The organism is Paenibacillus sp. W2I17 (assembly GCF_030815985.1).
Lineage (GTDB): Bacteria > Bacillota > Bacilli > Paenibacillales > Paenibacillaceae > Paenibacillus.
The window spans coordinates 173,014-1,095,759 of the sequence record NZ_JAUSXM010000001.1; the positions used below are offsets into that span (position 1 = coordinate 173,014).

The window sequence follows — 922,746 nt, forward strand, 5'->3', positions numbered from 1 at the left end:
ATGGCAGAAGATGAATGGATGCATAAACGTCATCTGTTACTTGCTGCTGATATTCGGCGTGGAGAGTGGCCTCTGTATGCGATCGAAACATTACGGAACTGGAAAAGTGCGGCCTTTTCAGATGAATTGAAGGACTGGTTTCATTTGATGGAGACCGAACTCTGGAAGAAGCAATTCGAAATGACAAGTCAGGGGTAATAGAATAGCAGGATTCAGTGCGTGCCCGTTCAACATATGCTATAATATATAAGATTGTAGTGCAGAAATGGTTTAACAATGTTAAGGCTCGGAGGCTGAGAATGAATTCATATCGCGTACCCCAACTAGCAAAGAAATATACGGATTACGACATGATTCGACAACATACGGAAATCCCATCATTTCCCGATAGCCGGGCACGTCTGTTGCAGGTATTTGTGGGCCGCACAGACGAAAAGGTGCATCAAGAGTTATATGCTCTTGCAACTTCGCTCGTTCAGTTGGCCATGGATACGCATGATCGAATCGATACCATTTCCGGTGAGCGGAGAGAGCAGGAGATGCGTTCACGCCAGTTGAATGTACTCGCCGGGGATTATTTAAGTAGCCGTTTTTATCAATTGCTTGCCCAAGCGGGCAGAATTGAAATGATTGGCAAACTCAGTGGTGCTGTATCCGGAGTGAACGCACGCAAGATGACGCTGTATGAACGGATGAAGAAGCTTCTCGTTTCGGCTGATGAATACTTGCGTGAAACGGTACAGCTGAGGATGCAGCTGTTTCTTTCATTTACAGGCATGATTCAACACAACGAAGAGTCATTATGGAACAGCCTGTTGACCGAATTCAGCTCCTGCGAAACGATCGTGGAAGAACTGAAGCGGATGAGTGACGCAAAACAATATCTTCACAGCTATGCATATTGGCACATATACGAGCATGGTAATGACGATGAGCGCAATGTGTTGCGTCAGTCTGAACCGGATGCACGTGCATGGAACGCTATGGTGCTGAAGCATAGGGTTGGCGAGGTTTTGCTGGACAAGCTTCGCGAGTGTACACACCGCATTCAACTGTTGTTGCAAGACGAGGAAGGGCGGATGGGCTTGCAGGAGATACATGCAATTCTAGAGCCTTACTTGGCATATTTGCAGCCTTCACATGCGGCAGTAAGGGAAGATTGAGGGGGAGACAGACGAATGGGGAGCGGAGAGACCAAACCGAAAGAAGAATATGTCCATTCGGTTTTTCAGAGTATAGCCGGAAAATATGATGTCATGAATGATATTCTAAGTTTCCGCAGGCATAAGGCTTGGCGTAAATTCACCATGAAAAAGATGAATATGTCCAAAGGCGATACCGGTCTTGATTTGTGCTGCGGCACATGTGACTGGACGCTTGCTATGGCAGAAGCAAGTGAAACGGGGCACATGCACGGACTTGATTTTAGCAGCAACATGCTGGAGGTCGGCCAGACAAAGATCAATGCGGTGCAACGTCAAAAGCAGATTACCCTGACACAGGGAAATGCCATGTCACTTCCTTATGAAGACAATTCATTTGATTATGTGACGATCGGGTTCGGGCTGCGTAATGTACCTGATCTCAGACAAGTGTTGTCTGAAATGAAACGCGTGGTCAAACCGGGCGGTATGGTTGTGTGCCTGGAATTGTCCAAGCCAACATGGCAGCCGTTCAAAGGCATTTATTATTTTTATTTTGAGAAGGTTTTACCGAATCTTGCCAAAGTGTTTGCTAAAAGTTTTGAGCAGTACAAATGGCTGCCGGACTCACTGGCCATTTTTCCGGGAAGGCAGGAACTGGCAGATATTTTTGCAGAAACTGGATTACAACAAGTGCAGGCCTACCCTCTGACCGGAGGTATAGCGGCACTGCATATTGGAACCAAGGAGAATCAGCATGTTTAGGAAAATTCGCATCTTTTTAGAAATGATCAAGATTGAACACACGCTTTTTGCTTTACCTTTTGCATTTATGGGGGCGATCCTCGGCTCCATGGTAGTGAATGATACCTTCCCAAGCTGGATGCAGATCATGTGGGTATTGCTTGCGATGGTCGGCGCACGTAGTGCGGCTTTTGGTTTGAACCGAATTATTGACCAAGCGATTGATGGCAAAAACCCGCGTACCGCGATGAGAGCCATCCCGGCAGGACTGTTGAAAAATGGGGAAGTTGTTATATTTGTCATTATCTCATTTATATTGTTATTCTGGGCCTCATCCAATCTTAATGTATTATCCATGCAGCTGTTGCCTATTGCAGTGTTTATGTTGGTACTGTATTCGTACACCAAACGATTCACATGGTTATGCCACATTGTTCTCGGAATGACGATTGGTTTGGCACCACTTGGTGGCTGGGTAGCTGTAACAGGAACGATGGATTGGACAGCGATTGTGCTGTACGTTACGATTGTGTTCTGGACAGCGGGCTTTGATATTATCTATGCATGTCAGGATCTGGAATTCGATCAGGGAGAGGGCCTTCACTCCATACCTTCCCGTTTTGGCCTGGTTAAATCCTTGCAGATCGCTAAGTTCTTCCATGTGATTACTGCAATTGGTTTTCTTGCGTTATTGTTGATGACAGATCTGAGCTGGTGGTATGGCGCAGGCATGTTGGTGACGTATGGAATTCTGTTCTATCAACACTATATTGTATCGCCTAATGATATGAGCCGTGTTCAAACGGCGTTTTTTACCATGAACAGTTTGCTTAGTATAATCGTATTTACTTTCACTCTGATTGATCTGGCGGTGAAATAAATGGTGCAGCAGCCGGACAATAAACGACTGGTTGTCGGAATTACCGGAGCGAGTGGCAGCATATATGGCATTCGATTAATTGAAACGCTGCTTGATTTGGAATATCACGTTCATCTGGTCATATCCAATGCAGGGTGGCGTGTACTGAAAGAAGAATTGGACTGGGATGTGACGAATCGGGACGCGGTGCTGGAAGAAAAATTCGGCAACCGTGCCGGTTCTCTGATCTATCATCCTGTGAGTGATATAGGGGCCTCCATTGCAAGTGGTTCTTATCTGGCCGACGGCATGATTATCATGCCATGTTCGATGGGAACTCTTTCGTCCATCGCGCAGGGATCATCGGATAATCTGATGTCTCGCGCAGCCGATGTTATGATGAAAGAGGGAAGAACATTGATACTCGTACCACGTGAGACGCCTCTTCATGCAATCCATCTGGAGAACATGCTGAAGCTTTCTCGTCTTGGTGTACGAATGATACCGGCTATGCCTGCTTTTTATTACAAACCTCAGACTATGGATGAGTTGATTCTGTTTTTGGTGGGGAAAGTGCTGGATAGCTTGCGCATCCCACATCAACTGTTTACAAGATGGGGAGAACCGGATGAACGGGGATAACGACTGAGTTCGATACAAGGCTGTTTTTTGCCAAAGTGTTGCTCGGTTTATTTGTCCCCCGAATCCCGGGGTATTGGTGAGTGCTGATGGTGAGTCTTCATGAACCACAGTCTTGACCCATGCTCCGGCAACTTCTGTATTTTGTTTCAGAACAAGTCGCAGAGTTTAATTTTCGGGTGTCGGCTATGACATTCGGAGAAGAAAAATACGTTAGATTACCTTATAGAAAAAAACAAGCAAGAACGGTAAGCCGGGTTTTTCGTAATGCCTGCAGGCCCGACTTGCTGGAGGGGAAGGTAAGCATGAATTTATGGACTGACAATACGCTGATACGGGTGAACGAATGAAACTATTGGATATTTTCGGGTTGTTAAAAAAGGACATGGATTACATTGAGAAAGAATTGTATCGCAGTGTTCGAGGAGAACAGAAGCTGCTGAGTGAAACGTCACTTCATTTGCTCAAAGCAGGAGGAAAACGGTTACGGCCCGTTTTTGTGTTACTGGGTGGGAAATTTGGTACATACGACATTGAACGTCTGAAGCTGGTTGCGGTTCCGCTGGAACTCATTCATTCGGCATCCCTCGTTCACGATGATGTTATTGATAATGCGGAGACACGCCGAGGCAAACCTACGGTGAAGTCAAAATGGGATAATCGGATTGCCATGTACACAGGAGACTATATCTACGGTAAGGCACTTGAAATGACTGCCGGATTATCCGATCCAGCGATTCATCGTATCCTTGCCAAAGCTATGGTACAGATGTCCATTGGTGAGATGGAGCAAATTCGCGACTTTTTCAATACGGGACAAAGTGTTCGTAACTATCTGCTGCGGATTCGCCGCAAAACAGCACTTCTGATTGCGGTTAGCTGTCAGTTAGGGGCATTGGCTACACGTGCGCCTGAGCATGTATCTTCCCTGCTGTATACGTACGGATACAATGTGGGGATGGCCTTCCAGATTCAAGATGATGTACTTGATCTGGTAGGTACCGAGAAACAACTTGGGAAGCCACCTGGCAGTGACATGAAGCAAGGGAATATTACTCTTCCTGTACTTTATGCCCTGGAAGAATCCGATCTGCGGGAACCTTTGCTTAAGGAGATTTCCCGTGTCCAGCATGAAGAAGGACGGGCAAGTGCATCGGATGCAATTGGAATGATTCGCCAAAGTCAAGGAATTGCTAAAGCAGAAGCCCTTGCTGACCGATATATGAAGAAAGCGCTCGATGCTCTCGATCAGCTACCTAACATCAAGACGACCAAAAACCTGCGTGATATCGCTCATTTTGTGGTTAAACGTACGCATTAAACTTTGTATGACCTTCGACTCTCGGATTGCTCATACCCAAAGATGAACAGAACTGTGAGATTCCTCATTGGGAGGATTTGGACATGTATGTTACAATCATAGGGATTGCGTTTACATAGTGATTAACTTTGAACCGTGAGTGAGGAGTGAGCTGATGGATCGTACATTTTTGATGGTGAAGCCGGATGGTGTGCAGCGTGGATTGATCGGTCGAATTATTAGCCGTCTGGAAGACAAAGGATTTAAGTTGGTGGCAGGCAAATTGGTGCAGATGTCTGAGGATCAGGCAAAACGCCATTATGCTGAACATGAGGGCAAACCGTTTTTCGATGATTTGGTTCGTTTTATCACATCTGGGCCTGTATTTGCCATGGTGTGGGAAGGGGACGATATTGTGGCGCTTGCGCGCATCGTCATCGGAAAAACCAATGTGAAGGAAGCAGCTCCAGGTACCATTCGCGGAGACTTCGCCAGCCACACACCACATAATCTGATTCATGGGGCAGATTCGCCGGAAAGTGCTTCCCGTGAAGCAGCAAATTTCTTTGCTTCAGATGAACTGGTGGTATACGACAAGAGCATCGCAGCCTGGTTGTAATTATTAGCCAAAAGGGTGATACACGATGCTGGAGCAAGAACAACTACTAGACCCGGATTACACCGGATTCATTCGTAAAATCAAAGAGAGCACAGGCATTGATCTTGCTCAATACAAGGAAGGCCAGATGAAAAGAAGGCTGACCACACTTCGCAACAAAAACGGGTTTCATACATTTTCTAACTTTTTTGAAGCTATGCAGAAAGATAAAACATTGTTCTACGAGTTCCTTGATCGTATGACGATTAACGTGTCGGAATTCTGGCGTAATCCCAATCGTTGGGAAGTGCTGCGGGACGAGATCCTGCCTGAGCTGCTGGGGTCCAAGCGTCGTGCTAAAGTTTGGAGTGCAGCCTGTTCAACAGGTGAAGAACCTTATACACTCGCCATGATTCTGGACACGATGGGTATTTTGAAGGACAGCTCCATTACGGCAAGTGATCTGGATGAAGGTGCATTGGCCAAAGCCAAGGAAGGGCGTTATATGGAACGCTCACTTAAGGATGTGCCAAAGGAAACGGCGAACCGTTACTTCAAGCAGGATGGCTTGGTATACCGTATTGATGAGCAACTCAAAAATTCGATCAAGTTCATGAAACAAAATTTGCTGGTGGACCGTTTTGACGATGGGTACGATCTGATTGTGTGCCGAAATGTCATGATCTATTTTACTGAGGAAGCCAAAAACCTGTTGTATCACAAATTTGCAGCAAGTTTGCGTCCAGGCGGTATTTTGTTTGTGGGCAGTACGGAGCAGATCTTCTCCCCGGGACAATATGGTCTGGAGACAGCAGAGACATTCTTCTATCGGAAAAAATAATGATAATGGTTGTTGAGCCGTCTGAAGCACATGTACATGTGTTCAGGCGGTTATTTGTATACCAAGTACAAGAAAGCGCCGACTTTCTTGTCAAAGCCGGTCAGCTATACTATAATAAGCAAAGAAATTATGGGATTTTAGCAATGTGAAGTTTAACAGTTTAAAGGGGGAACGTATTATGAGTTTACGCTATTTAACCGCAGGGGAGACGCACGGACCCCAATTGACCGCTATTATTGAAGGATTGCCAAGTAATTTGACGATTGACTTTGAAGAACTGAATTTCCAGCTTCACCGCCGCCAAAAGGGATATGGCCGTGGACGCCGGATGCAGATCGAGAAGGATCAGGCGAATTTTGTTGGTGGTATCCGTCACGGATATACAACAGGTGCTCCGGTAGCGCTGGTTGTTCAAAATAACGACTGGAAACATTGGCAGAATATTATGAATATTGAGCCGATTGAAGGCAGTGATGAAGAGAAACGTCGCGTTCATCGTCCTCGTCCCGGACACGCTGATCTGAACGGTGGACTCAAGTATAATCTTAAAGACTTGCGTAACGTACTGGAGCGCTCCAGTGCACGTGAGACAACGGTACGTGTGGCATGTGGTGCCATTGCACGTCAATTCCTGGCTGAATTTGGAATCAAGGTAGCTGGACGTGTACTTCGTATTGGAGAGATCGAAGCTCCGTATCAGGACCTTCCGATTGATGAACTGATCGCAGTGACAGAAGCTTCCTCTGTACGTGTTACGGATGCTGAGACAGAGAAGAAGATGGAAGCCTACATCGACCAGATTAAACAAGAAGGCGATTCCATCGGAGGAATAGTGGAATGTATCGTTGAAGGTGTACCTATTGGTCTTGGTAGTTATGTTCAATACGATCGCAAGCTGGATGCACGAATCGCTCAAGGCGTAATGTCCATTAATGCATTCAAAGGTGTAGAGATTGGTATCGGATTCGAAGCCGGAGTCATTCGGGGATCACAGGTGCATGATGAAATCATGCATACGGATGAGCGCGGCTACCACCGGGCAACTAACCGTCTGGGTGGATTCGAAGGTGGTATGACAAACGGTATGCCAGTCGTTGTACGTGGTGTGATGAAGCCGATCCCAACGTTGTATAAGCCACTGCAAAGTGTCGATATCGATACAAAAGAAGCATTTACGGCTCAGGTTGAGCGCTCGGACGCTTGTGCTGTACCAGCAGCGAGTGTGGTTATGGAGCATGTTGTAGCGTGGGAAATTGCCAAAGCATTCCTGGAAAAATTCGGCGGGGATTCCATGGAAGAGATCCGTGCCAATGTTGCTAGTTATAACGCTCAACTGGAGAATTACTAATATGCGTCAGCTGACGGTACAGTTGGAGGAACGCTCATATCCGATTCTGATTGGCAGCGGCTTATTGGCACAAGCTCCTCAATATTTTGAGCAATATGGCTTGACCAAAAAAAGTCCGCTACTCATCATTACAGATGAAAATGTGGCTCCCAAATACTTGTCAGGTTTGGAGCAAACGCTGCGTACGGCTGGTTATACAGTCGTATCGGCGGTTGTGCCCTCTGGTGAAACATCGAAATCCCTTTCGGTGTACCAGGATATGATGACCGTTGCGATCGAAGGTAAACTGGATCGGAGTTCTGCGATTCTGGCCCTAGGTGGTGGTGTCGTAGGTGATCTGGCTGGCTTTGTTGCCGCTACATATATGCGTGGAATCAAGTTTGTTCAAGTACCTACAACGATTTTGGCGCATGACAGCAGTGTAGGCGGCAAGGTGGCTGTCAATCATCCGCTGGCCAAAAATATGATCGGTGCATTCCACCAGCCCGAGCTTGTACTCTATGATGTGGACACACTTCAATCCTTGCCGCCACGAGATGTATCGGCAGGGTTGTCAGAGATGTTGAAGCACGGACTGATCCGTGATGAGGCTTTTGCACATTGGTGTGAGGAACATGCGGAAGAACTGCTTGCGCTTAATCCGGAAGCACTTGGATACGGCTTGGAGCGTGGATGTGGCATTAAGGCAGAGATTGTATCCAGAGACGAACGTGAAAATGGAGAACGTGCGTTGTTGAACCTGGGACATACGATTGGTCATGCCATTGAAGCGATTGCCGGTTATGGAGAATTCCTGCACGGAGAAGCGATCTCGATCGGTATGGCTGGATCAGCATTGCTTGGTGAGAAGCTTGGTGCGCCAGCAGGGCTCTATGAAGATACAGTCCGCATGTTGCGTTCACTTCGCCTTCCAACAACGATGCCTGCGCATCTCGACACGGATGCATTAATGGAAGCGATGATGCATGACAAAAAGTTCCGTGAAGGTCATATGGTGTTTATCATTCCTGATCGGATTGGGGCTGCAAGAATTGTGAAGGACGTACCTGTGTCGGCAGTTCGGGACGTCATTGAAATGCTCAGGAAGGGAGAATAACAGCAATGGTCACACGGGGAATTCGCGGGGCTACAACAGTCACGCAGAACAACGAAGAACAGATTTTGAAGGAAACGGCTGTATTGTTGCAGGAGATCGTGGATCGCAATGAGATTCAACCGGAAGATATCTGCAGTGTGTGGATTACGTTAACTGGGGATCTGGATGCTGCTTTCCCGGCAAAAGCTATTCGTCAACTGGATGGTTGGGAACTCGTACCACTAATGTGTGCACTGGAGGTTCCTGTTAAAGGTGCCTTGGCGCAGTGCATTCGTTTCATGGTGCATGTCAATACAAACAAAGCTCAGAATGAAATCAACCATGTGTATCTGAACGGTGCACAGGCATTACGTCCCGATTTGGCAGCACCTTCCGGCTCTTAAATAGTGGGTTGTCAAACCGATCATAATGATGTATAGTGAGAACCAGTTGAGTAGAGTTGAGATTGAGCTGAGAGCAGCTGAGCTAGTGGAGTATATAGCAGAGTCCAGTGGGTGGTAACCGGGGCAACAGAAACCGGTCAACTGATTCACGGTACGTCGTGCTACGGAATAGGTAACAGGAACAGGGAAAACAAACGTGTCATAGGACATCTTGTTTAGATATATTTTAGTACAAACACAATCAATGCACTCTCCTATATTTTACGAAATATTGGAATGAGTAGTTGAAGTGTTATAACTAATTTATTTTCCCGATTTGGATGATGTGAGATGCATCAATTCAGCGACCTGTGAATAATCCGACAGCGAAGTATAGGGACTTGTTATTTATGAAGCATCACCCTGTTAAATACAGCTTATAACCAAACCTCTACCTGATGGTAGAGGTTTTTTTGTACATATAACCTTTTCTTCTACCCATATAGGTCAACTAAACTTTTTACACAAAAACGGAGAGGACAGAAATAACGTGAAGAAGCGAAGCGTTCGCCTTTATCCCCGGATTTTCCCTTTTGAAAGGGAATCAAAAAATCTGGGGATAACAGCGATCGGAAGGTTGTTCTGTCATTGGAGTGCTCAGTGTAAACCTCTTTAGTTGAACTTACCTAAATCTGAAAGGACGTGATCTAATGATAACGCCAAACGTTAATCAAGTACTGAAAATGTCGAATGAGTATAATCTGATTCCGGTAGTCAAACGGATTCTGGCAGATATGGAGACTCCGATTCGAATATTCCGCCGTTATGCTGACAACGACCGGGCATTCCTGTTGGAAAGTGTAGAGGGGGGTATCCAATGGGCGAGATACTCGTTCATCGGTACAGATCCGTTCCTGATGATTTCGGCCAAGAAAGGCCGGATTGTTGTAGAAGAAGCAGGGAAGACTCGTGAATTGCCAGGCAAACCGATCGAAGAACTGAAAGCACTGCTGCGTAAGTACCGCAGTCCAAAAGATGATGAACTGCCACCATTCACAGGTGGGGCAATTGGTTTCTTCGGATATGATCTGCTGTCCTATTATGAGAAACTTCCAGCTCACGCGCTGGATGACCTGAATATGGATGACATTCGCTTTATGTTCTGTGACCAGATTATCGTGTTTGACCATGTGAAGCAGCAGATGCTGCTCGTCGGAAATGTACACGTCAAGGACGGTGCAACGGATGACGAGATACGTCAAGCGTATGCAGTGACTTCGGAGAAGCTGGAGCAGGCCGCAGAACGTTTGCAGCAGCAAGGACCAGGGGAGAACCTGAATCCGCGTTCCATTCCGGGAGACGTTGAACTGGGGGACATCCGCTCCAACCTCACGAAAGAGCAGTTTATCGGTAATGTGGAGCAAGCCAAAGATTACATTCGCGCAGGTGATATTTTTCAAGTGGTATTATCCCAGCGTTTCCACATTGATACGGAAGTTTCTCCGCTTCACGTGTATCGTGTGCTTCGGACCCTGAATCCATCACCTTATATGTACTACCTCAAAATGGATGATGAGATTATCGTGGGTACTTCACCTGAAGCGCTAGTCAAGGTGGACGGGAATCGTGTGGAGACACGACCGATTGCAGGTACACGTCCAAGGGGGGCAACAGAAGCGGAAGATCGTGCACTCGCTGCTGATCTGCTCCAGGATGAGAAGGAACGCGCGGAGCATCTGATGCTGGTTGATCTGGGGCGTAACGATCTGGGCCGGGTATCCAGCTTCGGCAGTGTGAAGTGTGACATGTTCATGGAGATTGAACGGTATTCTCACGTTATGCACATGGTATCCAATGTTACGGGCGAGCTAAGAGAAGATAAGGATTTCTTCGATGCGTTTCTCTCTTGCTTGCCAGCGGGTACCGTATCCGGTGCACCGAAACTACGTGCAATGGAGATTATCGCGGAACTGGAGAAAGAGGCACGGGGTGCTTATGCAGGAGCAATCGGATACCTGGGTTTCTCAGGTAACATGGACTCCTGTATTACGATTCGTACGATTATTTTCAAAAAAGGAAAAGCATATGTACAGGCCGGAGCGGGAATCGTATGGGATTCTGTGCCTGAGAATGAATATGAGGAAACGGTTAACAAAGCTAAAGCATTGCTCAAGGCGATTCGAACAGCAGAAGCAATGTTTCCTGCCAAAGAAAAGGACAGCACATTGAGACTGGCGAATGCGGACTACTTTGTCACACCAGCGGCCGCTAAGAACTGAGAGAGGAGAGACCGGAGATGAACATAAACCCAATAATGAATGAGAACCCTGTAACCCCCATTGCTGAGATTACTCGTGAGGAAGGCATGAAGAATGGCCTGGCGAAAATTTTGGAGGGCAGCCATCTGGAGCAAGCCGAAGCAAGAGATTTGATGTACTCGATTATGAGAGGTGAGGCAACGCCGGCTCAAATCGGAGGTTTGCTAATGGCGCTGCGGATGAAGGGTGAAACGGTGGATGAGATCACCGGTTTTGCTGAAGCCATGCGTGGTCAGGGCGGACGAATTCTAACGGATGGCAGCGGCTTGCTGGACACTTGTGGAACAGGTGGATCGGGTATTCACAAATTCAACATTTCCACAGCATCCGCCATTATTGCTTCGGCCGTCTCGGTTCGGGTCGCCAAACATGGCAACCGTTCAGCTTCAGGCAAAGCGGGTAGTGCAGATGTATTAGAGGCACTCGGTGTAAATATCCATCTGAACGGTGAGCAGGCTAGACAATGTCTGGATGATATCGGAATCTGCTTCTGTTTTGCCCAGGTATATCACCCTTCCATGCGACATGCGGCAGGACCAAGAAAAGAGCTGGGTGTTCGTACCATTTTCAACATGCTCGGACCTTTAACGAATCCTGCGGGAGCGGATCGCCAATTGCTTGGCCTGTATGATCGTTCCCGGACGCCGATGATTGCTGAAGTACTGAATCGTCTTGGTCTCAAAAGAGCGTTGGTTGTGGCCAGCCATGATGGTCTGGATGAAATCAGTATCTCGGCACCGACTCAGGTATCTGAACTTCGCAATGGTGAAGTGCACACCTATGATATTGATCCACGTGATATGGGTTTGTCTCTGCATCCGCTCGAAGCGGTACTTGGAGGAGATGCGGCACAGAATGCCGAAATTATTAAGAGGATCTTCCAGGGTGAGCAGAGTGCCTACCGTGATGTCGTTCTGTTGAACGCCGGAGCGTGCATCTATGTATCCGGTCTTGCAGATAGCATTGCTGAAGGGGTGACACTTGCCGCAGAAGCGGTAGATTCGGGCAAAGCTGCCGGGAAGCTTGAACAGTTAATTCATACAACGGAGGCGTACAGTCATGTATCTTGATCGAATCGTTGCAACCAAACATAAAGAAGTTGAAGTACTGGCACAGACATTTCGCATGGATGAAGCTATCCAAAAAATCGAACAACTACCCGCAACCCGGGGGTTTGAAAAAGCACTATCGAGCGGACGCAATCGCAAACTCGGCCTTATTGCCGAAGTGAAGAAGGCTTCGCCTTCCAAAGGGTTAATTCGTCCGGATTTTCATCCGGTAGAGATTGCTGCTGCTTATGAGCGAGCGGGTGCTGACTGCATCTCCGTATTAACGGATGTGTCGTATTTTCAAGGCAGCAACGAGTACTTGCAGGCGATTCATCAAACGGTGAACATTCCGCTATTACGGAAGGATTTTATTATAGATGAACGACAGATTGCTGAGGCAAGATTACTGGGTGCGGATGCGATATTGCTGATTGCCAGTATTCTGACACCTGAACAGATTCGTCAATATCTGGAATTTGCCAAAAGTTTGGGGCTGGACGCTTTGATTGAAGTCCATGATCGAACAGAATTGGAGCAGGTATTGGAGATTCCGCAGGCAACACTAGTGGGCATCAACAATCGGAATTTGAAAACATTCGAAACCAGTCTGAACACGACACTGGATTTGATGGAATTGATTCCAAGTGGCGTTACCTTGATTAGCGAAAGTGGTATTGACGGACTAGAATCAACAGTATCTCTGATCCAGGCCGGTGTTCATGGTATTCTCGTAGGTGAGCATCTCATGCGCAAGGATGATGTCGAGGCGGCTGTATATGATCTGATGGGACCCAAATGATGAATACTTCCATACACGATGGCACAGGCGACAGTATGTCACAACTGAGAAACCCGCTGCCAGCGGCCGTAAAAATATGTGGACTTCAGGACGTTGAAGTGCTAAAATCGATGATAAACTTGCCTGTGGATTACATTGGTGTTGTTTTTGCCAAATCACGCCGCCGAATCGAACCCGAGCAGGCTGCTGCATTAAGAACGGTGTTGTTCGAATGGTCTACCTATGATCGGCCGAAGCTTGCGGGTGTGTTTGTGAATCCTACGCTCGAAGAGTTGGAACACATCATGGACGTAGCTCAACTGGATGTTATCCAACTGCATGGACAGGAGACTGCGGAATTTTGCCAGCAGGTGAAGCAGCGGTGGGGTGCCGAGGTGTTTAAAGTTCTTTCTTTTCCCAAAGATGAAACGGGACCGGAAGCTGATGATACAGCCATAAGGGCTCTTGATAATTATGATAAATTCGTGGATGCGATATTGCTTGATACCCATGATCCTCTATATGGAGGAGGCTCCGGGAAAACGTTTGCCTGGGAGCGAATCCCTGCCTATGCTGAATGGGCAAAAAGTCGCGAAATTGCTCTGTTCGTTGCAGGAGGTTTGCAGCCGGACAATGTACAACAACTAATACAGACATATGCACCTTTCGGCGTCGATGTATCCAGCGGTGTGGAGACTGAAGGTGTGAAGGATATTGCCAAAATTACAGCATTCGTAGAAAGGGTGAAGCAGGCATGACACATCAATTGCCGGATCAACACGGGCGTTTCGGTCACTTCGGAGGCCGCTTTGTACCTGAGACACTAATGAACGCACTTATTGAGTTGGAGGAGGCATACAGCCACTTCTCTGAAGATGAGGAATTTAACAAGGAACTGAACTATCTGCTAAGCGAGTATTCTGGACGTGAAACGCCATTGTATCATGCAGAGCAATTGTCACGCCGATTGGGCGGACCGAAAATTTATCTGAAACGTGAAGATCTCAATCATACAGGCGCGCACAAAATTAATAACGCCATTGGACAAGGTTTGCTTGCCAAACGGATGGGCAAAAAGAAAGTTATTGCCGAAACGGGTGCAGGTCAACATGGCGTAGCGACCGCAACCGTAGCCGCATTGCTTGGACTGGAATGCAAAGTATTTATGGGCGAAGAAGATACAGAGCGTCAGCAGTTAAACGTATTTCGGATGAAGCTGCTCGGAGCAGAAGTGATTCCGGTGACGTCTGGAACACGGACACTGAAGGATGCTGGTAATGAAGCACTTCGCTACTGGGTCAGCAATGTGGAGGATACGTTCTATGTGCTCGGATCAGTGGTTGGCCCTCATCCATATCCGATGATGGTGCGGAATTTCCAACGTGTGATTGGTGATGAGACCCGTCGTCAGATTCAGGAGATCGAAGGACGTTTGCCGGATGTAATTGTAGCAGCTGTTGGTGGAGGAAGTAATGCGATCGGTATGTTCTATCCATTTATCGGTGATCAGGATGTGAAGCTTGTTGGTGTTGAAGCCGCAGGCAAAGGGGTCGAAACCGAGTATCACGCTGCAACGATGACCAAAGGTACGCATGGTGTATTCCAGGGATCTATGAGTTACCTGTTGCAGGATGAGTATGGACAGGTTCAGCCAGCGCATTCCATCTCGGCCGGACTTGATTATCCGGGTGTTGGTCCGGAGCATTCCTATCTCAAGGATATTGAACGGGCAAAATATGTACCGATCACGGATCAGGAAGCACTGGATGCCCTGCAACTCCTATGTCGGACGGAAGGAATCATTCCTGCTCTGGAGTCTGCACATGCGGTAGCTCAAGTTGTCAAACTGGCGCCTGAACTCACAGCAGATGATATTGTAGTCATTTGTCTGTCGGGACGTGGAGACAAGGACGTAGAATCCATCATGAAATACACGGGAGGTGACTTGGGATGAATCTGATGGACCAGACCTTCCAGCAATTGAAGCAACAGAATCGCACGGCACTTATTCCATTCTTAACCGTGGGAGACCCGGATGTGGATACAACGATCGATATCATCAAGGAGCTTGAACAGGCCGGAGCGGATATTTTGGAACTGGGTGTTCCCTATTCCGATCCGCTTGCAGATGGCCCAGTCATTCAGCGTGCTTCCGAACGTGCATTAAAAAGCCAGATTACCATTCGTACTGTGATGGAAACCGCAGCAAAAGCTCGTAAGGCAGGTGTGAAACTGCCGTTTGTACTGTTCACCTATTATAATCCGGTATTGCAGACAGGGCTGGATGTATTCTTTGATGAATTGGTCAAACACGATATTAGTGGCATGATCATTCCGGACCTGCCGATCGAGGAAGCGGAAGAGATGCGAGAACGCGCAAATCGTGCTGGTGTGCATCTGGTGCCGCTTGTTGCACCTACATCTAATGCTCGGATTGAGCGGATTGTAACGGGGGCGAGTGGCTTTATCTATTGTGTTTCATCCCTTGGGGTAACCGGAGAGAGAGCTTCTTTCTTTGATGGCGTAGAGAGCTTCATTGAGACGGTGAAAAGTCTGACAGACCTCCCTGTAGCGGTAGGTTTTGGTATCTCCAGTCATGAGCAGGTGGCACATTTCTCCCGCATCTGCGATGGCGTTGTTGTAGGTAGTGCCATTGTTCGTCAGGTGGAAGATGCGATTCCTCTGCTTGAAAATCCGGATACGCGTGCAGCGGGACTGTTGCAAATTCGCAACTTTGTGGCACAATTAAAGGGATAGGGATGTCCTGAAAGGACATCTTTTGGACACGTGAGGTGCACGCTGATTCGTGTCTAACATTATTTCAATAACAGGAGGCGGTCGGGTTGAAACCGAAATCCCAGATTGTCAATCTGCCTGTGTACCAGCCGGGCAAACCGATTGAAGAAGTGAAACGTGAACTGGGGCTTGAACAAGTCATCAAGCTGGCCTCCAACGAAAACCCGTACGGCAGTTCTCCTGCCGCCCTGGAAGCCATTACGAGAGAAATGACGAATATAAGCATATACCCAGATGGTAGCTCGGTTGAGCTGACGGGAGTTCTTGCCAAGCATCTTGGCGTTGAACGGAATAACTTAATATTTGGTTGTGGTTCCGATGAGATTATTGCTTTGATCACGCGAGCTTTCTTCTTGCCGGGTGACGAGACCATCATGGCAGATCAGACATTCTCCGTATATAAAAGCAATGCAGATATTGAGGGTGCCGTGACCATCGAAGTGCCTCTGAAAGATGGCACGCATGATCTGAGCGCGATGCTCGCGCAAATTAACGACAAAACCAAAGCAGTATGGGTGTGTAATCCAAATAATCCGACAGGTACAATTATCTCCGAGCAGGAACTTACAGCCTTTATGGACCGTGTGCATGCTCATGTGATGGTCATACTGGACGAAGCTTATTATGAATTCGTAACCGATGAAGCATATCCGCAAAGCGTACCATTGATCGAACGGTATCCGAACTTGGTCATCCTGCGGACATTCTCCAAAATTTACGGTTTGGCTTCGCTTCGGATCGGATATGGTATTGCACGTCCCGAAATTATTGATTTGATTAACCGTGTACGTGAACCGTTTAACACTTCTCGTTTTGGACAGGTTGCGGCAACCGCTGCACTACTGGATCAGGATTTTGTTCAAGAGTGCTCGAAGCGGAATGCAACGGATCGGGATTACCTACAAAATGAATTTACACGGCTCGGATTGTCGTATTTCCCTTCACAGGGTAATTTCATTATGGTTGACCTGAATATGCCTTCGGCAATTGCGTTCCAATCCTTGCTCAAACAAGGCATTATCGTTCGCTCAGGATTCCACGTATACCCAACTTACATTCGTGTGTCCGTCGGAACATCAGAACAGAACCGTGCATTTGTCACGGCACTGGAGAACACGCTGGCTGAGAAGGCGGTAGCACGCCCTTAATACTGGCGATGAAAGAGTGAGGACCCATGAAACTAAAAATTGCAATGATTGGTGTAGGACTCATCGGCGGTTCACTGGCGCTTTGCTTCAAAGGCAAGCCAGATGTAACCGTGATGGGCTACGCCCACTTGGATGAACTGAAGGACAAGTACATAGCGAGCGGTGTAGTGGATGATGCTACGCTCTCTCTGGAAGAAGCGGTAGAGGATGCCGACTTTATTTTTTTGTGCGTTCCTGTAGGTTTGTTAGAATCCTATTTCGAAAAGCTCTCCAAGCTGCCATTGAAAAAAGGATGTATTATCACGGACGTAGGAAGCACTAAAGCTTCCATTGCCGCTTGTGCCGAGCATGTGCGGTTGACTGACGCTTACTTCATTGGTGGTCATCCTATGGCGGGGTCGGAGCGTGCAGGCGTAGATGCGGCCTCAGCTGTGTTGTTTGAGAATGCATACTATGTCTTAACCCCTTCAGAACATGTACCTGAGGAAGCCTACAGCAGGCTGTCTGAGCTGCTTGCGTATACGCGGGCACAGATCGTGCGTGTGGAGCCTCTGCTGCACGATGACATCGTGGGGGCGATTAGTCATCTGCCACATGTTATTGCTGTTGCGCTGGTGAATCAGGTGCGTGAATATAATGAGTCGAATCCACTGTATAAAATGCTGGCTGCAGGGGGGTTCCGGGATATTACCCGGATTGCGTCCAGTGATGCGATTGTGTGGAGAGATATCTTGCTTAGCAACCGTGATGTGCTGCTGGGCTTGCTTAAGGACTGGAATAGCCAGATGACGGCCTTTACGGATATGCTGGAGCATAAGAACGGTGAAGGCATAGAGGAGGCATTCCGTCAGGCCCGTGAGTTCCGCAGTGTATTGCCCGAACGACGCAAAGGCATGATTTCGCCGTTATTTGATCTGTATACTGATGTTCAGGATGCACCGGGTATGATCGGTAAGATCGCAACTGAGCTTGGGGCGAATGATATCAACTTGAGCAACTTGGAGATTATCGAAAACCGGGTGGATGTGCCGGGCATTATGCGTCTGTCTTTCCGTCAGGAAGAAGATATGGAACGAGCCAAGACGTTATTGGATTCCTTAGGCTATCAAGTGTGGATATAAAACGAGAAAGAGGGCGAAAGCCCTCTTTTTTGTGAGGTTATATTGGAGTAGTTGTTATTTGATTTTCAGTCACGAAAAAAAGGATGTATTATCCTGAATTACCGAAAGATATAATTAATTCAAACAATTTTACTGAAAGTGTTGACAAAATGAAAACGTATACATATAATAAGGGTACAGTATGGTTTCTCTCCACTCCTATCCAATAACTGTATTGCTCCACGTGAGCAATGGCCGCTTATGTAAGCGGTCTTTTTTTTGTCTTAAAAAGTTATGGGGAAGGTATTTATATGTTAATAGTTACATTTGAACTTACATCCTCTATTTACATCTCCCTCCTTAATCTGTTAGGATACCTTAGATCAAATATATATCACATTTTTGTAACCTTTTCAGTATGTCGTCCGTCTATATAAGCAAGGGTTACCAAAAAGGCTCAAAATGAAGTCATGAACGTGAAAATGACCGCATATGAATGACAGGTCGGGTTCTGTGGATACCAATGGATTTGCCAGGATGATGCAGACCGTTGTACAATAAATACTGTTAATGTAGAAACGTTGGGGAAATTGCCATTACATAGGGGAATTTGGCGGGAAGGCCAGTTATGGCGCTGAACGCTGTTTATATGCGGTGAGAACCGCAACTTTTTTGTGCCTGTTCGGTAATACATGGATAGAGTCGAACGGGGAGAAGCACATGGATGGGCGAGGAGGGGTCGCACTCAAATGACGGATTCCCAGTTGATTCGAGAGATCAAGGAAGGTAACCTGGAGTTATATTCCGAGCTGATGAGTCGTTATCAGCGTAAAATACTGGCTTTCGTATATCATATGTTGAAAAGTTCCAATATGGAGCTGCTTGCGGAAGATCTCTGTTCTGAGACTTTCTATAAGGCGTTCCGCAGTCTGCACTCTTTCCGTGAGGTGGATGCCTCATTCTCAACCTGGTTATATACCATTGCGAGAAATACGGTACTGAGTGAGCTTCGCAAACAGCGCAGCGGAAATGTCCCACTTGAAGAGAGCGGGATTGTTCCCGTTGCTCCTTCGGAGAATGCCCCGGAGTATGCTGTACTACGCAGCGAGCGGGTAATGCTGGTTAGGGATGCGATTAACAATTTGCCGGAGAAGCAGCGTTCTGCGATTATACTCCGAGAGTATGATCAACTAGACTACCAAGAGATTGCGAATATTCTTGGGCAGAGCGTCAGTTCTGTGAAATCGCTATTATTCAGAGCAAGATCAAGCGTAAAAACTCAATTGGAACCTTATTTCTTCGAACCGGTGTACGAGCCATATGAAGGGATGAAGAACCGATGAATTGCAACGAAGCCCAGGAACTGTTTGCACTGGTCTGGGACTTGCCGGAAACTCATCCTCAGCGGATTGCATTTCATGCTCATCTCGCTGGTTGTGAAGAGTGCTCCGAGCAGTTTGAGGTCTGGGAAGAAGCTCAGATCTTGCTGCACAGCATCCCGGTTCCAGTGACAGAACAACAGGCAGAGAGAGTGAACCGTAACGTTATGGACCGGATCTACGCGGAGTCTCCATGGCTTCTGCCAGAAGAGGTAAAGGTTAATCGTTTCTCTGCTGTGATCCGCAAGCATATGTCTTTGTGGATCGCCGCGTTCCTGGCTATTTTTTTATGCAGCTTTCTGTATATGGCAATGTTTAAGCCAGACGTATCAGAAGCTGAGCAAACCAAGGTTGTTGCTACGGGTATTCTGGAGACAGGGGTTGCCGGAAGCGGACCATCGTCCTCTGGAATGTATCAGTACAACATGACTGGAGCGGACAGAGGGAGTATCATAGAACCTTTTGTTGTGAGCATGGGACCTGCTTATCCGCAGTATTGGATGGCCCTCTCTTTACTTGCAATAGGAATGGCGTTATTTTCTCTTGGACGTATGCATCGAACAACGAATAAACGCAAACAAGGTGCGAGTGCATAGGTAATTACCTTTCGTTCGCCGTGTGGAGAAATGAGGGATGTAAGTGCGAATCGGGCTTATTCGTCACGGTCTTACAGACTGGAATGCGGCGGGCCGTATACAGGGTCAGACGGATATTCCTCTGAATGGAGAAGGTCGTGAACAGGCAGAGCGCCTGGGAAGACGTCTGCTGACGGAAGAATACCAATGGGACTATATCATCACAAGTGGATTATCGAGGGCACAGGAAACAGGGGAGATTATCTCTAAACTGTTGAATGTACCATTGCTTGAGCCGGACGCACGGTTGAAAGAAAGGGCTTTTGGTCAGATTGAAGGTCTAACTTCAGAAGAACGGGTTGCCCGTTGGGGCAAATCCTGGGAGACATTGGACTTGGGACAGGAGCAGATAGCGGATATCCAGATTCGTGCACTGGCGTTTCTGGAAGATCTATGGTCTGCCTATCCGGACCAAAACGTCCTCATTGTCACTCACGGAGCTTTCTTGGCCAACCTGTTAACAGCCTTGTATAAAGATCGGTATACAGAACGGATTGGAAACCTGTCACTGACGATCCTGGAAAAGGAACGTGATGACTGGAGTCCGCTGTTGTATAATTGCACACGACATCTGTCTTTGGACACAGCGAAACAACCTGAGTAAGCTAACTTGGGTTGTTTTTTTTGCGTTTTATGGGGAAATAAAGACTTTATATGATTTCAAACCTCTCATTTTTCTTCTGATTGACCAACTCGGGGCATAGTATGGTTTAAAACATAAAAGATTTCCAAAAAGAGGTTTAGATTATGGGAATTCCGTCAACGATGTTTACAAAACCAAACTATTTCAGGCTCCGAATCAGCAGTCGAAGTAGTTAACGGGCGAGGCGATGGACCCATGAATCTAGCGGATATGCTTACTTTTGCCGATATTGGCCAGCTTAATCGAATAGCAGACTATTACCAATGTGAATGCAAGCCCAATTCCAAACATGAACTCATCCAGAGTATTCTCACTACATTGGGCAGCAGACCCTTTTTTGAGCAGCAGGTACGTCAACTGAATCAAGCAGATCAGCGCTTTTTGAACAACTTGTTGTTTGATCCTCGCCAGTATTATGGTATGGAAGAACTCATTGCCATAGCCCGTCAATCGATGGACAAAAAGGAGAGTGAGGCTGGCGCGAGTCCACGTGATCTCATCGTTCGCTTTAATAAGAGTGGATGGTTGTTCAATGGGACAACGCAGCAGACCAGGTATTTGTATCAAGTACCCCAGGATCTGAAATTAAGATTCAGGGATGTGTTATCCACACATCTGCGAGCAGGCATTACCAAAACAACGGAACCACCCATGTATCGGGATGAATATCATCTCTTAGCGGATGATCTCAAGTTGTTCCTGCAGTTTGTCCAGCAACACGAAATTGCCCTTAACGCTGAAGGCATGATGTACCGTCGCTCTCAACAGCAGATTATGGAGCATCTGCATATTAGTGAGGAATTGGTGGGCAAAGGTGGATGGAGATTCGGATATGGCCGTTCCTTCAAGGATTACCCGGATCGTTTCGCACTTCTCTACGACTATGCATTTCACCATCGGCTGGTTCGTGAGGAGCAAGGCACGCTGAAGCTATCACCAGCTGGAGAAGACAAGCTGGGGGCAGAGAAAACAGCCGAAATGATACAGCTATTTAGGTTTTGGTTAAGATTGTATAAAGGTGCTATTCCCAATCTGTCCTCTATTGTGTACTGGACAGGCGAATGTGCCCAAGAATGGTCAACCGCTGAGTCGCTGTTTCGTCAGATCGGTCCATTCATTCAGCCGTTCTATTATGATACGGCCGAGGCCATCTATGATAACAGAATTGTTAAAATGATGTTGCATCTTGGCATGGTCCGTATTGGGGAACATGAGGAAGGCCGGACTATACAAATGACAGCCTGGGGCACACGTCTTGCTGCATCCTGTCGCTCCATCTCAGGAGACATTACGCCTATTATGTTTGACAAGTGAAGGACAAGTTGCTAAAATCACTCCCAAATTAAGGAGTGATAATAATGATAATTCCATACAAAGGTCTACAACCTCAGTTACACCCTTCCGTATATATGGCTGAAGGTGCAAAACTGATCGGTGATTTGAGAATGGGAGAAGAGTCTTCCGTCTGGTTCAATGCAGTCCTGCGGGCTGATTTGGCTCCTATTATCATTGGAAAGCGCTGTAATATTCAAGATAACGTTGTTGGGCATGTCAATACTGATCAACCTTTGATTGTGGGAGATGATGTTTCAGTAGGACACACAGCGATCATTCATGGTTGTTGTATTGGAACAGGATCATTAATCGGCATGGGAGCCATTCTGCTGAATGGAGCCGACATTGGCGAATATACGCTGATTGGAGCCGGTTCTGTTGTTACTGAGAATAGTAAAATTCCGCCCTATACTCTTGCTTTGGGGACACCTGCCAAAGTGATACGTGAGCTGACTGATGCCGATCTGGAGCGGATGTCCAGAACTTCACTGGGTTATGTTACCAAAGGAAAAGAATATAGGAGCTCTTAAATCCGTTTTGGAGGTGCATCCTATTGGATAAAATGAAAGTTACGTATGAAGTCATGTTGGGGCTGGCAGCTGAGATGGTGTGGGACGAAGCGCTTCGCAAACAGCGCAGCGAGAAGCTCTATTTGGAAATCGATAAAGCGTTAGCTACCGGAGACGAAGTAGCTTTCCGGAGTCTGACGGATGAACTGAGAACCATAAACTGATAGGCAAAATATATCCTTTCTGAGATAAAAGGGAATGCGCAGAGGCGTATTTCCTTTTTTGATATGTGTAATTCTGAAATGAATGTCTGGATTTATAAGATATGGTCATATATAATATGGGAATAAAATGGATAGAGAGGGGATATAGGGAATTGAAATTCAGTGAGATGACTCAAGACAGCTGGGCTGAACTGCAACTCTATCTGGATACATGCCTTATTCCATACACAGCTCTTAGCGGTGAGCAGTCGCCAGTTGAAGCTACCGAGGCATTGGAGCGGCTGAGAGATTTTCTGGATCTGGTCGAAATTCCTTTCAAAGGGAGAATCATGACATATCCAGCCTTTCATTATGCTAATTCAGAATTGTCAATGACATTAAATTCCTTGTCCGCACAGCTTAAATCCTCAGGATTCAAATATGTGGTTATTATGTCATCAGATGGTCATTTGGATGGCGTGGAAATTCCAGCTGCTGATCTGATTTTGAGTCGGTCCGTGTTAACTCATGAGATCGGAGAAGATGGGATTGCGAGATTTATAGGGGAAAAGATACGAGAGTTGTGGAAAAAATAGTTTTTGGCGACAAATGTGACAATTTTACAACATTTTTTTAATAACGCTTACAATTGAACCTTAAAAATGTGTGACAAATTCTTGACGGTGTTCTAGGGCTACTATATGATTATGTATGTTCTAGTAAGTCGTGGAATTTATGAAAATGAAAACGTTTGAGAGAGTTGGCTGAAAAAGGGGGTTGGAGACAGTATGAGCAGTGAGCATGACCACCACGAAGCTTCATTGAAATTGCCAAGCCGCATGGAGATGTCACGCAGGCAGTTTTTGACGTACACGCTTGGTGGAGCTACAGCCTACATGGCCGCCGGTGCAATCCTTCCTATGGTCCGTTTTGCGGTGGACCCGATTTTGCAACATAAGGGAGAAGGCACCTCTGTCAAAGTAGCTGAAATCAGCAAAATTACGAATGAGCCTCAAGAATTCACCTTTGAACTTAAACAACAGGATGGTTGGTATCTGAGTAATGCATCGTTAGTGGCGTGGATTCGCAAAGACGAGCAGGGTAAAATTTATGCACTCTCACCTATCTGTAAACATCTGGGATGTACAGTAGGCTGGAATAGTGACAAGCAATACCCTGACGAGTATCATTGCCCCTGCCATGGCGCGCACTATGACAAGGAAGGGAAGAATCTTGCCGTAGCCCCCAAACCGCTGGATGAGTACGTAGTCAAGGAAGAGCAGGGTTGGGTATATCTGGGCGACATTGTTCCGAACACCCGAGTGAATTAGGAGGCGTGAACGCAGATGTTTAAAAATGTCTATGACTGGATTGACGAGCGTCTTGACATCACGCCAATCTGGCGGGACGTTGCGGATCATGAAGTTCCAGAGCATGTAAATCCGGCTCATCACTTTTCCGCATTCGTGTACTGCTTTGGTGGATTGACGTTCTTTATTACTGTTATTCAGATTCTGTCAGGCATGTTCCTGACCATGTATTATGTACCTGATATTATCAATGCTTACGCAAGTGTGGAGTACCTGCAGACCAAAGTAGCCTTCGGCCAAATTGTTCGCGGCATGCACCACTGGGGAGCCAGTCTGGTTATCGTAATGATGTTCTTACATACGATGCGTGTGTTCTTTACAGGCTCTTACAAGGCACCGCGTGAAATGAACTGGGTTGTCGGCATGCTGATCTTTTTCGTCATGTTGGGCCTGGGGCTGACAGGGTACTTGTTGCCATGGGATAACAAAGCCTATTTTGCAACAAAAGTAACACTGGAGATTGCCAATACGGTTCCTTGGCTGGGACCGATTATTAAAGAATTCCTGCAAGGCGGTACGATTGTCGGTGCACAGACACTAACCCGATTCTTTGCCCTGCACGTATTCTTCCTCCCCGCTGTGCTTCTGGTGCTTCTGGTCGGACACTTTATCATGATCCGCAGACAGGGCATTTCGGGACCACTATAAACTGAGAAGGGAGGAATCGCAATGGCTCACGGACATAAGAAGGATGATGAGGAAAAGGTTATCTTTGTCGGTGATTCACGGGTCCGTAAAGGGGCGGGATTCATTACCCCGCCTGATTACACGGCGTATCCCGGCAAATCAGAAGCCTTTATTCCCAACTTCCTGCTGAAAGAATGGATGGTTGGTGTCGTTGTATTGGTGGGGATTCTGGTTCTCACGATCTCAGAACCTGCACCTTTAGGCTATCCGGCCAATCCGAGCGCATCCGTAATTCCTATGCCGGACTGGTACTTCCTTTTTCTGTATCAGTACTTGAAGTATCCATACGCATCGGGCGATTACGTTCTGCTCGGGGTACTGGGGGTCAGCGGAGTCGCTTTTGGAGCTTTGCTGCTGGCACCATTCCTGGATACAGGGAAGGAGCGGCGTTTCTATAAACGCCCAATTGCTTCATCACTGATGATTTTGTCGGTCATTTCTGTATTCTACCTGACAAATGTAGCGTGGACGCACTACGAGCATGAGTTGGAAGCAAGTGGACAGAAGCCTGAACATATTCAACGTGAAGAAGAAGCGCTGGAGAGGCGTGAACAGGGGCTCCCACCCGTTTCCAATGCACCTGGACAGCAAGAAGAAGTTGCGATCGTGGAACAGGATGATCCTGCAATGGAAACGTATAAGAAGGCCGGTTGTATTGGCTGCCATGCGGCTGATATGAAGGGCGCAAGTGGACCTTCACTTCGGGGTGTGGGTGACAAGCACAGCCAGGAAGAGATTCTGACCATCATTAAAGATGGTTATAACCAGATGCCTCCTCAGTACAATAACGCCATCGCTCAAGGTGTCACGGATGAAGAGATCACTCATCTGACCGAATGGCTTGCGAAACAGAAAGCAGAACAGTAAAATCGAAATAACCAATGAAACCTGATCGTTTATGCGGTCAGGTTTTTTTGAAGTGTTTTTTTTGGACAGCACTGTATCGTGCACAATATATGATGAAGGAAGGGGCAGGGAATGTGGCTTTATCGTATTTCTGGAGTAGGGAATTTCTGACCAATCGTTATTTCCTGTGGCTATTATTTTGGTGTAATGCGGTAGGAACGGTATACGGATACATCTGGTATGGAGAGCAAATGAAATTGACGCTGGCTGAGCAGCCGGTGTGGCAGATCGTATTTGTGCCGGATAGTCCAACAGCGAGTTTGTTTTTTACTTTAGCGTTGTTATGGGTCTTGTACCCACCACGGTCCATCATTATCAAACGGATCGGACATGTGATTCAGGCGCTTGCCGTGGTCACATCTGTGAAATATGGCGTGTGGGCCGTGTCCATTATTTTCGCTGGCTGGATGCAAGGTGGTACACAGCACTGGCAAGACTGGATGTTGATTGCTTCGCATAGTGCGATGGCCATTGAAGCTCTAATTTATGTACGCTTTTTCGGCTTCCGCTGGGCTTCCCTTGTCGTTGCAGGTCTCTGGACGCTGTTGAACGATACGATGGATTATACATATGATATTTACCCTTGGTTACCCGCATCCCTCTATGATCATGTAGATGGTGTGCGTAATTTCACATTCGGACTGACACTGGTAAGCATTCTGTGCGCGTGGCTGGCCTTAAGACAAGCGAAACGAACCTGAGATCCGATCTTGAGCTTGTTCTAATGAACTGTCCCCCGCCATACATTGGTGGTGGGAGGGATGTCCATGAAGAGAACGTTTGGGATCAAAACTGGCTTACTGGTGGTATCGTTCGTGGCTCTAATGCTGTGGACGAACTTAGCATATCGTGTATCCGCGCAAAGTGAAGCATTAAATTCGAATTCAGATCAGCAAGTGTCCACAAGCAATTCAATTGTACAACTGAATGAGGAAGCAGCCATATTGTATCGGCAGGCGCTCGAGAATAATATTGAAGAAGTGCGAGGAAGCATTCTGCGTATCAGTAAAAGTCTGGAGCATATCTCCTTTGAGGGACAAACAACAGTCGAGGGCATTCACGCCTTGTCCGAAACCATAGTTGAAGTGAAACAAGCCGTTGTGAAGGTGAAAAATGACGATGCTTCTCTTCAGCAGTCCTCTGCCAAGCTCAGACTTGCAGCAGATAGTCTCGCGAATCCAACCAAACCTTTATGGCTTCAGTATTATAAAATCGTGAAAAACGATCTGGACGCTTTATCCGCTGCTACAAATCAAGGGCAAACTGCGGCCGTACTGGCAAACCGCTACACCGTTCTGGAGGAGCATTATGAGACGATTCGTCCTGCCGCACTGATTCGCCGTGAACCGTATGAGATTGCTCAGATGGACGCCTGGTTATCTCATACCAAAGGGCTTACCGCTGCCAAGCAACCTGATCTGGCTCAATTAAAGAGCATGGTGGGCCATGGGGAGGAACTGGTGAACCAGTTGTTTGGTCGCGAGAAGGACGAGAGTGCCTTTGTACCTTTTGTACAGGGTCCCGATCGCAGGGCAGCCGGGCTGCTCATTAGTTCGGTCATTGTGGCGACGTTAAGTTACGCCGGATATCGTAAATATCGTGCGCAGCAGCAGGGGATTTTTCCTTTTCGGCGTTAAATTGATATGAACCTGATCGTGGTATATAAAAAAGACCTCTTTTCACGTAAACAGCCACTATAACGGCTCTTCATGCGAAAAGAGGTTTTCTTGTAGTTTCTGTATAGTGCATCAACTTTCTTTGAAACCTTCGCCATGTACATCGTGAACATCGCTGATGATGACAAAAGCTTTGGGGTCAATGGAACGTACAATCGTCTGCAGTCGTCTGAACTCTTGCCTGGAGATCACGCAGTAGGCCATGTGTTTGGCCTGTTTAGAGTACGCGCCAATGGCTGGAATGAGGGTGACGCCACGATCCATATCCCGTGTGATCTGGTCCGCAATCTCGGGTGCATGGTCACTAATGATCATAAATGCCCGGGCAGAATATGCACCTTCCTGAATAAAGTCGATGACTTTGGAGGCAATGAATACAGCTACGAGCGTATACAGAATTTTTTCTTTGGGGATGTAGATGAGAGAGAGCCCGATAATGACGAAGTCGATGCCCAATAATACTCGTCCCATACTCCATCCATACTTACGATTGAGAATACGAGCAATGATGTCTGAACCGCCCGTCGTTCCACCCCAACGAAATACGATGCCAAGACCGGCTCCAAGGGTAACACCTGCATATAGTGCTGCTAACAGGAGGTCATTCTCGGTATGTAATGGTTCAATCCAGCCCAAGTGAATCAACTTCTCAAACAACCATAGAAAAACGGTCAGTGCCCCAATTCCGATACCCGTATAGATCATCTGTCTGCCGCCCAAAATTTTGAGCCCAATCAGAAAGAGGGGAACATTCAGAATCAAGGTTGTAAGTGAAGGTGAGATGCCAAAAGCGTAATTGATCAGCACCGTAACCCCGGTGAGGCCACCTTCCATAAGCTGGTTGGGGATAATGAAATAGAGGAGCCCAAAGGCATATAAGGCTGTCCCCAGCACGATGGGAAGAACCAGTTTAACTTGAACCCAGGTTTTGGCAGTGCTCATAAGATCCCTCGCTGTAGATAAATTAGAATGAAGAATCAATCATTCCCATCTAGTATACCTGTTTATTGAATCTTTAAAAATGATTTGTCGCTGATGATGGTGGAAGTGAATCTAAATAACTGATATTATTAGGAACAAATACGACATCATTTCAAAAGGAGAATCCGTTCTCATGGAGAAAAGCATCGCAGAAATGCAGCGTGAGGTTGATCAGTATATCTCCCAGTTCAAGGAGGGGTATTTCAGTCCTCTGGCCATGTTGGCCCGGATGTCTGAAGAGGTTGGGGAGCTCGCCAGGGAAGTGAATCATGAATTCGGCGAGAAGCCGAAGAAATCTTCCGAAGCAGCCAATTCCATTGAACTTGAGCTTGGAGATATTTTATTTATCACGATTTGTTTTGCGAACTCACTGGGAATTGATCTGGCTGAGGCGCACGATAAAGTCATGCATAAATTTAACACCCGCGATGCCAATCGGTGGACACCCAAAAACACCGATTAGGCGTAGATTACATATGCTGTACCATCACCCGATCGGGGAGGGTCAGCTTAATGATGAAACCGGAAGAATATATGCAGCAGGCTTACCGCTGTATATTGCAAAATGATTTTGAGCAGGCGATTCGTTGGTTCGAGTCAGCCATTCACGCTCATCCAAAACATGCGGAGTTATATTATCGCTGTTCCATTACACACGCCCGCAGCAAACATCTGGTTCCAGCGCTTGAATATGCGCGCAAGGCAGTCGAATTGTCGCCAGGAACAGAAGAGTATATTTTGCATCTGCAGACGTTGGAAGCGAAACAATTGACCTCCAGAGCGAAGTTGCTGTTGGAGCAGGCGGGTATTGCAACACAGGAGCGCTATGTGGAAGCGTCAACGCTTCTGCAAGAAGCGGTCAAACTTGATCCGCTCTCAGTGGAAGCTCATGTTATGCTTGCGCTGGCTTACAGTGATTTGAATGAATTTGACTATGCAATTCAGGTGCTGCGTGAGGCAATTTTGCTGGACCCGCAGAATGGGCAACTGCATCAGATGTTACAGGAAATCAAGCAACGTATGAAATCCATTCAATAAGAATTCATTTTGCAAAGATTTCTTTCGAGTTGAAATGGATTCTACGATATGATCCAACATAGTGAGGAGATGCAGTCAATATGAGTGAAGTAATCAGAGTTGCCGTGATCGGAGCGGCTGGCCGTATGGGCCGTGAAGTTGTGAAATTGGTACTTCAGGACCCAGAATTGGAGCTTGCAGCGGCTGTCAACCGCTCCGGAGCAGGCACGGATGCAGGAACCCTTGTTGGTTTGCCAGCGTGTGGAGTGCTGGTGACTGATGATATCGAAATGGCTTTTGCTGAAACAAAACCTCAGGTTATGGTTGATTTTACAGTGCCGCAATATGCTTTTACACATACCGAGATCGCGATCCGTCATGGAGTCAGACCTGTCATGGGTGTTACCGGCTTTACGCCGGAGCAGATTGAACAGTTGGACAAGCAATGTCAGGACAAAGGAATTGGAGGGCTTATTGCCCCTAACTTCTCGATCGGTGCCATTTTGATGATGCGATTCGCAGCACAGGCTGCCAAACATATGCCAAATGTGGAGATTATCGAATATCACGGGGATCAGAAGCTGGATGCTCCTTCCGGAACAGCGATCAAAACAGCGGAACTGATTGCTGCTAATCGTGAAGAACTTCGTCAAGGTAATCCGAATGAGGAAGAAACGATTGAAGGATCACGCGGCGGTTATTACAACGGCTTCCGAATTCACAGTGTACGATTGCCTGGCGTATTCGCGCAGCAGGAAGTTGTTTTCGGAGACTATGGACAGTCACTCAAGATTCGGCATGACTCCTATGAGCGAGCAGGTTATATGCCTGGTGTTAAGATCGGTGTTCAAAAGGTTATGGAATATACAGGAATGATCTACGGATTTGACCACTTTATCGACTAAAGGAGATTGTCATGTTGAAAATAGCATTTATCGCCCATGATCGTAAAAAAGAAGAGATGGTTAACTTCGTGACGGCATATGAGCCTGTTTTTACGGACCATCAATTATATTCTACAGGAACAACAGGCCTTCGTATTATGGAAGGAACGTCTCTGAAGATTCACCGATTCGAATCAGGCCCATTGGGCGGAGATCAGCAGATTGGAGCTTTGGTTGCGCAAAATGAGATGGATCTGATTATTTTCCTGCGCGATCCATTGATGGCACAACCTCACGAGCCGGATATTAATGCGTTGCTGCGTCTTTGTGATGTTCAGGGTATTCCACTTGCCACAAATATTGCAACTGCTGAGATTCTGGTTAAAGCTCTGGATCGTGGCGATTTTGCCTGGAGAGAGCTGGTACATAAGTACAAGCCGGAGGCTGGATTGAATTCGGGTGATTCCGAATGAGTCTGGATATTCTCATCTTTGGAGCACATGCAGACGATGCGGAGATTGGTATGGGTGGAACGATTGCCAAACATACCGCTGCTGGCTTGAAAGTAGGCGTGTGTGATCTGACTCGTGCTGAGATGTCTTCCAACGGAACAGTAGAGCGCAGAACCGAGGAAGCGGAGCAAGCCTCCCGCGTCCTCGGTCTTTCGTGTCGAACGAATCTGGGGCTTCCTGATCGTGGTTTATATCTTACGCCTGAACATGTACAGGCGGTGACGGCTGAGATACGACGTCATGCCCCTCGGATGGTATTTGCTCCTTATTGGGAAGATCGTCATCCGGATCATGTCAATTGCAGTAAGCTTGTGCAGGAGGCTGTATTTAACGCCAAGCTTCGCAACTACATGCCGGACATGCCTGCCGTGCAGGTGAAGGAACTTTATTTTTACTTTATTAATGACATCGGGCCTACGGATTTGATTGTCGATATTACGGAACACTATGAGCAAAAAGAAGCATCATTGCTCTCTTATCGTTCCCAATTCGAACTGGGAGACGGAGCGGTCTCGACGCCATTGAATCAAGGGTATATTGAACGTGTAAGAGCCCGTGATTCCTTGCTCGGACAACGCAGTCTCATTCCGTTTGCAGAAGGTTTTGCTACAATTACACCTTACGTCGTTCATCAATTTGGCTTGGGTGCCCAATAAACAATTTCACGTTTTACTTTTAATGAAACGAAGGGTTTCATTATTCTGTTGTATTATATCAACCTGCATGAAGCGGGAGATCAAAGGAGCGTCCACAGGATGGATAAAAAGCTAAAAATCGGCATCACCTGTTATCCGTCCCTCGGCGGGTCTGGTGTTGTCGCAACGGAACTGGGCAAATTACTTGCCGAACAGGGGCATCAGGTTCATTTTATTGCCAACAGTATCCCGTTCAGACTGGGTACGTTCCAGAAAAATATTTTTTATCACGAAGTTGAAGTAAATGATTATTATGTTTTCCGTTACCCTCCGTATGACCTGTCACTGGCAACAAAGATGGCTCAGGTGGCTAAGTCACAGCAGCTGGATCTGCTGCATGTTCATTACGCCGTTCCACACGCAGTATGTGCCTTTCTTGCGAAACAAATGGTAGGGGACGGCCTTAAAGTGGTTACCACGTTACATGGAACGGATATTACGGTTCTGGCTCAGGATGAATCTCTGAAGGATCTGATCCGTCTAGCCATTAATGAAAGTGACGCGGTTACTGCCGTATCACAAGATTTGATTCGGGAAACGGTCGAACTGCTGGATATTCAGCGCCCAATCGATCTAACCTATAATTTTATTGACAAACGAATATATTATCCGCGGGATGCTGCCAGTCTGCGAAGAGACTTCGCTGCGCCCGACGAAAAAATATTGATGCACATCTCCAATTTCCGACCGGTGAAGAGAACTCAGGATGTGGTAGAGGTCTTCCGTCAGGTACAGGAGCAGGTTCCTGCCAAACTGTTATTTGTTGGTGAAGGACCTGATTTGCCGAAGATGCAATGGAAGATTAATGATCTCGGCTTGAATGATAAAGTTCATTTCCTTGGTAAACAGGATGACATTGCTCAGGTCATTTCCATGGCTGACGTGTTGATGCTTCCATCGGAGAAGGAAAGTTTCGGACTTGTAGCGCTCGAAGCAATGGCTTGTGGCGTACCCACGATCGGTTCACAGGCCGGAGGAATTCCGGAACTGGTCTTACATGGTAAGACGGGTTATTTATCCGCGATCGGGGATACACAATCCATGGCCGAGAACACCATCCGTTTATTGACGGACGATCGTTTGGCTGCTGAGTTCAGGGAAGCATGTCTTCAGCGCGCGCATCACGACTTTTGCAATGATGCTATTCGGCATGAATATGAACAGATTTATTACCGGGTGTTGGGAAGGGAAGTTCCGAATCTGAAGCCGGTTTGCGGTTAATCATTTCTTTGACGAAATCATACTGTGCATACCACAACAGGCAAGAGAAGAGGTGATATGTGGTGGTTCAATGGACACAGGTAGATCGTGAAATGGCAAAGCAAAGTGAGAATGTACTCACAACATTAAACAAACATGGCTACAAGGCATATTGGGTAGGTGGTTGCGTTCGTGACGAATTGCTGGAACGAGTTGTAGACGATATGGATATCACGACATCTGCTTCTCCTCAGCAAGTCATGGAACGGTTTGACGATTGTATTCCTACAGGTTTGCAACACGGTACGGTTACCGTTCGTTCAGGCGGTTATTACTTTGAAGTGACCACGTTTCGAACAGAATCCGAATATCAGGATAACCGCAGACCTGCTGCGGTTCAATTTGTTCAGGATATCAAGGAAGACTTACAGCGGCGCGACTTCACGATGAACGCTCTTGCTATGGACGTCACTGGGACAATCGTTGACCCATTCGGTGGACAGGCAGATATTAAGGAAGAGCGAGTCAGATGTGTAGGTTCTGCGATGGAACGATTTGGTGAAGATGCACTGCGCATGCTCCGCTGTGTTCGGTTTGCTTCCGTATTTGATTTCAAAATTGCCCATAACACGTGGAAAGGTCTTGTAAGGCAGAAAGACCTGCTTCAACATATAGCAATGGAACGGGTACGCACCGAGATGGTGAAAATGATGTCGGGACCGCATCCTTTAAGAGGGTTGGAGCTGTTATACAGAAGTGATGCGCTTGCGCACATCAAAGCGCCGGTTAGCTCGGCGCGTTTTAACAAGACGTTGTTATCCAATCTGGAACAGTTGTCAGGTGAGCATGTGTTGCTCCGCTGGTCACTCATCCTGATTGCTGGCGGTTATAGCAAGGATGAAGCAGATGTATTATTACGTCAGTGGACATTCTCCAATGAACATCGTTCTCGAATAACAGGGGTCCTTCAGGTGGAGCAGTTGATTCATACTTCCGTTCAGGAGCAGAAGGATATGGTCAGTCTTCGTTCCGATTGGATCGTTACTGTTCTGGCTTGTGGCGTTCAGGCGGCGGATGATTGGCTTCGAATACAGTCTACACTGCCAGCAGGATGGCGGAATCAGTCCGAACAGGCAGAAACGCAGGTTGTTTTGGTTCAAGAGCTTGCCGACGAATGGAGTCAATCGATCCCTGTGCATGACTTGAAAGAGTTGGATATCACAGGGGAACAAGTGTTACAAATGGTGCAGCGCAAAGGCGGGCCTTGGCTGGGTCAACTGATGAAACATTTGTTACGAGAAACAGCGATTGGAACGATAGCGAATCAGCATGAAGCACTAAGTGCAGAAGTGAAGCGGGTGGTTCAAGATGACCAAACATGAAGATCTGTTACATATGTTATTAAATGCAGAAGGACGATTCGTATCGGGTGAAGAGATCAGCCGTAATCTGTCCATCAGTCGAACCGCTGTGTGGAAACATGTGAACAAGTTGCGAGACATGGGTTATGAGTTTGAAGCGGTATCCCGCAAAGGATACCGTCTGGTAACGAAGCCGGATAGCATTGACGCTACTGCCCTCCAATTGGCACTGGATACAACCGTATTTGGCCGTAAGGCTGTTTTGTTGACCTCGACCCTGTCTACGCAAGGGGATGTTCTCAAGCTAGCTGAGCAAGGGCAGGCAGAAGGTGCTGTGGTCATTGCGGAAGAACAAACAGGAGGAAGAGGACGTTTTGGTCGACAGTGGTTCTCTCCTCCGGGTAAAGGAATCTGGATGAGTGTCCTCTTACGCCCTGATCTACCACTTCAGCACACGCCGCAGTTAACTTTATTAACAGGAGTGGCTGTATGTCGTGCCGTTCGAGCTTGTTCAGGAGCTGATGCAGGCATCAAATGGCCAAATGATCTGTTGATTGATGGACGCAAGGTATGTGGCATATTGCTAGAATCTACAGTGGAAGATCATGAAGTCAGATACTGTATTGCTGGTATAGGCGTTGACGTGAATTTTGATCCCGAGGATTATCCGGAAGATCTTACAACTATAGCTACTTCACTCAAGATGGAGACGGGGCAATCCGTTGATCGCACAAAACTAACGGCTGCCATTTTGACGGAGCTTGAACAGTTGTATTTTTTGTATCAAAAAGAAGGATTTGGCGTGATCTCAGCTCTATGGGAGGCCCTGTCCGTATCGATGAATCGAGAGATTACAGTGACGAATCCTCATGGCGTCATTGAAGGGAAGGCAATTGGTCTTGACCCTTCTGGAGCACTTATCGTGGAGAAGCACGATGGAGAACATACACTAATCATCTCTGGTGAGATTTCCTGGAAATCATAAACAATTTGTCGAATTTTCACTGGTAAAATGAACATAAGACGTGAAGTTTGAGCAGAACTTTGGTATACTGTGTTCGTGAGGCGATATCGGCTAATGCAGACCGAATTGCACTCCCGTAACAGTAACCTTTGTTCTGCTTTGATGTGTTTTATACAAGCAGACCGCAGTGCAAGAATGAAATACGTTTAAGTGAGTTGTTGGATTCTGCTCTGAGCCGAAGAGGACCGAGACAGAAGGGACGATCGCAAGTGACTCTTTTTTGACTTTTCGGGACTTTTTAGTGGAAAACTAAAAGGTTTTTTTGTTGCGTTTATTTGAAAAGAAGAAAGGAGCCATGAGAGAAAATGGCGAACAAACAAGCGTTGAATATTGTGAAAATGAAAAAATATAAGCAGGATGGCGTGCCACTTACCATGATCACGGCTTACGATTATCCAACAGCACTCCTAGCAGAGGAAGCAGGTATCGATCTGATCCTGGTTGGCGATTCACTTGGCAATGTAGTACTGGGTTATAATTCGACGCTTCCGGTGACCATCGACGACATGGTGTACCACACACGTTCCGTAGTGCGCGGTGCTGAGAAGACGTTTATTGTGGCTGATATGCCTTTTATGACCTATCATGGCAGCGTGGATGAGACGCTTAAGGGTGTACGTCGACTGATGCAAGAGGGGCATGCCCATGCGGTTAAAATGGAAGGCGGAGTTGAGATAGCAGACACCGTCAGAGCAGTCGTGCAAGCAGGCGTGCCTGTTCTTGGACATATCGGACTGACACCTCAATCGGTTAATCAGATTGGTGGTTACCGCATTCAGGGCAAGGATGCAGCAGATGCGAAACGTCTGATGGACGAAGCCAAAGCCCTGGAAGCTGCAGGTGCGTTTGGCATTGTGCTTGAACTGGTTACGGAAGAAGTTGCACGGGCGATCTCGGAGGAACTGTCCATCCCTACCATCGGAATTGGAGCAGGACGAGGCTGTGATGGTCAGGTACTGGTATTCCACGATGTGGTTCAATACGCCTCTCCGTATACGCCCAAGCGATTTGTCAAAACCTATGGAGATGTGGGTACATTAATCAGAACGAGCATCGAAGCTTACGTGAAAGAAGTGAAAGATCGTTCGTTCCCGGCCGAAGAGCATGTATTCAATGCGGCGGATGGTGTTCTGGATCAACTGTACGGCGGACAAAGCAAGGAAAAGGTGGGGAGTAACTCATGAAAGTATTACGGACAATCGCAGAGTTAAGACAGGAACTAAGCTTGAAGCGTCAAGCGATTCGGTCCAGTGCGTCCGTTGTAGGTCTGGTACCAACAATGGGTTATCTTCATCAAGGTCATGCAAGCTTGATGCAGGCAGCCAGACAACAGAGCGATATCGTGGTATTAAGCATATTTGTTAATCCGATTCAATTTGGCCCTAATGAAGATTTTGACAGCTATCCGCGGGATGAAACCAGAGATGTGGAAACAGCACGCTCACAAGGAGTGGATATCGTATTTATTCCCTCTGTTGAAGAGATGTATCCACAGGCAACGCAAACGACGGTATCTGTCTCACAACTGACGGAGCGCCTATGTGGCGCTTCCCGTCCGGGGCATTTTGACGGGGTAACAACTGTAGTCTCCAAGCTCTTCAATATCGTACAGCCACAGCGTGCATTTTTTGGTATGAAAGACGCTCAGCAGGTTGCGGTCATTCAACAGATGGTGAATGATTTGAATATGCCCGTAGAAATTGTACCCTGTCCGATTGTTCGCGAAGAGGATGGCCTGGCCCTCAGTTCACGTAATGTCTATCTTAGCGCTGAACAGCGTACTCAGGCGTTGGTTCTGTCGAAGGCACTGCGCGCAGCTCAGGAAGCCGCAGATACAGGTGTAGCTATAAACGCCGCAGATATCCGTCGTATTCTGCGCGAGCAGATTGCAACCTCACCGCTTGCCGTTATCGACTACGCCGAGATTCAGGCTTTTCCAAGTCTGGAGCCGCTCACAGATCAGGAAGAAGTTCAAGGCCGTGACGATCTGCTCATTGCACTTGCGGTGAAATTCGGAAAAACAAGATTGATTGACAATATAAGGTTGCAAAAATCGGAGGTACTGTCCCATGTTTAGAACACTGATGAAATCCAAAATTCACCGGGCTACGGTAACGGAAGCCAACTTGAACTATGTGGGTAGCATTACCATAGATGAAGACTTGATGGAAACATCCGACTTGATGGAAAACGAAAAAGTGCAAATTGTGAACAACAACAATGGTGCACGTCTGGAAACTTATGTGATTCCAGGACCACGCGGAAGCGGGGTCATATGTCTTAACGGCGCAGCTGCACGTCTGGTGCAGCCTGGAGATAACGTCATTATCATTTCTTACGCCATGATGTCGCAAGAAGAGGCAAATACTCACAAACCAACCGTTGTATTTGTAGATGGACAGAATAAACCTGTACAAACGATGAAACAGGAAGTCCACGCAACAATTATGTAATCGACTGGTAAGGAGAATGAAATCGGCCCTTGAAGCAAAAAATGAGTACAGGTCACTGCACTAATCCATTTTTTCAAGGGTGGGGATGCATCGATGTTCCAGCATGTTTTCGCAGAAATGAACGACATGTTAGATGAAATTATCAAGAGCTATCCTTCCGCTGAAGGCCTGAACAAACAAGAATTGCTGCAAAAGTGGAACTTGCTTAAGCGGATGAGTGACGGAATGCTGGATGAATGGCTGATGTTTGAAGAAAAGATGAGCCAGGTAAGGGAGCGGGAAATGGATAAGCCTGCTTCCCTTGAACCGGAACAGGAAGCTGTTACCGCTCTGCCTGAACTCCATCTGGAATGTTTCAGTCGAGGTCAGGGTTATTTCAAATTACAGATGTATCCGCAGGCGATCATGCAGTTCTCCCGGGTTGTGACCGACCATCCGGAGAGTGCATTGACTCGTTTTTACCTGGCGCTCGCGTATCTGAATCTGGAACAAATGGCTGAAGCCGGGACACATTTGCAGCAGATCATGTACCTTAAGGGTTCACCTCGCTTAAAAGGGCTTGTATGTAACGCCCTGGGCTGTATTCAAGCCAAGCTTGCGAATCCCGAAGCTGCATGTTCACTCTTTGCACAGGCCCTTCAGTATGACCCGACATTGACCGAACCACTGTACAACATGGAAGCTTGCAGGTTGAACAGGGGAAAATTGCAATATGCTAATCAGCTGACGACCCTTCATTAAGCGGGAATTCGGCGACAAAAAACGGTGTTCCCTCCTTTGGCATAGCGGCGGGGACACCGCTTTTTTGTCAGTTAATTTTCAAATCCCCTTTTTTTTGCTATGCTGTAACATAGACTGGAATGGAAGGGACCGTACATTGCAATGAAATTTGCCGTATTGGATTTCGAAACAACCGGCACGCAGTCCGACGGTGAGATTATACAGGCCGGACTTGCCATCATAGATCATGACTACAGCATAACTCAAATATATAGTTCTTATGTGAACCCCGGTGTACCGATTCCCCCGTTTATTTCGGGGTTGACGGGTATTACCGATGAAGATGTAGCGGACGCTCCTTCACTCGAAGAGATGATGATGGAGATGGTTCCGCTGCTTAATGATGTGGTGCTTGTTGGACACAACGTCGCTTTTGATTTTCACTTTTTGCAGAATGCTCTTGACCGTTGCGGTTATTTGCCGTTCACTGGCCGCATTCTGGACACGATTGATTTTCTGAAGATTACATTCCCATCACTGGGTTCTTATCAACTCGGTTATGTGTCTTCCGAATTTGGATTTCAACATGATCGCCCTCACCAGGCAGACAGTGATGCACTGGCGACAGCCTATGTGCTGCTAAAGTGTCTGGATGAGTTAAAGGAATTACCGCTCATAACGATTCAGCGCCTCAGTGACCTGTTTGCACCAGAAGACAGTGACTTGGGTTGGTTCTTGGACGGAATGCGCAGTGAGAAGGAAGCAGAGCCGATTCAGGATCTGGACGGACATACCTATTATCGTCAGCTTGCTCTTAATGTAAGTGATTGGACCGATATTGGTGCACCACGCGATGAGCGGGAGGCTAACCCCCTTGATGGTGTAAGCTTCGAACAGTTTATGGACCAGGTTCGGGAGAACCTGAAGGATACACTAGATCATTACGAAGAGCGTGAAGCGCAGACTCAGATGTTCAGCAGTGTAAGGCAAGCCCTGGATGAAGAGAAACATCTCTTGATCGAAGCAGGAACAGGCACTGGTAAATCTCTGGGTTATCTGTTGCCTGCTATTTACGAAAGTGTGAAGCAGGAACAGAAAGTTATGGTTAGCACGCATACAATCAATCTGCAGGAGCAATTGAGAGAGCGGGACATTCCGATGCTTACCCAAGTGGTTCCATTCCCGTTTAAAGCTGCTGTCTTCAAAGGACGTGGACATTACCTGTGCCTGCGCAAATTTGAACACAAAATCAATAAACGTGAATTCGCCACACCTAAAGAGGATTATTTCACAGCAGCTCAGATGATTGTCTGGCTTACGCAGACCGAAACCGGAGATGATGAGGAACTTAACCTTAGCGGACGCGGAGGGGACTTCTGGGAGACGGTACAGAGCGAATCTGAGTCTTGTCTGGGAAGATCATGTCCATGGTTCCGCAAATGTTTCTACCATCGTGCCAAACATGAGGCAGGGTTGTCTGATATCGTAATCACCAATCACTCCAAATTATTTACGGATGTGAAAGCCGCGCATCAGCTGCTGCCAGCCTATGAGAGTCTTGTGATCGACGAGGCACATCATCTGGAGGATGTCGCTGGTAAACATCTTGGAATGCATATGAAATATTTCACCTTGGTTCATACACTGACCCGCCTATTTAAAGACAGTCGTAATGGTCAGCTGCCTATGCTTCGTTCGCAGTTATCCGGGCATGAAAATTCGGTGCAATGGGGCTCCATGGTGGATCAGATGTTCCCGCTCGCTCTTGAAGTTAAGGAGCTGTGGGATCGTATGAGCGATGCCTTGTTCGGTCTGTTGCCTGAACGAAGTGATGCTTCACCGGGAGAGACGGGGCAATTTTCACTGCGTCTGAAAGCATCTCAGAAACCTGCAAAATGGCAGGAGTTGCAGGATCTGGAGAACCAGATCTATGTGACTCTGGGCGATTTGGTTCGAAAAGGGGACAAATTGCTGCTTGAGGTGAAAGAGGATCAGGATGATTATCAATCGGATAGTTTGATCACGGACATTACAGGATTGCTGAAAGATCTGACCACATTGAAGGAGAATCTACGTTTCTTCATGCGTATGGATGATGCTAAAACGGTATACTGGATGGAAGCCAGCGGCCAGTTCCGCAGCAAATCTCTCCAGCTGTATGCCGTACCTGTAGATGTCAGTGCACAACTTAAGGATTTATTTTTTGATAAAAAGAAAAGTGTTGTGCTTACATCAGCTACGCTTTCAGTGGATAAGTCATTCCAGTTCATGATTGAGCAGCTTGGCTTACAGGAAGCCTCTGAGAATAATCGGCTGTTAACGTCGATGTTGCCATCACCTTTCAACTATCGCGATCAGGCACTTCTGGTGATTCCGCGTGATTTCCCAAGTGTGAAGGGAAGTGTGGGTGATGCGCACTTTGTTAATATGCTGGTGCAATCACTCGCAGAGACGGCAATTGCTACGCGTGGACGCATGATGGTTCTGTTTACTTCATACAAGATGCTGCGACAGGTCTATGATCCGCTGAAGGAGGCGCTATCTGGTAACGACATCTCGTTGCTTGGGCAAGGCGTTGACAGTGGAAGTCGTTCCAAATTGACTCGCAGGTTCCAAGATGCCAAAGCAACGGTACTTTTGGGCACAAGCAGCTTCTGGGAGGGTGTAGATATCCCGGGAGAGGCCCTAACCTGTCTCGCTATTGTTCGACTGCCTTTCCAGCCACCGAATCATCCGTTGGTGGAAGCCAAGAGTGAGCTGCTTCAGCAACAGAAGAAAAATCCGTTCATGAAACTGTCCGTGCCGCAAGCGGTCATTCGTTTCAAACAGGGATTTGGCCGGTTGGTGCGTACAGCGAAGGACAGAGGAATTGTCATTGTTTATGATACACGGGTGATTGAAGCGTACTATGGTAAATTCTTTTTATATTCATTACCTGGTCCCAAAATGGAACACATGCTCACGGAGCAGATGGTTCCACGAATTACCGATTGGTTGGAAAAACCTGCTAATGAACAAAAATAATGGTTGTTTTGTTCGTTATATCATTGCATGAAACTATTGTTTGGCGTTAAACTTTATTAGATATTCCCGTATCCGATTAAAGCAGTTGCACGCAAGAACTTATAACCTAAATTACAAGGAGCATTCTGTATAAAATGTCACGTTTATCTTTGAGTTTATACAGAATGCTCATCTTTTCATCTATTATTTTATCGTGGCCTTGGTAAGGGGGAGCAAGAATGAAATCGGATAAAATTTCGGAAGCGGTGGTACGACGTCTGCCTGTATACTTGCGTTATTTGAACGAGTTGCATCAGCGTGAGGTGGCTACTGTTTCTTCTCAAGAGCTTGGACAGAGGCTGGATCTGAATCCGGCCCAAATTCGTAAAGACCTGGCTTACTTCGGTGATTTTGGTCGTAAAGGGATCGGGTATGATGTATCCTATTTGATCGAGAAAATTCGTCACATTCTAAAAATCGATCAGCAAATTAATGTAGCTCTGGTAGGAGCGGGTAATCTCGGTCAAGCCTTGTCCAACTACAACGCATATCTGAAAGACAACATGAAGATTGTTGCTGTATTTGATGCATATGGACCGAAGATTGGTAGTCAAATCAACAGTTTGACGGTAAAACCAATGGATGAATTGACGGAAGCGGTTAAAACGGAAAACATCCGCATCGGTATTATTACGGTTCCGGATACGGAAGCCCAAAATGTAGCGGATCAGCTTATTGAATCCGGAATCGAAGCGATCCTTAATTTTGCACCAACCATTCTAAAAACACCGCCGCATATCCGCATTCACCATGCTGACTTTACAACGGATCTGCTTAGTTTGGCCTATTACTTGGAGACTGGAAAGGACGACGAGGAAGATGACAACAAATAGATGGGTAATTCACAACGGCAAATTTGCCGTTAATGAAGGCGGCACAACATGGAACGTGGTTCAAGGATACATGGTTGTTGAGGATGACAAGATTGTGCATATTGGTGAGACATTGCCGGATGGAGACAAAAATAGTACCAAAGTAGATGGAAAAGGACTGTTCTTCCTGCCGGGTCTGATCAATACGCATGGTCATGCAGCAATGTCGTTGCTCAGAGGGCACGGAGACGATCTTGCGTTGCAAGTATGGTTGCAGGAAAAAATGTGGCCGATGGAAGCGAAAATGACTTCAGAAGATGTATATTGGGGAACCTCGCTATCGGTGCTTGAAATGTTGAAAGGCGGAACTACAGCGTTCTTGGACATGTACGATCACATGGATCAAGTTGCCAAAGTTGTGGAGCAATCCGGCGTTAGAGCAGCACTGGCACGTGGTGTAATCGGACTGTGCTCGGAAGAAGAGCAACTGCGGAAGCTGGAGGAGTCGGCAGCGTTTGCACGTGAGTGGAATGGACAGGCAGATGGTCGCATTACAACCGTAATCTCGCCACATGCACCATATACATGCCCTCCTGACTACATAGAGAAGCTTGTGCAGGTCGCGAACGATCTGAACCTTCCTCTCCATACACATATGTCTGAAACGCTTCGTGAAGTGGAGCAGAACGTGGCTGATTATGGACTGCGTCCTGTGGCACATTTGGAGAAACTGGGCTTTTTCTCCCGTCCATCTCTGGTTGCACATGCGGTGCATCTTAATGACGAAGAAATTGAAATTTTGGCCCGTCATGATGTGGCTGTATCCCATAACCCGGGAAGTAACCTGAAACTCGCTTCCGGTGTTGCGCGGGTACCTGCGTTGCTGAAAGCAGGAGTTACCGTGTCACTCGGAACAGACGGACCGGCAAGCAACAACAACCTGGATATGTTCGAGGAAATGAGACTGGCTGCATTGATCCACAAAGGTGTATCTGGTGACCCGACGGCAGTACCAGCAGGCGAAGCGTTACTACTCGGAACGTCATATGGTGCCAAATCTATCTTCTTGAACAATACCGGAGCGCTTCAGGTCGGCATGAAGGCTGATTTTATCGCCCTTGACATTGAACAGGCACATTTCTATCCACATACAGACCTGATCTCACATACGATCTACTCGGCTTCTGCCAAAGATGTTGAGCACGTATGGGTGGATGGAAAACAAGTGGTGAAACATGGCGAATGTCTGACGCTGGATGAAGAACGCATTTTGCGTGAGTCTCAATTGGCATTTGATGGTCTGCTTGCTCGTTAATTGCAGGACAGAGCATCATAGGGAAAGGAAGTTCGGCTTTTGAAGAAAAAAAAGAAGTGGATATGGATTTCGCTGCTTGCACTAGTTCTGATTCTGTTTGGACTTCAGCGTTATTACGTCTATGTCACACAGGACCAACGTAAGGAAGAAGCGCTCGCCATACAAGCAGCACAGAAGCAACTGGGCATTACATCCTATGATGAATTGCGCAAGTACATCTGGGGAGACAAAGAAGGCTCTGACAACATCTACTGGACCCTGATCGGCAAAAATAAGGATAACCAGGATGTTATGGTCTGGGTTAAATTCGATGCAAACAATCAACCGGCTACGGGGGCAAACGCTGTACACAGTGAGCTGCTGCAGAATGGCATGTCCGAAGCGCAGATCCGCAATCGCTTCAGTTCTGAAGTTCCTGCCGGCGAGATTAAACGAATCATGCCCGGAGTTGTGAATGGAATATATGTGTGGCAAGTGTATTATAAAGACGGTACGCATAACCACTATCGCTTTTATCGTTTTAGCAACGGAGAACAGGTGGACCTGGTCTATACACTCCCGAACAGCTAGAACAAATAGAGCGACATAACTAGAGAATTAAAGAAATGAAAGAACCGGCAGACGGATATCCGACTGAACCGGTTCTTTGTGTTGTCTGTAAACATTCTTGATTTAAATAGTTAAAATTAATAATTTATTCATATTTTCACCTTCGAAAATGTATATACGATGTGATATACTCAGATATGTACTCAAAGTTACATTCAAAAACAAACAAACCTGTCGAAATTCTCGCAGGAGTCAATGTGCACATATTCGTATATACCAATAAGCCAGTAGGTTAGGCCAAAATCTGGGAGGGGTAATTCACTTGAAGCTAAAAGTATTGCCTATTGCTTTAACTGCCGTCATTTCAGCCGTTGTGTTGTTTGGAGGTTGGTTTGTATATCGTCAGGTGGCCGTGCAGAATCCGATTGAAAAGATGGTTACCCAGTACGATGGAGTCAATGACGTTCAATTAACTATTAACCGCGATGACGTACAATTGAAACTGGATCTGCAACCTGATGTTGATTTGGGCAGACTGGTACAATATATTCACAAAGAAGGACAGACATTAATTGGAACACGTTCACTAAAGTTGGATGTTGTGGATCATTCCAGTGAAGCACTGGAAAGTTGGTGGGGGGATGCGATGTTTACCGTAGCTCAGGCGATGGAGAACAAGCAATACACCGAGATTACACCAACGTTGTCAAAGATGGCGACGAATGGAATTAAGGTAAATACAGCGATGGATGACAACAATGTATATGTCAGTCTCAGAGACGGAGATGCCAGCAAGTTTATTATTCTGCCGCGTGTGCCCGGTCAGATAGGAGTGTGGCCTAATGCCTAAATGGACAAAAGAAGTTGCCATCGGATTTTTTCCCGTATTGATTATTTTCCTTGCTTTTACTGGTGTTAATATTGTTCCGATTCTGATTGCAGCGGTACTTGTCGGAGCTTTGCTGTTCATGATGCAAATGCGTGGCGGGATTACAGTAGGCGCTGCACAGGAACGTAAACGGAAGAAAAAAGGACCTTCCAAGCTTACTTTTGAAGAAATTGGCGGACAGGACAGTGCCAAGCAGGAATTGCGTGAAGCGCTTGACTTTCTCATCAAACATGAAGAAATTCGGAAGTTTGGGATTCGTCCGTTAAAAGGGATCTTGCTGACGGGCCCTCCAGGGACAGGGAAAACGTTGATGGCCAAGGCTGCTGCCCATTACACCGATTCTGTTTTTGTAGCAGCATCGGGTAGTGAGTTCGTGGAAATGTATGTTGGTGTGGGTGCCAGCAGAATTCGGGATTTGTTCAAGGACGCGAGGACCCGTGCCACCAAGGAAAATAAGGAAAACGCTATTATCTTTATCGATGAAATCGATGTCATCGGGGGTAAACGTGAAGGTGGTCAACAGCGTGAATATGATCAGACCCTGAATCAGCTCCTGACGGAAATGGATGGGATCTATTCTTCCGATACGCCAAGAATTCTGGTTATCGCTGCAACGAACCGTAAAGAGATGCTGGATAGCGCCCTGACGCGACCGGGACGTTTTGACCGCCACATTCAAGTGGACTTGCCTGACAAAAAGGGTAGAAAGCATATTCTGGAACTGCATGCGGTGAATAAACCTCTGATGAAGGAAGTTAATCTGGAGAAAACAGCTGAAGAATCGTATGGTTTCTCCGGTGCACAGCTCGAAAGTGTGATGAACGAAGCAGCTATATACGCTATGCGGGACGGGATGTTAAACATTGAACAGCGGCATTTGTCCATGGCTATTGATAAGGTCATGATGGGTGAGAAGACAGACCGTGAGTCCAGTGTGGAAGAGAAGAAAAGGGTCGCCATTCATGAATTGGGACATGCCATTATGGCAGAACTCGTTCGCCCAGGCAGTGTTAGTCAGGTGGCACTTAGTCCGCGTGGTCAGGCGCTGGGATATGTACGTCATAACCCGCAACAAGAACAGTTCCTCTATACAAAGCGCTTCCTGGAAGAGCAGATCATGATTGCACTTGGAGGAGCAGCTGCGGAGGAAATGTACTACGGTGGTCGTTCCACAGGTTCACGCAATGACTTTGATCAGGCAACCAATGTTGTACAGACCATGATGGCTTCGGGGTTGACTTCACTTGGGATTGTGAACATGGATATGGTAACAACCGAGGAACTGATGCGAGAGAATAAATTAATTCTGCAAGAACTGATGGAACAGACAAAGCAGTTGCTTGAAGAACAACGGACAATTTTCGACAATTCACTCGACATCCTGATTCGTGAGGAAGTTTTGTCCGGCGAGCAATTTCGTTGTCAATTTCGTGACAGTGCCCTTCTACCAGCATAATTTATTTATGCTGGTTATTTTTTTTTACATTTCACTCGTGCTAAGATATTATTATATGTTGGGTCGAAATTTGTAATTTTCGGCGAACAGGGTACAATAGAGAAATAGAGAACCGAAAGGATGGAGCAGAACCATGTTTTTCAAAAAAATAGGAGTTGTCGGCGGCGGTACGATGGGGCAAGGTATTTCCCAGATGCTCGCAGCCAAAGGACTTGATGTGCTTCTCGTGGAGCATACAACACAAAAGCTGGACCATGCATATGACATGATCGAAACCAATCTGGATAAACAACTGGAGAAATGGGCGATTACAAAAGCGGAGAAGAAATTGATTCTTTCCCGTATTACCAAGGTAGCTCATTTAGCTGAACTTGGAACTTGCGACATGGTCATTGAGACAATTTCAGAGGATCTGGATGCGAAAAAAGCAGTATTCAGCCAACTGGACCAAGTTTGTCCAAGCAATGTCATTCTGGCAAGTAATACATCCACGCTGAGTTTGACCGAGCTTGCAAGCTCGACCAAATACCCAGAGCGTGTTATTGGTATGCACTTTATTCACCCGGTATCCCGGGTTGATCTTGTAGAGATTATTCGTGGACTGAAAACTTCGGATACAACATTCGAAGAGACCAGACGTTTTGTTGAAGAAGTAGCGGACAAAAAAGGAGTCATGATCTATGAATCACCTGGATTCGTAACTTCCCGCTTGATCTGCCTGCTGATTAACGAAGCGTTGCATGTATTGCAAGAAGGTGTTGCATCTGCTGAAGATATCGATGATGCAATGCGTATCGGATACAACTTCCAACATGGACCACTCGAAATGGCTGACCGTTTTGGATTGGATTCTGTTGAAGCTGCACTCGAAAGAATGTTCCGTGAATTCGGAGAATTGAAATATCGTCCTTCAACAGTCCTGAAGAAAATGGTGCGTGCAGGACACCTGGGTGCCAAAACAGGCGAAGGATTCTTCAAGTACGACAAGGATGGTGACCGACTGTGAAAGTACTCGTAATTAATGCGGGGAGTTCCTCGCTCAAATATCAACTGTATAATATGACTGACGAATCTGTACTGGCTAAAGGTTTGGTAGAACGGATCGGAATGGATTCCTCCATTCTGACACACAAACCGACAGGCCGTGAGGATGTTACAGAAGTTAGTGAAATTCTGGAGCATACAACAGCAATCCGTAAAGTTATTGATATTTTGACTCACAAAGAAAATGGTGTACTGGATTCTGTAAGTGAAATTCAAGCTGTTGGACACCGTGTTGTTCACGGTGGTGAAGCATTTAAAGAATCTGCATTGGTAGATGATGCTGCCAAAGCTGAAATTCGTCGTTTGTTCGACTTGGCTCCACTTCATAACCCTGCAGCAATGATGGGTATTAGTGCGGCTGAAGCCAACATGCCTGGTGTTCCACAGGTTATGGTCTTTGATACAGCGTTCCATCAGACGATGCCGGAAAAAGCTTATCTGTATGCTATTCCGCGTGTGCTTTACAAAAAATATAAAGTACGTCGTTACGGCGCACATGGTACTTCCCATGATTTCGTAAGCAAGGCTGCTGCTGAGTATCTGGATCGTCCATTGGAAGATCTGAAAATTATCACTTGTCACGTTGGTAACGGTGGCAGTGTAACAGCAGTTAAAGGTGGCGTATCCGTGGATACTTCGATGGGTATGACTCCACTTGAGGGACTGATGATGGGAACACGTAGTGGTGACCTTGATCCAGCCATCGTACCTTATGTAATGAACAAGGAAGAACTGAGCGTAAGCGAAGTAAACTCCATGTTGAACAAACACAGTGGATTGCTTGCGATCTCCGGAATCAGCAGCGACATGCGTGAGATTACGGAGGGTATGGAGAATGGCGATGCCAACTCCACGCTTGCTTTTGAAATGTACGAATACCGTCTGCGTAAATACATCGGCTCATATGCAGCTGCAATGAACGGTGTAGACGTGATCGTCTTTACGGCTGGTGTAGGTGAGAACTCCGTTGTACTTCGCCAAAAAGTATGTGAGCAGCTCACTTATCTGGGTGTTGAACTGGATGAAGCGCTGAATGCCATTCGTTCCGGTGAACCGCGCCGGATCACAACAGCGAATTCCAAAGTGGAAGTTCTCGTTGTGCCAACAAACGAAGAATTGGTCATTGCACGTGATACACACCGAATCGTATTGAATTCTCAGTAATCTAACTGTAAAGTAAATATAGAATGACAAGGAAGTGCAGAGGACAGGCATAAGCCTGCCCGCTGCATTTTCAAATTCAGGAATCAAGGGGAGATATGGGTATGAATACGAATTGTGTAATTCGTAATGTGAACGAGCATGTGGGTGAAACCGTAACAATCGGTGTCTGGATTAACAACAAACGTTCCAGCGGTAAAATTCAGTTTTTGCAGCTGCGTGATGGAACCGGATATATCCAAGGGGTTGTTGTAAAAAGTGAAGTTAGTGAAGAGATCTGGAACAATGCCAAGAGCCTGACACAAGAAAGCTCTTTGTATGTTACAGGTATTATTCGTGAAGAACCTCGCAGTGCGTCCGGTTACGAGATGACTGTTACAGGGGTTGAGATCATTCACCTGACTGAAAACTATCCAATTACGCCTAAAGAGCATGGTGTTGATTTCTTGATGGATCATCGTCATCTGTGGCTTCGTTCCACGAAGCAGCGTGCTGTTATGGTGATTCGTGCAGAGATTATTCGCGCTGTTCAGCAGTTCTTTGATGGTAACGGATTCACACAAGTTGATCCTCCGATTTTGACACCATCGTCTGCGGAAGGAACAACGAACCTGTTCCACATCAAATACTTTGATGAAGATGCTTATCTGACACAAAGTGGTCAATTGTATATGGAAGCTGCAGCCATGGCGCTGGGCAAGGTATATTCCTTCGGTCCAACATTCCGCGCAGAGAAGTCCAAAACACGTCGCCACTTAATTGAGTTCTGGATGATTGAGCCGGAAATGGCATTTGTAGATCACGAGGAAAGTCTGCGCGTACAAGAGAAATTTATCGCTCATGTCGTTCAATCTGTGGTGAAAAACTGCCGTGCAGAACTGGAATCTATCGGTCGTGACGTATCCAAACTCGAAGGCATCGTAGCTCCATTCCCGCGTATTAAGTATGATGAAGCAATTGAGTTCCTGCATGGACAAGGCTTTGATATTCCTTGGGGAGAAGACTTTGGTGCACCGCACGAAACAGCTATTGCTGAGAAGTACAATACACCCGTCTTTATCACACATTACCCTGCGGGAATCAAGGCATTTTATATGAAACCAGATCCGAATCGTCCTGAAGTTGTCCTCTGTGCGGATATGATTGCACCAGAAGGCTACGGAGAGATTATTGGCGGTTCGCAGCGTATCGATGATCCGGAATTGATGCAACAACGTTTTGAGGAGCACAATCTCTCGGATGAAGCTTACCAATGGTATCTGGATTTGCGTAAATACGGATCGGTTCCTCACTCCGGTTTCGGTCTGGGATTGGAGCGGACGGTAGCATGGATCTGTGGATTGGATCATGTACGTGAAACAATCGCATTCCCACGTATGCTCTATCGTCTGTACCCTTAATGCTTAACCGAGGAGCGTCTATGGAAGACACCACATCCAAAGCTTGGTTGGATGGAGCAGCTTATGGCATGACTTCGGGTACAGCCCATCTGCCGTATGCCTTGTTACGTTATTATCACCAGCTTGGCCTATCAGATGCAGAAGTGCTTCTTCTGATTCAACTGCTAGGGTTCCGTCAAGCAGAGTTCAATGAGTTTCCCACGCTTGAAGAGCTTGCGGCGCGCATGGGACTTGCACCTGAAGGCATTGCCAGAATGTTGCAACGTCTGATGAGGGATGGGTATATTGCTATTGACGAGCACCGTGACGAAGAACGGGACATCCAGTACGAGAGATATGATTTACATGGATTATATGCCAAACTTGCAGCGTGCACTGCTGAAGAAGTAGCCGCATTCCGTGCGGAGCAGCAGAGTAGCAATACAGCACGTCAAGATTCGAACAGTGTTCAAAAAGAAGAGGAAGAACGGAACATGTTCTCCATTTTCGAAAAAGAATTCGGACGTCCGCTCTCGCCAATGGAGTGCGAGACGATATCCGGCTGGTTGGATCAGGACCGTTATCAAGAGGAATTGATTCTAATGGCTCTGAAGGAAGCGGTTTTTGCAGGCAAAGTACATTTCCGGTATATCGATCGAATCCTGCTTGAGTGGAGTCGCAATCGTGTCAAGACCGTTCAAGACGCGAAGGCGTACACACAGCGGTTTCGTAATGGTGGACGTTAATTCCAGCGTAGGCAGGGACAAGAAACAGGCCAGAAGTCATTCTGTGCCTGTTTTTTTTGGATTATAGATTGGATGAGTGATCAGCAATATCAACCTTTCAGGCAATGAATTCATTTTATTTTACAAAAATTTAATAGATCACGCAGGGGTTAACACACAAGCTGTCGTCTATAGTATTGGAGAGGAGGGGAGAGTTATTGATGAAGCGCGCGTAATCGAACAAATCCGTCAAGGAGATACATCTCAGATGCGTACTCTGATTGATAAGTATAGCCAGCATGTATACCATGTGGCCTATTCCGTACTCAGGAACGATCAGGAAGCACAGGATGCAGCTCAGGAGGCGTTCATACAGATGTATAAGTCTCTCCCCGACTACCGTTCTGAAGGTTTCAAAACGTGGTTAACCCGAATTGCCTTTCACAAAGCGATTGATGCCAAACGCAAGCTGGGCAGACGAACTGCTGAGGATCTGGGTGGAGAAGAAAAAATAATCAATATGCCCGGACGGGATGAAGACGTTCTTACCCGTCTCGTTCGTGAAGAGCGTCAGGATAAACTTCGCGAACGAATTAATCAGTTGCCTGCTCAGCATCGTGACATTATCACTGCGTATTATCTAAGCGAAAAAAATTATGAGCAGATTGCCAGTGATGCACAGGTGGCTGTGAAGACTGTGGAATCCCGCTTGTATCGTGCCCGGCAGTGGATTCGAAAACATTGGAAGGAGGATGAATGGCGTGAGTAAACAGGAGAAATATACCACTGCGCAATGGATTGATTATATTGAAGGCCATATGAGTGAAACTCAAGCGAACCAAATGGAACAGCTTCTGATGGAAGACCCGGATGTGATGGACAGTTATTTGGAAGCACTCGGTATCCATGGGGAACTGCCTCCGCTACATGACCCAACAGGTTTTGCGGATTCAGTCATGCATCGGATTGAGGGCATTCAATCACCCAAGGTACAACGCAAATTCCGTGCTGGACGAAACCGGCGCTGGCTTGATCATAAAGTGTTCCATTACGCGGTAGCAGCCTGTTTGACATTGATCTTCCTCTCGTCTGGACTTTTTGACAAGGTAGCACCATATCACAAGTTCCAGGATGGCGACCACAGAGGGTCTTTTACCGAGAAATGGACGGAGGCAGCCACTTCATGGCTGGATAACCTCAAGCCTAAACCATAAATGGTTTCGCATTGCCTGAAAAGAAAGGATGACGACTGTGCACTCAGATCGTAACAAATTACTCGCATTTCTATTAAACCTGATACCCGGTCTTGGTTTTATGTATTGGGGTCGGGCCGCAAGAGCCGTGATTTATCCATTGCTTTTCTTCGGAACAGCTGTTGGCTCATTCATGTTAGCAATGGTCACTAATGAACAAGATTTAATGATTTTCGGTGCACTTTTTGCTGCTTTCTTCTGGGGGATCAGCATGCTGGATATGGTTATTGTTCTGCTCCGTACACCTTCTGCCCGAGAAGCACATTATAGGGGATTCGGTGCGGCTTATGGAGCGCCTCCACACCAAGGGGCAGCCTACCAGGGAGCATACATGGGTCAGCAAGGGCCTATGGAGCAGATGAATGAAGATGAGCTGCATCAACATCCAGGTGGTGAATATGGCCATCCTGAGGGGCCCTATGGTCAACCCATGTACCGAAAAGGCAGTGAAGGTGAACGATTCTTCACTATTTTGCTCTCATTTGTTCCAGGATTGGGACATCTTCATCTGGGATTGTTGCATCGTGGGTTGTCCTTCCTGATGGCGTTCTTTGGTTCATTTGCCATGATGGTTTTTGTGGCTTCGATCACCAATGAATCGGTATTTTTGATGTTCCTACTCATACTGCCTGTAATATGGGTATACTGCATGTTTGACGCGGTGCAGCATGTCCACCGTAAGCAGGCTGGTGAGATATTACAGGATCGGACATTATTCGAAGAATTGGAGATGGGCAGAGTAGCGGGACGACGTAGCAAAGTGCTTGCAACGCTGTTATCCGCTTTTCCAGGTGCGGGTCATCTCTATCTGGGATTGCAAAAAAGAGGCATACAATTAATGTTCCTGTTCCTTGCAAGTATCTATGTTCTGGACCTGCTTCATTTATCGGTGTTCCTGTTCATGATTCCGTTGATCTGGTTCTACAGCTTCTTTGACGGGCTACAGTGCTCCAGTCGCTATGGACGCGAGCCATTGGTTGATCAACCGATCTTCAAAGACTGGGCCCGGCATCAGCGTCTGATTGGATTTGGGATTGCCGCGCTGGGTCTATATTACCTGACGATCCGTCTTGTCATTCCACAGCTGAATGAGCTCTTCCCTAATGCATTCATGACCTATGAGATCCGTTCCTATTTGAACACCGTCATTGTATCCTTGCTGCTCATTTTTGGCGGTTTGAAACTGCTGTTTGGCAAGCAGAGGGGAACGGGGATCCATAGTGCTGCTCATCGAAATGATGAGGGAGCAGACAGTCTCTTTTTATTCAAGGATCGGGATGATCGACTGTAATTTACGATCCAAGTTGAATTAAAGATTATTTACACTGACACTACGATGACAGAGTAACCTTTCAATCGCTGTTAACCCATAACATAAAAACACGCCAAGGGCTATGTATATCAGCCTCTGGCGTGTTTTTGGTTGTGCAGCTTTGATTTCGAATAAATGATTGCTATTTCGTAGCGCCCTTCAGCAGAAGTTGACGGTACATCACTTCGAACAGGAACTCGAACGCTTCCAGATGACGTTTCGCTTCAAAAGCACTTTTACCCCAGGCATAAATACCGTGGTTCCGAAGCAAGATCCCTGGTACATTGGCATCAAGTACACCTGGCACCAATTCAGCGATAGATGGAATATCCGCAAAGTTAGGCAGGACAGGTACACGAATCTCCGCATTTTCTTCCCAAATGTTAAAAGCCTTGATCAATTCAATTCCTTGAATCGGTACGTGCCCATCTGCTCCAAAGAATTCACTGATCAGGTTGTTAAACACGGTATGCACGTGGAATACAGCACCGCAGCCGGTCAAACGATAGATTTCGCAGTGAATCAACGTTTCGGCACTTGGTTTCAACGTTGTTGTTTCAATCGCTTTACCATGCTTGTCTACAAAAAGGAAGTCTTCCGGTGTGCGAAGAGATTTGTCTTTGCCTGAGGCAGTAACCGCAAAATAAAATTGCTCTGGGTCAAAGTCTCCTACACGCATCGACAGATTGCCACTTGTTCCGGGGAACCAGTTACGGCTGGCGAACAACGCTTTAATATCAGCCAGTTCTTCAAGGACCTGACGTTTGTGTTCCAATGTAATCTTTTCAAAGCCCATCGTTTACAGCACTCCTTGTGTTTGCTTCTGTTTCATATCTTCGATGATATCGTAAAAGGTAGCGAATGGCACATGGTCCACACCAAGTTCAATACATTTATCCGTCAAAATGGAGCGGGAGTAGACGAGATCGGCAATCTTTGCACCCTCAAAATCTGTCAGACTGTCTCCAATAAGAATTCGATTATATTGACCTTCCGGGAAGGTACGAATCACTGTTGTTTTGCACATGCCGCAGCCATTCTCACAAGGAGGTTGACAGGGATTCGGCCATTCAATCTTAATGGTTTCACCCGAGAAGTCAGCTCCGTTGCAATAGACATGATCCTGCGGGATATGAAATGGTGCGAGTAACGGTTCAATGAAAAAGTCCATGCCACCGCTGGTCACATTGAATTCGATCCCTTCGCTGCGAACGTAGTCAAGAAACTCGCTGAATCCTTCACGGATCCCCGCTTGTCCAAGCACGAATTCCACAATTTCATCTTTCTGCGACGCAGGCAGAAGAGCAAACATAGCTCCAACACCTTCACGCAACGAGATGTTCTGCTCAATCGTATCTTTCATAATCGCTTCAATGCCCTCAGGCTTGAAATGTTTCATGATCGCTACGATGTTGTCCGAGAGGGTAATCGTACCATCAAAGTCACAGAAAATGACTGTTTTTTTATCACTTCTCATCGTTCGCCACCCCACAGGTCCAATGCGCTTTTCAGCTCAGGATGCTCGGTTGCATATTGCGCGAGTGGAATGGAACGCCGGGCTGCCTCACTCGCTTGCAGGAATGCACGTCCGCCTGCCTCAGTGCCCATAGGATGCCCATGTATACCGCCACCAGCATTAACGATGACATCTGTGCCAAAGTCGCGCAATATAAGCGGTACAAGGCCTGGGTGTATACCGGCTGAAGGCACTGGCATACTGGTTCGTACTGGCAGATCAGCTGTCAGTAATTGCTCCGTGATCGCCATGTTTTCTTCCTTCGGCATCGTAACCGAACCATAAGGAGAAGGGAAGAGCACCAGATCGGCACCCGCAAGACGCATCAGCTGGCCAAGTACAACCGAAGCCGAGATGCCGTAATGTGGTGAAGGATACAGTGCACCTGCAAGAGCAGGGTGAGCCATAATCGGCACATTGATATCAGGATCACTGCTGAGCTCATGCAGGACATCATATCCGTATGACAATACGTTGAACAATAATGCATTTGCTCCAGCGTCAATGGCACGTTCAGCTTGTTGCTTCAGACGAGATGTAGGTCCTGTAAGATTGGTTGCATACAGAAGTTTCTTGCCGGTCTCCTTGCGTGCCTGTTCGGCAGCTTTCATGCAGACCTCGACTCTTTTTTCGATGGGTGTCAATTTATTCTCGAACAGAATCTCATCGTCCTTGATCAGATCAACGCCACCAAGAGCCTGACGAATAAATTGTTCACGCAGTTCATCTGCATTTAGCCCAATAACTGACTTGAAGATACTCATTAACAGTGGTCGGTCGTGTACACCAAGCAGATCACGAACACCATTCAGTCCAAACTTGGGTCCCGGGAATGCACTGAGGAAGCCATCCGAGAAACCAAGCTTTGTTAGTTTGATCCGGCCATCCATTGAAATTTTGCCAAAGACCGTCACGAGCAGGGCTGGGATATCACAACTGAAGTTAACATCAGGATATCCAATGGTAATATCAGCGTAACGCTCACCCGCAGCCATGCCATCAGCTTCATGGACTTCTACGCTGATTACTTCGCCCAGATGCTTCTGCATTGCTTCACGTTGTGCTTGCGGTAACTCCGTCCAGCTACCCACGGTCATGCCAATCGCGATGGACTGAGCTTTCTTGCGAAAGTCTGCATGATCATCATGCAGACGATATGTGGCTGTGCACATGTTATTCATTTTAAATCCCCTTCCAAAGCAGCTCCCATCTCCCGTGAGCGCTCTGCACAGCGGTTGACGGCTGCGATTACATTTTCAAAGAAATCTCCTTCGTCAAGCGTTTTCAGTGCTGCCTGGGTTGCCCCTCCCGGGGATGTCACATCACTACGAAGCTTCATCGGTTCCAAACCGGTTTGTTGTACCATACGTGACGCGCCCAGCACTGTCTGAACAGTGAGATCACGAGATTGCTGGCTGGATAAGCCACCACGAATACCTGCGGCAATCATGGCCTCCATTAAATAGTATACATAAGCAGGGCCGCTTCCGGAAATCCCTGTGAGTACTTCAAGTTTATCTTCAGGTACGATGGTCACGATACCAACCGCTTCAAACATGGTCATCACCGTACTGCGCTGTTCATCCGTAATCTCCGCAGAGAAGGCAAGCCCGGTAGCGCCAAGTCCAATGGTACTGGATGTATTTGGCATGGTTCTCGCGATTGGCTGTTTACGCCCAAGCAAGGACTGCATCGTGCGGATCGATAATCCGGCAATGACAGACACGATCAGTTGATCCGGTGATAATAGCGGACCGAGTTCGCGCAACGCTGCGGCAGCATCTTTGGGTTTCATACAGAGTACAATGACCGGAGTGGAGGCAAGGTGATCCAGAGATTGTGAAGCCGTTCCGGTATGTACTGCATAACGGGTGCTGAGCTCCTCCTGACGTTTCTGGTTGCTGCGGTTCAGCATCGTAATATCCTGAGGACGAACGACCAGGCGGGAGATCAGTCCGCGCACGATGGCTTCAGCCATCGCGCCTGCTCCGTGGAAAGTAATCTTCTGTTGTAGTAACGTCTGTTGCTCTTGACTCATATTTATCGTTCCTCCTATATAACTGGTGCTGGGATATTATTGACGGATCTGTCCATTGCCTGTAATCCGATATTTGGTTGACGTCAGTGCTGGCAGTCCCATCGGTCCACGTGCATGCAGTTTCTGGGTACTGATTCCGATTTCGGCTCCATAGCCAAATTCAAATCCGTCAGTGAAACGCGTGGACGCATTGTGATAGACGGCTGCTGCATCCACATCATGCATAAAGCGCTCTGCATGGGCTGTATCCCGGGTTACGATACACTCGGAATGTTTGGTTCCATAATGTGCGATGTGCTGCATCGCTTCGTCCAGGTTCTCGACCACCCGGATATTTAAAATGTAGTCGTTGTACTCGGTCGCATAGTCTTCCTCGGTTGCCTCAAGGGCAGAAGGAACAAGACGGCGCACCGTGTCGCAACCTTTCAAGACCACACTGGCCTCACGGAATTGCTCGGCAAGAGCAGGCAGATGCTCTTCCGCGTATGCGGCATGCAGCAGCAACGTTTCCATGGAGTTACATACGGATGGACGTTGTGCCTTGGCATTGATGGCAATTTCGGCTGCCATAACTGGATCGGCTGATTCATCCACATAGGTATGGCAGATGCCCGCCCCAGTTTCGATGACAGGTACCGTTGCGTTGGCAACCACATTACGAATGAGGGAAGCTCCTCCGCGTGGAATGATAACGTCCAGCAGCCCGTTCAACTTGAGCATCTCATCTACGGAAGCACGATCTGCATCTTCAACCAGTTGCAAAGCATCAGCAGGCATGTCTGTCGTTGTGAGTGCCTGATGCAGCACCTCCACAATTTTACGATTGGAAGACAGGGCAGAGGAGCCGCCGCGCAGAAGCACTGCATTACCTGTTTTGAGACATAATCCGGCTGCGTCTACAGTTACATTAGGGCGAGCTTCGTAGATGATGCCAATCAGGCCAATCGGCACTCTTAATTTTTCAACATGTAATCCGTTTGGACGGGTGAATGTCTCTAACACTTCACCAACTGGATCAGGCAGATCTGCAATCTGACGTAATCCTTCAGCAATGCCTGCGATCCGCTCCTGATTAAGTGCGAGACGATCCAGCATGGATTCCGGCGTGCCTTGTTCTCTGCCTCGTACCAGATCTTCGACGTTTGCCGTAATGATGGAATCCGTCTCCTTAATCAAAGCATCTGCCATGACACGCAGGGCTATATTTTTCTGTTCTGTATTCAATCGGTTCAGCTGTGGAACCGCGGCTTGGGCTTTGCTGGCTTTTTCTCTGACTTCACTCATCGTAATTCCTCCTCATATATATAAAGTTAAAATTTTAACCACTATATAGCTTCATAGTTATTTTAACGTAATCCATTCGTCTCTATGAATAACTTCAAGTCTGTGGATGCTGGCGAGTTGTTTCATCACATCTCCACTGGGAAGTCCGGCAATGAGTCGAAGCTGGTCATCATCATAATTGACAATACCGCGACCGAGCAAGGTTTCATCCATTCCAATGACCTCTACGACGTCTCCTGCATGGAAAGTTCCAAGTACCCGCTTGACCCCTACAGGTAGAAGACTGTGGCCCCCATGGACAAGTGCTTCTTCAGCACCATCATCCACAACGACTGTTCCCAGCGGAGTAGACATGAAGCCCAGCCACTGCTTTTTACGGGATAGTGAAGCGAGTCGTGTCTCAAAGTAAGTTCCTTTGCCCGTGCCATCAACTGCTTTCTGCATATCTCCAGGTTCTTTCACACTTCCCACGAATACAGGTACGCCTCCACGTGTAGCAACCTTGGCTGCATCAACTTTGGATCGCATTCCGCCTGTACCAACCGTTGATCCTGAACCGCCGGCAAAAGCGTAGATCTCAGCCGTTATCTCGGGGATACGGTCGTAACGTACGGCAGAAGGATCTTTACGCGGATCTGCGGTGTACAGGCCGTTGGTATCGGTAAGAATGATCAGATGCTGTGCCTTCACCAGGTTTGCAACCAATGCGGACAACAGATCGTTATCACCAAACTTCAATTCGTCCACCGACACCGTATCATTCTCATTAAAAATCGGAATCACTCGCTGATTGAGCAGTTCCTCCACAGTCATACCTGCATTACCCATGCGTTTACGACTGTGAAAGTCTGTACGAGTTAACAGAATTTGCGCCGTAGTAACGCGGTGCGCTGCAAAAGCCTGTTGATATGCCTGCATCAGTAATGCCTGCCCAACGGCTGCTGCGGCTTGTTTCTCATGTAGCAGTTTGGGGCGCTGAGGGTAACCGATCTCCCGGAATCCGGCCGCTACCGCTCCAGAGGTGACCAAAAGCACTTCATGGCCCTGATCAGCCAATGCTGCAATTTCTCCGGCAAAAAAAGTGATCGAACTGCGATCCAGACCGCCTTCTTCCGTTGTAAGCGAGCTGCTTCCAATCTTAACTACAATACGTGAAGTCATGGTTTCACTTCCTTAAACATGATTAATAAGTGCTTCTGGAGCAGGCTTTTGCGGGTACAAAAAAAACTCCCGCCCTTTAGTTAAAAAGGACGAAAGTTCGTTACTTCCGCGGTACCACCTTTATTGATGATTAAATCATCCGGCTTCATGCCCTGTAACAGAAGGCACTGTCCTGTACGTAACAGGCCGCTCAGGGGTAGGTTTCAGAGAAGAGTCACGGTAAATTCTTTCAGCAGGGTGGAATTTACTCTCTGGGCGCGACTGATATTCTCTTACTGGTCCCGTCATCACGTTTCGTTCAATATTTCTTATAACATACCATGGAAACTTGGCATATGCAAAGGGGTTATGGTCCTGTAAATTACTTGAATAAATTCAGCTTGCCAATCCGCTCCACAGCTTCGCGTAATCGGTTTTCATCACTTAACAGTCCCGCGCGCACATAGCCTTCGCCATGCGAACCAAAACCAATACCTGGTGCTACGGCCACCTTGGCTTCTCGCAGTAACAAGTCTGCAAATGAAGCGGAGGTATAACCGGCAGGTACAGGCAACCAACTGAAGAATGAACCTGCTGGTTTCGAAGCTTGCCAGCCAATGGAGGATAGAGCGTCATAAAACGCATTGCGACGGGATTCGTAACGTGAAACCAGCGAGGCAACACATTCCTGGGAGCCAGTCAGTGCTTCTGTTGCCGCAGCTTGAATCCCACCGAAAAGACTGACATAGATATGATCCTGAAGCAGATTGATTTTAGAGACAATCTCTGCGTTACCGAGTGCGAATCCAACACGCCATCCAGCCATATTGTATGTTTTGGATAACGTATAGAATTCAATGCCCACTTCTTTGGCACCAGGGGCTTGCAGGAAACTTACTGGACGATGTCCGTCGAATCCAATTGCACCGTAAGCAAAGTCGCTGGCTACTACGATTTGATTTTGAATGGCGAATTCTACCGTATCTTCGTAGAACGAAAGGGGCGCCGTTGCTGACGTTGGGTTGTTGGGGTAGTTCAGGAACATCAGCTTGGCCTTCTCCCGATCTTCCGCAGTAACGGCTTCGTAATCAGGCAGGAATGCATTGGACTCCAGTAAAGGCATAAATGACATGTTTGCTTTGGCAAGTGCAACACCAGACCAGTAATCCGGGTAACCCGGGTCTGGAACGAGAACGGTGTCGCCGGGGTTAAGCAGGACCTGGGGTAACTGAACTAGACCTGTTTTGCCTCCGAACAGAATCGCAACTTCAGTCTCGGGATCCAGATCAACGTTGTAATCTTCCTTATAACGTTTGGCGACAGCTTCCTTCAGGAAAGAGTACCCTCTAAAAGGGGAGTATTTGTGGTAGAGGGGATTTTCAGCCGACTCTTGCAGTGTTTTCACAATATGGGGTGGTGTCGGTGTGTCCGGGTTCCCCTGACCCAGATTGATCACGTCATGACCACTTGCGATTTCGCGATTTACATTTTGAACAAGGGTAGCAAAAAATTGCGTTGGCAGCTGTGCCATCACATCAGAAGTCGGTATCGTAAAGGCTGAACGAGCAGTTATATGGTCTGAATGGGTCATTATATTCATCACTCCGGTTATTAATAATGGCAAATAGTTCTCATTAATTTATCACGCCAATCCCGAGCTGTATAGAGGGAAATGCACTTGAATATACAGTAGATAGGAGCAAAGAGCGGAGTATTGTACAAAACTGAAAGTGCTCATTTCGTTTTGTCCATTGAGCTGAGAGAAGCCATGTTTTATGATAATATCCGATAATGATAATCAATATCATTAATTTCTGGCACAACGCACATGATATAGGGGGAGAAATAGAAATGAAAAAGGGCATACGAAATACGGGAGTATTGTTAACGATCACATGGTTATCCATTCTGCTACTGGCTTGTGGAAATCAGGCTGCAACACCTGCTGCTGGCGCTGATGATTCCAAAGCAGCCACAGAAACGACAGAGACCACGACTGCAGTTGAAGAAACGAATGAGGGCGAGACCCGGATATTCAAAGACTGGACTGGCCATGAAGTTGAGATTCCTGTAAATCCGAAGCGAGTTATCTATCATGGAGAAGTTACAGGGGATCTGCTCGCGCTTGGTGTTGTTCCTGTCGGCATACTTCGTCAAGAGGGAACCGTATTTGATGATCAGGTTGCTCAGGCAGAAGATGTAGGATTTCCGATCAGTGTGGAAAAGGCATTAGACCTGAATCCCGATCTGATCATTTTCTCCAACAGTGACGAGGCTCAATATGATCAGATCGCAAAGGTTGCACCCACGGTTACATTTGATTCTTTTGGTTTAATAGAAGATCGCATGCGTATCCTTGGCGATTTGTTGAATAAGAAACAAGAAGCGGAGGATTGGATTACGGCTCATCAAAAAGCGACTGAAGAGATGTGGACGCAACTTCATGAGAATGGATTAAAAGAAGGGGAGACCGCTTCGGTATTCACCATGTATCCCGGGAATCGTCTGTTTGTAATGGCGGGTGCAGGATTGCCACAGTTGTTATACGGAAAAGACGGGCTGAAGCCAACCGCGGAAATCCAGAAAGTATTGGATGAAGACATGGGATTTGTAGAGATTTCGACTGAAAAGTTATCTGAATTTGCCGGTGATCGGATATTTATTCTGGATCCAGCGACCGACGATGCGAAGCAATCCACCAAGGAATTGCTGGATAGTACAATCTGGAAGAACCTGCCTGCGGTGAAAGAAGGAAAAGTATATCGTTTTAATATCGTAAAAGCTTCTAGTGATGCTCTTTCCAGGGAGTGGCTGTTACAAGAGCTGCCAAAACAGATGATTCAATAATGGTGATGAGCTAGTGAGGCAGCAGTAACACCTTTGAGTAATGCAGTTATAAAAAAAAGTGAAAGGGGCCTTCAACATTTCGTTGAACGCTCTTTTTTGCTGAATAAAGTCATATCTGGATTATTAACAATCGCTCGCTTATAATCAGACCATACAGAATGATTGATAATTATTCTCATTTTAGAAAAACGAGGTGAACCGACATGCAGGCTTTGGATGCCGATGGGGGAGCGTTGTTCTTTTCAGCATTCATGTTTCGGCTGGATCATCTGGTACGTCGAATTGAACCACCTGAACAGGTGATGCTGGAAGTTGCTTGCGAGAAACATGCCTTCCTGATCTGTGAAGAAGGGGATGGGCGTTTATATATAGGACATGAACAGTTTCCGTTTACTACGGGATGTGTTTATCCGCTTTCTTCGGGAGAGGGGTACCAGATTGAACATCGTAATAACTCGGAATTGAAATATATCATAATGGCTTTTGATGTTATTCATGTGTTGACGGGTGATCCCGAGCTCTTTACCCGCCCTGTATTTGAGCACAGAAACCAATTGAATGGTTATCCCTATGCACCGTTAAGTGGACTGCTGGAACAGATGTATGTCATTCGGAATTATAAAACAGATGCCGAATACAGTCATCTGAATGCACAGTTCCAAAAATGGATGGAGATGATCATTACCCGGTACACTTCTCCAAAGACGGAACAGAGTATGGAAGCAAGGCTACACAGTACGATTCAATATGTGGACGATCATTATACTGAAGAAATCACTGTACAGAAACTGGCACGCCTTGCGGAAATCAGACCTGTACAGTATACGACCCTTTTCAGACAACTCACGGGTCACAAGCCGCTCGATTATGTGAATCATGTACGCATTAAACATGCCAAGGAATGGCTTCGCAAATCAGATGAACCCCTTCGGGATATAGCGAGTCGCGTGGGGTTTAAGGATGAGTATTATTTCAGCAGGCGTTTTCGCCAAATGACCGGATTATCTCCTCGTCAATATGACAGATCGATTCAGCAGCAGACATTAGTACAAGATTGGTTGGGTCATGATGTGAATATTCCAGTAAATCCGGAGCGAATTATGTATTACGGAGATTCCGCTGGGGATATGCTGATGCTGGGCATTCAGTTGCTAGAAGAACGGACATATGACGCGGTCGCTCCGGTTAATGTGGAAGCCGCTGTTATCATGAAGCCGGACTTGATTATTTTTGATAGCAGCAATGAACAGCAGTATGAACAACTTTCCCGGATTGCACCGACGCTTGCTTACAATTCACATGCCACGTTGGAAGAACGAATGCGCAGATTGGGTAGCTGGTTTGACAGACAACCGGAGGCTGAACATTGGCTAACCTCCTATGCGGAGCGTACTGAGCAGATGTGGGCGAAGATCCATACTGTGATTGAAGAGGGGGAAACGGCATCCGTATTTACATACCATCGGGGTGCACGATTATTTGTTATGGGCAATATCGGTCTGGCGCCTATGTTATATCATCCGATGGGATTCAGGCCAGTTACCAAAGTGAAGGAAGCACTTGCGGCAGGCAGAGCCTATAAGGAAATTTCGGCTGAAGCGGTACGTCAGTATGCGGGAGATCATGTATTTGTTATGCTGCCTGAGGAAGTTGTGGCAAGACAGGCTACAGAGATGCTGATGAAAAGTCCCAGTTGGCAGGCCCTTCCGGCTGTGCAGAATGGTCACGTATACCCTGTGGAGGAGTCAATCTGGAATGTGGGTGATGCGCTCACGAGTGATCGATTGTTGACCCTGCTCCCTGAGTTGTTGTGTGCAAGTTCATATTAAAACAGGCTTGCAGTCCTCAAGAGGATCAAGCTATGATAGCAGGTATTACGGTTCAGAGGAGTGCTTGTCATGACAGAAAAACAACAGGGAGAAATGCGTGTAGCCCTGATTCAGGGCGATATTCAACTCGGAGACCCTGAGGCCAATCATAAACATATGCAGACGTTGCTTGAGCGTGCGGTAGAACAATATCCGGATCTGGGGCTGGCTGTGTTACCTGAGATGTGGAATACCGGATACGCTTTGACTCAAATTCATGAACTCGCTGACCCGGAAGGCCAGAAATCTCGGGAATGGCTGTCTGCTTTTGCTCAAAAACATCAAATATCCATCGTTGGCGGTTCAATTGCTGAGAAACGGGATGGTCAAATATACAATACAATGTACGCTTATGATCGTGAAGGAAAACAGGTAACACGATACGATAAATTACATTTGTTCCGTCTGATGGACGAAGAGAAATATTTACAGCCAGGTGCGGAACCTGAAATTTTTGAATTGCAGAACGGTCTTACAGCGGGTGCTTCGATCTGTTATGACATCCGGTTTCCGGAACTTGCCCGCACCCTTGCTCTCAACGGGGCCAAAGCATTGATTGTACCCGCCGAATGGCCGAACCCTCGTCTGCACCACTGGCGTACGTTACTTACGGCACGAGCGATTGAGAACCAGATGTATGTGATCGCCTGTAACCGTGTAGGTAAAGGGGGAGAGACCGAATTTTTCGGACATTCCCTTATCATTGATCCTTGGGGTGAGATTGTGGCTGAAGGTGGTGAAGAGGAAGAGATCGTGACCGGAATTATTCGTCCATCTCTGGTAGATGAGGTTCGCGGACGGATTCCCGTATTTGAAGACCGTCGACCTGGCGTTTATTTTGGCGGAAAATAAAAACTGAAATAAAATTCTTCAGAAAAAGTGTTTATTCTTCCAGGACGCGGGTAATGATAACTATCCCGTCACCAAGGAGGATGATCAATCAATGGACAACCATGTGAAAGATACGCTCAGGAGACTGGAACAGGATAACACAAGGGAAGATCACTTAAGGGCATTCTTAGAGAATGGAGCAGGAGGGCTATCACCCCCTGATTCAACTGTTCAGGACGAAGGCCGTGTAATGAATCAGCAAAACAGGCTGACAAGCGATCGTAATTTGCGTAAATAAACCGCCAGACATGAAGTATTCTTATGTACGTTTCTACGTTAACATTATAAATTGGCATTGAAGCTAAACAACTTAACAAGCAACATTGTACTGTAACCAGTTACTGTGATTGCAAAGTAAGAACTTTATCCTGCGGATGCGGGAAACGAGTATATGACAAAGGCTTGGCCCATAAGGGTCAAGCCTTTGTTTTGGTTCAGTATGAAATGTACCTAAAGAAATGTACCTAAAGAAATGTACCTATACCATAGAGCAATTTCTTAGTCTCCCATTGACAGTTCGGCCACGGTTTGTTGAAAAGTATGGATGAATGCCTCGGCTGCCTTCGAAAGCACTCTGCCTTGACGATAAGCCACAACAAGTGTTCTGCTGGGAGTAGGCTCAGCAAGTGGCACATACACAGGTACGAACTCACTGCGCGGCGCACGGGCAATAAAGCGTGGAACCAGTGTAATACCCATACCTGTGGCGACCAGCGACTGAACAGTCTCAATATTTGTGCTTTCAAACACAACTTGGGGATCAAAACCGGCCTGCTCACAGAGATCAAATGTAAGTTTGCGGAAACCCTGTCCTTTTTTCAACACAACAAAGGGTTCATCCCGAAGTTCTTCAATTCGCACAGGAATCGGATGCTCCGGATCTGCCCTGCGTGCTAGAGGGTGATTCGGGGGAACCGCCAGATCAATCTTTTCCTCTCCAATGGCAACGTAGGCGAGACTTGGCTCTTGTAAAGGAAGAGATAACAGACTGAGATCTGCTTTGCCGCTTGCTGTCAATTTCTCAAGCGTAAGCCCGGAGTCTTCCAATAAGGTAACCTCAATCTCGGGATAAGCTTGTTGAAACGCAGGAAGCACGTGTGGGAGCAGGTGTGATCCCGTGATCGGCATGCTGCCTACAACGACTTTACCTTTGCGAAGCTGGGAGATATCGGACATTTCCTGACGCAATAGCTCCACAGCATCTACGATCTTCTGGGCTTGCTCGACAAACGTAACACCCGCATGGGTTAACTCCACGGTACTGGTATTACGCTGAAACAGCAGCACACCCAATTCTTTTTCCAATTTGGATAATTGCTGGCTTAATGAAGGCTGGGCAATATGCAGCTTCTCTGCTGCCCGGGAGAAATTTCGTTCGGCCGCAATTTGCAGCGTATATTGAAGTTGTCTGAATTCCATCGTCATTGGTCATTCCTTTCGTTATGCCACCATTATATCATTACAGATGAAGAAATCATTAATTTCGCTTAACCGCTTGCACTCCATCAGAAGAGTTGATATACTGATTTTGAAAACGCTTAATAAGAACCACTTACCCGGGTAAAACAAAATCAACGTTTTCATGTGTGCCAGTTTCAAGTGGTAGTACAGAACCATTTCAAATGTTCATATTCTTTTTCGTTTATATAATTGAATAACATTCATCCAACGATGGCGTGTTACTGTTCGGCAGGCAAGACCTAGATTGGGTGGGAAGAGTTTCTTTTTCCTACCCTTTTTAGGTCTTTTTTTGTTCCCATCAAGAAGAAATGACGGAGGTGTCGTTATGAATTCCAAAAAGCTGGCTCAGGAAATTTTGGAGCATGTAGGTGGAAATAATAACATCAATCAAGTAATTCATTGTTCAACAAGATTACGTTTTACACTTAAAAATTCAAAGCTTGCCAATACAGAAGAGATCAAACGGTTGGATGGAGTTATAGGAGCCGTGGATAGTGGCGGGCAATATCAGGTCATCATTGGTAATGATGTAAGTTATGTATATAACGAACTGGCTCCATTAATAAGCACGGAAACGGCCAGTGATGAGGTTAAGCCTCCACGGGATTACAGTCCCAAGGGTTTGTTTAATGCTTTTGCCAATGTCATCGCAGGCATCTTCCAACCGATTATACCGGCCATTGCAGCCTCTGGAATGCTCAAAGCTCTGTTGTTGCTGGCTACCGTCTTTGGCATTATGGCAAAAGAAGATCAGGCCTACGTATTTTTGAACGCAATTGCGGATGCAGGATTTTATTTCCTGCCCATGCTGCTTGCCTTCTCAAGTGCTAATAAGTTCAAGGCCAATCCATATATAGCCGTATTACTTGGAGGCGTTATGCTTCACCCAAACATGATTGGTCTTCTGGGTGGAGAGGAACCGGTATATTTCCTTGGCATGAACGTACCCAATGTCGCTTATGCCACTTCCGTTATCCCAATTATTTTGACCGTTTGGTTCATGTCGTATATCGAACGTTTCGCTGATAAAGTATCACCCGGTCCTGTGAAAATATTTTTGAAGCCGCTCATTGTTATCCTGATAGTTGCCCCTATCTCACTGATTGCAATCGGTCCATTGGGCACATATATCGGTACAGGGATGTCAGAAGGTGTCTTCTGGATACAGGATAAAGTGGGCTGGGTAACCGTCGTTATTATGTCGATGTTGATGCCATTTATCGTGATGTTTGGCATGCACAAAGTGTTTTATCCTGTAATTTTTGGAGCAATTGCTTCACCAGGTTACGAGACGCTGTTCCTCGTTTCAATGCTTGCTGCCAATATGGCACAAGGAGGAGGGGCACTCGCCGTAGCTTTCAAATCGAAAGACCCAAAAATGAAACAGATCGCTCTCTCTGCCGGAATTTCCGGTATGTTCGGGATTACTGAACCAGCGATCTACGGGGTGCATCTCCGTTTGAAAAAGACATTTTTGGCATGCCTCATTGGCGCAGGAGCAGCGGGCATGTTCGCGGGAATCGTCAATCTAAAGGCGTATACAGCAGTTGGCCCTGGTCTTGCCACATTGCCTATCTTTGTCAGTGATGATCCCAACAATATTTTATATGCGCTGATTACCGTTGCGATTTCTTCCGTTATTGCCTTTGTAGGCGTGTTCCTAATCGGGTTTCAAGATACAGCAGCAAGTGCGGAGTCTGGTAAAGCGGGTAAGCCATCTGCTGAGCCCGTTTCTCCAGTCCGTATAGATTCTCAGCCGCAAACTTCGGCCTCCGGCATGAAGTCCAAAAAAGTGGTGTTTGCTCCATTGGAAGGTAAAGTTCTGCCATTAAGAGAGGTGAAGGACGAGGCCTTCTCGCAAGAAGCCATGGGACAAGGTATGGCCATTCAGCCAAGTGTTGGCAAGGTGTTTGCTCCGTTTGATGGTACCGTTGAGACGGTGTTCCGCACTAAACATTCCATCGGTCTGAAATCGGTAGAGGGGGTAGAACTCCTGATTCATGTCGGATTGGATACAGTGAAACTGAAAGGCCAGCATTTTGATGTGAAGGTGAACGAAGGAGAACAGATCTCTCATGGTCAGCTCCTGATCGAATTTGATCTTGAAGCTATACAAGCCGCAGGTTATGACACTACGACCCCTGTAATTGTGACCAATTCATCGGATTATCTGGAGATACTGGGCAATGAAACTGCGGCGACAACAGGACCGGGGAAACCATTAATTACGGTGTTATAACCCGCTGAAATATGAATGAAAGGCAGGCAGCCTGATATGGAAGTCATAAAAATACTGAATTCGAGCATTGTTCTTGCCAGACGTGGTGAGGATGACAAGGAAATTATTGTGATGGGAAAGGGCATCGGCTACAGGAGCAAACCGGGAGATGTCGTGGGCGAGGATGAGATCGAGAAGATCTATGTCCTTGAAAATGAAACGATCTCTTCGGATCTCACCGCCCTGATGAAGGAAACACCAAAAGAATATCTAATTCTGGCTGATGAAATCATCTCCCATGCCAAACATACATTGTCCCGCCATCTGAGTGATCATCTCTATGTCGCATTAACAGATCACCTGTATATGGCCATGAAGCGATTCAAGGAGAATATGACGATCCAGAACCGAATGTTGTGGGAAGTGAAAAAGTTCTATCCACAGGAGTTCAGTATCGGGTTGCATGGTCTGTCTCTCATTCAAAAACAGCTTGGTCTCTCCCTGCCTGAGGAGGAAGCGGCGAATATTGCCTTTCATCTCGTTAATGCGCAGCAGAATGATGACAATATGAATCAGGTCATGATGATGACCAATACCGTCAAGGATGTACTCAATATTATCAAAATTCACTATCAAGTGGAACTGGATACACACAGCATCAACTATTCACGCTTTTTGACCCATTTGCAGTTTTTCATTCAACGACTTTTTGAGCATAAAACATTAAACACGCAGGATCATGAGCTCTTTGAGCAGATCGCGAATAAATATCCGCAGGAAGAAGCCTGCGTACTGCTAATCAAGGATTATATTGAAGCCCGGTTTGAACATACGATCTCCAACGAAGAGATGATGTATTTGATTATTCATATCAATCGGGTCATGAGTCGCAATTGAGCAAGAATGAAAGAGTCACAGAGATAATCCAAGGAGGAATACACAATGACCAATACAACAAGAACGTTTCCAGAAAATTTTCTATGGGGAGGAGCGATTGCTGCCAATCAGGCAGAAGGAGCGTGGAATGTGGATGGCAAAGGTCTGTCTACAGCCGACATTGCTATCTATCGAAAAGGTGTAGCCAAGAGTGAGTATAAAAAACATAATGCGATCAATGAAGAACAGATCAAGGCTGCGATGGATTCTACCTCGGACAGAGAATATCCGAAACGCAGAGGCATTGATTTCTACCACCGTTACGAGGAGGATCTTGCCCTGTTTGGTGAGATGGGACTCAAAACGTTGCGACTATCCATTGCATGGACGCGAATTTTCCCGAATGGCAACGAAACTGAGCCGAATGAAGCCGGTTTGCAGTTCTATGACCGCGTTATTGATGGCATGCTGAAACAAGGGATTGAACCATTGATTACGTTGTCACATTATGAGATGCCGATGTATCTGGTGAATCACCATGGTGGATGGACGGATCGGAAAGTCGTCGAGTACTTTGTTCACTTTTGCAAAACCGTGTTCACCCGTTATAAGGACAAAGTGAAGTATTGGATTACATTTAATGAAATTGACAGCATTGTTCGTCATCCGTTTACGAGTGGTGGTATTGTTCCGGAGCGATTCGAAAATGTGGAGCAGGCCGTATATCAGGGGTTGCACCATCAATTTGTAGCAAGTGCGCTCGCAGTAAAGTACTGTCATGAGATCATTCCTGGCTCTCGGATCGGATGTATGCTTACCAAACTGACAACATACGCTCATACATGTAATCCCGAAGACGTACTCGTTGCTTCCCGGGATAATCAATTCAATCTTATGTTCACGGATGTACAGGTGCGTGGAGCGTATCCGTACTTTACGAAGAGGTTTTTTGCCGAAAAAGGGATTAACCTGGATATGCTTGAGGGGGATGAAGAGATTCTGAAAGTACACACTGTGGACTTTATCTCATTCAGTTATTATATGTCCCTGGTATCAAGTGTGGATGGCGACCGATTGGAGCAGGTGAGTGGCAATACAACTGGAGGGGTGAAGAACCCGTATCTGCAAACGAATGATTGGGGCTGGCAGATTGACCCGGTAGGTCTGCGCATCTCACTGAATGAACTGTATAGCCGTTATGAGGTGCCCTTGTTTATCGTTGAAAATGGGATTGGAGCGGTAGACACGATTGAAGCGGATGGTAGCATTCAGGATGATTATCGTATTGATTATTTCCGCTCTCACATTGAACAGATGCATGAGGCAATTCTGGACGGTGTTGAACTGCTGGGCTATACCAGTTGGGGAGTGATTGATCTGATTAGTTATTCTTCTTCAGAGATGGAGAAACGATATGGTTTTATTTATGTAGATCAGGATAATGACGGCAATGGAACACTGGAGAGAAAACGCAAAAAGAGTTACTATTGGTACAAAGATGTGATTGCGAAAAACGGTTTGTAATACAGTAGTAGGACAAGCGCTCTCATAGAAGGCGTTGATATGATAATTTTCATTTCATAACAGAAACTAGGAAAGCAGCTCTGGGTTCAGGGCTGTTTTTTTATGTTCTAGATAAAAAGCATTGACAGCGAAGCAGCGGAAACGTAGTATAAGACTTATCTGATAATGATAATTGTTATCAATTGAAACCTCTGCGATGAGCAGTGGTTTATTTGTCTTTCTTACATTATAGGTTAAACCTATTACATCTATAGATATTATATCTTGGAACAATGAAGGACGGGGTGATATATTTATGTCATTCAAGAGCTTCACTTTTTAAAGAAAACAGAGGCTCTTCCAAGGACCGAACTTATAATGAGGTGAAAATGATGAGTAAAAAAACGATGTTTGAGAAAATTTGGGAAAATCACGTAATTCATCAAGAAGAAGGCAAACCAAGCATTCTGTATATCGATCTGCATCTGGTGCACGAAGTAACTTCTCCACAGGCATTTGAAGGTCTTCGTCTCAGCGGACGTAAAGTTCGTCGCCCTGAACTGACATTTGCAACAATGGACCACAACGTTCCAACGAAAGACCGTTTCAACATCACAGATCCTATCTCCAAACAACAAATTGATACACTTTCGCAAAACTGCCGTGATTTCGGCGTGAAATTGTATGATCTGGACACGATTGATCAAGGCGTTGTGCACGTTATGGGACCTGAACTGGGTCTGACTCACCCGGGTAAAACGATTGTATGTGGTGACAGTCATACGTCCACACACGGTGCGTTTGGCGCACTGGCATTCGGAATCGGAACAAGTGAAGTTGAGCACGTTATGGCAACTCAATGTTTGCAACAAGCAAAAGCCAAAACGATGGAAGTTCGTTTTGTCGGCAAACGTAACCCGGGTGTAACCGCAAAAGACATGATCCTCGCAGTCATCGCCAAATACGGTACAGACTTTGCAACAGGTTATGTTATTGAGTACACAGGTGAGTCCATCCGTGAGTTGAGCATGGAAGAGCGTATGACCGTCTGCAACATGTCCATCGAAGGTGGAGCAAGAGCAGGATTGATCGCGCCGGATGAAACAACATTTGAATATCTGCGTGGACGTGAATACGTACCAGCGGATGCGAAGTTTGATGAAGCGGTAGAGGGTTGGAAACAACTTGTAACAGATGAGGGTGCGGAGTTCGACCATGTGGTTGAAATCGATGTGGAGACATTGATTCCGCAAGTAACTTGGGGAACAAGCCCAGGTATGGGAACCGACATTTCTTCGAAAGTTCCTGTTCCGGCTGAATTGCCTACAGAAAACGAACGCAAAGCGGCTGAAAAAGCGCTTGAATATATGGGACTTGAACCGGGAACACCAATCGCTGAGATTCCAATTGATTATGTATTTATCGGTTCTTGCACCAATGGACGGATCGAAGATCTGCGTGCAGCAGCACAAGTGGCTAAAGGTCACACGGTATCCAGTCAGGTTACAGCAATTGTTGTACCAGGCTCAGGACGTGTTAAAATTCAGGCTGAACAAGAAGGTTTGGATAAAATCTTTACGGAAGCTGGATTTGAATGGCGTGATGCGGGATGCAGTATGTGTCTGGCAATGAACCCGGATGTATTGAAGCCAGGTCAACGTTGTGCTTCGACGTCCAACCGTAACTTTGAAGGACGCCAAGGACGTGGAGGACGTACGCACCTGGTATCTCCGGCAATGGCAGCAGCAGCAGCGGTTAAGGGTCACTTTGTGGACGTACGGGACTGGAATTTCAAAACAGAAGCAGCGATCTAATCTATAACAGACAGAAGGGAGAACGTTTAATATGGAAGAATTCAAAACATTACAAGGCATTGTTGCACCGGTAGACCGGGTCAATGTAGATACAGACGCAATCATTCCAAAACAGTTCCTGAAACGGATTGAGCGTACCGGATTTGGACAATTTTTGTTCTATGAATGGCGTTTTGATGAAGAGGGCAACAATAATGCTTCCTTTGAAATGAACAAACCTCGTTATGAAGGGGCATCCATCCTGATCTCACGTGCCAACTTTGGCTGTGGATCTTCCCGTGAGCATGCGCCATGGGCGATTTTGGACTATGGATTCCGTTGTGTCATCGCTCCATCTTATGCAGACATCTTCTATAATAACTGCTTTAAGAACGGAATCTTGCCAATCAAGTTGTCAGAAGAGCAAGTTGAAGACTTGTTCCAACGTACAGCGACACATGAAGGTTATGAGATGAATGTAAATCTGGAAAACAAAACGATTACTGATGCATACGGACTGCATATCGATTTTGATCTGGATGAGCACCGTCGTCAATTCCTGTTGCAAGGATTGGACGATATCGGTCTGACTCTTCAACATGACGATGAGATCGCTGCTTACGAACAACGCCACGCGGCAAAACTGTTCGGTTAATTACTAAAGTATCGTATAGAAGAAAGCTTCTGCCTCGCCAAAGGGACCTGTTCCCATCGGTGAGACAGAAGCTTTTTGTAATTTCAGAAGCTAAATTAGCTTAATAAGTCAGCCAGTGTAATAGAATTGAATTAAAGGAGCAAAAAAATCGATTACTGAGGTAACTCCATATAGTCGTTTTTGGTATTCTGAAAATAGACATAGATATAACAAGCCAAATGCACGAAATTCACAAGTGACCATACCATAAGCCATATGATTGGAGTTGATAGGGTAGTCCAGATGCCAAACCAAGGCAGCACACGTCCTCCGCCGATAAATGTAACCAATGGCAACAGAGACAAGAGAATTAGAACCGGGATCAGTCTACCGACCGTGATCATAATCAATTTGCTGATCGTTAGGTGGTGGTTTTTTCGAAGTATGCGAAAATAGGCATAGATGCCCCATACAAGCGTAGCGATGATCAGCGCAATCATGATCGTTTCCATATTCCGACCGTTTACAAAAGAGGTTTGGGGTTCCTGCCCCCTCATAATATCCGCTATTCCATCAATAAATGCCGAGTAATTCACATAAGCGTTTATACCAGAATTAAACATTACGGCAATGCCCATTTGCTCGTTCAAATAAACCTGTTCTTCGGACTTGTAGGTCCAGAAAATGCCGCTGTGGGAGATCGTTTGACCGTTAGACGCATCTTGGCCTGCAAGCCAGCCCACGCCGTACGGACCGATCGTTCCTGCGGCATGATATTGTTTCATCAGCACAGGGGAAACGAGGCGGCCATTATATTGGGAAAGCATCCATAGGGACATGTCCTCTGCGGTTGAAACGATGCCGGCGGGGCCCTCAATGAACCAAAGCGGTTCGGATTGACTTATAGCGCGTCCCAAGCTCAGATAATGTCCTAGCGGGATAGTATTATTCTCATAGAATTGCTGCGTCGTGCTGACACTGAAGGTATGATTCATTCCTAGCGGTTCAAAAATATGTTTTTTCAGATAATCCGAAAAGCGCTCTCCGCTAACACTTTCCACGAGGTTCGCCAGTAGCACGTAATTGGGATTATGATAGCTGTAGGCTGTTCCGGGGATATGGGCAAGTTGAATCGTGTTTAATAATTGGTTCGTTTCAGCCAACGATTGGAATTGCGGAGTCTTTGTCATATCGGGATTTATCTTGTCATTAAGACCACTCGTCTGATTCAGTAAATGACGGACCGTGATGTCAAGAACACGGGGGTCCTGGGGAGAAAGCTCGGGAAAATAGGAAGCGTAAGTCGCATCCAAGTTGATCCGACCCTTGTCCACTAGCTGCAGAACAGCCAATGCAGTAAAGGACTTGCTTAGTGAAGCAATGGGGAAAGGGGTGTTGCCCGTAACCTTCTGGCCATCCGCAAATGTCCCGTAGCCTTTTGCGTAAAAGACCTCATCGTTATTGGCAATCGCCAGTGAAGCAGCCTTAATGTGATTGGCCTTCATGCTCCGATTCATATATTCGTCGATCTCCTGCAGAACTTCTGTCCTGTCTCTGGCTTCATTGGCGGATAAGGGGGTCGCCCACGCGATACATAACAACAAACAGCTAATTGTGATATACAATCTTTTTTTTAGTTTTAGCATGATAACACTCCTCGAATTCAAGATAAGGAGATGTTATCAGATCATTTTCAACTATTTATCAACTTGCGTCCAAATACTTGCCGTCACGCTTCCACCTCCGTTAGGACCGTTTGCAATCTGAAGACTACCTTCATGTTTTTCGCAGAACACCTTGCAAACGTATAGGCCCAGCCCGCGATGTTCGCTCTCATCCCATACTTCGCCTCGGTAAAAAGGGAGCATAGCCTTACTCAGGGCTTCGTCAGAGAAACCAGGACCGTCCTCTGAGACGGTAATCTTCATAATGCCACCCTGCAGGTCATAGTGAACTTTTAATTGACTGGCTGCATATCTCGCCCCATTAGCCACCATATTCTCAAAAATCTGCATGACGAGATAGGGATCTACATGTACTGAGGCATTATCAAACTCGACGGATGATACGAAACGTATACCGTACTGTTTCGCGATTTGTTCAGCGCTGCCGTCCAGCAAAGCCGTCAATGAGATCGTATCCATCGATTGGAAGTTCAACGGCACATCCTCCAGCCTCTGGATTGAGTTCATGGCCTCTGCATAGCTCTCCAGACGCAAGATGTGAAGGTTCATGGTATGGATCAGGTCCAGCACCTTTTCTTCCGACAACTTCTTCTCGGGAAGATAGGTGGCGAGAAGCTCGGCGTTTCCTTTTAACACGGACAGGGGTGTTCTCAGATCATGGGCAAAAATAGCATTGATCTGCTTGCGCTCTTCAACTGAACGCCAAAGTGTCTTAAGGTTTTTTTCCAATTGTGAGCGCATGTTTTCAAATAGCACGATCAACTCGCCCATCTCATCCTGGCTGTCATAGGAAATGCGGAAGTCTAGATCGTTGGCCGAAATGTTTTCGGATGCTCGTTTTAATAGCTCCAGCGGACGTTTTAGCTTCCATCTGTAAAATAGAACGGCCATGGTGACAATTCCAGTCGCTACGGTGAGCAGAACCGCCGTGACGAGGGAGGGCATCACCCAATCCGTTTCTCCGAAACGTAGCCGCAGCTTCTCCGCCCAAGCAAACTCCATAGTTATAACGGCCAGCACGGCAACGAGTGTGACCACACACAACAGCATAAAAGAGTGCAGTAAGGACAATCGCTTTAAAAACAGGAGTCTAGTCATGAACTTGGCCATTTGTACCCTACTCCCCAAACGGTCTCGATTTGATTATCACAGCCGTATTCCTTTAATTTGTAGCGAATTCGCCGGATATGCTCTGCGATCACGTTACTGTCGCCTTGCTCGTCCATGCCCCATATCTTTTCGTATATGCGTTCCTTTCCAAACACCATATTAGGATGCGTGGACAGCAATTCGACAATATCAAACTCTTTTTTGGGCAGTGAAATTCGCTTATCCAGGTAGTAGAGCTCCCTGGCCGTATAATCAATGACCAATTCATTGTTAAACCTTACCGAAGATTTAGTTTGGATTCGTTGTTCCCTGCGTATATGTGCTTCGACCCTGGCGCCCAACTCGCGAATGCTGAAAGGTTTCAGGATATAGTCATCACCTCCGGCACGAAATCCCGCTATTTTATCTGCATCTTCGATTCGAGCTGTTAAGAATAAGATCGGGCAAGAGACGTAGTCCCGAATTTTTTCACATAAATGAAGGCCGTTCTGTTCAGGCATGTTGATATCTAACAAAACGAGATCGGGTTGTTTTTCCACTTTCCGCAGAGCTTCCCGGCTGTCCTTGGCCGTCATCACGGAATATCCGTTAATTTCAAAATAATCAGTCAGTAGCTTTCGAAGATCTGCTTCATCGTCCACGATCAGTATTTTAGGCATCAAGTCTCAATCTCCTGTTTTCAAGTATTTGAACTCAGCATAGCAAAAATGGATGAGGAATGTAATTTTCATATGATTTCGGGAACTGGACTAATGGAGAAGTAACCTTTGTGTCACTCTGTTTCCGACTAAATATGACAACGTTGTAACCGGATGATCAGACAATATCTGATAAACTGATTAGTAGATTATGGAAGGTTACATATTGTCATTGATGTTACGCTGCAGAGAATCAGGTCGGATGTTCAAAAGACAAAAAGAATGGTGGATGAGGTATGAAAAAATGGTCGGCAGCAGTCGTTTTTCTTCTGTTCCTATGTTTATTCCCAGTCATGGCCCATGCAGACACCACTCCCTCGATTGTACTCGACGGTGTAACCATTAACCAGCAGACGGGTGCACCTGCAGAGAATATCGGGAAAACGGTCATGGTTCCAATTCGAATTGTATCCGAGAACCTGGGTTATAAGGTGAAGTGGGAGAAGGAAACTCAGTCAGTCCAGGTTCAAAAAGGAAACAGCATGATTCAAATGACGGCTGGCAAAGATGCAGCTACAGTGAATGGAAACGTGGTGAACTTGGATTCGCCCCCACTGATCAAACAGGGAACTACGCTTGTTCCGTTACGCTTTGTTGGGGAAGGCATGGGTCTGCGTGTTGGCTGGGACAATGGAACCAAGACAGTAAGCCTATTTAGTATTCCTCCCGTAGTTGAAACGGAAGGTGACAGTGACCCCGTCGAGGCACCAGTCCCGGATGGTTTGACAGAACTGCAAGGCATCAGCTTCAGCGGAGATCGCTTGATTGTAGCAACAAACGGTAATATTAGCCCCAAAGTATCCAGTATTGGTGGGCCAGACCGAATTATTGTTGATCTGCCTTCAGCGACATTCTCTCAGGAATTCATTCAGGGACAAGCATCTAATCCGGATGGCAGTGGACAGATTCTCATTACGGATTCATCAATAGTTTCCAAAGTCCGGTATGCCATGTTCAGTAAATCGCCTTCTACCGTGCGTGTCGTTATGGATCTGAGTCAGACGGCTACAGCCAAATGGTCTGTTGGAGATAACAATGTCTTACTCGTTGACCTGACAGCTACGAGTGGAGAACCGACGAGCCAACCGGCAGTACCTACGAATGATGGTAAAACGATTGTGGTCATTGATCCGGGACATGGTGGTCGTCAATCGGGTGCAGTGAGTTTGTCAGGAGCTTATGAGAAGGATTTCAATCTGGCTGTAGGACTGAAGGTACAGGCAATCCTTCAACAATACAAAAATATTCAAACAGTCATTACACGCCAGGATGATACAGAACTTTCGCTCAAACAGCGTGTGGATATTGCTGAATTGAATCAGGCAGATGTTTTTGTATCCATTCATGGAAACAAATTCACTACACCGGTACCAAACGGCATTGAAACGCTCTACAGTCGTAAAGAAAGCAAAACTTTGGCTGACACTCTTCACAAATATGTGTTGCCGGTAACAGGACTCAAGGATCGTGGGGTTAAAACGGCTAGTCTGCATGTGACGCGTGAAACAACCATGCCTGCTGTGTTACTTGAACTTGGTTTTTTAAGTAACCCTACAGATGAAGCAGTCATGCTTACGGAAGAATACCAGGACAAATGTGCACAGGCGATTGTGGACGGAATTGTTGAATTTTTGGGACTGTAAATTGAATTGTGCGCAAATATGAAGGTTAGGGTAGTACGTTGTTTAGAGATGTATATTTGATAAATAAGGAAAAAAGAAGACATTAAAATGTAAAAAAAGCTTGATCTGACAACGTTTTTTTTCTGTTATGTTGGAATATATTCGCAACTTTTGAGAGCGAGGGGCGTCTAATAGGTGTCTGGTAATGCCCAAGCGGTCAGTCGGAGTTGGAAAATGACAACATGCGGCAAAAAAATATGAGAATGGTAGGGGTGAAGGATGAAGAAGTTCGGTTTTTTGGTACTGTTATTTGTCTTTGGGCTCGTATTCCCGGGCTATAGTCACGCAGCAACAGACACGAAAATTATCCTAGACGGAAAAGAAATCGTACAGCCATCGGATACAAAAGCGGAAATTATCAACAGCAAGGTGATGGTTCCGATCCGGGTTGTGTCTGAAAATCTTGGGTACAGCGTGGAGTGGAAGCAGCAAACGCAAACGGTGACTATTAGCAAAGACAACACTGCCATGCAGATGATTGTTGGACAGAAGACGGCAACGGTGAACGGCAGTAACGTAAACCTGGATGCCCCGCCACTCGTGAAAAATGGTACTACGCTCGTACCTCTTCGATTTATTGGTGAGGAAATGGGTCTTAAGGTGGGTTGGAACAATACCACGAAGACGGTAACATTAGTTACCCAGAATTCAGGTTCCGGAAACGGGACAACCACACCTCCGAACTCTGGCAATGAAGGCGGAGGATCGGATCAAGAAGGTCTTGTACTGGTGAACGGCATCAGCTTCAGCGACAACCGCTTCATGATTGCAACAAGCGGAAGTACGAAGCCGAACGTCTTCACGATGACAGGACCAGATCGAATCGTTATAGACTTGCCGAATACCGCATTTGCTGATTCTTTCAGTGAAGGACAGGCTCTAGACAGCAACCAGAATGGACAACTCGTCGTTAGCGGTTATCCGGATGTGTCGAAGATTCGTTACTCGTTATACAGCAACAGTCCATCTACAATTCGTTTTGTAATAGATCTGTCCAGTTCAAAAGGGTACAGTGTGCAAAATGATTCCGGACTGGTTATGATTAACCTCGACAATCAAAGTGGTACACCTGCTCCTCCGGTTGGTAATAATGGCAAAAAAGTTGTCGTTATCGATGCAGGTCACGGAGATCATGATCCTGGGGCAATCGGTGTAACTGGTAAACGTGAAAAAGACTTCAATCTGGCAATGGCTCTGAAAGTGGAAGCCTTGTTGAAAAAAGAATCCAAAATTGACGTTGTGTTAACGCGCAGCGATGATACATTTTTGGCATTGAAAGAACGTGTGAAGATTGCACAAGATATAAAAGCGGATATCTTCATCTCCATTCATGCTAACAGTGGCCCTGCTGCTGCGAACGGTGTAGAGACATTCTATACACGCTCCAACAGCAAAGCACTTGCTACAGTGATGCACAAGTATCTTTTACAGTCTTCCGGACTGAAAGATCGTGGAGTGAAAACGGCAAGTCTCCATGTGACCCGTGAAACGACAATGCCAGCAGTTCTGCTGGAAGGTGGATTCCTTAGCAATAAGAGCGACGAAGCAGCCCTGTTCACTGAGAGTTTCCAGAACAGTGTTGCCAAAGGGATTGTTGCAGGAATCAAGGAGTATCTGGGAATTAAATAAGGGACAAGCCCTTATGTTGAGGAGGCGGAGTTAGAATGAACAAGAAAATATGGATTGCAGCCTTGCTGGTAACGGTTATGGCAGTTGCTGCTGGATGTGGAAGCAAGCCAACAGCTGCTCCGAATCAGACGCAAGGCGCAGGAACTGAAAACAATGTAACCGAGGTTGAAGGTGAAACAATTACCGAACCGGTAACTGCTGAGCCTGAAGAGAATACAACGCCTACAGAATCCACGGAGGAAGGCAGCTCAGAGGAAGCGACTACAACTACTCCGCCAAGCGAAACGTCTACGGAGAAGCCGGCAACTTCCGAAAGTAATGAAAAGAAAACAATCACTGTATTCTATACGGATGAAGAAGAACTGGAGTTGCACAAAGCTTCGGCAGAGATTTCATACGCATCGGATGATGCCAAATATAAAGCTGCCTTTGAATCACTGCAACAGAGCAAAGACGCTAAACTTGTTCCGCTGTGGTCTAAAGAAATTGAATTGAAGTCTGTTCAGTTCAAGGATGGCGCTCTTGCGCTGGATATTCATATGCCAGATACGGCACGTCTTGGAGCAGGTGGAGAATCTTATGCGCTGGATGCTCTAAAACAAACGTTCTTCCAGTTTGATGAAGTAAAATCACTTGATTTACTGGTGGATGGTCAGCAGACGGAGAGTCTGATGGGCCATGTGGATCTTGAACATCCAATGACAAGATCCGAATAGGCTGTACAGCATACTGTTGTACCGTGAATCCACGGAATATGGGTCGTTTTACATGAGAGAGGGGAATCATAGGTGACTTTTAAATATAACAATCCATCACACTCTAAAAAAGTAGTATCAGCCGTGCTTGCAGGCATGATGGCCCTTAGCGCCGGCGGAGCTGCCATGGCAGCAGAATCAACAGAAACGGGGCAGGGTCAGACTGCTGCAATAACAAATACGGCTGCACCAACTGGTTTGTTCAGTGACATCAAGGTCGGATACTGGGCTGAAAAACATGTCTACAAACTGGCATATCAAGGTATTCTTCTCGGTAACAACGGCCTGTTCCGTCCAGGAGATGCGGTAACACAGCAAGAAGCTGTAACGATGGCAATCCGTTTTATGAATCAAGAGGGCCAGTTGAATACCGACACGGCTGCGGCATTACCGACAAACATGGAAGTGGGAAATTATTTCAAGCCATATGTCGCGCTGGCACTTCAACTGGGACTGATTGACAAAACGGAAGAATCAACGGTGGATGTATCCAAGACCTCCTGGGGTCAAAAGCCGGCTTCACGGGAATGGATTACGAAATTGTTAATCCGTTCATTGGACAAGGATGCTGAAGCGAAGGCACAAAACAATCAATCTACCGGATTTGCTGATAATGCAAGTATTTCCGAAAGTGGTAAAGGTTATGTCAATCTGGCTGTTAGCCTGGATCTGGCCAAAGGTGTGGAAGGCAACAAATTCAATCCAACCGGTTCCGTAACCCGTGCTCAACTGGCTACCTTCTTCAGTCGTGGTGAATCGTTAACGGATACAACGTACCCGAACACATCCACGGGTTATGTGACAGGATTGAAAGATGGGCAGATCACGCTGGTTGTGGACGGCAAAGCCGTTAACTTCGCAGTGAACAGCAGTACGCCTTACTTTACGAAAGACAGTGAAACTCGTGCTTCCGCCACAGATGTGAAGCTGTATACGAAAGTTATGGTTGTAGGTTCTGCAGGTGGGGCTTCCTATGTGGAAGTTGTTGATGCTACACCGCAGGTGGAAAGTGTTGAAGGTACATTTGCACGTTCATTGTCTGGTAATAAAATTGGTATCTTTGTGGGCGAGAATTACGAAACGTACAGTTATGATGAGGCAACTGCATTCATCGATCAGAATGGTAATGCAATCAAACTGTCCGATATTACGGCAGATAGCATCATTGAAGTACAGCGTGAGACGTTCTCAGCTGACAAAAAAACAGTCGCTATTCGTGTGAAATCCGGCATTGTTAACAAGAGTGACAATGGCGTAATCGCTGAAGTGTCTACTTCTGGTAAAACGATAAAACTTGTCAATGCAGCAGGTGCTACAGAGCAGTTTGCATACAATGATAATCTGCTTATCACATATCAAAACCGTATCATGTCAGTGGCTGATCTCAAAGCCGGCAGTGCCGTGAAATACACCGTAAAAGACAGTGTTTTGCAAACAATCGCATTGTCTCAAGGTGTGGAGCAATCTGTGCGCGGAACATTGGTTGAGATCGGTGGCAACCAGTCCACGTTAACGTTCAAACGTGAAGGGGGTTCCCTTGAGGCGAAACTGCTGACTGAAAAGCCGGAAGTTATTATCAATGGCATTCAGGATGCAACGCTGAATGATCTCATCACGGATGCAACGAACGGGGATCAGGTGGAGTTGACATTAAACTCTGACGACCAGGTAACGCGTATTCAGATCATTGGACGCCAAATGGAGCCTATGAACGGCGTAACGGTTGTGTCTTACAATAGTAAAACAAAGGTGCTTACCGTGTTGGACAACAACAAAAAACCGTTTGTATTTACATTGGACGAAAAAACTAAACTGGACTACAATACGACCAAACCTACACTGGCTGGTCTGGAGTCACTCTTAAATGATGGCCGCAAATTGGATCTGACCTATGTGGGAACACGTGCGTTGTCCGTTAAAGTGATTTACAAGTATGAAGGTACGATCAGCAACATTGATACTTCTGGCAAGAAAATCAGTGTGTTGTCTGGTAATCAGACGATTACAGTGCCTTATACTACCGCACCTACGGTTGAGATCTATAACAAATCGGGCGCAAGTCTGGGAGATTTGAAGATTGGTGACAAAGTGACTGTAACGCTTGGAGCAAATCAGGATGTAGTGCAGAAGGTTGCACTGAACACTGTGGCTCAATTCGAAGTGGTTGCCTTGGAAGCAAATAGTCGTATTCGAGTAAAATCCGATCTGTTGACAAGTCAGTTCTACGTGGATCAAGCGGTACTGACAGGAGAGAGTGGTCAGACGATCACGCCTTCACAACTGACAGCAGGCAACCTGATTAATGTAACGTTTGAAGGAGCTACGCCAAAAGCGGTTCAAGTTGTGAAGCGTACGCTGGCTGAAGTTACAGGGGTGGATGCTTCATCTGTAACGCTCAAACAGTTTAACGGCCAGACTGAAACCGTGCCTGTTAGCGGTTCTGTTAAAGTCGTAAAATCTGGCTCCACATTAACTTCATTGACTAGTCTTACAGTCGGAGATCGTGTGGAAATGACAAAAGATACGGATAATTCCACACGGTTCAGAGTACTAACTGTCATGAGCAAACAATTCTGGTCTTATGATGGCGTGGGTAACCAGATTTTGGTTAAACGGGAAACGACAGCAGACACAAACTATCGTTTTGCACTCGGATCAAGTGTATTTGTTCACCAGGGTGACAATACTTTAAGCGTGCAATCTCTCAGAGATAATGATAATATTGTATTGTATCTCCTGAACAATGTTATTCTGGAGATTCAAAAACAGTAATCGTTTCTTTTCGAGGATCAAAAGAATGACCGTCTTGATACGGGATCTTTCCCGCATCAAGACGTTTTTTTTGCAAGCTTTTTGAGGTCCCCGCAAAGTACTCGGATGAAGCTTCGAAGTAAGGCTCCGCAGAGTGGAGTCATTTTGTGGGAGGTAGCTCTTCATGAATGCAGCGACGGTTAGACATATACTCGAAACTATGGAAGCAATGTTTCCTGATGCACATTGCGAATTAAATCACAGCAATGCATTTGAATTGACGGTAGCTGTCCTTTTGTCTGCCCAGTGCACCGATGAAACGGTTAACAAGGTAACCGCAGATTTGTTCCAGAAGTACAGAAGCCCAGCAGATTATCTGGCGGTTCCTCTCGAAGAGTTGGAACAGGATATTCGGCGAATCGGTTTGTACCGGAACAAGGCCAAGCATATTCAGAACATGTGCCGAATTTTAATAGAGCAGTATGGCGGCGATGTACCGCAGGAACATGATCAGCTTGTGACGCTACCAGGTGTCGGGCGGAAAACCGCGAATGTAGTTGTTTCCAATGCGTTTGGAGTACCGGCAATTGCGGTAGATACTCATGTTGAACGTGTATCCAAGCGGCTGGCGCTTGCAGGTTGGGATGACTCCGTACTTGAAGTCGAAAAGAAACTAATGAAGCGCGTACCCCGGGACGAGTGGACTTTAACTCACCACCGGTTTATATTTTTTGGACGCTACCATTGCAAGGCACAGAACCCTGCGTGTCATATCTGTCCATTGCTGGACATATGCAGGGAAGGGAAAAAACGTATGAAAACGTCCCAAATCAGGAAAGATAAGGAACGTGTCACCACCCGAAAACGAAAAATAAATTAATGAGCAGAAAAGGATGAATAATCATGAAATGCATTTCCGTGTACACTGACAATTTTGAGGCCTTCTCCGATATCTTTGAACAAATCGTTGAACAGGAAATGGCTGAAAATGAAGAAAAAGAAGTAGAAGGAATCACTGTAAGCCACTCTGGCGATGTGCCTGAACATTATCTGGAGCGTATGTCCGTTAAACCAGAAGTTGTTGTTATGAGAGACAAAGGCAGAGACATCACAATTCTGCAACATGGACAAGTATTTGAAATCTTGCTGCCTTCCATGGAGAACGCAGTTTCATAAGAAGTGATTACACTATTGGTTCTGTTGTATTAATGTCATGAGGATCGTTGTGGTTAAGGTGATCGCATCGCATTCATGCAACAGACACTTGGCGTAAGCATTTGCTAATTACCGAGTATAAAACGTATTACAGATAAAACCGACTTGTTCGGTTTTATTTTTTTTAGATTATAGAACTTATACGTTCATTTATGTATATTCAATTCCAACCGTTCAAATTCAAACTTGATAATGTTAAAATATATGTTGTAAAAGAGATAGACGTCGAAACGGATGTCAAATTAGAGGAGCCAGGGGGAAGGCCAGTCATGTCCAGAACAGATTACCCAAAAGAAATGGCCAAACCTCTGCTTCCGCTGCGTGAAGCGATGGAGCAGACAGGGGACCATACGGCTGTACAGGCTATAACGGATTTAATCAGCAAGGCGGAAATGAAACATCTGACAATTGCGTTCTGTGGTCATTTCTCTGCAGGCAAATCGAGTCTCATCAACAGTTTATGTGGTAAACGGGTCCTGCCTTCAAGTCCTGTGCCAACAAGTGCAAATGTGGTATCCATACGTAATGGTAAGCCAAGAGCGCTTATCTATACTACTCCAAACGTAAGCGCTGACAATGGAGCAGGAACACTTGAAGTTTCTCCAGAGGAATTGGAGGCGTATTGCAAAAATGGTGGAGCTTACAGCTCGATTGAGGTATGGGATGATATTCCTCTGCTGAAAGATGATGCTGTCCTGCTGGATACACCAGGTGTGGATTCAACAGATCGCGGACATAGTCTCGCAACCCATTCAGCGCTCCATCTGGCGGATGTGGTGTTCTATGTCATGGACTATAATCATGTTCAGTCCGAGACAAACCTTTCATTTGCCAAGAGTCTGTCGGATTGGGGCAAACCGTTGTTTTTGATCGTGAACCAGATCGACAAGCATCGGGAGCGTGAGCTCTCTTTTGACCAATATACCGAAGGTGTCGAAGCTATATTTGCGGCCTGGGAAGTCAGATATGACGGACTGTTGTTTACTTCCCTCCGCGACAAGCAGCATCGCTACAACCAGTGGGATGTGCTTCCGGAACTCATTGGACACATGATGCAAGAGAAGGAAGCGTTAATTACGCACAGTTTGGCAAGTTCGGCCAGTCATGTAACGGAGCAACATCTGACGAGAGAAGCGGAGAAACGTGAAGACGAAGAGAATTCCCTGCTGGATGAGATTGGTGGCAAGGAAGGAATTGAACGCTTGGAACGAGAGCTGGAGCTTCTTGATCAACAAGCAGCAGACATTCGTACCGGGCCTTCGCGATTGCGTGAGAAATTCCGGGCAGAGCTTGAGCCTCTTCTGGCAAATGCGAATCTTACACCTGCGGATATTCGTGCGTCGGCTGCCGCCTATTTGGAGAGCCGCAAACCAAGTTTCAGGGTAGGTTTATTGTTCTCAGGTGGCAAAACCGAGCAGGAGAAACAACGTCGTGCTTCTGAACTGGTACGGCTGTTACAGGATCAGGCTTCCGGGCAAGTTGAGGTACATATTCGTACAATGCTTAGACAGCTGGGTGAATCTCATCAGGTATGGGGAGCGGAGTGGGAGCAGGCACTTAATACGGAGCTGCCTGCTGTAGATGAAGAATTATTGGAGATGAAACGTAGTGCCAGTGCAGAGGTATCTCCCGAGTATGTGATTCAGTTCAGTAAAGATGTGCGGGGCGAGATTGAGGCCCGCTATCGCAGGTCGGCCATGATGCTGGCCGACCGCATGCTGGAAGCGCTGGGGGCGCGAGGCGAAGCCGCGCTCCAGACGCTGGAAGCCAGCCGCGCAGCGCTGCTGGCGCAATCCGCGGCGGCGGCGCGTTACACAGCGCTCCAGCGCAGCGCCGCCGCAGAGGCAGCAGAGCTGCGCAGCCTGCTGCCCCATGCGGGCCCCCTCCCCTCCGGGCTATTGCCGGAGGTGAAGGGCCCGCACGTGCCCGCGGTGCCTGAACCGGGCGAAGCTCCCGGTTCGCATGCGGGCACGTCAACGTCTGTGGCTGCGCAGCCACAGACGTCAGAGGCACCGCCAGCGCAGCGCGCAGTCGCGGTGGCGGTGCCTGGGCCATCGTCGGCGGCTGGCGCTGAACGCCGCCGACGCCTGGACGCAGCAGCGGCACGACTTGAAGCCGCTGCTGCGCTGGTGGAGCCGTACCCCGCCATGGGGTCGGCGGTACGGGATCTGCGTGCACGCGCGGCTTCGCTTGCGGGTGGCACGTTCACTTTGGCGCTGTTCGGAGCATTCAGCGCTGGCAAATCCTCCTTCGCCAACGCGTTGCTGGGCGAAGCTGTACTACCCGTCTCGCCGCATCCAACAACAGCGGCGATTAACCGGATTATGGCTCCTGCCGGGGGCGCGGAGCATGGAACAGCCCGGGTCCGCATGAAGACCCGGGACGCCTTCCAGGAAGATCTCGGCTATTCCTTCCGATTACTCGGACTGGGTGAGCCTGGAACCGAGTGGCAGAAGCGAGTACGTTCCCTCTCGCCACAGGATGTGCATCCCGCGGGGCGCCCGCATTACAGCTTTTTGCAGGCAGCAGCATCCGGCTGGGAAGAAACAGCGGACCAGTTAGGTCAGGATGTGCTGGTGGATTTGGACGGTTATCGTAACTTTGTCGCAAACGAGAAGAAGTCCTGTTTTGTAGACAGTATCGATCTGTATTACAGTTGCGATGTGACTGAACAAGGCATTGTATTGGTAGACACACCAGGAGCGGACTCCGTCAATGCTCGTCATACGGGTGTAACCTTCAATTATATGAAGAATGCGGATGCACTCATTTTTGTAACGTATTACAACCATGCTTTCTCACAAGGAGATCGCCAGTTCCTGAATCAGTTGGGACGTGTTAAGGATAGTTCTGCCATGGATCAGATGTTCTTTGTTGTGAATGCCAGTGACTTGTCTTCCTCTGAGGAAGAGCTGGAGCAGGTTCTCGATCACGTGAGCACCCAACTGCGCAGTAATGGAATTCGGGCACCACGACTCTTCCCGGTATCCAGCATACTGGCGATGGAAGGCAAGATGGCAGGTGATTCGAAGCTGCTGGAACAATCCGGTTTTATCCGTTTTGAGGAAGAGTTTAACCAATTTGCAGGCAGAGAATTAGCTGATCTTGCTGTCGGTGGAGCTTCCGAAGAGATGGCACGTGTCATTCAGCGGCTGAAGAAGCGTGCGGAAGATGCGGCTCAGGGGGAGGAAGTATTGCAGCAACGGCGGGATGAACTGGAGACTATCCAGGGACAGTCACGCCAGCGCATACAGCAACTTGCAGCAAGATCCATGAAGGAAGAATTGTCACAGGAAACAGCAGAATTACTCTTCCATGTGCGGCAGCGACTTGCCTATCGTCTTGGTCTATTCATGGCAGAAGCATTCCATCCATCCGTACTTCGGGAGGATCGGGGCAATCTGAAGATGGCTTTTGCAGCCTGTGGACGTGAACTGTTACGCATGATTGCCATTGAACTGGAGCAGGAACTGCTTGCTACCACCCTCAGACTTGAACAGGCAGGTCAGACCTGGCTGATGAAGCAAGTTACGGAATGTATAGATGAGGTGAGACAGTTATCAGGAGGCGTGGATGTGTCACTGCCACTGAACGAACGCTGGAGCACACCTGTGCTTGAAGAAGTTCGTCTGGAAGAACCGTCCGGATGGAAAAGCTATTTGAATTATTTCCGCAATCCGAAACAGTTCTTCGAAGGGGATGGGCGTCAGCGGTTACAAGAGGCACTTGATCCTGTCCTCAAACAGATGATCATTGAAGTTCTTCCTGCTGCGCAAGACAAACTGATTCAGTTTTATGACAACCAGCTCTGTCAATCCTTGCAACACCAATCCCGTCAGTTGGAAGAACGTCTGGACGAGGCGGTAAGTGGAATTCAAGATACACTGGAGAGCGGAATTCCGGCGGAGCAATGGACCAGCTTGTCTAACCAACTGGAACAGATTGAACGCAGTTAAAATCAAGGCATAACACGTATTCTCTGGAAGTCTTTGTAAAACAAAATGAATGATACAGCAACACATTGAAAATGTTGCGAAAATCAACCCAAAAAGGCCCCTGCCGAAAAGGCATATAGGGAGCCTTTTTTTGGTACGAACAACCTGAAATAAAGAGAATATTCAAACATTTGATTGAAAGGTGGGTATTTACCTTCGTTAATGCGTCAATAAGCTGAAAGCAGGCAGAATATGGTCTGTTATTCGCTTTGCCGCGAATGGGGTACGGTGATAAACTTCATAAATGTTCATAGTATTTTTGAACGACATAAGAGGAGGAGAAACATGGATGTTCTTAGGCAACTGCAAATCTTTTTTTGGGAAAAGCGAACGTATTTATTTGTATCAATCTTGTTCCTCGCCTTAGCGACCGCACTTGGGTTGGTGTATCCGTACATGCTGAGGATACTGATTGATGACATCATTGTTCCGCGAACTTTTGAAGACGTTCCCATAATTGCCTTGACAGTGTTAGGTGTAGTTATTTTGAAAGCGGGAATGCAGTTTTTACATGGCTTTTTTGGAGGACGCTTGGGTAACTTCCTGGCGTACAGACTTCGTAACGCATGTTATGAAAAGCTTCAATTTTTATCCTTCCGTTATTATGATACGGCCAAGACAGGTGATCTGATGTCCCGCCTCACGGGAGATTTGGAAGCCATCCGTAACTTTATCGGATTTGGTTTCGCCCAGATTCTCAACATGGTTTTGATGGTCGTATTCGGCGCAATCATGATGATGACCATGAGTTGGCAGCTGACGCTGTTCACGCTCATATGCATCCCATTACTTGCCTTCGTTGCGCTGAGATTCGAATCCAAAATTCACCCTGCGTTTCAGGAGATGCGGCTGGCGCTCAGTTCACTGACAACAGCGGTACAGGAGAATATCACTGGCGTACGTACGGTAAAATCCTTTGCACGTGAGCCTTATGAAGTGGAGAAATTTTCCACACGTAATGAACGTTACAAAACGAATCAGATTCATGCCGCAACATTGTGGAGTCGCTATTTTCCGATCATGGAGATTCTTGCTTCGGTGAGTATCGTTCTGTTGCTGGTGATCGGTGGAAGAATGGTTATACAGAAGACGCTGACACTCGGTGAACTCGTTGCCTTTTTCAGTTTGATCTGGTACATAATCGGTCCAATGTGGAACCTTGGGTTCCATATCAACAACTATACGCAATCCAAAGCTTCAGGTGAACGGGTGCTCGAACTGCTCAATACGCCAGTGGACGTGGAAGAAACGCAAGATCCGGTCATTGTGGAGGCAGACCAGGTGAACGGCCATGTGACATTTGAATCCGTTACCTTTGCCTACGGCAACAAAATGCCAGCGGTAACCGATATTAATTTTGATGCTGCACCCGGTTCTGTAATCGGTTTCCTTGGGGGTACAGGGTCTGGTAAATCGACCATCATTCAGCTTCTGATGCGTGCCTATAACGTGAACTCGGGAACGATCAAGCTGGATGGCAAAAACATCAAAGATATAGGTATTCGTAGTTTGCGGAGTCAGATCGCTTCCGTTTTCCAGGAAACATTCCTGTTCTCATCCAGCATTCGTAATAATATTTCCTACGGGCTTAAGAACGTCACCATGGATGAGATCATCCGTGCAGCCAAACTGGCTAAGGCTCATGACTTCATTATGGAGTTCCTGGACGGATATGACACGGTGGTTGGTGAGCGCGGTATGGGTTTATCGGGTGGACAGAAACAGCGGATTGCAATCGCAAGGGCTTTGCTGAAAAATCCGAAAATTCTGGTACTTGATGACGCAACAAGCGCCGTGGACATGGAGACAGAACACGAGATTCAATCCGGTTTCCAGGAAGTTATGCGCGGCAGAACGACATTTATTATTGCACACCGTATTTCTTCACTACGACATGCAGATGAGATTCTGGTGCTCGATGAAGGTCGCGTAGTACAACGTGGCAAACATACCGAACTCATTGAAGTGCCTGGACCATATCAGGATGTTTATAAAATTCAATATGCAGATTATATTGCCCGCGGTAAGCGGGAGGCTGGGGAGCAGGTGAATTCATGAGTGCCGAAACGATAGCAGACAGGCGCGAGGCCAAAGGGGCCTCTGAGAAGAAACTGAATGAACGATTTGTGTATCAGGACGATGAAATTATTGAAAAACCGTTTAACTGGAAAGAGTTCGGACGTTTGTTTGCATACATGAAACCATATGCGAAACAACTGTTACCACTTGTTATTCTAATGATGATCTTGGGTACCATTACGAAATTGTCCGTACCGTTTCTGATCAGTCTGGCAATTGACCGGGCCATCGCACCGGCAACGGGGTTGCCAAGCATGACTATGCTGTATCTTATCGCAGGCTCCATATTTGTGTTGTATCTCATTCAGTGGGCTGCCAATACGTACCGGATCAAATTGACAAACATTATCGGACAGCGTGTTATTTATGACCTTCGCTCGGATCTGTTCAAGCATATCCAGAAGCTGTCCTTTAACTTTTTTGACAAAAGACCGGCAGGATCCGTACTGGTACGTGTTACGAATGATATTAACTCCCTTCAGGATCTGTTCACGAACGGTGCAGTTAACGTCATGATCGACTGCGTACAGCTGCTCGGGATCATTGTGATCTTGCTGTTGATTAACTGGAAACTGGGCCTTGCCGTAATCATTACGGTGCCAATCATGTTTATCATCTCGACCAAACTGCGGGTGCTGATCCGTCGTGCTTGGCAGGATGTGCGCATGAAGAACTCCCGGATTAACTCCCACTTGAATGAATCCATTCAAGGGATTCGAGTGACTCAGGCCTATACCCAGGAAAAAGAGAACATGAAATACTTTGACAACATGAACCTGTCCAGCAAAAAGTCATGGGATAGAGCATCAGCGATGAACCAAGGCTTTGGACCGCTGATTGAGATTACCGGCGGATTCGGTACATTAATCCTTTTCTGGTTTGGTGCTTATCTGATTCAGGAAGGTCAATTGACTGTGGGATTACTTGTTGCTTTTGCCAACTATGTCGGCAACTTCTGGGACCCAATCAACCGTCTGGGACAGATGTACAATCAGTTGCTGGTTGCGATGGCATCATCGGAGCGTATCTTCGAATTCATGGATGAAAAACCAAGTATTGCGGATAAACCAGGTGCCAAGCCACTTCCTTCTATTAAAGGAGATATCGCATTTGAAAATGTTGTGTTCGAATACGAGAAAGGCAGACAGGCGCTTAAAGGAATCAGCTTCTCAGCGGCTGCGGGACAATCGATTGCACTTGTTGGTCATACGGGCTCAGGTAAAAGTACGATCATCAATCTGATCAGTCGTTTCTATGATATATCCGGCGGACGTCTCACCATTGACGGACAGGATGTGCGGGATGTAACGGTAGAGAGTTTACGCAGCCAGATCAGCATTGTATTACAGGATACCTTCATCTTCTCGGGTACGATTCGTGACAATATTCGATTTGGACGACTGGATGCAACGAATGAAGAGGTGGAGGACGCAGCCAAAGCAGTCAATGCACATGAGTTCATCATGAAGCTGCCTGGCGGATATGATACCGAAGTAGAGGAACGCGGGAACGTATTATCCATGGGACAGCGACAATTGTTATCCTTTGCCCGTGCGCTGCTTGCTGATCCACGCATACTGATCCTGGATGAAGCTACAGCCAGCATTGATACGGAGACAGAGCTTAAAATCCAGGAAGCGTTGAAGGTGCTGTTGCAGGGAAGAACCTCCTTTATGGTCGCTCACCGTCTCTCAACCATACGGAATGCAGATAACATTATCGTCCTGGATCATGGTGAAATTAAAGAAGAGGGCAACCATGAGCAGCTGATCCAAAAACAAGGTGTCTATAATGGGCTCATTGAAGCTCAATACAGATTTTTGTAATGAAAACTTCGGACGCCTGTGAAGCGTCTGAACACATATGAACTTATAACACTCTGGCGTTCTATAGCCTGATCCTTCAATAATAAGTGCATCTTATTCATTGAAGACAGGTTAGAGGATAGCCGGAGTGTTTTTTTTATTCGTTAGTGTGGTATGTTATATTTTTGAAGAATGAAATCAATACAATCGTTCATGGCTGGAAGGAGATCAATGCAGATGGACAACAACGAAATAAATTCAAAGCATTTGGATCACCTGGATCATATGAATTTTAGACTCCTTCACGTGAATTATACGAGTGATCCTGCGACGGAGTGGCTTCTGAGGAAACACTTCATTGAAACATACATGTTATTATTTGTAGCCAGTGGGCAAGGGTGGTTAAAGATAGATGGCAGTTTCATTGAATTAAAGGCGGGAGGACTGTATGTAGGCTTCCCGGGGCAACTGGTTGAGGCAAATGTGCATTCGTTGGATGAACGAGGCGTGTATCACATGAGTTTTGATGTCATGTATGCACTGGAGCAGGAGGGTGGAACGGCCCTTGAAATGATGAAGCAACTTTTACGTAATGAAGTGAATGGCGAGGTCAGCTCATCTTCGCCCGTTGCTGTTGGCGTGATCTGTCAGATGATTTACCACCACACATTGAAGAAGGATGGTTTGCAAAGGTACTATGGTCAGATTCGTTTTCAGGAACTGTTGTATACCATGTTTTACAACGTGGCCTGTGCCGAAAAGACGGATCTGGCTTCACCAATTGAACATGTTAAAGGCTACATGGAGCAGAATTATTCGAAGAGATTAACCATTGAGGAATTAGCAAATGTGGCACGAATGAGCCCTCGACACTTCATGCGTTTATTCAAGAAAAGGTATGGTTACAGTCCAGTGGACTATTTAACGCTATACCGAATTAAACAAGCCCAGATCTTAATGAGAAATGATCACAGTTATCGACTCAAGGATGTGGCATCGTATGTGGGTTATCAGGATGAGACGTATTTTCGGCGTAAATTCAAGCAAATCTCTGGCATTCCACCAGCAGCGTTTATACGTAATAGCAAACAAAAAATTGCTGCAGTTCATTCTTTGAGCATTGGTATACTGCTTGCATTGCAGATCATTCCATGTGCCGCGCAGGCAAGTCATCCATGGACATACTATTACAGACGTAAATATGAAACGGACAAAGTTATGCCACTCGCAGAGAGTGAGACCACTTGGCTGGAACAGCTTCGATTAGTTAATCCTGATTATATTATTACGATTGGGACGGAGTCTGAGTCTCTGCAAAGTCAGCTTCAATCCATTGCTCCAGTGTGTGACCTCCCGTGGGAAAAAGGGGATTGGAGAGAGCATTTGAGATATGTTGCAAGCTTTTTGGACAGGTCGGATATTGCAGAGGTATGGCTTCAAAGATATGAAGAGAAGGTAAAGATCATTAAGAATCAGCTTACAGATTTCATACGAAAAGACAAACTGGTTATACTCAAAGTTCATGGTGAAGCATTGCAGATGTTAGGCCCAAGGAGCATTGCTTCCGTTTTTTACGATGATATGCAAATGGAGGGTCCCGAAGGAGTTGAGACTTATTGGGAACGGGGCACAGTGACCATTAAGGAGCTATCTGTTCTCAACGTTGAAAGAATATTGCTGATTGTGGGTGATGATGAGACATCCAGGCAGACATGGTCTGCTGTGCGTAAGTCTGAAGAATGGCTTGAGTTGTTAGCTGTACAGAATGGCAGCATGGATATCCTTTTGTCGAGCGTCCTGCTGGACTACACTGCGTTTACCCATGAGCTTATGTTGGATGAAATATTAAAGTTATGGCAAGATCGTCCATAGCAAAAAGTCTGAATAGTCAATATCATGCCTGAACATATTTTATTATACTACTCCTATATCGTAGTGATAATGATAATTATTATTGATTAGACATTGTCATATATTAATGACCTATAGGGGGTACATAGAGAATGAGATTCAGATGGTTAACCGTAATATGCACAATGATGTTGATGCTCGTTATTTCGGCTTGTGGGGCAGCAGGCAAAGAAGCATCCTCGAGCGTGGGACAAGAAGCGGGTACCGCCAATTCTTCAACAACAGAAGCCAGTCAGGTGAAAAAAGTGAACACGGAAATGGGAGAAGTTGAAATTCCAGTGAACCCACAAAAAATAGTTGGTTTGTCCGTTGTATATCCAGAATTTTTATATTCACTTGGCATCGTACCTATTGCTGTACAGAACTACCATGAAGATTTTCCTTCTTACTTACAAGAGCCATTCGCAAACACGATGAAAATGGGAATAGGAAGAACGCCTAACTTTGAAGCCCTGATGGAGGCAGCTCCGGATTTGATTATCGCTCCTGACTGGTGGTCCAAAAAGGACTATGATCAGCTTACTCTGATTGCACCTACCGTACTTTTGCCACAGCGTGATGATTGGCGCGATGAACTGCGGGATATGGCCAAAATTTTGGACAAAGAAGAACAGGCAGAAAAGGTGATTCAGGATTTGGTGGATAAGGAGAAGGTAGCTGCTGCCAAATTGGATAAGCTGATTGGTGAGGAGACTGTTCTCTACATTAGAGTGATGGAAAAAGAAATCGTACTTCATGGGGAGAACCTTGACCGAGGGAACTTTGTCCACAAACGATTGGGAATGAATCCACTTCCTAATTTCCCGAAAGATCAAACTGCCATGTCCGTATCCTTGGAAGTACTTCCTGAATACGACGCAGATCATCTGATCGTTCAGCTGGATGATGAGACTAATCCGGAAATTAAAAAGAAATTTGAAGATATGTTATCTTCATCGTTATGGAAAAATCTGAAAGCAGTCAAGCAGGACCACGTCTACATGGTGGGTGGCAAGGAATGGTTCAATCTGGGAATGTCTCCACTTGCCGATGAATATGTCATTGATGATATTGTTGCTGCTTTTGAAGCAAAAAACAAATAAAGCAAACGGGTAAAGTGACATGTATCTCGAATTCATAACTAAATTAACAAGGTGTGTTTAAAATGATTGAAGAAGATATCTATGATGTAACCATCATCGGAGGCGGCCCTGCTGGCATGTATGCAGCTTTTTATGCAGGGATGCGTGATATGAAAGTTAAAATCATCGAAGGTAAAGACCAGCTTGGTGGATTTCTGCATACCTATGCGGAAAAAACAATTTGGGATGTAGGCGGTCTACCACCTATGAAATGTTCGAAGTTGATCGAGTGGCTTGTTCAGCAGGCCAATACGTTTAATCCAACGGTTGTATTGAATTGCAAAGTGGAAAGATTCACTCGACTGGATAACGGAATATGGAGTATGTATACCACTGGAGGGAAGATACATTATACGCGTACGATCATTGTTGCGGTGGGCCGAGGTATCGCAGAAATTCAAAAATTGGAGCTTCAAGAGCAAATGGAATGTGAGTATGAAAATCTTCATTACACCGTCCAAAATCCAGAACATTTTTCAGGGAAACGTGTGCTCATTTCAGGAGGAGGCAACAGTGCAGTAGATTGGGCAATTGAACTTGCTCAACTTGCTCGCAGCGTAGTTGTAATCCACCGGAATAATGAGTTCCGCGCGATGGAACGAAATGTAAGTGAGATGAACAATATAACGGATGTGAGAACACCATACAGCATCACGCAGCTTCATAATAATGGCAAGCGAATCCAGCAGGTTGAGATTACACATATGAAAAAGTCAGGACAATGTGGTGTTGGAAGTGGATGAAGTCGTCATTAGTCACGGATATAAGAGCAATCTAAGTGATCTTGCCAGTTGTGGCTTAGAAATGGACGATGGAATGGTTCTAATGAGCCACCATGCACAGACGAGTCTTCCGGGTGTTTTAGCAGCAGGGGACTGTGCGACCCACGAGAGCAAAGTTAGACTCATTGCAGGAGCCTTCAATGATGCGATCGTGGCAGTTAATAGTGCGAAACAATATATGACGCCAGACGCACCCCAGATGGCTTATGTTTCTTCCCATAATGAAATCTTCAGAGAAAAAAATCGACAAATTCCAAGTCTTTAAACTTGGGATTTGTTTGCGTATTTCGATTCGTTGGAGTATTAAAATCTGTTCTTTTAACATTTCCTTAATTATGGGAGGAATGGAAGGAGTATCGAATCTGTAAGCGGTAATTGTAAAATTTGATCGAAAAAACACAAAAAATCTTGTAAAATTCACAAGAAAAATAGGGGACACTCTTGCAATCTTTAACCAAAACCCCGAAAATAGAGAGACAGATATAGAAGATTTCTCTTTGGGAGGATTGGAAAGAACATGTGGGGTGCTCCTTTTACGGCTCAAGCCAAAAAAATGCTGCTACTAGGCAGTGGAGAATTGGGAAAAGAGGTCGTTATTGAGGCCCAACGACTGGGAGTAGAGACGATCGCTGTTGATCGTTATGAGAACGCACCTGCGATGCAGGTCGCGCACCGGTCTTACTGCATCGACATGCTGGATGCCGAAGCTTTGAAACAATTGATCCGTAAAGAAAAACCTCATTACATCGTACCTGAGATTGAAGCTATTGCAACAGAAGCTTTACTGGAGCTTGAGGAAGAGGGATTTTGTGTAGTACCTACTGCCCGAGCTGCACGTTTAACGATGGATCGCGAAGGCATCCGTCGGCTTGCAGCCGAACAATTGAAACTTCCAACAGCTGACTACCTTTTTGCGGACAACCTGGAACAACTTCAGGAAGCCGTACGTGAGCTTGGCACACCTTGTGTCATTAAACCATTAATGAGTTCTTCCGGCAAAGGGCAGAGTGTATGCCGAACACCGGGCGACGTGGAGGATTGCTGGAACATTGCTCTTTCGGGGGCTCGTGGCAAATCCGTTCGTGTTATTGTGGAGAGCTTTGTGCAATTTGACAGTGAGATTACATTACTTACCGTTAGGTCTGTATCAGGCACCGTATTTTGTCCTCCGATTGGTCATATTCAGAAAGATGGGGATTATGTCGAATCCTGGCAGCCTCATGCAATGACTCCTGAGCAATGGCAGCAAGCTTGTCATATTGCCAAATCCGTCACGGATGAACTTGGCGGGTATGGACTGTTTGGAGTTGAATTGTTCCTCACATCGGATGGTGTTGTGTTCAGCGAGGTATCTCCTCGTCCGCATGACACAGGTATGGTTACAATGGTGACGCAAGACAGTTCCGAGTTTGCGCTGCATGTACGTGCAATTCTTGGTTTTCCGGTCACAGGTGTACATCTGTTGACACCGGGAGCTTCAGCAACGCTGAAGGCTAATGATGAAACATCTGACTTTACTGTAGGCGGGATTGAAGAAGCACTGGCTCTTCCTCGTACTCAGATTCGTGTATTTGGCAAACCTGAGACCAAAGTAGGACGCCGAATGGCTGTAGCCTTAAGTGCTGGCCAAGATGTGGAAGAAGCTCGTAAAACAGCGGTGCAAGCCGCTAATATGCTGAAAGTGGAGGTAAATCATGTCCAATAATGTTGAGGCCCCTGTACTGATGATCCGAGAGTGTGAGCTACGAGATGCTGAAGCGGTAACGGGACTGATGCGAGAGGTCAGCTATCCGACAACAACCAATGTCATGAAAGAACGTATTGAATGTTTGGAAACCAATCCAAACGCATGCATGCTTGTTGCCGAAGTGGATGAACAAATTATTGGTGTGATTGGCTTGCAATGTGTGCAAAGTCATGCCTATCCAGAACCTGCCGCACAAATTACTTCCCTGATTGTAGGTCAAGAGCATCGTGGTGGTGGGATTGGCCGTCGTCTGATGGCTCGTGCCGAAGATTGGGGCAGACAGCAAGGTGGTAAACAACTGTTTGTCACGGGTGCTAACCGTGAAGTGACTTCAACAACGTACTCTTTTTATGAGCACATTGGTTTTCAGAAGAGAGGCTATCGGTTCAGTAAAGTTCTTCTATAGTATAAAAAAAGTTTCTTCTATTGCATGGAAATTCTCATGATATCCTGATCTGCACATTCTGGTGTGGTGAATGATAAATAGATGGTGAAGCGACATTCGACTAGCATTTTTAGTCCGAATGTCTTTTTTTTATGCTTTTGTCGATGGGGGTAGAGCCTTACAGGATAAGCCCTTAGGACAAATCTGAAACATTCTAAAAAAATGACAAAAAAGTTACTTTTCCATATTTTATAGGTTCACAATCTCCTGTTGAATTGATATACTGCTAGAGTATTAATTACAAAGTTGTAATAACTAATCTTAAGGAGATGAATGAATTTGAAAAAGAAATGGATGAAAACTGTCGTAACGAGTAGTCTGACAGCCGTACTGGCCGTAGGGGTAATGCTTCCTGCTTCCGCGTCTGCTGCAGATTCAACATATAAGACTATCACAACGTACAAAATTACAAGCACAGACAGCTTGAAAGCTTATATTGAGAAATGGCTCAAACAAAATGGATACACCGTATCCGAGGGGCAAATTGTAGAGAAACCTGCTACGCAGCCTGATCAAACGACGAAACCTGCTGAGCCGACAACAAAACCAACTCAACCAACAACAAAACCTGCTGAGCCTACAACTAAGCCTGAGCAACCGACTAAACCAACACAACCAGTTCAAGAAAAACCGGAAACTACACCGGCTAAAGATCCTTCAAACACAGGTAATACAGGTAACAATACAAGTAATAATGGTAGCGAAAGCGCACAATCCGACTTTGCTACTCAAGTTGTAAAACTTGTGAACGCTGAGCGTGCTAAAGCAGGTCTGAACGCCCTGACTTCAGATGCACTTCTGGACAAAGTAGCTGTTGCTAAAGTAAAAGATATGAGTAACAACAACTATTTTGATCACCAGTCACCTACGTATGGTTCTCCGTTTGATATGATGAAACAATTCGGAGTAACTTACAGCTATGCAGGTGAGAACATTGCCCAAGGACAAAAAACACCACAGGAAGTTGTTACAGCTTGGATGAATAGTGAAGGGCACCGTGCCAATATTCTGAGCAAAAACTTTACACATATCGGTGTAGGTTACTACAATGGATACTGGGCACAAGAGTTTATCGGTAAGTAATCGATTTATAATGAAGAAAGTATGATTTTCTTTTTCACAAGGTTATGCCAGCACACAGTTCAAATCTGTGTATGGTATAACCTTTTTTCCGTAAAATGACATAAGAAAAATGAATTCTGCGAATAGAGCGCCAAAATTTGCAAATTAACGACAGAACATTTATGTTATTTAGGAATAGCATCATCAGGGCGTGTCTGAAAACTCCGAAGTAAGCGGATTTTCAGACACGCCTTAATGTAAAGTCATTATAAATTATAAAGCACCCGGATTGGTGTACATGAGCGGAGATGTGATGATGAAAAAGAAAAAAAGCCTTGATTCAGCACCATGGATCTGGAGAACTGTCAGTACAGTATCCATCTTGGCAACTTTGCTGTTGTTATTTGGATTTGGATACGCCATAAAAGACGTGATTTTCCCCGAGGGAGATTCCGCATTAACGACAGGCCAGGAGGCAACTGCTCCATCTAAGGATATCGAGGGGAAACCCGCTGTCGTGGAAGATGGCAAGATTCGGATGGCCGTCATCGGCGATTCCCTGGCAAGAGGCACGGGGGATGATGAAGGACTCGGTTTTGTGAGACGTGCAGGGAACCTGCTTAAAGATAAAGGATATGATGTTCAGGTTCTTAATAATCTGGGTGTAAACGGTTTGAGAACAGATGCTTTATTGGAAAAACTCGATGAGCAAGGCGTGCGTTACGTCCTGCAACAGTCCAATTTTATTTTGCTCTCGATCGGCGCAAATGATTTGTTTCAGGGAGGACAAGTTCTTCAGGGGGAAGATCCGCCAACAGCAGAGCAGCTGGCAGCGGCTTTGCCGGAAACGTCCAAGCGCCTTCAAGAGATATTGAAGAAAGTTAAAAAAATTAATCCCGATGCACAGATTGCGTACATAGGGCTGTACAATCCATTTGGTGATGTGAAGGAACTGGAGAAGCCGGGTAATGCAGTAGTTGCTGCATGGAACGATGCTGCACTGGCTATTTTGAACAATGAGGACAAGATGACACTGGTCCCTACATTCGATTTATTTGAAAATCATCTGGGGGAGTATCTCTCGTCAGATCATTTCCATCCCAACGGACAAGGTTATGAGCAAATTGCAGTTCGGATTGCACAGGAATTCCAGGCAGATACACCGGCAGAAGGGAGCGGAAATTAAATGGCAGAGCAGCAGTATGATTCCGTCCTATCCGTACAGAATCTGAAAAAGCGGATCGGACGCAAATGGATCATTAAGGACGTTACATTTGACGTGAAACCTGGTGAAATCTTCGGATTTCTCGGTCCCAACGGTGCCGGCAAAACAACTACGATACGGATGCTGGTCGATCTGATCAAACCAACAGAAGGAAAAATTAAAGTCTGTGGTTATGATGTGAATCGGGACCCTGAGCGTGCTTTGAAGTATGTAGGCTCCATTGTTGAAAATCCGGAGGTATATACATATCTGACAGGGTGGGAGAACCTGGAGCATTTCGCTCGCATGCAACCAGGTGTGGACAATGAACGAATTCAGGAAGTTGTAGATATTGTGCGTCTGGATCAGCGGATTCACGATAAAGTCAGAACGTACTCATTGGGTATGCGTCAACGGCTCGGTATTGCACAAGCGCTGCTTGGGCGACCGCGTCTGCTTATTCTGGATGAACCGACAAATGGTCTTGATCCAAAAGGGATTAAGGAACTTCGTGTCTTTATTAAGCAACTTGCCAGTGAAGGTATGGCTGTATTTGTCAGCAGTCACTTGTTAAGTGAGATCCAGCTTCTCTGTGACAGAGTAGCCATTATCAGTGCTGGGCGTGTGCTTGCTGTTGGAGGTGTAAGCGAACTGATTGAAGATCATTCCAAGTTGGCCATATGGCATCTTTCACCACTGGAGCAAGGCAAAAAAATGTTGCAGGATGCAGGCATTGCTCTGGTAGGTCGACCTGCGGATGTGATGGATGATACCATTGTTGCGGGCCTTGGTCCCAACGCTGTGGTTGCCGAGATGCACGAAGATCGAATTCCTGATATGGTGCAACAGATGGTTCAAGCTGGTGTACAGGTTGAAGGGGTACAGCGGATTCAGCCTACGCTTGAACAACTATTCTTAAAAATGACAGAAGGTGAATCCATTGAGTAATATCATGCCGCTGATCCGCAATGAAACGATTAAGATGGTGAAGAAAAAACGGCTTTATATTATATTTATTGTACTTGCGGTCCTCGTACCGATGTTTACGTATGCCCAGATGAAATCTGCGGAGAATAATCGCGACAAGTTTGGCGGCGATTGGCGTCTTGAACTGCAACAGGCCATCACAGATAATCAAAATTCGCTCGGTAGCGATCGGGTACCTGAAGAGTACAAAAAATATAGAACAGTATATATCCAGCAGATGCAGTATTATCTTGAGAATGACATCAATCCCAAAGAACCGGGCGGTGTCACCTTTACGCGGGAGTTCATGAACAACGCGGTTGGATTGTTTATTCCACTGTTAATCATGGCTATTGCTTCAGATCTTGTTTCTGGTGAACGTACGACAGGGACGATTAAAATGCTTTTAACGCGTCCGGTTAGACGCTGGAAAGTGCTTCTGAGTAAATTAATTACGCTGATTATGTTTGTTTCGATCATAGTGGTATCAGCCTACATTATATGTTATGTCATATCGGGTGCGGTCTTTGGTTATAAAGGCTTCAACATGCCAATCTTCACAGGATTCAAAGTTGTGGGAACAGATGTCGATATGTCGGCAGTGCATGCTGTAGACCAGTGGCTTTATATGCTAATGCAGGCAGGACTGATCTGGTTTGTGAGTGTAATTGTGGCTATGCTTGCATTTATGGTATCCGTGCTCGTGCGCAGTACTGCTGCAAGTATCGTTATAATGATGGCCGCGCTGATTGCAGGAACAATCTTGACCAGTATGGCAGCATCTTGGCAGACAGCGAAGTATTTGTTCATGGTTAACCTCGAACTTCCGAATTATTTGTCTGGCGGGTTACCTCCAATCGAGGGTATGAATTTAGGTTTTTCCCTTATTGTGCTTAGTGTTTGGGGCATTGCTTCACTCATTGTGTCATTCCTTGTCTTTACGAAACGGGATATCTTGAATTAAAATGGACAAGGATAAGAAAACATCTGTTTGCATTTTAGGCATTTTTTTAGTTGCAAGTTAAGAAGGGGGAGCATGAATGGTCGAGCAAATCGATATGTCGGCAGGTTCGACAGGCGGAGGACAGGGGTCTTCAGGCTACGACGCGGACGACATTCAAGTACTTGAAGGGTTGGTAGCGGTACGGAAACGGCCGGGGATGTATATCGGCAGCACCAGCACTTCAGGTTTACATCATTTGGTATGGGAAATTGTCGACAACGCAGTCGACGAACATCTCGCCAAATTCTGCTCCAAAATCGATATCACGCTGCATAAGGACGGTTCTATTACGGTTCAGGATAACGGAAGGGGAATTCCGACAGGTATACATAAAACAGGGATTCCTACTCCCCAGGTCGTGTTTACGATTTTGCACGCAGGCGGAAAGTTCGGTGGATCAGGATACAAAAAATCAGGCGGTTTGCACGGTGTAGGTGCGTCAGTTACAAACGCATTGTCCGAGTGGCTTGAAGTCGAGATTTTCCGTGATGGCAAGATTCATCGTCAGCGATTCGAGTATTGGAAGGACAAAAAAGGGATTGAACATGTCGGTGAACCGGTCTCCGGTCTCGAAGTGTTGGGCAATACCAATCGGACAGGTACAAAAGTTACATTTAAACCGGATATTCGGGTGTTCCAGAGCGGTATTCAATTTAATTATGATACATTGGCAGAACGTCTTCAGGAGATTGCTTTTCTGAATTCGGGTCTGAAAATTGTGCTCAAGGATGAACGTTCGGGCAATCAGGATGAATACATGTATGAAGGCGGAGCAAGCCAGTTTGTTGCTTTTCTTAACGAAAATAAAGATGTGCTGCATGATGTTATTCACTTCTATGCGGAGAAGGATGACATTGAAGTCGAAGTGGCAATCCAGTATAACGCGGGTTATACGGAAACACTGGCTTCGTTCGTGAACTCGATCCCTACTCGGGGCGGCGGTACTCATGAGACCGGATTCAGGGCTGCGTATACCCGTGTAATGAATGATTACGCACGGCGTACCAGCATGATTAAGGAAAAAGACAAAAACCTCGAAGGTAATGACCTGCGTGAAGGTATGATGGCCGTCATCAGTGTCAAAATGTCAGATGTTGAGTTCGTAGGTCAGACGAAGGATCAGCTCGGCAGCGCTTCCGCTCGAAGTGCAGTGGATTCGGTCGTGTCCGAAAATATTCAGCGGTTCCTGGAAGAAAACCCGCAGGTAGCGCAAACGTTAATTCGCAAAGCGGTTCAAGCTTCCAGAGCCAGAGAAGCAGCTCGCAAAGCACGTGATGATATGCGTACAGGCAAGAAACGCAGTGAGAGTTCCAACCTGAACGGCAAACTAACGCCGGCGCAATCAAAGGATTTTACCCGAAATGAGTTGTTTATTGTTGAAGGGGATTCCGCAGGTGGTTCTGCCAAACAGGGACGCGACTCGAAGATTCAGGCTATTCTGCCGCTCAAGGGAAAACCGCTCAATCCGGAAAAATCGAAGCTGGCCGACATTCTCAAAAATGAAGAATACCGCGCCATTACAGCGGCGATTGGGGCGGGCATAGGAACCGAATTTGCAGTTGAAGACAGCAATTATTCCAAAATTATCATTATGACCGATGCTGATACCGATGGTGCACATATTCAGGTACTGTTGTTAACCTTCTTTTATCGTTATATGAAGCCATTAATTGATGCAGGTAAAGTATATATAGCTCAGCCGCCATTGTATAAACTTACTCGTAAGTCTGGTAAGCTTGCGACAGTTCGATATGCATGGACGGATGAAGAATTGGCGAATTATATGAAGGAATTCGGTAATAATGTTGAGCTTCAACGTTATAAAGGACTAGGTGAAATGAACCCGGATCAACTGTGGGAGACCACAATGAATCCGGAAACTCGTGCGATGCTGAAGGTACAGATTGTTGATGCAGCAAAAGCAGAACGTCGTGTATCTACACTCATGGGTGATAAGGTTGATCCGCGGAAACGCTGGATTGTAGAGAACGTCGACTTTACAGAGTACGAAGAATAGAAGGTGCTTGGAATGAGTCCATCAGAACAATTTATGCCGGCCTTTCTCGAAGAGGTCGTTGGGGACCGTTTCGGTCGCTACTCCAAATATATTATTCAGGATCGAGCCATTCCGGATGTCCGGGATGGGTTGAAGCCAGTACAACGGCGTATTCTGTACGCCATGTACGATTCAGGTAATACGCCTGACAAGACTTACCGCAAGTCTGCCAAAACCGTTGGGGACGTAATGGGTAATTATCATCCACATGGTGACTCATCCATCTATGAGGGTATGGTGCGGATGGCTCAGCCTTGGAAAATGGGCCATATGCTCGTGGACGGTCATGGTAACTGGGGATCACAGGATGATGACCCGGCAGCGGCGATGCGGTATACGGAGGCCCGTTTGTCGCCCATCGCGATGGAGATGCTTCGCGATATCGAGAAACGGACGGTTCTGTTTAAGGATAATTTTGATAATACGGCCAAAGAACCGGTTGTATTGCCATCCCGTTATCCGAACTTGCTGGTTAATGGTGTCAGCGGTATTTCCTCCGGATTTGCAACGGAGATTCCTCCACACAATTTGCGTGAAGTCATTGATGCTTCGATCGCTGTGATGGAGAAACCGTCAATTGAGCTGGACGAAATCATGATGTTTATGAAGGGTCCTGACTTTCCAACAGGCGGATTGATTATGGGCGGTGACGGCATTCTTGATGCTTATCGCACAGGTAAGGGACGGATCTATATCCGGTCCAAAACCGAGATTGAAAACATGCGCGGTGGCAAACAGCAAATCGTAATTACCGAGATTCCTTATCAGGTCGTGAAATCTCGTCTCGTTACAGCGATGGAGAACATCCGACTTGAGAAGAAGGTTGAAGGTATTGCCGAAGTGCGTGATGAGAGCGGACGTGAAGGTCTGCGAATCGTGGTTGAGCTGAAAAAAGAAGCGGACGCACAAGGTATTTTGGCTTATTTGCTGAAGAAAACCGACCTGCAGGTCACCTATAATTTCAATATGGTGGCGATTGTGAATAAAGCACCTCACCAATTAGGATTGAAATCGATCCTCGAGGCTTACATTGCCCATCAGCGGGAGGTTGTAACATTCCGTACCCGGTTTGAGCTGGAGAAGGCGCAAGACCGTGCGCATGTGCTCGAGGGCTTGGTAAAAGCACTTAACATCCTTGACGAGGTCATTGCGGCCATCAAAGCTTCGAAGAACCGTCAAGATGCTCAAAATAACCTGATGTGGATGTTTGGATTCACGGAACGCCAAGCGGATTCCATCCTTACGTTGCAATTGTACCGTTTGACGAATCTGGAGATCAATTCTCTGGAGAAGGAACTCGGTGAACTGATGAAAAAGATTGCACAATTACAATCCATTCTGGATAGTGACCGCAAGCTCATCGGAGTCATCCGCAAGGAATTGATGGAGATTCGTGAGAAATACGGCATAGACCGTCGTTCTACGATCCAGGGTGAAGTGGAAGAACTCAAGGTAAATCTCGAAGTACTTGTGAATGCGGAAGATGTATTTGTTACGTTATCCAAAGAGGGATATGTGAAACGTACAGGCATGCAGTCCTTTACACGTTCTGGTGGTGAACGGAGCGGAAGTGGAGTAAAAGACGGCGATTATATCGCTCAGGTTCTGGAAGTAAATACACTTGAGAACTTGCTTGTCTTTACGAGGAAAGGTCAGTATTTCCTGTTACCTGTTCATCAGGTACCTGAATTCAAGTGGAAAGACCCGGGCACAGCCATTGTGAACGTGATTCCCCTTGCGAAAGATGACCGTATTGCAAGTGTGCTTGCTGTGAAATCCTTTGAAGAGCCGAATCACAGTCTGGTCTTTGTTACACGAAGAGGACAGGTGAAACGAACGGAACTGAAGGATTACGTTACCAAACGTTCCGGTGCAGTTGCGGCTTGTAAAGTGGGCAAGGACGATGAAGTGTTATCTGTACATCTAAGTACAGGTGGTCAAGATATTATGCTGATTACAAAAGAAGCCATGGCGATTCGTTTCCGAGAGGATGAAGTCAATCCAATGGGACGCGTATCAGGTGGTGTTCGTGGTATTCAGTTAAGAGATACAGATGAAGTTGTAGCGGCTCTATGGGTAGAAGGAGATGAAGGTGAAGTTGCCGTGTTGTCCGATCTGGGATATGGTAAACGATCATTACTTCTGGATTACGCTATACAGAGCCGTGGAGGCAAGGGGCTTGCCACATTCGAGTTCAAAGAAGGCAAACGTGTGAAACCGAATGGCAGCCGTATTGTTGGAGCGTTTTATTGCAAAGAGCAACGTAAGATCACTGTAATGACCAAGGAAGGCCAAGTGCATCAGATCTCTTCGGAAGGTGTTCCGATTACAGAGCGCAAACATATTGGTAAGCTGATCGTTCATGTGGATAAACAGGACGAGATCGTTGAACTTCTAAGGGACTTCAATGAGAATCAACCAGCATCATCTTCATAAAAACAAACAAACGAGACTTTTCGCAGAACAGCTAATCCTGTCATGCGAAGAGTCTTTTTTTGTTGTTCGAAGGCGGATTAGAAGAGGTCATCCATGCGAAGTTTAACAACCTTCGTCGATTACGGTCGATCGCTAGGAAATTGAAAAAAGGCAGCAGGAATGCGGCTTTGGAGCGCGAAAACTTAAGCAGGTGAAGTGATAACCGGTTGCAGAGAGGAGCGATGGAAGATGTATAATTCCGATTTTGCCAAGTGTTGGTCCAGGTTAACCAAAGATTATAAATTGCATATGGATCAAGAGCTGGCACCCTCATTAACGGAGGCTCAGCTGGCGGTTCTGGAGGTACTTGAAGATCATCAGAAAATGAAACCTTCGGATCTGATTCCTTATCTGTCGACTACGCCAGCTGCTGTAACCATGCTGCTCGATCGGATGGAGAAGAATGATCTGATTCGCAGGAATCGGGATAATCAGGATCGACGCATTGTGTGGGTATCTCTGTCAGAGAAAGGAAGAATGGAGACAGAGCGGGGGATCACCATCCGGAATGAATTCATGAACTCTGTTCTCAGTAACATTTCGATGCACAATCAACAATTGCTGGTATATCTGTTAGGCAAAATGACAACACCCAAGACCAAAGAGCCTGCCTTATCTACTTCGGTATGATACCATGCTGATTCTTCTGAATAACCATAGGAGTGCCTGCTCGTTTCATGCAGGAGCCCTATGGTTATTTTATTTACAAATTACATATGCTACACACTGTGTCCAGGTTAGTTGAGTAAAGGCATGGATGTAACGCAGTTAGTATGTCCTAATATTATTTTTGTGAATTCATATGTAAAGAGTTGACTATGTAAATATTTTTGTTATAATAAATAATTGTTCCCCTGATATTTCGTGTACGAAATATTATATTCTAAAAGTAAAAGGGTGAATCAATGACTGATACGTATGAAGTATTCTATATTATTAATTCGTTCCGCCAAGTGAATCAAATGCTTTTTCGAGCATTTTGGAATGAAAACAAGGAGATCGAGCTGACTTCGATCCAGTTTATGGTGTTATCCATCCTGAGGGAGCGTCCTTCCATTGGCATCAACGAAGTAGCTGAGCTATGCCATATGGGCAGCAGTTCCATGAGCGCTGTTGTGGAGCGACTGGTCAAAGGCGAGTATATCGTTCGGACACGTTCAGATGCTGACCGCCGATCCGTAAAGCTTCAGATTACGGATAAAGGGGAACAGGCTCAACAGGAAACGCACCATTTGTGGATGGAAAGAGTGTCACCCATTCTGGATATATCGAAGGAAGACCTTGAGCACCTTCTTAGAATTCATAGTCAAATGATTGAAAAGTTAGAAGGAAGAGAGATGAACAACATATGAGTACGACTACTGCTGCAGCTCCATCCTCAGCGATGGACAACATCAAGAAAGGCCCGATTGTAGCGGCATTGTTAATTGGTGCCTTTGTGGCATTCCTGAACCAAACCCTGATGAACGTAGCGCTTCCTAAAATTATGGAAGACCTCGCGATCAATGCAAACAAAGCCCAATGGTTAACTACGGGTTATATGCTCGTCAACGGTGTACTGATTCCGGTTACGGCATATCTGATTGCCAAATTTTCAACGCGTCAAATTTTCATTACAGCCATGACTCTTTTTACCATAGGGACATTAGTCTGTGGTCTTAGTCCAACCTTCACCATTCTAATGGTAGGTCGTGTTATTCAAGCGGCAGGTGCAGGTATCCTGATGCCTCTGATGACCGTTGTATTCCTGACCATCTTCCCGATTGAGAAACGCGGTCAGGCCATGGGAACCATGGGGATCGCGATGATTCTGGCTCCTGCGATTGGGCCTACACTTTCAGGTTATGTGGTTGAGCATTATTCCTGGAGATTGTTGTTCTACATCATCTTGCCATTCTCTATTATTGCAACGGCAATTGGTATTGCTTTTGTCAAAAACGTAACACGTCAGTCCAGACCTAAACTGGATTATCCAGGCGTTATTTTATCTACACTTGGTTTTGGTAGTTTGCTCTACGGATTTAGTGATGCGGGTACCGATGGATGGGGCAGTGCAATTGTCATTGGATGCCTCGTTGTAGGTGCGATATCCCTGATTCTGTTCGTTATTCGTCAACTGACAACAGATCATCCGCTCCTTGAGTTCCGTATTTTCAAATACAACATGTATACATTAACAACGATTATCAATATGCTCGTGACAATGGCGATGTTTGCAGGTATGATCCTGCTCCCTATTTTCCTGCAAAACATTCGTGGTTTCTCACCAATTGAATCAGGACTTCTGATGATGCCCGGTGCGATATTGATGGGGATTATGTCTCCTATTACAGGTCGCATATTTGATAAAGTGGGCGCACGCTGGCTTTCGGTTGCAGGTCTTGCCATTACGGCAATTACAACTTTTGGACTGAGTCGTCTGGCAATCGATACTACCTACGGCTACATGATGTTTATCTACACGGCTCGTATGTTCGGTATGTCGATGCTGATGATGCCAATCCAGACAGCAGGTCTGAATCAACTGCCTCAACGTCTGAACGCGCATGGTACAGCGATGTCCAACACATTGCGTACTGTTGCCGGTGCGATCGGTACAGCCGTTCTCGTAACCATTATGAGTAGCAAGCTCAAAACACATCTGGCGGATGCAGTGGCTGCTGGCCAAGTTGACCCTAGTGATAAGACAGCAATGATAGCTGCTACAGCAGATGCAACGATTTACGGTGTTAACTATGCATTCATCGTGGCTACCGGAATGACCGTGGTTGCTTTGATTATGGCGTTCTTTATCCGGAAAACAAAACCAGCTGTTGAACCTGTTTCTGTAGAACAGGAAAAAGCGACGGCTACAGCATAACGAATATCAGAAAAAACCAAAAAAGAGAACTCTAGCAGTCGAAGGGGTAACCCTAACTGCCTGAGTTCTCTTTTTTTGGTGTACGCGATAGGAGGAGAGTACTTTTATTATTCGGGCTGGATCGTTGGATCGATAAGAAATACAGGATCGGGCTCATGACCGAACTGTTTGAGATTAATGGTTCCGTTTAGTTGAAACTCCACACCTTCGCTAATCAGTTCTGTTTCCTGCATCATGCGCGAGTGTTCGTCCGGTATGGAGATTTCTCCTTTTGCATTGACGACACGATGCCAGGGCAGACGTTCCTTGCGGCTCATCGAGTGCAGAATACGTACGACTTGTCTCGCGGCTCTTGGACTTCCGGCATGGGCTGCAATCTGACCGTAAGTCATCACTTTACCTTCGGGAATCGCCGCGATGATCGCAACGACTTGTTTGGTAAACGGGGTCATCATGATGTCTCCTCTCTGTATTTTAGGTATATAGCTGAAAATATGAAAAAACGTGTCGTTCAGATACAGAATCTGAACGACACGTTGTATGGACAGATGTAACCTGATCCTGTGCACTTATAGAGGTTATTCAAAAAAACCGCTTTTGATTACGAATGATGCCTATCGGCATCATAAGCATCGAATATGGAATTCAGCCGAAATGTCCGTTGCTCACGTAGCTTTTCTACGCTCCGCTACTCCATTTCTAGCTTCATCCCATCTTCTCGGTACTGAAAACCAGTCTTTTTGAACACGTACTTATCGAGGTTGTCCAAAAGCTTTTTGGTACACGGTAGCGGGCCATTCTGCCCAGGGGAATTCTCTTGCAGGCAAAGATTGCAGAATAACTTCTTCTTTGGTAACTGGATGAGGAAAAGCTGCAATCACAGACCATAGAGCAATCTGTTGCCCGGGTTTATTCACGCTTGCGCCGTATTTCTGATCCCCGTACAGAGGGCAGCCAATTTCTTTCATTTGCACCCGAATCTGATGAGATCTGCCGGTGTGCAGTTCGATATGAACGAGGCTGTAACGGTCCGTCTCACCAATGACCTGATAATCCAGAACGGCATCCTTACCGCCAGCCGTACCTTTAGGTACAACAGTAACGGTATTTGTACGTGCATCTTTCAGGAGCGTGTGTTTTAACGTTCCCTGCTGTGCAGGCAACTTGCCATGTACAACAGCTGCATATATTTTACGAAAATGACGTCCCCGCACAGTCTCGGACAATCTCGAAGCTGCTTTAGAAGTCTTTGCAAAAATCATTGCCCCTCCAACAGGACGATCAAGTCGGTGTACTAACCCTAGATAAACATTGCCAGGTTTGTTGTATCGTTCTTTCAGATCCTGCTTCAGCAATGTAAGCAAATCCGGATCACCTGATGAATCTTCCTGGGTAGGTACATTGACCGGCTTCGTAATACCTAACAGATGGTTGTCTTCGAACAGAATCGGAATCGCATCGTGGTCATGCCGATGTTCTGACATGATTAAGACTCCCAACGGCCCAGAATACCACAAGGCAGATCAAGACCACTACGTGTGATTGGGAGACCAATTTCACCTGCAGTAATGTCACCACCGTACTGAGCAGACATCGTCATGGTCAACATGTTGCGCAGAACCGTGGAGGAGATGCCCGTAGTGTAGGAGTTAACCAGCATGAATAATGGATTATCCGACAAGATCGTCATACATGACTTCAAGAAAGGATATAGGTTCTCTTCCAGTTTCCATGTCTCTCCATTAGGGCCTCGGCCATATGAAGGAGGGTCCATAATAATGGCGTCGTAACGATTTCCGCGACGTTGTTCCCGTTGTACGAATTTGAATACATCATCTGTAATAAAACGAACAGGGCGATCAGCCAGTCCGGATAATTGAACATTTTCCTTGGCCCATTGAACCATGCCTTTAGCTGCATCCACATGCACGACAGAAGCGCCTGCGTAAGCAGCAGCTACCGTTGCTCCGCCTGTATAGGCAAACAGGTTCAATACAGAAATAGGGCGTCCTGCATTGGAGATTTTATCCATCATCCAGCTCCAGTTAGCAGCTTGTTCAGGGAACAGGCCAGTGTGCTTAAAGCTGGTAGGTTTAATGTGGAATTTCAGGTTTTCGTATCCGATCGTCCAGCGCTCGGGAATGGGCTTTTTCATATCCCAGTTACCGCCACCGGAAGAGCTACGATGATAGTGACCATGCACCTGACGCCATTCATTGGTTTCTTGCTCGAGGGGCCAGATAATCTGTGGATCAGGTCTGCGTAAAATCACATCTCCCCAACGCTCCAGTTTCTCGCCGCCTCCTGTATCGATTACTTCATAATCCTTCCAATTCTTAGCTACGTACATAATGATTTATCCATCCTTCAAAAGTCATTTGGATACTATTGTACAACAAAAAAGGGCTTGTACGCCAGTTGGGGGACGGGATCATTGGAGGAAGGTCTTACATCTGACCTTAAAGGATGAAGTATTTTAGCTGTGTTGAAATCCAACATGCCCCATATACTGAAAAACAAAGATAACCAAAAATTTAATTTGACAATGATAATCATTATCACATATGATTTTGTTAATCCAAAATTCATTCTTTCTTCATAGAGAGAATATAACATGATCAAATTAAAGTGAGGGAAAAATAGATGGCTAAATTGTTAGTGGCTTATGCGAGCATGACAGGAAATACAGAAGAAATTGCAGAACTGATTGTGGAGGGAATTACACAAGGAGGTCACGAGGCAGACCTGAAATCCGTTACGGATTGTAATGCATCTGATGTATTGGACTATGACGGATTCATGATCGGTGTGTACACCTGGGGAGACGGGGAGTTGCCAGATGAATTCCTTGATTTCTATGAGGAGTTGGATGAGCTTGACCTGAGTGGTAAGAGGGCTGCGGTGTTTGGTAGTGGTGACACCTCGTATGAGCAGTTCTGCGGTGCAGTTGATCTCGCGGCTGCCAAGCTGCAAGAGCGTGGGGCGGAGGTATCTCCAGAGATGTTGAAAATTGAATATAGTCCGCTTGAGCAGGAGAAAGAAACATGCCGTGACTTTGGCAAACGCTTCGCTGCTGCCGGATTACAGGTATCCTAAAGATCATGTTAAGACATAATGTTCAGGCAGCGATGCCAGTCGGAAGGAATGACCTTCCTGAACGTCTGCTTGAAGATTACAGATTGGAAGAAATGCTGCGCAGCCCACACCGATTCATCCGCCCTGAACCAGTGTCTGAGCAGCGTCTTCCACTGCAATGGAGGCACCGTGTACAATATGCGGTGAGCCATGCGGTCAATGCCTTTTACAGTCTCGACCCGGATGTTCGCAAAGAGGTACCCGTACAGTATTTACTTGAGAAGTGGTGGCCCAGAAAGACGGATGGTTTCGAATCTGTTCTCCATTACTGGGATGTGAAGAACAAGATTACGGATGAATTGTCACTCGCCATTGCAATGAACGATGATCTGAAGCATCCAGCTATTCTTTTTGAACAGTGGAGAACGGAGTTACCTTCATTATCCATGCATTTGTCGATGATATTTCAGGCGGCCTGGCAACCCGAAGGCTGGGATTCGTTGCTTATTCAGAAATATATGGTTGTCCATGATCCAAACGTAGTTGAGGCATTTCAGCATATGGTCAGTGCATTCTGCTGGGAAGCCTTCGGAAAATTACCGGGTATGATCGAGATATACTGCTTGTTGGAAGGACGCAAAATTAGGTACATCCCTGGACGCCAGTCTCTGATCCGTTCCATGGACTACATTCGCTTGATACGTGACAGCATGCCGCAAGCAGAAGTGGTGGAGTCAGAACAGTTTACGACACGTGATAAAGCGCGCATCCACGAAGAGGTAGATCGCTGGAGAACAGAAGCCATTGAACCGAAAAAAACATGGTTGATGTAAAGACAGTTGAAGAATAACGATATATCATGCAGATAGAGGAGGGGGATGTTGCCATGTCTACTAGTCTAAGTCAAGATATAAGCAGCGGCAAGAGACGTGCAGGAACTTGCGAATTCAGTCCGTTGCCAGTACCCCAGTCGGTTATACGAAAGTTGCTTGATGAAGCAGATCCTTCATTATATGTGATGAGTTCAGAACCTTGGAGGTTTATGTTGTTTGCAGGCGAAGGACGACAGCTGTATTTGGAAGCGGTCAGACAGAGCTATCCACCCCATCTGGCTGATCGCTACGGCGATTGGGCTACATATCAATATACGGAAGCGATCCCTACCCATCTGGTTGTCGTGGCACCTAGAAATGCCCGTGAGGATGATCTTCTGCCGGCCAAAGCCTGGAGCAAACGTTTTAGTATTCTGGCTGCGGAACAGGGTTTGAATGCTGTCTGGAAGATCAATGATTATCAACAACATCCTGTGTTTAAGAATTTGATGGGTTTGACAAGTGAAGAGAAGGTGCTGGGGGTATTCCATATCGGTTACGGAGACCAGCCTGCATTGCGGGATATGGATGCAAGCCGACCAGCCTCTGAACTGATGACGGTCTATGACCATCTGGTATAAAAAAAGATTCATTAGTTCTCTTATATGCTGGTGTTGAATAGAAAATCACGAACGAGCTGACGATTCGTCTGATCTTTGTTGTAGACGGAGAACAACCGATTGGATACCGTAAGGACATTGCCAAAAAAGAATCGTTCGAATTGGGTCTGTCTGCCCCCGAATGATCCAGCCCCAAGCTCCCAGATCAGGCGGAACAGAGCGTTGCGTTCGTGAGAAGCCATATCGTTCCCTTTCAGATATATATTCAGGGAAGGAGCGATATCGGATTGAAACTCTTCTTCTTGAGGGATCATAATCACCCCGCTCGAACCCAAGAGCTGCAGAATTTCAATCATCTCAGGATAAAGTTTCGGAAAAAGGAGATTGGCTGCCATCAATGGTTTGGGTGCAGGTAACACAAATCCACGCCCATCTGGGATGGCACCTGCCTCCGCGGCCAAGGCCAATGCTTTTAACGATTCGAGACCTGCGAACACACGCGCGGTTTTCTCGACAACATGTGCTTCCGTATTCAGATCCAGCGTATCCGTGAGAAGCTGGAGTGTACCGAGAACAAATTCCGTTTTGGCAATATAACGACACAATACCTGATGACCTGCGTGAATATGAAAGTTACTACCACTGAAGAGACGCGAGGACATTTCCTCACTTCCTGCAAAAAATATCCGTTCATGCGGAACGAGCACCCGGTCAAAGATGACGATATTGTCCATTTCTTCATATCTGGAACTCAGGGGATAGTTGGTGTGAGATTCGGCTGCGTAGGTATCCCTGCATACCAGACTGATTCCCGGAAGATCATTGGGGACAGCAAAAGAGAATGCAAATGGATTTTCGTCATCAAATGGGGCGGGAGAAGGTGACGGATAGACAAAAATCTCATCCGAAGTGGCAGCTTGTGTAGCCATCATGAATGCTCCGCTAATAATGAGGCCATCCTCGGTGCGATCTACGACCTTTGCGGCAATAGCATCCTCCGTAGCATCCAATTGCCCTGAGATTTTGCTGGCATATGGCTGAATGAAGGCATGGGATAGCGTGATATCATGATCACGGCAGTACGCATAATAATTCTTGAGATTTTCTGCATATTGGGGAGATAGTTCGTTCAGGAGATCGGCACCTGTGTAAAAGGACATTATGGCTGTATTCATGTAATCGGGTGAGCGACCAAGAAAGCCATGATGCACATTTGCCCAGATATTCATCCCTTCCCGTCGTTTACGGAGGTCGTCGGCACTGGTTGGAGGCAGGAAGGATATGCCCACAGGTTTGCCGTCTGCCGGGGAGGCATACGTCATCGTTTCTGCAAATTTAGAATCCGATTGCAGATCATACATGTGCATCTGAGTCTCCATTAAGCCAGCAAATGCTACATGTTCAGAGCGTTTTCCAGTAATAAGCTTACCTTTGTACCAGCAGGGGACGGACTGGGCATTAATTCGTTCGCGATACTGTGTACCACTTTTAACAGGCATTGATATTCACCTCTTGGTTCTAATCGTTCATGGGCAGACTGACTCTTACGTAGTGTACGTGGGTGATCTGTCCAATGTGCATTTAAGAGGTGTGCAGGATTTTGCAGATTAGGGCTTGATAATAATTATCATTCTTGTTACAATAGACAAAGAAAAAGGAACCAGTAAGGGCTCCTTTAAGTGGATCACATGAAATTACTTATTTTACTTCAAAAGTCTTACAGTCTGTTTCAGCAGACTGACTCGCTTCTTTGGAACTGTGACTCACGATGTAGATCGAAGAAGCGTTACATTTGTTCTCTTGAGCCCAGTGACGACAGGAATTAACTTCACACAATACGTCTTTTGCCATGATTGTTAACCTCACTTTAATTGGATTACAGTCGTTGGTATAAAGATCCGGATATAACAAGTTGCCGCTTGCCAATATGGAAATTTTTTGCTCTCACGAAATTTGGAGGGCTTTTTTGCGTTATACACAACGATGCACACTTAGAATAGCAAATTTTATTGAAGCTTGCAACCAAATGACTTCCTTCTGTGGCAAATTAGTGTACGTGCTGTGGTTATATTTGCAAAAAGGTAGTAATATGTTATTGTTTAATAGTAATTATTACGATTAAAAGTCTAATAGATTCTATATAAATTGAACTAAACATTTACACGAAACCATAAATGAAGGAGCATGTGTATACATGAGCAAAATAAATCATATGAATCGGATTCCCCGCGCGAAAGGGATCGATATGGCTGCTTTTTACACGCCGAAAGATTGTAGGCGTAAAGCCCAGCATATTGTATTTTCCGCTGAAAATGAGCGTATCATTAACGAATTCATAACCATTCTGGGCATGAAAGAGAAGTTCAGGGAGCATGATGTATCAATCCCCAACAAAATGGTCATGTTCGGGCCACCCGGTACGGGAAAAACATTAACGGCATCACATCTGGCGGAGCGCCTTGATCTGCCATTGGTTCTTGTGAGATTAGATGCGATCATTCATAGCCACCTTGGGGAGACGGGGAGTAACGTACGTAAGTTATTCGAATATGCACGAATGAATCCCTGTGTATTATTTCTGGATGAATTTGATGCCATAGGCCGGACACGTGAGAGCAATGATGAAGTGAAAGAGATGGCTCGTGTCGTCAATACATTGTTGCAATGTCTGGACGAATTCGATGGGGACAGTATTCTGGTGGCTGCAACGAATCTGGAAACCCAGCTGGATCACGCCATCTGGCGGCGGTTTGATACCAAGATGACCTACGGTATGCCTGATGATACAAGTCGCAGATTGTATATCAGCAAATTGGTGGGGGCATTTGAACAGGAGACCCAGCTGGAAGATTACATATGTGAACACTTGGCCGGGTGCAGTTATGCGGATATAGAGCAGATCGTTTTGAAAGCAAAGCGGAAAGCAATCATTGCCAGTAGTGCACTTCATAAGCAATTGATTTCGGATGCTTACGATGAATACAGACCACGTGTATTAGAGTGTTGATTGCTTCCATTATCGATAGAGCAACAAGGAACAACGTTGAACTGGCCCAGTCTCCTGAATGGAGTTCTGGGCTAGTTGTCATGTTAGCGAGGTGCGTTATACTTTAACGGCTACTCCGTATGCTTTTTCTGTATTCATAGCTTCTTGTGTTGCAGTCCAGCGTGGCAGGCTTAATCTGAACATGCTGCCTTCCGGGCTGCTGGAGACAAGTGTCAGTTCACCACCCTGTTCCTGAGCGAGTAGGCGGCTATATGTTAATCCTAGACCCAGACCGCGGTTACGACGTTTCTTGAGTTCTCCACGATAGAAACGTTCGAAGATTTTGGGTTGTTCTTCGGCTGCGATGCCTGTGCCGTGGTCCTTAACATCAACGTACAGCATCTGTTCTTCTGTGCTTAGATAAATATCGAAGACAGCTTTCTGTTCAGGAGCTGTGGCATGAAGTGCGTTATTGAGCAAATTGACAATGATCTGCTGAATACGGAGAGCATCCCCCATGGTAAAGAAGTTAATTGGAGGGGCGTGCAGCTGAACCTCTGGCATTTTGTCCTCGTACGCAATCTTCCACTGATAGATGATCTCACCGACCAACAGTTTCAGATCCGTCCGTTCCTTGCGAACGGCAACACTTCCTGCAGCCATGGCGTTATAGTCAAGCAAATCTGCGACCATTCGCTCCATGCGTTCAGATTCCTTCAAAGCGATATCCAAAAATTCTTTTCCTTCCTGTGGACTCACGACATCGTCACGTACTGCCATAACGAGCCCCTTGATGGAAGTTACCGGTGTCTTGAGTTCATGACTTACCCCTGCCAGCGAAAGTGTACGCCATTCTTCAAGTTGTTGGAGACGAGTGGCCATATCGCGGAATGAATTTACAAGTTCATTGATCTCACGCTCTCGAGTATTGAAGTCAAGACTCACATCATAATTGCCACCTCGAATCTGCTCAGCGGCATAGGCGACCTGACGAATAGGTCTGGATAACTTATTGGACAGGAGATAGATTGTAAACCATCCACAGAGGATTAGTCCTCCGAGGATTAGAGCCACGAGCCATATCGTCTCTGGACCAAATGTAATGGATTGTTTGGACTGCATGACCCACACTTTGCCCAAGGTTTGATCGCCCTCGGATATGTTGACCGTTACACCTGCATATTTGTTGTTTCGAGGTTCAAGATAGTCGTCTGACAGTCGATAATGCACATCTTTTTGCTCCATTTTAGGCTGGGAAAAGATCAATTGATTGTTGTTGTCCAAGATCATGACACAAAAATAATTATCTGTGTTGAATAGTTTCTCTCGCTTGGTTACCAGTCTGTCCAGATCGGGTGGAACCCGAAGCATATTATTTTCACTGGTCACTCGATCGGCAATCTCCAGTCCAAGCAGTTCTGCGGTTTTGAGGCTTTTCTCAATGGAAGTTGTCCGAATCCAGTAGAGTGCCCCTGCCACAATAATCGTGAAACCAATGCACAAAATGAGAAAATATCGCAGTGTCCAGTGTGACAGAATGGATATCGTGCGTTTGGGTTTCTTCTGTTTCAGTTGGCGATCCAAAATTGATACCCCATTCCTCGCAACGTCCGAATTTCTCCCGTCTCTGGCGACCAATGGGAGAGGGCTTGACGTAGTCGTTTAATCGATAGATCCACAGCACGGTCACTGCCATCATAGTCCATCCCCCATACCTGTTCAATAAGATGATCTCTGGTAAATGTACGATTCGGATAATCGGACAGGAAGAACAGTAACGACAGGTCACGAGGTGTGAGTGCAACCTCTGCACCGTTCAGCAGCACCTGTTTGGCAGCAAGATCAATGACGAGATTTCCAAAGGAACGCTTCTCTTTGCCACCTGAGGTCCAATGTGGATTACGGCGCAACACCGCATTAACTCTGGCGACCACTTCTTCCGGTACAAAAGGTTTGCTCATATAATCGTCAGCACCGGCATTTAGTCCGTTGAGACGGTCTGAAATGTCATCCAGTGCAGTTAGCATGATCACGGGACAAGCACTTTTTTCACGAATAATCCGCAGCAGATCCCATCCGTCCATTCCTGGCAGCATCACATCAAGTAATACAAGGGAAGGCGTTACGGTATCAAAAAGGGTAAGTGCAGTCGGTCCATCTGCTGCATGATGAACTTCAAATTCTGCTTTTCTCAGATAAGCAGCCAATACTCGTGCAATAGCTTGCTCATCCTCGACGATAAGTATGGATTTCAAGAAAAGCGTTCTCCTTTCGCTCTGTAAACTTGTACTGATTTTACATGAGCCAGAGCGTAAAGCCAATCCTGTATTACGGATTTGAAAAAAATATGTGACTTGTCTTATCTTGACTTCTTCCTGACACATTCAATTGATATGATTCACTCCAAGAAGCAACCTAAACAATCATGTACTGGAGGAAACATAGAGATGAACAAGAAAGCAAAAGCATGGCTTATTACAGGTGTAGCGGCGGTTGCCGTAATCGGTGGCGGTGGTTACTATATCACAAACAGTTACTTGGGGAACAACGTGGAGATTGAGCAGGTGCTTCCTGCGAGCACAGCGACTTCCACCACAGCTGTAGATAGCACAGGAACGGTTGTAGCCAATGAAACTGCTGGAGCAGAGCAACTGAACGGAGACTGGAGCATCAGCGAAGGTTCCAAAGTATACTTCTCCGTAACCACATCACAGGAGACCGTTAACTTTGTGGACGATAAGGTAACAGGCAATTGGACCATTAATGTTGACGATGCTGCTCAGATGAAGGCAGAAGGACAGATCGAGATGGACGGAATTGATTCCGGGAATGGACAACGTGATGGTCACGTGAAGCAAGCCGATTTCTTCGACATTGCTACACATCCACAAGCTACATTTACAGCGACTTCTTTTGAAGGGGTACCTGCGGAATGGCCTGTCGGTCAAACGGTTGATATCAAAATGAATGGTACGATTACGGTTAAAGGTATTGAAAAAGAAGTAACTTTTGACGCAAAAGCTGCTTATGAGAATAATGCAGTATTGTTGTCGGCAACATCGATGGTAACGTTCGAAGATTTCGGAATGGAAAATCCACACTCCGTTGTGCTCTCGACTGAAAATGATATCCAGGTACAACTTGAATTGAAACTCTCCAAATAAGTGTAGCAACGATCATCTAGATAGAAATCTGTTCTGTTCTGCCTTACGGTGGACGGACAGATTTTTTTGTTTTTTACAAATAGTGTGATTCTTATCGCTCAAATGTAACTTTTACAGGAGCATATTGTTAAAATAACTGCTGTTTCCTTTGGATAATACCGTGTTACCCATCACTATTAAGCGCTTACAATGAGGAGGATTCATAACATTCATTGATCCATGCACAATCAAACACAAAAAGGGGGAGATCAAGAGTGAATAAGAGGTACATAAGCGGGTGTCTGGTATTACTGATGCTGTTCTGTGATCTGGGGCTGATGGTTCGTCCAGCGGCTGCAGAAGATGCAAAAGTGAACGTGGCACTTAATAAGGCGATTACGGTAAGCACAGAATATTTGGAGTGGGAGAGTAAAAAGGAGCACTTGGTTGATGGTAAAAGTGACACGCATTGGACTGCTAAGGCGGGAGTTACATCCGAACAACCACAGTGGGCAATGATTGATCTGGGTGAAGACTACAATCTGTCCGGAGCGGAAATAACGTGGAGAGAAAACACGGTTGTGAAATATATGGTAGAAACGTCTGCTGACCAGCAGGTATGGACCAAAGTTGTTGATCAAAATGAAAATGCCGATCCCAAACAGATCGCTGATCTGACGTTTCAGCAGAATGATGTGCGATACATCAGACTGAACATCTCCTTTTACAAGGGTGAGGGAGTTTGGCCGGAAATATTGGAGTTCAAAGTGTGGGGAGAATCAGAAGGCACTGAACCTGCCAACATTACCGGATATGATCCAATCGAAGTGAAAACGGTGACAAAAAGTGCGCCAATTCTGCCAAACGAGGTAAAAGCACATTACCCGAAGGGAAAATCGAGAATGGTACCTGTGACATGGGATACTATCGACCCTTTGGAATACGCTTCTGCGGGCGATTTTACGGTAACAGGGATTGTTTATGGATCGCCTCCAGAGCCTCAGCTTAAAGCTAAGGTGATCGTTCAGGGATATCGTGAAGACTATGTTAGAGGTGTCGATATTTCCACGTTGACTGCCATTGAGGACAAAGGCGGCAAATACGTGGACAGCAACGGTACAGAGCGTGATTTGCTCGATATTCTCAAGGATCGCGGTGTCAATTACGTGCGTCTTCGTCTGTGGAATGATCCACAGAAATCAGGGGGATACAACGACAAGGACGATGTCATTCGTTTGGCCGAGCGCGTGAAGAAAAAAGGTATGAAAATCCTGCTGGATTTCCACTACTCGGATGAGTGGGCGCACCCGGGTCAGCAGCTTCGTCCCAAAGCTTGGGAAGGCCTTTCGCATGAAGAGCTGAAGCAGGCCGTATACAACTATACGTATGAAGTTGTGGGAGAAATGAAAGCTAAGGGCGCCATGCCTGATATGGTGCAGATCGGTAATGAGATCAACAGTGGTGTTCTGAACGGCTTGAGCAGTGACGTGGATTTTGAGGAAAATGTTGCATTGCTAAAAAGCGGAGTTGATGCTGTACGTGCAGTAGAAGGAGAGATCACCGATAACGCGGATAAGGTGAAGATTATGATCCATCTGGCTGAAGGTGGCAAGGTGGATACGTTCAAATGGTATTTCAGTGAGCTGGAGAAACGCGAACTGAAGTACGATATCATCGGACTTTCGTATTACCCGTTCTGGCATGGGACGTTTGCAGATGTACAGAAAACGACGAATGAAGTGTCAGCCGAGTTTGGCAAAGATGTCATTATCGCTGAAACGTCCTATCCGTTTTCCTACAAAAACGGGGACGCTCATGGAAACATCATCGGATCGGACGAAGCGCTTCATGTTGGGGGAGCAACATTCCCTGCAACGGTACAGGGGCAATATGATGCTATTGCTGGCATTATGGATATGATTGCTGACGTGCCGGAAAACCGCGGAGCAGGCTTCTTCTATTGGGAGCCCGCGTGGATTGCCGCCAATGTAGGCTGGATTGATTCCGAGGGAGATGCATGGGAAAATCATGCCATGTTCGACTATGATGAATTTCCGGGGAATGGTGGATACTCCTACGAAGGACGTGCCTTGCCATCACTGGATGTGTACAAACGCGGACTGGAGCTTCTGCCCGCAGACCGCCAGCAACTTGATGCGGCACTTACACGAGCCGAATCATTGGTACAGACTGATTTTACTCCGGAAAGCTGGGTGACTCTGGCTCCGGCAATCTCGACAGCGAATGATGTATACGAACAGGCATACACGCCGGGCGGGGTGACTCAAGCAGATACAGATGCAGCGACAGCAGCATTGGAACGTGTGATGCAGCAAATGCAGGTTATCGCCCCGCAGCTTGACGAGCTCAGAGCCAAAATAGCGGAAGCGCGTACGTATCAGCAGACTGAATGGTCTGCGGCCACTTGGGCGGTATTGACCAAAGCGCTGGAAGGCGCTGAGCAGGTCTTGAATGATCCAAGAGCAACACAGACGGATGCGAATACAGCGCTTAAACGTTTGCATGATGCCATTCAAGGTTTATCCAATGTGGACAAAACAAAACTGCACCAGTACATTCAACAAATGCAGCAGCAGAATGAATCTTCCTATACACGCCGGAGTTGGTCTGTTTTACAACAATCTTTGCAGGCAGCGATTCAGGTCCGAGATAACAATGCTGTTGTCCAGTCTGAGGTAAATTCAGCACTGAGTACGTTGAAACAAACCTATACTAGTCTGGTCTCTCTGGAGGCTTTAACAACGGGCAAAACGGCAACGGCTTCAAGCAGTGCAGGGACAGGAGGCAATCAAGCCAACTCTCCTGAAGGTGCAATTGACAACAATCCGAACACTTCATGGGGAACAGACCAGAGTAAGGATAGCTGGTGGCAAGTGGATTTGGGTCAGGTTGCTAACCTCCGCAAAATCGAAATGTCGATGTGGAGTGGCGGCATCAAATATACGATCGAAGTGTCCAACGATAACAAAAATTTTGTGAAAATAGTGGACACAACAAGTGATGTTGTTGTATCGACGGCACCTAGCCATGTACTTCCAGAAGGCACGGAGGGCCGTTACATTCGGGTAACGATTAAAACAGGTCCCACATGGGTAGGATTCATGGAATTTGAAGCATACGGTACGTTCCCGGCAGACAAAACTGCACTGCAAGCTACTGTAGATGCCGCTGAGAAATTAAAACAAACCGAATACACGACATCAAGCTGGAATGTATTTAGTAAGGCACTTTCTGAAGCGAAGGCATTCATTCTGGATGTTGAATCTTCAACGCAAGATGTGAGCAATGCGGATCGTGCGTTACAAGATGCTGTGAGTAAGCTTGTACGTCAAGATGTAACACCTGGCCCTGGCCAGCCATCAGAGCCAAGTGTACCTTCACAACCTTCCAACCCGGGAACAGCACCATCGACGGGGAATCCGTCTGTAACCCCACCAGTTGGAGCGGGTACTGCACCGGAGAAGGGATCGATCACGTTAAAAGGAACGACAGCCGGGGATGAGAAGTATTCCATTCGTCCAGATGCATTCCAATTAACTCAGGCACTGCAATCGATGGATGCAGGAAATCGTACGTTGAAGCTGATTGCAGATGTGCCTGACACAGCCAAGACAGTCACATTCCAATTGGCTGCAAGTCAGCTGGCAGCATGGGTTCGTTCCGAGGAAGTGCAATCCCTGGATGTAGTTGTAGGACAGACTACCGTTCGTGTTCCTCTAAAATCACTGCCACTAACCATTGCGGAGACTGAGGGAACGTTCGATATCGTAGTGGCAAAAGGATCGACAGATACACTGACTACATCGCAAAAAGCAGCGATCGGTAATCATGCGATTGTTGATGTGAATTTGTTAATGAACAATAAGCCATTGCAATGGACAAACAGAGCGGTTGAAGTTGCTCTATCCAATGTGGAGCAACCTGAAAAGAATGATGTAGTTATGGTTGTACATTCCGTATCTCCAAGTGGGGAAATGAAACCTGTTACGTACTCCAAGTATGATGACAAGACTAAGACGATGGCATTTAAACCACTGGAATCCGGCAGTTACGTTATTGCAGAAGTTGAAGTGCCACTACATGATCTGCAAAATCACAATTGGGCTCTTCAAGAAGTGCAGAACCTCTACGGTAAGGGAATTATTACAGGGATGAGCGCAACTCGTTTTGCCCCACAAGGTGAACTGACCAGAGCACAATTTTTGCAAATGATTATTAAAGGTATTGGTGATACACGTCAGCCGGATCCATCTATTTCAACACCAACGGATGTGAAGGAAGGGCAGTGGTATGCCGATTCAGTACGACTTGGAATGGAAATGAACATTATTCAAGGCCGGGCAGATGGAAGCTTTGGAGCCAATGAACGTATTTCGCGAGAAGATATGGCCGTTATGATGAACAGAGCACTAAAGGTTGTGCAACGTGAGGATGCGACCAATTCTATACAAGGAAATATGGTGTTTGTAGACAACGCCGAGATCGCGGCATACGCGAAAGAAGCTGTAGCCTCGATGCAACAACTTGGACTGCTAAATGGCATGCCTGATGGCACGTTTGCTCCGAAAGAAACAGCGAACCGTGCACAGGGTGCTGTTGCAATCGCCAGATTAATGGAACAACTGTATTAGAAAATAACAAAGCAGGTAAAGAGATCGGATCATATGATTCGGTCTCTTTATTTTTTGCGGAAAAAATGAGGTTCAGACTTTATCCCCTCTCTAAATAGGCATATAAACATTTTGTTAATGTCGTATTGACAATATCGAATTCATTTGTTATCATTTCGATAATATCAAAACGACAATATTAAGAAATGGGGAATGAGCCATGTTTGGATTCCGATTTGCGAAATTTCAGCCCAGTGAGTATGTCATGAAAGTAAAAAATGGTGAGGTACAACGTCAAGGTGTAGGATTGTCCTTCTATTATTATGAGCCGACCACATCGGTAGTGGTTCTACCCGTGTCCTCGGTGGATGTACCATTCATGTTTGAAGAGATTACGGCGGATTATCAGACGGTTACTGTGCAGGGGCAGCTAAGCTATCGCATTGTGGATTACCTGAAAATAACCCAGAGCCTGAATTACACGTACAATTTGCGCAAGAATCGGTATATCTCCGACGACCCCGGCAAGCTGGATCAACGGGTGATCACCACAGCCAAAGTACTGACCAAGAAACATCTGGAACAAATGCCGCTGAAAGAAGCTATTCAATCCAGTGAACGGCTGGCGAGCAGCATGAAACGCGAAGTTGTGCAAAGTGAAGAGTTGGAGAAACTGGGCGTTGAGCTGATGAGTCTATCGATTCTGGCCATTCTGCCTAATAAAGAAACGATGCGTGCATTGGAAGCACAAGCGCGGGAAGAGATTTTGCGTCAGGCAGATGAAGCGCTCTATGTACGTCGCAATGCCTCCATTGAACAGGAACGCCGAGTGAAAGAGAACGAACTGAACACCGAAATTGCCGTAGAGACAAAGAAACAGCAGATTCGTGAGACCCAATTGCAGGCTGAGCGCTCGGTGAAACAGAAACAAAATGAGATGGAGCAGGAGCAGCTTCAGTTCAATACAGCGATGGAGGAACGGAAGCAGCAGCTGATTGAGTTAACCATTGCCAATCACAATGCCGAAGCAGATGCCAAAGCCTATGAGATTGCTGCCGTAATGAATTCATTGCAAAATGTACAGCCGAATGTACTGCAAGCAATGGCGAACATGGGCATGAATTCTGATAAGCTGATCGCACTTGCGTTCCAGGAACTGGCTGAAAATGCGGGCAAGATTGGGCAACTTAATATCTCGCCAGATCTGTTGCAGGGATTGATGTCTCCTGCGCCGGGCCGAGATCAGGGAGGACGAGCGAGATGAGATTAGGAAGAAGAGAGCAAGCGGAGCAGGCAGGGAAATCAGTACGTCAGCAGCCTGCGGCAGATGATCGAATGAGCGAACACAAGCTGATTCTGGTGAAGCGCCGGACCCGACTGGAGGAACTGGTGGTTCGATATAACACGGTGCAGCAAGCTCAGTTCTATATTGAACGTCTGGGCGCAGACTTCAGTGATTATATGGAGGAAGACCGTCGTTATCGACTATCTGTGCAGCAGGCACAGCAGCAACTGAGTCAATTGGGACGGGTTCAGACGATTGATCGAGAACATGTGCCCAACTTTATCTTTGGAGAGCAGGATATCGTGGTCGTGGTTGGACAGGATGGGCTTGTAGCCAACACCCTCAAATACGTAACCGAACAGCCGCTCATCGGTGTGAATCCGGACCCGATGCGTTGGGATGGCGTGTTATTACCTTTTACCGTGGAAGATCTGAGCTTCATTGTTCCTGATGTCATTCGAAAGCAACGAACCTTGAAAGAAGTCACTCTCGCCAAAGTGGAACTCAATGATGGACAGTATCTATATGGTGTGAATGATCTGTTCATTGGTCGGAAGACACATGTATCGGCTCGTTATGAAGTGCGTTTGGGTACATCGACTGAACAACAATCCTCTAGTGGGATTATTGTATCCACAGGCATGGGATCGACAGGCTGGTTCAAAAGTGTGCTGGCGGGAGCCACGGGCATTGTTGGATCGGCGGCATGGCAGAACATGAATTCCGAAGCGGAGGTCGCTATAGCATCGGCATCCATTCATGGAAGCAGGCAAGATCTGAATCATTTTAACTGGGATGCGCCTTATTTATATTTTTCAGTACGTGAACCGTTCCCGAGCCGGACGACTGCGGCCAATCTGGTGTTTGGACAGATTCATTCTAAGCAACCATTGCATATTGTATCCCAGATGCCAGAGGATGGTGTTATTTTCAGCGATGGGGTCGAGCAGGACTTTCTTGAGTTTAACTCAGGGGTGGAAGCCATCATTGGTTTGGCAGAGAAGAGGGGACGTCTCGTGGTCTAAACCTTTATTTTCAAGCCGTTTCCGACTAGAATGGGTAACTAGATGTGATACACTGACGTCAGGAAACGGAAAGAGGGTTAAACGATGCAGTCGATATTGTTGGTTGAAGATGATGCCAAGTTAGCAGGATTGCTAGCGGCTTATCTGACCCGAAATGGATTCCAGGTACAGGTCACAGATGATTTTCGTCATGTACTGGATGAATTTGTGGAAGTGAAGCCGGACCTTGTGCTGATGGATGTGAATTTGCCTCAATATGATGGATACTACTGGTGCAGGCAGATACGCACACATTCCATATGTCCCATTTTATTCATATCGGCTCGTGATAGTGGTATGGATCAGATTATGGCGTTGGAACATGGAGCGGATGATTATATTACAAAACCTTTTCAATATGAAGTCGTTCTTGCCAAAGTCCGTAGTCAGCTGCGCCGAGCCTATGGTTCTTACGCTGCTGTTCAACAGGAAGTAACAGTGACGAATGGCCCCATGATCCTCTATCCTGAGCGATTTGTACTGGAATATGATGAACGTTCAATAGAGCTGACACAGAAGGAAGCGATACTGGTGGAAGCGCTGATGGCGAAGACAGGGCGAGTTGTCAGCCGAGAAAAATTGCTAGAACAGATGTGGGAAGATCAGCATTTTATCGATGATAATACGCTGAATGTCTATATTACACGTGTTCGCCGGAAGTTGAAGGAGCTGGGTGCAGAAGAGATTTTGGAGACGGTTCGCGGAGCGGGTTATCGTGTGTTGGATCTGGGTTCAACCGCACATGGAAAAGGGAAATGAGACTTTTCCTGAAAGACCACCAGATGTTAGTTGGATTTTATGTGTTACAGATGCTGCTGGTTCCATGTGTCTACTGGCTCTCTGGTGAGGGCCGTCCGATGAAGATTGTTCTCTATGGCATGCTGATCAGTACTGTTGTGCTGTTGGTCTATCTGGTCATACGTTACTTCCAGCTGCAAGCGTATTATCGTCTGCTTGAACAACCACGAAAACTGGTAAACGAGCCTTTCCAAACGCTTGGAAATTCGGTCGTGGCGGAAGCCATCCAGGAATTGTTACATGAACTGGAGCGTAATCGGCAGAATGATATAAGTCAATTACGCACTAGTAAGGAACAACAGGTGGTATTCATGAATCGTTGGGTTCATCAGATGAAGACACCCTTGTCCATTATCCAGCTAACCCTGGAAGATGTGGACGATGAGACGGCGGGCAGTATTCAGGATGAGTTGGATAAAATGCGCAAAGGACTTGAAATGGTCTTGCATTCATCACGGCTTGAACAGTTCGAAGGGGATTTCAGGGTGGAACTGTTATCCTTGCATGAGGTGCTTCGGAGCAGTATAGCGGAAAACCGACGTTTATTTATTCGTAGAGGCATTACGCCGGATATTCGTATGGAAGGTGAACTTCAGATATACAGTGACTCCAAGTGGCTGCGGTTCATGTTCACCCAGATTTTGACCAATGCCGTGAACTATTCCGATAGTAAATCAGGCAAAAAAGTGATCATTACAGGCTATAAGCAGGAAGAGCGTACAATCCTGGACATTCAAGATGAGGGAATCGGCATCTCGTCCGAGGATATTCATCGTGTGTTCAATCCCTATTTTACAGGCGAACGGGGCAGGCAATACCACGAATCTACGGGAATGGGATTATATCTGGTCCGTGAGATCAGTGCCCGCCTGGATAACCGTGTCGAGTTGTTTTCGGAGCCGAATGAGGGAACGTTGGTTAGATTCAGCTGGATTCATTCGAAATATCCGAAGTGAAGAGCGCTTTGCCCATGGGCGAGGTGCTTTTTTAATGCACAGAATTGTGATAGAGGAGGCAGGGGAACAAAACCTTAAACGGGCTGTAAGAGAAGTTTAAGGTAATTCGATAGCACCGTTAGGGGAGGTCGGTTAGGATAAGAATAGAATTAACGTATAAAGAATGATGGATCAGGAGGGAATTACGTATGGAAATGTTACAGGTATCGGGACTGAACAAAGTATATCAGGGCAAAGTGCAGACTCAAGCCCTTAGTGATATTCATCTGACAATCAAGCAAGGTGAGTTTGTGGGCATTATGGGCCCGTCGGGCAGTGGCAAAACCACATTGTTAAACATGGTCTCCACCATTGATGAACCCAGCTCGGGCAAGGTGCTGATTAATGGCATGAACCCGTTTGATATGAAAAAGAAAGAACTTGCCATGTTCCGACGTCGGGAACTCGGATTTGTCTTTCAGGATTTCAATCTGTTGGACACGCTGACTGTTGCTGAGAATATTGTACTTCCATTGACACTGGACAAGGTCAAACTAAAGGAGATGGAGAGCAGACTACATCGCATTACAGCGAAGCTTGGGATTGATCATATTCTGGATAAACGAGTCTACGAAATTTCGGGCGGACAGCGACAACGAACAGCCATAGCGAGATCCATGATTAATATGCCTTCGATTGTTTTGGCGGATGAACCCACCGGTGCGCTGGATTCTACGTCATCCCAAGCGGTCATGGAGTCACTTGAACAGATTAACCAGCAGGAGAAAACGACCATTATGTTGGTCACACATGACCCGCTTGCTGCAAGTTATTGCAACCGCATCGTGTTCATTAAGGACGGAAAGCTGGCAGCCGAGGTACACCGTGGAGATAATAGACAGACGTTTTTCCAGCGGATCATTGATACTTTATCCTTCTGGGGAGGGAATTCACATGAGCTTTCCTCAGTTCGCGTTTAATAACATCCGCCGTAATGGGCGAGCGTATATTGCTTTTTTTCTAAGTAGTGTGTTTATGGTCATGATATTCTTCGCTTATGCGGTGTTCATTTATCATCCGTATGTGACAGAGTTGCCGATGGGTGACACAACCGCTACGGGAATGCAGATCGCTTCAATTATCGTATATGTGTTTGCATTTTTCTTTGTTATGTATTCCATCAGTGCTTTTCTCAAATCTCGGAATAAAGAGTTTGGCATTCTGACCATACTTGGTGCAGAACCCGCACAGATTCGGAGATTGGTCATTTTGGAAAACATGTTGATCGGCTGCCTGTCCATTATTGCCGGTATCGGCGGAGGTATGTTGTTGTCCAAGTTGTTCCTGATGTTAACCACTCGTTTTATCGGGATGGATGATCTGCCCTTTTATTTTCCCGTGAAAGCGATTCTGATTACGATCGGGGCCTTTCTGTTATTATTTTTCTGCATTTCACTTTTCACATTGGTTTTTATCGGAAACAAACGGACGTTAGAACTTTTGACGGGAACCAACAAACCTAAAAAAGAGCCCAAAGCTTCATGGTTCTTCTCACTTCTGGGTTTTGCATTACTTACAGTAGGTTTTGTGGTACTCCGCAGCGGGTTAAATGGCGGAACAATCATGCTTGCAGCAGTAACAGGGATAGCCGGGACGTATTTTTTCTATTCACAACTTTCCGTGCTCATTATCCGTTTATTGAAGCGTAATCGTAAAACGGTATGGCATGGTACACGTCTGTTGTGGATCTCAGAGATGAGTTTATAAAATGAAGGATAATGCCCGCATGCTCTTTATGGTGACCGTGGTGATTGCGATTGCTTCAATGAGTGCAGTTGTAATTTTGTCACTGGATCAGGAGAACCGGGAGCAGTTTACAAACAACGATTTTGCAATTCAATACAACGTATTCAGACCAACAGAGCAATTGGATATGAGTGCTATTGATTCGAAACTTGAAGCCGCAGGCTTGGATTATCAGCAAGTCTATATTGAATATTTCTGGTCTGATGCAGATCAGAGTGCTGTCTCGGTTATGCCGCTTAGTCACTACAACCAATACAATCGGACACAAGGGAGAAAGATGTTCCAATTGGATACCGGATCCGCCTTATTTGTGGATACCCGCAATGAGAAGGATCAGGGTCAGATCGAGCGCAACAGATTTCGTAATTATGCGAAGGGAGACAAGTTGACGTTGAATCTGAACGATAGCCCACTGGAAGCTCGGGTTACGGATACAGATATCGATCCACAGTTTGGAACCCTACTCTATGCTACAGGTGTAGTTGTCCTCCCGGATGAGAAGTATGAAGAGATTGCTCAACAGATCAAAGAAAATATGATATCTGGTAAGTATCTGTATCAGATCCCTGCATGGGGCCATGCTGTACCTGATCGCCACTCTTCGGAAGCCATGGTTAGCGATCAGCTTCTATCCTCCGCGGATTCCATCCGAAGCAGCAACGCTTCAACGGATAACCAGTCTGGATATCTGACTACGCGGTACGGTGATTTTGAAAGATTCAGACAGGGCACAGCACTCTTTACCTTCCTGGGCATATTTATCGGATTAATCTTCTCGATCTCTTCCGCAAGCTTTTTGTATTTCAGACTGCATACCGATCTTGAAGCGGATGGAAGGATGGTGCATTCTCTTTCGAAAATGGGTCTCAGTTTCCAGGAAATGAAACGATCATCCACTGTTCAGATTGCCATTCTGTTCTTTTTACCGATCGGGGTAGCTATCATTGAAACTTTGGTCGTGGTTAAGCCATTTCTTACTGAATTCGGGATTACCAATTATACGATGCCGGTGTTGACTGTATTTGGTGCCTTTGTACTTGCACAGACGTTTTATTTCATCATTATACGTTCGAGATATATCGCTTCTCTGCGCAAAATGATGGTGTAACCATCTTAGAAACAAACGGTCATAAGGACCGACCATGATTTGTTCATTGCCCGCATTCTCTTGATTCAGATCAAGGAAACGCGGGCTTTTTTGCGTTAAGATGAATGCATTCACAGATTATATTATCGAGGAGGACGATTATGATGAGTATCACGTCATTGCAAGAAGTTAAAGTATTCAGCGAGGACCGGTTTACGAAACGTGTTTTATTCCAACAGGGTGGTGGAGTGACCTTTGTACTTCATTTTCTGCCAGGACAACAGCTTCCCGTTCATAAACATCCGGGAACAGACGTTATTTTGCTGGTGGTTGAAGGCACAGGCACACTTATTCTGGATGGAAAAGAACAAGCGGTGAAACAAGAGGATGTGATCCATTGTGGAGGTGACGTGGAGTTTGCATTCCATAATACAGGAGATCAGGAAGTTCGTTTGTTCGTGGTGTTAAACAAAGTGCCAGCAGCATCCTATGCAAAGGACATCTAACATCTAATATCAAGGAATCGATAGAATGATTCACTGATCGGCACTAATATAAGGGAAACTCTATTCTGGAGTTTCCTTATTTATTTTTTATTCAATAATGCCTTGACCAAGTGTGGTTCCCATCGCAAAACAAAAAGCATACCTGGGTCTGAGAACATCAGATTTAAGTACGCTTCTTCGTATTCCGCCAGCAACTTGTTCATTCATCCGGTCTATAGTCATTCTGCCTAGAAGTATCCCAGCATTTCCTTGGCTTCATTCGACATCAGCTGTGGAGACCATTGTGGCTCCCACACCACTTGAACGTCAATATCAGTCTTATTCGTATTTTCCTGTAAAACCCATTTCACCGCACCAACGATGGTGTCGTGCAGCGGGCAACCTGGTGTAGTCAGCGTCATCCGTACATGTACTCGTTCAGACTCTTCCCTTACTTCATACACCAGACCCAGGTCAACGATATTGACACCTAATTCAGGGTCATACACTTCCTTGAGACATTCTAGCAAATGCGTAGTTTGTTCCATCATGTTCACTCTCCAGTCTACCTTATTTATGTTAACGTCTGAATACCAAAGCAATATTTGTTATATAAACGATGGAAACCAGAGATAAGATTGTTCCTCCAACCATCATAACCTCTGCCAGATTAATCAGAATTCCACTGACTAGCAGAAGGCTTCCAGCCACCATGGCGATCATCCCCCAATGGACGTTCCGTTCACTCAGCATACCAGCCATTAGCGGTGTTCCGGGTCTGCCTGCCTGCTTGCCATATTTATGGGTCCACCACAGAAAAGGCACGATTTTGGAGGCATATCCGAGTATGGTGAGGGACACCCAGCCCCCGAGATATACCCATCCAGACAGCAGAACAACCCTTGGATGGAGCAGCAGTTCGGTTCCTTGCGCGGAATAGATCAGTAGGGCGACAGCATATACGGCAAAGGCACGACTTACATAGACAGACCAGCGAATGCCCGGGCCGGGGTTGCTTTTGTGACGTTTTTCCTGAATCTGCTCCAAGTGATACACATAGAAGAGTAGGGCTGCAGTTAGGAGCAAGAGCGCGAGCCAGAGCAGGCCTCCCTTAATACCTGTTAGAAATGCGACAACACCTGTAACTACAGCTGCATTCCACAGAACCAGGACCACTTTTTGCAGTCGAATGGAATAATCGTGGGACAGGTAGAACATGGGCAGCATTTTGTAACTGAATCCGGTAATTAACATGCCAAACCAGCCGAGTGTTCCCATCCAGATATGTGCGCCGAATAAGCGTTCATGAAGACCATTCCAATCACCAAAGGCAAAATTCAAACCCATCAGCATACCGGAAAGTCCGGTTAGAACCAGATAAAGACAGGAACAAGCTGCACTGATCGTTACCGGATTCCACTGTGAGGCACGGAAGAGGGTAACGGCCATATTCCATCCGAACAACAGAATGCCCGAGAGCGCGAGTGTAGCAGAACCCGCAATCCAGATGACATCTGCACGGATGAAGCCGTATAACATGCCCACGATTCCGATACTGAACAAGAAATAATGACAATAACCGAGAACCAGACTGTAGATATTCGATTGCAAAATAACATGTATCAACTGATAAACGGCACCCATAGCGAGCATGGTTGCCCACCCGAGCACAAACAGATGAGCATGAAACCAGCCTTCGGGTCCTCTGAGTTCATCACCAAGCCAGCCTGTCAGCGAGAGCAGAGAGAAGGCGTGATACATTACAAATCCAAAGATGCCCGTGATGATAAAAAGAAACGGCAACCTGGACATGGCTTTTGCCTCCTTACCCTTTTTCAATTCTCACTTTGGCCGTACCATCGGCTTGATCTTCAACCCTGTAGGTGCAACCGAGATTGTTCAACTCTTCAATCAGGAAGACTGGCACACGGTCATTATGAATCAGCACGACTTCCCCAGGTTTGCAACGCTCCAGTGCGGCAAGTGTTCGCATCATGGGCTGTGGCGGTTCTAATCCGCGATTGTCCAATATAACTTTGGGTGCCTGTGGAGGTTCAATGGCTGCAATTGCAACAGCTTGCTCCTCCGGATGCCCTTTCCATGAAGCAGATTCTTCGTCTGAATCGGGTTCCGAATTAACTTCTAATCCAGATAAAACCATTGCAGAAGTTACCTTTGCACCGGTTTTATTTTTTTTGTGCACAAATGTGGTAACCCAGTGATCTGAACTCCTACGTTCAGATGTGCTGGAATATCCTTTCAGCTTGAGAATACCGAGCAGAGGCGTTGGTTTGAATGGAGCATGTAGGACAAACACATCGTTATGCTGAAGGCCCTTGACCGTATCCATGATCAGCTGAAACGGCTCCAGCTTTTTACTCAGATGAGGGCGCACATCCAATTCAACAATATGGACATCAGATGGAGACATGTGCGTTCACATCCAATCCTGCGCCAGCTACATCCGTCTGCTGTACCAACTGTAGAGATGATTCATACAGGGCGGCCATACCACCGTACAGCGCATAGAAGAATGAGTCCGGTGCATCGAGGGAGAAGGAAAGATAGGCTTTGGGGTCCATGCCGAGCACACGCTCAAAAAGTCTTGCACTGTCATAGGCGTAAAAACAGAAGTGAGTATATTCGAACACAGGCATTTTTTCGTAAATGGTAATAATCTCTTGCGCATACTCGGCCTGCTCACGCTGTGCTATCTGCACCATGGTTGTGGCATCTTCCAACCTCAGCGTGATGCGAAGTGTAGTATCGTCAATGATTTCAACGTGGGCCATAGCGGTTCAGCTCCAATCTATAATTTGCTGATTTTGACCTGGAAGGTTGTAGGGCCCTGCTCAATATACTCCCAGTTGAAGCCATCGGGATGTGTGGACTGGAACTGGAATCGAAGTGGCTTTGGATCGTGATCATTGATGAGCAGCATGGATTCCTGGGGTTGCAACTGATCAAACGTTTCGAAAATAACTTTATGTTTCAAATGCGGTGGATACTCCGTGGCATTAATGGTTGCTGCGTATGTGTTCATGTGTCATTCCTCCAAATTGGGATAGTGTGGTGTTGCAATTTGATTATAGAAAACGTGAGGAGGGGGCTGTGTGAGCCTGCTCACACATTTTCTTTTGCCATAATTTTGCCTTATTTAGACCAGAATCCTGTTTGGTAAAGGATTACAGAGCATATATAAATGTGCAACTGTGCGCTATGTTTCACTTCTTGTGATATTTTGCACAGTTCGCCGAGCGAGACATCCTTATATTTAGCGTCAAGATGACACTGGATGAGAGAAAACAGCTTTCTCCTTCGGCTGATGTGAAGACAGCACCCTAGAGAAGGGAGGTACGTGTATGGAATCAAAATTAATGGACCCGTTTGGAAGAATACATGATTACTTAAGAATTTCGGTTACGGATCGCTGTAATCTCCGCTGTGTGTATTGCATGCCGGAGGAAGGAATGCAGTTTGAACCGACAGAACGAATCCTGTCCTATGAAGAAATCACGTTCATCGTTAAGGCGCTTGCTCCACTGGGTATTCGGAAATTGCGTTTAACTGGAGGGGAGCCTCTTGTTCGTAAGGGGCTGGATCAACTGATTGCGATGTTGTCCGCTATTCCAGGAATTGAAGATATCGCATTGACAACCAATGGCATCTATTTGGCAGCTTATGCGGATCTGCTGAAGGCTGCGGGGCTAACACGGGTGAACATAAGCCTGGATTCTTTGAAGCCAGAACGATTCGCAAGCATTACCCGAGGCGGCAAGGCGCAGCGTGTGTTGGACGGCATTAAGGCCAGCCAAAAAGCCGGATTTCATCCGATCAAGCTGAACGTGGTGCTGATGAAAGGCGTGAACGACGATGAAGTGGAAGACTTTCTGCGGATGACCCGGGATGAACCCATTCATATTCGTTTTATCGAGTATATGCCTATAGGTGAAAGTGGAGAAGGTTGGAGATCAGGGTATATGCCCCTCGAACATGTGCTGGAAACATGCGGAGCACGATGGGAGTACGAAAGCTGTGGAGAGATTTATGGGAATGGACCGGCAGATAGTTATCGCATAGTGGGAGCTGCTGGAACCTTTGGTCTGATTCACCCGGTGAGCAGCCATTTCTGCGGGAATTGCAATCGGCTGAGACTGACGGCAGACGGTAATATCAAACCTTGTCTCTACTGGTCGGATGAATTCAATGTTCGTCCACTCGTAGGTGATGACAAGGCGGTGCAGGATTTATTTTACAAGGCGCTCGGAGCCAAACCCGAAACACATGACATGTTAAAAGCCTTAAACGGGCAACAGATCGACGGCACGCCAACGTTGCGACATATGTCGCAAATCGGAGGTTAGCAACAGCAGTTCAGGATTCAACTTGCATCAACAGGTCATATATGTGGGAGGACAACAATGAGTAACAAAAGCATGCCCTGGATGGGCAAACTCAAGTATTTTGCCAAACGTGAAAAAAGTGCGGAAGGCTGGAGTGAGATGTCCCCGGTCAACCGGGATTGGGAAGATGTCTACCGCCGCCGCTGGCAGCATGACAAAGTGGTGCGTTCCACACACGGCGTCAATTGTACAGGATCATGCAGCTGGCAGATCTATGTGAAAGACGGCATTGTCACTTGGGAAACGCAGGCTACCGACTATCCTTCAACCGGACCGGATATGCCGGAATTTGAGCCACGAGGTTGTCCACGTGGAGCGAGTTTCTCATGGTATCTGTACAGCCCGCTGCGTGTCAAACATCCTTACGTTCGTGGTGCGCTGCTGGACATGTGGCGTGATGCGCTTCAGACACATGGTGACCCGGTTCAAGCATGGTCCAGTATTGCGGATGATCCGGCCAAAGTGAAAAGATACAAATCTGTACGTGGTAAAGGTGGATTAATTCGCGCGTCATGGGGTGAAGTGACGCAGATTATTGCCGCTTCGCTGATTCATACGATCAAAGAATACGGACCGGACCGGATTATTGGTTTCTCTCCGATTCCTGCCATGTCGATGGTCAGTTATGCAGCAGGGTCACGGTTCTTGTCCCTGATGGGATCACCATTGCTCAGTTTCTACGACTGGTATGCGGATCTGCCGCCGGCTTCACCTCAGATCTGGGGCGATCAAACGGATGTGCCGGAGAGCAGTGACTGGTACAACTCGGGATACATTCTGGTATGGGGCTCTAATCTGCCAATGACGCGGACACCGGATGCCCACTTCCTGGCTGAAGCACGTTATCGGGGAACGAAAGTGGTATCGATCAGCCCGGATTATGCGGAATATGTGAAATTTACAGATACATGGATGTCGGTAAAACAAGGAACGGACGGCGCTCTGGCGATGGCTATGGGCCATGTCATCCTGAAAGAGTTTTATATTGAAAAGCCCACGGACTATTTCATGCAGTATGCCAAACAGTATACGGACTTTCCAAATCTGCTGATTGTGGAAGAAAAGGACGGGATACACACAGCAGGCAGATTTCTCGTTGGGGAAGACCTGGGTATTACGGGCAACAATATGGCATGGAAAACCCTTGTATTCGATGAGAACAGTGGAACCTATGCGATGCCAAAAGGAAGTTTGGGCTTCCGTTGGGGGGAAGAAGGCACATGGAATCTCAAAATGGAACAGGTGGAGAACGGTGAGCCGATTGATCCAAGACTATCCATGCTCGGTGTTCATCATGACCTCGTAACCATTCAACTGCCGTACTTTGATGATGAGGGAAAACATGTCATGAAGCGGCAGATTCCTGTACGCCAGATTTGGTTGGGGGACAGATGGATTACGGTAACAGCCGTATACGATCTGGTACTTGCCAAATACGGAATTGAACGTGAAATGACACGTTCTGCGGATTCAGCAGAAGTAGTCACTGGTGCGGAGCAGTTAAGTGTACGTGTTCACCGTGGAGACGACATCTTACATGCACCACAGGTAAAACCATTCACTCCAGAGTGGCAAGAGAAAATCACTGGTGTGGACCAAGAGACTGTCGTACAGATTGCACGTGAGTTTGCACAAAATGCGATCGATACCAAAGGGCGTTCCATGATCATCATGGGAGCCGGTATTAATCACTGGTACAACTCCGACGTCATCTATCGCGCCATCATTAACTTAATACTGATGACAGGCTGTCAGGGTGTGAACGGTGGAGGTTGGGCGCACTATGTCGGTCAAGAAAAACTGCGTCCGGCTGAAGGCTGGCAGACGATTGCCTTTGCTCGTGACTGGACCGGACCTGCACGTCTGCAGAACGGAACATCCTTCTTTTACTTTGCAACAGATCAATGGAGATACGAGGAGACCCAAGTAGGAGAGTTGACTTCGGCGCTTGAGGGCGAACCGCGGTTCCAGCATGTGGCTGATTATAATGTGATGGCTGCGCGTATGGGCTGGCTTCCATCTTATCCACAATTCAATCGTAACTCGATTGATCTGCATCAGGATGCACTGCAGGCTGGAGCAACGACGAAGGAAGAGATCGGTGCTTATGTAGCCTTAGAATTGCAGAACAAAAATCTGAAGTTCTCAATCGAGCAACCGGATGATCCAGCGAACTTTCCGCGTGTACTATTTGTCTGGAGAGCGAATCTGATCTCAAGTTCCGGCAAAGGACATGAGTATTTCCTCAAGCATCTGCTCGGTGCAACGAACGGATTGCTGAATGATGACGATCATGGACTGCGCCCAGAGCATGTGGAATGGGTGGATGAAGCACCGGAAGGCAAACTCGACCTGATGATCAATATGGATTTCCGGATGGCAGGTACGGCGATGTATTCCGATATTGTTCTGCCAGCAGCGACCTGGTATGAAAAAAGCGATCTGAGCAGTACGGATATGCATCCGTTCGTTCATCCATTTAATCCGGCGGTAGCCAAGCAATGGGAATCCCGTTCGGACTGGGATACCTTCAAGGAAATTGCACGTGTATTCTCCGAGATGGCTGCGCAGCAATTTGATGGTCCACAGAAGGAGATCATAGCTACACCGCTGTTGCATGATTCACCAGATGAGCTTGCTCAACCGTACGGAGAGATCAAAGACTGGAGTGCGGGAGAATGTGAAGCAGTCCCGGGTAAAACGATGCCGCATATTCAGGTCGTGGAACGTGACTATGCTGCCGTATATAACAAAATGATCAGCCTTGGATCTGTGGTGAAGGATAAACCAATCGGTACCAAAGGCATATCCTGGTCGGCCAGTGAAGAGTATGAAAAACTCAAGGGCATCCTGGGCGTGCATCGTAAAGATGGCGTTGGACAAGGATGTCCGGATCTGAGCACAGACCGTAATGTTGCGGAGGCCATTTTGACCTTGTCCAGTACAACGAACGGCAAGATGGCTGTGCGTGCGTGGGAAGCGCTTGAACAGAAAACGGCATTGCATCTGAAAGATTTGGCTGAGGAACGGTCTGAGGAATGTTTTACGTTTGACGAGATCACTTCCAAACCGAAAACGGTCATTACCTCGCCTGCATTCAGCGGATCAGAAAAAGGCGGACGCCGATATTCGCCATTCACCACCAATGTGGAGCGCCTGATTCCATGGCGTACATTGACGGGCAGACAGCAGTTCTATATTGATCATGCAATGCTCCGCGAGTTTGGAGAGACATTAGCGACATTTAAACCTGTGCTGAAGCATACACCGTTCCATCCAAACAGCAAACGTCCGATCGAAGGTGGCAAGGAAATTGTACTGAATTACCTGACACCGCATAATAAGTGGTCGATCCACAGTATGTACTATGATGCGCTGCCGATGCTGACGTTGTTCCGAGGTGGCCCGACAATCTGGATGAATTACGAAGATGCAGAAGAAGCCGGACTGGTCGATAACGACTGGATCGAATGTTTCAACCGTAACGGGGTAGTCGTTGCCAGAGCCGTAGTGACGCACCGAATTCCTCGCGGCATGGCATTCATGTATCACGCTCAGGACCGTCATATTAATGTTCCGGGCACCAAAATATCACAGACACGTGGGGGTACGCATAACAGTCCGACACGTATTCATGTGAAGCCCACCCATATGATCGGTGGTTATGCCCAGTTAAGTTATGGCTTCAACTACTATGGCCCGACAGGCAATCAGCGTGACCTCAATGTCATCATAAGAAAACTGCAGGAGGTGGATTGGCTTGAAGATTAAAGCACAAGTCAGTATGGTCATGAATCTGGACAAATGCATAGGGTGCCATACATGTAGTGTTACGTGCAAAAACACCTGGACCAATCGTCCAGGTGCAGAATATATGTACTGGAACAATGTAGAGACCAAGCCAGGGGTCGGTTATCCGAAACAATGGGAGGACCAGGAGCGTTATCGCGGTGGCTGGGAGATGAAGAATGGCAAACTGGAATTGAAGTCCGGCACACGGGCAAGACGCTTGCTTAACATTTTCCATAACCCGGATCAGCCTACCATTGATGATTATTACGAGCCATGGACCTACGAGTATGAGAAACTGACGAACAGCCCGGAGAAAAAACATCAGCCTGTAGCAAGACCGAAATCCCAGATTACCGGTGAATATATGAATCTGGAGTGGGGACCTAACTGGGAGGATGATCTGGCAGGTGCCCATGTAACCGGGATGGAAGACCCCAATATGAAGGGTGTCGAGGATTCGATCAAAATGGATTTTGAACAGGTATTCATGATGTATCTGCCACGGATCTGTGAACACTGCCTTAACCCGGCCTGTGTGTCCTCCTGTCCTTCCGGAGCGATGTACAAACGGGAAGAAGACGGGATTGTACTGGTTGACCAAAATGCATGCCGCGCATGGAGATTCTGTGTATCGAGCTGCCCTTACAAGAAGGTCTATTTCAATTGGCAGACAAACAAAGCCGAGAAATGTACGCTATGTTTCCCGCGGATTGAAGCGGGTCTGCCAACGATCTGTTCCGAGACCTGTGTGGGACGTATCCGTTATATCGGCCTGATGCTGTATGATGCAGACCGTGTTGAAGCCGCTGCTTCAGTTGAAAATGACCAGGATCTCTATGAATCCCAGATGGATATTTTCCTTGATCCGAATGACCCTGGGGTGGTTCGCGAAGCTCGCGAGGCAGGCATTCCAGAGGATTGGATTGTTGCAGCGCAGCAGTCCCCTATTTATAAAATGGTTATCGACTGGAAAATTGCGCTCCCGCTTCATCCGGAATACCGCACCATGCCAATGGTATGGTACATTCCACCGCTTAGCCCGATTACCAATCGGGTAGAGGGACAGGGAAGTTCACTGGAGGCTAATGATATTTTCCCTGCGATTGATAACATGCGTATTCCGGTGGAGTATCTTGCCAATCTGCTTACAGCAGGAGATACGGATCGAATTCGTGAGGTCCTGCGGAAGATGGCAGTTATGCGCATTCACATGCGTAATCAGCAGACGGGTAAGACCAGTGAATCGGCATTGCTGGAAAGAGTGGGTATGGATGCACAGGAAGTGGAGGACATGTATCGACTGCTCGCCATTGCGAAATACAACGACCGTTTTGTCATCCCGCCAGCTCACCGTGAGGAAGTGGAAGATCTCTTCAGCGAACAGGGCAGCTGCGGACTTGATTTTGCAGGTGGTCCAGGTTCTTGTGGGGTATTTTGATGGGAAAGGAGACAATGACAACAATGACGATCGAACCCAATGAGGGAACAGGTCAGGCTCTGGTTTACGATACGAATACGAGAAGAATGGTCTGTAAACTGATCTCCTATCTGTTGCAATATCCCGATACAGCGTGGAGAGAAGGACTGCAAGGAGTGAAGGAAGCTATACAGTCCATTTCCGATGAGATGGTGAACCAGATTTTGCTGACATTTGTAGATGAAGCACAGGCTGTAGGCTCGATTGAGTGGCAGGATGCCTATGTTCGTACATTCGATTTTGATAAAAAGTGTAACCTCTATCTCACGTATGCTCTTCATGGAGATGAACGGGATCGGGGCCCGGCTCTGATTGAATTGAAACGCAGATACGAAGCTGCGGGATTTTATATGGAAGTGAGTGAGTTGCCGGACTATCTGCCTATGGTGCTTGAATTTGTAGCTGAGGCTCCCGAGGAAGATGCCTTAGGGGTGCTCTCCAGTTGCCATAAGGCGTTGGTCACAATGAGCGAAAGCATTACGGGACAGAACAGCCCATATGGACCATTGCTCAGTCTGATGTTACAGGTCATTCCTGAGCCTCCTGCTCCTGATGTGCCAGAACAAGAAGAAACAGTTAACCAACAACCAGCAGATCTTATGCAGATCGCTGCCCAGATGAGGAGGGGGAATCGGTGAGTACACTGGAACTGTTGTTATGGGGCGCTCTTCCCTATATGGTCATTGTTTTCTGTATTACGGCGACGATCTGGCGTTATGTGACGAATCCTTTCAGTTGGACGTCCAAGTCCAGTGAGATGCTGGAGAAACGCATGCTAAAATGGGGCAGTTTACTCTTTCATATTGGGATATTCGCTGTAATCTGTGGACATATTGCCGGTTTGCTTGTTCCAGTGGAGTTCTATCGCTGGATTGGCCTGAGTGATGAAGGATATCACTTGATGGCTATTGCAGGAGGACTGCCTGCGGGGATCATTGCATTTGCGGGTGCTGTCATTTTGCTGGTTCGCCGTTATGTTGCTCGCAGAGTGCGGGCGACAAGCAGCATCGGGGATTGGATGGCACTTGCCATGTTGATCATTGTCATTGTCACCGGAATACTGGCGACCTCGGCTAATGCGGTGAATCACACAGGTTTTGACTATCGAACAACGATTAATCCGTGGTTGCGCGGTCTGATCGTATTCCAGCCTGATCCCGTTCTGATGCAGACAGTACCGATGAACTTCAAAGTACACATTCTGCTTACCTTTGTACTGTACTGCGTGTTTCCATTTACACGTCTGGTTCACATGCTGAGTATGCCACTGGGTTATCTGAAACGCAGTTATGTGCTGTATCGCAGAAGAGATGGTGCTGTGTATCCGAATCAGGAACAAAAAAAGGAAAGGGCGATGTAGATGCAACATAAAGGAAAGGTTCAACTGCCCTTGCAAACGGCAAGTCTGGTTCTGGGTTTCATGGTATGGGTTATCCTGTCATCCCTGATGCCATTTATTAAAGAGGATATTGCGCTTACGTCTTCCCAGCTTGCGTGGGTGACAGCGATTCCCGTATTGATCGGATCGATTGCCCGTATTCCGATTGGTTATTGGACGAATCGATATGGAGCACGCAATATTTTCATGATCAGCTTTGTCCTGTTGCTGGCCCCGGTATGGTGGATTAGCCGTGCGACGTCGTTCAGTGATCTGGTGATTGGTGGATTGTTCCTCGGTATTGGGGGAGCTGTCTTCTCCGTCGGTGTAACTTCACTGCCCAAATATTATCCGAAAGAACGACATGGATTTGTTAACGGGATCTACGGAATTGGTAACCTGGGTACAGCACTGTCTGCATTCGGAGCCCCGCTGATCGCTGAACGAATGGGATGGTCTACGACAGTTCTGCTCTACAGTATTTTACTATTAGGGATGGCGGTGCTGAATTTCGTTCTGGGTGACAAACAGGAAGTGCGGGTTAACGCTCCATTGATGCAGCAACTGAAGGCCATATCACGCAACAATAAACTATGGTTGCTCTGCTTGTTTTATTTTCTGACATTTGGCTCGTTCGTGGCGTTTACGGTGTACTTGCCGAATTTCCTGGTTAGTCACTTTCAGATGGATAAAGTCGATGCAGGTATTCGTACAGCGGGATTCATTCTCGTTGCAACCATTATGCGGCCCGTGGGAGGTTGGCTTGGAGATCGATTTAATCCGTTCAAAATATTAATGTTTGTGTTCGGTGGATTAACGATCGCAGCGATTGTATTATCCTTCGCGCCATCTTTCTATATCTATACGATTGGATGTCTGACTGTGGCATTATGCGCAGGGACAGGTAACGGCACCATTTTCAAATTAGTGCCAATGTATTTCGTCAAACAACCAGGTGTAGCGAATGGAATGATCTCCGCTATGGGGGGACTGGGTGGATTCTTCCCTCCGTTGATGTTGACTTTGTTGTACAGCATGACCGGTCATTATGCCATTGGTTTCATGGCTTTGTCTCAGATCGCGTTGGTCAGTCTTGTACTTGTGATCTGGATGTTCTACCAGGAGAAGCTTCAGTTATCTGCGAGCATTCTGGAGAGTACCATTGAAGCGATTCTGATCACAGATACGAACAGTGTGATTACATCCGTGAACCCGGCCTTTACTGCGGTCACTGGTTATAGTGCTGAAGAGGCGGTTGGACAGAAGCCAAGTCTGCTGAAATCCGGTAAGCAGGATAAACGTTTCTATGACCAATTATGGCTGGAATTACGTGAAAAAGGATATTGGCAAGGCGAGATCTGGAATCGGAAGAAAAACGGAGAGATCTATCAGGAATGGTTAAGTATTACGGCAATCCGTAATGAGGCAGGTGAAGTCAAATATTATGCGGGCATGTTCAGTGACATGGGCAGGCCAGAGCTCACAATCGCCTGATACATGTATCGGTAATTGTGCATACAGCAAGAGACCTTAACATCGATTGCAGGCGTTAAGGTCTCTTTTTGCACACAGAGATTGGTGTAAGGACTTGGGGTAACCCCAGTGGAGCTGGGTGATCATGCATCCTTTTGTTGTTTCAATGCTTGTAAATCAAGAATGATAATTCGGCTGCGATCCACTTCGATCAAATGCTCTTTTGTAAGCTGATTTAGAAGCCGATTCGCTGTTTCCCTTGTTGTACCAATGGAGTTGGCAAACTCCTGGTGTGTCATGGGCAGGTTGATGATAATTTGGTCTCCATGCGTCTGTCCGTGTTGCTCTGCGAGCATGAGAAGGAAGGAGAGCACACGGTTGCGCACATCCTGACCAGAGAGTACCTGCAATTTATCCTGTAATTCTCGTATTTTGTCTCCGAGTACACGCATGATTTTGATCGCAATCGATGGAGTGCTCAGCATTAAACGTTCGAACAGTCTGACGGGTATGGCCAACAGTTCGGTAGGCGTAATCGCTTCAGCGGTAGCCGGATAGGGGTGTGCGTTAAAAAAGCCGGTATGCGGGAACATATCTCCTGTTTTGAGAAAAGAGACAATCTGTTCATGTCCGTTCTCATCCGTTTTATATGCTTTTACGATGCCGGTACGAATGAAAAAAACAGCTTCTTTTTCGCTACCTTCGCTAAAAATGACCGTTTTCTTATGAATGCTTCTGGAAATGGCGATATCTTCGACCTGCTTTAATTCTTCTGGACTAAGGTCCTGAAAGATGGGGAACTGTTGTAGAAACTCCGCTGCTGAATCTTTGTTTACCCTGCTCATGAGAATCTTTCCTCTCTGTGTTCATATTTCTGAACTTCGACATCATTCAATCCTAGGAGGTTAACTGTGAAGTGAAAACTAATACGCATTCAATCGTTATCCCTCATGAACATGGCGGCTGGGCCATGGTTAGTGTGCCTTTTCTGGTAGGTGTGATTGCAAGTGGTCCGCACTGGCTGCATGCGCCCTTATTTGTAGCTTGGCTTGGATTATATCTAACAGCGTATCCCTTACTACAGTCTTTGAAAAAGAATGCCAATCGACATCGTCTCTACAAATGGGCGGCAATCTACGGTACAGTGGCTCTAATCTGTCTGATCCCACCCGTTCTGGGTCAGATCTCACTATTATTCTTTGGCCCGGTACTGGCTGCCTTGTTGCTGGTGAACATCTGGCATGTGAGACACAAAGTAGAACGCTCGCTTACCAATGACCTGTGTGCCATGCTCGTATTCTCTCTGGGGGGAGCAGCTGCTTATCTCATAGGAGGCGGGCACTGGGACTATGGAATGGCGATCGTCGTTTTGTTTTCTTTCTTACATTTTACAGGAAGTACGTTCTTTGTGAAATCGGTCTTTCGAGAGCGAACGAATAAGCGTTGGCTGATGCTAACTCGCACGGTACATATTCTTCTAATCATCATACCGATGGTGATCGGATATCCATGGATGTCTTTGGCGTATGTCTATTCCGCTGTACGCACCTTCATATATGCAGGCAGAACACTGCGCCCTATGAAGGTCGGTATCATTGAAATTATTGGAGCCGTGCAGTTCCTGATCTGGTCTGTTCTGTTGTAAACCGCATCATTTCATCATAGCGTGATTTTTGAACACAGCAGGTGATATAGGTCACAACGTCATAGGATTGTTTTTGATTCGTCGGCAAGGGTTAATGGAATGATAGAAGATTATTGAACAAGAGAGGGGTCGACCCAGATGTGGACTGCATTCATGTGGGGCGGCATCTCTGCCTCAGCGGTTGTCATTGGTGCACTCGCAGCGCTGTTTCTAAAGATTCCCAAACGAGTCATCGGATGGATCATGGCTTTTGGGACAGGTACATTAATCGGGGCAGCTACCTTTGAACTACTCGGAGATGCGCTGAATGATGGGGGGATTATCCCTACAGCCATTGGTTTTACGGCAGGTGCCGTCGTGTATACCTTGTTTGACCTGCTCATCTCGGCAAAGGGTGGGGCAGGTCGTAAACGCTCGGGAAGGTCAGGAGACTCGAATCAAAGCGGCTTGGGGATCTTTGCAGGCACAGTAATGGACGCTATCCCGGAATCCATCATGCTTGGAGCCAGCTTGCTGGCCGGCAACGGTGTCAGTGTGGTGCTGGTGGTATCCATCTTTGTCAGCAACATCCCTGAAGGTCTGTCCAGTACGGTTGGATTGCAGGGCAGCAAGTACAGCAGAGCAAAAATCATGTTGATGTGGCTGAGTGTATTGCTGATCTCCGCGCTTGCAGCTCTGGGTGGATATCTGTTTCTCGAGCAGCTTCCTGAGGAGATGGGTGCAGCGATTGGTGCATTTGCAGGTGGTGGAATCATTGCCATGATCTGCTCGACGATGATGCCGGAAGCCTTTGAAGAAGGTGGGCCAATTGTGGGTTTGATTGCATCCATGGGATTGCTCGTATCGCTGTTGTTGGATCTGTAGATGACAGAATAAGCTTTCGATGCAGCTTTCTTTCAGAAAGCTTTAAGGCGCACACTTCGCTTCTTCAGCTTATTTTTGTCCTCTCCGTTTTTGTGTAAATATTAGTTGAATTGATATAAAAAGAGTATCCGAACAGCGTGATTTCTGGTCGGATACTCTTTTTGATTATTTAACCAAAAGGATGATATTAATGGTTGCTGGAACAGCTGCCTCCGCACCCGCAAGCTTCCTTACCTAGTTCATTGGATTCGGGCAGGCGGTTCAACTCCACGGATTTCGTGAAATAGTGACTGATCTGCTGATGTAGCTGACTGAACTCCCGTTGTGCATAGATAAACCGACGAATGAGGGGATGATCATAGAGTGCGCCTTCTTCCTCTTCATACACCTGGATTTCAGATGCAAGCAATTCGATATTCTGCCGTTCTTTCTCCTCCAGTGCCTGATGTTTCTCCATAAATTTCTCATATTGAGTCGTAGCTTGCTCATCTGCAGCAAACTGATCAATCATGTTCCGCATCTCTTTGTAGCCTTCATCCTGTAGCAGCAGTGAACAGAGCTCCTGCATTTTGTGCATAATGATCTGTTTGTCCAATTTAACAACCGTATTCATCGCATAAACCTCCTGAAGATCTTTTCTTAACTGTATACTGTAACGCTAGGCTGCACTGTGACGATACTCACATCCAATGTGAAATATAATACTTGTCCCAAAGCTATATAAGCTGAACTAATCATTCACACGTTAGCAGTGATGGGAAGGTTATTCTGTCATCGTGGTGTTAGTGTAAATAATCTTTAGTTCAGTACGGAACCATTTCCCTAAGCTGCTCCAGTTGAAGAATAAGGATGCAGTTTCCTGTAACCTGAAGCAGTTCCTGGGTCTGCATTAAGGCGAGTTTACGACTAAGTGTTTCGGGTGTAATCCCGAGTAACAGAGCCATATCTTTTTTGAAAACAGGCAAGCGGATCTCATGTTTTGCATGATTTCGGGTATGAAAATACAAAAGCAACTTGGCAATCTTCTGTTCCGTTGTCATCGCACTGAGCGAGCTGTTCCATTCATCTGTTTCACGGAGCAGCTTGGAAAAGGCAAGCAGGAAATGATAAGCAAGCTTCGGATCATGTTCAAGTAATTGGTCAAAGTCAGGCTTGCTGATAGAGCAGATGGCTGAAGGCTCCAGAACTTCGGCGTTCGCGGCATGTGGTTTTTGGTGTAACAGGGAATCTTGTCCGAAGAAATCTCCGGGAAACAGAAACCGGATAATATGTTCCTTGCCATTTTCATTGTATTTGGATAACTTTACACATCCCTGGTGAACCACATAAAGCGTATCGGAGCGTTCTTCCTCCTGGACGACAACTTCGCCTTTGTTATATTTGCGGGTATGCAGAAGGGAGGTCAGCAATGCTGCTTCGGATGGATCAAGATGCTGGAACAGAGATACTTTGGAGAAACAGGCATCCTTCGCTTCGTGCGCACAGATCATCGTTTAATCACCTCGAATGGTTCAGGATAGTCATAGTCATTGTCATGTTTCAGTGAGACATTGCGGGTCCGCCATGATCAATACCGTCCTTGGTTACACGGAGAACAGCGGAAGCTCCTTTGGCTACATGATTGAACTGATGGGTTACAATCGGATAGTCGCCTTCTTCGGTTACGGTGAACTCTACGACGGCTCCACCACTTGCGGGAAGCATAACCGTCTGTATTCCATACTGGATGTTACGTGGGTTACCATCGGTATACACACGGTCCATTATTGTCCCGACAATGTGGAAGGATGAGACTTCATTGGGTCCGGCATTACTGACATAGATCCGCACTGTATCTCCTACTTTGGCTAGCAGGGGGCGCTTGGTCAATCCATAATCATTGCCGTTAAATACGACATATTCCGGTTCCCCGTTCAAAAAGGCCTCGTAATCATGTTCTTTATACCATTCACTTTGAACAAGGGTATACTCACGATCAACCAAGTGATCGGAAGGGTATCCTGCCTTGGGTTCCACAATAATCATGCCGTACATCCCGTTTGCGATATGGGCAAGAACCGGTTTGGTTCCACAGTGATACATGAATACACCGGATGAGGAGGTTGGATAGGTGAACGTGCCTTCCTCGCCTGGCATAACATCAATAAATTTGCTGCTGGGAGCAGCATGTACAGCGTGAAAATCCATGGAGTGAGGCAGGCTGGAATCTTTATTTTTTAACGTGAACACCAAGGTATCTCCCTCGGTCACTCTTAGGATGGGTCCGGGAACGGTACCATTAAATGTCCAAGCGTTGTAGATTACGCCTTCGGAGATTTCGATATCTGTAACCTGGGCCGTCATTTCAATATATACCGTAGTACCTTCTCTGCGAATGATCGGGTCCACCGGGGTTTGGCTAATCGCAGAGGAGGAGGAGACTTCATCGTGGTGAACAGGTTTAACTGTATCGGTTGAACTACAGTGAGAGAGCGTTGCTGTGAATATAGCGAGTACGAGTGACCATTTATATACATTCAGTAAGGAGAACATAGTTGCACAACCTTTACTCAAGTGATGTTTTTCACAATCTAAAAAACAGGTTTTCTTTCATTTCAGTAGTTATTTAGTTATAGATTACGTTATTGAGGTGGGGACGGGTGTGATGAGGCACACACTTGGGTAACTCTTATTGAGCCATTTTCAATAATCTGGCTTCCATTCTTGTACTGAGGAACGGAGTTTCATATAATTTTAGTGAGATGGATTGGTAAATGTTGAGTATTCTGACGCGGTGTGTGTCATAGTTTCAGGAGAAGGGTGGATACAGGATGAAACGTTTCGAAGATGAAGGTGCGTATAAGTACAGTTTTTATTCGGTTCTTCGACGGGGAGAGCGGATTGATGTGAAATGTCCCAAATGCGGTGGGCACGCTTCGATTGAACTACAGAACGATCAACTGGGATGGAAGTGTTTCGAATGTTACGCTCAAGCTTTTGAAGAACCAGTGTATCAATATAAAGCCAAGGGGAATTGTGCTGTATGTGAACGTTGGTTTAACGTGGGAGTCACAGACGAGAAGAAGACGTCTCACCGATCAACGCATGTGGAATGTCCGCATTGTGGTTCTGTGAATCAGGTTGAATTACACGCCAAGCCGACATACCAAAGGTGTTTTTCCGAGATTTGTGCAGGGAAAGATCCTGTATTTGGGCTGGAATTATACTTCCTGGATAATTTCAGAGGAAAAATAATATGGGCTGTGAATCGGGAACATCTGAATTATCTCATCGCTTATGTCTCCGCAGATCTGCGTGTAAAATACGGAAATATGCCTATACGAACGGCTTCACATAGTATTCCGGCTTATATCAAGGATGCGAAGAACAGGGATGTGGTTGTTCGTACACTGTCGAAGCTTCAGCACAAGACTGGATGAGAATGGAATTGAAGATGAAGCGTTAAAGCTGCAAGGAGAGAAGATATGAAACTACGCGTTAAATTGACTATTTTTGCAATCATTCTGGGTGTGTTGATGATTCCGGCTTATTTTATTTTACAGACATTCGGTGTATTTCAAAAAGAGACAGTATTATCTGACTATGCTCTGGCCGTTGATGTTAATGGGAAGTCCTATGGGACCTGGCCGCTGATTAACAGTTTTGCAGCGATGGACAAAGAGGAAGATAACCGTCAGTTTTATTACCGGATCGACATGAGTCATCTCCAATACCTGTTTAATCTGGCCTATCAGGAGTATGATGTGAAGCCCGGCGGGGACAATCCGTATCTGGCTGGTACTTTAAACTATCAACGAACAGATCACAACTATGTGCAGACCGAGAGACAGTATGAGAACGCCAACGATTTTACAACGGTTTTGAATCTGTATGATCAGGATGGGCAGGTGATCTACACCTACAATAATACCGGCAAGGGAGATAAACAGCTGGTGGAATCCATTATTCATCAGGGAATGAGCCGTTCTACGAATGGTGGCGGCGGTGAAGTTGTTCGCGATCCTTATATCAATATTACGGCGTTATTTCGCGACAAGTTAAATATCGATGTGAAACTGACGGTGGATGAGGATCACAAAGTGGTTACCATTCGAATGAACAAATCGGAGGCGAGACGATGAATGAGTATGGTGTACAACACGGACCTGTTTATCTGGAAGGATTAATTAGGAAAGAAGAGGACATAAAGTCCGATGAAGTGGAATGGAAAGGCAAACTTCAAACGAGTGATGGTCATGATAAATTCCATATTTTTTATTATGGTGACTTGACCGAAGATGATCTGATTACCTGGCATGATTCGACACCGCTTCTTGTATATGCGGAGCATACGGTCACGGGTGAGCGTCATCTGCTCATTGATGCCGCCAAGCATGGATATGATGCCATGTTATGTGAGAGCTATTCGGAAGAAGCACTACATGACAGACCCCTTCGTCCTTACCTGGATGTTGAAGGAGAGGACATCTTTGAAGTTGAGTTGACGGCCTACTACAATGTGCCTTGGGATGAAGAGTTTGGCGAAGATGTAGATGAAAATGGTGCATATGAACTGATTACGGGAGAGCGCATGCAGTTTGATCAGGTCAAGCGTGATGGATATGATGCATTTGCCATTCGCATTCTGAATCGTAAAGGGGTATGGACTGAAATTGTACAGGAAGAACTGGCTTAGATTCTGAAAACGAATGAACGAAACTGAGATGGGAGATGTCGACTAATGTATATTGTATCTCGTGTACTTAAGCCGGTTCCAACAGAGGAACTGGATCACTTTGAACAACAGCACGCCATCTCGCTACCTTTGTCATACCGGACCTGGATTGAACAATACGGAGAGGGTACATACACGGGATGGATGAATGTGCAGAGACCGGACCCGGAAGTGTTGAAGCCTTTTGTGGAATATGATTTTTGGATACATACGGATGATTCGCCTATAAGTCAGCATCAACTTGAACAGTGCATCTCCATCGGCAGTTCTGTAGATGGAGATTTCCTTGCTGTTCATCCGGAAGTTGAGGGGCTGTTGTGGCTACCGCGTCATGATGAGAATATCACCTTATGGACATGCTCGGAGACTGAATTTGGCGAAACGCTGGACCGGATATTTTGTGGGTATTACCATCAGGATAAACCAATAACGCCACTATACTTTGAACCGTGGAATGAGTTGCGGAAACATACGTTTTACCATTTTTCAGGGGCGGAACAGGGAAGCTCCATGAAGGAACTCGCCGATACATGCAAAACAGAATTTAAGTGGGACGCTGTGTTGGAGAATGAGTACATGTGCAAGATGTTCATGGTGTCGATGGGAGGATATTTACGCTTTAACTATGCTGCTGGGAGAGAAGTTGCCCTGTTCTATGAAGAAAAGAATGGTGCGGAGGAGGCGACGGATAACGAAATCAGTTTGTTCTTGCAGGCACATCATTGTACGGCATATGAATAGGGACAGAGTGGAGGGATACCTATGAGTTGGTTAAAGGAAGACATTGCGGAACAATGGCGCAATGAAGGCAAGCGTTATGCAAGGGAGGTCAATGCATTTGTCCGGAGAAGTATGCAGGGAGAGCAACCGGATGAATTCGAGTTGGAGGGAGACTCCAGAAGCGGAATGAGTACTGAAGTATTCCATATGGTGAGACAGGCCAATCTCCACGGTGACTTGGAGGTGCTCCGACGTGAGCTGCCCGCAGCGACGTGGCCACTGAACGAGGCGTTTCAGGCTTCCATGCAAGCGGTCAAAGTTGTAGGTTATCTGAACGAGGAAACGATTGTATGTCATACGGGTATCTTCACGGAGAATAGTCAGATATATACGATGGATCAGCACGGATGGCAGTTGATCTCTCCATATACTTTTGCAGGTTGCTCATCAGACGGATTGGACTATGCGCTTGCAGGACCGGATGGAATTCGTTTCATTCGTCAGCCAGATCGCAGGTTGGAAGGACAGGAGATAGCGACATATCGATGGGAAGATATTCAAGCCCGGATACAGTCGTCATTATCTCCGATTGAATCACTTGCGGATTGTGAGCATCCTGAACGGACACTTGAAGGACTTATACCTATGGATGAAGGCAGAGCACTACTCATACATTCAAGATACGGTATATATCTGGTAACGCAAGATCAAGTGACCTTGCTTCATCCCGATCTGGCAGAGATCGAAGAGTATGAGCTAGAGGATACACAGATAGATATGGGGCATGCAGCGGTATCTCGGGATGATCGATGGATTGCCTATGGCAGCCAAGGGAGCAATCATATGGTGATGGACCGCCAGCTGAACAAAACATACTCTCTCTATCCAGAATCGAGCTACCCTCATTATGCGGCATTCACCAGTAATAACCAGACCGTCTGGTTTAACGCATGTCATTTCTACAACGGGGTCACGATACAGGTCCCGCTGGAATCAATCGCAGGTAACGAAACGAAGGAAGATTGGCCGGTCATGGATGAGAATGCACGAGTGTATGCAGCGGTGGAAATAGAGGCAGGCATGGTGCTTGGGGATGCATATGGTTATCTATATTGTGTAAATGGCGAGGGTGAGGAAGTATGGCGTCATTTTGTGGGAAGTACCATCTATTCTCTCGCCGTATCGCCAGGGCAGTCCAAGCTGGCAGTTGGCACATATGGTGGCATGCTGCATGTGCTTGATCTTTGTTCCAAAGAAATGGACGAGTACAGGATCGGTACAGGCACTCTTCGTGAGTTGGAGCGGTATGTGTTGTGGCGTGGAGAAGAACCTCTGCGCTGGTGAGGCAGCATTTTGACCTAGTTAGGGGTGAAGGAATGGAACGTGAAGAGGCAGTAATGTTATTAAAATGTCATGCTTTTTCCTATGATGATCTGAGTCATCCCAAGATGGAGAACGGTTTTCTTCGCAGTCTGCGGCCCTTTCGTGGACAATTAATTGAGGAGAATTTTCATGAGTTGATGGAGATACTGCGTGTTCTGGCGTCCGAACTTGCACGGCCTTCACTGGATCGGGAAGTCATGGCATGTCTATGGGGAATTACTCATATGGCACGTGCTTGGGCTGTTGAACCTGAGGGTATGCTTCGCAGCAACAACTTCATTTCGGACGAACAGGTGGCGTTGATGGAACAATGGCTTAATTTGTTATCTTATGCAGTCATGATTCTGATTGAAGGCGGCGGAGAGGAAGAAGCGTTTTGGGGATATCATCAATATCTACAAGAAAAGAAGAACTGAGATAGGGGAGGTGTGGTGAGATTGGAGCCGAATGTATCATTAAACGTGCTAATGGACGAGCTGAATCACTTGTTAGATGAGAGAATACAGGATCCCGAGATTCGGCAATTGTTTGAAGAATATCAACATCGGGAAGGTGCATCCGAGGAAAGCCTGGATCTATTTGAAAAGGAGTATGGCGTCCGGCTGCCTGGCGATTTTCGTACCTTTTATCAAAGAAAAGACGGCAGTGGCTATGGGTTGCATGTGCTGTACCCGGGTGGTGCCGAGGGAGGGCGTCGTACACCCTTTTATCTGATGTCATTGGAAGAGATTCGAGAGACCAAACAATACTTCTGTGAAGTGGATGAGAAGCTCGAAGAGTATTATTCTGCGGAGGAGATCAACCAGTTGGACCCGGAGATCAAGCCATTCCTGTTCCATAAACCATGGATTCCTTTTGCAACAATTGCGGGAGGTTCACTGTATCTGATGCTCGATTTTGATCCAACGGAGGAAGGGACGTATGGGCAGATTATTATGTACGTTCACGATCCGGACTTTGTTTATTACCTTACAGCTACCTTCACGGATCTCCTCAGCATGTCGAACCGTAATTTGAAGATGATGGATGAGATCACCTATTAAAATTCTGCACGATTAGACAATTCCTTCAATAATAAAGAAGCTGCCGAAGCAGCTCCTTTATCTGAACAAGTACTTTGTATGAGTCTAATGATTACCACTGGAAGAAACGATGTCCATGAAATCCTCCACCTGGAGGTCCTCCGTGTCCACCGGGACCACCCGGACCGCCAGGTCCACCGCCGTGAGGTCCGCCGGGATAGCCGCCTCCTGGGAAATGACCAGGGTGTCCACCGGGGTAACCGCCTCCTGGATAGCCACCATGCCACCAAGGACCACCGATCGGATATGGTAGTGGAACAGGAACGATGGGTGGGTATGGATACGGATAAGGGTAAGGATACGGTGAGGGTGGCGGAGGTGGTGGATAATAAGGGTAAGGATAACCCGCAGGTTGCGGGGATGACACTGAACCAGGGCCGTATGCCATGTAACAAGCCTCCAATGACTGGATTGATGATATCAGCCTATGCCACAGTGGTTTCAGATGATACAGCAGATTGAAGATTAATGAATAATGAATTATAGAGTAATGAGGGGGAACCTATGGTAGCCGTAGCTTTTCACACTGATCCAAGAGGGACTGCCTATGAACTGTTGATTGACGAATTGATCGAGAAGGCAGATCGTTTTATGCTGGTAGACAGACAAAGGTACGAAGAGAACGAGATACCGGAAGTAGTTCGTGTGTTAGAGAGATTGAAGCCCTATCTTGTGGAACGAGCTACGATGGAAGAGATGATGCTAAAAAGCGGAGCCTATTATTCGGAAGGTACCTATTATACATATCGCTGTACGCCGGAATCGGGTCACGTGCTCAAAGAAGAAGCCAATCGTTTTCATGATTGGTGTTATCCGTCATTGCCGGACGATCTTTGCTTTATGACAGAAGACGGAAATGATTATTTTTTCTCTGTGGCCCATGAGCATATGTATGGCATGAGGATTACATACAAAGAAGCGAGTGAACTTATGGAGCGGATTCCGGGGTTGTTCTTTGATTTGGACCGTCATAAGGTAATTGATCATCTCCTGGACGATGCGATCAGACATCAGACCGATAAGCTGGATATCAGCTTACATGGTTTAAGTGAGCTTCCCGAACGAATTCGGGAGTTGAAGCACTTGAAGGAGTTGACGATTTTTGAGCAGAATCTGTACTCACTCCCTGCAAGTCTGTTTGAACTTACTTCATTGGAAAGATTGGTCATTACAACGCTGGATCTGGAGTGTATTCCGGCAGAAATCGGGAAATTGAAGCAACTTCAAGAGTTAAGAATTTATTGTGGCAGCCCTTTTGAATCTGCACCTGGTTGGAGGCCCAAACCACAAACTGAGTTGGGATTAAATTGTATTCCGCCTGAGATTGGTGAATTAAGTGAGCTGAAGTATCTGGAGATCGTATATTCTGGTATACGTGAACTCCCCCCGGAGTTGGAAAGACTGAAGAATTTGCGTGCTTTACTGGTGACGAATGCACTAATTGAGGGAACTCCGGATGTTGTCACAAGAATGCACTGGCTGGAGTATGTAGACTTAATGAATATTCCATTTGGAACCCATTGGGAAGAAGTCTGGGAAATGAAAAAGAACATGTAACAAATAGAGCCCTGCTCGGGATGTCCGAGTCAGGGATATTTGTTATGCGATGAAAACTTGGCGGAAATGGGCTCACGAATCTGGGCGCTGGGCATAAGCTGGCATATAGGTTATGACCTAAACCGAGAGCGAAGGGCAGGCGTTTTATTTTGGCAACCTCATACATGGATTACACTTTACCAACCACCGAATTTACTTACGATTTGAGCAATAACCCGTTATTCAAGAAGGATGAGAACAACTATATTAACTCTCTTTCCATCAAGCAGTTAAACACACTGGGCAATGCTTCTTTACTGGATATTTTCCTCAACACGGGCAATGTGGTTGAACCACATACGCATCAGAATGCAACGGAGTTGGTATACTGCATCAGCGGTGCGGCAGTTGTTTCCCTCATTAATCCATTTACCAACGAGCTTCTTCATTTCCCGATTACTCCGGGGCAGGTGGCTAACGTTCCTCAAGGCTGGTGGCACTATGAAGTGGCTACTGCAGATGATACACACTTACTGGCAGTTTTTGATGCTCCTGTTCCTGAGGCGATATTTGGCTCAGACACCTTACGTCTTACACCTGCAAAACTTTTGGCTTATACGTACTGTCTGGATGAGAAAAAAGTTCAAGAAGCGCTGGCTCCCATTCAAAAAACAGTGATTATTGGCCCGCCGGCAGATTGCCAGCCTTCAACTGCTCCCGCCTCTAACAGTGCTCCAAATGTGAATCATCAGCCTTACGTAATGCCTAATGTACAACCCAATGTACAGCCAAACATGCAACCAAACACACAACCAAACACACAACCCAATATGCAGCCTAATACACAGCCAAACATGCAACCTTACGTGAACCGTCTTCCGTACTGGGGCACTTGGGTTGATCCACGTATTATTCATGAGCCGGGCTGTCCGTATTATAGAGAGCTTCCTGTGAATACGAATAATCAAGAGGAAAGATGACGTTTATTAAGCAAGGTTTATCTAATACACATAGGTACTTCAGTTGAATTCGGTATAGCAAAAGAAGCGTCCGCAAAGGAACGCTTCTTTTTTTGATTAAAGGTGTCTTCAAACCTGCTTGATGCATACCTGGACGTGTCCGGAGCATGAAGTGCTAACGAATCGTAGGCGTCTTAATCATTGATTTGAAACATGCCCAGGAATCTAAAGAATCTGAGACACGTTATATCAGAATAAACAGCCGTATGAAGTGTTTTTATCGGGGATTATGGGAAATAACATGTCTGGAGTTCCTTACAATTTTAAATGAGGACCTAGAGGCCAAATAAGATGTCCTGAGTTCCTAAGAAAATTTTCAACCCTTCCCCAGAGACCGCAGGATGGTACTACAAGGCTTTTTAGGCGCGACATCCATCATCGATAGCTTGCCTGAGATTGAAGAACACCTATATAAGTTCAACTAAATATTCATTAGTTGAACTTATATACTATCTATTTACGATGTGTAATTTCGTCCCAAGCCAAGCTCCGTTAATAATTGACGATAAGCAATCGAAGTACGGTCAGCGGGAATATGGGCCTCGGCATGCAGATCAAGGGGCAGATCCTCCGGTTTCTGTGACTCAACCATCTCGCGGTCTTCTTCAAATACCTGCAAGTTGAACTTGATTGTGTCTTCAATCGGAGCGTCTTTGTCAAAGTTGCGTGTGATTGGACAGAATAGACGTGTATAACGGGCAGAGATCGGCGAAGCACAATTCAGAATATTCAGCTTGTCGTCTCCTGGGAAATGTACCGTAAGAGAAGCCGCAAAAGGTGGGAACACTCGAAACTCGCGCAGCCATTGGAAACCTTCAGGTGCAACAAGATCTTGCCCTTTGCCATAGTTACTCACCGTACTCCAATACTCTGCCAGTAACTCATTACCTTCGCGTTTCACTTTGTATTGGGGGACTTCTGTGTTGTTTCGGTCACCAAACGTTACGGTATGCACATAGGCAAAATGGGATACATCCAGGAAACCTTCCATTTGTCGTCCAGAGGAACCAGCAATGTCAAAGTTGGGTGGCAAAATATTGATATAATCCGGATCATCCCATCCAGGGAAGGAGGGGATCTGTTCTTCTGTTCCTGCCAGTGTGGTCCATATTAAGCCATAACGTTCGACTGCCGGGTACACAATGAGTTTGAGCTTTGGTGAGATTTTGGAGCTTGGGTGTGCAGGTACTGCGGTACATTTACCTTCACAATTATAACGGAAACCGTGATAAGGGCAGACAATCTCGCCATTTTCTACCCAGCCTTTGCTAAGTGGAGCCCCGCGGTGAAAACAAAGATCCTTGGCTACCACAACCTGATCATTACTGCGGTAGAGAACAAGCTTCACATCGAGTAATTGAGCAGCCAGGGGTTTGTCTGTTACTTCGGTTACTTGTGCTACCGGGTACCAATATTGGGATAATACATGCCAGTCCTCAGCGGTGAACGTGCAACCTCTAGGCAATTCGGACGTCATTGTATGGTTTGCGTTGGAAGTTATCATAGGAAACACTCCTTGCTGATTTGGATAAACGATTCGCTTTTTTTGTGTCAGAAAAGTTAACTTGATTAGCCGTATGTTACTACTCTTTTGGTCAAAATATCAAGATAGGTAACTTGTTTTTGGTTGAAATCACAAACAGTTCAGTAAAAACCGTACATGGATACGGAAAAATGCGGATTTTTCTTACGTTAGATGTTAATTGTAAAAAGAGAACAACCTTTCAGTATGTTTTTCCATTATTGATTATTAACTCCATGGAGGTTGTCCTGCCATCAGAATTCAGTGTGAATATCCGTTAGTTGAGCAACCATTCTTGTGGGCATAAAAAGATTTTCGCAAAGAATGTCACAGATCCCGGCCGTCATTTGTCTACAGTATGTAAACCAAATGACGGAGGCGAATGAGAAATGAATTTAAGAACGAATTACAGAGTAGCGAGTCCAGGCGCATTTAAAGCGATGATGGCAATGGAGCAATATATATCCGGGCAATTTGAAAATAAAGTATTGTATGAGTTGTTAAAAATCCGAGTGTCCCAGATTAATGGTTGCGCCTTTTGTCTCGATATGCATGCCAAAGATCTGATGAAACTGGGAGATTATGCGGATCATATTTTATTGCTGAGTGTGTGGCGTGAAGTGCCTTTCTTCACGGATCAAGAACGTGTTATGCTGGAGCTGGCTGAAGCGGTGACCCGAATCTCGGAACACGGTGTACCACTTGCGTTGTACGATAAGGTTCGTGAACATTTCAGTGAATCCGAACTGGTGGATCTGATCCTGGCCATTAACACGATTAATAACTGGAACCGGATTGCGATCACAACTGGGATGTATCCGGGTTGCTTTAACTAAAATACACGCACCATGCCAGAGGAGGCTTCTTATGAATTCCAATTTCCACGCCAATGAACCAGAAGTGTCTTCTCTGGATGTTGGTGAGTTGTATATTCGTTATAAAAAATATGCATTTTCAATAGCTTACCGCATGCTTGGCAGTGTGGTAGAAGCTGAAGATATTGTGCAGGATTGTTTTGCGGGGATTCAGAGCACGTCTGCTCAGGATATTCGTAATCCCAAGTCCTACATCGCCAGATTGGTTGTGAACCGAAGCTTGAATCTGCTAAATTCCGCCCGTAATCAGCGGGAAAGTTATGTTGGTGAGTGGCTGCCAGAGCCGATGGGTGACAGTGAAGAGGCGAACATGCCAGAGGAAACGATGGAGAAAAAAGAGTTAATCTCCTACGCCTATCTGGTCATGTTGGAGCGTCTATCGCCCATGGAGAGGGCTGTTTTTGTCCTTCGTGAAGCGTTCCGATATGATTATTCCGAAATAGCGGATTGGCTGGGCAAAACGGAGAGTAACTGCCGTCAAATCTTTAGCCGTGCCAGGCGAAATCTGCCCGAAAGACTTCCGCCGATCGAGCAGAGTGATGCGGATATGATAGCCAAAGGTGAATTACTGAGCCGTTTTACAACGGCTTTCCTTCGTTATGACGTCTCTGCCATGCTGGAGTTACTGGCAGATCAGCCTGTATTTACAGCAGATGGCGGTGGCGTTGTGCATACGGTTATGAGAACAATGAACGTTCACAAAGGTGTGCTTGCACTCCTGACCTCACGGCGAGTCCTTACGCGATTGCGTGATAGAGAATGGGTACCGATGTGGATCAATGGCGAACTTCAACTCGCGTTGATGAAAGAAGGGCAGTTGTCCGAGGTACTCTGTTTGGAGTTGGACGCTTCCGGAGAGCGGATTGAGGGCGTGTATCTCGTTGTAAATCCGAACAAACTTACATCAATAGACAATTCAACGCTTTGATCCAAACGTAAGGACTTGATATGTAAACTTAAAAGCGGCACCCTCTGTCTCGAGGACTGCCGCTTTTTTTGCATTTCACATTTTGCGATTCAGCATCCGATTATTCACGGGCAAATTGTTGTTGAACAGGTTCAATGATTGCTCTGACTTCAGGTGTAAGCGTATCATTGTTCTGATTAAGAACCAGTAAAATTTTTTCCATAGTGTCCAGAAGAACACTCTGCGTATTGTGCTCCCGGTAAGCCAAAGCTTTCTCGTAAGCCTTTTTCACCTCAGGGTCCATGGTGCGAATTTCTTCGTCCGTGTACCAATCATAAGCAGGCGTATTGTCACTTCCGTAAAACAGATAATCCACAAATAACCCTTGCTTCACTGCTGATGTGCGATTGGAATTCGGGAAGTTGTTCAAAAAGGCTTCTTTCTCCAATGCACGCTGGATTAATTCGTTCCAAGAGATGATAATGCCACCATCTGAAGTTGTCATTTGGTTGGACTCGGTAGCCATAATATTAATGTACGCAGCAATATCAGCCTTAACAAAAGGCTTGAACTTTTGATATATCTCATAATTGATGATGGGGTAATACAAGCCTTCACTGGTTTCCAGTTTGAACCCGAGATCAGATGCTTCCTGCAGAAGTTTCTTCGCTGTCGGATCTTTAATTTCTTTGAGCAGACGACTATATGTAAGCTTCTGTTCGTAACCAAGTTGTTCATGGGCTTGAGATATGGTCTGTTGAAATTGTTCCGTATACATTTGGTAATCCATATCAGCCAATTTCACGTTCTGCATGTTCTCCAGTTGCAGCGTCATTAATGTGGCCTGCCAAGGGCTGACTTTATCGATATGATTCATCAGGTATTTACGCGCTTTAACCAGACTTTCTGTGGACTTCAATGCTTCTGTTCGATAGGTTTGGAATTGATGATACACCGCTTTGGCAGCGGGGACAGATGCAGCCAGTGTTGTTGAAGGTGTAATTATTGCGCCAATGGCAGTACAGCCGAGAGCCATAGCCAGTAAACCAAGTTTAGCAGGTTGCTTCCATCTCATTTTTATACCTCCCCATTAATGAAAAAAAAGCCATTTGAATTTTCTTATAACCGCATTTTTACCGTGTGTTATATGTATGATCCGTATGTTGAATATGTAAGTTCTGTCTTTGATTAAACCAGTTTCTGGTAAGCGAATCAAGTGTCTTCAGTAGGAAAATGATTACAAATAATGAAAGAACAGCCCCTAAAACCCGAAAGGGTTCAAGAGACTGTTCTAGGTATTCGGACTTTATTTTCTAATTAATGAAGTGGTTTATTGCTATTAGGCATCTGAGGTGCTCCGGTTGCTGGAATGTATGCCTGAAGCATCTGTTGTGTATCACTTGGGGTGAGTTGAGGTACTTGGTAATAGGCGTTTTTATTCTGGAACATGAAAATTTCATAGGCCATCTCGATAAAATGCTGGATCTGCGAAGCGACGACTCGGCGAACCGTTCCATTTGTGATCTCGCTGCAGGACATGCCGAGCAGACTCGCATGTGACTTGATCAGTCCCAGCATATGACCGCTAATCCCGGCATCCTTTACATCGGCCAAGCTCTGGTTTGGTTTTTTCGGTGCTGATGGCTTAAGGCCATATACCGGTGGTACCATGTTGGGGATCATATAGGTAGCTGTCTCTTGATGAGGCTTCTGTCCGGATGCAAAACACTCTGCTGTCAGATTGTACTGGGATAATATGAAATTGTACTGTCGGTCCAGAATGCCAATCAGTTCCTGGCTCTGCACAAATGTACGAAAGATCATGTATTGGTCCAGCACGTTAATGGTGGAGGACAGAATCTCATGCACATCGAACATCTCATGGCCGCCATGATTCATGTTAGGGGTGACATTTGGATTAGCATTCAATGTGGGTTGTACTACATTCTGAGGGTTCATGGAATTTGGATTCATTGTAAATTTGATTCTCCTTTGGTAAATGGTATGATTCTAGTATGCTTGGAGAGTAGTAAATTTATGTATTGTGTATGGATAAAAGCGTAAGCACAAAAAGGAATAGGCATGGTGGTGGTTAAAGATGGAAGAGACCGATTGGGGTGTAGCAAAGGATTTGTTCGTCAAACATTACGGGAGCGCTATACAGATGCATCGAGAAGGCGTGTATGCAGACTATAAGCGATGGGACGTACCTCAAGAGTTAGAGGAACAATGGATAGGGGAGCGAATTCAACAATTAAGTTCCAAGCTGTCTATCATGAATTGGGATGCGGTCGATGAACTTGCGTTGATTGCTAAACATCGGACAGAACCCAGTATAATTAAGACAATTACAGAATTTGCTTCAAGACAATCGAAGAGTGCGGACAGTATGGTTCGTCTCGTGTATGCCGAACGTCTGATTGAGCTGATTAAACGGTATGAATCTTCTCTGCCGATGGACAAGTTACGGGAAACCTATCAATTGACGATGGACTTGCTGGTTGATGTGGCAACGAAACCGTTGGTGCTTGATCCAGGCCATGAATTACAGCAGTATGGATTAAAGGATAAACGTGGATTGAATTTGCGTGTTGAAAAGAATAAGGAAGAAATCATCCGCTATTTTCGAAACTAATTGAATTTTATCAAGTGAGGTCAGAATCATTGAGAAAACTGAATTATATTCGCATATTTATTTTCCTTTGTGTGGTCACAATAGTAACGCTTGGGTTGTACTATGTAGCCGCAGATTGGCTGGATCATCGTTATTTCCGCTTCCTGATCTGGAATCTGTTCTTGGGCTGGATTCCTTTTGTGTTCTCTTATGCATCCTATCTTCTAAGTGATATGAAATGGAAAGGTGCTGCATGGCTTGCAGTCGCAAGTGGTCTGCTGTGGTTGTTATTTTTCCCGAACTCTTCTTACATTGTTACGGATTTGGTTCATCTGACAGCGAGAAGTACCCGGTATTATGGTGGGAGCGGAGTGGACTACACGTATTGGTACGACTTGAGTGTAGTATTAATGTTTGTCTGGACTGGACTCCTGCTTGGATTCCTATCGATGTATCAGCTTCAGGAAGTGATTTATCACCGAATTGGACGCTGGGCATCCTGGATCTTTGTACTGGTTGGCTGTGCTTTGGGAAGTTACGGAGTATTGCTTGGACGTGTATATCGACTGAATAGCTGGGATGCACTGACGAATCGCGATACTCTGATTGAGCTGATGCACGAAAGTGTAAGCCGCCCGTCTCTGGCGTTTTGCTTGTTTTTTGGCACGTTTATCACTACAATCTATGCCACATTGTATTATCTGATCAATACGAGGTCTCCCCGTGAAACGAAGAAGAGTGCAGGAAGTCCCGAGTCGGACCTGCAAGCGTTACGCTAACATTTGTTTTCTTAAACCCGAACTTATTAGATCTAATCTTAATGTACATTGCTTGAAGGGCTGTTCCAAGTCATACCCATGGCTATCGGAACAGCCCTTTAACATTGGATCGAGCGCAGGATGTTCTGAAGAAAAATACCTCTACTTATCAGAGATTAACTCAAGGATTGTTTTCACAACCAGTTCAGGTTCATCATGAATAATCATATGACCACTGCGGGTGGCCACAATGAGCTGACTATCCTTCGATATGTTCAACATGTTACGCTGTCCCGATTGCCATATGGATTCGAGCTTCTGCCCAATTTCAACCGGAATCCCTGCTTGAGCATAGTCTTGAGGACGTCCGCGTGCAATGATACGTACAGGGATTGATCCAAGACGTTGGCCACGAATAGCATCTTCTGTTGAATGGGCGTGGAGGGCTTCTTTTTCTTTGGCGTGAAAATAGGAAGGGGTAGCAATCACATTAACAAAAGTATCTCGATCTTGCTTGGCAACCAGACCATCAAGCAAAAAGTCTGGGAATAATCTGAAAGCGCCAGATACCTTCAGTAAGGATAATAAGGAGGCAGGCGGGTTTCCCTGAAACTGAGCCTGTTCCAACAAAGCCTTTGTATTCTTCTCATCATCCTCAGGTCTCGCATCAATGAGGACAAGGCTCTGAACCTCACTTGTATAGGTCTGTGCAAAGAGTCTAACATACATACCCCCAAGGGAATGACCTACCATAACGTATGGGCCGCGGATATTCTCCTTCTCCAGAGCTGCATGTAATTCTTTGACGATATTCGCACCTGTGCGTTCTGTAGGTGCAGATTCACTCCAGGCATATCCTGCGCGATCATACGTGACCACCGTTGCATGTTTGGCTAGTTCCGTCGGAATGTCTCTCCACGACAAACTGGTCTCACCACTTCCGGCCTCCATAAGTATGGTCGGCGAACCACTGCCTTGTTTATGAATGTGCAGCTGGTAACCGCCGACTTGAACTAACGTACCGGGAGGCGGAAAGTTTTTTTTGGCCTGTGACGAAGCAAACCACTCATACAAGAATGCTGCACCGATCAACAATAACATGGTGCAGAATAGCCTTATTATGAAGGTGGTAACTCTGAATTTCTTGCGTTTTGAGGCTGGGATCGTGGTATGCATGATCTTATTAATTCCTCTCCATATGGCTGCTTTTATTTTAATACAATGTATTAAAAAGATTATAGCACAGTGTATTACAAAAAGAGAAGCTTGATGTATAATGAGGTCATGCCAAAAATCGTAGATCATGAAAGTCAAAGGAAAGTCGTTGCTGATGCAGCCATCCGGGTCATTCAAGAGCATGGGCTTGAGCATGCTACAGTTCGGAATATAGCAAAGGAAGCGGGATTATCTGTAGGTTCCATGCGTCATTATTTTGCCACACAGGCCGAATTGTTCACCTTTTGCATGAATCTTTTTGCAGAACGGGTACAGAAGAGGGTAGAGGCGTTACAGATGAGCGGATCTGTACTGCAGGATATGAAGAATCTGCTCTTGCAATTTCTCCCGTTGGACGAAGACAGAATGATGGAAATGGAGGTTTGGTTTTCGTTTACAGCCAAATTATTGGTTTACCCCGAATTAAAAAAGTTAAGTGATCAGATGCATCAGGGGATGTATCGGTCTGCTCAGTGGGTAATCCAGGAGTTGCAGAAGCAGGGCATGACACATCCCGATCTGGATGCCGAGATGGAGACGGAGAAGTTATATGCTCTTGTAGATGGACTCGCCATTCATATCCTAATGCAGCCAGATAGACTTACAGTAAAACGAGTGGAACAAATGATTGAACAGCATTTGAGTATGCTTTGTCAAACTTAATCTTACGTTGCCTGAAGAAGGGTTATTTCCTTTTATAAGGAGTAATCCTTCTTTTTATGCAAATTTGGCAGGTATGCAGGATATGACGAAGAATTAAGAATGAGAATCTAATGAATACATAGACAAGTAGGTGAACAACAAAATGTTGAATGCAGTAGAGCTGACAACAAAAGTAGAAGAAGTCATGGAACGCGTGAATTTTTCGGGTGTTGTATTACTCCAGCAAGCCGGGAAAACCCTTTTGAATATGAAACGTGGTTATGCGAATCGCAGTGAAGAGCTTGCCAATCAGGTGGACACACGCTTTGGAATTGCATCTGGATGTAAGATCTTCACCGCAGTGAGTGTATGCCAACTAATTGAAGCAGGCAAGTTGTCTGCGGATTCCAAGCTTACGGATGTGTTGGATGTGGAGTTTCCACTATGGGACGAAGGAATCACCATCCAGCAGTTGTTAACACACACGTCAGGCATTCCGGATTATTTCGATGAAGAAGTGATGGAAGACTTTTCAGAATTATGGAAAGACAGACCCGTCTACGCGATGCGGCGATTAAGTGACTTTCTGCCCATGTTTCAGCATCTGCCAATGAAGTTTGCTCCGGGTGAACGTTTTCATTATAATAATGCGGGTTTTATTGTGCTGGGGCTTATCGTGGAACAACATTCAGGACTGTCGTTTACAGATTATGTGGAAGAGCACATTTTCAAAAGGTGTGGCATGAAGGACTCCGGTTATTTCGTAACAGATCAGCTCCCGCGTAACACAGCTTTAGGGTATATCGATCATGAAGATAGCTCTTGGAATACTAATATGTTCTCCATTCCTGTCAAAGGTGGATCGGACGGTGGAGCCTATGTTACGGCACCGGATATGATTCGGTTTTGGGATGCTTTGCTGGGTCACCAATTGTTGAATGCAGAGACGACACAGCAGTTATTAACTCCACATGCTCATCAAGAGGATGAAGAGTACTATGGGCAGGGTATCTGGATTGACCGCAAGAGGGAAGACATTTTCAAATTTCATGTTATGGGGTTCGATCCAGGTGTGTCGTTCATGTCTTCCGTGTATCCGGACTATGATCTACAACTGGTTGTGCTCTCTAATCAAGAGTCTGGTCCGTATCCAATAACGATTGCCATCGAAGAAGCTTTGGCATGACAAATAAACCCTCAACCAATGGTCAGGTTATGGCCACAAGGTTGGGGGTTCATTTATCAGACAAGATAAAAAGAATGCCCGTGTTTATAACATCTTCCATAGCTCAGGGGCGATTAATCGAGGGAAAACATCCAGCGGAGGTTTCTCTTTCTTTCGTTTGTCATTGGTTAGCACCGTAACAAGTTCGAGCTCTGGGACAATATATACAAACTGACCACCAAATCCTCGCGCGTAATAATAATGGAGATTGGGTTTGTCGTCTTCAGCAGCAATATTTTCGGAGTCAGACCTTTCGTTCGGATAGACATCCACCCACCAATGCCAAGCATAACTCCCGTGATTCGGTGGAGTGACTGTAATGAAAGGCTGCGTCGAACGGGATACGAGATCACTTGAAATGAGAGACTCACCCTCCCACATACCTTGCTGTAGAAACAGCTGACCGAATTTCAGCAGATCTACGGGTAACATCTTAAGACCGAATCCGCCAGTATGTACACCTTGAGGGTCACTTTCCCATTCATAATCCTTAATTCCCAGCGGTTCAAAAAGATAACGTTCCGCGAACTCGGCTACGTTCATACCTGCATTTTGCATCAGGATGGCGGATAGGATCTGTGACACTCCTGAGTTGTACTCCATATATGTACCCGGTACATGGCTTAAGCGTTGCTCCAATGCAAAATCCACCCAATGATTGGTGCGGGTCATGCGAGGGAATGAATTCTGCCCGCCGAACTCGTCCCAGTTGAATCCGGCTGTCATGGTAAGCAGTTGTTCCAGCGTGATCGCTGGTTTGCGCGGATCAGGATCGGATGTCAACTGTGGAAAAAAAGTGGAGATTGGGGTTGTTGCCTCTGGTAACAAACCTTTATCCATCGCTATACAGATGAGGGCGGATAGCACACTCTTGGTACATGAATTGATTTTTGCAATATCAGTCGCAGCCTCTTGGTTGCGGTAGTGTTCGTACATAATCTCACCGCGTACGCTGACGAGGCAGCTTCGCAGATCCAGCGGTGGAATGATATGTTCTAACTTGGATGACAGTGATGAAGGATTCATAGTGTCCTTTCTGTGCGGTTGATTTGTTATAGGATTTTGTAGAAATAGGTGTCCATTATCTTAGCATACTCCCGAGGTAGGGCTCAACCAGCGCTACATTATTATGTCAAAGCAAGCATGCAAAATGCGATATCTTATGAAAGCGATAAGAATCATATGCGAATATTGCATAATTCCCCAGCATTGTCTGTCAAACTTATATAATTGTCATGAGAAGAGCACAAGACATTTATTAGAGAAAGGGGGATGTGATGTGGGAAATATAATAGAAGAACTATATTACGGTAATCTGAGACCAGAGGAGAATATTGTTCCTCAAGATTCGGAGTATCGATCCATTAATAAGGAGATTACAGCTAATATCGAAAAATTTCAGAAAAAGCTTTCGGAGGATGACTTTAAACAGTTGGAGGAACTATTAGATATGATGGACCAAGTTCACTCTATGCATTCTAAAGAGGCTTTTGCGAGTGGTTTCAAAATTGGGACGTTGATTATGATCGAGAGTGGTTTCACAAGCTAATATTTTGATTTTTCAAAATTTGTGGTTATATAGTTAACCTCTTTCCTATTTAATATATGGAAGAGGTTGTTACTATTATGAACATGTCAATATAGGAAAAATATCATATGAAAAATGAACTATGTTAGTGCGTATTAAGGTTAGAAATGGTAAAATATCAATGCCTAAACATGGAACAAGTAGATGAAAGATAATTAAATATAGGAAATAGTGTAGAATCAGTGTTTTAGCAAAAGAACTTTTTAGTAAATTATAGTAATCTAATACTGAATTGAGGAATTAAACATGGCGATTATTGACGTAATTAAGTATGATGGCTCACCTGATGTGTTTGCTTGGAAACATCCCGAGACTGAACTGGGAACATGGACTCAGTTAATTGTGAATCAATCTCAACAAGCAATTCTTTTCAAGGATGGAAGAGCGCTTGATATGTTTGGACCCGGAAGGCATACTCTGAGTACTGCGAATATCCCGATCTTGAACCGTCTCGTTAACCTTCCGTTCGGAGGAAAGTCACCTTTTGCAGCAGAAGTATGGTATGTCAATCAAGTAAGCGCATTGGACGTTAAATGGGGAACGGCGAATCCGATTCAGATCCAGGATCCCAAGTATAATATTATTGTTCCCGTAAGAACATTTGGACAAATGGGAATTAAAATCTCGGATTCACGAAAATTTTTGGTCAAGCTTGTGGGAACACTGCCTGAGTTTAACCAAGTGAATATGATTAATTACTTCCGTGGGTTGATTATCATGAATATTAACTCCATGTTGTCATCATATCTAATACATAGAAAAGTAAGTGTTTTGGAGATCAATGCATATATCGCCGAGATATCACGACATTTTGCAGATACGGTAGCTTCTACTTTTGAAGAATTTGGTATTGAGTTAATCAACCTGTATATTCACAATGTTAATCTGCCTGAAGAAGACCCTTCAGTCATTCGATTAAGAGAAGCGTTGGCACGCAAAGCTGAGATGGATATTATTGGGTACACATATCAGCAAGAACGTTCGTTTGATACGCTTGAAGGTGCAGCGAAGAATGAAGGAAGCATGCAGTCAGACATCATGGGCGCAGGGCTTGGTATGGGCATGGGGGTTGGTCTGGGTGGTTCTTTCAGTGGCGAGATGTCCCAGATGTCTAAAGTGATGTCTACGAAGGAAACGCCTGCAGTAAGTATATGTAAGCAGTGCCATCATCCGAATCAGGAGAACAGCTCTTTTTGCAGCAAATGTGGCAATTCATTAGCCGAAAAATCGGTAGCAACAACAGATTGCAATAATTGTGGACATGCCTTGCCAAAGGGAACCAAATTCTGTCCTAACTGTGGTGACAAATACCACGCGTGTCCTTCATGTGGGGCGGATAATGCGGAGAACGCATTGGAATGTATCCAATGTCATCAACCGATGCCTAGCCCATGCCCAAATTGTAACCATATGAATTCCGGTCATACAAAATTCTGTGGCAACTGTGGCACAGGTTTAAGCTTGAAATGTAGTCGTTGCCAACATGAAGTAAAACCCGGCCAGAAGTTCTGTCTCGATTGCGGAAACAATCTGCAAGAAGGAGGACAGGCATAGTGATGGTAAAACGGAGCAATCTCTTGATTTTGGATGTTGTCTATTTAATATGCATGTTAGTATCGTCAATCGTTTCTTTTACGCTGTTTAATCATGCGCTTCTGTCGTTTTCTTTTTGGATGAATCTCGTTGCTTCTTATGTAGCGATTACGGCTATTTGGATCTACGCGCGGTTCATCATGCAAAATATGGATCGGTTTAAACGGTTTGTTCCAGGTTACACAGCTTTAGGTGTAGTATTGGGTATTTATCTGATTTGTGTGATGATCTACACGTTGTTAACAGGTTCAGCAGATCATGCGCTTCGCTGGTTCGTATTGTTACACACGTTAACGATTGCGATCGCAATTATTTTGTGCGGAATCATTATGATCTATATTCAAAGTGCGCGCCGTCATGAAACAGATGAACATACAAAAATCGCAAACTTAGAATTAATCGAAAAAGCTTTACAACAATTGCTTCATACCATGGTGCAACATCCCGTCCTAACTGTGGAAGAAGAGCGCAAAACCGTTCAATCATTAATTGAACTTGTAAAGTATAGTGACCCAATCACTCCGGATTCCCTTGAGAAAAATGACCGCCAGATCTTGCTCGACATTGAATTGATGAACAGTGAGCTTACAAATCAGTACGAAGCAGGGGAATTGGTAAATAGTGAACGTTTTGCTTCGCAACTATCCCAGTTAAAGTTCCGTTTGAAAGAGCGCAATCAACAGATCATGACAAGCAAATCATAAATTGCTGGAGGAAATGCCGTGAAAAGATTTTTTGGAATTATATTAATTATCATTTCGTGTCTGACGATCCTGTTCTCTTTAATCATGCTGTCTGAAGGAACGGAGATGGCCATTTTTAGTACAATTGTGTTTTTTATACCAGGGGTTATCGTACTTGTTACGGGAATTAAAATGTGTGGTCGACCTAAATCTCGTTCTAACACTGTTCAATACCATCACAATTCTAATGATAATCAATATTACGAAGATCAGCATAATGAGAAATATGAAGAGAAAGATGAACCTCAAGAATCTGTATCCGTGAATTGTTCAGGGTGTGGAGCCAAGGTAAAGGTATATCCTACTTTGTCTGCGGATTGTGAGTATTGCGGAACGACAATGAGGATTTCGTAGTTGTAGCTAACATAAATACACTTTAACAGCTTTTACAGATACCTGTAGTGTATACCGCTAGGTATAGAGTGTTGTTTCTGGGAGGAATCGTGTTGTTAAGGAAGTTATTTGGACTCTTTTTTATGTTTTATGCCATTGCTATACCCATACGATTACTTATGGAAGAGAATTTCTTAGATCAATTGAATATAGTTCTTGTAGTTGAAATTATTATCGTTGAATTTTTATTTTTGTTTTTTGGTATTAAATTGCTTAGGAAAAAACGTGTTAAGAAAAAGCGTGGCCCTGAACGAAATTTTTATGGAGGAGACTATGGAGGTCATCTTGATCGCGAAACTCCGAATCCACGTACTTATTCAAGTTACAATAGCAACACCGTGAATTACAGTAGTCATAATACAATTAACTATACAGAGATCAATTCTTCAGATAAGGAAAACGTTGAAGAGAAAGCCGATGAAAAAGTTGAAGAGCCACAAAGGCCTGTTTCAGTGAGTTGCCCGGGATGTGGAGCGAAGGCAAAAGTGTTTCCTAAACAATCAACGGACTGCGAGTATTGCGGAACAACAGTTGTAGCAAATTAGAATGGTTCAGAATGGATACGTGAAGGGTTAAGTCTGATTCCTATGGAGTCAGGCTTTTTATCTCTTTAATTTTGAATCTAAAAGTCCCCCTAACTATCAAATCGTCATATAATTCCACGTGAGTTGCCTTAATGTAGTCCCTTTAATGAAACGTTTCGAATTTCACACTTATAATTAAGCCACATTATATTCAGTATTTGTAAGCGTTCTATTTTCTTGTTTACGGAAATGGGAAAATTATGATAACATATACACGAAACGTTTCGAATCCATTTGAAGGGAGAAAATCATGAAAAAAGTAAAACAATTCAGCTTCATTTTAACTTTTTGTCTGTTAGCTAATCTAGCTTTAACTCCTATGGCTTCAGCAGGTGACTCAAGCAATTTAATTGGATTTCGAGCAGAATTGAAAGCGATTGCATATAAAACCTATACGTTTTTTGAGGACTATACGGATCAGAATACTGGCTTGACTTACGATGAAGTACGGCACACTGAAAACGGGATAGAAGAAGCTAAACGTACCTCGCCCACAAACATCGCAATGTATATGATGAGTACCGTTTCAGCGCAACAATTGGGCATTCTTTCTAAGAAAGAAGCTGTACATCGCCTGCAAACAACAATAAATTCCCTCGAAAAGTTAGAAAAGTGGAACGGCCTATTTTATAACTGGTATAACACGGATGACGGATCAGTGAAGAAAGATTGGGGCCAATTTATTTCCCAAGTCGATAATGGCTGGTTATCCGCTGGTTTAATTGTTGTTGGGCAAGCCTATGAAGAACTTCATGGGGAAACAAGCAAGTTGGTTACAAATATGAATTATACTCCGCTATATGATCCTGAAGTCGGCCAATTCCGCGGAGGTTATGATGTGGCTAAAGGCGCGCTGACGGACCACCATTATGGGATGTTTTATACGGAACCACGTGTAGGCAGCTATATTGCTATTGGGAAAGGTGATGTTCCTCAAGATCATTGGTGGAAGATGTATCGCACATTACCTCAAGAATGGGGTTGGCAAGCTCAGATTCCTCAAGGCAAATCCGTTAAGTACGATGGAGTGGATGTGTTTGAAGGAAGTTATGTATACAAGGATAAAAAGTTCGTACCAAGTTGGGGAGGTAGTATGTTTGAAGCTCTTATGCCCGGTATGGTCATAAAGGAAAAAGACCTGGGTACTCAAGCTTTGGGATTGAACAACCAGCGTCATGTCGAATTGCAAATCGAATATGCCAAAGAAAAAGGGTATTCCGCATGGGGCTTCTCACCTTCTGCCACTCCGGCAGGTTACAGTGAGTTTGCAGCAACGCCGTTAGGTACCTCAGGTTACAAAGATGGAGCAACGGTAACAGCACATGCAACATTCCTTGCTCTGGATTATGCCCCTGAAGCTGTTCGAAAGAACATTAAAGCTTTAAAGAACTTCAAAATGTTTGGCAAATATGGGTTCTATGACTCAGTCAATGTTGAAACGGGAGAACTTGCAAAAGCTTATCTGGCACTGGATCAAGGGATGATTATGGTGTCGATCGCCAACTATCTTCAAGATGGCGTTATACGCGATTATTTTCACAGTGATGTGATAGGGCAGACGCCAGAAGAATTATTGAAAAAAGAAGTGTTTTCCATTCAATGAAGGAGAGGAAAACTTGCCACACCGAATTGTGCAAATGGAACGAAGCAGAGTGTTTTCTGCTTCGTTCCATTTGCATTTGTCGACCATCTGGCCTTTTTATAGTTAATTGGTCAATCACTAGCGCCATGGCTTACCGTTTACTTGATGAAATAGTCATCAAAACTTGAAGACAATGCAGATTGGAGAGGTAAATAACAGCAAATGTTCGCCTTCCTGCTTGGTGATCACAATATGTATCTTTTGCAGCGTGAAGAGAGGTTCGTAATTCACATATTTACAGCCTTGCTCTTTCTGCAACCATCTTCATCAGGGCTGAACGGAAAGTACCGCAATAGCGCGGTTTTACACATCCTAAACATGACAATGCAGAAGCTACATATTTACTGTGTCATCTTAGTTTCACTATACTTCGGATTGTAAGCGTTACCAAAATAAAGTCAGCAAGAATGCAAAGCAGCAACATCATCGTATCTAATGAAAAAGACATAGAAAGGAGTGGGAGAGTGAAGGAGAGTCACACTGTAATATCCGTAAGTCCTTCATTGAAGAAGAACTCTCTTGGCAAAAGAATTTGGAAAAACTGGGAGCTTTATCTGTTCATGCTTCCCGCGTTGTTGTATTTCCTTGTTTTCCATTATGGTCCGATGTATGGCATTCAGATTGCTTTTAAGAATTTCGTACCTTCAAAAGGAATTACAGGCAGCGAATGGGTTGGTTTTGACCATTTTGAACGGTTCTTCAATTCTTATTTTTTCTGGGATCTGCTCTGGAACACATTCAGTATCAGCTTCTATGAACTTGCCATCGGATTTCCCTTGCCTATTATTCTGGCGCTGGCCTTCAACGAAGTTCGCAACGGCCCGTTCAAGAAATCGGTCCAGACGGTGACCTATGCACCTCATTTCATTTCTGTAGTTGTCATGGCAGGTATGATCATTACCTTTTTATCACCTTCCAGCGGAATGATTGTTCGGTTCATCGAGTTCATTGGTCTTGAACCAGCACAATTTTTGACTGATCCCGCATGGTTTAAGACAGTGTATGTATTCTCCGGCGTCTGGCAGAGCACCGGGTGGGGAACCATTATTTATCTCGCGGCTCTGTCAGGGGTAGATCCCCAGCTCCATGAAGCGGCCATTATGGATGGAGCAAGCCGAATTAAACGGGTGCTGCATATCAATCTGCCGACGATATTACCCACAATTACGATCATGCTGATCTTAAATATGGGTAATATACTGGGCCTTGGCTTCGAGAAGATTCTGCTGCTGCAGAATTCACTCAATATGGAAGCTTCCGATGTAATATCCACCTATGTATACCGCGCCGGTCTGGTAAACGCCCAGTATAGCTTCTCAACGGCTGTGGGATTATTCAACTCGGTAGTCAACGTTATTTTGCTTGTTACGGTCAACCAGATCGCCAAACGCACCAGTGAGAACAGCCTCTGGTAGAAAGGAGTTGAAGTCTATGGTTACTGCGATGAAAGAATCCAGGGGGGACAAGCTTTTTCTGATCAGCACTTATATTTATTTAGGTCTTTCACTGCTGGTTGTTCTCTATCCGCTCATCTATATTCTCAGCGCTTCAATCAGTTCACCGCAGGACGTCAATTCGGGAGCAATGTGGTTGTTTCCGAAGAATGTAACATTGGACGGCTACAAGCTTGTATTTGAGAACCCGAAGATATGGAGTGGTTACTGGAACACAATTATTTACACGGTGGTGGGGACTCTGCTCAATCTCGCCGTCACTCTGCCGGCCTCGTATGCGCTCAGCAGATCTGATTTTGTCGGGCGCCAGTTGTTCATGGGCCTCATTCTGTTCACGATGTTTTTCAGCGGCGGAATAGTGCCGACGTACCTGCTGGTCAAGAACCTTGGACTCATGAACAGCATGTGGGCATTGATTCTGCCGGTGGCCGCTTCAGTCTGGAATATCGTGGTGGCCCGCACCTTTTTTCAGACGACCATTCCAAAAGAACTTCAGGAAGCAGCGCACATTGACGGCTGTACGAATCTAAAGCTGTTCATTCGCATTGTTCTACCGCTGTCGGCACCGATTGTAGCCGTTATGGCCCTGTTCTATGGGGTGAGTCACTGGAACAGCTACTTCCCGTCCTTGATCTATTTAAATGATGAAGCGAAGTATCCGCTACAGATGGTTCTGCGTCAGATCCTTGTCCTTCAGGAAATGACGGCCGAAACTACGGGCTCATCAATCAACGGCGAGGTGGCGACCGCCATGAATAATAAGGCAGAAACGGCATCGCTGATTAAATATGGAGTCATTGTGGTCTCCACACTGCCCATCGTGGCAATCTATCCGTTCCTGCAGCGTTACTTTGTTCAAGGGGTCATGATAGGCTCTGTTAAAGGCTAAACAGTTAAAATGTGATGATAACAAGGGAGGAATTATGAATGCCGACCACACGCAAACCATGGAAGATTCTGCTATCTTCGGCTTTAGTTCTTACACTACTGGCAGGCTGCAGCAATTCAAACGAAGGTGAAGCGAACAACAATCTCGGAAAAGTCGCTGTGAACAATGAAGGTTTCCCGATTGTTAATGAACCCGTTACTCTGTCGCTTATGGCGCCAGATGTAGGGATTCAGAACTGGGAGAACATGGCGGTGCTTCAGCAGATGCAGGAGAAGACCGGTATTACGCTGGAATACAAGAATGCACCGAAGGACAGCTTCGAAACCAAGAAAAATCTGGTGCTCGCCAGTGGGGATTACCCGGATATCCTCTATGCTGCCGGTTTGACAACTGCAGAGCAGATGAATTACGGAGAGCAGGGTATCCTTATTCCACTGGAGGATCTGATTGATGAGTATGCTCCGAATTTCAAGGCGCTGCTGGAGGAGAATCCGGATGTCCGCAAATCAATCACTGCACCGGACGGTCATATCTATTCCTTGCCGGTAGTAGAACTTAGCCAGCACTGGTATCGCAATCCGATGTGGTATAACGGGGATTTCCTGAAGGCACTAAATATCGATAAACTTCCCGAAACGACAGAGGAGTTGTATACCTATCTGAAACGTGTGAAAGAGGAAGATCCAAACGGTAATGGCATAGCCGATGAAATTCCAATTTCTTCGGTGACCACACCCGCTGCGAACCTCCGCGATATTCGTACATGGCTGCTTGGAGCTTTCGGCATTTATGAAGAAGAAATTTATGTGGACGACGCAGACAAGGTGCATTATACACCGCTTGAAGAAGGCTACAAGGAATATCTGACCTACATGAACCGCCTGTGGTCTGAAGACCTACTGGATCATGAGAGCTTCTCACAAACAGCGGAGCAAAAAAAGGCCAAAGCACAGAACAATCAAATCGCCCTCTTTTCGGACTGGCATGCCTACATGAGCAAAGGTGGAGAGCCTTCGACGGCAGATCCGATGTTTGCACCTGTCCACAGTGAATCAGTTGCTGCTCCAGCGATTGCAAAGAACAGGGGGATTACAAGCGGCGCTTTTGCTATCACGCAGAGTAATCCTGCGCCGGAAGCCTCTATACGCTGGGTGGATTATCTCTATTCCTATGAGGGTGCCATGTTCTTTAATAAAGGTCCAGAGGGCATTCTCTGGGAGTACACCGATAAAGAGAACCGTGTCAAACAGTACTTGCCGGTACCAGACGGCAAGGAAATGGAAGATTATCGAGCAACGCTGACACCTAACTACGGCATTCCCGCTCCAACCCTGTCCATGGATGATATTAATAAGGGGCTGAAGACAGACTTTGACCTCTGGGTAGAGCAGGAGACCAAGCAGAAGCTTCTTGATAAAGGGGCACGAATTCCGTTCCCAACGCTGTTCCTTACCGTGGAAGAGCAGACCGAAATCAGTAGCCTGAATTCTGATTTGAAGACATATGTGAATCAGATGGAGGCGAAATTCATCACCGGAGCCGAGCCGCTTACGGGCTGGGACAATTATGTGGCGACTGTCAAAAAAATGGGCGGAGAGCGTATGGTTGAAATCAACCAGGCTGCATATGATCGCTGGAAATCCGTCCCTGAACATTAAATGCAGGAGGAATAGACATGCAAATCACGAGACATCCGAATAATCCCATTGTTGTCCCGGGCGGTTATGAATGGCGCAAGGTTACGGTTTTCAACCCTGCGGTTATCATCGATAACGGCAAATTTTATATGATTGAGCGCACCGCTGGTTCCCTAACCCCATGCAAAAATTACTTGGGCCTGCTTGAGAGTGAAGACGGGGTGAACTTTACCCACGTGAAGGATGAGCCGATTGTGACACCTGATATGCTGGGATTCCCTTATGGCAGTGTACAGGACCCGCGGATTGTCAAAATTGACGGAACTTTCTATCTGAACTACGCCCTTCGCCCCTGTGCTATGAGTTACTATCCTACCGGGGCAGGCGTCCCCCTTCGCTCTATTCCGGAATATCCGGACGGGTGGGGGGACGAGGAGGGACATTGGTTAACCCGGTCCTCCATCTTGAAATCAGATAATCTGCTGGACTGGGAGTATGTGGCGGACACGACACCTCTTGATATTAATGACCGGGACAACATTCTGTTCCCCGAGAAAATAGGCGGTAAATTCGTACTGCTGCGCCGCCCAGAGGAATATGTGGGAGAAGCCTACGGTACGGATAAGGCGGCCATGTGGATTACCTACTCCGAGGATCTCGTGAACTGGGAAGAGCCCAAGCTGCTAGCTACCGCTCAGAACCTCTCCTGGGAATCGCGGAAGATTGGTGGCTCTACGCCCCCGATACGTACGGACAAGGGCTGGCTGGTGCTCTACCATGGTGTCGATGAGGACATTGTCTACCGTGTGGGGGCCATGTTGCTGGATTTGGAGCAGCCGGAGAAAATCATTGCCCGGACGCATCATTTTATTATGGAGCCAGAGACGTACTATGAGAAATTTGGGTTCCAAATCCCAAATGTCATCTTCCCGACCGGAAATGTGGTCAAAGATGGACTGCTCTATATCTATTACGGGGTAACAGATACGGCGATTGCTCTTGCAACAGTTCCCCTGGATGAGCTGGTGGAGCACATTCTCCAGGAAGGGCAGCAGCAAAATAAACCATAAAATGAAGCTGTATCTTCAAATATAAGAATGTAGTACAGAAAGGGGTGGAAGCTCGCCAACTTAAACAGGTCTTTTCGTAGTAACCCCTCTCAAGGCATGTTCCTTGCGATACTGCCCTGGCGTCAGACCGATTTCTTTTTTGAACTTGCGGATGAAATTTGGCGCATCCATATAACCGACTTGCTCGATAATTTCTTTGAGCGGTGCGCTAGTGTTCTCCAGCAACCGGATGACCTCATCCATACGCCGCTGCCAGATATATTGTGAGAAATTGCTGCCGGTCTTCTCTTTGAAGCTCCGGCTTAAATAAGAAGTTGAAATGGCAAATTTAAGCGCCACATGCTCTAGACTGATTGTGTAGTCTGCAAACTGTTGATCCACGTAAGCCAGAACGTCATCCATTAATGTTGACTCGCTTGTCTTCGTATTTAGCTCCACCTGTGCGCAAATGTCAGCGGCCAGACTGAGCAAACGACTCTCCAGCTCTTCAAGTGTTTCGAAGGAGGTCAATTCAGGCATATTGGCGAACACTTCGTTCATACCAAGCTCGGAGGCGGTGCGTAGAAAAGCGTTCAGCAGATCAAAACAGATGCAGCGCAGTAGATGAACCTGCAACGGCTCGTCTTTGATCGTATGAATGGTATCGGCAATCATTTGGACAGCTACTGATTCGTTGCCCTGCTTTAGACTCTGCTCCAGTTTCAGCATGGATTTGCGCGGAATCCAAAAGCTCTCGGTAGCAGAAGGATTCAGCTCTGCAAGCTGCTCGAAATAAGTCACCTGACCGCTGCGCCGGATGATCCGGTGCTCCAGAGCTGCAGCGGCTTCAATGAAGGATTGGTTAAGCCGGGCCAAGTCCCTATAGACCATGCCGACACCTATACTCAGAGATAGCTGCGAGTGCTCGCGGATCACCGTTTGAATGGCTTCAATGACCTGTTCCAGTTGGCTTTGAATCGGCTTGTCAGTATCACCGGGAAGTGAAATAATCAGGGCAAACTGGTCCTTAACCGAGAATTCTACACCGAAGATCTGAGCGCCGGTACCCGGGAAGACATACATTGCTGAGTATATCCTGCAACAGATGGCGTTCCTGCCAGGACTTGCCGCCGGGCACAGTATCATCCCAGGACAAAATAGCCGAGAAATATAGCCCTTGTCCTTGAGGATGCCTGAATCCTGCGCTAAGGATCATTTGTTCGATCTCCGGATCATCCGGCTTGCCGTGCTTGAGTAACAGCAGCATGCACTGATTGCGGACAAAGGGCTCCTGAAAATCAATTTTCACACTGTAATTGTGGAGGGTCTGGCGTATCCATTCCCATTCATTGCGGAGCTTGGGAGCATCATCGCCGCTGCCTTTCATCTTGTCCATTAAATCCCTAATCGGATGGTACTGGCGTTTGGCTAACAGCAGCGCAGCAGCTATGCCAGTAATGACGGTAATACAGAAGACGATCAGGACGAGGGTCTGGACATGGGCGACACGGCTGAAAAATTGGAAGCTTGGCATCGTGGTCACATAGGTCCAGCCATTTTCTTCAGATTGGACTGAAACAACGGAGTATTGTTCTCCATCCATCTTCAAATTGTGAATACCGGGCTCAAGTGTAGCTAAATTCTCAATTTCGTCCTGGGGGAGGTTGATGCCATGGCTGTTCGCGGTCAACACCTCTCCGGAAGGACTGAAAATATAACTGCTTCCTGAAAAATCACTCAAAATCGAATCCATGACCCCGGTAAGGTTGGATTCTTTCATTAAATAAATAACGGTCCCATATGGAAACGGGTCATTCGGTTTAACGGGCACAAGCATGACAAGCATCGACTCCATTCGGGAATTAACCTTCACGTTCTCAGCGGGACGGACCAGGGGCTGCCTAGTTTCATTCAAGTCCTGCCGCAATTCTTCCGGATTCCAATGCTCGAACTGATAGAGACTATCAAAGGTGACATCAAGATTAGCCAGACCACGGTATGAATAGATGTTGGCATCGTTATGGAAAAAGAGAAGCAAATCCTCTGCAATGCTGCTGCTAGCTTTGTAATTGGCCAGCGCCTGAATCGCCTCCAAGCTATAATAGGGATGCTGTACCATATAAGGGGTCAGGTGTTTGTCATAGGCGATTCTCCCCGCTATTTCCTGAAGTTCATTCATACGGTTATCTATAGTGCTCTTCACCTGGTTAAGCTGATTGACATTTGATTGTTCAATCTCTACACGCAACCCTTTGACAGCGTTTTCATATACAAAAATAGTTACACCTGTCAGAGGGATAAGAAATATTAGAATGTAAGAAAAGGCATATTTCAGCAGAAGCCTTGATTTGAAATGATTCCAGCTGAACTTGAATCTGTTGAGCAGGGATGGCTTGAGTGCCGAATTTGCCATGAAGCAGTCCCTCCAGTGTTAGATATTCGGATTAAAAATTTTGAATTAAAAATCAGTGTTCTCTTCTGGATTACTCTTGTGCTAGTATAAACATTATAACATTATAATCTTTAGAATAAAGTAGCTCATCAGGCTTATTTTTGACGATTTGGAAGTACAGATTTCATGAATCATTTTTTGAATTTTGCCTGTATACCGGGGTTGAAAAGGAGATGGGATGAGTGGGCACAGAGAATGTGCTGCGCAATCTGCAGCTTGTTGACGGGCGAATTATGGATATCGCCATTCAGGACGGGATCATCACTGCCATTACACCGCCAGGCCAGGCTGAAGGAGAAAATGAGCTGGATTGTTCAGGGTTATATGTGTCCAGTGGGTGGATTGATCTGCATGTACATGCCGTCCAGGAGCTTGATCCCTATGGCGATGATATCGACGAAATTGGTGTGAAGCAGGGGGTAACAACGCTTGTAGATGCCGGAAGCTGCGGTGCAGATCGAATTGGAGCTTTCTATACCGCAAGACTACAGGCTGCTACACAAGTATTTGCTCTGTTGAACATTTCAAGCATCGGGCTCGAACGGACGGATGAACTGTCGCAGTTGGAATGGATTGACCGGGCAAAGGTCCTGGAGGCGGCAGCGGCTTATCCTGATTTCATTGTTGGTCTGAAAGCCCGCATCAGCCAAAGTGTCGTCAAAGACAGCGGCATACAGCCACTCAAGTTGGCACGCACACTCTCGGAAGAAACGAAGCTTCCGCTCATGGTTCACATCGGTTCTGCTCCGCCCGCGATCTCTGATGTGCTCGAGCTACTACAGTCGGGCGATGTAATCACCCATTACCTTAACGGCAAGTCCAACAATCTGTTTCATGCGGACGGCACACCGCTGCAAGAACTGCTGGATGCAGCTGCTCGGGGAGTTCATCTGGATGTGGGGCATGGCACAGCGAGCTTCTCCTTCCGGATTGCAGAACAGGCCAAGGTTGCAGGCATTGCGCTGAATACAATCAGTACTGACATTTATCGAGGCAACCGTATGAATGGTCCGGTATACAGTATGTCGAATGTGCTGACGAAATTTCTGTACCTCGGCTACAGTCTGGAAGAGGTCATCCGTGCGGTTACAAGAAGTCCAGCGGAGTGGCTCGGTAAGCCGGAGCTCGGGCAGATTAGGGTGGGACAGCAGGCGAACCTGACTTTGTTTTCCCTGGAAGCAGGCGAAAAGCAACTTGAGGACTCGGAAGGTGATGTCCGGGTCACGCAACACTATATTGAGGCTAAAGGAGTCTATGCTAATGGGTCACTCATTACAGGCTAAATATGGATTGAAGCGTGTTATTAACGCCAGTGGAAGAATGAGCATTCTTGGCGTTTCCGCACCAACGGATTCAGTCATGGATGCGATGAAACAGGGCGGACAGCGTTACGTGGAAATTGCGGATCTTGTGGACAAATCCGGAGAATATATTGCACAGTTACTTGGTTCGGAAAGCGCGGTTGTGGTGAACTCCGCATCCAGTGGTATTGCACTGTCAGTGGCAGCCATTGTGACTGCCGGAGATCCGCGTCTCAGCCTTCGTCTGCACCAGGAGCCGATATTGAAAAATGAAATTATTATGCTAAAGGGCCATAATGTGCAATATGGAGCGCCGGTCGAAACCATGATATTTCTTGGCGGCGGCCGGGTAGTGGAAGTCGGGTATGCCAATGAAGGCCGCAAGGAACATATCGATCAGGCGATCGGTGAACACACTGCAGCCATTTTTTATGTTAAATCCCATCACGCTGTCCAGAAGAACATGATTTCTGTGGAAGAGGCCTGGGAGGTTGCACAGCGTAGAGGGGTGCCGCTGATTGTTGATGCGGCAGCGGAAGAGGATCTGCACAAATATATCCAACTTTCGGATCTGGCCATTTACAGCGGTTCGAAAGCTATCGAAGGCCCTACTTCCGGCATTGTCGCTGGCAAAAAGACATACGTGGAGTGGCTTAAGGTACAGCTACACGGGATTGGCCGCAGCATGAAGGTTGGTAAAGAGACCGTTTTTGGGTTACTTCAAGCGCTAGATGAATACCAGGACAAAGCGGATAATAGTGAACGAGAGAAGCAGATGCTGGAGGCTCTTCAGCCACTGGATAGACTTCCTGGTGTTTCGGTCCGCATCGTGCAGGATGAAGCCGGCAGATTGATTTTCCGGGGGCGCGTCCAGATTGATTCCTCTCTTGCTGGGGTGGATGCGAAGAAAGTGAATGACCAGTTACGTGAAGGCGTAATTGCGGTATATACCCGAGACTATGGCGTCAAGCAGGGTTATTTCGATATTGATCCAAGGTCGTTACAAGGGGATGATATGCAGGTCATCGTCAGCAGATTACATGAAATCGTGGGAGGTAAACCAGAATGAGTCATATTCAGCAGTTCCTGTATAAGAACAGGGCCGCAATTAATGTATTGGCCGGGAGTATCGGGAACGCCAAGGATGTGTACGAGGCTGCGGAAGGATATGTACTTATTGGTGTGCTCTCCAAAAATTATGCTACGTCGGAAGAAGCTGTAGTCGCCATGACTGAATATGGTCAGGCTATTCAAGATGCCGTATCTATCGGACTCGGGGCCGGAGACAGCCGTCAGGCTGCAGTTGTGGCGGAGATTGCCGCCAGCTATCCGGGAAGCCATATCAATCAGGTATTCCCTGCAGTCGGGGCAACCCGTGCCAATCTGGGACCTAAAGATAGTTGGATTAACTGCCTCGTATCTCCGTGCGGTCAGCCAGGTTATGTAAATATATCGACTGGCCCCATCAGTTCAGTAACCACTCCGCAGGCCAATGTTCCGGTTCATGCCGCCATTGCACTGGTTCGTGACATGGGAGGGAACGCGCTCAAATATTATCCGATGCAGGGGTTGAAGCTGGAAGAGGAGTACCGTGCTGTTGCCAAGGCTTGTGGAGAAGCGGCTTTTGCTCTGGAGCCTACAGGCGGAATTGATCTGGACAACTTTGGACCCATTCTAGAGATTGCACTACAGGCAGGCGTACCTCGGGTTATACCACATGTCTATTCTTCAATTATTGAGTCTCAGACCGGGAGTACGAACGTACAGGATGTCCGTAGACTGCTCGAAACAATGAAATCGCTGGTGGACCGGTATGCCTAGGGTTGCTGCTTTTGGTGAAGTGATGATGCGGCTGCAGGTTCCGGGCTACGAAACGCTGGTCCAGAGCAGCAGGCTGGAGTATTCTTTTTCCGGTAGCGGGGTAAATGTAACGGCAGCACTAGCCAGATACGGCCATAACGGTGCTCTTATTACAACTTTGCCGGAAACTCCGGTGGGCGAAGCGGCTATCGCTTATCTGCGCAAGCTGGGGGTGGATACCTCACTTATTAGCCAGGGCGGTAAACACCTTGGAATGTACTTTCTGGAGAATGGCTTTGGAGCCCGCCCTGGCAGAGTTACTTACACAGACCGGCTGGGCAGCAGTTTCAATACCGCGGACGCAGACAATTATGATATGAAAGATCTTGCCTCCCGAGTCGACGTTCTTCATTTATGTGGCATTACGCTGGCTATGAATGATGGCGTGCGCAAGCAGATGAAACGGCTTGCTGAGGAAGTGAAGAGTGCTGGGGGTAAGGTTGTGTTTGATTGTAATTACCGTCCTGCATTATGGGGGACAGATGGTTATGTCAAGGCCCGCCCGCATTATGAGGAACTGCTGGGGCTGGCAGATCTGGTGTTAATGAATGAGAAGGATGCGAAGTGTATTCTTGGCATCGGAACCGGAGAATATGATAGAATAACACAGATGAAGCAAGCGATTCCTGAAGTTGCAAAGCGATTCGGAATCGGAACGGTAGCAGGAACTCACCGTGAGATTAACGCTGACCATACGCATTCCTTGACAGGATATATCTATCATCAAGGTACGTTCGTATTTTCCCGCAAGCTGACGTTCCCGGTGTATGACCGGATCGGTGCCGGCGATGTATTTGCTAGCACCATCATCCATGGGGAATTGCAGCAATATCCACAGGAACATACGGTTAATATGGCAGTGGCGGCAGCGATGCTGGCCCATACCACTCAAGGTGATACAGCGCTTTTTACCGAGAATGAGGTGCTCCGGGCGCTGTCGGACCATACCTCAGATATTGAAAGGTAGTGAACAGTGAGTGTCTCTGAAGCGCAAGCAAGGTCCTTTATATCAGCAAATCCAAAAAATTCTCAAAGATCGGATTCTACATGGAGTATATCCTCTCGGAAGCATCATCCCCTCCGAACCGCAGCTGGAGAAAGAATTTGGCGTCAGCAAAATGACAGTCCGCGGTGCGGTCCAAGAGCTGTCCCAGGAAGGTTACGTGCAGAAAAAAAGCGGTGTTGGAACGATTGTGTTGCGCAATACCTCTCATCAGAAGCTCTCAAAGGGCAAACGGTTTACGGAGCTGCTCGTAGAAGAGGGCCATAAGCTGGAAAAGAAAGTTCTGAATTCCCGTTTACTCACCAATGATACCGGAACGGAGGAATATGGTCGCTACGGGCCGTATTGCCAGCGGATTGAAAGGCTCTACACTCTTAACGGACAACCTTATATTCATCTGATACACTTTTTGGCAGCAGCTGCATTGCCCGGCGGGGGCAAGGAAGAAATGAATGGAGACATCCAATCGCTGTATGACTCACTGGAGGAGAACAACATTTTGCTGGAGAACTTCAAAGACCGTTTCTTTGTAGAGCCGGCAGCTCCTGAGGTATGCCAACTACTGAAGATCCACCCGGGGACGCATGTGCTTAAGCGCCTCCGTAACTCCTTCGACGGAGAAGGCAGATTAATTGAGCACAGCATCGGCTGTTATAACACGGAACATCATCATTATCTGGTTAATTACGACACTTGAGGTCGGCGGTGCAAAAAGAGGGTCCTGCCATTTTCATAACAGGACCCTTTTTGCGTAAACTAGAAATCCCTCAAACGATCAAATACCTCATATAATTCCTCGTGATTAACCTTAATCAAATCATCTTGACGCAGTTCCCAATTCTCCTGTAACTGATTCAGTAACTCCGTTAGAACAACATAAATCTCTTCACGCTCAACAGTTTCAATAAAGCCGGTCTTGGCATCCATCTTGTTGAAGGTCTGTGTGTAGTTCTCAACCATGGAGACGAGTTGTTTGTGCATAGCTTCCTGATTGTTAAAATCTTGACTTAATTGACGGATTTCCTTCAAGCACTGTTTGTACAATTGAGCTGCTTTTTTGGCGTGAGCTGCCTTAATGTGGTCCCGCCCATCCCAATCCCGAAAGGGATTGTTCAGGTTCTCCGCAAGCCATTCCGGTTTGCGTGCTTTGGTGATTTCCATATCAAGTCCGGCAGCAGCGGATTTTTTATATCTTGTTTTGATCGATTTGGCTGCATCGGCAGGCAGGCTGGTTAGCCACAGCGTAGCCAATTTTGGAAGTTGCTCTGGATCAGGGAATTGTTCACCTTTGAAGCCGAACAGGTCATATGTAGTGAAGGTTTGCAAATTTGCCAAATGCTGAATCGACTCTATATGGGATACATTGCCGGGTTTACCCCACAATCGTAACTCTGAAAGCTCAGGATAATACTGCACAAGTGGCTCCAGATTGAGTTCCGTGATATCTCTGATATACAGACCTTCAAGTCGCGAGATACCCGTAACCTGTGGCAGGCCCGATGGAACATTGAGAGTGATGCATTTACCCTCTTCATAAGCCGCGATACGCAGATCAGGAGACAGCTCACCTGTGAAATTCAGACTTTTCATCTTTGTGTTCAAAATTAACTCCTTCAACCCGCTGACATCCACAATAAGTTTGGTCAGATGACTGTTGCTGATATCCAGCATCGTTTGACCATGATGTATGATATGAAGTTCATTAATGAACGGGTTGTCTTCTATAAATGTAAAGATCGATTCCGTATATCCATCCATTTCAATATGTGTCAGACAAGGTAGTTTTGCGAGTTCGGCTACATCTTTAGAAGATCTAGGGCTGAAATCGCGGAGTGTACTCGTACTGCGCCGCATTACACGATCGCCAACCATGACTTCTTTGTCATCATCCGCAGCTTGTTTGAACTGCGCTCTTCGGATCGCATCGATACCTTCCCATTCACGCTGGAGATATAGACTTTCTCCGATCGGCCAGCCTCCCCCATACGTATTTGTTTCCTCGGTGTAGAGAGGAGGGATATTGCCTGCAAGCACATACTGTGAAGGGACATTAGCACTCACGAAACTATGGGCAAGTCGGTCATTCCAGAAATAGAAATTACAGATCAGCGGTTTCATCTGATGAAGCTGCATTTCATTAGGCAGTTGATCACCAGTCCAATCCAACTGAAGGACCGAGGCAAGCGTGTTGGAAGTTTTACCCTCCGTTTCTTTCAGTCCAGTTACCTGACAGGCTGTATATTGTTGTAATTTTTCGACATACACGCAGTACACATCTCCAACATTGGGGATCATGTTATGCTCCTTTCGTTCTGCATCAATCGATGCTAAGCTACTTGTAAACCAAGTATTCTGCAGAACTAATAATAGATGAATTATATCAAAGTCATTCAGAGACTACCATTTTGGGATAGAGCCGAATAGGCTTGAATACTTTTATAAAAAGGAACGATGTCTATGGATACAAGTATGAGCCGTAACAAAAAACTGGGTGAGTTCTTGAAATCGCGGAGAAGCCGCATTCAACCGGAACAAGTTGGATTGTCAGGATCTTATGGACAGCGAAGAAAACCCGGTCTACGGCGGGAAGAAGTAGCGGTATTGGCTGGTGTCAGTGCGACGTATTACACGTGGCTCGAACAGGGTAGGGAGTTGGCGGCTTCACGAGAAGTGATGCAGAGTATAGCGGATGCGCTCCGTTTAACCCTGGAAGAGAAGAGTCATCTATTTGACTTATGGGACCCTAATACGGAACATGAATTCCTTGCTTCGTATTCGCAACTGGAGCCAGGGTGGCATAGTATTATTGGCCAGTTGACTCATCCTTCCTTTATTACCAATGAACGTTCTGAGGTACTTGCCTGGAATGAAGCTGCAGATACGAACCTTTTCAACTTCTCGTCGATGAATGTGAATGATCGTTTAATGATGCGGATTTTATTTCTGGATACAGCGCTCAGGGAGCGTATGCACAACTGGGATGAATTCGCGCGGCACTCGGTAGCCGTATTCCGTACGTATTATGACAAGTATCCGAGTGATCCCGAATTTAGCAGAATCGTGAAACAATTGAGCGACGAAAGTGTAGACCTGCACCAAGTTGAGTTAAAACAAGTCAATCGTGTCCTGCTTGAAACGACGGATCGGGCAGATGGCGTTGTGCATGCATATGATATCTTTTCCATGAATAATCTGAACAGCCAATCAGGCATTCATTGTTGTATTTACGTTCCTGTTGCCATATAGAAAGTTAATCAAACTGGTAATTTCTTTACTAGCATAAACAGAGTGTGGTTGGGGTCTCGGGAGTGAAATAGAATGAACTCAAGTTCATACGTTTCTAGTTAACGTTTCTATTTCAAGATGAAAAGAGGGAGCCTCATGCTCATAACAAGAACACTGGGAAATGATAAATTACGAATATCTGCGCTTGGCCTGGGTGTGATGATGATGCCGGATAATGACGAATCGGTACATACCATTCAGGGTGCGCTGGATGCAGGAGTTACCATGTTTGATACGGCGGACCTGTACGGAGAGTATGAAAAACAGCGATTTGGAGGGAATGAAAAGCTGCTTGGACGCGCGCTTCAAGGTCGAAGATCCAAGGCAATCATTGCCACCAAATTTGGTATAACACACACGCAGGGTCCCAAGGGAGATCCAGCCTACATCAAAAAGTCAGTAGATGCGAGTCTCTACAACCTGGGAATGGATTATATCGATCTCTATTATCAACATCGTCCTGATCCGAATACACCCATTGAAGAGACGGTAGGCACACTTGCCGATCTGGTTCAACAGGGGAAGATTCGATATATTGGTTTGTCCGAAGCGCCAGTAGAGATCATTCGGCGTGCACATGCTGTTCATCCGATTACAGCGTTGCAGACCGAATATTCATTATGGAGTCGAGAGCTTGAGGATGAGATTATGCCTGTCCTGCATGAATTGAACATTGGCTTGGTTCCATACAGCCCATTGGGACGTGGTTTCCTGACAGGTCAGATCCGTTCTATAGACGATCTCCCGGAAGATGATTATCGTCGTCACTATCCGCGTTTCCAAGGTGAGAACTTTCAGAAAAATCTGGAGGTTGTTGGATTGATCCAAGAGATGGCTAAGCAAAAAGGATGCACGGTCTCTCAACTTGCTCTGGCCTGGTTACTTGGAAAGGGAGAACATATCGTTCCGATCCCGGGGACTCGCAACCTGGAAAGAGTTCACGAGAACTTAGGAGCGTTACAGGTTTCGCTTACGGATGATGAGATGAACCAGATAGATCACATATCACCCCAAGGCATTGCAGCCGGAGGCAGATTCCCTGGTCAAGTCTAGTTCGTTTATACATGATTCTAAGAAACCTAATGTTCAGGATTAAAAACAATATATAACATGTGTCAACGGTATTATCTTTCTATTCTCCGGCATACAGTACAACAATGAGATGTATGCCCAAGGAGGAGAAATGATCGTATGATAAATCCGATTTTACAAGCCCCGAATGTTCCGCTGGCAGCCGATTCCAATGCGGTTGTCAATTATCAGAGGGATTCACGCAACTATGTAACCCAGTTGTTTGGAGAACAGCTGCCGACCATTGCAAATGGTTTCTTCAACGTGTACTTAAGCAAAGGAATCATTGTGCAGCCGCACTGGCACACCAATGTTACGGAGATGGTTGTGGTCATCACCGGTGAAGTTACAGCTTCAGTCTTCAATCCGTTTACGCGTGAACGATTGACATATCGTCTGAAACCAGGTCAGGTTGTGGTATTTCCGAAAGGCTGGTTTCACTGGTTTGTCGCTGAGACAGATGATGTATATGTATTAACAATCTTTGATCAACCAACGCCTGATATTGTGTTTGGAGCGGATTTCTTGGCAGCTACACCGCCGGAGGTGGCTCACCGGGCGTACTGTTTGGATGAAGAGGCATATGCGAGAGCTGTTGCGTCTATTAAAAATGATGCGATTCTAGGCCCCCCAATAGGGTGTGATACACAGGTTTCTGATCAATCGACTTCACCTTCCAAGACGTCTGTGTCACCCTCCTAAGCTGAAATCTTAATTCAAGATTTCCTTATTTATTGTCAAAGTACACAGCCTGTAACTGGAGAATAACAGTTGCAGGTTTTTTTGATGTGCCGATGTAATGATCGTATGATAAAAATTCAAAATGCCTGAGTCAGTGTGTTACGTTCTCTGTTAGTATAGTATGAACATCCAACAAAAACGGAGGACTCATAAATGAACATGTCAGAAATGGATACGCTTGAAACTGCAATGAGTTATGCACCTATTTTGATGTTTGACAGAGCCGAACCCTTTTATCCTGATTTTGTTGGCATTTCTGTGTTGCATCAATCTGGGCCTTCACTATCGTTCAGACGGGATATTAAGTTTCCGACCGAGGCAGTACAATACGTAATTGAATATGCAATCTGGTGGGATTATGAGATTGGACATCTGTATGAAATGGAGCATGTATGGGTTTATGTGGGTCATGACGGAGAGGTAGTAGATTGTGAAGCCAGTTTTCATGGAAAGGTGCTCCGCGGATTGTTGAAGGGGCGGGTCAATGTGGTTGGACATCATGTATGTCTGTACTCGCAGCCTGGCAAACATGCTTTCTCACCACTTCCGGTTGTATTTGAGTTATTGCCAAACCTGTATAGTGCAGCGGGTGCCGAAGCTGGATGTGATGGGCTACTTGTGAATGAGTTGTTTCAAGATTATTTTGAAACGAATGAACAGATCGATGCTCAGGTAGAGCGTTATCTGCAGACCAAAGCGTTTATACCTACCATGGAGTTCGAAGAATATTTACTAAAACCGGAGATGTTCATGACGTGGGATAATCTGTTTGATATTATTCCGCACAGGATTAAGGACCGCTTAATTGAACTGGAGCAGTTATATAACACATAAGTAATTAGTTTTAAACGGGTTTTATGTTAATTTAAAGTATATTTTTTCGCTTCAAAACCAAACTTTGTTGATTCGGGTTTGGTTTTTTTTATGGGAAAATGGACTCAGTATGAGTAAGCATTTATTAGACTTAAGTCTTGAAATGTTGAGTGTGTACAGCAAAATACATAATTTTTACGCATGGAAAATGATATTTGTTAGACGTAAGAACTATACAACTTCTTATGTAAATATAAGAAGATCATGTCACATGAAAATTTGTATGGAGAATGTATGTGTAAGTTAAAGCAGAATGTTGATTATACGTATATATGTAAGTAGAAAAAAGAAAATTAATAGGTAAAAAGTATAAATTATATTAAAAAGAAGATTCTTTATATCTGAAATAAAAATTCATAATAGTGCAAATTTATAGAAATAAAAATCTCCTATTCAGTTTTAATATATTTATGTCGAAATACATCGTAAGTTGTCTGGAGCGCGACCTAGAGAAAGGGTTTACCAAGCGTTATATACATAACTGGACACTACGATGCCTAGGAGGAGATTACATGAAGTGGTTTGGGAATTTGAAAACAGCAACAAAGATTATCTCAGCGTTTTTAGTTGTGTCGATAATCCTTGCGGCGCTTGGCGTCTACTCTGTAGTAACATTGAGAAGTACGAATGAACGAATGCAAGAGATGTATAACAACAATCTAATCTCTGTAAAAGAATTATCCTCTGCTCAGATTGATTATCAAAGAATGCGTGTGAACGTGCGTGATTTAAGCTTCGAAACCGTCGAAACCGAAAAAACTCGGATCACGGAGAACATCGCTTCGATCCGTCAGAGTGTGAATGATCGCCTGACCCTCTATCGTCCGCTTGCAACAACCCCTGAAGAAATAGAGTTACTCCGTAATTTTGATGCGGAATATCCAGGATATTTAACAATGTTTGAACGAGCAACTAATCTGGCTGTCGCAGATGATCAAAGTGCCTTTAATACCTACCTTGAAATTGAGCTTAAACCACAAGGGGACAAAATTGTTGAGCTCCTTACCAATTTGATCGACCTTAATGAAAGTTTGGCTGAACAGGCGAATATACAATCTCAGGCTGCCTATTCACAAGCATTTAAAGTAACGATAATTCTTGTGGTTCTGTCCGTACTCTTCAGTATTTTCATTGGATATATCATCTCTCGCTCCATTTCGAGGCCACTCATGGCTATGCTGGGTATAGCTACGGAAGTTGCCAACGGAAATCTGACCCTTAAGTCAGACATCTCCAGCAAAGATGAAGTGGGTCAACTAGCCGCGGCACTGAATCGGATGGTCGATAATCTGAAAGAGTTAATTAACAATATCGTGATGAACTCCCAAAGTGTTGCTGCTTCTTCAGAACAGATCTCAGCCAGCACACAGGAAATTGCGAGCACCAGTACGAGCCAATCCAGTGAGGCGGGAAATATCTCCGAATTGTTCAAGGAGCTTTCACTTGCCATCAACTCCGTCGCTGCAAGTGCGGAAGAAGCGGCTGAACTGTCCAACGATACGGTGAAGGCTGCTCGTGAAGGTGGACATGTTGTACAGACTTCATTGGAAGGTATGCAAGCTGTTAATACAAAAATGACCAAGCTTGAAGATGATTCTCGTAAAATCGGTGACATCATTGAAGTGATTGACGATATCGCTGAGCAGACCAATTTGCTCGCGCTGAATGCTGCAATTGAAGCGGCACGTGCCGGAGAACAAGGACGAGGATTCGCCGTAGTAGCAGATGAAGTCCGGAAGCTTGCCGAACGAAGTGGCGAGGCGACCAAAGAAATTACAGCCATCATCAAAGCAATGCAGGAAAATACGAGACAAAGTGTGCAAGCCGTAGCAGCCAGTGTTGAGCAGTCTTCCATGACTGGACAGGCGTTTGATCAGATCATTGATATGGTCAATAACTCTTCACAGAAAGTAAACGAAATTGCTGCTGCATGTGAAGAAGAAGCAGCCCAAGCCGCAGAGGTGATGAGCTCTGTTGAATCCATCTCGGCTTCCAGTGAGGAATCCGCAGCAGCGTCTGAAGAGACAGCGGCAACATGCCAGTCTCTGGCACATCTGGCGGAAGAACTGGCGAATTCGGCAGCTGCCTTCAAAACCCAATAAACCAATTGAATTGAGGGTGAATTGATGTCTTCACTTCAGAAGGAACAATATATTGAACTGTCTGTAGGTGCAGAGACCTGCGCCATTCGAATCGAAGAAATTCACGAAATTATTAAAATGCTCAGCATTACAGATATCCCATTCAGCCGCCCAGAGATCAAAGGGGTAGTTAATTTGCGTGGCAAGGTTGTATGTGTGATGAGTCTGCGGAACCTGCTGGGTATGCCGGATGAACCGGACACTAGAGCAACTCGAATTATCGTAGTTCGACATCAGGAAGAATATATTGGCTTGATCGTGGATCGTGTGAACAAGGTAACCACATATTCCGAAATACATCCGCCAACCGGCGGATATGGTCGTAACCGTGAAGGTTTATTCCATGGTGTGGGTCAACAGGAAGACAAGCTTGTGGGCATTTTGAAACTGGACGAAATATTGGGCGGTTAGGGAGGTATATACGAATGATGGATTTGTCCGCCTACCGTGACATCTTTATCGAAGAACTGAATGATCAACTGGAACGTATGGATCAGTCTTTACTGGCATTGGAGCTTTCGCCTTCTGTAGAACTGGTTCAGACGCTGTTTCGGGCAGCCCACACCATCAAGGGATCGGCATCCACAATGGATTTCCGTGAATTAAGCGACCTCACGCATGAAGTGGAGTATGCCCTTGAATGGGTCCGGGAGAAAAAACCTGAAATGACTTCGGAGCTGATTGATACGTTGTTCCGCTCTTTGGACGCCATGAAGGTGCTTCGTGATCAGTACATCCGTGGGGAAGCCTATGCAGACTTTCGAGCGGTAGTACAAGAAATAAAGGATTTAATTCAGACCCCGGCAGTAGTCGGGCAACTTAAAACACCTCAATTGCAACCAGCAGAGTCGATTATGGCACAGGTAGCTATTGTGTCAGGCAAGCAGTTATTGTCCATTCATGTTGTGCTGGAGCAGAAGTGCATGATGAAAGCGGCCAGATATCATATTTTACGACAACGTATTGAGGACATCTGTGGTACGGTTGTCGCTACTTCGCTTATGGAGAGCCAACCGGGCGCGCAGAATGAAGATGATCATTATGGTCAGTTCATCATCATCGTAGCAACGTCGAAGGACCCACAGCAGCTTAAGGCAGAGCTGTCTTCAGACTCGGATATTCATATGCTGGAGATTGAACCATATCTGTTGGAATCCAATGAGGTTGCAGCGACTTCTGCACCACTTGAATTAATCTCTGAAACAGTGCAAACGAAACAAAACTTGCCTACCGTGAATACAACTGGCCCGGATGAGAAATTGAAAGCTGCTCAACCTACAGTTCGTGTGAGTGTTGAACGTCTGGACCATTTGATGAATTTGGTCGGTGAACTGTTAATTGATCAGACATCCCTTGCAGATCTGAGTGGATCGGGTGCGCGTAAGGAGTCTTCAACACTCATCCGGAGCATTAGTGGTGTATCCGATCATATGGGCAGGGTGATTAAGGAACTCCAAGAAGGTGTAATGAAGACACGGATGTTACCCATTGATCAACTATTCAGTCGCTTCCCGAGATTGGTTCGTGACCTATCACAGAAGCTGGGTAAGGATCTGGAACTGGTTATTCAGGGTGGAGAGACTGAGCTTGACCGGATGATTATTGAAGAATTGAGTGACCCGCTGATCCATCTCATCCGCAACAGTGCTGACCATGGCATTGAAAGTGCAGAGGTTCGGGCGGAGAACGATAAGCCGTCCAAAGGACGTATTACATTAACTTCGTTTCATGAAGAAAATCATGTTGTCATTCGTTATTCGGATGATGGCAAAGGCATCGATGGTGAGAAGATCAAAGCTTCCGCCTTGGGCAAAGGTATCATTAGTGAGGAACAGGCTGCACGCCTAACAACACAGGAAGCTGTCCATCTTATATTTGAGCCCGGTTTCTCCACAGCTTCTTCAGTCAGTGAAGTATCGGGGCGCGGCGTTGGAATGGATATCGTGCGTAGCCAGATCGGGCGGCTTAACGGCATCATTGATATTGATACGGAGGTTGGTGTGGGCACCACGTTCACGATTCGTCTACCACTCACACTGGCGATTATTAAAGGTCTGTTAGTCAAAGTATCGGGTCGTGTTCTGATCTTGCCGATGTATAATGTTGCTGAGATTGTTCGAATTTCACCTGAAGATATTCAGATGATCCAGGGGCAACAAGCGATCCTGAATCATGGACGAATTGTACCTTTTCACCGACTGTGCGACAGGCTCAACTATCCACGAACGGACCGTAAATCCAAAATCATTCCTTTGGTGATCGTGCGTTCCGTTGATAAAATTGCAGCATACGCAGTAGATGAGATTATAGGAAATCAGGAAGTCGTTATTAAGACGCTCGGTACGTATCTGGGAGCGATGAACCATCTTTCTGGCGCAACGATTCTCGGTAATGGTAAGGTTGCCCTTATATTGGACGCGTCCTATTTGGTGAGTCTTTAATCGTTAGATAAACACAAACATTATGCAGGCCAAAGAGCCTCATCATCCATAACTGGACGGTGGGGCTCTTTGTTGTACCTTTTGAGATTGTGACCACTCAGGATTTGAAAATGAGATCCATAAACCGGTTGGCAGCCAGAGAAATCGGCATATTGCGTTTGGTCATAATCCCCACATGGGAAGGGGGGAGCGGGACATCCAGCTGAATTTCGAAGAGAGAACCTTCCTCCAGCTCTTTGGAGATGAACTCACGTGTGACATAGGAAATTCCCAGTCCTCGACGCGCAAACTCAATCAACAGATCAACGCTACCAACCTCAATCTCAGGTTTCAACGTGTAATTATAGCTGTTAAACAACTCGGTTATAGCCATCCGAACACGGCTGTTCCGGGAGAAGAGGATCAGTTGATGCTCCAGAAGCATCTCAAGTGTCATGACTTTACCCTTCAACTGAGCATAACGTTCCCCAGCTACAAAACAGTCCTTCAACTGAATACTTTCCTTGACTTCTAGCTGTGGATCAACAATGGGCATCCGAACAACACCAAGATCGATCTTGCCTTCTTTCAGAAAGGTAATCACTTCCGGCGTGGTTCCATGACTCAGATGTAGCTTGATGTTAGGGTACAAGGTGTGGAATTCCTCTAGATACGCCAGCATGTAATGCTTGAACAGGGAGTCACTGCCACCAATCCGGAGTTCACCATTGTCGAGATTCTTCAATGCGGCCATTTTTTCTTCCGCAAGTGAGATCAGAATCTGGGATTGTTCAATATAGGAGTATAGACTGGCACCTTCCTGTGTCAACGCTACACCCTTGGAATTTCGATAAAACAAGGTGAGACCAAAGCTCTCTTCCAATTGCTTAATGGCATGACTGACGCTGGGTTGAGTGATATACAGTGCTTTCGCAGCCTGTGTCAAACTTCCCGTTTTGGCGGCCCAATAAAAGACTTTATATAGTTCGTAATTTGTTGTCATAGATGTGGTCTATAGCTCCTGTGAAATATATTAATTACTTGTATAGCTATAAAACGTATTATAGTGTAACTACAACAAAGAAACCAGAGTTACTTGGAAGGAGAACGGTGAGATGGAACCAACTACCATTGTTTTATTTGGTGCTACTGGCGATTTAGCCAAAAGAAAAATATATCCTGCCTTATATAACTTATATCTTGAGCAGAAGCTTCCTGAAACCTTCTCATTGATTGGTCTGGGGCGTAGAGAGTGGTCTGATGAATTCTTTCAGGCACAAGTGGAAAAATCATTAAATGAATTTTCCAGACGCCAAGCTGATCCTGAAGTTGTGAAGTCATTTGTGAAAGCTTTCCGCTACAGTGTATTGAATATAAGCCATAAGGAAGATTATATAAAGCTGTTGGGATTAGTTGAACAAAGAGAAGCTGAGCTTGGCATTCCGTCCAATCGCTTGTTTTATCTCTCGGTTGGTCCGGAATTCTTCGAACCGATTGCCGAGAACATTCAAGAAAGTGGGCTGGGTTCCACAGAGGGCTGGAAACGTCTCGTCATCGAGAAGCCATTTGGTCACGATCTACAGTCCGCCAGAGACCTTAATCGCAAATTAAGCGAATCGTTCACGGAGGAAGAGATTTATCGGATTGACCACTATTTGGGCAAACCGATGGTACAGCGTCTGGAGACGTTGCATCAGAGTAACCCAATCATGAAGGCGTTATGGAACAACCGTTACATCTCCAATGTGCAAATTACGGCGAATGAGACTGTAGGTGTCGAAGAACGTGCATCCTATTATGATCATGTTGGTGCAGTGCGAGACATGTTCCAGAATCATATGTTGCAATTGCTCATGATGATGGCGATTCAGCTTCCATACAACAGTACTTCCGAAAAAGTTGGATTGAAGAAAAAACACATTATGGAATCGATCCAGCCGTTACAAAAACAAACTGTGGGCGCAAACATCATCCGTGGACAGTATGCAGAAGGCAACATTCAAGGTAAACTGGTAAATGCTTATACTGCTGAACCGGGTGTAGCCGAGAATACGATGAATGACACATTCATTGCTGCCAAATTGCAAATTGATGATTTCTTCTGGCGTGGTGTTCCGTTTTACATTCGCACGGGTAAAAGAATGAAGGAGAAATCAACACGTATCGTGATTGAATTCAAAGAACCTTCAGGACAGACAAATGTGCTGAAAAACAAGGGTTCCAAGCCAAACCTGCTCGTCATTGAGATGAGTCCGGATCAGAGCATGACATTGCAACTGAATGCAAGTGACCCTGAGAATAAAGGTGAATTCAAACCGGTTCACATCGATCTTTCTCCGGATAAAGGTGACCTTGCGGAAGCTTACGAGAATCTGATTCGTGATGCTTTGCTGGGTGATCCAACATTCTTTGCCCACTGGGATGAAGTAGAATTGTCATGGGCATGGGTGCAGCCAATTCTGGATGCATTCCAGGAAAATCTGTTGCCACTTCACCTGTATCCTGCGGGTAGCTATGGACCGGCTGGATCAGATGTTATGCTTGAAGAAGAAGGTCACCACTGGTGGTTTGATGAGCCGGCGGATCAGGAGTCTGTAGTTACAAATAGCATACCCTTGGCGGTTAATGCGAATCTCTAAACCAAAATAAAAAATATATCTGGAGGTAATTTAATCATGAAATTTTTTATCGATACAGCTAACGTGGAAGATATCCAAAAAGCATACAAAATCGGCGTATTGTCTGGTGTAACAACAAACCCATCTTTGGTAGCCAAAGAAGGCGTGAAATTCGAAGATCGTATTGAAGAAATCTTGCGTTTGGTACCTGAAGTGGAGTCCGTTTCTGCGGAAGTGACACCAGATGCCCTTACTGCTGAAGAAATGATCGCGCAAGCAGACGAATTGATCAAAATTAACAACAGCGACAAAAACATTACGATCAAATTGCCAATGACACTTGCAGGACTTGAAGCTTGCCGTTACTTGACCAAAAAAGGCGTGAAAACCAACGTAACGTTGATCTTCACTGTGAATCAGGCGCTTCTGGCTGCTCGTGCTGGTGCGACATATGTATCCCCATTCCTGGGACGTCTTGATGATATCTCCGAAGATGGCGTACAATTGGTTGCCAAAGTTGCTGAATTATTCCGTACACATAACCTGGATGCACAGATTATTGCTGCTTCTGTAAGACATCCGGATCACGTTACACGTGTTGCGATGGCTGGAGCACATATTGCTACTGTTCCATTCTCCGTCATTGAACAGATCTCCAAACACCCGCTGACAGATCAAGGTATGGACAAATTTGCAGCGGACTGGAAAAAAACAGTACAATAATCTATAACCATTCATTCGTTTTAACTTACTATATAAATAATGGAGTATTGGGAGGACATAATGAGTAAAAAACAGATTGGGTGTTATTGGATTGGCAGTAATGGGTAAAAACCTAGCTTTGAATATTGAAAGCAAAGGTTTCTCGGTATCGGTATTTAACCGTTCCCCGGAAAAAACGAACGATCTTCTGAAAGAAGCAGAAGGTAAAAACCTGACAGGTGCGTTCACTATTGAAGAATTCGTGGAATCCCTGGAGTCACCGCGTAAAATTCTGATCATGGTGCAAGCAGGTAAAGCAACAGATGCAACGATCGAGCAACTGCTTCCTCATCTGGATCAAGGCGACATTATTATCGATGGAGGTAATGCTTACTTCCCTGACACACAACGTCGCAGTAAAGAACTGGAAGAAAAAGGTTTCCGCTTCATCGGAGCAGGTGTATCCGGTGGTGAAGAAGGCGCCCTGAAAGGCCCGGCAATCATGCCAGGTGGACAGGAAAGTGCTTATCAGTTGGTAGAACCGATCCTGACAGCGATCTCCGCTAAAGTTGGCGATGACGCTTGCAGCACATACATCGGACCAGACGGTGCTGGACACTATGTGAAAATGGTGCATAACGGTATCGAGTACGGAGATATGCAGTTGATTGGTGAAGCTTATCACTTGCTCAAATCCGTATTGAACGTTTCCGTTGAAGAGTTGCATGAGATCTTCACCGAGTGGAATCAAGGGGAGCTGGACAGCTACCTGATCGAAATCACTGCAGATATCTTCTCCAAATACGATCCAGAAACAGGCAAACCAATGGTTGACGTTATTCTGGACGCGGCTGGACAAAAAGGAACAGGTAAATGGACAAGCCAAAGTGCGCTGGATCTCGGCGTTCCATTGTCCATGATTACGGAATCCGTATTCTCCCGTTTCCTCTCTGCGATGAAGGACGAGCGTGTAGCAGCTAGCAAAATCCTGAGTGGACCAGCAACTGAAGCATTCTCTGGCGACAAAAAAGCGTTCATTGAGAACGTACGTAAAGCATTGTTTGCAAGTAAAATCGTATCCTATGCACAAGGATTTGCACAAATGCGTGCAGCTTCCGATGAATATGGCTGGGATCTGAAATACGGTAACATTGCCATGATCTTCCGTGGCGGCTGCATCATCCGTTCGCAGTTCTTGCAAAACATTAAAGAAGCATATGACAAAGATGCAGAACTCAAAAACCTGCTCTTGGATCCTTACTTCCAAAACATCGTTGAATCTTATCAAGGCGCATGGCGTGAAGTTATAGCGGCTGCTGTTAAACAAGGTATTCCGGTACCTGGATTCTCCAGCGCACTGTCTTACTACGACAGCTACCGTACAGAGCGTCTGCCAGCAAACCTGCTGCAAGCACAACGTGACTACTTCGGTGCTCACACATTCAAACGTGTGGACAAAGAAGGTTCATTCCACTTCCAGTGGATGGACACAAACGAGTAATTTTAATTCCGAAAATATAGCATTCCTGCAGTTGTCCTTGAATTTAGCTATTCAGGGCAGCTGCGGGAATGCTTTTTCTCGTTTTGGTTCGAATTTGAATATCATCAAATTGTAATAAAATGTACGAATCTGGGTTTGGCAAACAGATGATCTGACTCATCAACTACGTTATACTTGTCAGACGGACCTGTGTCCGTGATGAAAATTCAGAATACAACTTATTGACGTGGAGGTTAGACCGGGCATGTTTGTATTAGCAGGTATATTGTTTTTGGTCGTATACGGTTTATTAGTGTTCTACATAGGCTGGAGCGGTTGGAGTTGGATGAAACCAGTTGTGTCCGCCAGATTTCGATGGTTCTATATTATAGCGCTTGTATTCCTTGCCGTTTCCTTCATTTTGGCACGGGTATTTGGAAGCATCTCGTTCCTCGGTATTATCGGTTCTTACTGGCTGGCAATCTTCTCGTTGTTATTGTTGATCCTGCCCGTCGTTCACCTCACGATGTGGTTGCTGAGATTAACCCGTATTCCAAGACATCACACACAGAAATGGGCGGGAGTCGTAACGCTGGTGTTATTAGTGTCCACATTAGGTTATGGAATTTTTAACGCTTACAGCCCGGTAGTCAGAACATATAATATCCAGATTGATAAAAAAGTAGAAGGTGTAGACAAGCTCAACATTGTCATGGCTGCCGATATGCACTTTGGACTTCTGTCTGGCCCTGCACATGCCAAACGCATGGTGGAGGAGATTAATGCTTTGAAGCCAGACCTGGTGCTGTATCCTGGAGATATTATTGATGACAATCTGGATATGTACCTCAATAGCGGAATTGCCGATATTATCAGTGATATCCAGGCCCCATACGGTGTTTATGCTTCTCTCGGGAATCACGATAAGTTCGATGGTCCGATTGAAGATCTGATTGCTGCGCTGGAGAAGAGCAACATGCAAGTTCTGTACGATGACAAGATCGTTCTGGATAACAAGATCACCCTCATTGGTCGGAAAGATCGCACAGAGAAGGATCGTGCAGAAGTAGCTACTTTAATGCAAGGTACTGACTTGAACCAACCGGTACTTATGATGGATCACCAGCCGTATGATCTGGATATTGCGGAGCAGAACAATGTAGATCTGGTCGTATCCGGTCACACCCACCGTGGACAGATTGCGCCGGCTCAGTTCATCACACAAGCGATCTACGAGAATGATTGGGGTTATCTGCAAAAGGGCTCTATGCACTCCATCGTAACCTCAGGATTTGGCTTCTGGGGACCTCCAATTCGTACAAGCAGCCGTTCGGAGATTGTACAGATTAATGTGACGTTCCAGCAATGATGAAAGGCCCTTCGAGAGAAGGGCCTTTTAATAACTATAGTTTTACCATTTTCTTGGATTTGAAGTTCCATTCGTAGACTTCCCCTGTGTACATGTGTATGTAGTAAAGGCCATAAGTTACTTCATGTGTTTCTCTGTCAGAGTATGAACGCATTACATAATAATCTCCGTCTTTTGGTTCCTCATCAACAGTTAGACTATACATTTCGATTTCTTTTTTTATTTTTTTATATAACAGTTCAAACGCTTGAGTTACTGTTAATTTAATTTGTGGTTGTTTGCCGATGTACAGATTGTTTGACTTTAAAGCTACGTTCTCACCGAGTGCAGTACTTATACTTCTAACTGGTACATATGTAGTGTTGTTATAGGTTATTGCATTAGTTGTCAACTTCTTTGTTCCGTCTACATAAATATTTACTTTCTGTAGTAAAGCTTTTATTGGCGTTCCTGATGCTGCATAAGCTGTAACTCCTGTAAGCATTGATCCAATTGTGATACCAATGAGTAATCCTTTTACTTTGTCCCTCACGAATAAATCCCCTTTATCTAAAATTACTTCCTACAATTAAATCATTTCTCTATTTAAGGTGAAAAATCCTTCAAAACATTTACTTTAGTTATAATCTCATTCAATTCAAGCGATGAGTCGTTGGGAATATTTCGTTTGAATCTGCTCCAAAATGTGAATACTAAAGCATATGCACCCTTAAACGTGGAAGCTTAGGGAAAAGACTCATGTAAGGGAATGAAGTGGAATAGCAATAGTAGTATTTTTGGGTTGACACCGTTTTCAGGTTATGATAAATTATATCCGAGGCTTGTTACCGGTAATGCGGGCAAAACCACTATGGAAATGATTTTATTATTTCTGTTTTGGTTTTGCCCTTTTTTATTCCTCAAAAAAAACCAGGTGGGTCCATAATGATTATTAAACAGATATTTAATAACAATATTGTCAGTACCGTGGATGACAAAAATCAGGAACTACTGATCCTCGGCCGGGGTATCGGATTTAAGTTCAAAGCAGGCGATGAGATTGATGAAGAGCGGATTGAGAAGGTATTTCGTCTTCAGGATGCATCGATCTATGAGAAATTCAAATCCATCGTAGCTGAAGTGCCGATTGAGATTCTGCAGGCAACAGATGATATTGTGACACTGGCACGAACGCAATTGAACAAAACCATCAGTGACGGGATCTATGTCTCCCTGTCTGATCACATTCACTTTGCTGTTCAGCGCTTGGAAAAAGGAATGATTACTCGTAATCCACTTTCTTGGGAAGTTCAGCACTTCTATAAGGCGGAGTATGATGTAGCCAGAGAAGCACTGACCTTGCTGAAGGAAAGACTGGATATTGAGTTTCCCAAAGATGAAATCTGTAATATTGCATTACATTTCATCAATGCGGAAGTCAATGATTCCATGAACGATGTCACCCATCTGATGCAGCTGTTGCAGGAGATCATGAATATCATCAAATATCACTTCAACGTCGAATTGGATGAAGATAGCGTCAATTATTTCCGCTTCATCACCCATTTGAAATATTTCTGTCAGCGTGTCATTACCCATTCTTCACATGATGATGCTGAGGAGTATTTATATGAAGTGGTTCGGAAAAACTATCCGGAGACATTTAAATGTATTGGCAAGATCGAGACTTTTATCCATAAGAACTATCAATATGACATGACTCACTCTGAGCAGTTATATCTAACGCTCCATCTGGAACGTTTGATGAAAACCAAGCGGGACGAAAAGTCCACGCAATAGAATCAAATTACAACTGGATATCCTATGGGCTTGTTACTGTTCAATCAGGCAATACCCGAATGAGATGGCGCCATCCATATGCGCTAGATTCGTTCGGGTATTTTTTATTGGAAAAATGAGGAGGAAAACATCATGAAACATCAGGAAACGGCGCAGGAAATCATTAAAGCCGTTGGGGGAACAAACAATATTAACTCAGTTTATCACTGCGTCACACGTTTGCGCTTTGATCTGAAAGACAACGAGAAAGTTGATAACGGCTCACTTAAGAAACTGGATAAGGTCATGGGAACGAATATTTCCGGCGACCAATTCCAAGTCATTATCGGTAATGATGTGGCAAAAGTGTTCGATGCCATGGTGAAGGAAAATCCGGCAATCCAGCAAACTACAGAAAAGAAAGAGCCAAAGTCGGATAAAAAACAAAATGTCGTGCTGAAAATTTTTGAAACAATCGCAGGTGTCTTTGCCCCGATGCTTCCAGCGATTACTGCGGCAGGTATGCTCAAAGGATTACTTGCACTATTCGTGTCCGTAGGTTGGATGTCTGCCGGAACGGATACGTATCGTATTCTTTCAGCCATCGGTGACGGCGTATTCCATTACCTGCCTTTACTGATTGCAGTCAGCGCTGCTCGTAAATTCGGCAGTAACCCGTTTGTTGCGATCGCACTAGGTACAGCACTCATGTATCCAGACATGACAGCATTGTTATCTAGCGGTGAATCTGTTGGATTCTTGGGAATCCCGGTTACGGCTGTAAGTTATGCTTCATCGGTTATCCCGATTCTTCTTGCAGTATGGTTGATGTCCTATGTTGAGAAATGGGTTGACCGTGTTATCCCTGCTGCACTCAAGCTGCTGCTTGTGCCGCTGATTACCTTACTTGTTATGGTTCCGGTAACGCTGATTGCGATCGGTCCATTGGGTACATTTGTAGGTAGCGGATTGTCTGGCGGTATCAACTGGCTGCTGAATGAAGGCGGATTGATTGCAGGTATTGTTCTTGGCGGCGCGATGGCGCTCATTATTATGATAGGAATGCACTATGCACTTGTGCCGATCATCCTGAGTAATATCGCTACACTGGGCTTTGATAAATTCTTGCCATTAACCTTTATCTCCAATATGGGTCAGGCTGGTGCAACACTCGGCGTATTCTTCCGGGCAAAAGATAAAAAACTCAAAACCGTGGCATTGTCAACGAGCTTCACCGCACTCATGGGTGTAACGGAGCCGGCTATGTACGGGGTTAACATGAAATACAAAAAACCATTTGCCGCAGCCATGATTGGTAGTGCAGTAGGTGGCGGATTCGCCCTTGCTTTTGGCGCAAAAGCGTATGTACTTGCGGGTAACGGTGGTCTCCCAGGACTTCCTTCCCTGATTGGACAGACCTTCTGGTATTCCTTTGGGGGTATGATTTTGGCCTTTATCGTGGGTGCAATCATGTCTACGATATTTGGTATCAAAGAAGAAGAAGGAGACGCAGAGGCGTTAGCTCAATTCTCACCGGGTGCTTCTACAGCTCCAGCGAAAGTAACTTCCAATGACGCTGCAACCGTAAATGTAGACGACATGGGCGATCCAACACCAACGAGTGATGCAGTAGCTGTTGCACCGATGACAGGTAAATCCATCCCGCTCAAAGAAGTCAACGATCCAACATTTGGTGATGAATTGATGGGTAAAGGTGTGGCATTTGTTCCAACGGTGGGCGAATTGGTATCTCCAGTGACAGGTACCATCATGAATGTGTTCAAAACAAAACATGCGATCGTTGTCCGCAGTGATAACGGAATGGAATTGTTGATTCATGTTGGAATTAACACGGTGAAGCTGCGTGGACAGTATTTTGATGCACATGTTGCTACAGGAGCACGTGTACAGGCTGGAGACAAGTTGCTCACATTTGAACTGGCCGAGATTGCAAAAGAATACGACATCACAACCGCTATGGTTGTTACCAATACGGCTGATTACAAGCAGGTTTTACCTGTGAAATTGGGCGAAATCACGATGGGTGAAGACGTCTTGAAAGCTGAGATCTAAACTGTCCGTCTTAGGACTAACAATATCAACAAAAGAAGGAGAGATACGAATGATTAATCGACAAGGGTTTCCGGAAGGATTTCTATGGGGCGGCGCTATTGCCGCCAACCAGGCTGAAGGTGGATTCGACGCTGGCGGCAAAGGATGGTCGACGGCCGACATGGTTCCTTATTTTGAGAAAAAGGACTACACCAACCTTAGAGAACTGATGCATGTTACCAGTGCAACGGTTGAGAAAGCAATGGCACATCATAGTGCGGAAGGTTATCCGAAGCGTTACGGGATTGATTTTTACCACCGTTTCAAAGAAGATATTGCGCTCTTCGCAGAGCTGGGCTTCAAGACATTCCGTCTGTCCATCAACTGGCCGCGTATTTTCCCGAATGGTTATGATGCCGAGCCAAATGAAGAGGGACTGCGTTTCTATGACGAAGTGTTCGATGAACTCCGGAAATACGATATCGAACCACTTGTAACCCTCTCGCATTATGAGATGCCTATGGCACTTGTCCTCAAATATAACGGCTGGGCTGGTCGCGAAGTGATTGGACATTTTGTGAGATATGCGGAAACGGTGATGACCCGATACAAGGACAAAGTAAAATACTGGTTGACGTTTAACGAGATTAACACAACGATTATTGAACCGTTCACAGGCGGCGGTATTATTGAAGACCGAGTTGAGAACACGATGCAGGCTTCTTATCAGGCACTTCATCATCAATTTGTAGCCAGCAGCCTGGTGACTGAGAAAGCACGTCAGATTAACCCGAACTTCCAGATCGGATGTATGCTTGCGCGTATGATTCACTACCCGGCGACGTCGAAGCCAGAGGATGTGCTGCAAGCACAGATCGATAATCAGCTGAACCTGCTGCATACAGATGTACAAGTTCGTGGTAGTTATCCAACGTTTATGGCTCGGTACTGGGCAGAGAACGGGATTACGATTGCAATGGAACCGGGGGACGAGCAGATCCTGCGTGAGCACACGGTTGATTTCATCTCGTTCAGTTATTACACATCCTTGGTGTCCGCAGTGAACCCAGAGGAATATGGAGTAACTGGAGGCAACCTCTACAGTACGATCAAGAACCCGAATCTGGAGCGTACGGAATGGGGCTGGCAGCTTGACCCGATCGGTCTGCGTGTGGCATTGAAAGAGCTGTATGACCGATATCAACTGCCATTGTTTGTTGTAGAGAACGGCCTTGGCGCCAAAGATACCGTTGAAGCAGACGGTTCCATCAACGATGATTATCGTATTGATTATCTGAGAAAACATATCACACAAATGAAAGAAGCCGTTATGGATGGTGTGGACCTGATGGGATATACCAACTGGGGAGCGATTGATATCATCAGTGCATCCACTTCGGAAATGTCCAAACGTTATGGCGTGATCTACGTGGATCAGGATGACAACGGACAAGGCACATTGAATCGTTATAAGAAAAAGAGCTTTGGCTGGTACCAAAAAGTCATTGCCTCGAATGGCGAGAACTTGGAATAGATTAATCTATAAAGGCACTCCGGGCGTAGCTGGTATTACGGCGCCGGGGCGCCTTTTTTATATGATCAGGTAGAATTCTCATCAAAGCTATTGGTATTTCAAGGTAAAAAAGATGACTACATAACATACTGGATGGTATACTGTGATCGTATTGGGGGAGGGATAACCATGAAGAAGCCTATTATTGCTGTAGATATGGATGACACGATATGTCATCTGGTCAAGCGGGCTATATATCACAACAACCTCAACTTCCCGACCCATCCGTTGCGCTATGAGGATATGATTCATTGGGATACGTCCCATTTGCGTCATCCAGAGAGCACGCATGATGTATTTTATGGTCGGCCGGGTCTGTTCGAGGAATTGGAATTATACGACGAGTATGTAGTAGATGAGATGCGAAAGCTGAACGATGCTTATGATGTCATAGTCGTAACGGCAGCAGAACCAAGAACAGTCGTTGAGAAGTGGAACTGGCTCCAGCAGCACATGCCTTTTATAACCGCAGAACAGTTTATTACATGCAAAAGAAAAAACTTGCTTGGTTTCGATCTGCTCATTGATGATGGAGCACATAACCTGATTCCAGCGCATGAGGACGGCAAAAAGGTCATTTGTATCCCACATCCGTGGAATATACAGGAGCGTGAGCGATACAACTTTCCGTTGATGTCTTCATGGAAAGAGGCCAAGGCTTACATAGATGAAGTGTTACAGGTTGTCGGTGTCTGAAAGTAAATCTTATTGTCCAGAGTGCTGTGCTCTGGATTTTTTGCGATAGGCGAGAGGTGTTTCGCCTGTTATTTTTTTGAATGCAGCATAGAATGAATCCATATCCCGATATCCAATCAGCTCTGCAATCAGACTGACTTTGTGCTGTGAACTCTTTAGAAGTTCGCAGCTTTTTTGTATACGCAGGTGTTGCAGGTGGCTACTAAAGGTCTGTCCAGTATGCCGAAGAAACATTCGTCCAATTTGCTTCTCGCTCCAGCCCGATATACGGACCAGATCAGACATCCGAATACGATTGCTTACGTGTTGTTTGAGATAATGAAGAATGTAATCAAAACCGGTGGAATGATTCTCTTCATCATGTTCCTTTTGATAAAGTTGTCTGTAGGTCATCAATACCAACTGGCTTACCAAGGTGTATAACATGGTAGACGAACCGATTCCCGGAACGGAGGATTCACGGTACAGCTTCACCATTAGTTCTTCAATCCGGTCGTTGTGATCCACAACGGATATATAAGGAACCTGATTTTGTTCCAGATCCATCAGATGTTGAATGATTTCTTTTTCCTGAATGATTGCTGTCAGCGTGTGGATCAATTCAGCATTAAATAAGCAATTATATAGAATTAACGGATGCTCGGTTACGTTGGTGCTCACAGGACGGAAGACATGAGGAACGCCGACAGGAATGACAAACAGCATCCCCTTTGTCACCGGAATGACATCTTCACCGATATGATGAAATCCCTTTCCTTCGGCAACATAGCTATACTCAATAAAATCATGTGCGTGAAAAGGAAGCACAAAATCTTCAGAGCAACGATTGACAAAAAGTTGTAGATGATTATGCAGGAAGTATTCACTTTTCATGAGTTGTACAGATGAATTCACAATTAACCTCCTCGCACAGATGGCTGAATCACCGGATGAAATAGTCTGGATTACCGGGTATTTAGGGCAACAGGATCGATATAATTATATCGTAACCCCGAATGGGAAGCCAAGATGGAAAGGACGATCTGCTAATGTTCAACGTTAGTCACCTTCGCTGTGAGTATAGAATCAATCCGATAGGCCTTGATGTCAAATCACCGCGTTTAAGCTGGCAGCTGCAATCCGATCGTCGGAACTGCATGCAATCCGCTTACCAGATTCAGCTGTCATTGACGGAAGATTTTGATGGAATTGCATGGGATTCTGGCGAGATAAGTACGGATCAATCCATACATGTGGAATTAAACCATTTTCAGCCTTCTCCGCGAACGCGATACTATTACCGGATTCAGGCATGGGATGATGCAGGAAATGATTCAGGCTGGTCCGAATCGGCTTATTTCGAGATGGGACTTATGGATAGTCATAACAAGTGGCAAGCAGAATGGATCACAGCTCAACCATCAGATGATGGAGATACGTCATGCCCGCGTATGCGCAAACAGTTTAATGTGAAACAAGCGATTACGTCTGCCAGAATATATGTAACAGCACTTGGATTATACGAGTTGCATATGAACAACACAAGAGTAGGAGAAGATTATTTTACACCTGGCTGGACCTCTTATCGTAAGCGATTACAATATCAAACTTATGATGTTACCCACCTGCTTCAGGATGGACAGAATACTTTAGGTGCTAATCTGGGAGATGGTTGGTACCGAGGGTATCTTGGCTGGAACAAAGAACGGGAGATATTTGGTTCAACGTCCGCATTGCTGCTGGAACTGCATATGAAATACGCAGATGGATCAGAGGAATGTATTCTATCCAACGGGGATTGGACGGCTGCTCCAAGTGCCATTCGTATGTCGGACATCTATATGGGGGAGACGTATGATGCACAAATGGAGTCCGATTGGTCGGATTCATCTCAGACGAATTGGTCACCCGTGAACGTACTGGAGCATCCGAAAGATATCATCGTTGCGCAGGAGAATGTACCCGTCACCCAAGTCGAACAGCTACAGCCAATCGCTTTGTTAACAACCCGACAGGGAGATCGTGTAATAGACATGGGGCAGAATATGGTGGGATGGGTGAGATTCAGCATTCAAGGTGAGGCAGGTCAGACGGTTGAGCTGCACCATGCTGAGATATTGGATCATGAAGGCAACTTCTACACCGATAATCTTCGCGCCGCCAAGCAGTGTATTCGCTACACTTGCAAGGGGGATGGCGTGGAAACTTTTGAACCGCATTTTACGTTCCAAGGGTTCCGCTATGTGAAGCTGGTTGGCTTTCCGGAACACGTTTGTCTGGATGAATTCACCGGAATAGTGCTGCACTCGAATATGGAGCAAACAGGTCAGTTCTCATGCTCCAGTCCGCTGGTAAACCAACTGCATCACAATATATTGTGGGGGCAAAAGGGGAATTTCCTGGATGTGCCGACAGACTGTCCACAGAGGGATGAACGGCTCGGATGGACCGGGGATGCACAGATGTTTGTCCGAACGTCCTCCTACCTGATGAATACGGCTCCCTTCTTCACCAAATGGCTGCGGGATCTGGAAGCGGATCAGGGAGAAGATGGCGGTATTCCATTCTTCGTTCCGGATCTGAGAAGTTCCACCTCAGAAGGGTGGGGAGACACCAGTCATTCCTCCGCCGCTTGGGGGGATGCAGCAGTCATCTGTCCTTGGACCATCTATGAGATGTATGGGGATGCCAGATTACTGGCCGAACAATATGAGAGTATGAAACAGTGGATCGAGTATATTCACGTGCAGGGTGACAATCCGTACCTGTGGAACACGGGATTCCACTTTGGCGATTGGCTGGGACTGGACTCCAAGCCTGATAGTTATGTTGGCGCAACGGACACGGATTATGTGGCAACAGCATTCTATGCCTATTCGGTGTCGTTAACTCAAAAGGCAGCTGAGGCACTTGGAAAGACAGATGATGCTGAATATTACAAGCAGCTGCATACAAACATTGTTCATGCGTTTCGCAATGAATTCGTGACTCCAGCCGGCAAAATTGCTGTTCCTACGCAAACAGCACATGTTCTTGCGCTCCAATTTGACCTACTGGACGCCACTGCTCGAACTCGTGCTGTTGGACAATTGGCAAAACTCGTGAAAGAGGCGGGCAATCATCTTACTACAGGTTTCGTGGGCACACCTTATCTGAATCCGGTATTGAGTGATGCAGGTCTTCACGACCTGGCATATACATTACTTTTTCAAGAGGATTATCCGTCCTGGTTATATCAGGTGACTCAAGGCGCAACGACCGTCTGGGAACATTGGGATGGGATCAAAGAGGATGGCAGTCTCTGGAGTGCTGGTATGAACTCATTTAACCACTATGCGTACGGAGCGATTGGAGAATGGTTGTATCGTTATGTTGCCGGCATTCGGTCCGATGAACATCAGCCAGGATTCCGAATGGTGCATATCGAGCCGCAACCCGGACCTGGACTGGATTGGGTAGAAGCGAGTCTGGAGACGATGTATGGTCAAGTTGCTTCAAGCTGGAACCGGCTGGCGGAGGGTGAAATGGAGATTCGGGTGCATATTCCCGCCAACACGAGAGGTACGGTACGTCTTCCTGGAGCAGGTGCACAGATCGTTCTGGAGCAAGGGAAACCGTTGGATCAGTTGGATCAGATGAGTGGAGTTCAGGATATTCAAAACATTGGAGACGATGTTGAAGTCACACTTGGATCTGGGAGTTACCAATTCACTTACAAAGACACAGATGCTAAGAAGGATCAGGATGTTCAGGAGGCTACATTGACAGAGTCTGTATAATGATAGAATAAGCGGGAAGAGGTACACTTGAAGAGGATCTGCACACGCAGGTCCTTTTTGGAACTTGTCTGAGAGTGAATTTGTAGTATTTGAACAATGAAAGGAGCATGGCCATGGCAAAACCTGCATTCAAAGATGCGCCTTTGCGCCGCGAAATAGAGGATTTGGCTAAGCAACAGAATCACCATACATTGGCCTGTTGGGCTGCGGAGTGTGCGGCACGTGTCTTGTATATATTTGAGAAGAAGACGGAGGATCTCCGCGCCAGTAATGCGATTGCCGCAGGAAGAGGTTGGATCCGTGGAGAGATTGCCATGGTTGATGTTCGAAAGGCGGCTTTTGCAGCTCATGCTGCTGCAAGGGAAGCCGACAATGTCGCTGCCTCTGCTGCATCTCGTGCGGCGGGACACGCAGCTGCAACGGCCCATGTCAAAGGCCATGCGGTGCATGCCGCAACGTATGCAGTGAAAGCTATCTTTTATGACTGTTTGATAGAAGAGCAAGAACGTCGTGTCCTGGAAGAGAGAATGTGGCAATATCAATATCTGTTGGGAGGATGTAATGATCATGGGGAAAGAACACGTTAGATTAATTAAACCATCACTGTCGTACAAGGAAGCATATTTGGCATTTTATGAAGACTGGGTCAGAAGTGGAGAATTGATGGTACCTTGGGTCATTTCCAAAGATCCTTATGCGTTCGATGAGATGTTGGCGTTTTTGCAGCGCAATGAACAAGGGATTGACATCCCGGAGGGCTGGGTCAAAGACAGTACATACTGGCTGGTCACGGAGAGTCAACAAATCGTGGGTGCCGTCAATATAAGGCACGAGCTTAACGACAAATTGTTCAACAGTGGAGGGCATATTGGATATGGTATTCGTCCAGGAGAGCGGCAAAGTGGCTATGGTTCCGAAATTCTCAGGCTTTCTTTGGAGAAAACGAGAGAGCTTGGAATCACCAAAGTATTGATCGTATGCGATGCGGTTAATGAGCCTTCCAGAAGGGTTATCCTTCGAAATGGTGGCATTCGGGATGAAGACTATGTGGAGTCCAATGGCAACGTTGTTGAACGATTCTGGATAGAGAATGTCGAATAATGCAGAATAATGGTGTAATATAACGAAAATAATATGGATTATGATTGTATTACCCTCGTGTGCTGATTAAAATGAAGCATAGAATCTGGATTGCGGCCGGAAACTATCATCCCATATCAGGCACAAGTGAGGTTATCTTTATGAATCAACCGTTTAATCGGCCCCGGCGAATTGAGTATCTGGATCTCTATCGTGCTTTTGCCATCATGGCAGTGGTAGCTATTCATGCAACTTCAACAGCAGTTGCGCATTACCCCAAGCATACATTAGATCATGATGTGTATTATTTCTGGAACACGTTTTTGCAATTTGCCGTTCCAGCGTTTCTGTTCCTGTCCTCCCTGGTCTTGTTCTATAACTACAGCTCCAAGGTGAATGAGAAGGGTTGGATGCTCGCTTTTTATAAGAAGCGCTTATTTAATGTATTTGTACCTTATTTGGTGTGGTCCCTTATCTACTTTGCCATTAAACAGTTGATTGAGGGCAAAGAACCTTTGACCCATGGTGTTCAATTTGCCAAACAATTAGTGATGGGAACCGCTCATACGCACTTGTACTTTTTTCTGATTATTCTTCAATTCTATATCGTTTTTCCATGGCTTCTGTCCCTTACACGCCATCGTTTGTTTAATCGTTATTTGCCATTATTCTTTATTGCTGGCCAAGCGATCTTCTATGCACTACATTTGCAGTTTCACTTCGAACGGACAGGAAGTTTGTTACCCAGTTATCTGATCGTGATTGGATTTGGCGCATGGGTTGGGTTGAACTTTGAGTGGGCATTGAACAAACTGTATTCTCACCGTTATGTGCTCATAGCTGCGTTGTTAGGTGGAGGTGCCATTTTTATATATGGCAATGCTTATATCAAAACCACTTTTGCTGCATACCCGGTTATTACCTATACCGTGCTGTTCCTGTTCCGTAATCTGTTTACCTTGTCAGCCTGCCTGCTTCTACTGATCTTTAGTGAACGAATCGGCACGGGAAAACTTACCGAGGTTCGTAAAGCTACGCGTATTCTGGACTCCTTGGGTACAGTTGCGTTCGGTGTGTTTTTAATGCACCCACTTGTACTGCTCTTCTGGAGACGTGAATTCACAGATGAACTGGCTCGCCACTTTAGTGTGGGCATCATACTATCTTATATTGTGGCACTCCTGATCTCATGGATCTGCGCGATGGGATTGCGCCGGATGAAGTGGGGATGGGTACTGATTGGACGTTAAGTTAAAATAAATATATTTAATTAAAGATAAGAGTTTTCAAGCCCTCACGCGTTGAGGGAATCACTTGAAACCTCTTTTTTATTTGCCCTAAAGAAGTTATTATAGAATTTAATGTCCATAAAATTGAATTAATGGAATGAACACTACCTTGTCAGGAGTGATCGAAAATGAAATTAGTGATTATTTTTGGTCCGCAGGCTGTGGGCAAAATGACGGTTGGGCAAGAACTTGAGAAGATAACAAAGCTTAAATTGTTTCATAACCATATGACCATTGAATTGGTGTCTCCTTATTTCAGCTATGGTACACCACAAGGCAAACGACTGGTTAATCTGTTCCGTCAGGAGATTTTTGAAGAAGTGGCGAAGAGTGATTTGCCGGGTCTGATTTTTACTTTTGTATGGGCGTTTGATTTGGCGAAAGACGGAGAGTACATTCGCCAGATCAGTGAGTTATTCGAATCTAATGGAGGACAGGTCTGTTATGTGGAACTGGAAGCTGATGCATCGGAAAGACTGGAGCGTAACAAGAGTCCGCATCGACTGCTGCATAAGCCAACAAAGCGAGACATCGCGTGGTCTGAGCGAGATTTGCTTGATACGATGAAGCTATATCGATTGAATTCGGAACCGGGAGAAATCACACATGAACACTACATACGGATTGATAACACACACAAGAGTTCGGATGAGGTGGCAAAGTTAATTCAGGAACGATTTAATTTATAATCTGAGAAACGTCTATCTGAGCAAAGTAGATACTTTATATGAGAGGGGTATTACATCATGTACTTTGTTTTATTTTTGCTCATAGGACTTGTTTTATGTTATCTGATCCCATTTGGTCCAATAGTGGCCGGGGGCATTATTTTTGCACTTGTTGTAGACCAATACCGTCAGACGATACATATGCGTGAAGATATCCGAGACATCAAGAATCATCTGGGGTTAATGAACAAAGGCGAGGCGCAAGAGTACGAGTTAGATAAAGAATACACTCAAGTTGATCGTTTGGATTCAGAAGAGATGAACATGATTAATCGAAGAATTGAAGCGGAACTGGAGAGAGAAAGCAAAAACAATAAACCGTGAGTTCCTGTAAAATAATTCTTGATTTGCTCACTCCTGTGAGTATATTTACCTAGATCGGGAGTCATGTTAATACGAGATTAACTTTTTGTTGCACTGTGTAGAAATTTGTAATATTATGAAGGAAGCGCGTACAACATATCGGGTTGTAACTGTTGAATCAGGCAAAGCCGTATACCTTGAGAAAAGGGATTGGTTTGTCTTTTTCTGTATATTGGAGTGATAAAGTGAAAATCGAGAAGGTGCTGAACAATAATGCTGTAGTTGCAATGAATGACGAACAGGAAGTTATTATCATTGGCCGGGGGATTGCTTATCAGAAGCGGGCGGGTGATATGGTTTCCGAGCAGCATATCGACAAGATATTTACTTTACAGAATGAAGATATTCAGGAAAACTTCAAGGCATTAATCTCAAGCATTCCTCTGGAATACATGAAAGTATCCGAGGAAATCATCGCTTACGCCAAATTAAAACTTGGCAAGAAATTAAATGAGAGCATTTACTTACATCTCACAGATCATATTCATTTTGCTATTGAGCGGTATCGTAAGAATCTGCCCATACGCAACGGTTTAATCTGGGAGACAAAGCAGTTATACAAAGAGGAATATGAAGTCGGAATGGAAGCGCTCAATATGATCTGTGATCAGTTTGGTGTGATCTTGCCCGAGGACGAAGCCGGTTTTATGGCCCTTCACTTTGTCAATGCAGCTTTGAACGAGGAAATGCCCAACATCAAGAGTATGACGCAGGTCATGCAGGAAATCTTGACAATCATCAAGTATCATTTCAAGATTGATTTTGATGAGAACTCACTGACATTTTATCGCTTTGTGACGCATTTGAAGTTTTTCGCCCAACGTTTGGTGAAGGGAAAACATTACAAGAGCAACAACGATGATGAACTGTTCCTGATGATTCAGAAAAAGTATCCGGCAGCACACAAGTGCTCGGAGAAAATTAAGAAATTCATTGAAAGCAACTACACGTATCAACTAACTGACGAAGAATTGATGTACTTAACGATCCATATTGAGAGAGTTGTGAATGCAACTTCTGAATAATCCCATAGATCAGCTTGCAGGGTTGCAACCACTAGGGCAAAACCTGAACGCTTGAATGACAGAACATACCGTTAACCGGATGTTCCATACATTCAGATGTTCAGGTTTTTTTATTCTCTCCAATATGCTTTGAATCCGTGTCTAGCCAGAAAGGAAGAAAAGACTTCATGAAACACGAGCAATTAGCCAAAGACATTCTGTCTGGCGTTGGTGGTAAACAGAACATTAACAGCGTGGTGCACTGCGCGACCAGACTTCGTTTCAAATTAAAAAATGACAATAATGCGAAAACAGACGAACTCAAAAATCTACCTGGAGTCATAACGGTAATGCAAAGCGGGGGGCAATACCAGGTAGTTGTGGGTAACGAAGTGTCTGATGTGTATAAAGCCTTGTTACAGGTGGGTAATATGAATGCGGATGAACCGGTCTCAAGTGATGATTCAGAATCTTCCGGTAAAAAAGAGAGTCTTCTGGGTCAGTTTATCGACTTGATCTCTGGTGTATTTACACCAATTCTCGGATTGCTAGCTGCAACAGGGATGATCAAAGGTTTCCTGTCCATGTTCACTTCTCTCGAATGGCTGGACCCGGCTTCAGGAACATATCAATTGTTGAATGCTGCAGGAGACTGTCTATTCTACTTCTTCCCAATCTTCCTGGGTTACACAGCTATGAAAAAATTCGGTGGATCTCCATTCCTCGGGATGGCCATCGGAGCATCACTTGTATATCCGACCTTATCCGGTCTTAGTGGTGGGGAACCGCTCTATACGCTGTTTGCAGGCACATTGTTTGAATCACCGATTCATATCACGTTCCTGGGTATTCCGGTTATCTTGATGAGTTATTCTTCATCCGTCATTCCGATTATTATTGCTGCTTATTTTGGAGCAAAGGTAGAAGCATTCTTTAAAAAGATCATTCCTTCTGTTGTGAGAACGTTCCTCACGCCATTCTTTACAATTCTGATTGTTGTACCTGTAACATTCCTCTTGATTGGTCCAATCGCGACATGGGCAAGTCAACTGATTGGTGCCGGGGTATCGGGCATCTATGACTTGAGTCCGTTGGTAACCGGTATTGTTGTTGGTGGATTGTGGCAAGTATTGGTTATCTTCGGGTTACACTGGGGTATCGTACCAATCATGCTGCTGAATCTGTCCACACTGAAAGCAGATCCGATTCTGGCGATGATGTTTGCTGCTTCTTTTGCTCAGATTGGTGCTGTTCTTGGCGTTATGCTTAAAACGAAAAATACCAAACTTAAATCACTGGGTGTTCCTGCCTTTGTGTCCGGGATTTTTGGTGTAACTGAGCCTGCTATCTATGGTCTTACTTTGCCACTGAAAAAACCATTTATTATGAGTTGTATTGCTTCTGCAACCGCTGGTGGTATTATTGGATTTGCAGGTTCCAAAATGTTTGTATTTGCTTCAGGCATCTTTGGTGTTCCAGCGCTGATTAGTCCCACAGAGGGGATCAACTATGAATTCTGGATGGCTATGATTGCCACTATTATTGCTTTTGTACTAGGCTTTGTTCTCGTTTATTTTGTAGGATTCAAAGATCCTGCTAATCCAGAGGCTGCCAAACAGGCTCCAGAGCCAGTAAAAGAAGAGAAGGCTGCACTTGAGCCTAATCCAAACAATCGTTACGAAATTGCCAGCCCGATGACGGGTGAGGTGGTTCCTTTGCAAGAAATTAACGATGCTACATTTGCTGGTGAACATATGGGTAAAGGGATTGCTATTCGTCCAACCAGTGGGAGAGTTGTATCTCCGATTAATGGTGTGGTACAGACGATTTACCGTACCAAACATGCAATTGGTCTTGTAGATGATCAAGGTGTAGAGATTCTGATCCATATCGGTCAGGATACGGTACAGCTCAAAGGTCAACATTTCACTGCACATGTGAAAGATGGAGATCGTGTGAGTGTTGGCGATCTGATCGTTGAATTCGATCTGCAAGCCATTATTGAGGCGGGTTATGAGACCGTAACACCGATTATTGTAACTAATACGGCTGATTATTTGGACGTGGTTGCTACAACAAATCGTGAAGTGCAAGAAAAGGATAAATTGGTTACGGTTATTGGTTAATTCTGCTTCAGTGCGTATTTATAAATGTGAACGTTAAGCTATAAAGAGGTCACTTCGATGCTTTCGAAGTGGTCTCTTTTTTCATTTTCAGCCACTAAAATGTATTTGTGAAATTAATAAAAATAAGTGTTGCAAACGTAGTTCAGATGTACTATGATGAGTTCAAGAAGTAAGCGCATACATCAATCGGATTGTAACTGTTCAATCAGGCAATGCCGACCATCCTCAGTTCAGAGGGGATGGAATGTAACTTACTTTCGTTATCCAAATAATTAAATACCAATGTGTACAGCCTTACAGGGTTGCAACCGTTAAGGGCAAAACCTGAATTGCTGAATAACACGACTGATTTCCGGACGATCCGGTATGTTGTGTATGTTCAGTGGTTCAGGTTTTATTTGTTTCAAAAGTCATGGGGAGTCTACTTAGAGAGGGAGAATTACAATGAGCAACTACGATCAATTAGCTAAGGACATTCTGTCACGTGTAGGTGGTCGCGAGAATGTAAACAGTGTATTCCATTGCGTAACAAGACTGCGGTTTAAACTGAAAAATGAAAGCGTAGCCAAAACGGAAGAACTTAAAAATCTGCCAGGTGTTATTACCGTCATGCAAAGTGGTGGACAATATCAAGTCGTTATCGGCAACGAAGTGCCGGATGTATATAAAGCAGTCGTTAAAGTAGGGAATTTCCCAAGTGAAGGACAAGTTGAAGAAGAAACGGACAACTCAGGCAAAAGAGTAGGGTTGTTCAGTCGGTTTATCGACATGATCTCCGGTGTGTTCACACCGTTACTCGGTTTGCTGGCTGCGACAGGTATGATCAAAGGTTTTACAGCCATGTTTTTATCCTTTGGATGGCTTACAGACACTTCTGGAACGTACCAACTGTTGAATGCAACGGGTGACTGTCTGTTCTACTTCTTCCCGATCTTCCTTGGTTATACTGCAATCAAGAAATTTGGCGGTTCACCATTCTTGGGTATGGCGATAGGTGCTTCACTAGTCTATCCTACGCTGTCCGGCCTGACTACAGGAGATCCACTGTACACCTTGTTTGCAGGGACGTTGTTTGAATCACCGATTCACATTACGTTCCTGGGTATTCCGGTAATTCTGATGAGCTATTCTACATCGGTTATTCCGATCATTGTTGCCACATTCTTCGCTGTTAAAATTGAAAGATTCTTCAAAAATATTATTCCTAAAGTTGTTAGCACGTTCCTTGTTCCATTCTTTACATTGCTCGTTATCGTTCCGGCAACGTTCATTCTGATTGGTCCAGTATCCACTTGGGCAGGCCAGTTGATTGGTGCAGGAGCAACAGGCATCTACGATTTAAGTCCAGTTGTTACAGGTTTGATTATCGGTGGATTGTGGCAAGTGTTTGTATTGTTTGGTCTCCACTGGGGACTTGTGCCAGTCATGCTTCTTAACTTGAGTACTTCTGGGGCTGATCCGGTAATTGCCATGTCTTTCGCTGCCTCCTTTGCCCAAATCGGTGCCGTACTTGCAGTTACACTGAAAACCAAAAATACGAAATTGAAATCTTTAGGTATTCCGGCCTTCATCTCTGGGATCTTCGGTGTAACCGAGCCCGCAATTTACGGTGTGACACTTCCACTGAAAAAGCCGTTTATCATGAGCTGTATTGCAGGTGGTATCGGTGGAGGTATCTTGGGATTGGCGGGTTCGAAGCTTTACATGTTTGGCGGACTTGGCGTATTTGGTTATCCAACCTTCATTAACCCGGCTACAGGCGTTGATTCTGGATTCTACATGGCAATTGTAGCTACAGCGGTTGCGTTCATCCTTGGCTTTGTTCTGACGTACGTGGTTGGATTCAAAGACAAAGTGGAAGCTACACCAGCTCCAGCACCTGTACTTGATCCAAATCCGAACAGCAGATACGAAATTGTAAGCCCAATGGCTGGAGAAGTTGTTGCACTGAACGAAATTAATGACATAACGTTTGCAGGTGAGCACATGGGTAAAGGGATTGCAATTCGTCCAACCAGTGGTAGAGTGGTATCTCCAATCACTGGTGTCGTTCAAACCGTATATCGTACCAAACACGCTATTGGTCTTGTAAGCGATGATGGTGTAGAGATGCTGATCCATATTGGACAGGATACGGTCAAGCTGAAAGGTCAACATTTTACAACCCATGTGAAAGATGGAGACCGTGTTAATGCAGGTGACCTGATTGTTGAGTTTGATCTGCAAGCCATTAAGGATGCAGGGTATGAGACGGTTACACCGATCATTGTTACTAATACTTCAAATTATCTGGACGTTGTAGGAACAAAAGATGCATCCGTTCATGAGAAAGATAAATTGATCACGGTATTAAGCTAATTCATACTAAGAATGGTTAAGGAGGAACTGCTCAATGAATGAAAAGTTTACAGCCTTCCCGGAGAATTTTCTCTGGGGAGGAGCAACCGCAGCGAATCAATTGGAAGGTGCTTATCTGGAAGGTGGCAAAGGTTTAACAACGGTAGATCTGATTCCGATTGGTGCCAATCGATGGAACATTGCTCTGGGTAACCTGGATTCATATGAACCAAAAGAAGGGGAATTCTATCCTTCACATGAAGCTATTGACTTCTATCATCGATATAAGGAAGATATTGCGTTATTTGCAGAAATGGGATTTAAGTGCCTCAGGCTTTCCATAGCCTGGGCACGGATTTTCCCTAATGGTGATGAAGCGGAGCCAAACGAAGCAGGCTTGCAATTTTATGATGATGTCTTTGATGAGTTATTAAAATACAACATTGAACCTGTGGTAACGATTTGCCATTTCGATGTACCTGTACATCTGGTCGAGACTTACGGCGGGTGGAAGAATCGCAAGATGATTGGTTTCTTTGAGAAATATGCGACGACGCTGTTCAATCGATACAAGAATAAAGTGAAATACTGGATGACGTTTAACGAGATCAACATGTTGCTGCATCTCCCGTACATTGGAGCGGGTATTGTTCTGCAGGATGGTGAAAACAAAGATCAGGTCCTGTATCAGGCAGCACATCATGAATTGGTAGCGAGTGCACTTGCTGTTAAGGCTTGTCATGAGATCATTCCAGATGCACAGATCGGGTGTATGTTAGCCGCTGGAATGGTGTATCCATACAGCTCTAACCCGGATGACGTGTGGAAGGCTATGGAGAAAGATCGCGAATCATTCTTCTTCATCGACGTGCAGTCGAAGGGAGCATATCCAGGTTATACGAAAAGATTTTTCAGAGAAAATGACATTCGGATTGACATGCAACCGGAAGATGCAGAGATTTTGATGCAGAACACGGTCGATTATATCGGTTTTAGCTATTACGCAAGCCGGTGTACCAGTACGGACCCTGAGATTTTGAAAGATTCGACAGAAGGCAATGTATTTGGTTCGGTGAAGAATCCATATCTTCAAGCATCCGAGTGGGGATGGACCATTGATCCGAAGGGGCTTCGAATTACGCTTAATCAACTGCATGATCGCTATGGCAAACCTTTGTTTATCGTAGAAAATGGACTTGGAGCAACCGATGTGTTGTTAGACAATGACTCCGTTGAAGATGACTATCGCATCGAATATTTGAATAGTCATTTTGCCGAAATGGCTGAAGCAATTCAAGACGGTGTAGAGCTCATAGGTTACACAAGCTGGGGACCGATTGACCTGGTCAGTGCGGGTACCGGAGAGATGAAGAAACGTTATGGCTATATCTATGTAGATAGAAATAATGATGGTACGGGCACACTTCGCAGAGTGAAAAAGAAGAGTTTTCACTGGTACAAAGATGTCATTGCGAGTAATGGCGCACAATATTTCTGATACAAGGTGTCCGTCGCTATAGAATAAACAAAGAGCAGTCTCGTTACTACGGGATTGCTCTTTGTTTATCAGGGGATGAATTTGCCCTTGATGTGGCTTTCAGATATAATTAAAAAATCAAGAGAATCTTGTCACTTAAGAAAGGGGAGCATCCACTCATGAAGAAAAAATCACTTGCGTTTATATCTTTGGGATATGGATACTCCACTGCTGTCTTTTTCTAGAATCTATTCCAAGGGTGAGGTCTGCCCAAAATCGGAAGAAAACTAGGAAATAACGCAGAAAAATCTTAAGAATGATGAGGTAATCCAAATGAATATTGACAAAATTACTAGAAAAAATCCAGCAAATATGCCAGCTCCTGTAGGTCAGTACACGCATATTACAAGAATCCCGAGGAATGCAGAGTTATTTGTGACTTCGGGTCAAATTGGAGCAGATCATAATGGTCTTTTTCCAGAGAGTCTGAATGAGCAAGTCACTAATACATTTAATAATATTAAAACAGTGCTCGAATCTGAGCGTTTAGATGCTGAACATATTATCAAAGTAAACGTATGGGCAACCGAGAAAATCGATTGGGATTTCTTATATGCCGAGTGGGGACAATTATTTAGTACGGATTATCCTGCAATGACGATTGGATACATTACGGCGTTAGGTCTACCAGAGATTAAAATTGAAATAGAGCTTTGGGCAGCAAAAGTGTAACATCGAATACTTCATAACCAAAAGAAGGAGCATCTCACTTACAGATGCCCCTTCTTTTTTTTATTTGTGAAAAATGGAAACGATATGCCTGTGTGCAATCATGAGCGATAGTAGGTGTGTTATGGCACCTGCAAGCTCTGATAAGCATTCAGTCGACCATACGTCCAGTAGATCCCGGAGCCTGATACTGGATCAGAAGCGAAACACAGCGCATCTCGAATTTGAGCATTTGTTTTCCCTTGTGCAGCGAGAAGTGCAGCCACTCCAGCTACATGGGGGGCAGCCATTGATGTTCCGCTAAGATAGGCATAGGAGCCACCCAGGTATGTGGATAGAATGGTATCACCCGGTGCAGCCATGTCCACCCAAGGGCCATAGTTGGAGAAATTGGATTTGAGATCGGAGGGGTTGGTTGAAGCGACAGCAATCACATTGGGATACGATGCGGGTACGATTGGGAATGAAGTGTTGTCGTTACCGGCTGCAGCAATAATCACAGCTCCTCGATCCCAAGCATACTGTACGGCAGCTTGAAGGAAAGTATTTCCCATTGGCCCTCCAAGGCTCAGGTTAACAACCTGAACACCATTGTTGGCAGCAAAGACAAGCCCGTTACCGACATTACCTATCGTTCCTTGCCCGTTGTTATCCAGTACCCGGAGCGGAACGATGGATGCGAGCGGTGCAGCGCCTGCGATGCCCACACCATTGTTGGTAACGGAGGCAGCGATCCCGGCTACATGGGTGCCGTGACCGTTCCCGTCCTCAGGGATGTTATCATAATCAACATAATCATAACCGGGGAGGAGCTTGGAGGCCAATTCTGGATGGTTCAGCTGTACACCGGTATCGATAATTGCGATTTTGACAGAGCTGTTACTCTGAGTAATATCCCATGCAGCGGGTGCATTGATTTTGGACAGGTTATACTGATAAGGAAAGAAAGGGTCATTGGGAGTGAAGGATGCCTCAACGAGGTAATTGGGCTCTGCATGTTCTATAAGCTCATGATCTTTGTAATGTTTCAACATCCGGTGCATTTTTTTGCGGGATTCCAAACGGTACCATCCTAAATCTTCATATGTCTCAGCGACCTTACATCTCCCTTTTTTGTGAAGGGTGTGCATCTCATCCTCGGTTGTACCTTCCTTGAATTTGACTAAGAGCTGCTTGGGAGCGTGAGGATGAAACTTGCTCTCGGCAAGTTGGTCCAGATAACGATACACGAACCCGATTACTAGCAAAATGAAAGCAAAAACACCTAACCATAACCACATGAGCGTTTCTCCTCCAATATGAATTGTGACACGCCTTATCGTATGCGAACTCTATCAGACTGCGCGGGCACTCTTGCAATTTGGTTAGTAGTGTAGATAGATTGATAGGAAGGGATAAATTCGGTAAGATGAGATGAAGAGCGCCGCTTTGGCATGAACAAGATTTAAGGCAGGACCGAGAGGTAGCTCCTAATACAGAGGATAAGGAATGTGGATTTGTTGACACAACTTCAGAGTATACCGACAGTCACACCAGTTCAGGCACACCAGATTCATGATGCCATTGATTTTGCCATGCGTGTACGCAGAGAAGTGTTTCCGATGATGGATCATACGAAATTGCCTGTGGACTTCGAGCAGTTCAGAGAACATTATCTGGACTCCGATGGTTCGATATTTCTTGTTGCAATAATGGGGGATGCGGGGATCGTCGGTTCTATTGGGATATTACCATATGATGGACGTATTGAAGCTGTGGAAGGTCGATATGCAGCTCAATCGGCTGCCGAAATAGTGAAATGTTATGTAGATCCCGCGTATCGTAGGTTTGGCATTGGTTCGATGTTGATGAACGAACTGGAGAACTTGGTAAAGGATATGCACTATACGACACTGTATTTGCATACACATCGCTTCTTGCCAGGAGCCGTAGATTTCTGGAAACGCCAAGGGTTTACGGTTATTGCTGAGCAGGAGGATGACTGGCAAACCGTACATATGGACAAGTTGGCATGTAAGTGACCATTGGAATTTATTGAAGGGAGAATGACAGTGTTATACGGACGCTGACATTTTGTATAGATACCGACTTGCCGATGAAGACGCAAAGAAGGAAGGGAAACTGGAGCTGTTTGTACCGGACGAGGATGAATATTACTATTTTGATACGCGGATTCTTTTGCCGGATTTTTGGAGAAGTTGATCGATCAGCGAACACCACGGAATAGGTAATTTGGTATAAGGAAAATGCCTGTCGGCACTCGCTCGGTTAGATATAGACAATATACATGATGGGGGCTAGGCAGATGAACGAAACGAAGCGAAAAATTGTTTTTATTGATATTGATGGCACATTGGTCGACGATGATGGAAACATTCCGTTGTCAGCACAGAAGGCTTGTAAACAGGCCAGAGAAAACGGACATTTGCTCTATTTATGTACAGGCCGATCCAAAGCAGAAATTTATGATTCCATCTGGGATGTCGGATTCGATGGTCTGATTGGTGCAGGTGGGGGTTATGTGGAGTTTGGCAAGGACGTGTTATATCACAAAAGGGTAACAGCGGAAGATGTTCGACATATGGTCGATTTCTTCAATGAAAACGGCATTGACTTCTACCTTGAATCCAATTCGGCATTGTATGCGAGTAGCAATCTTCAACCTCACCTGGAACGCCGTATCTATGGTGATGTGGAGAATGACCCTGTAGCCAGAGAGAAGAAGGAACTGAAACCGCACCCGTTTATTGCCGGATTAACGTATGGAGAGGCCGACCTGTATAAGGATGATGTGAATAAAGTATGTTTCTTGGAGAGCTCAGCCATCCCGTTTGAGCGGATCAAGCAAGAGTTTGAAGGGAAGTTCGAAGTCATTCAGTGCACTGTGCCGATCTTTGGTGAAGGAAGTGGTGAACTGATGATCCCTGGCATTCACAAAGCCATTGCGATCGCCGATCTGCTGAAGCATCTGGGCATGTCCCAAGAAGATACATTCGCCATCGGTGATGGCATGAATGATGCCGAGATGTTGGAATTTTGTAACATCGGAATTGCCATGGGTAATGCAAAGCCAGGTCTGAAAGCCATTGCAGATGATATTACTGGAACAGTGGAGGAAGATGGATTGTATCATAGTTTTGTGAAGTATGGATTGATCACTTGATAAAGAAGACAAGGTGAGAGATAAAAACGGCTAATACGTACATCCTTTGTCCCAAACCTTATTTTAGACCCTGCATATATTATTGCAGGGTCTTTTTTTGGTTTAAACAGATCAATTTTATTTTTTTACAAAAGGATTCTAATCAAACCATAACATCTAAGTGAAGGAGAGAATCGAAATGGCCATTCTGTCAACCGGACCTATCGAGAATAATGCCGTCAGTGATGTACGGCCAACACAACAAGTTACCGTTAAAATTGATAACAGGAATTCTCTGGATGGATCCGTTGTTTTGATACAAGGGTATAATCTGACCTCTACGAGGACTTTATATGTCAGCGAGCAGATTTCAATTGATCCGGATCAGGTAGTGACAAGAACTTATTTTGCCAATCTTGATGCATTTGAATTTGTCTTTACAGTTGAAGGTGTAGCTATAGAGCAGACGGAGATTTCCGTGTGGGGCAAAAATGAAACCGGGCAGCTCGTTGCTGCACATCGATTAGTTTCTTCCGAACTTGAAATAGAGGGGGATAATACGTCAGTCAACCGCATATATGTAGCCAATTTTAATAGTAACGATGTTTCCGTTATTAATGGCGCTACGAATACGGTGATTGCTACCATTCCTGTGGGGACGAATCCTGCAGGGATTGATGTCAATCCATTAACGAGTCGTGTTTATGTCGCAAACAGAGGCAGCAATACCATTTCCGTCATTAATAGTTTAACCAACGCAGTGATTGCTTCTGTTCCGGTTGGGAGTGAGGCAGGTGACGTAGGGGTCGATATAGCGACCAATGCTATTTATACAGCAAATTTTAATTCATTGGATACAACTGAAGATGTAACCGTTATTGATGGATTGACCAACACGGTGATTGATACTATCACTATTCCGGGACTCAATTTTTTAACGGGTATAGGCGTCAATTCCTTAACGAATCGGATCTATGCAGTAAATTTTAATTCTGATGCTGTGTCTGTGATCGATGGAGTAACCAATACAGTGATTGCTACGATACCCGTTCAGGTTAATCCATTCCGTGTAGGGGTCAATCCAGCGACCAACCGTATTTATGTATCGAATTTTACCAGTAATACGGTTTCCGTTATTGATGGATTGACGAATACCGTAATTGATACCATTCCGGTCGGCGTTACGCCAGCTGAAGTAGCGGTTAATACCTCCACAAACGCCATTTACGTACCCAATCGAGACACGGATAATGTTTCAGTAATTAGTGGATTGACGAATACCGTGATTGCTACTGTGCCAGTCGGGGTTAATCCAAACGGAGCGGGCGCCAATCCGTTAACCAATCGAGTTTATATAAGCAATCAAGATGACAATACCATTTCTGTGATTGATGGCGAAACGAATACGGTGATTGCTACCATTCCGGTGGGGGCACGTCCGTTCGCAGTAGGTGTAAATCCGTAGAAAGGTGAGGGGATTCGGATGAAAGAAGTTATAAAGGCATCAGACTTAATGGAGCAGCTGATCACCATGAACAAAGAAAATTCTGTATGCCAAGTTAGGATTCCAGGTAAGGGGATGTATGTAATTGTATTACAAGAAGATTATTCAACTGTACCATCTTCAGATCAAATGTTGAGTGATACAGAGAACGAAGTGAGCGAAAAAATCGGATCTGAAATAAAGAGGAATCCGTTTCTCTGAGGATAAGCAGAATCGTGAGTCTTGAATGATCATATTAGAATGGAACAGGCATCTCCTCAATGGAGGTGTCTATTTGCATAGTACTCAGACTACAGACAAGATCCAATAAAGAACAGCACTAAATGTTCCAATACAGAGGCCAACAAGGAGCCCAAAAAGAATCACGAATTTCTTCCCATTCATAGGAATTGATAACCCTCCTCTTGACTTTATGATTGCATAACTCCTAATGAAAGTTTATTATAAATTTTGCAAACAAGGAATTTATTGGTTTTCGGTTGTCGAAGTGCATGAAATATAAAGTTGATACATGGAGGATGCTGGATGAGTAATGTAGCTCTGTTGTTTCCTGGACAAGGTTCTCAGATGGTTGGGATGGGGAGAGACTTTTGGAATAACTTTGATGTGGCTAAGAAGTTATTTGAAGAAGCCAGTGATGCCATTTCTTTCGATTTGAGAAAGTTATGTTTTGAAGGTAGCATGGCTGATTTGACAATGACGATGAATACTCAGCCTGCACTTTTGACTGTTAGTGTCATAGCATATCAGGTGTATATGCAAGAAATAGGGATGGAACCCGCTTATTTGGCTGGGCATAGTTTGGGAGAATATTCGGCTCTGGTCTGCGCAGGTGTTCTCTCATTTCATGACGCCATTAAACTGGTAAGACAACGAGGTCTCATTATGCACAATGCAGACCCGGATCAGAAAGGTACCATGGCCGCCATTTCAGGTATTCATTTAGATACACTTCAAAACATATGCGAACAAGTTTCAACGATCGAGCGTCCTGCTTGTGTGGCTTGTATGAACGCTGACCAGCAGTTTGTCATTTCGGGACATCGGCACTCTATACAAGAAATTATTAAAAGGACAGAAACCCTGGGAACGAAACATTCTTATATCAATGTAAGTGGTCCCTATCATTCTCCCATGATGCAAACCGCAGCAGAACAATTCAAAGTTGAATTGGATCAATATCAATATGCCCATGCAAAATACCCGATTATCTCAAATGTTACAGCAGCACCCTATGAGTCTGATCGATCTGTCGTGGATTATTTAAACATGCAGATGACGATGCCTGTAAGATGGTTAGAGTCGATGAACTATTTGATTAAACAGGGAGTCACTGAAGTTATAGAGTTGGGTTCTAAACATGTGTTAGTTAGTCTTATGAGTAAAATAACTAAGCGTATTGTACCTTACTCGCTAAGTCAGCCTTCCGATTTAATAATGCTTACAAATACACATGAAAGAAAAAATAAGCTGTTAACAATTCGTAAAAAATGGTTGTCTGAGCTCATGGTAACCGCACTCATCTCCCGGAATTATAACCCTGATTCGATATCATACACCCAAACGGTTGAGCCATTATTTCACCAATTACAACAGGCAAAGGAACAAGTAAACAACAATGAATATGAACTTAGTGAAGAAGAGATAAATGATGCTCTACAGGTATGTCATTCCATTATTATAGCAAAAAAAATTCCATTGGATGGAACCGCGTTCATCGATGCAATCTAGTACCCGATCTGTTCTTTTGCAAGATCTATATTACAGCGACAGACTGCCTTTTTGTAAGGTAGTCTTTTTGTCTTTTAATGCATCTGAACTTGTTGAAGTTTCAGATATTTGGTAATAAATATGTCAATAACTCACAAATCAATCTCTATTTTTTACCATATAGTAACAATAAATTGATTGATTTTACATATATTTCTATGGTAAAATTTTGCTTGAAAATATGTGTAAATAATTAGATAAGCTTGTTAGAGATGATTCATTTGGAGGAGAGATATGTATACTAATCAGTTTCAAACACTAGTGGATGTTATCCGCGACAGAGGTAAAATAACGGACCGAGGTATTCGTTTTATCGATGCGGACAAACGAGAAACTTTTATATCTTATCATCAATTATTTACTGAGGCACAAGGGTATTTAGGTTATCTACAAGCCATCGGAATTAAACCTAAACAAGAGATTATTTTTCAGATTCAAGAAAACAAACGGTTTTTAGTCGCATTCTGGGCTTGTATACTCGGTGGAATGATCCCTATCCCTGTAAGTATTGGTGAAGATGAAGAACAAAACTTGAAAGTATGCCGTATTTGGAATTTGCTAAATAACCCTTTCATGATTGCATCTGAGAAGGTGCTGGATAAAATGAAGAGATTTGTTTTGGAACATGACATGTTTGATTTCCATCATCAATTAGAAGTCAGAACGGATATGATCCAAGACACCATATATCATTATGATTCTATTAATAATTTAGTTGAACCTCAGTCTGATGACTTGGCATTTATTCAATTCTCTTCTGGATCAACCGGTGATCCCAAAGGCGTTATGCTCACCCATCGAAACCTGATTTATAATACTTGTGCTGCTATTAATGGCACACAAATTAGTTCAAACGATAGTTTTCTCTCCTGGATGCCCCTTACCCATGATATGGGTTTGATTGGATTTCATCTCGTACCCCTCGTGGCAGGAATTCATCAGTACTTGCTCCCAACGGAATTATTTATTCGCAAACCGATTCTATGGATGAAAAAAGTAAATGAACACAAAGCAACCATACTGTCTTCTCCTAACTTTGGTTATAAATACTTCCTGAATTTCTTTCGCGAAGACAAAGCGGAGGGATGGGATCTGTCATCTGTCCGAGTCATTTATAATGGGGCGGAACCTATATTACCCGAAGTGTGTGATGAATTCCTAAATGTATTGTCAGCATATCACTTAAAGAAAACAGCCATGTTTACCGTATATGGATTAGCAGAGGCCTCTGTTGCCGTCTCCTTTCCCAAGGTAGAAGAAGAATTTACTGCGGTGTACGTTCACCGGGATCATCTGAACTTAGGGGAGCGTGTCATCGAAGTCGAGAAACATGCTGAACATGTGGCATCATTTGTTGCCGTTGGCGAAGCAATTGATTATTGCCATGTTAGAATTTGCGATGAGGAAATGAACAGTGTTCCCGATTTGGTTATTGGAAAAATTCAAATCAAGGGGGATAACGTCACCCAAGGTTATTATAACAATTCACTAGCAACGGAGAAGTTATTAACGCACGACGGATGGGTGAATACAGGAGATCTGGGTTTCATCATGAACGGAAAACTGGTTGTAACAGGGCGGGAAAAAGACATTATCTTTATCAATGGTAAAAATGTATATCCCCATGACATTGAACGTGTCGCCATACAATTAGATGATATTGAACTCGGAAGAGTTGCTGCTTGTGGTGTGTATGATTCGAATAGTCAAAGTGAAGAAATTATTGTGTTTGTCGTGTACAAAAAAAAGATCGAACACTTCTTGCCGCATGTTAAAGAAATCAAAAGACATCTATATAAACATGGGGGATGGAGTGTCAAAGAGGTACTGCCCATCAAAAAATTACCCAAAACAACAAGTGGGAAAATCCAGCGGTATCAGTTAGCCAAGCAGTATGAAGCAGGCAAATTCTCAACAGAATCTGCATTCATCCATGACTGGATCAAGAATGACAATGACAAGGCAAAAGGAAAGGCTGCTGTTTCGGTTCGAGTCATAGAAAGTGAATTAACTTCACTATTTTCTGAAGTGCTGGTTGGGAAAAAGGTTGAACTTGAGGATAGCTATTTTGACATGGGTGCAACTTCATTACAGCTGGCCCAAATTGCTGAACGTATAGAACAAAAATACGGAGAAGAGCTTGCTGTTACGGACCTCTTTACCTATCCCTCGATAACTGAATTGGCAGCATATCTGGCTAGAGGCTACAGCGAGACCATGCAAGTCAACAAAACTCAAGAGGATCATACGCCATCCAAAGATATTGCTATTATCGGTATGTCTTTGAATCTCCCTGGTGCATCAAATGCAAGCGATTTTTGGCGTGTTTTGGAAAATGGAACGCATAACATTCGGGACTACCCGGAAAGTCGGATAAAAGACGCAGCTGATTATATACAATCCATGCGAAGTGCAATGAGCGAAGTTCAATGGATCAAGGGTGGTTACTTGGATCAAATTGATCAATTCGACTATTCTTTCTTTGGCATAACCCCTAAAACTGCACAATTTATGGACCCGAATCAAAGGATGTTCTTGCAAACGGCATGGCATACGATTGAAGATGCTGGGTATGCAGGGGAAGGAATCAATGGAAGAAATGTGGGCGTGTACGTGGGGTATTCCAAAGTTGGGTATGATTACGAACGGCTCGTGACGGCGAGTTACCCCGCAGAACTCAAAAATTATATCATTGGAAATTTACCATCTGTACTGGCGAGCAGAATTGCATATTTCTTGAATTTAAAAGGCCCGGCCTTAACGATTGACACCGCTTGTTCCTCCTCACTTGTTGCTGTTCACATGGCATGTAAAGGATTGCTCGCTGGAGACTGCGAAATGGCAATCGCAGGAGGCATTCGAACGGCATTATTACCGATAAGTATCGGACTGGATATGGAATCTCCAGATGCATTGACGAGAACGTTTAGCGAAGATGCCAACGGCACGGGATTTGGCGAAGGTGTTGGGTCGGTCATGTTGAAGCCAATGCAGCAAGCGATTAAGGACGGGGATCATATCTATGGTGTGATTAAGGGAAGTGCGATTAATCAGGATGGCAAGACGGTAGGAATCACAGCACCTAACCCGGAGTCACAGACCAATGTGATCGAACAGGCATGGAAAGAAGCCGGCATTTCTCCTGATATGCTTAACTTTATTGAAGCACATGGAACAGGGACAAAATTAGGTGATCCGGTTGAGTTCAATGCTTTGCGTAAAGCTTTTGAGAAATATACGGATCGGAAACAATTTTGTGCAATCGGATCTGCCAAAGCTAACATTGGACATGGTTTTGAAGCGGCGGGGATCGCTGGATTAATTAAATCTATTCTTATGTTTCAACATAGAAAGATTCCACCATTGGTTCACTTTAACAAGCCTAATCCCCTGCTTAAGTTTGAAGCTTCACCTTTTTATGTGAATCAGGAGTTAATGGCTTTTGGTGAAAAAGAGAGTCCTTTGCGATGCGGGGTTAGTTCTTTTGGTTTCAGTGGCACGAATGCGCATGTGGTTCTCGAAGAATATGTTCCTTCCCCAACCGTAGATAAAAGAATGTCCCAAGAGCCTCATTTATTTGTTCTGTCTGCTGCCACGGAACGGGCGCTGGATGAATTGGTCAGAACGTATCATGAATATCTAACCGATCACACGGATATTTCCATTCAACAAATCTGTTATACAGCCAGTACGGGAAGGGCTAATCTGGATTATCGGCTTGCCATCGTAGTCACGAGTACACAAGAATTACATGAAAAATTGAAACGAATTGCAAGCGGTGAGGGTAAACTGCCAAATGTTTATTTTGGTTATGCCAAAAAAGACAAAACGCTTGGTAGCGATCATCTCTATGCTCGGGGAAAGGCAGAATCTTTAAATGAACTCGGTCAGTTATATACACTGGGGGCAGTGATTGATTGGGAAAGGTTTTATAATCATGAAGTCATTCGGAAAATTCCATTGCCTCTATATCCATTTGAGCAGAAGCGGTGTTGGATTGAAGTCAAACATACGATACCAGCGGGACAAAGGTCAGAGAGGAATGAGGTTCAAATGGAGATGAATACAAACGATATTGAATTAAAGATTAAAACAAGCATCAGTCGTGCATCTGGTTTGAAGTTGGAAGAGCTGGATCATCAAGCTCATTTTCTCCAAATGGGATTGGATTCCATCATTCTTGTGCAAATTCAGAAGGAGATCTCAGAGCTGTTCCGCTTGGATATCCCGATGGAAATGTTTTTTGAAACCCTTACAAATATTAATTCCTTAGTTAAATATGTGTCAGAGAATATAAAGCATAATGATGTATCTGAAAATATAAACAATCAAAAAGTTCAGGAGCATACTGAACAACAAAATCTGGCATCTGTGAACAATATAAACACGGCAAAATCATCAGGGAATGTGTCGGAACAAATTGTGATGTCTGCCATTCAGCTCATGGAGTCCCAATTAAAAAGTTTGAATGTGCTGTTAGGCGACCAAATGAATGCTGTTCAATCGCCTCTTTTGGAGATGAAACATCATGAAACCAAACCAACCAAAAAGATCCAACCGGATTCGGAATCGAAGGAAGAAAAAAAACCTTTTATACCGTATCAATCGTTGAAAATTCATGAAGAGAGCGGATTATCACCGCTTCAGAACCAGTATGTTGAACAATTTGTAACAAAGTATACCGCAAGAACCAAAGGCTCCAAATTAAAAACAGGCCAAACACGTTTGGTTCATGCGAATAATCGCAATGTATCCGGATTTCGTTCGTATTGGAAGGAAATGGTGTATCCCATCATTTCAACGCGTGCAGAGGGATCTAAGCTATGGGATATGGATGGGAATGAGTATTTGGATCTGACGATGGGATTTGGAGTAAATCTATTTGGTCATAATCCAGCATTTATTCAAAATGTAATAGCAGACAGCCTCCAGGAACAATTGCCTCCATTGGGCCCTATGTCAGACTTGGCAGGAGATGTCGCAGCTAAAATTTCCGAGCTAACGGGTGTAGAGCGTGTCGCATTTTATAATTCAGGAACAGAAGCTGTCATGGTTGCACTTCGTTTAGCGAGGGCAGCAACGGGGCGTTCCAAAGTTGTATTATTTTCAGGATCTTACCACGGTACACATGATGGCGTGTTGGGTGTAGCGAATCCTGGGGATGCTTTATCGTCTGCGCTGCCTATGGCTCCTGGTATTGCACAAAGCTCAATGGATGATTTGATTATTCTTAATTATAACCTTCCGCAATCCCTGGATATGATTCAGAACCTGGGTGATGAATTGGCTGCTGTACTTGTAGAGCCGGTGCAAAGTCGAAGACCTGATATGCAGCCAACACAATTCTTACGGGAACTTAGAGAGATCACGAAACAGTTTGGCATTGCACTTATTTTCGATGAAGTCATCACTGGATTTAGAATTGGTCTGGGTGGAGCACAGGATTGGTTTGGGGTTCAAGCAGATTTGGTTACGTATGGGAAAGTGGTCGGTGGCGGGCTGCCTATTGGTATAGTCGCGGGTAAAGCTGAATTTATGAATCCGGTAGATGGTGGAACCTGGAACTTTGGTGATGATTCTTACCCTTCCGATGCAGATAAGAAAACGTTTGTCGGTGGAACCTTCTGTACACACCCTCTTACGATGAGAGTGATGTTAACGGTACTACAGTATCTTCAATCTGAAGCAGAAACCTTATATAAGGAATTAAATGAAAAAACAGATTATCTTGTAAAAGAATTAAATGCGTTTTTCAAAACAGCGAATGTACCGATGCAAATGGTGAACTATGGATCTTTATTTCGATTTATATCATTTGGAGATATGGAATTATTCTTCTACCATTTAATTTATAAAGGTTTATATATTTGGGAAGGCCGTAACTGTTTTATATCGACTGTGCATTCCATGGGTGACATGGATACGATAATCAGAATCGTGAAAGAGACGATCTATGAACTACGCGAATGGGGGTTTATCCCTGGTGAATCGCCTGTTTCGGAATATCCGCTCTCTTTAGAGCAAAAACAATTATTGTTAACTTCATTACATGGGGAAGATGCGAATGCTGCATTAAATCAGAGTGTTATTTTAAAAATGACAGGTGGAATAAAGCCTTCCGCACTGGATCAGGCCGTGAATCAGATCGCACAGCGTCATGAAGCCCTGAGAACAGTCATTCATGCCGATCGTGAAACACAACAAATCAGATCCGTAATGGAATTTCAATGTACACGGTTGGATTTCTCGGCATATGCGGGTGAGGATCAAGAACGGGAAATTTCCAATTGGTTATCTGCCGATGCAAATGAAGCCTTCGATTTACAGTCTGGGGAACCTCTATTTAGAATCACCTTGCTTAAAAAGGCAGCCGATCAATACCTTATGGTGCTGACATTTCATCATATTGTTGTAGATGGCTGGTCGATTGCTGTATTCATCCAAGAGTTGGAACATACCTATTCTGCTCTTTTCCGAGGAGTTCCGGTTCAATTACCTGAAGCCACTCCATTCCGTGAGTATTTAAGATGGCAACGACTTGAACATGAAAAAGGCTCATTTACCCAAGGGATTCAGTTCTGGAAAGAACAATTTTCCTTAACCTATCCCAACATTTCACTTCCAACGGTACCGTCCGATGATGTGCCCAGGGGATATTCTGGTGAAAGGTATTCCATCAAGCTGGATCATCAATTAACAGAGTCTTTGCGAACATTAAGCATCAATAATAAGAGCAGTTTGTTTGTAACGATGTTTGCAGCGTTTCATTTATATTTGCATCAACTAACAGGGCAGTCTCACCTTGTCATCGGCGTGCCTACAGCGGGTCAGTCTCATATGCGAAAAAATGCACTGATTGGCAACTGTGTCAACATTATACCTGTTCATCATGCCTTGTTAACGAAACAATCCGTTGTAGACCATGTTCTTCAGCTCAAGGAAACGCTGGCTCTAGTCATGAAGCATCAGCATGTTCCATTGACCCTCGTATCCGAACAGCTTGCTCATATGACTGCACCGGATACCCGGATTTTATTCAATATGGACAGAACGATTCATCATCTTCAATTTGAAAATATCAAGACTGAATTCATGTCGTATCCGATCAAACATATTTCTTACGATTTATTTCTTAATATTACGGATGTTAGCCATGAATTGTACCTGGATTTTGATTACAATACCGAGCTTATTGGACCTGAGATGATGAAATTGTGGTCTGAAGGATTTAAGGATTTGCTGCAAAAAATGGTGAGTCATCCAGAGGCTGAAATCTCGTCTTTGACGTTGTTCTCATCCGAGCAACAGGACCAATTACAGGAAATATATAATCGGTTTGTTACGGAGCGTCTTCCTCACGTTAATCATGCAGCCATATTCGAGTCTCCAGTCAATGACGTGGAGAAAAAGCTGGCCTTGATCTGGGAGGACGTATTATCCCTCGATCAAGTGGGGAGACATGATCACTTTTTTGATCTCGGAGGTAACTCGCTCAAGGCGACAGTAATGCTATCCAAGGTACATGAGCAGTTTCAACATAAAATTTCAATTGTTCAATTCTTCCAAAACCAACGTCTGAAGCAGCTTGCCAGTCTGATTACAGGCGAGAACGAGGAAACATTCATTCCGATTAAGGCATTGGACGTCAAGGAATTCTATGAGACATCATCTGCACAACAGCGGATCTACTTTTTGGATCAATTTGAGCCGAATAGTGTGTTTCAGAACATGTGCGGCCATATTACGGTCACAGGAAATATCGATGAAGCTAAATTGATTTCGTCATTGGAACAAATCGTGCACCGTCACGAAGCTTTTCGCACCAGTTTCCATCTGATGGATGGAGAGCTTTACCAGCGTATTGCTCCAACGATTGATTTTGAAGTGAAACGATCTCAGGCAAACTCTGCTTCATTCGAACAACATGTTAAGACGTTTGCCAAACCATTTGATTGCTCCAAGGCGCCATTAATACGTGCCGAATTCATTCGTGTAAACGATGATCATGCAGAGATTCTCATCGAGATGCATCATATTATATCGGACGGATATTCCGTTGGCATTCTTGCGAATGAACTGATCGATGTGTATGACGGAAGAAACATGTCGGAAATTGAGATTGAATACAAAGACTTTACAGCTTGGCAGAAAGAATTTCAGGTGGGGGAGTCTTATAAGCAGCAAGAAAAATATTGGCTGGATCAATTCAAAGGAGAACTCCCGAACCTTAATCTGCCTACTGATTTTGTTCGGACACCTCATTTGACTTCGGCAGGTTCTAGATTGTCATTTGTGTTGGACGCACACTTGAAGCAGTCGCTGGAGAAGCTTGCGAAACAAACGGGAACTACGATGTTTATGGTGTTATTGGCAGCGTATAATGTGCTGCTTCATCAATATACGGATCAAGAAGATATGATTGTAGGCACGCCAACATCAGGAAGAAACCATCCGGATGTCGAGAATATGATAGGTGTCTTTATCCAGACGGTAGCGATTCGATCACAGCCGGTGGGGAATAAGTCATTTCGATCCTATCTTGAGGAAATTAAAAAACAATCCCTGGATGCATTGGAGAACCAGGACTATCTTTTTGACAACCTTGTAGAGAATTTAAACACACATCGGGATACAACCGGGACAGCACTTTTCAATACGATGTATATCTTCTTAAATACCGCGTTGAATCAACGGCAAGAACAGGATTGCAGCTTTAAAGTTAGAGAATTAAATGTCGGTGTATCGTTATATGATCTGATGTTCATCGTTGAGGATGATAATGAGTGTCTGGAAATGCACTTTAATTACAAGACGGAGCTGTTTGAACGGGATACCATCGACAGAATGAAAACACATCTGTTCAACATCCTCAGAGACATTGTGATCGAACCTGATATTGCCTTGTCCGATATTCAAATGCTGTCTGAACATGAGCAGCACGTTCTTTTATATGACTTTAATGATACCAACATAGAATATTCCCGGGATCGGACCATTCAGGAGTTATTCGAAGCACAAGTGGAACGGACACCCGATCAATTAGCCGTCGCTTTTGGAGATGAGCAATGGACGTATCGTCAATTGAATGAACGGGCGAATCAGTTGGCATATACGCTTAGAGCTGCGGGAGTGCAGCAGGATCAATTTGTAGGTATTCTGACAGATCGTTCGATTGAGATGATCGTTGGCATCTTTGGCATTCTAAAAGCAGGCGGGGCGTATGTACCGATTGATCCGGATTCTCCTGAAGAGCGTATCCGGTACATCCTGCATGATTCAGGGGCAACGTTGTTAGTCACGCAAAAGCATTTGAAGCAGTTGGTATCATTCAATGGCCAAATCATTGATTTGAATGATAAAGAAACCTACGCAGCTAATCTGTCGAATATGGAACCGGCAGGGAATTCAGAGCAGTTGGCTTATGTGATCTATACTTCAGGCACAACAGGCATGCCAAAAGGTGTGATGATCGAACATCGTCAGGTTCATCACTTGGTTAAAGCGTTGTACAGTCAAGTTATAGATGATCAGCATAGCAGCATGCATGTCGCTCTACTTGCGCCTTACTATTTCGATGCATCTGTGAAGCAGATTTTTGGCGCACTGCTTTCAGGACATGCTTTGTTTATTGTAGACAAAGACACGGTACTGGATGGACAAGATTTAATGAATTATTATCAGCACCACCAAATTGATTTGACGGACGGTACGCCTGCACACCTGAAATTACTATCGAAGGCAAAAAACGTTCAAGGCATATCGCTAAAATATATGCTCATTGGTGGTGAAGCTCTTTCTCAGCAAAGTGTAAATGAAATCACATCATTATTTGCTCGCAATCATATAACGCCTCCAACCATAGTTAATGTGTACGGTCCAACAGAATGTTGTGTGGATGTTGCGACATACCGTGTACTTCCAGAACACCTGGATACAGCGAATCAACGAGCTCACCTACCGATTGGTCGAACATTAGGAAATAATCGCCTGTATGTATTGAACAAACATGGCAAAGTTCAGCCTGTAGGCGTCGTAGGGGAATTATGTATCTCTGGCGATGGGGTTGGTAGAGGATACTTGAATTTACCTGAGCTGACAGCAGAAAAATTTGTAAGTGATCCGTATGTCCAGGGAGCGACAATGTACAAAACGGGAGATTTGGTGAAATGGCTTCCCGATGGCCATATCGAGTATTTGGGAAGAATGGATCACCAAATTAAGATTCGCGGATATCGGATCGAAGTAGGAGAGGTCGAAGCAGCACTGTTAGATCTAGAGTGTGTGAAAGAAGTTATCGTCATCGCACATGAGGATGATTACGGGGACAAATCGTTATGTGCATACTTTACAGCGGATTCCACGCTGACGGTGGGAGAGTTAAAACAAAGCCTCTCTAAGGTGTTGCCGAATTACATGGTACCAGCCTACTTTATACCATTGGATCACATGCCTCTGACATCGAACGGGAAAATCGATCGCAATTCGCTTCCGAGTCCAGAAGAAAACATACAAACGGGAAGTGCATATATAGAACCCCGAACTGGGGTGGAAAAACAGTTGCTGCCTATTTGGCAGGATGTGCTTGCCGTGAAAAAAATCAGTGTAAAAGACAGTTTTTTTGATGTAGGAGGCAACTCTTTACGTGCGACCAAGCTGGCCGCCAAAATCAATCAAAAGCTGAATATCCACATATCGGTAAGAAACGTCTTTGAATGGCAGACCATTGAACAGATGGCTCAATCTATTGAACAAATGGAACAGGAAGTATTAGTGTCCATTCCTCAAGTGGAGGAAAAAGAATATTATCCTATTTCTTCAGCGCAAATGAGAATGTACATCATGAGCATCAAAGCCGGCAAGGAACTCATGTACAACATGTCAGGTATGTTTATGCTGGAGGGATCGCTTGATCGGATCAAATTGGAAGAAGCATTCCAACAATTGATTCATCGTCATGAATCGCTTCGGACTGGATTCAAAGTCATACACGGAGAACCGAAACAGATCGTATACCCTAAAGTGAACTTTGGAATTGAATTGATCGAGTCAACGGAAGTAGAGATCGAAGATCGAATTGAACAGTTTGTTCGCACATTTGATCTCGGGCAAGCACCTCTTATGAGGGTGGGACTTATTGAACTTCAGCAGGAGCGTCATGTATTGCTGGTAGATCTGCACCATATTATTGCAGACGGACTATCCGTACATCTTCTGATGACTGAACTTAGCCAGTTCTATAAGGGAGAGGAGCTATCTCCTCTTCGAATTCAGTATAAGGACTATGCTGAATGGCAGCAAATGCAACTTCATAGTGAGTGGATGAAAAAGCAGGAGAAGTATTGGCTTACTGTGTTTGGTGAGAGTATCCCGCTATTGGATCTGCCAACAGACTATGAAAGACCTGAAACGCTAAGCTATGCGGGAGATGTATTGGACATTGTTTTGGAGGAAGACATTCTTCCAGGCTTAAGGAACATGGAAGTACGGACAGGAACAACGTTATATATGATTCTATTAGCCGCCTATACGATTCTATTATCTAAATACAGCGGGCAAGAAGATATCATTGTAGGCACGCCGATTGCAGGCAGGACACATGCTGAGCTGGAGCCGGTCATGGGGATGTTCGTGAATACACTGGCTATTCGCAATTATCCTGCCGCGGATAAAACATTCACGGAGTATCTGCTGGAAGTGAAAGAAAATATGTTGAACGCTTATGAGAATCAGGATTATCCGTTTGAAGAATTGATTGAGAAAGTAAATGTAACCAAAGATGCTCGGCGGAATCCGTTGTTTGACACCATGTTTGTATTGCAGAATACAGATGCTTCAGAGATTCAGATGGATGGAGTAACCTGTAAGCCTTATGCACCAAACACGAGAGTATCCAAATTCGATTTAACGTTGTATGTTACCGAATTGCAACACAAGTTAGAAGTGGCCTTTGAATACAGTACGATTTTATTTGAGAAAACAACGATTGAAGCGATGTCACAAAATCTGTTGGTCATATTAACAACCATTGCCAAAGACCCTCATATTGAAATCAACAAGATTCAATTGGTTGAAGAATTAATAGATGGGGATACGCTGGCTGATCTAATTGAAGTAGATTTCTAAAATAACTAAAAATATAAATGTGATCGGGGTGCCGTATGTCTATTTTTAAGAAACAGGAATCGTATTGGGCAAGCCGATTTGAAGATGATGATCATCTTGTTCATTTGCCTTATTGCAAGACAACCTCCAAACAGCCAGACGATACGCAGCACCAGAATGATATATATAAGTCTTTGTCAGCCGATGTTTCATATAAAATCAAGTCCATGTCACGAAATGCTCCTATGGCGATATATACGATCTTATTAACGGGAGTTCAGTGTCTGTTATATAAATACACGAATGAAACCAAGATGATTATTGGCATACCAACGATGGAAGAAAAGAACAATGATCTATCGCTCTCGAATAAGGTTCTTGTCTTAAAAAATAATATCAATCATGTGATGTCATTCAAGTCCGTATTTAATCAAGTGAAGACCTGTTTAACCGAAGCCATTCAGCATCAACGAATCCCTTTCAGAAAAATGGTTGAACGTTTAAATGTTCAGTATGATTCGAACCATGTACCTCTGATTCCTACCTTGGTTTCGTTGAATGAAATTCATCCTGCCCTTGATGAAAATAACGTAAAAGCGGCGACAATGTTCCACTTTGATCTGGAGCACGACTCCATTCAGTTAAGATTAGTTTATGATGATGATCGTTATGATCGCGATTATATGGTTCAAATTGTAGAGCATCTTGACCAATTGTTATCCGTTGTGCTGAACCAACCTGATTTGGAGTTAAGTCATGTCGATATGTTATCGGAGTTTCATCGAAACAAGCTGTTATATGACTTTAACGATACAAGCGTGGGGTATCCACAGAACAAGACGATGCATCAATTATTTGAAGAACAGGTGGAACGAACACCGGACCATCCGGCAGTCGTATTTGAGAATAGACAGTTAACGTACAGAGAGTTAAATCAAAAATCCAACCAATTGGCCCGATTGCTTCAAGCTAAGGGGGTGCAGGCGGGTCAGTTCGTTGGCATTATGGCAGAGCGCTCACTTGAGATGATCGTAGGTTTATTCGGTATTCTAAAAGCTGGCGGGGCTTATGTCCCAATCGATCCGGAATATCCGGCAGATCGTATTCACTATATCCTTGAGGATTCAAAAGTGGCTTGGTTGCTGCATCAAAGTCATATACAGAAGCCGGAACATTTTGCAGGGACATGTGTCATACTGGATTCTGAAATAAATCACCATGATCATCATTTAAATTTGGAAGATGGAGCGATCTCCAGTGATTTGGCATACATGATCTACACGTCTGGAACAACAGGCCATCCCAAAGGCGTAATGATTGAACATGCCAGCATTGTGAATTCCCTGCAATGGAAATCGGATTTTTATCATTTTACCGGAGATGATCGGGTATTAATGCTGAATCCTTTCGTTTTTGATTCATTTATTACTCATTTCTTTGGTCCGATAATATCTGGCTCGACAGTGTACTTGTTAAACCAGCAACAGTGTAAAGATGCTGTGGCCATCAATACGATGGTCAAAAAACAGCAAATCACACACATCCAAAGTCCACCCAGTTTCTTGATGACCCTATTGGAACAAGTAAGCGTGGAAGATTGGGCATCCATGAAAAATGTGGTGGCTGCGGGAGAGAAGATTGTTCCTGCCTTAATACACAAATTGCAGCGAATCAATCCACGCATCGAAGTGTGTAATGAATACGGTCCAACCGAAAATAGTGTTGTATCCACAGTTCTGTCGATCAAGTCGGCAGATCAAAATATCTCAATCGGGAAGCCTATTGCGAACAATAGAGTCTACATTTTAGGAGAACGGAATGAATTGCAGCCTATTGGAGTTCAGGGAGAATTATGTGTAGCCGGAGCAGGGCTATCCAGAGGTTACTTGAACCGTCCAGATCTGACTGCGGAGAAATTCGTGGATGATCCATTTGTTTCGGAAGCAAAAATGTACAAGACAGGTGACTTCGCAAGATGGCTGCCCGATGGGAACATAGAGTATATAGGAAGGGTGGATCATCAAGAGAAAATTCGTGGACACCGGATTGAACTTGGTGAAGTGGAGAAGGCTCTTCTAAATAGTACCCAGATAAAAGAGGCCATCGTCATAGCCAGAGAAGATGAAACGGGAACCAAACAATTATGTGCGTACCTGGTAGGAGAGGATGCAATCACGATCGGGGAACTGCGGGAGGCGCTGTCCCAGGAGCTGCCAAACTACATGATTCCGTCCTATTTTGTACAGCTGGATCAGATGCCGCTCACGTCTAACGGGAAAATCGATCGCAAAGCTTTGCCTGCTCCCAAAGAACATATGTTGAAGGGCATGGAGTACGAAGCACCCCGAACGATGGTGGAACAACAACTTGTATCGATCTGGGAAGAGGTACTTGGGGTAGAGAACATAGGGATTTTGGATAATTTCTTCGAGCTTGGAGGAGATTCGATTAAATCCATTCAAGTTTCTTCGAGGTTATATCAAGCAGGTTACCAGGTGCAGATGGATCATTTGTTTAAAAATCCAACCATAGCAAGCTTGATTCCCTATGTCCAACCCATAAGTACCCTGTCAGAACAGGGAATCATCACTGGAAAAGTGATGCTGACTCCAATTCAGCATTGGTTTTTTGAGCAATACAAGGTGGACGCCCATCATTATAATCAGTCCGTGATGTTGTATCGGAAAGAAGGTTTTCATGAAGTCACACTTCGCCGTGTATTCGATAAATTGAGTGAGCATCATGATGCACTTCGTACAGTATATCGCCTTACAGAACAGGGTTATGAAGCGTGGAATGAAGGGTTGGCAAGGGATTCCTTATATACACTTGAAGTGATGGACTTCAAGTCATTAGCAGATCCGTCTCAAGAAATCGAGAAGAAGGCAAATGAAATGCAAAGCACGTTCACTTTGGAACGTGGACCCTTGATGAAGCTGGGCGTATTTCAATGTGCAGACGGAGATCATTTACTCATCGTTATTCATCACCTCGTCATCGACGGGGTTTCATGGCGAATTTTGATTGAAGATCTATCGAGAGGATATGAACAATTAAGTGAGGGAGAATCGATTCAACTACCGCAAAAAACGGCTTCATTCCAATTATGGGCAGAACAGCTTCAGTTGTATGCGAACAGTGATGCGATAACGCAAGAGCTAGCCTATTGGAATGAAATTGAACAAGCAACCTATAAACCGTTACCTACAGATTTCGAAGCGGATCATGCACTGGAAAAAGACAGTGAAGAGATCACGATAGAATGGTCAGCGGCAGAAACGGAACAATTATTAAAACAAGCGAATCGTGCGTATAAAACGGAGATTAGCGATTTGCTGCTCCATGCATTAGGCATGTCTATTCACCAATGGACGGGCATGGATAAAGTGCTGGTCAATCTGGAGGGACATGGAAGAGAACAAATTTTACCGGATCTCGATATTACACGAACGATCGGATGGTTTACGAGCCAGTATCCGGTTGTACTTGATATGGAAGCAAGTTCAAATATGTCTCTTTTCATCAAAACAAACAAAGAAATGATTCGTCAAATCCCTAAAAAAGGGATTGGTTATGGTATTTTACGATATTTAAGTGCACATCAGCAAGAAACGCCCTTTACCTTGAATCCTGAAATTAGTTTTAACTATTTGGGTCAATTTGATCAGGATCTTCAGAATAGCGGGATGCAGATCTCTCCCTATCCAGGCGGAGCAACAGCAAGCGACAATCACAGAAGAAATGTTCTTATCGATATGAATGCCTTAATTGTGGAAGGCAAATTGACGTTGTCACTTCGGTATAGTCACACACAATATCAAAAAGAAACGATAGAGCGAGTGGGAAAATATTTTAGAGATCATCTGCAAGAAATCGTGATGCATTGTGTGACAAAAGAGAAGCCGGAATGTACACCAAGTGATCTAACGTTAAAAGGAATTACCATTGAAGAATTAGAAGGATATGTTCAAGAATCGGAACACATTGGTGAAATCGAAGATATATATGCTTTGTCACCGATGCAAAATGGGATGTTCTTTCATCATTTGCTTCATTCAAAATCGGAAGCGTATTTCCTTCAAACCACGCTGGATCTTCATGGTTCGTTAGACGTGGAAGCTTTTACGAAGAGTCTGGATCAGTTGATGCAGCGTAATTCGATTCTCAGAACAAATTTTCATAGCAAATGGAAGAATGGACCCCTGCAAGTGGTATACCGTCATAAACGGAATGGGCTAATATACGAAGATTTGCGTGAGATGAATGAAGAAGATCGTGAAGCATACGTGGCAGAATATACAAGAGCAGATAAAATAAAAGGTTTCGACCTGTCTCAGGATGTGTTAATGCGTATTTCGATCTTGCAAACGCATGACCAAACCTATCGTTTCATTTGGAATTATCATCATATTTTGATGGATGGCTGGTGCCTGTCTCTTGTAATCCAGGAGTTGTTTGATGGATACTTTGCTATTCAGGAACAACGAAAACTGGAGGCAAAGAGTACGATTCCATATAAACACTATATTGAATGGCTGGACAACCAAGATCATGAAGAGTCTCTGAAATACTGGAGTGACTATTTGCAAGGTTATGATGAGCAGACCACTCTGCCAAAAGAACATTCAATTACGAAGAGTGATGAATATCATTCAGAGCATATGATTTGTACATTAAGTCAGGAATTAACCGGACAAATCGCACAAGTGGCCAGTCAGAATCAGGTGACGCTGAATACGTTCATGCAGACAGCCTGGGGAATGTTGCTACAGATATATAACGGAAGTGAGGATGTCGTATTCGGAAGCGTAGTGTCGGGCAGACCTGCGGGGATTGTTGGAGTTGAGAGAATCATTGGTTTATTCATTAATACCATTCCTGTACGCGTTCAGACTCGAGGTAACGAGACATTTGCAGCGATTATGAAGCGGAATCAGGAACATGCTGTCGCTTCGCATCCACATGACACGTATCCGTTATACGAGATTCAAGCGGAAACATCGCAAAAGCAAAATTTGATTGATCATATCCTGATATTCGAGAATTATCCTGTACAGGGCATTATGGAACAGTTTGGGGATCAGGAGGAGACAGCTCTTCGGATTACGAATGTAGAAGCAGATGAACAAACGAACTATGACTTTAACCTGATTATTAAACCAGGCCAATCCATGAAATGTATGTTCTATTACAATGCTAACGTCTATGATCGGGCAAGCGTAGAACGCATTCAAGGTCACTTGATTCAGATGTTGGAGCAAGTGGTCAACAATCCGAATATTCCGATCCATGACATTGACTTGACTACAACACAGGAGAAAACACAAATTTTGGAACAGTTTAATGATTCTATGGCTGAATACCCAATGGACAAGACGATTCATGGACTGTTTGAGGAACAAGCGGCAAGAACTCCTGAACACGTTGCGGTTGTTTTCGAGGATCAACATTTCACCTATCAAGCGCTGAACGAGAAAGCCAACCAATTAGCAAGAACGCTGAAGGCTATAGGCATTCAAAATGATCAGTTAATCGGGATCATCGCTGATCGTTCGCTAGACATGGTTGTAGGAATCCTTGCGATTTTGAAAGCGGGTGGCGCATACGTGCCGATTGATCCTGAATATCCAGAGGATCGTATAAACTACATGCTTGAGGATTCGGGTGTACATGTATTATTAATGCAAAGTCATTTGCAAGAACGTGTCTCTTTTGCAGGAGAGGTCGTTTGCCTGGATCTACCTGAGTCCTATCATGAAGGTCATTCCAATTTGGGAATTACTACTGCACCAACAGGCCTGGCATATGTAATTTATACCTCAGGAACAACAGGTAAACCAAAAGGGACATGTATTGAACATAAAAATGTGGTGCGATTGTTGTTCAACAGTAAAAACTTGTTTGATTTTAATGCATCAGATACATGGACATTATTCCATTCCTTTTGTTTTGATTTTTCGGTATGGGAAATGTACGGAGCATTGCTCTATGGCGGAAAACTGGTTATCGTACCTCAAATGACGGCAAAAAGTCCGGAACAATTTCTACAATTGTTAAAAAACGAGCAAGTGACGATATTGAATCAAACGCCAACGTATTTCTATCATCTTCTTCAGGAAGAACTGGCAGGTCATGCAGCAGATCTGAAATTAAGAAAAGTGATTTTTGGAGGAGAAGCCCTCAATCCCGTGTTATTGAAGGAATGGAAGCTGAAATATCCATTTATCCAGTTAATTAATATGTATGGGATAACCGAAACAACGGTTCATGTAACGTATAAGGAAATAACCGACATTGAAATACATGCTGGAAAGAGCAATATTGGAAAACCAATCCCGACGTTGCAGACCTATATTCTGGATAAACATCAACGCATTCAACCGATCGGTGTTCAGGGAGAATTAGTTGTAGCAGGTGAGGGCCTTGCCAGAGGTTATCTGAACCGGCCTGATTTAACCGCAGAGAAATTTGTTGATCACCCCTGGATTACAGAAGGGAAAATGTATCGCACAGGAGATGCTGCAAGATGGCTGCCGGATGGAAATATTGAATATCTGGGACGAATCGATCATCAAGTGAAAATTCGCGGTTACCGAATTGAGCTTGGCGAAGTGGAAACTGCGCTATTGCAAATAAACTCCATTCAGGAAGCGGTCGTTATTGCCCGTGAGCATGAGGATGGTTCGAAGCAGTTGTGTGCGTATTGGAAAGGCGACAGCTCACTGACAGCGAAGAAAATCAGAATGGCATTATCTCATGAAATTCCGGATTATATGATCCCGTCTTATTTTGTTCAATTAGAGCATATACCGTTAACTTCCAATGGGAAGGTTGACCGTAAGGCATTGCCATCTCCACAAGAACATATGCAAAAAGGGACCGAGTATATGGCGCCGCAGAACGCTGTAGAACAAGCGATCGTCTCTGCCTGGGAAGCTGTGCTTGGTGTTCAAAAGATTAGCACATCAGATCATTTCTTTGAACTCGGGGGTGATTCGATTAAATGTATTCAAGTTTCCTCACGACTGCTTCAAGCAGGGTATAAAGTGGAAATGAAGCATTTCTTCACCTATCCGACAGTAGCGGAGTTGAGTGAACACGTTACATCCGTAAGCACTATTTCTGACCAAGGGGAAGTTACGGGACAAGTGATGCTGACACCTGTTCAGCGCTGGTTCTTTGATCAAAATATGGTGGACGCACATCATTACAATCAGGAAATGATGTTCTTTCGTGAAAAAGGGTTTGATGTTCACTTTATTCACAGCATCATGGATAAGATCGTTAAACAGCATGATGCTCTACGTATCCTTTATCGACAAGCGCCTGAAGGCGGATATGAAGCGTGGAATCGAAGGGCAGACGAAGATGGATTATACAGCCTTGAAATCGTTGACCTCAAAACAGAAGCAGACCCTGCATCGTTCATTGAAAATAAAGCAAAAGAAATTCAGAGTGGTATGGATCTGTCTCACGGACCTTTGATCAAACTTGGGTTGTTCCAATGTGCTGAAGGGGATCACCTGCTTATTGCCATCCATCATTTGTTGGTAGACGGGGTATCATGGCGTATTTTATATGAAGATATTCAGACAGGGCAAGAACAGTTCTTAAGAGGTGAAGAAATCCGGCTTCCTCAAAAAACGACCTCGTTTAAACAATGGGCAGAACAATTGTCTACATTTGCAGACAGCCCGGCGATGAAGCAAGAGAATCTATACTGGAGTCGTGTGGAGCAGGCCCAGCTAAGCCCGCTGCCTAAAGATATGGATTGTGATGAGACGATTGGCAAAGATAGTGAAACGCTCACCATTCATTGGACCGCAGCGGAAACCGAGCAATTATTAAAGCGAACACATCATGCGTACCATACGGAAATTAATGATATATTGCTAACGGCATTAGGAATGGCTGTTCATGATTGGACAGGCATGGGAGAAATGCTCGTAAATCTGGAAGGGCATGGTAGAGAAGACATCCTGTCAGAGCTGGACATTACGCGTACAGTGGGATGGTTTACGAGTATGTACCCCGTTATGATTACGATGGAGTCCGGGGCTGACTTATCAAGGAAGATTAAGACCGTCAAGGAAGGACTGCGCCAGATCCCAACCAAGGGCATTGGTTACGGGATTTCGAGGTATTTGTCACATGGAAATGAAGGATTCAAGTTAGAGAAAAATCCCGAAATTAGTTTCAACTATATGGGACAGGTGAATCAGGATTCGGGCCAAGATGGCATTAAATTTTCGCCTTATTCCAGCGGGCCATCTGTAAGTGAAAACAACAAAAGACCTTTTGTGCTTAATATCAATGGCATTGTTACAGAGGGGCGGTTGTCGCTGTCCATTAACTATAGTTCAAAACAATATCGCCGGGAAACGATGGAGCAATTGGCTTTTCTCTATAAGGAAGGTCTTAATAGAGTCGTTGAACATTGTGTAACGATGGAACAAACCGAGCTGACGCCAAGTGATATTTCATGCAAGTCATTAACCATTGATCAATTGGATCAAATCGTGGAACACACGGGGCACATCGGTCGAATCGAAAATGTGTACCCACTTACACCATTACAGAAGGAAATGCTGTACGAAAGTGAACGGAATCCAATTTCTGGCGCTTACTTTGTACAAATCATGTTTGATATGCGTGGAGATTTGGATGTTACCTCTTTTGCGCAAAGTTTGGATCAATTAATGCAAAGGCATGCGATATTAAGAACTAATTTTTACAGTGATTTTGTGGACATCCCTCTTCAAATCGTGTATCAAGAGAAGAAATTTGAATTTAACTATGAAGTTGTAGCTGGCACAAGTGAGCTGCAATGTAAAACGTATGTTGACGAGTATATCGAGCAGGACAAGGCAAGAGGATTTGACTTACAACGAGATTCGCTAATACGTATGTCTGTTTTACGAACAAAGCCTGAGGAATACCGCGTCATATGGAGTTTTCACCATATTTTGATGGACGGCTGGTGTATGTCTCTGGTTAGCAAAGAGATATTTGAAAATTATTTTGCGATTCGGGAAAATAGAAAGCCTCAAGTGACTCTATTAACACCGTATAGTCAATTCATTGAATGGCTGGAACAGCAAGATCATCAAGGTGCAATAACGTATTGGAGTCATTACCTGGATGGTTATGAGGGACAAACGAAACTGCCTGGAGAAAAAATCAAACCGAAACATGAAAGACAGGATTCCAGAACGTTAAACTGTTATTTGGATGATGTACTAATCGAGCAAATGAAACAGATTGCGGAACAGCAGCATGTTACTCTCCATACGTTAGTGCAGACGGTCTGGGGTGTATTGTTGCAGCAATACAATGAGAGCAACGATGTTGTATTCGGAAGTGTTGTATCGGGCAGACCGCCTGTCATTCCTGGGATCGAAAGTATGATTGGATTATTTATTAATGCAATTCCTGTTCGTATCCAGGCTCAGGCCGATGAGTCATTTATATCTTTAATGAAAAGAAATCAGGCTCAAGCTGTGGAGTCACATGCATATGATACGTATTCGTTATATGATATTCAAAATCTGACCAAGCAAAAACAATCTCTGATTAACCATGTTGTTGTATATCAGAACTTCCCGGTAGAGAACCGAATGGAGAGTCTGGGTCAGAAAGGTGAAACACCGCTTGAGATTATGAATGTTGGGGGTACAGAACACAATAGTTTTGATTTTACTTTGATCATCAAGCCTCATGAAAATATGAAGATCATATTGATGTACAATGCCAATGTGTACGACCCATCTACCGTTGAACAGATTCAAAAACACTTTATTTCCATGATTCAACAGGTGGTAAGTAACCCGGAAGTTAAAATAAACGAACTTGCGTTGAGTACGTCGAACAGTTATTAATGCACAAGTAATGGGCCGCTCCAAAAGTGAGTTTCCTCCTCACTCAAAGCGCTAACGAATCTGACGCGTATTAATAGGTAGATTCGATGTGAATGGCAAACTTAAACGAACCTCAGTAATGTTATTTCATCATATCAGGGTGTCAGAACCTAAAAATCGACCCAATCGACGAAATAACGTCTCTGTGATTCGTTACACCACAGACCTGTGCAAATCAGAGCGAATAGCATGTGCCAGGTTCATTAGAATAAAATAACTTTAATAAGGGATGTCCTCAGTCATGCTCATGACTTATGGCATCCCCTTTTTATGCTCCGTTAATGATGATAGCTGGAAAATTACTGTAGATGGAGAAATAAAGCTTCTTACGTGGTCGGATCAACATTGTGATGTCACCAACGAGGAAGATCAGCTATTGAAATTGCGGATGTTCATTCAACAGATCGTGGAAACGAAAGAATCCTCCGTATACATTTTGATCGACCTTTTAACAATTCCTCTCTACTGACCGATATATAATAAGTACATCTATGTAATCAGAAAGTGAAAGGAGTGCAGAACATGGATATTGCAGCATTATCAATGGCGATGAGCCAAGCTTCAGTAGTGCAGTCGGCAAGCTTGCAAGTGATGTCGATTACAAAAGACATGGCACAGCAGCAAGGCCAGCAGATGGCGGAAATGTTGAAGTCAATGCCTGCTCCTCATCCCAATCTGGGTAGAAGTCTCGATCTTTCGGTTTAGTTGAAATTACAGCATGTGTTCTTATGTAACACTCTTTGCAGCAAGCAAAACCCAAACAGCTCCAATTCAAATGAATTGAAGCCGTTTGGGTTGTTTTTTTTCTAAATCCTCATTCCGAAATTACGATCTTTTTTATTACGATCTTCTCAGCGAAACTTTGACAAGCTTGGCAATCTGCCTTCAAAGGGCAGTGTATCCTTTAATGTCCATAACTCATCGTAACTGGAAATCTGAAGATCGGCTTTGGACAAGTCCTGATTGCCTGATCCCGGATTGCGATATCCGATGCAGCGCATGCCTGCACTTTTGGCGGCTTGGACACCATTGCGCGAGTCCTCGATCACCAGACAATTCGAAGGGGACGCACCGATCATCTCAGCTGTGGTCAGGAAAATATCTGGTGCCGGCTTGCCGTTCGTAACTTCCTCACCTGTCATTCGCACCTCAAAGTATTGCCCAAGACCGGTCTTGTCCATGATCAAATCAATCAGTGCACGTGGAGAGGAAGAAGCTACGGCTATGGGAATGTGTTTCTCATGCAGCCAACTTAACCAGCGTTCCACGGAAGGCATCGCCGTCAGATTCGGATGGGCAAGCATGGTTTGCATCACATTATGCTGATGATAAGTAAATATTTCTTCCAGCGTAGCTGTCAGCTGATGTTTGTCCAATACTTGCTGCCACATGGATTCCAGCGTAACTCCAACATAGGAATGATGTTCTTCATCAGTCACCCTGGCTCCAAAATGGGTAAAAGAGCTGCGCTCAATCTCGAAATAAAAACGGCATTGACTTCTACCTTGAATCCAATTCGGCTCTGTATGCGAGTAGCAATCTTCAACCTCACATGGAAAGCCGCATCTATGGTGATGTGGAGAATGACCCTGTAGCCAGAGAGAAGAAGGAGCTGAAATCGCACCCGTTTATTGCCGGATTAACGTATGGAGAGGCCGACCTGTATAAGGATGATGTGAACAAAGTATGTTTCTTGGAGAGCTCAGCCATCCCGTTTGAGCGGATCAAGCAAGAGTTTGAAGGAAAATTCGAAGTCATTCAGTGCACTGTGCCGATCTTTGGTGAAGGAAGTGGTGAACTAATGATCCCTGGCATTCACAAAGCGATTGCGATCGCCGATCTGCTGAAGCATTTAGGCATGTCCCAAGAAGATACATGCGCCATCGGTGATGGCATGAATGATGCCGAGATGTTGGAATTTTGTAATATCGGAATTGCCATGGGGAATGCAAAGCCTGGACTGAAAGCTATTGCAGATGTTATTACTGGAACAGTAGAGGAAGATGGATTGTATCATAGTTTTGTGAAGTATGGATTGATTGAAGGGTAAGTTGATTCACTAATGAACAGCTAATAAAAAGAGAGCAACCTAGTTGCTCTCGAATTTTAGTAATCGGACCATGAATATATCTGTCCATTGTAGAAGGTTACGTAGGTATTTCCATAGACCCAAATATCAATAGAACCTAATGAACTAGTAGAGTTACTGGTGCTATTTGGACTCCCCCAAGAAAGTAACACTTGATTAAACGTCATCCCTAATTTGATCTTTTGCTGACTAATAAGTTTCCAGACGTTTGAAGACCAGCCTGGGTAATCTTTTTTAGGGTCACTGTCATAGAACAACCCATTAATAAATTCATTTGGATCGTCTGTAACAGGCAACTTGAACGTAATCGACTTCCCACTAGCTCTTTTGGCTTTCACAATTACATTATTTTTTTTAATATCAACGGAAAGAATTTTTATTTTTTCTAAATGATAAAGCGGATTTGAAGAAGGTAAATTATTTTTGTTAGCCCAATATTCGCCCCCCTTAAAAGCGATATGTATGAAATATTCGTAATCAAAATAATAACAAAAATTCGAAAATCCAATGTCCTTATATATGTATTCTGTGACGGTCTTTCCATTTGCTGATTGTATAGTTACTTCCGTGAGTTGATAAAGTTGGGTCATGCTGACGATCCAGCCAGGTTGATCTAGTGCATAAGAGTATACTTTTGATCCAAAAACGGAACGATATGCTTTGGGAACACTAAGGACTCCGTTCATTAATTTCTTAGTCCGTGTTGCTCCGTCCTCGTCTCCCCATATAAATGCTACCATTAAATTATCTTCATTCCTGCCTGAGTAACCGGAAACCTTTAGAAACTTCTCGAATGATATGTAGGTTATTCCTTTGTACAAAATGGTGTCTTTCTTACTTACTTGTTCTTTATTTAATTTGGTTTTGACTTCAAATCCATTTCCTACAGCAATAAGTGAACCGATTTGTTTGAACATTTTGATAGGAATGTAGACGGTACCGTTATCCGCTAGGTATGCTTGATCGTTGAAACTCGCAAGCTTTCCATCAATGAATATAGTGTATTCAATATCTCGGTAAGACTCAGCTAGAGGATTACTAGCCGCTAACATGTGAGGCGGAAGTAATACGAACAGTAAACTAAAACTAATAAAAATACATGTCAATTTCCTAAGACTTTTCATTAAAGATTCTCCTTTTATTTTTCTACCTTAAAACTATAGCATGAAGCTAACAGCCATAACAGGTAATTATTTGCTTGATCTGAGCTGCTCAACATTTGATCCTCACTTTCCGATATATATTAAGTACGCCCAAATGATAAGATAGAGAAAGGAGCACATAGCATGGATATTGCAGCATTATCAATGGCCATGAGCCAGGCATCCATAGCACAATCGGCGAGTTTGCAGGTGATGTCTATGTCGAAAGACATAGCACAACAGCAAGGTCAGCAAATGACGGAAATGTTAAAGTCACTTCCGGCTCCTCATCCCAATCTGGGTGGAAGTCTCGAACTTTCGGTTTAGTTGATGTTACAGCATATGTTCTCATGTAACACCCATTGCAGCAAGCAAAACCCGACCAGCACCAATTCGAAAGAATTGAAGCTGATCGGGTTGTTTTTTTCTACAGGTCTGTCCAGGTCCGTTATTTCCAGACGTACTATCTGCTCAGCGTAGCTTCGCTAGGCTTGGCAATCTGCCTTCAAAGGGCAGCGTATCCTTCAATGTCCATAACTCATCGTAACTGGAAATCTGAAGATCGGCTTTGGACAAGTCCTGATTGCCTGATCCCGGATTGCGATATCCGATGCAGCGCATGCCTGCACTTTTGGCGGCTTGGACACCATTGCGCGAGTCCTCGATCACCAGACAATTCGAAGGGGATGCACCAATCATCTCAGCAGTGGTCAGGAAAATATCCGGTGCTGGCTTGCCACTCGCGACTTCCTCTCCGGTCATCCGTACCTCAAAGTATCGCCCAAGTCCGGTTTTGTCCATGATCAAATCAATGAGTGCACGTGGAGAGGAAGAAGCAACGGCTATGGGTATATGTTGCTCATGCAGCCAGCTAACCCAGCGTTCCACGGAAGGCATTGCTGTCAGATTCGGATGGGCAAGCATGGTTTGCATCACATTGTGCTGATGATAAGCAAATATTTCTTCCAGTGTAGCTGTCAGCTGATGTTTGTCCAGTACTTGCTGCCACATGGATTCCAGCGTAACTCCAACATAGGTATGATGTTCTTCATCAGTCACTCTTGCTCCAAAATGGGCAAAAGAGCTGCGCTCAATCTCGAAATAAATCGGTTCGCTGTCAATCAGTACACCATCCATGTCAAAAATGACCGCTTGAATGATGTCATCATTGGGTGCTCCCAGTCCGTTAGATTCTTTGTTTGCTGCCATGTTGTATTCCTCCTCCAGGATTGTGTAAACATATGTCTCTAATGTAATCCATTCATGGTTAACCTTCCACTTTAGAAACTGGAACCGCTGGATTGCAGCACAACTTTAATGGCATGTGAAGAGGCTTGAAGTGTGCGTCCCTGAATATCGCAGCCAAGTGTACGGAATGCCTCTTCGTAATCCTCCAACGGGAAGGAGTGGGTGATGATTTTTTTTGCCGGAATAATCCCTTGTTCAATCATATAATGTGCGGTTGCAAATGTTCCCAGAGAATCAATGGAACCAATAATTTTCAGACTGCGGTCCACAACTTCCTTGGGATTGAAGGATGTGTTTCCATCTCTCAGACCAACCAGCATCAGGTAACCGCCGCTGGCGAGTTGGGAAAGCACTTGTGTGCCCACAACGCCCGTTGTATCCACGATCATATCGACCTGCTGGGTTGCGGGTGACAGTGATTCTATTGCATTTTCGAAGGATGAATGAACCTCCCAACGGTCTGGTGCAATGGAACCGGCAATGGCTAAGCGTTCCTCAGAGATGTCGACCAGACAGCCGGTGACCCCTTTAGAAGCGAGCGCGTAGCTGTACAGAATGCCAATCGGGCCTGCGCCGAGGATGATCGTTCTGAAATTCGGCAGTAGATGAATCTGATTAATCCCTGTCAGCATACAGCTGAGCGGTTCCGTCAAAGTTGCTTCTTCATAGCTCACATGGTCCTTCAATTTGTACAAAAAGCGATCCTCGGTCACATAATAATCTGTAAATGTTCCGTCAGCACTTACACCTGTCTCGGTAACAGACTTGTGTGTGCAATGATTTTGTCTGCCTGTTCTGCACATGTCACATTGTCCGCAATAGTAGGTAGGGTCGATCACAACACGGTCGCCCGGTTGTAATGTCGTAACCGCAGAGCCAACTTCAATGACTTCCCCGGCAGACTCATGACCGAGAATGACAGAAGGGACCGCATGATATTTGCCGCTGACAATACCGAGATCGGTACCGCATACACCTGTCGCCCGAATACGAACCAACACCTGATTATCTCTTGTAATTTCCGGGACAGGCCGATCCTCAAGCGCCACATCCCAAGCCGATTTGTATACCAATGCAAGCATGTTATAACCTCCTTATAATTATATAAAATATAAATATAGCGATTCATCTTAAACAGTTTTTGACAAGATACGAAAGTAGTGAAGGGGACGAAATCGATTCTGGAGAAGCGAAGCGTTCGCCTTTATCAACGGATTTTTCCCTTGGGAAAGGGAAATCAAGAAAATCCGTGGATAACAGCGATCATAAGAACGATTCGTAACCGAAACGACCACTTCGAACAGTTGCATTGAAATGTTTTAATTAACGCTGGCGAGCACTGAATCCAGCCGCTCCACAATCTCAACCAGTTCGTCTTCGGTTGTGGTAAGGGAAGGCCGGACCTTAACAACGTTGCCGAAACCATATCTTGAACTTCTCAAGATCAGATGCTCATCTGTAAAAGCGCGGTCAACAATGGCATTGGTTTTTAGCGTATCCGGTTCATTACCGTCACCTACGATCTCCAACCCCCACATTAACCCGACACCACGAGCTTCACCGATACTTGGGTATTTTAATGCCAATTCTTGCAGCAATTCACCCAAAATTTCACCTTTGCGTTTCACCGCATCCAGGAATCCGGGTTCGGATACCACTTCCAAGGTGGATTTGGCAGCGGTTACGGAGATCAGATTACTTCCTGAGGTGAAGGAGTGTTCGTGCTTTTCGAGCACATTCAGCCGGGATTGCATTAATACCGCAGCAACAGGTACGCCGATCCCGCCAAGACCTTTCGCAAGGGTGATCATATCTGGCTGGATATCAAACAGTTCGCTAGCGAACATGGTTCCGGTACGACCGATTCCGGTCTGCACTTCGTCGGCAATGAGAATAATATTGTACTCATCACACAGTTTACGCAGTCGTTTGAAATATCCGGCAGGAGGAATGATATTGCCGCCATTCCCGAGAATAGGTTCGATAATCATGCAGGCAACTGAGCCAGAACTTGCATATTCTATCGCATCAGATATAGCTTCAACGCATTGATAGTCGCAGTCTCCATTTGAGGATTTGAATGGGCAACGATAACAGTATGGGGCAGGTACATGGACAGCGTTAGCCACAGCCGAATTGGGGAACCGTTTCCGCCGGAAGGCATTTCCAGAAATCCCGGTGGCAAATTGCGTCTGCCCATGATGGGACAGATACAGGCTGATGATGTCTGTCGATTCGGTATACTTCTGTGCAATTTTGGTCGCACATTCGTTGGCAGTTGAACCAGTAATATCCCGCATCCATCCGGCATTAATGTCGTTTGGAGCATATTCGATTAAGTGATCAAGTACTTCATTTACGTATGGTTCAGTGAAGGAGGAAGACATATGCGTCAGATTGCCGACTTGTTCCTGAATTTTGCTGACAACATGTGGGTGATTATAGCCCAGTGACAGATTGAACGTGCCCGACACGCCATCCAGGTATTCAACACCTGAATCGTCAATCAACTTAATCCCTTTTCCGGCTATGAAGCGGTTGTTGGTTAAAGTTTGCATACGATTTCCTCCAATATAATGGTGTACTAGCTCGAACGAAGCTCAACAATCCGGATGATGCGGGCATCACCTCCCTTAAGAAACGATGTTTACATTTCCTTGCTATGTTGTGCGAGAGCAGCACGTACTGCATTATTTTTTACAGTCCATAGATGAGAGACCATCAAAGTAACAAGCAGGATCAGACAGAATCCGGCCAAAATCCAGATTGTATTCACGACAGGCCCTGTACTCATACTCCATCCAGTCACATACTGCAAGATGGCACCTCCAATACCTCCCGAGGCGATCAGGATACTGGTTGTCCGCTCGGTCATGCCGGGAATCAGAACATTTGCATAGACAAGTGCAATACAGAACAGCCCCGACATGAACAGACCGGTTCCGAAGATGAGCACATAAGTTACCCACTGTCCAGTTACAAATACCATAGCGACCGTAAACAAAAGCGTGCCAACCGTGCTCCAGATCAGGAATGGCATATAGTTGACGGATTCGGCTATTTTCCCGGAGAAAAGACGACCGATGATCATCGCAATCCACAGGATGGAGACACTCAGCGATGCGACAGATTCCTGAAGTTGCAGTCGTTCTACGAGTATGGAGGGCAGGAAGTTCATCAATCCCAGCTCCAATCCCATGTAGATGAAAAAGAAGATGACGAAGATTGTCAGCAGACCCAGATGTTTTCTCGAATATTGAGCTTTACCTGCTTCATGTGCCACTGTATTCTCGCCAGCCTGTTCCAGATACAGTGCGGCTGGCCGGGGCATAGTGATCCACAGCAGCATGAGAACCAGTGACAACACAGCCACTGTATAAAAAGTAAGATGCCACAGATCCATCCAGATAAATAAAGCAGCAACAGCCGGGATGAGAAGTGCTCCGAGAGCAAAGAAGACATCCAACTTGGACATGGCGACCGCCTTTTGATTCTCAGTGAATTCGATCGTGAATGCACCTACAGAGGGTTCGATGATACCTGAACCGAAACCTACGATAATCGTGAGAAGAAGAACTACAGACCAGGATGGCAGAAAACCGAGTAATGTATAGGCGGCTACAATACAGATCAGAGCAAGGGTCAGCATCGCTTTTCTTCCGATACGGGCTGTCAGGGCAGGAGCTACGATTACACCGACAAGAAATCCAAGAAACTGCAGAAATAACAAAAATCCGCCATCACTGTAACCGCGCTCATAATGTGACAATAAAACAGGGAGAAGTGCACCGAGCACAACGCTGGTTATGCCGATTAACAGATAAAAACCGCAGCTTAGAGCGAATATTCTTTTCAAAAGCCCGCCTCCTAGTTGGATAAAAATTTTATATTATGTAATTAATGTTTATTTCATATATAACTTATACCATAAATGCACAAATGTACATGCTTTTTATTGTAAAATAATGTTAAGTTTTGAAGGTTGGAAATATTTATTGTGTTATATTTTTTTCTAAAACGATTTCGTGTCGAAAGGGTAGATATGATTCAATTCATATGACCTTTTAACAGGGTTTGCCATCTGTATTGATCGAGGATAGTGAAACGTACATATACAAAAAAACGTTCCCTGTCTGAGTAGACGTGAAACGTTCTGATAGCCTTTTTTTATGATGATACCTGACCTCAACCTATCGCCATTAAGCAGTCTGTACAAAGAAAATTCCATCGAATGGCGCGTGAGCAGACTCGGGACCCCTTCGCAAAAATAAATAACCGTTTGCATCGGGAAGACCCAATATATCCCGATAAGGCTCAGGAAAATCTCCGGAATATATTTGACACACCAGTTGATGTTCCTCTAGCAAATGATCAATTCCTTTCACACCGTTTGGTAAAGTGGGAGAAAAAAATGAGAATGCAGGGAATGCCTGATCGTCTAACTCCATTTCAATCAAACGTACGCCGCTTAACGGAATGGGTGGAACGGGACATACGGAAGTGAGTGGATGCGAAGATACCGAGACATAAGTGCACCCGGCGAGAATATTCTCGTTCCATTCCAGCTCATCTCCCGTATAGGTTACCTGATCCAGAAAGTATTCGGAGGCGGAGTAGGTCGAGAAGACCGAGATATATTTATCTTGTGGTAAAGAAGGGATATGGACCTGCTGTGAAAGTGTATTACAATTGATGGAGAACAGATGCAATAAAGGCTGCCCCTCGGGGTTGAGAGGCCAGTCGGAAACGTATGCAGTTTCTCCACCAATCCACATGCCAGAGTCTTGGTTTGGATCATCGGGGTCAACTGTAAATCGAGTAACTTTGTACATGAGAAACTCCTTCCAGAGTGTATTTTGGCATTCCTATGTAACGTTGTATGTGTTTTTATATAACCATTCATTGCTTCGTTTCAGTATAAATGAGATGATGTGGAATGAAAATCAGTACAAGGTACTAACTCATTGCACGAAGCGAATGAACGTACCAGCACTCTAAGAACCAGTGGCAATACTATAGATGAGAAGTGGTGACACATGTTAATTAACAAATACATAAGTGAAACGGGATTCTGCTCCCGCAGGGAAACGAACCGTTTAATTGCAGCTGGACGCATAACGATCAATGGCAGGGTATGTGAAAAAGGGGCGGAAGTTGAACCTCACGATGTGGTACTCATTGATGGGAAGGAGATTCCTCGTAATGACAGCGAACCTGTCTACATTGCTCTGAACAAACCCATCGGTATTGTCTGCACAGCAGCAGAACATGTGAAGGGGAACATCATTCAATATATGAATTATCCTTCTCGCATATTTGCGATAGGCAGGCTGGATAAGGCATCTGAGGGGTTGATTTTGCTTACGAATGACGGAGGCATTGTGAACAAGATGATGCGTTCAGAGCATAATCATGATAAAGAATATGTAGTGACTGTAGACAAACCCATAACCGACGAATTTGTAAAGTCCATGTCTGATGGCGTTGAAATTCTGGATGTGGTGACCAAGCCCTGCGAAGTGTATAGGCAAAGTGACAATGTATTTCGTATTATTCTGACACAGGGTCTCAATCTGCAGATCCGGAGAATGTGCAAAGCCTTGGGGTACCGAGTCTTGAAGCTGGAGCGTGTGCGAATTATGAATATTACGCTGGATCAACTGGAGCGGGGGCAATGGCGTCATCTGGAGCAAGAGGAACTGGAGATTCTGCTGTCTCAATTAAATGAGATAAAATGAATGACTTCTGCTGCATGTCAACGGTGGTCAACCATGATGTCCAGTCATATCAGTAAAAAATGAAGCAAACACTAACCCCTATGTGGATTAGTGTTTTTGTTGTTAAGCTTGTGTCCTTTTCGTTCTGAAATGTAAGAGCCAAATAGGGTTAAGAACGCCCCGAGTATAATCACCCAGGTTATCCGTTCCTGAAGAATTAGTGCAGATGACGCGACAGTAATGACAGGCACCAGATAGATGTAGACACTCGTTTTGATAGCTCCGAGAAGATTCACAGCCCGGTTCCAGGTCACGAAACACAGCGCGGAGGCACCCAGGCCGAGGTAGAGAATATTGGAGAGATTGGTCATATTCGTGAAGCGCCCGAGATTCCAATGGAATTCAAACAGGAATAGAGCTGGCAGCATAAAGATCAGGCCATAGAAGAATACTTTGCGAGTCGCGCCAATGGTGTGATAACGAAGCTCGCCAATTTTCCGCATTAGCACAGAGTAGATCGCCCATACCGCAGGTGCTATGAAAGCAAGCAGATCACCTATCGGATTCAGTTGCAGAATGAAACTGCCGTTCAGCGCGATGAGTAGGATGCCGCTCAAGGCAATCCCGAATCCGATAAGAAAGCGGCGCGTTAACTTCTCACCATCTAAGAAGAAGTGTGCGAGTACGGCAGTGAAGAACGGGGCAATGGAGACAATAACACCCACGTTGGAAGCGGTTGTGTACACCAGAGCAATATTTTCAATAAGAAAATATAACGTCACCCCACATAGTCCTGCTCCGATAAATAACAACTCTTCTCTGAATGAGGCGATCCGTAGTGAACGCGGATAGATCAATAACAGTACCAAATACCCGATTAGGAAACGAAAAAATAGAATTTCCACAGGAGTGAAATCAGTCAACAGAACCTTCGTAGAGACAAAGGTAGTTCCCCAGATCAGTATAGTAAACAAAGCGAGTAAATGTCCGGTAGAGGCTTTAGTATTTTGATGACCAAGATGACTTGTCATACGATGTTAGTGGTGGTTCGTTTCAACTCCGAATTATGATTGAAGATACGTCTATATTGCTTGGGTGTCAGGCCAATCAGTTTTTTGAAAAAATTGGTGAAATGGCTCTGGTCACTGAATCCTGTCTGTGCAGCTACTTCAATTGGAAGCAGACCTTGTTCCAGCAGACGTTTGGCTTGATTAATGCGAATTGTCTCCAGATAACGGTAAGGTGATATTCCTTTCTGGCGGGTGAATAAACGCAGCAGGTGGTATTTGCTCATCTCCGTCAAATCGGCTAACTCGTTCAGCGAGATGCTTTCCATGTAATGAGCTTCTATGTAATCACATATGCGTCTGATCTCTGTGGTCACATCCTGTGTGGAAACAGGTGGTTCAGCATCCGAATAATCTCGCAGCAATTGATCCAGTAGTAAGAGTAACAATTCTTCTTTGCAGAAATCCGATTGCTCTTCCAGAATCATCTGATGCAGCTCGTGCAGGGAACCCACAAGTTCACTTTGGTAGAGAACGGGGGATGTAAACCGTGGCAAGTAAGCTTGTCCAGTAATCTCTCTCACATACTCTCGCATAACCTCAGGCTGGACATTGATACAGCGATAATCGAGGGTTCTTCCATCCACCTGTTCGCAGGCATGAGGATCATGTGGATTAAAAACAATCATATCTCCGCTATTCAGAATGTATTCTTCGTTATTGCAGACAAGGTGTCGCTTGCCTTGTTCAATGAATCCAATGACGTAATAGTCATGAAAATGGTTGGGAAACTTCTGCATAATGCCTTCAAATTGATAAGCTTCTAGCTGTAAGTCGGTATCAAATACTACAGTCCGGACTTCTCGAGTCATGATGCACCTTCTTTCTGGTAAGTTAAGATCATTATAGGTTGCAAAGAAGGAATTTTCTTGAACGATATTGCTATTGCTCGAAGTGTTTGAACGGACAGATATCTCTAAAAACAAAATACCCGCAATCCCGGGGGAAAGCGAGCCCTTTGCTTAGTATAGTTGATTCATGAGTTCAAGCCTATATATGGGAGAGAAAATCTCTGGAACAATAAGGTATTGTTCTTAGTGTAACGTAGCGAGTGCTTCAGGTGTAAAAGCCTGAATCTCGGATACACGTCCTTCGCGTATTTTGGCAGCCCATGCCGGATCACCAAGGAGTGCACGTCCCACAGCTACCAGATCAAATTCCTGTTGTTCATATCGCTTCATGAGTTCGCCCATACCTGGATGTGTTGTTTTATCTGTACCTGCTTCAGGCTCATCTGGCATACCCACAGAACCAACGGTAATTGTGGTTCGGCCACTCAGTTTTCTTACCCAACCTGCAAATCCAAGATCAGATCCTTCGAACTCGGGCTCCCAGAAGCGTCGTGTCGAGCAGTGAAAGATATCTACACCTGCGTCAACTAACAAACGAAGGAATTGTTCCAATTGTTCGGGGGTGTCGAACAGTCTGGCTTGATAATCATTCATCTTCCATTGGGAAATCCGCATCGCTATAGGAAAATCAGGACCTACCGCAGCACGAACTGCCATTACAAGTTCAACTGCGAATTGAGTTCGTTTTTGAAGGTCACCACCATAGCGGTCCGTTCTCCTATTCGTTGTTTTCCAGAAAAACTGATCGATCAGAAAACCGTGTGCACCATGAAGTTCAATTCCGTCAAAACCAATGCTTTGCGCATTGGCTGCTGCATCTGCATAAGCTTGAATCACAGTTGCGATCTCCGCCTCCGTCATTGGCTCACCTACTTGAATACCTTCCATATCAACTCCCGATGGACTCAGTGAGGCAGCTTCCGGGTGTGGGTTAGATCCTGAAGGACGAACGATTCCCATGTGTAAAATCTGCGGAAAAATCTTGCCGCCCGCTTCATGGACATGTTCGACCACTTCAGCCCAGCCTTGAAGAGCTGCTTCTCCATACATATGAGGGATTCTAGGCTCACTTGATGCAGATGGATGCTCAATGGTCGCACCTTCGGTAATAATGAGTCCAACACCATGCTCGGCACGCCTACGATAATATGCGGCTACATCGGGGCCCGGGATACCATCCGGGGAGAAGGCACGAGCCATGGGGGACATGACGATGCGCGAGGAAAGGGTTAACTTTGAAACGGTGTATGGTTGGAACAGAAGCTCCGTAGAAATAACGTTATGTTGTTGATTACTCATATTAAGCACCTCCATTATTATGCACCTTCAAGCGGGTACGAGTGCAATCTTAACAAGGTCTATAGGCATGCTCAACCAACAATCGGAGCATTTTGTTGCTTAAGCGAAAGACACTGATTATTGTATGGTGTCTTTGCACTTACTTTCACTTGTTGAACAAATAACACTTATCTATAATGAAGGAGTCTAGCCAAATATTTTGTGTACAAAGGAGGATTGGGGCATGTCTGGTGTATTGTCTCCAAACTCGAATGATCCGCGTGTAATCCGCACGCGTCAATTAATTCTTGATGCGTTTTTAAACCAATTGAATATTAAAAATTTCAACAGCATTACGATTCAAAACATTACGGAACAAGCCACAATTAACAGGGCTACATTCTACGCCCATTTTCAGGATAAATATGCACTGCTTGAAGCCTTGTTATCGGATGCTTTTATGGAATATGTGACGAAAAGAGTGGACCCGGATGCCCGGTTATCAGCCGAAACCATACAGCAGCTTATATTTTCATTATGTGATTATCACGTCTCAAGTAATGGTTGCATCAAAAAATATGAGACAGTTGCACCAATTATTGAAGAGAACATCAAGACTCAACTGGAGCAATTCCTTCTTGAATTATTGAGCAAAGTAGCGGGTGATGTAGATCCCAAAACGCTGAAAATTACGGCAACCACGCTAAGTTGGTCGATCTATGGAATGACGTATCGATGGAATATTGAAGGCGGGCAGGAATCTCCGGCTGAATTAGCCAACAGAGTGGTCCCTTATATGATGGGTGGATTGGAATTGTTGAATTAACTTTATTTAACGAAATTGCATTAATATTTGGATGGATATGGGAGGAATAACAAGATGTTTGAACATTTGGTTGTTTTTAAATTTAACGATAAAACCACACTAGCTAAACAGCAGGAATGGGTGGATCAATTGCTCACGTTACAGGAACAAATCCCGGGGATTGTCGCGCTGACGGCAGGGATCAATGCAACGGAAGAAACGGACCGTATTCAAGGTTACACGATTGGATTGAGAGTGACGTTTGAAGATCAGGAGGCATTACGCGCCTATGGTCCACATCCTGCTCATCAGGCATTTGTAGCTTCCCTGGATGGTTGGGTGGAAGATGTAATTGTAGTTGATTATGCTATTTAAAGGCGCGAAATCAGAGGTTAAACGAATATAGGAGTTGAAGATTCCCATGTGTTTAATTTTATTTGCTTACAACATGCATCCAAAGTATCCGCTTATTTTGGGATCAAATAGGGATGAATTCTATCACAGACCTACGGCTCAAGCACACTATTGGGAAGACCATCCTCATATACTGGCTGGCCGCGATTTGTCGAAAATGGGAACCTGGATGGGCGTAACCACAGAGGGGCGTCTGGCTGCTGTCACGAATTATCGTGATCCGAATGAAGAGGTGCATGCCAAAGGCTCAAGAGGAGATCTGGTTGCTGATTTTTTAAAGGGAACGTCCACACCTGAGCAATATATACAACACGCGGAGAGAAGTCGCAATGATTATCCTGGCTACAATTTGTTAGTGGGTGATCCTGACGACCTCTATTATTATTCTAATGTGGGTAATGATGTGATGAAGTTGAAACCGGGAATATACGGGATTAGTAATCACTTGATTAATACAGATTGGCCCAAGGTGAAACGTGGAAAAGAAGGGCTGGAGAAAATCATCCAAGGGGAGGACAAAGCTACCCTGACAGAACAAATATTAGGTTTGCTGCAAATGGCAGACCCTTCAGTGGATGAGCATTTACCTCATACAGGTGTTCCATTGGAGTGGGAACGCTTGCTTTCTCCCATCTTCGTTAAAAGTGAGAAATTCGACTATGGGACCAGAGCTTCATCCGTTGTTCTGATGAATAGAGAAGAAGTGTTTTTTACGGAGGGGGTTCACCAGAACGGAGAGGTAATGGAGCAACGTTTTAACATCAAACCTCTTAACTCGACAAGCTGAGAATATGAAAGAAATGATGTTCTGACATTATGCATTAACATGAATCAATGAAGTGAAATCCAAAGTTCATGTTTCTTTTCTTCTGAGTGTAAAGAGTATTTTCGTTTTTTTGTGTCAACTAATATAACGCGACATAAACCGTTTGAGAGTACCTTTTGTACAACACGCCCAATTTTAGTTGGGCTCTTTATCTCTTATCACAATTCTATGTTATGAATCATGGAACTTCCCTGAATAGTTTATATAATGTGAATCAACATAACATGATTTTGCAGCGGTTCTGTTGATTCTAATTTCAGGGGGGCAACGTGGGATGAAAGAAACCAAAAAGATGAGAGTTTTTTCACTGGGGATTCAGCACGTACTCGCGATGTATGCGGGAGCAATTCTGGTGCCTTTGCTTGTGGGCAGAGCACTAAATTTGACTGCAGAGCAGTTGGCGTATCTGGTATCCATTGACCTGTTAACGTGTGGGATTGCAACATGGCTTCAGGCTCGGAAAGGGAAGTACTTGGGTATTGGTTTGCCAGCGGTGCTCGGAAGTTCTTTTGTAGCGGTGACACCCATGATTGCGATTGGATCGCAATACGGAATTCCTGCCATATATGGGTCGATCATCGCAGCGGGGTTGTTTATCGTCATCTTTGCCGTATTTTTTAGCAAAATCGTCAAATTGTTTCCGCCAGTTGTGATCGGTACAGTGGTGACCATTATCGGGCTTGCGCTAATCCCAACCGGTATTAAAAACATGGCAGGTGGAGCAAACAGTGAGAATTTCGGAAGTTTGGACAATCTGGCGCTTTCTTTTGGCGTATTACTTTTCATTCTAATCCTGAATAGATATGCCCGCGGGTTTGTTAAATCCCTGGCTGTTCTCCTTGGTATTATCGTGGGAACCCTCATTGCAGCCATCATGGGAAAAGTGAATTTTGCCTCTGTACAGGAAGCCTCCTGGTTCCATTTACCGCAACCCTTTTACTTTGGATGGCCTACTTTCGAAATCGGCCCAATTATTACAATGATTATTGTAGGTACGGTGGTTATCATCGAATCAACAGGTGTATTTATGGCTTTGAGCAAAATCTGTGATCAACCGATCAACGAAAAAGATCTGGCACGGGGATATCGCGCGGAAGGTCTTGCGTTTGTCCTTGGCGGCATCTTTAATGCTTTTCCATACAATACATTTGCACAGAATGTTGGTTTGGTTCAGCTCTCCAAAGTGAAAACGACCAATGTTGTTGTTGCAGCCGGAGGTATACTGGTCTTTCTGGGACTCATTCCGAAGGTAGCTGCTTTTGCAACTATTATTCCAAGTGCTGTCCTCGGAGGAGCGACTGTTGTCCTGTTTGGAATGGTCGTCTCATCCGGGATCAAAATGCTGCAAAACGTCGACTTTGGCAAACAATCCAATCTATTGATCGTGGCTTGCTCCGTTTCACTTGGGCTCGGTGTTACTGCTGTGCCCGATCTGTTTGCCCAGCTTCCTCAAAGTATTCGGATTATTGTTAGCGATGGTATTATCACAGGAAGCCTGTCAGCGATCCTGCTTAATGTCTTCTTTAACCTTGCTTTGAAAAAAGAGAGCTTGCCAGTACAGCCTGTACAGGCTCAAGAAGCACACACGTAATCCTTGTAATAACAGACGTGTCATCTAGTAGTAAGTAAGCGGAATAAATCCAAGATGGTTTTCTGGGAAGTGGAATGTAAGACAATGATTCCACTTGGCAAAGAAACCTCTTGGATTTTTTTGTGCTTACGATTCATGAGGAATGCAAAAGGTATGCAAATATGCTAAAGTTTCATCAAGAACATTTTAGATGTTCCTTACATTGAATTTCCATGCGACTACATAAATGAGCATCGGTTCACAAGGCTACAATATAACCAAGGGATATCCCTGGTGCAGAAAAGGAGTTGTGATCACATGCAACAAGAAACGTTGAACAAAGGATGGAACTTGGAGAATAGTTATGCGCAGTTACCGCAACCTTTTTTTACAAGCCAGAGCGCGGTGCCTGTTGAATCACCAAAGCTGATCATTTTCAATAGACTGCTTGCATCCGGCTTGGGACTGGATGTGGAGTCTCTTGACAGTGATGAAGGGGCGCAAATTTTTGCAGGTAATTTGATTCCGGAAGGAGCCGAGCCTCTGGCTCAGGCCTATGCAGGACATCAATTCGGCAATTTTAACATGCTTGGAGATGGACGGGCTTTGCTGCTGGGTGAACAGATTACGCCACAGGGCGAGCGAGTGGATATCCAGCTGAAAGGTTCAGGGAGAACCCCGTACTCTCGTGGAGGAGATGGACGTGCTGCTGTAGGGCCGATGTTGCGAGAGTATATTATTAGTGAAGCGATGTATGCACTAGGTATTCCAACGACACGCAGTCTGGCGGTGGTATCAACAGGAGAAAACATTATCCGCGAAACAGAGCGGCCGGGTGCCATTTTAACCCGGGTGGCTTCCAGTCATATCCGGGTAGCAACCTTCCAGTATGCAGCCAGATGGGGGTCTATCGACGATCTTCGGGCGTTGGCTGATTATACGTTGCATCGACATTTTCCTGATGTTGCTCAAGCTGAGAATCGCTATCTTTTGCTCCTTCAGGAAGTAATTAAACGGCAGGCGGCACTCATTGCCCAATGGCAGCGTGTTGGTTTCATTCATGGCGTGATGAACACGGATAACATGGCGATCAGTGGTGAGACCATCGATTATGGTCCGTGCGCCTTTATGGATGCTTACAATCCTTCGACCGTATTCAGCTCCATTGACAGGCAAGGTCGCTATGCTTACGGTAATCAACCATATATTGCCGGGTGGAATTTGGCTCGCTTTGCCGAGACGCTTCTGCCGTTGTTGCATGAAGATGAAGAACAGGCCGTGCAACTCGCTCAGGATACTATCGCACAATTTTCTGAATTGTACCATCATGATTGGCACAAGGGAATGCGTGCCAAACTGGGCTTGTTGGATGAAGAGGCTGAAGATGAAGCGTTGATCAAGGAGCTTCTTGAACTCATGGAAAAGCATAGTGCAGATTACACCAATACGTTCCTGGCATTGACCTTTGATAGGTTGGAAGGGACAGCTTTGTTTGGCACGCCAGAATTTGCTGAATGGAATGAGCGGTGGCAAGCAAGATTGGACAGACAGCAAGAGGAGAAGGAAGTCTCTCGACAGTTGATGAGAACAAGCAATCCAGCCGTCATTCCCCGAAATCATCGGGTCGAGGAAGCCCTTGAGCAAGCGGAGAACCACGGAGATCTTAGCGTGATGCAGAAGCTTTTGGCAGTTCTTTCAGACCCGTTCGCGCACTCACCTGAGCAGGCTGAATATGCCGAACTGCCAGCACAGTGCAATACTTCGTATCAGACTTTTTGTGGAACCTGATTGAACAGTATGGAATGAAGAGGCTGCCTTTGGCAGCTTTTTCATTTTTCATTCTGTCATCGACGTTACTTTATAGAGGCAGGTGCATTCATGTCCAACATGTTAAGCAAAGAACAATTGGCAGACATCCTTATACAGCTTTTAGAGCGTACATCTTTCCCTAGGGAACAGATGCAGAACTATGTTAACCGCTTGTTTGAGACCTTTAAATGGGATGGGGTGCCCTATGTAGAGAGTAGAAAAGATGCGTTTATGGTTCGAATATACGAACGTGGTCTCGTCTCATTGGAGAAACGGGTGAAACAGCCGGATGAAGTCATCTATTGGTTGCTGGAGGATATTATTTTCACCGCGACGCATGTAAGATTGTTGGAACGACATGGCGTGGATAATAAACAGACGCATTTGAACTATACAAATGAATTGATAAAGGACCTAAACAGGGGTGTTCTGGAAGCCTTCCAGCAGATCGGTGATCCGTATTTACATTGGCATCAGACGGGTAAACGTCAGGAGCTAGAGGGCATGGCATAAAGAAAAGTGAGGTGTGTTACGTGAGCGAGCAAGATATTAATGATGTATGGTATGACTATGCTGTGTTATTTGTCGAAAAAAAGAATGAATCTGGACAGGGCTGGGCATCGTTGACTTCGAACGAGCAGGACATTGCAGCTTTATGGTTATTAGAGGCGGATGTCTTTAATGGCGGTTTTATACAGTTTTTCTGTAACTGGGGGGAAGAGGGATACCGTTACGCGTTGCGGGCATTACATATCATTGATGCGACTCAAGTCGTGGAGATTATAACGTCAGCATACGGCTGCATTGAGCACTTGAAAGAGGATGAAAGGCTTACCGAACTGTGGGATATTCCTAAATTCCTGACAGAGGAACAAGAGTGCCAGTTAGATGCGTTAGATCAGCAGTTTTGGAACAATGAGGATCAGATCGCAGAGAAAGCTTATGGTTATTATCACGGAAAATTGAACATGATGATTATATAATCTGGTTTCAACTATGCATCCGTTGTTCTGTTCAAAGTTTGCATACTTGGTCTTGCAATGACTGAAACGTTCGGCTATACTTGCTATAAATTGAATACATGAATCACGTTGATAGAGCGCAGTAGCGGCTTTGTCCCTGTTACAGAAAGTCAGGGGTTGATGGAACCTGATACATACAAGGGCTGCGAATTACACTCTGGAGTACTTGGGTAATGCTAAGCGGGTGGGCAAACGATATATTGCCAAAAGTGGTATGGATAACGTGTTAAGGTCACGTGTTGTCCATGCAATTTGGGTGGTACCACGGTTATGATAATCGTCCCTGTGTCTAATGAAGACAAGGAGGCGATTTTTTTGTGTCCAAAAAAGCCGTTCCAGCGTGTAATTTCGTAATTTAACGTAGATCATGACTGAACACTGAGGATAGAAAAGGGGTTATACAAATGAATATTATTGATGAACTACAGTGGCGTGACGCCATTAACCAGCAGACAGATGCAGAGGGACTGCGTGAGTTGACCGAAACCAAATCAGTCTCATTGTACTGCGGCGTTGACCCTACGGGGGACAGCATGCATATCGGACATTTAATTCCCTTCATGATGCTGAAACGTTTTCAACTGGCAGGACACCGTCCGGTTATTTTGATTGGTGGAGCCACTGGAACGATTGGTGATCCAAGTGGTCGACAGGCAGAGCGTTCTTTGCAAACGATGGAGCAAGTGCAGGAGAATGTGGATGCACTGACAGCGCAGATGAAGAAGTTGTTCGTAACAGATGGTGATAATCAGGTTCGCATGGTGAACAACTACGATTGGACACACAAAATCAATGTCATTGAATTCTTGCGTGACTACGGCAAAAACTTTAACCTCAACACAATGCTTGCTAAGGATGTAGTTGCGAGCAGACTGGAAGGCGGAATCTCGTTCACCGAGTTTTCCTACCAGATCCTTCAATCACTCGACTACCTGCACCTGTTCCAGAACGAAGATGTACAGCTTCAAATCGGTGGTTCGGATCAATGGGGGAATATCACAAGTGGTCTCGATCTGATTCGCAAAAAAGAAGGATCTGAAGCGAAGGCGTATGGTCTGACCATTCCGCTCATGCTCAAATCCGACGGTACGAAATTTGGTAAAACAGCTGGCGGCGCAATCTGGCTTGATCCGAACAAAACGACACCATTTGAGTTCTACCAGTTCTGGGCGAATACAGATGACCGTGATGTGATCAAATACTTGAAATACTTTACCTTCCTGAGCAAAGAAGAAATTGAAGCTTTGGCTGAAAAGGTAGAGACAGAGCCACACAGACGTGAAGCACAGAAAGCACTCGCGGAAGAAATGACAAAATTCGTTCACGGCGAAGAAATGCTCGAGCAGGCTAAGCGTATTACAGCGGCGCTGTTCAGTGGTGATATCCGTTCCCTAACAGCAGATGAAATCGAGCAGGGTTTCAAGGAAATGCCAACATTCGAAACGGACGGCGAAGCGAAAAATATCGTCGACTTGCTCGTAGATCTGGGGTTGGAGCCATCCAAACGCCAGGCGCGTGAGGATGTCACTAAAGGCGCTATCTCCATGAACGGTGAGAAAATCACGGAGCTTGAATTCACAGTGTCGGCAGAGCATGCCATTGGCGGTAAATTCATCATTATCCGTAAAGGTAAGAAGAACTACAGCCTGGTTAAACTTCAATCGTAGTTTCCAAGAATTAGAACGTAACACAGAAACGTATAGAGACTACAATAGACACACAAATAAAGCCACAAATACAGAAACAAAAAGACCGTCTTCCATCTCTGTCAGGCGACAGAGGGGAGGCGGTCTTTCGTATATCAGGCCAGTGAGTGACCTATCTTATTGATTAACAATCGCTGTGATCTCTTCATCCAGATCAAGTCGTACATTCTCACGGTACGCCCGGATGTTGTATTCACTGTGCAGGTAGCGAAGAATCGCTTCAATCATATTGGACTCCACCAGATATTGACTACGGCCTTGAATCCAAACTTCAGCAGAATAACCTGTATCTTCTTCCCAGCTCAGTTCTACGTTTACATCGGTTGGACGTACACCCTTACGTTCTGCCATATGAATACAGATTGCATTCACAATTTCATCCATGCTCAGAACCATAGAGATTAGTACCGTCCGTTTCTGTTACGGTCATCATCACGATCATTGCGACGGTCATAACGACCATCCGCTGCAGGTTTGCGACGATTGGAGATGGCTCTGAAGAGTGCCATAGCCAGCATAACAATCAACATAATTGCTGCAACGTTAACGAGCAATCCAAGGATGTTACCCAGAGCGCCCATGCCACCGAACAATCCGCCAAACATCATACCAGCAAGACCACCAAGCATCATGCCTTTCATGAATCCGCCGCCACCGCCGAAGAATCCACCACCACGGGTTGCAGCTGCACCAGTACCGGACTTATTACCGGAATTGGATTGATTCACGTTGCTGTTGGAGTCGGATTTCTTAGGTGTATTGGTATAACTTTTTGTACCGGATTTGAATCCGCCACCACGTCTAGCATCCGCTGAATCCGGATTCGTTACTCCCACTGTTGCGAACAATAATGTAAAGGCCATAAATACCATCATTAGATGTTTAACTCCGAATTTTTTCTTCATTGTAAAGATCGTAACCCCCCGATTAATTTGTTTGAATCGCCCAAAAATGGGCCTTACTCATGTAATACGGTCAACTTGCAGGAACGTTTCAAATTTTATTAAATCTCTGAAACGCTTGGACTTGGGTCTTGAATTGCAGCTTGGCCATCAAGCAATTGGGTAACCCAATGACACCATTCCAGGCCTGTTTGTGCGTGCATTAACCCTTTTTGTACCAGGATGTAGCTTCCAAAATCTCGGTTGCCTACACGAAGATTATCCTGAGGTATACGTGACTTCAGATCCTCGAAATAACGTATGCGTTCCATAAACCAGCTTTTACGCTCGTTAAGAATGCGTCTCATGCTTCCGTCTTCCGCTATGCCAACACACAAAATACGCAAATTAAATTCATCGCGTGTAACTGGTGCGGTAACAGGAGTAATCATCCATTCCAAGAGCTTTTCAATGCCTTTTTCCGTAACTGCGTACATTTTCTTGTCCGGTTTGTCAGACTGTTGTACCCAGCGGGAGGCCAATAACTCATCGTTTTCCATCTTGGACAGGAGTGGGTAGATCTGGCTGTGTTTCGCCTGCCAATGAGGCTGGATTTTCAGCATCAAATCATAGCCCGATGACTCCTCGCGGGTAAGCAGCCCGAGTAATCCGTAGGAAAGTATGTTCATGCACATGTCTCCTTAATATTAGGGCTAGGTCAGAGAGAACAATCGTTTTTACTTTCTTTGACCGCTTTCATAAAAAGTGTACACTGAAACTGTATGGTTTGACAACCTGACAGAACAACTGCCTTAATTTAGACAAAAAAAGTGCGAACCATAAGGTCCGCACTCCAAACCATTTAGAGAGATGCCTGTTGTCCATACCCCTCAGCGACAAGATCAAGTTCACCTGTAGCAGAATCGATAACCATGCCGTGGACGGGTACATTGGGAGGAAGTAATGGATGCTTTTTGATCACTTCCACAGTATGTTTTACCCCTTCTTCAACGCTGTCAAACCCACGCAACCATTTTTGTAAACGGATGCCCGAATTCTCCAGAGTAGTCATGACTTCTTCCGATACACCACGCTCTACCATATGTCCAATCATGGTCTCAGCGTGAAGGGAAGCCATACCACATTCCGTATGTCCCACTACCAGGACTTCATCTGCACCCAGTTCATAGATGGCGACAAGTACACTACGCATTACACTCCCGAAAGGCTGAGAGATAATTGCACCTGCGTTTTTGATGATTTTCACATCGCCGTTTTTCAAGTTCATAGCCTTGGGCAGCAATTCCACCAGACGTGTATCCATACAAGTGATGATAACCATCTTTTTGGTTGGAAACTTGCCAGCCGTATACTTTTCGTATTCTTTGGTCTCGACAAATGATTTGTTGTAAGTCAAAATCTCTTGAATGTTGTTCATGTCCATTGCCTCCTGTTATCCAATACGACGAGCACGGCCACTTGCATATGATGCAGCTTGTCCTACACGCCTTTGCTTTAATAGTATTTCACGGTCAGCAGATGGCATTACTCCAACCCTTTAGAGGTTGTTCAAAAAGTCCACTTTTGATTACAAATCATGCCTGAGGGCATCATCAGCATCGAAGTTGAACGTCATTTCTATCTTCTCGGTAATGAAAACCAGACTTTTTGAACACGTATCTTTAGGAGAACAATGCAATTTCATCTGTTAAAAGTTGATTATACGCAATGCAAAAAGTATCATCAATAGGGTATAACATTTTTTTTGAAGAGGTGAACGATAACAATGGATAAACAAACACAGGAACATTTGGAATCCTTCCGTAATCTGGCTCGTAAAATTAAGAGCTATCATGAAGCCATTGGTTTGCTTCACTGGGATCTGCGCACAGGTGCGCCGAAAAAAGGCGTTCCGACTCGTTCGGAGACGCTGGGTATGTTGTCCACCGAAGCATTCAAGCTGCAAACCTCGGCTGACATGAAGACTTACCTGGATGCATTAACGACTCCAGCGGTATTGGAACAGCTCGAAGATATAGATCGTCGTCTGGTTGAAGATTGCAAGAAAGAATATGATCGCAGTCAGTCTGTACCACCTGAGAAAGTACAAGCCTATACCGTGCTCACGGCCAAGTCCGAAACCGCATGGGAAGATGCCAAGCATAACAGTGATTTTGCAGGGTTCTCCCCATATCTGACAGATATCGTTAAGCTCAAACAGGAGTTTATTGATTATTGGGGTGTGAAGGATACACGTTATGATACGCTGCTTGATATGTATGAACCGGATCTGACGGTTGAGAAAGTGGATGCTGTGTTCGCCCGCCTCAAAGCACGTTTGGTACCTTTGCAAGAGAAGATTAATACTTCAGAAAACAAGCCCAATACAGAGTTTCTGAATCAGTTGTTTGACACCAAACAGCAGGAAAAATTTAGTCTGTTCATTTTGGAACAAATGGGCTATGACTTTGAAGCTGGACGATTGGATGAGAGTGTTCATCCTTTTGCAACGGGTCTTAACCCGGGTGATGTGCGGATCACAACACATTATCTGCAAGATGATGTAGCAAGCGCAGTCTTCAGTTCACTACATGAGGGCGGACATGCCCTGTACGAGCAAAATATTGATGACAGTCTGGCGGGTACCCTTCTTGCCGAAGGAACGTCCATGGGGATTCATGAGTCCCAGTCCCGTCTTTGGGAAAACATGATTGGGCGCAGTCTGCCATTCTGGACACGTTATTACAAAGATTTGCAGCAGCATTTCCCGCAACTGAGCGAGGTTGAACTGGAAGATTTCTATCGTGCAATCAACCGGGTGGAGAGTTCACTCATTCGGATTGAAGCGGATGAACTGACCTATAACCTGCATATTATTATTCGGTATGAGATCGAGAAAATGTTATTCAACGATGGTCTGGAAGTGAAGGACCTGCCGGAGACCTGGAATGCAAAATACAAGGAATACCTCGGTATTATGCCAACAAATGATGGAGACGGCGTTCTTCAGGATGTTCACTGGTCCGGTGGTGACTTTGGTTACTTTGCTTCGTATTCTCTGGGTAATATGTATGCAGCTCAAATTCTACATACATTGCGCAAGGAAATGCCGGAATTTGATACCCTCATTGCCGAAGGTAATCTGATTCCAATTAAGGAATGGCTTACAGACAAGATCTACCGGTATGGGAGAAGTCGCACACCTTCCGAATTGATTGTTGCCGTAACGGGTGAAGAATTGAACCCGGATTATCTGGCTGATTATCTGGAAGCCAAATATGCCGAGATTTACAAGCTGTAGTTAACCCATAAATAACATATTGAATAACATTTCGAAGAGCTGAAGAGTCGGGCATTATTGCCCGGCTCTTTTTTGCATTTAAGTTCTTAACCTTTTGTTGGGCATCGGCATATCCATAATAGAGAGAAACTGCTGAAACCAGTGAAGGAGGGAAACAACATGAAATACACGCCATGGTTCGTCCGGGGCATCGTTATTCTGCTGATTATCATTGTGGCGCTCACCAGCTGTAATAAGGAAGAGAATGAAGCCAAGATTACGATTGGCGAAGTGACTCGTTCGGTATTTTACGCACCGGAGTATGTGGCTGTGGCTCAAGGTTTTTTTGAAGAGCAGGGACTTGAGGTGGACATTCAAACGACTGCTGGTGGTGACAAAACGATGGCGGCATTACTCGCAGGTTCGGTGGATATCGCACTGGTAGGAGCGGAGACGTCCATATATGTCTATCAGCAGGGAGCGGAAGATCCGGTCATTAACTTTGCCCAGCTCACCCAGACGGATGGTACATTTCTGTTCGCTCGTAACACAGAAGGTAGCTTCGATTGGGAGCAACTGAGGGATTCCACATTTCTCGGTCAACGCAAAGGCGGCATGCCGCAAATGGCAGGGGAGTTCGCACTGAGCAAACATGGCATTGATCCTCAAAGTGATCTGGAGCTGATTCAAAATGTGGACTTTGCCAACATTGCGTCTGCTTTCGCCTCAGGCACGGGAGATTATGTTCAACTGTTTGAACCCCAAGCATCCATCTTTGAACAAGAAGATCGGGGTAAGGTTGTTGCATCGTTTGGCACAGAAGGTGGTCTTCTGCCTTACACCGTCTTCATGACGAAGCAGAGTTATCTTAACGACAATAAGGATATCGTACAAAAGTTTACAAACGGTCTACACAAAGCGCAGGCGTGGGTGGATTCCCATACGGCTGAAGAGATCGCTGAAGTCATTTCTCCTTTTTTCAAAGACATCGATCCAGCCATTTTGGTCAGCAGTGTGAACCGTTATAAGGAACAGGGCAGCTATGCAACGGATCCAATCATTGATGAGGAAGAGTGGAACAATCTGCTTGATGTCATGAGTGCCGCCGGAGAGTTGAAAGAACGTGTGGATTTGAATGCCATTGTGGATAATGCCTATGCGGAAGAAGCTACGAAATCAAAGTAATGGGGTATTCAGGAAAGGAAGTGAGCAGAATGCCTGAATCCGAAAGTGTGATCCGACTGGAGGGGATCTCTCAAGTATACGTCAGCGAGCGGGAAGCTTCCTTGGTGATTGAGGACTTGAGTCTGGAGATCCAAAAAGGAGAGTTCGTCAGTCTGGTTGGACCGAGTGGATGCGGTAAAACGACATTGTTGTCGATCATCGCCGGGCTGCTCACACCCACCCGAGGAGAGGTTAAGGTTAAAGGTAAACTCGTTGGCGGCCCCTCAGCACAGATTGGTTATATGCTTCAACAGGACTATCTGTTTCCATGGCGGACTATTCTGGACAATGCTTTAATCGGTCTTGAACTGACAGGCAGACTGGATGAACGGAGCCGTGAGCGTGTACGAGAACTGCTGGTAAGTATGGGGTTGGCCGGAACGGAGAATCAGTACCCGTCAGAACTTTCAGGGGGTATGAGACAGCGAGTAGCCCTGGTGCGCACGTTGGCAACCGATCCGGGAATTTTATTGTTGGATGAACCATTCTCAGCACTTGATTATCAAACCAAGCTGCAATTGGAGGATCTGGTCTCGGACACGTTAAAACAGTTTGGCAAAACATCTGTTCTAGTCACCCATGATTTGTCTGAAGCCATTGCGGTTAGTGACCGCGTCATTGTGCTTGATCGCAATCCCGGCCGTATCCGTCGTGAGTTTATTATCCCCGATGGAATTCGGAAGGCTCAGCCGTTTCATGCCAGGGAGCAAGAAGGATTCAATGCGTTGTTTCAGGCGTTATGGAGTGAACTGGATCAGCCCGGGGGAGGTGAGGAAGACGCGTGAATCCAATGAATCCGAAGCAGGAAAAGCGTGACGAATGGATGGGGCAGCTGCATCGGAATCATATTCAGCAGGTGGCCAGATGGCGACATCAAGTGCTTGCCGTACAGTTATCTATGTTAGTATGTATGTTTTTGCTATGGGAAGTGGCAGGCAGACTCCGTTGGATTGATGTACTGTTATTCAGTTATCCGAGTAAGGTTTTTGCCCAGATTGGCAAGGACATCGCTAGTGGCGAGTTGTGGGCACATGTTGGGGTAACCGTAGGGGAAACGGCAGTTGGTTTTTTACTGGGAACACTGGTGGGAACCTTGCTTGCGGTTTTAATTTGGTGGTCTCCTTTTTTGTCCAAAGTGTTGGACCCCTATATGGTTGTGTTCAACAGTATGCCAAAGGTAGCACTTGGCCCAATCTTTATTGTGATGTTCGGCGCGGGTTTTACAGCGATTGTTATGACCACATTGTCCATCACGGTCATTATCACGACACTGGTCGTGTATAACAGCTTCAATGAAGTGGATCCCAATTATATTAAAGTCATTCGTACGTTTGGTGGAGACCGTTCCGAGATTTTTACGAAAGTTGTATTACCTGCTTCTTTTCCGGCGATTGTATCCACCTTAAAAGTGAACGTTGGCATGGCTTGGGTGGGTGTAATTGTGGGTGAGTTTCTGGTCGCCAAACAAGGGTTAGGTTATCTCATTATCTACGGATTCCAGGTATTCAACTTCACACTTGTATTATCAAGTCTGTTAATTATTGCTGCAGTTGCAACAGCCATGTACCAACTTGTTGTCTATGCAGAACGCAAAATGCTGGCTGGCCGCAGGTGATTCGGAAGTGTTTTACTCGTAATGTGACCGGGTATGATATGTATACAATTTCACAAGGGGTGTCACGTTGCCCGATACCATAAAATCAAGTACCATATTTAGTATGATTATTCCGCGCAGATCCGGAATGAATGCGATGATTGGAGAAGAGGGCCTTGAGGTTCTGTCGCAACGATCTAACTTGCCAGCGTCCCTCATTCGGGGCGTGTTGCTGTGACCGGCATGCATGCGCATGTCGGTTGATGTCGTCTAGTTTACATTTGGATGAGACATACTAGTCATGAAATGAATGAGGGGACGAGCTGGCTAAGAATTTTTTTGCAGCTTAGAGGAGATGGAATGTTAAATGGGTTTTAGGGTAATTAAAACTGCAATCGCCGCATTAATGGCTGTATTGATTGCAGACTGGTGTCGCTTGCCGGGACCAACATCAGCGGGATTGCTTGCCATTCTTGGCGTGGATGTAACGAGAAAACGAAGTATTCGCACCATATCGGCGCGGTTCTTTGCTTCCGTAGTTGGACTTTTATTTGCAAGTGTACTTTTTCACTTTCTAGGCTTCCATTATTGGGTGCTGGCGGTATACATATTGATCGCATTCCCGGCTATTGTCCGGGTAGGCTTCAAAGAAGGTATTGTTACAGGTTCTGTTGTGGTGTTTCGGGTGTTTGGCGGCGGGGAGATGGACGTGCATGTCATCCTCGTACAAATTGCTTTGCTGTTAATTGGTCTTGGTTCCGCAATGGCGGTTAACCTGGCCTATATGCCGGCAGCAGATCCACAGATGCTGCGCATTCGCAAAAGAATCGATGAACTCTTCTCGAAGATTTTCAAGGAATTTGCGGCCACGCTGCGTAATCCCAATGAAGCATGGGCGGGGAGAGAGCTGATTGAAGCAGATAAAGCGATACTTGGCGGTATTGATGCTGCCAAGCGTTCTCTAGAGAATCAGGTGATTCATCCGAATGAGGAATGGAGTGTCTACTTCTATATGCGCAAAACGCAGCTGGACTCCATCCAGCACATGATGCATCTGGTGTCCCAGATCTATCAGAAGATGCCACATGCGGAAATGGTATCGGAGCTGTTCGATCAGCTTAGTCAGGATGTACTTACTGAATCTTACACCGGACGAACTGAAAAACTTCTTGCGGATGTGCAAGAAGAATTCAAACGTATGGAGCTGCCGGATACAAGGGAAGAATTCGAGATTCGTTCTGCAATTCTCCAGCTGTGCCGTGAACTCGCGCTGTATCTGAAAGTCGCGAAGAAGGACAAAGCACCGTCCCCAATCTCGGACCGGTCCCAATCTACAAACGAATAATAGAAAATAGTTGTCACCCTAGACGAATGCCCTGCATACACTTGTAGTGAATGATTGTATGGAGGAGGTTTAAAGATGTCATTGAGTCATAAACATCAATGTAGAGAGATTATCACGAAGGCGATCTGCGGCAAAGGTCGTAAGTTCTCTACCGTAACACATACCGTGACTCCGCCAAATGGTCCGACAAGTATTTTGGGGGCTTGGATTATCAACCACCAATATGAAGCCGTATCAGCGGGTGACGGAATTGAAGTTATTGGTACTTACGATATCAACATTTGGTATTCCTACGACAAGAATTCTCAGACGGATGTAGCCAAAGAAACGGTCTCGTATGTAGAACATGTGCCATTGTCCTATCTGGACCCGAAACACCGGACTTCCACAGTGGAGGTATCTGCGGATGCAACGCAGGAACCTAGCTGTGTGGAAGCCACAGTATCAGCAGGTGGAAGCAGTGTAATTATCCGGGTAGAACGGGAATTCGCTGTGGAACTCGTTGCCGAAACCAAAGTTTGTGTGAAGGTCTGCACAGATGGTTGCGGTGATTACGAAGACAAGGACTATGACTTTGGCAGTGCCGATGGAGATTATGACGATCTCGATCCCGATCTGCTCGACGATGAGCTGTGAGTTTGACGCCTGTATTTGATAACCTAAGGTATCATATGCGCCAGAAGGCGCGGTGAAGAGGGCGTAAGCCCTCTTTCTTCTTAAATATTAAAAAATGGGTGGTAACGAGCCTCGCAATGTGCCTGGAATACCTTTCACGGGAAGGCTCCGCATTGCGGGGTTATTTTTATTTTAGTTGCATGATCCGGGAGGGGGGACGTAATGAATGTGATGGAACAAGCGGAGGAAGCGCTGCGCCGATATGAAAGGATGACATCTGGAGAACGTGCAGAACGGTTGAAACAGGCAGGCATTGAAGTGTTGTCACTGCACGATCGGCGCAAACGTGAACCAGGCTTGCGTGTACGCTATGACGTAGAGGTAAGTTGTCTGCAGGCGATCCGGATCAAGCGCAAGGATACTAGTGGCATGGGAGGGGCACAGGAAACTCTGTTGGAGCGTGAAGCGAGTTCAACCTTATTCAAGCGCATAGAACGACTTGCGATCAAAACGCTGTATACGCTAGGACTGGATCATGGAGCTGTTCGAATGGAATCCTCAGGGAACGGCGGCTGTGCAGTGATTTCGATCGACCCGTGTCCCTGGAAAGGGGTGACCAACCTTGCTGCTACCTATAGGGAAAGCTGGAAGCAGCATCAGGAACTGCTGGATGAGGAACTGAGTCACAGACCCATTCCAATACTCGGCATGGACCCGGAGTTTCTTCTGGTGCAGATGCCGGAATCCAAAATCGTACCCGCCTCTAGATTTCTTGAACGTACAGGAATGGCAGGCTGTGATTCCGTGACGATTGGTGGACGGCGCATATATCCGGTTGCCGAACTGCGACCGGCTCCCAGCTCCGAACCACGAGAACTGCTGGCTCATCTGATGAGGGCATTCGCAGCCGCTTCCCGCAGCATCAGTGATCACTCGCTCATCTGGCAGGCAGGAGGGATGCCACAACGGGGGTTACCTTTGGGTGGTCATATTCATTTTAGCGGGGTGAATCTTACCGGGGAACTGCTTCGTGCACTGGACAATTATCTGGCATTGCCACTGGCATTTCTGCAAGACCCCCGTGGATCGGGAAGACGACCCCGTTATGGAGCACTTGGTGATTTTCGTCTGAAATCCTATGGTGGGTTTGAGTATCGTACGTTACCCAGCTTTCTTGTGTCGCCCCTTGTTGCGAAAGGTGTTGTGGCCTTGGCAGGTCTGATCGCGAGCGGGTATACTCAATTACGGCAGCGTCCGTTGGCGAAAGCTGAGGTTCATACCGCATTTTATGAAGGAAAGCGCGAAGTGATTAAGGAACACATCCCAGCACTCGTAGATGATCTGAAGAGGTTGGATGGATATGCACGATATGAACGGTATGCATCCCCGTTAATCCTTCAATTAAAACTGGGGAGAACCTGGGATGAGAGCAGGGATATTCGCAAACTCTGGAATATTCGGGCAGGTTCATGAAGAGCGGACGTTTTTTTGATATAATAAGAAACAAGTCTTTTATAAGTAATAGCTACGGAAGATATGGAGCAGCAACCTTTGAAGGAAGTGGCGTATAGCCAACACATAAGGCGGAGGCGCAAATACAGTGCCTGACCGTCTTATTGTCCTTCCAGGGAGCGTTTCTTCCTGACATTATAGGAACGGGATGGAGGATATTCATCATGGCTCAGTATACGCCAATGATTCAACAATATTTGCAAGTGAAGGCCGAAGCACAAGATGCTTTTCTATTTTTTAGACTGGGTGACTTCTATGAACTGTTCTTCGAGGATGCGATTAATGCTTCCCGTGAACTTGAGATCACGCTGACCGCACGTAATGGGGGCACGGATGACAAAATTCCGATGTGCGGTGTACCTTATCATTCGGCTGACAATTACATACAGCGTCTGATTGAAAAAGGCTATAAAGTTGCGATATGTGAACAGATGGAAGATGCAAGTGTAACGAAAGGCATGGTACGCCGTGAAATTGTACGTGTGGTGACACCCGGAACGGTGATGGAAGGCAAGACGCTGGGGGATAAATCCAACAACTACATGGTGTGTCTTACTGGTAATCAGAATACGCTAGCGCTCGCGGCCTGTGATCTGTCAACGGGTGAGTTGTATGTGACATCGGTGCCCTATTCCAAGGAATGGCTCAAGGATGAAATCGGCATCTACGAACCATCGGAGCTGGTGGGAGATGCAGCGCTGCTTGAAACGGTAGAAGCCGAGGCGTCTCCAATCGGTCGACCTGTGGTCTACACGTCCTGGACAAAGAATAAGGAAGATTTGGTCCGTCAGCAGTTTGGCGAGGCTGTGTGGGCAAGATTAGAGCCTGAACGTCAAGCGTGCATTGCACGTCTTTTCTCCTATCTGAGTGAGACACAGAAACGTTCTCTGGGACAATTAACACAAATCTCAACGTATGAACCAGATCATTATATGATCTTGGACCCCTTTACCCGCCGGAACCTGGAATTGGTGGAAACCGTGCGTGAACGCTCTAAAAAAGGTTCATTACTCTGGTTGCTTGATCGGACCGAGACGTCCATGGGTGCAAGAATGCTTCGTCGCTGGGTTGATAAGCCATTATTGCAAAAAGGGAAGATTAATGAGCGTCTTGAAGCAGTGGATACGTTGTACAACCAGTTTATATTGCGTGAGGACCTGCGGGCAGAACTCAAAGACATCTATGATCTGGAGCGCTTGGTAGGCCGGATTGCGTTTGGTAATGCCAACGGTCGTGACCTGAATGCGCTCAAATCATCACTGGAGAAAATTCCAGGACTTCGTCAACATTGCGCAGGATCATCTTCCGCAACATTGCAGCATATTGCCGAAACTATGGATGATTGCAATGATCTGCGTGAAGCTATCGGGCAAGCCATTGTGGACGAGCCGCCGGTATCGGTAAGGGACGGAGGTCTGATTCGTGAAGGGTACCATGAACGTCTGGATGAATTGCGTGAGGCTTCGGTTAACGGGAAACAGTGGATTGCGGAGCTGGAAGCGAGAGAGCGTGAGGCGACAGGCATTCGATCGCTGAAGATTGGATATAACAAAGTGTTTGGTTATTATATCGAGATCACCAAGTCCAATCTGTCCGCGTTGCCAGAGGGACGTTATGAACGTAAACAGACACTTGCCAATGCAGAACGTTACATTACGCCGGAGTTGAAGGAAAAAGAGACGCTGATTCTCGAAGCTCAGGACAAAATGGTTGATATTGAGTATGGGCTGTTCGCAGAGCTGCGCGAGCGGCTAAATAAAGAGATTGCAAGATTGCAGAAGCTGGCCGAACAGGTAGCCGAAATTGATGTGTATCAATCTTTTGCGGTGATCAGTGCTGAGCGCAACTTTGTACGTCCTACGTTGACCGACGGTTATGATCTGGTTGTGGAAGAAGGACGCCATCCGGTCGTTGAGGCGGTCATGCGAGATGGCGCATTTATTGCCAATCACACCGCAATGACCAAGGAAGAGGCACGTATTCTGCTGATTACCGGTCCGAATATGGCTGGTAAGAGTACGTATATGCGACAGGTCGCTTTAATCTCCATTTTGGCGCAAGTGGGTTGTTTTGTACCTGCGGGTCAGGCGGAAGTGCCGATCATGGATCGTATTTTCACACGGATCGGTGCCGCGGATGATCTCATTGGCGGACAAAGCACATTCATGGTGGAGATGGCCGACATTCAGGTCATGACGGACAAAGCCACACCACGCAGTCTAATTATTATCGATGAATTGGGACGGGGAACGTCGACCAGTGAAGGTATGGCCATTGCTCAGTCTGTTATTGAATATGTACATGATATCATTGGCTGTAAAGCCCTTGTATCAACTCATTTCCATGAGCTTGCTCATCTGGAGGAGAGTCTGGACAAGCTGGCCAACTACTCGATGGCGGTACAGGAGAGTGGTGACAAAGTTAATTTCCTGCGCAAATTGATTGCCGGGGCAGCCAGCAGCAGTTATGGTATCTATTGTGCACGCCTTGCAGGTCTGCCTGATAGCATTATTGAGCGGGCGAATGGACTATTGCATGGGTTCGAACATGCGGCCGCGCAAGTAGCTGTGGGCAGTGAATATATCGGAAACGAGAAGCAGGGAGCAGGCTTGAAATTAAAAGGTGGAGAATTCCAGCACACGGATTCAGCACCATTGATCCGGGAACACGAGATTGTGGAGAGTGCAGAGTACACACCTTCTATTGAAGATTCGGTCGGGAAGCAACATGCCAAGAAATCAAACAGCAAAGGACAGTCCAGCGCAAACCATTCGGATGTGGTTCAACTGTCCATCTTTGGGGATGATGAGCCGAATGTGGCAACGAAACCGGATGTAGTTGCGGTGGATAAACCAGCGCGAGAATTCATCCGTACGATGAAAGATATCGATGTCATGAATATGACGCCTCTTCAGGCGATGCAGATATTGAATGATCTCAAATTGAAGGCACAGCAATTATCCTGAGTATAAGGGAGGGGAAAACCTGTGGCGAAAATACATGTGCTTGATGAACATATTGCCAACCAGATCGCGGCGGGTGAAGTGGTCGAACGGCCTGCTTCAGTTGTCAAGGAGTTGCTCGAAAACTCGGTGGATGCAGGCGCCACCAAGATTGAAGTAACAGTGGAAGAGGGCGGACTCCTCAGTATTCGTGTCAAAGACAATGGTTCAGGTATCGAGCCAGAGGATATGGAAACGGCCTTTTATCGTCATGCGACCAGCAAAATAGCCCATGGCCGAGATCTGTTCCAGATCACAAGTCTTGGATTCCGTGGAGAAGCCTTGGCGAGTATTGCCGCAGTATCCAAGGTAGAGGTACTGTCGGCAAGTGACAATGATGGGCGGGGACGCCGCATCGTGATTGAAGGCGGGAACCTTGTCTCTCATGAAGATGCAACCTCACCCCAAGGTACAGATTTTGCAGTGAGAGAACTATTTTACAATACACCTGCCAGACTTAAATATATGAAAACGATCCAGACGGAACTGGGACATATATCAGATGTCCTTTACCGGATGGCGATGTCTCATCCAAACATTTCGTTCCGACTGCGCCATAATGAGAATGTGTTGCTTCAGACGTTGGGCAACGGTGATCTGCTGCAAGTGGTTGCAGCAATCTATGGTACAAGTGCTGCCAAAGCGATGCTTCCCATTCAGGGTGAAAGTCTGGATTACCGGGTGAGCGGGCTGATCAGCCTGCCAGAATGGACACGAGCGAATCGTAATGGTATGTCAACGATTGTTAATGGGAGATTTGTTCGCAATTACGGTCTCAATCAGGCGATTCTCAAAGCCTACCATACCTTGTTGCCGATCAATCGCTTCCCACTTGTCGTGGTGCAGTTGGAGATGCACCCCTCTCTTGTGGATGTGAACGTGCATCCGGCGAAGTTGGAGGTTCGCTTTAGCAAGGAACCAGAACTATATGAATTCATAGAGGCAACGTTGCGGGGTATACTCCGGCAGGAGGTATTGATTCCACAGGTCAAAAAACAGCAGATTCGACGTGGAGACGATAGTTCCTTTATTCAGGAGCAATTCCTCTTTCCACGTGGTCCGCTGAAAGATGCATCTGATGCAGAAGGATATGGTCAACAAGGTCCACTTGGGAAACCTACTGCTGCACCGCTGAAGTTGACTGCTGAAGATGATGATTTGGATGCTCCGGCGGATGTGTCCGCAGCACAGCCGGTATCTGAACAGGGTCACTCAGTGCCGTTGCCCGAAGCTCCACCTGAGATTACACACCCCCCTGTGCAGTTAGAAAGTTGGAACGGGGATATTTTGCAGAAGATTGCTAGTCATGACGGGGGGCAGACATCCGTTAACGTGCAAGAAGGCACTAAGGATGTAAGTACAAGTACAAGTACAAATACAAGTACAAATACAACTACAAATACAAGTACAAGTACAAGTACAAGTTCTACCGAAACTGTTCCCAAATCTGACCTGTCTTCTCAAGATGGTGGAGGGCGTGGAACAACAGAGAAACCGTTGGCTGAAGACAAACCAGCTACGTATCGCTCTGATTCCGTATATTCACCGGTTAGGGAAGCACGTTCATCGTATAATCCGTCTTCAGTTCCGAGAAGTGAACGGACGTGGAAAACTTCAGGTCTGCCTGATGCCACTAAACTTGCTGCTGCCATTAAATCAGATGCATCCATGCCCGCATTTCCGGAGCTGAGTCTGATCGGACAGCATCATGGTACGTATTTGATCGCACAAAATGACCAAGGTTTATATTTGATTGATCAGCATGCTGCTCATGAACGCGTGAATTATGAGTACTATTACGAGAAGTTTGGCAACCCTGCACAGGCCTCACAAGAGTTACTGCTGCCGATTACGCTGGAGTTCACACCTTCGGAGACGGAAAAACTAAAAACAAGGCTGGCATGGTTCGAGCAGGCAGGTGTATATTTGGAGCATTTTGGTGGACAGACGTTCCGCGTGCGCTCCCATCCGTTCTGGTTCCCCAAAGGGGACGAGAAAGACATTATCGAAGAGATGTCTGAATGGGTTCTTAGTGAACGCAGCATAGATGTGGCAAAGATGCGAGAAGCTGCATCCATTATGTGCTCCTGCAAGGCGTCCATCAAAGCGAACCAGAAGCTGACGGATCAGGAAGCAGAAGTGCTAATTCAGCGTCTGGGTTCATGTCGTCAGCCCTACACTTGTCCACATGGGCGGCCGATTGTGGTTTCATTTTCAACGTATGATCTGGAAAAATTATTTAAACGAGTGATGTAGCTATTTAGGGGGACATTATGTACATTACAACCGGTGACAAGGAGATTGCCTCTCAGGTGGAGCGTGCGCGTAAGCTCGCCGAAACGACAGGAGGTACCTACGTACCGCGCAATAGAACGTCTTTACCCAAACTGATTGAACATTATGGTATCAACGAAATACTGGTCGTGCTCAATGGCAGAGCGCGTTTGTTTCGCAAAGATGCGACGGAGCTTGAGTTTCACCCCAGTATGGGATTTGTTCGCGCTAAACGTGTTCTAAGAGGTGAAGCCGATCCTATGTTGGAAGCTGGTGCAGTGCTCGAAGGAGACACCATTGTTGATTGTACCGCTGGACTCGGTTCAGATGCGCTGGTATTTTCGGTTGCGGCTGGGAAGAGTGGACAAGTCATTGCCTGTGAAAGTTCTCAACCGCTCTATACCCTGCTGCTGGAGGGCATGTCTCATTATAAGAGCAATCAGCCCTTGGTGGATGAGGCTTTCCGGCGCATAGATCTACGGCATGTGGATCATCTTGAGTTACTGCGGTCCATGCCGGATCGAAGCTGTGATACTGTATATTTTGACCCGATGTTCCGTGAGCCAATGATGGATTCAAGTGCAATACAGCCCTTGAGAGATTATGCAAATGCTCACGCGCTGGATGAACAGAGCATTATGGAAGCAAAACGGGTTGCCCGTAAACGGGTAGTCATGAAAGAAAAGCGCGGCAGCGCGGAGTTTGACAGGCTTGGATTTGAAATACTTGATCGGGCGAATGCAAAAACCCTGTACGGAGTGATTAATGTTGAAAGTGGAAGTTAAACCAAAACCTAAACTGCTTGTGCTGGTTGGACCAACAGCAGTAGGCAAAACAAGAATGAGCATCGAGCTTGCCCAAGCTTTCAATTGTGAGATTATCTCAGGTGATTCGATGCAGGTATATCGTGAAATGGATATCGGAACTGCCAAGATTACCTCTGAAGAAATGAAGGGTGTACCTCATCATCTCATTGATATCCATGAACCGGAGTATCCGTATTCTGTGGCCGAATTTCAGGAGAGTTGCACACGATTGATTAGTGAAATCCACGAACGCGGTAAAATGCCTTTTATTGTAGGTGGCACCGGTCTATATGTGGAATCGGTATGTTACGGCTTCCAATTTTCCGATAGTGGTTCGGATGAAGCGTTCAGAGAGGAACAATTCAGCTATGCGGAGCAATACGGAGCACAGGCCCTTCATGATCGATTGAGGGAAGTTGACCCCGTTAGTGCGGATCGTCTGCATCCGAATGACCAGCGGCGAATTGTACGTGCGCTTGAGATCCATCATCTCACAGGAGAGAAGTGGTCTGATCAGCTGGCAGTACAGAAGAAAGAGTCGCCTTATGACCTTCTTATTGTTGGTTTGACAATGGATCGGCAGAAGTTGTACGCCCGGGTAGAAGAGCGGATTGATCTGATGATCGAACAAGGTCTGGTGGATGAAGTGAAGTCCCTGTTGGAACGCGGAGTGGCCAGAGGTCATATTTCCATGCAAGGACTGGGGTATAAGGAGATTGCAGCGTTCCTGCAAGGGGAAGTGAGTTGGGAAGCTGCGGTTGAGTGGTTGAAGAGGGATACACGTCGGTTTGCCAAACGGCAGCTTTCCTGGTTCCGCCATATGAAGGATATTGAATGGGTTGACATGACGGATACCCAGGATTTTGAAGGGAAATACAAGCAGATAAGTGAATTGATTACACGAAAATTTGATTGATTTGAGCGATTATTAGTATTCTTCTGACAGGCATCGATTAGATCAAGATATGTAAACCTCTACCTTTTAGTCATCAAAAGGATAGAGGTTTTTATTTATTACTAGAACAGATGTTAGAGATTAATCATTCACCAAACAACGAATAAATGTGATTTAAAATGAAGAATTTGTCCCTCTTTTGCAAAACAGACAAGCGGTGTATAATGGATAAGTCTTCTATTTGTTCACCTCGCCAAGAATGAGGGTAAAATAGCAGACAAGGGGTTTTTGTGGATTATATGAAACTGTTCATGATATAATAGCACGAAAGCTACTCAGCGATATTGAATATTACTTGAACACGAATTCAAATGAACCAATGGGGGTACGGCTAATGAACAAGTCCATCAACATCCAAGATACGTTCTTGAACCAACTGCGGAAAGAAAATATTCCTGCTACGGTCTATCTGACCAACGGCTTCCAAATCCGCGGGACGATCAAGGCATTTGACAATTTTACGATCGTCATTGACAGCGACGGACGCCAGCAAATGGTCTACAAGCATGCCATCTCCACGTTCACGCCGCAACGCAGCGTATCGCTGATGCAGCAAGATAACAGCGGCGAAGCTTAAAAAATTACGAAACCTTTTCACCAACCATTTCGTCTACAAGTATAGGTATTGAAACAGAGCAACCTGAATAAAGGGTTGTTCTTTTCATTCCGGGCAAAATATGTTTAATATATGCCTGAGCCTACAGACGAATAGAAATTATGCAACCGAAAGGGAGTCAGGAGGTAACATGCCAAACGATCCGTTGTCGAGGTCTAACAATCGCAACAACAATAACAAGTCACCCAAAAAAGCGAAGCCAAAGACCTCTAAAAAGAAAAAAATTACGGGTAAACGCGTTGGATGGACACTGTTTTTCACAATGGCAATCGCCATATTCTGTGCACTTGGCGGATATTTATTTATTATGGTGAGTGGTGAAAATCTGCTCAAAGCCAACAAGGACAAAACCACAATTAATGAAACTTCAAAAGTATATGATCGCAATGGCCAATTAATGGGGGAGCTATCCATTCAGAAGCTGGAACCCGTCAAAGAAGATGATATTCCTGAACTGGTGAAGCAAGCCTTTGTTGCAACGGAGGATAAGCGATTCTACGATCATCAAGGCGTGGATATCTGGTCCATTGGGCGTGCGGCGGTTAAGGATGTCATGGCTCGTTCCATGGTGGAAGGTGGTAGTACACTAACCCAACAGCTCGCCAAGAACATGTTCTTGTCCCGTGACAAAACGTTCTTCCGTAAAGCAACGGAAGTATCGATTGCAATGGCATTAGAGCGCAAGTACACAAAAGACGAAATCCTGACGATGTACCTAAACCGTATTTTCTTCGGTCATCAGCGTTACGGGATTAAAGCAGCATCTGAATTTTACTTTGGAGTTACTGATCTCAAGAGGTTGAAGTTGTGGCAAATTGCTACATTGGCGGCTATGCCGAAAGGGCCTTCTGCCTATAATCCGGTGAGCAATCCAAACGACTCAAAAGCACGCCGTGGTGTGGTATTACAGCTGATGTATGAACAAGGCTACATTACCAAGGCGGAGATGGACGAAGCAAAAGAGATTAACTATAACTACAAGCGACCAGAGAAAGACAGGAAGTATCAAGGTTTTATAGATTATGTGCTCCGTGAAGCTGAACGAGTAACAGGTAAAACGGAAGATGATTTGAATATCGGCGGATACAAAATCTATACGACCATGGATGCTCAGGCTCAAACAGCCATGGAAACGGCCTTCACAGATGACAGTCTGTTCGAGGCAAGCAAAGATGATCAACAGGTTCAAGGCTCCATGGTTATTATGAATCACGAGAATGGCAGTCTCGTTGCCCTCCTGGGTGGACGGGATTATCAGACCAAAGGCTACAGCCGTGTAACGCAGAGTCGAAGACAACCAGGTTCAGCTTTTAAACCGATTGTGTCTTATGCACCGGCGCTTGAATCAGGAAATTACAGTGCCAATTCCTCGCTGAGTAATGCGAAGCAATGTTTTGGTAACTACTGTCCTGGTAACTTGCATGGATATTCTTCAACAATCAGTATGACGGATGCCATCACGAAGTCGGAAAATATTCCTGCGGTTTGGCTGCTTGATAAAATAGGCGTTAACACAGGCATTAATTTTGCCAAGAGTGTGGGTATACAGCTGACAGATGAGGACAAAAACTTGGCGATTGCCCTCGGTGGTCTAAGTAAAGGTACAAATACACTGGAAATGGCGCAAGCCTATAGTGCATTTGCCAACCTCGGAGAGTACCGACAAGCCTATGCGATTAAAGAAATCAAGGATAGCGCAGGCAAAACCACTTACAAACATGATAACTCGGACACAACGCGTGTCATGAGTGAGCAAAATGCGTATCAGCTTACACAGATGCTGCAGAACGTCGTTAATGACGGTACGGGACGTTCAGCACGTCTGGATCGTCCGGTAGCGGGTAAAACAGGAACAGTTCAAAGTGGTATCTCTGGCAACAGTGCCAACCGTGATGTATGGTTTGTTGGATACACACCGGAATGGACTGCCGCAGTCTGGATGGGCTATGACAATCCGGATGCCAATCATATGCTTAAGAACAGCAGTAAGCTGTCAGCAGCTTTCTTTGCCAAAGTCATGGGAGATGCTTTAAAAGGCGTTCCAGTGAAGCAATTCAAAGCACCAGCTGGAGGGCAGGCACCTCCGCCAGTAGAAGAACCAGAAAAGCCGGCTCTGTCCGTTAGTGGGCTGAGTGGATCATACGATCCAAATGCACAAACCGTCTCACTGAGTTGGACTGGAACGGGTGACGCGAGTACGCAATATCGGATTTATCGGAAAGAAACATCGGAAGCCCAGTTCACTCATCTCATTGATGCAATAGGAGCGACCAATGCACAAGATTTAAGTGCGTTGCCTGGTCTAACCTATGAGTACTATGTGACAGCTTACGACTTGGCATCAGGACTTGAGACGGATCCTTCCAACACCATTTCCTTGATGATTGAAGCGCAGGAAATGCCGCCGGAGGAACCTGATCCTGGTATAGACCCTGGAACAGAGATAGATCCTGAGCAGCCAGGTACAGAGAATCCGGACAATGGTTCACCGGATAATGGCAACTCGAACGGTAATAATGGTAATGGGAATGAAAATGGCAACAACGGAAATGGTAATGGTAATAACGGAAACAATGGTAACAACGGTAACAACGGCGGAGCTGGCCAAGGAAACGGTCAACCTGGGGAAGGAAATACGACCCCGCCTGGTCAGGGGACAACAGATCCGGGCGGTACCGGTGAAGGTTCCGATGATGGAGCCGTAACAACGCCAGGTGAGGTAGTAACTCCGGACAGCGGAACAAGTGGGGATACTGGAGGGACAGATGCACCTGCAGATTCTCAAGCTGGAACCGGTGGCTAAGCCAATGAATCACTAAATAGCTACATTGAAAAAACTGCTTCCCGGAAAACCGGTGAAGCAGTTTTTTTGGTATACGGAACCAACTGTAATGGAAGCTGATTTGATGAATAGGTGGGACAAAGCTTGATTTTGAGTGTAAACCTTAAATATGGTAAGCTGTAACTATTCGTAATACGTTGTGCAAGGGCGGGCCCAGAGCGCTGGAATCCATCAGGCGGACGTTATTACATTGTTCACCAATAACATCAGAGCAGGTCACGGACCTGTAGTCGGCAAAGAGGGGTTCGTATGAAACGGAAATTCGGGGATCGCGCGAACTGGCGCCGGATTACGAACCGACAATTCACATGCCGGTTCGTTCAATCCAAAATTTTCACAGGTTATATTACGTTGTACACCATACAGGATTTGAAAGAACCTCTGTGGAAAACTTATGGAGGCAGTACCTTCTGTATCGCAGATAAAGGTTATTCCTGGCTGCAATACTATCCGAAGGGAGAGCACTTTGTAGTTACGGCGATGTTTGACGATCAGGAACGGATTGTAGAATGGTATATTGATACATGTCGTAGTCAGGGGATAACCGATCAGGGCGTTCCTTGGTTTGATGACCTGTATCTGGATGTCGTTGTACTGAAAGATGGAGAAGTATTTTTGCTGGATGAAGATGAACTTGAAGATGCACTGTCACGGAAGCATATTACTACAGGTGATTATGACTTGGCTAACAAGACGGCAAAGGAACTGTTGCATGCCATTGATGCACATGTATTTCCGTTCTTTCAGTTATCACTGAAGCATAGGCAGAGTTTGTTTGAGAACGGAGAGTTTCGAAAAAACATTCAGATTTGAGACATGTACTTCGCCGTAGAATTCTTCTTCATGATCCTTCTAATATTGGAGCACCTGATAGAATACATTAATAATCAGGAGAGTTCAGCCCGATAAAATAGAGGTGATGGCGAATGAACGGACGGGTCATGGCTGCAGGAGAGCAACCAGGAGGCAGACCATCCAGACAAATTAATATTGTGTTGCGTAACCAGGAACCTCAGATGTTGGTCAAAGATGAAGCAGCGGCAGTACAGGCAGCCAAGAGTATAACCAAACATGCGCACTTCCAGGAGATACAGGGTGAATTGGAGCAACTGGTTGGACTTGAAAATATCAAAGACTTGGTATTTGAGATTTATGCTTTCCTACAGATTGCTCAGATGCGTACCGAAGCAGGCTTACTTAGTGGTGCGCACGTGTATCATATGATCTTCAAAGGCAATCCGGGGACCGGTAAGACCACCGTAGCGAGGATCGTTGCCAAACTCTTTCAGAAGATGGGTGTGTTGAGTAAAGGTCATCTTATTGAAGTAGAGCGTGCGGATCTGGTTGGAGAATATATCGGTCACACGGCGCAGAAAACAAGAGATTTGGTTAAGAAGGCACTCGGTGGGATATTATTCATTGATGAAGCATACAGTTTGGCCCGCGGTGGAGAGAAGGATTTTGGCAAGGAAGCTATTGATACGCTTGTAAAATCAATGGAAGACAATAAAAACCAATTTATCCTCATATTGGCTGGTTATTCAGATGAGATTGATTTTTTTCTCCAGACGAATCCCGGATTACCTTCTCGCTTTCCCATTCAAGTGGAGTTTCCAGACTATAGTATTGATCAGTTGATTCAAATCTCTGAGATTATGGCCAAAGAGCGTGATTATATTCTAATGCCTCAGACCATACTCAAACTAAAGCAACATTTGCTTCAGGAAAAAAATGATTCGCTGCATGCGTTCAGTAACGCCAGATACGTTCGTAATGCCATTGAGCGTTCGATCAGGCATCAGGCGGTTCGTTTGTTGGAACAATACTCGGAAGGCAGTCCAGGAAAACTGGAGCTGATGACAATTCGTACAGAGGATTTGAACTTTGAGCGAAAGTAAGCGATAATATAGTTTTTACACCAGCCGGCCGGGCCAACCGGTTCGGCTTAATGCATGCCATGGCATATTCGTGGTAATGAATATCAAAAGATTAGTAATTAGAGGGAGTGAACATATACATGACAAATGGCACACATGATACAGATATGGTTAAAAAAGATCGCGCCGTCTTGGTGAGTCTTGTTACGGATGATGTAAAACGTACAGGTATCAACCCTGAGTACTCTTTAGAGGAACTGGTGAAACTTGCCGAGACAGCTGGAGTGGAAGTGCTAAGTGTACTTTCTCAGAACAGGGAAAAACGTGATACCAAATGGTTCATTGGTAAAGGTAAGGTGGAAGAGCTCCGTGCGATTGCAGAGGAACTCGGAGCAACTACAGCTATTTTTGATCAGGAATTGTCAGGGGCACAGGTTCGGAATCTGGAAGAAACCCTCGATCTCAAAATTATTGACCGTACCCAATTAATTTTGGACATCTTTGCACAACGTGCCAACACTAGAGAAGGTATCATTCAAGTGGAATTGGCTCAACATAGCTACTTACTGCCACGTTTGTCGGGTCATGGCAAGAACCTGTCCAGACTTGGTGGCGGAATCGGAACAAGGGGCCCAGGTGAAAGCAAGCTGGAGACAGATCGCCGTCACATTCGTGGTCGTATCGATGATCTGAAGCGTCATCTGGAAGAATTGACTCGTCATCGCAAGTTGCATCGAGAACGCCGGAAAAAAACAGGTATTGTACAGGTGGCCCTTGTTGGTTATACCAATGCTGGCAAATCAACTTTGCTCAAGCAATTGACCGCTGCAGATGTGTATATTCAAGATCAGCTATTCGCTACTCTGGATCCAACATCACGTACGATGGAACTTCCAAGTGGAAAAGAAATCGTCCTTACCGACACGGTTGGATTTATTCAAAATCTACCGCATGATCTGATTGCAGCATTCCGTGCAACGCTGGAGGAAGTGAATGAAGCGGATCTGATCCTGCATGTAGTGGATGCCTCATCAGCTATGCGTGAAGATCAGATGCGGACGGTTAATACGATTCTGCAAGAACTTGGTTCAGGGGACAAGCCGCAGCTAGTCCTGTATAACAAAAAAGATGCGTGCACACCAGAGCAGCTTGAGATGCTTCCATTGGATAAAGACCATATCAAAGTAAGCGCATTAGACGCAGACGATTTGCTTAAAATCCGTGAATTGATCCAGACAGAGCTTACAGGTGACACGAAGCGCTTCCGGATTCCGGCAGAACGTGGTGATCTTACGTCCGTCCTCTACAAAATTGGTGATGTAGTAGATACCAGCTTTGAAGAAAATGATGTGATTTATGAAGTGGAATTACAAAAAGGTGAGTATGAGAAATTTGGTCATATGCTTGAAGATTTCATCGAATTGTAATACTCATGACATATTGATGTGATAAGTTGACACGATAATAGATATTTAACGTCAGATTCGTGCTATGAAGGGGAATGAAGTAAGATGGTAAGCTTTGATTCAGAAATATCTGAACTTCAACGTCAAGTGGAGCGTCAGATTGAAGGACAACTGCAACAGATTGATCGGATCACAGATCACAATCAATGGAAGGTGATTAATGCTTTCCAACAGCGAAAAGTAAGTGATTTTCACTTTGCAGGTTCAACAGGTTATGCCTATAACGATCGTGGGCGTGAAGTGCTTGATGAAGTATATGCTGATGTTTTCGGCGCGGAAGCCGCGTTGGTGCGTCCTCATTTTGCTTCAGGTACTCATACGATTAGTACAGCTCTCTTTGGAGTTTTGCGTCCAGGTGACGAATTATTGTACATCACGGGTAAGCCTTACGACACATTGCATAAAGTTATTGGCAAACCCGGTGATGGTACAGGTTCATTACGCGATTTTGGCATCGGTTACCGTGAGACGGCCTTAACTGATGAAGGTGGAGTGGACTGGGCAGCAGTTGAAAAAAGCATTACACCGGCTACAAAAGTCATTGGGATTCAACGTTCACGTGGTTATGACTGGCGCTCATCCTTCTGTGTTGCTGAGATTGCTGACATGGTTACGCGTGTTAAAGCGCTTAAGGAGGATGTCATCGTATTCGTAGATAATTGTTACGGTGAATTCACGGAGGAACGTGAACCAACAGAAGTCGGAGTTGATCTGATGGCCGGATCACTGATCAAGAATCCTGGTGGAGGCATTGCGGAAACCGGTGGATACATATGTGGGAAGCAACAATACGTACAGCTGGCAGCTTATCGTCTAACAGCCCCTGGAATTGGGGGAGAGGTTGGAGCAATGCTGGGGACAACACGTGGCATCTACCAAGGACTTTACATGGCACCGACAATTGTAGGACAAGCTATCAAAGGAAGTACGTTTGCTGCTGCAATGTTTGCTGAATCCGGATTTGTAACCAAACCCGCTTGGAATGAAGCCCGCACAGATCTGATCCAGGCTGTTAAGTTTAGCTCTGCCGAGCATCTGATCGCCTTCGTGCAGGGGATTCAGCGTGCAGCAGCTGTGGATAGTCATGTGGTTCCTGAACCGTGGGATATGCCTGGTTATGAGCACCCTGTCATTATGGCGGCAGGTACGTTCATACAGGGTGGAAGTCTGGAATTATCAGCCGACGCGCCTATTCGGGAGCCGTATATCGGGTATATGCAAGGCGGATTAACGTACTCTCATGTCAAATATGGCGTTTTGATGGCGTTACAGACTATGAAAGATCGTAAATTATTGTGAGTTTATCTAACACGTCATTGACACTTGGTAATAACTAAATGTACAATAGGGTGAAGAATAGATGACTGGAAGGTTGATGAACATGGGTGATGAAATCCGCAGAAATATGGCCTTATTCCCGATTGGTATTGTAATGAAACTTACGGATCTGTCTGCACGTCAGATTCGTTACTATGAGCAGCACAGCTTGATCGTTCCTGCGAGAACGTCAGGTAATCAACGGTTATTCTCTTTTAATGACGTAGAGAGATTGCTAGAGATCAAGGCTTTGATTGAAAAAGGAGTTAACATCGCGGGGATCAAACAAGTGATGAATCCTGTTTCAAAAGAATCCGAGGAAGCTACAGTTATCACGCCAGATACTGAAGTTAAACGCAGAGAGCTGTCCGATACGCAGTTACACCGCTTGCTGAAGCAGCAGCTTGTATCAGGTAAGAGACCAGGACAAGTATCTCTCATTCAGGGAGAGCTTTCCCGATTCTTTAATAAAAATTAAATTCGCATAACTTGGCGAGTGAGGGGAAAACATGCACTTTTGGTGTGAGACTCCTTGACCCGTGGAACTTTCTAATGTACAAATATAACAGGCAAGCCAAATACGCAGATAAGAAAGGGAGAGGTTATAGTGAGTTATACAAAAGAAGACATTCTCCGCATTTCGAAAGAAGAAAACGTACGATTCATTCGATTGCAATTTACTGATTTGCTTGGAGCTATCAAAAACGTTGAGATTCCTGTGAGTCAGTTGACTAAGGCTCTGGATAACAAAATGATGTTTGATGGATCTTCCATTGAAGGTTATGTACGTATTGAAGAGTCCGACATGTACCTCTATCCAGATCTAGATTCTTGGCTTATTTTCCCATGGGTTGCAGAGAACCGTGTTGCACGCCTGATTTGCGACGTATATCTTCCGGATGGTAATCCGTTCCCAGGAGATCCACGTGGCATCTTGAAACGAAACCTGAAGGAAGCCCAAGATATGGGATTCACTTCCTTCAACGTTGGTCCTGAACCTGAGTTCTTCTTGTTCAAAACAGACGAAAAAGGAAACCCAACTAACGAACTGAATGACCAAGGTGGTTATTTCGACCTTGCGCCTACGGATCTTGGTGAAAACTGTCGTCGTGACATCGTTATCACACTTGAAGAAATGGGCTTTGAGATCGAAGCTTCCCACCATGAGGTAGCTCCAGGTCAGCATGAGATCGACTTCTCAAATATGCAGACGCTCTGAAAGCAGCTGACCAGATCCAAACGTTCAAACTCGTTGTTAAAACGATTGCACGTCAGCATGGTTTACATGCTACATTCATGCCTAAACCGCTGTTTGGTATGAACGGATCCGGTATGCACTGTAACCAATCCTTGTTCAAAGGCAATGAGAACGCATTTGTTGATGAGTCGGACGAGTTGGGTCTGAGCAAAACTGCTCGTCACTTCATGGCTGGAACTCTGAAGCACGCACGTGCGTTTGCAGCAATTACTAACCCAACTGTGAACTCATACAAACGTCTTGTACCAGGCTATGAAGCACCTTGTTATGTAGCATGGTCTGCTAGTAACCGTAGCCCAATGATTCGTATTCCAGCTTCCCGTGGTCTGAGTACACGTGTTGAGGTTCGTAACCCGGATCCGGCTGCTAACCCTTACCTGGCTTTGTCTGTTCTGTTGAAAGCAGGTCTGGACGGAATCAAACGTGAGCTTTCCTTACCAGCTCCAATTGATCGTAACATCTACATCATGTCAGAAGAAGAGCGTGTGGAAGAAGGCATTCCAAGCTTGCCAGCTGACCTGAAAGAAGCATTGAATGAATTGATCCGCAGCGAAGTCATCTGTGACGCTCTCGGCGACCACGCCTTGGCTCACTTCTATGAGCTGAAAGAAATTGAGTGGGATATGTATAGAACACAAGTCCACCAATGGGAACGCGATCAATATATTACGTTGTACTAATTGAATAAACCTTATAACTACAGGGTTTTGAAGGAATGAACCGGGGGACGTTTTGAGGGAATTGCACTTCTATTGAGGTTGCGTCCCCCAAGCGTCCCCCATTTTGATTTTTTGAACCAAGAATGCTAGAGGTATATTGTTCATATTTATCAATATTACGCTGCTCTAACTTTTTGGAGATGTGAGCATATATATCAGAGGTGATCTGCACACTTCCATGACCAAGCTGTTCATGAACAAAGTTTATGCTTACAACGCCCTAAGCATGGGTACAGCATAGGTCTGTGGAAGAGAATGGATTCGAAGATAATCACTCAATTCTGCACGCTTTATAATCCTCTGGAAAGCATTGAAGAGGGTAGACTTTGGCATGTGGTTTCCATCGTTTCGACACAACACTAAATTTAGATCATGTCTGTACATGGATTCTCCCAGGTTAATTTTATTTTGGTTTTGCCAAGTGGCGTGATATCTCAAATCATTGATTAAGCTAGCGCTTACAGTAATTGTGCGCGTGGATCTGAAGGTTTTGGTATCTCCAAATAGCTCATCATCATTTTCTGCCTGAAAATCAAGCGTTTCATCAATATTTATCTTTTTTTTCTTGAAGTTAATATCAGACCATTTTAAAGCTGCTGCTTCACCTTTTCTCATGCCTGTTTCAAGAAGAAGCTTATAGAAAATTCAATAGATATATCCATATCCTCTAGCTGCATGTAGAAAAATAGCAATGTCCTCCGAATCAATGGTATTATCCCCTCAAGGTAGGCAGTGAAAAAAGAGATCATGTTAAAATGAACTCAACACTGAAAACAGGAGGGGATTTTTGTTATGCCAGCGAAAAAAGGCCAAACTTTTAATCATATAAGTGAAGAAACGAAGAACGAAGCTGTTCGTCTGCGATTGGAAGAGGGTTAGACATACAGTCGGAGCATGGAGAAGTTTGGTATTTAGAGTGATGGCCAGATTATTACTTGGGTACGGAAAAGCCAAAATGGAGAGAGTTTTGAGGATTATCGAGGACGTTGGACGAAGAAGCATTTTAGCAGTGCAGAAGAAGAAAATGCTTATCTGAAAGCGCAGGTAGAATATCTAAAAAAGCTCAATCCAAATTTGCACGGAGAGGGAAGCTGGATTTCGAAGCCCTGTGCCAGTCCGTTCGAGAAATAAGTAAGTGGGCATCTGTGGTTTGGTTGTGTAAAATCGCTGAAATTTCTCGTACGGGTTACTACAAATGGAAGAAGAATATCATCCTCAGAGAGAAGCGAGCGGATCGGGATGCGGATCTAAAAAAACATATTTTAGGCATTCATCGGCTTCGTCCTTATTTCGGCTACAAACGTATGCGAACCGCGTCAGTAAAAGAAAGGCCTCGTGGTGAATCACAAAAAGGTACGTCGCTTAATGAGAGAACTCCAGATTCGTGGAGACTCTTTGGAACGCGTAGGTTAAACTTCCCATTGTACTCATCCTGTCGTCAAAGTACTATAAATAAAATGGCTCCCCTGCAGATTAAGCGGGGGAGCTTTTTGATAAAATTAATTATCAGTTTTTAGTGAATTGAATTGTATAAGGTTGGTTGTAGTTGTTGATACCATTATCCATAATTCTGAAGTAAACCTTCTCACCAGGTTTAGCGCTCATACCAACTGCCTCAGCGTATCCTGGTCCATTCCAGTTATCCATTTGAATGGACAGTATCGCACCGCTTGCATCCTTTTTAATAATACCCATAATAATATCGAAATTAGGTGGTGGGGTAGCAATAACACTAAATGTGACAACAGAAGATCCATTTGTGTTGTCTACAACATAATAATCGTTATCACTCATGCTATCTAAATACTGTGTTGCGCTAAATCCGGAAGACTGGTTAACACTTGAGTACATCACTTCTGCTGTCTCAAAGGAATCAGCCCAACCAGTTTTAGCGAATGCAGAGCCGGAACCGAATGCTAATAAACAAGCAGTTGCCATAACAGAAATAGAGAATTTTCTTAATCTTTTCATATTCAAACCTCCTAAATATACTAGAACCAATAAAATAGAGATTCTGGTTTGTGTGATTATTTGAACTTAGATGTCGAATAGCCTCTCACATATGACGGTTGGCCAACCATGGTTAAATATACCATATATAATCTAATATTGTAAATGCTTAACATGTAAAATATTAGTTCCGTGAATACTATATTGGAAATTTTCAGCAATTAAGAACTCTATTAATAACAAAAGAAAAGGCGACAGGGATAACCTGCCACCTTTGTTTATTCAAATGTATTCAGTACATTGCTATGGCACGGAGTAGAGCTAGTAATCTTTTCATAATAGTCTCCTTTATAGATTACTTATCATTTGCGTCACTAGCGCTAAACATGATTCCAAGAACATCAGAACCGGTAAGAGTATAACGAACGCCATTAACCTCTGTGGATTCATCAATTGTTGTCCAATCTACACCTTCATCGATGACTCCCAAATCTTTCATAATATCGCCTACGGCTGATGTAGGTATGTCAGCGTTGGTTGCCAATATAACCAATCCAATACTTATAATAATATCTGCTCCAGAGGACAGAGTACCATTTCCTTGTCCAATCATCATTACATCACGTAATGATCCGTCTGATTTGTTTACTGAGCCGGCTATACCTATGTAATCTGTGGTGATATACTGGAATACATCTTGAGCTGGTCCAGTTTAGATGTTTAATTTCTTGCCAATTTTCAATTTGGAGTTATTAAGCTCATCTGCGCGTTTATTGAACGATTTACGAAATTCTTCCGGAGTCATTCCCAGAGTGCCTGGTATTTCTAAGTTCTTATCCTCTTGCTTTTTTACATTCTCTTTTGCTACCTTAACTTCCTCGGACTTAATAGCAGATTTTTCAGCAACACAGTTTCTGACTTGGTTTCAGCCGGAGCGGAAACTTCGGTTGCTGCAACTTCTTCTTTCTCAGTTTTCTCCTCATCTTTGTTGCCAAAGATACCTCCCACTATAATTACAACAATAAGCCAAAACCACCATTTTTTATGAATGTACTTTTTCAATCTTCTTTCTCCTGATATAGTAATAATTAACAACATGAATAGTCTATCAAGCCTAGGTAATATTTTCTATAAAATTTTGAATCATTTGATATAGTAGGAAAATTTTAATGAACCATACATACAAAGTACTATCCATTAATAAGATTGATGATAACTATATTCCGATCTCATATAACATATATGGGGTTTTATTTAATTTATTGACAATAATTATCTATTGGGAATTATATTATATTAATACATAAGAAAAGGAGACTTACTAATATGAAGAAATTTCTCGTATCATTATCATTAGGTGTACTCGTAGCAACTGGTTTGTCTGTGTCAGACAATTCTTCTTTTGCTACAAAGGTTGAAGCGAAAGAATTGGTTTACACTGTTAATTTGCAACCAAACGGAACTTATCAATTGGGTTATGGATCGGGATATAAATACAAAGTAATCACAAGCACAAGTTCAGATGGAACACCCGATATCACAGTGTCCTCCAGTGGGTTATTGAAATTAGCTTCTTCACCAATTAATGTTGGAGTGGCAGGGTATGTATATGTAATAGATAGATATGGTGATGTTATTGAAGAAGTAACAGTCCAAATTAAATACTAATTTGTAAAACCGCTGTACGCGACAACCTTTAAGGAAGCACCCCACCGAAAATACTCGTGGGGTGTTTTGCGTCTATCACAATAAAAGTGAACGGTGATAAAAATGAATCATACATACAAAGCACTATCCACAGACCTAGATTTCCTTACAGTAGCTTTAAACCAAATCCGTGTATACGTCTGGCATGTCCTAGGTGAACATGAATACATCATTGATTATGGAGGATCAGTAGAAGCGTATAGCACTGTATCCATTAAGATCATGGGGAAGAAATACTTTCGTAATACGTTTGAATTTAGGGTACAAAAATAGAGCAGGAGGGATAACCTCACTGCTTTTTCGTTTTAGTTGGTCGTATATTCACTTACTTCAAACGTCAATATCTTATCGAAGATCACGTAATCTGTACGCTTGCTGAATGGACCTTTGTTGTTGCTGTATTTGTTGATGGCAAATTTAGCTGGGCCAGTCCCTACATCACGAGCATCGTACCAGTTGAGGAATGCTTTTACATCACTCATTGGAAGATCAAATTCCTTCTCCAAACCAGTTGTCATGGTAACTACTAGTATTGCCCTACCTTCAGTCGGTTGCTCAGGTTCCGGAGTGGTTGGAACTTCAGGTTCTACATAATTAAAGTCCACTAAAGATCCATCGATATCGATTGCATCAAATCGATAATCGTAAACTACTACAGTTGACGAAGGAGTTTCGGTCCATATAATTACTTCATGGATACCATAGTCAAGATCCAACTTTTCATATGCAATTATTTGATGGCTCCAAGATTCCTTCCATGTAGAAAAATACTCGGTGTTACCATCAATACTTATTGCAACTTTCTTTGAATATGAATCTGACTTGTTTGTAATTAATCTGATTTTCGATCCTTCAAATTTAAATTTAATTTCACTTCTTTTCTTATGTTTTGCGCCTAAAACAGTTTTGTTGTAGTCACCAACTGTATCGGCGTTATTAAGCAATACCCAGTCATCATTAGAATAAACTAATTCAGGGGCCCTATCATCGAATCGCGTCCAGCCCTCTTCGGGTGCCTTAAGGACACTATCTACAGTTGCCGCATATGTACTTGTCGAGAAGCTTAATAGAAGAACTAAGGTAAATAATGTAGTAATAATCATTTTTAACTTTTGCATTGTGATCTCCTTATAATGTTTTTTTAATTACATAAGAATAAATTATTATTAGTTACATGTCTAAACAATTAAACCTATATATTCAAGTAAGTGTTAGATGTAATAAAAAAGCTTTACCGACCTTTCTAAGTCGATAAAGCTGATAACTTTCTATCCTATCTCTTTTAGCAATCCTTCATTGTTATTCCGCACATTACCGACTTCCTTCGGTACCTCGTATGCTCGCATCTCAGACACTTGATATGGCTTCAAAAGGCCAAGCAAAGACTGAACATCATCATTATCTCTTCCAAGCCACTCAGCCTCATCCTCAGATCGCAAGATGACCGGCATACGATTATGAATGTCTTCCATTAGGCTATTCGGTTCAGTTGTAATAATTGTGCATGTACTCAACTTGTTTCCGTCCGGATCTGTCCAGGTGTCGTATAGGCCAGCAAGTGAGATTAAGCGGTCATCTTTCATCAGGATGCGCATAGGTTGCTTTGCTGATCCATCTTTTCGCCACTCATAGAACCCGTTCGTCGGTATGATGCACCGCTTGGAACTGATCAAACGTTTAAAAGCTGGCTTTTCAGCGATCGTCTCAGCTCGTGCATTAATCATCTTGTTACCGATCTTGTCATCCTTGGCCCATGAAGGAACGAGTCCCCATCGGAGCGCACCCAATCTATTTCCGTCTTTGCTGCCGATGATCGTCGGAATGAACTGCATGGGTGCTGCATTGTAATTAGGTTTGTACTCAAAGCCATCTGCAATGGATGCATAGTACCTGTCCATAATTGCGTCAATGGGATCAGTAATTGTAAATCTTCCGCAAATAATAATGCCTCCTTTGAGACTCTATACTATGTAATTTTACTCAAATATTTAAGAATAGAAACGGGTAATTTGTGGAGATGCGCATCCAATATAAAATAAAAATGCAATAAATTAGCTGATATTTATAGATCAGCAAGTTTATGTTTAGACAGAGAGAATAATCAACTTTATGATAAGTGCATTAAAACTTTAATGAAAGGAATTAATTTATGAGCAGAAAAATATTGAAAACATGTTTGTTGGGATTTGTTTTGTTTTTATTGAGCTTAAATGTAGCATTCGCAGATGAAGGAGAATACTTAACTGTAGAGGGAATGCAGGGAGTATCCCCGCACAAGGATACAGTGATAACTGTAAGTGGTACATATAGTTCGAACTATGGAAAGAATTCTATTGATGGTAATTTAAATACTCTCTGGAATGCAGGGACTTATAAGGGGACTATTCAATATGTTTTTCCTGAGCCTATTAATTTAAGTTTTATTCAGATAGCCGCATATTCTAATCCTAAATCAAATAATTATTACACGATTTATGGTCTGAAAGATGGAAAATGGTCAGCGGTTAGTTCCAAGGTAAGTAGGTATGTGAATCTATCAGTTACAGTAACAGACCCGATTGAAATTACACCAGGTGAATATGATGGTATTAAAGTAGAAGTAGATGGTTCAGCTTCATGGGCTCATGTTAACGAACTTACCTTAGGCATAACTGAATCTACCAATCCTATTCAGTTTAATCTTCAAGCTACTGGGGGCAATACTCAGGTAGGTTTGAAGTGGGACGAAATTGCTTCTGCTGAAAGTTATACAATAAGATACGGCACTGAGTCAGGGAAGTATATAGAAACAGTAACAGCAACAAAAGATGAATATGGAAATTTCGTTATTCCCGGACTGACGAATGGGACTACGTACTACTTTGTTGTGAGTGCCGTTATTGATGGTGTTGAATCAGAATACTCCAATGAGGCATCTGCAACTCCTCAAGGGCCGGTCGTTGAACCAGAAGAGCCATCAGGTAACCGAGCGATTCTTGTCGTGACTATGACTATCGGTCTTGAGAAGGAATTCGATTTGAGCATGCAAGAGGTGAACAGCTTCATTGACTGGTATGAAACTAAACAAGCTGGAAGCGGAAAGGCATCTTACGCTATTGATAAGCACGATAATAACAAGGGACCATTCAAAAGTCGAAAGGACTACATCCTATTTGATCGAGTTTTGACGTTTGAAGTGAGCGAATACTAAGTAATCAATAAAAAAGGCTCCGCAATTCAATGCGGAGCCTTTTTTGCATTATCTCAGAAAATAAATTGATTAAACACGGGTATACGCAGCACGCCTGACTTTGTCCAGCTGCGCATTTTGACCCTGGCTTGTATACGTGGTTCCAGGTAAACGTTATTCTTGTCCTCTCCGGTCATGAGTTGTTGGCACACTCCACGGAATGCTTGCTTATGTTTTGGACTGCGACTCATTTGTGTCGATCAGTTCATATAAGTACGCTCAAACCATTCAACGGACTCAGTTAGACTCGCAATTCCTAATATGAAAAGACCTAAACCAAAAAGGAAACAGATAAGTATTGAATCACCTAATTCATTCATTTTACCGTAATGTTCACCACAGTATGGACAAATAATTGCAGTGTTTGAAATCGAGCGTCTACATGTTTTACAGGGTGTCATTGCCGGAGAATTTATACCTTTTAATTTTCTATAAATATTGACAAAACTCTTGATAATAAACATTACTGATAGCACAAAAATAAACAACGTCAATGCACCCAAACAAAAAACACCAAAGTAGTCACTAATTTGGTTAAGTTTTTCACTCATAAAAAAATTTATCCCCTTGCTCAAATATAAATTCTACTAATGTACCGTCTGGATATTCCTCCAACTGATTACCTACCCAGCTGCCGGCACCACAATTATCCGATGGACTTATGTATTCGATATCTCCACCTTCACCACCCTCGGCGCACATTTCCATAGGCAACTCGTCACGATCCTATCCTTTCTTAGAGTCAATACCTCTTAAATGGCAGATTGCGGTTTTGATCTGATAATTATAACACGCCTTTATACGAATAATCGGACAGACTCGGGGTTCTGCTTACTTCTATCAACACATTGTTTGGAGAAGCTTCAGAACTCCGTGAAAGTTGTTAGGATGAGTATGTAATATGTGTACCGACTAAGAATAAAATCACATAAAATGGTGTAAGGTGTTAATACTCTCTCCCATGAGTGCTACTATAAATGTATCTGGTCCAAATGACTGGGTATTTTTGTTGTCGATTAAAGAATGAACATTCTAATTTATGCGAAAAAATGGCCCTGCCAACAAATGTGTGGGAGGGCCTTTAATTATCTAATTGTATATTCAAAAGTATTGTCTTTTACCTTAATCAGAGCTTTTAACGGTTTATCACTATGAGCGACTTCGTTCGGTATCTCGGCTAGATAATATAACGTTGTAGTTTTTAGAGGATTGACACTAGTGATGTTGCTATAAGTAAAGTCTTCTCCTCCTTTTTCCTCAACAGTGCTGAATGTAGGGTAGTCATACTGATTATCATATATCAAGGTGACATTTGCTATTTCATCTGCATCAATGCCAGTAGTATATAAATTTTTAGCTTTTACAGTGAGTGCAAAATATGTAGAATCTTCTTCCTTTGATTCGTAGTACGTGTAGAAATTACCTGGTTTTGAAGGTTCAATCTTTTTAGAAAACTTTTGTTTAGAGACTGAAAGCTCCGCATATCCGTCTATCGTTACTGTATCACCTTTTTTTATTGTAGTTGCAGTAATTTCTTGTTCCTCATTGACAGAATCTGTTGTTATTTCATCTTTTGACTCTTCTGTTGGTTCTGTTTGCGACACAGTGGACTCCACTTCATTTGCGACGACTCCATCACTTTTTAAATCGGCATTAGGTTGAGGTGAGCAAGCTGCAAGTGTTAAAAATGCGGTAATAAGCAAAATTCCTGGTACTATTTTCATATTACTAATAATCCTCCTATTAATATTCTTATTACATAGTCTATCAGACCTAGGTAAATGTTTCTATATATAATTGCAGATATCTCTGAATTTAATGTTAAAAACGAACTTATATTCTCACATAGTATTGGTGAGGTGATTGATATGTTAATGGATTATTAAAGAGAGGTCCTCCGGATCTTAGATAAGTACAAAGGTGGACGGCGTAGGTTTCCTGCTATACATGAGATTATAGCCGAAACGGGTAAACATAAGACGAACGTCATGGCTGCTCTTGACGCTCTTGTGGGAGCGGAAAACTATACATTTGGAAGATGGTCTGAAATAGCCAACAAAGTGATCTTAGAAGGCTGGGGGGGGGGGGGAGAACGTCCTAAGGTAGACCGCACACGAACTTCTGGGAACATCGATTTTTGGGCTAATATTGAGGGTACACCATGCGTAGCAGAATGAAAGATAACGGATTGTGAGACATCCAGGTTGATTATGGCTGAACACAGAGAGCCGTGGCAACCCTGATTTGGACGATCAGGAAACACAGCGGACCAGTTAGGTACTAGTTGGCTCTTATAATAGTAGTAGACGGTTTATTTGGAATTATTTAACTCTCTCTTTGAAGAGCCGATTTCAGGAGTAGTTGTGGGATTAGACTTTGTACGGTGTGAAATAAAGTTGATGTTAGAGGGTGAGTTCCGCTCGATTTCTTTAGCCGAAATTATCTCTGTTAATTAAAGGGATTGTATCGCTTAGGAATTGCGAGCTTATAATTTATAATATTTGTATAAGTTTAATATTTTGTTTAGGAGATTTTCTATTTATCCAGCGCCATAATTTATTGCTTTTAATGTCAGAGTAGTAATGCAATCAAAATGAGTATTTGAAATGAGTTTCTTCATTATAATAAGAAAAAAAGGCACCCACTAATGTCCCCTGAATTCTTCTTCACCAGCCCACATTTCTGTGTTTACTTGTAACCAAGGCTTACATTTATATAACAAAACACGTTTGTTCGTCGATTTAGATAATGGTAAACCGTAAAACTCTCTTTTCATTAATAAAAGGGGAGTATTTTTGTATGGTAACTAAACCTCTCCATCTGATGAATTGTATCACTTCATGTTTGTTTTAGCGCAAAACGATTGTCATTTATCTACTAACTTATTAAGGAGAAACTGAGATTAGAATTCTTTCTACAGTGCATTAAACTGTCTGAAGCAAAAGATTTTAATCAAGTTTCCTTAGCAATTCTAATAGCCACGAATAGGAGGGAATACTAGCTTTCACTCATTTAAAATTCCAACCATCGTTCAAATACATACAAATGGATGTTTCATTTGTATGTTGAAAGTTTCATATAGAAGAGGTATACTTTAATTTAATTTTTAGCAATTTAATTTTAAATAATTAATTGGAGATGTTAATATGGATCAGGCAAAACAACTTGTGACAGAACAACGTACATTTTTTTATACAGGACAAACTAAAAATATCGAGTATCGAATTAATGCGCTTCAACAGCTTAGAAAGGGAATTGAAAAGTATCAGCAACGGATTCAAGATGCACTTCGGGCAGATTTGAACAAATCTGAGGCGGAAGCTTACGGTTCCGAGATTCGCATTGTTCTGGGTGAACTGGATTTTGCATTAGAACATCTGCAGGAATGGGCTGCACCAAAACAAGTCCCAACCAATTCGGCTATGCCGGATGGGGTGAGTACCATTTACCCTGAACCATACGGAGTGGCTCTTATTATTGCACCTTGGAACTATCCTTTCCAACTGGCCTTTGGTCCACTGATTGGAGCAATTGCAGCCGGTAACTGTGCAGTTATCAAGCCTTCTGAATTAACACCAGCTGTATCTCGTCTGACGTATGATCTGATTCAGGAGATCTTCCCTCAGGAGTATATTGCGGTAATGGAAGGAGAAGTTGAGGCTAGTACAGCATTGTTGAAAGAGAAGTTTGATTATATTTTCTTCACTGGCAGCACGGGTGTTGGTCGCATTGTTATGAAGGCAGCTGCGGAGCATCTGACTCCTGTAACTCTTGAGTTGGGTGGTAAGAGTCCTGCTATTGTGCACAGTGATGCAGATCTGAAGCTGGTGGCTCAGCGTATTGTTCGTGGTAAGTTCCTGAATGCAGGGCAAACTTGCGTTGCTCCGGATTACTTGCTTGTGCATGAACAAGTTCATGATGAATTGATCAATCTGATTGGCGCAGAGATCAAAGATAAATTTGGGGATGATGTGTTACTGAACGCTGATTTTCCCCATATTGTCAATGCACGTAACTTTGATCGGTTGTCGGGATTCCTCACAGATGGCAAAACGCTAATTGGTGGGCGTTCTGTACGTGAGCAGTTTCTTATTGAGCCGACGATAATTGGTGATGTGAACTGGGAATCAGCTGTCATGCAAGAAGAGATCTTCGGTCCGATTCTTCCTGTATTTACGTACAGTGACCTGAACCCAATGCTGGATGAGATTGTTCGCCGGCCAAAACCATTGGCGCTATATCTCTTCACACAGGATGAGCAACTGCAGGATCAGGTTCTGAATCAAGTATCCTTCGGTGGGGGATGTATTAATGACACACTTTCTCATATGACTTCACACTATCTCCCGTTTGGTGGTGTAGGAGAGAGCGGTATGGGCTCATATCACGGAAAACAGAGCTATGATGTGTTCTCGCATCACAAGAGTGTTCTGAAACGCAGTGAATAATTAGCCGCAAAAATAACATTAACATGAAAAAAAAGAGGTTGTCCTGTTGATCAGGACAACCTCTTTCGTATTTCATTACATCTAGTTTTGTTACTCAAGTTAAATATTAATGAATATCTCGGAAAAGGCCAATGACTTTACCCAGAATACTAACATGTTTCAAACGTAAAGGTTCGAAGGTCGCATTCTCCGGTTGAAGGCGAATATGATCTTTCTCTTTATAGAACGTTTTCACTGTAGCTTCATCGTCTTCAGTCATTGCAACGACGATATCACCGTTATCAGCAGTTTGCTGTTGACGGACAATAACGTAATCTCCATTAACGATTCCAGCTTCCACCATACTATCTCCCACTACTGAAAGCATAAACACTTTTTGTTCGCCTACATAATGTGTAGGAAGAGGGAAGTAGTCTTCAATGTTCTCGGTTGCAGTGATTGGAACCCCGGCTGTAACCTTACCAACAACAGGAATACGTGCAACGCTATGAGCAAATTGATGAGAATGCTCAGATTCTTCCTGGCTCAAAAGCTCAATGGCTCTTGGCTTGGTAGGGTCGCGTCGGATCAAACCTTTTTTCTCCAAACGATCCAAATGTCCATGTACTGTTGAGCTGGAAGCCAGTCCAACAGCTTCACCAATTTCCCGTACGGAAGGAGGATACCCCTTCAACCGGACTTCATTTCGTATAAACTCCAGAATAGCCTGCTGCCTGCTGGATATCTTCGACATACCGTATCAACCCCATTTTAGTAACGTTTGGGAAAATTATAACATAGAACCTCCGTTCGTACAAACATAAGTTCTAAATAAAATAGCATTAAATCAGTGTTTTTTAACTTATAGAACAGAAATTGTCCAAAAGTCAGAGCATAATACTGCAAATGCTTTGCAAAAGGAAGCGAAATAAGATATTTCTCCTTCAAAAAAGAAGCGAACAATTGTTCTAAAAATCTATTGAACAAAACAAGTGTTCGTGTTATATTGATTTCAACAGATAGGAACAAACGTTTGGAGGCGGGTGTTTAATGAGATATTCTACTTATCAAAGCATTTATGAACCAATGAATTCGGAACTGGTGAAGTCTAACATAGGGAACTACAAGAAGGTTTTAGCGCGTTTCAAGATTTCTTCATGGATGTTAAAGGTAGCCATTACCTCTATGATTATATTTATTGGATGCAGCACCGTCTTAACTGTATTTGCCGGCAATGAGAATGATGTTCTGCCTGGAGGAAAGATAGCTGTTTCACAAGGGGAAACATTATGGAGTATTTCTTTGGAACATAAACCGACAAATATGGATACACGTATTTATATAGAAGCAATTAAGAAAGTGAATCAACTTCATACAACTTCCATCCAAGTGGGACAAGTACTAGCTCTACCGCAATTTGCAGAATAAAATGCACATCAATGAGTGTTAGCGCGTGTCAGCTTGACAAGCAGCCTTTATAATGGCAAAGTTAATATGACTTTGTATTTTTGGAGGGGACAAGCTTGGATATAGATAGTCTGGTAGCACGTATTAACGAATTGGCTCGTAAGCAAAAGTCCACTGGATTGTCGGAGGAAGAACTTGCTGAACGTGCCGAGCTAAGAGAGATTTATTTGAGTAATATTCGCAGTAATTTCAGACAACAACTGGATACCATTGAGATTGTTGATGATGAGAATGACAAAGGCCACCAAGGCAAACTCAAACACTAACGAAACCTAATGATATCATTATGATATTTAGGTTTCTTCCTGTTATTTTGAGTGTGCAATTTATAGGGGGAAATGTTGGTTTACAGTTATGTAAGCCGATACAAAGACACATAAGGGGGATTCTCATGTCGCGTTCGTTCGAGAGAACGGTTAAGAAAAATTCCAAGCAGTTAAATCAGCAACGCAAAAAAAGTGGTCAACCAATCACAGGTACACCAGGTGAAGAAGTCTTTAAGGGACGCAGCCTTTTGTTCCCTATATTTTTGATTGGTCTCGCCTTTTTGTATCTGTTTATGAGCACGTTCCTTGTGCAAGCTCCGATGACAACCTGGGACTGGGTGACCATGCTGCTTTACGTATTTTTGGCAGTCATCTTCATGCTTCGTCGTCCATACATCAAAATTAGCAGTAATCGGATTATAACGACGAAGGGTAATCGTGAACGTTCAATTGGGGTTGATGATATTGTCAAATTCAGAATTGAACCAGGTACAGTTGTTATCGAACATAACAGTCGCGGGAAAAGATGGGTGTTTACCAAGTTATTGAACCGTTACGATACTGATGCGATTGCAGAACGTTTGCTGAAGTTTGCAAAAGCACACCAGATCACCGTGGAAACCGTCGAAAAGTAATTATTGCATAAAGGGGTAGATGATCGGAATGGCGTTAAAAAGCGATTTTGTTCGACCTGGATGATACTTTATTGTGGGATGAGCGTAGTGTTCGAGAAGCTTTTCATGAGACTTGTCTAATCGCAGCGCAAGAGACTGGGGTCAAACCAGAAGAACTTGAAGAAGCTGTTCGTAATGAGGCACGTGGACTGTATGAATCATATGAAACCTTTCCTTTCACTAAAATGATTGGAATCAATCCGTTTGAAGGCCTTTGGGCTAACTTTACTGGTGGGGATCAACCTGAGTTCCGTCAGTTGGAACAGCTTGCTCCAGTTTACCGTAAAGAATCCTGGCGTCGTGGCTTGTTGAAGTTGGGTATAGATCGGGAAGATCTTGCTGAACAACTGGCCACGCAGTTTGGAGTAGAACGGAGATCCAGACCTCATGTATACGAAGAAACGATGGATACCTTGCGTCAGTTACAAGGAAAGTACAAACTGTTGTTGTTAACGAACGGTTGTCCTGCTTTGCAACAAGAGAAATTGGATGGTGTACCTGAATTAACTCCTTTCTTTGATGAGATTATTATCTCTGGTAACTTCGGAAAAGGAAAACCAGATCCATCGATATTTGAACATGCTTTGAGTAAACTGGGTGTTAAACCCGAAGAGAGCATGATGGTTGGGGACAAGTTAACGACTGATATTCGTGGTGCTTTATCATCTGGCATCCAATCCGTATGGATTAACCGTGAGCATAAGACCAACAATGAAACGTATGCGCCTGACCACGAAATAACGCATTTATCTGAACTGGATCAGCTTATTGCTAATTTCTGAGCGGATCAGCTATAACATCTTTCCTCAGCACCCTGAAACATTGGAAGCTTCAAAGAACGATGATGTCGTTCTTGAAGTTACCAATGTTTTTTTATTTGAGCTTGTTGACTAAATTACCTTGTTAAATGAGATCTCCATTTTTTTTGCTAAAAGTTATTGAAATTAGAGGGAAGCTGGATTAGAATATAACTAACATACTAGTATGACTAGTATTTAGATTGTCCTAAAGCAATTTCTTTTTGACTTACTTCATTAAATGGAAGCAGGGAGTTATTGCTTATTATTTTCGATTGATTGTAAGCGCTTAATATTTTGAAAAAGCTTCTTTCGATTTGGAGATCACACCACTTAGTAAGTGCTAATTAATGATGTGAAGCACCTTGGATTGTGTGATTCTACATAACACATCAAAATGATATCGCTTACATTTAGCATTTATCTATTTCGTAGTGGGGGTGAAGTTGAAGGATTTGTTGTCTTCTACAAGAGGAGAAACGATGGGAAATGTACATGAATTACTCTTACTTATCAAGTCCTGGATCGGAGTGAAAACACATGGAGTCGGAAACCGCTAAAACAACGTTAACCATGACATCTTTACGTAAAGAGAGCAGATTACGAACGGCAGCAACCTTGTTCCGCAAAGACTGGCAGCTGTATTCACTATTAATCCTTCCCATCATTTATCTCCTTATTTTCAAATATGGGCCGATGATTAGGTAATGTGATTGCGTTCAGACGTTTTGTTCCCGGGGGAAGTATATTTGGAGAAACGTGGGTTGGATTAAGGTACTTCAAAATGTTCATTGAGGACCCCACCTTCTGGAGAGTATTCGGTAATACGCTGATGTTGGGCGGACTTGCGTTACTCTTTACATTCCCGGTTCCAATCATTTTTGCCTTGATGCTTAACGAAGTGAAGAGTAAACGATTCAAAAAGTTTGTACAGACCGCGTCTTATCTGCCTCATTTTCTGTCCATCGTTATCGTTGCGGGTATGATCCTGCAGCTGACAGCAGTGAATGGTTCCATTAATGGACTGGTGGCTTTCTTCACCGGAGACAATATTCCTTTTATGCAGCGGGCTGAGTGGTTCAGAACAATCTATATCACTTCTGAGGTATGGCAGGGTATGGGTTGGGGAGCGATTCTGTATCTGGCTGCACTGACAACCATTGATGATTCTTTGTATGAAGCTGCGCGTATCGATGGTGCCAATCGGTGGAAGCAAACGATTCATGTAACGTTACCAGGGATCTTGCCAACGATTGTGACGTTATTGATTTTGAACATGGGTAATTTCCTGGCAGTTGGATTTGAAAAAATCTTACTCTTGTACAATCCGCTTATCTACGAAACATCTGATGTGATCTCCACTTACCTGTATCGGGTTGGACTGGAATCCAGTAACTTCAGTTATGCTACCGCAATTGGCTTGTTCGAATCGCTGATCGGTCTGATTCTGGTGTTCTCCGTAAATGCCATCTCACGCAGACTGACACAAAGAAGCTTATGGTAAAGGAGGAGCATCATGCAGGAATCCAGATCTTACAAGGTATTTAAAGTATTCAATGTCATCTTTCTGCTGTTCGTGGTATTTATAACACTCTATCCATTCTTAAATGTCGTGGCACAATCCTTCAGTAGTGAGTCCTATATTAATTCCGGTAAGGTTAGTTTGTTCCCAAGAGGATTCAATGTGGAGACATACAAGACCATCTCGCGTGACAGCATGTTCTGGACCAATTATAAAAATACGATTATCTACACTGTGGTAGGTACGTTAATCTCCATGTTTATGACGACTATTTTCGCCTATGCCCTGTCCAAAAAGAGGTTGATGGGTCGCAAGTTTTTGACGATGTTCGCTGTATTCACGATGTTCTTCAGTGGTGGATTGATTCCAAACTATGTGTTGATTAATTCCCTTGGGTTCAACAACACCATGTGGGCACTTGTTGTTCCTGGCGCAATTAGCATATACAACATGCTGATCATGAAGTCATTTTTTGAAAATATGCCTGAAGAACTGGAGGAAGCTGCCTCCATTGACGGTTTGAACACATATGGGATCTTGTTACGCATTATATTGCCGCTTAGTAAAGCAGTTATGGCAACCATGGTGCTGTTCTACGCAGTAGGTCATTGGAATTCCTGGTTCCCAGCCTTTCTGTATCTGGACAAAAAAGAACTGTTCCCGGTCACCATTTATTTGCGCAATATGATTGCAGGAGCGACAAGCGGGGCATCTGCCGGCGCAACCTCAGCTGATAACTTGACACAGATTGCTGCCAATATTAAGTCAGTAACGATGGTATTAACCATCTTGCCGATACTCACCATCTATCCATTTGTCCAAAGATACTTTGTAACCGGTATCATGTTAGGGTCTGTTAAACAGTAATACGTAGCAGCTAGAGTGATTCACATGATTACTTTTAGAGATTGATTAAAAAGTTTTAAGGCAAGGTCAACCTAAACTAAATTCAGGGGGATAACCTAAATGAATCAAAAGCCACGTAAGTTTGTTGGTAAAATGGTGTTGGCAACAATGATGACCGTTGTTCTGGCAGCATGTAGCAGCGGTACCGGAGCTGGAGGTGACGTCACAGAAGTTCAAACCAAGGCAGCGATGGAGACGTACAATGTAGGGGATACATTCAAGGCGACTGAGCCGTTTAATCTATCGATACTGTATAGTGATCAACCTACCTATCCGTACAAAAAAGACTGGTTGCTTTTCGAAAAGATGACTGAAATGACTGGTGTTACACTTGAGCCAACGATTGTTCCTATGAGTGACTATTCTCAGAAGAGATCTCTTCTAATCAGTTCTGGTGATGCACCGCTGGTTATTCCAAAGACCTATCCTGGTGAAGAATCTGCTTTTGTATCTTCCGGTGCGATTCTGCCCGTTAGTGATTATATTGATTTGATGCCCAACTTCAAGGATAAAGTGGAAAAATGGGGATTGGAAGAAGAAATCGAAGGACTTCGACAGGAAGATGGCAAGTATTATGTACTCCCGGGTCTGCATGAAGAAGTATGGCCAGATTATACATTAATCGTAAGAACAGATGTTTTTGAAGAAAATAACATTGCTATCCCAACCACATGGGATGAATTGTATGACGCTGCAAAGAAACTCAAAGAGCTGTACCCGGATTCCGTTCCGTTCTCGGACCGATTCCAATTTAATAGCACATTAGGTATTGCGGCTACCGGTTTTGGTACCAAGGCTGGATGGGGTTTTGGTAACGGATTGACGTATAAGGAAGATCAGGATGAATTTGTGTACACGGCTACAACACCAGAATACAAAGAGATGCTAACGTACTTTAACAAGTTGGTATCCGAAGGATTGCTGGACAAAGAAAGTTTCACACAGGATGATGATCAGGCTGTACAGAAATTTGTATCCGGCAAATCATTCATGATTAATGGTAATTCCCAAACGGTGGTGCTGCACCGAAATGATATGAACAAAACGCTGGGAGAAGGTAAATACTCAGTTGCAAAGATTACAGTACCTGGTGGACCAAAAGGGCAATTAATGTCCGGCTCCAGACTTGAAAACGGTGTCATGATATCCGGAAAAATTCAAAAAAGCGAAAACTTCAAAGCCATTATGCAATTTGTGGATTGGTTATACTACAGCGATGAGGGTCAAGAGTTTGCCAAATGGGGCGTTGAAGGCGAAACATTTACCAAAGAGGGCGGAAAACGTAAATTGGTAGAAGATGTGAACTACAATGGCTTGAATCCTAAAGGCACGAAGGATCTGCGTATTGACTTTGGTTTCTCTGGTGGAGTATTTGCCTACGGTGGTACGACAGATCTGCTGCAATCGATGTTTAGTGAAGAAGAGTTGAAATTCCAGCAAGACATGAAGGATACCAAAGAAGTTATCCCGGCAGAACCACCAATTCCTTACTCTTCTGAGGATCGTGAACGGGTGACACTTCTTAGTACACCACTGAAAGACTATTCGGATCAAAATACACTTAAATTTATCTTGGGTGAGCGGGACTTGTCTGAATTCGATACATTTGCCAAAGAGCTGGAGAGTCAAGGATTATCCAATTATCTGAAGCTGGCAAATGATACGTACAAAGCCTACAAAGAAAACAAGCAATAATATAGTTGATGCTGGCCAGATTACCGTTTCACACCGATATATAAGTGGAACGGTAATTTGTGCTAAGATGAATGAATACGGCTGATAGAAAGAGGTCTAGGCATGTCACTTAATCAAAAAATTAGAGGCTCAACCCGGGCATATTCATATAACCTGTTAAAAGAACGAATTCTTCACCTGGAACTTAAGCCGGGTACCAAGATTTCAGAGAAAGAGATTGCAGATGAACTACAGGTGAGCAGAACACCCGTTAGAGAAGCATTCATGAAGCTTGCTGAAGAAGAACTGCTGGACATTATTCCCCAGAGTGGAACGATCGTCTCTCATATTAATCTGGAGCATGTGGAAGAAGGCAGGTTTATGCGGGAGAAGATGGAGAAGGAAATCGTGACTTTGGCTTGTGTTTCTTTTCCTGAAGAGTTCAGATTTCGACTTGAAACCAACATTGCAATGCAGGAAGTCTGTATAGGGAAAAACAATTTCTATCGACTTTTTGAACTGGATGAAGAGTTTCATCAGATTTTGTTCCAGGGCACGGGTAAGCTGAGAACATGGAAAATGTTGCAACAGCTGAATATTCCGTTTAATCGGTTGCGTTTATTACGTCTAGCGGAGGACTCCAACCTGGAGGTCATTATCTCCCAGCACAAAGAGATTTATCGTCTTATCACAGAGCGTAAGACCGAGCAAGCTGTTCAGGTGATGGAAGCTCATCTTAGACTAGTTGTTATTGAACAGGAATCGATAAAGGCGAAATACCCACATTATTTTATATAATGCACCGATATTGGATAATACTCTCCATATGCATATGCGAAAACCCCTGTTCAATTGAACAGGGGTTTTGGTTAAGTAAGTCGTAACACGAGAGTGTTAGGCTTGTTTGATAAATGTAGGATCAGGGTATGGATCTGCAATCCAGCCATCTTTTTCGATGAACAGACGTACAGCAATAATTTGTTTGTTCTCCATTAAAGTGAAGAAGTGCGGTGTATTCTCAGGTACAGAGATAACGTCTCCAGGAGACAATTCTACATTAAAGTAGCCTACATCATCTGTAGCTTTGATAACAAAGATTCCTTTACCAGCGACAATTGCACGAATCTCATCTTCAGCGTGGGTGTGGATCTCTTCGAACTTGGCCAGCTTTTCTTCGATATCTGGTGTTTGTTCGGACAGCGTGATGACATCCCAGATCTGGTATCCGCGACGTGCAGCCAAATCTCTGATTTCATAATCGTAAGTTTCCAAAACCTCAGTTTTCTGTTCATCAGTTAATCCAAAGTTATTTTGCAGATCAGTGTTCAGTTTGGATGCGTCCCACTTCTCATATAATACTTCGTATTTGTTTAAGAAATTTCGAACATTTTCGTCACCAGTGATGCGTTCGTTCGTATTTCGGATAACAATTTCAGCCATGTTCTTTCCCTCTTTTCCACTTGGTTTAATTGAATTATATCGGATTGCTTTGTTTTTGTCGATTCTCAAATTCCGTTCATATTCGTGCAAACCCGCCATCTTTCGGGACCAAACCCGATCTTTCACATTAAGTTAGTTTCTGTTAAACTAAGATTTAACGTTTTGCGGGGGTGAAGATATTGGATAAGATTAGTCTACACGATGCATTAAAACAACGAATATTAATCCTCGACGGTGCAATGGGGACCATGATTCAACAAGTTGATCTGACTGGCGAAGATTTTGGCGGCGAAGATTTGGATGGATGTAATGAAATGTTAGTGCTTACTCGTCCAGAGCTGATCCAGCGCATTCATGAAGAATATCTGGAGGCTGGCGCCGATTTAATTGAAACCAATACATTTGGTGCTACATCCGTTGTGCTTGCTGAGTACGATATTCAGGATCGGGCACGTGAGATCAACCTGGAAGCAGCCAGAATTGCGAAAGCTGCGGTTGATCGTTTCTCTACACCGGAATCTCCACGTTATGTGGTAGGAGCGATGGGACCAACAACCAAAACACTGTCTGTAACTGGGGGAGTAACGTTCCAGGAACTTATCGACAGTTATTTGGAGCAAGCGCTTGCTTTAATAGAGGGAGGCGTTGATGCGCTACTACTCGAAACCTCACAGGATACCCTCAATGTAAAAGCAGGCAGCATTGGAATTCAGCAGGCCTTCGAACAGAGTGGTATTACACTGCCCCTGATGATATCAGGAACGATAGAACCAATGGGAACGACCCTTGCGGGTCAGAACATCGAATCCTTTTATATATCCTTAGAACACCTTAACCCAATTTCGGTAGGACTAAACTGTGCTACAGGTCCTGAGTTCATGCGTGATCACATTCGCTCGCTTTCTGGAATGGCATCGGTTGCCGTTAGTTGTTACCCGAACGCGGGTCTTCCGGATGAGAATGGTAATTACCATGAGTCACCAGACTCGCTTGCTCAGAAGATTGGTGCTTTTGCCGAACAGGGTTGGTTGAATATTGCTGGTGGATGTTGCGGGACAACCCCTGCACATATTCGGGCGATGCGCGACACACTTGCCCAGTATCCCCCAAGAGAAATGAACGGAACACATCCACCGGCATTGTCTGGTATTGAACCGATCTACATCGAACAGGACAATCGCCCATATATGGTCGGAGAGCGTACGAATGTGCTGGGATCACGGAAATTCAAACGCCTCATTGTAGAAGGCAAATATGAAGAAGCTTCCGAAATTGCTCGTGCTCAAGTGAAAAATGGAGCGCACATTGTTGACGTGTGTGTACAAGATCCGGACCGTGAAGAGTCTGAAGACATGGTGAAGTTCCTTGAACTGGTTGTGAAAAAAGTTAAGGTTCCTCTGATGATCGATACGACAGATGCTTCAGTAATTGATCTGGCCCTTCAGTACTCACAAGGTAAAGCGATAATTAACTCCATTAACCTTGAGGATGGCGAAGAGAAATTTGAGCTGATTACGCCGTTGCTTCATAAATATGGTGGTGCGGTTGTTGTCGGAACGATTGACGAACGGGGTCAGGCGATTAGTCGGGAAGACAAGCTTGACGTAGCTAAGCGCTCTTACGATTTGCTGGTGAACAAATATGGACTCAAACCAGAAGACCTGATTTTTGATACGTTGGTGTTCCCAGTTGGTACCGGAGATGAACAGTACATCGGTTCAGCCAAAGAAACCATTGAAGGTATAAGAGTTATTAAGGAAGCGATGCCTGAATGTCATACGATACTCGGGATCAGTAACATTTCATTCGGACTGCCTGAAGCAGGTCGTGAAGTGCTGAACTCTGTATTTTTGTATGAGTGTACCAAAGCAGGTCTCGATTATGCCATCGTGAACACTGAGAAACTGGAGCGTTATGCATCCATTCCGGAAGAAGAACGTAGACTCTCGGAAGAGCTTTTATACAACACAAATGATGAAACACTCGCGGCGTTCGTAGCGGCGTTCCGTAACAAGAAGGTTGAGAAGAAGGAAAAAATCTCAAACCTTTCATTAGAAGAGCGTCTCGCTTCATATGTTGTGGAAGGAAGCAAAGAAGGATTGCTGCCGGATCTGGAGCAGGCACTTGCCAAATACACAGCACTTCAAGTGATTAACGGTCCACTGATGCGGGGGATGGAGGAAGTGGGTCGTCTCTTTAACAACAATGAGTTGATTGTAGCTGAGGTGTTGCAGAGTGCGGAGGTTATGAAGGCTTCTGTAGCATATCTGGAGCAATTCATGGAGAAGAACGAGACTTCGGTTAAAGGCAAGATCATTCTGGCCACTGTTAAAGGCGATGTGCATGACATCGGGAAGAACCTGGTTGAGATCATCCTGTCCAATAACGGTTACCAGATCATTAATTTGGGTATAAAAGTACCACCAGAACGTATCATTGAGGCATACCGAGAAGAAAAAGTCGATGCGATCGGTCTCTCGGGTCTATTGGTGAAATCAGCGCAACAGATGATTCTTACCGCTCAGGATTTGCGAACAGCAGGTATTGATGTGCCTATTATGGTTGGCGGAGCGGCGCTAACACGTAAATTCACCAAAAATCGTATCCGTCCTGAATATAACGGAATGGTTGTATATGCGAAAGATGCGATGGACGGTCTGGATTTGGCGAACAAATTGATGAATCCCGTTTCACGTGAAGTGATGCAACTGGAGATGGAAGCAGAAAAAGAAGCTGATGCTTCAGGTGCTGTAGCTGTTCAGACTCTTCCAGAGCTTACGCGTGTGGAACGTTCGGATATTGCTGTAGATAACCCGGTTCTTGTCCCGCCTGATCTGGAGCGTCATACGATGCGTAACTACCCATTATCACATATCCTGCCATACGTGAACATGCAGATGTTACTTGGACATCATCTGGGGTTGCGCGGTTCAGTAGAACAACTGCTTGCTTCAGGTGATAAGAAGGCTACCGACCTCAAAGCAGTTGTAGATAATATCATGCAAGAAGCTGTTCGTGACGGGATTATTCAGGCACATGCCATGTATCGTTTCTTCCCTGCTCAGTCCAGTGGTAACAGCATCATCATCTATGATCCAAAGGACACCAGCAATATTTTGCATACATTTACGTTCCCACGTCAAAAAGTCGAGCCGTTCCTGTGCCTGTCCGACTTCCTGAAGCCTGTTGAATCCGGTCAGATGGATTACGTTGGTTTCATGGTTGTTACGGCCGGACACGGTGTACGTGAACTATCCACTGCGTGGAAAGATCAAGGGGATTACCTTCGCTCGCATGCTCTGCAATCCGTAGCGCTTGAAGTAGCAGAGGGATTAGCTGAACGTGTGCATCATATGATGAGAGATATCTGGGGATTCCCGGATTCTGCCCAGATGACCATGAAGCAACGTCACGGTGCACGTTATCAAGGGATCAGGGTATCTTTTGGATATCCGGCTTGTCCGGATCTGGAAGACCAGGGGCCGCTGTTCAAGTTGCTGCAGCCTGAGGATATCGGTGTAGAATTGACGGAAGGTTTCATGATGGAACCTGAAGCTTCCGTATCAGCGATGGTATTCAGCCATCCGCAAGCTAAGTATTTTAATGTAGAGAAGGCATAAATTCAGTAGAGTGTCAGGCAAAGCCCTCCGCATTGTCGGAGGTTTTTTGCTGGCAACAGAAAGAGGTGCGATCCAGAATGGAACTATATTTCCTGGGAACTAATGCTGGTGTACCTACGCTTCAACGGAATGTAACTTCCATTGGGCTACGCATGTTGGATGAGCGCAGAGCTTTGTGGTTGTTTGACTGCGGGGAAGGAACGCAGCACCAGATTTTAAGTTCTCCGCTTAAACTGAGCAAATTGGAGAAAATATTCATTACTCACCTGCATGGGGATCATGTATTTGGACTTCCAGGACTGCTTTCGAGTAGAGCCTATCAAGGTGGCACCACATCATTAACCGTATATGGTCCGCCAGGTACGGAACGAATGATCAGTACAACAATGGAGCTTAGCCAATCCCGGGTTAACTATGATTTGAATATCGTGGAACATACGGGCGGCGTCCTGTTCGAGGATGACAGTTTTATCGTGGAAGCGGCTTTGCTTGAGCATCGGATTGACAGCTATGGATACCGGATTACGGAAAAAGATCGTCCAGGAAGCCTGGACCCAGCCAAACTGGCGGAATACGGTTTGAAACCAGGCCCATTGTTCGGCCGGCTCAAACGTGGAGAAACCATTACGCTGGATAACGGTGATTCGCTTCGTCCAGAAGATGTATTGGGAGCGCCAAAACGAGGCATGGTGATCACCATATTAGGTGATACACGTCCATGTGACAACGTACAGCCACTTTCCATCAATGCAGATGTGCTTGTGCATGAAGCTACATTCATGCATGATCTGGCCGATACAGCGCATGAGTACTATCATAGTACTTCTAAGCAAGCGGCAGAAGCGGCTAGAGAAGCCAATGTAGGGCAACTAATCATGACTCACTTCAGTTCACGCTATAAGGATGAGGATCAACTTCAGCCACTTTTGGAAGAGGCGCAGTCCGTATTCCCGAATACCAGACTTGCAAACGAACACCAGCTTATTCCTGTTGTGCATCGCAAGCAAGAATCTTAACCCTGATTGCGAACCAGTGGACGGCTAAACACGTCATATAAAGATCCGGGTAATTGCACGGGACTGAGGGAGAGGAACTCCCGCGGTCCCTTTTGCAATCTGGTCAGAAAGCGTGTAGGATGGGCAATATGAAGAGGGAAATGATTCAAATTATTTTCCGGGAAAGCGCAGGAAATGACAAGCTTGTACAGAAGACGCGCGAGTTAAACCGTCGGTGTTCGATCCGGTTCGACTTGTTGCGTGCATATGCCAGCAAGCCATTATTTTTTGCCTGAATACATAGGTTCGCGGTCAAGTTCGAGGTAAATGATTAAGGACATGAAACGTTAATGGAATGAAGAAAGGAAGTGCTGTGTGTGATTAAGGCCTATCTGATTGACTTGGATGGTACGCTCTATCATGGCAGACATCGTATCGAAGGAGCCGATCAGCTTATTCGAACACTGCAAGAGCTAGGAAAGCCGTATTTATTCGTAACAAATAATTCTTCCCGTACACCACAAGGTGTGGCAGATCATCTGAACGGGATGGGCATACCTACCGACGCGTCTCAAGTATGTACTTCTGCTGTGGCAGCTGCTGAATATGTTGCTGAAGAGTCCCCGGGTGCAAAAGTGGCATGTATTGGAGAAGCAGGACTGCTGGAAGCCATAGAAAAAGCAGGACTACAGCTGACGGAAGATGCACCAGATTACGTGATACAGGGGATTGATCGTGAATTTTCCTATCATAAACTGACCAAGGCGCTAAGGTGGATTAATGCGGGATCAAAATTCATCATGACCAACCCGGATCTGCAGCTTCCTTCCGATGATGGACTGACACCTGGGGCGGGGACTATTGGAGCAGCAATTGAAGCAGCAACCGGAGTTCATCCTACAGTCATAGGCAAGCCATCGAGTGTTATAATGAAGTCGGCCATTAGCCGGCTAAACCTGGCGTCTCATGAAGTGGCAGTGATCGGAGATAATATGCGAACCGATATTGCAGCTGGAGTGGCAGCAGGGTGTGAGACGCTGTTGGTACTTACCGGTGTGACAACACGGGATAATATGGATGGACACATTCAAGCAGCGAAGGCTCGACCTGATCATGTGTTTGAAGATTTGCATAAATTGATGGAGTGGCTGTCGCAAGAGGCAGACCAAGCTTCCAAAAAGGGGTAATGTACGATGCCGGAACTGCCGGAAATGGAAAATTACCGGACCTTGCTGTCCGAGGAAATACTTGATCTACTGATTACAGGTGTTGTAATTAACCGCGATAAAACGATAAATACGGAGCCTGATCTGTTTATCAATGAACTTACAGGTAATCGCATCATATTTGTTGAGCGCCGAGCGAAGCATCTGATTTTCCACTTGGCTAATGGCAAACGCCTGGTGCTGCACCTCATGTTGGGCGGTATGATTTTCTGGGGCACGGAAGAAGAACGTCCTGATCGTTCCACACAAGTGGAAATTCAGTTTGGCGATCACATTTTATTCTTTATCGGACTGCGCTTGGGTTATTTACATCTGCTTACTTCGAAAGAAACCGAAGAGGCGATGTCTGATCTTGGACCTGAACCTTTGGATCGACGGATGAATGTGGAACGTTTTGCTTCTCTGTTGAAAGGTCGCCGGGGTACGCTCAAGACAACGTTGGTAAACCAACATATTATTGCGGGGATTGGCAATTGTTATTCGGATGAGATTGCTTTTGCTGCCGGTCTGAGACCAAGCTCCAAAACGCAGAACATCGCGGCTTCACCTGAGCTGACGGAGCGTTTGTTCCATTCGATGCAGTCCGTGTTGCGTGAAGCAGCTTCTGAGGGCGGTTATATGGAAATGCCGCTGATGCAAGGGGATACGAAGACAGGAAGTTTTGACGAGCAATGTCGCGTGTACGATCGGGAAGGCGAGACTTGTCCGCGCTGCGGGGGAACGATTGAACGAGTGGAAATTACGGGCAAGAAGGCGTTCTTCTGTCCGAAATGCCAGCATGAGGCCTAAAACCGGTATCGGGGCACATGTCAGCACCAGAGGCGGATTTCTTCAGGCAGCCAAGAGAGCGTATGAGATGGGGGCAACGGCGTTTCAGTATTTTCCGAAGAACCCGCGTAGTCTCAGCCTGAAAAGTCTGGACCTCAAGGATGCTGAGCAGTGCAGGGATTGGTGTGAACAGCAGGGACTTGCTTCGATTGCACATTCACCCTATCCCACGAATCCGGCGTTGGGCATGACCCGTGGAGAGGCGGGCTTTCATGCTACAATAGCTTCTATTCGCAATGATCTTGAAATTTCGAATGCTTGCGGTTCTGTTGGGACGGTGGTCCATTTTGGACATATCAAAACAAACGATCCGCTGGAGGGTTATCAGAACCTCATTCATTGTCTGGATACCGCCTTGGAGAATTGGAATGGACACTCAAAGGTGCTGATTGAAAATCAGGCAGGTGATCATGGCCCGATGGGCACGACAATGGAAGAAATGATACAGATTCGCAAATTAAGCCGTTATCCGGAGCATATTGCTTTTTGTTTTGACACATGCCATGCTTTTGCTTCAGGTTTGTGGTCGTCAGGCAACGAAGCGGCGATGCTCGATAAGGGCAGGATGCTCGGGTATTGGGATAATGTTGCTGCTGTCCATTTTAATGATTCCAAATATGCGTCTGGTTTGTGTAAGGATAGACATGCGAGGATCGGACAGGGATATATCGGCAATGAATCAATGAAAGCATTGTTAAAGGCGCCTGAGTTCCAAAATGCGGTTGTTGTGCTCGAGACAGAAACGGGCGAAGATGGAACGCACCGTGATGATATAGCGCTCATGCGTTCCTGGTTATAATGGGGAGAGGAGCGATTGTATGCATGTTTTTTTGGATGACTATCGGGCATGTCCGAAAGGATTTGTTCTGGCAACGAATGCAGAAGAGTGCCTGATGCTGCTAAGAGAAGGTGACGTGGACATTTTGTCTCTGGATTATGAGCTTGGTCCAGATTCGCCCAATGGCGGTGAGGTCGCGGCATCTATTGTACGAGAAGGTTTATTTCCGCGCGAGATCTATTTGCATACGTCCAGTATGTTTGGGAAACGCCAGATGTACGAGATGTTATATAGCAATAAACCGGATTCGGTAACCATTCATAATGGACCAATGACGGGTGAGGTCATGCTGCGTGTTGCCGCGGGAGAAGAAAGTTAATGAAGCCAATTACATCAAAAATGTTAATGCGTAGTGTTTGGGAAGGCATGCCACAGGCTGTATTTATATATACCCCTTTATGTGGGACATGTGCGGCAGCACGGCGTATGTTAGAGGTCGTTGAGCACATGCTGCCAGAAGGTATTTTATTCGAAATGAACATTCATGACATTCCTGAACTTGTACAACAATTTAAAATTTCAAGCGTTCCAGCAGTGATGCTGTTTGATGGCCAGTTAGATGTTCCAAAAATGGTTTATCGGATGAGCTCTGTGGAGCATTTGCTCTCGGAGATCCGGAAGGTGGTGCTGAAATGAGTATAATCTCGATGGAACATGTCTCACTTAGACGAGAAGAGAATCAGATTTTGGATGACGTACATTTGCGCATCGAACAAGGCGAACATTGGGTTATTCTGGGCCGGAATGGTTCTGGCAAAACAACGTTGTTGGAAATGATGAATGGATATATGTTTCCAAGCCAGGGGCGCATTGAAGTACTCGGTAATCTGTATGGACAATGTGACGTCAGGGAAGTTCGTAAGGAAATCGGTTATATCAGCCAAACGTTAATCGAGAAACTCACACCCAGAGATCCGGTATGGGAGGTCGTCGCTACAGGAGCTTATGCTTTTTTGCGTTTTTATCAGACAATTCCGGATGAAGTAAAAGCAAAGGCAATGAGTTTGCTGGATGACATGGGTTTTGCCAACTTGGCCAACAACCCGCTTGGAACGTTATCCCAAGGGGAGCGCAAAAAAGTCATGCTCGCTCGTTCATTAATGGCTGAGCCAAAATTGCTGATTATGGACGAGCCTTGTGCCGGGCTAGACTTATATGAACGTGAGAAAATGCTGGCTGAGATTGATCGTCTGCGCCAGCGTAACATTACAGTTGTGTATGTAACACATCATGTTGAAGAGATCGTACCTTTATTTACACATGTGGCCTTGATCCGCGATGGACGTATTGCGGCAGCCGGCCCCAAACATGAAGTTTTGACACAAGATACAATTAAGCATACGTACGATGTTCCGGTCGATATCCAGTGGGATAATGGTCGTCCGTGGATACGCGTACGTTCTGGAGGGTAACACAATTTGAGTACACAATCGTCTTGGGAAGAAGGCAACTTCTCCCGTTTTATCTGCACGGCCAATCATGGCTTTGCCCCTTATGCTCAGGAAGAGTTGCGCCGTACGTTTGGTGCGGTGAAGAGCACGGTACTCGTACCAGGAGAAATATTGCTTGCGGGTCTGCCTGTAGCGGAGGAAGAAGTTGCAGATAAGCTGTGGGCAGAGTATCCAACGTTTTTACGTCATATTCAACCTGTTCAGTTTCAGGAGAATACTGAAGATTCGGAGCAGTCTATTGAGAAATTGATTGCATTTGTGTTGAATCATAAGGAACTGACCGGTACCCCTGTCGTGCTGCAGGTACGGAAGACAGAAGGGGCCTTTTGGCAAGAAAATGCAGCCTCATTGAAGCAACTGCTAACTGAAAAGCTGGATGAGTTAGGCTGTGAATGGGTTGTACGTGATGCTGAATATGTCATTTCTGTATTTGCTGCGAATGATATGTTGTATGCTGGCATATCCAGACCTGAACAGAACCTGTCAGACTGGAGCGGGGGAGCCGTACGTTTTCAAAAAGAAGATGGGCAGATCTCGCGGGCCAAATTCAAATTGCTTGAAGCCGAGCTAACGTTTGGCATTGACTTTACTTCATTTCATAAAGCACTTGATATCGGGGCTGCACCAGGTGGATGGACCTCGTTCCTGCTTGAACGCGGGCTTGAAGTAACGGCGGTAGATCCGGCGAAGATGGATGCAACGCTGCTGGCATCACCCAAACTGACTTTCTTGAAAAAGAATGCAGGGGATGTGCGCTTCCGCGAAGGAGAATTCGACCTGCTCGTATGTGATATGAGTTGGAGTCCGAAGCTGATGAGCCGACTTGTATCGGATCTTCTATATAGCCTGCAACCCGGAGGAACAGCGATTGTTACCGTGAAGTTATTGCATAAAAAACCGCTAGCGCTCATTAAAGATGTGATTGATACGTTTGGGCGTTCGCGGATGCAGATTCAACGTTCCAAGCAGTTGTTCCATAACCGGGAAGAGATTACACTCTATATGGTCAAATATTAAGAGATCTAGCTTTGATTAAAGTAGCTAAAGGCATTATGAAATTGATTCGATTAAGCTCATTTTATTTTGTGCTTTACAATCTATTCCTGCCTGTACTATAATGATACCAATATTAACCATAACAAATCTGAGGGAAAGCATCCCGAAGTGAACGAAACCGGATATCCGGTCTGTTCTTCTTCGGTGAAGCTTTCCCTTTTTTGTTGTGTATTGAAGGAGGAATTGGTATGAGACATCCGGCCAGGCTGGAACGCGGAAGCCTGCTGGGAGGTAGATATCGTATCGTATCCATTCTGGGAACAGGCGGAATGAGCCATGTATACGAGGCGGAGGATCTGAAGTTGCCGGGAAAGATATGGGCAATTAAAGAAAGCGTAACGATTATGCCATATGAAGGCAGTATGGAGACGGAAGCCGCCCTTCTGATATCACTTCGCCATCCAAGATTGCCGCAAATTGTTGATTTTTTTGTCCCGGATGAAGATGGGTACACGTACTTGGTGATGGAATACATCGATGGGTTAACGCTCAGTGAGTATTTCAAGCAGTGTCGTGGGAAGATCCCGATGGAGCAGTTGACGGAGCTTGTACTTCAATTGCTGGATGTGTTGAGTTATTTGCATAATCTGAATCCACCTGTGATCTATAGAGATCTGAAACCATCAAACATCATGATCACGCCGGAACATGAAGTAAGATTAATTGATTTTGGCATCGCCAGAAGTTACAAACCGCAAAGTGCTGAAGATACCGTTAAGTTGGGAACCGCTGGTTTTGCCGCTCCAGAACAGTATGGTGCGGGTCAGACCGATGCGCGTTCAGATCTATATGGACTCGGAGCATTGCTCCTGTATCTTATGACAAGTGGTGCGTATACGGAATGGATTCAGGGTGTGGAAAGCTCTATCCGGAGTGATGTTCCGCGGACATACATCCCTGTGGCGAGAAGACTGTTAAGGTATAATGCCGAAGAGCGATTCCAATCTGCCGATGAGGTGCGGAAGGAACTGCTCCGAATACCCGGTGGAATAACGCCTGGTGGAGATGCAACCATGACCTTGAATGGCGGAACAAGAGTTATTGCTTTGACTGGTGCTTCATCTGGTGTAGGGGTTACCCACACGGCTATAGCTATCAGTCATTATCTCGAAAGGCAAAACTTCAAAGTGGCTGTGATTGAAATGTCACCTCGCTCTCAATCCTTTGCAAGAATTCAACAAATCGCTCAAGCGGGTAAACCGGTGCCAGCAGGCAGACAGTTTGCAGTGGATGGTGTGCATTATTGGAAACAATCCGGGCGAGCGGATATTTTGTCTTTGCTTGGGGGGAGTTATCAGTTCATCGTGATGGATCTCGGTAGTGGTCAGGACCAGAACCGGCTGGAAGAATTCCTGCGTGCAGATCTACCTATTGTTATAGGCTCAGGTGCCGAATGGAGACAGGCGGAGATTGGTGCTTTTGTTCGATCACATCATCGGTATCCACGAGAGAAATGGATATATTGTCTGCCCCTGGCAGCAAGTGAAGCAGTTCAGCGCATTCGTAAAGCTCTGGATACATCGAGTGTGTATGGGCTACCATTACATATTGACCCTTTTGACAAGGACGCACAGATGGATAAAGTGTTTTCACATATTTTAATGCATATGATGGCACGACAACCCAAGAAACGTTCGTTCTTTTCACGAAGGAAAGTACATGATTAGAAGAGATTACGAAAGGAGAGCCTCTTTTGTCTAAATTAAGAAAACAAAGCCGTCAACTGATCTATGCCGGACTTATCGGAGCAGGAGCTGTAGGGTTGGTATTCGGAGGATATGTTATTTACAATGTCAAAACGATGGGGGATGTCAGGTCAGCTGTAGAAGCCCGTTATTTATCGGCATATGAGGAAAAGGAAGCTGAATTAAAGCAACAATGGGATTCGGGAGCACAAGGATGGGTTACGATTCGGGATATTGAAGCAGGTGAACCGATATTACCGGAGGATCTGAAGCTCATTGCTGTTCCGGATGCACAAGCACCGCGAAATCTCTGGTCCAGTACCAAGCAGATGGAAGGCCAAGTGGCCAAAATAGAGTTAAAAAAAGGAACAGCCATTACCACTGAGATGGTGTATGAGGATGTACCGGCACCGCCCGATTTAAGAAATCGAGAGCTGCAAGTTGTATTACTGCCGTCCTCACTTGTTAAGGGAGATATTATTGATGTTCGTATCCAATTCCCTACCGGACAAGACTATGTTCTCTTATCGAAGAAAAAAGTGGAACGACTCAATGCAGCTACCTTATGGATTACGATGACGGAGGAAGAGATTCTGTCACTCTCAAGTGCAATTGTAGATGCCTATTTACATAAAGCTTCAATCTATGCCTTAACCTATGTAGAACCACAGTTTCAGACACCTGCAATCGCGACGTATCCTGCCAATTCAGAAGTGTTAAAACTGCTGGAGAGTGATCCGAATATTGTTCGACGAGCCGAACAGGAATTATCCAGACAGGTGCGAAGTTCGCTTGAAAGTTCACTGGCCGCTTCCATGACAGCACCGTCAAAAGGGGTTGAACAGGATGTGGCACAATCCTCAGTTACATATAACAATCGTCCATCAGCCAATAATCCGGCAACGTCGGATGGAGTGATGTGGAATGATGGTTCAGGAAACGGAGCAGGAGCTAATTCTGGAAACGTAAATGATCCTGCTGAAGCTTTACAAACAGAACAGCAGAGCTTGCTAACGGATGGAGAATAGAGCAAAATCCGAGGTTTACTTTAGAATAATTCAGATAACAGGGAGTTTATGAAAAAAGAAAGGAGTTGTAATATCTATGCATACATGGATCTTTGCGGGTTTATGTGAGAAGAATGATCTGATGTTATATCTTTGCAAGATATTGGCTTCGACAGGCAACAAGGTCTTGCTCGTAGATGGAACCTTACAACAGAAGTATGGGTACGGCGTAGGTGATAGTCAGCAGTCTTTGCGAATTACGGAATTTGAAGGATTTGATATCGCTTGTCATTTTGTCACTTCAGCAGCTGTAGAGAATCATCTTGAAGTAAATGGAGAGCGATTGGACAGTTATGACTATGTGTTATATGACATGGAGACCTCGCATTTTGCATCACGTAATCTCTGGCTAACCGCTGATGTAAGAGTCTGGGTGAGTGATTATGAGCGTTACAATCTGGAACGTGGCAAAGGATGGTTGAAGCGGTTGCTTGAAGAACAGTCATTACCTGGTGAGCTGTCATTTCAGCGGCTCTTAATTAACGGGGTTGACTGCAAGCTTGAAGCTCGTTATCTGTGGGCGTATCTGGAGGGCAGTCCGTTTGTGTGGACAGGAGAATCCTTAGTGCTTCCGTGGGATGAATTAACAGCTGCAGTTAAACTTGAGAATGAGCATCATCGCCGAGTTCATCTTGGACCTTTGTCACGAAATTACAAAAAATCGTTGTGTCGCGTGGTCGAGCAGTTAACAGGTTGGGAAAGTGTTCGTAGTCGCCGTGCGATGAAAGAAGCAGAGAGGATGAGAGCATGAGCACCATTACCTTTTGGAGCCCTTTTGCAGGAACAGGTTGCACTTCAAGCACATTAATTAGTGCTTATGCGATGGCGCTTCACTACAGGACAAGAGTGTTACTTGTTAATGCAGGCCTTGCCGGAACTGGAACAGAAGCTGCTCTACCGTCCAAAGATACGGATTCAGCGGATTTTATGCTCTCCTTCGAAGAGGGTGGCTGGGATGCGATTGAACGGCTGCATTCGAGCGGAAGTCTGAATAAGCACAATCTCAGGGATTATACCAAGCCACTTCTGAAGGAAAGACTTGATTTCCTAACCGGAAGAACTGATGAGATGGAACGTTCCCCACAGGAACATGGTGAGACTGTGAAAAAGCTGCTAAATGTAGCTAACGAGTATTATGATCTGGTTCTTCTGGATGCGGATCATGCTGGTGTTGATTCACAGCTCAAGCTGCAACAGGCGGACTATGTTGTAATTAATCTCGATCAAAATATGCGAAATCTGGAGTTGTTCTTTGAAGAGATCCTGCCAGAACGAATGAACAATATGAATATACATGTTGTAATTAACAAATACGATTCGCATGCCCGTGCAACGCTTTCCAATATTCGGCGTCAGTTCAGATACAAAGGCACGATATCTGCGATACCGTACACAACCGGATACCTGGATGCAATGAATCGACGAGATGTCGCTAGATACTTGCAGTTGGAAAGTTTGACTGAGGATAAGGATATTCGTAAAGGGAGCTTTGCAGCAAGCATGAGCGAACTCGCTCGCCTGATTATGGACGGTGCAGGTATGCGCACAGTTCTGAAGAGGCTGGAAAGGGGAGCCTGAACCTCCGATGCTCTGGAATACCATATGGATAAGTTTGATTTTGATTCTGTGCCTGACTTATATCTGGTTCAAGTATAGAACGTTTCTTCGTGAAAAGAATGCTCGTGTTCCTGAACAGGAATCATTCACGATTGACATGTTGATTGAGAAGGTGAAGAACTCACTTCATGAGCTTAGTCATAGTCAGCTCGCGGATGCGGGTCTGCATGAAGAAGAATATCGTCGAAGAATTAATCAGCGTGCCGAGATGAGAAAAGCACTGAAGGGCTGTGTCTCAGGCAGTATCAGCGACAAAACGTATGTCAAAAATCTGATAGGGGATCTCCTGACCCGAAGCATAGGGCTGAACAAATCAAATGTAGATGAAGTTATTTTGTTTGCAGAACCAGATTTGTTGACGATCCAGGACCGATTCGAAATTGTGTTTTATCTGTACCGACAGCAATTCGGTATGGATGCACTCTCCCGAATGATTGATACCTACGATCTTGGCAGACTGAGAATGGAAGAAGGTACGGACGATGGAGGAAGTTATTATATCTCTGAGGAGGATATTCAGTATGTTTTTGAGTGCGAATATCGAGAGCTTGGATTCAGAGAAAAGACGGATATCATCGTGCAACGTATCTACCAGCATTATAAAGGATTCTCGGTTGTTGATGAGATAAGGGACCAACGTATTGACGGCGTTAGTGGTGGTGTTAGCGGTATGCTTGATGCTGTTCATAATATGGGACTTCGAAAACCGGCATCATGGAATGATTTGCTGGATCAAGGACTGGAGGATGATACACATGTAGAACCGCTTAGCGGCATGGAAAGTGTCTGGATTTTCTATAAAGGTAAGTCCATTCATCTATCCTTTCTGTCCTTCGGCAGTATTCGTGAACTGAAAAGGGTATGCCAGAATATATACAAATACAATTATCCCGGACAGTTGTCGGAAGCAAGTGGATACAAGGTGAACGAGATGAAAGACGGCTCCCGTGTCGTTGTTGTTAGACCTCCTTTTGCAGAATCGTGGGCGTTCTTCGTCCGGAAGTTCGATATTCCAAATGCTTCACTTGAACAATTGATTACGGGTAACAACGCAGATCTGCCAATTACATTGCTTCAATACCTGATGAAAGGAAGCCGGATCACAGCTGTAACCGGGGCCCAAGGTTCTGGTAAAACAACGTTGCTTATGGCTATGGTCAAACACATCTATGCATCGTACACCCTTCGGGTGCAGGAGATGGCGTTTGAACTTCAATTAAGACGGATCTATAGCCGACGTAATATTTTGAGTTTCCGAGAGACTGAACACATTTCAGGTCAACAAGGGCTTGATTTGCAGAAAAAAACGGATGGTACCGTCAATATTCTCGGTGAGGTTGCGAGTGATGAGGTGGCCGCATGGATGATTCAAATGTCTCAGGTTGCCAGTCTGTTCACCCTGTTTACCCACCATGCCAAAACGTTTCGTGATCTGGTCTTCTCCCTTCGTAATTCCTTGCTCAAGACAGGTATGTTCCAGCATGAGCATATTGCTGAGGAGCAGGTTGTGAGTGTAATCAATTTCGATGTTCATATGAAGAAAGATGCTGAGGGACGAAGATATATCGAACGAATTACGGAGTGTCTTCCTCGTGCGAATCAAGGTGATAGCGTGGAAGAGAGGGCAGGTTTTACATTTCATAATGTTGTGGAGTACAGAGATGGAGCGTATGTTGCAACAGCTCCAATCTCCTCTGGAAGCATGGTGGATATGCGAGAACAGATGACATTACAGGATGCCGAGAAGTTCGAACAGTTTATGAAGCAACACTGGGGTGATCAGCATGACAATTAAATGGATTTTGCTCCTCGTATTAAGTATTTGTGCAGGAGGTTTGCTGATCACACTTCTGGTTTTAAGTATGTTACGTCACAGAGGAGGTGGTTCAGCAAGTCAATCCGGCGTTATTCTTGCTCCTAGCGGGAAGGGATTCAAGGGACTGGGATCAATCTTGTTGCAGTCCTACCGTCTTGGAATGAAAGTGCCACTGCTATCCGCTTATATTCTTCAGGTGCAGAAACGTATTTCATTCCGCCATGTTGGGGATGAGCCTTCACTTCGCAGGCTGACGATGACAGTGGTTCTGATTATTCTTGGAGGTTATGGAGGCATAAGTGTCATTCTGTTTCTTCTGCAGCCGGGTATCGCTTTTGTAATACTTTCCGTACTCTGTGCTGTGGTACTAAACAGCTTGGTATTGGATATGTGCCTCAGTCGTATGGAAAAAAGGTTGCTGGTGCAGATGTTGGATCTCTTTGCAGATGTAAGGCATCGGTATCATCAGCATGGCATGGTTGAGGAAGCGCTCTATGAAGCCGCTGAAGCAGGTACAGGAGAAGCAGCAGAACAGGTAAGACTGATCTACGAAGCTCTGACTTCTCCAGATCCAAATGAAGCACTTGAGCGTTATTATGAAGTGGCTCCCAACCGTTTTCTCAAAGGATTCGCCGGCGTTTCCTACATGGTTATGGAGTTTGGGGATAAGGACAGAGCACAAGGCTCTATTTATCTTAACGGACTTGGTAACCTGACTCAGGAGATCCATCTGGAGATTTTGCGGCGAGATAAATTGGATTACCTGCTCAAAGGACTTAATATCATCGCGCTAGCTCCGGTATTATTCACCGCTCCAATCGAACGCTGGGCCAGAGTCAGTTTCCCAACGATGGATGAATTTTATCGCAGCAAAATCGGTTTTGTTACCAAAATATCAATCTATGTCATCATTATCCTTGCTTATTTGCTTCTGCAAAGGCTCCAGCAATACGATGAGACACGTTACCGGTCAGGGCATAAGCATTCATGGTTGGATCAGTTACTGTACAAGCAAATCTTCATACGGAAATTGGCGATGTTGTTTGCAGCAAAACCTGGCAGTGCACAGTACAGTCAAACGATACGGCTCATGAGGGAGAGCAGCTCAGAATTGAAATACGAATGGCTTGCCATTCGACGAGTGATGTTATTCGCAGGTTGTTTGGTCCTTACAATGGGTTGCATCTTGTTGTTGCACCAGGTTGAACGTAACCACATCTTGTATGATCCAATCCGCGATGATCGAATGTTTGGTGCAATGGATGAAGCAGATCTCAGGAAAGCTGAGGAAAAAACAGCATTGGATCAATCCGTGCTGGAAAGTGTAGAAATGAACCGAGGAGCTACATACGAAGAAGTCGCCAACGCGTTACAGCAGTTATCTCCCGTTCAGATGGACCATGATATCCAGAATGAGACCATCACGCGCATTATGCAGAAACTTGAGGTGTATAACAAGCAATATGTACGCTGGTGGGAAATGATTATAGCCATTCTTATGGGTGTAGTAGGGTATTACATGCCGGTATGGCTCATGTTATTTCAACGGAAAATGCGAAGGTTGGATATGCGACATGAAATCTATCAATTCCAGACAGTGATTTCCATTCTGCGTGAGATGGACCGAATGTCAGTCGAGGAGATATTGGAATGGCTTAATCGATTTGCCGTCATTTTCAAGCGTCCGCTACAAAAATGTTTGTTGCATTTTGAACATGGTCCAGAGCTTGCACTTGAACAATTAAAGGAAGAGGCGGGCTTGCCCGAGTTCCAGCGACTGGTTGATAAATTGCAGCTTGCCCTTGGCAAAATATCAATACGTGAAGCCTTCGATGATCTCGAGAGCATGATGGCATTTTATTTTGAACAACGCAAGCAGGAGTACAGCAAAATGATAGATGTCAAAGCATCATGGGGGAGAACCATTGGATTTACACCTATGTACGCCCTTATCTTTTTGTATCTGGTTATTCCATTGGTCGGTATGAGTTTCTTACAGATGAACATTTATTATGAGCAAATTCAGAAACTGTAGCACAATTCATCTGTGTGACAGTCTGAAATAGTTTAATAACTTATAACTTGGGAGGATTTATCATGAACAATGCATCAAGCGCTTTAAAGGTGGCAGCAGGGATATTCTTAACAATCGCTTTGATCACAATTGTAGTTCTGTTGTTTATTTCGGCTCAGGAGGCAACCAAGACGGCCCAGAACAATTTTGCTGATATCCAAACCGAGTTGTCCCAGGCTGCATTTACGGTATATGACGGAACAACCATCAGTGGATCGCAGGTAACGAATGCGCTGCGTAAATATGCGGACAAGGATCAGTTCGGTATTCAAGTTATTACAGGTAAAAATAAAGCGGGGCAATGGTACGGCAATCAATTAAACATTTCACAGGATCTCAATAATGCGGACTACGGCTCGGTTATTGCACCTGACGATAAAGTGGGGATTATTAACCAGACCATGAGTGAAAAAGACAATCAATATGTCAATCCAAGTGGTAAATTCAAAGCGATTATCGTAAAAGACCGATCCAACGTGGTAAGAGGGCTGATCTTCCAGCAATCCTGACAGGAGTTGGTTTAACATGTCCCGGAATACACAGCATCTCATGTTGTTTTGTACGGCGGTTGTCCTGTTTGTGACAGCCTGCCTGTACGGGCAACAGAATGTTAAGATTTTATCAGCGGCCTTGAACGACAGAGTACAGACAACTGCAGGCATGGAAGGTCGGCTGACAACAACACTGCATACCAGCAATTCCTATCAATATAGTGGTGCGGAAGTGTTGCATACCGTGAGGCAGATGACAGGCACTAGCATTCCTGTGGAGGTAGATGGGACTTCGTATGTAATCGATCCACTTGTCAGCAAAACAGTGACGATTCCTGTCCAACTCGATGCCAGCTACAGACCAGAGTTTATACGAAACGAAACTGGAGAACTGCTCAAGATTGTTTTTTGGAAGGAGAACAGTGTGAATTGATTAATGCCGCATCCAAGCTGCTTGCCGTATTGCTCGCAGTCCTTCTGCTCTATGTGTACCCAGCTGCTGAAACAGCCGATCGGCAGGACGATATAACACGTATGACGGCTGTTCAGAATGTAACACATTTTGTTGATGCTGTCCGAACGAAAGGATATATTTCACCTCGAATGTTGGCTGAGTTTGAGGAGCAACTGGCCCAGACGGGCAATGTGTATGAGGTATCGATGGAACATTTACATAAGAAATATGTACCTCACTATACAGACCCGATGGACAATAACAGTTTTACCGGGACCTATGAGGTAGTGCAGGATGGATATTATGCAGCTCAGATTCGAGAAAGACTATTCCCCTCCTCAGGTGTTATACCGGTTGATGATCCTGGCCGAAGATATACGTTGACCACAGGGGATTTTTTTACCGTGATGCTCCAAAATACAAATCGTACACCTTCCATGCTCATTCGTGAATGGTTGAGTGGTACGGCTCAGGCTTCAGCGGTATTTGTAACATACGGAGGTATGGTCCTAAATGAAGATTACTGAGCTATCCATTGTATTTGTGCTGATCTTCTTCCCGCTCTTCTGGATCGTCTCACTCCATACCCAAGATGCCGAAGAAGCTCAATATCTTGGCCAACGATACAGATCTGCACTTCAAACTGCAGTCATGGATGCAGGTGCAGTCATGCATCAGAATGAGAAACAAAATGATGAAGCGGGTTATGATTCAACCAAGTTTGTTAAAGCGGACAAAGAGCTTGCCTTGTTAACATTTACTCAGACGATGGCTTTGAATATAGGGATTCAGGATGATCCCGCAGCTATTCGAAACATGTTTAATTACATTCCTGCCGTGGTTATTCTGGATTATGATGGCTATTATATGTTGTCCACAGAAACAGAGATGACGGGTAACCGTGAAGATTCTTTCAGGCAAGTGTGGAGCCCCAAGAAACCTTATACATATTCAGATTCTAATGGTAACAGTATCAACTTTACACTGGATGACTACGTATATGCCTTTGACGCAAGCGCAGGGAGATGGATTGAGGGATTCCAAAAAGAACTGGCTTCAAGCACACAGATTCCTTTACTTCAGAATACCAGCGTATTTGAGCAAGTTAGACAAAGCCGGATTGTGACTACGGTGCAGGATGATCTGGCTGATGTGATTAACCGCCATAATGAGTTTGCCAGAAATAACGGTATTTGCTATACGTTTACGATGCCCCTGATTGCGCAGGAAGATTGGTACAACACCATTAACGATACAGGGATTATGGCCTTTATCCAAGGCATAGGTGTGGGTGACCAGAAGATTAACAATTATGCAATTGGTGGAGGCAGACTTGTGAAGAAAACGGCCATCGTAGGTGGGGTAGATCCTTTAACGGGTATCAGGTACTATTACCCCTCCACATGTGGTAATGGTTACCGTGCTGAAGAGGTGTTCACAGACGCAAGACAAGCAGCTGCACAAGGCTATTTCGAATATAAATGCTCTAATCGTTAGGTTAGCCTGTATGACAAAATCATGTAAGAGGTTCCTGAACTGTTTACATTACTTTCAGAAAAGACTGGACCTGTGCTAGAATAGGGTTTCGGAACAATATAACAAAAGTAATGTCTAATAGATAGGAGCAACCTCATCTTATGAGTTTATTGTCAGTAGAGAACGTAAGTCACAATTTTGGAGATCGCACGTTATTTAAAAATGTATCGTTTCGTTTACTTGCCGGAGAGCGCGTAGGACTTGTTGGTGCCAATGGTGTGGGTAAATCCACATTAATGAACATCCTTACCGGTAAATTGCTTAAAGATAGTGGAAAAGTGGAATGGACACCTAAGGTCCGTTATGGATATCTGGATCAGCACACGAAGCTTACGCCAGGCAAAACCATTCGTGACGTGCTTAAGGATGCATTCCTTCCGTTGCTTGAATTGGAAAAAGAAATGATGAATATTACGGACCAGATGGCAGATGCAGATCCAGATAAGCTGGAGCAGTTGCTGGAAGAGATGGGCGATATTCAGGAACAACTGGAACAGGGCGATTTTTATCTGATTGACGTAAAAGTGGAAGAGATGGCCAATGGTCTTGGTTTATCCGCAATTGGTCTGGATCGAGATGTCGCAGCTCTAAGTGGTGGACAACGTACCAAGGTGCTTCTTGCCAAGCTTCTGCTCGAGAAACCTACAGCTCTTTTACTGGATGAGCCGACCAACTATCTGGATGTAGAGCACATTGAATGGCTGTCACGTTACCTGAAGGACTACCCACACGCGTTTCTCTTAATCTCCCATGACACGGAATTCATGAATGAAGTCGTAAATGTCATTTATCATTTGGAATTTGCCAAATTAACGAGATATGCAGCGAACTATAACAAGTTCCTCGAGATGGCTGATATGAATAAAGCCCAGCATATTGATGCATACGAGAAGCAGCAAGAGTACATCAAGAAGCAGGAAGATTTCATTCAGCGTAACAAGGCACGTGCTTCAACTTCAGGTCGAGCGAAGAGCCGGGAGAAACAGCTGGACAGAATTGAACGTATTGATCGTCCAGATGAAGCAGCTAAACCAACGTTCAAATTCAAGGATGCCCGTGCGAGCAGCAAAACGGTCTTTGAGGGCATTGATTTTGAAATTGGATATACGTATCCTTTGCTGCCTAAGATGACAATGACAATTGAACGTGGTGAGAAAATTGCCATCGTAGGTTGTAATGGTGTGGGTAAATCGACGCTGTTGAAAACCATCCTGGGAAAAATATCTCCACTCAGTGGAAAGACTTTCTTGGGAGATTATCTCGAAACGGCCTATTTTGAGCAGGAAGTCCGTGCTGGAAATATCACGCCGATTGAGGATGTCTGGAATGAGTTTTCACATTTGACCCAGAATGAGGTCCGGGGTCATCTGGCACGCTGCGGGTTGAAAAATGAGCACATTACCCGTCCGCTTAACATGCTGAGTGGTGGAGAGCAAGCCAAGGTTCGTTTATGCAAACTCTTGATGCGTGAAAGCAACTGGATTTTATTCGATGAGCCGACAAACCATCTCGATGTCACAGCCAAAGCGGAGTTGCAGCGTGCTTTGCAAGAATTCAAGGGAACGGTGTTACTTGTATCTCATGAACCTGATTTCTACGAGGGTTGGGTTACCAAAACATGGAATGTCGAAGAATGGTCTGAGAAAAACTAGACGATTCAAGACAATGTTTAACAGAAATGACGGTGACAAAAAAATCCGTCTATGGTAATATAGGCTACAACTTCATATGAACACTAGGGGGGCCGCACGATGCGGCTGAGATGGAAGAATGCGATTCTGGACCCTTTGCACCTGATCTGGATCATACCAGCGTAGGGAAGTGGCGAGCGCGTTTCAGTGAATGACGTGAGCAAACGGCAACTGAAAAGGATTTCAACCGTCTGCTTAACGAATTGAAACATGCAGTTGCGTGTATAACGTTATGGCTATAAGGTCTATAGCTTTATTGCACGAAATGAACTGTATGTATCAGTCAGTCATCTGGTCCTATAATTAATACGCAGCCACTCCCCTACGGGAGTGGCTTTTTTGTGTTTTCATAGCATTCACGCCTGGAAGGAGATGAACAGTACGGTAATTTCTCATGAACATGTTCACGAATCATTTGAATTGCATGTTGTATCTACGGGTACGGGGGATCAAGGATCTTTTGTAAAAGCTGCAAAGGACGTTTGGCCATGGGTGAACTACATCCATATACGAGAGAAACAACTCTCATGGCAAGACAAGATCGGTTGGGCTGAAAGTCTGCGTAGCGTTGGCGTTCCATCTTGTCGCATCGTTATCAATGGTTCAGAACTGCCACCACAGAATGACATCTATGGCGGTGTACATTGGGGGCAAGATGCGATACGTAACTATAACCCTGCTGTTAGAAGCAATGTGCAGCGACTTCGTCTGGGTGTATCTGTTCATTCAATCGATGAGGCAAAAATCGCTGAAGAACGGGGAGCCGATTACCTTTTCTTCGGGCATGTCTACTCAACCAACAGTAAGCCTGATCTTGAACCAAGAGGATTATATGCTCTGGCTGAAGTGTGCTCTGGTGTCTCCATTCCTGTCATTGCGATCGGGGGCATTGAGCCGGGAAACATTCATGCGATTCGCTCCGCAGGCGCACAGGGAGCCGCTGTGATCTCGAATGTATGGGCGAGCGATTCCCCGGATCGGTCGGCTGCATTATTAAGGCAGGCTATCGTTGCTACAAAAAGTCTGAGCCGCTGAATCAAGGAGATGAGAGGATGAAAAAAATCATTACTGATAGACCGGATAAGATTCATGCAGAAACGATTATTGTAGGCGGAGGCGTTGTTGGATGTGCCATTGCGTATGAGCTTGCTTCCCTTGGACAGGATGTACTGTTGGTAGAGCGTTCGGCGATTGCAGGAGGCACTTCTTGCGCAGCGGCTGGAATGCTGGCGGCAGATAGTGAGGATTTTGCTCATCCTTTGATGGCTAAGCTCGCCAGGCAGAGCAGGCAGTTACTTCATGAGCAAAAGGTACTAATGGCTACACTCAGCAAGGTAGAGGTTGGTCTGCAACGCCAGGGATTCCTAACTCCTTTTCGTTCATACAGTGAATTAAGTAGTTATAAGGACAATCGGAAGTCTGCTTTGTCTGCTTCTGCTGATGAGGTGTGGTGGGATAGTTCCGTTGTACAACATGAGGCATCATGGCTTAACAGAGATACGTATGGAGCCTATTACAGACCTTACGAGAGTGAAATTCTTCCAGTCCGTCTAACGAAGGCATATGCTGAATCCGCTCAAGCATTGGGAGCACGGGTTATGGAGGACATACAGGATATACGTGTGCAAGCAAACGAACACGGCGTGCAGGGGATCACCACATCGATCGGTGAGATGAAATGCAAACATGTCATTATAGCGGCTGGATTACAGAGTGAAGAGTTGATGAGACATGTAAATCTGAGCTTGCCTGTGTGGTCGGTAAAAGGTGAAATAGCCGCCGTTCAGTTCTCAGATGAACATGCAGGGTACAGACCTGACAGAACGGTGTATGCAGAGGATATCTATATTGTTCCCAAAGCCAATGGCGAAGTTTGGCTCGGGGCAACCAGTTTGCCAGGCAGAACGGATCTGAACGTTTCTGTAAAGGGTGTTCAGAAGCTGCTAACAGCGGCTACCCACTGGGTGCCTGGGATGAAAGAAGCACAATTTATACGAGCGTGGGCAGGCGTAAGACCGGCAACTCCAGATGGACTGCCTTATATAGGTGCTTGCAAGAGTATACCGGGCCTGTTCGCCGCCTTTGGACATTACCGCAACGGTATCTTGCTTAGTGCGATAACAAGCAGGCTTATCGCTGAGTTGCTCGCTGGCAAAAGCTCAGAAGAACTCGGAATTGAGGCGCTGAGCCCTGAGCGATTGAACAGAAAGGGAGTGGTGCAGTGAATATCATCGTTAATGGTCAACGGATGGAGATTGAAGACAGATTGAATCGTGTGGATAAATTGCTCCAATCTTTTGACCTGCAAGTCAAGACTGTAGTTGTTGAGCTGAACAAGCATATCTTAACGCGTGAGTATCATGAGTCAACGGCATTAAGAGAAGGCGATCGAATTGAGATTGTACATTTTGTAGGAGGCGGTTGATGATGTTGAACATTGGTAAATATACGTTTGAGTCCAGATTGTTGCTCGGAACAGGCAAGTTTACGGATCTGGAAGTGCAAAGTCAGGCTGTGGAAGCATCTGAAACGGAAGTTTTAACCTTTGCTGTTCGTCGTCTGAATCTGGAGGAACGTAATCAGAAGCATTTCCTGGATACGTTGGATTTGGACAAATACACACTTCTTCCGAATACGGCGGGGGCTTCCACTGCGGAAGAGGCGGTGCGGATTGCCGAGCTTTCACGGGCTTCAGGACTTTGTGATATGATAAAAGTCGAAGTCATTGGAGATGGAATGACGTTGCTCCCAGATCCGATTGAAACGTACAAGGCTTGCGAAATTTTGCTTGAAAAGGGCTTCACAGTATTGCCTTATATTTCAGATGATGTCATTCTGGCCAAAAGGCTACAATTGCTTGGCGTACATGCTGTAATGCCTGGCGCTTCTCCCATCGGAGCTGGCAGAGGCATCATCAATCCCTATAACCTTGAGATCATCATTGAGCAGGCTGTTGTACCTGTAATTGTGGATGCAGGATTACGCTCCCCAAAAGATGCTGCTTATGCGATGGAACTTGGTGCCGATGGCGTGTTGTTAAATACAGCCGTATCCGGATCAGGGGATCCAGTGAGCATGGCTAAAGCGATGCGATTGGGGGTAGAAGCGGGTAGATTGGCATATGAGGCAGGCATGATTCCCGTAAAGCGTTATGCAGCAGCCAGTAGTCCGGTGGAAGGAATGGTTCATACATGACAGATCAATTAACATCCTCAGACAACAGGCCGATCGTTATTCCAGACAGGAACGTTACGCGCCACTTGGCAAGGAAGGCCAGGCCAGATTAAAGGGCAGCAGAGTTTTAATTGTAGGCGCTGGTGCACTCGGAACAGGAATTGCAGAAACGTTAGTTCGTTCAGGAGTCGGACACTTAACAATTGTGGATCGTGATTATGTGGAGTGGAGTAACCTGCAGCGACAGCAATTATATGTAGAACAGGACGCGCTTGAGCGGATGCCGAAGGCGATGGCAGCGGAAAAACGTTTATCTGCCATTAATTCCACGGTTCATGTGGAAGGGAAAGTGTTGGACGTCAGAGTAGATGAGTTGGAAGAACTCGTTCAGCATACAGACTTGATCATGGATGCAACGGATAATTTTGATACCCGACTACTTATTAACGATATCGCACAGAAACACCGTATTCCCTGGATTTATGGTGGATGCGTAGGTAGTTACGGCATCACTTATACGTTTATGCCTGGAGAAACGCCATGTTTAAATTGTTTGCTGGGTGAAGTTCCTCTGGGTGGAGATACCTGTGATACGTCTGGCATCATACCTCAAGCGGTACAGATGGTAACGGCAAATCAGACAGCAGAAGCGATGAAGTTACTTAGCGGCAATGCAAATGCATTGAGACGTAAGTTATTGTCATTTGACGTGTGGAGGAACGAATACATATCCATCAATGTGGATGGTGCGAAAAAGCAAGACTGTCCTTCCTGTGGTACTTCGGCAACGTATCCATATCTTTCTGCGTCCAATCTGGAGAAAACCGATGTGTTGTGTGGCAGGGACACCGTTCAGATCCGGCCTGCACGGCTTATGAATCTGGATCTTCAACATACGGCGGAACGTCTGGATAGACTTCAAGAAGGAAAAGTGGAATCCAATCCGTTTCTGGTTTCTTTTACAACAGGAGTCCATAGAATGGTCATTTTCCAAGATGGACGTGTCCTTGTACACGGAACAAAAGACACAGCTGAAGCACGTACGCTCGTTCATCGCTACTTTGGTTAAAGCAAGAAAGAAACAAAGTCTGTTCCCTTGAGGGAATGGACTTTTTCATTTTACGGCATGCTATCTGTACCAACCATTGCTGCGAGCAGTGGGGATAGAGACAGGCCGGGTGAAAAAGAGTGAAAACAGCCATTTTGCTGATTGGAGCAGGAGAGCAGGTCAGCCTTATTCAGGATGTTTTATGTAGCGAAGGGTATGAGGTGAAACGAATGGAGTGGTCCGAACTAAACCAATCCGTCGAGCCTTCGTTGCTGCATATTAACCTAATCATCCTGGTAGACCGGGAAGAGGGGAAGAAGAATTGTGGTCAGGATCGAAAATTAGAGTTAAAACGATGGATAGATAAAGGTCAGGTTATACCTCTACTGGTTATTACTTCAAATGCATCTCCTCAGTTCATCGTGGAATGGCTGGATTACGGAGCTAATGACGTGATGGAGGAACCTATCCACTTGACCGTGATGCTTGCCAGAATACGAAATTTATTGCGTGTTTTTGCGAATGCAACACCAGAGGGTGAGGAAGTAATTGTAGTTCATGATCTTAAAGTAAATTTGCGTTCAAGACGGGTAAATCGTGCGGGTGAATACCTGACATTAACGCCAAAAGAGTACGAATTGCTGGAATTCTTGGCCCTGCATGTGAATGAAGCATGTACCCGGAGTGATATTTTGCGGGAAGTATGGGGATATGAGTATGCGATGGATACCAACGTTGTGGATGTGTATATCAAACATCTGAGGGTTAAGGTGGATAAGGGAAGAAGTGTGAAACTGATTCATACTGTGCGTGGGATCGGTTATATGCTGCATGATAAAAATTAGATTACGAAGTTAGTTCCAAGAATCACCAGTTTAGAGTGTGGCAAAAAGAGGGTAAAAATAAAAGACCGGATAGTAACCTCCGGTCCTTACTGATTAGCTATGATGTGATTCTAAAGTACACGACGAGCTTTAACATACGTTCTCTTCCAAGTACCAGAGTCCAGATTAGAGAGGGTTACGCCTGGAGATCCATACGTATGCAGAATCTTACCATTTCCCGCATAAACGCCTACATGAGTGACATTGGAACCGGTAGAACGGCTACCACTGGAGAAGAATACCAGATCTCCAACACGCAGATTAGCTTTAGACACAGCTTTACCTTCTTTGGATTGTTTCACGGAAGTGCGCGGCAAATCTACACCATACTTTTTGAAAATATATTTCATAAAAGAAGAGCAGTCAAAAACCTTGGTTGTTGAAGTTGAAGCACCAAATTTATATGGAGTTCCAGTGAATTTTTTGCCATAATTAACAATTTGTTGACCTGTGGATACAGAAGCAGTTGCTGCCTGTGCAACAGGTGCGTTAGTCATTAGTACAGCTCCAAAACCTAGTGTAGCGCACAACCCGACGGTTACGGCCTTTTGGACAAAGATGTTTGTTTTCATGTTAGTTAGTACCTCCAAAATTCGTTTTCGTTAAGTTGCTAGAGCGAGTATAACAGCTTTGTAACAGCCTAGAAATTGGATAGGGGAGAGTAATCCCTTGCGCCACAATGGTTTGGGTATGTTTATTAAAATATGATTAAAAATGTCAAAAAATTAATCATTGACGGATGAAGAATAATAATGAAACAACAAAGACCCTTGAATATCAAGGGTCTTTATTATGTGTGAACCTATTTTCTTAACGAAATCACTGGTTACAAAAACGTAATAAATAACTATGAAGCATACGCATAGATTCAATCTTTGCTCTGAATAATCAGTAATAAGCCACTATCAATAGTGACTGTACCGGAGGAGCCTAAAAGCTTGTTGCTTACACCCAAGGATTGTCCCATGCGAATGGTGGCTTGATCTAGCGGATACATAAAACCATCTAGAGTTATTCCTGCAACTTCATGAGTCAAGGGCAGCAGAGAAACATATTTATAGTCACGGTGCTCAACCACAGCTTTGGATGTGGTCAGTGTCATGTAGTTGTGTTTGTCCTGAATGGCACAGGAGATATGATGTTGCATCGCGCGAACCATGATATGTACATTAGCGAGAGTGTGATCCATACGTGTACCTGTAGCACCTAACATTAAGATGTGAGAAGGTTCGTAATCTAGCGCTGTCTCAAAAGCCATTTCTGTATCAGTAAGATCCTTATGAACAGGGTCACATGTAATGAACCGAATGCTATTGTTGCTTACAATGATACGTTCCTCTTCAGTAATGGAGTCGAAGTCTCCAACTGCAATGTGAGGCTGGATGCCGTGTTCAATTAAAAATAATGCACCGCGATCGGCCGCGATGATCATATCATCTTCTCGTATTTCCTGAAGTAATTCTACAGATAAGTTTCCGCCTGTAAAAATAATAATCCGTTTCGCCGTCATTTTATTTCATCCTTCCTAATTCAGAGAAAAATAGTTCATAGTCCAAATATAATGTTGGAACCTGTACAAATATATTCACCAAACCAGTATAATCCACAAAATGTGGTTGCACAATTTAAGTGCTCGCGGATACAATGGGTAGAGCGACATGGAGATGACTTGAAAAGTGAGGTTTGAACAGGTTGGACTTACACATTTTTGAAGTATTCAGCATTATAGGCACTATCGCATTTGCAATGTCCGGCGCTTTCGTGGCAATGGAAGAGGAGTATGACATTCTGGGTGTACTAGTGCTTGGACTTGTCACGGCATTCGGAGGCGGGATTATCCGGAATGTACTTATAGGTATACCTGTAACGACACTGTGGAGTCAGGGATCACTTATTATGTTAGCCTTAGTATCTGTAGCGATTGCGTTTATATTACCTCTCAAGTGGATTAGTCACTGGAAGCGAACAGAGGCGTTGTTTGATGCAATCGGACTCGCAGCATTTGCAATTCAAGGGGCGCTATACGCGGCGAACATGGGACATCCTATTAGCGCAGTTATCGTTGCAGCAGTTATGACCGGTATTGGTGGAGGCGTTATTCGTGATGTACTTGCTGGACGTAAACCGCTTGTATTGCGTGACGAAATTTATGCTGTATGGGCAATGACAGCCGGTTTTGTCATAGGCATGGGTTGGTTAACAACGAATGCCGGATTATTATTTTGTTTCGCGGCCGTTGTGTTCTTCCGGATGTGTTCTGTACATTATAAATGGAAACTGCCACGTCGTTCGTTGGTGCCATCTGAGACCGGGAACGTCACTCCTCAGCCGGAGAGCATTGTGACACAGCCAACATCATCGGTACTTCAAGGTACGTTAAGCAAGGGGGATTAATATGATTAATGTTTTGTTTGTATGTCTGGGCAATATATGTAGATCACCAATGGCCGAAGCCGTTTTGCGTCACAAAGTCCTGGAGATGGGGCTTGAACACCAGATTCGTGTGGACTCAGCGGGTACAGGGGACTGGCATGTTGGTAAACCTCCGCATGAAGGGACTCGAAAATTGCTGGATTCGTACCAGATTTCTTATGCCAACATGGCAGCGAGACAATTCGCCAGCGAAGACTTTACTCAATTTGATTACATTGTGTGTATGGACAATTCTAATGCAGATAATGTGCGCAACATTCCAGGCGGAGCTGAGGCGAACATCATCAAGTTCATGGACATGCTTCCCGAAGAAAAACTCAGAGAAGTACCTGACCCATATTACACAGGCAATTTTGAAGAGGTGTACGAGCTGGTTAACGCAGGCTGCGATGTTCTGTTGAGTAAGATTAAAGCGGAACATTCCTTAGCCTAGTAAATAAACATGATCTGATATGTAACTTGTAATCGGACAAAGAAGCAGGAGTAGGGTAATTAAGCAAGCAGGATATCCTGCTTCTTTTTCAGATTACAATTGTAAGCGGTATCATTAAAATGAAAAACAATAGCGGCATTTCAGCCGCCTGTTAATGTGGTCCTTTTATCTTTCCTGGAGAAAATAAAGTAATGCTTCGGGCAATTCCTTCTGCCAAAAACCCCATTGGTGTTTTCCATCTTTCTCCTGGTAGGAGACGAGGGCACCACGTTTTTCCAGCAGTTCTCGAGTATCCCGGTTTAATTGAACAAAATCATACGTACCTGTGTCTGCCTCGAAATCAGTCTCCTGCAAACCAACAATCATCCAGATCGAGAGCCAAGACAGATCTTCAGCTGCGGCATAGATTTCCTGTGAAGCAGAGTAGAAGGCGCCAGACATGCTGATCACACGTGTGAACAGATCCGGATATAACAGAGCGAGATGAAGCGAAACACTGCCACCGAGCGAGTCTCCGGCAAGAATGCGTTCCTGCGGAGATGGACGCACAGGATATTTCTCTTCTATATAGGGAATAATCTCTTCAGCGAAGCAAGCGGTATATGCCTTGAACCGATCTCCAAATGGAGCATATTCCTTCGTTCTCACAGACACATCGACCTGAACCCCTACAATAATGAAAGGTTCGGCTCCTTCGTCCAGAATAATTTGGTTAGCTGTTGTAGCAATTCGTCCGAAATTAAAAAATTCTTCGCCATCCTGACAATAAACGACAGGGTAGCTAAGCAATTCGTTATAGCCCGGAGGAAGGTAAATACGGAGCGTTCGCTTCTCTCCGAGATAGCGACTTTCAATCTCTTCCTTCACAATCGTGCGTTTCAAATAGCGGGAATCCGTCATAAAACGTCACCTTTCTCGGTTAATTTTTTGCATTCGACCGCGCAATACGGTAAGATTACCCTTGTGCGGGGTTAGGTCAAACACGCAATCATGTATTATGCTGTTATACCAATATTAATCCCCTGTTATACATACAATCCGGCAGGAAACATAAAAAAATTACGGATTTCTTTGACGTATGGAGTGAAACAGGTGTATAATAATATTATAACAGCGGAACTTGATATTCAAATTTTTTGTTGAGGTGAAGAAAAAAATGAGCAAGGTTCCTTATGAAGTGTATACAGAGGATGTAGAAGCTCTGTCCGTGCTGTCTCCTGACGGCGAAATTGTTAACAAAGACATGATGCCTACACTTTCCGATGATCAATTAAAAGAAATTATGTACCGCATGGTATTTACCCGTACTTGGGATGACCGTGCAGTAAACCTGGGCCGTCAAGGTCGTCTTGGTTTCTATGCTCCAGTATCTGGTCAAGAAGCTACAATGGTTGGTAGTGAATTTGCAATTGAAAAAGAAGACTTTGTATGTCCTGGCTATCGTGACATTCCGCAACTCGTATGGCATGGACTTCCTCTTTATCAAGCATTCTTGTACTCCCGTGGACACCAACATGGTGGACAGATTCCAGATGGCGTTAATGTATTGATGCCACAAATCATCATTGGTGCACAAATTCTGCATGCAATGGGTATCGCTATGGGTTACAAATTGAAGAAACAAAAACAAGTTGTTATCACGTACACAGGTGATGGCGGTTCTTCTGAAGGTGACTTCTATGAAGGTCTGAACTACGCTGGTGTATACAAACTGCCTGTTATCTTCTTCGTACAAAACAATGGTTATGCCATTACAACTCCTTTTGCTAAACAAACAGCAGCTCTGTCCATCGCTCACAAAGCGGTTGCAGCAGGTATCAAAGGTGTTAAAGTTGACGGTATGGACATCTTCGCTGTTATCAAAGCTGTTCAGGAAGCTGCTGAGCGCGGACGTAACGGAGAAGGCGCAACATTGATCGAAGCAGTAACATACCGTTTCCGTCCTCACTCCCTTTCGGATGATGCTTCCAAGTATCGTACAAAAGAAGAAGAGGCAGAATGGTCTGCTAAAGATCCTATCGCACGTTTCGCTAAATATCTGGAGAAAAAAGGTCTTTGGACTGAAGAAGATACAGCACGTGTGAAAGAAGAAGCAAAAGCTAAAGTAAATGAAGAGATCAAAAAAGCGGAAAAAACCGAGAAAATGACGATTTCAGGCTTGATCGACAGCATGTTCGAACAAACGCCTAAGCACTTGGAAGAGCAAAAAGCTGATTTCCAATAAGTTTTTTCCGATAAAGCATAAACATCCGTGACTTTAATGTCCCGGTATACATGTACGAATTCAAATGTGAACTGTCAATGTTTAAGGAGGAAATGAAGCAAATGGCACAAATGAACATGAAAGAAGCAATCCGTGATGCGCTTCGCGTGGAGTTGAAACGTGATCCTAACGTTCTGCTTTTCGGTGAAGACGTAGGTAATGTAGGCGGCGTTTTCCGTGTAACGGAAGGTCTGCAAAAAGAGTTTGGCGAAGAGCGTGTATTTGATACACCACTGGCTGAGTCCGCTATTGGTGGTCTGGCTGTAGGTCTGGGTGTACAAGGCTTCCGTCCGGTTGCTGAGATCCAATTCGTTGGTTTTATCTTCGAAGCCCTTGACCAAATGGTAGTGCAAGCTGCTCGTATGCGTTTCCGCTCCGGTGGAAAATACAATTCTCCAATCGTATTCCGTACACCATTCGGTGGCGGCGTAAAAGCGGCAGAATTGCATACAGATTCCCTGGAAGGTCTGCTCACGCAAACACCAGGTATCAAAGTCGTTGTTCCTTCTAACCCTTACGATGCAAAAGGTCTGATGATCGCTTCTATTCGCGATAACGATCCTGTATTCTTCATGGAGCACTTGAACTTGTACCATGCTTTCCGTGCTGAAGTGCCTGAAGAAGATTATGTTGTTGAGTTGGGTAAAGCGAACGTTGTTCGTGAAGGTTCTGATGTAACAATCATTACTTACGGTATGATGGTTCACACTTCTGTGAAAGCAGCAGATGAACTCGAAAAACAAGGAATCAAAGTTGAAGTTATCGACCTTCGTACGGTTAGCCCGATCGACATCGATACTATCGTTGCTTCCGTTAAGAAAACAAACCGTGCAATTGTTGTACAGGAAGCTCAAAAGAGCGCAGGTGTTGCAGCTGAAGTCATTGCCCAAATCAATGAAAAAGCAATCCTGCACTTGGAAGCACCGGTTCTGCGTGTAGCTGGCCCGGACACTGTATATCCATTTGCACAAATCGAAGATACATGGCTGCCTAACCCGGCGCGTATCGTTGCTGCGGTTAACAAAGTCGTAAATTTCTAATTTAATCATCTGACATGCCGCAAGGCGCAGTATGGTGATTCACACCGCAGCGCAAGCTGCACTGTAAACAGCCATTAGCCCCTTGAGTAACAGTTATTTGCATTAGCAGTAACAGTTGTTTCTTGGAGTTAAGGGTTGTTTTCAGGATTGAGCACATAATCAAGGAGGTTTTTCAGTTGGCTAAATTTGAATATAAATTCCCTGAATTGGGCGAAGGCCTGCACGAAGGCGAAATCATCAAGATGCACATCAAAGTCGGTGACAAAGTAACTGACGACGACATCATCATGGAAGTACAGAACGACAAAGCGGTTGTAGAAGTACCTTGTCCGGTTAACGGAACAGTTACAGAAGTATTCGCTAAAGACGGTCAAGTCTGCCACGTTGGTGAAGTTGTAGCGATCATCGATGCAGAAGGCGAACTCCCTGAGCAAGACGACGCTCCTGCTGGCGATCAAGGCGAGCAAGAGAAAGATGCAGCTCAAGGCGGAGCTGACACAAGTGGTTCTTCTGCAGCAGCTTCCAGCTCGGATGCAGCTAAAGAAGGCGGCAACAACAGCGTTCCGGCAGTACCTGCCAAAGACGTTCTGGCAACACCAAGCGTGCGTAAATTTGCTCGCGAACAAGGTGTAGACATCGCTCAGGTTAACGGCACTGGCAACAACGGTAAAGTAACCAAAGAAGATGTTGAATCCTTCAAAAACGGTGGCGGTTCTTCCGCAGCGGCATCTTCCGAAGCTCCGGCTCAAGAAGAGAAAAAATCCGCAGCACCAGCAGCGGCTGCAGCTGATCAATACCTTGAAGAAGAGCGCGTACCATTCAAAGGTATCCGTAAAGCGATCTCTAACGCAATGGTTAAATCTGCTTACACAGCACCTCACGTTACAATCATGGACGAAGTGGACGTAACTGAATTGGTTGCTTTCCGTACTCGCATGAAACCAATTGCAGAGAAAAAAGGAACAAAAGTTACTTATCTGCCATTCATCGTTAAAGCACTGGTTGCGGCTTCCCGCCAATTCCCGGCTCTGAACGCTATGATTGATGAAGAAGCTAACGAAATTGTTTACAAAAAATACTACAACATCGGTATCGCTACAGATACAGACAACGGTTTGATCGTTCCTGTTATCAAAGATGCTGATCGTAAATCCATCTGGATGATTGCTGATTCTATCCGTGATCTGGCTGCTCGTGGTCGTGAGGGCAAATTGAGCGCGAATGAAATGAGAGGAAGCACAATCTCCATCAGTAACATCGGTTCTGCTGGCGGTATGTTCTTCACACCAATCATCAACTTCCCTGAAGTTGCTATTCTCGGAACAGGACGCATCAGCGAAAAAGCAGTGATCAAAAACGGCGAAGTAGTTGCAGCACCTGTAATGGCTCTTTCCCTGAGCTTTGACCACCGTATCATCGATGGCGCAACAGCACAAAACTTTATGAATTACATTAAACAGCTGCTCGCTAACCCTGAGCTGCTTGTTATGGAGGTGTAAGATATGGTAGTAGGCGACGCTTCTCTCAATATCGACACATTAGTAATTGGTGCGGGTCCTGGCGGCTATGTAGCTGCCATCCGCGCTGCTCAACTGGGCCAAAGCGTATTGATCGTAGACAAATCCGAACTGGGCGGTGTTTGTTTGAACCGTGGATGTATTCCATCCAAAGCCCTGATCTCTGCTGCACACCAATATGAGTCTGCACTTCACGGTGAAGCTTTTGGTATCTCTGCTGAGAACGTAAAAGTGGACTTCAGCAAAACTCAAGAGTTCAAAAACGGCGTTGTTAAGAAAATGACTGGCGGCGTAGCAGGTTTGCTCAAAGGCAACAAAGTTGAAGTTTTCAACGGTGAGTGCATGTTCATCAACGAAAACGAAGCTCGTGTATTCAATGACCACGAGTCTCCACGTTACAAATTTAAAAATGCAATTATTGCAACAGGTTCCCGTCCAATCGAACTGAAACCTTTCCCGTTTGGCGGACGCATTCTGTCTTCGACAGAAGCTCTGAACTTGCCTGAAGTACCAAAAAGCATGATCGTTATCGGTGGCGGATATATCGGTGCTGAGCTTGGTCAAATGTACTCCAAATTCGGTGCAAAAGTAACAATCATCGAAGGTTTGGATACAGTACTGCCAGGTTTCGATAAAGACATGACTAGCCTGGTGGCTAAAAACATGAAGAAAACAGGCATCGAAATCGTAACGGGTGCAAAAGCTGAAAGTGCTGAGCAAACGGATAAAGATGTAACTGTTAAGTACTCTGTAAATGGTGAGTCCAAAGAAGTAACTGCAGATTACCTGCTGGTAACTGTTGGACGTCGTCCAAACACAGATGGAGAACTTGGTCTCGACATGATTGGTGTTGACGTTGACGAGCGTGGATTTGTCAAAGTTGACCACCAAGGTCGTACCAGCATTCCTCACATCTTTGCTATCGGTGACATCGTATCTGGCTTGGCTCTGGCACACAAAGCTTCTTATGAAGGTAAAGTGGCTGCTGAAGCAATCGCAGGACAACCATCTGTAGTTGACTACAAATGTATGCCAGCTGTTGTGTTTACAGATCCAGAGTGTTCCAGCGTAGGTTACACTGAAAAAGAAGCAAAAGAAAAAGGTTACAAAGTAAAAGCAGGCAAGTTCCCTTATGCGGGTAACGGCCGTGCTGTATCTTTGAACCACGCTGAAGGCTTCGTGAAAATCGTAGCTGACGAAGAAAGCGGCCTTGTATTGGGTTGCCAAATCGTAGGTCTGGAAGCTTCCAACCTGATTGCTGAGCTTGGTTTGGCAATTGAGATGGGCGCTACTTTGGAAGATCTGGCTCTCACAATTCACGCTCACCCAACTTTGGGCGAAATCGTGATGGAAGCTGCGGAATTGGTTATGGGTCACCCGATCCACATCATCTCCCGTTAAGATCATCTAAGCTTCGGATCCGTCCGGCATTATACGTAAATCAGAAGAGACGAGTGACGCTAACGCGTTATTCGTCTCTTTTTTCTGAGCAAGAGCCGAGAAATTTAAGATACTCGTGTATGTATATGATGAAAAGTTACACGCTTATAAGTTTCAGTGAATTGATTTTATCCAACAACTTAATTGTGGTACACTGTAGTAATGATCAGTTATGATGTGGCTCCAAGCCAATCACGGTCTATGTATTTAGTATTTAAGTTAAATTAATCTTTTACACGAGAACGTAGAGGACAGAAAGAACCTGAAGAAGCGGAGTGTTCGCCTTTATCCCCGGATTTTACCTTTGGAAAAGGAAATCAAAAAAATCTGGGGATAACAGCGATCGGAAGGTTGTTCTGTCATCGCAGTGGTAAGTGTAAATATTCTTTGGTTTAGTATGAAATAAAAGTGCGAGGGGATATCAACATGAAAAACTATCTCGATTTATTGCAGGATATTCTGAACAACGGCGTGCATAAAGGAGACCGTACAGGAACAGGAACACAATCTGTATTCGGCAGACAGCTCCGTTATGATCTCTCCGAAGGATTTCCGCTGGTAACAACCAAACGAATTCATCTCAAATCGGTTATTCATGAACTGTTGTGGTTTTTGAGTGGCGATACCAATATATCTTATCTAAAAGAAAATGGTGTGAAGATCTGGGACGACTGGGCAGATGAAAATGGGGATCTCGGTCCGGTATACGGCTCGCAGTGGCGTACATGGGAAGCTCCAAACGGAGAAAAGATTGATCAGATCGCCGCAGTCATTGATTCGATTAAAAATAATCCGGATTCACGTCGTCACCTTGTCAGCGCATGGAATGTGGCTGAGATCAATAATATGAAGCTTCCGCCTTGTCATTTTGCGTTTCAGTTTTACGTTGCAGAGGGTAAATTATCATGTATGCTTACGATGCGTTCCGTGGATACGTTCCTCGGATTGCCGTTTAACATCGCGAGTTATGCGCTTTTGACTCATATGATCGCCCAGCAATGTGATCTTGAGGTGGGTGATTTCATCTGGTCTGGAGGGGATGTTCACATCTACTCTAACCATGTTGATCAGGTTAAAACTCAGCTGGAGCGTGAACCTTATGCTTTACCTAAGCTGGTAATCAAGCGTAAGCCGGATTCTATTTTTGATTATAAGTTTGAAGATTTCGAGTTTGAGAACTACCAGCATCATCCGGGCATTAAAGCTCCAATTGCAGTCTAATTATGTGTTCAATCTCGATAAGAGACTTGGATTGAAGGAGTGTATTACCCTTGAGTATTGAATTGGTATGGGCAATGGGGGAAAACGGTGTGATCGGATTGAATAATTCGATTCCATGGCGGTTACCCAAAGATATGGCCTTTTTCAAACAACGTACGCTGAACAAAACAATTATCATGGGACGTAACACATGGGAATCTTTTGGTGGTAAGCCGCTTCCTCAGCGCCGTAATATCGTAGTGACAAGAGATCTGAACTACAAGGTGGAACAGGCTGAAATCGTACATACGATTGAGGAGGGTCTGAGTGTAACCAAAGGTGAGGAACTGTGCGTAATTGGGGGTTCCCAAGTGTATCGTGAGTTCCTGCCACTTGCAGATCGTCTTGTGGTGACCAAAATTCATGAGAATTTTGAGGGAGATACGTTTTTCCCTGAAGTGGATTGGTCCGAATGGGAACTGATTGAACAGATTGAAGGCGAACAGGATGAAAAAAATGTTCATGCGTATACATTCGAATTTTACGAACGTAAACGGTAAATATGGCATAAGAAATTCCTGACTTCGGTCGTATTTGTATGATGAGAGGCGCTGATTGCGAAATATTCGTGAACAGCGTCTTTTCTTTATAAAAAAAATGAGTCACTTGTTTAAATTGGAATACATATAACATTAATATAACATGATTAATTGGTATTTATGTATAATATACATATGACCAAGTATTAAACAGTAAAAAAGTGTAAAATTTTTGAGGTTTTAACGTTGTGAAGCCCTAAAACGAGTCTGATATTCGGAATTGAGAACGATTTATAGCAAAATATGTTGGATTTTATGACAAATTATCTGACATTCACTTAACGTTTCGACCTTTTATTTCTTTAACACACACCAGATTTCGCAGTTCAAAACCACATTTAACACCAAAATAAGGGTATTGACCATGGGTAGACTTGAAAGATATGATGTATAAAATACAAATAATTATGCGGATAATCCATTTAATATTCAGCACAGTAAATGCTACTATAATTGAAATATCTTCGAGAAGATTTTGTGATACAATAGACAAAAACTCAAGTAATGAGTAATCCATTTCATATAGAACCATGCACATGAAGGGATTAAGACAAGAACGGATGGGGGAAAACGTAAGATGTCTACACCTACTGGATTTATGGAATACAAACGTCAACTGCCAGCAGATCGTGAGCCAGCGGAGCGGATCAAGGATTGGGAAGAGTTTCATAAACACATGGCTGAAGAAGAGCTCAGAACACAAGGTGCACGATGCATGGATTGTGGTACCCCGTATTGCCATACAGGTATAGATATGATTGGCGGCACGTCAGGTTGCCCCGTGCATAACCTGATTCCGGAATGGAATAATCTTGTATATCGCGGACTGTGGAGAGAAGCACTAGAGCGCCTTCACAAAACGAATAATTTCCCGGAGTTTACAGGTCGCGTCTGTCCAGCTCCTTGCGAAGGATCATGTACAGTTGGCTTAATTGGTCAGCCTGTAACCATCAAAACGATTGAAGAAGCAATTATTGAAAAAGGTTTCGAAGAAGGATGGGTTGTTCCCCAACCTCCTGAAAAACGTACGGGTAAACGTGTAGCTGTTGTAGGTTCAGGTCCAGCGGGATTAGCTACTGCGGCTCAGTTGAATAAAGCAGGACACTCGGTAACGGTATATGAGCGTTCGGACCGTGTCGGCGGATTGCTGATGTACGGTATCCCAACGATGAAATTGGATAAAAACGTAGTTCAACGTCGTGTTGATCTGCTCGAAGCAGAAGGCATTCAATTCATTACGAACACCGAGATTGGTAAAGATATCGCAGCACAACAACTAGTGGATGAATATGACGCTGTTGTATTGTGCGGTGGTGCAACGAAGCCGCGTGAATTCAATATTGAAGGCAGCGACTTGAAAGGCGTTCATTACGCGATGGATTTCCTGAATGGCAGTATTAAGAGTTATCTGGACTCCAACCTGGAAGATGGTCAATATCTGTCCGCTAAAGATAAAGATATTATCGTCATTGGTGGCGGTGATACAGGATCTGACTGTGTAGCTACATCGCTGCGTCATGGTTGTCGTACGATCACTCAATTCGGTACGCATACACAAGCGCCTATGGAGCGTGATCGCATTAACAATCCTTGGCCGCAATTCCCGAACGTATACACACTTGATTATGCGCAAGAGGAAGCCAAAGCGTTGTTTGGTCAAGATCCGCGTGAGTTCTCCATCATGACAACAAAATTTGTTGGAGACGATGAGGGGAACCTCAAAGAATTGCATACAGTACAGATCGAGCGTATTGTGGATGAGACTGGTCGCAAGATTTATCAGCCGATTCCAGGTACGGAGCGTGTATTCCCGGCTCAGATGGCCATGATTGCCATTGGTTTTGATGGACCGGAACAAACGTTGGTAGAGCAACTGGGACTTGCAACAGATCGTCGCACAAACGTTAAGGCACGTTATGGCAAATACAACACCAATGTGGATAAAGTATTTGCAGCAGGAGACATGCGTCGTGGTCAAAGCTTGGTTGTATGGGCAATTAATGAAGGCCGTGAGGCTGCTCGTGAAGTGGACAAATACTTGATGGGTGCTTCGGTTCTGGTGTAAAAGTATAGAACAAGATATCAATGACAACCTTCGCGATCAGCGAGGGTTGTTTGCTGTTATTTTAACCAATTTGACTACATATTTCATGTAAGTGTGAGCAATATCATTGCTTTTTAAGTGATAAAGATTTATTATTATATTATAATGATTATAAATAAGGATTACCTGAAACCATGAATCCCTACGATAAAAGTAAATTTCAATGAATATAAATCGGAGGTGCGACCTGCTATGGCAAGTAACCGGGACAAGTCCATTTCAGAACAGATCTTTCACATTAAAAATCAATTGGTTGAAAAAGGATATAAGTTAACACAACAACGGGAAGTTACTGTACGTGTATTGCTTGAACATGAAAAGGATCATTTTAGCGCAGAGGAAGTATTTCTCCTGGTTAAGGAGCAGTTCCCTGAGATTGGATTGGCTACCGTATACCGCACTCTCGAACTGTTGAGTGACCTTCAGGTCGTTGAAAAGATTAACTTTGGTGACGGGGCTGCGCGCTTTGATCTGCGAAGTACAGACGGTTCCCATCACCACCATCATTTGATCTGTACAGAATGTGGTAAAGTGGAAGAGATTATGGAAGATGGTCTGCTTCGTTTGGAACAACAAATCGAGCGTCAGTATGGCTTTGCTGTTACGGATCATCGTCTGGATTTCCAGGGTGTATGCAAAGAGTGCAGACAAAAACATGTATTAAAGGAACAGGCAGCAGGATAATTCATTTCGGGAAGGTGCTCCCGAATCCAAAATCTGATATAATGAGTTTCAGAAGCAAGGGGCTTCCGTCGGCGGAATGCCCCTTTTTGCCGTCATGCGGACGGTGAAGGAGGAGAGATGGACGGATGAAGACACTGGTTATAGCGGAAAAACCCGACATGGGTCGAACCATTGCCGCCGTCATAGAACCAAAGGCCAAGAACAATCGCACGTATCTGGAAGGTGAACATTACATCATCACTTGGGCGATTGGGCATTTGCTTGGACTGGCCGAACCGGATGCCTATGATACAAAGTACAAACGCTGGAATATAGCGGACCTGCCGATCATACCCGATCAGTTCAAGATTGTACCCAATCCGAGAACAAAAGATCAGCTCAAAATGATTGGAGAACTGGCAAAACGGGCTTCAGCGATCGTTAATGCTTGCGATGCAGGGAGAGAAGGTCAGTACATCTTCGCCCTCATACAACAGCAATTGAAGCTGCGTCAGCCTGTAAAGCGTTTATGGATATCGGATTTGACGGCAGAGAGCATTAGACGTGGTTTTGATGGTCTGAAGGATGCCTCGGAATTTGAAAATTTGACCCATGCTGCTCGCGCAAGAAGTGAAGCCGATTGGCTGATCGGCATGAATGCCTCACGAGCGTTTACAACCCGCCATAATGCATTGTTGTCTGTAGGCCGTGTTCAGACGCCGGTACTCGCGCTAATCTACGATCGGGAAATAGAGATTGAAGCGTTCCAATCACAGACCTTTTATGAAGTAGCCGCCTGGTTTCGGCAGGAAGGTGTCGAGTACCGGGGACTGCGTCAGGGAGATAAGTTGACCGATGCGGAGGCAGCAGAGACCATTGCAGCCAGTGTGAAGGGCAAGACAGGGCAGATTACCAAATACGAAGCAAAGCAGACGAAGGAGTATCCGTATCGTTTGTATGATCTGACCCTTTTACAGCGTGAAGCCAATGCCAAGTTCGGATATGGTGCCAAAAAAACACTGGATATCGCACAGGCCTTGTATGAAAAACACAAGGTGATTTCGTATCCGCGGACAAACTCCAACTATGTTACAGAACAGAATATTGAAGGTATGCACAAAACACTAAACCTGCTTAAAAATGGTACCTATAGTGAGCTTGCGCAAGGGGCCAAGCCAGAGCTTGTTCATAAGAATAATAAAGGGGTATGTAATCCGAGCAGGGTTGAAGATCACCATGCAATTTTGCCTACATTAAAGCGACCAGGTACCTTATCCAAGGACGAACAGAACATCTATGATTTGATTGTCAGACGTTTCTTGTCTCACTTTTATCCTCCGGCGGAGTATAAGCAACATACCGTGCTCACCGAAGTGGAGAAACATCAGTTTAAGACATCTGTCAAAGAGCTGTTGTCCCTCGGATGGAAAGTGGTTCTCGGTTCTGGAGATCAGGAACAGGGCGGTGCAGGCAAGAAAAAGACCAAGAAAAACAACAATGAGGAAGAGGAAGCTGAAGAGTGGACGGACAAGGCTTTTGCTGTACAACCCGAATTGCCTGTTCAATGTACGAAGAGTGAGTTCAAGGAGAAGGCGACCCAGCCTCCCAAAAGTTATACCGAGGGAACATTGCTGAAAGCGATGGAGAGTGCAGGCAAGCAGATCGAGAATGAAGAGCTGCGAGATGCGATGAAAGATAGTGGTCTGGGTACTCCGGCTACACGTGCGGCTACAATTGAACGCCTCAAAAACGTGGGTTACATTACACTGCAAGGGAAGAAAATGCAGTTAACGCTCAAAGGCAGAACAGCTATTGAGTTGATTCGCCGTGCGGGTGTAGATCTGTTAACTTCACCTGAGATGACCGGGCAATGGGAAAGAAGATTATATCAGATTTCCAAAGGTGAGGCGGGTCAGGACAAGTTCATGGAGAACGTTAAGAAATTCACCTTGTCCATCATTGAGAAAGTGCGTGTACAAGCCCCGGCACCAGCAGATGCTTTTGGGGAAGATTCGCGTGGAGGTAGGGGAAAAGGCAAGGGAGCAAGAACCCAGGCCGGCAATACAAGGACACCTGCCAAGACAGCTAGTAGCGGTTCAACTGTAAAAACGTCCCGTCAGACTTCGACATCTTCATCGAGAGCCGGCAGTGGGAAAAGTGCGGCCACCAAGGCGCCGTCTTCTAGTGCGAGTCCATCCGGAGTAAGAGAGTTACTGGCACCTTGTCCTTCTCCCGGCTGCACGGGTCAGATTATAGAGGGCAAGAAGGGTTATGGATGCTCACGTTTCAAGGAAGGCTGCTCGTTTGTAGTTTGGAAAGAGTATGCGGGAAAAAAAATCACCAGTACGATGTTAAAATCGCTGATTGAGAAGGGCAGTACACAAGTACTGTCTTTCAAAAGGAAAGACGGAAGTACGGTGAAAGCACGTATTATTTTGCAGGACGTGGTAACAGGCAAGTTATCTGGTGAGAAGCAGGATGCGTGATCTATGTTAACATGTTAACATAAAGCAAAAGGACCCTTAACCAAGGGTCCTTTTTTGTTGCTGCTGTTGTATATTTTCGTGTATGACTTTTGGTACCTCTTCCAGTGCAGTGATGGTATACATCGATGTTTCCGGATTAGGTTGAAGTTCTACGATGTTGTATTGCCATTCATTCGGTTGTTTGATATATATGCTGTGAATTCCGGCTTTTACAGCCGGCATAATATCTGTTCGCAGTGAGTTACCGATCATCCATGTTGCACGACGATCAAACGGACCGTTAGACAGAATGCCTTCCAGTGCCTCGACGTTTTTGTGTTGTCGGATATAGATCCGATCATCAAAATAAGCCGAGAGTTTCATCTGATCAATCTTGCGCTGCTGAATCACGGTTTCGCCGCCGGTATATAAGTAGAGGGAATGTCCAGCACCTTTGAGGTTCTCAAGCGTTTCAACCATATGAGGGTAGGGTTCAACCTCCTGATCGTACACACTCATGCCCAACTTGCTCAGATAGGACTCTTCTCTGGGAGAAGTTAATCTGTTGAACTTTCCGGAGAAGTAACGATAGGTATCAATCAGGGATTGCGGGAAATGATGACTTGCAAAACCAAGCTTGTTCACTCCGGTTACATCGATCTCCAGCTGTTTTTCCCGAATCTCTTGTGTTGTCAGAGAATGTCCATCAAACCACTCTTGCATATTCTCAAAGAATTCTCCCAAAATCAGGTTGAAGTACTTGTTGCAATATACGAGTGTATCATCAAGGTCAAACAAAATATGTTGTTTCATTATTTTCATGATCTAACTCACTCCTTGTAGCCAGTAACTCCACAATGGTTCAACTAAATTAAATGCGAATGTAGGATTCCAGGAACATATTCAATTCAGATACGCCATCCGGCCGAATACTGTATTTCTCTTTGCGGTTACTTCCGAGCAGATGGGTCCGTAGCAGACCTGCGATGCGCAGCGCCATCACCTGGTCTTTGACCGTGTCTTCGTCTTTACCCAATTCTTCACACATCTCAGCGAGGGATTTGGGTTCATCCGATACGTAACGAAGCAGGCGAAGTCTTTCGGGATCAGCCAGTGCATGGGTAAAACGTAAAAGGCATGTTGGCGGCTGGTCTTCGTTCTCTTCAGGTGCATCTACGGGATACTGCATAATCATCATCCCCTCATAGAAGCAGTACATATTAATAGGGCGATTGTGCACCGTTGGAAACAGAATAACTTCGTTCAATCCAGGCATCGGTTCAACAAGAACGCCTGCCGTAGCATATTCAATAAGCAGTTCAGGGCCCATTTTATCAAGCAAAATGCGTTTTTCTTCGGCATCTTCTTCCAGCCACACACGCTGATCTTCGCTCATATTCTGACAGTAGTGTTCATCCCATAGTCGCAATAATGGGACATAACTGTTCCGAATGCGCGTAGATTCTTCTATTGTAAGAGCGGGCAGAAGAGGAGACACACGTGCAAACAGGTCTTCCGCTGTCATTCCGGCAAGCATGTCCAGAAATTCACGATTTTCCTTCGTATCATTTTGATACGCAGCCCATGCAAACAGGACATCAAAATCATCAAAAGGCCAAGTGGCAGCAGGTGCGAGCGCAGCTCGTACATTGGAACTTAGTTTGCCTTCCACTTCCAGAATCCATTCAGGACCTATATCCAGATGCTGAATCCATTTTTTCGTAACATAAACCAGAAAGCTGTTGAGCATTTCATATATCGGTGAAACATCAATTTTAACATGATAAGCCATATTGTTGCAGAATCCTCCCGTCACATCTAAGTGTACGCAGCGACTTAAGTACTATTATGGCTTGTTTTGCAGGGCGTTGTCCACTATAATGTTCAAGTCCGGGGCAAAGCCCCGATCTTTGAATAGCAGTTTAAAACCATATGTATAACATACAAAAGTCGTCAGCGATGGCGATTTTTCTTTGTGTGCTCGCAGGAGGAATGAATTCGTGTCATCGATTACTCGTCCCAAACTATCACACTCGACAGCCAACTATCTCATTTTGATTACGGTTATTGTGGTGGCGGGAATAAGTCAGGGGCTTTTGCTGCCTGTGCTTTCGATTTTTTTGGAGCAAAAAGGGGTTTCACCAGGTTTAAACGGATTAAACGCCGCCGCGTTGTACATTGGCTCTTTTGCCATGACTCTAGTTGCGGAACGACTATTAGGAGCACTCGGGTTCAAAAAACTGATTGGGGGTGGCCTGATATTGGTCATGGTCCCATTAATATTATTTCCGTATTTACCAGATATTAAAATATGGTTCATCTTGCGCCTGATCGTTGGAATAGGAGACAGCGCACTTCATTATGCGGCCCAGCTCTGGGTACTGCTTGTCACTGCACCTGAAAAACGTGGACGCTACATATCACTCTATGGCATGTCCTACGGTCTGGGATTCAGTATTGGTCCGCTGGGAATTAAGCTGCTTGGCTTCGGTGATGCTGTCCCTTTCTGGGTTTTGTTCATCTGTATAGCAGTAGTGCTTATACTGGTATTAATGAAGCTTCCGAATACGAAGCCGGAAAAAGCAGAGCATGGCCAGCTCCCTGAACGGCGCTTCCGTCGTAGTCTGGCATGGGCTTGGTACGCACTGTTACCTGCTCTTTTATACGGATATATGGAGGCTGGCATGAATAGTAACTTCCCCGTGTATGGCCTGCGTATTGGGTTCGACACCGATCAGATTTCGTCGTTGCTTCCCTTTATCGGGATTGGAGGTTTGTTCCTTCAATTGCCTCTCGGAATGTTGAGTGACCGATATGGGCGGAAGAAGATATTGATGTTTGCGGGTATCAGCGGGGGAATCATCTTCATGCTGGTTCCAGTCGCGGGTACGCATTTCTGGTGGACGCTTGTATTGTTAACAATCGCAGGTGGCCTGGTCGGTTCCTTTTTCTCACTGGGCCTGGCCTATGCCGCAGACATTTTGCCTAAAGTGTTGCTGCCTGCAGCCAACGTTGTGGCATCCTTTCATTTCACGATTGGAAGTATTATTGGACCGAATCTGGGTGGTCAGATGATCAACTGGATTTCACCCGGAAGCATGTTCACCTTGCTCGGAATCATGTACCTTCTTTTCGGCGTGGCAGGTATATTATTTCGTCGTAAACCTGAGTTCGAATCTGTGTTAAAATAGAAGCTGGTGTTCGCATGGAAATTGATGTCCATTTCCGAGTACACTAGTGGTAGGGAAAAACATGGACAAGAGGAGACATCGCGATGATCAGAGTAGAGAACTTGAGTAAATCCGTTGGCGTGGACCGCGTTCCCGTTCTACGGGATATTCGTTTTGATATGCAACAGGGTGAAATGATAGCTGTAGTTGGCTCAAGCGGTAGCGGTAAGAGCATGTTGCTTAAATGTTTGGCCATGATGGAAAAATGGGATTCCGGGCGGTTTACGGTGGACGGTGCCGAGATTTTGAAAGAAGGCTGGTCCGGAAAACGGAAAATCAAACGGGAATGGGCATACTTGGAACAGAATCCAGAACTATTTCCCAGACGTACGGCTCTTAAAAATGTGTTAATCGGACGATCGGGTCAGACTCCTGTATGGAGAATGGTAACCGGTATGGTTCGTTCCGATGATTATATGGGTGCTATGGATTATCTCGAAGGATTGGGATTACTTGATAAAGCACATCAAATAGCAGAGAAGCTCAGTGGTGGCGAGAAGCAACGTGTTGCTATTGCAAGAGCACTTGCTCATGGTGCCAAAGTGGTTTTGGCCGATGAACCAGTGATTGGTCTTGACCCTCACACAGCAGATTCAGTGCTGGAAACGCTGCGCAAATTATGTGAAGAAGAACGTGCAACAGTCATTGCAGTACTGCCTATTGAACTTGCTGAGAAACATGCCACACGGATCTGGGGATTGGCAGAAGGCAAGATTGCTTTTGATATTCGTGGACGAAGACTCACACAGCAAGAAAAAAACCAGATTTAAACTATTGAAAAGAGTGATGAGATTGTTTAATTCACGGTGGGGACGCTTTGTAGCAGCAGGAACTATGGCGATTATGCTTGGTTCTGTTCTAAGCGGATGCACAGTCATAAGTGACCCCAAGGGTTTGATGAGAAAACCAATGATGTCCACCGATAAGGAGAAATTGTACAACGTGGTTCAGGTTAAACTGCCGCCAGAGAGCACGTTGATTCGTCCCAAGGATATGAATAATACCAGCATGATTCGGGTGGAAGACCTGAACGGGGATGGAACACGGGAAGCGATTGTTTTTTATGAGACACCAAATGAGAATGTGCGAATCCATGGCATGATTTTGGAAGAGCAGGGAGGCACATGGGTTAAAAAACTTACATTTGATGTGCCGGGAAATGAGTTGCAATCCTTTAAAGTATTGGATATTACGAATGACGGAAATCCGGATATTATTCTTGGTGTAAGTCTGCAGGAGCAGAAGGCCCTGACTGCATATTCCTACAAGGGCGGGGCACTGGAGCAGGTCTTGGGTGGAGTTCCGTATAATCAATATATCATTGATGATGCGCAGGGGAACACGCTGGATTTGAGCGGAGATGGTAAAAGTGATTTTGTTATCATTTCGCTGAACAACAGCGGTTTTGCAACGATTGCGTTATATCAGTACGAAGATGGCAGCTTCAAGGAAGTTGATCGGGTGCAGACCGATTATACCGTTAAAGAAGTTTATAATGCTCTGGGCGGAGAGATCGCCAAAGGACAGATGGGCATTGTACTGGATGCCGAGCTGGATGATCGGAGTTCCTTCTCGCAAATTATGTATGTTAAAGATAACAAGTTAGTCAATGCTTTCAAATCACCGGATCAAACGTATAGAGATGACAAAATTTTAAGCGGTGATGTTGATAATGATGGTATTATTGAGTTTGGGCTCAAAGAGACTCCAAAAGGTTGGGAGCATTACGTATTTGACTCTCGGTTGTGGTTTTATACTTATTATCAGTGGGATGGTAAAGACAGCAAGAAATTTGTCTCATTCCAATTCCGGGATGATGCTGATTTATTTCACCTAAACCTCAAGCCAGAGTGGTACGGTAAGATCACTATTGATACCAAATCGGAAAAGGAAAAATATATTCGATTTAAAATGATTGATACGGACGAAACCGTAGCAGAGATCAAATATTTCACCCTTTCCAAGTGGGAACAGGAGAAGGGTAAAAGCTGGAAGGAAATTACGCGTACCAAAGATCGAGTTATTGCTTCACGAGTAGCACAATCAGAGGCGGGTAAAGATGCACTGAGCAATACTTCTCAGCTGAATAGAAAGGGAGAACTTAATGAGTAAAGTACTTATTCTTGAGGATGAAGAATCCATCCGCAGTTTTATAGTGATTAATTTAAAGAGAAACGGATTCGAAGTGCTTGAAGCGGGTGACGGTCATGAAGCGCTTCGCATACTGCAGACAGTACCAGATATTGATCTGGCTCTGCTGGATGTCATGGTACCAGGTATTGATGGATTCGAGGTGTGTCGACGGATCCGTGAAACCAATGAACGTCTGGGCATCATCTTTTTGACCGCGAAAGTTCAGGAACAGGATAAAGTGTACGCACTCTCCGTTGGTGCAGATGATCACGTCAGCAAGCCTTTCAGCCCAACAGAGTTGATTGCACGTATTCAGTCATTGTTACGCCGCGTGAACGTGCATCGGGAAACTGCGGCAAAGGTTACGTTCCAGTCCGGGCCATTTTCACTGGACCTGATCTCGAAGCAATTCAAAAAACAGAATGAAGCGATTGAGTTGACTCCAACGGAGTTTTCCTTGATTCAGTTTTTTCTGGAAAAAGAAAATACACCGCTCAGCCGCGATGTATTGTTAGATCACGTATGGGGAAAAGAGTACATGGGTGATCCCAAAATTGTGGATGTCAACATTCGTCGTCTGCGTCAGAAAATTGAGAACAATCCTTCCGAGCCCGAATACCTGCAGACAGTATGGGGTCACGGGTACAAATGGAAGGGCCGGGAGCAATGATTAAAAAAGGCATTACTCGGCAGATCGTACTACATTATTTCTTTGTAGTTTTTCTCGCTCTGCTGTTGGTCGAATTCGTATTTATGTTGGCAGTTCAAAGGTATTATTATGAGAGTATCTACAATACGATTAGTACCCACATTTCTAATTCAAAGGACTTTTTCGAGCCAATCGCTCGTGAGAATACTACGGAGGATGCCAATAATCTGTCTAGACTCCTTGTGAACTTGGCATTGTCCAATACTGAATTGGAAATTTTGGATCTGAACGGGCGCGTATTGGCGAGTTCGACTGCTTTTGAATCTGACCGTGCTGTGCTGCAAACCAGTGATATTATGCAGGCTCTGAATGGGGATATGGGACGCTGGATTGGAAGACAACCAGGTACTGGAGAATCCGTCATGGCCGTTTCACACAAGTTTGATCTGGGCGGCGAAAATACTTATGTTATTCGATATCTGACATCACTTGAAGATGTGAATTCAAAGCTGTTGAATATGGGACTACTCGCCGCTGCCGTTGGTGTTGGCGTGCTTGCTATAGTGTTGATCATTAGTATTGGTATGGCAAATTCCATTGTACGTCCAATTAACAACATCACCGCAGTATCTGCCCAAATGGCTAGAGGACGGCTGGATGTCAGGGTTAAGGGGAATTATAAGCACGAACTGGGCGAATTGGCATCAACACTTAACTTCATGGCACATGAAATCGTGCGCAGTAATCAGATCAAGGATGATTTTATCTCCTCGATCTCACATGAATTAAGAACACCTTTGACCAGTATCAAAGGCTGGAGCGAGACACTGGATTCAGGCGGTTATGATCCGGAAGAAACTCGTATCGGTATGGGTATTATCTCCAAGGAAACCGAACGACTGATTGGACTTGTTGAAGAGATGCTGGATTTCTCCAAATTGCAGCAGAATCAAATGAAGCTGGTCAAAGGAACCGTCAACATTCGTGAAATTGTACAGGAAACGATGTTGAATGTTTGGGCCAAAGCGGAACAAAAACAGGTCCATCTCAAGTTGGAAACGGACGAGACTCGTGCTTATAATGTCCATGGAGACGGTAACAGACTGAAACAAGTCTTCCTGAATGTTGTGGATAATGCGATCAAATTTTCACATGAGAATTCCTGGATCTTCTTGTCGGTCAAAGAGGAGAATGGTCAGATCATTGCAGCTGTTCAGGACACCGGTATCGGAATTAGTGAAGAACACCTAATCAAAGTACGGGACCGTTTCTTCCAGGTGAATCATCAAAATGGGGGAACGGGACTGGGTCTTGCGATTACGCAAGAACTGGTAGAACTGCATGAGGGAACGATCACGATGCAAAGTGAACTCGGATCTGGGACAACCGTTACGGTTACGTTACCGGCTGTGGCTGAGGAGATGGGTCCAGAAGAATCTGTAACACAATCTGGTGTTACGGCAGTCCCTGAAGAACGAGCAGCAAGCGATACAAAATCGGATATAGAAAAGTCTTAAGGTTTTAAAAGATAAGAGATTTTTCTACCTGATGATCGAGCATGTACGCTTTATAACTTCCATATCAACACCAAAAAAAGGCGAGCCATCTGAGGCTCGCCTTTTTCATATTATGTTTACTTAATTTATGAAGAAAGTTCACCAGTGCGCAGGCGTCCACTTTTCTCATATACTTCTTTCAACATACGAACAGGTTGCGTACGGACAGCCGGTTTGGCAGAGACGATCTCGTTAGGTCCAACGACCACAATTTCATCCGCCGTACCTTTAACGATTGCACCGTCCTTGATTATTGCACCTTCACCGATGATCGCGCGTTCGATGTGAACCCCACGGCCTATACGTGCGTTAGGCATAACGACACTGTCTTTAACCTCAGAGCCTTTACCCACTTCTGCACCGCAGAAGATAACGGAACGTTCCGAACGACCTTCGATTGCACAAGAGTCGTGAATCATGGAAGTAACATGTTCGATTTTTGTATGTCTTGCTTTGTAAGCACTTGGCTTGGAGCGCCAGTCGCGAGTAAACATCGGCCAGTTTTCTTTTTGCAGACTCCAGTCTTCCTCGTTGTGTAACAGATCCATATGTGCATCCCAAAGGCTCTTAACCGTTCCTACATCTTTCCAATAACCATTAAAGTTATAGACAAAGAGGGGGTTATTTTCATTCAACATTTGAGGAATAACATCTTTACCGAAGTCATGGCTGGATTCAGGGTTAGCTGCATCTTCCAAGAGATGGCGTTTCAGATAATCCCATTTGAACATGTAAATGCCCATTGAAGCCAGATTACTTTTTGGTTCAGCCGGTTTCTCGGCAAACTCGGTTACACGCAAATCTTCATCGGCAGCCATGATCCCAAAGCGATGTGCTTCATCCCATGGAACTTCCATAACTGAAATCGTTGCTGCGGCATTATTGGCTTGATGAGCCTCCAACATATCACGATAATTCATATGATAAATATGGTCACCCGACAAAATTAGAACATTTTCGGGGTTTTGTTGATCAATATAGTCGATATTTTTATAAATAGCATCCGCCGTTCCCAAGTATTCGTCATTTCCTGTATGATAAGATGGAAGCAAGGATATTCCTGCCTCACTTGAGTTACCATGTCCCCATGGTTCTCCTCCACCGATGTGATCGTGTAAAGATTCCGCTTGGTACTGCGTCAGTACACCTACAGTGTCAATTCCTGAATTAACGCAGTTACTGAGAGGAAAATCGATGATCCGGTAGTGCCCGCCAAACGGTACAGCGGGTTTTGCGAGACTTGAGGTTAAAGGGGCTAATCGCTTCCCTTCTCCTCCCGCCAACAGCATAGCGATGCAATCTTTATTAAACATAATCGTTTCCCTCCCAAAATATTGTGCATTGTAGTACATCATTAACGCAAAGTAGAGCAGATGAAACGATTGTTACTGTAAAAATTCTGAAAATGAACAACATTTTCTAATTCACCGCATTTTTCTTTTCAACTTGGCTAGAATGGGGTAATGGTTACTGTTATATCTATTTTCTTGAGAAGAAGGTGATCTCTTGGCCATTCAACCGTTAGCACACCCGGACATATTGCCGGAGCATATTTATTTATTTCATGAAGGTAACCTTCATCACAGTTATCGAATGTTGGGCGCACAGCCTGAGACTTGCGATGGCCTTCAGGGGTATCGCTTTACCGTGTGGGCACCAAACGCCGTAGAAGTAGGACTGGCTATGGACCGCAATGAATGGAAAGGCGAAAAGGAACCTTTATATAAGATACCCGAATCAGGATTTTGGAGTCGTTTTTTTCCGGAAATTAGCGAAGGAACTTTATACAAGTTCCGTATATTAACGGAAGATGGAACAGAATTGCTCAAAGCGGACCCATATGCGTTTCAAGCAGAGGTTCGACCTCAGACAGCCTCTGTCACCAGTTCAATCGAAGGGTACAAATGGAATGATGGAGCCTGGAGACGCAAACAACGTGCAATGTATAACAAACCTCTACATATTTACGAAATGCACATGGGAACCTGGAAGCGCAAAGAAGACGGAAGCCTCTATAGTTATCGCGAGATGGCTGATTTGCTTGTTCCTTACTTATTAGAAATGAAATATACACATGTTGAAATGATGCCCCTCAGTGAGCATCCATATGACCTTTCGTGGGGCTACCAAAACACAGGGTTTTATGCGCCAACCAGCCGTTATGGGCATCCAAAAGATCTGATGTATCTAGTGGATACGCTACATCAGGCTGGGATTGGCGTATTGCTGGATTGGGTACCTGCACATTTTGCCAAAGACGCTCATGGGTTGCGTATGTTTGATGGTACGCCTTTGTATGAGTATGCAGATCCGATGTTAGCAGAGAAGCCGGGCTGGGGCACACTTAGCTTTGACTACTCGAAACCTGAGATTCGTTCATTTCTGATCTCCAATGCATTATATTGGATGGAGATGTATCATTTTGACGGACTCCGTGTTGATGCGGTTACGAGTATGCTTCGGCTTGATTTTGAGAAGCAGCCAGGACAATATCGTACCAATGATGAAGGTGGTCTTGAGAACAAGGAAGCTGTAGCCTTTTTGCAGCAGCTGAATGAGACGGTGTTCAAGTATTTCCCTTATGCGTTGATGATGGCTGAAGAATCCAGTGCATGGCCAATGGTGACTTTACCTGTAGATGAAGGTGGTCTGGGTTTTAACTACAAATGGAACATGGGCTGGATGAACGATACGCTTGATTACATGGAATCTGATTTTCATGAGCGTCCTTCCAAACATCATTTGCTGACTTTCCCGGTCGTATACTCCTTTGCTGAAAATTATGTGCTACCTCTGTCACATGACGAGGTTGTTCATGGCAAAAAGTCGCTCCTCGACAAGATGCCAGGAACCTATGAGCAGAAATTTGCCGGCATGCGTGCTTTTCTGGGCTATTTTATGACTTTCCCAGGGAAAAAGCTGTTGTTTATGGGCGGAGACTTTGGCCAGTTCATCGAATGGAAAGATGAGGATCAACTGGATTGGTTCTTGCTGGATTATGACAGTCACCGCAATTTGCATAAGTTTGAGCGTGAGCTGTCTAACCTGTACTTGAGTGAAAAAGCTTTGTGGGAGCTTGATCATTCCTTGGACGGTTATGAATGGATCACTCCGGATGATCAGGACCAGAGTGTCATTTCATACGTACGCAAAGGAAAAAAACCTGCGGATACACTCCTTGTGCTCATTAACTTTCAGCCGGTCAAGCGGGAGCGTTACCGGATTGGTGTCATGCGTCCCGGTATGTATACCGAAGTACTGAACAGTGACCATTCCGTTTACGGCGGTTCAGGCATTACTAATGATATGCAACTGCCTACCGAAAAGATTCCTTTTCATGGGCATCCGCATAGTCTCGAATTGGTATTGCCTCCGCTGAGCATCGTGATTCTAAAAAAGAACACACGTCGGAAAACGGATGAATCACCTGCGAGTATAACTTCCGTCAGTTCAAAAACGAAGAATAAAAATGAAAGTAACACGCTCAAACCGAAGAGGAGGACAAAGGCATGAATATTCTATTTGCTGCTGCTGAAGTACATCCATTTATCAAAACAGGAGGCCTTGCTGACGTAATCGGTGCTCTCCCGTTTGCATTGAAGAAGAGCGGGGCAGATGTGCGGGTGATTATGCCTAAGTACAAGGGGATTCCCGCTGAGTATAAAGACGCGTTACAGCCCGTAATTACAACGGATGTGCCTCTTGGCTGGCGCAGACCCTATTGTGGAATAGAAATGCTGGTTCATGATGGGATTCCAGTATATTTTGTAGATAATGAGTATTATTTTGGGCGTGATGGAGTGTACGGTTATATGGATGATGGCGAGCGTTTCGCCTTCTTCAACCGTGCAGTTCTCGAAGTGTTGCCACAGATTGAGTTCAAGCCTGACGTGCTGCACAGTCATGACTGGCATGCAGGAATGATTCCTTTGGTGCTTGAAGCACACTACAGACACGATCCATTCTACAGTGATATTCGTACGGTATTCACCATACATAACTTGTTGTATCAAGGGGTATTCCCGCATCAGTTATTCAGTGAAATCCTGGAGCTTGACGATCGATATTTCACCGTGGATGGAGCCGAGTATTACGGTAATGTCAACTTCCTGAAGGCTGGAATTGTCTACGCTGACCATGTAACAACCGTCAGTCCAACTTACGCACAGGAAGTGAAAACATCTTATTACGGATACGGTCTGGACGGACTGCTCAGTTCACTTGGAGATCGATTCAGCGGGATTGTAAATGGTATTGATACCAAGAGCTACAACCCGGCTACAGACACCAAGATCCCGGTGAAATATAGAACAAGTCTGTCCAAGAAAACGGAAAACAAAATTGAGCTGCAAAAGGAACTTGGACTTCCTGTTCGTCCTGATGTACCTCTTATGGTCATGGTCACAAGGCTTGTGGATTCCAAAGGACTTGATCTTGTCTGCCGTATCCTGGATGAATTGTTGTATTATGATGATATTCAATTCGCTGTACTTGGAACAGGGGAGCAGTCCTATGAACACTGGTTCCGTGAAGCCGCGAATCGTTATCCACTTAAAATGTCTGCCCAGATCAAGTTTAACGATGGGTTATCCCGCCGTTTCTATGCAGGCAGTGATATCTTCCTGATGCCATCCAGGTTCGAGCCGTGTGGCATTAGTCAGTTACTGGCTCTGCGGTACGGTAGTGTGCCTCTCGTAAGGGAAACAGGCGGTCTGAACGATACTGTGCAGGCATATAACGAGTTTACTGGAGAAGGGAATGGTTTCTCATTCACAAGCTTTAACGCACATGACATGATGAATACCATTCGGCGTGCCGAGGAGATCTACAAACAGCCAGAACACTGGAAGAAAATTGTGAAAAATGCAATGGGCGGAGAATACAGCTGGAATGTCTCAGCTGAAGAATATATGGACATTTATCGTCGGATCACACTTGATCCAGTAAACTGATGCAATCCTGAATGAGTCACAGCATTCCTGCTGTGGCTTTTTTAATCAAATAAACAAAACACTTCCAAAGTTCAGAATGAAGTATCATCTGAGACGGTGGAAGTGCTTTTCTTTTCTTTTCTTTTATATGACTGTTCAGAATTTAAATCTCAGTAGTGTTGGATGGTTGTCGGATCAAGCTGTCTGTACAAAATGCGGTACCCATAGGGATCAAGCTTAATATTCATCATTCCATCGGTTGGCAACACAGGCTCTTCAGTTAATGCATCCTTCCAGTCTTTTGTTTCCATAGGATGAGAAAGCGTTCGATCTTGAGGTGTATTGTTCATCCATATGGTAAAGTGAAGGTTGTCATCCACACGCTCGTACACGATACAGGGATCATTGTGATCCGCCTTGAGGAATCGGAAGCGTCCTTTGCGCAGGGCTTCATTGGCTTTTGCGTAAATCGATCATCAGGCGATAGAAATCATACAATTCTCTGTCTTGCTTGGCCGGGTCCCATTCCATACATTTTCGACAATCCGGGTCAGCATCACCACTAATTCCCACCTCATCGCCGTAGAAAATACAAGGTGTACCGATATAGGTGAAAAGAAATACAACCGACAATTTTAAACGGCGTTTGTCTTCTCCTAATCGGGTGAGCAGTCGTGGGGTATCGTGGCTGCACAGCATATTAAAGATCACTTCGTTGGTTTGTTGCGGATAGCGCATAATCAGTGAACCCATCTCGTTGGCAAAGTTATACCCATCCATTGAACCGCAGAAGAACTGAAGTACTTTGTCGGCAAATGGATAATTCATGACGGAATCGAATTGATCCCCCATGAGCCATGTCAGGGAGTCGCTCCATACTTCACCAACAATATAGGCTTCAGGATTAGCTGCCTTAACAACCTTGCGAAAATCACGCCAGAAATGGTTGTCCACCTCATTTGCTACATCCAGACGCCACCCATCCAGCTTAATTTCCTTGATCCAGTACTCAGCGACATCGAGTAGATATGCCTTAACCTCAGGGTTGGCTGTATTGAACTTGGGCATGTTGCCATAGAACCCAAATGTATCGTAGGTTGGTATACCATCCTTGATCTGAACTGGGTATTCATTGATGTGGAACCAGTCGGCATACTTAGAGTTTTTTCCATTCTGGAGAACGTCTTGAAAAGGAGGGAAGTCTTCGCTGCAATGGTTAAACACCGCGTCAAGCATGACACGTATACCCAGGCGATGACATTCTTCTGTCAATTGTTTAAGCAGGGCATTATCACCGAAATGGGGGTCGACTTTTTTATAATCAATCGTGTCGTATTTGTGGTAGGAATTGGCCTGGAATAACGGGGTAAAGTAAATGGCGTTCACGCCAAGTTCAGTTAAGTCATACAGATGATCCAGCACACCTTGCAGATCTCCACCAAAATAATTGTTCAACTCAGGTTTGCCACCCCAGTCATGGGTTTCTTTTGGATTCAGCTTGGGATCTCCATTAGCAAACCGTTCCGTCATGATCTGATAAAAGACAGCTTCTTTGGCCCACTCGGGCACCTTAAACACATCAATTTCATGTATATACGAGAACTCATAATATCCTCCGGTGGGATAGGGGGTCTCATAATGAATTCCATTATCCGCTAGAAACACATCTTCTGAACCGGCAGTTATCCGAAATATATAGGTGAGACGTTTGAATTGTGGCTTGACAGCAGCCTCCCAATAATCAAACATGTTATCTGAAGCAGCCTTCTCCAATTGAATTTCCTTGTACGTTCCATTCCAATCGTACTTATCTCCGGTCAGTGCGGTCACGTATTGCACATCATTACGTTTGGTACGTACGCGCAGATGTATGGTAGACGAATTATAGGCATAAGCCCACTTGTCACGAGGAACATGATACATGGCTTCGAGCAGCATGACAGCACCTCCTGAATATAGGATAAGTTATAGTTATAATTAACCAAGTTAGCCAGCAAAGAATCACATTTACTGTAATAAAATGTATTATTTTCATCGTTTTCAAAGGTTTCTTTCACAGCATTTCCAGCTTTGTGCTGAATATACTTACAGCTAATTTAGAAAAAGGGTGCCCTGAACAGCTTGGAATTCAAGATTGTTCAGGGCACCCCTATATAACATGTTGAAAGTAAATTTTAGCGAATAGCTTGCTCAAACTCCGTGCGGATGGTTTGAAGCAGCTCTGGCTGGCTCAGTACGTCATAGGCTGTTGTAGCAAGTGCCTTTGCTCCCAGAATCATGCCATCCAGCGCGCGCTCCTGAAGTGCAAGGTCACGGAAGGCTATGGAGTGCAGTGTATGCACCTCGTCTACAACACGAATGTAGGGATGGATGGCAGGACATTTCAGGGAAACGTTACCGATGTCCATAGAGCCGTGATCATTACCACTCACAATCTCTTCTTGCGGAATACCAAGTTCCATCAGATTTTGACTAAACGCAGCTGAGAATGCTTCATTGGTAACCATCTCGTCATAGGACGTTTCATAGTTGGATGTCACCAGCTTGCAACCTGTCTGGAGAGCAGAACCTTCAGCGATCTGAATCACACGTTCTGTGAGAATATTCAGTTCTTTGCGAGTTGCTGCCCGTACATAAAATTGCGCAGAAGCATAGTCAGGAATGATATTTGCTGCCTGACCTCCGTTGTTGATCACACCATGAATGCGCACGGTGCTTTTCACTTGTTGCCGGAATGCATTGATTCCGTTGAACGTTTGAATGACGGCATCAAGAGCATTAATACCTTCGTGCGGACTTGCAGCAGCATGTGAAGATCGGCCATGGAATTCAAATTGCACAGCATCAATAGCCAGCGAGCTGCCTGACTTCTCGTAGGCATAATATGGATGCGCCATGAGAGCGACATCACAGTCATCGAACAAACCTGCTTCAGCCATCGGAACTTTGGCACCACGTGTCTCTTCAGCGGGGGTACCAAACACTTTAATGGTTCCACCTACTTCATCCAGAATAGATTTTAGCCCAACAGCGGCCCCAAGACTCATCATACAGATCAGATGGTGACCACAAGCGTGACCGATCTCCGGCAAGGCGTCATATTCGCACAATAAAGCAATGGTAGGGCCTGGTTTGGCGGCTGAATAGGTTCCGATAAAGGCTGTCTCCAAACCGAGGATTGGAGCCTCTACAGTGAAACCGTGGAAGACCAGTTCTTCTTTCAAACGGGCAGAAGCGAGATACTCTTCATTTCCCAATTCGGGGTTGGCACCGATATATGATGAAATGGCTTTAAAACGGGAAGCATATTGATCAATAACCGTCAGAATTTGTGATTTGTTAGCTGTCATTAGTAAACTCCTTATGCAAAAATGAAAATAATTCATTGATTATATCATGTTTGCTTCATTTTTTCAGAAACAAGTCAAGATTTGTAATGTCAAAATGCATTGCATAATCATGCATTGTACTTTATAATGACTCAGTCATCAACATGAGAAGCATACAAAGTATTGTAAGGGGAGAGAACAAGGTTGAAATTAATAAGTCGTTACACCATGATGCTGTTGACCTTTGTTGTTCTACTGACAACTGCCGTTCCTGTGGCATTTGCAAGTGGGACTACAGACAATTCAAGCAGTAAAAAGCTGGTGCTCGGTACAAGTGCTGATTTTGCACCATACGAATTCCATAAAGTGATTAATGGCAAAGATGAAATCGTCGGCTTCGATATTGAGATCGCCAAAGAGATTGCCAAAGATCTTGGCGCTGAGCTTGTGATTGAGGATATGGGCTTCGACGGTCTTCTGCCTTCATTGCAGAGCGGGCGTGTTGATCTGGTGATTTCAGGTATGACGCCGACGGATGAGCGGAAGAAAAGTATCGATTTTTCCGACACCTATTATAAATCAAAACAAGTGATTATGGTTCGCAATGTGGATAAAGACAAATATCCAACCATGGCAGAACTTGAAAATGCGAAGATTGGCGTTCAGAAAGGCTCCATTCAGGAAACGATCGGACAGAGTATTCCAGGAGCGAAGCTTACTGCGCTGGATAAAATCTCGGATATCGTGCTTCAACTGCAAACAAAACGCATTGACGCGGCAATCGTTGAAGATACCGTTGCTGCAGGTTATCTGGACGATATCATTGGACTTGCTGCTGCTGTTCCGGACGAAGAGCAAGCAGAAGCGGCAATCGGGATTCGTAAAGGTAATACCGAGCTGCTAGCTGCAGTAAATGGAACACTGGAGCGACTGAAAAGCGAAGATAAAATCAATCAAATGGTGACGGATGCCAGCCTCTTGATGGCGGATAAAGCGAACAAATCACAAAATATTTTCCAAGTATTCTGGGAGTACAAAAGTTTCTATGCTACAGGTGTAGGATACACACTTCTGTTGTCTGCACTTGGGGTTATCTTCGGGGTAATTATAGGATTGATCATCTGTTTGTTCCGTTTGCATGACGCTGCAATCTTGCGCTGGATCGGTACTGCTTACGTTGAAGTGATCCGTGGCACACCGATGCTGGTACAATTGATGATTATTTACTATGGTTTTTCCCTGAGCTTTGGCATTAACTTCACTGCACTTCAGGCAGGTATCATTACACTTTCAATCAATAGTGGTGCCTATCTGGCGGAGATTTTCCGTGCAGGTATTCAAGGGGTGGATCGTGGCCAGTTGGAAGCAGCTCGCTCCCTCGGAATGGGCAGAGGTGCAGCAATGCGTTACATCATATTGCCACAGGCTTTCAAGGCCGTATTGCCGGCAATTGGTAATGAATTCATAACGATCATCAAGGAATCCTCCATTATCTCTGTTATCGGTATGGTGGACATTATGTATCAGGCAAGTGTGGTCAAAAACATTACGTATCAAGGCTTGAGTCCATTTTTGATTGCAGCAGCCATCTACTTTGTATTAACGTTTATTTTGTCCAAGCTGCTTGGACGACTGGAAAGGAAGTTGAGTGCAAGTGATAGACGTTAGACAATTACACAAATCTTATGGTAATAACGATGTGCTTAAGGGCATTAACGTGACGATTGGCAAAGGTGAGGTTGTCGTAGTCATCGGCCCTTCCGGTTCAGGTAAAAGTACTTTCTTACGTTGTCTGAACCTGTTGGAACAGCCTACCTCGGGTGAGATTGATTTTGAAGGTGTGTCAATCACCGATCCGAAGCACAACATTAATGCAACTCGGGAAAAAATGGGCATGGTGTTCCAGCATTTCAACCTGTTCCCACACAAAACGGTACAGCAAAACATTACGATTGCTCCGATTAAAGTGAAAAAACAATCCACTCAGGAAGCGGAGAAAATTGCTGCTGATCTGCTTAACACCGTGGGCTTGTACGATAAAAAAGATACATTCCCGAATCAGCTGTCCGGTGGACAGAAGCAGCGGATCGCCATTGCAAGAGCATTGGCCATGCAGCCGCATGTCATGCTGTTTGACGAGCCTACTTCGGCACTGGACCCCGAGATGGTCGGTGAAGTGTTGGATGTCATGAAACGTCTTGCAGAAGGCGGGATGACTATGGTCATTGTAACGCATGAAATGGGTTTTGCACGTGAAGTAGGAGACCGGATCCTGTTCATGGATGGCGGGGTTATTGTAGAAGAGGGAACACCTGATGAGGTGTTTGGAGCACCGAAAAATTCACGTACACGTGATTTTCTTGCCAAAGTACTCTAAATGAAAGTGATCAATAGCGTTACTGACTTCGAGTCGGTGACGCTATTTTTTTATGGTTAATAATCACGTATGGATTCGGAAAAGTAACTATTCTGTTACCAAATGTAAAGGAATCGGGTCGTCCAATATTTCTAAAGTATCCAGTACTCTTACATATGCTTACATGCTAAAAAACCATTTGGTAAGAATTACTACAAGTTCAGGTTACAAAATTGTGATATATTGAACTCTGCCGAAACTTCCGGACAGGGAGTGCGGGGGATGTAACGATGCAGATTGTGCAGGGGGAAGATCTACAGCACACTGCTTGGGGTGAATTAGGGGTACATAACGTTTCAAATGTAATGAAGAACCTATAGGGTGGGCTCCTCATCCGAATCCGACAACTAACTTCGCAGGCACAATGAGGGAGGAAGACCATGATTAACAAGAAACGTATAGCCAAAACAGCAGTAGCATTAATGACAACAGCAATGCTCATTCAAGCCGTTCCGGCTCACGCCGATTCAGTTCATGTGGCCAAAGAAGGGGATACCTTCTACACCTTATCAAAACAATATGGAGTAGCAATGAACACGTTGGTTAAAGCAAACAACGACATTTCACCTTACAACATTTATGGTGGTTTGAAAATTACGATTCCCGGTAAGGCAAACAATGTTGCTGCCGCGGCGACGGAGAGCAAGACCCAAGCCAAAACGGTTACCACAGCAAGCTTGGACGTTAACGCAGATAACAAAGTGGTTCAGGCCTGGGGTAAAACATTCGATTACAGCAAAGCTGTGAACGTAAAAGCAACGGCATACTCTGCTGATCCGTCTGAAAATGGAGGCTGGGGTGCAGTCGATTATTTCGGAAATGACCTTGAACTGGGCACGATTGCAGTTGATCCAAGTGTGATTCCACTCGGAACCAAAGTACTGGTAACTGGTCACAGCCATCCAGGATTGCCAAAACAGGCTTTTGTAGCCACAGCGCGTGATGTGGGCGGTGCAATCAAGGGTCATCGGATTGATATCTTTATCCCGGGTAGCAAACAGTCCGTAAGCACATTTGGTTTTCAGGATATCGAGCTGTACATTCTGAAATAGAGAGTAAATTACATTTAAAATGAATTCAAACAGGGTGTCTGCCAGTCGCTAATTTGCGATTGAACAGCACCCTTTTATGTTCTCATTTATTTGCTATCACGGTCATCCTAATTTTTGGCCTTTGGCAATCCCAACATCTCGTCCAAGGTGACCAGTTCATACCCTCGATTACGAAGTTCCTCAATGATTTCAGGCAAAGCCTCAATCGTGCCGTTCAGGTTTGATCCTACACCGCCTCCAGCATGTTGCAGAACGATGGATCCGGGTTTTACGGCAGACAGGATGTTATCTTTCACCTGTTCCTTTGAAAGGCCTTTCCAGTCCAGGGAGTCTACGTTCCAGTTCACAATGCTATAGTGTTGTTTGGCAGCCCATCTCAGCTGTTCTTCATTAATGTCTCCATAAGGCGGCCGAATCATCTTCGGCGTGTATCCCGCCAATCGTCGAATAATATCCCCGGTATGTAAAATTTGTTTGCGAAAGGCATTCATCGACAGCTTACTGAATTCAGGATGATTGTAGCTGTGATTACCAACCATATGCCCTTCCTTAACGATGCGTTTCACCAGATCCGGATGTTTCTCAGCACGACTACCCACGATGAAGAATGTAGCTCTGACATTGTATTTCTTCAATACATCCAGCACTTGTGGAGTAAACCGTGGATCAGGTACATCATCAAAAGTCAGTGCAACCTTCTTTGTTGAAGGACCATTGGTTTTGAACGTATCGGCATATTTTTGACGTAACTGTCCCAATGTCAGTTGTTCTTCTTCTGCAGAATCCGAACCTGATACTGATTCACTTGACGGGCTTGAAACATCACGCGATGAAACTGGAGCATGATATCCCCCTAGAAAAATAACGATAACCATCAGCATAATGAGGCGTACGCGCATCATAACGGCCTCCTTTTCCAAAATGACGTTCTCCTTGGTATGCCCGGGGGTTCCATAAAATATGCGCAGTGTGAGAAGTTTCATTGCGGATTTAGCTCATGACAGCCATAATTCCTCCATATATAACATATAGAAAAGGGTAGGTGGATAGGATATGAGTACATATGATTTGAAATCCATACGTTTACAGGTGATTGAAGCAGGAGAGGATAAGGTTTTTCTCGTTACCGGAGGAAAGGCGCATATTGGCGCTGTAGCTACGTTCTACGTGGATCATGAGCGCGTAAGCGGGACGACGGTACATATTCCCGGGCATAAAGAACAAGAGCTGTGTGAGCGGCTTGCCCGAAAGGCTGCCCTGCAGCTGAAAGTAACCGTTACGGTGATCATGGGTATTCATTTTGATTCCATCACACGGATGCAGATCGACGAAATCGTGCAGACTGCAGAGAGGTTGATGGAGGATCATCTGAACAAAGATAAACGATCTTCCTGACATAAGAACCATCGAATGTTTTGATTTTATTTGCTAAAATTGAAACGAGTTGTAGATTGTTACGTATGTATGTTTATATACGATGTAATATCGACTAGGAGGAATAACATAATGTCCATTTTCAAACGTTTGCGTGATCTAACCATGTCTAACATCAACGCCATTATTGACAAGGCGGAAGATCCAATCAAGATGACGGACCAATATATCCGTGACATGCAAGAGGATCTGGAAGATGCGGAGAAAGCAGTAGCTCAACAGATCGCCCATTGAGAAGAAATTCAAGCAGTTATTCGAAGAGCAGGAAGCTCTTGTGAAGAAACGTGAAGAGCAGGCGCATACGGCGGCACGTGCTCAGAATCTGGATTTGGCTCGACGTGCTCTGGAAGAGAAAAAGGCTGCTGAAGAGAAGATGGCTGAGTACAAAACCAGCTATGACCAAAACAAGGCTTCTGCAGATAACCTGCGTGGCAAGCTCGACGAGATGCGTAAGCAACTGACTCAAATGAAGAACAAACGCGAAACACTGGTAGCACGTTACAATGCAGCAAAAGCCCAAACGGAAATCAACAAAGCGTTGAATGGGTTTGGCTCTGATACTGCAAGTGCTGGTATGAAGCGTATGGAAGAGAAAATGATGCAGATGGAAGCACAGGCAGAAGCAAGTAACGAAATGTCTTCCAAAGGCAAGTCTTTGGATGAAGAGTTCGAGAAGTTGGGTAAAGATCAGGCTGTTGAAGACGAACTCGCAGCTTTGATGAAACAATACGATAATAAGAACTAATACCTTGGTTGTCAGCAGGGTTAACCAGCGGAGGAGAAGAGTATTTCTCCTTCGCTTTTAAATGCGGTTCATGTTGATATGTGGGGGCTGTGTAAATGGATTTGAATATTTTGGCGATGCTGGTCTGGACCGGATCTGGTTCGGTTTTGCTGTTTGTCTTGATGTATGTAGATTCACTGTTCACGAAATATAAGGATTTTGCTGAAGTCAAGGCTGGCAATATGGCTGTTACTACACGTATGGTTATGAAATTATTTGCACAAGGATATGTACTCGCTACATCCATTTCTACGGCTGGTCATCTTGGAGAAGCATTGTTGGTCTCCGTTGTATCCTTTATCATTTTGTTGATTCTGGAGAGTGTTGTACACTTTATGATTCGCAAATGGGCCAATCTGGATCTGGATACGGGAATTCAGCAAGGGAAGACAGGATACGGGTTGTTCTCTGGCGCTTTACATATCGTGGGCGCACTGATTATTGCAGCTTGTTTATAAGATAAGGAACAGGAGTAATTCTCATGAGTGTATGGAAACGAATTAAAGGAATACTAACAAAACCTGAACCACCGCAGGCAGAGAAAACGATGCTTCAGCTTGCACCTGGTGATATCTGCGAGGTTTCTCTGGTCACTTATGAAGTCGTTGGTCGGGTACAAAATCGCGCTCGAAATGCAGTTGTGCTCACGCTGCAGGATGGTACCGCATTTCGATATTTGCATATCGAAGAACGGGAACTCACACGTTACGCTCTATATACACCAATTGATGGCAGGCTTGATGCACCTGATGAGGTGCCGACATTGCTGGACCTGGATGGACGCGCATATCATCTGGAGGAAGAGTATGGAGGCATGGTATCAACGGCAGGTAGAACTCCATATGGCCAGGCTGGAGAACAATTGGTATGGCAGTATCAGTCGGATGATAATATGCTTCTTCGGGTGGAGTGGCAAGACAGAAGATTTACACTGTATGAGGGTGAGTCCATTCTTCCTGCGGATATCAAAGTAATTCGTTCGAGCTAGGAGAGGTTCCCAATGAAAAAACGCTTGGCACATGGATTAAAATTAATGCTGGTCCTCAGCCTTGTGATGTCTCTGTTGTCCGCGTGCGGAGCACCTTCTGTTCAGGACACATATCCGCTTGAATCGGTTAACGGCAGTGGTAACTCAACGTCCTATGTGTACCGGGCTTCAGATCGTACCGTTCCGGAAGTGGCTCAGGAATTGTCTGACCAAAGGCAACCGGATCAGATCTCGGCAGAGAACACAGAGCGTATGTTCCTCGTTTATCAGGACGAGTATTATCACCTGCAGCAAGACCCGAACAAGCCGGAGGATACCTTGGTTGAGGTGGACTCCAAGGAATATGTTCGGCAGAACTACGATTCATCTTTTTTACAAGGTTATCTGACCGCTACGTTAATCGGTAATCTGTTCGATTCTTTTGGCGGGCGAGGTTATGGCAACTATCGTGGATATACCAATAAAGATACGTATAAACCGAGTGCAGGATCTTATCGTGCACCAACAAGTAATGATAAGAAGCTTGCTCCACCCATTACTGTTGATCGGAAAGGTACGATTACAAGGCGCGGAAGCGATAAAGATTCAAGCGTGGGATCTGGCGGAGGATTATTCAACCGCAACAAGGATCAGAGCAAGGGAACCATTGATCGCAACAAGAGCAGTGGTGGGTTGTTTGATTCACCTAAGAAATCCTACAAAAAACCGAAAACCAGAGTGGGCGGCGGCCGAATTAAGAGGCGAAGATAATAAACATCTAATCATAAGGATGGCTGCCAATCGCATAGTTCATTTAAGAACAGTGACAAGGGAAGGCGGATTCACCTCGCCGGCACATGACCTTGGAGCTGTTCTTTTTGGTTTACGATTTGCGAACATGATTGGACTTGCGTACACGGGGAATCGTTGAAGCAGGCTGTTTGCGAATCCAGCGGATAAATGGAATCATTCGTTCATCTTGTCTCAAGGATTGCAGATCAGTGAGACCAAGGGTTACAATTTCACGATTCGTGTATAGCGAATGAATCTGTTTGTGACAGGGGATGCACAGGTTGGCTATTGGCAGAAATGTTCCGCCCATTTCTTTGGGTGTCAGATGATGAACGGTTGTATTCACAGGTTCTCTTCCGCATAATTCACATCGATTACTCATGATCATCGCCTCCCTTAGTCAATTATATTATGGGCAGACAAGATGCCTTTCATGTTGAATATAGATCAAGGGATGTTACACCTGTAAGAAATAAGATTTTGTCACAGGATTCAATAAGTGATGTACTTGTTATCTTACAGCATTCGGGCTACACTTTCTTAAAAGATGATATGTCTCTAGGAGGTAAGAATACTTTTGAAAATGAACTCACATTCACATGATATGACAACTGCCAAATTCAATCGAACAGCTGTACAGGTACCGGATGCCCAAGCCAAAATAGCTGCAAGAGTTACTGTAGGCTCCATAGAGAAAGTTCACCTTGAATCTGCTCATGGCCGCACACTTGCAGAGACGATTCAGGCACCTCATCCATATCCATTCTTCCGGAGATCGGGTATGGATGGATTCGCGATTATAAGTACAGATACCATAGATGCATCGAGTGATCATCAAGTTTGGTTTCGAGTAATTGATGAAATTCCTTGCGGCTACACCTCGGATCACACCATTGTTTCAGGTACAACGGCTCGCATCATGACGGGTGCACAGGTACCGGAAGGTGCGGATGCGGTAGTCATGATGGAGATGACCGAGAGCAAGGTGGAGGACGGAGAACAATGGATTGCATTGAAACGGCACATATTGTCGGGTGCTAACATCACCCCAATTGGACTGGAAGTCCAAGAGGGACAGCAACTGCTCGAAGCAGGAACGATCATCAGGGCAGGAGAGCAGTCCGTGTTAGCTACTTTTGGCATAGCAGAAGTTCCCGTATTTCAACGTCCAAAAGTGGCGATATTCGCAACGGGCACGGAATTGCTAGATGTAGATGAGCCATTACAACCAGGTCGGATTCGGAATAGCAACAGTTACATGCTGCGCTCTCTGGTTGTTGAAGCAGGTGGAGAGCCGGTGATGTACGGTTCTATTGCAGACGATGTGAATACGGCAAGGGCCAAACTGGAAGAAGCCATTCAAGATAATGATATCGTGGTGACCACAGGCGGTGTATCCGTCGGGGATTATGATATTATGGGCGAACTTGTGTTGGAAGAACATGTGGAGATGTTGTTTAACAAAGTGACGATGCGACCAGGCAGTGTGACCACAGCTGCTGTATATAAAGATAAATTGCTTTTTGCACTTTCGGGTAACCCGGGGGCTTGTTTTGTAGGTTTTGGTCTGTTTGTTCGTCCAACCATTCGTTCCATGCAGGCGGATGCTCATCCTTATTTGGAAGAATGGACTGCGATCTTGGAAGAAGAATACACCAAAGTTAATAATTTTACACGGTTCGTACGTGGACGCACAGAGATCCGCAATGGCATGGTGTACGCGATACCGGCTGCTGCCCGTGTAGATGAATCCAGCGTGATGATTACGATTAAGGACAGTGATTGCCTGATTGTTGTTCCACCTGAGAAAAAAGGTATTCCTGCGGGTGAGCAGGTACGTATTATCAAACTGCCCTCAGGCCATGTGAGGTAGTGGGTAGATGACTACAATGAGTGAAAACAAACCTCATATCATACAGATTGTTGGATACAAAAACACGGGCAAGACAACCTTGACAGCCGCGCTGATCGGGCACTTTTCTTCCTTAGGACTTAAGGTAGCGGCGATTAAGCATGATGGACATGACCATTTCGAGATGGATCAAGAAGGAACGGATTCGTATCAATTTGGGGAGGCGGGGGCCTCGGCGGTGGTTGTCATATCAGAGAAACGTACTGCGATTATGGAGCGACAGGCAACCAAGCTGGAGGATATGCTGAGCTATCTGTCCGGGTATGATTGGATAGTCATTGAAGGATTCAAGGACGCTTCTTATCCCAAATTCGTGATGGTTCGAGAAGAGAAAGATCTGACCTTGGTTAATCAGCTTGAAGGGGTAGTAGGTATGATCTCATGGCTACCTTCAGAGCAGTTTATAGAGCAGAGCACCGTAAGCAGAGATATAACATGGTACTCGGTTCATGAAACGGAGGATATAGCCAAAGCGTTGTTACAGATGGGTAAGAGCAAGTGTAGGCAGAATGGCGAAGTCGAATCGTAGAAATGTTAAGACACGGGACATAATGGTCTCTATACATGATTGAATGTACAGTGAGCGTGATTGATCGCTTTAGGTTATAACGTAATTTTTATTATGTAAACTAAAATCATTTCTGCTTATGCTCTTATCTTTGAATGATGCAAAAAACAAAAAAAGCAGCAGGCTTTTCTCGGATCGAAATCCTTGATACGGCTTGCTGCTTTTATGTTGTTCGGGATGTTACATCCCATCGTCGGTACGACGTTCGATGGCTTCGGACATCGTTTTGTCGGTAAGGTGAGCATAGATCTCGGTCGTTTCCGTAGAAGCGTGTCCAAGTTGCTCTTTTGTTTTGTAAATATCATTTTGCAGATAATAGTCGGTTGCGAATGAATGACGTAATTTGTGCACGGTCAAGTATGGTTTGCCAAAGCGCTTGGCGTATTTCATAATCATGGCCTGGATCGCTCTTTTGGTCATTCGACTGCCCTCTGAATCTCCGTTACGCAAAGCAATGAACAGACCTTTCTCCCGCTTGGGCGTACGGTAACGTGATTGCCGCAGGTTCATATAAGTCGCGAGTTCGTCCTTAGCCTGTTCCCTGAAATAAACGGGTGTTTTGTACGTCTCATCATTGTTACCTTTGCGGTAAACATACAGGAGTTTGTTGTTCAGGTCGAGGTCATCGACGTTCAGGTTAACAACTTCCGACACCCGTAAACCTGAATTGAGAATCAGGCTGGCAATACAGGCGTCCCGTTCTTTGTTGAGCTCATGGGAATACAGTGCCTGTTTGTTCTTCTCCATATCAACAGCGTAACCTTCAAGGATATAGCCGATAAATTCCAGCAGTTCCTCTTCCTCCAGAATTTTACCTTTGAGTTTGGCAGCGGTGTCCTTGGGTTTATGGGTACGCTTGATCTCGATTTTGGCCATAATGTTCCGCTTTAGCAAAGGATAAAAGTCTTCATCTTCCGCAATCTGGCTCAGGTAATGGAAAAGGGAGCGAAGGGAAGAGAGTTTGCGAGAGACGGTAATTCTGGAATTGGTTCCTTCCCGTTTGGTTGTGAGAAATAACCGATAGGCGGTAACCGAATCCATGCGAAGGACTTCCAGTTCAGTCAACGTAACTTCTTTATTAGAGCTTGCCTCGGACAGTCCTTCTGCTCGCAACCATCCGAAGAAAGCTTCGTAATCTCTCAGATATTCGAGCAGGGTAGAGGGGGACAGGTCAGGCAGCTTGTAGTCCATGAATTGCTGAACGAACCAAGGCATGGAAGGTAGTTTTTCATCCAGCTTGCGTCGATCAATCTCTTTTTGCACGTTGGTCAAGTTCGACACCTCCATGTGAAAAACATATAAAATTAATATCAATTTAATAGTATTCTATGCTCTAGTGTACCATAATTTACATGCTCACAGCTTGTTCACCAAAGCAGGCAGTAAGTAGGGTATGCTTCCTTGCCCTTCGGCGCGTAAACCTTTAAAGTAATTAGTATACGTAAAGCAGAGGAGGTGAACCGGATGAATATGAAAATAGAACTGGTTCCCCGGGAACGCAGTCAGGTGATTCGGCATTTAATGCAATTTTATCTATATGATTTTACCAAATACCTGAATATTGATGTGGATAGTAACGGCATTTTTCCGGAATATCCCGGTCTGGAGGCATTCTGGACAGAGGAGGACCGCAAGTTTCCTTTTTTGATTACAAGTGATGGGGCACCTGCAGGGTTTGCTCTGGTGGAGAAATTGGAGCCTGGAAGTAAGGATAATGACTACTATTTGACTGAGTTTTTTGTGATGCAAAAATATCGGCGCAGTGGAGTGGGCACTCGAGCAGCCTATGAGCTGTTTAAACGTTTTCCAGGAAGATGGAAAGTGACCCAAGTTCGTAACAATGTTATTGCGCAGGCGTTCTGGCGAAAAATTATAGGGGAATATACGGGAGGACGCTTTCGAGAAAAGTTCCATCCGGAACTAGGCAATCCAAGCCAGTATTTTGTAACCTGAATCCCATCAGGGTTTACCTACATATAAAGCATTTGCATGATTGCGATATAAGTTGAACTAATCATTTACACGATAACGGAGAGGACAGAAAAAACCTGAAAAAGCGAAGCGTTCGCCTTTATCCCCGGATTTTCCCCTTCAGAAAAGGGAATCAAAAAATCTGGGGATAACAGCGATTGGAAGGTTATTCTGTCATCGTAGTGTCAGTGTAAATAATCTTTAGTTCAACTTATAAATCTAATGAAGGAGTGAGTGACATGAACGTACCCAAATTCCATCTCGATGGACAGACAGCACTGGTGACAGGCGCGGGGAGAGGGATCGGAAAAGCAATTGCGATTGGACTTGCCCAGTCAGGCAGTGACGTTGTACTTGTATCCCGAACGATGAAAGAAATTGAGGAGACAGCCGCCTACATCTATGAACAGACAGGGCGTAAAGCGCTCGCTCTGACTGCGGATGTGACATCAAAAGAACAAATGGAAGAGACGTTTCAAGAGGCAATCTCGGAGATGGGTAGTCTGGACATTCTGGTGAATAACGCAGGTATGAACATACGGACTCCAGCACTTGAAGTAACGGACGAGCAGTGGGAGACTATCATGCAGACAAATTTAAAATCGGCTTTCTTCGCTTCACAATTGGCGGGTCAGCATATGAAAGAACGTGGGACTGGGAAGATCATTAACATCTCTTCGGTAGGTGGGCATACGGCTTTGCGGACAGGGGTCGTATATGGTGCGACCAAAGCTGCATTAATTCATATGACCAAAGTGCTCGCACTGGAATGGGGCAAGTATGGAATCCGTGTCAATTCAGTAGGGCCATGGTATTTCCGAACACCTTTGACTGAAAAGCTACTGGATGATCCCCAGTATTTGCAGGAAATTGTAAGCCGCACACCACTACAGCGAGTGGGAGAACTGGAAGAAGTGGTAGGGCCGGTTGTATTCCTGGCATCAGATGCAGCGGGATACATAACGGGTCAGACGTTATTGGTTGACGGTGGAATGTCCATTTATGGCTTCTAAATAAATGAAGTTGGTTGTAGTTTAGAAAAGTGGGTGGCATAACCAACTTGATGGGTAATAACATAAGGGAAGTTGAAGTTAATCTGTATTTCTATTTATCTGTACCCAATTCACTGAACTTGGAGGAAGATAACCATGGAAACGCGCAAGTATGGTAATACTGGCATGAACGTAAGTACACTTGGATTTGGCGGAGCGGAAATAGGCAAAAATGTATCCAGAACGGATGTAGCGACATTGCTGAATAGTGCTCTAGATGCAGGATTAAACGTAATTGACACGGCTGAATGTTACGGGGACAGCGAGGAATTAATCGGTGAGGTGCTGTCACATCGGCGTGATGACTACTATTTGTTCACCAAATGTGGACATGCTGCCGGGATCGAAGGTCCGGATTGGGATGCCAAAGTACTGGAGCAAACGATTGACCGTAGTCTGAAACGTTTGAAAACGGACTATGTGGATGTTATTCATTTGCATAGCTGCTCTGAAGAAGTGCTCCGACAAGGAGCAGTAATCGAAGTACTGCAACGTGCCAAGGAAGCAGGAAAAACCAGATTTATCGGATATAGTGGGGATACAACAGATGCGCTATATGCGATTCAGACCGGAGTATTTGACAGCCTTGAGACTTCATTAAATATCGCAGATCAGGAAGCAATTGATCTTACGTTGCCTGAGGCAAGAAAAAGAAACATGGGGGTAATCGCCAAAAGACCTATTGCCAATGCGGCCTGGACATATGAAACACTTTCGGAAGAGGCTTATCCATTTATATACTGGAAGCGCTTAAGCGAACTTAACTATGGTTTTCTGGGTGAAGATGCCCAGGCAGCGGTAGAAACTGCACTGCGTTTTACGCTAAGTACCGAAGGTGTAGACACAGCTATTGTAGGAACAGCCAAGCCCAATCGCTGGCAGCAAAATGCTGATCTTGTGGCTAAAGGGCCACTTCCGCAGGAACTGTATGATGAGATTAGAGCACGATGGAAAGAAATCGCCGGAGCAGATTGGACTGGCCGGACCTGATTCTTTGCATTTGCCAAATGGATTTTAATTTTGGGGAAGCTGCCTATAGGCAGCTTCCTTTTTTGTCATAAACCTTATATTTTCATCATATGAAAAATTCACAACAACTAAATATTCTAACTATTTCGAAATGCCCAAATTATCTTATACATACTACTTTTTTTGAGATAACGATAAACGACAACTGTGTTGGTATGAAAAGCTAATTCGTCATGATTATAATATTTCAACATATGAAAAATTCACAATAGTAAAGAACGCACACCGCTGTTACTACCTACCTTTTAGATACGATTCAGCACGCCCCGCGACTAAATGAACTGCCATCCTTCACTGTGAAAGTCAAATGATTTCTGATTAACAAAAAAATTATTATGTTCCAGAAAAGTACCTGCAGCAGCGTATGGAAAAGGAATCAAAAGAAAAGGTTGCCCCTTTTTCAGAAGGAACAACCTTAATTTCTCGAAATAATTTACTGAAATAGAAGCCACAGAGCCAATACAAATTTATATAAAAAGTAGAACGAGAAACCCAGCAAAAGGACTCCAGCCATGGCAGAGACTGCTTGTATCATTTTTTTGCTCATTACTTTTCGTGTCACAGATACAATGGAGAGCAGACCCAGGTCATGAATGAGAATTCCACATAGTACGCCAAATCCTGCAATGATAAAACTCAACTTACCGGTAGATTGGTATGAATCGGACAATACAACACCAAAAACAGATATCCAAAAAATAAGATTACCAGGGGAGACCGCTACCAATAAGCCATTGCGGTATGTCCTCCAAAACGATTTTTTGATTTTTCCTTTCGTATTTTCTGATGTTGCCATATCCAGATCTGAGTTCCGGATCGAATCGTATCCCAGAAAGGCCAGAAATCCAGCTCCCGCAAGCCATAGTGGAATTTGTACATAAGGAAGAGATAAGACGGAAGCAAACCCGAAGTACATGGCCAGGATCAAACCAGCATCAATTGTCATGCCTCCAAGACCCACGGCCCAGCCATGGATAAACCCATTTCTCAATCCCTGCTTGGTCATCTCTACAGTAATTGCTCCCACTGGCATGGCAATAGCGAGACCAATCAGGACGAACTTAATATAGATTTCCATTGTCATTTCCTTTCCGTCTGTAATGAATTCTTATTTCGATAGGGCTTGTCCAGCTGCTTATGTAGTTGTAGCGAGTATGGAGCACAGGGCTCTCCTCCTATAAATGGGTGGTATAGAGTTTATTCGGAGGAGAGTATTTTTAGAATCGATTTAAGCTATTCCTTTACGTTGTCCTGCTGAAGGGATCGAAGAAACGGGCATTTGGAAGGAGCGGTATCGTCATCTCGCAAAAAATATTGTTTATACTCCAGGTTGCCTTGTGATCCGTATTGCTTTAATTCAGGATGTGCCGGTATGGTATCGTAGGCAGCCAAGCGTGCGCGAATTCTCGGAGCAATCGCTGCAGCTTTCAGAGGTTGTGCGTTCCATATATCGAGCACCCAGCGCGGTGTTAGAGCTAACATGAAATAAGGAAAGTTGCGACTTTGTCGTGACATATGGGCTGGCGTCCCGCAATAGACAAAATACCGTTCGTCATTGTAACAAAACTCCCACATGGGATGCTCCGGGTCTTCTGGAATATCTTTTGGCCAAGGCTTGGTATCCAAGTGTCTAATCTGGCTTAATAAATCCCAGAAGGCTGTTTCATAGGCCAATACATCCCGGACTTCTTTTTCCTTATCAAAAAATAAAATCAATGAAGAATATTCTCCGAATGAACGAGAGCATTCTCCATATTCCTTGAGTATGTCTGATACATTACGTTCTGCAGACTCGTCTCCGAAATTAGAAACAAAGCCGTATCGGAGGTGACCCAGGGCAAAAGCCTGTGTAGCCGGAATACAGGGAAATCGAGCCTCCCGGTCACTCATTTTCGAAGAGAATAAACGGTAAGCATCTCTTTTCCAGTTTTCGAGAGGGATCTCCTCATTCTCAATCTCAGAAGATGAAAACAACAACGACATGAATAGTCCTCCTTTTACCTATAGGATATAACCCAAGGGGAAAATGGTGACAGTCCAACTTATTTTTGTTAAGGAGACATGCAAGTGATCGATGTAATACACATACATATCACTTATCTAAAGTGGTAATTTATTAGCTGATCTCAGACATAATCTAGCAGCAGAATCTCAAGGCAGACTTCAGGTTGCCAGGTTATATGAAATGACCAATGACCGCGGTGTAAAAGACATGTTATCGTGGTTGCTTGCTCTGGATACCATGCATCAGAATCAGTGGATTGCAGCGATAAGAGAACTTGAAGAAAAAGAAGGAATTGTTGTGCCCAGCACGTTCCCGAAAGAACTTGAGAAGAGAGATGTTGCGTATGTGCTCTTTAACTCCCTCTCATGGTGATGAGAGTGCAACTGGACGGTGGGCTCACGGTCCAATACCAGAGATGTTAACGGCTGGTTTACATAAAATTAGGAAGGGAACAGAAACTAGAATAGTAAGTTAATCCTGAATGGAGGAAAACCATGTTTTTTTATCGTGAAGACCTGATCAATATGATCGTACCGGACAAGCCTGATCCCGCGGCAGCAAAAGTATTGCAAGAGACGCTTGGTGGCCAATTTGGTGAAATGCGGACGATGATGCAATTTTTCTTTCAAAGTAGTAATTTTCGGGGCAATGCCACGCAGTATAGAGATCTGATCCGTGGTGTATTTCTTGAGGAATTAAGCCATATTGAACTGGTGCAACAAACCATTAATCAGTTATTAACGGGAGCCGGTGCAGAGGGCGCGGGAGATGCAGGGGTCGACGGTGCTCCATTGGATGAAGCGATTAAACATGCCAACCCGCATCATTACATCATGGGGGCTCAGAGCTCATTACCTGTTGATGCTGCAGGTAATCCATGGCTTGGAAACTATGTGTACGATCATGGGAATCTGGTAAGCAACTTACTTGATAATATTGTGTTGGAGTCTACGGGTGTGTTGCAAAAATCAAGAATATATGAAATGAGTACCAACAAAGCATTCCGTGAAACGCTGGGTTTTCTGATTGTTCGTGATAATGCTCATCAAAATGCATTTGCCAAAGCACTGGAGACTCTGGGTGTGAATTGGGGCAAAATATTCCCGATTCCCAACTATGATATTAATAAATATCCCGAATGCCGGAAATATGTAGATATGGGTTTCCACAATGCGCAGTTTAATTTCCGTTTAGACAATACACGCATCGCTGAGATTTTCAGTGGTCAAACGCCAAGTCGTAATGGTGGGGAACTGCAGGTAATCGATCCCCCACAAGGATATCCACTTCCTTATATGCCTGAACTTCCAAATGAGCATAGCCCAGGGATACATGATCTCAATGCATAAAGAATGAACATCAAGTATGAAAAAGCACTCTATAGTATAGGACGGGTATGAAACTCAAGGAAATGACGAAAAAGAGACACTTGTGGTCTCTTTTTTTGAAACGAACAAAAAAGGAACCCAATGCTGGGTTCCTTTATGTGTTACATGAAAATGTTATTGCGGGCGGTTTTGATTCGAATATGAACCAAAGGATTGACCATTAGTTGAGATATTGGGAGTGTTGTATGGCTGCTCAAGATAAGATACGTGCTGTGAAGATGAGTGTGCAAGTTGTTGAGCAAGATTGGAGATTTGTTGTAATTGCTGGATGGCAGTTTGATGTCCTTGCAGTGCGGTCTGGATCATATGTGCAGCTTGTTGCTCGCGTTGTGCCAATTGCTCCAGTTGTTGAGCGTTGCTTTGTTCTTGTCTAAGTAGTTGTTGATATTGCATCGAAGCCTGTTGTGTTTGTTGTGTAAGTTGTTGAGCCAACTGCGTAATTTGCTGCGATTGAGAGAACTGATTCATGTGTAAAACCCTCCTGTGTGTTTTGATGTACCTGTGTATTATGTAATACGGTTCTGAGAAATATTCAATCTATCCTGTTCCATTCAAATGAGGATTATTTTATGAACATGATTCGCTGTGGATTGGGAAGGCTACCTTTAGTGACCTAAAATGATACAGAAAAGGAATGACAACATGAGTAAAGCATCGACTAACGCTACAGAAGAAAAGAAACTGAAATGGTGGCAATTAAGTCTGCTAGGTGTGGCAGGAACAATTGGTACAGGGTATTTTCTGGGTTCCAGCCTTGCGATCTCGATTGGTGGTCCAGCTGTGCTACTGGCCTATATCTTGGCGGCCTTGGGTACATATGTAGTTTTTGATGCGCTCGCGAGAATGACAGCGGACCATCCGGAACAAGGATCTTTTCGTTCATATGCTAAGAAAGCCTTTGGAAGTTGGGCAGGCTTTGCAAGCGGATGGTTCTATTGGTTTTCGGAGTTGCTCATTATGGGGAGTCAGCTAACCGCATTGTCCATTTTCTCTAGGTTTTGGTTTCCGGCTGTTCCGCTCTGGATCTTTGCTGCAGGGTTCGGTATTGTGGGTCTTTGTATTGTATTCTTCGGTAACAAGGGATTTGACCGGGTTGAAAATGTACTGGCTATCATTAAAATTGCAGCCATCATCATGTTCTTGGTGCTTGCCATCGCCCTACTCGCAGGGTGGATTGGGGGAACCAAATATGAACACAAAGTACCGCTGGATATGGCAGCGATTTTTCCAAAGGGTGGCATCGGATTGTGGTCTGCGTTTCTTTTTGCGTTCTATGCTTATGGAGGTATTGAAGTTCTTGGCATTATGTCATATCGGCTTCAAAAACCGGAGGATGCCCCAAAGGCAGGAAAAGTCATGCTCATTGCGCTATCCACCGTATATGTTGTATCCATTGGACTCGCGTTAATTATGGTTCCTTTGAATGCATTCAACCCCAAGGAGAGTCCATTTGTACTGGCACTCAGTAGTGATCACCTTGCTTTTGTCCCACATTTGTTCAATGGTGTACTCATTGTAGCCGGATTTTCAACGATGACCGCTTCGCTCTATGCGGTGACGTCTATGATTATTACCCTCGCGCAGGAGGGAGACGCCCCGCAGTTATTTTCTCGAAAGTGGAAAACGAAGTATCCGTTATTTGCCTTGTCCCTCATTGGTTGTGGGTTAGTTGGTACGATCATCATGTCTCTCTTACTCCCAGGCAAAGTATATGAATACATCACAACTGCAGCTGGACTGATGCTTCTGTACAACTGGTCGTTTATTTTGTTATCCTCCGGTAAATTGTTGAAATCAGGCAAGTTCGATGTGATCAAACGCTGGATTGGCTTATTGTTGATCACTGCTGCAGTCACTGGAACACTTTTTCATGCACTCAGCAGACCAGGGTTCTATATTAGCTTATTGCTTGTCTCTCTCATTGCCATTAGTGACGTTATTGTACAACGGATTCGCAAGAAGAAACCTGCGACCCAAACATCATCAAACGCCAAGAAAGACGAAAGTGAAGAAAATGAGCAGCATTCTACGGGTATAAGCAGTTATCACATCACGGGTATTCGGTTACGCAAAAAAAACAAACTCAAATAAAGAAGAGAAATTGAATGGCTTTATATCCGAAGTAACAGCCAAAACCGACTAAAGAAAGTCCGGAAATGAGAGCAATTCCTTTAAGCACAGTAGAAGTGAGGTATTTGCGAAAAAAACTTACAGTAGTCGCCATGAATAAATCCCACAGAAGTACGCCAAAGATGATAGCTCCACTATATATCAACAATTGATCCATAGGAGAGTCATTTACAGCCTTGGCCAGAACTGAGCCATAAATGCCTAGCCAGAACATGATGGAAAGAGGGTTAAACAGAGACATCAGGAATCCTTGAGTAAATGACTTGGCAAGCTCCGAATCATCTCCTCTCATTTCAGAAGGGGCAAGGGTTCCTGCATTTTTAATACTTTCCACACCCGTATAGATCAATACAAAACAACCAAACATCCAGAGGAATACCCTTACAAACGGAAGTTCAAGCAGATGTACGATGCCAAAATACACAAGCAGCATATAGATGATATCAGCTGCGATGGCTCCTAGCCCAACAAACCAGGCAGGCATAAACCCACCTCGAATACCCTTGTCCAATTGTGCAGCATTGATGGGTCCAATAGGGGCTGAAAGTGATAATCCCAGGATCACATAACCTAACATGATATAAATAAGATGTCCTCCTTTCCATACAGTACAGCATATTCTTCAAGGTGTTTTTGTAGGACTAGATTATCGAGAGCGATGTATACTTTTTGCATGATTAATCCATATTAGTCGGAAATAGGGGGGGATTCTTGTGCTGATGCGTTGGATAAAGGAGGTATTTACTTCACAAAAGCAAGGAGAAACACTTCATAAACGAACACAACATTCAAAAAGTCTGGATATTTCGCTAGAAGATAAACTTAACAGCATTATCCAGGCATTTGAGTATAGTCCTGATTTTGTAGTTCGTGAGTTCCCTATATTAGAGGAGAAGGGTACTGCTCTAGCTGTATGTTACATGGAAGGGTTGACTGATTCTACGCTGTTGGTTGAACTTATAGACAATATCATTCAATGGATGAATACGGATCCGCTTCCGGGAGATCAGCCGAGAGATGTGTTAGTGAAAAGAATCTTACCCTCCGGGAATATCCGAAATATCGATTCGACGCAACTTATCTATGAAGCTTTATTAACAGGCCACGTCGTTATACTTATTGATGGTGTAAAGAATGTTCTTGCAGTGCCGATCGCCGGAGGAGCCAGAAGATCTGTAGAGGAACCCACGTCCCAAACAGTGGTCAGAGGACCAAAGGAAGGATTCACAGAGGAACTAACGACCAACATTACTCTTGTTCGACGGAAAATACGAACTCCTGATTTAAAATTCCAGATGCATACCATTGGAGAGTACACCCAGACAGTGGTTGCACTGGCTTACATCCAGGGTATAGCAAAGCCACAAGTCATTGAAGAAGTTACCAGACGTTTAAATGCTATCAACACTGATAGTATACTCGAAAGTGGTTACATAGAAGAATTTATTCAGGATGCACCGCTTACGCCTTTTCCGACCATGATCAATACGGAGCGCCCAGATACGGTTGCAGGCAGTCTATTGGATGGTCAAGTAGCCATTATGGTAGATGGTACGCCATTTGCCTTGATTGCACCTGTTACTTTTTTTAATTTCTTTCAAACGCCCGAGGATTATTATCAGCGTTATGATATCTCTACCTTTCTGCGGATTATACGGTTGATCTGCTTCCTCGTATCTTTGTTGCTACCTTCGACTTTCATCGCACTAACTACATTCCAGCAGGAAATGATACCAACTACGTTACTGGTCACCTTGGCCGCACAACGGGAAGGGGTCCCTTTTCCGGCATTACTTGAGGCCCTGCTTATGGAAATTACGTTCGAGGTCATTCGTGAAGCTGGAGTGCGAATGCCGCGAGCCATTGGACCTGCAATCTCCATTGTTGGTGCATTGGTCATCGGACAAGCTGCGGTAGAGGCGGGATTGGTCTCAGGAGCGATGGTCATTGTTGTTTCCTTTACAGCAATAGCGAATTTTGCTATACCCTATTTCAGTATGGCCACAGCAGTAAGGCTATTACGTTTTCCGTTTATGGTACTGGCAGGTACGCTGGGGTTGTACGGCATATTGGCCGGAGCCGTCCCATTACTTGCACACCTGGTATCTCTGAAGTCATTTGGCGTTGACTATCTGATGCCATACAGTCCGTTTTTCAAGTCAAATATGAAGGATCTGTGGTTGAGAGTACCCTGGTGGGCTATGAAGACTAGACCTGATGAGAAGTCGAATACGAATAAGACGAGACAAGCCCCTCATCAATACCCGTCAGGATCGGATAACATTGTAGACCGTATTAATGAAGCTGAGAATGAATAAGGAGCGATTTATATGATTCGCTTGCAGTCCATATTAATCTTACTCATGGTCGGACTGATCACTGCTGGTTGTGGAAATCGCACAGAATTAAATGATCTGGGCATCGCAACGGCAACAGGATTTGACCGGAAAAACGGAAAGTGGATCATTACCTATCAGATTATTGTACCACCAGCGAGCAGTTCAATTGGGTCGTCGTCTGGTGGATCTCAAGCCCCCGTGAACACATTTTCATCAGAAGGCAAAACGATTCGGGAAGCTGTTGCCCAAAGCAGCGTGGAGAATCCCAAAAGATTATATTTTGCACATACCAATGTCGTTCTGATTGGTGAAGAAGCGGCAAGATACGGGATTGCGGAGATCATGGATCACTATTATCGAAATATTGGTTCTCGGGAATCTGCCAAACTTATTATTGCAGATGGTCAAGCAAGGGAGTATCTCGAAAAATTGATTCCTCCAGAGAAACAGCCTGGCCGTGCTTTATCCGAGATTTTGGAACGGAATAATGAAAAAGGGTCGTACTATCCCGTGATGAACATACATGAGGTTGCTCTGAAGATCACTTCAGACAGTGGATCAGCCGGAATTCCTGGTGTTACAACAGATACACTGGGCGATAACAAACAGAGTTCAATTGATATTTTTAAGGAAACATCCATACCCGGGAATTTAAGAATTCAAGGATTAAGTGTATTTCTCAAAGACAAAAAGATCGGAGTTCTGAACCAAAAAGAAAGTATGGGTATCGTCTGGCTAACAGACAGGGTGAACTGGACCAACTTGACCTATAAAGGTGCAAAGGGGGAGGTGAACTCTTTTCTTGTGCGCAAAGCAAAAGTTAAGGTCGTTCCTGTGAAAAAGGGGCTTCATTATGCTGTTCAGGTAGATGCAAAGGTCGACGCTGAACTGGATGAGAGCACATCTGGTGAGGATATAGTTAGAACACACACTATTCATGAATTGCAGCGACAGGCTGAACAAGTCATTCAAGCACAGATATTGGACGGATGGAGAGGGAACCAGAGGCTTCATGTCGATATGTTGGGGATCGCGAACAAAATACATCAAAGACATCCCAAAGAGTGGAAAGTTCTAAAAGACAACTGGTCTAGTGAATTGGCACAGATGGATATTAACATAAACGTAAACGTAACTTTGGAACGAGTAGGTTTGCTTCAAGATTCTTTCAGCAAGTTGCTTGGCGAACAGAAAGACTAACACCAAGGAGAGGTTCAATCATGAAATTGTCTAGGGAGCTTCGCGTATCCGAATTGGCTGTTTGTCTTTCCTTATTTGAAGTTGGCAGTACAACCTTGTTTCTGATAGGTGGAGATGCCAAACAGGATGCATGGTTAGCCATGCTCGCCGGGGCTGCTGGTGGCTTGGTGTTACTACTCCTTCATCTGGCTATTCATCATCAGGAACCTGAATTGGATTTGTTTCTTCTGTGTCGCCGTTATATGGGAAAAGTACTAGGGACAATCGTAAGCCTTTCATTTGTAGCTTATTTCGCCTATGAGGCTTCACGAAATTTACGTGACATCAGTGAAGTCACTGAATTGACCTTACTGAACAGAACGTCGATGTGGATCATCAGCATGATCACCATTATCGTTGTATCCAACACCGTACGATATGGATATCGTGTACTGTTTCTCATGTGTATGATTCTGTTTCCGCTCATGGCGCTGGGCTATGCGTTAATCAGTTTCTTAATTCCAACAACAGGTCTTTTTCACTCGGATCTGGCCTTGCCTGTTATGGAGAATGGGTGGAAGCCGATTTTTCAAGCTGCTTTTCCGGAGATCGTATCCTTTCCATTTGGGCAGGTTGTCTTATTCCTGGTCTTTTATCCCTATGCTCGGAAAGGAAGGAATCTTAACAGAGCGGTGATCATCGCCTATATCCTAACGGCTCTCGCTTTAACATTTATCAATCAACTTATCATTTTTGTCTTGGGTCCTCAGATTGCTGCCTATAGTACACTCCCGCTTTTGGAGACAGTACAATTAATCAATTTGACTGAAGTGTTTGAACGGATGGATGCCTTGTTCACTTTACTCCTTTTCCTCGGATTGGGTATTAAAATGGCTGCATTTTTCCATGGAGCCGTGATTGGACTCGAAAGAATAACTGGAGCGAACTATAGGAAATGGGTGTTTCCAGTAGCGCTTATTCTATATGGATTGTCTTTTTTATCACCGACATTTACAGAACACATTGAGATAGGGCGAGGATACACATTGAATTATACTTCTCCTGTATTTCAGATTTTTTTACCCGTACTACTATTGGTTGTCATTCTCCTGAGAAAAAAAGGTATGCAGAAAAGCGAAAAAAACTAGCTGGAAATATGCACTGGAATTAAAAAACGACCCGGTCGTAACTGAGTCGCTTTAGGCGTTAACCATTAGTTGTCATCCAACAATTTCAACGCCATGTCTGACTTCTGTAAATCGTGTTCAACTTGCTCTTCTATACTATAGGGATGATACATCTCATTTTTGATCATATAATCTGCGATCTTTTGGTGGGTTTCGATTGCAGTATCCAATTGAGCCTTAAGGACTTTCCGAACTCGGGGGGTTGCAGTTTCGGTAAGAGCTATTGCATAGGTACGTACCGCTGACTTAGCAGAGAGGAGCATATCGGTAGCAATGGCCAAATCATCCATGGGAGCAATGGCTTTAACGAGCATTTCTTTCGTTTTGGTTGTAGTCATAAGAGAACCCTCCTTATTTTAATAGGGATTTTAATTCTTCAATAGCTTTTGAAGAGTTGTCCAAATCTTCTTCGATTAAGGATTTTAGTGTGTCGTCTTTTACGAGTTCCAGCATCGTTACGGCTTTGGTGGCACACGAAGTTTTGAGAGTTAGCAGTTCATGTACTTCGAGTTTCTCATGTAATGCAAGTTCCTTAGTTGCCATCATTAAGCACCTCCAGAATTGATTATTCTATTATGTTGTACCCTGCTATAAATCATATAAACAGAATTAATTCAAAATATTTTAAAAAATAGAAATCAAAACTTTATTTGTCTGTTGATTTCATATCCAGGTCATGATGAAGTTCTGTAGCAGGGATGACGGGCTCAGGTATCTGTCCCTTTGGAACAGGATTGGAGATATATACATAGTCTCCGGTTCCATCAGGTGCACTTCCTGTAGCCCATAAACCTTCGGCGGATTCAGTTCCCTCGGAGAGATTCCAGAATTCATAGGCCTGCGGCTGAGATTCTTGCTCGGCTTCTGGAGGGAAAGAAGCTGGAACAACGACTCCGTTTTTTTCCTCCAGTTCCTGAATAGCTGCCATCCATTGATACTGGTGATAACGGTCACGTGCTAACATTTTACGGAAAGTAGCCCGTACGCCTTCATCTGTTGTCATATGGTACAGTCTTGCTACCTGAAGGCGACCCTGACTCTCGGCATGCAAATTGGAACGCATGTCTGCAAGCAAGTTACCGCTTGCCACGATATAAGAACCATTCCACGGAACACCGTTTGAGTTGGTTGGCAAACCACCAAGACCGCTGACGAGCAGATGTTGTGGGTTGATACCGCCCATAATTGCAGCTGTCACAGGATCCTCAGCGGCTTGTTGTTGTTCCTCAGGAGTAGCACCATCCAGCAACTGACTGATCAATGAGCAGAGCATCTCGACATGTCCAATTTCTTCGGTGCCAATATCCATGAGCATATCTTTATATTTCTCTTCACCTCGACAATTGAAGCCCTGAAAAAGATACTGCATCATGACGGTCATTTCACCAAATTGTCCTCCCAATACTTCTTGAACCTGACGTGCCAGCATGGGATCGGGACGATCTACTTTGACTTCAAATTGCAACTCTTTTTGATGTCGAAACATATGATTCCCTCCAATAATGTTTAAATTTCTGAATGAATTCAAAATTTTATTAACCTGATCATTGGAAATTAAACAGTAAAATAGCAAAAAGACAAAGCAGAAGAATGGGGGCTTCTCCTGCTTTGTCTCTTCAATTCACTACAACATATTGTACACGTCTTCCAATGAACTCTATTCTGAATCCGGTCTTTTGACTTGAAGCGGTGGGGGAATAAGCCAACCTTTTTCTTTGTTCATTTGAAGAATTCGGAGGCCTAGAGCTGTTTTGGTCGCATGATATTTAGCAAATAGCGCGCCAATATCTTCTCTGATCGATTGCCCAATCGTTTGGCTTGCAGCAACCAGACCCATGGCTGTATCGGCTGTTACTTTTGCAGCAATCTCAGGATCTGTGAATCTTGCGCCAGCCGGGATATCCTCAAACTCAACATGTGGTCTTTTCTGGCAGTGTTGGTGCAGGGGCAATACCATTTTCAGTCAATAGTGTATCGCATTCTTTAATTTCGAGTTTGGCTTGGTCCAGCAGATCTTCCAATATTTTCTTTAAATCTTTATCTCCTGCATGACTCATATAAGCTTGATAGCAAGACACAGCGCCTTTGGCTATTGTGGAACATTGCCATACACTAAAGATTTCACCATAATGCATCGGCTCGTTCTTGGGGTTGCCACTTAGAATACCCATGATTTGATTTCCCTCCAGTATGTTAATTTACCACCAACTTATGATCGCCTGTATTCTATAAAATTATGCACTGAACAGGGAATGGAGGATGTCATATAGATTAACATCATATTTATTATGTAAACCAAATGAATCCAAACTATTTTATCTTGTTATTCAAAAAGGAAAAACCAGCAGAACAGGTCTGCTGGTAGGAGTGCAACGTGTATTTTTAGACTGGAAAAAGTGGGTTACCATTCATCCCGATCCATAATTCTGACTTTTCAAGCTGTCCAGCCAGATGTAATAACCAATCTTCACGTCCCTTGGTTGCCATCACCTGAACACCCATTGGCAAACCTTCTGGTGTCATATGAAGAGGCACACTAATCGCAGGTTGGCCTGTCAGATTCGCAAGCTGGGTGAACGGAGTATAGGTGAGACTCGGCTCAAACATTTCATAGATGAGTTGCTGCTGCTGGGTCTTGTCCAATTCACTAATTCGCATCAGATTACGGATCTGTTCGTCATGAGGTGTTAATTCACCAATCTTAGGCGCAGGAAAAGCATTAACAGGTGTGACGTAGAAGTCATAACGTTCAAACAAGGTAGACATCTGAGCTGCAGCTACATCCCATTCTGCTAAGCTATGTACAAATTCCGCAGCGGACACCTTTTTGCCAGCTTCAGCCAGAACCCAGGATTCAATCTCCATATCATCAGAGGTCAGAGCCCGGCCCATGGATCGTTCCATGGAAGAGATCATGGCGGCCATCTCACCACTGTTCATCATGTAATAGTTCTCCATCAACCTGACTCCATTGACTGGACTCAGTTTTTCTTCAACATGATGACCTTGATCTTCCAACCAGCGAACGAGCTTGTATACAGACTCTTTGGCTTCTGCGCTGACAGGTGTGCCCACGGGCGAATCCGTTGTGTATGCAATTTTCAGTTTTCGTTGATGTGGATAGCTCATATCAGCCAAGTAACTGCCTGGAAAGAGTGGAGCATGGAACGCAGCTTCGGGTTGAATGACTTGCAAAGTATCGAGCAGGGCGGCGCTGTCCCGAACCGAGCGGGATAGGGCAAAATCAATGGATGCGCCTTGCCATTGACGACCAACTCCAGGCCCCACAGGTGTCCGTCCGCGCGTTGGCTTTAATCCAAACAATCCGCTAAAGGAAGCCGGGATACGAATCGAACCTCCTCCGTCACTGGCTCCGGCAAGAGGAACAATACCCGAAGCTACAGCAGCAGCGGCACCACCACTTGACCCACCTGGGGAGTGATTGATATTCCATGGATTGCGAGTTGGGCCATGAAGACGGGGCTCGGTAATATTTTTCAAACCAAATTCAGGCGTATTGGTATGTCCTATGAAGATAAAGCCTGCATCACGGAGTCGAGTGACAAAATTGGAATTGCGTAATGCCCGATGCTCGCTGAACAAACGGGAGCCTGAAGTCAGAAATTCACCTTCCAAGGATTGCGAGATATCTTTCAGGAGCAGGGGAACACCGGCAAAGGGTTGTTCTCCAGGGCGAACCAAACCGGCTTCCTCCCGTGCGCGATTTTCATATGTACGAATAACCGCATTAAGTTGCGGATTCACTTCTTCAAGGCGTGCAAACGCCGCTTCCAGCATTTCAACCGGGGATATCTCCCGGGATCGGATCAGTTCAGCCAAACCTACGGCGTCGTAGGAGGTATATGAGAATGAAGACATCATGATCGTTCCTCTCTGAATATAATTCATCTGTTTATTCCATATGTCATCGTACCACCGGATTGGATAAAAGACAAAACATAGAAGAGACTTAGCGCGATGATTTTGATATTCGGTATGAGAGGAGGGAAAAGAGGGGCATTTGCATTTGCGATATAGAAATAAAGCGCAGGTTTAATAGCTCATATTGCTAATTGAGAAAATAATCGAGTAATATCGAGTAATGGAAATAAAAAAACCACTGCTCATCTAATTTGATGTGCAATGGTTTTATTTTATATTTGACTATTTGTTGATATGTGAACCTCAGATATATCCACTTACTCTGTACGCAGCTTCGGTGCAGCATCAGCCGCAGTTGATGATCTTTCCTGCTGTCTGGAAATGGCGAAGAGGGCCACCCAGATCAGGATAAAACCAAGCAGCTGCTCCCATGTAATTAGTGTACGGAAAGCAATCCAGTTCACTAACACACCCGCCATCGGGAAGCTAAGTTCTGCGAGTGTTGCAACAGATGCTTTGGTTGACGACAGACCTTTGTAATACAACAGAAGACTGAGCAAACCTGGTAACAATGCCTGACCGAGAATGTTGAGGATGACAGCAGTCTGTTCACCCGTTCCGGACGGAAACGTCCATGCCGCACCTTCATTCCACGTCATAAAGATCAGAAGCGGGAGAGCAACTACAAAGCGCAGGGAGGTGACCGTTTCATAACGCGCCTGTCCCAGCATCAATCGGCCCATAACGGTTGAACCTCCCCATAAGGCAGCAGCCCCAAGGGATAACAAGCTTCCAGCATGAATCCAGTTGTCCCAGTTACCTAATGGCAATGTGAAGCCAAATGTAAGCAGGTAGGTTCCTGCTAATGCAATGAAGAACAATCCACCGAAGCGACGTGGCAAGGTTTCTTTTAATAACAGTTTAGCCAGCACGATGGCGAAGAGTGGTTGCATTTTTTGTAATAAAAGTACCGTATTCGGATCATTATGTGTTAGTGCCATGGTGAACAATACCGTTGCGAGTGCTGATCCTCCCCATGAGATAAAAATCACGGCAATCCAGTGGCGAGCACGCAGGTTTTTCAGGTCAGACCGGAATTTCCACAGCACGGGAATGGCAATAAGACTGACGATGATGTGTTCCACAAGTACAATCTGCGTGGATGTCATCGTGTTTAGCAAAATAATGCGGAAGAGTGGGTCGACACCCCATAAGGCGGCGCCGAGAACTACAAGCCAGAATCCGGTATTACTTCGTTCATTGCGGTAAACAGGTGATGCTGCTGATGTCTTTTCCATATTCAGGACTCCTTCGTCAGAACACGGAATCTTCAGTTGGCAAAATCGACAAAAGCCCCCGTTTTGGTATATACCAAATAAACGGGGGCTCATCCAAGGACATGCGTCAGGAAAGAGGCCTTCCCGTGAACGGCATGTCAATGTGTTGATCTTCTCTCATCCGGACTGTACCGTCGGCCTTGGATTCACACCAAGTCAGTCGCTAAATGTCCTTTGTTAAGAACTTATAGCGAGTCGCGGGCTGGTTCCGAAGAACATCACCGCCGGTTGGGAATTGCACCCTACCCCGAAGATCCTATTCAATTATATAGTGTGTTGAACAAGCTGTAACATTAATAAGTTCATCTTATTCCTGTAAGCGCTAGCAGTTCAAGCATTTTTTTTAGAAAATGATTTTCCAGCTTCCTTGCTGTCTGCGAAGGAGCACGATCTGACCTGCGTGATACGCATCATGGAGTACCCAGCGAGCTAGTTCGTGTGCCCATTTCTCTTCGGAATCCATATATGCGGCTTCAAGATCTGACTCTTGTAGTGCAGCCAATTGATCTCGCAACTGTTGGGCTAATCGAGTTGTACCCTGTAGCAGTGTATTCCATCCGGCTGCGTCCGTTGGATCTCCAGGATTCCCAAATGTGTATTCATTGGAGTCTACAGCAGGAAGGGTGGGCTCCTTACCTTGCATGCGACATAATAAGCGATGGTTGTAATAATACATATGGTTAACCAACTGCCAGATGCTTAATCCCCCTGAGGGTGGAATCCAGGCTGCTTGTTCTGCTGTAAGCCCCTCCAAGGATTTCGACAAAGGTACAATCCAATTACATTGATCCCAAGTATCATCCTTTTGAATAAGTAACACATCTAGTGCTGTTGTTTTTGTCATTGCCTTTTCCTCCTTGCGTATAATTGTGATGTAACTAGCTAAAACTGATTAATGAGGTTACACTTAATATAACACATCAAAGATGAGTTGTAACCTTCTTTATTTAATTAGATGGTTACAATAAACGGAGGTATATATGGACAGGTTATGGACCGATTTTGTAAACAGCGATTATCACGACTGGCGTGGGGGAGATCGATCGGAGGACAGGCTTGGGAAGGCGAGCTGGCAGCAAGACTTTCTGGATCGATGGCAACTTAACGCTTCTGTCCCTGCATCTCCAGAAGATGAGTTGTCGATGAGAAACTTCAGGAACGAATTGATGGCTCTTGGAGCCCGCTTGTCTTCCGGAGCATCACTAAGCGGATATAGATAAACAATGGTTGAACGGCGTTATGCAAGCAGGGCATGTGAGAAGAACATTGACTACAATTGATCAGGAACTGAAACTCCAACTGGTAGCTGTAGAAGCACATTGGAGTCAGGTTATGGCTGAGGTAGCTGCTGACTTTGCTTTGACTTTGGTAGAGGGAGAAGGCGGCAGGATCCGGATCTGTGATAATTCGGATTGTCGCTGGATGTTCTATGATGATACCCGAAGCAGAACACAGAAGTACTGTGATGATAAGATGTGTGGAAATCTGATGAAGGTCAGAAGATTTCGGGCGAAACGAAAATCCCAAAATTGATAAATACTAACAATAACTATATAATGTATATATACTAGCGAAAAAATAGTCAGAAGCAGTACGGATTCGTAAGCAGGATGTGATCGTCTTTCAAACCAAATCAGATGGGAGATGTGTCTTGTGCGGACAAGTTATCTGTTGAAAAATGGCTGTGTGTTGTCGATGGATGCTCGAATTGGACAGTATAAGAGGGCGGACGTTCTGATTCAGGATTCACTGATCATGGCGATCCAGCCCGACCTGGATATTCCGGATGCGGAGATCATTGATGCTTCATCGATGATTATTATGCCTGGGCTGGTGGACACGCATCGGCATATGTGGGAATCACTTGTCAAAACAGCGGGAACCAACTGGTCGTTACCAGTTTATTTGCAAAATCTCTATTATGGTGCGATGGGAAGCAAGCTCCGTCCACAAGATAGTTATATTGCCAACCTGCTCGGTTCCTTGGAAGCGCTTAACGCAGGAGTGACGACAGTGTTGGATTGGAGCATGCCGTATTCCTCTGACCATACGGATGAACTGATTCGTGGACTTCAGGATGCTGGCATTCGGGCGGTATTTGCTCACGGAGTCCCTGGTGAGACGGACTACTGGAATCGGGATAGTCAACTCACGTATTCGAATAATGATGTGAGAAGAGTCAAAGAACGATATTTTTCATCACAGGATCAATTACTTACTTATGGGCTGGCCATTCGTGGTCCGGAGTTCAGTCATTGGGATACAACCGTGAAAGAGATCGAACTAGCACAAGAACTGGATGCGATCTGTTCCATGCATGCCGGATTTGGCAGTTGGGGATCTGTGGATCGCTCGATCAGTCACTTGTACGAAGCGGGACTGTTAAGTCCACGGGTGAATATCGTTCATGGTAACACCATGGGCATGGATGAATACAAAATGCTGGCAGATAGCGGCGCTTCCTTGTCGGTCACACCTGAGGTTGAAATGATGATGGGTCATGGATATCCGGCCACCGGCTATTTTCTTGAACATGGGGGAACCCCTACACTTGGTGTAGATGTGGTAACGTCCACAGGCGGAGATATGTTCTCGCAGATGAAGTTTGCACTTCAGGCTGAACGATCCAGAGCCAATGAACAACTTTTGCAGCAGGGTGAGATGCCTGGTGAGTTGAACTTGCAGTCTAGCCAAGTGCTGAGATTTGCAACTTCAGCTGGTGCCCAAGCATTGGGATTGGAGCAGAAGGTCGGAACGCTGACCCCCGGAAAGGAAGCGGATTTGATCATGATTCGTACTACCGATCTGAATATGTTCCCCGTCCATGATCCAATCGGCGCTGTCGTGCAATTTGCCAATCCATCCAATGTGGATACGGTCTTTGTGGCAGGTAGACTTGTGAAGCGAGAGGGCAAACTTTTGAATGTTGATCTGGATGCGATTCGGGATACGGCGATGCAGAGCAAAGATTATTTGTTAACCCAATACCGGATGTCAGATGCAGAGAGAATTGCTTTCTCGTGAACCTATAGTAAGAAATAAAGGGCCGCATAATGATATGTGGCTCTTTTACATGCCGTCATATCGTGGAATTAGACAGGATAAGGGAGGAAGATACAGCGGAAAAAGACGAAAAGAGCTCTCTTTTTCTTAACTTCAGATAACAAGGTGTTAAAGGTGTTTTTCGCGGAAAATTAGGCTCATAAAAACTGCGCATAATATAAATTATACGCAGTTTTGTTTTAAATCCATTTTCATATTCATCCACGTGCAACAGATCATGATAATATTCGCGAAAAAAGAACAAAATAAGTGATCTTTCAAAATAAATTTAACCAAGCAACGCGATAACGTGTAGAATTCGCTAGGTTTTTATAGGTGATCGATAAGATAGAACAAATGACTTTTTCATAGAACAGATGGAAAACCATCCAATCTCCATTACATCCATAACACATTCAAGATTCATGACGAGAGGAACATGACCATGCGTGAGAACAAACAACGATCTTCATTATTTCGTAAAAAACCAATTGCCTCAGCGTGTGATAACAGCAGTAGATTGAAACGGGCACTCGGTCCGTTGGACTTAACCACACTTGGCGTAGGAGCTATTATTGGTACGGGGATTTTTGTGCTGACCGGTGTAGCTGCCGCAACGTATGCTGGCCCGGGCCTTGTACTGTCATTTTTGCTGGCAGGTATCATATGTGCATTCGCAGCATTGTGTTACTCGGAATTTGCCTCAAGCATACCGGCATCGGGTAGTGCGTACACGTATAGTTATACGGCTTTTGGCGAAGTGATTGCCTGGATTCTGGGATGGGATCTGATATTAGAGTATGGATTCGCGAGTGCGGCGGTAGCCAGTGGATGGTCTGGATACTTCCAGACGTTATTGTCCGGATTTGGATTGGAGTTACCCCATGCGCTGACGAGTGCGTTCAGTCCGGAAAAGGGAACCTATTTTGACATCACGGCTGCTGTCATTACTTTAATTATCACTTTCCTGCTTACCCGAGGGGTGAAGGAAGCGGCTCGTGCGAACGGCATCATGGTAGCGATTAAAATTATTGTTGTGCTGATCTTCATTGGTGTAGGTGTTTTCTATGTAGAGCCAACCAACTGGCAGCCATTTTTGCCTTTTGGTATCTCAGGTGTAACAGCTGGAGCAGCTACGGTATTTTTCGCCTACATCGGATTTGATGCGGTCTCCACAGCGGCAGAAGAAGTTAAACAGCCACAACGGGATTTGCCGATTGGAATTATTGCGTCACTTGCAATCTGTACCGTTCTCTACATTGTTGTATCGTTGATCCTCACAGGGATTGTGCCTTATAACATGCTGAATGTAAGTGATCCGGTTGCATTTGCATTTGAATTTGTTCAATTGAAGGGATTGTCCTGGATTGTATCTCTTGGAGCGATTGCCGGCATTACGACCGTATTGCTGGTCATGATGTATGGTCAGACACGTTTGCTCTATTCCATGTCTCGTGACGGACTACTGTCACCTGTCTTCTCCAAGGTTAGTGGCAAGAGTCAGACACCAGCGGTTGGAACATGGGTTGCAGGCATTATTGTGGCTCTGTTCTCCGGGTTCATCTCACTGGGACATCTGGCGGAGCTTACGAACATCGGAACGTTGTTTGCTTTTGCAGTCGTAAGTCTGGGCATTATTGTGTTGCGTAAAAATAACCCTGATCTCAAACGCGGATTCCGCGTTCCACTTGTGCCACTGATTCCGATTCTGAGTGCCTTGGGTTGCGTATACTTGATGACACGCCTTGCAGCGCTGACATGGATTACGTTTTTTGCTTGGTTGATCATCGGATTGATCATCTACTTTGCGTATGGACGGCATTACAGTCATCTGAATCCGGCACGCCGGATCTCGAGTGCTTTCCGATCGAAGGATAAGTAGACGAGACGAGAACATCTTCATCCGAGAATATTTTCCATTTTCCTCATTTCGTATCGCTCCGGCGAGGCGGGATGGGGATTTTTTTATATATAGAAAGATAAAGGGGGATAACAGCAGGGAAGGTTGGAATTTTCTTCATATATGGGTAAGTAATAAGGAGTATGACCGATATAATTAAGGAGCCGGGGTTGCGGCTAAGCCAAATATGAAATATATTTGGGGTTGTGACATGCCATCAGACATAAGAGAGGGGATGTATCATGAACACACCATTACATACGAATTCAGATCATCAAAATGCAGCTTTTGGATTTGCATTAGCTGACTCATCCGTACTTGCCGAGGCGCGATTAATTGTTTCACAATTAGAGGATTCACAAACCTTACAGTTGGATATTGATCCGCAGCGTCTTCTGAAGGATGGACGTAAGGTATCTGTCATTGCACAACAGTTGGATTCACCGGTCAATCGTCAGGATGCCAATATCATCTATGGTCAGGAGTTAGCATACGTGCAGTATGCTGTTAACCTGAAACCGGATAGCTCGATCTCCATTGCATCTATTGAAGGCGTTGAACAGTCTGTTAATCTTGGTTGGACAGCATTTGCAGAGGGGGAATACGAACTTCGAATCTCCCTGCATATGAAAACACCTCGTATTGCTGAAGGTACACTCGAACCTGAACAACTTGCAATGGTTAAGTATGCGCAAGTTATCACCGTATATATATCGCTTTTCCCGGCCGAAGCAGCGTCGTTGAGTTCACCGTCTCAAGCTGTGTGGAGCAGAAACCATCATGTGTTTGACTCCTACGGGAGAGGAGGATTCATTCTCGCTGACCTGCCTCGACTCGCTGAACGTGTAGAGGAACTGATGGGACCAGGTAACCATAATCTGATCGAGCAATTTGCCGAAGGGAATCTGTCAGATACGTTGATGGAAGAGGGGCTGATGGCGATCGCCTGGGGCGTGACTCCGTGGTGTTATTCACTCTATTCTGCACCAGATGAGCAGTCGGCTGGAATACTTGCCGTGGACAAGCTGGGCGATGAACCTGAACGGCAAGGGATCTACCGTATTGATCCGTCTATTCAACAATTAAGTATCGTACCTGCGAATGAGCTGGCTTACTGGCCTGCCTGCGTTCAGAGAGATTGGCCTGTTATTGATGTGGCGGGTGAAGGCGAGACGTTGCACATGGATTTATATACTCAGATCTGTGAATCCGTGAATGGCCTGCACGAGAATCCATTGCCATCGTTTGTACTTACCCGTAGTCAAGGCAGACCCGAAACGATCATTCCGCTGAGTGACGTTGTCATTGTGGATGAAGCCTAGGGGCTCTGTTCTGCTTCAGAAGGTTGTTCTGTCATCGTAGTATCAGCGTAAATAATCATAGTCAATTTTAACCGAATCGAGGTGACGTAGACAGATGATGACCGAGGAGATTCAGGAGCAATATGCGGACGAACTTGAAGCTTTTCACATATGGATGAAGGACGCCGGATATACAGGCCATACGGTAAAATCATACACGGGTGACGTGGTGGAATTTCTGGTCTCCATTCAAGGAAAGTCACTGGAGCAGGTCAAAAAGCTGCATGTGTTGTCTTTTCTGTCCCGCGCTCGGGAGCGCGGGGTTAGTGATGCCACGAGAAATCGCAAACATGCAGCGGTGAACTGTTTTTACAAGTCCCTCATTGAACTTGAATTGTTAACCAATAATCCGGCGTTTGGGATCAAAAAATCCAAAACCGAGAAAAACCGTGCGCCCGTTTTCCTTGATGAAAGTGGGCTGACACGTTTCTTGGAGTCGGTAGAAGGCAAGTATCGCACACGTAATCTGGCTGTTTTTCTACTAATGGGATATATGGGATTACGGGTTGGAGAAGTGCATGCGTTGGATTGCAAAGACTATAATGCGGAGCGGCGTACATTGGATGTATTTGGTAAAGGTCGTAAATGGCGCTCCCTACCTATACCGGAGACTGTGGCAAAAGTATTATCTCAAGCGATGGCTGAGCGTCTGGAACCTTGGCGGCCAAAAGAGGAAGCGTTATTTGTCTCGCAAAAAGGGAAGAGACTGTCGATTCGCAGCATCCAGCTCATATCTACAGAAACCTTTGAACGCTTCCAGCAGGAATCACCAGCCAATCAACGTCAAAACTACTCCAGTCATAAGCTGCGTCACTCCTTCGCGACCATGATGTTACGGCGTGGAGCCGATCTGCGTACCGTGCAGGAGCTGCTTGGTCATGCATCGATTCAAACAACAACCGTGTACACTCACGTAACCAGCCGGGAGAAAGAAGAGGCTATGGCTTTGCTTGACGTTAAACTTCCCGCATTTGGGTTGAACAATTAGCTATTGAATAATTAGATTTAGAGAAGCCTGTCCAAGTGACAGGCTTTTTGAGTTCTCAAATACTGAATTATGCGATAACTCTCACCCCTAGCAAGAATTGGAATACTTTATGTAAAGAAGTTAGGAGATGCCAAAGATTAAACTGCATGTGAGGGGAGGGGATAACATGGCTACTTTATCAACTGGACCGATTGAGAATAATCCAGTTAGTGGCGTAAGGCCAACACAACAGTTGACGATTAAGATCGATAATAGAGATTTGATCAATAATGCGAGTATCTTGATACAAGGATATTACCTGAATGGAATCAGAACTCTATACGTACTTGAACTTATTAGTATAAGTTCGAATCAAGCAATAACGAAGAATTACTTTGCAAACCTGGATGTATTTGAATTTATCTTTACTACAAGTGGTCTCGCAGAACAGCAAGTAGAAATATCGGTTTGGGGAAAAAATTCTGCCGGGCAGCTTGTAACGCCCCATCGTATTGTATCTTCAGAACTGTTAGGTGCAAATGAGTCCACGGGAGTTACCGGGGTGACTGGAGCTACTGGTGAAACTGGAGCTACCGGAGCTGGAGTAACTGGTGTAACTGGAGCAACTGGAGATACTGGAGTAACTGGTGAAACTGGAGCTACCGGAGATACTGGAGTAACTGGAGATACTGGAGTAACTGGAGATACTGGTGCTACTGGGGCAACTGGAGATACTGGTGCTACTGGGGCAACTGGAGATACTGGTGCTACTGGGGCAACTGGAGCTACCGGAGATACTGGAGTAACTGGAGATACTGGAGTAACTGGAGATACTGGAGTAACTGGAGATACTGGTGCTACTGGGGCAACTGGGGCAACTGGAGATACTGGTGCTACTGGGGCAACTGGAGCAACAGGAATCACTGGAGCTACCGGAAATACTGGTGAAACTGGAGTAACAGGAGCTACCGGGGGAACTGGTGAAACTGGGGCAACTGGAGTCACTGGTTTAACCGGAGATACTGGTGAAACTGGAGTAACAGGAGCTACCGGGGGAACTGGTGAAACTGGGGCAACTGGAGTCACTGGTTTAACCGGAGATACTGGTGAAACTGGAGTAACAGGAGCTACCGGGGGAACTGGTGAAACTGGGGCAACTGGAGTCACTGGTTTAACCGGAGATACTGGTGAAACTGGAGTAACAGGAGCTACCGGGGGAACTGGAGTAACTGGAGTAACAGGAACCACTGGAGTAACTGGAGTAACCGGAGCAACTGGAGATACTGGAGATACTGGAGATACTGGAGTAACAGGAGCTACCGGGGGAACTGGAGTAACTGGAGTAACAGGAACCACTGGAGTAACTGGTACAACAGGAGTCACTGGAGTTACTGGTGTAACCGGAAATACTGGTGCAACTGGAGTAACTGGAGCCACTGGTACAGTAGACCCTAACGTAACTATAGTGGGAGTAGGCCCAAATGTTAGTTCTGAATTTAGCGAATTAAGAGCAAGTGAAAAAACGCCGATTATTGAATTGACTTCGGTATATGGTCTATCTAACCTAAGAGACATCGTCTCTACTTTGGGTGCTGCAACGGTTGGAACCAACACCACAGAGTTTCAACTAACCACGACAGCATCAGGAGCAGATACGGCAATACTTCAAAGCTCAGAACGGGGAAGGTATGAGTCAGGGTATGCTGGAGAAGCAGGGATCGGCGTGCGATTGCCTGTTGCCCCTACAGGAACACAAGTGGTGAGATGGGGACTTTTTGATGACCAAAATGGTTTGTTTTTTGGCCAGAGTGTGGCAAACGGAATATTTATAGCAGTCAGAAGAGCAGGAGCAGACACGATTATTCCTCAGGCTTCCTGGAACGTTGATAAATTAGATGGAACCGGTCCTAGCGGAGCTACACTTAGTCTGGCTAAGGGGAATATATTTCAAATTTTATTTACTTGGTACGGTTATGGGGTCATTGAGTTTAGAGTTGTTATTCCTGATCCTACGACTTTAGCGCAAAAAGTAATTACCGTTCAACGATTCTCACCGAGCGGGCAAACAAGTTTGGCCGATCCTAATCTTCCTCTCCGTGCTGAAATTTCGAATAGTGGAACAGCATCTGCACTTAATTTATTTGTTGGAGGAAGACAATATAGCATTGTGGGCAGATATAGTCCGGTATTCAGAATTACTTCTGAAAGAAGAACCGTAACTGCAACCGGGGCTCTGACACCGATTTTGGCCTTCCAAAGAAAAGCAACTTTCCCGGCAGGTTCAGGCAGAACGAATTCAGTCAGTGTAAAACTTGAAGGGATCGATCTTGTAACCTCAGACGATATATACTACCAGATCATATTAGGCGGAACCATTAATGGAGCCTTTGCAACGTATCCAACGGCAACGACGAATATTCCAAACTCGGAGACAGGTCTGTTAGTAAATAGTACGCTAACGACCATCACTGGAGGTCAGGTACTACTACAAGGCTTAGCAGCTGGCGTAGAAGGCAGTGCCAGAATTTTAGCTTCTGCGTCATTATTGGATTTTCAATTACCAGACACTGAATTTGTCACGCTGGCTGTAGCTAACTTAAGTGGTGGTACGAATTCTGTCACCGCAACCTTTAGTGTCACTGAAGAATGGTAGTCAATAAAAAGCGGGGAGAAGAATATTCACTTCTTCTCCCTCTTTCTGCAAAGGAGGAGAAACATTGTCAGATATTATCATCTCCAATATTGGACCAAATGTCAGTTCGCAATTCGATGAGTTGCGTATAGCACAAAAAACTCCAATTGTGGAGCTAACCTCTGTGTATGGTTTATCGATCCTTAGAGATGCAGTTACGACTACTGGGGCCGGCACGGTTACAAATAACGCGACTGAGTATAATTTGAGCAATACTGCCAGTGGCGTAGACTCAGCCATTTTAGAAAGTGTATTGCGAGGACGATATGAACCGGGTTATGCAGGAGAGGCGGGGATAGGGGTTCGAATTCCTTCTCTGCCAATAGGTAACCAAGTGGCGCAATGGGGATTATTTGATACTCAAAACGGAGCCTTTTTTGGAGTGAACAGTACTACGGTGTTTGTAACCGTGCGTAGAGCAGGAGTTGATACGACAGTTCCTCAAAGCTTATGGAATGTAGATCCATTAAACGGGACAGGACCAAGCGGAGCTACACTAAACTTATCAAAAGGGAACATATACCAAATTGTGTTTACATGGTATGGTTACGGAGTGATCGAATTTAGAGTGGTTATCCCTGATCCCGTAACGTTAGCCCAAGAGGTAGTTACCGTTCATCGATTCTCCCCAACAGGTCAAACAAGCTTTGTTGATCCAAATCTTCCGTTAAGAGCACAAGTCGCTAATAATGGAACTGGTGCTGCTTATAGTATATTTGTGGGTGGAAGACAATATAGTATTATCGGAAAATATGAACCAACCTATAGAGTCACTTCCGAAAGAAGAAGAATAACAAATGTTACATCAACATTAACACCCGTAATTTCATTTACAAGAAAAGCTGTGTTTCCAGCGGGTTCGGCTAGAACGAATTCGGTTCAGGTGAATTTGGAAGAAATCAATGTTATTTCAACCGTAGATCTAAGTTACCAAGTGCTAGTGGGAGGGACGTTAAATGGAGCTTTTGTTAATTATCCCACAGCTACAACGATCATTCCTGATAGCGAGACCGCACTGCTGGTCAACAATACCTCTACAACAATTACAGGTGGAGAAGTGGTGTTTCAAGGCATTACAGGAGGGGGAGCAGGGAATACTACAATATTGGCCTCTTCAGAACTTTTGGATTTCACTCTTCCGGAAAATCAGGTTGTAACTTTAGCCGTATTGAATATTGGTGGTCCAGGCTCGAACACAGTTGATGTGGTATTTAGAGTAACTGAGAGTTGGTAATTAGTAATACCCTGTAGCGATTGACATCGAATGATTCAAAATGCTGAATTAAAAATGTTCAACGATAATATTGACGGAACAAATATTATGTAAACCAAATGGAATTTGGATAGCAGATAACCACCTGGATACTCCTTATTACAGGAATACAGGTGGTTATTTTTTATACGTGGATTACTCCAATCCAGCGATCTGTTCTTTTAATTTGTTAGCAGATGCCTGGAAAGCCACTTTTTCGGTTTCATTCAGCGGAAGAGGCAGAATTTCGCGCACACCGTTGCGATCGACAACACATGGAACACCCAGATAAACATCCGATACACCATTGTAGTCTTCAAGGTAAGTGGATACGTTCAGAACGGAGCCTTCGTTGCCGAGAATTGCAGCTACAATGCGGTCCAGAGCAAGGGCGATTGCATAGGAAGTCGCTCCTTTGGCATTAATAATCTCATACGCTGCATTTTTGGTACGGTCAAAGATATCCTGTTGTGTTTCTTCATCCAATTCCAGATCTGTTCCTGCAACGTTAGCCAGGCTCCATACCGGTACTTCGGAATCTCCATGCTCACCAATAATGTGTGCGTGAATACTACGCGGGTCGATCCCTTTATTCTTACCAATCAGGTAACGGAAACGTGCGCTATCGAGCAATGTACCTGAACCGATGACACGGGAAGCAGGCCATCCACTTTGTTTCCATGAAGTATAGGACAAAATATCTACAGGATTGGTTGCAATCAGTAAAATACCATGAGAATTCACTTCAGTAATGCGCTCGATAATATCTTTGAAAATGCTTGCATTTTTCTTCAGCAGATCAATCCGGGTCTCGCCTGGTTTCTGGGAAGCGCCGGCTGTAATAATAATGATATCTGCATCTTTGCAGTCGGAATAATCGCCAGCCCATACTTTCACGCCTCCCGTAAATGGAAGACCGTGGTTCATATCCAGCATTTCGCCGGTTGCTTTATCATGATTCACATCCACAAATACCAACTCGGACGAACGCTGTCTCAACATTAGCGTGTATCCCGTTGTTGTTCCCACCGCACCCATGCCTACAATCACGACACGACTTGGTTTCAGAGCTGCACTATTTGTCATGTTCAATATCCTCTCCTTTTTGGGTTATACTCCCATCCATATTAAGGGATTAGAGAATATAAAGCGAGTGTTGTCTATAAAATAGTTCACATTTAATGTCTTTTTACCAATTATTCCGTCGAAAAACAGTTTAGGATAAAATTAATGGTAATAAGTGTGCGACCTATAGCCCAGAGTATGAGCTGGAAAAAGGGAGCGGGCCGACCATGAGTGGGCAATGAGCCTTTTACATAAGGTTTGTGGTAGAATAGGAGCAGTGGATTCTGATGAATCGTAAATAAAACGCCATAGGACAGGCATGCGCGCCTGTATATTGGATGAGAGAGGTGGAACCCACTTGCGTTCGCAATGGATTAAAATCGCGCAGACAGCATTGCTGTCTATAGGTATAGCAGTTGTATTGGCTGCATGCACCGACTCAGATCAACCTCCGGTAGCAGAACCTCCGCAGCAGCAGGAGGACGCCGGGAATACAGGGCAGACATTAACTGTCGTTCCCCCTGTGAACAGTACAGAATCTGCAGATATGGCCAAGTACCAAATACAGACCCGTTTGACCGATTTTCAGTTGCTCAATGACAACGGAGGATTGGCGTGGGGTGTGACGCGGAATGCGCTGCGCCTGTACTACACTCAGGATCAGGGAAAGACCTGGACCAATATTTCACCTTCGGAAAATGTACAGTTTCCGGCTAACCCTAAATATGGACAAAGCATTTATTTTGTAGATCGTGCGCATGGTTGGATTGTTCGTGAAGGCATGGGTGGAACAGATACCATGGTGCTTCGCACCAACAATGGGGGCGTAACTTGGAGCCTGTCTTCTCTGTCCAAGACGGATAAAGTGACTGCGATCTCATTTGTATCTCCTGAGAAAGGCTGGATTCTCACTACGGTCGATACCGCTATTGGTAAACAGGACAAGAAACTTTACTTCACCGAGGACGGTGGAATCACCTGGAATCGGATGTCTTCCAGTGATGAAGATGGCAAACAGGAAGCAGAAGAGATTTCCAAACGTGGATACACCACGGGGATGGCTTTCTCGGATCCAAAACATGGTTTCTTAACAGCGCTGGAGTTCGGCACACCGAAGTTATATGTAACATCAGACGGCGGAGAAAACTGGAATACTGGACCATCCTTCTTTGATCGAAACAAATTCAACGGGTGTGGTAATTTCAGTGTTAGTTCACCACAATTTTTTGGACGTGAAGCGCAATCAGCCTGGATATCAATGTCCTGTTCTCAAGGGGAGAGCACGACATTTAATGGATTCTTTACCACCGATGGCGGTAAGAGCTGGAAGCTGTCCAATTTCACTTTAAACAAACAAACGGGTCCGAATCGTAACCTTTCACCGGTATTTCTGAACGCATCGGAAGGTTGGGCGATGCAAAAGGGCATAACCTACCACACCAAGGATGCGGGCAAAACGTGGAGCGCTCTTCCCGCAAGCAGTGTACTGGAGAAAATTCTCGAAGACTATCCGGAGATTGTGAAGATTCAGATGGTTACCCCCAAGCTTGGCTGGATATTGGTTGAAAATACAGATGCCAAAAGATCGTTGTTATTGCAAACGGTAGATGGCGGTGTACATTGGAAAGTACTATAAACATAGAGTGTTATCGATGTGAATAGATAGGAGAAAGGAGAGGAGCCTAAGGGTTCCTTTTCTTTTTTACTTAGTTTGTGAAATAAATCACAAATAAATCCATTAGAAGGTGATATATTTAACTCAACAAGAGAAGGAGTGATGAAGATGAGAACCAACGGTCAAACTCAATTCACGCAGGCGGATGAATTAACCAGATATATGCTTCAATTATGCTACACATGTGACGATGCGAATCGTTGTACGACAGAGGAAGCAGTGAAGGCTTGCATGGCAGAACACGCACAGGCAGACCAACCCGAACCAGCTGAAGGTGGAGATGTAACTCGCGGATTTATGGATCTGATGTACGCCTAGGCTAATCATTCACGGAGAACGTTCCTGCAGGAGCGTTCTTTTTGATTTAGAGAGAAATGTATGCGCTTTTAAATTCACTTCGCAAATACTGCAGCATGGGTTATTATAGAAATAATTAAGGTAATTCACTCAAAATGTGGAATTGTTTTATTGACTTTATCTGAAAGAGAAAGGGCATGAAATTGTAGAAAGGATAAAACTATGAAAATTCAAGATCTCCCAATTGAAATAAAAGAACATATAGGGAAAGTCCAGAAAATCACTTTTCCTAAGCAAGGTCATACTTCTACTGTGGCTATTCTGGATACGTTCGACCAAAAGTACATCATCAAGAAGACAGAAAACGATCTTTATAATGAATGGTTATCAGATGAATATAAGGTGCTTCAATACCTTTACCATACGGGACTCCCTGTTCCGAAGACATATTCATTTCATATTGAGGATAGATCGAGATGGCTTTTGATGGATTACATTGATGGAATAAGTTTAAGAGATTTTCTCTCTAAGATGCCTGATCTTCAGAGTAAAGAAAAAGCGATTTTTAACTTTGGGCGTTGTTTGAAGAAAATACATGAATGCTCTTGTCCCGTTGAATTATTGAACAATGACAGTCCTTGGTTAGATACAATGCTTAGTAAAGCAGAATATAATCTAACTCACTTTGCTGTAGACGGATCAGCAGAACTACTTCAACAGTTGAATGAAGGAAGACCAGAACCAATCGATAACACATTAATTCATGGCGATTTTACCATAGATAATGTACTTGTTAATGATTGCAATATCGTTGGAGTTATTGATTGGGCAGGAGCAGCATACGGGGATCCAAGATATGATGTAGCGTTAGCTATTAGACCGAAACATAATGCGTTTGATAATGAAAGAGATCGAGAAATATTTTATAACGGGTATGGAAAGTTAAGAGTAACGGATGAAGAATACAATTATTTTGAAGACGGGATATATAACTTTTTTTAGTATGGCTATAAATCATATTCCTCAAATGCATATCCAATCTCTTTAGAAGGAGTCGAATAAATGAGCCCTCCAAAACATATCTTATCTGCCGCTGCAATCGTTATAAACGACAAAAATGAATTATTACTTATTAGAGGACCACGAAGAGGATGGGAAATGCCAGGTGGTCAAGTGGAAGAAGGAGAATCCCTAAGTCAAGCTGCAATCAGAGAAACCAAAGAGGAGTCTGGAATCGACATTGAAATCATCAAATTCTGTGGAATATTTCAAAATATCGAAAATTCAATATGTAACACGTTATTTTTAGCAAAACCAATAGGAGGAGAATTAACGACAACATCGGAGAGCCTAGAGTCTGGTTTCTTTCCGATCGAAGAAGCCATTTTAAAAGTCGAATGGAAAAACTTCAGAGAAAGAATAGAGTATTGCTTAAAACCTGAGATGCAACCTTTTTGCATTGAGTTCAGTGATAAGAATAATATTTAAAAGTTTCTGGAAGGGAAGTTCAATCAAAGGAGCTAGTTATGAGAAGATTACCGCTGTTTGTAGTGACAGGCGCAAGTGGAACAGGAAAAACAACGATCTCTTCGCATGTTCGGAAGCAGCTACCCGAATTTGACGTTTTTGATATGGATATCATCGATAATGTGGATTGGCAGATTGCCAAAGAGAATTGGTTGAGGATTGCGTATAACATATCGCTAAGTGGGCGAGGGACTGTTTTATGTGGAACGATGGTTCCGGAAAACATTGCATCGTCCGATTACATAGATCGATTTGATCGAATTCTATATATGAACTTGCATTGTGACGATGTTACTCGCGAGACGCGTTTAAGAGCCCGTGGGTGGGACGTGAACTTGATTGAAGATCACAAAAACTTTGCCAACTGGTTACTCCAGAATTCAGAAACTGCGTTTGACCCGCCAATGCAAACAATTGATACGACAGAGCTTACAGCAGTGGGAGTAGCTGAACAAATTAAAGAATGGGTTTTAAAGAACTGGTGCGAGGAATAGACACCTAAAATAACCTCATAGTTAGATTGAGTGGAGGAACAGGATGCTGCCTTTTCAAGTGAATGAATCTATTGTTTTAAAGCTGATCCAATCTCGAGATAGAGATGAGTTGTATGCGTTAATTGATGAGAACAGAAAGTACTTGAGAGCGTGGTTACTCTGGGTTGATAAAAGACAATCGCCCAGCGATTTAGATTCTGTAATAGAAGTATGGACACATAATTATGAAGAGAGGAACGGTTTTGATTCCGGAATATGGTTCAATGAACAATTGGTCGGGATGTTAGCATTGCATTATATTGATTGGAATAATCGAGCAACGAGCATTGGATATTTTTTAGCTGAGTCAGCACAGGGCAAAGGAATCATTACCAAATCAATAGAGCAATTGCTTAAATACCTCTTTAACGAGTTGAAGTTAAATCGTGTGATCATTCAATGTGCAGAAAACAATTTTAAAAGCAGGGCTATACCTGAGAAAATCGGATTTTCAAATGAAGGTACATCCAGAGAAGCTCAATGGGTCTACGATCATTACGAGAATATTGTGACTTATAGTTTATTGTCTAGTGAATGGCATACTTAAAAGGTAGAGTATATCATCTGATGAAGCGAAGGAGGTCACGTGTTGTTTCTCAATGTATTACTTTGGTTGATTATTCTTCTGGGTGATCTCCCTTTATTTCAGTTTCCCTAAGAAAGATCGCATGTACACAGTCAATGTGCCAAGCACATATTACATTCAATCTTCAAATCGTTTGGATATTCAGAAAAACTACGAATGCGCTGCATTTTCAAGTGCATTCGTCTTGAGACATTTCGGTTTGGAGTCCAACGGAACAAAGCTATATGAAACCTATCCTCGCAAATTACTGGATGGGACGGTATATCCCAAAGCGGTCGTTGTTTTTTTCAGTAAGCTAGGATATCAGGCAATGTACTTACGAGGAAATGTGAATACGTTGAAAAAACAGATCAGCCAGGGTGTGCCTGTTATTTTATTTATTAGAGTACATCCCAAGCAACGTTATTTGCATTTTGTTCCCGTCGTTGGCTATGATGAAACACATTTTTACTTGGCAGAATCGTTAGACCACAAGATTAATTGTGATGAAGAATATTACAATCGAAAAATCAGCATAAGTGAACTCAACATGTTATGGAGGTCGTGGTTTACCTTTTTCTCAAAACTCCTATATCGTCGTACACCCGATGCAGATTTAAAACGGCTCTCTTTCAAGGGGCATGATATATTCTTTAAACGAACTAATCTGCTTTATTCGGAACGTCTGCGTGGTTAAACCAAGCAACTCATGCCCAAATGGCATGAGTTTTTTTGAACAAATATCGTTACGTAAACCAGCTTGACTCAATTAATGGTTATGAACAATTTAGATCAACCGTATGGGCGGTGTGATATCAATTTAATTGTTTTTCCTGGAAATTAGCTGAGTTTTTAACTAAAATGGTTGTTCGTCCACGCATCTTTTCATCTACATACGTACGTTAAACTATGTCTATAGGGAGGTGTCCACACTGTGAGTCATTCAGAAGTGAAGAAGCGTATGAAGAGAAAAAAGGCAACATTACACCCGTGTAAAGTTAAAAGAAAAGACCGCCGATTAAAAGTGGTTAAAAAGTTCGTTCAAGTAAAATGTCCGCCTCCAGAAGTGAATATATCTACACCTACTGTTGTTGGCCCAACAGGACCACAAGGTATACAAGGCGTACAGGGCGTACAGGGTATTCCAGGTAAACAAGGGGTTGAAGGGCCACCTGGAGCTCAAGGACCAGCGGGGGGGCCACCTGGACCACAAGGACCTCAGGGACAGCCTGGTCCTGCTGGAGCAGTAGGCTCTCAAGGTCCGGTTGGACCCGCTGGACCCATGGGAGCTCAGGGGATTCCAGGAGAAGCAGGTGCCGTAGGGCCACAAGGTCCGCAAGGTAATCCCGGACCTGCCGGAGCGATTGGACCTCAAGGTTTTCCTGGCCCCGCTGGAGCTGTTGGGCCGACGGGTGCGACAGGAGCAGCAGGTCCGGCAGGTCCAGCAGGCCCAGCCGGTGCAGCAGGAGCGGTAGGTCCCGCTGGGGCAGTAGGTCCGGCAGGCCCAGCCGGTGCAGCAGGAGCGGTAGGTCCCGCTGGAGCAGTAGGTCCGGCAGGCCCAGCCGGTGCAACAGGAGCGGTAGGTCCTGCTGGAGCAGTAGGCCCGACAGGTGCGACAGGAGTAGCTGGTCCTGCTGGAGCCACGGGAGTTACAGGTGCCACAGGAGCAGCTGGAGGCGTACTGGGGTTTGCTGACTTTTTCGCGCTAATGCCACCTGATAATGCAGCAACGGTTGCTCCCGGTACTGATGTAAGCTTTCCTCAGGATGGGCCGACAAGTGGAACAACTATCGCACGTACGGGGCCTAGTTCATTCAATCTGGCAGCCATTGGTACGTATCAGATTTTGTTCCAGGTGAGCATCAATGAAGCCGGTCAATTAATCTTAACTCTCAATGGGGCAGATTTGGCTCCTACTGTAGTTGGGCGAGCAACGGGAACGTCTCAGATTGTGGGTATGGCTTTAGTGCAGACAACCGTGATTAATTCTATTCTGACCGTACGGAACCCGGCTGGTAATGCTACAGCATTAACAATCACGCCACTTGCGGGCGGAACACGACCTGTATCGGCACATCTTGTGATCACACAATTAGCTTGAGTACGTTAACAGCCTAGGCTAATTGTCCTTTGCTTTATTAAATATGCATCCACAATGGTAACATCGGTTTGCTTGAACTGAGATAGCAGTGCTTTACCTGAGGCTGTTATCTCAGTTGGAGCGGATAATGGTACAGGAGTAACTACATATCGGATACCCTTTTTGTTTTGTGAGGAATGGTAAAAACGTCACTACTAATTATTTTTTCAGTAGTTAATATGATAAAATATTGGAAAAACATCAGAGGTGAGTACATGAAGAATGGACACTGGAGAAAAATAACATGGGTTGTTGCGGCATTGTTATTAATCATGATCACGGCTTGCAGCAATAGCAAATTCAATCCAAACGAATTTTCAGAACAGGATCTGGCTGTGACGAAGACCGACAGTGAGGATAAGATTACGTATGGAATGAGTCAGGAAGAGGCGGAGAAAATCCTTGGTGAGGGAACATCAACCGGTGTGGGTCAATCCTATCAATACAATAACGGGATCACGATTGGCTATAGGGATGCCAAAGTCGTCAGTATCATCTTGAATAAGGACTCGAAAGGGTACTTTAAGACAGCTCGCGGGGCAGAGGCGGGGATGACACATCAAGAGATTCTCGATCTGTATGGCAAGGAACATGTTTTAGTCGAATCTGAACGTAATATCGATTATGCCTATCATATTCAGAAGGAAACATTCCTGGATGAGAAGTCGCTGCAAGCGGAAAAAGATGATCTGGCTATCTATCGTGCATCGTTTATGCTGACAAAAGAGGGACAGGTTAATCAGGTTATATTGTTGGATCAACGATTTGCAACAACCTTTAAGTAAAACATGGCTGCTAGGCAGCAGGGTATTAGATAATGAAATAGTGCTTATTTTCGTATAAAGCAACCCTTCGGTATTCTGCCGGAGGTTTTTTTCCCTTCACACTGTTCGATTTCAATCTGGATAACAAGTTCCTTGTTTACGTGCATATACATTACAGGAGACGGGTCAAGACTCCGGCTGTCCTAAGTTGTATGAACGGAGGGAGAGACATGGGCATTGAATCATCCTGGATGTTTGATTTGTTTGGAACCGTCTTTCCGGTTGTATTTGTTCTGATTATAGGTATAGTCCTTCTGTCGATGGGAAAGGAGGTATGGAGGTGGGGACGCAACAACTCGGAGCCGCTATTGACCGTGCCTTCACGAATCACCAGCAGACGGATGAAGATGAGTCAGTCGCAATCTGAACCAGGCAGTACAGCACGAACGTTATACTACGTCACCTTTGAAGTAGAAAGTGGAGATCGGCTCGAATTCAAAGTCAATGGCGAAGAGTATGGTTTGTGCGCTGAGGGGGATGAAGGACGGCTCTCGTTCAAAGGAACGCGTTATGTAGGCTTCGAGCGATATAATCGCGTATATTCTGAACGCCTACGGGGTTAAACTGAGCAGCTTGCGCCAGAATGGCGTGAGCTTTTTTTGATTATTTGCTGGACAAGCGTTTCTTAATGGGCCTAACGTGTTTTTATATAAGAAGAGGCTTAATGAGATTATGATCGAAGGATCATTACCATAGAGGAGGCAATGAATATGTCATTTACAGATCAGGTCGTTGTTGTAACCGGTGCCGCTCAAGGGATAGGACGAAGTGTGGCTGAAGCTTATGCAGTCGCCGGGGCCAAAGTTGTACTTGCTGACTACAAGGAGGCGGAGGGTGCGGCAGCCGCAGCTTCCATTCGTAATGAAGGTGGAGAAGCCATCTTTGTCCAATGTGATGTTCGGAGCGAGCAGGATATTACGAATCTTTTTCGTACAACCGTGGAAGAATTCAAGCAAATCGATGTTCTGGTAAATAATGCAGGACTCGCCAAGTGGAAGTCACCCTACGAGCTGACGCTGGAAGAATGGGACGATGTACTCAATACCAATGTGAGAAGTTGCTTTTTGGCGAGTCGGGAAGCGGCCAAACATATGAAAAACAATGAACACGGGGGTGCCATTATCAACATGGCTTCTACCCGTGCGCTGATGTCTGAGCCGGATACCGAAGCTTATGCCGCATCCAAAGGAGCGATTGTAGCTCTGACGCATGCGCTGGCGGTCTCACTGGGCAAGGACCAAATTCGGGTCAATTGTATCAGTCCGGGATGGATTGAGACAGGTGACGTGGAGAAATTGAAAAAGGAGGACCATGAACAGCATCCCTCCGGTCGTGTGGGTGTTCCTTCGGATATCTCCCGTGCTTGTTTATATTTGTCTGATCCAAGCAATACCTTTGTCACAGGGACCAACCTCGTTATTGATGGAGGCATGACCCGAAAAATGATATATGAGGACTAGAACCGGGATTAAGCCGGGCGAGCCCTAAGCTGTCCCAACTTAAGAGCAATAAGCCCAAGTTAAGCACTTGGGCTTATTTGTTTTTAATAACTCGGTTGCTATAATAAATGTGATTTTACAACAGTAGAGGAATGGAGGGAGTATATGTTCGGGAAACAATCCCGGAAGGTATTTTGGCTGTTACTGCTGATCGGAGGGATGATAATGATAGGGAATGAGTCACCTGCTGAAGCAGACGGCGCAGATATACGGGCGGGCTGGGTATGGCAGGCACAGTCTGTTAGCAACGGAGATGAGCTGTTGGCCAATGCAGCTAAACATAAGATAAACAGGCTGTACGTGAATGTAGACATGACGCTGTCCAAGGAGGTATACCAGACGTTTATAGCCAAAGCAAGCCGTGCGGGTATTACGGTTGAAGCGCTGGGAGGCGATCCATCCTGGGCACTCAGTGGCCGTGAAGGCCCCATGCTCAGATTAGCGTCGTGGGTAAGTGATTACAATCAAGCTGCTGAGCCCAACGAGCAATTTGATGCCATACATCTGGATATCAAGCCCTATGTGTTACCAGCCTGGAAAGAAGATGCCAAGCCACTGGTACAATCATGGGTAGCCAATATGAATCTGTTATTTGAGCAAGTGAGACAGGATGGCGCAGTTGCAGTGAATATTGACCTGCCATTTTGGCTGGATTCCTATACCGTCACAGGAAATAGAGTTTCTGAGGATGCAGATAACGAACCATTGTCACGTTGGTTCATTGAACGAGTGGAGCATGTCACTTTACTCGCTTACCGTGATAACGCGCAAGGGAACAATGGTATTATACGTTTAATTGAACAGGAAATGAACTGGGCAGATGCCAGCAATGTGAGCGTCACGGTTGGGTTGAACACCAAGCCCATGCCTGGCGAGGAGTTCACGACTTTTGCCGGGAAAGGTGCAGCACAACTGGAAACCGTTATCGAAGAAGTTGCCTCCGCATTCAGCGAGCATAGTTCCTACGCAGGTTCTGCTGTACATGACATCGTATACTGGGGACAACTGGAGCCGTCAGAACTGCCATCACCGGAGATTCCATCCAATCAGCCAGAGATTCGGGGAACGTATATCTGGGAGGCTTCTCAGGTGACGCATGACGGGGGAGAGCACATACTAGCGTTTGCTAGAGAGCAGAATATTAACTGGTTGTATGTGCGGTTAGATCTGGATCAACCCTATTCCAGTTATCGCAGTTTTGTGAAACGGGCAAAAGCGCAGGGCATTGAGATCCATGCGATGGGTGGACACCCGATCTGGGGCAAGAAGGAGAATCGTCCACGCATTAAGCGCTTGATTGATTATGTAAAAAACTATAATGCTGATTCCGAGCCGGATGAACGATTTGAAGGCATCCATCTGGATATTGAGCCTTACACATTGCCGGAGTGGGAGAATAGTCGGGACACCTTATTGACCGAATGGGCTGCCAATATTACATTTTTCCAGGAAGAAACAAAGAAGGACAGTGATCTCGAAACAAGCGCAGACCTTGCTGTATGGCTGGATAGCTTCGCGTTGCCAGGAAAGGATACATCTGTGACTGAATTTATGATCCGTACACTCGATCATGTGTCGCTGATGGCTTTCCGTAACAACGCCGAAGGTTCCAATGGGATTGCTGCTATTGTGAGTCAGGAGATGGAGATTGCGGATCGTTTGGGTAAAAGGTTGATGATCTCGGTAGAAATGAAGCAGAACCATGAAGGTCCTCATATTTCTTTTTATGAGAAAGGGGCAGCGGAGATGGAACTTCAGCTTGCCAAGCTTCCGGATCTGCTGGCCGAACATCAGGCTTACCAAGGCAACATTGTTCATGCCTATGATTATTGGATTGAGGCCAAGCCTTAAATAGGCGAGTATTATAAGAAACGAGTTGCTTCGGAACTTCACCTTGGGTGAGGTTCCGGGCTTTTTTTTATGGAAAAAAGATGGAATCGTGTCACCGAATGGGCTCCTGCACAATACGATGTACGGTGATGAACAGCTGAAACAAGGGAGGAAACAGACTATGGCTGTTATTAAAGCCAACTCAGAGGACGTCAAGCTGCTGGCTAGGCTCATGAGGGCAGAGGCTGAAGGTGACGGCGAACAGGGTATGTTGCTTGTGGGCAATGTAGGTGTGAACCGGGTGCTGGTGGATTGTCTGGACTTTAAGGATATTCGCGATATCAATCGTATGGTATTCCAGAATCCAGGAGGCTACGAGTCAACACAGAAGGGGTACTTTTACCAACGGGCAAGACAGTCCGAGATTCGTCTCGCACAACGGGTGATCAATGGAGAGCGCATCTGGCCAGCGAGCAATTCATTGTGGTTTTTCCGACCTGTGGGCGACTGCCCACCAACGTGGTATGACCAGCCAAATACAGGACGTTTCAAAGCGCATTGTTTCTTCAGTCCGACAGGCGATGACTGTCCGGAAGTATATTAAATTTTGGGAGGAATCACTATGATTAATCAGCCTTATCAACCAACGACTCAAACACTGGGTCAGCAAGCGAATCCTGTGTTGGGTCAACAAGCCAATTCTCAGGTTCAAGGTACGTCTTACAAAATCGGTAACGGAATGCCTGCCATGTCACCAACGCCAGGGATGGTATCACCAAGCTCCACAAGTGTACCCCCACTCGTATCCAGTGGAAGCCCAATGACACCAACGGGTGCAGTGATTACAACAACGGCTCCACAGTTTGAGCAGTCATACATTGAGAATATTTTACGTCTGAACCTTGGTAAATTCGGTACGTTCTACATGACATATGAAGGCAATAAAGAATGGAACGCTCGCATATTCCAAGGTATTATTGAAGCAGCTGGCCGTGACCATATTATCATCAGTGACCCGAAGACAGGAAGACGGATCATCGCTGTTGATGGTCAACTTTGACTATGCTACATTTGATGAACCGTTGTTGTATCAATATCCGGGAGTGGTAGGAAATTACCCGCAAGCTCCAAGCAGATAATCATTGGCACCTCATCATTTTGTAACTGACATGTCTAACACATACTGATTTACTTCGCTGTCCTGAATGTGGAGGTAATCCGCAGACAGGACAGCTTTTTACATAAACATATATACGGAGGTTACTATAGGTTTAGAGTCATACGTAACCTTTTGGCGATAACATGGCACTTATACATGAATAGAACAAGCAGCATGCTTATATGAAGGGAGTCCATAGCATTGAATTCATGGATTGAAGGAGCGATGAAGGGCGAACCCGAAGCTTACGCACAACTGATGTCTCAATATCGCGGGATGGCACTTGCTGTTGCCTACCACCGAATGGGGGATACATTTTGGGCAGAAGATGTCGTGCAGGAGGCGTTTACTGAAGCCTTTGGTAATCTGTCCAAGCTGGAAGCTCCTGAGGCTTTTCCCGGGTGGTTCAAGGTGATCGTGGAGAGACAGTGTTATCGCTGGCTTAGACGCAAGCAGCATACCATGATTCCAGTTCAGGAGCTGGAGCATGTATTCCATGAAGAGGATCAGGCGTATAATCCGGAAAAACAAGCGGTGCAAAATGAAATGCATCGTACGCTTCGTGATTCCATTGCAATACTGCCATCATCGATGCGGATTGCTGTTGAACTGTTTTATTTGGAAGGATACTCGCTCAAGGAAATATCGGATTTCCTCGGGGTCAAGGTACCTGCATTAAAGAAAAGATTGTTCGATGCCCGATCCAAACTCAAGCGCTCTATGCCTGTAAGGGATCTGGCCTCTGTATTCAGTGACTTGTATGAAGGGGGAAAAGGATTGTTACACATTATGAATGGGGATCACGCTGCTAATCGTTTAAGAGAGAGTGGAATTCAGGGAGACATCCTGGTATGGAGAGAGTTGTACACGTTCGGCCCGGTAGCCAAAGAAATGGGAGATACGAAGGAGCGGCAGAATCGGGCATCCGTGTTAGAACAGCAGTTGGGCATTCCACAGGCAGAATACTTGAAAATTGAGGAGCTTGAACGCAAGTTACATTCGTTTCAACAATACAAGGAAATTGTCTTATGGTTCGAATACGATCTCTATGATCAGACGATGTTATCTTATCTATTGCATTATTTCAAAGGACAAGCACTCCAGAATACGAAACTGAATCTGCTCTGTATTGACTCGTATCCAGAGATCGAGCATTTTAGAGGACTGGGACAGCTTACCTCCACACAGATTGAACGGCTGTCAGGCAGTTGGCATGTGATTGAGAAAAACGAGTTACAAGCCGGTGCACAGTTCTGGGAAGCTTATACGTCGACTGATTTCCGGCATCATCTGGATTACTTGCAGGCAGACACTTCTGCGCTACCCTTTGCGAAAGCTGCCTTTAAGGCACATTTGTCCCGTCTGCCATCTGTATCGAATGGTCTGGGGCTCATTGAGCAGACAACACTGGAGACCATTAGAGCAGGTGTGGAGCATCCGTATCCATTATTTCGCGAGGTAGGGGACAAGCTGCATATTCTCGGGATGGGTGATCTTGAATACTGGGCACATCTGAGGCGGATGACAGAAGGACCTCATGCCCTTCTTCAGATGAGCGGTGCAACCACTTTCCCTAATTTCAAACAACATGATGAAAAATTCCGTGACGGAGTCCTGTCGCTAACGGAACTCGGAATTCAGGTGTTGAATGGTGAAGTCGATTGGGCATTGCTGAAGCAGGATGAATTCTGGATCGGTGGATTGCATAACGAAAGCGGGAAACAAGCCAGATGGCGTTGGAACCCCGCTTCGGAAACCGTAGTGGAGATTGAGTCCACATCGTAATCGGCGAATAGAATCTGAGAAAATAACGTATTACAAAAAGAGAGTATCCAGCCATGCGGAAGCATGAGCTAGGGTGCTCTCTTTGGTTTGGTTAGATCATTGTTTGCGAAAGGTTAAAAAAACAGCGTAATCGAGACTTTTGTTAAAGAAAAAAGGCGTTTGTGCCATTTCGTTGTCATAGGACACGGATTGACTGTGTAGTGTAGAATTATATAATAAAAGAAGCATATCTTTTTTATTCGACAGAACAAGGTGGAGGTGGAAGCATTGGGAAGTTGAAATTGCATATGAGCGGCAGAATGGCAAATATCCTACATTTTCGAAGGAGGTGGACCTATTTGCCGAAGAATGACGGCAAATAGGATGAAAATTTGAGTGACCCCTTACCGAGTATTTTAAATTTAGTAATAATTGGTTTACTTGTATTAATGAATGGTTTCTTTGTGTCGGCGGAATTTGCGATGGTGAAAGTTCGTGGAAGCCGGATTGAGGCTTTGGTGGAAACAGGCAACAAAAATGCCATCTATGCTTCCAATATCGTACGTAATCTGGATGCATATCTATCAGCTTGCCAACTAGGTATAACTTTGGCTTCACTGGGACTCGGGTGGCTGGGAGAACCGGCAATTGCACATCTGTTAGAGCCCATGTTTACCGCATTTGGACTGGGACCAGTCTACGTTCATGGAATCTCTATTGCCATTGCATTTGTGATTATTACGATCTTGCACATTGTACTGGGAGAACTTGCTCCCAAAACGATGGCGATTCGAAAGTCTGAGACGATCACGTTGTGGTCTGCGGCTTTGCTAACGTTCTTCTACAAGTTAATGTATCCATTCATATGGGCACTGAACGGTATGGCTAACGGCTTGTTGAGACTGTTCCGAATGGCACCAGCTTCGGAGATGGACTCCGCACATAGCGAAGATGAAATACGCATTCTGATGAAAGAAAGCAATAAGAGCGGTTTAATTGATAACACTGAATTAGCACTTGTTGATAATATATTTGATTTTACGGATACAACCGCCCGTGAAATTATGATTCCACGGACGGAAATGATCTGTCTGAATGCCAATGAGTCCATGCTGGAGAATCTGGAGATTGCCAGTGAGAGTATGCGAACAAGGTATCCGGTATATAACGGAGACAAGGATCATATTATCGGTTTTATTCACATTAAGGATCTGATGCGATCCCAACTCACGGATACCATCTCCGTAATCCGGCCCATCCTGGCTGTGCCAGATACCACGCTAATCAGTGATCTGCTCAAGCGTATGCAGCGTAGCAAGACACAGATTGCGATTCTGATTGATGAATACGGCGGAACCTCCGGGCTTGTCACACTTGAAGATATCATGGAAGAGATCGTAGGCGAGATTCAGGATGAATTCGACCATGAGCGTCCTGCCATTGAGCAAGTGGATGAGATGGAATACTCTATTGATGGATTGATGCTGATTGAAGAAGTCAGCGAACGATTCGGACTGGAGATGGATCGTGCCGATTACGATACCATCGGGGGCTGGCTATACTCCAGAGTAGATGCCATTCCACCTGAGGTCGGTCAATCGGTTGAGTATGGGGGTTATGTATTTGTCATTCAAGAGACAGAGCATAAGCGGATTTCCCGAGTTAATGTGATTAAGCTGGAACTGTTGGTTGAAGAAGAAGGCGCGTAGCCAGATCGAAATTGTAACAGATGAAGCTGTATGGTGACGTAATGGTCATCGTACAGCTTTTTTGCATGCTCATGATTCTTTGGGTGCATGAATGACAATATCGGCGTAACGATTGTCCGTGACTAAGCTATTTTCTATAGAAATTCGCTTATAAGTGACGTAAACATTCTCTCCCGGAGCCAGATCATGCTGGATATTCAGCTTTTTTCGAGTGGATTGGGTTGTTGTCGGTGTTTTAATGGTGATGATGGCGTACATAGGCGTATCGACAAAAGTAACCTCGTAAGAATTGTAGTCCCCCACCTTAGTGGTGGATAACACGGGATTTTGCTTAAACTGGGTCAGGTGATCATTCACCATGCCAAGTGTTACGGGTAACACATAAAACAGAAGTACCAGAGGCAGAAGGCAGAAAGCGATCCCGAAAACACGTAAAAATTTGACATGGGAAAGGGTTCGTCCGCTCTGCTTGAGGAAAAGAAAAGCAAGGATGGGGGACAGTAGAAGTCCCCAGATCATAAAGGGCAATACATAGCGGTCAATCCCCATGCTTATCCAGCTTTCCCGGGCTGTAGCCAAGAAATATATTAAGGTCCCTGCGGTAAGCGCACTCACCAAGATAACAAGCCAACGTTTGAACGAGCCGGAAACTTCGATATGTAGTTCATTCGGATTGGAGCTGTGACGATGCCTCCTGGATTTGGATTGAAATTTACTCAAGTTATACACCTCATTTGCAAATCTTGTTGGTTCATATGGTTTCGTGTATCCGTTACCCAATACATACGGGCTGGAATAATTTAGGTTTCAACCATGCTGGAGATGCATGCAAAGACAAAAGACGCTGCCGACAGAAACATCGGAGCGTCTAATTTTTTTTTGAAACCTGTCACCCGATCCGTCCGTTTATACCCTTACACAAAATCAAATATGGAAGCGGAGGATGGATCAATATGCGGAAAATGAAAACGAAGAGTGCAGCATCTATACTAAAAATAACCCTTGTTGCCTTGTTAATGGTGCCAACAATCCTGGCTATACCTATGTCCGAACCAGCCGTTGCAAGCCCGATGATCAACGTGTCCTCTGGTGCCCTTACACCACCGCCGCCGCCGGAACCATCCATCCATTCGCTTGCTAACACTCGAGAGCTTGGACATATCTATCAAGCGGTCGGTGCAGTCATTCCTGGGGGTGGACTATCGGCTATCGTCAATACCAAGACCATGACATATACAGCAATGAAGACACTTTCCGTAGATTATCGATTTGAGCGCTGGACAGGAACAGCATGGGTAACTTTTAAAACGAGTTCCAACAATGCAACGAATACAAACTTACTGAATGCCGCATCGGATTGGACCGTTATGCCAGGATATTATTATCGCGTTACCAGTATTCATACAGCGTATGATGGAAGTACCACGGAAACAAGCAAACATGTCTCTGGCACCGTGTTATTCTGATCTTATCGACGGGTGCTGCCCGGAAACTTCTGCTCTTGAAAATCGTTGGCGATAGCAGTCATTTCTTCTTCCGAAAGGGTGCCAAACAGACTCATATTGTTGGAACCCATCATCCACTGAAAGGAGTTATAGGGTGGGCCGATATACATCAGTGCTTCCGAGCCATCCGCCAGCTTTACGGTGCTCATATCACGAAGCATGGCCCCTTCAATTTTCTCCCCAGGCATGACATAGACATAATCAAACTGGATAATCTCATCCTCTATGCTCTTGCCTTCACTGGTATATTGAACTCTCATTTGTGTGGACTCATAATAATCGTCTGGATTCACAGGGTTTTCAGTATCAAGCACGAGTTCGAATTTGACCTTGTTGAATCTCTCGGGAATGGCATTGGATAACAGAAAGTCACCCATGAACCCTTCGCGTGCAATCTCTTCCGTAACAAGTACTGGACGAAACAAATGGCTCGATAACTCATACGAAGGTGTATTAAGAGCTTCTTCTTCTTGTACTTTAAGAATGTCGTCTAAGCTGGTTTCCGGTGGTGGAGGCGTTTTGGCTGTTGACGGATCAGCCCCCAGTTGGGTCGTGCGATCCTCAATGATAATGGATTTCATGCCATTGCCCCAATCCTTGATGGATTGCACAAAAGGGGATACCGCTTGCGTACCGGACGGCAGGCTGAAAATAACGGCTCCGATGGTCACGGACGCAGCTACGACAACTGAAAGTCGCAAGGTACGTATTCTTTTTTTACGTAAACCGATTCTGTTAATTTCCCTGTGTACCTTCTGCCAGGATTGCTGCATGGATTCGGTATGGGAGGCGGAAGGGGCAGAGACGGCCTGATGGAAAGCTTCATCAAAAGCCAGCTCAAACGCAGCGTCGAAATATTCGTCTTCCAGCTCTGAATCGAATCGCTCCACGTGCTTATCGGACTTGCCTTTGCTCAATGCTTCCACCCCATTCCTTATGTAATTGCTTCTTGATACTGCCACGGGCTCTGAACAAACGTTGCTTCACAATGTCTTCGGAGGTATCCAGCAGTTCGGCCATCTCTCGGTAGGAGAGACCTTTTTTCCACCGTAACTCCACCAGTACACGGTATTCCGGTTTGAGCTGTCCGAGATAATATTCAATGGACTCTTCCATCATCTGCGTTTCTACCATGCTTTCCACGGAAGCTGCCGTCTGATTCATCGTCTCCATATCTATAAAAACACTATCCGTATCCAATTGGTTACGGTTATTTTTATTTTTTCTCAGATAATTAATAGCTGTGTTCCGTGTGACGACCTTGAGCCAGGCTTTCAGTTTGACCTCGTCTTCAAAGATGGGTTTGTTTTTAATGATTTTGATAAAAGCTTCCTGAATAATATCTTCTGCTGCAGCACGCTCCTTGATGATATAAACGATAAGACCATGTACCATATTATAATATTCATAATACACTTCTTCTTGAAGTGCAGAGCCTAAATTATGGAAATCTGAGGCTAGTAATAACTGAAGCCGATTGGCCATGATGTTCTCCTTTCTGGTGAACAATCCACAAACATTGGTATCATTACATTTTACAACATAATATGGAAACGATACAATGGGAGGTTGCTCCGGGGAAAACCAGATGAGGGAAGTGTATATAACATGCGGGAAAGTTTGCTGAAAATTAATAAAAGGCCGTCTCGCCAACCATGAAAACATGGTTGCAAGACAGCCTTTTCGACTATTCAGAAAAATACATTAAGAGAGATAACTCTCCGTAATCTGTTAGAATGCCCAGTCTCCCTTAAGGAAGATGGCTTCACGTTCGCCGTTTGCTGTGATACCGTAGATGTCCGTCTCGGGTGAGCCCATCATGAAGTCCACATGAGTAATACTGGTGTTCATGCCACGGGCTGCAAGTTCTTCCGGAGACATCGTTTTGCCACCTTCGATATTAAATGCATAGGAACTGCCAATCGCAAGATGGCAAGACGCATTCTCATCATACAATGTAGTGTAATACAGGATACCACTCTCAGAGATCGGTGAATGGAAGGGAACCAAAGCGACTTCGCCGAGGTAATGAGATCCTTCATCCATGGAAATGAGTCTTTCCAGCATATCCTGACCTTCTTCAGCATGAAAATCAATGATACGTCCGTTCTCAAATGTGAGTGAAAAACGATCAATGATACTGCCGCCATAACTGAGTGGTTTGGTGCTGGACACCTTGCCGTTAACACCGTGCTTGGCTGGAGCAGTGAATACTTCCTCTGTCGGGATATTGGCGACAAAAGGGGTGCCTTGCTCATTCACGCTACCAGCCTGCGCCCAGATATGACCTTCTGGAAGCTCGACAGTAAGATCCGTCCCTGGGGAGAGGAAGTGCAATGCTTGATACTTCTTGTTGTTCAGGGCAACGGCTTTGGTCTCCAGTCGTTCAATATGCTGTTCCCAAGCCGCTACAGGGTCCTCCAGATCGGCTCTCACCGCAGCAAAAATGGCTTCCCACAGCTGGCTAACCTGCTCGGCTGCCGGGAGATCCGGGAATACTTTGGCTGCCCAATCGGGGGAAGGACAAGCCACACCCGTCCAGCTCATTTTATCCGCCTGTTGATACTGACGGTACTTGGCCATAGCCTGACCAAATGTACGCTGATGGGTCGAGATTCGCTCCGGGTCAATACCTTTCATCAGGTCTGGGCTGGATGACAATACGGTCAGAAAGGCTGCATTATTGGCCGCCAGTTCTTCAAGCTCCGCTGCATGCCATTTCGGCGGCTCTTGGAAGGATTCCTCAGGGGCCATCTCAAACCGCAATCGATTGACGGTTTCATCTCCGTATTTTACAATAACCTGCTTGGCGCCAGCTTCATATCCCTTGCGTACCAGTAAACGTACGAATTCAGCGGTATCAATCATCGCAGAGATGACAAATACTTGTCCTGGTTGCACGTTAGCACCTACTCTTACAGCCAGTTCGGCGTAACGATCCAGTTTTTGTTCAAAACTTAACATATGAGTTCCCTCCAATTGTTGAATTTTCGACCTGTTGACGCATGAAAAGAGAGGAGTAATCTCCTCTCTCCTAAATCACATCAAACGGTTATTAAAATGCCCAGTTTCCTTGCAGGAAGATCGGCTCTTCCGCGCCTTCGGAGGTCACACCGTGGATGTTCATTTCTCCGGATCCAATCATGAAGTCTACATGAGTGAGACTGGAGTTCATGCCACGTTCAATCAGCTCTTCTTTGGACATCGTTTTACCACCTTCCAGACAGAAGGCATAGGCATTACCAATCGCCAAATGGTTGGAGGCATTTTCATCAAACAAAGTATTGTAGAACAAAATATTGGTATCGGAAATTGGGGACTGATGTGGAACGAGGGCTACTTCACCCAGATAGTGTGCACCTTCATCCATCTCGATCAGGTTTTTGAGTGCATCCAGTCCCTGCTCAGCGGTGTAATCTACGATTCGACCGTTCTCAAATGTAAGGGAGAATCCGTCAATCAGGTTGCCGCCGTAGCTCAGTGGTTTCGTGCTGCGCACTGTACCGTTAACACCTGTTTTCAGCGGAGCCGTGAATACTTCTTCGGTAGGCATATTGGCAATAAAGACATGTCCTTGCTCATTCACACTTCCACCGGATACCCAGATATGACCTTCTGGAAGTTCAATGGTCAAGTCTGTGCCTGGAGCTGTATAGTGAAGTTTTTTGTATTTCTTGTTGTTCAGCAGATCAGCGCGGGAATCCAGGTTTTGCAAATGGGTTTTCCATTCGGCAACAGCATCCTGCTCACCGATCCGTACCGTTTTGAAAATGACGTCCCACAGGCGATCCACTTGCTGTGCTTCCGGCAGATCCGGGAACACTTTAGCTGCCCATTCCGGAGAAGGAACGGCCACGATAGACCAGCTGAATTTGTCAGCCATCTGATAAGCACGATATTTTTCGAGCGCTTTGCCGCGCACTTTTTGGCTGGTAATAATGCGTTCCTGCGCTACACCGTTCAGCAGATCCGGATTTTCAGCGATGACGTGCAGAATAGCGGCACCTTCTTCAACGAGTTCAGTCATTTCAGCTGCAAACCATTTCGGTTCAATGGAGAAGGCTTCATCAGGTGCAAGATCGTAATGAAGACGTGTAACGGTTTCATCGCTCCAGTTTACTTTGACCAATTTCGCACCTTTACCGTAAGCTGCTTTGACAATCAGTCGTACAAAATGTGCTGCCGAGATTGGAGCGTTAACCACGAGTGTCTGTCCAGGATGGACATTGACACCGACTTGTACAGCCAGTTCAGCATATTGCTGCAGATTCGTTTCAAAAGTATTCATGCTATTTTTTCCTCCAATGTGATAATAATATCGTAGCTTGTTGGCTAATATAGATGTTGTTCAAACACGTATTATAATCCTCATTACAACTATGTAAGGACTCAGAATGGTTCCTTCATTGAATAAGGTATACGTTGCTACGTTATATATTGTACAATTAACCAATAATAATTACCAAACTAGGTTTACCAGAAATGTTGGAGACCGACTGTAGATGAAAGATTAAAGGAGAGAATGATTGTGAATATTGAAATTATAAGTGCTGAAATGCGCCGTGAAGGTGAAAAAGGATACGTGGGAAATACCGTTTACCGCACAGAAGGCGAAAAGTCAGTATATGAGATTACCTTCATGAGCAAGAACGGAAAAGATTGGGACTATAGCTTGCATTTCACGGAGCAATCCGGTGATGAAGAAGAGTTAATGCGTATGGACGAGTTGCTTGAAAATGATGACGATCTGTACAATCAATTGCTCGATGCTGCTTTGGAGGCATTTCCGGCTTAACTAGCCGAGATGTTCTTGTTCTATTGTGTTGTGTCGATGACTATACTAGACGGTGTATGCCCGAAACAGGGTGTATACCGTCTATTTTATTGGAAATGTTGAATAGATGATCCAGAAAAGGGAAGTCTACGAGATGAATGGAACCAGAGAGACAATCCGCCTAATGGGAGGTAACCGTGAATGGCATCTGACAATCTGATTACAGAAGGGTTGACGGGACTTGAAGAAGTCGCGCCCGATATTCTCAGTCTACGTACACTATTCGTTAATGTCGTGTTCATCGGAGAGCCAGGAAGCAGGAACTGGGTCCTCGTGGACACCGGAATGGCGAGGTTCACAGATCATATTGTTCAGGTTGCAACAGAACGATTTCAAGGTCCGCCGTCTGCGATCATATTGACGCATGGTCACTTCGACCATGTAGGAACCGTTATTGAGCTGGAACAATTCTGGGGTGTGCCAGTGTATGCTCATCCGCTTGAAATTCCGTATTTAACGGGATTAAAAGATTACCCGCCAGCGGACCCTTCTGTAGGTGGAGGTTTAATGTCCAGGTTGTCATTTGCTTATCCTAATGAGGCAATCAATCTGGATGATCGGATATTCAGTCTACCCAAAGATCATTCCGTTCCAGGTCTATCAGGATGGGAGTGGGTGCACACGCCAGGTCATACGCCTGGACATGTGTCGCTGTTTCGGGAAGCAGACCGTTTGTTAATTGCGGGAGACGCGATCATCACAGTGAAGCAGGAGTCGCTGTGGAGTGTGTTGCTTCAGGACAAACAGTTGCATGGCCCGCCTTCCTATTTTACAACCGATTGGCAGGCTGCTCATCAATCTGTCCAGCATATAAGGCATCTGGAGCCGAAACTTGCGATTACCGGGCATGGGCATGCCTTGAGCGGAGATATGCTGAGTGAATCCTTGAAGCGGCTTGATCTGGATTTTGAAGAGAACGCTGTGCCGGATCACGGCAAATATGTGGATTAATTGAACCATCCTATGAAAGACAGCAGAGACAGCCGTAACGTATTGCAGCTGTCTTTTTCCTGTCTTTTTTGTCTTTCTATTATGAATTTGTTCTCTATCATAGATTGGTATTTTGCGCTCGGGCATGATATAGTCGAGCCGTATAATATAACCTTAGTATGCAGGAGGTACATATAACGATGACACAGCAAAATGCAGCATTTGAAGAACAATTTGGAGGGATTCCGGCCGTTTGGCTTCGTTTTAATCAGTTTGAAGCGGCAGTTATTCCAAGCGTGGGTGCCAACCTCGTTGCTTTCCGTGATACAGAAAAGGGTTTCCGTTATTTGAGAGAGCCGAATCAGGATCAGATGGATGAATTTATGGCTGCACCTGCGGTCTATGGAATTCCGATTCTTTCTCCACCAAACCGTTATGAGGATGGACGTTTCCCGTGGAATGGTAAAGTCTATCAGTTGCCTGTGAACGAACCGGCTACGGGTAACCATTTGCATGGATTTTTGCATGATGCCGAATGGAAGGTTGAGGGATACGGTTCTGATCAGCTGGAGAGTTATGTGTTGCTTAGCCAGGACGTGAAAGAAGGACATACATTCTATCAGTACCTGCCGTTTACGTTCACGGTGACGCTTCGTTACTCTTTGAGCAGCCAAGGACTTCAGCAACAATTGATCGTCCGCAACAACGGGACTGAATATATGCCGAATTTGTTTGCATTCCACACGGCGATTGCTGTACCTTTTGCACCGGACAGTCAGGCCTCGGATTACACGGCTAAAGTTACGATTGGACAACGTCGTGAATTGAATGAGCGATCTCTGCCAACAGGACAATTTCAACCGCTTACACCTGAGGAAGAACAATTGAAAAAAGACGGGGTTAGTCCGTTCTTTGCTGCCATGGATAATCATTACACTGCGGAGCCGCAGAATGGACGTAACTATATGGAACTTACGGATCACCGTACTGGAGACAAACTGGTATACGATGTGGGTACTTCGTACAAACACTGGATGATCTGGAACAATAACATGGGTGGCGAATTCTTCTGTCCTGAACCACAGATGAACCTGGTTAATGCCCCGAATGTTGAAGGCACTCCGGCAGAAGAAATCGGATTGATTGGTTTGGAACCAGGTGAACTATTCGAACAGAGCAGCCGATTGTATCCAATTGCGTCACAAAAATAATTCACGCTCATTTTGCGCTACGCTTACAATTTTGTCGAAAAGGTGAAAACCTGCTCGCAAATCATGTATAATATGACGAGATACACAAGCTTTGTAGAGACCCAAACCATCTTTTTGGAGGAGGACAAGCAAGTGGAATACCGCATTGAGAGAGATACGTTAGGCGAAATGAAAGTACCAGCCGACAGGCTGTGGGGAGCTCAGACGCAGCGCAGCAAGGAGAACTTCCCGATTGGCAGTGAACATATGCCGATGGAAGTTATACGTGCCCTTGCCATTTTGAAAAAAAGTGCTGCGGCCAGTAACCATAAATTAGGTAAATTATCTGCGGCTAAGTCAGATGCTATTGCTTATGCAGCAGACGAGATTATTGCAGGCCGAATTGATGACCATTTCCCATTGGTAGTGTGGCAGACTGGTAGCGGAACACAATCCAATATGAACGTGAACGAAGTGATTGCGAATCTGGGGAACCAACTGCTTGAGCAAAAGGGCAAGGAAGAGCGTCTGCATCCAAATGATGACGTGAATATGTCCCAGAGCTCCAACGATACATTCCCAACGGCTCTGCATGTCGCAGGTGTTTTGGCTGTTGAGGATCAACTCTTGCCGGCCATTGCGGTATTAAAAGCCACTTTTGCAGACAAGTCGGAGGCATTCAAGGATATTATCAAGATTGGACGTACCCACCTCCAGGATGCAACACCAATTACGCTTGGCCAGGAGATCAGTGGTTGGGAAGCCATGCTGGGCAAGAGTGAGCGTATGATCCGTGAAAGTGTACAGTATCTGAAGGAGCTTGCAATTGGCGGTACAGCTGTCGGAACGGGTATTAATGCGCATCCGGACTTTGGGGACTTCACTGCCAAGGAGATTGGCAAACATACAGGGAAAGATTTTGTATCTGCACCAAACAAATTCCACGCACTTACAAGTCATGATGAAGTTGTATATGCGCACGGTGCGGTTAAAGCGCTTGCAGCTGATTTGATGAAAATTGCCAATGATGTTCGCTGGTTAGCTAGTGGTCCTCGTAGTGGATTGGGCGAGATCCGTATTCCGGAGAATGAGCCAGGCAGCTCCATTATGCCAGGTAAAGTCAACCCAACTCAGAGCGAGGCCATTACTATGGTGGTTACGCAGGTCATGGGTAATGATGCAGCGATTGGTTTCGCGGCAAGTCAGGGTAATTTTGAACTGAATGTATTCAAACCGGTTATCATCTATAACTTCTTGCAATCCGTGCAACTCCTGGCGGACTCCATTATTGCGTTTAATGACAAGTGTGCCGTAGGCATCGAGCCTAATCTGGATCAGATTGAACATAATCTGAACAATTCGCTTATGCTGGTTACAGCGCTTAATCCGCATATTGGTTATGAGAATGCAGCCAAAATCGCGAAGCTTGCACACAAAGAAGGTTTATCTTTGAAACAGGCGACGTTACAAACGGGCCTGCTTACCGAAGAGCAATTTGATCAATATGTCGATCCGGCCAAAATGATCGCTCCAAAGGCCTAAAATCAGCCATAATGAGCAATATAGATCACTGAAGAGGACGACCTGCACAAGCAGGTCGTTTTTCTTATGATTACCGATGAACTTAAAGCTTGTCAGACTATACGTATACATATAAACTACATATGCACCAGTTTTAATTTAATTATGGGATTCGTATATATTTGGAGGTTTCCGCGTTGTCAAAAACGAGAAGATTTACGATACGCTCCAAAATTTTATTGGGCTATCTTGTGGTTGTGCTTTTGTTTGGAGCTGTTCTGCTAGTGCTTACGGCCCAAATTAATGTGTTACAGAAGGAAAATGATTTTATCTCCCATCATGATCTGGAAGTACATAATCTGACCAACGCGATTGAAAAAAATGTCTTGAACATGGAGACAGGACAGCGTGGATTCATGATTACAGGCAATGAAAGTTACTTGGAGCCTTACTCCCAAGGTCTATCCCAGTGGAGTTCCAACTATGATCAGTTGAATGCTCTCATTAGCGATAATCCTTCACAGCAGCAGAGTCTGCAAAGCATCAAAGCTCATATAACACGCTGGATTGAGATTGCTGGGGAGCCGTCGGTGGACTTGAAAAAACAAGGGGATCAAGCGAAAGTTGTTGCATTCTTCGAATCTGATCCGGGTAAAACTGAAATTGATCTACTGCGCTCTCAACTTACAACCTTTCGTAACACAGAGATCGCTCTGACCGAGGCGAGGGTTACCGAACTTGCCAGACGCAGTTCCACACTGCTGACGATTATGTACACGCTGTGGGGTATTATTGCAGCATTATCCATTGTAGCTGCGATTGTGATATCAGGAAATATCGTTAAAACGTTGCGAGATGTTATGCAAACCATCAGTGATATCTCCAAAGGTGGAAACCTGAAGCAGCGAATTCAGGTTCGAACACATGATGAAGTGGGAGACCTAGGCCACGAAACCAACAAATTACTGGATGAAGTACAGGAACAGAATCGGGTCAAGGACCAGATCACAGGGATTGCCACACTTTTACAGAACCCGACCAATCTGGAGGGATTGTCTCGCTTGTTCCTGAACGAGCTAGCCATGTTGTTTGAAGTTCCATATAGCGTCTTATATTACTGGAAAGACAATCGACTGCTGCGCTTGGCTGCATATGCTGGGGATGGAGAGAAAGAACGTTCGCTCGGTAAAGTGTCGCTTGCTCCGGGTGAGGGGCTTGTAGGTCAAAGTGCTGTGGAGAAGCGAGTTTTACGCATGAATGATCTGCCCCAGAACTATATCCGAATCTCTTCGGGGCTTGGGTATACATCTGCCACATCACTTACTGTAGTACCGGTCCTCTTCGAAGGCAGAACGATTGCGGTAATCGAGCTTGCTTCAATGAAGCCGTTGCAAGAGAATGATATGAAGCTGATGCAAGAACTGACGGATATTTTTAGTGTTTCCCTACACTCGACCGTCACTCGCATGGAATTACAGCAATTATATGATGAGTCACAAGTTCTGAATGAAGAATTACAGGCACAATCGGAGAAACTTCAGGCTCAGACCGAAGAGATGCTGTCTCAGACGGAGGAACTGCAAATGCAGACCGAAGAGCTTCATATGCTTAATGATCGCCTGGAAATACAGAAGAGTGCTGCTGAGACATCAGCTAATGAACTTGCAGTTGTGGCAGATCAGTTACGAACAAGCTCGGGGTACAAATCCGAATTCTTGGCGAACATGTCCCATGAACTGCGGACACCTCTTAACAGCATGTTGATTTTATCCGAAATCTTGTCTGAGAATAAAAACCAACACTTGAATAGTGAAGAGCAGAACTATGCTTCAGTCATTCACAAATCAGGTAAAGACCTGCTGAATCTGATCAATGATATTCTGGATCTATCCAAGGTAGAGGCCGGGCAGATGGAAGTGGATTTTGATGATGTCTATCTGGGCAGTCTGCCTGAAGTCATGAATCAGTATTTCCTGAAAACAGCTGAGCAGAAAAGAATAGATTTCCGAATTCAGCTCCAAAGTCCTTTACCGGAAACCATCGTGACGGATGAGATGAGATTGCACCAGATTCTCCGAAATCTGCTCTCGAACGCATTCAAGTTCACGAGTGAGGGTGAAGTTGCCTTAACCATCTCGAAGATGAGTCTGGCTCATCCTGAAGTGAAAGACCAAGAGACCGACGTGATTGCTTTCTCCGTCAGTGATACAGGGATTGGCATTGCGGAAAACAAACTTCTACAGATCTTTGATGCATTCAAACAGGCGGATGGGGCTACGGCACGTAAATATGGCGGAACAGGACTTGGCCTGTCTATTTCTCAATCACTTGCGACTTTGTTGGGTGGGTCAATCTCGGCAACAAGTCGTGAAGGACATGGCAGTGTGTTCACGCTGTTCCTGCCACTGCGAAGAGATGAACCTGAGACTATGAATGCATCGCGGTTGTTCCTGAATGAGGTGGCTACCACTACACCTGAGGTCGAAAAGCTTCCTTCCATAACTTCCGGACAATCTGATGTTTTATTGACACCTCTGGAAGAATCTTTGCTCAGTGGTCGTCAAGTGCTTGTCGTTGATGATGATATACGAAATGTATATGCGCTGGCTAACGCTCTTGAGCAATACGGCATGAATGTCATCTCAGCTCAGAATGGGTACGAATGTCTGGAATTGCTGGAGCGTGGGGGAGTCAAACCTGATATCATCATGATGGATATTATGATGCCGGAACTGGATGGTTATGAGACGACTCGCCAGATCCGTGAACGGCTTGGCATGACCCAGCTTCCGATTATTGCGCTGACAGCCAAGGCCATGAAAGAGGATCGGGAGAAATGTATTGCAGCAGGCGCTTCGGACTATCTCAGCAAACCGCTGAATATCAAAGATGTGTTATCCCGTATGAAATTATGGATGAATCACGAAACCATGGAAATCTGATCTAAAAACCTATGCCGATTACAGGGAAGTGCGCTGTAATTAGGTCATAGGTTTTATTTTTTTGCCGTGTAAGCTTTATTCAGAAAAATGATGTTATAATACTTAACAACAAATAAAAGTTGAACGCATAAATATGGATTTAATTAGAAAAATAATGCGAGATTTAGTTTCGTTAACCAGAATGACATAACATTGTGTTATATATATGGGAGGTAGTGTCCATGCAACTTACGGTTAAAGAGGCTTTACAGGTGTACCCGTTGTCAGAGGCCAAACTGGTTGCGGGTGGAGAAGGGACTTCACGGATGATGAAATCCGTTAACGTCATGGACGCTCCTGATATCGCGGATTGGATCAAATCCGGAGAAATGTTGTTCACCACCGCTTTTATTATGAAAGACAGTGAGACGGATGCACTACGTTTGATGCGACGTTTGAATGAACGCGGCTGTGCAGGACTCGGCATCAAGCTGGGACGTTTCTGGCAGTCCATTCCCCAAGGTATTGTCGAGGAAGCTGATCGGCTTCGTTTACCGCTGCTTGAGCTCCCCTTTCAATTCACTTTCTCGGACCAGATGAATGCCTTGTTCAAGGCTGAACATGAACGTAGCAACCGATTGCTGCATGAGGTTGTGCAAAAACAGAAAAAATTAATGCAGTTTGCACTGCAACAGCAGCCACATCGGAATGTGTTTGCCGAACTTGCCACGGTACTGAACTATCCGCTTGCCGTCATTGGTTCACGTGGGCATGTGCTGTATGGTAGTGAAGGCATTGCAGGGGATGCTGTAACCCAAGGCTGGCCTTGGAAATCCGTCATGCACCGAGTGAAATGGAATCAGGGAAGTTGTCATCGCGTACCCATCAAGCAAAATGATGAAGAATACGGATCTTTGCTTGTGTTTACCGATTCAGCCCTATCACTTAGAGCGGAGGAAGAGCTGTTCCAGCAGGCTGCCGATGTACTGGCATTTTATATGGATATGACTTATCGTGAGCATATTAATCCGACCGTGCAAGATGAGATGCGTACACTGCTTTCACAGTATCTGGATAACAAAATGACCATTCAGGAATTGACCACTTTGAGTGAAAACAAAGGTGTACATCTATTCCAGGGAACTTATCAGTGCGTACTGATCACGCTTGAGCCAACTGTGTTTGCCGAGGGAAAGCTGCTTAAACAGATTCATCGCGAGTTGCAATACAATCCGCTGATGCAATTCACTGCCTCACAGCATTTTCAGATTGAGGATGGCATTCTGTCCATCTACACCAGCCCAACAGGGCGAGATTATGGAGAGGAGCTGTCAAGTTTTCTCTTGAGCCGTTTCGGTGATGTTCTGGCAGCGCAAGAAGCGAAAGGAGCACCGGCTCCGCGTTTCTGGATCAGCAAAATGAAACATGAGCCCAAGTCGCTCCGTGAAGCGTACCAGGAGTGCCTGGATACACGACAACTGGCTCGTCGATTCGGTATGAAAGACCGTGCGTTGCAATTTGAAATGCTCGAATTTGCCTATGTGTTCCAACACGTACCGGATAACATCATGGAGAACTACTGCAATAAAGTACTTGAACCGTTACTTGCCAGGGATGGTGATCCCAATCAAGTGCTGATGAATACATTGGAGTCCTTTATCGAGAATGACGGACTGATCAATGAAGCTGCCAAACAGCTGTTTGTGCATCGCAACACGGTCACTTACCGGATGGAGAAAGTCGGCAGCTTGCTGCAAATGGACTTTAAGAAAACGAATGATCTGCTTAAATTAAAGCTGGTATTTACCTTCCGCAAGTTCGTGCGGGACAAAGCAGCTGCAAGACCGCACAATGTCCAACTCTAGACCGCACATTGTGCAACATGACAACGCTAACGGGTCATACCCCCGAGAACCGCATTCCCTTGATGGAATGCGGTTTTTTCATGTTTGAGGACCACAAAGGTTGATTTTCCCGTGCACAGCAAACAAATCACAACTCTGATGTTATGTTATATTACAAAATTGCGTAAATATTGTTGTCGCGACATTGAACGGCACTTAGAATGAAGAACAATAATCTACAACAGACCGGAGGTTCTAACATGAGTGACTTAATTAAACTTGTTAACAACTGGTCTATCACACAGTTTGTGCATACGTTTGGCGGCTTATTTGAGGAATCACCATGGGTGGCTGAGCGTGCCGGGCTTTCACGACCTTTTGATTCATTTGAACAGATGATGAAAGTGATGAAAAACGTGGTTCAGGCATCGGATGAACAGGTGAAGTTGCAGTTGCTTCTAAATCACCCGGATCTTGGAGCACGAATCAGCATGAGCAGCAACTCCGTTCAGGAGCAGGCTGGTGCAGGGCTGGATTCACTTTCACAAGAACAATTCAACGAAATTCAACAATTAAACAAAGTATATACAAGCCAATTTGGCTTTCCATTCATATTGGCTGTTAAAGGCCATACCGCAAGTTCCATCCTCGAATCCATGAGGCAACGTCATCGCCGAGGCAGGGAAGAAGAATTCGAGACTGCATTGAAGGAAGTATTCAAGATCGCGGGCATTCGTTTGGAGCAGTGGCTTGCACAGATCGGTCATGAGCATGAGTTCGTGAGCAAGCCAACCGCAGTGCAGCAGCGGACCATGTATTACGGCAAAGGGGATGTGTGGATGTACCGTTCCTATGCCAAACCGTTGACGGGTATACAGTCCATTCCGGAATCTCCGTTCATGGGACGTAGCAATATTCTGTTTGGATTGAACATCAAGGTGGCTGTGCAGGGGCATGAATTCTTGCCTTCTTTTGCAGAAGGGGACAATTCGCTTGTGGTCGCAACCGATTCGATGAAAAATTTCATTCTCAAACATGCAGCGGATTACACAGGGGCAACGGTAGAAGGATTTCTTGCGCTGGTAAGTCGGCGTTTCCTGCAGACGTATCCGCAGATGAGCAAGGTTCAGATGACAGCGGACCAGATTCCTTTTGAAGATATACCCATTGGATTAGAAGGAAGTTATCGACCGAGTGCGCTCGTATTTCGTTATTCGCAGAATGATCGTGCGACAGCTGCCGTGGAAGCAGAACGAACAGGAGACTCGATTGAACTCAGCAACCATTTCAGTGGTGTAGCCGATCTGAGACTGATCAAGGTCAAAGGCAGTGAATTTGCCGGATTTATGCAGGATGAATATACCACTCTTCCAGAGACATGGGATCGACCGTTATTTATTTTCCTGAACATCAATTGGCGTTATGAAGATCCGAGAGATGGCATGGACGATCAGCGTGGACGGTATGTAGCGGGTGAACAGGTCAGAGATTTGGCTGCTGCTGTATTTCATGAGTGTCGATCCGCTTCCATTCAACATCTGATCTACCAGATTGGACGAAGGTTGTTAAGTCGATTTGAGCAACTGAGTGAGGTTTCATTTGAGTCCAACAATCGGACTTGGGAGACGGTGCTGGAGGAAGTGAAAGAGGGAGAAGGCAAAGTATTTACCGAGCCGAGACCACCATATGGATTCCAGGGTTTCTCGATGACAAGGGATGATCTGGGAGCAGACGGCCGTAACTCCGGGAAAGAAGGTGACGTCTGATGTCGATATCTGGTGGACGAATTACAACACATGTGCTGGATACATCCAAAGGTGTGCCTGCTGCGGGTGTTCGGATCGAGCTGTATACCCTGAAGAGGGATGGAGAACAGGAAAGCAAGATAAAAGTGGCTGAGTCCGTGACCAATGCGGATGGACGTTTGGATGCACCTCTGCTGGATGGAGGCAAGTTGGAGTCAGCGATATATGAGCTTCAATTCCATGTCGAGAGTTATTACGCACAGCGTTCGTTGGAGGAGCTAGGCCAGGCATTATGGACGATTGTTCCAATTCGTTTTGCCGTATCTGATGCCTCAAGCCATTACCATATTCCATTATTGATTGCTCCAGGAGGTTACAGTACATACCGGGGAAGCTGAACATGAACACATCCGGTTCTGATTCAGGGGGAGGGTCATCCACATGACAACATTTGATACCATCATCCGGGGGGCCCGGGTGGTGCTGAGAGATCGGGTAGAACAACTGGAGATTGGCATTACTGGTGAGAAAATAACGGAACTATCCACGCGGCTGACCGCTGGTGAAGCGACTTGCATCATAGAAGCTGAGGGGCTTACAGTGATGCCGGGTGTCGTGGACATTCATGTACACTTCAATGAACCCGGACTCGCCAGTTGGGAGGGATTTCGATCGGGTTCGGCAGCTCTTGCCGCAGGTGGAATCACTACCTATGTCGATATGCCGCTTAACGGTGTACCACCAACCACAAGTCCGGAAGCATGGGAGATGAAAAAGAAAGCAGCTGCAGACCAATCCTATGTTGATTATGCGTTCTGGGGCGGTTTGGTTCCCGGCAATCGTGATGAACTTGCTCCACTGGCAGGGTTGGGTGCTGCCGGATTCAAGGCATTTATGTCTGAGCCGGGTGGAGATGGGGGAAGATATTTTTGCCAGAGCCGATGACCATACGCTACTAGACGGGATGCATGAAATTGCAAATTTAAACCGTGTGCTGGCACTTCATGCAGAGGACGAAGGCATGGTTGCCCAACTCGGTGCGAAAAGCATTGCAGTGGGAAGGACTGAACCGATGGATTATGTCCGGTCCCGTCCTGCGGAAGCCGAAGTCGTCGCGGTTGCGCGAGCGTTGAAATACGGTGAACAGACCGGGTGTGCGTTGCATTTTGTGCATATTAGCACCCGGGAAGCACTGGACTTAATTGCAGCGGCTAAACGGCGTGGGCAGGATGTCACTTCGGAGACATGCCCTCATTATCTGACGCTGACCGATCAGGATGTGATCCGTTTGGGTGCTGTGGCGAAATGCGCTCCACCGCTTCGCAGCTCTTCCGAACAGGAGCAGTTATGGGATGCACTGACTTCGGGATTGATTGATGTTATTGCCTCAGACCATTCTCCCTGTCCGCCATCCATGAAACAATCTGATAACTTCTTCGAAATCTGGGGCGGTATATCAGGTGCGCAAAGCACATTGTTAATCATACTGGAGGATGGACATCTTCAGCGTAATATCGACCTCCCGTTGCTCGGAAGAGTGCTCTCCCTTCAGCCTGCCAGAAGGCTTGGTCTGGAGAACAAAGGAGAGATTGCGATTGGCAAGGATGCAGATCTGGTCCTGATTGACTGGGAGAAAAGCACAACCCTGAACACGGAGGATCTTCATTATACGCATAAACAGAGCCCTTATGTGGGACGTACATTTAACTGTCAGATTGCAGACGTATTTTGCCGTGGGCAGCGTGTTTACAACTCGGAATCCGGATTATCTCCTGTGCCTCTCGGGCAACACATTGCGGCTTACTCTTCTAGTCCCATCGAAGCGGGAATGGAGGAGACGCCATGACGGAATCTGGAGTATACCGGTCATCTGGTACAAATAATGCACCTCTTCCTTTGCCGAATGTAGAACAGGTGGAGCTGCAGGCCATGCTTGACTGGCTGTCGACATACGGTGCGGATGCACAGGGCGGCGTCACACGACTGTTGTATGACTCGGCTTGGTGTGAAGCACAAGGTGCCCTTGCAGCCAAAATGCAGGAGAAAGGGCTGTCTACCGAATTTGACCAGTCCGGTAATCTGTATGGCACACTCAAGAGCGAGGGTAAGGAATCAGCGGCTGGTGCTGAAGAATTACCGATTGTGACCGGATCACATATTGATACTGTGGTGTATGGCGGCAAATATGATGGTGCTTACGGTGTGGTGGCGGGTGTCCTTGCTTTGGAGTATTTGCAGAAGCATTTCGGAGCACCGAAGCGCACACTTCAAGTGGTATCGTTATGCGAAGAAGAGGGAAGTCGATTCCCTTTTGCGTATTGGGGTTCACGCAGTATAACAGGAATAACGTCTCTGGAAGATGTAGAGCATCTGAAGGATCAAGACGGTGTGACCTTTGCTCAAGCGATCCGGGATGCGGGTTTTGGACCTGATAGTGCATATAGACCTGCCTCGAAAAATTACGGTGCCTTTATTGAGCTTCACATTGAGCAAGGTCAGGTTCTGGAACGTCTTGGACATTCGATTGGAGTTGTATCCGACATTGTAGGTCAGAAGCGGCTCAGTATCACCGTGAGCGGTGAAGCGAATCACGCGGGGACGACGCCGATGTCCTGGCGCAAGGATGCACTTGCCGGAGCAGCCGAGATGATTGCTGCGGTAAGGAATATCGCATTGGAAGCAGGAGAACCACTGGTAGCCACGGTTGGGCGAATCACAGCCGATCCGGGTGTTGGGAATGTGGTTGCAGCACGGGCGGTATTTTCATTGGATATCCGCCATATCCGGCAGGAGAGTATTGATCGCTGCTGGCAGGATATGCTCCAGGCTTTTAGTCGAATCGCAGCCGAGCAGCAGCTCGGACTGGACTGGGAAGAACATCTGTCGGTAACGCCCATTCCTATGAATGCAGAGATGATCTCAGACATTCAGGATACCTGTGAGCAGGAGCAGTTGTCCTATTGGCTAATGCCAAGCGGCGCGGGACATGATTCACAGATTTTTCAGCCGGCTTGTCCGACGGCCATGATCTTTGTGCCGAGCCAGGACGGTATTAGTCATAATCCACTTGAATATACAGCTGAAGCAGACCTGGTGCACGGTTTTCGGGTTCTGGTCCGGCTACTCTATAAATACGGTTACGGGAGTTGAATGAAGATGTCCACCTATAAAGAGTTATCTCCGTCCTTGCGGACCATTATGACCCCGGGACCCGTTGAGGTTGATCCACGTGTACTCAGAGCATTATCCTTTCCGATCCTGGGGCAGTTTGACCCGGAGTTCACATCTTTGATGAACGAGACGATGGCGATGCTACGAGAGTTATATATGACAGATAACGAGTGGTGTTATCCAGTCGATGGTACATCCCGTTCAGGGATAGAAGCTGTGTTGGTCAGTCTGATCCAGCCCGGTGATAAAGTTCTCGTCCCGATCTACGGACGATTCGGACATCTGCTGGTTGAAATCTCGGAACGCTGCGGTGCAGAGGTTGTTTTTTTTGAAACGGAATGGGGAACGGTATTTGATCCGGAAGAAGTGATTAAGGCGATTCATACCCATAAACCGAGTCTGGTTGCGATGGTACACGGTGAGACTTCCACCGGTCAGATGCAGCCCCTTGCCGAGATTGGCAAAGCCTGTCGCGACCTTGATATCTTACTCGTCGTGGATGCTGTAGCAACCATTGGTGGGACTCCGGTAGAGACGGATGCCTGGCATCTGGATGCGGTAATGGGTGGTACGCAGAAGTGCCTGTCCGTTCCTTCAGGGATGGCACCTCTTACGTACAACAGTCGTGTGGAACAGAAACTGATGAGCCGCAAAACAGTTGAACGCGGACTGCGAGATGCAACCAGTGCGCGGGCAGAAGGCCGCACGATTGCCAGTAATTATTTTGACCTGAGCCAATTGCAGGATTACTGGAGTTCAGCAAGGTTGAACCACCATACGGAGGCCACTTCCATGCTATATGGTCTTCACGAAGGATTGCGTATTCTGCTGCAAGAAGGATTGGAGGCCAGGTTCCAGAGACATCTGGTAAATGAACGTGCGTTGGTTGCTGGAATTCAGGGAATGGGACTGCAACTGTACGGGGATATGTCAAGCAAACTTCCGGTGGTCACTTGTATCACGATTCCGGAGGGGATTGATGGTGAGTCGGTGCGCAGCATGTTGCTGAACGATTTCAGCATTGAGATTGCCAGTTCATTTGGACCGTTAAAAGGGCAGATCTGGCGGATCGGTACAATGGGATTCAGCTGCCAACGCAAGAACGTACTTCATGTGCTGGGAGCGCTGGAAGCTGTTCTTCTCCGTCATCGTCACGTATTACCTGCCGGTGAAGCGGTGCAGGCCGCATTGGATGTGTATGCAGGGAAGGAGGGCGCCTTATGTTAAATCAGATGCCAATCTCCAGGGAGGTCATGGTTACTACTCCTCATTATCTGGCAAGTGCAGTGGGAAGCTCCATCCTCCAGAAGGGCGGGAATGCTTATGATGCTGCTGTTGCGGTCAGTGCAACACTGGGTGTGGTATATCCGCATATGACCGGACTTGGAGGGGACGCCTTCTTCCTGATTCATGATGGAACGAGCGGTGAGATTACCGCCTATAACGGAAGTGGCCGCTCAGCCGCAGGCATTCATGCGGATACGTTCAAAGCGATGGGTATGAATGCCATCCCTCAGCGCGGTGTGCTTAGTGCCATCACGGTTCCGGGAATCGTGGATGCATGGTGGGAAGTCTGGTCCCGGTACGGTAAGTTACCGTGGGAGCAGTTGCTTGAACCTGCCGCGCAGTATGCGGAAAAAGGATGCCCTGTGTCCCGGAATCTCCGCTTGTGGATGGAAAGGGATGAAGATTTCATTATGGGGCATACACCGCTGCGAGCGGTATTTGCGCCTTTGGGTACACTTTTGCAGGAAGGTGAGCTGCTGATCCAGCCTGATCTTGCTGCCTCCATTCGTCTGATTCAGACGGAAGGGCGAGATACTTTTTATACAGGAGAACTCGCGGATCGTCTGTCTTCGGCTATTCGTGAGGATGGGGGCATGCTTGCACCAGCAGACTTTGCAGGGCATCGGGGCGAGTGGGTGAAACCCGTTAGCACGGAGTATCGCGGCTATGAAGTTCATCAGATGCCGCCCAACTCGCAGGGTTTCTCCATGCTGATGATGTTAAATATGCTGGAGCATACGGATCTGTCCTCTGTAGCACGTACCTCACCGGAATTCTATCATCTGATGGCGGAAGTGGTGAAAAAGGCGTTTCGTGATCGTGATCGTTATCTGACGGACCCGGATTTCAGGGACATTCCGCTGGATCATCTGTTATCTAAGGATTACGGAGACCAATTGTGGAATGAGATTCAGTCTGCTCCACCTGTGGCACAGCCGTTTTTGTCCAAAACGATAGGTCAGGACACCGCATATGCAGCCGTTGTTGATAGCGAAGGCAATGCCGTTTCATTCATCCAAAGCCTGTATTTTGACTTCGGTGCAGCCTATGTTCCAGGGGACACGGGGGTTATCATGCAGAACCGGGGGTCGTTTTTCTCCCTAGATCCGAGAGATGCCAACGTACTGGAACCGAACAAACGCTCATTCCATACCCTCATGCCGGGCCTTGTTACACGAGATGGCAAACCTTATATGCTCGTGGGCACTCAGGGAGGAGAAGGTCAGCCGCAGACACAATTATCGGTGCTTACCGGAGTGCTTGATTACGGGCTGAACATTCAGGAAGCGATCAGCCTGCCGCGTTGGGTGTATGGACGTACCTGGGGCGAAGAAGGCGATACGATGCGTGTGGAGAACCGATATCACGATGACGTATGTGCAACCCTTGCCCAGTGGGGACATAACGTTGAAGCGAGAGCGCCGTGGGACGGGATTATGGGACAGTCGCAAGGCATTGTCATTCGTGCGGACGGCATGATTAGCGGCGCAGCAGACCCTAGAGGTGACGGAATGGCTATTGGGTGGTAACAGACAGCGATCGGAAGGTTAGTCTGTCATTGGAGTGAAAGTGTAAATATGTATGAGTTGTACTATATAGACAGACACAGATAGGGGAGATTGGCATGGGAACGATCCTGCTGAAAGGCGCACAGCTTGTGACGATGAATGCAGAAGAGGAAGTGTTCATCGGAGATCTGTTGATCGAGGATAACAAAATCAAGGAGATTGCAGCGCACATCGACGTGCAAGCTGACCAAGTCATTGATGTTCGTGGTAAAGTGCTGTTGCCAGGCTTCATCCAGACGCATATTCATCTGTGTCAGACCTTGTTCCGTGGACGTGCGGATGATCTGGAACTGATGGATTGGCTCCGTCAACGTATCTGGCCGCTGGAAGCAGCGCATGATGAGGAGTCCGTGTATTATTCAGCAATGCTCGGATTGGGCGAATTGATCTCCAGCGGAACCACGACCATTCTGGATATGGAGACGGTACATCACACGGACTCGGCGTTTCAGGCGATGGCACAGAGCGGCATCCGGGTCATCTCTGGCAAAGTGATGATGGATCATGGGGACGAGGTTCCGGAACTCTTGCGTGAGGATACAGCAACTTCGCTGCAACAGAGTGTGGATCTGCTGGAGAAATGGAACGGGTTTGGCGGAGGTCGCATTCAATATGCTTTCTGTCCACGCTTCGTTGTATCGTGTACCGAAGAATTGCTGGTAGAGGTGCGCGACCTGTCGAATAAATATCATGTCAAAGTCCACACCCATGCCTCCGAGAATCGTGGAGAGATCGAACTGGTAGAACACGAACGCGGAATGCGTAACATCGTATACCTCGATCATATCGGGCTGGCGACTCCGAGACTGGTGCTTGCCCATTGTGTATGGCTGAGTGAAGAAGAGAAGGAGATCATCCGCAAACGCGGTGTGAAAGTCACTCACTGTCCAGGATCAAATATGAAACTTTCCTCCGGGGTAGCAGATATTCCGGATCTGCTGAATCGACAGATCGCGGTTGGGATTGGGGCAGATGGTGCCGCATGCAACAACAATCTGGATATGTTTCAGGAAATGCGCCTCACAGCGCTGATGCAGAAGATTCCTCATGGTCCAACAGTGATGGATGCCCGGACTGTATTGCGTATGGCTACCATGGGTGGTGCAGAGGTGCTTGGCTTGTCGAAGGAAATTGGTAGCCTCGAAGTGGGCAAAAAGGCAGATATGCTGCTGCTGGATCTGGATGATTTCCACACGTACCCTTCCTATGAGACGGATGTCTATTCCCGCGTAGTGTATTCCGCAACACGTAGCTGTGTGGATACCGTTATTATTGACGGAAGTATCGTGCTCAAGAATCGTAAGATTCAGACGATTGATCGTGGCATTGTGCTGCGTGAGTCGGATAAGAGTATTGCGAGATTGATGAAACGTATCTGATCGAAGGAAGTTTATGCAATTCCAGAAAGGATGGAGACCGCTATGGAAATGCATGATCTGTGTGCAATTGCAGCCCGTGAAACGCGCTGTGTGCTCGCAACAGCGATTAAGGTAGAGGGTCATGCTTACCGTAAGCAGGGAGTCTCTATGCTGTTGACCGAGGATGGCAAAATGTATGGCAGTATCAGTCCGGGATGTCTGGAGAGTGATCTTCAGGCCCGGGTGAGCCGTGTGCTGGATACAAACCAGATGGAATTTGCGGAGTACGACATGCGTCCCGAAGATGATCTGTCCTGGGGGGAGACGATTGGCTGCGGCGGACTCGTTGTTGTGTTGCTTGAACCTGTGTGTGGTGAACTCCGAGATACGTTGCATAAGATGTACGAGTGTTTTCAATCCGGCATTGCAACAGCGTTAACCCGAACGTTCCAAGATGATTATACGAAGGTTCAATATGGCTGGAAACGGATTGAACCAACGGGTACTCGGCGCCAGCCAATCTTGCGTCCTTCGCTCGTCCCTCCTCATGATCGCGTGGCGAACTATAATCCAGCTTTATTGCAGGTTGATGTACACAGCAGTGGGAATATCAAGCATGAACATTCGGCATCAAAACAACATTCTCCCGACATACCTCGCCTTACGCTTGTGCCTGAAATGGTAACTGCTACGTCAAACGAATCTCACTCTTCCCATCTATCCGGTGATTCACAACATTTCTCTGATACTGATGCTGAAATACCGACAAACGACGGGATTTCAACGAACCCCTGGGAGCTTCCGCAGCAACTTACTTCGCTGTACACGCCTAAACCTCGCCTGATTATCATCGGAGCTGGGGATGATGTTATTCCTGTTGCCAGACTCGCCCAATCCGCAGGCTTCCGTGTTGTGGTAGCCGATTGGCGAGAGTCCTTATGTACCTCGGAAAGGTTTCCAGAAACTGAACTTGTACTTGGTTTCCCACGTGAGATTATGCCTCTGTTAAACGTAAACAACGGAGATTATTTGATTTTAATGAGTCACAATTTTCCCCGCGAACGTGAACTGTTAGAGATGTTAGTGGACTGTAAGTACGCGTATCTTGGCATCATGGGTTCCAAAACACGAACAGCCCGTCTGCTGGATGGCTTACCACCGTTGAAATATGTGCATTCTCCCGTTGGTTTGAGCATCGGAGCAGACGGTCCCGAACAGATTGCCATCAGCATTGCAGCAGAATTGATCGCATGTAAACATAAGGTTTCTTCCTTGAGTTCCGATGTGCAGAAGGGGAGCGTTGCACATGCGAATGACGGGCATAGTTCTGGCAGCAGGTAAGAGTCGTCGCCTTGGTCGAGATAAACTCTCAGTTGTCATGCCTGACGGGAGGTCCCTGGCTGCATGGTCACTGGAAGCTGCGCTGAATTCGGAGTTGGATCAAGTGATCTGTGTGGTCAAACCGGAAGATTCATTGGCATGGCTGCCTGTAAAATGGTTTGATTCTGCCGCGTATGCCTATCATCCCACAGCAAGACTTCGAATTGTGGTCTGTGCTGACTATGCCTGCGGCATGGCCAATTCTCTTCATTCTGGTGTATTGTCGGCCATGGAGTACAAACCGGAGGGCATTCTCATGTTACTGGGTGATCAGCCTTTATTACAAGCACAGGATATCAATCTAGTGACCACAGCACTGGCTACCCACAAGCTGAGTGACTATGTCGCAGCTACCGACGGTGAGGGAGGCAAGCCGCCTGTTGCTTTTCGCTCCCATATGTTTGGCCCTCTGTTGTCCTTGCATGGAGATGAGGGGGCACGTAAGATTATGCGTAGCGCAAACTATTCAGGTGTACATGTGCCACTGTCTGAGACTAGTTTCTGGGATGCGGATACAGAACCGGAATTGAAACGCATTCTGAGTCATGTATATGAATCGCAGCAGACAGACTAAATAACAGGAGAAGATTAATGACTATGTATAATTTAATTACATGATCAGGTCAGCCAGGTAGTCTGGTTGGCCTTTTTATCTTCTTTTCACGTATGGTGAAAGAGAGCCTATGTTAGCTTTCGATAGATCTTGATGCATCAAGCACAAATAAAACACAGGTTTTATACATTTATCCAAAACGATGTAAAGGTAATTGACGTTGCTGCTGAACTCTCATATGATTTGAAGAATTATCTGGATCAGACGGTTGAATTTCCTGCCCAAGGAAGAGAGAGAAAGGGGATGCAGCGATGGTAACACCGGCATACGGTTCTGGAGCCATGCCATCGATATGGCAACCTGAGAACCTGCAAGAACTCCAAACGTTAAGAAGAAGGCTCAAGGGAATATGTTGTTTCACGGCAGGCGGAACATTGCTGCGAACCCAGTGGGAAGGTGGTTTGATTCCAGCGCCTGAACACATGATTAGCCTGGCTCGTATTCCTGAAGTGAGCGGTATATCTATTCGTGGAGATGAGATGGTCATTGGCGCAATGACCCGATTAAAGGAATGTGCTGCACAAGCGTTGCTGCATCAACTGCCGATTCTGCAAGAAGCGGTGAATGCAATTGCTGCTCCTTCCATTCGAAATGTGGCAACCATTGGCGGGAACATTGTGTCCGGAGTAGGGGATACGCTGCCTGCTTTACTTGTATATGATGCGAAGCTGCACTGGTTGACGGACAGCGGGATTGAGATCCGCAGTGTGTCTTCCTGGCTTCAGGGTGGACGGGATGGAAGTCGGAATGCAGGTGATGTGTTGATTTCCATTCATATCCCGATGAGACCGTCATCTATGTTTGATGTGAACAGTGAGCACAGACCTGCTGCACGAGAAGTTTCCTTTTACCGCAAGCTGGGTCGACGGGAGACGTTCAGTGCATCCCTGGTGACGGTTGCGTTATACGGTGAGATTGATTTGGATAACCGCTGGACCAAGATTGCGATTGCGGCTGGTGGAGGCTCAGGCATGGCAATGCGACTTCTGAAGTCAGAACAACAGCTTCTTAACAGCGAAGCTACTGTCATGCAAGCGGCGACTCTCGCAGCTGCTGTGGTTGAAGAGTTTACGACCTATGGCGATGCATTTGCAACAGAACAATATCGCAAACAGACCGCAGGCAACATGCTTGGTGCCGGCCTATGGGAAGAACTTCACGAATAGAAGACTTCGATCACACAAAGGGGGAGAGGGATCATGCTGCTGAATCGGGAACAGAGCGGGAAACGCTGGCACCTGCGGCCAGATGGGGCACCCAAAGTAACTGGCCAGCTTCAATATCTGACGGATATGACGCTACCTGACATGATTCATGGCAGAGTATTGCGAAGCGAATATCCTTATGCTCGTATATTGTCTATAGATACTTCGGAAGCTGAGGCGTTGGAAGGTGTCTATGCGGTTCTGACCTCCAAAGATGTGCCTGGTCTGAATCGTTTTGGCATAGCGACCCCGGATCAGCCTGTGTTCTGCGAGGATATTGTACGTTATGTCGGTGACGCCATTGCAGCGGTTGCTGCGGACTCCCCGGAACGTGCGTCACTTGCGCTGGATGCGATCCGGGTAGAGTATGAGGAACTCACACCTCTGAATAGTACAGACGCTGCCTTGGCTCCAGGCGCACCAGAGCTTCATGAGCATGGTCCAGGCAATGTGCTGCATCGCACGGAGATCAAACGTGGAGATGCTGAGCAAGCTTTCGCCACGTGTGATCATATCGTGACAGAGACGTATTATACGCCTCGTCAGATGCATGCGTACATGGAGACAGAAGGTGGCCTGTTTGTCCCGGATGAAGAGGGGCGGCTGAATGTATACGCGGCAACGCAACATGGTTATAAAGACCGGATGCAGCTTGCGCGCATTATTGGCTGTCCTGAAGAAGATATTCGGGTGGTGTCTTCACCGATTGGTGGTTCATTTGGCGGAAAAGATGAACTTAACGTACAGCCTTATGGTGCACTACTGGCCTTGAGATGCGGACGTCCTGTGAAAATGCATAATTCACGCAAAGAATCCGTGCGTGCAGGGCTGAAACGGCACCCAATGAAGATTGAAATGCAGACTGGCATGAGTCGAGAAGGCATAATCCAAGCGCACCGTGTCCGCATTACAGCAGATACAGGAGCGTACGCCACACTTGGTGCACCCGTGCTGAACTTCTGTACCGAGCATTGCCTTGGACCATACGCCATTCCGAATGTGGATGTGGAAGGCGTATCTGTATACACGAATAATGGGCTGTCAGGTGAGTTTCGCGGATTTGGCGGGAACCAGGCGATTTTTGCCATGGAAGGTCAGATGGATCGGCTTGCAGCAATCATGAACATGGACCCTTGGGAATTCCGCAGACGCAATATGAGGGAAAAGAATGATCCCGGGCCGCTAAATCAACGGATTCTGGTCACAGATGGACTGTCCCAAGTATGGGAGGCATTGGATCGTTCCGAATTGTGGCAAAAACATCAAAGTCCCCCGGCAGATCCTTCTCTGCCGCCGTGGATCAAGCGCGGAGTCGGAGCAGCCATCGCCATGCATGGTGCAGGGCTAGGTTATGGCATTCCAGATCCTGCAGGAGGCCGCCTGTCCCTGAACAACGAAGGCAAGATTGAGGTGGCGTTCAGCTACGAGGAATTTGGTCAGGGGCTCGTTGCAACGCTGGAAATTATGTTATGTGATCTATTCCAATGCAGTACATCGGATCTCAGTATCATCATTGGAGATACGGATCGTGTGCCACACAGCGGATCAAGCACAGCTTCACGTTCAACAACGATGGCATGGATGGCTCTTCAACGATTGCAGACTCCATTTCGTTCCCGTGTTCTCGCTGTCGCGTCTGAAATGTACGGCGTTCCGGCAGATGAACTGGTAACAGGACCTGGTGGTGTATGGCGCAAAGGCCAGCTTCCTGCCGGAAGTTCAGAAGCGGAAACACCAGAAAAGGCTGAAAGAATTGAAGTGGCTGAGATCGTTGCGGTTGGGAATGAAAGTACTCAAATTGCTGAAAATTATTTAGGTGCATCTCAATACTTGGCGAAAGATGAAGCCCCTTCAGGCTTAGTGATCTCGTATGCCGAACTCGCGACGCAGGGCGAAGCCGATGAATGGATTTTCGATACAAAGTTTGATTACCCAACTACGCCGGACAATGTGGTAGGCGGGCATTATTTGTATACGTATGCGGCGGTTGCAGCAGAGGTGGAAGTAAATACATTGACAGGGGCAACCAAGCTACTTGATACACGCCATGTTGTTGCGGCAGGCCCAGTTATCAACCCTATGGGTTATATCGGACAGATTGAAGGCGGCAGTGTCATGGCGCTTGGATTCACGTTAACGGAGGATGCGGTCATGCAGGACAGCCGTTATGTAACCACGAACTTCGACACGTACCTGATCCCAACCATACAGGATATTCATACCAATCTGGAGGTTGAGGCTATTGAAGACTTACCAGAAGGTGATGCGTTTGGCCCTAGGGGGATCGGTGAGATTGGCTCCGTTGCGCTTGCGCCAGCCATAACAGCTGCAATTCATCAGGCAACAGGCGTATGGGTTAACCGTCTTCCTGTACCGAGGGAACAACTGGTCAGACCTTTAAATGTACCTTTGCAGGAAGGAGTGAGCCCATCATGAGTAAGCCACTTGAGAATCACTGGACAGCCGTTGTGAATGGCGAACAGAAACATCTGGAGATCGCGCAAACGACCCGACTTGTCGATGTGCTTCGGACTCATTTGCACCTAACGGGTACCAAAGTATCCTGCGAAGTTGGTCGCTGCGGTGCATGTATGGTTCTGATGGATGGAGAGCCCGTGAACTCCTGTCTTGTCATGGCTTATCAATGTGCAGGCAGTGACATTACGACCATTGAAGGCCTGCACGGCGAGGAGAAAGGCACTCTGCATCCGATCCAACAAGCTTTTGTGGAGGAAGGTGGCTTCCAGTGCGGCTACTGTACTCCGGGCATGGTGATCTCAACCAAGGCATTACTGGATGCACATCCTGAGCCTTCTCATGAACAGATTGAAACGGGATTGTGCGGGAATCTGTGTCGTTGTACCGGTTACGGTGGCATTATTCGGGCGGTACGCAAGGCAGGGGAACGTTGTGCGATAAGGGAAACGTCTGCCGAGGAAACCGTTAGTTGAACCGGGACAGGACGTAGACATAAAAACAAGGAGAATTGAAGAAACGTACTTTGAAAAAGCATCCGATACAGGAATGCTTTTTTTGTTTTTTAGGTTTTCTGCCAAGTACAGTCATCTAATGGGAGATGAAGTTCAAGGCCTGAATCTGGTCAGATAATGAACCGTTTTCGATTGGCTTCAATATTGGTGAGACGATGGAGTAATGTTGTTCAAAGTACTGGTACAAAAGAATTTCAAACATTCTCATTCACCATATATTTACAAATATTGGTGTGCGTGCTATGGTTAAAATGAAAGCGCCATCATGAATGGGTTCATTGACATTTCATTATCATATTTCACTTGGGAAGGAAGATGGAATTGATGAAAAATTTGCTCAAAAAAGCAACCGCAATGATGCTGGCATTGGTCCTACTGCTTGGATTAATGACAGCGCCCGTTCATGCAGACACACCATTGTTCACCATCGAAAGCGAAGATGCGCAGCTCACCCCGGATCTTCAAGTGGTTACTTCAATCTATGGGCAACCCAAGCCCGGATTCTCAGGGGCCGGATTTGTCTGGATGCAGAACTCTGGCACATTAACCTTCACAGTGACTGTCCCGGAAACCGGCATGTACGCGATCTCCACACGATATATGCAGGAGCTCAGTGCAGATGGCAGGTCACAAAATTTAATCGTGAATGGTGTTACGAAAGGGGCGTATATGCTGCCTTACACGACAACATGGTCAGACTTCGATTTTGGCTTTCACAAGTTGAATCAGGGTGCCAATACGATTGAGCTGAAGGCTGGATGGGGCTTCGCTTATTTTGACACTTTCACAGTGGATCATGCTGATCTGGATCCCCTGAATGTGCAGCCAGTTCTCACTGATCCTGAAGCTACACCGGAAACTCAAATTTTGATGAATTATTTAACGGAGGTATACGGAAACAACATTATTTCTGGTCAGCAAGAGATCTACGGAGGAGGGAATGACGGAGATTCGGAGCTTGAATTCGAATGGATTCATGATCTTACCGGAAAGTATCCGGCTATCCGCGGATTTGATTTGATGAACTATAATCCGTTGTATGGTTGGGAGGACGGTACAACCGATCGCATGATTGATTGGGTGAATAACCGTGAAGGTATTGCAACAGCTTCCTGGCATATCAATGTACCTCGTAATTTCAATACGTATGAGCTTGGGGACTTTGTGGATTGGAAAGAGGCGACCTACAAGCCAACAGAAACGAATTTTAATACAGCAAATGCGGTAATTCCCGGTACGAAAGAGTATCAATACGTGATGATGACCATCGAGGATCTGGCAGAACAATTGCTGATTTTGCAAGATAATGATGTGCCAGTGCTTTTCCGTCCGTATCATGAAGCAGAAGGCAACGGCGGGCTGAACGGGGAAGGTGCATGGTTCTGGTGGGCTTCGGCAGGCGCAGAAGTGTACAAAGAGCTATGGGATCTGCTGTATACCGAACTGACCGAGACGTATGGCTTGCACAATCTGATCTGGACCTACAACAGCTACGTATACAGTACTTCTCCTGCCTGGTATCCGGGTGATGATCAGGTAGATCTTGTCGGATATGATAAATACAATACAATCTACAACCGTTATGACGGTTTGTCAGGCGTACCGAATGAGGATGCAATTACCTCGATTTTCTATAAGCTTGTTGAGTTGACGAACGGTACGAAAATGGTAGCCATGACGGAGAACGACACGATTCCAAGCGTGAAAAATCTGACAGAGGAGAAATCAGGATGGCTGTACTTCTGTCCTTGGTATGGCGAGCATCTGATGAGTTCTGCTTTTAATTATCCGGCAACATTGAAAACGCTTTATCAAAGTGATTATGTCATTACGTTGGATGAGCTGCCGAATCTAAAAGTTAACAATCCTAACCCCAGTGCATCCATCACACCTGTAAACGTTGAATTTGACAAATACACACCCAATCAAAGCGACAAAGCCGTAACCGTTAATGCGAATGGCAATACGTTGACTGCTCTCCGGGCAGGCAATAATGCATTGACCGCAACGACGGACTATACTTTGAACGGAAGCACATTGCTGCTGAAAAAGGCATATCTGGCGACACTGCCAGTTGGCGAGCATTCGATTGTTCTGGATTTTAATCAAGGCCAGGACCCTGTGTTAAAAGTCAAAATTGTGGATTCAACACCGGGTACGAATGCTGTGATTTCTCCTGTGAATGCAACATTTGATAAAGCGACGAATCCCGCGCAGGATATTAACGTATCTCTCACCCTAAATGGCCGTCAGCTTACAAGCATCACGAAGGGGAATGCTACGCTTGTACCAGGTCAGAATTATACAGCGTCCAGCTCTGCTGTTGTACTGAACCAATCCTACCTTTCTACACTGCCGCTGGGCGAGAACGTATTAACCTTTCACTTTAATGGAGGCAATAACGCTGTACTTACATTGAATGTAGTAGACAGCACGGTTACTGTACCTGCCGGGGATTTGACGATCCAAGCGTTTAACGGCAATACGAGTGCATCGACCAACGGCGTCTCACCCAAGTTCAAATTGGTCAACTCAGGCAATTCGGCTATTCCGTTAAGTGATGTAAAACTCCGGTATTACTATACAATTGACGGGGAGGAAGCTCAGAGTTTCTGGTCCGACTGGGCCAGTATGGGTAGTGCGAATGTAACGAGTCAATTCGTTAAACTTGCGACTCCAGTAGCCGGAGCCGATCATTATCTGGAAGTGGGCTTTACAAGTGCTGCGGGGACGCTGAATGCAGGCCAGAGTGCAGAGGTTCAAGCTCGTTTTTCCAAAAACAATTGGTCGAATTACACCCAGACTAACGATTACTCGTTTAAGGCATCTGGCAGTCAGTTCGCAAACCATGATAAGGTCACCGGGTATGTGAACGGTCAGCTGATATGGGGAATTGAGCCGTAAAGGTTAGAAAGAACGTTTAGTGAGCTGGATCAGGGTTGAAACCTCTGATCCAGCTTTTTATTGTGTAGACGGTGTACACTCGTTAGATCGAATGTTCTTTCTCATGCTCAGTGCTCGACGATGTATCCATGTCTGTTAATATGCGATCTATTATCTTTTTCGTATGGCCCATAATGAACTGAAGAAGTAGACCCGCAAAACATACGGTTAGCAACGTTCCAATCCAGATCGGCCCACTGAGCTGAAACGCCAGAATCAAAAATACAAGGTAAATGAATGTTCTCGACATAAATAAAGGAGTTCGAGTGACTTCATGCAGGATTAATGTTAAGCGGTCAATCGGAATGGGTGCGAAATTAGTCTGTAAATAGATTGCTGTGCCGATACTGATGATTACTAAACCAATGACAAAAGTCATTAATTTGGTGTACCAAACTTCGGGCGTAATCAAGGAATCAGATACATAAAGCCAGATATCAATCCCGATACCTGTAATGAATGCGGTGATGAGCCCCAGAAGTTCGGGTTTTTGCTGCTTCAACAGCGAATTGAATCCGATTAATAGGAAAGCAATGATGACTTCCCAGCTTCCTACACTTAGGCCTACATTTTGGGACAATCCTACCAGCAGTGCGTCAAACGGTGAAGTACCCAGTTCAGATTGAATGGTAAAGGAAATACCAAGCGTTAAGATTAGAATTCCTGCGACAAAAAGTACATATTTCAATTCATTCAACCTCTTCTTTTATATTATGTTGCAAATACAACAAAATTGAGTTAGATTCAATGTAATACTTTTTTATTGCATTTGCAACAAATGATTAACTTGATGAAGGAATGTGATTATAGATGACGATTCGTATAGAGATATGTACCATTGAACAGGTGTGTGAACTGCGGGAGATTAGTTATGAGACGTTTAATGAAACGTTTAAAGCGCAGAATTCGCCTGAAAATATGAATGCTTATCTGGAAAAAGCGTTTAACCGGGAACAATTAGAAAACGAACTGTCCATGGCGGATTCACAATTTCTTTTTATTTATGTCGACAATCAAGTTGCTGGTTATATGAAGGTGAATATCAATGATGCTCAATCTGAGAAGATGGGGGAGGAATCCCTTGAGATCGAGCGGGTATACATTAAGAAAGAGTTCCAAAAACATGGGCTTGGTAAGGTGATGCTCCAAAAAGCCATAGAGATGGCAACTGAACATCACAAGACGAATATTTGGTTAGGCGTGTGGGAGAAAAATGAAAATGCCATCGCATTTTATGAAAAGATGGGTTTTGTACAGACGGGAGCTCATGCTTTTTACATGGGAGATGAGGAACAGATTGATTTTATAATGACCAAAAAGATATTGTAACTGGATCATCGAGGGAAAAGCTTGGGAGAAAAATGCTATTGAGCAGAATTCTTTCGGGCTTTTTTTATGTTTCGCCAGAACCGTTGAATCATAAAATGAAGAAATTGAAGAAGAATAATACATAATAAATATTATGTAAACTTATTATTTTCGATGACCTTCATAAGCTGTATCTATGGCTTTAGCAAAAGTTAAAGGCCTGATTAATACATAACTGGTAGTAATATTTTGCTCAATAATCGTGAAGGTAATAGGCTGATCTTAAGGATCATCATTACAATTTATTAGTTTATTTCTACGTTTGGACAGTCAGCCGAAAATCGTTTTCGTTCGTAGTTTGTTAGATAGCGTTACGTTCTTAATAATCAGTATATAAGTTGTATATACCTCATGTTAAAAGAACTTTTGCGCATAAAACAGACGTGTTAATTCACCATGTTGAACTATTTAGTTTTTTGAGCGGAAAATGGAAAATAAAATTAATATTCCAAGTGAGAAATCAGGAGGATTGGACTCTTAAAACCAGCCGAAAAAAGGAGCGAAATCGATCAATATATTAATTGGATAAATAAGGTATAAATCGTTAAAAAGGCGCTGCTACGCCTTTTATAGATCAATTTCATATGGATTTGCGATGGATTTAGTACCGCTTTCACGTTATGCTTTTGGAAATTGGAAAGGAAGTGGGAAAAATGGAACGCGAACTGGCGTTGGAAATTGTCAGAGTAACAGAATTGGCTGCGTTAGCTTCAGCACCCTGGATGGGACGAGGCGACAAGAACAGTGCAGATGAAGCGGCTACTTTGGCCATGCGCGCCATGTTCGATTCCGTGTCCATTCGCGGCACGGTGGTAATCGGTGAAGGAGAAATGGATGAAGCACCCATGTTGTACATCGGCGAGGAAGTGGGCAACGCTGAGGGCCCTGAGGTTGACGTGGCTGTAGACCCGCTCGAAGGTACAGAAATCGTGGCCAAAGGACTGAACAACGCTCTATCGGTTATTGCAGTGGCCGGAAAAGGTAACCTGCTCCACGCACCGGACATGTATATGGAGAAACTGGCGGTAGGTCCTGCGCTTGTAGGCAAGGTCAGCATTGAAGACCCGGTAGAAGTCACATTGGAGAAAGCCGCTGCCGCATTGAACAAAAACATCTCGGACCTCACTGTGATGATTCTGGATCGTGTGCGGCACGAGAGTACAATCAAGACGCTGCGCAAGGTCGGTGTGCGGATCAAGTTCCTCAGTGACGGTGATGTTGCTGGGGCGATGGCACCAGCCTTCCCGGAGGCGGGCATTGATCTGTATGTCGGATCTGGAGGAGCGCCAGAAGGTGTGCTGGCTGCCGCAGCGCTATCTTGCCTTGGGGGTGAGATTCAAGGTCGTCTGATGCCTGCCAACGCAGACGAATTCCAGCGCTGTTTGCAGATGGGAATTGATAATCCTTACAAAGTGTTAACGATGCAGGATATGATCGGCACGGAGGATGTTATTTTTGCCGCAACAGGTGTGACGCCAGGTGAGATCTTGGGAGGGGTACGGTATCTTGCGGATGATCGCGCCGAGACGGATTCGATTGTTATGCGTGCCAAAACCAAAACAATTCGGTTTATTCGTTCCCAACACTTCCTGCCGAACAAAGAAGTGCTGCACAAAGTAAGACAGCTCCAATCCACGCCAGAACCCTCGGATCGCATTCCGAGTCATGCGAAAACAATGGAGCAGGCTGAGTTTAGTCAATCCTCCGTTGATCTTGGCGTTACAACGACGTTGTGAGCTGCACTTCCCATAATTGAACAAATAGGATCAACTGAAATCGTTGTATTGAGTTTGATAAGTAACTTAAACCCTTAAGGTTACAGGGCATGGAGTTAAAGAAAGTACCATCTCTGGCAAGATAATAATGAGGGCCTGGTTTAACCCAAACCCTCATTATTTTTTGTGTTAAAAGCATTGACAACGGTTACATGGCATGAGAAAATGTACGCGCGTACATAAATATCGATTTTTAATTATTATATCATTTATAGGTGAGCTAGAAGGGGGGGAATATTCATGGCATCTCGTAAAGAAGTGGCTGATCTTGCGGGTGTTTCCGAGGCGACAGTCTCCCGGGTGCTTAATGGGGTAGGTCCTATTAAAGAAGAGACACGCCGCAAGGTTCTTGAAGCTTCCGAACAGTTAGGCTATGTGCCCAGCGCTCTTGCTCGCAGTTTTGCCAGAAGTAAAAGCGGGAACCTTGGCGTGGTATTACCTTATGTTCCGAAGGCGCATCTGTTCTCGGCGTATTTCTTCTCGGAAATGCTGAGTGGGATTGGAAGCAAAGCCAGAGACAATAGCATGGACCTGTTGGTTATGTTCCGGACACCCGGTGAAGTGATGAATTATACGGATCTATTCCGGCGTCAGAAAGTGGACGCCTGCATTATCCTTGGTGCCAGAGATGATCATGAAGAACTGGCGGCCATGCAGCAGCTTCATCAGGAAGGACACCCATTCTGTGTTATGAATCAGCACTTTGAGGGCCAATCGTTCACGGAAGTGGATGCGGATCACGTGGAAGGAAGCAGGCTTGCCATACGTCATCTTACGGATCAGGGATATCGCAAAATCGCTTTTCTCAATGGTCCGGACAGCTATTCCAACAGCCAGGAGCGAATGGAAGGCGTTCGTCATGGCCTGCAAGAAGTAGGTATGGAGCTGGACCCGAGTCTATTGCTTGAGGGGAATTATAGTAGACGAAGTGGCATTGAGGCGGCAGCGATTGTAGCAGATCGTCTACATGAGATTGATGCTGTATTTGCGGCCAATGACCGGATGGCCATTGGTGTCATGCATGGTTTGCGTGAGCGGGGAATAGGGCCTGCGGATTTTCCGGCATTTGTGGGTTATGACGACTCTGATGCCGCCGAGATGGCGGTTCCGCCACTGAGCAGCGTGAGGGTTCCATTTTTTGAAATGGGTGAACTTGCTGTATCGAAGCTTATGCATGGGTCTGTGGGTGAGACACATAAAGCGAATAACTCTGTTGTAGCGGTAACCGAATCAGCGAGAGCGTTGTTGCCTACCGAACTGATCATCCGTGCTTCTTCTATCCGTCAATAGTTTATTGGTACACATATTGAAAGACTTTTTATTATTCCAAAGGAGGAAATGACCATGTCAAATCGTCTTCGTGTCGGAATGGTTGGATACAAATTTATGGGGAAGGCCCACAGTAATGCCTATCGCAGTCTGCCGATGTTTTTCCCGTCTGCTCCGTTGCAGCCTGAGATGTCTGTGATCTGTGGACGTAACGAGCAGGGAGTTCAAGAGGCGGCGAGCCAGTTCGGCTGGTCCGAAAGTGTAACGGATTGGCGCGAACTGGTGAAGCGGGATGATATCGATCTGATTGATATTAACGCGCCAAGTGATGCCCATAAGGAAATTGCGTTGGAAGCAGCTCGTCAGGGCAAACATCTGTTTTGTGAGAAACCACTGGCCCTGTCACTTGCGGATTCGCGTGAGATGCTTCAGGCAGCAGAGGATGCTGGAGTCGCACATATGGTCGGGTTCAACTACCGTTTCTCACCAGCGGTGCAATTGGCGAAGGATCTGGTGGAGAGCGGACGACTGGGTAAGATCTATCATTTCCGTGCTTTTTTCTTGCAGGACTGGATCATGGACCCTTCGTTCCCGCTGGTATGGCGTTTGCAAAAAGAAGTGGCTGGTTCCGGTTCCCATGGGGATCTGGGCGCGCACTTAATCGATCTGGCTCGTTTCCTTGTTGGTGAATTTCAGGAAGTCATCGGCATGAGCGAAACCTTCATCAAAGAAAGACCACTTGCAGCGGAGATGACCGGGCTGAGTGCAAAGGGCAGTTCGAATGCGAATGCACCGAAAGGAGAAGTGACCGTCGACGACGCTACGTTGTTCCTGGCAAGATTCGCAGGAGGTGCGCTGGGCAGCTTCGAGGCTACACGTTTTGCAGCGGGGCATCGGAGTACAAACTCGTTTGAGATTAACGGCAGTCTCGGCAGTGTACGATTTGATTTTGAACGGATGAATGAACTGGAAGTCTATTTCACAAAGGATGAAGAGGACGTACAGGGATTCCGCCGTGTACTGGCAACCGATCCGGCACATAAATATGCTGAAGCTTGGTGGCCTGCCGGACATACGATTGGATTCGAGCACACGTTCACCCATGAAATGCTGGAGCTGGTAACAGCGATCTCTGAAGGACGCCAACCATCACCGAGTTTCCATGACGGGGTCGCTTGTCAGGCTGTACTGGAAGCGGTAGAACGTTCGGTAACAGAACGGCGCTGGGTGACGCTTGAAGAGATGTGAGCAAGCAAGACAGTGACGTCAGAAATAAGGTTGAACACATAAAACTAGGCGAAAGCGAGTGAATAAACGATGAGTAAAGCACTGATTGTATGGGGCGGCTGGGATGGACATGAGCCGGAGCAGGTAGCAGCGATTTTTGAACGTATTTTGAAGGAAGAACAGTTTGAGGTTGAAGTCTCAAATACGTTGGAGTCTTATGCGGATGCAGAGAAGCTGATGGGTCTGGATTTGATCGTGCCGTTGTGGACAATGGGACAGATTGAGCAAGAACTGGTCAATAACGTATCAGCGGCTGTTCAGAGCGGTGTGGGCTTGGCTGGTCTTCATGGCGGGATGTGTGATGCCTTCCGAAATAACGTAGACTGGCAGTTTATGACGGGTGGACAATGGGTTGCTCATCCAGGCAATGATGGTGTGGAGTACATGGTAAACATGAAGCGTGGCTCTAGCCCGTTATTGGATCATATTGAAGATTTTCAGGTGAAAAGTGAACAGTACTACCTGCACGTAGACCCGGCAGTGGAAGTGTTGGCAACAACTCGTTTTCCAGTAGTGACTGGTCCGCATGCGGCGAATGGCCCCGTAGATATGCCTGTTGTCTGGACGAAACGCTGGGGCGCGGGGCGGGTATTCTACAACTCACTGGGACACCATGCAGACATTGTAGACATGAAACCCGTGACTGAAATGATGCGCAGCGGATTCAAATGGACAGCAGCAGGCAAAGAACTTGCCAAGAGTCGAGTAAGTTCAGCAACCGAAGTGTACACAGGTATGGCGGACAACCAAAACTAATGAGATTGTAGTTGGATTGCAAACGTAACTTCAGTGTTAACCATTCATCCTCAACGGATAAACCATTTCTGATCCACGGCGAAGGGAGCCCCAGGTATGAAAACAATGAAAGTAGGCATTATTGGCTGCGGTAAAATCAGCGGTATTTATATGGAAAACTGTCACCGGTTCGAGGTGCTGGAACTTGTTGCTGTTGCGGATCTCGACCGGAAACGTGCCGAGGAGCAGGCAGCAGCCTATAACGTGCCTAACGTATACAGCGTCGACGAAATCTTGGCTGATCCCGAGATTGAGCTGATCATCAACCTGACGATTCCTTCCGTACATGCGGATGTATGCTTGCGGGCGCTTGAATCTGGCAAACATGTTTATGTAGAAAAACCGCTCGCTGTTACCCGTGAAGAAGGGCAGGCCGTGCTCGAAACAGCAAAGCGTAAAGGATTGCTCGTGGGCTGCGCGCCAGAGACGTTCTTTGGTTCAGGCATCCAGACTTCACTTCAATTGGTGGAGGAGGGAGTGATCGGCAAGCCGGTGGCGGCGACCGCATTTATGATGAGCCGTGGTCATGAGCACTGGCATCCCGATCCGGAGTTTTATTATGCCTCTGGCGGTGGGCCAATGTTTGACATGGGTCCGTACTATCTCACCGCATTGGTTCAACTTATGGGACCGATCAAGTCGATCGCAGGTATGACAGGTAAAGCCATGGAAGAGCGGACGATTACGAGTGAGAAAAAGAGGGGCCAGACGGTTCCCGTCGAAATTCCTACTCATGTTACCGGTCTGTTACAGTTTGAACAGGGAGCCATTGGCACACTGATTACAAGTTTTGACGTATTTGGCGGAAGTGCATTGCCACCGATTGAGATATATGGCACGCACGGTACATTGCAGGTACCTGACCCCAATACCTTCGGGGGTCCCGTTCGTTACCGTTTGTTAGGCGAACATGAATGGACGGAAGTTCCGCTTCTCCCAGGATATCAGGAAAATACACGCGGCATCGGTGTGGCAGATATGGCCTATGCAGCCCAAAGTGGACGTGCACACCGTGCGAGTGGGGAACTGGCATACCACGTACTTGAGGCCATGTGGGCATTCCACGATTCATCAGATGAGCAGACGTTCTACCAGATGAAAAGCTCGTGTCAGCGCCCAGCTGCATTGCCAGTGGATCTGCCATTGTATACATTGGATAAATAATAGCTATTATTGCTTATGTCATAACGAACAGCCCCTTTTCCTTCAAACAAGGAAAGGGGCTGTTTTTTATTAAATGGAGACTTTTAATTAAAATCTATATATAGCTATTTAGGGCTCAAATCCCGCCTGACTGATCCAAATCTCATCTTCGGCAAAAACGTTTTTCATCCACTGTACAACAGTCTGATACGCATCTGGATGATACCAATGCTCCATCCCCACTTCTTGATAGAGCGACTCCATGCCGAGTCGCCGGGTTCGCTTGCCCTCGCTGCCATCGCCCATGAAATAATCGTCAATGCATACACGCTGAACCAGAGGTCTCAAGATGGCTGCAAACTGTTCACTGCTGGGTAATACGGGAGCAATCGCAACCTGTGTCGGTATTCCGGCATCCCGCAACTGTTCCAATGCACGTAATCGGCCTGCAATTGGGGGAGCGGAAGGACTGAAATGCTTGCGCATATCGTCCAAATCCGTCTCCACCGTCATGCTGACCCGAACCCGGTCACCTAACTGCTGTAGCAGATCTATATCCCGGGTAACGAGTGGACTGCGGGTCTGGACTAATACAAAATCGGGCGGATACTGTAACATGGTTTCAAGCAATGAACGCGTGATACACTCCTTGTATTCGGCGGGTTGATACGGGTCGGTACTGGATGACATGAACAGAGTGACTTTCCCTTTGGTCAGGGCACGTTGCAACTCTTTGGCGAACACTCGGGAGGCCTCTTGTTTCACATCCACCCAGCTCCCCCAATCCTCTTTGCGAAATAAGGAAACAGGCATCTGTCTGACATAACAATAGGAACAACCGAAGGCGCAGCCTGTGTAAGGATTCAGCGTATGTGTATAGCCATTAAGGAACCCTGTCCCCTTGTTGAGTAACGTTTTGGGCACTTTGTAAGTAAGATTTGTCTTCATAAGTTCTCATGCCTTTCGCGGTAGTGTACAGGTGTGAGTCCTGTGTGTTTGCGAAATACAGTAATGAAATAAGCTGAGTTAGGTATACCGACATGGCGGCCAATATCGGTGACGGTAAGTCCGGTATGTTCAAGCAACTTCCGGGCTTCTGTGATTCGTTTATCCTGAATATATTGAACCGGTGTGCGGCCTGTAATCCGCTTGAACACACGATGCAGATGATAAGGACTGCCATGACTTACAGAGGCAAGGACATCCAAGGTTAGAGGTTCGGCGTAATGATGTTCGATGTAATCCGTGATCCCGTATATCCACTCCTGATCAGGTACCCGCTCGCCTGTAGGTTTACAACGTTTGCAGGGTCTGAACTTTCGTGCCAATGCTTCTTCAACATGTTGAAATATCAGCACATTTTCAGCTTTGGGTGCTCTGGACTTACAGGAAGGTCGGCAGAAAATGCCCGTTGTTTGCACACCGTAAAAGAATGTTCCATCATAAGAATTATCGTTGTTGATGATGGCATGCCAGTATTTTTCATCTATAGATTTGGGCAGTATGCGATCTTGATCTGGACTTTCCACGATGATCACCTCATCTCTAATTATACCCCTGATTCCAAGGGATTGACGAAGTTTCAACTTAAAAAGCAAGATATCAATATCTGGGATAAAGTACCTTCCTTCAATCTGAACGAAATATGAGCTACAATATACAGGATGGTATACAGGTTATATAGGTTCAACTAAACTTTCTACACGAGAACGGAGAGGACAGAAATAACGTGAAGAAGCGAAGCGTTCGCCTTTATCCCCGGATTTTTCCCTTTGAAGAAGGGAATTTAAAAAAATCTGGGGATAACAGCGATCGGAAGGTTATTCTGTCATCGGAGTGTAAGTGTAAATATTCTTTAGTTGAACTCATATAGAACTCAAATGAAATTTATAGATGAAAGAGGTAGGTAAGCATGGTTCGTTTTGGCGTAGTGGGTACCAACTGGATTACAGAAAGGCTTCTTGAAGCCGCAGTGCAGGTTGATGGATTCAAATTAGCCGCCGTGTATTCAAGAACTGAAGATAAGGCTAATGCATTCGCAGATAAATATGATGTTGAACACCGCTTCACCGATCTGGAAGAGTTGGCGGCAAGTGATGTGATTGATGCAGTCTACATTGCAACACCGAATACGGTTCATGCAGAGCAGGCTGAGCTTTTTCTGAGAAACGGTAAACATGTATTGTGTGAGAAACCTCTGGCTGCAAATAGCGCCGAAGTTCGGAGCATAATCGATACAGCACGAGAACACGAGGTTCTGCTCATGGAAGCGATGAAATCGACCCTTGTTCCCCAGTTCAAAATGGTGCAGAAGAGCCTGCATAAAATCGGTCCTGTCCGCAAATACGTAGCAGGATACTCTCAGTATTCTTCGCGTTACGACAAGTACAAAGAGGGGATCGTCCTGAATGCGTTCAAGCCTGAACTCGCTAATGGGGCGTTAATGGATCTCGGTGTGTATTGTCTCTATCCGTTGATTACATTGTTCGGTGCACCTAACCGGGTTCAGTCCCAAGCGATGATGCTGGAATCAGGCGTGGATGGACAAGGCAGTGTGCTTCTGGATTATGATGGCATGGACGCGGTCGTTACGTACTCCAAAATCTCCAACTCTCATGTCCCAAGCGAAATCATGGGGGAACTGGGTAGCATCATCATTGACAAGATTGGTTCACCTGAACATGCAGAGATACGATACAATGACGGTACGGTGGAGCAGCTCACAGTCGAACAAAACCATCCGGCGATGTATTATGAAGTGGAGGAGTTCGTGAATCTGGTTCAGGAAGGCAAAAAGGAGTCTGACATGAACACGTATGAACGCTCCTATGTTACGATGCAGGTCATGGATCAGATTCGGAAGCAGATTGGGCTTGTGTTCCCTAACGATTGATTCAAGCGCAGGAAAGGAAGTTGAGACGAGATGAGCAGAGATGAGCTGAGCAGAGATGAGCTGAGCAACAATGGAGAGCGTCAGAAGAACAGCCGAGAAGATCAGCAGTCCAATGAATCTGGTGGTTTGGAACTGAAACAAATTGTTTTCATAGGAAGAACCTTCGAGGAATATATGAAGATGTTCAACTTAACGGTGGACGAGATTAATGGCAGGTCCATTCTGGATTGTCCAGGTGGAGCGTGTTCGTTCAGTAGCCAGGCGCGCAAGTTGGGTGCTGATCCCGTGGCCGTAGATATTGCCTACAAATACGAGATCGACGAGCTTGAAGTAAAGGGATTTCAGGACATTGAGCATACGATGAAACAGATGGAATCGGTGCAAGGCATATATGTGTGGGATCAATTTGGATCAATCCAAGGGTTAAAGGAAGAACGAACTCGTGCCATCACAGATTGCGTCGCAGATATGAGAATGTTTCCTGACCGTTATGTAGCGTCTGTGCTCCCGGATCTACCCTTTGCCGATGAACAATTCAATCTGACGTTATCCGCCCATTTCCTGTTTACGTATGCGGATCGATTGGATGTTGATTTTCATGTTGCAACCATAATGGAGCTGCTGCGTGTGAGCAAACGAGAGGTTCGTATTTTTCCAACTGTGGAACTGTCTGGTGAACGTTACAAGCACATGGATGAATTAAAATTAATACTTGAAGAGCTTGGGTACACGGTATCCGAAGAACCAACTTCATATGAGTTTCAACGGAATGCTCACACCATGCTTCAAATTGTTAAACATAATCGAACAAGATAGGAGGTTTTTTGGATGAATAAAGTACTTATACTTGGGGGTACACGTTTTTTTGGTAAACGTCTGGTGGATCACCTGCTGTGGGAAGGGAAGTCTCAGATCACAGTCGCAACTCGTGGTAAAGCGGATGTTGACTTCGGACCCGAAGTCAACCGAATCAAGATGGATCGTGAAGACCCGGAATCTCTGGCAGAGGTTGCGCAGACAGACCTGTGGGATGTTGTGTACGATAATATTTGTTATTCACCGGATGCGGCGAAAGCGGCATGTGAAGCTTTTGCAGGACGAACCAAAAGATACGTTCTGACATCCACACTCTCGGTGTACGGTGATCCCAGACCTGGATTTAAGGAAACGGATTTTGACCCGTATACATATCCATTACAGTATGGGGGTGCGGAGGATTTTTCGTATGGAGAAGGCAAACGGCTTGCGGAGGCTGTATTTTTCCAGGAAGCAGATTTCCCGGTAGTGGCAATGCGCATCCCAATTGTACTCGGGATTGATGATTATACGAGAAGACTTCATTTTCATATTGAACATGTGCAAAAAGGAAAACCGATTGGCATGCCAAATCCGGATGCGGAGATTGGATTCATCAATTCCACAGAAGCGGCAAGATTTCTCGCGTGGCTTGGACATTCGTCCATTACCGGTCCGGTGAATGCAGCTTCCAAGGGTGCGATTACGCTGTCAGCCATGATACATCTGATCGAGACGGTCACGGGCATGCAGTCCCAGATCCTTAAGGAAACTGTGAAAGAAGACATGTCACCCTTCGGGATCGAGCAATCATGGACGATGGAGACGACCAAGGCAGAACAAGCAGGTTATACGTTCGAACCTCTGATGGACTGGTTCCCGGGACTCGTTCGTGAGGTCGCTCTTGCATTACAGTCGGAGCGGTAGAAATATCGGCATGTATGGAACTGAATGAAACGCCGAACCTGAATGAACCTGACGAACCAACCGGTTCGGACGAACGGGTCATTCTAACGAATGAATATCAAACAGGGTGCAACCAGAGCGTAATCTCCGGTGCACCCTTTTTATGTTGTACATTTTTCGAATTTGAACGGGACCTAATCCAGATAAGTGGGACTAATCATTTACACGATAATATTTAGTTAACTCACGTGCTTAACTCTATTTTTGCTCACGTGGAGCAGCAGCCGAAGCCCGTATGCGCAGTTCTGATGGTAGAATAACGGTTTGGGCCTCGGAAGGGGCCTTGCCCTCAATTCGGTCAATCAGCATCTGTACCCCTCGAAATCCAAAATCATATGCGGGCTGTGCAGCTACGGTCAGAAAAGGGTCAAAGGCGGAAGCCAGATCCAGATCGTCGAAACACACAACAGAAATGTCTTCTGGTACACGCAGTCCTCGTTTGCGCAAAAGCCGAATGACCCCAATGGCCAGCATGTTGTTGGCGGCAAAAATGGCTGTTGGTTGATCCGGTTGAGAGAGTAGTCGATCCAGTCCCTCTTCATCGCTGAAATCCCGGTATCCCGTTCGAAGCACAAGCTCGGGATCGATATCAGCTCCGACCTCACGCAAACCCGCTATATAACCTTCCTCCCGCAGTCTGGCGGTAGAAACCTCCGAAGAACCATTGACCAGTGCAATGCGCCGGTGCCCCAATTGCACCAGATATCGGATCAGTTCAATTGCGCCTTCCCGGCTATCTCCGGCAATGATATCTGACGTAATGCCAGGTACGGTGCGGTCCAGAAAAACAAACGGAATGTGACGTTCCTGCAGCTGTTTCAGATGTTGGAGAGAACGATCTCCCGCTGGGGCAAAGAGTACACCATCCACGCGAGTAGACAGAATCGCATCTACGTAATCCTTTTCCTTATTGTAATCCTCGTCGCTATTGCCGAATAAAAGACGGTACCCACGAAGATGGGCTGCATCTTCAGCACCACGCGCCAGTGTTGTATAAAAAGGATTGGTAATATCCGTAATGAGCAGGGAGAGCATCTGGGTTCGTTGAAGCACAAGGCTGCGTGCATTGGAGTTCGGGATGTAACCCAGTTCGTCGATCACCTGTTGCACACGTTCACGTGTCGCGGAACTTATGCGGCCTGTATGATTAATGACCTTGGAGACCGTCATGGCGGAGACGTTGGCTTTTTTGGCAATATCGTAAATGGTAATCATTAGAATCTAACCTTTCCGCAACATAGTCTTACCATTCTATAGGATAATGCCAATTGACAGCAAGATAGGCTCATGCTATGTTAGGGTTACCGATAACCCTAAAGGGTTCTGAACGTCTTTACTACATAAACCATTTTGTTAAATTTGCTCATGCACGTTCCATTTTCTTGAATAGAGGAACTACATACATAGCTAATTAATGAAGTGGTTTATTGGTATTTTTTCAAATATGTAAACGCATTCAATAACAAGTAAGGCTCTTGATAATCTGTGTATGTAACTCGTGCGCGCCACTCGGGTATCGGTTGTATTTCCGTCAATTATCTCAATCCAATCACACTGCACATGGATCAGACAGAAGGTTTCTCAATTCAACCCAAATTCTATGAAACGAATTGAAGGAGGACATTCCAGTATGACACATCAGGATTATCGTTATAAGCAGGCTTTCCCCAAGATTGGTATTCGTCCCACGATTGATGGAAGACGCAAGGGTGTTCGGGAGTCACTGGAAGAGCAAACGATGCGGATGGCGACATCTGTTGCCGAACTGCTTGCAGCTGAACTGCGTTATCCTGACGGCTCCGCGGTAGAGTGTGTTGTGGCCGAGACCTGTATTGGCGGAGTTGCCGAAGCTGCCGCAGCATCAGAACTATTCAGCCGTTCCAACGTTGGCGTAACGATCACCGTGACACCATGCTGGTGTTATGGTACGGAAACGATGGATATGTCACCATCCACTCCAACAGCTATCTGGGGGTTTAACGGAACTGAACGTCCGGGTGCTGTATATCTGGCGGCAGTTCTCTCTGCCCATGCACAGAAGGGGATTCCGGCCTTTGGGATCTATGGAGAGGATGTTCAGGACGGAGGGGATATAACAATTCCCGATGACGTGCGTGAGAAATTGCTTCGGTTCAGCCGTGCGGGTCTTGCAGCCGCGACCTTGAAAGGGCAAGCCTATCTGTCCATTGGATCGGTATCCATGGGGATTGCAGGCTCAATTGTGAACGATTCATTTTTTCAGGAATATCTGGGCATGCGCAACGAATATGTGGATATGAGCGAACTCACTCGTCGTATCGAAGAAGAAATCTACGATCCTGAGGAGTATAAGCTCGCACTGGCCTGGGTGAAGGAGAATTGTAGTGAAGGTCCGGACAACAATGCTGCCCATCTGCAAACGGATCGCAAACGCAAAGAGTACGAATGGGAAACCGTTGTGAAAATGACCCAAATCGTGCGTGACTTGATGGCTGGCAATCCAAGATTGGCAGAGCTTGGTTTTACAGAGGAATCGATGGGTCACCACGCGATTGTATCCGGCTTCCAGGGACAACGGCAGTGGACGGATCATTCACCTAACGGAGATTTTCTGGAGTCGATATTAAACTCTTCCTTTGACTGGAATGGCAAACGTGCGCCTTATCTGGTTGCAACGGAGAATGACAGCCTGAACGGGGTATCGATGTTATTCGGTTCGCTGCTCACACATACGGCACAGATCTTTGCTGATGTGCGTACGTATTGGAGTCCGGATTCGGTACAGCGTGTGACGGGGCACCAGTTGGAAGGAAACGCAAAGGATGGCATTCTGCATCTAATCAACTCCGGGTCCGCAGCTTTGGATGGCACTGGGCAACAGTCCAGAGATGGTAAGCCTGTACTCAAGCCATTCTGGGAAATTACAGATGAGGAAGTTCAGGACTGTTTAAAAGCAACATCGTGGAGACCGGCATCCGTAGAGTATTTCCGCGGGGGCGGCTATTCAGCGGATTTCCTGACCAAAGGTGGCATGCCTGTAACGATGACACGTCTGAATTTGGTTAAAGGACTGGGACCAGTGTTGCAAATCGCTCAGGGTTACACAGTCGATCTGCCTGAAGATGTGCATGATACGCTGGATCAGCGGACAGACCCAACCTGGCCATCCACCTGGTTTGCACCTGTTCTAACCGGATCTGGAGCGTTTACTTCCGTATACGAAGTCATGAATCAATGGGGCGCCAACCATGGCTCCATCTCGTATGGACACATCGGTGCTGATCTGATTACACTCGCTTCTATGCTTCGCATTCCGGTAAATATGCATAATGTACCTGAAACGGAAATTTTCCGTCCGCGTGCATGGGGATTGTTCGGCACAAGTGAGCCGGAGAGTGCAGATTACCGTGCTTGCAGTGTATTTGGTCCGTTGTATCGTTAAAATAAAGTTCCATTCCTGTCAAACGCCATGTTCCTTATGAAATGAGGTAACATGGCGTTCTCTTGAAAGCTGTGTTCAGAACTCGAATACGGCTTATCGCGTAGAGTTAAGGAGGCTTGAAAAAATGGGCGATCAAGCAACACATGTGCTTGCTGCCGATTACGGCGCTGGGAGTGGACGCGTAGTCCGGGGTTCTTTTGATGGAAGCAGACTCTCGTTACAAGAAGTGCATCGCTTCAACAATGAACCCGTGCAGCTGGGGGACGGATTGTATTGGGATTTCTTGCGACTTTTTCATGAATTAAAACAAGGCATTGTGAAAGGGACGCAAGGCATCTCTCCATCGGTCCGTTCTATAGCAGTGGATACGTGGGGAGTGGACTATGGACTGGTGGATGGTGCAGGAAGGTTGTGCTCGAACCCGCGTCATTATCGGGAAACACGCAATGCACAGTGGATGGAAGAAGTTCTGCACATGGTGAAAGAAGAAGAACTGTACTCCATGTCCGGCGTTCTGCCGCAGCAGATCAATACAGTATTTCAACTGCTAGGCAGTGTACGAGAGCAGACCGAAGGTTTGCGTCCGGATGTGCGCATGTTATTTATGCCGGATTTATTTCACTATTATCTGTCTGGTCAGCAGGCTTGTGAGTATACGATTGCAAGTACCAGTGGGCTGTTGCATGCAGGCGAGGCGCGTTGGAATGAAAATCTGATCGGGCGTCTCGGTATACCGGAAACATTATTTCCAAAACTCGTTCAACCCGGTACCGTGCTGGGTGATTTAACAAATGAGTTGTGCGCCGAGTTACGGACTGGACCGCTGCAGGTAGTCTCTGTGGGATCACATGATACGTCATCTGCCTTGGCAGCGATTCCTGCGATGGATTCGGATTTTGCTTTTATCAGCTGTGGAACTTGGTCTCTTATGGGTGTGGAGCGTGATACACCTGTATTGGATGACCGAAGTCGTGCATTAGGATTCACCAATGAAGGGACGGTAAGTGGAAAAGTACGTACCCTGAAAAATCGTTCAGGCTTGTGGCTGCTACAGGAATGCAAACGGCAATGGGAGCGGGAGAATCAACCTTTTACACATGAAGAACTGATTCAATTGGCTACCTTGGCAACGCCGCATCAAAGTTATGTATCGCCGGGAGATGGCGTGTATTTGGCGCCAGGAAATATGTCTGAACGAATACGGCAACAATGCAGTCTCACTGGACAGACTGTGCCTGAAACGACTGGAGCGATTGTACGCTGCATTCTGGAAAGTCTTGCACTGGAATTCAGACAGACGCTGGATGAACTGCAGTTGGTTACAGGTACAAGACCTCGTGTCATTCATATGGTTGGTGGTGGTGTACACAATCGACTATTATGCCAGTTTACAGCTAATGCAGCTGGTGTCTCGGTGGTGGCAGGCCTGGCAGAGGCGACTTCAGCCGGGAATTGCATGCTGCAATTCCTTGCGCATGGAGAAGTGAGTAGCTTGGCCGAGGTACGGGAGGTCATGTCTGCTTCCTTTTCCCCCGAGACCTATGAGCCTGAGGATACAGAGCTGTGGCAGGAAGCTTATGAAAACTACCAAAGTCTAAATCAAATCAAAAGGTAATAAATAGATTCAATGCAATGAGCATTGACGCAAAATGCTAAAAAGAAAAGTATGAGGAGTGGTGAGCAACATGTCTGAACAACAAGTAAGGGAAGAGTTAACGAAGTATGCTCGGAGAGCAGTTGCTCAAGGACTGGTGGTCGGACCCGGTGGGAATCTGAGCGCTCGCTCTGGCGGAACGATGTTGTTGTCTCCGAGCGGTTATGCACTTGAAGACCTGGAACCGGACGAGTGGATTGCTATTGATATCGAGACAGGAGAGACTCGTGCGGGATCAACACGTCCGTCTTCCGAAGTATTAATGCATCTGTACAGTTATCGTGTGAATCCTGATATCCAAGCCATTGTGCATACGCATCCGGCATATACGATCGCACTTAGTCTCGTTTTCGATGAATTGCCACACTTGTTCCCTGATCAGTCCGCCTTGGTAGGTGATATCGGATTTGTTCCATACGTTCTGCCAACGACGAAGCTTCTTGCCGATGCAGTCTCAGCAAAGGTAGAAGAACATACGGCACTCATTCTCGTCAATCACGGATTGGTTACGACCGGTAAAAACCTCCGCGAAGCCTATTACCGCACTCAGGTGGTGGAAGAAAGCGCGAAGGTATATATGATCGCCAAGGCAGCGGGGGAACCCAAAGTGTTAACCGCTGAAGAATATAAGGAAATTCAATCGCTTGAAAGTGAAGCCTACCGTGTGCAGTTATTGCAACAACTCAAGTCTTAATCGGAGATTAATCATTCGTCAAAACATGACATGAAACTGGACAATCCACTATTTTTCTCGACAACTATTGCATAACCTGAAATACCGAGTATAATACTTGGTAAATAGAACGAAAAGGGGATGCAATAAACGATGAAAACACATGCTGAATTGAACTCACTTCTTGTTGACGATTATCTGGATCTCCTGAACATTGCGAAACAGCTGGGTGATGACGAATGGAAAGATGCTATTCTGCAAGCATTGAAGGAAGAAGTCGATGCGAATCATCATCTGGATTCTAAAGAGGTAAGACAGGATTTATGGATTCAATTTGAAGGCATTAATGAACAAATGCATGATCTGTTAATGCAACTGAAGCATGCCGACAGTCCTGAGGAGAAAGAGCAGATTATTGAAATGATCTGGGGATTAAAAGTAGACCGTCATGCGATCACACGTAAACTTGAAACCATGAGCCGTGCCAGCGCTGGGCATCAATAAGCTCTAGGTTGATTATACATTGAAAACCCGCGTGTTTCCTGGGATTATCCCCTAGGTAGCACGCGGGTTTTGTTTTTGCTTTAATTGTTATTCTATACTTTAAGTGAGTGTTCAAAAAGGTCGGTTTTCAGTACCGAGAAGATGGGATGAAGCTAGAAATGGAGTAGCGGAGCGTAGGGAAAACTACGTGAGCAACGGACAGTTCGGGTGAATCCCATATTCGATGCTGATGATGCCACTAGGCATCATTCGTAATCAAAAGCGGACTTTTTGAACTACCTCTCTTAAAACTGTTTTGCGAAAGTGCGTGCTTGCTCGATAGCTTGTTGCTTAATCTCATCTGCACGGTCTTTATATTGATTGTGCCCTTCAACAAAAATGCCATCAAGCTTCGGCACGCCGAGGAAAGACATGATAATGCTTAAGTAACGATGACCGGATTCCATCTGAGCCGCTGGGCCTTCGGAATAAATGCCACCGCGAGCCTGAATATGCAGTGCTTTTTTATCAGACAGCAGTCCGACAGGACCTTGTTCGGTATAACGAAATGTTTTGCCAGCTACGCAGATCGAGTCCACATAAGCCTTCAGAATAGGAGGGAACGAGAAGTTCCACATCGGGGTTACAAAAACATATTTATCTGCTGAGGCAAATTGATCCGACAGTTCATTCAAACGGCTTACTTTGGTCTGCTCTTCGGAAGTCAGATCACTACCCGATTGCAGTTTGCCCCAACCACTGAAGACATCCGCATCGATATGGGGGATATCCGAGCGATACAGATCGAGGTGAACAACCTCATCAGAAGGGTGACTTTCACGATACGCATCAATAAATGCTTTGCCCGTAGCCATGCTGAAGGAGGTTTCATGATCATGAGGATGGGCAGTAATATACAATAAGGTAGACATGCAGTTCTTCCTCTCTGTGCGATTAATGGGGTGAAGCGATCTTGGCAATGATGAAGCGACCGCAGTAGTATGCATCGTTTCCCCCGTTTTATACGTTAGAAAGGCATATGAATAATTGATTATGATACTGTATTGGATGCTATATAGTGACCAGATACTCAATCCATGTATAATATACAGGACGAGTATTTATTTTCCAAAGACAATAGGATGAGTGAGATGAGCGCACATGGGAATGGACCTGGAGAAGCAACGATTAAGCATTGAAGCAGCGAAATTGTATTATCAATCCGATTATAGCCAGCAGGATATTGCCGCAAGGTTGGGCGTGTCGCGTCCAACGGTGTCAAGATTACTTCAGTACGCCAAAGATCGCGGATACGTCCGGATTGAAATTATGGACCCGTTGGAGGATATCGACATCATTGCCGGAAAACTTAAGTCGAAATATGATCTGGATACGGCACTTGTGTGTTTTGCCCCGTTGAAGAGTGATGAGGAAATACAGAAGCATATCAGTAAACGAGCAGCGGATTATCTTCAAGAGACGGTTCAGGATGCAGATATTATCGGGGTGACTTGGGGAACAACCATGCATGCTGTAGCACGCCAACTTCGTCCCAAGCAGGTTAAAGGTGTCGAAGTCGTACAATTGAAGGGGGGCGTAAGCCACTCCCATGTCAATACCTATGCCGCTGAGATTGTTCATTTGTTCGCTGAGGCATTCCATACGGTACCAAGGTATCTGCCGCTGCCTGTGATTTTCGACAACATTGAAGTAAAAAACATGGTGGAAGCGGATCGACATATCGGCAGAATCGTGGAACTTGGCAGACAGGCCAACATTGCTTTGTTTACCGTGGGTACTGTGAAGGAAGATGCATTATTGTTCAGGCTCGGTTACTTCAATGAAGAAGAGCAACAATTGCTGATGAACTCCGGTGCAGGTGACATTTGTTCACGCTTTTTCGACGCGGAAGGTCAGTTGATCAGTGAAGAGATTAACAGCAGAACCGTTGGAATTGATCTAGCCGAGTTGAGAAATAAGGAAAAATCAATTCTTGTTGCCGGGGGGCAACGCAAAATTGAAGCCATTCATGCGGCTCTTAAAGGTCATTACGCAAATATTCTGGTCACGGACCAGTACACAGCGCAGGCATTACTTCGATTTTAATCTCAAATTTAATTTCAAATGGATATGGATGACAACATCTGCCACGCAAAAGGGGCGGATGTTTTGCTTTTTTAGGAAGAAAATATAACGAAGAAGAAATACAAGTGTAACTGTGAACAAAAGTTCAAGTTGATTTTTACATATGTTCATGTTAGTGTAAGGGTATAGAAAATAACTAGTTCAGATAAGGGAGAGATTCAATTGACTACACCACAATTAGCTAAAATGATCGACCATACGTTGCTTCGTGCGGACGCAACGCAAAGTGAAATGGCCAAGTTAACCGAAGAAGCAAAGCAATATCAGTTTGCTTCCGTATGTGTTAACCCAGGCTGGGTTGCTTATGCTGCTGAGCAGTTGCAGGGTTCTGGCGTAGATATCTGCACCGTTATTGGTTTCCCTCTGGGAGCATCTACATCGGAGACAAAAGCTTTCGAAACGAAAGATGCGATTGCTAAAGGTGCAACTGAAGTCGATATGGTCATCAACATCAGTGCTTTGAAAGATGGCAAAGATGATTACGTTGAACAAGATATTCGTGCTGTTGTTGAAGCGGCTGCGGGTAAAGCTTTGGTGAAAGTTATTATTGAAACTTGTCTGTTGACGGATGAAGAGAAAGTACGTGCTTGTCAGGCAGCTGTGCGAGCTGGAGCTGATTTTGTTAAAACTTCTACAGGCTTCTCCACAGGTGGAGCAACGCCAGAAGATATCGCTTTGATGCGTCGTACTGTAGGTCCTGATGTTGGCGTTAAAGCTTCCGGTGGCGTGCGTAGCCTGGAAGATATGCAAAAAATGATCGAAGCGGGTGCGACTCGTATCGGTGCTAGTTCTGGCGTGAAGATTATGCAGGGCGAACAGTCTTCATCGTCTTACTAAGCAAAAGCATCTTATCAAGAAAAAAGCTTAATAAATAAAAGTAATGTTATATTCTCTGTACTTGGGCGTTCGACTCAGGTACAGGGAATACAGCTTACACTTGTATTTTAAATAACGGAACTAATTGTAAGCGCTTCATAAGTTTTCTGAAAGATTACTGATAAGAATGCTTAAGAGTCCTTTGAGCTGAATTTTCACATCCGGCTTAACTACCTTCAAAGGAGAAATCAAATGAAATTTCTAATTGCCCTTCTTGGTTTACTCGTTGTTTTTGGACTGGCTTATATCGCAAGCAACGGTAAAAAGAAGATTCGCTACCGGCCGCTGGCTATCATGATTGTTTTGCAAGTTATACTAGCTTATGCTCTGTTGAATACAGGAGTGGGTACTTTTTTAATTGGCGGTTTCGCGACCGTATTTAAAAGTTTACTCGACTATGCGAATGAAGGTATCGCATTTGTATTTGGGGGTTTGACTACCGTAGGTGCCGAAAGCGGGGGGGCACCGTTCTTCCTCAGCGTATTGATGCCGATTGTTGTCATCTCCGCCCTTATCGGTATATTGCAGTATATCCGAATCTTGCCTTTTGTTATAAAATATATTGGTCTGGTATTAAGCAAAATCAACGGAATGGGCAGACTGGAATCATATAACGCGGTTGCTTCGGCTGTATTGGGGCAATCTGAAGTGTTCATTTCTGTGAAAAAACAAATTGGGTTGTTGCCAAAACATCGGCTGTACACCTTGTGTGCTTCGGCGATGTCCACGGTATCGATGTCGATTGTTGGTGCTTATATGACCATGATCGAGCCGAAATATGTGGTTACAGCTCTTGTACTGAACCTGTTTGGCGGTTTTATCATTGCTTCGATTGTGAATCCTTATGAGGTTACAGAGGAAGAAGATATATTGGAAGTGCAGGAAGAGGAAAAACAGTCCTTCTTCGAAATGCTTGGCGAGTACATCCTGGATGGATTCAAAGTTGCCATCATCGTAGCTGCGATGTTAATCGGTTTTGTTGCCTTGATCGCACTTGTTAACGGAATTTTCAGCGCGGTGCTTGGCATTTCGTTCCAAGAGCTACTTGGTTATGTGTTTGCACCATTTGCCTTCATCATGGGTGTTCCATGGAAAGAAGCGATTCAGGCAGGAAGTATTATGGCAACCAAAATGGTATCCAACGAATTCGTAGCTATGCTTAATTTGAAGGAGACTGCAATGTCTGCCAGAACAACGGGTATCGTATCTGTCTTCCTCGTGTCGTTCGCCAACTTCTCCTCCATCGGTATCATTGCTGGTGCGGTGAAGGGACTCCATGAGAAGCAAGGTAATGTGGTCGCCCGCTTCGGTCTGAAACTGCTTTACGGTGCTTCGCTTGTCAGCGTGCTGTCAGCGATCATTACTGGACTGTTCTTGTAAACCGGATTAATGGAAGGAGTGCTTAGGTTATGTCAACATTCAAAAGAGTACATCTGATCGTTATGGATTCTGTAGGGATCGGCGAAGCGCCGGATGCAGCAGAATTTGATGATTTTGATGTAGATACCTTTGGTCACATTGCACGTGAACGCGGAGGTCTGAAAATGCCTCACATGGCCAGTCTCGGACTGTCCAACATCAAAAAAATCGAGGGTGTCCCTGTAGCGGATGCACCTAAAGCGTATTACACCAAGATGCAGGAAGCATCCAGAGGCAAAGACACAATGACAGGTCACTGGGAGCTGATGGGTCTTTACATTGATACACCTTTCCGTGTGTTCGAGAATGGTTTTCCCGAAGAGTTGATTCAACGCATTGAAGAGAAAACGGGCCGCAAGGTGATCGGTAACAAACCGGCCAGCGGCACGGAAATTCTGGATGAGCTGGGTGCAGAGCATGTTGAAACTGGCGCGCTCATCGTATATACATCCGCGGATTCGGTTCTGCAAATTGCAGCACATGAGGACGTTGTTCCACTGAAAGAACTGTATGAGATCTGTGAGTTCTGCCGTGAGATTACACTTGAAGATCCGTACATGCTCGGCCGCATTATTGCACGTCCATTTGTAGGAGAAGCGGGTAACTGGAAACGTACTGCGAATCGTCATGACTATGCGCTCAAACCTTTTGGTCGTACTGTTATGAATGAACTGCAAGATAGCGGATTTGATGTGATTGCTTTGGGTAAAATCGCAGATATCTATGATGGCGAAGGTGTAACCAAGGCTGTTCGTACCGTCTCTAACATGGATGGCATGGACAAGTTGTCTGAAACGATGGATGAAGAGTTCACTGGACTCAGCTTCCTGAACCTGGTTGATTTTGATGCCCTGTACGGTCACCGTCGTGATCCGCAAGGTTATGCTCAGGCACTTGAAGACTATGATGCACGGCTGCCAGAGATTTTTGCCAAAATGACTAATGATGATCTGCTGCTGATCACAGCTGACCATGGTAACGATCCAACATACCGCGGCACTGACCATACACGTGAATATGTACCACTGCTTGCCTACTCTCCGCGCTTCAGCGAGGGCAAAAAGCTTGATCTGCGCAGCACATTTGCTGACCTTGGCGCAACCGTAGCAGAGAACTTTGGAGTGAAAATGCCGGAATACGGCACCAGCTTCCTGAAAGATTTGAAATAAGTTTTTCAAAAACTGGATAGGGGAGGTCGGAGTAGCTTGGGCTGCTCCGGTCCTGCCAGTATAATAGACTAAATGTATAACTGGAGGAGATTTATTCATGAGTACACATATTGGAGCAAAGCCCGGGGATATCGCAGAAACGATTCTATTGCCAGGAGACCCTTTGCGCGCGAAATATATCGCAGATACGTACCTCGACGATGTTGTATGTTACAACGAAGTTCGTGGAATGCTCGGTTACACAGGTACATATCAAGGACACCGGATTTCGGTGCAAGGTTCAGGGATGGGTATTCCGTCCTTTGCAATCTATGCTAACGAATTGATCAGCGAATATGGTGTAAAAAACCTGATTCGTGTGGGTACTTGTGGCGGTATGCAGGAGCATGTACGTGTACGTGACGTTATCCTTGCGCAAGCAGCATGTACAGACTCCAGCATGAACAAACACGTATTCGGTGGTTATGACTTCTCACCAATCGCTACGTTCTCCCTGCTGAAAGAAGCATATGACCGTGCAACAGCTAAAGGTATGAAGATTCACGTCGGTAACGTATTCAGCTCCGATTCTTTCTACCGCGATGACCGTTCCGTAACCGAGAAGTTGATGAAACACGGCGTACTCGGCGTAGAGATGGAAACAACAGCATTGTACACTATCGCTGCCAAGTTTGGTGTTAACGCACTGACCATCCTGACGGTAAGTGACCACTTGCTGACAGGCGAAGAAACATCTGCCGAAGAGCGTCAAAAAACGTTCAACGACATGATGGTAGTTGCCCTGGACACAGCAATCACACTGTAATTGTTATTCATAATCATTTGATTTTAATCGAAACTTTTGTTTTGGCACGTAGTGAAGGAACCGGAACCGATACTGAAGAAGCAAAGCGTTCGCCTTTGTCTCCGAGTTTTCTCCATTGCAAAATGGAATAAAAAAACTTGGAGACAACAACGATCGGAGGAAACGATCCGGAGCCGTAACGGACTAACAACAAAGTGTTCAATACAATCAATACACACACAAGGAGAGATCATCATGAGAATGGTAGACATTATTGCCAAGAAACGCGACGGAAAAGAACTGACAACGGCTGAGATTGATTTTGTTGTTCAAGGATACACACAAGGAGAAATCCCGGACTATCAAGTCAGCGCATGGGCGATGGCGGTATTCTTCAAAGATATGACAGACAAGGAACGCGCCGATCTGACAATGTCGATGGTGAATTCGGGTGAAACGATCGACCTGTCCGCTATCGAAGGCATCAAAGTAGACAAGCACTCCACAGGAGGAGTGGGCGATACAACAACACTGGTACTCGCTCCGCTTGTTGCTGCGCTGGATGTTCCTGTTGCCAAAATGTCCGGACGTGGACTTGGTCACACGGGTGGTACAACAGACAAGCTGGAATCCGTTGCTGGTTTCCACGTAGAGCTTGAAAAAGAAGAGTTCATTCGTCTCGTAAACGAACACAAGGTTGCAGTTATTGGACAAAGTGGTAACCTTACGCCTGCAGACAAAAAGCTCTATGCACTGCGTGACGTAACAGCTACCGTTAACTCCATCCCACTGATCGCCAGCTCCATCATGAGTAAGAAAATTGCAGCAGGTGCAGATGCAATCGTATTGGATGTTAAAACAGGTGCTGGTGCATTCATGAAAACAACGGAAGATGCCAAAGAATTGGCACATGCCATGGTAAGCATCGGTAACAATGTTGGCCGTAAAACGATGGCTGTTATCTCCGATATGTCCCAACCACTGGGTCTGGCGATTGGTAACGCACTTGAAGTGAAAGAAGCCATCCTCACACTGCAAGGTAAAGGTCCAAAAGATCTGGAAGAACTGTGTCTGGCACTTGGACGTCAAATGGTATTCCTTGCTGGCAAGGCAGATTCCTTGGAGCACGCTGAGGAGAAATTGAAAGAAGTGATCCAGAACGGTAAAGCACTGGAGAAATTCAAAGATTTCCTGGCAAACCAAGGCGGAGACGCTTCGGTTGTCGATCATCCAGATCGTTTGCCACAAGCACAATATCTGGTTGAAGTCCCAGCAGATAAAGACGGCTATGTTGCCGGAATCGTCGCTGACGAAATCGGAACTGCAGCAATGCTGCTCGGCGCAGGCCGTGCAACAAAAGAGTCTGAGATCGATCTCGCGGTTGGTCTGATGCTGAACAAAAAAGTGGGTGACCCAGTCAAAGCTGGTGAGTCCCTTGTAACGATCCATGCCAATCGTGAAGACGTAGCAGACGTCATCGCGAAGATCAAAGAAAACATTACAATTGCGGATCATGCCGATGCGCCTGTATTGGTTCATGATATCGTAACGGAATAATACAATCAGAGAAGACGAGATGTAATCTCGTATCTGACTGAACATGAAAGCCCCAAAGCGATGTAATCCATAGCTTTGGGGCTTTTTGTCGTAAAAGTACGCTGTTGTTATTACGAGCAACTACGGGCTCTTTATTTGCTCATACGCCATCACTGAATCTGCATTGGTGTAAATATAAGGCGTGGATGGCTCGGCTACAGGTGTCACCTTTGTGGCGCGAATTTCAATCGTATCCTTACCGTTCACCTGTGCAGACCCGATGCTGCCATCGATTTGTACCCAACTGTCTGTAGGGAAGCTATCCGCTTCGGGGATGTGAATCATCACGCCAAAGGGAGCCGCATCAGCAGGGCAGCACATGACCAGAAATCGTCCCAGTGCAAAATGTGATTCATGATCCATGCTTTTGTCCCGATAAACGAACCCGGTTAAGGAGATATCTTTGCCTGCAAATTGTCGCTGGAACATATCGATCGTGCCGAGGGTTTCAGAGAAGATCTCGGGATAGACTCGGATGACCTGTTCTGCATACAACTTCTCCGCCAGTTCAGCGAATTCGCGGCTATACTCGTCTGGGGGAATGAATTGTACTTTGGTAGCCGATGTAGGCTGAACGGTCGTTGGTTTTTGCGTGAGATCTTGTACATTCAATTGCGTTGCCGGATCAGGTAAAGGCTCTTTGCGACGAATCTCGGGAGGGGCATAAGTGAGAGACATGCCTTTCTGGCTAGCCATGGAGCTGCCGAGCGCCCGATCAGGTAACAGAAACCCCAGCAACAAGGGGATAGCAATAAGACCATATACCAACGAGCTGCGTAGGAAACCGGAAGGAGGTGGATGTTCACAGTCGCAATGAACCTCGTTTCTGCCGAACAGTCCATGCCACGCCATGATAACTGCAATAAACAATAAGGGAACAGGGCAGCATAACAGCAGTTTTTGCATGGTAGGCGCCAAATAATAATGAAGCGAGTCACTTGAATTCAAGTGAATAAAGTACACCGCGAGTCCGCCGATCCAGACCGCACGGATTAAGTTATGCCATTGGATGACATATGATCTTGGAACAGGAGATTTTGTCATCGTATAGCTAGTGTGGTTCATACCATCACCTCATCTCAATTCATGGTCAGGATGAAAGTTCATGTGATTAATTATTCAGGTCATGAAGTATGTTGCTCAACCTTTATACCAGCAGATTAATCAACGACGAGCCGGCGAAGACAAGCGTGATAATGGCTAGACTCAGACCAATAACAAACCGGGTACGGAAGGTCGAGAGCAGCATCAGGGTGCTTTTGAAATCCAGCATTGGACCAAGCACAAGGAAGGATACCAGCGGCCCCAGTGCAAATGTATGTGAGAACGCAGAAGCCACAAAAGCATCTGAAGTGGAGCAGAGAGACAATACATAAGCAAATCCCATCATGAACACATAGGAGGCGACAGGACCATTGCCAAGTGAGATCAGATCGCTGCGGCTAATGAATGTCTGGATGCAGGCTGTAATCAGGGCACCGATCACCAGATATTTGCTCATATCGACAAATTCATCTCCGGCATGAATGAAGAAGCTGCGCCAGTTTTTTACATGGTTATGATCATGTGCATTTGCGTGCGCGTGAGGTTGCGCCATTTTAAAACCAGGATGTGTCTTAACTGTCACTGCGACTTTTGGCATCCGAAGGGGATTTCGACGAACAAACACATACACGAGCATGCCTATGGAAGCTGCTACAGCAAAGGCCAGTCCCATGCGGGCAATGGTAATCTCAGGATGGGAGGGAAAGGCGAGCAAGGTTGCCGTAAATACGATGGGATTGACTACGGGACCACTCAAGATGAACGTAACTGCGATATAGGCTGGCATGCCTTTGTGCATCAACCTTCTCACTACCGGGATCATGCCACATTCACAGATGGGGAAAATAATACCGAGCAGTCCTGCGACCAGCACACCGCCGATCGGATTCTTGGGCGTGAGTTTACGGACCATTTCTTCGGATACGAACCACTGCATGAGCGAGGACAATAACACACCCATGAGCAGAAAAGGTGCGGCTTCAAGGAAAATACCTATGAATACGGTTTTCATATTTTGCAAAGCTTCACTGTTCCATGCTTCCTTCAGATCTGGAGCCATTGTGATCAACACGGGAACAAGAAAGGCACAAGGGATCAGGAAGGACAGGAGCTTCAGATTGGCTGCCATTTTCATGAAACAGACCTCCACAACTAGGACTTTGCTAAAATATATGCTTGTACGTGCGGCATCATACATCATTCCTATGTTCTAATCAACATTTTTACGATTAATCAAGATTTTTCATCATATTAGATGTTGACAATCCAAAGAAAACTACGGTATAGTTCGGATTGATCATCATTAATAGTAATAATTACGATTAAAGTTTCAACTTAAACAGAGTGGAGGAAGCAGAAATGTCAGATCAACAGGTTCAACAGCGGGTTCCAGTAACCGTACTTAGTGGATATTTGGGTGCAGGCAAAACGACACTTCTCAATCATGTGCTTCATAACCGCGAGGGGATGCGGGTTGCTGTTATCGTCAATGATCTCAGTGAGGTTAATATCGATGCGGGTTTAATACGAGATGGTGGAGGGTTATCGCGCATTGATGAGAAGCTTGTAGAGATGTCCAATGGTTGCATCTGCTGCACATTGCGGGAGGATCTGCTGAAAGAAGTCGAGCGGCTGGCTTTGGATGGTTCTTTTGACTACATATTAATAGAATCTACGGGTATTGGTGAGCCGGTACCTGTTGCGCAGACGTTTACGTATATCGACGAGGAACTTGGCATTGATTTGACGAAATTCACTCGTCTCGACACGATGGTTACGGTTGTCGATGCTGCCCAGTTCTGGCGTGATTTTTATTCCAAAGAAACACTGAAGGATCGTGGACAGGAAGCGGGGGAGGACGATGTTCGCGGAATCGTTCATCTGCTGACGGATCAAGTGGAATTCTGTGATGTGCTGATTCTGAACAAATGTGATTTGGTATCGGAGGAAGAACTTTCGAAGCTTGAGAAGGCACTACATGCCATGCAACCGGAAGCTAAGTTGATTCGCACGACACATGGGCAGATTGATCCGAGAGAGATAATGAATACGGGACGTTTTGATTTTGAAAAAGCAAGTCAGTCCGCGGGTTGGATCCGCGAATTGATGAAAGAAGAACATACCCCGGAGACTGAAGAATATGGAGTTCATTCATTTGTCTATCATCGTAAACGTCCATTCCACCCGGAACGGTTGCTGCGTTGGATTGCGAAATATCCAGATAACATCGTGCGATCCAAAGGTCTGATGTGGCTGGCGACAAGAAACCATATGGCGATCTCTTTCAGTCATGCAGGTACATCCAAGCAGCTTGCGCCAGCAGGAATATGGGTAGGTGCGATGAGTGAGGAGGAAAGACAACTTCACTTTGGTGATACATTGCCAAGCATACCGGATTGGGATGATGAGTGGGGTGATCGGGTGACGAAATTGGTATTTATCGGCATTGACATGGACCGGGCTGAGATTGAACGTACATTGGATGAGACTCTTCTTACGGAGGAGGAGATGCGGATGAACTGGCGTGAACTGAAAGATCCTTTTCCAGCGTGGAGTTGAAGTGAAAAGAAAAGATCTTCAAGTGCAATAATGCCCCTGAAGATCAATGATTATATTGTATTAAGGACTTTAGCTAAAGTACAAATCGCCAAGATAAAAATCACCGTTGCCACTTTTTTGCGGACTAAACACAAAGGTAAGGTACACTCCATAGGAACCCGTCCACCCTTGTGGATAATAAATGGCTTTGTAACTGTGTCTTGTTTTGGTTTTATCATTCATTGCAATCACTTTAAAATCAGCTGATTTCACATTAATCAACTGATCTGCATATTTAGTCAGCGTTTTTTTATCATTTGCTGCAATGATACCTTTGACTGTAGTTTTAAATTTATCTTTCTGGTATTGCTTACCCAGATCAAAAATGTCGATCTCGGGATTTTCAATAACTTTAGCATCTATGTATTTATCAAATTCACTAGTGCTTCCTGTTTTAAGTGCTTTACCATACATTTTGATCAATGTTAAAGATTCTTTCTGCAATTTGACTATCATCTGAGCGTCAGTTCCAGTCATCTTGATTGAACCTGAAGTGCTTGAGTTACTTGAACTACTTGGTTTACTTGAATCTTCAGAACCTTTGGTACCTGTACTGCTGTTATTACTTGAACTACTAGACTTACTGGTACCTGAATTAGTGATACTTACAACTTTGTTGCTAACATTCAGAGATACGTTGGCTCCGAGTGCTTCTGCTGTGGTACTTACAGGCAAGTATACATCACCGTCATATACCAGTGCATTCAGTTTGTCTCCAGCTTCATTCTTGGGTGTCCAAGATAGTCCGTTTACTTTAAAGCTAATGTTGCTGTCGAGTGCTGCTTCAATATCTTGAATTCCGTTTGAAGCTGCTACACCCAGGGCACCGAAAGCCAAACTGCATGCTACCAATGACCCGATAAAAGTTGATTTTTTGATCTTCATCTAGTTCCTCCGTAGGTAAAGTATAATGATACCAAAGCAGTATATCATATGAAATTATATTGTGCATACAAAATTTTACTGTAACAGATATGGAGTTGACAAAAGAAAAGCTATAGACTAATATCATTAAATAGTAATAATTACGATTAAATAAGAGGAGGCAAGAACCATGAGAGTCATTGTAACTTTAGCCTGCACCGAGTGCGGGGACCGCAACTATACAACAACCAAGAACAAACGTAACCATCCAGAGCGACTTGAGATGAAGAAGTACTCCCCACGTTTGAAGAAAATGACGATCCACCGGGAAACCAGATAAAATTTTTTTGTTGTTTTTAAATCGTAATATTTACGAAAAGAGGGAAAGGCATGATATTATCCTCCATACGTGATGTTGTATTTGGATATGGCAAAGAGTCGGTCATTGATCAACTGTCGCTGGATATCCATGTGGGAGAGTTCATAGGCATCACAGGTCCCAATGGTTCTGCCAAAACAACCCTGTTAAAGCTGCTGCTGGGGCTATTGAAGCCCTGGAGCGGCACGATACATATGAGTCCGCAGTTGAAACGTGGGAACAAGTCCAATATTGGTTATGTGCCCCAGCAGGTGGCATCGTTTAATAGTGGATTTCCCAGTACGGTGAATGAACTGGTCCGGTCCGGGTGTTACACCAGGCTGGGATTATTCCGCAGATTCACATCAGAGCAGGATACCATTGTTGAACGCAGTCTGCGGGAAGTTGGCATGTGGGAATATCGGAATACACGCGTCGGTGAGCTGTCTGGCGGACAGAAGCAACGGATCTGTATTGCAAGAGCTATGGCTGGGCAACCGCAGGTTCTGGTACTGGATGAGCCAACAACGGGAATGGACCGCCACAGCCGTGAAGGATTTTACAATCTGATGCGCCACTATGTTGATGCTCATGGGATAACTATTATTATGGTTACTCATGGACTGGAAGAGATGGGAGATCGATTGGACCGAACGATTACTCTGGAGCGGCAAGAAAGTGAGGAATGGCAGTGTTTGAGTACGAATTCATGCAACGTGCCTTCTGGGCAGGTGGACTGATTGGAGTCATCGCTCCAATTCTCGGGGTTTATCTGATGCTCAGGCGACAGGTCCTTATGGCAGACACGTTATCCCATGTCTCTCTCGCAGGGGTTGCGCTCGGTTCGGTCATGAATCTTAACCCGGTGATCTGCGGATTCGCTATTGCCATTATCGGTGCATTACTGGTTGAACAACTGCGGCGAAGTTACCGAACCTACAGCGAGGTACCTGTGGCGATCATCATGACTTCGGGGCTGGCTCTTGCTGTAGTATTGATGAGTCTCAAAACCAATCTGTCCAAGACCTTCAGCTCATACTTATTTGGATCTATTGTCGCGGTTAGCGATATGCAGTTGTGGATGATGGCAGGGGTATGTGTCATAGGTTTACTTTTTTTCATCCTGCTCCGGAGACCGTTATATAGCCTTACTTTTGATGAAGAAACAGCTTCCATTGGAGGCGTTCAGGTGAGAGGTTTATCGTTTGCATTTGCCATTCTGACAGGAATGACTGTAGCATCAGCCATGCCGATCGTCGGTGTGTTGCTGGTTTCTGCTCTCATTGTACTGCCTGCTGCCTTGGCACTAAGAGTGTCTCGCAGTTTTACAGCAGCGATTATTGTCGCGGTAATCACGGGGGTAATCGGTATTTTTAGCGGACTGACAACATCGTACCATCTAAATACACCACCGGGAGGAACGATTGCTCTCATCCTGTTGGTCATCCTATTGACTGGAATATCAGCGCAAAAGCTGATTGCACGATATAACCGCAAGCGTCACCGCAAAGAGAGAAATCAACAAGAACAACGAGCAACGTTAGTTATCCATTCAAGGAGGAATACATCACATGAAATTCAGTAAAAAAACAGCGCTTGGACTGTTATTCAGTCTGACCCTTATCGTCGCAGGTTGCGGACAGAAATCCGCTTCCGATACCAGCGCAGCTCCGACGGGCGCTCCCGTTCCAGCCGAGACGGAAACCGCAAAATTAAACGTGCAGGTTAGTTTCTATCCCATGTACGAATTCACTAAAAATGTAGCAGGCGACCTAGCGGATGTACATACGCTCGTTCCAGCGGGTATGGAGCCTCATGATTGGGAGCCAACACCACAGGACATTGCCAGCATTGAGAAAGCGGATGTGCTTGTATACAACGGTGCCGGTATGGAATCATGGATTGATCAGGTCACCGGAAGTCTGAGTAACACTTCACTCATTCAAGTGGAAGCAAGCAAGGGCATCAACCTGCTTGAAGGTGGAGAGCATGATCACCATCATGAAGATTCAGAGGCAACAGAACATGAAACACGATCATGACCATACAAATGAAGAGACTACAGAAGAACATGATCACGACCACGATCATGCAGATGAAGCGACTGCTGAAGAACAACACGATCATGATCACGGCGGACTGGATCCCCATGTATGGCTGTCACCTGCATTGGCTGTAACGGAAGTGCGCAATATTGAAGCTGGTTTGGCACAGGCTGCTCCAGAACACGCTGCACAGTTCAAGCAAAATGCAGATGCTTACATTGCTCGATTGGAGTCACTGGATCAGGACTTCAAGGCGGCTGTGACAGATAGCAAACGCAAGGATTTCATCACACAACACGCTGCATTTGGCTACCTTGCCAAGGAATATGGATTGCAACAGGTGCCTATCGCAGGATTGTCTCCTGAGCAAGAACCTTCAGCAGCGCAGATGGCATCCGTTATTGATTTTGCGAAAGAGCATCAGGTGAAGACGATTTTCTTCGAAACACTGGTTTCATCCAAAGTGTCTGAGACGATTGCAAGTGAAGTGGGAGCCAAAACGGCTGTATTGAATCCGATTGAGGGACTCACCGAGGAAGAGATTGCTGCGGGAATGGACTACATTAGCGTGATGAGACAGAATCTGGAGGCACTGAAACTGGCGCTGAACGAATAATAAAAGATCAGTTTGATGCCTTTAACCTAAAAAGGTACAATAATACAACATGCTGAGGAATGGATTGCCATTCCTTTGCCTTTTTGCGAAGCAGAGAGCACAGTGATGTGCTCTCTCTTTGTTTAATAAGGTGACCGGATCAAGGAGAACAGGAGGACGCATTGCATGAATTTAAATGAGGAACATGAATTGCTGTTAAGTGAACAGCCTGCCCATCTGTGGAGACGGCGGAAGCTGGAGCTGATGCACTGGACGGAACGTGACAAACATACAGTATCCGCGAAGAAAACGGAGATTTGGAACGGTGTTGAAGTTGATGCCGAGCTTGTGAACGCATTGTCCATACTTCAGAATGCGGGCGTTAAGACTGAATTTTCATGTGCAGGGGTAAGTCCGCTTGATGAACCTGTCGATCATTCCCTCTATGCGTATGTTACCCTTGTGCAAAGTGAAGTTGCGGATCAATTCGTGAACTACGCGCTCCGTCGGATGCGGAATCGACTGCTCGTTACGCTAGAGGCCGAAAAGGGCCGCTATGATCTGTCTTCTTTTTTCATTGGACACAATCGGAGCTTCTGCTGGTGGATGGAACACTGTGCCCTACAGTTTGGAAGCCGAAACGAATCGAGTGAAAAAAGCGTAGTATAAGTGCGTGTTCAAAAAGATCGGTTTTCAGTACCGAGAAGATGGGATGAAGCTAGAAATGGAGTAGCGGAGCGTAGGAAACTACGTGAGCAACGGACATTTCGGCTGAATGCCATATTCGACGCTGATGATGCCATTAAGCATCCTTCGTAATCAAAAGCGGACTTTTTGAACAACCTCTATAAAGGATAGGCTTGTTTATTTGAAGGTAAAGGAGGTATACACGATTGAATAAGTGGGTCAAAACGATACTTTTTCTACTAGGCTCCGTCTTTCTTACACGATTCATCCCATTTTCGTCCTTGTTCCGTAACCTGGATACGATGATTCACGAATTCGGTCATGCACTAATGACACTGGTATTATCCGGTAAAGTGCTGCGCATTGAATTGTACGCTGATCATAGTGGTGTAACTTACTCTTCCATGCTGACGCCAGGCAGATCGATCCTGGTTTCTCTGGCGGGATATATCAGTGCATCTCTGTTCGCCTTACTGTTGTTTTACTTATACCGCAAAGGCTTGCACATGTGGGGACTTGGTATTATGACGGCTGTCGCTCTGGTGTCGCTCCTGTTATATGTAAGAGGGGAGTTCGGCATGTTATGGCTGACCGGGTTCATCGTTCTGAACGTTGTCATTATGATTTTTGGCGCCAAGATCGTGAAGTTCTATTATCTGTTACTGGCGTTTCTTACGCTGGAAGAGTCGGTTGTTAGTGCCGTATACGTTGGACTGATGTCCTGGACTCAACCTTCACGGGCAGGGGATGCGGCGAATCTCGCTCAGCAGACATTCCTTCCGGCGCTATTCTGGGGAACGCTGTTTGCTTTGTTTGCACTATGGTGTGCCAAGGGAGCACTCGGTCTCTTTTTCCGCAAAGAAGGTACTTCGCGATCGTCACGGTCTCGGGGATTACGAAGAGCGTAACGGATATAAAGTTATATAAAAGCAAAGAAGGCACTTCCTTTCTTCATAAAAGGATAGTGCCTTTTGTTTTTGAACTTACATCTGATATTAAAGTCTGATATTAAAGAAATTGAACCTAATCTCCAAGATTATCCCATAACACATAAAAGTAATAAATCTCTTCCATAATCGCCTTATCATCCTGTGCTGCAACGCCGCCCTTGATCCGAGCAAGCGTGCCCAGAATATCATATATCGTTTCACGTTCCACACTGAACTGAATGCGGTTAACGACTTTATCCCAGGCCTTCATTGCGTAATCAACTTGAGACTTGGCTTCAGTCCATTTTTTGCTCTCAACCTGTTTCTCTAACGTTTGTATAGATTCAAGCAAGCGATCATCGGTGCCAAAGGGCTTTTTGAGAAAGGATCCGCTAGCCATAATTGCAACGAACACAAGAATGAGGAAGATCGGAAGCACATATAGCAGCCAGAAACGCGTTTTCATTCAACCGCCTCCTTGATGTGAAGAGTTTAGAAAGGCCCCTCATAATCGCCCATATCGATTTTTTCGGTGATTTTATCTTCGAACAGATCAACATACAATTTGTCATTGGGCAATATGGCGGCAAAAGCAATATCCTGTATCGTAATCTTTTGTTTTTTTAGCTGCTCGCTGAGCCAGTTGATATCTTTGTTTCTTTCCTCCAGATTTTGCTTAATCAGCAGGCCATCAATGATAATCTCGGTCATCAGCTTGCTCTTCGGCGGGTGCATATGCATGTCTTTGGCAGTTACAGGTTGATTCTCCGGTTTCAATACAACCGATAGGCTGCCGTCCGGTTCCAGAATGGCATAATCCAGAGTAGTAATATCAAATACATCCTTTTGCCTAAGCATCATGGTCAATTCGTCAAATTTGACTCGCATTTTACTCAGGTTCTGCTCAAGAATTTTACCGTTCTGGATGATCAATGTGGGGTCAGAGTCCATTAGTTTAGAGATGGTTCGATTCTTCAGTGTAATGTACTGAAAGATGATCGTAATGATTGTGAAAATGGTCAAGGCCACAAAATGAATCCACGCCTTGGACGAAAGATCGGTTGCAAACGTACCCGCAATGGAACCAATTGTAATGCCGTTAATGTAATCAAAATACGTCAAGTTACCCATCTGCTGCTTTCCTAGTACCCTTGTATAGATGATCAGGGTCAGAAAGGCAATAATAGACCTTACGGCAACAACCCATGTTTCTTCCATCATGTATGTATCACCTTCCTTTATTTCACCGTAGCTGTATTAAGAGGTTGTTTAAAAAGTTTGCTTTCGAACACGTATTATAACAAGCTTTTCCTATACTGGAGGATCTTATGCTTGAACGCAAAAAACCGAAACCTGGGTATGTATCCCAAGCTTCGGTCTCTATAAATTCTCTATATTAGTTGAACTGATTCATTTACACGTTAATCTTTATACACCAGAATACGCCATAAACCCGCCATCTACCGGAATGACTGTGCCAGTGACAAAGCCAGACTGTCTTTCATCCGCAAGCCACATCAATGTGCCAAGCAGGTCTTCCGGTTTGCCAAAGCGGCGCATGGGTGTATGAGCAATAATTTTACTGGAACGTTCCGTTGGTGAGCCGTCTGGTTGCAGTAATAGATTACGGTTTTGCTCAGTCAGGAAAAACCCGGGTGCAATAGCATTGACACGAATTCCGGATTCGGCCAGATGAACGGCGAGCCACTGCGTGAAGTTGTTAATGGCTGCCTTCGCAGCGCTGTACGCTGGAACTTTCGTCATGGGCGATGGGGCGCTCATGGAAGAAATGTTTATGACAGTGGCGGGAATATCGCGCTCTATCATATGTTTTGCAAAGATCTGAGTAGGTATGAGAGAACCGACAAAATTCAGATCCATCACCTGACGAAATCCCTCTACACTTACATCGAAAAATGTAGTGACATCGCTCTTTTCCAGATCTTCCAATCTGAAAATTTCCTTCGTGGTGTTGGCACTGGCATTATTGCCACCGGCGCCATTAATAAGAATGTCGCATGGTCCAAGCTGTTCCAGTACAGCATCTGCCGCAGCTTGCACACTATCGGCCTGGGTTACGTCACAGGCAATAGCAATCGCTCTGCCACCGGCAGCTTCAATCGCAGCTACAACTTCCTGCCCCTTGGACACAGTACGGTTCAGGATGGCTACACTTGCACCGTGCCGAGCGAGTTCTTCCGCCATGGAGCGGCATAATACTCCAGCACCTCCGGTGATTACAGCCGTTCTGCCTTTGAGACGAGATGAGCGTTCATATTGGTGTTCACTCATGCTTTTGCCCTCCTTTGCAGGGAATCCCAGACGCCCCAGAGATACATGATCCCCAAAGCCCGGTCATAGAGTCCATAACCAGGTCGGCACTGTTCTCCCCAGAGGTGACGACCGTGGTCGGGTCTTGCATAACCTTCATAACCGATATCGTGATAAGCCTCAACAACCCCTGCAATATCAACACTGCCATCCTGACTGCGATGTGAGGTTTCGATAAAGTCGCCGTTTTCGTAGATTTTGACATTACGAATGTGGGCAAATGGAATCCGATCCTTGAACTCGTGTATCATCCCGATGATGTCATTATCAGCATTCGCTCCCAAAGAGCCACTGCATAGTGTCACGCTATTGTAAGGGCTATCATAAAGGTTCAGATATTTCCGAACATTCTCCTGACTTGTAATAATCTTTGGTAATCCAAAGATTGGCCATGGCGGGTCATCCGGATGGATGGCCATTCGAATCCCCAGCCGTTCGGCTGTAGGCATAATCTCTTGTAGGAAATAACGTGCGTGCTCCCACATATGATCCTCGGTTACATCCTTGTAGGCTTCGAACAGACCTGTTAAATATTGCAATCGCTCCGGTTCCCAACCTGGCATGGTGAGTGCGGAGTTTTCCGTAATGCGTCGAACGAGTTCTAGAGGTTCTATATCTGCGAGTTTACTGTGCTCATAGAAGAGGGCAGTTGAGCCATCCTCCATTTCCTTGTGCATATCCGTGCGAAGCCAGTCGAAGATTGGCATAAAGTTGTAACAGATGACCTTCACACCAACCTGGGCAAGTTTCTCCATCGTTTTAATGTAGTTTGCAATGTATTTATCTCTTGATGGCAGGCCCAACTTGATATCCTCATGGATGTTCACACTCTCAACGACATCCAGATGTAACCCGGCCTTGTCTGCTGCCGCTTTGACCGCGAGTATTTTGTCCATGGGCCATTCCTCGCCAGCAGGAACATCGTGCAGTGCCCACACAATACCTTCAACACCCGGAATCTGCCGGATATGATCCAGCGTTACCGTATCATTGCCTTCGCCGAACCAGCGAAAAACCATTTTCATCACGTTCACCTCATCATGAATAGTAGGAAGAAAAATTCAGTCATTGAAAATAGGACGGATATGTATCCTGCAGGACAGCCAAATCGGTGACAGTTAAATGCAAGTGTTCCTGCATCAGTCGCTCTGCTGTGTCGGCATCATGCTGCTGAATGGCCATGACCATGGATCTATGCTGTTCAATCAGGTGATCCCACTGATGGTCCGAGGACAGGCGTAACATGCGACTTCGATTCAAATGTACATTCATCTGCTGGATAACAGTCCAGGTGTTGCTTTTGTTGCAGCCTGCAAAAAGAGTGCTATGGAATTCCTCATCCAATTGGAACATTCGTTCATCATCCGGTTTGACCCTGCATTCCTGTTGCCACGCAAGGTTCTGTTCAAGAGCTACCATCTGTTCGTTCGGAAAGCTCTCGCAGGCGAGCCTGATTACGGCTCGTTCGAGCTGTTCACGCATGAACCGTGCTTCCTCAACGAGATCGACCTGAATCAGAGAGACGTATGTGCCACGCTGTGGATACACTTCCAGCAGACCTTCCTGAGCAAGCCTTACAAAACTTTCTCGAACAGGTGTCCGGCTTACCTGGAACTCCAGCGAAATTTCCTTCTCAGAAATAGCTGTTCCCGGAGGCATTTTCAGACTCAAAATGAGTTGTTTCAGCGTGAAGTAAACGACATCTCGCGTTGAGTAAGATTGCTTATTATTCATGGAAGACATATTGCTCGCAACAGGCAACAAACCGGCTTTGGATGATAACTTTGGGGTATATTCCACAACTTCAACTCCTTCAATGACATACTACCATACTTGTATGGTAGTATGGAAGCGCTTTATCGGTTTTGTTTTAAATTTAGTTGATGGTTCACTTGCAGTTCAAGTGATTAAAGAGTACAATTCAGTTATTAGGTTCGAATGTTTAAACGAACAGACTCAAACAGAGAAAATGTACGTAGAAATAATGAAGAAGAAATAGTATAGAGGTGAAACTATGGGACAAAAAGCAATTAGCGTTTTTCAAACCTGTATTCCGTTATTTCAGGTGTTAAGTGACAACCATCGTCAATCTATTTTGCTGACACTTACCGAGAAGGGCAGAATGACGGTGAATGAAATTACCGAACAATCCAGCCTATCCCGGCCAGCCATATCTCATCATCTCAAGCTGTTGTTAGAGAAGGGGCTTATATCTGTGGAGCAGAAGGGCACACAGCGCTATTATTCGGCTTCATTGAATGCATCAGTGGAACTGCTGAAGGAACTGGTAGCTGCTTTGGAAGAAGAGTGTTTGTAGATTAATAGTGATAAAACATGCTTTTGCATGTGCCTTATAGGTTCGTAAGTTTAAACGCTTGATCAATAATGAGTAGAGGAGTATGTATATATGACAACGACTATACAGGAAGTAACCAGTCAGGAAGTTGAACAGATTTTGGAGCAGCAACGACAGTTCTTTAGTTCCGGGGCCACAAGATCGGCAGAAGCTCGAATTGCACGTCTGACCCAACTGAAGCAGGCCATTCAAAAGTACGAATCCAGACTGACAGAAGCTCTCTATAAGGATTTGGGCAAAAGTGAGTTCGAATCCTACACAACCGAGATCGGATTTATGATGGATAGCATCACACACACCATTCGTAAAGTGAATAAATGGGTGAAACCCGTTAAAGTGAAAACGCAAATGGCACTCCTTGGTTCGAGAAGTTATATCATACCCGAACCCTACGGGGCGGTTCTGATTATCGGACCGTTTAATTATCCTTTTCAACTCTTAATCGAACCATTGGTAGGTGCTATTGCAGCAGGTAACACAGCCGTGCTCAAAGCGTCAGAGAATACACCTGCGGTGTCCGCTGTTGTACGTGAAATGATTGCGAGTGTGTTCGAACCGGCATACGTACAAGTGCTCGATGGTGCAAAAGATACAACAACAGCGCTGATTAACGCGCCATTCGACTATATCTTTTTTACAGGCAGTGTACCGGTAGGCAAGATTGTGATGGAGGCAGCTGCCAAAAATCTCGTTCCCGTTACGTTAGAACTTGGAGGCAAGAGCCCTGTCATCGTGGATGAACAGGCGGATATCAAAGTAGCAGCTGAGCGCATTATATGGGGCAAACTGCTCAATACAGGACAGACCTGTATCGCACCCGATTATTTACTTGTGCATGAGCGCGTGAAGGAACCGTTAATTACAGAGATGAAGGCAGCAATCGTGTCTTTCTTTGGTTCGGATATCCAGCACAACAAGGACTATGGGCGAATCGTGAACAAGGGACATTTTAAACGTCTGACGACTTTGATTGAGCGGGATCAGGCCAAAGTGATATATGGGGGAGCTTCGGATGAGGAAGATCGCTTCATTGAACCTACACTGATTGATGCGGAGTCCTGGGATGCAGCAACGATGGAAGATGAGATTTTTGGACCGATTCTGCCGATCATTAGCTATCGTAACTTGGATGAAGCCATTGTAGAAATCGTCAAGCGGCCGAAACCACTCGCTTTGTATCTGTTTACTTCCGACACCCAGATTCAGGACAAAGTGCTGCGCGAAGTTTCTTTTGGAGGCGGCTGCATTAACGATACGATCACGCATGTTGCGAATCCGCGTCTGCCGTTTGGCGGTGTTGGTCATTCCGGTATTGGTTCGTATCATGGGCAATACAGCTTCGAAACCTTCTCTCATCTCAAAAGTGTACTGAAAAAAAGCACCAAATTGAATCTGCCGATTCTATATCCACCGTATGATAACAAGCTGAAGCTGATTAAGCGTTTGTTGAAATAAAAAATAAGAAAGACAAACAGCCTGCTAATGGACCTTATTCCTGAGCAGGCTTTTCCTGTCGGTAACGGGAGGGTGACATGCCGGACCAGCGCTTGAATTGACGACTGAAATGGGCAATATCCTTATAACCAAGCATGACAGCAATATTTTGAACGGACAGCTTCGGGTTGCCCAGAAGAAGCTTCGCTTCATGCAAAACCAACTGGGACAATACAGCACGAGGAGACTGACCGAACACCTCCTTGAACACGCGATTACAGTGAGAAGAACTGATGCCCAGCTCTGCTGCAATATCATCAATGCCATAGTGACCGTTGGACTCGTGTCCCTGTTTGAATTGCTGACTCATCAGGCCTTGCAATCGATTACGAATCTGGTGGGCGAGTTCGATCTTTTCGTGTCCGTCGGTAAACCATTGCGCTGCCTCTTGCGAGACCGCCTCCCACAGATGGCCAAATAGTTCAAATACCGCAGATTGCAGCTGCATACGCTGAACCATCGTATTTGCTGTTTCATCATCCGCAGATGACATCAATTTGCGCAAAACAGGCTCAATCTGCTGTGTAACTGGACTATCCGCACTGAATCGTACTTGTTTGATACGTGCAAGCAACGATAGGAACAACTGATCATCAATGTCAAAATGCATGCAAAAATACGTGAATCCCTTGCCGTTATGGCTCTGGCTGGAATGAATGCTTCCCGGAGGAATCAGGAGCAGTTCGCCAGCCTTTTGAATATATAAGGTACCGTTCACCATCATGCGTTGCTCGCCTTCCGTGACATAATTCAATTCATATTGAGGGTGCTCATGCGCCGGATAATCCCAGTCCATACCCACACTTCGTAAATGAATGGCGAACAGATTGACCGTTGTTTGCACATCTGGATAAAAAACTTCATAGACACTTTCTCCCAAAGTAGGAGGCAAATACGTTGAAGACATGGAAGATCCCCCTTCATAGAGGTTGTTCAAAAAAATGTGATTTTGATTACGCACGTATATAAAATGGAATGGTTTTGTGTAACCGCTTTAATCCATTATAGTCTATCAGCTTGATTTGGGTAAATATCCGATTGATTTGATCATGGTCTGAGGTGGAACCACGTGTTAGGATGGGGCTAATGAAAACGTATGCATTCCATTCTGAGAGGGGTTATGATTCATGAGCACATTCAAATCCATCTTTTATAATGCCCATCACGCACCGATTGGTGCTTTTGCGAGTTTTACACTGGGTTACAAAGGAGCCAAAGGAGGGCTGGGTCTTGAACTCGGCAAGCCGGCAGACCAGAACATATATATTGGATTACAATCTCGCGATGGCGAAAATTATCAGGCGCTTCCTTTTTATGAAGCTTCCGAGGATGAGAGCAGCCGCTATGATGTAGAGAAGTTGGAGAATGGGGACACGGCGTCGACAAACGCGACCAAAGCTCCACAACCTCTTATTACGGCTTTTCGCGATGAAGATATTACACGTGAATTTACCTCAGGTACGGATACGTGGACTGCTGGAGATCTGACGTTCCGTATCTACTCGCCTGTACGTCCAGTACCTGATCCAACGAATGGGGATCGTGAAGAATTAATGGATGCACTCGTACCTGCCGTATTGGTTGAGATGACGATTGACAATACGGAAGGTCAACAATCCCGCAAAGCCTACTTTGGTTATCAGGGCAATGATCCGTACTCTGCGATGCGTCTGATTGGGGGACCGGAAGGTGGCTCCATCACAGGTGTGGGACAAGGTCGACTTACAGCAATTATGTCTGCAGATGACGGAGTGTGGCCCGCCCGCGGATTTACGCTGGAGAAACTGTTGCAGGAGAAACATCGGGAGAATCTGGCTTTTGGACTTGGCTCAACCGCTGCACTACTGATGGAGGTTCCGGCTGGAGAGAAACGTACGTATCAATTCGCAGTATGTTTCTATCGCGGGGGCATTGTGACGACAGGAATGGACACAACGTATTGGTATACGCGGTACTTCTCCGATATTCAGGCAGCAGGAGAGTATGCACTACAACGCTTTAGTGAGTTGACTGCATCCTGTGGAGAGGTTGAACAGCGCCTTGGATCGGCTGCTTTGACCGAAGATCAATCATTCATGCTTGCTCATTCCATTCACAGCTATTATGCCAGTACTCAACTGCTGGATGCCGATGGTGAGCCACTCTGGGTGGTGAACGAAGGGGAGTATCGGATGATGAACACACTTGATCTGACGGCTGATCAGTTGTACTTCGAGCTTGCCTTGAATCCATGGACGGTTCGTAATGAGCTGGAGTGGTTTGTGAAACGATACAGTTATACGGATCAGGTTCGTTTCCCGGGGGAAGAGAAGTTATATCCGGGCGGAATTACCTTTACCCATGATATGGGTGTTGCCAATGTGTTCTCACGCCCTGGACACTCGGCATATGAGCTGGTTGGCATTGACGACTGTTTCTCACAGATGAGCCACGAGGAGCTGGTGAACTGGCTCTGCTGCGCGACAGTATACATTGAACAGACACAGGATCAAGCTTTTGCGAAAAACATGTTGCCTGTTATCCAAGATTGCTTCGAAAGCATGCTTAATCGTGACCATCCCGACGCTGAGCAGCGTAACGGTCTGATGGGTCTTGATAGTAGCCGTACCCAAGGTGGAGCGGAGATTACAACTTACGACAGCCTGGATGTGTCACTTGGTCAGTCTCGCAATAATATCTATCTGGCGGGTAAATGTTGGGCGGTCTATGTTGCATTGGAGAAGCTGTTCGCAACTGAGAAGTTGGCCGATCTGTCCCATCAAGCTGGGCTTCAAGCGGATCACTGCGCTGCCAGTATTGCTGCACAGTTGACTGATGGCGGCTACATTCCAGCTGTTATTGCAGAAAATAATGATTCTCGAATCATTCCGGCGATTGAAGGTTTGGTGTTCCCGTACTTTACAGGCTGTGAAGCAGCACTGGATGTCAATGGTCGTTTTGGACCTTATCTGAAAGCACTCCAAACTCATCTGAAAACGGTTCTTGTACCGGGAACATGTCTGTTCGAAGATGGAGGCTGGAAACTGTCCTCAACAAGCAATAATTCGTGGCTGAGCAAAATCTATTTGTCACAGTTTATCGCTAGAGAGCTGCTGGGTGTGGAATGGAACGAGACAGGCAAGGCAGCAGACGCGGCTCATGTCAACTGGCTGCTGCATCCGGAGGAATCCTACTGGTGCTGGAGTGACCAGATCCTGTCTGGTGTGGCGGTTGGCAGCAAGTACTATCCGCGTGGTGTAACGTCGATTCTATGGCTACTCGAAGGAAAAGGGAATCACCTTGGGCAGATCTATGCCAGCAAGGAGGCGGTACAATGAGCCAATCCGTCATTCAATCTGCCTTGTCAGGTCCACAGTATGATGCGTGGCTGGGGTATCACTCCGAATTGCCAGAAGCGAATGGACTTGTCCAAAAGACGGCCCCTACATGGAGCAAACTGATACTGGTGGAAGAGAACCATGGAGTGATCACAACAGCTCTGACCGAACTTTCACGGGGACTGGAGAGGTTATATGGCGTGAAACCGTCGGTCAGTCATCTGGCTGATGCTCAGGAAAGTGAACGGGACAATCACGCTTCCGCTCCCGCAATACGAATCGGCACTTGGACAGGGAGCAATTCCGTGGCTGGGTTGTTCAGCGAGACAGAGCGTTCAACTGTACAAGGGGAAGGGTACATCATTCGTGAGAACGAGACCGAAGGTGTACTGGTCATTGGATCAGAGACCCCCCAAGGTGTGCTGTATGGTGCATTCCATCTGCTGCGAGAGCTGACAATGGATCAAGGAAGTGCACATGAGGCGGATGAAGCTGTGAATAAGTGGAGCTTCATTACAGAGCAGCCAACCAATGCGCTACGGATGATTAATCAGTGGGATAACGTGGACGGCAGCATTGAGCGTGGGTACGCAGGAGAATCCATTTTCTATGATAACGGGGAATTCACGCTGGACTTGGGACGCATCCGGGATTACGCACGTTTGCTCGCTTCCACGGGAATCAATGCTATATCGATCAACAACGTCAATGTACACCGCCGTGAGAGTCTGTTTCTGACAGAACGTTATCTTAGTGATGTGGCGAAGGTTGCCGCTGAATTCAGAGCGTATGGCATTCGATTGTTCCTGAGCGCCAACTACGCAAGTCCAATTGAGATTGGTGGTTTGCGTACGGCTGATCCGCTGGATGCGCAGGTACGGGAATGGTGGAACATTCAAACGGCCAAGGTGTACGCAGCGATTCCGGATTTTGGCGGTTACCTGATCAAGGCAGACTCCGAGAATCGTCCGGGACCATTCACGTATAACCGTGATCATGCCGATGGTGCGAACATGCTGGCTGAAGCCCTTCGGCCATTCGGTGGATTGGTCATCTGGCGTTGCTTTGTCTATAACTGCAAGCAGGACTGGCGGGATCGTTCCACTGACCGTGCACGTGCAGCCTATGACCACTTTACGCCGCTGGACGGGCGTTTTGCCGACAATGTCATTTTGCAGATCAAAAACGGGCCGATGGACTTTCAGGTGAGAGAGGCGGTATCCCCGCTGTTCGGTGCCATGGAAAATACAAATCAGGTGATTGAATTTCAGATTACACAGGAGTATACGGGGCAACAACGTCATCTCTGTTATCTGGTTCCCCAGTGGAAAGAAGTATTGGACTTTGACACATACGCCAAAGGCGAAGGTTCAGAGATCAAGCGAATCGCGGACGGTTCTCTGTATAAACGACCATGCAGTGGCTTCGCCGCAGTATCCAATATTGGTGCAGATGCCTGTTGGACAGGACATCCACTCGCGCAGGCGAATCTATATGGATACGGAAGACTTGCGTGGAATCCGGAGCTGACCGCGGAAGAGATTGCCGATGAGTGGGTGAGACTCACATTTGGACATGAAGACGAAGTTGTGCGGCAGGTTACGGGCATGCTTTTGACTTCACTAGATATCTATGAGAATTATACGGCGCCTCTCGGTGTGGGTTGGATGGTTAATCCGGAACATCACTATGGGCCGAATGTAGATGGATACGAGTATTCCAAATGGGGAACGTATCACTTTGCCGATTGTCATGGCATTGGTGTAGATCGAACCGTGAACAGCGGTACAGGATATACTTCACAGTATCACCCTGAGAATGCTGATCGTTATGAGTCCGTTGACACCTGTCCGGATGAGTTGATCTTATTTTTCCATCACGTGCCGTACACCCATGTTCTGCATTCGGGTAAAACGGTCATTCAGCATATTTATGATACACACTTTGAAGGTGTTGCGCAGGCAGAGGCGTTAGCCGAGACATGGAGAGGGCTGGAGGGTAAAATCGACCCGGTCATTTTCAGTAAAGTTGCTTCATTACAGGACAACCAGGCCGAACATGCGAAGGAATGGCGGGACATGATCAATACGTACTTCTATCGCAAGAGCGGCATTGCGGATGAACAAGGTCGAACTATCTATTGATTGGTGATGTGAAGAAAGAAGATACCTTGTTTTCTTTGATGTACAATAGACAGCATGGACATACATGAGGAGGAGAACCGTATGGGACAACATCAACTGCCCGAGACCATGAAAGCTGCTATCATGACAGAGCCAGGACACATTATTATTGAGGAACAACCCGTCCCGCAACCGGAAGCGGATGAGGTGTTAATCCAAGTGATGGCTGTCGGGGTGTGTGGCTCGGATGTGCATTATTTTGAACATGGACGCATTGGCAGATTTGTGGTGGAGAAACCGATCATTCTGGGTCATGAGTGTGCGGGGATCATTGCTGCTGTTGGCTCGAACGTATCACGTCTAAAAACAGGGGATCGGGTTGCTATTGAGCCTGGGGTGACTTGCGGACGTTGCACGGCATGTAAGGAAGGTCGCTATAACCTGTGTCCTGATGTACAATTTCTGGCGACCCCTCCGGTGGATGGAGCATTTGTACAATACATGGTGATGCGTGAAGATATGGTATTCCCAATCCCGGATCATCTGTCTTATGAGGAAGCAGCTATGAACGAGCCATTCTCTGTCGGTATTCACGCTGCACGCCGCAGCAAACTGGCTCCGGGTACAACCCTGGCGATTATGGGCATGGGTCCCGTTGGACTCATGGCCGTGGCAGCTGCCAAATCTTTCGGTGTAGAGAAGATCATAGTAACGGATCTGGAGGAAGTTAGGCTGGAAGCAGCTCGCCGCATGGGTGCCACGCATACCATTAATGTGCGGAATGAAGATGCGCTGGCTGTGATTCGCGAGTTAACAGGTGGCGTGGGTGTAGATACCGCATGGGAAACAGCGGGGAATCCAAAGGCGTTACAATCTGCTCTGTATTCACTTCGACGTGGAGGAAAACTTGCGATTGTGGGCCTGCCTGCACAGGACGAGATCGCACTCAATGTTCCCTTTATTGCGGACAATGAAGTTGATATCTATGGCATATTCCGTTATGCCAATACGTATCCGGCAGGAATTGAATTTCTGAGCTCCGGTCAGCATGACGTGATGTCCCTGATTACAGATCGTTATTCACTCGAAGAGACACAGCAAGCGATGGAGCGTGCATTACACAATAAAAGCGGCAGTCTGAAGGTCATGGTATATCCGAACGGTATGTAAGAACAACCTGGAAGAGTCCTGCGGTATAGGACTCTTTTTTTTTTGCAAAAAAAGTATGGGTCAAGCTCCCATAACATGGTATAATTCATGAAGATTTTAATATATAAATGGATACACACCATATTGGTGAATAAGTACTTAGCGAAAGGAACCGAAGGTTGTGAGAGTACATGAATTTATGATACACGCTGATTTTCATCGGGATGATTTGATGTCGGTATCTTCTCAAGCGTCACGTTTTTCCTCGGATATTATTTTGTCGTATATGGAGTCTGAGCATGAGCATCGTGTAGATGTCAAAAGCCTGCTTGGAATGGCGTTACTACCCATTCGATATGGTAGTGTTGTCAGATTACAGACAAGAGGCAGGGATGAACTGGAGGCTTTAGAGTACATGTTGAATGTACTGGAGAAAGGGACGGCTTGACACCTGATTAGGTGCAAAATCACAGATATCATATTTTTTTTAGCTATTCCTCAAAACCTGCTGGTACTTTGTCCAAAAAAAGAGTATAATAAAATGTAGTTTGATTCTAAAGAAGTACCCATATTAAAGGAGTGTAAATAGATTATGCCAAAAGTTGACATCCATCCAAAGACACAACTCGTAATTTTTTACGATGCAAGTGCTGATTTCAAATTCCTGAGTTCTTCCACGAAGTTCTCTAACGAAACTATGGAATGGGAAGACGGTAACTCTTACCCAGTAATCCGTGTGGACACTAGTTCCGCATCCCACCCATTCTTCACTGGTAAACAAAGAAACGTGGATATCGGTGGCCGTGTTGATAAATTTAACCGTAAATACAACATCACCAAATAAGTTTGTCCATACATTACAAAAAAACCTCGGGATTTGTCCTGAGGTTTTTTTGTGTACATTAAAAATTAATTCAACCAATTATTGCGCTTACAACACATTCGGATGTACACTAGGAAACGAGTACGAACATATTGGAGGAGGAAATAGAGATGAGCAGCATCACACATATGGTAACGTTTACACTTTACGCGGGTAAAGATACACCGGAGGCCGAAGCCTTTTTGAAGGAAAGTTCGGATGCACTGGCTGTCATTCCTGGCGTAGAGCAATTTCAGGTTCTGAAACAGGTAAGTGAGAAGAATGAGTTCGATTACAGCTTCTCGATGGTCTTTGCAGATCAGGCTGCGTATGATGCATACAACAATCACCCGGTTCACCGTCAATATGTAGAAGAGCGTTGGGAAAAGGAAGTCAGTCGCTTCCAGGAAATTGATCTTATTCAACATCATAATTAATAGTCTCCACATATAGTAAAAAAGTTGAACTACCATATACAGCATTGAACAATGCTGTATATATCTCTGAATAACGCGTAATTAATGAACAAAAATAACATATTTCCGAAATCGTTTTCGACTATTTCGACCAAATAAATTCAAGGAGGTTTTCGCTGTTATGCAATTGGATCTCTCAGGAAAAACGGCTCTGGTTACAGGCGCAACCGGACAGCTGGGGAGAGTCATCGCCCGCACGTTGGCAGCCTGTGGCGCCAATCTGGCTCTACATTACATAAATAATGATACCAAGGCTCGGGAGCTTCAGGGTGAGATTGAAGCACTCGGTCGTCAGGCTGTTATTGTACAGGGAGATATTACAAAGCAGGATACAGCATTTCGGATGCGTGATGAGATTCAGTCTGTCCTCGGCGGAGTGGATATCGTTGTTGCCAATGCGGTCATTCAATATGAATGGACAACGGTGTTGGAACAGTCTCCTGAAGATTACTTGAGCCAGTTTGAATCCTGTGTCATGCAGAGTGTGTATCTTGCCAAAGCTTTCATTCCACATATGCAAGATATCAGAGCCGGTCGGTTCATTGGCATCAATACGGAATGTGCGATGCAAAACTTCGCTCATCAATCGGCCTACACCGCTGGTAAGCGTGGAATGGATGGTGTATATCGCGTGCTTGCCAAGGAGGTTGGTGAGTATCAGATTACCGTAAACCAGATTGCACCTGGATGGACAATTAGTGAACGTGATCGTTCCAGTGAGCCTGGACATGATGAGGCATATACGCGTACTGTGCCGCTGAAGCGCAGGGGGGAGGATCAGGAGATCGCCAATGCGGTAGCTTTTCTCGCTTCGGATCTGTCCTCATTTATCACTGGTGCCTATATCCCGGTAAGTGGTGGCAATGTGATGCCTGCTATCTAGTGTCTGATTTGGATTCGGGGAATCACATAAAAATGAATAAACTGAGTTTAACCGTAATCCGTTTGTCATTCGACAAGCGGATTTTTTGGCATTTTGCTAACAATGAAATAACGGTTCAAGGGGCAGGTTTTTGTTTCATATATCCAGACATACATATGAGTTGGTTCGGTTTTCGGAAGATTGGGGTATAAGAATAGGTATATTAACAGAGTGGAAACATAATCAAAATGAGCAATTAAAGGAGACCCATCACTTATGAAAAAAACAGTCGCGGACGTTCTGGTTGAATCCTTATTGAACGCTGGCATCAAACGTATATATGGCATTGTTGGAGACTCCTTGAATGCGGTACTCGACTCCATTCGTCGTTCTGGGAAGATTGAATGGATTCATGTACGTCATGAAGAAGTAGCTGCATTTGCTGCTGGGGCGGACGCTCAGGTCAGTGGAAGTATCGCTGTCTGCGCAGGTAGCAGTGGTCCTGGTAATATGCATCTGATCAATGGTCTGTACGATTGTCACCGCAATCGTGTTCCTGTACTCGCCATCGCTGCACATATCCCAAGTGACGAGATTGGCAGTGAATATTTTCAGGCGACCCATCCGGAGTATCTGTTTCAGGAATGTAGTGATTATTGTGAAGTCATTACAACAGCAAAACAGATGCCGCGTTCTCTGACGATGGCCATTCAGACAGCAGTTGCACGTTCAGGTGTGTCCGTCGTTGTATTGCCGGGCGATGTAGCAGGACTTGAAGCAGCGGATCTGCCTGTGCCTGAGCACGTGTATCATGCGACTAATCCCGTGGTACATCCTTCTGAGCCTGAACTCGTGAAACTGGCGGAGTATCTGAATCAAGGCAAGAAAATTACGTTATTGTGCGGTGCAGGCTGCGCGGGCGCTCGGGAACCCCTTATGCAGCTCTGTGATCGCTTGAAATCCCCGATGGTTATTGCGCTACGAGGCAAGGAATATTTGGAGTATGACAACCCCTATTCCTTGGGTCTTACGGGTCTAATTGGGTATTCATCCGGTTATCATGCCATGATGGACTGTGATGTACTATTGATGCTCGGAACGGATTTCCCATATCGTCAATTCTATCCTGAAGATGCGAAAGTCCTTCAGGTCGACATTCAATCTTCCCATTTGGGTCGGCGCACGAAGCTGGATTACGGCGTATGTGGGGATGTAAAAGCGACCATTGAAACTTTGCTTCCTTATCTGACAGAGGAACACAGTGACAAACATCTGCGTAAAAGTGTGGATCGTTATGTGAAAGTACGCAAAGATCTGGACGAGCTGGCCGTTGGAAAACCGGGTAAAAAGCCCATCCACCCGCAGTACCTGACCAAGGTCATTAGTGATGCCGCAGCTGAAAATGCCATCTTTACCTGTGATGTCGGTACTCCGACAGTATGGGCGGCCCGTTATATCGAGATGTCTCGTAATCGCAGACTGCTCGGTTCATTCAGTCATGGTACGATGGCAAACGCTTTGCCACAGGCAATTGGCGCTCAGGTCGCTGATCCGGGCAGACAAGTCATCTCTTTGTCGGGTGATGGTGGTATTACGATGCTGATGGGTGATCTGTTGACATTGAAACAGCATAATCTGCCGATTAAAATTGTGGTGTTTAATAATGGAGCACTCGGTTTTGTTGAGCTGGAGATGAAAGCTGCCGGATTCCTGGAATCGGGAACAGAGCTTGTCAATCCCAACTTTGCGATGGTTGCTCAAGCCATGGGCATGGAAGGTATTCGGGTTGAGGATCCGGATGAACTGGAAGGAGCTGTGCAGCGTGCGCTTCAGCATGATGGTCCTGTGTTAATTGATGTGGTGGTGAATCGTCAGGAATTGTCCTTACCTCCGAAGATTGATATCAAACAGGCGGAAGGATTCACCTTATGGATGATGAAAGCCGTGCTCAACGGACGCGGTGACGAAATTATTGAATTGGCAAAAACGAATTTGCTGCGTTAAAGTGTTTCAATAAGCGGATATGCACCGTTTGAAGTTGTAGAGATACCGACTTAAAAAATATTGTATATGTAAAAGAGGAGCATGCAACAAGACGTAATAGTTGTGTGCTCCTTCAATAAAAATGCTGAAAATGTGACAGGTGATATAGTATGAATACATATTATATGATTTGTTTTTATGTCGAAAGTCTATTAGAATAGGTAAAGTCAGGAAGGTTTTATGCCATTTTTGACCTACATATTGCATCATTGCATGTAAGTACGTTTCATATCGTATTCATCGATCCAATCACAAGATGACACACACACATGGAGGAGATCAACATGAGTCACGCAGGAAAAGTAGCCATTATTACTGGAGCAGGAAGTGGATTGGGCCAAGCAGCAGCGCTAAAGCTGGCTGAGAAGGGCGCATCCATTGTTGTTGTGGATCTTGTCGAAGAGACAGGTCTTGAAACCGTTAAGCAGATTGAGAAGCTGGGCAGTAAAGCTATTTTTGTACAAGCAGATGTGAGTAAAGCACCTGAAGTTGAGAATTATGTGAAAAAAGCGATCGAAGAGTTCGGACGAATCGACATGTTCTTTAATAATGCAGGTATTGCAGGTCCTGGTATTAAGCTGATTGAACATACGATTGAGCAGTTTGACCAGATCATTGATATTAACCTGAGAAGTGTATTCTACGGGTTGAAGTATGTAATTACTGAAATGCTCAAAACAGGTGGAGGTTCCATTCTGAACACGGCCTCCACAGCCGGTATTGTTGGTGTACCTGCAGTTGCACCTTACGCAGCAACCAAACATGGCGTGGTCGGCTTGACGCGTACTGCTGCAATTGAATATGGCAAGGACAACATTCGTGTAAATGCGATTGCTCCAGGTACAATTGAGACGCCGATGGTCATTCAGTTCGGTAAAGACAACCCTGAAGTGTTCAAGGCAACTGTTGACAGCATTCCATCCGGACGTCTGGGCAGACCGGAAGAGATCGCGAATTTGGTTTCTTTCCTGCTTGGAGATGAAGCGCCGTATATCAATGGTGCAGTATATCCGATCGATGGTGCAGTTACGGCCCAATAAGAGTTCTGCTTATCGGTAATAGAATAGCCGTTAAAATGGTTAAAGAGAGGCCACTGTATGCATACAGTGCCTCTCTTTTTGGTTTGTTTTTTGTACTACGAATTCATATCAGGCAATGTTGTGTGAAGCAGTGGTTTTTTTACTTTTCGTAGATGCTGAACGATACGAACTTATAACGATGATTATGGCAACAGCAACCCCGACAGCGCCAATCCAGGTAATGGATGACAATGAAACGCTGCTGACCGCGATTCCGCCAATACCTGCGCCGGCAGCCATCGCCAGTTGCATCACCGAACTGTTGAGGCTTAGCATAATGCCTGAGGATTCCGGAGCCATGGTGACCAGGTTATATTGCTGAGTTGGACCTGAGGACCACGCGGCAAAAGACCACAAAATCAGAACAAGGAAGACAGCGAGATGAGAGCTTGCCGTTATATTCAACAGGACCAGACTCACGATATGCAATGTCATGCCTGTGATCAGCGTTCGTTTGACACCCAATCTGTCAGCACTGAATCCTCCAACTTTTGAACCGATCAGACTTGCAATGCCAAATGCGAGTAAAGCTGAACTGAGTAGTGCTTCGCTCATTCCTGAAACGGATACAAGGTAAGGTGAAATATACGTGTAGGCAATGGAATACCCACCTAACCAGAAAAATGTCACCAGCAGTGCCAATACAATTCGTGGCTGTTTGAGCAAAGACAGTTGTTTCTTCAGTGGAACAGGCGCTTCTGCTTTGGAAGGCGGAATGGCGGCCGCGATCACCAGCATGGCGAGAATGCCAAGAACGGCGATACCTGCGAAAACAAGCTTCCAATCCCAAGATGCAGCCACAAGCCTTCCGAGCGGAACGCCAACGATCAAAGAAGCCGTAAATCCAGTGATTACTGTGGCGATTGCGCTAGCTTGTTTGCCCTCAGCCGCTATTTGGGAAGCAACCGTTAATGCCGTGACAACAACAACGCCCGCGCCTAAAGCCATCAACACGCGTGCTGCGACGAACAGTCCATAACCCGGCAACAGATAGGCAAGAACATTAGCCACAACGAATAGACCGAGGAAGTATAGCAACAGCTTGCGACGGTCCCAGCGCGAAGTCAGTGCAATAATGACAGGTGTACCTAGCGCATATACGAGTGAAAAAATCGTAATGAGCTGTCCGGCAGCGATTAAAGAGATATTCATGGTATCTGCAATACGATCCAAAATGCCGGCAATGACATATTCGGACGTTCCTACAAGGAAGCTGACCAAGGCAAGAACATAGATTTTGAGCGTAGAAGACATGGAAACATAACCTCTTTCTGATTATAATTATTATATTTTTAGAAATATAGAAATAAAGACGATAGAACAAGACATGAATGCTCTGAATGCAACCGATCTACGAACGGTGATGTTACAACTTAGATAATGAATAATGGTATAAGCGTAAACTTAGGTGACCTAGTTCTACTAATAAATATTGTACATTGTTTCAATATTTCTAATTATATAGAAATATAACTCAAATTTTTTATTTATTTAGCAGATAGGGAACAAACTTTTGTGCGGTCTCCGTGTTCAGGCTGTAGTAGATATAAGTACCTTTCTTTTGCGATGTAAGCAGGCCGCAATCGGACAGCTGTTTCAGATGATGAGACAGAGTCGATAGGGCAACCGTAACAAGGCGGCTCTCCAGATCGGCGGGACACAGGTTGCTTTCGCTCGATAAAATCTGAATGATTTTGTAGCGTGTTTGCTCGCCCAGTGCTTTATGAATTTTGACGACTTGTTCAATCTCATTCGAGTTTGATTGCATAATGATCTGTCCTTTCGTCTTTATTTCTTATTTCTAGTAATATAGAAATAACAGTAGCATATGTCGTTTGAAAAGTAAACTCTCGGACGAAGATACCATACTTTCTACTGCGTCTGTGTTAACAGCCGAAAGTCTGGAGTAACTTCCCCCGAGAGTTATGTGAGTTGTATATTACCGATCTAGGGAATCAACATAGTCTTTGGCTTCCTTCAACGAAAGACCTCGGGCTTCACGCAGTCGTTTGATCGCCATAATTTTTTTCCCTTGTTGTATAAGTGTGAGCAGTTCCTGATCCAGATCCGTTTGGGCTGGTTGGCTTGTGTGGGAAGGAGATGCTTCCTGCGGCGACAATGTGTAATTGAAGTCAGAGCGGGCGCTGACTGTTGAACCGTTCTCCAGACGCTCCACATCACTTTTCAATTCATTTAATTGGCGTTGCAGACTGGTGACTCTGACCAGTAACACAAGGATCAGAAGCAGCAGAACGATCCATACCAAGGTGTTCATTTCCATGATGTAATGTGCCTCACTTTCAATTATTCATAGCCATTATTTAAGTTGAACCGGGATTTCCTTGACACCACGAACAATCATACCAGGTCTCCATTCGAGTTCATTTACGTCAGCCTGAAGCTGCATATTTGGAAAACGATTCAGAAGTGTGCTGACCGCAATTTCACCTTCCAGACGAGCAAGGGGCGCTCCGAGGCAGAGATGAATGCCTGTGCCAAATGCCAGATGCGAACTCTTCTCGCGGGTAATATCAAAGACATCAGGATCTTTGAACTGCTCCTCATCCCGGTTAGCGGAATCAAGCGCAACGATAACAAGTTCACCTTGAGCAATATGCTGTCCACGGAATTCGATATCTTCCAAAGCCCATCGAGAAGTACTGAACTCCACCGGACCATTGTAGCGCAACATCTCTTCAATGGCGTTGTGAATAAGCTCCGGCTGCTTGATGAGCAGTTCGCGTTGCTCAGGGTGCTCCAACAGAGCAAGTATCCCATTGCCGATGAGATTAACAGTCGTTTCATGGCCCGCGATGACTAACAAGGAGACCACGCTAAGCAGTTCTTGTTCAGTTAACTGCTGCCCGGATTCTTCTGCAATGACGAGCTGGCTGATCAGATCAGTGCCGGGATATTTTCGTACTTTTTCGAACCAGGCCGTAAGGTAATCCGTAAACTCCCTGGCATGCTGCTCAAACAGTTCGGGGCTTTCGGCTGTGGAAGCATCGATTACCGTATTGGACCACATGCGGAATTTGTCACGATCCTCAAGTGGTACTCCCAGAATTTCACTAATGACAATGATGGGCAGCGGGAAGGCAAAGTCATCGATCAGATTCATTTTTTCCTGTGACGGGAGGTTGTCCAGCAGTTCATCAGCAATGTCCTGAATATGGCTACGCATGTCTGCGACCAGTTTGGGTGTGAATGCTTTCTGCACAAGTCCCCGAAGACGTTTATGATCCGGCGGATCGGAGAACAACATATTATTGGAGAAGATGCTTTGATTGTCAGCACCGTAACGTCGGACCATGTCTTTGCTGAAGCGAGGATCTTTCAGGATCTGGACTGCATCCTCGTATCGCGTAATAATCCAGCCGAATTCCCCATGAGGAAACATGACTCTGAAAACAGGCTCCTCGTTTCTAAATTTTTCATATACCGGGTAAGGGTTGCGTGTGAATTCTTTCGTGAAAAACGCTGGCTTTGAGGACTCGTTGGGTTCATTCGGGTTCAAATGCAAAATCTCCTCTCATATTCCTGCATAATACCTGCACCCTCTATATATTCAATACACAAGCTTTTGAAACCTTGTTTTTTCTTCATATGGATGATAGAGCAGGAAAATAGAGGAAGATGGAAGAAGACATGGTAGAGAGAATCGGTTATTATGCTTGGTAAAAATGAAAATGAGGTGAACGCTGACATGTCTTACGCACAACTTCCTTTGCATCACCACCAGATTCCGGCAAGTCGAATGGTTCTTGGCTGTATGCGGTTTGGCGGTGAATGGGATGGTCTTCCCATTACTTCAGATCTTGTTGTGGAAGGGCATCGAGCGGTAGAAGCAGCTATTGAAATCGGCATTAATCACTTTGATTTAGCGGATATTTACACACGTGGTAAGGCAGAGCATGTATTGGGGCGAGTTTTATCCGAAACTCCTGGTTTGCGTGAACAGATCATTATACAGTCGAAATGTGGTATACGTCTTGTGGGTGATGATGAAGGACCGCAGCGTTATGACACCTCAGGTGCACATATCCTAGCGAGTGTGGACGGTATCCTGAAACGGCTCGGTATCGATTACCTGGATATTTTGCTGTTACACCGCCCTGATCCGCTCGCCCATCCGCAAGAGATTGGAGAAGCACTGGCTGAGCTGCATCATTCCGGTAAAGTGCGCCATTTTGGTGTGTCCAATATGGGTTCTGAACAGATTCGCCTTCTTCAGCTTCATAGTAAAGTACCCCTGATTGTGAACCAGTTAGAGATGAGTTTAGACAAAATTGGATTCGTAGAAGCCGGTGTGACGGTAAATCGTCCTCAAGCGAGAGACAACGTGTTTCCCTATGGCACGATGGAATATTGTCAGGCAGAGCATATTCAACTGCAAGCTTGGGGTCCACTTGCTCAAGGGCGATTTACTGGCAGGGTAGTTGAGGGACAGCGGGCGGAGATTGAGCATACGGCTCAATTGGTTGATCGAATGGCTAAGGAGCGTGGGGTGACACCGGAGTCTATTGTACTGGCTTGGTTAATGAAGCATCCAGCAGGGATACAACCTGTCATTGGTTCGATTCGACCAGAACGTATTCTGGCCTGTCGTGATGCAACGAATATTGAGCTTACCCGTTATGAGTGGTACGAGCTGTATTCGGCTTCGTGTGGGCGTAGAATGTAATTAGTTAATTCTGAGAGATTGGTTAGTTACGATCAAAATTCATAGATGTTGGGTGAAATTTGAACATATAAGAAGACACAGGCTGCTAATGGCCTGTGTCTTCTTTGTAATAATCGGCTTCATTTGGTTGAAACACATGATCGAAAGTGTAATGATTCCTAAGTTCATATGGCCTACAATGCGTTTACATGGGTAATAAGCATGCTGATTCGGATCCGAAACCAATGTGTTGGCACGGCTGTAAGGATGTTTACCTTCATATTTGCGCTAGAGGCTATGTCCATGGACTTAGGAAGAGTGCTGATAAGAAGGACGTTTCAACCATTTTTATCGTTTTACGGGGTAGTTGTTCGAGGGCTGTGATAAAATGATAGGAATAAGAACATACGATCTGTTTACGTGAGAGGAGACACCTTGACGATGGAGATGCTTAAACCACCCGCCGAGACATTATATGAGGTTGAATTACGTGCACTGCGAGAGGAAGATCAGGGGAAACGTCCCCCTAACTGGCTGTTATCTCCCGCCTATGTGCGCGATTTTATTATTGGCAGGGATAAGCCTGCGTTATTAAATGGAGAAGAAATCTCGATTACCCGCAAATTCTATGGCAATGACGTGTTAATTGAACGTGCAGTGGTTACTCTGGCAGGCAATCGAGGATTAATGCTCGTGGGAGAACCCGGGACAGCCAAGACCATGCTTAGCGAACTGCTGACCGCAGCGATCTCCGGTACCAGTCTAAACACGATTCAAGGTACAGCAGGCACGACGGAAGACATGATCAAGTATTCCTGGAATTACGCCATGCTGCTTGATAAAGGCCCTTCGGAAGCTGCGCTTGTGCCATCACCGTTATATAACGGCATGAAGAAAGGCATTCTTACCCGTTTTGAAGAGATTACACGTTGTCCCGCGGAAGCGCAGGATAGTCTGATCAGTATTCTCAGTGACAAGGTCATGAGCATTCCGGAACTGGATGGTGGTGTACTGTTTGCCCAGCCAGGATTTAACGTCATTGCTACAGCCAATATTCGGGATAAAGGTGTTAACGAAATGAGTGGTGCATTGAAACGTCGGTTCAATTTTGAAACGATCAAGCCCATTCATAACGTAAAGATGGAAGCCAAAATCATTGAATCCCAGGCAAGAAGCCTGTTATTACATAGTGGAATTGATATTGAAATTAACCCGGATGTGGTTGAATTGCTGGCTACAACATTTATGGAATTGCGCACCGGCATGACACGGGAAGGATACAAGCTTGATACCCCTCAAGCATCCATGAGTACGGCGGAAGCGGTGTCTGTCTATGTTCAGAGTGCGATGACTTCCTATTATTACGATGATAAAGCTATTGCACTGGATCGGTTGGTGCAAAACATGCTGGGGACCATTGCAAAGGAAAACGACAAGGATATGTCCATTCTCAAAACCTATTTCTCCAAGGTCGTAAAAGAGCGTTCCAGAGAAGAGGGAATGTGGAAGGACTATTATGAGGAGAGAAAATGGATCGGTTAAGAGCAGTACTGGACCCTGATGTTGATCAGTTACAATCCTTGTTCGAATCCCAGGTATATAACCTGAGTAATCATACGGTCTATTATCCTATTAGACATCACAGCCCTGCATGTTCGTATCACTTGTTACGATTAATTGGAGAGTACAAGCCGGATATTATTCTGATCGAAGGACCAGAGAGTGGCAATCCGTTAATTCCGGTGCTGAGTGATGAGGCAACCTTACCTCCTGTCAGTCTGTACTATACCTACGAGAGTGAATTGGAGAGAGAAGCCTGCTATTATCCGATGCTTCGGTATTCGCCTGAATATGTAGCTTTGAAAGAAGCAAAACGGTTGGATATTCCGGCGAAGTTTATTGACTTGGACTATCAACACTTCTCCACTCGTGCATCCAAATCCGGCCAGACAGAACAAAAGGAGATCTCCATCCAGGACGAAACCTTGCTTGCGGGGTCTGACTTCATTAACCGGTTGTGTCAAAAAACAAACTGTCGCAGTTTTGATGAATTGTGGGAAAAGGTGTTTGAGATCGGTGGTCTGGAGAAATCCACTCAGGCATTCGTGCAGGATGTATTCACGTATTGTACTTTATCCCGAATGTGCTATTCCACGGAACGATTACAATCTACAGGTGATCTGGCAAGAGAAGCACATATGAGACAACGTATTCAACAAGCGGTGCAGGAACATGACCGTGTGCTTGTCATTACCGGTGGATTTCATACGTATGGACTGTTGATGTCAGAGAAACATGAATCCCAATTGGAACAGCCAGAAATGGATAAACAGCATGCAGACCAACGTTTGGATGGACAAGGTAAACCAGGTACGTCTCAACTTAGTTCGGTTAATCCAGATACGGTTCACCAACAAATGTACCCGATGGTCTATACCTTTGCTGAAGCGGATCGGCTCAATGGATATGCGAGTGGCATGCCTTATGTAAATTATTACGATCAGATCTGGAACCAGCTGCTTCGCAAAAAGAGTACACCATATAATCTAACGGCTCTGGACTTGTTATCCCGGCTGATGCGCCAATTACGGGACGGACACGAGCATGTATCAACCAGTGATGCAATTGAGGCATACAGTATGATTCAAGGTCTTGCCGGGCTTCGGGGTAAAAGGGAAGGCGGCGTCTATGAGTTGATGGATGCAGCACTCTCTTCCTTTGTGAAGGGGGAGCTTACCTTGGCGACCGATAAACCGCTGCAAGAGCTGCAGCAGTTATTGACAGGAGACGTCATTGGAAGTGTGGCTCCCAATTCATTCAGTATTCCCATCGTGGAGGACTTCAAGGCGCGTTGTACAGAGTACAAACTGCAGATTCGTACAACAGGTCAACACAAGAAAGTGCTGGATCTGTATGCGAAACCGGAGCATCGTCAGATAAGCCAATTGATTCAATGCATCACCTATCTGGTTCCGGAATTCGCGAAACGGCAATCGGGGCCGGACTGGATCGCAGAGCGTGACATGAATCTCGTACGTGAAACCTGGGTTTATATGTACTCCTCCCGTATTGAAGCCAGATTGATAGAAAACTCTCTCTATGGCGGAACACTTGCTGGAGCGGCTACGCGCAAAATGGAAGAACAAATGCAAGAAATACCGGATCATCATAGCGGTGAACTTGCCCGACTCATGCTTCAAGCGCTGCTCATGGGACTTCAGGACACAGCGATGAAACTTTATGAACAGGTGCGCTCAGCGCTGAGAATCGACGGGAATTTCCTTTCCTTATGTAACAGTCTACATGTCTTGAACCGAATTCATCAACACCGCAGGCTACTGGGACTATCTGACGAGCAACAACTCCCTGAGCTGGTATCCGAGGCTTACAGGAATGCCGTAGACAAGCTGCTACAGCTCTCCAGAGCCAATCCGGATGAACATGAAGCCATTATTCAGGGATTGAAGCTGTTAGCCATGCTCGCGGAGTCATCGGAGGAGCATTTTCAGGATGAGACATTCCGAATACATCTGAATGAGCTTCTGTCTGATCACCAGCTTCCGGCTCAGCTGGAGGGTGTGTGTGTGGCTATTTCCTCAGGGCTCGGTGACAGGCCCAGAGATGAGATTGTTGATCGTGCTCGCGGGTATATCCATGGTACACCGGATCAGACCCGTCAAACGGCACTTTTTTTACAGGGAGTATTCACTGTAGCACGTGACGCTTTTTTGTATGAAGATCAGCTCTTGTCTGAGTTGAATTATCTGATTGAACAGCTGTCATACGACGACTTCATCAGTATGGTACCGGAATTACGGTTGGCATTCACCTACTTTACACCAATGGAGACGGGCTTGATTGCTGAACGGGTGGCGAGTCTGCATCAGGTTGAGCCAGAGGAAATGTTGAGGCCTGCGGTGGATGAGCAGATGCTGACTCAGTCCAAAGCATGGGACGAAGCGCTTCGAAAGGAGTTTGCTGCATGGAAGCTAATATGAATGAAGCGAATCGGACAACGGAAGGAACCGGAGAAATCAATGAAAGTTCCAATCCGGATGGAAACAACCGAGGGGATCAACATTCTGCTGAAACCTTAAATCGATGGCGTCTGATTCTCGGTGAATCCGCTGAAGAAGGGTTGTGTAATACAGACCAATACACTTCGGCTGAATTTCAATATACGGAAATCGATGAGATTCTGGGGTATCTGTATAACCGTGAATACGGTGAAGAACAAGGTTACCGAAAAGAGGGAGGACGCGGTGCGTCTAATCTGACTGTACCAAAATGGCTGCACAAAGTAAGGGATCTATTCCCCAAACCAACGGTAGAAATATTGGAAAAACAGGCGCTTGATCGTTATAGGCTGACAGAATTGTTAACGGACAAAAAGCTGCTTGAATCCCTTGAACCCAACATGAATCTGCTCAAGAACATTATGCAGTTCAAAGGACGGATGAAAGGTGAGGTGTTAAAGAGCGCCAAGGATATCGTGCGAACCGTGGTTGAAGAGTTACGCAGTAAGCTGGAGTCTCAGACCCGAGCGAGTATCATGGGCAAGCGCAGTCGCTATACCTCAAGTTCAGTACGATCCTTGCGCAATCTGAATTTCAAGCGAACTATCACCAAGAATTTGAAGAATTACGATAAAAACAAGCGCAGGTTTGTGATTGATCGTCTGTATTTCGACGGGAATATACAGCCCCATAACAAGTGGAACATCATCATTGGTGTGGACGAAAGTGGCAGTATGCTGGATTCAGTCATCTACAGTTCGGTGATGGCGAGCATCTTCTATCGATTGAATGCGCTGCGTACGAAATTATTCATATTTGATACGCAGGTTGTTGATCTGAGCGACAGGCTGGAAGACCCCGTAGACGTGCTCATGAATGTACAGCTCGGCGGGGGCACACATATTACGAAAGCGTTGCGTTATGGCGAGACGTTAATCGATAATCCAGGCAAAACCATCTTTATTCTGGTCAGTGATCTGGAGGAAGGGTACCCGATCGCGCAAATGTATAAAGCCTGTAAAGATATTATCGATGCAGGATGCAAGCTACTGGTTCTCACCGCGCTCGATTTTAACGGGGATTCAGTCTATAACAAACATGCCGCACAGACATTAACCAATATGGGGGCACATGTAGCAGCAATTACGCCTAACGAACTCGCGGATTGGATTGGCGAGATCATCACTTAAATTCAAGGAGGAATGTGTAATGCTTACCGCAGACCGCGCAGTTGAAACTTTGGTGGAGAAATTCGCAGTAACCTGTTCGAACGAGTATTCATTAAAAACAGATCGCAGCTCCGAAATTATCGATTACGTCTTGGGAACGACAGACAAGTTCCCGGATATGTTGGGAAATTCGAGTCATTATGTGTATCAAACGATTGATCTGCTCATGAAGCTTGCCAAAAAAGACGATGGAGATATCTTTTACCGTGCCGGGGCTATTGTGATATATCTGGAATCCAATTATTCCAAAAGAAATTCATGGAGAACGGATGCCCTTTACTGTCTGTATGGGAAATGACTCCGAAGCCTACGGATTAAGCGGGAAGAGCAAAAGTGCTGATCGCATGGATGGATTGTTGTCCCGGTTGGAGAAGATCAAACAGTTTGCAGGCGAGAACGAAATTTCGACTGAATTAAAGAGTAAATTAAAGCGTGCCCAGTGGCTTTTTGATTCCAAAAAAGCGGACAGTCAAGGGGATTACCGGGATGTGATTAATGCATTAATGCTGCTTCAACTATATTCAAGACTCAGTGACACGGCTTCTCATCTTGCAGAGGTTCAATCTTCTGTTCAATCGTTACCAGTGTTGTTTCAACATGTGATGGCTAATGATGCAGATAAGTTGCGGGACGAGCTACATACGTTGATTGAACCTGTAGTGGTCAGTAATATTCAAGGAAAACATAACGGATCTTCCCAAGAATTGAAGGATGAATTCCTCAAGGAGAAGCGTAGTCAGCTCATAGCTGAACTGTATCCCAATACGTCTTTCTCTTCAAAAGAGCAATGTTCAAACACTGTATTCCATCAAACTATGGTGCTTGTGAGTGGTGCCTTGTTGTACCTGATTAACATTAGTGGAGGTAAACAACGGTTCCTTGATACAAATAGTGAGATTGGGCAAGTTTTGCTTCACACAATACATCAATTACATGAGATTTATCCACTTGAAGTTCGCCGTTACTTGCTGAGTATGGACCCTAGAGCCAAGAGCCCAAATGATCTGCTTGCTGGACTTGTGCCTCTGGATGAGCCTTATCAGTTGGTTGAAATGTTGCGGGACGAGCTTAATTCGTACACGGTATCTTGGAACATGTTACAATCTGCGATCGCGAATCGTCCTGAACAAGCGATTCGAGCATACGAGATTATGAAACCGCCATTCCTGAAACTCTGCATTCAGAAATTCATGGAGGATCAGGGATTGACATTGCCTAATGCGGAGGGGTCACTGGAGCAAGCGGTATTTAACGCTCTTCGGCATCCTTTGGACGGGGGACGTCAAGGACTGGCGATTGCAAGATACTTAAATGGGGAAAACAACCTGGAGGAATATTGGGAGGACCCGAATAGTCGCGGGTTGTTTAATCAACTGAATCGGGATAAGAAGCGTGTTCACAACCTCATTAGTATTAGTTTTCTGCCCTTGGACTCGGAGGCGATGCGCAGGTTCGCAATCCTGACCACTCATCCCGATTGGACACTGGATATTATCTCGGACATGTACAATTCATACGCGTTTAGTGGAGAGCAGCTGCTTCAACGTTATGGGCAAGATCCTGAGGTGCAACGTGAGAAATTGCTAACCAGCCTGATCTCACTTAATGGCATGACCGACTACAGATACAAATCCATGCCGCATGACGAATACCGCCGAATCATTCAGCAGAATCTGGACTATGCACTGACACAGTACAAGAAACTGCCAACAGATACGCGCATTTTAATTCTGGAGATTACCTTTGAACAGCGTGATGAGTTATCGAAGAAAATATTGGCCGAAGCGATTCGTGCCGGATTGCAGGATTCTTCCAAAAAGGCCAACGGCGTGGCGTTAGCGGAATTCAACCGTATTCCTGATCATGACTTGTATACGCTCGTCTACCTCTCGGAGAAAAAAGTGGGAATCAAAGAAATGGCTCTGACCGCAATCCGCAGTCTGGAAAACAGCAAGGAGCTGTACGGTGAGCTTTTGAAGAAAGAGAAGTCCGATGAGTGGAAGAGCTTGATCCAAATTCTGCTGGATACCGCAGATCTAAGTCCAGAGTATGCCCATGCTGCACTCGCTGATCAGGCGGATGCCAAAAAGTTGTCGAGACTGAGTTGGTTGTCCTTGAAAGATCTCCCTTCACTGATACGTATTGAAGACAATCAGCCTTTAGATGACCGGATTAAACAGTATGCTTTGGTCCAATCATTGGATCATACATCCGGTCCTAATGAACGGTTGAATGAATTACGAGATTACGTAAGTGAGGCATCGCTCGCTCGTTTTGCAAGTGAACTGCTTCAGGTCTGGATTCAGGAAGGTGCTCCTGCGAAAGAAAAGTGGGTGATGTATGTTTCAGCACTCTTTGGCGATATTCAGATTGTGAATATTTTGGCTCCGCAAATTAAGGAATGGACAGAAAACAGTCGTGGCGCGATTGCAGCAGATGCTGTAAAAGTGCTCGCTTATCTGAAAGATCCATCCGCTCTTATGGCGATTGATAAAATCAAACGTGGCGTGAAGAACCGTCAGGTGAAAGGTGCAGCAGAAGAAGCATTGCAGCTTGCAGCGGATAATATGGGACTTACCCCGGAACAACTGGAGGATCGGTTAGTCACCACGCTTGGTTTTGATGAAAAAGGAACCATGCAGCTGAGTTACGGAGAGCGTTCCTTCCTGGTTAAGGTTAATGGAGACTTGCAAGTGGTTGTTCTCAATGAAGAAACGGGCAAATCCGTGAAGAGTCTGCCTGCTCCTGCACAGAAAGACGATCCTGAATTGGCAGCGCAGTCCAAGGCACGTTTCACACAGCTGAAAAAAGATCTCAAATCCATGGTTAACATTCAGGCGCAGCGTCTGGAAGAGTCATTGTCCAAGCAACGTCTGTGGTCTGCCGATGAGTGGAAAGCACTGTTTGTACAAAATGTAATCATGCAAAAATTTGCTGTTGGTCTGATCTGGGGAACGTATGAGGATGGTGCACTGATCAGCACCTTCCGTTATATGGAGGATGGCACCTTCAATTCTGTGGATGAAGATGAGGTTGATCTGCCTTCGGGTGCGCAAGTGGGACTTATACACCCGCTGGAACTGGATCAGGCGACGCTTGAAGGTTGGACAACGCAGTTGGAGGATTACGAGATCAAGCAGCCATTTGAGCAACTGAATCGTGAGATTCACCAGCCTGAAGATGAGGACAAGACAAAGAGTGAATACGATCGTCTGCCTGAGTCTGATTTCTCACCAACGGCTTTCCCCAAAGCACTGGAGAAATACGGTTGGATCAAAGGACCGGCACAGGACGGCGGCTGGTATCATGAATTTTATAAAGAGTACGGAGATCTTGTTGCGGAATTGCAATTCAGTGGTACGAGCATCACGTATTACGAAGGACTGGATGATATTACACTCGAATCCTTACATTTCTTCAAACCGAGTAGCAAGCAACATTATTACTATGGTGACAACAAATCCATTGCTCTGGGCAACGTTCCAGGTCGCGTGTTCAGTGAAACGATCTACGATATTCTGAGAGCAACGGGGCGTTGATGACGTGAGTGGATTCAAGGAAAAATTCCGGATTTTTTCGAAGCTGTGTACGGAGGATTATCTGATTCGGTATGCCAACAAGGGGTTGTACAAAAGGTCTTTGAAAGAGTTGGACAATGGTGTAAGTGTAAAGTACACATGGAATGTATCATCGGTGAGTTGTCAGCTCAGTGACGGGACACAATGTACGCTTGAGAATACACTAGATCATTGGGAATGCTCCTGCCCAGCCGATCATATCTGCAAGCATGTGCTGATTGCAATTCTGTATGATCAACGGGAATATACGGCAGAGGATTCAATGAATGCAGACGAGAAGCATGCGCTGGATAAGGACTTAGGGATATCGGATAATGATCGGTTGGACGTACCAAAAGACTTATCAGTAACAGAATCATCATCAAACTTAGTATCAAATGTGGACGATCCAAGCGAAATTCCGCATACGGTATCACGTGAGATCGAGTCTCGCTTCCGCTGGATGACGGAGTCTGACCTTACCGTGTTAATTAAATCGTATAGTTCTTCCATGATTGAGGAAGTTGTTTTCCGACTGAGATACCCAGAGGAAATTAAGATCTTTGAAGATTCACTTCTTACGGTTCATCTGACCACTCAGAATATCGAGGTGTCTTTTACTGAGGAACCGAACCTTGCAAAAGCACTATGTAAGGTGCAGCAGACAGCTGGGAAAATCGCCAAGCTTGAAGCTTTGTTACGGTACCGGAACCTAAAAGGCCTGGATGATACGGATGCATTAAGTGGACGGGTGTACGAAGCCAAGTTCTCTCTTCAGACGGTGCAGGAATGTCGGGTTATGCTGGCAGGATTGTTGAAGACGGGACTGGCCCGCCTTCCTCAGTCCTATATGGCACAACTGGAGACCTTGGCAATCGCTGCTCATAGTGGCAACCTGCCTGACATAGAACGCAGTTTACGAGGGATTCAAGGAGAACTACAGTTGTTTTTCAACAGACATATACGTTTCTCCATGCAATCCATGTTGGATCGGGTAAGCAAGCTGTATCTTGCACTCCAGGTTCTTGAAGAAGAAAAGGTATCTGTCATTCAGCAGAGTCAGCTCATTGGCAGTTTTCGAAGTAAATACTTTACCGTTCCTTCACTCCACCTGTATGGACTGGGAGCTGATGCGTGGGAGACACGATCCGGTTTCCGTGGAATCACCTATTATTTCTATTGTTTTGATGATGAGGAAATCTACACCTATAGCGATGTACGTGCTTTATATTACGATGATCAGCAGTTCTCATATACAGAGCATTATGGTGCATTCACACCATGGCTGCCTAATCTGACCTTTCGCCAGTTTGTGGGTGAAGAAGTTCAATTCCATTCAGTTAAAGTGAATGAAGAACGCCGGATCTCTTCCGGGGAAGGTGCCAAACTTGCTATTTTGCCACGAACGGGTGTGGAAACGTTGAATCTGGGCAAAACCATGCAAGATGTAACGTCTGTACTTCAAGAGGAATCGCGATCGTTCGACTTGTTTGCTGCTCCCAAAGAACGATTGGCTGTAATCAAAGTTGCTCGAATCGTGGACCATAACTTTGTCAAACAAACGCAGGATCTTGTCCTGACGGTTGAGAGTGCCGAAGGAGAACGATTGGCACTTACTCTCCCGTATTCAACTGATTGGCAATCGATGATCCAAAGACTGGAGTCAGGATATGGTGCTCAATCGCTTGAGCACTTCTATGCCTTTGTGCGTGTGGAACCAAAACGGATTAGCCCAATCAGTTTCCTGAAGGGTCAAACGGTGCTCAGTCTGAAACTGGATATCGGTAATGGGAGGATGGGCAGACTTGGAAGAATATAATCAGTTCATGCAGAGAATTAACGGCTGGTCAGAAGAGTTGCTCCTGCGTGGGTTATCTCAGTTTACGATCCGGGATATTGAGGTACTTGAGCAGCTCGCAGCGGAATCCTTACGGTTGCAGATGAGTTTCCTGCATGAGTTGTTGAATCACCTCATCAAGGAAGGGCTTAGCGTGGCTCTTGGACAAGGTAATGAAGAGTTGCTGTTATTTCAGTATTGTCGTCTCACCCAATATGTGCAATTGATTGTGCAAGAAGAAGCGTAATATTGGTTAGTATTCCAAGCGAAGGTACATGAAGCGATATGATGTAATAAATAAGATGTATTATAGGATATAAGAAGATTTGCAGAAGGCCACAAGGTCACTGCAAATCTTTTTTATCGTGGAGTAAGTAAAAGTCATTTGTTAAACGAATATAGGTAGGTAGCACGAATCAATACGAGGATTCGTGATCATATGAGCATGGAAGGGAGGTACATGTAATCGTGGAAGAAGAACAGATACGGAAGGCAGTAGCGAATCGTGATCCTGAGGCCATGGAATGGGTGATGAACCACTACGCAGGTTTGTTATGGAAGATTGCTCATTCCATCCTACATCATGCATCTACAGAAGAGATTGAAGAATGCGTAGCAGATACATTTTTTGCTTTTTGGCAGAATCCGGATGCATTCCAATCTGGGCGAAGTAGCTTGAAAAATTACCTTGCAACAATCACAAAACATAAAGCGATTGATCGCTACCGGAAACTCAATCGAAGAACTGAGCTTACATATGAAGAGGAGATTCATTCGGTGCAAACGGATGATTTGTTGGTTCAGATGATCAGTAAAGAGACATATACGGAACTTAATCAAATGATTGAATCTTTTCCAGAACCGGAACGTGAGATTATGAAACGTCGGTTTTATGAAGGACAGAGACCCCATGAGATATCAGAAGCATTGTCCCTACACGTTAGGCAAGTCCATAACAAGCTTTATCGCTCCAGGCAACGATTGAGGACATGGTGGATGAACAGGAAATAAAGGAGGGGATCAAATGCGAAAATCCGAAAAAGAATTCACTGAGCAGAACCTCTTTAATATTAAAAAGTTGTTCTATGATAAATTGGCGATGAATGAACCACAAACCCTTACGAGATCAGATACATCATTTTATCCACCTGTATTATATCCATCCGATCCATCCGCACAGACAAAGAAGTCCATGAATAAAAGAAAAAAGTATCGCAAAGCCATCTATATTCCTGTAACCGCTGCGTTATCGTTATGTCTTGTTACAGGTGCAGCTGCATCGGTGGGCATCATTGACCTGCCTTCTATTCTTCATTTTCTAGGTGCAGATCGGATTGGCATTCTTCAGCCTGTTCATCAGGTGAGTGAAGATCAAGGGATTCGAATGGAGGTTATAGGTGCTGTCAGGGACGGAGATACAACGGAAATCTATGTTTCATTATCGGATCTGACGGGTCATCGCATTGACGATACACTGGATGTATATGATTACAGGGTAACCGGAGGTAATGCAAACAACGCTCAGATTATTCATTATGATGATGCGAATCAAACGGCTATTGTCCGATTCCTCATTCAAGGAAAAGTCAGCAAAAATCGAATTACAGTTCAGATTAATACGCTGATGTCGGGTACATCTCTTCAAGAGGGTTACAACGTACAAGTGGACTGGGAGAAGTTGCTACAAGAAAAGCAAATCAATAGCTATGATATCCTGGATCGAAATCGTATAAGTGGCTGGGGAGGTGAAACTGATATTCAAATGGAAACCGATCCAATTCCGGTATTGCATCAGGATGTAACGAATATCCCAGTTGAGGGTATTGATTGGATGCATATTTCCAATATGGGTTTTGTGGATGGCAAGTTACACATTCAGATTAATCCGGATAATGAGATTGGCGAGTATAATCATGGATACTTCTACTTCACGGATGAGCAAGGCCAAAAGCTCGATATTACCCAATATTCCATTAGCTACGGGAGATACATGAAAAATGGAGTAGACATTGGTGGGGATTACATTGAGTTTGTGTATGATCTGTCTGCTGTTGACCAATTAGATAAACTTAGACTCCAAGGCAGCTTTACAAGCATTAGTGAAGTTGTGCAAGGGAATTGGAAAACGACCTTTAACTTAAGTCAAAATGCTTTGAGAAAAACAGGAGACGTTCAGCTTGATGCAAATGGAGGCTTACAGGCAAATGTTACTCTTTCCTCGGTTGGCGTCACGCTTACAGGTGAGGCACTGAGCAAGATTCGGATGGAGGACTTGAGTATTGAAGTTCACCTGAAGGATGGTACAAAGTTGTCTGACAAATCTGGTTTCCTCCAGCTGGATCAGGATCTCATTAAGTGGATATCCCCTAAGACCATTCCGGGTGAATGATGTGAGCTACCTGCTAATCAATGGAGAGAAAGTAACTTTGCAAGATGAATAACTAAAAGGTGAATCAAAAAGATAAGTGCGATCGGAAGTTTGTTCTGTCATCGGAGTGGTAAGTGTGAATATTCTTTAGTTCAACTTATATAAAATGAATTACATGTCATATCCCGATTTATGACGCATACCATTAGGCGAATGCGGTCATAAGGGAGGAAACTGAGATGTCCATGAGCGAATCGCTGTTAACGCAAATTGTAAATCAACATATTCCGGCTGGTGCAACGGTCGTCACTATTGATAAACCTGTTCAACATCCAGCGATCTATGCGGCAGATCTTACCGGTGACGGTATGCCGGAGATTGCTGCAGTCTATCAGTTGAATGGTGAGCTGTATTTGCTCATTCTGAAATTTTTTCAAGGACATTGGATCAAGATGGCACTAATTAAGGGATTGGGGTATGGGGTGACTTTAATGACTGCAGCCCCTGTAACTTCAACTGCAAGGAACAATCTTATTATCGGTTGGCGGATTGGTTCTATTTGGTCTAAGCTTGCCGTATATGAGTGGACGGAATCAGGGCTCAAAGATCTGGCGCCTGACGATCTATATTATAGCTATGCAGAGATTATAGATATGCCTGGTCCGCATGGTCGAGATGGGAAAGTGGAGATTGCACTCTGGATACATGACACAGGTGAAGCCTATCGTGTGGAGATTATCCGATGGCAGAATGGGAAATGGGTTCCTGCACCGGACGTATATGCAACCTATTATCCAAAAGTGGTGCAATATTACGAGCAACTAACCCAGCAATATCCTGATTATATCTTTTACTGGTATTACCTTGCGGATGCTCAGTACCACGCGGGCCAGTATCCGGCAGCACTCGCTTCAGTTCAGAAGGCACTCAGTTTCCCGGAAGCGTATCCTTCCAGAGAGGTACTACAAGAGCTGGAAAAGAAAATTAAGCAGGCGATGGTCCCTATAAGCCATACCCGGGTAGCGACATGGTTATATCCTGTCTCCGTTCGAACCACAAGTGGGACGCGTTGGGGGTATATGGATGCCCAAGGCCACATTCGGCTTGAGCCGGTACTGGATGACGCGCAAGAGTTTCAGCCCAATGGATTGGCTGTGGTTGTGAAGGATGGTCGTGCCGGCGTTATTAATCTTCAGGGGCAGTATGTCGTTCAACCTGTATACGATTCCATCAATTCCTTTTCCGAAGAACGGGCGATAACAATTGATTCTCAAGGATTTAAGATGATTAATGAACAAGGTACAGTCCTGACCAAACGGGCGTACCCGTATATCTCAAATATGAACGACGGTCGAGCGTTATTTTACGATTCTAATCCTGGTCAGTCAGATGGTTCGGTGAGTCGGTATGGTTATCTGGATGCGTCGGGCAATGAGGTGATTCCGGCACAGTTCGCTTCGGCGAATGATTTTCAAGATGGTAAAGCGGTTGTGCAGATTAAGGACAATGAATATGCGCTCATTAATCGCAATGGACATCGGCTCGCAACGTATCCATATGCCTATGTGGGACCACTGGGGGATGGACTGCTTGCTTTTCAAAAAGAAACCTCGGGGAAATATGGATACATCGACGAACGGGGTAATATTCGCATTCAGCCCAAGTTTTCATCGGCATTTCCTTTTAGCGGCGGGCAAGCGATTGTTAATACAGCGGAGGATTACAAATCGAACTATGGTGTCATTAATACGGAGGGATCGTTTATCATTCAACCCGCCTATAATGACATCCGCGAACTAGGCGAGCATCGTTATGCGCTGGGGCAAGCGATTAACCCGGAGCAGCCTTATATCGGCTCTGTGTATGCGATTGCAGATACCAACGGTAGAAGGCTTACGGAGTTCCTATATCGCGAAGTAGGCAATTACAAAAACGGCCTTGCTTCCGCATCGGATGGCAGACAAACCTATCTGTTGGATCTGAGTGGAAGGCCTGCAGCTGGGTATCCTCATGTTGAAGGTTCGGGTACGCTGGAGGTCGTGGCACCAGATCTGATTAAGGCCTATGTAGACCAGCGCTTATCTTATGTGAATCGGGCCGGACAGATCATCTGGCGGCCAAATACAATCGTTCCGCTTCATCCACCGTACCGTGTACGCGAAGAGAAGTACAAACCAAACAGGGACTACCTCGTATATTATCCGCAGGTGGAGGGATTAACGAACCAAGCGGAGCAGCTTGCGCTGAATGCCAAGTTGAAGCAACTCTCCCAGGTTAAACCGATCCCTGCGGATCAGCAGCTAGATTATACGTATACAGGTGATTTTGATATAACGTTTTATCAGCAGCAATTGCTGCAACTGCAACTCACAGGTTATAACTACCCGGCGGGTGCAGCGCATGGTATGCCTACGATGATCTATGCGATCATTAATCTGACGAATGGTCAGTTGTATGAGTTGAAGGATTTATTTAAACCAAATAGTGACTATGTAAAAGTGTTGAGCCAGATTGTGGGGGATCAGATCAAAAATGATCCTCAATACTCGTATGTGTTTCCGGACACCTATACGGGGATTAGTGCGGATCAGCCGTTTTTTGTCACAGCGGATGCTCTACATCTCTACTTCAATCCATATGACACCGCTCCCTATGCGGCAGGGTTTCCAACGTTTACGATTCCTTTTGTCCAGATCAAGGATATCATTAATACAGAAGGTTCGTTCTGGAAAGCTTTCCATGAGTGATTGAGGGTACAGCCAACATTTTAACGAAAATATACGCTAAGGACGTTAAGGCGCAAAGACAGCGAATTTTTCCTGCTTTAAGCAAATGTCCGCTGATACTTAGCGTATAAAACAGTCAAAATGTTGGCGCTACCCCATATAGAACTACTATAAATCAATCATTCCATCCTTTACATACATCAATCCACTCTGAATAACTAGAGTATTTTTCTAATTGTTTTATTGTAAGTTCAATAGCACTATTACTACTCCCGCAAGCTGGATAGATTGTCTCAAAACGTTTTAGAGATATGTCTAGATAAACAGAAACATCATTTTTAATAGCAAATGGACAAACACCTCCAATGGCATGACCAACCATATCAATGGCTTCATCAGGAGAAAGCATTTTTGCTTTTGTTTTGAAATACTCTTTGAATTTTTTGTTATCCACTTTTGCATCCCCGGCGGCAACTACTAAAACCGCTTGTCCATTCACCATAAAAGAAAGTGTTTTTGCGATTCTCTCCGGCTCACAACCTAATGCAGATGCAGCCAAATCCACGGTTGCACTAGAAACTTCAAATTCTTTAATTTGAGAATCCATACCATATTGTTTAAAAAAATCTTTTACTTTTTCAATTGCCATAATCATCACACCTCATTTTAAAATATTTTCTAGAAGATCATAGATGAAACTTGTCTATGTTCTTGGGTAAAAAATCATGTTGTAAATGACACATGGTTCTTGATAGGGATTATTATAGGAATGAAAAACATTAGCACGAAAGCGGAGTGCTTGATTTTCTTTTAGAACAATTTTTTTTGTGTTGACTACCATTTCTAACTTACCTTGTACCACAAAAACATATTCTTCCACACCTTCAAGGTGCCTTTCAGATGGATGGTGACATCCAGGATCAAATTCGATATAGAATATTTCAACGTTACGGGTAGGGTCAAAAGGAAAAACAGGAAATGCTCTCATTTTTCCATCATTTTCAAAGATAGCGTCTTTGGACCGTGTATCAACCATACTGCACTCATCTTCTAGCTCTTCCAATAATAAAGATAAAGGAACTTTTAAGCCGACTGCGATTTTCCAAAGAGTTGTAATCGTTGGTGAAGACTGTCCTCTTTCAATTTGTCCAAGCATAGGCTTACTTACATCAGTAAGTTTAGAAACATCTTCAAGTGTAAGATTTCTAGTTGCTCGTATTTCTTTTAACCGTTCTCCAATAGTTAATACTGGCGATTGCATTGCATCACTCCTTTTGTATGTTATATCATTTTAAAATATAATATAACATACTAACAGTTGGATTCAATAGGCGGCAGTTTAATGATGTAAGTAACTCCTTCACATATTTATCCATACTAAATGGAAAATATTACGGGAGTTACAGATCAAAGAAGTCATATTTATCTATACAAGCAAAAAAACGAAAACTTTCTACAACAACACTTCTTTTGCTTGGCGAGAATGTAAATACTTCACCAGTCATTCTCAAGTTACGCAACGAGGTCATATATCCAATAGGGCTTATAAGATGCTGTGAGACAACAATAATCCGTGATGAGGTATTATTGCTCCGTGAAGAGGTAGTGATCATTCAGGGCTTTATGAGATATTAATGTGCGTATATAGCACTGCGCTATATTGAGAATGATTATTAATATCAGGAGGGGTGAGATGAACAACACATCGGAAGTGTCCGGACTAATGCAAGTAACGAAGGAGCGCAAAGGTCTGCTGATTACAGCAAGTATCTTCTCGACCCTGTCGAGTCTGTTGCAGATTGTTCCTTTTGTCGGAGTGTATAAGATCGTCGAGGAACTGCTAACACATGCGGGCCAGCCCTCTGCCATGGACAAAGATCTGTTGATCTATTGGGGGATCGTCGCATTCGTAGCCCTGATTGCAGGGCTTGTTGCGCTCTATATCGGAGGGATGTGCTCACACATCGCTGCGTTCAACATTTTGTACCAGCTCAGAGTGAGACTTGCGGAGCATGTTGCCAAAGTACCCATGGGCTATCATACTCGGACGGCAACCGGTGAGCTGAAGAAGATCATCGAAGTCAGTGTGGAGAAAATTGAGAAATTTATCGCCCATCAGTTGCCGGATCTGGTGAGTGCGATCGTTATTCCGTTAATGCTGCTGGGTTACTTGTTCTGGCTCGATTATCGGATGGCGCTGGCGCTGTTGGTTCCGATTGGAATCGGGTTTTGGCTCCAAAGTCGCCTCTTCCGCAGCGAAAAAGGCCGTCAGGCTTATCGTGATTTTCAACTTGCCATCGAAGAGATGAATGCTACGGGTGTTGAATACGTGAGAGGTATGCCAGCGGTGAAAGTATTTGGGATAACAGCCGATTCGTTTCTGACGTTTAAACAGGCGGTGACGCGTTATCGGGATATTTCGTTGAGAATAACAGATCTGTGTAAAACATCTTACGGGCTGTTTTTTGTGATCATGATCTCGTTGTTTACCTTCATCGTTCCGGTGGGTATTCTGCTGTCGAGTGGAAATGCAGGCAATCAGTCGTTTGCGATCACGTTTATTCTGTTTCTGATCATTACCCCGAGTCTATCTGCGCCGTTATTGAAGTTAATGTATCTGGGTAGTGGGATGCGAGAGATTGTGGAAGGACAGAAACGGATTGAATCGGTATTTGCCGAGCCGGTTGTACAAGAACCTGAGTTGCCTAAAGTTCCGGATACATATGAGGTTGCTTTTCGGCAGGTATCTTTTGCTTATGAACGTAAGGAGAGCGAAGCATATAAACCTGTACTTGATCAGATTGATTTTGTAGCCAAAGCAGGCGAGATGACTGCACTTGTCGGACCCTCTGGCGGAGGGAAGTCAACCATTGCAAACCTATTGCTTCGTTTCTGGGATGTGCAGGAAGGTGAGATTACGATTGGTGGAATTCCGATTCAGGAGATGGGTACGGAGAAACTGATGGATACCGTGTCCTTTGTATTTCAGGATGTACATCTGTTCTACGATACGATTGAAGAAAATATTCGGATGGGCAACACATCAGCTTCACGACAGGACGTTATAGCTGCGGCTCAAACTGCTTGCTGTCATGAATTCATTGAGAAATTGGATGCCGGTTATGACACCAGAATCGGAGAAGGCGGTACGTATCTATCTGGCGGTGAAGCACAAAGAATAGCAATTGCACGAGCATTGCTCAAAAATGCTCCCATTCTGGTCCTGGATGAAGCGACGGCCTACGCGGATGCAGAGAATGAGCACAAGATCCAGCAAGGTCTGGCCCAATTGGTTCAAGGCAAAACAGTACTGATTATTGCTCATCGTCTAACAACGATTCGTGCAGCCGAGCAAATACTCGTGATCCGCAAGGGAACGATTGCCGAGCGTGGGACACATGATCAATTGCGTGCATCAGGCGGAGTATATGAGCACATGTGGCAAGCCCATATCAGTGCGGCTTCCTGGAAGCTTGGAGGTGCAGTACGATGAAGAATTATTTATACAATATATCTGGCGGTAACCCGCGTAGTTTGCTTCCTTCGGTAATTGCAGCGATTCTGGACGGGATTGCAAAGATTGTTCCTGCGGCGCTGCTTGTGGATATATTCAATACGATCTATAAATCTTTCGCTGATCCAGACAAAGGACTGGATATCAACCGAATGTGGATTGTATGCTGCATCCTGTTTGCCTGGCTTCTGGTGGAGTATGCGGCTTACGCTTCACTCTATGATAAGACCTATCGGGCAGCATATAGCCTCGCGGCTTCAGGAAGGTTGAAGCTGGCGGAACATATTCGCCATCTGTCGTTAGGATTTTTCGGAAAACGTGATCCTGGGGATCTGACGAACCTGATCCTGAGTGATTATGGTCAGGTCGAGCATACGATCTCTCACAATCTGTCACAGCTGATCAGCGCGATTGTGCTTCCGGTGCTTGCTTTTGTCGGACTTCTGTTGGTGGATTGGAGAATGGCCGTAGCCATGTTTATTGCGGTTCCCTTAGGTGTGGCGCTGTTATGGCTTACGGATTCCATTCAGGCACGACTGAGTGAGAACCATGTTCGAGCCAAAAATGAAGCCGCCAGTCGGCTGCAGGAGTACCTGAGCGGTATTCGTGAGATTAAGGCCCACAATATGGGGGGCAAACGTTTTGAACGGCTGCGTCGTTCTTTTGACGAATTGAAATCCGCTTCTATTCGGTTGGAAGGTATCATGGGACCGATGATCATGGGGGCGATGTTGCTCGCAAGATCAGGGATGACGTGGATGATTCTGGTAGGCAGTTATTTGCTTGCAGGCGGTGAGTTGTCCTTACCGGTATTTCTGTTATTTTTGCTGGTAGGTACAAAGGTATTTGAACCGTTAACGGTTGTACTGATGAGTTATGGGGAGATGCGGTATTCTGCGTATAGTGCTAGACGCATTATGGATGTGCAGCAGGAAGCCCCGATGGCAGGAACGGGAGATGTACAGCCCAATCAGGCGATTTCATTTGACCAGGTGACCTTTGGATATGATGATCAACAGCCGGTGTTGAAAGACTTGTCCTTTACGATTGAGCCGCATACCATTACTGCCTTGGTTGGCCCATCCGGTAGTGGTAAGAGTACAGTCACACGTCTCATTGCCCGCTTCTGGGATGTACAGCAAGGCACCATTCGCCTTGGTGGCAAACCCGTTGATAAGATGGACCCGGAGAAGCTGTTGCAGGATATCTCTGTGGTCTTCCAGGACGTGTATCTGTTCCAGGATACGATCGGTAACAACATTCGTGTAGGAAGAGAAAGACGCTTCGCAATTCGAGATTGAGGAGGCAGCACGCAGAGCTTGTTGTCATGAGTTTATCTCCAGTTTACCTCAAGGGTACGATACGCTCGTTGGCGAGGGTGGATCGACGTTATCTGGTGGGGAGAAGCAACGTATCTCCATTGCACGTGCTTTGTTGAAAAATGCATCGATCGTTTTGCTCGACGAAGCCACCGCTTCACTTGATCCGGAGAACGAAGCCGCGGTGCAGCAAGCGATTAATGAGCTAGTCGCGGACAAGACTGTTATTTTGATTGCACACCGATTAAAGACCATTCAAAATGCCGATCAGATTATTGTATTGGACAAAGGTCAGCTCGTAGAGCAAGGAACTCATGCGCATTTATTAGATCACTCAGGCATCTACGCTCGGTTGTGGCAATTACAACAGGATGCAGAAGGCTGGCAGGTAAAAGTGAACGGATAATGAGTTCGATGAGATAGATAAAGTAACTGAAGCAAATAAGCCTAATGTGGCTAATGAACTGACATAAAAGGAGAATGACAACGATGTTTAAACGAATTCCTTTATGGATTGCACTATGCTGTATGCTCACGTTGGCGGCCTGTGGAACGACCCAGACGACCAATGAAGTGGCGAGCTCCTCAGAGGCAACCACACAAGCGACGACCAAAATGATTACTAACCCGAATGGAGAAGAGATTACGATCCCTTTGAATCCAGAGCGCATTGTTGATCTATCCGGCTCTACAGAAGAGCTACTGATCATTGGGAAAACACCTGTGGCCACGATGAGCGCGGATTACGGTAACCCGGAGGAAATCACACCAACCATTAAGGATCAGCTGAGTGCAGATACCGTTAATCTGGGCTGGTATGGTTTCCCGTTCAGTATTGAAGCTATAGCGGGTGCTAATCCGGATCTGATTATTCTGGGAAAGGATTTTAACACGGATCAATATGAAACTTTATCAAAAATTGCACCTACAATTGCATTGCCTTACTCTTACTATGATTGGAGAGAACGCCTGACATTCTTGGCAGATACGTTTGGAGAAGAAAGCAAGAAAGATGAATATCTGGCCAAGTATGATGCGAAATCTGCAGAGTGGAAACAAAAGCTTGAGGCGGCTGTACATGGTGAATCCTTTGCCGTAATTGAGACATATCCCAACAACCTGGTCATCTATTCCAATAAAGGTGCAGCTGAGATGTTATACAGTGAATGGGGCCTGAAGCGCACAGATGGTATCCCTGATCCAGAGGGCTGGGGAGGCAAAGAGATCGCACTGGAGGCACTAGTTACCGTTAATCCGGATCGTCTGCTATTGATGGAGAATAGCGAGAATAAGATGGTAGACAGCAAGGTGTGGAATAACATGAATGCAGTGAAGAATGAAAAGATCTATAAAATCTCTAATGTCGATAATTACAATTATTCGTACACAGCGATGGGGAGAATGGAGCTTATGGACCGTTTGGGCACGATGATCCTGGAAGGCCAGAAGTAGTCGTTGGATTAGGGCAATTGAAACGATAGATTAAATTTAACAATTAACAGAACCTAATAACGCCTATGTGTAATTGTGTAATTTGTTCGAAATCATGTAACTTGAGCGGTTCTGGCTGCGTTTAGACATTGGGGTGATCTGATGTTCGTGAACGCGGTTCAACGGTACATGGTATTAGAAGTTATATTTATCGGGATCTTCTTTACAGACTCATCGTTCTTGAAAGGATTGAAGGATACCATATTACAACGACAGAGTATTACGGTTTACGTAATCTAGGGGGCTTGATATATATTTTGTCGCTTTTTATGTTGTTATTCTTAGCCCGATCTCATGGCTGCTGCGGAAATATGTATGCTTTCCTATGGTGAAAAATTTCATCTATATGATCGGGTTTGGATGGGGCGGGCTGTGGGTTTTTGATCTCATGTACAATCCATATTTCGTGAATGGATACCATCTGAACCAAATGACATCGATATGGATCTTTGCCATTGCTGGTGTAGTATATGGCATCTTGGAGAATAAGATTTGGCGAAGAGGGCAGATGCAGAACGAACAGAAGGCTACTTAACAAATGTTGAGTAGCTTTTTTGGTTAACATAATTATTATGGTGTTTTCATTGGAGACTCAGAAGCTAAATATATTAAAAAGGATTATGTAATAGTAAGTAGTAAACATGAACAGCGGTTAAGTTAATTCGATAGCTTGTTACAAAATTCACAAAGGATGCAAGTAAAATGAAATAGGAGTTTTATCGTAAAAAGGTAAAATTCTCTGTTATACTATTTGAGTTGTTTACATAAAGTTAGATATTTTAATGAAGGGAGTTCATGAAGTAAATTAGCCGTTTAGTTTAAAATTGTAGTTTGGAGGAAAGCATTTTGTATAAAGCAGGTTTTTGGATTAGATTAGGAGCAGGTGTATTGGATAGTCTTATTATTTCAATTCCGTTAGTGATTATTGCAGGTGTGCTGACGGGTAACTTTGATACGGATGAGCCGATTGCCAAACTACTTAGTGCGTTATACTCAATTTTATTGCCAGTTTACTGGTATGGTCGAACCATAGGAAAACGCATATGTGGAATTCGAATCCGCCAATACGATACACACGAACCGCCAAAAATTGGTACGATGCTGATGCGAGTTGTTGTAGCTGGACTTGTGTACGTATTAACTTTGGGTATCGGAGTTATTGTGAGTGCTTTTATGGTCGGTATGCGTGAGGATCGACGTGCGATTCATGACTTCGTAGCAGGAACAGAAGTAGTTTGGGATTAACTCGAAGATTATAAAGAATTGGCTGTACAGGGGTAAAAATCACTGTGCAGCTTTTAAATCATTACAACTGTTTCACAAAACTCGTATTTTGTACATATGTCTATGACATGTTCATGCGATTATAAAACTTTTCATGATTCCATACAAACACGTCATCTCTGCAAATTCCATCTTGGGCTACTGGAAACGCAAACAAATCACCAATACCACTCTCAGCAGAAAACTAGATTTTCAAATGGCATATAATACTCCTCTAAAAAACCACTTCTATAGTGTCTGTTTTCATTTATTATTCGGTCCAATGGCCAAACCAGTCCAAGATCATAACTCCCTTTCACTCCATTCAGATTGTCGAGGCCATAGGCCGCATAACTAACCGAACTATTCCTTACGTTCAAGTTCCGTTGGACGCGTTGCGCCAGCATAATGAAATCTTGGCCGGCGTGTTTCAATGGTTAAACGAAGAAGGCCACGAGGTCGATATTTCTGTTGTACGCAAGGCTTTCCCCGATCTTACGGATTTCGATACCTGGGTGGAAAGGCAAGGAAAAGTGAAGTTTGAGACATTGTTTCTTACAGAGCTTGCATGAGATTGTTTGTTGACAGGTCTGGCAATCGAAAAGCTCAGTCGTAGCCATCGTCTTAATTTGTGGTGGTTTCCATCAAGAGGCTGTCCCATAAGTAACCCCGACTTGATGCGACAATGATCACGGTCGACGGCTCTTGGACGGCTCGCTAAGGGTTTCGAACGAAATAAAACGCCAAGGAAGGCGCATGCCTCCTTGGCTGTTCTTCGTACTAGACTTCAATCGATTGAATAAGGCCCTTCAGCTTCTCGGCCGACTTGTGCAACAGCGCCTTCTCGGAATCCGAAATCTCCAGCTTCAGCCACAAGTACGCATCCCAATCTCTTCTTCGAGCTATAATTTCAAGTGGTCAAAGTGAGTTGCGAAAAGAAGAAACAAGTCATTTTTAATACTACTTATTTCAAATCATAAGCTCACTTTATATGAAGGTATAATTCGGTTTGGACTTAAAAAGTTGGAGGCGTCGACACGGCAATCACCAAGGTCTCACCTTTATATACATTCTTATAGCTATGCGGTGTCTTGGCATCGAAATATATACTATCTCCCTCTTCTAACGTATATCTATCATTCCCAAGCATGAACTCCAGGCAACCAGAATGGACATACAGAAACTCCTCTCCTTCGCTGTGTCCTACGCCAACATCACCAGAAGTCGCACCTTCTTCAAGCACCCCCCAGATTGGTCCCATCTTATTTTTACTTCCCTCGCTAAGGGAATACCATGTAATACGTGAGCCTTCAGAATGTAACAACGGTTTACGTTCGTTTTTTCTCACAACGATGCTTTGTTCTTTCTCTCCAAATAGATCAGTAAAATTCACGTTTAACGCATTGGCAATCCTTTTTAGGACACTTATCGACGGATTCGCTTTGTTCCGTTCAATTTCGCTGAGAAAAGATACTGAGATAGATCCTGCTTTTGCCACTTCTTTAAGAGTTAATTTTTGCTTTTTGCGGGTATTTCTAATGACCTCGCCTATAGAATTCATCTCTCATGTCTCCTTTACATTTAAATTTTTTTCGCTCTCAGCGAAATTTATAATTTGATAATAATTAAAATATCTAGCAATAGCAAGCTTTCTTACGGTCGTTCAATTTCGGTGTAAAAACGTTGATTTAAGAAGATTATTGGATTAATATTTTAACAAGGCTGATGTGCAAATACGTTCCCGGGACATGTACACATAATTCTTTTTAAATATAGAATTTCATTTCCAGCGAAATTTTCAAGGAGGGCGATGAGCTATATGACTAAGCTACCTAAGATTTACACCGTAGGCGATACTACTGTTACCCGAGTCACCGAAATGGTAATCAGTGGTGTTCCACCAGAAATTTATTTCCCAGGTACGTGGGATCCCTCTGTATTAGAAGAGAATCAACAATTCTTCCCTGAGGGCTTGCTTGACGAAAATTCGCAACTCATCGTGAGTATTGGCACCTGGGTCGTGAAGACACCCCATCATACGATTCTTATTGATACAGCTTCAGGTAACGATAAAAACCTGCCACTAAATCCCGATCTTGCCAATCTGCAGCTACCTTATCTCGAGCGACTTCAAGAGGCAGGCGTTACTCCTGAAGAAGTCGATTACGTATTACTAACTCATTTGCATGTGGATCACGTCGGTTGGAATACGAGGCTAGTTGACGGCATATGGGTACCTACATTCCCCAATGCCAAGTACGTATTCCCTATTAAAGAACAAGAGTATTACTCCAGCGAAGCGAGCCATAACAAAGAAAATGAAGCAAATTTCAATGTTTATGAAGAGAGTGTACTTCCTATCGTTGAGGCAGGCTTGACGGAAACTATCGGACCAGAAGGCGGAAAGTTTCTAGATATATTTACATTCATTCCGACTCCAGGTCACAGTATCGGACAAATGTCTATTCGTCTTTCATCGGGTGGTGAAGAAGCTTTGTTCGGCGCCGATATCATGCATCACCCATTCCAAGTTATGCGACCGGATTGGAATTCTATGTACTGTGAATTTGGCGATCAGGCCCGAATCTCACGCCGCTGGGCTTTGGAATATGTTGCCGATCGTCCAATTATCTATTTCAGTACGCACTTCCCAGAGAGTTCAGCGGGATACGTCACCCGAAGCGAAGACGGCTTCAACTGGCGCTTTATCTAATACATTGAAGAGAGGTGAAAAATATAATGTCTAACAACACATTCAACAAATCTATCTCCATCGTATCTGAGAACTTTAACATAGCTAGCGATACGCCTGGTATTGAGCTATCGGTCCTTAATAAACGTCCTACATCTATGAATGTCTTCTCTAATGAGAAAACGATCGTCATGGTCCACGGTGCTACTTATCCAATTGGCAGCCTATATGATGTTGAGCTAGACGGTTTCACCTTCCTTGATTACCTCGCAAGTCACGGTTATGACGTCTATGCAGTAGATGTTCGTGGCTATGGTGGATCCACAAGACCGCCAGAAATGGAGCAACCTGCTGATCAGAATCCTCCGCTTGTCCGTACAGAAACCGGAGTTCGTGACTTTGGCTCGGCCGTAGACTTCGTCCTAAAGCATCGAAATCTATCGAAGGTCAATGTACTTGGGATGTCTTGGGGCGGTACGGTGGCTGGGGCATATACAAGCCGTAATAATAACAAAGTGAACAAGTTAACCCTTATTGCTCCTCAGTGGCTGAGCAACAAACCAATCCCTATTGATACAGGCGGCCCGCTTGGCTCTCATCGCCTTGTGCCCGCAGCTACTACTAAAGAACGCTGGTTAAGTGCTGCTCCTGAAGGAAAACGTGACAACTTGCTCCCTGAGGGTTGGTTTGAAAAATGGGTTGAAGCAACGCTGGCCTCCGATCCTAATAACAAGACCGTACACCCTGAGCATATCCGCGCTACCAACGGACCGATTCTAGACATACGTGAATATTGGACGGTTGGCAAAGCCTTCTATGAACCTAAAGATATCACCGTACCTGTACTCCTCATTCATGCGGAGTGGGATATCGATGTACCATTAGATTTGGCACAAAACTTCTTTACTTCCTTAACTGGAGCTGCTTATCGCCGTTGGGTGGAAATCGGAGAAGGTACTCATATGGTACTGCTCGAAAAAAATAGAGTTCAAGCGTTCCAAGCTGTTCAATCATTTCTAGACGAGAATTACACACCAGCGGGTCAATAACGACGCGATTAGCGGATTTTAATACAATCTCGCACACGCAGCTTATTACTGCGGGTTCTTTATTAAGCGAACAAAAACGACAATCATTCTATATTCATTAAAGGAGGAAAATTCACCATGAATCATACTATGGTGAGCTGATCACCACATCAAATTGTCAGGATGCAAAATCAATATCCTCAATCGCCATACGCTGGTACTCGATATGAGGGTCATCCGTCATCTCGCGTGCACGCTGCAACATATTCTCGGACAAATCCACGCCAATTACAGAACGTGCACCTTGCTCACGTGCATATCAGCAGTGCCAGCCAAAGCCGCACCCGAGGTCCAGTACGCTCTTGCCCTTCAAAACCTGCAGCATCGTTTGCAATTCATGCCACTCGCCAGCAGCCTCCAATCCCTGTGTCGATCGGGCCATCTGACTGTAATTTCCGAAAAATTCGGCTTCATCGTATTTATTTTGCTTCATAAAGATCCCTCCGTGTTGTCATCCAAAATAATCCATTCATTAACTCTACCATAATAAACGTATTAACAAGCTAAAGACCCGCCTGATCCGCAAGGATCCGGCAGGTCTTTTATTGGCCGAATGATATTTGAATATCTATAAATCGCTTTGCGAGATTCGAGCCTCCGATTGCTTTGAAGACGGCCCAAAGGTCCTTAAGCTCACTTTGACATCTTACTTGGACAAGCCGTACGCTTTTCGGATCAGCGAGAAATATTCGTCCGCCTTAACCACCTGGAACTCGGCTCCAAGAGATTCCGTAATCGCCAGCACATCCGATGGGGTCATGCTCCATGCATTAATCCCAACCGAAATAAACGTTGGAGATTTGCCATCCCATTCGGTCTTGGTACGATTCAAAATATCTTTACCATCCTGCACCGTTGAGATGCCTCGCAGAATGGAAACCGGAAAGCTGCCAATCATGATTTGAACATTGGCTTTGTCCTCGCCTGCGAGGAACAGGCCTGGAAGTTTATAGTTCTTCTCGTACGCAGCTGCAATCGAATCACTCAGCGGAACGTCTTTTCCAAGTTCACGATTGAGTACAAAAGGGTACGACATGTTAGTTTTCTTCAGATAAGAGAAGGTTTGTTTCAGATACTCCGGGAATGTGCCTGTTGGCCAGACATTTGGATTGAAGTAACCCACTCCGGATGGGCCTGCAACAAGCTGATCATTTGGTGTCGCGGTTGAACGGTAATAGTTTAGGATGGCAGGAGCTGCATCATAGAGCAACGGACTAGAAGTCCAGTTGATAGGCACTTTACCCCGAGCGGGATCAGCCCACAGGTTGCGCATATGATTCTGATCGTATTGCATGTTGTCACCTTCGCCAAAGGTATAGGTTACATAGATTTTGTTCTCTAGATTGGATTTTACCGGTTTGGGAGCAGGCTGTTGTTTTACGTTTGTTCCTGAAAATACGGTCATGTTATGGAACCAGTCGGAAGGAACAACATAGACACCATGACGAGATGTGAGTTCTATGCCAGCAACTTCGCCTTCAAAATCATTGTCGAACCAACCCAGATAAGGTGTCCCTGGCTTTACATCAGACAGGATCTTCTCGAACAGCGCCTTTTCCTCTGGCACACTGGTAGACAACCAGAACACCATGGCTTTGTTCGCTACGGCATAATCGCGGAGATAGCCATAAGGTTCCTTTTCTTCAGACGAGAGTGGTTGAACATTGCTCGCAGATACCTTGTATTGGTTCCACATCTCGATCGATACGGTTAGTTGCTTTATGTCCGCTGCAGGCTTAAATTCGTATACAAAGTAGTTTCCATTATCTGCGAAGCGGTGATCGCTTCCAGGCAAAAATTTGGAGTTATGTCGGTCATAGAGAAACGCTTCTTCCTCAGAAGAACCCGTTTTGAAATCCGCAATAATCTGTCCATCTGCTTTCACCGTCACTTGATGAACGGCAGGTCCCCAGCCATCCTGAGGAAAGGCATCATTAAAGCGGAGGTAGACCGCTTCTTTTCCCAAATAGGATGACAAGTCATAGTCATAGGTCTTCCTGTTGCTTGCATCACGAACCTGTTCCTTCTCGACTCCAACCGTTTGGAATGAATCAAAATTTCCGGACGGAATCGGGATGGAGGTGTCTGGACTCAATCCGACCAACATTCGTTGAGTGGTCTGGCTCCAGAGATGCTCATACTGCCAGTTGTATGCATCCATACGATTCTTGAACTTGCCCTGCAGGTCTTCGATTACCGACAGGTTATACGGTGCAGCAGTCAATTGTTGAGCCAGTTCAGGACTGGCAACAACAGCATTTTTGAGTCCGGCAAGTGTCGTTGCCACGTTAATGGAGTCCGGCAGCTGCGGATCATATACGATAATGCCTTTGATCTCTTTCGCATATTTCTTGAGAACATCCAATACGTTGTCATGCTGCTTATAAGGGACGTTCAAGTCCTGCAGCCAAGGGTCCACTTTATTCTGTTGAATGTAAATTCGTGGTTTTTCCCGATTGATAACCCCTTCAAGCGTCGTCAAAAGCAATTTGATATCGCCAGATTCCTCATATACATTCGCCACATCCAAACGTTCGACTTTATTGAAAGTTGGAAGCGCTTGATTTTGAGGCCACTTCAAAGAGTTTGTATGTTTCAACTCATCTGTGGCAGCAAATGCACTAGCCGATAACACGGTTGTACAGACCAGGGCAACACACAAAACGGTTAATTTACGAATCATAAAGTTCATATCTCCTTTTAATGTTTTTTTATGATTTGTTGTGATGTTGCGTCTGTGATGTTCTTCGCGTTCGTCGGATTAACCTCACCTGTCCATTAATTCCTGATGTCAGCGCTGACTTTCCATACAAATTCTCCAGTGTATTTGCGGCATGTAAGTTCATTTCATTCAATCCTTCTTGAATATATGGCGTTATGTTCCATTGGTAAGGCGGCCATAAACGAATACCTACTTCAATATCATTTACATATAGGCTTGCTGTCTCCCTTATATCATCGGCTACCAGCCATAGCTCCTCATTTGCAGATAAGTTTACGTTAGACAGATCCACCTGCTGCGAGTAGACACCCGTACCTGAATAATAAGGATAGCCAGCAGTATTCCAACATCCACCCCATTGTTCCACATCGGTATTTAACGTCGTATGGTTTTCTATCGCGAACGGACCAATCAGAAATGCTGGGAATGAAATAGCAGGCATCGGCTCCAATAACGAAACCGTCAGAATTTCCAGCTCATTCTCGCCAGCCAACAAATGTGGAGTGAGATCTACACTGTCATAATCACCATCCTGCCACGAAGAGCGTCTTAACGCTTCCTGACGTACCCCATTGACGAATATTTCCAGATTACGCCTACGCTGCAAAAATCCGATATGGGATGGAATGTTCTGATCTACATCATCCAGAATCAATTCCATCCTGCCCCATGATTCTTCTCCCGCCTTACCGGAACGATCCGTACCACGCCGGGATTGAAGCCGTTCAATCAATTTTGGCGCCATGCCAAACGTCGTGCGATACGTATTTACTTGCCCGGGCATGGTCGCGTTCATCCTGGAATGTCGGTCATTCAATGTGACATGCCATTGATCTAGCAGAAGAACGTTGGGGCCTGCGGTCCTGAACCGCCACTGCTCATCCAGAATGACCTCTACCACATTCGTGGAAAAAGATTTATCTCCCAGGCACGCTTGCTCTGTATGCTCCGCATGATCCGTACGTTCTTGCGGAAAAGAGGAGCTCTCTTGAGGGCTTACCGACAGCACACGCAGCTCTCCGGGTACGAACGAAAGGAACGATTCAGCGTCAATGCTGCATACTCTTCCACTCTCCAACTCCCACTCTTCCAAGTGACCTTTCTTTTCATCGCAAATGAGCCTAATGGTCACGGAGTGCTCTGACCAATTCATCAGCCATACATACACCAGATTTCCAATTCTGCGTTCGACGCTAATCAAATCGTCAGACTGACCTTCAATCCAATCCCATCGTATTACCGGTGGTTCTCTAATCAACTCCCCTAATTGAATACAAAACGCTTCGAGTTGATCCAGACGCTGACTCTGACCGCCTTGATGAACAGCGTCATCCATGGAATAAAAGAGGCTGTGCCCCTTGCCAACAGCACGTAATTTTCCGTGCGGCGGATCGGAACCAAACAGCTGCTGGATATCCTTCAACAACACCGGATCATGCCGCAAAGATTCACTATGCTGCGGAATCGTACCTATCGCAATTAACGTGCCGCCCTGGTTAACAAAGGATACAAGCCTGGCTGCAACATCCCTTGACATCACCTCTATTTCCGGCATAACGAGGATCGAATATCCATGGCCATCAAATTGCAAACCCTCTCCTTCAACAAGGAGCGCTTCGCGAAGCTGGCATTCATCCACATAGTCGTAGTCGATAGATGATCGCAGCAAGCGATCTGACAAAAGCGAGAACAGCACATCTGATGAAGGATGCATATCCGCTTCGCCTGATGTGAACATGGTTTCATATACCGTATGGATAGGCGATAACAGCAGAACTTCCGGCGTTCGTTTTCCTTTTGCTCCAAGCAAACTCAATCGCCCTATATAATCGGCAAAAGCACGATAATGCAGCCAATGGGGTGCATGTTTGAATTCAGTCGGTGGAAAGTCGGTCTTCCGATACCCGGCAAACGAATAATAGAATGCATGCGGAATAAACAGATTAACTCCCAAAAAGGCCATAAAATTGGCATCAAGTCGCCGCTGGCGCATGGAATAACCGTGACCACTTGCACCAAAGGCTTCACAGATCACTCGTTCCTTCCTGTTCAGCTGCGCGACAGAAGCCGCCGTCTTGACGGACACAATGCGATGCGGATTCGCCTTTGACCCGATGCCGGGAGTGAGATAATCCACGCCTGCATAGTGGAATTGCTGCAATACCCGGGTCTGATTGCCTTGAGATCGAGCCTGCCCCCAGACAGGCTCCTCCAGCGTATGACCGATATAGAGCAGACCGGATTGTTCACACCATGAACGAATCCCGGCATGATATCCCTCCACATACCAACGGGTGATCGTATCATAATATTGCTGCCTTGTGGATCGGCTGCCGTCTGCCACTCGATACAACAATGCACCTAACCGCGGGATTAGATCATACCCGTTCTCTTGCTGATATCGTTCGACCATCCCCTCAGTCCAAGCGAAGACGAGCCCAGGCAAAGTAGCCTCCACATCATGAACTGCGGTTCGGATTGCCTCCACGCCGAAGAAACCATCATGAATCATAAGCCCCGGCTCGTCTGTAAATACCCCTTGGATGGTTGAGCCATAATATGGCTTTAATGCAAGAAACGGTTCATAAGACATCTGAATGAAAGACTGAACCGCTTTCGGGTTCAATGTATCCAGGTAATACCCTTTAGCGAAGGTGATTCCCTCGGCAATCTCACATGACCAGCAAGCGAGAACAATATAAGAATCATGGGCGTGACCCGGACTCCACTCCTCTCCCCAACAATACGTGATATTTTCCGGTTCATCATGAAGCAACCACTCTCCATCGCGGTTAACCGCGCGATAGGCCAGGATGGCAATCAGCTCATTGTGATCATGGGAGGCAAAATCCAGCTTCAAGCTTTCCTGCGGCGCATCTCGCACATATCGCTTTTCCTCTATTCTCAAATAACGCATGCGATATTCCGGTTGTTCCCGTGTCAGTCTGCCGCCCAAGGTTCCGCTCGGCCAATTCTCCTCATCGTACAGCCAGACGACCATATTCCGTTTCTTGCATTCTGCTGTGCAAAACTCCAGCACATCCATAAATTCCGGCGAGAGATATGGGATTAGCATTCCGTGCCGGGCATGCAGAACCACACCGCCGACACCCGCTTCATACATGGATTGAATCTGACTCTCCAGTTCGGTCTTCTCCAGCGCATGATTCAGAAACCAGAAAGGCTGCGGACGATACGTTGCATCCGGATTCGCAAATTGCTGCTTGAGCTGCTGTAAATGATCACAGACTTCCTCTGCGCCTGCCTTCATATTCACCACCTGCCTTCACCCATTCGTCTGCAGACTGCTGCATGAGTAATTGAATAAAGAACCCGCCAACCACAGAACGATTCTGAAAGTTCATTTGCTTTGCGGTGATCGTATCATACCAATCCGTTACGGGAACACGAGATGAGGTTTCGTTCATGAAATCCCACAGCGGTGAAATGAACGATTCAAACTGCGCTTTCGTTGCACTCATAGAGGCACACCAGACCAGCCAATCGGATTTGGTATACGTTTCACGACTATCCAAGGGCAGACCATAGCGGTTTTGTTTGTTCATGTAATATTCGATTTCTGCAGCAGCAACGTCTTTGGGGAACAGGTGCAGGTCGAGCAGATGGTCCCACACAAGATTGTACTTCATGCTCCATGACTCGGTCGGACTGTCAAACGTCAGCTTATAGTGATCCCCGGCATCTGCCATGGCCACCCACTCCTGTGCCATTTTTCGAGCTCCCTCAAGGTATGTCGCCCCTTCCTTCATTCCGAGCCTGTCACACATATAGGAATAAGCAGCAATGCCCAATATGGCCTTAATCGATAAATTGGTATTGTGCGCCAGATGCCCGGCGAAGTCATCCGTGCACAGCTGGTTTACAGGATCGAGTCCATTGTGCAGCAAATAATCTGCCCATCGCGTAAGAGGTTCCCAATGCTGCCGAGCAAATTCGATATCTCCCTCATATTTGCTGACCGCCGCAGCCATCAGCAGCATATTGCCGCATTCCTCAATCGGCATCTGGTATTCCAGCTTATTCTCTCCATACACCTGACCGTTGGCCCTAGGGTAGGTTCCTACATCATGAGGAGCAAAATCAAACGTCCAATCCGGGCTCATCGCATACTTGTAAATTGGACGCATCATGCCCTTGATCAGTTCAGGGTTGTATCTCAGGAATAATGGGATCGAAGGGTAACTGACATCCACCGTAGCGATACATCCGTTGCTGAAATTCTCTTTGGAGAAAAATAAAACATTTCCCTCGTCATCGGCAGCCAGCTTATGCGCCGCAATCGCCTGTCTGTACGTCAGGGCCACCATATCCCGATATTTATCCCCGCCTGCGTCCTGGCTCTCTTCCAGGAGCTCCAGGTTAAAACGATCACAGCGCTGCTGAATCTCTTCGTATTGTTGAGCTGCCATCAACAGCATTTCATGAAATGTTAATCCACTTCGCTTCCAATACGCAGGCAGCGGTTGTTGAAAATATTCAATCGCATGGATATCGTCATACGCAAGCATTAGATATTCGGATATCGGTTCGTCCCGGACAGCCCCCAGATCGATCTCGGCGGCCATAACCGGCATGTTGTCCGATACAGCTCGCGGCTGAGGATGATCATCTTCGATCGGCAATTGTCCAGTGCGTGCATACTGCTCACGGCCTGTTACTGAATGAATGGCCGTCTGGATATCGGAAGATTGGGGAACAGCCAGAACCATATATCCCCAATCGATTCGTGTATCATCACCGGCAAGCTGTAATACGGGCTGATCCACAGTGCCCATGGACATGACATTCCATTGCCCCTCAATCACATGGCGTTCCCATGTAATGTGTTGGTCGGATGTGTTTACACACCATTCACCTGTCACATCAAAATATATTTTGACTTGATGGGATGCCCCATCGATGGATTTGGCCTGAAAAGTCAAATACGTCACCGGCCTGGATAACAGGTCCAGATCATCCAGCAATAAAGGTGTATTGAACTGAACATGAAGTTCAATTCCTTCCCCTTGAAACGTATATCGAGTCGTTACGGGCTGGACAGTCAGGTTGGTCTGCACCAGCACTTCAGGTTCCTGGACAGCTGTACGCTCCTCCGATCCCACTTTCCCCATAAATCGTCGAAGCTTTCCATCGATCACCGCCAAGCCCACCATGCCATTCGTTTTGTTCGTCCAATGCCGGGTATGATCTTCATACAGATGGTCCGCGGCCGACCATACGCTAAAATAAGGGTCCACAGTAACCAGAGGTACGGAAGGCGGTCTGAACTCAGTCGTCATATGAATGCAACTCCTTCAAATTAAAAGTAAGAATATGGAGGTGATCAGTTCGGCATCTGAACGGTAACTACGTCTTTCCCTTTCAAGTTTTCGTTCGTAAACTGCATGGCTTGATCATATCCGGTCTTTCGAAGCTGCTCGCGAAGCTCGTTGATAATGCCCAACGCCGCTTCATCCGACTTTGCAAAGATTGCTTCCTTCCAGGCATCACCCATCCGGTCCATGGAAGGCTTCAGCATCTCCCATTCCGGTGCTTTGGTAATCACATCGCCCGGGTTATAGGCTGTAATGACATGAATGCCATTAGGACGCAGAATTTTTCTGGCTTGTTCCATGGCATCAAGCCGTTTCTGATCGGCCCAGATATCTCCGCCTGCGACCGAATTGATTTGATCAGGCCCCGTGATGGATTCCAGACCAATGGAAATGCCTTCGTTCTTGCGAACTTTACCCGATTGATCTGCCGTAAATTTATCGAACCACTCCTTATTGGCAACAGGTTTACCCTCCTTCATATCCCAATGAACGCCCTGCACTCCGTATCTTGCCAGCATAAATCCTTCATCGGAAGCCATGTAATCGAGGAACTTCAGCGCCGCATCTACACATGCGCCCTTGCAGTTTTTGGTGATCGCTGTTACGTTGTTGCCCTGAATGCCCAGATCCGCAGGGCGATTCGGTTCAACATCTGCACGCTCCAAAGGGCCGATCGGGATGTAATCGCTTCCAGGGTGTGAAGTAATATATTCTTTGGAGGCATCCAGAATGGCCGGATAGTGTGCGGCCAGAATGGCGATGCGGCCCTGATTGATTTTCTCCTTGGCGATCGGGTCAGTCTGGGTGAATGCTTCCGGGTCCATTAACCCTTCTTCAACCAGTTTCCGATAGAACAGGGTGTATTCTTCATAACCTTTGGTGAAAAAGTTATGCTCTACCGTTCCGTCACCTTTGTCAACATAACTGCCACCCGAATTGAACATGGTATTGCCGATGCCGACGGACCAGCCGTTGCTGAAGCCACCCAGTGGAAAGACCGGCTGCCCGTTCTCTTGCAGATTGGCATCCTTGATTGCTTTGAGGAAGTTATAGAATTCCTCCTTTGTCACGACCGATTGAGGGTCTATACCCACCTTATCCGCGATATCCTTGCGAACATAGAAGCCGTACAGCCAATCCATGCCATCTTCATTCTGGGCAGGCTGGTTTTGCAGGAGTAGATATTTTTTGCCGTCATAGGCATTAATCGCTTTTTCATAGAGCGCTGGGGGTACATTTTCTTTAGCAATGGATTTCGCGAGGTTAGGATAGTCCCCCAATTTGTCGGAAATATCGACGAGCTGCCCTTCTTTGGCCGCCTTGATAATGCCATCCAGCTCACCACCCCATGCGGGTCCGGTATAGATATCCGGCAGATCCTGCGTGGCAAATATCTGGTTTACCTTCTCGGTCTCACTGCCTTTGGTATACTCCCAATCCAGCGTGACGCCAGTCTTCTCCTTGATGACTTCTTCCACAGGCGTTATTCCGTTATCCGAACCACCCGAACCGTTCCAGTTGTGCAATATTTTGAGCTCGTATGAACCATCAGCTGCTTCTCCGTTATTCCCGTTTCCTGATGAATCCGTGCATCCGCTCAACGATCCTCCAACCAAGATGGACACGAGTAATACGGATACGCCTTTCGACCAAATTCGGTTCAAACCAATCGCCTCCTGAAATATGATGATGAATGATCTGGGTCAAGCCTGGTAAAAACTCAGCAAATTCCGGGTCAGGATCACCTAACCTTTCACCGAACCGATCATCACTCCTTTTACGAAATATCGTTGCAGGAACGGGTAGATACACAGGATCGGGAAGACCGTAATGACGAGCAAAGCCATACGCAGGGATTCGGGTGTCGCACCCGCTCCGCCTGAACCGCCAATCGTCTGCCCGCCCTGTTGTGCTGCGCGCTGCATCGAATTGGACAGCGACTCCGCTTCGGTCAGCATCTCCTGCAAGAGGGTTTGCACCGGAATCAGATCCTTGTTGGATACATAGTAGGCACCCGAGAACCAGTCATTCCAGTGGGCGACCCCAATGAAGAGGGAGATGGTTGCCAGTACGGGTCCCGAGAGAGGCAGAATAATGCGAATGAAGATTTGAAAATCCCCATACCCGTCAATGTGGGCTGATTCTTCCAGCTCTTCCGGAATTCCTTGCAGAAAGGTCCGGATAATGATGATATGCATGAAGTTGAATAACAGCGGTAAGACGTACACCCAGAAGGTATTGATCAGATGCAGCTTCTGAAGCGTAATGAAGAACGGGATGAATCCGGCACTGAAAATCGTAGGCAAAAAGATGTAAAAGGTGAAAAATGAACGGCCCGGCAATGATTTCTTCGAGAGCGCGTAAGCCATCAGTGTACCCAGAATCACATGAAGGAACGTACCCAGCACGGTTCGCATGATGGTGATCTGGTACGCCTTCCAGATGCGTGCGTTATCAAATACCTGGGCATAGTTCTCCAGTGTAAATTTTCGTGGAAGGAAATAGATCGCGCCCTGCATGGAATCTTTGCCGTCATTCAGCGAGTACGCCAGGATGTAAATAAACGGGTAGATCATGGAGAATCCGACCAAAGCGAGAATGGTATAGTTTATAACTGAAAATAAGGACCATTTGCGTGTCATCACATCACCTCCTTAGAACAGGGATACATCACTGACTTTGCGGGCAATCCGGTTGACCGTTAGCACCAAAATCAGCCCAATTACACTCTGGAACAGCCCCACAGCTGCCGCGTAACTCAGACGCCCTTCGCGGATACCCGAGTTAATGGCGTGCACGTCGAGTACACTGCCCATGCCAGCAGTCGCAGGTCCATTCAGGAGAAGCAGCTGCTCATAACCCGCGCTCATCAAGTTACCCACGGCGAGAATAAATAATATAATGGCGACATTACGGATACCCGGCAGGGTCACATGCCACATCTGTTGGAAACGCCCTGCACCATCGATCTTGGCAGCTTCATATTGCTGCTGGTCAATTCCGGCAATCGCAGCCATGAATATGATGGAGTTCCAGCCGATGTTCTTCCAAATATCCGATCCAACAATCATCTGATAGAACCAGGTGGGATTGTTCAGGAATTGGATTGGATCAGTTCCGAACGACCCCAGCAAATCATTAACTGGCCCGCCGTATGGCGTGAGCAATCTCTGCATCAGGGTGACAACCACAATCCAGGATACAAAGTAGGGTAAATAGGAAAGTGTCTGAACGGTTTTCTTGAACCTGATCATGCGTATTTCGTTTAAAAGAATGGCAAGAATGATTGGCATCGGAAAGCCGATTAACAGCTTCATAAGACTGATAATCACCGTGTTGCGGATGATATCACCGGATTGATAATAGTTAAAGAACTGTTGAAAATACTTGAAGCCTGCCCAGGGACTTCCGGTAAAACCGCCAACGAAGGTATAGTCCCTGAAGGCAACCTGAATTCCATATAAGGGAACATAAGAGAATAGGAAGAACCAGATGATGCCAGGTAACATGAACAAGTAAAAGAGCTTATGCTTCCAGATTCGCTTCATTAACACACTGTTCTTAATCACATTCCCAACGCTCCTTTCCCTTGCGGAAGGTTGAAACCGTTATTCTTGCTAACCTAACCTTTCAATCGCAGTGAGATGATCTCGAATGGTGTAAAGGACAAAACTACGTCGGCTTGATCCTGAAGCTCCAGCGATGAAATGTTATTCTCCATGAGATCCACTTCCCAGACTTCTTCAGCATTCCAACCGATTGACAGTTTCGTTTTGACCCGGGTTCCCGAGGTCTCATACAGACGGACGATAATGTCATTGCTGTCCTCGGCTTTTTTGATTGACTCCACCATGATGTGCGGATGATCCGGCTGCAGGAATGCTTTCGTGTAAGGTAGCTTTTCCTCTTCTACATCCATTGAAGGTGCAGACAAGGAACTCAGGCGCAGCGGAATATTGAGCTCATTGCCTCTTCGATAAATTTCAGCCTGAACATGGTTCCCCTGATGCGGATATAACGAATAGGTGAATTGGTGCTCTGCACGATCCGCCACCGGATCTGGGTAGGAACTGCTGCGCAGCAAATGAAGGTCAAGTACATTGTTAATGGCTCGATGTCCGTATTTGCAATCGTTGAGTAAGGCGACTCCGTAATCCGGTTCTGATATATCCACCCATTGGTGAGCGCAAATCTCATCCTTGGCAAAGTCCCACATCGTATTGCGGTGAGTCGGCCTGCTCAGGCTGCCAAACTGGATTTCACAGTGAACCTGATCGGTACGAATCTGCACCGGGAACGAAGTGCGTAACATTTTACCGTATTCCTGCCAATCCACGACCGTTTCAAAATCAATACGCCGACTGCCCTCAGTTAAAATAACGGTTTGGGTTAGAGACGACTCGCCGTAGCTGTAATCAAAAACCAACCCAACTCTTGGACCATCCCGAAACTCATGGATATCATTCAGAATTAATGGCATCCCTACTTGCGCTGAATAATCATGGCGGAAATCCCAGGCATCGCCTTCGTCATGATATACACGAAGATCGTTCCCCCGCTGTCCTTGCAGGATGATTTCACGGGACTCCAGTTTATCCAGGATCGAGGTAATGCCGCCATTGGGGTCAAATTTCACGATGAGAATGTCATTCTCCATACTGTACTCCTTGGCTGTGTCACGGAAATCTGTTTCCAGCGCAGCAACATCCGTTTCAATACCAGTTGCGATCTCCCCCATGACCTCCTGATCTTCATGATCAGATACCACGGTGTAGCCCATGGATGGAACCTGCACCTTATGCCATCGTCCGTGGAGGTGCAGCCACTCCTGACGTTCCCACGGTAGTGAGTTGAATACCACAGTTGAATTGGAGCTTTCCTCTTGGGAAGAGATATAATCTGTAATATAGCTGTAGGTTTCGGTGATCATGCCTTCCGTCTGCTGGAGCAATGCTTCATACCGTATTAACGACTCATCATATACTCGCTTAATCGAAGATCCGGGGAGGATATCATGAAACTGGTACAGAAGCACTTCCTTCCAGATCGTCTCCAATGCTTCGGCCGGATAAGACTTGCCCATGCGGGCAGCCAGTACAGCAGCAAATTCCAGCTCGCGCAGAGCTTTCTCCATCTTGCGGTTATACCACTTGCTCCGTGCCTGACTGGTCAGGGTTCCTTGGTGCTTTTCGAGATACAACTCCCCACGCCAGGTCTGGAATCGCTCTCTTTCTTCATTCAATCGTTCAAAAAATTTCCAGGAAGGTTCCTGCACAACAGGCGCCAGACCGAGCAGGTTCTTCTCCCGCTCCAACCGTTCCAAATGCTCTTCTCCCGGCCCGCCGCCGCCGTCTCCAATGCCGAAGAGCATCAATGCGTGGCTGGAAACATTTTTGTCCAGATACTCCCGCTCTGCTTTGGCAATGGAACGTGGGGCGGCCGGACTGTTGTACGTATCCTCAGGTGGCATATGTGTTAACACCGAGGAACCGTCGATCCCTTCCCACAGAAAGGAATGGTGAGGATGGCGGTTGTACTCACTCCAGGAGAGCTTCTGGGTCATCATGTAATCTACACCGGATTTCTTCAACAACTGCGGCAAGCTTGCGGAGTAGCCAAATACATCTGGCATCCACAGCGACTTCATCTCCATTCCAAATTCCTGTTGGAAATAACGTTTGCCGTACAGAATCTGGCGTACAAGAGATTCGCCACCCGGCACATTGGTATCCGATTCCACCCACATGGCCCCTTGCGGTTCCCATCTGCCTTCCTGCACCCGTTCATTGATCTGGTCATACAGCTTGGGATAGTGCTGCTTCATCCAATCGTATAGCTGAGGCTGACTCGCTCCGAATACATAATCGGGATAACGCTCCATCATGCGAAGCACCGTGGAGAATGTTCTTGCGCCCTTTCGGATCGTCTCACGGATCGGCCATAACCAGGCCAAATCAATATGAGCATGCCCAACCGCACTTATGTTCAGCACAGGATCGCCGCCACGACGTGATAATTGTTCGTTCAATAATAGCTTGGCGCGATGTATGCGGTCAGGCGTTAATTCCGTCAATACTATGGAAGCGTCATACAGGGATTGAAGAATCCTTTCTCTGCGCGCCATGTTGACAGGAAGGTGTTCTGCCGTCTCCAGAAGCACTTCGGTGTCGTAATACAACCTTCGTATATCTTCACGACAATGTGCCAAAATCGCTTCTTTTACCGTACCGCCCTGGTATTTTCCAAATAAGTCGTTATTGCCGGCGTCAGCCCACAGTTCGAATGCTCCGTCCGTCACCGTTATCGACGAATGGTCCAGTTCAACAACTCTTTTCCCAGGGAGACCCAGTGTGAATTCAAACTCTGAATTAATCGTTGTCAATCCCTGTACAGGCGTTCCTTCGTGGTCCACCAGACAGAGTTCGCCGTTCACGTCCAGCAGAAGAACAGCCTTGGCGTCACTACCGGACGGTGGAATGCTCCCTGTAAAACAAAACCAGGCACAATCCCATAACTTCCCCCAACGCTCGCCCTGTGAAAGAGTGATTTGCTGACCTGACATTCTTTCCTCGAATGGAACAGGCTCCGGGGTAACCCATGCCGTCACATTCAACTTGGCAATGGGCTCATATATGGCTTCACGGAGTTTGGACAGCATTTGATTCAAATGTCCGAGTCTAATCGGTTCATATGGCATAATTGTTTTGTTCTCTCCTCTCGTTCATCAAGCTTTTGCTTTTGCATTCTCACGATCCCACCTTACTTGAATCTCCACCTTGTTCTTGCTGCCATGCTCATAGTTCAGCAGTACGGTTTTCGATTTTGAATCCCATTTCCATTCGGCAGGTACAGTCTGGTGTTGATCTATACTGCAAACGGATATGGGTTCAAATGGGCAATAGAATCTGGCAGTGGCCTGCATGTTGGTCGGACCCTTGGCTACACATTGAAAACCTGTATTCGTTATCGTCAGATCTTCAATTCTGGAAGAGGCAGAGATCAGGCTCACCTTGTCTTGCTGTGGCCTTCCGGCCGTAATGTCGTATAACAGTGCTTGCTCACCAGGAGCCAACCTTACTTCTTGCCGAACATGCAGGTCAGGATCGAACAAGTCCACCACCGGACCTGGGATAACCAGTGGTTCTTCGGATATGGACTCTTCCAGGACAGAGGCTATGATGTAGGGCCCACGTTTAATTTTAAAATAATGCTTGGCTTCCCAACGGAAGTTGGAATCCTGTAGTCTCTCCCATGTTTCTTTCACAGTCTGGCGAAGTTGATCTGCACTCGCTTTACTTGACGTACATGCAGCCGGATGTACAGGAAGCCAATGCACCGCCCCTTTGCCCACAGGATGAATCCCTTCCTGTTCTACCTTAAGCCCTAGCTGTTCAAACAAGTGCTCGCGTGGTGAGGTATATATGGTATTCGTGCTTTCCCTGCGCTGGTCATCATTCCACCATGCCCGGATGTTGTGATAGGGGTCGCTGTCGTCTCCCACATAGATCAACGCACCACCGTCCTGTACCCATTGGGCCAGTGCATAATGGATATCGGAGTGCTCCGGCTTCATGTACTCATAACTCAACAGCAGGACACGATATGGAGCCAGGTAATGTGGATAGCGCCTCACATTATCAAGCTGGACGGGTCTCACAGGTATTCCGTGTTTAAGCAATGGCAGAGCAAGACCATAGAATGAAGAGAAATCCAGCAGCTCCGTGTCGCCATCCGCTTGGAATCCTTCCGGATCTGTACCGTCATATTTTCCAGCATTCGGTGCCTCCGGCTCAGGCTTCATGCGTTGAAACATGGCCGAGTCGGCGATCAATGCACCAATGCGGGGAGATTCACCATCCATTTTCAATCCGGTCCTGATCCATGCTGCCAAGCGTGTGCATGACATGCAGCAATGTCGTTGCATAGTCAGGTGGAATCCGCTCTTTATGCGTGCCTTCATCGGAAGGATAAGTTCCTTTGAAAATTCTTCGCGGCCAAGGTGCGACCTCGTAATGGGAAACCCCGGGATGAAGCAGGGAAGCAGCAACGGTCTTCAGGTAGTTCTGTTTATAGTCGGCCCATGTATAATTCGGATTGTCCTCGATAGGGTCATGCAGAAACCACATTCGTCTGTCTGTACCCCGCACAAGCTCTTGCATGACACCATATTCCAAGTAAGCGGTTTCAAAAGTGCGTTCTTTGCGCACCCCTTCATACACGTTCGGTGTTCGTGATGTCCCGGTCCAGATTTGTGCAATATATCCATCTACGGAGGGAAGCTCTATCAATCGAGACTGCGGGCTAACAATTCGCCACTGCGTATAATTGATCAGGCTGTGGGTCGGAACGTAGAATCGCAAGATGCGATTGTAACGTTTCAGAGCGTAATCTTTCATCTCGGTACACAATCGGTCTAACACACGTGTGTATAAATACGCTTTCAATTTGGAAGCCCGAAACTGTGCATCGGGTGAGGAGTGAGGCGGACTCCAGGGTTCTTTGTAATACAACTGCCATTCTCTCTTAAACGATTCCGAGTACCCCCCGTTTACCCAGAATTCAGGCTCCTCCAGATGGATCGCCTCCACGCCAGAATCAACAGCTGCACGTATGCGTTCAGCGATATATTTACCAAAGGAAACCGTTGGGACCATGTAAGGAATAATAGGTTCCTTCCCATGGACAATCATCTCGCCATCGCGATCCATCTGGGCTTCATCCCAGTGCGTTTCCCCGTCTACTTCCCCGTCCAGATAGTCGTTATAGGTCCCCCATGCTACTCCTGTCATTAAATGAACCACGTACCCTTTATCCTTCCATTCCTGAATACGTTGCGGCATCGTATCGTCCATTCCATAGACCATGACAAAATCCGTTTGCAGATCATAATCAGGATGATAGGGTGCTGATTCCTGAAATCCGGTTCGTTCTTCTTTCCGATCTCTAACCACAGCTATGACCTCCCTGCCCATGTTGGATTGGTCTTTCGTTGTAAATATTCACCATTTCATAAAATATAATATACATTAAGAATATATTCAATATGTTTTTTGAAAAAAAAGCCCTTTCCGTACATCTACGGAAAGGACTTGAATTTAAGCATTGAAATGATGATTAGGGACAGCTTCCAGTCGTTTGACGAACGACAAGTTCAGGTTCAATCAGAATTTTGCTGAAGCCCGTAATCTCGCGGCTATTCCGAATGACTTCGAGAAGCTGGTTGGCTGCGCGGATTCCCATCTCTCTCTCAAATTGTTTTACATGCGTAAAAATACTGAATTCCTCCACGATGGAAGTGGGGTCATCAAAGCTTACAATCGATACATCTTCGGGAATGCGAAGACCAGCTTGCTTAGCCATTTGATAGATCTGAACCCCCAGCCTTCCGTTAAGCGATATATAAGCAGTCACCATCTTGTTGCTGATATATCGGTACAATGGATGGGCTTCTGCATCCTTCAGAACAGACAGCGGTTTGAAATCTGTAATCATATGTGCAGGGTTAATCAATGCTCCTTTATCCTTCAGTGCTTCAATATAACCATCAATCCGCTCCTGGACCGTGACGGTTTGCAATGGAGAATCCGAGCAGATCGCTATATCACGATGTCCAAGCTCCCATAGATGTTCAACGGCCAGCCTCACGCCCAACCTTCCATCAGCCGCAATGTAATGGGTTTCGACGCCAGGCAAATATCGGTCAATCAGCAAAAAAGGGAAGCCGGATATCTTCATGCCGAGAATCTCCTCGTTATAGTTACCTTCATCCACAGGAAAGATTAATAGCCCCTCAGTTCCAAGTGCCTTTAACTCCCTGATCGCATCCTTTTCTTTCTCGATGTTGCCATGCGTCAGCATGATCATGCTGCGATAGCCTTCCTGATTGAGTGACTGCTCGATCCCTTCGATGAGTCGAATCGCAAAGTAGTCGTGAATCGTAGGCATGATCACCCCAATCATTCTTGTACTCGATCTGCCTCCCTTTACTGCCGGAGATTCAGAAAATGCGGTGTCTGCTGCATCTGTGCCTTCCGCGACAAAGCTTCCTTTCCCCGGGACGCGTGCAATCAATTTCTCGTTAGCCAAGCCTGTCAGGGCATTCACAACTGTAATTTTGCTAACGTTAAATCGATCCATGAGTTCCTTCTCTGTCGGTATTCGATCACCCGGCTTCATATTTTCGGAAGCAATGAATTTGCGGATGTAGTCTTGAATTTGTTGGTACAACGGTATTCGATCATTCGTACTCATGATAATCACATCACCAATTCATTCATTATATTTTTATATATAAAATATATTTTTACACATATAAGTACAATAAACAACCGTATAATGCCTGTCAATCCTTCATTCCTTGACTCACCTTCTTTATTTGGGAGACAAACAATTTTTCTGGGCGCAGAATCATCAGGTGTTGATCCCCTACTCTCGTGTGCGCCATAAACTAATCGTGCTCGGTGACCCCTCAGGAGTTGCACTCCCCATACTTACAGCCGAGTTAATCAAATTGATTTCTCGACAACCTAAGATGTAAGTTTGATACACATTGGCTCGATGTTTTAAACAGTTACATCATCTCTTCTAAGAAGCAAAATCTAAAATAAAGGAAGTTGATTTCATGACTAATCTAAAATCCTCCTATAGATCAGAATGGTTGTCACTGCTATGGCTTTTAGCAGTCCCCATTCTAAATATTTTTTATGGGGTCTTGAACCGGGCGGGAGATCGAGTGTCTAGTCTTCAGACAAACTTGGACGTTCTAATTCCCTTTATCCCAGGCTTTATCGTCCCCTATTTAATTTGGCATCCTTTCATCACGGGGGTATTGATTGCTCTTGCATTCGGAACAGAATGGTCTATTTTCAAACATTAATTGCATTATGTAGCGGATTGATAATCTCTTATATTTTCTTCGCTCTATTCCAAACTTCTATTCAACGCCCGGAGATGCACACCAAACCGGATTAATTGCTCAATTGGTTCGATTCGTTTATACGACGGATCAACCTTATAACTGTTTTCCAAGCATTCACGTTTTAACAAGCTACCTAATGTTAAGAGGTGGTCATGTCTTTAACCGTACTATACATTTAATTATTGCAATCAATTCTATACTCATTATTATTTCAACAGTACTAGTCAAGCAGCACGTGGTTGCAGATATATTAGGTGGTATTTTAGTTGGGAGTTATGTTTTCGGTTGGCAAAAATGGTTGTCATACGAAAAAAGGTAATTCTTCTTAACCCAGAATAATGTTAAATCATATTCAGAGATGTGTTTACTTGATTTGAGTTCTTGCTTGAGAGTGTAAAAAAAACTAGGTTGCGAACTGGCACCGGTACTCTAGCCATTGGAAAAGAGTCTACAATCCGGGAATTCGGCAGCGCCCTTGGCGTCGCTATCGTCGGAACCGTGAAGACCCAAAGCTTCACTGGGCATTTGCCAACAGGTCTTCAGCACGCAGGTGCTCACCGAAGCTGTAGCTGCGGCTACCACCTGCCGACACATGATCTCTTAATGGACCTATAGGTGCAGGGACTGTGCTGGCTAGCTGCTTCAGCGGTGCATTTCTTAGTTGTATCTACTCATTATTCAGGTTTTTGTCTAATCGGAAATGGGAACAAGTTCGTGTCCATTTCGGCAATTGGTACAAGTTCGTGTCCCTCGACAGCGGACTTGACGGAGGACAACCAGCCAGAGCTAAAACTAAAACAACCTGACGTCGGTGGAATACCGGCGCCAGGTCGAAGCCTAAGGGCTTTCATAATGTCTACTGAATGGAGCCTTGACCAGTGTTCATAGGAGTCAATTCCAAACTTGTTCGGTCAGCTCTAATATTTTCTAAATTGATTGGGCGACATCCCCGTCTGTGATTTAAAAAATTTGGAAAAATTGGCCGGATATTCGAAACCAAGCTTATAAGCAATACTAGAGATCGGTTCTGAAGTACCGGACGTTGATCTGGCTTTCTTTGTATTATTGAGCCATAGTTTCTTCGTTAGTTCAATGCGTTTTAATAGTTTCTTGCCAGTTAGGAGGAAAGTCATAATTCCTAATGTGCTTATACTCAAGAACCACTATTGATCCCGAGTTATCTATACTAAACCTCATCGAGTCGAGTCCAACATCCAAATGAGGTCCTACATACGGGATAGTTTTAACCTGAACATCAATATGTGAAGAATGATATTTAACGTCTACATCAGTTCCATCCAAAAAGGGCGTAAACGTAGGTGATACAGTTGATTTATTTTTGTAGTAGTGGTTAATCTGTTCCTGTATTTTTGGAGCTAACAAAGTAAGTACAAGCCGTTTCAATGGTTCATCGTTTGGCTTTGCACAAATGGGCTGGATTACCATCAAGAAAATGATGGCTGTTAGCAATGATCCTATAAATCTTTTCATTTCTGAAACCCTCATTCCCAGATTTTTACGGGTAGTTTTCACTAAATGAAGATAATTTATTATGCAAACCTGCCCGTTAGCTTAATGAAACAGATTAATATATTAATCGACATGGTACCATGTTCTTAACCTTTCCAGCAAATACTAAGTTCTTGCGTTAGGTCCGAAAAACCTATTCTTGATACAGAAAAATCGTTATTCAAGCGAAGTTTTATATTTATGTGGCTTTTATCTCGCCATGAAAGTTCCATCATGATGCTATTTAGATATCTACCTAATCCGAAATGACACCATGTTCTTGTCCTTTTCGGCAAAGGAACCAAGTTCTTGTCCCTCGACAATAGCCATTAAGACCATCTCGGCAAAACGTCATTTGAACTGTTTCTCTGCTCTCCTTTCATTACCGTCATTTCCAATATAAACTTAAACTCCAGAATATCTGAACCTTGGATCGGTAACACATGGGTGTTCGCGAACAAAAAGTTGTCGTGGTACTTTTGACGAAGAGTGCTCATTATTTGAGGATGCAATTCGATTACCAATGCCTGCTGAATTAACGAACATTGAGTTGTGTCTGTTACTGGCATAATCGTTATCATTGCGCAAGTGGTCCATAGTTGTTTCCACGATGCACATACTATTAATATACGACCATTCGCGAGCATTGACCACTCTTCGACAAAACTTGTACCATTAAAAACAAGAAAAGTCGCTAGAATAGCGACTCTCAATGACCTTTATTCTTTTTCCTCAACCACTGTCTGTTGTATATCTTACGCTTTTGAATCGTTCGTCTGATAGTTACAATATTTCAATATACCCTTCTGTTCCATGAACCCGAATTCGCTGCCCATCTTTGATCCGCTTGGTCGCATTCTCTACTCCGACAACTGCTGGCAGTCCATACTCACGTGCGATAACGGATCCATGAGTCATCAGTCCTCCCACTTCGGCGACTAGGCCTTTGATGGATACAAATAAGGGGGTCCAGCTGGGATCTGTGAAAGCAGTGACTAAGATATCTCCATCTTCGAGTTTGGCTTCTTCCATGTTTAAGATCACACGGGCCCGTCCTTCGATCTCTCCGGAAGAAACAGGCAAACCTATAATCGCACCGGCTGGGAGATTTTCTCGTTTATACTTACCTGTTATAATTTCACCATCAGATGTGATAACACGGGGTGGAGTTAGTTTTTCGTATACCTTGTACTCGTCTTTTCGTTTGTTAATGATCTGGTAATCCGGTTTGTTGGTGCGTACGATTTCGTGAAGCTCTTCAAAAGTAAGATCGTATATATCCTCTTTTTCTTGCAAAACGCCCGCTTGTACAAGTTGTTCGGCTTCCCTTAGTAAAGCCTGCTTATAAATGAAGTAGCGATTAACCATGCCGTATTTGGGATACTCTCGATACCCGCTGTAATTTCGGATGAGGTCGATCTTTTGCTTTGTTTCTTTCGCTTTTTGTTCCCCATCAGGCAATTGCTTCAACCGCACAATTAACTCTTGTTCTTTTTCCAGAGCTTCCTGGCGCCCTTGCTCAAATTTCTGACTGCTGGCATGGGGCTCAAAATTTTTGATATTACCCAAAATTAACGGGACAAGTGTCATTGGTTTTTCGATCCAACGAGTTCTGGTCAGATCAATCTCTCCTGCACATCGCATTCCGTATTTGCTTAGATAAGCGAGAATAGCTTCTCGGCTTTCCCGTCCACCATCAAACTTTACGAGTTCCTCCAAAAAATGATCATCTTTTACATCCTGTAAATAATCAATGACTTCCGGGTAAGGACGAATCGCATCTGCAACATCCAATAGCGCGAGGCCCATTTCCGATGTAATATTATTTGGAACAGATTGGGAAAGCGTATCTGCTGCGTTTTTTTCGCCTAACCACTCGTTCATTTTATCGTTGATCCATAATGAAGCGTCCATAGCAGCCATAATTACAGCCGAACTTTGCGGGTCAAATAATATCTTCTTTAATCGCTGGATATCTTCCAGAATAAATTCAAATAAATTGGATCCTGCTTTCGTGTGAATGGCTCGTTTTAACTCTTCGATTGATGCTTGATTGCTCTTAATCAATTCATAAACGATGGTCGGATCTTTTTCATTGATTGGCGTTTGAAAACTGGCAGACGGCAAGCCTTTTTTACTCTCACCGGGACTGCTTTCTTTTTTGTCATTCGGTAACGATTTTATAAAATGGCCTCGCTCAATGACAGTCATTAATGCGTCTTGAATGAGCGGATCGGATTGTCCCAGAGCACTTAATATCGTTTCTCTAGTGGCTGGTGAAGCCAGCATTGATGTCACATCAACATACAACCTTCCACCAGCGGTCCGCATCGGTGCAGGAGTTGTTAACAGGTAAAATGATAATCCAAGTGGTTTCATGGGATCAGTCATCATTTGTTGATGAGCGACAGATACGTAAACGTGGTTTTCATGATCATATACTTCAGGAATCGGATATAAGGTCGTGATCGGCCGACTCTGCACAATATAAAATGTGTCATTGGCCAAACACCATTCGATATCCTGCGGGCAACCAAAATAAGCTTCGATTTGTCTTCCTATTTGGGCCAGTTTTAGAATTTGTTGATCCGTAAGCGTTTGTTTTTTTTGCTGGTCAGGATCAATCATTCGAGTCTCTGTTCCGCCCTCTATTCGTCCATAGATAGCCAGTTTTTTGGCTGCAATCATTTTATCTGTGATTTCCTCTTCCCGTACTTTGTAACAATCCGCTGATACCAAACCGGAAACTAAGGCTTCTCCAAGTCCATAACTGGCATCGATGGATAACATTTTTCGATTGGATGTAATCGGATCAGCAGTAAACATAATCCCTGAAGCGTGAGGGAAGATCATCCTTTGAATAATGACGGATAAATATACTTGACTGTGGTCAAATTCATTTTGTATACGGTAGGTTACCGCGCGATCCGTAAACAAGGAAGCCCAACATTTGCTAATATGCTGTAATATTGCATCTTTGCCGATGATATTTAAGAAGGTGTCTTGTTGACCAGCAAAAGAGGCATGTGGTAAATCTTCAGCAGTCGCACTGGAACGCACCGCATAAGCATGTTCATCACCAAATTGGGAGAGAGAGCGACTAACTGCTTCCACCACGTCGGAAGGAATTTCTGAGTCCAAAATGATTTTCCGAATTTGCCCGCTGATTTCACCAATTTGATCACGATCTTCTACTTTTAGCATACGAAGACGGTCCAATAATGCTTGGTATGTTTCGTTTAGTTCAATGGTTTTTTGATATCCTACTGTTGTAATACAAAATCCTTCCGGTACTTGTATCCCTCTCGTTTTTGAGAGTTCCCCTAAATTTAAACCCTTCCCGCCAACGAGCCAATGCTGTGTCTTCTTGATTTCCTGGATGTTAAGAACCAAAGAACTCATTCAACATCTCTCCTAACCACCAAATTAAAAAAAATCCTTTGACAAGATTTTACCGGCATGTTACAATTAGATTGTAAGATGCATTAACTATATATTAATATTATTTAATAGACGCAATCCGATCATATCATTGTGACTGTTAATATGCAATGAAAAAAGAACCTGAGCATTTTGGCAGGTTCTTTTTTCATGTTCGCGATCGAGAGGTCCATTAATAAGATTATTATCAATCTAAATAACTTTTTTCTCATTAGTTAATTACGGCATACCCCCCTTCCAATCAGGCTTGGGATATATAAACTTAAGAAAATTCCGCCTAATGCAGATGGAAACAATACAAAGGCCGTGAATTGGAGTGCTTTCATGCCTTCTATCCATACATACCCATGAATTGAATCTAGGAATTGGGCAAACGTCATAATGGCTGTATGAAAACCGATCGCAACCCATACTGTTCCTGACACTGCTCGGAGATAGCCTAGGATTAGAGCAAATCCAGGTATAAATTGAATCTGTTCTGAAGAATACAATGCACCGATTACCCAGGCAAACAATGAAAAGAGTACCATTTGAATCATCACAACAGACCACCAAAGTGGTAGAATTGATTGCAGAAGTTTAAAAACAAACCCCCTAAAGATCAATTCCTCAGGTAGTGCCTCAATGAGAAAAACGGAAATCATGAGAAGTCCAGCACCTAACAGCATATCGCTAATAGGAGTATTTAATATGCTGACATTACTCCAACCTAGAGTGATACATAGTGTCACCCCCAATGTTGCGGGTATGAGCCAGATTAGAAAACCGGTAATAAATGAACTTAGTTTTGTTCTAAATGAACGATGTTCCCTCCATTTTAAGTTCTCCTTACTGCATCTCCCGGCAATATACAACGTTATCAATACCAGGAGAGTTATAGTTACGCCCATGAGAAGATGATGTAATTGGCTATAGCCAGACTTCATATAACTTTGTTGAAACCACAACATTAGCCGCCAGTATAGCGAGGCTGACACCAGAATAATCATTATACTCACGATAACTCTACGTAACCTAAACAGATGGTTAATCACTGTTATCCCCTCTCTCTGCTCATGAGTTATATGTGAATACTACATTTCAACCTAGTCTCAAATTTTCGTTTGCCGAATCATGCATGGTGCTGTTTTCAGCCCTTATTGCCAGTACGGACACACTGATCTTCTGTTATGCTGAGGAACTGAACAGATCCAGGTTAAGGTAGCCTGACTTTAAAGGTGCGCATCGCTGACTTAATTCATTTAGCAATCGGTTCGTTGCCATCCGCTTCCGCACCACCGCGATGTAACTGAGCATAACACCCTGGTAATCGGCAATAGGACGAAGTCCTGTTCCTTCATTAAGATTATAAACTACGAAAGCTTAATTTGGTTATTAAATGGGCAATTCGGAAATAATTCACTCATACCGCCTATAGGAGGGAATAACTTCATGAATTCTAATGATTCTCAATCATCAGAGCAAAGTGCTTATTTGAAAGAACTGAACGCCCTATTTATCCCTTTGGATGGCATGGAGAATCTGGACCGCATGGTTGACGCGATCGGAGATGCAGATATTGTATTGCTCGGCGAAGCAAGCCATGGGACAGCTGACTTCTACCGATATCGTGCCGAACTATCGAAGAGACTGATTGCAAGTAAGGGATTCAATATCATCGGCGTGGAGGGTGATTGGCCTGCTGCTTATCGGCTGAACCGGTATGTGAAAGGAATGTCGGGATCCGATTCTTCGGCATCCGATGCACTGGGGGATTTTACCCGCTGGCCAACCTGGATGTGGGCGAATACGGATATTTGTGATTTTGCCGAGTGGCTGAAAGAGCATAATGCAGCGAATCACACTGAAAGCAGTGAAAGTCCGAAGGTTGGATTTTATGGTATAGACATGTATTCATTGTGGGAATCGATGGAGGCCATTATCGGTTATTTGGAGGAAACAAAGTCTCCCCAACTGGAACAGGCACGCCGTACATACGCTTGTTTCGATCCTTACAGTAAGGATCATCAGAGTTATGGCATCGCGGCAGGATTACTTTCGGAGAGCTGTGAGAATGAAGTGGTTGAACTGCTAAAACAAATGCAGAACCGGCGCATGGCGTATCCGGGTAGTGAGGAAGAACTGAATGCTGAGGTCAATATGCTGGTTACTTCAAGCTCCGAGGCCTATTACCGTACGATGGTCCGAGGCGGTCAGGAATCCTGGAATGTTCGGGATAAACATATGGTTGAATCGCTAAAGAGAATCATGTCCTTTTATGGAAGATCTGCCAAAGCCATTGTCTGGGAGCACAATACGCATATTGGTGACGCGCGGGCAACGGATATGATACAGGATGGCATGGTGAATGTGGGTCAGCTGCTGCGAGAGGACCCGGAACACCGTGTGTTTGCCGTTGGCTTCGGAACCTATCAGGGTGAGGTACTCGCGGGAAGAGCTTGGGGAGATCCTGTGGAGAAAATGATTGTTCCACCTGGACAGCCAGGAAGCTGGGAGAGGATTACATGCACCGGGCAGGTGAAGGCCGGGATGGCCTGGTCATGCTCTCCGATACATCCTCCGTCTTGTATAAAGTCATTGGCCACCGTGCTATCGGTGTGGTATATAATCCTGATCATGAGCGCTACGGCAATTATGTACCTTCCAACATGGCGGATCGTTATGATGCGTTTATTCATATCGATCGGACCAGCGCTCTTCAGCCACTGCAAGTGCATCAGCCCGTTGCAATAGAAGCTTTATTTCAACATAACGGATCTTCCTAAACGTCTGGGTGTCGAAGGCAGATTCCAACATAAAAGCAGCAGTCTCTGAATCGTTCATTCGAAACGGGAGACTGCTGTTTTTATTGGACTATCGTTTAGCGTCAGTAAATGAATAAAGAACTAACATGGTCAGCTCCTTCGAACTTAGTTCTGAATCTTAACTATGAAAAATATCGTCTTATAAAATAACTTGGAGTACAGCTCCATGCGTGGCAATAGCTATTGACCAAATTACTGCCGTAAGGAGAGAACGTTTTGTCTTCCGGGTCATAGAACTCCCAAAACGTGTCTGCTCCATTTTTCAGCATGCCGCCCCAATATTTTCGGATTTGTTCCATGGCTTTTTCCCTTTGCCCGCTCAGAACCAATGCATCTACGTAATGATGAACCATATACGGGGTGGCCATGCCAATGGCATTTTCGTTGCGTTCCAGTCGTTCGAGCAGCTTCCTGGCAAGAGGCGCATCAACAACCTCGGCAAGAATCATCCATACCTGAGATGCCCAGGACACCTGTCTCGCTTCCCACTAATGAAATATTCCTGTTCTTCGTCTCATAAATATCGTATTTGAACCCTAATCCAGGCCTCCTGCTCCGATTTTCCCAGATCATGGGCAATCTTCAACGCTCTTCTCATGTTGTAAATGAGCACTGCCTAGGCACCAGCCTGCTTGTTAAGTTCATCATGCCAGTCGAGGAAGCAATACCACGTGTCATCATCTTGTACAAGTCCATGCCCGTCTAGTCTGGCAAGTGAAATGTGAATCTGCTCGTATGCCACTGGCCAGAGTTCTTCCAGCGTATCCCGGTCCCCGTTCGCTTCGTAGTAATCGTACAGGGTTGCTATAAAGAATAACGCGTAGTCATATAGATAAATATCGTCCAAGTAAGGCTCAGGGTGCTTCCGGTTTGTTGATAGTTGTCATTGACTTCCTTAGACAGTTCGTTCTCCATTTCTACGTCTTTGTACTCGCTGATGGAACTGTTGGCTTCTACAAATGCCTTAAAGAGATCTGATTCTCCATCAAACAGGTAGTTCAGTACCTCCTTGGCAGCATCCAGATTTGCCGATTTCGCATTCAAAGCGTATCCCGCAGACGTTGCAGCTGATACAAACACAGGCTGTTCGGGCTCATTATCTGGCAAAGAGGCAAATCCTCTTGTAAATTTTGCAGCGCCTTTGGACGTCATGGAAGCATAATCCCATGTTCCGGTAAGGTCATGGTTGCTTTCCCGTCGATGAACAGCTGTGCAGATTGGGCACTTCCAATGCCGAGCGAGTTTTTAACCACATAGTTTTTATCATAGAGCTCCTTGTACTTGGAGATGGTTTGAACCCACTTTGGGTAGGTCAGTGATTTTTCGCCGTTTTGCAGTTTGACATCGAAATCCATCTCATCCGGATACACGACATTGGTCGCAATCGGATACATGCCGAATTGGATCATCCAAGGGTCCTTATCGCCCATCGCGATTGGAGTTACGCCTGCAGCCTGCAGCTTCTGGCACAATTCCAGGAAGAAAGGCCAATCCTTCGGAAACTCGGAATATCCTGCTTGCTGTAATAATTCCTTGTTGTAATAAACGACCTCCTTAATTAACAATCTACTCATTCAACTCCATCATATTTGTCTAATCGACTATGACACGATGTCCTTGTCCTCAGTTCGAGAAAAGCGCTTGTTTCATTAAATAAAAATCGCAATTTACGCGACTTTTTATGTTAATTTCTTTTGCCATGCGACATGAATTCCAGCATGATACTATTTAGATCCTTACCTAATCGGAAATGACACAATGTTCTTGTCCTTTTCGGCAATGGTACAATGTTCTTGTCCTCAGCAAGGGACAAGAACTTAGTTCCTTAAATCAAAAAAACCGCTATATAAGCGACTTTGAATGGAACAATGTTCTTGTCCCGCGACATTTCTATAGAACGTTGTGTTAAACGTCTATTTTTACCTTTGCATCCTACAGGTGCTGCAATAAACGCTTGCTATACTCGGTTCCTCTATGCGTTCTGTTTATCCTGCGAATGGGTCAACATTCGTGAGTGAGTCGTTCTTTCCTTAGTGTGTGCGGTTTTTGTTATTTTGTTATTGTTGCGTGCTCTGGTTAGGCTGCGATACGTTTCTCCATGCTGAACCATACCAATGAGAATACGAGCTAGCTTTCCAATAAGTTTAACATAGATTGCATCTTGCCCATCCCCCTTTTTCACATTCTGCTTATGCCAGCGCTTGAAGTCCGGTTGGTGACGCGCAAGCTGGAGTACCGCCAGAAACAAATACTTTCGCAGCATGCTGTCCCCGCGCAATATTACGGTTGAACGCAAGACCGCTTCTCTGGCTTTCTCAAAAACTCCATTGCTCTTCCTGCATGATCTCGCTCGATGACCTTGTATACACGGGACGGTGGATAGCAAGAAAGGATGGGATCGTCCTTCCATAAGGAACCATCGATGGGCATTCTGGAATGGACACCAACCTCCTTCCAATGCTGTTCTACGTCCGCAGGCTTTTGAATGCCTTCCAGCCCTTAGTTTCGGGCTAGATGTTTTTGTTTGTCAGTAAAAAGTATTTTCGTATAACTTCCCTGTATGCGCATCAAGCACTTCGGGCGTCCGCTCGTGCTCGCTACCAATCATTCGATACACTAGTTCGTACGGGGCCTCTTCCGCCCTAGCATTGTGCATCCGTTCCCATTGCAGACGCAGCTTGGCCTGTGCCGTCCATCGGAGGATGGCTGTCTGGTAATCAAATGAAGGCACGGTCTCCAGCTTCTTTAACTGTTCTGGCCTTATGGAGGGGGACATCAAACTTTTGACCCTCCCATTAGAGCGGTCAACAGCTAGCTGATAGCATTCATCCCTGACAGATACGTCTTGAACATATACACCAAAGCGAATGATTTCCAAACGATCTTCGTCGTGGGTCTCTTCAGTTAGAAGCTTGAGATACGGCAACATTTCGGCTGCTAGTCCTCGGACATAGTCCATAGCTACTTCTATACATGCGTCTCGATCCCAGGTTAATGGAGCTAGTTGATCTGGCTTACCATGCGAAACAAAGTCAATCAGTTGTCCGGTTTGGCTGTCTACTCGCGCCTTGACCGCTCCCTCCATCTGATCAGCCCAATAGGCCTTCCAAGACCGGTCATTCTTGGCTGGACGCTCTTCATTCTGTTGCTTCCACACCATCAACTTGGTGTTCGAGCCAATATTGTCGTCTTGTACTAACTGAAATTGGTCGTTGTCTACGCCAATCCACTCTTCTAGGCTTCGTGCGGGCGGGAACTCACCTGGCCACTCGTCCAGAGTTCTTGGGTCAGAGGGGACAGCTTCTGCCCTATAGGCTGTCGGAACTTCCTCCTGTGATGATGCAGTATAGATTAGCCCTCTACTTCGGGGGGCGTAAACAAGATGGACCTGATCGTCACCATCCGTGTACACGGCTTTGTCCAACACGCAATATTCCACATGTAGCAAAAAATTCGCCTTCATACACGCCATCTGTTCCTCTTCTGGTGTGATCATGGTTGGGAGTGCTGGCCCTGGAACGGTTCCGTAGTACCTAAATGCGACCACTCGACCGCTGGGGTGAACCATAATCAGGCATCCCGTCTCAGGAAGCGGCAGCCCCATCGCCTTCTGCTGTCGTGTGTAACCAAACATCCCTTCCATCCAATCCATCTCACAATACGGAAAATCACGCAGTGCGCCGGGATAATGATCTTCCAGGAATTGCTCTGCCTGCTGTTTGAGCTCCTCCTCAGATATCCGTGTCTCGTTGTCCAATGAGGCCCAGGAAATGGCATAGTCTAGCAAGTTGCCGTCCCTGGAGAGCGTGGCAGAAACGGCGTCATCACTCCCCGTTTTAACCCATAAGAATCCCGCTTCTCCCTTCCCTGTTCCCCTCATGGTGTTCTCTTGATAGTCATTGACGATCAGATCATAATCCCGTGAAACGGCAAACTGGTGCTCTGCCTGTTGTCTTAACTGCAGGCGTAATGTATCCAGGTCTCGTTCGAGAAAATCTTGAGTCATTTCGTTGCGCAAATGTTCCAGCCCCTTCCGTAATTGTGTTTTTACAGTACCTAATGGCATATCCAGGAGATGGGCGATTTGCTGCTGGGTCAGGTCCTTCTTATATTTTAAGAACAGGAGCTGACGCAGCTTCGGATTCAGACTGGCCAATGCACGCTCCAGATCCAGGGTTTGATCGATATCATTAACGACCAATGGCTCTTGCGCCTGCGGGTCTTCGCTCAGGTGAACACGCTTGGATTTCTCCAAATGATTGAGCGCCCGGTTCACCACAATTCTGGTAAGCCAGCTCTCAAACGCTTCGGCTTGCTGTAGCGTTTGCAGTGACTCATAAGCCTTAACCAGGGCATCCTGAACGATATCCTCCGCATCTTTGGACTCCCGTACATAATGGCGAGCCACTCGGTGCAGCTTATCCGTTCGATCCTTTATAAGAGAAACGAAGGCATCGTGATCTCCGTTTTGTGCGGCGTTGATTTGTTGCTGTGCATCGATCATTGTCGTTCACCTCCTGTTATATAGACAGCTAACTCGGGGGTTTGGATTTAATTAATGTAACATTATTCTGGAACTGACCGATCAAGTGACCACCCGCATGCGGCAAGCACGGGTGCCAAGGAGTACGTCACTCTTGGCGTGTTCCTGCTGAAGCTCCTTCATCCACTGAAGCAGTTCTTCCAGCCCGGTACGGGTATTGGAGAACTCACAGTCCTTTCCCCGTTCGATCCCCCGGTAATCGATGGCGCGAGCGACATGGATTTCTTTCGCAATATCCTCATGGGTTCCACGCCCTTGAACGTACACCCAAATCATCAATCTTCCATTGTCCATCCACTAATTTGGCCTTAATGATATAAGGCTAACATACTAATATTGGTTTGGCCTTCCTGATCGGTATTCGTGAGTACTTTTTTAGTTCCCGGCTGAAATAATTTCTTCTAATTTGATCCAACTGTAATCCTCGATTCTCCTGTTGGGTTTTTCAATTGATGTAACAACCCCGCGCATAACTTCATCGTCGAACGAATTGAATACAGTCAACGTGATAGATCTACGAAAACACGTTACATGCAATTTTAGTCAGCTATTTAAAAGCTCGACTTATTTTAAATTTCAGGATAATCCTGTAATTCTCTTGATCTTCAGATGAAGAGAATTGTCCTATCATCCGATGCATAACTTTTTCTATGATTTTTTCACCCAATTTATAACTTTCTACAGATTCATTATTTATTTTTAATTTGTTTTCTACAAAAATCACAAAATGATGATCTTCTATATAAGTAAATAAATTAATTTTTTGCTCTCGATCTGCATATTTTAGTATGTTCGACAGAAAATTATCAAATACACGTCCAATATTTTCTATATCCACAATAATTATGACATCCGTAGGGGAGGCATTTACAAGCACCTGAAATCCTTCCGCTCTAAGTACAGCTGTAATATCTGACAATACATCATGAATTGATTCCCGTACTGAAAGGGTTACTAAGTCTGCCTCCCTCTCTTTATCTAATAAAAAATATGAAAACAGATCGTCTGTACGATTCTTAAGTTGGAGAGCCTTTTGATACGCACTCTCGATCTGATACCTTGTTTCTACACATAAATCTTCTGGTGTATTACGGGCAAACTCTAAATACATGATGAGAGATGTCAGTGGCGTACGCATATCGTGAGACATTTCGGTTGCAAGATTTCTACTCTCATTTTGCAAATTTTCTATCCTTTCTAACCTGCCTAAAAATGCTTTACGTAGTTCCTCTATACTTTCCGCAATCATCGCCAATTCATCATACCCTCGTACCGTTATAGAATAGTCTAATGAGCCGCCTTCAAGGATATGAATTTCTTTATTAATTGTGCGTAAATATTTGATCCCTCTACGTATTCCAAATAAAACAATGGTTATAAATAACATTGCGGACAGCAATATTTCAAGCATGTAGGCCACATTATAGTAGTGGGAAAAATAAAATCCATAGATTGAAACGTTACCTGTCCCATCCTTAAATTGTACTGGGTAAGAGTTCCGTCGATCATAATCAGTTTCAGGCTGACTTCCATATGCTCCTTCGTCATCAGCATGGTACAAGGAATCATATTGAAGCACCTGGTTCTGAAATACGTATAAAAATAAATTACTCTTCTGACTTTTAATCCAGTCTGAAAACGCAATACGATCTGTCGTTGACAGATCGTTTGCTGAAACATATTCTGAAAATTTTTGGACGTAAACTTGAGATTCGGACTTTAAACGCTCATCAGAAGTAAAATAATGATCCATAACCCGATTGCTTATGGACTGCAAAAGTAAAAAACAAAGAACACTTATGGTGAGAGCAATAATTATTAAAATAGTCAACTTTTTAGTTATAGTAAGTTTATGAGTGGCCAAAACGGTAACCTCTTCCCCATTCCGTTAAGATATACGCTGGTTTTGCTGGATCTTCTTCGATTTTCAATCGTAATTTTCGGATGTGTACTACTACCGTATTATTTGAACTGTAGAAATAAGGTTCCTTCCAAATACTCTCATATATATTTTGGGCAGAGAAAATTTTATTTCTTCTGGTCATCAACAGTTTAAGTAGACCGTACTCCAGATCGGAAAGCTCAATCTTCTGACTGCCTTTCCATACATCGTTAAATTGTTCACTTACTTTTAAGCTTCCTCCGATAAGAAATGTTTCGCCATAATCCTTTTTATCCTGATAAATCGTATACCTACGCAACAAAGCAATAACTCTTGCCAGAAGCTCCTGTTCAGAAAAAGGTTTAGTTAAGTAATCATCTCCACCAGCAAGCAAACCTTCCGTTTTGTCCAAAGTTCCGGATTTAGCAGTTAGAAAAAGAATAGGAACATTGTATCGTTCTCTGATTCGTATACAAGCCTCCAGTCCGTTTATTCCAGGCATCATAATATCCAGAATCACCAAATCCAATGACTCATTTACTAATTCAATTCCCTGTTCTCCATCTTTAGCTGTTGTTACTTCATAACCTTCACGGACAAGAGACATACGTAGCAGATCACGAATTTCCTGATCATCTTCAACCACTAAAATCCGGCTTGTCATAGTTCACCTCATACTTGATTTAACTTTTAGCTATCCGTGCGAAGCAATGGCTGTGTACTGCAACGGAAAGCTCCGCCGAAAGAACGAGAAATTTCGTAATCAACATATTCTACTTTGATTCCTCTTTTCTCAAGCTCTTTTCCAATTGTATTTTTGAATGCAATGTCCGTAACATATACTTTGCTACTGATTGGCAATCCATTTACCGCCAAATCTTGAGCATCCTTGTAACTCACTTCGATTTTGTCCCAATTATTAAGTTCTTCTGGGAGCCCATTGTCTAACGAATCCATGCTAACAATCATTAATCCATCTCTTACAAAACTGATAGCACAATCCAGGTGCAATGTGCCAGGCTCTAGCTTCACCTCAACCACCTTATAACCTGATGGTATCAAATAGTTTCTGAGCCAATCAATACCGGCTTTGTTTGAAGCTAGACCAGAATTACCGACGAATACAGTCTTTCCATACACGAGGATATCTCCACCTTCAAGGTAAGGACCGGCAGCAGAGTTGATTCCTTTAGAAACGTCTGGTTGCGGGACAGCTACATGCGGAACGTTATTTTGGGCTGCTTCCTTATCCAGAATACTTCTAACAGGTAAAACCTCAAGTCTCCGGTAAGCCGATTTAAATGAACCTTCAATTAGATGATTTCCGATTGTGAAGAATGGATCTCTGACAAAGAAATTAGTTACTCCTTCGCCACCTGTAATGCCATCTTTCACAGCCCCTAGTTGTTTTTCCTTTTCAGTTAAAAGGCGTGGACGTTGAACCTCAACCCCGTATTTTTCAAGAACCTTTTTAAGGTCTTCACGCTCTTTTTCCCACTTTTTCTGTGCCTCTGCCGGATCCGTATTCATTATAGACATGCCTCCTTCAGGCATAGGCATGTCTCCTTCTGGAAAATCATCAAAATTGAAGTGCATAAAAGCTTCAGATTGTGTCAATACAACTCTTTTTAGCGTGGCGAATTCACTCTCTACATATACATTGTTTTTCTCACTTTTTGTAGTCACAGTTCCATTCACTTCCGTAACTCTATTAACTTTAGACACACCAGTCGCCCCTGCCACTGGTAATATGCTAGTTACCAGTACAAGTGATAATGCTGTTGATCCAACCCACTTCAAATTCTTTTTTTTCATATTAATGCCCTCCTAATAATTTGTTTTAATGCTTACAGTTTGAATTATAGAGAGTAATTCTTAACAGTTTATGAAGGCATACTATTTTAATTTAAACTCCTTCCCGTAAGGTCTGACAAGAGATCTTTAAATGAATCACATCTTCTTCCATCAAAAACTTAGATACCCGCTTCTCCATGTTTTGGCTCACGCAGTTTAATAGAAGGATTGCTAGATAGATAGGTTTCTTCATGTGCAAAGCAAAATAAGGAACGTACAAAACGGATACGGTGCCCTAGGTTGCTTGGTTTTAGACGATCAGATTGCTTTGCTAAGTATTCCTTCAGGAGATTTAGAGTTACTCCCGAAATATCTACATCCCCTAGATCAGAAACCAGCATCTTGAGTTGTAAAGCATACGCACGCAATGTATTCAGGCTCAATCCTTGAATTCGTTTATCTGCCTCATAATGATTCCAAAGTTCACTTAAAATCATAATAAAACCTCCTATTAAGAGCAATTAATTTTAGGCAATAGGAACAAGTTCTTGTCCAATACGGTAATCGGGACAAGAACTTGTACCGATAAAACAAAAAAGCCGCTAAAATAGCGACTTCAATGGGAATATGTTCATGTCCCTCGACCTTCCATCCACATAACACCAGCGACTCCATCATATCCTAAGGATATGATTTATAGTACTTCGCCGTTTGTGGCAATGACATTTTTAAACCAATCAAAACTATCTTTCCTATGACGAGAGTAATCACCTGTTCCATCATCGTGTCGATCTACATAGATAAAGCCATAACGTTTGTACATCTCACCTGTACTAACGCTTACTAAATCAATGGGCCCCCACGCTGTATATCCAATTACTGGAATAACTTCGTCTACTGCTTCTTTCAAAGCTCCTATATGTTTTCTTAAATATTCAATCCGATATGGATCATGGATAGATCCATCCTCTTCCATCTTATCAACACCACCGAAACCATTTTCAACAATCATAAATGGTGTATGAGGATAACGATCATGCAGGTTTTTCAAAACATACTTAATTCCTTCTGGATCAATTTGCCATACCCAGTCCGAAATATCCAAGTAAGGATTTTTTGCTCCTCCAACAATATTCCCACCAACGATTTCTACTGTAGGATCGGCTGTGATACAGTTCGACATGTAGTATGAAAATGTATATAGATCAACTGTTCCTTCTTTCAAAGTTTGCTTGTCTTCTTCTGTAATAAATGAGGCATCGATATTATTTTTCTTAAAGAAGTCCAAGACAAATGTAGGATATTCCCCGCGGACCATAATATCTCCACAGTAATAATTAAAGATTTGATCTCTTGTTTGGGTTGCAAGAACATCTTTTGGGTTCGGGGATAATGGATACCAAGGAATATTACATAGCATACAGCCCACCTGTAAGCCCATATCCAGTTCATGTGCTACTTTGACTGCTAATGCAGAAGCTACGAATTGATTATGAACTGCTTCATAACGTTTTGGTGAACTTGGCAGAGCGCTTAAAGCAATCGGTTCTTTATAAGTTCCGAACTGATTCATCAACCATTCCAAGATGATTCAAGCCTGTGGGAAGCGATAAAAAAGGATGTTATTGATTTTATGACAGAGAAAACGTTGATCATAAAACTTTATATCTTCACTATAGGGATAAATTTGATTTGTTAGATACGCTCTCTGTGTCATCTGCGAAGCTGGATCTTCTTCAGAAGGAAATTTCGGTTGGTTTAAGTATTTTGCAGAAAAACATTCATTTTGTTTCGGTGATGCTGGCTAGTAAAGGAGCTCTTTTATTTCACAGTTGATGCCTTGATTTTATTATCATGGATATTCGCAATGGTTGGAATTTGATTGAAGATAAAAAGATCGGTTAAAAAGAGGAGGTTATCATACAATTTTTCAAGCCAGCGTATGTAGGACTCCTAGTCAATGGAATGCCTTATCCATCAAAGGTTATGGAAGAACAAGTGGGATTATGTAAGAGAATAACCTGTTATAGGTCATACATAATAAAATACTTGAAGCAGGCGTATACGTAGACTGCCCAGCACGAACATCTTCATGAGAGCTGTCCTTTACTGACAATCACTGTAAGAAGATGCATGCTTCTAAGTCTGTAAATTCTAAAAAAGGCTTTCGAGTTTATCTTCTCTCGAAAGCCTTTAAAATGTACACAATGTGAACCTCCGAAAAAGAAGAGGTTTATGTGATGATGCCTCAAGGCATTATTTATTGAAACTAAGACAAGTTCATATCTAATATATATTCTGCTTGTTTATTCATAACGCTGGGGGGATACGGCATCTTATTTACAAACCACCATTCCACGAGTCCTACGTATGCTGGAGCGAAAAAATTCACCAGAATATCCTCATTTAATCCCTTCGTTCTCGCTTCGTCGAACTCCCACCCCTGTCGGAAATCTTCAATAACAAATTCAAGGAATCTGCTGCGGAAGAACGGAGCTCCTTTACCCGCCAGAACAGCCGAAAAGAAGCAATAGTTGCTTTCAAAATACTCAAACCAGGTTATTTGAGTTTCATCTGAGGTTTCTGATTCTGGATAACAAATTAGTCGGAGTGCTTGGATGTGTCCTTCAATGAGATTATCCAATAAGTCGTATTTATCCTTGTAATGTAGATAGATCGTTTTTCGGTTAACGTTTGCTCTGTCTGAAATTTCTTGCATTGTAATATCATCAAAGTCTTTTTCAAGTATCAATTCAACAACAGCTTTTTTAATTGCTCCTTGTGATTTTAATATACGTCGATCCACTTTAGACATACGTAACCCCTTTCTAGTTGAGTACTAAACCCCAAACCCTTTATTTTTGTTACTTATTACCCAAAAAATACTCATTTGGTTATTGCATTAGAGTGTTCCCTTATATAATAATACACAAATGATGATTATTCCATAAGGGGGAAACAAAATAAGAAAGGGGCTGATACACACAAAATAAGAAAGGGGCTGATACACACATTTAGAAAATGTTGAGATCTTATTCTAGGCTTTGGCGTCTTAAGTGAGGGTGCGAACATTGTGATCATATAGTATGAACAGTATTTTCTGTTCTGCTCTTATGTGAGGATATCACTTAATTGATACGAGGATATTTAAAAACAATGTAATAATCAAAAACAGAAGCGGTGTCCCAAAAGGAAAGATGATTTGTTACTAAGAAAACTTAGGATTCGTGATGCAATTTATGAAAACTTAAAATGAGCAACGAAATTCACTGAAAAAATTTCAAATGGCTTATTTAAACTTTCAAATAATACAGGTCGACTTAGTTGTTTCTTGCCCTATTCCGACCGTTTAGGATTTAATAACCCATTTAATAATGAAGTGTGAGTAATCCTTAGTAGATGAGTACAATTAAAACTGAAAATCATCTGGTTGTATTACATTGGTTGAGCTTAAAGAGGAAATATTGTTATTGAAAACTGTTCATAATGAAAGAACCCATAGAATTCTTCAATCTCCTCGAGCAAGATCATGGTTTAGGTTGCTTTATTAGATATGAAGAAAGTTTCGTACCCCATTCGGACAAACACTCGAAACATTCTTTCATCTCCGTGGGGGTCATACTCTCAACATACAACAACCGCTTTCTAGAAGCTGAGTCTGTTAAAACTCATCTCATGTAATTCTCTTTAGCCTAGACTTTCTCGGTTCTTTCCATGGTGTTCTTTATTTAGGAAATGAACAACATGTCTGCCGAGTTGGGCACAGCTCACAGAGACAGATGGACACTGACGAACGGTCAGTGCGATCATTCAGATACTCCTGCTGTTTTCTGTCCAACGCACGATTAACGCTTTTGTCATCGCCCTCCTTGGCTAAAAGTATCCTGGGAATCACAGCCATAGCTCTACTTTTTTTCGCAATGCACACTCTTATTCCAGACCTGTTACCTTTAATTTGTTAGATTATTATTTCCTGTATGACGCGTAATATCCGAAGCTTATCACTAAAACGGAATCAACTGTGTTCTCGTTATTGGGCATCAATGACCTACCTGTTGACTCCTTCTTCTATGTGGCAAGCAGAATTACTGAACTTTTGTATTCTCTTGCTGCAATCACCGCAGAATAAGTTTAAGGTTCAAAGTACAAAACTCACTATGTAATTAAAGAAAATCAAAAGATAGACACTGTCATTACAGGAATCGACAACGAACTTTTTGACCACCTAAGAATATGGAAATAATGAAATTATCTTTTTTACTAGTGTAATTAAAACGAAAATGAAATGAGATAGGAGTAATACAATGATATCGAATACATGGAAAATTTATATGCTCGCCATTGTTAGCTTCCTCGTCGGTACATCGGAGCTTATTATTGCGGGGATTCTGGATAAAGTAGCTGCATCAATAGGAGTCCCTGTATCAGTGGCTGGGCAGCTAATTACTGTTTTTTCATTGGCGTACGCTTTTGGGACACCTGTTATAATGGCTTTAACGTCACGAATGGATCGGAGAAATCTACTCATTTACTCTCTTGTCGCATTTGTCATTGGCAATGCCATGACAGCCGTTTTGCCAGGATTTCTCCTTCTATTCATCTCGAGGATCGTTCTGGCACTTAGTACCGGCGTATTTATTGTTACGGCCTTGATGGTGGCATCCAAACTCGCTCCGCCCGATAAACAGGGGAGCGGTATTGCAACAGTCGTGATGGGCTTTTCGACCGCACTGGTTGTCGGCGTTCCGCTAGGCAGAGTTGCAGCTTCTATGTACGATTGGAAGTTAATATTTGCAGGTCTCGGTGTGCTTGGACTGTTGGCCATTTTCGGAATGTACTCCCTGATTCCAAAGTCGGAAGGAGAAGAGCCGGTTCCGATTGGCAAGCAACTGGCCTTGTTGAAGGAGCCTAGAATCGCCATGGCGTTGCTGATCACTTTCTTCTGGATCGCCGGATATTCGATTGTTTATACGTACATTTCACCGTTCCTGCTCTCTGTTACGGGAATGAGCGAGAAAATCGTAAGTATTGGGCTGTTCGCTTTCGGCATTGCCAGCCTGCTGGGATCTAAGTTCGGAGGCTACAGCTCGGATAAATGGGGTGTATCCCGCACGCTCATCGGTAGTTTGCTGGTTCATGCGCTGGCTCTGATCTTAATCTTCATCGGGGCTATGTCGCCAATCGTCATGTTCCCACTGCTCATGCTGTGGTCCTTCGCCGCCTGGACTTCAGGCCCAACTACGCAGTACAATTTGGTCCAGCAGGCACCGGAAGCATCAGGTATTATGCTCAGCTTGAACAATTCTGTTGTGCAGCTAGCCATGGCTTTTGGTGCAGGCCTCGGTGGAGTTGTCGTGGAGCAAATATCACTTTCATCCATCAGTTGGATCGGTGCTATTATTGTATTTCTTGGAGTTATAACCACAGTTGCGTCCTCACGCTTTTCGCGTTCGGAGGCCCTCGACAAAGGGTAAATCTGCTGCTGCATCTTTAAGTTGCGTATCATTCGTTAATGGTGCTTAATTGAAAGAAACATTAAACACACCTATAAATAGTCATCAATTTGAAAGCCACCATTAATCATATTTTAATGGTGGTTTTCCGATTTTAATGATTTTCCTTGTTGGCACATCTTAAAGATATAATATGTACTTCTTAAATCTTGAACACATACACTAAAATTGATTTCAAACACATTTCGTTTGAAGTATTATTTTATCAACCGTGCTCCTAACTCGGTACAAGTTCTTGTCCTTGGCTCGGGACCCGAACTTGTACCGATAAAATAAAAAAGCCGCTAAAATAGCGACTTCAATGGGACCATGTTCTTGTCCCTCGACAACAAAGTTCCCCAACATTGTTCCATAGTATGAATCTCAATCAAATAGCGGCTACTATATCCGAAATCCAAATTTTTTTTATTCATTAAGGTACCACAAGATCAAATAACCACAGTCGCTATAAAATGCGACTGTGGTTATTTGCCCATAATGTATTTCTGTTATAATGTCCGTTTATTTGATAGTCGGATTAGTGTGATGTGCGCTGAGAGTTCCAAAGGTCTAAATATGATTCGATGTTGGCAAATTTATTTGTGTACCGTATTTAAGAAGTAAATAATCGAATGTTTTTTTTATCCTTTTCAGACATAGACGCCTCTAAAACAGAACTAACTTCTGTAATAATATCTCTCGTATATTTCTCACCGTTTGGAGTAAGAACAACATAGAAGCCTCTCTTATCTTCTTCATACACAACTCGTTCTACAGGTTGAAAAGTATGGTTTTCCAATCTGGTGATTAGACGAGTAAGAGCACTCTGGCTTAAACCAATCATATTCGATGCAGTAGCCAGACGTAGTTTGTTGTCTTCGGAATGATAAAGGTACATAAGCAAATAAAACTCTTTTAAGCTAAATTGATAACGTTCCTGAAGGATATGGTTTAAAGCATTATTAATTCGATCATGATATTTGGAGAAATTGACCCAGTCATGAATTAGATAATCCGAATCGCTCAAGTATATCGTCCTTTCATTCTATACGTTGTATTGTCCCACATATAGTATTACCTTAACTTAAGCTGATGTCAAAAGATCAAATCGATGCCTTTTCCTCAAATTGTGTATAGCTATAGTGCATGCATTTCCTTAGAATATACGAACATAGGGACAGCATTACTTACATGATTAGAAATTTTCTCTGTGTAACAAATTTCTTATATGGTTGGTCATAAGTGCAGATGTTATGGGGTAAAACGTTTTGCTTCACTATCTTCAGGGTAGTTTAATCCATGCGGTGTATAGCTAATGAGTTCAATTAACATTCCCCATGGTGCACGCCCATATACAAAATGACCTGTTCCATCTTCAACATCTCCTAACAATTCACCGGGATCATTTAATAACTCTCCACCTGCTTCAACAAATGCTTTAGCTGCTTCTTTAATGTCATCCACATAGAAACCAAAATGTTGAACACCCAAGTCAGAAGCAATTGACGGTTTCCGTTGATCAGCATCGACGTAATTAAATAGTTCGATACTAGCGCTATTATTAAAAGAAAGCAAGCGCATATGGATAACTTTGGTTCCCTTTTTCAGACCTAATGTTTTCTCAACATTTGGTCCAGCTAAAGGCTCATCTTCTAATTTTTTATTATCATAAGCAATTTTAGCGCCAAAAGCCTTTTTAAAGAAAACTGTTGCTTCTTCGATATCGGGAACGGTTACTCCAATATGGTCGATTCCTCTTGTAATATTTTTCACGTTTTATCTCTCCCTTTATTTAAATTTATTTTTATTCTTGGCTATTAAGCAAAGTCTTATGAATATAAGACTACATCTTTAACGAATTCCTCTAGAATACTGAAAAGGTGGTTCCACTATCTTTGTTGTCGTTTTGATCGCATGCAATGTCCAATAAGGATCATTCAACATTCCTCTCGCCACCGCAACCAGATCTGCATCGTCATTTGCAATAGTTGCTAGAGCGAGTTCAGCATTTTCAAGCTTTCCTACAGCAATCACAGGAAGACCAAGACGCTCCTTAAACATTCTTGCGAAAGGGACTTGGTAACCAGGCGTGTTTAATGGCTTCAATTTTCCTGGGATTCCTTCACCACCGCTAGAAATATGGAAAATGTCTACACCTGCAGCTTTAAATCTCTCTCCCATATGCAATGCATGTTCAAGGTCATACCCGCCATCAATGTATTCAATTGCAGAAAGTCTCATAATCAGGGGCATATTTTTGGGCATGACACTTTTCACCGCTTGAATGACCTCTACGCCAAATTTCGATAGGTCTGTTCCATATACATCTTCTCTGATATTAATACTAGGTGACATAAACTGATGAAGTAAATACCCATGAGCACCATGAAGTTCAATGGTATCAAACCCGGCTTCAACTGCACGTCTAGCAGCATCCTTAAATTGACTAATTACTCGATTAATCTCTTCGATCGTTAGGGCTCTGGGGGATTTCAACTCTCCATATTTCGTCTCTTCAGGTAGCGCTACACCTTGAACAGAGGACGGAGCTACTGGTTGAATAGCATCCTCTGCCTTTCTGCCGGCATGCCCAATCTGTATACCTATTTTGGATCCATGCTTCTGAACTTCAGAGACGAGACGTTGATATGGAGGAATTTGATCATCGGACCACAGGCCAAGATCACCATCTGTGATTCTTCCATCAGGATCAACGCCGGTCATTTCTACAATGATTAGTCCTGTTCCACCAACAGCTCTGGAAGCATAGTGCACAAAATGCCAATCATTGGGTACGCCATCTTTTAGATCAACAGAATATTGACACATCGGAGCCATGACAGTTCTATTTTTGAGTTCCAGGTTTTTGAGTTTGAAAGGTGTGGATAAATTATTCATTTTTAAATTACCTCCAATACTATTTGTTTGCACATGCAAATAATATCACTCGAATCTCTTCTTGTCAAAACAGTAGTCATTTCATTAAAGCCACACCAAGCTATCCTTCCCATTAGCTTAATAAAAAGACAGCCGACTAAATTAATCGGCTGTCTACTAATTGGTTTACATTCTACTGCGTTCATTTGGGACTCACGACAAAATATTATGCTTCACATTTCATTGAAGAAAGCCCATAAAGAACTGAATCTGGAGAGTTATACGCCATACAATAAAAGATAGCTTTCTATGCAGGATTGAAATATAAAATGTTATATATCTTATCTATTAATTAGGTCACTTATGTTATTAAGTACATTTCGTTGACATTTAATGAAAAAAAACTGAACAGGGAATAATGCACCTCTTGGTACTAACCAGCCGCCTAAATGCAGGTTTCTCGTTTAGCGTCTCACCTCGTGCATTTATCATCTTAGATCCGATTTTGTCATCTTTAGCTCAAGAAGGTACCAAGCCCCATCGGAGTGAACTTAAGCGATTACCATTACTGGTTGCAATGATTGACGGGATAAATTGCATAGGGGCAGCGTTATAATTTGGACGATAGTCAAAGCCTTTGGTGTCTGAAGCCAAGTGTCGTTCCATTATGCTATCAATGGGATCAATAATTGTAAATCTGCCGCACATCCGAATAGACCTAACTATAAAATTCGTTATAGGTTCAGGTGGGAAATTGTTATTCTCCTACACTACGCACCTCGTTATGCTTCTCAGTCAAACCAACTAGTTCCTCTCTACTTGTTTAATCTATTCTAATTTAAACTAGTCTTAATTATTGCAATGATAAAATAGCCGGTCGTTTTACCGTCTATAAGACAATTTTCTTAGTTTGTAAAAAAAATCTTTCTTTCATAAAAAGTTATCGATTCTTATTCTAAATTGTAATCTCCCCACTCGCACATAGTTTGAAGGATTGGTAAAAATTTCTTACCAAGAGGGGTTAAACAATACTCGACTCTTGGTGGAACCTCTTTATAAATTTCACGATGCAGGAGTCCATCACTTTCTAACTCTCTGAGCTGCTTCGTTAGCATCGATTGCGTAATATCCGGAAAAACACGATTTATCTCCCCAAACCTTCTAGTTTCCTCGGCAATATACCATAAGATCGATAATTTCCACTTCCCTGCAACTATTTTTTGGACTTTATTTAGTCCGCAATCAGACGAATACTTGTTGTTGTGATACATATTTTCCCCTCCAAAATAAATATACAGGCTCTTAGAAGCGTGTAAAAACTCTTTAGTATTGTTTTTTATAGTATGTTCTAAAAAAGATCGTACTTGTTTAAAGTAAGATACTTTAATAAGATTACGGAGCGAAACAATATGGTAATTATACTTTATAGAAGATGGAGGAATAAAGGGTTGAAATCTTTGGAATTGAAAAAATACAATACGAGTGCGATTATGGCAGCTTTGCTTATATGTGGTTTTTTCGGCTATCTAAGCGAAACGGCTATCAATATTGCAATGACTAATTTGATGGAAGTATTCCAAATTTCGGCTGCGACGGTACAGTGGTTAACGACGGGCTACATGTTGACCATAGGCATTTTAACGCCAATAAGCGCAATGTTGTTGCAGATGTTTTCTACAAGAAAGCTCTTCACAGTTTCGCTCATCAGTTTAATCGTGGGTACATTGATCGCGGCGTTGGCGTTAAATTTTGAAATGTTGATGTTCAGTCGAATTTTACAGGCAGTAGGCATGAGCACCTTGATCCCCCTGTTGTTCAATACAGTTCTCGTCATCTATCCGCAAAATAAACGGGGTGCAGCGATGGGATTAGTCGGGCTTGTTACCATGTTTGCCCCAGCGCTCGGCCCGACCTTTGGGGGGCTGGTAGTTGGATATTTAACATGGCAGTATATTTTCTGGTTCTCACTTCCATTTTTAGTCGTAGGATTGTTGATGGGGTTGAAGTATTTAGAGAACGTTACTGATGTCAAAAAGCAGCGGATTGATTTACTGTCTGTGTTGTTGTCAACGATTGGATTCGGCGGAGTTGTTTTTGGCTTTAGTCAGGTAGGCGAAGGATCTGAAGGCTGGGGGAATCCGGTTGTGATCACTTCAATCATTGTCGGCCTCATTGCACTGGTGCTGTTCGTGTTGCGTCAGAACGTTATGAGTAGTCCGATGATGAACCTGAGCGTGTTCAAGTATCCCATGTACCTTGTTGGGCTGATTCTGGTAGCGTTATGCCCGATGATTTTTATGACGACCCTGATTATCCTGCCAATGTTTTTGCAGACGGGCGCCGGATTGTCTCCGTTCACTGCGGGACTCATGCTTTTGCCGGGTAGTGCGCTTTTCGGTCTCCTCTCCCCGCGCATAGGGCACTTATTCGATAAACATGGGCCAAAATGGCTCGTTATCCCCGGATTCGTGATCGTTTTAGTCATGTTATGGTTCTTCACTAACCTATCTCCTGCTTCTTCAATCGCCTTTATGGTGGCTGTGCATATAGGGCTCTCTATTGGGACAGCCTTGATCTTAATGCCTGCTCAAACGCACGCGCTAAATCAATTGCCGCCAGACTTGTACCCGCACGGTACGGCAGTCATAAACACATTGCCACAGGTTACGGGAGCGATTGGAATTGCTGTAGCTGTCAGTATCCTTATGGGCGGTATGGATAAATACCTGCACGGCTTCTCCGCTCTTTCCAAACAGGTCGAGATGGCAAACGCGATGTCGGCAGGAGCATACAACGTATTCGTGTACATGATTATCCTGGCCCTAATTGGCTTGGTCACAGCGTTCTTCATTCGCCGCAGCGTAGTCAACCGCAAAGAGGTGCATTCGCAACATTAATGTTTTGTCAGCGATTCTCTTATCAGTGCCTATGAAGAACGTTCACACAAAATGGTAGGGACCTCTATTTATCCATAAGTACAAAAAAGTGTACTAAGGCAATTTAAATTGCCCTCTTCCAAAAGATGAGCAATGATTTTATTCTAGAAGATGAATGTAACAAAAATAATCAATAAAATTCAATCATATCCAAATAAGCATGGATTTATCAAAAACATTATGTGAAGAAACATCGAAACACAAGAGGAGGTTATACTAATGACTACTAAATCTTTTCAAGAAGTTGTACGCTCTCGACAATCTGTGCGTCAATTTCTCTCTACACCCGTTACGGAAGAAGTGATTCGTGAGGTTCTCGAAGATGCTCAATATACACCGTCTAATTGCAATACGCAGCCTTGGAATGTTCATATTGTTTCAGGTGATAAGAAGGATGAATTGAGTAAAGCTTTGTTACGCGCGAATGAGGAAGGGAATCATACACCAGATTTTACATTTGATATGAACGCCTTTTACGGCCGATATGGCGAACGCAAAAATACGCATGGAAAAGCTTATTATGAATCACAAGGAATAGCACGAGAAGATTACAAAGGTCGCAAGCAGGCAGCTGCACAAAATTATAATTTTTTTAATGCACCCCATGTTGCTTTCTTATTTATGCCTTCATTTGGAGATAATGTGCGTGTCGCATCTGATATTGGAATGTATGGTCAGTCATTTCTACTAGCGCTCGAGGCACGTGGGATAGGCGGTATTCCCCAGACAGCATTAGGCTTTTCTGCTGATACTGTCCGCGAAGTTCTTGGAGTATCGGGCGAACTAAAATTATTATTTGGAATATCATTTGGTTACCCAGACAAAGAAGCACCAGTAAATGGTTTTCGGATGGGTCGTGACTCAATCGAGGATAGTGTGACATTCCATCGTTAAACAAACTCTATAATGATGATATCATCGTTCTCGATATCAATATCCAATGGATCAGTTACATCGAGTTCTAGAATTAGTTTGAAATAAAAGCAGCTAATCATTTTGGTCAGCTGCTTTGTTTGTTGTATGAGCTATCGTTTCCCGTTAGTTGAACGTTATCTTTTTAATTATGATATGTTTCACTTGTTTAATTGGTTAAATGGCCTTTATATAGCCATTGATCCCCAGTTTTCAAAAAATCAATATAGATGGCAACATTCCCATCATCTACTTTTGCCAAAATAATTGAACCTCATTCTCACTCACTGGATCAAATCCGCGATACTCTAGGTTCCCTAACTCAATTTGTGATAAGACAGAAACATTTTGCTCAGATTCATCATCTTGTAAAGTATACGTATCATTCTGATCATCCCACGCCACTTCAGGGACAGATAATGTTGCTAAGGCTTCGTAATCTTTATTATTCATAGCGTTAATTATTCTGAGTGCTGCATTCAAAGGGCCTCTAACTGTACCCATATCCATTTCATTCAAAGTATTCTGAGCCGCTTCTAATTCAGCCTTAAGTTGCTTGTTTTCAGCTTGAAGATCCTGAATTCCCTGATCATCTTGGGTAATAGGTAGATCTTCAACAGAATTATCACAAGCAGTCAATGCGGAAGCAAAAATAAACATCATTACAAATCTGTTCATTATACACCTCCTTGAATACGGTCTCCCTATATCTTGATTAACGAGCAATAAACAAGTTTAGTTACGCTAACCTGCCCGTTAGCTTAATGAATTAACGAGGAAAAGAACCGTCTAGTTTTATGCCTAATCGGTAATCGGACTATATTCTTGTCCATTCCGGCAATCGGTACAAGTTCTTGTCCTTGGCTCGGGACACGAACTTGTACCGATAAAATAAAAAAGCCGCTAAAATAGCGACTTCAATGGGACAATGTTCTTGTCCCTCGACATTTAAAGCATTCGGATTTAATCCGAATTGCTTTTTCTAGCGATGTCACTCTTCGATCGAATTCATAATAACTTTAAGCCTTGCGAAGCATTTGTCTCTCGCTTAGCTGTGAAAGCATATCCTTCGTCATGGCCTTCAGGTCGTAGCGAGCATGAAATCCCCATTCTGTTTTCGCTGCTGTCGCATCAATGGAATGCGGCCAGCTATCGGCAATCGCCTGTCTCTTCGGATCAACGTCATAATCGAGGATAAAGCCGGGAAGCTCATCCCGAATCGATGCAGCGATCGCCTCCGGATCCACGCTCATTGCGGTGACATTAAATGAATTTCGGTGCATCAACCGGGAAGAATCCGCTTCCATCAAATCGATGATAGCGTTCAGGGCATCCGGCATATACATCATGTCCATGTTTGAGTTCTTGGCGATATAAGATGTATACCGGCCAGACGTCACGGCTGCGTAATAAATTTCCACGGCGTAATCCGTCGTTCCTCCGCCGGGAGGCGTCATATAAGATATCAAACCCGGGAATCGTAGCCCCCTAGTATCCAGGCCGTATTTGTGAAAATAATAATCACAAAGCAGTTCGCCGGACACTTTGTTCACGCCGTACATCGTATTGGGCCTCTGGATCGTATCCTGAGGGGTATTGTCTTTCGGAGTCAAAGGACCAAAAGATCCAATGGAGCTTGGAGTGAAAAATTGGCAGCCGAGCTCCCTGGATATTTCAAGTGCATTCATCAATCCACCCATATTCAAATTCCAGGCAAGCAGTGGTTTCTCCTCTGCGGTAGCCGACAGCAGCGCAGCCAAATGGATGACGGTATCAACTTCGTACCGCTTGGCGATTTCGAACATCTCCTTATCATTCGTCACGTCCAGCAGCTCGAATGGCCCGGATCGGGTAATTTCGTGGGCTGATGACCTGAGATCCGTAGCAACGACGTGATCCGCACCATAAATTTCACGTAATTTAACAACTAACTCAGAACCGATTTGGCCCAGTGCTCCGGTCACCAAAATCTTGATCATAAGACATTCCTCCCGAAATGTACTCCCGCGAATGCAGCTAAATCAGCTTCATTTCCTTGCCAACTTTCTCATAAACGGAGATCACCTGGTCGAGCATCTCCTTGGTATGGGCAGCTGTCGGCATGTTGCGTATTCTTCCGGTTCCTTTCGGAACCGTTGGAAACAGGATTGCCTTGGCGTAAACGCCTTCTTCATAAAGCCGTTTGCTGAACAGTTGGGTGGTTACTTCATCGCCAATGATACAAGGTGTGATTGGCGTTTCGCTTTGGCCTACATCATATCCAAGCCGGCTCAAGCCATTTTTCAAATCATTGCCGTTCTCCCACAGCTTCTCGATCAACTCTTTGTCATTCATCAAAATGTCGACAGAAGCGCTGCAAGAAGCGATTGCAGCCGGAGGTAGCGATGTCGAGAACAGAAACGGACGGCTTCTTAGCTTCAACCATTCGATCAGTTGTTTTTTACCCGCCACATAACCGCCGACAACGCCAATCGCCTTGGAAAGAGTACCAATTTGAAAGTCAATGCGGTCGGACAATCCAAAATGCTTCACGGTTCCCGCACCTGCTCCGAGAACGCCCGAACCGTGGGCATCATCCACATAAGTAATCAGATCGAATTCTTCTGCTATTTTCACGATTTCAGGCAGCTTTGCTATATCACCATCCATGGAGAAAACCCCGTCGGTGATGACCATAATTTTATGGTACTGACCGGATTCCTTGGCATCTTTCGCCTGCTGTCTTAAATCATTCATATCCGAATGCTTAAAGCGAATCACCTTGGCTCTCGACAGGCGGCAGCCATCAATAATCGAAGCGTGGTTCAGCTCATCTGATAAAATCGCATCATGCTGGTCCATTACCGCGGATATAGCAGCCATATTGCAGTTAAATCCCGATTGATACACGATAACGGCTTCCGTTTTTTTGAAACGGGCCAGTTTTTCTTCAAGCTCAATATGAAGATCCATCGTACCATTAATTGTTCTCACAGCCCCTGCGCCTGCCCCGTATGTCTGCGACGCCTTAACTGAAGCATCAATCAGGCGGTAATCTGTTGCCAGTCCCAAATAGTTATTGGAAGACAAATTGATTAGGGACTTTCCGTCGATACGAATAACAGGACCATTTGCACCCTGCAGCGTATCGATGACGTTATATAGACCTTTAGTCTTTAGATCTTCGATGTTCGAACTTAAAAATTGGTCCAATGCTTGACTTGACATTCCATTCCCTCCTCGATATACGTATGTCCTCGTACAGGAGACATAGTATTCTTCAAAAAAACCCTGTTATAAAAGGAAATAAACTAATTTCAATGTATCATCATTTTTATTTTTTGTACACATGTGGCGGACAAAAAATAAAAATATCCGCAAAAAAACATAGCGATTGCTTCCCCCATTCTCGGAAGCAATCGCTACTAAATCTTTGCTTATATCTTTTGCTGCTCTGTAGTTTGCGATACCATGCCGATTAGATACACGACTAATCGGTAATAGGAACAGGTTCTTGTCCAATACGGTAATCGGTACAAGTTCTTGTCTTCGGCTCGGGACACGAACTTGTACCGATAAAATTAAAAAGCCGCTAAAATAGCGACTTCAATGGGAATATGTTCTTGTCCCTCGACAAGTTCCCTACCAAAAAATAAAAAACTTATCGGCTGATATCCGGTCCCAATTACAGGTTCCACAGAAAAACTGATTCCTTGTTTTTTTATTAAGCTATCGTTTCCCGTTAGCTTAATGACTTGTGACGCCTTTCACCGTGATGAATTCATTCAAATGCTAAGTAAATACTTCATTATACAAACAAAAAAACCACTCCCGACATGAACTGCACCCCAATTGTTAGACACAACTACCAATTGGAGGTGCAGTTTTTTTATGACTAAATTCAGTTCAGAATTTCTCCCTGAATCGCTAGGCTTCCAATCGCCTTAAATCGTTCTACCTCTATGGTTTTGCCGAAATAATCGGCTGGATCAACGTCTTCCATCAGTCCCCATTCGACCATATCTGGCGTACGGGTCAGCAATTTCCGATGCGACTGTCGAGAATCCTCTCTATCGCTGGATATTCCTCGAATCTTCTTTCGATGAAATGTTGAATAACCGCCCCGTAAAGGGGCGGTTTTCTTAGGCTTGCATAAATGCTTCTAACGGTTCCAGAATCGCGAACGTCTTCTTTGCATCCTTCTTCCGTTGCTCCTCATAGAGTTTGGTCAACTCTTCGAATGATTTAGCTTTAATCTTCGTATAACTCGATTTGGTGTATCTGATTATGTACGTCTCTACCCCTTCCTCTTCACTCCACTCGTAAACGACATCATATTTGTCCCTCAAATTCTTTAATTGAAGTGACCGGCGCAACACTGCAAAGTGTTCTTCAATGGCTTCATCGCATTCCTCTATAATCTTCTCGTACGTGCAGCCAACTCGCATCAGAATCTCCGATGCCCGTTCATCGCCGTATCTCGCGAGAAATTCCTTCAACGAAACCAGCGCATATAGCAATATTTGTTCCTGGTCATTCGGATTCCTGTATTCATAACAGCCTACAACCAAATTGCGGTCGGTCATCTCCTCCTTACTGAATTGCATATTAAACAAATACTCGAGTGTCTTTTGCTTCATAACGGTTTCCAACATCTGTTCTTTATCAATCCTGATGCCCGTTGTCACCCACGGAAACGGTAGTTGGCCGTTACCTTCACGCGGTATGCTACCCCTAAGATTCAAAATCGGCATACCCGTAGCAATTGCGTACGACCTGTTATATCCTTCGCCCGCGAATATTTCCTGTTCTTCTAGCATGTGTCCTGCCTCCTTTTAGTACCAAGTTCCATTCGGGGACTATTGCATCCATAAAACTACCACTTTTTTGTGCTGGTCTCTTATTAGTTCATCAGCGCTTTTCATTAACCCACGAAGATATTTCTGGGATATATTTTACCATATGAGAACAATAAGTCCATCTAATGGTTCCGTTATCATGCCCGTTGGCTAATGCCGGCTGCCAGTCTAAAACTTTATTTTTACGGTCTAACAATTTATTTTCACAGAACAGCTGAAGCCCAGGCGACCGACACGCCGCTGCTCTCTCCGATCCGGACGAGATCCGCGCAGCTTCATACATGGTGCCCAACGGTGCAGCTCACACACAGGACGTTCCTATTAAGCTAACCTGCGCGTTAATTGAATGGATTAACGGGCAAAATAACGATTAGATATACGCCTAATCGGCAATCGGACTATGTTCTTGTCCATCGACAATAATAAAAAAGCCAATTATATATCGCAAATAATCTTCGTAAGCAAATGATTTATAGGGGCCTTTCTCAAAGATTATAATTTCGGCATGTTCATCCGGACGGCGGAAGATAATGAAAACATACCAAAAAGAGCTATTTCCTTTATCAGAAATAGCTTCTTTTTGTATTTGACGTAGACAACCCGCTCATAGCGGCAATCTCAATCTAACCGGACACCCCGATTCCGTGTAGCCGGCACGAATAACAACGGGTATCCAGCTCATCCCGAGAGGTCCGAGCCATCATGTCCGGTGAACGACAGACACGCAAAAAGTTTGGATCACGCGCTTTTTTATCCGTTTTTCTTCATTCGGTACTGCCCGGGCGTCATGCCTTTCTGCTTGCGGAACAGCCGGATAAAATACGAGGGATGATACCCTACTGATTCGGCGATCTCGTTCACTTTGAGATCGGTCGTGCACAGCAGCTCCGTGCCCCGTTCAAGACGAAGTTCCATCACATAATCAACGAAGTTTTTGCCATACGCTTGCTTGAATGAACGGCTAAGCGTATAAGAACTAACGCCAAAACGTTTCGCACAGCTCTCAAGCGAGAAATCTGCCGTATAATCACGTTCGATCTCCTCCTTGACTCGTTCCGCGAAACGATCAGTATACAGCCTATCAGCACCGCCGATCTCGCGCCCGTAAGGTTCCAATACCTGTGTACGCACAAAGACGGCCATCGCTTTGGGCTGGCGTATAGTGGCAAGACGTTCATACAGTCCCATATGGTCGACGTGCTCGGATTGAGCGCCGTTCTCCATCATCGTGTGCAGCAGACTGCCGAGCAGATGAAAAGTCAGATTTCGCAATTCTGGCTTCGAGGTGGCTCGGCGCGCCAGCTCATCGATAAATTCATCCATCAGCTCGCCGGCTTCCTCGATTTGGCCAAGCTTGACGCAGCGGAGCAGCTCACGTTCGAGCTCGAACGGATAAGCGCTCTGCTCACCCAGATTCGGCATCCATTCGTCGAGATGCAGAACCCGACAATCTTCGTCGTGCGGAATATGACGCAACGCACCTCGCAGGGAATGAAGCAGCTCTGGCACTTCCAGAATTTTTGCAGCGCTGCCTGTGCACACCAGGGTTTGCAGCCGCAGCACAGAGCGTACCGTACCCGCCAACTCTTCTGCCAGCGTTTTCCACAACGCGTTCAGCGGCTGTCCATCGCTTTCTTCATTTGCAGCATCACCTTGGGTCTTTTCGTCTGAACTTTGCAAACCCTGCATATATTCTCGATTCATTTCGGCCGTAATGCCGTTTTCATCTATGGAGTAAGGAATCAGCACGGCGGCGGTCGAATCCTGAAAATTCACTACGATTGCACGCATCATGCGCTGTTCCACAAATTCACGGGCTACATTGGCGGCGGCGAACGTCATCAGCAATTCGTCTTCTTCACGAAACTTCGATTCCGGCGGCGACAGCACGCCGACCTGCATCAAGAAAACCGACAACCGCTCGTCGGGATGGATCGACCACCCGAATCTTTCCATTCGCGATAGCAGTTCCCGCTCGCTCAACGTCTGATAATGCCCCTGCATCAACTGCATCAAAAAGGCGGATCTCAGTTCAGGATAAGTGTGTTCAAGCCGAGCCTCGGCTTCTCTTTTGGCGTCAGCCAGACCGCGCCAACTCGTCTCAATGTAGTCCAGTTCGTCGTATGGATGCCCTGCCTTCTCGATTCCGGTACCGTCAGATCCATTTTTAGGCTGCTGGCTTACGTGAATTTTTCGCAGCAGTCGGTTTAGGCCTCTTTCTTGTTCAGACGTTTCTGCTGTCCCCGCAGCCCCGTCCGCCGAAGAGTGGGCTAGCGCCGGAGAAAAATGGTTGCCGAGGATCTCTACCAATCGACCGATCGGCCGGTGCAGCCGGTGCGAAGCCAACCAGGCGACTAGCAGCGCCAATAGCATACCGGCCAAACTGACCGCCAACAGCGAACGTGAGAGCAGCACGACAGGGCGAGTTAGCGCTTCTAAAGGCGAAACCGTCACATAAGTCCATTCGACCCCCGGACGCTGCAATTGGCTATGGGAGACGGAGTAGGTTTTGCCTTGCCATTTGAACAGATATGAATCCGGTGTGTCCGAGACCTGAGTTCGAAGCTTTTCACGCAGCGCGGATTCGAAAGTCGAGGTTCGCATCGGATCGTCCGACGGCACATCTGACATGCGGATTAAGGGTGGCCCGGAACTTGTATATAGAAACGAAGCGCCTTTATCATCGAAAGATGCCCGGCGCATCCGTTCTTCAATCTGATTTCTGTCCAGGTTCAATAGAAGAGCTCCATAAGGATCTCCGTAACCGGGCAGCTTCCGGACCAATACGACCTCTCCGTTCTCAGAAGCCGTCCAGCGAAAATCATCCAGCCAATACAAAGCAGACGGGGCATCGACAATGTTTTGAAACCGCTTACTATCCTCTGTAAACGAAATCTTCCTTAACCCGTCCGTATCCGATAGCAAAAGCGGCTCGTTGCGAGCAAGCAGCAGCTTTGCATCTTTCAGCTCCGGATACGACGCTTTCATCAGTCCCAGAAAGCGATACAGCTCCTGGGTTCTCTGGTATTCCATACGAAGATTTGCTTTTCTCATATCGCCATCAAGTCTTGGATCTAGCGCCCAACGGGCCGCAGACTGTTCAACCTGCACGAACAGTTCGTCCATACTTTCTGCCGATCGTTTAACGAGTGCCCGGTTGCTGCTCATCACCTCACGTTCGATATGCTCGGTTCCGAGCACATAAGACGAGAAACCAATAACCGCTGTCGGGATGCTCGACATACACAGTGCCAGAATCAGGCTGTAACGATAAAAGCGTCCTTTTACTTCCCGGCTTCGACTCAGCAACCGAAAATTTCGCCAACTTCGAATGTCAGTCACTCTTGTTCCCCCTTTTTTTCTAACGCTATCAACAGTCTATATAATTTTATGAAAAAAAAGGAAACAAATACAAGAGAACTCCCGTTTCCGGAGGCTCTCTTGTTTACATCCTGCTTTTTCGGAATGACTCTGCCAGCCCCTTACTGCGCCGCTTGACGGTCGGTATAAGCCTGATTTAGCTCATCCGTAATTTTTTGCAGATCCGAATCGTTTTTCAATTTCTCGACATAATTGTCCCAGTCCGACAGCGACTGCTTGCCGAGTATAATTTTGGTTTTCATATCCTGAATATTCTTCGCCAGCTCAGGTCCCACTGAAATATTCGTTTCCGAATACAATCCAATCGCTTTGTCAGGAATACTGATCGCTTCACGCTCATCGATAATTTTCATATTGCGTTCATAAATGTCCATCGGCATACCTGCTCGATATGCGCGCAGATACTTGTCGTACGGCATAAAGATCTGGCCGAGTGCCTGCTGGGCAACAATATCCGTTTTGGCCTTTTCGGTCGTCATCTTGATTCCGTTTTCTTCCGTATAATGCACATCTTTAAGACCATAACCGGCCAATGTCCCGCCTTCTTCCGATGCGCCGTAGTCCATCAGCTCAAGCAGTTTTTTCATTTTTTCTTCCGATACCGTTTTGGGAATCACGAACATACCGAAAAATCCACCGTCCTTGTTGACGTAGCCGTTCATCGAGACAAGCGGCAGGAAGTTTGCGTCCGGATTGCTTTTCAGCTGCGCTTCCATCGGCTCCCACGCCGCTTCGACGGTGTTGACGGCGGCGCCCGCACGACCTGCATTCAAGTGGTCTTTGGTCTGGCTTTCTTTCAGAACGGCGAGATCTTCCGAAATCACCCCTTCTTTATACGCTTTGCTTAGCCATTCCAGAGCGTCGCGCATTTCAGGCATCAGATTCACGTTGACCAGCTTGCCGTCGACGTCTTTCCAATCTCCGGTAGTCTGCGTAAACGCGCTGACGATTGCCCAATAGCTGCCCATGTTGTTTTGATTGACCAATCCTGTTAATCCGATCGTATCGTCTTGACCGTTTCCATCCGGATCGTCTTTCGTAAATGCTTTTAGCACTTCATACAATTCATCTGTAGTCTCCGGAACTTCCATGTTCAGATTGTCGAGCCAGTCTTTACGCAAAAACAGGAAGGCTCCTCCTTCTACCGGCCGTACTCGGGGGATCCCGTAGTTATTGCCGTCAGCCTGCTTGGTGTTGATCCAAGACTCTGCCGGAAAGTTCGCCAGGTTGGGGTAGTCTTGAATATAAGGCGTCAGATCCCAGAATGCTCCCTGCTGCACCATGGTACGTACCTGTGCCGAGAAGGGCTCGTCGACTAGCATCAGATCCGGAATATCGCCCGAAGCCAGCGTAACGTTCACCTTGTCGCCATAGCTGTTCGGCGATACCCAGGTAATATTGAGATCGGTATTCGTTTTCTTCTCGATCTCTTGAACGATTACATTGTCCGCTCCGGGCGGTTCCGGCGTAAAATACATCGACATGATACTGACCGGCAGCGGCTTTCCATCTTCCGGCACGCCGGATGCCGCATTTTTACTGCTGCAGGCCGCTGTAACCAGGGACAGCGCCATAATGGACACCAATCCCAATTTTGCTCCCATTTTCTTCTTCATGCTCAATCTCCCCTTTTATTCGGATAGATAACCCATTCTGTCTATACTTGCTGCCTGTACTTGCGTTCACTCTTTCACCGAACCGACCATCGCGCCTTTTGCAAAATGCTTTTGCAAAAATGGATAGACCATCAGGATCGGAATGGTTGCGATTACTACAGCAGCCATTTTCAACGTTTCCGACGGAATCTGCTGCTCGGCGGTCATCTCGGCCGCTGCCGTTCCTCCCGACGCCGTCGACGAGTCAATCAGCATGTTTTGCAGGAGGACTTGAAGAGGCTGCTTGTTGAAATCGTTGATGTAAAGTAGCGCCGTGAAGAAGGTGTTCCAGTACGCTACGGCGTAAAACAGGCCGAATGCGGCCAGCGATGGCAGCGACAGCGGCAGAATGATACGCCACCACACGCCGATATCGTTACAGCCGTCGATACGGGCCGCTTCTTCCAAGCTGGGCGGGATACTATCAAAGAAACCTTTCATCAATAATACATACCACCCGCTGGTCAGCACCGGCAGAATCAGCGACCAGATACTGTTGATCAAATTGAGATCGCGTATTAACAGGTAGGGCGGAATAATACCAGGATTGAACAGCGTCGTCAGCAGAATCAACAGCATCATCACCCGCCGCCCTTGCAGCCGTCTTCGTGACAGGGCATAAGAGAGACAGGATGTCACAAATAAACTGAACACCGTGCCGACGGTAGCCAGAAATGCACTGTTGCCCATGGCACGGATAAAAGAATCGGTGGACAACAAATACCGGTAAGAATCAAGACTCCACTTTTTCGGGAAAAGCGTCGCTTTGTTGCGAATGAATTCTGCCGGGTCGCTGAACGACACGACCAGCACGTAATACAAAGGAAACAGCGTGACCAGACCGATCACAGTCAGAAAAAATAGATTGGTCGCATTGAATAGATGATCGCTTTTGGACTGGAGCATAAAAACTCGCGCCTCCTTTCGTTTCTTCACACTGGTTGGAACTTCCTATGAACCTTTTTTAATAAACACCTTCTTCGCCGAATTTCTTGGCTAGCTTGTTCGCTCCGATAACCAGGATCAGACCTACAACCGATTTGAACACGCCGACGGCAGTACTGAAACTGAGTTGGCCTTGCTTGATACCTAGCCGGTACACATAAGTATCGAATACATCTGCAACTTCGGATACGGCGCCGTTCATCATCAGGAAAACCTGTTCGAAACCGACGTCCATAATATGTCCAATCCGCAGAATAAGTAGGATGATTACGACCGAACGGATGCCCGGCAGTGTAATATGCCATATCTGCCGGAAGCGTCCCGCTCCGTCGATCTTCGCTGCTTCATTCAACTGCGGATCGATCCCAGCCATTGCGGCAAGGAACAATACCGTACCCCAACCTGCATCTTTCCAGATCGACTGGACCGTCAGCAGACCCCAAAAGTAATTGGGATTGGTCAAAAAGTCGATCTTGTTTAGACCGGCCGCCACCAAAAGCTGATTGATAATGCCTTCGCCGGTAGACAGAAGAAGAAACGTAATGCCCACGATAATGACCCAAGACAGAAAATGCGGCAGATAGACGATCGACTGGATCGTTTTACGGAACTTGTTGCCGCGCAACTCGTTCATCATGACCGATAACAAAATTGGCAGTGGGAAGAAAAAGATCAGCGACAGCAAATTGATCGCCATCGTGTTTCGGAACAAGATCAGAAAGTCGGGATTCGAAAAGAAACGGATGTAATGTTTGAAACCGACCCACGAACTCGCCCACATGCCCTGATAAGGCGAATAATCTTGAAACGAGATCACAATTCCCCACATTGGCACATACTTAAATAAGATAAAGAACACGATGCCCGGTAGCGCAAGCAGATACAAAAAGCGATCGCGCTTGACGCCGTTCCAGATATTTCGTCTTCGCTCCGCAGCCAGGCTCTTTCTGTATACGCTTTCTATTTTTCTTTTGGCGGCTGTGTCCATTTGGGAAGGCATATCCCCACACCTCCATCTGGTGGTTTACCGTTCACCCAAATCATCCGTGTTCTTGCATGCTTGGGAGCGGTTGATGTCAGCATAGCGGCTGAGACGGTTTCCGGCAATCAACGCTTTTTGCGGCAATCTATTCAACGAAGTAAAGGCATATCATATGTTGTGTGTGCTAACGAAAACCAAGAAGAAAAAGTCCGAAAATAAGCTGACCCTCCTACGAATTTCCATGCATTGACTTTTCTTGCAAGCACAAAAAATCTTACTACCGAGTTTAATGTGAATACTTTTTTAACTAATTAAGCCTATTCTGCTCACAAGAAGAGGAACCGAAAGAATCGTGATCTCCACTAGAGAGCCACAAAGACCTCCTTAATATTTATAGAGGAGGTCTTTTCAGAAAGTCGGTGATCATACTTCCGGTCATTTTCTGTTACTTGCCAGTTTCAGCGAACGTTTTAATGCGCTCTCCAATCTGGTCACGGACCCTTTTGAATACAGCCCATCATACGAGAAATGGAGAATGGAGAATTGAAGGAGTGTCCGATCCCCAGCTGGAACCTTATAAGAAGCATTTACGCAGTAAGACATCGCAACAAACTTTTTCTCCTTCACTGAATCTCTAGTATCTGATCGAGGGTTTCTCTACACCATAACGAAAAATCCCCCCTGTTACAGGAAGAGTTCACAACTACGTGATCTCTTGCCGCCCTGTTTACGTGAAGGGGATTTTCAGCTCATGCTCAGGCTTTGCTTGATGCACCGCAAGCTTCATTAGATTATTTATTACATCATCATGCAGAACATATTAACACTACCAGAACCGTTCTTGATGTCCCATTAACAACGAAATACCTTCTGCAAAGTAATAATCACCGTAAATCAATGGAACATTAACATTATGCTTTTCAGGGAAATGACTCGTACCATGTAAAATGAGTCCTTCCTCTGTATCCGAATCCCAGGCTCCATAATTCGTATACAATGAATGCAGAATTTGCTTTCCGCGTTCGCGATAGATTCTTGCCTCCAGTCCGTCAACCTGTTCCGCTAGGAGCAAAAGTCCACAAGCAGCGCAAGCTCCAGCCGAGGAATCACGAATCGCAGGAATTCCTTCTGACGAACGGAAATCCCAGTAAGGAACATGGTCTTCCGGTAAATTGGCCATAAAGAAGTGAGCGGTTTGTTTGGCTGCATTCAAATATTTGGGGTCACCTGTGTACTGGTAACTTAGACTCATTCCATAAATCGCCCATGCCGTCCCACGAGACCACGCAGATTCCGGTGCGAATCCTTGTCCTCCCTTCACTCCAAGCTTTTCGCCGGTATCGGGGTCAAAAACCACGATATGAGCAACCGACCCATCAGTCCGATAAAAATGCTTCAACACCGTATCAGCATGCTTGATTGCAATGTGCTTATATCGTGGATCTCCGGTTATACTGGATGCCCAATAAAGTAACGGCAGATTCATCATACAGTCGATAATGGCCCAACCTGCAAGTTCTTCCCCATTCCACGCTCGAATGAAGTTTCCCTGGGCATTAAAGCGCGCAGCAAGTAGGTTGGCAGCAAGCAGCGCCCTTCGTTTAGAATCCTCTGCTCCGAGAATCTTGTATCTTGCTCCACTTGTTAAGGTCCACATAAAACCGATATCGTGATCAATCTTGTTTGAATCGGTCAGCAATATATCCAACTGGCTTTCGCATGATTCTGCTGATTCCTTTAATTCATTATCTTGCGTATCTCGATAAACAAGCCACATCAATCCTGGCCAAAAACCAGAGGTCCACCAAGATGCTGGCTCAAGCTGATACTCTCCATTTATACTTGCATGCGGGAATCCATCTCCGATTCGATGATGAATACGCTTTACTTTTGCCTTCGTCTGATCCCAAGCTTCTTGCACCCATTCCGTTTTGACCGTCATTCATAATTGCTCCTTCCTTTAGGTGAACTCCTATATGTCGTTCGACATTGCTTTATCCAACTTGAGGTTTCTACCTGACCATATCATTAGTGACGTCCATTCTGCCTCTCCTTGCCAGAATTCAGCGTCCGATGGCAGGCCCAAGGCGAGAAATACCGTCGTGCATAAGTACAAGCTACCTGTCGAAATATATCCTTCTCCGATATCAGGCTGTCTGCCAGCAAAACCAATGCGAAGCCAACCGGAATCATCGAACGTACCCGGCATCTCGATTTGCCTCCTGATCACGGCAGTAAGCCCGCAGCGTACTTGAGTCGGTAGCAGTTCTTCAGGGAGCTCATCCCTTAGAGCCATTAAAGACAGATGCTGAAATGCACCGAAACGATAGGCAAGTGATCGTCCAATTGGTGGGAACGTTCCTTCAGGTGATATCATCCGTTCCAAAACAGCTGCATAACGTACTGCTCTTTTCATCACTTTATTCCGAAGTGTACTCCAATCGCCAAATTGATCTCCTATCACATCCAAAATATCAATCATCATGGGTTGAATGACAAAACTGTTGTAATAATCCCAATGAAATGCGGGACCGTCTCCGTATACCCCGTCTCCTTTATACCATTGCTCGTGTTGCCTTAGTGCATAATCGACGCGCATACGATCCCAATCCTCTGCTCCCATCCGATACAGAGCGGCTTCAATCATGGCGCTAAACAATAGCCAATTACTGAATACGGGACGGATAATACGCGTTGCCTTCAAAGCTATAACTAAATTAGCCTTCACTTTCTCATCCAGCAATTCATATAGCTCGTTTGGAGCACGGAGAACTCCGTTAGCGAGAAAGGCTGCGTCAACCAAGGGCTGTCCGCCTTTCGTGAAATTCATAAAGTCAGGCGAATTAGGGTCCGTAGCAGCCTCGATGGCCAGTCTGGCCATACCTGCGATTCTAGCTCGAATCTCTCCCTCGTCTCCACAACGCGGTCCATGCTCAAGCCAAGGTGCAATTCCCGCAAGCGTACGTCCCAATGCCTCCAAGTATGTGTAATTAGCCCGATCTCCCTCCCCTGCTTCAACAGGCATATCATTAACCAACCGACGTTCCGATAAAGAATGAAGAACAGGATATGCAATTCGAACCAAGGTTTCCACCCAATACTTCCTATCGCCCGTCATCGTGCTACCCCCTTAACCTGACAGTTGTCTAAAAGAATTATAGTCGGTTGTAACCTCTGCTACAATAAACTATAATGATCAAAAACTGACCTATTGTGCTGAGGAGTGTTAAAGTATGCTGCAGTTGTTCTCATGCGGGTTCCATACTATTCACCATGAAGGAATCATAAGGAATCGTCCGTATGGCTCCGGTAACTACACTTTTGTATTTTTTAATAGCAACGCAGAGGTGAAGCTACAGAATGACACGATGATCATTGAAAAGAATACTTTTATCTTTTTTCAACCCCGGACCCCCCATTCTTATCGCGAAATCGAAAGCCCTTTCATAAATGACTGGTTTCATTGTAATGGAGATGATTTACCGGAATTTCTTGCGGAATTGAATTTCCCTTTGGATACGCCCGTGGAAGCATCTGATCCGTTGCTTATTTCTAGGTGCATCATGGAATTACAGAACATCTATCGGCTTGACGGACCGTTACGTGAGCGAATTATGGATTGCGACCTTCGGTCTTTTTTTATGAAATTAACCGATTTACGTGAACGAACTGCTCCTCACCAACTGAATCGTTATTATATGCGATTTACGGAACTACGTAATGATCTCTACCGCTTTCCCCATCAGAACGTTTCTGTGACGGAATTGGCTGCACGACTAAATCTAAGTAAATCCTATTTCCAACATATATATAAGCAGTTATTTGGTTGTTCTGTGATGATAGATATTATTAACGGAAGGCTTGAACGCGCGAAGTACCTTTTGGATCATAGTGAGATGTCAGTAACCCAGATTGCTAACTCATGCGGCTACGAGAATGACACTCATTTCATGCGTCAATTCAAGAAGTTTGTTGGCATCTCGCCGAGACAATATCGATTCAGAAATGAGTGATTTCTATATATGTTGAGAGCAGAGGTAAAAGCCTTTGCGAACGTTACGTCCACAAAGGCTACAAAGAGTGGCCTGATGTTACTTTCATTTGGTTCCTGCCGAGGGTAATGTGCGAGTACACTGTCGTTCCATTGCAAAAGGGAAGTTTGTTCCGAATATTAATTTGAAATTATCAATTTACTTCATAATAATGCTCACTATAAAAACTAAGTAAAGAACGAGTTCTCGAAATAAAAAAAGCCGCTATTTTAGCGACTGAAGATGAAACTATCTTCTTGTCCTTCGACAGCTGACTCCTTGATTTTATTGAGCTATCGTTTCCTGTTAGCAGACATTTCGACGTAAAACCGCCCGTCCAACCTCCAGCTAATGTGTACCCTGATAGTTCTAATACTACATCCTCGCCGTATTTAAGCATCGAATAGTTATATTCCTTCAAAATTTTAGTCATATAACTGCTGACTGAGTTAAATACTTCATTTGATTGCAAAAATTAACTTACATAATAAGCCGATCCAGAGAAATGTTCTTGCCCAGTCACAGTTAAATAGTATAAACAATCCAGTCAAACGGGTTCTCCATGTTGATAAAGCAATTAGGGATAAATCCCTCTAGAAGTTCAGCATTCTAATACTATGCAGAAATTTCACCTGTTCATGTTACAGCTACCCTTTATCCATTCAGAACTTTCTAGGTCGATTACAATATTAAATATAGTACTCGTTAGTATTACCTCTGCTCATCTACGCCACATCCGAACTGCACGGGACTATCAAAGTTAATCCGCGCGGGATAACTTCAATGTCCATTAGCCCAGTAGTGTGCATCTCACCGTCAATCCCCACTTTTGCTATGTTATCACCAAATTGAGTAATTCTTAAACGCTTTGTCTTAAAATACAAGACATCTGAGCGGTCAAGATGGGTTCCATTTTTTATATCTAAAAGAAGTTGAAAGGTATTAAACAATGATTTTTTTTGAATTACTAGTACATGAAGTTGACCGTCATCCATCTTGGCATCCGGAATAATGCCCTCAATTCCGCCAATAATCGCTGATTTTGAAACTAAGTAAAGAAGTGCATCATGTTCTTGTTCTAAATGATCACATTCAATCTTAATATGTGTTCCCGATAATATTTTGGGAAGTTTAGGTAGAGCGGACAAATAATAAGCCTTATCCCCTATAACTTTTTTTAGGGTTTGGTTGGTTGTGTAACTGATTGAATTCATTGCACCACCAGCCAAAACGTAATGAAAATATTCATTTCCAGCCAACCCGATATCTATCTTCTTGGTCATTCCTTTTTCGAGCATTCTAGTGAAACCTTCATATGATCGTGGTAATTTCAAAGCATTTCCAAAATCATTGACTGTACCTGTCGGTAGGTAAGCTAGAGGTAAGTCTAGACCTAGATTTTTAATGGTGTTAATGGCGTAATGCAGGGTTCCGTCACCACCTGCAACAACCAGTGAATCACAATCTTCAAAAAATGAAGTTCCTAAATCATTATTCTCCTTACTTGTGTAGAAGATATCATTATCATTTAAAGCGTATTTCTTTTTCATATACTCTATAACTGAAGCCTTCGTTTTATATGCTGTATGCTGCCCTGAAACGGGGTTTACAATCATTTTTGGTTTCATCACTGGAATGCTCCCTCTCAATAGATTCCCTTTCCTTTATGATTCAAGTCTATATTCTTTACGAATGTACAACATCGTACATAAGGGCGAATGTTCCTTCCCTTTCGGGTATCTATGAATAAAATGAACATCTAAAAGACGCGTCGTTCATGGAATACTTCATTTTTAATTTATCAATTTTCCTTATGTAGTAAGTACCATATTTTATTATTCATGCCTGAATTCATTTACTTTGGTCTGGCTAGGTTATACATAATGCCCGAAAGGGCAGAATAAATCTGCCTTTTAGAACGATGTTACAATTTTTTTTCAGTTGTAGTATATGTATAAGCTATTAATTTTGTTTTTGGTATAGCGAAGCATGATGTTTATTCAACTATTGAGAGGAGAAAGATTATGAAGAATACTACGATAAGAATGTTGACGGCAAGTCTGACAGCTTTGGCCATTATGACAGTTGCTGTGGGTTGTACAAGTAATACAAATTCGAGCCCTTCCAAAGTTGAGGAGAATTTGAACTCGGGCGAATCTACGGTCAGTATTTCTGACTCTTACGATAATACCGAAGAGCTAGCGGCTACTTTCCCCATCATTAACCCCACACCAATCGAGACTGAGATGGAAAAGAATATACAGAATAGACTCCTAAACGGCTTTGAGAACTGGAATCGAGGTTATGAAGCCTGGGAAGCCTGGGGCGACATTCTATATACAGACGACTCCCTCTATAATGTCCACAGCGTGAAACTCACTTTGAAAGAATATCAAGATGCCATGAATGCGCAGCTGAAGTCTACCAATATTCAGATGGGTAATTTCAACAATATGATCATTAATGACGATTGGGCAGCTATTCGATATGACATCTCTTCGACTGCCAGAGGGAGCCAACAATCTTCCGATGGAAGCGTGATGGAGTTCGTCCATTTCAAAGACTATGGTGATCCGCTGGGAACTCGGGTTGTTGAAGGTTGGGCTGGTACAAAGGGGACGGATTTTGACGGGTTGACAAGTTTCCAAACCGATGAGGCGAAGGCGGCACAGCAAGCTGCATTGGATGAAATAGTCAATGCAAAGATCCCTGATACCACAGATCTCGAAACAAAATATCCTGTTACTTATCCTACGCCTATTAACACCGATATGGCTAAGAAAATTCAAAGCACCATATTGAGCGACTTTGATAAATGGAATCAGGGCTTTGATGCTTGGAGTGACTGGGCCGATACGTATTATGACAGCGACCTGCAATATCATACAAATGCAGAAACAATGACTTTCCCGGAGTATAAGGATTTCGTGAAGAAAGATGCGGAATCGACCGATGTAAAGCGTATTCGTTTTGATAATATGCTTATCAGCGGTGACTGGGCAGCCATTCACTATAGAATTACCAATGAGGACACGAAGACAGGGAAAAAAACTGCTGGCGACATAATGCAGTTTTTACACTTTGCCGAGGAGGGTAACAGCTTAAAAGTTATTGAATCCTGGACCAAGTGACCCAGGTGTTTATGAGAAAACCAATAACACTTATTAGAAACTGCGGACTACAAGTTCAGATTTGTTCAGCAAGCATAAAACACATTACGGGAAGTATCCAGCAATGGACGCTTCCCGTATATGTTTTATGAATGTATTTCTGATCATCACTAAAATAATGAATTATTCCAATTATATGTTCCCAATATAGTGTACTTAATTCATATTTCAATAATCAGCTTGCTTGTTTGATCCGATAATGATAAGCGTTTATAGAAAAACCTAAAGTAAATAAGATAAAATGTACATCCACATAATTAAAACAATGACATTTGCAAAATCTCCGTACAAATCGCTGTATTGGTTGTTAAAATGATTAAGATAATACGAGTATGCAAATGTTGAAACTACCCATACTGTGCTCGTAAAAAGCGCTCCAAAATTCGTATACTTTCCTGGAATTCGATATCTAGGAGTAACCATATAAACAATTTTAATTGTAAAAAATAAAAACATTAAAACTACAGGCCATCTCAAAATAGCTAACAACAGTTTTGTTATCTCATTAATGCCTTTAAGTAAATCGAAATGCAAAATAATACTACTATAGCTATATACCAACAAGCTAAATATGATAATAATGACCAACATGATGGTCAGAAGAAGTGCTTTCAATCGACGAAGAAAATAGTTTCGATGTTTAAACCCAAACAGTGTGTCCGAACAGACAAGCACTGCATGCATTCCGTTAGAAGCTAGAATAAATGCAAAGACCGTCCAAACACCACTATGAAGTGTGAGCCCTTTGATCATAATCAAGATTGGAATAAGAGATAATTTTGAACAAAAGCCCCGCCATAGAATTGAATACGGCAGAGCATATACACTCATTCACTCCAGAAACTAAATGGAAACCTAGCTTTTAGGAATAAAACCAATTTTATCATATATCAATATCCCAAGATTTGCATCATTGATAAAACAGGTTCTTTAAAATAAATGCCTAAAGCAAAATAGGTTATTGTCCAGGTCACAGCACTTGAATACGTAAAGATAGCAAATTTCTTGAAATGAATCTCGCTCATTCCTATCAGTAAGGGCATGATATAGCGCACCATCGGAATGAACATTCCAATGAACATTGCTAAATCGCCCTTTCTCTTCAATATAGATTCCGCTCTTAAGAAGTAACGATTGTCTAACCATCTTTTTTTGAATTTATGACCAAAAAATCTTCCTATGGTATAGGAAATTGTGATTGCCGTCAATAAGCCTGTTAGAATGGAGCTGTAAGCTGCCCAATAATTGACGACACCTGTATGGCTTAATATCGATCCAGATACAATAATAATTTCGTTAGGTACAGGAATGCCAAACGGACCTAGTGAAAAAGCTAGAAAAAAGAATACATATCCATACTGAGTAACAAGTTCTAATAACGTATCACTAAACATTATACTGTATTCAGCTCCTCATGCTGTCGGAGTAGTTCTCGAAATAACCATGATATTAGGACGTGTCTCCAAACTCGCTGAAGTGCATCTTTCACCGCCTTTTCGCCCTCTGCTGCGTCAGTTTCCCTTGATGTTCCCCGGCACGCCTGCAGAAAACTTCCTGGCTTGGAACAAAAATTTGGCAAAATCTGCCTCCTTCAGAGTTTTCAGACACGCCCTAGATTCCAACTGTGTTCTCATGACTGTCTCGTTTCGGCCAGTTTAATTCCCTCAACACGAATGTGGACTTGATCTGGAGAAATACCCGTCATATTATTCACCGCTTCAAATATGCTGGACTGTAATTCACGGCTGACATATTGGATTTTCACTCCGTAAGGTACAACAATTCTAAGCTCGATGATTAATTTTGAGTTTGAGAATGTAACAGATACTCCTTTATGCATTTTTTTCCCACTCACTTGTTTAATCATGCTATCTACGGCTCCTGTTGACAACAGTATAATCCCAGATTCTAACCTTGCAACTACGGAAACAATTGTTGTAATCGCCTGCTCTAAAACATTTATCTTCCCTATATCTGTATGTATAATCAATTTTTAACGTCTCCTTTAAAACAATTTAATAGAAGGTATGTACCCATTTTATCTTTAATTAGAAATTAGCGTAATGTACCTTGGGGCAGAGAGCATTGTACCTTTGGGCATATACTTCAATTGTTGAATATCTCATTACATCCCATTTCAGGTCTATTTAAAATTGGATACAATAGGTCTAATCAACCACACAAAGGGCTTAGTTCATATCTGAGGAACAAACGATGGGAAACATTATTACATACCTAAAATGGCCATACCACTTCCTGGTACATCTTTTTTGCAGGTACCTATTTAATTATTTCAGGCGCTGCAGAAACAATGGCAGCAATATACAATATCACTTATAGACAACAAGCAAAGGGAGACATCGACTAAAGATGTCTCCCTTTGCTTGTATCCCTAAGGACGAAATAATTAATCTTCAATCATTTCATGCTGACTCTCATTCTCCCGATTACTGTAGATATCAGGTAACTGTAATAAATAGCTATTGGAAATGTCAAGTAAATACTGGGCGGCCGAGAATTGAGATGGAGTAGATCCCCCTTCCACGCTACTGTTATTACTTAATTCATAATGTACTCCGTCGGCATAATTATTACCTGTCATATATAATATTTTATCATTTATAAAAGAACCCTCAGGTAGAAAGTGTCTTAACGGAATCAAATTACTCTCTTGATTAAACAGGTCTTCACCTAAAACAAGTTGATGTCCCAAGGGAGTTCCCAACAGGTTGGCTACGGTTGGCAGAATATCAATTTGTCCACCTGTAGTGTTTATTACAGGAGGAAGTTGCCCTGAAGGCGAATGCACAATGAAAGGGATGTTCATCATATCTGTGTACCCATAGTCATGATCTAACAAGGAATTCATCAGTTCCTTTTCTTCTCCTGTAAGCCCAGTCATTGGAATCCCCTGGTGATCTCCATAAAAAACGACCAAGCTGTTATCCCATAGTCCAGATTCTATCATTTCGTCAAGAAACTGACCCAGGGCAACATCGGCATAATTTTGAGCCTGAATATAATCACCGATCAATGTATCCTTGAAACGATCAGGCAGCTCGATTTTAACCTTTTCTTCAGGCAAGTGATAGGGATGATGTGCACTCATGGATATGACCATTGCATAGAACGGTTGATTCCGTTCATCCAAAATGGACATTTCAGAAGATGTTTTGGAGTACAAAACTTCATCTGATGCGCCAAAAGCAATAGGATCATCTTCTCCGAAAAATGCTCGATCATAATAACGTTCAAAACCAATTGCACGATACAATTTATTGCGATTCCAAAAATCCACACTATTGGTATGGAACGTCGCTGTGAAATATCCATTTTCCTTAAGTAAATGTGGTAGACTTGGCAGTTGTTTATCCATATATTTTGATGAAGTTGCTGGTTCATTCTTAGGTACGTAAAAGGATGTATTTACGACGAACTCGGCATCCGAGGTTGTCCCCTGTCCAGCATTAGAATAGAAATGAGGGAAATAAGTATTGTTCTTAATTAACTGATTTAAATTAGGTGTGATCTCTTGACCATCCATTTTGAGTTCAATCAAAAAATTTTGAAAGGATTCCATCTGTACGAGAATTAAATTCATGCCTTTATTGATTCCATGAAACTTCGGTGCATCTTTAAGTGGAGAATTTCCTTTGGTTTCATTGATTGCCTCTTGCGAGATATCACCAGGAGCTATAAGTACTTCCTTCTCCAAACGATCGGCAACAACCTTATAGACTTCATAGTTAAGAATCCCCATACTCTTCGCTTTATTGATTTCGTTCATACTAGCATGGACCGGCCAGATTTTGAATAAACATAATGCGAATGATGCGCTGATCGTACAAGTTAACACCTTGTGACTCATACGTAAAGCAGGCTTCTTCCAGATTGAACCATACTTAGGTTGGATAATTAAAACTAAGAATAAGACAATGTCGATAAACAAAAATAGATAATAGGGTGTAAGCAATGATAATGCGCTTTCTCCTACATGAGTAACCTTTTTGGCTTGTTTAAGTGAATGATACGTAGCGATAACACCATAATATTTGTAGTACATGATGACCGCAAAATAAATTAACGTCATGCAGAAATTGACCAGCATGTAGTATAAAACTTTCCTCTTGGCAGCAAACCATTCAATCAGGCTGAACATCAGGATAAAGAAAGGGAGCTCTGTTTGAATAATAGCCCAATTGGCTCCATCATGAAATACAACAGACCATGCTACTACACTTTTCAACAGGAGAATAAAACTAAATAAACACAGATTTTTATAGGCTCGGCGATGTAATCTACCCGCGCCTTCATTTCTTTTGTACATACCATTCATCCTCTAAAATTATTAAAAAGGAGAAGGAGCAACTCCTCCATCTCCTACAGCGTTAACCTATCTATAATTTTCTGAAATCTATAATTCTCAAGGCACAACCAATTTACGTCTATCCTCTATTTATGGGTTCTGGAAAGAGATCGTGTGAATTCGTACGTGTTTGGTGCCGTTTTTCAACGATTTCCATTACCTTCTCACCCTCAACATCCAAGTTCGGCAGAAGTCGATCTAACCATTTCGGCAAGTACCACGCCGATTTACCCATAAGTATCATCACACCTGGGACAATCAATAGACGGACAACAAATGCATCAAACAATACCCCAAAGAGAAGTGCAAAACTCATTACCTTGATACTTGGATCATTCGTCATCATAAACCCTGCAAATACGGATATCATGATCAATCCTGCAGCTGTAACTACGCCCCCACTGTTCCGGATTCCCGCCAGTACGGATTGTTTGGCATCACCGTTCTTTTTGAAGTCCTCACGCATGCGGCTAACCAGAAATACCTCATAGTCCATAGCCAATCCAAACAAGATTCCAACAACCATTATCGGTAAAAAGTTAAGCACAAGTGATTGTCCGCTGAAGCCGAAGAGATTTTGAAAATATCCATCCTGGACAACGTAGGTAATGAATCCCATTGTTGCTCCAAGCGAGAGAACAAAACCCAGCACTGCTTTAATTGGAACCAAGATAGAACGAAATACCATCATTAATAGGAGAAAGGCCAAACTAACAATTATGACACAGAACTCAGGTAATGCTTCGTTCAGTTTTTGAGAAATATCAATATTGATTGCTGTACTGCCCGTTATTTTAAGTTGCACATGGTTCTGACTTTCAATCTCAGGAATATGACTGCGAATCGTTTTAACAAGTTCTACCGTTTCCACATCAGCATGACCTGTAGCCGGTATAATGTTAATCAAAGAGACTTTTCCAGATGCACTTTTAACCGGATCGGCAACCATCCCAATGTTTGGATAGGTTTTAAGTTGTTCTACTGTTTTCGCCAAATTAACATCAGCTTCAGCACTTCCATCCGTTTTTGCAAGAATCATCAGAGGGTTATGGTAACCCACACCGTATGCTTCAGACAACATATCGTATGCTCGTCGTTCCGTCATACTGGTTGACTTTAATCCATCATCCATAGTACCTGTTTCCATGTGTAAGAATGGTACCGATAATGTCGAGAGGAGTGCCACTCCGAGAACCACTGTGATCCAAGGTCGTCCTGTCACTAATCTCCCCCACAGATTTCCTCGAGATGTTGTCTGATTCAATCTCCCAGAGTTCTTTATCGGCTTAACCTTTATCTTGCTACCCATTGCGTCAAGGACTGCCGGTACTGTGATTATTGCAATTAAAACAGCTACAAAAATACAAAGCGCAGCAGCTAACCCCATTGCTGTAAGGAAAGGAATTCCTACGACTGCCATACCTGCAAGACCAATAATTACGGTTACACCTGCAAAAACAACTGCACTGCCTGCTGTACCGTTAGCTATTGCAATAGCTTCTCTTTTCTCAAAACCTCGTGCACGCTCTTGACGGTATCTTGAAATAATGAATAGTGCGTAATCAATACCTACTGCAAGTCCAATCATACTCGCCAATGATAAGGCAAATGAAGGTGTATCTAAGAAATTAGACCCCAGGATGATCAGCATTACGCCGGTACCAAGACCAATGACTGCTGTTAGAATCGGAATGATTCCAGTGAGTAGGGATCCGAAAGCAATGGAAAGTATAACAAGTGCAATTAGAATACCAATTCCTTCTGTAGCTCCACCGATCTCCATCTTCACATAACCAGATCCAGTGAGCTCCGCTTGGAGTCCAGCATTCCGTAAAGCTTCTGCGGCATGAATTACGTACTCTTTAGAAGTTTCTTTAACATCACCATCAGCCTTGTTATAAGAGATTGACGCATAAGCGATTGTGCCATCCGCGTTCAACGATTTGTTATCAAATGGGCCGGAGACTTCAGTAACAGCAGGATCTTTTGATATGCTCTGAAGTTGTGTTTCAATCAGTTGTTTTATCTTTTCAGATGATAATGTTTCGTTAGCAGGTGCTTTGAGAACCAGCTGGATTTCTTTACTGGTATCTATCATTGACGGAAACTCCTGGTACATCTGTCCCATCGTTTCAATTGACTCTAACCCGGGTATCGTAGTTTCTTCACTAAGTTTCGGTCCCATTCCCATTGCCACCATTGAGGTAATCAACATGACCATAATTGATCCGATGATTACCTTCATGCGGTTCTTGGCAGACCAAAATCCCAGTCTGTATAACATTTTTGCCATTTCAGTATCGTCTCCTCTGCTCTATATCTTAAATATAATCTTATTTTATAATTAGTTTTAGACAGCAACATCGTCCCAATGGGCATTTGAATCTGCCCTTTGGGGAATGCTATATCAAGGGAATATTCTTTTTTTGGATCTAATCTACAATATATGTACTTAATGTCATCAAATCTATACCAACGGAAAAAGCATGCAGGTCGGTACCCTGCATGCTTTTTCAGTTGATCAATAATTATAGTTTCAGAATACCTCGATCTAGTGCAGTTGCTACTGCTTGTGACCGCGAATCTACCCCAAGTTTATTGTATATGTTCGTTAGATGAGCCTTGACTGTTCGTTCTCCAATATTCATGTCAAATGCTATTTCTTTGCTTTTATACCCTTTAGCCACGCATTGCAAAATGTAGTTTTCTTTATCACTCAAAAGTTTGACATCTTGCTTGACTTCTTGTTGCGATTTTAATTTAGCAGCCATTACTCGCTCTAGCATCTCCTCAGATAAGAGCATTTCCCCCTGCATTGCAGAATCAATGCTTCTGAACAAGCTTTCTCTGCTTGTATCTTTTAACAAATACCCTTTGGCTCCCAAAGCCAACCCGTTAATCATCAGTTCATCCTCGTTATACGTGGTCAGGATAATAATAGGGATCGTAAGGCCTTTCTTCTTGAATTCCTTCATCGTTTCGAGTCCACTCAGAACAGGCATATTCAGATCCATTAGAATTATGTCAGGCTCAAGCTTTTCAACCTTCTCAAGCGCATCCTGTCCATTTACAGCTTCCCCTACGACTTGATATTTTTCGCTGGTCTCTAATATGAGCTTGAGTCCTTCACGAACTACAAAATGATCGTCCACCAACATAATTTTATAAGGGCTCATGTTGACCTCCTTCATTAATTGTCACCGACATCGTTATGGTTGTACCTTCTGAGCTGCTATCGATCTTGATGTGTCCACCAATCAATCTTGCTCGCTCACGGATTCCAAGTAATCCATAGTGACCAGGTTTCTTTCCGATCGCATCTGGATTAAAACCTTTTCCATTATCTGATATTTCTATCTGAAGTTGATTGTTCGAGACGATAACACTGACTTTTACTACATTGGCATTGGCATGGCGCGCAACATTCGTCAACACCTCTCTGACGATATGAAGACTATGTTCCATCACAACTCTTGATAGTAGTTGATTCAGTTGTATATTCCAGTCTACCTGAATACCCGTTGAATGTCTGAAGTGCCTTACTTCATCTTCGACAGCTTCCTTAAAATCGATATCAGGTGCTGATTTAATTCTAAGGTCATCTATTGCCCTGCGTGCTTCAGCCAGTGTTCTACGTGCTTGCTGCATGGATTGAATTATAATGTTATGAGCCTTTTCCGTATTCCCCTGCATAATGTGCGCGTTGGACGCTTCCAATTGCATAATTAAACCAGCGACTCCTTGGGCAAGAGTATCATGTAAGTCCCTAGCCATTCGCTGCCGTTCATTGGACAATGTAAGTTCTTCGACCTTTTGATGAGCCACTTGCAGTTCATTCAAAAACTTTTGCAGCTTGACTCGCTCATGAACTTGATGAAAAAATAGTATTCCATAAGCTATTACGATAATTAGCATCATCACAAAAATCGGAATGAATACCAGCAGTTCCTTTGTACCTCCGACTGTTAAAGAAGAGTCGAAAAATATGATAATACTAATCAAAGCTATAAATATCACCCTACTTATCCGAAAAGAAAAACCTAAACTTTGGGCAATTAATACGGGGAGCAACCCCACCAACACTGCCTGATAACTTCCAGGGAAAAGTATAGCGCACAGGTAAATTAAGATCCCTTGTATTCCAAAGTAAAACCAAAAATGTCTTTGGCTAACCCGATATGAAATCCAATGCAACGCGGCGTGGAGAACAAACAGTCCCGTAAATACGAAACTACTGATAACTTTAGGATCATCCAAAAACTGAAGTGTAACAGATCCTGCGTATACGAAGATCAACCAAATGAGAATGGGCTTTCTTGTTGCAAATAATTCATGTATAGTCTCAAGTTTATTCTTCTTATTAGTCACCATAATAACCCCAGTCCAAGTTTTATCACCTTAATCTCTTTACGTATATTAGCAAAGATACACTTACTTAATGAAACAATCCAGTACCCAGTGAGCTTGCCTTCATTTGCTCGAAGTTATCCAAGACTTGATTATTAACATTTTCAATATAATGTACAAATTCAATGTTAGGATGGCTTCCTGTACATGCTTGATTACTCCTGTGAAAGCTCAAAACCATCATCTAAATTACAAATTTTCTTGGGTAAAGGTGCATGCAATCTAATTATAGTACTATAATCCATTCACTACATCGCCTAAATGGGTATGTTTGATTGCCCTTTTGGGCAAAACCTTAGGTTTCGTGTTAGCCATAGCTTGATGAAAAAACAGAACTATCAGATGTAGTGATCAAACATGATCTCGATTTGAAACCTGGAACATATCAATTCAATTGTAGCATGTATATGTATACGGAACTATAACTGTCGTTTAATAGCATTTGTAGAACATGCTACACAATAGAGTTGAATAGTGAGGGGGCTCTCCCTAACAATGACAATCAGCACAAAGTAATCTATCTGCATATGTTTCCCCTCCCTTTATCCAAAATTGCATTCTGTATCCTACCCTTTTATTTGCTAAAGTGCTTATTGACGAGTTTATTTTATCCATTTCAAATGGGAATACAGTTCCAGGGGAAACTCTCCCCAGAATTGATGTTGGTCTCTTGATCATAATCCATCCTTTAGCCTGTTAGTCACTCACAAGAGACTCACTACTCACACTTAGATATTCATCTAATCGGAAATGGGAACATGTTCTTGTCCCCAGACAGATGTGTGTGTTGTGTGTGGCTTATCGTGATTCTTTCTCGAAGTAAGGAAATTCCAAAGATCGCCACCAGTCAAAGTCTTTGACGTATCCATCAACATCCGTTTTTTCAACGACTCCTGCCCCTTCATAACCTAAAAATATAAGTGCTTTCAATTGAGCGGCCTCTTCTTATATATTTTTCAAGAACTCACTTATTTATGATATGATTCTCCGGGATAACTGGAGCGGCAAGTTTTAAGGCAACTTACCATAACTTGTGGTACGGTTCGGCGTATTATCTGTAGTGCGAAATCGAAGGCACCCAGTAGGGTGCCTTCGATGTTCTTACTGTCTCTCTTTGGCAAGTTGGATAAACGAACTCAAATCCATCAACCAACCTTGTTGGGACACTCGTTCACTGTAAAGAACGTGCAAGTGCTGCAACAGAGCCGCGGAAATCGGGTCTGCCGTCAGCCGTCCACAAAAGCTCTGTCACAAATGTATGGCGATTCGGATCGTACAGTGGATCTCCTATAATGTTCTTGTACGTTCTTGCGTGGAACACAAATAGCGTCTTTTCGTCGGCCTCTGACACCGTGAAGGAATTATGACCGGGACCATACATAGAGATGCTCTCATCTGTCGAGAAAACCGCTGCTTGCGACTTGCGCCATGAGGTGGCATCTAGCAAATCAGCATCCGCATCGGCTTCAAGCAGGCCCATGCAATAATTGAAATCAGTGGCGCTAGCCGAGTAAGAGAGGAATATCCGATCACCCTTGCGAAGAAATGCCGCGCCTTCGTTCACTTTATAACCAATGATCTCCCAGTCATATTCCGGCATCGAAATCATCGTTTGCGGCCCAGTCAGCGTCCACGGATTGCTCATTTTAGATATATACAGATTAGAGTTGCCTTCGATATTCGAATCCTTTTGTGCCCATACGTAATAACGGCTGCCATTATGCTCAAAGGTAGTGGCATCGAGGGCGAAGCTTTCCCACGCGGTACGAACCTGTCCTCTTTCCGTCCAACTGCCTTCGAGCGGATTGGCATGTTCATTCTCCAGCACGTACATCCGATGGTCGAACAAGCCTTCAATCGTTCCCGTCGTGCGTGCGGCAGCGAAATACACGTACCATTTGTCATCAATAAAATGAAGTTCAGGCGCCCATATATTGGTACTAAGAATACCAGTCTCGCGCTTTCTCCAGATCACTACAGGAGTTGATGTAACAAACTCCTCAAGGTTCTGGGCTCTACGGATTTCAATCCGATCATACTCCGGAACGGATGCTACGAAGTAATAATAACCGTCCGAATGTCGGTACATAAAAGGATCTGCTCTCTGCTCAATTAATGGTTGAATGTCGTGTAACGCTCTTGGCTGGATTTCCATCTTATCACCTGCTTCATCATAATATTTTCTACCCTTTAACAGCCCCTGCAGTCATACCGTCTATGAAATATTTCTGGAAAGCAATAAACAGTATGAAAATTGGAATGATGGAGAAGAAGGAGCCCACGATCAAGAGGTCATAGTTATTGCCATAAGGAGTTAACAACGTTTTCAAACCGATTGGAAGTGTGAATTTACTCTGATCTCCGAGCACCATGAATGGCCACAACAGATTATTCCAGCTATTCATACCATTCAAAATGGCCATTGCCGCAAAGGAAGGCTTCATAATCGGCATAATTAGTCTGAAATAAATCGCATACTCGTTTGCGCCATCAACCCGCCCAGATTGAATAATCTCTTTGGGTATGCTTCTTAGATATTGCCTGAAGAAAAATATTGTCGCGGCATTGGCTATACCCGGCAGAATGATTGCTGAATAGCTATTCACCATTTTCAAATCATTAATTAGGCTGTACAAAGGAACCAGCAGTATTTCGAAAGGCACCATCATAATGAGCAAAACACATATAAAGAGGAAGTTCTTCCCTTTAAAATCATATGCTGCAAAACCATATCCAACAAATGCGCTTACAAAAAGTGTTAAAACTACTTGAACGATTGTTAAAGTCATACTGTTCCAAAACCACACAAAATAATCATGTTCTCCTGTAAACAGATAGATAAAATTGTCAAAACTCATAATACTAAAATCCAAACTTAGGTTAAGACCATATCTAATTAATGATTCACCTGGTTTGAAGGAAGATAGGGCCACTGCATAGAATGGAATCATTATTATAACGAATAGTATAATGAACAAACTAATAATTACTATTCTGGATATGAATTCATTCCTCGTCTGACTTTTGCCCACTTTAATCCTCCTCCTTTTTGAACATTCCACTAAATTTCAACTGCGTTAAATTGATAACCATAGCAATGACTAACAGAATGATACCAACTGCAGCTGCGTAACCCAGCTTATTTTTCTCAATCCCTTGTCTATACAGATATCCAACAATGGTTAAGCCAATATTTTTGGGTGAATTGTTACCGTTAAACATCATCAGGCTCTCGGTAAACATGGCTAACCCTGCATAAACACTAATTGTCGTAACATATACCGTGGTCGGCTTCAATAATGGCATTGTGATCGTTCTAAACTTCTGCCAAGCAGATGCTCCGTCAATTGAAGCAGCCTCATAAAATTCATTGTCAATGCTTTTCAAACCGGATAGATAGTAAAGCATATTAACACCTGTCCATCTCCAACATGCGAGGATTAACAGTGCTGCCATACTCCATTCTCCGTCTTTCAAGAATTTAATAGGCTCTACACCAAATAGACCCAGGAAACTGTTCATTAATGAACCTTCCATTTCACCGAATGTAAGGCGGAAAATGGTACCCGCAACTGCGACAGATGTCAATGCAGGGAGAAAGAACGAAGATTTAAAAAACTCTCTTCCCATCATTAACTTACTGTTGATCATAACGGCGAATAACATGGGAAAGGGAATTAACAACACTAAGGTTCCTAACATGTACACAACGCTATTTTTAATAGCCGTCAAAAACACTTTATCTGTAAGCAATTTCGAATAATTCGCTTCGCCAATCCATTTAGGATCCTGTCCCAACATCTTATCTTGAAAGCTCATTACGAATGAATTTACAAGCGGATAAAACCAGAATATCAAAAATATAAGTATAAATGGCAATACAAAAACATAAGGCGCAACTTTTTGAGAGTATACAAATTTCTTTATCATATTCTCAATCTCCCTTGACTATGGTTAAACCTGCCGACCACATACCTGCCGACAGGTTTAATCAAATCATTTACTTATTATATTTATTTCAATTCTTGTTCAATTGCTTCTTGTGCTTCATCCAGCGCTTCCTTCACGTCTTGGCCATCTTCAAAGATCGCATTCAAAGTAACCGTATTGAAGACATTGCCGATCGTCGGTGACGCTTTAACGGATTTGATTGCTTGAATTTCGTCTTTGATTTCATTCAAAGTATCAAATGCATTTGTTTTAAAGTATTGGACGTACTCGTTATCAGGGTTTTTCGTTACTGCATCATCTTTCCAGACTTCCATGTTGATTGGATCGAATCCAAGCGTATTCCAGATTTCAGTAGTAGCTTCTTTCGAAAGCTTAGCAAAGGCTACAAATTCTTTGGCCAATTGAACGTCTTTACCATTCTTAGTAACAACTGTGCCGGTACCGCCTAAGCCAACGGAACGAGGATTACCTTCTTCAAATACAGGCAATGGAGCGATTGCATACTTACCTTTAAGGTCCTTCATTTCGTTTACAAAGCGGGACATGTACCACTCAGGCATCAATGCACTTGCGTAGTTGCCTTTGTTGTATTCGCCTTTTGCTTCTTCTGTGTCGGGTTGTCCGCCAGGGATCGTATGAATAACATTGTTCTTCTGCAGATCGACCAACATTTCATACGCTTTAATCATTTCAGGCGAGTTAACTTTTGGATTACCATTTTCATCTGTAAAATCAGCGTTTTGCTGAGCTAGCAGCAGCGATGCTTGCCACGTAGCTGATGTATCAGCAGTACCTAAGTACTTGCCAGTCTTTTCATAAACTTTTATGCCTGCTTGTTTGTAATCTTCCCAAGTTTTGATTGTCTTGTAGTCAACACCTGCTTGTTCGAGAATTTCAGTGTTGTAGAAAGCAAGCGTAGCACCTACGTGATAATCAAAGCCATAAACCTGGTCGGCTTTGGAGTAAATCTCGACACGTGAAGGAACAACAACGTCTTTGTATGGTGCAAATACATCATTCAAAGATTCCAGTGGAACGTTGTCACCTTCCAAGAATTTAGGGAATTGACCAAGCTCGATATCCGCGATATCAGGCGCACCTTTTCCGCTTGTAACTGCCAATAAGAGCTTGTTGTGCATATCATCGTAAGGCATAACCGTTACATTTAACTTAATCTGTTTGTCTGGGTTCTGTTGGTTCCATAACCCCAGCATTTTATCTAAATGCTTGCCGTGCAAATCTACGAATGTCCAAAATGACAATTCTGTTGCATTCTCACCGGCATCAGCGCCTAATTGCTGTGTTTCCGTTTTTGAATCAGAAGGATTACCACATGCTGTAAAAACAAGTGACATAATAAGGACCGTAACGATGGAGATTATAGTACTGCGTTTTTTCATTTGTTCGTCATCCTCTCTTTTTTGTTATGCATTTGAAAAGTCGGCTGACTAGTTAGTTCTGTTAATTTAAGCGGGTTCAATCCACCTTGGCACCACCATCCTTAACATAATTCTAACCGTTCAAAGAAAAGACCCCTTCGCAACAATTTCTCAGATTCAATATTGTAAGCGCTTTACATGCCGTATTATAATATAGATGAAATATGCTTTATATAACCAATTGATTATAAAATCATAAAGTTTATGGGGAGATGCAACTTTTTGAAAAAGCTGGCGCTCTACAAACAAATTCGAGAAGATATTCTTCAGAAAATTAAATCAGGGCAGCTTCGACCAACGGACCGCATTCCTTCTGAGCAAGAACTAATGGACGAATTCAGAGTAAGTAAAATAACCGTCAGGAACGCCCTAACCCTACTAGCTGACGAAGGATTAATTATACGCGTACAAGGCAAAGGCTCATTCGTCTCTTCTAGTCTTGTTGTTTCTAGCATCAATTCTCCGCCATCCCCATGCAGCGCGTCCTCCATGCCGCTCATCGGCTTCATCATTCCGACGATGAGGACCCGTGTCATTCAGAAGCTCGTTGACTACACGGAACAATTCCTGCAAGAAGCCGGCTTCAGCATGATACTAAGCATCACGCGCGAGTCCTCCTCTATCGAATCAAACGTCATTCGTACACTAACGGAGCTCGGTGTGAAGGGGCTGATCGTTTTTCCGACAGAAGATGAGAAGTACAACGAATCATTACTGCGTCTGTCGCTCGATAAATTCCCGTGTGTGTTCATCGACCGCTATCTGCGCAATATTGAGACGTACACCATTACATCCGACAATTACGGCGGTGCGTACAAGGCGGTCTCCCATTTGCTATCCAAGAGTCATCAGCAGATTGCGCTCATCTCACCTGAAAATGCCAATACAGCCGTCGAGGACCGCACGCTCGGCTTCGAGCAGGCGTACACAGATCAAGGCATCTCGATTGACAAGCGCTTGTGGTGTCACATTCCTCTCGACATTCTACGCAGCGAGCAAGCATTGGACTATGTAAGCAACTTCTTGCAGAACCACAGTGGAATTTCGGCAGCCTTCTCCTTGACTGAAGAAACAGCACGCCTTACATCGGCCGCTATCAGTCGTCTGAACAATCACTCAAATATCGATTTGCTATCTTTCGATAATCCACATCTTTCAGGCGTAGCTTATGTGCAGCAGGATGAACAGGAAATGGCACGAACAGCCGTAAAGCTGTTACGTGAACAAATGGAAGATATTTATTCTCCTAAGAACGCCGTCATCCCCGTGCAACTCATCTTCCCTTAACACGACAAAGGTTGCAGCCAGGCGATAGATAAACTGGGCATATTGTTTGGTTTTACCGGCGATGTTGTTCATGATTGTCTGCCTAGAAAAGTTAGTCATGATACAAAAAAACTTACTCAAGCAAAATATTCAATTCATTTAACTTTTATCTCGCCACAGGATTCCATCATAATACTATTTAGATAATTACCTAATCCGAAATGACACAATGTTTTTGTCCTCAGCTTGGGACAAGAACATTGTTCCTTAAAGGACAACAACATAGTTCCATTGCCTCTTTTACCTTTAAGTATTCTTTTACTACAACAACAAAAAAAACCGTTAATTATCATATCACATGGTCAATTTAATGAAACAGATCAAATAATTAGATTAGACAGTGACACCTTGTTCCCACTCTTCTTCCAAATGGAACAGAGTTTTTCCCTTTAGAAAACGATTTGAGCCTTATCTCAGCACATTAGTTCCGTCATTATAAAATTTAGATAACAATCTAATCCGCAATGACACAATGTTCTTGTCCTCAGCTTGAGACAAGAACTTGGTTCCTTAAAACAAAAAAGCCGCTATAATAGCGACTTTGAATGGAATAATGTTCTTGTGCCTCGACATGTATCTCTTGCTAATTGAAACTGTGGCTTAGTGACTTGCCCCCTAGTAATTGATGAATCCCCACTTCCAGTTTTGAAGAACCCGGAGGAGTCCATTAGCTGCTCGGTCAGTCAACCACAGATGGCTCAATCCCACATGTTCCTGCGCCCTATCCCATTAATGATATGTTGGCTCGTTTATTGCTGCATTATTTGCGCTTTAATTTGTTCTATTGAAGAGTTTCTTTGGCTATCGATTTGAGTTAATTGAGTATCGTAAATTTGAAGAGCTTGGTCCCTTCTTTGAGTAAGGTCATTCAAATTCGCCTCTAATTGCTTTAACTGCTCATTATCAGCAGGAACACTCCTCGCTTTTAAATCGTTGATACACGCTGAGATCGGTATCAGTGTTTGCTCGAAACCACTAGCAGCAGCTGTACGCATCACCTCAACACTGCTACGAATACATTGAAATAGCTCGCTCATTATGTGGGGGAACAATATAATCTATAATGATTTGCTTTATCTGTCCTTTGAGCTCTTCTGATTTAGCTTCATACTTTTTATTCATTTCATCTGCTTTTTCATTCAACTCATGAGATGCTTGGTCTACCGGCTCGTCTACCGCTCCCTACTCCAAATCCACATTACACATTGACAATTTGGCTTCAATGATTTTATGATGAATTAAAATTCATTCAATAAAGGAGATTCCAAAGTGCCCCGTACACCTGAGCAATACGAGGCTATGCGCCTTGCAACCCGCACCAAAATTCAGACAGCGGCGATGCGGCTGTTTGTTCGTCAAGGATACGGCTCCACCAATGTGCAGCATATTGCCGATCAGGCTGGCATTAGCACCGGTCTGCTGTACCGCCATTACAAAACAAAGGATCAGCTATTCGAGGAACTGGTGCAGTTTGCCATGACCGGACTTGAGACGCTGATCGGGAAATTTCAGATCAGCGATGAGCCTGCTGAGGAACTGGCACGGTTCGCGAACGAGGTGTATCTCGATCTGTCTTCCGGCGATGACTTGGGACACCTCTTATTGCTGATGTCGCAATCCTTCTTCTCCACGGAGACGGACGGTCGGAAAGCGGCTCTCAAGCAGATCAATACCGACCTACTGCAAGCGACTGCCGCGCTCATCGTCCAAGGACAGCGACAGGGAAAGCTACGTGAAGGGAACGCTTATGAGATGGCTCAATAATTTCTTTTCTTCCATTCAGGGGCTGGCGATGATGAAGGTGATGCTGGAGGAAAAATTCACGATGCCGTCGAGATCGCTCTTGACCTTAGTACTCGAAAAGGAAGGTGAAATGTTATGAAGTACTCGGGCGCATTTGAGGTTGTCCGCGCAGACCACGCGGGTGTAGAGGTCAGAAACCAGATGGCGGAGATTTTCGCCGACGGCTTCTCGCAGTGGCTCACGTATTTTTCTAAAGACCGAGATGTCACCGCAAAGGCGTTCGCCCATATGTTCGTGCTAGATCAATTTTATGTGGCTCTCGCTGGCGATCGGGTGGCGGCCTTCGGCGCATGCACGGACTGTCAGAGCTTCTCCCTAGAACTTCAGAGCGCACCGCTCCGCAGGCATCTGGGTTGGTTCAAGGGTTCGATGGCGGCACTCATTCTGAAGAGGGAGTTCCAAAAGCCGTTTGTCGACCCGCCGGCCGAAACGGGATCGGTCGAGTTTATCGGTACTGCCTTATCCTTCCGCGGCCAAGGAGCGGCTTCGGCAGTTATTAAACATATGCTGGTTCATTTGCCGTACCGTAACTATCTCATAGAAGAGGTTGCCGATACCAATGTCCCGGCCATCCGATTGTATGAGAAGCTGGGGTTCACGGAGTACAAACGCAAGTCCCTATCTCCCAGGCAGGCCCGTATATCAGGTATCAATCACATGGTCTCGTTGTGTTTCGAGAAGGCCTAAACGCCACAACAAGCTTGAACAACTTGCGCCGACAACATTTATAAGATCTGCGTATCTTTCAGATAAAAGTTATATTTACTAGGTTCTTAAAATTATCCAAACTATAAAATACCCGAGAACCGATTGAACTATTCTGCCCATTAGTTGAACAAAGAAGCAGCCGATCACATTGATCAGCTGCTTCTTTGTATTATTGAGCTATTGTTTCCCGTTAGTTCAATAAGAACCTAAAAATTCTGTTTGAAGTTCTGTCTCTATAACCTTCTTTTCGAAGGAAACACTATACGCCTTAGCGTTAGGTCTTGAGCTAACTATTTTACTAATTCCTTGTTCTTTGTAATGAATAGCAACCCCATCATCTGTAGCAATCCCTGATTGAATTTTTTTGATTCAATAAGTTTGTGATATGCAGGTCTTCTTTCTATTTCTCCATCGTAATGCGGACAATTACTCCCCTTTAAAAAACTCAAACATTTTATTGGTTCAAGTCCATCCCCATACGAGTCAGTAACCCCTTCTTCAAACCAACAAATGGAACCTGCACTTAACCCAGTTAAAATAACGCCTTGATTCCACGCTTTTCTTAAAATACTGTCTAACCCCCATTCTTTCCACAAAGCTAAAAGGTTTTTAGTATTTCCTCCACCAACATAAACAATATCCTTCTCTAAAATAAAGCTCTCAAAATCCCTTGTCGGAGGTTCAAATAAAGATAAATGAGATGGTTTACATTCTTGCTGATTAAAAAAGTTATAATACCTTGATATATAATTATCAGAATCTCCACTTGCAGTAGGGATGAAGCAAATTTGCGGCTTAACTTTCTTTGCTTGTTTTAATATATACAAATCTAACAATGGATTATCTGGTTCCATTGAGAATCCTCCACCACCAAGAGCAATTATTTGTCTCATCTATGTACTCCTTTCATAAAAAAGTAATAAGTAATTAGTTCTACAAATAATAAACAACCCCTCTTTGAACTATCCTGCCCGTTAGTTTAATGAATTGAAGGGCAAGATGACGATTAGATATATGCCTAACCGGCAATAGGAACATGTTCTTGTCCAATACGGTAATCGGTACAAGTTCTTGTCCTTGGCTTGGGACAAGAACTTGTACCGATAAAATAAAAAAAGTCGCTAAAATAGCGACTTTAATGGGGCCATGTTCTTGTCCCTCGACAAATTTTGCTTAGGGATTGCTTGGACATCTGACCAGTAGAACAATGAAAAGAGACAATTGTGCTGGTGTGGTCATTAAGGGGGATTAGCACTTGTACCCCTCAAGCAAAAAAAGTCGCTAAATTAGCGACTTAAACAACCTATCAAGCTTCCGTTTATTCACGGCTGAATCAATGCCCCTGTAAACGTAATTGCTCCTATGGCGTTTGCTCCACCTGATGTGGTTAGAGCAACTAAAGTATAGGTAATGTTACCCGTTCCAGGTGTTACATCAACATGATTAACACTCGTTGCTCCAAATGCATTGTTAGCAACTGCATTCTGATTAATGCTAAATATTATAGTTGCCCCACGACGAATTTGGAATTGTAGTGTTGTGGAGCCCGCAGTTGCCTGCCAACCAACGATCCCTTTAACCAAACTCTACTCCCTGATGGAATTGTTGTCATCATTATGGTCTGTAATGTTGTTGGTGCAGCTACTATCGGTATAGACGAACTTCCTGTCGTATTGGGTGTGTTTTCAGATACTTGAAACTGTTGAATTGATCCAGTAGCTCCGGTGACTCCAGTAGCTCCAGTAGCTCCTATAACCCCTGTCTCTCCAGTGGCTCCAGTCGAGCCAATGCTTACTAGCAATGTAAAATCTGGAGATGTGCCTGGTATTCCTAAAGGGTCGGCAGTATCGACAACATAGGAACTACCTTCATAAGTAACAACTTGACCAGGTACATATGAACTAGCATTAAAAGGATTGAACGGTTCAGTGTTCGGTAATCCCAGCGGTCCTGGTGGAACCTGTATTCTTTAGGCATGAGCCCGGTACAATACATAGCTCATGCCGAACAAGTTGCATAATAATATTTGTCTATCTTTAAGGGGTTACTTTAACGTTGGTCTGCTGCTTTCTTGGTTTTTATTGAGCTTCTATCGTTTCCAGTTAGTTTAATAAAGTGGATTAACCTGCCTCTATGAATCTGCGTCCAAGCAATTAATATTTGTTGGCATAAAGTAAGAATAGAAGAAAGAGAGGTGTAAAGTATGCCTATTCAATTTTTAGATTCACGCATGTCCCTTAATAATACCTTTAGTTCGGGTACTACAACCTTAGTAACAACCCCTACGTTACTGGGTGATATCGGTCTGCAAACTGTCGCTGCAATAGGAACCCCAAACGAAAGTGATGTGCGTATTTTACTTTGGGGAACAGTTGGGGTTTTTAGATCTGCAACAAACTTAGTCAATATCTATGTTGAAAGAGGAGGTACTGGTATATTCGGTTCAGGATTACTAATCTTCAATTCAACAATTGATTTAACCTCTGGCCCAGGCACTAGACTCTTTAGTTTTACCGCTGGCGACTTCCCACCAGTATCTAATGTTGTAACAGGCCAGATTCGCTATACCATGTATGTTGCAAGTGCTGCAGAAACTCCTGTAACTATTCTAGGCCCTGTATCCTTTAACGGTTCGGCTCAAGCAGGCACATCTTAATCAATTTAGAAGAACTTAAATGCTATACTTGTTCATCTACTTCACAGCTCCCCACTTAATTTTATGTAATGATTTAATGTATATATTAATAAAGGTGTGAAGAGGAAATCCACAGTCTGATGCCGTGTTGTTCGGCCCCGTGTTTCATTTGCATCAATTTAGGCATGGGATTCCTTCTCAACTAATTAATTGAGGTCCATTGATATCACTAACCTGCCCGTTAGTTGAACAAAAGCAGCCAATCACATTGATCGGCTGCTTTCTTTGTATTATTGAGCTATCGTTTCCCGTTAGCGTCATCGTTTATGTTATCAACGCCTCGTTTTGTAGTCGCATGATTATTTCTTTAACCGTCTCTTTAGGGGACAAATCAGATGAATCCAACCAAAGACCCGAGCGTGGAGTTTCATTTCGCAATACGCGATCCAACTCATCTACGCTCCAAATCCCATAACCCTTCTTTGCCCGCGTAGCCTCTCTCGTTGCAACCACTGTAGAGTTTGGACAAAGCACGACTAAGTAAAATGGCCGGCTCTTAATAAACGAGATGAAATCAGTAAGTAATGGTCCGATGACAACATCTTGAACAACGACTGTATATCCCGCCTTATAATACATCTCCGCTGATTGGGCGGCGAGCTGGTATCGTAACCTCAACTGATCTAACTCGTCACTTTCTGAATCTGGACGAACCTCTTTGCGGTTATTTACAATCATTCTGCGAAAAATATCACCTCGTAAATGCACCGATTTGTCAAATTGTTCGGACAGTAATTGTGCTACGGTAGATTTTCCACTGGCCATTATTCCTGTAATGAGTATGATGTTTGGATTTTCCACTAACGTAAAACCACCCTCCTTTAAGTTATTATATAAACATAATAGTTGATAAGAAAAATCGAAAAAAGGTCGATTATAGATATATTCATTTATTACGCTACCCTGCCCTTTAGTTGAATAAAGGCAGCTGACCATGCCACATAGACGATCGTCATGGTCCAACCTACCATAGGGAGTGACTATCAAGCATTAACCATTCATTGAGATGATTCCCGATTGATATTTAGCATAATTGAGCTGTAAAGAAAATCTGCTAAATCCTCATGACCATATTGATTAAAGTAGCTTTTGAACCGTGCATCAAATTTGTAGGTATGGGCAATGCAAGCCAGTAACTCTGCATCGCATGTCATGAATTGCATTAGATTTTCTTTCCACTCTTCGATTAATCGCTGCACTTCATCGGAGGAAGGATCCTGATGGATACAACACGTAATTTGTTTATATATTTCTTCAATCTCGGAAAAACGTTTCTCTTTTTCATCTACTGATAAATTTCCCATGGTTTCACTATATACTTTGTACGCCTCTGTTTCGCCATAAATGAATCTTGCCTCATTGGCGTACTGTTCTTTCAATGGCAAAACGGAAGAACGGTTTAAAATGTTCAAATTACTAATATCATTCCCCGAAACGAATTCATCGAGGACAGTCATGATGTTTTCCAGTCTTTGTTTTCTCGATAATAAAGTTTGTCTCTGCTTCTTTAATATTTGTTTCTGTTCTTGCTTGTTCAGCTTTAAAATATCCGCAATATCTTTCAATGAAAATTCCAATTCCTTTAATAATAAAATGGTTTGAAGTTTTTCCAAACTGCTTCGATCATATAGACGATACCCTTTTTCCGTCAGATGTGTCGGTTTAAATAAATCGATTCTATCGTAATAATGCAAGGTACGAGCTGTAATGCCTGTTATCTGAACAATATCTTTAACCGCTAATAATGGTTTCTTCATCCCAAAATCCTTTTACTTCGTCTAGTATTTGAGCAGCAGGCGTTATTGTTGCCTCAAAGATCGTTCTTCCTGTTTTTCTTAAATAATACTGAATTAAATAATATCCGCAAGCGTAGCCGCCGCTATAGGGCATATTGACCGGTTTAAAGTTCTGAAGTTCTGCGATCTCGTCACCGTAAAGATAAGGGGCAATTTGATCAAACCCCGTTAATTGCAATTGCTTCCGGAGCACAGGCTTAATGCACCTGTTAAGTGTTTCTGCATTTGTTTTCGTTACCCAAGGGCCGAGCAATTCTTCTCCAAACATGAACGTAGCAAAGTTTTCAGCTAACCCTTCACTTACAATGAGCTCGCCCAAATTAATGGTGTGATCCCACTGAATAAATTGATATCGCACATTATGGTTGCATTCGTGCGCCAGCGCAACCTGCATTCGAGGAACCGTGTACTCATTTGGCAAGAGTGTACCCCAGATAAACCCGGGAATTCCCCCAAAGCCGCTATATCCTTCATTTATTGTTAAGGCACGGTTTTCCGGATTCCCTAGTTGAATGGTAAACAAATAATCAGATACGGGGAGACTTATTTCATGTTCTATAAATAAACGGAGGCTTTTCCTTACAGCGTGCTCACACTCTAACCAAAAAGAATCTGAAGAAATCAACTCTATCTCAGGTGAAATCTGCTGGGTAATCTGATCAGGGGATCGATGCATCATACTATTAAACGTAATAACGTCAAAATCATTCGCTTCTTCAGCTCTAAAAGGGATTTGTTGAATTTTCCATTGTTTCATAAAGGGAGCCATCATTTCGTTTCTGAATAATTCAAGCTTTTCCTCGGGCGAAGCTTGGGCAACTTTTTGATAAATATGATCTGAACGCAATGATTTTATATTCATCTCTCTCACTCCTAGTTATATATTCTTAGAGAGAATTATGTACTATGACCTAACGTCATAGTCAAGAGCCTTGAATCAAAATTATTGTACATGTTTTTAAAACTATCCTACCCGTTAGTTCAATATCCTAGCATAAGTAGTCGTAAAAGATTAAAACAAAAATTAACGTGAATAATCTAATATCCTAATGGTACTATCTCCCACCTCAAATTTACTTTTCATAAGTCTCATGTGTGCAGGATTGCCTAACGGGCTAGCGACTTGCATTGGCAAAATTTACTCATTAAACTGTTTTCTCATCTTTGTTAAAGTGGATAAGCATTATGAAGACAAAGATATTGAATTACCCTGCCCCCGTTAGCGCAGCCGATCTTAGTCGTCGGCTGCCTTCGGGTCATCAGTAAGCTATAGTTTCCCGATAGTTGAACACCTACCGTCAGCTCAACGACTTGAGCATACTCGATGTGTCGTTTTCTCAAGGATTTGTAAGTGCTATTCTAAAACCAAGATCATCTATTTTGAAATTGGGCATGCTTTTCCTTCTACTCGTAGAACCACAATTGTTCTCCACTTCAGCCCAACTGCCTCCCCTGAAAACTCTATAGTTCCCATATCGTTCAGCATCATATAGATCCCAACACCATTCCCAGACGTTACCGATCAAGTCATAAAGTCCCCATGGATTAGGAAGCAACTGTCCTACTTTATGAACAGATCCATTGGAATTTCCTTGATACCATGCAATTTGATCAATTCTTGCATACCGATATCCCGTTGATCCTGCTTTGCACGCATACTGCCATTCAGCGTCTGACAGTAATCGAAATCCATTCGCTATTTTGTGATATATTGTGTTCTCACTTTCGTTTGTAACTGTGTAACATTCCATCCTGCCAAGCTTTCTCGATAACTCATTACAGAAAGCGATAGCATCCATCCACGAAACTTCCGTAATTGGCAGCTTACTCACAATCGGCTCTATTTCTTCTTCATGCATGACAAAATGAAATAACTGCTGTGTTACTGGATACTTCATTACATGGAATGGCTCTATAGCTTCAGTCCACGTTATAGTCTTTTTACTACTTCCTGGGTTAGATAAAGTGTAATCAGTACTAAGCCATTTATCTGTATTAAGAAAATCGCGTAGTTCAATTGATCCGCCTTCTATGGGTACCATCAAATCCATTATTTCTTTTAGAAAACGTACCTTGTCACTTCCGTACTTTTCCATATCTTATCCCCCCCATTCTAACTTACCGCCAACCAAATTCGACCCAGAAAACTGTATTATCCTGCTTAATAGTTGCTAACGACGATAAACTCGTCGATACTTTTAGTGTGGTTCACCGCGTCTAATCTTGAAAGTATCCTATCCGTTAGTTGAATAAAGCAACCAATCACAATGATCGGCTGCTTTTTTTGTTTTATTGAGCTAACGTTTCCCGTTAGCTTAGTCCACAATAGCTAAAGGTGTTTGGTACAGTTATATAATTGGCATGCCCACTAATATTCTTTTATCAACATATTCTTTAATCAGTTTCTCGAGAAAAGTTAGACCTCGCTTTGCGACCACTTTGAAATCTTCCATACCAAGGTTTTGCTCACGCCAATTTGCTCCCCAACGAGTGATACGCTCTTCCTCGGTGGTGCCCTCAATTAATCTCTCTAATACGTTCATCATTGAATACGGGTACTCCTAAACATTGCTGAATGATTTCGGCAGTTTGCCTAGCTCTCGTAAGATTACTGGAGAATATAACATCCCATTCTTCGCTTGAAAGTCTTTTTGCCAGTGCAGCTGCTTGCTCTATCCCTTCTTCGTTTAGCGGTATATCAGATACTCCTTGAGCCTTGCTAAGATTATTCCATTCAGTAACCCCATGTCTAATAAGACCTATTGTGGTCGCCATACCTGCCCCCTTAATGACTACAATTTCCCCATCATTGCCCAAACAAATAGTACCACATATTGCGACTTCTACTTTTAAAGGGTTTACATTTGTATCTTCAAAAACAGATCACATCAGAGATTCTATGTTTTCTTTAATTTGCCCCTCAATCTTCCTTCAAATATAAATCATTCAATTTCATCCAATTCAAGTTTACCATCTTTAGTCCTACTAAAACTGAATGTATATAATTTATCTAATAGAATTGTCTCCCATTTAGACTTATCTTCCACATAGATACGTATTAAATCTTCATTCATCGTTCTTACATCTAGCCAGCATCCCTGGGAGCATTCTTTTTGCATTACTTTACCATTAGTATTTACATACTCAGTACGGGTGTACTTTTTTCATGACGGCTTCCAGGCTTTTGATCAGGATTTCACCTATTTCTGCAGTTGATTTTTCTTCAAAAATGCGCAGAACCAGCAAGTTCCCTTCTACTGCATTCAGCTTTCCGAGCACCCGACTCAGTGGTTGGCTAAACAGCTGGCGTTCCATTATCTCCGCAGGACTATTTTTCGGCGGATCCAAGCTGGCTTGGTCGGCAGTCCTTGCGTCATGGAGTGAAGAAGCGGTCGCTTCCTTGCGCAACAAGGTTGATACAACCAGGATTGTCCGGGAACAACATGATACAGTCGAATTTCTGTAATCGTTGAAAGAGCAGGACCCCCCTACTCCAAAAGGGTGTCCTGCTCTTTTTTTATTTCGTATGTTTTTCTAACCAGTTTTAATCCAAGCTTAGCTCTTCAGAAATTCGATCAACGCTGCATTAAATGCTTCAGGATGTGTCGCATTAAAGCCATGTGGTCCACCTTCTACAACAACAAGCCGGCTGCCAGGGATAGATTCATGTGTACGTTGTCCACTGACTTCAAGCGGCACAATGGCATCGGAATCGCCATGAATAACCAGGGTCGGAATATTGAATTTCTCCAGGTCCTGACGGAAATCGGTAAGAGCAAAGGCAGCAATGCAATCCAGGGTACCCTTAGGGGATGCCAGAGCAGCAATATCCCGGTTATATAGACGGAACGGTTCGCTCACAAGGTCTGTACGATCTCCTGCAGCGAAAAAGTTATTTGTAAATCCATCCAAGAAGGCTAGACGATCACCCTTAACCCCATTTTGGAATTCAGCAATCGTTGCATCGTCCAATCCTCCCTGTGGATTGTCCTCGGACTTATACAGGTAAGGAGGAACAGCGCCTGCAAATACAGCTTTGGAAACCCGTTCCGTTCCATATGTTCCGATATAGCGAGCTACTTCGCCGCCTCCCATGGAGAACCCAACCAGTGTAGCATCGCGCAGATCGAGGTGCAAAATCAATTTATGTAAATCAGATGCAAAAGTATCGTAGTCATAACCATCCCAAGGTTGGGAAGACTGACCAAAACCACGACGATCATACGTGATAACACGGTAGCCCGCTTCAATCAGGATAGGTACTTGTTTCTCCCAGGATCTCCCACTCAAAGGCCAGCCATGAATAAGGATGATGGGTTTCCCCTCGCCATGATCTTCGTAATACAGTTCAATTGGTTGTGCATTCTCTTCGCCTACGTTTACTTTAGCCATGGAAAATCCCTCCGTTTAGTTATGATCGTTTAATTGTTACTATTCAAATGCTACATATGCAATCTACTATTGTCAATCGTACCCAAGAATTAAATAGAATCGTTCATTGTAAATTGGAAACTTCTACACTCCTTTCTCCTGCAACTCTAAACCAATCAATAAAAAGTGATCTCTTATGATTAATGGTAATGGTCCTCAATAGAAAGAATCATTTTCTCCTGTTCTACACATAGTCTCACAGTAAAAATATTCTTTGTTCAGCAGAGATTTTCTTCAAGTTTGAGTAACACAACTGATCCTCCTATCAAAAAAGCAGCCCCGTCAGGAGCTGCCTCATGTTATGCCTTATTTTGTAATCCTATCTGTTTCCGCTAACTCGCCAGCTTACTCGCCACCCGGATAAGGATTGATCTTCTGGATCGTTCCGTCTTCGTTGTATTTCAGTTCGGAATATTTAACGCAGCGCTTGTGGTTGACGCCTTCCGACAGGGAGCTGTCGTGATAGAACAGATACCACTTATCTTCAACTTGCACAATGGAGTGGTGGGTTGTCCAGCCGATAACTGGAGAGAGAATCTCGCCCTTGAACGTGAATGGTCCCATCGGGTTCTTGCCGATCGCATATACGAGCTTATGCGTGGTTCCTGTAGAGTAGGACAGGTAGTAATAGTCGTTATATTTATGCATCCATGGGCCTTCAAAATATCTCCGTTCCTCATCCCCGGCCAGAATCGGATTCCCGTCTTCATCGACAATTGATATCTCGGCAGGCTTGCCCTGGAAGGACAGCATATCGTCACTAAGCAGTGCAACTTGCGGTCCAAGCGCTGGCTGGTCAGGAGCCGGTCCTTCTGCATCTGGAACGAAGCTGCCGGTCTGCCATTTCTCCAGCTGGCCGCCCCAGAGTCCGCCGAAATAGATGTATGACTGATTGTCGTCATCCACCAGTACGGCTGGATCGATACTGAAGCTGCCTTCCATATAATTTGGCTGCGGCGTGAACGGGCCTGCCGGAGACTCTGATGTTGCCACACCCAGACGGAAGATGCCGTCATGGTCCCGTGCTGGGAAGAACAGGTAATAGGTATTGTTTTTATAAGCGGCATCCGGTGCCCAGAGCTGCTTGGAGGCCCACGGAATATCTCTCAGATGCAACGCTTCGCCGTGATCGACCACCGGGGAATCGAAGTTGTTCATCGAGAGGACATGATAGTCTTCCATTTTATACTGGTCGCCGTTATCGTTGCTCGGCTCGTCATGATCGAGGTCATGGGAAGGATAGATGTAGATTTTGCCCTCGTAGACATGGGCGGACGGGTCTGCAGTGAAGATGTGGGTTACGAGCGGCTGGTGGGGCTTAGGTAGTTGTTGTTGTTGTTGTTGATTCATAAGGCATCTCCTTTGGTATTGGAATAATAGAATCCTTCATAATAAGCAGGGCTGACTTATCTGTACAGTTGCCCGAGGCGCGCAGCCCCAGGTAGATGCCGGTGAAGCCGTTGGCTGAGGCACGCGAACACGGGAGGCGCCTCATCGTCCAGCATGTAGGCATTCCCGCGCTCGGTCCAGGAATAGCGCTCAAATATCTGGCGATTACGGTAATTCATTGATTGCATCCTTAGAATTCAAAGCAAGCGTTTACAATCCCTAATGTTATTGTATAAGCCCCGCTTATTCTTTCCTATACACATAATAAAGATCTTTCCCCGAAAAAATGTACAATTCCCGCCTATCTCATAATTCTTATATTCTACAATGAAGTGATTTTTTTTGCGTTGTCTTGTCGCACATATTATTTCTTCTCCTCTGGATCGCAATGAATTAACAGGCAAAATAACAATTGGATATTAGCCTAATCGGCAATCGTACTATGTTCTTGTCCTTGGCTCGGGACAAGCACTTGTACCGATAAAACAAAAAAGCCGCTAAATGAGCGACTTTGAATGTTGTGCAGCCGATAGAAAATTAGATAATCCAAATTGCTAAGATTAATATAAGTTTTTTGAAATTTTTTGGGCCATGCACTCAATTCTAGGGATCATCAAGTTGTCATCCATCATTTTAATTTTATCAGGTTTAAACAACTGAAATTTCTTTAGATTGTAATAGTCAAATAACACCTGATACACTGTCAAATGGTTCTCCATCAGGTACTTTACATCTAAAACGTTACTTAGAATCTCATCTTGCATAATGATAAGCCTACCATCAATCTTATTAAAAAAACCCTCTTTTATTCCTTCATTATAAAAAGCCAATTCCTGATATTCTCGTTGCTTCATGGCTTCTTTTAGTCGCTCATAGTTCTCAGGATAACTATTTTCAAGTTCCCTTAAGAAAATGTCTGTGATGAACTCTTTTAATAAGATGGTTTGTTCAAATGTTTGCTGAAATCGCTGAACAAAAACTTGATCAGCATCAGAATCTTCAATAATTTCGTGGATATATTCGACAAATGTACTCACAATAAACGAAATAATATCTTCTTTGGTAGAGAAATATTTATATAAAGTCGCCCTGCTTATATCCATAATCTTTGAGATTTCATCCATTTTCAAACCTTGAAACCCATTTTTTCTAACGTGTAATAACAATCTATTAGTAAGCTTTTGCCTCATCTGATGTTGTTTTTCAATCTGCCGTTCCATCTAACTGCCCCCTTATAAATTATATTATATCTCATAATCATCATTTTAAACAAACTATACTAAATAGACACTTTAAATGCTTTTTGTTTACTTTATTCAACTCCCATGATATTATGTTTTTTGTTCCTATGAATAAGAGTGATGAAAATTCATATTGAACGAGTTAAGATTGGATACCTTTATTTAAGGAGGAACAAAAATGCAAACCCGAAGTCTTGGTCAACAAGGTTTAAAAGTCTCTTCTATTGGTTTGGGTACGATGGGGATGACAATGGCATACGGTCCTTCAAATGAAGATGAAGCAATAGCAACTATTCGTCGAGCTTATGAGCTTGGAGTTAACTTTTTTGATACGGCAGAATTATATGGATATGGAAATGGTCACAATGAACAGTTGCTGGGTAAAGCTGTAAAGGATTTTCGTGACAAGGTAGTACTTGCCACCAAATTTGGCTTTGATATGACAGCCGAGCAGATTGGAACACGTTTTAACAGCCGGCCAGAAAATATTCGTAAGGTAGCTGAGAACAGTCTTCGCTATCTGCAGACTGATTACATTGATGTGTTCTATCAGCATATCCCAGATCCCGATGTTCCTATCGAAGAAGTAGCAGGGGTCGTCGGAGACCTTATCAAAGAAGGCAAAGTTAAATATTTCGGTTTGAGCAACACCGGTTCAAACACAATTCGTAAAGCTCACGCGGTTACCCCGGTCTCTATGCTTCAGACTGAATACTCGATATTCGAACGCGAGATTGAGGACAACAATATACGAAAGACATTGAATGAACTCGGTATAGGTTTAGTGCCGTACGCTCCTTTAGGCAGAGGGTTCCTGACAGGTGCTGTTAAACCAGCCCAAGAATACGCGCAAGACGATATGCGCCGTTACGACGAGCGCTGGCAAGGCGAAAATTATATCTACAATTTACGAGCAACGGAACAACTTAATGAACTGGCTTCTAAGAAAGGTATTTCTGTAGCCGAATTGGCACTAGCTTGGCTTCTCGCCCAGGGAGAAGATATCGTTCCGATCCCGGGTACACGAAGTGCTAAGCGGGTTGAGCAAAACGTTGCTGCTGCTAACGTTAAACTTACAGAAGCTGATCTTCAACGTATTATAGAGATCCTTCCACACGGATCAGCCGGTAGCCGGTATCCAGCTGGAATGATGGAGAATTTCACAAGAGATTCATAACTTTTATAGAAAATTAAAAAGATGAATAAAAAACAGCTAACTAAGGACATAGTCATAGTTAGCTGTTTTTTTATCATTTTTTATTCAACATTTCGAAAAATCAAGTATTCGAGGTTAATAACACCATAATTATTCCACGTCAATGGGATGTTTAATCTGTCAGCAATTGACCATCCATGATACACAGTCCCGATCTCAGTTCTTTTCTACAACAATAAAGACACGATCCTCCCCTTCCGGGTTATCAATCGAAGCTGATAAATCCTTCAATTTGGAAAAGCGGATTTTTTTTCCATCCTACTTCTAAAAGAGAGGCCTTCACTGCATCTAATCTAAAACAGGTATTAACTATCGAATGTACGAATCTTTCATAATACCCATTTGGTTTTTTCGAGAAACCCGTCATATGAGTAACGGCTCTTGAATTCATCTCATCATAGAAGCTTCTAGATACAATCATCGATTCCTCATTGTCTTCAATTACGATATTCGTCCATCCTTGAAGACCTTTATTCGTATTTAAATCAAAAATAAAGATCCCATGATCATCCGTCACGTTATAAACCGCACGAAAACATCTTTTTAAGGCTTCAATATCAGGTAAATGGTTAAGGGCATCGAATGTTGAAACAACCAGACCCAATTTCTCTTCCAAAGTAAAATCCGTTGCATCGCCTTGTACAAATCTAGCCTGTCCCGTCTCTACATACTTCGAATTGTTGCGGTTCGCGTAATTCAACATCCCCGAAGACAGATCGATCCCCGTCACTTTATATTCTTTTTTTAGGAAATAATGAGCCAGGTGTCCTGTTCCACAACATAAGTCAAGAACATGGTTGTTATTACGGCTAATGTCCTGCTGTTCATAGTATTTTAGAATTCTTGGTGCTGCTTGCAGGGCAAAATTAGACCATTTTTTATTATATAATCCGGCAAAAACATTACCATACGTTTCCATTTCATCACACTCACGATCTATTTTGGAATCGATACGAAACCTCTTGCAACAAACCTAAGAGAACACTTTTAAACTGTGATTGAGCTTCTTCACTAAATTCGTTATTCTCTAATAACTCTTTCTCACACACAGAGACTTGTTGAGGGATAACATGGGCGTGTAATGACCGAAATATCAAGCGCATCGAGTTAAGCGTATTAATGCCTGACTTCATTCCACCTGAAGTTGACATCAGTGCAATCGTTTTATTTTTAAATCCTGATCCATCTTGGTAGTCGAGTAAGTTTTTGAGTGCTCCAGAGTACCCACCATGATACTCCGGAGAAGAAATAAGAAATGCATCAGCTGACTTTATTTTTTCCGAAACCGTGATCATTTCTTCTGTTAGGGGTGCTACCGGACTGTACAACGGAAAATTGGTATCACATACACAAATGATCTCTGTATCGTGCCCTTTCTTCTCCAGCATTCTACTTGCCATATTTAATAGTTTTTTACCTAAGGAGTTGGGATTCATACTTCCATTAATTAGAACAATTTTAGCCACTTCGCTCCCCCTCTTTCTTCTCCACAAGTTTTATCCGTACGATCCAGGACTTCACTTCGTTGTCGGCATGCAAGCGATAAGATTCTTGTAAGGCTTCCAAAGCCAACGGATAGTTTTTCACCTTCATATGACTCATACCGAGCAATCGCCAGCCATATGCATCCTGGGGATGATCTTTTACATATGAAGTAAGCAAGGTGCATGCTTCTTTTTCTTGATGTGTACGGATGTAAAGCAGCGCAAGTTCTGTTGTTGCCCATTTTTTATGAACGCTATCAACATAATTTAGATACAGCTCCTTAAGATCATTCCTTCTATTTTGCTTTTTAAGAATTTGTGAAAAGAGAGTGGCGTATTCTAAATGATCAGGGTGCATTCGGCAAAGAGCTGACAAACCAGTGGCTGCTAGTGTCCATTCTTCTTTCGAAACTGCTGCTTGTACTAAATTATGCCAGGCCTTCGAATGACTCTGATCCTTTACAACTGCGTTGTTCCACAATTGCATTGCTTTTATTTGATGTCCATGAGCAAAATATACATTTCCAAGATGATATAGGGAGCTGGCATCTCTTCTCAAAAGATAAATAAAGCGCCAAAAGAAAGTTGAGATATAAAATCTCGCCTGGAATCCGTTATGAGGAGATTGTTGCTCCAGTTTCTTCAACTAATATTCCCCCCGTATATAACTTGAGTAGCAACTTTCGTACGGAGGCCTCCTGCTTTTCTGGAAACTTTTTCAGCAAATCACGTAAAGTGATTGAATTTTTGCATTGTGCCAGAACTGCTCCAATGGCAGGAGAGATTACCATACAGCTATCTTTTTTACAGTCATATAAGACACGTGTGTCTTTTCTTAGAATAACTTCGAACGGGTACTCTTTTTCTTGGCCTGGAACGGTGGGGTGCATATTCTTTTCTAATTCAGATAGTGAGTAAGGCAAAGTGTACATTTTACATGAAGGAGAAAGCGACAATTGCAAATCTTCCTTCAGTACAGGTTCAGCTTCTGAATCTACCAACCTAGGTGCCTCAATGAAAAGTTCCGTATCATCAACAGCCAGCACATCACGAGGAAAGTCGTATCTTTCCTTTTGCTGAAGCTCACCCACGAGCGAAGAGGCAAAGGGAAGAAAACGTTCACTGTCCCAACCCGTTTCAGTGCGGAAATGATAACTACGTTGAATGTCTTTCTCTGGGTTTTTCTCAGCTATCCATTCAATTCCATAGTCTTTAGATTCGTTCCAAAAGTGGCTTCCTTCATAAAGGCGGAAAATTCTAAAACGAATATAACGAGTTGTGCATTCCGAATGCTCTTTTAAAAAAGATATGAACTCCGTAAACCCTTCCGGAGAAGTGAGCGGATAACCCAGGACGAGGGAATGGTACAACGGTATTTGTTCCGACCTACATGCGCTCCAGGATTGAAGCATCTTCTGCTTGATCTGATCAACATGATCTCTAACGAGCCAACCTTTCAACTCCCAGTGAACCCATGTCAGCCCCCTACTCTTAAGCCATCTCACCTCATCCTCATTCAAGGATTGATCAAACTTTAAATATATCCCCCAAGGGGCTTTAATATGAAATTTTTCCAAGCATTCTCCAAAATATAGGGCTTCTTCTACGGTGGTAGGTTCGTACAAGTAAAGACGTTTATTCTCGATGTGCTTGCTGTCGGATAACCAAGAAAAAAGTGAATCTTCGTGCATCCAGTTCTTCTGCACCCGAATATCTAGATAGGGAGTCCAATATTGATCTGCTTCTAACTCTCCGAATCCCCAGCTGATGGTTTGCTTGGAGCTCCTATGCTGAATGAAATCTTGTGGATGTCTAACAGCTATAACTTGGTTTATGTTCATAGGAGGATGGTTTACTAGGTTTTTACCAAAATCTGAAAAGAACGGACCTGCCCATGAAATACGCGCATCTTTATTCTTCTCACGTATAAAATCAGTTAATGTATAGGCCGGAACTAATTGTTGATCTGATTCAATCCATATGACCCATTCCCTCTCTTCATGTTCTACTATCGATTCCAAGAAGGGTTTAAACGGATTCGTTTTGTTGTCCTGGACACTCTTCTCCAGTTGTTCTGTACTCTCGGTGGAATACAGTAAATTAACATCATTCATTGCTAATTGAGTAGGAAGAAAAGGGAGTTGAAATAGCTCTATTGCATAACGGATAAGATTCCTTGCCTCTTCTCGTTCACGCACATCGCATTTCGTCTTCATCGTTTGAATAGCTTCTTGAAGATTCTTCTCTACGCTTTCCCTTCTCAAAAAGGCTCTAAGCAGGCCTCTCACATACTCTTGATCCTTTGCTTGAATTTCGTTTTGAGTATGCAAGCTGTTCCATTCATTTTCAAGATGTTGGTATCGTTTTGTTACAGCATGCGAGTCTAACATATGGTTCCAAAACAGAAGATTTGCATCGACTAATTCAATCTCCATATGAGAAGCTCGTACAGAAGAGATACAGGACGTTAACAGAAAAGGAATCTCGGAGGGATCTTTTAAAGGTGGATAGATTACTTTAATCGGAAGAGTCATGTCCATTTCCCCTTTCAACAAAGTAGCTTAATCTCAATTCGGCCGTGTGGCGTTGCTTATTACCTTTAGTCAGCCATGTCTCGCTCAGACCAGGTAACATTTCACTTAAAGTACATTCCTCTTCAGTCCCAAAAGCATTCCACATCTCAAGAAGAAAGTAGTTATCAAAATGAATATAAAAGGGTTTCGGTTGATTGGCTATTTTAACGAATGCTTCGTTGGGAAGTCTGTTTTCCACGTGATATTTGAATGCATCATAAAAAAGCTCGATGGAAGAGCCTGGATATACTCCATTCCAGAAGGTCTCTTTTGTGATCCGCCATGTAGCTCTTTGCACGACCACATCCCCCATCATCAGTCTTGGCGTAAATGCGCCTGTATTGACAACAAAAGGCACCGCCTTAGGTAAAGAAAAGAAAGAATGCACCATGGTATGAAGCTCACCGTTGTAAGTACGATAAACTCCATCATCATCAGGTAGGGATAAAACAACGCCATCCTCCAAACACTGGACCATCGCATGAGCCAGGGAGATCTTTTGGTTTGAACTATTCGATATACTGCTCATTTGTGCGGTTATGCCAGGATACTCGAAGGGAACAATTTTAAACCTTTTATTGGATAGTAAATTCAACATTTGTTGATTTGTTGTACTGTTTTTGATTTTCTCTTTTATTTGTGCTGTAAGATGTTCTTCATCACGATGAAATTGCAATGCCCATCCCCATAGCATAACGGTATCGTGAATTTCCCCAAGGATAACTTGATAAGTGCCATCGTTCCTTTTGGCTAGCATAAGATCGGGAGAGTTAATCCAGCCGAGGTCTGGATCAAACTCGCAGGATGTATCATCGGGAAGAGCAACAATAAATTCATCGCTTTTTTTCACAAAGGCTTCCACTTGTTGCTCTATATCCGTTCGTATGTTACGCCATCGATTTTCCCAGTGCTGGGCTTCAGGATGCTGTGTGACATCATATATAAATTTCAGGTAGGGCACCTCTTGTGTTGACGGATACAAGGTGGTGAATATCTCTTTCGCAAGCCTTTGCTGCATTTCATCCTTTTCTTGTCCATGTTTAGCGCAGAGGTTTAGCCATTTAGGCACACTTTCTCGGATCACACCTGCAATGCTCCCACCAATCTGAACCTCGTCTAATGGACCATGGCACTCCTCATATAGAAGAGTGCGGTCAGCATATATAGCTCCACCACTTCTTCTAGGATTTTCCCCTGTCCATTCCATGAAAGACGTCTCAAGTCGTGTTAATTCATGTATTTTGTCTTCCAACATCAAAGAGGGATATGAACTTTTTAAGTCCCATAGCCAATTGATCCTTTGTCTCCATAAGATCACGTCCGGGTGAGGAGGTAAGGTTGGGTTATTGATCCACTCTCTTAGACTTCGTAAGGCATCCGGTTCGGTGACGGGAATTGGTATTTCAATATCAACCAACTTTTTGCTCTCGAGCCTAGACAGCAATGGTTCTGTTTCTTCAATCGTCCAATTTAAATGATTTGCCAGCTCGGATATGGTTTGAAAATCATGAGACAACCCCTCAACTAAGGGGTGATAACGCTCCTGAAGTACAATTCGTTTCCCTGAATGAGGAAAATAAAGTGTGGAGCCCTCTTTCTTGAGCAGGTAAGATAATTTCACACTACAATAGGGTCTGAGCTCTTTTTTGATTTTTAATACATTTATTAAACTGGAAACTGCCCAGTACGGTAGAAAAGCTCTACGTTCCCTTTCTTGATCCAAAACTTTATATTTCACATCTTTGTTTATCTCTCCTAATCTGCCGTATTGAATAGGACCAAAATAACTTGTGGTTTCATTCTTCGTGCAAAACCTCTGAAGATAGGAGATTAATTGCCTCTCTGTTCGCTTAACATCTGCATTTCTTTTCACTAAAGCATTCTGCAAATAGGGAAGTAATGCATTCTTATACATGGATGGACTTTGTTGAAAAACAGCTTCTTGTAATCGCACGTCCTTATAGATATCCTGTAGTTCACGTTGTTTTAAAGCGAGCTCCTCTCTGAATACTTGAGCACTTGCTTCACGGATGAATTCCAAACGTTCTACGTTCATTTGATAATGCTTTAATTCATGTAATACGTTTGTGTCTAATCCCTCAGTCTCCAGGCTCGAAATGAGTTCTGAATTTATTGGTTTTCTTTTGGCAATCGTTTTACGTGCTTTTTTCCAAAAAGGAAGTGCAGCGTCTGAGATGCAGTTAACTCGTTCTAATTCCTTCATATGAGTGATACGCTGCTCTATATTTCTCTCAATCTCATATCGTTGATGAAACGTTTTAACCGTCTTCTCAAAACGAAGTCTTTCAATCCATTCCGCTGGAAATCCGGTAGAGCGTAGAATAAACTCAGGAAAGTGCTCCCACTTTGGAGTCCCGATATCGCCCACCTCCTAATCGTTCTGATGCGGATGCCCCTTTTTGAAAAACAGTTCCCCTCATTTCGAAACAGTACTTGCCCTCCTCATCCTTAAGCCACAAATGATCGGGTGAGGGCTCCATTTCAATAAAAGTAACAGTTTCATTTTTTTTAAGTAAACTATGGAGCAATTCGATCGCGAAGCAATTTTCAAAATCAAAGAAAAACGGCTTTTTCTCCGAGTTCACCTTGAAAAATACATATCGCGGAAGCTGATATTTATCCCGGAGACGCTGCATTTCAATAAAAATCTCAAACAAATTTTTTCCGTTACGTAAGCCTTCTAATTGTTCGTCTCCAAGCTCCCAACGTTCGCGCTGAAAAATGACACCGTTAATTTCAATCCTTGGCGTATGTTCGGAAGTGCGAATAACCGGTGAACTCACACGCGAGGGAGCAAAAGCCCATAGATGAATGTTCTCGTCTCCGCTATTGTATAAGTAGTGCTGTCTTTTATCTTGATCTATTAATTTCACTTCCTGATTTTCATACGTCACATATAAATCACGAATCGACACCACGCCTTGCGCTCTTGTTGAAGGTGTGCCAAATAGTTTGATAATCGTACCCGGGAAAGTTTCATGGATAAGCCCTTTGTGCCTTCTTGTATTCAATATGACAGAGAGATTTTGGTACATGGGCATATCGGAGAGCATGTCATTAATCTCCTCATTCACCTGCTCTCTTCTAGCATCAAAGAGAAGTTGTGAGCCCCACATCGCAATAAATTGGTGAACCTCACCCAATATGACTTGGTAATCCCCTCTCGATAGTGCATCTATATCCTTAGCTGAAAACATCACATCTGGAGAAGTATGACACTCCTCATATTTCCTGAAGCGATTAAATTGCTCGACATCCTCAGAGGTTATATGGGCGATTGAACCTTCCTGACGCTTCTGAACCAACTCATCCAGTAGCTCATTAAATTGAGTTAATGCAGGAAAAGAAAGGTCAACCTTTGCTTCAGCTAATAAGGTCTGGGATTTATATATAAATTCTGAATATGGAATATGGTTTCGATGGTCCTTTATATGCTCAAAGATACGATGTGCAATGGTTTGATAATAATCTCTCATGACATCGCCGAAGGCGGCGCTTAGATCGAGAACCGGTTTGAGCTTTTTCATAAAATCATCATAGAAAGTCTTGCCAAAAGAAAGTTTATCAATGGTTCCCTTACATTCCTCGTAGTATAACGTTCGATCCGCATACATTTGCCCTTGGCTTCGCCGTGCAGACGAATGAGTAACTTCTTCAAATAATTGTTCCATGCGCCGGGTGACATCTTGCCGATGGTTTAAATCTTTTGCCAATGCCTCTTCTTTCAATTGTTTAAACTGTTCCAAAATCTCAAGCCAGGTTCTCTTCCTCCCTTCGTTTAACGGAAGCTCCTCTAACCACGAGTGCAAATAGCTAAATGGATCAAAAATAGTGGAAGGGATTTCGATTTCAAATAGAACTATATTTTTATCGGCCAGTTGTTTAATGTACCGACGAAGTTCAGAAATACTCAGATCCAATTTTTCTGACAATTGATGAAGATTTAGCTCTTCACTCGATATTTCCTGTACGATCGCATCGTATTTATTGGGAAGTGAAATTTCTTTATTCAGGTGTAAAAAGAACAGTTTATTTTGTTGCAGTGCACACATCGGGTGCAGTCTAGGGATCAGAAAGTTGCTGATCTCCTGCTCTTCGGCTATACGTTTGGCAAGCTCTTTAACCATCCAGAAGGAATAATGGATGACACGTTCTTCAAATTTACCCGACTTAGCTTCAAAATGCATGGACTTGTCCAAATCCATATCCCATTCTGCATAATTCATTGGCCCAAAAAAACTGGCCGTATCATTTTTTGAACAAAAACGCTGCAAATAGGAGTAAAAACGCATTTCCAGTGTTCTGATTTTTGAAGGGCGGCTCTCATACTCCTGATGCGATATAAAACGGGAATAGGATATATTAAATACATCCGGATTAGAAATATAAACAGCCTCCGCCAGATAAGGATCTTTGAATATCTCTTGAAGTTGTCGCCTTTTCATTTTGAGTTCTTCATAAAATATTGCCTCAGTCCGTCTCATGTTTTCTTGGATATGCAGATCCATATCAAGCCATTGCTGCAAACCTTTACGCAAAGGATGATCCATAGTAAAGAATTGGTTCACTTCCTCTAATTCACGTGTTCGTATCGTATGTTTAGCTAGATATTTTCGAACTCGGGATAATACGTGTAAAATCGATTTCTGATTCTGTTCTGCATGCAGGTTGACAGTCTGAGGAATGATGTCATGCAATAAATGTTCCGTGAGAGATTGCTTGTCCTTCTCTAAGGTAGTGATCTCAGATAGCTGCTGAATGGTTTCGTTCCAGTGGAGCTGCTCTAGTGTTTCAAAAGGGAACCCCGTTTTTCTGACGACAAGTTTGGATACAAACGTCCAGTCCACACTCTTTTTGATATCCATCCTGTTCATACCTCCAAACATCATATTCTAATTACTGTTGGATTAACGGATTAGGAATATGGATCGGATAAAAGGGACGGCCGATTTTCGTGATCGGTGAACCCAGATCCAATTCTTGCTTCATTATCATGGATTCATTTTGTTGGACTAACTTGGTTCTTCTCTCCTGAAGAGAAGCAAAGGCCTCATCACCAAACTCTAAAGCCATAGAAGCCGAATGTTCCAGCCAGTGCACAGTTTGGGCAAAATCATCGTCATTGTATGCATAAATGGCTAGCTCTTGTGCGATAAAGGCGGCATGAAAAACGTCATCAATTCTTTTGGCAATCTCATAAGCTTGCGTGATATAAGCAATACCCTCTTTTTGTTGGCCGCTAGCTACTTGAAGTGCTCCCAAGCGGAAGTAATAGGTTTTGCTAAATGCTGCAGTCGTGCCGCGTGTTATAAATTGTTCGAATTTTTGCCAGGTTGTCAGCGCTTTTTCGCTCAAACCCATCTTTTCAAAAAGCACGCTCAAATTGGAAATGACATTAATTTTTAAATGAAGTGCATCTCCAGCCTGATGATTCATAATTCGTTTTAGGGCAGCTTGACTGTATTGTAACGCCTCACGGTAGTTCTTCTCCCGGAAAGCAGACAAAGCCCGAACATTATAAAGCCAACCTTTTTCAATATCTGCTTCTTTCCCTTCCAACATTACGGCTTCTTGCAGCCCTTTTTCAATCCAAGACTGAGCCTCATCTTCCTGATCTAGTCGCTTGCTAGAGAGCAGAGCCAGGTACATACAGGTTGAAGTTCGCTTTTGAGGACTCGTTGAAAGTGAAAATAGATGCTTATAACAAACTATTGCTTTGCTGTAGTTTCCGCAGAAGGCATATACTAGTCCTTTTTTCATCCATAAGGTTGCTAGTCGTTCCTTATCGAAAACCGTATGGATTCCTCCTTGAATCAATGTTAGAGCAGCCTCATAATTCCCGCCCATAACAAACCGTTGGATGATTTCCTCCATATCGTATGCGTGCATGGATTCCCTATTTTGAAACCACGATAATGCAGTTTTCTCATCAGAGGACAATGACCGGTTTTTGTTCACCGGCTTCTTTCTCTCTTCATTTTCTTCGGTCTTATGAAGGTTCTTCTTCCACATCTGTAGAAGTTCATCGCGCAAAAGTTTGCATTCTTCATCCCAGCTTGTTGGAACCTCGCCAACGTGTACCTGCAGATCTATATTTCCCTTCTGAGAAGAGAGATAACTGATAAATTGAAGGCTCACCCTGTCTGCCTCGGCTACGTTATAAAAAAGGATTTGAAGAGGTCTATGATAACTCACAAGCTGAATTAACTTGGATATGCCCCAAACTAGGCGAAAGATCTGTTCAGATTCTTTGGATAATCTTCTTTCGGAAGAACCTGCAGCCAGCGCTTCTAAGGGTTCTGTATGCTTATTTAAAGATGTCTCCGGGAACAAAAATTGTAACTCAGCTGAAAATTGTTGCTTTAACTCTGGATAATGTCTCTCAATAACATCTTGAAGCTGCCACCAGCATTCCTTTAACCCGTAAAATGAATGGAATAGTTTGTCTTCAAAGGAAATACCAAGCCTGATTTCATCATGTGTAACAAGGGCGGAAGGTTCCTTATGCATGGCCTTCCACCTCCTTTGTTCCAATTTTGTAAACGCCCATTCTGAGCTCACAAGAATGTCTTCCTTTGGTAGAGCTTAACCACAGATGATCAGGATCGGGAAGCATCTCTTCTATCATCACATTTGCATTTTCCATTACAATTTGTTGCATGAGTTCAAGGGAAAAATAATTTTTGAAATCAATCCAATAGGGTTTTCTAACCTCAGATCCTTTCATATAAATGATGTCCGGAAGCCCCTCACTTGTTCTCCATTCCTCTACCTTTTTCATCAACTCAACGCTATGCAAGCCTTTAAATGCTAGATGTAAGGGGGCTGCTTCAAAGCTCCAACGCTCCCTTTGATATACAACACCATCGATAACAATTCTAGGCGTATGTTTTCCTGTAGATATAGGAACATGGAGCAGCATCGGTTTACTAAACATGGCAAAAGGCAAATAAAATACTTGGTCAGCTAGGGGAACATAGAGCTCGATTTGTTCCAAAGTGCCTTTTCTCAGAAGCACAAGGTTTTCCTCATCATTCTTTGTTACAACCAATTCGGACAATTTGATGGATTCCTTACCCTGTGCAGGCTTCTCCGCAATTTCAACGACTTTGGATGGATAGTCATAAAAGGCTTTATTTCTTCTCATCACTTCGATTCCGGCCAGCGTAGTCCCATCAGCCAGATCGACCTTTCTTAATAGTTGGATCAGCTCCGTCTCAAGACTTTCTTTGTCTTGATAAAAATGAGTCATCCAGTTATTGATCAATAAATGATGATGCAGCTTGGCCAGAATGATTTCTACGTTGCCCGTTTGTAAATCTTCAATACTACTGGCCTGCAGGAACAAATCCGGTAAAGCATATAACGAACGATTGGAGTGTTGTATTGGCAACAGTTTGGAAGAAATCTCAACTTTCTTCAATTCTGATCCGTTCTCTTCAACCATTTCTTCTAGCTGTTGCGTAAACGAAAATGACGGCAGAGTTGGTATATCTGGATAGTGTTCTCTTAATTGCTCTATAAATTTGGAAAAAGGAATTTCTTGACGATGTACAGTTTGCATTTTTTCGAAAACATTTTTTCCAAGCAGTTGATAGTGGTTCCATACTTCTTCTCCATATGCTGCGCTGAGATTCAGAGCACCAGAGAGTTTGGATTCTAAATCTTGAATAAAGGGTTCTCCTAAAGTAAATTGTTTAATATGCCCGTGGGCGTCTTCATAATAAACAAACCGGTCTGCATACAAAGATGCTTTGCCGCGTCGGCTTGGCTTGCCAGTCAGCTGCTCAAATTTTTCTTCAAGTTTTATGACGAGTTCAATCTTTGACGTTATTTTTTGTTCGGCCAAGCGCTCCGTAATCTTAGATAGCTCCTCCAATTCACGGCACCATTTTTCTTTTACTTTATGATCTGGCAGTGATCGAATCTGTTCTAAAAAAACAGATAGTGGATGAACCAATGAGGATGGAATTACCCATTCCTTACGTAAAATACCTTTTGAAACCAGTTGATTGATCCAGTTTTCAATTTGTGCAGGTGAAATATCGATATGAGCCTCGATTACTTGCGCAAGACATGGTGAATACTGCTGAATGTAGTGCAGAATAGACATTAACCGTTCGGGTAGTTTGATTCGATTCTCTGATGAGGTTAAAATGTGTTCTTCCTCTAAAATGGTCCAAGCAGAGATGTGCAACGGGACATAGGGACTAAGTTCCTTCTCAGCCCCCGCGGCTTTCATGAGTTCCTTAACAGCCCAATAGGATATAAAGGACTCTCTATCTTGTAAATAGCTATTCTGATCCCATTCTCCAGTCCAGTAGCGAGGTTCTTCACGATTTACCTTTCCATAATTCAGTGGACCAAAAAAGCTAGCCGATTCATTTTTAGCGCAAAATCGCTGAAGATAAGTGAACAGTTTTTTTTCGATCCTTTTCACCTTGGAAGGTCTTTGGGAAGTTGAAAAGTGATGCATATATCGATCAATATGCGGATACATGTCCGGATTCGATATAAAAATAGCCTGCCGAAAGTCTTCCGTATCAAACATGTCTCTAAGTTTGGATCTTTTTTCAGCGAGTTCTTTTTCAAAGACCGCTTGTAATCGCTCTTCCTCTGAATCTTGGCTCAACAGAAATAAGGTTTGCTCCATCCTTAAATCAGCCAACCATTCAAAGGGGAAACCTGTGCTTCTCAGAACAAAATGTTCGAACCACTGCCAACCACCGGAATGACTATGCTCACGCAGAGAAGTATTTTTAGAATTATCTGTTAACAGATTCATTAGCTAACACACCCTCTAACTTTGTTGGTAATGGTTGATGGGAGTAAGTAAATCCCATTCTGAATTCACAGGTTTGCTTACCATGTTCACCTTCCCAAAATAGCTGTTCTGCTCCGGGTAAAAATTCGCTGATCTCAATACAAGACGAATTTTTCATCATACGAAACAACCAATCTAAAGCCCAGTAATTCCGGATATCTACAAATACTGGCTTTTCAGTATTCGACCATTTGACAAAGAACTGCGTTGGAAGGTGATAAGCAGCCTTGAACTTGTACCCTTCTTTTAGAAGCTCATATCCAGAGGGGATCGATGTGCTTTTATAGTCCTGTGTGTTTATCCTCCATTTTTTTCGCTGATATACCATTTCTCCAATATAAATTCGAGGTAACGGTGTATGTTCAAGCGCATCCAAAAGGTCTATCGAAATGATTCTGGGTAAAGAGAATGCCCCATGAGCTATGGTTCTGACATCCCCGGGATACAGGATGATTTCCTTCCCTCGATAATCCAGAGTTAAACGTTCTCCTTGTTTTACAACGTTCACTTCGCCTATAGGAATTACTTGCCTACTGCTTTTGATCGATTTTGAGGCCAACTCAATGGTCCAACCCGGTAACTCTGGAGTGATGTGTTTATGTCTTCGGTTCGATACAACGCTAGACATTTGATGTGACATCGGGAAAGCAGAGATAAAATCCTGCATCTCTTTTTTCAGTGCCTCATTCTCAGGATGATAGAAGCCAAATACCCCATCATAAATCGTGCTCCAGTCATCATGAATTTCCCCTAGTACAATCTGATAGGTATCCTCTTCCAAGTCCTTCATTGAACGGGCTGCGATCATGAGATCTGGGCTAGGAAAACTAAACGGTGCATGGGAATATACTTGATCTATCGTATCTTCATATTCTCGAATTAGCTGCGCCACTTGTTGCTCATCAAGAACATATCCCTCCGATGTCTCTGTGAGTAAAGAGCTTGCTTTTTCTTCAAATTTCTTCACTCTCGATGAAACAAAGGGGACTCCAGGATCATCCAATCTATGAATGATCTCGGTATAAGCTATAGAGCTTCTCTCTTCTTTTAATTCGTCAAAAATACCAAGGGCAGCTTCTTGATAATCTAACCAGCGTAAGGCGGCAGGGATCTTTAGAAATTCCAATACAAGCACACTTTGTTTAGATAGTCGCTCATAAAGCTTACCGCCTATTTGTAAATGGCTTACACTGCCAACGCAATCTTCGGTAAGAATTAGCCGATCACCATAGAGCGTGCCGGCTTTACGCCGAACCTCATCTGGATGCCAGGACTCAAACCACTGTTCTACTGCTTCAAAAACACGGGCTTTTTCAGGCCAATCAGAAGCTTCAAATTGATCTCTCAGTGTGACAGCTTCTTTCACAAACGAAATCCAACGATCCCGAGCATCAGGAGGCAATTCCTCTACGATTCCCTGTAAATCTTCTAATAATGGAACCCTTGTTGCACAAAGTTCAATTTCATGACGAATCACTTCAATTTTTTTAAGTTGTCCTAGCATATACTCTATGTTCTCCATCGGTACTTCTGTTAAACGAGACAACTCATCGGGCTTTGTTTGGCCGTCTATATGTTGTAACAAAGAGAGATAGACATCTGGAAGCGTCCTTGTTTTGTCCGTAAAATGATATTTCAATCTGTTATCTTCAATAGTTACTAACGGATTTTTCCTAGGGGCTATATGTCTCCGTACAGCCGGATCGCTACTGATTCTGGAAGTCATTGCACGAATGCACCACTGACTAAAGGAAACGGCTTTTCTTTGCAATTTTCTTCCTTCTGTATGTTTTATCTCAAGCGAATGGGTATTATTTCGATCAAAGCGTCCATAATTAATCGGACCAAAAAAGCTGGTGGTATCGTTTTTCGTACAAAACCGTTGCAAATATCCAAAGATTAAAGATTCATTTTTTCGAACCTCTTTATTTAGGGCAGGCCCTTCCTCGCCAGATTGTTGCCATAATTTCATATGCCGTTCTAATGCTTGAAATGCAGATGGGCTGCTAAAATATACGGCTTCTTGGAAATGGGGATCTGCTGCAACTTCCATGATTCCTGCTCTTATTTTGCCGAACTCGTTTTCAAATTTTCCCTTTGCCTCTAACAAAACCTCTGATTCTTTATGGAAAAAAGCGTTCCACATAAGAGGAATCTCTTGCCATTCCTTTGGATAATCTCTCGACAACCACCAACGTACCAATTCTTCTGGAATCGGGGTTCTCTTAAGGAAGTGCCTTCTAGCCTTTTTCACCTTGTTATACTGTTGCTCTTCTCCCACCTGGCTCCATTCCCAGCTCATCATCCGATCGTATATGGTTAGAAGATATGTTTTAGCCAACTCTTCTTTGCGCTGTTGAATATGTTCCCAATGCTCTAATGAAACCGCTGTAGCTTTAGAGTTCAGCTTCTCCACCATCTGAAATGGGAAACCTGTTGTACGAAGGATCATTCTATCCATCAACGTCCACTTCATCTCACGATTGGATAACAGCATGCTGAGGTTCCTCCTTAAGACTGTTCTGCTTTATTGGAGGGCGAACCATAATGCCCCTGAGTTCACAACAATAACTTCCCTTCTCATTTTGAAACCAATTCGACGTTCGGTTCGGTAGTAATTCACTAAAGGTTACACTTTCCTCTGGAACCAGATGTTTAAGTAGTAGATCAACTAAATAATAATTTTTAAAATGAATGTAGAACGGCTTTAGCTCGCCCTTCAGACGAACGAACACCTCATCAGGAAGCTGATACTTCTCCTTTAATATCCAAGCTTCGATAAACCGCTTATCCTCGTCCGCCGCCAAAACAGTATGCCACTCCTCGGTTGACATTGTCCAAGTTTCACGTTGCAGGACGATGTCACGAAACAGAATACGTGGTGTATGTGCAGGAAGCTTAAATTTGGGCACCACGACGTTCGGTTCGGAGAAAACTAGCGATACCAAATCATCTGGTTCTCCCATATGTGGAATGATTCGCTCATGATGTATATCCCGAATCACTAGCTCTTCGTTCTCTTCTAGCACGTATAGTTGACTAAACGACAATACGTTATCTTTGTCTTTCCCCGAATGACCCATGAGTGTAATACTTCGTTCAAATATTTCTAGAAAGAAGTTTTTTCCGGCTCTCTGCTTTAACACCACATTTACGATTTGCTTTCCGTTGGGTAAACTCTCAATCGCCTGTGTGGCTTCTTTAATCCATTTATCTCGATTAGGATGATAATACAGCAGATTGCTCATCCCTTGTGTACCCCAATGAACTTCACCGATAATCCACTGGAAATTCCCTTGATTAATCTCATCTATACTTTCGGCTTGAATCATGATATCTGGGGATGTGACACATACATATTGTTCTGCTTCTGGAAGCTCAATTACATGTTCCACCCATTCATCCTTTAATTCGATAACCTTACTTTGTTGCAGGTTTTCTTCGGTAATCCACTTTTGCAAGTGCTCAGAAGGAGATTCACCCTGTAGCTCTAATTGAAATTTTTGCTGCTGTAGAGCAAGTAAAAACACTAAAAAAGGAACGTGTGGTGATCCTGAATCGTTGATTAGTTGTTTGAACAGATGTTTAGCTTGAGATTGTGCCAGCTTCTTTTTCTTATTCGCTAGTGTCCAGCCCCAATCTAATAAAGGAGATAAACGATGTTGTAAATCGTCCTTCGCTCGGTGGGATAGAGTGAAACTGGTCACATCACCTGCACATTCTTCACAATACAAACTGCGGTCCGCGTAATTTTCCCCCGATGAGTGATACGGATCCAGGCCTGTTAATTTTTTGAAAAGTGCCCCTGCTTCTTGAACGATCCTAACTTTGTTCTCTGCGTTCCCGTTACTGTACTCCGATTGCCATCTCTGAAATTGTCCTAAATGTAACAGCCAGGTTTCTCTTAATGGACTCTCGGGTAACTTTTCGACGAACAGGATCAAGTCCTCAAGTAAATGATGCGTGGATGGTGTTAACCTGTACCCTCGAATGACCACACCTTTATGGATCAAAAGTTCCATTTGTTTTACTACAGAAGCTGAACAGTTACCTAAAAGTTCGTGCGCTGATTTCTGTCCATTACACTGCTGTAAAATGCTAATGATTTCCGGTTTGATTCCTATTTTTTTCCCGCTCTGAGGGTGCATAATCCCGGTATCGTCGAGATAAAAACTATCATGCAAAGATAGTGGGAAGTAATCGTTCCACAGTTCTTCACGATTGATCTGATGAGATAGAGACTGGACCACCCAGTACGCAAGAAATGTACGTCGCTGAGTTGGGATCTGGCCTGTTCTTGTAAAACACAGATTTTCTTTTTGGTCTTTGAACAGTCCATAATTCAGTGGGCCAAAAAAACTGGTCGTATCATTTTTGAACAAAAAGCGCTGTAAGTAACTAATGTAAGCTCGTTCTTCATATCGCCTTCTGGAAGGTTTCATTGTATTTGTGTCTTTTTGAAGATACCTGTGCAGCGAATTCCATACTTCAGGATTGGAGTGAGCGATGGCTTCTTGGATGTCAGGTTGACTTAAGAGGGATCGTAGCTGAATTGTTTTACTGTTTTTCTCTTCTTGCAGAATGTTTAAGGTGTTCTCTTCTTCCATTACAAGTTCTGCTCTTTGTCTTTCGTATTCTTTAAGCCATGTGTCCCCCGGAGGCAGATGTTGAGGCCACTCGAATGTTAATAAAGGAGCGTTTTTCAACATTCTTTTTTTCACTTTGTATAACTTTTTAAACACAGGATCTCCCTGAGGATAGATGTTATGTGCTGCAGTAACCCATTCATCAAATGTAGTGAGAAACCATTGTCTTTCTTTCTCTAATTTCTCTCTAAGCCGGGTTGTATGTTGAATTTTATTTATCGTCTCCGAAAATAAAAGCGTGTCCATCAGATGTTGAGGAAATCCAGTGCTACGTACAATATAATCGGATAAAAAGGACCACATCGTCGATCTCACCTCATTCCTACTGCTGCAAACCGCTCGAAGCAGAACGCCTTCAGCAGATGGGGAGTTTTGTTATTTTCCAGTTCTTGCGCAACTAAATGTCCCGTTAAACCACTGAGCAGGACTCCGTGTCGAGTGTGACCTGTCGCTAAATAAAATCCTTCCCATCCAGGAACAACACCGATGATCGGTTGTCCATCTGAGGTAGCAGGACGAAGGCCAGCCCATAATTCCTGTATTTCGCATTGTTTAAGTTCCGGTACATAGTCAAATAAGGGGAGCAATTGTTCAAGCCCTTTTGGCGTAATGGCTTTGTTGAATTTTTCTCTCTCGTTGGTTGCTCCTAACACAATGGTGCCATTTGGCTTTGAGAGTATATAGCCTTTAGAAGTGTTAATCATGACGTTCAGATCGACATCTCCCTGTTTTAAAACCATAATCTGTCCTTTCAAAGGATACACAGGAAGCTTTAATTTAGCCCATCTTGCGAGTAAACCAGACCAAGCTCCTGCAGCTAATACGGTAGTTTTAGCTCGGATCTGATCCCCGTGATTCGTTAATATTCCGTACAGACGTTGATTCTGTTGAATCAGTTGAACGGCTTCGGTCTGTTCTTTGATCGCTACACCTAACGTCCTCGCCATTTTTGCTAAGGCATGAGAAAATTGTACCGGGTCTAAATGGTACTCCCCTGGACTATGAACGGCCATTTGAATATGGGTAGACAGCAAAGGCTCAATCTCTCTAGCTTTTTCTGCACTCAATATAGTTGTCTTAGAATTAGCTGCGGATTGAATTTGAAAGGTCTCTTCGAGAACCACGGTCTCTTCTTGATTTATTGAAAGTCGCATTAAGTCCTGTTGAACAAGTCCACTACTGATCTGTGTTTTGCTGTGTAGTTCTGGAATCCAATGGAGAAGATATTGGAGTGCTTCTCTGGATAACTTGGAGTAAGGATGTTCCTCACTTGATCCTTCTGAGACCGTGGTTAATAAGCCAGCACGACCTCCTGATGCCTCCTGACCAAGTTTTCCTTTCTCTACGATGACTACTTTGGCTCCCTTTTGCGCTGCATGGATAGCAATAGACAGGCCAATGACCCCGCCTCCTATTACACATATATCAAAGCTCTCTCTCATAAGTTCCTCCTAACATAAACGTCATGCTGCTAGGTCAGATTCTCATATATGACACTGAAACGGAATTCAGAAGTATACTTACTTTCATGACGTTCAAACCATAGCTCATCCGCTGCGGGCAACATCTCCGATATAACTAAGATTTCGTTTTTCTTTAGGAGCTGGATCAGCAATTCCAAGGTGAAAAAGTTTTCAAAGTCAACGAAGATGGGTTTAGGTTCGTTATCTCCCCTTACATATACACACCGAGGCATAGAATACTGCTTTTTGAACGCAATGGCCCATTCGATAAGCAACCATTCGTTGATGTCTTTGTCACTAGCACTCGCTAAAATCTCTTTACTGTTTAGTTTCCAGCGTTCACGCTGAAAAACAACTCCGTTTATCTCGATTCGTGGCGTATGTTCACCCATTTGAATAGAAAACGATTTGACGCAAGGAAAACTAAATATCTGATTCAGAGGTTCAACATCCGTCTCTAAGTCCATGATCTTTTTATGCCCGGCCTCTAAAATGTAAAAACGCTGATCATATACTAGATCTAACTCAGAAACCACTCTTACTTCTCCACGGGATTTCATTGAGCGCCCTAAGTTTTCTACAGTTATGCCTCCGCTAAGTTCGGGTCTAAAGGTTTTCCCAGGTGCTCTTGGTCCGACATGTTCGAGCCAAAGGGACTGTAAGCCTTCACCTAAATGATGATAGATCTCCGTATTTAGGTGATTTCTTTCAGGATAAACGGAGTCTAACACACTCCATACCTGAATGCCGCTGTGAACCTCTCCTAATACCAGTTGATAATCCCCCTGATTTATTGCTTCAGCATGGGGCGCTGCGATCATTAAATCCGGACTGAATAAAGCCAACTCTGTTGTAGGATATTGAGAACAAAAAGATTCAATCTCTTCTTCTGTAAGACTAATTTTCCCTCTATCAAGCGAACAGGCTTGAAGTGTTGTGATCAGCTTATGATCAAATGCCTGAAGTGCTTTATTTACATACTCCAGTGCATCTTCTTTACATTTTTGCATGTGCAGAGCAAAGGATAAAAAATTAGGGTTCTTCTCAAATTTTTGATATTCCTCATAGGCAAACTGTGTGAATGCCTGGTGTTCAACAGCAGCACGGCAAGTCAATAATCGAAAAATTGGGGTTAATTGCTCTTTCCATTTGTCCTTTACTTCCTGGCCAATCAGACAAGTGGAGACATCTCCGTGTGCCTCTTCATATACGATCATTCTGTCGCTATAATGCTTTCCCTGATCTTTCCTAGAAGATAATCCAATATGTTTTTCGAAGGATGTTTCAAGAGACTTTAACAGCTTGCGGCGTTGTTCAAAGCTGCTGCTTTGATTCCATTCCTTTAAAAGGGTAGACCATTCATCAGCAATTTCTTGCCAGGTTGCCTTTGACGCACAGTCCTTTGGTAGCTGACTGGTCCACTCTTTTAGCTCGTGAAACGTTTCAAATACCGAAGTTGGAAAATCAACTTCCAGTACAAGTACGCGTTTTTCTTTTAATTTCAAAATTCGTGATAGACATTCGGTTATGGGTAAATTCAGAGCATGTGCGATTTCAATAACGTTCTTTAACCCATTACTTTCTTCAATAATTTGATGATATACATCCGGAAGCCGGATCAATTTGTTATTTGCTGCTTGTCTGAGCTGAGTATGTTCTCTTATAAGGAATGGGCTGAGTTTAGGTTTAAGATAAGGCTGTACATGTGAATCATGTGCAATTTTGTCGGCTAGGCTTTGTACTGCCCAGTAAGCAAGAAATAATTGACGCTTTATTTTACCGTTAATACGGATCTCCAGTTGGCCAGGCTGAAATGTAAACACGCCGTAGTTAGCAGGGCCATAGAAACTGGCTGTTTCATTCTTGGAAGTGAATCGCTGTAAATATTTCGCTGCCATCTTTTCCTTTTTTCGTTGCTTATGTGTGCGAGATGAATCCAACTCATTTGTTAGAAACAAGTTTAATCCATTCTCATATGCATTTGGAGATGAAAGGTAGGTCGCTTCTTGAAGATTTACATTTTCAATAAAGATTTGCTGCAAATGTCTCCTGTTTCTCATTAACTCGTCTTCAAATACCGTGTTTATTTGTTTGTATATTTCCTTTAATGTATTGATTCTTTCCTTTGCTTCTATGAGCTGATGATCGTCTATTCTGCTTAGTAATTCACGACTCCCCTCACCCTCTGGCCATGTATAAAGATCCAGTTGGCGATGCAGTCTCTTTCTTTGTCGATTCGTTAATTCAGGCATGCTACTTAGTGCGATTTTAAAATCCTCTAGTGCTTCTTTACACTTGACTTCATGCTTTTTCTTTTCATAAATCAACTCTGATGTTTTTAGAAAAGAAAGCTGTTGTAACCAGTGTAAGGGAAACCCTGCACTACGAAGAATAACATGCGGGAAGAAACGCCATTCGCCTTGGTCTAATTGTTTCCGTTGATTATCCGTTGTCATTTCTAACGTCATTGTTGCACCTCCTAATTACTGATGTTCTTCGCGATGCTCTCTGGTTGTTGGATGTTGTCTTGCGTGTATTTCAGCCTGATTCGAGCAAAGATCAACATTCCGATCGCCAGAAGTCCTACGATTAAACCGGAAGTTGCATAGACCATAGTAGGGGTAAAAGCCCCAAACAAATATCCAAATAACGCATAGGCCATGAATTCTCCAATCCAGATGGTTACCGTATGAAATCCAAAAACCTTACCTAAATGTTCATCTGCCACTCTTTGTTGTACTAAAGTAACTAAGGGTACATCAACGAAGGGTTGAGTTAAACCAACCATGAACAACAGAATGAGAGGAAGCCATATGGAATCACTAAATGGCATGAAAAGAAATGCGATTCCGCCGCCTAACCAAGCGAGCATCATTGTACGATATTTGTTTTTAATCGCAAGACGAGCCAGAATAATTCCTGCAACGAGGTATCCAAATCCATCAGCACTCGAAAGAACACCAAAACCTGACGAGTCTAATCCAATTTCGTTCGAAACCATCAGATTACCTAGGTGGGCAATCCCTCGACCGAAACATGTAAACGCAGCAAACGTGATAAAAATGGAGAAGATAAGTCGATCCTGAGAAACCAGTTTTAATCCGACACCTAGTTCTTTAAAGAGATTTTTGTTTTTATGCTCGACCTTCACTTGCTTAATCTGCACAGGCATAAGTAAAAAAACGGAAATAACAAATAGGATCGCGTTCATAATCATAATTTGACCGGTACTAAGTAAGGTTAATGAGAATCCAGCAAATAACGGTCCAATCAGCCAAAAGCCCATTCTTACACTGTTGGTGATAGAGTTGGCTTTCATTAATTGCTCTTTATGAACGATACCTGGCATGGCTGCTCTGTAAGCGGTCATTGCAAATAAACGCAAGAAACCCAATATGAACGAAGCCAGCATAAAAATGATTTCATTTAAGAGACTAGAAAAGGCTAAGAGTCCCATCACAACCATGAGGACTGCTCTTATTGCATTACAAAACATCACAATTTTCTTGCGGTTAAACCGATCCGTTGCGACTCCAGCAACCATTCCAAAAATAATTTGTGGGATCGTCGTAAGAATCAAGGTTAAAGCCAGGAGTGTAGTTGAATTGGACTCTTTCCAAATGGTCCATGTAATTAGAATTGTTGAGAAACTTTCCGCTATTGGCGAAACAATTTGGGCGGATACCCAAAAATTAAAACTTCTATTTTTACGTAAAGGTATGATTTCTGACAAATGAGGTTCCTCCCTTAAAACCAAAAATGATGAAAAGGATAAAAAAATCTTGAATTCGGTTTCGGGATGATTTGGTAAACTTCAATCTCCCCTCTTTCGATTTGTTCTAATTGTTCTTTTCTAATCCTCAATTCAGAAGGAGATAAACTCTCATCTCGTCTGATTGGTGATTCCGATGGCTCTTCTGATACACCAATCATTTGGTGGACTGCATATAAAGCTGTAGATACACTTATCAACTCAGGCAGGAGATGAATTTTTTTGCATAGATCTGTGCTTCTTTGTAGCCATAATGCTGCTCGATCCATCTCCTTTGACTGAAGTAATATATATGCTGTACTTCTGGCAATCCATTCTTGCATATAAGGGTCAGATATTCGGTTACAAGCTTCGTACGCTTTGTCTAACCAACTTAGCGCTATTTGAAGTTCACCTTTTTTTCCAGCTAGAAATCCAATACGGAACCAATGTGCAACTAAAAAACTGTCGTCCTGGCCTGCGTTTTTCTGGATAAATATCTGCTGTGTCTGTATTGCTGCATCTATTTTTCCAATGGCTTCATAAAGGTAGCTTGAGTTCTGAGCATATGCAGATGAAAGCAGAACCGTATCCTCCTTCCCTAGTTGCTTAATGTATACCTTAACTTGTTGTAAGGATTTCGCTGCCTGGGGCAGTTGTTGAAGCCTGTAATAAGTTAAAGCTTTTACATTATGTAACCAAGCCATCTCTCTGACCGCCGATTCATCATTTATTCCACTCAGAAACGTCATCCCTTGATCTACAACGTGAATTGCTTCTTCAGGACGTTTAATATGATTCGCTAATAACAATGCATAGTAGATCGATGCTCTTGCACGAATACTGCTGGAGTATTTATTAGTTTGAATGATTTTTTGCAGTGTTGATTCTGCTGCAGAGAGCTGTCTCTCGAATAGGTACGCACGCATAACAAGAAATAAAAGCTCTGCCTCTTCTTCATCCTTGCATACCTTAGTAAGCAATTGGTTTGCGTGTGCCAATACTGAGTAGCCGTCACACCAAACAACTGCTTTTTCTAAAGGTGTTTTTAATAGTTGGAAACGTTCATTGCTTAATCTGGTCTTGTCCGTTTGATTTAAGTGGTCTACACCTAATGATTTATAAAAATCCCGTACACGAATATGAATGAGTTGATTTGCATCTAGATCTTTAGATGAGATGTGTTCTTGGTAGAAGTAATACGTATCTATAGCAATCGGAAGTTTTTTCGTCCGATAAATAAGTCGTTGCAAAAATATCAAACTTACCTTATCCAAGTAAGAGACATTTACTGGTAGAATCCAGGGGACTTGTATTTCGGTTGTCTGCTCGCGAATCTCCAGTAAACAGCTCACCGTATCATTAGCTATACGAAGTATTTTCTCCATATTGGTTGAAAATTGCCGATCCATTGGGTGAGCTGGAAGGGGAGTTAACCAGCCTGTCTCATCCTCTTTAAGAGCCTGATGCAAAGCTTTGTAGGCATTTTGAATGGTAATTCTTTTTGCAATATAAGGATCAATTAAAACATCCCACACCTTATAAAGCAGCTTGGCCGGCAGATATGTGTCCTCTTTTAGCTCGATCAAGATGGACTTTCTTTCGTGTAAAGGAGGCAGCTCTTGATGCTCCCGGCCCGTAATACTCGGAGAAGCGGAAAACCACTGATGCTCTGCCCCCTGGTCTATCCAATTCAAAAGGTCGAGTTTATCGGATTTCATTACCTTCATGATCTCACCTCTTTAATAGATTACAGATACGTTTTCTACATACAAAGATGGAGATATAAATCCTCTACCTGATGTATTGCTGTATCCATCCGTTGCAGGATCAATTGAACGTAACATCTGAAATAAAGGCGCTTCAATTTGGACTTGGGTTAATCTCTCTACCAAGGTGTTATTATGAATTCTCCAACCTTCCGCTCCAAAAACGAGCTTGCCACCTCGAATATGTCCGCCGTAGCTGCGATTCAATAAGAAACTGGAAGGGTTTCTATTTATCAATTCTTCTGTTGAATGTGAGCCTTCCTCTACCTTCAGGTTCGTATATTGAATTTTAGGCATAGTCTGATAATCTTTACGAAACGCTCGGCCATTAGCCATCTGCTTATGCCTGGTTGAAGAAGAAAGTGAATGCAAGGCTTCGTTAAATACACCATTTTTAAGTAATGCAATGTCTTTACACAGGGCTCCTTCATCATCAAAACTTGAGCTTCTCAGCAGCTTAGGGAGGTGAGCGCAATCCGTTAATGTGAGTGCTGGACTTGCAATTCGTTTCCCTTGTTTCTGCCAAAGTACGGGTACATTCGTATCCATATAGTCAGAAATAAAAAGGTTTCCGAGAGCTTTAAGCAGCTCTTCTGTTCCCTGCTCCGTTAATATGATGGATGAATGATTTACACTTCTTTTTGGGCGCTCTGCTTGAGTTTGCAGTTGACTATTTAACTCTCCACATAGTGACTGCCAATCTAAATCTGTCATGGAGCGAAAAGAGAATGTCGTACTGGCTCTATTGGATTTCCCTTGAACCAAAACAGAAACGGTATGTTGAGTCTCTCTTTTCTCGTGTTCTCTTCCCTCCGTATCTTGGTAAAAGGCCGTTTTCTCTTCCGTTTCGAAAAATAGGGTTGGGCTCACGATAAGATCAGCGATAGAAAATATCATTTCTTTTCCTTCACGCAGGATATGATCTACGGTATGGGTTGAGACGGGTTGGTAAATTTCCAAATGGGGTTGATATATATTCTTTGGATCTGACCGGTGTGGTACAACCCCTGAGACTCCTGTATCACAGCTCCACTGACTCCAATTTTGACTTTTCACATTAGTATAATTGGATAAAGGACGAATACATGAATAGAATTGATCATCGTTCCACCTCCGTAACGATGCTCCGCATCCTTTTCTCTCCGAATAAAGGGATTCCATTTCGGTCATGATCCATGATTTCTGACATAATTCTGTTCCATAATAATCCGCATATCTTCTCATGAGTCTATGGCCTGCACTTCCCAATCAAGTACTCTTACTGTTGGTGATCCAGCCGAGACGGGTAAAGGAGATTGCCCTAGTTTTCCGCATCCACCTCTTACTTCCGCATGAATCTGAAAATCATTCCCTACCCTATCAATAGAACGAAGCAGCTTGCGCCCGTCCCCCTTTAATATGGAGGGCGTTATTGGCGTTGTTAATTTACCGTTTTCTATGAGATAACCTTCGGTAACATGAATCTTAAATTCCCCAGTGATCATATTTACGTCTCCATTAAAAGCATTTTTTATATAAATACCTGATTTCGTTTCTAAAATGATTTCTTCTGGTTCATCTTCCCCGGGCAATACGAACGTATTAGACATTCTTACCAGGGGAGGATGGGCATAATTTATGACACGTCCATGTCCGTTGCTCTGTACTTTACTGTGCAGGTGACTTAAATAATTTGAAATTCTGCCCTCTTCCACTAATGTGGTGCACTTGGCGGTGATTCCTTCGTCATCTATGTTATAGCTCCCGGGCAAACCCAAACTTGTTGGATCATCTACAATGGTAAGTTTGTCGGAGCCAATTCTTTCACCTTTACTGTTATGAAATGCAGCGCCTGTTAGAGCAGCTATATCTGCTTCGAGTCCATGACCCACAACTTCATGAAAGATGCCAGGAGCTGCTAAAGGGCCTAAGACTAACGAGTATGCTCCTGAGTGAAATGGTTTTGCATTAAGCTTGTCCAACGCTGATTCTGCAGCGTACAGAACTAACTTTTCAAGTTCCACCTGGTTTACATATTTTGGGGAAATCCAGCTCTTCGTCACACTCGACTTCGTTGTTTTCTTATTTTGTCTCGCAAGTACTTCCAACTCCAACATGAAACAAGGCCTGATATCTTCTCGAAGTCCGACTTCTGTCGCAAAAAACCATACATGTTGCTTTACAGATTTCCAGTAAGCTCTTGTTGATATGACCTCTGGTGAAAAATGAAGAGCTAAATGATTCATGTGATGATTCCACTTGTCTATTTCGTCCGTTAAATCATCCTCAAAAGCTTTCTCCTGCTTGGGCTCCCAATGTTTAAACAACGGTAATGGATCTCCTGTTACAAGATGTTTGGAAGCAGAATAAAGTGAATCCGGATTCAAGTCCGAGATCGCGATGACTTGTCGATGAGCCCCATGATTCAATCGAACAGCACTGCCCATCTCGGTCAGGCTCTTAATTTCGCTTTTTTCAAGATTGTCAAATACGCGAAGCTCCGTTTTCTTGTATTCAGCAAATAGGTGAATATTCTGCATGATATCCCCCTTTTTGTTCATTCTTTACTTCATTTTTTGCGTATCAGAATCGGCTGTAAAAGCCGATCCCTATACGCAAAAATTGGTGTGACTAAAGGGCTAGAGGGGCAATCTTATCCTCGATCTCTTCCAATTCAAAATCGATATCATCTAGGTCTTCTAATTCCAGATCCAATTCTTCCAATTCAACTGTGTCAGCCATCTTTATCACCTCCTTACCAAGGTATAATAAAGACTATCGTTAACGCTAAATGGAGTTTTCTTTTCTATATACAAAAGTACGCAGCTCACAACAGTAGTGCCCCTTTTCATCTTTAATGAATAAATCCTTTGGAGAAGGATCCATTCTCGTAAACATAAAAGAGGTTGCTTTTTTGACTTCGTTAAAAAACATATCCGCACAAAAAGGATTATCAAAATCAAACCACATGGGCTTCTGTTCATGTGAGAAATGAAGAAAACCCTCGGTTGGTAAATGAAATCTTTTTTGGATCGTCTGCAGCCGTTCAAACTGTTGAAACCAATCCGATATGTTCTGCTCCCCGACCCAATCTGAAGGTTCAAACCTCCAATGCTCACGCATTATGGTGACCCTCCCTACTTTAAGGGATGGGTGTCTACCTTTTGATGTTGATTTAGGTGGATCAAACATGGGTGAACAGAACAGCGCAAACGGAAAAAAAGTTTCTTCTTTAAATCCAAGAGCAGGAGCATAAAAATGTAAGCAATGATGAGTGTTTTTGATAAAAAGGGCTACTTCATTATTTTTAATTCGTACTTCAAGTTGGTCTAAAGACAAAATGTTATCTTTGCTGGATGCAGAAACACCGGTTAATTCTACGGAAAGACCCGGATATTCCTGTGGTGTGCTTTTCATTGTGCGTTTAAATATCCAATTTGCCCACGATTTTTCACTATTCTCTACATGTAGGGCTTCATGTACGGTTTGTCGTAGTTTTCCTTTTTCCTTATTAAAAAATTGCATCCACCCATCGCCCGTAAAACCATGATGAAGTTCTCCTATAACAATGGATGTGACCTCGATCCCCGCGTCACTTTCACTGCCAGCGATCATAAGGTCAGGAGATAGAAGCCATCTAAATGAATTCAGTTCTGCTTGCCATTCCTGCAACACACTTTGAGGCACCTGAATGTAGGAAGTACCCTGATCTTCGACCAACCAAGTCTCTAGAAATTCCGCCATGGACTGATCTTTTAAGGTTGGAGGGTTTCTTAGCCAATACGATATCCATTTCTTTGCTGGTATAGATGAACGGCCATGACTAACTTTTTCAAATTGTTGCATGGCTGTCCTTTGGAATACCTTCCACCGTTCTAATCGAAGTTTTGCTTGGATTAGTATGGCTTGGTCTAATTCCTGCCAAAGATCCTTCGGGATAACGACGGGCATAAACTGCTGATCATAACACTCCTCGTAAACTAAGGTTTTATCCGCAAAATATTGGGTGTTTTTACCTTGATAACGCTCTCCCGTAATTCGAGTATAAATTTCTTCTATGTTAGCTATGGTTTTACTCTTTTCAGTAGGAGATGAACTATCGACATACTTATCGAGATAGTGCTCGATCTCTGACAAAGTAATGAGCCATTTATGGGAATGGGAAACCCCTAATTGAAGTAGACGTTGCAATTCATCTAAGCCATCTACGGAGGAGGAAGGAAGCCTCCATTCCGCTGCTTTTTCTCCCAAGTCTTCCTTTATTGCAGTTAATATTTTTTGCAGCGCTTGATGCGAGATGAATGCTTTTTTCTGTATGATCTTTCTTTCTTTTAGGGGTGATCCTTGATCTAAAATGCCATAACTAATGGGACCGAATTCACCCATCGTATCGTTTTTTGTAGTAACACGTTGAAGATAGGCGAAGAGGGTTCTCCCCATCTGTCTTTTTTGACTAAAGCTCGCCTGATCTTTTTGCTTATAGGTTTGATAAAAGTTCCAAAATGCCGAGTTAATCGTATAAAGCATTCGGTCATAAAGATCAGACTGATACAGTTCAAACAGCTTTTGTTGTAATAACTCGAGTTCTTCCTCAAATGTTTTGCGACTTAACATTTCATATTGAGCGATCTGTTGATGTTTAAGAGAATAATTATGGATATGCTCTTCCATGTGCCAGTCTAGCAGTATAGATTTATCATTGTCTGTTAAGGGATTCTTATGTTCTATTCTTCGGATGATCTTACGTTGATGGGAGAGGACAACATTCTGTTTTGGAATCGATCGGATCTCTTGAATCCAATGATCGCACCAATTTTCATAATCTTTACGTGCCTTTTTCCATTGTTTAAAATGTTCCTTGGTTGTTGCTACTCTTAGCTGAAGAATGTCTTCTATAGGGAGAGAGGTACTACGTAATACATATGGCTTTAGCCATTCCCAGGTAGATGTATTAACCCACACGGATTCTCTCCGGTTTTTCATAATAAAGATTAGTCAGATCAAACGGTCGATTCAATTTGGTTTCTGGTTTTTGGATTGACCATCTTACGTAACTCTCCCATGTCTCATCTTTCTTTTGATCCCATCTTAAAAGGATTTCGCTTGCTTTCTCCGCAGCGCTTCCTTTGGATTGGATTTTTAAGCTGTTCAAAATTTCCTGCTTCCCCTCATCCCCATTTCCTTGCTTTTCTAGACATATCGCTAGCGCCGTTGCGACCCGAGGAAGGTCTTCATCCTGTATAAGAAGTAACTTGGAATCAAGACTTCTTCTGTACCACTGCGTCGCTTTATCATAAAGCCGCTGCTCAAAATATATGGCTCCCAGACTCCTGGCAATGATGTCCATATGAAAAGCATCGTTCATGTCTTTTGCAATGCGATAACTATCTTTTAATGATTGGATTGCTTCAGCGTATCGCTGGAGTTTAAAGAGCAACCCTGCTTTCCTGTATAAATAATGCTTCGTAAAAACCGGGCTTGAATGAGTAACAAACTTTTCGAATTTTGACCAATGTTTGAGTGCTGTGTCCACTTTCTTCATATATTCAAACAAAACAGATATATTGGATATTAAGTTTATTTTTATATGGATGGCATCTTCCTTTCGATTACCTTCCTTTATGTGTTCAAGTCCTTGTTTGCATTCTTTAAATGCTTGAGCTAAATCGCCCGTTTCCACGTAGGTAAGTGCCCTTAGGTTATGTAACCAAGTTCGCTCAACTTCTACTTCGGAACCGGTCGTATCCGCTATGTTTTGGAGTGCTTGATCAATAATTCCCCTTCCTACTAATGGGGTGTTTAACCTTTTTGTACACAGTAATGCGATATACAAGTGTAATTCGGATTTTTTTAATTTATCTTCTGTGAAAGTAAGCGCATGCTTAAAAAGGTTAAGTGCTTTATCGTATTCAACCATAAACGCATAACACAACCCCATATATATCCATAGTTCAACTGTGGTTTGTTTTTTCAGATCATGGATATACCGGGATACTTTATTGACAAGAAAGAGCGCATGTTCATAATTTTGTGTGAAGACACTGGTCTCCAGGGCTTCAAGTAATATCTCGTCTAGTTGTTCTGTATCCCCACTCTCCATGCAGTCTAGAAGTCTTGTTGTTTTTTGAGTTTCATTGTTCGTAAGCTCCAGCTTTAGTGAGTTGCCATATGAGAATTTACTTTCATACCCATCTTTCCAATCGGTTATCTCATGTACAGTAGGCGTGATTTGGTTGTAGAGACTTTCAAGTAGTCGATTCCTGTTTTCGGCCAGATTCACGTGCATACGAATATCACTGTCTGCTGCCATTGGGAAACGGGAATCAAGATCACTAGCTTCGGATACGGTTGCAACGATGACAATGGGCAGATCATCAATACATTTTGACAACCGAGCGAAACATCGAAGAGAATGCTCGTCCATTCTGTCGATCTGATCGAACAGAAATATGGTGTTTGTATGCTCCAGATATTTGGTATAGTCTAATAAAACTTTAACAATGGTCTGTGTAACTCTGAACATTTGTTCAGATTCTTTATGCAATCTGCGACGTGATGGAGGAAGTGCAATGTCTTCAAGCTTTTGAGCATTCACAAAAGGAGGCTCGGAACTAAACGCTGGAAAGAGATACAGGATCTCTGGCGCATGATTTTTTAGAAGATTGTCTTCCCCTTTGTGAAGTAGAAAAGAGATAATAGTATAGATTAAAGGAGCAATGGAACTAAAACCTCGAGTCTCCGATGTACCTCCAATGGTGATCAGATTCGTCCTGTGAGCTAATCGCGTATGCATTTTCTCAGCCAAAGCAGCTTTGTGGAGCATATTTCCGTTGTAAATCCAGATCTTATCTTCTATTTTTAAGGGGAGCTGTCCCCTCTTTAATTCCAGGATTTTCAGTACATTTAACTCTATTTTTTCATATTCTGACTTTATCTTGCTTTCAAAAAGAAAAGGATTCCCTACTTCGTTTGAACGCATATATAACACCATCCTTTTTAAATAATTCTGACGTGTTATGTTGTCGATGTGTCCAGCAAATATGATGTGAAATGAAAGAGAGTGCATTTTGAGTGTGGTTAATATAAAAGTGTGTCTTGAGATTTGCACAATGAAAATGTGGAGCTACTCTTTAAACCTTGAGTAGAATAAGAAGAGTGTCATGTAATTTTACGTTGTGACCTTTTCCAAAGTACAATACGAAAACTAATCTGACTTTTTTTGCGAAGGATAAAATAAGTTAGCTAATTGCTAAGTAGAACGATGACAAAATCATCCAATAAACTTCCGAATTTAACTACAACAATTCTTTGAAATGTGTAATTTTTCTATTATTATACATAATAACACAGAATTTTCATGTGTCAAATTTCGGATAATGGACAAATATTCGCCAACTTTTGTCTTTTATTGCGTTGTTTTCTTCATAAGACATATGAAAACGTTCCTGCTATAGTGTCACTTAACAATAATATGTTTTGCGCTGTCATTCCAACAGGTCTGATCCTATTTAAGGGCTGGCTCAGCCCTTTTTGTTCCTGTTTATGAAAAAAAACCGTTGATCATTCTCAGATTAACGGTTTTGAAGATTCAACTTTTGTATTCCCTTGCTTTAACTTTTTTTCCTTCAGTAACAAGTGCCTGCTGTATATACTCTGAACTCCATCGTTTTTGACACTTCTTATTTTTTTCCCGAATAAGTTTTTAGAGATCACGATCATTTCCTTAGTTTTTAGTCTAGTCTCGGGAAAATGATACCGTCTTGGATCAGCATACACCTCGTTTAGATTGTTTCTTTTTAGATAGAGAGTTATCAAGCAACGTTGTTACGATGCTAATCACAAGGGCAAGCGCACCGATCCATGGAATATAGTTCAACAAGTTGTGGTTGACAGCTATACCCCCGATACCAGCTCCGGCAGCCATTCCAACTTGTCCAATCGCGCTATGCAAACTTAGTATAATGCCTGAAGCAGCGGAGCGAGACTTATAAAATGTTTAATTGTCTATTCCATCAAATCTGTTACTGCACCTCTTGAAGCAGAGGAAACTAATTTAGCATATTTGGCAAGTACACCGGATTTCACTTTCAGTGGCGGTTGTACCCAAGCTTGCGCTCGAGCGGCCAACTCTTCTTCTGGCACTTCAACCTTAATTTCCTGAATGTCGCTATCAATGGTGATAATATCTCCATTTTGGAGCAAAGAGATCGGTCCACCTACTTGTGCCTCAGGGGATACATGGCCGACTACAAATCCATGCGAGCCACCCGAGAACCTACCATCTGTTATGAGAGCAACTTTCCCACCGAGACCTTTCCCTACAATGAGTGCTGTAACGGAAAGCATCTCAGGCATACCTGGTCCACCCTTCGGTCCACAATAGCGTATGACCAATACGTCCCCTTTTTGAATTTCATCATTCATGATCGCTTCTGTCGCTTCATCTTCGCTATCGTACACCTTTGTCGGTCCGGAAAACTGTTGTATCTTCATGCCTGACATTTTGGCAACAGCGCCTTCAGGAGCTAGGTTTCCTCGAAGCACAACCAGTGGTCCATTTGGTTTAAGCGGATTATTGAGTGGACGTATAATCTCTTGATCATTCTGTAGTGGAGCAGCTTCCGCTAAATTCTCCGCTAACGTTTTACCAGTTACGGTGAGGCAATCCCCATGAAGTAATCCCTCAGCGAGCAATAGCTTCATTACCCCGGAAACACCACCAATATCATTCAAATCCTGCATGACATACTGACCACTTGGCTTCAGATCTGCCAAATGAGGAACACGTAAGCGAATTCGCTCAAAATCATCCAAGGTTAAATCCACTTCTACGGAGTGCGCAATAGCTAGCAGATGGAGAAATGCGTTGGTTGATCCCCCTAGAGCCATAACAACGGTGATCGCATTCTCAAATGCTTTCTTCGTCATAATGTCTCTTGGGTAGATTTCCTGTTCAAGAAGTGAGATGACCTGCTTACCGGCTGCTTCGCATTCCAATGCTTTATCCGCTGAGATAGCTGATGTCGAAGAAGAACCAGGCAAACACATACCCATTGCTTCTGCAGCTGCGGCCATCGTATTAGCGGTATACATCCCCCCACAAGCCCCTGGACCTGGACAAACACTGCATTCGACCTTATGCAATTGTTCATCTGTTATTTTTCCATCTTGATATTGCCCAACGGCTTCAAAAGCTGAAACGATATCCACTTTTTTACCGTCGAGATTACCAGGTTGAATGGTTCCTCCATATACATAAACAGAAGGAATATTCATCCTTCCAATAGCCATCAAACATGCAGGCGTATTCTTGTCACACCCACCGATTGCAACAACGCCGTCAAAACGCTCGGCTCCGGTCACAATTTCAATCGAATCAGCTATAGCTTCCCGACTTGGTAGCGAGAACAACATCCCGCCATGCCCCATCGAGATCCCATCAGAAACGGTAATCGTATTAAAAATTAGTGGAGCACCGCCGTTATTACGTGCGCCCCGCTTAGCTTGCACCGCTAAATCATTGATGTGCATATTACACGGTGTTACTTCACTCCACGTACTTGCTATTCCGATCATTGGCTTTTTAAAATCCTCATCTTGAAATCCAACTGCACGCAGCATCGCTCTGTTCGGTACCCGGTTAGCACCTTCACTGATTACCTTGCTTCGAATGCGAAGATCTTTTTTATTTTCCATGTTTCTTCCCTCATTTCAAAGTATTTCGTTCAGTTCCTGCATCGGTCGAATAAAATTTTGTTTCATTAAATTATGGGCATCGTTGCTATTTTTGCCTTCAAAAGCTTTAATAATCTGATCATGTTCTTCAACTGAAGCTAGTGTAGCCGTAATAGGTTGTTTTAAAAATACGTATTTAAATCGCCTAATGTGAATCTGAAGAGATGTATTAAATGTAGCTACATAAGGATTATCTGAGAGCTCCACAATATAATTATGAAATTGCTCATCCACCTCCATAGCCTGATAAACTTGGCCATTTTTAATAGAACTTGCGAATTCCAAATTTATGGATCTTAGTTTCTCGATCTGTTCTGGAACAATAGTTTGGGCGGTGATTTCAGCAGCTAAGGCCTGAAGAGCAGCCATCGTTGAATACATCTTAAAAATATCGTTTTTCTCAATATTCGTTACTTTTGTTTCTTTTCCTGGATGCATGGACACGAGGCCTTGAACTTCAAGTAACTGAAATGCCTCCCGAATCGGTGTCCGGCTGACTCCAAGCGATTCAGCCATTTCCGCATCAATAAGCTTTTCACCTGGTTGCAGTGTTCCATCAATGATCCATCGCTGAATCTGAGAAAACGCTCTTTCTTTTGCGGACATACGGACTGGTAAGGAAAAATCTTTAGGAATTGGCATTGTTTTCATCCTCATTACAATTATTCTTATATGCAATATATCGCATACACAATCGAGAAGCAATTATTATTTCATTTTTTACTCGCTCCATTAAGTTTATCGAGATCACTACCTGTTTTTATTGAGAGTTTGAGACAAAGAAGAAAGACTATAATTTAAGAGTCCTTCTTTGAGAAATGTTACATAAGTAATATATTTTAATGTGATTCTGTTCTTATATAAAATTATTTGCTACTAATGAGGGCTTATGTACTTTATAATCGCCAATCCATCGTCCACCTCGCTTGATGAAACCATTCGGATTTCTGCTTTGTAGAAATCTCTAATTTAAACAGATGAAATATTAATTCACAGTTAGGTATACTCGCTCCATCTCTACTAATCATCATATTTCTCTAATAACTTGTTCTTTATCTCATGTATAAAATCTAATTTTTCTTTACGACTAGTTTCAGCTGGAAAAGGCAACATGTGGGTCCTCCTGTTATCTGGATTTCCTTTATACCTGCCCGTTAGCTTAACGAAAAAGGAGCAACTGCCAACCGGCGAACTGCTCCATGCTATTTTGAATTAATGTCTCCCGCTTGCGTAATGACCTGGCATATGTGATACGGTTCTTAACGGGTCTATAGGCGAAAAAAAAGGAGCTATCTTTGATATTTTTTTACAAGTCATAATGTACTCCGGTTAACTTCTCGGATAATAACCAAAGTCTTTCTGCAAGCTGCACATCCAATGCCTTTTTGGGGAAATCTACAAACTTCGGTTTCTTAGTCTTTAGAGGATTCATTCCTAGCCCTACGTAAATATCTCCGGTGATTGTCGAATCCGTCGCCGCAATAAGTGATGGCCAAGATGATTGATCAGGAGGAGTTCCGAATATTTTCATTAATAGCAGTCCGAATGCTTTGGTTCCCTTCGGTGCGTTTCTCCCGATTCCTGTAGGACTTGTACCAGGATGTACTGCTATAGAAGTGATACCTTTCTTTTTCACACGTCGATTTAATTCTCGGGCAAACAGTATGTTTGAAAGTTTCGAGCGATTGTATCCTGCCATTGGTCTGTATTTCTTATCCATTTTTAAATCAGAAAAATCTATATCACCCATTTGAGCTGACTGTGCGCTAACTGTAACGATTCGACCGTGTTTCTTTTCAATTAATGGCAATAGCAGACCTGTCAACGCGAAGTGTCCAAGATGATTGGTTCCAAAGTGCATTTCAAAACCATCGGCCGTCAGTTCACGAGTGGGAACTGCCATTACCCCAGCATTGTTTATAAGGACGTCTATTCCTTTCACTTTCCCGTGGATCGTGTCGCCAAAGCTTCGAACTGACTTCAGATCAGCCAAGTTTAATGGCTCCACTGTTACATCTATATTTGGTGCCGTTTGTTTCATCTTTATGATCGCTTCTTCGCCGCGCCTAGGATCACGGCTTCCAATGATCACTTTGGCACCGTGCTTCGCTAGCTCTAATGCCGTATAATAGCCCACCCCGCCATTGCCCCCCGTCACGATAGCGGTTTTTCCTCTTAAGTTTGGGAGATCGTCAGGCGTCCAGTTTGGTCTCATGGTTTATTCCTCCGAAAGCTTATATTTTAAAATGTAATTGGGTCATTACTACAGCAAAGCTGTTTCAATCAGTCGTGAATAAACGAGGATTGTTTGATATATCGCGCATGTTCGACTGAATCGATCATGAATCTAGCCACGTCGACACGAGAAATTTTAGCTAGCATGGAAGGAGTAAAAGCACCGTGCTTATATTGCCCTTTGCCCGGCTCATTGGTGAGCCTTGAAGGCTGAACGATAGTCCAGTCCAATCCACTTTTCCGTACAATACCATCCTGCTTTTCCTTATCGTAAAACTCTCGGAACGTTATTAAAGAAACTAGTTTTACAATCATTCTCATCCCAATTCCAAGCTGATCCCTGCTTTCTCTGCTGGTGCCAAAGCCCGTAAGAACGACCAGTCTTTTTACTTTATGCCTTCTCATCGCGTTCACAATTGAACGAGTCCCACGTAAGCATAGATCTGAAGGACTTCCTGCTGTGGCTCCTAAAGCTACAAACACCGCGTCTTGCCCCTCAACAGCCGATCCTACATCCTCTTCACTAAATACATTGCCTTCTACAACTGTTAATCCCTCCCGGGTAAACGGGATTCGATCTGCGGCACGTACAAAGGCTTTTACGGTATGTCCCTTGTTGATCGCTTGGTCAATTAGCTGTAAGCCCGTACCCCCGCTAGCTCCAAAGATGGTAAACTTCATTGTTTTTTGCCTCTCTTTTTATCTGTATTGCCAATAATAAGTGAATATTCGTTTATTATTGGTGTAAAGAACAGCGATGCGTAGCATCGCTTAAAATACTTTATTATGCCTTAATAGCGTCCCAACTCATCTTGATGGCAGAATCTAATTGTTTACTATTCAATATGGTCCCGTTCTTCAAATGTGTTTTCAACAATTCGGCTATTGGCAAGATGGAGTAAACAACTAGCATGTTAATATCCTCTTTCTTCAAGATCTCCTGTCGGATGCCGACTTCAAACATCTCGTAGATCGGTTGAAACTGACTTGCCGTATCCTCTAGGCACCATTTCTGGGGCAAAGGCGAATTCATTATTTGCTCCAGAAACAAAAAATATTCTTTGAAGGATTGAATAAAATCAACATAGTTGCGGATGATAGCCTCAAATCGTTCGTAAACTGTTCGGGTATGATCCACTCCCTGAAACATTTCCTCGCTCATCTTGCCTTTAATCTTCAAGTAGGTCTTATAGAGCAGATCCTCTTTGTTCTCATGGTAAATATAAATCGTCGCTGCCGATACACTCGCTCTTTTGGCAATTTTTGATATCGACGTGTCAGAGAAACCGATCTCATTAATCAGCTGTATGGTCGCGTCATATATTGCTTCGACTTTGTTATCATCTCTATATCTCATGAACCGATAATAAACGATCATTTATTTATTGTCAACATTAAGGTATTGCTTGATTAATTGGGTCTTTTTTTTGCCTCTCTTGTTTACCTGCTGAAAAACTGTCGATTGACCTGTTCTATAAATGGAACTATACTTTTTAGCAAAGAAGGTGAGTAGATGAAACAAATAAGCAGTCGCTTTTCGATGGCAGTCCATATTCTCTCGATGATTACGTTGGATCCCCTATATAGTACAGGTGATCGAATTGCACGTAGCATCAATAGTAACCCTGTTGTAATTAGAAGGATCATGGCCCAGCTCAAAAAAGCAGGGTATATTGAAACAAAACCAGGAGTTGCGGGGGCCTCCCTTCTGGTATCGCCCGAAAGACTAACTCTGCTGGATATCTTTCATGCTGTCGAATCTGTGGAAGGAAATCAGCTTTTCAATTTTCACAAGAATACTGACCCCAATTGCTCTGTAGGTATGAACATTGAATCGATACTATTACCAAAACTCTCTAATGCGCAGAAGGTCATGGAGCATGAACTGGCTTCTGTTACCCTAGCTCAAATTGTGGAGCAAATACGGACAGAGGAAAATGTAAAATAAAGCTACTCCTACGGTGTATGGAGTAGCTTTATTTTACATTTTTTAATTTTTCACCAATCAAGCAGTAGCTTGCGCAGGCTCTACATATTCAATAAAACTGCCATCGGGATGCTGCACAAAAATGCTTGGACCAATAGGACCATACTGATCCCTTATTATAAGGGTATTTTGTTTTTTTAATTCTTCCTTCAATTCGTTCATGGAATCCACATATACCACGGCACGGAGTGATTTAGCAGGCTCCATGGCATCGGGACTTCCAGATACAATAACGTAAGGATATACTGTGGCTAAAGATAAGCCAGCTTCAGGAATGTCCCACGTCCGATCCATAGATCGGTTAGCAAGAGATTCATAATAAGCAACGGTTGATTCAAGTTGCTCGGTAAAAACGGGGATAAAATGATTTAAGATTTTCATGTTAGCCTCCAATTTTTTGTTTTCTAATTATAACCACAATAGTTATAACTGTTTTAGTTATACAAAAACATCTTGATCCTGTCAATTTTTTTCGATGAGTATTCTCATGATTTTGCTTACTTATTTCGTCTACTTGAGATCTTTTTGGTCACTCGATTCCTGGCAATGACATCGTTCTATGACGCCTTAGCTTGGCATCTCTTTTCTACTACACAAAGGGTTGGATAGCTGAGTTTTTCAAACCAAGCAAAAAACACGGTCATGGTTTTCCCCTCTACTTCCTAACTGTGCTGAAGTAAGATTCAACGTTTAGATATACGCCTAATCGGCTATCGGTACAAGTTCTTGTCCCGAGCCAAGGACAAGAACTTGTACCGATAAAATAAAAAAAGCCGCTAAAATAGCGACTTCAATGGTCCCATGTTCTTGTCCCTCGACATCAGCCAATTCTTTATAATCTTTGAGTTAATCCCAGACTACTTCTGTTCCTGCTACGAAGTCATGAATCGCACGTCGATCCTCACGCATACCGACCATAAGAGCACTCACAATAATTCCGATAACCAAAGTTAATACGTACACAAGTCCAGCCACAACAACACAGTAGAAATCTCGATGTTCCTCCAATACAGTTGTTAGTTAGTAGTTCTTCTTCTACTCTCTGGTATGCAGCGGAGCAAACACGCAATAATTCATTTTGGAATGGGCTGGAAAAATATTGTTTCTGCTGAATAGGATCAGAATCGTCAAATTCAAGAGTTTCCTCTGGAGAAGCTTTGATTAACGATTTTAAGTTGCAGTGCTGTGCATGAATGAGCCATTTGAACTGAATTTTATTATCATCCGAGTTTTGAAGCCATCGGAGTATAGTTTGGTCTAAATGTTCCGGTCCTCTCCATTCATTCCAACTGGAAGAATGCAAGTAAGCGAGAAAATGTCCGCATTTACACATAAATGTATGATCCAATTGTTTGTTGGTCAACAAGAAAGGTGTTACTTTACAGTCTGGGCAGGAGTTAATCAACTTACTCTCATAAAACACACATTCATCGAAAAGTTTAAATTGATGGAACCAGGAATGATATCCCTCTTTTAAACAATCCTCACACCAATGAGATCTTTGTGAAACCAATGCTCCCAGGAACTACATAGACCATGGAATGGCTTAATCAGTGATTGAATAATATGATTCTTGTCCCTCAACAATACATATTTTATTCAAAAGTTTAAATGATCTCATCTTCAGGTCTGCCCGTTTGCTTAAGGAAAAAGGAGCAGCTGCCGCGACCGGCATACTGCTCCTATCCATTGAACTGACGTTTCCCGTTATTTAAATGCCGGACATCAGCATCAAATATAGTGTTTGATAGATGTCTACTGATCATTTAATAGTTAAACTAATTTAGAATCTCGCCTTTATCTATTTTCGCCAAACGTTTTCGCCAAACTGCGAGTTGTTCAGGCGTTTGTCGCACCCAATCTTTCACTTCGCCAACAATTTTTAGTGGGGCTTTGCTTCGATATGATCGTGTCGGATTACCTGGAAATTTCTTATCCGTCACATTTGGGTCATTTTCCCATTCGCCTGTCGGCTCAACGAGATACACGCGCGGTACATCACCGCCTTTTGCCAACTCAGCAGCTAACCCAGCCCCATCACGCAAAGCTGTGAAATAAATGTGATTCATCACAACATCCGGATTGTAATTTGAGCGAAAGCCAGGTGTGAGCAAGTCTCCAATCTGCAAATCTGCTCGTGTCCCATGATAAAAAGGACCATTGTCAAGAATTTCAGCCATCTCGCCATCACCCCCAAATTAAGTATGATAATCTATTTTATCATGAAATCTGCCCAATAGCGGAATAGAGACAACGATTCGTCATCGACTTTATAAGTGCGCAGCAGCATGATAAGGAACTGTGCTTCGCTCACGGAATCTTCTGGGTGAAATTTTCCCGTTTCATCCGCTCCGGCGACACTCGAACGAAGCGTCCAGCGATATCTTTGACTTTGGCTGGATTAGTTGCTGGATAGCTCTTACTCTTAGACGCTATGAATACTCGTACCGGCACCGTGGCACGCACTGCCCCGGAGTTGAACGTCACCTTGTAACTGCCCGGCTTAACCCCTCCGAGCATGCCGTCTGCCGAAACTTTCAGACCCGCAGTATGTGTTGAAGATGGTTACTGCTGCTTCAACATTATCTTTTATTATATTTGCTGTTTCGGCTTTGATATTTCGTCGGCGATTAGATGATGAAATACGTAAACATATACAAAAAAGGATCGTTAGCATGTCTGCAAGGATCCCTGTTGTCAGTCCGCTAGTTAAAATCAGCAGCTGATCAATTTGATGCCTTCTTGTTTTGATTAAGCTAACGTTTCCCGTTAGTGTAACGAGTTGTACTCTAACTTGTCATTAATCCTTAATAAAGTACTCATTTACCAACACTATCAAGCCAATGACAAACAATATAACACCCACAATGAACGGGAAACCCAAAGATAAACTCTGTACCACTTCATTTTCATACTGTTCTGCACCAAAGATTGCATACCATAACTTTGATCCACTCCAAGCAGTGATACTTGGGACATATAAAGCAGCAGCCAGTATAATAGCTAAAGATATCAATGACCCCGTAAACAATAATATTCCACCTATTAATACCTTCTTCATTAAAAGTCCTCCAAACGATCTCTCTTAAGCTTTTGGGTTCCATAGGATAGCAGTGGAATTAATCTTGAGCTTCTTCAAATAACTCTCTGAGCATCCGATCCTTGTTATTTACAAACTCTTTCATAATCATATAATGGTCGGTTTCTTCCAATACTTGGACCTCGATACCATCCGGCTTTAGATTGTAAATAATCGAATCTGGGTATGCCATAAGGATCGGGGAATGGGTCGCAATTATAAATTGAGAGTTTTGCAAAACAAGTTCATGGATTCGTGTCAGCATCGCCATTTGGCGAAGGGGAGACAGTGCAGCCTCAGGCTCATCCAGTATATATAATCCATTCTCCCCGAACCGATGAATGAAAGTGGAAAAGAACGACTCTCCGTGCGATTGCTCATGCAAGGACTTGCCACCGTACGATTCTATAATAGGGCGAGCGAATGAAGGTTGGCTGTCCAACTCATCGATCGTTGTGGCTAAATTATAATAACTCTCTGCCCGGAAGAAGAAGCCATCCCTCGGGCGTCGCGGACCTCTGATCAATTGTATATATTCATATAAGCTCGAGTGAGTAGCCTGGGTTGAAAAGGAAAAGTTGATCGTCCCACCCTCCGGGTTAAATCCCCATGCGACAGCAATGGACTCCATCAGTGTTGATTTGCCCATCCCATTTTCACCTACGATATAGGTTACCTTGGGGTGGAAATCAAGAGTATTTAGGTTTCGAATGACCGCCAAATCAAAGGGGTAACGATTATAGGTGGATACTTGTTGCCGCTTAAGCTGAATTTGTCGTAAATAGGGATGCTGTATATTAATATAGTTCACTCCCTTTTAAAACTTTGATCGTTATGCTTACCTATGTTGGGAAACGCTGACTCATGTTAGTCTCGCCCTTTAGTTTACTCCATCAAACAAATAATACCACATACCGAAACTAACCTGCCCGTTAGTTTAATGAATCAGATAAATGTTCTAATCGACATCGGTACCATGTTCTTAAAATCGTTATTCAAACGAAGTCTTATATTAATGTGGGTTTTATCTCGCCATAGGAGTTCCATCATGCTACTATTTAGATAACTATCTAATCTGAAATGACACAATGTTCTTGTCCTTTTGGCAATGGAACCAAGTTCTTGTCCTCAGCTCGGGACACTGCCATTCTTATTTATATGAAAAGAAGTCCGCAGAATCTGCGGACCTAATTGGGTAATACATGATATTCCCTCATATGTGCTTCAAATCAAGAAAATACCTCACGATTACGGAACGCTCGATATGTACCAAGTACAACTACAGCAGTAACTACGGTCATAATAAGCAAATACAACTGTAGATATGACACCTCCACCCTGAATATGGAGTAGTTTACTGGAGTTTGGAACAGTCTCGTTACCCGCATCATTGTACTGAAGGAAAATTCCTCAATCCACTTCGCCCATCCTGGGTTAAAGTTCATCACATCAAATGCCAGATAGGGCACGCCTACAATAGCCACATTAATGATTATGGCAACAAACGCCGTTGAACTGAGCGAAGAGACCCATAGCACAACGCATCCAAAAATCAGGCTGCCTGCCAAGTGTGTGACCAACTGAACAACATAATACTGAAGCGCAGACAACCTATAAGGCGAGAACTCATAATCGAAGCCTTGAAAGTACATGCCTACACTCTGTATTGGGGTATCTGCTCCAGCCAAATTCCCAAACCTCAACCAGTAGATTAGCAAGTTGATACTTGTAAACAAGATGACGCATAGGACAATATATACTATTGAAGCCATCAATTTAGCCGATACGATTTGGCTCTTCCCTCGCTTGCTGCTGCGTACCAACGCTGCCGTTCCCAATGCATATTCCTCTGCGAATACGGGAGCCAGTCCCAGCAAAATCATGATCATCATAAAAAGCACGCCAAATTGATCAATGTATTCCAACAGATAGCCCCAAGGTTTATTGTAGTGAATTTCAGTGACGTTTACGGTCCGTTCCATGACATTCCCGCTATCATCAGTTTTGGTGTAGTTTTTTTTGAATTCCGGCGAAAACATGGAAATCTCATAAAATACGCCATATCGATTCTGATTCGCTTCATCACTGTAACCCTTATTTTGTAACTGTTCCTGTGCAGCCTGAACCTTCTCAGCCGTAATGGCTCCTTCATAGGGTTTGTAGAACGACGTACCCTTCATCGGCCCCGGATGTCCGAGATAGGCATACAGAACAAGCAGCATTAGTAGCCCGGTGAGTGCAAGATAGATACTTTTACGCGTCATTATTTTAACAAATTCATATCGGGTCAAACGAATCACGATGTCGCCTCCTCATCAAAATAGTGCATATATACGTCTTCAAGCCGAGGTGCCTCTGGCATAGCTTGTGGGACAGGCTGTTCTTTTGCCAAGATCCTCGCCACAATACCATCGGACTGATAGGACAATCCGCTTACCTTGAAATGAGAGGTGAGTTCGGCAAGCTGCTGTTCTGTTAACGTTGCAGTCCAAACGCTGCCTTGCATACTGTTCATGATCGCTTCCGGTGTGTTCTGAGTAATCAGTTGACCTTCATTCATCAGAATCATTTCCTTACACGAGAACTCCAGATCAGAGATAATATGCGTCGATAACAGTACAATCCGGTCTCTTCCCAACTCACCGATAATGTTACGAAATCGAATACGTTCCTTCGGGTCAAGGCCAGCCGTAGGTTCGTCGAGAACTAGAATTTGCGGATCATTCAGCAAGGCTTGTGCAATTCCGAGCCTCTGCTTCATACCGCCAGAGAACGTACGAATTTTATGTTGTGCCTGCTTTTCCAGATCAACCATACGTAATGTCTCCTGCACTCGAATAGCGGCTTGATTCGTACTCAGTCCTTTTAACGAACACATGTACATGAGAAATTTGTGAGCACTGAAACGATTATAAAATCCAAAGCGCTGCGGCATATAGCCCAAGATATCGCGATAACGATCCCCCATCTGTTCAATGGATTGCCCATCCAGCATAATTTGTCCGGACGTTGGCTTGGCGATGTCTACAAGCATGCGAAGCAGCGTTGTTTTTCCCGCTCCATTTGGTCCAAGCAGGCCGTAGACGCCACCGCTGGACAGCTCTAACGTGAACGATTTTACGGCCCACTTGTTTCTATACTTCTTGGATACGTTATCCATGGTCAATTTCAAAGGAATAACCTCTTTCCGTTTGTGATGTATATTTTCGCGTCATCTGCCGGATCTGACTGATCAACAGAACCACTCCACATAATGCGACTGCAATAAGTACTGGGGTCTGAATCGATTGTACTAAAGTAACAAATCGGGGATTGCTTAACATAAGCCAGAAAAACCCAAACCATGCGACCAAGAAAATACTAACAGCTGTTCCACCCCGAACACGCATAGCCAGCCACAAACTAGCCCCTGCCGCAATCATCAGTTGGGTATACCACAGACCGACGCCACTCCATGAGATGAAACTTCCTTTTCCGCCAGATACCAATAGCATAAGAAGCAGAACAAATACCATATTTCCTGCAAGCACGACGATCAGACGAGTCAACATCAGCTGTTGTGCCGTAATTTTACAGGTCAGTTCGATCTCCATCAGCCCCTGATCCCGACCTTTGAATACTTCCAGTAATCCGAGAATAAAAGGTACAGGTACCAGAATAAGTCCACTCATATATGGGGATATTGTGCTGCGGGTTCCCAACCAGAATCCGCACAACAGAAGCAATGCGCAAACTAGCCAGTACGATTTGTGGAAAATCATAACCTCACCCCGAACGAGTTGGAACAGTTCAGTAAATGATTTCCCCGGTGATTGCTCCAGATGAACATTCATCTGTCCTGGCATATGTGCATCCAAGGCCCTTATCGTCCTATCGATCTCCATCTCGGATGGATATTCAACCACATAGTCATCCAAAAAAGGGGCAATTTCGGCGTACTCCTCCATCTCCAATTCAGCTCGACGCTTCCTTCTATCTTCGTTTTCTGTACGTTTCATCCCGCTCACCTCCCACAATGATCTCTTTTAATTTCGTTATGCCCAAGCGTATACGTGATTTCACTGTCGACTCATTCGATCCCGTCAGTTCGGCAACCTCTTTAATCTTTAGTCCGTTGTAATAGTTCAGAATTACCGCGTCCCGCTGGTGCTCAGGCAAACTTTGTACCGCCAGCCTGACCTTATCATTCTGAAGCCGTTTATAGAATATGTTCCACACATTCTGGTGCTCACTTGCTGGGAGCGCCTCTTCTGTTAACTCACTCTCTCTGAGTTGTTGCTTGAACTCGCGCCCACGAAAATAATCCATACAATGATTCACTGCTATTTTCAGTAACCAGTGACTGAATTTTCCGTTATCTCGATAATTCCCCAATGAATTCATCATTTTTACAAATACCTCTTGAGTTAAATCAAAAGAGATATGATAATCTCCCGTTTTTCGGTACACATATGAAAATATCGACTTGTAATGCCGCTTCACCAAAACTTCCATTGCAGCCCGACTACCTTCACGAATCTCATGAATTAACTCTTCATCATCCAACGCTCCCTCACCCCCTCAAACTAATTAACGATAACTTGATCATAAAAGATCAAAACTATTTATGTCTTGCTTTATGCATAATGCAAAATTAGCCATTACGAATATTCCTGGGTAGCCCATGTGAAGGTCAAGGCCCTATATTATTAAAAAAGCGGGGAAATTCCTGCTTCCAAGCTGTTGAGAAAGTCTCACCAGCCTATAGATATTCATCTAATCGGTAAGCGGAAGATGTTCTTGTACCCATAAAACAAAAAAGCCACTAAAATAGCGACTTCAATGGGAGTATGTTCGTATCCCGCGACAATATTTTACTCGCAGTATTTTTTTTCTTCATTTTTGGCTCGGGACAAGAACTTGTACCGATAAAACAAAAAAGCCGCTAAATAGCGACTTTAATAGGATCATGTTTTTGTCCCTCGACAACTTTGATATTAAGTATTATCGATATCCGGTAAACATTCACCTCTCTCCACTGCTTTGATCTAAACTTTAAATTTCTCTTGCATAAAACATCCACAGTGCAAAAAATACGATTAAAACAAATAATAAACAAGTTAGTAAGGTGTAGAATATCAAGGGATTAAAGAAACCGGCGATCACGGAGGCAATGCCCAGACCAATGAGAATGATTGCTGTGCTGAGTGTGCCGGCTCTCTGGAGTATCATTACACTCCGCTCGTCATTCTCCTCAATATACTGCTTCTTCAGCTCGGCTTCATTATTACTGGCTTTTATATACCTGACGAGGAAAAAAGCGACGGCCACTTCAACCCCGATAAAAGCGCCTGTGTGAAATCCCTTTATAAAACCAGGTAAATCGGGTAGTCCACCTCGGTAAAATATAAGTCCTACATAGATCAATAGGGTAGCAGCGGCTACCAGTGACAGTACGTTTTTGCGAGTTTTTACTTTAATCTTGTACTTGTCCATTTACATTTCCTCCACTTCGCTGAAATCAAAAACGTCTTCAATGGCGAGTCCAAAAAAATTGGCAATTTTGTAAGCAAGAATAAGGGAAGCCGTATACTTTCCCCTTTCAAGAGAGGTGATGGTTTGCCGGGTAACACCAACAATTCGTCCCAGCTCTTCCTGTGACAGCTTATGCTGCTTACGCAGTTCTGCAATTCTTGTCTTCAAGTGATCACGTCCTTGCAATGTTTACTTTGCATTTTTAGCATAGTTCACTTTGCATTATGTGTCAAGTTAACTTTGCATTGTTACTTACCTCTGAATGCAAAACAAGCAAAGTCCTCTTTGTAAAAGGAGGGCTTGGCTCGGTTGATTTTGTTTATATAAGATGCGAGAAGAGTTTACTTTAACAGAGCAAATGGTTGGAGCGCTTGGTGTTCCCCCTATAGAAACGTATGTAGGCCGTGATTTAATGTTTGTATTGGAAAGTGAAAAAGCTGTTCAAACCGCTACACCTGATACTCTGGAACCAAAGATGGTATACTCGTACACTATTTATTCGGGTCTCGGTGCCACTTATCATCTCCCATTATTCTATCAACAATATGATGGGCTTCCCAAACAGCCGCAATCTCTAATCCTTCGCATTCTTCGCTATTAGAAGGTCTAATTTCTCCTATATGATAAATCAAATATTCTCCTGATATCTTATCAATGATACAGGCAGGTGGGGGCCATGCCTCTTCTTCATCCGGGAATGGACGATTCTCAATAACCGGCCAATCGCCTGATTTCAGTACATCATCATATACACCTACGATAAATTGGTATTCTTCTTCTTGAGGTATCTCTTTTATAGAGTCACTTATAAGATTATAGATTGCAATGCTGGCATCTTTAAGCCTTCTCCCAAAGGCAAACTTACCGTTAGGCAAAGGGATAGCGTAGATATCACCCAATTTTATTCGTTTACGTTTCGTATTTTTCACGGTTTTCCAAACTCCTTCGTTGCGGCTTTGATAAACTTACTGTACTTCTTACTTTCTATTGAGAAAAATAACGATTAAATATACACCTAATCGGAAACGGGACCATGTTCTTGTCTATTTCGGCAATCGGTACAAGTTCTTGTCATAGGCTTGGGACAAGAACTTGTACCGATAAAATAAAAAGCCGCTAAAATAGCGACTTCAATGGGATCATGTTCTTGTCCCTCGACAGATCTTTTGCTTTTTGACTCATGCTTACTTTTGGTAATCTCTTCAGCAATTTTATCTTCACCCTGATCGTGTTTGACCGATGTAATTCTTGCTACTATCTGCATGATTCTTATTCTTTTGATATTTCATTTACCCACCAGAATATCAAGCTAATTCCTGAAATGATGGCAAAGCTAAAAATAACTATAATAGCCATATTATATTATAGTCCCCTATTAGATATTAGATACCTGGGATGTTAACCTACACTTTATTGATCAACTCAGTCATTCGTTCAGAAATTCTTTCTTTCATATCAGCTTCTACGTTCCCTACGTTAAATAGCTCAGAGTACCACAACCCATCAATGGCCAATCTTATGATTATAGCTGTAACTTCATCTAATCCATCCTGGCGCATTTCTTCGTATATTTTCTCAAGATTATCTTTAAACGACGAAAGCATTATCGGATCAGTGAATAATGCTGCTTTATATGCAGAAATAACTTGGTTAGATGAATTAGTATCAAGTATTGTGGATTCAAGATAAGCACGATGCCATTTTCCACGGGGAACTGGATCGTCCTCGACTTTCTCTTTTATACTTTGTATAAAAGCATCTGTATATTCATCGATCATTGCTTTAATAAGTGCATCTTTGTTAGGAAAATGATGAAGAAGACCGCCCTTACTAACACCAGCCTGACTGGCTACAGCTTCTAGCGTTAACTTATCCATTCCATTATGATCTACAATGAATGAGGCAGCTGCCAATAAATCTTTACGCTTTGAATTACTTCTCATTATAAAACTCCTTCCTTATGGGACAGAACTTATTATACCCTAACTCATTAACTAGAAGGAGAAGCTTCTTTTCCTGTTTTCTTGGCTGTATTCAGTAAAACTACACCACCTATAATTAGAATCAGACCTACACCAGTGAATAACCCAAAATGTTCGTCCCAAATGATTATACCTATTACGGCGGTTAGTGCTGTCCCAACTCCAGACCATATAGCATAGGCGAGGCTTAATGGAAGTGTACGTAAACTTTTTGAAAGCCACACAAATGACCCACCCATCGCAACTATAAAAGCTATAGTTGGCAGGAGAATAGTGAAGCCAGAGCTTAATTTCAACATAGTAGTAGCAAATATTTCAAATATGATTGCTAATGCTAAAAACATAAATCCTTGTTTCAAGAAGAGCACCCCCTAATATTAATTTGTTGCAAGTTTCATAAAAACTACTCCTGCAACAACCAAAATGAGACCAAATGTCTTTGGAGTACTCAATTTTTCTTTGTATATGAGCACACCCACTAAAGCTGTAAGTACTATACCGACTCCAGACCAAATAGCATAAGCTGTTCCTAATGGAAGAGTTTTAAGAACTATCGAAAGCAAGAAGAAAGCTATTCCCATCCCCGCTATCGTACCAATGGTTGGTAGAATCTTTTTAAAACCATCAGATATTTTCATCATTGAACTTCCAAATACCTCAGAAAGAATTGCAAATGCAAGAATTAAATACGTCACTTTCCGACCTCCTAATCAATAACTTTGTCTAGTATTACTTGTTAATAAAATAAATATACTGTGTTTAAAAAAGAATCTCCTTCTCCTTAACTATACCGTACAGACGGTTTTTTTGTAAAAGGATTTTTAAAGTTTCTTGCACGTGATCGAATGGAGCAGACCGATTTATGATCGAAACGTCATTTGAACTGTTTCCTGCTGCTCTTCTATCATCACCGTCATTTCTATAAATTACAGTCATATTTCCTAGCTCGTAACTAGTGGTAGATTTTATATTGTTAGGCAAGAGCTTCGTTTTGAATGCATGGTTGATGAAATCAGAGATATCAGACATAGATATGCTGCTTAAAGTTAAACTAAGTTGCCCGTTAGCAAAAAACTAATCGGTAATAGGAACATCTTTATGTCCATTCGGCAATCAGTACAAGGTTCAGGGCACGAATTTGTACCGATAAAGTAAAAAAGCCGCTAAAATAGCGACTTCATTGAGAATATGTTCTGTTCTTGTCCCTCGACATTTATTGAGTATCACATGGGTTTGATCCTAACATCTGTTCACATATCGCAGGCATCGAGTTCTCTTTCACAAAAAATAGGCTTCGATCGCAGCATTTCCAAAATGAGCTTCTCGAATGTGTGTGAGCTAATGGGAATGACACATTTTTTTGCCCTACTTGCAGGAAGTTGAAAACTACTCCGTTATGGTAGATATATCCATTACTAACTTTTCAAGTTTATCAGCATCATCCATCGTTAGCAAATCTAACTGGGCATCTGCAAATTTATACAGGTTAGGAAGTATATATTCCACTAAAGCTTTACCCTTATCAGTTAGTTGTACAAATATCACTCTGCGATCGGAAATACACGGAGTCCGAATCAGAAGCTTTTTTTTCTCCAATTTGTCTAGAACGTACGTCAAAGCACCACTAGTCAAAGAAACACTCTGTGAAATTTGTTGAACCGCTTGTTTTTCTTCATGTTCAAGCGATACTAACACAGAAAGTTCCGTAAAATTGAGATCTGCTTTCTTTAATTCGTTCCGAAAATGGTCTTGAATAATTTTTGCCATTTGGATGAAATGAAGACATGCTTGATATCGGAAATTATTCATCGTAGCATCACTCCATTTTTATATATCTTAATTTTAAGACTATTAAATTGAATATTACTTTTTGTATGAACTTTTGTCAATCTTCGGATCATGTTTTTGATTATAAGATCCATACACAATGGACTGTATACGGTCCATGTACTTTCTGTGGAATCATACAAAAATGCTCAGAAAATTGCTATAAACCCAGCATTAATGCTTCAACAAAGGGTGCGTATCGATTTCATGTAAGCAAAGCAAATTTTTCGGTATACTCACTAGCAACGATCGTCCCATATTGAATGAAAGGGGTCATCGACTCCCTTGGTTTCGAACGAGGTAATAATGATTCTATCGAGTTGCTTCTAGCCTGATAGGCAACTTTGTGTCAATCCCCCAGTCTGGTGGGTAACTTTATGTCATTCAACACCTCGACATTTTATTTTCCTCAGCAGCAACTAAGTTCCAGTACCAAAATTTCCATTCTGAATACCTGGCCACCTCTATTGTTAAAGCACCGGTTTAGCTCATATGGTAAAAGCGACCATAAATAAAAAGTGCCCTGGGCAATCACCCGGGACACTCTTATTTATAAGTTGATTTCCAATTATTTCGAAGACCACAGCTCCATACGCTGAGCATATTTCTCGTTGATAATCTCTTCCACTTTCTCATCACCGGCTTTTTTCATATCTTCCAGCATCTTGTCGAACACGGAATTAGCTTCGGCCTCACTTGGGGCAATAATGGCTCTCGTAATACTCTGATCCATAATATCCTTCACTTTCTGTGCAGTCAGAGCTTGAGGTGTTCCCCCATCCGGATTCAGGTTGTCATACTGCGCTGTATCCCATACGGAATCGCCAAGACTCTTAATGGCCAGTTCATCCACTTCACTGCGCTGGAATTTAACCGCCATGTCATACGGCTGTCCGTTCGGGTCCAGACCATTTTTGATAAACCATAACCATTTGCGAACGCCGCTTTTCTTCACCGTATCATCCCAATTATCCTTGAAGCTTTGAAGGAATTCAGGTTTCGGTTGTCGCTTGCCATCCACCATGGTGTACTGTTCGCCTTCCTTGCCCCACAGCAGCAAATGCTGTCCTTCATCACTCGCCAGATAATTAAACAGCTTTATCGTTTCTTCCGGGTGTTTGTTGTTTTTGGTAATCGCGATCGCGTCCCACCCAAGCGAACTTCTTGGGCCAAACGTTGTTTGAGCTGGATCTACACCTGGAGCAACAACTTTGTAAGCAAAGAGTTGATTCTTTTCCCCGCCATCCTTCTTCAAGGCCGCATTGCCGTTCCCCGGGTCCCAGTATGCACCTGGGGTAGCAAATACCGCACCAGTCGTCAGCTTTTGAATCCAGGTCTGTGTTTTGCTAATCGCAAATTCCTTTTCAATCAGACCTTCTCTATATAAGCGATTCATGTATAACAGCATCTCGCGATATTTGGGGTCCTTGACATCATATTGCAGACGTCCGTTGTTGTCATAATACGTCTTTAAGCCCCACATGCCTTTGAATGTTCCGAGATTCGCGCCCATGTTCTCACCGTTCATCGTCATCGGAATGGACTCTTTGCCATCAATCGTGCTGTATTTCTCTTTAAAGTTTTTCAGGAGTGCTTCGAATTCGTCTGTTGTGAGGGGCTGTGAACCATCTGCTTTGTCCGGAAGAAACTCTTCCAACAGGCTCTGTCTCATCAGCATACCGAAGACCGGATCACTGTCGAGTCCATACCAGTTGGCCAGATAGTAGTTCTTGCCGTCGGTATTACGTGTTTTGGTCAAGGTATCTCCGTACATTTCTTTCAGATCAGAACCAAATTTCTCAATTAACTCATCCAGTGGAATGAATGCCCCACTTGAAATGTATTTGTCGAGGGAAGCATCTCCCCGGCTCATGACTACCACATCCGGATAGTCCCCACTGGCGAGCATCAGGCTCAGTTTTTCCGTTGGATTACCTGTTGGCTGTTGGATTGAGATCTCTATGCCCGTCTTTTTGGTAATTTCCTGGGCAACTGCATCGGTAAATGGTTCTCCTTTCGTATTGCCATCAAACCAGGTCAGCGTAATCGGGCCTTGTTCCCCATCTTTACCTGCTGTTTTGTTCTCCCCATCGTTAGAGGAGCAGCCCGCTAACAAACCAACGACTAATGCAGCAGTCATACCCATAGTAATCCATTTTTTTGTCTTCTTTATCATCGACACCCTAATTCCTCCCAATGAATAAATTCCTAAAGTGCATGATCGAGCAATTACAAAACAATCTTGGCCCACCCCCTCTCAGGAGAGGTCGCAGGACGAGTCCGTCCCACAACCGGATCATGGAATCGCTTAACTCTTTACCGCTCCCAAAGTCATACCTTTAACAAAGTATTTTTGCAGGAACGGATACACCATCACGATTGGTAATGTGGCTACCATCGTAGCAGCCATTCGAATGGTATCGCTGGAAACGGCATTTCGTTTGGCCGAGTTGGCCAGCATTTGCGTTTGCGAAATCATGCCACCGGTCTGAAACTGATTTAATATTTTCACGAGCACGGCTTGCAGGGTCTTTAGATCCGAACTATAGGTGAACGCATAGGAATCAAACCAGGCATTCCAATGCCCGATCGCTTGAAAAAGTCCCACTGTTGCAAGTACAGGTGTTGTCAGCGGCATCACAATTCGGAAGAAAATGGTCAGATCGTTAGCCCCGTCTACCCTCGCCGATTCTTCAATCTCATGGGGTAGCTGTTCCATGAAAGTACGGACAATGATCATATAGAAGACATTCATCAAACTTGGCAAAATGAACACCGAAAAGGTATCGATCATATTCAGCGCCTTAAGCACCATGTAGAACGGAATCAGTCCGCCACTGAAATACATGGTAAAGATAAAGTACAGGTTCCAGCCTTTGCGACCAATTAGATTCCGCCGACTTAGCGGATACGCAAGCATCGTAATGACGAGAACCGATAGCGGTGCACCAATCAGCGTTCGTTTGACGGTTACCCACAGCCCGCTTAAAATCTCGCTATCTTTCAAAATCTGCTGATAGCTGTCCAAGGTCAGATCTCTGGGCCACAGATAAACGCCGCCTCGCACCGTATCCTCCGCGCTGTTCAATGAAAGAACGAGTATATTCCAAAACGGAAGAAATGTAACCAGTAATACGAGAATAAGAATGAAATACACAATAATTTTGAAAATACGATCCCCGAATCGGTTCAGAATCATTACAAGCGCTCCCCTCTGTCTTCTGTAGTTAGAACAACGCCTGGTCGTTCACTTTTCTGGAAATCCGGTTCACGATAAGGACAAGAATGAAGGCGACAACGGATTTGAACATTCCCACAGCAGCACCATAAGAGAACATGCTGTTTTGTAGTCCGTATTTGTAAGCATAAATATCAATAACTTCGGAGTATTCAAGCACGGTATTATTTTGCAGCAGGTATTGCTGTTCAAATCCTGCATTCAAAATGCCTCCGACCGCGAGAATAGCCAATATGACAATTGTAGGGCGCATGGATGGCAGCGTTATATGCCACATTTGCTTGAATCGGCTGGCTCCGTCCACCCTGGCCGCTTCGTAGAGCTCCGGATTAATGGAAGCGATTGCGGCAAGATACATAATGGCACTGAACCCCATCTCTTTCCACATGTTCGACAATGCGATAATCCACCAGAACAGAGGCCCGTTTTGCAAAAATGCAACGGGTTCTTTGACAATGCCCAGCAGAACCAGAATATTGTTAAGCATTCCATCCGAAGCCAGTAGCGTAATCACAATGTTGGCTGCAATAACCCATGAGATAAAATGCGGCAGATATGAAACCGTCTGTACAAAACGTTTGAAAAATCCCTGTCTCGCTTCATTCAGTACAAGCGCAAGGATGATTGGCGCAGGAAATCCGAAGAACAGTGTCAGCAAGCTTGTCGCTAGCGTATTACGCATAACCCGATAGAAATCCCCTGTAGTAAAGAAAAACTCAAACCACTGGAAACCTACAAATTCGGCATGGAAGAACTGATGTAAGAACGATCCCCCACCCGGCTGATAATTTGTAAACGCCATATATAGTCCAAACATCGGACCATAGGAAAATAGCAATGTCGCAATGAAGGCAGGAAGCATAAGCACGAATAACCATTTTTGCTCTTTTAGTCTGCTTATCAGATTATTGCTCCTGACTGTTTTGATAGCGCTTACCTTATGCATTAAGTACCCTCCCTTTTTCTATACAGCAGCATGGTCGGCCATATCTTGATTTCAACTTCTCTCCTATAATCATAAATTTGACACGGATTACTCGCCATAGTTGAATTCTCCGAAAGATACCGCTTTTTAAAGATGTTTTTGTGCAAAGAGAGGATTGGATTTCCATATTCACTCTGCTATGATGAACTGTGCAACGAATATTCAGTCAAGAGAGGGCTTCCGGATGCGCCAATTTTATAGAAGATATATGTACATGCCTTTTGTAAACCTGAGTTTTCGTTCCAAACTGTTTATGGTATTTGTTCTGGTCACGATCATTCCGATGATGCTGTTGGTTTATTTTTCCTATGAGCTCACCAAAACGAAGCTTACTGAGCAGATCTACATCAATATGACGAACTCAACGGCTCAAATCACTAAAAATCTGGAGAACAAACTGGATAGCTACGAACACATTTCCGCCTCCATTTATTTGGATAACCGCCTTGCCAATTACCTTACAAACGAGTATCAGGATGATCCATCTTATCTGGATGTCTATAATTATATTGGCAATCGAATCGACACCGTGATGGCTGCCTACCCTGATTTTGATAGCGCATTCATTTATTCGGATAATCCGTCGCTGCCCAAAGACAATTACTATATCCGGCCGATCACACCCGAAGTACAGGACACGGAACTGTTTCACAAGCTGCAGCAATCCTATGGGAACATTATTCATCTCTCCACGCCGCAGACAGAGAACGGTCCTGCCATGTTTACACTCGCCCGGCTGCTGAACAACAATAGTAATCAGTACCCCTACGGGATGCTGGTCTTTCAAATTTCCGAGTCGGTCATCTATTCTCTCATGGAAAAAGAAGCAGGTGGCAAAGATATTTTTATTATCAATGACAAGGGTATGATTCTGTCTTCAGCGGACAAACAGTTAATCAATACAAGCCTACCCGAATTGCTTCATCAGAATTTTGACGAGACGCCTTCAGGCAGATTTGATACAACATATCAAGGCGTGAAGGCTCTAGCCGTCTATAACACGCTCAAAAATGGCTGGAGAACGGTGTCCATTTTTCCGTATGACAGTATTATCAAGGATGCCAAATCCCTCTCTCAGCTCATTATCAAGATTTCTCTGGGCTTCATCGGCGTGGCGCTGCTGCTCATCTATATTACTGCTTCGCTGTTTAGCAATCGCATCAGAACGTTAATTCGGATGATTCGGCGGATTGAGCGGGGGGATTTCAACCCTACTCATGAGGAGCAAATGGGCAGTGATGAGATCGGACAGCTTCACTTTGCATTCGAACAGATGACAACCCGGTTGAAAAGTCTGGTTACAGAAGTATATCAGAAGGAACTACAGAGCAAGGAAGCCGAACTGGACCTGCTTCAAGCTCAGATCAATCCTCATTTTCTGTATAATACACTCGGTTCGATCTCTTCTCTGGCTGTGAAGCATCAGGATCCACAGATTCAGGATATGGTTCTTCATCTGGCCAAGTTTTATCGGATATCCCTGAACAAAGGAAAGAGCATCCTGACCATCAATGAGGAGCTGAAACTGACCCAGAGTTATAATGCCATTCAACTGATCCGGTTTAAGGGCAAGCTGAACATCATCTACACGATAGATCAATCGATCCTGCCCTACTCGACCGTGAAGCTTGCGCTGCAGCCTTTTGTGGAGAATGCAGTGATTCACGCTCTTTGGAATCAGGACCGGCCTCTAAATATCCATATCAAGGGTGTCATCGAGAACAATAGTATCATCTTATCGGTTATAGACGACGGAATGGGCATGCGGCGAGAGAAGCTTGAGGCTTTGTTTGAAGAGAAAGAAGGACGGGGCTATGGCATTTCAAATGTGGATCGGCGGATTAAGCTGAAATTTGGTGAATACTACGGTGTTAAAGTGTATAGCAAACTAGGTATGGGAACTACCGTACAGATCCGTCTGCCGCAAAAAGAGATCCAATAAAAAAGGAGTGCGATGCAGCCGTCTGCAAAGCACTCTTTTTAAACCGTTCTACAGCATCCTATTATACCTGCTCACGAATACGATACACCAGGCTGTCGAAATCACCGCGCTGAGGCAGCTCCACCCCGATGTTCATCAGAGCACGGCCACTGACCGTTAACCCCAGTTCTTCAATGAGATAGGTCTTGTCAGCCTGAAGGCCTGCCAAACGGAGTCTAGGCAACGGTTCACCCAGCTTCTGCGAGTGAAGAAAAGCGAACAGCACATGGTCACTTGCGGCAGCATCACTGTACTGGACAGCAGTAACCCCCTTATGGCGAAGCGAAGTCAGACGGGATTGTCTGCCGAATTGCACCAGGTGGCGAATGGCTTTGTACTGACCGATGAATTCCCCGGACTGTTCAATCCTTTCATCACTCCACTCGTTTAGATTGGAGCCGACACCAAGCGTGCCCATCATTGCACTGTGGAAACGATACTTCAGAGAGACGTTTCGACCGTTCATTCCTGTAGGTGACTCGGTTACCCAACAGGTCATCATACGTGGTGCGTACGTATACGAGAAGCCTTCCTGAATGCTCAGGCGGTCGAACGCATCCGTATTGTCACTCGGCCAAGACTGATCGGCATAACGGAAGATGCCCAGATCAATCCGCGAGCCACCTCCTGCGCAAGTCTCAAACTCGACATCCGGGAACTTGGCTCGCAGCTGTGCCCATATATCATACAAGCTCTGGACATGCCTTACCCATACTTCTTTCTGGCGGTTAATGGGGTGACCCTTCATGCCCGGCTCCGTGATCGTCCGGTTCATGTCCCATTTAATGAACTTAATCTCATGGTTGCCAAGCAGTTCGGTCATAAAATTGATAATGTATTGCTTAACCTCCGGCTTGGAAATGTTCAGCAGCAGCTGATTGCGAAGCTCCGTACGTCCCCGTGTCTCAAAATGATATACCCAGTCCGGATGTGCTCTATAGAGATCACTATCCGGGTTAACCGACTCCGGCTCCACCCATATGCCGAATTCCATCCCCAGTCCGTGAACCCGGTCAATCAGCTCAACAAGTCCGTTCGGGAACTTCTCTTTGTTCACGTTCCAGTCGCCCAACCCCGCACGGTCGGAATGCCGCTGCCCAAACCAGCCGTCATCCACAACGAATAGTTCCACACCCATTTTGGCTGCCCTTTCGGCAAGTGCCATTTGGTCTTGGGCATTAACATCGAAATAGGTAGCTTCCCAGGAGTTGTACAGCACTTTACCGATTTCACTGCGCGGCAGTATGTAATTGTATTGGTACTGATGCAAGCGATGGCTCATGCCGCCAAAGCCCTCAGGGCTGAATCCGCCGACAAAGACAGGCGTCTCAAACGTTTCGCCCGCACCCAGCAACCATTCATTGTCAAAATCATGGATGCCACCTGTTACCCGTACATGCGTGAATGGGGTCTTCTCCGCAACAATCTTCCAGTTGCCGCTCCAGGCAAGAGCACCAAACCATACTCCGCCACCTGTTTCGGTTGAAAGACCATCATCAATGGCAAACCATGGATTGGCATGACCATCAGTGAAACCTCTCCGCGATTCAAGTACCTTTTTTCCCTCTGTCAAAATGGTATTGCGCAGTTGGAATTCACCCGACCATTTCCCCGTAACATGCGTCAGGCGGTAATCCTGGAGATATGGCAAAGTCCAGGCTGCGGATTGCATGCTTTCCAGCACAATATCCTCCTGCCCCGTATTTATGATATTGGCATAACGCTCCACCAGGTCGAATTCCGGGATGACCCGATAGACCAGCTGCGTTTCAAGTGCATACACCTGATCCTTCAACGTAATAATCAGCGTCTGTCTGCCATCCTGTTCAATGACCTCGTGACGGTCATACCTAACCTGAAGATCGCGTACACCATCATGCATGCGCAGTTTCAGGGATGGCTCTGTATAAGATGCGCCTCCCCAGAAGCTGTACTCCTCCACCTCTCCTTCCACCTCCGCGTCAAAAGAGCTGTGGGATTGTAGATGGAGCAAAGGAGCGCTGTCCTCGATACTCACTGGATCTCCCCAATACAGATGCTGGAGGTGTTCTCTCTCATTAATTCCGAAAATATAGGATGAATGTTGTGTCTGTATTGCAAATATACGCAATTGTTCATGATATTGAATCGTCATGTTTACCCCTTTCAGGTTCCGTGTTTTGGTATGTGTGTTGTGAACATACATATTATTGTAGGAAGCAGCAGGCGGATTAGCCATATCGCAATCTTACAATCCCTAGGGGAAATCATCTGTCATCTCAAAATTATGAAAATAAGGCTGCGATATAATTCGCAGCCTTAAAGCTTACTTCAAAATCAGGTTATAGATGACCTGAGCCGCTTCTGCCCGGGAAGCAATCCCTTTAGGCACAAACTGTCCCTGTCTTTGGCCTTGAACCAGTCCCAATTGGGCTGCATGCTTCACCGAAGCCGTTGCCCATGAAGAAACCTGAGCCATATCTGTAAACAAGATGTCTGTAGAACCAACAGGCGGTACTTTCCCAACATTCCGCTCATAGGCTTTCATCAGCATCACCGTGATTTCCTCTCGGGTAATCTGTGCGTCCGGCTGGAAACGGGTTTCGCTTCGGCCGTTTACAATACCGGCTTGGGTCGCAATCGAGATGGGTTCCGCGTACCAGTCATCTGTCGCTACATCTGTAAAGTGTACTTCCCCTGCTACAGTCAGCCCCAGGGAATGCACGAGCATAGTGGTGAATTCAGCGCGGGTGACAGCACGACCTGGCTCAAATTGATCTACATGTGTGCCTTCAACATAGCCCTTTGCTGCCAACTCCTTGATTACAGTGCTGGCCCAATGATTGGCCGGAACATCGGTAAACGTCCGATCCAGTTCCAGAACGGCATACTTGCTGAAGTGGCTCACTTTAGTCGTTAATAAGCCATTCACGTAATCTGATTTGAGAAATTCCAATGTCCCATTTTTGTTAATATAATATATTCCTCCCTGTGAAGGGTCGAAGCCTTCAGCCGCTGCCAGGCTCAGCGTAACCGGGTGATCAAACGCAGCGAGTGTTTCGGTTGTACCTGATTTAGTTGTTGCCGAAAGGCTAAATTCAACGATTTCTCCCTTAAGGGTAACCGTTGCCCGGGAAGATGATTCTACTGCAGCAATGACCTCCTTGGCCTTGCTGCCAAGCGGGACCATTTTCAGGGAAATCGTACTATCTTCCTGCTGCCCCGCTGGTAGCTTGCTCAGTAGCTGCTGGAACAAACTCGCAGGTACTTGCAAAGTTAACTTGCCTGATTTCACTTTCAGTGTATGGTTGCCGAGTTGGCGTAAGACAGCTGATGACAGTTGCAGCTCCTGAGTACCAGCCTTGATGTCTATAACGACTTTCCCTGCCTCACTGTCCACCTTCAGCATATCGGCTGTGATGACCCGTGTTGTTGTATCGTTCTCCTGAGCCGTGCTGTTTCCGGAGTTCCCGCTAGTATTACTGTTATTACCATTGTTGCCATTGTTGCCAGGATGGCTTGGGTTTCCTGGGTTTTCTGGATTGACTGGTTTCTCGGTCAATTTAACCAATTTCGATTCAGCCGGTCCCAGCGAGATGGACCATGCACCCGTGGCAGACGAAGATTCATCTGTCCACAAGTCTTTTAACGTGTAGGTTTTGGATTCATTCAATCCGGCACGACCTAGATTAATCGTTTTGTTTGCTGAACTATTGGCGCTGTAATTAAATACGGCGAGGTAATAATCATTGCCGTCTTTCAGAACAAACGTATCTGCGGCATTTGCATTCGTATTTCCTTCAAGCGGCTTGAATACTTTGCCTTTCAGCGCCACCTGAAGAACATCCGTATTATTGTACAATGCTGTCATGTATTCCTGTGGCTTGGGATCGTTCACATCATCGGAATCCATCATCACCGTGCCGGCAATTACACCGGAATTCACCCGGCTACGCGCTTCCTCCAAGCTTGAAGCACGGCTTAATACCAAATGATCCGGATCTGTGTAAGAATAGATCGTCCCATTTTGCCAGAAACCATATGTCAATGAATTGAGCATGTACTCCGTCTCATTGATTTTGCCATAGGTGTCACAAGAGATCCGTCTGCTATGCGCATATTGACTTGGAAAGATCGGTGCAATGGACGCACTAATGAACATTTTCCCACCTAATCGCTCTTCGACATAACGCATCCCTTCATTGTAAGCCTGGATTCCTGTCGTCACGGTTGTATCATAATGCCGACCTTCCAGTGAGCCGTGGGTTAGGAAATCCAGTTTGATGAATGTGAATCCAAGTGATTTAAACTTATCCAGAAAATAATTCATGCGCATTTGACTCCCCGGATGTGTCACATCCAGTGCATATGCTCCATCCAGTGTCGGCAGAGGTTTACCCTCAGCATCCTTGAGAACAATATCACCATACGTATATTGCCCGTTGGTACCATCTACTTTTTGGCTCATATCGTTGCCCCAATACACAAATGGTCCCCAATAGATGCCTGCATGCTGACCATTGTCCTTAATGACAGATACGGCTTGGGCAAGCTCAGCATCACTTAGATTGTCCCAGTAGGAATCCATATTAATGAATACATTGCCGTTATTGTTGAACTTCTTAAGATTGTTCTTGAAATAATTGGATACATCCACTACGTTCTGATACGAAAGCCCGCTATCATAAGCTCCCCAGCTATTCCAACCTACTGGAACACCTTGTGGCAGCTCCGGATTCAACGCCAGCGGAGGAGTAATAATCGCATTGGCTTTACCGTATTCTTCAAGTCCTGTACGGTAGTCACTGAAACCACCTACCATAATCAGTGGTGAGGACAGTTCAGTACCAGTCAGGCTGCCATGTGGCTGAGTATCGCGAGTAACGTCACTCGCTGCACCACCATACACAGCAAATTCATTCAGACGATTAGCTGAGCCTTTCCAGTCAATACCGGTCTTCCAGGTGTCATGGGTTACTGAACCGATCACCAGACCGTTACGTGTCGAGTTATTGAATACTGTTGTCATCTCATAGCTGGTATCCGCCCGGTTCATGGTTTGAGATTTGTAGCGAATCCAGGCGTCGTTGTCAAAAGGCACCGTAAGTACACGATTATCCGAGCTGACGCCGATATCCACACCGCCCGTATTTTTAACCGTAATTGGTGACATGTAATTACTCTTGATCTCTGAATCACTGAAGGCATCCAGACGATTGAGGAAATACGATTTATTTTCATAGAACCGATAGACCTGCTTCAGGGTTGGTTTGCCAGTCGACGTATGAACAAAGCTCAATTCAATGCCTTTGCCGAATCCATCCTGAATTTCCAGCGCTGCTCCACCACTCGCATGACTCTCATACCCTTTGGTTTCCACAAGGCTCTCACCAAGTTTAATGCTGCTGAAAATCCCTCGCATCTTCTGCCCTTCTGCCCAGCTATAGCCGACTAATCCGGTCTGGGTATTATAAGACACTTCGTATTGTCCGTTCGATACCAGAAGACCATGGGTGTAATCAGTCACCGTGATATCCCCGTATCGTTGCGAGTTAACCGGTGTCCCCAGATCGTCATCTCCTTCACCTGGATTTTCGGGCTCTGTCTCTACAGCAGGCTCTACGATAATCCTATCCAGATCGGGAGAATAGCCATTGTTGTCTGAAAAAGTAATCGTATTCTCGCCTTCGGTTAATGGGAGTGTAAGATCGTAGGTACCTAACGTATCCCAATCCGATGTTTTGGGCAGGTCATGAAACTGCTCTTCCCCGTTATTTGCGCGGACATAGAAACTGCGCGGATCACCGGAAAAATAGGCAACCGTAACACGGTAATTACCTGTCATCGGGGCTATAATCTTATTGAACGTTAAGGAGCTCCCGCCATTCAGATATCCGACCTTTTTGCCACCTGATGCTGAGGGGCTGTCCGTTACACGTGCTTCACCAGTCAGCGTATTGTCCGAATCTTCGGCTTCATAACTAATTGTATACGGAATCACTTCAATTCGGTCCAAATCAGGGGAGTACCAGTCATGATCCGAGAACGTGATGGTATGGACACCCTTATGAAGAGATACCTCCACATCATACGTGCCAATTGTGTCCCAGCTTGCCGTTTTGGGCAGATCAATCATCTCGTCCGTGTCATTGTTCACCTGCATATAAACAGGTCGCTGATCACCGGAAATATAAGATATTCGGATCAAATATGTACCATCTGCCGGTACGTTGATATTCGTAAATTGCAGTGAACTGTTTTTGTTCAGATCGGTTACTTTCTTCCCCCCCGAACTAATGCTGCTGTCTACCACCTTGGCATTGCCTTTCAAAATGTTGTCGGCCGCTTCTGCCTCAATAATTGCACCATGCAAATTTTTCTTCCAGTCGTCTCCGCCCCCTTCTCCTGGGTGGCCACTGTCCAAACCGCGGATCACGATCTTGTCGATGTCGGGAGAATACCAGTTGTTGTCATCAATCAGGATTGTGTTGGTTCCAGCGTTCAACGGAAGGGTCACATCATATGTTCCCACCGTATCCCAGTCGACTGTCTTGGACGGTTCTTCAAATTGCTTCTCCCCGCCGTTCGCACTAATATTGAATGGCCGCGAATCACCTGAAATGTAGTAAACGGAAATTTTATAATTTCCTGTTTCACTTACAGTGACATTGTTAAATTGCAAGGAACTGCCTTGGTACATGCCTCCGACCTTTTTGCCGCCTGAAGCCGTCGGGCTATCAGAGATTTGCGCGTTGCCAAGCAAAATATTCCCCTCGGCCTCGGCTTCATAGGTATTCATATCATCGGCGTGAGCTGTTCGGGCGAACTGGCCCCCGCCAACTACCAAACAAAAAATGATAAAGAATACAAATCCTTTTTTCATCATCCGTCCCAACATAACATGCCTCCATTTTCTAATGATTGAGTTAGGTCTCCCTATGCCTATTCCTGCAGTGGTTCACAGCTATTATCTGTAATCGCTTTCATAAAGAGCTGTTAAATCCCCTCTCTCCCCCTTCCTTTCCTATATGCCTAATTGTAAAAAGGAGGAGGGGGATGTTCCATACCACAATGTTACTATTCATACAGGAAAGCCTCTTTCATTTGCCATATCATGGGGTAGTAAGAGGGAGCCTATCCAAATCATGTTCAAGGAAAACAGGAGTCTGAATATCAGCTTTACCAGACAGCCTCTATCGTCACATACTTTTCCTGTATTCGTTAGGTGTTACGCCCTGTGTCTTCAGGAATAGAGAAATAAAATAGGATGTACTCTCATAGCCCACGGTCTGCGCGATATCGTGAATCTTGAGCGAGCCGTCTGCCAGCAGTTCCCTGGCTTTATCCAATCTGATGCGTGTCAGATAATCGTGGATCGTCATCCCTGTTTTGTCCTTAAAAATGGATCTCAAATAGTTCGGTGACAAATAGACCTGATCAGACAGGCTGTTAATGGTAATCGGCTGGTTGTAATTCTGGTCGATGAGGGTACGGACCTTGTGAATCAGTTTTGCATTTTTGTCCATAAACCGCTCGCCCAGCATGCTCACCGCATCTTCCGCAGTACCGAGAATCAGATCCTCGATTTCATGCAGAGTCAGTGCATTATAGATGGAATGATACAGCTCAGCCCGCTTTGGAACGGGTTTATGAAGCTGCTCCAGCAGTTCATTCACGAGATCTATCGACCAGTCGCAGATGATTTTTTTCTTGACTCTCAGTGTTGCCAATCCCTCAATATACCCGTGCAGCTTCTGTGCCGCCCATTCAAAATCCAGTCGGTTAATGGAATCGAACCATTCCTTTTGATCAAAAGGGGGCATATGCTCTGTATAAAACTGATTCGTAACGGTGCCAGCATGAATAATTGCGCCTGTACCTTCATAGAAACGCTCATTCAAGATGGTTCGTGTCTCTTCGTACAGACAGTGAATATGGGATAACGCGGTCTCTTGTCCGCCTACAGCAGCCGTCACCGTAAAATCCAGGGCACTACGGATAGCCTCAGCCAAGTCCTCCCACGCATAATATCCCGGCTGCTGTGCCGCTTCCATAAATACACCGGTCTCTCCTTCCTTGTAATCCACAAAGATCGCTTTCAGGTTCTTCGCCTTGAAGAAATGATCGAGAAAAGACACCAGCCGCCCTGTACATTCCTCCAGACTTTGCTGTTCTCCTTCGGCCTCCTTCGGATCGATACTAAACAAGGCCATTGCATATCGGGTGGTCTCAGGTTGCCGGGTTAGACGGCTGAAACTAAAAGCGAGATCAATAGCACGATCCTCGTTTTTTTCGTAAGATAACTCCTTCAGGATATTGGCTTTGGCCGCCTCCATGGAACGGTTCTTAATTCCAACTTCGTCACAACGCTGTTTAACTTTACTGACAACGCTTTCAATTTCATTTAAATCCAAAGGTTTTAGCATATATCCCACGGCCCCTACGTTTATAGCCGATTTTACATATTGAAATTCATCGTGTCCGGTTAGAAACATCACCTGGATCGAGTCGTAGCTCTCATGTATCTTTCTCGCCAGATCAATACCGTTCATGATCGGCATCTGAACATCGGTAAGAACGATATCAGGCTGGGTGGCCTCAATCTTCTCCAAGGCCTCCCTGCCGTTACTCGCCGTTCCCATGATATAGATACCCATCTCTTCCCAACGGATATAATCCCTCATCATCTCAAGTCCCAGTTCTTCATCGTCTACCAAAAAAATACTGTACATCAACGTCCCCTCCCTTTGTATCTTTCTGTCTCTATTATATGTTTTTCCCTCCGTGGGACCATGGTCCATATAAATGAAAGTTATTTTCAAGTATAGATCGTTATTTTACCAACTGCAGCTCGCTATTGAAATAGTAACTTTCGCCTGCTTCGGCATGAAGGATCGTTCTTTGTTTGCCCCAACAAATGGTGAACGTTCCTGCAGAGAAAGTATGAATGTTCGTAGAAATTAACTGTCCGTTCTCCCAGACGATGTCAACCTCGGCATTCCCTTTTGCTCTCAGTCCGGTTATTGAGCCTGTGCTCCATGCCTGTGGCAGCGCTGGGAGAAGGTGAATCTCGCCCGCATAACTTTGCAGCAGCATCTCCGCTACGACAGCTGTACCGCCGAAATTTCCATCAACGACAAAAATATTACTCTCTGCTCCAGCAATTCCGGATTTGGAATAGGTGAACAGATTATCGAAGCACAGGCCGCCGATCAAATGTGAGAGGTGTTTATATGCCGTCTCCCCATCATGCAATCTCGCAAAACCCAGTCCAAACAAAGCAGCTGTAAATTCAACATCCTCCAACTCTTCCTGGACCATGCGGTTCTCCAACGTTATCCGTACTGCCGCACTGAGTTCCGGTGTATGGTCAGGTGTAATCTGATTGTCTGGATATAGCGCATACATATGAGACAAATGCCGATGCTCCGGCTGCGCCTCCTCATAATCCTCCAGCCACTCCTGTAACTGCCCTTTCTTGCCGATCTGTAGAGGTGGAAGCTTGCCAATTGCTTCTTCGAGCTTGCGTCCGAGTTCTTTGTCTTTGTTCAAAAGTTCAACTGAATTAAGACAAAATTCAAAGAGCCTGCGCACCAGCATCTGGTCCATTGTCGTTCCCATGGACAGCTGTTGTACCCTTTCTCTCGAATTACCGGGATAGAAATGGTTCTCCGGCGAATTGGAAGGACCCGTCACCAGCCAACCGTTCCGAGGATGCTCACACATGTAATCCAGATAGAAGGCCGCGGATTCTTTAAGTACAGGATAGGCCACATTCTCTAGGAAAACACGATCCTGACTGTACTCATAATGCTCAATCAGGTGTGTAGCCAGCCATAATCCGCCTGTAACGTTCAGCCCCCACGAGGTTTCCCATCCAGGCAGCGTAAAGCCCCATACATTGGAGAAGACATGAGCGACCCATCCGTCGCATCCATATACGTTACGAGCCGTTTCCCTGCCCGCCTGTGCCAGATCCTCAATATACCGAAATAACGGAAGATGACTCTTACTCAGGTTCGTAATTTCTGTAGGGAAATAATTCATCTGAGTATTCACATCAAGGTGATAATCACAGCTCCAGCCCATTCGGCACGCTTCACCATCATTCCAGATTCCCTGGAGATGGAGTGGCAATGGAGAGTTCTTGCGAGATCCCGCAATGGTCAGATACCGTCCATATTGGAAAAACAAGGCGAACAGCTGCGGATCTTCATCCCCACCACTCTGTTCCAACAAACAAATACGCTGATCTGTAGTGAGGCCGGACTTCCCCTTGACCCCGAGCTGAATATCTACCTTGTCAAATTGCTCACAGTAATCGCGGATATGGTCCTCCCTCAGTGAGGTATAACCTTTATTTAAAGCTTTCACCAGCGTATAATTGCTCTCTGTTTTCCAATCCGAATCTGTACGACGATAATCCGTGCTTACACTAAAATAAATCCAAGCCTCATCCGCTCCGGTCACGGTCAATCGGTTTCCATCTTTCCTAGCGATGGTCCCCCCGGATACAACCAACTTCAACAGGCCCTTAGCCCATACACCGCAAGTTCCATCACTATGTACATTTTCCGTTGCCTGTCCTTGGAATTCAAGCGTGTTGTCATCTAAGACTGCAACCTTGAATGATTCCGTTCCCCCTTCCAAACCTAGCGTAAAGGATACGCCACCAGGAGCTTCGCTCCAAATTCGGGAGGCCACTATATCATCGGCGTGAGAAGCGTAAACTTCACGTCGAATCGTGGTGTTGTCATCTTTCCAGAACGCCCCAGCCAGTGCATGAGTCAGATCCAGCTCACGTTGGAAGCTTCCAGCTTCATCAGAACCCGGATTCCTCTTCTCAAAATCAATAACAACTTCACATAATCCAAGATGGGTGCCGAAATTACGCTTCTTTGGCTGCAGATGCTGTTTGACAAGACGATCCCCTTCATCATAATCACCCGAGAAAAAATAGCTGCGCATCTCTTCCAATGCAGCCTTGCCTCCCGCCGGAGGATACTCCGCGTCAATCTGTCCTGACCAGTAGGTAACCTCACTCATACTCCACACCTCACGATGCGAAGACGCCATAACCACTGCTCCTATTCTACCATTGCCCAGCGGCAGGCCTTGAGACCAATCCACAGCAGGTATTGAATACCATAAAGTAAAATCGTTCATATCATGTCCTCCAGTCCCCAAACAAATAAACGCGCGATCTGTGAGATACAAAAGCGCGCGTTTGACTTTGTTTTTATTTTAAAATCGATCATGGTTCCGCTTAATTATTTGACTCCGATCCGTTTTCCTTCACGGTCAATCTGAAGATTTTGGATTCCGCCGGTTCCAGCGAGACAATAAGCTCTCCAGACGTTTCCCCTTGTGAGCCTTCCCACAGATCTTGCACATTGTATAGGGCATTGGCGTTTAGCCCGGCCCGTTTCAGCGAGATGGATTTCTCCGCAGCCTGTGCAGCATCAAAGTTGAAGACGGCGAGATAGAAACTCTTTTCTTCCAGCGATTCGAGGACAAACACGTCAGAAGACAGCTTCCCCAGATCACCTTCAACTGGACGGAAGGTTTTGCCCATACGAGCAACGTTCAAAATATCCGTGTTACCAAGCCAAGCTCTTGCCCGTTCGGCAGCTTCCTCTTTGCGGAAGTCATCTCCGAGCAGGAGCACCGTTCCGGCAATAACTGAAGCGGTCAGGCGGCTGCGTCCTTCATGCCAGCCGGTAGCTTCCTGATTGAAGCTCTTGTATAACACGGAATGATCCGGATCATTGTAGCGATAGAGCGTATTGCTCATCCACCAGCCGTGTGTCAACGAGTTCAACAGATATTCAGTATCCGCAAGTGTACCGAAGACATCACAGGAAATACGGCGGCTGTGGGCAAATGCATACGGAAATAATGGAGCGATGGACAAGTTTATGAAAAATGGCCGTCCGATTACTTCTGGCGAGAGTTTATGCTGCAAATAAGACATGCCATAGTGATAAGCCGCAATCCCTGTTGTAATATCCGGATTATGGTGCTGTCCTTCCAGCGAGCCATGTGCCAAGAAATCCAGTTTGATATATTCGAAACCTTCCGCGATGAATTTGTTCGTGAACCAGTCGATTCTTTGCAAATTGCCAGGATGTGTCGGGTCTATCGCCAGACCACCGTCTACATCTGGCAGGATTTCGCCCTCACTGTCACGCAGCAGGATATCTGCATAGGTGTACTTGCCGTTCGTTCCTTCGACCGCCTGACCGAACTGATCAGGCCCTCCCCAGAAGGCAAATGGAGTCCAGTACGTTCCCGCTCTATGTCCATTTTGCCGCACCCGGTCCAGTGCACTCTTCATCTCTACCGGCGTAAAGTTGTCCCAGAACGCATCAAAGTTGATATATAACGTATCCTCATTCTCGAATCCAAGCGGCTGTACTTCATTTTTCAGAAAATCGCTGGTCGCTGTATACAAATCATAGTCCAGATCACTCATGGCCGCAGACCAGCTGTTCCATCCGATCGGGACACCCCCCTCCCAAGGCAATTGAGCCTCAATCCAGGTATTCGCCTGACCGTAGGCTTCAAGACCTTCACGGTAGTCTTCATAGAATCCGATGAATACCAGGGGGGATTCAACTCTCTTTCCCTCCACATAACCATGAGGCTGGGAATCGCGAGTCAGTTCACTCACGGCACCGCCGTACAGATCAAGTCCCTCGATATGTCCGCTTTTTTCGCTTTGCATACGAATCCCTGTTTTCCATACCTTATGCGTAAGGGAGCCCAACACAATTCCCCTGCGGCTGTCGGGCGCGAACAAGGCAGTCACCTCGTAACTCTCCACATCCAGTGGCGGCTTGACCACCGTATATCTGACCCATTTGTCGTTATCAAACGGTACGCGCAGAATGCTCGGTTCATCCTGGCCGGATTCTCCACCGATTGATATGGTTTTGGATTGGATCACAGCCATCCGGTTCGCTTTAAGCTCTTCATCCCCGACTATAGCGGTCTGCACCAGTACAAACGGTGAGGATTCATACATATAGAAATGCTGCTCCAGCTGTGGCAGCAACGAAGCTTTATGCAGAACAACCAAGCGGATGCCTTTTCCAAAACCTTCTCGAACAATATCTTCCTGTTCCTTCAGCTCATGGTTCTGATAATGATCCGTGCTGTATTCCCGGCCCTGCCAGCGAAAAGCACTACGAATGCCCTTCACATGGGAAGAATGGTTGCCGATGCAGGACGCTTCACCATTTTCAAGATTGATCTCTAGACTCACGTGCCCGTTTGTAACGCTTACAAGATTAACATTCTGTTGCTGCACTTGTACGGCTGTATCGCTAGTTAGCATCATATGCCTCCTTATTGTTGCATGCTGTGCCCTGAGCGGAGCCGGTTATGTCTCCCATGCCCAAGTCTGCCCTCATTATAAAGACCGAATAGAGCATTTTCCATGCAACGATCTTCCGATCCATAACGCGATTTAATTCAATTTAACCTTCTAGGTATGGTTGAACCCGGACTGACCGCTGTTACGCCTTCCGCTGTCCGGAATTTATGCTCCGGCGAAGTTGAAGGTGAAGTCCCAAGCTGAAGCTTCGCCCGATCGAATAGCAAACGGTAATCCGCAATATGTGAGTAATCATGCTGTCATATGGCTTGGCTACCGCCTCATTCAGAAATGAACTTGCCCGTTAGCTTAATGGATTAACGCGGAATAACGATTAGATATATACCTAATGGAAAAGCTGTAAAAAAGCAATTCGGATTAAATCCGAATTGCTTTTTCTTTAAATACTGTGCTCCGGTACCGCCAGCACAAAAGTATAGATCGTCACCTGCCTCATCGTATTCAGATAACCCAGTACTTACTTATGTCCTTGTCCTTCGACAAGAGTTGCAGCCAATGAACTACATTATCAAGTCTAAATTTAAACGACCGATTCCCAGGTAGAAATATTGGGAATCGGTCGTAAGCCAATTTTAGAGTATGAGATTTCAGGTTCTCCAGTTTGCCCAGCATCTGTTCTTCATTCGCTCTACGCGAAATCGCAAATTACTGTTCTTTATACACGCGTACATAATCCACTTGCATAGTTGCCGGAATATCGGAGGCGTTCGGGGTACGGCCGCCGTCAAAGTTTCCGCCGATTGCCAAGTTCATAATGAGGTAGAACGGCTCATCGAAAGGTGCATTCGGATTATTCGGTGCAGCTGCGGAATACCACTGCTCGTTAGTGACTTTATAGAAAAACTTGCCGTCCACATACCATTTAATGTTGTCCTCTTCCCAGACTACCGAGTATACATGATAATCATTGGCAAAAGTTTGCCCGGCCGGGAAGTGATAATCGCCGCCCGAATACTGGTTCCCTGGCCATTGTCCACCAAAGTGTATGGTACCGCTTACTGATCCAGGCAGACGGCCTCTCGCTTCCATAACATCAATTTCACCTGATGCAGCCCAAGTGCCATATACCGAATCTTTTGGAAGCATCCACAGTGCTGGCCATACACCATCACCTGTAGGAAGCTTGGCACGAAAATCTACTCTGCCGTATTTCAAGGATAGTTTATCCTTGGTGTTAATCTTTCCCGAAGAATACTGTGCATACCGATTCGGGTCTTGTGGGAAAGATTTGCTGTCGTTCATGGCTTTGATATTCAGCTTTCCGTCCTGTACATATACATTTTGGGCGCTGTTTGTGTAGTGCTGCAGTTCTGCATTTCCCCATCCCCAAGTAGCGGGATCGTTGTTGAGATAATATCCTGTTTCATAGTTCCATTTGCTTGTATCCAGCGTAGTTCCGTTGAATTCATCCTGCCAAATGAGGTTCATGCCCGAGATAGCCGGGTCGGTTGGTGTTCCGAGCGAGATATCCTCTTGATCGGATACATCCGGACGCGGAGCATTTGGATTGCCGATGAAAGTATAGTTGACGAAGTTGTTGCCAATATTTCCACCCGCCTGTCCGTTCAGCGGATATCCGATACGGATCTGCATATTTTCTTGGATTGGCTGGAACCAAAGACCATGGATATAATCGGCCCAGTAACCCCACTGGTTGGCATCGGACATATTGTTATACCCATTACCGGAGTATGCAAATTTGCTCTGGCTGGAGTTACTCAAATCAACCCATTGCCCATTCATGTTAATTTGGTATACAAAATTGCCCAGTTCCTTGGCGATTGGCGCCCCTCCATCAATTTTGGGAAGCGGAACCCCAATGGAACCATTCGCATCTGCTGTGAAGGTTGTTCCTTCGTATGGCGTAATGACATATGAATTTCTTGTAGGTTCATTAAACGTAATGGTATAAACAAGATTAGTCGAAGAAGTCTTTGATTCTAATTTGACATTGATCGACTCCGTTACGTTAAACCAGTACCCACCGCCGCCATCCGTGAATTGGCCAAAATTGTGATCGTAGATCCAGCCGCTGGCTGCATTATTGTCAATATCAATCCAGGTGCTACTGTTTACAGGTTTGACATACACCTTCAAATCATCCGCAACAGCTTCATAAGTGACCGCAGGATTATTGTTGAACGTTGGATATGTAAAGCCTGCACCGCCTGTGAAACTTGCTGTGATTTGTGGACCTTGTGTCGGATTCATCGCTGTGATGGTTGTTTTGTTGATGTTTTGGAATACAAGTTGATACTCCATCTTAACACCATTCGCTTTGGAGTATAGCTGAATCTCGGTTGTTGCGGAGAGGGTGAACCAATAACCATTGAAGCCGCCATCGCTCCAGTGCCCCCAGTTTTGGTTATAGATATAACCGCCTGCCTGGTCGATATCAACCCAGTTGTTGCCCACTTTTACATTAACGCCCACATCACTGTGAACATCATTCCATGTCGCGGAGCCTCCATTGAATTTAGGCATAACAAATCCGTAGCTGGCCTTGCCAACCCCTGATTTTGAAATAACAGGCCCGTCTGCTGATGAGAAGTACTCCATTGAGGTTACGGTAGTTCCCGCTGCCTGAACCTTTGAAGCTGGCAGTATGCCAATACTAGTCAGCATCACAACCACAAGGAACATACCGAGTACCTTTTTCATAAACCGTTTCGCCGTAAAGTGAGATGGTTTCATAATTGCCCTCCTTTAATAGAATAATAGCTTCTCCCAATCCATGCGCATTAAGGAAATCGCTTACATATGGGAATATCTTTATTCTATCCAATAGGTTAATTTGCTGAAAAGGTACAATTGTTTTTGTGGTATCCCATTTTTTTGGCTTTTGATTCAATCTGCCTTCTGCCGCATCATCTGTCGGTACTCTGTGGGTTGGATCTGCATCACAAGTCGGAACGCGCGTGTAAAGCTTTTGTAGCTTTCATATCCAACCATAGCAGCCACCTCAACAATTTTATAATCGGTTTCGGCGAGAAGACGCCGCGCTTTATCCAGACGCACATCTCGTAGGTATTCAGCAAAACCTTTACCAATATTCTTCTTAAACAGATTTGAAAAATAAGCATAATTAAGCGATACATGATTGGATACCATCGCGAGGTCCAGCGGTTTGTGGTAACTCTCGTGTATAAAACGAATGGCTTCATTTAGATCCTGCGAATGGCGATAGCTACACTTATAGTCATAATATAACTGATTCAGCCGAAGCAGCTGCTGTTGCAGTGCTTGTATATACTCACGCATCCCTTGATAATCAAAGAGATTATGCAATGATTCAAGGTCCAGCACTTCTTCCCCCATATAAGGGTGGATAACTCGTTCGTATTCCTCCATCATCTGGACGGTGGCGGCGCAGAGCTGTTGGGTATAGCGAATAGGATAACGTTGCAGCACCTTTTTATGAAATATTGCAGAAATACCCTGAGTAATTATTCCGCTGTTATCCGTTCCAATCGACTGGAACAGTTCATATAAGTCTTCATAGGGAAGTTGCCACTGCTGTTCCATATGCTCAATATGTGCTGGGAAGATACTATACTGATCAGGAAACAGGTAACTGTGGCGATAGAGCTCAAGCACTTGGGTATAGCTGTCTGGTAGTTCTTTTAACCCCTGAATCGGGTTAGTCATGGCCGTTATGGCATCGATCTTTCCTTCCTTGAGCGCTGCAGGCAAAACACTTGGATCTATGGACGCATCCACCGCAAGGATCAGGTATGGGCGATGTTGCAGGCAAATACAACCTTGTCTGCCAAACACACGATAAGCAATGGCTTCCATGCTATGGGCGCTGCTGGCTCCGGGCTGGTTCATGCAAACTTCTTCCCGCAGCAGGGCTAGGCGATAATTACGCCATAATGCATCATTTTGTTCCTCAATCTGAAGAATCCATGCGTCATCACATAACGCACCTTGCATAAACATTCTTAATTCTTTACGATCGGTCTCTTGGGCGAGACGGGATACACGCTGCATATTATGCGTAAGTGCCTGCCGTGTCTGGATCTCTTGCCATACATGCTCCAGGGAATGTTGCAGATCCTCTCGCTTCAAAGGTTTGAGCAAGTAGCCCTTTGCCCCAAGCCCGATCGCTTTTTGGGCATATGTAAAATCACTATAACCGCTGATAATGAGGTATTCCACATCCATGTATTCCTCTTTGGTTTGAGCCATGAGTGCCAACCCATCCATATCCGGCATCATAATATCGGTAATCACGATGTGAATGCAATGCTGCCGCAATAGGGACAGCGCCTCAATCCCGCTCGCGGCACAGTATATGTTGTTCAGCTCCAGAGGAAATTGATGCAGCATGGCCTGCAGGCCGTCACGAATGTGTTTTTGATCGTCCACAATCAGGATATTAATCATGCTCTACCACCCTCCAAGATTTACATTTTCCCAAGGCAAACGTATCGTTACGCAGGTATATGCACCTTGCACACTATCAATCCACAGACCGCAATTCTTGCCATAATGAAGCTGCAACCGCTTATTCACGTTTTCCAAACCAAGTCCGTTCCTGCTAGTCACCATCGGCGTATCCGACTCGCTCCGCAGTACTGCCTGAAGACGGTGTAACATCTCAGGCTCTAACCCCTTTCCGTCATCTCTTATGTTAATGAAAAGCAGACTGTCATTCTCCACAGAAAAGGTAATCTCTATAGTTACCCTACCGCCTGAAGGTGCCCCGTGATGAACTGCATTTTCAACGATAGGCTGCATACACATCTTGGGAATGGCATAGCGAAGTATCTCCTGAGGAAGATCCGCCGTCATAACGATACTGCCGCCTTCCATAAAGTTGATAAATTCAATATAACTTTGGATATTGGCGAGTTCCTCATGAAAAGCAACGGTATCGCTACGCCACTGCATGCTGTAACGTAGCTGGGACCCCAACGACACCAATGAATTGGCTATCGCAGGCTGCCTCTGTACCTCTGCCACCATACGGATCGATTCCAGGGCGTTATATAAAAAATGAGAATTAATCTGCGAATGCAGGGAGTGCAACTGTGCGTTTTTGGCAATTAACTGCTTATCCACGACCTGTGTCATTAGACGTTTGATCTCATGTAACATTTTATTGTAATTCACCGCCACCTCATCGATTTCATCCCCTCTTTCGTTCTCATCAAGGCCTGTATCAATCATTGCATCCAGCTCGCCTTTTCGTACCTGACGCATGGATATCAGTACGCTGTCCAACCGCCGGAAAATACGCCGTGTCGTTTGGGATACGAGTAGCATAATCAGCAGCAATACACATAATGTAATCGTTACCACAAATGCATACCAACTGCGCGGCCCCTTCATCAATGCCTGATGGGAAGCAATCTCAACCACATAAGTGTTCAACGGAGCGATGTATCGATACAATGCATAGAAGCTCTGATCTCCCACCTTAACCTGAAGCGGGCTTTCCTGCGGCAATTTATCCAGCTGGCGATGAATACTGCCAAGGATATCCTCCATCCCCTGCCCGTACTTCTCAGAAAACTCATGCTGGGGATTGTAAACATACTGGGGAGGATCGCTTGCATTCATCAACACCGAAAAGAATTCCCCCTTGCTCTCCTGGAGCAGGTCGCTGAAAAACATGCTGTGCGGGACTCGCACTTCCATAATACTAGGGCGTTTTTGTTCCTGCCCTTGAAGGCGAACCAGACGATAGTAGGATAATGTGTGTTCACCATCCCTAAAAGAAAATAAACGGTAAGCCGCACCACCTTCGTCCCGAAGCTTTACCCAATAATCCTGTGGCCAAAATTTCTTATAATGATAGATTTCAGGCCAGATTTCATACAAGTTTGGGTTATCGACGTAAAAGCTAAGCTCACTGATCATCGCATTGCTTTGAATGATATTAAGCATTTGCTCAAACTGGTTTTGCTTAAACTTCACCAGACGCAGTCCATCCACAAGCATATTGGAATGAATAAAATCCACAAATGACTTTTGAGTAAGGGCTGTATTGGAAGCGTTCTCAATCATGTCCATTCTTCTGCGCAATTGTTCATTCAGCCATGAAACGTGGCTGTTGCCCGTTGCCATAGCATCCTTATATAGCTGGGTTTCTTGCATGCGGATATACACGAAGGATATCAAAATAACAGGTATGGCAATCATCAGGCTAAATGCCAGAAACAGCTTTTGGGATATACGGGCATTGCGATAAAGCTTCCTCAATCTCGTTAGCAGGTATTTCATTCTGATGTATTCACCACCTTTGTTATACCATATATTACTATTTAGCTGATCGTTAACAATGTAGTAGGGAATGGTTATCTGGCTATCTTGGCTTTCCTCAGTTCCAGTTCAGCCTGGCGATATTCCATCACCTGGTTAAAGCCATAGTTCACACGACGTATCAGAAAATTTTCAAAAATTTTGTCAAAGGCAGTTTCATCCTTCGCTGTAATCAGTTCTGGCAGCACTTCTTCCCAATTCTGAGAAATACGTGACCAGGCTAACGCTATATCGGAATCCCCTATAGGATCTAGTCCCTTATAGATGCCGCTGTCCAGATCGGCCTGTTGGTTGGCGAACTCCTCCATTTGCTTAATGGATGGGGTATTCTCTGGTCTCCACTTGTTAACGAAAGCAGGGTTTCGCAGCATCCAGTAGGTATCCATAATGCCGTATTCCTTTTCCAGCCGCTCCCTATCCGTGTCATGCAACTCAACCATTGCCGCCGTCAACTGCGGTTTGCCGTTCTTCATCGCCCAGGTTTCACCTTCTTTGCCCAAAAATAAATCCCTTTGGCCTTCTTCGCTGGTCAGATAGGTCAAAAATCGAATGGCCCGTTCAGGGTTTTCCGTGGATTTGCTAATCATCGTAACCATCCAGCCATCCATGCTGCCGGGAAACAGTTTGGCGGATTCTCCCCTGCTGCTCCGGGGTCCATCTACAGCAGTATAGTATGAACTCTGATTCGTAAGGCCTTCCAATTTCGAATTGAGGTCCGATATGTCTGTCCATTCCCGAATCATCATAAAATATTGGGCTTGGTTGGTTTTTTCCTGCACCTGTGCACTGGAGTCGACCAGAAAATCAACATTAATCAGGCCCTGCTCGTAAGCGATACGAAATGTTTTCAGCCACTCAATATAATCCGGATCTGTCATTCGGTCGTATACTTTACCGTTCTGTTCATGGGGGATCGCAAGCAGATTTTGCAAATATTCGGTCATCCCATAGGATGCATTCCCCTGTGCCCAGAACGGACTGATTAGCTTGCCTTTATAAACAGAATATTGATTCTTCAGCAATTGCAATGCATTTAGAAAACCTTTCGGTGTGGTAAGGTCCGGTTTGCCCATCGACTCATACAGATCTTTACGTACGAGAAAGGTTTGGTTCGCTCCCGTCAAGCCGGTTGAACGCATCTGTTCGGGACTGTACGCATCATTGGGGATGACATAGGTATGGCCGTCTTCCTGCCGATACCATTGCAGAGCACCATCACCTGCTACCTTGTAAAAGTAAGGATCATACTGGTTGGCTAGCTCATCCAGGGCATAGATGAGATTACTCTCCCGAAGTTTGTTAACCGCACTCTCCCAGGAGCCGATGGTTATCAAATCCGGCAGACTACCGGTCGTCAACATTCGTGATAACATCTCGCTTGGTTCACCAGTTGATACTTCAAATTCGATATTGACCCCTGTTTTTTGGGTGACATATTTGGAAGTCAGGTTCTCACCCCAAGTGTGCCCGTACCATTCGGCTCCAATGAACCACGTTAGATTCACGGGGGTGGTATCCAGCTTCCATGACGGTTCTTCCAGATTCAGATTAAGGCTCTGTATCTGCTCCGTGAAGTCAGCCTTTGTCGAAGCACCCCTATCTTCCGATTGCTCTGACTCAGAACAAGCAGACAAGCCTGACATCAGACACATCATCAATAAGGCTATAATAAAAGGACTTCGAAACATGAACACCTAAGTGCCTCCTTCCTATACTGGCGATCTCCAATCCCCATCTGCATCAGCATTCATACTAGTGGTGGTACAACCGATTTTACTACCCTTGGATTAAAATGGAAATGGTTTAATGGTCGATTTGCAGATGATCCGCAACATTCCCCCTAACGAAACATAACTTGTAATAGATCAATGGAAGGGAGACCAATTCGTGTATTTAATCTGGATACTTATTGTCGGTGGGCTAATTGGCTGGTTAAGTGGAAATCTGATTGGACGGGACGTGCCGGGAGGCGTACTTGGAAATATCATTGCTGGCTTTGTTGGATCGTGGTTAGGGTATGAACTGTTGGGACCGAGGGGGCCGGTGGTGGGTGGATTTCATATCATACCCGCGATCGTCGGGTCGATCATTGCTCTCTTGATTTTCTATGCTCTGGCGCGCGCTGGAGCGTTCCGAAGACGTTAAAAGGCGGAGACGACAAGTTTTACCCAATTGATTGGGTATTGACGTAAAGCTTCTTTCGCCACCTTTGCATCATCTTCTTCACAAAGCATAGTTTCCACCCGGTAGTCGAATAAGGCCGCCGATCCTGTTGATCGGCGGCCTCCTTTGGTTTTATGGAAATTAGAATCCACCTCTAGAATGAATGATTTGTCCGGTGATCCATTGAGAATCGTCACTTGCCAGAAAAGCAATCAGACGGGATACATCTTCAGGAAGACCGATCCTGCCCATCGGAAATCCCGGTAGCAAAGCTTTTTTCACTTCTTCCGACATCCAACCCGTATCGGTAGGACCGGGATCAACCGCATTCACAGTAATGTGAAACGGAGCCAGTTCAGCAGATAGACATTCGGTAAAGGTGGAGACAGCGCCTTTTGTTGCGGCATAAGCGAGATTGCCAGGCATCGGCCCCTTACCTTGACCAGACGTGAGGTTGATGATCCGGCCGCCGCAAAGGAACTGACGGCCGGCCAGTTCAACCTCCAGCATACGCGCAAATTCGGCCGATAGCATGAACGTACCTCGAATGTTCATGGCGCAGTGCGCATCGATCAGTGATGCACTCAATTGACGAAAATCAGCTGCTACGCTGTAGGTAGCGTTGTTGACGAGAATGGTCGGCAGCCCGAGAGCTGACCTGCATGCATCAAGCAGTCGCGCTGGAGAATTGGGATCGGTAAGATCGACCTCCATATGTGCTACCTTAATGCCATAGGAGCGAAGTTCTTCGGCGAAGAGATCCGGCCAGTTCTTGTCGGCATCTCCCGGATTCTCTGTCTTATCGTAATTGTACAGATGGGTATAGAACACATTAGCGCCTTCGTGCGCCAACGTGCGGCAGACGGCGGTTCCGATACCTCCGGGGCGGCTTGTGCCTGTCACGATTGCGGTTTTTCCATATAGTTTGGTCATTTTATTTCCTCCGTTTAATAAGGGAGGGAGAAAACCATTTTTCATTGGAGATGGAATTATCCTAGGTATAACAAAAAGCGGATACATCAAGTATCGCGCCAGGGTTTCAAACGGTTCCTCGCGTCCCTTGAATGATTGCAGATCGGCATAACAAACGAGGCGTGTGGTTATAACCAAAACACCAAGTCGAGCGATCCAATTTAGATAACCATTACAAGGAAGTCCACATTGTCCGGCGAGTCCCCTTTCCTACATCTCCACTTCAAATATTACGAGTCAGAATCAATTACTGTCAAGATAATAAATGCATGGGATTACAGTTCCAGTGGAAATACCTCCTAGCGTTGAAGCTGGTCTCTTAATCATAATCCATCCTGTAGTCAGTTAATCGCTCAAAAGAAACTCACTTCTACACTTAGATATTTATCTAATCGGAAATGGGACCATGTTCTTGTCCCACGACATTTTGGGTTATTAGCCAAAGGTTTATTATCAATCCTCTTTAATCAATCTTACATGGTCTAAAGGTTTCATGTGTAGCTTCATACTCTTCTATTAATCGGATTTTATTTCCATCAAATCTAATCATTGATATCCCATCAAATGAATTAATTCAGAAAAAAAGAGAATGTACATAAGTCACACGAGTGCATCTCCACTCGTTATTCTATCTCCTTACTACCTCCTCAATCATTGTAGATAATTATTTTTTCTCCATTAAACTAACCTGCCCGTTAGTTTAATGGCTTGGTAAAGAAAAGGCATCCTGTATCTTGATAGCCTAGCTTCCTATAAAAGTGTTGGGCTCCTTCATCACCGTTGTTGTTAGACTTTAAAATATTGATATATGACCTCATGTCCATCCTCTTTCTCTTCCTTTTCATAAAATTCTATATCTAATGATTTATATACGTTCTTCCAAAATTGAATTGCAGGGCTATTCGTTTTTATTTGACCAATAGCATACCTCCCAGAAAGTTGTTTTAATTTTAGCAAAGGAAATCTTAATAAAAATATATAATAGATAATTCAGAATCATTTTTTACACTCACAAAAAAATCACACCATAAGAATACTGATGTGATTTCTATATCTTATATTTTTGAATAAATAATCTTTTTAATACTATCGTTAGAAAGACCGCATTCTCATTGGAGTCATACGTGTAAGTCGTACTCGCGAATTACACTCCCAGTTCTAGAGTAATCACCGTAAGTGCGCAACTGTTCCCCGGTATCTGCCACGAAGTTAGAGTTTAGCGTATAGTTAGTCGTATGGCCATTTGCATTTGTTACGTCTGCTGTACGAGCAGTCACAAACAGAGGTCAATTCCTCGGAAAATAGGTACGCTTCTTAAAAATCTCATTACTTACATGTAATTTAAAGTTTTAGTACCTGTCCTTCGTTTATTTAAAATTGCCAAAAAACTTCTTTATATCATTCATGAGAAGTACAGGCTGTTCTAAGGCTGCAAAGTGACCGCCACGTTTAAACTCTGACCAGTGAATGATCTTATGATCGCGCTCGGCAAATCGACGAATCGGTAGCATAGTATCCTTCTGAAAAACTGCTACACCAGTGGGTACTGTAGAAATTTCCTTGTTTTCCACTGAAGGATCATACTTAAATAATGTCTCATAATATAGACGTGCTGAAGATCCAGCTGTTCCAGTTAGCCAATAATGCATGACATTTGTAAGAATATCATCACGATCGATAGCATCTTCTGGAAGGTTTGTAGAGTCCGTCCACTCCTTAAATTTTTCAACAATCCATGCTAGTTGACCAACAGGTGAGTCGATTAAAGCATAGGCTAAAGTCTGTGGACGTGTGGCTTGGATTTTCATGTACCCAGATAATTCAAGATCATAAAGCTTCAATTTTTCTAAACGCTCTTTTTCTTCTTTTGTCAGACTCTCTACCTCTTTAAAATCTTCAGGAGGAAATGTCGTCAACATATTAAGGTGAATTCCAATAATATGATCAGGGTTTAGCAATCCTATTTGTTGAGAAATAAATGAACCCCAATCTCCACCTTGTACGCCGTAACGTTGATATCCTAATCGTTCCATAAGCACTATAAACATCTGAGCGATACGTTGGATATTCATTCCAGGTTGCTGGGTCGGTCCTGAAAATCCGTATCCTGGAATGGATGGCACAACCAGATGAAAAGCATCCTCTGGATTCCCTCCATAGAACCGAGGGTTAGTTAATGGACCAATAATATTTAGAAACTCAACAATCGATCCCGGCCAGCCGTGGATCATTAACAACGGTAACGCATTGGGCTCAGGAGAACGAACGTGGAGAAAATGTATGTTTTCACCGTCTATCGTTGTGATGAACTGAGGAAACTCATTAAGCCTAGCTTCATGTTTTCGCCAATCGTAATTCGTACTCCAGTAGTTTACCAATTCCTTAACATAATTAAGTGGTACACCGTAATCCCATCCCACTCCAGGTAATTCATCTGGCCATCGAGTGCGTTCTAAACGATTTTTCAGGTCATCAAGATCAGCTTGAGGCACAGAAACGCGAAAAGATTGAATTTGTTCCAAAGTTGGATCTGCAACTTCCGTTCCTCGTTTCCTTGTATCATTCATCCTTTAAAGCCTCCCATTAAAACTATATTGATTCCATATCAATAAAATCGATGAAATCCATTGTGGCAGGCATTCTCCCAAATGCCCGCATTAAACAATAGCAACCATTCTCTCTCCATCTATTAGGATGATGGGTTACCTACTTGAACTCGTTTTATGAAGAAAGCAAGAGGCAAGCCGACAAGAGCAACCACAAACGCAAAAACAAAGCTAGTCTGAACCCCTGCTATTAGAGCTAATGAATCATTTACAGGGTTTGTCGGGTCAATTGCCGTTTCCATAAAAGCATGACTCCCGACTGATATCAGGCTGATGGCAACTGCCGTACCGATTGCTCCGGCAATCTGCTGAATCGTATTCATAATCGCGCTTCCATGCGGGTATAGTTCCGGAGGCAGTTGATTAAGACCATTGGTCTGCGATGGCATCCATACCGCACAGATACCGACCATCAATCCGGTGTGCATGATCATAATTAGTATTAACGAGGTGCTTTCCGAAATTCCCTTAAGAAAAAACAAAGCCGTAGAAATTACGATCAAGCCCAAAGGAACAATCCAGCGTGGGCCAAATCTATCAAACAATTTCCCCATCACCGGGGACATAATGGCTTGCAGAATGCCTCCAGGTAATAGCACCAAACCCGCTGTTAAGGCATCCAGTCCCAAGCCTCTGATCAAGTACATGGGGAGCACGACCATGGCAGTTAATATGAGAAGCATGCAAACAAACAACATGAGTGTTCCAATCGAAAACATGGGGTATTTGAGTGCACGTAGATTCAACATCGGCTGCTTTATTCGGTTCTGGCGCCACACGAATACCAACAAAGCCAATATTCCTGCAATCATCGGTAATATAACCATCGCACTACCCCAACCGCCCTCACCTTCACCTACACCACTAAAAGCAAATACAATTCCACCAAATCCTACCGTAGAAACGAAAAGAGACAAAAAATCGATTTTGGGTTTGGAAATCGTAGACACATTTTGGATGAACCTCAATCCAAGCAGCAGACAAATTCCGATGATGGGAAGGGACAACCAGAAAATCCACTGCCACCCCAAGCTTCCGATAATTATTCCCGATAACGTTGGGCCCGTGGCAGGTGCTACAACCAGCACAAGACCCAAAATACCTATGACCGCACCTCTTTTTTCTGGAGGGAAAATAATAAGAATGGTATTAAACATCAATGGCACCAACACGGCCATACTTGCAGCTTGAATGATTCGTCCGATTAACAGCACCTCAAACCCTGTGGCAAGGGCGGCAATTAATGTACCGCCTATCGATAAGCTTAAGGAGAAAATAAACAGTTGTCTGGTGGAAAACCATTGCAGTAGCAGTCCCGACAACGGAACTAAAATGCCCAGTGTCAACAAGTAACCAGTGGTTAGCCACTGCGCCATGGAAGCTGAAATCTGGAACAAGTCCATCAAGCTGCTTAAGGCGACATTCAGCGCTGTTTCGCTGAACAGTCCGACAAAACCACTAAGCAAGAAGACTGCCATAATGAGAGTTGTTTGGTAGTTTTTTTTTGAATTTTGTACGACTTCTGATCCTTGCACATTCATCTGTACACTTCCTATGCATAATGGATTTTATAGATACTTTATGTATCTAATTATTTCAAAAAAAATTAAAGTTTGTCCTTCATTTTAATAATAAGTGTGACCAACATTTGCTCTCTTAAATGCTGTTCCATTTTGGCCTCTGCGATTTCAACGACTTGCTGAATCGGACATTCAGGTCCATGGTCAAAACTGCAATCAAATAAAGACGATGTACCTTCAATAGCATGAACGATATCAAGTAAAGATAGTTCATCCCATTTCTGCTTTAATTTATATCCCCCATGAGCTCCAGAAGCGGATTCGATCATGTCCGCTTTAGCTAGCTTAGTCAGAATTTTGGACAAATAGGTAGGAGATACCCCCTGTTTCTCAGCCAGCTGCTGTACCCCAATTGTCTTGTCGGGGGTAGCGGCCATCAAAAAAAGCATCGTATGAAGCGCATAATCGGTAGCTTTTGAGTATTTCAAGCTCATCAACCTTCTTTATTAGAGAATTCTACATATTCATAATATTTTTAAATTGATGGTTGGATCAAGCTTATGAAAGGTCAAGTCGCTTTACTGGCTGAATTCTTCTTCGGTCAGCTCAAGATTCAGGCTTGCGGCAGCAACACTTCCTGCAGCGGCAGCCACAATAAGTTGTGAAGGGGCACCTGAAGCTGCCTCACCGGCAGCAAATATTCCGGTAATCCCCGTCTTTCCTGTAGCATCGGCAATGACCCCTCCTAAGGCATTTGTCTCCAAGCCTAACCGCTCAGAAAACACAAAATTCGATTGCCAGTTCGGAGTAACAAAGCCACCTGTTCGTCTAATTTTGGAGCCGTCAACAAATTCGACTTCTTGCAGTATCCCGTCTTCGCCATGAAATGCCGCGACTTTTTTTTCTGAAACCGTGATATTGTAGCCGATCAATTTTTGCTTTTGTTCATCGGTCAGAATACTGCGCCCGTTGCTGCAGATGACAAGATCACGACTCCAGTTATATAACAGCTTTGCCAAGTGAAAGAGACCCTCGTTCTCGGCAATAACAATTAGCGGACGATCTCTAAGTTCCCATCCATCGCAATAGGGGCAATGAAACAGACTTTTCCCATACAACTCCTTCAAACCGGGAATATCGGGTACCGTTTCCTTCATCCCTGTAGTAATCAACAGCTTGCGTGCTCGTATCACCTGATCTCCTGCCATAATTAGAAATCCTTCCGGTATCTTCTGGATATCCATGACCGTAAGTGGGTGATGTTCTACAGATGGATAACTCGTGACCTCTTCATAAGCGATGCGCCGAAACTCAGACGGTGTAATCCCATCCCGTGTCAGAAATCCGTGTGAAGCATGTGTAACTGCATTGCGTGGTTGATTGTTATCCAGCAGGGCAACCTTCCGTCTGGCTCTACCCAGTACTAATGCCGCATTTAATCCTGCGGGACCACCGCCAATAATGGCACAATCATAAATCATATTCAATCGCCTCCTTCAAATTTGTATGTTGGGCCTTAATCAACATATCACAGACCCTTAATATCTGTAAATGAAATAATTAAATTTTTATTAATTCCTAAATGCCATGAGTACGCTATTTGTGATGGGGGAAGTACAAGAAACAGATAAAAGTACCAAGAAATATCGTTTCATGATTCCATATAAACAGGCCATTGTAACTTCAATCGCTTGTGCCGATTGTACCAATATCTATGATCAAACTACTCATTAGTTGAACAAAAACAGCCGATCAAATTGATTGATCGACTGCTTTCAACTGTCTTTATTAAGCTATCATTGGTAAGCTAATTATTCGAAACGAATCTCATCAATCCAGATTGTACTATTTCCACCATGCCAGAATGTCATCGTTAGTTGTCCTGGGCTGCTGCGATCTATACCCTTCGCTGCCAAATCAATTTCAACTTCTTTGAAGTTGGTTGTTACCGTATCCCCGCTGAAAGCTGCCAATGTTTGGGACACTCCCCCGATCGAGAGCTGCATATGATTTTGTTCACCGCCATGTGCACCTTTGATTTTAATTACCATCTTTGAATAATTTTCTATGTTCTGCTTAATATCAGAGCCAAACCATCCGTTATTGTTATACTGAAGCTTCAACGCGCCTGATTCAATGACACCAGCATCGTTTACAAACCCGTTTGCTCCTGTCCATTTGCTAATACCATTGCTTCCCGGCCAACTCATTGAGTCGTTAAATTCATCCAGGAGTAAACTGCTCGTTCCGCTGCTGTAACCGCCGTCATAAGGAGTTTGAGTTAAGCTATATGAAAGTGTATTTTCAGACTTCAAGCTGTCGAAAGGCCCGATGTTCTGGTTAGCAGGATCCATGCCGATGCCGACTTTTCCAATCGGTGTCCTGCCGCCGGTATAATAATTTGTATTGGCAAATCTTGCGCTCGGACGATTGCCATAAGGATCAAGAATGGACAGCGCCAAGGTGTAAGTACCCGCTGGCAGGTTGGAAGGGATATTAAATTCCCCGGAAACTTGCTGATCCGAAGGCGTCTGATCATATCGATGGTTAGAACTGTTCCAGTCGTCACCTGGCATCCAATTCCGAATATCCTCATTGTTGAAAATGCCCTTCCAAGCAACTGAGCGATCGCTTCTCAGCAAGCTGGCTTCAACGGGCCATTTATAATAGAACGGGGCAGAACCTTTGTTTACAACTTGAAAAGATACTTCCATTTTCTCACCAGGCTGCACGTTTTCCGAAAATGTCGCTTGATTGATGACGAATCGATATCCGAGTTCCTTCTGCATCAGTGCAGCTCCCTGAGAGACAGCGGAATTTTTGGCATCGTACAGATCAATCCAGCCTAGACTGGTCGTATGCGTCTTTTTGATCCAATCGATAACATAATTCCGATGCCTTATATCGCTTAACGTATCATCCGGAGAATCGCCAGGCTGGATATGTTTCTGTCCCCAATCATAAGCAACCTCGCCGCCGTTGACTTGTGTTCTCCAGCTATCTCTAGAAACAATGCCTTCCCCACCTTCCAGATCATCAATTAATGCGAATGAGTCCCAAAGAAGGCCGAAATCATAATTCTGGAACGTATCCGGATAACGTACTTGAACTTTCTTGTTTTGAAAAGCTTGCTCAGCAGCGTCTCCTAAAGCTGTCTGGAAGCTGAGCGGAATCCGGTCGGTCTCATCGGCAAGTTGATCCGGATAAATATGATGTTCTCCCCAATTCCCCCACAATCCCAGCTCCACATAAGCAACACGGGGATCGCTATCCCATGCCTGACCAAGCTTTTGAATAAATGCAGCAAGACGATCTTTCAATATATTTGTTGTCCAGCGTGTAGCCACGTCGCCACTAGGAACCCCTTGGGGCCAAAATTCTCCTTCGTTCGGATATACGATGAGAACGCGAGGGATAACTTTTTTATTTTGGCTTTCAATCCCTGCCCAAGCTGCATTGCTCCAATCCATGATTTTCTGTACAGAGTCCGATGACGCATTTTCCAAATCCGTGTATTTGATATAGTGCTTAAACACCGTTCCGTATTCATGATCCGGAAATTTGGTGTCATTCATAAACCGAGTAGGTCTAAATCCCTTAAAAGGGTTTTTGAAAGCCTCTTGCGTTTCAGTTAGATTAACGGTGATTGTACCAGCTGCTGCTGACGTTTTAGGAAACATTACCGCTAATGGACCTCCTATGAATAACCCAAGAGTTAATATCATGGTCATCGGTTTAAGTAATTTTCTTTTCATCAATGATTCCTCCCAATATCTGATATAAACTTACTTTTGCTAGTGTTAAATTAAGTTTGCAATAAACATTATGTAGACGTCTTTTCCACCTCACAGCCTTTAGTCAATAATTTACTCCAAGATTCTATTCTATGATCAATAATCAACCGATCCAAATTGTATCTGTGAACGTCGAGGTCGTCTTGTTTTAATTATTTTAGTAAGTTTCATGCCCTTCTTTCGCCTTTATATTAAACATACTTATATATACACACACTATCCTTTCTGATAGTAACTATCAATAAAGTGCGTACTTTGTTTAAGTAAGTTTTTATTTTATACTAGCCTTACTTTGAAGAAAAGGAGTCAAATACAATGAATAAAGTCAAAACCTACAGTCACGATCTTTGGGATCACGGCATCAGCCAGGGCTACAGCGTCAACGGCACCATTTATATTTCGGGACAATTTTCCCACAATACGGAGGGTGAATTCGTTGGTGAGGGCGATATTGAAGCACAGACCCGGCAGACGCTGGAGAATCTCGATCGAGTGCTGGCGGAATTTGGTATCACAAAATCGAACCTCGCTTATGTGGAGATTTATCTGACAAATGCACAAGAGCATATCGAGCCGTGCATTGGGTTGTTTAAGGAATACATGGGACAACACCGGCCTGCGGGCAGCTGTATCGGTGTGACATATCTAGCGTCACCTGAGCAGCTAATCGAAATCAGCGCCGTTGCACACACAAACTAACTCCATTACCGTTTTTTATATATCACTAAATGTGATATTTCTTGAATGCTTAAAAGAGAATCATTTCATTATTCGCTATATCTGATGGTTATATCGGATCTTTATAAAATGATTGTATGGGTTGAGCCTTGACATTCTATATAAACTGCGATATTATTATCTCAAATGACAGTCACCACTGACAGTCATTAAGACGAGGGATAGCGAATAAGTAACAGTGAAATTTTAGCAACAATGAATAAAATGTTGTTGGCAACGCTCGATCTAATCACGGAAAAGGTTACAAGATGTGCAGATAATCACTAGGGCTCAACCCCCTAGTTTTTTTACTCACATTATGACAGTCAGTACAGACAGTCATTTTTATTTGAAGGGTGGTGGTTTGGCAGAACAAAGAGAAAATTACGCAATACGGATGAAGAAGATAGTTTAAATTAAGTAAGTTTTGATCAGTCGAATACCAACCACTAACCAAGGAGTGAACATGACATGACATTAAAAAAAGACGATAACACACGCCGCACCGCTGCACAGCACACCCTGACCGAGCACCTGCGCCTTACCGCAGCAGGACGCGTCGACGAATGGCTGAAGCTGTTTGCCCCGGACGCGGTGCTTGAGTTCCCTTACGCACCGGCCGGCGTCCCCCAACGGGTTACGGGCCGAGACGCACTGTTTGCTCACATGAGCAACTTTCCCAAGACCTTTGACGTGGAGTTCGTCGACCTGGTATTCCACGAGACGGTCGATCCGAATCTGGTGATCGCCGAATTCCGCTCGACGGGAACGGCGCTGCCGACCGGTAAGCCGTACGAGCAGACTTGCATCTCCGTCGTTCGGACCAATGACGACGCGCTCATCACCCACTACTTGGACTACTGGAACCCACTAGTAGCGATCGAGGCGCTCACCCCCCACGACGTGCAGTCCAATCCTGATGACCACAGTGTGACTTTTGGGAGCTGAGGGGAAGCCATGTTTTTAGCTGATGCCTATGCCCTCCGCTGATGCTAGCACGAAGAGCGACGAACGACGTCAAACCATCAATGCATTTTCATTATAATTTCTTGTAATAAACATGGTACCATTTCCCGAAAGAGGTGATGGTACCATGTTTATTTCCCAATGGCACTAACGTCTCTAATTTTATTTGACATTGTTATGTACTTTAGCTACTATAACAATGATGACAGTGATTACTGACATGATAGAAAAGAGGAATGAAGATGTCTAACAATACAAAGTTAAGCAGTAGGGAAAAATTAATGACGGCTGCCATTGACTTAATCTCAAAAAAAGGCTATAGCAGTGTAACAACTCAAGAAATTGCTACTTCTGCTGGTTTAAGTGAAAAAACATTGTTTCGGCAATTTGGAACGAAACAAAACTTGTTAGAAACAGCCTTCGACCATTATCACTATTCAGAAGAAATGGCCAAGATATTTAATGAAAGGCTAGTTTGGGACCTACAAACAGACTTAACATTGATCTGTAGAACATATCATGAAATTATGAATCGTAATCGAAAAATGATTATGATTAGCTTGAAAGAAGAAGATAATTTACCTGGTTTCAGGGAACGAACAATAAAACATCCTCGTCAACTGATGGAGGTTTTGACCAATTATTTTAAAACTATGTATGATAAAGGAAAATTGATTGAAACGAATCCTGAACTACAAGCTTTTTCATTTATGTCACTGAATTATGGTACATTTATAAATAATCTGAATGCAGGATCTTATTTTCCAGCTCTCTCTTTAGAAGATATTATTAAAGAGTTTGTATGGCTATTCTCTAGGGCCTTAACTCCCTAGTTTTTTTCTCGATAATGTGACAGTAAGCACTGACGGACATTTATTTGATTATTCATAACATATAAAGAATCGAGGAAAATTAAATGAACAGCAACGCTGCTACAACAGATAAAACAGGCCCACTTTTACTCCGTGTTCTAGTCTTCACACTTATCATTTCAGTTATGAACGGAACGATGTTTAATGTGGTATTGCCGGTAATCAGCAAGGAATTTGAACTCACCGCATCACAAGTAACTTGGATTGTCTCAGGTTACTTGATTGTGTATGCCATTGGCACAGTAACCTATGGGAAATTATCAGATAAATTTAGTATGAAAGCTTTAATTACGTTTGGTCTCTTACTTCTCGCGGCTGGGTCCATTGTGGGTGTGGTGGCAACACAGTATTGGATGATCATCGTTGCGAGGATTTTGCAAGCTGCTGGTGCAGCTGTGATACCTGCGTTAGCCATGATAATTCCTGTTCGTTTTTTTTCACCTGAGAACCGTGGTCACGCTTTGGGAACTTCTGCAATCGGGACTGCTCTTGGATCAGCACTTGGTCCCATTATTGCTGGATTCGTATCGAGTGCTTTAAATTGGAAATTTCTCTTTGTAATACCTCTGCTCTCTCTTATCACGTTACCCTTTTATAGAAAATATTTGGATGATCAGCCAGTGACAAACGAAAAAATTGATTATATTGGCGGTATTCTGTTGGCAGGAACAGTTTCCACTTTCTTACTGGCACTTTCACAATCCAATATCTGGTTGTTAGTAAGTGGATTAGTCATCTTAGGTTTGTTTATCCTGCGAATTCGCTATGCTTCCGTTCCCTTCGTGAATCCCGTGATCTTCAGAAATAAAGAATATTCGATGGGGATGGTTATTGCATTTGTACTAATCGCGGTTGGCTTCGGCATTCCATTCCTGACACCGCTCATGTTATCGAATGTGAATGGTCTGTCTCCTGCATTAATTGGATTCATAATGTTGCCTTCAGCCCTTGTTACAGCGTTTCTTGGTCGTAAGGGCGGAAAATTAGCTGATGAGAAAGGGAATCCTTTTCTACTGTATACTGCCTCAACACTGCTTGTTGGTGGTTTCATTATTCTCTCTTCAGTCGTAGGGATGTCACCTACGTATATTCAAATTTTCCTCACACTAGGTGTACTAGGTCAATCTTATATGCAAATTGCTATGTCAAACACCATTTCACGTACCTTGCCTAAGAATGAAATTGGGATCGGTATGGGATTGTTGTCGATGTTTAACTTTATTGCAGCAGCAGGATCTACAGCTGTCATTGGCAAGGTACTTGACGGTGGAACAAGTAATGTTCAATTAAATCCGTTTGTACATGATAATGTTGCTTTTGTGTACAGTAACATTTTGCTGGCTCTAGCCGTGGTAGTCGTTGTAATGACAGTTCTTTATTATTATCAGTTTGGACGTAAATCCAACAATAAATAAAATATCATTATATTTAAAAGGAGGTGAAATCAACGAAAAATATGACCTGTAATTTTGTCCTTGAACACATTTCCTTATTTAAAGGATTTCTGTTCTTATGTGCTTTCTCGCAACATGCGCGATGACTGTAGGTTTGCCAACGGGCTCATTTCGTTTTCGAAACGCCTGCCTCACCTGTACCTTTAGCGATATCTACGCCAACAACAGGTTTTATGTTCTCAGTCCTTATCTTTCGTTTCGATAGTCCTTTCCACGATGTTTCCAAACCCATAGCTTCGCTTGTTATACGGGGTCGACTGCCTCTACCAGCATAAACATGGTCTTTTGGGAAGTCGTGGGAGAACTGTTTTTGTTACGAGGTCCTAGCCTCTAAAGCCGCCACGTTCTCCCGGCCCCCCATCGTAAAACGACCACAAAAAAAGGCCAACCAATAATTACTGGCTAACCTGATAATACGAAAAGTCGCTAAAATAGCGGCTTCAATGGGACTATGTTCTTTTCCCTCGACAAAACGGACAAATTGCAAGATTTCTTTTCGATCTTAATCCAGCCTTTAGCGTTTTAATCACTCAAAAGAAATCCAGTTTATTCATCTAATCGGTAATGGGAACATGATCTTGTCACACCCCACCAGTTACCTCTGCCTGCCCATCTGTTATATGCGTTCATTAATTCTGATCAGTAATTTCTTTAAAATTTGTTTCTCCTCGTCATTAAGGGCTTGAACGATTTCATCCTCCACTTTTTGAAATGAGTTATTGAAGTCTTCAATCAAGTCAACCGCTTTTGGTAATACATAAATATTTTTTTGCCGTTCATTATTGGCCGGGATTTTACGTTCGATGAAACCTTTTTGCTCTAGACCTTGAAGCATGCTTGTAACGCTTGCCCCACGCAGATGAAACCGATCTGCAAGATCCTTTTGAATAATATGATTATCTTGATTCTCATAAATATAATCAATTACTTTTCCTTGTTGAGAACTTAATCCTAGCTCTTTTATACTCTCATCCGCTCTTTTCTTTAACTTAAGACCGATAATTTGAAACAATTCCATATAAGGCGTATCTTCTCGGGAATGCATGACCGTCCATCGTCCCCTCTGTAATTGTTAGGAATCTAATTGTAAGTAGCTAAAATATACAGTGATCCCAGTAGGCTTGTCAAACAATTGTTAGACTATTGACTGTTAGATATCTAACAGTTATACTGCGAAGTGTTCAGTTACAAACACATTAGGAGGATTTATGATGGAGAAATTAAATCAAAATGCTGTGTTAGAAAAAATTACGACGATTACAAATGTTCGAATCTTTGATGGATATCAAATCATTGCTCCCAGACATATTGTCATTAAAGGGGTGTCCATTATTTCAGTGGGCGGAGACATCCCAAGCGACGCAACAATTATCGATGGAGAAAATGCGACATTAATACCCGGCCTGATTGATGCACATGTCCATACCTCAATTGGTGGATTACGAGATGCCTTAAAATTCGGTGTTACAACAGAACTCGAAATGAACGGCGATTTTACTAAAAGAGGGCGCGAAATTCAGCTGAAAAATGTGGATGACATCGCAGACGTCCGATCTGCTGGGACAGCGATTACCGCTCCTGGTGGGCACCCAGATGAATTACTACCTGATGGAGATGAAATACCTGAATTCGTATTAAAGGAACTAGAGAAGTTATCGGAGGAAGACCGGGAAGCAATGTTGGCCGCCTACGCTCACGATCACGACGAAATACCTCAAGTGACGACGGTTGATGAAGCGATCAAACATGTGCATACCCAAGTGGAGAATGGATCCGACTATATTAAGATCATGATTGAAGAGGGAACGGTTATGGGTGCACCCGGCCTGCCTGTTCTAAGTGATGAGATTCTAAAAACAGCCGTTACTGAAGCCCACAAGTTCGATAAGTTGGTCATTGCCCACGTTTTGACGGCTCTTTCATCGAAAGCAGCCATCGATTTTGGAGTCGACGGTTTGGGCCACTTGTTTATCGACAGACCCGAGTACACGTCCGAATTGGTCAAATCCATAGCTGATTCTGGAGCTTTTGTTACACCGTGCTTGGTGTTAAATTCATCGATTATTGGTAATCCGGCATCGGAATTGGCTAGTGATCCACGAGTTCATTCCAAATTAAGTCCGGATTGGATCGATATTTTGAACTCAAGCTTCAATACATTCCCACAAGGCAATATGGAGAACAGCTTTAAGAATGTGATGGATCTTCACCGTGCCGGAGTTGATATTCTTGTAGGGACGGATGTCGCACCGGTACCCGTTCCGAACCTTGGTGGCCTTGCTCATGGGGCCAGTGTTCACCACGAAATGCAGCTGCTGGTGAAGGCTGGGTTCACTCCGATCGAAGCTCTTCAGTCGGCTACTTCCAAACCGGCCCGTTGCTTTGGTCTACATGATCGTGGCCGGATTACCGAAGGTGCACGTGCTGATCTTATTCTCATAAACGGTGATCCGATCACTAATATTTCAGATACCTTGTCAATCAAATCTGTGTGGTTCAATGGTTCGCAAAAACTAGGCTAAAACTAGTAGTTTATATTTCCTAATTGTAAAATCACTAAGAAGAGGGAGTGCAAAATGCAGTCCCTCTTCATGCTACTTGAAAAGTAGGCACCTTTTTATTAGATAGGAAACAGAATGTAACTATTGGGTGTTAACAACAAAACAACCGTTTCAAGAACGGTTGTTTTGTTGTCATGAAAGATTAAACTAGTGTTCTTGTCCCAAATTTTTAATGACCGGATACTCAATTACTCTACTGCCCCAGTGGCGCCGATTCGAAGATCAACTTCCACATCAAAATGTGCTCGAGATAGTTCTTTCCCCCAGTCGGCCTGTGCTTCCTTGTATAATGGATACTGATATGCCCTGGCATAAAACCCATACCCGAAAGGATCGATATTATAGTTTTGGCACTTTTTAATAAGCGCCTCCATGCTTTTTTTCATTTCCTTGCTTAATTTATTTGCCATTTCCTCGGAATTTCCCAAAAGCTCAAATTCAAGAAACTTTTCAGTTATGCTGACGATCGACTTCACTTTAATGTTGAATTGAAATCTGCCATTCTCATGAGAGGATTTCGTTTTTACCGATATGTCACCTAAAGAAAAACTCACTTTGTCGATGTTAAATGGCAGTGATTGTTGTAAATCATCAACAGGAAAAGTGAGACTGACCCCTGGTTCAGCTTCATTTTTCAAAATGTGAAGAAGTGATGTCTCCTGATAGGTCAGGGAAGTTCTGTACTCCCCTTTTCGGGATAAAAGAGTTGTTCCTTTTAACATGATTTTATTATTTTCGATCTTGATTTCCGAGATGGAAGGCGTCATTGCTCGATCATACAATTGTCTATGTAGCTCCTGCGCGGTTGTTTTTACAGTAGCTGAACTTCTGCTTCCTGAATCGATAATCGCTTTTATAAATAAAGGTAACGGCGGTTGATCTTTGGCTTGAAAATTGAAAATATCCGCCATAGGACCGTCAAAAGCAATGATGCGGTCGGTAATCGTATTGCGAGGATCGCGGAACATGACATCAAGTACTTTAAACCAATCCTTATATTGAAGCAATTGTTTCCCTACAATGACGACTTGAAAATTACGTCCCGCAAGCGAACCGGGAAATTGGGCATCCTGCTGATTTCTCGACTGTCTTAAACCTTCTGCTATTCCTCCCCCTTCGCGGCTTTTCTTTTGAATGTCTTTACTGAATACAGGGGCAGATATATAATAATGGAGTTTTTTATCTTTGACATCCAATCCAAGAGCCAAAGGAACCGTTGCGTCTTCTAAATTGGTTTTGTCATTGGCGCAACCTACGAGCGCAGCCAATAAAATAAAGGACACACCCGAGATAATGAATTTCCCGACCCATTTCATGTGCGTTGCCCCCCTCCCATCTTTTTGCGGATTGTCACATACAGAAGAACGCCTGCAGGCAGAACAAACTCCATCATAAATCCAATGTAATTGAGTGCGTAGTTTACTTGGGCAGATTCGATAAAGCTGGGCCGATAGAGGAAAAAGCTAATCTCAATGACAATACACCACACTGCAAGATGGTATCTTTCCTGACCTTTTCCTACCAGCGACGCGGAGCACCTCGAGACAAGATACATGGAGGGAATCCATATGCAAGAGAAAACGAACAGATAAAATGCGATAAATACCACTTCTACGCGCTCAATAAACTGAAATTCAATGGACTTCATAATGCTAATCACGGGGTCGTTATACTCCCCGATCTCATCAGGACTAAAGTACACGTAACAAATCAGGGTGATTCCCAAGTAAACGATGCAAGTGAGCGTGTTGGAGATGATCATGGCAGGCAATGCTCTTTTTTTGTTTACTAGTTGGGGATAGAGGAACAAAACCAGGCCGATGCCGAGCATCGGATAGATCATAAATTGGATGGATGAAAGAACTGGGAACCATCCCTCTTTAAAGATGGGCAATAAATAGAGCCAATGGGCACGTCTTAACGTAGACACATAAATGAACGGAATCCATATGGAGAGTATGGTGACTATTTCGCTGTATCGCCCGATGGCCTGAAAGCCATGCTGCGCAATCTGAAATGTGGGGATGAGCAGCAGCAGGACTAGAATATAAATATACGTGCTTTGCAATAACCATAATTTAATGACAAGAGAAGCAATCATATAACCGTCATACGCCAGAAGCAAATAATAGGACATAAATATTAAAGCAGCTAATTTTGCTGCCCACACGCCGATATAACGCTGAATCAAATCGAGTATTGAACTGTTTGGACTATATTTCATCAACTTGACGATTGCTATGGAGGCTAACGTTGCCAGCCCCCAGCCCAAGAAAATGACCATCCAGCCATCTGTTCCCGCATGCCTCGCCAGCTCTCTGGGAATAGACAAAAAAGCAACGCTGATTTGGAAAGAAGAAATAATAAGAATGAATTGAAGCATCGTTACCGGGCGTAATGACTTCATGTTCTATTTATTCTCCTTCCATCCTCTGCTTTTCCCCTGTCTTTTTGACTGACGTGAATTCGTGCTTGCGGGGCGGTTGTTCATCATCCACAACGGTACCCGCAGTAAGGTATCCTTCCAATCCATGGCCCTAAATGGAGCTATAGGTGTGCTATAGGAGGTACCGAGCGAGTTTAATGTTATTAGTCGACCGATGAAGCTCATCATGCCCACGACCAGTCCAACAAACCCGAACCAGGTAGCTAGTATCATCATCATGAACCGCATGATGCGTACAGCTGCCATCATGTCTTGATTGGGAATAATAAAAGATGAAATAGCTGTAAAAGCCACCACGATAACCATTACATTGCTGATCAACCCTGCCTCCACAACTGCCTGTCCAATGACAATACCACCGACGATTCCTACTGTTTGTCCTACTGGAGCTGGAAGGCGAACTCCCGCTTCCCTTAGCATCTCAAGTGTTATTTCCATAATAATCGCCTCTACAAATGGCGGGAACGGAACTTGCCCTCGTGACTCACCAAGCGTTAATAGGAGCTTCAAAGGTATGATCTCAAAATGAAACGAAATGACGGCTATAAAAATTCCAGGCAAAAAAATAGCGATGAAAAAAGCAAAAATGCGCAATATTCTGAGGAATGACGAAATGGACCATCGGGAACTGTAATCATCAACCGTCTGAAAAAAAGACATGAATGTAGCCGGCGCAACCAGAACACTTGGCGAACCATCGACTACAACCACACAACGGCCCTGCAGTATTTGAGAAGCAGCCGTATCCGGTCTCTCTGTCGTAATCATTTGGGGAAGCAACGCAAGTGGTTGGTCCTCAATAAATTCAGCCAATTCTCCGGTGTTAATGATGGCATCCACGTCAATGGATTGAATCCGTTCTTCCAGCGCTTTAATGATGTCCGGCTGGGTCACATCTTCCAAATAAAGCAAAGATACTGGCGTTTGTCCCCGCTGTCCAACAATATACCGCTTCACCTTTAACTCTTTGTCCGCGATATAACGACGGATCATGGCAATATTTTGTGAACCTGTCTCTATAAATCCTTGATGAGCCCCTTTCAGTGAGGGCTCCTGCTGAGGATCCTCAATAGCGCGTTGCGGGAATCCTTTTGTATCTAATGCATATGCAGTACTTCTTCCTTCAATAAATAACACGCTGTACCCGAGTATAATGGAAAGTCTGAGCTCTTCCCACTTGGCGTGAGGTTTTACATAACCCACTGTTGTAATGAAATCTCCGGAAGAATTTCCGGTTTCTAGTTGAAGCGGAGCAAGAACATTTTGATTAAGTGACGCTTTATCTGTCAATTCTTCCATATAGATTATAGCGGCTAGTTCTCCGGTCTGTTTTATGCTTAACTTTCGGATGATTAAGTCGGGAGTATTCGTAAAGATTTCTTCAATTCTACCCAAGGATTCGTTCAAACTTTTGGTGATATTTTCCTCTTTTGTGTTCATGGCAGATTGATCATCCACTACCCTTACCTCCCTTCTTCCAGCAACATTTCCTTATTATGACGATTATTCTCCTTGATATACATCGCGGCTTGTTCGCAGGTACACTTTGCAATTTCAAGTCAACGTTTTATCTCCATCAGATCACTATTTCGAAAGGTATTTATGTGCAAACATCCCTTTCCGAAAAACAGTTACATATCATCGGAGTAAAAATACAAACATACTCCGTTTTATCCTGCACTTCAGTATTCATCATAAGTAAACATACAAGAAAGCAGCCCTTGCGGGCTGCTCCTTATAACGCTCCGAGAGTTCTGTATTAGATGTGCTTTTTCTTGCTGTTTTGTTAACCTCGCGGTTAGTGCTATTTAATAGAACACCGGTAGAGATTTTGTGATGCATGAAAGTACAATAATTCAACGGTTAATGCATTCAACGTCGATACCAATAAATATATACTAATCCCACAACGTAATAAGATAATGAATCACAACGGAATCGGAGGTGTAAATGACATGAATCAAAATGTTACATTAATAGGCAAGACAATAAAACTCTTACCCCTAGAATCTAAACATAAAGAAGATTTACTTGAAACTCTAATGAATCCAAACATATGGGAATTTACTTGGAGAAAAAATGCAACATATGATGATATTAAGCATTTAATCGAACAAGCCATCCAAAACCAGCTTTATGGCACCCAACTCCCTTTCGTCATCGTCGAACTCATGTCGGAAAAAATTATTGGAACCACAAGAATCGGAGATATTGATATGATCAATCAAAATGCGGAAATCGGCTGGACATGGCTAACACCAACTTACTGGCGTACAGGTGTAAATACGGAATGTAAGTTTTTACTGTTAAATTATTGCTTCGAACAATTAGCGCTAGTCCGCGTGCAATTTTCCATCAGCGGCTATAACATAAGGTCACAGCGAGCGATAGAACGGATTGGGGCAACTAAAGAAGGCATATTTAGGAAACATAGGCGGGATACTCAAGGTAGATTTCATGACAATGTTTTTTATAGCATTACGGATAACGACTGGCCTCAGGTAAAAAGCACTCTTGAACATATGATCCATATAAAATACTCGCCAAAAAACACAAGATATTAGTGACAAACAACATGGCTTCTCTTGTAGTGATTAGAGGAGCAACGATACATACGACCAATAACAGAAGCTGTCTTGCCCTAAAAAATTTTCCATCGATCGTGCTTGCGACTAAGCATCATCGAGGATAGATTCAGTTGAATATTCATGGTCATGACTGCGATATATGTGATAAAACACAGGATCATTGGCAGCATACTGAGTGCAAAATTGGTGATGAAGAAGAACCGATTACTTCTTCATGGCTGGCTCTTCTTCTTCTTCATTAAAATTTTTAAGTATCGCGAAATTATGTCTCTTGTGTAATATGTGCGTTATCCGGCGCTTTTTGGTTCATGATCGGAACCATGACCAGTGCGCCAAGAAGAAATAATAATCCTGCACCGCCATAGATCGTCCCCAGTGAAAAGGCATCCTTTAACGCGCCAGCGAAAGACATGGAAACGACCATCATGCCAACGAACATCGGATTCAGAACCCCATTCACCCGGCCTACAATCGAAGCCTCTGACCATTTCAGAATCATTGTGCTGATCCCAATATGAATGCAAGGGAAAACAAGTCCATTCAGAAATTGAACGGTCAGGGTGAGCGGAACGCTTGTCGAATACCCTACAATGGCTGTGCAGACTGCGCCTGCGATCATACCTATCGCTAGAAGAATCTGCGGTCGAACCCGTTTGGCGAAGACGGCTACGATACCGCCACCAATCAGCATAGCCGCACCATTTACCATCAGCAGATATTGCAGGAACTCCTCGCTCCTGCCCAGCCGCTCCGTTACGATAAACAGGTTGAGCGCTTGGGCTACGCCAACAGCGAGTCCCGCGAGAATAAACGCAAGTCCGAGCATCCGCAGTACTTGGCTTTGCCAAACATAGCGGAAGCCTTCAATGAATTCTTTACGGAACTGCCCTTTTGCAGCGACGGTTTGAGCTTGCATATTATCCTCTGGCAGACGAATAAGAACGAGTGCGGAGAGCAGAAACACCACGCCCATGACAGCGATCGATATTTCAAGGCCAAACGTGCTGTAAACCAAGGTTCCGAGCATAGGACCAAGCACCATGAAGATGGCCATCAGCGATTGGAATAGAGCCATCCCTTGCTGCAGCTGCTCTTCCGGCACATGATACTTAAACAATCGCATGCTTGAAGGTTGGGAGAACTGCGAAAGAATAGCCGAGATGAATGCGACAAGGTAGACGGAGTGCCAAGAACCGTAATGTATGGTCAGAAGTACTACGAATACCGATACCGCGGATAATAAATCGCACCAGATCATCGTTCGCTTCGGCCGCCAGCGGTCGGCAAATGTACCTCCGATGAACGAAAAAACAAAAATTGGCGCGAATTCTGCTACGCTGATTAGCGAAATGGCGTAAGGATCATTGTTTGTTCTATCCGCAACGTACAGGAGAATAGCGAAATTACGTACCCAGATGCCAACCTGCAGGAGCACGCTTGATAATAAAATCGTCTGCAGGAACCGATTGCGAAACAGGCTTGGCGCATTGGTGCTTTTTTCGTCCCTATTCAATCTTTTCAACCTCCAATTAGTCTATAAAGATGCCCATTTTGAGTAAGATATGACTCTCCTTTCAATTCCTAATTATACGGACTTCATCATCGTTCACCTCCTACTAAAGACTGAAATTTCAGAGTCCGGATTGGATCGATATTTTGAATTCTTCAATACGTTCCCGCAAGGCAATATGGAGAACAGCTTTAAGAATGTGATGTATCTTCACCGTGCCGGAGTTGATATTCTGGTAGGGACGGATGTTGCGCGGGTTCCCGTTCAGAACCCTGGCGGCCTTGCTCACGGATTAAGCGGCCACCACGAAATACAGCTGCTAGTGAAGGCCGGGTTCACTCCAATTGAAGCTCTTCAGTCGGCTACTTCCAAACCGACCCGTTGCTTTGGTCTTCACGATACCTGTTGCTGATCGTAAAATCGTCAAAAAGAGGGACTGCAGACTAGCCCCTCTTCGACTTTAATCTATTAATCCAAATCCTCCTATTCCCATTGAATTATCAATGTATTCATTGTTTAAATTTTACTACATCTTGGAACTTTCCTGCCCGTTAGCTTAATGAATTAATGAGGAAAAGAACCGTTTAGTTTTATATTCCTAATCGGTAATCGGACTATGTTCTTGTCCATTCCGGCAATCGGTACAAGTTCTTGTCCTTGGCTTGGGACAAGAACTTGTACCGATAACATAAAAAAGCCGCTAAAATAGCGACTTCAATGGGACGATGTTCTTGCCTCTCGATATATATATATATATATATATGCCAGTCTTTTATCGTTAAGCAAAACCGCAATCAGTTTGATGGCTGATTTTCGTTTTAAACAGTGCGTTTTCCATAAGCGCAAAGAAAGACGCGTACGCCTTCTGAGATGATGCGTTTGGTTTGTTCCTCCTCCAAATTGCCTGCTTTTATCGGTTGATCAAATACCAACAAAAACGTTAAGGCAGCGAAGTGCTTTGTAGCCATTACAGGATCTGGCACATCGAGCAGTCCGGTTTGTCCAAACTCGGTAAACCTCCTGATAATCCCCTCTTCCGTTGCGTTATCCAGCTTTTCTAAAAATGAGCCTGGCAAGTTGGCCGCTTCCATTGTAACCAGACGGATCAAAGCGCTGTAATCGGACGAACCGTTCGCAGAAGCTACGAATTGTTCGCAGAATAAGATGAGCGCCTGCTCCAGACCCTCGAATTCCCAGAGGTAGTCTGATATCCCTTTCTTGATCATGTCCAGAACCGCCTCACTGGTTTCTTCCACAACAGCAAGCAGCAAGTTCTGTTTGTCGCCATAATAATCATAAACGGTCCGTTTGGAAACTCCCGCTTTAGCTGCGACTGCATCGACGCTGGAACGATCAAACCCATCTGAAAGAAACAGGTCTCGTGCTGCCGCAATAATTTTGGCTCGTTTGTCTGAAGAGCCTTTGCGGATTTTTTTGTTTTCCGTATTATCCATCCTTATGTTTCCCCCCTATAGGTATACTATCAAAAATGAGTTCCACTTTACAAACTACACTGCACGGTGTAGTATAATCAATGCAACATATCACAATCAATGATTAAGGAGGATTTTATCCATGAAAACCGTGCAGTCTTTTGTTGATGTTCTCATTGTCGGGGCCGGACCAACAGGGCTTACACTTGCCTGTGACCTTGCCCGTCGAAACGTCGACCATCGTATTATTGAACGAAGCGCCTTATATAACGTAGCGTCTCGTGCCAAAGCAATCCAGCCCCGCTCGCTTGAGGTTGTTGATGATTTGGAGGCCGTTCGTTACATTATGGACACAGGTGTTGTGGACTTGCCTGTTCGTTACTATACCGCAGATGGCAGGAATGTGGACAAGCCGGCTATTACCGTTGCAGCCAGTGCCGAACTGGAGACACCCTATCGTGATCCGGTCTGGATTGCTCAGTATGATGTGGAAAAAGCATTGCGCGACCGCTATGCGGCGCTTGGCGGTCAAGTCGAGTTGGGCGTGGAAGCTGTAGGGCTTGAACAGGATTTGGATGGTGTGACGGTAACCGTGAATACACCGCAAGGAGAAGAGCAAATTCGCGCTCGTTATGTCGTCGGCGCTGACGGGGGCAAAAGCAATATCCGCAAGTTTATTCAGTTGCAGCTGGTTGGAGAAACACACGATGATGAGCGATGGTATCTTGGCGATGTAAGATTGGAAGGGTTAGATCGTGACCATATCCATATCTGGACATCTTCGGAGGGGATGGTCGGGGTGACACCGCTACCGAAATCCGATATTTGGCAGCTGCAGGCTACTATTCCGGCAGACATTGAAGAACCAGAGCAGCCATCGCTAGTGGCGTATCAAGCCATGGTTGACCGCCGGGCCGGGGCAGGACTTGTTCGGCTCACGGATGCTTCCTGGCTTTCCATCTACCGGGTCAACGTCCGTATGGTTGAATGCTACCGCAATGGCCGGGTCTTCCTTGCCGGCGATGCTGCTCATGTTCATTCGCCGGCCGGCGGTCAAGGCATGAATACGGGGATGCAGGACGCGTACAATCTCGGCTGGAAGCTGGCAACTGTCATACGCGGAGCAGACACCGCCTTGCTCGACACGTACGATGAGGAGCGCCGCCCAGTGGCTCAAGCCGTGCTTGAGGACAGCTCGAAGAAAATGGATGGGATCATAGGAACGGCGACTGAAGGCGGAGGGTTGTCCCAATCTTTGAGCACCATATCCGACGATCTGACGAGTGGGCTACTCATTTCCTATCGGTCAAGTTCTCTTACCCGCCCGTCTGCTCGAACGAATGTTACCCGTTCATTGCCCGGGGATCGTGCTCCTAATGCCGAGGGTCTGCAAGGTACAGATTTTGCAGGAAGTGTATTTGACCTGTTGCGTGGTCCACACTGGACTCTTTTGGCTTTTGTAAACCGCACAGATCATCTTTCTTTGGAGAACTTCACCTACGACGAACTTCATGTGCATTGCATCCTTCCATCGCATGTGGAAAGAGTGGAAGGCATAATAGACGCAGCAGGGAATGCCTATCGAATTTACGATGTAACAAGTAATGAATTCGTATTGATTCGTCCCGACGGTTACATCGCACTGCGGGCCTCCATTAATGATACCGCAACGATTTCGAATTACTTGAATTCCATTTATCGTGCAAACTGATTTGGACAAGGCCGGCGGAATTCTTTTCAACATCTCATATGGCTGTCGGCTCTTATATTCGTTTAATTTAGGTTATGGAAGGATTGTTACTATGGAAGATATTATTCGAACCGTTAACTTGACAAAGCAATACGGGAATAAAGTCACTGTAGATCGCGTTTCGATTTCCGTTAAGAAAGGAGAAATCTATGGATTCCTGGGGTTGAACGGTGCAGGGAAAACGACAACCATCCGAGCTCTTCTCGGAATGAGCAAGCCTTCTTCCGGAGAAGTGTATTTGTTTGGTCAGCGCTGGGCGAATGGAAATCCCGATTTATCAAGACGAGTAGGTTATATGGTGGAAGTTCCCTATGCCTACCCTACCTTTACGGTTAGGGAAAACTTGAGTTTGATGGCCAGATTGCGAGGATTACCGGTTCCGAGGGCAGTTGACGAAATTATGGAGCAATTGAATTTGACCCAATATGCGGATAGTAAGGCAAGAGATTTGTCACTTGGTAACGCGCAGAAACTTGGATTGGCCAAAGCGTTAATTCATAAGCCAGATGTTCTGATTCTTGATGAGCCAACCAATGCGCTTGATCCAGCCGGAATTGTCGAGATAAGGGAGCTGCTGAAAGCTCTAGCTTCTCAACAAGGGGTTACCGTATTTATATCGAGCCATATCCTTGAGGAAATGTCCAAAATGGCTTCTCGAATCGGCATTATTCACAAAGGCGTTTTGCTTGAAGAACTGACAACAAAAGACTTTGAAACCATCCGACGAAAGCAGTTGATGATCGGAACGAAGGATGATCGGAAGGCTCAAGCTATTCTTTCAGACTCCGGGTATGCGGTACATGCGACTTCGAATAAAGGCTTTGCGCTACTGGATGATCATGCCGTTAAGCATCCCGAACATATTGCGAGATTGCTTGCTCAACATGAAGTACCGCTCAGCATGCTTAACATTGAAGAAGAGAACTTGGAACATTATTTTCTCAATGTAATCGGAGTTAAGGAGGAAAAACCAGATTGAGACCATTGTTGACAGCCTGTAGTGTTGAAGTTTACAAATTGCGTCGGTCCTTTGTTTTATGGGGTACGCTTCTGTTTATATTGTTTGTCATCACGTTGTTCTTAGGACAGCCCAATTGGTCTTCTTTTTTTGAACGGACTGCGTTTTTGTATGCATCTGTGTTTGGGCTGCTGGGGTTTGGATTGGTAACAAGTTGGACATTTGGCCGAGAGTATTCCGATCGAACGCTCAAGGATTTGCTCGTTTTGCCTGTATCACGTGGTAAAATCGCGATTGCCAAATATGTCGCAATTATATACTGGTGTTTTGTAATGATGTTGATCAGCTTTGCTTATGCCTTAATACTTGGTTTTTCAATCGGACTTCCTGGCTTTTCGTTTGCAATTGTTCAACATTATTTGTTCTTAATACTTATGATTGGTGCTCTCCACCTATTATTAAGTGCTCCTCTTGCCCTATTGGCCTGTATATCGCGTGGCTATCTGGTACCGATCAGCTTTGCATTTACAACTTTAATGTTGGCATTGGTGTTCGGTCCTACCGCCATTGGAGCTTATCTGCCTTGGTCTGTACCTGCTTTGCATTTGCAGGAAAGCGGAGTATCTTTATTTCCCTTGGCAGGTATCAGTTATTTTCTGGTATTTTTAATCGGACTCCTAGGTCTCATTGGAACGGTTAAATGGTTACAAAACAGGGAGCAGTGATTGCTAGCCTCTTCATTTTTGCAAAGATCAAGCTTTTGATGCAGAAGCTTTCGTCTTACCTGCACCCTTTTGCATTCGCATCCTTCAACATATATCTGAGCTGTGTAGCATAGGAAGGCTCAACCATATGGTCGATAGGTCCTCCCTCCCTCCATTCATCTTCAGCGTCAGCTAAAAGGATATAGAAACAGCGGCATTTTAAGGACCAAAATCCTAGAATGCCGCTGTACGTACGTTCCCCGTTAGTATATCAATGCATCAACTCTGCAGTACAGAGGAGTTAATGTACAATGAGAACTGGGCAAATTGATAGCTGTGAAACCTTATGGCTGACATTAATCAAGATAACTTGAGTTGGTTTGTTTCGGGTTATTTCAACGGTTTCCTTTACCTACAATACTTCATAGTTCTCTTCTACCTTCTTACTTTATATTCCTTGTAACATTGAATACTTTCGATAAGCTTTATAATAACTACTACCATAGAAAACAACCATAATAGCGGGAAGCGACCTTAAAAGAGCAAATGGTGTTTCAAATAAAATTGCTTTCCAAAATAGTGCACCTTCCATACTCCAAAGACCTTCAGCTAAAAATATACCAGAATCCTTGTAAAGCATATAACAAAAAGTCAGTAACAGTATACCTAAACTAGATGAATAACCCATCACTCTTTTATAATAATTACTCTTCGATTGACGATCCGAGAAAATTTCATTCTGGTCGTCATCTTCTTTTTGCCAGTATCGAATCCCCCCTAGCAAGGGACCATCGATATATGTCCAACCAAAGTCTTCATATATCTCTTTGTAATCTTTGAACTTTTTCTTTGATAAATAATCTTGATAATCCAGTCGCGTCACATATCTCTTGTCTGTTTTTTCGAAAGTGTATATTCCTAATCCACTAATTTTTGTACAGCGATAGCCTTTTTTTGATTGATCGTTCAGCCATTGCTCCTCTTTTTCAATATCAAAAAACATCTTAAATTTCTTCATTCAATCCACTTCCTTCGTACAGGGATAAAATATGCATTAATCTGTTTTGTTCCATTTTCAAAATGGTCCTTCCTTCTGCAGTTATCATATAAACTTTCCTTCGACCTGATTCTCCGACAGGTTCTATCCAACCATGCTTATTTAAATTTTCAATCGCACCATATAACGTACCCGCTGCTAAAATAACTGTACCGTTGCTTGTCTCTTCTATCTTCTGCATGACGGCATAACCATGGAGCGGTTCACGCAATGCTAATAGAATATAATGCATAGTTTCAGACAACGGTAATAATTTATGTTTCATTTTGCACCCTCTATTCAGTTCGACTGTACAGTTCAACTTAGTAATAACATAATACAGTTCAACTGAATAATCAACAACATTTTCAATTATTAAGTTAAAACTCGATAAAAAGAATGGTACTTAATTAGGTTTCAAGTGCATGTGCCTATAAATATGTATCTAATCGGCAATGGGAACATATTCTTGTCCTTGGCTTAAGTAACAAAAAATACCGACCCTTCAACTTCAAAGGTCGGATATCTGTTAAGTAAGGTTTCTGCGCCCACTTTTAATTGTATTCAACTAACCTGCCCGTTAGTTGAAATGAAAGTTTATAAATTATGTTTACAGTTACAGTATGACGATTAAATAGAAAAGGGCTGCTAATCCAAAACGGTATAGAGCAAACCACTCCAATCGAAGTCGCTTGATCAGTCTAATAAACGTTACTACCGCAATCATAGCCACAAGAAAGGATGTCATAAAGCCAATTAACATTAGATAAAAATCGTCTAAACTTAGTAAATCGCGGCTATCATATAAGTCCAACAAGGTAGCACCAAACATAACAGGTACAGAAATAATGAACGTAAAATCTGCGGCAGCTTTTTGGCTAGTACCGAGCAAAAGGCCACCTGAAATCGTCGAACCCGATCTCGAAAAACCTGGCCACAAAGCTAGACATTGGAATAAGCCAATCCCAAAAGCTTGTTTGTAACTAATCATATCAATTGTATCAACGCTGGTAGTTCTCTTACTCTGTGCTGCGATGATCATTAACAAACCACCAGCAACTAAACCAATTAAGACAGGTGTAGGGCCGAATAATTGACTTTTTATAGTGTCCTTTAGTAAAAGATATACGATTAAAGCTGGTAACATAGCCAAAATCATATGTATTACGTTTAATCCTTTACTTTTTGAAAAATCCATTTTAATTAAGTTTGACCCAATCTCCACATACCTTTTCCAATAAAGAATTAGAACTGCCATCACTGCACCCAACTGTATAACAATTTTAAAGGTTATTGCCGCGTCTCCCTCAAAGTTAAGTAAATTGCCTGCTAAAATAAGATGTCCAGTAGACGATACAGGTAAGAATTCAGTTAAGCCTTCTATTATGCCAAGTATTATTGCTTTTATTACATCAGTCATTAGAAGATATCCCCTTTACGAAAAAAACTCGCTTAACAAGTTCAAGTATAAGAGTAAATGACTATCTATTCCCATCGATTAGCATAACAATATTCATTTCAGTGTGACATTATTGTCACATCATTTAAATGATATACAGATCATATTGATGTATCTTGTAAAACTAACCTGCCCGTTAGCTAAATGAATTAACAAGGAAAAGAATCGATTAGTTATATGTCTAATCGGTAATGGGAACAAGTTCTTGTCCCTCGACAACACATTCAACTTAAAGAAAATATAAAATGCCGCTGATTTTAGCGGCATTTTATATTCATTGTTACTCCTTGCTTTCTACTTGTCTACGTTACTTTTTGATCTGTTAATTTCCAACCCCTTTGTAATCAAACCAATCAAAATCAACAAAAGGAGAATTTTTGATATCGTAGTGTAATTGATCAACACTGTCTACTGAGTTTAAATCGACTTGTGTGCTTGCATACATGCCGATGTATGTTCCCGTAAATCCCTCAGCACGATCCGTACTGAGCAACCGACCATCGGCATTTTCGACTAACACTTCCCATTCCTCAACATCAGTTAAACGATAATAAAAACTGTATTGCTGTTGTTGCGCCTCCACTTTTAACTGGATGATACTGGTGTTCCAAGGTATTGAACCCAGCAGTCTTTCCTCACCATCTTCGCGCTTCACAAGTTGAATGACAGGCTCTCCTTGTTTTAGTGTTAACTCAAATCGAAAATGGTGATCCGCGTTATGAAAAAGAGTAAGTCCGGCTGCTTCTCCTTCATGTTGCGGTTGGAATTCCAGTTGTGTTGCTGCGTAAAAGCACAAATGTTGTTGACGGCGTCCCACAAATGCCGGGTTTCCTGAATCCGTCAGTTGGTCGCTTTTCAATCTTAATCGCAAATGTCCCGGTCGCTGAGTTAAGCTCCAGAACTCGCCGCGCGGAGTTCGCAGGAAATTCCACTCTGGAGACAGACGGTCCTTGTCGAAATCCTCTCTAACAGGTGTATTTGGCCACTTCATTTCAGGCAAGTCTGGCGATATTGTTTCCAGTTCCAGTCTGCCAACACCCGGACTGACAACCGGCCACTCCTCTTCCCATCGAACAGGAGTCAGGAATGTTTCCCGACCCAGGTTCCGGTAATATCCTCCAGCCGTTCTGGATGCAAGGCAAAACAACCACCAGTCGCCTTGCTGGGTCTCAATTAGTTCGGCATGGCCTACATTCACGATTGGATAATCTCTACCGAGATGCCGATGTGTGAGAATTGGATTGGCTCGGTGACCTTCAAAGGGACCTGTGATGTTGCGGCTTCGTGCAATCGTTACCGCATGTGTATGGCCGGTTCCTCCTTCTGCAATTAACAGGTAATACCAGTCATCTTTTCTATAGATATGAGGTCCTTCCTGAGCATGTGCAACTTTGAGCGCCCCCTGCCATATGCTCATTTTTTCACCAACAAGCCTGCCCTGCTTCAAATCAATTTCCTGGAGCCAGATATCCATATGTTTGGGATAGTCCTGTCCTGCTGGTGGGATTCGATTCCCGGTGTAATAGGTTCGCCCGTCTTCGTCAAAGAAAAGCGACGGATCAATACCTGGCGCATCATCCAGCCATACCGGATCAGACCAGTCACCTGACGGATCGGTAGTGGTTACATAGAAGTTATGTTCTTTCTTTTCATTATCAACAAATGTAGTAATCATATAGAATGTGCCGTTATAATAACGAATCGTTGGAGCCCATATGCCCCGAGAAGGCATAATCCCATCCAAATTAAGCTGTGAAGCACGATCAAGAACATGGCCTAGTTGCTGCCAATGAACCAGATCTTTACTATGGAATAATGGTACGCCCGGAAAATATTCAAAACTGGACGTAACGAGATAATAATCTTCTCCTACACGAATGGCCGACGGGTCTGGATGAAATCCCGGCAACACAGGGTTGCGAAATGTTTTCACGTGAAGTTCTCCTTCATTAATATGTTATGGATTATCGATCTCAGCGTTCTCTTGCACGAGTGAAAGTTCTAAAGCCGGATTCCAATCATCCGCTCCTGCAAAGAGCTGGGCAGGCAGATATTTCTCTGCTTCTTCTGCAGTCAACTGAGTCGTCCAGTTAAAACGTGCTTTGGGATTCGCTCCAGGCCCATAACTGGCAAATTCGGCAAAACGTGCCGTACGTTCATTATCCGAGTTACTCCAGTTATTCCATCCGGATGAACTGATGTGATTATCCATATAACTGTTGATATAGACTACATTGGCATAAGGTCTCCACGGTCTGCCAAGAGGTATCGTACCAGCAAGACCTGTTTCGCCAGTAATGCGGCTATTCAGGAATACATAACCAGACTTCTCTTCCGCAGTGGATGCTGCTGTAACGTAACCACTGCTTAAGCTGTGAATGACGCTGTTCTCAAACAATGCAGTTGCATTGCCAAAGATAAAGTCGACATCACCTTCAATATAACTGTCCACATAATATTGTCTTCCATCGTTCACATAGAGTGTGTCCTGCCATCCCTTTAGGCTAACGTCCCGGAATACTAGACGATCACCGCGAGCTAACAGAGCAACCGCTTGACCTGCATTGTCGCCAGCATCATTCTGTATTGTCAGATGCTCAGCCGTAAAATCGTTTGTCTGCACCCGAAAGCTATAGCTGCCTGAGGTGCCGAGAGGATTGCCGGATGAATCCAATGTGCTGGCAGAATCACCATAGATCAGCACAGTACCCTCCCGGCTCTCGCCAATGATTCGCAGATGTTTTTTGCTGGACGGTACATCCAGCTTCTCACGGTAGACTCCGTCCTTGATTCGTATGATGGTAGGAAGCGTGCTATTGTCAGGAACCGCATGAATAGCTTCCTGAACCTGTTCATATTGTGCACTTCCATCAGATGACACTGTTAGAACGGGTGCAGGAATTTCAGATATTGGAGCGGACGACATGCTCTCGCCAACTTCATTAAACGAAGTAATGACGTAATAGTAGGCAGTGCCATTGATTAACTGTGTATCAGAAAATGAAATATCCTCTACACTGGAAGCTACAGTAACGAACGGCCCTTCGGGTGATTCACTTCGTTTCACTGCATAGTACTCAGCTCCCTCGGCTTCTTGCCAAGCAAGAGAGATTGTACTTTCATCAGGCTCTGCACGAATCTCCGACGGAGGCTGAGGTCTACCATCATCCAATGTTGGTCGAGTGCCAGCGGCTGCGGAGTCAAGGCTTCGTGTACCTTGAGCAAGTGCAGTCACCCTGTAATAATAGGGCTTACCGTTCACGAGTCCTGTATCCAGATAGGAAGTTCCAGATTCCTGATCAGCAATGACTTCGTAAGTTCCAGTCACGGACGTTGCACGCTTGATCACGTAAGTCGTAGCTCCTTCTATGGCTTCCCACGTGATGGAAACGGATTCGGGAAGAGACTCTACTGTAACTTTGGGAGTAGATAGAGCCATGGTCGGTGTTACAGCAACAGAGGCAGAATCTCCTCCCTCTCCACCAATCCCAGTGGCAGATACGACGTAATAGTAGGTCGTTCCATTATCCAGTCCCCCATCCCGAAACGTAGGAACAGACGTACGAGACGCCACAGTTGTATACGGGCCTTCAGCCTGCAGACTGCGTTTTACTGTATAGTAGTTAGCTGCTTCGACTTTTTCCCACGTTAATTCTGCTTGTGCATTTCTAGCAACAGCCATCAGACTCTCAGGCACTTCCGGTCGCACAGCATCCTCCGAGGGTGTCACTGAAGACGTATTCGAGTTGCCGCTCTCGCCCAAAGGACCAACGGCCGTCACGACATATGTGTAGGTCGTTCCATTGGTGACCTCTTCGTCGATGTAGGTTGTCTCAGTTAATTCAGAAGCAATCAATTCATAGTCGTTCTCGGACTGGATACTACGCTTTACATTGTAAGTAGAAGCTCCATCCGCTTCCTCCCAGTGCAATCTCACCATACCATTGCCTGGCTCCGAGCGTAGCCCTTTAGGAGAACTAACTGGTTCAACATAGAGTTTTACATTGTCATAGAACAACGTTCCTTTACCCGTGCCTGGTGTTCTGGCAAACATTCGTCCAACACCATCAGCAGCCACATCGGCCTGGAACGGCACATCATCTGCGACGCGCACATCATCAACGTATATATCCGCTTTTTGCGAGGCTACATTGCCAACGATCTTAAAGCTGTACCAGCGGTTATTGACCGGTGCATCCATTAATTTGTAATCTTTGCCGTCTTTTTTGTAAATTAGCGTATATTGATCCTCTGCTACCGGAGCAGAAGGTTTGCGTAGCTCGATGGAGAGTGCGGTGCGACTTCCCGTTCCATTTTGCAATTGCAGAACCGTTGATGTGCCAGGCCAGCCTTGAGACATAATATCAGCTTCAAACACAAAGCTGTCCCGTTGTGGTGGAAAGGATCTCACGAATTGAGAAATGCCAACCCCATTGTCATACATCATGAGCGCTTTAGAAGATGAGTTCCCCGTTGTTCCTGTAGGAACAGGCGTCACAACGACTTTGAGATCGGCTGTCTGTGGATCAGGTAATACAGTGTAACTTGCTGGGATTGTATTGGTTTCGATATCCTCAAAATCATCATTTATATCATGAATTGTCTCCGGCTCTCCTTCCGCTGATGCACTAGCTTCATTTGAGTAGAAGCTTGTGCCATGATCATTCGTAGCCTTTACAGCGTAATAATAGGATTTACCTACAGTGAGATTGGGATCTGTGTAGCTGGTGGTCGTGATACCCTCTTGCTGCAAAGTGTATGGCCCACCAGGAATCTCTGATCTATATATCAAATAAGAGTCCGCACGTTGCACTTCATCCCAATGTAAGTGAATGGACTTGAGATCTGGCTCAGCTACAAGTTCAGTGGGTGCTATTGGGAAATCAGCAGGCAACTCCTGAACAGATGCATTGGAGAAAACAGATGTATTGAGCTTATCAACTTCATCATCCGGTTTGGAAGCATCGGCTGCCAATCCGATGTAGACCGTTTCGTCTGCTGGGAATGATTGTGAATCGATAACAAACCAGTCGTTACCATCCTTCGATACAAGTGAGTTCACTTGATCCCCAAGTCGCACAAGCTTTACCCAATACGGGAGTGTGACCATACCACCTTTTTCCTGATGTGCAACTTCGTTACCTGCTCCATCACGAACGAGGCTAACTGCTTGTTGTCCACCCTTCACATAAGTGACCATGGCGGCAATAAACGGGGATGATGCATCCAGACTTTTACGAATCATGACACCTGCTTCCGCACCATCGTCGGTAGCTGTCACCTGATCAACTCTAGCTACAATCTCACCATTGCCTTCTAAGGCTTGGTAAGCATAGTGGAAATGATCCGTCTCTCCACTGATATCTCCAGCTGATTTTACCGTAACGTCAGTATCGCTAGCTCCCAATTGGGTATGACCCGTAATGCCCGGTTCTCCAATATCGGTGGATGACCAAGGGGCAATACTGTTCTGTTTGTGAACATGTACCGTGACATTGTTGGACTGCGTTGAAGTACCTGAGTCATCAATTGCTCGGGCAGTGAGATAATGTGTGCCATCCTGCACATTTTCCCAAGTAAACGTGTAAGGCGCTGTATCATCTTCCCCCAGTTTCACATCGTTTTGGTAAAATTCCACTTTGGCAATGCTACCGTCTACATCAGAGGCAGAAGCAGTGATCTCAACGGAAGAACCTTCAGTCTGAACGGTATGGTTAGCAGGTGATTGAATTTCAACCGTAGGATTAATAGATCCATTGCCAGCAATGCTGTTCAGATAAACTTCCAGATAGGTATAACCTGATTCATGTGTCTCATTGCGGTCAGCAGAATCATTAGGATCGAGACCCATGCTGATCTCCCATTCATCAGGCATACCGTCATGATCAGAGTCAACCAGAGCTGACGCCGTCTCCTCGAACTCAAGGTAACCCCCGATTTCCTTTTGCGAATTAATATGTTGTCCGGTGCGATTTTTCACATCGTTTACGATTCGTGCATCGATGGCGTCTCGTCTTGGCAGACTTGCACCTGCCTTTGCAAGGACTTGCTCATAGGCTATCTCTGCATCGTCAATGGATGCGGGATTAGCCATCTGCACTGGCGAGAGTAGTTTGGAATCTGGATTCGCAAGTTCACCCACACCTAACCAGTTGTCCGCTGTGACATCGGGATAACCGTCCACGACATTGCCACTCACATGTATACGTGTATCAGGGCCAACATCGAGGAAAATTTGATCCCGGGCGTTGCGATACGTATTCGGACCATATTTATAATAGTTATTCATGAGGTTATAATTGCCTTCCTCACCGCCATAAGCAGAGAAGAACCCCCAATTATAGACAATATTGTTGTAGGACTCGGTATTAAAACCAGGAGCTCCTGCAAATCTTGGGTTACGGCTCACATTGTGAGCAATGATATTGTGATGGTAAGATGTGTTGTTCCCGCCCCAGATGCCTGCATATCCATGTCGACCCTTCTGATGCGTGGTCATCAGCATGCTCTCAGCAATGACAGACCATTGCACAGTTGTATTCTCGTTGGCGTACATACTCAGCACTTCATCGACAGACCAGGTAAACGATGAGTGGTCGATCATAATGTTTTTGTGGTATCGCCCGCCAAATACGTCATCCTCACTTGGGTGCTTATCCCCGAGCCGAAAGCGCATATGTCTGACGATAATGTTATCCGCTTGGAATGTAGTCCAATAATCCGATACGGTGATGCCTTCTCCTGGAGCTGTCTGTCCAGCAATCGTGATATTAGAACCGGTAATCGCCAGAGGGGATTCCAGATGAATCGTTCCTCCCACTCTGAATACAACGGTTGTATCGCTGTGACTAACGGCATCTCGAAGAGATCCAGGGCCGGAATCGGAGAGGGTGGTCACTTCATATACCGATCCTCCCCTACCACCTGTTACGTACTTACCGCCACCTTCAGCACCGGGAAATGCGGGTAATAATGGAGTAGCTTCATCTTCTGCAGCAACCATACCTGGTAGCACACTAAATAACATTGCAACGACCAATACGAATGATACAATTCTTTTCAACGAATCTTCCTCCTCCGGTTTACATGTATTTGTGCAGATGTTACCTCACTGAGAACCAGATGCTCATACAGTAAATCTTTCTGTTACCTGGCATCACCTCCTCAACATAATGTAAGCGTTATCAGTAAAAAGTGCGAAAACCGGTTGTAATCCGAAACCTATCCGTATTCTTCCTGCGATCACGTTCTAGGTTTCCGATACACCGGTTCTCGTCATAGGCAATTAAACTTTGGCATGCAGCAGGTACTCGTATTCGGTACATGCGAGCAAGAAGGCACCCAATCCTTTTTGATCATTGGTTATAATCGGCTCACTTATATAATAAGCGTAACATCCGTCACGTCGGGTATCTCCACCGAGCCCTGCCACCTGGCAGTTTTTGTAGAGATTCACCCAACCCTGATTGGTTTCCATTACGAATTCAGAGATTAATCCTGCATAAGCATGATTCAATACCGGTTCCCATTCCCGTGGTAACCAACCTAGGCGAATACCTTTGGCCAGGGCGTATACAATCATGCTGGATGCTGACGCTTCCAGGTAATTCCCTTTGCGATTCCCCTCATTCACCACCTGATACCATACCCCGCTAGTTGTATCCTGATAAGTGCGCAGAGCGGCCATCGTATCCGTGAAAATCTCAACCAACTTGCGATAATCGGGATGATGGTTCGGTAATAACTCCAGAACATCCACTAAAGCCATAACAAACCAGCCGATAGATCTGCCCCAAAAGTTAGGCGATTGCCCTGTTACCGAATGGCTCCAAGGCTGAACGCGTTTTTCATCCCAAGCATGATAGAGCAGTCCTGTAGCATCGTCTCGGGTATGTTTGGCACACAATATAAATTGTTTGGTTACATCATTCAATAATTCCTCTTCGGGTTCCCAACGAATCAAATACTCCAGATAGAACGGCGCTCCCATATAGAGACCGTCCAACCAGATCTGGTAGGGATATACTTGCTTGTGCCAGAAAGCTCCCTCTGACGTGCGCGGGTGAGTCACAAGTTGTTCACGTAACAGACCTGCTGCAAGCTTATATTTCATTTTCCCTGTCCTGTCATAAAGGCCGAACATCAGCTTGCCATTATTCAAATGATCGATATTATGTTCTTCCATCCGGTATCCCCGAACAGATCCATCATCTTGAACAAAATAATCCATATTATACTGGATGTATTGCGCATATTGCTCATCACCTGTCGCTTGCCATAACCGTTCAAATCCTTTTAACACTACTCCATAATCATAAGACCACTTGCCGTGGTGCCCGTTTTCTTCATACAGCTTAGGGGTTCGCTCCATGATGGATGCGGCTGTTTTGGCTGCCCATAAATCCTTAACAGATTTCGTTTCAAGCATCTGTAGAGTTCCTCCTCCGCACTTATTTGCTGTTTATTTATTGTTCAATACGGCTTGGTGCGCTGCCTCATATTCGGTAATGATTTTGTCTCCACCTGATTTTCTCCAGGTATCAATTGCATTCTGGAAGCCAGCACGATCCAGCTTGCCCAGGATATACTTGTAAGTCGCATCCGTGATGATCTTTTGCAATTCAGAGCCTTGTTCTGAGAACGTTGGTGATTCCAGCGAGTACACCGGGTTCAGCACGGCAAAGGTTGTATTTTCCTCAATTAACCGTGTGGATTCAATACGGAGCGGGTCAGCATCTTTAATGGTATACCCGTTCTCGTTGGGGCGCGAGGAAGAAAATGGCTGTACCTCTTGCTCCCATAGCTTGGTATCAATAATTGTGGCACCATTGTTCTCGTCGAGGCTATAATGCACATCTTTGATACCGTAGGTCATTAAGGTAAACACCTCTTCACTCATCAGATCATCCATAAACTTCAGAACCCGTTTCAATTCAGCTTCGTCTTTAACTTCCGATTTTGGGAAAGCAAGCAGTCCTCCTACACCATTGGAAGTGGACCATATGGCCCGGTCACTTTCATCTCCCGTTGATGTAATATCATTCACCATGACGAGTTCCATGTCGTCCTGTACGCCTTTGGCCAGATTAAACAGGCCTTTGCTGTCAAATAATGCACCCACATATATCCCGGCTTTGCCCTGAGCAAATCCCTCTTGTTGATCCTTCTTGGCGGTTACCGCGAAATCCTGATTAATGTATCCATTCTGGTACAGCTCTTTCATATAATCCATGGCCTGGATATAACCCTCTGCTTCGAACTCGGGTGTCACTTTTCCATCCTCGCTAATGGCCCAGCCGCTTGGGGTGCCAAAGTAGGAGCTCAGTGTTTTGAATGCACCGAATACCAAGTCGCTCCGATCAATGAATCCTGTCGTATCGTTGGCTCCATTGCCATCAGGGTCTTGCTCCGTGAAGGCTTTGGCAACTTCCATTAATTCGGCAGTGGTTTTGGGTACAGGTAATCCAACATGATTGAGCCAGTCTTTACGAAGAATGACACCGTTACGTGCAACCTGTTTTTGCATGGGGATACCGTACAACTTCCCCTCAATGGATGCGGAATTACGCATATCCTGAGAGATGCCTTTCAGATTTGGATATTCATCGAGATAAGGTCCAACTTCCCAGAAGACGCCTGCTTTCAGCGCATTTCGGACCGAAGAGTTTTCCAGAATGGTCAGGGAGACGATATCAGCCAGTGAACCTGAAGCGAGTGAGGTATTTAGGCGTTCTTCCTTGGAAGCATCGGGTATCCATGAAAATTGGATATCTACATCTGTGAACTCTTCAATCTTATTAAGTACCGTATCGGTCGGCGGCGAAGCAGTATGCATGATGTTCAACCAACTAATCGTTGTCTTTCCATCGGCATTGATGCCCGTATCGTTGTTCCCCCCGGAACAAGCGGAGAGAAGTAAGGTTCCACATAACGTAAACGCTAACAATTTGAAGGATCTAAATCTCATGTTTAACTCCCCTTTTCATATTTTTTTGTAGAGCCTACATCCTCACGATTCAATTAAATTTCGACATCGCACTTCGTGCACTAGTAGACCCCGTCTTCACCCAACTTTTTCGCCAATCGGTTAGCGAGCATAACGAGTACCAGTCCTACCAAGCCCTTGAACAACCCTACTGTGGTGCTGAAGCTTAATTGACCGTTCTTTAAGCCAGCGGTGAAAATGTACGTATCGAAAATCTCTCCCACTTCGCGATTTAGCGAATTCAGAAGCAAATACATATGCTCGAATCCGAGTTCAAGCGTGTTGCCGATTTTAAGAATAAGCAATGTAATAATGACGGGACGAATGGCTGGCAAGGTCACATGCCACATTTTACGCAACCGTGATGCACCATCCATGTCTGCGGCCTCATAGAGTTGCGTATCCACCACGGTAATGGCTGCAAGGTAGATGATCGTAGACCAGCCTGCTTCCTTCCATATAATCTGTAAGATGTACATCGGACGAAGCCACTCCGGTGATGTCAAAAAGCTGATTTTGCTTCCTCCAAAGGCTGCAATAATTTCATTGACGACTCCCCCATCTACGCTGAGGAATACATATGTGATGGATACGATGATTACCCAGGACATGAAGTGTGGAATGTACACGATGGTCTGAATGGAATTTCTGAACATCTTGTGCCGTACTTCATTCATCATTAGGGCGAGTATAATGGGAATCGGAAAGAAGATCACCAACTCCAGCGCAAACAAAATCAAAGTGTTGCTAAGCAACATGGCAAAGGTCGGCTCCGTAAACAGACGAATAAAATGCTTGAAACCAACCCATGGGCTGTCCTTGATTCCGAGAAACGGTTGATAATCCTGAAATGAAATGATAAGTCCGCCCATGGGAAAATACTTGAAGATCACAAAGTACACGAAGCCGGGAAGAATCATTAAATAGAGAAGTTTGTTGGATGCAGCCCTTCTTAAATAATGAGTTAGTCCGGTCTTTCCGTATGCGTTGCGTTGCAACGAAACGACTGAGGGTTCTGATTCTCTCACTGCTTGCTAACCTCCTCGATCTGTATTTGCGTTGATTGCTTCCCAAGCATATTTCATGTAAGCGATTACGTACATAATCATTAGCTATTGTGGTTGAACAAATTCGCGTGTACCGGGGCTCTAGGCCATTTTTGTATTGGTTGATTGTAGTTCAGGATTATTATTCGTCCTGCTGATTATCAGGGTTCTCTATCCTCAAAAACCACGATTCTCCCCCTCTTCAAGTTCAGTAGGTGAGGATTATATACGTAATAATCTTTGCTTGTTATGGTTAAGGCAGATCATTATCCATCAAGGAGGAACAATCCATATGTCCAAAATCGCTATTCGAAAGGAACGCCTCGGAGGCGTCATATTCAACGTAATGAATTATACGCTGCTGCTTCTTTTCTCTCTGGCTTGTCTGTTGCCCTTCGTAAATGTCGTTGCTAGTTCCTTCGCCTCCACACAAGAGATTGTGCAAAAGAAGTTTATTTTGTTCCCCACGACCTTCTCTCTGGATGCCTACCGTTACATCTTTTCTACACCTACCATCTTCAAAGGACTGGGCGTATCCATATTCATCACGCTGGCAGGAACCATTGTGAGCATGACACTAACAGCGCTCATGGCTTACGGGTTATCCCGGAGATATCTTCTGGGCAGAAACTTTATCAATTTCCTCATCGTTTTCTCCATGTTGTTCAGTGGCGGCATGATTCCTACCTTTTTGGTCGTCAAAGCTGTTGGGTTAATCGACTCGTACTGGTCCATGATCATTCCTACAGCCATCAACGCCTTTAATCTGATCATCATGCGCAATTTCTTTCAGGCGCTCCCCGACAGTCTCGAGGAATCAGCCAAGATCGACGGAGCCAATGATTTTCGTATTCTGCTGCAGATCATGATTCCACTGGCCTTGCCATCGATAGCTACACTGTCCCTGTTTTATGGCGTATCCTATTGGAATACCTATATGAATGCTATTTTGTATCTCAATGAGTCCAGAATGTGGCCTCTTCAGGTACTGCTCCGCCAGATTGTTATTGTCTCCAGTGGTATGGATGGCAATAGCTCCGTTGTTGATATCGTACCTCCATCGCAAACAATCAAGATGAGTGTGATCGTTGTAGCTACCGTACCGATGCTGATTGCGTACCCATTTGTACAGAAACACTTTACCAAGGGAGCCCTTCTCGGATCGGTGAAAGGGTAAACACTCTACTGAGAACGAACAATCCCCTCGGGTTATTAACCTGAGGGGATTTGAACGTGGACTCATACCATGTGGTATTGAAGCCCACACATCAGTATGTGATAAATCAGTGAAGATAGATGCGGCTTAATACTCTTTAATCCATTCTCATCCTGCGGTAAGCACCAGGGGTGAGATTCTCTTTTTTACGGAAGGAGCGAATAAAGTTTTGAGAGTTCTGATATCCCAGACGTTCGGCAATGTCTTTAATCGGCATATTAGTGTCCACCAGCCACTTTCTTGCCACGTCCAGTCTGAAATTCATCAGATACTCACTGAAGGTCATACTGTACTCCTTACGAAAAATACTGCTTAGATAGTTAGGCGTATAGTGCAAACGTTCACTGATCAATTCGAGCGACAAGTCCTGATCATATTCTGTGCGAACGATGGATGCCATCCGATCTGCAATGGTGCGAAATTGCTGGTTGGCCCTCTCCTGCATGCTCTCAACCATCGGATAGATGACCTCATGCACAAGAATATGCTCAATCTCTTCCGGGTTAAGCGTGTTTAACAGCCTGTGGTACAACGTGGAGTTATACTGGGTTAACAGTACGTCTGCACCAATCAATTGTTCCAATTGTATCAGATTGTTCACAAAACGAATCAGCGTAATTTCCAGGTTCATCGGATTAGGACTGTGCTTCATCATATCAGCCAGAAGTGGATATAACGTGCGCGACACTTCTTCTCTGTCCCCAAGGCGAATGGCATCGAATAGTCGGGTTTCAAGCTCTGTTGGATAATGCAAGAACGTAGGCCCGCTGCTGCCGCGTGAGATATCCTCGTAGAACACAACAGACTCTTTGCCAAGCTTGAGACGTTGATATAATGCTTCAAGGCTCATATCACAAGCTTCCCGAGTATTCATCAAATCTTCGTACGGGGCACTAATGCCCACGCTGACTGAAGCAGACCAATATTCACGGGACAACATAATGATCTTTTTGGCATAGCGCATAATAACCTCTCGAATCTGGGGAGATTCCGATTCAAAGAACAATACGGTTGCCTGCGTCCGATCATTCAGTACGACAGGCAGCAAGCGCTGTGATGGGGGAATGATCTCCTGCACCAACTGATTCACTGTAAGCAGCAACGTATCTCTGTCCGACAAGGGACCTTCTCCGCACCGATCAATCTGAATCAGCATGGTAGCGAACACACCATCGGACGTATTGAGGTATGCGAACCGTTCAAGGTTGTTTATAATTTCTTCCTGGGTTAAACGATTCTGTAGTACATTAAGAACGAATTGGGTTTCGAGCTTCGGTTTTTCCAGATGAATAAGCTGCTCCAAATGTTCTTTCTCGGATACAATGGAGTGGATGGACTGAATAATCCAATCGACTTCATCTTTGACCGTTCTCTCGGTGTGTCCCCCAAGACTGTGCTGAATTTTGCGGAATGGCTTGGCAAGATGCAAGGAGATAATGTACGCAAGAACAACCATCAGTCCCATAATCACTACAGCCATCACGATTAAGCCAATGCGGGTCGTTGATAAGGCCTGGCTGATTTCCTTCTGATCGAGCAATGTGACGTAAGTCCAGCCATTGTAGGTGGAACGGGCATAGAGTCCAATACGAGTATCCCCGGATTCATCAGGAATCTCCATCTTTCCAGTCAGCGGTTCGCTGACTATCTGCTTACTGAGCCAGCTCATTTGCTCGCTCGACATGGTTTTTTGGTCTGTTGGCGTTGCATACAATAATTCGCCCTTTTTATTTAGAATGTAGATGGCGGCTTCCGATGGGGTCTGCAACGATTGATTTAGTGTACGCAAAGAAATATCCGACATGGCGATCGCTTGTTTTTCCTTGGAGTAGACAGGTAAGGTATGTAATAACCGGAGGCCATCCTGGGTTTTGCTCCAGTACAATCCATTGCCGTCCGGATCAGCAAACAAATCCTGCATCTCCTGTTTCTCATCATCCGTAATTCGGGTTAACGACCCGTTGGACAGACTCCAATTTTGCCTCAGGCTTACGAGCGTGTACTGCACGCCATCAAGGCCCATCGTCGAGATATAACCGAGCTGTGAATTCAGTTCCCGATAAGCCTCATAATCCTGACCGGTAAGTGGACTATTAATGACTGTACGAAATGATGGCGTTGTGCTGTACGTGGCAAAAGCATATTCAATCGTTTGAATTTTCTGCTCCAACGTGTTGCGCACTTGCATGATCAGACTTTGCCGGCCTTCCCCTACCCGTTCAATGACGGATTTCGTAGTGGAGACATAGATATAGCTTCCAAAAGCAACAACAATTCCGATACTTAAGAGGAGAACAGGAACAAAGATGTTGGTAAAGGTTTTGCTCTTACGCACAAAATGGCCCCCTCCATTATGAAATTCGTCAACAAGCTGTATTCAGTCGTCACGAGACGTATTCATTATTTTGTAATCGCTTGCACATAACAGCACGAAAAGATTTCTAATGGATTTTATAAACACCACACTCTTGAATTTTAACATGGCAATCGACAAGAGTGTGGACATAAAGCATTAGAAACTAGCCAAAAATTGCACAAGGAGGACATGAAAGGTGCTACCATTTTACGAGATTCGCAAGGATGATTTATCTGTAATTCGAAATGCCAAGCAGATATCTTTCCCCGCACATATGCACGGTTACATAGAAATTCTATACGTGCTCTCAGGGTCTCAACGGGTTGAGATTAACGAAAAAATGTACGAGTTACATAAGGGTGATGTGGCACTGATCTTTCCAGATATAATTCATCGTTATGAAACAAGCGGGTATCCTACCACCAACGAAGTATTATTGATTATTCACCCCAAAATTTTTGGTGGCCTGTTTCCTGATCTCACCCGCTTTCACCCGGAGAACCCAATCGTTACCCAACCCTTTGTCCATGAAGACGTCGCTAGCGCTTTTGAAAGAATAAAGCGGGAAGATGATTATGCGATCAAACTAGGCTGGACCCACATCATCATGTCCCATTTATTACGAGAGATTGAATTCAAACAAATACAGCGCTCTCCTATACAAGACTTGTCCAAAAAATTAATGGAGTATTTGTCTAATCATTTTACGGAACCGATTACGTTGGATTCACTCGCTGCCGAATTTAATGTAAGTAAATATTATATTTCTCGGATCTTCTCCAATAAGATCAAAATAAATCTTCGAAACTATCTCTCCATGCTTCGGGTAGAGTATGCTTCCATGCTGATTCGTACAACGGATGCATCTTTAACGACGATATGTGTGAACGCAGGTTTTGATAGCCAACGTACATTTAATCGTGTATTTCGAGCCATTTATGGAATGACACCGCGAGATTTTAAAAACAATGTCCACAATTATCTAAAATAATGTTCCCACTTTTGGATATATGTTTGTGTTTCATTGAGTTGAGAATTTGATATTCCAGTTGCATGCTTGCACGGATAGATCTCTATTAGATCATGTTCTTGTTCTAAACTTATGAATCACTTCTGAAATTCGCGGTAATCGGACTATATTCTTGTCTCTCAACAAATGGCAGGTCCAGCACAAAATACGATCTAAACGATGTTTTACTCTTAGCAAAAATGCACATTCACCCTTCTCTCCATTGCTTTGCCTAAGTGCCCGCGACACTTCTCCATCATTTGAACTCCCACCTGTAACACAGTTTTCATTCAAGTTAGTTAAACAAAAAACAGCCGATCACGTTGATCGGCTGCCTCCTTGTTTGTGAGCTATCGTCTCACATTGGTATATTTACATTTATTGCAAAAATATCTTGATAATCATTTCCTTCAAGAGTTCCGTTAATCGTCTTGCCCATAGCAACCAAGCCCTCTTAAACGCTTTTTAAGTCGAATTTTAATCATTCATCCAATATTATTCTTCTTCATAAACAACGACGGTTTTACTTTCTTCTTCCCATTGCACGGTTGCATCCAATGCCTCACTTATGAAACGTACGGGTACATAAGTACTGCCTTTTGTGATAGTGGCTGGCGCATCCAAAGAGACGTTTTTGCCATTAACTGTTGCAGTCTTACTGTCAACCACAAGTTTAATGCTCACCCCATCCTTCGTGACAATGATGGAGCGTTCTTCGGGATTCCATGCCACTTCGGCTTTCAAAGACTCAGCTATGGCGCGAAAAGGAACAAACGTGTTGCCCTTTTTGACAAAAGGTTCGGAGTCAGAAGCTTCCCCGTTCACATACAGCTTCACCCCATTCTTTTTACCCGCCTTTTCATTGAGTTTTCCCATTGTTTTGTACAGGTCCAGGTTTTTAAAATTGGCTTTAATGGCCTCTTCCTGCAAATACACCGCGTCAGTCACACTACCGTTTTTTTCGAGCATTTCTGCTGCAGTTTCCAACGCCTTGTCCTTTTCAAGGATGGCTTCAAGTTCTTTAATTTGTTCGTCCGTCAGCTCAGTCGCATATTTTGTAAGCAAAATATCGGCTAGTACAGCACCTGCCGGTTTATCTTCCACATGTTGAATAGCATTTAGCAAACCTTTGTATCCTTTGGAGCCTTTTTTCTTGGGTTCGGTTGGATCGGTTATATTCTCTGTCTCCAATGTTGAAGAATCCTTAACTTTGTCATCTTCAGGGCTGACCGTTTCAGCAGACTCGACTTCCTCGGTCTGTTTCTCCTCAATTGGAGTTTCTTTGTCTTTGGGTGCTTTTGACGATACCTCTTTACCTGATTGTCCGGGTGGAGTGTTTCCCGGTTTGGCTGAGGTTGTGCCTGCGGCGGTGGCAAGCATTAGCGCCAGACTGGTTAGCAAGATGACTGTTTTTTTCATTGACGATTCCTCCTGAAGTAAAAAAATATATGCTCCTTCATTATCGGCAGAATAAATACTTTCTGATAGGAATTTTACGAATAATTCGCCTATCTCCTTTTCTTGAATACATTGTAGTGAAATCAAACCTGAAGGGCGGCATCAAATATGAATTTTGCTTATCGTGAAGCGATCCTTTTTACTTCAAATGTTGGGGGTGGTTCGTACGACATTTGGCTTTATCAACCTTTAACAGGTCAGACCATTAAGCTAACCCAGGATCTTGGTGAGGCATATACAATTCCGTATTGGTCGCCAGATGTCCGGAACATCGCCTTTATCGGCAAGAAAAATATTGTGTATGTATTCAATCTAGACAGCAGGGCATGGGCACAAATTGATCAAATTGACCCTTATACTTTACTGAGCTGGTCGCCGGATAGTCTATACTTGAGTTATGTAAAAAACGGACGGATTGTGATCTACAATATCAACTCCCATGCCAGCGGTTCAATCGTTCAACAAGGAGCCACCGATGTCCAGTGGTTTCCTTCAGGAGAGGCTCTCCTGTTTGCAGCTCCGGATGAAGCAGGCAATACACAACTATATAAAATTAACCGAGATGGCATGAACAAACAGCAATTAACTCAAAATACGGAGGGGCCTCTCCACAATGTCAGAATATCACCTAACGGAGAGTTTGTCCTATATACATCCCCAGGAGCCAGCATTTCCTTGATTACAACGGTTAACCTGACAACAGGAGCAAGCTACCAACTTAATGGTGGCCCTCAGGCGAAAAACTATTTCCCCGAATGGTCCCCGGACTCTTCACTCATCGCATACAGTGCCACCGACTTCGTGGATAATCAATATGTTTCTTTAATCCAGACCGACAGCCGAGTTGGAGGGCAACAAAAAACATGGGCGGTATCCACCTGCTTCTCTACCCCTTTAAGTTGGTCGCCGGATGGGAACCGAATCGCTTACTTATCAGGATGCAATAATCAAGAACAAGCAACCGAAATGTGGATTATTGATATAAGAAACCCTAATAATCCGATCAAAATTGTTGAAGCACGGTGGATTACAGCTCTTAGATGGTCACCACGAGTGCATGATGTTCATCCGTATGGATTATATTTGAATCAGGTATACAAGGTATCTTTCTATTATCCGCGAAGCTGGCACAAAGTTACCGAAGAACGATTCGAAGGAGCGGACGGATTTTTTCAGATATCCGCGATCTCTTCTGAGGAAGGAATTCACGAGGTATGCAGAGCGGAAGCTTTTCATATGTTGAAACCCTATGGGGCAAACCCCCGAATTTTCCCTGCTGTTATTCAAGCACAAGAAGCCTGTTTCATATTTCCTTCGGAAGACCAACCCGTGGAAATGAGAAATCAGGCGGCACTTATTGTAAAATATCCTGCTCCCGTTGTGATTCAAGGAAATACGTATTCATATTTCATCTTATGGGCTGATCAAAATCACTTGATTTCACTGGGAAAGACACTTACTTTTAACTATCAAAGTTAATACGTTGAATAGGTCTCCATAAATTATTTTTATTTGGGATATTTGTGTTTGAGAAATAGGTCTTTTGTTTTGAGGACTCATTGGAGTTGATTCAGGAGCTGTAACAAAAATAACTGTTGTTACTTTAGGACTGTAACTTCTTTCCAATAAGCGGAAAACTCTTTCGAATCAGTAACATACGATATTTCAGTATAATAGATTGGAGGAATGAAAATGGTTCGTACACTTGACGCTCGTACTTCTCTCGCCTCCACGGGCATTACTCCACTCAACATTCCACTTCCATCAAACACACCTACCCTGCTTGGGATCGTGGGACTCAACATTGTTAATCCAGGACCGCTCATCCGTACTCAGTTTAATGGGACTTATCGATTCTCAGTGGCCAGTTTATCTTCGTTGCCCTCTACAATTCGACTGGAAATCTTCAGGGGGGCCACTAATACAGGCCAACCTATTTATGTCGTTTCCCAGCCTATATTCACTTCCACCAACACTATACTCGCAAGTTTCGAAGGTTCAGATTACAATGTGCCTGCTCCTTTAAATGGACAATTAATCTATTCTTGCTATGCAACATTTGTGCCGGCATCCGGGATGGAACAGGCTACCCGTCTTGGACCGGAATGCTTTAATGCTGTCGCATATAGCGACGATTAACTTCAATTTCTATATGAATCTCTAGGGAAGGAGGATATCAAATGGTCAAAACCTTAGATGCACGGACTTCCCAAGGCTCCAACGGACAGAACATTTTAACACCCAGCTTCACGAATGGAGTACCACAATTATTCGCGCAGGTTGGACTACAAGTAAATAATCCAGGAATGGTCATACGGACGCTTTTTTCGGGTATTATCGAAATTACCGCCGATCAGCTTCCTGTTAACGGGGAACTTGTCATAGAAGTGTACCGAGGATTGAGCAGTTCACAGCAGCTTGTTTATCGTGCGGGCACAATCGTTCTGGCCAATGAATTTTTCAGTCCTTGCGTATTCAGTTTTACTGGTTCTGATTACAATGTGCCTCCCCCTGGAAATGGTCAACTTATTTATTCTGCGTACGCTACATTCACCTATAATCCAAGCTTCAGTGTTAACAACGTTCGCCTGGGACCCGAAAGTTTCAATGCTACAGTGTATTCCAATGATTAATAGCTATGAGTTAATTGAGGATCAACTTTTCTCTTTTGCTGATTACACGTAATAAAGGGAAAGCTCATTAATTCATGGGCTTTCCCTTTATTTAGGCCAACTGTAATCCTCTTCTGCCCGAACAATCTTGATTCTCCTGTTTGGCTTGTCAATTGATGTGACGACTCCCCGCATAACCTTTGTCCTTGGATCGGTACACGAACTTGTACCGATAAAACAAAAAAAGCCGCTAAAATAGCGACTTCAACGGGAACATGTTCTTGTTCCCGACATTTTTTCATCACTAGCCATAATAAATAACGTTGATGTAACCCTGGATGGGCCATTTGCCTGAATAAAACAAGAGGGTATCTCCCTGATTCTAACTTATTTAATTAACTTATTTACAGTTATCATCAGTTCATCCAAAACTTTGTGATCGCCTTCTGAAATGCGTTCAATGACACAGCTTTTCATATGATGTTCCAAAAGCTGCTTTCCTACTCCATTCAACGCGGATTGAATGGAGGCAATTTGGTGCAACACGTCATCACAATACGTATCCTTCTCAATCATTCCTTTTACTCCACGCACTTGCCCTTCAATCCGATTCAACCGGCTAATTAATTTTCGCTTCGTACTCTCCGAATGATGGCTTTTCCGTTCGTTTGAAGATGTATGGTCACATGAGGCGGCCTCAAGTATCGTATCATCCAAGTAGATCAACTCCTTTATTACACATTACCATCCCCCCCTACCCTATGTAAAGGGAGCAAGAAGTATCATGGTACGTGCTAAGAGAACGGCTTGTCATCAACCAAGATCGAATCGGTTGGGCAACCATCTACTGCATCTTGTAAGTCTTCCAGCCAACCCGGACCTATTAGTGACATACCGCGGTTGTCGTCTCCTTCAAAAATCACATGTGCCAAACCCTCATCATCATAACCAAAAATCTCAGGCGCCACTGCTCCACATGCACCACAAGCGATGCAAGTATCTTTATCTATACAAGTATATTTAGACATATTATACCCTCCCCTCCTACAACGATACATCAGTCAAAGGGCTATTTCTATTAAGAATAACCCCGGTCGAAAGTTGACCGGGGTCATAAGAGTTACTTTACTAACTCACTGATTTCAGTAAGATTTTCGGCAAAGCCTACAAAGACCTTATCTCCAATGACAATGGTTGGTACAACCTGTTTGCCAGTCAACTTCCAGACTTCCTCAGCGTACTTGCTATCTTCTTCACAATTGTAATCCGTATAGGGAAGCTCACGCTCTTTAAAGTAACGTTTAGCATAATTGCAATCGCTACAGGTTGGGATTGAATAAATCTGAATGGATTCCGTCATGCCCAATTACTCTCCCTTGTATTTCAATATATATTACGCTCCGACGTTATATCCTTTTCTACGGATCGCTTCTTCAATTTCAGCGATTTGAACTTTAGAATCGTCAAATCGAACTTCTACTGTTCCTTGTTCAAAATTTACGTGGCCTTCAGCGCCAAGAGCGCTAATTGCACCTTCAATTTTAGATACACAAGAACGGCAAGACATACCTTGAATTTTTACAGTTGCTTCTTTCACTTTTTTCACCCCCTTTCAAGCGTCATAGACTTCAAGTTTTCCAGTGTCATTCGATTAACGAATTTGCTGAACTTTTCTTTGCCTTTCGCATGTATCTTATAATAATCAATAATTGCGGTAACGAAAGGAATAAGCTGATCCTCCATTAATCCGGAATGTAGTAGCTTGGCGAAGGAGGGTTTAAGCCCCTTCGACTCGCCACCAACATAAACATCGAACTTATCGCGCATCTTTACGATCCCAATATCCTTAATCAATGGTTCACTAGTGCCTAAGGCGCATCCAGCATATCCAATCTTGAGTGGTGTAGGCGTATCGATACCGGAAATGGCTTGATTTAAATTTTTGGCTGTTTCCATGCCTGCTTCTTCTGCACCTCTACAAAAGTTGCAAGCGATAAGACTTTTGGTTACAAATCCTGCAGGGTTTATTTCAAGACCGTGATCTTCAAGTTTATTTTTGATCTGATCTCGTTGTTCAATCGATACTTCTGCGTAGAGTTGCTTAAAGGGTGTCATCTCCACTTTTGAATCTGGAGCAATAATCTCGCCAATTTTAACTAGTTGCTCCGGAGTGAATAAGCTTCCACCAAGTTGGATTGCTGGACTAATCGCTATTTTAATTTTATCTCCCATGCTCATACCTCTCTACTCACTTTACAACTACGACGAAAGGTACTGTAAAGACTTCCCCATCATGTTGGAATTGGCCCCAGATTTTATAGATTCCGCTATGCGGGAAGGAGGTCATAAATTCCGCTTTTGGACCTGTTGCCTTTTCCTCTGTTGGATGAACATGCAGATATTGCTCTGCATCCTCAGAAAGGATAACAACATGACCTACAGCACCGAGGTATTGTTCCAGATTATTAATCCCTTCGTCCGTTTTCGCATCCATGATATTAAAGGTCAGATTTACGTCTTCATTGGCCTTTGTGCTACTCAATGAAAGTTCGATTTTTTTACCATCCACTTCTTTTACAAGATTGGAATCCGCTTGAACAGGTTCTTGGGCTTTTTCTGAACCCCCAACGTTCACCCATTCACTGAGTGTAGTACTCGCTCCACCTTTTGGAACAAAGTCGGCAAGGATTTTGTATTCGCCACCGGCTGGAAATGAAGTTTCAATCGCAAACTTCCCATCGCCTTTATAATCAGGATGAATGTGATTAAAGTAAGAAAGATCTTTACTCACGACGATAAGGTGCATTCGTTTTTCGTGGCCCATTTCAAATTCATTAACCGGATTTCCATCGGCGTCCGTGATTTGGATTGTCAGATGCGAATTTTCATTGGCCTTCACATCTGATGCAAAGGAGAACGAGGCTTTAAGGGTACTTGCTGTTGAATCAGCATGAGGCCCTGCATGAACATGACTCGCACCTTCAGTTTCAGAATTCATCTCAGTATGATTCATACCACCATGTCCATCTGTATGTGCACTTTCTTTAGGGGTTCCGCAAGCAGACAACACACCAAAAGCTAAAACACCGGTTAACATTAGCATGATTTTTTTACTCCTCATCATCATTATGTTCGCTCCTATTCTAGTACTTGACTAGTGACGTACTTTTACGCGTTGCAATCGCAGGGCGTTTAGAACGACGGATACCGAACTCAAGGCCATCGCTGCGCCTGCAACCCATGGTGCTAACAGACCGATAGCTGCAATAGGAATGCCTAAGGTGTTGTAACCAAGTGCCCAGAACAAGTTTTGCTTAATGTTGCGCATGGTCTTACGACTCATGTAGATAGCATCAGGAATACTGGATAGATCGCCGCGCATGAGTGTTACATCAGCCGCTTCCATCGCTACATCTGTCCCCGTGCCAATCGCCATACCAATATCTGCAGTTGCCAAAGCGGGTGCATCGTTGATACCATCGCCAACCATGGCCACTTTTTTACCTTGTGATTGCAGTTTTTTCACTTCTTCCGCTTTTCCTTCAGGTAAGACCTCTGCACGAACGTGGTCAATACCTACTTGAGCAGCGATGGCTTTTGCCGTCCGTTCATTGTCACCTGTAATCATAATGACCTGAATGCCCATTTCTTTCAGACGGCTCACTGCAGCTTTCGAAGTTTCTTTAATCGTGTCTGCTACAGCGACCATACCTGCATACTGCCCATCAATGGCAACCAGCATCGCAGTTTTGCCCGCTTCTTCCAAACGTGACATCGAATGATAAGCTGCTTTTGCATCGATATTATACTTTTCCATCAGTCGACGTGTACCCACGAGTAGCTGTTTACCTTCAACCATTGCCTGGATTCCGAAACCCGGAAATGCTTCAAAGGATTGTGTTCCTGGTAGTTCGATATTTCGTTCCTGGATGCCCACAACAATGGCTTCTGCAAGTGGATGCTCAGAATTTTTCTCTGCAGCTCCAACAAGTTTCAGGAATTCATTTTCATTGCCAAGAGCGACGACGTCAGTCAATTCAGGTTTACCTTTTGTAACAGTACCAGTTTTATCCAAAAGGATCGCATCAATTTTATGCGTCTGCTCCAGATGTTCCCCGCCTTTGAACAACACCCCTAGTTCAGCCGAACGGCCAGACCCCGCCATAATGGATGTTGGGGTTGCAAGTCCAAGTGCACAAGGACATGCGATAACAAGAATCGCAATTGCTTTTTCTAACGAACCTGCAAAATCACCTGGTGTAACCCAGAAGTACCAAACCACAAAAGCAACTATTGCAATCCCTACAACGATCGGGACGAATATGCCCGAGATCACATCGGCTACCCGCTGAATTGGTGCTTTTGATCCCTGAGCTTCTTCAACAACCTTAATAATTTGTGCAAGAGCGGTTTCTTTACCTACTTTGGTTGCTTTAATCCGAAGAATACCGTTTTTATTAATCGTAGCTCCAATCACAGCATCTCCGACTTTTTTCTCTACTGGAAGGCTTTCACCCGTAAGCATGGATTCATCTACAGATGAGATCCCTTCCAGCACCTCTCCGTCTACAGGAACTTTATCTCCTGGGCGAATAAGGACAACATCTCCTACAATGACTTCATCCACTGGAATGGTAAGTTCTTTGCCATCCCGAACCACTAATGCCGTCTTCGCCTGCAGACTCATCAGTGATTTAATTGCCTCTGATGTTCGGCCTTTCGCAAGTGATTCAAACAATTTACCCATAAGAACCAATGTAATAAGGACCGCACTCGTTTCATAATAGAGGGATGGACCATGATGCATCCCTTCAACCATACTCGACCATTGAATGGTTAAATACAAACTATAGAAGTAGGCTGCAGAGGTACCAAGTGATACCAACACATCCATGTTGGCACTCCTGTTTCGGAGAGCCTTATACGCACCCACATAGAACTGTCTACCAATATAAAATTGTACTGGTGTAGCCAGAATTAGTTGGAACCACGGATTCATAAACAATTCCGGTACATAGATCCATGAAGTGAACGAGAAGTGACCTACCATAGTCCACAACAACGGCAAGGAAAGAATCGCCGAAATCAGTAATTTCCGTTTTTGATTACTCAGTTCTTTAGCACGATGGTCACTTGCACCATTACTGGTACCATCTTGTTTGACGATCGCCGTATAACCGAGTTTTTCCACCTTGTTTTTCATGTCTTCGATGGAAACTTCACCCGGGGAAAATTCAACTCGGGCCGTTTCCATGGCGAAGTTTACTGAAGCGTTAGTAACGCCGGGCAACTTATTCAGGCCTTTTTCAATTTTGTTCGCACATGCTGCACAGGTCATGCCTTCAAGATTGAATTGCGCAACCTCTGAAACGGAACCATATCCAAGTTTTTTGATTTTTCCCTCAAGTTCTTTCATTTCCACTTTCGTGGGATCATACGTTACACTTGCTTTTTCCAAAGCGAAGTTAACATTCGCTGATGTGACCCCGTCCATTTTGCCGAGGCCTTTTTCAATTTTGTTTGCACAAGCTGCACAGGTCATACCTGTAATTTGTATACTCGACTGTTTCGTCTGAGCCGCTGTTGTTGCCACAATAACTCACTCCCCTCATCGTCCATTACTTACGCTACTTCGTAGCCTTGTTCTTCAATAACTTCTTTTATTTGCTCCAAGGAGACTTGATTTTCATCATACGTCGCTTCAACCGAATCATCACTGAGATTCACCTTGCCACTCACTCCAATTTCTTTCAGAGCACCTTCGATGGAGTTTACACAATGTTGGCAGCTCATACCTTGTACGTTCAATACAATGTTTTTCATCTTATTTCGTCCCTTCTTGTGGGTGATTTTTTGGTTTAGTTTGACCTAAACGATGGGCTAAACTCTCGAGGCCAGTTTTCAGGTCTCATCGAGCTCTTGTTCAATACTATACCCCCCTACCCTATATTAGTCAACATCTTTTTATACCCCTATACCCTATATTCACTATCTTTCTCGTTAGCTCAATGAATTTATGGAGAGAAGAACCGATTAGTTATACGCTGATTGGTAATCGGACCATGTTCTTGTCCCCCGACATTTATCCTATTACTTCGAACTAATCTGTCCGTTAAATGAAGAAGGCAGCCGATCACGTTGGTCGGCTGTCTTCTTCATTTTATTGATCTAATGTTTTCCAGTTAGCTTAACGCCTGCGTCCGGTCTACAACTTTATTATTGCGGCCTAATTCTTCTTTTCAACGACAGCGTCGACCATATGCTTGCCGTGCTGGTCGGTTGCTGTGGGGTCCACTACTATGCGGGCAATTCCGAATGCCATCGTACAATTGCCCCACTCATCAAACCGGGCATCACAACCAATGAGATTGAGCGCATATTCGAGGACAGTATTTTGAAGCACGGCGCCAAGCCATACCAAAAGGGATACAAGGGCTATCCATATGCGACTTGTGCCTCCGTCAACGACGTAATCGCACATGGCTTCCCTAGCAATAAGCCACTTGAGGAAGGCGATATTGTGACGATCGACACTGTCGCGGAGCTAGACGGCTGGCTCGGCGATTCGGCCTGGAGCTATGCGGTTGGGCAAATCTCACCGACGGCCGAGAAGTTGATGCGCGTCACAAAGGAATGTCTTGACCTGGGCATCAAGCAGGCGCAGCCCGGCAATCGACTAGGCGATGTAACAAGCGCGATTCAACGGCATGCGGAATCGCACGGCTTCGGTGTCGTGCGCGACCTTCTAGCCCATGGCATCGGCCGTGACCTGCACGAGGAGCCAACATATATGCATGTAGGCAATCCCGGAAAAGGCCTCCGTATCAAGGAGGGTATGGTGTTCACGATTGAGCCCATGATCACCGAAGGCACCTACTTCATGACACTTGATTCTGACGGCTGGACCGCACGGACGATGGACAACAAGCTTGCCGCTCAATACGAGCACACGATCGCCATCACAGCTGAAGGTCCACAAATTCTGACCGCGCAATAGAAAAAAAAGAAGTCGACCAATGAATTGGTCGACTTCACAATGGAATAATTATGCTACTCAAGCCCCGTCTAACAAGTATTACGCTGTTGCAGCAGGTATATCATTTTTTCAGTTTCAGCGCATTGACAAGTCACGAAATGAGTAGATGCGATATGTATTTTTGCCTTCCGCTTTGGCAAGATAAAGTGCTGCATCTGCTTTCTGAAGCAGTTCTTTTACTGAATCGTCTTCTTCATAAAAGGCAATACCGATGCTTGAAGTTGTATAGAGCTCCTTCCCGTCGAGTATCCAAGGGAGCTGCAATGTTTCTAAGATGTTTTCCGCCAAAAGGCTGAGTTCTGAGGAGGATTTGACATGAGGAAGTACAAAGACGAATTCGTCACCACCCATTCTGGCCAGGACATCGTGTTCTTGAAGGCAAGCTCCTGCTCGCTTTACAAATTGCCGTAACAATTCATCCCCCGCATCATGACCTAATGTATCATTGATCTGTTTAAAATTGTCTAGATCCGCAAACATGACGGCTAGCTGGCCAACGCTTGTCGTTGCTTCACTTAAAGCATCGCTGAGCATTTTATTGAGATATCTCCGGTTAGGGGCACCGGTAAGTGCATCATGATAACTTAATTGTTCCAGTTGAACTTGGTACTTTTTCCGCTCTGTAATTTCTCTTCCCACGAGCATCATGTTTTTAAAATCACCATCCTCGTCGAACATTGGTGTCCCTTTCATCTCCAGCCATACAGGATAGCCCTGTTCATGCTGTCGCTTTATTTCGTAGGTAAACGGCTTTCTCAAAAGCAACATACTCATAAATACTGTACGAAACTTATCGTCCACATCTCCATTTGGTTGGTAGAATACCCATTTACCTATATATTCTTTTGGATCGAAGCCAAGCACCATTTTATGAGAAGGAGAGGCATACTCCACAATGCCATCCAGGTTGATCAGCTGGATCAGATCGAGGGAGTTATCGGCTAAGAGTCGATAGCGCTCTTCGCTTTCTTTCAAAGCCTTAAGCAGCTGCCTGTACTCAGTAATGTTTTTAGCTACTCCAAAGATCCCATTTACCTTACCTTCAAAAAACAAAGGAACTTGCTTAATTTGCAAATAAACAATTTCTCCATTTTTATGATGGGCTTCGGCAACATATTGACAGGATGCACCCTTTAAGACTTCCGAAAAATATTGACTGATCAAATCAAGCTGATGTTGACAAAAGAGATCTTTGTAGGAGGAACCCATGATTTCTTTCTTTTGAAACCCTAAACACTCTGTAACTCCTTCATTTACTTCTACGATCGTTCCTTCGTTCGAAACGATAAAAGTGGCATCTGGATTGTGATTTATGATTGATCTAAATGCCTCAATGGACTGCTCGCTCAAAAACTCTTTCATACTTTCCGATCAATCCTCCGCTAGAATGGCTAAATTGGTAGAATAACTATACAATATTTTAGCAAATTTTGTTTTCATTTAATATTACTAAAATTATCCAATCGCACGTCTTCTACTGCTGATCACTTCAATTCCTCCAATGTAAAAAGGCCGATCCATTAAGGAACGACTTTGGCTGTTATATGTACAATAATGGCTAATCGTGTGACGCTTTTAAAAAGATTGGCGTCCATACCGTCCGCCCTTACAAAATAAGCTGCCCGTTAAGGCAGCTGCTTTTTAGTTCAGCAGAATTGACGTTAACAATCCACCGACTAACTTCAAAATTAAAATTGCCCTGTAACAAGCATGCGTTCTCTGGTTATAGGAATGAGAGATAACACAACCTCTTGAGCTGCCTTATAATCATTATTGGATAATGCGTGCAGCGTATCCCGATTAATTCCGATTGCACTGTAGTGCTTGATATGCGGAGTTCGCTTGAAGCGGACGATGGAGTACATGTAAAGTTTATCCCGAAAGGAGTCAAATGTGTTCAGCATTACGCCATTGTTCAAGGATTCAACGATCTCGCGCATGAAAAGAAAATGATGTTCGGTGTATAAGGCATAGTCATTCCTTTTCTCGGCGGTCCGCTGGATCTCAACATGAGCTGCAAGTGATTCAAGATTTAAGTAGATCTCTCGGTTCGGGTTTTTCATCATTTCGAAAGAGTAAAAAAGCATGGATTGAATCTGTTCAATCAGATCAAGAAATTCCTTACCGCCTACATCCTTGACCAATACACCACGATTTTTGAGAGAAGTCACATAACCTTCTGATTCAAGGCGAGCAATGGCATGACGGATTGGTGTACGGCTCATTTGATACTCCTCCGCCAATTCGTTCTCTGAAAGCAGGGTTTCGGGCATTAATTCACCGCAAACCATTCGCTCACGAAGCATCATGTATGCTGTATCGACAAGCGATATTTTGTTCATATCATAATCCCTTTCTCTCATTGATGAGGACTTCATTTGAATTTTAATGCGATCTACACATTTCATCCTATATTACCAGTCTTAGGAGAAGTTACGCAACCAGACTGAGACAAGAAGGAGTCCAACACTGTATCCCAGTTTCTGGACTCCATTTTTTTAAACCAGATATTTGTTTTGAAGAGCTGTCCTTTGCTCTGCACTAATGCCTAGTCCCTCTTTAAGATACTGTTCAAAAGAGCCGTAGTTCTCGTCGATTGCTTCAAGTGCCGCTTGGATAAAGGCCGCTTTCATCATTTCCGGAATCACTCCCTTAAGTTCAGGCATTTGATCCATGTATTTTTGATAATCCTTGTTGCTTCCGGAGAGGAAGCGCTGCATGAGTCCGTCCACCGCGAGATTCGTCAGTTCATAGTCTTCAATAACTACATCTCGCGGCACACCCAAGGTGAGAAGGATCACTGCACATACGACTCCGGTCCGGTCTTTGCCGGCTGCACAGTGGAACAAGGAGGTATCCCGCTCTTCTTTTAATAGTTCATTTAGGATAAGTGCACATTTGTCCGTATTTAAGATCATCGCTTTGTAGCCTGCATGCAGATCATGTCCGATCTGCTGCATTTCCTCAGGACTTGCTTCCGCCATAAAGGGAATATTCGTGTTGATCGCATGGCCAATGGCTGGGCTTGGACGGCTAGCTACTTCAAAATCACTTCGCAGATCACAAATCCAGTCAATACCGAGCGCAGTGGCCGTATGCAGGTCCTGCTCACTAAGCTCATGCAGATCAGCAGACCGCAGCAGCATTCCCCATCGAGTCGTACGACCATCTTCTGTGAGATAACCGCCCATATCACGGAAATTAATTACTCCATCGGTGTAAATCATGCGATCGTTAATGGTTGATATCGACCCATTCGTGAACTTCACATGATAATAGTTTCGGCCTGGAGACACCGTTCTCGTAAATATTGCTCCTGACGGGTCGATTTGTACATCAAGCAGTGTGCTGTTGGATTCAATCAATTCCGGTAGAACAGAATGGTAAACTGCCTCCGCCTCCATGTTCTCTTCCATATTCCAGGCTAACGTAATCCCGTTATTATCGCTATACCTAGCCTGTACCTGAGGGCCTTGTTTCAAAAGTGAATTAGATGTTGACATTGATATTCCTCCTCAAAGTGATATTCATCGTTATGAATTTGAATGAATTAGTTTTGACGTGTTTTTAGTTTCATTTTGTATCGGTTTGCCACAAATTCCACGCTGAATACCATGACGAAAACGACCAATCCGACAAACAAAGCAGCCGCAAAGTTATAGGATTTCATGGCATGAGTCATCTCATATCCAATACCTCCCGCGCCAACCGCACCGAGTATAGTGGATTCGGCAATACCGCCTTCCAGCTGCAGCACGCACCAGGCAATAAAGGCTGTCTTCACGGTAGGCAAAATACCTTGCATGACAATCTGCAGCCAGCTGGCACCCGTAGACTGCATCGCTTCGAGTACCCCCTTGTCGATTTCCTCCAGTGACTGGGCAAATACTTTGACAAGCATGCCTGCCGCAGAGACGGCAATCGCAAGCACGCCGGGAAGCGGTCCAAGACCAACGGATACGATAAAAATCAGGGCCCACACGATCGTAGGAATCGCACGAAGCAAGGAAGCCGCGCTTCGAATGATCCAGGCAACGAACGGATGAGGTGTCAAATTGCTAGCAGCCAAAAAGGAGAGAAAGAACGCCACGACAATCCCCAGCACTGAGCCAAGAATGGCAACTTGCAATGATTCTACAGCAGCGAGCAGGACATGGCGCCAGGCCGAGAAATCAGGTGGAAACATGGTTCCCATGTAACCGCCGAGTTTCGTAAAGCCTTGGGCCATCTTAGAATAGTCGAACTGCAGCTGAACGAGACTGAATACAAAAAGCACAGCAATAAGCGGCAGACCGATCACGGACAGCTTGTTTCTTTTCGGCTTGGGTGGCTCTGGTATGGAAGTATACAGCGTAAAAGATGGCTTCGCTTCGTTCATTCGCATACTCATATGATTCGCTCCCTTACGCGATTGGTGATCATTTCCACAACAAGAACGATAACAAGCACAAGTAGCACGGCCATGCTGGCTTCCTGATACTGAAACAACTTCAATTTGGATTGCAAAATAAATCCGAGACCACCGCCTCCAACCATACCTACAATTGTAGAAGCGCGTACGTTGATTTCGAAGTTGTACAAGCTCCAACCGATAAACCCGGGTAAGAATTGTGGAAACACGGCTTGGGACAACACTTGTAAATAACTCCCGCCAGCAGCTCGAACCGCTTCTACCTGTCCCATGTCAATTTCTTCAAGCACCTCGGCAAAGGAACGAGTCAACATACCAATGGAGATCAGGATCAGCGACATCGTACCGACTACAGCCCCCAGTCCAAACGCTGCAACAAGCAGAATCGTCCAGATAATTACCGGAATGTTACGAAACAGTGATGTAGCCGCACGAACAAATACCTGAAGGTAAGGGTGAGGGCTTGTCGTGGCTGCTGCTAAAAAGGATAACATTCCTGCTACAACCGACCCGATGACCATCGCCACCACACTCATATAAAGGGTCTGCATGGCAGGTTCAATGAACTGGGAAAGTGAAGATAAATCAGGTGGAAGAAAATCAAAAAAGATAAATCGGAAGCTCTCTCCTACCCCTGCGAACAAAGCTCCAAATGAAAACTCTGCGCCGATGGAAGACCAGATGATGAGAGCCAACAGCACGATAAAAAAACAATATCGTCTGTGTGCGTTTCATTTTTCGGGCAGATTGTAACTGAGCCGCATTCATGTCAGGCTGTCTCCTTCACTTTGGGATTGGTCTGGTTGTATATGAGCCGGATCATATCTTCCGTCAGTTCATCAGGTGTCCCGTCAAATACCTTGGACCCTTTATGGATACCGATGATACGGGTTGCGTATTTCTTCGCGATATCTACCTGATGCAGATTGCACAGGCAGGCAATGCCTTCCTCTTTGCAAATCGTATACAAGTAATGCATAATCGTCTCTGAGGAAGCAGGGTCGAGACTGGCTATGGGTTCATCTGCCAATATCAAATCCGGCTTTTGAGAAAGTGCACGTGCAATACCCACTCTCTGCTGCTGACCTCCACTGAGTTCATCTGCCCTCTTATACATCTGTTCATGTAAACCAACACGGTGAAGCATAAACTTGGCGGCTTCTGTATCTGCTTTTGAGTAAAGACCCAGTGCCCCTTTCAGCGGATTCATGTAGCCTAATCGTCCATGCAGCACGTTATTAAGAACGGACACGCGGGTGACCAGGTTATAACCCTGAAAGATCATGCCCATATGACGGCGGAGTTCACGGAGCTTTTTACCCTTGATGCCCATAGTTTCACTGCCTTTAAACTGAATCTTTCCGTTTGTCGGCTCGATCATTCGGTTCAGGCTACGTAACAAGGTGCTCTTCCCGGCTCCGCTCGGTCCAATGACGACAACGAACTCTCCAGCATTAACTGTTAAGTTCAAGTTATCAAGAGCTTTTGTTCCGTCGGAATATACCTTGGACAACCCGTCCACCTGTAAAAGTGTCATTTTAATTTCTCCTCCTCTCGAGTTTGAATCCTACTTCTTCAGCAGTTCTTCAGGGGACATATCCAGTGCTTTGGCGACTTCCCGGATTGGATCAAAGTCACTGTCACTGCCTTCTACAAAACGGGCTGCGCCGACACTTTCCAGGAATTTAGGATTTTTCGTATCGTAATCCAGCATAAGATCACGCAGCTGTGTAACCAGTTCCTCTGGCAAGTCTTGACGATAAAGCAGTGGAGCCCCACCGACGATCGGATCGGATTCGGCAATCACGCGGAAATCCTCCTCTTTAATAAGTCCTGATTCTGCCATCATCGGCACCATGAGACTTGACGTCCCAATCCCATCTGCATTACCGTTTGCCAGTGCAAGCAGTGATTTGTCATGTCCACCGGAGAACGCTACACTGCCGAAAAAGGAATCCAGTTCCTTATTGGAAAGACCTAGCTCTTTCATTAATGTGGCACGTGGGTACAGATTGCCTGATGTTGATGCCGGATCGGCAAACAAAAAATCTTTTCCTTTTAGGTCCTGTACACTTTGATATGGAGAGTCCTTACGAACAAGGATGACCGTATTCGATTGTTGATCACTTTCGGAACGGACAAGCAGTTTCGCATTGGCTCTTTCCGTAGCGATGATGTAACCAAACGGCCCGATCAGTCCAACTTCAATTTTGCCTGCACGCAGGGCTTCGATAACCATGTTATAATCTTCAGCTACAAAAATTTCCGCAGGAATGCCTGTTGCTTCAGTAATGTCTGTTGCAAGCTGTTCCTGAGAACGGTTCATCTCGCCCTCTTCGCTTGGCATAATACCGATTCGGATTACTTCTGGCATTCCGCCTTCACTGGAGCTTGAACTTGCTGATGCCCCGCATCCAGACAGGATGACAAGCATAAATACAAGCGAGAGGATCAAGCTTTGATAACCGTTACGTTTACTATTTTTCACAATGTATACCCTCCTGAAATTTGGTTGCTACCATACCGGATTCTCTGGTACACAAGTAGGATACAAGTTGAATGTAAGAAGAATGATTTGGTAAATCACCGAATTTGTAAAACATTTATCGGACTATGTTTTGTCAATTTCGGCAATCGGTAAAAGTTCTTCTTCTTAGCTCGGGACACGAAACTTGTATCGATAAACAAAAAAAGCCGCTAATATAGCGACTTTCAATGGGAATATGTTCTTGTTCTTCGACAATTGTCGTGTTACTAATTTAGTAGCCGCTGGCCCAAACCATGATTTCGGCCTGTTCCGGAATTTGCTCTATCTTATCTAAGAGCTCATTGTATTCTTCTTCGAACTCGGTATAAGCGTCGATTGCTCACGCAATATTGTTACGGAACCAATTGCTGCGTGCCATACGACCTTCCAGCGAGTCCAGACCGGTGATTGGACCAATAGCGTAATTCTCCCGTAACGTTATCAACTTGTGTGTTTCCGTACAGTCAAGACTATCTGATGCCTTTTTAATCGCTAAAATATCTTTCAATTCCATTTCATTACACCTCATTGGCTCTCCATGACTATTTAATGAAACAGATTTAATTCGAATTCGTAATATATAAAAAGTAATTTGGAGGTACTACCTATGAACAAGAAATCTCTCACAACAGGTGTATCTTTAGGATCGGTCTTTGGCGTCATTTTTTTCATGGCGCTTGATAGTATTCCATTGGGCATTAGTTTTGGGGTTCTTTTTGGAATTGTCTTCTATCTTGCTACTAAATCAAAGAAAGAAAACTCCTGATCTCGGTACAAGTTCTTGTCCTTGGCTCGGAACACGAAGTTATATAGAAGAAACACAAAACGGCATCCACGATTTGACACCAGCTTCAATAAAAAAAGAACAAACTACCCAAGGCAATTTGCTCTTTATTATCTTTCAAGCTACTTACTTCTATTTAAAAGGAGTAATAGAACATTCCTTCACTGAGACGTCCTTGATCCAAACGAGCAGAATTGGTAAAGCTGTCGTATAGCGTGTTTATAATGTGGATGGTGTCTTTTATCGTTATTCTGTTGGTCCTATCTTTGATTATAATGCATACAACCATTAAGCTGCATTGCCTTTGTATGCACGCACCGCAAAGATATAAGCCACGAATATAATCCCGACGCACCACGATAAAGCGGTCCATATGTCATTCCCAACTGGCTGTTCTGACAGCAGGGCGCGAATAACTTCAACAATCGAGGTCACCGGCTGATTTTCAGCAAAGATCCGAACAACTTTCGGCATCGACTCGGTCGGGACAAACGCCGAGCTGATGAACGGCAGGAAGATTAGAGGATAGGAAAAAGCGCTTGCACCTTCTATCGTTTTTGCGGACAGTCCCGCAATGGCTGCGATCCAAGTCAGAGCCAGCGTAAACAGCACGAGTATACCTGCTACGGCAAACCAAGATAGCACCCCCGCCGAGGAGCGAAATCCCATAATGAGCGCTACGAGAATGATGACCACAATAGAAATAACGTTGGATACTACCGAGGTTAGCACATGCCCCCACAGCACAGTGGAACGCGCAATCGGCATGGAGTGGAACCGCTCGATGATGCCCCGTTGCTTATCCATAAACAGACGATAAGCAACGTAAGCCACCCCGCTCGCAATAGCCATGAGCAGTATGCCAGGCAACAGGTAGTTCACATAGTTTTCCGTACCGGTTTCGATTGCGCCACCAAGCACATAGACGAACAGCAGCATCATTGCAATCGGAGTGATACAGACCGTGAGGATGGTATCCATACTGCGGAAAATATGGCGCATGGAACGACCAAGCATAACGCTCATATCGCTGAAGAAATGTTTTATTGTTGTCTCCATTAAAGGGCCTCCTTTTTACCGATGATTGCGAGGAATATTTCCTCTAAAGTTGGCTGTTTTTCAACATACTCTACCTTTGGGGATGGAAATAGCCTTTTTAGTTCCGTGAGCGTGCCGCCTGCGATAATCCTGCCCTCGTGCAGAATAGATATTTGGTCGGCAAGCTGCTCGGCTTCCTCTAAATACTGTGTGGTCAAAAATACCGTCGTGCCGCTGTCTGACAGTTCCTTTACAATCTTCCATACTTCGATACGTGCCTCTGGGTCAAGCCCAGTGGTTGGCTCGTCGAGGAAAATGATCTGCGGTTTACCCACAAGGCTCAAGGCGATGTCAAGCCTACGGCGCATTCCACCCGAATACGTAGATGGCTTACGATTGGCGGCGTCGGTTAAGCCGAAACGTCTCAGCAAATCGTCCACAACTTGATGCGGATGATCCAGATGCCGCAGCTTGGCAATCATGATCAGATTTTCCCGTCCGGTCAATATCTCGTCTACAGCGGCAAATTGCCCGGTCAGACTGATCACTTGTCGCACATTTTTGGGTTTTGACACAACGTCAAATCCGTTTACGGTGGCGGTGCCTCCATCTGGTTTGAGCAATGTGGTGAGGATTCTAATAATCGTCGTTTTGCCTGCGCCGTTAGAGCCAAGCAGGGCGAATATTTCACCTTGCCTCACTTTAAAATCGACACCCTTAAGGACTTCTGTGTCTTTGAATGACTTTCGCAGACCCTTCACTTCAATTGTGTTTTCCATCCCAAAGGCCTCCCTTTACTTTGTTCTATCCGTGACCTTTTTCATGGCCTTTCTAACTTCTTGGTCAATAGATTCTTGATAAATGTCCGCATAAGTTTTGGAATCTTTGATTAGATCATCGCAAAAAGCCGCTACATCACTGCCCGTAACTTCGAGCACGCTTTTCCTCGAGACAGCGCCCTCTTCAAAAAGATCAACAATTCCCGAGAGCAACCCCGTCCCGCTAGTTAGCTCAACAGGGCCGACCTTAAAGAGATATTTTTGAATCTCTTTATAAACAATCTGATAATCTTGCGGGAGTCCTTTGACACGCGCCACATGCGCTCTCCACTCTTTTTTTCCTTCGATAATATCTCGGATTTTCAATATATTCTCCTCCTATTTACCTAATTTTTTAACAACATTATTGTTGAGTTGCTTACGCCATTTGTCGCGATAAGATTTTGCACCTTCTTCGCCAGCCAGTGCAGAACAGAAGCCTTTGATATCGTCACCTAAAACCTCTTGGATCCGCTGCCCATCCGCTGCGGTTTCTTCCAACAGGCCAAGCACACCGTCCAAAATTGGCATGAGGTTACGTCCGGTGAAATCGGAGTGTGGCCAAAGATGGTCATTAATTTCTTTCCATGCAGCTTGATAATCCGCCGGCAGCTTTTTGACTCGTGCTTCAAAAGCTTTGAATTCTTTTGTCATGTCGTTTCCGGTGATTTTATCCCAAAAATTCATTGTTTTTTCTCCTTTAACTCGTTCATTTTTGATGATACGAATTCCCATTTTGCCCAGAACTTCCGCAGTTCCTCATTTCCTGCTTCGTTAATCGCGAAAAACTTTCGCGGCGGTCCCATTTCGGAAGGCTTCTTGGTGGTTTCCACCAACTTGTTTTTCTCAAGCCGGATCAGGATCGTGTAAACCGTTCCCTCGACAACATCTGTGAAACCAAGAGCATTCAGTCGCCGCGTGATTTCGTAGCCGTATGTTTCTTGGCGGCTTATTATTTCAAGGACACAGCCCTCAAGCACACCTTTGAGCATTTCCGTTAAATTTTCCAGCACAATCACCCTTTACTATTCTGTATGACTGGTATGCAGTGTTACTTACTACTGCTATAAAGTAACACGTAGTAGATGATAAGTCAATAGCGTTATGACTGACATGCATTTTACAATTTCAACTATCCTTCCCGCTAGCTTAATGAAGAAAAAAAGTGAAATCATTTATTACTATTCGTAGTCGGAATAAGTCTTGCCCTTTTCGGTTAATCGGTACACGTTCTTGATCCTCGGCTCGAGGGCAAGAACGTGTACCGATTAAATAAAAAAAGCCGCTATTTTAGCGACTTTCAATGGGGCTATGTTTGTTGTCCCGCGGTATGCCCGGTTCAATTTTGTTCGCTTCCTTCTACAATGACTTATCAGAACAACATCTGATACTTTTCTGTTTCAAAATGCTACCATCCTATTTTTTTAAATGGTATGGGACTGTCGTGATAATCACATTTCTCCGGTAGAGCAGGTTAGCACGGATTAACAGGCTGGACTGGTTGTGTAGAATGTTTTGCCATCCTTTTTTCGGAATAAATTGAGGTATAATAACCGTCACCTGATAATTAGATTCATTGGCCTTGCGTTGTACCGTATCAATGAATTTGGTGAGAGGGTGCAGAATACTCCGATAAGGAGAATAAAGGGTCACTAGCCGGATATCTGGTTGCCATGCTTTCCATTTCTTCTCAAAGTTCGCCTCATCTTCCCGTTCAAATGGAACATATACAGCTATAATTTGATGAGGAGACAGGGACTTGGCATAATTCAATGAATTCTCCACCACATGGGTAATACCAGCAACCGGGAGTATGACGACGTTACCCTCAATTGGGATTGCGGGCTCGCAAGACGTCAAACGAAGCTGGTCTGCGACAGCATCATAATGCTTACGAATACGGTAAAAGATCAGAATAATCAGTGGCAGAAAAATTAGCACTGACCACACTTGATTGAATTTAGTCAGGAAAAACATCATCGCTACAATAAAGCTGATTAAAGCACCTACTGTGTTTATTATAAATTTTAAAACCCAACCTTGAGGCTTTTGTCGAATCCACTTCAGCAACATACCGGTCTGGGATAATGTAAATGGGATAAATACCCCCACCGCGTAAAGTGGAATTAGTTGCTCCGTCTTTCCTTCAAAAACGATGATGAGTATAATCGAAAGAACGCCCAAGCTGATGATTCCATTCGAATAACCCAGCCGATCTCCTCTAACCGTAAACATTCGTGGGATATACTTGTCCTTCGCCAAGTTGACAGCCAGCAGAGGAAAAGCAGAATAACCGGTGTTGGCAGCCAAAATGAGAATCAAAGCTGTCGTTCCCTGAATAAAGAAATACATAAAGTTGCGTCCGAAGGTTTCCTCGGCAATCTGGGATACAACCGTAACATCCATCTTCGGACTGACTCCGTAGTAATAGGCCAACACGACAATTCCCGAGAACAACAAGGCCAACAGCGTACCCATGGCCATAAGCGTCTTGGCTGCATTGTTCGGTGCCGGGCTCTTGAAATTAGGAATAGCGTTTGAAATGGCCTCTACCCCTGTCAAGGCAGAACTCCCTGAGGAAAAAGCCCGTAACAACAAGAACAAGCTTATACCGGCGACAGGAGTACCTATCGAAGTATGGAGTTCAGGAGAAACTTGACCTGTAATAATACGGTATAAGCCCACTCCAATCAGAATAAAAAGCGCAAGGACAAAAAAGTAGACTGGGTAAGCAAGCACCGAAGCAGACTCAGTGACACCTCTAAGATTTAATAAGGTGATTAACACGACAAATACAATTGCAATAAGCACATTATAAGAGTGGAGACTTGGAAAGGCTGAAGTAATCGCATCTGTACCTGCTGACACACTAACAGCTACTGTAAGAATATAATCCACGAGTAGTGAACCTCCAGCTACGAGGCCAGCATACTTACCCAAATTTTCCTTGGAAACAACATAGGCCCCCCCACCCTGGGGGTATGCATAAATAATTTGTCGATAAGAAAGAATCAATGCAATTAGCAGAACCAGTACCCCAATCGCAATCGGTATAGAGTACCAGAAAGCTGCTACACCAATAGTCATTAATACCAGCAAAATCTGCTCCGGACCATATGCTACAGAAGATAAGGCATCTGAAGAAAGAATAGCTAACGCTTTGGTTTTGTTAAGCTTCTGCTCTCCGGCTTCATGGGATTTTAATGGCCTGCCGATCAAAATTCGTTTTAATGATGTGAACATCTTGCACCCCGTTTATTCTACAAATTAATGAATTGAATTACCCATATTTGCATTCATACCTTTAAACACAAAGGTAGCTACATTAGGATATTAGTTTGCACTTAACTTGTAAAATTCATCTATCCCTACAATGGGCTATTTTAAACCGAATTTAGTTTGATAAAGCCAAATAACAGTAATATTTGAATAAAAATCTCTACTTGGCTTTCAAAATCATCATTTTTCAAAAAAAACGAAGCTCTGAGTTATGTATTCTGCTGAGGAATCCTCATGCAAATTTCTGTCTCCCCCGCCATACTTCGCATTGGAATTTAATTATCTCGGATCCAAAACAGTCAATCACTTCTATCGGCTGTTTGCTTGATGTTTAAGGTGAATGGTCCCGCAAGCTAAATCTTTAAATATTGTTCTGCTCGTTATTTGAACAAGATGCCTGATCAGTAATCGGACCATGTTCTTGTCCTATATTTATCTAATATTTTGTTTTTGGTTAGAGAACAATTTCCGCTCACCCGAGCTACCGTCCGTAATCTCAATGGAATCCACATTTAAAATATCCCCTGGATAGAGATCTGTTTTTAATTAAAAATCTACTCTGCATCACTATTTTGATAGCCTGTATACTGGCCACAGTGCCAACCTCAAAACAAAAAGCCAAAACGGTCGTTCCGGTCCATGAACTCCGCTTATTCTGGCTGTACTGGTCATTGATAATATAGGTCCGGGTGGAAGTAGGGCTTTTGAGACCGAGTTTTTCCCACTCCTCTGGATCATTTGAACCCCCAAGCTTTGTAAGCATATCCGTAGACTCCTTATTGATTTTAGCCGGAATTTGCTCGTAGGCCTGGGTGATTTTCGCATGAAATTCATCGATTGGATTCCGGCTGGCAATGCTCTCCAAATGGATGCTTTCGCGAAGGTAAGAAACGTATGCCAGATGTTCAGCCCAGAACTCGTCGAAATAAAAAAGCCGTACCCGCTGCTCCGAAGGGCTCATTGGCAGCTCGCCTTTCAAAATTTTGAGTCGCTCAGCGTATAGAATTCGCCTCTGATCCTCCACCATATCGGAATAACTGTTCAGTTCCTGGTGGATATCGAAGTTTTGGCCCATAATAACGCGCTTAACATGCTCGATTTTACTGCGGAGCATCGACTCCTCGAGAGCCTCCTCCTGCCGAGGAGCGCGAACCACTTTGTGGATTCCGAACTGAAGCATCACTCGTCCTCTAAGCTGACGAAAAATACAGAAGCTCCCGGGTCGCCTTGGCGGCCGGAACGCCCGCGCAGTTGATCGTCAATCCGCACGCTTTCGTTCACATATGTACCTATCACGTATAATCCTCCCAGCTTGGCGACAACTTCTGCCTTCTCCGGGTTGCCGCCGCCGAGCCGAATGTCGACGCCGCGACCTGCCATATTTGTAGACACCGTTACGGCAAAATCTAAAATCAAGTTGGGGAGGGCTACATTCATCGCGGTGCTATCAATCATCACCATCATCATTCCTGGGATCATCGTCATGTTGATTATTTCAAGAGTTCGATGATCACTAGACGTCAGGTTGTTCATTAATCAACATTAAATCCTTAAATGATCAGTAAACGAGACATTATTTTCAGTCAGGGGGGAACTAGGCGTAATATTGACCGACGTATTTTGCGAATCAAACTACTGCTTAAGATGTCCTATTTTTGAAAACCCTTGGACACCATAATGAACTGTAGACTGGATATTGTCAGCCACTTTAGCCATCAAAATAATTAATTCTTAGTTTTATTATTGATGCACAAAAAACCAAGTACTTGTCTCACAAAGTGACAAGTACTTGGTTTATTTGATAGAATTTAAAGATTGGATCATCTTTCGTTCGATTGCAAATTATATTTCCTAATTCAATCTTTCCCCGTTGGATTCAATCACCTTTTTATACCAGTGGAAACTGTCCTTTTTACTTCTTTTTAGGGTACCTCTGCCCTCGTTATCCTTATCTACATAAATGAATCCGTAGCGTTTCTCCATTTCGCCAGTTGAGGCACTAACGATGTCGATGCAACCCCAAGCCGTGTAGCCGATAAGATTAACGCCATCGAGGATAGATTCTCTCATTTGTTCGATATGATCTCGCAGGAAATTGATTCTATACGTATCATGGATAGAGCCATCCTCTTCGATGACATCAACCGCACCCAGCCCATTTTCAACGATCATTATAGGGATTCCATACCGATCGTACACATGATTGAGTACGTAACGAAGTCCAACTGGATCGATTTGCCATCCCCAATCATTTGCCTTCAAATAAGGATTTTTGAATCCACCAAAGACATTCCCCTGGGTTTCATCACCCTCTGGGCGGGTACCCACTACATGAGATTTGTAGTAGCTGAAGCTATAGAAATCAACACAGCCTTGTTTTAGCACTTCTACGTCTTCTTCTGCCATCTCAATCTGAATATTGTTCTCATTAAAATATCTCTTGGCAAAGTCAGGGTATTCCCCTCTAACTTGCACGTCACTGCTCAGCATATTGTTAATCTGATCCATTCTCAGAGCCTTCAACATATCTTCCGGTTTACATGTACTTCCGTAACCATGACTATAATTAATCATACAACCGATTTGGAACGCCGGATTAATCTCATGAGCAAGCTTGACAGCTTTTGCACTTGCTATAAATTGATGATGTAAAGCCTGGAATCTTAATTGCGTACTATCCACAACCGTATTGTTAAATACACCACTATCATCAACTAATAATGCCCCTGCTATATATGCTCCTGCTGGAACAATTAAACTATTGATCTCATTAAATGTAATCCAGTACTTCACGACATCCTTGTAACGGGTGAAAATGGTCTCACAATACCGTACGTAGCAGTCGATCATCTCTCTGGAAGCCCAAGCATTGAATTTCTCAGTTAGCGCAAACGGAGCTTCGTAATGTGAGATGGTAACGATAGGTTCAATATTATACTTTTTCAGTTCACTGAACACCTTGTCGTAAAATTGAAGTCCTGCTTCATTTGGCGTTACATCGTCCCCGTTGGGGAATATTCTGGACCAAGCAATGGACATTCTGAAGCATCGAAAGCCCATCTCTGCAAATAGACGGATATCTTCTTTGTAATGATGGTAAAAATCTACTGCCTCATGGGAAGGATAGTTTACACCCTCCTCAATGTGTTTGGTGATCCGTCTTGGAGTAGTATGCGTTCCACCCGTCATCATATCTGCTGTACTAGCCTTTTTACCATCAATGTTCCAGGCACCCTCGTATTGATTCGCCGCTGTTGCGCCGCCCCACATAAAAGAGTCTGGGAATACGGTTGTGTTCTTCATTGGAAATTCCTCCTTATATGATCTTAATTAGTTTTTCCCCGATCGTAATCGAAGGTTTGTCTATACCAATTACATCTGTAAAGTCATCTGAATTCGTAACAATAATAGGTGTAGTCAGATCATAACCTTTGGCGGCTATTGCATCTGTATCGAATTCGATAAGTAAATCCCCAGCTTTTACTTCATCGCCTTCTTGCACATGTACCTTGAAATGTTCACCTTTCAGCTTGACCGTGTTCATGCCAATATGAACGAGGATCTCAGCACCATTATTCGAGCTAATACCGATTGCGTGGAAGGTAGGGAATACTGCGGATATTATACCATCGGCTGGTGAAACGAGTTTTCCAACAGTAGGTTCAATGGCGATCCCTTTTCCCATAGCTCCAGTTGCAAAGGCTTCGTCCTTTATTGTTGATAACTCTAGAACTCGACCAGTCATTGGTGCTGTGAGTACATGTTCAGAAACACTAACAATAGGCACACGGTTTGTTGAAGATGAATTGGCTGGTGTTCGTTGATCCTCTCCATCCTCAGGCACATCTTCAAATCCTAAAATAAGCGTCATCAAGAAGGTAACAACAAAGCCAATGACCAGACCAATTGCTGCATGGATTAGGTTCCATGGATTATCTGTGATAAATGCTGGTAACGTAGCCAAGCCGGCAATGCCTAGAGCAGATCGAGCTACACCGAACAAGCCAACGTATATTCCGCCTACAATACCACCAATGACAACAGCGATCAGTGGTTTTTTTAACCGTAGATTTACACCAAACAATGCAGGTTCGCTAATTCCTAACAGCGCAGTTACGCTAGTAGAGTAAGCAACTTGTTTAAACGCTTTATTTTTGGTTCTTAATGCGACCGCGAGCGCAGCAGCACCTTGAGCAATATTGTGTACAAGCATACCTGGGCCAACAATGCCATCAGTTTTTGTTTGTGCATAAGCAGTGAGAACAACGGGTCCCAAACTATAGTGCATCCCCGTCAGAATCAGGAATGGGAATGCCCCGCCAATAATACCAGACACTAACCATCCTGCATGTGTATTGACATAGGATACAGCAGAAGCAAGGTAGTTACCGGCAATCGCACCCAATGGTCCTAGAATAATTAATGTTAGAGGTGCCATAACAAGTATTACAACTAAAGGTTTCAAAATGGATTTGATCACGGAAGGAGAATACTTTTCAGCAAATCGTTCCACATATGACAGGATCCATACAGCTAGAATAATTGGAATAACGGAAGAAGAATACGTCGCTTGTGTGACAGGCAGACCAAAGAACGTAACAGGCTCACCCGCAGACATCAATGCCGAAAAGCTAGGATGTAACAAGATACCCGCAATGGTTAACGCAAAACCCACATTAGCTTTAAGTTTAACAGCAGCACTCCAGGCAAGCAGCATTGGCAAGAAGTAATAAGCCGCATCCCCGACGAAAGTCATAATCGTATTAAATTGACCGTCAAGGTCAACGAGATCAAAGGTTTTCAAAATAAGAAGAACTGCCTTAATCATGGCGCAACCGATCATCGCCGGTAGGATGGGTGTAAAGATTCCGGAAATCGTGTCCAGAACAGTGGAGACTTTTCCTTTTTTCACAGCTGGAGCATCATTCTTGCTTGTGAAGTTCCCTAGTTGCGCAAGAGCTTTATAGACGTTGTTGACCTCATTACCGATAATGACTTGATACTGACCTCCACTGCTGGCAACGCCCACAATTCCTTGTACGTTTTTCAGTGCTTCGTTGTTTGCAATCGACTCGTCTTTTAAGTTAAAGCGCAGCCTGGTAGCACAGTGTGTAACACTTTCAATGTTTTTTTCACCACCAACAAGTTTTAGAATGTCGGTAGCCGTTTGTTCATGTTTCATTTTTGTTCCCCCTTCAAAGTATTCTTTTACAAAAAAAGACCTAGAGTTCTATCGAATATAGATATGCTCTATACACGATGGAACTCTAGGTCTTGCCTGCATCACCAGTAACAATCCTAGTATAGTCATTATGGAGCGATGATGGGTCAATCCCTTTCTTCATCAGTCACCCTTTTGATATGAACAGTTAAATACACCAATTCGTCTTCGGTTAATTCTTTCCCATAGTCTACCCGAATCAACTGCGCAATTCTTAGACTACATTGGTACTCTAGCTTATATTTTTCTTTAATAATATTGAGGAAATCGTTATCATTACTTTTCATCACCGTATTGTTAAACAGACGATAGGCAAAAAACTTTAGATGCGTGATCAGTCTGGAGTAGTGAAGGGAGCTTTCGTTAAAGTGAATTTTGAACTGATAACGAATAATATTTAAAACCTTTTGAATCAATTGCGTGATCTTCATGGTATCTTCCATTTCAGATCCGAGTTCTGCATTGACAATATGAAGCGCAATAAAGCCGGCCTCATCTTCAGGCAACGTAATGTTGAATTCTTGATTAATCATATCCAAAGCCTTCAAAGCCACTCGATACTCATTGGCGTAGAATGCTTTAATTTCAGACAATAACGCATTGTTGAAGTTCATTCCCTGTTTATAGCGTGATACGGCGAAGTTAATATGGTCTGTTAGCGTCAAATATATATTTTCATTCAGCTCTTTATCCAAGGACTGCTTGGCATATTGAATTATACTATCGGACACACGGATGTACTCCATCGGAATCTGCGCGAGAAGGGCATATAATTTGCCAGTTACATTTTTGGACTTCAGGAAAAATTCTTTCTCAATCTTCTCTGTGTCCACATCGTCTCCTTTTTTCTTCTGAAAACCAATACCACTTCCTAGAAGCATCATCTCCTGGCGTCTTTCATTTACAGCGCAGACGACATTATTATTAATAATTCGCGTGATTTTCATACGAATCTCCTTTTAAAATGAAACGTTAACAGAATTTAGCAAATAAAAAAGACCATTAATAGTGCATACATGGTATTTAAACTCTACATGTTTGCATATTAATCGGTCTTGCCTGCTGATCAGTAACAATCCTGATTATATTCATTATTTACTTGTACGATTATCTTAGTGTAAGGCGTTAAATTTGTCAATATAGTCAATTGGAGTACTTTCTATAACTCAAAACGATCAATTAAAATTATACGTTAAGCGTGCCGCTAAAATAGCGACTTCAATGGGAATATGTTCTTATCCCTCGACATTTTATTGTTGGATGCTACTCCATCCGCTTACATCACATTGTCCATAATCATTATCACCCACACTAACCATCGTACCATCAGATTTCAGTCCAATCGTATGGGCACACCCCGCCGAAACAGCTCTAATTCCGTGCCAGCCACTTACATCACATTGGTGATGTTTATTCGAACCCACAGCAACCATTGTACCGTCGGACTTAAGACCAACGGTATGATAACTCCCCGCTGCAACTGCTACAATATCGCGCCATCCGCTTACGTCGCATTCGCCTTCATTATTTCTACCCACAGCCACTACCGTGCCATCCGATTTAAGCCCAACCGTATGAAGATACCCCGCCGAAACAGCTAATATGTCGCTCCAGTCGTTTATGCTACATTGGTTATACTTATTGTTACCAACCGCTGTTACCGTTCCGTCTATTTTTAGACCGACTGTATGCCAGTCACCCGTCGTGACCGATACAATATCTTGCCAGTTGCTCACGTTGCATTCCCCTTCATTATTTCGCCCCACCGCCACCACGGTGCCATCTGATTTAACCCCAACAGTACGGCACCAACCTGCCGAAACGGTTACTATATCGCGCCATTCGCTTACATTGCATTGGTCATGCTTATTCCAACCTATACCTGTTACCGTACCATCAGATTTAAGACCAACGGTATGTGCATTACCCGTGTTCGTAGCCATATGAACATTACCAGCAGCAACTGCGACGATATGGCACCAATCCCTAACCTTACATTGACCGTATTTATTATCACCCACAGCTATTACTGTTCCGTCAGATTTAAGAGCAACGGTATGACGACGACCTGCCGCTATGGTACAGTTACGGAACCGTTTCGTCCCAAACACTGCTTCCTTCGGTGAATTGTAGTCCATATCTTCCTCCTCTCCACAAATTGAAGGCAAATTCACATTTCCTCTACGTTGTTAAATCGCACTGTACAAAAGAAAGGCTCGTACAGGCAGGGCATTATTACTTCCCTGCCCAATACGAGCGTCTACGTCATATTGCACTCAAACAGTTGATCCAGGTGTGTATTTTTAGCAATCGTTTCATTTCATGTGGCGATAGTCTAATAGATCCTTCAAATTTGAGATTTTCTGCAGCAGCTGTTCCCCGACATTGGTTTCCCTCACCAGTTTCCGCGCCAGTTCTTTGTCCACCAATCTTTTTAGAGATAATACGTCCGTTCCGTTACATAAGACATCTTCTTTTGAGTTAAATTTCTTATGGGCGACGAGCTGCATTCCAAAGGAATTGTACAACAAGGTATATCCGGCAATTCCCGTTGTGGATTGATAGGCTTTGGAAAAACCGCCGTCAATCACGATCATTTTTCCGTTTGCTTTAACAGGGCTCTCTCCACTAATTTCTTTGACAGGTGTGTGGCCGTTAATGACATGTCCATGATCTGGATTCAAATCAAACTCCTGCAAGATTTTTCGACAGATCTCTTCATTTTCACGTAAATGGTAGTACGGATTCTTTCTCTCTTTATGTGCTTCTTTATCTTGGATAAAATACCGTTCAAAAGTGGTCATTTCTCTCTTTCCAAAGAGCGAGGAGCATTCTCCTGTCCAGATGTACCATACCATATCCGTCGCCAGATCTTCTGTCTCTTCCGGATGCGCAAAGGCGTAACGTAAATAATCTTCAAAAACATCAAGCAATTGACGGCCTGCATATGTCTTGTCTTCAATCTGCATTTCTTCCATATTTCCTTCTTCATCCAAAGGAATACAGCCGTGGATTAACAAATTCCCGTTGTATTTTAAATAAAGGCTACCCTTTTTCATGAGAAAATTCATATGTCTGGCCATCTTTTCGGAATGCTGAACGGAAAACAGCAGCTTTTCCATCACCTGGCGTTCTTCCTCCAGCAATTGTTCGGGCTTCTGCGGATTTACGGTTGCGAAACAGGTGTTTTCCAAGTGGTACGTTTTACCGCAGATGTTGATTTCATTTTTGTCGTAATCAATCTGCTCCAGCAAAAGTCTTTCAGACATATTAAAGTATGGGCGTCTCTTGATAATCGGGATTTCAAGTTTAAACTGAATCATGGCAATGGCTTGGTGAATTTTGGTAATCTGCAGAATTTCCTGCTCCGATACATTATGGCCAGCCTGTAACTTAGGTCTGAAGGACGGATTGTCTTCATAATATTTCTCCGCCAGGTTTAGCAGTGGGCGCAGATTGATTCCGTATACATCTTCAATGATGTCCAGATTATCGTATCTGGCGCAGATCCGAATAATATTCGCAAGGCAGACCAGGGAACCTGCGTAGGCTCCAATCCAGAGGACATCATGGTTCCCCCACTGTATGTCTACAGAATGGTAGTTGATCAGCGTATCCATAATTTTATCGGGGTACGGCCCCCGGTCATAGATATCTCCAACCACATGAAGATGGTCAACCACCAGGCGCTGTGTCGTATAAGCAAGGCCGATAATGAGATTGTCCGCCTGGCCCAAGGATATAATTTGCCGATATATTTCCTCGTAATAAGGATCCTTATTGTTGGTCGAATCCGTTTTGTATAAAAGCTCTTCTACAATATATACATATTGCTCCGGCAGAGCTTTACGCAATTTTGAGCGTGTATACTTGGAAGAGGCATAAGAAATAAGCTTAAGCATGTGTTCAATTGTTAGTCTATACCACTGGTTCAAAGCCTGTTTATTGCTCAGTTCCCCTATAACCAGCTGTATTTTTTCTTCCGGGTAATAAACTAATGCCGCAAAATCATTGATTTCTTGATCCGTCCAAACCTCCCGGAATAATTCTTTGATTTTCTCTTTGACGGTACCCGAACCGTTTCTTAGTACATGCTGAAAAGCGTGGAACTCCCCATGCAAATCACTGACAAAATGCTCGGTTCCCTTTGGGAGATTGGAGATCGCTTCAAGGTTGATGATCTCTGTTATGATTTTTTCTTCCGTATCATATTTCTCGGCCAATAAATCTAGAAACTGCTCATCCAAAACAGATGTCCCCCTTCAAGGAAGTATGGTGTCGTATAGCCGGGTCCAAAAGTTTTAGACCTATATAAAATTACACTCTATACTTGGCATTGATTATATGGTAATTATCAGCATCGCCTTCTCCCATCATACTCCAGTTCATCATATATGAACAAATTTCAGTGAATAGATCTGAATAAACAATGTCTGTAGTTATTTTAGGAATAAGAAATTTGTTCAATCTGTTCTTGTCCCTCGACATTTTTTTACTAACTACTATTTTACACAATGAAAAATAAACGATCTATTCTCAGAATTTGCTTGTTTAAACTCCCAATCACCATATGTTTTAATTTTTGAAAAACCGATTTGTTTCAGCGACTCATTGAATTCTTCTTGATTTCGAAACCTCAGCTGCATTTTTTCATGAACTAATACTTTTTCTGTTTTGGTGTTTTTTACTATTTCATAAAAAGTGTAAATATCTCCCACAAACCCTTCATATTCTGTATAAATTTCTAAAGGATCTCCGCTTAGTCTATCTTTAGCTAAGTCAGGAGTTTTGTCCTTCTCCCATTCTTCCCATACTTTTACCAAAGGGTTTCTTGTATCAAAAATAAAGTGACCCCCGATTTTTAGGGATCGGAATACGTCTGAGATCACTTGCTTCCAACTATCATCTGTAAGAAATACCTGTGCAACATTGGCTGTCATAATTACCGCATCATAGGTATTGGTTTGCAAATCCGCACTATCACCTATAATCCAATTCACATTTCCAGAATTATCTTTACTTCGCGCCATTTCAATCGCTTCTTTATTGGGATCTATAGCGGTAATTTTATAACCGCACTGAACAAGATGAGTAGTCCATCTTCCTGTTCCACAGCCCAGGTCAGCTATAGATTCTACTTGTAATTTCTTTAACAATGCAAGGAAAAATTCATCGTCTTTTCCCCAATGGTTAATCTGGTCATATACTAATGGAATCATAAATAATGTCTCCCCACTTTCATCAGCGTTTTACTGTGCTCAACAGTTTGATGTCTCATACATAAGCTATACGGTTTTATTCTCACTCTGTGAACCAAAAACTTCCCTGGTTGCTTCTATAAAAGATAACATGATTGGTGAAAGCCACTTGTCTTTATGCCACAACATCTGTGTATATACCTGCAAGTCCGGAATTTGCCATGGGAGGACAACAAGTTCTCCGCGTTCAACTTCAGACTCCACGACGATCTCAGGAAGAAAGGCAATACCGATTCCTGAAATTGCACATTGTTTAATGGCTTCAGCACTTTGAAACTCTAAATATGTAATGCTATCAATGCCCTCTTTCTCAAATGACCGATCAAACATCGTTCGATAGGGACAACCCTTCTCATTTGTCAGGAACACTTCATCATGGAAATCTTCCAATTGCAGCACAGTTCGTTTGGCGAGTGGATGATCAGGAGCAGCTAACAATCGGAAATGTTCTTCCAGCAAAGGTTCCACGGAAAGTCCACTCGAGCGAATGGGTTCATCCAACATATAAACAATATCCGTGGTTCCCTCAAAGAGCGTTTGCTTGAGTTCTTGATTCGGCACTGAGCGGAAGATAAGACGAACTCCTGGATGCTGCGAACGAAACCGTTGGAAGACAGGTGGAAGCCGATAGGAGCAAATAACCTCATTTGCACTTATCGTTAAGGTACCACTTAATTTTTCATTATCATGGACAGCACTTCGAGCTTCGTCCATTTTTTCAAGAACGCCTTGGGCGTGTGTTAAAAAGCGTTTACCCGCAGTTGTGAGCGCGAGTTGCTTGCCCAACCGATCAAAGAGGCGAACACCTAGCTCATCTTCCAATGCTTTAATTTGCATCGTGACGTTGGAAGGAACGTAGCTCAGCGCTTCTGCTGCCCGCGTGAAATTCAATGTTGTTGCAACCGTACAAAACGTATTCAGTTGACGCAATTCCATCCGATGATCCCCCCTTCATCTTTCAATTTTATTGAATACTATTATGAATTCTATTCACTTTTATTGAGGGTATCACAGCTCTATACTGAGTACAAGAGATCACAGTGAACATGTGGTTTTTTATTTTGAAGGGAGCGACTATACGATGGATTATGAAATTTTTAATTTGGGTGATGTACTCTTACAATCAGGAGTGACGTTACCAAATGCTTTTCTTGCTTACAAAACATACGGAAAATTAAATGAACAGAAGGATAATGTTATTGTCTATCCAACGGCTTTTGGAGATCAGCATATTCAGAATGAATGGCTCATTGGCAGCGGGATGGCACTGGATCCAGAGAAATATTTTATTATCGTTCCCAATTTGATGGGCAATGGACTCTCTTCCTCTCCCAGTAACACGCCTCCTCCATTCGATCGGGCTAACTTTCCACAGGTAACCATCTATGACAACGTTCGATTCCAGCACCAACTGCTGACCGAAAAATTCGGTATTGAAAAGATTGCTCTCGTCGTCGGGTGGTCGATGGGCGGCATTCAGGCATTTCAATGGGGGGCAAGTTACCCGGAGATGGTTGAACGAATCGCACCTTTCGGAGGCATCGCCAAACCTTGGCCACACACATTTGTGGTCCTGGAAGGCGTGAAAGCTTCACTGCTATCTGCAGTCGGCTTCGACTCAAATAAATTAAACCAACTAAGTTCTACAGACATGCGTGCCGTTGGTCGGGTGTATGCGGGATGGGGACTATCACATGCGTTTTATAGAGAAGAGCTTTACCGTGAGATGGGATTTGACACATTGGAGGATTTTGTAGCTGGTGTCTGGGAAAATAGCTTTATGAATATGGATCCGCATAATGTTCTGGCCATGTTATGGACAGGTCAACATGCAGATATCAGTGCAAACCCCTCCTATAACGGAGACTTTAATAAAGCACTTCAGAGCATAAAAGCTTATGCCTGTATCATGCCGGGAAGCACGGATCTCTTCTGCACAGCGGCCGATAATGAATACGAAGCTAAGCGTATACCTAATGCTGTCTTGAAACCAATCCAATCGATCTGGGGCCATTTTGCCGGTCGTGGAATCAACAGTGCCGATAATCAATTTATTGATGACAATCTAAAACACTTGTTGTCACTTAGCACTAATGAATAGATCGTCACTTGCATTGGGAATTCAGTGAGGAGAAGGGTTGATCTTTCGGAGGGAGAGCTCCCCCCAAGCAGTGGTGTTGTTGAGTGATGATGTAGAAATTAAGGAACCAGCAATAATGAAGTTGAGGACCTTATTCCGATGTTTCTCTTGCATCCTCTGCCAGTCTCATTTCTATGTCTTTCATCTTTAATTCCACCGGATAACTCACTCTGGTTGGCATTACAAACACACCTCCAAGATGATCTCCCTATCTTACGACAAGGTTTCATTCTCTTGAAGGTGTGTTTGATTAATACATATTCCTAATGATTATAACTACAATTAAGTAAGTACAGTCATCGCTTCTCTTGTGAATGGAACCAGATCATCAGTACGTCCTTCTTGAATTTTCTTAACCCATTCAGGGTCGACTAGAAGAGCACGGCCTACAGCAACCAGATCAAACTCATCATTCTGAAGTCGTTGTACCAATCCCTCGATACCGGCGTTACTTGCGCCTTTACCTTCTGTGAACAGACTTGTAAAGTCACCATCAAGACCAATCGATCCGACAGTGATTGTCGGTTTACCAGTCAATTTTTTTGTCCAACCAGCAAAATTCAGATCAGACCCTTCGAATTCCGGCTCCCAGAAACGGCGTGTGGAACAGTGGAAGATATCGACTCCAGCTTGAACCAACGGTGCGAGAAGCTGCTCCAGTAATTCCGGTGTTTCAGCCAATTTAGCCTGATAATCATCTGTCTTCCACTGAGATAAACGCAGTACAATAGGGAATTCCGATCCCACTACTTTACGGCAAGCCTCAATCACTTCAACTGCAAAACGTGTGCGAGCCATCATATCTCCACCATAACGATCCGTACGAGAGTTGGTTTTCTCATACAGGAATTGGTCGATCAGATAGCCGTGTGCTCCATGGATTTCAACACCATCGAACCCAACGCGTTTCGCTTCTGAGGCTGCTTGTGCGAATTCCTGAACGATTGTAGCAATCTCAGCTTCCGAATAATCATTAACATGACCTTTGGCTCCCATATGCCAGATCTGTGGAATAATTCGACCGCCAGCTTCATGTACTTCAGATACAACATGTGCCCAACCATTCATTGCAGCTTCGCCATAAAAGTGCGGCACATTGGCTTGATTGGATGCATCCGGATGATTAATTATTGTACCTTCCGTCACAATAAGCCCCACTGCGTTCTCTGCTCTGCGGCGGTAATAGCCCGCAACATTCGAACCCGGAATACCGTCCGGAGAAAATTGACGCGTCATCGGCGCCATCACGATCCGATTGGATAACTTCAAATGACCTAACTCTATAGGTTGGAACAATGCTTCTACGGATTGAGAATAATTCATAATAACCTCCACATATTTCGTTTTATATAAATTGACTAGGAGATGTTAAACAGCAACCAGCCTGGTTAACAGCTAGACGTTATTTCCAAATGAATCAATACACGATTTTTATCGAAAAGCCCCACCTCCTTCAAGGTTTCGTGGTGTATTAATCCGCCTTCAATTATTTTTGACTTCGTAGTCAAGAATTTCACAAAAAAAAGATCAAGACATGATCATGCCAAATGAAGTACGCAGAACCGTCTCGATCTGTTCACGGGATGAACCTGATTTCTCCATAACTCTCACACCAAGAATGGTGTTATTTAGATAAGATGCAAGCTCTATACTCGTGTACCGGTTGGAAATTAACTGTTGTTTCTGGCCACTACTTATGATCTTCTCTAATACCAGTTGAATCTCTTCTGCCATGAGCTCAGCTTCTCGTGTGACCTGCTCGTCATCTGTTCCGAATTCGAGTGATGCATTCACAATTAGACACCCTTGGCAGCTAGTTTCATCGTCTAAAAGGGAATATCGTAAGGTATCCAGTTTATCAACGGGAGACGAATCCAGGGCTTCAATCTCTTTCAGTTTCGCTATAACCTGTTCACGGTAAAGTGCCAACGCCTTCAGGAACAACGATCGCTTGTCTTTAAAAACACAGTACAAACTTTGCTTTTTGACTCCCGTAGTACGCGTAAGGTCCTCATAAGAAGTTGCTTTGAAGCCTTGATTCCAGAACACTTCCATAGACTGGTGTAATACACGATCGACATCAAATTCTCTTGGTCTACTCATGGGATTAATGTATCAGTTATTGACCATGCAGTCAAGAACTGATCATTTTACATCCTGTTTGAAAGAGGATAGTCACAATGGATAAACATAAATTTTTATATAAATGAACAAAAGCACCGATCTTCCCAAAAGTGTGAAGACGGATCTTCATATGTCCGTTTTTTATGGTCCTTACATTAAACTAAACACAAAAGAGAATGTTTATCCCCATTCATTTCCACTACCCCATTGAATGCGGTCTAACTCTTTCGGTAAGCAACCTTGTGAAAAGCATTGATATAACGAAACAGTGCTTCACCATCATCAGGCACATGCGTACTTGTATCCAGTGGCAGCATCATTGCCTGATACGGCTCTGGCACCATTCTATATTGATGGACATAGGAGGTTAGGATGAACCCGTTGCGTTGCCAGAACTGTATGCGTTCCTGATGAGCCTCTGTTGTCCCGAACTCCGCCTCGATAATCATACCTTTGATCCGGTGCTCCCTTAACGCCCAGGCTCTGAGCTGCTCTAATATCCAGGTCCCTATGCCCCACCCTCGCAGCTTCTGTTCAACCGCGAGGTAATCGATGATCAGGATGCGGTCCGCAACCTTCCCCTCCAGTCCAGTAACAGCCATCGCAACCACTTCTCCATGATGCACGCCCGTGTGTAAATAACCAATCTTCCGGTCCAGCATACTGCGCAGAATCGCTTTTGTCTTAGCGCCGCTTTGAAAAGCCTCATGATAGATTCGCTCCATCCGTGCCCACAATTCTTCATCCCACTCCTCTATAGTAGTAAACTCTAATTCCAGCATCTCATTCGCCTCCAACTTTAATTCAGATTTATCGTGATTCAAGACAGGTAAGAGATATTCCTTCCGGTTTAATGGATAATGATCGTATCTTGTACATGAAGGTACTTCACCATCGAAGGGCTGATAGCCATAAAATTCGGACGGGTTCGACCTCTTTTTTTTGCGATCGTACTTCCTTTGACGAATTCTGCGATTCTGAAGACTGTAGCATGTCTTTAATCTTAAAAGTTTATGTTTTTATCGTTCGCATACCTGGCGTATATTCACAAAATTCATCTATCCTGCCCGTTAACGTAATGAAGCTGCCGGTCCAACACAGGCAGCTTCATTTTCGTCGTTTATTCAATTATAGTTTCTACGTTAGCGCAACAAGCATTAACTTTTAATATCTTCTTTAGCCTTTTGTCTATATCGAATTATGGAAAGAGGTAAATTAACTACTCCAAGAATAAAAGAAGAGCCAATAGATATCCATTGAGATATTGAAGGATAATTCGGTTTTCCGTCTCCTACAGGTCCTATTTTGGGTTGGTGGCTATCCCACAAAACATATAAGAGACCAACAGCAGGTAACAATATGCAAATTACACTTGCAACTATATGTAACACATACTTGTTCAATCCTACCCCTCCATTTATTGTATTCATGTCTTGAACTCTGTTTATATTATAACGTTATCTAAAACGGGAAATTACACTAACCTACTCCTTAGTTTAACAAAAAAATTTCTCCTTTAAGATATTTCCTGAAATAGTTTTCAATAACTGATGGAAAATTTGCCGCTAAGGATTGTTGTTCATTTGGATTTAGAGAATGGAATGCAAAAGTCCTAATGATTGACCAAATAAAAAATGCTTCTAATAACTCGACATAATTCTCTTCCAGTTGATTTACTTTGCTATACGATGAAATAAATACTTTCCTATTATCAGATGAAAGATGCAAAAATGTTTCAGCCATATCAAATAAATAAAAGCCATAGCCACAATTGGAAAAATCTATAGGTTGAGGAGTATCGTCATAAAATACATAGTTACTCTCATGAAGGTCAGAATGAATAACTCCCCAGTTACTTGGCAAAAGTTTATAATTTTGTATCACATTTGCTATTTTATGTGCTGACTCTTCCACATGAACAAACACTTCACTTGAGATAAGCTCTAAATTTACTAACTGTTTTAATTGATTAAGTGATGAATATAAATGATCAGAATTGTATATTGGTCTATTAAAGCCTTCAGGTGCATTCCACTGCATAGAATGTTTATGTAGAGCCGCCATTAAGAGAGCCAAATTTTCAGTTTCATTACTTGTTGGCTCTCTTTGAAGTACGCTTCCATGAATCCAATGATGAATAGTCACCATGATTGTATTTTCGCTAAAATCAGTTGATATTTCTGTTACCAGATCACCTTGAAGATTTCTGACAGGTACAGGTATGACGAGATTTGTATCTTTAACCAAAGCTTCAAGCCAAATAAGCTCTGATGTGATATTCCCTTTTGATTGAATGGAAATCGTTGAGATATGGATTTTGATAAGAAACTTTTGATGATCATCGTTGGTCTGAACTTGAAATGTAACATTATCACTCTTTCCGAGATACACAAGTTTTTCCCAATAGATTGGGTATTGATGTAAAGCTTCTTTCGCCACCTTCGCATAATCTTCTTCAGAAAGCATAGTATCCACTCCAGTTAATGTGATTTTTACTTCACAATTTTACCAAGTGAACTTTATTTTATGGTGATAAAAGTTGATTATAACTAAACTTTACTGCCCTGTACCTACACAGAATTTTAAACAGATGTACTTACCATAATTCAGTTGTCAGATGAGTATCGCTGCGTAGCAAAAAGGTCTGACAAATGTTAATTTCACCCATGTAGTCAATAAAATCAATTATAATTAAATTTATATTCAAGTCGATTACTTACCCTAAGTTAAAACGATAAACATACGCAAAAAGACATAGTGATGCATCGCATATGCTCTAAAGGTTATAGAGTTTTCGAATACACACTTATGTATAAGAGGAGGCGAATGATATGACGATAATGCCTGTTATAGTAATGATCTTTGTATTTGTACCTACCATTGTACTCATGGTAAGCATGCCTTATTTAACAAGAGAGACGATTAGTTTTGGGGTCACCGTCAGCGCTGTACAATTTCATAGCGAACCTCTACGCCAGATGCGGAAGTCATATGCTAGGATTAGTGCTACCTTTCATACCATCCTATTCATTGTTTGTATCATCTGCCTAATATACGGTGATGAACATTCCAAGCAACAAAGTTGGATCATTGTCGCTTATTCACTCGCCATGGCCGTAATCTCCCTAGTCATAAACATTAGCTATCATTTCAAAATGAAAAGTTTACTACCTATGCTGCCAATTGCTCTGGAACCATCGATCATAGCAGTGGACACTGGTTTTCGGAAAAGAAACATTAGCTTGTCTAGTAATTGGTTCCTCATCCATGTTTTCATTATTGTTGTTGGTATTGTAACTGTGCTACTCAACTACGAACTAATTCCTGACCAGATTCCGATCCATTACAACAGCAGTTGGAACGTAGACGGCTATGCAGCTAAATCTTATAGTTCTGTGTTTATGCCTACGATAATGCAAGTGTTCTTAATACTTGTGTTCATATTTGAGAATTGGAGTATTCGCAGAGTGAAGCAGCAGGTTCAACCCACTGATCCGAACCGTTCCATCAGACAAGACGTAACTTTCCGCCGTACTTGGTCAAGTTTCATGATTACAGCAAGCTTCTTAATAGTTATCCTGTTGTCCGTCGTGCAACTAAATATGATATCTCTGCTTAACATCAATTTCGCTATTCCAATTATCCTAATCATAATAGCCTTTATCATCCTATACGCCTTAGCCTTATCGTTCTGGGCTGGTCAGGGCGGAAGCCGCTTGGAGCAATCGGCAGAGCGCTCCAATTTCAGACCTTTCCATGATGATGATAAATGGCTATTAGGTATGATTTATTTCAATCGCAAGGATTCAAACCTAATCGTCGAGAAAAGATTCGGAGTCGGCTGGGGATTAAATTTCGGTCACCCAGTATGCTGGCTGATTTTGCTCGGAATTATCGTACTGTTAGTTGTGGTGTAACCAGGCTTTGAGGTTAGTACTCGCCGGAGTATTCCAGCTAGGGCAGACCTGTGGCGTGATTCGACTTTGATGTTATGCCGGGTGATGGGACTATGTTCTTATCCATTCAATCGGTACAAGTTCTTGGCTTGGGACAAGAACTTGTACCGATTACATAAAAAGTCGCGATCAGCTAAAGAAACTCTTAACCTATACAACAAAAAAAGCCGCTATGATAGCGACTAAAAGTACAATGTTCCTTTCGATTCTTAAGTAGCCAGAGTATTTAACGATATCAAGATGAGAATTAATGGCTATTTTGCTGTTACCAATAAAATTATTTGCTCTGAAGCAGTCACATTTCCAGATGAAATCGGTTTTTCTACATGTTCTATTACATCGGCATTTGTGATAACAAGTGGGGTTATGATGTCTTTTGCTTTTTCTTTCACCAAATTTAGATCAACGGTTACAAGCAAATCCCCCGCTTTGACTTTTTTTCCTTCGGTAACATGTGTGGTAAATCCTTCACCCTTCATGGATACAGTCTCAAGACCGATATGGATTAAAATTTCTGCACCATTTTGAGCCCTTATCACAACCGCATGTTTTCTCGGAAATACTCGTACGACTTCGCCTTCAATTGGTGCATATATTTTTCCTTCCGAAGGAATAATGGCAACGCCTTCTCCCATCATCTTTTCTGAAAAAACGGGATCTGGTACCTCTTCTATGCTCACTAATTTGCCTGTTGCATAAGCCTTCAATTCAATCGTTTTTGACACGTCTTCTTTTTTTCCAAACAAGTTTTTAAACATAACGATCATTTCCTTTATTTTTAGTCTAGTCTTGGAAAAATGATTACCGTCCTGGATCAGTATATCTTTCAAATGACTCCAAGACGGTATATCTAATTACTTTTAAAATGGAGCAGCAGGTATGAAAGTTCTAGAAGCTCTATTAACTGGAGTGTTCTGTGATGAATTGTTTATACCAATAGAAGCTCTTCTTTTTATAACGTTTCAAACTACCGTTTCCTTCATTATCTTGATCCACATAAATAAATCCATATCGTTTAGTCATCTCAGATGAGCTAGAAGAAATAATGTCGATTGGTCCCCACCAGCAGTACCCGAATACATCTACTCCATCTAGAATGGCCTCTTGTAATTGTTCCAAATGTTCTTTCAAAAACTGAATTCTTCCATCATCTTGAATTTCATTGTTCTCATCAAGGCTCTCAACATCTGAGAAGCCGTTCTCGGCAATGATCAAAGGAAGATGATATCGATCGTACAAGTTATTTAAAGCAATTCTGAATCCCAGCGGATCGATTTGCCAGCCGCTTTTGGTTGATCTCAGATAAGGATTCTTAATTTTACTGTTCAAGTGACCCAGATCGCCTGAGTTGGCACGAGCGATATAAGACATGTAATAGCTGAAAGATACGAAATCCACACGTCCATTTTTCAGGATCTCAAGATCACCAGGCTGCATCTCAATATGAACATTATTTTCTTTAAAATACCGCTCCATGTAAAATGGATATTCACCAAAAACATGCACATCACCAAAGAAATTGTTCAGTTGCTCTTCCTGTAGAGCACGCCATTGGTTAGCTGGCTCACATGTTTCAGGGTAGTATTCCAAGCGACAAACCATGCAGCCCACTTTCAGGCTTGGATCAATTTCATGTGCTGCCTGAACAGCTAAAGCGGACGCAACAAATTGATTGTGCGTGCACTGGAATCTCAAATCCATTTCATTTCGTTTTGAGTTTTCAGGGATGGCTCCACTGCAGGTATATGGACTGTCCATAACCATGTTAATTTCATTAAATGTGAGCCAGTATTTCACCTTTTTGTGATAGCGAGAAAATAATGTTTTTGCATACTTCACGAATAGATCAATCATTTCCCGATTTTCAAATCCATTGTATTTCTGAACAAGATGAAGCGGATAATCATAGTGCGAGATGGTGACTAATGGGGTGATATTATATTTAGCCAGCTCATCAAACACTTCGTCATAGAATTTCAAGCCCTCTTCATTTGGTTCAGTTTCTTCACCTGTTGGGAAGATCCGAGGCCAAGAAATCGACATACGGAATACATTGAAGCCCATTTCGGCAAAAAGTGCGATATCTTCCTTATAATGATGGTAGAAATCGATACCTCTACGCTTAGGAAGGTTGAATTGTTCAGGATCCTTGAGTATCTCGTCAATCTGTTGTTGGTTTACATCAAAGGTAAAGGAAGTTTCTTTGTTCGCCTTATCCATAGGGATGTAACGCACCATGTCCGAGCTGGAGAGCCCTTTATTCCCTTGATCATAAGCTCCTTCAAGCTGATTCGCTGCTGTTGCTCCACCAAATAAGAATCCTTTTGGAAAAATATTAGTCATTGTAGTCATTCCCTTTCTCTATTAAAAATTAATTTTAAGCGTTCTCAAAACTTAATCGTACAGCGTCTTATTTTTCAATTAACGTGTCTTCATCCACACCCAGTATACGAGTAGCAACAAAACCACCAACAAATGCTATTAACATCGTTATAATTGCCATGAAGAAATTGAATAACGTTCCATCGGGATTAATGAAAGCGATAACACTAGCAATACCAGGTGATGAAAAACTATACTCTACGACCTGCATTAACCCTGCAAACAGGCCAGCTATAGCCCCACCAATGATCGCCCCTATAAATGGACGTTTAAACTTAGTTAATACTCCGAAGATTGCGGGCTCTGTAATACCGAAAGAAGCGGTAATGCCCGTAGACATGGCCACAGATTTGGATTCCTTGTTCTTTAACAGCATGCTTGTCGCAATGGAAGCCCCTGCAACCGCAAGATTGCCGGCCAACAAACCCGTCATAACAAAACCTTCGTATCCATTCTCCGTGAAAGAAAGAAAGATCGCAGGATATAATGCAGTCCCTGTACCACTGAAAATTAATACAGGTGCGAGTCCACCCATAACTCCAACAGAGAACCAGCCAAGGTTAGCATGAAGCCATGCCAGGCCTATTGCAATGTAGCTTCCCAGCCAAGTTGCCAATGGACCGATTGCAATCAAAGCGACTGGGACTGCAATAATCATAGTAATGGTAGGTACTACAAAAAATTTGATGGATTTAGGAATACGTTTTTCCAGTGGATGATAAATGGCAGACATAAAGAGCACACTGAACACGACTGGCAAAACCGAACTTCCGTAGTCTACAGCTGTGATAGGGATACCTACAAAATTAAGTCCTTTACCCCCGCTAATGCTACCAGTAACAAACACACCACCTAATAGGGCACCCAACATGGGTGTAACATTCAATTTTTTTGCCGTATTATATCCTACATAGATGGGTAAAAAAGTGAAAGCCGCTTGGTAAATCGCATTCAGAACGATATACGTTCCAGACTCGGGACTCATTCCGAAAAAGGTAGTGCATACAACGAGAATGGCACTAATTAAACCACCGGCCACGATAATGGGTAACACGGGCACAAACGAACCAGAGATGAAATCAATCGCTTTCAACAATAAGGATCGAAGACCCTTTTTTGTCTTTTCAGGTGCACCTTGCGAATCTTCTTCGGCTGCAGCCTTTTTGAACTCTCCTAACTTTAAAAAGTCTAGATAAACAGCTTCAACTCCAGGGCCAATAATGATCTGATATTCATCATTACGCATGACCATACCAAGAACCCCGTTGATTTTTTTGATCGATTGTTCATCTTTTGTTTTTGCTGGATCATTGACTGTCAGACGTAGTCTTGTCGCACAGTGTGTTACGCTTCGAATATTAGATGTCCCCCCGGCAGCATCAAGAATATCCTGAACAAGCGTTTTATTTGAAGCCATATTCCCACCCACCCTACCCCTTTTTTTGGATATCTTCATGTTCAATGCTTTAATTTTTGAAGATGAAGTATACTGTAATTTCATTATATTTATTTGAAAAACAAAGTTGGGGACAAAATCTGTACCCCAGATTTTCAATAGTGCTGAAAACGTTTACCTGCTCTTTGAGTCCGCTTAAAAAATTTGATTGCAATAAAAAGAAACCTAACGTCAAAACGTTGGTTTCCTAGGGTATTTAATTTGAGGAAGCTCAACATTGCAGAGGTTATCAGCTATTTTCCATACTTTTTTATATATGTCGCATATATGCTTTCGAGATAATATTTAAGAGCATAGATTGTATATACACTTCGGCTTTGAGAAAGATCAGAACTGCTTAGATACCATACCTCATTATAGTGTTTCTCATATAACTCCTTGTGAATGGTGGTGATTAGCACCTTATGCGTATCTAGGGAATTGACCATATCGAATGATACATTTGCAAAAAAACCGGCAACGGACAGAACAACCAACATATCGTCCTGATTCAAATTCTCAAGCACAGGGTTATCTTCAAACTTATTTGAAATAACTCTAACAATTTTACCGGATAAAATCATAGCCTTTTGAAAATCACTGCACTGGTCGCTATAAACGTCGGAAGTCAAAAAAACAATCTGCTTGCTTTGATGGATTTTTGTAACTACCCGCTCTAGAAAATCAGGTGTGAGGTGGCGATCACATTCCAAAGCCATCTCGTATAGGTGATTGGCAACGGAATGTTCTTCACTGGTGGCCGGTATTCCAAATCGATAAAAACTATAATTACTATAAAAATCGTCGAATTGCTTTTTTAAATCCTTGAAATTGTTGTATCCCAAGCTCTGTGCCAGCCGCCTGACAGTTGCACGACTGACAAAGCATTCATCTGCAATGTCATAAACATTGAGTTCATGTAATCGATTGTAATTCTCTAGTAGATATTTGGCGAGCATCACATTGGTATCATTATCTGAGGTTTCATTAATAATGCTAATTAAGGAGTTCAATAGTCCCCAACGATTAATATAGTCCATATAGATCACTCTCTTTTCTTCGTTGTGTGGGAATAGCATAGTTATTTCTTCATGTTACCCTTTGTTAATATAATTATTCTCATGAGGAATAAGCAAGCAACATAAAAATCTTTTTTGAAGAAAAGCTGACCTTTAGAATCACAAACCTGTACCATACCCATAATATAAAAAAAGTCGCTATAATAGCGACTAGAATGGAGTTCTATGCTTGGGGCTGAGTTATCTGTTTTCTACACGGATATAAGTTCTAAGTTCCGTATAATTTCAGAGGAAGATATGACTGAAACATTAATATTGTTCATCTCTGCTAGCCCTTTCTCATACAGTCCAGATATAGCATCATCGGCCATAACCACCTTAAAATCTCTTTCGCTGGCTTCATAAATACTGGTTCGAGGACAATTGGGGAAATTACAGCCTATAAAAACTAACGTATCAATCTCTTTTTCTGCTAAAAATTGTTCAAGGCGAGTTTGGTAAAAAGCCCCCCATCTGGGTTTATACATAGCCCAATCGAGTTCTCCCAATTGTTGAAATTTCCCGCTAAGGAGTTCCTCTCCATGGAGATCGGGGCTGTTTGCAGGTCTTACTGCACTAACCAGATTAGCTCCATCTGTATTGGGCACCACAAAATGCAATCCATTCTCCACGACTTCCCTTCGACAAAGATCCACATTTGAGCCATCCGTTTTATATAGTCGAACAACGTGAATAATAGGACGCTTAGCTTTCCGAAAAGCATTCGTAATCAACTCTATCGTTGGTAAAAGTTCAGCAGTACCTTTAATTTCCGCAATCGATCCAGGAAGTGAATTATCCTTTTGTAAATCGATGGTTATCAAAGCGGTTCGGCTCCAATCGGGTTCAGTGTATCGTGACATATCTATCATCCTCCATAGTCTTTAGTCGATTCATTATTACATCGATTATAGGTGATCTAATTGTCTTATACATGGCTAATTCATTTTAAATTTATAACCCAGTCCCCATACGGTTCTTATCATTGAGGATGCCTCGGGTGAAACCAGATCGAGCTTTTCCCGGATTCGTTTGATATGCGTGTCTACAGTACGATAATCAACAATATAATCATAATTCCATACATTTTGTAAAATATTCTCTCTCGAAAACAATTTGTCTGGTGACGATGCTAAGTAAAATAACAATTCATATTCCTTAGTCGTCAGAAAAACCTCTTTCCCTTTGGACTTCAATTTGTGATCCTCTTCAATAACGAAATCACGCAGTTTCAATGTTCTCTGAGAAGAGATGTTATCATTACCAATGCCTTGATTTCTCCGAACTACGCTTTTTATACGATGAACCACTTCACGAGGACTAAATGGTTTGGTTACATAATCATCTGCTCCTGCTTCAAAACCTTGAATGACATCCATTTCGCTAGCCTTTGCGGTAACAATAAGTATAGGTGTTGATTTGTATTGACGTATACGCGAAGTCAGAAAAATGCCATCCATCCCTGGTAACATAACATCCAGAATCAAAAGGTCGTAATCAAAACTCAATGCCTTGTCTAGGCCACTCTCTCCTGTTTCAGCTTCTTCTACATGGAAACCTTCTCTCTCTAAGTAAAACCGCAGCAGATTACGAATTCGCAACTCATCTTCAACAATTAAAATTTTATTAGAATGCAGTACCATCTCTCCTATCCTCCTTATTCGTTGTATGCTCATCCCCAGTGATCAGAAAATGGGTATAGCTCCATTCAATGAGATTAGGTATAAAAGAAGATAATGTCTTTCCCTTTTCAGTTAATACATACATTGCATAAGCTTCATTGGACGTAAAGTGCTTCGTAATCAATCGTTCTTTTTGAAGATCTTCTAACCTTCTTGCCAGCATCATTTCAGAAATTCCGCTAATCTCCCGATAGATCTCTTTAAATTTTTTAGGACTATCTAAGAGCTCGTAAAGTATATGGATACTCCACCGTCTAGTAATAATGTTATAGGTTGAAACGAGTTTTTCACTGATTATTTCCATTTAAATTTTCCTCATAATCATCTAATTATATGCTGTAGCATATATCTGTTTTCAAATACTGCTATATAGTAGGTTCGTGTTTATATGGTAACTTGGAATATATCTCATTAATCACCTGGTAATTTCTGTAGTCCGTTGTCCACATTCCCCTAGAAATAGATCATCTTCATTTGAAGATAATACACTGGGAAGGGCCCTCCCTCCATTTTGAGATAACTTCATCGTTTAATTTTCGATCAGTTTAGTATGCATAAACACAATTTCTTCGGCTAGTTTTTCTAGTCGGACTAGAACCTCTTCATTTTCCACAGTTTGATCAATTCCAAAATGATCTTTGTTTAGATAAACATAACTGGGGGCTATATATGCTCGAAAAAAGCCAGCAATAGGTTTGAGTTGATTTTCAATGACAAGATAATGCTGATAGGTTCCACCTGTAGCTACAAAACCCATCACTTTATGTTGGAAGCTTTGTACAGGCAACAGATCAAAGATATTTTTCAAAACACCGGTAATGGACGATTGGTAAATAGGAGAGCCAATTACATAACAATCAGCACTTAATATTTTTTCAATGACGGTATTGGTGTGTTCGTTATATTTATCCAGTTGCCGTCCATCACAAAATTCAATATTTTTGTAATCACGAAGGTCTAACAATTCTGTCTCAATCTCAGGATACTTACTTTTGGCTCGTTGAAGAACAACATTAATTGCAGCAGGTGTCTTACTACCCAGTAGGGATCCAGATACTCCTAATAATTTCATGAATTCGCCTCCACAAATGATATATTAGTAAGCTAATAGTTAAAGTGCATGCTTTCTTTTGATGAAATCACTTCATCATGTAACGATCTCTTAGGTAATTGAAGTGGTTCTGAATTAAGAATGGTATGAACATCTTTCAAATGAATTTCTTCAGGATCTCTAGCCAGAACATAGCTTAAGGTTGTACATATAAAATAAAAATATGCTATAGCATATAAATTTTGCATTGGGATTTTCCATTAGTTCCCTACACAATCTCTTAAAATTTTTTTTATGCTATAGCATATATTTTGTTTGATCTTTAACAAATTGTCAACCTTTAGAGGAAACTTTATAGACCCTAGCCCAAGGTATAACAAGAATCGGCATCGGTAAAAGTTTTGTCCTTAATAAGGGGACGGTTATTTGCCCAATATATTAAAAAGCCGCTAAATTAGCGACTTTTAATGGGAACATTACCTTGGTTATGATACTCTGTAGCCGAATTACGTGCGAATAAAGGTCCAATCCTAATTGGTGATTAGGGAGGTATCTGTCACATCATTCATCTTGTACGTTGGAATAAATCCTTTCCAAAAAAAATTTTAATTGTTCCAAATCTTTAGGTTCGAGTCCCCGCGTTACATAATTATGAGCGTTCAATACTGTCAGCGATAATTGCTGCTTAATTTCTTCACCTTTAGGGGTTAAAAATAAATCATGAGAACGTTTGTCATGTTTATTCATAATCCGACGTACCATTCCTTTGCGTTCAAGAGAATGTATCATTCTCACCACAGTTGTTTGGTCACGATAGATGGCTTCAGCCAATTCTTTTTGAGTCATTGCTTTTTCAATATCCAGGCAACATATAATATTCCATTGTTCTGGTGTTACATGGTATGGTTTTAATTGTTTAGTGAAATAATTCGTTAGTTTCAAATCTGTTCGGTGAATAAGAAAACCGGTAACATCATTTAATTTCATGGAGTTCCCTCATTTTTCATTTATCTTAGTAATAATTATAGGCTATCTAAAAAGATGAGACAAATTGTCGTTGAAATGCATACGAAAAGAAACCCGAGGTCTTTGAATGACCTGGGTTTCTCGACATTTTATTGCAGGGCGTACCATTGCTGCATGAACAATTTCTGATTATTTTATTTGCTCATTGCAGGCTGAAGTGATTCAAGCAGTTTCTTAATTTGCTCATCATATTCCAGTTGAAATGATGGGATGATCTCATCTATTCTTTGCTGGAATAGCTCCGGATCTTGTACACTAAGCTCTGCTCTTAACTCCATTTCTTCTTTGGAACCATTGTCGTCCAGAATCATGTTCAGGATATCACTTTTAAAATATTCACTTGGAGGAAGGATCAAAGCATTCATCAGGAACTGCATAAAAAAGAGATGATTATCTTTTTCCTGAGAAGCTTTTTTCATGGCCTGCTTCGTAAATAAATTAATAAACTTCTGAGCAAAGGCAACCCCTTTTAGTTCGAATGGCCCACCATGTTCAACCCCATTCCAACGCAGGTCAGCCACGGAACTAAGCCACCAAGCCGGTTCGATAGCCTGCTGCATACGGAGCAGTGCCTTTCGCTCAAACTGAGGATCGTGGTGTATTTGCTGTGCTTCCAAACATTTTCCTATAGTCTCGGCTTCAATTGCAGCAACGGTGATGCCTTGTCCATGAATTGGATCAAAGCTGCAAAATGCATCACCAAGGACGAGTAATCCAGATGGCCAATCTTCCATGATTTCAAAATGCTGACGAACAGACTCGGATATACGGTATCCGCGCGGCCCTTGCACAGGCTCCAACCGTTCCATCAACTCCACAATTTTATCTGAAGCAAACAAATGTTTGAGTTGTTCTTGAAACTCCTCTGGCTGAGTTGAAGGATATTCATCTCCACCAGCGTTAAAAAGAATGAGCCCAGCGATATCATCCTCAATGCGTGTAAATATGCCTGCACGAATACCTTGTTCAGGATCTGAATCAGACATTACCCATTCGTTTGGAATAGAGGATTTAATTTTGTAATAGCGGGTGCTGTAACCAAGAGATACCTTCAACACCTCTGGTTCCGGCACAGACAATCCGATCTGTTCAAGCCATCTAATCAATTTGGAAGAACGTCCTGAGGCATCAATAACCATATCAGCTGGAAGTTGTTTTTCCCGCTTTTCCCCACGTCTTTCTTTTGTATAAATGCCTGTAATGGAACGCTTATCCTCAGACACCAGTAGCCCTGTAACCTCTGTATTCGTTAAGAAGCTTATTTGAGATATTTCCTGGATTCGGTTGCGTAGTACCCATTCCATCAAGGCTCTGCTGCTTGATGCAATTTTAAATGAAGAAGGATCCTCCTTATTAACTAATGTACCGTATTTATTGGTAACCACAAGTTTCTCTTCGTGTGAAGAGATGGCGCCTAATGCAATCAATTCTTCATTGTATCCTGGGAAGTAATGTTCCATAATCAGCCCGCCACGTGGTTGTACACGATGTGGATGAAAAGATTGAGGTACACCCTGCCGGTTCAACGGCTCCGTAGGGAATTCATCTCTTTCAATAATAATTACTTCTTTATAATAATCAGATAACATTCTTGCAGTGATTAATCCTGCAATACCTGCCCCAATCACCACAGCTTTTTTCATGTCTGACATCTCAACTTCATCCTTTCTTCAAAATTATATTTTTTCTGCGGTTGTAGACCACTGAAAATGTTACTTATAATACCAATATATAGTTAAAATCTCTCTTCTGGTAAGAATCAATATGAAGACACCGTATAGTTAAACTACGATATGAAAGAGGTGTAGATGAAATTATAGAGAAAAAGGTTGATTTAAGAATTGCGCGCACTCACAAATTGTTAACCATGGCACTTAAAGATCTTTTATCCGAGCAAGGCAAACTATTCAGCACGATCACGATTAATGAAATCTGTGGCAAAGCCATGGTTCACCGTACAACGTTTTACAAACATTTTGAGGATAAATTCGCACTTTTACACTCGACCCTGACCTGGGTGCTTCAGGATTATTTACAAATGAATATTGAAAATCGGCTGCGACAGCCTTTGCAAAGCTTATCTAGAATCATGTTGGAAAATTTACTGGAGCCGATGGTGCAAAACCAGAAGAATGATGAGGGGTTCACTGACTTTTTCACAAAGTATATCGGAGAAATGTCCAAACGAGATTTTCTGGAACTAAAGAGAAGAGGCAAACAATTTTCACTTCCCATAGAACTATTAGCCGAATATCACTCCGGAGTCATTAGTTTACTTGTGACATGGTGGATATATCATTTCGAAGAAGATGTTACGGCAGAACAAATGGATGAATATTACTATCAAATGGTTAACGAGATAATCATGTTAGAAGAGCAAACAGCTCAATCTAAAATCAATGGCTGATTTTAGATTGAGCCTCTATAGTCCAGTGGGACAACAATAACTGTTCGATTTCCTTTGGAAATTATAATAAATGACGAACATCGAGATACTTGAATTCCTGCCTCGTTTAAATTTCGTAAAATGAAAATCGGTACAAGTTTATATCCTCAATTGAAAAAATCTTGTGCCGGTAAAACAAAAATAATCCGGCATCACGCAATGGGGCCAACTAACCTACTGTTCCTAAGGATGGGGCAGATAGATCATCTCAGTTCAATTTTTTGGATAGTTGTTTTTAGATTCCGTATGATTTCAGAGGATGATACTAGTGACACTCAGTCATCTCTACTAAACCCTTCTCATACACACCAGATATAACATCCACGGCTATAACCACCTTATAATCTCTTTCCATAGCTTCATATATACTAGTTCGTGGACAATTAGGAAAATTGCAACCAGTAAAACCAACGTATCAAGGCGAGATTGCTAAACTGCCCCCCATCTTGGTTTATACATTGCCCAATCATGTTCTCCCAATTGCTGAAATTTACCGCTAAGAAGCTCATCTTCATGGAGATCGGGGTCCATTCACCGGCCTTATGGCATGGACAAGGTTGGCGCCTTCAGTATCTGGTACCACTAATAGGAATCCATTCTCTATGACTTCCCTGCGACAGTGATCCCCATTGGAACCATCCGCTTTATCCAATCGAGCAACATGAATAACTGGGCGTTTTGCTCCTCGGAATGCTGCCGTAATCAACCCTATCGTCAGCAAAATATCAGCTGTTCCTTCGATCTCCGTGATAGAGCCTGGCAGAGAGTTGTCATTTTGACATCAGATAGTAATTAATGCACTAAGCTTCCACTCGGGTTCAGTGTATCGTGACATATGTAACAACCTCCTTATCAATTAGTAAGAAATGCCTACCCGAGACTTGATATAAGAGCCATCTTTAACTTGCTTGTACGTGAATTCTGCTGTATCCCTTACGGATATTTCAGTGCCACCTTCAGGTAGAAAATCACGCTCTACACGGTATACACCTACGTGTACTCCATCTGGTAAATACGTGGGACACACTATCGTCCATTCCAGTGTTGAATCTTGAAGCATCAAATATACTCGATGATGTTCTCCTGCAGCATGGGTGGATTTACGCCTGGATTCACTGGATTGATATCTCAGAACACTCGGAGATAGTCTGCTTTGTAGAATACCAGCTGTTCCTAAAGTAATGATTCGTTTTATTCCTTCTTCACGCATTGCATCAATGATCAAAGGCATACTTTCGGATAGCGTATTGGTCCCATCCGTATTCAGTGCACTAATAACGACATCGGCTCCATGGATAGCACGCATGATATCCTCTTGATTCAATACATTACCTTGAATGATTGTTAAGTTTTTATTATGAGCCTGGAATTTTTTAGGATTACGTACCAGTACAGTTACATGATGTTGATCCTTAAGCGCGTTGGCAACGATATGACTGCCAACACGTCCCGTTGCACCTAATACTAAAATCTGCATAAATAACTAATCCACCTCCAAGTTCTGCAATGTTCTATCTATTGTCTTTAGAATACTTACAAGCTACTCAGGTGATAACAATATCACTATTTTAAAGTATCAACAGCATTAAAACAAAATCAATAGCAGCCGGCTGATTCTAAAAACAAAGAGCCGCTTAGTCGCGGCTCTTGTGAACATCAATTGAATGTAGAACATCAACATCAGCAAGATGATGTCGAAACACAAGTCTGAATTTAACTTACAATCCACAAATGCACTAATTATTTTTCGAACAAACTTCCTCCATTGCTCTGGATCACATCTTTATACCAATAAAATGACTTTTTACGATAGCGTTCCAATGTACCTGTGCCGTCATCATGACGATCCACATAGATAAAACCATATCGTTTTTTCAGTTGAGCGGTTGTTGCACTAACAAGATCAATACAACCCCAAGTCGTATACCCCATCAGTTCAACGCCATCTTGAATTGCCTCAGCGACTTGAATCAAATGTTGCTTGAGATAATCGATTCGGTAATCATCTTCGACGGTTTTTTCTCCGTGTTTATCCGTTATCAATTGATCTACTGCACCTAATCCATTCTCCACGATAAACAATGGTTTCTGATAACGATCATACAAGACATTCATAATGTATCTCAAGCCTTGAGGGTCGATTTGCCATCCCCACTCACTCGCTTTTAGATGTGGATTGGGTACACCGCCAATAAGATTACCTTCTCCCTTAATTTGTTTGGCTGGATCTGCGGTTTCACAGCTGCTCTGATAGTAACTGAAAGAAATAAAATCTACCGTGTGTTTTAGAATCTCTTCGTCCCCAGGTTCAAAGTGAATGTTTATTCCATTGTCTCTCAAGTACCGCTTAATATAACTTGGGTAATAACCACGTGCATGTACATCAGCAAAGAACGTATTTTGATGGTCAGCATTCATAACTTGGATGACATCCTTAGGATCAGGAGTCAATGGATAAATTGGCATTGCAATGACCATACAACCTATTTTGAAATCTGGATTGATTTCATGTCCGATTTTCACTGCGAGTGCACTTGCAACAAATTCATGGTGGACCGCTTGGTACAAATCCTGTTTGCTCAGTTGTTCCTTCGGTGTGCTGATTCCGCCGCTTATGAACGGATGTTCCAAAATGGAATTGATCTCATTAAAGGTTAGCCAGTATTTAACTTTATTTTTGTACCTATTAAAAATAGTCCGTACATATCTCGCATAGAATTCAATCATTTTACGATTAACCCAACCATCATATTCTCTGGATAGATGTAACGGAGTCTCATAATGAGAAATAGTAACTAAAGGCTCGATACCATATTTGAGGCACTCGTCAAACAGATTATCGTAAAACTGAAGCCCTTTTTCGTTTGGCTCAAGCTCATCACCCTTCGGGAATATTCTGGACCAAGCGATTGAGGTTCTAAACACTTTAAATCCCATTTCGGCAAACAGTTTAATGTCTTCTTTGTATCGATGATAGAAGTCAATGCCAACGAGTTTCATATTGTCTTCTGTGGGTTCTGCCGTTGGAGGCGTCATAATGCCATTAGGCATGATATCCTGAATGGATAATCCTTTTCCGTCCTCAAGATAAGCACCTTCTAATTGGTTAGCTGACACAGACCCGCCCCACAAAAAGCCATCTGGAAATTGAAATGTTTGATTCATTATTGCTCCACCTTTCATTTTAACGATCAAGACACTCTACTTTATTAGAGTGTCTGTTTAGTCTGTTTTTCAAACCATCTTATGTTGCTTAATCCATGTTACTCAGATTACAAAAGAAAATATATATATTGAAGTTGTTTAGTTTGCTTTAACATCAATTAAAACTTGTTTCATCAATGTAACACCTTGTTTTATTGGACACTGTGTATTACATTAGGAAGGAAGGTAAGTGATATGCTTTATTTATGGATTAAATGGGGGTGTAGCATGTTCTCTAACGAGCAGATTTCTTCATATAATGATTTGGAAATGTCTCTTTTCAACTACATCACACAGAACATGGAGAAAGTAGCTTATATGCGTATAAGAGAGCTGGCTGATGAGACACATGTTTCAACGGCCACCGTTTTACGTTTCTGTAGAAAGAACCAATGCGAGGGGTTTTCGGAGTTTAAAGTGAAGCTGAAAATGCTCCTGTCTCAACAAAAAACATCGACAAGAACGTTAAAAAGCCCTCATCAAGCTGTATACGAATTTTTTGAGAGGTTTCAACATCCTGACTTGGAGGAAAAAATAAAAACGACTGCTCTTTTGCTTTCCAAAGCCAGCAGCGTAATTTTTATTGGTACTGGAAGCTCAGGGATTATGGCAGAGTATGGAGCTAGGTATTTCTCAAGCCTGGGTACATTCTCGATGTATATCAAGGATCCCCATTTTCCTGTTCATGCAAAAATGCGAGAGAACAGTGTTACCATTGCGTTATCTACTTCAGGTGAAAATCCATATATCCTTCCACTTCTGAAGCAAATCAAGCAAGAGAAGAACAAAATTGTGAGTATAACGAATAACCGTCAATCCACGGTTGCAAAAATTTCAGATATTAGTATTCCTTATTATGTAAATGAAGAATATTATGAATCAGCTAACATTACTACTCAATTCCCTGTTCTATTTCTTGTGGAATGGTTGGCCAAAGAAATCTCAAAAATAGAGTGATTTTATAAATTGTCTTACTACGATGCATCTCATCAAAGTAAGGCAATTTTTACTGTTCTTCATTCTTCCTCAATAATTGTCCTCATTTAGATGTTATTACTGAAAAGTGAACGTGCAGTTTGGATAAAAACATCTGTGGCTTTAGATATGTCCTCCATGTCTGGCACTGCTATATTAATGTCTCTAAACATACTTGGTTTAAGTTCTCGGAATGTCACTTGTTCTGGCAAAGAGGAAAGAGCTCCTTTCGTTGTTACTATACTTCCTAGTCCTTCTCTTACCATACTCAATGCTGTATCAAGATGATCAACCACAAACCGAACTTTTGGTTTTAAATTAAATTCTTTAAAGATGGCATGTACTTGTACATCATAACCGCCTCTGCCAAGAATCAAATTTTCACCATCTAAGTCGGGAATTCCTATAGATTCTTTCAGAACTAAAGGATGATTTGAATGAATAACTACAATTAACTCGTCTTTTACCAACGGAATGACATGAAGATCATGATCAGGAGGAATCGTTATTCCTACATCAATGGATCTTGTTCGTAACCACTCTTTAACTTGAGCTACACTGCCTTCCGAAAGTTTGACCTCAAGACCAGGATGCTTTTCTTCCATGGTGCGTATAATTTTGGGAATAAACCTTGTACATGCTGTAGGGTATGCTCCAACATGAATTTTACCGATCTCCAGACCTTGTTCCGCTGCAATTAACTCTTCTACTTTTTGGAATTCACTCAGTACATTTCTAAAAAGGATTAATACCCGTTCTCCCACCTCTGTAAAAACTAATCCATTCTTTCTATTTCTATTGATCAGCTTTGTCCCCAACTCGTTTTCAACAGCTGCGACAATGCGACTTACTGCCGGTTGTGTTATATGCAATTCTTCGCCTGCTTTTGTAAAACTTCCTGTTTCCGATATCTTAACAATGAGTTGAACTTGTGTCTGATTCCATATCAATTTTGATATCTCCTTCATAATAAATATGCATTTTATAATATGTAAAATTTAATGTAACATAAAAGGAAATAATTCAGCAAGACATCTACTGGAGGTAATTCGTGCATGGCAAATCGTTATAAGTTTTTATTTTTTTTCGCACTCATACTAGCTTCTTTCAATCTTAGGCCTGGGATCACTTCAATCAGTCCAGTCTTACATGGCATAACTGATGATCTTGGTATGAGTTCGACTTCAGCAAGTTTACTGACTTCTATCCCGTTATTATGTATTGGGTTTTGCTCCTTATTTGCTGGACGCTTAGCAAACCGCTTCCAATCCGAAAAAATTATTACCATCTTCATTGCTTGCATTGGTATCGCAACATTTCTGCGCTTTTTCACGAATTCGCCAGTATATCTATTAATTACTGCTTTATTCATTGGTGCAGGAATAGGTATTGTGAGCCCGCTAATGTCTGGATTTATTAAAAGTTACTTTCCAGATAAAGTCCCACTTATGATCAGCATGTATTCTACCTCAATGGTTGTGGGGGCATCCATTGCAATAGGGTTAACAACGCCTATTCGACACTGGTTTAACGATTCATGGAAAATCGGGCTAGGGTTCTGGTTTGTATTTGCACTCATCGCTGTCCCGCTTTGGTTTATGGTTTTCAAACATCCTCATACACTCAAAGATAAAACATCTCAGCAAAGAAAAGCTTCCTTGCCTATAAAAAATAAACAAGCCTGGTTATTAACTTCTTTTGTCGGGATTGTCATTCTTCTGTTCTATTGTTTTGCGGCGTGGCTTCCAGCAATCGTGGAAGAAAAGGGATATGCTTCATCTTATGCTGGTTTTATAGGTACATTATCTATGCTCGCACAGCTGCCTGCAACACTATTATTACCTTTCCTCTTAAAGGGTATTCCAAGTAGAAGGTTTTGGATTACATTTTTCACGATAAGTGAGATTGTTGGATTAGCTCTTTTAAGTTTTACAAATATTACACCAATCGTATCAAGTGTATGTTTAGGTATTGGTGCAGGCGGGCTTGTTTCACTAACCTTGTTATTACCCATTGATAAAACTAGTTCACCAATTGAAGCCAGCACATGGTCAGCAATGACACAAGCGATTGGATATATGATTGGTGCAGTGGGCCCTTTTATCATTGGATTATTATATGATTACACAGGAAGCTTCCTTCCAACGATGTATTTGTTAATTGCTATTGGATTTATTGTGATTTTCTTAGGTTGGAAAATTACTAAACCAACCGATAAACCGAATGTAGGATAGTTCGAATTTATTTCCCCTCTAGCTTTCTTGTTATAGAGGTGATGTTTCCCATCATGTTGAATGAAAAGAAAGTAATTTTGTTCTATTAATCAGAACATCTTCTTGTCTATTCCGGCAATCTGTACAAGGTCTTGTCCCGCGACATCATTGGGAAAAAAGTTTTATATGGGTAAATTGCATCATGTCTAAGTTTTTTCAAGAGAAAACCTGTCAACTCGATACCATTCTATAAACGAGAAAATACCTGCCCCTCCCCAGGGCAGGTATTAAAGGTGAATCGTATGAATGGCTTACCAACATCGATTCCTAAATATTAGTCCAAAAGGCTGTAGATCTGAATGCTTTCCACCTTGGCATCCTTGATATGGAACGACATCACATCCACATAATTGGATGGCTCGTAACGGAAGTCATCCTCCTCATTAGGGGCTCCATCACCAAGCAGTTTCCCCTCAGGGTAGGCGTTTTTGAGTGTATCCAGGCTATCTCCTGCTTTAATGTTTCGCACTGTCGTGTACTTAGGATCAGTGATTTCGATATGAAAGATGGAGTCTTGTTTTCCCTCCGGTATACTGATTGTTTTAATCTCCAGACCAGGATACGTATAGACCTTTTCTGTAAAACCGATTAACGTATCCATGTTTGTTCCATCGTCGGCACTGTACGTATGAGATTTCAGGTTATCCGGTTTGCCCAGCATCTGTTCCATCTGATCTTCATTCGCTGTATCCGAAATCGCAATGGTGTGCTCATTATAGACAAAAGCAAGCTCCTTCAGCACCACATTGCCTTCCTTCTCCATCGAACCTTCCTTAATAGCTTCAGTACCCTTTTCTTCAGAACTTTCGGAAGCAGGAGCATTAGCATTTGTTGCTCCTTCGCCTTTGCTCTGTTCATTCGCTGTGTTCTGTCCGGTTGCTGGGGGCGTAGCATCATTGGACTGACAGCCCGCTAATGCCACCGTTAGTAGAGCACCTAGTACGATAACACCTGTTGCTTTGTTTATCAATTTCATCATGATCCCTCCATAAATGTGTGATTTGTTCTTATGAAGTGATTATAAATAAAACATTTGTTAGTCTCATAACAGAAATGTACCAATCTTGTAACGTTAATTATTTACGATTGTGTTTCCGCACGGGGCAACACAATCGTAACGGTTGTTCCTTCCCCGATTTGACTTTCCATGTCAATATAACCATTAAACCGCTCGACAATCTCCTTGCAAATGGAAAGCCCAAGACCTGAACCGTTCGCTGTGCTTGCATTTTTCGCCCGGTAAAAACGTTCCTGTACTCTCTCCAGCTCATCGCCCGCGATACCAATACCTTGATCACGTATCCGTATAACTATCTCGCTTGGTGTATGTTCCAACTTCAATTGGATTAGCGATGGACCGCCTGAATATTTGATGGCATTGTCCACAAGGTTCGCAATCGCATGAGACATCAGCATTGGATTTACGTTGGCGTAAACTCTTGTCTTACCCTCATCATCCGGTTCTTCCTCCGCCTGACTAACTCTGATCTCTATCCCTTTATCCTTGGCCTTGGCACCCATATTCGTTGCGACTTGCTGAATCAGTTCGTTCATTTCTGTCTTCTCGACTTCCAAATCGTTAGAACCAGCCTTGTCGAATCGGGATAACAACAACAGTTCATTAATCAAACGTGTCAGCCGATCCGATTCCTGCAGCAGATGAGCATAGATTTTTTGCAACTCCTTGTCCTCGTTTTCCCCTTCAACCAAGTATTGAGAGAAACCACGAATGGCTGCCAAGGGTGTTTTTAACTCGTGAGATACGTTGGAGACAAATTGTTTCTGGTACTGAATGTAATCATGAAGCTGCCGCCCCATGGAATCCAGCCCATCTGCCAGCATGCCCAGCTCATCCTTCCGGTTTAGATGAACTCTCCGAAACTCCTGTCTAGAGAAACTCTGCGCAGCGCCAAGCAATAGCTTAATCGGCTTGGTTGTGTTGCGGGCAATCCACAGACTGGATAACGTAATCAGTATAATAAATCCGCCTGCACCCGCAAACAAGATATAACGGATTTGATCCATAATCGCATAAAAGTAGGAAATGTCCTCCACGAACTCATACACATAAGCGTTTTCGTAGAATTGATCCTGAATGGGAGTGGCGAAATAAAGCAGATGATCTTCCGTTACGGTGTAGGCATAACTGCCGCTCAGGGCTTTCTCAATATTCTTTTCATAAATAAGAGGTTTGCCATCATTAATGATGATGCCATCCGCAGCCAGGCCCAGCAACTGCTTGGAGCTGTCATAGATACGTACTTCCTTGCCTGAAGCTTTCAGCTTCTCCAGAGCAAGTCTGACGATTTCCTTGGTCTGGGGCTCTCCTGAAGATGACCTATGCTGTGATAACACCTCACGGAAGGACAACTCGGACAGATCCGCCTTCTCCATCATCTGTTTCTCAATGGTAATGAAGCTGTAGTAATCGATGGCTTTATTCACCGCAAAAATGATGATGCCAAAGGACAGCACGGAGAAAAATAAATAATTCAGCAGTAACCGGGTTGCATACTTCAGGCCTCGCCACCTCCAAGTTGATAGCCAAATCCATAGATCGTCCTGACATACTTCGGTTCGTCCGCGTTATCCTCCAGCTTCTTCCGTAATCGCATGATGGTCATATCCACACTGCGACTGTCTCCCATAAAGTCATATCCCCATCCGATCTGCAGCAGCTCATCCCGGGTAAAGATTTTGTCTGGCCTTTTGAGTAACGTTTCCAGAATTTTAAACTCTTTGGCCGTTAAAGACACGGGTACACCGTTTTTCAGCACCCTGCGGCTTTCCAGATCAAATGTCAGCTCTTCATGAATGATGCGTGTAGATTTCACTTCTGTTCCTTCACTGTATTCCTCCTTGCTCTCGTTTCTTCTCAGAATCACCTTGATCCGAGCGAGCAATTCACGATTGTCAAAGGGTTTGGTCATGTAATCTTCCGCCCCTAGCTCTAGTCCCAACACCTTGTCGATCACCTCATTTTTAGCAGAGAGCATGATCACAGGAACGGCATGTTTCCCGGTGATTTCCTTGCACAGGTCATATCCGGAGCAGTCAGGCAGCATCAAGTCAAGTACCACCAGGTCCGGCCCAAAAGCATCCAGCAGCTGCAGGGCTATTTTACCGTTCTCAGCCGTTTGAACGACGTAGTTTTCTCTTCTCAGTACAAGCTCAATTAAATCTCTGATTGCGATTTCATCGTCAATGACAAGTATTTTCTTCAATGTGCACCCCTTCTAGCCTTGTTCCCCAGCTTGAATCATCATTTACCCTCATCTTAGCACAGACACTTTAGATTCCTCCACCAACTGGAAGGTGAGGTATATTCCACTCAGCCCAACATAACTTGTAATAACCCCGAAGAAAGGAGAACAATCCATGGATCTGCTCTGGGTACTCATTGTTGGTGGACTTATTGGCTGGTTAAGCGGCAACTTGATTGGACGGGACGTACCGGGCGGTGTACTTGGGAACATTATTGCGGGTTTTATCGGTTCCTGGTTAGGAACGGAATTGCTGGGACCAAGGGGGCCGGTGATTGGCGGATTTCATATTATTCCCGCCATCGTTGGCTCGATTATTGCCCTGCTTATCTTCTTCGCTCTGGCACGCGGCGGAGCCTTCCGAAGACGTTAACAAAGAGAAACGGAAACCGATACCGTCGTTCATTAGTACAGGATAAACATAAAAGGACCGAAAGCAGTCATCGATGGAAGATGAACACTTACGGTCCTTTTTTTATTTTTGTACTGATTTCATCCATTGTCGTGTTTTTCGGAAGATTGGTTTTTGGCTGTTATCATCCCCTGAGCCAAAAGACACATCCACCATCCTCTTCATTTCTTTTCTAAAGTGCTTTGACGAGTTTGTTTTATCTAATTCAAGCCCGCCGTTTATCTTGCTTCTTATGTTTCGTCAAGTTGTTCAGAAGATACTAAGCGATGCGCTGAGACAAGTTGTCCAGCGGCATCCTTACCCCAAACTGAAATTTGAACTTGTTGTTCTGCTAAACCGCTTGTTGTAAAGACAAATTCAAAAGAATTAAAGTCTGCATAATAATTTTTGGTTAGGACTTGATTAGGATTTATAGAAATTAACTCAAGTACATATAGTGTTCTTGTTCCATTCAAATAATAACCTTGAATCAGGATATTCGAGCCATCGACTAAGTTGCGATTATCTATTTTGATCGTCAACTGTTGTGTCGGTCTTACATTATCTACAGGATTATTTTCTATCGGTCCGGTGGATAAAATCATTCTCTCTTACCCCTTCCCAACATCTATTGTATATCATTATTACCTGAGGTTTTACCAGCTCTCAGCAACACTAAATACCACATCAACTATATTCGAGCCTGCCCCACCAATATTTGATACAGCTAATGTTACGACCTGATTTTCAGGAAGCGTGAAATCTAATAGTTGTGAAGAAGCTAATATCCTGGAACCGCGTGTTCCGCCTCCTGTAACTCCTTGAAAAACCACTTCACCCCCAGTAATCGTCGTAGAAGAGTTGTTTACCAACAAAGCTGTTTCGCTATCGGGAATGATCGTTGTAGCTGTGGGGTAATTAACAAATGATCCATTTAAAGTTCCGCCTACAAGCACTTGATAGTTAAGATCTACCGATGAAATAATGTTTATTTCTTCTAAATCCACCTGAACAGAATTTGTTCTAGCGGATCCCAAAGGGAAGATCGTTTTTCTTGTAAATGAAAGAACGGGCGTTAGTGTTGATGTAAGATTAGTAATCCTTCTCCTCTCCGAAGTGACTCTAAAAGTAGGATCATATTTTCCGATAATACTATATTGTCTTCCTCCTACAAAAAGGGTATAGGCTTCGGCAGTTCCGTTATTATCAATTTGTGCTCTTATGGGAAGATTGGGGTCAATAAAACTCGTTTGACCTGTTGGGGAGAATCGATGGACGGTAATTACCTCTTGCGCTAAAGTCGACGGATTAGGAATGACCACTCTAAATTCGATTACTCCATATCCATACCAAGTAAATACGATTTGAAATATATTCCCTTTAGATAGATTAAGTGTCGCTCCGCTTGATCCAGTTCCATCTAGTCGGTCTACATTCCATGAACTTTGAGGAATGGTTGTATCGGACCCTCCTCGCCGTATGACCACGAATACATTTGTGCTATTTACTCCAAAAAAGGCCCCGTTTTGACCGTCAAAAAATCCCCATCTTCCAATCTGATTGCCTGTCGGCAGTAAAGGTATTCGAACGCCAATTCCAGCTTCGCCAGCAAATCCTGGCTCGTATCTACCTCGTAATACACTCTCTAGAATGGCCGAATCTGTTCCGTTAGTGGTATTGCTTAGATTAAATTCCGTTGCATCATTGGTAACCGCACCATCCCCAGTGGTTGTAACGGAATCTCTTAGAATGGATAGACCATATGCAGATGTTAACTCCACAATTGGGGTTTTTTCCGATACAATCAGCTCATCGAATTGCGAACTTATATTTGGACCCATATTTGAGATTATAATATCCGACAAGATAGTTCCTCCTTCACAGGAAGGGAAAAGTGAATCCCCTCCTTCTCCTGTTACTTTTTACCATTCTTCAGTAAGACTGAAGGTGGCCGTAACAGGATTAGTCCCCCCGCTTAAATTCGCTACGGCTAAAGTCACAATTTCAGAGTCAGGTAATTGGAAATCCAATAATGAAGAAGAAGCTGATATTCTGACACTTCCCGCAACTCCGGCTACTAAGCCTTGTAATAGGACTTGACCATCCGCTATTGTCGTTAGTGTGTTGTTAATTAGAAGAGCTGTTTCCGAAGTTGGAATATTAGTCGTTGCTGTTGGAAAGTTTACGAAGCCTCCATTAATCGTTCCTCCTAATATGATCTGATAATAAATATCATCTGTAGTTATAAGATCAATACTTTCTAATTTGACACTCACTGAATTTGCCCTACCTGAACCTGGCGGGAAGGATGTCTTTCTCTGGAAAGACAAAATTGGTGTGAGTGACCCTGTTGCAGTTACAGTTCTCCTTTCGGAAGTAACCCTGAAAACGGGATTATATTTACCCAATACACTGTATTGTCTTCCTCCAACGAATAAATTGAGTTCTGATTCTGTGCCATTATTAAAGATTTCCGCACGTAGAGGAAGATTAGGATCGGTCAGACTGGTTTGCCCATTGGGGGAAAAGCGATGAACGATAATTACTTCTTGTGCTAAAGTTGTAGGATCAGGGATGACGACTCTAAATTCGATTACTCCATACCCATACCATGTAAATACGATTTGAAATATATTCCCTTTAGATAAACTAAGCGTCGCGCCACTCGGACCTGTTCCATCTAATTTATCCACATTCCAAGATGTTTGAGGAATAATAGTATCAACACTTGCTCTTCTGATCGCTACAAATATTCCATTCGCTACGCTCTGTCCAAAGAATAAGCCGTTCTGATCGTCAAAAGCGCCCCATCTAACCACTTGGGTCCCTGTCGGTGGAGCTGGTAAACGAGCACCAATTCCTATTTCTCCCGCTAAACCTGATTCATACCTTCCTCTCTCCGAGCTTTGAAGAATAGCAATGTCAGATCCGGATATAGTTGTGGTTAATTGAAATTCAGTATTATTACTTCCGACTGTAGCATCGCCCAATGTTAAAACAATGTCTCTTAGGTTGGATAAGCCATATACAGAAGTCAACTCAATAATCGGCGTTTTTTCGTTGGTTCTTAATTCGTTAAATTGAGAGCTAACATTTGGTCCTACTCCCACGATGGTCGCATTAGGCTCAATCGTACCTGGTGCTCCCGTTGCTCCTGTAACTCCTGTAGCCCCAGTGGGTCCTATGGCTCCTGTAGCTCCCGTTGTTCCTGGGGGTCCTGTTACTTCATTTGCGCCTAGCAATTCTGAAGATACAATGCGATGGGGAATTACAAGTTGCCCTTCTACATTTTTTCCCCAAACCGAGATTCCCGTCTGATCTTCTGCTAAACCGCTCGTTGTAAAGACAAATTCAAAAGCATTAAAGTCCCCATCATAATTCTTCGTTATCACTTCATTTGGATTCACATTAATGAGTTCGTGTACGTACAACATCCGAGCTCCGTCTAGATAATATCCTTGAATCAAGATATCGGCACTATTGATTAAATCTCGATTATCCATTTTAATTGTCAGTTGCTGCGTTGGCCTTACACCACTGACCGGATTATTCTCAATCGGTCCGGTTGATAAAATAGCCATAAAATTTTATTCTCCTTTTTTCCCAAATGATTAGAGGCAGAAATATTCATCCACCTCCACCCCTTTGGTTTTAAACTAACGAAGTTTATGCTCTCATTTTCCACCCTGTTACTGAACCTGAATAATTGAAACAGAACCATCTGTAGATGTAGCTGTTGCTGACCCATTATAAAGAAAATCGATTGTAAGCGCAGTTGAAGTAGCATCAGCTAAAAACGTACCCGATACACTTACATTCGCATCTAAAGTTCCTGTAACTGCTCTCCCTGAAAACCGACTTTGAAATACGAGATTAATTCTTGGTGTAACCGTAACGTTCCCAACTACAGAACTCGTTCCTCTAAACGTATACGAAACCAAATAAATGTGCCCTGATGCTAGTACAAAGGTTGTACTTGTTGGGTGCAATATGTTAGTGCCATTAATAAATACAGTCGTATACGAAATAGCTGTCGCATTTAAAACAGAAGGTACGCTAACATTAAATAATCCATTTTGTATTGTGGCATTTGCCCCGGTTGCACCTGTGCTCCCTGTGGCTCCAGTTGAGCCCGTTGCACCTGTTGCCCCACTTGTGCCTGTTTGCCCAGTCGCACCTGAGATCCCCGTGGCCCCAGATACGCCCGTTGCGCCTGAGATGCCTGTGGCTCCGGTTGCACCCGTAGCCCCTGTCTCGCCGGTTACGCCAGTGATGCCTGTGGCTCCCGTTACACCCGTTGCACCAGTTTCCCCGGTTACGCCAGTGATGCCTGTGGCTCCCGTTACACCCGTGGCCCCTGTCTCGCCAGTGATGCCTGTGGCTCCCGTTACACCCGTTGCACCAGTCTCGCCGGTTACGCCAGTGATGCCCGTGGCTCCCGTTACGCCGGTTGCACCAGTCTCGCCGGTTACGCCAGTGATGCCCGTGGCTCCGGTTGCACCCGTTGCACCAGTCTCGCCGGTTACGCCAGTGATGCCCGTGGCTCCCGTTACGCCGGTTGCACCAGTCTCGCCGGTTACGCCAGTGATGCCCGTGGCTCCGGTTGCACCCGTGGCCCCTGTCTCGCCGGTTACGCCAGTGATGCCTGTGGCTCCGGTTACGCCGGTTGCCCCTGTCTCGCCAGTGATGCCTGTGGCTCCGGTTGCACCCGTTGCACCAGTTTCCCCGGTTACGCCAGTGATGCCTGTGGCTCCGGTTGCACCCGTTGCACCAGTTTCCCCGGTTACGCCAGTGATGCCCGTGGCTCCGGTTGCACCCGTGGCCCCTGTCTCCCCGGTTGCACCTGAGATCCCCGTAGCTCCCGTTACGCCGGTTGCCCCTGTCTCGCCGGTTACGCCAGTGATGCCCGTGGCTCCGGTTACGCCGGTTGCACCAGTCTCGCCGGTTACGCCAGTGATGCCCGTGGCTCCGGTTACACCCGTTGCACCAGTCTCCCCGGTTGCACCTGAGATGCCCGTGGCTCCCGTTACGCCGGTTGCACCAGTCTCGCCGGTTACGCCAGTGATGCCTGTGGCTCCGGTTACACCGGTAGCACCAGTTTCCCCGGTAGCCCCTGTTTCCCCGGTTGCACCTCCAGCGGGGCCTGTAATCCCTGTAGCTCCAGTTACCCCTGTTGCACCTGTCGCACCGGTTGTACCTGAGATCCCCGTAGCCCCGCTTACGCCGGTTGCACCAGTCTCCCCAGTTGCGCCAGTGATGCCTGTAGCTCCATTGGCTTCCAACAATTCTGAAGATACGATACGGTGAGGCGTTACGAGCTGTCCCATGGAATTTTTTCCCCAAACTGAAATTTCCACTTGTTGTTCTGCTAAACCACTCGTTGTAAAGACAAATTCAAATACGTCTAGGTTTGCAAAATAATCTTTTTTGATGGCTTGGTTTGGATTTACGCTAATTAATTCGAGTATATATTCCGTTCTAGTCCCGTTTAGGTAATAACCCTGAATTAAAACAATTGCATTCGTAACGGCATTTCTATTATCAATATTAATGGTCAACTGTTGTGTTGGTCTCAAGCCACTAACGGGATTATTCTCGATCGGTCCAGTTGATAAAATGGCCAATTATTCCCCCCCTTTCTTTACGTTTTCAGGAACAGGTGAGAAATCTGCATTCCTTATATACTAATCCTTCTCTAACTCCTATAGACCGACAATTTCAACGGCTTGGTCATCCTCTTCTCTGTGCAACATATTTGTATCCATTCATGGTGTACTTTTATTTTTTCATTAAAGTGAACTAATTGACTCTGGAAAGCACTTGTACCTTTACAACAAAAAAAGCCGCTAAAATAGCGACTTCAAAGGGTATTCGTTCTTTTACATCGACCTGAACCGTTCGCTGTGCTTGCATTTTTCGCTCGGTAAAAACGTTCCTGCAGTCTCTCCAGCTCATCGCCCGCGATACCGATACCTTGATCACGTATCCGTATAACTATCTCGCTTGTCGTATGTTCCAACTTCAATTCGATTAGCGATGGACTGCCTGAATATTTGATGGCATTGTCTACAAGGTTGGCGATCGCATGGGACATCAGCATTGGATTCACGTTGGCGTGGACTTTCGTCAGAAGCTTATCCTCCGTTTTCTCGACTTCCAGTTCGTTAGAACCAGCCTTGTCGAATCGGGATAGTTTGAACGGTCTGATTCATGACCATCAATGCCCTCCTCAATGGTACTGACCCGTGACATGTTCTTGCGTATCTTGCAGCATCTTGGCAAGCACAACGATCCGTCCTGCGTGATATCCGTAGTGTGCCGATACCTGGATAAGCAGACGACCGATTACTCTTGTATCGTAGGTTTCTTCAGTACACCTATTCGTTCGGTGCATTCGGTTCCAATCCTCACGGTCATAGCGAATGATAACCTCTCGGGACAAATCGTCGTTTGATAACGCAGCTACAACATTTTCCGATTCCTTTCTGGTTTCCCGAAGAAGAAGAATCAGCTTTTCTCTCGATATTCCCCCGTCCTTCGTGAATTCACGGGTTCGCGTCCGGATGAACGGTCTGTTGCCGATCGCGCTTACGAAATTCTGATATTCGTTACCTGCCAAATGCAAACAAAGATTACCGACGCTATTCATGGAGCCCTTTATTCTTATCCAAATGAGTTCATCATTCAGCAAGTTCAAACTCTTCTCGATACGGTCAAGCTGCTTGTTCATGTCTTCCATAACGTGTCTGATCAGTTCAATCATGAACATCCTCCCAATTCTCGGTCAGGCGCAAATAATCTTCAAGGGTTACATGCGCGAATTCTCCAACTTGAATGGAGAAATCTGTCAGTATAAAATGAACGACTCGCAAATTTTTCATCGTCGTGACCCACCTCCATCTGCTCTATAGAATCCATGATAATGAATTGCCCTTCGAGTGTAAAATGAAAAATTACCATACCCTGCATGAAGATCAACTCATGGAAGTTAGGTGCGATAATGACTTTATACCAATTAGAGGTATTTCTAGCCGTTGTTCAAACGGGAAGCTTCACCCGAGCAGGAGAACTTCTGCATACCAGCCAATCGGGCGTTAGCCATACGATTGCTTTCGATGATACTACCTGCTGTGCCAGCTAATATCCTGGTAAAACCGTTAACGCCTTCCATTAACCGTGTCAGAGGATTAGCAGTCCCCCCCTGGAAGCGAGCTCTCCTGCTATCGCCGCTTTTATTAAAGAGACGCAAAGTTTGCTTACATAAATCTCTTAAATCGCAATCGGTACAAGTTCTTGTCCTTGGCTCGGGACACGAACTTGTACTGATAATATAAAAAAGCATCTAAGATAGCGACTTAATGGGAATATGTTTTTGTCCCTCGACAGTTGCCTATTTTAACGTTTAGCGGTTTTTCCCAGTCTTCTATTTTAAAATGTAATGACGATTTTACCTACAGCGTGGTGGGTTTCACTCAAAGCATGTGCATCATAAATGCCCTGTCTACTAAACGGGAATGTTGCCCCTACAACCGACTTTATCTTTTTCTCTTCCATCAGATCTGCCATTCTCTGCAATTGATCACCATCTGGCTGTAGCCAAATCCCCTTTGCTAATACATTGTGAGACTTAGCAGTATCATGATTGGGTTCACCAACAATGGTAATCAGTCTTCCGGTATTTGGCTTAAGCACCTTATAACTATTCTCGGCTACTTCTCCACCCATCGTGTCAAACACTAAATCTATATCTTGTAGAATCTCTTCAAAGTTTTCCTTTTTGTAATCAATGACCTGATCAGCACCTAATGAATAAAGAAGTTCATGATTTTTTTCACTTGCTGTTGTAATAACATGAGCGCCGGCATACTTTGCTAATTGAATCGCATAAATACCTACACCACCAGCTCCAGCGTGAATAAGTACAGTTTCACCTTCTTTTAGATCGCCATGAGTAAACAGTGCCTGCCATGCTGTTAAACCAGCTAAAGGTACAGCGGCAGCCTCCTCATATGAGATTGAATCAGGTAGTTTTGCCAGTAGGTAATCATCAACTGCTGTATACTCAGCATACGCTCCGAAACGAGTTGTTTCAGGACGACTGAATACTCGATCCCCAACTTTCCACTTCGTAACGTTTGCACCAATTTCAGTTATGACTCCAGCTACATCCCAACCTAAGATAATAGGGAATTCCCAATCAAACATTTCTTTTAAGTAACCCTCTCTTAATTTCCAATCGATTGGATTAATGGATGTAGCCTCTAGTTTTACAACCACTTGATTGGCTTCTGCCCTTGGTTTATTCACTTCCTGCTCAACTAACTCTTCTTTACTTCCATATTGATTAATCACAACTGCTTGCATTTTTGTAACACTCCTTTAAACTAATAGCCTTTTACCTGCTATTCCTGATTATTTATTTGTATCTAGTCACTGGCGTTCATGAATATTATCGTTACTCATTTTTAAACAACCAGGATAAAATTATGCAAAAACATTTAATTATTTAATTTTTGCCAATAAGGAATTGAAATCGCCTACCAAAATTGAACAAAAGCAGCCGGTCCTCTTGACCGACTGCCTCTTTAGTCCACCACTTGATTTTGGATTTTACCTTCTTTTTTTCCATACAACATGTAATATAGAAAAAATGTAGCTAAAACAATTAATCCAAGTATTACATACAAACCACTATATCCTGTAGCTGGAATTATCAAACCGATAATAGATGGGCCAAATCCGTTCCCGAGATCATAAAATATAAAGAACGTCGCAGTTGCTAAGCCAACTCGGTGAGGTTCAGCTAAATTGATGGCTATGGCTTGAGTTACGGAAGAAATATTACCAAATCCCAATGCAACTAATGCTCCTGCCAATAACAATGTAAAGCTATTGTTAACTGAGCTTAAAAGAAGCATCCCTACTCCATATATAATAAGAGACGGATATATGATAATGTTAGCTCCTCTTTTGTCCATTATTCGTCCAGTAAAAGGTCGTGATATTAAGACAAAAAAAGTATATACCATAAAGAAGAAACTTGCTGTGTCTACTAACCCTAACTCCAAAGCATAAATATTTAAATATGAAACTATACCGGAAAAACAAAAAGTCATGAAAAAAATAATAATTGCTATAGGCATTGCTTTTGGCTCAATAAAGTCAGAGATTTTTATTCCCTTTTTATTGTTCTTCTCAATCTTGTATATTGCGGGAAACTTCAGAAAAAATGCGATTACTAAACTAAAAATTCCAAGCAATAAGCTTAAAGAAAAAATCATATCAAAGTTTGAATTTCGACTCAAAACTAAACCAATAAATGGACCGATTCCTGTGGCCAAGGCCGTACTAATGGCAAAATAACTTATCCCTTCACCTTTTCGTGATGCAGGAAGGCTTAATACAACAACCGTGCTCACAATTGTAGATATAATACCCACTGTGATCCCGTTTAAAAGCCGATTTAAGATGAGAAAGATAACATTGAGATGAACGAAATAAAGTAATGTTGTTAAAATTAATAAAAACAAGCTGGTCATCAAGACTTTTTTGGAAGGTATACGACGTCCTGTAAACAAACGCCCTAATAAAGAACCGATAATAAAAATACCTGCGACGATACCAGCTTGGCCGGTTGATGCGTCAAATTCATTAATGGCATAAAGAGTGATTGTCGCGTTTAATAAAAAGAAAATTAATGTCATAATGAAATTGACAGACGAAAGAATAATAAAGTTTTTCGACCACAGTTTAGGATTCATTTGGTTCATAACATATCCTCCCGCAGTGCCAATTAAAAAGTGTACGATTCGCCGTCTTCGGGAACGAATAAGCTAGAGGTAAATCCCTTTTCTTCTCCAAAGCTTTTTAGTTCTTTTCTAGATAATGTCCAATGATTAACGGCTTCCATATGGACAGAGATAATTTTGGCGTTGGGAGCCGCCTTATACACCTCGTAAACATCTTCTTTGCCCATTATAAGTGAGCCCCAATCATGCAAACTATTATTTCCAGCGTTCAACACGATAATCTCAGGAGTATGGGAAATGATTTCTTTTTGGACACCTTCATACCATACTGTATCTCCGGCAAGGTACAACGTCTTCTCGTTGGCATGTTTGAAGACGACACCACATACCTGTCCCATCATTCTTAATAAATCTTTCCCTCTGCCGTGCTCGCCTTTTGTTTTAATTAACTGAATACCTTCAAAAAGGGTATCTTCAGTAAGTACTTCTACTTGTTGAAAACCATCACTTTCAACTTGTTTAGCATCTTCTTCGTTTTGTACAAAAACTTTGATGCCTTTTGGAAGCACTGCTTTGGCTATATCATCGTAGTGATCCAGATGCAAATGAGTCAGAATAACAGCATCGACATCTTTAACGATATCGTAAACGGTCATGGGCAAGTCAATTATAGGATTTCTCAAATCCTCTCTGATCCCGGCCGAGAATGGATCATATAGACCCTTGTCCGCGAGTAATGGATCGACTAGGAACTTTTTACCTGCATAATGAACAATGATTGTTGCATTTCGAACGAGTTGAATGTGCATATTTATATATAATTCTCCTTCTGTTTTTTTATTTTGTTTGTTGACAATGATAAGTTTATACTAGATGCAAACTTCAAATACACAGATTAAATAAAGTGTATTGGTCTTTTTACTTTATTTTTTAAAGGAGATGCGCTTGATTTGGATCAAACAGATAAACGAATTATTGAAGAGCTGAGCCAAAATAGTCGAATTACGATGAAAGAATTAGGGGAAAGAGTTCACCTAACTGGACCTGCAGCAGCGGCCCGGGTAGAAAAACTTGAGAATACTGGAGTTATAGAGGGATACAGCATTAAAGTTAATCAAGCAAAATTAGGATGTTTTACGTATGTATTTCTAAATATCTATATTAAAGATACACACCATCAACCTTTTCTCTCATTCATTCGTGCTAAAGAAGATCACATCCTAAATAATTACAAAATAAGCGGTGATGGATGCTATCTGCTTGAATGTAGGTTTCCAAGTAACGAAGCGTTAAACCAATTTTTATTAGAGTTAAACCATTATGCTAACTACAAATTATCCATTGTAATCGATAAAACCTAAACAATAACGTACAAAGAAACTTGTATTTCTGAGAAGCAAAAAAAGGCAGCCGATCATGTTGATCCGCTGCCTCCTTTGGTTTTATTGAGCTATCGTTTCCCGATAGTCAAATTCGTATATCATGTGTATGGCCCGATCCGCATCGGACGGGTCTCTGCCTTCATATGAATCTAATTAAAGTACGATAAATGAAGCATTCTCCAATGTCATCCCTATCACCCTATCCTTCCTTATCTCAGATTAACGAGAGATTATAGGCAATATATATTATTCAGGCAGGATCAAAACAAACCGAAGGTGTTTCATTATACGGCAGTTTGTTTTAATTTATCAAAAGCTAGCTTTCCGAAATATTACAGGTCGGACTAGCACATACTAAGGAATAGTTGGCTGAAGCTTACATAACGGAGGTCTCATCATGGTATTTACAATCACAATTATCATCGTTGCACTGTTTGCAATATGGGGAGCCGTCGCTCCTGATCAGCTGGCGGATGTGGCTAATGTTGCCTACAACTTCTCTATTCAGAATTTTGGCTGGTTTTATTTGCTAGCGACACTGTTCTTCCTGATCTTTGCTTTCTATCTGGCGTTCAGCCGGTTTGGGGGTATTAGGCTTGGTGATGACGATGATGAGCCGGAGTATTCTACGGTTTCCTGGCTGTCCATGCTGTTTAGCGCGGGTATGGGCATTGGACTGGTTTTCTGGGGAGTAGCTGAACCGCTGTCCCACTATTTATCTGCACCTGAGGGGGCGGTACCCGAAACAACGCAAGCAGCCATACTTTCAATGCGTTATTCCTTTTTCCACTGGGGGCTGCATCCCTGGGCTATCTATACCGTCATCGGCTTAGCGCTTGCTTACTTCCAGTTCCGGAAAGGATACAAAGGGCTGATCAGTTCCACCTTTATTCCTCTGATAGGTGAGCGTCTTGCTGCAGGCTGGGTTGGTAAGGTCATTGATATTCTGGCGGTCATTTCCACCATCTTTGGTGTTGCGACCTCGCTTGGATTGGGTGCACTTCAGATCGGCGGAGGTCTGAATCACTTATTCGGTATTCCTAACTCGACTCTGACTCAGGTTGTCATTATCACAGTTGTAACCGTACTGTTTTTAATCTCGGCAACCTCCGGTCTGGATAAAGGTATTAAGATTCTGAGCAACGTCAACCTCGTTATAGCTGTGCTATTGATGTTGTTTGTATTGGTGACTGGACCGACTTCTTTTATATTTGACACATTCACTACAACCTTGGGCAGTTACATGCAGAATATTATTAACATGAGTTTGAGACTGACGCCGTTCTCAAGAGAAACCTGGATTGGAGCATGGACGTTATTTTACTGGGCATGGTGGATCTCATGGGCTCCTTTTGTCGGCACTTTTATCGCAAGGGTATCCAGAGGAAGAACCATAAAGGAATTTGTAATTTACGTCATGGTTATTCCAAGTCTTTTCGGATTTATCTGGTTCTCCGTCTTCGGCGGAACAGGACTTCACATGGAATTGTTCAATTCCGCTCATCTGGCGGAGGCCGTCATGAAAGATACGACAACCGCTTTGTTCCTTATGCTGGAGCAGCTGCCTTTGGGCACGATCGTGGCATTCATCGCCACAATCCTGATCATGATCTTCTTTATTACGTCGGCTGATTCAGCTACCTTTGTACTTGGCATGCTCACTTCAGATGGCAAGCTGGATCCAAGTACAAAAGTGAAATTAACCTGGGGAATCATGCAGTCCGCCATCGCGGTAGTACTGCTAATCAGCGGGGGGTTAACTGGCCTCCAGACGGCATCCATTGTAACCGCATTGCCGTTCGCTATTGTCCTTATCGGTATGTGTTTCTCCCTGCTCAAGGCTCTAAAGGCTGAGGACAAAGAGCGCCGTCAGAAGGAAAAACGGCAGCGTCAAAAGCTGAAACGACTGCTGGAGGAACAAGAAATCTCGCTGAATGAAATTTCCGGCAGGTAATGTACACTTGATGTTAAAACTAACAAAAGCCCGCGTCATTGCGGGCTTTTTATTATTTCATGGTATTGAGTTTTTGAGATCTGTCATGAGTTCTAATTGAACCCCAGGCGGAATGATTTCTAACACTTATTTATATTATAAACGTTCCCCAGTTCCTGGAGGAGTTAATGTACAATGAGGACCGCGCAACTTGATAGCTGTGAAACCTTGTGGCTGACACTTCCAAGCATCATTTCTTTTATGCCCCTTAGCCCACGACTTCCGATAATAATAAGTTGCTGCTCGGTATCCCTTGCATAATTCAATATTTCATGCCCAGGATCTCCCTTAAGCTGAACAGTTTCCGGGTTAACCCCCGCAGTCTTTAATTTAGATTTGACTTGATGCAACAGTTCTAAGCTCGCTTTTTCCATTTCGTTCAGTATGTCTTCCAAAAAATTCTCTGGTACATATGTCATGCCATTTGACACATAATCCTGGCTGACATTAACCAAGGTAACTTGAGTTTGTTTATTTTGGGCTATTTCAACGGTTGCATCAATGAGTTTGTTCGTTATTTCAGCTTTATCAATGGCCACCATAATTTTGTCAAACATCGTTATCATCCTTTCCGTGGCAATTCGTAACCATTTCGACTACCTACAACACGATTACTTGCTGCTCCTATACCAACTAAAAAGAGTAAGACCGAAGCCCCAAGAAGAATGAAAAGTGGCAGGTTCCAACTATTTGTTGCATCGTGCAGATATCCTATGAGGGCTGGACCGATTGCGGCAAGAAGATATCCGATCGATTGGGCCATACCAGATAGTTCCGCTGCTTGATGTGCATTTTCAGTGCGCAACCCGAAAAACATCATGGCCAAACTAAAGGCGAAACCTCCACCAATACCGAGTATGACGATCCACAACAGAATGACATTAGAACTTCCGTAAAGAAGTCCGAGCGTCCCCGTCAAAAGCAAAACGGTTGTGATGATTACTAACAAACGTTGGTTGGACATACGCCCAGCAATAACAGGGACAATAAAGGTAAATGGAAGCATCGCTAACTGCATGATCGAGAGGTACCATCCAGATTGGTTGGAGTCTATTTCTTGCTGCTTTAAAATTTCAGGCAACCATGCGATCAATACATAGAAAACCATAGACTGTATACCCATGAACAAGGTTACTTGCCAAGCTAGCGGGGATCGCCAAACATTCACATCGTTGCTTGCCATTTGTTGACTCGTCGTGGCAGTTTGTTTCGTTTGATTTCTTAATTGGGGTAACCAACAGAGGATCGATACAAAGCTTAGAATCCCCCATATTCCCAATGCTCCCTGCCATTTTAGCCCTGCGTTCATGGCTAGCGGTACACTGATTCCCGATGCGATTGCTCCGCATAAATTCATCGAAATGGAGTAAACTCCTGTCATGGAGCCAATTTTATTTGGGAAATCCCTTTTGATTATACTTGGCAATAATACATTACATATGGCAATGGCGAATCCAAGAACTGCTGTTCCAATAAACAGATTAACTGCGCCAGATAAAGATCGTATTACAATACCAACAGTCAGAAAGATTAGGGCAATCAAAATGATACGCTCAACCCCACACCTCCGTCCTAATTTTGGTACAAGAGGCGATAATAAAGCAAAGGCAAGCAAAGGTACCGTTGTGATCAGGCCTGCTAATGTATTTGAAATATGAACGTCATCCCTTATAAAACCCACTAAAGGACCAACTGAGGTTAAGGGAGTACGTAAATTAGCTGCAATAACAATAATGCCGAGAATGATCAGCGCTACAGAGGATGGCACGAATTTTTTATTTTGTTTATTCGGCATTCTACAATTCTCCTTCCTGAATTCTTACGTATAATATTTGCTTCATGCTGGTTGAAAAACTTTGCTATAACATCCGCGCGAATAATAAAAGTATATTATAGTATACTTATATAAACAATAATTATTTTATGATATACTTAAATTGATTAAAAAAATACAACTCTGAATTCCCGTCATGGAATTCGGAGTTGCATTTAATAAGTAAATTTTCGACGACTAGAAGCCATATTTTAAGGATATATGGAGCACTGTTTCGTTATTCGTATGATTGGTATAAGCGTGAGGATAATCTGCACGAAAACTGATCGTATCATATTGATTCAATGTGTAAATCTCTCCATTGACTTGTAACTCAATGGAACCGGTCATTACTGTGGCAATTTCAGTTGTATTCACATGATGACCTTCAGGGTAATACGAGCTATTAGGCTGTAAGTATGCCCGACACATTTCAATATCGTTGCTTTTAAAGACGGGTTCAATGATCCAATTTTTTTCATCATTAGAAAACCGCAGTCCCTCCCCTGCTCGATACAAACTAACAGGTTTCTCTGATGTGAACAAAGCCAATAGCGGTAAGGATATTCCTTTTGAAATTTTCCATATAATTGCTAAAGTTGGATTTGTTTCGCCACGTTCTATATTCCCCAGAGTAAGTTTGCTTACGCCCGTTAATTCTGATAAGTCGTCTAAGGTCATGTTTTTTTCTTTTCTATACTTTTTTAATGCACCGCCGATTTGTAGTACAATTTGTTTTGACTCATCGATTTCATCCATTTGATATTCACCTCAATAAAAAACTATATAGCTAGTATATTGTTTATCTAGATTCTTTTCCATTCCAGTTCAATAGAACGTGATGAGATTTTCTTGATAAAATTGTATTAAAAGGATAAAATGACGAGCATCAAACGGTTTTATTCGAAAATGGTATAGCTTATGAAAGGTGGTTTAGCAATGAAGATTCTCATCGTTGGCTATTTTAGCGAGATCTCAAAATCAAATATTGCAAGGAGTTTTCCGCAAGACTGGAATGTTGTAATTGTTCCGCCGGGAAAAGAAATGCTGCATCATATTGAAGATTGCCAGGTAATCATTCCTGAACATATTAAAGTGGACCACGGCCTGCTTTCTAACGCAAAAAAATTAAAATTGGTACAGACGGGTGCAGGATTTGATAATGTGGATGTCCCTGCCTGTACACAGCGCGGCATTTGGGTGGCCAATGCTGCAGGAGTGAATGCACAGGCAGTGGCCGAGCACGTAATGGCACTGTTATTGTCTTATTATAAAAACATACCGTTTCTTGATACTTTCATGAAAAACAAGATGGATGAAAATCAATTGGACTATACAGGGAGTGAATTAAAGGGCAAAACGATTGGGATTATCGGTTTGGGTGCTATTGGAAAAAAAGTAGCTGCGTTTTGCAGGGTTTTTGATATGAATGTGCTGGCGTATGGGAGAAATGCCACTGCACAATCGGACGGTTTTGTGAAAATGACGGATTTTGATACTCTTGTAAGCACATCGGACATAGTCAGTGTACATGTACCCTTGAATCAGCAAACCAAACAGCTAATCAACAAAGCGGCATTCAAAAAAATGAAAAATACCACTCTTTTTATCAATACAGCCCGCGGCGGCATTGTCAACGAAAGAGACCTGATTGATGCATTAAAAAACGGGGATATTTCAGGCGCATGCCTGGATGTGTTTGAATCTGAACCGCTTCCGATTGACAGTGAGCTCCGGAATCTGGGTAATGTGATACTTACTCCCCATACAGCGGGAATGCCTGATGGTCGGAAATTTCATAAAACAAGATATGATTTCTTTATAAAGAATATAAAACGTGTAGAAAATGGTGAGGAGCCTGAAAGCAAGCTCAATCAGTTATGATGTTTTGGTGCAATAAAAATTGATCGCCACCCTACAGCAGTTCAAAATGAAGTTGAGTCTCAGGTAACTCCGTATTCCCTTTCCACTGATTTGCACCGTATCCCAATTCCAGAACCGCAGCAATGCGCTCGTTACTCAGTACACCAAACATTTCAGTACGGCTCGGATCGTACATCCAGTCATGCAAGGTACAGCGCACACCCAGACTTTGCTCATGAGCCAGCAAGCGGAAATTCTGAATTAGGCAGCAGACAGCTGCAAAGTCCTCTTCCCGCTTATATTGATCCGTCTCTTCCTTCACCAAGACCAGAAGATATGCAGGGGCAGGCTCCTGTAATCCCTGCATGATGTCCCCATACTGGTTATCAGCAAAGATAAATCGCCACGGCTCTCGGAGGCCATCATTTGGCGCCCATACGGCATGATTGAGCAACTCAAGGATTAGATCCTGCGATACCGGTTGATCCAAAAACTCACTCGGACCGCCCATGTCTCCTTCCAAATCTGACAATTTCATTTTCATATCCTCCTCTTCTATGTAGACTGTCCTCGCAATACGGTCCATTTCTGCTCGGCTGGTGTTCTTTTCCGACTTCTTGGCGCTTTGTTGTAATATCCTATATGAAGAATACCAACAAATCTTTCATCCTCACGTAAGCCAATTCCATTGAAGAACCCTTCATGTTGAATCATGGACTCTGTATCCCACAACATTCCTAACCCTCGTTCCCAGCCCAGCAGTTGGAAGCTCTGCATCACCCCGCAGGCAGCCGCATAATTGCGGTCATTGGTCAGACGATTCGGTCCTACAGTCGACATAACAATGACGTGGGCAGGAATATCGGTAAATCTCTTTTTAAAAACATCCAGAAGTTTCCCTGGAATCAACTTGCCGAGCTTGCTTTGTGACATCTGTTCCAGCATGCAGTCCACCAACCGTTTGCGTGCTTCCGGAGTTCCGGCATATACTACACGCCACGAGCCAGACTCGACAAAAGGTTGAAGCCTTATAGCCTTACGCAGTAATTCTACAATTAACTCCTGGTCCACCGGCGTAGAATTACATTTACGAATACTCCTGCGCTCCCTGATCAATTCCGCCAGACTCAAATGCTTCACTCTCCTTTGTTCTATCTGGATTCAATATTTATACTGCTGTCTTGAAGAAATTGATGGATTACTTTTAGCTCCGTTTCCGAATATTTGTCGAGAGTACGATAGAAGCGCTCAGCCTCATGTATATGCAGACGTTCATGCAGTTCAAAGATTTTTTTGCCTTGCGGTGACAACCGGAAATAGCTTTCCTTTTTGTTGTCGTTCATTTTTGTACGTTTGACGAATCCTTCCTCCAGCAGTTTGTTGCCAATTTTGGTGATACTTGCTTTGGACAAATTCATCGCCTCGGCAATACCCGTGTTGTTAATAGGCTCATGCTTGCCTATGCAATCTATCATATGAACCGCGGTCAAATGCTGAGGGATTTTCTCGATACTTTCTCGCTGGGCGATACTTAGGAAATGCTCGATTTCTGTATCCTTGTGGTTCTCATACACATGTAAAAAACGGATAAATTGGTCATAAAGCAACTGTTTTGTTCTATCTTTTGAGATCATCCTGTGATCGCTCCTTATTTAATTGTAAACAAAAATATCATTTAAATATTAAGGTTTTTCTAAATAATTTCTTATATTTTGTTTACTGGTGAACAATATAACATGAATGATAATGCTTATCAACTATATTCTCTGACATTGCAACATCACTCTACAATCCAGGACAGAGACCTGCCTTGAACGGATTATCTTTTTAACCTGCTCGTTAGTTAAACAAAAGCAGCCGATCACTATGATCGGCTGCTTTCTTAAACTTGGGTTATTGGACTCAGTATCATTCTCTCTACTTAAATTATACCGTTATTTTTTATTTTTTTATAGACTGTTTTTTTTGAAATTCCTACACTATACTGCTAAATACAAAACTAAAAAAGAGGTGGATCAGTATGGATGACAAAAAAGTGATCATAGATCAAGGTCCTTTTTTTCACGGTACAAAAGCAGAACTGCAAATTGGTGATTTATTAGAACCACAATTCTTATCAAATTACCAAGAGAAAAATTCTAACCATATATACTTTACTGCAACATTAAATGCTGCCAAATGGGGTGCTGAATTGGCAAGATCTAATGCAAAAGAAAGAATTTACATTGTAGAACCATTAGGAGATTTTGAAAGTGATCCAAACGTAACTGATAAAAAGTTTCCTGGAAACCCAACACGTTCATATCGATCTAAATCGCCACTTAAAATAGTAGCTGAATTAGCTTCATGGGAAAGACACTCTGAAGAAGAGATTAATCACATGATTACATCTTTAAGAAAACTAAGTGAAGAAGGAAAAAATATAATATATGATTGATTCCTCTCGTTAAAAGAAAAAAGTCGCTATAATAGCGACTTGAATAGAACAATGGTCCTGTCCCGCGACACTTCTTTATTAGAATATCTATGAGATACGCCATCATGGAATAAATTTTGATTATTTTGCTAATATCCATTTTTGTCGATCAAGTGATGGATTCAGTTCACTTAGGATGAGTTCGGTCCCATCTTCCGATACTTCTAATGCTTTTTGATGATGAGCTGAAGTAATATGAACTGATCCGTCTTTGTTCTCGTGAAGGACCCAACGCTGGTTGTTGTATCCCAAGTAATGGTATAGCTGAAGTTTGTTTTGCCCTATATCCAGATCAAGCGTCTGACCGGCCGTAGTACGAATCGAATACGAACCTGCTTCGTCGCCTGTCGGAACAAATACCCACTTCTGGACGGAAGCTGCACTTGCATCTTGCAAGGTAACCGGCTCCCCGTTGACAAGGTTCACGGTATAAATGGATTTTTGTGTTGCGGCATTTATAAGACTGGACTTGGTGATGTTTGCAGGTTCACCGTTGCTCACATTGACGTTCTGATAAGATGCGGATCCGCCAAAAACATTGAGTCCAAAGTGACCTTCTGCAAAAGTACCATCCATGATATCTATCACTTTTTGACTGTCCACGTGAACGACAATATGCGGACCATTCGCTTCTATTTTCACCTTATACGTTTGACCTGGCTGAATGAAAGTTGGTACTTTTGCAAGAACCTGCCGTTCTTCAAATCCTCCATTGATTTTATAGAACAGACGGATTGCCTTCATGTTAGGGTCTAGATTCAGATAATAACCACTGCGACCATCTTCGCTAGTCCTGAACAAAATAGAACCTGCCCCTCCTGTTTCACCAAGCATCATGTCTGCTTCATACGTAAAATTCCCAGCCTTCTCTTTGGCAATATAATTCGCATCGCTATAATATTTACCACGAATCCCATGTTCACTAACTAACCATGAAGCAGCAGACAGATCTTTAGTCCATCCACTCAGGTTTGTCCGGAACTCACCACCTGAGACTTTAACGAGCACGCTAGCGGAAGTTTTACCATTCGGAGTAGATACAGTGACTGTGGACTCCCCTTCTTTTTTTGCCTTAATAACTGCGTGTGAGTTGTCTACCAGGTCTATGGCTATTACTTCGTTATTACTAGAATCCCACTTCAGCGGTTGAACGCCTAAACCTGGTCCGTACTCGACCATCGCCTGCAGTGTATCCGACTCGCCTACCCCAAGTTCCCGATCGCTCGTATCCATCTTTATTTGAACTTTTGAAGGAATGTCCTCATTCCAGACAGATTCAAGTTGATGCACTTTCAAGGAAACAACGTTCACATTCCCACCTTTCACATAAAAACTCATCGCTCTACTAGCAGGATCCGGAAATATAACATCTGAAAAGACAACTTTACCGTCGTTACCAAAGGCTTCAACAGAAGACTCATCCACAAGAATACGCATCTTGATCCGATTATTCTCCATTTGCGTAGGTGCTTCATGTTTCTTGCTGAAAAGGTTAGAAAAATCCGTTTCACCCGATGTAGTTCGGTCCACAAACATACGACTATCGCTTGCCTTATAACCCACGACCGTCTTCTGATTTGCACCCTCACGAATGTTAAAGCCAAACTCGGTCGCTGTGCTGGCTTCAGGGATTTCAATTTCAGCTTCAATTTCGTAAGCCCCTGAAATAATACCTTTTAACAGATTCCCGGAAGAAGGACTCACCGACTTGTTGGAAGCAGAATACAAAGGTTTACGCAGTGATTCCAATTCTTTGATTGGACTTTGCACCATCCGAATTCCATCTTTGGTCGTTACCAATGATACTTCCCTAGGAATGGTTAGTTCACCTTTCCAATTGGACGTTGGGAAAGCGAACGGATAATCCCAATTCGTCATCCACGCCATCATCACTGTGCGATGATCAGGCATGTTAGCGAAAGACATCGAAGCGTAAAATTCTTTACCAAAATCTGTTCTTAGTACCTTACCCGCGGGATTATCGTTCACGAATTTACCATCAGCTGTTAATTGACCGATAAAATACTCGGCATCTGATCCGCCTGTTTTGGGATTCGCTCCTGTACTGATCATCATAACCCACTTTTTCTGTGACGTTCCGTCTACCGGAAGCTGGAACAAATCAGGGCATTCCCATACGCCTCCGCGGACGTAATCCCCATATCCCCAATTATCTGTCAATGTCCAGTCAAGTAAATTCGTTGACGTATAGAAACGAATATGATCTCCTCCGGACACAACCATAACCCAGCGGTTATTCTCATCATCACGGATTACTTTCGGATCGCGGAAATCCCAATTCCCAGCTTCATTTCCGCTCTTACCTGGGTTCTCGATCACAATCGGGCGCTCCTTCGAATACTCCCAAGTACGACCTTGGTCTTTACTGTAAGCAAGACCTATACGCTGGTTCCCATTTGGGCTATCCGGATTAAAGGAAGTGTAGTATGCAATAAGGCCCTTGCCTCCTGAATCTCCGAATAAACCAGATGCATTTGTCATATCCGCAACAGCCGACCCAGACCAGACATGTCCGTGATCATTCCAGGGAAGTGCAATCGGAAGCCGTTTCCAGTTCAGCATATCTTTACTTACCGCATGCGCCCATGTTCCTCCATCCTGATGGAAGAGATGATATTCTCCTTCGAAGTAGACAAGTCCATTCGGATCACTCGCTGAACCACGTATTGGCGTGTAGTGATATTGTGGACGATATATCTCATTGTAATATTGGCTCAGTTCCGTCACATAAGTATCCTGAAAGTAAGCCGTCCCCTTTTTTACGACGATTCCAGTACTTCCACTTTTGTAGGTTGAATCTTTCACGTCAATCGCGGCCGTAGTGTACCCGTCCAGGAAGACCTGAATTCGATCTCCCTTTGCCTTGATTTCCACATGATGTTTGGCTCCCATCTGACTCGGATAAGTACGTTGCGAACTTGCAATTACTGTTCCTTTTGTATTCGTCAAACTTACACGGACCTGATCTCCTTCCTTCGTAAGAGAAGCTTCATATCCTTCAGCTCCATCGGTTGAAGATCGGAATGCGAGAGCTGCAATAGAATCTGGACGAAGGGTAATATTCCCTTCATAGACCATATCAGTCGCCTCTTTATTATAGATTTGCTGTGCTTTGCTCTCCTGTTCTACCGTCCCTCTTTTGCCGTTGATATCAGGCTGCCATGTTCCCTTGCTAGAAAGCACCGTACCCAAATTACCTTTCAGATCGCTCACTACGATGTTCGAAAACAAGGCGGATCCATCCCATACATGGAGTCCAAGCTTTCCGCTTTGATACGAAATGTCTTGAACATCAATTAATGGTTTATATTGATTGCCCCAATATACTTTTAGAGAGGAACCCACTGCCTTCACTTTGAGATGATAGATTTGCCCCATTTCAACAGAAACTTTACGCTCCTCCTTTAATTTCCCATTTCCATTTCTTGCATCTCTTAACCGAATCAGACCTGCGTCCGGAACGATTTGCAGCATGTACGAGCTAAAGCCATCCTCATTAGAACGAAACAACAATGTGGCGTCTGCCTTCGTATCCCTGATCATGACATCAGCTTCATAGATAAAATCATCGGACACTGTCTCTGAGATGGCCATTACATTTTCTTTAGGCTGTGAAGTTAGCAGGATTCCTTCTGAAGTATCCTCTAATCCCCCTTTTCCTTTCACTTGCCAGCCTATCAGATTGGTATTTGATTTGGATGCGCTTTCAAAAATATCAAGCTCCTCCTTTGCCTGTTTATTTGTTTCCTGATCAGCGAGCACAGCACTAGCCGCAATTGATTTGGACGTAAAAATACCGTTTGAAGTCAGAGTTAATCCCGTTGCCATCAGAAGACATATTGCGAATTTAGATTTATCGTTCATTCCATACCCTCTTTTCTAATAGAATCGTAAAGTCGATTCAAATTTAATTGGTTTTGGACACCGAGTTCAGTTCGGTTGATTTTCCCAAATGCTTACGAGATCATTGATTTGAAGAGACACGACCTTTAGTTCTCCGCCAATGGCATAGAGTTCCAGTCCTCTACTTTCCAAGTCGGGGAAAATCGTGTCTGAAATGATAGTTGTTCCATTGTTGCCAAAGATCTCTACACTTGACCAATCAACATAGATGCTCAACTGTATCCGTTTATGCTCTGGCTTCATGGGGGCCTTGTGTTTTGCAGCAAAATCGGGATGGAAATCAACAGTGTTTGACTTCGTCCGATCGACGAACAACTCCTCATTCAAGACATTATATCCGATGACTGTCTCCTGGTTGGAAGAGGAAGACTTTCGCACCTTGAACCCAAATTCTATTGCGTTACCAATTTCAAATTCCGCAATAATTTCCATCTTTGCAGTAGAAACAGCAGACAAAACGTTCATATCTGGTTTAATCGTAATGTCTTGTAGAGACAGAATTGATCTTCTAAGTTGATTTAACTCAGTTATGGGTGCTTGAATTAAGCGAAGTCCTTCCGAATACGTCCTAAGCCGAATCTCTCGTGGGATTGACATATGGCCACGCCATTCTTTAGAAGGAAGAGTGGAAGCATAACGCCAATTATTCATCCAGCCGACCCAAATCTTTCGCCCATCCTCATTCGGGATACCATCCCAGGTCACGGCCGCGTAAAAGTCAGATCCGTAATCTATCCATTGGATTGTATCGAATGATTCCAATGTTTCATCTAGTGTAAAAACCTTACCATCAAAGTGACCTATAAAATACATCATGCCTGAACCGCCTGCGGGTGGTTCTGAATCGTTTGGATTTACGCCATTTCTATCTCCGAGACTTAGTGTCAGAATCCATTTAGTGGTATTGGGGTCCTCATCCACATGGATTTTAAAAACATCAGGACATTCAAATATTCCACGATGGATGCCCGGAATGTCAGAACCGAAACCGCTTGCATAAGACCAATCCTTAAGATTCGAAGATGTGTAAAATTCTATACGGTCGCTTACTGCAAGAACCATTACCCAGTTTGAAGATTCTTCATGCCAGAATACCTTTGGGTCTCGAAAGTCTAGCGTTTCCGTGGGGAATAAAACAGGGTTGCCTTCATATTTTGTCCAGGTTCTACCTTTGTCCTTGCTGTAAGCGATGCTTTGAACCTGCGGTTTACCGGGTTGAGCGCTGTTACCGTTATTAGTATAAATTGCAACCAATCCTGATCCTGCTTCGTTGAAGAATCCGCTTGTATTGTTCTTATCGACTACCGCACTTCCCGAAAAGATCGCTCCATCTTCTCCGGGCGAGATGGCTGGTGGAAGTTCATCCCAATGTACTAAATCATTACTTACTGCATGCCCCCAATGCATTCTGCCGAAGTCAGGCTGCGTATCATGGGGAGTATATTGGTAGAAAAGGTGATATTCTCCTTCGTAATAAACCATCCCGTTAGGATCGTTAATCCAATTTCCCTTAGGGGAATAATGTATTTGCGGTCTGTATTCATTTTTATAAATAAAGTTTTCTGGATCTTTGCTGATACTATTTTCACCTGATAGATGTACTTTTTTAATTTTGTTCACGCTCCCTTAAGGCTATTTAAAATCTAAAGAAGAAATATGCATTCCTTATTAACAAAATAATCCACCGGTTTTCATTTGTCAAAGTATTTTTGGATAAATGAACATTATTTTTTATGTATATATCTGTTTTAGTTTACATTTGCACAATTTATGACTGATTATAGAAAATAACAATTTTTTAGTTAAGTTGATCTAATCATTTTTTATTACTTTAAACCTATTGGTTTACAAATGTAAAAAGGTTACATCTAAACTTCTCTTTACTTGTTCAACAAAATATCGTTAGTATTAAACCCAATTTTACCGATAAAACAAAAAAAGCCGCTAAAATAGCGACTTCAACAGGAATATGTTCTTGTCTCTTGACATGCTCTAAATAAATTAACGGCTCGCTTATGCTTTAACAACTTCAACCTTTTTATCCCCTGCTGACTTCGCTACCTCTAACGTTGTGTTACCTTCGATAGTGACTATTACGCCAGTAGCCAGCATAGAAACGATTAAAGCTGCGCTGAGGGCTGTGGAAATTTTTTTCTTGACCATAATCATACCTCCGATATCTATTATGTTGTAATAAGCGGCTCAAAGAACTATGACGAGCCGAGTGTGACTAGATATTACAATATTTCACTTTTTTGTTGGGTAATCTATCTGGTGATTGTATTATAACTCACTGCCAATCATTGTAAAAGGTTTTTTTCCTTGTGTTCAAATACAATAAAGTATGATTGTTTTCTCAGAATTTCTTTTCAAAACTAAAAAATTTGGAGGTCAATCCCCTTGATGTAAAGTATCCACATATTCAATAAACCTCTTCGCTGCTGGGGAAATATTATGATCATCTCTCCACTTTAATCCTATTTCCCAGTACCACCCTTCATCAATGATAGGGATCCAGACCAATTCATCTAACATCAAACCCAGCGTCTTAGGCAGTACTGATACACCTAGACCCGACTTTATAAAAACCGGCTACAGTGATCAGGTCCTCCGCTTCATAAGCAGAAGCAAGAAAAAATCCGGTATGTTGGAATCGGGATAAAATCGTTGCTTTTAATCCACAGTTGTTTTTCAATCCAATAAATGGCTCGCCAGACAGCTCTGTCAAACTAAGAGCGCTACAATCTGCATAACGATGTTGGGAGGGAACAACAATGTATAAAGGAACATTCTGAATCGTCTTCCAGTGATGATTATTCAAAGTAGATTCCCTCGATGTAATCATAATATCCGAAAATCCTTGCTCCAGATGTGCATCAATATCTCCTAAGTTCCCTTGTGTCAATTCGAACCGAACTTTGGGATACTTCAATTGATAACTTCGAATTAGGCTAGGGATCAATTCAACACCGAGAATGTTTAGATATGACAACGTAATCACACCAGTATCCGGATTGGACCACTCTTCGATTTCCTTTAGACCATTTTCAATATTATGTAGGGCCCTACCAATCCATTTAGAGAACATAGTACCGTTTCGGTTCAGCTTAATATTTCGTCCATTTCGCTCAAATAAAGGAGCTCCTATCTCGTTTTCAAGCTTGGCAATTGCATGACTTAACGCTGGCTGAGTAATACCTAGTTTTTTGGAGGCTAAGGTCATATGTTCAAGTCGTGCAACGGTCATAAAGTATTCCAATTGTGTAAGTTCCATTAAAACACCCCTTTCTATATTAATAATATTCATCATTTTTATTATTATAATAAATTGGACGTTATGAAAGTAGCAAGTGTAGTATTAGTTCTAGCTCCTCTCGAACAACACATTAAGGTTTAGAGACAGAGCAATTTCAAATTAATCATTGAATACCATCACAAGGAGGAATAGTTATGTATAAAGAATTTGAGTTCTCTGTATCAGAATTTGAAGGTAAAAAGGTGCTTGTAACCGGAGGAACAAAGGGAATGGGGCAAGCAGTTGTAAAAAGACTTGCAAACGGCGGAGCTACAGTTCTTACTACTGCCCGTTCCCAATCTACTGACTTGCCAAATTCGGTCAAATTTGTGCAAGCAGATGTCGCCACACCTGAAGGTGTAGAGCAAATAATTACAGCAGTAAAAGAGCAACTTGGAGGTATCGATATTATTGTCCATTGCGTAGGTGGATCAACGACACCACCAGGAGGCGCTCTTGTATTGAGTGATGAGGATTGGCTTCATGCATTAAATTGGAATTTACTCGCAGCAGTTCGACTTGATCGTGGCTTAATTCCACTTATGTTAGAAAATAATTCAGGCGTTATTCTTCATTTCACTTCCATCCAGAGACGATTACCTTTATATGAAACTACACTGGCTTATGCATCTGCCAAAGCCGCGCTGACTAATTATAGCAAGGGATTATCGAATGAATTTTCCCCTCAAGGAATTCGCATCAATACATTGTCTCCCGGGTTTATTCAGACAGAAGCAGCTGACGCATTAATTGATCGGATCGCAACGGAAACCGGAAGTCGAGAAAGTGCGCTCGAACAACTTATGACTTCACTCGGAGGTATTCCAATTGGTCGGCCAGGATTTCCTGAAGAAGTCGCTGAGCTGGTCGCATTTCTGGTCTCAGACCGAGCAGCATCTATTACAGGTAGTGAATATGTCATAGATGGGGGAACGATTCCTACCGTCTAAAAATTAATTAATAAAGGGAGAGAACAATATGGATCTCAATCATTTACCGTCTGTAATTGGCAAATACATTACTGCATCTAACAAGCCAGACCCGACAGGTGATTCGGGAATGGAGTGATCAAAACCATTTCGCGGCGAATGTAACGTTAAAGCCAACAATAGCAAAAAAAATAGGTGATGAAATTGTGCTAACATGCGAGCTGGATGGTACCTACGACAAGACTGGTTTACCCGATCCGCTATTATTGAATTATCATTTTGTTATTGTTGACGATAAAATCGTCAGACTTTCCATCTTCTAGAGATATCCAAATGTAAAAACAATGTTTGGTTGACTACCTGGAACGTAAGGTCAATGATTCATATAATGGGCATATAGTTCCTCGAAGGTTGTAAAACGTTCGACTTTTCTGCCGACCCTATCATACTCTTCTAGATAATCATCCATCACATCAAGGAGCTTCTCTTTCATAACTGGTAAATTACTTGCATCAAAGTACTGCATAAGATCATATTTCTTGGTTCCTTTCTCCATGGCCATTTCATCAAGATATCCGTGTGCTCCAAAGGCCGAAAGAAAAACGTAGGAAGCATCGTTCGTTGTAACACTGTTCAAAATTTTATTACGGTAGTTGCACCACAGTTCTTCGTATGTTCCTCCAAGATTATCAAAGGTCGGAACCGGTTTAACAATGAAGTTATCACACATTGTGTTATGTAACCTCGTAACACTATTCAACATATTAAAGGATGTTATTCGAATATCTTCAATGGTATGAGCTTCGATGATTGACACGTATAAGGATTCGAGATTATCCGGAACATAGCGAAACGAACGTATCTCTTCCAAATATCGCTTGATCCCTCGTTTGATGCACGTGTTATTCATACTCACCAAGGCATTGACTAGATTATACAGAACCTCAGCAGATGCATATCGCACTGAACCGATATCTTCACTAAGCATCGTATCGCTGTATGCTTGCTTAGCCAGGTCGATCCATTTATTTGCTCGATTAAGACACGCTTCTCCTATCGGTTTTGCAAGTGCATCAAGAGCTTTTTGCTGGAAGTCTTTCAATTTCTCCAAATCCTCAGGCTTAGCATAGTAGAGTACTTTAAGCTCGGTTAGGCTCGATACGTTGGGACTCTCCAAGGTGGATTGCTCTTGTATTCTTGAATCCCATGGCGTGCAATAGATATCATATCCAACGTCGTCCAAGATGAAGCAATCGGATATTTTCCATCCCTTTTCTGTATTATTAATGATAATTAAATCAAGATCGCTCTTCTCGTGAAAGTCACCGGTGCTAAATGAACCAGTAAGCCCAATAATGGCGATATCGTCTAGAAAATCTCTTTTTACGCGTTCAATCACCATGTTAATGAGCAGTTCATTTTTGTCCAGCAGCTTCTTCTTTATGATTTCGTTCATTCGTTACACCTCTTCGTATGATCCGGCCGTCCTTCATCACAACAACCTTAACTTAAGTCTATCGACTTAGGGGTACGGTTACTATGTATAAGTTGATTTAAGTCATCTTTGCACAAAATCCGCTAAACCGTCGATGCGACGAGTTAGCGGATTTCATTAGTTCCTTGATTAGTTCTTTGTATAGACTATTTTCTTTATGCTTTCGCAGGACAAGAAATACCGATCCGCCAACTCCTCTATCCTGACTCCATTGCAGAATAAGGATTTAATCTCAGCGTTTCGAGCAGAGACCCTGCTCTTGCTCTCTGTTTTCTCGCCCCATTTTAGGTGTGCCTCTTTGGGTTTTGGGATATAAACCAATTCCCCTTGAACGTATTCTTGAATGATACGTAACAATTCTTCCGGAAAAATAGACTCGGCTTTTGAATATTTCATGGGCCTCACTCCTTATTTAATAGATCAATAAGGTGCAAAGCCAGTTAGTAGAATATTACGATTCGTCGTTGGCAATGTGATTATTCCCGGGCTCTATGCAAAGCATTGCCATATCCTTCACTGGCTTTGCATAGAGCCGTGCATGTAAGAATCCTACCCCGATTGTTTTCAATAGCCTCACCTCCAGAAAATAGATAGTTGCTATTTGCTTATTATATCAGAGCTTGTTGTTCAAATGTTTAATCATGTATTTTTGGGCTGACACGTTCTGATTATTCGCTGTACTCACCTCGAATATTTGTTCGCTTTGCGTATTCTAGTTATTTTCCATATATACTCATTGCATCACCGCACTCCCTATTCAATTCGAGCTTTTATGTCCTCTTAATGTTTATGGACGCTGCTCTCTAATTGAATTAACTACCAGTGAACTTAAGGCTCCAGCCTCCATGACATCTCCCAAAAATCAAGCTCAAAGCGACTGCACATCACGAAAATATCCTCCATCCGTTGGTATGTTCCCTCGCTACAGCCTTCTAATAGCTTATCCGTTAACGTCACTAGGGATTGATTGTTGCTGTTGTATTCAGAGGAAGCATATCCTGTGATCCACTCTCCATAAAAAGGATGATCAGCTGCACCTGGCTTTTGAGCAAGGACTTGACCAATCTCTGCATAGCTCCATGAGCAGGCTAGAATGGATACAAGTACTTCTGCTATGCCACCCGCTTGGGAAACAGAGAGCATATAGTTAGTATAGGCTGCATTTTTCAGTGCAGGTTTTACCTGAAAAACATGATCCTCTGTAATTCCTAATCGCTCCATATAAGAACGGTGAATTTTCATTTCACCATTCAGGATGTTATCTACGTTTTTACTAAAAAACTGCATCAATTTGGGGTCATGCGACTTGACGATACCCAGTGCAAATACGCGGGCATAATCGAACAGGTACAAGTAGTCTTGCAGCAAATAATAACGAAATTGTTCAACCGGTAAGGAACCATCTCCGATCCCTTTAACAAAGGGATGCTCAAGACATTCATTCCACACAAGCTGTGCTGCCTGATATAGTCTCTCTGAAATAGTCAACATATGTTCCTCCAATTCATAATGTACGTATTTAAAAACAAAAAAACGAAACATCCATAGGATGTTTCGCAGATAAATACACTAAAACAAGGGGGTTCGCATGAGCTACCCAAGTACAGCGTTTCATCGTTGCATCCCTACGTTGGCATTATCCAAATCAGGTAAGGTCGGTTTACACCCTCTCAGCCGGTTAAGGCTCCCTCGCAAACGGTTGTATGTAGTTGATTACTTTCTTATCCACATAAAAGAAAAAATAACATCCATTTAGTATATCAAGGGCTGTTAAATATAGTCAAGGCAGATTGTATCGCCCCTCATCACCTTTGGTGACGTATGTAAACGATGAAAACCATCACAACAATGGTTGAGTTTTAGCCACTGTTATGATGGTTTCTATTCTTGCAACTACTACGAATGGTTTAATGCCCGAGTTTGTTCTTTCCGACAAAAGTGAGTATTCCGTACTGGGAAGTGTTTCTCCAGCTCTCATTGGTCGTATCATTCCATTTAGCTACGCTCTGCTTACCTCCGCCCTGGTTGTCGTTAATTTGAAGCTCGAAACCGAGAACATTTCCTGTTTTGGGCATCAGTGAATGTAACTGGATTCGGGCTTCTACGAGATATCCTTTATTTGTTTTCTTCACAGCACTTACAAGGCGTCCAGGTGAGGCACCCCCTGCAAAGGTTCCCACATTGTCTGCACTGATTCTGAACTGGGCATCATCATATTGAAAATACGGTGTGCGCTGGTGATTCTCGTCCAGGAAAATCTCAACCGAATCCTGATCCCATGGGTTGATACTATCTGTGATGATGTTTGGATCAGTGACGTCGATCAGCAGGTATAGATACTCACCTGACCACATAGCGCGAGCCACTGCCTCTGCACCTTCGCTCTGGTTCAACCGTTTTACTTCAAATGGTGCAGCCTTATTCCATGATGTGTCTTTCTTCCCATCAATCTGAACAATCCCTTGCACAGCTTGTGCAGATTTGGGCATAGGGGCAAGCTGAATCACGCCGTATTTGCTTGTATCCTGTTCCTGAGATTGTGTTCGATCATTCCAGTACAGTGGATTATAAGGTTGTGTCCCACTTGAACCGCCATCAGTCACACGGATATCCAATCCGGCTTCATATTCTGATCCGACTTGGATACCACCCCACGGAATGGACAATTCAACCTGATATCCGGCTTTGGTCTCGCGTACACGATATGAACGCTTCTCCACGCCCTCAGCTTTGCCCGACCGCTTAATGATTACGTGTCGGTCATCTGCTTCATATGAGGTGGTCTTGCCATTATTGAGGTCAACAAAGATATCTACTCTGTCATTCACATCTGTCTTTGCATCCTGAACATCCACAAGGATATACAGGTTACTATGATCCCATAAGGTGCGGAAACTGGCTGATCCCGAAGAGTCACCCTTCAGTGGAGTAGACACCGCTTTGTTCCAGAGCGGATCTTGTGACTGTTTTTTGATATCCGGTTTACCCGAAAGTGAGACGGCTCTCTGCGTCAACACAGGCAAGCTGGATTCATCCACGAGTCCCCAGTATGCTTTTTTGGCCTTCAGGGCTGAATCAAACAGCATAGCCTGGTTGTTGTAAGACTTCTCATCTTGGAGTCCCCATAAGGTAACAGAAGAAATGTGATCTTTGTGTTTTTTGTACAAATCCAACAGTTCCTTATATCGATACGCCTGCTTTACCGCGACTTCATCGGACATCTCTTCACCAAATGAAATCCCGCTATCAACATCCAGTTCCGTGATCTGAATATCCAATCCAAGTTCGGCGAACATGTTGATTGTTTTTTCAATTTCCTTGATGGGCGGGGATTCCAGGTTATAGTGGGATTGTAAACCCACACCATCGATGAGCCCTTTCTCTTTCAGTCGTTTGACCAACTTATACATATGCTCTCTTTTCTCAGGGATTTCCGTGAAGTATTCGTTGTAATATAATTTGGCATCCGGATCGGCTGCACGAGCGAATTCATAGGTTTTCTCAATGTAATCCGGACCGATTAGTTCATAAAAAGGACTTTTACGTAAACCGTTGGCATCACCATTGCTATCCGCAATCGCCTCGTTTACCACATCCCAGGCATAGATCTTACCTTTGTATCGGGTCATGACGGTTTCAACGTAATCCTGAATCCGGGCAAGCAGTAATTCTCGACTCGCAGGGTTACCCTGAGGATCCTTGAACATCCACTCTGCTGCATCAATATGCCACAACAACGCATGTGCGCGTACGCCCATACCATGCTCCTCGGCGAACTGAACATATTGATCGGCTGCCTCGAACTCATAAACACCTTCGGAAGGAGACATGTACTTTGGTTTCATCTCGTAGGTTGCGGTCAAGCTGTTAAAGTGCTTTGTGAGCAGTTGTCCATATGCGCCTTCCAACTGCCAGCGATACACCGCTGCACCAATGGGGAAATCATCTTGATACAGGTCCTTCAGAGACAGAATCCCTTCTTCAATCTCCAGTTGCTCGGCCAGAGTAAATGATACATCATCCACATAGAACGATAACGTATCTACGCTATCTTCAGAGATGTAGGGTGTTTCGATGAACAAATTCAATTCAGTGGGATCATCGCTATACTGAAATTTTCCGGTGATCTTGTGCCATGTATTCCATTCTGTTTTGGCAATTTTCACGCTACCGATTGGGTTCCAGCTTTCGGCAGTTGTTTTTTTATATGTGGTGAGCTGTAGTGTTTGATCCGTGGTGGGCTCCTGAGTAAGTCTTACATATGCCGCAATTTCGTACTCTTGGTTACGCTTAAGCAGATCCTTCATGGATAACATCGGTCCATGATAGGAACGCTCACGGTTGGCGACCAGCATACTGGACTGACCTTCGTGTGCTTCCTGCTGTGTCACTGTCAGCCTTTCGTTACCTGTACGTGGAGTCCATCCCTGAAGTGTACCGTCTTCAAAGTTTGTGCTCAAATGACCTCCCTCCACTTCCGCAACTGCCTTGGCTGCATGTGAGACATTCGAAAATGGAAGCAGGGCGAGTACCAGCACAAGAACCAAGGCTGTTATATTCCATTGACCTAACCGTCTCATACAATTCCTCCTCTTGATTTGGTCTAAGTATTTCTGAACGGATTAACATCCAGATAAATAGATTATAGCTCTTTGGATAGCGCTTACATATAACAAATTTCCAATAGTTATAATAAAAGTTATCTTTTGGTAATTGTGAGTTTAGGAAACTGGAGTTCGTTCGCGTGGAATATTAAAAAAGCCGCTACATATTTGCAAGAATAAAAGACCGTTTCCCGATAAAATACGAGAAAACGGTCATAGTTAGAAAGTTCTTTTTTTCTATCTGTTAACAGACATATAAACATGCTAGAAATCAAGCATCAGATATTCAAAGAATCGCTTTCCCCAAAAATAAGGGAATATAACTTTAACTTTGTTTTATAATCGTCCCTCGTCACCCTGTTCCTCCTGCACAATTCGAGCAATGTGAATCATCAAATATAATAATTCCTCGTTCGATATGGAGATATCCAGCATATTCTGCACGTAGGTTTTGATCATCTCCGCGCATTTGTATTCAAGCGGATGCTCCTTCACCATGTGCTGAAAGATGAAATCTTTCGCCGAATTGCCCAGACGTCCTTCTTGTAAACGCTGGATGAAGAATTGCAAATGTGTGACAAGTCTCACATAATGGATGGAATTTTTGTTCAATTGCATATCAAAGGTGTATTGAATCAGGTTAAAAATATCTTTTAACATCTTAACGGATTGCATCGTGCGCTCCATATTCTGTTCATGCGTTTGGGCATTCACGAAATGAAAAGCGATATTCCCTGCTTCTTCTTCCGGCAGTTCGATACCCAATTCTAGATTCAGCATCTGAACGGCTTCAAGGCCCAGTTCGAATTCGACAGGATGAAACCTCTGGATCTCCCATAACATGCGATTCTGTAATGCTACACCTTTTTTCCATCGTTCAATGGCAAACGACAAGTGGTCCATAAGCGTAAAGAAGATTTGGTCGTCAAGAGACAGCTTTTCTTTTGCATTGGTAATCAGTTTGTTTATGACATTCACATGTTTTTCTGGCATGTTTTCGATGGTTCGTACGTAAGCCTGGGCAGACGGATTATTTTGCAGAATGAATCGTTTCTGGATATGCTCCTCATCGAGTCGCTCGCCGACTTTGCCTTTGAATGCCAACCCTTTTCCCATGACAATCATCTCTTGTCCCTGATCATCTTTGGTCAGAAGCAAGCTGTTATTTAATATTTTGATTACTCTCATGAATTCATCACGATCCTTTATTCTTTCGTGACCGCCTGATCCGAATTTCCGATACATCTGCCATTCTGTTTAATGACCTCTTGATACCAAGAGAAGCTTTTCTTCTTCAAACGCTTCAAGTCTTTCAGATCCTGTTCACCGCGGTTTACATAGATCATTCCATAACGTTTTCCATACCCCTGATGTGTGCTTACCACGTCAATAACGGACCAAGGGCAATAACCAATCACATCTACTCCATCTGTTAGAGCCAGTCTGATCTGTTCCAGATGTTTCTCGATAAAATCAATCCGGTACGTATCGTTAATGGTGTAATCTGCCTCCAGTATATCTGGGGCTCCTATACCATTTTCCGTAATTAGAATCGGGAGACCATATCGTTCACATACCTTACGCAATGTCAGCCTTAGGCCAACCGGGTCAATGACCCAGCCATATTTCGTTTTTTCCGTATAAGGATTCTCCGCCGCCCGGTATACTCCCTGCTCGCCAAGCATAATTTGCTGATCACCCCCACGAGCTGTAACATCCGACGCATCGCCCATACTGGCGGCAATGGTTGCCGTCGAATAGTAGTTGATTGCTACCAGATCGGGGCGGCCAGACCGGATATCTTCCATGTCACCCTGCTCAATAACCGGCTCGATGCCGCGTTCCTGTAAATAACTCCAGAATAATGGATTATACCGTCCCCACACCGATAAGTCGAGAAACCCCCATCCACGAATCGTCTCCCAGTTATGTGCAGCGATTGCATCTGCTGGTTTGGAAGTTGCCTGGTACATGGAAGTCATGTTTAATGCAGGACCAATCTTGCCTTGCGGGAGCATATCATGAAATAGTCGCATCGTTCTGCCTTGAGCTACGAACATGTGATGATTTTGCTGATACAGTTCCTTACTGGAAGGCAGGCTTCCGCCTTTTGGTGTACCAATAGCACCTGGATGGAGAATCATCGTATTTTGCTCATTAATGGTCAACCAATATTTCACTTTATGCCCGTAATGCTCAAACAAGATACGCCCATACTCGACGAAGGCATCGATCGTCCCCCGGTTGTTCCATCCTCCGGTTTTCTCAAGCTCGTAGGGTAAGTCGAAATGGTACATGGTCACAATGGGCTCAATACCATGGAGCAGCAATTCGTCAATTAATTGGTGATAAAAATCGAGTCCCTTCTCATTAACAGCCCCTGTGCCTGAAGGCAAGATTCGAGTCCATGCAATTGAAAAACGATATGCTTTGAGGCCCAGCTCTGCCAAAAGCTTCACGTCTTCTCTGAATCGGTGATAGTGATCGCTCGCAACTGTGAAATCGGCGGTCCCAGCCGGATGATCACACATATCAATGACGGACAGGCCTTTGCCATCTTCGTTCCAGGCTCCCTCCACTTGATAGGCCGAGGTAGAGCCTCCCCACAGAAATTCATTGGGGAATGGTTTGATGTGTTGATATAACATCTCAAGCACTCCTTCATTTTAAATATTGATCATGATATATGACGGACCATATGAAGTATCGTATTACGTTTGTTACGAAAGGTGGATAATGGTTGCTCCAACCTCCACAGGACTCTGCTTCTCCAGCTTAATATCCGAGAAACGATCCGAATTGGCGATAATGATCGGGGTTATGACTTCATACCCTTCTGCCTTGATGGCATCGATATCAAAGCGGATCAACAAGTCCCCCCGTTGTACGCGATCCCCTACTTTAATGGAAGAGTCAAAATGTCTCCCCTTTAGGTTGACGGTATCCACTCCAATATGAATGAGCACCTCTTCTCCATCATAACCGTTTAATTTGACCGCATGTTTGGAGTCCATGAAAGCCGTAACTTCACCTGCGATCGGTGCATACAGTTCTCCTTTGGCAGGAATAATTGCAGCGCCCTTACCCAGTAATCCCAAAGAGAAGACATCGTCTGGTACACGGTCTAGATGGACTAATTCCCCTTGCATCGGGCTGGCGATTGTAAGTGGGCGTAATTCATTTTGGCGTGGTACATTTGCATTTGTTTTTGCAGCATACTTAGTGTCTGGGGTGTTGTCTTGAACAGGCTGCCCAGAAAGCGTCTTGTCATCGTTAACGTTGGAATTGTCTTCTTCTTCATCGTCCACTGGATCTTCAAAACCAATGATCCATGTCAGAGCAAAGGTAACGATAAAAGCGATCAGACAAGTCACAATGGCATGAACGATGTTCATCGGATTGCTTCCAATGAAGGCAGGTAACGCGGCAAGACCCGGAGAAACGAAGGCATAACGTACTAATCCGGTCAGACCAGCATATATCCCTGCTACACCACCACCAATCATTGCGGCAATTAAGGGTTTCTTCAGTTTCAGCGTTACACCATACAAGGATGGTTCCGTGATGCCCAGTACGGCGGTGAAACCGGATGAAGCAGCGAGCTGTTTCAGTTTTTTGTTTTTTGTTTTTAATGCTACAGCAAGGGTGGCCCCACCTTGAGCAATATTGGACGCGAGCATTCCCGGACCGTTGATCATTTCATATCCATTTTTGGTTAGTTGGCTAGTTGCAATCGGTGTCATCGCCCATGCAGTGCCTGTTACGATCAGGAATGGTTGCAAAGTTCCCATTAACAAAGGAATCAGCCAACTGGCTCTGGCATTAATCGCTTCTGCACCCATGGCAACCAGATCATTCAGGTACGTTCCGAAAGGTCCAATCGCCACCAATGCAAGTGGTGCTGTAATCAATAGTACAATCATTGGTTTCGTGAAAAATTTGATCATTGAAGGCGATACCCGATCCGCGAAACGTTCAATATAGGACATGAGCCAAACGACGATAATAATCGGCAGCACGGAGCCCGCGTAATCGGTTAGTCGAACTGGAACACCGATGAAAAACACGTCTTTTCCTTCCGCCATCAGGGCGCTCCATCCCGGGTGTAACAACACGCCGGCAACTGTCATCGCCAGAATGGGACTAGTTTCAAATTTAATGGAAGCTCCATAAGCCAGCAGAATAGGCATGAAATAAAAAGCCGCGTCCGCAATGGTATTAAGGATATAGTAGTTTTGGCTTTCTGTCGTTACAAGGCCTGTCAGCACAAGTACAGCTAATATCGCTTTGATCATACCCGCGCCAATGATTGCCGGAATTACCGGAGTAAATGTTGTTGAGATCACGCTGATGAATCTGGAGATCCAGCTCTGTTTTTGTTTTGGTCCGTTATTTTTGCCAGAATCCGATTTGGATTCCGCACTTCGGGTAGCCGAACCCATCTGCTGAGTGATAACTCGGTAGACCTGCTGCACCTCATTGCCCACAACGACCTGGTATTGTCCACCATTGTTCACAACAGTAATGACACCTGGAAGTGCTTTGAGTTTTTCTGTCTCCGCTTTGGAGATATCGTGCAGTTCGAACCGGAGTCGGGTTGCGCAGTGCGTAAGCCGAGCGATGTTATCCTTCTTTCCAACCAATTCCGTAATCTCTTGTCCCAACTTGCGATAATCCATACCATTGCCTCATTTCTGAATTTGGATATAAAAAAAGACCAAAACGATATGCCTTCCCCTACTCACATAAGGAAAATGCAAAATCATTTTGGTCATGCCTGCTTTACCAGTAACAGCCAAACACTGCTAATATTCAATTCGTTATCGATGTAAACGTTTACTGGATCATAATATCACACAATAAATTAGTTAGCAATCACTTTATTCGACATTTTTCTGCAAGTTAATTTGCTTGATTCGACTTGATCATTAGCGGCCTTCTATAGGCTTCCACCCATTCCCCTTCTCAATTGCCTACATACAATACATTAGACTAATGAACAGGAGTGATGTGATATGACATTTTTACCTCCTTTTGGACCTGGTGGAGGATTTGGCGGACCTGGGGGTCCCGGAGGACCAGGAGGACCCGGCGGATTTCCTGGTCCGCCATCGTTCCCCGGGGGTGGAGGCGGCGGACCACAAGGCGTGCAGGCACCTACAGGGCCGCCACCATCATTCATTCCACAGCAACCCGCTTCGTTATATGCGGTAGATCCAAGAGCCATATCCGGCTGTCTGTTTCGCTACACATATATTTGGCCGGATCGTGGTCCCGGCTTCTGGATGTACCCTGTATTTGTAGGTAGAAATTCGGTGGCTGGCTTCCGTTGGAATGGCTTCTTCTGGCTATACACCGGCATTGATCTGCAGCGAATCAGCTCGTTTAGCTGTTTCTAGAAGTAAATCCCCCTGTATGCGGATTAATCCACATACAGGGGGATTTAGATTTATGGAATATTCACCTTGTCTAAAGCAACTTAATCAGCTTTTCTAGCTCATCAACCAAACTCTTTGCAAGTTCAAAATTAGTATCTTTTAAAGCCAATTCAATTTTCATTTCAACAGACTTTTTCTTTTGTTCATTTTCTAGATAGTTTTCATCAAAATGACTCGCATAAATCATCTGTCTAAATTCTTCTATACTCATTTTACTAATCGTTTTGTCCTCGATAATTAAAACATAATCCATACCATTTACAACCGAATAGAAATCATGAGAAATCATGATAATCGCACCTTTGTAGTCTTCAATGGCTTTCTCCAATGCGATTTGTGTATAGATGTCTAAATGGCTTGTCGGTTCATCCAAGAGCAATACGTTGGCTTGACTGGCAGAAACTTTAGCCAATTGAAGCATGTTTTTTTCTCCGCCAGATAACGATTCAATCTTTTGATCAAGGATTTCTCCTTCAAAGCCATAGTTTGGAAGATACGATCTAATTTCATCATACGTTTGAAACCCGGAATCTATGAATTCATTTAGGATGGTATTCGAATCCTTTAACATTTCGCCTTGAACTTGAGATAAATAAGCTACCTTAACATCAGGATTGATTTCAATGGCATCCTGATTATTTTTAAAAATTTCTCGGAGTAAAGTCGTTTTCCCGGTACCGTTAGGACCGATCAGGGCTACTTTATCTGTTGATTTGATCTCAAAGTTCACATTTTCCAAAAGCAACTCGTCAAAGGAAACGCTATAGTTATTGACGTTAACCACAACGGTGTCTTCCATTTCCTTATCGATCCCAAAACGGATATTCGGCTGTTTGATATCGACAAATGGCTCTTTTATTCGACGTGCTTCCAATCTCTCTTGAAACTTGACTCTGGCTTTTAACGCTCTTCCTCTGGAAGCTTCCGAATTATACGTGGCGATCTCTCTAAGATTGTCGATGATGTGATCATATCTCTCAATTTCCTCAGCTTCAGCAACTGCGATTTCTTGCAGTTCGATCTTAGACTGAAGCAGTGAGAAGTTATAATCGATATATCGCCCGTCAAACTCTTGGAGCTCTGTGTTTTCTAGGTGTATGATTTTGTTGAAACAATGATTCAACAGATACCGGTTGTGCGTAACGACCAGCAGCATTCCCTTGTGAGAGTTAATCAATTTTTTAAGCGCGTTCAGGTTTTCAAAGTCTAGAAATACATCGGGTTCGTCCATAATCATGAAGTCTGGACGATTCAGCATTTCCTTCATCACTTGAATAAGTTTGAATTCCCCGCCGCTTACGGCGGATATACTAAGATCTTTGAGCTTCATGAGGTTGGCAAGGTTTAACTGTTTATTGATGTTTTTTTCGAAATTATCCCCATCCATCGCTTCGAAGGCATCCAAAGCCAATTGTAGCTTTTCCATCAGGGAATCCATATCCGATGTGGTGGCCATCTCCGCATAAATTGCTGTAATTTCATCTTGTATCTTGATGAATTCTTCTGCGATATATTCAAAAACGGTCATTTCTTTTGTTTTGTCTACTTGCAAAAACTGACTCACATACCCTATTCTGCAATCGGGGTCTATCTCTAACTTGCCCTCGAACAAATATCGTTCCGGATCCATCAGGATATCGATCAATGTACTTTTTCCACTTCCGCTTGTTCCGATAAAAGCACAATGTTGTGCCTCTTCAAACGTAAATGAAATGTTTTTATATAGTTCCTTTTGTGGAAATGAGAAGGATAAGTTTTCAACTTTTATCATAGTGTTACCTTTCTTTATAACTAAATTGGTGGCTAGTATTGAATATATTGTCGAACACAGACTTTTAGAGTAACACTGTTTACCACCAAGTACAATCGATTTTTAGCCCTATCCCTCACTTCGAAATTTGAGTACGCTCTTTACTAGTGATTAGAGGGATGGATTTTATGAATAAGTAATATTCCATCATACTGATCGCGAGGTATCATCTTTTCGTCTAAAACTCCCCATGCTTTGGCAATTCGAGGTGTGTACATCCATTCCGTTGTTGGACTTAACTCCTCGTCCTTCATGTTGATGAACCGGGCTGGGCCCATTTCATTTGCTGCAATATCTTCAAGACTACCTTTTTTATGAGGCTGGACTTGCTCTTCCTCTCCATTGTTTTTATATGCGCTTCCTTCATATGCATACAAACCTATAACATAACCAGCTTGCTTGAGTGAGAATGGAAGCATCTCACCCATGGTTGGATATGGATTATTATCATAATCGTATCCGTTATGTTCTGTGATCATTGTGGAATTATTCTTACGTATATGATAATTGTGTCCCCATAAAATAATTTTTTCCTCAGGATAGACCGTTTCTGCAAGCCATTCTACATTACCCGCCATCACGCGATCTCGTTCATAACTTCCCAATTTCAAATGCTTCTCTGGGTCTACCCCTGCTAGCAGATTTACCATATGAGGATGGTAGTTATCCAACATGTCTAACCTATTTTGTAAGACGCGATCTACCAGAGATATCAGATTGAGTTGCTCTTTCTGATTCCTGCTTAATTCAGCTTTGTTATCTCTTACAAACTTTTGGAGAGTAATATATTTTTCTTTTATTTTCTTCTTTTGAATATTAAAATCGGCTACTTTGTTAACCATGTTAAGCTTTAAATACCAGCGTTCCGTTTGCGCAAATGCTGTTGCTTTATTCTTGTCGACCTTAGCAAACCACGCCTCAACGAATTGAATAAAAGACTCCGACGTGCCTTGTGAATCAAATCCAGTTAATATAAGCGGATGATCTGTGTTGCTTTGTTGTGCAATGTATTCAAATAAAGGTAAGTTCTCTTCAACCTGCCACACGCCATAGACGGAGCTCTTCATCAATTCCTCCGGCGTTGTATTATGTATTTGAGCATATGCAGTAGTAGTATCGGCTAGATTGGATTCAAATGCAATGACATCATATCCTAGTTCTTCATGCAAAAATTTTACGAGTCTTACTTTCATTGAATTGTATTCTGAAGTTCCATGCGATGCTTCTCCCAAGCTAACGATTCGTTTATGCGTTAAAATAGGCTTTAGAAACATCAAATCAGAGTACTGATCATTTTTTTCTGCTTTAATGGTTTTAATCGTATTTGCATTTGAGCGAACGCTTTCTTTCCAAATTAATTCTGAAGATATCGTATTCTTCTTGTCAACTAAAGTTGATCCAGACATATATGCCACCTGACCAATGGACATCACACTGAAACTGCACACCACTGTAGACAATAACACTTTTCTGAACAACTGTTTCATTAGGCGGACACTCCTCTGTTTTTATGTTATCAGCTTAACATCTGGAGTTTAAAACCAATCCACGTTGCGTTTAAGATTTGTTTAAAAATGTATCAAATACTATAGACTTTAGCTCTATAACGCTCTATAAATGTATACAAAAAAATCGTCTACATATCTGCAACGATTCGAAAATTGAAGTTTTCCAGATTACAGTGGCAACCAACTATGAGATCCCTCCCGGCGTTATCGTTTCTCGTTAGTTCAATCCGATCACTCTTATTCTATGGTTTCTTCATAAAACACTACTGACATACCGTTGTCAGTAGTGTTTTTGTATAGTCGGAGTAAGTGATCGTAATACTTATTATAGGAAGGATGATATCTCGTGAATTTTGCTTCTGTGCGTATCATTACTGATGACGTGGATCGTCTTGTCGAGTTCTATGAGAAAATTACGGGTGTTTCAGCAGAACGCCCTGCACCTGTCTTTGCCGAACTTGTTATGCCATCGTGCACTCTAGCGATCGGCCACTCCCAGACGGTGCAACTATTTGGCGCTGGTTCCGCTGTGGCGGCCAACAATCGTACAGTCATTATTGAGTTCCATGTCCACGATGTCGATGCGGAATACGAGCGCTTGAAGCCGTTTGTCGATGAGTGGGTAAAGGAACCTACCACAATGCCGTGGGGGAATCGCGCTTTGCTGTTTCGCGATCCTGACGGTAATCTGGTTAATCTCTTCACACCGGTGACCGAGGAAGCAATCCAACGGTTCAGTGGTAGGCTATAAAGGACAGTTGAAATGAGCTTACCAGAGGGAGGCATGCTTTCTAACGATCTCAATAAATGCTTCTACTTGGTTATGGGGGGTAGAAGATGAATGGCAGTCCCTCGATTATGCAAAGAGGCTTGTCCAGGATATTCCCCATGCCGCCTACATGTCATTCCAAGAGCTGGTCATTTCGTAATGGAAGATGAGCCGGGGCAATGTTCTGATTATATCGACCGTTTCTGCAATGAGCATCCATGAGTATGTTTGTATATTGCACAGAATGTCTTAGAGAAAGATTAAGCGCTCCACTGGCATAAAGCTGGTGGAGCCTTTTTTTGGTTTATGGCAAGGTGTCCGCATACTAACTGCCTTTAAATATACTATCCTATGCTACTATAGAACGTAGATTCAGTGACAACGTTTCGTTTCTTGATGCAAAGTAACTTCTACATTCAGTTTGAGTGCACTGGTACCACAAATGATCACATTCTCCTACGTATATGTATATACAAATTTAGTGCTAGTCTTCATTTCCCCCTTCAATATTACGATAAATAGTATGGGGTTATACGAATAACCATATTTACTTTATTACATCCAAGGGGGAACCGTACGTGAGACAGACTCGCAAAAAAAAGATGGATTTAAGGTTCAAACTGTATTTGATTATTCTGGTTCCGCTACTGGCCATGGGCGGTCTAATCATATGGGCCACCATCGACTCCAGTGAAAATGCATCACTAATGACCATGCAGCATAACAATCAGCAGCTGGCTGTGAATACCGCCTCTCAACTAGGTCAGGAGTCGGAATTAATTAAGACCTTATCTTCTACTGCTTCAGAAGAGAGCAACGAATATAAAAGTCTTAGGGACGAACTCGTTAAAGTTAGGCTTCAATCGGGAGCCTTGTATGTTTATATGTATAACAAAACTTCGGACGGGTGGATCTACACCGTGGATGGAGCGGATTGGAATGATACAGAGTACAGTCCTTACGGCACTGCAATGGAATTCAATCCCCAGATTCAGGAACGCCTGTTACGCGGTGAAGTCGTCACAACAGGCATTGTAGATGATCCAACCTGGGGACAGCTATTGTCCTCCTTTACACCAATCAAGGATTCGCAAGGTACTGTCATTGGCTATCTGGGCATTGATATTTCTGCTGAAGCAGTGAATCAAGTCTCCGCGACATCCGTGAATAATGCTTATCAGACCATTATCCCGATTTTTGTGGTTGTACTGATTCTTTCCTTGGTCATGATGTTATTCGTAGTACGAGGTATTCTTAGACAAGTACGCGATATTAAGTCAAGCCTCGAGCAGGTTGCTGATGGGAATCTCAAAGTCGTTTCCACACATATGACCAATGATCAACTCGGTGACATCAGTGATTTGATTAACATCATGGTTGCCCAATTAACGAACATTCTGATGGGAATACAGCAAGGTTCAAATACATTACAGCAGTCATCAAAAGATATTTCGGAAACCGCTCAGACGAACCAGCGTCAGAGCGAAGAACTTTCCAGAGCGATTGAGGAAATTGCCATAGGTTCAATGAAACAGGCTGAAGAGACAGAACACTCCGTCCAGCATTCAGAGAATCTCGGCAAAATAATGGATGAAGTAGGTTCATATGTGAAACAGTTTACTTATACTTCAGAGCAGCTATCTTCTGTTCAAGTACAAGTTACACGTGAACATGAGGTTCTGCTTGAGAAGGGCAGAGAGAATGCCAAGCGTGTCGAGCATCAACAGGATATTTCCAGGTCTCTGACGACTCAATCCGAACTCGCTTCCTCTATTAGCGGTCAAATTCACAACATTTTAAAACAAACTCAAATTCTATCCCTGAATGCTTCAATTGAAGCAGCCCGAGCTGGAGAAGCGGGTAAAGGCTTTGCAGTCGTTGCTGGGGAAATGGGACAGCTCGCTCAACAATCCGAACGTTCGATCCAGGAGATTGATGAGATCCTGGGTTCATTTGTTCAAGAGATACATCGGATGGGCAGCCATTTTGATGCGAATATGGTAGCTGTTAAGGAACAGGAGAAACAGATCGCTGATTGTCTCCAGGCATTTGGACAGGTTAGCCTCTTATCGACCGAAGTGCATGAGTTGGCTCAGAGTTTAGACAGCCGGACGATGGACATGCACTCTATTCGTCAGGAGTTGGAACAGAATCTCAGTTATATTGCTTCCGCAACCGAGGAAACTTCAGCCATGGCCGAAGAAGTCACGGCTAGTGCTGTGGAGCAGCAGCGATCGGCAAACGAACTGTCGAACATCTCCGGGGAACTCGCTGGTCTTGCAGGCAACCTCAAATCATATTCCGATCAATTTCAGATCGAAGTCCGTAAATCAGGTCCATAATAATAGAGACGCGTTACCTGTCCAATCAGACGGCGGGCCCGAAGCATGAAGTAAGGCGTATAGCTTCCTTTCTCCTTAGTCATGTGAGTACGCTGGGTCTCGTCATCGATGATATCGACATGTCCCTGCGATTCGGTCAAGATGGTCATAACGACGATCATAAAATAGAAAGCCTGCCTCTAAGAGCAGGCTTTTGTTCGTTCCGGAATTAAAATGTCCGATACCGATTTCGGTAATCCAGAGCTAGGAGACAATTGTCGGACATCTTGGCCTCCTCTGCTTCTAGCAATCTGCGGAACAGGAAAACCAGATTTAGCAGCATCAGGTTTTCGGGTTCTTTTAGTGGAAGACCTATGAGCCGTTCCAGCTTCTCCAGTCGGTAAGCCGCTGTATTACGATGAATATACAACCTGGAAGACATTTCATTGATGTGGCCATTACATGATGCATACGTTTCCAGCGTCTGTAGCAGCTCAGGGTCATAGCCTTCTTCGGCGAGCAGGCTGCCAAGATAGCGGTCGACGTATTGTTGCATTTGCTCTCGTGGAATACCTTGGACGAGTTTGAGGAGATCTTCTTGGACGACGGACAATTTGCCAGCTTTTGCAGTCATTGCTTTCCCTCCCTGAAATAGGACGTACTCTTTTCGAACAGCATGACTAGCTGCTTATATTCATAGCTCCAGGACATGCGCTCCTGAATTCCCTGCCGTTACCTTGATTAAGAAGTGGCGATCCTTCACTATACATCAACCTGCCCCGCAACAGTGTCATCTTAACTTTACAGCCAAAGCTACGACCAATGTACGGTGAATGACGATGCTTCTGATAGAGGTCTGATGCTTGAAGCGTGTAAGAGGCATTAAGGTCAACCAGAACTAGATCGGCATCGCAGTTCACTGCAATGCGTCCCTTCACAGGAGCCAGCCCGAATCGTTCAGCTGGGGCCGCAGACAACAGGCGAGCCAGTAACGGGAGCGGAACCCCCCTTTTCAGGTAACCTTCGTCCAACATCAACTCCAATGTGCTTTGTACACCAGCAATGCCTCCCCAGGATTCAAACATGTCATTCCCTGTCTTCATGCTTGCTGGGCAGGGCGAATGATCCGAAGACAGAAAATCAAACCAGCCTTCCTTTAACTTAACCCATAGCTTATCCTGTTCTTCCGCATCACGTAGTGGAGGCGCGCATTTCGCAACTGCACCCATGACTGCAAAGTCTTTGTCAGTCAGGCAGAGATAGTGCGGACAGGTCTCAAGAGTCACATCAACTCCAGCTTTCCTTGCTTCACGGATTCGTCCTGCAGCAGCCTCACTGCTGATATGGACAAAATGTAACCGACATCCGCTCTCAGCTGCATACCGCAAGGCAGTTTCCACCGCTTCCACCTCAGCCTCTATTGGACGTGAGGCTGTATAGCTCTCCGGGCCGAACCGCCCCAAGCTTCGGGCTTCACGAGTAAGCCGGGTTACGGTAGGCTCATACTCCGCATGGAGCGCCAGTACCTTGCCCGTCTCTGCGATAATTCGCATCCCTTCTCTGAGGGTATCTTCGTCCGACCTGCGAAACCCATCCTTGTCTTTATCACCCGGAGAAGACATGAAGGCCTTGAAACCGATCACTCCGGCGTTTGCCAGATGTGGCAACTCTTTAACATAACCAGGCATCAATCCGCCCCAGAAGCCGTAGTCAGCATAAGTTCTGCCTGCCGCACGTTCTCTTTTTCGTTGAAGTGTACTAACCGTAACCGTAGGGGGAATGGCGTTAAGTGGCATATCCAGAAAGAAAGTTCCTCCTCCGGCAGCAAGAGCAGCCGAACCTGTTTGGAAGCCTTCCCAGGCTTCCAGCCCTGGCTCATTAAAGTGTACATGTGTGTCAATTACGCCAGGCATGACCGTCAGTCCACGCGCATCAATGACTGGGGCCCCCACCGGATCGATATTATCTGAGATTTCAGCTATCGATCCATGGATAATTCCGATATCCTTCCGCTCTACAGCTGCTTCAGTAACGATCATTCCGCCTGCAATGACTAAATCATAAGGTATTGCGGATTTCATGCTCCACTCCTCCTTGTTCATACTTAAGGTAACCGCAATACACGAGCTCTTCCTAAGACTGGATGCCAATCAGCCTTGCTGGGTTTGTCGCAACCATCCGGTAAATATCATCCGGGGAGAATTGGTAATCGAGCATGCTGGCAATCATTGTTCTCATGCCTTGTACAGGGGTTGGTGCCGCGCGGATGCCATAGTCCGTTCCGAGGACGAACTGATCAATTCCCACTTCACGGATGGTTTTCATCCATTTCGTCGCGTTTGAGTACCGGCCGAGCTCAGCTCCCATGTCCATATATTCCCGTTCTACATAATAATGGGTTCGGGGAACATCAGGATACAGCCAATCGACAAGACAGGCCTCCAGAAAAGCACCCCTGGACGCAGCGGATTTCTGCTCTTCAATCGTCATTTGTCCGCGTACAGGATGAGCGATCAGCACCTTGGCAATACCGTATTGTTCTGCAAGGTCCAGCAGACGGAAGGCTTCGGGCACGGATACATGGCCGGTATTCAGATATACCTCCGGATGTTCTGCTACCATGTTTAAGATTTCATCCAGCTCTTCGGGAACGGGGCCTTCCAGCGGGATCGACGTTGCCACACTCAGCTCCTTCTCGGCAAACCGTGGATAGACATCCTTGAACGGAACCAACTTGCCATCGATCAGTGTCGATTCCCTCTCAGCTGAATGACGTGTACAATGTGATCCGAAGCTGATGAAGCGACAACCCTCTTCCATGTGCAGTGCGGTTTTGACGGAACGTGGATTCATCCCCCCATGACAGGAATTCATCAAATAACCTCCATACGTGTGAATGCCCGGTACATGGCGGTTCACTACCCAAGCCATCCCTGAAGCCCAGCCAAATACATCATAATATACAATGCTCTTCATGCCTGCGGCTGCAGCTTCCTGTGCTACCTGGATCGGGTCCAGATGCCCCGGGTTTGAGTTCAATACCGGACCGGCATGGACATGACTATCAATGGCACCAATTAACAGTTCATCCGGCAGTTCCATTGATCTGCGGTAAAACGATTCATTCCATTTGGAACGGTCCGGTGTCCGCTTCTGCGGTTGTTCTTGATTGTGATCGAAAGTTAGCATAGTAATTCCTCCATTGGCTTGAATTTGGGTAGATATAATTATCCTTTAACAGCTCCGGCCATGACCCCGGCAATAATCCGTGAACTGAACACAAAATAGATAATCGTGACAGGCAGCATCGACAGAATCATTCCGGCCATCAATTGCGGATAGTTAGTGCTGTGCTGTGATTTGAAATAGGACATCCCGAGTGGAACCGTGCGCAGCGACTCGTCATTGAGCAGCACCAGTGCAAAGGAAAATTCATTCCAGCAGGAAAAAAATTGCAGAATGGCGACCGTCGTCAGCACCGGTATGGCAATTGGAAGCATGATACGGTACATCGTTCCGCTGAAACTGAGGCCGTCGATCGCTGCCGCTTCTTCAATTTCTTTTGGAATCCCAGTCACGTAGCTGCTGATCAGCATGATTGGTAGAGATAGGTTAAAGGCAATATAAGGAATAATAAGTGTATACCATTGATCTGCTAAGCCAAAATTTTTAAACAGGAGATAAAGAGGAACAAGTAGTGCATGAATTGGAACCAGCATACCGAAGAGGTAATAAAAGATCATCACTTTCTTTCCCTTGAAGTCGATGCGGGCCGTGATGTAGCCTGTTACATATGAAATTGCTGTAATGCCGATGACTGACAAGAGGGTCACCCTCGCGCTGTTCCATGACAACTGAAGCATATTGGTCAGTTTGATTGCTTCCAAATAATTTCCGAACTGTGGTGCGCTGGGCAGACTAAGAATGTTGTTGGCGAATTCTGCTTGCGTCTTTAGTGATGAATACCCGATCCAGAGCAGAGGCAATATGCAGCTGGCTGTAAAAAGAAGCATTAGGGCATTCACTGCCAACTTTGCTGGACTGGGAAGGAAGCGACGCGTGCTCCGCTGCGTTTGTAGTTCCAGTTGCAACTCCATTAGTATGCACCTCCCTTGGAATCCCGGCGCTGAAGTGCCAGCGTGGAAAGCAGGATCAAGAGCATGGTCAGCGCAATAATCGCAATGGCTAGTGCAGATCCGTATCCATACCGGAAACGAAGGAAAGAGGTTTCGTATGCATACAGAGCCATCACGGAGGATGAGTTACCCGGACCGCCTCCGGTCAATGCGTAGATATGCTCGAAGCCGCGCATGTTGTTGGCAATACAGAGCAGAGAGGCAACAACAAGAGTCGGCTTGGCTAGGGGAATAATGATATACCAGGCTTTTCGGATGCCTGTAGCCCCGTCCAGCTCAGCAACCTCCAGAACTTCTTTGTTAATGGATGACAGTCCGGCCAGCATTAGCAGTGTAAAGAACCCGATATTTTGCCAGGACAGAGGTATTGAGGCCAGCAGAACGATTGGGCCCGTCAGATCCAGCCAAGATTGCACCAATACATCAAGACCAAGCTTGGTTAATCCTGCATTTAGTAAACCGTAATTATAGTTGTATATCAGCATCCATAGAAATGCGATGATTACCGGGGCAAGTGTGGAGGGGAAATAACTCATCGTCCGATGCAGCCCTTTGAGTTTTACCATCTTGGACATCAGCAGCAGGGCGAAAACAAAGCCGAACCCTACTTGTCCAATCAAGCCATAAGCTGTCATCAGCACATTATTCAGAAATGAATGCCAGAACACATTGTCCTGCAGAATTTCCTTGTAGTTTTCAATGCTGATATACGTTTTTTTTGGGCCCCCCGTCCAGGAGTAGAAGCTGTCTCGGAAAGCGGCAAATATGGGAACCAACACGACAAATGAATAGATAATGAGACCCGGAAGCAGATATGCCAGAAGCACCCATCCTTTCGGTCGCAGCGCCTTGCCCATGTTCTCACCCCTCCAATAATAGTTTATGGATTATTTAAAAAAGTCTCATAGGCTTGTTGGGTTTCCTCAGCCAGCTGCTCTGGTGTTCTGGAACCGGCCATTACCCCTTGAATCCCCGTATTTAGCACTTCTACGATCGAAGCATCAAACCAGAGGTCAAAGATTTTAGTCGCATCAGCCGCCGCGCTGGCCTCGTAAGCAGCCAGGGCTACCGGATGCAACTTCCCTGTATCGAAATCTCCGGGATCATAGGCTGGAAAACCTCCGACTTCTGCCATTAGCTTGGCGCTATCCGAACCGGTCATATACTCTAACATCGTCATGATGGCGTCTAACTTTTCTCCAGCTTCTACGCCAGAGTTAACGCTATAATAGACACCGGCGCCTCCAGAAGAACTGAGCGGATTGCCAAGCCCGCCCTCAACGCCCGGAAAGACGGCAACTCGTGTTCCAGCAGCAATCCCTTCCGGGGCATTGTTCACGATGTTCATTGCTGACCAGATTCCGCTGACAAATGCCGCTGAGCGCCCTTCAAAATAATAATTAACCATGGTATCAGCATCCACAGAATTCAGATCCTTGTTTAGATAACCTGCTTTCGCCAGCTCATGCATCATGCTGATTCCATGTACGAAACCGTCGTCGGTAAATTGAGCGCCGCTACCGTTTAGAATGGACTCCGTCCATTGCGGACCGTTGATCCGATCGGTCAATGCACTGATCCAGCTGGACATGGCATAACCTTTGGACTTGTCTCCGTATGAGAACAGGTTAATGCCTTTGTCAGCCAGCTTTTCTCCGGCATCCATCAGATCCGGCCAGGTTGATGGGAATTGGTCGTAGCCGATGCTACCGAACAGATCGTCATTATAGTAGATAAGATGCGTAGGCCCTGCTGCAATGGGTATCCCATAAACTTGACCTTCGCGGGTTCCGGCATCCAGTGTTCCTGCACGGTAACCGTCTCGCCACTCTGGCCGCTTTTCCAATTCTTCATTCAAAGGCAGTACGATTTCGTTGTCCACAAAATTGGTCATCCATGAGCCAGGCACGATAAAGACATCAGGCATATCATCGGCTGCTGCTAGTGCCTGAGCTTTGATAGAATAGTCCTCGTTCTGAAGCTGCTCTTCTATGATCTCGACATTCGGATAATCTTCCATGAACCGCTTCAATCCATCGAGTACTGCGGTGTCCTCTGGACTTTTGCCGATATTGGACTCCTGATACCTGTGCAGAAGCGATATCGTAACGTTTTTGCTACTTTCAGCCGTTGCCTCTTCGTTATCTCCGCTTCCGCAAGCACTTAGCACAGACGATGCTACCACCAATAGTCCCAATATGAACGACCGTTTGTTCAAATCTCTCCACTCCTTTGGATGCATTTTCAGGTTGTTTAGAATCCAAAATTGGATACAATCCTATCCAAAAAAAATCACTTCTGAAAGATCTCTTTAAAATTTAGGACATTGGGCGCCGTTTCTGTGAAATTCAGAGAACGTTCGATTTGCCAGAGGTGTTCTGTCATAATCCGGGCCGCCAGTTCCCCATCTTGCTGCAGAATAGCAGCTAGCAAGTCTACATGATCGTGGCAGAAGCTCTGATTTGTCCCGTACAGGGCAATGATTACCGAGGTGAGCGAGATCAACTCCTCCAGAAAATGATAGTAGTAATAGTTATCCGATAGTTCTGCCAGCTTAAGGTGTATATCTACCGTGACATCCAATGCACCAACGACATCGCCATCATGGCTAGCCTGATGCTCCTCCCGGATCAGAACCTCCAGCGGGGATAATTGCTCGGGCTTCACGGTCGTGCACAGCTTCCGGACCATTGAAGTTTCAATGACCCTGCGCATTTCAAAGACCTCTCTTGCTTCATCAACGCTAGGACAAGAGACAAATGCCCCCCGGTAAGGAATAACCGTGACCAGCTTCTCCATCGCAAGCCTTCTCAGCACATTTCTTATTGGAGTGCGGCTAACCTCAAAAGCCTCCGCCAGTGCATCCTCCACCAGTTGTGAGTTAGGCAGAAGCTTGTGCTGTGTGATCGCTAGTTTGATGTCCTGGTAGATTTCCCTCTCCTTCCCTTTGGTCATATCCGGCATCACTCCATCTCTCTAGGGATACATACTAATCAAGAATGATATCTTAATTGAGTATTATGATAGTTTTAGTCTTATTCAACGTCAATATATATAACGTTATTTCGGAAAAATGCACAATAAAACTATTTTTATTATTGTTTCTTAATTTATAACTCCCAAAACCGGATGAAACCTTACATTGTAGTGCGATATCTTCATCAAAGTGGCTATCAATAAATGAATAAAGACAATAGATGAAGATCTGTTTATGATTCACTTACTATATGTGACGATTATGCATCCCACGGCCTTGCGCCAAAGTATTAGGAGATTCGGCACGTTGACTTATCAACGATTCCTCAATTATAATTCGGACAGCGAGAGCCGAGCAGATACTGCTTGCCATATGTCTATGTAAGAATTCTGACAGCTTTTAAAGGATGAATCTAATCTGTAAACAAACTCAAAAGTGAAAGATGTGAATGCATTATGAATAAAGAGAAATTATATTACGGTAAAGATATCGAGGTTATGTTTAATTCGGATGTCTGCATTCATTCCGGTATTTGCGTAAAGGGCCTCCCTGCTGTTTTTGATTTAAGCAAGCGTCCTTGGGTTGATCCTGATGGTGACACTTCGGAGGCCATTGCCCGGCATATTGACACATGTCCAAGCGGAGCTTTGACGTATAAGCTTCTGGACGGTGAATCTTCAACAAAGAAAGAGGATGAACATGCATAACGTAGAACATGAACCTGCCAATAAAAGATTTCTTATTCAAGATAACGGTGATATTGCTGCGGTGATGACCTATGTAATCTCGAGTCCAGAGCTATACATAATTGATCACACTTTGGTGGAAAATGCTTACCGAGGACAAGGGCTTGGCGATGAACTTATCAAAGCGATGGTGGAATACGCGCGGGAAAACGGTATTAAGATTTTACCTCTATGTCCGTTTGCCAAGGGACGTTTCGAACGTATCTCTGAATACGCGGATGTTCTCCATCAATAAAACGAGTATTCACAGCTAATTTTCATGTGGTTACACAACAATAAAAGGCGTCTATATCATTTTCAGAATGATATAGACGCCTTTTTCTTTTTACGTATCCTACTTTACTTTATTGCTTAATCCAACAATGGTTTCAAACGGTCGCAACATCCTTGGTAGCATGCCATTCTCATAGTTGGTAAGCCAGATTTCTGAGAAGTTGAGGCCAAGCTCATCTTCCTCAAGCTCCACCATGTGTTCAGTAAGATTGATTACTACCAGCACCTGTTGGTCTGCCAATGTACGTGTATATGCATATACACTCGGATGATCCGGCATATGAAGCTCATAAATACCATAAGTCAACGTATCGTGCTCTTTTCGCAGCTGAATCATTTGTTTATAAAATTGAAGAATGGAACCTGGTTCCTGGAGTTGTTTCTCTACATTGATATTGACGTAATTGTCATTCACCTTCAGCCATGGCGTACCGCTGGTAAACCCGGCCTCTTTGGCCGAAGACCATTGCATCGGCGTTCTGGAGTTATCGCGACTCGAAGCCCAGATGATGTTCATGATCTCCTGATGCGACATGCCTTCTTCGCGTTTGATCTGATATAAATTCCGATCGGCTATGTCGTTATAATCCTCTATGGAGGGATAAGTCACGTTTGTCATGCCTATCTCTTGCCCCTGATATATAAAAGGTGTGCCTTGCATGAAAAAGTACATGGCTCCAAGTGCTGTGGCACTTTCATACCAATACTCCGTATCATTTCCCCAAGATGAAACTTTGCGAGGCTGATCGTGATTTTCAATAAACAATGCATTCCAACCTACGCCTTCCAGTGATTTTTGCCACTTCGTCAAGACGTTTTTCAGTTTGGGAACATCCAGTTGCCTGTTTGTGCTGCTTTTCCAAAGGTCCAGGTGTTCGAATTGAAAGACCATATTAAATTTCCCTCTGACTTCACAGATCCAATCCAGCAGATCTTCTTGGTCCTCTACCTTAACTCCATTCGCTTCCCCAACAGTCACGACGTCATATCTGGATAATGTGTTCTCTTTCATTTCTTGCAGATAACTCTGGATTCCCTTCACATTCATATGCTTTTCAAAAGAAGAGACGTATTTGACGCCTTCTCGGATTGGCATGTCCAAGAGGCCCTCTTCTTTGTGAATATGGCTGATTGCATCCACACGGAAACCATCAATCCCTTTATCCAGCCACCAATTCATCATTTCATATATGGATTTCCGAACTTCCCGATTTGCCCAATTTAAGTCTGGTTGTTTCTTGGAGAACAGATGGAGATAGTACTGTCCGGAAGCTTCATCATATTCCCAAGCAGAACCGCCAAAGATGCTCTCCCAGTTATTTGGTTCGTCCCCATTCTTCCCATCTCTCCAGATGTACCAATCCCGTTTGGGGTTATTCAGTGAAGCTCTGGATTCAATAAACCACGGGTGTTCGTCACTTGTATGATTGATCACCAAGTCCATAATGAGTTTCATGCCGCGAAGATGAACTTCATTCAGTAATTGATCAAAGTCCGCCATCGTGCCGAATTCATCCATAATGGAACAGTAATCGCTGATGTCATAACCATTATCGTCGTTGGGTGACTTATACATTGGACAGATCCATATCAGATCAATACCGAGATCTTGAATATAATCCAGTTTAGATATGATCCCCTGGATGTCACCAACTCCATCTCCGTTGGAATCCATAAAACTTCTCGGATAGATTTGATAAGCTACTGCTTTTTTCCACCATACTCTTTTCATTGAATACAATCCTTCTTTCTTGAGAACTGAACATTATATAACGTATTATGCTTTAATTATGAATAAGGTACATTCTTGCTTCATATGGACGCAATTCGCTCTCTGACATTTCACCTGTATAATTGGATATCAACAGCTGATTTGGCTCTGTCAATTGCTCCTGAAGCGGAAGTTCCGTCGTATATCCCTGGAAATTGCATACGACAAGAATTGTCGTACCATTCAGCGTTCGGGTATAAGCAAACACGTCTGGGTTCTCTGGAAAGATCAGCTCATAATCGCCATAGACGATGACTTCATGTTCTTTTCGTAATTGAATTAACTTCCGATAATAATGGAATATGGATTCAGGGTCATTCAAACTTTCCTCTGCGTGGATCTGCTTATAATTTGGATTCACCTTAATCCAAGGTTCCCCTTGTGTAAAACCCGCGTTATCGGAAGTATCCCATTGCATCGGTGTGCGTGCATTATCACGTCCCTTGGCGTAGATCGACTCCATCACGCTTTGTTCAGGATAACCTTTCCCCATTCTTTCCTTATAAAAGTTGAGCAATTCAATATCCCGATAATCCTCGATCGAATATTGAACATTCGTCATACCCAGCTCTTCACCCTGATATATGTAAGGCGTACCTTGCATGCCATGAAGAAGGGTAGCCAACATTTTAGCCGATTCAACTCTGAATTCTCCATCATTTCCCCAACGCGACACGATTCGAGGCAAGTCATGGTTGTTCCAGAACAGACTGTTCCAGGCATCACCCTTGAGCTCCGTTTGCCACTTGGACAGCACTTTTTTTAATGACATCACATCCAAAGGTTTAAGATCCCACTTTCCTTTGCCTTCTTGTTCATCCAAACTGATGTGTTCAAATTGGAAGACCATTGAAAACTCACTGCCGTCCGGGTTGCTGTACAGTTTGGCGATTTCCGGAGTGGCACCCCATGTTTCTCCAACCGTAAGCAGATCTTCTGCTTTTTGAAACGTCTCCTTGCTCAGTTCCCTGATGTATTTATGCAGATTAGGTCCATTTCCCGTAATCTTCAAATCCGGTTCTTTACCGATTAAGTCGATCACATCAAGTCGAAAACCACCCACACCCTTGTCGATCCACCAATTGATCATGTTGTATATCTCCTGCCGGACTTTGGGGTTTTCCCAGTTGAGATCAGGCTGTTTTACGGAAAATAGATGCAAATAATATTGCCCGATCTCAGGCATCCATTCCCAGGCTGAACCACCAAAGGTGGACCCCAAGTCGTTCGGAGGCGTTCCTTCAACACCATCTCTCCAGACGTAGTAGTCATGGTAAGGATTGTCTTTACCTTTTTTGGCTTCTTGAAACCAGGGGTGTTCATCCGAGGTATGGTTCAACACCAAATCCATGATGATTCGAATGTCTCGTTTCTTGGCTTCAAGAATTAACTTTTCCATATCTTCCAAAGACCCAAACATCGGATCGATGTCCTGATAATCTGAAATATCATATCCGTAATCATCTTGAGGAGACTTGCAGACAGGTGATAACCAGATAGCACCAATGCCGAGTTGCTGCAAATAATCCAATCGGGACACAATGCCCTCCAAGTCTCCGATTCCATCACCGTTTCGATCTTGAAAGCTGCGTGGATATATTTGATATACAACAGTTTCTTTCCACCATTTTTTATTTTCCATGTTCCATTCAACCTTTCTAAGGTTATTCTTTGACCGATCCTACGACAATGCCAGTCACAAAGTATTTTTGCAGCAAGGGATAAATCAGCAATAGCGGGATAACAGCAACTACGATTTTGGCTGCGTTCAGGTTTTTATTCGAAATTTCAGTCAGGTTGCTGAGTTCACTGGAATTTGTGCCGGCTTGAAGCAAATCGGCAATATTCACGTTAAGGGACTGAATATAGGTCATTAGTGGGTAATTGCTGACTTTGGTCATATAGATCAAACCACTGAAGAAGTCATTCCATGTACCCACGATACTGAACAAGGCGACTGTCGCCAGCGCAGGAATGGACACAGGGACATACACTTTGAACAAGACCTGAATGGGATTTGCTCCATCGATGAATGCTGCTTCTTCAAGCGCCTTAGGTACAGCGGAGAAGAAATTCATCACAAGGATGACACTGAATATGGGGACAGCGCCTGGCAGAACGAGTGCCCATATCGTATTCAGCATGTCCAGGTTTTTGATCAGCAGGTAACTCGGAATCATGCCTCCGCTAAACAACATGGCAAAAATCATGATATTCATATAAATGTTTCTGCCTTTGAAATCCCTCTTCGATTTGGATAGCGGATAAGCCATCAAAATAATCAGAATCATGTTAAGCACAAGGGTAAGCGCGACACGTAGAACAGATATGCCAAAGGAACGCCAGAACTGTGCATCATCAATAATTTTTGTATAAGCGGCTGTTGTAAAATTGACCGGAACGAGACCTACAGCATTCGCGGATACCGCCTCGCTGCTGCTGAATGAAATGGCGACGATATTCCATAACGGAAGAAGGCAGACCAATGCCAGCATGATGACGATGGCATAGATGACAAACCGGCCAATTCGATCTTTGAAGTTTGCAGAATAGGACACAGGTTTGGCCTCCTTAGAATATTTTTCGATCCGTATATTTTTTGGCTAACTGGTTGGCAGACAAGAGCAAAACAATGCCGATTACGGACTTGAACAAACCAACAGCTGTACCGAAGCTATACTGTCGCCCAACAAGACCGATCCGATAGACATAAGTATCCAGAATGTCGCCAGACTCATAGACAACCGGGTTATACAGATTATAGACTTGATCGAAACCGGCACTCAAAATGTTGGTCAAGCTCATTACGCCCATGAGCAGAATAATAGGCAGCATGCCTGGCAATGTAATATGCCATACTTTTCTCCACCAACTGGCTCCATCCATTCCTGCCGCTTCATACAGACCGGGATCAATGGACGTAATGGCAGCCAGATAGACGATGGAACTGTAACCAAATTCTTTCCATACATCTGTACCAATAATCAGTGGCTGGAACCAGGTGTTACTGCCAAGGAAATTAATATTTTCGAGGCCAAAAAACGCCAACATTTGATTCACAATACCATCCAGACTGAACATGTTGACAACGACGGATGCCAGAACAACCCAGGATAGAAAGTGTGGCAGATAAACAATCGTCTGCACGGATTTTTTAACGTATTTGATACGAATTTCATTTAATAAAACGGAAAAAATGATGGCCATCATCGTTCCAAGCAGAATCTTGCCAATCGCAATCACCAACGTATTGCTGACGACCTGCGCGATATCCGGCAGCTTGAACATATACATAAAATGCTTCAAGCCTACAAATTCAGAGCCGAACATGCCCTTGGCCGGTATATAATCCTGAAACGCTGTAATGATACCGACCATTGGAACATAGCTGAATACAAGCAAAAACAAAATGCCCGGAATCATCATCATATGGTACATGGCACCTGGGCCGAGCCGCCCTCTCGCTTTCCAATTCCCCTGTTTCATGGATGAACCCCTTTCGTTGAAGAAAGGCTGCGAATCGCAGCCCTTCCACTGTTCATGGATATTATTGTTTCGATGCGATCTCGTCTTCAATTTCCTGAATGACTTGATCACCACCCTGTTTCTTCCAGTTGCTCACGAATGTATCGAAGTAATCGAGCGGTTCTGAACCCGTTATGATTTTGATAAACGATTCCTGTTCCAACTTCGTCAGATTGGCCCACGTCTGTTTCATGCTTGGTGTAGTGCCAGAGAAAGCAGGTGTCATCCATACAAATTTGTTTTCTTGTGTCAGTTTGTCGATTAGTCCCACTCCGTTGATCCGCGAATGATATTTTGACCAAGCAGTCACATCATCCGTATCCATGTCACTCAAATAGGTTTTGATGCTTCCGATATTGTTCTTCGATTCGGTAGTGCGAACCTCATCCAGGGAAATCTCTCCTTTGATTCCTCGAACAACATCAGAGTAATCATCCAGCAGCGATGTAGCCGAGTTGACTTCGATATTAAAAGGTCTCGTAGATCCGTCTACCCCGGTCTCCTGATATTTGGCAGCTTCCGGCATGGTTGTTGCGGCATCTTTATCATTGGCCAGTTTATCGTAAAACAGGTTAAGAATCTTAACGGCCAGTTCAGGGTGTTCATATCCCTTTCTCACCACGATAAACTGATTGGATGGATTGGCATGCGCCACGTTGACCTTGCCATTTGCATCCTCCAGCGTATAAGCCGAGAATTTCGCATTTTTATCCATCTGTTTTGCACTGATCAGTCCCCAGTCAGGGATATGCCATGGTCCAAAGGCAATACCGCTTTGGCCATTGGCATAGAGTGCGGTAATATCGTCAAAGGTGCGGGTTCCGAATTGCGGGTCTATAATGCCATTCTTGAACCAATCCGCCATGATGCCCAGCATCTGCTTCGTTTCTTCTGTTGTGGAACCATACACGATTTTGCCGTCTTCGCCATTCATCCAATATTGCGGGAAGGCTCCCTCGGTTGAGGCCACACCCAGCATCGTATAAGCAGAACCATTATAATCTGTTGTATTCATCGTGTTCACAAAAGGAATACCTACCGGGTTCCCGGATTGGCCAGGATCTCTTTTCAGGAATTCCAGCGCTGTTTGCTCCACTTCATTCAGCGAAATGGCGCCGTCTCCATCTGCATCCAGTTGAATCCCCAGCAGATCCAGCCAATCTTGACGCACCCAAACCATTGTTGGTGCGGAATCCAGGGAAGTCGCCGGAAGGCCCATCAAACGTCCATCAATCGTTGCATTGTCTAATGCACGTCCATCATAGGAATCGTACATCTGCTTAATGTTATCTGTGGCATATTGATCATAGATGGCGGTCAGATCCTCAATCAGATCGTTATCCACCAGTTCTTTCAGTTCATCTTTGGAATCAACACGCATCATGTCAGGCAATTCCCCGGATGCGATGGCAAGCGATACTTGACGACTATAATCTTCACCATTGGCTTCAAATTGATCTGTAATCTGAGCGTTAAACGTGTCTTTGACCAGCCGAGTATATGCGTTGTTCTCATAGGTATCACCAGCCGGCAGTTTTGGGTTGGCTGTGGTTACCCGTCCCATGGTTACGGTAATTTCGTCTTTATAGGCACTGAACGGATCTCCAGGCGTTACCTCATATTTGCCTGCTTCCTCTGCAGTAGGAGGATTGGAAGTGCCTCCACATGCCGCTAGGGCTGCAATCATCAAGGCGGACATGGACAGCACGGCCAGACGCTTTGTCACCCGTTTGCTTTTCATAGACCATTTTGTTCTCATCTAGTTCGATTCCCCTTTATTCTGATGTTCAATATATTTGTTTGCGCTTTCATTATAAAATGAAGTGAAGGCCAATCGAGATAGGGATTACACGTCCGTTTGGATAGAGAAATGGTTACAGTTTTCAGTCCGTATTATGAAGTATGGTTAACTTGTAATCATTTACCCTACCTACTGACCAACATTTGTCTATCTACCCCTATTCTCGATCAAAAAAAAGCCGGCAGCTCCTAAAACAGGAAGCTGTCGGCTATTTATTTCCTCTACCTAGCTGCCGATATTCGCTTGGCAGAAGACCTGTCAGTTCACGGAAAATCCGGCTGAAATATTTTTCATCCGTATAACCCACTCGCTCCGCAATCCAGAAAATCGTATTATTTGTATTGAGCAAATACTCTTTGGATTTCTCTACCCGGATGAAGCGGGAGTACTCATTAAAGGTTTTCCCCATCAGATCTTTGAAACATTGACTGAAATAACTTCGGCTGATGTTGAGTTGTTGGGAGAGACCTGAAGCTGTATAGGCCTGCTCCAAATCATGCTGCACGATCATCACTGCTTTTTTCACGGCATCGATGATTTCCTGTGAATATGAAGTCTGTTCATCAGCCTTTCGAATGCTTGCAGCAGTCTGTTTGATCCATTCTTCAACCTCGTACCAAGACTCGAAAGAATGGATCATCGAGATTCTTCCAAGCGTAGTTTGGGCAAAAATACGGTTCCATTCCATCACGATTGAGTACAGCAATCCCATCAACTGACCTTTATGTAATCGTAAGGATATAAACTGTTCAATGAGTTGGTTATAGTAACTGTCGTGGTGGGTCCATGGTGTTTGGAACCAACTTTGTTTAATCCGATCAAGGTCCTCATCCTGCGGTTCTTTTGAAAATGTGTCTTCCTCATTCATGGAAATGGTAATGACTTGGTTATTGGGATTGTACGCATAGAATAAAGACGTCTCTGTATAATTCCTAATCCAGTTTTTGATTTGCGACCATGTTCGCTCTTGTACATCAGACAAAACTAACAACGTACTATGGGGAACTTGATGCAGGCCTTCCTTCAATTGATGAAATAGTTGATCCTCTTTGGACGGGGGTGCAGCCCACATGCAGCTATTATGCTCAACCTCCCACCTTATCACATCTTCATACGCAGTTAACTCTATTGGCCACTTATGCTCTGATTTACGATCCTGTGAAACAAGTGCATACACATTTGGATAATGGACATTGATTTCATCCTGCGAAGGCATCTTTCTAGTCGTGTTTGTCAACCCGCTAATTCGGGTATATATTCGATCCAGAACATGTTCGAATTGCTCTTTCTCCAGCTGCACTTTGGCTATATAATCGATGGCTCCGAGTCTTAGTGCTTCCTGGATATAATCGAAATCCTGATGCAGTGTTAACACAACGATATGAAGTTCTGGATAGAGCTGCCTCGCAGCTCGCATCAGTTCAATCCCTGACATGATGGGCATCGCAAGATCTGTTAGCATCAGATCGACCGGTTGGGTTTTTAGGAAATCCAGCGCTTTCACCCCGTTGCTGGCCTCTCCTACAACCTCCATGTTGAACTCGTTCCATGGCATCGCAGAGCTAATGCCTTTGCGTACCAACTTATCATCATCTACAATCAATACCTTAATCATGCCGAGATATCTTCTCCTTTAATAGGCAATACGAGCAGTATGTTTGTCCCTGTTCCCAATTCACTCTCAATCACCAGTTGTGCTTGGTCCCCGTACTGTGCTTTCAACATGCGGTGAACGTAATTGAGTCCGATGCCCATCCCTACTTTTTGTTGTTCAGCTTCACGATTGTTCAGCAGATTATGAATGGTTTCCTCAGTCATACCTGCACCATTATCTTGTATCATAATGTTCAACGTTGAAGTGCATGTCACTTCAATCTGAATAAAACCTTCGTCACTCAATCCATGATATAACGAATTTTCAACCAGCGGTTGCAGAATAAAGCGGGGTACAGGAATCTGAAGCACTTGTTCATCTGCAGTAATACGGACGTCAAATTCAAAGTCATAGCGAATTTGCTGCAAAATCAGATACTGTCTTAACGCATCGATCTCCTCTTCCATGGTGGATACTTGCCCTAATTTGCCTAGATTGTAATAGAGCAGCTTGTTCAATGACTGCACCAGCTTGTCGATCTCCCCTTGTCCGTTCATGACGGCCAGCCAGTGCACCGTATCGAGCGTATTCATCAGAAAGTGCGGGTTGATCTGATAGAGCAGTTTTTCCACTTCCAGGTCTGCACGTATCTTCTCTTTCTGCTGAACTTCCTTGAAGAGGTCACCGATTTGATGCTGCATATTCGAAAATTCACCCAACAGAAAATCAAATTCAGGAATCTGAGTGCGAGCTCGGCTTCCTTTCGTTTGTGGATTCTTGGACATTCCATTGATCTCCGAATGGAACAGACCGAGAGGTTTGTAGACCATCTTCCACAGGAGCCAAGCGAGAAACACGGTAAAGCCGAGGAAAAATAAAGCGACCAGCAAAATTTGAAGCAACCACTGGTTTTTCTCCTGTTGATATTGGGACTGCGAAATGACCGATACGACACTCCATTTCTGTGAGGAATCCTCCTTGAACCAGTGATACCCGCGGGATATTCCGTCCTTGGCAGGTTCGGCCGTTAAGCTGGTGAAATTCTCCCCTACCTTCATGGCTTCCGGTATTTCGCTGTACACAATGTTGCCTTCACCATCCAGGATGAGATGAGATAATGCGCCGTTGTATTGATTGTAGCCCAAGATATCTTGTGTGAGGCGAAAGCCTGATTCTACGTAAATGAACACGTCGTTCCTCTCGGAAAGTTGTACTTTTCGCATGGCAGACAGAACGAGTTGATCATCAAATCGGTTCATACTCATATGGGGGCCATAGTACTTAATGCCATAGGTTTGGAAGAGCACAGGCAGAGACTCAGGAGAGAAACGATCCTTAATTGGAAAGTTGCCGAACTGAGTCGTACCTTCTTTTTGAAAGTAATACAAGGTCAATCCGATATTAGGATTGGTGAAGGTGACAACACTTAACTCGTTTTTTAATTCGTCCCTGGCTTCAATCAGTTCGAAGATATCGGAGGACGGATTCAAGAATTCATCTAATCTTTTGCCTAAAGTACCCCTGTAAGATAATTGTTGCGTAACATGATTCAGATTAGTGATGGAGTTCTCCAATGAGGATGTCACCTGCTGTAAATTGCTACGGATGCCATCATCGATCTTATTTGCGAAAATGGAGTCGATCGTATAATAAGAAATCGCAAATATACTGATAAAGGGGATAAACGCACTGAGAAAGAACAGTAAAAAGATTCTTTTTTTAAGTGTCATGGGAACCTATTCTCCTTCTGAAAATGAAACAGCAAGCCTCCTGCGTATGGAAGCTTGCTCTGAATATACATTCAAGCGGACAGGCTGTCTGTATCCTGTCCAAGTCCAATTTCCTTCCATCATTATAGATTGATATTCAAATAAGTCAAACGCTTTCATACTGTGCGTATATAAAAAGTGCTACTCCTCAAAATGATGAGGAATAGCACTTTTATATGCGTAGCTTACTTCAGTTGTAATTGTAATCACTTCTTGTTAATGGAATGCTCAAACATTTCAGTCTACTCTCGTACCGTCACATTTAATTTGTGTGATCTGGTTTCCCCTGAAGAATTGCGAAGTACAGCTTCATACTCGTAGATTCCGGGTACCCTTCCAGAGATTGAGGTAACCGCAGTCTGTGCACCAGGCGAATGAGATTGCAGTGATTGTGTTTCAATCAATACACCATTTTCGTAAAGTTCGTATTCGGTTGCGTTTGTTCCCCACCACAGATTCATGGTGACATTATAGTTGCCGTCACCATCCCAGTTGTCGTTCGACAGAACAGCTTGCCCCGGGGAAGCATCCGTTACGATGACTGTCAGTGGAACACTCATGGTTGAACCCAGTGCATTGATCAATTCTCCAGTATAGATATAGGTGCCATTTTTCTTTCCAGTAATATCAACTTGAACAGATTGTGCGGACGGGGATTGATCGACCAGAGAAATTTCTTTAATCAATTCACCATTCTCATACAGCTTGAACTGATTGCCGTTATTCCCCCACCACAGATTCATAGTGATTGTATAGTCTCCATCTTTGAGCCCCGTGTCGTAACCATTATTATCGGATAACACCGGAGTGCCTGGGGCACCGTTTGCTAGTGGCGTTGTCTGATGGAGCCATTCCTCCCACTTAATCAGCACACTTGCCTGCTCATCCGTAAATACGGTTCCTCTAGCTGCTTGAACGTCATTACCGTAGGATGCAAGCAATTGACGCGCTTTTGCTCCTTCACGATTGTTTGCTGCCTGTTTGGCCTGCTCCAACGTGTTTGTGAGCTGATCAGCAAGAACACCAGCATTAGGATCAGTCGATTCATCTGCAAAGACGTTGGTCAGATTGATCAGGCTGTCGAATGTAGCAATAACGCCAAAACGATATTCTACCGTCTGTTCCCAGCCAGCCAAATCGGAGACCGTTGCCGTAACCTGGTTCAGGCCGGGTTCCAGTGTATACGCAGGAGTGTCGAGAAGCACATCCTCCGGTTCTTCCACATCGGATACCGAATCGGAGGCTGTATAGCCAATTTCCACATGCTGATCAATGGTGTATTCGGTTTGACCATGAATTTCAATGGTTGGAGGTACGAGATCAATGGATATGGACAAAGACTGTTCACTCTCTTTGTTACCGTCAACATCGACGCTCCAGTAGGTGATGGTATGTGTACCTTCTTCAGTTAGGGTCAACTGTGTGCCACTCACCGTTTCGCCACCATTGATTTGATAATAGGTCCCTTCGATATCGGAATCTTCATCGCTTGCTGTGAAGGTTACTTGGACTGGAGAAGTATACCAGTCGTTCTGCGATTCTCCTTCCACAGTTGCCGTAGTATGCGGAGCCTTCTGTTCCGGAGATTCCCCTTCCAGCGTGACAAAATCAGATAGCGGAATATTCAATTCCTTCACAAGTCGTGCCACGAGTTCAGACACCTTGATTGCGCCATTCATCTGCAAATGTGTATTGTCTTCCGTTGTACCTACCCACATGAATATCGATTTGGTTCCTTCTGTGCCAAGCTCCTGGAAATGCTCCCAACTAGCTTGGTTCAGATCGATGATAAGCGTTTCCGTTTCCTGCGCCGTTTCTTTCATCGCCTGTACGTATTCCGGGAAGCTTTTATTTAGCACCTCTCCGGTAAAATCACGACGATTCACTGGCGTGACCAGAACTGGAATTGCCCCTCTCTGCAGAGCACCGTTAATGTATTCTTTTAGATATACCTTAAATTGCTCAGGCGTAAGATAACGCTCTGGACGTGAAGGTGTGGAATCATTATGAGACCACTGCATGAACAGATAATCGCCTTCTTGAATGTCGAGTAAAATATCGTTGAGATATCCACCGACCAGGAAGGTTTTGCTGCTCAAACCTCCAACTGCCCGGTTATCAATACTGACTTCATTTGGATCAAAAAATCCACCTAACGTTTCTCCCCAGCCCGCTTGCGGACGGTAGTTCTCCGCGTAATTGGCCACAGTGGAATCGCTGGCCAAATAAATAACAGGTTTATCGCTTGCACTGTGATCTGGCAGACGCTCCAGCTTCAGCGCATTGATCTTCGGTGCATTTCCGGTGAAATTGAAGTTAAAGACCCCATCGATCAGGGCAATGTCATACGTGATTTCTTTGAATTCGCCCTTGGCAATGCTTGTAAGCGGCAGCTTTGTCATCTGTTCTACAACGACATTTGCGCTGGTCAATTCCTCCGCATCCCCGATGGTCATCGTTACCCGGTAATTCGCCGGCTCCATTTCCACCAGGAAAGAGGTACCGTTTACTCGTGTGAAATCTTCCTTGAGCAAATCTCCGGTTTCCCGGTTCTCATCTTTGGTGAGTGCAGTATCGGCAAAACCGTACCCGTTGCCTTCAATGTACGCTCTTTTGGCATCTACCTTGATGTATCCGTCGGCTGCGCTGCCGGCACCAAAGTCAAATTTGTATTCACTTGTCTCTTCGCTCGGTTCACTTGTCAATGAATCCTTCGCAACAGTTAGCATGTTAAACGTATGGTCAACTTGAGCTTGGGTAGCTTCCGTATTGAATATAGCTTCCGCAGCTGCCAAAGCCCGGTTCACCACGGCCTTCGATGCATCTGTATAATCCGACAGATTCAGTGCTTTAATCTCATCGTACAGAGCGATTAAGGCCGTCTGATCGCCGCCCTCCGAAGAGAGCTGAGTGCCTTCAATCCGCAGGTTGTCGATCTGGGTAGTCCAGTTCAACGTGCCTCCACCGCCTTTTCTCGTTCCCAGGAACCGCATGGATCTGACGTTGTCCGCATATGCACCGGAACTCAGCGAGATATCTGCAATCGTTTGGGTAACTGTCGGATCGGCTAGGTTCGTTAATGTCAGATCCAATGTTTTCTCGGCAAAATTAACGGTTGCATCCACATTGACCCACTGGTTCTTGGAAATATCTGTAGCCGTTCCCCCTTCGGGTATGGCTGTATCCCCTGTGCCGTAGTCTGGGTTATATGCACCGACAAAATAATGAATTTTGGTGCTTCCGGTTTTCGTATACAGCGTGAACAGGGCATTTTCGTTAGAATCCTGTATTGTGAGATGACCTTCTGATGGATAGGCACTCACATTACCGGATTGCCAGTCAAAGTTCACGTTCACCTGATCGCCGTTTACGGCATCGAACAGACGGAATACCTTTGCCCGATTGCCCGATCCGGAACCCGCGACAGACAGTACCTTATTTCCAGACTGTTCAACAACGGTTCCCGTCATGGTTCCTGCAATACCCGTAGCATTGACCATTGCATATTGGTAGTTGGCAGCGTCGCCTTCAAAATCCTCCTCATATAGCTGGGCTTCCGGCTCTGGTTCTGGCTCGGAAATATCCGGGTCGATGACCAGCGATGAGATGCTCAGCTCCATGTCTTTGACCGCACCAGCAACGAGTCCGGCGATTTTCTGCGCACCATAGCTGCTGAAATGCGTATTATCGTTGATTCCATTCGGGTATTTTGGATATTCACCCGGATTAGCATATAGGAACACTTTTTCCGAAGCTGTATTACCAATTTTGTCGTAGTAAGCAATACTCAACTTGCTGAGATCAATCAGTGGCACGTCCTGCTCTTCCGCCACTTCTTTGGCAGCCTGCACATAGGCAGGGAAACTGACGTTGAATTGCTGAGTCACTGTATTAAAATCCCTGCGTCCAACCGGAGTCAGCAATACCGGTGTAGCACCCCGTTGTTTGGCACCGTTTACATAACGAGCCAAGTAAATCTTATAGTCCTCCGGTGATGCGTAACGGTCCGGTATCCCTGCACTGGCGTCGTTATGACCAAAGGAAATGAAGAAGAAGTCCCCCGGCTTAATTCGCTGCAGGATTGTATCCAGACGACCGTCTACCATAAAGGATTTACTGCTTCGGCCACCGATCGCATCGTTCACGATCACTGCCCCATTGGAGAAATAACGTCCGAACTGCTGGCCCCATCCTTCTTGAGGAGCCTGCGTTTCACTGTACGATTGCATGGTTGAATCACCAGCCATATAGATCGTTGTTGCCGCACCAGCCGCTTTCTCTGGATATTTCTCGATGATGACGTCTTGAATGTCTATGGCTGTACCCGTGAAGAGAAGATCAAGCTGTCCATCCACCACAGCAATATCATAGGAATACTCCAGTGGTGTCCCTACTGTCACATTGGTTACGGCGAGCTTCTGAACGAATTCGGATTTAACTCCAACGTTCGAGTCATTTGCATCATTGCCCAATCGCAGCGTCACCTTATAGTTGGCATTTGGCAGGTCAACAGCAAATGTCGTACCTGTTGCGACCGAAACCTGGTTTGCCCCTACCGTAACACCACTTGTATCCTGGAAGCCGTATCCCAGATCTTGTGCGTAGAGCGTATCCTGTATGTTTGTACTTCCTGACGCAGTCTCTGTACCAAAATTAAAGCGGTAGACCGGCTCCAGCATTTCAGCTTCGCGAGTCAGCGCCAGATCGGCTTTAGGGAATGCTGTAGCTTCCGCTCCAAGATAAAAGCCGGTATGAGGCGGCTGGTTGTAGGCTACATTTTGCCAGGCTACGCCAAGTCGATACACAGGGTCCTGCATCAGCGTAGGGATGCGATAATCTGAAGGAATGGTCGTCGTATAGAGACGATACTCCGAACTATCTTCGCTACGCAGCAGAAGCTCCTCACGCCAGTCGCCCAGAATGTCCGCCTGAAGTGCCGGATTGCCTTTGGTATGGTTGTTCGTTAACGTACCGGTTGCCCGGAAGATTTCATTCAGCTTTTTGTTTTGGTAATCCCACTTATAGATGAGCGGAATTCCTTTGGCTGTGCCATTATCCCACTCATGGTCCAACAGCTCCCGCTGAAGATCTCCATCCCACCAGATGGCGAAATTGGCGGTTTTGGGCCCTTCGTCCACAGTGTAGATAGCCTCTCCGGCTGCTGAATAGGTATTGGTTACAGGTACACTTTGCCCGTTGGTAACGGTTGTGGCCCATGATTCGTAACCCGGATAGTTCGGATCAATGTCCGCCGACATCCCGCGACCGGTGTCAAAACCTGTTTTCTCACCCCAGAGGATTTCACCTGTTGCCGCATTGCGCATCTCCAGTCCGTATGCCGCATCCGAATGCTCATGCACGCTTACGACCTGATAGCCCTCCCGGTTCGGATCGAGCTGGCCGGCATGCATGGCGTCACCGTGGCCGAGTCCGGTGCTGTACAGCAAGCTGCCGTCATCATCAATGGCCAAGGCGCCAAACATAATTTCGTCCTTGCCGTCCTTGTCGACATCCAGCACACTTAGATTATGGTTGCCCTGTGATTGATATTGTGATCCTGCTTCGTTCGTGTCGAACGTCCAGCGTTTGACGAGTTCCCCGCCAACATAATCATAAGCAACAAGCACTGTGCGGGTATAATAACCCCGGCTCATCACGACACTTGGCTTCGTACCGTCCAGATAAGCAATCGCGCCAAGGAACCGATCTACACGGTTGCCATAGCCGTCACCCCAATCGTTGACGTTGCCTCTTGGTGGATCATAATTCACGGTAGATACAGCCGCGCCAGTCTCACCGTTAAACAGCGTGAGATATTCTGGACCTGACAGTATGTATCCGCCGTCGTTGCGATAATCCTTCGTGCCATCACCAATGACTGTGCCTTGGCCGTCCTTCGTGCCGTCCGCCGTCTTGACAACAACCTCGGCCTTTCCGTTGCCATCCAGGTCATACACCATTAACTGCGTATAATGTGCTCCGGCGCGGATGTTGACTCCCAGGTCAATCCTCCACAGCTTTGTGCCATCCAGTTTGATGGCATCGATATACACATTGCCGGTATAACCTGCCTGCGAATTGTCCTTGGAATTGCTTGGACTCCACAGGAAAACAATTTCATACTCGCCATCCCCGTCCAAGTCAGCTACGGAAGCGTCACCTGCATAATAGGAGTAAGTTCCACCATCCTTAGTCCGGCCGTCGGCCGGTTTATCGAGCGGAATAGGGAGATAATCGTTATGCCAGACCGATACAACCTCCGGTTGCATTTGCTCTTTGCCTGCAATAACGGTGGAGATCTGATATTGCGAACTGTCGAAACCAGTGGTGTCTACATAGTTCGTCACATCGCTTATGGGCGATGCGTTCACTTTGGTTCCATTTTTATATATATTGAAAGCGATATCATCTGGATCGTTGTTTAAATACCTCCAGCTTAAAAAAACGCCGTTGTCTACAAGAACCGCAACCAATCCCCGGTTAAGATACTCTGCTTGGCGACCCGGCTGGCTGCTTGATGACTCTGCGCGTATCGGCGCCGGAGGGACAGCCAGTGAAATAACCATAAGGAGTGCTAAAAAAGATACAAACATCGATTTCTGGATGGAAACAGTTCTTCGGATCATTCGATTAACTCCTCCTTATCTAAAAATTCATTTTTAGAATCATCAGTTCGATCCTGCCCAGCTTGTTGTCATATGAACACAATTTACAGCCACCTCCTCTTTATGTTACCGCTTACATTTATCTTACAGGTCTAAAAAAAGACAGACAATCTAAAAAATGTGACGTATTATATAAGATAATTGACTTTTTTAGGAAGGAGATGAAACGATGGTTCATACGGTTTCTTATGCTTTTCGTAATGACGATACATCAATCATGACACTGGACTCTATTGGATGGCAGATCGTTTCTAGCGAGGAATATCGTTGTCCAAGCGATGATAGACCGGACCCGGGGCACGTCGTTTTTCAATACACACTTAATGGTCAGGGTTATCTGGATATTGACAATCAAACGATTCCTTTACCGAAGGGACATGCCCTACTTGTTAAAATCTCCGGAGAACATTGTTATTACTATAAACAAGAGAACAACGAACCATGGGAATTTATATGGATCAACATTCGCGGGGATGAAGCCAACCGAATTTGGGATATGACCCATGATAATGAGGGACATGTCATTCGACGAAACGCGGACTCTCCCTTGATTCAAGAGTTATGGCAAATTATCCATTTGATTCATCAAGAGAAAGTTACGGACAAGTATCGCTTGTCCATGCAAGTCTATCGGTGGTTGCTTATCCTGGTACAGACGAGTCGGGATGCGGAAAAGGATATTGGTGCCCTTTCCATAACAACGATTGAGAAATGTAAAAAATTCATTCGAGAGAATTATGCATCTCCATTGACGTTGGATCTTCTAGCCAGCCATTGCGATATTAATAAACACTACTTGTGCAGGTTATTTCAGAAATCCGAGAAAACATCACCGCTAGCCTATCTCAAAGACAGACGCATTGAGGTTGCAATTCGACTACTCCGCACAACGGAACTTCCGATTTCCCAAATTGGTCAACAATGCGGGTTTGAGAGTCCCAGCTATTTCGGCAAAGTTTTTCGGCAATATATGTCCATGTCGCCCAAAGAATATCGCTTGAATAAGTTAGAGTTTCCTTATGAGGCCATCTATTATGAGTAGCTAAACTCGCTGTTTGCTAGTTATCCTTGGATTGGGAACTGCTCTTATACCAATACAATAAAAAAAGCCGCTAGAATAGCGACTTTTAATGGAACTATGTTTCTTTGTGTGCTTCGAAAATTGATGCACTTATTGAGCGGTGTATCCTCCATCTATGATGAGGCTATTTCCTGTCATATATGAAGAGTCGTCGCTAGCCAGGAACAGAACGGCTTTTGCCATCTCTTCTGCTTGACCCAGACGTTTCATTGGTGTTGCCGCAGAAAGTGCTTGTTTGCTCTCTTCCGGGATAATTGGTGTATCGATGAAGCCAGGGCAAAGGGAGTTCACCCGAATATTCTGCTCAGCATACTCCAGCGCGAGCGAACGAGTCAGGTTTACAACGCCGCCTTTAGCTGCATTGTAGGCTGCAGAGCCAGGCGAACCAACCCATCCGTACATGGAAGCCGTGTTGACGATTGTACCTCCACCAATTTTGAGCATTTCGCGAATCGATTCACGAGCAACCAAGAATACGCCGTCCAGGTCAACATTGACTGTATTGCGCCATTCGGCATAATCAAGCTCATGCGTCGGATGAACACGTCCGATTCCCGCATTGTTGAATACGATATCCACTTGACCAAATGCTTCTACAGTTTGTTTGAAAATCTCAGAAACCTCTTCTTCACTTGTTATGTTTGCTTTAATAAAGAGAGCTTCTGCTTTAAGCGCTTTCAGTTCCTGCTCAAACGCCTTGCCTTTTTCTTCATTCAGATCCACCAAGACCACTTTAGCTCCTTCGGAAACGAATAAGCGAGCTGTCGCTGCACCAATCCCGGATGCTCCTCCTGTGATGACTGCAACTTTATCTTGAAGTTTGCCCATGAATAAATCCCCCAGTATAATATTTTGAATAGCGCCTATATAAATAGTGCTATATGATGTTTACAAAACTAATTCTATGCTTAAAATTGTAACAATCCAATCATTAAGATGTGACCAAGTGTCTACCTCGTAGACACTTTATAAAACTATGTCTATATTTATAGGAGTTTTTTTGAATGAATAATGAACTTACTGTGACATCTCAACATCGTAATCGAACCAAGGAGCACCTAAAAACCGCTCTGATTCAGCTCATTAAGAAAAAAGGATTTCATGGTGTTTCTGTCAAAGACATCGTTGATCAGGCGGGTTATAATCGCAGCACGTTTTATTTACACTACCAGGATAAATATATTCTCGCCGAAGAGTTGTTGAGTATGACACTCGAAGGATTGAGGGGCGCAGTAGGCAAACCCTATTGGCACGGTCAAAAGGTTTCAACCAACAAGCTGGATGCCGAATCTTTTCAAATCGTGGATTATATCTACGAGCACCGTGATTTCTTCGAACTGATTCAATACGATGATACGTTACCCGGTCTACATACAGGCTTTCCACAAACCATACTCAAAATCTATCAGGAGCAATTTGTCTTTGAGACGATCAACAACTCCCCAGTGAACATGGACTATTTCAAGTACTATACCGCCTACGGTTTTTTTGGACTATTGAACAATTGGATATTAAGCGGATATCGTGAATCACGCGAGGCATTTATAAAAAACGTGATTGAACTCACCAAAACGCATATTCACTCTTTTCATTATGTCGGTAATACGTTTGAATCATGATCTCAAGTAAGTTGATTTGAACATCACGATGAACGATATGTCTGCTTTAGATAACAGACCAGTTGCAGATGGAGCAGATGCTCCTGATTACTCAGGGACATGCCCAGAATCTCTTCGATTTTATGAATACGCTGATACAAAGTATTGATATGAATATGAAGTGCTGCCGCAGCTTGGACCGCAGAACCTCCACACGCCATATACGTCATCAGTGTTTCTTCTAGCCCACCGGTCTGCCCTTTGGCAGGCTGAAGTGGCTCGAATACCTCTGCCATAAACGCATTCAAATCCTCAGCCGGTTGCCGGATAGACAACCGGTTAACACCAATATCCGTATATCGGATCGTCCCCTGTTCTTGCCATGACCGTTAACGCGTCGATCGCAGGGTCATACCTCCACAACACACCTATCTACTCAAGCAGCGTCATCCCTTCGGATGAGGTAGTGCAGGTCATGCTGGAGGTTGGATCAGCCATGCCTGAATCTCTGCGCGAAACAGCCGGCGGCGGCCTCGCCCAGACACCAACAGGGCGCAGAATCACAAGGGATTTACAGTATAAATAAAAAACGGGCATGTCATTTATACGAGAGGAATAAAAACCTCAAGGTACATGCATGCCTAATAATAAAAGAGACCATGACACCAGGTGGACAATGTTTTCTAGAGGCAAAATAATTAATGTTCTAGTTTTGCAGAAAATTTTTTAGTACCTGTTTTATTAATTAAAGCAACTTCAAAATCAGATACCCATGTAAGTTCACCTAGATGTTCAGCATAGGCAAATTCATCTGGTTGTTCTGATATGACCTTCTCTAAAAGTATTTGCGTACCATCTCGTTGTAAAATAGATATGAATATATCCATGCTATCTACATTATGATGGCAAATGACTCTAGCATTGTACTTCTTATTAGGGCTCTTCACGGATTTTTTCCAAGTCCATTCATTTACATAATCTAACTCCTCTATTTGCAAAGCTATCTCCCTAAATGGATCAATCTCCCAATTATTACGTAGAGCAAGTTTCTCTATGCCTTCCATTAGCAGGCGAAGCGTAGTCTTTTTTTTCTCCAACTCATTTTTTGCACTAAAGTCATTCAAACTAAATTGGATCGGTACCGAACACACACCAGAAACGTTAACAATACGTTCATCCGTAATGTTTTCTACACATTCTATTAGGACTTTCCAACAATCTTTCGTTTTGTATTTCTCCAGCAGACGTTCATACATCGCTGTAATACAGCGAGTTTCCAAACTAAAAGAGCGTCTTTTCCATTTCCAATTCAACGCATAATCTAATTTTGTTGCTTCGTTGTACTCACATTTTTGTTTTTTCATTATAGATTCAATATTTTCATCATCTACAATATACGGTAAATCCAAATCGAATTCCTTTAGATACATCTGGTTCTCTCCTTGTTAGTGCATTATTAACTTCTATCCAAACTCGAAGCCCAATTTTTGAAGCAATTAAGCATCTCTTCTAAATTTTTTGCTCCCCCTGCACTGTGAAACACTCCATCTCTCACGATACAGTAGAACCAATCTTCTTCAGTTCTCTCTTCTTCAATCGAATCAAATGGCACATCTTCTAAATAGGTATCCGTCAAATCGATTTCGACAGACCAACCAGGATTATCTACAGTATCAATTCTCACACCGTATGAATGTTCCCAATCGCCGTCACAATTTTCATAATACCAGCTTTGAATCCATTTTAGGCTATCCATCGTCGTGACCTCTTTTTTTGTTTTTTCTACTCTAGGAACTTATTATTTAAAGGAATCCTCATGCCATGTTTCATACTTTTCTCGTATGAATTACTTTTTAGTAATAATTTGCTTTTTTTATGTAGGGTATACTTAAAAGCAAGGAGAAAACTCTATTTCAAATCAAGGAGGTTATTATGAAAAAAATAACATTGTTTATCTTCTTTAGTATGATTATACTTGCGGGCTGTTCTAACAAGGATGAGAAAGAGAATTATCCAGTTTTCGAGGGCACTGTAGTATTTAAAACAGATGAAAATGACAAGTACAGATTTCTTGTACTACAAAATATAAGTAAGGAAGATCTGGAGAATGGAAATCTTGAGGATTTTATAGAACTAGCACAAGACCAGGAAGCTTCGTATTATTTGGTCGATAGAGAAACATATGAAACAATTGAAATAGGCCAAAGAGTAAGAATTACTACTGGCTTTGACCAACTAGAACCCTCGCCACCCATTAGAACGGTTGTGAGTATTGAAAAAATAGACTAAGATTTTTTCTATTGCAAAACGATAAAAAGACCTTAACGTTTCAAGCGAACGTAAGGTCTTTTTATCGTTTTGGTTTCAAGAGTTCAGAGTTAAATCGCCCGCGGTTAAATCCGACCGGCCTCTCATTTCCATTATTGACCCTAACGATATCAACTGATTTATATGGAATAATGTGCCTTTTTAAAATTAAAACCCGCTGATAATTTCTAATTTTACATGGATAAATATGTGATTTGGTCCTCTTTGGATTGTCCCCTGCTCTTTCCAAAAAGACCGTCACATGTTTTCCGATAAACCAGCTGCATGCTTTGTTTCTCTATACATAAAGTAATCAAAATCGGCATGTTTGCGGGTTCCACCAAGATCCTGCACACAAAGACCAATATAGGTTCCCGTAAACCGGATATACTCCGGAGATTCATCGGACAGATGTGTGATATCAATCCACCCACCTGCTGTATTCCAGGATGAATCACTATTTAACGCATAATAAAAGCGGACGCGATCTTGATCCACCACAGCCTTTAAACGGAGCGTGCTCACCGACTCTAGCGGAATATCCTCAAGCAGTTCGTCGTATACCCCGTATTTGGACTGAATGATCCCCAGGCAGAGCCCTTTATCCTCATGATAAGTTACACGTAAGTAGAGATAGTCCTGGGTATCGTAGTACAAAATCAAGCCTGCCATTTGCTGTGGATGGTCCGGCGCAAATTCCAGACACGTCTCGGCTTCACATTCCAAGGCCTGAAGTCTCCGTGCGATCATGCTTTGCCTGTGCGTTGAACTCATCGACTCCATGCCGTGCAAGCGCAAGTAACCGGGACGTTCCGTCAAGCTGAGCCAAGTCGAATCGGGTGGAATGCGAAGTGTATTCCAATCATGCCGAAGCTCAAAGTGATCAAAGTCATCCATTTCAGCAATCGGCTCAAACGGATGGGACTGGATCATCGGTGCAGGCACCTGAACCTCCGGATATCGGTCACCGCTCGCAAGTCTCAGCCAGCCGTCCTCGCTCCACGTACATGGCTGAAGTGCGGTCTCACGTCCAAGAATGCAATATTTGTGATGAACGGGTCGTCCGACCAGATGAGCCATGTACCATTCGCCGGTGTGCGTTTCGACTAGACTACCGTGGCCTGCCTTTTGCAGAGCTAAATCCGGTCTGCCATATGAAGTGAGGATCGGATTGGCAGGATCGACCTCGTAAGGGCCTTGTAACGTACGGGAACGTGCTGCGGTAACCGCATGCTCATAACCGGTTCCACCTTCAGCCGCAATGAGATAATAATAGTCCTTGTGTTTATACAGGTGGGGTGCTTCGGTCAGGCCTAATTCTGTTCCCTTAAATATGTTCATGGCCGGTCCGATCAGCTTATGTTCCTGGACGGAATATTCCTGAAGAACGATGCCTGCAAACCGATTTTTGCCCTTACGGTGATCCCATATCATATTGACCAGCCATTTGCGTCCGTCTTCATCATGAAACAGGGAAGGATCAAAACCGCTGCTGTTCAGATACACCGGTTCGGACCAAGGACCCTCGATATCCGTTGCTGTCACAAGGTAATTGTGGGTATCTTTAAAAGCGCCTACCCGGCTTTTGACATCGGTGTAAATCAGGTAAAACACACCGTTGTCGTAACTAAGACAGGGTGCCCATACGCCTCCGGAATTAATGTTGCCCTCCATGTTCAACTGCGTTACACGAGTCAGCGGAGAAGCGATTGGCCGCCAATGAACCAAATCCCGGGAATGGTGAATCCGTACACCAGGGAACCATTCAAAGGTGGAAGTAGCAATATAGTAATCCTCCTCTGCTCGGCAGATGGACGGATCGGGATGGAAACCGGGAAGGATGGGATTGGTGATCATTTTCTTGATCTTATTCATGGAAGAAACCTCCGGTATGAAAGTAATGATTTGTACAACAACAGATACAAGAAAGGTAGATATCAGTACCAGCCCAGCGCTTTTTTGCCGGCTTCCAGGGCGGTTATGATCCGCTCTACATCATATACATTCCCTCTCCAAGTCCCACCGCTGACCGATTGCAATGCAGCCCAGAGCTTTGTATCATCCGGCAAAGCCTCATCAGGCTTCATATCCGGATGGAAGGACCTTTGTGCCAGGATGAGAGCACCTTCTTCCGGCGAAAACTCCAGATCGCCTTCTCCGACAAAGTTAATGCTACCCTCCAGCGTGTTACGATCAACCGTGATGTCAATCAGGTCTCCGTTCCGCAGCTTGCCAATCGGTCCGCCTGCCAGCGCTTCGGGGCCAACATGACCAATACACGCTCCGGTGGAAACACCGGAGAACCGGGCATCCGTAATCAGTGACACGTATTTGCCAAAAGGCAAATGTTTAAGCGCAGATGTAAGCTGGTACGTCTCCTCCATTCCAGTTCCCGATGGACCTCGCCCGAGAAGCACAACAACGTCGCCAGCCAGAATACCTCCGGTCTTAATCGCATGGATCGCCTCACGTTCAGTGGTAAACACCTTTGCTCTGCCACGATGACGGTATACGCCATGCTCATCCAGCACAGCAGGATCAATAGAGGTGGATTTGATGACAGAACCTTCTGGAGCGATATTCCCGGTTGGAAATGTTACAGTCGATGAGATTCCAAGCCGCTGAGCGTGTTCTACACTCATGATGACACTGTCCGGATCGATACCGTCCTGCTCTTTTAACTGCTTCCGCATGAGATAACGGCGTTCCGACGATTCCCACCAGTCCAGTACCTGACCCAATGAAGTACCTGTAACCGTTGGTACAGACTCATCCAACAGACCAAGCTGTCTGAGGTGGAGCATGACCTCCGGTACACCTCCTGCCTGAAAGACACGTATGGTCGGATAAAAGATCGGTCCATTTGGCAGGGCACTAACCAGCCTCGGAACATTTTTGTTGACCTGTATCCAGTCCTGTACCGTGGGTATGGTTAAACCGGCTGCATGGGCAATCGCCGGTATGTGAAGAAGCAGATTGGTCGATCCGCCAAACGCGGCATGAACGGTCATCGCATTGCGAATGGATGCATCGGTGACAATGTCTGCCATTCTCATCCCCTGTGACTCCATGTGGATGAGTGCACGTGAAGATTGGCGCGCCATTTCAAACCAGATGGGCTGTCCGGAAGGTGCAAGCGCAGCATGTGGCACTGTCATACCCAGTGCCTCTGCTACAACCTGGGCCGTAGCCGCGGTACCTAGAAACTGACAGCCTCCTCCCGGTGTAGCACAAGCTCGACATCCTAAATCCGAAGCCATTTCCAGAGAAAGTTCCCCGTTGACGTACCGTGCACCGATGGTCTGAATTTTACCGGCATCCTCTCCATCGGTAGGCGGAAGTGTGACGCCACCGGGAACAATTACACCAGGCAATTGCGGCATGCCGGCAAGTGCGAGCATCATCGCTGGAAGACCTTTGTCACAAGTGGCGACACCAAGCACGCCTTTACGAGTTGGTAGCGAGCGAATCAGTCTGCGAAATACCATAGCGGCATCATTCCTGTACGGAAGCGAGTCAAACATGCCGGTCGTCCCCTGTGATCTGCCGTCACACGGATCGCTGACATATCCGGCAAACGGGATTCCTCCCCGGCTTGACAGTTCTTCTGCGGCAGCCTTCATCAGCAGGCCGACCTCCCAGTGGCCGGTATGGTAACCGAGTGCTGCCGGGCTACCGTCTTCATTCCGTATGCCACCTTGTGTACTCAAGATCAGAAATTGTTTTCCGTTCAATTCCCCGGGCTTCCAGCCCATTCCAACGTTCTGGGACATGCCGAACAAGTCGCCGCTTGGAGCATTCCGCAGCAAATCATCCGTTAAAGGCAGACGTCCGGCAGCCCCTGGAGCATGTGCTATGATATCGAAGCAGTTGGACGCGGTCTCTCCCATAATCGACGTAATCTGTTCGTACATGATAGCCTCCCACAGTTTATGACTTCACAAAGACCGTTTTGATGGCCGTGAAAAACTCGATAGCCGCTTGTCCCTGTTCTCTGGAGTGTGAACTCGACATCTTCATTCCGCCAAACGGAGCCTGCAGCTCTACGCCAGCCGTTTCTGCATTAATTCTGACGAGTCCTGCATCCATGTCCCGGATGAAAGACAACATGGCTCCGACGTTCTGTGTATAGATGGAAGCACTCAAGCCATAATCGCTATCATTAGCCGCTTCGATCGCTTCCTCCAAGGAATCTACCGCAATCAAGGCCAGAACCGGGCCAAAGATTTCTTCCCGAGCGATGGACATATGGGATTCGACCCCTTCAAATACGGTCGGCTGCACATAGAATCCCTCTTCCAGTCCCGGACCGCCCCCTCTTTTTCCGCCAGCGAGCAGAACGGCACCTTCATCCTGGCCTTTTTGAATATAACTCAGCACGGTATTGAGCTGTCCTTCGCTTGCACATGGACCCATCCAGCTTCCAGAAGACATGCCGTCACCCAGCCGGATTTCCTGGATTTGCGAGAGCAGCTTTTCTTTAAAGGCATCGTATACTTTTCGTTCAATAATGACCTTGCTGGTGGCCGTACATTTTTGCCCGGTCGATTTCAACCCACCGCTGATCGTGGCTTCCACAGCCAAATCCAGGTCAGCGTCAGCCGCGATAATAATCGGGTTTTTCCCACCCATTTCAAGTTGATACTTGGCCCCACGTGCCAGTGCTGCGCCGCCGACCCGTTTGCCCACTTCATTGGAACCTGTGAACGTTATTCCGCCCACATCCGGATGCTCAGCAAGTGCAGATCCGATCACTGAGCCTCTGCCGCATACCAGATTAAGAACGCCTGCCGGAATGCCCGCCTCTTCAAAACACTCCATTACTTTAGCCGCAGTGACCGCAGTTTCCTGAGCAGGCTTCAACACAACCGTATTGCCGTAAATCAAGGCCGGAGCCGTTTTCCAAATCGGAATGGCTACTGGGAAATTCCAAGGAGCAATAACCCCAACAACGCCAAGGGGTACGCGGGTCGTAAACATCAGCGCTTCGCTGTCCGTTGATGGAATGACATCACCGGTTTTTCGCATGCCTTCTCCAGCGTAATACCTTAAGATCGCGACACCGCGCAGTGTCTCTCCTTTGGCTTCTGGGAGTGTTTTGCCCATTTCCCTGGTCATCGCCTCTGCAACCTCATCGGCCCGGCGTTCCAACACATTGGCTGCCTGAAATAGATAGTTTCCGCGTTCCGCGCCCGATAACCTCCGCCAATCTTTTGCTGCTTCCTTCGCGGCTGCAACAGCCCGGTTCAGATCCTCTACGCCTGAGGTGGGTACGTAGCCAACTACCTCCTTCCGATTCGCCGGGTTGATGCTCGGTTCGGTTTCACCGGACGTCGCCTTCACCCATTCTCCGTTAATGTAATTGCTGTATGTCTGCTCTACCTGAAATGTGGTCATCGCATTCATCCTCCTTGTACATTAGTTTGAAATGACTG

At 44.4% G+C, this 922,746-nt stretch carries 782 protein-coding genes, 20 pseudogenes, 4 riboswitches and 2 other annotated features (2 of these 808 cut by a window edge); of the genes and pseudogenes, 435 read left to right on the forward strand and 367 right to left on the reverse strand.

The features are described 5' to 3' along the window. The 31 genes from QF041_RS00865 to QF041_RS01015 form a co-directional block, all read left to right on the forward strand. Positions 1-198 carry the end of a hypothetical protein gene (locus QF041_RS00865; protein ID WP_307410782.1) on the forward strand. Its footprint begins 354 nt before the window's first position, so 198 of the gene's 552 nt are visible here — the last part of the coding sequence; its start codon lies beyond the left edge, outside the window; the stop codon is at positions 196-198. A gap of 101 nt (positions 199-299) precedes the next feature. After that, positions 300-1,163: a heptaprenyl diphosphate synthase component 1 gene (locus QF041_RS00870; protein WP_307410785.1), complete on the forward strand. Its 864-nt coding sequence runs from the start codon at positions 300-302 to the stop codon at positions 1,161-1,163. Positions 1,164-1,178: 15 nt separating this feature from the next. Then, on the forward strand, positions 1,179-1,907 hold the full coding sequence (locus tag QF041_RS00875) for a demethylmenaquinone methyltransferase (protein WP_017687700.1): 729 nt from the start codon (positions 1,179-1,181) through the stop codon (positions 1,905-1,907). Next, a complete protein-coding gene (locus tag QF041_RS00880; RefSeq protein WP_307410788.1) occupies positions 1,900-2,766 on the forward strand; it encodes a UbiA-like polyprenyltransferase in 867 nt (288 codons plus the stop codon). The genes QF041_RS00875 and QF041_RS00880 overlap by 8 nt, the downstream gene beginning before the upstream one ends. Next, the gene (locus QF041_RS00885) at positions 2,767-3,387 is read left to right on the forward strand and encodes a UbiX family flavin prenyltransferase (RefSeq protein ID WP_307410791.1); all 621 of its coding nucleotides are present in this window, start codon (positions 2,767-2,769) and stop codon (positions 3,385-3,387) included. Positions 3,388-3,730: 343 nt separating this feature from the next. Then, the gene (locus QF041_RS00890) at positions 3,731-4,705 is read left to right on the forward strand and encodes a polyprenyl synthetase family protein (protein ID WP_017687703.1); all 975 of its coding nucleotides are present in this window, start codon (positions 3,731-3,733) and stop codon (positions 4,703-4,705) included. 154 nt (positions 4,706-4,859) lie between these two features. Next, complete coding sequence (gene ndk, locus QF041_RS00895; protein WP_017687704.1) at positions 4,860-5,303, forward strand: nucleoside-diphosphate kinase; 444 nt, start codon at positions 4,860-4,862, stop codon at positions 5,301-5,303. 25 nt (positions 5,304-5,328) lie between these two features. Further along, positions 5,329-6,123 (forward strand): CheR family methyltransferase, encoded by a 795-nt coding sequence (locus QF041_RS00900; protein ID WP_036607684.1) that lies wholly within the window; start codon positions 5,329-5,331, stop codon positions 6,121-6,123. A 178-nt stretch (positions 6,124-6,301) separates the two neighbouring features. Beyond that, complete coding sequence (gene aroC / locus QF041_RS00905) at positions 6,302-7,471, forward strand: chorismate synthase (RefSeq protein ID WP_017687707.1); 1,170 nt, start codon at positions 6,302-6,304, stop codon at positions 7,469-7,471. Position 7,472: 1 nt separating this feature from the next. Then, positions 7,473-8,567 (forward strand): 3-dehydroquinate synthase, encoded by a 1,095-nt coding sequence (gene aroB / locus QF041_RS00910; RefSeq protein WP_036607679.1) that lies wholly within the window; start codon positions 7,473-7,475, stop codon positions 8,565-8,567. A gap of 5 nt (positions 8,568-8,572) precedes the next feature. Continuing rightward, entirely contained in the window at positions 8,573-8,950 is a 378-nt protein-coding gene (gene aroH, locus QF041_RS00915) for a chorismate mutase (protein WP_047843558.1), read from the forward strand. A gap of 689 nt (positions 8,951-9,639) precedes the next feature. Next, positions 9,640-11,208 (forward strand): anthranilate synthase component I, encoded by a 1,569-nt coding sequence (gene trpE, locus QF041_RS00920; RefSeq protein ID WP_036607674.1) that lies wholly within the window; start codon positions 9,640-9,642, stop codon positions 11,206-11,208. 68 nt (positions 11,209-11,276) lie between these two features. Further along, positions 11,277-12,317, forward strand: a complete 1,041-nt coding sequence (gene trpD / locus QF041_RS00925; RefSeq protein WP_091034830.1) for an anthranilate phosphoribosyltransferase — start codon at positions 11,277-11,279, stop codon at positions 12,315-12,317. Beyond that, positions 12,307-13,095, forward strand: a complete 789-nt coding sequence (trpC, locus tag QF041_RS00930) for an indole-3-glycerol phosphate synthase TrpC (protein WP_307410797.1) — start codon at positions 12,307-12,309, stop codon at positions 13,093-13,095. The genes trpD and trpC overlap by 11 nt, the downstream gene beginning before the upstream one ends. Before the next feature lie 35 nt (positions 13,096-13,130). Then, positions 13,131-13,832 carry a phosphoribosylanthranilate isomerase gene (locus tag QF041_RS00935; protein ID WP_307416864.1) on the forward strand — a complete coding sequence of 234 codons (702 nt, stop codon included), beginning with the start codon at positions 13,131-13,133 and terminating at the stop codon, positions 13,830-13,832. Next, on the forward strand, positions 13,829-15,028 hold the full coding sequence (gene trpB, locus QF041_RS00940) for a tryptophan synthase subunit beta (RefSeq protein ID WP_017687714.1): 1,200 nt from the start codon (positions 13,829-13,831) through the stop codon (positions 15,026-15,028). The genes QF041_RS00935 and trpB overlap by 4 nt, the downstream gene beginning before the upstream one ends. Beyond that, complete coding sequence (trpA, locus tag QF041_RS00945) at positions 15,025-15,831, forward strand: tryptophan synthase subunit alpha (protein WP_017687715.1); 807 nt, start codon at positions 15,025-15,027, stop codon at positions 15,829-15,831. The genes trpB and trpA overlap by 4 nt, the downstream gene beginning before the upstream one ends. Before the next feature lie 86 nt (positions 15,832-15,917). Then, entirely contained in the window at positions 15,918-17,018 is a 1,101-nt protein-coding gene (hisC, locus tag QF041_RS00950) for a histidinol-phosphate transaminase (protein ID WP_307410801.1), read from the forward strand. 26 nt (positions 17,019-17,044) lie between these two features. Next, positions 17,045-18,139 (forward strand): prephenate dehydrogenase, encoded by a 1,095-nt coding sequence (locus tag QF041_RS00955; protein WP_307410804.1) that lies wholly within the window; start codon positions 17,045-17,047, stop codon positions 18,137-18,139. Between the two features lie 728 nt (positions 18,140-18,867). Then, a complete protein-coding gene (locus QF041_RS00960; RefSeq protein WP_062835180.1) occupies positions 18,868-19,461 on the forward strand; it encodes an RNA polymerase sigma factor in 594 nt (197 codons plus the stop codon). After that, positions 19,458-20,093, forward strand: coding sequence for an anti-sigma factor family protein (locus QF041_RS00965; protein WP_307410807.1), 636 nt, complete (start codon positions 19,458-19,460; stop codon positions 20,091-20,093). Before QF041_RS00960 ends, QF041_RS00965 begins: the two co-directional genes overlap by 4 nt. A 43-nt stretch (positions 20,094-20,136) precedes the next feature. Beyond that, on the forward strand, positions 20,137-20,736 hold the full coding sequence (locus tag QF041_RS00970) for a histidine phosphatase family protein (protein WP_307410810.1): 600 nt from the start codon (positions 20,137-20,139) through the stop codon (positions 20,734-20,736). Positions 20,737-20,970: 234 nt separating this feature from the next. Beyond that, positions 20,971-22,089 (forward strand): hypothetical protein, encoded by a 1,119-nt coding sequence (locus tag QF041_RS00975; protein WP_036607656.1) that lies wholly within the window; start codon positions 20,971-20,973, stop codon positions 22,087-22,089. 44 nt (positions 22,090-22,133) lie between these two features. Further along, positions 22,134-22,640, forward strand: a complete 507-nt coding sequence (locus tag QF041_RS00980) for a gamma carbonic anhydrase family protein (RefSeq protein ID WP_036607653.1) — start codon at positions 22,134-22,136, stop codon at positions 22,638-22,640. Positions 22,641-22,663: 23 nt separating this feature from the next. Further along, on the forward strand, positions 22,664-22,843 hold the full coding sequence (locus QF041_RS00985) for an IDEAL domain-containing protein (RefSeq protein WP_017687723.1): 180 nt from the start codon (positions 22,664-22,666) through the stop codon (positions 22,841-22,843). 152 nt (positions 22,844-22,995) lie between these two features. Then, positions 22,996-23,418 carry a DUF2487 family protein gene (locus QF041_RS00990; protein WP_307410815.1) on the forward strand — a complete coding sequence of 141 codons (423 nt, stop codon included), beginning with the start codon at positions 22,996-22,998 and terminating at the stop codon, positions 23,416-23,418. 192 nt (positions 23,419-23,610) lie between these two features. Further along, a complete protein-coding gene (locus QF041_RS00995; RefSeq protein WP_017687725.1) occupies positions 23,611-24,153 on the forward strand; it encodes a QcrA and Rieske domain-containing protein in 543 nt (180 codons plus the stop codon). Between the two features lie 15 nt (positions 24,154-24,168). Next, on the forward strand, positions 24,169-24,840 hold the full coding sequence (gene qcrB, locus QF041_RS01000; RefSeq protein ID WP_017687726.1) for a menaquinol-cytochrome c reductase cytochrome b subunit: 672 nt from the start codon (positions 24,169-24,171) through the stop codon (positions 24,838-24,840). Between the two features lie 21 nt (positions 24,841-24,861). After that, a complete protein-coding gene (locus QF041_RS01005) occupies positions 24,862-25,746 on the forward strand; it encodes a menaquinol-cytochrome c reductase cytochrome b/c subunit (protein WP_047843551.1) in 885 nt (294 codons plus the stop codon). 113 nt (positions 25,747-25,859) lie between these two features. After that, a complete protein-coding gene (locus tag QF041_RS01010; protein ID WP_091018277.1) occupies positions 25,860-26,486 on the forward strand; it encodes a DUF1405 domain-containing protein in 627 nt (208 codons plus the stop codon). A gap of 66 nt (positions 26,487-26,552) precedes the next feature. Next, positions 26,553-27,422 (forward strand): sporulation protein YpjB, encoded by an 870-nt coding sequence (locus QF041_RS01015; RefSeq protein WP_307410822.1) that lies wholly within the window; start codon positions 26,553-26,555, stop codon positions 27,420-27,422. Positions 27,423-27,533: 111 nt separating this feature from the next. Here the strand turns inward: QF041_RS01015 and QF041_RS01020 are convergent, their stop codons facing one another. Then, positions 27,534-28,403 carry a YitT family protein gene (locus QF041_RS01020; protein ID WP_307410825.1) on the reverse strand — a complete coding sequence of 290 codons (870 nt, stop codon included), beginning with the start codon at positions 28,401-28,403 and terminating at the stop codon, positions 27,534-27,536. A 172-nt stretch (positions 28,404-28,575) separates the two neighbouring features. Between QF041_RS01020 and QF041_RS01025 the strand changes: the two genes are divergently transcribed. From QF041_RS01025 to QF041_RS01145, 25 genes are all read left to right on the forward strand, one after another. Then, positions 28,576-28,905, forward strand: coding sequence for a nucleotide pyrophosphohydrolase (locus QF041_RS01025; protein WP_017687732.1), 330 nt, complete (start codon positions 28,576-28,578; stop codon positions 28,903-28,905). A gap of 50 nt (positions 28,906-28,955) precedes the next feature. Further along, positions 28,956-29,480 (forward strand): tetratricopeptide repeat protein, encoded by a 525-nt coding sequence (locus tag QF041_RS01030; protein WP_307410829.1) that lies wholly within the window; start codon positions 28,956-28,958, stop codon positions 29,478-29,480. 80 nt (positions 29,481-29,560) lie between these two features. Further along, positions 29,561-30,364: a 4-hydroxy-tetrahydrodipicolinate reductase gene (gene dapB / locus QF041_RS01035; protein WP_076209932.1), complete on the forward strand. Its 804-nt coding sequence runs from the start codon at positions 29,561-29,563 to the stop codon at positions 30,362-30,364. A gap of 11 nt (positions 30,365-30,375) precedes the next feature. Next, positions 30,376-30,816 carry a methylglyoxal synthase gene (gene mgsA, locus QF041_RS01040; protein ID WP_017687735.1) on the forward strand — a complete coding sequence of 147 codons (441 nt, stop codon included), beginning with the start codon at positions 30,376-30,378 and terminating at the stop codon, positions 30,814-30,816. Beyond that, a complete protein-coding gene (bshB1, locus tag QF041_RS01045) occupies positions 30,813-31,511 on the forward strand; it encodes a bacillithiol biosynthesis deacetylase BshB1 (RefSeq protein WP_307410835.1) in 699 nt (232 codons plus the stop codon). Before mgsA ends, bshB1 begins: the two co-directional genes overlap by 4 nt. Positions 31,512-31,610: 99 nt before the next feature. Then, positions 31,611-32,771, forward strand: a complete 1,161-nt coding sequence (gene bshA / locus QF041_RS01050) for an N-acetyl-alpha-D-glucosaminyl L-malate synthase BshA (RefSeq protein ID WP_076209934.1) — start codon at positions 31,611-31,613, stop codon at positions 32,769-32,771. A 62-nt stretch (positions 32,772-32,833) separates the two neighbouring features. Next, positions 32,834-34,132 (forward strand): CCA tRNA nucleotidyltransferase, encoded by a 1,299-nt coding sequence (locus tag QF041_RS01055; protein WP_307410839.1) that lies wholly within the window; start codon positions 32,834-32,836, stop codon positions 34,130-34,132. Then, the gene (locus QF041_RS01060; protein WP_307410842.1) at positions 34,119-35,096 is read left to right on the forward strand and encodes a biotin--[acetyl-CoA-carboxylase] ligase; all 978 of its coding nucleotides are present in this window, start codon (positions 34,119-34,121) and stop codon (positions 35,094-35,096) included. The genes QF041_RS01055 and QF041_RS01060 overlap by 14 nt, the downstream gene beginning before the upstream one ends. Positions 35,097-35,440: 344 nt before the next feature. Further along, positions 35,441-36,319 carry a 3-methyl-2-oxobutanoate hydroxymethyltransferase gene (panB, locus tag QF041_RS01065; protein ID WP_307410845.1) on the forward strand — a complete coding sequence of 293 codons (879 nt, stop codon included), beginning with the start codon at positions 35,441-35,443 and terminating at the stop codon, positions 36,317-36,319. Next, the gene (gene panC / locus QF041_RS01070) at positions 36,316-37,212 is read left to right on the forward strand and encodes a pantoate--beta-alanine ligase (protein WP_307410849.1); all 897 of its coding nucleotides are present in this window, start codon (positions 36,316-36,318) and stop codon (positions 37,210-37,212) included. The genes panB and panC overlap by 4 nt, the downstream gene beginning before the upstream one ends. Beyond that, positions 37,205-37,588 carry an aspartate 1-decarboxylase gene (panD, locus tag QF041_RS01075; RefSeq protein WP_017687742.1) on the forward strand — a complete coding sequence of 128 codons (384 nt, stop codon included), beginning with the start codon at positions 37,205-37,207 and terminating at the stop codon, positions 37,586-37,588. Before panC ends, panD begins: the two co-directional genes overlap by 8 nt. Before the next feature lie 93 nt (positions 37,589-37,681). Continuing rightward, positions 37,682-38,329 carry a tetratricopeptide repeat protein gene (locus tag QF041_RS01080; protein WP_036607621.1) on the forward strand — a complete coding sequence of 216 codons (648 nt, stop codon included), beginning with the start codon at positions 37,682-37,684 and terminating at the stop codon, positions 38,327-38,329. Positions 38,330-38,470: 141 nt separating this feature from the next. Next, positions 38,471-41,332, forward strand: a complete 2,862-nt coding sequence (dinG, locus tag QF041_RS01085) for an ATP-dependent DNA helicase DinG (protein WP_307410854.1) — start codon at positions 38,471-38,473, stop codon at positions 41,330-41,332. 218 nt (positions 41,333-41,550) lie between these two features. Next, positions 41,551-42,204: a redox-sensing transcriptional repressor Rex gene (locus QF041_RS01090; RefSeq protein WP_036671997.1), complete on the forward strand. Its 654-nt coding sequence runs from the start codon at positions 41,551-41,553 to the stop codon at positions 42,202-42,204. Beyond that, on the forward strand, positions 42,191-43,498 hold the full coding sequence (locus QF041_RS01095) for an amidohydrolase (RefSeq protein WP_211083460.1): 1,308 nt from the start codon (positions 42,191-42,193) through the stop codon (positions 43,496-43,498). Before QF041_RS01090 ends, QF041_RS01095 begins: the two co-directional genes overlap by 14 nt. A gap of 39 nt (positions 43,499-43,537) precedes the next feature. Continuing rightward, entirely contained in the window at positions 43,538-44,068 is a 531-nt protein-coding gene (locus QF041_RS01100) for a cell wall elongation regulator TseB-like domain-containing protein (protein ID WP_307410860.1), read from the forward strand. Between the two features lie 301 nt (positions 44,069-44,369). Then, positions 44,370-44,897: a hypothetical protein gene (locus QF041_RS01105; RefSeq protein ID WP_307410863.1), complete on the forward strand. Its 528-nt coding sequence runs from the start codon at positions 44,370-44,372 to the stop codon at positions 44,895-44,897. Then, a complete protein-coding gene (locus tag QF041_RS01110; RefSeq protein ID WP_307410866.1) occupies positions 44,890-46,392 on the forward strand; it encodes an AAA family ATPase in 1,503 nt (500 codons plus the stop codon). The genes QF041_RS01105 and QF041_RS01110 overlap by 8 nt, the downstream gene beginning before the upstream one ends. Before the next feature lie 133 nt (positions 46,393-46,525). Continuing rightward, on the forward strand, positions 46,526-47,398 hold the full coding sequence (locus QF041_RS01115; protein ID WP_017687750.1) for a 3-hydroxyacyl-CoA dehydrogenase family protein: 873 nt from the start codon (positions 46,526-46,528) through the stop codon (positions 47,396-47,398). Then, positions 47,395-48,600: an acetate/propionate family kinase gene (locus QF041_RS01120; protein WP_307410872.1), complete on the forward strand. Its 1,206-nt coding sequence runs from the start codon at positions 47,395-47,397 to the stop codon at positions 48,598-48,600. The genes QF041_RS01115 and QF041_RS01120 overlap by 4 nt, the downstream gene beginning before the upstream one ends. 101 nt (positions 48,601-48,701) lie before the next feature. Continuing rightward, complete coding sequence (gene asnS, locus QF041_RS01125; RefSeq protein WP_307410877.1) at positions 48,702-49,997, forward strand: asparagine--tRNA ligase; 1,296 nt, start codon at positions 48,702-48,704, stop codon at positions 49,995-49,997. Positions 49,998-50,017: 20 nt separating this feature from the next. Then, on the forward strand, positions 50,018-50,722 hold the full coding sequence (locus QF041_RS01130) for a DnaD domain-containing protein (RefSeq protein WP_307410880.1): 705 nt from the start codon (positions 50,018-50,020) through the stop codon (positions 50,720-50,722). A gap of 247 nt (positions 50,723-50,969) precedes the next feature. Next, positions 50,970-51,470 (forward strand): RNA polymerase sigma factor, encoded by a 501-nt coding sequence (locus QF041_RS01135; RefSeq protein WP_152416945.1) that lies wholly within the window; start codon positions 50,970-50,972, stop codon positions 51,468-51,470. Further along, positions 51,463-51,915, forward strand: a complete 453-nt coding sequence (locus QF041_RS01140) for a hypothetical protein (protein WP_307410884.1) — start codon at positions 51,463-51,465, stop codon at positions 51,913-51,915. Before QF041_RS01135 ends, QF041_RS01140 begins: the two co-directional genes overlap by 8 nt. A 28-nt stretch (positions 51,916-51,943) precedes the next feature. After that, on the forward strand, positions 51,944-53,245 hold the full coding sequence (locus tag QF041_RS01145; protein WP_307410888.1) for a multi-tm2 domain protein: 1,302 nt from the start codon (positions 51,944-51,946) through the stop codon (positions 53,243-53,245). Between the two features lie 163 nt (positions 53,246-53,408). Here the strand turns inward: QF041_RS01145 and QF041_RS01150 are convergent, their stop codons facing one another. From QF041_RS01150 to QF041_RS01180, 7 genes are all read right to left on the reverse strand, one after another. Then, positions 53,409-54,062: a methylthioribulose 1-phosphate dehydratase gene (locus QF041_RS01150; protein WP_307410892.1), complete on the reverse strand. Its 654-nt coding sequence runs from the start codon at positions 54,060-54,062 to the stop codon at positions 53,409-53,411. A 3-nt stretch (positions 54,063-54,065) separates the two neighbouring features. Continuing rightward, positions 54,066-54,743, reverse strand: coding sequence for a 2-hydroxy-3-keto-5-methylthiopentenyl-1-phosphate phosphatase (locus QF041_RS01155; RefSeq protein WP_307410894.1), 678 nt, complete (start codon positions 54,741-54,743; stop codon positions 54,066-54,068). Then, entirely contained in the window at positions 54,740-55,963 is a 1,224-nt protein-coding gene (locus tag QF041_RS01160) for a 2,3-diketo-5-methylthiopentyl-1-phosphate enolase (RefSeq protein ID WP_307410897.1), read from the reverse strand. The genes QF041_RS01155 and QF041_RS01160 overlap by 4 nt, the downstream gene beginning before the upstream one ends. Next, positions 55,960-56,820: a pyrroline-5-carboxylate reductase gene (proC, locus tag QF041_RS01165; protein WP_036671976.1), complete on the reverse strand. Its 861-nt coding sequence runs from the start codon at positions 56,818-56,820 to the stop codon at positions 55,960-55,962. Before proC ends, QF041_RS01160 begins: the two co-directional genes overlap by 4 nt. Positions 56,821-56,856: 36 nt before the next feature. Next, positions 56,857-58,104 (reverse strand): glutamate-5-semialdehyde dehydrogenase, encoded by a 1,248-nt coding sequence (locus QF041_RS01170; RefSeq protein ID WP_307410901.1) that lies wholly within the window; start codon positions 58,102-58,104, stop codon positions 56,857-56,859. Between the two features lie 57 nt (positions 58,105-58,161). After that, positions 58,162-59,265 carry a glutamate 5-kinase gene (gene proB, locus QF041_RS01175; protein WP_307410904.1) on the reverse strand — a complete coding sequence of 368 codons (1,104 nt, stop codon included), beginning with the start codon at positions 59,263-59,265 and terminating at the stop codon, positions 58,162-58,164. Positions 59,266-59,347: 82 nt separating this feature from the next. After that, positions 59,348-59,562 (reverse strand) — a binding site (T-box leader). Between the two features lie 64 nt (positions 59,563-59,626). Next, the gene (locus tag QF041_RS01180; protein ID WP_307410907.1) at positions 59,627-60,835 is read right to left on the reverse strand and encodes a pyridoxal phosphate-dependent aminotransferase; all 1,209 of its coding nucleotides are present in this window, start codon (positions 60,833-60,835) and stop codon (positions 59,627-59,629) included. A 260-nt stretch (positions 60,836-61,095) separates the two neighbouring features. Between QF041_RS01180 and QF041_RS01185 the strand changes: the two genes are divergently transcribed. The 4 genes from QF041_RS01185 (at position 61,096) to QF041_RS01200 (ending at position 65,088) form a co-directional block, all read left to right on the forward strand. After that, positions 61,096-62,091, forward strand: coding sequence for an ABC transporter substrate-binding protein (locus QF041_RS01185; RefSeq protein WP_307410910.1), 996 nt, complete (start codon positions 61,096-61,098; stop codon positions 62,089-62,091). Positions 62,092-62,294: 203 nt separating this feature from the next. After that, the gene (locus QF041_RS01190; RefSeq protein WP_307410912.1) at positions 62,295-63,920 is read left to right on the forward strand and encodes an AraC family transcriptional regulator; all 1,626 of its coding nucleotides are present in this window, start codon (positions 62,295-62,297) and stop codon (positions 63,918-63,920) included. Positions 63,921-63,989: 69 nt separating this feature from the next. After that, entirely contained in the window at positions 63,990-64,811 is an 822-nt protein-coding gene (locus QF041_RS01195; protein ID WP_307410914.1) for a carbon-nitrogen family hydrolase, read from the forward strand. Between the two features lie 91 nt (positions 64,812-64,902). Then, the gene (locus tag QF041_RS01200; RefSeq protein ID WP_017687767.1) at positions 64,903-65,088 is read left to right on the forward strand and encodes a hypothetical protein; all 186 of its coding nucleotides are present in this window, start codon (positions 64,903-64,905) and stop codon (positions 65,086-65,088) included. A gap of 260 nt (positions 65,089-65,348) precedes the next feature. Here the strand turns inward: QF041_RS01200 and QF041_RS01205 are convergent, their stop codons facing one another. Further along, the gene (locus QF041_RS01205; protein WP_307410917.1) at positions 65,349-66,269 is read right to left on the reverse strand and encodes a LysR family transcriptional regulator; all 921 of its coding nucleotides are present in this window, start codon (positions 66,267-66,269) and stop codon (positions 65,349-65,351) included. Positions 66,270-66,636: 367 nt separating this feature from the next. Between QF041_RS01205 and QF041_RS01210 the strand changes: the two genes are divergently transcribed. From QF041_RS01210 to leuD, 5 genes are all read left to right on the forward strand, one after another. After that, a complete protein-coding gene (locus QF041_RS01210) occupies positions 66,637-68,550 on the forward strand; it encodes a beta-glucoside-specific PTS transporter subunit IIABC (protein ID WP_307410920.1) in 1,914 nt (637 codons plus the stop codon). A 36-nt stretch (positions 68,551-68,586) separates the two neighbouring features. Next, entirely contained in the window at positions 68,587-69,426 is an 840-nt protein-coding gene (gene licT / locus QF041_RS01215; protein WP_307410923.1) for a BglG family transcription antiterminator LicT, read from the forward strand. Positions 69,427-69,471: 45 nt separating this feature from the next. After that, positions 69,472-70,929 carry a glycoside hydrolase family 1 protein gene (locus QF041_RS01220; protein WP_307410927.1) on the forward strand — a complete coding sequence of 486 codons (1,458 nt, stop codon included), beginning with the start codon at positions 69,472-69,474 and terminating at the stop codon, positions 70,927-70,929. 371 nt (positions 70,930-71,300) lie between these two features. Next, the gene (gene leuC, locus QF041_RS01225; RefSeq protein WP_036607575.1) at positions 71,301-72,722 is read left to right on the forward strand and encodes a 3-isopropylmalate dehydratase large subunit; all 1,422 of its coding nucleotides are present in this window, start codon (positions 71,301-71,303) and stop codon (positions 72,720-72,722) included. A 31-nt stretch (positions 72,723-72,753) separates the two neighbouring features. Beyond that, the gene (leuD, locus tag QF041_RS01230) at positions 72,754-73,356 is read left to right on the forward strand and encodes a 3-isopropylmalate dehydratase small subunit (RefSeq protein ID WP_036607574.1); all 603 of its coding nucleotides are present in this window, start codon (positions 72,754-72,756) and stop codon (positions 73,354-73,356) included. A gap of 152 nt (positions 73,357-73,508) precedes the next feature. On the opposite strand, the gene QF041_RS01235 is transcribed toward leuD, so the two are convergent. Genes QF041_RS01235 through QF041_RS01245 form a run of 3 tightly spaced genes read right to left on the reverse strand, consistent with a single transcriptional unit; the run spans position 73,509 to position 76,789 of the window. Next, the gene (locus tag QF041_RS01235; protein WP_307410930.1) at positions 73,509-74,981 is read right to left on the reverse strand and encodes a serine hydrolase domain-containing protein; all 1,473 of its coding nucleotides are present in this window, start codon (positions 74,979-74,981) and stop codon (positions 73,509-73,511) included. A 51-nt stretch (positions 74,982-75,032) separates the two neighbouring features. After that, positions 75,033-76,130: a HAMP domain-containing sensor histidine kinase gene (locus tag QF041_RS01240; protein WP_307410933.1), complete on the reverse strand. Its 1,098-nt coding sequence runs from the start codon at positions 76,128-76,130 to the stop codon at positions 75,033-75,035. Beyond that, positions 76,115-76,789: a response regulator transcription factor gene (locus QF041_RS01245; protein WP_307410937.1), complete on the reverse strand. Its 675-nt coding sequence runs from the start codon at positions 76,787-76,789 to the stop codon at positions 76,115-76,117. Before QF041_RS01245 ends, QF041_RS01240 begins: the two co-directional genes overlap by 16 nt. A 275-nt stretch (positions 76,790-77,064) precedes the next feature. On the opposite strand from QF041_RS01245, the gene QF041_RS01250 reads away from it, so the two are divergent. From QF041_RS01250 to QF041_RS01365, 24 genes are all read left to right on the forward strand, one after another. Beyond that, positions 77,065-78,471, forward strand: a complete 1,407-nt coding sequence (locus QF041_RS01250; protein ID WP_307410940.1) for an N-acetylmuramoyl-L-alanine amidase family protein — start codon at positions 77,065-77,067, stop codon at positions 78,469-78,471. Between the two features lie 258 nt (positions 78,472-78,729). Beyond that, positions 78,730-80,139: an N-acetylmuramoyl-L-alanine amidase family protein gene (locus tag QF041_RS01255; protein ID WP_036607564.1), complete on the forward strand. Its 1,410-nt coding sequence runs from the start codon at positions 78,730-78,732 to the stop codon at positions 80,137-80,139. A 35-nt stretch (positions 80,140-80,174) separates the two neighbouring features. Next, complete coding sequence (locus tag QF041_RS01260) at positions 80,175-80,855, forward strand: GerMN domain-containing protein (RefSeq protein ID WP_036607562.1); 681 nt, start codon at positions 80,175-80,177, stop codon at positions 80,853-80,855. Between the two features lie 72 nt (positions 80,856-80,927). Then, entirely contained in the window at positions 80,928-83,666 is a 2,739-nt protein-coding gene (locus QF041_RS01265; protein WP_307410944.1) for an S-layer homology domain-containing protein, read from the forward strand. 163 nt (positions 83,667-83,829) lie between these two features. After that, complete coding sequence (gene nth / locus QF041_RS01270; RefSeq protein ID WP_036607558.1) at positions 83,830-84,525, forward strand: endonuclease III; 696 nt, start codon at positions 83,830-83,832, stop codon at positions 84,523-84,525. 23 nt (positions 84,526-84,548) lie between these two features. Then, a complete protein-coding gene (locus QF041_RS01275; protein WP_017687779.1) occupies positions 84,549-84,821 on the forward strand; it encodes a hypothetical protein in 273 nt (90 codons plus the stop codon). Positions 84,822-85,129: 308 nt separating this feature from the next. Continuing rightward, positions 85,130-88,816 carry a dynamin family protein gene (locus tag QF041_RS01280; protein WP_307410947.1) on the forward strand — a complete coding sequence of 1,229 codons (3,687 nt, stop codon included), beginning with the start codon at positions 85,130-85,132 and terminating at the stop codon, positions 88,814-88,816. A gap of 324 nt (positions 88,817-89,140) precedes the next feature. After that, positions 89,141-90,913, forward strand: a complete 1,773-nt coding sequence (locus tag QF041_RS01285) for an ABC transporter ATP-binding protein (protein ID WP_307410950.1) — start codon at positions 89,141-89,143, stop codon at positions 90,911-90,913. Continuing rightward, positions 90,910-92,760 (forward strand): ABC transporter ATP-binding protein, encoded by a 1,851-nt coding sequence (locus QF041_RS01290; RefSeq protein ID WP_091017941.1) that lies wholly within the window; start codon positions 90,910-90,912, stop codon positions 92,758-92,760. The genes QF041_RS01285 and QF041_RS01290 overlap by 4 nt, the downstream gene beginning before the upstream one ends. 216 nt (positions 92,761-92,976) lie before the next feature. After that, entirely contained in the window at positions 92,977-94,611 is a 1,635-nt protein-coding gene (locus tag QF041_RS01295; RefSeq protein ID WP_307410953.1) for an AraC family transcriptional regulator, read from the forward strand. Between the two features lie 131 nt (positions 94,612-94,742). Continuing rightward, positions 94,743-95,732: an ABC transporter substrate-binding protein gene (locus QF041_RS01300; RefSeq protein WP_307410956.1), complete on the forward strand. Its 990-nt coding sequence runs from the start codon at positions 94,743-94,745 to the stop codon at positions 95,730-95,732. Positions 95,733-95,794: 62 nt separating this feature from the next. Then, positions 95,795-96,514 carry an NAD(P)/FAD-dependent oxidoreductase gene (locus tag QF041_RS01305; protein WP_307410959.1) on the forward strand — a complete coding sequence of 240 codons (720 nt, stop codon included), beginning with the start codon at positions 95,795-95,797 and terminating at the stop codon, positions 96,512-96,514. Further along, entirely contained in the window at positions 96,507-96,818 is a 312-nt protein-coding gene (locus QF041_RS01310; RefSeq protein ID WP_307416865.1) for an FAD-dependent oxidoreductase, read from the forward strand. Before QF041_RS01305 ends, QF041_RS01310 begins: the two co-directional genes overlap by 8 nt. Positions 96,819-97,070: 252 nt before the next feature. Then, positions 97,071-98,258, forward strand: a complete 1,188-nt coding sequence (gene purT, locus QF041_RS01315; protein WP_047843517.1) for a formate-dependent phosphoribosylglycinamide formyltransferase — start codon at positions 97,071-97,073, stop codon at positions 98,256-98,258. Then, on the forward strand, positions 98,248-98,706 hold the full coding sequence (locus QF041_RS01320; protein WP_017687788.1) for a GNAT family N-acetyltransferase: 459 nt from the start codon (positions 98,248-98,250) through the stop codon (positions 98,704-98,706). The genes purT and QF041_RS01320 overlap by 11 nt, the downstream gene beginning before the upstream one ends. A gap of 318 nt (positions 98,707-99,024) precedes the next feature. Further along, positions 99,025-99,828, forward strand: a complete 804-nt coding sequence (locus QF041_RS01325) for a CAP domain-containing protein (RefSeq protein ID WP_307410963.1) — start codon at positions 99,025-99,027, stop codon at positions 99,826-99,828. Between the two features lie 277 nt (positions 99,829-100,105). After that, complete coding sequence (locus tag QF041_RS01330; RefSeq protein ID WP_307410966.1) at positions 100,106-100,993, forward strand: GDSL-type esterase/lipase family protein; 888 nt, start codon at positions 100,106-100,108, stop codon at positions 100,991-100,993. Continuing rightward, positions 100,994-101,959 carry an ABC transporter ATP-binding protein gene (locus QF041_RS01335; protein WP_307410968.1) on the forward strand — a complete coding sequence of 322 codons (966 nt, stop codon included), beginning with the start codon at positions 100,994-100,996 and terminating at the stop codon, positions 101,957-101,959. Continuing rightward, the gene (locus tag QF041_RS01340) at positions 101,952-102,941 is read left to right on the forward strand and encodes an ABC transporter permease (protein WP_036613298.1); all 990 of its coding nucleotides are present in this window, start codon (positions 101,952-101,954) and stop codon (positions 102,939-102,941) included. Before QF041_RS01335 ends, QF041_RS01340 begins: the two co-directional genes overlap by 8 nt. Positions 102,942-103,017: 76 nt before the next feature. Further along, on the forward strand, positions 103,018-104,997 hold the full coding sequence (gene parE, locus QF041_RS01345) for a DNA topoisomerase IV subunit B (RefSeq protein WP_307410973.1): 1,980 nt from the start codon (positions 103,018-103,020) through the stop codon (positions 104,995-104,997). Positions 104,998-105,009: 12 nt separating this feature from the next. After that, positions 105,010-107,472, forward strand: a complete 2,463-nt coding sequence (gene gyrA / locus QF041_RS01350; RefSeq protein WP_307410976.1) for a DNA gyrase subunit A — start codon at positions 105,010-105,012, stop codon at positions 107,470-107,472. A 228-nt stretch (positions 107,473-107,700) separates the two neighbouring features. Further along, positions 107,701-108,141 carry a MarR family winged helix-turn-helix transcriptional regulator gene (locus QF041_RS01355; RefSeq protein WP_036613306.1) on the forward strand — a complete coding sequence of 147 codons (441 nt, stop codon included), beginning with the start codon at positions 107,701-107,703 and terminating at the stop codon, positions 108,139-108,141. Positions 108,142-108,416: 275 nt separating this feature from the next. Further along, entirely contained in the window at positions 108,417-108,863 is a 447-nt protein-coding gene (locus QF041_RS01360) for a MarR family winged helix-turn-helix transcriptional regulator (protein WP_036613308.1), read from the forward strand. Further along, positions 108,860-110,371 carry a DHA2 family efflux MFS transporter permease subunit gene (locus QF041_RS01365; protein ID WP_237174758.1) on the forward strand — a complete coding sequence of 504 codons (1,512 nt, stop codon included), beginning with the start codon at positions 108,860-108,862 and terminating at the stop codon, positions 110,369-110,371. Before QF041_RS01360 ends, QF041_RS01365 begins: the two co-directional genes overlap by 4 nt. Before the next feature lie 107 nt (positions 110,372-110,478). Here the strand turns inward: QF041_RS01365 and QF041_RS01370 are convergent, their stop codons facing one another. The 3 genes from QF041_RS01370 to QF041_RS01380 form a co-directional block, all read right to left on the reverse strand. Then, positions 110,479-110,823 carry an MGMT family protein gene (locus QF041_RS01370; protein WP_036613313.1) on the reverse strand — a complete coding sequence of 115 codons (345 nt, stop codon included), beginning with the start codon at positions 110,821-110,823 and terminating at the stop codon, positions 110,479-110,481. Positions 110,824-111,123: 300 nt separating this feature from the next. Then, positions 111,124-111,855: an RluA family pseudouridine synthase gene (locus QF041_RS01375; RefSeq protein ID WP_307410981.1), complete on the reverse strand. Its 732-nt coding sequence runs from the start codon at positions 111,853-111,855 to the stop codon at positions 111,124-111,126. A gap of 2 nt (positions 111,856-111,857) precedes the next feature. Further along, positions 111,858-112,721, reverse strand: coding sequence for a class I SAM-dependent methyltransferase (locus QF041_RS01380; RefSeq protein WP_017687801.1), 864 nt, complete (start codon positions 112,719-112,721; stop codon positions 111,858-111,860). A 293-nt stretch (positions 112,722-113,014) separates the two neighbouring features. Between QF041_RS01380 and QF041_RS01385 the strand changes: the two genes are divergently transcribed. The 3 genes from QF041_RS01385 to QF041_RS01395 are packed head-to-tail and all read left to right on the forward strand — an operon-like array spanning position 113,015 to position 114,899. Then, entirely contained in the window at positions 113,015-113,467 is a 453-nt protein-coding gene (locus QF041_RS01385; protein ID WP_017687802.1) for a flavodoxin, read from the forward strand. A gap of 5 nt (positions 113,468-113,472) precedes the next feature. After that, positions 113,473-114,279 carry a hypothetical protein gene (locus QF041_RS01390; RefSeq protein WP_074095589.1) on the forward strand — a complete coding sequence of 269 codons (807 nt, stop codon included), beginning with the start codon at positions 113,473-113,475 and terminating at the stop codon, positions 114,277-114,279. A gap of 53 nt (positions 114,280-114,332) precedes the next feature. Next, entirely contained in the window at positions 114,333-114,899 is a 567-nt protein-coding gene (locus QF041_RS01395) for a nitroreductase family protein (protein WP_307410984.1), read from the forward strand. Positions 114,900-114,919: 20 nt separating this feature from the next. Here QF041_RS01395 and QF041_RS01400 read toward each other — a convergent pair whose 3' ends face one another. Continuing rightward, the gene (locus tag QF041_RS01400) at positions 114,920-116,377 is read right to left on the reverse strand and encodes a 4-hydroxyphenylacetate 3-hydroxylase N-terminal domain-containing protein (RefSeq protein ID WP_307410987.1); all 1,458 of its coding nucleotides are present in this window, start codon (positions 116,375-116,377) and stop codon (positions 114,920-114,922) included. 199 nt (positions 116,378-116,576) lie between these two features. After that, a complete protein-coding gene (locus tag QF041_RS01405) occupies positions 116,577-116,729 on the reverse strand; it encodes a DUF1540 domain-containing protein (RefSeq protein ID WP_074095586.1) in 153 nt (50 codons plus the stop codon). Positions 116,730-117,072: 343 nt separating this feature from the next. Between QF041_RS01405 and QF041_RS01410 the strand changes: the two genes are divergently transcribed. Next, positions 117,073-117,885 carry an AAA family ATPase gene (locus QF041_RS01410; protein WP_307410989.1) on the forward strand — a complete coding sequence of 271 codons (813 nt, stop codon included), beginning with the start codon at positions 117,073-117,075 and terminating at the stop codon, positions 117,883-117,885. Positions 117,886-117,981: 96 nt separating this feature from the next. On the opposite strand, the gene QF041_RS01415 is transcribed toward QF041_RS01410, so the two are convergent. Together QF041_RS01415 and QF041_RS01420 are read right to left on the reverse strand one after the other, a co-directional pair. Next, a complete protein-coding gene (locus QF041_RS01415) occupies positions 117,982-119,448 on the reverse strand; it encodes a HAMP domain-containing sensor histidine kinase (RefSeq protein WP_307410991.1) in 1,467 nt (488 codons plus the stop codon). Further along, on the reverse strand, positions 119,433-120,119 hold the full coding sequence (locus tag QF041_RS01420; protein WP_036672909.1) for a response regulator transcription factor: 687 nt from the start codon (positions 120,117-120,119) through the stop codon (positions 119,433-119,435). The genes QF041_RS01415 and QF041_RS01420 overlap by 16 nt, the downstream gene beginning before the upstream one ends. A 192-nt stretch (positions 120,120-120,311) precedes the next feature. On the opposite strand from QF041_RS01420, the gene QF041_RS01425 reads away from it, so the two are divergent. From QF041_RS01425 to QF041_RS01470, 10 genes are all read left to right on the forward strand, one after another. Then, complete coding sequence (locus QF041_RS01425) at positions 120,312-121,028, forward strand: YceI family protein (RefSeq protein ID WP_307410993.1); 717 nt, start codon at positions 120,312-120,314, stop codon at positions 121,026-121,028. Positions 121,029-121,282: 254 nt separating this feature from the next. Continuing rightward, positions 121,283-125,659: a glycosyl hydrolase 53 family protein gene (locus tag QF041_RS01430; protein ID WP_307410995.1), complete on the forward strand. Its 4,377-nt coding sequence runs from the start codon at positions 121,283-121,285 to the stop codon at positions 125,657-125,659. 199 nt (positions 125,660-125,858) lie between these two features. Continuing rightward, positions 125,859-126,902, forward strand: a complete 1,044-nt coding sequence (locus QF041_RS01435) for an SPFH domain-containing protein (RefSeq protein WP_062835104.1) — start codon at positions 125,859-125,861, stop codon at positions 126,900-126,902. A 71-nt stretch (positions 126,903-126,973) separates the two neighbouring features. Next, positions 126,974-127,948, forward strand: coding sequence for a diacylglycerol kinase catalytic domain-containing protein (locus QF041_RS01440; protein WP_307416866.1), 975 nt, complete (start codon positions 126,974-126,976; stop codon positions 127,946-127,948). An 84-nt stretch (positions 127,949-128,032) separates the two neighbouring features. Beyond that, positions 128,033-128,746, forward strand: coding sequence for a response regulator transcription factor (locus QF041_RS01445; RefSeq protein WP_307410998.1), 714 nt, complete (start codon positions 128,033-128,035; stop codon positions 128,744-128,746). After that, positions 128,743-129,741, forward strand: coding sequence for a sensor histidine kinase (locus tag QF041_RS01450; RefSeq protein WP_307411000.1), 999 nt, complete (start codon positions 128,743-128,745; stop codon positions 129,739-129,741). The genes QF041_RS01445 and QF041_RS01450 overlap by 4 nt, the downstream gene beginning before the upstream one ends. Positions 129,742-129,929: 188 nt before the next feature. Then, complete coding sequence (locus tag QF041_RS01455) at positions 129,930-130,700, forward strand: ABC transporter ATP-binding protein (protein ID WP_017687815.1); 771 nt, start codon at positions 129,930-129,932, stop codon at positions 130,698-130,700. Further along, positions 130,675-131,487 (forward strand): FtsX-like permease family protein, encoded by an 813-nt coding sequence (locus tag QF041_RS01460; RefSeq protein WP_307411003.1) that lies wholly within the window; start codon positions 130,675-130,677, stop codon positions 131,485-131,487. The genes QF041_RS01455 and QF041_RS01460 overlap by 26 nt, the downstream gene beginning before the upstream one ends. Before the next feature lies 1 nt (position 131,488). Continuing rightward, positions 131,489-132,634 (forward strand): hypothetical protein, encoded by a 1,146-nt coding sequence (locus QF041_RS01465; protein WP_307411005.1) that lies wholly within the window; start codon positions 131,489-131,491, stop codon positions 132,632-132,634. Between the two features lie 140 nt (positions 132,635-132,774). Next, on the forward strand, positions 132,775-133,119 hold the full coding sequence (locus tag QF041_RS01470) for a cupin domain-containing protein (protein WP_307411008.1): 345 nt from the start codon (positions 132,775-132,777) through the stop codon (positions 133,117-133,119). 227 nt (positions 133,120-133,346) lie between these two features. On the opposite strand, the gene QF041_RS01475 is transcribed toward QF041_RS01470, so the two are convergent. The 5 genes from QF041_RS01475 to QF041_RS01495 are packed head-to-tail and all read right to left on the reverse strand — an operon-like array spanning position 133,347 to position 136,141. Beyond that, the gene (locus tag QF041_RS01475; protein ID WP_047844400.1) at positions 133,347-133,646 is read right to left on the reverse strand and encodes a metal-sulfur cluster assembly factor; all 300 of its coding nucleotides are present in this window, start codon (positions 133,644-133,646) and stop codon (positions 133,347-133,349) included. Positions 133,647-133,677: 31 nt separating this feature from the next. After that, on the reverse strand, positions 133,678-134,910 hold the full coding sequence (locus QF041_RS01480; protein ID WP_307411012.1) for a hypothetical protein: 1,233 nt from the start codon (positions 134,908-134,910) through the stop codon (positions 133,678-133,680). A gap of 13 nt (positions 134,911-134,923) precedes the next feature. Further along, positions 134,924-135,529 carry a DUF2249 domain-containing protein gene (locus tag QF041_RS01485; protein WP_307411015.1) on the reverse strand — a complete coding sequence of 202 codons (606 nt, stop codon included), beginning with the start codon at positions 135,527-135,529 and terminating at the stop codon, positions 134,924-134,926. Further along, on the reverse strand, positions 135,516-135,890 hold the full coding sequence (locus QF041_RS01490; RefSeq protein ID WP_237174775.1) for a hypothetical protein: 375 nt from the start codon (positions 135,888-135,890) through the stop codon (positions 135,516-135,518). Before QF041_RS01490 ends, QF041_RS01485 begins: the two co-directional genes overlap by 14 nt. Before the next feature lie 17 nt (positions 135,891-135,907). After that, on the reverse strand, positions 135,908-136,141 hold the full coding sequence (locus QF041_RS01495) for a DUF2249 domain-containing protein (RefSeq protein WP_036613358.1): 234 nt from the start codon (positions 136,139-136,141) through the stop codon (positions 135,908-135,910). Positions 136,142-136,460: 319 nt separating this feature from the next. Here QF041_RS01495 and moaA point away from each other — a divergent pair, with 319 nt between their 5' ends. The 6 genes from moaA to QF041_RS01525 are packed head-to-tail and all read left to right on the forward strand — an operon-like array spanning position 136,461 to position 145,642. Beyond that, on the forward strand, positions 136,461-137,462 hold the full coding sequence (gene moaA, locus QF041_RS01500) for a GTP 3',8-cyclase MoaA (protein WP_307411020.1): 1,002 nt from the start codon (positions 136,461-136,463) through the stop codon (positions 137,460-137,462). A 57-nt stretch (positions 137,463-137,519) separates the two neighbouring features. Continuing rightward, positions 137,520-141,272, forward strand: a complete 3,753-nt coding sequence (locus QF041_RS01505; protein ID WP_307411023.1) for a nitrate reductase subunit alpha — start codon at positions 137,520-137,522, stop codon at positions 141,270-141,272. Continuing rightward, positions 141,262-142,731, forward strand: a complete 1,470-nt coding sequence (narH, locus tag QF041_RS01510) for a nitrate reductase subunit beta (protein ID WP_307411025.1) — start codon at positions 141,262-141,264, stop codon at positions 142,729-142,731. The genes QF041_RS01505 and narH overlap by 11 nt, the downstream gene beginning before the upstream one ends. Positions 142,732-142,745: 14 nt before the next feature. Continuing rightward, complete coding sequence (narJ, locus tag QF041_RS01515) at positions 142,746-143,408, forward strand: nitrate reductase molybdenum cofactor assembly chaperone (protein WP_307411028.1); 663 nt, start codon at positions 142,746-142,748, stop codon at positions 143,406-143,408. Further along, entirely contained in the window at positions 143,405-144,130 is a 726-nt protein-coding gene (gene narI, locus QF041_RS01520; RefSeq protein ID WP_221820441.1) for a respiratory nitrate reductase subunit gamma, read from the forward strand. Before narJ ends, narI begins: the two co-directional genes overlap by 4 nt. Continuing rightward, positions 144,131-145,642 (forward strand): nitrate/nitrite transporter, encoded by a 1,512-nt coding sequence (locus tag QF041_RS01525; RefSeq protein WP_307411033.1) that lies wholly within the window; start codon positions 144,131-144,133, stop codon positions 145,640-145,642. It abuts the gene before it with no gap. Between the two features lie 122 nt (positions 145,643-145,764). On the opposite strand, the gene QF041_RS01530 is transcribed toward QF041_RS01525, so the two are convergent. Next, entirely contained in the window at positions 145,765-146,466 is a 702-nt protein-coding gene (locus QF041_RS01530) for a Crp/Fnr family transcriptional regulator (protein WP_307411036.1), read from the reverse strand. Between the two features lie 71 nt (positions 146,467-146,537). Here QF041_RS01530 and QF041_RS01535 point away from each other — a divergent pair, with 71 nt between their 5' ends. Next, positions 146,538-147,266: a YwiC-like family protein gene (locus QF041_RS01535; RefSeq protein WP_307411039.1), complete on the forward strand. Its 729-nt coding sequence runs from the start codon at positions 146,538-146,540 to the stop codon at positions 147,264-147,266. Between the two features lie 138 nt (positions 147,267-147,404). Continuing rightward, positions 147,405-148,130, forward strand: coding sequence for a ZIP family metal transporter (locus QF041_RS01540; RefSeq protein WP_307411042.1), 726 nt, complete (start codon positions 147,405-147,407; stop codon positions 148,128-148,130). 187 nt (positions 148,131-148,317) lie between these two features. Here the strand turns inward: QF041_RS01540 and QF041_RS01545 are convergent, their stop codons facing one another. The 3 genes from QF041_RS01545 to QF041_RS01555 form a co-directional block, all read right to left on the reverse strand. Then, complete coding sequence (locus QF041_RS01545; protein ID WP_307411045.1) at positions 148,318-148,743, reverse strand: YlbF/YmcA family competence regulator; 426 nt, start codon at positions 148,741-148,743, stop codon at positions 148,318-148,320. A gap of 190 nt (positions 148,744-148,933) precedes the next feature. After that, positions 148,934-149,620 carry a Crp/Fnr family transcriptional regulator gene (locus QF041_RS01550; RefSeq protein ID WP_307411048.1) on the reverse strand — a complete coding sequence of 229 codons (687 nt, stop codon included), beginning with the start codon at positions 149,618-149,620 and terminating at the stop codon, positions 148,934-148,936. A 49-nt stretch (positions 149,621-149,669) separates the two neighbouring features. Next, positions 149,670-150,662 (reverse strand): multicopper oxidase domain-containing protein, encoded by a 993-nt coding sequence (locus tag QF041_RS01555; protein ID WP_307411051.1) that lies wholly within the window; start codon positions 150,660-150,662, stop codon positions 149,670-149,672. A 278-nt stretch (positions 150,663-150,940) separates the two neighbouring features. On the opposite strand from QF041_RS01555, the gene QF041_RS01560 reads away from it, so the two are divergent. Genes QF041_RS01560 through QF041_RS01590 form a run of 7 tightly spaced genes read left to right on the forward strand, consistent with a single transcriptional unit; the run spans position 150,941 to position 155,990 of the window. Beyond that, positions 150,941-151,549 carry a hypothetical protein gene (locus QF041_RS01560; protein ID WP_307411054.1) on the forward strand — a complete coding sequence of 203 codons (609 nt, stop codon included), beginning with the start codon at positions 150,941-150,943 and terminating at the stop codon, positions 151,547-151,549. Between the two features lie 45 nt (positions 151,550-151,594). After that, entirely contained in the window at positions 151,595-152,251 is a 657-nt protein-coding gene (locus QF041_RS01565) for a hypothetical protein (protein ID WP_307411057.1), read from the forward strand. Continuing rightward, positions 152,248-152,805 (forward strand): hypothetical protein, encoded by a 558-nt coding sequence (locus QF041_RS01570; protein WP_307411060.1) that lies wholly within the window; start codon positions 152,248-152,250, stop codon positions 152,803-152,805. The genes QF041_RS01565 and QF041_RS01570 overlap by 4 nt, the downstream gene beginning before the upstream one ends. A gap of 45 nt (positions 152,806-152,850) precedes the next feature. Further along, positions 152,851-153,585, forward strand: a complete 735-nt coding sequence (locus QF041_RS01575) for a hypothetical protein (protein WP_307411062.1) — start codon at positions 152,851-152,853, stop codon at positions 153,583-153,585. A 21-nt stretch (positions 153,586-153,606) separates the two neighbouring features. Then, entirely contained in the window at positions 153,607-154,908 is a 1,302-nt protein-coding gene (locus QF041_RS01580; RefSeq protein WP_307411065.1) for a hypothetical protein, read from the forward strand. A 32-nt stretch (positions 154,909-154,940) separates the two neighbouring features. Further along, positions 154,941-155,363 carry a hypothetical protein gene (locus QF041_RS01585; protein ID WP_307411068.1) on the forward strand — a complete coding sequence of 141 codons (423 nt, stop codon included), beginning with the start codon at positions 154,941-154,943 and terminating at the stop codon, positions 155,361-155,363. Between the two features lie 21 nt (positions 155,364-155,384). Continuing rightward, a complete protein-coding gene (locus QF041_RS01590) occupies positions 155,385-155,990 on the forward strand; it encodes an SMI1/KNR4 family protein (protein WP_307411071.1) in 606 nt (201 codons plus the stop codon). Between the two features lie 91 nt (positions 155,991-156,081). On the opposite strand, the gene QF041_RS01595 is transcribed toward QF041_RS01590, so the two are convergent. After that, complete coding sequence (locus tag QF041_RS01595; RefSeq protein WP_307411075.1) at positions 156,082-156,417, reverse strand: hypothetical protein; 336 nt, start codon at positions 156,415-156,417, stop codon at positions 156,082-156,084. 116 nt (positions 156,418-156,533) lie between these two features. On the opposite strand from QF041_RS01595, the gene QF041_RS01600 reads away from it, so the two are divergent. Together QF041_RS01600 and QF041_RS01605 are read left to right on the forward strand one after the other, a co-directional pair. Continuing rightward, a complete protein-coding gene (locus QF041_RS01600; protein WP_307411077.1) occupies positions 156,534-157,586 on the forward strand; it encodes a leucine-rich repeat domain-containing protein in 1,053 nt (350 codons plus the stop codon). A gap of 149 nt (positions 157,587-157,735) precedes the next feature. Then, on the forward strand, positions 157,736-158,545 hold the full coding sequence (locus QF041_RS01605) for a cupin domain-containing protein (RefSeq protein ID WP_307411080.1): 810 nt from the start codon (positions 157,736-157,738) through the stop codon (positions 158,543-158,545). A gap of 496 nt (positions 158,546-159,041) precedes the next feature. Here QF041_RS01605 and QF041_RS01610 read toward each other — a convergent pair whose 3' ends face one another. Further along, entirely contained in the window at positions 159,042-160,088 is a 1,047-nt protein-coding gene (locus tag QF041_RS01610; RefSeq protein ID WP_307411083.1) for an aromatic ring-hydroxylating oxygenase subunit alpha, read from the reverse strand. A gap of 407 nt (positions 160,089-160,495) precedes the next feature. On the opposite strand from QF041_RS01610, the gene QF041_RS01615 reads away from it, so the two are divergent. Both QF041_RS01615 and QF041_RS01620 read left to right on the forward strand, forming a co-directional pair. Beyond that, on the forward strand, positions 160,496-160,942 hold the full coding sequence (locus QF041_RS01615) for a carboxymuconolactone decarboxylase family protein (protein WP_036672879.1): 447 nt from the start codon (positions 160,496-160,498) through the stop codon (positions 160,940-160,942). A 31-nt stretch (positions 160,943-160,973) separates the two neighbouring features. Beyond that, positions 160,974-161,909 (forward strand): sigma-70 family RNA polymerase sigma factor, encoded by a 936-nt coding sequence (locus QF041_RS01620; protein WP_307411089.1) that lies wholly within the window; start codon positions 160,974-160,976, stop codon positions 161,907-161,909. A 100-nt stretch (positions 161,910-162,009) separates the two neighbouring features. On the opposite strand, the gene QF041_RS01625 is transcribed toward QF041_RS01620, so the two are convergent. Together QF041_RS01625 and QF041_RS01630 are read right to left on the reverse strand one after the other, a co-directional pair. Then, positions 162,010-162,963: a hypothetical protein gene (locus tag QF041_RS01625; protein WP_307411092.1), complete on the reverse strand. Its 954-nt coding sequence runs from the start codon at positions 162,961-162,963 to the stop codon at positions 162,010-162,012. Positions 162,964-163,205: 242 nt separating this feature from the next. After that, complete coding sequence (locus tag QF041_RS01630; protein WP_373461372.1) at positions 163,206-163,847, reverse strand: spore coat protein; 642 nt, start codon at positions 163,845-163,847, stop codon at positions 163,206-163,208. A 139-nt stretch (positions 163,848-163,986) separates the two neighbouring features. Between QF041_RS01630 and QF041_RS01635 the strand changes: the two genes are divergently transcribed. Both QF041_RS01635 and QF041_RS01640 read left to right on the forward strand, forming a co-directional pair. Next, positions 163,987-164,523 (forward strand): hypothetical protein, encoded by a 537-nt coding sequence (locus QF041_RS01635; protein ID WP_307411095.1) that lies wholly within the window; start codon positions 163,987-163,989, stop codon positions 164,521-164,523. 29 nt (positions 164,524-164,552) lie between these two features. Continuing rightward, complete coding sequence (locus QF041_RS01640; RefSeq protein WP_307411098.1) at positions 164,553-165,281, forward strand: DUF1361 domain-containing protein; 729 nt, start codon at positions 164,553-164,555, stop codon at positions 165,279-165,281. A 141-nt stretch (positions 165,282-165,422) separates the two neighbouring features. Here the strand turns inward: QF041_RS01640 and QF041_RS01645 are convergent, their stop codons facing one another. Next, entirely contained in the window at positions 165,423-166,361 is a 939-nt protein-coding gene (locus QF041_RS01645; protein WP_307411102.1) for an alpha/beta fold hydrolase, read from the reverse strand. Positions 166,362-166,544: 183 nt separating this feature from the next. Between QF041_RS01645 and QF041_RS01650 the strand changes: the two genes are divergently transcribed. Beyond that, positions 166,545-167,138, forward strand: a complete 594-nt coding sequence (locus QF041_RS01650; protein WP_307411106.1) for a TetR/AcrR family transcriptional regulator — start codon at positions 166,545-166,547, stop codon at positions 167,136-167,138. Positions 167,139-167,280: 142 nt separating this feature from the next. Further along, a complete protein-coding gene (locus tag QF041_RS01655) occupies positions 167,281-168,303 on the forward strand; it encodes a serine hydrolase domain-containing protein (RefSeq protein ID WP_307411111.1) in 1,023 nt (340 codons plus the stop codon). 84 nt (positions 168,304-168,387) lie between these two features. Here the strand turns inward: QF041_RS01655 and QF041_RS01660 are convergent, their stop codons facing one another. After that, positions 168,388-169,368, reverse strand: a complete 981-nt coding sequence (locus QF041_RS01660) for a serine hydrolase domain-containing protein (protein ID WP_307411114.1) — start codon at positions 169,366-169,368, stop codon at positions 168,388-168,390. Between the two features lie 253 nt (positions 169,369-169,621). On the opposite strand from QF041_RS01660, the gene QF041_RS01665 reads away from it, so the two are divergent. The 10 genes from QF041_RS01665 to QF041_RS01710 all read left to right on the forward strand — a co-directional run bounded on the left by QF041_RS01665 (position 169,622) and on the right by QF041_RS01710 (position 179,935). Further along, positions 169,622-169,891, forward strand: a complete 270-nt coding sequence (locus QF041_RS01665) for a DUF6809 family protein (RefSeq protein WP_307411116.1) — start codon at positions 169,622-169,624, stop codon at positions 169,889-169,891. Between the two features lie 285 nt (positions 169,892-170,176). Then, on the forward strand, positions 170,177-171,484 hold the full coding sequence (locus QF041_RS01670; protein WP_307411119.1) for an SPFH domain-containing protein: 1,308 nt from the start codon (positions 170,177-170,179) through the stop codon (positions 171,482-171,484). Then, complete coding sequence (locus tag QF041_RS01675) at positions 171,484-172,227, forward strand: hypothetical protein (protein WP_307411122.1); 744 nt, start codon at positions 171,484-171,486, stop codon at positions 172,225-172,227. The genes QF041_RS01670 and QF041_RS01675 overlap by 1 nt, the downstream gene beginning before the upstream one ends. A gap of 18 nt (positions 172,228-172,245) precedes the next feature. Continuing rightward, the gene (locus tag QF041_RS01680) at positions 172,246-172,620 is read left to right on the forward strand and encodes a hypothetical protein (RefSeq protein ID WP_307411125.1); all 375 of its coding nucleotides are present in this window, start codon (positions 172,246-172,248) and stop codon (positions 172,618-172,620) included. 92 nt (positions 172,621-172,712) lie between these two features. Then, on the forward strand, positions 172,713-173,204 hold the full coding sequence (locus tag QF041_RS01685; RefSeq protein WP_307411128.1) for a hypothetical protein: 492 nt from the start codon (positions 172,713-172,715) through the stop codon (positions 173,202-173,204). A 289-nt stretch (positions 173,205-173,493) separates the two neighbouring features. Next, positions 173,494-174,846, forward strand: a complete 1,353-nt coding sequence (locus QF041_RS01690) for a glucoamylase family protein (protein ID WP_307411131.1) — start codon at positions 173,494-173,496, stop codon at positions 174,844-174,846. Positions 174,847-175,349: 503 nt separating this feature from the next. Beyond that, positions 175,350-176,300 (forward strand): ABC transporter permease, encoded by a 951-nt coding sequence (locus tag QF041_RS01695; RefSeq protein WP_373461250.1) that lies wholly within the window; start codon positions 175,350-175,352, stop codon positions 176,298-176,300. A gap of 16 nt (positions 176,301-176,316) precedes the next feature. After that, on the forward strand, positions 176,317-177,228 hold the full coding sequence (locus tag QF041_RS01700) for a carbohydrate ABC transporter permease (protein ID WP_124116320.1): 912 nt from the start codon (positions 176,317-176,319) through the stop codon (positions 177,226-177,228). Positions 177,229-177,266: 38 nt separating this feature from the next. After that, on the forward strand, positions 177,267-178,886 hold the full coding sequence (locus tag QF041_RS01705; protein WP_307411133.1) for an extracellular solute-binding protein: 1,620 nt from the start codon (positions 177,267-177,269) through the stop codon (positions 178,884-178,886). A gap of 17 nt (positions 178,887-178,903) precedes the next feature. Next, positions 178,904-179,935, forward strand: a complete 1,032-nt coding sequence (locus QF041_RS01710) for a glycoside hydrolase family 130 protein (protein WP_307411137.1) — start codon at positions 178,904-178,906, stop codon at positions 179,933-179,935. Between the two features lie 60 nt (positions 179,936-179,995). Here QF041_RS01710 and QF041_RS01715 read toward each other — a convergent pair whose 3' ends face one another. Both QF041_RS01715 and QF041_RS01720 read right to left on the reverse strand, forming a co-directional pair. After that, positions 179,996-180,997, reverse strand: a complete 1,002-nt coding sequence (locus QF041_RS01715) for a helix-turn-helix domain-containing protein (protein ID WP_307411140.1) — start codon at positions 180,995-180,997, stop codon at positions 179,996-179,998. After that, the gene (locus QF041_RS01720) at positions 180,942-182,327 is read right to left on the reverse strand and encodes a cache domain-containing protein (protein ID WP_307411144.1); all 1,386 of its coding nucleotides are present in this window, start codon (positions 182,325-182,327) and stop codon (positions 180,942-180,944) included. The genes QF041_RS01715 and QF041_RS01720 overlap by 56 nt, the downstream gene beginning before the upstream one ends. A 272-nt stretch (positions 182,328-182,599) precedes the next feature. Between QF041_RS01720 and QF041_RS01725 the strand changes: the two genes are divergently transcribed. The 5 genes from QF041_RS01725 to QF041_RS01745 are packed head-to-tail and all read left to right on the forward strand — an operon-like array spanning position 182,600 to position 187,227. After that, positions 182,600-183,649, forward strand: coding sequence for an amidohydrolase/deacetylase family metallohydrolase (locus QF041_RS01725; protein ID WP_307416869.1), 1,050 nt, complete (start codon positions 182,600-182,602; stop codon positions 183,647-183,649). Beyond that, on the forward strand, positions 183,627-184,736 hold the full coding sequence (locus QF041_RS01730) for a DgaE family pyridoxal phosphate-dependent ammonia lyase (protein ID WP_307411147.1): 1,110 nt from the start codon (positions 183,627-183,629) through the stop codon (positions 184,734-184,736). Before QF041_RS01725 ends, QF041_RS01730 begins: the two co-directional genes overlap by 23 nt. After that, positions 184,733-185,488: a 2-dehydro-3-deoxy-phosphogluconate aldolase gene (dagF, locus tag QF041_RS01735; protein WP_307411152.1), complete on the forward strand. Its 756-nt coding sequence runs from the start codon at positions 184,733-184,735 to the stop codon at positions 185,486-185,488. The genes QF041_RS01730 and dagF overlap by 4 nt, the downstream gene beginning before the upstream one ends. Then, positions 185,481-186,494 carry a sugar kinase gene (locus tag QF041_RS01740; protein ID WP_307411155.1) on the forward strand — a complete coding sequence of 338 codons (1,014 nt, stop codon included), beginning with the start codon at positions 185,481-185,483 and terminating at the stop codon, positions 186,492-186,494. Before dagF ends, QF041_RS01740 begins: the two co-directional genes overlap by 8 nt. 10 nt (positions 186,495-186,504) lie before the next feature. Continuing rightward, positions 186,505-187,227 carry a GntR family transcriptional regulator gene (locus tag QF041_RS01745; RefSeq protein ID WP_307411159.1) on the forward strand — a complete coding sequence of 241 codons (723 nt, stop codon included), beginning with the start codon at positions 186,505-186,507 and terminating at the stop codon, positions 187,225-187,227. 59 nt (positions 187,228-187,286) lie between these two features. Here the strand turns inward: QF041_RS01745 and QF041_RS01750 are convergent, their stop codons facing one another. Further along, positions 187,287-188,825, reverse strand: coding sequence for a hypothetical protein (locus QF041_RS01750; protein WP_307411162.1), 1,539 nt, complete (start codon positions 188,823-188,825; stop codon positions 187,287-187,289). Positions 188,826-188,987: 162 nt separating this feature from the next. Between QF041_RS01750 and QF041_RS01755 the strand changes: the two genes are divergently transcribed. The 7 genes from QF041_RS01755 (at position 188,988) to QF041_RS01785 (ending at position 197,082) form a co-directional block, all read left to right on the forward strand. Continuing rightward, the gene (locus QF041_RS01755) at positions 188,988-189,776 is read left to right on the forward strand and encodes a helix-turn-helix transcriptional regulator (RefSeq protein ID WP_307411164.1); all 789 of its coding nucleotides are present in this window, start codon (positions 188,988-188,990) and stop codon (positions 189,774-189,776) included. Between the two features lie 135 nt (positions 189,777-189,911). Beyond that, positions 189,912-190,868 (forward strand): aldo/keto reductase, encoded by a 957-nt coding sequence (locus QF041_RS01760; RefSeq protein WP_307411167.1) that lies wholly within the window; start codon positions 189,912-189,914, stop codon positions 190,866-190,868. A gap of 138 nt (positions 190,869-191,006) precedes the next feature. After that, positions 191,007-191,588 carry a cupin domain-containing protein gene (locus QF041_RS01765; protein ID WP_307411169.1) on the forward strand — a complete coding sequence of 194 codons (582 nt, stop codon included), beginning with the start codon at positions 191,007-191,009 and terminating at the stop codon, positions 191,586-191,588. A 192-nt stretch (positions 191,589-191,780) separates the two neighbouring features. After that, complete coding sequence (locus QF041_RS01770) at positions 191,781-192,461, forward strand: hypothetical protein (RefSeq protein ID WP_307411172.1); 681 nt, start codon at positions 191,781-191,783, stop codon at positions 192,459-192,461. Between the two features lie 551 nt (positions 192,462-193,012). Then, positions 193,013-194,602: a methyl-accepting chemotaxis protein gene (locus QF041_RS01775; protein WP_307411175.1), complete on the forward strand. Its 1,590-nt coding sequence runs from the start codon at positions 193,013-193,015 to the stop codon at positions 194,600-194,602. Positions 194,603-194,626: 24 nt separating this feature from the next. Continuing rightward, positions 194,627-195,052 (forward strand): chemotaxis protein CheW, encoded by a 426-nt coding sequence (locus tag QF041_RS01780; protein WP_017687852.1) that lies wholly within the window; start codon positions 194,627-194,629, stop codon positions 195,050-195,052. Between the two features lie 14 nt (positions 195,053-195,066). Then, positions 195,067-197,082 (forward strand): chemotaxis protein CheA, encoded by a 2,016-nt coding sequence (locus QF041_RS01785; RefSeq protein ID WP_307411180.1) that lies wholly within the window; start codon positions 195,067-195,069, stop codon positions 197,080-197,082. Positions 197,083-197,179: 97 nt separating this feature from the next. On the opposite strand, the gene QF041_RS01790 is transcribed toward QF041_RS01785, so the two are convergent. Further along, positions 197,180-198,064: a LysR family transcriptional regulator gene (locus QF041_RS01790; RefSeq protein WP_307411183.1), complete on the reverse strand. Its 885-nt coding sequence runs from the start codon at positions 198,062-198,064 to the stop codon at positions 197,180-197,182. 112 nt (positions 198,065-198,176) lie between these two features. Between QF041_RS01790 and zwf the strand changes: the two genes are divergently transcribed. From zwf to QF041_RS01810, 4 genes are all read left to right on the forward strand, one after another. Further along, positions 198,177-199,700 (forward strand): glucose-6-phosphate dehydrogenase, encoded by a 1,524-nt coding sequence (gene zwf / locus QF041_RS01795; protein WP_307411185.1) that lies wholly within the window; start codon positions 198,177-198,179, stop codon positions 199,698-199,700. Positions 199,701-199,736: 36 nt separating this feature from the next. Next, the gene (gene fsa / locus QF041_RS01800; protein WP_076210039.1) at positions 199,737-200,402 is read left to right on the forward strand and encodes a fructose-6-phosphate aldolase; all 666 of its coding nucleotides are present in this window, start codon (positions 199,737-199,739) and stop codon (positions 200,400-200,402) included. A gap of 76 nt (positions 200,403-200,478) precedes the next feature. Then, positions 200,479-201,882 (forward strand): NADP-dependent phosphogluconate dehydrogenase, encoded by a 1,404-nt coding sequence (gene gndA / locus QF041_RS01805; protein ID WP_307411188.1) that lies wholly within the window; start codon positions 200,479-200,481, stop codon positions 201,880-201,882. Positions 201,883-202,126: 244 nt separating this feature from the next. Then, complete coding sequence (locus tag QF041_RS01810; RefSeq protein ID WP_307411191.1) at positions 202,127-203,230, forward strand: metallophosphoesterase; 1,104 nt, start codon at positions 202,127-202,129, stop codon at positions 203,228-203,230. A 34-nt stretch (positions 203,231-203,264) separates the two neighbouring features. Here QF041_RS01810 and QF041_RS01815 read toward each other — a convergent pair whose 3' ends face one another. Next, positions 203,265-203,762 carry a stalk domain-containing protein gene (locus QF041_RS01815; protein ID WP_307411194.1) on the reverse strand — a complete coding sequence of 166 codons (498 nt, stop codon included), beginning with the start codon at positions 203,760-203,762 and terminating at the stop codon, positions 203,265-203,267. 392 nt (positions 203,763-204,154) lie between these two features. Between QF041_RS01815 and licT (QF041_RS01820) the strand changes: the two genes are divergently transcribed. From licT (QF041_RS01820) to QF041_RS01835, 4 genes are all read left to right on the forward strand, one after another. Continuing rightward, positions 204,155-205,009, forward strand: a complete 855-nt coding sequence (gene licT / locus QF041_RS01820) for a BglG family transcription antiterminator LicT (protein WP_036613466.1) — start codon at positions 204,155-204,157, stop codon at positions 205,007-205,009. 132 nt (positions 205,010-205,141) lie between these two features. Further along, positions 205,142-207,061 (forward strand): beta-glucoside-specific PTS transporter subunit IIABC, encoded by a 1,920-nt coding sequence (locus tag QF041_RS01825; protein WP_307411198.1) that lies wholly within the window; start codon positions 205,142-205,144, stop codon positions 207,059-207,061. Positions 207,062-207,110: 49 nt separating this feature from the next. Further along, positions 207,111-208,574 carry a glycoside hydrolase family 1 protein gene (locus QF041_RS01830; protein ID WP_150365525.1) on the forward strand — a complete coding sequence of 488 codons (1,464 nt, stop codon included), beginning with the start codon at positions 207,111-207,113 and terminating at the stop codon, positions 208,572-208,574. A 168-nt stretch (positions 208,575-208,742) separates the two neighbouring features. Next, positions 208,743-209,309 carry a 5' nucleotidase, NT5C type gene (locus QF041_RS01835; RefSeq protein WP_036613472.1) on the forward strand — a complete coding sequence of 189 codons (567 nt, stop codon included), beginning with the start codon at positions 208,743-208,745 and terminating at the stop codon, positions 209,307-209,309. Between the two features lie 9 nt (positions 209,310-209,318). Here QF041_RS01835 and QF041_RS01840 read toward each other — a convergent pair whose 3' ends face one another. Continuing rightward, a complete protein-coding gene (locus tag QF041_RS01840) occupies positions 209,319-210,203 on the reverse strand; it encodes an AraC family transcriptional regulator (RefSeq protein ID WP_307411202.1) in 885 nt (294 codons plus the stop codon). A gap of 134 nt (positions 210,204-210,337) precedes the next feature. On the opposite strand from QF041_RS01840, the gene QF041_RS01845 reads away from it, so the two are divergent. From QF041_RS01845 to QF041_RS01895, 11 genes are all read left to right on the forward strand, one after another. Then, on the forward strand, positions 210,338-213,067 hold the full coding sequence (locus tag QF041_RS01845; RefSeq protein WP_307411206.1) for an alpha-L-rhamnosidase: 2,730 nt from the start codon (positions 210,338-210,340) through the stop codon (positions 213,065-213,067). Between the two features lie 113 nt (positions 213,068-213,180). Then, positions 213,181-213,654 carry a putative immunity protein gene (locus tag QF041_RS01850; protein ID WP_307411207.1) on the forward strand — a complete coding sequence of 158 codons (474 nt, stop codon included), beginning with the start codon at positions 213,181-213,183 and terminating at the stop codon, positions 213,652-213,654. Beyond that, a complete protein-coding gene (locus tag QF041_RS01855; RefSeq protein WP_221820528.1) occupies positions 213,629-214,168 on the forward strand; it encodes a GNAT family N-acetyltransferase in 540 nt (179 codons plus the stop codon). Before QF041_RS01850 ends, QF041_RS01855 begins: the two co-directional genes overlap by 26 nt. 140 nt (positions 214,169-214,308) lie before the next feature. Next, entirely contained in the window at positions 214,309-215,397 is a 1,089-nt protein-coding gene (locus QF041_RS01860) for an acyltransferase (RefSeq protein WP_307411212.1), read from the forward strand. Positions 215,398-215,564: 167 nt separating this feature from the next. Further along, positions 215,565-216,125 (forward strand): DEAD/DEAH box helicase family protein, encoded by a 561-nt coding sequence (locus QF041_RS01865; protein ID WP_307411215.1) that lies wholly within the window; start codon positions 215,565-215,567, stop codon positions 216,123-216,125. 57 nt (positions 216,126-216,182) lie between these two features. Then, a complete protein-coding gene (locus tag QF041_RS01870; protein WP_307411218.1) occupies positions 216,183-216,488 on the forward strand; it encodes a hypothetical protein in 306 nt (101 codons plus the stop codon). A 224-nt stretch (positions 216,489-216,712) separates the two neighbouring features. Further along, complete coding sequence (gene licT / locus QF041_RS01875) at positions 216,713-217,552, forward strand: BglG family transcription antiterminator LicT (RefSeq protein WP_036613486.1); 840 nt, start codon at positions 216,713-216,715, stop codon at positions 217,550-217,552. 167 nt (positions 217,553-217,719) lie between these two features. After that, the gene (locus QF041_RS01880) at positions 217,720-219,657 is read left to right on the forward strand and encodes a beta-glucoside-specific PTS transporter subunit IIABC (RefSeq protein ID WP_307411221.1); all 1,938 of its coding nucleotides are present in this window, start codon (positions 217,720-217,722) and stop codon (positions 219,655-219,657) included. Positions 219,658-220,101: 444 nt separating this feature from the next. Next, complete coding sequence (locus tag QF041_RS01885; RefSeq protein WP_307411224.1) at positions 220,102-222,015, forward strand: beta-glucoside-specific PTS transporter subunit IIABC; 1,914 nt, start codon at positions 220,102-220,104, stop codon at positions 222,013-222,015. A 34-nt stretch (positions 222,016-222,049) separates the two neighbouring features. Next, complete coding sequence (locus QF041_RS01890) at positions 222,050-223,492, forward strand: 6-phospho-beta-glucosidase (RefSeq protein WP_307411228.1); 1,443 nt, start codon at positions 222,050-222,052, stop codon at positions 223,490-223,492. 312 nt (positions 223,493-223,804) lie between these two features. Beyond that, positions 223,805-224,203 carry a RidA family protein gene (locus QF041_RS01895; protein WP_307411231.1) on the forward strand — a complete coding sequence of 133 codons (399 nt, stop codon included), beginning with the start codon at positions 223,805-223,807 and terminating at the stop codon, positions 224,201-224,203. A 119-nt stretch (positions 224,204-224,322) separates the two neighbouring features. On the opposite strand, the gene QF041_RS01900 is transcribed toward QF041_RS01895, so the two are convergent. After that, positions 224,323-225,480, reverse strand: a complete 1,158-nt coding sequence (locus tag QF041_RS01900; protein WP_307411236.1) for a S8 family peptidase — start codon at positions 225,478-225,480, stop codon at positions 224,323-224,325. A 210-nt stretch (positions 225,481-225,690) separates the two neighbouring features. Here QF041_RS01900 and QF041_RS01905 point away from each other — a divergent pair, with 210 nt between their 5' ends. The 8 genes from QF041_RS01905 (at position 225,691) to QF041_RS01940 (ending at position 253,340) form a co-directional block, all read left to right on the forward strand. After that, positions 225,691-226,221, forward strand: coding sequence for a GNAT family N-acetyltransferase (locus QF041_RS01905; RefSeq protein WP_307411238.1), 531 nt, complete (start codon positions 225,691-225,693; stop codon positions 226,219-226,221). A gap of 284 nt (positions 226,222-226,505) precedes the next feature. Continuing rightward, on the forward strand, positions 226,506-227,363 hold the full coding sequence (locus QF041_RS01910; RefSeq protein ID WP_036613500.1) for a Cof-type HAD-IIB family hydrolase: 858 nt from the start codon (positions 226,506-226,508) through the stop codon (positions 227,361-227,363). Positions 227,364-227,541: 178 nt separating this feature from the next. Next, positions 227,542-228,807 carry a YncE family protein gene (locus QF041_RS01915; protein ID WP_307411243.1) on the forward strand — a complete coding sequence of 422 codons (1,266 nt, stop codon included), beginning with the start codon at positions 227,542-227,544 and terminating at the stop codon, positions 228,805-228,807. An 18-nt stretch (positions 228,808-228,825) separates the two neighbouring features. Beyond that, on the forward strand, positions 228,826-229,047 hold the full coding sequence (locus QF041_RS01920; protein WP_307411246.1) for a hypothetical protein: 222 nt from the start codon (positions 228,826-228,828) through the stop codon (positions 229,045-229,047). A 324-nt stretch (positions 229,048-229,371) separates the two neighbouring features. Then, on the forward strand, positions 229,372-230,577 hold the full coding sequence (fabD, locus tag QF041_RS01925; RefSeq protein WP_307411249.1) for an ACP S-malonyltransferase: 1,206 nt from the start codon (positions 229,372-229,374) through the stop codon (positions 230,575-230,577). A gap of 273 nt (positions 230,578-230,850) precedes the next feature. Beyond that, on the forward strand, positions 230,851-242,739 hold the full coding sequence (locus QF041_RS01930; RefSeq protein ID WP_307411253.1) for a non-ribosomal peptide synthetase: 11,889 nt from the start codon (positions 230,851-230,853) through the stop codon (positions 242,737-242,739). A gap of 35 nt (positions 242,740-242,774) precedes the next feature. Beyond that, the gene (locus tag QF041_RS01935) at positions 242,775-252,596 is read left to right on the forward strand and encodes a non-ribosomal peptide synthetase (protein ID WP_307411256.1); all 9,822 of its coding nucleotides are present in this window, start codon (positions 242,775-242,777) and stop codon (positions 252,594-252,596) included. Positions 252,597-253,157: 561 nt separating this feature from the next. Beyond that, positions 253,158-253,340 (forward strand): YjfB family protein, encoded by a 183-nt coding sequence (locus QF041_RS01940; RefSeq protein WP_036613510.1) that lies wholly within the window; start codon positions 253,158-253,160, stop codon positions 253,338-253,340. A gap of 146 nt (positions 253,341-253,486) precedes the next feature. Here QF041_RS01940 and QF041_RS01945 read toward each other — a convergent pair whose 3' ends face one another. Then, positions 253,487-254,146 (reverse strand): HAD family hydrolase, encoded by a 660-nt coding sequence (locus tag QF041_RS01945; RefSeq protein ID WP_307416870.1) that lies wholly within the window; start codon positions 254,144-254,146, stop codon positions 253,487-253,489. Here QF041_RS01945 and QF041_RS01950 point away from each other — a divergent pair. Beyond that, positions 254,116-254,685: pseudogene (locus tag QF041_RS01950) on the forward strand (HAD hydrolase family protein); the annotation flags it as partial. The gene QF041_RS01945 and the pseudogene QF041_RS01950 overlap by 31 nt on opposite strands. A gap of 56 nt (positions 254,686-254,741) precedes the next feature. Here QF041_RS01950 and QF041_RS01955 read toward each other — a convergent pair. Then, positions 254,742-255,848 carry a hypothetical protein gene (locus tag QF041_RS01955; RefSeq protein WP_307411262.1) on the reverse strand — a complete coding sequence of 369 codons (1,107 nt, stop codon included), beginning with the start codon at positions 255,846-255,848 and terminating at the stop codon, positions 254,742-254,744. Positions 255,849-256,010: 162 nt separating this feature from the next. On the opposite strand from QF041_RS01955, the gene QF041_RS01960 reads away from it, so the two are divergent. Continuing rightward, a complete protein-coding gene (locus tag QF041_RS01960) occupies positions 256,011-256,193 on the forward strand; it encodes a YjfB family protein (protein WP_307411266.1) in 183 nt (60 codons plus the stop codon). A 144-nt stretch (positions 256,194-256,337) separates the two neighbouring features. On the opposite strand, the gene QF041_RS01965 is transcribed toward QF041_RS01960, so the two are convergent. The 5 genes from QF041_RS01965 to QF041_RS01985 all read right to left on the reverse strand — a co-directional run bounded on the left by QF041_RS01965 (position 256,338) and on the right by QF041_RS01985 (position 261,946). Beyond that, positions 256,338-257,075 (reverse strand): HAD family hydrolase, encoded by a 738-nt coding sequence (locus QF041_RS01965; RefSeq protein ID WP_307411269.1) that lies wholly within the window; start codon positions 257,073-257,075, stop codon positions 256,338-256,340. Between the two features lie 71 nt (positions 257,076-257,146). Next, complete coding sequence (locus tag QF041_RS01970) at positions 257,147-258,196, reverse strand: zinc-dependent alcohol dehydrogenase (RefSeq protein ID WP_307411272.1); 1,050 nt, start codon at positions 258,194-258,196, stop codon at positions 257,147-257,149. Positions 258,197-258,433: 237 nt separating this feature from the next. Beyond that, positions 258,434-259,672, reverse strand: coding sequence for an aspartate aminotransferase family protein (locus tag QF041_RS01975; RefSeq protein ID WP_307411275.1), 1,239 nt, complete (start codon positions 259,670-259,672; stop codon positions 258,434-258,436). An 89-nt stretch (positions 259,673-259,761) separates the two neighbouring features. Beyond that, complete coding sequence (locus QF041_RS01980; protein WP_307411278.1) at positions 259,762-260,970, reverse strand: MFS transporter; 1,209 nt, start codon at positions 260,968-260,970, stop codon at positions 259,762-259,764. 343 nt (positions 260,971-261,313) lie between these two features. Continuing rightward, positions 261,314-261,946, reverse strand: a complete 633-nt coding sequence (locus tag QF041_RS01985) for a DUF1963 domain-containing protein (protein WP_307411281.1) — start codon at positions 261,944-261,946, stop codon at positions 261,314-261,316. 204 nt (positions 261,947-262,150) lie between these two features. On the opposite strand from QF041_RS01985, the gene QF041_RS01990 reads away from it, so the two are divergent. Beyond that, positions 262,151-262,852, forward strand: coding sequence for a pseudouridine synthase (locus tag QF041_RS01990; RefSeq protein WP_307411284.1), 702 nt, complete (start codon positions 262,151-262,153; stop codon positions 262,850-262,852). Between the two features lie 71 nt (positions 262,853-262,923). Here the strand turns inward: QF041_RS01990 and QF041_RS01995 are convergent, their stop codons facing one another. From QF041_RS01995 to QF041_RS02005, 3 genes are all read right to left on the reverse strand, one after another. Continuing rightward, on the reverse strand, positions 262,924-263,862 hold the full coding sequence (locus QF041_RS01995) for a DMT family transporter (protein WP_307411286.1): 939 nt from the start codon (positions 263,860-263,862) through the stop codon (positions 262,924-262,926). Next, the gene (locus QF041_RS02000) at positions 263,859-264,710 is read right to left on the reverse strand and encodes an AraC family ligand binding domain-containing protein (RefSeq protein WP_307411289.1); all 852 of its coding nucleotides are present in this window, start codon (positions 264,708-264,710) and stop codon (positions 263,859-263,861) included. The genes QF041_RS01995 and QF041_RS02000 overlap by 4 nt, the downstream gene beginning before the upstream one ends. A gap of 222 nt (positions 264,711-264,932) precedes the next feature. Beyond that, positions 264,933-266,048, reverse strand: a complete 1,116-nt coding sequence (locus QF041_RS02005) for an NADH:flavin oxidoreductase (protein WP_307411292.1) — start codon at positions 266,046-266,048, stop codon at positions 264,933-264,935. Between the two features lie 223 nt (positions 266,049-266,271). On the opposite strand from QF041_RS02005, the gene QF041_RS02010 reads away from it, so the two are divergent. From QF041_RS02010 to tyrS, 8 genes are all read left to right on the forward strand, one after another. Further along, a complete protein-coding gene (locus QF041_RS02010) occupies positions 266,272-266,853 on the forward strand; it encodes a TetR/AcrR family transcriptional regulator (RefSeq protein WP_307411294.1) in 582 nt (193 codons plus the stop codon). A gap of 54 nt (positions 266,854-266,907) precedes the next feature. After that, the gene (locus QF041_RS02015) at positions 266,908-267,207 is read left to right on the forward strand and encodes a Dabb family protein (protein ID WP_307411297.1); all 300 of its coding nucleotides are present in this window, start codon (positions 266,908-266,910) and stop codon (positions 267,205-267,207) included. Positions 267,208-267,253: 46 nt separating this feature from the next. Beyond that, a complete protein-coding gene (locus QF041_RS02020) occupies positions 267,254-268,033 on the forward strand; it encodes an NRDE family protein (protein ID WP_307411298.1) in 780 nt (259 codons plus the stop codon). A gap of 313 nt (positions 268,034-268,346) precedes the next feature. Further along, positions 268,347-269,663, forward strand: a complete 1,317-nt coding sequence (locus tag QF041_RS02025) for a nucleobase:cation symporter-2 family protein (protein ID WP_307411299.1) — start codon at positions 268,347-268,349, stop codon at positions 269,661-269,663. 297 nt (positions 269,664-269,960) lie between these two features. Further along, positions 269,961-271,430, forward strand: a complete 1,470-nt coding sequence (locus QF041_RS02030; protein ID WP_307411300.1) for a protein adenylyltransferase SelO — start codon at positions 269,961-269,963, stop codon at positions 271,428-271,430. Positions 271,431-271,520: 90 nt separating this feature from the next. Further along, positions 271,521-271,964 (forward strand): Imm63 family immunity protein, encoded by a 444-nt coding sequence (locus QF041_RS02035; RefSeq protein WP_307411301.1) that lies wholly within the window; start codon positions 271,521-271,523, stop codon positions 271,962-271,964. Positions 271,965-271,984: 20 nt separating this feature from the next. Next, positions 271,985-272,434 carry a DMP19 family protein gene (locus QF041_RS02040; protein ID WP_307411303.1) on the forward strand — a complete coding sequence of 150 codons (450 nt, stop codon included), beginning with the start codon at positions 271,985-271,987 and terminating at the stop codon, positions 272,432-272,434. A 99-nt stretch (positions 272,435-272,533) separates the two neighbouring features. Then, positions 272,534-272,761: a binding site (T-box leader), on the forward strand. A 116-nt stretch (positions 272,762-272,877) separates the two neighbouring features. Further along, positions 272,878-274,140, forward strand: a complete 1,263-nt coding sequence (gene tyrS, locus QF041_RS02045; RefSeq protein ID WP_307411305.1) for a tyrosine--tRNA ligase — start codon at positions 272,878-272,880, stop codon at positions 274,138-274,140. 156 nt (positions 274,141-274,296) lie between these two features. On the opposite strand, the gene QF041_RS02050 is transcribed toward tyrS, so the two are convergent. The 4 genes from QF041_RS02050 to QF041_RS02065 form a co-directional block, all read right to left on the reverse strand. Next, positions 274,297-274,575 carry a YxcD family protein gene (locus QF041_RS02050; RefSeq protein ID WP_017687903.1) on the reverse strand — a complete coding sequence of 93 codons (279 nt, stop codon included), beginning with the start codon at positions 274,573-274,575 and terminating at the stop codon, positions 274,297-274,299. 5 nt (positions 274,576-274,580) lie between these two features. Further along, a complete protein-coding gene (locus QF041_RS02055; RefSeq protein WP_307411307.1) occupies positions 274,581-275,084 on the reverse strand; it encodes a hypothetical protein in 504 nt (167 codons plus the stop codon). Positions 275,085-275,182: 98 nt separating this feature from the next. Next, positions 275,183-275,749, reverse strand: a complete 567-nt coding sequence (locus QF041_RS02060; protein ID WP_036613540.1) for a PadR family transcriptional regulator — start codon at positions 275,747-275,749, stop codon at positions 275,183-275,185. 173 nt (positions 275,750-275,922) lie between these two features. Then, positions 275,923-276,498 (reverse strand): beta-class carbonic anhydrase, encoded by a 576-nt coding sequence (locus QF041_RS02065; RefSeq protein ID WP_036613541.1) that lies wholly within the window; start codon positions 276,496-276,498, stop codon positions 275,923-275,925. 348 nt (positions 276,499-276,846) lie between these two features. Between QF041_RS02065 and QF041_RS02070 the strand changes: the two genes are divergently transcribed. The 19 genes and pseudogenes from QF041_RS02070 to glnA all read left to right on the forward strand — a co-directional run bounded on the left by QF041_RS02070 (position 276,847) and on the right by glnA (position 301,723). Then, positions 276,847-278,361 (forward strand): carboxypeptidase M32, encoded by a 1,515-nt coding sequence (locus QF041_RS02070; protein ID WP_307411311.1) that lies wholly within the window; start codon positions 276,847-276,849, stop codon positions 278,359-278,361. Positions 278,362-278,520: 159 nt separating this feature from the next. Next, on the forward strand, positions 278,521-279,525 hold the full coding sequence (locus QF041_RS02075) for an ABC transporter substrate-binding protein (protein WP_307411315.1): 1,005 nt from the start codon (positions 278,521-278,523) through the stop codon (positions 279,523-279,525). Positions 279,526-279,554: 29 nt separating this feature from the next. Continuing rightward, complete coding sequence (locus QF041_RS02080) at positions 279,555-280,349, forward strand: ABC transporter ATP-binding protein (protein ID WP_076210074.1); 795 nt, start codon at positions 279,555-279,557, stop codon at positions 280,347-280,349. A 38-nt stretch (positions 280,350-280,387) separates the two neighbouring features. After that, positions 280,388-281,179, forward strand: a complete 792-nt coding sequence (locus QF041_RS02085; protein WP_370511416.1) for an ABC transporter permease — start codon at positions 280,388-280,390, stop codon at positions 281,177-281,179. A gap of 346 nt (positions 281,180-281,525) precedes the next feature. After that, positions 281,526-282,503, forward strand: a complete 978-nt coding sequence (locus tag QF041_RS02090) for an aromatic acid exporter family protein (RefSeq protein ID WP_076317597.1) — start codon at positions 281,526-281,528, stop codon at positions 282,501-282,503. Between the two features lie 75 nt (positions 282,504-282,578). Further along, the gene (locus QF041_RS02095; RefSeq protein WP_017687912.1) at positions 282,579-283,139 is read left to right on the forward strand and encodes an outer spore coat protein CotE; all 561 of its coding nucleotides are present in this window, start codon (positions 282,579-282,581) and stop codon (positions 283,137-283,139) included. A gap of 201 nt (positions 283,140-283,340) precedes the next feature. Beyond that, positions 283,341-284,591, forward strand: coding sequence for a putative amidoligase domain-containing protein (locus tag QF041_RS02100; RefSeq protein WP_307411318.1), 1,251 nt, complete (start codon positions 283,341-283,343; stop codon positions 284,589-284,591). A 203-nt stretch (positions 284,592-284,794) separates the two neighbouring features. After that, the gene (gene mutS, locus QF041_RS02105; RefSeq protein WP_307411321.1) at positions 284,795-287,596 is read left to right on the forward strand and encodes a DNA mismatch repair protein MutS; all 2,802 of its coding nucleotides are present in this window, start codon (positions 284,795-284,797) and stop codon (positions 287,594-287,596) included. A 21-nt stretch (positions 287,597-287,617) separates the two neighbouring features. Continuing rightward, complete coding sequence (mutL, locus tag QF041_RS02110) at positions 287,618-289,888, forward strand: DNA mismatch repair endonuclease MutL (RefSeq protein WP_307411324.1); 2,271 nt, start codon at positions 287,618-287,620, stop codon at positions 289,886-289,888. A gap of 17 nt (positions 289,889-289,905) precedes the next feature. Continuing rightward, positions 289,906-290,691 (forward strand): class I SAM-dependent methyltransferase, encoded by a 786-nt coding sequence (locus QF041_RS02115; RefSeq protein ID WP_307411327.1) that lies wholly within the window; start codon positions 289,906-289,908, stop codon positions 290,689-290,691. Then, positions 290,672-291,628 (forward strand): tRNA (adenosine(37)-N6)-dimethylallyltransferase MiaA, encoded by a 957-nt coding sequence (gene miaA, locus QF041_RS02120; protein WP_307411331.1) that lies wholly within the window; start codon positions 290,672-290,674, stop codon positions 291,626-291,628. The genes QF041_RS02115 and miaA overlap by 20 nt, the downstream gene beginning before the upstream one ends. 373 nt (positions 291,629-292,001) lie before the next feature. Further along, positions 292,002-292,244, forward strand: coding sequence for an RNA chaperone Hfq (hfq, locus tag QF041_RS02125; protein WP_017687918.1), 243 nt, complete (start codon positions 292,002-292,004; stop codon positions 292,242-292,244). A gap of 169 nt (positions 292,245-292,413) precedes the next feature. Next, positions 292,414-295,086, forward strand: a complete 2,673-nt coding sequence (locus QF041_RS02130) for a transglycosylase domain-containing protein (RefSeq protein ID WP_307411334.1) — start codon at positions 292,414-292,416, stop codon at positions 295,084-295,086. A gap of 288 nt (positions 295,087-295,374) precedes the next feature. After that, complete coding sequence (locus QF041_RS02135; protein ID WP_307411337.1) at positions 295,375-295,938, forward strand: ribonuclease FAU-1 family protein; 564 nt, start codon at positions 295,375-295,377, stop codon at positions 295,936-295,938. Between the two features lie 113 nt (positions 295,939-296,051). Next, entirely contained in the window at positions 296,052-297,023 is a 972-nt protein-coding gene (locus QF041_RS02140) for an AAA family ATPase (RefSeq protein WP_036613563.1), read from the forward strand. A 119-nt stretch (positions 297,024-297,142) separates the two neighbouring features. Further along, positions 297,143-298,429 (forward strand): GTPase HflX, encoded by a 1,287-nt coding sequence (hflX, locus tag QF041_RS02145; RefSeq protein WP_076210080.1) that lies wholly within the window; start codon positions 297,143-297,145, stop codon positions 298,427-298,429. Positions 298,430-298,513: 84 nt separating this feature from the next. Then, the gene (locus tag QF041_RS02150) at positions 298,514-299,767 is read left to right on the forward strand and encodes a methionine gamma-lyase family protein (protein ID WP_307411342.1); all 1,254 of its coding nucleotides are present in this window, start codon (positions 298,514-298,516) and stop codon (positions 299,765-299,767) included. Positions 299,768-299,849: 82 nt separating this feature from the next. Continuing rightward, positions 299,850-300,263, forward strand: a complete 414-nt coding sequence (locus tag QF041_RS02155; RefSeq protein ID WP_017687924.1) for a MerR family transcriptional regulator — start codon at positions 299,850-299,852, stop codon at positions 300,261-300,263. A gap of 129 nt (positions 300,264-300,392) precedes the next feature. After that, positions 300,393-301,723: pseudogene (glnA, locus tag QF041_RS02160) on the forward strand (type I glutamate--ammonia ligase). Between the two features lie 249 nt (positions 301,724-301,972). Here glnA and QF041_RS02165 read toward each other — a convergent pair. Continuing rightward, on the reverse strand, positions 301,973-302,407 hold the full coding sequence (locus QF041_RS02165) for a tyrosine-type recombinase/integrase (RefSeq protein WP_307416871.1): 435 nt from the start codon (positions 302,405-302,407) through the stop codon (positions 301,973-301,975). A 687-nt stretch (positions 302,408-303,094) separates the two neighbouring features. On the opposite strand from QF041_RS02165, the pseudogene QF041_RS31205 reads away from it, so the two are divergent. Continuing rightward, positions 303,095-303,148: pseudogene (locus QF041_RS31205) on the forward strand (hypothetical protein); the annotation flags it as partial. Here the strand turns inward: QF041_RS31205 and QF041_RS31210 are convergent. The 4 genes and pseudogenes from QF041_RS31210 to QF041_RS02180 form a co-directional block, all read right to left on the reverse strand. Next, positions 303,144-303,191, reverse strand: a pseudogene (locus QF041_RS31210) (toxin-antitoxin system HicB family antitoxin); the annotation flags it as partial. The pseudogenes QF041_RS31205 and QF041_RS31210 sit on opposite strands and share 5 nt — an antisense overlap. 77 nt (positions 303,192-303,268) lie before the next feature. Continuing rightward, complete coding sequence (locus QF041_RS02170; protein ID WP_047843417.1) at positions 303,269-303,733, reverse strand: hypothetical protein; 465 nt, start codon at positions 303,731-303,733, stop codon at positions 303,269-303,271. Positions 303,734-304,067: 334 nt separating this feature from the next. Continuing rightward, on the reverse strand, positions 304,068-304,328 hold the full coding sequence (locus tag QF041_RS02175; protein ID WP_307411345.1) for a hypothetical protein: 261 nt from the start codon (positions 304,326-304,328) through the stop codon (positions 304,068-304,070). 248 nt (positions 304,329-304,576) lie between these two features. After that, positions 304,577-304,774, reverse strand: coding sequence for a hypothetical protein (locus QF041_RS02180; protein ID WP_307411348.1), 198 nt, complete (start codon positions 304,772-304,774; stop codon positions 304,577-304,579). Between the two features lie 264 nt (positions 304,775-305,038). Here QF041_RS02180 and QF041_RS02185 point away from each other — a divergent pair, with 264 nt between their 5' ends. Further along, positions 305,039-305,380, forward strand: a complete 342-nt coding sequence (locus tag QF041_RS02185) for a hypothetical protein (protein WP_307411350.1) — start codon at positions 305,039-305,041, stop codon at positions 305,378-305,380. Between the two features lie 344 nt (positions 305,381-305,724). Here QF041_RS02185 and QF041_RS02190 read toward each other — a convergent pair whose 3' ends face one another. Next, positions 305,725-306,537, reverse strand: coding sequence for a hypothetical protein (locus QF041_RS02190; protein WP_307411353.1), 813 nt, complete (start codon positions 306,535-306,537; stop codon positions 305,725-305,727). A gap of 150 nt (positions 306,538-306,687) precedes the next feature. Continuing rightward, complete coding sequence (locus QF041_RS02195; protein ID WP_307416872.1) at positions 306,688-307,359, reverse strand: SOS response-associated peptidase; 672 nt, start codon at positions 307,357-307,359, stop codon at positions 306,688-306,690. A gap of 209 nt (positions 307,360-307,568) precedes the next feature. Between QF041_RS02195 and QF041_RS02200 the strand changes: the two genes are divergently transcribed. Then, a complete protein-coding gene (locus QF041_RS02200) occupies positions 307,569-308,609 on the forward strand; it encodes a fibronectin type III domain-containing protein (RefSeq protein WP_307411355.1) in 1,041 nt (346 codons plus the stop codon). A gap of 239 nt (positions 308,610-308,848) precedes the next feature. Here the strand turns inward: QF041_RS02200 and QF041_RS02210 are convergent, their stop codons facing one another. The 3 genes and pseudogenes from QF041_RS02210 to QF041_RS02220 form a co-directional block, all read right to left on the reverse strand. Further along, complete coding sequence (locus QF041_RS02210; RefSeq protein WP_307411358.1) at positions 308,849-309,199, reverse strand: hypothetical protein; 351 nt, start codon at positions 309,197-309,199, stop codon at positions 308,849-308,851. After that, positions 309,192-309,374: pseudogene (locus QF041_RS02215) on the reverse strand (hypothetical protein); the annotation flags it as partial. The pseudogene QF041_RS02215 and the gene QF041_RS02210, both read right to left, overlap by 8 nt. Positions 309,375-309,733: 359 nt before the next feature. Further along, positions 309,734-310,372 (reverse strand): bZIP transcription factor, encoded by a 639-nt coding sequence (locus QF041_RS02220; RefSeq protein WP_307411363.1) that lies wholly within the window; start codon positions 310,370-310,372, stop codon positions 309,734-309,736. A gap of 1,422 nt (positions 310,373-311,794) precedes the next feature. On the opposite strand from QF041_RS02220, the gene QF041_RS02225 reads away from it, so the two are divergent. After that, entirely contained in the window at positions 311,795-313,096 is a 1,302-nt protein-coding gene (locus QF041_RS02225) for an aldehyde dehydrogenase (protein WP_307411366.1), read from the forward strand. A gap of 106 nt (positions 313,097-313,202) precedes the next feature. On the opposite strand, the gene lexA is transcribed toward QF041_RS02225, so the two are convergent. Further along, positions 313,203-313,829, reverse strand: coding sequence for a transcriptional repressor LexA (gene lexA / locus QF041_RS02230; protein ID WP_017688034.1), 627 nt, complete (start codon positions 313,827-313,829; stop codon positions 313,203-313,205). Between the two features lie 296 nt (positions 313,830-314,125). Between lexA and QF041_RS02235 the strand changes: the two genes are divergently transcribed. The 8 genes and pseudogenes from QF041_RS02235 to QF041_RS02270 all read left to right on the forward strand — a co-directional run bounded on the left by QF041_RS02235 (position 314,126) and on the right by QF041_RS02270 (position 321,179). Next, on the forward strand, positions 314,126-314,503 hold the full coding sequence (locus QF041_RS02235; protein WP_076210088.1) for a LysM peptidoglycan-binding domain-containing protein: 378 nt from the start codon (positions 314,126-314,128) through the stop codon (positions 314,501-314,503). Between the two features lie 95 nt (positions 314,504-314,598). Beyond that, positions 314,599-314,808, forward strand: a complete 210-nt coding sequence (locus QF041_RS02240; protein WP_017688036.1) for a DUF896 domain-containing protein — start codon at positions 314,599-314,601, stop codon at positions 314,806-314,808. A 125-nt stretch (positions 314,809-314,933) separates the two neighbouring features. After that, the gene (locus tag QF041_RS02245) at positions 314,934-315,443 is read left to right on the forward strand and encodes a hypothetical protein (protein ID WP_017688037.1); all 510 of its coding nucleotides are present in this window, start codon (positions 314,934-314,936) and stop codon (positions 315,441-315,443) included. Between the two features lie 44 nt (positions 315,444-315,487). Beyond that, positions 315,488-316,264 carry an HAD family hydrolase gene (locus QF041_RS02250; protein WP_307416873.1) on the forward strand — a complete coding sequence of 259 codons (777 nt, stop codon included), beginning with the start codon at positions 315,488-315,490 and terminating at the stop codon, positions 316,262-316,264. A gap of 588 nt (positions 316,265-316,852) precedes the next feature. Then, positions 316,853-317,783 (forward strand): annotated as a pseudogene (locus QF041_RS02255) (ABC transporter permease). Positions 317,784-317,795: 12 nt separating this feature from the next. Further along, entirely contained in the window at positions 317,796-318,668 is an 873-nt protein-coding gene (locus tag QF041_RS02260) for a carbohydrate ABC transporter permease (RefSeq protein WP_036613592.1), read from the forward strand. A gap of 99 nt (positions 318,669-318,767) precedes the next feature. After that, the gene (locus tag QF041_RS02265) at positions 318,768-320,402 is read left to right on the forward strand and encodes an ABC transporter substrate-binding protein (protein WP_307411369.1); all 1,635 of its coding nucleotides are present in this window, start codon (positions 318,768-318,770) and stop codon (positions 320,400-320,402) included. Between the two features lie 102 nt (positions 320,403-320,504). Beyond that, positions 320,505-321,179, forward strand: a complete 675-nt coding sequence (locus QF041_RS02270; RefSeq protein WP_145322120.1) for a GntR family transcriptional regulator — start codon at positions 320,505-320,507, stop codon at positions 321,177-321,179. A 96-nt stretch (positions 321,180-321,275) separates the two neighbouring features. Here QF041_RS02270 and QF041_RS02275 read toward each other — a convergent pair whose 3' ends face one another. Then, a complete protein-coding gene (locus QF041_RS02275) occupies positions 321,276-321,821 on the reverse strand; it encodes a cupin domain-containing protein (RefSeq protein WP_047843398.1) in 546 nt (181 codons plus the stop codon). A 179-nt stretch (positions 321,822-322,000) separates the two neighbouring features. Between QF041_RS02275 and metH the strand changes: the two genes are divergently transcribed. The 27 genes from metH to QF041_RS02410 all read left to right on the forward strand — a co-directional run bounded on the left by metH (position 322,001) and on the right by QF041_RS02410 (position 349,333). Next, positions 322,001-325,441 (forward strand): methionine synthase, encoded by a 3,441-nt coding sequence (metH, locus tag QF041_RS02280; RefSeq protein ID WP_307411373.1) that lies wholly within the window; start codon positions 322,001-322,003, stop codon positions 325,439-325,441. Positions 325,442-325,518: 77 nt separating this feature from the next. Then, the gene (gene rnz / locus QF041_RS02285) at positions 325,519-326,457 is read left to right on the forward strand and encodes a ribonuclease Z (protein ID WP_307411376.1); all 939 of its coding nucleotides are present in this window, start codon (positions 325,519-325,521) and stop codon (positions 326,455-326,457) included. A 128-nt stretch (positions 326,458-326,585) separates the two neighbouring features. After that, positions 326,586-326,732, forward strand: a complete 147-nt coding sequence (locus QF041_RS02290; RefSeq protein ID WP_157116158.1) for a hypothetical protein — start codon at positions 326,586-326,588, stop codon at positions 326,730-326,732. 81 nt (positions 326,733-326,813) lie between these two features. Then, on the forward strand, positions 326,814-327,623 hold the full coding sequence (locus tag QF041_RS02295) for a TIGR01457 family HAD-type hydrolase (protein ID WP_307411379.1): 810 nt from the start codon (positions 326,814-326,816) through the stop codon (positions 327,621-327,623). A gap of 6 nt (positions 327,624-327,629) precedes the next feature. Next, positions 327,630-328,451 (forward strand): Fpg/Nei family DNA glycosylase, encoded by an 822-nt coding sequence (locus QF041_RS02300; protein ID WP_036613605.1) that lies wholly within the window; start codon positions 327,630-327,632, stop codon positions 328,449-328,451. After that, positions 328,441-329,289, forward strand: a complete 849-nt coding sequence (locus QF041_RS02305) for a deoxyribonuclease IV (protein ID WP_036613608.1) — start codon at positions 328,441-328,443, stop codon at positions 329,287-329,289. Before QF041_RS02300 ends, QF041_RS02305 begins: the two co-directional genes overlap by 11 nt. A 19-nt stretch (positions 329,290-329,308) precedes the next feature. After that, positions 329,309-329,647: a cyclic-phosphate processing receiver domain-containing protein gene (locus QF041_RS02310; protein WP_017688046.1), complete on the forward strand. Its 339-nt coding sequence runs from the start codon at positions 329,309-329,311 to the stop codon at positions 329,645-329,647. Continuing rightward, on the forward strand, positions 329,647-329,964 hold the full coding sequence (locus QF041_RS02315) for a thioredoxin family protein (RefSeq protein ID WP_307411382.1): 318 nt from the start codon (positions 329,647-329,649) through the stop codon (positions 329,962-329,964). The genes QF041_RS02310 and QF041_RS02315 overlap by 1 nt, the downstream gene beginning before the upstream one ends. Next, entirely contained in the window at positions 329,961-330,740 is a 780-nt protein-coding gene (locus QF041_RS02320) for an ABC transporter ATP-binding protein (RefSeq protein WP_373461254.1), read from the forward strand. The genes QF041_RS02315 and QF041_RS02320 overlap by 4 nt, the downstream gene beginning before the upstream one ends. 6 nt (positions 330,741-330,746) lie before the next feature. Continuing rightward, positions 330,747-331,796, forward strand: coding sequence for an SAM-dependent methyltransferase (locus tag QF041_RS02325; RefSeq protein ID WP_307411384.1), 1,050 nt, complete (start codon positions 330,747-330,749; stop codon positions 331,794-331,796). Positions 331,797-332,023: 227 nt separating this feature from the next. Further along, on the forward strand, positions 332,024-333,502 hold the full coding sequence (locus tag QF041_RS02330; protein ID WP_307411387.1) for a serine/threonine protein kinase: 1,479 nt from the start codon (positions 332,024-332,026) through the stop codon (positions 333,500-333,502). A 26-nt stretch (positions 333,503-333,528) separates the two neighbouring features. Then, positions 333,529-334,548 carry an SAF domain-containing protein gene (locus tag QF041_RS02335; protein WP_307411389.1) on the forward strand — a complete coding sequence of 340 codons (1,020 nt, stop codon included), beginning with the start codon at positions 333,529-333,531 and terminating at the stop codon, positions 334,546-334,548. Between the two features lie 76 nt (positions 334,549-334,624). Beyond that, positions 334,625-335,338, forward strand: a complete 714-nt coding sequence (locus QF041_RS02340; RefSeq protein WP_017688052.1) for a hypothetical protein — start codon at positions 334,625-334,627, stop codon at positions 335,336-335,338. Continuing rightward, positions 335,335-336,165, forward strand: coding sequence for a CpaE/TadZ family protein (locus tag QF041_RS02345; protein ID WP_307411392.1), 831 nt, complete (start codon positions 335,335-335,337; stop codon positions 336,163-336,165). Before QF041_RS02340 ends, QF041_RS02345 begins: the two co-directional genes overlap by 4 nt. 7 nt (positions 336,166-336,172) lie before the next feature. After that, positions 336,173-337,999: an ATPase, T2SS/T4P/T4SS family gene (locus QF041_RS02350; protein WP_307411395.1), complete on the forward strand. Its 1,827-nt coding sequence runs from the start codon at positions 336,173-336,175 to the stop codon at positions 337,997-337,999. Beyond that, positions 337,989-340,055, forward strand: coding sequence for a hypothetical protein (locus QF041_RS02355; protein ID WP_307411397.1), 2,067 nt, complete (start codon positions 337,989-337,991; stop codon positions 340,053-340,055). Before QF041_RS02350 ends, QF041_RS02355 begins: the two co-directional genes overlap by 11 nt. A 62-nt stretch (positions 340,056-340,117) precedes the next feature. After that, positions 340,118-340,603: a hypothetical protein gene (locus QF041_RS02360; RefSeq protein ID WP_062834890.1), complete on the forward strand. Its 486-nt coding sequence runs from the start codon at positions 340,118-340,120 to the stop codon at positions 340,601-340,603. A 16-nt stretch (positions 340,604-340,619) separates the two neighbouring features. After that, positions 340,620-341,018, forward strand: coding sequence for a hypothetical protein (locus QF041_RS02365; RefSeq protein WP_307411400.1), 399 nt, complete (start codon positions 340,620-340,622; stop codon positions 341,016-341,018). Then, on the forward strand, positions 341,015-341,566 hold the full coding sequence (locus QF041_RS02370; RefSeq protein ID WP_307411402.1) for a hypothetical protein: 552 nt from the start codon (positions 341,015-341,017) through the stop codon (positions 341,564-341,566). Before QF041_RS02365 ends, QF041_RS02370 begins: the two co-directional genes overlap by 4 nt. After that, a complete protein-coding gene (locus QF041_RS02375; protein WP_307411405.1) occupies positions 341,553-342,536 on the forward strand; it encodes a hypothetical protein in 984 nt (327 codons plus the stop codon). The genes QF041_RS02370 and QF041_RS02375 overlap by 14 nt, the downstream gene beginning before the upstream one ends. A gap of 140 nt (positions 342,537-342,676) precedes the next feature. Further along, positions 342,677-344,227, forward strand: coding sequence for an ABC-F family ATP-binding cassette domain-containing protein (locus QF041_RS02380; RefSeq protein WP_036613631.1), 1,551 nt, complete (start codon positions 342,677-342,679; stop codon positions 344,225-344,227). A gap of 75 nt (positions 344,228-344,302) precedes the next feature. Next, positions 344,303-344,412: riboswitch (TPP riboswitch) on the forward strand. Between the two features lie 193 nt (positions 344,413-344,605). Beyond that, a complete protein-coding gene (locus QF041_RS02385) occupies positions 344,606-345,301 on the forward strand; it encodes a thiamine phosphate synthase (RefSeq protein WP_307411408.1) in 696 nt (231 codons plus the stop codon). A 17-nt stretch (positions 345,302-345,318) separates the two neighbouring features. Further along, positions 345,319-346,491, forward strand: a complete 1,173-nt coding sequence (thiO, locus tag QF041_RS02390) for a glycine oxidase ThiO (RefSeq protein ID WP_307411411.1) — start codon at positions 345,319-345,321, stop codon at positions 346,489-346,491. Then, the gene (thiS, locus tag QF041_RS02395) at positions 346,488-346,691 is read left to right on the forward strand and encodes a sulfur carrier protein ThiS (protein ID WP_307411414.1); all 204 of its coding nucleotides are present in this window, start codon (positions 346,488-346,490) and stop codon (positions 346,689-346,691) included. The genes thiO (QF041_RS02390) and thiS overlap by 4 nt, the downstream gene beginning before the upstream one ends. Positions 346,692-346,693: 2 nt before the next feature. Continuing rightward, a complete protein-coding gene (locus QF041_RS02400; protein WP_307416875.1) occupies positions 346,694-347,461 on the forward strand; it encodes a thiazole synthase in 768 nt (255 codons plus the stop codon). After that, positions 347,418-348,509: a ThiF family adenylyltransferase gene (locus QF041_RS02405; RefSeq protein WP_307411417.1), complete on the forward strand. Its 1,092-nt coding sequence runs from the start codon at positions 347,418-347,420 to the stop codon at positions 348,507-348,509. Before QF041_RS02400 ends, QF041_RS02405 begins: the two co-directional genes overlap by 44 nt. Positions 348,510-348,628: 119 nt before the next feature. Continuing rightward, on the forward strand, positions 348,629-349,333 hold the full coding sequence (locus QF041_RS02410) for a response regulator transcription factor (protein ID WP_307411420.1): 705 nt from the start codon (positions 348,629-348,631) through the stop codon (positions 349,331-349,333). A gap of 110 nt (positions 349,334-349,443) precedes the next feature. On the opposite strand, the gene QF041_RS02415 is transcribed toward QF041_RS02410, so the two are convergent. Together QF041_RS02415 and QF041_RS02420 are read right to left on the reverse strand one after the other, a co-directional pair. After that, positions 349,444-349,944, reverse strand: coding sequence for a C40 family peptidase (locus QF041_RS02415; RefSeq protein WP_307411422.1), 501 nt, complete (start codon positions 349,942-349,944; stop codon positions 349,444-349,446). Positions 349,945-350,240: 296 nt separating this feature from the next. Beyond that, positions 350,241-350,882 carry a thiamine diphosphokinase gene (locus QF041_RS02420; protein WP_307411425.1) on the reverse strand — a complete coding sequence of 214 codons (642 nt, stop codon included), beginning with the start codon at positions 350,880-350,882 and terminating at the stop codon, positions 350,241-350,243. A 182-nt stretch (positions 350,883-351,064) separates the two neighbouring features. Here QF041_RS02420 and QF041_RS02425 point away from each other — a divergent pair, with 182 nt between their 5' ends. Beyond that, entirely contained in the window at positions 351,065-351,766 is a 702-nt protein-coding gene (locus tag QF041_RS02425; RefSeq protein WP_091029371.1) for a trimeric intracellular cation channel family protein, read from the forward strand. A 1-nt stretch (position 351,767) separates the two neighbouring features. Continuing rightward, positions 351,768-352,238 carry a low molecular weight protein-tyrosine-phosphatase gene (locus QF041_RS02430; protein WP_307411431.1) on the forward strand — a complete coding sequence of 157 codons (471 nt, stop codon included), beginning with the start codon at positions 351,768-351,770 and terminating at the stop codon, positions 352,236-352,238. 165 nt (positions 352,239-352,403) lie between these two features. Here QF041_RS02430 and QF041_RS02435 read toward each other — a convergent pair whose 3' ends face one another. Then, positions 352,404-353,138: an alpha/beta hydrolase gene (locus QF041_RS02435; protein WP_307411434.1), complete on the reverse strand. Its 735-nt coding sequence runs from the start codon at positions 353,136-353,138 to the stop codon at positions 352,404-352,406. A gap of 256 nt (positions 353,139-353,394) precedes the next feature. On the opposite strand from QF041_RS02435, the gene pdhA reads away from it, so the two are divergent. The 9 genes from pdhA to QF041_RS02480 all read left to right on the forward strand — a co-directional run bounded on the left by pdhA (position 353,395) and on the right by QF041_RS02480 (position 365,550). Beyond that, a complete protein-coding gene (gene pdhA / locus QF041_RS02440) occupies positions 353,395-354,462 on the forward strand; it encodes a pyruvate dehydrogenase (acetyl-transferring) E1 component subunit alpha (RefSeq protein ID WP_017688072.1) in 1,068 nt (355 codons plus the stop codon). A 101-nt stretch (positions 354,463-354,563) separates the two neighbouring features. Continuing rightward, positions 354,564-355,541 (forward strand): alpha-ketoacid dehydrogenase subunit beta, encoded by a 978-nt coding sequence (locus tag QF041_RS02445; protein ID WP_076210115.1) that lies wholly within the window; start codon positions 354,564-354,566, stop codon positions 355,539-355,541. A gap of 176 nt (positions 355,542-355,717) precedes the next feature. Continuing rightward, a complete protein-coding gene (locus QF041_RS02450) occupies positions 355,718-357,040 on the forward strand; it encodes a dihydrolipoamide acetyltransferase family protein (protein ID WP_091029377.1) in 1,323 nt (440 codons plus the stop codon). A gap of 3 nt (positions 357,041-357,043) precedes the next feature. Then, positions 357,044-358,459 carry a dihydrolipoyl dehydrogenase gene (gene lpdA, locus QF041_RS02455; protein WP_036613658.1) on the forward strand — a complete coding sequence of 472 codons (1,416 nt, stop codon included), beginning with the start codon at positions 357,044-357,046 and terminating at the stop codon, positions 358,457-358,459. Positions 358,460-358,924: 465 nt separating this feature from the next. Beyond that, complete coding sequence (thyA, locus tag QF041_RS02460) at positions 358,925-359,719, forward strand: thymidylate synthase (protein WP_036613661.1); 795 nt, start codon at positions 358,925-358,927, stop codon at positions 359,717-359,719. 50 nt (positions 359,720-359,769) lie between these two features. Next, positions 359,770-360,258, forward strand: coding sequence for a dihydrofolate reductase (locus tag QF041_RS02465; protein ID WP_036613663.1), 489 nt, complete (start codon positions 359,770-359,772; stop codon positions 360,256-360,258). A 616-nt stretch (positions 360,259-360,874) separates the two neighbouring features. After that, positions 360,875-362,362 carry a glutamate synthase subunit beta gene (locus QF041_RS02470; protein ID WP_221821631.1) on the forward strand — a complete coding sequence of 496 codons (1,488 nt, stop codon included), beginning with the start codon at positions 360,875-360,877 and terminating at the stop codon, positions 362,360-362,362. Positions 362,363-362,593: 231 nt separating this feature from the next. After that, positions 362,594-363,085 (forward strand): ferric iron uptake transcriptional regulator, encoded by a 492-nt coding sequence (gene fur, locus QF041_RS02475; RefSeq protein ID WP_036613667.1) that lies wholly within the window; start codon positions 362,594-362,596, stop codon positions 363,083-363,085. A gap of 125 nt (positions 363,086-363,210) precedes the next feature. Further along, positions 363,211-365,550 (forward strand): type IA DNA topoisomerase, encoded by a 2,340-nt coding sequence (locus tag QF041_RS02480; protein WP_307411443.1) that lies wholly within the window; start codon positions 363,211-363,213, stop codon positions 365,548-365,550. A 36-nt stretch (positions 365,551-365,586) separates the two neighbouring features. Here QF041_RS02480 and QF041_RS02485 read toward each other — a convergent pair whose 3' ends face one another. After that, entirely contained in the window at positions 365,587-366,351 is a 765-nt protein-coding gene (locus tag QF041_RS02485; protein ID WP_091029388.1) for an HAD family hydrolase, read from the reverse strand. 49 nt (positions 366,352-366,400) lie between these two features. Further along, entirely contained in the window at positions 366,401-367,321 is a 921-nt protein-coding gene (locus QF041_RS02490) for an ArsR/SmtB family transcription factor (RefSeq protein ID WP_289389506.1), read from the reverse strand. Positions 367,322-367,529: 208 nt separating this feature from the next. Here QF041_RS02490 and QF041_RS02495 point away from each other — a divergent pair, with 208 nt between their 5' ends. The 5 genes from QF041_RS02495 (at position 367,530) to QF041_RS02515 (ending at position 373,058) form a co-directional block, all read left to right on the forward strand. Beyond that, the gene (locus tag QF041_RS02495; protein WP_307411451.1) at positions 367,530-368,720 is read left to right on the forward strand and encodes an MFS transporter; all 1,191 of its coding nucleotides are present in this window, start codon (positions 367,530-367,532) and stop codon (positions 368,718-368,720) included. 83 nt (positions 368,721-368,803) lie between these two features. Next, entirely contained in the window at positions 368,804-369,529 is a 726-nt protein-coding gene (locus QF041_RS02500) for a phosphonate ABC transporter ATP-binding protein (RefSeq protein WP_036613671.1), read from the forward strand. A 22-nt stretch (positions 369,530-369,551) separates the two neighbouring features. Further along, entirely contained in the window at positions 369,552-370,871 is a 1,320-nt protein-coding gene (locus QF041_RS02505; protein WP_143781232.1) for a hypothetical protein, read from the forward strand. Next, a complete protein-coding gene (locus tag QF041_RS02510) occupies positions 370,864-371,562 on the forward strand; it encodes a response regulator transcription factor (protein ID WP_017688086.1) in 699 nt (232 codons plus the stop codon). The genes QF041_RS02505 and QF041_RS02510 overlap by 8 nt, the downstream gene beginning before the upstream one ends. Next, positions 371,559-373,058 carry a sensor histidine kinase gene (locus QF041_RS02515; RefSeq protein ID WP_307411455.1) on the forward strand — a complete coding sequence of 500 codons (1,500 nt, stop codon included), beginning with the start codon at positions 371,559-371,561 and terminating at the stop codon, positions 373,056-373,058. Before QF041_RS02510 ends, QF041_RS02515 begins: the two co-directional genes overlap by 4 nt. Positions 373,059-373,183: 125 nt before the next feature. On the opposite strand, the gene QF041_RS02520 is transcribed toward QF041_RS02515, so the two are convergent. Then, on the reverse strand, positions 373,184-374,410 hold the full coding sequence (locus QF041_RS02520) for a glucose-1-phosphate adenylyltransferase (RefSeq protein ID WP_307411458.1): 1,227 nt from the start codon (positions 374,408-374,410) through the stop codon (positions 373,184-373,186). A 193-nt stretch (positions 374,411-374,603) separates the two neighbouring features. Between QF041_RS02520 and glgB the strand changes: the two genes are divergently transcribed. Together glgB and glgA are read left to right on the forward strand one after the other, a co-directional pair. After that, positions 374,604-376,610, forward strand: coding sequence for a 1,4-alpha-glucan branching protein GlgB (glgB, locus tag QF041_RS02525; RefSeq protein ID WP_127547716.1), 2,007 nt, complete (start codon positions 374,604-374,606; stop codon positions 376,608-376,610). Continuing rightward, positions 376,607-378,049: a glycogen synthase GlgA gene (glgA, locus tag QF041_RS02530; RefSeq protein ID WP_307411460.1), complete on the forward strand. Its 1,443-nt coding sequence runs from the start codon at positions 376,607-376,609 to the stop codon at positions 378,047-378,049. Before glgB ends, glgA begins: the two co-directional genes overlap by 4 nt. Before the next feature lie 149 nt (positions 378,050-378,198). Here the strand turns inward: glgA and QF041_RS02535 are convergent. Together QF041_RS02535 and QF041_RS02540 are read right to left on the reverse strand one after the other, a co-directional pair. Beyond that, a pseudogene (locus QF041_RS02535) lies at positions 378,199-379,966 on the reverse strand (alpha-glycosidase). Between the two features lie 236 nt (positions 379,967-380,202). Further along, positions 380,203-381,378 carry a M20 family metallopeptidase gene (locus QF041_RS02540; RefSeq protein ID WP_105599099.1) on the reverse strand — a complete coding sequence of 392 codons (1,176 nt, stop codon included), beginning with the start codon at positions 381,376-381,378 and terminating at the stop codon, positions 380,203-380,205. Positions 381,379-381,585: 207 nt separating this feature from the next. Here QF041_RS02540 and QF041_RS02545 point away from each other — a divergent pair, with 207 nt between their 5' ends. The 3 genes from QF041_RS02545 (at position 381,586) to QF041_RS02555 (ending at position 384,825) form a co-directional block, all read left to right on the forward strand. Then, positions 381,586-383,025, forward strand: coding sequence for an ABC transporter substrate-binding protein/permease (locus tag QF041_RS02545; RefSeq protein WP_483874696.1), 1,440 nt, complete (start codon positions 381,586-381,588; stop codon positions 383,023-383,025). Beyond that, positions 383,012-383,734, forward strand: a complete 723-nt coding sequence (locus QF041_RS02550) for an amino acid ABC transporter ATP-binding protein (RefSeq protein WP_017688094.1) — start codon at positions 383,012-383,014, stop codon at positions 383,732-383,734. The genes QF041_RS02545 and QF041_RS02550 overlap by 14 nt, the downstream gene beginning before the upstream one ends. A 220-nt stretch (positions 383,735-383,954) precedes the next feature. Continuing rightward, positions 383,955-384,151: riboswitch (cyclic di-AMP (ydaO/yuaA leader) on the forward strand. A gap of 2 nt (positions 384,152-384,153) precedes the next feature. Further along, positions 384,154-384,825: a 3D domain-containing protein gene (locus QF041_RS02555; RefSeq protein ID WP_307411469.1), complete on the forward strand. Its 672-nt coding sequence runs from the start codon at positions 384,154-384,156 to the stop codon at positions 384,823-384,825. Between the two features lie 107 nt (positions 384,826-384,932). Here the strand turns inward: QF041_RS02555 and QF041_RS02560 are convergent, their stop codons facing one another. Further along, a complete protein-coding gene (locus QF041_RS02560; protein WP_307416876.1) occupies positions 384,933-385,724 on the reverse strand; it encodes a polysaccharide deacetylase family protein in 792 nt (263 codons plus the stop codon). A 154-nt stretch (positions 385,725-385,878) separates the two neighbouring features. On the opposite strand from QF041_RS02560, the gene lpdD reads away from it, so the two are divergent. The 5 genes and pseudogenes from lpdD (at position 385,879) to QF041_RS02585 (ending at position 388,781) form a co-directional block, all read left to right on the forward strand. After that, a complete protein-coding gene (gene lpdD / locus QF041_RS02565) occupies positions 385,879-386,220 on the forward strand; it encodes a prenylated flavin chaperone LpdD (protein ID WP_051447323.1) in 342 nt (113 codons plus the stop codon). Positions 386,221-386,331: 111 nt separating this feature from the next. Continuing rightward, a pseudogene (locus QF041_RS02570) lies at positions 386,332-387,004 on the forward strand (PspA/IM30 family protein). A 95-nt stretch (positions 387,005-387,099) separates the two neighbouring features. Further along, the gene (locus QF041_RS02575) at positions 387,100-387,501 is read left to right on the forward strand and encodes a DUF350 domain-containing protein (RefSeq protein WP_036613690.1); all 402 of its coding nucleotides are present in this window, start codon (positions 387,100-387,102) and stop codon (positions 387,499-387,501) included. Between the two features lie 23 nt (positions 387,502-387,524). Continuing rightward, a complete protein-coding gene (locus QF041_RS02580; RefSeq protein ID WP_076317633.1) occupies positions 387,525-388,031 on the forward strand; it encodes a DUF4178 domain-containing protein in 507 nt (168 codons plus the stop codon). A gap of 12 nt (positions 388,032-388,043) precedes the next feature. Beyond that, positions 388,044-388,781 carry a DUF4247 domain-containing protein gene (locus QF041_RS02585; RefSeq protein ID WP_091029419.1) on the forward strand — a complete coding sequence of 246 codons (738 nt, stop codon included), beginning with the start codon at positions 388,044-388,046 and terminating at the stop codon, positions 388,779-388,781. A 112-nt stretch (positions 388,782-388,893) separates the two neighbouring features. On the opposite strand, the gene QF041_RS02590 is transcribed toward QF041_RS02585, so the two are convergent. Continuing rightward, a complete protein-coding gene (locus QF041_RS02590; RefSeq protein WP_307411473.1) occupies positions 388,894-389,184 on the reverse strand; it encodes an HNH endonuclease in 291 nt (96 codons plus the stop codon). Between the two features lie 201 nt (positions 389,185-389,385). Here QF041_RS02590 and QF041_RS02595 point away from each other — a divergent pair, with 201 nt between their 5' ends. Both QF041_RS02595 and mobB read left to right on the forward strand, forming a co-directional pair. Further along, positions 389,386-390,675, forward strand: a complete 1,290-nt coding sequence (locus tag QF041_RS02595; RefSeq protein ID WP_307416877.1) for a molybdopterin molybdotransferase MoeA — start codon at positions 389,386-389,388, stop codon at positions 390,673-390,675. Positions 390,676-390,682: 7 nt separating this feature from the next. Next, a complete protein-coding gene (mobB, locus tag QF041_RS02600; RefSeq protein WP_307411476.1) occupies positions 390,683-391,243 on the forward strand; it encodes a molybdopterin-guanine dinucleotide biosynthesis protein B in 561 nt (186 codons plus the stop codon). Positions 391,244-391,462: 219 nt separating this feature from the next. Here mobB and xerS read toward each other — a convergent pair whose 3' ends face one another. After that, positions 391,463-392,554 carry a tyrosine recombinase XerS gene (xerS, locus tag QF041_RS02605; protein ID WP_307411480.1) on the reverse strand — a complete coding sequence of 364 codons (1,092 nt, stop codon included), beginning with the start codon at positions 392,552-392,554 and terminating at the stop codon, positions 391,463-391,465. A 192-nt stretch (positions 392,555-392,746) separates the two neighbouring features. Here xerS and QF041_RS02610 point away from each other — a divergent pair, with 192 nt between their 5' ends. The 3 genes from QF041_RS02610 to QF041_RS02620 all read left to right on the forward strand — a co-directional run bounded on the left by QF041_RS02610 (position 392,747) and on the right by QF041_RS02620 (position 395,295). Further along, positions 392,747-393,235 carry a GNAT family N-acetyltransferase gene (locus QF041_RS02610; protein ID WP_076210139.1) on the forward strand — a complete coding sequence of 163 codons (489 nt, stop codon included), beginning with the start codon at positions 392,747-392,749 and terminating at the stop codon, positions 393,233-393,235. Between the two features lie 257 nt (positions 393,236-393,492). Beyond that, complete coding sequence (locus QF041_RS02615; RefSeq protein ID WP_307411483.1) at positions 393,493-394,266, forward strand: SDR family NAD(P)-dependent oxidoreductase; 774 nt, start codon at positions 393,493-393,495, stop codon at positions 394,264-394,266. A gap of 135 nt (positions 394,267-394,401) precedes the next feature. Next, complete coding sequence (locus tag QF041_RS02620; protein WP_307411486.1) at positions 394,402-395,295, forward strand: aldo/keto reductase; 894 nt, start codon at positions 394,402-394,404, stop codon at positions 395,293-395,295. A gap of 472 nt (positions 395,296-395,767) precedes the next feature. Here the strand turns inward: QF041_RS02620 and QF041_RS02625 are convergent, their stop codons facing one another. Together QF041_RS02625 and QF041_RS02630 are read right to left on the reverse strand one after the other, a co-directional pair. Further along, positions 395,768-396,412, reverse strand: coding sequence for a LysE family translocator (locus QF041_RS02625; RefSeq protein ID WP_307411489.1), 645 nt, complete (start codon positions 396,410-396,412; stop codon positions 395,768-395,770). Between the two features lie 155 nt (positions 396,413-396,567). Then, positions 396,568-397,317 carry a YqcI/YcgG family protein gene (locus tag QF041_RS02630; RefSeq protein ID WP_307411492.1) on the reverse strand — a complete coding sequence of 250 codons (750 nt, stop codon included), beginning with the start codon at positions 397,315-397,317 and terminating at the stop codon, positions 396,568-396,570. Between the two features lie 121 nt (positions 397,318-397,438). Here QF041_RS02630 and QF041_RS02635 point away from each other — a divergent pair. Together QF041_RS02635 and QF041_RS02640 are read left to right on the forward strand one after the other, a co-directional pair. Then, a pseudogene (locus QF041_RS02635) lies at positions 397,439-397,745 on the forward strand (manganese catalase family protein); the annotation flags it as partial. Positions 397,746-397,833: 88 nt separating this feature from the next. Continuing rightward, on the forward strand, positions 397,834-398,688 hold the full coding sequence (locus QF041_RS02640) for a manganese catalase family protein (RefSeq protein WP_221821600.1): 855 nt from the start codon (positions 397,834-397,836) through the stop codon (positions 398,686-398,688). Between the two features lie 153 nt (positions 398,689-398,841). Here the strand turns inward: QF041_RS02640 and QF041_RS02645 are convergent, their stop codons facing one another. Further along, a complete protein-coding gene (locus tag QF041_RS02645; RefSeq protein ID WP_145321997.1) occupies positions 398,842-399,195 on the reverse strand; it encodes an AMP-dependent synthetase and ligase in 354 nt (117 codons plus the stop codon). A gap of 174 nt (positions 399,196-399,369) precedes the next feature. Here QF041_RS02645 and QF041_RS02650 point away from each other — a divergent pair, with 174 nt between their 5' ends. After that, on the forward strand, positions 399,370-400,818 hold the full coding sequence (locus QF041_RS02650; RefSeq protein ID WP_307411496.1) for an amino acid permease: 1,449 nt from the start codon (positions 399,370-399,372) through the stop codon (positions 400,816-400,818). On the opposite strand, the gene QF041_RS02655 is transcribed toward QF041_RS02650, so the two are convergent. Next, positions 400,811-401,434, reverse strand: a complete 624-nt coding sequence (locus tag QF041_RS02655) for a LysE family transporter (RefSeq protein ID WP_373461255.1) — start codon at positions 401,432-401,434, stop codon at positions 400,811-400,813. The two genes, QF041_RS02650 and QF041_RS02655, sit on opposite strands and share 8 nt — an antisense overlap. Before the next feature lie 142 nt (positions 401,435-401,576). Here QF041_RS02655 and QF041_RS02660 point away from each other — a divergent pair, with 142 nt between their 5' ends. The 3 genes from QF041_RS02660 to QF041_RS02670 are packed head-to-tail and all read left to right on the forward strand — an operon-like array spanning position 401,577 to position 405,523. Then, positions 401,577-403,175: a spore germination protein gene (locus QF041_RS02660; protein ID WP_307416879.1), complete on the forward strand. Its 1,599-nt coding sequence runs from the start codon at positions 401,577-401,579 to the stop codon at positions 403,173-403,175. Positions 403,176-403,187: 12 nt separating this feature from the next. Then, positions 403,188-404,396 carry a Ger(x)C family spore germination protein gene (locus QF041_RS02665; RefSeq protein WP_307411499.1) on the forward strand — a complete coding sequence of 403 codons (1,209 nt, stop codon included), beginning with the start codon at positions 403,188-403,190 and terminating at the stop codon, positions 404,394-404,396. A 20-nt stretch (positions 404,397-404,416) separates the two neighbouring features. Next, positions 404,417-405,523: a GerAB/ArcD/ProY family transporter gene (locus QF041_RS02670; RefSeq protein WP_307411503.1), complete on the forward strand. Its 1,107-nt coding sequence runs from the start codon at positions 404,417-404,419 to the stop codon at positions 405,521-405,523. A gap of 65 nt (positions 405,524-405,588) precedes the next feature. Here the strand turns inward: QF041_RS02670 and QF041_RS02675 are convergent, their stop codons facing one another. The 7 genes and pseudogenes from QF041_RS02675 to QF041_RS02705 all read right to left on the reverse strand — a co-directional run bounded on the left by QF041_RS02675 (position 405,589) and on the right by QF041_RS02705 (position 411,625). Then, entirely contained in the window at positions 405,589-405,900 is a 312-nt protein-coding gene (locus QF041_RS02675) for a spore coat protein (RefSeq protein ID WP_307411506.1), read from the reverse strand. 13 nt (positions 405,901-405,913) lie between these two features. Continuing rightward, positions 405,914-406,108 carry a spore coat protein gene (locus tag QF041_RS02680; RefSeq protein ID WP_237174893.1) on the reverse strand — a complete coding sequence of 65 codons (195 nt, stop codon included), beginning with the start codon at positions 406,106-406,108 and terminating at the stop codon, positions 405,914-405,916. Between the two features lie 100 nt (positions 406,109-406,208). Then, a complete protein-coding gene (locus QF041_RS02685; protein ID WP_307411510.1) occupies positions 406,209-407,048 on the reverse strand; it encodes a manganese catalase in 840 nt (279 codons plus the stop codon). A 171-nt stretch (positions 407,049-407,219) separates the two neighbouring features. Then, a pseudogene (locus QF041_RS02690) lies at positions 407,220-407,733 on the reverse strand (DUF3231 family protein). Positions 407,734-407,944: 211 nt separating this feature from the next. Beyond that, positions 407,945-409,441 carry an amidase gene (locus QF041_RS02695; RefSeq protein WP_307416880.1) on the reverse strand — a complete coding sequence of 499 codons (1,497 nt, stop codon included), beginning with the start codon at positions 409,439-409,441 and terminating at the stop codon, positions 407,945-407,947. Between the two features lie 320 nt (positions 409,442-409,761). Further along, positions 409,762-410,742, reverse strand: coding sequence for a DMT family transporter (locus tag QF041_RS02700; protein WP_307411513.1), 981 nt, complete (start codon positions 410,740-410,742; stop codon positions 409,762-409,764). Positions 410,743-410,886: 144 nt separating this feature from the next. After that, positions 410,887-411,040, reverse strand: a riboswitch (FMN riboswitch). Positions 411,041-411,124: 84 nt separating this feature from the next. After that, positions 411,125-411,625 carry a DinB family protein gene (locus tag QF041_RS02705; protein ID WP_307411517.1) on the reverse strand — a complete coding sequence of 167 codons (501 nt, stop codon included), beginning with the start codon at positions 411,623-411,625 and terminating at the stop codon, positions 411,125-411,127. A 136-nt stretch (positions 411,626-411,761) separates the two neighbouring features. On the opposite strand from QF041_RS02705, the gene QF041_RS02710 reads away from it, so the two are divergent. The 8 genes from QF041_RS02710 (at position 411,762) to QF041_RS02745 (ending at position 421,977) form a co-directional block, all read left to right on the forward strand. Next, positions 411,762-412,001, forward strand: coding sequence for an ABATE domain-containing protein (locus QF041_RS02710; protein WP_307411520.1), 240 nt, complete (start codon positions 411,762-411,764; stop codon positions 411,999-412,001). A 34-nt stretch (positions 412,002-412,035) separates the two neighbouring features. Further along, positions 412,036-412,314, forward strand: coding sequence for a CGNR zinc finger domain-containing protein (locus QF041_RS02715; protein WP_307411523.1), 279 nt, complete (start codon positions 412,036-412,038; stop codon positions 412,312-412,314). Between the two features lie 111 nt (positions 412,315-412,425). Continuing rightward, positions 412,426-413,805: an amidohydrolase family protein gene (locus tag QF041_RS02720; protein ID WP_307411526.1), complete on the forward strand. Its 1,380-nt coding sequence runs from the start codon at positions 412,426-412,428 to the stop codon at positions 413,803-413,805. A 463-nt stretch (positions 413,806-414,268) separates the two neighbouring features. Then, a complete protein-coding gene (bcaP, locus tag QF041_RS02725; RefSeq protein WP_307411529.1) occupies positions 414,269-415,705 on the forward strand; it encodes a branched-chain amino acid transporter BcaP in 1,437 nt (478 codons plus the stop codon). 260 nt (positions 415,706-415,965) lie between these two features. Further along, positions 415,966-417,045, forward strand: coding sequence for a hypothetical protein (locus tag QF041_RS02730; RefSeq protein WP_307411532.1), 1,080 nt, complete (start codon positions 415,966-415,968; stop codon positions 417,043-417,045). Between the two features lie 94 nt (positions 417,046-417,139). Beyond that, positions 417,140-418,072, forward strand: coding sequence for a tyrosine-type recombinase/integrase (locus QF041_RS02735; protein WP_307411535.1), 933 nt, complete (start codon positions 417,140-417,142; stop codon positions 418,070-418,072). A 166-nt stretch (positions 418,073-418,238) separates the two neighbouring features. Then, positions 418,239-420,704, forward strand: a complete 2,466-nt coding sequence (locus QF041_RS02740; RefSeq protein WP_307411539.1) for a hypothetical protein — start codon at positions 418,239-418,241, stop codon at positions 420,702-420,704. A gap of 64 nt (positions 420,705-420,768) precedes the next feature. Then, a complete protein-coding gene (locus QF041_RS02745) occupies positions 420,769-421,977 on the forward strand; it encodes a hypothetical protein (RefSeq protein WP_307411542.1) in 1,209 nt (402 codons plus the stop codon). Between the two features lie 174 nt (positions 421,978-422,151). Here QF041_RS02745 and QF041_RS02750 read toward each other — a convergent pair whose 3' ends face one another. Further along, positions 422,152-423,081 (reverse strand): L-lactate dehydrogenase, encoded by a 930-nt coding sequence (locus QF041_RS02750; RefSeq protein ID WP_036613729.1) that lies wholly within the window; start codon positions 423,079-423,081, stop codon positions 422,152-422,154. A 337-nt stretch (positions 423,082-423,418) separates the two neighbouring features. Between QF041_RS02750 and QF041_RS02755 the strand changes: the two genes are divergently transcribed. From QF041_RS02755 to QF041_RS02830, 16 genes and pseudogenes are all read left to right on the forward strand, one after another. Further along, positions 423,419-424,696 carry a WD40/YVTN/BNR-like repeat-containing protein gene (locus QF041_RS02755; RefSeq protein ID WP_307411545.1) on the forward strand — a complete coding sequence of 426 codons (1,278 nt, stop codon included), beginning with the start codon at positions 423,419-423,421 and terminating at the stop codon, positions 424,694-424,696. A 147-nt stretch (positions 424,697-424,843) separates the two neighbouring features. Then, the gene (locus QF041_RS02760) at positions 424,844-425,053 is read left to right on the forward strand and encodes a hypothetical protein (RefSeq protein WP_074095432.1); all 210 of its coding nucleotides are present in this window, start codon (positions 424,844-424,846) and stop codon (positions 425,051-425,053) included. A gap of 201 nt (positions 425,054-425,254) precedes the next feature. Beyond that, positions 425,255-426,034: a phosphotransferase family protein gene (locus tag QF041_RS02765; protein WP_307411550.1), complete on the forward strand. Its 780-nt coding sequence runs from the start codon at positions 425,255-425,257 to the stop codon at positions 426,032-426,034. A 60-nt stretch (positions 426,035-426,094) separates the two neighbouring features. Next, positions 426,095-426,520, forward strand: a complete 426-nt coding sequence (locus QF041_RS02770; protein ID WP_074095430.1) for an NUDIX hydrolase — start codon at positions 426,095-426,097, stop codon at positions 426,518-426,520. 38 nt (positions 426,521-426,558) lie between these two features. Next, positions 426,559-427,053: an AAA family ATPase gene (locus tag QF041_RS02775; protein WP_307411585.1), complete on the forward strand. Its 495-nt coding sequence runs from the start codon at positions 426,559-426,561 to the stop codon at positions 427,051-427,053. A gap of 43 nt (positions 427,054-427,096) precedes the next feature. Beyond that, positions 427,097-427,639 carry a GNAT family N-acetyltransferase gene (locus QF041_RS02780; RefSeq protein ID WP_307411587.1) on the forward strand — a complete coding sequence of 181 codons (543 nt, stop codon included), beginning with the start codon at positions 427,097-427,099 and terminating at the stop codon, positions 427,637-427,639. Positions 427,640-427,760: 121 nt separating this feature from the next. After that, the gene (locus QF041_RS02785) at positions 427,761-428,354 is read left to right on the forward strand and encodes a C39 family peptidase (protein WP_307411590.1); all 594 of its coding nucleotides are present in this window, start codon (positions 427,761-427,763) and stop codon (positions 428,352-428,354) included. A gap of 237 nt (positions 428,355-428,591) precedes the next feature. Next, positions 428,592-429,758: a collagen-like protein gene (locus tag QF041_RS02790; protein WP_307411593.1), complete on the forward strand. Its 1,167-nt coding sequence runs from the start codon at positions 428,592-428,594 to the stop codon at positions 429,756-429,758. A gap of 254 nt (positions 429,759-430,012) precedes the next feature. Continuing rightward, positions 430,013-430,582 (forward strand): hypothetical protein, encoded by a 570-nt coding sequence (locus QF041_RS02795; RefSeq protein WP_307411596.1) that lies wholly within the window; start codon positions 430,013-430,015, stop codon positions 430,580-430,582. 209 nt (positions 430,583-430,791) lie between these two features. Continuing rightward, positions 430,792-431,184: a DUF2500 domain-containing protein gene (locus tag QF041_RS02800; protein ID WP_017688132.1), complete on the forward strand. Its 393-nt coding sequence runs from the start codon at positions 430,792-430,794 to the stop codon at positions 431,182-431,184. Between the two features lie 147 nt (positions 431,185-431,331). Beyond that, positions 431,332-432,081 carry a glucose 1-dehydrogenase gene (locus tag QF041_RS02805; protein ID WP_307411599.1) on the forward strand — a complete coding sequence of 250 codons (750 nt, stop codon included), beginning with the start codon at positions 431,332-431,334 and terminating at the stop codon, positions 432,079-432,081. A 204-nt stretch (positions 432,082-432,285) separates the two neighbouring features. Continuing rightward, a complete protein-coding gene (locus QF041_RS02810; RefSeq protein ID WP_307411602.1) occupies positions 432,286-433,971 on the forward strand; it encodes a hypothetical protein in 1,686 nt (561 codons plus the stop codon). 160 nt (positions 433,972-434,131) lie between these two features. After that, positions 434,132-434,554, forward strand: a complete 423-nt coding sequence (locus QF041_RS02815) for a cell wall hydrolase (protein WP_307411605.1) — start codon at positions 434,132-434,134, stop codon at positions 434,552-434,554. 75 nt (positions 434,555-434,629) lie between these two features. Then, a pseudogene (gerQ, locus tag QF041_RS02820) lies at positions 434,630-435,089 on the forward strand (spore coat protein GerQ). A gap of 221 nt (positions 435,090-435,310) precedes the next feature. Continuing rightward, complete coding sequence (locus tag QF041_RS02825; RefSeq protein ID WP_307411608.1) at positions 435,311-436,894, forward strand: sigma-70 family RNA polymerase sigma factor; 1,584 nt, start codon at positions 435,311-435,313, stop codon at positions 436,892-436,894. Positions 436,895-437,265: 371 nt separating this feature from the next. Beyond that, a complete protein-coding gene (locus tag QF041_RS02830; RefSeq protein ID WP_091019552.1) occupies positions 437,266-438,582 on the forward strand; it encodes a hemolysin family protein in 1,317 nt (438 codons plus the stop codon). 69 nt (positions 438,583-438,651) lie between these two features. Here the strand turns inward: QF041_RS02830 and QF041_RS02835 are convergent, their stop codons facing one another. Next, the gene (locus tag QF041_RS02835) at positions 438,652-439,302 is read right to left on the reverse strand and encodes a hypothetical protein (RefSeq protein WP_307411612.1); all 651 of its coding nucleotides are present in this window, start codon (positions 439,300-439,302) and stop codon (positions 438,652-438,654) included. A gap of 233 nt (positions 439,303-439,535) precedes the next feature. Here QF041_RS02835 and QF041_RS02840 point away from each other — a divergent pair, with 233 nt between their 5' ends. Next, a complete protein-coding gene (locus tag QF041_RS02840; RefSeq protein ID WP_307411615.1) occupies positions 439,536-440,048 on the forward strand; it encodes a hypothetical protein in 513 nt (170 codons plus the stop codon). Positions 440,049-440,050: 2 nt separating this feature from the next. Here QF041_RS02840 and QF041_RS02845 read toward each other — a convergent pair whose 3' ends face one another. From QF041_RS02845 to QF041_RS02860, 4 genes are all read right to left on the reverse strand, one after another. Further along, the gene (locus QF041_RS02845) at positions 440,051-441,004 is read right to left on the reverse strand and encodes a hypothetical protein (RefSeq protein WP_307411618.1); all 954 of its coding nucleotides are present in this window, start codon (positions 441,002-441,004) and stop codon (positions 440,051-440,053) included. Beyond that, positions 440,982-441,572 carry an RNA polymerase sigma factor gene (locus QF041_RS02850; protein WP_307411621.1) on the reverse strand — a complete coding sequence of 197 codons (591 nt, stop codon included), beginning with the start codon at positions 441,570-441,572 and terminating at the stop codon, positions 440,982-440,984. Before QF041_RS02850 ends, QF041_RS02845 begins: the two co-directional genes overlap by 23 nt. A 246-nt stretch (positions 441,573-441,818) precedes the next feature. Then, complete coding sequence (locus tag QF041_RS02855) at positions 441,819-443,051, reverse strand: aminopeptidase (protein ID WP_221821568.1); 1,233 nt, start codon at positions 443,049-443,051, stop codon at positions 441,819-441,821. 91 nt (positions 443,052-443,142) lie between these two features. Further along, positions 443,143-444,375 carry an aminopeptidase gene (locus QF041_RS02860; RefSeq protein WP_307411624.1) on the reverse strand — a complete coding sequence of 411 codons (1,233 nt, stop codon included), beginning with the start codon at positions 444,373-444,375 and terminating at the stop codon, positions 443,143-443,145. Positions 444,376-444,609: 234 nt separating this feature from the next. Between QF041_RS02860 and QF041_RS02865 the strand changes: the two genes are divergently transcribed. The 20 genes from QF041_RS02865 (at position 444,610) to QF041_RS02960 (ending at position 471,548) form a co-directional block, all read left to right on the forward strand. Then, entirely contained in the window at positions 444,610-444,882 is a 273-nt protein-coding gene (locus tag QF041_RS02865; RefSeq protein ID WP_307411627.1) for a hypothetical protein, read from the forward strand. Positions 444,883-445,062: 180 nt separating this feature from the next. Continuing rightward, positions 445,063-445,872 (forward strand): MBL fold metallo-hydrolase, encoded by an 810-nt coding sequence (locus QF041_RS02870; protein ID WP_307411631.1) that lies wholly within the window; start codon positions 445,063-445,065, stop codon positions 445,870-445,872. A 179-nt stretch (positions 445,873-446,051) separates the two neighbouring features. Continuing rightward, the gene (locus tag QF041_RS02875; RefSeq protein WP_307411634.1) at positions 446,052-447,062 is read left to right on the forward strand and encodes an aldose 1-epimerase; all 1,011 of its coding nucleotides are present in this window, start codon (positions 446,052-446,054) and stop codon (positions 447,060-447,062) included. Between the two features lie 132 nt (positions 447,063-447,194). After that, the gene (fumC, locus tag QF041_RS02880; protein ID WP_074095411.1) at positions 447,195-448,583 is read left to right on the forward strand and encodes a class II fumarate hydratase; all 1,389 of its coding nucleotides are present in this window, start codon (positions 447,195-447,197) and stop codon (positions 448,581-448,583) included. 176 nt (positions 448,584-448,759) lie between these two features. Beyond that, entirely contained in the window at positions 448,760-451,504 is a 2,745-nt protein-coding gene (locus tag QF041_RS02885) for a CHASE3 domain-containing protein (RefSeq protein WP_307411640.1), read from the forward strand. Between the two features lie 221 nt (positions 451,505-451,725). Further along, entirely contained in the window at positions 451,726-453,348 is a 1,623-nt protein-coding gene (locus QF041_RS02890) for a PucR family transcriptional regulator (RefSeq protein WP_307411642.1), read from the forward strand. Between the two features lie 239 nt (positions 453,349-453,587). Further along, on the forward strand, positions 453,588-455,093 hold the full coding sequence (gene pucL / locus QF041_RS02895; protein WP_307411645.1) for a factor-independent urate hydroxylase: 1,506 nt from the start codon (positions 453,588-453,590) through the stop codon (positions 455,091-455,093). Further along, entirely contained in the window at positions 455,093-455,470 is a 378-nt protein-coding gene (gene uraH / locus QF041_RS02900) for a hydroxyisourate hydrolase (protein WP_100527441.1), read from the forward strand. Before pucL ends, uraH begins: the two co-directional genes overlap by 1 nt. A 43-nt stretch (positions 455,471-455,513) precedes the next feature. Further along, on the forward strand, positions 455,514-456,017 hold the full coding sequence (locus QF041_RS02905; RefSeq protein WP_307411651.1) for an amidohydrolase family protein: 504 nt from the start codon (positions 455,514-455,516) through the stop codon (positions 456,015-456,017). Continuing rightward, complete coding sequence (locus QF041_RS02910; protein ID WP_307411654.1) at positions 455,986-456,918, forward strand: amidohydrolase family protein; 933 nt, start codon at positions 455,986-455,988, stop codon at positions 456,916-456,918. Before QF041_RS02905 ends, QF041_RS02910 begins: the two co-directional genes overlap by 32 nt. Then, positions 456,915-458,222, forward strand: a complete 1,308-nt coding sequence (locus QF041_RS02915) for a Zn-dependent hydrolase (RefSeq protein WP_307411659.1) — start codon at positions 456,915-456,917, stop codon at positions 458,220-458,222. Before QF041_RS02910 ends, QF041_RS02915 begins: the two co-directional genes overlap by 4 nt. A gap of 6 nt (positions 458,223-458,228) precedes the next feature. Then, the gene (locus QF041_RS02920; RefSeq protein WP_074095406.1) at positions 458,229-459,470 is read left to right on the forward strand and encodes a pyridoxal-phosphate-dependent aminotransferase family protein; all 1,242 of its coding nucleotides are present in this window, start codon (positions 458,229-458,231) and stop codon (positions 459,468-459,470) included. Beyond that, complete coding sequence (gene ggt, locus QF041_RS02925) at positions 459,464-461,059, forward strand: gamma-glutamyltransferase (protein ID WP_307411663.1); 1,596 nt, start codon at positions 459,464-459,466, stop codon at positions 461,057-461,059. The genes QF041_RS02920 and ggt overlap by 7 nt, the downstream gene beginning before the upstream one ends. Positions 461,060-461,154: 95 nt before the next feature. Further along, positions 461,155-462,477 (forward strand): 5'-deoxyadenosine deaminase, encoded by a 1,323-nt coding sequence (locus QF041_RS02930; protein WP_307411666.1) that lies wholly within the window; start codon positions 461,155-461,157, stop codon positions 462,475-462,477. 42 nt (positions 462,478-462,519) lie between these two features. After that, positions 462,520-463,797 (forward strand): XdhC family protein, encoded by a 1,278-nt coding sequence (locus QF041_RS02935; RefSeq protein ID WP_307411669.1) that lies wholly within the window; start codon positions 462,520-462,522, stop codon positions 463,795-463,797. Then, complete coding sequence (locus QF041_RS02940; RefSeq protein WP_307411672.1) at positions 463,769-464,410, forward strand: nucleotidyltransferase family protein; 642 nt, start codon at positions 463,769-463,771, stop codon at positions 464,408-464,410. Before QF041_RS02935 ends, QF041_RS02940 begins: the two co-directional genes overlap by 29 nt. Positions 464,411-464,700: 290 nt before the next feature. After that, a complete protein-coding gene (locus tag QF041_RS02945) occupies positions 464,701-465,615 on the forward strand; it encodes an FAD binding domain-containing protein (protein WP_307411674.1) in 915 nt (304 codons plus the stop codon). A 33-nt stretch (positions 465,616-465,648) separates the two neighbouring features. Then, positions 465,649-468,090, forward strand: a complete 2,442-nt coding sequence (locus tag QF041_RS02950) for a molybdopterin cofactor-binding domain-containing protein (RefSeq protein WP_307411677.1) — start codon at positions 465,649-465,651, stop codon at positions 468,088-468,090. Continuing rightward, positions 468,087-468,605: a (2Fe-2S)-binding protein gene (locus QF041_RS02955; RefSeq protein ID WP_307411680.1), complete on the forward strand. Its 519-nt coding sequence runs from the start codon at positions 468,087-468,089 to the stop codon at positions 468,603-468,605. Before QF041_RS02950 ends, QF041_RS02955 begins: the two co-directional genes overlap by 4 nt. 363 nt (positions 468,606-468,968) lie before the next feature. Further along, entirely contained in the window at positions 468,969-471,548 is a 2,580-nt protein-coding gene (locus QF041_RS02960; RefSeq protein ID WP_307411683.1) for a X2-like carbohydrate binding domain-containing protein, read from the forward strand. A gap of 82 nt (positions 471,549-471,630) precedes the next feature. Here the strand turns inward: QF041_RS02960 and QF041_RS02965 are convergent, their stop codons facing one another. Then, complete coding sequence (locus QF041_RS02965) at positions 471,631-472,275, reverse strand: YczE/YyaS/YitT family protein (RefSeq protein WP_307411686.1); 645 nt, start codon at positions 472,273-472,275, stop codon at positions 471,631-471,633. A gap of 122 nt (positions 472,276-472,397) precedes the next feature. On the opposite strand from QF041_RS02965, the gene paiA reads away from it, so the two are divergent. From paiA to QF041_RS02995, 6 genes are all read left to right on the forward strand, one after another. Continuing rightward, positions 472,398-472,916, forward strand: coding sequence for a spermidine/spermine N(1)-acetyltransferase (paiA, locus tag QF041_RS02970; RefSeq protein ID WP_307411689.1), 519 nt, complete (start codon positions 472,398-472,400; stop codon positions 472,914-472,916). A gap of 692 nt (positions 472,917-473,608) precedes the next feature. Then, positions 473,609-474,691 carry a class II fructose-bisphosphatase gene (gene glpX / locus QF041_RS02975; protein WP_036613775.1) on the forward strand — a complete coding sequence of 361 codons (1,083 nt, stop codon included), beginning with the start codon at positions 473,609-473,611 and terminating at the stop codon, positions 474,689-474,691. A gap of 279 nt (positions 474,692-474,970) precedes the next feature. After that, positions 474,971-476,020, forward strand: a complete 1,050-nt coding sequence (locus tag QF041_RS02980) for a LacI family DNA-binding transcriptional regulator (protein ID WP_307411693.1) — start codon at positions 474,971-474,973, stop codon at positions 476,018-476,020. A 54-nt stretch (positions 476,021-476,074) separates the two neighbouring features. Further along, a complete protein-coding gene (locus tag QF041_RS02985; protein WP_307411695.1) occupies positions 476,075-477,247 on the forward strand; it encodes a Gfo/Idh/MocA family protein in 1,173 nt (390 codons plus the stop codon). 69 nt (positions 477,248-477,316) lie between these two features. After that, a complete protein-coding gene (locus tag QF041_RS02990) occupies positions 477,317-478,042 on the forward strand; it encodes a ThuA domain-containing protein (protein ID WP_076217226.1) in 726 nt (241 codons plus the stop codon). 96 nt (positions 478,043-478,138) lie between these two features. Then, a complete protein-coding gene (locus QF041_RS02995) occupies positions 478,139-479,245 on the forward strand; it encodes a Gfo/Idh/MocA family protein (protein WP_124115171.1) in 1,107 nt (368 codons plus the stop codon). A gap of 108 nt (positions 479,246-479,353) precedes the next feature. On the opposite strand, the gene QF041_RS03000 is transcribed toward QF041_RS02995, so the two are convergent. Together QF041_RS03000 and QF041_RS03005 are read right to left on the reverse strand one after the other, a co-directional pair. Next, positions 479,354-480,172: an SPL family radical SAM protein gene (locus tag QF041_RS03000; RefSeq protein ID WP_307411701.1), complete on the reverse strand. Its 819-nt coding sequence runs from the start codon at positions 480,170-480,172 to the stop codon at positions 479,354-479,356. Continuing rightward, a complete protein-coding gene (locus tag QF041_RS03005; protein ID WP_307411704.1) occupies positions 480,169-480,753 on the reverse strand; it encodes a bifunctional transcriptional activator/DNA repair enzyme AdaA in 585 nt (194 codons plus the stop codon). The genes QF041_RS03000 and QF041_RS03005 overlap by 4 nt, the downstream gene beginning before the upstream one ends. Positions 480,754-481,136: 383 nt before the next feature. Here QF041_RS03005 and QF041_RS03010 point away from each other — a divergent pair, with 383 nt between their 5' ends. From QF041_RS03010 to QF041_RS03020, 3 genes are read left to right on the forward strand one after another with little or no spacing between them, the layout of a single operon-like run. Then, the gene (locus QF041_RS03010) at positions 481,137-482,117 is read left to right on the forward strand and encodes a Gfo/Idh/MocA family protein (protein WP_307411707.1); all 981 of its coding nucleotides are present in this window, start codon (positions 481,137-481,139) and stop codon (positions 482,115-482,117) included. 30 nt (positions 482,118-482,147) lie between these two features. Further along, positions 482,148-482,933 (forward strand): SAM-dependent methyltransferase, encoded by a 786-nt coding sequence (locus QF041_RS03015; RefSeq protein WP_307411711.1) that lies wholly within the window; start codon positions 482,148-482,150, stop codon positions 482,931-482,933. 12 nt (positions 482,934-482,945) lie between these two features. Further along, complete coding sequence (locus QF041_RS03020; RefSeq protein WP_307411713.1) at positions 482,946-483,839, forward strand: Rossmann-fold NAD(P)-binding domain-containing protein; 894 nt, start codon at positions 482,946-482,948, stop codon at positions 483,837-483,839. A 237-nt stretch (positions 483,840-484,076) separates the two neighbouring features. On the opposite strand, the gene QF041_RS03025 is transcribed toward QF041_RS03020, so the two are convergent. Beyond that, entirely contained in the window at positions 484,077-485,093 is a 1,017-nt protein-coding gene (locus tag QF041_RS03025; RefSeq protein ID WP_307411715.1) for a LacI family DNA-binding transcriptional regulator, read from the reverse strand. Positions 485,094-485,508: 415 nt separating this feature from the next. On the opposite strand from QF041_RS03025, the gene QF041_RS03030 reads away from it, so the two are divergent. The 4 genes from QF041_RS03030 (at position 485,509) to QF041_RS03045 (ending at position 490,130) form a co-directional block, all read left to right on the forward strand. Continuing rightward, positions 485,509-487,299 (forward strand): L-fucose isomerase, encoded by a 1,791-nt coding sequence (locus tag QF041_RS03030; RefSeq protein WP_307411718.1) that lies wholly within the window; start codon positions 485,509-485,511, stop codon positions 487,297-487,299. A gap of 124 nt (positions 487,300-487,423) precedes the next feature. Then, complete coding sequence (locus tag QF041_RS03035) at positions 487,424-488,914, forward strand: rhamnulokinase (protein WP_307411720.1); 1,491 nt, start codon at positions 487,424-487,426, stop codon at positions 488,912-488,914. Between the two features lie 70 nt (positions 488,915-488,984). Beyond that, a complete protein-coding gene (locus QF041_RS03040; protein ID WP_076328589.1) occupies positions 488,985-489,647 on the forward strand; it encodes a class II aldolase/adducin family protein in 663 nt (220 codons plus the stop codon). Positions 489,648-489,779: 132 nt separating this feature from the next. Further along, positions 489,780-490,130: a hypothetical protein gene (locus QF041_RS03045; RefSeq protein WP_036613800.1), complete on the forward strand. Its 351-nt coding sequence runs from the start codon at positions 489,780-489,782 to the stop codon at positions 490,128-490,130. Between the two features lie 284 nt (positions 490,131-490,414). Here the strand turns inward: QF041_RS03045 and QF041_RS03050 are convergent, their stop codons facing one another. After that, positions 490,415-491,041, reverse strand: a complete 627-nt coding sequence (locus QF041_RS03050; RefSeq protein ID WP_253508968.1) for an FMN-dependent NADH-azoreductase — start codon at positions 491,039-491,041, stop codon at positions 490,415-490,417. Between the two features lie 235 nt (positions 491,042-491,276). On the opposite strand from QF041_RS03050, the gene QF041_RS03055 reads away from it, so the two are divergent. From QF041_RS03055 to QF041_RS03080, 6 genes are all read left to right on the forward strand, one after another. After that, complete coding sequence (locus tag QF041_RS03055; protein ID WP_307416881.1) at positions 491,277-492,215, forward strand: DNA-binding transcriptional repressor DeoR; 939 nt, start codon at positions 491,277-491,279, stop codon at positions 492,213-492,215. A 225-nt stretch (positions 492,216-492,440) separates the two neighbouring features. Next, the gene (gene deoC, locus QF041_RS03060; RefSeq protein ID WP_307416882.1) at positions 492,441-493,091 is read left to right on the forward strand and encodes a deoxyribose-phosphate aldolase; all 651 of its coding nucleotides are present in this window, start codon (positions 492,441-492,443) and stop codon (positions 493,089-493,091) included. Positions 493,092-493,322: 231 nt separating this feature from the next. Next, on the forward strand, positions 493,323-494,510 hold the full coding sequence (locus tag QF041_RS03065) for a NupC/NupG family nucleoside CNT transporter (RefSeq protein WP_307411725.1): 1,188 nt from the start codon (positions 493,323-493,325) through the stop codon (positions 494,508-494,510). 29 nt (positions 494,511-494,539) lie between these two features. Next, complete coding sequence (deoB, locus tag QF041_RS03070; RefSeq protein WP_307411730.1) at positions 494,540-495,718, forward strand: phosphopentomutase; 1,179 nt, start codon at positions 494,540-494,542, stop codon at positions 495,716-495,718. Positions 495,719-495,815: 97 nt separating this feature from the next. Beyond that, positions 495,816-496,523, forward strand: coding sequence for a purine-nucleoside phosphorylase (deoD, locus tag QF041_RS03075; RefSeq protein ID WP_221821516.1), 708 nt, complete (start codon positions 495,816-495,818; stop codon positions 496,521-496,523). A 234-nt stretch (positions 496,524-496,757) separates the two neighbouring features. Continuing rightward, positions 496,758-498,059: a pyrimidine-nucleoside phosphorylase gene (locus QF041_RS03080; RefSeq protein WP_036613808.1), complete on the forward strand. Its 1,302-nt coding sequence runs from the start codon at positions 496,758-496,760 to the stop codon at positions 498,057-498,059. Positions 498,060-498,179: 120 nt separating this feature from the next. On the opposite strand, the gene QF041_RS03085 is transcribed toward QF041_RS03080, so the two are convergent. Further along, positions 498,180-499,163: a TIGR03943 family putative permease subunit gene (locus QF041_RS03085; RefSeq protein ID WP_307411734.1), complete on the reverse strand. Its 984-nt coding sequence runs from the start codon at positions 499,161-499,163 to the stop codon at positions 498,180-498,182. Between the two features lie 82 nt (positions 499,164-499,245). Continuing rightward, positions 499,246-500,277 carry a permease gene (locus QF041_RS03090; protein ID WP_307411737.1) on the reverse strand — a complete coding sequence of 344 codons (1,032 nt, stop codon included), beginning with the start codon at positions 500,275-500,277 and terminating at the stop codon, positions 499,246-499,248. A gap of 224 nt (positions 500,278-500,501) precedes the next feature. Between QF041_RS03090 and QF041_RS03095 the strand changes: the two genes are divergently transcribed. Continuing rightward, positions 500,502-501,701, forward strand: a complete 1,200-nt coding sequence (locus QF041_RS03095) for a GTP-binding protein (protein ID WP_307411739.1) — start codon at positions 500,502-500,504, stop codon at positions 501,699-501,701. Positions 501,702-501,770: 69 nt separating this feature from the next. Here the strand turns inward: QF041_RS03095 and QF041_RS03100 are convergent, their stop codons facing one another. Next, the gene (locus QF041_RS03100) at positions 501,771-502,625 is read right to left on the reverse strand and encodes a stalk domain-containing protein (RefSeq protein WP_307411742.1); all 855 of its coding nucleotides are present in this window, start codon (positions 502,623-502,625) and stop codon (positions 501,771-501,773) included. A 169-nt stretch (positions 502,626-502,794) separates the two neighbouring features. On the opposite strand from QF041_RS03100, the gene rpmG reads away from it, so the two are divergent. The 7 genes from rpmG (at position 502,795) to QF041_RS03135 (ending at position 507,197) form a co-directional block, all read left to right on the forward strand. Continuing rightward, positions 502,795-502,944, forward strand: coding sequence for a 50S ribosomal protein L33 (gene rpmG, locus QF041_RS03105; protein WP_036613813.1), 150 nt, complete (start codon positions 502,795-502,797; stop codon positions 502,942-502,944). A gap of 50 nt (positions 502,945-502,994) precedes the next feature. Further along, a complete protein-coding gene (locus QF041_RS03110) occupies positions 502,995-503,702 on the forward strand; it encodes a metal ABC transporter ATP-binding protein (protein ID WP_307411746.1) in 708 nt (235 codons plus the stop codon). Then, positions 503,648-504,547, forward strand: a complete 900-nt coding sequence (locus tag QF041_RS03115) for a metal ABC transporter permease (protein WP_307411749.1) — start codon at positions 503,648-503,650, stop codon at positions 504,545-504,547. The genes QF041_RS03110 and QF041_RS03115 overlap by 55 nt, the downstream gene beginning before the upstream one ends. Further along, on the forward strand, positions 504,534-505,004 hold the full coding sequence (locus QF041_RS03120) for a metal ABC transporter solute-binding protein, Zn/Mn family (protein WP_307411753.1): 471 nt from the start codon (positions 504,534-504,536) through the stop codon (positions 505,002-505,004). Before QF041_RS03115 ends, QF041_RS03120 begins: the two co-directional genes overlap by 14 nt. Beyond that, positions 504,988-505,623 carry a metal ABC transporter solute-binding protein, Zn/Mn family gene (locus QF041_RS03125; protein WP_307411757.1) on the forward strand — a complete coding sequence of 212 codons (636 nt, stop codon included), beginning with the start codon at positions 504,988-504,990 and terminating at the stop codon, positions 505,621-505,623. Before QF041_RS03120 ends, QF041_RS03125 begins: the two co-directional genes overlap by 17 nt. A 165-nt stretch (positions 505,624-505,788) precedes the next feature. Further along, complete coding sequence (locus QF041_RS03130) at positions 505,789-506,271, forward strand: hypothetical protein (RefSeq protein ID WP_307411762.1); 483 nt, start codon at positions 505,789-505,791, stop codon at positions 506,269-506,271. A 224-nt stretch (positions 506,272-506,495) separates the two neighbouring features. Continuing rightward, on the forward strand, positions 506,496-507,197 hold the full coding sequence (locus QF041_RS03135) for a M50 family metallopeptidase (RefSeq protein ID WP_036673724.1): 702 nt from the start codon (positions 506,496-506,498) through the stop codon (positions 507,195-507,197). Positions 507,198-507,312: 115 nt separating this feature from the next. Here QF041_RS03135 and QF041_RS03140 read toward each other — a convergent pair whose 3' ends face one another. From QF041_RS03140 to QF041_RS03160, 5 genes are all read right to left on the reverse strand, one after another. Further along, positions 507,313-507,684, reverse strand: coding sequence for a DUF4363 family protein (locus QF041_RS03140; RefSeq protein ID WP_307411765.1), 372 nt, complete (start codon positions 507,682-507,684; stop codon positions 507,313-507,315). 26 nt (positions 507,685-507,710) lie between these two features. Then, on the reverse strand, positions 507,711-508,439 hold the full coding sequence (locus QF041_RS03145; protein ID WP_105599036.1) for a DUF421 domain-containing protein: 729 nt from the start codon (positions 508,437-508,439) through the stop codon (positions 507,711-507,713). 207 nt (positions 508,440-508,646) lie between these two features. Then, complete coding sequence (locus QF041_RS03150) at positions 508,647-509,510, reverse strand: SDR family oxidoreductase (protein ID WP_307411769.1); 864 nt, start codon at positions 509,508-509,510, stop codon at positions 508,647-508,649. Beyond that, positions 509,507-510,574, reverse strand: coding sequence for a mannonate dehydratase (gene uxuA / locus QF041_RS03155; protein WP_307411772.1), 1,068 nt, complete (start codon positions 510,572-510,574; stop codon positions 509,507-509,509). Before uxuA ends, QF041_RS03150 begins: the two co-directional genes overlap by 4 nt. Positions 510,575-510,614: 40 nt before the next feature. Continuing rightward, positions 510,615-511,292 (reverse strand): GntR family transcriptional regulator, encoded by a 678-nt coding sequence (locus QF041_RS03160; protein WP_307416883.1) that lies wholly within the window; start codon positions 511,290-511,292, stop codon positions 510,615-510,617. 271 nt (positions 511,293-511,563) lie between these two features. On the opposite strand from QF041_RS03160, the gene QF041_RS03165 reads away from it, so the two are divergent. Together QF041_RS03165 and QF041_RS03170 are read left to right on the forward strand one after the other, a co-directional pair. Beyond that, positions 511,564-511,866, forward strand: coding sequence for an ArsR/SmtB family transcription factor (locus tag QF041_RS03165; protein WP_017688208.1), 303 nt, complete (start codon positions 511,564-511,566; stop codon positions 511,864-511,866). A gap of 90 nt (positions 511,867-511,956) precedes the next feature. Then, a complete protein-coding gene (locus QF041_RS03170) occupies positions 511,957-513,360 on the forward strand; it encodes an aldehyde dehydrogenase (protein WP_307411776.1) in 1,404 nt (467 codons plus the stop codon). Between the two features lie 34 nt (positions 513,361-513,394). On the opposite strand, the gene QF041_RS03175 is transcribed toward QF041_RS03170, so the two are convergent. After that, positions 513,395-514,306 (reverse strand): AraC family transcriptional regulator, encoded by a 912-nt coding sequence (locus tag QF041_RS03175; RefSeq protein ID WP_307411779.1) that lies wholly within the window; start codon positions 514,304-514,306, stop codon positions 513,395-513,397. 220 nt (positions 514,307-514,526) lie between these two features. Here QF041_RS03175 and QF041_RS03180 point away from each other — a divergent pair, with 220 nt between their 5' ends. From QF041_RS03180 to QF041_RS03220, 9 genes are all read left to right on the forward strand, one after another. Next, positions 514,527-516,716 (forward strand): glycoside hydrolase family 52 protein, encoded by a 2,190-nt coding sequence (locus tag QF041_RS03180; protein WP_307411782.1) that lies wholly within the window; start codon positions 514,527-514,529, stop codon positions 516,714-516,716. Then, positions 516,713-518,860, forward strand: coding sequence for an alpha-glucuronidase family glycosyl hydrolase (locus QF041_RS03185; RefSeq protein ID WP_307411785.1), 2,148 nt, complete (start codon positions 516,713-516,715; stop codon positions 518,858-518,860). The genes QF041_RS03180 and QF041_RS03185 overlap by 4 nt, the downstream gene beginning before the upstream one ends. A gap of 81 nt (positions 518,861-518,941) precedes the next feature. Beyond that, positions 518,942-520,009: an NAD(P)-dependent alcohol dehydrogenase gene (locus QF041_RS03190; RefSeq protein WP_307411788.1), complete on the forward strand. Its 1,068-nt coding sequence runs from the start codon at positions 518,942-518,944 to the stop codon at positions 520,007-520,009. A 160-nt stretch (positions 520,010-520,169) separates the two neighbouring features. Continuing rightward, positions 520,170-520,436, forward strand: a complete 267-nt coding sequence (locus QF041_RS03195) for an HPr family phosphocarrier protein (protein ID WP_026081056.1) — start codon at positions 520,170-520,172, stop codon at positions 520,434-520,436. A gap of 144 nt (positions 520,437-520,580) precedes the next feature. Further along, entirely contained in the window at positions 520,581-520,832 is a 252-nt protein-coding gene (locus QF041_RS03200) for a type B 50S ribosomal protein L31 (RefSeq protein ID WP_036613829.1), read from the forward strand. Between the two features lie 149 nt (positions 520,833-520,981). Beyond that, entirely contained in the window at positions 520,982-521,287 is a 306-nt protein-coding gene (locus QF041_RS03205) for a Dabb family protein (RefSeq protein WP_076317704.1), read from the forward strand. Between the two features lie 160 nt (positions 521,288-521,447). After that, complete coding sequence (locus QF041_RS03210; RefSeq protein ID WP_307411791.1) at positions 521,448-522,209, forward strand: SDR family NAD(P)-dependent oxidoreductase; 762 nt, start codon at positions 521,448-521,450, stop codon at positions 522,207-522,209. Between the two features lie 255 nt (positions 522,210-522,464). Continuing rightward, positions 522,465-524,192 (forward strand): ubiquinone-dependent pyruvate dehydrogenase, encoded by a 1,728-nt coding sequence (gene poxB, locus QF041_RS03215; protein WP_307411795.1) that lies wholly within the window; start codon positions 522,465-522,467, stop codon positions 524,190-524,192. A 323-nt stretch (positions 524,193-524,515) separates the two neighbouring features. Beyond that, positions 524,516-525,271 carry an SDR family NAD(P)-dependent oxidoreductase gene (locus tag QF041_RS03220; protein ID WP_307411798.1) on the forward strand — a complete coding sequence of 252 codons (756 nt, stop codon included), beginning with the start codon at positions 524,516-524,518 and terminating at the stop codon, positions 525,269-525,271. A gap of 108 nt (positions 525,272-525,379) precedes the next feature. Here QF041_RS03220 and QF041_RS03225 read toward each other — a convergent pair whose 3' ends face one another. The 4 genes from QF041_RS03225 to QF041_RS03240 form a co-directional block, all read right to left on the reverse strand. After that, positions 525,380-526,564, reverse strand: a complete 1,185-nt coding sequence (locus QF041_RS03225) for an MFS transporter (protein ID WP_307411800.1) — start codon at positions 526,562-526,564, stop codon at positions 525,380-525,382. Between the two features lie 229 nt (positions 526,565-526,793). Further along, a complete protein-coding gene (locus QF041_RS03230) occupies positions 526,794-527,078 on the reverse strand; it encodes an ArsR/SmtB family transcription factor (RefSeq protein ID WP_176872808.1) in 285 nt (94 codons plus the stop codon). Between the two features lie 171 nt (positions 527,079-527,249). Further along, positions 527,250-527,591, reverse strand: a complete 342-nt coding sequence (locus QF041_RS03235; RefSeq protein ID WP_307411803.1) for a ribosomal protein L7/L12 — start codon at positions 527,589-527,591, stop codon at positions 527,250-527,252. A gap of 36 nt (positions 527,592-527,627) precedes the next feature. Then, positions 527,628-528,827 carry a cytochrome P450 family protein gene (locus QF041_RS03240; RefSeq protein WP_307411806.1) on the reverse strand — a complete coding sequence of 400 codons (1,200 nt, stop codon included), beginning with the start codon at positions 528,825-528,827 and terminating at the stop codon, positions 527,628-527,630. 189 nt (positions 528,828-529,016) lie between these two features. Between QF041_RS03240 and QF041_RS03245 the strand changes: the two genes are divergently transcribed. The 11 genes from QF041_RS03245 to QF041_RS03295 all read left to right on the forward strand — a co-directional run bounded on the left by QF041_RS03245 (position 529,017) and on the right by QF041_RS03295 (position 545,727). Continuing rightward, positions 529,017-529,994 (forward strand): aldo/keto reductase, encoded by a 978-nt coding sequence (locus QF041_RS03245; RefSeq protein ID WP_307411809.1) that lies wholly within the window; start codon positions 529,017-529,019, stop codon positions 529,992-529,994. Between the two features lie 420 nt (positions 529,995-530,414). Next, the gene (locus QF041_RS03250) at positions 530,415-531,515 is read left to right on the forward strand and encodes an ATP-binding protein (RefSeq protein WP_249912557.1); all 1,101 of its coding nucleotides are present in this window, start codon (positions 530,415-530,417) and stop codon (positions 531,513-531,515) included. After that, positions 531,503-533,971 carry a DUF5682 family protein gene (locus tag QF041_RS03255; RefSeq protein WP_307411812.1) on the forward strand — a complete coding sequence of 823 codons (2,469 nt, stop codon included), beginning with the start codon at positions 531,503-531,505 and terminating at the stop codon, positions 533,969-533,971. Before QF041_RS03250 ends, QF041_RS03255 begins: the two co-directional genes overlap by 13 nt. Beyond that, on the forward strand, positions 533,956-535,179 hold the full coding sequence (locus tag QF041_RS03260; RefSeq protein ID WP_307411815.1) for a VWA domain-containing protein: 1,224 nt from the start codon (positions 533,956-533,958) through the stop codon (positions 535,177-535,179). Before QF041_RS03255 ends, QF041_RS03260 begins: the two co-directional genes overlap by 16 nt. Before the next feature lie 19 nt (positions 535,180-535,198). Further along, positions 535,199-535,516, forward strand: coding sequence for a hypothetical protein (locus QF041_RS03265; protein WP_307411818.1), 318 nt, complete (start codon positions 535,199-535,201; stop codon positions 535,514-535,516). Beyond that, the gene (locus QF041_RS03270; protein WP_307411820.1) at positions 535,488-538,757 is read left to right on the forward strand and encodes a DUF4132 domain-containing protein; all 3,270 of its coding nucleotides are present in this window, start codon (positions 535,488-535,490) and stop codon (positions 538,755-538,757) included. Before QF041_RS03265 ends, QF041_RS03270 begins: the two co-directional genes overlap by 29 nt. 4 nt (positions 538,758-538,761) lie before the next feature. After that, positions 538,762-540,594, forward strand: coding sequence for a hypothetical protein (locus QF041_RS03275; protein ID WP_307411823.1), 1,833 nt, complete (start codon positions 538,762-538,764; stop codon positions 540,592-540,594). Next, on the forward strand, positions 540,581-540,859 hold the full coding sequence (locus QF041_RS03280) for a hypothetical protein (RefSeq protein ID WP_307411826.1): 279 nt from the start codon (positions 540,581-540,583) through the stop codon (positions 540,857-540,859). The genes QF041_RS03275 and QF041_RS03280 overlap by 14 nt, the downstream gene beginning before the upstream one ends. Before the next feature lie 221 nt (positions 540,860-541,080). Continuing rightward, positions 541,081-541,623 (forward strand): sigma-70 family RNA polymerase sigma factor, encoded by a 543-nt coding sequence (locus QF041_RS03285; protein ID WP_211083611.1) that lies wholly within the window; start codon positions 541,081-541,083, stop codon positions 541,621-541,623. A gap of 13 nt (positions 541,624-541,636) precedes the next feature. Continuing rightward, on the forward strand, positions 541,637-543,001 hold the full coding sequence (locus QF041_RS03290) for a hypothetical protein (protein WP_307411832.1): 1,365 nt from the start codon (positions 541,637-541,639) through the stop codon (positions 542,999-543,001). A gap of 218 nt (positions 543,002-543,219) precedes the next feature. Beyond that, positions 543,220-545,727, forward strand: coding sequence for a WG repeat-containing protein (locus tag QF041_RS03295; RefSeq protein ID WP_307411835.1), 2,508 nt, complete (start codon positions 543,220-543,222; stop codon positions 545,725-545,727). Positions 545,728-545,881: 154 nt separating this feature from the next. On the opposite strand, the gene QF041_RS03300 is transcribed toward QF041_RS03295, so the two are convergent. Together QF041_RS03300 and QF041_RS03305 are read right to left on the reverse strand one after the other, a co-directional pair. Then, on the reverse strand, positions 545,882-546,355 hold the full coding sequence (locus QF041_RS03300; protein ID WP_307411837.1) for a YbaK/EbsC family protein: 474 nt from the start codon (positions 546,353-546,355) through the stop codon (positions 545,882-545,884). Positions 546,356-546,409: 54 nt separating this feature from the next. After that, on the reverse strand, positions 546,410-546,967 hold the full coding sequence (locus tag QF041_RS03305; protein ID WP_307411840.1) for a helix-turn-helix domain-containing protein: 558 nt from the start codon (positions 546,965-546,967) through the stop codon (positions 546,410-546,412). A 432-nt stretch (positions 546,968-547,399) separates the two neighbouring features. Here QF041_RS03305 and QF041_RS03310 point away from each other — a divergent pair, with 432 nt between their 5' ends. The 4 genes and pseudogenes from QF041_RS03310 (at position 547,400) to QF041_RS03325 (ending at position 553,275) form a co-directional block, all read left to right on the forward strand. Next, positions 547,400-549,199 (forward strand): ABC transporter ATP-binding protein, encoded by a 1,800-nt coding sequence (locus QF041_RS03310; protein WP_307411843.1) that lies wholly within the window; start codon positions 547,400-547,402, stop codon positions 549,197-549,199. Beyond that, positions 549,196-550,945 (forward strand): annotated as a pseudogene (locus QF041_RS03315) (ABC transporter ATP-binding protein). Before QF041_RS03310 ends, QF041_RS03315 begins: the two are co-directional and overlap by 4 nt. Positions 550,946-551,028: 83 nt before the next feature. After that, positions 551,029-551,991, forward strand: coding sequence for an ABC transporter substrate-binding protein (locus QF041_RS03320; RefSeq protein ID WP_307411846.1), 963 nt, complete (start codon positions 551,029-551,031; stop codon positions 551,989-551,991). Positions 551,992-552,876: 885 nt separating this feature from the next. After that, positions 552,877-553,275, forward strand: a complete 399-nt coding sequence (locus tag QF041_RS03325) for an RDD family protein (protein ID WP_083677446.1) — start codon at positions 552,877-552,879, stop codon at positions 553,273-553,275. A 1,033-nt stretch (positions 553,276-554,308) separates the two neighbouring features. On the opposite strand, the gene QF041_RS03330 is transcribed toward QF041_RS03325, so the two are convergent. Next, on the reverse strand, positions 554,309-554,854 hold the full coding sequence (locus QF041_RS03330) for a helix-turn-helix domain-containing protein (protein WP_307411849.1): 546 nt from the start codon (positions 554,852-554,854) through the stop codon (positions 554,309-554,311). 258 nt (positions 554,855-555,112) lie between these two features. Here QF041_RS03330 and QF041_RS03335 point away from each other — a divergent pair, with 258 nt between their 5' ends. Then, a complete protein-coding gene (locus tag QF041_RS03335) occupies positions 555,113-556,006 on the forward strand; it encodes an MBL fold metallo-hydrolase (protein WP_307411851.1) in 894 nt (297 codons plus the stop codon). Positions 556,007-556,176: 170 nt separating this feature from the next. After that, complete coding sequence (locus tag QF041_RS03340; RefSeq protein WP_307411854.1) at positions 556,177-557,034, forward strand: alpha/beta hydrolase; 858 nt, start codon at positions 556,177-556,179, stop codon at positions 557,032-557,034. 160 nt (positions 557,035-557,194) lie between these two features. On the opposite strand, the pseudogene QF041_RS03345 reads toward QF041_RS03340, so the two are convergent. The 11 genes and pseudogenes from QF041_RS03345 to QF041_RS03395 all read right to left on the reverse strand — a co-directional run. Then, a pseudogene (locus tag QF041_RS03345) lies at positions 557,195-557,506 on the reverse strand (class I SAM-dependent methyltransferase); the annotation flags it as partial. Positions 557,507-557,719: 213 nt separating this feature from the next. Beyond that, entirely contained in the window at positions 557,720-559,756 is a 2,037-nt protein-coding gene (locus tag QF041_RS03350; RefSeq protein ID WP_307411857.1) for a GxGYxYP domain-containing protein, read from the reverse strand. A gap of 28 nt (positions 559,757-559,784) precedes the next feature. Beyond that, the gene (locus QF041_RS03355) at positions 559,785-563,066 is read right to left on the reverse strand and encodes a glycosyl hydrolase (protein ID WP_307411861.1); all 3,282 of its coding nucleotides are present in this window, start codon (positions 563,064-563,066) and stop codon (positions 559,785-559,787) included. Beyond that, positions 563,038-565,095 carry a glutaminase family protein gene (locus tag QF041_RS03360; protein ID WP_307411864.1) on the reverse strand — a complete coding sequence of 686 codons (2,058 nt, stop codon included), beginning with the start codon at positions 565,093-565,095 and terminating at the stop codon, positions 563,038-563,040. Before QF041_RS03360 ends, QF041_RS03355 begins: the two co-directional genes overlap by 29 nt. 44 nt (positions 565,096-565,139) lie before the next feature. After that, entirely contained in the window at positions 565,140-566,795 is a 1,656-nt protein-coding gene (locus QF041_RS03365) for an extracellular solute-binding protein (RefSeq protein ID WP_307411866.1), read from the reverse strand. A gap of 81 nt (positions 566,796-566,876) precedes the next feature. Continuing rightward, complete coding sequence (locus QF041_RS03370; RefSeq protein ID WP_307411869.1) at positions 566,877-567,773, reverse strand: carbohydrate ABC transporter permease; 897 nt, start codon at positions 567,771-567,773, stop codon at positions 566,877-566,879. Positions 567,774-567,785: 12 nt separating this feature from the next. Then, positions 567,786-568,700 carry an ABC transporter permease gene (locus QF041_RS03375; protein WP_240661880.1) on the reverse strand — a complete coding sequence of 305 codons (915 nt, stop codon included), beginning with the start codon at positions 568,698-568,700 and terminating at the stop codon, positions 567,786-567,788. A 53-nt stretch (positions 568,701-568,753) separates the two neighbouring features. Then, positions 568,754-571,828: an alpha-mannosidase gene (locus QF041_RS03380; RefSeq protein ID WP_307411873.1), complete on the reverse strand. Its 3,075-nt coding sequence runs from the start codon at positions 571,826-571,828 to the stop codon at positions 568,754-568,756. 27 nt (positions 571,829-571,855) lie between these two features. Continuing rightward, positions 571,856-572,992: a hypothetical protein gene (locus QF041_RS03385; protein WP_307411875.1), complete on the reverse strand. Its 1,137-nt coding sequence runs from the start codon at positions 572,990-572,992 to the stop codon at positions 571,856-571,858. Beyond that, the gene (locus tag QF041_RS03390; RefSeq protein ID WP_307411877.1) at positions 572,982-574,082 is read right to left on the reverse strand and encodes a hypothetical protein; all 1,101 of its coding nucleotides are present in this window, start codon (positions 574,080-574,082) and stop codon (positions 572,982-572,984) included. Before QF041_RS03390 ends, QF041_RS03385 begins: the two co-directional genes overlap by 11 nt. A 163-nt stretch (positions 574,083-574,245) precedes the next feature. After that, positions 574,246-575,382 carry a GntR family transcriptional regulator gene (locus QF041_RS03395; RefSeq protein WP_307411880.1) on the reverse strand — a complete coding sequence of 379 codons (1,137 nt, stop codon included), beginning with the start codon at positions 575,380-575,382 and terminating at the stop codon, positions 574,246-574,248. Between the two features lie 728 nt (positions 575,383-576,110). Here QF041_RS03395 and QF041_RS03400 point away from each other — a divergent pair. After that, positions 576,111-576,368: a phosphatase PAP2 family protein gene (locus tag QF041_RS03400; RefSeq protein ID WP_307411882.1), complete on the forward strand. Its 258-nt coding sequence runs from the start codon at positions 576,111-576,113 to the stop codon at positions 576,366-576,368. Positions 576,369-576,966: 598 nt separating this feature from the next. Here the strand turns inward: QF041_RS03400 and QF041_RS31215 are convergent. From QF041_RS31215 to QF041_RS03415, 4 genes are all read right to left on the reverse strand, one after another. Then, positions 576,967-577,182, reverse strand: a complete 216-nt coding sequence (locus QF041_RS31215; RefSeq protein ID WP_373461258.1) for a helix-turn-helix domain-containing protein — start codon at positions 577,180-577,182, stop codon at positions 576,967-576,969. Next, positions 577,139-577,540: a DUF3888 domain-containing protein gene (locus tag QF041_RS03405; protein WP_307411885.1), complete on the reverse strand. Its 402-nt coding sequence runs from the start codon at positions 577,538-577,540 to the stop codon at positions 577,139-577,141. The genes QF041_RS31215 and QF041_RS03405 overlap by 44 nt, the downstream gene beginning before the upstream one ends. 801 nt (positions 577,541-578,341) lie before the next feature. After that, positions 578,342-580,960, reverse strand: a complete 2,619-nt coding sequence (gene ppsA, locus QF041_RS03410; RefSeq protein WP_307411888.1) for a phosphoenolpyruvate synthase — start codon at positions 580,958-580,960, stop codon at positions 578,342-578,344. A 254-nt stretch (positions 580,961-581,214) separates the two neighbouring features. Further along, positions 581,215-581,988, reverse strand: coding sequence for a CPBP family intramembrane glutamic endopeptidase (locus QF041_RS03415; RefSeq protein WP_307416884.1), 774 nt, complete (start codon positions 581,986-581,988; stop codon positions 581,215-581,217). Positions 581,989-582,529: 541 nt separating this feature from the next. On the opposite strand from QF041_RS03415, the pseudogene QF041_RS03420 reads away from it, so the two are divergent. Continuing rightward, positions 582,530-583,432 (forward strand): annotated as a pseudogene (locus QF041_RS03420) (erythromycin esterase family protein); the annotation flags it as partial. Positions 583,433-583,539: 107 nt separating this feature from the next. Then, positions 583,540-583,764 (forward strand): erythromycin esterase family protein, encoded by a 225-nt coding sequence (locus QF041_RS03425; RefSeq protein WP_307411890.1) that lies wholly within the window; start codon positions 583,540-583,542, stop codon positions 583,762-583,764. A 161-nt stretch (positions 583,765-583,925) separates the two neighbouring features. On the opposite strand, the gene QF041_RS03430 is transcribed toward QF041_RS03425, so the two are convergent. The 13 genes from QF041_RS03430 to QF041_RS03490 form a co-directional block, all read right to left on the reverse strand. After that, on the reverse strand, positions 583,926-584,276 hold the full coding sequence (locus QF041_RS03430; protein WP_307411892.1) for an alpha-L-rhamnosidase-related protein: 351 nt from the start codon (positions 584,274-584,276) through the stop codon (positions 583,926-583,928). 143 nt (positions 584,277-584,419) lie between these two features. Continuing rightward, positions 584,420-584,650 carry a hypothetical protein gene (locus QF041_RS03435; RefSeq protein ID WP_307411894.1) on the reverse strand — a complete coding sequence of 77 codons (231 nt, stop codon included), beginning with the start codon at positions 584,648-584,650 and terminating at the stop codon, positions 584,420-584,422. Continuing rightward, positions 584,608-584,955 (reverse strand): type 2 periplasmic-binding domain-containing protein, encoded by a 348-nt coding sequence (locus QF041_RS03440; protein ID WP_307411896.1) that lies wholly within the window; start codon positions 584,953-584,955, stop codon positions 584,608-584,610. Before QF041_RS03440 ends, QF041_RS03435 begins: the two co-directional genes overlap by 43 nt. Further along, on the reverse strand, positions 584,952-585,377 hold the full coding sequence (locus QF041_RS03445; RefSeq protein WP_307411899.1) for an ABC transporter substrate-binding protein: 426 nt from the start codon (positions 585,375-585,377) through the stop codon (positions 584,952-584,954). The genes QF041_RS03440 and QF041_RS03445 overlap by 4 nt, the downstream gene beginning before the upstream one ends. Positions 585,378-585,775: 398 nt before the next feature. Continuing rightward, positions 585,776-586,099: a hypothetical protein gene (locus tag QF041_RS03450; RefSeq protein ID WP_307411903.1), complete on the reverse strand. Its 324-nt coding sequence runs from the start codon at positions 586,097-586,099 to the stop codon at positions 585,776-585,778. 231 nt (positions 586,100-586,330) lie between these two features. After that, positions 586,331-588,307, reverse strand: coding sequence for a sigma-70 family RNA polymerase sigma factor (locus tag QF041_RS03455; RefSeq protein ID WP_307411906.1), 1,977 nt, complete (start codon positions 588,305-588,307; stop codon positions 586,331-586,333). 81 nt (positions 588,308-588,388) lie between these two features. Continuing rightward, on the reverse strand, positions 588,389-588,625 hold the full coding sequence (locus QF041_RS03460; protein ID WP_307411909.1) for a hypothetical protein: 237 nt from the start codon (positions 588,623-588,625) through the stop codon (positions 588,389-588,391). Positions 588,626-588,893: 268 nt separating this feature from the next. Further along, a complete protein-coding gene (locus tag QF041_RS03465; RefSeq protein ID WP_307411911.1) occupies positions 588,894-590,210 on the reverse strand; it encodes a sensor histidine kinase in 1,317 nt (438 codons plus the stop codon). Beyond that, positions 590,197-590,892 (reverse strand): response regulator transcription factor, encoded by a 696-nt coding sequence (locus tag QF041_RS03470; protein WP_307411915.1) that lies wholly within the window; start codon positions 590,890-590,892, stop codon positions 590,197-590,199. The genes QF041_RS03465 and QF041_RS03470 overlap by 14 nt, the downstream gene beginning before the upstream one ends. Positions 590,893-590,918: 26 nt before the next feature. Continuing rightward, positions 590,919-592,043: a dimethylarginine dimethylaminohydrolase family protein gene (locus tag QF041_RS03475; protein WP_307411918.1), complete on the reverse strand. Its 1,125-nt coding sequence runs from the start codon at positions 592,041-592,043 to the stop codon at positions 590,919-590,921. Between the two features lie 158 nt (positions 592,044-592,201). Further along, on the reverse strand, positions 592,202-592,519 hold the full coding sequence (locus QF041_RS03480; RefSeq protein WP_307411921.1) for a site-specific integrase: 318 nt from the start codon (positions 592,517-592,519) through the stop codon (positions 592,202-592,204). 197 nt (positions 592,520-592,716) lie between these two features. Then, positions 592,717-593,607, reverse strand: a complete 891-nt coding sequence (locus QF041_RS03485) for a glycoside hydrolase family 1 protein (protein ID WP_307411924.1) — start codon at positions 593,605-593,607, stop codon at positions 592,717-592,719. A gap of 684 nt (positions 593,608-594,291) precedes the next feature. Further along, complete coding sequence (locus QF041_RS03490) at positions 594,292-594,837, reverse strand: TetR/AcrR family transcriptional regulator (protein WP_307411927.1); 546 nt, start codon at positions 594,835-594,837, stop codon at positions 594,292-594,294. A gap of 1,492 nt (positions 594,838-596,329) precedes the next feature. On the opposite strand from QF041_RS03490, the gene QF041_RS03495 reads away from it, so the two are divergent. Continuing rightward, positions 596,330-597,496 (forward strand): MFS transporter, encoded by a 1,167-nt coding sequence (locus tag QF041_RS03495; protein ID WP_307416885.1) that lies wholly within the window; start codon positions 596,330-596,332, stop codon positions 597,494-597,496. Between the two features lie 631 nt (positions 597,497-598,127). Here the strand turns inward: QF041_RS03495 and QF041_RS03500 are convergent. The 5 genes and pseudogenes from QF041_RS03500 to QF041_RS03520 form a co-directional block, all read right to left on the reverse strand. Beyond that, the gene (locus QF041_RS03500; RefSeq protein ID WP_307411930.1) at positions 598,128-598,541 is read right to left on the reverse strand and encodes a MarR family winged helix-turn-helix transcriptional regulator; all 414 of its coding nucleotides are present in this window, start codon (positions 598,539-598,541) and stop codon (positions 598,128-598,130) included. Positions 598,542-598,765: 224 nt separating this feature from the next. Further along, the gene (locus QF041_RS03505) at positions 598,766-599,287 is read right to left on the reverse strand and encodes a VOC family protein (RefSeq protein WP_307411933.1); all 522 of its coding nucleotides are present in this window, start codon (positions 599,285-599,287) and stop codon (positions 598,766-598,768) included. Positions 599,288-599,365: 78 nt separating this feature from the next. After that, positions 599,366-600,412: an NADH:flavin oxidoreductase/NADH oxidase gene (locus tag QF041_RS03510; RefSeq protein WP_307411935.1), complete on the reverse strand. Its 1,047-nt coding sequence runs from the start codon at positions 600,410-600,412 to the stop codon at positions 599,366-599,368. Positions 600,413-600,781: 369 nt separating this feature from the next. Next, a pseudogene (locus QF041_RS03515) lies at positions 600,782-601,099 on the reverse strand (SOS response-associated peptidase). Positions 601,100-601,341: 242 nt separating this feature from the next. Next, positions 601,342-601,662, reverse strand: coding sequence for a winged helix-turn-helix transcriptional regulator (locus tag QF041_RS03520; RefSeq protein WP_307411938.1), 321 nt, complete (start codon positions 601,660-601,662; stop codon positions 601,342-601,344). Positions 601,663-601,800: 138 nt separating this feature from the next. Here QF041_RS03520 and QF041_RS03525 point away from each other — a divergent pair, with 138 nt between their 5' ends. Together QF041_RS03525 and QF041_RS03530 are read left to right on the forward strand one after the other, a co-directional pair. Further along, on the forward strand, positions 601,801-603,288 hold the full coding sequence (locus QF041_RS03525; RefSeq protein ID WP_373461259.1) for a DHA2 family efflux MFS transporter permease subunit: 1,488 nt from the start codon (positions 601,801-601,803) through the stop codon (positions 603,286-603,288). A gap of 258 nt (positions 603,289-603,546) precedes the next feature. After that, positions 603,547-604,221 carry a nitroreductase gene (locus QF041_RS03530; RefSeq protein WP_307411943.1) on the forward strand — a complete coding sequence of 225 codons (675 nt, stop codon included), beginning with the start codon at positions 603,547-603,549 and terminating at the stop codon, positions 604,219-604,221. A gap of 267 nt (positions 604,222-604,488) precedes the next feature. Here the strand turns inward: QF041_RS03530 and QF041_RS03535 are convergent, their stop codons facing one another. From QF041_RS03535 to QF041_RS03585, 11 genes are all read right to left on the reverse strand, one after another. Then, positions 604,489-604,917 carry a hypothetical protein gene (locus QF041_RS03535; RefSeq protein ID WP_307411947.1) on the reverse strand — a complete coding sequence of 143 codons (429 nt, stop codon included), beginning with the start codon at positions 604,915-604,917 and terminating at the stop codon, positions 604,489-604,491. A gap of 341 nt (positions 604,918-605,258) precedes the next feature. Further along, positions 605,259-606,218 carry an L-threonine 3-dehydrogenase gene (locus QF041_RS03540; protein WP_307411950.1) on the reverse strand — a complete coding sequence of 320 codons (960 nt, stop codon included), beginning with the start codon at positions 606,216-606,218 and terminating at the stop codon, positions 605,259-605,261. A gap of 37 nt (positions 606,219-606,255) precedes the next feature. Next, entirely contained in the window at positions 606,256-607,446 is a 1,191-nt protein-coding gene (locus QF041_RS03545) for a glycine C-acetyltransferase (RefSeq protein ID WP_307411954.1), read from the reverse strand. A gap of 673 nt (positions 607,447-608,119) precedes the next feature. Beyond that, positions 608,120-608,260: a hypothetical protein gene (locus QF041_RS03550; protein WP_307411957.1), complete on the reverse strand. Its 141-nt coding sequence runs from the start codon at positions 608,258-608,260 to the stop codon at positions 608,120-608,122. A 100-nt stretch (positions 608,261-608,360) separates the two neighbouring features. Further along, entirely contained in the window at positions 608,361-609,038 is a 678-nt protein-coding gene (locus QF041_RS03555) for a hypothetical protein (protein WP_307411960.1), read from the reverse strand. Positions 609,039-609,827: 789 nt separating this feature from the next. Next, positions 609,828-612,419 carry a helix-turn-helix transcriptional regulator gene (locus QF041_RS03560; protein ID WP_307411964.1) on the reverse strand — a complete coding sequence of 864 codons (2,592 nt, stop codon included), beginning with the start codon at positions 612,417-612,419 and terminating at the stop codon, positions 609,828-609,830. A 140-nt stretch (positions 612,420-612,559) separates the two neighbouring features. After that, positions 612,560-614,074, reverse strand: a complete 1,515-nt coding sequence (locus tag QF041_RS03565) for an extracellular solute-binding protein (RefSeq protein WP_307411968.1) — start codon at positions 614,072-614,074, stop codon at positions 612,560-612,562. Between the two features lie 66 nt (positions 614,075-614,140). Further along, the gene (locus QF041_RS03570; RefSeq protein ID WP_062328889.1) at positions 614,141-615,019 is read right to left on the reverse strand and encodes a carbohydrate ABC transporter permease; all 879 of its coding nucleotides are present in this window, start codon (positions 615,017-615,019) and stop codon (positions 614,141-614,143) included. A gap of 58 nt (positions 615,020-615,077) precedes the next feature. Continuing rightward, a complete protein-coding gene (locus tag QF041_RS03575) occupies positions 615,078-616,058 on the reverse strand; it encodes an ABC transporter permease (RefSeq protein ID WP_307411971.1) in 981 nt (326 codons plus the stop codon). Positions 616,059-616,866: 808 nt separating this feature from the next. Further along, positions 616,867-617,982 (reverse strand): glycoside hydrolase family 88 protein, encoded by a 1,116-nt coding sequence (locus QF041_RS03580; RefSeq protein WP_307411974.1) that lies wholly within the window; start codon positions 617,980-617,982, stop codon positions 616,867-616,869. A 30-nt stretch (positions 617,983-618,012) separates the two neighbouring features. Next, a complete protein-coding gene (locus tag QF041_RS03585; protein ID WP_307411977.1) occupies positions 618,013-619,158 on the reverse strand; it encodes a DUF2264 domain-containing protein in 1,146 nt (381 codons plus the stop codon). Between the two features lie 115 nt (positions 619,159-619,273). Here QF041_RS03585 and QF041_RS03590 point away from each other — a divergent pair, with 115 nt between their 5' ends. After that, on the forward strand, positions 619,274-620,053 hold the full coding sequence (locus QF041_RS03590) for a helix-turn-helix transcriptional regulator (RefSeq protein ID WP_307411980.1): 780 nt from the start codon (positions 619,274-619,276) through the stop codon (positions 620,051-620,053). A gap of 743 nt (positions 620,054-620,796) precedes the next feature. On the opposite strand, the gene QF041_RS03595 is transcribed toward QF041_RS03590, so the two are convergent. Next, on the reverse strand, positions 620,797-621,699 hold the full coding sequence (locus tag QF041_RS03595) for a diacylglycerol/lipid kinase family protein (protein ID WP_307411982.1): 903 nt from the start codon (positions 621,697-621,699) through the stop codon (positions 620,797-620,799). Positions 621,700-622,095: 396 nt separating this feature from the next. Between QF041_RS03595 and QF041_RS03600 the strand changes: the two genes are divergently transcribed. After that, the gene (locus tag QF041_RS03600; protein ID WP_307411984.1) at positions 622,096-623,202 is read left to right on the forward strand and encodes a nuclear transport factor 2 family protein; all 1,107 of its coding nucleotides are present in this window, start codon (positions 622,096-622,098) and stop codon (positions 623,200-623,202) included. Between the two features lie 261 nt (positions 623,203-623,463). Here QF041_RS03600 and QF041_RS31220 read toward each other — a convergent pair whose 3' ends face one another. From QF041_RS31220 to QF041_RS03655, 12 genes are all read right to left on the reverse strand, one after another. Then, complete coding sequence (locus QF041_RS31220) at positions 623,464-624,072, reverse strand: YihY/virulence factor BrkB family protein (RefSeq protein WP_373461260.1); 609 nt, start codon at positions 624,070-624,072, stop codon at positions 623,464-623,466. Positions 624,073-624,131: 59 nt separating this feature from the next. Continuing rightward, positions 624,132-624,635 (reverse strand): DedA family protein, encoded by a 504-nt coding sequence (locus QF041_RS03605; RefSeq protein WP_307411987.1) that lies wholly within the window; start codon positions 624,633-624,635, stop codon positions 624,132-624,134. 236 nt (positions 624,636-624,871) lie between these two features. Further along, entirely contained in the window at positions 624,872-625,231 is a 360-nt protein-coding gene (locus QF041_RS03610; protein WP_307411989.1) for an Asp23/Gls24 family envelope stress response protein, read from the reverse strand. Between the two features lie 417 nt (positions 625,232-625,648). Beyond that, a complete protein-coding gene (locus QF041_RS03615) occupies positions 625,649-627,568 on the reverse strand; it encodes an LTA synthase family protein (protein ID WP_307411993.1) in 1,920 nt (639 codons plus the stop codon). Between the two features lie 118 nt (positions 627,569-627,686). Further along, positions 627,687-629,900: an MMPL family transporter gene (locus QF041_RS03620; protein WP_307411995.1), complete on the reverse strand. Its 2,214-nt coding sequence runs from the start codon at positions 629,898-629,900 to the stop codon at positions 627,687-627,689. Positions 629,901-630,135: 235 nt separating this feature from the next. After that, positions 630,136-630,783, reverse strand: coding sequence for a response regulator (locus tag QF041_RS03625; protein ID WP_307411998.1), 648 nt, complete (start codon positions 630,781-630,783; stop codon positions 630,136-630,138). Further along, positions 630,770-631,978 carry a sensor histidine kinase gene (locus QF041_RS03630; RefSeq protein ID WP_307412001.1) on the reverse strand — a complete coding sequence of 403 codons (1,209 nt, stop codon included), beginning with the start codon at positions 631,976-631,978 and terminating at the stop codon, positions 630,770-630,772. Before QF041_RS03630 ends, QF041_RS03625 begins: the two co-directional genes overlap by 14 nt. Positions 631,979-632,812: 834 nt before the next feature. Then, positions 632,813-632,944 (reverse strand): hypothetical protein, encoded by a 132-nt coding sequence (locus QF041_RS03635; protein WP_307417094.1) that lies wholly within the window; start codon positions 632,942-632,944, stop codon positions 632,813-632,815. Between the two features lie 241 nt (positions 632,945-633,185). Then, positions 633,186-634,169, reverse strand: a complete 984-nt coding sequence (locus QF041_RS03640) for a glycoside hydrolase family 43 protein (protein ID WP_307412004.1) — start codon at positions 634,167-634,169, stop codon at positions 633,186-633,188. A gap of 28 nt (positions 634,170-634,197) precedes the next feature. Beyond that, positions 634,198-635,016, reverse strand: coding sequence for a carbohydrate ABC transporter permease (locus QF041_RS03645; RefSeq protein ID WP_373461373.1), 819 nt, complete (start codon positions 635,014-635,016; stop codon positions 634,198-634,200). Positions 635,017-635,047: 31 nt separating this feature from the next. Further along, on the reverse strand, positions 635,048-635,944 hold the full coding sequence (locus QF041_RS03650) for a carbohydrate ABC transporter permease (RefSeq protein WP_307412009.1): 897 nt from the start codon (positions 635,942-635,944) through the stop codon (positions 635,048-635,050). A gap of 83 nt (positions 635,945-636,027) precedes the next feature. After that, positions 636,028-637,365 (reverse strand): ABC transporter substrate-binding protein, encoded by a 1,338-nt coding sequence (locus QF041_RS03655; protein ID WP_145321645.1) that lies wholly within the window; start codon positions 637,363-637,365, stop codon positions 636,028-636,030. 261 nt (positions 637,366-637,626) lie between these two features. On the opposite strand from QF041_RS03655, the gene QF041_RS03660 reads away from it, so the two are divergent. After that, a complete protein-coding gene (locus tag QF041_RS03660; protein WP_307412012.1) occupies positions 637,627-638,691 on the forward strand; it encodes a GntR family transcriptional regulator in 1,065 nt (354 codons plus the stop codon). 788 nt (positions 638,692-639,479) lie between these two features. Here QF041_RS03660 and QF041_RS03665 read toward each other — a convergent pair. Beyond that, the gene (locus QF041_RS03665) at positions 639,480-639,725 is read right to left on the reverse strand and encodes a hypothetical protein (protein ID WP_307412015.1); all 246 of its coding nucleotides are present in this window, start codon (positions 639,723-639,725) and stop codon (positions 639,480-639,482) included. A gap of 274 nt (positions 639,726-639,999) precedes the next feature. Here QF041_RS03665 and QF041_RS03670 point away from each other — a divergent pair, with 274 nt between their 5' ends. After that, positions 640,000-640,494, forward strand: a complete 495-nt coding sequence (locus QF041_RS03670; protein ID WP_307412018.1) for a TetR/AcrR family transcriptional regulator — start codon at positions 640,000-640,002, stop codon at positions 640,492-640,494. 114 nt (positions 640,495-640,608) lie between these two features. Continuing rightward, a complete protein-coding gene (locus tag QF041_RS03675) occupies positions 640,609-641,220 on the forward strand; it encodes a GNAT family N-acetyltransferase (protein ID WP_307412021.1) in 612 nt (203 codons plus the stop codon). Between the two features lie 216 nt (positions 641,221-641,436). On the opposite strand, the pseudogene QF041_RS03680 reads toward QF041_RS03675, so the two are convergent. Further along, positions 641,437-642,134: pseudogene (locus tag QF041_RS03680) on the reverse strand (Type 1 glutamine amidotransferase-like domain-containing protein). Positions 642,135-642,563: 429 nt separating this feature from the next. Next, complete coding sequence (locus tag QF041_RS03685) at positions 642,564-642,824, reverse strand: hypothetical protein (RefSeq protein WP_307412024.1); 261 nt, start codon at positions 642,822-642,824, stop codon at positions 642,564-642,566. A 620-nt stretch (positions 642,825-643,444) separates the two neighbouring features. Here QF041_RS03685 and QF041_RS03690 point away from each other — a divergent pair. Continuing rightward, on the forward strand, positions 643,445-643,897 hold the full coding sequence (locus tag QF041_RS03690) for a hypothetical protein (protein ID WP_307412028.1): 453 nt from the start codon (positions 643,445-643,447) through the stop codon (positions 643,895-643,897). A 303-nt stretch (positions 643,898-644,200) separates the two neighbouring features. On the opposite strand, the gene QF041_RS03695 is transcribed toward QF041_RS03690, so the two are convergent. From QF041_RS03695 to QF041_RS03740, 10 genes are all read right to left on the reverse strand, one after another. Beyond that, complete coding sequence (locus tag QF041_RS03695; RefSeq protein ID WP_307412031.1) at positions 644,201-644,737, reverse strand: AAA family ATPase; 537 nt, start codon at positions 644,735-644,737, stop codon at positions 644,201-644,203. A 197-nt stretch (positions 644,738-644,934) separates the two neighbouring features. Further along, a complete protein-coding gene (locus QF041_RS03700) occupies positions 644,935-645,693 on the reverse strand; it encodes a MerR family transcriptional regulator (RefSeq protein ID WP_307412032.1) in 759 nt (252 codons plus the stop codon). Continuing rightward, complete coding sequence (locus tag QF041_RS03705) at positions 645,668-646,594, reverse strand: DUF2268 domain-containing putative Zn-dependent protease (RefSeq protein WP_307412035.1); 927 nt, start codon at positions 646,592-646,594, stop codon at positions 645,668-645,670. The genes QF041_RS03700 and QF041_RS03705 overlap by 26 nt, the downstream gene beginning before the upstream one ends. Positions 646,595-647,069: 475 nt before the next feature. Beyond that, positions 647,070-647,828 (reverse strand): formylglycine-generating enzyme family protein, encoded by a 759-nt coding sequence (locus QF041_RS03710; protein ID WP_307412038.1) that lies wholly within the window; start codon positions 647,826-647,828, stop codon positions 647,070-647,072. Between the two features lie 252 nt (positions 647,829-648,080). Beyond that, positions 648,081-648,278, reverse strand: coding sequence for a histidine phosphatase family protein (locus tag QF041_RS03715; RefSeq protein WP_307412040.1), 198 nt, complete (start codon positions 648,276-648,278; stop codon positions 648,081-648,083). Then, positions 648,250-648,507, reverse strand: a complete 258-nt coding sequence (locus tag QF041_RS03720) for a histidine phosphatase family protein (protein ID WP_307412043.1) — start codon at positions 648,505-648,507, stop codon at positions 648,250-648,252. The genes QF041_RS03715 and QF041_RS03720 overlap by 29 nt, the downstream gene beginning before the upstream one ends. A 369-nt stretch (positions 648,508-648,876) precedes the next feature. Beyond that, the gene (locus QF041_RS03725) at positions 648,877-649,143 is read right to left on the reverse strand and encodes an RNA polymerase sigma factor (RefSeq protein WP_307412046.1); all 267 of its coding nucleotides are present in this window, start codon (positions 649,141-649,143) and stop codon (positions 648,877-648,879) included. Positions 649,144-649,287: 144 nt separating this feature from the next. Further along, a complete protein-coding gene (locus QF041_RS03730; protein WP_145148156.1) occupies positions 649,288-650,124 on the reverse strand; it encodes an alpha/beta fold hydrolase in 837 nt (278 codons plus the stop codon). A gap of 384 nt (positions 650,125-650,508) precedes the next feature. Further along, on the reverse strand, positions 650,509-651,513 hold the full coding sequence (locus tag QF041_RS03735; RefSeq protein ID WP_307412052.1) for a glycoside hydrolase family 43 protein: 1,005 nt from the start codon (positions 651,511-651,513) through the stop codon (positions 650,509-650,511). A gap of 599 nt (positions 651,514-652,112) precedes the next feature. After that, entirely contained in the window at positions 652,113-652,772 is a 660-nt protein-coding gene (locus tag QF041_RS03740) for a TetR/AcrR family transcriptional regulator (protein ID WP_307412056.1), read from the reverse strand. A 199-nt stretch (positions 652,773-652,971) separates the two neighbouring features. Between QF041_RS03740 and QF041_RS03745 the strand changes: the two genes are divergently transcribed. Continuing rightward, the gene (locus tag QF041_RS03745) at positions 652,972-653,970 is read left to right on the forward strand and encodes an aldo/keto reductase (RefSeq protein ID WP_307412060.1); all 999 of its coding nucleotides are present in this window, start codon (positions 652,972-652,974) and stop codon (positions 653,968-653,970) included. Between the two features lie 244 nt (positions 653,971-654,214). Here QF041_RS03745 and QF041_RS03750 read toward each other — a convergent pair whose 3' ends face one another. The 24 genes from QF041_RS03750 to QF041_RS03865 all read right to left on the reverse strand — a co-directional run bounded on the left by QF041_RS03750 (position 654,215) and on the right by QF041_RS03865 (position 691,846). Beyond that, the gene (locus QF041_RS03750; RefSeq protein WP_307412064.1) at positions 654,215-654,928 is read right to left on the reverse strand and encodes a class I SAM-dependent DNA methyltransferase; all 714 of its coding nucleotides are present in this window, start codon (positions 654,926-654,928) and stop codon (positions 654,215-654,217) included. A gap of 10 nt (positions 654,929-654,938) precedes the next feature. Continuing rightward, positions 654,939-655,475 carry an NADPH-dependent FMN reductase gene (locus QF041_RS03755; protein ID WP_307412067.1) on the reverse strand — a complete coding sequence of 179 codons (537 nt, stop codon included), beginning with the start codon at positions 655,473-655,475 and terminating at the stop codon, positions 654,939-654,941. Next, positions 655,468-656,139, reverse strand: coding sequence for a tetratricopeptide repeat protein (locus tag QF041_RS03760; protein ID WP_307412070.1), 672 nt, complete (start codon positions 656,137-656,139; stop codon positions 655,468-655,470). The genes QF041_RS03755 and QF041_RS03760 overlap by 8 nt, the downstream gene beginning before the upstream one ends. Beyond that, on the reverse strand, positions 656,108-658,027 hold the full coding sequence (locus tag QF041_RS03765) for a hypothetical protein (RefSeq protein WP_307412073.1): 1,920 nt from the start codon (positions 658,025-658,027) through the stop codon (positions 656,108-656,110). Before QF041_RS03765 ends, QF041_RS03760 begins: the two co-directional genes overlap by 32 nt. Next, entirely contained in the window at positions 658,011-660,455 is a 2,445-nt protein-coding gene (locus QF041_RS03770) for a lantibiotic dehydratase (RefSeq protein ID WP_307412076.1), read from the reverse strand. Before QF041_RS03770 ends, QF041_RS03765 begins: the two co-directional genes overlap by 17 nt. Continuing rightward, a complete protein-coding gene (locus tag QF041_RS03775; RefSeq protein WP_307412079.1) occupies positions 660,415-662,952 on the reverse strand; it encodes a lantibiotic dehydratase in 2,538 nt (845 codons plus the stop codon). Before QF041_RS03775 ends, QF041_RS03770 begins: the two co-directional genes overlap by 41 nt. A 31-nt stretch (positions 662,953-662,983) precedes the next feature. Then, on the reverse strand, positions 662,984-664,597 hold the full coding sequence (locus QF041_RS03780; RefSeq protein ID WP_307412083.1) for a tetratricopeptide repeat protein: 1,614 nt from the start codon (positions 664,595-664,597) through the stop codon (positions 662,984-662,986). Next, positions 664,590-666,872, reverse strand: coding sequence for a lantibiotic dehydratase (locus QF041_RS03785; RefSeq protein WP_307412086.1), 2,283 nt, complete (start codon positions 666,870-666,872; stop codon positions 664,590-664,592). The genes QF041_RS03780 and QF041_RS03785 overlap by 8 nt, the downstream gene beginning before the upstream one ends. Further along, the gene (locus tag QF041_RS03790; protein ID WP_307412089.1) at positions 666,853-669,408 is read right to left on the reverse strand and encodes a lantibiotic dehydratase; all 2,556 of its coding nucleotides are present in this window, start codon (positions 669,406-669,408) and stop codon (positions 666,853-666,855) included. Before QF041_RS03790 ends, QF041_RS03785 begins: the two co-directional genes overlap by 20 nt. Further along, a complete protein-coding gene (locus QF041_RS03795; protein WP_307412092.1) occupies positions 669,389-671,860 on the reverse strand; it encodes a lantibiotic dehydratase in 2,472 nt (823 codons plus the stop codon). Before QF041_RS03795 ends, QF041_RS03790 begins: the two co-directional genes overlap by 20 nt. Positions 671,861-671,868: 8 nt before the next feature. Next, on the reverse strand, positions 671,869-672,999 hold the full coding sequence (thiO, locus tag QF041_RS03800; protein WP_307412095.1) for a glycine oxidase ThiO: 1,131 nt from the start codon (positions 672,997-672,999) through the stop codon (positions 671,869-671,871). Positions 673,000-673,028: 29 nt separating this feature from the next. Beyond that, positions 673,029-675,488, reverse strand: coding sequence for a lantibiotic dehydratase (locus QF041_RS03805; protein ID WP_307412098.1), 2,460 nt, complete (start codon positions 675,486-675,488; stop codon positions 673,029-673,031). 11 nt (positions 675,489-675,499) lie between these two features. Beyond that, positions 675,500-676,753 (reverse strand): MFS transporter, encoded by a 1,254-nt coding sequence (locus QF041_RS03810; RefSeq protein ID WP_307412101.1) that lies wholly within the window; start codon positions 676,751-676,753, stop codon positions 675,500-675,502. A 14-nt stretch (positions 676,754-676,767) separates the two neighbouring features. Next, positions 676,768-678,501, reverse strand: a complete 1,734-nt coding sequence (locus QF041_RS03815; protein WP_307412103.1) for a tetratricopeptide repeat protein — start codon at positions 678,499-678,501, stop codon at positions 676,768-676,770. Positions 678,502-678,513: 12 nt separating this feature from the next. Further along, on the reverse strand, positions 678,514-679,764 hold the full coding sequence (locus QF041_RS03820; protein ID WP_307412106.1) for a TldD/PmbA family protein: 1,251 nt from the start codon (positions 679,762-679,764) through the stop codon (positions 678,514-678,516). Then, positions 679,761-681,059 carry a TldD/PmbA family protein gene (locus tag QF041_RS03825; protein WP_307412108.1) on the reverse strand — a complete coding sequence of 433 codons (1,299 nt, stop codon included), beginning with the start codon at positions 681,057-681,059 and terminating at the stop codon, positions 679,761-679,763. Before QF041_RS03825 ends, QF041_RS03820 begins: the two co-directional genes overlap by 4 nt. A gap of 91 nt (positions 681,060-681,150) precedes the next feature. Further along, the gene (locus QF041_RS03830) at positions 681,151-681,261 is read right to left on the reverse strand and encodes an ammosamide/lymphostin RiPP family protein (protein WP_148089725.1); all 111 of its coding nucleotides are present in this window, start codon (positions 681,259-681,261) and stop codon (positions 681,151-681,153) included. A 45-nt stretch (positions 681,262-681,306) separates the two neighbouring features. After that, positions 681,307-683,481: a hypothetical protein gene (locus QF041_RS03835; RefSeq protein WP_307412112.1), complete on the reverse strand. Its 2,175-nt coding sequence runs from the start codon at positions 683,479-683,481 to the stop codon at positions 681,307-681,309. Then, entirely contained in the window at positions 683,471-685,498 is a 2,028-nt protein-coding gene (locus QF041_RS03840; protein WP_307412115.1) for a tetratricopeptide repeat protein, read from the reverse strand. The genes QF041_RS03835 and QF041_RS03840 overlap by 11 nt, the downstream gene beginning before the upstream one ends. Before the next feature lie 1,025 nt (positions 685,499-686,523). Then, positions 686,524-688,215, reverse strand: a complete 1,692-nt coding sequence (gene ilvD / locus QF041_RS03845) for a dihydroxy-acid dehydratase (protein WP_307412117.1) — start codon at positions 688,213-688,215, stop codon at positions 686,524-686,526. Positions 688,216-688,230: 15 nt separating this feature from the next. Next, the gene (locus QF041_RS03850) at positions 688,231-688,896 is read right to left on the reverse strand and encodes a GntR family transcriptional regulator (protein ID WP_100527506.1); all 666 of its coding nucleotides are present in this window, start codon (positions 688,894-688,896) and stop codon (positions 688,231-688,233) included. A 664-nt stretch (positions 688,897-689,560) separates the two neighbouring features. Continuing rightward, a complete protein-coding gene (locus tag QF041_RS03855; RefSeq protein ID WP_307412122.1) occupies positions 689,561-690,469 on the reverse strand; it encodes an oxidoreductase in 909 nt (302 codons plus the stop codon). 68 nt (positions 690,470-690,537) lie between these two features. Continuing rightward, a complete protein-coding gene (locus QF041_RS03860; RefSeq protein ID WP_307412125.1) occupies positions 690,538-691,170 on the reverse strand; it encodes an NAD(P)-dependent oxidoreductase in 633 nt (210 codons plus the stop codon). Between the two features lie 103 nt (positions 691,171-691,273). Further along, complete coding sequence (locus tag QF041_RS03865) at positions 691,274-691,846, reverse strand: TetR/AcrR family transcriptional regulator (protein WP_282321199.1); 573 nt, start codon at positions 691,844-691,846, stop codon at positions 691,274-691,276. A gap of 156 nt (positions 691,847-692,002) precedes the next feature. Between QF041_RS03865 and QF041_RS03870 the strand changes: the two genes are divergently transcribed. After that, positions 692,003-692,437: an Rrf2 family transcriptional regulator gene (locus tag QF041_RS03870; protein WP_307412129.1), complete on the forward strand. Its 435-nt coding sequence runs from the start codon at positions 692,003-692,005 to the stop codon at positions 692,435-692,437. Between the two features lie 57 nt (positions 692,438-692,494). On the opposite strand, the gene QF041_RS03875 is transcribed toward QF041_RS03870, so the two are convergent. From QF041_RS03875 to QF041_RS03970, 20 genes and pseudogenes are all read right to left on the reverse strand, one after another. Further along, positions 692,495-692,857, reverse strand: coding sequence for a VOC family protein (locus QF041_RS03875; RefSeq protein ID WP_307412132.1), 363 nt, complete (start codon positions 692,855-692,857; stop codon positions 692,495-692,497). A gap of 465 nt (positions 692,858-693,322) precedes the next feature. Then, positions 693,323-693,457, reverse strand: a pseudogene (locus QF041_RS03880) (RDD family protein); the annotation flags it as partial. Positions 693,458-694,254: 797 nt separating this feature from the next. Next, positions 694,255-694,656: an NAD(+)--rifampin ADP-ribosyltransferase gene (gene arr / locus QF041_RS03885; RefSeq protein WP_307412135.1), complete on the reverse strand. Its 402-nt coding sequence runs from the start codon at positions 694,654-694,656 to the stop codon at positions 694,255-694,257. A gap of 620 nt (positions 694,657-695,276) precedes the next feature. Further along, positions 695,277-695,537: a hypothetical protein gene (locus QF041_RS03890; protein ID WP_307412138.1), complete on the reverse strand. Its 261-nt coding sequence runs from the start codon at positions 695,535-695,537 to the stop codon at positions 695,277-695,279. 58 nt (positions 695,538-695,595) lie between these two features. Then, positions 695,596-696,351 (reverse strand): AAA family ATPase, encoded by a 756-nt coding sequence (locus QF041_RS03895; RefSeq protein WP_373461374.1) that lies wholly within the window; start codon positions 696,349-696,351, stop codon positions 695,596-695,598. Positions 696,352-696,784: 433 nt separating this feature from the next. Then, a complete protein-coding gene (locus QF041_RS03900; protein WP_307412141.1) occupies positions 696,785-697,855 on the reverse strand; it encodes an ABC transporter permease subunit in 1,071 nt (356 codons plus the stop codon). After that, positions 697,852-698,727: an ABC transporter ATP-binding protein gene (locus tag QF041_RS03905; protein WP_307412144.1), complete on the reverse strand. Its 876-nt coding sequence runs from the start codon at positions 698,725-698,727 to the stop codon at positions 697,852-697,854. The genes QF041_RS03900 and QF041_RS03905 overlap by 4 nt, the downstream gene beginning before the upstream one ends. After that, positions 698,708-699,553 carry a hypothetical protein gene (locus QF041_RS03910; protein WP_307412147.1) on the reverse strand — a complete coding sequence of 282 codons (846 nt, stop codon included), beginning with the start codon at positions 699,551-699,553 and terminating at the stop codon, positions 698,708-698,710. The genes QF041_RS03905 and QF041_RS03910 overlap by 20 nt, the downstream gene beginning before the upstream one ends. Continuing rightward, complete coding sequence (locus tag QF041_RS03915; protein WP_237175107.1) at positions 699,528-700,100, reverse strand: RNA polymerase sigma factor; 573 nt, start codon at positions 700,098-700,100, stop codon at positions 699,528-699,530. The genes QF041_RS03910 and QF041_RS03915 overlap by 26 nt, the downstream gene beginning before the upstream one ends. Before the next feature lie 489 nt (positions 700,101-700,589). Continuing rightward, positions 700,590-701,030, reverse strand: coding sequence for a hypothetical protein (locus QF041_RS03920; RefSeq protein WP_307412151.1), 441 nt, complete (start codon positions 701,028-701,030; stop codon positions 700,590-700,592). Next, entirely contained in the window at positions 701,031-701,237 is a 207-nt protein-coding gene (locus QF041_RS03925) for a helix-turn-helix transcriptional regulator (RefSeq protein ID WP_036613900.1), read from the reverse strand. It abuts the gene before it with no gap. 323 nt (positions 701,238-701,560) lie between these two features. Continuing rightward, entirely contained in the window at positions 701,561-701,998 is a 438-nt protein-coding gene (locus QF041_RS03930; protein WP_307412155.1) for an Imm26 family immunity protein, read from the reverse strand. Positions 701,999-702,084: 86 nt separating this feature from the next. After that, a complete protein-coding gene (locus QF041_RS03935) occupies positions 702,085-702,333 on the reverse strand; it encodes a hypothetical protein (protein ID WP_307412158.1) in 249 nt (82 codons plus the stop codon). 139 nt (positions 702,334-702,472) lie between these two features. Further along, positions 702,473-703,012 carry a TetR/AcrR family transcriptional regulator gene (locus QF041_RS03940; protein WP_307412161.1) on the reverse strand — a complete coding sequence of 180 codons (540 nt, stop codon included), beginning with the start codon at positions 703,010-703,012 and terminating at the stop codon, positions 702,473-702,475. 47 nt (positions 703,013-703,059) lie between these two features. Then, positions 703,060-703,410, reverse strand: a complete 351-nt coding sequence (locus QF041_RS03945; RefSeq protein WP_373461262.1) for a DMT family transporter — start codon at positions 703,408-703,410, stop codon at positions 703,060-703,062. A gap of 18 nt (positions 703,411-703,428) precedes the next feature. After that, entirely contained in the window at positions 703,429-703,746 is a 318-nt protein-coding gene (locus QF041_RS03950) for a DMT family transporter (RefSeq protein WP_307412164.1), read from the reverse strand. A gap of 691 nt (positions 703,747-704,437) precedes the next feature. Further along, positions 704,438-704,860, reverse strand: coding sequence for a MarR family winged helix-turn-helix transcriptional regulator (locus QF041_RS03955; protein ID WP_307412167.1), 423 nt, complete (start codon positions 704,858-704,860; stop codon positions 704,438-704,440). Between the two features lie 586 nt (positions 704,861-705,446). Beyond that, on the reverse strand, positions 705,447-707,054 hold the full coding sequence (locus tag QF041_RS03960) for an extracellular solute-binding protein (protein WP_307412169.1): 1,608 nt from the start codon (positions 707,052-707,054) through the stop codon (positions 705,447-705,449). A gap of 132 nt (positions 707,055-707,186) precedes the next feature. Then, the gene (locus QF041_RS03965; RefSeq protein ID WP_062322048.1) at positions 707,187-708,077 is read right to left on the reverse strand and encodes a carbohydrate ABC transporter permease; all 891 of its coding nucleotides are present in this window, start codon (positions 708,075-708,077) and stop codon (positions 707,187-707,189) included. Between the two features lie 28 nt (positions 708,078-708,105). Beyond that, on the reverse strand, positions 708,106-709,062 hold the full coding sequence (locus tag QF041_RS03970) for an ABC transporter permease (protein ID WP_307412173.1): 957 nt from the start codon (positions 709,060-709,062) through the stop codon (positions 708,106-708,108). Between the two features lie 253 nt (positions 709,063-709,315). Here QF041_RS03970 and QF041_RS03975 point away from each other — a divergent pair, with 253 nt between their 5' ends. Further along, positions 709,316-711,043 carry a cache domain-containing sensor histidine kinase gene (locus QF041_RS03975; protein ID WP_062322052.1) on the forward strand — a complete coding sequence of 576 codons (1,728 nt, stop codon included), beginning with the start codon at positions 709,316-709,318 and terminating at the stop codon, positions 711,041-711,043. Positions 711,044-711,104: 61 nt separating this feature from the next. On the opposite strand, the gene QF041_RS03980 is transcribed toward QF041_RS03975, so the two are convergent. The 9 genes from QF041_RS03980 to QF041_RS04020 form a co-directional block, all read right to left on the reverse strand. Further along, positions 711,105-713,216, reverse strand: coding sequence for an alpha-galactosidase (locus QF041_RS03980; RefSeq protein ID WP_307412181.1), 2,112 nt, complete (start codon positions 713,214-713,216; stop codon positions 711,105-711,107). 171 nt (positions 713,217-713,387) lie between these two features. Beyond that, positions 713,388-717,959 (reverse strand): S-layer homology domain-containing protein, encoded by a 4,572-nt coding sequence (locus QF041_RS03985; RefSeq protein ID WP_307412185.1) that lies wholly within the window; start codon positions 717,957-717,959, stop codon positions 713,388-713,390. A 301-nt stretch (positions 717,960-718,260) separates the two neighbouring features. Next, positions 718,261-719,793: a response regulator gene (locus QF041_RS03990; RefSeq protein WP_307412188.1), complete on the reverse strand. Its 1,533-nt coding sequence runs from the start codon at positions 719,791-719,793 to the stop codon at positions 718,261-718,263. A gap of 100 nt (positions 719,794-719,893) precedes the next feature. Beyond that, complete coding sequence (locus QF041_RS03995; protein WP_307412192.1) at positions 719,894-722,227, reverse strand: glycoside hydrolase family 95 protein; 2,334 nt, start codon at positions 722,225-722,227, stop codon at positions 719,894-719,896. Positions 722,228-722,327: 100 nt separating this feature from the next. Continuing rightward, the gene (locus QF041_RS04000; RefSeq protein WP_307412195.1) at positions 722,328-724,403 is read right to left on the reverse strand and encodes an alpha-galactosidase; all 2,076 of its coding nucleotides are present in this window, start codon (positions 724,401-724,403) and stop codon (positions 722,328-722,330) included. A gap of 702 nt (positions 724,404-725,105) precedes the next feature. Beyond that, on the reverse strand, positions 725,106-727,154 hold the full coding sequence (locus QF041_RS04005) for a glycoside hydrolase family 16 protein (RefSeq protein WP_307412199.1): 2,049 nt from the start codon (positions 727,152-727,154) through the stop codon (positions 725,106-725,108). Positions 727,155-727,307: 153 nt separating this feature from the next. After that, positions 727,308-728,849 carry a response regulator gene (locus QF041_RS04010; RefSeq protein WP_307412203.1) on the reverse strand — a complete coding sequence of 514 codons (1,542 nt, stop codon included), beginning with the start codon at positions 728,847-728,849 and terminating at the stop codon, positions 727,308-727,310. A gap of 3 nt (positions 728,850-728,852) precedes the next feature. Further along, on the reverse strand, positions 728,853-730,691 hold the full coding sequence (locus tag QF041_RS04015; RefSeq protein ID WP_307412206.1) for a sensor histidine kinase: 1,839 nt from the start codon (positions 730,689-730,691) through the stop codon (positions 728,853-728,855). A 74-nt stretch (positions 730,692-730,765) separates the two neighbouring features. Continuing rightward, complete coding sequence (locus QF041_RS04020; protein WP_307416889.1) at positions 730,766-732,418, reverse strand: extracellular solute-binding protein; 1,653 nt, start codon at positions 732,416-732,418, stop codon at positions 730,766-730,768. A 199-nt stretch (positions 732,419-732,617) separates the two neighbouring features. Between QF041_RS04020 and QF041_RS04025 the strand changes: the two genes are divergently transcribed. Next, positions 732,618-732,875: a GlsB/YeaQ/YmgE family stress response membrane protein gene (locus tag QF041_RS04025; RefSeq protein WP_036613911.1), complete on the forward strand. Its 258-nt coding sequence runs from the start codon at positions 732,618-732,620 to the stop codon at positions 732,873-732,875. Between the two features lie 159 nt (positions 732,876-733,034). On the opposite strand, the gene QF041_RS04030 is transcribed toward QF041_RS04025, so the two are convergent. From QF041_RS04030 to QF041_RS04055, 6 genes are all read right to left on the reverse strand, one after another. After that, positions 733,035-733,826 (reverse strand): SDR family oxidoreductase, encoded by a 792-nt coding sequence (locus tag QF041_RS04030; protein ID WP_307412209.1) that lies wholly within the window; start codon positions 733,824-733,826, stop codon positions 733,035-733,037. Between the two features lie 1,406 nt (positions 733,827-735,232). After that, positions 735,233-736,432, reverse strand: a complete 1,200-nt coding sequence (locus QF041_RS04035) for an epoxide hydrolase family protein (protein WP_307412211.1) — start codon at positions 736,430-736,432, stop codon at positions 735,233-735,235. Positions 736,433-736,554: 122 nt separating this feature from the next. Next, a complete protein-coding gene (locus QF041_RS04040) occupies positions 736,555-738,012 on the reverse strand; it encodes a DHA2 family efflux MFS transporter permease subunit (protein WP_373461263.1) in 1,458 nt (485 codons plus the stop codon). A gap of 65 nt (positions 738,013-738,077) precedes the next feature. Next, positions 738,078-738,479 (reverse strand): RrF2 family transcriptional regulator, encoded by a 402-nt coding sequence (locus QF041_RS04045; RefSeq protein ID WP_307412213.1) that lies wholly within the window; start codon positions 738,477-738,479, stop codon positions 738,078-738,080. Between the two features lie 90 nt (positions 738,480-738,569). Next, entirely contained in the window at positions 738,570-739,472 is a 903-nt protein-coding gene (locus QF041_RS04050; protein ID WP_307412217.1) for an NAD(P)/FAD-dependent oxidoreductase, read from the reverse strand. A 330-nt stretch (positions 739,473-739,802) separates the two neighbouring features. Then, entirely contained in the window at positions 739,803-741,746 is a 1,944-nt protein-coding gene (locus tag QF041_RS04055) for a DUF4832 domain-containing protein (RefSeq protein ID WP_307412219.1), read from the reverse strand. Between the two features lie 354 nt (positions 741,747-742,100). Here QF041_RS04055 and QF041_RS04060 point away from each other — a divergent pair, with 354 nt between their 5' ends. From QF041_RS04060 to QF041_RS04075, 4 genes are all read left to right on the forward strand, one after another. Continuing rightward, positions 742,101-742,484: a RidA family protein gene (locus QF041_RS04060; RefSeq protein ID WP_047843230.1), complete on the forward strand. Its 384-nt coding sequence runs from the start codon at positions 742,101-742,103 to the stop codon at positions 742,482-742,484. Positions 742,485-742,973: 489 nt separating this feature from the next. Further along, entirely contained in the window at positions 742,974-743,450 is a 477-nt protein-coding gene (locus QF041_RS04065) for a nuclear transport factor 2 family protein (RefSeq protein WP_307412222.1), read from the forward strand. Between the two features lie 260 nt (positions 743,451-743,710). After that, positions 743,711-744,301, forward strand: a complete 591-nt coding sequence (locus QF041_RS04070; protein ID WP_307412225.1) for a TetR/AcrR family transcriptional regulator — start codon at positions 743,711-743,713, stop codon at positions 744,299-744,301. Positions 744,302-744,384: 83 nt separating this feature from the next. Then, entirely contained in the window at positions 744,385-745,755 is a 1,371-nt protein-coding gene (locus tag QF041_RS04075) for an MFS transporter (RefSeq protein ID WP_307412227.1), read from the forward strand. 655 nt (positions 745,756-746,410) lie between these two features. On the opposite strand, the gene QF041_RS04080 is transcribed toward QF041_RS04075, so the two are convergent. Then, a complete protein-coding gene (locus QF041_RS04080; RefSeq protein ID WP_047843226.1) occupies positions 746,411-746,839 on the reverse strand; it encodes a MarR family winged helix-turn-helix transcriptional regulator in 429 nt (142 codons plus the stop codon). A gap of 166 nt (positions 746,840-747,005) precedes the next feature. Between QF041_RS04080 and QF041_RS04085 the strand changes: the two genes are divergently transcribed. Continuing rightward, a complete protein-coding gene (locus tag QF041_RS04085; protein ID WP_307416891.1) occupies positions 747,006-748,316 on the forward strand; it encodes an amidohydrolase family protein in 1,311 nt (436 codons plus the stop codon). A 227-nt stretch (positions 748,317-748,543) separates the two neighbouring features. Here the strand turns inward: QF041_RS04085 and QF041_RS04090 are convergent, their stop codons facing one another. From QF041_RS04090 to QF041_RS04100, 3 genes are read right to left on the reverse strand one after another with little or no spacing between them, the layout of a single operon-like run. Then, on the reverse strand, positions 748,544-749,671 hold the full coding sequence (locus QF041_RS04090) for a Ger(x)C family spore germination protein (RefSeq protein ID WP_307412232.1): 1,128 nt from the start codon (positions 749,669-749,671) through the stop codon (positions 748,544-748,546). Further along, the gene (locus tag QF041_RS04095) at positions 749,668-750,762 is read right to left on the reverse strand and encodes a GerAB/ArcD/ProY family transporter (RefSeq protein ID WP_307412235.1); all 1,095 of its coding nucleotides are present in this window, start codon (positions 750,760-750,762) and stop codon (positions 749,668-749,670) included. Before QF041_RS04095 ends, QF041_RS04090 begins: the two co-directional genes overlap by 4 nt. 3 nt (positions 750,763-750,765) lie before the next feature. After that, on the reverse strand, positions 750,766-752,241 hold the full coding sequence (locus QF041_RS04100) for a spore germination protein (RefSeq protein WP_373461375.1): 1,476 nt from the start codon (positions 752,239-752,241) through the stop codon (positions 750,766-750,768). 515 nt (positions 752,242-752,756) lie between these two features. Between QF041_RS04100 and QF041_RS04105 the strand changes: the two genes are divergently transcribed. Beyond that, positions 752,757-753,365 carry a GNAT family N-acetyltransferase gene (locus QF041_RS04105; protein WP_307412241.1) on the forward strand — a complete coding sequence of 203 codons (609 nt, stop codon included), beginning with the start codon at positions 752,757-752,759 and terminating at the stop codon, positions 753,363-753,365. Positions 753,366-753,651: 286 nt separating this feature from the next. Here QF041_RS04105 and QF041_RS04110 read toward each other — a convergent pair whose 3' ends face one another. Next, positions 753,652-754,902 (reverse strand): MFS transporter, encoded by a 1,251-nt coding sequence (locus QF041_RS04110; protein WP_307412243.1) that lies wholly within the window; start codon positions 754,900-754,902, stop codon positions 753,652-753,654. 122 nt (positions 754,903-755,024) lie between these two features. Between QF041_RS04110 and QF041_RS04115 the strand changes: the two are divergent. Then, positions 755,025-755,299: pseudogene (locus QF041_RS04115) on the forward strand (amidohydrolase family protein); the annotation flags it as partial. Positions 755,300-755,717: 418 nt separating this feature from the next. On the opposite strand, the gene QF041_RS04120 reads toward QF041_RS04115, so the two are convergent. Continuing rightward, positions 755,718-756,353: a TetR/AcrR family transcriptional regulator gene (locus QF041_RS04120; RefSeq protein WP_307412249.1), complete on the reverse strand. Its 636-nt coding sequence runs from the start codon at positions 756,351-756,353 to the stop codon at positions 755,718-755,720. 121 nt (positions 756,354-756,474) lie between these two features. On the opposite strand from QF041_RS04120, the gene QF041_RS04125 reads away from it, so the two are divergent. From QF041_RS04125 to QF041_RS04135, 3 genes are all read left to right on the forward strand, one after another. Then, a complete protein-coding gene (locus QF041_RS04125) occupies positions 756,475-758,043 on the forward strand; it encodes an FAD-dependent monooxygenase (RefSeq protein ID WP_307412252.1) in 1,569 nt (522 codons plus the stop codon). Between the two features lie 91 nt (positions 758,044-758,134). Next, positions 758,135-759,061, forward strand: coding sequence for an ABC transporter ATP-binding protein (locus QF041_RS04130; protein ID WP_307412255.1), 927 nt, complete (start codon positions 758,135-758,137; stop codon positions 759,059-759,061). Further along, positions 759,058-759,765, forward strand: a complete 708-nt coding sequence (locus QF041_RS04135; protein ID WP_307412258.1) for an ABC transporter permease — start codon at positions 759,058-759,060, stop codon at positions 759,763-759,765. Before QF041_RS04130 ends, QF041_RS04135 begins: the two co-directional genes overlap by 4 nt. A gap of 427 nt (positions 759,766-760,192) precedes the next feature. Here QF041_RS04135 and QF041_RS04140 read toward each other — a convergent pair whose 3' ends face one another. The 8 genes from QF041_RS04140 to QF041_RS04175 form a co-directional block, all read right to left on the reverse strand. Further along, positions 760,193-760,762: a DUF2812 domain-containing protein gene (locus QF041_RS04140; protein WP_307412261.1), complete on the reverse strand. Its 570-nt coding sequence runs from the start codon at positions 760,760-760,762 to the stop codon at positions 760,193-760,195. Then, positions 760,749-761,066, reverse strand: coding sequence for a PadR family transcriptional regulator (locus tag QF041_RS04145; RefSeq protein ID WP_307412263.1), 318 nt, complete (start codon positions 761,064-761,066; stop codon positions 760,749-760,751). Before QF041_RS04145 ends, QF041_RS04140 begins: the two co-directional genes overlap by 14 nt. Before the next feature lie 330 nt (positions 761,067-761,396). Then, positions 761,397-762,200, reverse strand: a complete 804-nt coding sequence (locus tag QF041_RS04150; RefSeq protein ID WP_307412266.1) for an undecaprenyl-diphosphate phosphatase — start codon at positions 762,198-762,200, stop codon at positions 761,397-761,399. Between the two features lie 361 nt (positions 762,201-762,561). Next, positions 762,562-764,172 carry a glycoside hydrolase family 43 protein gene (locus QF041_RS04155; RefSeq protein ID WP_307412269.1) on the reverse strand — a complete coding sequence of 537 codons (1,611 nt, stop codon included), beginning with the start codon at positions 764,170-764,172 and terminating at the stop codon, positions 762,562-762,564. Positions 764,173-764,196: 24 nt separating this feature from the next. After that, a complete protein-coding gene (locus tag QF041_RS04160) occupies positions 764,197-769,302 on the reverse strand; it encodes a pectinesterase family protein (RefSeq protein WP_307412271.1) in 5,106 nt (1,701 codons plus the stop codon). 222 nt (positions 769,303-769,524) lie between these two features. Continuing rightward, entirely contained in the window at positions 769,525-770,667 is a 1,143-nt protein-coding gene (locus tag QF041_RS04165; protein WP_307412274.1) for a glycoside hydrolase family 88/105 protein, read from the reverse strand. A 33-nt stretch (positions 770,668-770,700) separates the two neighbouring features. Beyond that, positions 770,701-772,206, reverse strand: coding sequence for an extracellular solute-binding protein (locus QF041_RS04170; protein ID WP_307412278.1), 1,506 nt, complete (start codon positions 772,204-772,206; stop codon positions 770,701-770,703). An 80-nt stretch (positions 772,207-772,286) separates the two neighbouring features. Beyond that, positions 772,287-773,144, reverse strand: a complete 858-nt coding sequence (locus QF041_RS04175; RefSeq protein WP_145325524.1) for an ABC transporter permease — start codon at positions 773,142-773,144, stop codon at positions 772,287-772,289. Positions 773,145-773,562: 418 nt separating this feature from the next. Here QF041_RS04175 and QF041_RS04180 point away from each other — a divergent pair, with 418 nt between their 5' ends. Next, entirely contained in the window at positions 773,563-774,447 is an 885-nt protein-coding gene (locus QF041_RS04180; RefSeq protein WP_145325324.1) for a carbohydrate ABC transporter permease, read from the forward strand. A gap of 136 nt (positions 774,448-774,583) precedes the next feature. Here the strand turns inward: QF041_RS04180 and QF041_RS04185 are convergent, their stop codons facing one another. Then, entirely contained in the window at positions 774,584-776,821 is a 2,238-nt protein-coding gene (locus QF041_RS04185; protein WP_307412283.1) for a helix-turn-helix domain-containing protein, read from the reverse strand. Between the two features lie 217 nt (positions 776,822-777,038). Here QF041_RS04185 and QF041_RS04190 point away from each other — a divergent pair, with 217 nt between their 5' ends. Next, entirely contained in the window at positions 777,039-777,833 is a 795-nt protein-coding gene (locus QF041_RS04190; RefSeq protein WP_307412286.1) for a helix-turn-helix transcriptional regulator, read from the forward strand. 513 nt (positions 777,834-778,346) lie between these two features. Here QF041_RS04190 and QF041_RS04195 read toward each other — a convergent pair. Next, the gene (locus QF041_RS04195) at positions 778,347-779,270 is read right to left on the reverse strand and encodes a copper amine oxidase N-terminal domain-containing protein (protein WP_307412289.1); all 924 of its coding nucleotides are present in this window, start codon (positions 779,268-779,270) and stop codon (positions 778,347-778,349) included. Positions 779,271-779,417: 147 nt separating this feature from the next. On the opposite strand from QF041_RS04195, the gene QF041_RS04200 reads away from it, so the two are divergent. The 3 genes from QF041_RS04200 to QF041_RS04210 all read left to right on the forward strand — a co-directional run bounded on the left by QF041_RS04200 (position 779,418) and on the right by QF041_RS04210 (position 781,942). Next, the gene (locus tag QF041_RS04200) at positions 779,418-780,788 is read left to right on the forward strand and encodes a TolB family protein (RefSeq protein ID WP_307412292.1); all 1,371 of its coding nucleotides are present in this window, start codon (positions 779,418-779,420) and stop codon (positions 780,786-780,788) included. Positions 780,789-781,001: 213 nt separating this feature from the next. Then, positions 781,002-781,448: a hypothetical protein gene (locus tag QF041_RS04205; RefSeq protein ID WP_307412295.1), complete on the forward strand. Its 447-nt coding sequence runs from the start codon at positions 781,002-781,004 to the stop codon at positions 781,446-781,448. 41 nt (positions 781,449-781,489) lie between these two features. After that, on the forward strand, positions 781,490-781,942 hold the full coding sequence (locus QF041_RS04210) for a hypothetical protein (RefSeq protein ID WP_307412298.1): 453 nt from the start codon (positions 781,490-781,492) through the stop codon (positions 781,940-781,942). Positions 781,943-782,308: 366 nt separating this feature from the next. On the opposite strand, the gene QF041_RS04215 is transcribed toward QF041_RS04210, so the two are convergent. From QF041_RS04215 to QF041_RS04250, 8 genes are all read right to left on the reverse strand, one after another. Further along, a complete protein-coding gene (locus QF041_RS04215; RefSeq protein WP_047843212.1) occupies positions 782,309-782,638 on the reverse strand; it encodes a metal-sensitive transcriptional regulator in 330 nt (109 codons plus the stop codon). A gap of 77 nt (positions 782,639-782,715) precedes the next feature. Further along, the gene (locus tag QF041_RS04220; RefSeq protein WP_307412302.1) at positions 782,716-782,949 is read right to left on the reverse strand and encodes a ferredoxin; all 234 of its coding nucleotides are present in this window, start codon (positions 782,947-782,949) and stop codon (positions 782,716-782,718) included. Between the two features lie 92 nt (positions 782,950-783,041). Beyond that, the gene (locus tag QF041_RS04225) at positions 783,042-783,281 is read right to left on the reverse strand and encodes a glutaredoxin family protein (protein WP_307412305.1); all 240 of its coding nucleotides are present in this window, start codon (positions 783,279-783,281) and stop codon (positions 783,042-783,044) included. A gap of 33 nt (positions 783,282-783,314) precedes the next feature. Next, positions 783,315-783,518: a heavy-metal-associated domain-containing protein gene (locus tag QF041_RS04230; RefSeq protein WP_307412308.1), complete on the reverse strand. Its 204-nt coding sequence runs from the start codon at positions 783,516-783,518 to the stop codon at positions 783,315-783,317. Between the two features lie 5 nt (positions 783,519-783,523). After that, positions 783,524-784,153 (reverse strand): NAD(P)/FAD-dependent oxidoreductase, encoded by a 630-nt coding sequence (locus QF041_RS04235; protein ID WP_307412314.1) that lies wholly within the window; start codon positions 784,151-784,153, stop codon positions 783,524-783,526. A 16-nt stretch (positions 784,154-784,169) separates the two neighbouring features. Beyond that, positions 784,170-785,048: a hypothetical protein gene (locus QF041_RS04240; protein WP_307412317.1), complete on the reverse strand. Its 879-nt coding sequence runs from the start codon at positions 785,046-785,048 to the stop codon at positions 784,170-784,172. A gap of 27 nt (positions 785,049-785,075) precedes the next feature. Beyond that, on the reverse strand, positions 785,076-787,514 hold the full coding sequence (locus QF041_RS04245) for a heavy metal translocating P-type ATPase (protein ID WP_307412319.1): 2,439 nt from the start codon (positions 787,512-787,514) through the stop codon (positions 785,076-785,078). A gap of 29 nt (positions 787,515-787,543) precedes the next feature. After that, positions 787,544-787,744, reverse strand: a complete 201-nt coding sequence (locus QF041_RS04250) for a cation transporter (protein WP_047843207.1) — start codon at positions 787,742-787,744, stop codon at positions 787,544-787,546. A gap of 436 nt (positions 787,745-788,180) precedes the next feature. Between QF041_RS04250 and map the strand changes: the two genes are divergently transcribed. After that, positions 788,181-788,918, forward strand: a complete 738-nt coding sequence (gene map, locus QF041_RS04255; protein ID WP_307412321.1) for a type I methionyl aminopeptidase — start codon at positions 788,181-788,183, stop codon at positions 788,916-788,918. Between the two features lie 114 nt (positions 788,919-789,032). Here map and QF041_RS04260 read toward each other — a convergent pair whose 3' ends face one another. The 8 genes and pseudogenes from QF041_RS04260 to QF041_RS31225 form a co-directional block, all read right to left on the reverse strand. Continuing rightward, positions 789,033-790,319, reverse strand: coding sequence for a diguanylate cyclase domain-containing protein (locus QF041_RS04260; RefSeq protein WP_307412323.1), 1,287 nt, complete (start codon positions 790,317-790,319; stop codon positions 789,033-789,035). A gap of 326 nt (positions 790,320-790,645) precedes the next feature. Beyond that, complete coding sequence (locus QF041_RS04265; protein ID WP_237175141.1) at positions 790,646-791,299, reverse strand: GntR family transcriptional regulator; 654 nt, start codon at positions 791,297-791,299, stop codon at positions 790,646-790,648. A 156-nt stretch (positions 791,300-791,455) separates the two neighbouring features. After that, positions 791,456-792,460 (reverse strand): tyrosine-protein phosphatase, encoded by a 1,005-nt coding sequence (locus QF041_RS04270; protein ID WP_307412325.1) that lies wholly within the window; start codon positions 792,458-792,460, stop codon positions 791,456-791,458. A 47-nt stretch (positions 792,461-792,507) separates the two neighbouring features. Beyond that, a complete protein-coding gene (phnE, locus tag QF041_RS04275) occupies positions 792,508-793,347 on the reverse strand; it encodes a phosphonate ABC transporter, permease protein PhnE (RefSeq protein WP_307412327.1) in 840 nt (279 codons plus the stop codon). Beyond that, the gene (phnE, locus tag QF041_RS04280) at positions 793,344-794,069 is read right to left on the reverse strand and encodes a phosphonate ABC transporter, permease protein PhnE (RefSeq protein WP_307412329.1); all 726 of its coding nucleotides are present in this window, start codon (positions 794,067-794,069) and stop codon (positions 793,344-793,346) included. The genes phnE (QF041_RS04275) and phnE (QF041_RS04280) overlap by 4 nt, the downstream gene beginning before the upstream one ends. A gap of 68 nt (positions 794,070-794,137) precedes the next feature. Beyond that, positions 794,138-794,905 carry a phosphonate ABC transporter ATP-binding protein gene (gene phnC, locus QF041_RS04285; protein ID WP_307412331.1) on the reverse strand — a complete coding sequence of 256 codons (768 nt, stop codon included), beginning with the start codon at positions 794,903-794,905 and terminating at the stop codon, positions 794,138-794,140. A 30-nt stretch (positions 794,906-794,935) separates the two neighbouring features. Beyond that, the gene (locus QF041_RS04290; protein WP_307412333.1) at positions 794,936-795,856 is read right to left on the reverse strand and encodes a phosphate/phosphite/phosphonate ABC transporter substrate-binding protein; all 921 of its coding nucleotides are present in this window, start codon (positions 795,854-795,856) and stop codon (positions 794,936-794,938) included. Positions 795,857-796,127: 271 nt separating this feature from the next. Then, positions 796,128-796,424 (reverse strand): annotated as a pseudogene (locus QF041_RS31225) (DUF1835 domain-containing protein). A gap of 78 nt (positions 796,425-796,502) precedes the next feature. On the opposite strand from QF041_RS31225, the gene QF041_RS04300 reads away from it, so the two are divergent. Then, positions 796,503-796,661: a glycine zipper domain-containing protein gene (locus QF041_RS04300; RefSeq protein WP_307412337.1), complete on the forward strand. Its 159-nt coding sequence runs from the start codon at positions 796,503-796,505 to the stop codon at positions 796,659-796,661. Between the two features lie 306 nt (positions 796,662-796,967). Here QF041_RS04300 and QF041_RS04305 read toward each other — a convergent pair whose 3' ends face one another. From QF041_RS04305 to QF041_RS04370, 15 genes are all read right to left on the reverse strand, one after another. Next, entirely contained in the window at positions 796,968-797,738 is a 771-nt protein-coding gene (locus tag QF041_RS04305; RefSeq protein WP_145325354.1) for an ABC transporter permease, read from the reverse strand. Beyond that, the gene (locus tag QF041_RS04310) at positions 797,738-798,496 is read right to left on the reverse strand and encodes an ABC transporter ATP-binding protein (protein ID WP_307412341.1); all 759 of its coding nucleotides are present in this window, start codon (positions 798,494-798,496) and stop codon (positions 797,738-797,740) included. The genes QF041_RS04305 and QF041_RS04310 overlap by 1 nt, the downstream gene beginning before the upstream one ends. Positions 798,497-798,511: 15 nt before the next feature. Further along, complete coding sequence (locus tag QF041_RS04315; RefSeq protein WP_307412343.1) at positions 798,512-798,862, reverse strand: DUF1048 domain-containing protein; 351 nt, start codon at positions 798,860-798,862, stop codon at positions 798,512-798,514. 12 nt (positions 798,863-798,874) lie between these two features. Then, on the reverse strand, positions 798,875-799,222 hold the full coding sequence (locus QF041_RS04320; protein ID WP_307412345.1) for a DUF1048 domain-containing protein: 348 nt from the start codon (positions 799,220-799,222) through the stop codon (positions 798,875-798,877). Continuing rightward, a complete protein-coding gene (locus tag QF041_RS04325; protein ID WP_307416892.1) occupies positions 799,219-799,527 on the reverse strand; it encodes a PadR family transcriptional regulator in 309 nt (102 codons plus the stop codon). The genes QF041_RS04320 and QF041_RS04325 overlap by 4 nt, the downstream gene beginning before the upstream one ends. A gap of 424 nt (positions 799,528-799,951) precedes the next feature. Continuing rightward, positions 799,952-801,778 (reverse strand): APC family permease, encoded by a 1,827-nt coding sequence (locus tag QF041_RS04330; protein ID WP_307412347.1) that lies wholly within the window; start codon positions 801,776-801,778, stop codon positions 799,952-799,954. A gap of 532 nt (positions 801,779-802,310) precedes the next feature. Then, on the reverse strand, positions 802,311-802,928 hold the full coding sequence (locus tag QF041_RS04335) for a hypothetical protein (RefSeq protein ID WP_373461264.1): 618 nt from the start codon (positions 802,926-802,928) through the stop codon (positions 802,311-802,313). A 65-nt stretch (positions 802,929-802,993) separates the two neighbouring features. Then, positions 802,994-803,347 (reverse strand): preprotein translocase subunit SecA, encoded by a 354-nt coding sequence (locus QF041_RS31230; protein ID WP_373461265.1) that lies wholly within the window; start codon positions 803,345-803,347, stop codon positions 802,994-802,996. Between the two features lie 318 nt (positions 803,348-803,665). After that, positions 803,666-805,117 (reverse strand): glycoside hydrolase family 1 protein, encoded by a 1,452-nt coding sequence (locus QF041_RS04340; protein WP_307412349.1) that lies wholly within the window; start codon positions 805,115-805,117, stop codon positions 803,666-803,668. 13 nt (positions 805,118-805,130) lie between these two features. Then, entirely contained in the window at positions 805,131-806,996 is a 1,866-nt protein-coding gene (locus QF041_RS04345) for a beta-glucoside-specific PTS transporter subunit IIABC (RefSeq protein ID WP_307412351.1), read from the reverse strand. A gap of 146 nt (positions 806,997-807,142) precedes the next feature. After that, positions 807,143-807,982: a BglG family transcription antiterminator LicT gene (gene licT, locus QF041_RS04350; RefSeq protein WP_237175151.1), complete on the reverse strand. Its 840-nt coding sequence runs from the start codon at positions 807,980-807,982 to the stop codon at positions 807,143-807,145. Between the two features lie 303 nt (positions 807,983-808,285). Further along, the gene (locus QF041_RS04355) at positions 808,286-809,173 is read right to left on the reverse strand and encodes an RCC1 domain-containing protein (protein WP_307412356.1); all 888 of its coding nucleotides are present in this window, start codon (positions 809,171-809,173) and stop codon (positions 808,286-808,288) included. A 177-nt stretch (positions 809,174-809,350) separates the two neighbouring features. Then, positions 809,351-811,282 (reverse strand): fructose-1,6-bisphosphatase, encoded by a 1,932-nt coding sequence (locus QF041_RS04360; protein WP_307412358.1) that lies wholly within the window; start codon positions 811,280-811,282, stop codon positions 809,351-809,353. A 255-nt stretch (positions 811,283-811,537) separates the two neighbouring features. Further along, on the reverse strand, positions 811,538-812,254 hold the full coding sequence (locus tag QF041_RS04365) for a class I SAM-dependent methyltransferase (protein ID WP_307412360.1): 717 nt from the start codon (positions 812,252-812,254) through the stop codon (positions 811,538-811,540). 66 nt (positions 812,255-812,320) lie between these two features. Then, positions 812,321-813,229 (reverse strand): LysR family transcriptional regulator, encoded by a 909-nt coding sequence (locus tag QF041_RS04370; RefSeq protein WP_307412361.1) that lies wholly within the window; start codon positions 813,227-813,229, stop codon positions 812,321-812,323. Positions 813,230-813,374: 145 nt separating this feature from the next. On the opposite strand from QF041_RS04370, the gene QF041_RS04375 reads away from it, so the two are divergent. Further along, entirely contained in the window at positions 813,375-814,394 is a 1,020-nt protein-coding gene (locus tag QF041_RS04375) for an alpha/beta fold hydrolase (RefSeq protein WP_307412363.1), read from the forward strand. Positions 814,395-814,715: 321 nt separating this feature from the next. Here the strand turns inward: QF041_RS04375 and QF041_RS04380 are convergent, their stop codons facing one another. The 5 genes from QF041_RS04380 to QF041_RS04400 form a co-directional block, all read right to left on the reverse strand. Next, complete coding sequence (locus QF041_RS04380) at positions 814,716-815,756, reverse strand: NADH:flavin oxidoreductase (protein ID WP_307412365.1); 1,041 nt, start codon at positions 815,754-815,756, stop codon at positions 814,716-814,718. A 204-nt stretch (positions 815,757-815,960) separates the two neighbouring features. Beyond that, positions 815,961-816,536: a TetR/AcrR family transcriptional regulator gene (locus tag QF041_RS04385; protein ID WP_253508804.1), complete on the reverse strand. Its 576-nt coding sequence runs from the start codon at positions 816,534-816,536 to the stop codon at positions 815,961-815,963. A 239-nt stretch (positions 816,537-816,775) separates the two neighbouring features. Next, positions 816,776-817,339, reverse strand: a complete 564-nt coding sequence (locus QF041_RS04390; RefSeq protein ID WP_307412368.1) for a GNAT family N-acetyltransferase — start codon at positions 817,337-817,339, stop codon at positions 816,776-816,778. Between the two features lie 375 nt (positions 817,340-817,714). Then, positions 817,715-817,960 (reverse strand): hypothetical protein, encoded by a 246-nt coding sequence (locus QF041_RS04395; RefSeq protein WP_091021024.1) that lies wholly within the window; start codon positions 817,958-817,960, stop codon positions 817,715-817,717. Between the two features lie 88 nt (positions 817,961-818,048). After that, on the reverse strand, positions 818,049-819,023 hold the full coding sequence (locus QF041_RS04400; RefSeq protein ID WP_307412370.1) for a phosphotransferase enzyme family protein: 975 nt from the start codon (positions 819,021-819,023) through the stop codon (positions 818,049-818,051). A 365-nt stretch (positions 819,024-819,388) separates the two neighbouring features. On the opposite strand from QF041_RS04400, the gene QF041_RS04405 reads away from it, so the two are divergent. Beyond that, positions 819,389-820,474: a DUF1648 domain-containing protein gene (locus QF041_RS04405; protein WP_307412372.1), complete on the forward strand. Its 1,086-nt coding sequence runs from the start codon at positions 819,389-819,391 to the stop codon at positions 820,472-820,474. A gap of 293 nt (positions 820,475-820,767) precedes the next feature. Here the strand turns inward: QF041_RS04405 and QF041_RS04410 are convergent, their stop codons facing one another. From QF041_RS04410 to QF041_RS04455, 10 genes are all read right to left on the reverse strand, one after another. Further along, entirely contained in the window at positions 820,768-821,271 is a 504-nt protein-coding gene (locus tag QF041_RS04410) for a PTS sugar transporter subunit IIA (RefSeq protein ID WP_307412374.1), read from the reverse strand. A gap of 142 nt (positions 821,272-821,413) precedes the next feature. Further along, on the reverse strand, positions 821,414-822,865 hold the full coding sequence (locus tag QF041_RS04415; protein WP_307412377.1) for a glycoside hydrolase family 1 protein: 1,452 nt from the start codon (positions 822,863-822,865) through the stop codon (positions 821,414-821,416). Between the two features lie 58 nt (positions 822,866-822,923). Then, positions 822,924-824,312, reverse strand: coding sequence for a PTS transporter subunit EIIC (locus tag QF041_RS04420; RefSeq protein ID WP_307412379.1), 1,389 nt, complete (start codon positions 824,310-824,312; stop codon positions 822,924-822,926). A 272-nt stretch (positions 824,313-824,584) separates the two neighbouring features. Next, entirely contained in the window at positions 824,585-825,370 is a 786-nt protein-coding gene (locus tag QF041_RS04425) for a MurR/RpiR family transcriptional regulator (protein ID WP_307412381.1), read from the reverse strand. A 230-nt stretch (positions 825,371-825,600) separates the two neighbouring features. Continuing rightward, positions 825,601-826,251, reverse strand: a complete 651-nt coding sequence (locus QF041_RS04430) for a cysteine hydrolase family protein (RefSeq protein WP_307412383.1) — start codon at positions 826,249-826,251, stop codon at positions 825,601-825,603. Positions 826,252-826,326: 75 nt separating this feature from the next. Then, positions 826,327-827,031 (reverse strand): response regulator transcription factor, encoded by a 705-nt coding sequence (locus QF041_RS04435; protein WP_307412385.1) that lies wholly within the window; start codon positions 827,029-827,031, stop codon positions 826,327-826,329. After that, positions 827,015-827,374 (reverse strand): winged helix-turn-helix transcriptional regulator, encoded by a 360-nt coding sequence (locus tag QF041_RS04440; RefSeq protein ID WP_307412387.1) that lies wholly within the window; start codon positions 827,372-827,374, stop codon positions 827,015-827,017. Before QF041_RS04440 ends, QF041_RS04435 begins: the two co-directional genes overlap by 17 nt. Positions 827,375-827,599: 225 nt before the next feature. Beyond that, a complete protein-coding gene (locus QF041_RS04445) occupies positions 827,600-828,142 on the reverse strand; it encodes an NADPH-dependent FMN reductase (protein ID WP_307412389.1) in 543 nt (180 codons plus the stop codon). 540 nt (positions 828,143-828,682) lie between these two features. Then, positions 828,683-829,108, reverse strand: a complete 426-nt coding sequence (locus QF041_RS04450; protein ID WP_307412390.1) for a MarR family winged helix-turn-helix transcriptional regulator — start codon at positions 829,106-829,108, stop codon at positions 828,683-828,685. A gap of 173 nt (positions 829,109-829,281) precedes the next feature. Then, positions 829,282-830,799, reverse strand: a complete 1,518-nt coding sequence (locus tag QF041_RS04455; protein WP_307412393.1) for an FAD-dependent oxidoreductase — start codon at positions 830,797-830,799, stop codon at positions 829,282-829,284. A 215-nt stretch (positions 830,800-831,014) separates the two neighbouring features. Between QF041_RS04455 and QF041_RS04460 the strand changes: the two genes are divergently transcribed. Further along, a complete protein-coding gene (locus QF041_RS04460) occupies positions 831,015-831,554 on the forward strand; it encodes a TetR/AcrR family transcriptional regulator (RefSeq protein WP_307412395.1) in 540 nt (179 codons plus the stop codon). An 895-nt stretch (positions 831,555-832,449) separates the two neighbouring features. Here QF041_RS04460 and QF041_RS04465 read toward each other — a convergent pair. Both QF041_RS04465 and QF041_RS04470 read right to left on the reverse strand, forming a co-directional pair. After that, a complete protein-coding gene (locus tag QF041_RS04465; RefSeq protein ID WP_307412397.1) occupies positions 832,450-833,070 on the reverse strand; it encodes an NAD(P)-dependent oxidoreductase in 621 nt (206 codons plus the stop codon). Positions 833,071-833,333: 263 nt separating this feature from the next. Next, positions 833,334-834,758, reverse strand: a complete 1,425-nt coding sequence (locus QF041_RS04470; protein ID WP_307412399.1) for a glycoside hydrolase family 1 protein — start codon at positions 834,756-834,758, stop codon at positions 833,334-833,336. Positions 834,759-835,025: 267 nt separating this feature from the next. Here QF041_RS04470 and QF041_RS04475 point away from each other — a divergent pair, with 267 nt between their 5' ends. Next, entirely contained in the window at positions 835,026-835,754 is a 729-nt protein-coding gene (locus QF041_RS04475) for a MurR/RpiR family transcriptional regulator (RefSeq protein ID WP_307416893.1), read from the forward strand. An 86-nt stretch (positions 835,755-835,840) separates the two neighbouring features. Here QF041_RS04475 and QF041_RS04480 read toward each other — a convergent pair whose 3' ends face one another. Further along, positions 835,841-836,722: a LysR family transcriptional regulator gene (locus QF041_RS04480; RefSeq protein ID WP_307412401.1), complete on the reverse strand. Its 882-nt coding sequence runs from the start codon at positions 836,720-836,722 to the stop codon at positions 835,841-835,843. A 105-nt stretch (positions 836,723-836,827) separates the two neighbouring features. Between QF041_RS04480 and QF041_RS04485 the strand changes: the two genes are divergently transcribed. Next, positions 836,828-838,006 carry an MFS transporter gene (locus QF041_RS04485; protein WP_307412403.1) on the forward strand — a complete coding sequence of 393 codons (1,179 nt, stop codon included), beginning with the start codon at positions 836,828-836,830 and terminating at the stop codon, positions 838,004-838,006. A gap of 313 nt (positions 838,007-838,319) precedes the next feature. Here QF041_RS04485 and QF041_RS04490 read toward each other — a convergent pair whose 3' ends face one another. The 3 genes from QF041_RS04490 to QF041_RS04500 all read right to left on the reverse strand — a co-directional run bounded on the left by QF041_RS04490 (position 838,320) and on the right by QF041_RS04500 (position 841,269). After that, entirely contained in the window at positions 838,320-839,024 is a 705-nt protein-coding gene (locus QF041_RS04490; protein ID WP_307412405.1) for a hypothetical protein, read from the reverse strand. Between the two features lie 101 nt (positions 839,025-839,125). Next, positions 839,126-840,490 (reverse strand): sensor histidine kinase, encoded by a 1,365-nt coding sequence (locus QF041_RS04495; RefSeq protein ID WP_307412407.1) that lies wholly within the window; start codon positions 840,488-840,490, stop codon positions 839,126-839,128. 71 nt (positions 840,491-840,561) lie between these two features. Continuing rightward, positions 840,562-841,269, reverse strand: coding sequence for a response regulator transcription factor (locus QF041_RS04500; RefSeq protein WP_307412409.1), 708 nt, complete (start codon positions 841,267-841,269; stop codon positions 840,562-840,564). A gap of 154 nt (positions 841,270-841,423) precedes the next feature. Between QF041_RS04500 and QF041_RS04505 the strand changes: the two genes are divergently transcribed. Beyond that, positions 841,424-841,681, forward strand: a complete 258-nt coding sequence (locus tag QF041_RS04505) for a GlsB/YeaQ/YmgE family stress response membrane protein (protein WP_024630063.1) — start codon at positions 841,424-841,426, stop codon at positions 841,679-841,681. 269 nt (positions 841,682-841,950) lie between these two features. Here QF041_RS04505 and QF041_RS04510 read toward each other — a convergent pair whose 3' ends face one another. The 7 genes from QF041_RS04510 to QF041_RS04540 form a co-directional block, all read right to left on the reverse strand. Beyond that, positions 841,951-842,304, reverse strand: coding sequence for a hypothetical protein (locus QF041_RS04510; RefSeq protein WP_307412410.1), 354 nt, complete (start codon positions 842,302-842,304; stop codon positions 841,951-841,953). Between the two features lie 51 nt (positions 842,305-842,355). Next, positions 842,356-843,564: a hypothetical protein gene (locus tag QF041_RS04515; RefSeq protein ID WP_307412412.1), complete on the reverse strand. Its 1,209-nt coding sequence runs from the start codon at positions 843,562-843,564 to the stop codon at positions 842,356-842,358. 57 nt (positions 843,565-843,621) lie between these two features. Continuing rightward, positions 843,622-845,280 carry a collagen-like triple helix repeat-containing protein gene (locus tag QF041_RS04520; protein ID WP_307412414.1) on the reverse strand — a complete coding sequence of 553 codons (1,659 nt, stop codon included), beginning with the start codon at positions 845,278-845,280 and terminating at the stop codon, positions 843,622-843,624. A 108-nt stretch (positions 845,281-845,388) separates the two neighbouring features. Continuing rightward, a complete protein-coding gene (locus tag QF041_RS04525) occupies positions 845,389-847,323 on the reverse strand; it encodes a beta strand repeat-containing protein (protein ID WP_307412416.1) in 1,935 nt (644 codons plus the stop codon). 236 nt (positions 847,324-847,559) lie between these two features. Next, complete coding sequence (locus QF041_RS04530; protein ID WP_307416894.1) at positions 847,560-847,799, reverse strand: sensor histidine kinase; 240 nt, start codon at positions 847,797-847,799, stop codon at positions 847,560-847,562. 129 nt (positions 847,800-847,928) lie between these two features. Continuing rightward, the gene (locus QF041_RS04535; protein ID WP_307412418.1) at positions 847,929-848,462 is read right to left on the reverse strand and encodes a DUF1572 family protein; all 534 of its coding nucleotides are present in this window, start codon (positions 848,460-848,462) and stop codon (positions 847,929-847,931) included. Beyond that, complete coding sequence (locus QF041_RS04540) at positions 848,455-848,580, reverse strand: hypothetical protein (protein WP_307412420.1); 126 nt, start codon at positions 848,578-848,580, stop codon at positions 848,455-848,457. The genes QF041_RS04535 and QF041_RS04540 overlap by 8 nt, the downstream gene beginning before the upstream one ends. 119 nt (positions 848,581-848,699) lie before the next feature. Between QF041_RS04540 and QF041_RS04545 the strand changes: the two genes are divergently transcribed. Next, positions 848,700-848,840 (forward strand): LysR family transcriptional regulator, encoded by a 141-nt coding sequence (locus QF041_RS04545; protein ID WP_373461268.1) that lies wholly within the window; start codon positions 848,700-848,702, stop codon positions 848,838-848,840. Positions 848,841-849,127: 287 nt separating this feature from the next. Here the strand turns inward: QF041_RS04545 and QF041_RS04550 are convergent, their stop codons facing one another. The 3 genes from QF041_RS04550 to QF041_RS04560 all read right to left on the reverse strand — a co-directional run bounded on the left by QF041_RS04550 (position 849,128) and on the right by QF041_RS04560 (position 852,257). Next, positions 849,128-850,063 carry an NADP-dependent oxidoreductase gene (locus QF041_RS04550; RefSeq protein ID WP_307412421.1) on the reverse strand — a complete coding sequence of 312 codons (936 nt, stop codon included), beginning with the start codon at positions 850,061-850,063 and terminating at the stop codon, positions 849,128-849,130. 221 nt (positions 850,064-850,284) lie between these two features. Further along, the gene (locus tag QF041_RS04555) at positions 850,285-851,469 is read right to left on the reverse strand and encodes an MFS transporter (RefSeq protein WP_307412423.1); all 1,185 of its coding nucleotides are present in this window, start codon (positions 851,467-851,469) and stop codon (positions 850,285-850,287) included. Positions 851,470-851,492: 23 nt separating this feature from the next. Continuing rightward, complete coding sequence (locus QF041_RS04560; RefSeq protein ID WP_307412425.1) at positions 851,493-852,257, reverse strand: MBL fold metallo-hydrolase; 765 nt, start codon at positions 852,255-852,257, stop codon at positions 851,493-851,495. A 141-nt stretch (positions 852,258-852,398) separates the two neighbouring features. On the opposite strand from QF041_RS04560, the gene QF041_RS04565 reads away from it, so the two are divergent. Beyond that, positions 852,399-852,809, forward strand: coding sequence for an Lrp/AsnC family transcriptional regulator (locus QF041_RS04565; protein ID WP_307412427.1), 411 nt, complete (start codon positions 852,399-852,401; stop codon positions 852,807-852,809). A 418-nt stretch (positions 852,810-853,227) separates the two neighbouring features. Beyond that, positions 853,228-854,784, forward strand: a complete 1,557-nt coding sequence (locus QF041_RS04570) for a glycine betaine uptake BCCT transporter (RefSeq protein ID WP_307412429.1) — start codon at positions 853,228-853,230, stop codon at positions 854,782-854,784. Between the two features lie 164 nt (positions 854,785-854,948). Here the strand turns inward: QF041_RS04570 and QF041_RS04575 are convergent, their stop codons facing one another. The 3 genes from QF041_RS04575 to QF041_RS04585 all read right to left on the reverse strand — a co-directional run bounded on the left by QF041_RS04575 (position 854,949) and on the right by QF041_RS04585 (position 857,395). Next, positions 854,949-855,380 (reverse strand): universal stress protein, encoded by a 432-nt coding sequence (locus QF041_RS04575; RefSeq protein WP_307412431.1) that lies wholly within the window; start codon positions 855,378-855,380, stop codon positions 854,949-854,951. A 5-nt stretch (positions 855,381-855,385) separates the two neighbouring features. Next, on the reverse strand, positions 855,386-856,618 hold the full coding sequence (locus tag QF041_RS04580) for a CynX/NimT family MFS transporter (protein WP_307412433.1): 1,233 nt from the start codon (positions 856,616-856,618) through the stop codon (positions 855,386-855,388). 216 nt (positions 856,619-856,834) lie between these two features. Further along, positions 856,835-857,395 carry a helix-turn-helix domain-containing protein gene (locus QF041_RS04585; protein ID WP_091021004.1) on the reverse strand — a complete coding sequence of 187 codons (561 nt, stop codon included), beginning with the start codon at positions 857,393-857,395 and terminating at the stop codon, positions 856,835-856,837. A gap of 180 nt (positions 857,396-857,575) precedes the next feature. Here QF041_RS04585 and QF041_RS04590 point away from each other — a divergent pair, with 180 nt between their 5' ends. Beyond that, positions 857,576-858,520 carry an NAD(P)-dependent oxidoreductase gene (locus QF041_RS04590; RefSeq protein WP_307412435.1) on the forward strand — a complete coding sequence of 315 codons (945 nt, stop codon included), beginning with the start codon at positions 857,576-857,578 and terminating at the stop codon, positions 858,518-858,520. A 31-nt stretch (positions 858,521-858,551) separates the two neighbouring features. Here the strand turns inward: QF041_RS04590 and QF041_RS04595 are convergent, their stop codons facing one another. Genes QF041_RS04595 through QF041_RS04605 form a run of 3 tightly spaced genes read right to left on the reverse strand, consistent with a single transcriptional unit; the run spans position 858,552 to position 860,133 of the window. Continuing rightward, positions 858,552-859,037 (reverse strand): nitroreductase family protein, encoded by a 486-nt coding sequence (locus QF041_RS04595; RefSeq protein ID WP_307412437.1) that lies wholly within the window; start codon positions 859,035-859,037, stop codon positions 858,552-858,554. Positions 859,038-859,054: 17 nt separating this feature from the next. Then, on the reverse strand, positions 859,055-859,630 hold the full coding sequence (locus QF041_RS04600; RefSeq protein WP_307412439.1) for a nitroreductase family protein: 576 nt from the start codon (positions 859,628-859,630) through the stop codon (positions 859,055-859,057). Between the two features lie 20 nt (positions 859,631-859,650). Beyond that, positions 859,651-860,133 carry a MarR family transcriptional regulator gene (locus QF041_RS04605; RefSeq protein ID WP_017688279.1) on the reverse strand — a complete coding sequence of 161 codons (483 nt, stop codon included), beginning with the start codon at positions 860,131-860,133 and terminating at the stop codon, positions 859,651-859,653. Between the two features lie 386 nt (positions 860,134-860,519). On the opposite strand from QF041_RS04605, the gene arr (QF041_RS04610) reads away from it, so the two are divergent. Continuing rightward, positions 860,520-860,936 (forward strand): NAD(+)--rifampin ADP-ribosyltransferase, encoded by a 417-nt coding sequence (gene arr / locus QF041_RS04610; RefSeq protein ID WP_127549338.1) that lies wholly within the window; start codon positions 860,520-860,522, stop codon positions 860,934-860,936. Between the two features lie 120 nt (positions 860,937-861,056). Here the strand turns inward: arr (QF041_RS04610) and QF041_RS04615 are convergent, their stop codons facing one another. From QF041_RS04615 to QF041_RS04630, 5 genes are all read right to left on the reverse strand, one after another. After that, positions 861,057-864,860, reverse strand: a complete 3,804-nt coding sequence (locus tag QF041_RS04615) for a GH32 C-terminal domain-containing protein (RefSeq protein ID WP_307412442.1) — start codon at positions 864,858-864,860, stop codon at positions 861,057-861,059. A 66-nt stretch (positions 864,861-864,926) separates the two neighbouring features. After that, positions 864,927-866,519, reverse strand: coding sequence for a glycoside hydrolase family 32 protein (locus tag QF041_RS04620; RefSeq protein ID WP_307412444.1), 1,593 nt, complete (start codon positions 866,517-866,519; stop codon positions 864,927-864,929). Between the two features lie 393 nt (positions 866,520-866,912). Then, entirely contained in the window at positions 866,913-867,062 is a 150-nt protein-coding gene (locus tag QF041_RS04625) for a hypothetical protein (RefSeq protein WP_307412446.1), read from the reverse strand. 228 nt (positions 867,063-867,290) lie between these two features. Continuing rightward, positions 867,291-867,434: a hypothetical protein gene (locus QF041_RS31235; RefSeq protein WP_373461270.1), complete on the reverse strand. Its 144-nt coding sequence runs from the start codon at positions 867,432-867,434 to the stop codon at positions 867,291-867,293. A 13-nt stretch (positions 867,435-867,447) separates the two neighbouring features. After that, entirely contained in the window at positions 867,448-868,173 is a 726-nt protein-coding gene (locus QF041_RS04630; RefSeq protein ID WP_307412448.1) for a LysR family transcriptional regulator, read from the reverse strand. Positions 868,174-868,349: 176 nt separating this feature from the next. Here QF041_RS04630 and QF041_RS04635 point away from each other — a divergent pair, with 176 nt between their 5' ends. Then, a complete protein-coding gene (locus tag QF041_RS04635; protein WP_307412449.1) occupies positions 868,350-869,144 on the forward strand; it encodes an SDR family oxidoreductase in 795 nt (264 codons plus the stop codon). Between the two features lie 352 nt (positions 869,145-869,496). On the opposite strand, the gene QF041_RS04640 is transcribed toward QF041_RS04635, so the two are convergent. From QF041_RS04640 to QF041_RS04670, 7 genes are all read right to left on the reverse strand, one after another. Next, positions 869,497-870,579, reverse strand: coding sequence for a nucleotidyltransferase domain-containing protein (locus QF041_RS04640; protein WP_307412451.1), 1,083 nt, complete (start codon positions 870,577-870,579; stop codon positions 869,497-869,499). Positions 870,580-870,747: 168 nt separating this feature from the next. Beyond that, positions 870,748-871,014: a CD3324 family protein gene (locus QF041_RS04645; RefSeq protein WP_307412453.1), complete on the reverse strand. Its 267-nt coding sequence runs from the start codon at positions 871,012-871,014 to the stop codon at positions 870,748-870,750. Positions 871,015-871,446: 432 nt separating this feature from the next. Continuing rightward, a complete protein-coding gene (tenA, locus tag QF041_RS04650) occupies positions 871,447-872,109 on the reverse strand; it encodes a thiaminase II (RefSeq protein ID WP_307412455.1) in 663 nt (220 codons plus the stop codon). A gap of 113 nt (positions 872,110-872,222) precedes the next feature. Further along, positions 872,223-872,319, reverse strand: a riboswitch (TPP riboswitch). A 206-nt stretch (positions 872,320-872,525) separates the two neighbouring features. Continuing rightward, complete coding sequence (locus QF041_RS04655; protein ID WP_307412457.1) at positions 872,526-875,198, reverse strand: endo-1,4-beta-xylanase; 2,673 nt, start codon at positions 875,196-875,198, stop codon at positions 872,526-872,528. Positions 875,199-875,558: 360 nt separating this feature from the next. Next, positions 875,559-876,410 (reverse strand): BglG family transcription antiterminator LicT, encoded by an 852-nt coding sequence (gene licT / locus QF041_RS04660; RefSeq protein WP_307412459.1) that lies wholly within the window; start codon positions 876,408-876,410, stop codon positions 875,559-875,561. A 17-nt stretch (positions 876,411-876,427) separates the two neighbouring features. Beyond that, complete coding sequence (locus QF041_RS04665) at positions 876,428-877,870, reverse strand: glycoside hydrolase family 1 protein (protein ID WP_307412462.1); 1,443 nt, start codon at positions 877,868-877,870, stop codon at positions 876,428-876,430. 72 nt (positions 877,871-877,942) lie between these two features. Next, a complete protein-coding gene (locus tag QF041_RS04670; protein ID WP_307412464.1) occupies positions 877,943-879,901 on the reverse strand; it encodes a beta-glucoside-specific PTS transporter subunit IIABC in 1,959 nt (652 codons plus the stop codon). A gap of 336 nt (positions 879,902-880,237) precedes the next feature. On the opposite strand from QF041_RS04670, the gene QF041_RS04675 reads away from it, so the two are divergent. Next, entirely contained in the window at positions 880,238-880,621 is a 384-nt protein-coding gene (locus QF041_RS04675) for a hypothetical protein (protein ID WP_047843165.1), read from the forward strand. Between the two features lie 70 nt (positions 880,622-880,691). Here QF041_RS04675 and QF041_RS04680 read toward each other — a convergent pair whose 3' ends face one another. Together QF041_RS04680 and QF041_RS04685 are read right to left on the reverse strand one after the other, a co-directional pair. Then, the gene (locus tag QF041_RS04680; RefSeq protein ID WP_307412466.1) at positions 880,692-882,431 is read right to left on the reverse strand and encodes an ABC-F family ATP-binding cassette domain-containing protein; all 1,740 of its coding nucleotides are present in this window, start codon (positions 882,429-882,431) and stop codon (positions 880,692-880,694) included. 143 nt (positions 882,432-882,574) lie between these two features. After that, positions 882,575-883,957 (reverse strand): erythromycin esterase family protein, encoded by a 1,383-nt coding sequence (locus QF041_RS04685; protein WP_307412467.1) that lies wholly within the window; start codon positions 883,955-883,957, stop codon positions 882,575-882,577. Between the two features lie 367 nt (positions 883,958-884,324). Between QF041_RS04685 and QF041_RS04690 the strand changes: the two genes are divergently transcribed. Then, positions 884,325-884,729, forward strand: a complete 405-nt coding sequence (locus QF041_RS04690; RefSeq protein ID WP_307412468.1) for a VOC family protein — start codon at positions 884,325-884,327, stop codon at positions 884,727-884,729. A 596-nt stretch (positions 884,730-885,325) separates the two neighbouring features. Continuing rightward, complete coding sequence (locus tag QF041_RS04695) at positions 885,326-887,089, forward strand: methyl-accepting chemotaxis protein (protein WP_307412470.1); 1,764 nt, start codon at positions 885,326-885,328, stop codon at positions 887,087-887,089. Here the strand turns inward: QF041_RS04695 and QF041_RS04700 are convergent. The 8 genes from QF041_RS04700 to QF041_RS04735 all read right to left on the reverse strand — a co-directional run bounded on the left by QF041_RS04700 (position 887,059) and on the right by QF041_RS04735 (position 894,159). Next, the gene (locus QF041_RS04700; protein WP_307412472.1) at positions 887,059-887,250 is read right to left on the reverse strand and encodes a hypothetical protein; all 192 of its coding nucleotides are present in this window, start codon (positions 887,248-887,250) and stop codon (positions 887,059-887,061) included. The genes QF041_RS04695 and QF041_RS04700 overlap by 31 nt on opposite strands. Before the next feature lie 47 nt (positions 887,251-887,297). Beyond that, the gene (locus tag QF041_RS04705; protein WP_307412474.1) at positions 887,298-887,702 is read right to left on the reverse strand and encodes a PucR family transcriptional regulator; all 405 of its coding nucleotides are present in this window, start codon (positions 887,700-887,702) and stop codon (positions 887,298-887,300) included. A gap of 46 nt (positions 887,703-887,748) precedes the next feature. Next, positions 887,749-889,149, reverse strand: a complete 1,401-nt coding sequence (allB, locus tag QF041_RS04710) for an allantoinase AllB (protein ID WP_307412476.1) — start codon at positions 889,147-889,149, stop codon at positions 887,749-887,751. A gap of 52 nt (positions 889,150-889,201) precedes the next feature. Then, a complete protein-coding gene (locus tag QF041_RS04715) occupies positions 889,202-890,257 on the reverse strand; it encodes a DUF6282 family protein (RefSeq protein WP_307412478.1) in 1,056 nt (351 codons plus the stop codon). Between the two features lie 38 nt (positions 890,258-890,295). Next, positions 890,296-891,165: a carbohydrate ABC transporter permease gene (locus tag QF041_RS04720; RefSeq protein ID WP_307412480.1), complete on the reverse strand. Its 870-nt coding sequence runs from the start codon at positions 891,163-891,165 to the stop codon at positions 890,296-890,298. Further along, on the reverse strand, positions 891,165-892,061 hold the full coding sequence (locus QF041_RS04725; RefSeq protein WP_307412482.1) for a carbohydrate ABC transporter permease: 897 nt from the start codon (positions 892,059-892,061) through the stop codon (positions 891,165-891,167). The genes QF041_RS04720 and QF041_RS04725 overlap by 1 nt, the downstream gene beginning before the upstream one ends. Positions 892,062-892,084: 23 nt before the next feature. Next, a complete protein-coding gene (locus QF041_RS04730) occupies positions 892,085-893,422 on the reverse strand; it encodes an ABC transporter substrate-binding protein (protein WP_307412484.1) in 1,338 nt (445 codons plus the stop codon). 74 nt (positions 893,423-893,496) lie between these two features. Next, positions 893,497-894,159, reverse strand: a complete 663-nt coding sequence (locus QF041_RS04735; RefSeq protein WP_186327943.1) for a GntR family transcriptional regulator — start codon at positions 894,157-894,159, stop codon at positions 893,497-893,499. Positions 894,160-894,636: 477 nt separating this feature from the next. Between QF041_RS04735 and QF041_RS04740 the strand changes: the two genes are divergently transcribed. Continuing rightward, the gene (locus QF041_RS04740; RefSeq protein ID WP_307412487.1) at positions 894,637-894,888 is read left to right on the forward strand and encodes a (4Fe-4S)-binding protein; all 252 of its coding nucleotides are present in this window, start codon (positions 894,637-894,639) and stop codon (positions 894,886-894,888) included. Continuing rightward, positions 894,881-895,162, forward strand: a complete 282-nt coding sequence (locus QF041_RS04745; protein WP_036615433.1) for a GNAT family N-acetyltransferase — start codon at positions 894,881-894,883, stop codon at positions 895,160-895,162. Before QF041_RS04740 ends, QF041_RS04745 begins: the two co-directional genes overlap by 8 nt. Before the next feature lie 99 nt (positions 895,163-895,261). Here the strand turns inward: QF041_RS04745 and QF041_RS04750 are convergent, their stop codons facing one another. From QF041_RS04750 to QF041_RS04785, 8 genes are all read right to left on the reverse strand, one after another. Further along, positions 895,262-896,932, reverse strand: a complete 1,671-nt coding sequence (locus tag QF041_RS04750; RefSeq protein ID WP_307412490.1) for a glycoside hydrolase family 13 protein — start codon at positions 896,930-896,932, stop codon at positions 895,262-895,264. A gap of 52 nt (positions 896,933-896,984) precedes the next feature. Further along, a complete protein-coding gene (locus QF041_RS04755) occupies positions 896,985-898,613 on the reverse strand; it encodes a glycoside hydrolase family 13 protein (protein WP_307412491.1) in 1,629 nt (542 codons plus the stop codon). Between the two features lie 22 nt (positions 898,614-898,635). Further along, positions 898,636-899,529, reverse strand: a complete 894-nt coding sequence (locus QF041_RS04760) for a carbohydrate ABC transporter permease (RefSeq protein WP_210108229.1) — start codon at positions 899,527-899,529, stop codon at positions 898,636-898,638. Between the two features lie 13 nt (positions 899,530-899,542). Further along, entirely contained in the window at positions 899,543-900,457 is a 915-nt protein-coding gene (locus QF041_RS04765; RefSeq protein ID WP_307412495.1) for an ABC transporter permease, read from the reverse strand. 61 nt (positions 900,458-900,518) lie between these two features. Next, on the reverse strand, positions 900,519-902,255 hold the full coding sequence (locus tag QF041_RS04770) for a type 2 periplasmic-binding domain-containing protein (protein ID WP_307412497.1): 1,737 nt from the start codon (positions 902,253-902,255) through the stop codon (positions 900,519-900,521). 250 nt (positions 902,256-902,505) lie between these two features. Then, positions 902,506-903,912 (reverse strand): response regulator transcription factor, encoded by a 1,407-nt coding sequence (locus tag QF041_RS04775; RefSeq protein WP_307412499.1) that lies wholly within the window; start codon positions 903,910-903,912, stop codon positions 902,506-902,508. Beyond that, positions 903,909-905,621: a sensor histidine kinase gene (locus tag QF041_RS04780; RefSeq protein WP_307412501.1), complete on the reverse strand. Its 1,713-nt coding sequence runs from the start codon at positions 905,619-905,621 to the stop codon at positions 903,909-903,911. The genes QF041_RS04775 and QF041_RS04780 overlap by 4 nt, the downstream gene beginning before the upstream one ends. Positions 905,622-905,902: 281 nt before the next feature. Then, complete coding sequence (locus tag QF041_RS04785) at positions 905,903-912,286, reverse strand: rhamnogalacturonan lyase family protein (RefSeq protein WP_307412502.1); 6,384 nt, start codon at positions 912,284-912,286, stop codon at positions 905,903-905,905. A gap of 208 nt (positions 912,287-912,494) precedes the next feature. Here QF041_RS04785 and QF041_RS04790 point away from each other — a divergent pair, with 208 nt between their 5' ends. Next, complete coding sequence (locus tag QF041_RS04790; protein WP_307412504.1) at positions 912,495-913,367, forward strand: helix-turn-helix transcriptional regulator; 873 nt, start codon at positions 912,495-912,497, stop codon at positions 913,365-913,367. A gap of 129 nt (positions 913,368-913,496) precedes the next feature. Here QF041_RS04790 and QF041_RS04795 read toward each other — a convergent pair whose 3' ends face one another. After that, positions 913,497-914,234, reverse strand: coding sequence for an SDR family NAD(P)-dependent oxidoreductase (locus QF041_RS04795; protein ID WP_076210575.1), 738 nt, complete (start codon positions 914,232-914,234; stop codon positions 913,497-913,499). A 176-nt stretch (positions 914,235-914,410) separates the two neighbouring features. On the opposite strand from QF041_RS04795, the gene QF041_RS04800 reads away from it, so the two are divergent. Beyond that, positions 914,411-915,025 (forward strand): TetR/AcrR family transcriptional regulator, encoded by a 615-nt coding sequence (locus QF041_RS04800; RefSeq protein ID WP_307412507.1) that lies wholly within the window; start codon positions 914,411-914,413, stop codon positions 915,023-915,025. A gap of 23 nt (positions 915,026-915,048) precedes the next feature. On the opposite strand, the gene QF041_RS04805 is transcribed toward QF041_RS04800, so the two are convergent. Next, complete coding sequence (locus QF041_RS04805) at positions 915,049-915,339, reverse strand: PucR family transcriptional regulator (protein ID WP_307412509.1); 291 nt, start codon at positions 915,337-915,339, stop codon at positions 915,049-915,051. A 107-nt stretch (positions 915,340-915,446) separates the two neighbouring features. On the opposite strand from QF041_RS04805, the pseudogene QF041_RS04810 reads away from it, so the two are divergent. Further along, positions 915,447-915,590, forward strand: a pseudogene (locus QF041_RS04810) (L-serine ammonia-lyase, iron-sulfur-dependent, subunit alpha); the annotation flags it as partial. Between the two features lie 112 nt (positions 915,591-915,702). Here the strand turns inward: QF041_RS04810 and QF041_RS04815 are convergent. Together QF041_RS04815 and QF041_RS04820 are read right to left on the reverse strand one after the other, a co-directional pair. Next, positions 915,703-916,434, reverse strand: a complete 732-nt coding sequence (locus QF041_RS04815) for a hypothetical protein (RefSeq protein ID WP_307412511.1) — start codon at positions 916,432-916,434, stop codon at positions 915,703-915,705. 26 nt (positions 916,435-916,460) lie between these two features. Continuing rightward, the gene (locus tag QF041_RS04820) at positions 916,461-916,760 is read right to left on the reverse strand and encodes an immunity 53 family protein (protein ID WP_307412513.1); all 300 of its coding nucleotides are present in this window, start codon (positions 916,758-916,760) and stop codon (positions 916,461-916,463) included. 176 nt (positions 916,761-916,936) lie between these two features. Between QF041_RS04820 and QF041_RS04825 the strand changes: the two genes are divergently transcribed. Next, complete coding sequence (locus QF041_RS04825) at positions 916,937-917,293, forward strand: DUF3221 domain-containing protein (protein ID WP_307412515.1); 357 nt, start codon at positions 916,937-916,939, stop codon at positions 917,291-917,293. 276 nt (positions 917,294-917,569) lie between these two features. Here QF041_RS04825 and QF041_RS04830 read toward each other — a convergent pair whose 3' ends face one another. The 4 genes from QF041_RS04830 to QF041_RS04845 all read right to left on the reverse strand — a co-directional run. Next, on the reverse strand, positions 917,570-919,186 hold the full coding sequence (locus QF041_RS04830; protein ID WP_307412518.1) for a glycoside hydrolase family 43 protein: 1,617 nt from the start codon (positions 919,184-919,186) through the stop codon (positions 917,570-917,572). Between the two features lie 62 nt (positions 919,187-919,248). Beyond that, positions 919,249-921,225 (reverse strand): YjhG/YagF family D-xylonate dehydratase, encoded by a 1,977-nt coding sequence (locus QF041_RS04835; protein WP_307412519.1) that lies wholly within the window; start codon positions 921,223-921,225, stop codon positions 919,249-919,251. A gap of 16 nt (positions 921,226-921,241) precedes the next feature. Then, positions 921,242-922,708 carry an alpha-ketoglutaric semialdehyde dehydrogenase GucD gene (gene gucD / locus QF041_RS04840; protein ID WP_307412521.1) on the reverse strand — a complete coding sequence of 489 codons (1,467 nt, stop codon included), beginning with the start codon at positions 922,706-922,708 and terminating at the stop codon, positions 921,242-921,244. 21 nt (positions 922,709-922,729) lie between these two features. After that, positions 922,730-922,746 carry the 3' portion of a fumarylacetoacetate hydrolase family protein gene (locus QF041_RS04845; protein WP_307412523.1) on the reverse strand. 859 nt of this gene lie beyond the right edge of the window, so the window shows 17 of its 876 coding nt (coding positions 860-876); its start codon lies off the right edge, out of view — the gene reads right to left on this strand; it ends in the stop codon at positions 922,730-922,732.

What these genes read in the sequence shown, in the direction of transcription:
- QF041_RS01260 (WP_036607562.1), top strand. Translation starts at nt 80,175, where the DNA reads ATGAACAAGAAAATATGGATTGCAGCCTTGCTGGTAACGGTTATGGCA.
- QF041_RS03295 (WP_307411835.1), top strand. Translation starts at nt 543,220, where the DNA reads ATGTCCATGAGCGAATCGCTGTTAACGCAAATTGTAAATCAACATATT.
- poxB (WP_307411795.1), top strand. Translation starts at nt 522,465, where the DNA reads ATGAAAAAAACAGTCGCGGACGTTCTGGTTGAATCCTTATTGAACGCT.
- QF041_RS01915 (WP_307411243.1), top strand. Translation starts at nt 227,542, where the DNA reads ATGGCCATTCTGTCAACCGGACCTATCGAGAATAATGCCGTCAGTGAT.
- QF041_RS02650 (WP_307411496.1), top strand. Translation starts at nt 399,370, where the DNA reads ATGAGTAAAGCATCGACTAACGCTACAGAAGAAAAGAAACTGAAATGG.
- QF041_RS01170 (WP_307410901.1), bottom strand. Translation starts at nt 58,104, where the DNA reads ATGAGTGAAGTCAGAGAAAAAGCCAGCAAAGCCCAAGCCGCGGTTCCA.
- QF041_RS02175 (WP_307411345.1), bottom strand. Translation starts at nt 304,328, where the DNA reads ATGATGATTGGACAAGGAAATGGTACTCTGTCCTCTGGAGCAGATATT.
- QF041_RS03970 (WP_307412173.1), bottom strand. Translation starts at nt 709,062, where the DNA reads ATGCATAAGGTAAGCGCTATCAAAACAGTCAGGAGCAATAATCTGATA.
- QF041_RS01235 (WP_307410930.1), bottom strand. Translation starts at nt 74,981, where the DNA reads ATGCTAAAACTAAAAAAAAGATTGTATATCACAATTAGCTGTTTGTTG.
- QF041_RS02140 (WP_036613563.1), top strand. Translation starts at nt 296,052, where the DNA reads ATGAACGGACGGGTCATGGCTGCAGGAGAGCAACCAGGAGGCAGACCA.
- QF041_RS02315 (WP_307411382.1), top strand. Translation starts at nt 329,647, where the DNA reads ATGAAGCCAATTACATCAAAAATGTTAATGCGTAGTGTTTGGGAAGGC.
- QF041_RS02795 (WP_307411596.1), top strand. Translation starts at nt 430,013, where the DNA reads ATGAAGAATGGACACTGGAGAAAAATAACATGGGTTGTTGCGGCATTG.
- QF041_RS01835 (WP_036613472.1), top strand. Translation starts at nt 208,743, where the DNA reads ATGAAGAAGCCTATTATTGCTGTAGATATGGATGACACGATATGTCAT.
- QF041_RS03805 (WP_307412098.1), bottom strand. Translation starts at nt 675,488, where the DNA reads ATGACGTTAGAAATGACAACGGATAATCAACGGAAACAATTAGACCAA.
- QF041_RS03720 (WP_307412043.1), bottom strand. Translation starts at nt 648,507, where the DNA reads ATGGCGACCACAATAGGTCTTATTAGACATGGGGTTACTGAATGGAAT.
- QF041_RS04325 (WP_307416892.1), bottom strand. Translation starts at nt 799,527, where the DNA reads ATGCTCAAAGGTGTGCTTGAGGGCTGTGTCCTTGAAATAATAAGCCGC.
- QF041_RS02870 (WP_307411631.1), top strand. Translation starts at nt 445,063, where the DNA reads ATGGCATCTGACAATCTGATTACAGAAGGGTTGACGGGACTTGAAGAA.
- QF041_RS04005 (WP_307412199.1), bottom strand. Translation starts at nt 727,154, where the DNA reads ATGAAACCATCTCACTTTACGGCGAAACGGTTTATGAAAAAGGTACTC.
- QF041_RS01630 (WP_373461372.1), bottom strand. Translation starts at nt 163,847, where the DNA reads ATGAACCCTCAGAATGTAGTACAACCCACATTGAATGCTAATCCAAAT.
- QF041_RS02935 (WP_307411669.1), top strand. Translation starts at nt 462,520, where the DNA reads ATGGAAATGCATGATCTGTGTGCAATTGCAGCCCGTGAAACGCGCTGT.
- QF041_RS04520 (WP_307412414.1), bottom strand. Translation starts at nt 845,280, where the DNA reads ATGGCTATTTTATCAACCGGACCGATTGAGAATAATCCGGTCAGTGGT.
- QF041_RS01095 (WP_211083460.1), top strand. Translation starts at nt 42,191, where the DNA reads ATGACAACAAATAGATGGGTAATTCACAACGGCAAATTTGCCGTTAAT.
- QF041_RS04465 (WP_307412397.1), bottom strand. Translation starts at nt 833,070, where the DNA reads ATGCAGATTTTAGTATTAGGTGCAACGGGACGTGTTGGCAGTCATATC.
- proB (WP_307410904.1), bottom strand. Translation starts at nt 59,265, where the DNA reads ATGACTTCACGTATTGTAGTTAAGATTGGAAGCAGCTCGCTTACAACG.
- QF041_RS01755 (WP_307411164.1), top strand. Translation starts at nt 188,988, where the DNA reads ATGGATACAAGTATGAGCCGTAACAAAAAACTGGGTGAGTTCTTGAAA.
- proC (WP_036671976.1), bottom strand. Translation starts at nt 56,820, where the DNA reads ATGAGTCAAGAGCAACAGACGTTACTACAACAGAAGATTACTTTCCAC.
- QF041_RS04170 (WP_307412278.1), bottom strand. Translation starts at nt 772,206, where the DNA reads ATGAGATTTAGATCCTTCAAATTGTTAGCGTTTACGTTATGTGGAACC.
- QF041_RS01580 (WP_307411065.1), top strand. Translation starts at nt 153,607, where the DNA reads ATGAGTTGGTTAAAGGAAGACATTGCGGAACAATGGCGCAATGAAGGC.
- QF041_RS03405 (WP_307411885.1), bottom strand. Translation starts at nt 577,540, where the DNA reads ATGAAAAGATTTATAGGATCATTGCTAACAGCCATCATTTTCTTGATG.
- QF041_RS01650 (WP_307411106.1), top strand. Translation starts at nt 166,545, where the DNA reads ATGCCAAAAATCGTAGATCATGAAAGTCAAAGGAAAGTCGTTGCTGAT.
- QF041_RS02185 (WP_307411350.1), top strand. Translation starts at nt 305,039, where the DNA reads ATGAAGAAATTTCTCGTATCATTATCATTAGGTGTACTCGTAGCAACT.
- QF041_RS04435 (WP_307412385.1), bottom strand. Translation starts at nt 827,031, where the DNA reads ATGGTACTGCATTCTAATAAAATTTTAATTGTTGAAGATGAGTTGCGA.
- QF041_RS03115 (WP_307411749.1), top strand. Translation starts at nt 503,648, where the DNA reads ATGGCAGTGTTTGAGTACGAATTCATGCAACGTGCCTTCTGGGCAGGT.
- QF041_RS01300 (WP_307410956.1), top strand. Translation starts at nt 94,743, where the DNA reads ATGAGATTCAGATGGTTAACCGTAATATGCACAATGATGTTGATGCTC.
- QF041_RS01940 (WP_036613510.1), top strand. Translation starts at nt 253,158, where the DNA reads ATGGATATTGCAGCATTATCAATGGCGATGAGCCAAGCTTCAGTAGTG.
- arr (WP_127549338.1), top strand. Translation starts at nt 860,520, where the DNA reads ATGGATGACAAAAAAGTGATCATAGATCAAGGTCCTTTTTTTCACGGT.
- QF041_RS03055 (WP_307416881.1), top strand. Translation starts at nt 491,277, where the DNA reads ATGGACCTGGAGAAGCAACGATTAAGCATTGAAGCAGCGAAATTGTAT.
- QF041_RS03675 (WP_307412021.1), top strand. Translation starts at nt 640,609, where the DNA reads ATGAAGTACTCGGGCGCATTTGAGGTTGTCCGCGCAGACCACGCGGGT.
- QF041_RS02220 (WP_307411363.1), bottom strand. Translation starts at nt 310,372, where the DNA reads ATGAAAATAGTACCAGGAATTTTGCTTATTACCGCATTTTTAACACTT.
- QF041_RS01845 (WP_307411206.1), top strand. Translation starts at nt 210,338, where the DNA reads ATGTTCAACGTTAGTCACCTTCGCTGTGAGTATAGAATCAATCCGATA.
- QF041_RS04335 (WP_373461264.1), bottom strand. Translation starts at nt 802,928, where the DNA reads ATGCTCCGCAGTAAAATCGAGCATGTTAAGCGCGTTATTATGGGCCAA.
- QF041_RS04040 (WP_373461263.1), bottom strand. Translation starts at nt 738,012, where the DNA reads ATGAATGTGCAAGGATCAGAAGTCGTACAAAATTCAAAAAAAAACTAC.
- QF041_RS01880 (WP_307411221.1), top strand. Translation starts at nt 217,720, where the DNA reads ATGAAACACGAGCAATTAGCCAAAGACATTCTGTCTGGCGTTGGTGGT.
- QF041_RS01305 (WP_307410959.1), top strand. Translation starts at nt 95,795, where the DNA reads ATGATTGAAGAAGATATCTATGATGTAACCATCATCGGAGGCGGCCCT.
- QF041_RS02580 (WP_076317633.1), top strand. Translation starts at nt 387,525, where the DNA reads ATGAGTGTATGGAAACGAATTAAAGGAATACTAACAAAACCTGAACCA.
- QF041_RS04430 (WP_307412383.1), bottom strand. Translation starts at nt 826,251, where the DNA reads ATGTCACGATACACTGAACCCGATTGGAGCCGAACCGCTTTGATAACC.
- QF041_RS02310 (WP_017688046.1), top strand. Translation starts at nt 329,309, where the DNA reads ATGCATGTTTTTTTGGATGACTATCGGGCATGTCCGAAAGGATTTGTT.
- uxuA (WP_307411772.1), bottom strand. Translation starts at nt 510,574, where the DNA reads ATGAAAATGGTTTTTCGCTGGTTCGGCGAAGGCAATGATACGGTAACG.
- QF041_RS02080 (WP_076210074.1), top strand. Translation starts at nt 279,555, where the DNA reads ATGCCTGAATCCGAAAGTGTGATCCGACTGGAGGGGATCTCTCAAGTA.
- QF041_RS04210 (WP_307412298.1), top strand. Translation starts at nt 781,490, where the DNA reads ATGGTCAAAACCTTAGATGCACGGACTTCCCAAGGCTCCAACGGACAG.
- QF041_RS02150 (WP_307411342.1), top strand. Translation starts at nt 298,514, where the DNA reads ATGGTAAGCTTTGATTCAGAAATATCTGAACTTCAACGTCAAGTGGAG.
- QF041_RS01690 (WP_307411131.1), top strand. Translation starts at nt 173,494, where the DNA reads ATGAAAAAAGTAAAACAATTCAGCTTCATTTTAACTTTTTGTCTGTTA.
- QF041_RS04345 (WP_307412351.1), bottom strand. Translation starts at nt 806,996, where the DNA reads ATGAAACATGAACAAACGGCTACCGACATTCTAAAACTTGTTGGTGGT.
- QF041_RS01770 (WP_307411172.1), top strand. Translation starts at nt 191,781, where the DNA reads ATGAACATGTCAGAAATGGATACGCTTGAAACTGCAATGAGTTATGCA.
- QF041_RS03735 (WP_307412052.1), bottom strand. Translation starts at nt 651,513, where the DNA reads ATGAATCAACAACAACAACAACAACTACCTAAGCCCCACCAGCCGCTC.
- QF041_RS04570 (WP_307412429.1), top strand. Translation starts at nt 853,228, where the DNA reads ATGGTATTTACAATCACAATTATCATCGTTGCACTGTTTGCAATATGG.
- QF041_RS01475 (WP_047844400.1), bottom strand. Translation starts at nt 133,646, where the DNA reads ATGGAACAAACTACGCATTTGCTAGAATGTCTCAAGGAAGTGTATGAC.
- QF041_RS01465 (WP_307411005.1), top strand. Translation starts at nt 131,489, where the DNA reads ATGAAGGATAATGCCCGCATGCTCTTTATGGTGACCGTGGTGATTGCG.
- QF041_RS02575 (WP_036613690.1), top strand. Translation starts at nt 387,100, where the DNA reads ATGGATTTGAATATTTTGGCGATGCTGGTCTGGACCGGATCTGGTTCG.
- QF041_RS04060 (WP_047843230.1), top strand. Translation starts at nt 742,101, where the DNA reads ATGAATAAAGTCAAAACCTACAGTCACGATCTTTGGGATCACGGCATC.
- QF041_RS01955 (WP_307411262.1), bottom strand. Translation starts at nt 255,848, where the DNA reads ATGAAAAGTCTTAGGAAATTGACATGTATTTTTATTAGTTTTAGTTTA.
- QF041_RS02585 (WP_091029419.1), top strand. Translation starts at nt 388,044, where the DNA reads ATGAAAAAACGCTTGGCACATGGATTAAAATTAATGCTGGTCCTCAGC.
- QF041_RS03205 (WP_076317704.1), top strand. Translation starts at nt 520,982, where the DNA reads ATGAGCAGCATCACACATATGGTAACGTTTACACTTTACGCGGGTAAA.
- QF041_RS02210 (WP_307411358.1), bottom strand. Translation starts at nt 309,199, where the DNA reads ATGAGTGAAAAACTTAACCAAATTAGTGACTACTTTGGTGTTTTTTGT.
- leuD (WP_036607574.1), top strand. Translation starts at nt 72,754, where the DNA reads ATGGAAGAATTCAAAACATTACAAGGCATTGTTGCACCGGTAGACCGG.
- QF041_RS03830 (WP_148089725.1), bottom strand. Translation starts at nt 681,261, where the DNA reads ATGGCTGACACAGTTGAATTGGAAGAATTGGATCTGGAATTAGAAGAC.
- QF041_RS00875 (WP_017687700.1), top strand. Translation starts at nt 1,179, where the DNA reads ATGGGGAGCGGAGAGACCAAACCGAAAGAAGAATATGTCCATTCGGTT.
- QF041_RS02910 (WP_307411654.1), top strand. Translation starts at nt 455,986, where the DNA reads ATGGGGGAAGATATTTTTGCCAGAGCCGATGACCATACGCTACTAGAC.
- QF041_RS04470 (WP_307412399.1), bottom strand. Translation starts at nt 834,758, where the DNA reads ATGAATCAAACATTTCAATTTCCAGATGGCTTTTTGTGGGGCGGGTCT.
- QF041_RS00960 (WP_062835180.1), top strand. Translation starts at nt 18,868, where the DNA reads ATGACGGATTCCCAGTTGATTCGAGAGATCAAGGAAGGTAACCTGGAG.
- QF041_RS04675 (WP_047843165.1), top strand. Translation starts at nt 880,238, where the DNA reads ATGACATTTTTACCTCCTTTTGGACCTGGTGGAGGATTTGGCGGACCT.
- bshB1 (WP_307410835.1), top strand. Translation starts at nt 30,813, where the DNA reads ATGAGTCTGGATATTCTCATCTTTGGAGCACATGCAGACGATGCGGAG.
- bcaP (WP_307411529.1), top strand. Translation starts at nt 414,269, where the DNA reads ATGCGTGAGAACAAACAACGATCTTCATTATTTCGTAAAAAACCAATT.
- QF041_RS02765 (WP_307411550.1), top strand. Translation starts at nt 425,255, where the DNA reads ATGAAAATTCAAGATCTCCCAATTGAAATAAAAGAACATATAGGGAAA.
- QF041_RS31215 (WP_373461258.1), bottom strand. Translation starts at nt 577,182, where the DNA reads ATGACTTTCCTCCTAACTGGCAAGAAACTATTAAAACGCATTGAACTA.
- QF041_RS01970 (WP_307411272.1), bottom strand. Translation starts at nt 258,196, where the DNA reads ATGCTTGCATTGGTATACAAATCGGCTTGGGATGTGGCGCTTGAGGAT.
- QF041_RS04545 (WP_373461268.1), top strand. Translation starts at nt 848,700, where the DNA reads ATGACTTTATACCAATTAGAGGTATTTCTAGCCGTTGTTCAAACGGGA.
- bshA (WP_076209934.1), top strand. Translation starts at nt 31,611, where the DNA reads ATGGATAAAAAGCTAAAAATCGGCATCACCTGTTATCCGTCCCTCGGC.
- QF041_RS01370 (WP_036613313.1), bottom strand. Translation starts at nt 110,823, where the DNA reads ATGACCCCGTTTACCAAACAAGTCGTTGCGATCATCGCGGCGATTCCC.
- QF041_RS01495 (WP_036613358.1), bottom strand. Translation starts at nt 136,141, where the DNA reads ATGAACACATACGCAGCAACCATTAATGCCACGGAGTATCCACCGCAT.
- QF041_RS04615 (WP_307412442.1), bottom strand. Translation starts at nt 864,860, where the DNA reads ATGAACGATAAATCTAAATTCGCAATATGTCTTCTGATGGCAACGGGA.
- QF041_RS01545 (WP_307411045.1), bottom strand. Translation starts at nt 148,743, where the DNA reads ATGAATACGGTTGTTAAATTGGACAAACAGATCATTATGCACAAAATG.
- QF041_RS00975 (WP_036607656.1), top strand. Translation starts at nt 20,971, where the DNA reads ATGAATCTAGCGGATATGCTTACTTTTGCCGATATTGGCCAGCTTAAT.
- QF041_RS01530 (WP_307411036.1), bottom strand. Translation starts at nt 146,466, where the DNA reads ATGAGCAGGGTAAACAAAGATTCAGCAGCGGAGTTTCTACAACAGTTC.
- QF041_RS02445 (WP_076210115.1), top strand. Translation starts at nt 354,564, where the DNA reads ATGGCACAAATGAACATGAAAGAAGCAATCCGTGATGCGCTTCGCGTG.
- QF041_RS02405 (WP_307411417.1), top strand. Translation starts at nt 347,418, where the DNA reads ATGCAGCAGCCAGTAGTCCGGTGGAAGGAATGGTTCATACATGACAGA.
- deoB (WP_307411730.1), top strand. Translation starts at nt 494,540, where the DNA reads ATGTCAACATTCAAAAGAGTACATCTGATCGTTATGGATTCTGTAGGG.
- QF041_RS02170 (WP_047843417.1), bottom strand. Translation starts at nt 303,733, where the DNA reads ATGAAAAGATTAAGAAAATTCTCTATTTCTGTTATGGCAACTGCTTGT.
- QF041_RS01885 (WP_307411224.1), top strand. Translation starts at nt 220,102, where the DNA reads ATGAGCAACTACGATCAATTAGCTAAGGACATTCTGTCACGTGTAGGT.
- QF041_RS03395 (WP_307411880.1), bottom strand. Translation starts at nt 575,382, where the DNA reads ATGAGTACGAATGATCGAATACCGTTGTACCAACAAATTCAAGACTAC.
- QF041_RS03355 (WP_307411861.1), bottom strand. Translation starts at nt 563,066, where the DNA reads ATGAAGGCAGGCGCAGAGGAAGTCTGTGATCATTTACAGCAGCTCAAG.
- QF041_RS03145 (WP_105599036.1), bottom strand. Translation starts at nt 508,439, where the DNA reads ATGATGGAAGAAACATGGGTTGTTGCCGTAAGGTCTATTATTGCCTTT.
- QF041_RS04645 (WP_307412453.1), bottom strand. Translation starts at nt 871,014, where the DNA reads ATGAAATATTCAAAAGCCGAGTCTATTTTTCCGGAAGAATTGTTACGT.
- QF041_RS02435 (WP_307411434.1), bottom strand. Translation starts at nt 353,138, where the DNA reads ATGACGGATTCCCGCTATTTGAAACGCACGATTGTGAAGGAAGAGATT.
- QF041_RS02060 (WP_036613540.1), bottom strand. Translation starts at nt 275,749, where the DNA reads ATGAACATACTTTCCTACGGATTACTCGGGCTGCTTACCCGCGAGGAG.
- QF041_RS04065 (WP_307412222.1), top strand. Translation starts at nt 742,974, where the DNA reads ATGACATTAAAAAAAGACGATAACACACGCCGCACCGCTGCACAGCAC.
- QF041_RS02075 (WP_307411315.1), top strand. Translation starts at nt 278,521, where the DNA reads ATGAAATACACGCCATGGTTCGTCCGGGGCATCGTTATTCTGCTGATT.
- tyrS (WP_307411305.1), top strand. Translation starts at nt 272,878, where the DNA reads ATGAATATTATTGATGAACTACAGTGGCGTGACGCCATTAACCAGCAG.
- QF041_RS02760 (WP_074095432.1), top strand. Translation starts at nt 424,844, where the DNA reads ATGAGAACCAACGGTCAAACTCAATTCACGCAGGCGGATGAATTAACC.
- phnE (WP_307412327.1), bottom strand. Translation starts at nt 793,347, where the DNA reads ATGAGTATGCGAATGAACGAAGCGAAGCCATCTTTTACGCTGTATACT.
- QF041_RS04655 (WP_307412457.1), bottom strand. Translation starts at nt 875,198, where the DNA reads ATGAGACGGTTAGGTCAATGGAATATAACAGCCTTGGTTCTTGTGCTG.
- QF041_RS03235 (WP_307411803.1), bottom strand. Translation starts at nt 527,591, where the DNA reads ATGGAAATGAACACCTTGGTATGGATCGTTCTGCTGCTTCTGATCCTT.
- QF041_RS01645 (WP_307411102.1), bottom strand. Translation starts at nt 166,361, where the DNA reads ATGTTATTGTTGATCGGTGCAGCATTCTTGTATGAGTGGTTTGCTTCG.
- QF041_RS03540 (WP_307411950.1), bottom strand. Translation starts at nt 606,218, where the DNA reads ATGATCAAGATTTTGGTGACCGGAGCACTGGGCCAAATCGGTTCTGAG.
- QF041_RS01395 (WP_307410984.1), top strand. Translation starts at nt 114,333, where the DNA reads ATGTCTACTAGTCTAAGTCAAGATATAAGCAGCGGCAAGAGACGTGCA.
- QF041_RS01180 (WP_307410907.1), bottom strand. Translation starts at nt 60,835, where the DNA reads ATGACCCATTCAGACCATATAACTGCTCGTTCAGCCTTTACGATACCG.
- QF041_RS04625 (WP_307412446.1), bottom strand. Translation starts at nt 867,062, where the DNA reads ATGGTCAAGAAAAAAATTTCCACAGCCCTCAGCGCAGCTTTAATCGTT.
- QF041_RS01470 (WP_307411008.1), top strand. Translation starts at nt 132,775, where the DNA reads ATGATGAGTATCACGTCATTGCAAGAAGTTAAAGTATTCAGCGAGGAC.
- QF041_RS01965 (WP_307411269.1), bottom strand. Translation starts at nt 257,075, where the DNA reads ATGGCAGCAAACAAAGAATCTAACGGACTGGGAGCACCCAATGATGAC.
- QF041_RS01870 (WP_307411218.1), top strand. Translation starts at nt 216,183, where the DNA reads ATGTACTTTGTTTTATTTTTGCTCATAGGACTTGTTTTATGTTATCTG.
- QF041_RS03570 (WP_062328889.1), bottom strand. Translation starts at nt 615,019, where the DNA reads ATGCTCCAGTCCAAAAGCGATCATCTATTCAATGCGACCAATCTATTT.
- QF041_RS01435 (WP_062835104.1), top strand. Translation starts at nt 125,859, where the DNA reads ATGTTTGGATTCCGATTTGCGAAATTTCAGCCCAGTGAGTATGTCATG.
- QF041_RS01280 (WP_307410947.1), top strand. Translation starts at nt 85,130, where the DNA reads ATGTCCAGAACAGATTACCCAAAAGAAATGGCCAAACCTCTGCTTCCG.
- QF041_RS01375 (WP_307410981.1), bottom strand. Translation starts at nt 111,855, where the DNA reads ATGTCAGAACATCGGCATGACCACGATGCGATTCCGATTCTGTTCGAA.
- zwf (WP_307411185.1), top strand. Translation starts at nt 198,177, where the DNA reads ATGGAACCAACTACCATTGTTTTATTTGGTGCTACTGGCGATTTAGCC.
- QF041_RS04355 (WP_307412356.1), bottom strand. Translation starts at nt 809,173, where the DNA reads ATGGACTACAATTCACCGAAGGAAGCAGTGTTTGGGACGAAACGGTTC.
- QF041_RS03520 (WP_307411938.1), bottom strand. Translation starts at nt 601,662, where the DNA reads ATGTATCACAACAACAAGTATTCGTCTGATTGCGGACTAAATAAAGTC.
- QF041_RS01250 (WP_307410940.1), top strand. Translation starts at nt 77,065, where the DNA reads ATGAAAAAATGGTCGGCAGCAGTCGTTTTTCTTCTGTTCCTATGTTTA.
- QF041_RS01935 (WP_307411256.1), top strand. Translation starts at nt 242,775, where the DNA reads ATGTCTATTTTTAAGAAACAGGAATCGTATTGGGCAAGCCGATTTGAA.
- QF041_RS02590 (WP_307411473.1), bottom strand. Translation starts at nt 389,184, where the DNA reads ATGAGTAATCGATGTGAATTATGCGGAAGAGAACCTGTGAATACAACC.
- QF041_RS04120 (WP_307412249.1), bottom strand. Translation starts at nt 756,353, where the DNA reads ATGGATAATACGGAAAACAAAAAAATCCGCAAAGGCTCTTCAGACAAA.
- QF041_RS02085 (WP_370511416.1), top strand. Translation starts at nt 280,388, where the DNA reads ATGGGGCAGCTGCATCGGAATCATATTCAGCAGGTGGCCAGATGGCGA.
- QF041_RS02700 (WP_307411513.1), bottom strand. Translation starts at nt 410,742, where the DNA reads ATGGAAAAGACATCAGCAGCATCACCTGTTTACCGCAATGAACGAAGT.
- QF041_RS02695 (WP_307416880.1), bottom strand. Translation starts at nt 409,441, where the DNA reads ATGTCTTCATTCTCATATACCTCCTACGACGCCGTAGGTTTGGCTGAA.
- fsa (WP_076210039.1), top strand. Translation starts at nt 199,737, where the DNA reads ATGAAATTTTTTATCGATACAGCTAACGTGGAAGATATCCAAAAAGCA.
- QF041_RS01975 (WP_307411275.1), bottom strand. Translation starts at nt 259,672, where the DNA reads ATGCAAACTTTAACCAACAACCGCTTCATAGCCGGAAAAGGGATTAAG.
- trpE (WP_036607674.1), top strand. Translation starts at nt 9,640, where the DNA reads ATGATAACGCCAAACGTTAATCAAGTACTGAAAATGTCGAATGAGTAT.
- QF041_RS02490 (WP_289389506.1), bottom strand. Translation starts at nt 367,321, where the DNA reads ATGGCTTATCATGTTAAAATTGATGTTTCACCGATATATGAAATGCTC.
- QF041_RS01025 (WP_017687732.1), top strand. Translation starts at nt 28,576, where the DNA reads ATGGAGAAAAGCATCGCAGAAATGCAGCGTGAGGTTGATCAGTATATC.
- QF041_RS02200 (WP_307411355.1), top strand. Translation starts at nt 307,569, where the DNA reads ATGAGCAGAAAAATATTGAAAACATGTTTGTTGGGATTTGTTTTGTTT.
- trpB (WP_017687714.1), top strand. Translation starts at nt 13,829, where the DNA reads ATGACACATCAATTGCCGGATCAACACGGGCGTTTCGGTCACTTCGGA.
- ggt (WP_307411663.1), top strand. Translation starts at nt 459,464, where the DNA reads ATGTTAAATCAGATGCCAATCTCCAGGGAGGTCATGGTTACTACTCCT.
- QF041_RS03310 (WP_307411843.1), top strand. Translation starts at nt 547,400, where the DNA reads ATGAACAACACATCGGAAGTGTCCGGACTAATGCAAGTAACGAAGGAG.
- QF041_RS02030 (WP_307411300.1), top strand. Translation starts at nt 269,961, where the DNA reads ATGCAACAAGAAACGTTGAACAAAGGATGGAACTTGGAGAATAGTTAT.
- QF041_RS03305 (WP_307411840.1), bottom strand. Translation starts at nt 546,967, where the DNA reads ATGCAATCGCCAGTATTAACTATTGGAGAACGGTTAAAAGAAATACGA.
- QF041_RS01715 (WP_307411140.1), bottom strand. Translation starts at nt 180,997, where the DNA reads ATGTATGTCTTCCCGGGTACCGGCGCTCAGATCTTCGGTGTAGAATTC.
- QF041_RS04070 (WP_307412225.1), top strand. Translation starts at nt 743,711, where the DNA reads ATGTCTAACAATACAAAGTTAAGCAGTAGGGAAAAATTAATGACGGCT.
- QF041_RS02610 (WP_076210139.1), top strand. Translation starts at nt 392,747, where the DNA reads ATGAATATGAAAATAGAACTGGTTCCCCGGGAACGCAGTCAGGTGATT.
- QF041_RS03865 (WP_282321199.1), bottom strand. Translation starts at nt 691,846, where the DNA reads ATGAGATATAGAGATGATAACAAAGTCGAAGCAATATATGACGCGACC.
- QF041_RS02775 (WP_307411585.1), top strand. Translation starts at nt 426,559, where the DNA reads ATGAGAAGATTACCGCTGTTTGTAGTGACAGGCGCAAGTGGAACAGGA.
- narJ (WP_307411028.1), top strand. Translation starts at nt 142,746, where the DNA reads ATGACAACAATGACGATCGAACCCAATGAGGGAACAGGTCAGGCTCTG.
- QF041_RS01275 (WP_017687779.1), top strand. Translation starts at nt 84,549, where the DNA reads ATGAAATGCATTTCCGTGTACACTGACAATTTTGAGGCCTTCTCCGAT.
- qcrB (WP_017687726.1), top strand. Translation starts at nt 24,169, where the DNA reads ATGTTTAAAAATGTCTATGACTGGATTGACGAGCGTCTTGACATCACG.
- QF041_RS02365 (WP_307411400.1), top strand. Translation starts at nt 340,620, where the DNA reads ATGTCCCGGAATACACAGCATCTCATGTTGTTTTGTACGGCGGTTGTC.
- QF041_RS02705 (WP_307411517.1), bottom strand. Translation starts at nt 411,625, where the DNA reads ATGACAAAAACAACAGCACTAGATGTGTTACTTATTCAAAAGGATGAT.
- QF041_RS02190 (WP_307411353.1), bottom strand. Translation starts at nt 306,537, where the DNA reads ATGCAAAAGTTAAAAATGATTATTACTACATTATTTACCTTAGTTCTT.
- QF041_RS03385 (WP_307411875.1), bottom strand. Translation starts at nt 572,992, where the DNA reads ATGGATGGTGAATCTCCCCGCATTGGTGCATTGATCGCCGACTCGGCC.
- QF041_RS04800 (WP_307412507.1), top strand. Translation starts at nt 914,411, where the DNA reads ATGAATAATGAACTTACTGTGACATCTCAACATCGTAATCGAACCAAG.
- QF041_RS02100 (WP_307411318.1), top strand. Translation starts at nt 283,341, where the DNA reads ATGAATGTGATGGAACAAGCGGAGGAAGCGCTGCGCCGATATGAAAGG.
- QF041_RS02985 (WP_307411695.1), top strand. Translation starts at nt 476,075, where the DNA reads ATGTCAAATCGTCTTCGTGTCGGAATGGTTGGATACAAATTTATGGGG.
- licT (WP_307412459.1), bottom strand. Translation starts at nt 876,410, where the DNA reads ATGAGAGTAATCAAAATATTAAATAACAGCTTGCTTCTGACCAAAGAT.
- QF041_RS04085 (WP_307416891.1), top strand. Translation starts at nt 747,006, where the DNA reads ATGGAGAAATTAAATCAAAATGCTGTGTTAGAAAAAATTACGACGATT.
- QF041_RS02235 (WP_076210088.1), top strand. Translation starts at nt 314,126, where the DNA reads ATGAGATATTCTACTTATCAAAGCATTTATGAACCAATGAATTCGGAA.
- QF041_RS01625 (WP_307411092.1), bottom strand. Translation starts at nt 162,963, where the DNA reads ATGAGATGGAAGCAACCTGCTAAACTTGGTTTACTGGCTATGGCTCTC.
- QF041_RS00870 (WP_307410785.1), top strand. Translation starts at nt 300, where the DNA reads ATGAATTCATATCGCGTACCCCAACTAGCAAAGAAATATACGGATTAC.
- QF041_RS02805 (WP_307411599.1), top strand. Translation starts at nt 431,332, where the DNA reads ATGTCATTTACAGATCAGGTCGTTGTTGTAACCGGTGCCGCTCAAGGG.
- QF041_RS01570 (WP_307411060.1), top strand. Translation starts at nt 152,248, where the DNA reads ATGAATGAGTATGGTGTACAACACGGACCTGTTTATCTGGAAGGATTA.
- QF041_RS03330 (WP_307411849.1), bottom strand. Translation starts at nt 554,854, where the DNA reads ATGAATTCTATAGGCGAGGTCATTAGAAATACCCGCAAAAAGCAAAAA.
- QF041_RS02890 (WP_307411642.1), top strand. Translation starts at nt 451,726, where the DNA reads ATGCAACTTACGGTTAAAGAGGCTTTACAGGTGTACCCGTTGTCAGAG.
- QF041_RS02350 (WP_307411395.1), top strand. Translation starts at nt 336,173, where the DNA reads ATGCTCTGGAATACCATATGGATAAGTTTGATTTTGATTCTGTGCCTG.
- QF041_RS04310 (WP_307412341.1), bottom strand. Translation starts at nt 798,496, where the DNA reads ATGGAAAACACAATTGAAGTGAAGGGTCTGCGAAAGTCATTCAAAGAC.
- QF041_RS02065 (WP_036613541.1), bottom strand. Translation starts at nt 276,498, where the DNA reads ATGAACAACATTCAAGAGATTTTGACTTACAACAAATCATTTGTCGAG.
- licT (WP_307410923.1), top strand. Translation starts at nt 68,587, where the DNA reads ATGGAAGTCATAAAAATACTGAATTCGAGCATTGTTCTTGCCAGACGT.
- QF041_RS01775 (WP_307411175.1), top strand. Translation starts at nt 193,013, where the DNA reads ATGAAGTGGTTTGGGAATTTGAAAACAGCAACAAAGATTATCTCAGCG.
- fabD (WP_307411249.1), top strand. Translation starts at nt 229,372, where the DNA reads ATGAGTAATGTAGCTCTGTTGTTTCCTGGACAAGGTTCTCAGATGGTT.
- QF041_RS02920 (WP_074095406.1), top strand. Translation starts at nt 458,229, where the DNA reads ATGTCCACCTATAAAGAGTTATCTCCGTCCTTGCGGACCATTATGACC.
- QF041_RS03245 (WP_307411809.1), top strand. Translation starts at nt 529,017, where the DNA reads ATGTCTTACGCACAACTTCCTTTGCATCACCACCAGATTCCGGCAAGT.
- QF041_RS01205 (WP_307410917.1), bottom strand. Translation starts at nt 66,269, where the DNA reads ATGGAATTCAGACAACTTCAATATACGCTGCAAATTGCGGCCGAACGA.
- QF041_RS04095 (WP_307412235.1), bottom strand. Translation starts at nt 750,762, where the DNA reads ATGAAGTCATTACGCCCGGTAACGATGCTTCAATTCATTCTTATTATT.
- QF041_RS03860 (WP_307412125.1), bottom strand. Translation starts at nt 691,170, where the DNA reads ATGAAGTTTACCATCTTTGGAGCTAGCGGGGGTACGGGCTTACAGCTA.
- QF041_RS03470 (WP_307411915.1), bottom strand. Translation starts at nt 590,892, where the DNA reads ATGACAAGCCGGATTTTAGTGGTTGAAGATGATCAGGAAATTCGTGAT.
- QF041_RS02305 (WP_036613608.1), top strand. Translation starts at nt 328,441, where the DNA reads ATGAGGCCTAAAACCGGTATCGGGGCACATGTCAGCACCAGAGGCGGA.
- QF041_RS04075 (WP_307412227.1), top strand. Translation starts at nt 744,385, where the DNA reads ATGAACAGCAACGCTGCTACAACAGATAAAACAGGCCCACTTTTACTC.
- QF041_RS04755 (WP_307412491.1), bottom strand. Translation starts at nt 898,613, where the DNA reads ATGGAAAATAAAAAATGGTGGAAAGAAACTGTTGTATATCAAATATAT.
- QF041_RS03765 (WP_307412073.1), bottom strand. Translation starts at nt 658,027, where the DNA reads ATGACTCTTCCGATTAAAGTAATCTATCCACCTTTAAAAGATCCCTCC.
- QF041_RS01600 (WP_307411077.1), top strand. Translation starts at nt 156,534, where the DNA reads ATGGTAGCCGTAGCTTTTCACACTGATCCAAGAGGGACTGCCTATGAA.
- mutS (WP_307411321.1), top strand. Translation starts at nt 284,795, where the DNA reads ATGGCTCAGTATACGCCAATGATTCAACAATATTTGCAAGTGAAGGCC.
- licT (WP_237175151.1), bottom strand. Translation starts at nt 807,982, where the DNA reads ATGAAAATCACGCGAATTATTAATAATAATGTCGTCTGCGCTGTAAAT.
- QF041_RS04795 (WP_076210575.1), bottom strand. Translation starts at nt 914,234, where the DNA reads ATGGGCAAACTTCAAGATAAAGTTGCAGTCATCACAGGAGGAGCATCC.
- QF041_RS04340 (WP_307412349.1), bottom strand. Translation starts at nt 805,117, where the DNA reads ATGAAGAACACAACCGTATTCCCAGACTCTTTTATGTGGGGCGGCGCA.
- QF041_RS01155 (WP_307410894.1), bottom strand. Translation starts at nt 54,743, where the DNA reads ATGAGAAGTGATAAAAAAACAGTCATTTTCTGTGACTTTGATGGTACG.
- QF041_RS02645 (WP_145321997.1), bottom strand. Translation starts at nt 399,195, where the DNA reads ATGAATCAGTTCTCTCAATCGCAGCAAATTACGCAGTTGGCTCAACAA.
- QF041_RS04740 (WP_307412487.1), top strand. Translation starts at nt 894,637, where the DNA reads ATGAATAAAGAGAAATTATATTACGGTAAAGATATCGAGGTTATGTTT.
- thiO (WP_307412095.1), bottom strand. Translation starts at nt 672,999, where the DNA reads ATGAGAGAGAGCTTTGATATATGTGTAATAGGAGGCGGGGTCATTGGC.
- QF041_RS01555 (WP_307411051.1), bottom strand. Translation starts at nt 150,662, where the DNA reads ATGTTCTCCTTACTGAATGTATATAAATGGTCACTCGTACTCGCTATA.
- QF041_RS01595 (WP_307411075.1), bottom strand. Translation starts at nt 156,417, where the DNA reads ATGGCATACGGCCCTGGTTCAGTGTCATCCCCGCAACCTGCGGGTTAT.
- QF041_RS04540 (WP_307412420.1), bottom strand. Translation starts at nt 848,580, where the DNA reads ATGAAAAATTTGCGAGTCGTTCATTTTATACTGACAGATTTCTCCATT.
- QF041_RS01585 (WP_307411068.1), top strand. Translation starts at nt 154,941, where the DNA reads ATGGAACGTGAAGAGGCAGTAATGTTATTAAAATGTCATGCTTTTTCC.
- QF041_RS04745 (WP_036615433.1), top strand. Translation starts at nt 894,881, where the DNA reads ATGCATAACGTAGAACATGAACCTGCCAATAAAAGATTTCTTATTCAA.
- QF041_RS02470 (WP_221821631.1), top strand. Translation starts at nt 360,875, where the DNA reads ATGTCTACACCTACTGGATTTATGGAATACAAACGTCAACTGCCAGCA.
- lpdD (WP_051447323.1), top strand. Translation starts at nt 385,879, where the DNA reads ATGAGTACATATGATTTGAAATCCATACGTTTACAGGTGATTGAAGCA.
- QF041_RS04820 (WP_307412513.1), bottom strand. Translation starts at nt 916,760, where the DNA reads ATGGATAGCCTAAAATGGATTCAAAGCTGGTATTATGAAAATTGTGAC.
- QF041_RS04030 (WP_307412209.1), bottom strand. Translation starts at nt 733,826, where the DNA reads ATGACCAAACTATATGGAAAAACCGCAATCGTGACAGGCACAAGCCGC.
- QF041_RS03490 (WP_307411927.1), bottom strand. Translation starts at nt 594,837, where the DNA reads ATGTCTAAAGTGGATCGACGTATATTAAAATCACAAGGAGCAATTAAA.
- QF041_RS04455 (WP_307412393.1), bottom strand. Translation starts at nt 830,799, where the DNA reads ATGTCAGACATGAAAAAAGCTGTGGTGATTGGGGCAGGTATTGCAGGA.
- QF041_RS03910 (WP_307412147.1), bottom strand. Translation starts at nt 699,553, where the DNA reads ATGAAACGTACAGAAAACGAAGATAGAAGGAAGCGTCGAGCTGAATTG.
- QF041_RS03165 (WP_017688208.1), top strand. Translation starts at nt 511,564, where the DNA reads ATGGGACAAAAAGCAATTAGCGTTTTTCAAACCTGTATTCCGTTATTT.
- panB (WP_307410845.1), top strand. Translation starts at nt 35,441, where the DNA reads ATGGCGAACAAACAAGCGTTGAATATTGTGAAAATGAAAAAATATAAG.
- QF041_RS02025 (WP_307411299.1), top strand. Translation starts at nt 268,347, where the DNA reads ATGAAAGAAACCAAAAAGATGAGAGTTTTTTCACTGGGGATTCAGCAC.
- QF041_RS02875 (WP_307411634.1), top strand. Translation starts at nt 446,052, where the DNA reads ATGACACAGCAAAATGCAGCATTTGAAGAACAATTTGGAGGGATTCCG.
- QF041_RS04830 (WP_307412518.1), bottom strand. Translation starts at nt 919,186, where the DNA reads ATGAATAAGATCAAGAAAATGATCACCAATCCCATCCTTCCCGGTTTC.
- QF041_RS03580 (WP_307411974.1), bottom strand. Translation starts at nt 617,982, where the DNA reads ATGACGGTCAAAACGGAATGGGTGCAAGAAGCTTGGGATCAGACGAAG.
- QF041_RS04260 (WP_307412323.1), bottom strand. Translation starts at nt 790,319, where the DNA reads ATGAAAGAGTTTTTGAGCGAGCAGTCCATTGAGGCATTTAGATCAATC.
- QF041_RS03870 (WP_307412129.1), top strand. Translation starts at nt 692,003, where the DNA reads ATGAAACAAATAAGCAGTCGCTTTTCGATGGCAGTCCATATTCTCTCG.
- QF041_RS03665 (WP_307412015.1), bottom strand. Translation starts at nt 639,725, where the DNA reads ATGCGTACAGCTGCTGCTAGTGGTTTCGAGCAAACACTGATACCGATC.
- QF041_RS02420 (WP_307411425.1), bottom strand. Translation starts at nt 350,882, where the DNA reads ATGACGGCGAAACGGATTATTATTTTTACAGGCGGAAACTTATCTGTA.
- QF041_RS02270 (WP_145322120.1), top strand. Translation starts at nt 320,505, where the DNA reads ATGTCACTTAATCAAAAAATTAGAGGCTCAACCCGGGCATATTCATAT.
- QF041_RS02655 (WP_373461255.1), bottom strand. Translation starts at nt 401,434, where the DNA reads ATGTTAGGTTATGTGATCCTGGGATTATCACTTTCAGCCCCTATTGGA.
- QF041_RS02360 (WP_062834890.1), top strand. Translation starts at nt 340,118, where the DNA reads ATGAACAATGCATCAAGCGCTTTAAAGGTGGCAGCAGGGATATTCTTA.
- QF041_RS03775 (WP_307412079.1), bottom strand. Translation starts at nt 662,952, where the DNA reads ATGGATATCAAAAAGAGTGTGGACTGGACGTTTGTATCCAAACTTGTC.
- QF041_RS04390 (WP_307412368.1), bottom strand. Translation starts at nt 817,339, where the DNA reads ATGCTGGAATTAGAGTTTACTACTATAGAGGAGTGGGATGAAGAATTG.
- QF041_RS01850 (WP_307411207.1), top strand. Translation starts at nt 213,181, where the DNA reads ATGGCAAAACCTGCATTCAAAGATGCGCCTTTGCGCCGCGAAATAGAG.
- QF041_RS02275 (WP_047843398.1), bottom strand. Translation starts at nt 321,821, where the DNA reads ATGGCTGAAATTGTTATCCGAAATACGAACGAACGCATCACTGGTGAC.
- QF041_RS01995 (WP_307411286.1), bottom strand. Translation starts at nt 263,862, where the DNA reads ATGACAAGTCATCTTGGTCATCAAAATACTAAAGCCTCTACCGGACAT.
- QF041_RS01720 (WP_307411144.1), bottom strand. Translation starts at nt 182,327, where the DNA reads ATGGCAAATTCGGCACTCAAGCCATCCCTGCTCAACAGATTCAAGTTC.
- QF041_RS03690 (WP_307412028.1), top strand. Translation starts at nt 643,445, where the DNA reads ATGCCTATTCAATTTTTAGATTCACGCATGTCCCTTAATAATACCTTT.
- QF041_RS04725 (WP_307412482.1), bottom strand. Translation starts at nt 892,061, where the DNA reads ATGGGCAAGGCGCTGCGACCGAAAGGATGGGTGCTTCTGGCATATCTG.
- QF041_RS01725 (WP_307416869.1), top strand. Translation starts at nt 182,600, where the DNA reads ATGGATATCGCCATTCAGGACGGGATCATCACTGCCATTACACCGCCA.
- QF041_RS03250 (WP_249912557.1), top strand. Translation starts at nt 530,415, where the DNA reads ATGGAGATGCTTAAACCACCCGCCGAGACATTATATGAGGTTGAATTA.
- QF041_RS03090 (WP_307411737.1), bottom strand. Translation starts at nt 500,277, where the DNA reads ATGAAAATGGCAGCCAATCTGAAGCTCCTGTCCTTCCTGATCCCTTGT.
- QF041_RS01135 (WP_152416945.1), top strand. Translation starts at nt 50,970, where the DNA reads ATGCGTACTCTGATTGATAAGTATAGCCAGCATGTATACCATGTGGCC.
- glpX (WP_036613775.1), top strand. Translation starts at nt 473,609, where the DNA reads ATGGAACGCGAACTGGCGTTGGAAATTGTCAGAGTAACAGAATTGGCT.
- QF041_RS04330 (WP_307412347.1), bottom strand. Translation starts at nt 801,778, where the DNA reads ATGTTCACATCATTAAAACGAATTTTGATCGGCAGGCCATTAAAATCC.
- QF041_RS03620 (WP_307411995.1), bottom strand. Translation starts at nt 629,900, where the DNA reads ATGGCAAAAATGTTATACAGACTGGGATTTTGGTCTGCCAAGAACCGC.
- QF041_RS04485 (WP_307412403.1), top strand. Translation starts at nt 836,828, where the DNA reads ATGGCAAATCGTTATAAGTTTTTATTTTTTTTCGCACTCATACTAGCT.
- QF041_RS03380 (WP_307411873.1), bottom strand. Translation starts at nt 571,828, where the DNA reads ATGCCATATGAACCGATTAGACTCGGACATTTGAATCAAATGCTGTCC.
- QF041_RS02680 (WP_237174893.1), bottom strand. Translation starts at nt 406,108, where the DNA reads ATGATGGCAACTAAGGAACTTGCATTACATGAGAAACTCGAAGTACAT.
- QF041_RS03850 (WP_100527506.1), bottom strand. Translation starts at nt 688,896, where the DNA reads ATGCCAATTCCTAAAGATTTTTCCTTACCAGTCCGTATGTCCGCAAAA.
- QF041_RS03160 (WP_307416883.1), bottom strand. Translation starts at nt 511,292, where the DNA reads ATGTCTTCCATGAATAATAAGCAATCTTACTCAACGCGAGATGTCGTT.
- QF041_RS01740 (WP_307411155.1), top strand. Translation starts at nt 185,481, where the DNA reads ATGCCTAGGGTTGCTGCTTTTGGTGAAGTGATGATGCGGCTGCAGGTT.
- QF041_RS01730 (WP_307411147.1), top strand. Translation starts at nt 183,627, where the DNA reads ATGGGTCACTCATTACAGGCTAAATATGGATTGAAGCGTGTTATTAAC.
- QF041_RS03815 (WP_307412103.1), bottom strand. Translation starts at nt 678,501, where the DNA reads ATGAAGGTAATGAAATCCGATAAACTCGACCTTTTGAATTGGATAGAC.
- QF041_RS03985 (WP_307412185.1), bottom strand. Translation starts at nt 717,959, where the DNA reads ATGTTGGGACGGATGATGAAAAAAGGATTTGTATTCTTTATCATTTTT.
- QF041_RS02540 (WP_105599099.1), bottom strand. Translation starts at nt 381,378, where the DNA reads ATGACAGCTAACAAATCACAAATTCTGACGGTTATTGATCAATATGCT.
- QF041_RS03085 (WP_307411734.1), bottom strand. Translation starts at nt 499,163, where the DNA reads ATGAACCACACTAGCTATACGATGACAAAATCTCCTGTTCCAAGATCA.
- QF041_RS04530 (WP_307416894.1), bottom strand. Translation starts at nt 847,799, where the DNA reads ATGCTGATGTCCCATGCGATCGCCAACCTTGTAGACAATGCCATCAAA.
- QF041_RS04460 (WP_307412395.1), top strand. Translation starts at nt 831,015, where the DNA reads ATGGCACTTAAAGATCTTTTATCCGAGCAAGGCAAACTATTCAGCACG.
- QF041_RS03360 (WP_307411864.1), bottom strand. Translation starts at nt 565,095, where the DNA reads ATGACGACTGAGTTCAGACCGCCTTCCGTACCTCTGGTTACTGTGGAC.
- QF041_RS02800 (WP_017688132.1), top strand. Translation starts at nt 430,792, where the DNA reads ATGGGCATTGAATCATCCTGGATGTTTGATTTGTTTGGAACCGTCTTT.
- QF041_RS01115 (WP_017687750.1), top strand. Translation starts at nt 46,526, where the DNA reads ATGTTTTTCAAAAAAATAGGAGTTGTCGGCGGCGGTACGATGGGGCAA.
- QF041_RS01385 (WP_017687802.1), top strand. Translation starts at nt 113,015, where the DNA reads ATGGCTAAATTGTTAGTGGCTTATGCGAGCATGACAGGAAATACAGAA.
- QF041_RS03545 (WP_307411954.1), bottom strand. Translation starts at nt 607,446, where the DNA reads ATGTCAAGTCAAGCATTGGACCAATTTTTAAGTTCGAACATCGAAGAT.
- asnS (WP_307410877.1), top strand. Translation starts at nt 48,702, where the DNA reads ATGAATACGAATTGTGTAATTCGTAATGTGAACGAGCATGTGGGTGAA.
- QF041_RS01785 (WP_307411180.1), top strand. Translation starts at nt 195,067, where the DNA reads ATGATGGATTTGTCCGCCTACCGTGACATCTTTATCGAAGAACTGAAT.
- QF041_RS02620 (WP_307411486.1), top strand. Translation starts at nt 394,402, where the DNA reads ATGGAAACGCGCAAGTATGGTAATACTGGCATGAACGTAAGTACACTT.
- QF041_RS03525 (WP_373461259.1), top strand. Translation starts at nt 601,801, where the DNA reads ATGGTAATTATACTTTATAGAAGATGGAGGAATAAAGGGTTGAAATCT.
- QF041_RS03820 (WP_307412106.1), bottom strand. Translation starts at nt 679,764, where the DNA reads ATGAGAAGATATGCGGATTATTATGGAACAGAATTATGTCAGAAATCA.
- QF041_RS01200 (WP_017687767.1), top strand. Translation starts at nt 64,903, where the DNA reads ATGGACAACCATGTGAAAGATACGCTCAGGAGACTGGAACAGGATAAC.
- QF041_RS04050 (WP_307412217.1), bottom strand. Translation starts at nt 739,472, where the DNA reads ATGATTTATGATTGTGCCATTATTGGCGGTGGTCCCGCAGGATTAAAT.
- QF041_RS04195 (WP_307412289.1), bottom strand. Translation starts at nt 779,270, where the DNA reads ATGAAAAAAACAGTCATCTTGCTAACCAGTCTGGCGCTAATGCTTGCC.
- QF041_RS03630 (WP_307412001.1), bottom strand. Translation starts at nt 631,978, where the DNA reads ATGGTGACTAATAAGAAGAATAAACTTGAGACTATACATGAATTATTT.
- QF041_RS04410 (WP_307412374.1), bottom strand. Translation starts at nt 821,271, where the DNA reads ATGTTTAAAAACTTGTTTGGAAAAAAAGAAGACGTGTCAAAAACGATT.
- QF041_RS02915 (WP_307411659.1), top strand. Translation starts at nt 456,915, where the DNA reads ATGACGGAATCTGGAGTATACCGGTCATCTGGTACAAATAATGCACCT.
- QF041_RS02225 (WP_307411366.1), top strand. Translation starts at nt 311,795, where the DNA reads ATGGATCAGGCAAAACAACTTGTGACAGAACAACGTACATTTTTTTAT.
- QF041_RS04400 (WP_307412370.1), bottom strand. Translation starts at nt 819,023, where the DNA reads ATGCTTTCTGAAGAAGATTATGCGAAGGTGGCGAAAGAAGCTTTACAT.
- QF041_RS01705 (WP_307411133.1), top strand. Translation starts at nt 177,267, where the DNA reads ATGCCGACCACACGCAAACCATGGAAGATTCTGCTATCTTCGGCTTTA.
- ndk (WP_017687704.1), top strand. Translation starts at nt 4,860, where the DNA reads ATGGATCGTACATTTTTGATGGTGAAGCCGGATGGTGTGCAGCGTGGA.
- QF041_RS02780 (WP_307411587.1), top strand. Translation starts at nt 427,097, where the DNA reads ATGCTGCCTTTTCAAGTGAATGAATCTATTGTTTTAAAGCTGATCCAA.
- QF041_RS03185 (WP_307411785.1), top strand. Translation starts at nt 516,713, where the DNA reads ATGAGCCAATCCGTCATTCAATCTGCCTTGTCAGGTCCACAGTATGAT.
- QF041_RS02855 (WP_221821568.1), bottom strand. Translation starts at nt 443,051, where the DNA reads ATGTTAAGTTTTGAACAAAAACTGGATCGTTACGCCGAACTGGCTGTA.
- QF041_RS04200 (WP_307412292.1), top strand. Translation starts at nt 779,418, where the DNA reads ATGAATTTTGCTTATCGTGAAGCGATCCTTTTTACTTCAAATGTTGGG.
- QF041_RS02155 (WP_017687924.1), top strand. Translation starts at nt 299,850, where the DNA reads ATGGGTGATGAAATCCGCAGAAATATGGCCTTATTCCCGATTGGTATT.
- QF041_RS04250 (WP_047843207.1), bottom strand. Translation starts at nt 787,744, where the DNA reads ATGAAAAACATTGTATTGAACGTACAAGGTATGAGCTGCCAACATTGT.
- QF041_RS01750 (WP_307411162.1), bottom strand. Translation starts at nt 188,825, where the DNA reads ATGATCCCCAATGTTGGAGATGTGTACTGCGTGTATGTCGAAAAATTA.
- QF041_RS04505 (WP_024630063.1), top strand. Translation starts at nt 841,424, where the DNA reads ATGGATCTGCTCTGGGTACTCATTGTTGGTGGACTTATTGGCTGGTTA.
- QF041_RS01240 (WP_307410933.1), bottom strand. Translation starts at nt 76,130, where the DNA reads ATGGCCAAGTTCATGACTAGACTCCTGTTTTTAAAGCGATTGTCCTTA.
- QF041_RS01560 (WP_307411054.1), top strand. Translation starts at nt 150,941, where the DNA reads ATGAAACGTTTCGAAGATGAAGGTGCGTATAAGTACAGTTTTTATTCG.
- QF041_RS03530 (WP_307411943.1), top strand. Translation starts at nt 603,547, where the DNA reads ATGACTACTAAATCTTTTCAAGAAGTTGTACGCTCTCGACAATCTGTG.
- QF041_RS03140 (WP_307411765.1), bottom strand. Translation starts at nt 507,684, where the DNA reads ATGAAAACGCGTTTCTGGCTGCTATATGTGCTTCCGATCTTCCTCATT.
- QF041_RS03555 (WP_307411960.1), bottom strand. Translation starts at nt 609,038, where the DNA reads ATGCTAGAAGAACAGGAAATATTCGCGGGCGAAGGATATAACAGGTCG.
- QF041_RS04405 (WP_307412372.1), top strand. Translation starts at nt 819,389, where the DNA reads ATGACGATAATGCCTGTTATAGTAATGATCTTTGTATTTGTACCTACC.
- QF041_RS03995 (WP_307412192.1), bottom strand. Translation starts at nt 722,227, where the DNA reads ATGAACGATTTTACTTTATGGTATTCAATACCTGCTGTGGATTGGTCT.
- QF041_RS03425 (WP_307411890.1), top strand. Translation starts at nt 583,540, where the DNA reads ATGCTCTCCGATACATCCTCCGTCTTGTATAAAGTCATTGGCCACCGT.
- QF041_RS03750 (WP_307412064.1), bottom strand. Translation starts at nt 654,928, where the DNA reads ATGGAAACGTATGGTAATGTTTTTGCCGGATTATATAATAAAAAATGG.
- QF041_RS03625 (WP_307411998.1), bottom strand. Translation starts at nt 630,783, where the DNA reads ATGAGCCCTTATAAAATTATGTTGGTGGACGATCATTTTGTAGTTCGT.
- QF041_RS01130 (WP_307410880.1), top strand. Translation starts at nt 50,018, where the DNA reads ATGGAAGACACCACATCCAAAGCTTGGTTGGATGGAGCAGCTTATGGC.
- QF041_RS04750 (WP_307412490.1), bottom strand. Translation starts at nt 896,932, where the DNA reads ATGAAAAGAGTATGGTGGAAAAAAGCAGTAGCTTATCAAATCTATCCG.
- QF041_RS02595 (WP_307416877.1), top strand. Translation starts at nt 389,386, where the DNA reads ATGAACTCACATTCACATGATATGACAACTGCCAAATTCAATCGAACA.
- QF041_RS03705 (WP_307412035.1), bottom strand. Translation starts at nt 646,594, where the DNA reads ATGAATATAAAATCATTGCGTTCAGATCATATTTATCAAAAAGTTGCC.
- panD (WP_017687742.1), top strand. Translation starts at nt 37,205, where the DNA reads ATGTTTAGAACACTGATGAAATCCAAAATTCACCGGGCTACGGTAACG.
- QF041_RS03025 (WP_307411715.1), bottom strand. Translation starts at nt 485,093, where the DNA reads ATGATTACCATTTACGATATTGCCAAAAAAGCCAACGTCTCCGCCATG.
- QF041_RS04815 (WP_307412511.1), bottom strand. Translation starts at nt 916,434, where the DNA reads ATGTATCTAAAGGAATTCGATTTGGATTTACCGTATATTGTAGATGAT.
- QF041_RS02960 (WP_307411683.1), top strand. Translation starts at nt 468,969, where the DNA reads ATGAAAAATTTGCTCAAAAAAGCAACCGCAATGATGCTGGCATTGGTC.
- QF041_RS02865 (WP_307411627.1), top strand. Translation starts at nt 444,610, where the DNA reads ATGATTGTGAATATTGAAATTATAAGTGCTGAAATGCGCCGTGAAGGT.
- QF041_RS02950 (WP_307411677.1), top strand. Translation starts at nt 465,649, where the DNA reads ATGCTGCTGAATCGGGAACAGAGCGGGAAACGCTGGCACCTGCGGCCA.
- QF041_RS04630 (WP_307412448.1), bottom strand. Translation starts at nt 868,173, where the DNA reads ATGGAACTTACACAATTGGAATACTTTATGACCGTTGCACGACTTGAA.
- QF041_RS03715 (WP_307412040.1), bottom strand. Translation starts at nt 648,278, where the DNA reads ATGATGAACGTATTAGAGAGATTAATTGAGGGCACCACCGAGGAAGAG.
- QF041_RS04670 (WP_307412464.1), bottom strand. Translation starts at nt 879,901, where the DNA reads ATGGATTATCGCAAGTTGGGACAAGAGATTACGGAATTGGTTGGAAAG.
- QF041_RS01450 (WP_307411000.1), top strand. Translation starts at nt 128,743, where the DNA reads ATGAGACTTTTCCTGAAAGACCACCAGATGTTAGTTGGATTTTATGTG.
- QF041_RS01670 (WP_307411119.1), top strand. Translation starts at nt 170,177, where the DNA reads ATGGCGATTATTGACGTAATTAAGTATGATGGCTCACCTGATGTGTTT.
- QF041_RS01540 (WP_307411042.1), top strand. Translation starts at nt 147,405, where the DNA reads ATGTGGACTGCATTCATGTGGGGCGGCATCTCTGCCTCAGCGGTTGTC.
- QF041_RS03615 (WP_307411993.1), bottom strand. Translation starts at nt 627,568, where the DNA reads ATGTACAAAAGAAATGAAGGCGCGGGTAGATTACATCGCCGAGCCTAT.
- QF041_RS03920 (WP_307412151.1), bottom strand. Translation starts at nt 701,030, where the DNA reads ATGGACAAGTACAAGATTAAAGTAAAAACTCGCAAAAACGTACTGTCA.
- QF041_RS03855 (WP_307412122.1), bottom strand. Translation starts at nt 690,469, where the DNA reads ATGAGACCAAACTGGACGCCTGACGATCTCCCAAACTTAAGAGGAAAA.
- QF041_RS01780 (WP_017687852.1), top strand. Translation starts at nt 194,627, where the DNA reads ATGTCTTCACTTCAGAAGGAACAATATATTGAACTGTCTGTAGGTGCA.
- gucD (WP_307412521.1), bottom strand. Translation starts at nt 922,708, where the DNA reads ATGACCACATTTCAGGTAGAGCAGACATACAGCAATTACATTAACGGA.
- QF041_RS02245 (WP_017688037.1), top strand. Translation starts at nt 314,934, where the DNA reads ATGTCGCGTTCGTTCGAGAGAACGGTTAAGAAAAATTCCAAGCAGTTA.
- trpA (WP_017687715.1), top strand. Translation starts at nt 15,025, where the DNA reads ATGAATCTGATGGACCAGACCTTCCAGCAATTGAAGCAACAGAATCGC.
- QF041_RS01185 (WP_307410910.1), top strand. Translation starts at nt 61,096, where the DNA reads ATGAAAAAGGGCATACGAAATACGGGAGTATTGTTAACGATCACATGG.
- QF041_RS04445 (WP_307412389.1), bottom strand. Translation starts at nt 828,142, where the DNA reads ATGAAATTATTAGGAGTATCTGGATCCCTACTGGGTAGTAAGACACCT.
- QF041_RS02485 (WP_091029388.1), bottom strand. Translation starts at nt 366,351, where the DNA reads ATGAAAATAATGAAACAACATATTTTGTTTGACCTTGATGATACACTC.
- QF041_RS02740 (WP_307411539.1), top strand. Translation starts at nt 418,239, where the DNA reads ATGGCTACTTTATCAACTGGACCGATTGAGAATAATCCAGTTAGTGGC.
- QF041_RS01145 (WP_307410888.1), top strand. Translation starts at nt 51,944, where the DNA reads ATGACGACTGTGCACTCAGATCGTAACAAATTACTCGCATTTCTATTA.
- QF041_RS01930 (WP_307411253.1), top strand. Translation starts at nt 230,851, where the DNA reads ATGTATACTAATCAGTTTCAAACACTAGTGGATGTTATCCGCGACAGA.
- QF041_RS03065 (WP_307411725.1), top strand. Translation starts at nt 493,323, where the DNA reads ATGAAATTTCTAATTGCCCTTCTTGGTTTACTCGTTGTTTTTGGACTG.
- QF041_RS03120 (WP_307411753.1), top strand. Translation starts at nt 504,534, where the DNA reads ATGAAATTCAGTAAAAAAACAGCGCTTGGACTGTTATTCAGTCTGACC.
- QF041_RS02630 (WP_307411492.1), bottom strand. Translation starts at nt 397,317, where the DNA reads ATGTCGTTGTTGTTTTCATCTTCTGAGATTGAGAATGAGGAGATCCCT.
- QF041_RS01150 (WP_307410892.1), bottom strand. Translation starts at nt 54,062, where the DNA reads ATGGGCTTTGAAAAGATTACATTGGAACACAAACGTCAGGTCCTTGAA.
- QF041_RS04735 (WP_186327943.1), bottom strand. Translation starts at nt 894,159, where the DNA reads ATGACCAAAGGGAAGGAGAGGGAAATCTACCAGGACATCAAACTAGCG.
- QF041_RS04090 (WP_307412232.1), bottom strand. Translation starts at nt 749,671, where the DNA reads ATGAAATGGGTCGGGAAATTCATTATCTCGGGTGTGTCCTTTATTTTA.
- QF041_RS02510 (WP_017688086.1), top strand. Translation starts at nt 370,864, where the DNA reads ATGAGTAAAGTACTTATTCTTGAGGATGAAGAATCCATCCGCAGTTTT.
- QF041_RS01525 (WP_307411033.1), top strand. Translation starts at nt 144,131, where the DNA reads ATGCAACATAAAGGAAAGGTTCAACTGCCCTTGCAAACGGCAAGTCTG.
- QF041_RS03980 (WP_307412181.1), bottom strand. Translation starts at nt 713,216, where the DNA reads ATGACGATTCAATATCATGAACAATTGCGTATATTTGCAATACAGACA.
- QF041_RS04420 (WP_307412379.1), bottom strand. Translation starts at nt 824,312, where the DNA reads ATGGCTTCAAATAAAACGCTTGTTCAGGATATTCTTGATGCTGCCGGG.
- QF041_RS03890 (WP_307412138.1), bottom strand. Translation starts at nt 695,537, where the DNA reads ATGAAGAAGGTATTAATAGGTGGAATATTATTGTTTACGGGGTCATTG.
- QF041_RS01700 (WP_124116320.1), top strand. Translation starts at nt 176,317, where the DNA reads ATGGTTACTGCGATGAAAGAATCCAGGGGGGACAAGCTTTTTCTGATC.
- QF041_RS04240 (WP_307412317.1), bottom strand. Translation starts at nt 785,048, where the DNA reads ATGATGATGAGGAGTAAAAAAATCATGCTAATGTTAACCGGTGTTTTA.
- hfq (WP_017687918.1), top strand. Translation starts at nt 292,002, where the DNA reads ATGAACAAGTCCATCAACATCCAAGATACGTTCTTGAACCAACTGCGG.
- QF041_RS01485 (WP_307411015.1), bottom strand. Translation starts at nt 135,529, where the DNA reads ATGTCTCCATCTGATGTCCATATTGTTGAATTGGATGTGCGCCCTCAT.
- QF041_RS03475 (WP_307411918.1), bottom strand. Translation starts at nt 592,043, where the DNA reads ATGAAAAAAAAGAATTTGAAGTGGGTTGGATCAACAGCATTATCACTT.
- QF041_RS03260 (WP_307411815.1), top strand. Translation starts at nt 533,956, where the DNA reads ATGGAAGCTAATATGAATGAAGCGAATCGGACAACGGAAGGAACCGGA.
- QF041_RS02930 (WP_307411666.1), top strand. Translation starts at nt 461,155, where the DNA reads ATGGGAACGATCCTGCTGAAAGGCGCACAGCTTGTGACGATGAATGCA.
- QF041_RS03700 (WP_307412032.1), bottom strand. Translation starts at nt 645,693, where the DNA reads ATGAAGAAACCATTATTAGCGGTTAAAGATATTGTTCAGATAACAGGC.
- QF041_RS03015 (WP_307411711.1), top strand. Translation starts at nt 482,148, where the DNA reads ATGAGCAGAGATGAGCTGAGCAGAGATGAGCTGAGCAACAATGGAGAG.
- QF041_RS03595 (WP_307411982.1), bottom strand. Translation starts at nt 621,699, where the DNA reads ATGAAACCAAAAATGATTGTAAACCCCGTTTCAGGGCAGCATACAGCA.
- QF041_RS04575 (WP_307412431.1), bottom strand. Translation starts at nt 855,380, where the DNA reads ATGTTTGACAAAATTATGGTGGCCATTGATAAAGCTGAAATAACGAAC.
- QF041_RS04140 (WP_307412261.1), bottom strand. Translation starts at nt 760,762, where the DNA reads ATGAAGAAATTTAAGATGTTTTTTGATATTGAAAAAGAGGAGCAATGG.
- phnC (WP_307412331.1), bottom strand. Translation starts at nt 794,905, where the DNA reads ATGACACTTTTACAGGTGGACGGGTTGTCCAAGGTATATTCCGACGGA.
- QF041_RS00880 (WP_307410788.1), top strand. Translation starts at nt 1,900, where the DNA reads ATGTTTAGGAAAATTCGCATCTTTTTAGAAATGATCAAGATTGAACAC.
- QF041_RS02135 (WP_307411337.1), top strand. Translation starts at nt 295,375, where the DNA reads ATGAAACGGAAATTCGGGGATCGCGCGAACTGGCGCCGGATTACGAAC.
- QF041_RS02290 (WP_157116158.1), top strand. Translation starts at nt 326,586, where the DNA reads ATGAAGAGGGAAATGATTCAAATTATTTTCCGGGAAAGCGCAGGAAAT.
- QF041_RS04450 (WP_307412390.1), bottom strand. Translation starts at nt 829,108, where the DNA reads ATGAAATTAAATGATGTTACCGGTTTTCTTATTCACCGAACAGATTTG.
- QF041_RS03255 (WP_307411812.1), top strand. Translation starts at nt 531,503, where the DNA reads ATGGATCGGTTAAGAGCAGTACTGGACCCTGATGTTGATCAGTTACAA.
- QF041_RS02095 (WP_017687912.1), top strand. Translation starts at nt 282,579, where the DNA reads ATGTCATTGAGTCATAAACATCAATGTAGAGAGATTATCACGAAGGCG.
- QF041_RS02265 (WP_307411369.1), top strand. Translation starts at nt 318,768, where the DNA reads ATGAATCAAAAGCCACGTAAGTTTGTTGGTAAAATGGTGTTGGCAACA.
- QF041_RS03585 (WP_307411977.1), bottom strand. Translation starts at nt 619,158, where the DNA reads ATGACGGGCGATAGGAAGTATTGGGTGGAAACCTTGGTTCGAATTGCA.
- QF041_RS02375 (WP_307411405.1), top strand. Translation starts at nt 341,553, where the DNA reads ATGAAGATTACTGAGCTATCCATTGTATTTGTGCTGATCTTCTTCCCG.
- rnz (WP_307411376.1), top strand. Translation starts at nt 325,519, where the DNA reads ATGGAACTATATTTCCTGGGAACTAATGCTGGTGTACCTACGCTTCAA.
- QF041_RS01830 (WP_150365525.1), top strand. Translation starts at nt 207,111, where the DNA reads ATGATTAATCGACAAGGGTTTCCGGAAGGATTTCTATGGGGCGGCGCT.
- QF041_RS04000 (WP_307412195.1), bottom strand. Translation starts at nt 724,403, where the DNA reads ATGATGCTAACTAGCGATACAGCCGTACAAGTGCAGCAACAGAATGTT.
- QF041_RS02640 (WP_221821600.1), top strand. Translation starts at nt 397,834, where the DNA reads ATGTTTTTTTATCGTGAAGACCTGATCAATATGATCGTACCGGACAAG.
- QF041_RS01255 (WP_036607564.1), top strand. Translation starts at nt 78,730, where the DNA reads ATGAAGAAGTTCGGTTTTTTGGTACTGTTATTTGTCTTTGGGCTCGTA.
- QF041_RS04175 (WP_145325524.1), bottom strand. Translation starts at nt 773,144, where the DNA reads ATGATTCTTCCCGGCTTCGTGTACTTTGTGATCTTCAAGTATTTTCCC.
- lexA (WP_017688034.1), bottom strand. Translation starts at nt 313,829, where the DNA reads ATGTCGAAGATATCCAGCAGGCAGCAGGCTATTCTGGAGTTTATACGA.
- QF041_RS04765 (WP_307412495.1), bottom strand. Translation starts at nt 900,457, where the DNA reads ATGAAACAGGGGAATTGGAAAGCGAGAGGGCGGCTCGGCCCAGGTGCC.
- QF041_RS01505 (WP_307411023.1), top strand. Translation starts at nt 137,520, where the DNA reads ATGAGTAACAAAAGCATGCCCTGGATGGGCAAACTCAAGTATTTTGCC.
- QF041_RS04825 (WP_307412515.1), top strand. Translation starts at nt 916,937, where the DNA reads ATGAAAAAAATAACATTGTTTATCTTCTTTAGTATGATTATACTTGCG.
- QF041_RS03220 (WP_307411798.1), top strand. Translation starts at nt 524,516, where the DNA reads ATGAGTCACGCAGGAAAAGTAGCCATTATTACTGGAGCAGGAAGTGGA.
- QF041_RS02355 (WP_307411397.1), top strand. Translation starts at nt 337,989, where the DNA reads ATGACAATTAAATGGATTTTGCTCCTCGTATTAAGTATTTGTGCAGGA.
- QF041_RS03825 (WP_307412108.1), bottom strand. Translation starts at nt 681,059, where the DNA reads ATGCAGAATATTCACCTATTTGCTGAATACAAGAAAACGGAGCTTCGC.
- QF041_RS04640 (WP_307412451.1), bottom strand. Translation starts at nt 870,579, where the DNA reads ATGAACGAAATCATAAAGAAGAAGCTGCTGGACAAAAATGAACTGCTC.
- QF041_RS02115 (WP_307411327.1), top strand. Translation starts at nt 289,906, where the DNA reads ATGTACATTACAACCGGTGACAAGGAGATTGCCTCTCAGGTGGAGCGT.
- QF041_RS04475 (WP_307416893.1), top strand. Translation starts at nt 835,026, where the DNA reads ATGTTCTCTAACGAGCAGATTTCTTCATATAATGATTTGGAAATGTCT.
- QF041_RS01285 (WP_307410950.1), top strand. Translation starts at nt 89,141, where the DNA reads ATGGATGTTCTTAGGCAACTGCAAATCTTTTTTTGGGAAAAGCGAACG.
- QF041_RS04165 (WP_307412274.1), bottom strand. Translation starts at nt 770,667, where the DNA reads ATGCTTGAAACGAAATCTGTTAAGGATTTATGGGCAGCCAAAACAGCC.
- QF041_RS01355 (WP_036613306.1), top strand. Translation starts at nt 107,701, where the DNA reads ATGTATAATTCCGATTTTGCCAAGTGTTGGTCCAGGTTAACCAAAGAT.
- QF041_RS03935 (WP_307412158.1), bottom strand. Translation starts at nt 702,333, where the DNA reads ATGCAGATAGTAGCAAGAATTACATCGGTCAAACACGATCAGGGTGAA.
- QF041_RS04080 (WP_047843226.1), bottom strand. Translation starts at nt 746,839, where the DNA reads ATGCATTCCCGAGAAGATACGCCTTATATGGAATTGTTTCAAATTATC.
- QF041_RS02905 (WP_307411651.1), top strand. Translation starts at nt 455,514, where the DNA reads ATGACAACATTTGATACCATCATCCGGGGGGCCCGGGTGGTGCTGAGA.
- QF041_RS02770 (WP_074095430.1), top strand. Translation starts at nt 426,095, where the DNA reads ATGAGCCCTCCAAAACATATCTTATCTGCCGCTGCAATCGTTATAAAC.
- glgA (WP_307411460.1), top strand. Translation starts at nt 376,607, where the DNA reads ATGAATATTCTATTTGCTGCTGCTGAAGTACATCCATTTATCAAAACA.
- QF041_RS03080 (WP_036613808.1), top strand. Translation starts at nt 496,758, where the DNA reads ATGAGAATGGTAGACATTATTGCCAAGAAACGCGACGGAAAAGAACTG.
- QF041_RS01890 (WP_307411228.1), top strand. Translation starts at nt 222,050, where the DNA reads ATGAATGAAAAGTTTACAGCCTTCCCGGAGAATTTTCTCTGGGGAGGA.
- QF041_RS02015 (WP_307411297.1), top strand. Translation starts at nt 266,908, where the DNA reads ATGTTTGAACATTTGGTTGTTTTTAAATTTAACGATAAAACCACACTA.
- arr (WP_307412135.1), bottom strand. Translation starts at nt 694,656, where the DNA reads ATGGCTGAAATTCTTGACAATGGTCCTTTTTATCATGGGACACGAGCA.
- QF041_RS01380 (WP_017687801.1), bottom strand. Translation starts at nt 112,721, where the DNA reads ATGTACGTAGCTAAGAATTGGAAGGATTATGAAGTAATCGATACAGGA.
- QF041_RS01900 (WP_307411236.1), bottom strand. Translation starts at nt 225,480, where the DNA reads ATGTGGTTATGGTTAGGTGTTTTTGCTTTCATTTTGCTAGTAATCGGG.
- QF041_RS01860 (WP_307411212.1), top strand. Translation starts at nt 214,309, where the DNA reads ATGAATCAACCGTTTAATCGGCCCCGGCGAATTGAGTATCTGGATCTC.
- QF041_RS02730 (WP_307411532.1), top strand. Translation starts at nt 415,966, where the DNA reads ATGAACACACCATTACATACGAATTCAGATCATCAAAATGCAGCTTTT.
- QF041_RS01320 (WP_017687788.1), top strand. Translation starts at nt 98,248, where the DNA reads ATGTCCAATAATGTTGAGGCCCCTGTACTGATGATCCGAGAGTGTGAG.
- QF041_RS04590 (WP_307412435.1), top strand. Translation starts at nt 857,576, where the DNA reads ATGAAGATTCTCATCGTTGGCTATTTTAGCGAGATCTCAAAATCAAAT.
- QF041_RS01060 (WP_307410842.1), top strand. Translation starts at nt 34,119, where the DNA reads ATGACCAAACATGAAGATCTGTTACATATGTTATTAAATGCAGAAGGA.
- nth (WP_036607558.1), top strand. Translation starts at nt 83,830, where the DNA reads ATGAATGCAGCGACGGTTAGACATATACTCGAAACTATGGAAGCAATG.
- QF041_RS01190 (WP_307410912.1), top strand. Translation starts at nt 62,295, where the DNA reads ATGCAGGCTTTGGATGCCGATGGGGGAGCGTTGTTCTTTTCAGCATTC.
- QF041_RS02005 (WP_307411292.1), bottom strand. Translation starts at nt 266,048, where the DNA reads ATGAGTAATCAACAACATAACGTTATTTCTACGGAGCTTCTGTTCCAA.
- QF041_RS02380 (WP_036613631.1), top strand. Translation starts at nt 342,677, where the DNA reads ATGAGTTTATTGTCAGTAGAGAACGTAAGTCACAATTTTGGAGATCGC.
- QF041_RS03875 (WP_307412132.1), bottom strand. Translation starts at nt 692,857, where the DNA reads ATGAAAATCTTAAATCATTTTATCCCCGTTTTTACCGAGCAACTTGAA.
- QF041_RS04300 (WP_307412337.1), top strand. Translation starts at nt 796,503, where the DNA reads ATGAACAAGAAATCTCTCACAACAGGTGTATCTTTAGGATCGGTCTTT.
- QF041_RS01090 (WP_036671997.1), top strand. Translation starts at nt 41,551, where the DNA reads ATGAAATCGGATAAAATTTCGGAAGCGGTGGTACGACGTCTGCCTGTA.
- QF041_RS03150 (WP_307411769.1), bottom strand. Translation starts at nt 509,510, where the DNA reads ATGAGTGAACACCAATATGAACGCTCATCTCGTCTCAAAGGCAGAACG.
- QF041_RS03045 (WP_036613800.1), top strand. Translation starts at nt 489,780, where the DNA reads ATGAAAACACATGCTGAATTGAACTCACTTCTTGTTGACGATTATCTG.
- rpmG (WP_036613813.1), top strand. Translation starts at nt 502,795, where the DNA reads ATGAGAGTCATTGTAACTTTAGCCTGCACCGAGTGCGGGGACCGCAAC.
- QF041_RS04225 (WP_307412305.1), bottom strand. Translation starts at nt 783,281, where the DNA reads ATGACGGAATCCATTCAGATTTATTCAATCCCAACCTGTAGCGATTGC.
- QF041_RS02415 (WP_307411422.1), bottom strand. Translation starts at nt 349,944, where the DNA reads ATGAAAACAAACATCTTTGTCCAAAAGGCCGTAACCGTCGGGTTGTGC.
- QF041_RS00965 (WP_307410807.1), top strand. Translation starts at nt 19,458, where the DNA reads ATGAATTGCAACGAAGCCCAGGAACTGTTTGCACTGGTCTGGGACTTG.
- QF041_RS00900 (WP_036607684.1), top strand. Translation starts at nt 5,329, where the DNA reads ATGCTGGAGCAAGAACAACTACTAGACCCGGATTACACCGGATTCATT.
- QF041_RS03575 (WP_307411971.1), bottom strand. Translation starts at nt 616,058, where the DNA reads ATGCCTTCCCAAATGGACACAGCCGCCAAAAGAAAAATAGAAAGCGTA.
- QF041_RS03000 (WP_307411701.1), bottom strand. Translation starts at nt 480,172, where the DNA reads ATGAAGACAAATCTTACTTACAAAGTGCCCAAAACGTTACTCAACAAG.
- QF041_RS02130 (WP_307411334.1), top strand. Translation starts at nt 292,414, where the DNA reads ATGCCAAACGATCCGTTGTCGAGGTCTAACAATCGCAACAACAATAAC.
- QF041_RS03340 (WP_307411854.1), top strand. Translation starts at nt 556,177, where the DNA reads ATGGTCCACGGTGCTACTTATCCAATTGGCAGCCTATATGATGTTGAG.
- QF041_RS01660 (WP_307411114.1), bottom strand. Translation starts at nt 169,368, where the DNA reads ATGAATCCTTCATCACTGTCATCCAAGTTAGAACATATCATTCCACCG.
- QF041_RS03130 (WP_307411762.1), top strand. Translation starts at nt 505,789, where the DNA reads ATGAATTTAAATGAGGAACATGAATTGCTGTTAAGTGAACAGCCTGCC.
- QF041_RS04265 (WP_237175141.1), bottom strand. Translation starts at nt 791,299, where the DNA reads ATGAACAAAATATCGCTTGTCGATACAGCATACATGATGCTTCGTGAG.
- QF041_RS02400 (WP_307416875.1), top strand. Translation starts at nt 346,694, where the DNA reads ATGTTGAACATTGGTAAATATACGTTTGAGTCCAGATTGTTGCTCGGA.
- uraH (WP_100527441.1), top strand. Translation starts at nt 455,093, where the DNA reads ATGTCGATATCTGGTGGACGAATTACAACACATGTGCTGGATACATCC.
- QF041_RS01480 (WP_307411012.1), bottom strand. Translation starts at nt 134,910, where the DNA reads ATGTCCAGGTTGCCGTTTCTTTTTATCATCACGGGCATCTTTGGATTT.
- QF041_RS03840 (WP_307412115.1), bottom strand. Translation starts at nt 685,498, where the DNA reads ATGCGTTCAAACGAAGTAGGGAATCCTTTTCTTTTTGAAAGCAAGATA.
- QF041_RS03510 (WP_307411935.1), bottom strand. Translation starts at nt 600,412, where the DNA reads ATGAATAATTTATCCACACCTTTCAAACTCAAAAACCTGGAACTCAAA.
- QF041_RS04150 (WP_307412266.1), bottom strand. Translation starts at nt 762,200, where the DNA reads ATGACTGATGTAATAAAAGCAATAATACTTGGCATAATAGAAGGCTTA.
- QF041_RS01405 (WP_074095586.1), bottom strand. Translation starts at nt 116,729, where the DNA reads ATGGCAAAAGACGTATTGTGTGAAGTTAATTCCTGTCGTCACTGGGCT.
- mobB (WP_307411476.1), top strand. Translation starts at nt 390,683, where the DNA reads ATGACTACAATGAGTGAAAACAAACCTCATATCATACAGATTGTTGGA.
- QF041_RS04370 (WP_307412361.1), bottom strand. Translation starts at nt 813,229, where the DNA reads ATGGAATTGCGTCAACTGAATACGTTTTGTACGGTTGCAACAACATTG.
- QF041_RS02940 (WP_307411672.1), top strand. Translation starts at nt 463,769, where the DNA reads ATGACGGGCATAGTTCTGGCAGCAGGTAAGAGTCGTCGCCTTGGTCGA.
- QF041_RS03940 (WP_307412161.1), bottom strand. Translation starts at nt 703,012, where the DNA reads ATGAGAAGTAATTCAAAGCGTAAAGATTTATTGGCAGCTGCCTCATTC.
- QF041_RS00935 (WP_307416864.1), top strand. Translation starts at nt 13,131, where the DNA reads ATGTCACAACTGAGAAACCCGCTGCCAGCGGCCGTAAAAATATGTGGA.
- QF041_RS03020 (WP_307411713.1), top strand. Translation starts at nt 482,946, where the DNA reads ATGAATAAAGTACTTATACTTGGGGGTACACGTTTTTTTGGTAAACGT.
- QF041_RS04440 (WP_307412387.1), bottom strand. Translation starts at nt 827,374, where the DNA reads ATGGAAATAATCAGTGAAAAACTCGTTTCAACCTATAACATTATTACT.
- QF041_RS00885 (WP_307410791.1), top strand. Translation starts at nt 2,767, where the DNA reads ATGGTGCAGCAGCCGGACAATAAACGACTGGTTGTCGGAATTACCGGA.
- QF041_RS01295 (WP_307410953.1), top strand. Translation starts at nt 92,977, where the DNA reads ATGGACAACAACGAAATAAATTCAAAGCATTTGGATCACCTGGATCAT.
- QF041_RS02980 (WP_307411693.1), top strand. Translation starts at nt 474,971, where the DNA reads ATGGCATCTCGTAAAGAAGTGGCTGATCTTGCGGGTGTTTCCGAGGCG.
- QF041_RS04365 (WP_307412360.1), bottom strand. Translation starts at nt 812,254, where the DNA reads ATGATTCCATTAGTATATGACCAGATTAACCATTGGGGAAAAGACGAT.
- parE (WP_307410973.1), top strand. Translation starts at nt 103,018, where the DNA reads ATGGTCGAGCAAATCGATATGTCGGCAGGTTCGACAGGCGGAGGACAG.
- aroB (WP_036607679.1), top strand. Translation starts at nt 7,473, where the DNA reads ATGCGTCAGCTGACGGTACAGTTGGAGGAACGCTCATATCCGATTCTG.
- QF041_RS01110 (WP_307410866.1), top strand. Translation starts at nt 44,890, where the DNA reads ATGCCTAAATGGACAAAAGAAGTTGCCATCGGATTTTTTCCCGTATTG.
- QF041_RS31220 (WP_373461260.1), bottom strand. Translation starts at nt 624,072, where the DNA reads ATGAGTGTATATGCTCTGCCGTATTCAATTCTATGGCGGGGCTTTTGT.
- QF041_RS04385 (WP_253508804.1), bottom strand. Translation starts at nt 816,536, where the DNA reads ATGAGTAGACCAAGAGAATTTGATGTCGATCGTGTATTACACCAGTCT.
- QF041_RS04020 (WP_307416889.1), bottom strand. Translation starts at nt 732,418, where the DNA reads ATGTTTCGAAGTCCTTTTATTATAGCCTTATTGATGATGTGTCTGATG.
- QF041_RS04785 (WP_307412502.1), bottom strand. Translation starts at nt 912,286, where the DNA reads ATGATCCGAAGAACTGTTTCCATCCAGAAATCGATGTTTGTATCTTTT.
- QF041_RS03415 (WP_307416884.1), bottom strand. Translation starts at nt 581,988, where the DNA reads ATGATTATTCTGGTGTCAGCCTCGCTATACTGGCGGCTAATGTTGTGG.
- dapB (WP_076209932.1), top strand. Translation starts at nt 29,561, where the DNA reads ATGAGTGAAGTAATCAGAGTTGCCGTGATCGGAGCGGCTGGCCGTATG.
- QF041_RS01490 (WP_237174775.1), bottom strand. Translation starts at nt 135,890, where the DNA reads ATGGCCCACGTTGAAATCATTGACGATACTACACTTCGCATCACGCTG.
- QF041_RS01985 (WP_307411281.1), bottom strand. Translation starts at nt 261,946, where the DNA reads ATGTACAAAGTTACTCGATTTACAGTTGACCCCGATGATCCAAACCAA.
- QF041_RS04580 (WP_307412433.1), bottom strand. Translation starts at nt 856,618, where the DNA reads ATGCCGAATAAACAAAATAAAAAATTCGTGCCATCCTCTGTAGCGCTG.
- allB (WP_307412476.1), bottom strand. Translation starts at nt 889,149, where the DNA reads ATGAAATCCGCAATACCTTATGATTTAGTCATTGCAGGCGGAATGATC.
- QF041_RS03180 (WP_307411782.1), top strand. Translation starts at nt 514,527, where the DNA reads ATGAGCACATTCAAATCCATCTTTTATAATGCCCATCACGCACCGATT.
- leuC (WP_036607575.1), top strand. Translation starts at nt 71,301, where the DNA reads ATGAGTAAAAAAACGATGTTTGAGAAAATTTGGGAAAATCACGTAATT.
- thyA (WP_036613661.1), top strand. Translation starts at nt 358,925, where the DNA reads ATGAAAAACTATCTCGATTTATTGCAGGATATTCTGAACAACGGCGTG.
- QF041_RS01390 (WP_074095589.1), top strand. Translation starts at nt 113,473, where the DNA reads ATGTTAAGACATAATGTTCAGGCAGCGATGCCAGTCGGAAGGAATGAC.
- trpC (WP_307410797.1), top strand. Translation starts at nt 12,307, where the DNA reads ATGTATCTTGATCGAATCGTTGCAACCAAACATAAAGAAGTTGAAGTA.
- QF041_RS03300 (WP_307411837.1), bottom strand. Translation starts at nt 546,355, where the DNA reads ATGGCAATTGAAAAAGTAAAAGATTTTTTTAAACAATATGGTATGGAT.
- QF041_RS01615 (WP_036672879.1), top strand. Translation starts at nt 160,496, where the DNA reads ATGAATTTAAGAACGAATTACAGAGTAGCGAGTCCAGGCGCATTTAAA.
- QF041_RS04205 (WP_307412295.1), top strand. Translation starts at nt 781,002, where the DNA reads ATGGTTCGTACACTTGACGCTCGTACTTCTCTCGCCTCCACGGGCATT.
- QF041_RS01160 (WP_307410897.1), bottom strand. Translation starts at nt 55,963, where the DNA reads ATGAATAACATGTGCACAGCCACATATCGTCTGCATGATGATCATGCA.
- deoD (WP_221821516.1), top strand. Translation starts at nt 495,816, where the DNA reads ATGAGTACACATATTGGAGCAAAGCCCGGGGATATCGCAGAAACGATT.
- QF041_RS01195 (WP_307410914.1), top strand. Translation starts at nt 63,990, where the DNA reads ATGACAGAAAAACAACAGGGAGAAATGCGTGTAGCCCTGATTCAGGGC.
- QF041_RS03335 (WP_307411851.1), top strand. Translation starts at nt 555,113, where the DNA reads ATGACTAAGCTACCTAAGATTTACACCGTAGGCGATACTACTGTTACC.
- QF041_RS01410 (WP_307410989.1), top strand. Translation starts at nt 117,073, where the DNA reads ATGAGCAAAATAAATCATATGAATCGGATTCCCCGCGCGAAAGGGATC.
- QF041_RS04415 (WP_307412377.1), bottom strand. Translation starts at nt 822,865, where the DNA reads ATGACTACAATGACTAATATTTTTCCAAAAGGATTCTTATTTGGTGGA.
- QF041_RS03795 (WP_307412092.1), bottom strand. Translation starts at nt 671,860, where the DNA reads ATGTGGTCCTTTTTATCCGATTATATTGTACGTAGCACTGGATTTCCT.
- QF041_RS03605 (WP_307411987.1), bottom strand. Translation starts at nt 624,635, where the DNA reads ATGTTTAGTGATACGTTATTAGAACTTGTTACTCAGTATGGATATGTA.
- QF041_RS01575 (WP_307411062.1), top strand. Translation starts at nt 152,851, where the DNA reads ATGTATATTGTATCTCGTGTACTTAAGCCGGTTCCAACAGAGGAACTG.
- QF041_RS04130 (WP_307412255.1), top strand. Translation starts at nt 758,135, where the DNA reads ATGGAAGATATTATTCGAACCGTTAACTTGACAAAGCAATACGGGAAT.
- QF041_RS01855 (WP_221820528.1), top strand. Translation starts at nt 213,629, where the DNA reads ATGATCATGGGGAAAGAACACGTTAGATTAATTAAACCATCACTGTCG.
- QF041_RS02300 (WP_036613605.1), top strand. Translation starts at nt 327,630, where the DNA reads ATGCCGGAACTGCCGGAAATGGAAAATTACCGGACCTTGCTGTCCGAG.
- QF041_RS03040 (WP_076328589.1), top strand. Translation starts at nt 488,985, where the DNA reads ATGTCTGAACAACAAGTAAGGGAAGAGTTAACGAAGTATGCTCGGAGA.
- QF041_RS03975 (WP_062322052.1), top strand. Translation starts at nt 709,316, where the DNA reads ATGCCTTTTGTAAACCTGAGTTTTCGTTCCAAACTGTTTATGGTATTT.
- QF041_RS01565 (WP_307411057.1), top strand. Translation starts at nt 151,595, where the DNA reads ATGAAACTACGCGTTAAATTGACTATTTTTGCAATCATTCTGGGTGTG.
- QF041_RS02670 (WP_307411503.1), top strand. Translation starts at nt 404,417, where the DNA reads ATGAAATTGTCTAGGGAGCTTCGCGTATCCGAATTGGCTGTTTGTCTT.
- paiA (WP_307411689.1), top strand. Translation starts at nt 472,398, where the DNA reads ATGACGATTCGTATAGAGATATGTACCATTGAACAGGTGTGTGAACTG.
- QF041_RS03650 (WP_307412009.1), bottom strand. Translation starts at nt 635,944, where the DNA reads ATGATAAAGAAATTTGTATACTCTCAAAAAGTTGCGCCTTATGTTTTT.
- QF041_RS03210 (WP_307411791.1), top strand. Translation starts at nt 521,448, where the DNA reads ATGCAATTGGATCTCTCAGGAAAAACGGCTCTGGTTACAGGCGCAACC.
- QF041_RS04665 (WP_307412462.1), bottom strand. Translation starts at nt 877,870, where the DNA reads ATGTTATATCAACACATCAAACCATTCCCCAATGAATTTCTGTGGGGA.
- QF041_RS03640 (WP_307412004.1), bottom strand. Translation starts at nt 634,169, where the DNA reads ATGGAAATCCAGCCAAGAGCGTTACACGACATTCAACCATTAATTGAG.
- QF041_RS01710 (WP_307411137.1), top strand. Translation starts at nt 178,904, where the DNA reads ATGCAAATCACGAGACATCCGAATAATCCCATTGTTGTCCCGGGCGGT.
- QF041_RS03320 (WP_307411846.1), top strand. Translation starts at nt 551,029, where the DNA reads ATGTTTAAACGAATTCCTTTATGGATTGCACTATGCTGTATGCTCACG.
- QF041_RS04720 (WP_307412480.1), bottom strand. Translation starts at nt 891,165, where the DNA reads ATGGAGTTGCAACTGGAACTACAAACGCAGCGGAGCACGCGTCGCTTC.
- QF041_RS02720 (WP_307411526.1), top strand. Translation starts at nt 412,426, where the DNA reads ATGTGTCTTGTGCGGACAAGTTATCTGTTGAAAAATGGCTGTGTGTTG.
- QF041_RS03990 (WP_307412188.1), bottom strand. Translation starts at nt 719,793, where the DNA reads ATGTACAGTATTTTTTTGGTAGACGATGAAGAACTGGGACTTGAGATG.
- QF041_RS03445 (WP_307411899.1), bottom strand. Translation starts at nt 585,377, where the DNA reads ATGAGTAGATTGTTAATTAAGGAGGTCGTTTATTACAACAAGGAATTA.
- QF041_RS01440 (WP_307416866.1), top strand. Translation starts at nt 126,974, where the DNA reads ATGAGCGAACACAAGCTGATTCTGGTGAAGCGCCGGACCCGACTGGAG.
- QF041_RS03270 (WP_307411820.1), top strand. Translation starts at nt 535,488, where the DNA reads ATGCCCTTTACTGTCTGTATGGGAAATGACTCCGAAGCCTACGGATTA.
- QF041_RS31230 (WP_373461265.1), bottom strand. Translation starts at nt 803,347, where the DNA reads ATGAACAACCTGACGTCTAGTGATCATCGAACTCTTGAAATAATCAAC.
- QF041_RS01290 (WP_091017941.1), top strand. Translation starts at nt 90,910, where the DNA reads ATGAGTGCCGAAACGATAGCAGACAGGCGCGAGGCCAAAGGGGCCTCT.
- QF041_RS04320 (WP_307412345.1), bottom strand. Translation starts at nt 799,222, where the DNA reads ATGAATTTTTGGGATAAAATCACCGGAAACGACATGACAAAAGAATTC.
- QF041_RS02320 (WP_373461254.1), top strand. Translation starts at nt 329,961, where the DNA reads ATGAGTATAATCTCGATGGAACATGTCTCACTTAGACGAGAAGAGAAT.
- QF041_RS03225 (WP_307411800.1), bottom strand. Translation starts at nt 526,564, where the DNA reads ATGTCTTCTACGCTCAAAATCTATGTTCTTGCCTTGGTCAGCTTCCTT.
- thiO (WP_307411411.1), top strand. Translation starts at nt 345,319, where the DNA reads ATGAAAAAAATCATTACTGATAGACCGGATAAGATTCATGCAGAAACG.
- QF041_RS04490 (WP_307412405.1), bottom strand. Translation starts at nt 839,024, where the DNA reads ATGATGAAATTGATAAACAAAGCAACAGGTGTTATCGTACTAGGTGCT.
- QF041_RS02345 (WP_307411392.1), top strand. Translation starts at nt 335,335, where the DNA reads ATGAGCACCATTACCTTTTGGAGCCCTTTTGCAGGAACAGGTTGCACT.
- QF041_RS01990 (WP_307411284.1), top strand. Translation starts at nt 262,151, where the DNA reads ATGTTAATTAACAAATACATAAGTGAAACGGGATTCTGCTCCCGCAGG.
- QF041_RS01020 (WP_307410825.1), bottom strand. Translation starts at nt 28,403, where the DNA reads ATGAGCACTGCCAAAACCTGGGTTCAAGTTAAACTGGTTCTTCCCATC.
- pdhA (WP_017688072.1), top strand. Translation starts at nt 353,395, where the DNA reads ATGAGCAAGGTTCCTTATGAAGTGTATACAGAGGATGTAGAAGCTCTG.
- QF041_RS02665 (WP_307411499.1), top strand. Translation starts at nt 403,188, where the DNA reads ATGATTCGCTTGCAGTCCATATTAATCTTACTCATGGTCGGACTGATC.
- QF041_RS04375 (WP_307412363.1), top strand. Translation starts at nt 813,375, where the DNA reads ATGGATTATGAAATTTTTAATTTGGGTGATGTACTCTTACAATCAGGA.
- QF041_RS01760 (WP_307411167.1), top strand. Translation starts at nt 189,912, where the DNA reads ATGCTCATAACAAGAACACTGGGAAATGATAAATTACGAATATCTGCG.
- QF041_RS02710 (WP_307411520.1), top strand. Translation starts at nt 411,762, where the DNA reads ATGGACAGGTTATGGACCGATTTTGTAAACAGCGATTATCACGACTGG.
- QF041_RS03110 (WP_307411746.1), top strand. Translation starts at nt 502,995, where the DNA reads ATGATATTATCCTCCATACGTGATGTTGTATTTGGATATGGCAAAGAG.
- purT (WP_047843517.1), top strand. Translation starts at nt 97,071, where the DNA reads ATGTGGGGTGCTCCTTTTACGGCTCAAGCCAAAAAAATGCTGCTACTA.
- QF041_RS01910 (WP_036613500.1), top strand. Translation starts at nt 226,506, where the DNA reads ATGAACGAAACGAAGCGAAAAATTGTTTTTATTGATATTGATGGCACA.
- QF041_RS01015 (WP_307410822.1), top strand. Translation starts at nt 26,553, where the DNA reads ATGAAGAGAACGTTTGGGATCAAAACTGGCTTACTGGTGGTATCGTTC.
- QF041_RS02850 (WP_307411621.1), bottom strand. Translation starts at nt 441,572, where the DNA reads ATGGCCAATCGGCTTCAGTTATTACTAGCCTCAGATTTCCATAATTTA.
- QF041_RS03175 (WP_307411779.1), bottom strand. Translation starts at nt 514,306, where the DNA reads ATGTCTTCAACGTATTTGCCTCCTACTTTGGGAGAAAGTGTCTATGAA.
- QF041_RS02785 (WP_307411590.1), top strand. Translation starts at nt 427,761, where the DNA reads ATGTACACAGTCAATGTGCCAAGCACATATTACATTCAATCTTCAAAT.
- QF041_RS03440 (WP_307411896.1), bottom strand. Translation starts at nt 584,955, where the DNA reads ATGACGTCCAAAGGCGCTGCAAAATTTACAAGAGGATTTGCCTCTTTG.
- QF041_RS01460 (WP_307411003.1), top strand. Translation starts at nt 130,675, where the DNA reads ATGAGCTTTCCTCAGTTCGCGTTTAATAACATCCGCCGTAATGGGCGA.
- miaA (WP_307411331.1), top strand. Translation starts at nt 290,672, where the DNA reads ATGTTGAAAGTGGAAGTTAAACCAAAACCTAAACTGCTTGTGCTGGTT.
- QF041_RS02050 (WP_017687903.1), bottom strand. Translation starts at nt 274,575, where the DNA reads ATGGTTCTGAGCATGGATGAAATTGTGAATGCAATCTGTATTCATATG.
- QF041_RS02055 (WP_307411307.1), bottom strand. Translation starts at nt 275,084, where the DNA reads ATGAAGAAAAAATTCGGAGTTAAACATCTAATGATGGTATTTATGGCC.
- QF041_RS01920 (WP_307411246.1), top strand. Translation starts at nt 228,826, where the DNA reads ATGAAAGAAGTTATAAAGGCATCAGACTTAATGGAGCAGCTGATCACC.
- QF041_RS02090 (WP_076317597.1), top strand. Translation starts at nt 281,526, where the DNA reads ATGGGTTTTAGGGTAATTAAAACTGCAATCGCCGCATTAATGGCTGTA.
- QF041_RS02815 (WP_307411605.1), top strand. Translation starts at nt 434,132, where the DNA reads ATGGCTGTTATTAAAGCCAACTCAGAGGACGTCAAGCTGCTGGCTAGG.
- QF041_RS02990 (WP_076217226.1), top strand. Translation starts at nt 477,317, where the DNA reads ATGAGTAAAGCACTGATTGTATGGGGCGGCTGGGATGGACATGAGCCG.
- QF041_RS00955 (WP_307410804.1), top strand. Translation starts at nt 17,045, where the DNA reads ATGAAACTAAAAATTGCAATGATTGGTGTAGGACTCATCGGCGGTTCA.
- QF041_RS03370 (WP_307411869.1), bottom strand. Translation starts at nt 567,773, where the DNA reads ATGACACGCAAATGGTCCTTATTTTCAGTTATAAACTATACCATTCTC.
- QF041_RS02750 (WP_036613729.1), bottom strand. Translation starts at nt 423,081, where the DNA reads ATGACAAATAGTGCAGCTCTGAAACCAAGTCGTGTCGTGATTGTAGGC.
- QF041_RS04560 (WP_307412425.1), bottom strand. Translation starts at nt 852,257, where the DNA reads ATGCACATTCAACTCGTTCGAAATGCAACAATCATTGTTCATTATGCA.
- QF041_RS03010 (WP_307411707.1), top strand. Translation starts at nt 481,137, where the DNA reads ATGGTTCGTTTTGGCGTAGTGGGTACCAACTGGATTACAGAAAGGCTT.
- QF041_RS02480 (WP_307411443.1), top strand. Translation starts at nt 363,211, where the DNA reads ATGAAGACACTGGTTATAGCGGAAAAACCCGACATGGGTCGAACCATT.
- hflX (WP_076210080.1), top strand. Translation starts at nt 297,143, where the DNA reads ATGACAAATGGCACACATGATACAGATATGGTTAAAAAAGATCGCGCC.
- QF041_RS04555 (WP_307412423.1), bottom strand. Translation starts at nt 851,469, where the DNA reads ATGAACCAAATGAATCCTAAACTGTGGTCGAAAAACTTTATTATTCTT.
- QF041_RS04125 (WP_307412252.1), top strand. Translation starts at nt 756,475, where the DNA reads ATGAAAACCGTGCAGTCTTTTGTTGATGTTCTCATTGTCGGGGCCGGA.
- QF041_RS03955 (WP_307412167.1), bottom strand. Translation starts at nt 704,860, where the DNA reads ATGAATAATTTCCGATATCAAGCATGTCTTCATTTCATCCAAATGGCA.
- tenA (WP_307412455.1), bottom strand. Translation starts at nt 872,109, where the DNA reads ATGTTGACTATTTCAGAGAGACTATATCAGGCAGCACAGCTTGTGTGG.
- pucL (WP_307411645.1), top strand. Translation starts at nt 453,588, where the DNA reads ATGAGTGACTTAATTAAACTTGTTAACAACTGGTCTATCACACAGTTT.
- QF041_RS02660 (WP_307416879.1), top strand. Translation starts at nt 401,577, where the DNA reads ATGCGTTGGATAAAGGAGGTATTTACTTCACAAAAGCAAGGAGAAACA.
- QF041_RS04635 (WP_307412449.1), top strand. Translation starts at nt 868,350, where the DNA reads ATGTATAAAGAATTTGAGTTCTCTGTATCAGAATTTGAAGGTAAAAAG.
- QF041_RS04705 (WP_307412474.1), bottom strand. Translation starts at nt 887,702, where the DNA reads ATGACTGCAAAAGCTGGCAAATTGTCCGTCGTCCAAGAAGATCTCCTC.
- QF041_RS03965 (WP_062322048.1), bottom strand. Translation starts at nt 708,077, where the DNA reads ATGATTCTGAACCGATTCGGGGATCGTATTTTCAAAATTATTGTGTAT.
- QF041_RS03050 (WP_253508968.1), bottom strand. Translation starts at nt 491,041, where the DNA reads ATGTCTACCTTATTGTATATTACTGCCCATCCTCATGATCATGAAACC.
- QF041_RS04035 (WP_307412211.1), bottom strand. Translation starts at nt 736,432, where the DNA reads ATGAATGATACAAGGAAACGAGGAACGGAAGTTGCAGATCCAACTTTG.
- QF041_RS03290 (WP_307411832.1), top strand. Translation starts at nt 541,637, where the DNA reads ATGCGAAAATCCGAAAAAGAATTCACTGAGCAGAACCTCTTTAATATT.
- QF041_RS01895 (WP_307411231.1), top strand. Translation starts at nt 223,805, where the DNA reads ATGAATATTGACAAAATTACTAGAAAAAATCCAGCAAATATGCCAGCT.
- QF041_RS02545 (WP_483874696.1), top strand. Translation starts at nt 381,586, where the DNA reads ATGATGCTGTTGACCTTTGTTGTTCTACTGACAACTGCCGTTCCTGTG.
- QF041_RS01825 (WP_307411198.1), top strand. Translation starts at nt 205,142, where the DNA reads ATGAAACATCAGGAAACGGCGCAGGAAATCATTAAAGCCGTTGGGGGA.
- QF041_RS03190 (WP_307411788.1), top strand. Translation starts at nt 518,942, where the DNA reads ATGGGACAACATCAACTGCCCGAGACCATGAAAGCTGCTATCATGACA.
- panC (WP_307410849.1), top strand. Translation starts at nt 36,316, where the DNA reads ATGAAAGTATTACGGACAATCGCAGAGTTAAGACAGGAACTAAGCTTG.
- QF041_RS04790 (WP_307412504.1), top strand. Translation starts at nt 912,495, where the DNA reads ATGGTTCATACGGTTTCTTATGCTTTTCGTAATGACGATACATCAATC.
- QF041_RS01620 (WP_307411089.1), top strand. Translation starts at nt 160,974, where the DNA reads ATGAATTCCAATTTCCACGCCAATGAACCAGAAGTGTCTTCTCTGGAT.
- QF041_RS04700 (WP_307412472.1), bottom strand. Translation starts at nt 887,250, where the DNA reads ATGATCGTCGTTATGACCATCTTGACCGAATCGCAGGGACATGTCGAT.
- QF041_RS04780 (WP_307412501.1), bottom strand. Translation starts at nt 905,621, where the DNA reads ATGACACTTAAAAAAAGAATCTTTTTACTGTTCTTTCTCAGTGCGTTT.
- QF041_RS04535 (WP_307412418.1), bottom strand. Translation starts at nt 848,462, where the DNA reads ATGATTGAACTGATCAGACACGTTATGGAAGACATGAACAAGCAGCTT.
- QF041_RS01245 (WP_307410937.1), bottom strand. Translation starts at nt 76,789, where the DNA reads ATGCCTAAAATACTGATCGTGGACGATGAAGCAGATCTTCGAAAGCTA.
- QF041_RS03960 (WP_307412169.1), bottom strand. Translation starts at nt 707,054, where the DNA reads ATGATAAAGAAGACAAAAAAATGGATTACTATGGGTATGACTGCTGCA.
- QF041_RS01765 (WP_307411169.1), top strand. Translation starts at nt 191,007, where the DNA reads ATGATAAATCCGATTTTACAAGCCCCGAATGTTCCGCTGGCAGCCGAT.
- QF041_RS01330 (WP_307410966.1), top strand. Translation starts at nt 100,106, where the DNA reads ATGAGCGGAGATGTGATGATGAAAAAGAAAAAAAGCCTTGATTCAGCA.
- QF041_RS04220 (WP_307412302.1), bottom strand. Translation starts at nt 782,949, where the DNA reads ATGTCTAAATATACTTGTATAGATAAAGATACTTGCATCGCTTGTGGT.
- QF041_RS03740 (WP_307412056.1), bottom strand. Translation starts at nt 652,772, where the DNA reads ATGGAACGGCAGATTGAAAAACAACATCAGATGAGGCAAAAGCTTACT.
- QF041_RS04100 (WP_373461375.1), bottom strand. Translation starts at nt 752,241, where the DNA reads ATGAACACAAAAGAGGAAAATATCACCAAAAGTTTGAACGAATCCTTG.
- QF041_RS03095 (WP_307411739.1), top strand. Translation starts at nt 500,502, where the DNA reads ATGTCAGATCAACAGGTTCAACAGCGGGTTCCAGTAACCGTACTTAGT.
- QF041_RS03170 (WP_307411776.1), top strand. Translation starts at nt 511,957, where the DNA reads ATGACAACGACTATACAGGAAGTAACCAGTCAGGAAGTTGAACAGATT.
- QF041_RS03200 (WP_036613829.1), top strand. Translation starts at nt 520,581, where the DNA reads ATGCCAAAAGTTGACATCCATCCAAAGACACAACTCGTAATTTTTTAC.
- QF041_RS03350 (WP_307411857.1), bottom strand. Translation starts at nt 559,756, where the DNA reads ATGATTCGTAAATTAACCGTTTTGTGTGTTGCCCTGGTCTGTACAACC.
- QF041_RS02555 (WP_307411469.1), top strand. Translation starts at nt 384,154, where the DNA reads ATGATTAACAAGAAACGTATAGCCAAAACAGCAGTAGCATTAATGACA.
- QF041_RS04775 (WP_307412499.1), bottom strand. Translation starts at nt 903,912, where the DNA reads ATGATTAAGGTATTGATTGTAGATGATGATAAGTTGGTACGCAAAGGC.
- QF041_RS02945 (WP_307411674.1), top strand. Translation starts at nt 464,701, where the DNA reads ATGGTAACACCGGCATACGGTTCTGGAGCCATGCCATCGATATGGCAA.
- QF041_RS01810 (WP_307411191.1), top strand. Translation starts at nt 202,127, where the DNA reads ATGTTTGTATTAGCAGGTATATTGTTTTTGGTCGTATACGGTTTATTA.
- QF041_RS04835 (WP_307412519.1), bottom strand. Translation starts at nt 921,225, where the DNA reads ATGTACGAACAGATTACGTCGATTATGGGAGAGACCGCGTCCAACTGC.
- QF041_RS04305 (WP_145325354.1), bottom strand. Translation starts at nt 797,738, where the DNA reads ATGGAGACAACAATAAAACATTTCTTCAGCGATATGAGCGTTATGCTT.
- QF041_RS04510 (WP_307412410.1), bottom strand. Translation starts at nt 842,304, where the DNA reads ATGATTTTATCCACCGGACCGATAGAAAATAATCCTGTAGATAATGTA.
- QF041_RS02675 (WP_307411506.1), bottom strand. Translation starts at nt 405,900, where the DNA reads ATGACTACAACCAAAACGAAAGAAATGCTCGTTAAAGCCATTGCTCCC.
- aroH (WP_047843558.1), top strand. Translation starts at nt 8,573, where the DNA reads ATGGTCACACGGGGAATTCGCGGGGCTACAACAGTCACGCAGAACAAC.
- QF041_RS01080 (WP_036607621.1), top strand. Translation starts at nt 37,682, where the DNA reads ATGTTCCAGCATGTTTTCGCAGAAATGAACGACATGTTAGATGAAATT.
- QF041_RS03265 (WP_307411818.1), top strand. Translation starts at nt 535,199, where the DNA reads ATGCTTACCGCAGACCGCGCAGTTGAAACTTTGGTGGAGAAATTCGCA.
- dinG (WP_307410854.1), top strand. Translation starts at nt 38,471, where the DNA reads ATGAAATTTGCCGTATTGGATTTCGAAACAACCGGCACGCAGTCCGAC.
- QF041_RS01365 (WP_237174758.1), top strand. Translation starts at nt 108,860, where the DNA reads ATGAGTACGACTACTGCTGCAGCTCCATCCTCAGCGATGGACAACATC.
- map (WP_307412321.1), top strand. Translation starts at nt 788,181, where the DNA reads ATGCTTGCCGTGCTGGTCGGTTGCTGTGGGGTCCACTACTATGCGGGC.
- QF041_RS01635 (WP_307411095.1), top strand. Translation starts at nt 163,987, where the DNA reads ATGGAAGAGACCGATTGGGGTGTAGCAAAGGATTTGTTCGTCAAACAT.
- QF041_RS02615 (WP_307411483.1), top strand. Translation starts at nt 393,493, where the DNA reads ATGAACGTACCCAAATTCCATCTCGATGGACAGACAGCACTGGTGACA.
- QF041_RS04585 (WP_091021004.1), bottom strand. Translation starts at nt 857,395, where the DNA reads ATGGATGAAATCGATGAGTCAAAACAAATTGTACTACAAATCGGCGGT.
- QF041_RS02520 (WP_307411458.1), bottom strand. Translation starts at nt 374,410, where the DNA reads ATGTTTAATAAAGATTGCATCGCTATGCTGTTGGCGGGAGGAGAAGGG.
- QF041_RS03780 (WP_307412083.1), bottom strand. Translation starts at nt 664,597, where the DNA reads ATGCATAAGGAACCTTCCGCCCTTGTTACACATGATGAAATCAGGCTT.
- QF041_RS04270 (WP_307412325.1), bottom strand. Translation starts at nt 792,460, where the DNA reads ATGTCAACATCTAATTCACTTTTGAAACAAGGCCCTCAGGTACAGGCT.
- QF041_RS02840 (WP_307411615.1), top strand. Translation starts at nt 439,536, where the DNA reads ATGCGGAAAATGAAAACGAAGAGTGCAGCATCTATACTAAAAATAACC.
- QF041_RS02625 (WP_307411489.1), bottom strand. Translation starts at nt 396,412, where the DNA reads ATGGAAATCTATATTAAGTTCGTCCTGATTGGTCTCGCTATTGCCATG.
- QF041_RS03655 (WP_145321645.1), bottom strand. Translation starts at nt 637,365, where the DNA reads ATGAAAAAACGCAGTACTATAATCTCCATCGTTACGGTCCTTATTATG.
- QF041_RS03565 (WP_307411968.1), bottom strand. Translation starts at nt 614,074, where the DNA reads ATGAAGAAGAAAATGGGAGCAAAATTGGGATTGGTGTCCATTATGGCG.
- QF041_RS00995 (WP_017687725.1), top strand. Translation starts at nt 23,611, where the DNA reads ATGAGCAGTGAGCATGACCACCACGAAGCTTCATTGAAATTGCCAAGC.
- ppsA (WP_307411888.1), bottom strand. Translation starts at nt 580,960, where the DNA reads ATGAGTTCTTTGGTTCTTAACATCCAGGAAATCAAGAAGACACAGCAT.
- QF041_RS02500 (WP_036613671.1), top strand. Translation starts at nt 368,804, where the DNA reads ATGATCAGAGTAGAGAACTTGAGTAAATCCGTTGGCGTGGACCGCGTT.
- QF041_RS01455 (WP_017687815.1), top strand. Translation starts at nt 129,930, where the DNA reads ATGGAAATGTTACAGGTATCGGGACTGAACAAAGTATATCAGGGCAAA.
- QF041_RS31235 (WP_373461270.1), bottom strand. Translation starts at nt 867,434, where the DNA reads ATGTTAGATGAATTGGTCTGGATCCCTATCATTGATGAAGGGTGGTAC.
- aroC (WP_017687707.1), top strand. Translation starts at nt 6,302, where the DNA reads ATGAGTTTACGCTATTTAACCGCAGGGGAGACGCACGGACCCCAATTG.
- QF041_RS03730 (WP_145148156.1), bottom strand. Translation starts at nt 650,124, where the DNA reads ATGGCTAAAGTAAACGTAGGCGAAGAGAATGCACAACCAATTGAACTG.
- QF041_RS04425 (WP_307412381.1), bottom strand. Translation starts at nt 825,370, where the DNA reads ATGGACTATATTAATCGTTGGGGACTATTGAACTCCTTAATTAGCATT.
- QF041_RS00890 (WP_017687703.1), top strand. Translation starts at nt 3,731, where the DNA reads ATGAAACTATTGGATATTTTCGGGTTGTTAAAAAAGGACATGGATTAC.
- QF041_RS04145 (WP_307412263.1), bottom strand. Translation starts at nt 761,066, where the DNA reads ATGAAACATAAATTATTACCGTTGTCTGAAACTATGCATTATATTCTA.
- QF041_RS03785 (WP_307412086.1), bottom strand. Translation starts at nt 666,872, where the DNA reads ATGAATCTGTTAACAGATAATTCTAAAAATACTTCTCTGCGTGAGCAT.
- QF041_RS04680 (WP_307412466.1), bottom strand. Translation starts at nt 882,431, where the DNA reads ATGATAAAAGTTGAAAACTTATCCTTCTCATTTCCACAAAAGGAACTA.
- QF041_RS02260 (WP_036613592.1), top strand. Translation starts at nt 317,796, where the DNA reads ATGCAGGAATCCAGATCTTACAAGGTATTTAAAGTATTCAATGTCATC.
- QF041_RS02330 (WP_307411387.1), top strand. Translation starts at nt 332,024, where the DNA reads ATGAGACATCCGGCCAGGCTGGAACGCGGAAGCCTGCTGGGAGGTAGA.
- QF041_RS02000 (WP_307411289.1), bottom strand. Translation starts at nt 264,710, where the DNA reads ATGACTCGAGAAGTCCGGACTGTAGTATTTGATACCGACTTACAGCTA.
- QF041_RS01220 (WP_307410927.1), top strand. Translation starts at nt 69,472, where the DNA reads ATGACCAATACAACAAGAACGTTTCCAGAAAATTTTCTATGGGGAGGA.
- QF041_RS03100 (WP_307411742.1), bottom strand. Translation starts at nt 502,625, where the DNA reads ATGAAGATCAAAAAATCAACTTTTATCGGGTCATTGGTAGCATGCAGT.
- QF041_RS01005 (WP_047843551.1), top strand. Translation starts at nt 24,862, where the DNA reads ATGGCTCACGGACATAAGAAGGATGATGAGGAAAAGGTTATCTTTGTC.
- QF041_RS04605 (WP_017688279.1), bottom strand. Translation starts at nt 860,133, where the DNA reads ATGATCTCAAAAGATAGAACAAAACAGTTGCTTTATGACCAATTTATC.
- QF041_RS03035 (WP_307411720.1), top strand. Translation starts at nt 487,424, where the DNA reads ATGGGCGATCAAGCAACACATGTGCTTGCTGCCGATTACGGCGCTGGG.
- QF041_RS02735 (WP_307411535.1), top strand. Translation starts at nt 417,140, where the DNA reads ATGATGACCGAGGAGATTCAGGAGCAATATGCGGACGAACTTGAAGCT.
- mgsA (WP_017687735.1), top strand. Translation starts at nt 30,376, where the DNA reads ATGTTGAAAATAGCATTTATCGCCCATGATCGTAAAAAAGAAGAGATG.
- QF041_RS04055 (WP_307412219.1), bottom strand. Translation starts at nt 741,746, where the DNA reads ATGAAAAGAAAATTACTTAAACCGATGACCATGATATTAACTCTTGGG.
- QF041_RS01790 (WP_307411183.1), bottom strand. Translation starts at nt 198,064, where the DNA reads ATGACAACAAATTACGAACTATATAAAGTCTTTTATTGGGCCGCCAAA.
- QF041_RS04685 (WP_307412467.1), bottom strand. Translation starts at nt 883,957, where the DNA reads ATGAAACAGTTGTTCAGAAAAGTGTTATTGTCTACAGTGGTGTGCAGT.
- QF041_RS01655 (WP_307411111.1), top strand. Translation starts at nt 167,281, where the DNA reads ATGTTGAATGCAGTAGAGCTGACAACAAAAGTAGAAGAAGTCATGGAA.
- QF041_RS02515 (WP_307411455.1), top strand. Translation starts at nt 371,559, where the DNA reads ATGATTAAAAAAGGCATTACTCGGCAGATCGTACTACATTATTTCTTT.
- QF041_RS02685 (WP_307411510.1), bottom strand. Translation starts at nt 407,048, where the DNA reads ATGTTTCGACATCAAAAAGAGTTGCAATTTGAAGTCAAAGTAGATCGT.
- QF041_RS02955 (WP_307411680.1), top strand. Translation starts at nt 468,087, where the DNA reads ATGAGTAAGCCACTTGAGAATCACTGGACAGCCGTTGTGAATGGCGAA.
- licT (WP_036613466.1), top strand. Translation starts at nt 204,155, where the DNA reads ATGATTATTAAACAGATATTTAATAACAATATTGTCAGTACCGTGGAT.
- QF041_RS03600 (WP_307411984.1), top strand. Translation starts at nt 622,096, where the DNA reads ATGAAGAATACTACGATAAGAATGTTGACGGCAAGTCTGACAGCTTTG.
- QF041_RS04550 (WP_307412421.1), bottom strand. Translation starts at nt 850,063, where the DNA reads ATGCAAGCAGTTGTGATTAATCAATATGGAAGTAAAGAAGAGTTAGTT.
- QF041_RS01335 (WP_307410968.1), top strand. Translation starts at nt 100,994, where the DNA reads ATGGCAGAGCAGCAGTATGATTCCGTCCTATCCGTACAGAATCTGAAA.
- QF041_RS01550 (WP_307411048.1), bottom strand. Translation starts at nt 149,620, where the DNA reads ATGATCTGTGCGCACGAAGCGAAGGATGCCTGTTTCTCCAAAGTATCT.
- QF041_RS02035 (WP_307411301.1), top strand. Translation starts at nt 271,521, where the DNA reads ATGTCCAACATGTTAAGCAAAGAACAATTGGCAGACATCCTTATACAG.
- moaA (WP_307411020.1), top strand. Translation starts at nt 136,461, where the DNA reads ATGGAATCAAAATTAATGGACCCGTTTGGAAGAATACATGATTACTTA.
- QF041_RS02430 (WP_307411431.1), top strand. Translation starts at nt 351,768, where the DNA reads ATGATTAATGTTTTGTTTGTATGTCTGGGCAATATATGTAGATCACCA.
- fur (WP_036613667.1), top strand. Translation starts at nt 362,594, where the DNA reads ATGGCAAGTAACCGGGACAAGTCCATTTCAGAACAGATCTTTCACATT.
- QF041_RS01865 (WP_307411215.1), top strand. Translation starts at nt 215,565, where the DNA reads ATGAAATTAGTGATTATTTTTGGTCCGCAGGCTGTGGGCAAAATGACG.
- lpdA (WP_036613658.1), top strand. Translation starts at nt 357,044, where the DNA reads ATGGTAGTAGGCGACGCTTCTCTCAATATCGACACATTAGTAATTGGT.
- QF041_RS04015 (WP_307412206.1), bottom strand. Translation starts at nt 730,691, where the DNA reads ATGAAATACCTGCTAACGAGATTGAGGAAGCTTTATCGCAATGCCCGT.
- QF041_RS03745 (WP_307412060.1), top strand. Translation starts at nt 652,972, where the DNA reads ATGCAAACCCGAAGTCTTGGTCAACAAGGTTTAAAAGTCTCTTCTATT.
- QF041_RS02560 (WP_307416876.1), bottom strand. Translation starts at nt 385,724, where the DNA reads ATGCGCGTACGCCTCATTATGCTGATGGTTATCGTTATTTTTCTAGGG.
- QF041_RS04010 (WP_307412203.1), bottom strand. Translation starts at nt 728,849, where the DNA reads ATGATTAATATCCTGATTGTGGACGATCAAAAACACATTCGTGACGGC.
- QF041_RS03790 (WP_307412089.1), bottom strand. Translation starts at nt 669,408, where the DNA reads ATGCTGTTATCCAATCGTGAGATGAAGTGGACGTTGATGGATAGAATG.
- dagF (WP_307411152.1), top strand. Translation starts at nt 184,733, where the DNA reads ATGAGTCATATTCAGCAGTTCCTGTATAAGAACAGGGCCGCAATTAAT.
- QF041_RS02340 (WP_017688052.1), top strand. Translation starts at nt 334,625, where the DNA reads ATGCATACATGGATCTTTGCGGGTTTATGTGAGAAGAATGATCTGATG.
- gyrA (WP_307410976.1), top strand. Translation starts at nt 105,010, where the DNA reads ATGAGTCCATCAGAACAATTTATGCCGGCCTTTCTCGAAGAGGTCGTT.
- QF041_RS04105 (WP_307412241.1), top strand. Translation starts at nt 752,757, where the DNA reads ATGAATCAAAATGTTACATTAATAGGCAAGACAATAAAACTCTTACCC.
- QF041_RS02995 (WP_124115171.1), top strand. Translation starts at nt 478,139, where the DNA reads ATGAAAACAATGAAAGTAGGCATTATTGGCTGCGGTAAAATCAGCGGT.
- QF041_RS03230 (WP_176872808.1), bottom strand. Translation starts at nt 527,078, where the DNA reads ATGCAATCAAACTCGAATGAGATTGAACAAGTCGTCAAAATTCATAAA.
- QF041_RS04715 (WP_307412478.1), bottom strand. Translation starts at nt 890,257, where the DNA reads ATGCTAACTTTCGATCACAATCAAGAACAACCGCAGAAGCGGACACCG.
- QF041_RS04235 (WP_307412314.1), bottom strand. Translation starts at nt 784,153, where the DNA reads ATGGGAGATAAAATTAAAATAGCGATTAGTCCAGCAATCCAACTTGGT.
- QF041_RS03455 (WP_307411906.1), bottom strand. Translation starts at nt 588,307, where the DNA reads ATGATCGATGCACAGCAACAAATCAACGCCGCACAAAACGGAGATCAC.
- QF041_RS00980 (WP_036607653.1), top strand. Translation starts at nt 22,134, where the DNA reads ATGATAATTCCATACAAAGGTCTACAACCTCAGTTACACCCTTCCGTA.
- QF041_RS03590 (WP_307411980.1), top strand. Translation starts at nt 619,274, where the DNA reads ATGCTGCAGTTGTTCTCATGCGGGTTCCATACTATTCACCATGAAGGA.
- QF041_RS02070 (WP_307411311.1), top strand. Translation starts at nt 276,847, where the DNA reads ATGGATAAACAAACACAGGAACATTTGGAATCCTTCCGTAATCTGGCT.
- QF041_RS02860 (WP_307411624.1), bottom strand. Translation starts at nt 444,375, where the DNA reads ATGAATACTTTTGAAACGAATCTGCAGCAATATGCTGAACTGGCTGTA.
- QF041_RS03030 (WP_307411718.1), top strand. Translation starts at nt 485,509, where the DNA reads ATGACACATCAGGATTATCGTTATAAGCAGGCTTTCCCCAAGATTGGT.
- QF041_RS01360 (WP_036613308.1), top strand. Translation starts at nt 108,417, where the DNA reads ATGACTGATACGTATGAAGTATTCTATATTATTAATTCGTTCCGCCAA.
- QF041_RS01030 (WP_307410829.1), top strand. Translation starts at nt 28,956, where the DNA reads ATGATGAAACCGGAAGAATATATGCAGCAGGCTTACCGCTGTATATTG.
- QF041_RS01445 (WP_307410998.1), top strand. Translation starts at nt 128,033, where the DNA reads ATGCAGTCGATATTGTTGGTTGAAGATGATGCCAAGTTAGCAGGATTG.
- QF041_RS03535 (WP_307411947.1), bottom strand. Translation starts at nt 604,917, where the DNA reads ATGAACAGATTTGTAATGATGTTTATTTTTGCTTCCGCATTGACTGCT.
- QF041_RS01610 (WP_307411083.1), bottom strand. Translation starts at nt 160,088, where the DNA reads ATGATAACTTCCAACGCAAACCATACAATGACGTCCGAATTGCCTAGA.
- QF041_RS02810 (WP_307411602.1), top strand. Translation starts at nt 432,286, where the DNA reads ATGATAGGGAATGAGTCACCTGCTGAAGCAGACGGCGCAGATATACGG.
- QF041_RS03480 (WP_307411921.1), bottom strand. Translation starts at nt 592,519, where the DNA reads ATGATTTTAAGTGAACTTTGGAATCATTATGAGGCAGATAAACGAATT.
- QF041_RS03710 (WP_307412038.1), bottom strand. Translation starts at nt 647,828, where the DNA reads ATGGAAAAGTACGGAAGTGACAAGGTACGTTTTCTAAAAGAAATAATG.
- QF041_RS04770 (WP_307412497.1), bottom strand. Translation starts at nt 902,255, where the DNA reads ATGAGAACAAAATGGTCTATGAAAAGCAAACGGGTGACAAAGCGTCTG.
- QF041_RS04180 (WP_145325324.1), top strand. Translation starts at nt 773,563, where the DNA reads ATGTCCAAAATCGCTATTCGAAAGGAACGCCTCGGAGGCGTCATATTC.
- QF041_RS03125 (WP_307411757.1), top strand. Translation starts at nt 504,988, where the DNA reads ATGAAACACGATCATGACCATACAAATGAAGAGACTACAGAAGAACAT.
- QF041_RS04380 (WP_307412365.1), bottom strand. Translation starts at nt 815,756, where the DNA reads ATGAATTATTCTCAATCCGTAGAAGCATTGTTCCAACCTATAGAGTTA.
- QF041_RS01400 (WP_307410987.1), bottom strand. Translation starts at nt 116,377, where the DNA reads ATGCCTGTTAAAAGTGGTACACAGTATCGCGAACGAATTAATGCCCAG.
- QF041_RS01425 (WP_307410993.1), top strand. Translation starts at nt 120,312, where the DNA reads ATGAACAAGAAAGCAAAAGCATGGCTTATTACAGGTGTAGCGGCGGTT.
- deoC (WP_307416882.1), top strand. Translation starts at nt 492,441, where the DNA reads ATGATCGACCATACGTTGCTTCGTGCGGACGCAACGCAAAGTGAAATG.
- QF041_RS04595 (WP_307412437.1), bottom strand. Translation starts at nt 859,037, where the DNA reads ATGAAATTGTCAGATTTGGAAGGAGACATGGGCGGTCCGAGTGAGTTT.
- QF041_RS02020 (WP_307411298.1), top strand. Translation starts at nt 267,254, where the DNA reads ATGTGTTTAATTTTATTTGCTTACAACATGCATCCAAAGTATCCGCTT.
- QF041_RS01960 (WP_307411266.1), top strand. Translation starts at nt 256,011, where the DNA reads ATGGATATTGCAGCATTATCAATGGCCATGAGCCAGGCATCCATAGCA.
- QF041_RS01210 (WP_307410920.1), top strand. Translation starts at nt 66,637, where the DNA reads ATGAATTCCAAAAAGCTGGCTCAGGAAATTTTGGAGCATGTAGGTGGA.
- QF041_RS02010 (WP_307411294.1), top strand. Translation starts at nt 266,272, where the DNA reads ATGTCTGGTGTATTGTCTCCAAACTCGAATGATCCGCGTGTAATCCGC.
- ilvD (WP_307412117.1), bottom strand. Translation starts at nt 688,215, where the DNA reads ATGGAAAATAAAAAAGATCTTCGCATTCGAAGCAAGGTAATCAGTGAA.